The organism is Actinospongiicola halichondriae (genome assembly GCF_049103745.1).
GTDB classification, from domain to species: Bacteria; Actinomycetota; Acidimicrobiia; order Acidimicrobiales; family Salinilacustritrichaceae; genus Salinilacustrithrix; species Salinilacustrithrix halichondriae.
Genome location: NZ_CP171622.1, coordinates 2131068 through 3053813 on the forward strand (window position 1 = coordinate 2131068; position 922746 = coordinate 3053813).

Annotated in this window: 876 protein-coding genes, 13 tRNA genes, 1 other RNA gene, 12 pseudogenes and 1 riboswitch (2 of these 903 running past the window's edge); of the genes and pseudogenes, 389 read left to right on the forward strand and 513 right to left on the reverse strand. The window is 68.5% G+C overall.

Annotated features, from left to right (window positions below; all coding sequences use genetic code 11):
* The 3 genes from AB8619_RS10495 to AB8619_RS10505 all read right to left on the reverse strand — a co-directional run.
* Positions 1-1206: the 5' portion of an arylsulfatase gene (locus AB8619_RS10495; RefSeq protein ID WP_436792588.1), read on the reverse strand. 1059 nt of this gene lie to the left of the window's left edge; only the first 1206 of its 2265 coding nucleotides appear in the window; it begins with the start codon at positions 1204-1206; its stop codon lies off the left edge, out of view.
* An 81-nt stretch (positions 1207-1287) separates the two neighbouring features.
* Positions 1288-2172: a metal-dependent hydrolase gene (locus tag AB8619_RS10500; protein ID WP_436792589.1), complete on the reverse strand. Its 885-nt coding sequence runs from the start codon at positions 2170-2172 to the stop codon at positions 1288-1290.
* A 2-nt stretch (positions 2173-2174) separates the two neighbouring features.
* Positions 2175-3962: an SDR family oxidoreductase gene (locus AB8619_RS10505; protein WP_436792590.1), complete on the reverse strand. Its 1788-nt coding sequence runs from the start codon at positions 3960-3962 to the stop codon at positions 2175-2177.
* 75 nt (positions 3963-4037) lie between these two features.
* Between AB8619_RS10505 and AB8619_RS10510 the strand changes: the two genes are divergently transcribed.
* From AB8619_RS10510 to AB8619_RS10520, 3 genes are all read left to right on the forward strand, one after another.
* On the forward strand, positions 4038-4628 hold the full coding sequence (locus AB8619_RS10510; protein WP_436792591.1) for a TetR/AcrR family transcriptional regulator: 591 nt from the start codon (positions 4038-4040) through the stop codon (positions 4626-4628).
* 25 nt (positions 4629-4653) lie between these two features.
* The gene (locus tag AB8619_RS10515; protein WP_436792592.1) at positions 4654-5004 is read left to right on the forward strand and encodes a hypothetical protein; all 351 of its coding nucleotides are present in this window, start codon (positions 4654-4656) and stop codon (positions 5002-5004) included.
* 62 nt (positions 5005-5066) lie between these two features.
* A complete protein-coding gene (locus AB8619_RS10520; RefSeq protein ID WP_436792593.1) occupies positions 5067-5495 on the forward strand; it encodes a hypothetical protein in 429 nt (142 codons plus the stop codon).
* 36 nt (positions 5496-5531) lie between these two features.
* Here the strand turns inward: AB8619_RS10520 and AB8619_RS10525 are convergent, their stop codons facing one another.
* Together AB8619_RS10525 and AB8619_RS10530 are read right to left on the reverse strand one after the other, a co-directional pair.
* Positions 5532-6143, reverse strand: coding sequence for a YdeI/OmpD-associated family protein (locus AB8619_RS10525; RefSeq protein ID WP_436792594.1), 612 nt, complete (start codon positions 6141-6143; stop codon positions 5532-5534).
* Positions 6144-6224: 81 nt separating this feature from the next.
* A pseudogene (locus AB8619_RS10530) lies at positions 6225-6531 on the reverse strand (type II toxin-antitoxin system PemK/MazF family toxin).
* Positions 6532-6813: 282 nt separating this feature from the next.
* On the opposite strand from AB8619_RS10530, the gene AB8619_RS10535 reads away from it, so the two are divergent.
* Positions 6814-7578 (forward strand): hypothetical protein, encoded by a 765-nt coding sequence (locus AB8619_RS10535; RefSeq protein ID WP_436792595.1) that lies wholly within the window; start codon positions 6814-6816, stop codon positions 7576-7578.
* A gap of 198 nt (positions 7579-7776) precedes the next feature.
* Positions 7777-7986, forward strand: a complete 210-nt coding sequence (locus tag AB8619_RS10540; RefSeq protein WP_436792596.1) for a hypothetical protein — start codon at positions 7777-7779, stop codon at positions 7984-7986.
* A gap of 211 nt (positions 7987-8197) precedes the next feature.
* On the opposite strand, the gene AB8619_RS10545 is transcribed toward AB8619_RS10540, so the two are convergent.
* Positions 8198-8271 (reverse strand) — tRNA-Val (locus AB8619_RS10545).
* A gap of 149 nt (positions 8272-8420) precedes the next feature.
* Between AB8619_RS10545 and AB8619_RS10550 the strand changes: the two genes are divergently transcribed.
* Entirely contained in the window at positions 8421-9368 is a 948-nt protein-coding gene (locus tag AB8619_RS10550; RefSeq protein WP_436792597.1) for a sigma-70 family RNA polymerase sigma factor, read from the forward strand.
* Positions 9369-9387: 19 nt separating this feature from the next.
* On the opposite strand, the gene AB8619_RS10555 is transcribed toward AB8619_RS10550, so the two are convergent.
* Together AB8619_RS10555 and AB8619_RS10560 are read right to left on the reverse strand one after the other, a co-directional pair.
* Entirely contained in the window at positions 9388-9915 is a 528-nt protein-coding gene (locus AB8619_RS10555; protein WP_436792598.1) for an NUDIX hydrolase, read from the reverse strand.
* Positions 9916-9940: 25 nt separating this feature from the next.
* A complete protein-coding gene (locus AB8619_RS10560) occupies positions 9941-10720 on the reverse strand; it encodes an inositol monophosphatase family protein (RefSeq protein WP_436792599.1) in 780 nt (259 codons plus the stop codon).
* Between the two features lie 68 nt (positions 10721-10788).
* Between AB8619_RS10560 and AB8619_RS10565 the strand changes: the two genes are divergently transcribed.
* The 4 genes from AB8619_RS10565 (at position 10789) to AB8619_RS10580 (ending at position 15368) form a co-directional block, all read left to right on the forward strand.
* Positions 10789-11352 carry a hypothetical protein gene (locus AB8619_RS10565; protein ID WP_436792600.1) on the forward strand — a complete coding sequence of 188 codons (564 nt, stop codon included), beginning with the start codon at positions 10789-10791 and terminating at the stop codon, positions 11350-11352.
* 5 nt (positions 11353-11357) lie between these two features.
* Entirely contained in the window at positions 11358-11525 is a 168-nt protein-coding gene (locus tag AB8619_RS10570; protein WP_436792601.1) for a hypothetical protein, read from the forward strand.
* Between the two features lie 4 nt (positions 11526-11529).
* Entirely contained in the window at positions 11530-12000 is a 471-nt protein-coding gene (locus AB8619_RS10575) for a YbaK/EbsC family protein (protein ID WP_436792602.1), read from the forward strand.
* A gap of 143 nt (positions 12001-12143) precedes the next feature.
* A complete protein-coding gene (locus tag AB8619_RS10580) occupies positions 12144-15368 on the forward strand; it encodes a bifunctional proline dehydrogenase/L-glutamate gamma-semialdehyde dehydrogenase (protein WP_436792603.1) in 3225 nt (1074 codons plus the stop codon).
* Positions 15369-15389: 21 nt separating this feature from the next.
* On the opposite strand, the gene AB8619_RS10585 is transcribed toward AB8619_RS10580, so the two are convergent.
* Positions 15390-15971 carry a LysE family transporter gene (locus AB8619_RS10585; protein ID WP_436792604.1) on the reverse strand — a complete coding sequence of 194 codons (582 nt, stop codon included), beginning with the start codon at positions 15969-15971 and terminating at the stop codon, positions 15390-15392.
* Positions 15972-16054: 83 nt separating this feature from the next.
* Between AB8619_RS10585 and AB8619_RS10590 the strand changes: the two genes are divergently transcribed.
* From AB8619_RS10590 to AB8619_RS10605, 4 genes are all read left to right on the forward strand, one after another.
* A complete protein-coding gene (locus AB8619_RS10590) occupies positions 16055-16501 on the forward strand; it encodes an Lrp/AsnC family transcriptional regulator (RefSeq protein ID WP_436792605.1) in 447 nt (148 codons plus the stop codon).
* 74 nt (positions 16502-16575) lie between these two features.
* Positions 16576-16875 carry a TetR/AcrR family transcriptional regulator gene (locus AB8619_RS10595; protein ID WP_436792606.1) on the forward strand — a complete coding sequence of 100 codons (300 nt, stop codon included), beginning with the start codon at positions 16576-16578 and terminating at the stop codon, positions 16873-16875.
* A 3-nt stretch (positions 16876-16878) separates the two neighbouring features.
* Positions 16879-17238: a hypothetical protein gene (locus AB8619_RS10600; RefSeq protein ID WP_436792607.1), complete on the forward strand. Its 360-nt coding sequence runs from the start codon at positions 16879-16881 to the stop codon at positions 17236-17238.
* Positions 17239-17334: 96 nt separating this feature from the next.
* On the forward strand, positions 17335-18765 hold the full coding sequence (locus tag AB8619_RS10605) for an alkaline phosphatase PhoX (RefSeq protein ID WP_436792608.1): 1431 nt from the start codon (positions 17335-17337) through the stop codon (positions 18763-18765).
* 85 nt (positions 18766-18850) lie between these two features.
* On the opposite strand, the gene AB8619_RS10610 is transcribed toward AB8619_RS10605, so the two are convergent.
* Positions 18851-18924, reverse strand: a tRNA-Ile gene (locus tag AB8619_RS10610).
* A 100-nt stretch (positions 18925-19024) separates the two neighbouring features.
* Here AB8619_RS10610 and AB8619_RS10615 point away from each other — a divergent pair.
* The 11 genes from AB8619_RS10615 to AB8619_RS10665 all read left to right on the forward strand — a co-directional run bounded on the left by AB8619_RS10615 (position 19025) and on the right by AB8619_RS10665 (position 25261).
* A complete protein-coding gene (locus AB8619_RS10615; RefSeq protein WP_436792609.1) occupies positions 19025-20011 on the forward strand; it encodes a tyrosine-type recombinase/integrase in 987 nt (328 codons plus the stop codon).
* Entirely contained in the window at positions 20008-20538 is a 531-nt protein-coding gene (locus tag AB8619_RS10620) for a hypothetical protein (protein ID WP_436792610.1), read from the forward strand. The genes AB8619_RS10615 and AB8619_RS10620 overlap by 4 nt, the downstream gene beginning before the upstream one ends.
* A gap of 91 nt (positions 20539-20629) precedes the next feature.
* Positions 20630-20890: a hypothetical protein gene (locus AB8619_RS10625; RefSeq protein WP_436792611.1), complete on the forward strand. Its 261-nt coding sequence runs from the start codon at positions 20630-20632 to the stop codon at positions 20888-20890.
* Positions 20887-21066, forward strand: coding sequence for a hypothetical protein (locus AB8619_RS10630; protein WP_436792612.1), 180 nt, complete (start codon positions 20887-20889; stop codon positions 21064-21066). Before AB8619_RS10625 ends, AB8619_RS10630 begins: the two co-directional genes overlap by 4 nt.
* Positions 21059-21733, forward strand: a complete 675-nt coding sequence (locus tag AB8619_RS10635; RefSeq protein WP_436792613.1) for a hypothetical protein — start codon at positions 21059-21061, stop codon at positions 21731-21733. The genes AB8619_RS10630 and AB8619_RS10635 overlap by 8 nt, the downstream gene beginning before the upstream one ends.
* Positions 21733-21972, forward strand: coding sequence for a hypothetical protein (locus tag AB8619_RS10640; protein WP_436792614.1), 240 nt, complete (start codon positions 21733-21735; stop codon positions 21970-21972). Before AB8619_RS10635 ends, AB8619_RS10640 begins: the two co-directional genes overlap by 1 nt.
* A 107-nt stretch (positions 21973-22079) precedes the next feature.
* Positions 22080-22439, forward strand: a complete 360-nt coding sequence (locus tag AB8619_RS10645) for a hypothetical protein (RefSeq protein WP_436792615.1) — start codon at positions 22080-22082, stop codon at positions 22437-22439.
* Positions 22440-22453: 14 nt separating this feature from the next.
* Positions 22454-22879, forward strand: a complete 426-nt coding sequence (locus AB8619_RS10650; protein WP_436792616.1) for a hypothetical protein — start codon at positions 22454-22456, stop codon at positions 22877-22879.
* Positions 22872-23519, forward strand: coding sequence for a hypothetical protein (locus AB8619_RS10655; protein ID WP_436792617.1), 648 nt, complete (start codon positions 22872-22874; stop codon positions 23517-23519). The genes AB8619_RS10650 and AB8619_RS10655 overlap by 8 nt, the downstream gene beginning before the upstream one ends.
* 115 nt (positions 23520-23634) lie before the next feature.
* On the forward strand, positions 23635-23988 hold the full coding sequence (locus tag AB8619_RS10660; RefSeq protein WP_436792618.1) for a hypothetical protein: 354 nt from the start codon (positions 23635-23637) through the stop codon (positions 23986-23988).
* Between the two features lie 445 nt (positions 23989-24433).
* Positions 24434-25261 (forward strand): hypothetical protein, encoded by an 828-nt coding sequence (locus AB8619_RS10665; RefSeq protein WP_436792619.1) that lies wholly within the window; start codon positions 24434-24436, stop codon positions 25259-25261.
* Positions 25262-25496: 235 nt separating this feature from the next.
* On the opposite strand, the gene AB8619_RS10670 is transcribed toward AB8619_RS10665, so the two are convergent.
* On the reverse strand, positions 25497-26045 hold the full coding sequence (locus AB8619_RS10670; protein WP_436792620.1) for a hypothetical protein: 549 nt from the start codon (positions 26043-26045) through the stop codon (positions 25497-25499).
* A gap of 311 nt (positions 26046-26356) precedes the next feature.
* Between AB8619_RS10670 and AB8619_RS10675 the strand changes: the two genes are divergently transcribed.
* Positions 26357-27016, forward strand: coding sequence for an excalibur calcium-binding domain-containing protein (locus AB8619_RS10675; protein WP_436792621.1), 660 nt, complete (start codon positions 26357-26359; stop codon positions 27014-27016).
* A 377-nt stretch (positions 27017-27393) separates the two neighbouring features.
* Positions 27394-27753 (forward strand): GmrSD restriction endonuclease domain-containing protein, encoded by a 360-nt coding sequence (locus AB8619_RS10680; RefSeq protein WP_436792622.1) that lies wholly within the window; start codon positions 27394-27396, stop codon positions 27751-27753.
* A gap of 220 nt (positions 27754-27973) precedes the next feature.
* Here the strand turns inward: AB8619_RS10680 and AB8619_RS10685 are convergent, their stop codons facing one another.
* The 10 genes from AB8619_RS10685 to AB8619_RS10730 all read right to left on the reverse strand — a co-directional run bounded on the left by AB8619_RS10685 (position 27974) and on the right by AB8619_RS10730 (position 38456).
* The gene (locus tag AB8619_RS10685) at positions 27974-28462 is read right to left on the reverse strand and encodes a hypothetical protein (protein ID WP_436792623.1); all 489 of its coding nucleotides are present in this window, start codon (positions 28460-28462) and stop codon (positions 27974-27976) included.
* A 14-nt stretch (positions 28463-28476) separates the two neighbouring features.
* Positions 28477-29094 (reverse strand): hypothetical protein, encoded by a 618-nt coding sequence (locus AB8619_RS10690; protein ID WP_436792624.1) that lies wholly within the window; start codon positions 29092-29094, stop codon positions 28477-28479.
* Positions 29095-29333: 239 nt separating this feature from the next.
* Positions 29334-29705 carry a hypothetical protein gene (locus tag AB8619_RS10695; RefSeq protein ID WP_436792625.1) on the reverse strand — a complete coding sequence of 124 codons (372 nt, stop codon included), beginning with the start codon at positions 29703-29705 and terminating at the stop codon, positions 29334-29336.
* Between the two features lie 468 nt (positions 29706-30173).
* Positions 30174-30249, reverse strand: a tRNA-Asn gene (locus tag AB8619_RS10700).
* Between the two features lie 52 nt (positions 30250-30301).
* Positions 30302-31441 (reverse strand): RNA polymerase sigma factor RpoD, encoded by a 1140-nt coding sequence (rpoD, locus tag AB8619_RS10705; RefSeq protein WP_436796372.1) that lies wholly within the window; start codon positions 31439-31441, stop codon positions 30302-30304.
* An 89-nt stretch (positions 31442-31530) separates the two neighbouring features.
* Positions 31531-33375, reverse strand: a complete 1845-nt coding sequence (gene dnaG, locus AB8619_RS10710; RefSeq protein WP_436792626.1) for a DNA primase — start codon at positions 33373-33375, stop codon at positions 31531-31533.
* A gap of 9 nt (positions 33376-33384) precedes the next feature.
* Complete coding sequence (locus tag AB8619_RS10715; protein WP_436792627.1) at positions 33385-34530, reverse strand: cystathionine gamma-synthase; 1146 nt, start codon at positions 34528-34530, stop codon at positions 33385-33387.
* Positions 34523-35893 carry a cystathionine beta-synthase gene (locus AB8619_RS10720; RefSeq protein WP_436796373.1) on the reverse strand — a complete coding sequence of 457 codons (1371 nt, stop codon included), beginning with the start codon at positions 35891-35893 and terminating at the stop codon, positions 34523-34525. The genes AB8619_RS10715 and AB8619_RS10720 overlap by 8 nt, the downstream gene beginning before the upstream one ends.
* Before the next feature lie 325 nt (positions 35894-36218).
* A complete protein-coding gene (locus AB8619_RS10725; protein WP_436792628.1) occupies positions 36219-37445 on the reverse strand; it encodes an alpha/beta fold hydrolase in 1227 nt (408 codons plus the stop codon).
* Between the two features lie 9 nt (positions 37446-37454).
* Positions 37455-38456 (reverse strand): TerC family protein, encoded by a 1002-nt coding sequence (locus AB8619_RS10730; protein WP_436792629.1) that lies wholly within the window; start codon positions 38454-38456, stop codon positions 37455-37457.
* Positions 38457-38533: 77 nt separating this feature from the next.
* Here AB8619_RS10730 and AB8619_RS10735 point away from each other — a divergent pair, with 77 nt between their 5' ends.
* The 4 genes from AB8619_RS10735 to AB8619_RS10750 are packed head-to-tail and all read left to right on the forward strand — an operon-like array spanning position 38534 to position 44288.
* The gene (locus tag AB8619_RS10735) at positions 38534-40345 is read left to right on the forward strand and encodes a hypothetical protein (protein WP_436792630.1); all 1812 of its coding nucleotides are present in this window, start codon (positions 38534-38536) and stop codon (positions 40343-40345) included.
* Positions 40346-40404: 59 nt separating this feature from the next.
* Positions 40405-40950 (forward strand): PadR family transcriptional regulator, encoded by a 546-nt coding sequence (locus AB8619_RS10740; protein ID WP_436792631.1) that lies wholly within the window; start codon positions 40405-40407, stop codon positions 40948-40950.
* A gap of 15 nt (positions 40951-40965) precedes the next feature.
* Positions 40966-41724, forward strand: a complete 759-nt coding sequence (locus AB8619_RS10745; RefSeq protein ID WP_436792632.1) for an ABC transporter ATP-binding protein — start codon at positions 40966-40968, stop codon at positions 41722-41724.
* Positions 41721-44288, forward strand: a complete 2568-nt coding sequence (locus AB8619_RS10750) for an FtsX-like permease family protein (protein ID WP_436792633.1) — start codon at positions 41721-41723, stop codon at positions 44286-44288. Before AB8619_RS10745 ends, AB8619_RS10750 begins: the two co-directional genes overlap by 4 nt.
* Before the next feature lie 9 nt (positions 44289-44297).
* Here the strand turns inward: AB8619_RS10750 and AB8619_RS10755 are convergent, their stop codons facing one another.
* Together AB8619_RS10755 and AB8619_RS10760 are read right to left on the reverse strand one after the other, a co-directional pair.
* Positions 44298-44570: a GlsB/YeaQ/YmgE family stress response membrane protein gene (locus AB8619_RS10755; protein WP_436792634.1), complete on the reverse strand. Its 273-nt coding sequence runs from the start codon at positions 44568-44570 to the stop codon at positions 44298-44300.
* Between the two features lie 186 nt (positions 44571-44756).
* Entirely contained in the window at positions 44757-46076 is a 1320-nt protein-coding gene (locus AB8619_RS10760) for a glycine--tRNA ligase (protein ID WP_436792635.1), read from the reverse strand.
* A gap of 93 nt (positions 46077-46169) precedes the next feature.
* Here AB8619_RS10760 and AB8619_RS10765 point away from each other — a divergent pair, with 93 nt between their 5' ends.
* Both AB8619_RS10765 and AB8619_RS10770 read left to right on the forward strand, forming a co-directional pair.
* Positions 46170-47492, forward strand: coding sequence for an RDD family protein (locus AB8619_RS10765; RefSeq protein ID WP_436792636.1), 1323 nt, complete (start codon positions 46170-46172; stop codon positions 47490-47492).
* 8 nt (positions 47493-47500) lie between these two features.
* A complete protein-coding gene (locus AB8619_RS10770) occupies positions 47501-49069 on the forward strand; it encodes a hypothetical protein (RefSeq protein WP_436792637.1) in 1569 nt (522 codons plus the stop codon).
* A gap of 34 nt (positions 49070-49103) precedes the next feature.
* Here the strand turns inward: AB8619_RS10770 and recO are convergent, their stop codons facing one another.
* Positions 49104-49829 carry a DNA repair protein RecO gene (gene recO / locus AB8619_RS10775; protein ID WP_436792638.1) on the reverse strand — a complete coding sequence of 242 codons (726 nt, stop codon included), beginning with the start codon at positions 49827-49829 and terminating at the stop codon, positions 49104-49106.
* A 21-nt stretch (positions 49830-49850) separates the two neighbouring features.
* Entirely contained in the window at positions 49851-50576 is a 726-nt protein-coding gene (gene uppS, locus AB8619_RS10780) for a polyprenyl diphosphate synthase (RefSeq protein ID WP_436792639.1), read from the reverse strand.
* 84 nt (positions 50577-50660) lie between these two features.
* Here uppS and AB8619_RS10785 point away from each other — a divergent pair, with 84 nt between their 5' ends.
* The 7 genes and pseudogenes from AB8619_RS10785 (at position 50661) to AB8619_RS10815 (ending at position 56714) form a co-directional block, all read left to right on the forward strand.
* On the forward strand, positions 50661-51548 hold the full coding sequence (locus tag AB8619_RS10785) for a YihY/virulence factor BrkB family protein (protein ID WP_436792640.1): 888 nt from the start codon (positions 50661-50663) through the stop codon (positions 51546-51548).
* Positions 51545-52072 carry a GNAT family N-acetyltransferase gene (locus AB8619_RS10790; protein WP_436792641.1) on the forward strand — a complete coding sequence of 176 codons (528 nt, stop codon included), beginning with the start codon at positions 51545-51547 and terminating at the stop codon, positions 52070-52072. The genes AB8619_RS10785 and AB8619_RS10790 overlap by 4 nt, the downstream gene beginning before the upstream one ends.
* 118 nt (positions 52073-52190) lie before the next feature.
* Positions 52191-52316 (forward strand): annotated as a pseudogene (locus AB8619_RS10795) (DEAD/DEAH box helicase); the annotation flags it as partial.
* 1102 nt (positions 52317-53418) lie between these two features.
* Positions 53419-53967 (forward strand): ATP-dependent DNA helicase, encoded by a 549-nt coding sequence (locus AB8619_RS10800; protein WP_436792642.1) that lies wholly within the window; start codon positions 53419-53421, stop codon positions 53965-53967.
* A gap of 4 nt (positions 53968-53971) precedes the next feature.
* Positions 53972-54586 (forward strand): glycerol-3-phosphate acyltransferase, encoded by a 615-nt coding sequence (locus AB8619_RS10805; protein ID WP_436792643.1) that lies wholly within the window; start codon positions 53972-53974, stop codon positions 54584-54586.
* A gap of 25 nt (positions 54587-54611) precedes the next feature.
* Positions 54612-56345, forward strand: a complete 1734-nt coding sequence (locus tag AB8619_RS10810; RefSeq protein ID WP_436792644.1) for an N-acyl-D-amino-acid deacylase family protein — start codon at positions 54612-54614, stop codon at positions 56343-56345.
* A gap of 81 nt (positions 56346-56426) precedes the next feature.
* Positions 56427-56714, forward strand: a complete 288-nt coding sequence (locus tag AB8619_RS10815; RefSeq protein WP_436792645.1) for a hypothetical protein — start codon at positions 56427-56429, stop codon at positions 56712-56714.
* Here AB8619_RS10815 and era read toward each other — a convergent pair.
* Genes era through AB8619_RS10835 form a run of 4 tightly spaced genes read right to left on the reverse strand, consistent with a single transcriptional unit; the run spans position 56711 to position 60307 of the window.
* A complete protein-coding gene (era, locus tag AB8619_RS10820) occupies positions 56711-57547 on the reverse strand; it encodes a GTPase Era (RefSeq protein ID WP_436792646.1) in 837 nt (278 codons plus the stop codon). The two genes, AB8619_RS10815 and era, sit on opposite strands and share 4 nt — an antisense overlap.
* Complete coding sequence (locus tag AB8619_RS10825; protein ID WP_436792647.1) at positions 57544-58803, reverse strand: hemolysin family protein; 1260 nt, start codon at positions 58801-58803, stop codon at positions 57544-57546. The genes era and AB8619_RS10825 overlap by 4 nt, the downstream gene beginning before the upstream one ends.
* A gap of 5 nt (positions 58804-58808) precedes the next feature.
* Complete coding sequence (gene ybeY / locus AB8619_RS10830) at positions 58809-59351, reverse strand: rRNA maturation RNase YbeY (protein WP_436792648.1); 543 nt, start codon at positions 59349-59351, stop codon at positions 58809-58811.
* Complete coding sequence (locus tag AB8619_RS10835; protein ID WP_436792649.1) at positions 59348-60307, reverse strand: PhoH family protein; 960 nt, start codon at positions 60305-60307, stop codon at positions 59348-59350. Before AB8619_RS10835 ends, ybeY begins: the two co-directional genes overlap by 4 nt.
* 43 nt (positions 60308-60350) lie before the next feature.
* On the opposite strand from AB8619_RS10835, the gene AB8619_RS10840 reads away from it, so the two are divergent.
* Entirely contained in the window at positions 60351-60959 is a 609-nt protein-coding gene (locus AB8619_RS10840; protein WP_436792650.1) for a hypothetical protein, read from the forward strand.
* Positions 60960-60977: 18 nt separating this feature from the next.
* Here the strand turns inward: AB8619_RS10840 and AB8619_RS10845 are convergent, their stop codons facing one another.
* A complete protein-coding gene (locus AB8619_RS10845; protein WP_436792651.1) occupies positions 60978-61223 on the reverse strand; it encodes a helix-turn-helix domain-containing protein in 246 nt (81 codons plus the stop codon).
* A 172-nt stretch (positions 61224-61395) separates the two neighbouring features.
* On the opposite strand from AB8619_RS10845, the gene AB8619_RS10850 reads away from it, so the two are divergent.
* From AB8619_RS10850 to AB8619_RS10865, 4 genes are all read left to right on the forward strand, one after another.
* Complete coding sequence (locus AB8619_RS10850) at positions 61396-62133, forward strand: SAF domain-containing protein (protein ID WP_436792652.1); 738 nt, start codon at positions 61396-61398, stop codon at positions 62131-62133.
* Entirely contained in the window at positions 62133-63440 is a 1308-nt protein-coding gene (locus tag AB8619_RS10855; protein WP_436792653.1) for a hypothetical protein, read from the forward strand. The genes AB8619_RS10850 and AB8619_RS10855 overlap by 1 nt, the downstream gene beginning before the upstream one ends.
* Positions 63437-64054: a hypothetical protein gene (locus AB8619_RS10860; RefSeq protein ID WP_436792654.1), complete on the forward strand. Its 618-nt coding sequence runs from the start codon at positions 63437-63439 to the stop codon at positions 64052-64054. The genes AB8619_RS10855 and AB8619_RS10860 overlap by 4 nt, the downstream gene beginning before the upstream one ends.
* Positions 64055-64215: 161 nt before the next feature.
* The gene (locus AB8619_RS10865) at positions 64216-64473 is read left to right on the forward strand and encodes a hypothetical protein (protein ID WP_436792655.1); all 258 of its coding nucleotides are present in this window, start codon (positions 64216-64218) and stop codon (positions 64471-64473) included.
* 40 nt (positions 64474-64513) lie between these two features.
* On the opposite strand, the gene AB8619_RS10870 is transcribed toward AB8619_RS10865, so the two are convergent.
* Positions 64514-65086, reverse strand: a complete 573-nt coding sequence (locus tag AB8619_RS10870) for a hypothetical protein (protein ID WP_436792656.1) — start codon at positions 65084-65086, stop codon at positions 64514-64516.
* Between the two features lie 545 nt (positions 65087-65631).
* On the opposite strand from AB8619_RS10870, the gene AB8619_RS10875 reads away from it, so the two are divergent.
* From AB8619_RS10875 to AB8619_RS10945, 15 genes are all read left to right on the forward strand, one after another.
* The gene (locus tag AB8619_RS10875) at positions 65632-66297 is read left to right on the forward strand and encodes an OB-fold nucleic acid binding domain-containing protein (protein ID WP_436792657.1); all 666 of its coding nucleotides are present in this window, start codon (positions 65632-65634) and stop codon (positions 66295-66297) included.
* Positions 66298-66628: 331 nt separating this feature from the next.
* Complete coding sequence (locus AB8619_RS10880; RefSeq protein ID WP_436792658.1) at positions 66629-67126, forward strand: HNH endonuclease signature motif containing protein; 498 nt, start codon at positions 66629-66631, stop codon at positions 67124-67126.
* The gene (locus tag AB8619_RS10885; RefSeq protein WP_436792659.1) at positions 67126-68541 is read left to right on the forward strand and encodes a terminase large subunit domain-containing protein; all 1416 of its coding nucleotides are present in this window, start codon (positions 67126-67128) and stop codon (positions 68539-68541) included. Before AB8619_RS10880 ends, AB8619_RS10885 begins: the two co-directional genes overlap by 1 nt.
* A gap of 221 nt (positions 68542-68762) precedes the next feature.
* On the forward strand, positions 68763-69881 hold the full coding sequence (locus tag AB8619_RS10890; protein WP_436796374.1) for a phage portal protein: 1119 nt from the start codon (positions 68763-68765) through the stop codon (positions 69879-69881).
* Positions 69874-70422, forward strand: coding sequence for an HK97 family phage prohead protease (locus AB8619_RS10895; RefSeq protein WP_436792660.1), 549 nt, complete (start codon positions 69874-69876; stop codon positions 70420-70422). Before AB8619_RS10890 ends, AB8619_RS10895 begins: the two co-directional genes overlap by 8 nt.
* Before the next feature lie 33 nt (positions 70423-70455).
* Positions 70456-71598 (forward strand): phage major capsid protein, encoded by a 1143-nt coding sequence (locus AB8619_RS10900; protein WP_436792661.1) that lies wholly within the window; start codon positions 70456-70458, stop codon positions 71596-71598.
* Positions 71599-71645: 47 nt separating this feature from the next.
* A complete protein-coding gene (locus tag AB8619_RS10905; RefSeq protein WP_436792662.1) occupies positions 71646-72233 on the forward strand; it encodes a phage gp6-like head-tail connector protein in 588 nt (195 codons plus the stop codon).
* An 11-nt stretch (positions 72234-72244) separates the two neighbouring features.
* On the forward strand, positions 72245-72634 hold the full coding sequence (locus AB8619_RS10910) for a hypothetical protein (RefSeq protein ID WP_436792663.1): 390 nt from the start codon (positions 72245-72247) through the stop codon (positions 72632-72634).
* Between the two features lie 11 nt (positions 72635-72645).
* Positions 72646-73074, forward strand: coding sequence for a hypothetical protein (locus AB8619_RS10915; RefSeq protein WP_436792664.1), 429 nt, complete (start codon positions 72646-72648; stop codon positions 73072-73074).
* A gap of 4 nt (positions 73075-73078) precedes the next feature.
* The gene (locus AB8619_RS10920; RefSeq protein ID WP_436792665.1) at positions 73079-73456 is read left to right on the forward strand and encodes a hypothetical protein; all 378 of its coding nucleotides are present in this window, start codon (positions 73079-73081) and stop codon (positions 73454-73456) included.
* Positions 73457-73543: 87 nt separating this feature from the next.
* Positions 73544-73963 carry an HK97 gp10 family phage protein gene (locus tag AB8619_RS10925; RefSeq protein ID WP_436792666.1) on the forward strand — a complete coding sequence of 140 codons (420 nt, stop codon included), beginning with the start codon at positions 73544-73546 and terminating at the stop codon, positions 73961-73963.
* Positions 73953-74927: a hypothetical protein gene (locus tag AB8619_RS10930; RefSeq protein WP_436792667.1), complete on the forward strand. Its 975-nt coding sequence runs from the start codon at positions 73953-73955 to the stop codon at positions 74925-74927. Before AB8619_RS10925 ends, AB8619_RS10930 begins: the two co-directional genes overlap by 11 nt.
* A gap of 2 nt (positions 74928-74929) precedes the next feature.
* Positions 74930-77173 (forward strand): hypothetical protein, encoded by a 2244-nt coding sequence (locus AB8619_RS10935; RefSeq protein WP_436792668.1) that lies wholly within the window; start codon positions 74930-74932, stop codon positions 77171-77173.
* Between the two features lie 47 nt (positions 77174-77220).
* Entirely contained in the window at positions 77221-77928 is a 708-nt protein-coding gene (locus AB8619_RS10940) for a hypothetical protein (RefSeq protein WP_436792669.1), read from the forward strand.
* Complete coding sequence (locus AB8619_RS10945) at positions 77925-78641, forward strand: hypothetical protein (protein ID WP_436792670.1); 717 nt, start codon at positions 77925-77927, stop codon at positions 78639-78641. The genes AB8619_RS10940 and AB8619_RS10945 overlap by 4 nt, the downstream gene beginning before the upstream one ends.
* Here AB8619_RS10945 and AB8619_RS10950 read toward each other — a convergent pair.
* The gene (locus tag AB8619_RS10950) at positions 78628-80058 is read right to left on the reverse strand and encodes a recombinase family protein (RefSeq protein ID WP_436792671.1); all 1431 of its coding nucleotides are present in this window, start codon (positions 80056-80058) and stop codon (positions 78628-78630) included. The two genes, AB8619_RS10945 and AB8619_RS10950, sit on opposite strands and share 14 nt — an antisense overlap.
* On the opposite strand from AB8619_RS10950, the gene AB8619_RS10955 reads away from it, so the two are divergent.
* From AB8619_RS10955 to AB8619_RS10995, 9 genes are all read left to right on the forward strand, one after another.
* Positions 80057-80956, forward strand: a complete 900-nt coding sequence (locus AB8619_RS10955; RefSeq protein WP_436792672.1) for an ATPase, T2SS/T4P/T4SS family — start codon at positions 80057-80059, stop codon at positions 80954-80956. The genes AB8619_RS10950 and AB8619_RS10955 overlap by 2 nt on opposite strands.
* Entirely contained in the window at positions 80956-81840 is an 885-nt protein-coding gene (locus tag AB8619_RS10960; RefSeq protein ID WP_436792673.1) for a type II secretion system F family protein, read from the forward strand. Before AB8619_RS10955 ends, AB8619_RS10960 begins: the two co-directional genes overlap by 1 nt.
* Positions 81837-82751, forward strand: coding sequence for a type II secretion system F family protein (locus AB8619_RS10965; RefSeq protein WP_436792674.1), 915 nt, complete (start codon positions 81837-81839; stop codon positions 82749-82751). The genes AB8619_RS10960 and AB8619_RS10965 overlap by 4 nt, the downstream gene beginning before the upstream one ends.
* A 32-nt stretch (positions 82752-82783) precedes the next feature.
* A complete protein-coding gene (locus AB8619_RS10970; RefSeq protein ID WP_436792675.1) occupies positions 82784-83002 on the forward strand; it encodes a hypothetical protein in 219 nt (72 codons plus the stop codon).
* A gap of 3 nt (positions 83003-83005) precedes the next feature.
* Positions 83006-83446, forward strand: a complete 441-nt coding sequence (locus AB8619_RS10975) for a hypothetical protein (RefSeq protein WP_436792676.1) — start codon at positions 83006-83008, stop codon at positions 83444-83446.
* Entirely contained in the window at positions 83443-83916 is a 474-nt protein-coding gene (locus AB8619_RS10980; RefSeq protein ID WP_436792677.1) for a hypothetical protein, read from the forward strand. The genes AB8619_RS10975 and AB8619_RS10980 overlap by 4 nt, the downstream gene beginning before the upstream one ends.
* A gap of 32 nt (positions 83917-83948) precedes the next feature.
* Complete coding sequence (locus tag AB8619_RS10985; protein ID WP_436792678.1) at positions 83949-84338, forward strand: hypothetical protein; 390 nt, start codon at positions 83949-83951, stop codon at positions 84336-84338.
* A 308-nt stretch (positions 84339-84646) separates the two neighbouring features.
* The gene (locus AB8619_RS10990; RefSeq protein WP_436792679.1) at positions 84647-86248 is read left to right on the forward strand and encodes a hypothetical protein; all 1602 of its coding nucleotides are present in this window, start codon (positions 84647-84649) and stop codon (positions 86246-86248) included.
* Between the two features lies 1 nt (position 86249).
* The gene (locus AB8619_RS10995; RefSeq protein ID WP_436792680.1) at positions 86250-86984 is read left to right on the forward strand and encodes a LysM peptidoglycan-binding domain-containing protein; all 735 of its coding nucleotides are present in this window, start codon (positions 86250-86252) and stop codon (positions 86982-86984) included.
* 3 nt (positions 86985-86987) lie between these two features.
* Here the strand turns inward: AB8619_RS10995 and hemW are convergent, their stop codons facing one another.
* The 9 genes from hemW to ung all read right to left on the reverse strand — a co-directional run bounded on the left by hemW (position 86988) and on the right by ung (position 96454).
* Positions 86988-88064, reverse strand: a complete 1077-nt coding sequence (hemW, locus tag AB8619_RS11000) for a radical SAM family heme chaperone HemW (RefSeq protein ID WP_436792681.1) — start codon at positions 88062-88064, stop codon at positions 86988-86990.
* A 30-nt stretch (positions 88065-88094) separates the two neighbouring features.
* Positions 88095-88634, reverse strand: coding sequence for a transcriptional regulator (locus AB8619_RS11005; protein ID WP_436792682.1), 540 nt, complete (start codon positions 88632-88634; stop codon positions 88095-88097).
* An 84-nt stretch (positions 88635-88718) separates the two neighbouring features.
* A complete protein-coding gene (locus tag AB8619_RS11010; protein ID WP_436792683.1) occupies positions 88719-89438 on the reverse strand; it encodes an RsmE family RNA methyltransferase in 720 nt (239 codons plus the stop codon).
* Between the two features lie 13 nt (positions 89439-89451).
* Complete coding sequence (gene dnaJ, locus AB8619_RS11015) at positions 89452-90576, reverse strand: molecular chaperone DnaJ (RefSeq protein ID WP_436792684.1); 1125 nt, start codon at positions 90574-90576, stop codon at positions 89452-89454.
* Position 90577: 1 nt separating this feature from the next.
* Positions 90578-91585 (reverse strand): heat-inducible transcriptional repressor HrcA, encoded by a 1008-nt coding sequence (gene hrcA / locus AB8619_RS11020; RefSeq protein WP_436792685.1) that lies wholly within the window; start codon positions 91583-91585, stop codon positions 90578-90580.
* Positions 91586-91648: 63 nt separating this feature from the next.
* Positions 91649-92998, reverse strand: coding sequence for a cryptochrome/photolyase family protein (locus tag AB8619_RS11025; RefSeq protein WP_436792686.1), 1350 nt, complete (start codon positions 92996-92998; stop codon positions 91649-91651).
* A 42-nt stretch (positions 92999-93040) separates the two neighbouring features.
* Positions 93041-94249 (reverse strand): amidohydrolase family protein, encoded by a 1209-nt coding sequence (locus tag AB8619_RS11030; RefSeq protein WP_436792687.1) that lies wholly within the window; start codon positions 94247-94249, stop codon positions 93041-93043.
* 13 nt (positions 94250-94262) lie between these two features.
* The gene (locus tag AB8619_RS11035) at positions 94263-95798 is read right to left on the reverse strand and encodes an ATP-dependent DNA ligase (protein ID WP_436792688.1); all 1536 of its coding nucleotides are present in this window, start codon (positions 95796-95798) and stop codon (positions 94263-94265) included.
* Positions 95795-96454, reverse strand: a complete 660-nt coding sequence (gene ung, locus AB8619_RS11040) for a uracil-DNA glycosylase (RefSeq protein ID WP_436792689.1) — start codon at positions 96452-96454, stop codon at positions 95795-95797. Before ung ends, AB8619_RS11035 begins: the two co-directional genes overlap by 4 nt.
* A 229-nt stretch (positions 96455-96683) precedes the next feature.
* Between ung and AB8619_RS11045 the strand changes: the two genes are divergently transcribed.
* A complete protein-coding gene (locus AB8619_RS11045) occupies positions 96684-99689 on the forward strand; it encodes a PQQ-dependent sugar dehydrogenase (RefSeq protein WP_436792690.1) in 3006 nt (1001 codons plus the stop codon).
* Between the two features lie 25 nt (positions 99690-99714).
* On the opposite strand, the gene AB8619_RS11050 is transcribed toward AB8619_RS11045, so the two are convergent.
* The 3 genes from AB8619_RS11050 to bioB are packed head-to-tail and all read right to left on the reverse strand — an operon-like array spanning position 99715 to position 103269.
* Positions 99715-100506 (reverse strand): methyltransferase domain-containing protein, encoded by a 792-nt coding sequence (locus AB8619_RS11050; protein ID WP_436792691.1) that lies wholly within the window; start codon positions 100504-100506, stop codon positions 99715-99717.
* 20 nt (positions 100507-100526) lie between these two features.
* A complete protein-coding gene (locus AB8619_RS11055; protein ID WP_436792692.1) occupies positions 100527-102275 on the reverse strand; it encodes a PP2C family protein-serine/threonine phosphatase in 1749 nt (582 codons plus the stop codon).
* Between the two features lie 28 nt (positions 102276-102303).
* A complete protein-coding gene (gene bioB / locus AB8619_RS11060) occupies positions 102304-103269 on the reverse strand; it encodes a biotin synthase BioB (protein ID WP_436792693.1) in 966 nt (321 codons plus the stop codon).
* Between the two features lie 30 nt (positions 103270-103299).
* On the opposite strand from bioB, the gene AB8619_RS11065 reads away from it, so the two are divergent.
* From AB8619_RS11065 to AB8619_RS11080, 4 genes are all read left to right on the forward strand, one after another.
* Entirely contained in the window at positions 103300-104142 is an 843-nt protein-coding gene (locus tag AB8619_RS11065) for a phosphotransferase family protein (RefSeq protein WP_436792694.1), read from the forward strand.
* 2 nt (positions 104143-104144) lie between these two features.
* Positions 104145-104432 (forward strand): hypothetical protein, encoded by a 288-nt coding sequence (locus AB8619_RS11070; RefSeq protein ID WP_436792695.1) that lies wholly within the window; start codon positions 104145-104147, stop codon positions 104430-104432.
* A gap of 42 nt (positions 104433-104474) precedes the next feature.
* Positions 104475-105275, forward strand: a complete 801-nt coding sequence (locus tag AB8619_RS11075) for a phosphotransferase (RefSeq protein WP_436792696.1) — start codon at positions 104475-104477, stop codon at positions 105273-105275.
* Between the two features lie 61 nt (positions 105276-105336).
* Positions 105337-106656, forward strand: a complete 1320-nt coding sequence (locus tag AB8619_RS11080) for a DUF222 domain-containing protein (protein WP_436796375.1) — start codon at positions 105337-105339, stop codon at positions 106654-106656.
* Here AB8619_RS11080 and AB8619_RS11085 read toward each other — a convergent pair.
* Entirely contained in the window at positions 106632-107213 is a 582-nt protein-coding gene (locus AB8619_RS11085; protein WP_436792697.1) for a DUF6886 family protein, read from the reverse strand. The two genes, AB8619_RS11080 and AB8619_RS11085, sit on opposite strands and share 25 nt — an antisense overlap.
* Before the next feature lie 86 nt (positions 107214-107299).
* Between AB8619_RS11085 and AB8619_RS11090 the strand changes: the two genes are divergently transcribed.
* Entirely contained in the window at positions 107300-107941 is a 642-nt protein-coding gene (locus AB8619_RS11090; protein ID WP_436792698.1) for a DsbA family oxidoreductase, read from the forward strand.
* A gap of 3 nt (positions 107942-107944) precedes the next feature.
* Here AB8619_RS11090 and AB8619_RS11095 read toward each other — a convergent pair whose 3' ends face one another.
* From AB8619_RS11095 to AB8619_RS11105, 3 genes are read right to left on the reverse strand one after another with little or no spacing between them, the layout of a single operon-like run.
* Complete coding sequence (locus tag AB8619_RS11095) at positions 107945-108589, reverse strand: CPBP family glutamic-type intramembrane protease (protein ID WP_436792699.1); 645 nt, start codon at positions 108587-108589, stop codon at positions 107945-107947.
* Positions 108586-109497: a hypothetical protein gene (locus AB8619_RS11100; RefSeq protein ID WP_436792700.1), complete on the reverse strand. Its 912-nt coding sequence runs from the start codon at positions 109495-109497 to the stop codon at positions 108586-108588. Before AB8619_RS11100 ends, AB8619_RS11095 begins: the two co-directional genes overlap by 4 nt.
* The gene (locus tag AB8619_RS11105; protein WP_436792701.1) at positions 109494-109997 is read right to left on the reverse strand and encodes an SRPBCC family protein; all 504 of its coding nucleotides are present in this window, start codon (positions 109995-109997) and stop codon (positions 109494-109496) included. The genes AB8619_RS11100 and AB8619_RS11105 overlap by 4 nt, the downstream gene beginning before the upstream one ends.
* Before the next feature lie 103 nt (positions 109998-110100).
* Between AB8619_RS11105 and AB8619_RS11110 the strand changes: the two genes are divergently transcribed.
* Positions 110101-111390 (forward strand): O-acetylhomoserine aminocarboxypropyltransferase/cysteine synthase family protein, encoded by a 1290-nt coding sequence (locus tag AB8619_RS11110; protein WP_436792702.1) that lies wholly within the window; start codon positions 110101-110103, stop codon positions 111388-111390.
* A 103-nt stretch (positions 111391-111493) separates the two neighbouring features.
* Here the strand turns inward: AB8619_RS11110 and rarD are convergent, their stop codons facing one another.
* From rarD to AB8619_RS11125, 3 genes are read right to left on the reverse strand one after another with little or no spacing between them, the layout of a single operon-like run.
* A complete protein-coding gene (rarD, locus tag AB8619_RS11115) occupies positions 111494-112414 on the reverse strand; it encodes an EamA family transporter RarD (RefSeq protein WP_436792703.1) in 921 nt (306 codons plus the stop codon).
* A gap of 41 nt (positions 112415-112455) precedes the next feature.
* Positions 112456-114255: a translation elongation factor 4 gene (lepA, locus tag AB8619_RS11120; protein WP_436792704.1), complete on the reverse strand. Its 1800-nt coding sequence runs from the start codon at positions 114253-114255 to the stop codon at positions 112456-112458.
* 14 nt (positions 114256-114269) lie between these two features.
* On the reverse strand, positions 114270-115130 hold the full coding sequence (locus AB8619_RS11125; RefSeq protein WP_436792705.1) for an alpha/beta fold hydrolase: 861 nt from the start codon (positions 115128-115130) through the stop codon (positions 114270-114272).
* Between the two features lie 142 nt (positions 115131-115272).
* Here AB8619_RS11125 and rpsT point away from each other — a divergent pair, with 142 nt between their 5' ends.
* Positions 115273-115545, forward strand: coding sequence for a 30S ribosomal protein S20 (gene rpsT, locus AB8619_RS11130; protein ID WP_436792706.1), 273 nt, complete (start codon positions 115273-115275; stop codon positions 115543-115545).
* Between the two features lie 57 nt (positions 115546-115602).
* Here the strand turns inward: rpsT and holA are convergent, their stop codons facing one another.
* From holA to AB8619_RS11145, 3 genes are all read right to left on the reverse strand, one after another.
* The gene (gene holA / locus AB8619_RS11135) at positions 115603-116577 is read right to left on the reverse strand and encodes a DNA polymerase III subunit delta (RefSeq protein ID WP_436792707.1); all 975 of its coding nucleotides are present in this window, start codon (positions 116575-116577) and stop codon (positions 115603-115605) included.
* 84 nt (positions 116578-116661) lie between these two features.
* Positions 116662-118617 (reverse strand): ComEC/Rec2 family competence protein, encoded by a 1956-nt coding sequence (locus AB8619_RS11140; protein WP_436792708.1) that lies wholly within the window; start codon positions 118615-118617, stop codon positions 116662-116664.
* 35 nt (positions 118618-118652) lie between these two features.
* Positions 118653-119273, reverse strand: coding sequence for a helix-hairpin-helix domain-containing protein (locus tag AB8619_RS11145; RefSeq protein WP_436792709.1), 621 nt, complete (start codon positions 119271-119273; stop codon positions 118653-118655).
* A gap of 132 nt (positions 119274-119405) precedes the next feature.
* Between AB8619_RS11145 and AB8619_RS11150 the strand changes: the two genes are divergently transcribed.
* A complete protein-coding gene (locus AB8619_RS11150; RefSeq protein ID WP_436792710.1) occupies positions 119406-119939 on the forward strand; it encodes an RNA polymerase sigma factor in 534 nt (177 codons plus the stop codon).
* A 47-nt stretch (positions 119940-119986) separates the two neighbouring features.
* On the forward strand, positions 119987-120598 hold the full coding sequence (locus AB8619_RS11155) for a hypothetical protein (protein WP_436792711.1): 612 nt from the start codon (positions 119987-119989) through the stop codon (positions 120596-120598).
* Between the two features lie 6 nt (positions 120599-120604).
* Here AB8619_RS11155 and AB8619_RS11160 read toward each other — a convergent pair whose 3' ends face one another.
* Together AB8619_RS11160 and trxA are read right to left on the reverse strand one after the other, a co-directional pair.
* Complete coding sequence (locus AB8619_RS11160; protein WP_436792712.1) at positions 120605-120955, reverse strand: hypothetical protein; 351 nt, start codon at positions 120953-120955, stop codon at positions 120605-120607.
* A 22-nt stretch (positions 120956-120977) separates the two neighbouring features.
* On the reverse strand, positions 120978-121697 hold the full coding sequence (gene trxA / locus AB8619_RS11165) for a thioredoxin (protein WP_436792713.1): 720 nt from the start codon (positions 121695-121697) through the stop codon (positions 120978-120980).
* Between the two features lie 95 nt (positions 121698-121792).
* Here trxA and AB8619_RS11170 point away from each other — a divergent pair, with 95 nt between their 5' ends.
* From AB8619_RS11170 to AB8619_RS11180, 3 genes are read left to right on the forward strand one after another with little or no spacing between them, the layout of a single operon-like run.
* On the forward strand, positions 121793-122821 hold the full coding sequence (locus AB8619_RS11170) for a phosphotransferase family protein (RefSeq protein ID WP_436792714.1): 1029 nt from the start codon (positions 121793-121795) through the stop codon (positions 122819-122821).
* Positions 122822-123682, forward strand: a complete 861-nt coding sequence (locus AB8619_RS11175; RefSeq protein ID WP_436792715.1) for a proteasome assembly chaperone family protein — start codon at positions 122822-122824, stop codon at positions 123680-123682.
* 7 nt (positions 123683-123689) lie between these two features.
* Positions 123690-124697, forward strand: coding sequence for an LLM class F420-dependent oxidoreductase (locus AB8619_RS11180; RefSeq protein ID WP_436792716.1), 1008 nt, complete (start codon positions 123690-123692; stop codon positions 124695-124697).
* Positions 124698-124762: 65 nt separating this feature from the next.
* On the opposite strand, the gene AB8619_RS11185 is transcribed toward AB8619_RS11180, so the two are convergent.
* From AB8619_RS11185 to AB8619_RS11200, 4 genes are read right to left on the reverse strand one after another with little or no spacing between them, the layout of a single operon-like run.
* Positions 124763-126148, reverse strand: coding sequence for a hypothetical protein (locus tag AB8619_RS11185; RefSeq protein WP_436792717.1), 1386 nt, complete (start codon positions 126146-126148; stop codon positions 124763-124765).
* Positions 126145-127263: a hypothetical protein gene (locus AB8619_RS11190; protein WP_436792718.1), complete on the reverse strand. Its 1119-nt coding sequence runs from the start codon at positions 127261-127263 to the stop codon at positions 126145-126147. The genes AB8619_RS11185 and AB8619_RS11190 overlap by 4 nt, the downstream gene beginning before the upstream one ends.
* Before the next feature lie 50 nt (positions 127264-127313).
* Positions 127314-127871 (reverse strand): hypothetical protein, encoded by a 558-nt coding sequence (locus AB8619_RS11195; RefSeq protein ID WP_436792719.1) that lies wholly within the window; start codon positions 127869-127871, stop codon positions 127314-127316.
* 41 nt (positions 127872-127912) lie between these two features.
* On the reverse strand, positions 127913-129577 hold the full coding sequence (locus AB8619_RS11200; RefSeq protein WP_436792720.1) for an AMP-binding protein: 1665 nt from the start codon (positions 129575-129577) through the stop codon (positions 127913-127915).
* Positions 129578-129636: 59 nt separating this feature from the next.
* Between AB8619_RS11200 and AB8619_RS11205 the strand changes: the two genes are divergently transcribed.
* Genes AB8619_RS11205 through ypfJ form a run of 3 tightly spaced genes read left to right on the forward strand, consistent with a single transcriptional unit; the run spans position 129637 to position 131998 of the window.
* Positions 129637-130107, forward strand: coding sequence for an SRPBCC family protein (locus tag AB8619_RS11205; protein WP_436792721.1), 471 nt, complete (start codon positions 129637-129639; stop codon positions 130105-130107).
* 25 nt (positions 130108-130132) lie between these two features.
* Entirely contained in the window at positions 130133-131077 is a 945-nt protein-coding gene (locus tag AB8619_RS11210) for an aminoglycoside phosphotransferase family protein (RefSeq protein WP_436792722.1), read from the forward strand.
* Between the two features lie 45 nt (positions 131078-131122).
* Positions 131123-131998: a KPN_02809 family neutral zinc metallopeptidase gene (gene ypfJ, locus AB8619_RS11215; RefSeq protein ID WP_436792723.1), complete on the forward strand. Its 876-nt coding sequence runs from the start codon at positions 131123-131125 to the stop codon at positions 131996-131998.
* 59 nt (positions 131999-132057) lie between these two features.
* On the opposite strand, the gene leuS is transcribed toward ypfJ, so the two are convergent.
* Complete coding sequence (gene leuS / locus AB8619_RS11220; protein ID WP_436792724.1) at positions 132058-134556, reverse strand: leucine--tRNA ligase; 2499 nt, start codon at positions 134554-134556, stop codon at positions 132058-132060.
* Positions 134557-134652: 96 nt separating this feature from the next.
* On the opposite strand from leuS, the gene AB8619_RS11225 reads away from it, so the two are divergent.
* Positions 134653-134725 (forward strand) — tRNA-Ala (locus AB8619_RS11225).
* Between the two features lie 92 nt (positions 134726-134817).
* A complete protein-coding gene (locus AB8619_RS11230) occupies positions 134818-135690 on the forward strand; it encodes an alpha/beta fold hydrolase (RefSeq protein WP_436792725.1) in 873 nt (290 codons plus the stop codon).
* 1 nt (position 135691) lies between these two features.
* Here the strand turns inward: AB8619_RS11230 and rsfS are convergent, their stop codons facing one another.
* Genes rsfS through nadD form a run of 3 tightly spaced genes read right to left on the reverse strand, consistent with a single transcriptional unit; the run spans position 135692 to position 138025 of the window.
* Complete coding sequence (rsfS, locus tag AB8619_RS11235) at positions 135692-136126, reverse strand: ribosome silencing factor (protein ID WP_436792726.1); 435 nt, start codon at positions 136124-136126, stop codon at positions 135692-135694.
* Positions 136119-137438, reverse strand: coding sequence for a LytR C-terminal domain-containing protein (locus AB8619_RS11240; protein ID WP_436792727.1), 1320 nt, complete (start codon positions 137436-137438; stop codon positions 136119-136121). The genes rsfS and AB8619_RS11240 overlap by 8 nt, the downstream gene beginning before the upstream one ends.
* Complete coding sequence (gene nadD / locus AB8619_RS11245; RefSeq protein ID WP_436792728.1) at positions 137435-138025, reverse strand: nicotinate-nucleotide adenylyltransferase; 591 nt, start codon at positions 138023-138025, stop codon at positions 137435-137437. The genes AB8619_RS11240 and nadD overlap by 4 nt, the downstream gene beginning before the upstream one ends.
* A gap of 226 nt (positions 138026-138251) precedes the next feature.
* On the opposite strand from nadD, the gene AB8619_RS11250 reads away from it, so the two are divergent.
* The 4 genes from AB8619_RS11250 (at position 138252) to AB8619_RS11265 (ending at position 143307) form a co-directional block, all read left to right on the forward strand.
* The gene (locus tag AB8619_RS11250) at positions 138252-139085 is read left to right on the forward strand and encodes a sigma-70 family RNA polymerase sigma factor (RefSeq protein ID WP_436792729.1); all 834 of its coding nucleotides are present in this window, start codon (positions 138252-138254) and stop codon (positions 139083-139085) included.
* 108 nt (positions 139086-139193) lie between these two features.
* A complete protein-coding gene (locus AB8619_RS11255; RefSeq protein ID WP_436792730.1) occupies positions 139194-140540 on the forward strand; it encodes a class II 3-deoxy-7-phosphoheptulonate synthase in 1347 nt (448 codons plus the stop codon).
* 167 nt (positions 140541-140707) lie between these two features.
* Positions 140708-142531 (forward strand): nitrite/sulfite reductase, encoded by a 1824-nt coding sequence (locus tag AB8619_RS11260; RefSeq protein ID WP_436792731.1) that lies wholly within the window; start codon positions 140708-140710, stop codon positions 142529-142531.
* Positions 142532-142614: 83 nt separating this feature from the next.
* Positions 142615-143307, forward strand: coding sequence for a phosphoadenylyl-sulfate reductase (locus AB8619_RS11265; RefSeq protein WP_436792732.1), 693 nt, complete (start codon positions 142615-142617; stop codon positions 143305-143307).
* 216 nt (positions 143308-143523) lie between these two features.
* Here AB8619_RS11265 and AB8619_RS11270 read toward each other — a convergent pair whose 3' ends face one another.
* The 3 genes from AB8619_RS11270 to AB8619_RS11280 form a co-directional block, all read right to left on the reverse strand.
* A complete protein-coding gene (locus AB8619_RS11270) occupies positions 143524-144729 on the reverse strand; it encodes a D-alanyl-D-alanine carboxypeptidase family protein (protein ID WP_436792733.1) in 1206 nt (401 codons plus the stop codon).
* Positions 144730-144945: 216 nt separating this feature from the next.
* Positions 144946-146451 carry a vWA domain-containing protein gene (locus tag AB8619_RS11275; protein ID WP_436792734.1) on the reverse strand — a complete coding sequence of 502 codons (1506 nt, stop codon included), beginning with the start codon at positions 146449-146451 and terminating at the stop codon, positions 144946-144948.
* Positions 146451-147362 carry an AAA family ATPase gene (locus AB8619_RS11280; RefSeq protein ID WP_436792735.1) on the reverse strand — a complete coding sequence of 304 codons (912 nt, stop codon included), beginning with the start codon at positions 147360-147362 and terminating at the stop codon, positions 146451-146453. Before AB8619_RS11280 ends, AB8619_RS11275 begins: the two co-directional genes overlap by 1 nt.
* A gap of 77 nt (positions 147363-147439) precedes the next feature.
* On the opposite strand from AB8619_RS11280, the gene AB8619_RS11285 reads away from it, so the two are divergent.
* A complete protein-coding gene (locus AB8619_RS11285) occupies positions 147440-148000 on the forward strand; it encodes a hypothetical protein (RefSeq protein ID WP_436792736.1) in 561 nt (186 codons plus the stop codon).
* A gap of 23 nt (positions 148001-148023) precedes the next feature.
* Here AB8619_RS11285 and AB8619_RS11290 read toward each other — a convergent pair whose 3' ends face one another.
* Positions 148024-148356, reverse strand: a complete 333-nt coding sequence (locus AB8619_RS11290; protein WP_436792737.1) for a hypothetical protein — start codon at positions 148354-148356, stop codon at positions 148024-148026.
* Between the two features lie 105 nt (positions 148357-148461).
* Entirely contained in the window at positions 148462-149709 is a 1248-nt protein-coding gene (locus AB8619_RS11295) for a glutamate-5-semialdehyde dehydrogenase (RefSeq protein WP_436792738.1), read from the reverse strand.
* 83 nt (positions 149710-149792) lie between these two features.
* Between AB8619_RS11295 and AB8619_RS11300 the strand changes: the two genes are divergently transcribed.
* Genes AB8619_RS11300 through AB8619_RS11320 form a run of 5 tightly spaced genes read left to right on the forward strand, consistent with a single transcriptional unit; the run spans position 149793 to position 157364 of the window.
* Positions 149793-151241 (forward strand): AAA family ATPase, encoded by a 1449-nt coding sequence (locus tag AB8619_RS11300; protein WP_436792739.1) that lies wholly within the window; start codon positions 149793-149795, stop codon positions 151239-151241.
* Positions 151242-151261: 20 nt separating this feature from the next.
* Entirely contained in the window at positions 151262-152182 is a 921-nt protein-coding gene (locus AB8619_RS11305) for a hypothetical protein (protein WP_436792740.1), read from the forward strand.
* A complete protein-coding gene (locus AB8619_RS11310; RefSeq protein ID WP_436792741.1) occupies positions 152179-154014 on the forward strand; it encodes a substrate-binding domain-containing protein in 1836 nt (611 codons plus the stop codon). Before AB8619_RS11305 ends, AB8619_RS11310 begins: the two co-directional genes overlap by 4 nt.
* Positions 154015-154039: 25 nt before the next feature.
* The gene (gene murJ / locus AB8619_RS11315; protein ID WP_436792742.1) at positions 154040-156475 is read left to right on the forward strand and encodes a murein biosynthesis integral membrane protein MurJ; all 2436 of its coding nucleotides are present in this window, start codon (positions 154040-154042) and stop codon (positions 156473-156475) included.
* A gap of 52 nt (positions 156476-156527) precedes the next feature.
* Positions 156528-157364, forward strand: a complete 837-nt coding sequence (locus tag AB8619_RS11320; protein WP_436792743.1) for a PspA/IM30 family protein — start codon at positions 156528-156530, stop codon at positions 157362-157364.
* Positions 157365-157462: 98 nt separating this feature from the next.
* On the opposite strand, the gene proB is transcribed toward AB8619_RS11320, so the two are convergent.
* On the reverse strand, positions 157463-158551 hold the full coding sequence (proB, locus tag AB8619_RS11325) for a glutamate 5-kinase (protein ID WP_436792744.1): 1089 nt from the start codon (positions 158549-158551) through the stop codon (positions 157463-157465).
* A gap of 4 nt (positions 158552-158555) precedes the next feature.
* Positions 158556-159794 (reverse strand): GTPase ObgE, encoded by a 1239-nt coding sequence (gene obgE, locus AB8619_RS11330; RefSeq protein ID WP_436792745.1) that lies wholly within the window; start codon positions 159792-159794, stop codon positions 158556-158558.
* A 128-nt stretch (positions 159795-159922) separates the two neighbouring features.
* On the opposite strand from obgE, the gene AB8619_RS11335 reads away from it, so the two are divergent.
* On the forward strand, positions 159923-160996 hold the full coding sequence (locus AB8619_RS11335; RefSeq protein ID WP_436796376.1) for an HD domain-containing protein: 1074 nt from the start codon (positions 159923-159925) through the stop codon (positions 160994-160996).
* Here AB8619_RS11335 and AB8619_RS11340 read toward each other — a convergent pair.
* From AB8619_RS11340 to rplU, 3 genes are all read right to left on the reverse strand, one after another.
* The gene (locus AB8619_RS11340; RefSeq protein WP_436792746.1) at positions 160986-161564 is read right to left on the reverse strand and encodes a TetR/AcrR family transcriptional regulator; all 579 of its coding nucleotides are present in this window, start codon (positions 161562-161564) and stop codon (positions 160986-160988) included. The two genes, AB8619_RS11335 and AB8619_RS11340, sit on opposite strands and share 11 nt — an antisense overlap.
* Positions 161565-161739: 175 nt before the next feature.
* On the reverse strand, positions 161740-161994 hold the full coding sequence (rpmA, locus tag AB8619_RS11345) for a 50S ribosomal protein L27 (RefSeq protein WP_436792747.1): 255 nt from the start codon (positions 161992-161994) through the stop codon (positions 161740-161742).
* Between the two features lie 32 nt (positions 161995-162026).
* Positions 162027-162335: a 50S ribosomal protein L21 gene (gene rplU / locus AB8619_RS11350; protein ID WP_436792748.1), complete on the reverse strand. Its 309-nt coding sequence runs from the start codon at positions 162333-162335 to the stop codon at positions 162027-162029.
* Positions 162336-162511: 176 nt separating this feature from the next.
* On the opposite strand from rplU, the gene AB8619_RS11355 reads away from it, so the two are divergent.
* Entirely contained in the window at positions 162512-163237 is a 726-nt protein-coding gene (locus AB8619_RS11355) for a hypothetical protein (RefSeq protein WP_436792749.1), read from the forward strand.
* On the opposite strand, the gene AB8619_RS11360 is transcribed toward AB8619_RS11355, so the two are convergent.
* Positions 163229-164923, reverse strand: a complete 1695-nt coding sequence (locus AB8619_RS11360) for an ATP-binding protein (protein ID WP_436792750.1) — start codon at positions 164921-164923, stop codon at positions 163229-163231. The genes AB8619_RS11355 and AB8619_RS11360 overlap by 9 nt on opposite strands.
* Before the next feature lie 209 nt (positions 164924-165132).
* On the opposite strand from AB8619_RS11360, the gene AB8619_RS11365 reads away from it, so the two are divergent.
* Positions 165133-165822 (forward strand): LuxR C-terminal-related transcriptional regulator, encoded by a 690-nt coding sequence (locus AB8619_RS11365; RefSeq protein ID WP_436792751.1) that lies wholly within the window; start codon positions 165133-165135, stop codon positions 165820-165822.
* 22 nt (positions 165823-165844) lie between these two features.
* On the opposite strand, the gene AB8619_RS11370 is transcribed toward AB8619_RS11365, so the two are convergent.
* Genes AB8619_RS11370 through AB8619_RS11380 form a run of 3 tightly spaced genes read right to left on the reverse strand, consistent with a single transcriptional unit; the run spans position 165845 to position 170340 of the window.
* A complete protein-coding gene (locus AB8619_RS11370) occupies positions 165845-167554 on the reverse strand; it encodes an Rne/Rng family ribonuclease (RefSeq protein WP_436792752.1) in 1710 nt (569 codons plus the stop codon).
* A 15-nt stretch (positions 167555-167569) separates the two neighbouring features.
* Positions 167570-168358 carry a TIGR03936 family radical SAM-associated protein gene (locus tag AB8619_RS11375; protein ID WP_436792753.1) on the reverse strand — a complete coding sequence of 263 codons (789 nt, stop codon included), beginning with the start codon at positions 168356-168358 and terminating at the stop codon, positions 167570-167572.
* Complete coding sequence (locus AB8619_RS11380) at positions 168355-170340, reverse strand: TIGR03960 family B12-binding radical SAM protein (RefSeq protein WP_436796377.1); 1986 nt, start codon at positions 170338-170340, stop codon at positions 168355-168357. The genes AB8619_RS11375 and AB8619_RS11380 overlap by 4 nt, the downstream gene beginning before the upstream one ends.
* A gap of 87 nt (positions 170341-170427) precedes the next feature.
* On the opposite strand from AB8619_RS11380, the gene AB8619_RS11385 reads away from it, so the two are divergent.
* Positions 170428-172485, forward strand: coding sequence for an alpha-galactosidase (locus tag AB8619_RS11385; RefSeq protein ID WP_436792754.1), 2058 nt, complete (start codon positions 170428-170430; stop codon positions 172483-172485).
* Positions 172486-172494: 9 nt separating this feature from the next.
* On the opposite strand, the gene rodA is transcribed toward AB8619_RS11385, so the two are convergent.
* From rodA to tig, 10 genes are all read right to left on the reverse strand, one after another.
* Positions 172495-173655, reverse strand: coding sequence for a rod shape-determining protein RodA (gene rodA, locus AB8619_RS11390; protein WP_436792755.1), 1161 nt, complete (start codon positions 173653-173655; stop codon positions 172495-172497).
* On the reverse strand, positions 173655-175685 hold the full coding sequence (gene mrdA, locus AB8619_RS11395; protein WP_436792756.1) for a penicillin-binding protein 2: 2031 nt from the start codon (positions 175683-175685) through the stop codon (positions 173655-173657). The genes rodA and mrdA overlap by 1 nt, the downstream gene beginning before the upstream one ends.
* A complete protein-coding gene (gene mreD, locus AB8619_RS11400; RefSeq protein WP_436792757.1) occupies positions 175682-176200 on the reverse strand; it encodes a rod shape-determining protein MreD in 519 nt (172 codons plus the stop codon). Before mreD ends, mrdA begins: the two co-directional genes overlap by 4 nt.
* Position 176201: 1 nt before the next feature.
* Positions 176202-177044 carry a rod shape-determining protein MreC gene (mreC, locus tag AB8619_RS11405; protein WP_436792758.1) on the reverse strand — a complete coding sequence of 281 codons (843 nt, stop codon included), beginning with the start codon at positions 177042-177044 and terminating at the stop codon, positions 176202-176204.
* Between the two features lie 42 nt (positions 177045-177086).
* Positions 177087-178127, reverse strand: coding sequence for a rod shape-determining protein (locus tag AB8619_RS11410; RefSeq protein ID WP_436792759.1), 1041 nt, complete (start codon positions 178125-178127; stop codon positions 177087-177089).
* A gap of 230 nt (positions 178128-178357) precedes the next feature.
* Positions 178358-178768 carry a nucleoside-diphosphate kinase gene (ndk, locus tag AB8619_RS11415; protein ID WP_436792760.1) on the reverse strand — a complete coding sequence of 137 codons (411 nt, stop codon included), beginning with the start codon at positions 178766-178768 and terminating at the stop codon, positions 178358-178360.
* A 10-nt stretch (positions 178769-178778) separates the two neighbouring features.
* Positions 178779-180134, reverse strand: a complete 1356-nt coding sequence (locus AB8619_RS11420; protein ID WP_436792761.1) for a bifunctional folylpolyglutamate synthase/dihydrofolate synthase — start codon at positions 180132-180134, stop codon at positions 178779-178781.
* Between the two features lie 10 nt (positions 180135-180144).
* Positions 180145-181416 (reverse strand): ATP-dependent Clp protease ATP-binding subunit ClpX, encoded by a 1272-nt coding sequence (clpX, locus tag AB8619_RS11425; protein WP_436792762.1) that lies wholly within the window; start codon positions 181414-181416, stop codon positions 180145-180147.
* Between the two features lie 24 nt (positions 181417-181440).
* Entirely contained in the window at positions 181441-182100 is a 660-nt protein-coding gene (locus tag AB8619_RS11430) for an ATP-dependent Clp protease proteolytic subunit (protein ID WP_436792763.1), read from the reverse strand.
* The gene (gene tig / locus AB8619_RS11435; protein ID WP_436792764.1) at positions 182097-183458 is read right to left on the reverse strand and encodes a trigger factor; all 1362 of its coding nucleotides are present in this window, start codon (positions 183456-183458) and stop codon (positions 182097-182099) included. The genes AB8619_RS11430 and tig overlap by 4 nt, the downstream gene beginning before the upstream one ends.
* A 133-nt stretch (positions 183459-183591) precedes the next feature.
* On the opposite strand from tig, the gene AB8619_RS11440 reads away from it, so the two are divergent.
* The 7 genes and pseudogenes from AB8619_RS11440 to AB8619_RS11470 all read left to right on the forward strand — a co-directional run bounded on the left by AB8619_RS11440 (position 183592) and on the right by AB8619_RS11470 (position 203042).
* Positions 183592-183668 (forward strand) — tRNA-Pro (locus AB8619_RS11440).
* A 64-nt stretch (positions 183669-183732) separates the two neighbouring features.
* The gene (locus tag AB8619_RS11445; protein ID WP_436792765.1) at positions 183733-185697 is read left to right on the forward strand and encodes an LPXTG cell wall anchor domain-containing protein; all 1965 of its coding nucleotides are present in this window, start codon (positions 183733-183735) and stop codon (positions 185695-185697) included.
* 40 nt (positions 185698-185737) lie between these two features.
* Positions 185738-186451 carry a cytochrome c oxidase subunit II gene (coxB, locus tag AB8619_RS11450; protein ID WP_436792766.1) on the forward strand — a complete coding sequence of 238 codons (714 nt, stop codon included), beginning with the start codon at positions 185738-185740 and terminating at the stop codon, positions 186449-186451.
* Positions 186448-188088: pseudogene (ctaD, locus tag AB8619_RS11455) on the forward strand (cytochrome c oxidase subunit I); the annotation flags it as partial. The gene coxB and the pseudogene ctaD, both read left to right, overlap by 4 nt.
* A gap of 14 nt (positions 188089-188102) precedes the next feature.
* Positions 188103-188501 (forward strand): aa3-type cytochrome oxidase subunit IV, encoded by a 399-nt coding sequence (gene ctaF / locus AB8619_RS11460; protein ID WP_436792767.1) that lies wholly within the window; start codon positions 188103-188105, stop codon positions 188499-188501.
* 226 nt (positions 188502-188727) lie between these two features.
* Positions 188728-199242, forward strand: coding sequence for a C25 family cysteine peptidase (locus tag AB8619_RS11465; RefSeq protein ID WP_436792768.1), 10515 nt, complete (start codon positions 188728-188730; stop codon positions 199240-199242).
* On the forward strand, positions 199239-203042 hold the full coding sequence (locus tag AB8619_RS11470) for a tetratricopeptide repeat protein (RefSeq protein WP_436792769.1): 3804 nt from the start codon (positions 199239-199241) through the stop codon (positions 203040-203042). The genes AB8619_RS11465 and AB8619_RS11470 overlap by 4 nt, the downstream gene beginning before the upstream one ends.
* Position 203043: 1 nt before the next feature.
* Here AB8619_RS11470 and qcrB read toward each other — a convergent pair whose 3' ends face one another.
* Genes qcrB through AB8619_RS11490 form a run of 4 tightly spaced genes read right to left on the reverse strand, consistent with a single transcriptional unit; the run spans position 203044 to position 206789 of the window.
* Positions 203044-204432: a cytochrome bc1 complex cytochrome b subunit gene (qcrB, locus tag AB8619_RS11475; protein WP_436792770.1), complete on the reverse strand. Its 1389-nt coding sequence runs from the start codon at positions 204430-204432 to the stop codon at positions 203044-203046.
* Position 204433: 1 nt separating this feature from the next.
* On the reverse strand, positions 204434-205339 hold the full coding sequence (locus AB8619_RS11480) for a Rieske 2Fe-2S domain-containing protein (protein WP_436792771.1): 906 nt from the start codon (positions 205337-205339) through the stop codon (positions 204434-204436).
* Complete coding sequence (qcrC, locus tag AB8619_RS11485) at positions 205336-206193, reverse strand: cytochrome bc1 complex diheme cytochrome c subunit (protein WP_436792772.1); 858 nt, start codon at positions 206191-206193, stop codon at positions 205336-205338. Before qcrC ends, AB8619_RS11480 begins: the two co-directional genes overlap by 4 nt.
* Complete coding sequence (locus AB8619_RS11490; protein WP_436792773.1) at positions 206190-206789, reverse strand: cytochrome c oxidase subunit 3; 600 nt, start codon at positions 206787-206789, stop codon at positions 206190-206192. The genes qcrC and AB8619_RS11490 overlap by 4 nt, the downstream gene beginning before the upstream one ends.
* A gap of 23 nt (positions 206790-206812) precedes the next feature.
* Here AB8619_RS11490 and AB8619_RS11495 point away from each other — a divergent pair, with 23 nt between their 5' ends.
* Positions 206813-207634 (forward strand): cytochrome c oxidase assembly protein, encoded by an 822-nt coding sequence (locus tag AB8619_RS11495; protein ID WP_436792774.1) that lies wholly within the window; start codon positions 206813-206815, stop codon positions 207632-207634.
* A 10-nt stretch (positions 207635-207644) separates the two neighbouring features.
* Here the strand turns inward: AB8619_RS11495 and AB8619_RS11500 are convergent, their stop codons facing one another.
* From AB8619_RS11500 to AB8619_RS11510, 3 genes are all read right to left on the reverse strand, one after another.
* Complete coding sequence (locus AB8619_RS11500; RefSeq protein ID WP_436796378.1) at positions 207645-208379, reverse strand: VWA domain-containing protein; 735 nt, start codon at positions 208377-208379, stop codon at positions 207645-207647.
* A 152-nt stretch (positions 208380-208531) separates the two neighbouring features.
* On the reverse strand, positions 208532-209521 hold the full coding sequence (locus AB8619_RS11505; RefSeq protein ID WP_436792775.1) for an AAA family ATPase: 990 nt from the start codon (positions 209519-209521) through the stop codon (positions 208532-208534).
* Positions 209522-209530: 9 nt separating this feature from the next.
* Entirely contained in the window at positions 209531-210676 is a 1146-nt protein-coding gene (locus AB8619_RS11510) for an NDMA-dependent alcohol dehydrogenase (protein WP_436792776.1), read from the reverse strand.
* A 281-nt stretch (positions 210677-210957) separates the two neighbouring features.
* Between AB8619_RS11510 and AB8619_RS11515 the strand changes: the two genes are divergently transcribed.
* Entirely contained in the window at positions 210958-212769 is a 1812-nt protein-coding gene (locus tag AB8619_RS11515) for a DNRLRE domain-containing protein (RefSeq protein ID WP_436792777.1), read from the forward strand.
* Here the strand turns inward: AB8619_RS11515 and mftE are convergent.
* Complete coding sequence (gene mftE, locus AB8619_RS11520) at positions 212723-213436, reverse strand: mycofactocin biosynthesis peptidyl-dipeptidase MftE (RefSeq protein WP_436792778.1); 714 nt, start codon at positions 213434-213436, stop codon at positions 212723-212725. The genes AB8619_RS11515 and mftE overlap by 47 nt on opposite strands.
* Positions 213437-213507: 71 nt before the next feature.
* Between mftE and mftD the strand changes: the two genes are divergently transcribed.
* Positions 213508-214701: a pre-mycofactocin synthase MftD gene (gene mftD, locus AB8619_RS11525; RefSeq protein ID WP_436792779.1), complete on the forward strand. Its 1194-nt coding sequence runs from the start codon at positions 213508-213510 to the stop codon at positions 214699-214701.
* Positions 214702-214868: 167 nt separating this feature from the next.
* Here mftD and mftC read toward each other — a convergent pair whose 3' ends face one another.
* Genes mftC through mftA form a run of 3 tightly spaced genes read right to left on the reverse strand, consistent with a single transcriptional unit; the run spans position 214869 to position 216452 of the window.
* Complete coding sequence (gene mftC, locus AB8619_RS11530; protein ID WP_436792780.1) at positions 214869-216044, reverse strand: mycofactocin radical SAM maturase; 1176 nt, start codon at positions 216042-216044, stop codon at positions 214869-214871.
* Entirely contained in the window at positions 216041-216298 is a 258-nt protein-coding gene (gene mftB / locus AB8619_RS11535) for a mycofactocin biosynthesis chaperone MftB (RefSeq protein ID WP_436792781.1), read from the reverse strand. Before mftB ends, mftC begins: the two co-directional genes overlap by 4 nt.
* Positions 216299-216314: 16 nt before the next feature.
* Positions 216315-216452: a mycofactocin precursor MftA gene (mftA, locus tag AB8619_RS11540; protein ID WP_436792782.1), complete on the reverse strand. Its 138-nt coding sequence runs from the start codon at positions 216450-216452 to the stop codon at positions 216315-216317.
* Between mftA and mftF the strand changes: the two genes are divergently transcribed.
* From mftF to AB8619_RS11560, 4 genes are all read left to right on the forward strand, one after another.
* Positions 216451-217941 (forward strand): mycofactocin biosynthesis glycosyltransferase MftF, encoded by a 1491-nt coding sequence (gene mftF / locus AB8619_RS11545; protein WP_436792783.1) that lies wholly within the window; start codon positions 216451-216453, stop codon positions 217939-217941. The genes mftA and mftF overlap by 2 nt on opposite strands.
* A gap of 94 nt (positions 217942-218035) precedes the next feature.
* Positions 218036-218109 (forward strand) — tRNA-Gly (locus tag AB8619_RS11550).
* 40 nt (positions 218110-218149) lie between these two features.
* On the forward strand, positions 218150-218560 hold the full coding sequence (locus tag AB8619_RS11555; protein WP_436792784.1) for a hypothetical protein: 411 nt from the start codon (positions 218150-218152) through the stop codon (positions 218558-218560).
* Between the two features lies 1 nt (position 218561).
* A complete protein-coding gene (locus tag AB8619_RS11560; RefSeq protein WP_436792785.1) occupies positions 218562-219809 on the forward strand; it encodes an aminotransferase class V-fold PLP-dependent enzyme in 1248 nt (415 codons plus the stop codon).
* Between the two features lie 32 nt (positions 219810-219841).
* Here the strand turns inward: AB8619_RS11560 and AB8619_RS11565 are convergent.
* Positions 219842-219915: transfer RNA gene (locus AB8619_RS11565), tRNA-Arg, on the reverse strand.
* Between the two features lie 33 nt (positions 219916-219948).
* On the reverse strand, positions 219949-220911 hold the full coding sequence (locus AB8619_RS11570) for an AurF N-oxygenase family protein (RefSeq protein ID WP_436792786.1): 963 nt from the start codon (positions 220909-220911) through the stop codon (positions 219949-219951).
* An 87-nt stretch (positions 220912-220998) separates the two neighbouring features.
* On the opposite strand from AB8619_RS11570, the gene AB8619_RS11575 reads away from it, so the two are divergent.
* The 5 genes from AB8619_RS11575 to AB8619_RS11595 all read left to right on the forward strand — a co-directional run bounded on the left by AB8619_RS11575 (position 220999) and on the right by AB8619_RS11595 (position 225571).
* Positions 220999-221075 (forward strand) — tRNA-His (locus AB8619_RS11575).
* 50 nt (positions 221076-221125) lie between these two features.
* Positions 221126-221202 (forward strand) — tRNA-Lys (locus AB8619_RS11580).
* Positions 221203-221286: 84 nt separating this feature from the next.
* Entirely contained in the window at positions 221287-224052 is a 2766-nt protein-coding gene (locus AB8619_RS11585; RefSeq protein ID WP_436792787.1) for an ATP-binding protein, read from the forward strand.
* A complete protein-coding gene (locus tag AB8619_RS11590) occupies positions 224049-224498 on the forward strand; it encodes a response regulator (RefSeq protein ID WP_436792788.1) in 450 nt (149 codons plus the stop codon). Before AB8619_RS11585 ends, AB8619_RS11590 begins: the two co-directional genes overlap by 4 nt.
* Positions 224495-225571 carry a sensor histidine kinase gene (locus tag AB8619_RS11595; RefSeq protein ID WP_436792789.1) on the forward strand — a complete coding sequence of 359 codons (1077 nt, stop codon included), beginning with the start codon at positions 224495-224497 and terminating at the stop codon, positions 225569-225571. The genes AB8619_RS11590 and AB8619_RS11595 overlap by 4 nt, the downstream gene beginning before the upstream one ends.
* Here the strand turns inward: AB8619_RS11595 and AB8619_RS11600 are convergent, their stop codons facing one another.
* From AB8619_RS11600 to AB8619_RS11610, 3 genes are all read right to left on the reverse strand, one after another.
* Positions 225572-226348, reverse strand: a complete 777-nt coding sequence (locus AB8619_RS11600; protein WP_436792790.1) for an anti-sigma factor domain-containing protein — start codon at positions 226346-226348, stop codon at positions 225572-225574.
* The gene (locus AB8619_RS11605; RefSeq protein ID WP_436792791.1) at positions 226348-226923 is read right to left on the reverse strand and encodes a sigma-70 family RNA polymerase sigma factor; all 576 of its coding nucleotides are present in this window, start codon (positions 226921-226923) and stop codon (positions 226348-226350) included. Before AB8619_RS11605 ends, AB8619_RS11600 begins: the two co-directional genes overlap by 1 nt.
* 66 nt (positions 226924-226989) lie before the next feature.
* On the reverse strand, positions 226990-228177 hold the full coding sequence (locus AB8619_RS11610; protein ID WP_436792792.1) for a class I SAM-dependent RNA methyltransferase: 1188 nt from the start codon (positions 228175-228177) through the stop codon (positions 226990-226992).
* 55 nt (positions 228178-228232) lie between these two features.
* Between AB8619_RS11610 and rpe the strand changes: the two genes are divergently transcribed.
* The gene (gene rpe, locus AB8619_RS11615; protein ID WP_436792793.1) at positions 228233-228934 is read left to right on the forward strand and encodes a ribulose-phosphate 3-epimerase; all 702 of its coding nucleotides are present in this window, start codon (positions 228233-228235) and stop codon (positions 228932-228934) included.
* A 68-nt stretch (positions 228935-229002) separates the two neighbouring features.
* Positions 229003-229383, forward strand: coding sequence for a hypothetical protein (locus AB8619_RS11620; RefSeq protein WP_436792794.1), 381 nt, complete (start codon positions 229003-229005; stop codon positions 229381-229383).
* A 1-nt stretch (position 229384) separates the two neighbouring features.
* On the opposite strand, the gene AB8619_RS11625 is transcribed toward AB8619_RS11620, so the two are convergent.
* The gene (locus AB8619_RS11625) at positions 229385-229984 is read right to left on the reverse strand and encodes an ATP-dependent Clp protease proteolytic subunit (RefSeq protein WP_436792795.1); all 600 of its coding nucleotides are present in this window, start codon (positions 229982-229984) and stop codon (positions 229385-229387) included.
* Positions 229985-230029: 45 nt separating this feature from the next.
* Positions 230030-230113, reverse strand: a tRNA-Leu gene (locus AB8619_RS11630).
* Between the two features lie 34 nt (positions 230114-230147).
* Here AB8619_RS11630 and AB8619_RS11635 point away from each other — a divergent pair.
* Positions 230148-230936: an Fpg/Nei family DNA glycosylase gene (locus AB8619_RS11635; RefSeq protein WP_436792796.1), complete on the forward strand. Its 789-nt coding sequence runs from the start codon at positions 230148-230150 to the stop codon at positions 230934-230936.
* 27 nt (positions 230937-230963) lie between these two features.
* Here the strand turns inward: AB8619_RS11635 and rdgB are convergent, their stop codons facing one another.
* The 8 genes from rdgB to AB8619_RS11675 form a co-directional block, all read right to left on the reverse strand.
* Entirely contained in the window at positions 230964-231533 is a 570-nt protein-coding gene (gene rdgB, locus AB8619_RS11640; protein WP_436792797.1) for an RdgB/HAM1 family non-canonical purine NTP pyrophosphatase, read from the reverse strand.
* Positions 231530-232261 carry a ribonuclease PH gene (gene rph, locus AB8619_RS11645; RefSeq protein ID WP_436792798.1) on the reverse strand — a complete coding sequence of 244 codons (732 nt, stop codon included), beginning with the start codon at positions 232259-232261 and terminating at the stop codon, positions 231530-231532. The genes rdgB and rph overlap by 4 nt, the downstream gene beginning before the upstream one ends.
* Positions 232258-232995, reverse strand: coding sequence for an MBL fold metallo-hydrolase (locus tag AB8619_RS11650; RefSeq protein ID WP_436792799.1), 738 nt, complete (start codon positions 232993-232995; stop codon positions 232258-232260). Before AB8619_RS11650 ends, rph begins: the two co-directional genes overlap by 4 nt.
* On the reverse strand, positions 232992-234710 hold the full coding sequence (gene murI / locus AB8619_RS11655; RefSeq protein ID WP_436792800.1) for a glutamate racemase: 1719 nt from the start codon (positions 234708-234710) through the stop codon (positions 232992-232994). The genes AB8619_RS11650 and murI overlap by 4 nt, the downstream gene beginning before the upstream one ends.
* Positions 234711-234734: 24 nt before the next feature.
* Positions 234735-236255, reverse strand: a complete 1521-nt coding sequence (locus AB8619_RS11660) for a class I adenylate-forming enzyme family protein (protein WP_436792801.1) — start codon at positions 236253-236255, stop codon at positions 234735-234737.
* 26 nt (positions 236256-236281) lie between these two features.
* Positions 236282-237229, reverse strand: a complete 948-nt coding sequence (locus AB8619_RS11665; RefSeq protein WP_436792802.1) for a PLP-dependent cysteine synthase family protein — start codon at positions 237227-237229, stop codon at positions 236282-236284.
* Between the two features lie 112 nt (positions 237230-237341).
* Positions 237342-237749 carry a Mov34/MPN/PAD-1 family protein gene (locus AB8619_RS11670; RefSeq protein WP_436792803.1) on the reverse strand — a complete coding sequence of 136 codons (408 nt, stop codon included), beginning with the start codon at positions 237747-237749 and terminating at the stop codon, positions 237342-237344.
* Between the two features lie 10 nt (positions 237750-237759).
* Positions 237760-238650 (reverse strand): M15 family metallopeptidase, encoded by an 891-nt coding sequence (locus AB8619_RS11675; RefSeq protein WP_436792804.1) that lies wholly within the window; start codon positions 238648-238650, stop codon positions 237760-237762.
* Between the two features lie 62 nt (positions 238651-238712).
* Between AB8619_RS11675 and smpB the strand changes: the two genes are divergently transcribed.
* Positions 238713-239192, forward strand: a complete 480-nt coding sequence (gene smpB / locus AB8619_RS11680) for an SsrA-binding protein SmpB (RefSeq protein WP_436792805.1) — start codon at positions 238713-238715, stop codon at positions 239190-239192.
* A gap of 3 nt (positions 239193-239195) precedes the next feature.
* Here the strand turns inward: smpB and AB8619_RS11685 are convergent, their stop codons facing one another.
* A complete protein-coding gene (locus AB8619_RS11685) occupies positions 239196-239483 on the reverse strand; it encodes a hypothetical protein (RefSeq protein ID WP_436792806.1) in 288 nt (95 codons plus the stop codon).
* Positions 239480-240169, reverse strand: coding sequence for an RNA polymerase sigma factor (locus AB8619_RS11690; protein WP_436792807.1), 690 nt, complete (start codon positions 240167-240169; stop codon positions 239480-239482). Before AB8619_RS11690 ends, AB8619_RS11685 begins: the two co-directional genes overlap by 4 nt.
* Positions 240170-240253: 84 nt before the next feature.
* On the opposite strand from AB8619_RS11690, the gene AB8619_RS11695 reads away from it, so the two are divergent.
* The 3 genes from AB8619_RS11695 (at position 240254) to ssrA (ending at position 243023) form a co-directional block, all read left to right on the forward strand.
* The gene (locus AB8619_RS11695) at positions 240254-241105 is read left to right on the forward strand and encodes a hypothetical protein (protein ID WP_436792808.1); all 852 of its coding nucleotides are present in this window, start codon (positions 240254-240256) and stop codon (positions 241103-241105) included.
* A 117-nt stretch (positions 241106-241222) separates the two neighbouring features.
* The gene (locus tag AB8619_RS11700) at positions 241223-242557 is read left to right on the forward strand and encodes a carbohydrate-binding domain-containing protein (protein ID WP_436792809.1); all 1335 of its coding nucleotides are present in this window, start codon (positions 241223-241225) and stop codon (positions 242555-242557) included.
* Positions 242558-242638: 81 nt separating this feature from the next.
* Positions 242639-243023, forward strand: a transfer-messenger RNA (tmRNA) gene (ssrA, locus tag AB8619_RS11705).
* A gap of 366 nt (positions 243024-243389) precedes the next feature.
* On the opposite strand, the gene AB8619_RS11710 is transcribed toward ssrA, so the two are convergent.
* Genes AB8619_RS11710 through AB8619_RS11720 form a run of 3 tightly spaced genes read right to left on the reverse strand, consistent with a single transcriptional unit; the run spans position 243390 to position 244628 of the window.
* A complete protein-coding gene (locus AB8619_RS11710) occupies positions 243390-243761 on the reverse strand; it encodes a hypothetical protein (RefSeq protein ID WP_436792810.1) in 372 nt (123 codons plus the stop codon).
* A 14-nt stretch (positions 243762-243775) separates the two neighbouring features.
* Positions 243776-244372 (reverse strand): TetR/AcrR family transcriptional regulator, encoded by a 597-nt coding sequence (locus AB8619_RS11715; protein ID WP_436792811.1) that lies wholly within the window; start codon positions 244370-244372, stop codon positions 243776-243778.
* On the reverse strand, positions 244365-244628 hold the full coding sequence (locus AB8619_RS11720) for a hypothetical protein (protein WP_436792812.1): 264 nt from the start codon (positions 244626-244628) through the stop codon (positions 244365-244367). The genes AB8619_RS11715 and AB8619_RS11720 overlap by 8 nt, the downstream gene beginning before the upstream one ends.
* A gap of 207 nt (positions 244629-244835) precedes the next feature.
* Between AB8619_RS11720 and AB8619_RS11725 the strand changes: the two genes are divergently transcribed.
* Entirely contained in the window at positions 244836-248141 is a 3306-nt protein-coding gene (locus AB8619_RS11725; protein WP_436792813.1) for an MMPL family transporter, read from the forward strand.
* Positions 248138-249019 (forward strand): alpha/beta fold hydrolase, encoded by an 882-nt coding sequence (locus AB8619_RS11730; protein ID WP_436792814.1) that lies wholly within the window; start codon positions 248138-248140, stop codon positions 249017-249019. The genes AB8619_RS11725 and AB8619_RS11730 overlap by 4 nt, the downstream gene beginning before the upstream one ends.
* A gap of 84 nt (positions 249020-249103) precedes the next feature.
* Here the strand turns inward: AB8619_RS11730 and AB8619_RS11735 are convergent, their stop codons facing one another.
* The gene (locus tag AB8619_RS11735) at positions 249104-250450 is read right to left on the reverse strand and encodes an ABC1 kinase family protein (protein ID WP_436792815.1); all 1347 of its coding nucleotides are present in this window, start codon (positions 250448-250450) and stop codon (positions 249104-249106) included.
* A 53-nt stretch (positions 250451-250503) separates the two neighbouring features.
* On the opposite strand from AB8619_RS11735, the gene AB8619_RS11740 reads away from it, so the two are divergent.
* From AB8619_RS11740 to AB8619_RS11755, 4 genes are all read left to right on the forward strand, one after another.
* Positions 250504-251148: a TetR/AcrR family transcriptional regulator gene (locus tag AB8619_RS11740; protein WP_436792816.1), complete on the forward strand. Its 645-nt coding sequence runs from the start codon at positions 250504-250506 to the stop codon at positions 251146-251148.
* Positions 251149-251243: 95 nt separating this feature from the next.
* On the forward strand, positions 251244-253478 hold the full coding sequence (locus AB8619_RS11745) for an AarF/UbiB family protein (protein ID WP_436796379.1): 2235 nt from the start codon (positions 251244-251246) through the stop codon (positions 253476-253478).
* Positions 253479-253488: 10 nt separating this feature from the next.
* Positions 253489-254745, forward strand: coding sequence for a cytochrome P450 (locus AB8619_RS11750; RefSeq protein ID WP_436792817.1), 1257 nt, complete (start codon positions 253489-253491; stop codon positions 254743-254745).
* Positions 254742-255971 (forward strand): cytochrome P450, encoded by a 1230-nt coding sequence (locus AB8619_RS11755; RefSeq protein WP_436792818.1) that lies wholly within the window; start codon positions 254742-254744, stop codon positions 255969-255971. Before AB8619_RS11750 ends, AB8619_RS11755 begins: the two co-directional genes overlap by 4 nt.
* An 821-nt stretch (positions 255972-256792) precedes the next feature.
* Here AB8619_RS11755 and AB8619_RS11760 read toward each other — a convergent pair.
* Positions 256793-257539, reverse strand: coding sequence for a hypothetical protein (locus AB8619_RS11760; RefSeq protein WP_436792819.1), 747 nt, complete (start codon positions 257537-257539; stop codon positions 256793-256795).
* 115 nt (positions 257540-257654) lie between these two features.
* Here AB8619_RS11760 and AB8619_RS11765 point away from each other — a divergent pair, with 115 nt between their 5' ends.
* A complete protein-coding gene (locus tag AB8619_RS11765) occupies positions 257655-258392 on the forward strand; it encodes a YqjF family protein (protein ID WP_436792820.1) in 738 nt (245 codons plus the stop codon).
* Here AB8619_RS11765 and mobF (AB8619_RS11770) read toward each other — a convergent pair.
* Positions 258383-259054, reverse strand: coding sequence for a MobF family relaxase (mobF, locus tag AB8619_RS11770; protein ID WP_436792821.1), 672 nt, complete (start codon positions 259052-259054; stop codon positions 258383-258385). The two genes, AB8619_RS11765 and mobF (AB8619_RS11770), sit on opposite strands and share 10 nt — an antisense overlap.
* Positions 259055-259268: 214 nt before the next feature.
* Between mobF (AB8619_RS11770) and AB8619_RS11775 the strand changes: the two genes are divergently transcribed.
* The 5 genes from AB8619_RS11775 to AB8619_RS11795 all read left to right on the forward strand — a co-directional run bounded on the left by AB8619_RS11775 (position 259269) and on the right by AB8619_RS11795 (position 263099).
* The gene (locus tag AB8619_RS11775; protein WP_436792822.1) at positions 259269-259469 is read left to right on the forward strand and encodes a helix-turn-helix transcriptional regulator; all 201 of its coding nucleotides are present in this window, start codon (positions 259269-259271) and stop codon (positions 259467-259469) included.
* Between the two features lie 95 nt (positions 259470-259564).
* Positions 259565-260692: a tyrosine-type recombinase/integrase gene (locus AB8619_RS11780; RefSeq protein ID WP_436792823.1), complete on the forward strand. Its 1128-nt coding sequence runs from the start codon at positions 259565-259567 to the stop codon at positions 260690-260692.
* 16 nt (positions 260693-260708) lie between these two features.
* Positions 260709-260969 (forward strand): hypothetical protein, encoded by a 261-nt coding sequence (locus AB8619_RS11785; protein WP_436792824.1) that lies wholly within the window; start codon positions 260709-260711, stop codon positions 260967-260969.
* Positions 260962-261237 carry a CopG family ribbon-helix-helix protein gene (locus AB8619_RS11790; protein ID WP_436792825.1) on the forward strand — a complete coding sequence of 92 codons (276 nt, stop codon included), beginning with the start codon at positions 260962-260964 and terminating at the stop codon, positions 261235-261237. The genes AB8619_RS11785 and AB8619_RS11790 overlap by 8 nt, the downstream gene beginning before the upstream one ends.
* Positions 261238-261299: 62 nt before the next feature.
* Positions 261300-263099 carry an ATP-dependent nuclease gene (locus tag AB8619_RS11795; protein ID WP_436792826.1) on the forward strand — a complete coding sequence of 600 codons (1800 nt, stop codon included), beginning with the start codon at positions 261300-261302 and terminating at the stop codon, positions 263097-263099.
* A 581-nt stretch (positions 263100-263680) separates the two neighbouring features.
* Here AB8619_RS11795 and AB8619_RS11800 read toward each other — a convergent pair.
* From AB8619_RS11800 to AB8619_RS11820, 5 genes are all read right to left on the reverse strand, one after another.
* Positions 263681-264901, reverse strand: a complete 1221-nt coding sequence (locus AB8619_RS11800; RefSeq protein WP_436792827.1) for an ABC transporter ATP-binding protein — start codon at positions 264899-264901, stop codon at positions 263681-263683.
* Between the two features lie 6 nt (positions 264902-264907).
* Entirely contained in the window at positions 264908-265738 is an 831-nt protein-coding gene (locus AB8619_RS11805) for a carbohydrate ABC transporter permease (protein WP_436792828.1), read from the reverse strand.
* Between the two features lie 53 nt (positions 265739-265791).
* Positions 265792-266757: a carbohydrate ABC transporter permease gene (locus AB8619_RS11810; RefSeq protein ID WP_436792829.1), complete on the reverse strand. Its 966-nt coding sequence runs from the start codon at positions 266755-266757 to the stop codon at positions 265792-265794.
* 131 nt (positions 266758-266888) lie between these two features.
* Positions 266889-268160 carry an ABC transporter substrate-binding protein gene (locus AB8619_RS11815; RefSeq protein ID WP_436792830.1) on the reverse strand — a complete coding sequence of 424 codons (1272 nt, stop codon included), beginning with the start codon at positions 268158-268160 and terminating at the stop codon, positions 266889-266891.
* Between the two features lie 158 nt (positions 268161-268318).
* Complete coding sequence (locus tag AB8619_RS11820) at positions 268319-269413, reverse strand: LacI family DNA-binding transcriptional regulator (protein ID WP_436792831.1); 1095 nt, start codon at positions 269411-269413, stop codon at positions 268319-268321.
* Between the two features lie 20 nt (positions 269414-269433).
* Between AB8619_RS11820 and AB8619_RS11825 the strand changes: the two genes are divergently transcribed.
* Genes AB8619_RS11825 through AB8619_RS11840 form a run of 4 tightly spaced genes read left to right on the forward strand, consistent with a single transcriptional unit; the run spans position 269434 to position 274279 of the window.
* Positions 269434-270402: a glycosyl hydrolase family 32 gene (locus AB8619_RS11825; RefSeq protein WP_436792832.1), complete on the forward strand. Its 969-nt coding sequence runs from the start codon at positions 269434-269436 to the stop codon at positions 270400-270402.
* On the forward strand, positions 270399-271532 hold the full coding sequence (locus AB8619_RS11830; protein WP_436792833.1) for a glycoside hydrolase family 68 protein: 1134 nt from the start codon (positions 270399-270401) through the stop codon (positions 271530-271532). The genes AB8619_RS11825 and AB8619_RS11830 overlap by 4 nt, the downstream gene beginning before the upstream one ends.
* Before the next feature lie 31 nt (positions 271533-271563).
* On the forward strand, positions 271564-273039 hold the full coding sequence (gtfA, locus tag AB8619_RS11835) for a sucrose phosphorylase (protein WP_436792834.1): 1476 nt from the start codon (positions 271564-271566) through the stop codon (positions 273037-273039).
* A 10-nt stretch (positions 273040-273049) separates the two neighbouring features.
* Positions 273050-274279, forward strand: a complete 1230-nt coding sequence (locus tag AB8619_RS11840; RefSeq protein ID WP_436792835.1) for a DUF4032 domain-containing protein — start codon at positions 273050-273052, stop codon at positions 274277-274279.
* Between the two features lie 827 nt (positions 274280-275106).
* On the opposite strand, the gene AB8619_RS11845 is transcribed toward AB8619_RS11840, so the two are convergent.
* From AB8619_RS11845 to AB8619_RS11860, 4 genes are all read right to left on the reverse strand, one after another.
* Positions 275107-275448 (reverse strand): hypothetical protein, encoded by a 342-nt coding sequence (locus tag AB8619_RS11845; RefSeq protein ID WP_436792836.1) that lies wholly within the window; start codon positions 275446-275448, stop codon positions 275107-275109.
* A gap of 327 nt (positions 275449-275775) precedes the next feature.
* The gene (locus tag AB8619_RS11850; protein ID WP_436792837.1) at positions 275776-276267 is read right to left on the reverse strand and encodes an SRPBCC family protein; all 492 of its coding nucleotides are present in this window, start codon (positions 276265-276267) and stop codon (positions 275776-275778) included.
* A gap of 196 nt (positions 276268-276463) precedes the next feature.
* Positions 276464-276787 (reverse strand): hypothetical protein, encoded by a 324-nt coding sequence (locus AB8619_RS11855; RefSeq protein WP_436792838.1) that lies wholly within the window; start codon positions 276785-276787, stop codon positions 276464-276466.
* Positions 276788-276975: 188 nt separating this feature from the next.
* Positions 276976-277257, reverse strand: coding sequence for a DUF1778 domain-containing protein (locus tag AB8619_RS11860; protein ID WP_436792839.1), 282 nt, complete (start codon positions 277255-277257; stop codon positions 276976-276978).
* A 515-nt stretch (positions 277258-277772) separates the two neighbouring features.
* Here AB8619_RS11860 and AB8619_RS11865 point away from each other — a divergent pair.
* A pseudogene (locus tag AB8619_RS11865) lies at positions 277773-277862 on the forward strand (3-oxoacyl-ACP reductase); the annotation flags it as partial.
* Positions 277863-278165: 303 nt separating this feature from the next.
* Here the strand turns inward: AB8619_RS11865 and AB8619_RS11870 are convergent.
* The gene (locus AB8619_RS11870; RefSeq protein ID WP_436792840.1) at positions 278166-279383 is read right to left on the reverse strand and encodes a GDSL-type esterase/lipase family protein; all 1218 of its coding nucleotides are present in this window, start codon (positions 279381-279383) and stop codon (positions 278166-278168) included.
* 71 nt (positions 279384-279454) lie between these two features.
* On the opposite strand from AB8619_RS11870, the gene AB8619_RS11875 reads away from it, so the two are divergent.
* Positions 279455-280303 carry a phytanoyl-CoA dioxygenase family protein gene (locus AB8619_RS11875; protein WP_436792841.1) on the forward strand — a complete coding sequence of 283 codons (849 nt, stop codon included), beginning with the start codon at positions 279455-279457 and terminating at the stop codon, positions 280301-280303.
* Between the two features lie 18 nt (positions 280304-280321).
* On the opposite strand, the gene AB8619_RS11880 is transcribed toward AB8619_RS11875, so the two are convergent.
* Positions 280322-280879 (reverse strand): TetR/AcrR family transcriptional regulator, encoded by a 558-nt coding sequence (locus AB8619_RS11880; protein ID WP_436792842.1) that lies wholly within the window; start codon positions 280877-280879, stop codon positions 280322-280324.
* Positions 280880-281045: 166 nt separating this feature from the next.
* Between AB8619_RS11880 and AB8619_RS11885 the strand changes: the two genes are divergently transcribed.
* Positions 281046-283040, forward strand: a complete 1995-nt coding sequence (locus AB8619_RS11885) for an alpha/beta hydrolase fold domain-containing protein (RefSeq protein WP_436792843.1) — start codon at positions 281046-281048, stop codon at positions 283038-283040.
* Between the two features lie 53 nt (positions 283041-283093).
* Here the strand turns inward: AB8619_RS11885 and AB8619_RS11890 are convergent, their stop codons facing one another.
* Entirely contained in the window at positions 283094-283462 is a 369-nt protein-coding gene (locus tag AB8619_RS11890; RefSeq protein WP_436792844.1) for a hypothetical protein, read from the reverse strand.
* A gap of 24 nt (positions 283463-283486) precedes the next feature.
* Here AB8619_RS11890 and AB8619_RS11895 point away from each other — a divergent pair, with 24 nt between their 5' ends.
* The 4 genes from AB8619_RS11895 to AB8619_RS11910 all read left to right on the forward strand — a co-directional run bounded on the left by AB8619_RS11895 (position 283487) and on the right by AB8619_RS11910 (position 288011).
* The gene (locus tag AB8619_RS11895; RefSeq protein WP_436792845.1) at positions 283487-284044 is read left to right on the forward strand and encodes a sterol desaturase family protein; all 558 of its coding nucleotides are present in this window, start codon (positions 283487-283489) and stop codon (positions 284042-284044) included.
* The gene (locus AB8619_RS11900; RefSeq protein ID WP_436792846.1) at positions 284041-285675 is read left to right on the forward strand and encodes an alpha-amylase family glycosyl hydrolase; all 1635 of its coding nucleotides are present in this window, start codon (positions 284041-284043) and stop codon (positions 285673-285675) included. The genes AB8619_RS11895 and AB8619_RS11900 overlap by 4 nt, the downstream gene beginning before the upstream one ends.
* Before the next feature lie 83 nt (positions 285676-285758).
* A complete protein-coding gene (locus AB8619_RS11905; protein ID WP_436792847.1) occupies positions 285759-286667 on the forward strand; it encodes a sterol desaturase family protein in 909 nt (302 codons plus the stop codon).
* Between the two features lie 885 nt (positions 286668-287552).
* Positions 287553-288011 (forward strand): VOC family protein, encoded by a 459-nt coding sequence (locus AB8619_RS11910; RefSeq protein ID WP_436792848.1) that lies wholly within the window; start codon positions 287553-287555, stop codon positions 288009-288011.
* A 9-nt stretch (positions 288012-288020) separates the two neighbouring features.
* Here AB8619_RS11910 and AB8619_RS11915 read toward each other — a convergent pair whose 3' ends face one another.
* The 4 genes from AB8619_RS11915 to AB8619_RS11930 form a co-directional block, all read right to left on the reverse strand.
* A complete protein-coding gene (locus AB8619_RS11915; protein ID WP_436792849.1) occupies positions 288021-288779 on the reverse strand; it encodes a helix-turn-helix domain-containing protein in 759 nt (252 codons plus the stop codon).
* Between the two features lie 69 nt (positions 288780-288848).
* The gene (locus tag AB8619_RS11920; protein ID WP_436792850.1) at positions 288849-289349 is read right to left on the reverse strand and encodes a pyridoxamine 5'-phosphate oxidase family protein; all 501 of its coding nucleotides are present in this window, start codon (positions 289347-289349) and stop codon (positions 288849-288851) included.
* Positions 289346-289633: a putative quinol monooxygenase gene (locus AB8619_RS11925; RefSeq protein WP_436792851.1), complete on the reverse strand. Its 288-nt coding sequence runs from the start codon at positions 289631-289633 to the stop codon at positions 289346-289348. The genes AB8619_RS11920 and AB8619_RS11925 overlap by 4 nt, the downstream gene beginning before the upstream one ends.
* A 47-nt stretch (positions 289634-289680) precedes the next feature.
* Positions 289681-290340: a DUF899 family protein gene (locus AB8619_RS11930; protein ID WP_436792852.1), complete on the reverse strand. Its 660-nt coding sequence runs from the start codon at positions 290338-290340 to the stop codon at positions 289681-289683.
* A 61-nt stretch (positions 290341-290401) separates the two neighbouring features.
* Between AB8619_RS11930 and AB8619_RS11935 the strand changes: the two genes are divergently transcribed.
* A complete protein-coding gene (locus AB8619_RS11935; protein ID WP_436792853.1) occupies positions 290402-290944 on the forward strand; it encodes a winged helix-turn-helix transcriptional regulator in 543 nt (180 codons plus the stop codon).
* A 124-nt stretch (positions 290945-291068) separates the two neighbouring features.
* Here the strand turns inward: AB8619_RS11935 and AB8619_RS11940 are convergent, their stop codons facing one another.
* The 7 genes from AB8619_RS11940 to AB8619_RS11970 all read right to left on the reverse strand — a co-directional run bounded on the left by AB8619_RS11940 (position 291069) and on the right by AB8619_RS11970 (position 295193).
* Positions 291069-291467, reverse strand: coding sequence for a type II toxin-antitoxin system VapC family toxin (locus AB8619_RS11940; RefSeq protein WP_436792854.1), 399 nt, complete (start codon positions 291465-291467; stop codon positions 291069-291071).
* Entirely contained in the window at positions 291464-291694 is a 231-nt protein-coding gene (locus AB8619_RS11945) for a FitA-like ribbon-helix-helix domain-containing protein (RefSeq protein ID WP_436792855.1), read from the reverse strand. Before AB8619_RS11945 ends, AB8619_RS11940 begins: the two co-directional genes overlap by 4 nt.
* Positions 291695-292284: 590 nt before the next feature.
* Entirely contained in the window at positions 292285-292704 is a 420-nt protein-coding gene (locus tag AB8619_RS11950; RefSeq protein WP_436792856.1) for an oxygenase MpaB family protein, read from the reverse strand.
* 205 nt (positions 292705-292909) lie between these two features.
* The gene (locus tag AB8619_RS11955; RefSeq protein ID WP_436792857.1) at positions 292910-293302 is read right to left on the reverse strand and encodes a type II toxin-antitoxin system VapC family toxin; all 393 of its coding nucleotides are present in this window, start codon (positions 293300-293302) and stop codon (positions 292910-292912) included.
* A gap of 2 nt (positions 293303-293304) precedes the next feature.
* Positions 293305-293568, reverse strand: coding sequence for a type II toxin-antitoxin system Phd/YefM family antitoxin (locus tag AB8619_RS11960; protein WP_436792858.1), 264 nt, complete (start codon positions 293566-293568; stop codon positions 293305-293307).
* 273 nt (positions 293569-293841) lie between these two features.
* Positions 293842-294111 (reverse strand): hypothetical protein, encoded by a 270-nt coding sequence (locus AB8619_RS11965; RefSeq protein WP_436792859.1) that lies wholly within the window; start codon positions 294109-294111, stop codon positions 293842-293844.
* A 260-nt stretch (positions 294112-294371) separates the two neighbouring features.
* Positions 294372-295193, reverse strand: coding sequence for a class I SAM-dependent methyltransferase (locus tag AB8619_RS11970; protein ID WP_436792860.1), 822 nt, complete (start codon positions 295191-295193; stop codon positions 294372-294374).
* 84 nt (positions 295194-295277) lie between these two features.
* Between AB8619_RS11970 and AB8619_RS11975 the strand changes: the two genes are divergently transcribed.
* The 9 genes from AB8619_RS11975 (at position 295278) to AB8619_RS12015 (ending at position 300562) form a co-directional block, all read left to right on the forward strand.
* Entirely contained in the window at positions 295278-295949 is a 672-nt protein-coding gene (locus tag AB8619_RS11975; protein ID WP_436792861.1) for a winged helix-turn-helix transcriptional regulator, read from the forward strand.
* Between the two features lie 260 nt (positions 295950-296209).
* On the forward strand, positions 296210-296665 hold the full coding sequence (locus AB8619_RS11980) for a carboxymuconolactone decarboxylase family protein (RefSeq protein ID WP_436792862.1): 456 nt from the start codon (positions 296210-296212) through the stop codon (positions 296663-296665).
* A gap of 8 nt (positions 296666-296673) precedes the next feature.
* Positions 296674-297555 (forward strand): RNA polymerase sigma factor SigJ, encoded by an 882-nt coding sequence (gene sigJ / locus AB8619_RS11985; protein ID WP_436792863.1) that lies wholly within the window; start codon positions 296674-296676, stop codon positions 297553-297555.
* Positions 297556-297822: 267 nt separating this feature from the next.
* Complete coding sequence (gene vapB / locus AB8619_RS11990; protein ID WP_436792864.1) at positions 297823-298044, forward strand: type II toxin-antitoxin system VapB family antitoxin; 222 nt, start codon at positions 297823-297825, stop codon at positions 298042-298044.
* Complete coding sequence (locus AB8619_RS11995; protein ID WP_436792865.1) at positions 298041-298241, forward strand: hypothetical protein; 201 nt, start codon at positions 298041-298043, stop codon at positions 298239-298241. The genes vapB and AB8619_RS11995 overlap by 4 nt, the downstream gene beginning before the upstream one ends.
* Positions 298242-298396: 155 nt before the next feature.
* Positions 298397-299038, forward strand: a complete 642-nt coding sequence (locus AB8619_RS12000; protein WP_436792866.1) for an RNA polymerase sigma factor — start codon at positions 298397-298399, stop codon at positions 299036-299038.
* Entirely contained in the window at positions 299031-299324 is a 294-nt protein-coding gene (locus AB8619_RS12005; RefSeq protein WP_436792867.1) for a zf-HC2 domain-containing protein, read from the forward strand. The genes AB8619_RS12000 and AB8619_RS12005 overlap by 8 nt, the downstream gene beginning before the upstream one ends.
* Positions 299325-299404: 80 nt before the next feature.
* Positions 299405-299815 (forward strand): DUF4383 domain-containing protein, encoded by a 411-nt coding sequence (locus AB8619_RS12010; protein ID WP_436792868.1) that lies wholly within the window; start codon positions 299405-299407, stop codon positions 299813-299815.
* Between the two features lie 114 nt (positions 299816-299929).
* Positions 299930-300562, forward strand: coding sequence for a uracil-DNA glycosylase family protein (locus AB8619_RS12015; RefSeq protein ID WP_436792869.1), 633 nt, complete (start codon positions 299930-299932; stop codon positions 300560-300562).
* Positions 300563-300658: 96 nt separating this feature from the next.
* On the opposite strand, the gene AB8619_RS12020 is transcribed toward AB8619_RS12015, so the two are convergent.
* The 4 genes from AB8619_RS12020 to AB8619_RS12035 are packed head-to-tail and all read right to left on the reverse strand — an operon-like array spanning position 300659 to position 304545.
* Entirely contained in the window at positions 300659-301855 is a 1197-nt protein-coding gene (locus AB8619_RS12020) for an alpha-L-fucosidase (protein WP_436792870.1), read from the reverse strand.
* On the reverse strand, positions 301846-303258 hold the full coding sequence (locus tag AB8619_RS12025; protein WP_436792871.1) for an amidase: 1413 nt from the start codon (positions 303256-303258) through the stop codon (positions 301846-301848). Before AB8619_RS12025 ends, AB8619_RS12020 begins: the two co-directional genes overlap by 10 nt.
* Before the next feature lie 51 nt (positions 303259-303309).
* On the reverse strand, positions 303310-303894 hold the full coding sequence (locus AB8619_RS12030) for a YdeI/OmpD-associated family protein (RefSeq protein ID WP_436792872.1): 585 nt from the start codon (positions 303892-303894) through the stop codon (positions 303310-303312).
* 39 nt (positions 303895-303933) lie between these two features.
* Complete coding sequence (locus AB8619_RS12035) at positions 303934-304545, reverse strand: TetR/AcrR family transcriptional regulator (protein ID WP_436792873.1); 612 nt, start codon at positions 304543-304545, stop codon at positions 303934-303936.
* Positions 304546-304657: 112 nt separating this feature from the next.
* Here AB8619_RS12035 and AB8619_RS12040 point away from each other — a divergent pair, with 112 nt between their 5' ends.
* Both AB8619_RS12040 and AB8619_RS12045 read left to right on the forward strand, forming a co-directional pair.
* The gene (locus AB8619_RS12040) at positions 304658-305608 is read left to right on the forward strand and encodes a metal-dependent hydrolase (RefSeq protein ID WP_436792874.1); all 951 of its coding nucleotides are present in this window, start codon (positions 304658-304660) and stop codon (positions 305606-305608) included.
* A 50-nt stretch (positions 305609-305658) separates the two neighbouring features.
* Positions 305659-306390 carry a hypothetical protein gene (locus AB8619_RS12045; protein WP_436792875.1) on the forward strand — a complete coding sequence of 244 codons (732 nt, stop codon included), beginning with the start codon at positions 305659-305661 and terminating at the stop codon, positions 306388-306390.
* Between the two features lie 15 nt (positions 306391-306405).
* On the opposite strand, the gene AB8619_RS12050 is transcribed toward AB8619_RS12045, so the two are convergent.
* The 5 genes from AB8619_RS12050 to AB8619_RS12070 form a co-directional block, all read right to left on the reverse strand.
* Positions 306406-307311, reverse strand: coding sequence for an alpha/beta fold hydrolase (locus tag AB8619_RS12050; protein WP_436792876.1), 906 nt, complete (start codon positions 307309-307311; stop codon positions 306406-306408).
* A 238-nt stretch (positions 307312-307549) separates the two neighbouring features.
* Positions 307550-307891 (reverse strand): hypothetical protein, encoded by a 342-nt coding sequence (locus AB8619_RS12055; protein ID WP_436792877.1) that lies wholly within the window; start codon positions 307889-307891, stop codon positions 307550-307552.
* Between the two features lie 47 nt (positions 307892-307938).
* The gene (locus AB8619_RS12060) at positions 307939-308328 is read right to left on the reverse strand and encodes an AhpC/TSA family protein (RefSeq protein WP_436792878.1); all 390 of its coding nucleotides are present in this window, start codon (positions 308326-308328) and stop codon (positions 307939-307941) included.
* 27 nt (positions 308329-308355) lie between these two features.
* Positions 308356-308493: a hypothetical protein gene (locus AB8619_RS12065; protein ID WP_436792879.1), complete on the reverse strand. Its 138-nt coding sequence runs from the start codon at positions 308491-308493 to the stop codon at positions 308356-308358.
* An 11-nt stretch (positions 308494-308504) separates the two neighbouring features.
* Entirely contained in the window at positions 308505-308840 is a 336-nt protein-coding gene (locus tag AB8619_RS12070; protein WP_436792880.1) for an ArsR/SmtB family transcription factor, read from the reverse strand.
* Between the two features lie 147 nt (positions 308841-308987).
* On the opposite strand from AB8619_RS12070, the pseudogene AB8619_RS12075 reads away from it, so the two are divergent.
* The 3 genes and pseudogenes from AB8619_RS12075 to AB8619_RS12085 all read left to right on the forward strand — a co-directional run bounded on the left by AB8619_RS12075 (position 308988) and on the right by AB8619_RS12085 (position 314451).
* Positions 308988-310782, forward strand: a pseudogene (locus AB8619_RS12075) (phosphoenolpyruvate carboxykinase (GTP)).
* Positions 310779-312458 (forward strand): SulP family inorganic anion transporter, encoded by a 1680-nt coding sequence (locus AB8619_RS12080; protein ID WP_436792881.1) that lies wholly within the window; start codon positions 310779-310781, stop codon positions 312456-312458. The pseudogene AB8619_RS12075 and the gene AB8619_RS12080 overlap by 4 nt, the downstream one beginning before the upstream one ends.
* 160 nt (positions 312459-312618) lie before the next feature.
* Positions 312619-314451, forward strand: a complete 1833-nt coding sequence (locus AB8619_RS12085; RefSeq protein ID WP_436792882.1) for a flavin-containing monooxygenase — start codon at positions 312619-312621, stop codon at positions 314449-314451.
* Between the two features lie 10 nt (positions 314452-314461).
* On the opposite strand, the gene AB8619_RS12090 is transcribed toward AB8619_RS12085, so the two are convergent.
* The 5 genes from AB8619_RS12090 to AB8619_RS12110 form a co-directional block, all read right to left on the reverse strand.
* A complete protein-coding gene (locus tag AB8619_RS12090; protein WP_436792883.1) occupies positions 314462-315076 on the reverse strand; it encodes a DUF305 domain-containing protein in 615 nt (204 codons plus the stop codon).
* Positions 315073-315975 (reverse strand): YHYH protein, encoded by a 903-nt coding sequence (locus tag AB8619_RS12095; RefSeq protein WP_436792884.1) that lies wholly within the window; start codon positions 315973-315975, stop codon positions 315073-315075. The genes AB8619_RS12090 and AB8619_RS12095 overlap by 4 nt, the downstream gene beginning before the upstream one ends.
* A gap of 100 nt (positions 315976-316075) precedes the next feature.
* Complete coding sequence (locus tag AB8619_RS12100) at positions 316076-316531, reverse strand: hypothetical protein (RefSeq protein ID WP_436792885.1); 456 nt, start codon at positions 316529-316531, stop codon at positions 316076-316078.
* 65 nt (positions 316532-316596) lie between these two features.
* On the reverse strand, positions 316597-317820 hold the full coding sequence (locus tag AB8619_RS12105) for a cytochrome P450 (RefSeq protein ID WP_436792886.1): 1224 nt from the start codon (positions 317818-317820) through the stop codon (positions 316597-316599).
* On the reverse strand, positions 317813-318403 hold the full coding sequence (locus AB8619_RS12110) for a TetR/AcrR family transcriptional regulator (RefSeq protein WP_436792887.1): 591 nt from the start codon (positions 318401-318403) through the stop codon (positions 317813-317815). The genes AB8619_RS12105 and AB8619_RS12110 overlap by 8 nt, the downstream gene beginning before the upstream one ends.
* A 127-nt stretch (positions 318404-318530) precedes the next feature.
* On the opposite strand from AB8619_RS12110, the gene AB8619_RS12115 reads away from it, so the two are divergent.
* Entirely contained in the window at positions 318531-319790 is a 1260-nt protein-coding gene (locus AB8619_RS12115; RefSeq protein WP_436792888.1) for a cytochrome P450, read from the forward strand.
* Between the two features lie 70 nt (positions 319791-319860).
* Positions 319861-321198, forward strand: coding sequence for an oxygenase MpaB family protein (locus AB8619_RS12120; protein ID WP_436792889.1), 1338 nt, complete (start codon positions 319861-319863; stop codon positions 321196-321198).
* Positions 321199-321224: 26 nt separating this feature from the next.
* On the opposite strand, the gene AB8619_RS12125 is transcribed toward AB8619_RS12120, so the two are convergent.
* The 4 genes from AB8619_RS12125 to AB8619_RS12140 all read right to left on the reverse strand — a co-directional run bounded on the left by AB8619_RS12125 (position 321225) and on the right by AB8619_RS12140 (position 324321).
* On the reverse strand, positions 321225-321905 hold the full coding sequence (locus tag AB8619_RS12125; RefSeq protein ID WP_436792890.1) for a hypothetical protein: 681 nt from the start codon (positions 321903-321905) through the stop codon (positions 321225-321227).
* A gap of 18 nt (positions 321906-321923) precedes the next feature.
* Entirely contained in the window at positions 321924-322361 is a 438-nt protein-coding gene (locus tag AB8619_RS12130) for a glycine/sarcosine/betaine reductase selenoprotein B family protein (protein ID WP_436792891.1), read from the reverse strand.
* Positions 322362-322447: 86 nt separating this feature from the next.
* Positions 322448-322897 carry a PaaI family thioesterase gene (locus AB8619_RS12135; RefSeq protein ID WP_436792892.1) on the reverse strand — a complete coding sequence of 150 codons (450 nt, stop codon included), beginning with the start codon at positions 322895-322897 and terminating at the stop codon, positions 322448-322450.
* Complete coding sequence (locus AB8619_RS12140; RefSeq protein ID WP_436792893.1) at positions 322894-324321, reverse strand: MFS transporter; 1428 nt, start codon at positions 324319-324321, stop codon at positions 322894-322896. Before AB8619_RS12140 ends, AB8619_RS12135 begins: the two co-directional genes overlap by 4 nt.
* Positions 324322-324380: 59 nt before the next feature.
* Between AB8619_RS12140 and AB8619_RS12145 the strand changes: the two genes are divergently transcribed.
* From AB8619_RS12145 to AB8619_RS12170, 6 genes are all read left to right on the forward strand, one after another.
* Positions 324381-324884, forward strand: coding sequence for a winged helix-turn-helix transcriptional regulator (locus AB8619_RS12145; RefSeq protein WP_436792894.1), 504 nt, complete (start codon positions 324381-324383; stop codon positions 324882-324884).
* Between the two features lie 97 nt (positions 324885-324981).
* Positions 324982-325407: a VOC family protein gene (locus AB8619_RS12150; protein WP_436792895.1), complete on the forward strand. Its 426-nt coding sequence runs from the start codon at positions 324982-324984 to the stop codon at positions 325405-325407.
* The gene (locus AB8619_RS12155) at positions 325407-326027 is read left to right on the forward strand and encodes a dihydrofolate reductase family protein (RefSeq protein ID WP_436792896.1); all 621 of its coding nucleotides are present in this window, start codon (positions 325407-325409) and stop codon (positions 326025-326027) included. The genes AB8619_RS12150 and AB8619_RS12155 overlap by 1 nt, the downstream gene beginning before the upstream one ends.
* Positions 326027-326497, forward strand: a complete 471-nt coding sequence (locus AB8619_RS12160; RefSeq protein ID WP_436792897.1) for a VOC family protein — start codon at positions 326027-326029, stop codon at positions 326495-326497. Before AB8619_RS12155 ends, AB8619_RS12160 begins: the two co-directional genes overlap by 1 nt.
* A 7-nt stretch (positions 326498-326504) precedes the next feature.
* Positions 326505-326696: a hypothetical protein gene (locus AB8619_RS12165; protein ID WP_436792898.1), complete on the forward strand. Its 192-nt coding sequence runs from the start codon at positions 326505-326507 to the stop codon at positions 326694-326696.
* Positions 326697-326701: 5 nt separating this feature from the next.
* On the forward strand, positions 326702-327667 hold the full coding sequence (locus tag AB8619_RS12170; protein WP_436792899.1) for a sigma-70 family RNA polymerase sigma factor: 966 nt from the start codon (positions 326702-326704) through the stop codon (positions 327665-327667).
* Positions 327668-327781: 114 nt separating this feature from the next.
* On the opposite strand, the gene AB8619_RS12175 is transcribed toward AB8619_RS12170, so the two are convergent.
* Both AB8619_RS12175 and AB8619_RS12180 read right to left on the reverse strand, forming a co-directional pair.
* Positions 327782-329140: a cytochrome P450 gene (locus AB8619_RS12175; RefSeq protein WP_436792900.1), complete on the reverse strand. Its 1359-nt coding sequence runs from the start codon at positions 329138-329140 to the stop codon at positions 327782-327784.
* 106 nt (positions 329141-329246) lie between these two features.
* Positions 329247-331544: a HelD family protein gene (locus AB8619_RS12180; RefSeq protein ID WP_436792901.1), complete on the reverse strand. Its 2298-nt coding sequence runs from the start codon at positions 331542-331544 to the stop codon at positions 329247-329249.
* A 166-nt stretch (positions 331545-331710) separates the two neighbouring features.
* Between AB8619_RS12180 and AB8619_RS12185 the strand changes: the two genes are divergently transcribed.
* Positions 331711-332523 (forward strand): class I SAM-dependent methyltransferase, encoded by an 813-nt coding sequence (locus AB8619_RS12185; RefSeq protein WP_436792902.1) that lies wholly within the window; start codon positions 331711-331713, stop codon positions 332521-332523.
* Between the two features lie 11 nt (positions 332524-332534).
* On the opposite strand, the gene AB8619_RS12190 is transcribed toward AB8619_RS12185, so the two are convergent.
* Positions 332535-332855, reverse strand: a complete 321-nt coding sequence (locus AB8619_RS12190) for a DUF167 domain-containing protein (protein ID WP_436792903.1) — start codon at positions 332853-332855, stop codon at positions 332535-332537.
* Positions 332856-332972: 117 nt separating this feature from the next.
* On the opposite strand from AB8619_RS12190, the gene AB8619_RS12195 reads away from it, so the two are divergent.
* The 12 genes from AB8619_RS12195 to AB8619_RS12250 all read left to right on the forward strand — a co-directional run bounded on the left by AB8619_RS12195 (position 332973) and on the right by AB8619_RS12250 (position 346095).
* Entirely contained in the window at positions 332973-333182 is a 210-nt protein-coding gene (locus AB8619_RS12195) for a heavy-metal-associated domain-containing protein (RefSeq protein WP_436792904.1), read from the forward strand.
* Complete coding sequence (locus tag AB8619_RS12200; RefSeq protein ID WP_436792905.1) at positions 333179-333676, forward strand: hypothetical protein; 498 nt, start codon at positions 333179-333181, stop codon at positions 333674-333676. Before AB8619_RS12195 ends, AB8619_RS12200 begins: the two co-directional genes overlap by 4 nt.
* Complete coding sequence (locus AB8619_RS12205) at positions 333673-335928, forward strand: heavy metal translocating P-type ATPase (protein WP_436792906.1); 2256 nt, start codon at positions 333673-333675, stop codon at positions 335926-335928. Before AB8619_RS12200 ends, AB8619_RS12205 begins: the two co-directional genes overlap by 4 nt.
* A gap of 63 nt (positions 335929-335991) precedes the next feature.
* Positions 335992-336273, forward strand: a complete 282-nt coding sequence (locus tag AB8619_RS12210; protein ID WP_436792907.1) for a metal-sensitive transcriptional regulator — start codon at positions 335992-335994, stop codon at positions 336271-336273.
* A gap of 88 nt (positions 336274-336361) precedes the next feature.
* A complete protein-coding gene (locus AB8619_RS12215; protein WP_436792908.1) occupies positions 336362-337075 on the forward strand; it encodes a response regulator transcription factor in 714 nt (237 codons plus the stop codon).
* Positions 337076-337148: 73 nt separating this feature from the next.
* Positions 337149-339440: a PAS domain S-box protein gene (locus AB8619_RS12220; RefSeq protein ID WP_436792909.1), complete on the forward strand. Its 2292-nt coding sequence runs from the start codon at positions 337149-337151 to the stop codon at positions 339438-339440.
* Between the two features lie 224 nt (positions 339441-339664).
* On the forward strand, positions 339665-340984 hold the full coding sequence (locus AB8619_RS12225) for an acyltransferase family protein (RefSeq protein WP_436792910.1): 1320 nt from the start codon (positions 339665-339667) through the stop codon (positions 340982-340984).
* On the forward strand, positions 340981-341358 hold the full coding sequence (locus AB8619_RS12230; protein WP_436792911.1) for a hypothetical protein: 378 nt from the start codon (positions 340981-340983) through the stop codon (positions 341356-341358). Before AB8619_RS12225 ends, AB8619_RS12230 begins: the two co-directional genes overlap by 4 nt.
* A gap of 38 nt (positions 341359-341396) precedes the next feature.
* Positions 341397-341666 carry a metal-sensitive transcriptional regulator gene (locus tag AB8619_RS12235; RefSeq protein WP_436792912.1) on the forward strand — a complete coding sequence of 90 codons (270 nt, stop codon included), beginning with the start codon at positions 341397-341399 and terminating at the stop codon, positions 341664-341666.
* Positions 341667-341765: 99 nt separating this feature from the next.
* Positions 341766-343946: an MMPL family transporter gene (locus tag AB8619_RS12240; RefSeq protein ID WP_436792913.1), complete on the forward strand. Its 2181-nt coding sequence runs from the start codon at positions 341766-341768 to the stop codon at positions 343944-343946.
* A 70-nt stretch (positions 343947-344016) separates the two neighbouring features.
* Complete coding sequence (locus AB8619_RS12245) at positions 344017-345534, forward strand: sensor domain-containing diguanylate cyclase (RefSeq protein WP_436792914.1); 1518 nt, start codon at positions 344017-344019, stop codon at positions 345532-345534.
* A gap of 186 nt (positions 345535-345720) precedes the next feature.
* Complete coding sequence (locus tag AB8619_RS12250; RefSeq protein WP_436792915.1) at positions 345721-346095, forward strand: hypothetical protein; 375 nt, start codon at positions 345721-345723, stop codon at positions 346093-346095.
* Here the strand turns inward: AB8619_RS12250 and udk are convergent.
* Both udk and AB8619_RS12260 read right to left on the reverse strand, forming a co-directional pair.
* A complete protein-coding gene (gene udk, locus AB8619_RS12255) occupies positions 346092-346706 on the reverse strand; it encodes a uridine kinase (RefSeq protein WP_436792916.1) in 615 nt (204 codons plus the stop codon). The two genes, AB8619_RS12250 and udk, sit on opposite strands and share 4 nt — an antisense overlap.
* 7 nt (positions 346707-346713) lie before the next feature.
* A complete protein-coding gene (locus AB8619_RS12260) occupies positions 346714-347433 on the reverse strand; it encodes an acetoacetate decarboxylase family protein (protein WP_436792917.1) in 720 nt (239 codons plus the stop codon).
* A 28-nt stretch (positions 347434-347461) separates the two neighbouring features.
* Here AB8619_RS12260 and AB8619_RS12265 point away from each other — a divergent pair, with 28 nt between their 5' ends.
* Genes AB8619_RS12265 through AB8619_RS12275 form a run of 3 tightly spaced genes read left to right on the forward strand, consistent with a single transcriptional unit; the run spans position 347462 to position 350012 of the window.
* A complete protein-coding gene (locus tag AB8619_RS12265; RefSeq protein ID WP_436792918.1) occupies positions 347462-348709 on the forward strand; it encodes an NADH:flavin oxidoreductase in 1248 nt (415 codons plus the stop codon).
* 58 nt (positions 348710-348767) lie between these two features.
* Complete coding sequence (locus tag AB8619_RS12270) at positions 348768-349175, forward strand: PaaI family thioesterase (protein WP_436792919.1); 408 nt, start codon at positions 348768-348770, stop codon at positions 349173-349175.
* Positions 349176-349214: 39 nt separating this feature from the next.
* On the forward strand, positions 349215-350012 hold the full coding sequence (locus tag AB8619_RS12275) for a TrmH family RNA methyltransferase (RefSeq protein ID WP_436792920.1): 798 nt from the start codon (positions 349215-349217) through the stop codon (positions 350010-350012).
* A gap of 3 nt (positions 350013-350015) precedes the next feature.
* Here AB8619_RS12275 and AB8619_RS12280 read toward each other — a convergent pair whose 3' ends face one another.
* From AB8619_RS12280 to AB8619_RS12290, 3 genes are read right to left on the reverse strand one after another with little or no spacing between them, the layout of a single operon-like run.
* Positions 350016-351194 (reverse strand): MFS transporter, encoded by a 1179-nt coding sequence (locus AB8619_RS12280; protein ID WP_436792921.1) that lies wholly within the window; start codon positions 351192-351194, stop codon positions 350016-350018.
* A gap of 52 nt (positions 351195-351246) precedes the next feature.
* Positions 351247-352029, reverse strand: a complete 783-nt coding sequence (gene nudC, locus AB8619_RS12285; protein ID WP_436792922.1) for an NAD(+) diphosphatase — start codon at positions 352027-352029, stop codon at positions 351247-351249.
* Positions 352022-352927, reverse strand: a complete 906-nt coding sequence (locus AB8619_RS12290; protein ID WP_436792923.1) for a DMT family transporter — start codon at positions 352925-352927, stop codon at positions 352022-352024. The genes nudC and AB8619_RS12290 overlap by 8 nt, the downstream gene beginning before the upstream one ends.
* 80 nt (positions 352928-353007) lie before the next feature.
* On the opposite strand from AB8619_RS12290, the gene AB8619_RS12295 reads away from it, so the two are divergent.
* A complete protein-coding gene (locus AB8619_RS12295; protein WP_436792924.1) occupies positions 353008-354249 on the forward strand; it encodes a cytochrome P450 in 1242 nt (413 codons plus the stop codon).
* 39 nt (positions 354250-354288) lie between these two features.
* Here the strand turns inward: AB8619_RS12295 and AB8619_RS12300 are convergent, their stop codons facing one another.
* From AB8619_RS12300 to ftsE, 7 genes are all read right to left on the reverse strand, one after another.
* Positions 354289-355176 (reverse strand): crotonase/enoyl-CoA hydratase family protein, encoded by an 888-nt coding sequence (locus AB8619_RS12300; RefSeq protein ID WP_436792925.1) that lies wholly within the window; start codon positions 355174-355176, stop codon positions 354289-354291.
* Between the two features lie 309 nt (positions 355177-355485).
* Positions 355486-356202, reverse strand: a complete 717-nt coding sequence (locus AB8619_RS12305) for a TSUP family transporter (protein WP_436792926.1) — start codon at positions 356200-356202, stop codon at positions 355486-355488.
* Positions 356199-358133: an ABC transporter ATP-binding protein gene (locus tag AB8619_RS12310; protein ID WP_436792927.1), complete on the reverse strand. Its 1935-nt coding sequence runs from the start codon at positions 358131-358133 to the stop codon at positions 356199-356201. The genes AB8619_RS12305 and AB8619_RS12310 overlap by 4 nt, the downstream gene beginning before the upstream one ends.
* A complete protein-coding gene (locus AB8619_RS12315) occupies positions 358133-360073 on the reverse strand; it encodes an ABC transporter ATP-binding protein (RefSeq protein WP_436792928.1) in 1941 nt (646 codons plus the stop codon). The genes AB8619_RS12310 and AB8619_RS12315 overlap by 1 nt, the downstream gene beginning before the upstream one ends.
* Positions 360070-360519, reverse strand: a complete 450-nt coding sequence (locus tag AB8619_RS12320) for a MarR family winged helix-turn-helix transcriptional regulator (protein ID WP_436792929.1) — start codon at positions 360517-360519, stop codon at positions 360070-360072. The genes AB8619_RS12315 and AB8619_RS12320 overlap by 4 nt, the downstream gene beginning before the upstream one ends.
* 80 nt (positions 360520-360599) lie before the next feature.
* Positions 360600-361493 (reverse strand): cell division protein FtsX, encoded by an 894-nt coding sequence (locus tag AB8619_RS12325; RefSeq protein WP_436792930.1) that lies wholly within the window; start codon positions 361491-361493, stop codon positions 360600-360602.
* Positions 361494-361499: 6 nt separating this feature from the next.
* Positions 361500-362177 (reverse strand): cell division ATP-binding protein FtsE, encoded by a 678-nt coding sequence (gene ftsE / locus AB8619_RS12330; protein ID WP_436792931.1) that lies wholly within the window; start codon positions 362175-362177, stop codon positions 361500-361502.
* A gap of 176 nt (positions 362178-362353) precedes the next feature.
* On the opposite strand from ftsE, the gene AB8619_RS12335 reads away from it, so the two are divergent.
* Entirely contained in the window at positions 362354-363829 is a 1476-nt protein-coding gene (locus AB8619_RS12335; protein ID WP_436792932.1) for an alpha/beta hydrolase domain-containing protein, read from the forward strand.
* Positions 363830-363855: 26 nt separating this feature from the next.
* On the opposite strand, the gene prfB is transcribed toward AB8619_RS12335, so the two are convergent.
* From prfB to secA, 3 genes and pseudogenes are all read right to left on the reverse strand, one after another.
* Positions 363856-364974: a peptide chain release factor 2 gene (gene prfB / locus AB8619_RS12340; protein ID WP_436792933.1), complete on the reverse strand. Its 1119-nt coding sequence runs from the start codon at positions 364972-364974 to the stop codon at positions 363856-363858.
* Between the two features lie 75 nt (positions 364975-365049).
* A complete protein-coding gene (locus AB8619_RS12345) occupies positions 365050-365415 on the reverse strand; it encodes an SEC-C metal-binding domain-containing protein (RefSeq protein ID WP_436796380.1) in 366 nt (121 codons plus the stop codon).
* Positions 365400-367824: pseudogene (gene secA, locus AB8619_RS12350) on the reverse strand (preprotein translocase subunit SecA); the annotation flags it as partial. The pseudogene secA and the gene AB8619_RS12345, both read right to left, overlap by 16 nt.
* 96 nt (positions 367825-367920) lie before the next feature.
* Between secA and AB8619_RS12355 the strand changes: the two are divergent.
* Both AB8619_RS12355 and AB8619_RS12360 read left to right on the forward strand, forming a co-directional pair.
* Positions 367921-368649, forward strand: a complete 729-nt coding sequence (locus AB8619_RS12355) for a hypothetical protein (protein WP_436792934.1) — start codon at positions 367921-367923, stop codon at positions 368647-368649.
* Entirely contained in the window at positions 368631-370511 is a 1881-nt protein-coding gene (locus AB8619_RS12360) for an acyltransferase family protein (RefSeq protein ID WP_436792935.1), read from the forward strand. Before AB8619_RS12355 ends, AB8619_RS12360 begins: the two co-directional genes overlap by 19 nt.
* 11 nt (positions 370512-370522) lie before the next feature.
* Here AB8619_RS12360 and AB8619_RS12365 read toward each other — a convergent pair whose 3' ends face one another.
* The gene (locus AB8619_RS12365) at positions 370523-371173 is read right to left on the reverse strand and encodes a response regulator (RefSeq protein WP_436796381.1); all 651 of its coding nucleotides are present in this window, start codon (positions 371171-371173) and stop codon (positions 370523-370525) included.
* A 119-nt stretch (positions 371174-371292) separates the two neighbouring features.
* Positions 371293-371772 (reverse strand): ComF family protein, encoded by a 480-nt coding sequence (locus tag AB8619_RS12370; RefSeq protein WP_436792936.1) that lies wholly within the window; start codon positions 371770-371772, stop codon positions 371293-371295.
* 187 nt (positions 371773-371959) lie between these two features.
* Between AB8619_RS12370 and AB8619_RS12375 the strand changes: the two genes are divergently transcribed.
* From AB8619_RS12375 to AB8619_RS12390, 4 genes are read left to right on the forward strand one after another with little or no spacing between them, the layout of a single operon-like run.
* Positions 371960-372499 (forward strand): SigE family RNA polymerase sigma factor, encoded by a 540-nt coding sequence (locus tag AB8619_RS12375; protein WP_436796382.1) that lies wholly within the window; start codon positions 371960-371962, stop codon positions 372497-372499.
* Positions 372496-373398, forward strand: a complete 903-nt coding sequence (locus AB8619_RS12380; protein WP_436792937.1) for a Gmad2 immunoglobulin-like domain-containing protein — start codon at positions 372496-372498, stop codon at positions 373396-373398. The genes AB8619_RS12375 and AB8619_RS12380 overlap by 4 nt, the downstream gene beginning before the upstream one ends.
* A 20-nt stretch (positions 373399-373418) precedes the next feature.
* On the forward strand, positions 373419-374042 hold the full coding sequence (locus tag AB8619_RS12385) for a YczE/YyaS/YitT family protein (RefSeq protein WP_436792938.1): 624 nt from the start codon (positions 373419-373421) through the stop codon (positions 374040-374042).
* Complete coding sequence (locus AB8619_RS12390) at positions 374039-375100, forward strand: threonine aldolase family protein (RefSeq protein WP_436792939.1); 1062 nt, start codon at positions 374039-374041, stop codon at positions 375098-375100. Before AB8619_RS12385 ends, AB8619_RS12390 begins: the two co-directional genes overlap by 4 nt.
* Before the next feature lie 10 nt (positions 375101-375110).
* On the opposite strand, the gene AB8619_RS12395 is transcribed toward AB8619_RS12390, so the two are convergent.
* Genes AB8619_RS12395 through ahcY form a run of 3 tightly spaced genes read right to left on the reverse strand, consistent with a single transcriptional unit; the run spans position 375111 to position 377969 of the window.
* Positions 375111-375911: an SDR family NAD(P)-dependent oxidoreductase gene (locus AB8619_RS12395; RefSeq protein ID WP_436792940.1), complete on the reverse strand. Its 801-nt coding sequence runs from the start codon at positions 375909-375911 to the stop codon at positions 375111-375113.
* Positions 375908-376459 carry a carboxymuconolactone decarboxylase family protein gene (locus AB8619_RS12400; RefSeq protein ID WP_436792941.1) on the reverse strand — a complete coding sequence of 184 codons (552 nt, stop codon included), beginning with the start codon at positions 376457-376459 and terminating at the stop codon, positions 375908-375910. Before AB8619_RS12400 ends, AB8619_RS12395 begins: the two co-directional genes overlap by 4 nt.
* Positions 376460-376514: 55 nt before the next feature.
* Positions 376515-377969: an adenosylhomocysteinase gene (gene ahcY, locus AB8619_RS12405; protein WP_436792942.1), complete on the reverse strand. Its 1455-nt coding sequence runs from the start codon at positions 377967-377969 to the stop codon at positions 376515-376517.
* Positions 377970-378360: 391 nt separating this feature from the next.
* On the opposite strand from ahcY, the gene AB8619_RS12410 reads away from it, so the two are divergent.
* Positions 378361-379341 carry a DUF559 domain-containing protein gene (locus AB8619_RS12410; protein ID WP_436792943.1) on the forward strand — a complete coding sequence of 327 codons (981 nt, stop codon included), beginning with the start codon at positions 378361-378363 and terminating at the stop codon, positions 379339-379341.
* A gap of 65 nt (positions 379342-379406) precedes the next feature.
* Here AB8619_RS12410 and AB8619_RS12415 read toward each other — a convergent pair.
* From AB8619_RS12415 to AB8619_RS12430, 4 genes and pseudogenes are all read right to left on the reverse strand, one after another.
* A pseudogene (locus tag AB8619_RS12415) lies at positions 379407-379616 on the reverse strand (Rdx family protein); the annotation flags it as partial.
* 62 nt (positions 379617-379678) lie between these two features.
* The gene (locus AB8619_RS12420) at positions 379679-380635 is read right to left on the reverse strand and encodes an SIS domain-containing protein (RefSeq protein ID WP_436792944.1); all 957 of its coding nucleotides are present in this window, start codon (positions 380633-380635) and stop codon (positions 379679-379681) included.
* 7 nt (positions 380636-380642) lie between these two features.
* Positions 380643-380882, reverse strand: coding sequence for a Trm112 family protein (locus AB8619_RS12425; RefSeq protein WP_436792945.1), 240 nt, complete (start codon positions 380880-380882; stop codon positions 380643-380645).
* 28 nt (positions 380883-380910) lie between these two features.
* Positions 380911-382260 (reverse strand): phosphomannomutase/phosphoglucomutase, encoded by a 1350-nt coding sequence (locus AB8619_RS12430; protein ID WP_436792946.1) that lies wholly within the window; start codon positions 382258-382260, stop codon positions 380911-380913.
* A gap of 63 nt (positions 382261-382323) precedes the next feature.
* On the opposite strand from AB8619_RS12430, the gene AB8619_RS12435 reads away from it, so the two are divergent.
* Both AB8619_RS12435 and AB8619_RS12440 read left to right on the forward strand, forming a co-directional pair.
* Positions 382324-382818 (forward strand): DUF4190 domain-containing protein, encoded by a 495-nt coding sequence (locus AB8619_RS12435; protein ID WP_436792947.1) that lies wholly within the window; start codon positions 382324-382326, stop codon positions 382816-382818.
* Positions 382819-382876: 58 nt separating this feature from the next.
* Entirely contained in the window at positions 382877-384688 is a 1812-nt protein-coding gene (locus AB8619_RS12440; protein ID WP_436792948.1) for an ABC transporter ATP-binding protein, read from the forward strand.
* Positions 384689-387700: 3012 nt separating this feature from the next.
* Here the strand turns inward: AB8619_RS12440 and AB8619_RS12445 are convergent.
* Both AB8619_RS12445 and AB8619_RS12450 read right to left on the reverse strand, forming a co-directional pair.
* Positions 387701-388444 carry a CPBP family intramembrane glutamic endopeptidase gene (locus AB8619_RS12445; protein WP_436792949.1) on the reverse strand — a complete coding sequence of 248 codons (744 nt, stop codon included), beginning with the start codon at positions 388442-388444 and terminating at the stop codon, positions 387701-387703.
* A 49-nt stretch (positions 388445-388493) separates the two neighbouring features.
* Positions 388494-388724 carry a DUF3499 family protein gene (locus tag AB8619_RS12450; protein WP_436792950.1) on the reverse strand — a complete coding sequence of 77 codons (231 nt, stop codon included), beginning with the start codon at positions 388722-388724 and terminating at the stop codon, positions 388494-388496.
* An 84-nt stretch (positions 388725-388808) separates the two neighbouring features.
* Between AB8619_RS12450 and ftsH the strand changes: the two genes are divergently transcribed.
* Positions 388809-390740 (forward strand): ATP-dependent zinc metalloprotease FtsH, encoded by a 1932-nt coding sequence (gene ftsH / locus AB8619_RS12455; protein ID WP_436792951.1) that lies wholly within the window; start codon positions 388809-388811, stop codon positions 390738-390740.
* Between the two features lie 33 nt (positions 390741-390773).
* Here the strand turns inward: ftsH and AB8619_RS12460 are convergent, their stop codons facing one another.
* Genes AB8619_RS12460 through AB8619_RS12470 form a run of 3 tightly spaced genes read right to left on the reverse strand, consistent with a single transcriptional unit; the run spans position 390774 to position 396244 of the window.
* The gene (locus tag AB8619_RS12460; protein WP_436792952.1) at positions 390774-391229 is read right to left on the reverse strand and encodes a thioredoxin domain-containing protein; all 456 of its coding nucleotides are present in this window, start codon (positions 391227-391229) and stop codon (positions 390774-390776) included.
* Between the two features lie 51 nt (positions 391230-391280).
* Entirely contained in the window at positions 391281-393101 is a 1821-nt protein-coding gene (locus AB8619_RS12465; RefSeq protein ID WP_436792953.1) for a DUF5719 family protein, read from the reverse strand.
* Complete coding sequence (locus AB8619_RS12470; protein ID WP_436792954.1) at positions 393098-396244, reverse strand: glycosyltransferase family 2 protein; 3147 nt, start codon at positions 396242-396244, stop codon at positions 393098-393100. The genes AB8619_RS12465 and AB8619_RS12470 overlap by 4 nt, the downstream gene beginning before the upstream one ends.
* 115 nt (positions 396245-396359) lie before the next feature.
* Here AB8619_RS12470 and AB8619_RS12475 point away from each other — a divergent pair, with 115 nt between their 5' ends.
* The 7 genes from AB8619_RS12475 to AB8619_RS12505 all read left to right on the forward strand — a co-directional run bounded on the left by AB8619_RS12475 (position 396360) and on the right by AB8619_RS12505 (position 402287).
* Positions 396360-396713, forward strand: coding sequence for a hypothetical protein (locus AB8619_RS12475; protein ID WP_436792955.1), 354 nt, complete (start codon positions 396360-396362; stop codon positions 396711-396713).
* Between the two features lie 157 nt (positions 396714-396870).
* On the forward strand, positions 396871-397986 hold the full coding sequence (locus tag AB8619_RS12480) for a glycosyltransferase family 4 protein (protein ID WP_436792956.1): 1116 nt from the start codon (positions 396871-396873) through the stop codon (positions 397984-397986).
* 24 nt (positions 397987-398010) lie between these two features.
* Entirely contained in the window at positions 398011-398943 is a 933-nt protein-coding gene (locus tag AB8619_RS12485; RefSeq protein WP_436792957.1) for a GDP-mannose 4,6-dehydratase, read from the forward strand.
* The gene (gmd, locus tag AB8619_RS12490) at positions 398940-399926 is read left to right on the forward strand and encodes a GDP-mannose 4,6-dehydratase (RefSeq protein WP_436792958.1); all 987 of its coding nucleotides are present in this window, start codon (positions 398940-398942) and stop codon (positions 399924-399926) included. The genes AB8619_RS12485 and gmd overlap by 4 nt, the downstream gene beginning before the upstream one ends.
* Positions 399923-400840 (forward strand): 2-phospho-L-lactate transferase, encoded by a 918-nt coding sequence (gene cofD / locus AB8619_RS12495; protein ID WP_436792959.1) that lies wholly within the window; start codon positions 399923-399925, stop codon positions 400838-400840. The genes gmd and cofD overlap by 4 nt, the downstream gene beginning before the upstream one ends.
* Positions 400837-401565: a coenzyme F420-0:L-glutamate ligase gene (gene cofE, locus AB8619_RS12500; protein WP_436792960.1), complete on the forward strand. Its 729-nt coding sequence runs from the start codon at positions 400837-400839 to the stop codon at positions 401563-401565. The genes cofD and cofE overlap by 4 nt, the downstream gene beginning before the upstream one ends.
* Positions 401562-402287 (forward strand): glycosyltransferase family 2 protein, encoded by a 726-nt coding sequence (locus tag AB8619_RS12505; protein WP_436792961.1) that lies wholly within the window; start codon positions 401562-401564, stop codon positions 402285-402287. The genes cofE and AB8619_RS12505 overlap by 4 nt, the downstream gene beginning before the upstream one ends.
* On the opposite strand, the gene AB8619_RS12510 is transcribed toward AB8619_RS12505, so the two are convergent.
* From AB8619_RS12510 to AB8619_RS12530, 5 genes are read right to left on the reverse strand one after another with little or no spacing between them, the layout of a single operon-like run.
* On the reverse strand, positions 402256-403143 hold the full coding sequence (locus AB8619_RS12510) for an NAD-dependent epimerase/dehydratase family protein (protein ID WP_436792962.1): 888 nt from the start codon (positions 403141-403143) through the stop codon (positions 402256-402258). The genes AB8619_RS12505 and AB8619_RS12510 overlap by 32 nt on opposite strands.
* Positions 403140-404147, reverse strand: a complete 1008-nt coding sequence (locus AB8619_RS12515; protein ID WP_436792963.1) for a sugar phosphate nucleotidyltransferase — start codon at positions 404145-404147, stop codon at positions 403140-403142. Before AB8619_RS12515 ends, AB8619_RS12510 begins: the two co-directional genes overlap by 4 nt.
* Positions 404144-404998: a hypothetical protein gene (locus AB8619_RS12520; protein WP_436792964.1), complete on the reverse strand. Its 855-nt coding sequence runs from the start codon at positions 404996-404998 to the stop codon at positions 404144-404146. Before AB8619_RS12520 ends, AB8619_RS12515 begins: the two co-directional genes overlap by 4 nt.
* Positions 404999-405010: 12 nt before the next feature.
* The gene (locus AB8619_RS12525; RefSeq protein WP_436792965.1) at positions 405011-406150 is read right to left on the reverse strand and encodes a glycosyltransferase family 4 protein; all 1140 of its coding nucleotides are present in this window, start codon (positions 406148-406150) and stop codon (positions 405011-405013) included.
* Complete coding sequence (locus AB8619_RS12530; RefSeq protein ID WP_436792966.1) at positions 406147-407016, reverse strand: glycosyltransferase family 4 protein; 870 nt, start codon at positions 407014-407016, stop codon at positions 406147-406149. Before AB8619_RS12530 ends, AB8619_RS12525 begins: the two co-directional genes overlap by 4 nt.
* Positions 407017-407375: 359 nt before the next feature.
* Between AB8619_RS12530 and AB8619_RS12535 the strand changes: the two genes are divergently transcribed.
* The 3 genes from AB8619_RS12535 to AB8619_RS12545 are packed head-to-tail and all read left to right on the forward strand — an operon-like array spanning position 407376 to position 410357.
* Positions 407376-408425, forward strand: coding sequence for an NAD-dependent epimerase/dehydratase family protein (locus AB8619_RS12535; RefSeq protein WP_436792967.1), 1050 nt, complete (start codon positions 407376-407378; stop codon positions 408423-408425).
* A 13-nt stretch (positions 408426-408438) separates the two neighbouring features.
* The gene (locus AB8619_RS12540) at positions 408439-409644 is read left to right on the forward strand and encodes a glycosyltransferase family 4 protein (RefSeq protein WP_436792968.1); all 1206 of its coding nucleotides are present in this window, start codon (positions 408439-408441) and stop codon (positions 409642-409644) included.
* Entirely contained in the window at positions 409641-410357 is a 717-nt protein-coding gene (locus AB8619_RS12545; protein ID WP_436792969.1) for a hypothetical protein, read from the forward strand. Before AB8619_RS12540 ends, AB8619_RS12545 begins: the two co-directional genes overlap by 4 nt.
* A gap of 16 nt (positions 410358-410373) precedes the next feature.
* On the opposite strand, the gene AB8619_RS12550 is transcribed toward AB8619_RS12545, so the two are convergent.
* From AB8619_RS12550 to AB8619_RS12580, 7 genes are all read right to left on the reverse strand, one after another.
* On the reverse strand, positions 410374-411306 hold the full coding sequence (locus tag AB8619_RS12550) for a UDP-glucuronic acid decarboxylase family protein (RefSeq protein WP_436792970.1): 933 nt from the start codon (positions 411304-411306) through the stop codon (positions 410374-410376).
* Positions 411306-412580 (reverse strand): UDP-glucose dehydrogenase family protein, encoded by a 1275-nt coding sequence (locus AB8619_RS12555; RefSeq protein ID WP_436792971.1) that lies wholly within the window; start codon positions 412578-412580, stop codon positions 411306-411308. Before AB8619_RS12555 ends, AB8619_RS12550 begins: the two co-directional genes overlap by 1 nt.
* Positions 412577-413380: a dTDP-4-dehydrorhamnose reductase gene (rfbD, locus tag AB8619_RS12560; RefSeq protein ID WP_436792972.1), complete on the reverse strand. Its 804-nt coding sequence runs from the start codon at positions 413378-413380 to the stop codon at positions 412577-412579. The genes AB8619_RS12555 and rfbD overlap by 4 nt, the downstream gene beginning before the upstream one ends.
* A gap of 76 nt (positions 413381-413456) precedes the next feature.
* On the reverse strand, positions 413457-414410 hold the full coding sequence (gene rfbB / locus AB8619_RS12565; protein ID WP_436792973.1) for a dTDP-glucose 4,6-dehydratase: 954 nt from the start codon (positions 414408-414410) through the stop codon (positions 413457-413459).
* Positions 414411-414435: 25 nt separating this feature from the next.
* Positions 414436-415011, reverse strand: coding sequence for a dTDP-4-dehydrorhamnose 3,5-epimerase family protein (locus AB8619_RS12570; RefSeq protein WP_436792974.1), 576 nt, complete (start codon positions 415009-415011; stop codon positions 414436-414438).
* Positions 415012-415027: 16 nt separating this feature from the next.
* On the reverse strand, positions 415028-415924 hold the full coding sequence (locus tag AB8619_RS12575; protein ID WP_436792975.1) for a sugar nucleotidyltransferase: 897 nt from the start codon (positions 415922-415924) through the stop codon (positions 415028-415030).
* A gap of 30 nt (positions 415925-415954) precedes the next feature.
* Positions 415955-417403, reverse strand: a complete 1449-nt coding sequence (locus AB8619_RS12580; protein WP_436792976.1) for an LCP family protein — start codon at positions 417401-417403, stop codon at positions 415955-415957.
* Positions 417404-417461: 58 nt separating this feature from the next.
* On the opposite strand from AB8619_RS12580, the gene AB8619_RS12585 reads away from it, so the two are divergent.
* Entirely contained in the window at positions 417462-418493 is a 1032-nt protein-coding gene (locus AB8619_RS12585; protein WP_436792977.1) for a chorismate-binding protein, read from the forward strand.
* Between the two features lie 3 nt (positions 418494-418496).
* On the opposite strand, the gene AB8619_RS12590 is transcribed toward AB8619_RS12585, so the two are convergent.
* The gene (locus AB8619_RS12590) at positions 418497-420044 is read right to left on the reverse strand and encodes a DEAD/DEAH box helicase (protein ID WP_436792978.1); all 1548 of its coding nucleotides are present in this window, start codon (positions 420042-420044) and stop codon (positions 418497-418499) included.
* A 225-nt stretch (positions 420045-420269) separates the two neighbouring features.
* Between AB8619_RS12590 and AB8619_RS12595 the strand changes: the two genes are divergently transcribed.
* Together AB8619_RS12595 and AB8619_RS12600 are read left to right on the forward strand one after the other, a co-directional pair.
* Complete coding sequence (locus AB8619_RS12595) at positions 420270-421118, forward strand: aminotransferase class IV (protein WP_436792979.1); 849 nt, start codon at positions 420270-420272, stop codon at positions 421116-421118.
* Positions 421115-421375: a hypothetical protein gene (locus tag AB8619_RS12600; RefSeq protein ID WP_436792980.1), complete on the forward strand. Its 261-nt coding sequence runs from the start codon at positions 421115-421117 to the stop codon at positions 421373-421375. The genes AB8619_RS12595 and AB8619_RS12600 overlap by 4 nt, the downstream gene beginning before the upstream one ends.
* Before the next feature lie 16 nt (positions 421376-421391).
* Here the strand turns inward: AB8619_RS12600 and AB8619_RS12605 are convergent, their stop codons facing one another.
* Positions 421392-422657 (reverse strand): S8 family peptidase, encoded by a 1266-nt coding sequence (locus tag AB8619_RS12605; protein ID WP_436792981.1) that lies wholly within the window; start codon positions 422655-422657, stop codon positions 421392-421394.
* A 128-nt stretch (positions 422658-422785) separates the two neighbouring features.
* On the opposite strand from AB8619_RS12605, the gene AB8619_RS12610 reads away from it, so the two are divergent.
* Positions 422786-423355 (forward strand): TMEM165/GDT1 family protein, encoded by a 570-nt coding sequence (locus tag AB8619_RS12610; protein WP_436792982.1) that lies wholly within the window; start codon positions 422786-422788, stop codon positions 423353-423355.
* Between the two features lie 10 nt (positions 423356-423365).
* Here AB8619_RS12610 and AB8619_RS12615 read toward each other — a convergent pair whose 3' ends face one another.
* The gene (locus tag AB8619_RS12615) at positions 423366-424139 is read right to left on the reverse strand and encodes a biotin--[acetyl-CoA-carboxylase] ligase (RefSeq protein ID WP_436792983.1); all 774 of its coding nucleotides are present in this window, start codon (positions 424137-424139) and stop codon (positions 423366-423368) included.
* A 68-nt stretch (positions 424140-424207) separates the two neighbouring features.
* Between AB8619_RS12615 and AB8619_RS12620 the strand changes: the two genes are divergently transcribed.
* Positions 424208-425968 carry an acetyl-CoA carboxylase biotin carboxylase subunit gene (locus tag AB8619_RS12620; protein ID WP_436792984.1) on the forward strand — a complete coding sequence of 587 codons (1761 nt, stop codon included), beginning with the start codon at positions 424208-424210 and terminating at the stop codon, positions 425966-425968.
* 6 nt (positions 425969-425974) lie between these two features.
* On the opposite strand, the gene AB8619_RS12625 is transcribed toward AB8619_RS12620, so the two are convergent.
* The 10 genes from AB8619_RS12625 to AB8619_RS12670 form a co-directional block, all read right to left on the reverse strand.
* On the reverse strand, positions 425975-426505 hold the full coding sequence (locus AB8619_RS12625) for a GTP-binding protein (RefSeq protein WP_436792985.1): 531 nt from the start codon (positions 426503-426505) through the stop codon (positions 425975-425977).
* A 62-nt stretch (positions 426506-426567) separates the two neighbouring features.
* Positions 426568-426924 carry a DUF742 domain-containing protein gene (locus AB8619_RS12630; RefSeq protein WP_436792986.1) on the reverse strand — a complete coding sequence of 119 codons (357 nt, stop codon included), beginning with the start codon at positions 426922-426924 and terminating at the stop codon, positions 426568-426570.
* Entirely contained in the window at positions 426921-427349 is a 429-nt protein-coding gene (locus AB8619_RS12635; RefSeq protein WP_436792987.1) for a roadblock/LC7 domain-containing protein, read from the reverse strand. Before AB8619_RS12635 ends, AB8619_RS12630 begins: the two co-directional genes overlap by 4 nt.
* The gene (locus tag AB8619_RS12640; protein WP_436796383.1) at positions 427346-428641 is read right to left on the reverse strand and encodes an ATP-binding protein; all 1296 of its coding nucleotides are present in this window, start codon (positions 428639-428641) and stop codon (positions 427346-427348) included. Before AB8619_RS12640 ends, AB8619_RS12635 begins: the two co-directional genes overlap by 4 nt.
* The gene (locus AB8619_RS12645) at positions 428583-429689 is read right to left on the reverse strand and encodes a hypothetical protein (protein ID WP_436792988.1); all 1107 of its coding nucleotides are present in this window, start codon (positions 429687-429689) and stop codon (positions 428583-428585) included. Before AB8619_RS12645 ends, AB8619_RS12640 begins: the two co-directional genes overlap by 59 nt.
* 22 nt (positions 429690-429711) lie before the next feature.
* Positions 429712-431286: a hypothetical protein gene (locus AB8619_RS12650; protein WP_436792989.1), complete on the reverse strand. Its 1575-nt coding sequence runs from the start codon at positions 431284-431286 to the stop codon at positions 429712-429714.
* 116 nt (positions 431287-431402) lie between these two features.
* On the reverse strand, positions 431403-432767 hold the full coding sequence (locus AB8619_RS12655) for a dihydrolipoyl dehydrogenase family protein (RefSeq protein WP_436792990.1): 1365 nt from the start codon (positions 432765-432767) through the stop codon (positions 431403-431405).
* Positions 432768-432848: 81 nt separating this feature from the next.
* Positions 432849-434198, reverse strand: a complete 1350-nt coding sequence (locus AB8619_RS12660) for an alkaline phosphatase PhoX (RefSeq protein ID WP_436792991.1) — start codon at positions 434196-434198, stop codon at positions 432849-432851.
* A 71-nt stretch (positions 434199-434269) separates the two neighbouring features.
* A complete protein-coding gene (locus AB8619_RS12665) occupies positions 434270-435061 on the reverse strand; it encodes an ABC transporter permease (RefSeq protein WP_436792992.1) in 792 nt (263 codons plus the stop codon).
* Positions 435048-435797, reverse strand: coding sequence for an ABC transporter ATP-binding protein (locus AB8619_RS12670; protein WP_436792993.1), 750 nt, complete (start codon positions 435795-435797; stop codon positions 435048-435050). Before AB8619_RS12670 ends, AB8619_RS12665 begins: the two co-directional genes overlap by 14 nt.
* A gap of 56 nt (positions 435798-435853) precedes the next feature.
* On the opposite strand from AB8619_RS12670, the gene AB8619_RS12675 reads away from it, so the two are divergent.
* The gene (locus tag AB8619_RS12675; protein ID WP_436792994.1) at positions 435854-439831 is read left to right on the forward strand and encodes an immune inhibitor A domain-containing protein; all 3978 of its coding nucleotides are present in this window, start codon (positions 435854-435856) and stop codon (positions 439829-439831) included.
* 3 nt (positions 439832-439834) lie between these two features.
* Here the strand turns inward: AB8619_RS12675 and AB8619_RS12680 are convergent, their stop codons facing one another.
* Positions 439835-440962 (reverse strand): class I SAM-dependent methyltransferase, encoded by a 1128-nt coding sequence (locus AB8619_RS12680; protein WP_436792995.1) that lies wholly within the window; start codon positions 440960-440962, stop codon positions 439835-439837.
* Between the two features lie 116 nt (positions 440963-441078).
* Here AB8619_RS12680 and scpA point away from each other — a divergent pair, with 116 nt between their 5' ends.
* Genes scpA through AB8619_RS12700 form a run of 4 tightly spaced genes read left to right on the forward strand, consistent with a single transcriptional unit; the run spans position 441079 to position 446725 of the window.
* Positions 441079-443217 carry a methylmalonyl-CoA mutase gene (scpA, locus tag AB8619_RS12685; RefSeq protein WP_436792996.1) on the forward strand — a complete coding sequence of 713 codons (2139 nt, stop codon included), beginning with the start codon at positions 441079-441081 and terminating at the stop codon, positions 443215-443217.
* Positions 443218-443233: 16 nt separating this feature from the next.
* On the forward strand, positions 443234-444298 hold the full coding sequence (locus AB8619_RS12690; protein ID WP_436792997.1) for a class I SAM-dependent methyltransferase: 1065 nt from the start codon (positions 443234-443236) through the stop codon (positions 444296-444298).
* Positions 444295-445248, forward strand: coding sequence for a methylmalonyl Co-A mutase-associated GTPase MeaB (gene meaB, locus AB8619_RS12695; protein ID WP_436792998.1), 954 nt, complete (start codon positions 444295-444297; stop codon positions 445246-445248). Before AB8619_RS12690 ends, meaB (AB8619_RS12695) begins: the two co-directional genes overlap by 4 nt.
* A gap of 1 nt (position 445249) precedes the next feature.
* A complete protein-coding gene (locus AB8619_RS12700) occupies positions 445250-446725 on the forward strand; it encodes a hypothetical protein (protein ID WP_436792999.1) in 1476 nt (491 codons plus the stop codon).
* Positions 446726-446744: 19 nt separating this feature from the next.
* Here AB8619_RS12700 and AB8619_RS12705 read toward each other — a convergent pair whose 3' ends face one another.
* Positions 446745-448013, reverse strand: a complete 1269-nt coding sequence (locus AB8619_RS12705; RefSeq protein ID WP_436793000.1) for a DUF445 domain-containing protein — start codon at positions 448011-448013, stop codon at positions 446745-446747.
* Positions 448010-448780, reverse strand: coding sequence for a hypothetical protein (locus AB8619_RS12710; protein ID WP_436793001.1), 771 nt, complete (start codon positions 448778-448780; stop codon positions 448010-448012). Before AB8619_RS12710 ends, AB8619_RS12705 begins: the two co-directional genes overlap by 4 nt.
* Positions 448781-448888: 108 nt before the next feature.
* Between AB8619_RS12710 and AB8619_RS12715 the strand changes: the two genes are divergently transcribed.
* Positions 448889-449044 carry a hypothetical protein gene (locus AB8619_RS12715; RefSeq protein ID WP_436793002.1) on the forward strand — a complete coding sequence of 52 codons (156 nt, stop codon included), beginning with the start codon at positions 448889-448891 and terminating at the stop codon, positions 449042-449044.
* Between the two features lie 48 nt (positions 449045-449092).
* On the opposite strand, the gene AB8619_RS12720 is transcribed toward AB8619_RS12715, so the two are convergent.
* The 3 genes from AB8619_RS12720 to AB8619_RS12730 form a co-directional block, all read right to left on the reverse strand.
* Complete coding sequence (locus tag AB8619_RS12720) at positions 449093-451315, reverse strand: arylsulfatase (RefSeq protein ID WP_436793003.1); 2223 nt, start codon at positions 451313-451315, stop codon at positions 449093-449095.
* Positions 451316-451448: 133 nt separating this feature from the next.
* Positions 451449-453020: a hypothetical protein gene (locus AB8619_RS12725; RefSeq protein ID WP_436793004.1), complete on the reverse strand. Its 1572-nt coding sequence runs from the start codon at positions 453018-453020 to the stop codon at positions 451449-451451.
* Positions 453021-453067: 47 nt separating this feature from the next.
* Positions 453068-455083 (reverse strand): hypothetical protein, encoded by a 2016-nt coding sequence (locus AB8619_RS12730; protein ID WP_436793005.1) that lies wholly within the window; start codon positions 455081-455083, stop codon positions 453068-453070.
* A gap of 77 nt (positions 455084-455160) precedes the next feature.
* Between AB8619_RS12730 and AB8619_RS12735 the strand changes: the two genes are divergently transcribed.
* Positions 455161-456153, forward strand: coding sequence for a glycosyltransferase family 2 protein (locus AB8619_RS12735; protein ID WP_436793006.1), 993 nt, complete (start codon positions 455161-455163; stop codon positions 456151-456153).
* Position 456154: 1 nt separating this feature from the next.
* Here the strand turns inward: AB8619_RS12735 and AB8619_RS12740 are convergent, their stop codons facing one another.
* Both AB8619_RS12740 and AB8619_RS12745 read right to left on the reverse strand, forming a co-directional pair.
* Positions 456155-457738 (reverse strand): glycosyltransferase, encoded by a 1584-nt coding sequence (locus tag AB8619_RS12740; protein WP_436793007.1) that lies wholly within the window; start codon positions 457736-457738, stop codon positions 456155-456157.
* Entirely contained in the window at positions 457735-459060 is a 1326-nt protein-coding gene (locus tag AB8619_RS12745; RefSeq protein ID WP_436793008.1) for a glycosyltransferase, read from the reverse strand. The genes AB8619_RS12740 and AB8619_RS12745 overlap by 4 nt, the downstream gene beginning before the upstream one ends.
* Before the next feature lie 82 nt (positions 459061-459142).
* On the opposite strand from AB8619_RS12745, the gene AB8619_RS12750 reads away from it, so the two are divergent.
* Genes AB8619_RS12750 through AB8619_RS12760 form a run of 3 tightly spaced genes read left to right on the forward strand, consistent with a single transcriptional unit; the run spans position 459143 to position 461717 of the window.
* Complete coding sequence (locus tag AB8619_RS12750) at positions 459143-459949, forward strand: ABC transporter permease (protein WP_436793009.1); 807 nt, start codon at positions 459143-459145, stop codon at positions 459947-459949.
* 1 nt (position 459950) lies between these two features.
* Positions 459951-461093 (forward strand): ABC transporter ATP-binding protein, encoded by a 1143-nt coding sequence (locus AB8619_RS12755; RefSeq protein ID WP_436793010.1) that lies wholly within the window; start codon positions 459951-459953, stop codon positions 461091-461093.
* Between the two features lie 12 nt (positions 461094-461105).
* Positions 461106-461717: a class I SAM-dependent methyltransferase gene (locus AB8619_RS12760; RefSeq protein ID WP_436793011.1), complete on the forward strand. Its 612-nt coding sequence runs from the start codon at positions 461106-461108 to the stop codon at positions 461715-461717.
* On the opposite strand, the gene AB8619_RS12765 is transcribed toward AB8619_RS12760, so the two are convergent.
* The 5 genes from AB8619_RS12765 to AB8619_RS12785 form a co-directional block, all read right to left on the reverse strand.
* The gene (locus tag AB8619_RS12765; RefSeq protein WP_436793012.1) at positions 461709-462707 is read right to left on the reverse strand and encodes a lysylphosphatidylglycerol synthase domain-containing protein; all 999 of its coding nucleotides are present in this window, start codon (positions 462705-462707) and stop codon (positions 461709-461711) included. The two genes, AB8619_RS12760 and AB8619_RS12765, sit on opposite strands and share 9 nt — an antisense overlap.
* Before the next feature lie 71 nt (positions 462708-462778).
* On the reverse strand, positions 462779-464869 hold the full coding sequence (locus AB8619_RS12770; protein ID WP_436793013.1) for an FG-GAP repeat protein: 2091 nt from the start codon (positions 464867-464869) through the stop codon (positions 462779-462781).
* A gap of 102 nt (positions 464870-464971) precedes the next feature.
* Complete coding sequence (gene moeB, locus AB8619_RS12775; protein ID WP_436793014.1) at positions 464972-466141, reverse strand: molybdopterin-synthase adenylyltransferase MoeB; 1170 nt, start codon at positions 466139-466141, stop codon at positions 464972-464974.
* A gap of 101 nt (positions 466142-466242) precedes the next feature.
* On the reverse strand, positions 466243-467286 hold the full coding sequence (locus tag AB8619_RS12780; protein WP_436793015.1) for an alcohol dehydrogenase catalytic domain-containing protein: 1044 nt from the start codon (positions 467284-467286) through the stop codon (positions 466243-466245).
* Positions 467287-467296: 10 nt separating this feature from the next.
* Positions 467297-467992, reverse strand: coding sequence for a response regulator transcription factor (locus tag AB8619_RS12785; RefSeq protein WP_436793016.1), 696 nt, complete (start codon positions 467990-467992; stop codon positions 467297-467299).
* A gap of 100 nt (positions 467993-468092) precedes the next feature.
* Between AB8619_RS12785 and AB8619_RS12790 the strand changes: the two genes are divergently transcribed.
* Positions 468093-470117 carry a hybrid sensor histidine kinase/response regulator gene (locus tag AB8619_RS12790; protein ID WP_436793017.1) on the forward strand — a complete coding sequence of 675 codons (2025 nt, stop codon included), beginning with the start codon at positions 468093-468095 and terminating at the stop codon, positions 470115-470117.
* Positions 470114-471157 carry an HD-GYP domain-containing protein gene (locus tag AB8619_RS12795; RefSeq protein WP_436793018.1) on the forward strand — a complete coding sequence of 348 codons (1044 nt, stop codon included), beginning with the start codon at positions 470114-470116 and terminating at the stop codon, positions 471155-471157. The genes AB8619_RS12790 and AB8619_RS12795 overlap by 4 nt, the downstream gene beginning before the upstream one ends.
* Here AB8619_RS12795 and AB8619_RS12800 read toward each other — a convergent pair.
* The gene (locus AB8619_RS12800; protein ID WP_436793019.1) at positions 471127-471951 is read right to left on the reverse strand and encodes an SIR2 family NAD-dependent protein deacylase; all 825 of its coding nucleotides are present in this window, start codon (positions 471949-471951) and stop codon (positions 471127-471129) included. The genes AB8619_RS12795 and AB8619_RS12800 overlap by 31 nt on opposite strands.
* 107 nt (positions 471952-472058) lie before the next feature.
* On the opposite strand from AB8619_RS12800, the gene AB8619_RS12805 reads away from it, so the two are divergent.
* A complete protein-coding gene (locus AB8619_RS12805; RefSeq protein ID WP_436793020.1) occupies positions 472059-472661 on the forward strand; it encodes a hypothetical protein in 603 nt (200 codons plus the stop codon).
* Here the strand turns inward: AB8619_RS12805 and AB8619_RS12810 are convergent.
* A complete protein-coding gene (locus tag AB8619_RS12810; protein ID WP_436793021.1) occupies positions 472658-474103 on the reverse strand; it encodes a leucyl aminopeptidase in 1446 nt (481 codons plus the stop codon). The genes AB8619_RS12805 and AB8619_RS12810 overlap by 4 nt on opposite strands.
* Positions 474100-474657, reverse strand: a complete 558-nt coding sequence (locus AB8619_RS12815) for a cob(I)yrinic acid a,c-diamide adenosyltransferase (RefSeq protein ID WP_436793022.1) — start codon at positions 474655-474657, stop codon at positions 474100-474102. Before AB8619_RS12815 ends, AB8619_RS12810 begins: the two co-directional genes overlap by 4 nt.
* A gap of 81 nt (positions 474658-474738) precedes the next feature.
* Between AB8619_RS12815 and metH the strand changes: the two genes are divergently transcribed.
* Complete coding sequence (gene metH, locus AB8619_RS12820) at positions 474739-478275, forward strand: methionine synthase (protein ID WP_436793023.1); 3537 nt, start codon at positions 474739-474741, stop codon at positions 478273-478275.
* A gap of 15 nt (positions 478276-478290) precedes the next feature.
* Here metH and AB8619_RS12825 read toward each other — a convergent pair whose 3' ends face one another.
* The 6 genes from AB8619_RS12825 to AB8619_RS12850 form a co-directional block, all read right to left on the reverse strand.
* A complete protein-coding gene (locus AB8619_RS12825; protein WP_436793024.1) occupies positions 478291-478635 on the reverse strand; it encodes a hypothetical protein in 345 nt (114 codons plus the stop codon).
* 186 nt (positions 478636-478821) lie between these two features.
* A complete protein-coding gene (locus AB8619_RS12830) occupies positions 478822-480342 on the reverse strand; it encodes an alpha/beta hydrolase (protein WP_436793025.1) in 1521 nt (506 codons plus the stop codon).
* A gap of 48 nt (positions 480343-480390) precedes the next feature.
* Positions 480391-481284, reverse strand: coding sequence for a non-homologous end-joining DNA ligase (ligD, locus tag AB8619_RS12835; RefSeq protein WP_436793026.1), 894 nt, complete (start codon positions 481282-481284; stop codon positions 480391-480393).
* Positions 481285-481297: 13 nt separating this feature from the next.
* Positions 481298-482170 (reverse strand): Ku protein, encoded by an 873-nt coding sequence (locus AB8619_RS12840; protein ID WP_436793027.1) that lies wholly within the window; start codon positions 482168-482170, stop codon positions 481298-481300.
* 118 nt (positions 482171-482288) lie between these two features.
* Entirely contained in the window at positions 482289-483140 is an 852-nt protein-coding gene (locus AB8619_RS12845; RefSeq protein ID WP_436793028.1) for a hypothetical protein, read from the reverse strand.
* A complete protein-coding gene (locus AB8619_RS12850) occupies positions 483137-484243 on the reverse strand; it encodes a M24 family metallopeptidase (RefSeq protein ID WP_436793029.1) in 1107 nt (368 codons plus the stop codon). The genes AB8619_RS12845 and AB8619_RS12850 overlap by 4 nt, the downstream gene beginning before the upstream one ends.
* 86 nt (positions 484244-484329) lie before the next feature.
* On the opposite strand from AB8619_RS12850, the gene AB8619_RS12855 reads away from it, so the two are divergent.
* The 3 genes from AB8619_RS12855 (at position 484330) to AB8619_RS12865 (ending at position 486367) form a co-directional block, all read left to right on the forward strand.
* Entirely contained in the window at positions 484330-485697 is a 1368-nt protein-coding gene (locus AB8619_RS12855) for a serine hydrolase domain-containing protein (protein ID WP_436793030.1), read from the forward strand.
* Between the two features lie 163 nt (positions 485698-485860).
* The gene (locus AB8619_RS12860) at positions 485861-486058 is read left to right on the forward strand and encodes a hypothetical protein (protein WP_436793031.1); all 198 of its coding nucleotides are present in this window, start codon (positions 485861-485863) and stop codon (positions 486056-486058) included.
* 99 nt (positions 486059-486157) lie between these two features.
* A complete protein-coding gene (locus AB8619_RS12865) occupies positions 486158-486367 on the forward strand; it encodes a hypothetical protein (protein WP_436793032.1) in 210 nt (69 codons plus the stop codon).
* 25 nt (positions 486368-486392) lie between these two features.
* Here AB8619_RS12865 and lipA read toward each other — a convergent pair whose 3' ends face one another.
* From lipA to AB8619_RS12880, 3 genes and pseudogenes are all read right to left on the reverse strand, one after another.
* The gene (lipA, locus tag AB8619_RS12870) at positions 486393-487322 is read right to left on the reverse strand and encodes a lipoyl synthase (protein WP_436796384.1); all 930 of its coding nucleotides are present in this window, start codon (positions 487320-487322) and stop codon (positions 486393-486395) included.
* Positions 487323-487502: 180 nt separating this feature from the next.
* Positions 487503-488099 (reverse strand): annotated as a pseudogene (gene lipB, locus AB8619_RS12875) (lipoyl(octanoyl) transferase LipB); the annotation flags it as partial.
* Between the two features lie 10 nt (positions 488100-488109).
* Positions 488110-488868, reverse strand: a complete 759-nt coding sequence (locus tag AB8619_RS12880; RefSeq protein WP_436793033.1) for an SGNH/GDSL hydrolase family protein — start codon at positions 488866-488868, stop codon at positions 488110-488112.
* Between the two features lie 40 nt (positions 488869-488908).
* Between AB8619_RS12880 and AB8619_RS12885 the strand changes: the two genes are divergently transcribed.
* Both AB8619_RS12885 and AB8619_RS12890 read left to right on the forward strand, forming a co-directional pair.
* Complete coding sequence (locus tag AB8619_RS12885; protein WP_436793034.1) at positions 488909-490537, forward strand: PEP-utilizing enzyme; 1629 nt, start codon at positions 488909-488911, stop codon at positions 490535-490537.
* A complete protein-coding gene (locus tag AB8619_RS12890) occupies positions 490534-491475 on the forward strand; it encodes a GHMP family kinase ATP-binding protein (protein ID WP_436793035.1) in 942 nt (313 codons plus the stop codon). The genes AB8619_RS12885 and AB8619_RS12890 overlap by 4 nt, the downstream gene beginning before the upstream one ends.
* Here the strand turns inward: AB8619_RS12890 and sucB are convergent.
* The 4 genes from sucB to mscL are packed head-to-tail and all read right to left on the reverse strand — an operon-like array spanning position 491472 to position 495266.
* Positions 491472-492797: a 2-oxoglutarate dehydrogenase, E2 component, dihydrolipoamide succinyltransferase gene (sucB, locus tag AB8619_RS12895; protein WP_436793036.1), complete on the reverse strand. Its 1326-nt coding sequence runs from the start codon at positions 492795-492797 to the stop codon at positions 491472-491474. The two genes, AB8619_RS12890 and sucB, sit on opposite strands and share 4 nt — an antisense overlap.
* 10 nt (positions 492798-492807) lie before the next feature.
* Positions 492808-494595, reverse strand: coding sequence for a dihydrolipoyl dehydrogenase (gene lpdA / locus AB8619_RS12900; RefSeq protein WP_436793037.1), 1788 nt, complete (start codon positions 494593-494595; stop codon positions 492808-492810).
* Between the two features lie 20 nt (positions 494596-494615).
* Positions 494616-494873, reverse strand: coding sequence for a hypothetical protein (locus tag AB8619_RS12905; protein ID WP_436793038.1), 258 nt, complete (start codon positions 494871-494873; stop codon positions 494616-494618).
* Between the two features lie 21 nt (positions 494874-494894).
* On the reverse strand, positions 494895-495266 hold the full coding sequence (mscL, locus tag AB8619_RS12910) for a large conductance mechanosensitive channel protein MscL (RefSeq protein WP_436793039.1): 372 nt from the start codon (positions 495264-495266) through the stop codon (positions 494895-494897).
* A gap of 77 nt (positions 495267-495343) precedes the next feature.
* Between mscL and AB8619_RS12915 the strand changes: the two genes are divergently transcribed.
* Entirely contained in the window at positions 495344-496249 is a 906-nt protein-coding gene (locus AB8619_RS12915) for a TIGR01777 family oxidoreductase (RefSeq protein ID WP_436793040.1), read from the forward strand.
* Between the two features lie 45 nt (positions 496250-496294).
* Complete coding sequence (locus AB8619_RS12920; protein ID WP_436793041.1) at positions 496295-498136, forward strand: cation:proton antiporter; 1842 nt, start codon at positions 496295-496297, stop codon at positions 498134-498136.
* On the opposite strand, the gene AB8619_RS12925 is transcribed toward AB8619_RS12920, so the two are convergent.
* The gene (locus AB8619_RS12925; RefSeq protein ID WP_436793042.1) at positions 498106-499590 is read right to left on the reverse strand and encodes a M1 family metallopeptidase; all 1485 of its coding nucleotides are present in this window, start codon (positions 499588-499590) and stop codon (positions 498106-498108) included. The genes AB8619_RS12920 and AB8619_RS12925 overlap by 31 nt on opposite strands.
* Positions 499591-499665: 75 nt before the next feature.
* On the opposite strand from AB8619_RS12925, the gene AB8619_RS12930 reads away from it, so the two are divergent.
* Genes AB8619_RS12930 through AB8619_RS12940 form a run of 3 tightly spaced genes read left to right on the forward strand, consistent with a single transcriptional unit; the run spans position 499666 to position 502392 of the window.
* Positions 499666-501141: an SDR family oxidoreductase gene (locus tag AB8619_RS12930; RefSeq protein ID WP_436793043.1), complete on the forward strand. Its 1476-nt coding sequence runs from the start codon at positions 499666-499668 to the stop codon at positions 501139-501141.
* On the forward strand, positions 501138-501554 hold the full coding sequence (locus AB8619_RS12935) for a sunset domain-containing protein (protein WP_436793044.1): 417 nt from the start codon (positions 501138-501140) through the stop codon (positions 501552-501554). Before AB8619_RS12930 ends, AB8619_RS12935 begins: the two co-directional genes overlap by 4 nt.
* A 4-nt stretch (positions 501555-501558) precedes the next feature.
* Entirely contained in the window at positions 501559-502392 is an 834-nt protein-coding gene (locus AB8619_RS12940; protein WP_436793045.1) for an alpha/beta fold hydrolase, read from the forward strand.
* On the opposite strand, the gene AB8619_RS12945 is transcribed toward AB8619_RS12940, so the two are convergent.
* The 5 genes and pseudogenes from AB8619_RS12945 to AB8619_RS12965 all read right to left on the reverse strand — a co-directional run bounded on the left by AB8619_RS12945 (position 502377) and on the right by AB8619_RS12965 (position 507625).
* Complete coding sequence (locus AB8619_RS12945) at positions 502377-503372, reverse strand: NAD(P)-dependent oxidoreductase (RefSeq protein ID WP_436796385.1); 996 nt, start codon at positions 503370-503372, stop codon at positions 502377-502379. The genes AB8619_RS12940 and AB8619_RS12945 overlap by 16 nt on opposite strands.
* Positions 503373-503472: 100 nt before the next feature.
* A pseudogene (locus AB8619_RS12950) lies at positions 503473-503943 on the reverse strand (NAD(P)-dependent oxidoreductase); the annotation flags it as partial.
* Positions 503944-504002: 59 nt separating this feature from the next.
* On the reverse strand, positions 504003-504332 hold the full coding sequence (locus tag AB8619_RS12955; RefSeq protein WP_436793046.1) for an STAS domain-containing protein: 330 nt from the start codon (positions 504330-504332) through the stop codon (positions 504003-504005).
* A 108-nt stretch (positions 504333-504440) separates the two neighbouring features.
* Positions 504441-506411: a prolyl oligopeptidase family serine peptidase gene (locus AB8619_RS12960; protein WP_436793047.1), complete on the reverse strand. Its 1971-nt coding sequence runs from the start codon at positions 506409-506411 to the stop codon at positions 504441-504443.
* Positions 506408-507625 (reverse strand): pyridoxal phosphate-dependent aminotransferase, encoded by a 1218-nt coding sequence (locus AB8619_RS12965; protein ID WP_436793048.1) that lies wholly within the window; start codon positions 507623-507625, stop codon positions 506408-506410. Before AB8619_RS12965 ends, AB8619_RS12960 begins: the two co-directional genes overlap by 4 nt.
* 44 nt (positions 507626-507669) lie before the next feature.
* On the opposite strand from AB8619_RS12965, the gene serC reads away from it, so the two are divergent.
* The 5 genes from serC to AB8619_RS12990 are packed head-to-tail and all read left to right on the forward strand — an operon-like array spanning position 507670 to position 512270.
* A complete protein-coding gene (gene serC / locus AB8619_RS12970; RefSeq protein WP_436793049.1) occupies positions 507670-508797 on the forward strand; it encodes a phosphoserine transaminase in 1128 nt (375 codons plus the stop codon).
* 20 nt (positions 508798-508817) lie between these two features.
* Positions 508818-509279 (forward strand): thiol-disulfide oxidoreductase DCC family protein, encoded by a 462-nt coding sequence (locus AB8619_RS12975; protein WP_436793050.1) that lies wholly within the window; start codon positions 508818-508820, stop codon positions 509277-509279.
* Positions 509280-509319: 40 nt separating this feature from the next.
* A complete protein-coding gene (locus AB8619_RS12980; RefSeq protein WP_436793051.1) occupies positions 509320-511065 on the forward strand; it encodes a class I adenylate-forming enzyme family protein in 1746 nt (581 codons plus the stop codon).
* Positions 511062-511796 carry a hypothetical protein gene (locus AB8619_RS12985; protein WP_436793052.1) on the forward strand — a complete coding sequence of 245 codons (735 nt, stop codon included), beginning with the start codon at positions 511062-511064 and terminating at the stop codon, positions 511794-511796. Before AB8619_RS12980 ends, AB8619_RS12985 begins: the two co-directional genes overlap by 4 nt.
* A 54-nt stretch (positions 511797-511850) precedes the next feature.
* Positions 511851-512270, forward strand: coding sequence for a PPOX class F420-dependent oxidoreductase (locus tag AB8619_RS12990; RefSeq protein ID WP_436793053.1), 420 nt, complete (start codon positions 511851-511853; stop codon positions 512268-512270).
* A gap of 3 nt (positions 512271-512273) precedes the next feature.
* On the opposite strand, the gene AB8619_RS12995 is transcribed toward AB8619_RS12990, so the two are convergent.
* Together AB8619_RS12995 and AB8619_RS13000 are read right to left on the reverse strand one after the other, a co-directional pair.
* The gene (locus tag AB8619_RS12995; protein WP_436793054.1) at positions 512274-513185 is read right to left on the reverse strand and encodes an NAD-dependent epimerase/dehydratase family protein; all 912 of its coding nucleotides are present in this window, start codon (positions 513183-513185) and stop codon (positions 512274-512276) included.
* On the reverse strand, positions 513182-513688 hold the full coding sequence (locus tag AB8619_RS13000; protein WP_436793055.1) for an RrF2 family transcriptional regulator: 507 nt from the start codon (positions 513686-513688) through the stop codon (positions 513182-513184). The genes AB8619_RS12995 and AB8619_RS13000 overlap by 4 nt, the downstream gene beginning before the upstream one ends.
* Before the next feature lie 96 nt (positions 513689-513784).
* Between AB8619_RS13000 and AB8619_RS13005 the strand changes: the two genes are divergently transcribed.
* Entirely contained in the window at positions 513785-515482 is a 1698-nt protein-coding gene (locus AB8619_RS13005) for an ABC1 kinase family protein (protein ID WP_436793056.1), read from the forward strand.
* Between the two features lie 70 nt (positions 515483-515552).
* The gene (locus AB8619_RS13010; protein WP_436793057.1) at positions 515553-516956 is read left to right on the forward strand and encodes an amidase; all 1404 of its coding nucleotides are present in this window, start codon (positions 515553-515555) and stop codon (positions 516954-516956) included.
* A gap of 4 nt (positions 516957-516960) precedes the next feature.
* Here AB8619_RS13010 and ilvC read toward each other — a convergent pair whose 3' ends face one another.
* The 3 genes from ilvC to AB8619_RS13025 form a co-directional block, all read right to left on the reverse strand.
* On the reverse strand, positions 516961-517998 hold the full coding sequence (ilvC, locus tag AB8619_RS13015; RefSeq protein ID WP_436793058.1) for a ketol-acid reductoisomerase: 1038 nt from the start codon (positions 517996-517998) through the stop codon (positions 516961-516963).
* An 83-nt stretch (positions 517999-518081) separates the two neighbouring features.
* Complete coding sequence (gene ilvN / locus AB8619_RS13020) at positions 518082-518624, reverse strand: acetolactate synthase small subunit (protein WP_436793059.1); 543 nt, start codon at positions 518622-518624, stop codon at positions 518082-518084.
* Positions 518624-520393, reverse strand: coding sequence for an acetolactate synthase large subunit (locus AB8619_RS13025; RefSeq protein WP_436796386.1), 1770 nt, complete (start codon positions 520391-520393; stop codon positions 518624-518626). The genes ilvN and AB8619_RS13025 overlap by 1 nt, the downstream gene beginning before the upstream one ends.
* Before the next feature lie 303 nt (positions 520394-520696).
* Here AB8619_RS13025 and AB8619_RS13030 point away from each other — a divergent pair, with 303 nt between their 5' ends.
* Together AB8619_RS13030 and AB8619_RS13035 are read left to right on the forward strand one after the other, a co-directional pair.
* The gene (locus tag AB8619_RS13030; protein ID WP_436793060.1) at positions 520697-521101 is read left to right on the forward strand and encodes a hypothetical protein; all 405 of its coding nucleotides are present in this window, start codon (positions 520697-520699) and stop codon (positions 521099-521101) included.
* A gap of 7 nt (positions 521102-521108) precedes the next feature.
* Positions 521109-523064: a DUF4012 domain-containing protein gene (locus AB8619_RS13035; protein WP_436793061.1), complete on the forward strand. Its 1956-nt coding sequence runs from the start codon at positions 521109-521111 to the stop codon at positions 523062-523064.
* A gap of 16 nt (positions 523065-523080) precedes the next feature.
* Here AB8619_RS13035 and AB8619_RS13040 read toward each other — a convergent pair whose 3' ends face one another.
* The 6 genes and pseudogenes from AB8619_RS13040 to ilvD all read right to left on the reverse strand — a co-directional run bounded on the left by AB8619_RS13040 (position 523081) and on the right by ilvD (position 529618).
* Positions 523081-524550, reverse strand: a complete 1470-nt coding sequence (locus AB8619_RS13040) for a WS/DGAT/MGAT family O-acyltransferase (protein ID WP_436793062.1) — start codon at positions 524548-524550, stop codon at positions 523081-523083.
* An 82-nt stretch (positions 524551-524632) separates the two neighbouring features.
* Positions 524633-525559 (reverse strand): ectoine hydroxylase, encoded by a 927-nt coding sequence (gene thpD, locus AB8619_RS13045; protein WP_436793063.1) that lies wholly within the window; start codon positions 525557-525559, stop codon positions 524633-524635.
* Complete coding sequence (locus tag AB8619_RS13050; protein WP_436793064.1) at positions 525556-525969, reverse strand: ectoine synthase; 414 nt, start codon at positions 525967-525969, stop codon at positions 525556-525558. The genes thpD and AB8619_RS13050 overlap by 4 nt, the downstream gene beginning before the upstream one ends.
* A complete protein-coding gene (ectB, locus tag AB8619_RS13055; protein WP_436793065.1) occupies positions 525966-527276 on the reverse strand; it encodes a diaminobutyrate--2-oxoglutarate transaminase in 1311 nt (436 codons plus the stop codon). The genes AB8619_RS13050 and ectB overlap by 4 nt, the downstream gene beginning before the upstream one ends.
* 89 nt (positions 527277-527365) lie before the next feature.
* Positions 527366-527941, reverse strand: coding sequence for a diaminobutyrate acetyltransferase (ectA, locus tag AB8619_RS13060; RefSeq protein WP_436793066.1), 576 nt, complete (start codon positions 527939-527941; stop codon positions 527366-527368).
* 43 nt (positions 527942-527984) lie between these two features.
* Positions 527985-529618: pseudogene (ilvD, locus tag AB8619_RS13065) on the reverse strand (dihydroxy-acid dehydratase).
* Positions 529619-529774: 156 nt separating this feature from the next.
* Between ilvD and AB8619_RS13070 the strand changes: the two are divergent.
* Entirely contained in the window at positions 529775-530581 is an 807-nt protein-coding gene (locus AB8619_RS13070) for an alpha/beta hydrolase (RefSeq protein ID WP_436793067.1), read from the forward strand.
* Positions 530582-530584: 3 nt separating this feature from the next.
* Positions 530585-531889, forward strand: a complete 1305-nt coding sequence (locus AB8619_RS13075; RefSeq protein WP_436793068.1) for an MATE family efflux transporter — start codon at positions 530585-530587, stop codon at positions 531887-531889.
* On the opposite strand, the gene AB8619_RS13080 is transcribed toward AB8619_RS13075, so the two are convergent.
* From AB8619_RS13080 to AB8619_RS13135, 12 genes are all read right to left on the reverse strand, one after another.
* A complete protein-coding gene (locus tag AB8619_RS13080) occupies positions 531870-532322 on the reverse strand; it encodes a hypothetical protein (protein ID WP_436793069.1) in 453 nt (150 codons plus the stop codon). The two genes, AB8619_RS13075 and AB8619_RS13080, sit on opposite strands and share 20 nt — an antisense overlap.
* Complete coding sequence (locus AB8619_RS13085) at positions 532319-533482, reverse strand: molybdopterin-dependent oxidoreductase (protein WP_436793070.1); 1164 nt, start codon at positions 533480-533482, stop codon at positions 532319-532321. The genes AB8619_RS13080 and AB8619_RS13085 overlap by 4 nt, the downstream gene beginning before the upstream one ends.
* A gap of 72 nt (positions 533483-533554) precedes the next feature.
* On the reverse strand, positions 533555-534055 hold the full coding sequence (locus tag AB8619_RS13090) for a hypothetical protein (protein WP_436793071.1): 501 nt from the start codon (positions 534053-534055) through the stop codon (positions 533555-533557).
* Positions 534052-535479 (reverse strand): Asp-tRNA(Asn)/Glu-tRNA(Gln) amidotransferase subunit GatB, encoded by a 1428-nt coding sequence (gene gatB, locus AB8619_RS13095; protein ID WP_436793072.1) that lies wholly within the window; start codon positions 535477-535479, stop codon positions 534052-534054. Before gatB ends, AB8619_RS13090 begins: the two co-directional genes overlap by 4 nt.
* The gene (gene gatA / locus AB8619_RS13100; protein WP_436793073.1) at positions 535476-536894 is read right to left on the reverse strand and encodes an Asp-tRNA(Asn)/Glu-tRNA(Gln) amidotransferase subunit GatA; all 1419 of its coding nucleotides are present in this window, start codon (positions 536892-536894) and stop codon (positions 535476-535478) included. Before gatA ends, gatB begins: the two co-directional genes overlap by 4 nt.
* Positions 536891-537217, reverse strand: coding sequence for an Asp-tRNA(Asn)/Glu-tRNA(Gln) amidotransferase subunit GatC (gene gatC, locus AB8619_RS13105; protein WP_436793074.1), 327 nt, complete (start codon positions 537215-537217; stop codon positions 536891-536893). The genes gatA and gatC overlap by 4 nt, the downstream gene beginning before the upstream one ends.
* Positions 537218-537250: 33 nt before the next feature.
* Entirely contained in the window at positions 537251-538147 is an 897-nt protein-coding gene (locus tag AB8619_RS13110; protein ID WP_436793075.1) for a type II secretion system F family protein, read from the reverse strand.
* A 49-nt stretch (positions 538148-538196) separates the two neighbouring features.
* Positions 538197-540122 carry a type II secretion system F family protein gene (locus tag AB8619_RS13115; protein ID WP_436793076.1) on the reverse strand — a complete coding sequence of 642 codons (1926 nt, stop codon included), beginning with the start codon at positions 540120-540122 and terminating at the stop codon, positions 538197-538199.
* A complete protein-coding gene (locus AB8619_RS13120; RefSeq protein WP_436793077.1) occupies positions 540119-541513 on the reverse strand; it encodes a CpaF family protein in 1395 nt (464 codons plus the stop codon). The genes AB8619_RS13115 and AB8619_RS13120 overlap by 4 nt, the downstream gene beginning before the upstream one ends.
* A gap of 3 nt (positions 541514-541516) precedes the next feature.
* Positions 541517-542386 carry an AAA family ATPase gene (locus AB8619_RS13125; RefSeq protein WP_436793078.1) on the reverse strand — a complete coding sequence of 290 codons (870 nt, stop codon included), beginning with the start codon at positions 542384-542386 and terminating at the stop codon, positions 541517-541519.
* 1 nt (position 542387) lies between these two features.
* The gene (cpaB, locus tag AB8619_RS13130; protein ID WP_436793079.1) at positions 542388-543164 is read right to left on the reverse strand and encodes a Flp pilus assembly protein CpaB; all 777 of its coding nucleotides are present in this window, start codon (positions 543162-543164) and stop codon (positions 542388-542390) included.
* Positions 543165-543314: 150 nt separating this feature from the next.
* Complete coding sequence (locus AB8619_RS13135; protein ID WP_436793080.1) at positions 543315-543620, reverse strand: 4Fe-4S dicluster-binding protein; 306 nt, start codon at positions 543618-543620, stop codon at positions 543315-543317.
* 75 nt (positions 543621-543695) lie between these two features.
* On the opposite strand from AB8619_RS13135, the gene AB8619_RS13140 reads away from it, so the two are divergent.
* Positions 543696-544340, forward strand: a complete 645-nt coding sequence (locus AB8619_RS13140) for a TetR/AcrR family transcriptional regulator (protein ID WP_436793081.1) — start codon at positions 543696-543698, stop codon at positions 544338-544340.
* Positions 544341-544407: 67 nt separating this feature from the next.
* Positions 544408-544809, forward strand: coding sequence for an SCP2 sterol-binding domain-containing protein (locus tag AB8619_RS13145; protein ID WP_436793082.1), 402 nt, complete (start codon positions 544408-544410; stop codon positions 544807-544809).
* Positions 544810-544828: 19 nt separating this feature from the next.
* Here AB8619_RS13145 and AB8619_RS13150 read toward each other — a convergent pair whose 3' ends face one another.
* From AB8619_RS13150 to AB8619_RS13160, 3 genes are all read right to left on the reverse strand, one after another.
* A complete protein-coding gene (locus AB8619_RS13150) occupies positions 544829-546358 on the reverse strand; it encodes an MFS transporter (protein WP_436793083.1) in 1530 nt (509 codons plus the stop codon).
* 184 nt (positions 546359-546542) lie between these two features.
* Complete coding sequence (locus AB8619_RS13155; RefSeq protein ID WP_436793084.1) at positions 546543-547412, reverse strand: SDR family oxidoreductase; 870 nt, start codon at positions 547410-547412, stop codon at positions 546543-546545.
* A gap of 79 nt (positions 547413-547491) precedes the next feature.
* Positions 547492-549417, reverse strand: coding sequence for a protein kinase domain-containing protein (locus AB8619_RS13160; protein ID WP_436793085.1), 1926 nt, complete (start codon positions 549415-549417; stop codon positions 547492-547494).
* A 100-nt stretch (positions 549418-549517) separates the two neighbouring features.
* Between AB8619_RS13160 and AB8619_RS13165 the strand changes: the two genes are divergently transcribed.
* Positions 549518-549877 carry a hypothetical protein gene (locus AB8619_RS13165; protein ID WP_436793086.1) on the forward strand — a complete coding sequence of 120 codons (360 nt, stop codon included), beginning with the start codon at positions 549518-549520 and terminating at the stop codon, positions 549875-549877.
* The gene (locus tag AB8619_RS13170; RefSeq protein WP_436793087.1) at positions 549874-550383 is read left to right on the forward strand and encodes a hypothetical protein; all 510 of its coding nucleotides are present in this window, start codon (positions 549874-549876) and stop codon (positions 550381-550383) included. Before AB8619_RS13165 ends, AB8619_RS13170 begins: the two co-directional genes overlap by 4 nt.
* A 30-nt stretch (positions 550384-550413) precedes the next feature.
* Here the strand turns inward: AB8619_RS13170 and ligA are convergent, their stop codons facing one another.
* Together ligA and AB8619_RS13180 are read right to left on the reverse strand one after the other, a co-directional pair.
* Positions 550414-552474 (reverse strand): NAD-dependent DNA ligase LigA, encoded by a 2061-nt coding sequence (gene ligA / locus AB8619_RS13175; protein WP_436793088.1) that lies wholly within the window; start codon positions 552472-552474, stop codon positions 550414-550416.
* Between the two features lie 30 nt (positions 552475-552504).
* Complete coding sequence (locus AB8619_RS13180; protein WP_436793089.1) at positions 552505-553515, reverse strand: hypothetical protein; 1011 nt, start codon at positions 553513-553515, stop codon at positions 552505-552507.
* Between the two features lie 118 nt (positions 553516-553633).
* On the opposite strand from AB8619_RS13180, the gene AB8619_RS13185 reads away from it, so the two are divergent.
* Positions 553634-554566: a hypothetical protein gene (locus AB8619_RS13185; RefSeq protein WP_436793090.1), complete on the forward strand. Its 933-nt coding sequence runs from the start codon at positions 553634-553636 to the stop codon at positions 554564-554566.
* Positions 554567-554648: 82 nt separating this feature from the next.
* Here AB8619_RS13185 and mnmA read toward each other — a convergent pair whose 3' ends face one another.
* Genes mnmA through AB8619_RS13200 form a run of 3 tightly spaced genes read right to left on the reverse strand, consistent with a single transcriptional unit; the run spans position 554649 to position 557794 of the window.
* Complete coding sequence (gene mnmA, locus AB8619_RS13190) at positions 554649-555737, reverse strand: tRNA 2-thiouridine(34) synthase MnmA (RefSeq protein ID WP_436793091.1); 1089 nt, start codon at positions 555735-555737, stop codon at positions 554649-554651.
* Positions 555734-556867 carry a cysteine desulfurase family protein gene (locus tag AB8619_RS13195; RefSeq protein ID WP_436793092.1) on the reverse strand — a complete coding sequence of 378 codons (1134 nt, stop codon included), beginning with the start codon at positions 556865-556867 and terminating at the stop codon, positions 555734-555736. Before AB8619_RS13195 ends, mnmA begins: the two co-directional genes overlap by 4 nt.
* A 9-nt stretch (positions 556868-556876) precedes the next feature.
* Positions 556877-557794, reverse strand: coding sequence for an RDD family protein (locus AB8619_RS13200; RefSeq protein WP_436793093.1), 918 nt, complete (start codon positions 557792-557794; stop codon positions 556877-556879).
* A gap of 23 nt (positions 557795-557817) precedes the next feature.
* Between AB8619_RS13200 and AB8619_RS13205 the strand changes: the two genes are divergently transcribed.
* Positions 557818-558795, forward strand: a complete 978-nt coding sequence (locus tag AB8619_RS13205; RefSeq protein ID WP_436793094.1) for a stage II sporulation protein M — start codon at positions 557818-557820, stop codon at positions 558793-558795.
* Between the two features lies 1 nt (position 558796).
* Here the strand turns inward: AB8619_RS13205 and AB8619_RS13210 are convergent, their stop codons facing one another.
* From AB8619_RS13210 to AB8619_RS13240, 7 genes are read right to left on the reverse strand one after another with little or no spacing between them, the layout of a single operon-like run.
* Positions 558797-559225, reverse strand: coding sequence for a VOC family protein (locus AB8619_RS13210; RefSeq protein WP_436793095.1), 429 nt, complete (start codon positions 559223-559225; stop codon positions 558797-558799).
* A 27-nt stretch (positions 559226-559252) separates the two neighbouring features.
* Positions 559253-560575, reverse strand: a complete 1323-nt coding sequence (locus tag AB8619_RS13215; RefSeq protein WP_436793096.1) for a DUF58 domain-containing protein — start codon at positions 560573-560575, stop codon at positions 559253-559255.
* 6 nt (positions 560576-560581) lie between these two features.
* Positions 560582-561547, reverse strand: a complete 966-nt coding sequence (locus tag AB8619_RS13220) for an AAA family ATPase (RefSeq protein WP_436793097.1) — start codon at positions 561545-561547, stop codon at positions 560582-560584.
* Positions 561525-562604 (reverse strand): DUF4350 domain-containing protein, encoded by a 1080-nt coding sequence (locus AB8619_RS13225; protein ID WP_436793098.1) that lies wholly within the window; start codon positions 562602-562604, stop codon positions 561525-561527. Before AB8619_RS13225 ends, AB8619_RS13220 begins: the two co-directional genes overlap by 23 nt.
* Positions 562601-563278 carry a DUF4129 domain-containing protein gene (locus tag AB8619_RS13230; RefSeq protein ID WP_436793099.1) on the reverse strand — a complete coding sequence of 226 codons (678 nt, stop codon included), beginning with the start codon at positions 563276-563278 and terminating at the stop codon, positions 562601-562603. The genes AB8619_RS13225 and AB8619_RS13230 overlap by 4 nt, the downstream gene beginning before the upstream one ends.
* Positions 563275-564219, reverse strand: a complete 945-nt coding sequence (locus AB8619_RS13235; RefSeq protein WP_436793100.1) for a hypothetical protein — start codon at positions 564217-564219, stop codon at positions 563275-563277. The genes AB8619_RS13230 and AB8619_RS13235 overlap by 4 nt, the downstream gene beginning before the upstream one ends.
* Positions 564216-565199, reverse strand: coding sequence for a hypothetical protein (locus tag AB8619_RS13240; RefSeq protein WP_436793101.1), 984 nt, complete (start codon positions 565197-565199; stop codon positions 564216-564218). The genes AB8619_RS13235 and AB8619_RS13240 overlap by 4 nt, the downstream gene beginning before the upstream one ends.
* 57 nt (positions 565200-565256) lie before the next feature.
* On the opposite strand from AB8619_RS13240, the gene AB8619_RS13245 reads away from it, so the two are divergent.
* From AB8619_RS13245 to AB8619_RS13255, 3 genes are read left to right on the forward strand one after another with little or no spacing between them, the layout of a single operon-like run.
* Entirely contained in the window at positions 565257-566000 is a 744-nt protein-coding gene (locus AB8619_RS13245; RefSeq protein WP_436793102.1) for a methyltransferase domain-containing protein, read from the forward strand.
* An 11-nt stretch (positions 566001-566011) separates the two neighbouring features.
* On the forward strand, positions 566012-566989 hold the full coding sequence (galT, locus tag AB8619_RS13250) for a galactose-1-phosphate uridylyltransferase (protein WP_436793103.1): 978 nt from the start codon (positions 566012-566014) through the stop codon (positions 566987-566989).
* Positions 566986-567843 carry a class I SAM-dependent methyltransferase gene (locus AB8619_RS13255; protein ID WP_436793104.1) on the forward strand — a complete coding sequence of 286 codons (858 nt, stop codon included), beginning with the start codon at positions 566986-566988 and terminating at the stop codon, positions 567841-567843. The genes galT and AB8619_RS13255 overlap by 4 nt, the downstream gene beginning before the upstream one ends.
* A gap of 7 nt (positions 567844-567850) precedes the next feature.
* Here AB8619_RS13255 and rsmI read toward each other — a convergent pair whose 3' ends face one another.
* Genes rsmI through ychF form a run of 3 tightly spaced genes read right to left on the reverse strand, consistent with a single transcriptional unit; the run spans position 567851 to position 570098 of the window.
* Positions 567851-568684, reverse strand: a complete 834-nt coding sequence (gene rsmI / locus AB8619_RS13260; RefSeq protein ID WP_436793105.1) for a 16S rRNA (cytidine(1402)-2'-O)-methyltransferase — start codon at positions 568682-568684, stop codon at positions 567851-567853.
* A complete protein-coding gene (locus tag AB8619_RS13265; protein ID WP_436793106.1) occupies positions 568681-569010 on the reverse strand; it encodes a DUF192 domain-containing protein in 330 nt (109 codons plus the stop codon). Before AB8619_RS13265 ends, rsmI begins: the two co-directional genes overlap by 4 nt.
* A gap of 8 nt (positions 569011-569018) precedes the next feature.
* On the reverse strand, positions 569019-570098 hold the full coding sequence (gene ychF, locus AB8619_RS13270; RefSeq protein ID WP_436793107.1) for a redox-regulated ATPase YchF: 1080 nt from the start codon (positions 570096-570098) through the stop codon (positions 569019-569021).
* Between the two features lie 40 nt (positions 570099-570138).
* On the opposite strand from ychF, the gene AB8619_RS13275 reads away from it, so the two are divergent.
* The 5 genes from AB8619_RS13275 (at position 570139) to AB8619_RS13295 (ending at position 575359) form a co-directional block, all read left to right on the forward strand.
* Complete coding sequence (locus AB8619_RS13275) at positions 570139-570735, forward strand: hypothetical protein (protein ID WP_436793108.1); 597 nt, start codon at positions 570139-570141, stop codon at positions 570733-570735.
* 30 nt (positions 570736-570765) lie between these two features.
* Complete coding sequence (locus AB8619_RS13280; protein WP_436793109.1) at positions 570766-571815, forward strand: PHP domain-containing protein; 1050 nt, start codon at positions 570766-570768, stop codon at positions 571813-571815.
* A gap of 196 nt (positions 571816-572011) precedes the next feature.
* Complete coding sequence (leuA, locus tag AB8619_RS13285; RefSeq protein WP_436793110.1) at positions 572012-573748, forward strand: 2-isopropylmalate synthase; 1737 nt, start codon at positions 572012-572014, stop codon at positions 573746-573748.
* A 19-nt stretch (positions 573749-573767) separates the two neighbouring features.
* A complete protein-coding gene (locus AB8619_RS13290; protein WP_436793111.1) occupies positions 573768-574718 on the forward strand; it encodes a hypothetical protein in 951 nt (316 codons plus the stop codon).
* A complete protein-coding gene (locus tag AB8619_RS13295) occupies positions 574709-575359 on the forward strand; it encodes a VOC family protein (protein ID WP_436793112.1) in 651 nt (216 codons plus the stop codon). Before AB8619_RS13290 ends, AB8619_RS13295 begins: the two co-directional genes overlap by 10 nt.
* Before the next feature lie 3 nt (positions 575360-575362).
* On the opposite strand, the gene AB8619_RS13300 is transcribed toward AB8619_RS13295, so the two are convergent.
* The gene (locus tag AB8619_RS13300; protein WP_436793113.1) at positions 575363-575965 is read right to left on the reverse strand and encodes an SRPBCC family protein; all 603 of its coding nucleotides are present in this window, start codon (positions 575963-575965) and stop codon (positions 575363-575365) included.
* Between the two features lie 116 nt (positions 575966-576081).
* On the opposite strand from AB8619_RS13300, the gene AB8619_RS13305 reads away from it, so the two are divergent.
* The 3 genes from AB8619_RS13305 to AB8619_RS13315 are packed head-to-tail and all read left to right on the forward strand — an operon-like array spanning position 576082 to position 579431.
* On the forward strand, positions 576082-578052 hold the full coding sequence (locus tag AB8619_RS13305; RefSeq protein ID WP_436793114.1) for an ABC-F family ATP-binding cassette domain-containing protein: 1971 nt from the start codon (positions 576082-576084) through the stop codon (positions 578050-578052).
* A 12-nt stretch (positions 578053-578064) separates the two neighbouring features.
* Positions 578065-578649: a hypothetical protein gene (locus tag AB8619_RS13310; RefSeq protein WP_436793115.1), complete on the forward strand. Its 585-nt coding sequence runs from the start codon at positions 578065-578067 to the stop codon at positions 578647-578649.
* Complete coding sequence (locus AB8619_RS13315; RefSeq protein WP_436793116.1) at positions 578646-579431, forward strand: enoyl-CoA hydratase; 786 nt, start codon at positions 578646-578648, stop codon at positions 579429-579431. Before AB8619_RS13310 ends, AB8619_RS13315 begins: the two co-directional genes overlap by 4 nt.
* A gap of 159 nt (positions 579432-579590) precedes the next feature.
* On the opposite strand, the gene AB8619_RS13320 is transcribed toward AB8619_RS13315, so the two are convergent.
* The 4 genes from AB8619_RS13320 to AB8619_RS13335 form a co-directional block, all read right to left on the reverse strand.
* Positions 579591-580601: an ABC transporter ATP-binding protein gene (locus AB8619_RS13320; RefSeq protein ID WP_436793117.1), complete on the reverse strand. Its 1011-nt coding sequence runs from the start codon at positions 580599-580601 to the stop codon at positions 579591-579593.
* Positions 580602-582236, reverse strand: coding sequence for an ABC transporter permease (locus AB8619_RS13325; protein WP_436793118.1), 1635 nt, complete (start codon positions 582234-582236; stop codon positions 580602-580604).
* Positions 582233-583297, reverse strand: coding sequence for a thiamine ABC transporter substrate-binding protein (locus tag AB8619_RS13330; protein WP_436793119.1), 1065 nt, complete (start codon positions 583295-583297; stop codon positions 582233-582235). The genes AB8619_RS13325 and AB8619_RS13330 overlap by 4 nt, the downstream gene beginning before the upstream one ends.
* Positions 583294-583950 carry a thiamine diphosphokinase gene (locus AB8619_RS13335; RefSeq protein ID WP_436793120.1) on the reverse strand — a complete coding sequence of 219 codons (657 nt, stop codon included), beginning with the start codon at positions 583948-583950 and terminating at the stop codon, positions 583294-583296. The genes AB8619_RS13330 and AB8619_RS13335 overlap by 4 nt, the downstream gene beginning before the upstream one ends.
* Positions 583938-584049: riboswitch (TPP riboswitch) on the reverse strand. It overlaps the preceding gene by 13 nt.
* A 318-nt stretch (positions 584050-584367) precedes the next feature.
* Here AB8619_RS13335 and AB8619_RS13340 point away from each other — a divergent pair.
* From AB8619_RS13340 to AB8619_RS13375, 8 genes are all read left to right on the forward strand, one after another.
* A complete protein-coding gene (locus tag AB8619_RS13340) occupies positions 584368-585129 on the forward strand; it encodes a DUF4328 domain-containing protein (RefSeq protein ID WP_436793121.1) in 762 nt (253 codons plus the stop codon).
* A 135-nt stretch (positions 585130-585264) separates the two neighbouring features.
* Positions 585265-586404: a BMP family ABC transporter substrate-binding protein gene (locus AB8619_RS13345; protein ID WP_436793122.1), complete on the forward strand. Its 1140-nt coding sequence runs from the start codon at positions 585265-585267 to the stop codon at positions 586402-586404.
* Positions 586405-586480: 76 nt separating this feature from the next.
* Positions 586481-588028 carry an ABC transporter ATP-binding protein gene (locus AB8619_RS13350; RefSeq protein WP_436793123.1) on the forward strand — a complete coding sequence of 516 codons (1548 nt, stop codon included), beginning with the start codon at positions 586481-586483 and terminating at the stop codon, positions 588026-588028.
* Positions 588025-589164 (forward strand): ABC transporter permease, encoded by a 1140-nt coding sequence (locus AB8619_RS13355; protein WP_436793124.1) that lies wholly within the window; start codon positions 588025-588027, stop codon positions 589162-589164. Before AB8619_RS13350 ends, AB8619_RS13355 begins: the two co-directional genes overlap by 4 nt.
* Positions 589149-590426 carry an ABC transporter permease gene (locus AB8619_RS13360; RefSeq protein WP_436793125.1) on the forward strand — a complete coding sequence of 426 codons (1278 nt, stop codon included), beginning with the start codon at positions 589149-589151 and terminating at the stop codon, positions 590424-590426. Before AB8619_RS13355 ends, AB8619_RS13360 begins: the two co-directional genes overlap by 16 nt.
* A complete protein-coding gene (locus AB8619_RS13365) occupies positions 590423-590809 on the forward strand; it encodes a cytidine deaminase (RefSeq protein WP_436793126.1) in 387 nt (128 codons plus the stop codon). Before AB8619_RS13360 ends, AB8619_RS13365 begins: the two co-directional genes overlap by 4 nt.
* Positions 590809-592086 (forward strand): thymidine phosphorylase, encoded by a 1278-nt coding sequence (locus AB8619_RS13370; RefSeq protein ID WP_436793127.1) that lies wholly within the window; start codon positions 590809-590811, stop codon positions 592084-592086. Before AB8619_RS13365 ends, AB8619_RS13370 begins: the two co-directional genes overlap by 1 nt.
* 54 nt (positions 592087-592140) lie before the next feature.
* Complete coding sequence (locus AB8619_RS13375; protein ID WP_436793128.1) at positions 592141-593229, forward strand: adenosine deaminase; 1089 nt, start codon at positions 592141-592143, stop codon at positions 593227-593229.
* 12 nt (positions 593230-593241) lie between these two features.
* Here the strand turns inward: AB8619_RS13375 and deoC are convergent, their stop codons facing one another.
* A complete protein-coding gene (gene deoC / locus AB8619_RS13380) occupies positions 593242-593898 on the reverse strand; it encodes a deoxyribose-phosphate aldolase (protein ID WP_436793129.1) in 657 nt (218 codons plus the stop codon).
* A gap of 19 nt (positions 593899-593917) precedes the next feature.
* Between deoC and upp the strand changes: the two genes are divergently transcribed.
* Positions 593918-594541 carry a uracil phosphoribosyltransferase gene (gene upp / locus AB8619_RS13385; RefSeq protein ID WP_436793130.1) on the forward strand — a complete coding sequence of 208 codons (624 nt, stop codon included), beginning with the start codon at positions 593918-593920 and terminating at the stop codon, positions 594539-594541.
* 3 nt (positions 594542-594544) lie between these two features.
* Here the strand turns inward: upp and AB8619_RS13390 are convergent, their stop codons facing one another.
* From AB8619_RS13390 to AB8619_RS13400, 3 genes are read right to left on the reverse strand one after another with little or no spacing between them, the layout of a single operon-like run.
* Positions 594545-596197 (reverse strand): phospho-sugar mutase, encoded by a 1653-nt coding sequence (locus AB8619_RS13390; protein WP_436793131.1) that lies wholly within the window; start codon positions 596195-596197, stop codon positions 594545-594547.
* On the reverse strand, positions 596194-597012 hold the full coding sequence (locus AB8619_RS13395) for a purine-nucleoside phosphorylase (protein WP_436793132.1): 819 nt from the start codon (positions 597010-597012) through the stop codon (positions 596194-596196). Before AB8619_RS13395 ends, AB8619_RS13390 begins: the two co-directional genes overlap by 4 nt.
* Positions 597009-598025 (reverse strand): adenosine kinase, encoded by a 1017-nt coding sequence (locus tag AB8619_RS13400; protein WP_436793133.1) that lies wholly within the window; start codon positions 598023-598025, stop codon positions 597009-597011. The genes AB8619_RS13395 and AB8619_RS13400 overlap by 4 nt, the downstream gene beginning before the upstream one ends.
* A gap of 83 nt (positions 598026-598108) precedes the next feature.
* Between AB8619_RS13400 and AB8619_RS13405 the strand changes: the two genes are divergently transcribed.
* Together AB8619_RS13405 and AB8619_RS13410 are read left to right on the forward strand one after the other, a co-directional pair.
* Positions 598109-600643: a M1 family metallopeptidase gene (locus AB8619_RS13405; RefSeq protein WP_436793134.1), complete on the forward strand. Its 2535-nt coding sequence runs from the start codon at positions 598109-598111 to the stop codon at positions 600641-600643.
* 4 nt (positions 600644-600647) lie between these two features.
* The gene (locus tag AB8619_RS13410; RefSeq protein ID WP_436793135.1) at positions 600648-601856 is read left to right on the forward strand and encodes a metallophosphoesterase family protein; all 1209 of its coding nucleotides are present in this window, start codon (positions 600648-600650) and stop codon (positions 601854-601856) included.
* A gap of 6 nt (positions 601857-601862) precedes the next feature.
* Here AB8619_RS13410 and AB8619_RS13415 read toward each other — a convergent pair whose 3' ends face one another.
* Positions 601863-602930, reverse strand: a complete 1068-nt coding sequence (locus AB8619_RS13415) for an NAD-dependent epimerase/dehydratase family protein (protein WP_436793136.1) — start codon at positions 602928-602930, stop codon at positions 601863-601865.
* Here AB8619_RS13415 and AB8619_RS13420 point away from each other — a divergent pair.
* Positions 602863-603570, forward strand: a complete 708-nt coding sequence (locus AB8619_RS13420; RefSeq protein WP_436793137.1) for a glycosyltransferase family 2 protein — start codon at positions 602863-602865, stop codon at positions 603568-603570. The two genes, AB8619_RS13415 and AB8619_RS13420, sit on opposite strands and share 68 nt — an antisense overlap.
* 22 nt (positions 603571-603592) lie before the next feature.
* Here AB8619_RS13420 and AB8619_RS13425 read toward each other — a convergent pair whose 3' ends face one another.
* From AB8619_RS13425 to AB8619_RS13435, 3 genes are read right to left on the reverse strand one after another with little or no spacing between them, the layout of a single operon-like run.
* Positions 603593-604228 carry a lysoplasmalogenase gene (locus AB8619_RS13425; RefSeq protein ID WP_436793138.1) on the reverse strand — a complete coding sequence of 212 codons (636 nt, stop codon included), beginning with the start codon at positions 604226-604228 and terminating at the stop codon, positions 603593-603595.
* Positions 604225-605397, reverse strand: a complete 1173-nt coding sequence (locus AB8619_RS13430; protein WP_436793139.1) for an NAD(P)/FAD-dependent oxidoreductase — start codon at positions 605395-605397, stop codon at positions 604225-604227. Before AB8619_RS13430 ends, AB8619_RS13425 begins: the two co-directional genes overlap by 4 nt.
* A 30-nt stretch (positions 605398-605427) precedes the next feature.
* Entirely contained in the window at positions 605428-605628 is a 201-nt protein-coding gene (locus tag AB8619_RS13435; RefSeq protein ID WP_436793140.1) for a ferredoxin, read from the reverse strand.
* Positions 605629-605699: 71 nt separating this feature from the next.
* Here AB8619_RS13435 and AB8619_RS13440 point away from each other — a divergent pair, with 71 nt between their 5' ends.
* A complete protein-coding gene (locus AB8619_RS13440; protein WP_436793141.1) occupies positions 605700-606908 on the forward strand; it encodes a winged helix-turn-helix domain-containing protein in 1209 nt (402 codons plus the stop codon).
* A 19-nt stretch (positions 606909-606927) separates the two neighbouring features.
* Positions 606928-607326 (forward strand): PPOX class F420-dependent oxidoreductase, encoded by a 399-nt coding sequence (locus AB8619_RS13445; protein ID WP_436793142.1) that lies wholly within the window; start codon positions 606928-606930, stop codon positions 607324-607326.
* A gap of 12 nt (positions 607327-607338) precedes the next feature.
* Here the strand turns inward: AB8619_RS13445 and map are convergent, their stop codons facing one another.
* The 8 genes from map to purU are packed head-to-tail and all read right to left on the reverse strand — an operon-like array spanning position 607339 to position 615407.
* Positions 607339-608280: a type I methionyl aminopeptidase gene (map, locus tag AB8619_RS13450; RefSeq protein ID WP_436793143.1), complete on the reverse strand. Its 942-nt coding sequence runs from the start codon at positions 608278-608280 to the stop codon at positions 607339-607341.
* Between the two features lie 10 nt (positions 608281-608290).
* Complete coding sequence (locus AB8619_RS13455) at positions 608291-609154, reverse strand: SDR family oxidoreductase (RefSeq protein WP_436793144.1); 864 nt, start codon at positions 609152-609154, stop codon at positions 608291-608293.
* A complete protein-coding gene (gene thiD, locus AB8619_RS13460) occupies positions 609154-609942 on the reverse strand; it encodes a bifunctional hydroxymethylpyrimidine kinase/phosphomethylpyrimidine kinase (protein ID WP_436796387.1) in 789 nt (262 codons plus the stop codon). The genes AB8619_RS13455 and thiD overlap by 1 nt, the downstream gene beginning before the upstream one ends.
* Positions 609943-609973: 31 nt before the next feature.
* Positions 609974-611176: an MFS transporter gene (locus AB8619_RS13465; protein WP_436793145.1), complete on the reverse strand. Its 1203-nt coding sequence runs from the start codon at positions 611174-611176 to the stop codon at positions 609974-609976.
* 51 nt (positions 611177-611227) lie between these two features.
* Positions 611228-611578 carry a phosphomannose isomerase type II C-terminal cupin domain gene (locus tag AB8619_RS13470; RefSeq protein WP_436793146.1) on the reverse strand — a complete coding sequence of 117 codons (351 nt, stop codon included), beginning with the start codon at positions 611576-611578 and terminating at the stop codon, positions 611228-611230.
* 14 nt (positions 611579-611592) lie between these two features.
* On the reverse strand, positions 611593-612822 hold the full coding sequence (locus AB8619_RS13475) for a DUF445 domain-containing protein (RefSeq protein WP_436793147.1): 1230 nt from the start codon (positions 612820-612822) through the stop codon (positions 611593-611595).
* Positions 612823-612880: 58 nt separating this feature from the next.
* Entirely contained in the window at positions 612881-614572 is a 1692-nt protein-coding gene (locus AB8619_RS13480) for a chloride channel protein (protein WP_436793148.1), read from the reverse strand.
* A 1-nt stretch (position 614573) separates the two neighbouring features.
* Entirely contained in the window at positions 614574-615407 is an 834-nt protein-coding gene (purU, locus tag AB8619_RS13485; RefSeq protein WP_436793149.1) for a formyltetrahydrofolate deformylase, read from the reverse strand.
* A gap of 48 nt (positions 615408-615455) precedes the next feature.
* Here purU and AB8619_RS13490 point away from each other — a divergent pair, with 48 nt between their 5' ends.
* A complete protein-coding gene (locus tag AB8619_RS13490) occupies positions 615456-615917 on the forward strand; it encodes a nitroreductase family deazaflavin-dependent oxidoreductase (RefSeq protein WP_436793150.1) in 462 nt (153 codons plus the stop codon).
* A gap of 77 nt (positions 615918-615994) precedes the next feature.
* On the opposite strand, the gene AB8619_RS13495 is transcribed toward AB8619_RS13490, so the two are convergent.
* From AB8619_RS13495 to AB8619_RS13530, 8 genes are all read right to left on the reverse strand, one after another.
* Positions 615995-616068, reverse strand: a tRNA-Ala gene (locus tag AB8619_RS13495).
* A gap of 23 nt (positions 616069-616091) precedes the next feature.
* The gene (locus tag AB8619_RS13500; RefSeq protein ID WP_436793151.1) at positions 616092-616751 is read right to left on the reverse strand and encodes a haloacid dehalogenase; all 660 of its coding nucleotides are present in this window, start codon (positions 616749-616751) and stop codon (positions 616092-616094) included.
* A gap of 4 nt (positions 616752-616755) precedes the next feature.
* A complete protein-coding gene (locus AB8619_RS13505) occupies positions 616756-617286 on the reverse strand; it encodes a hypothetical protein (protein WP_436793152.1) in 531 nt (176 codons plus the stop codon).
* 209 nt (positions 617287-617495) lie between these two features.
* A complete protein-coding gene (moaC, locus tag AB8619_RS13510) occupies positions 617496-618005 on the reverse strand; it encodes a cyclic pyranopterin monophosphate synthase MoaC (protein ID WP_436793153.1) in 510 nt (169 codons plus the stop codon).
* Between the two features lie 134 nt (positions 618006-618139).
* Positions 618140-619171 carry a GTP 3',8-cyclase MoaA gene (gene moaA / locus AB8619_RS13515; protein WP_436793154.1) on the reverse strand — a complete coding sequence of 344 codons (1032 nt, stop codon included), beginning with the start codon at positions 619169-619171 and terminating at the stop codon, positions 618140-618142.
* Positions 619172-619197: 26 nt separating this feature from the next.
* Positions 619198-619872, reverse strand: a complete 675-nt coding sequence (locus AB8619_RS13520; RefSeq protein ID WP_436793155.1) for an NUDIX hydrolase — start codon at positions 619870-619872, stop codon at positions 619198-619200.
* A gap of 5 nt (positions 619873-619877) precedes the next feature.
* Positions 619878-620702, reverse strand: a complete 825-nt coding sequence (locus tag AB8619_RS13525) for an FAD binding domain-containing protein (RefSeq protein ID WP_436793156.1) — start codon at positions 620700-620702, stop codon at positions 619878-619880.
* On the reverse strand, positions 620699-621190 hold the full coding sequence (locus AB8619_RS13530) for a (2Fe-2S)-binding protein (RefSeq protein ID WP_436793157.1): 492 nt from the start codon (positions 621188-621190) through the stop codon (positions 620699-620701). Before AB8619_RS13530 ends, AB8619_RS13525 begins: the two co-directional genes overlap by 4 nt.
* Before the next feature lie 215 nt (positions 621191-621405).
* On the opposite strand from AB8619_RS13530, the gene AB8619_RS13535 reads away from it, so the two are divergent.
* A complete protein-coding gene (locus tag AB8619_RS13535) occupies positions 621406-621714 on the forward strand; it encodes a hypothetical protein (protein WP_436793158.1) in 309 nt (102 codons plus the stop codon).
* Between the two features lie 6 nt (positions 621715-621720).
* Here AB8619_RS13535 and AB8619_RS13540 read toward each other — a convergent pair whose 3' ends face one another.
* From AB8619_RS13540 to eno, 3 genes are read right to left on the reverse strand one after another with little or no spacing between them, the layout of a single operon-like run.
* On the reverse strand, positions 621721-623994 hold the full coding sequence (locus AB8619_RS13540) for a xanthine dehydrogenase family protein molybdopterin-binding subunit (RefSeq protein WP_436793159.1): 2274 nt from the start codon (positions 623992-623994) through the stop codon (positions 621721-621723).
* A 35-nt stretch (positions 623995-624029) separates the two neighbouring features.
* Positions 624030-624422: an FtsB family cell division protein gene (locus AB8619_RS13545; RefSeq protein ID WP_436793160.1), complete on the reverse strand. Its 393-nt coding sequence runs from the start codon at positions 624420-624422 to the stop codon at positions 624030-624032.
* Positions 624419-625708, reverse strand: coding sequence for a phosphopyruvate hydratase (eno, locus tag AB8619_RS13550; protein WP_436793161.1), 1290 nt, complete (start codon positions 625706-625708; stop codon positions 624419-624421). Before eno ends, AB8619_RS13545 begins: the two co-directional genes overlap by 4 nt.
* A 156-nt stretch (positions 625709-625864) precedes the next feature.
* On the opposite strand from eno, the gene AB8619_RS13555 reads away from it, so the two are divergent.
* Positions 625865-628309: a hypothetical protein gene (locus tag AB8619_RS13555; protein WP_436793162.1), complete on the forward strand. Its 2445-nt coding sequence runs from the start codon at positions 625865-625867 to the stop codon at positions 628307-628309.
* Here AB8619_RS13555 and AB8619_RS13560 read toward each other — a convergent pair.
* From AB8619_RS13560 to AB8619_RS13595, 8 genes are all read right to left on the reverse strand, one after another.
* Positions 628306-629598, reverse strand: a complete 1293-nt coding sequence (locus AB8619_RS13560) for a MazG nucleotide pyrophosphohydrolase domain-containing protein (RefSeq protein ID WP_436793163.1) — start codon at positions 629596-629598, stop codon at positions 628306-628308. The genes AB8619_RS13555 and AB8619_RS13560 overlap by 4 nt on opposite strands.
* 2 nt (positions 629599-629600) lie before the next feature.
* Complete coding sequence (locus AB8619_RS13565; protein ID WP_436793164.1) at positions 629601-630152, reverse strand: hypothetical protein; 552 nt, start codon at positions 630150-630152, stop codon at positions 629601-629603.
* Between the two features lie 44 nt (positions 630153-630196).
* Complete coding sequence (gene mfd, locus AB8619_RS13570) at positions 630197-633628, reverse strand: transcription-repair coupling factor (protein ID WP_436793165.1); 3432 nt, start codon at positions 633626-633628, stop codon at positions 630197-630199.
* 34 nt (positions 633629-633662) lie between these two features.
* The gene (locus tag AB8619_RS13575; RefSeq protein ID WP_436793166.1) at positions 633663-634376 is read right to left on the reverse strand and encodes a hypothetical protein; all 714 of its coding nucleotides are present in this window, start codon (positions 634374-634376) and stop codon (positions 633663-633665) included.
* Between the two features lie 28 nt (positions 634377-634404).
* Positions 634405-634974 (reverse strand): aminoacyl-tRNA hydrolase, encoded by a 570-nt coding sequence (pth, locus tag AB8619_RS13580; RefSeq protein WP_436793167.1) that lies wholly within the window; start codon positions 634972-634974, stop codon positions 634405-634407.
* Between the two features lie 50 nt (positions 634975-635024).
* Entirely contained in the window at positions 635025-635708 is a 684-nt protein-coding gene (locus tag AB8619_RS13585; RefSeq protein WP_436793168.1) for a 50S ribosomal protein L25, read from the reverse strand.
* A 226-nt stretch (positions 635709-635934) separates the two neighbouring features.
* Positions 635935-636915 carry a ribose-phosphate diphosphokinase gene (locus AB8619_RS13590; RefSeq protein ID WP_436793169.1) on the reverse strand — a complete coding sequence of 327 codons (981 nt, stop codon included), beginning with the start codon at positions 636913-636915 and terminating at the stop codon, positions 635935-635937.
* Positions 636916-636927: 12 nt separating this feature from the next.
* Positions 636928-638055, reverse strand: a complete 1128-nt coding sequence (locus tag AB8619_RS13595) for a bifunctional UDP-N-acetylglucosamine diphosphorylase/glucosamine-1-phosphate N-acetyltransferase GlmU (protein WP_436793170.1) — start codon at positions 638053-638055, stop codon at positions 636928-636930.
* A gap of 40 nt (positions 638056-638095) precedes the next feature.
* Between AB8619_RS13595 and AB8619_RS13600 the strand changes: the two genes are divergently transcribed.
* Both AB8619_RS13600 and AB8619_RS13605 read left to right on the forward strand, forming a co-directional pair.
* Positions 638096-638168 (forward strand) — tRNA-Gln (locus AB8619_RS13600).
* Between the two features lie 90 nt (positions 638169-638258).
* The gene (locus AB8619_RS13605) at positions 638259-638360 is read left to right on the forward strand and encodes a 30S ribosomal protein bS22 (RefSeq protein ID WP_432430365.1); all 102 of its coding nucleotides are present in this window, start codon (positions 638259-638261) and stop codon (positions 638358-638360) included.
* Positions 638361-638453: 93 nt separating this feature from the next.
* Here AB8619_RS13605 and AB8619_RS13610 read toward each other — a convergent pair whose 3' ends face one another.
* The 8 genes from AB8619_RS13610 to AB8619_RS13645 form a co-directional block, all read right to left on the reverse strand.
* The gene (locus AB8619_RS13610) at positions 638454-639098 is read right to left on the reverse strand and encodes a hypothetical protein (RefSeq protein WP_436793171.1); all 645 of its coding nucleotides are present in this window, start codon (positions 639096-639098) and stop codon (positions 638454-638456) included.
* Positions 639099-639160: 62 nt separating this feature from the next.
* Entirely contained in the window at positions 639161-639904 is a 744-nt protein-coding gene (locus tag AB8619_RS13615) for a 4-(cytidine 5'-diphospho)-2-C-methyl-D-erythritol kinase (protein ID WP_436793172.1), read from the reverse strand.
* Positions 639901-640467 carry a thioesterase family protein gene (locus AB8619_RS13620; protein WP_436793173.1) on the reverse strand — a complete coding sequence of 189 codons (567 nt, stop codon included), beginning with the start codon at positions 640465-640467 and terminating at the stop codon, positions 639901-639903. The genes AB8619_RS13615 and AB8619_RS13620 overlap by 4 nt, the downstream gene beginning before the upstream one ends.
* 252 nt (positions 640468-640719) lie before the next feature.
* Positions 640720-641529 carry a 16S rRNA (adenine(1518)-N(6)/adenine(1519)-N(6))-dimethyltransferase RsmA gene (gene rsmA / locus AB8619_RS13625; RefSeq protein WP_436793174.1) on the reverse strand — a complete coding sequence of 270 codons (810 nt, stop codon included), beginning with the start codon at positions 641527-641529 and terminating at the stop codon, positions 640720-640722.
* Between the two features lie 19 nt (positions 641530-641548).
* Positions 641549-641851: a hypothetical protein gene (locus tag AB8619_RS13630; protein WP_436793175.1), complete on the reverse strand. Its 303-nt coding sequence runs from the start codon at positions 641849-641851 to the stop codon at positions 641549-641551.
* A 73-nt stretch (positions 641852-641924) separates the two neighbouring features.
* Positions 641925-642674, reverse strand: a complete 750-nt coding sequence (locus AB8619_RS13635; RefSeq protein WP_436793176.1) for a TatD family hydrolase — start codon at positions 642672-642674, stop codon at positions 641925-641927.
* Between the two features lie 9 nt (positions 642675-642683).
* Positions 642684-644207 carry a methionine--tRNA ligase gene (gene metG / locus AB8619_RS13640; protein WP_436793177.1) on the reverse strand — a complete coding sequence of 508 codons (1524 nt, stop codon included), beginning with the start codon at positions 644205-644207 and terminating at the stop codon, positions 642684-642686.
* Positions 644208-644287: 80 nt separating this feature from the next.
* The gene (locus AB8619_RS13645) at positions 644288-644671 is read right to left on the reverse strand and encodes a TraR/DksA family transcriptional regulator (RefSeq protein WP_436793178.1); all 384 of its coding nucleotides are present in this window, start codon (positions 644669-644671) and stop codon (positions 644288-644290) included.
* A 205-nt stretch (positions 644672-644876) separates the two neighbouring features.
* Between AB8619_RS13645 and gdhA the strand changes: the two genes are divergently transcribed.
* The 5 genes from gdhA to AB8619_RS13670 all read left to right on the forward strand — a co-directional run bounded on the left by gdhA (position 644877) and on the right by AB8619_RS13670 (position 649572).
* On the forward strand, positions 644877-646220 hold the full coding sequence (gene gdhA, locus AB8619_RS13650) for an NADP-specific glutamate dehydrogenase (RefSeq protein ID WP_436793179.1): 1344 nt from the start codon (positions 644877-644879) through the stop codon (positions 646218-646220).
* A gap of 154 nt (positions 646221-646374) precedes the next feature.
* Positions 646375-646602, forward strand: coding sequence for a hypothetical protein (locus AB8619_RS13655; RefSeq protein ID WP_436793180.1), 228 nt, complete (start codon positions 646375-646377; stop codon positions 646600-646602).
* Between the two features lie 94 nt (positions 646603-646696).
* A complete protein-coding gene (locus AB8619_RS13660) occupies positions 646697-647875 on the forward strand; it encodes a PucR family transcriptional regulator (RefSeq protein WP_436793181.1) in 1179 nt (392 codons plus the stop codon).
* Positions 647876-647935: 60 nt separating this feature from the next.
* Positions 647936-649159 carry a chloride channel protein gene (locus AB8619_RS13665; protein ID WP_436793182.1) on the forward strand — a complete coding sequence of 408 codons (1224 nt, stop codon included), beginning with the start codon at positions 647936-647938 and terminating at the stop codon, positions 649157-649159.
* On the forward strand, positions 649156-649572 hold the full coding sequence (locus AB8619_RS13670) for a MarR family winged helix-turn-helix transcriptional regulator (RefSeq protein WP_436793183.1): 417 nt from the start codon (positions 649156-649158) through the stop codon (positions 649570-649572). The genes AB8619_RS13665 and AB8619_RS13670 overlap by 4 nt, the downstream gene beginning before the upstream one ends.
* Positions 649573-649575: 3 nt before the next feature.
* On the opposite strand, the gene AB8619_RS13675 is transcribed toward AB8619_RS13670, so the two are convergent.
* Positions 649576-649995 carry a group III truncated hemoglobin gene (locus tag AB8619_RS13675; RefSeq protein WP_436793184.1) on the reverse strand — a complete coding sequence of 140 codons (420 nt, stop codon included), beginning with the start codon at positions 649993-649995 and terminating at the stop codon, positions 649576-649578.
* 45 nt (positions 649996-650040) lie between these two features.
* On the opposite strand from AB8619_RS13675, the gene AB8619_RS13680 reads away from it, so the two are divergent.
* The gene (locus AB8619_RS13680) at positions 650041-650313 is read left to right on the forward strand and encodes a hypothetical protein (protein WP_436793185.1); all 273 of its coding nucleotides are present in this window, start codon (positions 650041-650043) and stop codon (positions 650311-650313) included.
* 9 nt (positions 650314-650322) lie between these two features.
* Here the strand turns inward: AB8619_RS13680 and AB8619_RS13685 are convergent, their stop codons facing one another.
* Positions 650323-651489, reverse strand: coding sequence for a DNA recombination protein RmuC (locus tag AB8619_RS13685; protein WP_436793186.1), 1167 nt, complete (start codon positions 651487-651489; stop codon positions 650323-650325).
* Between the two features lie 62 nt (positions 651490-651551).
* On the opposite strand from AB8619_RS13685, the gene AB8619_RS13690 reads away from it, so the two are divergent.
* Together AB8619_RS13690 and AB8619_RS13695 are read left to right on the forward strand one after the other, a co-directional pair.
* Positions 651552-651992 (forward strand): SRPBCC family protein, encoded by a 441-nt coding sequence (locus AB8619_RS13690; protein ID WP_436793187.1) that lies wholly within the window; start codon positions 651552-651554, stop codon positions 651990-651992.
* Positions 651989-653101, forward strand: a complete 1113-nt coding sequence (locus AB8619_RS13695) for an amidase (protein ID WP_436793188.1) — start codon at positions 651989-651991, stop codon at positions 653099-653101. The genes AB8619_RS13690 and AB8619_RS13695 overlap by 4 nt, the downstream gene beginning before the upstream one ends.
* Position 653102: 1 nt before the next feature.
* Here the strand turns inward: AB8619_RS13695 and AB8619_RS13700 are convergent, their stop codons facing one another.
* Positions 653103-653990 (reverse strand): rhomboid family intramembrane serine protease, encoded by an 888-nt coding sequence (locus AB8619_RS13700; protein ID WP_436793189.1) that lies wholly within the window; start codon positions 653988-653990, stop codon positions 653103-653105.
* A 251-nt stretch (positions 653991-654241) separates the two neighbouring features.
* Here AB8619_RS13700 and AB8619_RS13705 point away from each other — a divergent pair, with 251 nt between their 5' ends.
* Both AB8619_RS13705 and AB8619_RS13710 read left to right on the forward strand, forming a co-directional pair.
* Positions 654242-654931 (forward strand): HAD family hydrolase, encoded by a 690-nt coding sequence (locus tag AB8619_RS13705; protein ID WP_436793190.1) that lies wholly within the window; start codon positions 654242-654244, stop codon positions 654929-654931.
* Positions 654932-654941: 10 nt separating this feature from the next.
* The gene (locus tag AB8619_RS13710; protein WP_436793191.1) at positions 654942-657344 is read left to right on the forward strand and encodes a glycoside hydrolase family 65 protein; all 2403 of its coding nucleotides are present in this window, start codon (positions 654942-654944) and stop codon (positions 657342-657344) included.
* Between the two features lie 10 nt (positions 657345-657354).
* Here AB8619_RS13710 and AB8619_RS13715 read toward each other — a convergent pair whose 3' ends face one another.
* From AB8619_RS13715 to AB8619_RS13725, 3 genes are read right to left on the reverse strand one after another with little or no spacing between them, the layout of a single operon-like run.
* Positions 657355-658125 (reverse strand): enoyl-CoA hydratase/isomerase family protein, encoded by a 771-nt coding sequence (locus tag AB8619_RS13715; protein ID WP_436793192.1) that lies wholly within the window; start codon positions 658123-658125, stop codon positions 657355-657357.
* A 10-nt stretch (positions 658126-658135) separates the two neighbouring features.
* The gene (gene meaB / locus AB8619_RS13720; protein WP_436793193.1) at positions 658136-659086 is read right to left on the reverse strand and encodes a methylmalonyl Co-A mutase-associated GTPase MeaB; all 951 of its coding nucleotides are present in this window, start codon (positions 659084-659086) and stop codon (positions 658136-658138) included.
* A 9-nt stretch (positions 659087-659095) separates the two neighbouring features.
* Positions 659096-659353, reverse strand: a complete 258-nt coding sequence (locus AB8619_RS13725; protein ID WP_436793194.1) for a NifU family protein — start codon at positions 659351-659353, stop codon at positions 659096-659098.
* A 104-nt stretch (positions 659354-659457) separates the two neighbouring features.
* On the opposite strand from AB8619_RS13725, the gene AB8619_RS13730 reads away from it, so the two are divergent.
* The gene (locus AB8619_RS13730) at positions 659458-660996 is read left to right on the forward strand and encodes an MFS transporter (protein ID WP_436793195.1); all 1539 of its coding nucleotides are present in this window, start codon (positions 659458-659460) and stop codon (positions 660994-660996) included.
* Here the strand turns inward: AB8619_RS13730 and AB8619_RS13735 are convergent.
* From AB8619_RS13735 to AB8619_RS13750, 4 genes are read right to left on the reverse strand one after another with little or no spacing between them, the layout of a single operon-like run.
* Positions 660979-661530, reverse strand: coding sequence for an alpha/beta hydrolase family protein (locus AB8619_RS13735; protein WP_436793196.1), 552 nt, complete (start codon positions 661528-661530; stop codon positions 660979-660981). The genes AB8619_RS13730 and AB8619_RS13735 overlap by 18 nt on opposite strands.
* Positions 661527-662243 carry a hypothetical protein gene (locus AB8619_RS13740; protein ID WP_436793197.1) on the reverse strand — a complete coding sequence of 239 codons (717 nt, stop codon included), beginning with the start codon at positions 662241-662243 and terminating at the stop codon, positions 661527-661529. The genes AB8619_RS13735 and AB8619_RS13740 overlap by 4 nt, the downstream gene beginning before the upstream one ends.
* Before the next feature lie 3 nt (positions 662244-662246).
* Positions 662247-662840, reverse strand: a complete 594-nt coding sequence (locus AB8619_RS13745; protein WP_436793198.1) for a hypothetical protein — start codon at positions 662838-662840, stop codon at positions 662247-662249.
* 10 nt (positions 662841-662850) lie between these two features.
* Positions 662851-663387, reverse strand: a complete 537-nt coding sequence (locus AB8619_RS13750) for an HDOD domain-containing protein (protein WP_436793199.1) — start codon at positions 663385-663387, stop codon at positions 662851-662853.
* A gap of 122 nt (positions 663388-663509) precedes the next feature.
* Here AB8619_RS13750 and glpX point away from each other — a divergent pair, with 122 nt between their 5' ends.
* From glpX to AB8619_RS13770, 4 genes are all read left to right on the forward strand, one after another.
* Positions 663510-664502 (forward strand): class II fructose-bisphosphatase, encoded by a 993-nt coding sequence (gene glpX, locus AB8619_RS13755; RefSeq protein WP_436793200.1) that lies wholly within the window; start codon positions 663510-663512, stop codon positions 664500-664502.
* Between the two features lie 46 nt (positions 664503-664548).
* Complete coding sequence (locus AB8619_RS13760) at positions 664549-664938, forward strand: hypothetical protein (protein WP_436793201.1); 390 nt, start codon at positions 664549-664551, stop codon at positions 664936-664938.
* A gap of 124 nt (positions 664939-665062) precedes the next feature.
* A complete protein-coding gene (locus AB8619_RS13765; RefSeq protein WP_436793202.1) occupies positions 665063-665272 on the forward strand; it encodes a hypothetical protein in 210 nt (69 codons plus the stop codon).
* Positions 665269-667395 carry a cation:proton antiporter domain-containing protein gene (locus tag AB8619_RS13770; protein WP_436793203.1) on the forward strand — a complete coding sequence of 709 codons (2127 nt, stop codon included), beginning with the start codon at positions 665269-665271 and terminating at the stop codon, positions 667393-667395. The genes AB8619_RS13765 and AB8619_RS13770 overlap by 4 nt, the downstream gene beginning before the upstream one ends.
* A gap of 3 nt (positions 667396-667398) precedes the next feature.
* Here AB8619_RS13770 and AB8619_RS13775 read toward each other — a convergent pair whose 3' ends face one another.
* From AB8619_RS13775 to AB8619_RS13845, 15 genes are all read right to left on the reverse strand, one after another.
* Entirely contained in the window at positions 667399-667896 is a 498-nt protein-coding gene (locus tag AB8619_RS13775; protein ID WP_436793204.1) for a 2'-5' RNA ligase family protein, read from the reverse strand.
* A gap of 26 nt (positions 667897-667922) precedes the next feature.
* Positions 667923-668327 (reverse strand): ATP synthase F1 subunit epsilon, encoded by a 405-nt coding sequence (gene atpC / locus AB8619_RS13780; RefSeq protein ID WP_436793205.1) that lies wholly within the window; start codon positions 668325-668327, stop codon positions 667923-667925.
* Between the two features lie 6 nt (positions 668328-668333).
* Positions 668334-669812 carry a F0F1 ATP synthase subunit beta gene (gene atpD, locus AB8619_RS13785; RefSeq protein WP_436793206.1) on the reverse strand — a complete coding sequence of 493 codons (1479 nt, stop codon included), beginning with the start codon at positions 669810-669812 and terminating at the stop codon, positions 668334-668336.
* 11 nt (positions 669813-669823) lie between these two features.
* On the reverse strand, positions 669824-670792 hold the full coding sequence (locus AB8619_RS13790; protein WP_436793207.1) for a F0F1 ATP synthase subunit gamma: 969 nt from the start codon (positions 670790-670792) through the stop codon (positions 669824-669826).
* A gap of 4 nt (positions 670793-670796) precedes the next feature.
* A complete protein-coding gene (atpA, locus tag AB8619_RS13795) occupies positions 670797-672329 on the reverse strand; it encodes a F0F1 ATP synthase subunit alpha (protein ID WP_436793208.1) in 1533 nt (510 codons plus the stop codon).
* Positions 672330-672343: 14 nt separating this feature from the next.
* Positions 672344-672871 carry an ATP synthase F1 subunit delta gene (gene atpH / locus AB8619_RS13800; RefSeq protein ID WP_436793209.1) on the reverse strand — a complete coding sequence of 176 codons (528 nt, stop codon included), beginning with the start codon at positions 672869-672871 and terminating at the stop codon, positions 672344-672346.
* A 2-nt stretch (positions 672872-672873) separates the two neighbouring features.
* On the reverse strand, positions 672874-673635 hold the full coding sequence (gene atpF, locus AB8619_RS13805) for a F0F1 ATP synthase subunit B (protein ID WP_436793210.1): 762 nt from the start codon (positions 673633-673635) through the stop codon (positions 672874-672876).
* A 70-nt stretch (positions 673636-673705) separates the two neighbouring features.
* On the reverse strand, positions 673706-673918 hold the full coding sequence (gene atpE, locus AB8619_RS13810; protein ID WP_436793211.1) for an ATP synthase F0 subunit C: 213 nt from the start codon (positions 673916-673918) through the stop codon (positions 673706-673708).
* Between the two features lie 67 nt (positions 673919-673985).
* Entirely contained in the window at positions 673986-674762 is a 777-nt protein-coding gene (gene atpB, locus AB8619_RS13815) for a F0F1 ATP synthase subunit A (RefSeq protein WP_436793212.1), read from the reverse strand.
* Positions 674759-675232, reverse strand: a complete 474-nt coding sequence (locus AB8619_RS13820; protein WP_436793213.1) for an ATP synthase subunit I — start codon at positions 675230-675232, stop codon at positions 674759-674761. Before AB8619_RS13820 ends, atpB begins: the two co-directional genes overlap by 4 nt.
* Positions 675229-675540, reverse strand: coding sequence for an AtpZ/AtpI family protein (locus AB8619_RS13825; RefSeq protein WP_436793214.1), 312 nt, complete (start codon positions 675538-675540; stop codon positions 675229-675231). Before AB8619_RS13825 ends, AB8619_RS13820 begins: the two co-directional genes overlap by 4 nt.
* A 182-nt stretch (positions 675541-675722) precedes the next feature.
* On the reverse strand, positions 675723-676844 hold the full coding sequence (locus AB8619_RS13830; protein WP_436793215.1) for an MraY family glycosyltransferase: 1122 nt from the start codon (positions 676842-676844) through the stop codon (positions 675723-675725).
* Positions 676845-676860: 16 nt separating this feature from the next.
* Positions 676861-678105 (reverse strand): serine hydroxymethyltransferase, encoded by a 1245-nt coding sequence (glyA, locus tag AB8619_RS13835; RefSeq protein WP_436793216.1) that lies wholly within the window; start codon positions 678103-678105, stop codon positions 676861-676863.
* 58 nt (positions 678106-678163) lie between these two features.
* Entirely contained in the window at positions 678164-678610 is a 447-nt protein-coding gene (gene rpiB, locus AB8619_RS13840; protein WP_436793217.1) for a ribose 5-phosphate isomerase B, read from the reverse strand.
* Positions 678611-678612: 2 nt separating this feature from the next.
* On the reverse strand, positions 678613-679158 hold the full coding sequence (locus AB8619_RS13845; protein WP_436793218.1) for a hypothetical protein: 546 nt from the start codon (positions 679156-679158) through the stop codon (positions 678613-678615).
* A gap of 128 nt (positions 679159-679286) precedes the next feature.
* On the opposite strand from AB8619_RS13845, the gene AB8619_RS13850 reads away from it, so the two are divergent.
* Positions 679287-680771, forward strand: coding sequence for an acetyl-CoA acetyltransferase (locus tag AB8619_RS13850; RefSeq protein WP_436793219.1), 1485 nt, complete (start codon positions 679287-679289; stop codon positions 680769-680771).
* A 15-nt stretch (positions 680772-680786) separates the two neighbouring features.
* Here the strand turns inward: AB8619_RS13850 and AB8619_RS13855 are convergent, their stop codons facing one another.
* The 3 genes from AB8619_RS13855 to prmC form a co-directional block, all read right to left on the reverse strand.
* Entirely contained in the window at positions 680787-681191 is a 405-nt protein-coding gene (locus AB8619_RS13855) for a Crp/Fnr family transcriptional regulator (RefSeq protein ID WP_436793220.1), read from the reverse strand.
* 104 nt (positions 681192-681295) lie between these two features.
* Complete coding sequence (locus AB8619_RS13860; RefSeq protein WP_436793221.1) at positions 681296-681895, reverse strand: L-threonylcarbamoyladenylate synthase; 600 nt, start codon at positions 681893-681895, stop codon at positions 681296-681298.
* 1 nt (position 681896) lies between these two features.
* Positions 681897-682769 (reverse strand): peptide chain release factor N(5)-glutamine methyltransferase, encoded by an 873-nt coding sequence (gene prmC / locus AB8619_RS13865; RefSeq protein WP_436793222.1) that lies wholly within the window; start codon positions 682767-682769, stop codon positions 681897-681899.
* A 125-nt stretch (positions 682770-682894) separates the two neighbouring features.
* Here prmC and AB8619_RS13870 point away from each other — a divergent pair, with 125 nt between their 5' ends.
* Together AB8619_RS13870 and AB8619_RS13875 are read left to right on the forward strand one after the other, a co-directional pair.
* Positions 682895-683383 (forward strand): RNA polymerase sigma factor, encoded by a 489-nt coding sequence (locus AB8619_RS13870; RefSeq protein ID WP_436793223.1) that lies wholly within the window; start codon positions 682895-682897, stop codon positions 683381-683383.
* Positions 683380-684879, forward strand: coding sequence for a hypothetical protein (locus AB8619_RS13875; protein WP_436793224.1), 1500 nt, complete (start codon positions 683380-683382; stop codon positions 684877-684879). Before AB8619_RS13870 ends, AB8619_RS13875 begins: the two co-directional genes overlap by 4 nt.
* Positions 684880-684883: 4 nt before the next feature.
* Here AB8619_RS13875 and prfA read toward each other — a convergent pair whose 3' ends face one another.
* The 4 genes from prfA to rho are packed head-to-tail and all read right to left on the reverse strand — an operon-like array spanning position 684884 to position 688966.
* Positions 684884-685954, reverse strand: coding sequence for a peptide chain release factor 1 (gene prfA, locus AB8619_RS13880; protein ID WP_436793225.1), 1071 nt, complete (start codon positions 685952-685954; stop codon positions 684884-684886).
* 31 nt (positions 685955-685985) lie between these two features.
* Positions 685986-686996, reverse strand: coding sequence for a hypothetical protein (locus AB8619_RS13885; RefSeq protein WP_436793226.1), 1011 nt, complete (start codon positions 686994-686996; stop codon positions 685986-685988).
* 36 nt (positions 686997-687032) lie between these two features.
* Complete coding sequence (gene rpmE, locus AB8619_RS13890) at positions 687033-687311, reverse strand: 50S ribosomal protein L31 (RefSeq protein WP_436793227.1); 279 nt, start codon at positions 687309-687311, stop codon at positions 687033-687035.
* On the reverse strand, positions 687308-688966 hold the full coding sequence (gene rho / locus AB8619_RS13895) for a transcription termination factor Rho (RefSeq protein WP_436793228.1): 1659 nt from the start codon (positions 688964-688966) through the stop codon (positions 687308-687310). Before rho ends, rpmE begins: the two co-directional genes overlap by 4 nt.
* Positions 688967-689229: 263 nt before the next feature.
* Here rho and AB8619_RS13900 point away from each other — a divergent pair, with 263 nt between their 5' ends.
* Positions 689230-690006 carry a methyltransferase domain-containing protein gene (locus AB8619_RS13900; protein ID WP_436793229.1) on the forward strand — a complete coding sequence of 259 codons (777 nt, stop codon included), beginning with the start codon at positions 689230-689232 and terminating at the stop codon, positions 690004-690006.
* Positions 690007-690009: 3 nt separating this feature from the next.
* On the opposite strand, the gene AB8619_RS13905 is transcribed toward AB8619_RS13900, so the two are convergent.
* The 4 genes from AB8619_RS13905 to AB8619_RS13920 all read right to left on the reverse strand — a co-directional run bounded on the left by AB8619_RS13905 (position 690010) and on the right by AB8619_RS13920 (position 695507).
* Entirely contained in the window at positions 690010-690756 is a 747-nt protein-coding gene (locus AB8619_RS13905) for a hypothetical protein (protein WP_436793230.1), read from the reverse strand.
* Between the two features lie 13 nt (positions 690757-690769).
* Entirely contained in the window at positions 690770-692761 is a 1992-nt protein-coding gene (locus tag AB8619_RS13910; RefSeq protein ID WP_436793231.1) for a thiamine pyrophosphate-binding protein, read from the reverse strand.
* A gap of 74 nt (positions 692762-692835) precedes the next feature.
* On the reverse strand, positions 692836-694212 hold the full coding sequence (gene thrC / locus AB8619_RS13915) for a threonine synthase (RefSeq protein WP_436793232.1): 1377 nt from the start codon (positions 694210-694212) through the stop codon (positions 692836-692838).
* An 8-nt stretch (positions 694213-694220) separates the two neighbouring features.
* A complete protein-coding gene (locus AB8619_RS13920; protein ID WP_436793233.1) occupies positions 694221-695507 on the reverse strand; it encodes a homoserine dehydrogenase in 1287 nt (428 codons plus the stop codon).
* Positions 695508-695604: 97 nt separating this feature from the next.
* Here AB8619_RS13920 and AB8619_RS13925 point away from each other — a divergent pair, with 97 nt between their 5' ends.
* A complete protein-coding gene (locus AB8619_RS13925; RefSeq protein ID WP_436793234.1) occupies positions 695605-696393 on the forward strand; it encodes a hypothetical protein in 789 nt (262 codons plus the stop codon).
* Here the strand turns inward: AB8619_RS13925 and lysA are convergent.
* The 3 genes from lysA to AB8619_RS13940 are packed head-to-tail and all read right to left on the reverse strand — an operon-like array spanning position 696386 to position 699677.
* On the reverse strand, positions 696386-697660 hold the full coding sequence (gene lysA / locus AB8619_RS13930; protein ID WP_436793235.1) for a diaminopimelate decarboxylase: 1275 nt from the start codon (positions 697658-697660) through the stop codon (positions 696386-696388). The genes AB8619_RS13925 and lysA overlap by 8 nt on opposite strands.
* Positions 697660-699282, reverse strand: a complete 1623-nt coding sequence (argS, locus tag AB8619_RS13935) for an arginine--tRNA ligase (RefSeq protein WP_436793236.1) — start codon at positions 699280-699282, stop codon at positions 697660-697662. Before argS ends, lysA begins: the two co-directional genes overlap by 1 nt.
* Before the next feature lie 23 nt (positions 699283-699305).
* Entirely contained in the window at positions 699306-699677 is a 372-nt protein-coding gene (locus AB8619_RS13940) for a response regulator transcription factor (protein WP_436793237.1), read from the reverse strand.
* A gap of 93 nt (positions 699678-699770) precedes the next feature.
* Between AB8619_RS13940 and AB8619_RS13945 the strand changes: the two genes are divergently transcribed.
* A tRNA-Arg gene (locus tag AB8619_RS13945) sits at positions 699771-699842 on the forward strand.
* 61 nt (positions 699843-699903) lie between these two features.
* On the opposite strand, the gene AB8619_RS13950 is transcribed toward AB8619_RS13945, so the two are convergent.
* From AB8619_RS13950 to AB8619_RS13960, 3 genes are read right to left on the reverse strand one after another with little or no spacing between them, the layout of a single operon-like run.
* On the reverse strand, positions 699904-701661 hold the full coding sequence (locus tag AB8619_RS13950) for a flavin-containing monooxygenase (protein WP_436793238.1): 1758 nt from the start codon (positions 701659-701661) through the stop codon (positions 699904-699906).
* 4 nt (positions 701662-701665) lie between these two features.
* Complete coding sequence (locus AB8619_RS13955; protein WP_436793239.1) at positions 701666-703165, reverse strand: LCP family protein; 1500 nt, start codon at positions 703163-703165, stop codon at positions 701666-701668.
* A gap of 39 nt (positions 703166-703204) precedes the next feature.
* Positions 703205-704404 (reverse strand): NADH:flavin oxidoreductase, encoded by a 1200-nt coding sequence (locus tag AB8619_RS13960; protein ID WP_436793240.1) that lies wholly within the window; start codon positions 704402-704404, stop codon positions 703205-703207.
* 93 nt (positions 704405-704497) lie between these two features.
* Between AB8619_RS13960 and AB8619_RS13965 the strand changes: the two genes are divergently transcribed.
* On the forward strand, positions 704498-705643 hold the full coding sequence (locus AB8619_RS13965; RefSeq protein WP_436793241.1) for a Coenzyme F420 hydrogenase/dehydrogenase, beta subunit C-terminal domain: 1146 nt from the start codon (positions 704498-704500) through the stop codon (positions 705641-705643).
* On the opposite strand, the gene AB8619_RS13970 is transcribed toward AB8619_RS13965, so the two are convergent.
* From AB8619_RS13970 to AB8619_RS13985, 4 genes are read right to left on the reverse strand one after another with little or no spacing between them, the layout of a single operon-like run.
* Complete coding sequence (locus tag AB8619_RS13970) at positions 705640-706539, reverse strand: DMT family transporter (protein WP_436793242.1); 900 nt, start codon at positions 706537-706539, stop codon at positions 705640-705642. The genes AB8619_RS13965 and AB8619_RS13970 overlap by 4 nt on opposite strands.
* A 41-nt stretch (positions 706540-706580) precedes the next feature.
* Entirely contained in the window at positions 706581-707900 is a 1320-nt protein-coding gene (locus AB8619_RS13975; protein ID WP_436793243.1) for a DUF222 domain-containing protein, read from the reverse strand.
* Between the two features lie 49 nt (positions 707901-707949).
* Complete coding sequence (locus AB8619_RS13980) at positions 707950-708285, reverse strand: hypothetical protein (RefSeq protein WP_436793244.1); 336 nt, start codon at positions 708283-708285, stop codon at positions 707950-707952.
* The gene (locus AB8619_RS13985) at positions 708285-708950 is read right to left on the reverse strand and encodes a uracil-DNA glycosylase (RefSeq protein ID WP_436793245.1); all 666 of its coding nucleotides are present in this window, start codon (positions 708948-708950) and stop codon (positions 708285-708287) included. The genes AB8619_RS13980 and AB8619_RS13985 overlap by 1 nt, the downstream gene beginning before the upstream one ends.
* A gap of 22 nt (positions 708951-708972) precedes the next feature.
* Between AB8619_RS13985 and AB8619_RS13990 the strand changes: the two genes are divergently transcribed.
* Genes AB8619_RS13990 through AB8619_RS14000 form a run of 3 tightly spaced genes read left to right on the forward strand, consistent with a single transcriptional unit; the run spans position 708973 to position 710867 of the window.
* Positions 708973-709680 carry a histidine phosphatase family protein gene (locus AB8619_RS13990; RefSeq protein WP_436793246.1) on the forward strand — a complete coding sequence of 236 codons (708 nt, stop codon included), beginning with the start codon at positions 708973-708975 and terminating at the stop codon, positions 709678-709680.
* Positions 709677-710147 (forward strand): DUF3090 family protein, encoded by a 471-nt coding sequence (locus AB8619_RS13995; protein ID WP_436793247.1) that lies wholly within the window; start codon positions 709677-709679, stop codon positions 710145-710147. The genes AB8619_RS13990 and AB8619_RS13995 overlap by 4 nt, the downstream gene beginning before the upstream one ends.
* Positions 710148-710168: 21 nt before the next feature.
* Complete coding sequence (locus AB8619_RS14000; RefSeq protein WP_436793248.1) at positions 710169-710867, forward strand: SCO1664 family protein; 699 nt, start codon at positions 710169-710171, stop codon at positions 710865-710867.
* A 3-nt stretch (positions 710868-710870) separates the two neighbouring features.
* On the opposite strand, the gene AB8619_RS14005 is transcribed toward AB8619_RS14000, so the two are convergent.
* The 4 genes from AB8619_RS14005 to AB8619_RS14020 form a co-directional block, all read right to left on the reverse strand.
* Entirely contained in the window at positions 710871-713369 is a 2499-nt protein-coding gene (locus AB8619_RS14005) for a putative bifunctional diguanylate cyclase/phosphodiesterase (RefSeq protein WP_436793249.1), read from the reverse strand.
* 87 nt (positions 713370-713456) lie between these two features.
* The gene (locus tag AB8619_RS14010; protein ID WP_436793250.1) at positions 713457-715001 is read right to left on the reverse strand and encodes a S8 family serine peptidase; all 1545 of its coding nucleotides are present in this window, start codon (positions 714999-715001) and stop codon (positions 713457-713459) included.
* A gap of 471 nt (positions 715002-715472) precedes the next feature.
* Positions 715473-716426, reverse strand: a complete 954-nt coding sequence (locus AB8619_RS14015; RefSeq protein WP_436793251.1) for an electron transfer flavoprotein subunit alpha/FixB family protein — start codon at positions 716424-716426, stop codon at positions 715473-715475.
* Positions 716427-716458: 32 nt separating this feature from the next.
* Positions 716459-717244 carry an electron transfer flavoprotein subunit beta/FixA family protein gene (locus AB8619_RS14020; RefSeq protein ID WP_436793252.1) on the reverse strand — a complete coding sequence of 262 codons (786 nt, stop codon included), beginning with the start codon at positions 717242-717244 and terminating at the stop codon, positions 716459-716461.
* Positions 717245-717312: 68 nt separating this feature from the next.
* Between AB8619_RS14020 and AB8619_RS14025 the strand changes: the two genes are divergently transcribed.
* Complete coding sequence (locus AB8619_RS14025) at positions 717313-718230, forward strand: diacylglycerol/lipid kinase family protein (RefSeq protein WP_436793253.1); 918 nt, start codon at positions 717313-717315, stop codon at positions 718228-718230.
* Here the strand turns inward: AB8619_RS14025 and AB8619_RS14030 are convergent.
* On the reverse strand, positions 718217-718921 hold the full coding sequence (locus AB8619_RS14030) for a glycerophosphodiester phosphodiesterase (RefSeq protein ID WP_436793254.1): 705 nt from the start codon (positions 718919-718921) through the stop codon (positions 718217-718219). The two genes, AB8619_RS14025 and AB8619_RS14030, sit on opposite strands and share 14 nt — an antisense overlap.
* A gap of 157 nt (positions 718922-719078) precedes the next feature.
* Between AB8619_RS14030 and AB8619_RS14035 the strand changes: the two genes are divergently transcribed.
* Positions 719079-719381, forward strand: a complete 303-nt coding sequence (locus AB8619_RS14035; RefSeq protein WP_436793255.1) for a WhiB family transcriptional regulator — start codon at positions 719079-719081, stop codon at positions 719379-719381.
* Positions 719382-719458: 77 nt separating this feature from the next.
* Here the strand turns inward: AB8619_RS14035 and AB8619_RS14040 are convergent, their stop codons facing one another.
* Genes AB8619_RS14040 through AB8619_RS14065 form a run of 6 tightly spaced genes read right to left on the reverse strand, consistent with a single transcriptional unit; the run spans position 719459 to position 724727 of the window.
* The gene (locus AB8619_RS14040) at positions 719459-720937 is read right to left on the reverse strand and encodes a sensor histidine kinase (protein ID WP_436793256.1); all 1479 of its coding nucleotides are present in this window, start codon (positions 720935-720937) and stop codon (positions 719459-719461) included.
* A gap of 2 nt (positions 720938-720939) precedes the next feature.
* Positions 720940-722112 carry an ArsA family ATPase gene (locus AB8619_RS14045; RefSeq protein ID WP_436793257.1) on the reverse strand — a complete coding sequence of 391 codons (1173 nt, stop codon included), beginning with the start codon at positions 722110-722112 and terminating at the stop codon, positions 720940-720942.
* The gene (locus tag AB8619_RS14050) at positions 722112-723059 is read right to left on the reverse strand and encodes an ArsA family ATPase (RefSeq protein WP_436793258.1); all 948 of its coding nucleotides are present in this window, start codon (positions 723057-723059) and stop codon (positions 722112-722114) included. The genes AB8619_RS14045 and AB8619_RS14050 overlap by 1 nt, the downstream gene beginning before the upstream one ends.
* Position 723060: 1 nt before the next feature.
* Positions 723061-723294, reverse strand: a complete 234-nt coding sequence (locus tag AB8619_RS14055; RefSeq protein WP_436793259.1) for a DUF3107 domain-containing protein — start codon at positions 723292-723294, stop codon at positions 723061-723063.
* A 45-nt stretch (positions 723295-723339) separates the two neighbouring features.
* On the reverse strand, positions 723340-724017 hold the full coding sequence (locus AB8619_RS14060; protein WP_436793260.1) for a cytochrome b/b6 domain-containing protein: 678 nt from the start codon (positions 724015-724017) through the stop codon (positions 723340-723342).
* Positions 724014-724727, reverse strand: a complete 714-nt coding sequence (locus AB8619_RS14065; protein WP_436793261.1) for a molybdopterin-dependent oxidoreductase — start codon at positions 724725-724727, stop codon at positions 724014-724016. Before AB8619_RS14065 ends, AB8619_RS14060 begins: the two co-directional genes overlap by 4 nt.
* 75 nt (positions 724728-724802) lie before the next feature.
* Here AB8619_RS14065 and AB8619_RS14070 point away from each other — a divergent pair, with 75 nt between their 5' ends.
* Together AB8619_RS14070 and AB8619_RS14075 are read left to right on the forward strand one after the other, a co-directional pair.
* Positions 724803-725477, forward strand: a complete 675-nt coding sequence (locus tag AB8619_RS14070) for a sensor histidine kinase (protein WP_436793262.1) — start codon at positions 724803-724805, stop codon at positions 725475-725477.
* Positions 725474-725860 (forward strand): response regulator, encoded by a 387-nt coding sequence (locus AB8619_RS14075; protein WP_436793263.1) that lies wholly within the window; start codon positions 725474-725476, stop codon positions 725858-725860. The genes AB8619_RS14070 and AB8619_RS14075 overlap by 4 nt, the downstream gene beginning before the upstream one ends.
* Here the strand turns inward: AB8619_RS14075 and AB8619_RS14080 are convergent.
* Positions 725857-727011: an Mrp/NBP35 family ATP-binding protein gene (locus AB8619_RS14080; RefSeq protein ID WP_436793264.1), complete on the reverse strand. Its 1155-nt coding sequence runs from the start codon at positions 727009-727011 to the stop codon at positions 725857-725859. The genes AB8619_RS14075 and AB8619_RS14080 overlap by 4 nt on opposite strands.
* Before the next feature lie 72 nt (positions 727012-727083).
* On the opposite strand from AB8619_RS14080, the gene AB8619_RS14085 reads away from it, so the two are divergent.
* Positions 727084-727830 (forward strand): helix-turn-helix transcriptional regulator, encoded by a 747-nt coding sequence (locus AB8619_RS14085; protein WP_436793265.1) that lies wholly within the window; start codon positions 727084-727086, stop codon positions 727828-727830.
* Position 727831: 1 nt separating this feature from the next.
* A complete protein-coding gene (locus AB8619_RS14090) occupies positions 727832-728950 on the forward strand; it encodes a cysteine desulfurase family protein (protein WP_436793266.1) in 1119 nt (372 codons plus the stop codon).
* On the opposite strand, the gene AB8619_RS14095 is transcribed toward AB8619_RS14090, so the two are convergent.
* On the reverse strand, positions 728951-729892 hold the full coding sequence (locus tag AB8619_RS14095) for a hypothetical protein (RefSeq protein WP_436793267.1): 942 nt from the start codon (positions 729890-729892) through the stop codon (positions 728951-728953). It lies immediately after the preceding gene.
* Positions 729893-729953: 61 nt separating this feature from the next.
* Here AB8619_RS14095 and AB8619_RS14100 point away from each other — a divergent pair, with 61 nt between their 5' ends.
* Positions 729954-730427, forward strand: a complete 474-nt coding sequence (locus tag AB8619_RS14100; protein WP_436793268.1) for a SixA phosphatase family protein — start codon at positions 729954-729956, stop codon at positions 730425-730427.
* On the opposite strand, the gene AB8619_RS14105 is transcribed toward AB8619_RS14100, so the two are convergent.
* Genes AB8619_RS14105 through ccmA form a run of 9 tightly spaced genes read right to left on the reverse strand, consistent with a single transcriptional unit; the run spans position 730424 to position 737204 of the window.
* Entirely contained in the window at positions 730424-731488 is a 1065-nt protein-coding gene (locus AB8619_RS14105) for a tetratricopeptide repeat protein (RefSeq protein WP_436793269.1), read from the reverse strand. The two genes, AB8619_RS14100 and AB8619_RS14105, sit on opposite strands and share 4 nt — an antisense overlap.
* Entirely contained in the window at positions 731472-731939 is a 468-nt protein-coding gene (locus tag AB8619_RS14110) for a cytochrome c-type biogenesis protein (RefSeq protein WP_436793270.1), read from the reverse strand. The genes AB8619_RS14105 and AB8619_RS14110 overlap by 17 nt, the downstream gene beginning before the upstream one ends.
* Positions 731936-732478: a TlpA family protein disulfide reductase gene (locus AB8619_RS14115; RefSeq protein WP_436793271.1), complete on the reverse strand. Its 543-nt coding sequence runs from the start codon at positions 732476-732478 to the stop codon at positions 731936-731938. Before AB8619_RS14115 ends, AB8619_RS14110 begins: the two co-directional genes overlap by 4 nt.
* On the reverse strand, positions 732475-734436 hold the full coding sequence (locus AB8619_RS14120; RefSeq protein WP_436793272.1) for a heme lyase CcmF/NrfE family subunit: 1962 nt from the start codon (positions 734434-734436) through the stop codon (positions 732475-732477). Before AB8619_RS14120 ends, AB8619_RS14115 begins: the two co-directional genes overlap by 4 nt.
* On the reverse strand, positions 734433-734948 hold the full coding sequence (locus AB8619_RS14125; RefSeq protein WP_436793273.1) for a cytochrome c maturation protein CcmE: 516 nt from the start codon (positions 734946-734948) through the stop codon (positions 734433-734435). The genes AB8619_RS14120 and AB8619_RS14125 overlap by 4 nt, the downstream gene beginning before the upstream one ends.
* Positions 734939-735082, reverse strand: a complete 144-nt coding sequence (locus tag AB8619_RS14130; RefSeq protein WP_436793274.1) for a hypothetical protein — start codon at positions 735080-735082, stop codon at positions 734939-734941. Before AB8619_RS14130 ends, AB8619_RS14125 begins: the two co-directional genes overlap by 10 nt.
* Complete coding sequence (ccsA, locus tag AB8619_RS14135; RefSeq protein WP_436793275.1) at positions 735082-735849, reverse strand: cytochrome c biogenesis protein CcsA; 768 nt, start codon at positions 735847-735849, stop codon at positions 735082-735084. The genes AB8619_RS14130 and ccsA overlap by 1 nt, the downstream gene beginning before the upstream one ends.
* Before the next feature lies 1 nt (position 735850).
* Complete coding sequence (locus tag AB8619_RS14140) at positions 735851-736519, reverse strand: heme exporter protein CcmB (protein ID WP_436793276.1); 669 nt, start codon at positions 736517-736519, stop codon at positions 735851-735853.
* Positions 736509-737204 carry a heme ABC exporter ATP-binding protein CcmA gene (gene ccmA, locus AB8619_RS14145; protein ID WP_436793277.1) on the reverse strand — a complete coding sequence of 232 codons (696 nt, stop codon included), beginning with the start codon at positions 737202-737204 and terminating at the stop codon, positions 736509-736511. The genes AB8619_RS14140 and ccmA overlap by 11 nt, the downstream gene beginning before the upstream one ends.
* 62 nt (positions 737205-737266) lie before the next feature.
* Between ccmA and AB8619_RS14150 the strand changes: the two genes are divergently transcribed.
* A complete protein-coding gene (locus tag AB8619_RS14150; RefSeq protein WP_436793278.1) occupies positions 737267-738166 on the forward strand; it encodes a class E sortase in 900 nt (299 codons plus the stop codon).
* A gap of 31 nt (positions 738167-738197) precedes the next feature.
* Entirely contained in the window at positions 738198-738704 is a 507-nt protein-coding gene (locus AB8619_RS14155) for a septum formation family protein (RefSeq protein WP_436793279.1), read from the forward strand.
* 3 nt (positions 738705-738707) lie between these two features.
* On the opposite strand, the gene AB8619_RS14160 is transcribed toward AB8619_RS14155, so the two are convergent.
* A complete protein-coding gene (locus tag AB8619_RS14160; protein WP_436793280.1) occupies positions 738708-739430 on the reverse strand; it encodes an enoyl-CoA hydratase in 723 nt (240 codons plus the stop codon).
* Between the two features lie 41 nt (positions 739431-739471).
* On the opposite strand from AB8619_RS14160, the gene AB8619_RS14165 reads away from it, so the two are divergent.
* Entirely contained in the window at positions 739472-739804 is a 333-nt protein-coding gene (locus tag AB8619_RS14165) for a hypothetical protein (protein ID WP_436793281.1), read from the forward strand.
* Between the two features lie 16 nt (positions 739805-739820).
* Positions 739821-740291, forward strand: a pseudogene (locus AB8619_RS14170) (DUF5317 family protein); the annotation flags it as partial.
* Positions 740292-740348: 57 nt separating this feature from the next.
* Here the strand turns inward: AB8619_RS14170 and folP are convergent.
* From folP to AB8619_RS14200, 6 genes are read right to left on the reverse strand one after another with little or no spacing between them, the layout of a single operon-like run.
* A complete protein-coding gene (folP, locus tag AB8619_RS14175) occupies positions 740349-741245 on the reverse strand; it encodes a dihydropteroate synthase (RefSeq protein ID WP_436793282.1) in 897 nt (298 codons plus the stop codon).
* 31 nt (positions 741246-741276) lie between these two features.
* Positions 741277-743028, reverse strand: coding sequence for an ATP-binding cassette domain-containing protein (locus AB8619_RS14180; protein WP_436793283.1), 1752 nt, complete (start codon positions 743026-743028; stop codon positions 741277-741279).
* A complete protein-coding gene (locus tag AB8619_RS14185; protein ID WP_436793284.1) occupies positions 743025-745220 on the reverse strand; it encodes an ABC transporter permease in 2196 nt (731 codons plus the stop codon). The genes AB8619_RS14180 and AB8619_RS14185 overlap by 4 nt, the downstream gene beginning before the upstream one ends.
* A complete protein-coding gene (locus AB8619_RS14190) occupies positions 745217-746932 on the reverse strand; it encodes a hypothetical protein (RefSeq protein ID WP_436793285.1) in 1716 nt (571 codons plus the stop codon). Before AB8619_RS14190 ends, AB8619_RS14185 begins: the two co-directional genes overlap by 4 nt.
* On the reverse strand, positions 746932-747159 hold the full coding sequence (locus tag AB8619_RS14195) for a hypothetical protein (protein ID WP_436793286.1): 228 nt from the start codon (positions 747157-747159) through the stop codon (positions 746932-746934). The genes AB8619_RS14190 and AB8619_RS14195 overlap by 1 nt, the downstream gene beginning before the upstream one ends.
* Positions 747159-748541 carry a hypothetical protein gene (locus AB8619_RS14200; protein ID WP_436793287.1) on the reverse strand — a complete coding sequence of 461 codons (1383 nt, stop codon included), beginning with the start codon at positions 748539-748541 and terminating at the stop codon, positions 747159-747161. The genes AB8619_RS14195 and AB8619_RS14200 overlap by 1 nt, the downstream gene beginning before the upstream one ends.
* A gap of 187 nt (positions 748542-748728) precedes the next feature.
* On the opposite strand from AB8619_RS14200, the gene AB8619_RS14205 reads away from it, so the two are divergent.
* The 4 genes from AB8619_RS14205 to AB8619_RS14220 all read left to right on the forward strand — a co-directional run bounded on the left by AB8619_RS14205 (position 748729) and on the right by AB8619_RS14220 (position 751341).
* Positions 748729-749001 carry a hypothetical protein gene (locus tag AB8619_RS14205; RefSeq protein ID WP_436793288.1) on the forward strand — a complete coding sequence of 91 codons (273 nt, stop codon included), beginning with the start codon at positions 748729-748731 and terminating at the stop codon, positions 748999-749001.
* A gap of 338 nt (positions 749002-749339) precedes the next feature.
* Positions 749340-749933, forward strand: coding sequence for a TetR/AcrR family transcriptional regulator (locus tag AB8619_RS14210; protein ID WP_436793289.1), 594 nt, complete (start codon positions 749340-749342; stop codon positions 749931-749933).
* Positions 749930-750577, forward strand: coding sequence for a TrmH family RNA methyltransferase (locus AB8619_RS14215; protein ID WP_436793290.1), 648 nt, complete (start codon positions 749930-749932; stop codon positions 750575-750577). Before AB8619_RS14210 ends, AB8619_RS14215 begins: the two co-directional genes overlap by 4 nt.
* Positions 750571-751341, forward strand: coding sequence for a YaaA family protein (locus AB8619_RS14220; protein ID WP_436793291.1), 771 nt, complete (start codon positions 750571-750573; stop codon positions 751339-751341). Before AB8619_RS14215 ends, AB8619_RS14220 begins: the two co-directional genes overlap by 7 nt.
* A 6-nt stretch (positions 751342-751347) precedes the next feature.
* Here AB8619_RS14220 and AB8619_RS14225 read toward each other — a convergent pair whose 3' ends face one another.
* Positions 751348-751764, reverse strand: a complete 417-nt coding sequence (locus tag AB8619_RS14225) for a hypothetical protein (RefSeq protein WP_436793292.1) — start codon at positions 751762-751764, stop codon at positions 751348-751350.
* Positions 751765-751815: 51 nt separating this feature from the next.
* Here AB8619_RS14225 and AB8619_RS14230 point away from each other — a divergent pair, with 51 nt between their 5' ends.
* Entirely contained in the window at positions 751816-753522 is a 1707-nt protein-coding gene (locus AB8619_RS14230; RefSeq protein ID WP_436793293.1) for a glycerol-3-phosphate dehydrogenase/oxidase, read from the forward strand.
* Between the two features lie 112 nt (positions 753523-753634).
* Here AB8619_RS14230 and AB8619_RS14235 read toward each other — a convergent pair whose 3' ends face one another.
* The 7 genes from AB8619_RS14235 to AB8619_RS14265 form a co-directional block, all read right to left on the reverse strand.
* On the reverse strand, positions 753635-754096 hold the full coding sequence (locus tag AB8619_RS14235) for an NUDIX domain-containing protein (RefSeq protein WP_436793294.1): 462 nt from the start codon (positions 754094-754096) through the stop codon (positions 753635-753637).
* A gap of 5 nt (positions 754097-754101) precedes the next feature.
* Complete coding sequence (galE, locus tag AB8619_RS14240; protein WP_436793295.1) at positions 754102-755118, reverse strand: UDP-glucose 4-epimerase GalE; 1017 nt, start codon at positions 755116-755118, stop codon at positions 754102-754104.
* 16 nt (positions 755119-755134) lie between these two features.
* On the reverse strand, positions 755135-755581 hold the full coding sequence (locus tag AB8619_RS14245) for a hypothetical protein (protein WP_436793296.1): 447 nt from the start codon (positions 755579-755581) through the stop codon (positions 755135-755137).
* A gap of 48 nt (positions 755582-755629) precedes the next feature.
* On the reverse strand, positions 755630-756325 hold the full coding sequence (locus AB8619_RS14250; RefSeq protein WP_436793297.1) for a dienelactone hydrolase family protein: 696 nt from the start codon (positions 756323-756325) through the stop codon (positions 755630-755632).
* Positions 756326-756458: 133 nt separating this feature from the next.
* Positions 756459-757286, reverse strand: a complete 828-nt coding sequence (locus AB8619_RS14255) for an FAD binding domain-containing protein (RefSeq protein ID WP_436793298.1) — start codon at positions 757284-757286, stop codon at positions 756459-756461.
* Complete coding sequence (locus tag AB8619_RS14260) at positions 757283-759652, reverse strand: xanthine dehydrogenase family protein molybdopterin-binding subunit (RefSeq protein ID WP_436793299.1); 2370 nt, start codon at positions 759650-759652, stop codon at positions 757283-757285. Before AB8619_RS14260 ends, AB8619_RS14255 begins: the two co-directional genes overlap by 4 nt.
* Positions 759649-760131, reverse strand: a complete 483-nt coding sequence (locus tag AB8619_RS14265; RefSeq protein ID WP_436793300.1) for a (2Fe-2S)-binding protein — start codon at positions 760129-760131, stop codon at positions 759649-759651. Before AB8619_RS14265 ends, AB8619_RS14260 begins: the two co-directional genes overlap by 4 nt.
* A gap of 112 nt (positions 760132-760243) precedes the next feature.
* On the opposite strand from AB8619_RS14265, the gene AB8619_RS14270 reads away from it, so the two are divergent.
* From AB8619_RS14270 to AB8619_RS14280, 3 genes are read left to right on the forward strand one after another with little or no spacing between them, the layout of a single operon-like run.
* Positions 760244-761434, forward strand: a complete 1191-nt coding sequence (locus AB8619_RS14270; protein ID WP_436793301.1) for a GAF domain-containing protein — start codon at positions 760244-760246, stop codon at positions 761432-761434.
* Positions 761435-761443: 9 nt separating this feature from the next.
* Positions 761444-762457, forward strand: a complete 1014-nt coding sequence (locus tag AB8619_RS14275) for a hypothetical protein (RefSeq protein WP_436793302.1) — start codon at positions 761444-761446, stop codon at positions 762455-762457.
* 42 nt (positions 762458-762499) lie between these two features.
* Positions 762500-762997, forward strand: a complete 498-nt coding sequence (locus AB8619_RS14280) for a polyketide cyclase (RefSeq protein ID WP_436793303.1) — start codon at positions 762500-762502, stop codon at positions 762995-762997.
* A gap of 12 nt (positions 762998-763009) precedes the next feature.
* Here AB8619_RS14280 and AB8619_RS14285 read toward each other — a convergent pair whose 3' ends face one another.
* Genes AB8619_RS14285 through AB8619_RS14295 form a run of 3 tightly spaced genes read right to left on the reverse strand, consistent with a single transcriptional unit; the run spans position 763010 to position 766259 of the window.
* A complete protein-coding gene (locus tag AB8619_RS14285; protein ID WP_436793304.1) occupies positions 763010-764167 on the reverse strand; it encodes a methyltransferase in 1158 nt (385 codons plus the stop codon).
* Positions 764168-764190: 23 nt separating this feature from the next.
* Positions 764191-765027 (reverse strand): enoyl-CoA hydratase-related protein, encoded by an 837-nt coding sequence (locus AB8619_RS14290; RefSeq protein ID WP_436793305.1) that lies wholly within the window; start codon positions 765025-765027, stop codon positions 764191-764193.
* Between the two features lie 2 nt (positions 765028-765029).
* The gene (locus AB8619_RS14295) at positions 765030-766259 is read right to left on the reverse strand and encodes an amidohydrolase family protein (protein ID WP_436793306.1); all 1230 of its coding nucleotides are present in this window, start codon (positions 766257-766259) and stop codon (positions 765030-765032) included.
* A gap of 48 nt (positions 766260-766307) precedes the next feature.
* On the opposite strand from AB8619_RS14295, the gene AB8619_RS14300 reads away from it, so the two are divergent.
* A complete protein-coding gene (locus tag AB8619_RS14300; protein ID WP_436793307.1) occupies positions 766308-766868 on the forward strand; it encodes a TetR family transcriptional regulator in 561 nt (186 codons plus the stop codon).
* Positions 766869-766878: 10 nt separating this feature from the next.
* Here AB8619_RS14300 and AB8619_RS14305 read toward each other — a convergent pair whose 3' ends face one another.
* A complete protein-coding gene (locus tag AB8619_RS14305; protein ID WP_436793308.1) occupies positions 766879-767505 on the reverse strand; it encodes a TetR/AcrR family transcriptional regulator in 627 nt (208 codons plus the stop codon).
* Positions 767506-767596: 91 nt separating this feature from the next.
* Here AB8619_RS14305 and AB8619_RS14310 point away from each other — a divergent pair, with 91 nt between their 5' ends.
* A complete protein-coding gene (locus AB8619_RS14310; protein WP_436793309.1) occupies positions 767597-768124 on the forward strand; it encodes a hypothetical protein in 528 nt (175 codons plus the stop codon).
* Positions 768125-768203: 79 nt separating this feature from the next.
* On the opposite strand, the gene AB8619_RS14315 is transcribed toward AB8619_RS14310, so the two are convergent.
* The 9 genes from AB8619_RS14315 to AB8619_RS14355 form a co-directional block, all read right to left on the reverse strand.
* Positions 768204-768329, reverse strand: coding sequence for a hypothetical protein (locus AB8619_RS14315; RefSeq protein WP_436793310.1), 126 nt, complete (start codon positions 768327-768329; stop codon positions 768204-768206).
* Positions 768330-768528: 199 nt separating this feature from the next.
* Positions 768529-768966 (reverse strand): hypothetical protein, encoded by a 438-nt coding sequence (locus AB8619_RS14320; RefSeq protein WP_436793311.1) that lies wholly within the window; start codon positions 768964-768966, stop codon positions 768529-768531.
* Entirely contained in the window at positions 768967-773934 is a 4968-nt protein-coding gene (locus AB8619_RS14325) for a DUF6531 domain-containing protein (protein ID WP_436796388.1), read from the reverse strand.
* 1259 nt (positions 773935-775193) lie between these two features.
* A complete protein-coding gene (gene mobF / locus AB8619_RS14330) occupies positions 775194-777929 on the reverse strand; it encodes a MobF family relaxase (RefSeq protein ID WP_436793312.1) in 2736 nt (911 codons plus the stop codon).
* Positions 777930-778087: 158 nt separating this feature from the next.
* A complete protein-coding gene (locus tag AB8619_RS14335) occupies positions 778088-778342 on the reverse strand; it encodes a helix-turn-helix domain-containing protein (protein WP_436793313.1) in 255 nt (84 codons plus the stop codon).
* A gap of 15 nt (positions 778343-778357) precedes the next feature.
* Entirely contained in the window at positions 778358-778597 is a 240-nt protein-coding gene (locus AB8619_RS14340; RefSeq protein WP_436793314.1) for a hypothetical protein, read from the reverse strand.
* A 64-nt stretch (positions 778598-778661) separates the two neighbouring features.
* The gene (locus AB8619_RS14345) at positions 778662-779177 is read right to left on the reverse strand and encodes a hypothetical protein (RefSeq protein WP_436793315.1); all 516 of its coding nucleotides are present in this window, start codon (positions 779175-779177) and stop codon (positions 778662-778664) included.
* Positions 779174-780283, reverse strand: a complete 1110-nt coding sequence (locus AB8619_RS14350) for a tyrosine-type recombinase/integrase (protein ID WP_436793316.1) — start codon at positions 780281-780283, stop codon at positions 779174-779176. The genes AB8619_RS14345 and AB8619_RS14350 overlap by 4 nt, the downstream gene beginning before the upstream one ends.
* 138 nt (positions 780284-780421) lie before the next feature.
* On the reverse strand, positions 780422-781660 hold the full coding sequence (locus AB8619_RS14355) for an acyl-CoA dehydrogenase family protein (RefSeq protein ID WP_436793317.1): 1239 nt from the start codon (positions 781658-781660) through the stop codon (positions 780422-780424).
* Positions 781661-781864: 204 nt separating this feature from the next.
* Here AB8619_RS14355 and AB8619_RS14360 point away from each other — a divergent pair, with 204 nt between their 5' ends.
* Complete coding sequence (locus tag AB8619_RS14360; protein WP_436793318.1) at positions 781865-783271, forward strand: zf-HC2 domain-containing protein; 1407 nt, start codon at positions 781865-781867, stop codon at positions 783269-783271.
* 3 nt (positions 783272-783274) lie between these two features.
* Here AB8619_RS14360 and cysS read toward each other — a convergent pair whose 3' ends face one another.
* From cysS to AB8619_RS14395, 7 genes are all read right to left on the reverse strand, one after another.
* A complete protein-coding gene (gene cysS, locus AB8619_RS14365) occupies positions 783275-784609 on the reverse strand; it encodes a cysteine--tRNA ligase (protein WP_436793319.1) in 1335 nt (444 codons plus the stop codon).
* Between the two features lie 43 nt (positions 784610-784652).
* The gene (locus AB8619_RS14370; protein WP_436793320.1) at positions 784653-785822 is read right to left on the reverse strand and encodes a homogentisate 1,2-dioxygenase; all 1170 of its coding nucleotides are present in this window, start codon (positions 785820-785822) and stop codon (positions 784653-784655) included.
* Positions 785819-786982 (reverse strand): fumarylacetoacetase, encoded by a 1164-nt coding sequence (gene fahA / locus AB8619_RS14375; protein ID WP_436793321.1) that lies wholly within the window; start codon positions 786980-786982, stop codon positions 785819-785821. The genes AB8619_RS14370 and fahA overlap by 4 nt, the downstream gene beginning before the upstream one ends.
* Positions 786979-788085, reverse strand: coding sequence for a histidinol-phosphate transaminase (locus AB8619_RS14380; protein ID WP_436793322.1), 1107 nt, complete (start codon positions 788083-788085; stop codon positions 786979-786981). Before AB8619_RS14380 ends, fahA begins: the two co-directional genes overlap by 4 nt.
* A gap of 2 nt (positions 788086-788087) precedes the next feature.
* Complete coding sequence (hppD, locus tag AB8619_RS14385; RefSeq protein WP_436793323.1) at positions 788088-789215, reverse strand: 4-hydroxyphenylpyruvate dioxygenase; 1128 nt, start codon at positions 789213-789215, stop codon at positions 788088-788090.
* Positions 789212-790078 carry a phenylalanine 4-monooxygenase gene (locus AB8619_RS14390; RefSeq protein WP_436793324.1) on the reverse strand — a complete coding sequence of 289 codons (867 nt, stop codon included), beginning with the start codon at positions 790076-790078 and terminating at the stop codon, positions 789212-789214. The genes hppD and AB8619_RS14390 overlap by 4 nt, the downstream gene beginning before the upstream one ends.
* Before the next feature lie 162 nt (positions 790079-790240).
* Positions 790241-790558, reverse strand: coding sequence for a WhiB family transcriptional regulator (locus AB8619_RS14395; RefSeq protein ID WP_436793325.1), 318 nt, complete (start codon positions 790556-790558; stop codon positions 790241-790243).
* A gap of 175 nt (positions 790559-790733) precedes the next feature.
* On the opposite strand from AB8619_RS14395, the gene AB8619_RS14400 reads away from it, so the two are divergent.
* Genes AB8619_RS14400 through AB8619_RS14410 form a run of 3 tightly spaced genes read left to right on the forward strand, consistent with a single transcriptional unit; the run spans position 790734 to position 797513 of the window.
* Positions 790734-792974 carry a putative bifunctional diguanylate cyclase/phosphodiesterase gene (locus AB8619_RS14400; protein WP_436793326.1) on the forward strand — a complete coding sequence of 747 codons (2241 nt, stop codon included), beginning with the start codon at positions 790734-790736 and terminating at the stop codon, positions 792972-792974.
* A gap of 9 nt (positions 792975-792983) precedes the next feature.
* Positions 792984-795584, forward strand: a complete 2601-nt coding sequence (gene valS, locus AB8619_RS14405; protein ID WP_436793327.1) for a valine--tRNA ligase — start codon at positions 792984-792986, stop codon at positions 795582-795584.
* Positions 795585-795596: 12 nt separating this feature from the next.
* Positions 795597-797513 (forward strand): DUF459 domain-containing protein, encoded by a 1917-nt coding sequence (locus AB8619_RS14410; RefSeq protein WP_436793328.1) that lies wholly within the window; start codon positions 795597-795599, stop codon positions 797511-797513.
* Between the two features lie 6 nt (positions 797514-797519).
* Here the strand turns inward: AB8619_RS14410 and AB8619_RS14415 are convergent, their stop codons facing one another.
* The 7 genes from AB8619_RS14415 to AB8619_RS14445 form a co-directional block, all read right to left on the reverse strand.
* Positions 797520-798797, reverse strand: a complete 1278-nt coding sequence (locus AB8619_RS14415; RefSeq protein WP_436793329.1) for an MFS transporter — start codon at positions 798795-798797, stop codon at positions 797520-797522.
* On the reverse strand, positions 798794-799246 hold the full coding sequence (locus tag AB8619_RS14420) for a MarR family winged helix-turn-helix transcriptional regulator (RefSeq protein WP_436793330.1): 453 nt from the start codon (positions 799244-799246) through the stop codon (positions 798794-798796). The genes AB8619_RS14415 and AB8619_RS14420 overlap by 4 nt, the downstream gene beginning before the upstream one ends.
* A 63-nt stretch (positions 799247-799309) precedes the next feature.
* The gene (locus tag AB8619_RS14425; protein ID WP_436793331.1) at positions 799310-799765 is read right to left on the reverse strand and encodes a hypothetical protein; all 456 of its coding nucleotides are present in this window, start codon (positions 799763-799765) and stop codon (positions 799310-799312) included.
* Positions 799762-801033 (reverse strand): DUF58 domain-containing protein, encoded by a 1272-nt coding sequence (locus AB8619_RS14430; RefSeq protein ID WP_436793332.1) that lies wholly within the window; start codon positions 801031-801033, stop codon positions 799762-799764. The genes AB8619_RS14425 and AB8619_RS14430 overlap by 4 nt, the downstream gene beginning before the upstream one ends.
* A gap of 16 nt (positions 801034-801049) precedes the next feature.
* The gene (locus AB8619_RS14435; RefSeq protein WP_436793333.1) at positions 801050-802051 is read right to left on the reverse strand and encodes an AAA family ATPase; all 1002 of its coding nucleotides are present in this window, start codon (positions 802049-802051) and stop codon (positions 801050-801052) included.
* On the reverse strand, positions 802038-802505 hold the full coding sequence (locus AB8619_RS14440) for a hypothetical protein (protein WP_436793334.1): 468 nt from the start codon (positions 802503-802505) through the stop codon (positions 802038-802040). The genes AB8619_RS14435 and AB8619_RS14440 overlap by 14 nt, the downstream gene beginning before the upstream one ends.
* Positions 802502-803722 carry a DUF4129 domain-containing protein gene (locus AB8619_RS14445; protein ID WP_436793335.1) on the reverse strand — a complete coding sequence of 407 codons (1221 nt, stop codon included), beginning with the start codon at positions 803720-803722 and terminating at the stop codon, positions 802502-802504. The genes AB8619_RS14440 and AB8619_RS14445 overlap by 4 nt, the downstream gene beginning before the upstream one ends.
* Before the next feature lie 42 nt (positions 803723-803764).
* On the opposite strand from AB8619_RS14445, the gene AB8619_RS14450 reads away from it, so the two are divergent.
* A complete protein-coding gene (locus tag AB8619_RS14450; RefSeq protein ID WP_436793336.1) occupies positions 803765-804151 on the forward strand; it encodes an MmcQ/YjbR family DNA-binding protein in 387 nt (128 codons plus the stop codon).
* 18 nt (positions 804152-804169) lie between these two features.
* On the opposite strand, the gene AB8619_RS14455 is transcribed toward AB8619_RS14450, so the two are convergent.
* Entirely contained in the window at positions 804170-804613 is a 444-nt protein-coding gene (locus AB8619_RS14455) for an SRPBCC family protein (protein ID WP_436793337.1), read from the reverse strand.
* A 44-nt stretch (positions 804614-804657) separates the two neighbouring features.
* Here AB8619_RS14455 and AB8619_RS14460 point away from each other — a divergent pair, with 44 nt between their 5' ends.
* Positions 804658-805566: a DNA-3-methyladenine glycosylase family protein gene (locus AB8619_RS14460; RefSeq protein WP_436793338.1), complete on the forward strand. Its 909-nt coding sequence runs from the start codon at positions 804658-804660 to the stop codon at positions 805564-805566.
* A 10-nt stretch (positions 805567-805576) separates the two neighbouring features.
* Here AB8619_RS14460 and AB8619_RS14465 read toward each other — a convergent pair whose 3' ends face one another.
* The gene (locus AB8619_RS14465; protein ID WP_436793339.1) at positions 805577-806074 is read right to left on the reverse strand and encodes a hypothetical protein; all 498 of its coding nucleotides are present in this window, start codon (positions 806072-806074) and stop codon (positions 805577-805579) included.
* Between the two features lie 179 nt (positions 806075-806253).
* Between AB8619_RS14465 and AB8619_RS14470 the strand changes: the two genes are divergently transcribed.
* The 14 genes from AB8619_RS14470 to AB8619_RS14535 all read left to right on the forward strand — a co-directional run bounded on the left by AB8619_RS14470 (position 806254) and on the right by AB8619_RS14535 (position 823791).
* Complete coding sequence (locus AB8619_RS14470; protein WP_436793340.1) at positions 806254-806583, forward strand: hypothetical protein; 330 nt, start codon at positions 806254-806256, stop codon at positions 806581-806583.
* A 108-nt stretch (positions 806584-806691) separates the two neighbouring features.
* Complete coding sequence (locus tag AB8619_RS14475) at positions 806692-808428, forward strand: amidohydrolase (RefSeq protein WP_436793341.1); 1737 nt, start codon at positions 806692-806694, stop codon at positions 808426-808428.
* Positions 808428-810368, forward strand: a complete 1941-nt coding sequence (locus AB8619_RS14480) for a penicillin-binding transpeptidase domain-containing protein (protein WP_436793342.1) — start codon at positions 808428-808430, stop codon at positions 810366-810368. The genes AB8619_RS14475 and AB8619_RS14480 overlap by 1 nt, the downstream gene beginning before the upstream one ends.
* Positions 810365-811102 (forward strand): class I SAM-dependent DNA methyltransferase, encoded by a 738-nt coding sequence (locus AB8619_RS14485; protein WP_436793343.1) that lies wholly within the window; start codon positions 810365-810367, stop codon positions 811100-811102. The genes AB8619_RS14480 and AB8619_RS14485 overlap by 4 nt, the downstream gene beginning before the upstream one ends.
* Positions 811103-811652: 550 nt before the next feature.
* A complete protein-coding gene (locus tag AB8619_RS14490) occupies positions 811653-812975 on the forward strand; it encodes an HNH endonuclease (protein ID WP_436793344.1) in 1323 nt (440 codons plus the stop codon).
* A gap of 193 nt (positions 812976-813168) precedes the next feature.
* Positions 813169-813885, forward strand: coding sequence for a hypothetical protein (locus AB8619_RS14495; RefSeq protein ID WP_436793345.1), 717 nt, complete (start codon positions 813169-813171; stop codon positions 813883-813885).
* 29 nt (positions 813886-813914) lie between these two features.
* Positions 813915-814592, forward strand: coding sequence for a hypothetical protein (locus AB8619_RS14500; protein ID WP_436793346.1), 678 nt, complete (start codon positions 813915-813917; stop codon positions 814590-814592).
* Positions 814593-814759: 167 nt separating this feature from the next.
* Positions 814760-816769: a sensor histidine kinase gene (locus AB8619_RS14505; RefSeq protein ID WP_436793347.1), complete on the forward strand. Its 2010-nt coding sequence runs from the start codon at positions 814760-814762 to the stop codon at positions 816767-816769.
* Entirely contained in the window at positions 816766-817428 is a 663-nt protein-coding gene (locus AB8619_RS14510) for a response regulator (RefSeq protein ID WP_436793348.1), read from the forward strand. Before AB8619_RS14505 ends, AB8619_RS14510 begins: the two co-directional genes overlap by 4 nt.
* A 10-nt stretch (positions 817429-817438) precedes the next feature.
* Positions 817439-817717, forward strand: a complete 279-nt coding sequence (locus AB8619_RS14515; RefSeq protein WP_436793349.1) for a GNAT family N-acetyltransferase — start codon at positions 817439-817441, stop codon at positions 817715-817717.
* A 90-nt stretch (positions 817718-817807) separates the two neighbouring features.
* The gene (locus AB8619_RS14520; protein ID WP_436793350.1) at positions 817808-818890 is read left to right on the forward strand and encodes a hypothetical protein; all 1083 of its coding nucleotides are present in this window, start codon (positions 817808-817810) and stop codon (positions 818888-818890) included.
* A gap of 90 nt (positions 818891-818980) precedes the next feature.
* Entirely contained in the window at positions 818981-821647 is a 2667-nt protein-coding gene (locus tag AB8619_RS14525; protein ID WP_436793351.1) for an ATP-dependent helicase, read from the forward strand.
* A 37-nt stretch (positions 821648-821684) separates the two neighbouring features.
* Entirely contained in the window at positions 821685-822581 is an 897-nt protein-coding gene (locus AB8619_RS14530) for a sucrase ferredoxin (protein ID WP_436793352.1), read from the forward strand.
* Between the two features lie 7 nt (positions 822582-822588).
* A complete protein-coding gene (locus AB8619_RS14535; protein WP_436793353.1) occupies positions 822589-823791 on the forward strand; it encodes a glycosyltransferase in 1203 nt (400 codons plus the stop codon).
* Between the two features lie 228 nt (positions 823792-824019).
* Here the strand turns inward: AB8619_RS14535 and AB8619_RS14540 are convergent, their stop codons facing one another.
* From AB8619_RS14540 to AB8619_RS14560, 5 genes and pseudogenes are all read right to left on the reverse strand, one after another.
* Entirely contained in the window at positions 824020-824772 is a 753-nt protein-coding gene (locus AB8619_RS14540) for an NIPSNAP family containing protein (protein ID WP_436793354.1), read from the reverse strand.
* Positions 824769-826166: a class II fumarate hydratase gene (fumC, locus tag AB8619_RS14545; protein WP_436793355.1), complete on the reverse strand. Its 1398-nt coding sequence runs from the start codon at positions 826164-826166 to the stop codon at positions 824769-824771. Before fumC ends, AB8619_RS14540 begins: the two co-directional genes overlap by 4 nt.
* Positions 826163-826423: a hypothetical protein gene (locus AB8619_RS14550; RefSeq protein WP_436793356.1), complete on the reverse strand. Its 261-nt coding sequence runs from the start codon at positions 826421-826423 to the stop codon at positions 826163-826165. The genes fumC and AB8619_RS14550 overlap by 4 nt, the downstream gene beginning before the upstream one ends.
* Positions 826424-826432: 9 nt before the next feature.
* Positions 826433-827677 carry an AMP-binding protein gene (locus tag AB8619_RS14555; protein ID WP_436793357.1) on the reverse strand — a complete coding sequence of 415 codons (1245 nt, stop codon included), beginning with the start codon at positions 827675-827677 and terminating at the stop codon, positions 826433-826435.
* Positions 827678-827781: 104 nt separating this feature from the next.
* Positions 827782-828156, reverse strand: a pseudogene (locus tag AB8619_RS14560) (AMP-binding protein); the annotation flags it as partial.
* On the opposite strand from AB8619_RS14560, the gene AB8619_RS14565 reads away from it, so the two are divergent.
* Positions 828095-828460, forward strand: coding sequence for a VOC family protein (locus AB8619_RS14565; protein ID WP_436793358.1), 366 nt, complete (start codon positions 828095-828097; stop codon positions 828458-828460). The pseudogene AB8619_RS14560 and the gene AB8619_RS14565 sit on opposite strands and share 62 nt — an antisense overlap.
* Positions 828461-828470: 10 nt before the next feature.
* Here AB8619_RS14565 and AB8619_RS14570 read toward each other — a convergent pair whose 3' ends face one another.
* Positions 828471-828752 carry a hypothetical protein gene (locus tag AB8619_RS14570; RefSeq protein ID WP_436793359.1) on the reverse strand — a complete coding sequence of 94 codons (282 nt, stop codon included), beginning with the start codon at positions 828750-828752 and terminating at the stop codon, positions 828471-828473.
* A 37-nt stretch (positions 828753-828789) separates the two neighbouring features.
* Here AB8619_RS14570 and AB8619_RS14575 point away from each other — a divergent pair, with 37 nt between their 5' ends.
* Positions 828790-829305: a DUF1697 domain-containing protein gene (locus AB8619_RS14575; protein ID WP_436793360.1), complete on the forward strand. Its 516-nt coding sequence runs from the start codon at positions 828790-828792 to the stop codon at positions 829303-829305.
* On the opposite strand, the gene AB8619_RS14580 is transcribed toward AB8619_RS14575, so the two are convergent.
* Entirely contained in the window at positions 829302-829730 is a 429-nt protein-coding gene (locus AB8619_RS14580; RefSeq protein ID WP_436793361.1) for a hypothetical protein, read from the reverse strand. The two genes, AB8619_RS14575 and AB8619_RS14580, sit on opposite strands and share 4 nt — an antisense overlap.
* A 124-nt stretch (positions 829731-829854) precedes the next feature.
* Between AB8619_RS14580 and AB8619_RS14585 the strand changes: the two genes are divergently transcribed.
* The 3 genes from AB8619_RS14585 to AB8619_RS14595 all read left to right on the forward strand — a co-directional run bounded on the left by AB8619_RS14585 (position 829855) and on the right by AB8619_RS14595 (position 832986).
* Complete coding sequence (locus AB8619_RS14585) at positions 829855-831024, forward strand: acyl-CoA dehydrogenase family protein (RefSeq protein ID WP_436793362.1); 1170 nt, start codon at positions 829855-829857, stop codon at positions 831022-831024.
* Positions 831024-831977 (forward strand): acyl-CoA dehydrogenase family protein, encoded by a 954-nt coding sequence (locus tag AB8619_RS14590; RefSeq protein ID WP_436793363.1) that lies wholly within the window; start codon positions 831024-831026, stop codon positions 831975-831977. Before AB8619_RS14585 ends, AB8619_RS14590 begins: the two co-directional genes overlap by 1 nt.
* Positions 831978-832071: 94 nt before the next feature.
* Positions 832072-832986 carry an SDR family NAD(P)-dependent oxidoreductase gene (locus AB8619_RS14595; RefSeq protein WP_436796389.1) on the forward strand — a complete coding sequence of 305 codons (915 nt, stop codon included), beginning with the start codon at positions 832072-832074 and terminating at the stop codon, positions 832984-832986.
* A gap of 13 nt (positions 832987-832999) precedes the next feature.
* On the opposite strand, the gene AB8619_RS14600 is transcribed toward AB8619_RS14595, so the two are convergent.
* A complete protein-coding gene (locus AB8619_RS14600) occupies positions 833000-833935 on the reverse strand; it encodes a DMT family transporter (RefSeq protein ID WP_436793364.1) in 936 nt (311 codons plus the stop codon).
* A 25-nt stretch (positions 833936-833960) separates the two neighbouring features.
* Complete coding sequence (locus tag AB8619_RS14605; protein ID WP_436793365.1) at positions 833961-835037, reverse strand: mechanosensitive ion channel family protein; 1077 nt, start codon at positions 835035-835037, stop codon at positions 833961-833963.
* A gap of 58 nt (positions 835038-835095) precedes the next feature.
* On the opposite strand from AB8619_RS14605, the gene AB8619_RS14610 reads away from it, so the two are divergent.
* Positions 835096-837468, forward strand: coding sequence for an ATP-binding protein (locus AB8619_RS14610; protein ID WP_436793366.1), 2373 nt, complete (start codon positions 835096-835098; stop codon positions 837466-837468).
* 93 nt (positions 837469-837561) lie between these two features.
* Positions 837562-839667 (forward strand): RecQ family ATP-dependent DNA helicase, encoded by a 2106-nt coding sequence (locus AB8619_RS14615; RefSeq protein WP_436793367.1) that lies wholly within the window; start codon positions 837562-837564, stop codon positions 839665-839667.
* Here AB8619_RS14615 and AB8619_RS14620 read toward each other — a convergent pair.
* The gene (locus AB8619_RS14620; RefSeq protein WP_436793368.1) at positions 839629-839928 is read right to left on the reverse strand and encodes a hypothetical protein; all 300 of its coding nucleotides are present in this window, start codon (positions 839926-839928) and stop codon (positions 839629-839631) included. The two genes, AB8619_RS14615 and AB8619_RS14620, sit on opposite strands and share 39 nt — an antisense overlap.
* Positions 839929-840084: 156 nt before the next feature.
* Between AB8619_RS14620 and AB8619_RS14625 the strand changes: the two genes are divergently transcribed.
* The gene (locus AB8619_RS14625; RefSeq protein WP_436793369.1) at positions 840085-841329 is read left to right on the forward strand and encodes a CaiB/BaiF CoA transferase family protein; all 1245 of its coding nucleotides are present in this window, start codon (positions 840085-840087) and stop codon (positions 841327-841329) included.
* A gap of 101 nt (positions 841330-841430) precedes the next feature.
* Here AB8619_RS14625 and AB8619_RS14630 read toward each other — a convergent pair whose 3' ends face one another.
* Positions 841431-842456 (reverse strand): TIGR03617 family F420-dependent LLM class oxidoreductase, encoded by a 1026-nt coding sequence (locus tag AB8619_RS14630; protein WP_436793370.1) that lies wholly within the window; start codon positions 842454-842456, stop codon positions 841431-841433.
* Between the two features lie 40 nt (positions 842457-842496).
* Between AB8619_RS14630 and AB8619_RS14635 the strand changes: the two genes are divergently transcribed.
* The gene (locus tag AB8619_RS14635) at positions 842497-843435 is read left to right on the forward strand and encodes an MBL fold metallo-hydrolase (protein WP_436793371.1); all 939 of its coding nucleotides are present in this window, start codon (positions 842497-842499) and stop codon (positions 843433-843435) included.
* Between the two features lie 4 nt (positions 843436-843439).
* Here the strand turns inward: AB8619_RS14635 and AB8619_RS14640 are convergent, their stop codons facing one another.
* Positions 843440-843913: a pyridoxamine 5'-phosphate oxidase family protein gene (locus AB8619_RS14640; RefSeq protein WP_436793372.1), complete on the reverse strand. Its 474-nt coding sequence runs from the start codon at positions 843911-843913 to the stop codon at positions 843440-843442.
* A 29-nt stretch (positions 843914-843942) separates the two neighbouring features.
* Positions 843943-844377, reverse strand: a complete 435-nt coding sequence (locus tag AB8619_RS14645; protein WP_436793373.1) for a PaaI family thioesterase — start codon at positions 844375-844377, stop codon at positions 843943-843945.
* Between the two features lie 60 nt (positions 844378-844437).
* On the opposite strand from AB8619_RS14645, the gene AB8619_RS14650 reads away from it, so the two are divergent.
* Positions 844438-844794 carry a VOC family protein gene (locus tag AB8619_RS14650; RefSeq protein WP_436793374.1) on the forward strand — a complete coding sequence of 119 codons (357 nt, stop codon included), beginning with the start codon at positions 844438-844440 and terminating at the stop codon, positions 844792-844794.
* Positions 844795-844815: 21 nt separating this feature from the next.
* Here the strand turns inward: AB8619_RS14650 and AB8619_RS14655 are convergent, their stop codons facing one another.
* Complete coding sequence (locus tag AB8619_RS14655) at positions 844816-846087, reverse strand: cytochrome P450 (RefSeq protein WP_436793375.1); 1272 nt, start codon at positions 846085-846087, stop codon at positions 844816-844818.
* Between the two features lie 77 nt (positions 846088-846164).
* On the opposite strand from AB8619_RS14655, the gene AB8619_RS14660 reads away from it, so the two are divergent.
* Positions 846165-846950, forward strand: a complete 786-nt coding sequence (locus AB8619_RS14660) for an enoyl-CoA hydratase/isomerase family protein (protein WP_436793376.1) — start codon at positions 846165-846167, stop codon at positions 846948-846950.
* A gap of 174 nt (positions 846951-847124) precedes the next feature.
* Here the strand turns inward: AB8619_RS14660 and AB8619_RS14665 are convergent, their stop codons facing one another.
* The 3 genes from AB8619_RS14665 to AB8619_RS14675 form a co-directional block, all read right to left on the reverse strand.
* Complete coding sequence (locus AB8619_RS14665; protein WP_436793377.1) at positions 847125-847289, reverse strand: hypothetical protein; 165 nt, start codon at positions 847287-847289, stop codon at positions 847125-847127.
* An 82-nt stretch (positions 847290-847371) separates the two neighbouring features.
* Positions 847372-848256, reverse strand: a complete 885-nt coding sequence (locus AB8619_RS14670) for an alpha/beta fold hydrolase (RefSeq protein ID WP_436793378.1) — start codon at positions 848254-848256, stop codon at positions 847372-847374.
* Entirely contained in the window at positions 848256-849491 is a 1236-nt protein-coding gene (locus AB8619_RS14675; RefSeq protein ID WP_436793379.1) for an acyl-CoA dehydrogenase family protein, read from the reverse strand. The genes AB8619_RS14670 and AB8619_RS14675 overlap by 1 nt, the downstream gene beginning before the upstream one ends.
* A gap of 65 nt (positions 849492-849556) precedes the next feature.
* On the opposite strand from AB8619_RS14675, the gene AB8619_RS14680 reads away from it, so the two are divergent.
* Positions 849557-850798, forward strand: coding sequence for a serine hydrolase domain-containing protein (locus AB8619_RS14680; protein WP_436793380.1), 1242 nt, complete (start codon positions 849557-849559; stop codon positions 850796-850798).
* Between the two features lie 4 nt (positions 850799-850802).
* Positions 850803-852533 (forward strand): N-acyl-D-amino-acid deacylase family protein, encoded by a 1731-nt coding sequence (locus AB8619_RS14685; protein ID WP_436793381.1) that lies wholly within the window; start codon positions 850803-850805, stop codon positions 852531-852533.
* Position 852534: 1 nt separating this feature from the next.
* Here AB8619_RS14685 and AB8619_RS14690 read toward each other — a convergent pair whose 3' ends face one another.
* Positions 852535-853362, reverse strand: coding sequence for an acyl-CoA thioesterase (locus tag AB8619_RS14690; RefSeq protein WP_436793382.1), 828 nt, complete (start codon positions 853360-853362; stop codon positions 852535-852537).
* Positions 853363-853481: 119 nt separating this feature from the next.
* On the opposite strand from AB8619_RS14690, the gene AB8619_RS14695 reads away from it, so the two are divergent.
* On the forward strand, positions 853482-854201 hold the full coding sequence (locus AB8619_RS14695; RefSeq protein WP_436793383.1) for a CAP domain-containing protein: 720 nt from the start codon (positions 853482-853484) through the stop codon (positions 854199-854201).
* 9 nt (positions 854202-854210) lie between these two features.
* Here the strand turns inward: AB8619_RS14695 and AB8619_RS14700 are convergent, their stop codons facing one another.
* From AB8619_RS14700 to AB8619_RS14715, 4 genes are read right to left on the reverse strand one after another with little or no spacing between them, the layout of a single operon-like run.
* Positions 854211-854696 carry a hypothetical protein gene (locus AB8619_RS14700; RefSeq protein ID WP_436793384.1) on the reverse strand — a complete coding sequence of 162 codons (486 nt, stop codon included), beginning with the start codon at positions 854694-854696 and terminating at the stop codon, positions 854211-854213.
* Positions 854693-854995: a putative quinol monooxygenase gene (locus AB8619_RS14705; protein ID WP_436793385.1), complete on the reverse strand. Its 303-nt coding sequence runs from the start codon at positions 854993-854995 to the stop codon at positions 854693-854695. Before AB8619_RS14705 ends, AB8619_RS14700 begins: the two co-directional genes overlap by 4 nt.
* 16 nt (positions 854996-855011) lie before the next feature.
* Complete coding sequence (locus AB8619_RS14710) at positions 855012-855968, reverse strand: potassium channel beta subunit family protein (RefSeq protein ID WP_436796390.1); 957 nt, start codon at positions 855966-855968, stop codon at positions 855012-855014.
* A 58-nt stretch (positions 855969-856026) separates the two neighbouring features.
* The gene (locus AB8619_RS14715) at positions 856027-856896 is read right to left on the reverse strand and encodes a diacylglycerol/lipid kinase family protein (protein ID WP_436793386.1); all 870 of its coding nucleotides are present in this window, start codon (positions 856894-856896) and stop codon (positions 856027-856029) included.
* A 62-nt stretch (positions 856897-856958) separates the two neighbouring features.
* On the opposite strand from AB8619_RS14715, the gene AB8619_RS14720 reads away from it, so the two are divergent.
* Complete coding sequence (locus AB8619_RS14720; protein ID WP_436793387.1) at positions 856959-857912, forward strand: TauD/TfdA dioxygenase family protein; 954 nt, start codon at positions 856959-856961, stop codon at positions 857910-857912.
* A 14-nt stretch (positions 857913-857926) separates the two neighbouring features.
* Here AB8619_RS14720 and AB8619_RS14725 read toward each other — a convergent pair whose 3' ends face one another.
* Positions 857927-858547 carry a TetR/AcrR family transcriptional regulator gene (locus AB8619_RS14725; RefSeq protein WP_436793388.1) on the reverse strand — a complete coding sequence of 207 codons (621 nt, stop codon included), beginning with the start codon at positions 858545-858547 and terminating at the stop codon, positions 857927-857929.
* Positions 858548-858609: 62 nt separating this feature from the next.
* Here AB8619_RS14725 and AB8619_RS14730 point away from each other — a divergent pair, with 62 nt between their 5' ends.
* From AB8619_RS14730 to AB8619_RS14740, 3 genes are read left to right on the forward strand one after another with little or no spacing between them, the layout of a single operon-like run.
* The gene (locus AB8619_RS14730) at positions 858610-859875 is read left to right on the forward strand and encodes a hypothetical protein (RefSeq protein WP_436793389.1); all 1266 of its coding nucleotides are present in this window, start codon (positions 858610-858612) and stop codon (positions 859873-859875) included.
* Positions 859876-859912: 37 nt separating this feature from the next.
* Complete coding sequence (ligD, locus tag AB8619_RS14735; RefSeq protein WP_436796391.1) at positions 859913-860911, forward strand: non-homologous end-joining DNA ligase; 999 nt, start codon at positions 859913-859915, stop codon at positions 860909-860911.
* 10 nt (positions 860912-860921) lie between these two features.
* Positions 860922-862163, forward strand: coding sequence for an alpha/beta hydrolase fold domain-containing protein (locus tag AB8619_RS14740; RefSeq protein ID WP_436793390.1), 1242 nt, complete (start codon positions 860922-860924; stop codon positions 862161-862163).
* A 16-nt stretch (positions 862164-862179) separates the two neighbouring features.
* On the opposite strand, the gene AB8619_RS14745 is transcribed toward AB8619_RS14740, so the two are convergent.
* On the reverse strand, positions 862180-862749 hold the full coding sequence (locus AB8619_RS14745) for a TetR/AcrR family transcriptional regulator (protein WP_436793391.1): 570 nt from the start codon (positions 862747-862749) through the stop codon (positions 862180-862182).
* 52 nt (positions 862750-862801) lie between these two features.
* Between AB8619_RS14745 and AB8619_RS14750 the strand changes: the two genes are divergently transcribed.
* Positions 862802-863983: a hypothetical protein gene (locus AB8619_RS14750; protein WP_436793392.1), complete on the forward strand. Its 1182-nt coding sequence runs from the start codon at positions 862802-862804 to the stop codon at positions 863981-863983.
* Here the strand turns inward: AB8619_RS14750 and AB8619_RS14755 are convergent.
* Positions 863965-865128, reverse strand: coding sequence for a hypothetical protein (locus tag AB8619_RS14755; protein WP_436793393.1), 1164 nt, complete (start codon positions 865126-865128; stop codon positions 863965-863967). The two genes, AB8619_RS14750 and AB8619_RS14755, sit on opposite strands and share 19 nt — an antisense overlap.
* A 58-nt stretch (positions 865129-865186) precedes the next feature.
* Complete coding sequence (locus tag AB8619_RS14760; protein ID WP_436793394.1) at positions 865187-866095, reverse strand: alpha/beta fold hydrolase; 909 nt, start codon at positions 866093-866095, stop codon at positions 865187-865189.
* A 66-nt stretch (positions 866096-866161) separates the two neighbouring features.
* Here AB8619_RS14760 and AB8619_RS14765 point away from each other — a divergent pair, with 66 nt between their 5' ends.
* Positions 866162-866617: a GatB/YqeY domain-containing protein gene (locus AB8619_RS14765; protein ID WP_436793395.1), complete on the forward strand. Its 456-nt coding sequence runs from the start codon at positions 866162-866164 to the stop codon at positions 866615-866617.
* Positions 866618-866635: 18 nt separating this feature from the next.
* Positions 866636-867601, forward strand: coding sequence for a patatin-like phospholipase family protein (locus tag AB8619_RS14770; protein ID WP_436793396.1), 966 nt, complete (start codon positions 866636-866638; stop codon positions 867599-867601).
* A gap of 18 nt (positions 867602-867619) precedes the next feature.
* Here AB8619_RS14770 and AB8619_RS14775 read toward each other — a convergent pair whose 3' ends face one another.
* Positions 867620-868744, reverse strand: coding sequence for a sterol desaturase family protein (locus AB8619_RS14775; RefSeq protein WP_436793397.1), 1125 nt, complete (start codon positions 868742-868744; stop codon positions 867620-867622).
* 22 nt (positions 868745-868766) lie between these two features.
* Positions 868767-869804, reverse strand: coding sequence for a dipeptidase (locus tag AB8619_RS14780; protein ID WP_436793398.1), 1038 nt, complete (start codon positions 869802-869804; stop codon positions 868767-868769).
* Between the two features lie 162 nt (positions 869805-869966).
* Between AB8619_RS14780 and AB8619_RS14785 the strand changes: the two genes are divergently transcribed.
* Positions 869967-870824, forward strand: coding sequence for a fructosamine kinase family protein (locus AB8619_RS14785; RefSeq protein WP_436793399.1), 858 nt, complete (start codon positions 869967-869969; stop codon positions 870822-870824).
* 22 nt (positions 870825-870846) lie between these two features.
* Here the strand turns inward: AB8619_RS14785 and AB8619_RS14790 are convergent, their stop codons facing one another.
* From AB8619_RS14790 to hrpA, 3 genes are read right to left on the reverse strand one after another with little or no spacing between them, the layout of a single operon-like run.
* Positions 870847-871962: a hypothetical protein gene (locus tag AB8619_RS14790; RefSeq protein ID WP_436793400.1), complete on the reverse strand. Its 1116-nt coding sequence runs from the start codon at positions 871960-871962 to the stop codon at positions 870847-870849.
* 29 nt (positions 871963-871991) lie between these two features.
* Entirely contained in the window at positions 871992-872678 is a 687-nt protein-coding gene (locus tag AB8619_RS14795; RefSeq protein WP_436793401.1) for a DUF2510 domain-containing protein, read from the reverse strand.
* Positions 872678-876400 carry an ATP-dependent RNA helicase HrpA gene (gene hrpA, locus AB8619_RS14800; RefSeq protein ID WP_436793402.1) on the reverse strand — a complete coding sequence of 1241 codons (3723 nt, stop codon included), beginning with the start codon at positions 876398-876400 and terminating at the stop codon, positions 872678-872680. The genes AB8619_RS14795 and hrpA overlap by 1 nt, the downstream gene beginning before the upstream one ends.
* Before the next feature lie 106 nt (positions 876401-876506).
* Here hrpA and AB8619_RS14805 point away from each other — a divergent pair, with 106 nt between their 5' ends.
* The 5 genes from AB8619_RS14805 to AB8619_RS14825 all read left to right on the forward strand — a co-directional run bounded on the left by AB8619_RS14805 (position 876507) and on the right by AB8619_RS14825 (position 880890).
* On the forward strand, positions 876507-877538 hold the full coding sequence (locus tag AB8619_RS14805; RefSeq protein WP_436793403.1) for a hypothetical protein: 1032 nt from the start codon (positions 876507-876509) through the stop codon (positions 877536-877538).
* A 60-nt stretch (positions 877539-877598) separates the two neighbouring features.
* Positions 877599-878753 carry an LLM class flavin-dependent oxidoreductase gene (locus AB8619_RS14810; protein ID WP_436793404.1) on the forward strand — a complete coding sequence of 385 codons (1155 nt, stop codon included), beginning with the start codon at positions 877599-877601 and terminating at the stop codon, positions 878751-878753.
* 17 nt (positions 878754-878770) lie between these two features.
* Complete coding sequence (locus AB8619_RS14815; protein WP_436793405.1) at positions 878771-879364, forward strand: RNA polymerase sigma factor; 594 nt, start codon at positions 878771-878773, stop codon at positions 879362-879364.
* Entirely contained in the window at positions 879361-880050 is a 690-nt protein-coding gene (locus AB8619_RS14820) for a hypothetical protein (RefSeq protein WP_436793406.1), read from the forward strand. The genes AB8619_RS14815 and AB8619_RS14820 overlap by 4 nt, the downstream gene beginning before the upstream one ends.
* A gap of 189 nt (positions 880051-880239) precedes the next feature.
* Positions 880240-880890: a nitroreductase family protein gene (locus AB8619_RS14825; RefSeq protein ID WP_436793407.1), complete on the forward strand. Its 651-nt coding sequence runs from the start codon at positions 880240-880242 to the stop codon at positions 880888-880890.
* Positions 880891-880915: 25 nt separating this feature from the next.
* Here the strand turns inward: AB8619_RS14825 and AB8619_RS14830 are convergent, their stop codons facing one another.
* Positions 880916-882730: an AarF/UbiB family protein gene (locus tag AB8619_RS14830; RefSeq protein WP_436793408.1), complete on the reverse strand. Its 1815-nt coding sequence runs from the start codon at positions 882728-882730 to the stop codon at positions 880916-880918.
* A 64-nt stretch (positions 882731-882794) separates the two neighbouring features.
* On the opposite strand from AB8619_RS14830, the gene AB8619_RS14835 reads away from it, so the two are divergent.
* The 3 genes from AB8619_RS14835 (at position 882795) to ligD (AB8619_RS14845) (ending at position 889041) form a co-directional block, all read left to right on the forward strand.
* Positions 882795-883292 carry a flavin reductase family protein gene (locus AB8619_RS14835; protein ID WP_436793409.1) on the forward strand — a complete coding sequence of 166 codons (498 nt, stop codon included), beginning with the start codon at positions 882795-882797 and terminating at the stop codon, positions 883290-883292.
* A gap of 310 nt (positions 883293-883602) precedes the next feature.
* Positions 883603-888102 (forward strand): DUF7507 domain-containing protein, encoded by a 4500-nt coding sequence (locus tag AB8619_RS14840; RefSeq protein ID WP_436793410.1) that lies wholly within the window; start codon positions 883603-883605, stop codon positions 888100-888102.
* Between the two features lie 27 nt (positions 888103-888129).
* The gene (gene ligD / locus AB8619_RS14845) at positions 888130-889041 is read left to right on the forward strand and encodes a non-homologous end-joining DNA ligase (RefSeq protein ID WP_436793411.1); all 912 of its coding nucleotides are present in this window, start codon (positions 888130-888132) and stop codon (positions 889039-889041) included.
* Here the strand turns inward: ligD (AB8619_RS14845) and AB8619_RS14850 are convergent.
* The 11 genes from AB8619_RS14850 to AB8619_RS14900 form a co-directional block, all read right to left on the reverse strand.
* A complete protein-coding gene (locus AB8619_RS14850) occupies positions 889030-890595 on the reverse strand; it encodes an alkaline phosphatase D family protein (protein ID WP_436793412.1) in 1566 nt (521 codons plus the stop codon). The two genes, ligD (AB8619_RS14845) and AB8619_RS14850, sit on opposite strands and share 12 nt — an antisense overlap.
* A 47-nt stretch (positions 890596-890642) precedes the next feature.
* Positions 890643-891017 carry a PhoD-like phosphatase N-terminal domain-containing protein gene (locus AB8619_RS14855; protein WP_436793413.1) on the reverse strand — a complete coding sequence of 125 codons (375 nt, stop codon included), beginning with the start codon at positions 891015-891017 and terminating at the stop codon, positions 890643-890645.
* Positions 891018-891069: 52 nt separating this feature from the next.
* Positions 891070-891693, reverse strand: a complete 624-nt coding sequence (locus AB8619_RS14860) for a TetR family transcriptional regulator (RefSeq protein WP_436793414.1) — start codon at positions 891691-891693, stop codon at positions 891070-891072.
* Between the two features lies 1 nt (position 891694).
* Positions 891695-892537 (reverse strand): oxygenase MpaB family protein, encoded by an 843-nt coding sequence (locus AB8619_RS14865; RefSeq protein WP_436793415.1) that lies wholly within the window; start codon positions 892535-892537, stop codon positions 891695-891697.
* 45 nt (positions 892538-892582) lie between these two features.
* On the reverse strand, positions 892583-894079 hold the full coding sequence (locus AB8619_RS14870) for an acetyl-CoA acetyltransferase (protein ID WP_436793416.1): 1497 nt from the start codon (positions 894077-894079) through the stop codon (positions 892583-892585).
* A gap of 24 nt (positions 894080-894103) precedes the next feature.
* Positions 894104-894979 (reverse strand): metal-dependent hydrolase, encoded by an 876-nt coding sequence (locus AB8619_RS14875; protein WP_436793417.1) that lies wholly within the window; start codon positions 894977-894979, stop codon positions 894104-894106.
* Positions 894976-895581 (reverse strand): TetR/AcrR family transcriptional regulator, encoded by a 606-nt coding sequence (locus AB8619_RS14880; RefSeq protein ID WP_436793418.1) that lies wholly within the window; start codon positions 895579-895581, stop codon positions 894976-894978. The genes AB8619_RS14875 and AB8619_RS14880 overlap by 4 nt, the downstream gene beginning before the upstream one ends.
* A 119-nt stretch (positions 895582-895700) precedes the next feature.
* On the reverse strand, positions 895701-896354 hold the full coding sequence (locus AB8619_RS14885; protein WP_436793419.1) for a PhoU domain-containing protein: 654 nt from the start codon (positions 896352-896354) through the stop codon (positions 895701-895703).
* A gap of 6 nt (positions 896355-896360) precedes the next feature.
* Positions 896361-897503 carry a Na/Pi symporter gene (locus AB8619_RS14890; protein ID WP_436793420.1) on the reverse strand — a complete coding sequence of 381 codons (1143 nt, stop codon included), beginning with the start codon at positions 897501-897503 and terminating at the stop codon, positions 896361-896363.
* Between the two features lie 64 nt (positions 897504-897567).
* The gene (locus AB8619_RS14895) at positions 897568-898401 is read right to left on the reverse strand and encodes an SDR family NAD(P)-dependent oxidoreductase (RefSeq protein ID WP_436793421.1); all 834 of its coding nucleotides are present in this window, start codon (positions 898399-898401) and stop codon (positions 897568-897570) included.
* A 179-nt stretch (positions 898402-898580) separates the two neighbouring features.
* Positions 898581-899591: an alpha/beta fold hydrolase gene (locus AB8619_RS14900; protein WP_436793422.1), complete on the reverse strand. Its 1011-nt coding sequence runs from the start codon at positions 899589-899591 to the stop codon at positions 898581-898583.
* 85 nt (positions 899592-899676) lie between these two features.
* On the opposite strand from AB8619_RS14900, the gene AB8619_RS14905 reads away from it, so the two are divergent.
* Genes AB8619_RS14905 through AB8619_RS14915 form a run of 3 tightly spaced genes read left to right on the forward strand, consistent with a single transcriptional unit; the run spans position 899677 to position 905112 of the window.
* On the forward strand, positions 899677-901290 hold the full coding sequence (locus AB8619_RS14905; protein ID WP_436793423.1) for an acyl-CoA carboxylase subunit beta: 1614 nt from the start codon (positions 899677-899679) through the stop codon (positions 901288-901290).
* 23 nt (positions 901291-901313) lie between these two features.
* On the forward strand, positions 901314-903329 hold the full coding sequence (locus AB8619_RS14910; RefSeq protein WP_436793424.1) for an acetyl/propionyl/methylcrotonyl-CoA carboxylase subunit alpha: 2016 nt from the start codon (positions 901314-901316) through the stop codon (positions 903327-903329).
* A gap of 4 nt (positions 903330-903333) precedes the next feature.
* Positions 903334-905112, forward strand: a complete 1779-nt coding sequence (locus AB8619_RS14915; protein WP_436793425.1) for an acyclic terpene utilization AtuA family protein — start codon at positions 903334-903336, stop codon at positions 905110-905112.
* Here the strand turns inward: AB8619_RS14915 and AB8619_RS14920 are convergent.
* Both AB8619_RS14920 and AB8619_RS14925 read right to left on the reverse strand, forming a co-directional pair.
* A complete protein-coding gene (locus AB8619_RS14920; protein WP_436793426.1) occupies positions 905105-905482 on the reverse strand; it encodes a sulfocyanin-like copper-binding protein in 378 nt (125 codons plus the stop codon). The genes AB8619_RS14915 and AB8619_RS14920 overlap by 8 nt on opposite strands.
* A 40-nt stretch (positions 905483-905522) precedes the next feature.
* Complete coding sequence (locus AB8619_RS14925) at positions 905523-905816, reverse strand: hypothetical protein (RefSeq protein WP_436793427.1); 294 nt, start codon at positions 905814-905816, stop codon at positions 905523-905525.
* Between the two features lie 77 nt (positions 905817-905893).
* On the opposite strand from AB8619_RS14925, the gene AB8619_RS14930 reads away from it, so the two are divergent.
* A complete protein-coding gene (locus AB8619_RS14930; RefSeq protein ID WP_436793428.1) occupies positions 905894-906901 on the forward strand; it encodes a pirin family protein in 1008 nt (335 codons plus the stop codon).
* Positions 906902-906911: 10 nt separating this feature from the next.
* On the opposite strand, the gene AB8619_RS14935 is transcribed toward AB8619_RS14930, so the two are convergent.
* The 10 genes from AB8619_RS14935 to AB8619_RS14980 form a co-directional block, all read right to left on the reverse strand.
* Positions 906912-908528, reverse strand: a complete 1617-nt coding sequence (locus tag AB8619_RS14935) for an ATP-binding cassette domain-containing protein (RefSeq protein ID WP_436793429.1) — start codon at positions 908526-908528, stop codon at positions 906912-906914.
* Positions 908525-910654 carry an ABC transporter permease gene (locus tag AB8619_RS14940; RefSeq protein WP_436793430.1) on the reverse strand — a complete coding sequence of 710 codons (2130 nt, stop codon included), beginning with the start codon at positions 910652-910654 and terminating at the stop codon, positions 908525-908527. Before AB8619_RS14940 ends, AB8619_RS14935 begins: the two co-directional genes overlap by 4 nt.
* On the reverse strand, positions 910651-910866 hold the full coding sequence (locus tag AB8619_RS14945; RefSeq protein WP_436793431.1) for a hypothetical protein: 216 nt from the start codon (positions 910864-910866) through the stop codon (positions 910651-910653). Before AB8619_RS14945 ends, AB8619_RS14940 begins: the two co-directional genes overlap by 4 nt.
* A gap of 7 nt (positions 910867-910873) precedes the next feature.
* The gene (locus AB8619_RS14950; protein WP_436793432.1) at positions 910874-912541 is read right to left on the reverse strand and encodes an ABC transporter substrate-binding protein; all 1668 of its coding nucleotides are present in this window, start codon (positions 912539-912541) and stop codon (positions 910874-910876) included.
* The gene (locus tag AB8619_RS14955; protein WP_436793433.1) at positions 912538-913956 is read right to left on the reverse strand and encodes a hypothetical protein; all 1419 of its coding nucleotides are present in this window, start codon (positions 913954-913956) and stop codon (positions 912538-912540) included. The genes AB8619_RS14950 and AB8619_RS14955 overlap by 4 nt, the downstream gene beginning before the upstream one ends.
* 93 nt (positions 913957-914049) lie before the next feature.
* Positions 914050-915282 (reverse strand): phytanoyl-CoA dioxygenase family protein, encoded by a 1233-nt coding sequence (locus tag AB8619_RS14960; RefSeq protein WP_436793434.1) that lies wholly within the window; start codon positions 915280-915282, stop codon positions 914050-914052.
* An 8-nt stretch (positions 915283-915290) separates the two neighbouring features.
* On the reverse strand, positions 915291-917549 hold the full coding sequence (locus tag AB8619_RS14965) for an arylsulfatase (RefSeq protein WP_436793435.1): 2259 nt from the start codon (positions 917547-917549) through the stop codon (positions 915291-915293).
* Positions 917546-918583 carry a TIGR03857 family LLM class F420-dependent oxidoreductase gene (locus tag AB8619_RS14970; RefSeq protein ID WP_436793436.1) on the reverse strand — a complete coding sequence of 346 codons (1038 nt, stop codon included), beginning with the start codon at positions 918581-918583 and terminating at the stop codon, positions 917546-917548. Before AB8619_RS14970 ends, AB8619_RS14965 begins: the two co-directional genes overlap by 4 nt.
* Entirely contained in the window at positions 918580-919782 is a 1203-nt protein-coding gene (locus AB8619_RS14975; RefSeq protein WP_436793437.1) for a cation:proton antiporter, read from the reverse strand. The genes AB8619_RS14970 and AB8619_RS14975 overlap by 4 nt, the downstream gene beginning before the upstream one ends.
* Positions 919779-920261 carry a cation:proton antiporter regulatory subunit gene (locus tag AB8619_RS14980; protein ID WP_436793438.1) on the reverse strand — a complete coding sequence of 161 codons (483 nt, stop codon included), beginning with the start codon at positions 920259-920261 and terminating at the stop codon, positions 919779-919781. Before AB8619_RS14980 ends, AB8619_RS14975 begins: the two co-directional genes overlap by 4 nt.
* Positions 920262-920320: 59 nt before the next feature.
* Here AB8619_RS14980 and AB8619_RS14985 point away from each other — a divergent pair, with 59 nt between their 5' ends.
* Positions 920321-920878 carry an RNA polymerase sigma factor gene (locus tag AB8619_RS14985; protein ID WP_436793439.1) on the forward strand — a complete coding sequence of 186 codons (558 nt, stop codon included), beginning with the start codon at positions 920321-920323 and terminating at the stop codon, positions 920876-920878.
* A complete protein-coding gene (locus tag AB8619_RS14990; RefSeq protein ID WP_436793440.1) occupies positions 920875-921138 on the forward strand; it encodes an anti-sigma factor family protein in 264 nt (87 codons plus the stop codon). The genes AB8619_RS14985 and AB8619_RS14990 overlap by 4 nt, the downstream gene beginning before the upstream one ends.
* A gap of 22 nt (positions 921139-921160) precedes the next feature.
* Here the strand turns inward: AB8619_RS14990 and egtD are convergent, their stop codons facing one another.
* The gene (gene egtD / locus AB8619_RS14995) at positions 921161-922144 is read right to left on the reverse strand and encodes an L-histidine N(alpha)-methyltransferase (RefSeq protein ID WP_436793441.1); all 984 of its coding nucleotides are present in this window, start codon (positions 922142-922144) and stop codon (positions 921161-921163) included.
* Positions 922141-922746, reverse strand: the 3' portion of a protein-coding gene (gene egtB / locus AB8619_RS15000; protein WP_436793442.1) for an ergothioneine biosynthesis protein EgtB. It continues 630 nt past the right edge of the window; the window shows 606 of its 1236 coding nt (coding positions 631-1236); the start codon falls outside the window, past its right edge; it ends in the stop codon at positions 922141-922143. The genes egtD and egtB overlap by 4 nt, the downstream gene beginning before the upstream one ends.

Consider the following 922746-nt stretch of genomic DNA (forward strand, 5'->3'; position numbering starts at 1 on the left):
CGTGTTCTGCTTGTACCACTTGAACGGCGAGTTGCCGGCCTGCGCCCAACCCCACGGGTAGTTGGTGTGGCTGTGCGGACCACCGATGTCGTCGATCCGTTCGATGGCGGTGTCGGCGGTCTCGAAGATCCCGTTGAAGAACTTCATCTCGTGCATGACACCGAAGGGCCCGCCCTCCTGCGACGCACCGTTGTCGGCCATGACGACCAGGATCGTGTTGTCGAGCTGACCGAGGTGCCGCAGACCGTCGACCAGACGACCGATCTGGACGTCGGTGTGGTCGAGGAACGCGGCGAACGCTTCCTGCAGGCGGGCGTTGAGTCGCTGCTGGTTCTCCGGCAGGTCGTCCCACGCGTCGACACCCGGGTTCCGGGGTGCCAACTCGGTGTGGTCGGGGATCACGCCGAGCTCGATCTGGCGTCGGAACCAGCGCTCGCGCACGACGTCCCAACCCTCGTCGTACCGACCGCGGTACTTGGCCAGGTATTCCGGCGGGGCCTGGTGCGGCGCATGTGTCGCACCGAAGGGGAGGTAGCCGAAGAACGGCTTGTCGGGCCGCACGCCCTTGCTGTCGGAGATCATGCGCAGCAACTGATCGACGAGGTCTTCGCTGACGTGGTACCCGTCCTCGGGTCCGGCCGGCGGATCGATCGGATGGTTGTCGGCCACGAGTTGCGGATTGAACTGGTCGGTCTCGCCCTCGAGGAAGCCGTAGAAGCGGTCGAACCCCCGGGCCAGCGGCCACTGGTCGAACGGACCGGCGGCCGAGCACTGCTCCATCGGCGCCAGGTGCCACTTCCCCGCGCAGAACGTGGCGTAGCCCTCCTCACGCAGCACCTCGGCGACGGTGGCTGCGTGGTTCGAGATGTGACCCAACTGGTTGGGGAAGCCGGTGCGGAAGTTCGAGACCGCCCGCATCCCGACGGCGTGCTGCGACCGACCGGTCAGCAACGAGGCGCGGGTCGGCGAGCACAGCGGGGTCACGTGGAAGTTCGTGAACTGCAGTCCATCGGCCGCGAGGGCATCGACGTTGGGGGTTTCGATGTCGGAGCCGTAGCAACCGAACTGCGCGAACCCGGTGTCGTCGAGCAGCACCACCACGACGTTGGGCGCGCCGTCCGCCGGATGCGGCGGGTCGTCGAACCAGGCTTCGGAGTCTGCGACGGTGCGCCCGATGCTCCCTTCGAACTTCGACGGTCTGGTCACGCGATCCCCCGGGACTCGAAACAATATGAGAGTTGCACTCTCACATAAGGGAGGTCGCCTGGCAAGCGGCGCGCCGGGATCTCAGCGTGCGGCGAGGGACGCAACCGCCGGCGAGTCGGCGAAGTAGGCCAACGCTGCCGGCGGGTCGGGGATCTGGCTCGGGTGGAAGTCCCGACGCAGTGAGGCGCGGAACGAACGGACCCCGCGTCGAGCGAGCTCGATGAGTTGGCCACGCTCGCGCCACAGCTCACGGACCGAGCGCCGGACGTTCATCTCCGGGTCCCACCGCAGCAGGCGGACCATGACGAGCGCCGGCTGCAGGACGATCCCGACGAAGACGATGACTCCCGCCACCATCTGGCGGACACGACTGGGGTCGATCGCGCTCGCGAGGTCATGAGCGACGGACTTGTGTTCGGCCTCCTCGGCGAGGTGCCAGAGGAACAGGTCCCGCATCTCCGGGTGGGCATCGTCGAACAAGCCGGTGTCGAACGCGTAGCCCGCGAGCATCGCGGTGTAGATCTCGATGCTCGCGATGAGCCAGAGACGGAGCTTCAACGGGACACGCGTGTCGAGGAACTCGGCCCGACGATCGAAGGAGGCCATCAGTCGGTCGACCGGCCAGCCCTCCTCGGCGAGGTGCTCGATGTAGCCGTGATGGCTGCGGCCGTGGATCGCCTCCTGGGCGATGAACGCCTTCACCTGGTCACGCAGCAGGCCGTCCTCGACCCGCGGCAGCGCCTCGCGGAAGGTGCGACAGAACATCCGCTCCCCCGGCGGCAGCAACACGTTGAACGCATTCGCCACGTGGGTGACCATCGGCGCACCGTCGACCCAGTGCACGGGCACGTCGGCGTAGTCGAACTTCACCCGCCGCACGACGGGCACGTGATCGGCAGGGACCTCACCGGTCCCCCCACTCGGGTCACCGGTCACGTCGCGGATCTGCGGCGGGTCGATGCTCATCGTCACTTCCCTCCGAGCGCGTTCGTGCGGGACAGCCGGGTCGCGAGGCGAGGTGCGAACCGTCGGATCCGGTGGCCGAGCCGCGCTTCGAACGACACGGGCAGCACGCCACCCTTCCGGTCTGCGACCGCCGCCCAGATCGCGTCCGCAACTCGCTCGGGCCCGAAGCCGCGCCGCTTGTAGGCCTTCTCTGCCCGGGCACGGTTCTTCTCGGCGTCGGGATCTCCGAGCAGTCGGGTGCCCGAGATGATCCCGGTGTGGACGATGCCGGGACAGACCGCGGTCACCGCGACGCCCGACGACCACAGATCGGCGGCGAGCGCATCGGAGAACCCGACGACCGCGAACTTGGTGGCGTTGTAGGCCGTCATGTTCCGCACCGGGACGAGACCCGCCATCGACGCGAGGTTGACGACATGACCTGACCCGCGCTCGACCATGGCCGGCACGTAGAGATGGCAGCCGAGGACGACACCGTCGAGGTTCACCGAGCGGATCCAGTCCCAGTCGTCCATCCCCATCGCCGTGAACGGTCCGCCCATCCCGACGCCGGCGTTGTTGACCAGGACGTCGGGCGCGCCGTGCATCGCCAGGACCTTCTCGGCGACGGCCGCCATCGCGTCGCGATCGGTGACGTCGACGACGTGGACCTCAGCAGTGCCGCCCATCTGCTGACACCGTTCCGCCGTGTCGGCTGCAGCACCAGCCTCGCGCTCGAGCAGGACGAGATGAGCGCCCTCCGTCGCAGCATCGAGCGCGGTCGCCCGACCGATCCCGCTGCCGGCACCGGTGACCAGCACGACCTTGCCTCGACGTCCGCCCGGGGTACCGGCCCCGTCCATCCCCGGCTTCGACCCACGGGGGCGGCGCTTTGCCGTCGGCGGCACGGGTCCGCCGACCTTCTCTCCGGCGACGTGGCGAGCGATGGCATCGGCGAGTAGCTCCGGGTGGCTGCGGACGACCCAGTGACCGGCCGCGAGTTCGAGCACCGAGATGTCGGTGCACAGGGGCGCCGATGCGAGGGCAAGCGGCGGGGTCACGTGCTGATCGTCCTGCGCGACGACCAGGAGGGTCGGCGTGGTGACCGAGCGGGGCGCCGGCGGCTCCGGGAGGCGGAGCGGGTTCAGGTTCTGCCGGTACAGCTCGAGCCCGGGAAGCGCGAAGGCGAGGATCTCCTCCGACGTGCGGTCGAGGATCGGGTCGTCGTCGGGGACGCCGCTCCCGGTGAGGATCTTGCGCAGCATCGGTACCGCTCGGCGCTTCCATGCCGCCTCGGCCAGGCCGCGCTTCTGGAACACGAGGATGTAGGTCGACGCCAGCGACTGCCGGAGCGCGGCACGGCTCCGGCTGCGCAGGAAAGGGCCACCCACACCGGCATGGGGCGCCGAGATCGAGGTCCACGACAGGACACGCGCACGCGGGCCGGAGTCGGCCACGTACGACCATCCGATGATCGAGCCCCAGTCGTGGCCGACCAGATGGAACGCCCCCTCCGGACTGCCGGTGACCGCGGTGGCGACGGCGTCGATGTCCTCGCACAGGCGGGCCATGGCGTGGCTGTCTTCGGTCGTCGGGACCGTGCTGCGGCCCATGCCGCGCAGATCGAACGTCACGACTCGGTGGTCGGTGGCCAGATGCTCGGCGACGAGGTCCCATGTCCGCAGATCGTCGGGGTACCCGTGCACGAGGACCACCACGGGTCCGTCCGCCGGTCCTCGACACTCCACGTGCAGCACCGCCGCACCGGAACGGACCTGCAACTCCTCGACACCCGTGCTCGTGGTCGTCATGGCCCCACGCTAGAGATGGTGATAGTCACTTACAAGTTTCAGTGACTCACGGTCGACCCGGGTACCCTCTCGCTCGTGGACACCTTGCCCGGCCTTCGCGAGCGCAAGAAGGCCCGCACCCGCGAGCAACTCCGCGAGCACGCACAGCGACTGTTCCGCGAGCAGGGGTTCGACGCCACGACGGTCGCCGAGATCGCCGCTGCCGCCGACGTCAGCGAGCCGACGTTCTTCCGCTACTTCCCCTCGAAGGTCGCCGTGGCACTCGCACCGCTCGAGGAGGTCGTCACCGGGCTGGTCGCCGCAGTTCTCGCTCGACCCGACGACGAGCCCCCGGTCGATGCCTGTCTCGGCGTCGCCGATGCCCTCACGACCATGGACTTCGAGATCCCGCCCACGACGCTCCAGGACCTCCGCGACCTGCGCAACAGCTCGAGCCCCGTGGCCGGCGTGCTCGCCGTCTTCGACGAGGCCACCGAGCAACTGTCGGTCGACTTCGCTCGACGCCTCGGAACCACGTCCGACGATCCCGTCGCTGCACAGACGGCGACGGTGGTGATGGGCACGCTCCTCGCTGTCATGCGGTCGTGGCTCGACGACCCCGACGGCATCGACCCCATCGATGCTGCCGCCCAGGGACTCCGCCGCCTGCGCGGGGGGCTGCGCTGACCGCTTCCCGATAGCGTCGATGCCCATGGCCCGGCGACGCACACGAGACCTCGCGCTCGTCGTCGCCATCTGGGCCGTCGTCTTCGCTCCCGGGTCGTTCGACGCCGCCGACGCAGAGCACGCCCCGGCGACCGAGGTCGCCGGCGAGCTCGCCGCGGCCGTGATCGCCCCGACCACCGGCGACGGCGCCGTCGTGGCGAACCGGCCCAGCCGCGATCGTTCCGACCACACGCCGAGCGCGCTGGACCTCCCGGCGTCGGCGACGACGCTGCATCCCACGCGGTCGATCACCGAACGGATCTCCGGTCGGTCAGGACCACGCCCATTCGACGCCCCCTGGTCGCCGGCCGCTCCACGCGGTCCTCCTCTCGTCTGAGCTGCCCGATACCGGTCGACCGACCGGACGTCCTGCACGTTCACCGACGAGAGGAAGGCATCATGCCGTCCGCATCAACCGTGTCGCAGCGGCCCCCAACGGCCCGCGTACGTCAAGAACCCATCGATCTCCTCGCGATCGCGCTCGCCGCGGTCCTCCCCGTTCTCCTCGTGCTCTCGGGGGCCCTCGCCGACTCGCCGCGCGTCGACGTCGCGTTCGAGAATCCGACCCCCTACGTGTACGACGTGTCGGTACGCGCCACCGGGAGCGACCAAGCGCTGGAACTCGGCACCCTCAGCCCAGCATCGACACGGTCCATCACCTCCGTGATCGACCAGGGATCGGCGTGGTCGATCACCTTCCGCTTCGCCGGCATCGAGGCCGGGACCATGGAGGTCGAGCGCACCGACATCGAGGGCGGCGCCATCGCCGTCCCAGAGGAGATGGCCCAGGCCCTCGAGCGGGAGGGCATCACCCCGCCACCGCCGTGACGTGGACGGAGTCGTGACGTGGAGTGAGCCGGCCGTTCACCCCTGCGCGCGACGGCCCTCGCTCGCCTCGGCAACGATCCGAGCGATCCGGCCCGCCTTGGTCTCGGCCTTGCTCGCGCTCACGACCCACCAGAGCATCTGCTTGCGAGCACTGGGCGGGAAGGCGTCCCAGTTCGAGCGAGCTTCCAGGTCGGCGTCGAGCGCCGCCGCCAGGTCGTCGGACTCGATGAGGTCCTCGACGCTGTCGTTGATGGTCCACCAGCCGTTGTCCTTCGCGACGGCGATGGCGGTGCGACCGGCGTCGGTCATGAGCCCTTGCGCCTCCATCTCGGCGGCACGCCGGCGGTTGAGGCGGGTCCAACTGCTCTTGGGGCGCCGGGGCGTGTACATCTGCAGGCCCCGGTCGTCGTCCAAGATGGCCATGGTCGAGTCGATCCACCCGAAGCAGATCGCCTCCTCCACCGCCTCCGGGTACGGACATCGCGGACGGTCCGCAGCACCACGCCACGAGCACAGCCACACCCCACGTTCGCTGGCGTGATGACGCTCGAGCCAGGACCGCCACTGTTCGCGGGTCTCGGCGTGGAAGACCGGGTTGTCGAACTTCCATGTGGCCGGATGATCCGAGATCGGCATGTCGTCGTCCATCGAGCCGCAGGGTAGGCGGACCGCTGCGAATACCCGATCCTCTGTCGCGCTGTGCTGGGTACGGGTCGGCAGTCGGGCGGCTCAGCGTTGGCAGTCCACCGCGATGGCCAAGGCCTCGCAGACCTGGTCCATCCGACCGTCGCTCAGCCTTCCGAGACGATCGACGAGAACACTGATGGAAACACTCTCGACCGAATCGAGGTTCACCGCAGACCGCAGCGGCACCGGGTCACCTCCAGGTTTCGAGCACCACTTCGCTCGGCAATCCCCGAATCGTCGTCGTGCACGGTCCGATCAGCGCACGTCGTAGAAGAGGGATCGCGGCGTCTCTCGACAGCACGACGACTCGGGACGAGGCGAGGTCGCCCCACTCGTCAGCCTGGTCCATCGGCGACTCCTCATCGGCGGCATACGCCGCGTCGATCTCGGCGGAACGACTGCTCCTGACCAGCGCTGCGAGTGCGGCATCGAGCGACGCACCGTCGTTCACCCCGGCTCGAAGCGTTCGCGCTTCGGCGAGAAGATCGCCGTCCACCGTTGTGCTCACGCGCTCTCGTGCCATGGCATGCGTATGCCATGGATGTGGCATGTTCAGGAGGCAGAACCGAGGTACCGATCCTCGGCGAGTTCCTCGAGCCGAGAGGGTCATGGAACCCAATAGATTCGGTGCATGTTTCGGTCTGTGCTGGGTGTGGCCCTCGCGCTTGCGCTCCTGGGCGCGGCCTGCGGAACCGACGCGGGTGAGGCGTCCGTGGACGCCGCTGTTCAGTCCTCGACATCGCAGCCGCCCGGTGCATCTCCTCCAACTGATGGGGCACCCGAAGAGACCGAGCCGACTCCGACTGCGCCATCTGCTGCGTCGTGCGACGACGCAATCCAAACTCTCGGACCCGCCGATGCTCTGGACGCAAGCGTCGATGCGCTCGACCTGATCGCCGAGGATCGTCTGGTCGGCCTTCTCCTGCCTGGCCACGAGCAACGCGAACTGATCGGACTCGACTACTTCGACGCACCCGAACAGCTGATCTTCCCGAGTACTGCGGCGCCAGAACGTCAGCTCGAGTCACTTCGTGTCAATCGCTTCGACGAGGGCTACAACGCGACCTACGCATTCGGGGTCGACTCGTACTCGCTGTTCGCATTGTCATTTCCGTCGCCAGAAGCGTCGAGCGCCTACCACCGGGTCTACCTCCAGAGCGTCTGCTCCGATCGGGGCCGCGACATGGACCGACTCGGGGACACAGCATCCGGCGTCACTTTCATCACCGAAGTCGGTCCTCAGTCCTACACGCACGCCGCCATTGCTGTCGGCAATGTCGAGATGATCTTCACCCTGTGCGTGTGCATCGAGACCGCCGACCATCGCCAGGTCCTCACTGACTGGGTCAGTGCCATCACCGCGCAGTTGGCGGGGCCCAGCTCTGGAGATGTCTAGGACGCCACCCCCGAAGCGCGAACTTCGCGAGACGACGGCACGAATACGTGCCGCCGCCAGTTGGTCTTGGCGGGGCGACCTCCTCCTGACCGCCAATCGCCCCAACGATCTGTTCCTCGTTACGAGCGACCCGCTCGACCCGGCAACAGTTGGCACCGCCGTGGCATGCGACGTGCTAATCCCGGCACGCTTCGACACATGGGACTGACTCGTCTGCTCGTGGCGCTGGTACTGGTGGTCGCCATCGGAGCATGCGGCGATTCGTCCGATCCGTCGACCGCACAACGATGTCGAGAACTCGAGCCCGATGTTTCGACAGCAGAAGCCTGGGAGGACATCGCTGCACTTCAGGAGGTCGTCGCCGAGTACATGCAACTCGACCGCGACGCGGTCCTCGGCAACGAATGACCACAGCACGGATCGGCGAGCGCATCTCGTTCTTCGGCGTCTGAGTTGCACCAGCGCAACTCAGACGCCGAAGAATCGGGTCGACCGCAGGACGTGTGCCAGTCGCGGGTCGTTCGGCGGCGGTCGATCCACCCTTCTGCTCTTCTTCGCCGTCCAGGACCCATCCATGACCGCCCGTCGCCGCTGGTGACCGCTGCGTCGGTCACGGGAGTGGGCGCAGAGGGACTCGAACCCCCGACATCTTCCTTGTAAGGGAAGCGCTCTAGCCAACTGAGCTATGCGCCCTGGATCGGACAACGGTAGTCGCCGCTCCCCCGCCGTCCCACCAGCATCCACGATCAGCGCGATCCATGTGACTACCGTCATTTTCAGCCAGTCCAGGGCTGCGATTGCTCAAGAAATTGTGGCATTCGTCCGACGACAGGGAGGTGCAGATGGCCGGTCCGAAGCGCAACGGTCATCGGGGGGCGCGCGGACCTGACGACCTCGTCGGCCGCTATCTCACCGAGATCGGGCAGTACCCATTGTTGATCGCGTCCGAAGAGGTCGAACTCGCACAGCAGATCGAGTGCGGGAAGGAAGCCGCCGCTCGACTCGAGGCCGAGACCGACCTCACCCCGGCCGAGCGTGCCGCGCTGCGACGCTCGGTCCGCACCGCCGGCAAGGCGAAGCAGCGGTTCATCCAGTCGAACCTGCGCCTCGTCGTGTCCATCGCCAAGCGCTACCAGTCGACGGGGCTCCCACTCCTCGACCTCATCCAGGAAGGCAACCTCGGGCTCATCCGGGCGGTCGAGAAGTTCGATCACCGCAAGGGCTTCAAGTTCTCGACCTACGCCACGTGGTGGATCCGCCAGGCCATCGGCCGCGGCGTCGCCGACAAGGGCCGCACCATCCGCCTGCCATCACATGTCGTCGACACGCTCACCACGTTGTCGAAGGCCTCGGGGACGCTGCTCAAGGAACTCGGTCGCGAGCCGACTCCCGAGGAGTTGTCCGAGCTGACGGGCATGACGGTCGATCGAGTGATCACCGCCCTGGGCGCGACCGCCGATGTGATCTCGCTGTCGGCCGGCGTGGGTGAGGACGCGACGGAGTTCGGCGACCTGCTCCCGGACGAGAACGCCGAGGTCCCCTTCGACGTCGCCGCACGCAGTCTCGAGAAGATCGCCCTGCGCAACCTGCTCTACACGCTCTCCGACCGCGAGCGCGAGGTCCTCGAGCTCCGCTTCGGCCTGGTCGGCGAACGCCCACTGACGCTCGACGAAGTCGGTCGACACTTCGAACTCACCCGCGAGCGGATCCGGCAGATCGAGGCCAAGGCGCTCACGAAGCTCCGCCATCCGTGCTCCCCCAACACACGCGGGCGAGCGCTCGCCGTCTGAGACTCCGCCTCGCTCGGCATCAGTCGAGTCGGGGCCAGACAGGATCGGGAAGGCGACGGTCGACGGGGGACGTCGCGGCCCGGGCCAACGTCACCAGCGCGTCTGCGGTCTCGAACTGCAGCTCGGGCAACCCGTCGGCCGGGAACCAGCGGGCCTCGACGATCTCGGGTGACCCGGGACGCACGGCGTCGAGTTCTTCGTCGGTCCCGATCGGTCGGGCCCGGAAGATGACGTCGACTCGCTGCGGTCGAGCGTCGACCACGACGGCGGGTTCGCCGAGCAGTTCGACGGCGACGCCGACCTCTTCCATCACCTCGCGCATCGCACCGTCGCGCGCCCGCTCGCCACGCTCGAGGAGACCGCCGGGCACGCCCCACCGTTCGCGGTAGGAGTGACGGACCAGGAGAAGCGCACCGTCGTCCCGCTCGATGAAGCACATGGCCCCGACGGTGAACGACGGGGAGATGGTGCGGACGACACGCCGGCGGACGGGGATCGGCAGGCGACCGAACACGTTCAATGCGCTGCGATGGAGGAAGCCGGCCACCGACGGATCCTACCGAGGGCCCCGGTCAGGACCCCCCGGGAATCGACGGATCGTCAGGCCATTGCAACGATCGTCGGGCCGCCACGAGCTCGTCGAGGAGTGCCGGTGTCGCACCCGCGATGGGTGTTCGCCGGTCGGTGTGGCCGAGCACCACGAGCTCGCGGTCGAAGGCATCGACCACGGGGACGCCCGCCTCCTGGCAGATGAGCAGCCCACCGGCGTAGTCCCAGGAACCGTGCGCGCTCGGCGAGCAGTCGATGTAGCCGTCGAGGACCCCTTCGGCCACCGCGCACAGGTCGAGCGCGGCCGCGCCGAGGGCTCGGAACTGCTTCCACCCCAGATAGCGGTTGGGATAGCCGGACATCCCGACGACCGACTCGGACAGCGCGGTCGCGCCCGAATGCTGTAGCGACCTCCCGTCGACGGTCGCACCGCCGCCGCGGGTCGCCTCGAAGCGACGCCCGCTCGCCTGGTTCACCACGAGCGCGGCGAGCGGTCCCTCGTCGTCGACGGCGCAGAGACTCGTCGCGAACCACGGGATGCCCCGACTGGCGTTCGTCGACCCGTCGACTGGGTCGACGATGACCACGATGTCCCGATCTCCGTGGGCGACACCGCTCTCCTCGCTCAGCCAGCCCATGCCGGCAGCGTCGAGCACGGCGAGGCACGCGTCGTCGGCTGCGAGGTCCGATCGGTACTGGCCGGCACGGGTGCCGGCGAGGCCCCAATCACCCAACTCGTCGAGCGCAGTGCGCACGGCCTCGGCCGCAGCACGCAGGGTCACCAGCACGTCGTCGTCGCCCATCGACGTCGACCGTAGTTCCGACGGTGCCGGTGTTCTCCGACCGGGGATCGCGTGGCAGGCTGGTCCCGATGGCTTCCATCGACGTTCCCGGCTTCATCGCTGACCTCAAGGACCACGCTGTCGACCACGGATTCCACGTGCACGACGAGCGTCACTTCGTCGAGACCTACTCGCTCCGCCAGGCCTGGGAGGTCGACCTCCACCCCGACGAGGCGTGCGGCGGCCCGCTCGACCTGCATCTCGCGCTCGATGTCGACCCCCGTGTCCTGCTGGCCTTCGAGGACGTCCTGCTCTCCATCGGCGAGGACGACGATCCGCCGGACGAGTTCCACTTCCCGCTGATCTTCACCTGGGCGTTGCCCCCGCTCCCGAGCGGACCCGACCTGTTGGTGCTCGCCACAGAACTCGCCGGCCTCGGCGGGCCCGACCTGCCCCTCGAGGTGTCGGCCATCGACAGCTTCGGCGCGGTGACCGACGCTCCCGAACGCTCGCTGGCGATCGTGGCCCGGGTCGAGGTCTCCTTGGCACGGGTCTTCCTCGGGCAGGAGCAGCTGTGCGACACCCTCGACCGCTGCCTCGACGTGTCGTCCTTCCTCCTCGACCGTGCTCCGGTCTGGCTCGACGAGTTCTGATCGCCATGGCTGACGTCTCCCAGTGCCCGTTCTGCGAACTCCGCTTCCAAGCGAAGTGGGAGCTCGTGGCCCACCTCGACAGCGACCACCCGGGCCGCGTCGTCGAGAAGGACCGCAGCGAGGGCGAGGTCATCGTCGAGGACACCGACCCGCACAACCCGAAGCCGCTGTAGCGACATGGCGGCGACGCCGGCGACGGCTGCGCTCGAAGCCGCAGGCGTCGACTTCACCACCACCGAGTACGAACTGCCGACCGACGCCGACGGCTACGGCGACGGGGTCGTCGAGGTCCTCGGTCTCGATCCGGCCACGGTGGGCAAGACCCTCGTGGCGATGGTCGACGAGCGGGCGGTGGTCGCCGTGGTCCCGGTGGCCGGATCGCTCGACCTCAAGGCGCTGGCGCGCGCTGCGGGAGCGAAACGAGCGACCATGGCCGACCATGCCGACGCCGAGCGTCTGAGCGGGTCGGTCGTGGGTGGCATCGCGCCGCTCGGTCACCGGACGAGGCTCGCCGTGTTCATCGACGCTTCGTTCCTCGACGTCGAGAAGATGCACGTCAGCGGCGGCCGCCGTGGCCTCGAGGTCACCGTTGCGCCCGACGCGCTGGTGTCAGCCTGCGGCGCCACGGTCGCACCGATCGCGCGATGACGAGCGGCGTGCCATCCGGTGCGCCAAGATCGTGACGACGAAGACGCCACGGGCGGCCACCATCCGGAGGTACGACGATCGCGACCGACACGACCACCGATGCGGGCGGGGCCCCGCTGGGTGACGACATCGCCGATCGGGCGGTGGCGCTCGTCCAGCACTGGCTCGTCGGCTCCGACATCGAGGTGGCGCCCGACGAACGCGAGGCGACCGAGCGACTCCACGACCTGATCGACGACCCCGACGGCGTCGCGTTCACGATGCAGTTCGTCGACCGGGTCATCCGGCCCGACGACCACCGGGTCGCCGCCGACCAACTCGCGTCGCTCGTGCTCGACGAGGCACCACTCCCGACGTTCCTCGGCCGCGTCGATCGTCTGCTGCTGACGGCGGGGGCCCGACTCGCCCCCCTGCTCCCCCGCGTGGTGATGCCGCTCGCCCGTCGGCGGATGCGCCAGATGGTGGGACACCTGGTGGTCGACGCCGAAGCGAAGGCACTCGAGACGCACCTGGGTGCCCGACGGGCCGACGGCTTCTCGCTCAACGTCAACCTGTTGGGCGAAGCCGTGCTCGGCGAGCGCGAGGCCGAACGCCGGCTGGCCGCGACGCTGGCGCTGCTCGATGACCCCAACATCGACTACGTGTCGGTCAAGATCTCCGCCGTCGCGTCACAGCTCAACCACTGGGCCTGGGACGACTGCATCGACCGCATCACCGATCGTCTCCGCACGATCTGGCGTGCCGCCGACGGCACCGACACCTTCGTGAACCTCGACATGGAGGAGTACCACGACCTCGAGCTCACCGTGGAGGCGTTCTGCCAGGTGCTGGCCGAACCGGAGTTCCTCGGGACCGAGGCCGGCATCGTGTTGCAGGCGTACCTCCCGGACTCGTTCCCCGCACTCCAGCACCTGGTGGCGTGGGCGGCCGAGCGGCGGACGAAGGGCGGGGCCGACATCAAGATCCGCATCGTCAAGGGCGCCAACCTGGCCATGGAGCGAGTCGACGCCGCCCTCCACGACTGGGAACTGGCGCCGTATCCGACGAAGGCCGAAACCGACGCCAACTACAAGCGGTGCGTCGACTGGGTCCTGACACCGGAACGGACCGAAGCGGTACGCCTCGGGATCGGGAGCCACAACCTCTTCGACCTCGCGTTCGCCCTGCTCGTCGCCGACGAACGGGCGGTGGTCCACCGCGTCGAGGTCGAGATGCTCGAGGGCATGGCGCCGACCCACGCCCGCACGATCAAGGCCGAGCGCGACGGACTCCTGCTCTACACACCGATCGTCGCCAAGACCGACTTCGACGTCGCCATCAGCTACCTGTTCCGACGGTTGGAGGAGAACGCTGCCCCCGGCAACTTCGTCCGTTCACTCGGTGACCTCGAACCCGGATCACTGGCGTTCGCCGAACAGGAGCACGCCTTCCGCGCTGCGGTCGCGCACCGCTGGCAGGTCGCGACGGGACGTCGACGAACGCTGGACCGCCGCACCCGGCGTCCGGCTCCTCCCGATCACTTCGTCAACGACCCCGAGACCGATCCGACCGACCCGGAGAACCGTACCTGGGCGCGCGCGATCGTCGAGTCCCCACCGACCGAACCGGTCACGCCCGTCGACGACTCGCTCCTCGACATGGAGACGCGGATGGGCACGGCCCGAGCGGCGCAGGCGGGATGGTCTGCCCGTCCCCGGGACCAGATCCGAGCGACGTTGCGCCGGGTCGCCGACGAGTTCGACCGCCGCCGAGCCGATCTGCTCGCGGCAATGGTCCACGAGGCCGGCAAGACCGTGGCCCAGGGCGACCCCGAGGTCTGCGAGGCCGTCGACTTCGCCCGCTACTACGCCGAGCAGGCGATCGACCTCGACGCGACGGGTGCGCGCTTCGACCCGCTCGGTGTCGTGGCGGTCATCCCTCCGTGGAACTTCCCGGTGGCGATCCCCGCCGGCGGCGTCCTCGCAGCGCTGGCCGCCGGGAACAGCGTGATCCTCAAGCCGGCGCCGGAGACCCCACGCTGCGCCGAGATCGTCGCCGAGTGTTGCTGGGCTGCGGGCGTGCCGGGCGAGGTCCTCCAGTTCGTCCGAGCGCCGGAGAACGAGGTCGGCCGGCACCTGATCACGCACGCCGACGGCGTGGTCCTCACCGGAGCGTCGGCCACGGCGGAACTGTTCCGCTCGTGGCGACCCGACCTGCGCCTCTTCGCCGAGACCTCGGGCAAGAACGCGATGGTCATCACTCCGAACGCCGACCTCGACCTCGCGGTGAAGGACCTCGTCGCCTCGGCGTTCGGGCACGCCGGCCAGAAGTGTTCGGCCGCGAGCCTGGCGATCTGCGTCGGCGACGTCTACCGATCCGAACGGTTCCGGCGTCAGTTGCGCGACGCCGTCGAGAGCCTCGTGGTCGGAGCGTCGACCGATCTCCGCACGACGATGAACGGGCTCATCACCGAACCGGGTGAGGCGCTGGAGCGAGGGCTCACGCGACTCGAGCCCGGCGAGGAGTGGCTGGTCCGCCCCCGACGCCTCGACGACCGCCTCTGGCCACCCGGCGTGCGCCTCGGCGTGGTCGCCGACTCGTGGTTCCACCGGACCGAGTGCTTCGGACCGGTGCTCGGCGTCATGCACGCCCACGACCTCGACGAAGCGATCCGACTCCAGAACTCGAGCGCGTTCGGCCTCACCGGCGGGATCCAGTCGCTCGATCCCGAGGAGATCGAGCGATGGACCGACCAGGTCCAGGTCGGCAATGCCTACGTCAATCGTGGGATCACCGGCGCCATCGTCCAACGGCAGCCCTTCGGTGGCTGGAAGGCGTCGTCGGTCGGCCCCGGTGCCAAGGCCGGCGGGCCGAACTATGTGATGCAACTCGGCATCTGGCACCCGACGTCGGCGCCGTCGACCACCACTCCGGGCGCGTGGCTTGCCGCGGCCGAGGCCGACGATCGGCTGTGGTGGTCCGATCACTTCGGACGCGAACACGACCCGACCGGGTTGTTCTGTGAGTCGAACGTCTTCCGCTACCGACCGCTCCCGGCGATCGCGATGCGGGTCGACGTCGGCACGCCGACCGAGCACGTGGAACGGGTGCGGTCCGCCTCGAGGCGGTGTGGCGTGCCGGTGATCGAGTCGTGGGCGCAACAGGAGAGCGACGCCGACTTCGCCGATCGTCTCGAGTGGCTCGACGTCACCCGGGTCCGCGTCCTCGGGACGGTGTCGGACGAACTCCGAATCGCGGCAGCTCGCAACGGCATCCATCTCGCCGACGATCCCGTCACCGCGAGCGGACGTGTGGAACTCCGCCACTACCTGCGCGAACAGGCGGTCAGCGAGACCACCCATCGCTTCGGGAACCTCGTCCGCCGCTGATCGAGGCCGTCAGAAGACGGCTCAGAGGACGAGAATGCCGCCGATGCCCAGCATCATCAGGCCGCTCGCTCGCGTGAGGGTCGTGCGGGACCGGTCGCCGAGACGGCTGGCGAACGTCGCCGACGCCGCCGCCAGGCTGCTGTGCCAGACGGCCGATGCCAGGACGAGGCCGACCCCGAAGAGGATCAGAGCGGCCGGGGTGCTGATGCTCGACGGGAGGGCAAGTGCGAGACCGGACCAGGCGACGAGGCTCAGCGGGTTGAACGCCGTCATCGCTGCGAGGGTCCGGGTGGGGCGGCGCAGCGACGCGATGGCCTCGCGGGCTCGCTCGGCACGGACCACGGTCATGACAGCGATCGCGACCAGCAGGAGACCGAGGACGATCTCGACGTCGCGGACGATGCCGGCGTCGAGTCCGGCGAGGAGTCCGGCGCCACCGAGAGCGATGGGAACCGTGAGCCCGTCGGCCATGACCACGCCACCGGCGCCGGCGAGCGCCGCACGTCGTCCTTGTTCTGCACCGAGGCCGACGAGGGTGAGCGAGACCGGGCCGATGGGGGCGACGAGGGCGAGGCCGGTGAGGAATCCGAGGAACAAGACCATGACGACAAGGATGGCGGTGTTTTCGCTGGAGAACCTGCGGAACATCCAGGTGCAGCGCACTTTGTTCCGTAGGATCTACGGTCATGGACGACATCGACCGCAAGATCATCAAACTGTTGGTCGCCGACGGCCGCACCTCGGTCACCGACCTCGCCGATGCCGTCCACCTGTCGCTGTCGGCGGCGTCGCAGCGGCTCCGACGACTGCAGGAGTCGGGAGCCATCGAACGGTTCACGGTCCGGCTCGGCGGTCCAGCGACCGGCCGCCCGGTCGAAGCCCTGGTCGACCTCCAGCTCTCCCCCGGCGCACCGTGGGAAGGCATCGACCACGCCTTGCGTGAGCAGGAGGACGTCGTCGACGCCGTCCACCTCACCGGCGGCTTCGACTACCAGATCCGGATCCGGTCGAGATCGATCGAGGAGCTCGACAACCTGCTGCGCTGGTTGAAGGAGTCGATGGGCGTGCGCGAGACCTCCACCCGCATCGTGCTCCACACCGTGGAGGGCTTCCCGCGAGAAGCCATCGACTGACCCCGAAGGCGACGTCGAGCACGGGGCGGACACAACGGACACGGCGCCGACGAGGGTCGGTAAGGTAACGACCGTTGCCAAAGCCGACCCCCACCCGCACTCCGTCGCGCTGGAACGGTCTCTCGACCGAAGAACGCCAGCGTGAACGTCGGAACCTCCTCGTGCAGGCCGCGCTCGAACTCCTCGCGTCCGAGGGTTCGTCGGGCACCACGGTGCGTGCGGTGTGCGCCGAGGCGCGGCTGAATCCCCGCTATTTCTACGAGAGCTTCGACGAGCTCGACTCGCTCGTCGTGGCGGTCTACGACCATGTGATCGGACTGTTGCGCGACCGTGTCGCCGATGCCCTCGTCGATGTCGGCGACCACCCGGTCTAGACCGTGCGAGCGACCATCACGGCGATCGTCACGTTCGTCGACGAGGACCGGCGCATGGGCCGAGTGCTCTACGTCGAGGCCCTCGGGAACGAGGCACTCAACGTCCGGCGCATGCAGACCGGCTTCGCACTGGTCGACCTCCTCCAACGCGACGTCGCTCGACGTCGGGGACAGCCCGGCGCCGAGCAGCTGGCGCGTCTGGCTGCCGCGATGCTCGTCGGCGGCATGTCCGAGATCCTGTCGGCGTGGCTCGACGGTCGGATCGAGATGACGTCGGAAGAGGTCATCGACGACACGACCGAGCTGTTCCTCGCCGTCGGCGAGCGGGCCGGCAAGCTCGAGGCGGCACGCCTCCGTACGTGAGCGTCCGGTGTCGCCGACACGACACCGAGGTGAACTCTTCCGGCCGAGCACACGCTGCGATCGGCCGTTTTGTGCAGTGCCTCCTAGGGTGCGCCCGTGGATCGTCGAAAGTTCCTCCTGCTCAGCCTCGCCTCCGGCGGCGCTCTGTCCATCGGTCGAGGCTTCCTCGCCCCCGCGTTCGCCGCACCGGCAGAGCCGGGCGACAGCCCCTACGGCCCGCTCGGTGATCCGGACGCCCTCGGCCTCCGACTGCCCGATGGTTTCACCTCCCGCCAGATCAAGCAGTTCGGGGTCCCGGTCGAGGGGACGCTCGAGTTGGGCGTGCCCTTTCCCGACGGCGCCGGCACCTTCGCCACCGACGACGGCGGTTGGATCCTGGTGTCGAACTCCGAGAACCCCCCGCCGAGGGACATCACCGACCCCACGCCGATCGGCCTCGACCAACTCGGCGGCGCGCAGGCCATCCGCTTCGCTACCGACGGCAGCATCACCGACGCCTACCCGATCCTCACCGGCAGCCGCTCGAACTGCGCCGGTGGCGCGACGCCGTGGGGCACCTGGCTCTCGTGCGAGGAGGTCGACGACGGCAGCGACCCTTCGAACTCCGGCAAGGTCTTCGAGTGCTTCCCCGAGGGCACGGCCGCGGATGCCGTCGACCTCCCGAAGTTGGGACGTTTCAAGCACGAGAACGCCACCGTCGACCCTGTGCGGGAGCAGGTGTACCTGAGCGAGGATCTGCCCGACGGCCTCTTCTACCGCTTCACGCCGACCACCTATCCCGACCTCACCGACGGCGTGCTCGAAGCGGCCCTCGTCGCCGACGACGGGTCGGTCACGTGGCTGGCGATCGACGACCCCGAGTGCGGGCTCGGCACGCCCTGCCGCCAGCAGGCGGCGGCCACGGCGTTCGACGGTGGCGAGGGCTGCGTCTACGACGACGGCAAGGTGTTCCTGACCACCAAGGGCGACGACCGCGTCTGGATGTACGACGCCGTCGCGGGGTCCATGACGATCCTCTACGACGCGTCCGACTTCACCGACCCGGTGCTCACCGGCGTCGACCACATCATCGTCCAGCCCGGCACCGGCAACCTCGTCGTCGCCGAGGACGGTGGCGACCTGCAGGCCGTGATGATCCGGCGCGAGGACTTCGCCGTGTTCCCGATCCTGCAGATGACCGGTCCCCAGCACTTCGAACTGATCGGTGCGCCGATCGTGTCCGAGGTCAGCGGCCTGGCGTTCAACCCTGCCGGCGATCGGCTGTACTTCAACTCGCAACGCGCACTGGGCGGCATCACCTACGAAGTCACCGGTCCGTGGCTCGAGGCACTCCAGGAGACGCCGACCACGACCCCGCCGACCACCGCGACGCCTCCCACGACGGCCGCACCCCTCCCCACGCTCGGCGGCGCATCACTGCCCGCGACCGGCGGCGCCAACCTGGGTCCCCTCGCCGTCGGGGCCGGCGCCGCAGCCGCTGGCCTGGTCGCCCTCCGCCACCGCCTCGACCACCAACTCCCCGACTGATCGACCGTTCGGAACTGGGCGTCGAGCGCGGCGGATGCGAAGCATCCGAACGAACCCGAGGCCGCCCAGCGGCCGAGGGTTCGCGTGGGCCCGGTGGGGATCGAACCCACGACCAAGCGATTATGAGTCGCGTGCTCTGACCAACTGAGCTACAGGCCCGGAGAAACTCCTGCTCAGGCCCGGTTTTCGGACCATGAGCGACATCATACTCCGCTAGCACTAGGCTTGTATACCAAGAGATTGTGCGAGGAATCGGAGGATGACGGTGGCCGCACACTACGACGACGAACTCCCCGAAGTCCTCGAGGACGAGTGGCACGACTTCCGTCGGTCCCTCCAGCGACGCGACCGCTCCCCCGCCACGATCGACGTCTACCGGCGCTCGTTCCTCGCGTTCTGGCGCTGGGCATTGGATCAAGGCGTCAACGAACCGGGCGACGTCGACCACACCGTGGTCAACCGCTGGGTCGACGCCATGCTCGAGGAACCGACGACGCGCAACGGGCGAACGGTCTACGCCACCGACCCCGAGACCGGCGACAAGACCCCGAAGCCGTTGTCGGTCAACACGCGGTCGATCCGCTACCGCTCCGTCCGGCCGTTCTTCAACTGGTGGGCCAAGGAGCACGACCGGCCATCGCCCTTCGACCGCGCGGACGCACCGGGCGGCAAGGCCGACGAACCGATACCCGTCGTGGAGGTCGACGACGTTCGGCGCATCCTCGCGACCTGCGCGAGCAAGGACCACGACGACCTGCGCGACGCCGCCATCATCCGCATCCTGTTCGACACCGGTGCCCGCCTCGGTGAGCTCGTCGCCCTCCAGGTCGATGACTGGGACCGACGAAACGACTTCCTGACCCTGCGCGGCAAGACCGGCACCCGCATTGTGCCCGTCTCCCCGTCGACCGGTGAAGCCCTCTCCCGCTACCGGCGCGTACGCAAGGCACACGCTCGAGCCAAGGACGACGCGCTCTGGCTCGGCCGACGCGGCGCGGTCGGCAAGTCCGGCATCGCTCAGATCCTCAACCGGCGCTGCGACCTCGCTGGCGTCGACCACATCAACCCGCACCGCCTCCGCCACACATGGGCGCACACCTTCCGAGCCGAAGGAGGCTCCGAGGGCGACCTCATGTACCTCGCCGGATGGTCGTCCACCGCCATGGCCCACCGCTACGGCAAGAGCGCCGCCAACGAGCGGGCACAACAATCCGCCCGCCGGCTCTCGGTCGGTGATCGCTTGTGAGCGAGGGGTTCGACGACCTAGGGGGGATCGAGTGGATGCCAGGGCTCGATGAGGCATCGAGTTCCCCGTCGCGCACGTTGGCGACTGCCTACTGCGGAGTGTCGGGCTGTGGGAAGAAGCTGGGCTTCACGGTCGAGGCCTACTCCGACCTCCACATGCTCGTCGGTATTCGTCGCGGCCATCCCAACAACATCACCAATGAGCTCGACCGCCGCTACCTCGACCGCAAGCGGACCCACGCCAAGAACGCTGGGCAACGCTTCGACCACGGCTTAGCTCGTGTCCGGATCGTGCTTGAGGGCGTCGCCGGCCGTCCGGTGGTTGCTACACCCCTGATCCGGGCCGCCGTCCCAGCCGAGTTCCACGAGGAATGGGCGGATTGGCTCGCGACGGTCGAGAACCCGCGATGGGAAACGCACGTGTACACGGACTGCGGAGCGCACCTATCCGTCATCCTCGTTGAGGACGCCCACCGGGCCGTTCATTCGGGGAAGCTCGTTTCGCGCCCGGTGGTCACTCCGGAGTAGCACACCGCTCCTGTATCCTCGCGGTTAGTCAAATCAGGCCGGGCGCGGCGCCCACTCCCCTTGGCATGGGGCGACCCGAAAGGGAGCACCCATGCCTTTGACGCCTACCCAGCGAACGCTGCGGGCTCAAATCGCCGCCCACACTCGATGGGCCAACGACGACCCGGTGGCCGGAACAGAGAAGGCTCGAGCCGCCTTCCTCGACAAGTTCGAGCGCGAAGTCGATCCCGACGGCGACCTTGAGCCTGGCGAGCGTGCACGCCGAGCGGCCCACGCCCGCAAGGCTCACTTCAAGCGTCTCGCGTTCAAGTCCGCCAAGGCTCGCCGGTCCGGTCCCGGGGAGGTCGCATGAGTGTCCCCAACGGCGAAGGCGCCTCCCTCGGGAGACGCCTCGCAGATCAGTCCACCGACCAGGACGAACGGATCACCCCCAATCGTAGCCGCCGCCTGACCGTCAACGGCTCGGAGCTCCATGTGCTCGAGGCCGAGCTCGAGGAGCTGCGCGGGGCGGTGATGGGCGATGGCTGAACAACGTCCAACGGTGAAGGTGCCAGGCGTTGGTGAACTCACCCTCGAGTTCGTTCGTGACGTGCTCGCCAAGCGGACCGACCGCTACCGCTACGACTGGCTCCTCGAGCTACGCGACGCCACCGAGGTGAACGTCGCGACCAAGGGCGTGCTCTTCGTGATCGGGATGGCGTGCAGCGGCGACGGCACCGGCTCCTACATGCGGGTGTCGACAATCGCCGACCGCTGCAACCTCCGAGAGCGAGCGACCTCGAACCACATCGCTGCCGCTCTCGCCAGTGGATGGATCATCCGCACCCGCAAGGGCCACAAGGTCGGACGCGGCGAGGGCGCCTTCGGGAGCACTTCGGAGTACGCGTGCGTCATTCCCAGTCGGCAGGAGTTTGCCGGTTCGGAGGAAAGTCCAACCGGCACGGATGTGCCTGATGGAAGTTCCCAGCATGCAGATCCGTGCGACCCAACCGGCACGAACGCGCCTCCCAGTACGCACGATGTTGCCGCGAAAGGGTTTGAAGCTTCTAAGAAGACCTCTCCTCACGATGACGTAACGCGCGATAGAGGCCCGTTCGACTTCGACGCGGCTAGAGCAGGGGCGAAGAACGGCGCTGACCGCGCCCGTGAGAACTTGGGGTCCCGATACCGCAGGCCGACCGAGGAGGTCGGCTGATGGCTCGCGAGACCGTGAGAGACAAGGCAGGCCGGTACCTCCTCGAGGGCCGAGTCATCCTCAACCGTGTCGACGCCCGCATGGTCGTCGCCCGAGTGCGCGGCGATGGAGCGATCTACTCCACAGGGTGGGCCAACGGCGCCTGGTCGTGCGATTGTCCGCACCAGGCGCGTACCGACTGCTCGCACGTGCTCGCGCTCAAGCGCGTGACCGCAATCGACCTAGGGGCGGACCGATGACGGCCCGCTCGCACACCAGGACGGCGAGGAAGCAACGCCAGCAGCGACGCCGGCACGAACTCAGGAAGCGGGCCCGAAAGCGAGCGCGAGCGGAAGGGGCGACGCCGATGAGCGCCGTCCACCCAAGCCAGGACGACCTGACCGCCGAGGACTGGCGCATGTACGCCCTGACCGCGGACCAGTACGTGTGCACCAACAGCCAGCGCTTGGCGAACTCGGTGCTACGTCGAGTAGCGGAGCTCCGTGAACTCGCTGTCATGTTCGCCGACGAACAGAAACGCGCCGAGGAGACCGGCGTGGCGTCATCGTGGGAACCAATGACCGCACAAGAAGTCGCCCAGCACGTCCACTGCACAGAACAGTCCGTCACCCGCCGTTGCCGGACCGAGCTCGCCGAAGCCGGTCTCGCCTGGAAGGTCGGCCGTTCCTGGGTGCTCCATCCGAAGTCGATCGAGGTGCTGACATGAACCGTTCACAGGTAATGGACCTCATCACCCAGGCCGAGGCCGTCGGCGACTACGTCACCGCGATGCGGCTCAAGAGCCAACTCCACCACGACAACCAGAACCGCACCGGCAGCGACGGAATCATGTCGCTTCCCGACGAGGCCGAGACCCGCGGCGACTCGTTGCGCCGGCAACTCGAGCAAGCCCTCGCGAATGGCGACGCCCTCGGCGCGTCGGTGTTCGCGCAAGCTCTCGCCGACCCGGGAGTGCTCGGCGAAGGGAACTCTGGTCCGGCAGCTTCGCTGTCGACTGCCGACCAGGGTTCCCGCACACCTCCCCCGGCAGTCCCGCCGCTCGAGCAAGCCCTCGCCCAGGCCGAACGAGACGGCGACTGGGACGAACACAGCCGACTCAACCTCATCAAGCTCGCCCAATACGCAAAGGACCACCCCCATGGCTGAGACCAAGCTCGGACCGATCCCCGGCGCACGCCTTCCCCGCGAGCTCCTCAACTCGCCGTTCACCGCCGAAGTCGAGAACTTCGACACCTGCCGCGAGCGGGCCCAGGGAGCACGACGCGCGCTCGACGCTCTGACCAAGCGACGCCGAGAAGCTGAGAGCGCCGACGCCGACGCCCTGGCCGACGCCCTCGCCGCTGGCAAGAAGGACCCTGGCGCGAGCCACGTCCCCGCCCTCGAGGCCGAGATCGCCGACGCCCACCGGGTCGCCCTCGCCCTTCACCGCAACGCCGCTCGGGCATGGGACGACCTCATGTCAGCCATGACCGCTGACCGCTTGGCCGAGTGGCAGGACCAACTCCGTGCCGAAGCAGACCAGGCGAAGGAACAGATCCTCGCCGCCCTCGCCACGCTTCCCGATCATGTCCTCGCCATCGACAAGATCACGTCACGCCTCGAGTGGTCCCGCTCCGTCGCGGCGCACACCGTGCACAAGACCCGAGGCTTCCCCTCCGGCATGCCCATCCGCGAAGCCATCATCGAAGGCGGACGCCTCCACTCGACGCCCGTCAACGTCGTGCTCAACGCGCTCGCCGCATGGGCCACCCAGCCCCCCACCACGGCCGGCGAGGAGGCCGCGTGACCATGGACCGCCGGCACTCGCCCGAGGGGTGGGGTATGGAAGGTAGGGCCATGCCCCAAATGACCGGGCGGGGCGGCGTCTCCGTGGTCCGACAACACCTCGGAGGGGTTTGAGAATGGCTCCTGAGACCGTCCCCAAGCCCCCCGAAGGCCTCTCAGCGCGTGCTGCGAAGCTCTGGACCGACGTGCTCACCGAGTTCGAAGGCGCCGCCGTAGAGCAGGCCCTGCTCCACGAGGGCCTCGTCGCCCTCGACCGCGCATCCCAGGCCGCCGCAGTCGTGGAATCCGAAGGCGTCACCGTCACCGACCGCTACGGCAGCCCCAAGGGCCACCCCGCGTGCGACATCGAAGCCCGCAACCGGACGCTGTTCGCGTCGATCATGCGCCAACTCGGCGTGCGCCTCGTCGACGACACCGGCACGCGCACCGGACCCCGCCAGAAGGTCGCCCCCATGCGGAAGGTCGGCTGAGCCATGCGGCGCCGCGCCCCAGAGCGCCCGGACGTCGACGACGAGAACCTTTTCCTACACGCCCGATCAGCGTTGAACCGGCTGGGATTCATGCCGGGCGTGTCGATCGACCGGCACCAGATCATCGAGAGCGCTGCGTCCGGAGCCGAACTGCACGCAGCCGTCGTGGCGCTGCACGGGGTCCACGAAGTTGCGTACCCGTCACTGCGGATGGGGCCAAGGAAGAGTGGCGTCCACCGAACGGGCGCCCATGAACGAAAGCCCGCAGGAGAGGGTCGGCCGAATGTTGCCGGATGACGTGACTGCGCGACTTGGTCGCCGGCGACTCCGCCTGGTCCAGCAAGGTTGGCCCAGCAGCGGTCCGAAGATCTGTGGACCATTGCGGCGGGCCTCAATCTTCTTCCAAGCCCCCCGCTTTCCTCGAACGGCGTATGGTGCCTGGTTGGTGGACTTGGAGGAGCGAGGCGGCCACGTTCTGTTGGGGAGCGGTGTTGTCTGTCTTATTTTCGGCATGGTCATGTACGCGATCGATGCAGACCTGACGGATGCGGGCTTCTCAGCCCTGGGCGGCGTCCTGGTCTTCTCCGGTGCCGCAATCGGCCGGATCGATCACTGGAAGCTCTCAAGAGCGGGGGCCGAGGTCAAGCTTCACCCGCCCCGCAAGCAGAGCGTTGAGATCGCCCTCGCCAATGCTGCGGAGAACGAACCTCCTCAGGAGATTCCGGGCGAGCTGCCGTGGTATGTCGACGCAGCAAGGAACGCGCTTGCAGGTTTCGCAATGGGACACCTGTTGACGCCGACCAACGACGATGACCTCTCAGGCGCTGAGTTGACCCTCTTTCTGTACGACGCTGACGTAGACCGTCTCCGTCCGGTTTCGTTCACTGAACAGGAAGACTCGGCTGCAACAGGGTCCAGGAGTGAGTGGGAGATCGGCAAGGGCGCCACCGGACGGGCCTACGAGACAGGAGGCTTCGTCCTAGTCACGGGGCCGGAGGTGTGGGACACCACCTACGGGCTCACCGACGAGCAGGCCGATCGGTACCGAGCCCTGACGGCCGTGGCGTCAATGCCTGTCCTGAACGCGGCCGACGACGTCATCGGAGTAGTGACGGCCACGACCAAGCTCGAGGGTGGCGGTCCGCTTGTCACCCCGGCTGCGTACGATGACCTCACAGCTCGAACGCTGGCGATTTCCCGGGCACTTGTAGACCTATTGAAGTGGTTCCCCGATCAGTACGGCGAAGGTGATGGCGAGACTCATGGCGACTAAGCACAAGTCCTACCCAGCAACGAAGATCCCCCGCGAGGAGCGCACACGAGCGATGGTGGCCGCCTTGAACGATGGGAAGCGAATCAAGATCACCCCCGGACAGGGACGCGCGATCGTTAGTGGCGAACGGCCGAAGGTTTCGGCCTAACTTCCAGCACGCAATGTCGCATCCCAGGTGGAGCGATCCGGGCGACACCGAAGCCCTCGACTAGCCGGAAGAACTGCGATTGCCGCCTCACGACGATGCCGACGGCGGCGGTCCCATCTCAGGTTCCACATGGACCACCACACGTTCCCGCTGCAGTCCCGTCCGAGCCATACCTGCGAACGCAACCACGGCAATTGCGGCGATGATCACACCGGTCTTCTGGCAGATCTCCCACCAGAGCCCCAGCCGGGTCGCCTCTGACTCTCGGTCAAACTGATCGACCGGAAGTTCACTGATAGGTGGCACCAACGCAACCACGAAGAACACAAGGATGGCTACGCCCGTCAGTCCGATCAGGAACAAGGCGATTGTCGCTGTGCCATTCGGCGTTTCGGCGGGCCACCGGAAGAAGATTCGCGGGAGAACAACAAGACTCAGGGCGACTACAAGGGCGATCGGCAGGGTCACGCCCTCGAGGACCGCTGACTGAAAGCGCACAGCGTCAACGAAATCTCGTTCCTCCTCGATCGCTAGCAGGTATCTCGCAATCGTTGTGAAGAGAATCGCCGTCGACACGAGGATGCTCAGTATCTCCAGGCGGCTCCGCCAAGCCCCAATAGTCAGCTTCTCAGCCATTGCATTGCCCCCCGGCACATCGGCGATGGCAAACAATACCGCCAGCCGAACCAAGGACGCGCCCTGCTCTCTGTCACATCCAGCGCGTACCAGTCGACGACTAGGTAACGTTTCGGAGCGGGCCTGCGTGGTGAGTTCGCCGTGCTGGGACGCTTGATGAAAAGGCGGAAGTCATGTCGGACGCGCAATTCCCCCCTCCTCCCCCTCCACCGTCGCCAGACAAGCTGACGTGGTGGGGACTCGCGAAGGAGTTCGGCGGCTGGGTCAACAGTTGGCCGAAAGCTGGCAAGATCGCGGGTGCCATCGGCGTGGTGATCGTGCTCGCAGCGTCGTTCGGCGCGGACGACACCGAGAAGAACGACGCCACTCCGATTGCCAGCGAGGAGACGACGACAACCGAAGGAATTCGGGGCCTGGTCGACGTCCCCCTCGACGGGCCTTCGTTTCTGACTGATCGCGAGTACGCGGATCTCGTCGAGTTCAGCTGCGACCACCTGGAGTCAGACTCCGACACCGGTCATGTCGGAAAGCTGGTCTACGACGAGGCAGCGTCGATGAGCGCCATGAAGAAGTCCGACACGATCACGCTCGCTCGTCACCTCGAGAAGTCACTTCCCGACACATGCTCAGACGCCGTCAGCGACCACCCCGACTTTCTCAACGCACTCACCGCCGAGGCCCCGGAGACAACGACGACAACGACGACAACGACAACGACGACAACAACGTCGACGACCACGACCACGACTGCTCCCCCGACGACGCCCCCTCCACCGCCCCCACCTACCGCTCCGCCGGAGACCTCACCTCCGCCTCCTCCCCCTCCCAGCGGCCCCGGGAGCAACGCTGACGGCAGCTACAAGAACTGCACAGAGGCCCGAGACCGAGGCGGTGCACCCGTGTACCGAGGTCAACCTGGATACGGGCCGCACCTCGACCGAGACGATGACGGAGTCGCTTGCGAGAACTAGCGGCGACGATCGTCGCTGCCATCCTGATCGCTGCATGCTCGGCATCGAGCGGCCCCGAACAGTCGGCGGAATCTACGGCAGCGACTTTCGAACCCCTCTTCGCTCCGCCACCCACTTTCGCCCCGACTACGACCACCACTCGGGCCGACGATGGTCCTGTCCCTCCCCAATCAACGACAGCGACCACAACCACGACGACGGTAACCGCTCCCGCTTCCCCCCCACCGTCCGTCGACACGCTTCGCATCGCTCCCGAAGAACACAGCGACACCTACGACCGTGGCCTGTTCGGAGCAGGCTGGGCAGACGTCGACCACGACGGATGCGACACACGGTGCGAGGTTCTCGAGGCGGAACAACGAACCGACCTTCCTGGGATGACAACAGGTTGGTACTCGATCTACGACGGCTACTCCACCCCAGATGAGACCGAGCTCGAGATCGACCACGTCGTCGCCCTGGCCGAGGCGTGGCGCTCGGGCGCACACGCTTGGTCGACAAGTACACGAATCGAGTTCGCAAACGACATCGACCTGTCCCAAGCGCTCGTGGCTGTCACCGCAGCAACGAATCGGTCGAAGAGCGATCACGACCCAGCGACCTGGCAGCCGCCGAGCTCACAGGCTTGGTGTGAGTATGCAGACGCGTGGATCACGGTCAAGCTCAAGTGGGATCTGAGCGCAGACCCCGCAGAGGTCGACGCGCTCCGCAACATGCTCGCCAGTCAGAACTGCTAGCAGCGATCTCCGGCGCACCTCCAGCAACGCTGATTAATCGGCACCCGCTCCCAGGTCACGTCGAGACGGAACCAGAGCCCGTCCGTAGTGCATCCGCACACCGTTGGTCCCGGCCGGCCGTGCTCGTCGGCCTCCATTCGATGTCCGATGCTCGAGGGCTCCCCCTGACGTTGAGTCGACCAGACCGGCATCGGTAGATCATCACCGCCAGGTCCGACAGTCAGCCGCGGCGAGCGAGCGCCATCGTGACCGCGGACGGCGAGCAACCGATCTCCGCTGCAACGTCCCGTGCCGTCCGACCTCGGGCCCGTTGATCCATCAGCCACGCAACATCGCGCAACTGCGGAAACTGTGGTGCTGACCTTGTGAACGGCAGACCGTGACGATCGATCGCTCGACGGACCGCCCCCTCACTACACCCAAGCTCCTGCCCAATCGAGCGTGGGCTGCGTCGACTCTCTACGTGCTCGCGCTGCAGCAACTCTCGAGTGAGTACTGAGACGTCGGCCTGCTTCCTGATCCCGAATCGGTGCAGCTGGGTGCGTAGCTCGCCGTTCGTGCAGCCGATCATCTCCTCGAGGTCGACCATCCGCAGCTTCATGTCGACGTAGTGCCGACGAAGCCACACCTCGTCCATCAGCTGCCAGTGATCCTCTGACGCCATGGGCAGATAGTCGCGCACCAGATGTGCCGGGCTCGCGCCGTCCATTCAGGGCAGCGCACCTAGCAATGGCCGCTCGACGCATCCGAGCCGACGTTCGATTCAAGCCCGAGCTTGGCCCGAATGACGGTCGCCGCCGAGCCCGACGGTGGTGTCGGGTTTCCCGAGCTCAAGAAGTCCTCGAACGTCTCAATGTCGGCGCCGTCCTGGGCAAACAGCGCCTCATCCGACACTTCTGCAACGAGGAGATCGAAGTCCTGCTGCATGTCGGCCGGCCACGGTGTAGCCACCAGCTCTTCAATCCACGTCACGAGAGCGTCGGCGATCTCCTGGCTAATGGACAGAACCTCGGACTTGTACGAGTCCCAGTTGGCCGCACTGATGCCGTCTGGGAATCGTGCCGTCGCGGCGACGTACCGTTCCTTCGCGCAATTCGGCGGAGCCACCAACTCGAGATACTTCGCTGCCGCCTGCTCTCTCGTCATCTCCGCCACGGTGGTGGTCGTCGACTCGGTCGTGGTCGTCGACTCGGCTGTCGTGGAGGTCGGTTCAGTACTCGGCGGTTCGGCGCTGTCATCGCCGCCGCATGCGCCCACTGCTACCAGTGCCACAACCAAGACCGCCCGGCCTCTTCCCAGCATGCGCATCAAGCGTTCTCCCAGCTCTGTGTGTCGACTCACGGCGAACCGTATCGACAGGCCGTGACCCGAACCTCAACGGTGTGGTCAAAGTCTTGAAGCGCCCCGGCCATCACGACCGGGGCGCTCTATTGCGTGGCTAGTCGGCGTCTACTGAGACTCCACCAGGCCCCGCTCAGCGAGATCGTCCCTCAGTCCGCGCAACTCCGCCTGGAGAGCCGACAGCGCCGCTAGGAGTTGCCCCCACGCATCGTCCCTTGGGTCGTCTGCCACAGAGGCGCTCATCGCTCGCCCTCCTCGGTGCCCGTAGTCGCAACGAGTGCCACGTCAGGGTGGCTGATGTCGTTGATCCGGAGCAGCGTCCCGTACAGCGCGTTGTAGCCGCTGAGCGAGAACACCAGCGCGTTGATCCCGTCGGAGATATCGGACTCAGCGAGCTCGTCGTGCTCCTCCATCATCCGGTGGTAGTCACCTTCCGCCTTCCGCCTGAAGTCGGACGCTCCCGCGGCGAACCGCTGTGCCCGGGTCACATACTCGATCAGCTTGTTCTCGAGCTCGCTGAGTCCCGTTCGGATCTCATCTGCCTCCCTCCGCAACTCGAGCGGGGTGAGCGCCTCGGTCCAGTTCGTCGCCTGGGGCTCGGTGGTGGTCATGGTTCTGTCTCCCTTTGCTCTGACGTAGAGCAAGAGATTCGACCGAGACGGTGAACCGTCACCTGCGCTTTCGTTGGCTAGCACAGCGCTAATCCCGTAGGGCTTATGAGTCGCGTGCTCTGACCAACTGAGCTACAGGCCCTGGGGCGCATGCTACGGACCCTCGCTCGGCCCGGCCGACATCGACTTCGATGGCACGTCGACCCGGGTGGTGCTGGAACCGGCTTCTCCGTTCTGGGTTGCGATTTCGCGCGCCCACGCGCTCCTTCGCAGCTCAGAACGACCGGGACACTGTTCTGGGTTGCGATTCCGCTCAGTGACGCGCGTATTCACAGCCCAGAGACGACCTGATCGGCCACCTCAGGAAATCGCGCACGCCGATGTCGCTCCGACACTGCACCACCAGCGAGCAACACACGCCCCCGACGCGGAGGAGCCGGCCCCAGGGACCGGCTCTCTGCTGTTTGCTGGCTCCGGGGGTGGGGCTCGAACCCACGACAAACTGATTAACAGTCAGTTGCTCTGCCAGCTGAGCTACCCCGGAAGGAATCGCCGACGATAGCAATCTCTCCGGTTCGCCCCCGAACCGGGTTGTCTCACCCGTCGAGGTAGTCGCGCAGCTTCTGGGACCGATGGGGGTGGCGGAGCTTGGCCAGGGTCTTCGACTCGATCTGGCGGATCCGCTCGCGGGTGACCCCGAACTCCTGTCCGACCTGTTCGAGCGTGCGGGCCTGGCCGTCGACGAGACCGAAGCGAAGACGCATGACCTCGCGCTCACGGTCGTTGAGCTCGTCGAGCGCTTCGAGCACGGCTTGGTTGAGGAGCATGCGGGCCGCGGCGTCGGCAGGCATGTCGACGTTGTTGTCCTTGATGAAGTCGGCGAGGTTGGAGTCGTCCTCCTCCCCCACCGGCGAGTCGAGCGACAGTGGGTCCATCGAGATCTGCTGGATCTCGCGGACTCGGTCGACGGTGAGGTCGGCCCGCTCGGCCAGTTCCTCGACGGTCGGCTCTCGTTCGAGCTCCATCAACATCGTGCGCTGGATGCGATGGACCTTGTTGATCGACTCGACCATGTGCACCGGGATGCGGATGGTGCGGGCCTGGTCGGCGATCGCCCGGGTGATGGCCTGACGGATCCACCACGTGGCATAGGTCGAGAACTTGAAGCCCTTGGTGTAGTCGAACTTCTGGACCGCCCGCATCAGGCCGAGGTTGCCCTCCTGGATGAGGTCGAGCAGCTGCATGCCTCGGCCGACGTAGCGCTTGGCGATGGAGACGACGAGACGGAGGTTGGCCTGGATCAGCTCGCTGGTGGCGAGGTCGCCGTCGCGCACCCACCGCTGCATCTTGCGACGTTCCTGGAACGGGAGCGTGTTGAGTTCGTCGCCGGCAGCGAGATCGGCCAGGCGCTCCTTGGCCATCTCGCCCTTCTCGATGCGCTTGGCGATCGACACCTCTTCGGCCCCGGTGAGCAGCGGCACCCGGCCGATCTCTCGCAGGTACATGCGGACCGAATCGCTGCTGCCACCCGCACCGGTCTTCACCGTCTTGATGGTGCGCGCCGCTGCCCGCCGCTTGCGCGCACGGGCGACCTCGTCGGCCGGGGTCAGGTCCTCGTCGGGTCCTGCGCCTTCCTCGACCCCCTCGTCGAGCACGACGCCGGCGCGATCGCACGCGGCCTTCAACGCGGTGAGGACGTCGGCGGTCAGTTCGACCCGCAGCTTCATCATCGCCATGTCGAGGTGGATCGAGCCGTACTGCCGCGCGTCTTCGACGAGCTGATCGATCAGCTCTGTCGGAACCCCCGTGTCCTCGGCGATCTGGCTCATACGTCCCCCTGTCGGGACACGAAGGTTAGCAATTCCCTGGCCGCTGCATCCCGGCCGTCCTTGCCGCCAGCGACCTGGTCGACGAGACGGGCCAGCGTGGTCAGGATCTCGAGGTCGGGCTCGGCTCGCGACCGCTCGACCGAGAGGTGCTTCAGACCGATCGAGCGGATCAGCAGCATCACCGGATCGAGCGCGTCGTCGACCGGCTCCTCGACCGCCAGCTTCGACAGGAGCGCAGCGACGTCGGGGGGCGACGAGTCGATCGCCTCGTGGATCGTGGCCGACTCGACCAGCATCCGATACGCATCGAGATGGATCGGTTCGTCGAAGAGCGCCTCGTCGAGCCAGTCGATCACGTCTTCGGGCCGGTTCACAGCGAGGCGGAGCACCTCGAGCGCCGGCGACCCGATCGAGCCGTTGCGGCCAGGGGTCGAGACCTGCCGACGCGGGTCGTCCCCGGGCTCCTCGTCGCCCATGCCGGGCTCCCGCGGACCGGGGTCGCCGTCGCCTCCGTCTTCGTTCCGTGGCTTGCGGCGCGGCTCCTCGGCCGGGGCGCGGCGTTTGACCTTGCCCGACCGGAGTCGGTCACGCAGTCGCTCGACGTCCACTCGACAGCGGTCGGCCACCTGCATCAGGTACTGGTCGCGTACCAGGTCGTTGGGGTGTTCGACGATCACCGACAGGGCGTCTTCGGCAGCACGAGCCCGATGCTCGGCGGTCGAGAGGTCGGCGGCGTCGAGGATGCGATTCAGTCGGAACTCGAGGAAGGGGCGCGCATCGGCGACCGCCTTCACGAGACCCTCCGGGTCGTCGCCCGCCATGTCGCCGGGATCGACCCCCGGCGGCAGCGCTGCGACCACCACGTCGAGGTCGAAGCGAGCCTCCCACTGGTAGAAGCGATCGGCTGCCGCCTGCCCGGCGGTGTCGGCGTCGAAGGCGAGCACGATCCTGCGAGCGAACTTCCGCAGCATCTGCACGTGCTCGTCGGTGAGGGCGGTCCCACAGGTGGCGACGGCCCGAGGCAGGCCGACGCGGAAGAACGCCGTGACGTCGGTGTACCCCTCGCACACCACGACCTCGTCGGCCTCGACGATCCCGGCCTTGGCTCGATCCAGCCCGAAGAGGACCCGCGACTTGTCGTACAGCGGCGTCTGGCGGGTGTTCATGTACTTCGCGCCCTCGGCGCCCGGCATGATCCGGCCACCGAAGCCGAGCGCGTGCCCGTCGCTGTCGTGGATCGGGAACAGGAGCCGACCGCGGAAGAAGTCGTATGGCCGGCCCCGGCTGTTGATCCCGCCGAGTCCGGTGCCCTCGAGGTCCTTCTTCGACATCTTCAGCGCGCTCGTCAACTGGTCCCAGGAGTCGGGCGCCCAGCCGAGCTTCCACGCCTTGACCTCCTCGGCGTCGAACCCGCGGCTGCGGAGGTACTTGCGGGTCGCTGCGGCGTCGGGGGCCTCGAGCAGGCGCCGGTGGTAGAAGTCCTCGGCCTTCTGGACGATGTCGATGAGCCGTTTGCGTTCGGCTCTGGTCCGGTTCTCGCCCTCGTTGTCGTACGTCAGGCTGATCCCGACCTTCGACGCCAGCCGCTCGACGGCCTCGACGAAGCCGAGGTGCTCCTGCTCGCGCACGAAGGTGATGGCGTCGCCGGAGGCCTGGCAACCGAAGCAGTGATAGAGCCCGTCGACCGCGTTGACGTAGAACGAGCCGGTCTTCTCCGCGTGGAACGGGCACAGGCCCCGATACCGCTGCCCGACCTGTTTCAGCTGGACGTACTCGCCGATGAGACCGACGATGTCCGTGGTCGCCCGGACTCGGGCGATGTCCTCGTCGCGGATGCCCACAGGAAGGGTCTAGTCGGTCGGGATCGAGGCGAGGGCAGCCTCGAGGTCGGCGACGAGATCGGACGCGGACTCGATGCCGACCGACAGGCGCACCAGGTCGTCCGGGACCTCGTTCGCGGTCCCCGAGACCGACGAGTGCGTCATCAGACCGGGATGCTCGATCAGGCTCTCGACCGCACCGAGCGACTCCGCCAGCGTGAACACCTCGGTCGACTCGCACAGGGCGCGCGCTGCCGCCACACCGCCGCGCATCCGCAGGCTCACCATGCCGCCGAACCCGCGCATCTGGCGGGCTGCGACCTCGTGGCCGGGATGGTCGGGGTCGCCGGGCCAGAGCACCGAGGCGACCGCAGGGTGCGAGGACAACATCTCGGCCACGACGGCAGCGTTCTCGCAGTGCCGTTCCATGCGCAGGTGGAGCGTCCGGCACCCCCGATGGACCAGGTACGAGTCGAACGGTCCGGGGACCGCTCCGGCAGCGTTCTGGATGAAACCGATGCGCTCGCCGATCGCGGCGTCGTTGGTCGCCACGAAGCCACCGACGACGTCGGAGTGGCCGCCGAGGTACTTGGTGCTCGAGTGGAGGACGAGGTCGGCGCCGAGCGCCAGCGGCTGCTGGAGCGCCGGCGTGGCGAAGGTGTTGTCGACCGCGACCAGGGCGCCACGCTCGTGGGCGTAGGCCGCCACGGCCTCGATGTCGACGATGCGCAGCAGTGGGTTGGTCGGCGTCTCGATCCAGACCAGCTTCGTGGTGTCGGTCCATGCAGCACGGACGGCATCGATGTCGGTGAGGTCGGTGGTGGCGACGACGAGACCAGTCGGCGCGTGGACCTGACGCGCGAGCCGGAACGTGCCGCCGTAGGCGTCGTCAGAGAGGAGCAGCGCGTCGCCCGGTGCCAGCATGCGCAACACGGCGTCCTCGGCGGCGAGCCCGGACGAGAACGCGAAGCCCTGCGATGCTCCCTCGAGCAGCGCGACATGGCGCTCGAGCGCAGCGCGGGTCGGGTTGCCCGACCGGCTGTACTCGAAGCCACTGTGCTTGCCGACGGCGTCCTGGGCAAACGTCGACGAGAGCGAGACGTTGGGGACGACGGCCCCGGTCTGTGGGTCGGGACCTCCGGCCCCGTGCACGCAATCGGTCTCGAACTCACTCATCGGACTGCCTCCCGACCGAACGGAGTACATCGGATCGTGTGATGACTGCCACCGGATGGCCGGCGTCGAGGACGAGTGCGGCCGACGCCGTCTCCAGCGTCTTCACCGCCTCGCCGATGGGCTCGCCGAGGCCGAGCGTGGGAAGCAGCGGACCGACGACGTCGGCAACCGGCCGGTCGAGCACCGTGGGATCCGACATCACCGCATCGAGGAGGTCGACCTCGTTGACCGAACCCATGACCTCGCCCAGGACCACGGGCGGCTCGGCCTTCACGACGGGCAGTTGGCTCACACCGAACTCCCGCATGATCTCGATCGCGGTCCGCACCGTCTCCTCCGGATGGGTGTGCACCAGCAGCGGCAGTTCGCGATCGCGGCCCTTCAGCAGGTCCTCGATGAGCGGTCCGCTCGAACGGAGGAAGCCGTGATCCGACATCCACCGGTCGTCGTAGAGCTTGGACAGGTAGCCACGTCCCGAGTCCGGGATGTGCACCACCACGACGGCGTCTTGAGGCAGGTCGTGGGCGATGTGGAGGGCAGCGGCGATCGCCGTCCCACCCGAACCTCCGATGAGCAACCCTTCGGAGCGGGTCACGCGACGGGCGGTGGCGAACGACTCGGCGTCGCTGATGGGCACGATCTCGTCGGCGATGTCCGGGTCGTAGGTGCTGGGCCAGAAGTCCTCGCCGATGCCCTCGACCAGATACGGCCGGCCGGTGCCTCCGCTGTACACCGAGCCCTCGGGGTCGGCGCCGATGATCTTGATGTCGGGGTTCTGTTCCTTGAGGTAGCGACCGATCCCGGTGATCGTCCCGCCCGTCCCCACGCCGCACACGAAGTGGGTGATGCGCCCCGCCGTCTGGGCCCAGATCTCGGGGCCGGTGGTGTCGTACTGGGCCTGCGGATTCTGGGGGTTGTGGTACTGGTCGGCCTTCCAGGCGTTGGGACGCTCGCGCGCCAGACGATCCGAGACCGAGTAGTACGAGTCCGGGTGTTCGGGCTCGACGCTCGTCGGGCAGACGACGACCTCGGCGCCATAGGCACGCAGCTGCGCGATCTTGTCGGGCGCCACCTTGTCGGGGCACACGAAGACGCAGTCGTAGCCACGACGTGCGGCGACGATGGCCAGACCGACGCCGGTGTTCCCGCTGGTCGGCTCGACGATCGTCCCGCCCGGCTTCAAGACGCCCTCGCGCTCGGCGGCGTTGATCATCGCCAACGCCGGACGGTCCTTGCTCGAGAAGCCCGGGTTGAAGAGCTCGAGCTTGGCGAGCAGCGTGCAGTCGAGGTTCTTGGCCGTCCGGTCCAGGCGCATCATCGGCGTGTCGCCGATGAGCTCGATCAGGTCTTCGGCCACGTCCATGGCCGGTCCCGGGTCGGTGACCCAGCGTCGACCGACACCGGCGTCGACGGTGACGTCGGCATCGGTGTGGAGCACGACCGGCAGACCGTGGGCGTGGAGGTCGCCCGCGAGGTCGGCCGCCGCCTGGTCGGCGCCGAGGACGTGCACGCGCGGCGGCAGGTGCGGGCGGAGGTCGGCGATCAACGGCTCCGAGGGCGCGCCGGGTTCATGGGTGACGACGCGGCGGACTCGGGCCCGCAGGCGGGCTGGGATCTCGATGTCTCCGACGGCGACGAGTTGGTCCACGCCGCCAGTGTGCCGTCTCGGAGCGTGCTTCGTCGTCGGATCAGGGATGGACGGCGTCGAGGAACCGGCCGACCAGGAGGTTCCAGAGTTCCGGGTCCTCGAAGTAGGGCGAGTGCCCCGAGCCCGGGACCTCGACGAACCGGGCGTCCGGCAACAGGTCGGCCGCAGCTCGGATCACGGCGGGGGGCAACAGCGGATCGCGTTCGCCCACGAGGCACAGCACCGGGCACGTCACCTTCTCTGCCTCGGCGGCGTCGTGGGTCGTCTCGAACAACCGCCCCATGAGTGTCGGGGCATCGATCGTCCCGAAGTCACCGATCAGTTGGTACAGATGCGCTCGCGCCGGATCGCGGTCGCGGAGCGAAGCGTCGATGGCGGGGTGCAGGCCGAGTTCGGTGAAGTCGGTGCCCGTGGCCTCGGCTCGTCGGGGGGCGGCGAACCCTGCATCGACAGCATCGGAGGTCAGGCCGCCGTGGGAGTCGGCCAGGACGATCGAGTGGGCGAACCCCGGACGTGTGAGCTCGGCGCCGAGCACGGTCCATCCGCCCATCGACTGCCCGACGAGATCGGGATGTTCGATCCCGAGGTGGTCGCAGATCGCGAGCAGGTCGCCTGCCGCGACAGCGGGCCCGCTCCTGTCGGCGCGATCGGTCGAGTTGCCGAAACCGCGATGGTCCCAGCTGACGACCATCCGGTCGGTGGCGAAGTGGGAGACCTGCTGGAACCAGATGGCGTGATTCCCGCCCAGTCCGTGCGAGAGCACCAGCGGGGGCCGAGTGTCTCGGTGCTCCTCACCGACGACCTCGACGAACAACGCCTCATCGTCGTGGTCGACGACGAGGGTCCGACGGGACAGCACCGGATTCGCGACCGCTGCAGGAGGACGGGAGCGAGGTCGATCGGCGATGCACTCCATCTCCACACGGCCGCCGAGCGCCAGGTCGCAGCCGCCCACGGTGATGCGGGCCGGCGGGGTGCCGTCGCCGAAGAACGCCGAGTAGGCGTCGTTCATCTCGCCGAACTCGGCCATGTCGACGAGGAAGACACTCACCTTCGCGACGTCGGCCCACGACACGCCGGCGGCTTCGAGGATCTGCCCCATGTTCTCGAGCGTCTGGGTGGTCTGGGCGGCGATGCCGTCGGCCAGTTCGAGGCCGGTCGTCGTGCCGAGCGTTCCCGAGACGAAGAGGGTGTCGCCGGCCTGGCCGGCGTGGGAGAACTGTGGGAGACGACCGAGGCCGTCGACGACGATCCGCTCTGCGGGCATCGCCGGAAACTAGTCGTGCAGGCCCGGGCTGCTGTCCGGCTCGGTCTCGGGGTCGGGTGTCTTCTTGATCGACGCCACGATCGCCAGCGTCAACACGAGGGCGATGACCAGGAGCGAGGCGAACGTGGGCACGTGGTACAGGTTGCTGATCAGCATCTTGATGCCGACGAACGCCAGCACGACGGCGAGGCCCTGCTGCAGGTAGGCGAACCGGTTCCGCATGTCGGCGAGAAGGAAGTACAGGGCTCGGAGGCCGAGGATCGCGAACGCGTTCGACGAGAACACGATGAACTGCTCGTGGCTCACAGCGATGATCGCCGGGATCGAGTCGACGGCGAAGACCACGTCGGATGACTCGATCACGATCAGGACTGCGAGCAGCGGCGTGGCCAACCGCTTGCCGTTCTTCACCGTGAACAGGTTCTGCCCGTCGTACTCGGTCGTCGACGGGACGAGTCGGTTCACCAACTTGAGCAGCGGGTTGTCCTCGGGGTGGAGTTCCTCGTGGCTCGGTCGTAGCAACTTCACGGCGGTGTAGAGCAGGAACGCACCGAAGACGTAGATGATCCACTCGAACTGTTCGATGAGGGCGACGCCGCCGAAGATGAACAGGGCTCGCAGGACCAGCGCACCGAAGATGCCCCAGAACAGCACCCGGAACTGATACGCCTGCGGCACGGCGAAGTAGCTCATGATCAACGCCCACACGAAGACGTTGTCGATGCTGAGTGACTTCTCGATGAGATAGCCGGCGTAGTACTCGCCGGCAGCATCACCGCCCTGCCAGGCGAGGATCACGAGACCGAAGAGCAGACTGATCGCGATCCACACGGCCGACTCGATGGCGGCCTCACGCGTGGTGATCACGTGCGCGGTCCGGTGCACGAGCAGCAGGTCGACCAGCAACAGCACCGCGACGAGGGCGGTGAAGGCGGCCCACACCCACAGTGGAACGTCGAAGTCGACGAAGTTCGCCTTCGAGCCGGATTCGGCGGCGACGATCTGGAGCATCGGCGAGAATCTACTCGTCGTCCAGCGCGGCGAATCAGTCGTTGCCCCGGCCGACGATTGCAGTTACTCTCGGTAACATGTTGGGGCTCGGAACAATCATCGCCGCGGACGAAGGGACGCTGGGAGGGAGCGCGCTCGCGTCGTGGACGCCGGTGACGGTCCTGATCTGCGCGTATGTCGCAGCGGACATCGCGCTGTTCGCCTACGGGTCATCCGGCGACGGCGACTGGAACCCGCTCGGAGCCCTCCAGCGCATCGGCCGCGGGCTCACGCGACTCACCGGGATACCCGGCTGGGCAGCGATCGCCATCGGCCAGTCGCTGTTCTCGCTGCTCCTCGCCGGCGTCGGCTTCTACTCCGATGTCCAATGGCACATCGCACTCGGGCGGGACGACGAGCTCTTCACCGCTCCCCACACGGCCATCCTCCTCGGCCTCATCGGCATCCTCGCCGCGTCGGTCTTCGGCATCCTCGTCGCCACCCTCGACCGATGGGACGGCGGCCGCAAGGTGCTCGGCTTCACCGTGCCGTGGTCGATGGTCCCGCTCGGCGCACTCGGCGTCGGCGCGGTCTCGGGTTTCCCCATGGACGAGATCTGGCACTCGGCCTACGGCGTCGACGTCACGATGTGGAGCCCGACCCACATGCTGATGATCCTCGGCGCCAGCTTCACCGGCATCGCCGCCTGGTTGGTCATGGCCGAAACCGGCGTGAAGCCCCGCGACAACCGCTGGGCGAGCTTCCTCCACGGGTTCGCCGCGTGGCTGACCCTCCAGGGACTCGTCGCCAGCCAGGGCGAGTTCAGCTTCGGCGTGCCGCAGTTCTCGCAGGTCTTCCAGCCGATGCTGATCTCGATGGCCGCGGCGCTCGCCTTCGTCGCCATCCGCCTCGTGCTCGGCCCCGGGCGCGCCGTCCTCCTGGGCGCCATCTTCTTCATCACCCAGTTCGCACAGATCGGCGGCGACGGTCCGGTCGAGACCCGCCACGGTGCCACCTTCCTGCTGTCGGCGATCGTCGTCGAGAGCGCCGCACGCATGGTCGGCGTCGACCGCCGCAGCCGCTTCGCCGTCGTGTCCGGCGTCGGCGTCGCCACCATCGGACTGGCGGGCGAATGGCTCTGGAACAGCGACGGCCTCACGGCTGGTGCCCCGCAGGCGTGGAACTCGTCGCTCATCGCCCCTGCCGTGGTCACCTCGCTGATCGCCGGCGTCGGCTGCGCCGTGCTCGGCACCGCCTTCGCCCGCGCCTTCCGTTTCGCCGAGCCGGGGCGCCAGGTCGGAACGTTGGGACTCGTCGTCGCCGCCATCCTCGCCATCGGCCCGGTCCTCGCGTTCCTCCCCCGCCACACCGCGGACGTGACCGCATCCATCACGCTCGAGCCCGCTGCCAGCGACGACTTCGAGGAGGCCGGCGCCATCGTCACCGTGGAGCTCACCCCGGCTGATGCAGCCGACGACGCGCACTGGTTCCAGGCCACCGCATGGCAGGGCGGCGGCCTCGTGCTCGCCGACATGGTCGAACAGTCACCCGGCGTCTGGGTGTCGGAATCGCCGGTGCCGACCGAAGGCCTGTGGAAGACCCTCGTTCGCCTCCACCGCAACGGCAATCAACTGATGGCCGCGCCGATCTGGTTCCCCGACGACCCGTTCATCGGCGAGCCTGAGATCCCCGCCGTCGACCGCACGATCGCCATGGGATCCGAGTCGCAGTACCTGCTGCGAGAGACGAACGAGGGGAACGGCTGGCTCTCCCCCGTCGTCCACACCTACCTCGCACTCACCGTGCTCGCCTGGCTCGCGGCGTTCGCCATCGGCGTCCGTCGCATCGGTGGCGGCGACGTCGCGGTCGAGCGTTCGGAGCCGAAGGTGCCCACGCCACAAGCCGTCTGAACAAACCGCTTGCCTCTTACATACCGAGTATGCATACTCAGTATGTATGAGGCATCGCCATGGCCGTTCGTGAGGGACTCCTCGTCCTGCTCGCCGAGGGCGAGCGGCACGGCTATCAACTGAAGACCGAGTGGGAGGCCGCGACCGGCGGCACTTGGACGGTCAACGTCGGGCAGGTGTACACCACCCTCGACCGTCTGGTCCGTGACGGTCTCGTCTCCGTGGACGACGACGGCGACCAGAAGCGCTACGCGCTCACCGCCGAGGGGCGCGAGGCGGTGACGGCGTTCTGGGACGAACCGATCCCCGCTGCTGCGCTGTCGCGCGACGGCCTGGTGGCCCATGTCCTGCTCGCTGTCCACGCCGACCGTGCGCTCGCGCTCGACGTCATCACCCGCCATCGGACCGCGATGACGCGCCAACTCCAGACGTTGCGGCGCGCCACCGGCCCCTCCACCGACCAACCGCTCGCCGAGGCGCTCGCGGTCGATGCGGCGCTCGTACGCATCGAGTCGAACCTCCGCTGGCTCGACCGCTGCGAGCAGCGCCTCCTCTCCGCCACCCCGGCCAACGGCCGATCCCCCTCCCCGGCCGACGGCCGCTGACCATCCAGGAGCCCCGTGTCCACCGCAACCCCCGCACTCGAACTGCGAACCGTCGTCAAGCGCTACGGCTCGGGTACCACCGAAGTGCGTGCCCTCACCGACGTGAACCTCACGATCGATCCCGGCCAACTCGTCGCCGTCATGGGCCCGTCGGGCTGTGGCAAGTCGACGCTGCTCCACGTCGCCGGCGCGCTCGAACCTGTCGACGCCGGTGCGGTGACAGTGTTCGGCACCGATCTCTCGACGCTCGACGCGAAGGGTCGAGCAGCGTTGCGCTGCAGCGACGTCGGCTTCGTGTTCCAGCGCCTCAACCTCCTGCCATCGCTGACCGCACTCGAGAACGTGATGCTCCCGCTCGAACTGCAGGGCCAGCGCCTGCGGAACGCTCGCAGCGCTGCGAAGGACGCCCTCGCTTCCGTCGGCGTCACCGACCAACTCGACCGATACCCGGACGACTTCTCCGGCGGCCAGCAACAGCGCATCGCCATCGCCCGAGCGATCGTCGGCGAGCGCCGCCTGATCCTGGCCGACGAGCCGACGGGGGCACTCGACTCCACCACCTCCGACCTCGTCATCGAGATCCTCGCCGGCCTCCCGGCGGCGACGGGGGCCACCGTCGTCCTCGTGACCCACGAGCCACGCTTCGCCGGCTGGGCCGACCGAGTCGTCTTCCTCCGCGACGGGCGGGTCATCGACGAAGCCGTCGCCGATCCGCTCGACGTGTGCGGCGCCGACGCCCTCGAGGGCACCGATCTCACCGCCGGTGCACGATGAGCGCGAACCGTCTGGCGACCAGGATCGCCGCCCGCGAGGCGCGTCGTCGACCGATGCGCTCGCTCCTCGTGATCATCCTGGTCGCATTGCCGGTCGCCGGGATGACCGCAGCGACCACGATTCTCCGGTCCGAGGCGCGGACACCGATGCGCGTCTTCGAGGACGACTTCGGGAAGGCCGACCTCGGCTTCAACACCTTCGTCTCCCCGGACGACGACGGAGAGGTCGCCGAGGTCGCCGAGGCCCTCGACCTCACCCCGGCCGGCACCGAGGCCACGACGCTGAGCGACTGGTACCAGGGCGTCCGCAGCGCCACCGACACCGCGTACGTCAACGTCTTCTCCGGTGACGCGACCGCTCCGATCTTCGGTGGCCGGTACCAACTCCTGTCCGGACGCGTCACCCGCGCTGGCGGCGAGGTCGCTGTCAGTCCGGCCCTGGCCTCACGTTTCGGCGTCGGTGTCGGCGACCGCCTCGTCCTCCAACGCCCAGCTGTCGAACTCGACGTGGTCGGGATCATCGAGGACTCCCGACACCTCGACGGCACGGCCCTCCACTTCGTGGGTGAACCGCCGGCCGCGCTCCTGGTGGACGGAGGAGCCCAGGTCCGAGTCCTGCTCGACATCCCCGGCGAACTCGATGTGCCAGGCGCCCTCGCGCTCCTCGAACGACGCGATTCCGGCACGGGCGACCTCCCGTACTTCGAGATCCGACCGACGTACGAGATCGTCGATGCGATCCTCGCCCGGGCGCCTTGGCTCAGAGAAGAGGCCGATGCCGCAGTCCGATGGAGCATCGTGGCCGGCGCACTCGTCCTCGCCGCAGTCGGGATCATCATCGCCGCCGCCTTCACGGTCGGCGCTCGACAACAGCTCACGACCCTCGGGCAACTCAGCGCCAACGGGGCACCCGAGAAGCTCCTGCGACGAGTTCTCGTGCTGCAGGGAACCGTGACCGGCATCGTCGGCGCCTGCGCCGGCGTCGTCCTCGCATCGGTCGGCGTCCGGCTGGCACGCGGCTCCATGGAGCAACTCGCCGACCACCGGATCGCGACCTTCCAGACCCGCCCCTCCGACGTGCTCGCCATCGTGGCCGTCGGCGTGGTCGGCGCATCCATCGCCGCCCTCATCCCGGCTCGGAGCGCCGCTCGCATCCCGACGCTGCGTGCGCTGGCTGGTCGACGACCTGAAGAACGGGTCTCCCGCCGGGTCACCACCACCGGTGTCACCGCCTTCGCCGCGGGCCTCGCGGTGCTGGCCGTTGCCTCGGTCGGGGCGAGCACGGGCGGCGACGGCAATCTCTGGGCCGCCGTCGCCATCGTCGGCGGACTCGGCGTGTTGTTCGGCGCCACCGCCACCACCCCGGCACTCGTGGCCGCCGTCGCTCCGCTCGCATCGAGGACCCGGGGCGTGACTCGCATCGCCGTCCGCAACCTGACCCGGCATCGGACGAGGACGGGGGCCGTGGTCGCCGCCGTCGCTGCCGCTGGAGCGCTCGCCGTCGGCGGAACCACGATCGCCCGATCGACGATCGCGGAAGAAGCCGCCTACACCACGACCGCCCCGAGCGTGGTCACGCTCAAGGGTTACAGCGCGACTGGTGGTGGCGATCAGGCCCCGCCACGCCGTGCGGTTGCGCAGGTCGGCAGCGCGCTCCCCGATGCCGAGCGGCATCAACTCGCGGTGACCGCCCCGGCGTTCGACGTCTCCAGTCCCACCGTGCCCGAGTACGGGTTCGGCCAGTCGACCGCCTTCGTCATCGACGAGGGTGCGGCCGAGGCACTCCGCCTCGACGATGCAGTCGCCGACGCCCTCCGCGACGACGGCATCGTGCTGGTGCGTTTCGTCGACGACGATCTCACGAGTGATGTCGCGGTCACCCTCGACGGCTCGACCCCGATCCCCACTCGGCTCGCCTTCAGCAGATACTCGGTCGGCACCGGCACCGGGCTCTACATCTCGCCGGCGTTCGCCGAGGAGCACGGCCTCGAGACCCAGTTGGGGCCGATGTTGTTCTCGCTCCCGGACCCGATGACCGAGGTCGAAAGGTTCGACCTCGACGCCGTCCGACAGGACGCGTGGAAGTCGTGGGAGGCGCAGGGCGCGGTGAGCCCGGACCCGGTCGACACGTGGGATGTCAGCTACACGCCCGAAACGAACTCGATCTCCCGCCGTGTCGTCGAGACCCTCCTTGCCGCGACCGCGACGCTGCTCGCCCTCATCGTGTTGGGCATCGGCCTCGCCCTGGCGTCGGCCGACGACCGTGAGGAGGCCACGACGTTGTCCGTCGTCGGCGCCAGTCCCCGAGTGCGTTCGATGACGACAGCGACGAAGGCCTGGGTCATGGCGACACTCGGGTTCCTGCTGGCCATCCCCATCGGCTTCCTGCCGGTGCAGGTGGTGCGCTCGTCGACCCAGTACGCGACTTCCGCTCCGTTCCCGGTCGCCACGGTCGTCGGACTCGTCGTCCTGGCACCGGTCATCGCCGCCGTGGTCACGCTCGTGGTGAGCAGTGTCGCCGGCCGTGTGCGGCCGCTTCGGATGTCGACGGCGATGTTCGACTAGCGGGCTCGGTCAGGCCGTGCGGTTTCTCCGCATGAGGCGGACGATCAGGAGCAACAGGATCGAGCCGATGATCGAGCCGAAGACGCCGCCGGCCTGGACCGCACCGTCGTCGATGTCGGCGCCCAGCAGTGCGTATCCGAGGAACCCGCCGAGCAGCGAGCCACCCACGCCGAGCGCCCACGTCGCCATGATCCCCATCGGGTCACGGCCCGGGACGATCAGCCTGGCCAGCGCGCCGAAGACGATGCCGAACACGAAGAGAACGAAGAAGAACCAGATCATGCGCCCTCCCTTCCCCTGCCACCGACCGATCAGACATCGCCCCCACCCACCGTTCTGGTGAACGTTCGCGCCACCTGATGGTGCCGATCGACCACCAGAACGGAGCGTTGCGTGTTCTGGTGAACGCTCGTGCCGCCTCATGGTGCCGACTGACCACCAGAACGGGGGGGGTCAGGACGAGTGGGGTCAGAAGCCGAGGCGCTCCTGGAGACGGGCGTGGAGCTCGTCGATCGGGATGCGCTCCTGCTCCATCGTGTCGCGGTCGCGGATGGTCACCGAACGGTCCTCGAGGGTGTCGAAGTCGACGGTGATGCAGTACGGCGTGCCGATCTCGTCCTGGCGTCGGTAGCGACGGCCGATGGCCTGCGTCACGTCGAAGTCGCACATGTAGTGCGGCTGGAGGATCGACAGCACCTCGTCCGACACGCCGACCAGTTCGTCCTTCTTCGACAGCGGCAGGATCGCGACCTTGTACGGCGCGATGCGCGGATGGAAGCGCAACACGGTCCGGGTCTCGTCGTTGACGGTCTCTTCGTCGTAGGCGGCCATGAGAAACGCCATCGCCGTGCGGGTCGCGCCGGCGGCGGGTTCGATCACGTGCGGGACGTAACGCTCGTTGGCCTGCTGGTCGAAGTACTCGAGCTTGGTGTTCGAGGCCGTGGCGTGCGCGGTGAGGTCGAAGTCACCGCGGTTGGCGATGCCCTCGAGCTCGTCCCAGCCCCAGGGGAACAGGAACTCGACGTCCGAGGTGCCCGAGCTGTAGTGCGAGAGCTCGTCGTCGTCGTGGGCGCGGAGTCGCAACTTCTCCTCTGGCATACCGAGATCGAGGTACCAGTCGAAACGCGCCTTGCACCAGTACTCGTACCACTCGTCGGCCTCGGCCGGCGGGACGAAGAACTCCATCTCCATCTGCTCGAACTCACGGGTCCGGAACACGAAGTTGCCAGGCGTGATCTCGTTGCGGAACGACTTGCCGATCTGGGCGATGCCGAACGGCGGCTTCTTGCGCGAGGTCTCGAGGACGTTCTTGAAGTTGAGGAACATGCCCTGTGCCGTCTCGGGCCGCAGGAAGACCTCGTGGCCCGCACCCTCGACCGGGCCGGCATGGGTCTTGAACATGAGGTTGAAGTTGCGGGCCTCGGTGAACGTGCCCGATTTGCCGCACGAGGGGCAGGTGTTGGGATCTTCGAGCTTGTCGAGGCGATGGCGGGTCTTGCACTCGGTGCAGTCGACGAGCGGGTCGGTGAAGTTCGACAGGTGGCCGGAGGCCTCCCACACCGGGGGCGGGCTCAGGATCGACGCATCGAGGCCGACCACGTCGTGGCGCAACTGCACCATCGAGCGCCACCAGGCATCCTTGACGTTGCGGAGCAGGAGTACACCGACGGGCCCGTAGTCGTAGGTCGACCGGAAGCCGCCATAGATCTCGGCCGACGGGAACACGAACCCCCGGCGCTTGCACAGGTTGACGACCGTGTCGAAGAGATCGGGGCTGGAGTCGCTCATAGGGCGGGGAGCCTATCGACGGGGCTCGCCAGTCCCGGAAGGCGAATCCCCGAGGTGCGGCTCTCTTCAGCCCTGGTTTGGTAAACCGACGCGGTGACCGATCTCCAGTACACGCTCGCCACGCCGGGTCCGGCCCGCGACGTCACGGCGGTGATGGGACGTCGAACGCTCGCCTGGGTGCTCGATCTCGTGCTGTACCTCGCGTTCGCCGTCGCCATGTTCGCCCTGCTCGCCGACTACGTCGACATCCCGAGCGGGGCGAACGTCCTCGACGTGTGCGAGCGCCTCCGATTCCAGGACAGCGACGCCGCCGCGGGCTGCGTCTCCGTGGGCGATCGCGCCTACATCACCTCGAACGCCGACAACGGCCTGCAGTCGCTCGCTGCGCTCGGCTACTTCGTGTTCTTCGTCCTGCTCCAGGGATTGGTCGGCGGCTCGCCGGGCAAGCTGCTCACGGGGTTGCGGGTCGTGAACGACCAGGGCCGACGTGCCGGTGTCGGTCGCAGCCTCCTCCGCACGATCCTCTGGGTCGTCGACGGCGCACCCTGGTTCGCACCGATCGTCGGCTTCGTCACCGGCCTCACCACCACCGGGCACCGTCGCGTGGGCGACATGGCTGCGAAGACCTACGTCGTCTCCCGACGAGACCTGGGGACACCGGTCTCGACCGGCGCACCCGTGATGCCGCCGGCCCAGGGGGCGTGGGGTGCTCCCCCGCCCACGTGGGCGCCGCCCACGGCTCCCCCGGCCACCACCCCCGCCCCGACGACGGCGCCGCCCCCGCCGATGGGCGCCACCACCCCTGCGTCGTCGACGCCGCCGCCGCTACCCAACGACCCGTCGCCGACCTGGGCACCACCTTCCGACGCAGACACCGAAATCCCCGACATCGCCGCCCCGGACCAGGGTCTCTCGTCGACCGTGCAGCCGGAGGCCGAGCAGACCATCCCCGAGATCGACGGTCGGGTCGACATCGGGACACCCCACGTCGAACCCGACGCCGACTGGTGGGCGGGCCCCGAGGCCGAACCGAGCGATTCCACCCCCGCCGCCGACGTCGCTCCGGAGATGCCGGCGTGGGAGGACCCCACCCCGGCACCGGACACGACCGGCGACTCGTGGACGCCACCGACGAGCCCCGGCGACGACGTCGTGGAGCAAGAGGATCCCAGCCCTGCCGCCGAGCCCGCACCGTTCACGGCACCGGGCGCCGAGGCCATCCCGTCGGCTCCTCCGACCCAGGCACCTCCGACCGAGGCGCCTCCGACCCAGGCACCGGCGACACCCGAACCGTCGCCGCGACCCCCGCCGCAGTGGGACCAGGCCCGCAACACCTACATCCAGTGGGAGCCCGCGACGCAGCAGTGGCTGCAGTGGGATGAACCAGCGCAGCGCTGGAAGGACATCGACAGCTGACATCGACAGTGATCAGCAGTGAGGCCACCGGCCTCCGTCAACGGGCCAACCCCACCATCGAGACCATCGCGACCCTTCTCGCCGTCGGCCTCATCGCGCTCCTGGCGTTCATCCCTTTCACCAACGGTTGGCGAACACCGGTGAGCCCCTTGGACGAGGGCATGACCCTGGTCTACGGCGAACAACTGCTCGACGGGGCCATCCCCGGCGAGTCGTTCGACACCACGTTCCCACCGGGTTCGAGCATGATGATCTCGGCCAGCTACCTCGTGTTCGGCGAACGTCTGACCGCGGCACGCGCCGTCGGCCTCGGCGGCCGCCTGCTCCTGTTGGCGTCGATCGGTCTGATGCTTCGACGGTGGGGTCGCGCCGCGGCCCTGTTGGGGATGGGCTTCACCGCCCTGCTCAAGGTCACGGGCGGCGTTGCCGTCTTCCCGATGTCGCTCGGGGTCGCGGTCCTCTTCGCCGGCGCCGCGGTCACCGTCGAGGCCACGACCCGACAGGGTCGAGCTCGCACGGTCGCCTTCGCCGTCGCCGGCGGGTTGCTGGGACTGGCGGGCGCCACGAGGTTCGACTTCGGGCTCGCGATCGCGGCGACGTTGGGGGTCGTCGCGCTGACCGCCCCGACCGACCGTCGCCCGATGCTGGTCGGCGCGCTGTTCGGGTCAGCACCCCTCCTCTACCAACTCCTCGCGGCTGGACCGTCGGTGACGGTCACCAAGCTCGTGCTCGAGCCCGCATTCGTCTGGGGCCCGTACCGGCGAGTTCCGCTGGGCGACGCGTCGCCGGAACTGCAGCTTCGACTCGTGGCGATCGCCGTGCTCTTCACGGTCGTCGTCGCATGGGGCGTCCACGCTGCCGTGAGACTCCGCGGCGACGAGCGGGTCCGGAGCGTCGCCCTGGCCGCGCTCGCCCTGCCGACACTGCCGTACGCAGTCCAACGACTCGACGGCGGGCACAGCAGCGCGAGCCTGCGCATGCTCCTCCTGATCGTCGTCGCCATCGGCGCCACGGTCGGGGCTCGACGGTGGGGACGGCCGGTGGCCGGTACGTCGGCCGCGGTGGCGATCGCCGCGCTGGTGGTGCTCCCCACGTCGATCGACAACGGCATCCTGCGCACCCTTCGAATTCCCACCACCATCGAGACGTCGCCGGTCGTCGTCGGCACGGAGGGTCGATGGGTGCACGTTCCCGAACGGACTCGTCAGAGCCTCCAGGAGATCAGCGACACGCTGAGCCAGCGCTCGGCGCCGGGCGAGCGCCTCGTCGTGGGTACGAAGGACCCCCGCCGGGTGTTCCTGGTCGACACTTACATCTACTTCCTGTTCCCGCACCTGCAGCCCGGCACCTACTACATGGAGTTCAACCCCGGCGTGGTGAACGGACAGGACAGCGGCTACGCCGACGACGTGCGCGCCGCCGACTGGCTGATCCTGAACGCCGACTACGACGCGGCCGCAGACGAGCGCCAGGACCCGGGGCCGGACGAGGCGATCCACGTCGTCGACGAGTTGTTCTGCGAGATACCGGTGTCGGGCCCCCTCTCCTTGTACGAACGGTGTGACCGACGCGCCTGAGCGCGGCAGCGAGTCGGCACCGCCGTGTCGCCCCTCACAGCCGGTGTTGGTCGAGCATCCCTGGCGTGCGCAGTCGTCGCTCGAGGTGGTGCTCGACCGCCTCGGTGGCGATGGCACCGACCTCGGCCACGGCGGGTGACGGCTCCTCGGCCAGCACCGAGGCAAGTCCTCCGCCGAGCACCGCGCGGAGCAGTCGCAGCGCCTCGGGCGACACCTTGCGACCCTGCCGGCAGTCCTGGCACAGCATCCCGCCGGCGAGGAGGTCGATGGACACGAGCGGATCGCCGTTGCCACACGATACGCAGGCGTCGACCTCGGGCTGGAACCCCTCGTGGGCCAGGACCTTCAGATAGAAGGCCGGGACGACGAGCGGATTGTCGTTGGTCGAGATGGTGCGCAGGACGCCGACGAGCATCGCGTAACGCCGCTGGTCGACTTCGCCCTCCATCGCGATCTGGTCGATGACCTCGAGGACTCCGACCGCCGAGCCGTAGCGATCGAGGTCGTCGCGGATCGCCCGGAACGTGTCGATCGACTCGACCTGGGTGATGGTGTCGAGGTTGCGACCCTCGTAGAGCTGGACGTCGACGTGCGACAGCGGTTCGAGCCGCGACCCGAACTTGCTCTTGGTCTTGCGGACGCCCTTGGCGACGGCCCGCACCTTCCCGTGCGCTGCGGTCGCCAACACCACGATCCGATCGGCCTCACCCAGCTTGTAGGTCCGCAGGACCACGCCCTCGTCGCGGTAGAGACCGCTCATCGCCGGTGATCGCCTGGCGACTCAGCCATCGTCGTCGAGACCGCCGAAGCGACGTGTCCGCTCCTGGAACTCGCGCACGGCATCGAAGAGGTGCTCGCGACGGAAGTCCGGCCACAGGACCTCCGGGAAGACCAGCTCGCTGTAGGCCAACTGCCACAGCAGGTAGTTGGAGATGCGGTGCTCGCCCGACGTGCGGATCATCAGGTCGGGATCCGGCATCTCGGGGTCGTAGAGGTGCTTGGCGATCGTCTTCTCGGTGATCTTCGACGGATCGATGCCCGAGGCCGCGATCTGGCGCACGGCATCGACGATCTCGGCACGCCCGCCGTAGTTGAACGCGATGGTCAACGTCATGCGGGTGTTGTCCTGCGTGAGTTCGAGCGCCTCGTCCATGCGCCGCAGCACACGCTTGGGCACCCGGCGATCGCGGCGGCCCACGAATCGCATCCGCACGTTGTTCTCGTGGAGCTCGTCACGACGACGCAGCAAGAGCGACTCGTTGAAGTTCATGAGATAGCGCACCTCGTCGGCGGGGCGCCGCCAGTTCTCGGTCGAGAAGGCATACACGGTGAACCACTCGACGCCCAGGTCGAGACAGCCGTAGGTCGCGTCGAGCAGGGCTTCCTCGCCCGCTGCGTGACCCTCGGTCCGCTTGCGGCCGCGCTGTTGAGCCCAGCGACCGTTGCCGTCCATGACCGCAGCGATGTGTGCCGGGACGCGCTTCGGGTCGATGCCGGGGACGTCCATCCGGGCCGACGCTAGTGGTGGCCGAGGCACGTCTCGCGCTCCCCGGGCACGGAATCTGCGAATCGGTGCGGTAGAAGGGGGCTCGTGAAAGAGCGCCTCGCATCCGTCCCCGTGATCGGTTGGCTGCTCCGGGTCCAGGAACGCTTCGGCGAGATCCGTGGCACCGCCCTCGCCAACGGCATCGCGCTCCAGACCTTCCTGTCGATCTTCCCGCTCGTGATCGTCGGCGTCGCCGTCATCGGCTTCCTCGCCGTCGACGATCCCGACTTCGCCCAATCGGTCATCGACAACCTCGAACTCGACGGCGACAGCGCCGAGTCGTTCAACGAGGCCATCGCCACCGCACAGGACTCACGGCAGGCCGCATCGGCGATCGGCCTCGCCGGCCTCCTCTTCTCGGGCCTCAACCTCGTGACCGCGATCCAACGGTCCATCGACGCCGCCTGGCAGACCCACGGCAAGGGCCTGGTCGAGAAGCTGAAGGCGCTCGCCTGGCTGGGCGGCGCGACCCTCATCTTCATCGGCTCGTTCGGGTTGGCCATTGCCCTCAACGTCCTCCCTGCGTTCCTCGCGCCCATCTCGCTGCTGGCCGGCTTCGGCGTCAACGTGTTGCTGTTCCTGTGGACGTTCACGGCGCTGGGCCGTGTACCCGTGGGGTGGCGGGCTCGCCTCCCCGGCGCACTCCTGTGTGCCTTCGGCTTCGAGATCATGAAGGTGCTCGGCTCGGTGTACGTGCCGAAGCTCGTCGCCGACTCGTCGGCGCTCTACGGCTCACTCGGGGTCGTCTTCGCCGTGCTCGCCTGGCTGGCGATCTTCGGTCGGCTCCTCGTGTACGGCTCGGTGGTCAACGTCATCCGCTGGGAGGACACCCACGGCACGGTTCGTGTCCAGATCGACGCGCCACGGGTCGACGGGGCACTCGCCCTGGAGACGAACCGGACCGGGGCCGTGATCGACACCCTCGACCGATGACGACGTCAGCCCGGGTGGTCCGGCCGGCGCAGCCCGGCGACGTGGCCGCCATGCGCCAGATCGGAGCCGACGCCGGTCGGCGTTTCGCCACGGTCGACGACCCACGGATCGCGGCCTGCGCCGACGACGAGCCCTTCGAGGAACACGAGTTGGCGGCGTGGATCGCCCGGGACCGGGCGTGGGTGGCCGTGGTCGACACCGTCCCCGTCGGTTTCGTGGTCGTCGACGTGGTGGACGGCAATGCCCACATCGAGGAGATCGCGGTCGATCCCCGGCACGGTCGCTCCGGGCACGGTCAGGGCCTGCTCGATGCCGTCGCGGCGTGGGCCGCCGACCACGCCTACCCGGCGGTGACGCTCACGACCTTCGCCGACGTGCCCTGGAACCGACCCTGGTACGAGCGGCAGGGATTCCACGTGCTCGACCCCGCAGAGCCCGGGCCCGAGCTCGCCGCCCGGGTGCGGGTCGAAGAAGCCGAAGGGCTGCCCGCAGATCTGCGGGTCTGCATGGGCCGAACCGTCTGACCCGACCGCTACCGTCGGCACGATGCCGACACCGTCATCTCCGGTCCTGGCCGATGCGCTGGCGTCGGTGGTGGCCGAGCTCCCCGGCGGCGGCGAGGTCCGCGACGGACAGCTGCAGATGGCCGAAGCGGTCGAGGCCTCGATCAGCTCGGGCCAGCATCTCGTGGTCGGAGCCGGCACCGGGACCGGCAAGACCCTCGCCTACCTCCTCCCCGCAGTCCGGAGCCACGGCCGCACGGTCGTGGCCACCGCCACGAAGGCGCTCCAGGACCAGGTCGCGGCCAAGGACCTCCCGTTCCTCGAGGAACACGTCGGCGGGTTCACCTGGGCGGTCCTGAAGGGGCGCTCGAACTACGTGTGCCGTCAGCGCGTCCAGGAACTGCTCGACGATCGCGAAGGCAAGCTCGACATCACGACCGACGATCCCGGTCTCGTCTCGGTGCTCCAGTGGGCCGAGACCACCGAGATCGGCGACCGCGCCGAGCTCGCCGTCGAACCACGCGGTCCGGTGTGGGACGCGGTGAGCGTCGGTTCCGACGAGTGCCCGGGCGCATCCAAGTGCCCCAAGGGCGAGACATGTTTCGCCGAGGGCGCCCGCCGCAAGGCCGCCGAGGCCGACGTGGTCGTGGTCAACACCTACCTCTACGGCACGCACCTCGCCGCCGGCGGCGTCATCCTCCCGCCCCACGACCTGGTGGTGCTCGACGAGGCACACCGGTTCGAGGAGGTCGTGTCGTCGACCGCCGGGTCCGAGCTGACGGTCGGGCGCGTGAACGCCGCGACCTACGCCATCGGCCGGGTCATCGCCGACGACGCCCTGATGTCGGACATCCTCGCCATCGCGACCAAGCTCGGCGAGGTGCTCGACGGGCTGGTCGGCGAACGGCTCGATCCCCCGCCCAAGGCACTCGTCACCCAGCTCACCCGCCTCCGCCCCAAGCTCGACGAGGCGGCGGCGGCACTGCGGAAGGTCCCGGACTCGCAGCCCGACGTGGTCGCTCGCCGCAACCGCGCCATGCAGCAACTGACCGGCCTGGTGCAGGACCTGACCACGGCCACGGTCGTGCCCACCGGCAGCGTGGCCTGGGTGGAAGGGCGTGCGGGCGCCGCCAGGCTCCGGATCGCGCCGATCGACGTCGCCAGCCTGCTCCGCGAGATTCTGTGGGACGAGACCACGGCGGTCCTCTGCTCGGCCACGATCCCGCCCAAGCTCCCGGAGCGACTCGGGATGCCGAAGTCGACCACGCGTTCTCGACGTCGGGTCGCCGTTCGACTACGAGCACAACGCCGTCCTCTACTGCGCCTCGCACCTCCCCGACCCCCGCAACGATCGACGCGCCGCCGCGGTGCACGACGAGATCGCGACGCTCATCGAGGCGGCCGGCGGACGGACGATGGCGTTGTTCACCTCGTGGCGGGCCATGCAGGAGGCGGTCGAGGCGCTGCGACCCCGACTCGACACCGAGATCATCGCCCAGGGCGAGCTGCCCAAGCCGGCGCTGCTCGACCAGTTCGCCGCCGAACCGGAGACGAGCGTATTCGCCACCCTGTCGTTCTGGGAGGGGGTCGACATCCCCGGCGACTCGCTCACGTGCGTCATCCTCGACAAGCTCCCCTTCGCTCGACCCGACGATCCCCTGCTCGAAGCCCGCCGCGAACAGGTCGGCCGCAACGCCTTCGGGCTCATCGACCTCCCACGCGCCATCACGCTCCTCGCGCAGGGCGCCGGACGTCTGATCCGCACCTCGACCGACAAGGGCGTCGTCGCGGTCCTCGACCCCCGCCTGGCGACGGCCAGCTACCGGTGGGACCTGGTGCGCGGACTCCCCCCGATGCGGCGCACCAAGGACCAGGCCGAGGTGGTCGAATACCTGCAGTCGCTCCGGACCGACTGACGGCGTGCGCAGCGTCTCGGCCGTCGCGGTCTTCGCCGGCCCCATCGTCCTCACCGGCTACATCGTCGGATCGCTCACGGCGACCTGGATCCACCGGGACGACGACGCCCGCCCCGCCGACGGGCTCGTGGAAGCGTTCGTCGCCCTGGCCTCGTCGACCGCGGCATGGTGGACCATCCAGGAACTCTCGCCCGGCAGCAGCTTCTCGAGGATCGGCTACTTCTCGAACCAGGTGCTGTCCGCCTGGCAGTCGGTGTCGCTGTGGACCGGGCTCGCCGTCGTCGCCGGGATCTGTGCTCCGGTCTTCCGCCGGTTCCGGGGCGGGACCGGACTCGCAGCGTCGGCGGCGATCTTGAGCATCCACCTCCCGTGGTTCGTGTTCGGTTGCGCCGGAGCCGCCCTCGCCGGCTTCGCCGTGGCCCGCTCGGCGCGAGTTGCCCACGTCGTCGCCATCGGTGCCCTGTTGCCCGTGGCGTGGCTCGGCTGGGTGCTCGAGTGGCAGCCCGCGTGGGGGTTGGCGCCGGGACCGGAGGCCACGGTGTGGGCCATGGTTCTCACGATGGTCCTCGGCGTGCGGTGGTGGAGCGACCGAGGATCTGAGGGCGTACTCTCACCCTGAACAACAGCACTTCGGGGGTATTGACGTGTTCGATCTGGTGATCCGCAACGGCCTGGTGGTCGACGGGACGGGCGGCGAGCCGTACGTCGCCGACGTCGGCGTGGAGGGCGACCGCATCACCGCGATCGGCCCCGGCCTCGGCGAGGGCACGAAGGAGATCGACGCCACCGGCCGCATCGTCACGCCCGGGTTCGTCGACGTCCACACCCACTACGACGGCCAGGCCACGTGGGACGACGAACTGGCGCCCTCGACACCGCACGGCGTCACCACCATCGTCATGGGCAACTGCGGCGTGGGTTTCGCCCCCGTCAAGCCCGACCGCCACCAGTTCCTCATCGAGTTGATGGAGGGCGTCGAGGACATCCCCGGCACCGCACTGTCCGAGGGCATGTCGTGGAACTGGGAGAGCTTCGAGGAGTACCTCGACGTGCTCGCCGAGGGCCGCTACACGGCCGACATCGCGGCGATGATCGCGCACGGTCCCGTCCGCGCCTACGTCATGGGCGACCGGGGAGCGAAGAACGAACTCGCCAGCGAGGACGACATCGCGTCGATGGCCACGATCGTCACCCGAGCCATCGAGGCCGGGGCCAAGGGGTTCTCGACCAGCCGCACGATCGCCCACCGCGCCCTCGACGGCGAGCCCGTTCCCGGCACCTACGCGCCGGAGGACGAACTGTTCGCGCTCGGCCGGGCGGTGAAGGCGGCGGGCAAGGGCATCTTCGAGGTCGCCCCCGCAGGCGTCGCCGGTCCCGACCACGTCTCCCCCGACACCGAGGTCGACTGGATGTGTCGCCTCGCCGCCGAGGCCGGCGTCCCCGTCACCTTCCTCATGCTCCAGACCGACGATGTCCCCGACGACTGGCGCAAGCACCTCGAGCTCATCACCCAGGCCCGCGACGCCGGGCACGACATCACCGCCCAGGTCGCCGGCCGACCGTTCGGTCTGCTCATGGGCCTCACCGCCCGCCACCGGTTCCTCGACACGCAGGCGTTCGCGCCGCTCGTCGACCTGCCGGTGAGCGAACAGGTCGAGCGCATGCGCGACCCCGAGCTCCGAGCGGCGCTCATCGCCGAGTCACGGGCGCAGATCGAGTCGCTCCGCAAGGACATGCCCGAGATCGCCAAGGCGCTCGACACCTGGGACCGGAGCTTCCCGCTCGGCGACCCCGTCGACTACGAGCCGGCCTACGAGGACTCGATCGCCGGCATCGCCGAGGCGAACGGCCTCGACCCACTCGAGGTGTACTACGACTGCCTGCTCGAGCGAGACGGCCAGGCCATCGTGATGATGATGTTGCTCAACTACAGCTACGGCAACGGCGAAGCGCTCTACGAGATGCTGAACAACCCGTCTGCCGTGCTCGGCCTGGCCGACGGCGGGGCGCACTGCAACATGATCTGCGACGCGTCGACACCCACGTGGATGCTCACCCACTGGGCGCGCGACCGGACACAGGGTCCACAGATCCCGCTCCCCACGGTCATCAAGAAGCTCACCGCCGACACCGCAGCGCTCTTCGACTTCCCCGACCGGGGCCGTCTCGAGGTCGGGCTCCGCGCCGACATCAACGTCATCGACCACGACAACCTGACGCTGCGCGAGCCACACATGGTCGCCGACCTCCCCGCCGGTGGCACCCGCTTCATCCAGGAGGCGACGGGCTACGACTACACGATCGTGGCGGGACAGATCACCCGGGACCACGACGCGTTCACCGACGCCCGACCGGGGCGACTCGTCCGCTCGCAGTAACCTGACGGCTCTGCTGGGGAGCCGATCGTGGGGCATCGAGAACAGACACGTCTCGAACAGAGACTCACCGATGACGACCGGATGGTGCGCATCGCCATCCTCGTCTTCGGCGCGATGGCCGTCATCGTCCTGCTCGGGCTGGCGCGGTCGTCCTTCGACACCGAGTACTGCACGAACCTGATGTACGACCGAAGCGCAATCGGTTCGACGAGCGATGGCGGATCGTGCGTCCTGGCGTTCGAGAACGGCACGATCGAGTCGTTCTCCCCCAGCGTCTGGGCACGCCAGAGCCGGAACCTGGCCATCGGGCTGACGGTCTGCCTGCTCGCCTACGGGGTGCTGACCCGCCGGCGGTCCGACGAGGGTTAGAAGCCCAGGTCGTCGAGATCGGACGGGCGGCGCTGCCAGTCCTTCTTCACGTTCACCTGGAGCTCGAGGAACGCGCCCGGCTTGAGCTGGCGCCGCACCCGGGTCCCGACCTCCTTGAGGATCGCACCCTTCTTGCCGATCACGATCCCCTTCTGCGAGTTGCGCTCGACCAGGATCTCGACCCGGATGTAGGGCCACTCGAGTTCGGTCACTCGCGTGGCGATCGAGTGCGGCAGCTCGTCCCTGGCGACGGCCAGGAGCTGCTCGCGGACGAGCTCGGCCACCCAGAACGCGTCGGGCTGATCGGTGATCATGTCGTCGGGATAGAACTGCGGGCCCTCGGGCAGGCGTGACACGAGGTGCTCGACCAACTCGTCGACCCCCTCGCCGGTCTTGGCGGACACGCCGAAGTAGGCCGACACGTCGAACTCCCCCGCCGTCCCCAACTGCGCGAGCACCTGCTCCGGCTTGGCGATGTCGGTCTTGTTCACGACGACGATCCCGTCCTTGGGGACCCGTCCGGCCACGAAGCGGTCACCGCGGCCGATGGGCTGGGTGGCGTCGATCAGGAAGCAGACCACGTCGACGCCGCCGATCGCCTCGTTGGCGGTGGCGTTGAGCCGGTCGCCGAGCGCGGTCACCGGCTTGTGGATGCCCGGAGTGTCGACGAAGACGATCTGGGCGTCGGGACGGTTGAGCACGCCACGGATCTGATTGCGCGTGGTCTGGACCTTGTCGGAGACGATCGAGACCTTCTCGCCCAGGATGTTGTTCAGCAGCGTGGACTTGCCCACGTTGGGTCGCCCCACGAAGGTGACGAAACCAGATCTCATACGTTCTCCCGATCGAGCACGCGGTCGATGCGCACCATGCCGATGCGACGGCCCTGGACCCGCGCTGCGGTGAGCCGATGGGTGCCGAGTTCGACGGTCTCGCCCTCGAACGGGACGTGACCGAGCGTGCCGAACACCAGACCTCCGACGGTGTCCCAGTCGCCCTCGGGCAGGTCGGCACCGAGCAGGTCGTTGACCTCGTCGAGCGGCATGCGGGCGTTGACGCGGTAGGCGCCCCCGGGCAGCGGTTCGGCCATGGGGTCCTCGACGTCGAACTCGTCGACGATCTCGCCCACCAGTTCCTCGATCAGGTCCTCGAGCGTCACCAGTCCGGCGACACCGCCGTACTCGTCGATCACGATCGCCATGTGGAACTGCTCACTCTGCATCTCGGGGAGCAGCGACGAGACCCGTTGCTGCTCGGGGACGAACCGGGCCTGACGAAGATGATCGCCGACGGCGTGGTCGCCGTTGCCATCGCGCTCGGCCCGCATGAGGTCCTTGGCGTAGGCGATGCCGACGATGTCGTCGATGCTCTCGCCGATGACGGGGATCCGGCTGTAGCCGTTGAGGATCACGACCTCCATCACGTCGCTGATCTCCCATGGCGACTCGACCGTGACCATGTCGGGTCGCGGGACCATGACCTCGCGCACGATGGTGTCGCCGAACTCGATGATCGACTCGATGAGGGCGTGCTCCGAGGTCTCGAGGACCTCGGCTTCGACGGCGACCTCGGCCAGGGCGAGCAACTCCTCCTCCGACACCCGTGGGCGCTCGGTGTCGTCGATGCCCTCGGAGCGGTGACGGACGAACGACGACATCGCCGCGCCGAGCAGCCCGAGCAGCGGGATCCGACCCACCGCACCGAGCAGGGTCGACACGCGGAGCGCGACCTCGTCGGTGCGGACCAGCGCCACCGTCTTGGCCAGTGCCTCGATCACGCCGAGGATGACCACGAGTGCGGCGGCGACCGCCAGCCACACCGAGGGCGACAGCTCCTGTCCACTACCCAACGCCACGACCAGGCCGACGACGCCGACCTGCGCGGCCAGGCGTGCGACCAGCACCGAGCCGAGGTTGGCCTCGCGGCGGTGCAGCAGCTCGACCAGCGTGTCGGCCCGGGTCTGGCCCTCGTCGACCATGGTGGTCGCACGGGCGACGGAGAGGTGCACGAGCACCGTCTCGCACACGGAGAACACCCCGATGACACCGAGGAGGACCAGGACCGCGCCGGCGGTGAGAGCGATGGTCATCGTCGTCAGGTGACGTGGAACCGGCCGAGCAGGTCGCGCTCGCGCGCCTGCATCGCCTCGGTCTCGTCTGGCTCTGCGTGATCCATGCCGAGGACGTGGAGGATCCCGTGCACCACCAGGAGTGCAATCTCGTCGTCGACGGTTCCGGTGTGGTGCGGGCTCCCGGCGTGTTCGGGCGCCTGGGCCGCTGCCCGCGTCGGGCACACGACCACGTCGCCGAGCAGGACCGGGTAGTCGTCGGGCATCGGCGCCGGGCGGTCGGGCCCGGTGGTGCCGTTGTCGGGCCAGCGACCCTGCTCGATCGGGTCGTCGTCGATCGGGAACGCCAGGACGTCGGTCGGTCCGCTGGCCCCCATGTGCCGCTCGTTGAGGTCGGTCATGGTGGCCTCGTCGACGAACAGCAGGCTCAACTCGGCGCCGGGCCGGACCTTGGCGTCGTCGAGGACCTGCTCGGCGAGCGTGACCCACCGGCCGACGTCGATGGCGACCTGGTCCTGCTCGTCGACCCCGAAGACACTGGCTCGCTTCGCGCCCGCTGGACTGCTCATTTCGACGGCGCCCGGTCGTAGGCGTTGACGATGTCCTGCACGATCCGGTGACGCACGACGTCGCGCGAACTGAGATGGACCCACGACAGCTTGTCGATGCCGGTGAGGATCTGTTCGAGATCGGCCAGACCGGACTTGTTGCCGGCCACGTCGACCTGCGACGTGTCGCCGGTGACGACGACCTTCGACCCGAAACCGATGCGGGTCAGGAACATCTTCATCTGCTCGGGCGTGGCGTTCTGCGCCTCGTCCAGGATGATGAAGCTCGCGTTCAGCGTGCGTCCCCGCATGAAGGCGAGGGGCGCGACCTCGACCAGGTTGCGCTCGAGGAGGCGTTGCGCCCCGTCGGGATCGACCATGTCGTAGAGAGCGTCGTAGAGCGGCCGCAGATACGGGTCGATCTTGGCCATGAGGTCGCCGGGCAGGAAGCCGAGACGTTCGCCGGCCTCGACCGCGGGACGGGTGAGGATGATCCGCTCGACCTCGTCTCGCTGGAGCGCCTGCACGGCCATGGCGACGGCGAGCCACGACTTGCCGGTGCCGGCCGGGCCGACGCCGAAGGTGATGACGTTGTCGCGGATGGCCTCGATGTACCGGCGCTGGCCCTGCGTCTTGGGACGGACCGAGTTGCCCTTCGCCGAGCGGAGGATCTCGCTCGCCAGCAACTCCGACGGCTTCTCGTCGTGGCGCACCATGTCGATGGAGCGCTGCACCGTCGGCGTGTCGAGCACCTGCCCGTCGGCGACCAGGAGCACGAGTTCGCTGAACACGCGGGCCGCGGCTTCGGCACTCGGTCCGCTGATGGCGATCTCGGTGCCCCGGACGTGGATGGCGGTGCGCGGGAACGCTTCCTCGACCAGTCGCAGGATCTGGTCGCGGTGGCCGAGCAAGCCGACCATCAGGTGGTTCCCGGGGACGTTGACGGTGACCTGGATGGGCACCGGGGAATCTGGCACTTGGGTATCCGACACGATCGCTCGGAGCCTACCGTCGGGCCTGATGGATCGCTTCGGAGATGGAGCTCATTCGGGCACCGGGCCGGTCGCCGACGGCGACGGCGTGCTCGGCGCGGACGACGCATTCGGCCGATCACTGGCGCGTTGGGCGGCCGAGGCGACGGTCGACGAGGCGGTGCAGGCCCGTGTCCGCTCCCGTTGGCTGCGCATCCAGTCGGAGGAGTCGGCGAGCCTGGCCGGGACCCTGCTCGACCTGGCCGAGCACGGCCGTCCGGTGGTCGTCGACGTCGGCGAACACCGATTGCGCGGGGTCCTCGCCGGCATCGGTGGCGACTTCGTGGCCATGCGGACCGTCCGTGGCCAGCAGGTGCTGGTGCGGACCGCGTCGATCGACGTCGTCCGCTCGGAACCGGGCGGCGTCGACGTGCGCGGCGATCGCCCGCCGTTGCTCGACCTCGAACTCGACGGGGTGCTCGGGCCGGTGGCGGCCGAGCGGCCCGACGTGCTGGTGCGGACGATCACGGGCGTGACCGCCCGGGGCGAACTCCGCAGCGCGGGCACCGACGTGATCCGGGTCCGCGTCGACGGCGACCCCCCGACACCGGTCTGGGTGCCGACGGCGGCGATCGCGATCCTGGTCATCGACCCCTGAGCGGTCGCTGACCCGTGGTCACGACGCGTCGGCCGGCTCGTCCGGAGCGCTGCTCGTGTCGGGCGAGAGGTGGTCGAGGGTGCCGGGCTCGATGCGCGACCGCTCGATGAACGCCTCGACGTCGACCCGCTTCACGCGGATGACCCGGCCGAAGCGATAGCCCGCCAGATCACCCTGGTTGATGAATCGATACAGGGTTCTGGTCGTGATGCCCAACGACTTCGCCGCATCTGCGGTCGAGAGCCAATCGACGGTTCCGGTCATGGGGTCCTCCTGCCCGTGGTGGCAACTTCACCCTACGTGACTGACCACACTTCTGCCATACTCTCACGCTGTTCGATGTGTTTCCATGTTTCTCATGACACGTGGTACACCGGGGACAGGGGCAGGACCCGTCCACGCAGGAATCCGTCCCGTCGATGCGAAAGAAGGAACTGTGAGTTCTGCATGGCGGCAGGAATCGACGGAGAACAGCGCGAGGCGGGACCGGCGGGTCGAACGGCGCGTCGGGCTCCCCTCTGGGCGGGCCGTCCTGGGCGGACTGCTCATGGCGCTCGCGGCCGTCGGCACCTTCGTCGCCTACGCCAACGCCACCGCCGACGACACGATCGACGTCCTGATCGCTTCGCGAGCACTGCGGGTCGGCGACACCATCACCGCCGCCGACATCGAACTCGTGGCGGTGGAACTCCCCGACGGAGTGCGCGGGCTCTTCGGCGACCCGCAGGCCGCCACCGGTCGACAGATGGTCGCAGCGGTCGACGAAGGCGAGTTCCTCCAGGCATCCGCGACGGTGGTGCCCGTCGACGGCGACGAGGCCCTCGAGATCGCGGTCTCGCTCCCGGGCAACCGCGCGGTGAGCGGCCTCCGGGCCGGTGAACGCGTCGACATCTTCTCGACCTGGAGCGGCGACGTCACCGAACTGATCGCCGTCGACGCCCGCGTCCTCGACTTCAGCGGCGACTCGGGTGTCCTCTCGACCGGGAGCGACCAGGTCGTCGTCCGACTGGCCCTCGCGGACTTCTCGCAGGTCGAGGCCATCGTGCACGCGCAGGCTGCCGGCGACATCACCATGATCCGGTCGGCGATCGGGACCGAACGCGAGGACGTCGGCCGCGAGTACCGGCCGCTGGAGGGCTCGAGCGCCCGCACCGTCGGGGAGGACGAGGGCTGATGGCCGGCGAGCGCTACGTCGCCCTCGGCCTCGCCCGGGCGCGTGCGCCATGGTTCAGCGAGGTCGCACGGTGGGCGACCTCGGGGTCGCTGGCGATGGACTTCGTCAAGACGGTCTCCGCCGACGAGGTCCGCAGTCGACTCGACTCCGGGCGACCCTTCTCCGCCCTCCTCGTCGACGGTGGGCTCCCCGGCGTCGACCGCGACCTTCTCGAGCACGCCCGCGAGCGTGGGAGCGCGGTGATCGTCATCGCCGCCGACACCGGCCGCGACTGGAGTTCCGTCGGGGCGGCGACGACGCTTCCCCCGAACTTCGACCGCACCGCCCTCGAAGCAGCCTTGGCCGAACACGCGGTGCCGATCGGTCTCGTCGACGACCTGCCCGGCCAACCGACGGTCGACGAGCCTGCCGCCGGGTTCCGTGCATCCACCATCGCCGTGACCGGTCCGGGTGGAACCGGGCGCTCGGTCATCGCGTCGGCGATCGCTCAGGGGTTCGCCGCCGACGTCGCCCACAGCGACACCGTGCTGCTCGCCGACCTGGCACTCCACGCAGACCAGGCGATGCTGCACGACGCGCGCGACGTGATCCCGGGCGTGCTCGAACTGGTGGAGAGCCACCGGGCCGGTGCTCCGGCGGCCGACGAGGTCCGGTCGCTCACGTTCGACATCGTCGACCGTCGGTACCGACTGCTGCTCGGCCTGCGTCGGCACCGTGACTGGACGGCGCTCCGCCCGCGGGCGTTGCAGGCAGCACTCGACGGTCTCCGACGCGCCTTCACCGTCGTGGTCGCCGATGTCGACGACGATCTCGAGGGCGAGGACGCGACGGGATCGGCCGACGTCGAGGACCGCAACCTGCTCGCACGGACGACCGTGGCCCTCGCCGACGTGGTCGTCGTCGTGGGGGTCGGTGGCCCCAAAGGGGTCCATTCGATGCTGCGGGTGGTCCGCGACTGTCTGTCGACAGGGGTCGAGGCCGACCGCATCGTGATGGTCGTGAACCGCTCGTCGAGGCGGGGGGCGGGCCGAGCCGAGACGGCGCGCACCATCACCGAACTCCTGCTCGCGTCGCACCCAGGAGTGACGCTGCTCAGTCCGGTCTTCGTCCCCGAGCGCAGGCACCTCGACGAGGTCGTACGCGACGTGACCCTGCTCCCGTCCGCTGTCGTCGAACCGGTCACCGACGCGGTCCGCTCCCGCCTCGCGGCGCTCGACACACGTCCGTCGGCGGTGCCTACCGCGGGCACGCCACAACCGATCCCGGTCGGGTCGTTGGGCGAGTGGGACGAGGAGGCGGCCGGATGAGCGAGACCGAGACCCCCGACGTCACGCCGCTCCAGGTCGTCGAGCAGGCGGTACTCGACCGCGCCAAGCAGATCCGTCTCGATCTCGACGACGCCGATGCCAAGGCCCGGATGCGCACGCTCGTGGACGAGGAGGTCGGTCGGTGGGCCGGTGACTTCCGGCGTGGGCTCCGGTCGCACGACCTGGCCGACCCCGACCTCATCGTCGAGCGCGCCTACCGGAACCTCGTCGGCTACGGACCGCTCGAGTCGCTGCTCGCCGACGACGACGTCTGGGAGATCATGGTCAACGCGCCGGACGCGATCTTCGTGAAGCGCCACGAAGGCGCCTCCGGGTATCACGACGAGGTCTTCCACGACGACGAACACGTGGTGCGGACGCTGACCAAGATCCTCGACGACGCGACCGGCGCCCACCGCAAGCTCGACCCCACCGAGGGGCTCCAGGACGCCCAACTCGACAACGGCGCCCGTCTCCACATCGTCCACGGCGACGTGGCACGCGGCGGTCACGTCATGGTCAACATCCGGAAGTTCACCGGGGTCGATCTTCTTTTGGTACTTCTACGGCCATGGCCTACGCAGCGGCAGGACGGCCCTGACCGGAACTGGTGATGGGCGTACCGCTAGCTGTAGCTAGCGCCTGTGCCGCCGTTCACGGACGGAAGTCGGAGTTCCTGTCTGAGGGCATGTGTAAGACTGTTTCTCGTCACCACAGCGACCACCCGATGGCAACGCAACTGCTGAAGAAAGGATGATGTCCCACAGTTGAGCAGGTGCCGCTGGAGTGTCAGTACATAAGCAGTTTCATCCGATCCGTTTGGTTCCGTGGGGGAGACAAACACCAGGAGATCCTCACAATGAAGAATTCACGTATCCCCCTCAAGGTTCTTGAGTTCGCTGATCGAGTTCACGCAGAGCAGTTCAAAGACCTCTTGCAATCTGGGAAGGTCAGGATGGTCGGGCTCTACGCCAATGAGTGGCGCTACAAGGTCACTGCCGATGCATACGGCTGGTACATCACCGCCACTTAGGACGAGTGGCAGGTCAGCTGAGCATCGTGACTGACGGCTTCTACTTGGTCACCTTGTAGAGCTTGGGCGCACGACCTCGGCCTTGATGGTCGGGATCGTCTCCCTTGGTGGCCTTGCCGTCGTCTACAAGATCCTCAACGACCTTACGAACGGTCTGCGCTGACGCGCCTGTCTGATCGGCAACGGCCTTCAGGGTGAACGCATCCGAGAGGCCTAGAACGTGAGCCTTCACGTCATCGGAGCTAACGCGCGTTCTGGAGCCACTGGAGCGCTTCTGGCGACCCTTGCTCGATGGCACGTCATCGAATCCGGCATCGCGCAACACAGCGGCATCTACACCCATGTCAGACAAGACCTGAGCGCTGACCTTGTTCGCATCGGACCAGGCCTTGACGGACTTGATGAAGGCTGACCGGAAGTCAGATGCATCGACCTTGGAGGCAGCTTCACGTTCTGCTCTGGCCTTGGCTTCTGCCAGAACGTCTCCAGAGTCCTGAGCCTTGGTGACAGCTTCCTCAGCAGCCTTGATCGCTACCTCATCAATCAGGGCTGAAGGGTCACGCAGGTAGGTCAGATAGTTCTGAACGGCCTTGGCATCTGCATCTGTAGTCATGGCCTGGACGCTACGCCAATTTCGTTCTTGGCATCGGAAAGGTCGTGATGTGTCACATGTCACAGGAAGAAATAATGTGGAGTAGCTCGAAATCCGCCTACTAGTACCTATAGCGGTAGTTGGAGCGGCAGCGACCTACCGCCTAGCGACCCTTATGGGAGCGACCCTGGTTGGACCTGCCGATTCGAGGCCAGACCCGTTGGCATTGGTGACATCGGCATAGGTGATGGTGGTTGATGGTTTGGGCGCTACGCAAAGCTACGCGCCTAAAGAGAAGGTTTGGCGTTCCAGGCTCCTGACCTAACCATCTCTGCGTTTTGCCTCCTGGCACAAACGCTCTCTTAAACAAAAACCGAACGTCCCGAATGATGGACACAGACTCAATACGGTTCTCCACCGATCGAAACCCACAGGTCTGACCTGTTGTCCATGTGACAAATGTCACACCATCTATTTCGTGGATTAGGTGCCAATGGTCTTACTACATCTTCTGAGGGAGGCAGTAAATCCCTCAATCCTGACTCAACCTAAATAGGAGGCTTCCAATGCCGACCAAGACCTACAGAACCGTCAAGGGAGAACTGACCCGTAATCCCGTCGTCAGAGAAAAAGTGATCTTCGGCACCATTGCCGACACCGAAGGAAACCTAGAGATAGTGCTCTTTACAGGTAGCCATACGCACACCGTCGTAGAGAAGCTGGCAGATGCCAAGTCTGGCGAAACGATCGAGGTTGCCGGATACGTAGAGACAGGTAGGAAGGGTGAGCCGCAACTCATCATCAACAAAATTAAAACCAAGGCAGACATTGCCAAGAGCCGCAAATCCACTACTGCCGGATACGACATGGAGAAGGTCTTTGACATCCTGAACCGTCTACAGACCTACTCAGGCACCGTCGTAACGAATCACGAACATCAAGACGATGGCGTCACCTTCTCCGTAGCTCTAGATCACGAATGGCATCCAGACGGCACCAACATCAAGACAGGCCTGCAACCCAATGCCGATGTACCTCGCGCCATACCAATGCCACAAGATCGAACCATCAAAGCGTTTGCGTCCTACGCAAGAACGCCATCTCATACCTTAGAAATGTTGGAGGCCAGGAGGGTAGGCAGAGACGTTCACCTGAGAGGCAAGTTGCTACGGGACGATGACGGAGAGTGGTTCATAGACATTCGCTGGCTCTCAGTAGGTAGAGCCGCATAATCGGGAGGGTTCAGGCGTGAGGTTGAGTCCGTCTCAACCCTCCCAACCTCTTGCACACAAAACAGAATCTCCCCTATTCAGGTATCCAGACCTGGGTAGGGGTTTTTTAGTTTATTTCGTGGACTTCGGCTCACTGGCTCTTACTAGAGCAACTAACTATGAGCATCGAACCAAACGAATCAGACAACACAAATGACCTAGAGGAAGTTCTCTCCCGCTTAGACGACGTAGGAGCAATCCTGCTGTCCATTCAGCTACGACTGACAGGGATTGAGGACAACCTAAGACGCATCAACAGTCCAGAGGGACGGACCAATGGAGCAATGCTCCGATGAAGGTCTGCCTTGACTGCACAAACCTCTATGCCAGTGATGGTCCCAGGTGCCGCAACTGTCAACAACTCCATGAGTCACGACGAGTCACCAACAACCCAAACAGACGTAAGTACAACCAACGCAAGTACAGACGGATAAGACCCGTAGGCCCATGCCAGACCCCTGGCTGTCCCAACGATGCCGACACCAAAGACCACATCATCCCTCTGGCTGGCGGCTTCGGCACCAACGCCTACACCAACATCCAGTTTCTCTGTCGCTCCTGCAACTCCAGAAAGGGTCCAAGGAAACCAACCTGCATCACCAAGGACTGTGAGAATCCGCAGAACGGTGGACGTGGCTTCTGCAAAACCTGTTATGCGCGTCACTACAGAGCCGGGACTCTCGATGTGTTCGGAATCCGCAAGAAAGCTCCCGCAAAAGTTCGTGACCCTGAGCCTGACAACCCGCCGTCACTCAATTTTTTCCTCTCACAAGATGAGGAAGATGACTAGTGGCACTGAAGGCTGGACCTAAGACGAAGGCTTCTGTCGTTCTTGACAGGGATGACTATGACGATGATCTTGCTGTCGCTCGATGCCAAGTCATGTCAGATGTCTTTGGAATTGAGCTGTATGACTGGCAGAAACAGGTAATTGCAGACCTGGGAGGCCAGGAAAGACCTAGGACTGCCTATGTCCAGGTGCCACGCAAGAACGGCAAGACGCTCCTAGCGGCAGCCTTGGTCCTGACTGAGTTGATCCTGCTGCCAGGACGCCACATCTACGGGATCTCCGACTCTGAGCGAAACCTCAACTCTGTTCTCGTCAGAGAGCTACGGAGCCTCATCACTGGCTCAGAGCTAGCCAGGAATGCTCTCTACGTCTCCAAGGCCGGCATCGAGAATCCCGCCAACGGATCGTTCTTCGAGGTTCGACCTGGACGCTACGAAGCCACACAAGGCATCAACCCTCATCTCGTCATTGCCGATGAGTTGCACCTGCTGAAAGAGCAGGTCTGGTACGGCATGGCAATGGCAGGTGCCGCCAGAGACGACGCGCTCCTGTTCGGCATCACGACCCCTGGCTACGACCTGACCTCTGTAGCTCACGACCTCTACCTACAGGCACAGACGGCAGACCCTGAGACGAGCGATACGTACTCCGTCATCCATGAGGCTCCACCTGGCTCAGACGTTGATGACTGCTCCACCTGGGAGATCGCCAACCCTGCCTACTCAGACAGCTTCGGGGAGGCCATGAAGCTGGATCACGAACGCCTACCTGAGCATGAGTTCCGCAGGTTCCGTCTGGGTCAGTGGACAGCGACAGATGAGGCATGGCTCCCCTATGGCGCTTGGTCAGACCGGACAGACGAGACACGGCACCTGAAGCCAGGAGATGCCATCTGGATTGGCTTCGATGGCTCTTACTCTGGTGACTCAACGGCTCTGGTGGCAGCCACAGCAGATGGCTTCATATCGGTCCTGGGATGCTGGGAGAACCCAGGCGTGAAGGGATGGAGAGTCCCGCGGGACGAGGTTGAGGAAGCTGTCTCAGACGCCTTCGATCACTTCGACGTTCGTGAACTGATCTGTGACCCTCCGTACTGGGAGCGAGAGATTCAGGAGTGGCAGATCCAATGGCCTGGACGGGTGATCGAGTTCGCCACCAACTCTCGTCAGAGGATGGCTCCTGCCTGTACGACCTTCTATGCCGCTGTCATGGAGGGACGCATCACTCACGACGGAGACGAACGACTCTCCAGGCATCTGGCGAACGCCATCACCAAGTCATCTCCTGTCGGTGACTACATCACCAAGCCAGACAGGATGAGTCCAGCCAAGATCGACCTAGCGGTGGCGGCAGTCCTGGCCTACCTCAGAGCGTCCAGGCCTGTGAAGCCATCGTACGAATTGGTCGTTGCTTAGATAGATACAGTCTTTTTGTTTTTATTTTGTGAGTTATAGGTCTTGGACCCTTACTACATCTTCTAGACGCAGCATTATCTAGCGCTAGAGGATGTTCTAACTTGCGAAATATTCTATTTCCTCGTTTATCGAAAGATGACGAGACACTCTTAACAACAACTGACGAGACACCTACCACTAGCAACAGGTCAGCGCTAACGATTGACGATCTGTTTACGACGATGCCGCCTAATGGCGGTTTGATTGTCAATGAACGGTCAGCCCTAGGCCTGTCTGCCGTATGGCGCGCTGTAGCGCTCATCTCAGGGACTGTCGCTGCCTTGCCGGTCAAGACGTACCGGAAGGACTCCAACGGCATCAAGACGCCTGTGCCAAGCCTTCTGGACAATCCATCTGGCGTTGGTGTCGGCAACGGTCAGACCTCGTATGAGTGGTCAGAGACAGTCCTGCTGCACCTGCTCCTACATGGCAACGCCTACCTCCTGCACCTACGGAATCAGGCTGGCGTCATCATCGGCCTACTGCCGCTTCATCCGCTCGGTGTCTCCATCGAGGAAGATTCCGCAGCTCCTGAACGCAAGGTCTTTGTCGTTGCTCTCGATGACGGCAAGACAGTCCGTCTCACGACCCATGAGCTGACACACATACCGGCGCTCTCCACAGACGGCATACGTGGCCTGTCCCCCATCAAGGTGGCCAGGGAGAGCCTCACGACCTCGCTGGCAGGAGAGAAGCTGGCAGAGACGCTGTTCAACTCTGGCGCTCTCGTCTCAGGAATGGTCACTCCAGAAGATGATCTACCGGCAGAGGAAGCCCGTCAGATCCAAGAGGACATCAACCTCAAGATGCATGGCGTCCAGAACGCCAACACCATTCGTGTCGTCAATAGACGGCTCAAGTTCTCGTCCTTCTCCCTGTCGGCAGAGGACGCTCAGTTCCTCCAGTCTCGGTCCTTCCAGGTGGAGGAAGTAGCGCGCTGGTTCGGCACGCCACCACATCTGCTGATGCAGACGGAGAAACAGACCTCCTGGGGAACAGGCATCGAGGAACAGCACAGAGCGCTAGGCCGCCACACGCTCTCACCCTGGGCCAACAGGATTGAACAACGTCTCTCACGATTGGTGCCTAGAGGCCAATTCGTTGAATACGACTTTGCAGGCCTGGAGAGACCAAACCTCCAAGACGAACTGACGCTCTTGATGGATCAGGTGAACAACGGATTCCTGACCCTCAATGAAGCCAGAGCTGTTCGCAACCTTCCTCCCGTTGAAGGTGGAGACGCTCTACGACTTCCGACCTACTCAGCTGTGGAGGACACCAATGACAATGACGATGCCTGATACCGCCATCTACGAATGCCGAACAGAGCTAGACAACAACACTCTCATTGGCCATGCAGCGGTCTACGACACCGTTGTACGCCTTGGCAACGGCACCTATGAGGCCATAGCGCCTGGAGCCTTTGACGGCGCTCTAGCGGACACAGAGACAGACGTAAGAGCGTTGATAGATCACAACTCATCGCTCCTACTTGGCAGGCAATCGACAGGGACACTGAGACTCTCGACAGATGAGAAGGGTCTTGTCTTTGAGGTTGACCTACCCAACACAGGCTATGCCAACGACCTACGTGAACTGATCGAACGTGGAGACGTGACAGGAGCCAGCTTCGGCTTCCGTCCAGGCCAATGGGACATGGAATCCCGTTCTGGCAACTCCGTAAGGGTTCACACAGCGGTAGCAGGACTGAGAGACGTGTCTCCAGTGACCTTCCCTGCCTATCCGCAAACAGATGTCTCTCTCACCAGAGAGCAACACACCATCAATGCCACCACTATGGCAATACGAATAAGACAATCACACATGAAAGGACGTATTTAGACGATGCGTACACTTGAAGAAATACATAGTTCAATGCAGGCCATCGTTGATGGTGCAGACGAGCGTTCAATGACAGACGAGGAAGTTGCCGACTACGAAGCTCTAGAGACAGAGCTAGAGAGCGTCAGAAAGAGCGAGGAAATCCGCTCACGTCAGGCAGCGTATTCGCATCCAACGCCTGAGAGCCTCGGTCTCCCGACGTTCAACATCGGCAAGGCCAACGACGGTGACGACCTGGAGCGCGCCTTCGATGACTACCTACGTACCGGCAAAGAGAACGCGGACCTCATGGAGTTGCGCGCTCAGTCAACAACTGGTTCCGCTGGTGGCTACACCGTCCCGTCTACGTTCCGCTCAAAGCTGGTGGACGTTCGCTCACGGTTCGCTGGCATCGCCAACCACGTTGACACCTTCAATACAGCAGACGGCAGGCCCGTCACCTACCCAACGATCAACGACACTGCCAACGCAGGTCAGATCGTCGCTGAGAACGGCTCTGCCTCTGGTGGCGCTGACATGGTGTTCGGTGAAGTCACCCTAGGCAGCTTCAAGTACATGGCTCCTGGTGCTGGTGCCGCTCCCCTGGCGGTCTCGGTAGAGCTCCTACAGGACTCTGAGTTCGACATTGCCGGCCTTGTCGCCAACAAGCTCGGTCAGAGGGTCGCCAGACAGCAAGCGGAACACTTCGTCAACGGTGCTGGCACCACTGAGCCTGTCGGCATCACTGACCCAACGTCAGTGGCCTTCGATCTGACTCACTCAGACCTGATTGACGCCATCCACAGTGTTGACCCTGACTACCGGGAGAACGCTGTATGGGCGTTCAACGATGCCACTCTCGCTGAGATTCGGAAGTTGGTTGACGACAACAACCGTCCCTTGTGGCAACCAGAAGCCACGTCAGGCATCGGCACACTGCCTGGCGGCATGTTGCTGGGCTTCCCTGTCGTGATTGACCAAGCGTTCTCTGACGGACCCAATACGGCAACTCCAGTGGACAACTGGGGCGTATTCGGTGACATCAAGGAAGGCTTCGTAGTCAGGCGTATCGGCTCACCTTCGATCATTGCTGATCCCTACACAGGAGCCAGCGTTGGTCAGGTCAGGTACACGATCTGGGATCGTGCCGACTCCAACGTCCAGAACGCCAGCGCCTACACCGTCCTGGGCATCTAGAGACACATAGACGAGTTTCTATTTTTCTAGAAGGAGGGAAGTAGTCAATGGCATGGAACCCGCAATATTGCACCAACACAGACCTGAAGAAGTATCTCAGGATTCCTGACGTTCAGGACGACGGTGAACTATCGACAGTGATAGATGCCGCGTCCCGTGCCATTGACTACGCCTGCAATCGTCAATTCGGCAAGACAGACGACCTGGAACAACGGACCTACAAGGGCCATCGTTCAGCCTGGGATTGCACAACTCATGTCAACACAGACGACATCGCTGACCTGACGGATCTAACGATCACGGTAGACGGGACGACAGTTGACCCTGACTCCGACCTGACTTGGTATCCCTACAACTCTGTTGGCAACAACAGGCCATACCAAGGCGTAGCCATCTCAGGCTCTCACTATCCAGCAATCGTCCAGATAACAGCCACCTGGGGATGGACAGCGGTACCAGAGGCCATCAAGAGCGCCACCTTGCTCCAGGCATCGAGGTTCTTCGCCAGGAGACAGTCTCCCTACGGCATCGCTGGCTCTCCAGAGATGGGCAACGAGCTACGTCTGCTGAACAAGATCGACCCTGACGTAGCAGTCATCGTCGCTCCCTACCGGCGCGTCTGGGCGGTGGCGTAGCAATGGGTCAGATGGTCTTGTCCGACGTAATGGATCAACTAGCAACACAACTGGAAGCCATCAACGGCTTAAGGGTCACTGCGTATCCAGCAGATCACGTCAACCCTCCTGCCGCCATCGTTGGCTATCCAGAGTCCTGGGAGTTCGATACGACCTACCAACGTGGCTCAGACATGGCTGTTCTCCCTGTCTGGATCGTCGTATCCAACGCCTACAGCCGCAGCGCCAGGGATCAGCTGGCAACGCTCATCGGTCCAGTGAAGGAAACCCTTGATTCCGTCCCTGGCGCTGCACCAGACGCCTACTCAACGGCATGTTCTCAAACAATTGAATTTGATGTCATATCCGTTGGAGGACAAGACCTCTTATCCGCACTATTCAGAGTTACGGCTTACAGCTAGGAGCAACCAATATGCCAACACATGGAAAGAACGTGGTGTTCATCCTCTACTCAAGTGATGCAACGCCAACCGAATACGACCTATCCCAATACTCAGACAACGTGGATTGGAACAGGAGTCAGGACACGTCAGAGACGACCTGTTACGGACAGACAGCCAAGACCTACGTAGCTGGCCACACAGACGGCACGTTCACCGTTGGTGGCAAGTTCGATGCCGGTACGTCAGGTCCACAGGACGTGATCGAGGCCAATGGCCTGGACGCCGAACTTCACGACTTCATCATTCGTGAGGCAGGGACAGGAGAGGGACTGCCAGAGAAGTCAGGCAGCGCTCTCGTCACCACCTACTCAGAGTCCATGCCGGTAGCAGGCGTCATCACTTGGTCAGCTGACTTCCAGCTGTCTGGCACCGTCACCACAAGCGCTCAGTCTGCCTAGAACGATGGATAAGAGCGTTCTTTTTCAATCGAGACTGCCAGAGAAGGTTGTCACGATCCCTGGCCTCGGTGACTTCACCGTTCGTGGTCTCTCCAGGGCAGAAGTCATGCAGATACAGAAGATCGGAGCCTCTGACGCGTCCCTCATCGAGAGGAAGATGCTCTCGATGGCTCTCATTGACCCTGTGCTGACAGAGGGAGAGGCAAGGCAGTGGCAGGAGGCATCGCCAGCCACAGAGATTGAACCTGTCACCGATGCGATAGCAGAGCTATCCGGCATGAAGGAAGGGAGCGACAGACAGGTCTACGACGCCATGGACGACGACCCTGACCTGGAGTTCTCCTTTCGTCCTGGCAGAGAAGCTCGGCAAGACAGTCAGTGAGATCGGAGCAATGTCCAACGCTGAGTTTCTCAGCTGGACGGTGTTCTACGGCAGGAAGGCACAACGACAGGAGCTACAGGAGCAGAAGTGGCAGCAGAAGTGAAGATCGAAGGCCTAAAGGCCTTCACCAAGAACCTCAAAGAGATGGACAGGGACTTAGCCAAGGCTGTCCGACTGTCCTTCAACGCTGCCGCTGACATCGTGACAGATGAGGCCAGGGCCAAGATCCCTAAGCGCTCAGGCAAGGCCAGAGCGTCAGTGAAGTCAGCCTCCACACAGACCAAGGCCCGGATCAGAGGTGGCGGTAAGCGCGCTCCCTACTACCCATGGCTGGACTTCGGCGGGAGAGTCGGTCAGTCCAGAGGGATCAAGCGTTCGTATCTGAAGGACGGCAGGTACATCTACAAGGCCTTCTTCGCCAACCGTGACGAGTTCACCCAGATCATGCAGCGGGAGCTAGTCAAGGTCGCTCAGTCCGCTGGAGTGGCGGTGGACAATGGCCAATAAGAACCAAGTCACACTGACCTTCGCTGGCGACAGCCAAGACCTAGAGCGCTCCTTCGACAAGGTTGGCAAGTCAGCCAAGGCCATGGGCAAGGAAGCTGACGACGGCTTCGCCAGAGTCGGTGATGCCGCAGACACCGTTGACACGAGAGCAATGGGCTTCAGGGACACCATCACTGGCGTCTCAGACAGCTTCAGAGGCCTTACAGACGACAGCCTTTCTCTGGAAGATCGCCTACTCACCCTTGGCATGGGAGTTGGAGACCTCGCGTCAGGTGTCGCCAACTTCGGCGTTGACTTTGCCAAGTCCGCAGGCTCGACAGTCGCTGGCTGGGCGAAGATGGGATGGACCTCCACGGTCAACGGAGCGAAGATGGCCGCTGCCTGGATCGTCGGTCTCGGTCCAGTGGCCTGGGCCATCGCTGGAGTCGTTGCCGTCATCGGCATCCTGGCGGCTCTTGGTGTCGGCTTCGATGACGTGAAGCGCGTTGCCTCTGCCGCCTGGGACGGGATCGTCAAGGCCGGCAAGACGGCATGGGACTTCATGTCCAAGATTTTCGATTGGCTTGGTGGTGTCGCCAACTGGGTCAACACACACGTTGCAGAGCCACTGAGAGACGCTCTGCTCTGGCCATTCAAGACAGCCTTCAACGCTGTTGCCGGAATCTGGAACAACACCGTTGGCAGGCTCTCGTTCACGATCCCTGGCTGGGTACCTGGGCTTGGTGGCAAGGGCTTCTCCATGCCGCAGATACCGACCTTCGCCATCGGCGGGATCGTCCAAGGGATGCCTGGATCACCACAGCTGGTGATGGCTCACGCTGGAGAACGGATCGTCAGAAACTCTCAGGCCAGCAACGGCATGAGTGGCGGTACCCAGATCATCCGCTTGGAGGTAGACGGCAAGACGTTGGCCCAGGTGGTTCGTGCCAACGATCGTGACTATGCACGCCTGGGCGGTAGGTAGCCATGACTGCCGCCATACCTCTCACGCTCGAGATCGCCCTGGGCGAAGGTCTCTCCTACGACATCGAGACAGGTACCTCATGGGAGGACTTCTCTGGCCAAGTGGTCTCGGCCAAGGTGGATCGTGGCTACGACTCACGCTCACTGAAGCGCTCTCCAGCCACGGCAACCATCGTCCTGAACGACCCAGACGGAGAACTGAATCCTCTCAACGGAGAGTCCCCCTACGTCGGTCAGCTACGAACCAACACTCCGATACGCCTGACGGCAACAGATGCCGATGCCAACGAACCAACCATCTTCTGTGGCTTGGTCGATCGTGTCATCCCTGCCTGGACATCAACCCTGAATCACTCCACCGTCACCATCGAGTGTGTTGACATCGTTTCTGCATTGGGAGAGATGGAGTTCGGTACCTCTCCGTACTACCTCCAGATCCAAGAACACTTCTCCCATGCCGCTGCCACCGACAGCCACTACTGGCCACTGAACGAACGCTATTCAGACACGGCAGAGGACATCTACGGAGGCCTGACAGCTGAACTGGAGGCCAGCTCCAACGCTCCAAGGTTGGTCAGTACCGGCAGCGGAGAGTTCCAGCCCTACGTAGGTCACACGGGGCAACAGACCGTTTCCTTCGGCGGGATGCAGGTTGAGGACTTCACCCTGACGAGCGACACCGACAGATTGGCGTTCTTCGTCCTGGTGAAGATGCCAGGACTACCGGGAGGCACGGCGCGCAACTTCCAACTTCTCCAGGTCTCTGACGGCTCCAACTTCGTCACCTTCTACGCCATGCAGACAGGAGAGATCCGGGCACAGCACAACACAGGGTCTCTGACCACGATCAATCGCTACATCCCAAACGACAACCAACCGCACATCGTCTACATCGGGATGCATGGCGACTTCAACACCGTGTCTTGCAGGGTAGACCTCGGTTCAACCTTCAACGGCGCGTTCGTCAGCCGTCCGTTCGTCAACTCCATGACGGACATCAACGAGATCAGCATTGGCTCCTACACAGGCACCAACGTTCACGAATCGCCACCTTGGTCCTATGCGGGAGCAGCAATCTTCCAGATCCCTTCCTACGTCTCCATCTCATCCAACACAGCTACGGCAGCGTTTGAGGGTCTGGAGAACCAGAGCGTGTCTGAGCGTATGGAGTTCGTCCAAGACCTGTTGGACGACGATCACAACGTCAGTGATGGTTGGTGGCTCGATGACTACGGCGTCAGATCCAACGTCACCCTCTTAGGTGGAGCGTTCGGCTTCGACACCATCGTCTCTGACTACCTGGAACTGGTTGCCAACTCCGATGGCGGCAGGCTTGGTACGACGGCAGAGGGACAGATCACGCTGATTCACGATGGCGCAACCATCGAGGCCACCTTCTCTGACACTGACTCTGAGCCTGGGATCGGATACCAAGACCTACGCCTGGAGGTAGGTGCCGACAAGCTCATCAATCGAGTTGTTGTCAAACGAACCTTCCTGCCAGAGACGTTCGTAGTCACTGACGGCAGCAACGGTGACAAGACGTTCACCATCGAGACAGAGATAGCGGACATCGACAGGGCCAAGACTCTCGGCAGGAGGTTCCTACGTGAGCCGTCCCTGAACGACGTGAACGTCCGACAGCTGACGGTGAACGCCAGAGCCTCAGACGACGCCACCAACGCCTGCCTCAACCTTGACGTTGGCAGTCAGGTCCGACTGTTCATGTCTCCCCTGCCAGGACAAGACCCAATCTCAAGAGACCTCATCATCACCGGCATCTCTCACGACATCACAGCAACCGCAAACGATTGGTTGACCACTTATGAACTAACGAACCTAAAGGAATACCCAATGACGAACGTTCTTACCGATTCAACGACTCTCTCCGACACAACGCCATCGAACGCTTCTGCTGTCCAATGGGGAACAGAGGAAGTCACCATCTCCAACCCTGGCGTAGACGTGACAGTTCAGGCATGGGTCTCTGGATACATCGAAGATCCTGGTGCCACTGCGGGAGGCTACGTCACCATCAACGTCTCCCTGGATGGCGGGAGTACTTGGACCGACTCTACGCCTGTGTTCGCCTACGTGGACACAGCGATTGATCTCGCGGTCTTGGCATCGAACTTCGCCCACAGCGGGACGCCTACCGGAGACATCGTGGTCAAGGCGTCAATCTGTGACTTCTCAGCAGGCATCCAATATGCCGCCGGATTCCTTCAGACCAACGTTCTCTACTAGCAACGCTTTCTATTCTATTTCTAAACCATTAGGAGACACCGACAGAAATGAGCGACACGACCCTAGACCTAAGAGCTACAGACCTAACCATCGCTGGCTATCCCGGCAATGAGCACACTCTCACTCTCACCTTCCCAGAGGGTGAGCTATCAGGTTCATGGTTCGCCACCATCGGTGGTACCGCAGTGGACGACATCTCTGTTGACGATGACGACCTCACGATTGACCTGACGATCCCAACCACAGAAGGCGTCTACCTCCTGGCCATCGGTCAGACAGGTGGCTCTACCGTCATCTACGGAGAGGTTGTCTCTACGACGGCAGCAAGACAGCAGGCAAGCTCTACGTCTCTCACCATCACGACAGGCTCAGGGTCAGTGGCAGTCACCTTCGCAGGTCCGCAGGGCATCCAAGGTGAACAGGGCATCCAAGGTCCGCAGGGCATCCAGGGTGACCAAGGCATCCAGGGATTGCCGGGAGCAGATGCAGAGCTATCGGACAGTGACCCAGAGCCAGTAGGAGCAACGGCAGACCCTGGAGAAGCCACAGACGCTGCCAGAGCAGACCACGTACATGCCGACGTAGCAGGCGTCCGATACGTGATGGCAGGTACGAACCTCTCAGCATCGAGGGTCACTGGCCATACCGATGACGTGCATATCTGGGTCTTTGACAATGGGACCAATCCAGGTGAGGCAGGAGTCAACGTCACCAACGGCAACGACGGCGACCTCTACATCGTCCTATCGTCATGACGCTTCTAGACGGCATAGGAGCCAGTGAGGTTGGAGTCATCGGTGGAGTGGAGCTACCAAGCCTCTTGGCCAAGGCCACAGCGCTCTGGCGTGTCACGCAATACGGCGGCTCAGGCGTCATTTCCGATGAAACAGGAAACGGATACAACCTCACACGAAACGGCACTACGACAGTTCAGTCAGATCCGGCAAGAATCCGTCTAGATGGCGGCTCATCAACAAGCCTCACCACTGCCACTGCCGTAGCGAATATCACGACAGGCCCATACACCATCATTGCTGTCATCAATCCCTTGTCTGACCAATCCACGTACCGACAGATCATGGGAACTAGCAACGCCTATCCCAATGGCTATGGCCTCTGGCGCAACACAACGACAGGAGCCTTGGCCTACCGCAGCTATTCGTACCTCGGTGATGGCACCGACGTTGGCACAGTATTCGCAACGTCACAACTCAGAGCAGGAGGCTCAGACCCAATCGCTCTTGCAGGCGTCAGATACGACCCTACGACGATCAGGCACTACAGAGATGGAGTTCTCTACAACAGTGACACAACACTTACGGGAGAGGTTGACATCACCGACAACGCCACTATGAGGATCTGCTATCAGTTCCACGCAGACTTCTATGGTGCAGCCATCTTCACCAACGACGCTCTGACAACGACAGAGATAGATGCTGTCGTGAGCCATCTGCTCAGTGAAAGCTGATCTTGACCCTTCCGGTATCGAAGATCGGACCACGTTTGGCCGATGGCGCTATGTCAACCCGCTCTACGTACTCAGCCAGGATCTGACGCTGGCTGGCGACAGTCAGACCTTCCCAGACCTCTGCCAGCTTCTCAGGGTCGGTGATGTTCGATGCCAAGCCAGCTGCCAAGGCCGGCTCTGTCGCTGCCAACAACTCATTCTGAAGATCATTTAGTTTATTTCTCATGCCGTCAGACAGTTCGGCGTACATCTCGTCAGAGAGGCTGGCGTCCTTGTCGGTATCCATGCCGTAGTAGGCGCGCACCATGTCGTCCAGCTTGACCTGGAGAGCGTCAATCTCAGCTTTCAACCTCTCGGTATCAGCAGACGACTCTGGAGCCGTAGAGCGCGATTCAGCGTTCTTGGAAGCCCAATGAGCTACAAGCTCCTTCTCTACGTGACCCTCCAGGCCTTTGGCGACCACTGATCGAGAGCAACGCTCATCGGCGTTGGTGGCCTGGTTGCCGATGCAGACGTACTTGAGTCCGTTCTTGGCATGGGTCTTGGCGTACATCTTCCTCCCGCAGTCACCACAGCGAGCGAAGCCCGTCAGGAGGTAGTCGCCACGATGGGGAGACACCTTGTCTCGCTTCACGGACACGATGTCTTGAAGTTGCGCCCAAGTGTCTTGATCGAGGATCGACTCCCAATCACCCTTGGTCTTGGTGCCGTTGTATTCCAGCCAGCCGGCCAAGGCAGGACGACGGAGGGTTGACTTGATGGCCTGTGCAGTCCATGCCGCTCCACGCGCTCCAGAGAGGCCAAGCTCATCGTTGAGCCACTTGGCAATGGAGCGATAGGAGTGACCCAGCGAGACGCGCTCTGCCATCTGCCGCAGGACATCGGCTTCCTCTGGCACGACCTCCATGTCAGCCGTGTAGCCAAAGGTCCGCTTGCCACGATGCTGGCCACGTTCGGCACGACCCTTCAGAGCGCGCTTCACCCGTACCGAGATGTTCGCTGACTCCTGTTCGGCCATCGTCGCCAGCATGAGAGCGAAGCCCTTACCCATAGGCGTTGACGTGTCGATCTGCTCGGTGCAGCTGACTAGTTGGCAATCGTGATCCAGCAGGAACTTCAGCAAGGCAGCGAAGTCCAAGACAGACCTCATGGCACGATCCGACTTCCAGACGATGAGGACATCCACCTTGCCTGCCTCAATCTCTGACAGCAGGGCTTGCCACTCAGGACGCTTCACCTTGTTCTGATAGGCGCTCAGGTCACGATCGGTGTAGGTGGCTACAACGGTGTATCCGTCACGTTCTGCGCGTTCCTGGCAATCTTCAAGCTGACGCTCAGGACTCTGGGAAGGATCGTCAGCATCCTCCTGGGAGATCCGGCAGTAGATGGCAGCCCGTGGTGACTTGGTGATCCGCATGACGGCAATGGTACTAAGACGCAAGGTGACCGGCGTCGCCTTCCGCGAGCTCGAGCAACTCGTCGATCGCGACATGCTCACCACGCGTGCGGCCGAGTTCCTCCGCGCCTGCGCCCGAGCCAAGCTCACCGTGGTGTTCGCCGGAGCGCCGGGCTCCGGCAAGACCACGATCATGTCGTGCACCGCCGCGGAGCTCGATCCGTCGTTGCGGATCGTCGTCGCCGAGGAGGTCTTCGAGGCCGACGTGCCCCTGCCCAACGTCGCGTCGATGCAGACGCGTGCCGCTCGCGCCGACCGGCCCGCCGTCGACCTCCGACGCCTCGTGGCCGGCTTCCTTCGCATGGCGCCCGACGTCGCCATCGTCGGCGAGGTGCGCGACCGCGAAGCGCTGCCGCTCCTGCTGACGCTGTCGTCCGGGGTCAAGGGATTCACGACGATCCACGCGGGATCGTGTCGGCAGGCGCTCTCGCGTCTCCGGTTCATCTGCCAGTTGGCAGACACCTCGAGCGAGATCCCCATGTCCGCACTGAACAGCCTGGTGTCGGAGTCGATCGACATCGTCGTCCACTGCGAGCGCGACGCTCACGGGCCGCGGGTCACCGAGATCCTCGCGGTCGAGGACCAGGCCGCCGGGTTCGACTCCACCCAGTTCACGGTGACCGACCTGTTCCGCCGGCCACGGGTCGGCCAGCCGCTGGAGTGGACCGGCCTGCTCCCGGGCCGAGCGGCATCGGCCCTCGAGGGCGTCGGCTTCGATCTACGCGACCTCCTCGGGGTGCCCGAACAGTCCACCCGAGCCTCCTCGTCCGACGGCCGCGATGCCAGACCCCCCACCTCGCCATCCGACGACCCTGACCTCTCCGACGTCCGAGACCTGGTCGAGCGACGGTTGCGCTGATGCCCGCACTCGCGCTCCCCGCCCTGGCTGCCATCGGCGTCTACTACGCCTACACGGCGCTGGTGTTCGAGTGGCGGGGAGTGCGACTGGCGCCGTCGGTCCGGCGTGGCGTGCGCCGGAGCGCTGGTGTCGACGAGTGGTTGGTGCAGGCCGGACTCAGCGAGATCCGTCTCCGCGACTTCGTCGCCGTGATGGCGTCCCTGTTCGTCGCCGGCACCGCGATGACCTATGCGGTCTTCGGAGCGATCGTGCCGGCACTGGCCGTGGGCGTGTTCGCCGCGACCTTCCCGCTGGCTTCGTTCCGGGTCCGGCGAGCGAACCGGCGCGCCGCCGCACAGGACGCGTGGCCCCGACTCATCGAGGAGATCCGGATCCTCACGGCGTCGCTCGGACGGTCGATCCCGCAGGCGCTCTTCGAGGTCGGGACGCGAGCGCCCGACGAGATGCGGGGTGCGTTCGATGCAGCCCATCGGGAATGGCTGATCTCGACCGACTTCGAACGCACGCTCACGGTCCTCAAGGGCGGCCTCGCCGATCCGACCGCAGATGCCACATGCGAGACGCTGCTCGTGGCGCACACCGTCGGCGGCAGCGACCTCGACCGCCGGTTGGAGGCGCTCGCCGAAGACCGCATCCAGGACACCCAAGGTCGCAAGGACGCACGCGCCAAACAGGCTGGCGCACGATTCGCCCGCCGGTTCGTGTTGTTCGTGCCCTTCGGGATGGCCGTGGCCGGGATGTCCGTGGGCGACGGCCGTAGCGCCTTCCGTTCGGCCACCGGCCAGTTCCTCACGCTCGTCGCCGTCCTGATGGTCATCGCCTGCTGGGCGTGGGCCGGACGGATCCTGCGCGTCCCGGAGGAGGAGCGGGTGTTCTTCGAATGATCCGTATCGTGGCCCTCAGCGGGATGGTCTTCTGGGTCGGCGCCACCCTTGCGTTGAGTCAGGGGCGGTGGTTCGCCCGACGTTCGCTCGCTGATCGCCTCCGGCCCTACGAGCCCGGCGGCCTCGCATCGACCGGTTCCGGGCCGGGCGTGCTGTCGGTCGAGTCCTTCGCCGAGGTCGTCGCCCCGCTCGCGCGAACGGTCGGCGAACGCATCTCCCGACTGCTCGGCGTCGACGAGGAACTCGCCGTCCGACTCGACCGCATCCACTCGCCCCTCGACCCCACCGGGTTCCGAGTTCGCCAGTTGGGGTGGTCGGCGGTCGGGCTCGTCGGGGGCGTGCTCGCCATCGCCGCGATCCGGCCCCCTCCGCTCGCTGCCCTGCTGTTCCTCGTCGGCGGTCCGCTCCTCTCGTTCCTCCTGATCGAGCAGCAGCTGGCGACCGAGTCCGATCGGCGCAAGCGACGGCTCTTCCTCGAGCTCCCCGTCGTCTCCGAACAGCTCGGAATGCTGCTGTCCGCCGGCTTCTCGCTCGGCTCTGCCCTGCAACGACTCGCGGGTCGTGGACAGGGCGTGAGCGGCCAGGACCTGCGCCGGGTCGTGGCCCGGATCCGCCAAGGCGTCGGCGAGCGGGAGGCGTTGCGCGAATGGGCGGCGACAGCGGACCTCGACGCGCTCACCCGTCTCGTGGCGGTCCTGGCCCTCAACCGCGAGGCCGGCGACCTCGGCCGGCTCATCGCCGAGGAAGCCCGGTCGATCCGCCGCGAGGTCCAGCGCGAGCTCATCGAACAGATCGAGCGACGCAGCCAGCAGGTCTGGATCCCCGTGACCGTCGCCGCTCTCGTCCCCGGAGCGATCTTCATCGCCATCCCCTTCATCCAGGCACTCCAGGCATTCGGCGTGTCGTCGTGACCACGCCAACCGTTCAACGAGAAGGAGCAACCATGTCCACCTCCACCATCCGCACCCGACCCAGGTCGCACCTGGCTCGATCCGATCGAGGCGAGGGGGTGATCTCGACGGCCATCGCCGTCCTGGTGATGGCATTCCTCGGCGCTGCGATGTGGATCAGCTTCAACGCCATCTGGAAGGACACGTCGGCCAACACCCAGGACCAGGTGGAGATCATCGGCAGCGACACCGACACCCAGCCCGGCGGCTGACCGATGTCGGTCGCCCGACGAGGCGACCGTGCCACCGGCGTCTTCGGGACGACGTTCGGCTTCACCGTGTTCCTGATCTTCCTGCTCTTCACGGTGCAACTGCTGTTCGGCCTCTACGTACGCACGACGGTGACCGCGGTGGCCACCGATCTCGCGCAGCAGGCGGCCAACGAGGGCCCTGGCGCCCTGTCTCCCGAGCGACGGGCGTACTACGAGGACGAGGCGCACCGACGACTCGGCGACTACGCCGACGACGCGACGTTCGACTTCCTGCTCGTCGACGTCGACGCCGACGGACAGGACGACACCGTGGCCGTGCACGTCGAAGCATCCCTCCCGACGCTGCTGCCCGCCCGATGGATCCCCGGGAGCCCGACGTCGTTCGAGCGCACGATGCGCGCCCGCCTCGAGGAGTTGCAGATCGACCCGGCGGACGCTCCGTGATCGCCGACGCCCGGCGCCGTGGCGACCGTGGTCAGGTCGCCGGGATCGAGGTGCTCCCCTTCGGCTTGCTGGTGTTCATCACCGGCGCGCTGCTGCTCACCAACATCTGGGGTGTCGTCGACGCGAAGTTCGCGGCCGACGCCGCGGCCCGGGAGGCGACCCGCTACGTCGTCGAGTCGGCGCGGTCCGACGTCGACGTCGCGACCATCCGTGCCGGCGCCACCGATGTCGCACTCCAGACCCTCGACGACCACGGCCGGCCCGGTCCTGCCGACGTGGTGCTCCGGCCCGACGCCGCCGTGCTGACCCGATGCCAGCGGATCGAGGTCACCGTGTCGACCGAGGTCCCCGCGGTCCGGATCCCGTTCATCGGCGGATTCGGTCGACCGTTCGCCATCGTCGCCACACACTCCGAGCTGATCGACCCGACACGCTCGGGCGTCGACGGACGAGCGGACTGCATCCGATGACGACGCGTCGTTCCACCCGAGGGTCGGTGCTCATGCTCATGCCCGCAGCAGTGCTGATCGTCCTCTTGTTGGGGGCCATCGCCATCGACTCGGCGATCGTCTACCTGGGGCAACGCCAGGCCTACAACGTCGCGTTCGACGCGGCCAACGACGCTGCCGGAGCCGGCTTCGACCCCGACGTCGCACGACGCACCGGCGACATCGTCTACGACCCCACCCGGGTCGAGGCCATCGCTGCCGACGCGATCGACGCCGCCGGCATCCACGACCTCCGCCTGGTGGCGACGTCGATCGACGACGGCGTCGTCTCCGTGACGGTCGAGATCGAGATCGACCACCTCTTGGTCCAAGCATTCGGCCGCGACGCCGACGAAGCCATCCGCATGACGGCGCGGGCGGGGGGCCAGACTCGGAGACCGTGAACCGCCGATCCACATCCACGCGTCGTCTTGATGCATTTCGATCGATTTCAGTATGGTGGACCCGATGGTGATCGCCGTTCGCACCGAACGTGGGCCCGACGGCCTCGAGGTCGTCAAGGAAGCAGACACCGACGCGGACCGCCTGCGACTCGCCGACGAGGCCGCCGTGCTCCGGCGGGCGGCCCATCCCGGCGTGGTCGAGGTCATCGACGCGACCGACTCGGTCCTGCGGCTCCGCCACTGCGGAAGTCCCCTCGCCCGCCTCGGCGCCATCGCCCCGGACCATGCCGCCGCGCTCGGTGCGCGCCGTGGCCGAGATCGTCGATGCGTTGCATCGCCAGGGAATCGTCCACCGTCGTCTCGACGCCGACCACGTCGCCGTGAGCGAGCGTGGCCGCCCGCACCTGATCGGCTTCGGCGAGGCCGGCGACGGCGACGCCTCGGAGATGAGTGCCGACGTCGCCGCACTCGGAGCGATGCTCAACCGGCTGCTCGACGACGGCGCCGACGCGCTGTGGAGCCCGGCCCACCGGGGCGTGCGCGCCGGCACGCGTCGTCGGCGTGCCATGGCCGCGTTCCGGACCGCGGCAGCAAGCGCGCAGCGCACCGAAGCCGCCCAGCGGCCCTCGGCCCACCAGTTGGCGACGGCCATCGGTGACGCGCTCCCGGGACTCACCCTCCCGGTCCCTCCCGGCGACGACGCCGGCGCTCCCGGCCCCGGCGGCTTCGCCGAGATCCCCCACGACATCGACCCCACCGACGACTTGGGCTGGACGGACTTCGACCTGTCGTTCCTCGCCGTCGACGACGAAGTCGCTCCCGACGACGACATCGAACGGAACCCGGCTGCACCCCGCGACCCGTACGCCGTGCTCGAGTCGTTGGCATCGCCGGACCCCGACGCCGCCACCCCTGTCGATGGCGAGGACGCCGACCCCATCATCGCCGCCCTTCGTGCCGCGATGGCCGCCGAGGAGGAGGCGCCCGAAGTCGAAGCCGAGATCGCACTCGGGAACGACTCCGCCGACGATGAGGACGAGGGACCCGAGTTCGACGCGACAGCACCGACCGACACGGAACCCGACCAGACCGAACCAGACGACCCGACGGAACCCGACCACCAGACGGTCACAGACTTCGACCGCGAGCTCGCGATGGCGTTGGGCCTCGAGCCCGAAGTGCGCCCCGATGCCGCACCCGACTGCTCGCTCGACCCCGATCTCCCGGAACCAGAGGCCGCCGACATCGTGCCCGCCACCGCCGTGTCGGATGGTCCCGAACCGATCCGCCTGCGCCCGCCGTCGATCCAGATCCGCCCGGGCGACGCCGACCCGACCGACGTCGGCAGCGGGCCCAGTCGACGGCTGCTGATCGCGGTCGCCACCGTGCTCCTCGTCCTCGGTGCGATCGCCGGCTCGGTCATCGCTCGGGCCGTGGACCCCTTCGGCGCCGAGTCCGCCTCGGCAGCGCCCGACCCGGCGACGACCACGACCATCACCGAGACCCCTGACGGGACGGACGGCCGCCCCACGACGCCGCCCCCGCTCCCTGCGGGATGCACTGACGTCGCGCTCGCCGGTCCCGACGGCGACGGCGACGGCTGCCCCGACGACGTGCAGCTGACCGGTCGTGTCGCCACGGTCGGCGACGTCGACGTGGAACTCGGGCGGGTCGGCGACCTCGTGGTCATCGCTGACAGTGACTGCGACGGGATCGCCACTCCGGTCGTGCTGCGACCCGAGAGCGGCGAGGTCTTCGCCTTCCCCGGATGGAGTCTCGACGAGGCGATCGAGGTGGCGGCCACGGCCGTCGTCGAAGACGCCGTGTCGATCGGCACCGGCGACGACAGCGCCTGCCCGGACGTCGTGGTCACCACGGCCACCGGCGACGAGATCGTCGTCGCTCCCTGACGTGGCCGGTGCGGACCAGCGGGTCGGGCGGACCCTCGCCTGGATCGCACTGCTGGTCGCAGCGATCGTCGCCCTCCGTCTCGCCGCTACGGGCGACCTCGCTCCCCCACCGCTCACGTCGCTCGACGCGCTGGGCACATGGACCGACGGCCGCGAACCGGCGGCAGCGGCCATCGCGCTGGTCCGCTTCGTCGCCGAACTGACCGCCTGGTACCTGCTCGGACTCTCCACGCTCGTCGCACTCGCGACGGCCCTCCGTTCCGGCGGCGTCGCGTCATTGGCCGATGCGCTCGCCGTCCCCGGCGCGACACGACTCGTCCGAGGAGGCCTCGGGCTCGGTCTCGTCGCCGCGACCGCCGTCGGCGCGGCGACGAGCGAACCCGAGCATGCAGCCACGGCCGGTGCGGTGATGCAGCCACTACGCGGGGAGGACGCCCCGCACGACAACACGGCTGACGGCACGGCCCGGATGGTTCCCGTCACCGTCGTCGCCAGCCCACCAGCAGCGCCGACGATCGTCTCCGGCGCGAGCGACACGTGGACGGTGAGCGAGGGCGAGTCGCTGTGGTCGATCGCGACCGACGTCCTCGCTGCGGCGCTCGGCCGCACGCCCGACGATGCCGAGATCGACCCGTACTGGCGAGCACTGATCGACGCCAACCGTCACCGTCTCGTCGATCCCGACGACGCCGACCTCATCCACCCGGGTCAGGTCTTCGAGACCCCAACCCCGTAGCCCTCAGCGCAGGCGGATGGCGACCTCGTTGGCCAGCAGCCGACCCTCGGGGGTCAGGACCGCCCGGTCGGCCACCACCGCGACCAGACCCTCGAGCACCGGATCGTCGAGGTCGAGGGCGGCGACGGGCACGCCGCCACGGGTCCGCAGTGCGAGTTGCAGCGCCTCGATGCGGCGGGTCTCGGGGTCGAGCGTCTCGCCCGTGGCTTCGGTCGTGTCACCGGAGCGCACCGCCTCGATGTAGCGCTCGGGCGTCCGGAGGTTCCACCAGCGGCGGCCGTCGCGATGACTGTGCGCCGCACAGCCGAATCCCAGGTAGTCGCCGGCGTCCCAGTACAGACGGTTGTGTCGGCACTCGTGTCCCGGCAGCGCCCAGTTCGACACCTCGTACCAGTCGTAGCCGGCCGACCCCAGCGCCTCGACCGTGTGCAGGTACTTGGTCGCCTGGTCGTCGTCGTCGGGATGCCGTGACTCGTCGTCAGCCAGCGGGGTCCCTGGCTCGATCGTGAGCGAGTAGGCCGAGATGTGCGTCGGCTCCAGCGCCACCACCTCGGACAGCGTCCGCGCCCACGCCTCGTCCGACTCGGCGGCCGCGCCCATGATCAGGTCGAGGTTGAAGGTCTCGAAACCTGCGTCCTTCGTCCACGCCACCGCACGGCGGACGTTGTCGGGATCGTGGGTCCGCCCCAACGAGAGCAGCACCTCCGGCGCCATCGACTGCACACCGAACGACATCCGGGTGACCCCGCCGGCGCGGTAGGTCCGGAGCGACTCGGCGGTGACGGCATCGGGGTTGGCCTCGACCGTGACCTCGACGTCGGCGGTGCGAGGGATGTGGTCGAGGACGGCGACGAGGGCGTCGGCGGGTACGAGGCTTGGCGTCCCCCCACCGACGAAGATCGACGTGGCGGCCGGCATGCCGTCGGCCACGGCCCGGTCGATCTCGGTGGCCACCGCGTCGAGGTAGTCACCGGTCAGGTGGTGGCGGTCGGTCCAGGTCGCGAAGGCGCAGTAGTCACACCGCGACGAACAGAACGGGATGTGGACGTAGACGCCGGAGGCTGCGGTGGAGTCGGACATCGGGACCAGCCTCGCAGGCCGGGACCCGGATCACGCAGGGACGCTGCAGAGTCCCAGTTGGTCGAGGCGGTCGAGCGTGCGATCGGTCGACACGCCGAGGATGCAGGCGATGGCCCGCACGTCGTCGCGACGGATCGTCAGCATCCGGCCGTTGAAGTCCTGCCGCTGGATCTGGATCGTCCGGACGTAGCGGTTGAGCATCGCGCCCTCGGCGCCGCCCATGTCGCCCAGCGTCTGGAGGTCGAGCACGAGCTGCGTCTCGGCCTGGCGGGCGAGCGCACGGTCGGTCAGGTCGATGATCTCGGCATTGTCCTCCGCAGGGAGGAGCTGGTCGACGGGGACGTCGTAGTACCCGGCCAGACGCTGCAGTCGGGGCACGGAGATCGACCGCTCGCCCCGCTCGTACGCACCGAGGACCGACGCCTTGAACTCCTGCTCGGAGCGGGCCTCGACGTCGTGGAGGCTCTGCCGCTTCTGACGACGGATGGCACGCAAACGCTCGCCGACACGGCGGCTGTAGTCACGTTCCTCGTCATCGAGGGTGTCTTCGGGTGCTGCCACGTCGGCCATCAGGGGTCCTTCTGCGTCGTCCGCCTGTGGCAAACGTACGTGCACTTCCGGTGACAGAACACGCCCCGTGGTGGCCGATTCGGCCTATTTTCCACGCTCCGTGGAGGTTTTCCCCCATTCTTGGACCAAACCACTACGGAGAGCGCACAAAATTCCACCAGCGGTGAGGGCTGCGGTTTCCGCTCGCAGCACGTTGGCGGCGATTTCGACCACGGAGGGCAGTTGATCCCGCTCTGCGTCGCTCCACCCTCCTTCCGGGCCCACGGCCAGCACGCTCCGCGCGAGCGACGGGCCCGATCCGCCCCGATCCAGTCGAGATGCGCCCAGCGCAGCGACGGCCACGACGTCGGTGACGGCGTCGACCTCGGGCAGCCACACGCCACGTGACTGTTCGACCGCGCCACGCGCGATCGCCTGCCACCGTGCACGCTGGGTCGCCGCCTTGCGGTCGTCCCACCGCACGACGCTGTGATCGGCACGGAAGGGCACGATCCGGTCGACGCCGAGCTCGGTCAGCTTCTGGACCACGACCTCGGGCTTGTCGGACTTCGTGAGCGCGAAGGCGATGGTGATCGGTGGACTCGGCCGCTCGACCGCCACCACCTCGCCGTCGACGTCCAGGCCGTCCGCCGTCAACCGGCACGGACGCCAGCGACCCTTGCCGTCGGTCACCGTGCACTCGGTCCCCGCCGTCAACCGACGGACGCGGAAGAGGTGGTGTGCCGCGTCGTCGTCGAGCTCCGGGCGCTCCACGTCGGCGACGACCACGTGCGCCGCAGCCTTGGCCGGCGGTCGGGTGCTCACGCCCGAGACGCCCTCACTGGAAGGCGGTACGCAGCTTGGAGAAGAACCCTCGTGCCTCGGTGCCGACCGGCTCCTCGCGCAGCTCGGCCAGACGACGGACGAGCTGTTCCTGCTCTTCGTCGAGGTCGTGGGGCAGGTCGATCACCACGTGGACATGGAGGTCGCCACGGCCGGACCGGTTGACGACCGGCACGCCCTTCCCACGGAAGCGGAAGGTGTGACCCGTCGGCGTCGCCGGCGGCACCGTGATCGTCTCGATCCCGTCGAGGGTCTCGAACTCGAGGTCGGCGCCGAGCATCGCCTGCGTGACCGGGATGTGGAGGTCGGCGTGGAGATCGACGCCGTCGCGGGTGAAACGCTCGTGGGTCCGGACCCGGAAGTTGACGTAGAGGTCGCCGGCCGCGCCGCCGCGAGGCCCGACCGCGCCCCGGCCCTGGAGCCGGAGGGTGGAACCGGCGTCGACCCCGGGCGGGATGTCGACGGTGTAGGTCTTGTCCTCGAGACGACGTCCGTCTCCCTCGCAGTCGTCGCACGGGTCCTCGATGACCACACCAGCGCCGTTGCAGCGGGGACACGCCCCGGTCGTGACCATCTGGCCGAGGAGCGACTGTCGCACCTGCCGAACCTGGCCGGCACCGCCACAGTCACCACACGTCGTCGGACCGGAGTCCGACTTGGCGCCGGTCGCGTCGCAGGTCTCGCACGGGACCGCGGTCCGGACCTCGACCTTGTGCTGTGCACCGAAGACGGCCTCGATGAAGTCGAGATCGGCTGTCGTCTCGAGGTCGGGGCCACGGGGAGGCCCGCTCGGGCGGCGCCGGCCGCCTCCGAAGGGACTCTGGTCGCCGAAGAAGGCGTCGAAGATGTCGCCCACGCCACCGCCGAACCCGAACGGGTCGCCACCCCCTCCGTTTCCGTTCCCGTTGCCGGTGTCGCCGAAGCGGTCGTAGCGCGCCCGACGTTCCGGATCCCGGAGCGTCTCGTAGGCACGCGCGAGTTCCTTGAACTCCTGCTCGGCCGCGTCGTCGCCAGGATTGGCGTCGGGGTGGAGTTCGCGAGCGCGGCGGCGGTACGCCTTCTTGATCTCGTCGGCCGACGCATCGCGCGACACCTGCAACAGTTCGTAGAAGTCCGCCATCTCAGCCTTCGATCAGTCGGGTCTCGAGCCGGTTGCTCACCGCGGCGACGGCCGCCATGGCCTCGCGGTAGTCCATGCGTGCCGGGCCGAGCACCCCGATCGAGCCGGCCCGCTCACCGTCGACGGTGTAGGGGGCGACGACGAGCGCCGCATTGGCCAGGGTCTCCATGCCGGTCTCCGAACCGATGGCGACCTGGAGGCCCCGGTCGACGACATCGCGCAGGAGGGTCACCACGACGAGCTGCTGTTCGAGCACGTGGAGCACCGCCTGGACGGTCTCGACCGCGTCGAACGCCGAAGCGACGCGCGATGCCCCGCCGACGAAGACGTCGGTCGGCGCCGCAGGTTCGTTCGACGCGCCGAGCGCGCCGAGCACCGACGCTGCGACGCGGTCGATCACCGCGTCACCCGACGACGAGACGGACGACGGTTCCGATCCGCGGATGCTGCCGATCATCTGGGCCGACAGGTGGGCCGACGCGGCAGCGACCTGCTCCTCGGTGACCTCCACGTCGACGTCGAGTGTGTGCTTGTCGATCGAGCCGTCGCCGTAGACGGAGACGGCCAGGACGTGCTGCGGAGCGAGTTGGACCAGGTGGATCGAGCGGAGCGGCGTCTCGGTCGACGGCGGCGGGACGACCACACCAGTCCAGTCGGTGATGCCCGACAACAGGCGTGAGGTCGCTTCGAGCATCTCCTCGATCTCGCCGTGGGCCGCACGGAAGAACGAGCTGACCTGCCGAGCGTGGTCGCCGCGCAGCGCCCCGGGCGAGCCGATCGTGTCGACGAAGTAGCGATAGCCCTTCTCGGTGGGGATGCGACCGGCGCTGGTGTGGGGCTGCACGAGGTAGCCCTCGGTCTCGAGCGTCGCCATCTCGTTGCGGATGGTGGCGGAACTCACGTCGACGCCGTCGGCATCGGCGATGCGACCGGAGCCGACGGGCTGCGCGGTCTCGATGTACTCCTGCACCACGGCGCGGAGGATGGCGGCTTTGCGGTCGTCGAGCATCGAGTCACCTCCCAGAGGACGTCGCTTTCGTTGGCAGTCGATGTTACCGAGTGCCAATGGACCTCAGGAACCGGTGGCCTGGTAGCGCCGGAGTGACTCGTCGCGTTCTTCGGCGTGATCCACGATCGGCAGCGGGTATCCGGCCGGAGGACCGCCGTCGAGTTCCCACGGTCGGTGCACGGCGCCGCCGGCGACATCGGCGAGTTCTGCGACGTACCGCCGCACGTAGTCGCCGTCGGGGTCGAAACGCTCGGCCTGCACGGTGGGGTTGAAGATCCGGAAGTACGGAGCGGCATCGGTCCCCGTGCCTGCGGTCCACTGCCAGCCGTGCTGGTTCGACGCAAGATCGCCGTCGACCAGGTGCTGCATGAACCAGCGGGCGCCCCGACGCCAGTCGAGGTGCAGGTCCTTGACCAGGAAGCTGGCCACCAGCATCCGGACCCGGTTGTGCATCCAACCCTCGGCGAGGAGCTGTCGCATGCCGGCGTCGACGATCGGGTACCCGGTCTGGCCAGTGGCCCAGGCCTCGAACGACTCGTCGGCGCCCTCGCCGGTGTCCCACGGCATCGACCCGACCCGCTCGTTCATCGAGGTGCGAGCCGAGTCCGGGTCGTGGAAGAGGACATCGGCGTAGAAGTCGCGCCAGCACAACTCGGTGGCGAAGGTCCGTTCGCCGGCGCTCGAGCCCAGCCTCGCCAGGATCTGACGAGGGTGGACGGCTCCCCACTTGAGGTCGGGCGACAGCCGTGAAGTCGCATCGCGATCGGGTCGGTCGCGGTCGTCGTCGTATCGGTCGACCCACGAGCGGAGGAACCGATCGAGCCGACGGTGGGCCTCGTCCTCCCCCGCCGCGGGCAACTCGACGTCGCCGGTGTCGGGCGATGTCGGAATCGACTCCGACTCGGCCCGCCGCCACGGGATCGCTGACGGACGCCGGACCGGATCGTCCCATCCGTGGTCGCGCCACACGCGTGAGAACGGGGTGAACACGCGATAGGGCGTCCCCGCCTTGGTGAAGATCGATCCAGGATCCACGGCATAGGGGCTCCCGGTCCGAACGAACTCGATGTCGGCCGACGCCACTGCGTCGGCGACGACGTCGTCCCGACGTCGTCCGTACGGGCCGAAGTCGGCCGCGACGTGCACCGAGGCGGCGTCGACCTCGACCGCCAGCGACGGGATCACCTCGACGGGGTCCCCGGAGCGCACGACGAGGGCGCCGTCCATCGACTCGTGCAGGGAGCGGAGCGAGTCGTGGAGGAAGGCCCGACGGGTGGCACCGGCCGACGCGAGGAGCCGCTGGTCGAGGCAGAACACGCCGACCACGTCGTCGGCGGACGCGATCGCCTCGACGAGCGCAGGGTTGTCCGAGAGACGGAGGTCGCGCCGGAACCAGAGGATGGCCGTGGTCATGGTGTCTCCATGCCCCGTCCGGTCACCGGTCAGCTCCTCCGGTCAGATCGGGCGCCGCTCGTTCAGCTCGAGCACGTTGTCGCGGAGGATCTTCACCTGATCGACCGGGGCCAGATGCTCGACCTCGGCGACGTACTGCAGCGGCTCGGGCAGCGCCTCGATGTGGGGCCAGTCGCTCCCGAAGATCACGCGGTCGGGCCCCATGCAGGCGAGCACGTCGTCGACGTGGTCCTCCCAGAACGGATTGATCCAGATGTGGCGGCGGAAGGTCTCCACCGGGTCCTCGGGGAACCAGCCGGCCATCTTCCCGTTCAGCACCTTCAGCCGCTCGAACAGCCCCGGCAGGTACTTGCTGCCGTTCTCGACGCTGGCCACCCGGAGGTTCGGGAAGCGGTGGAAGAGGTTGTCGGCGACGAGGGCCGACAGGAAGTCCTCGATCGGCCGTTCGAGTTGGAGCATCCGCATGGGCTGCGGGATGCCCGAGAAGTCGGTGGTGAAGCCATCGCGGGCGTAGCCGTGGCTGGTGTACCCCGAGTCGCCGGCGTGGACGACGACGGTGACGCCCGACTCGTTCACCCGCGCCCAGAACGGATCGAAGCAGGGGTCGGTGGGGCTCTTCACGCCGTCGACCGTCGTCGGTGCTGCAGGACGCATCACGATCGTCCGAGCGTCGTGGTCGAGCGCCCACTCGAGTTCGGCGCAGGCCCACTCGACGTCGACCAGCGGGATGTAGGGCCCGGCGAAGATGCGATCCTGGTACGAGAATCCCCAGTCCTCCTCCAACCAGCGGTTGAACGCGGTGAACAGGAGCGTGACCGCCTCCGGATCGTGCTTGAGCGGGTCCTCGTAGATCATCCCCAGCGTCGGGAAGAGCCACACCGCGTCGAGGCCGTGCGCATCCATGGCGGCGAGCCGGGCATCGCGTTCGCGGTACTCGGCACGGATCGGTTCGTGGCGGCTCAGCAACTCGAGCGGGTCGTCGCCGTTCGGGTTGCCACGGAAGTAGTCGGCCAACACGCCGGGGAAGGCGACGGGATCGAAGGTGGCGTTCTTGACACCACGGAAGACCTTGCCTCCGAGCACCGGATAGCTGCGCCCGTCGATCTGTGACCACTGGAACACGCGTGTCGCATGCCGCGGATCGAGGTGACGGGTGATGCAGTCGACAGCCTCGTAGTAGTGATTGTCGGCGTCGAAGGGTCGGTAGCCCAGCGTGTCGACGATGGTGGGCGCATCTCCCATGAGGGTCATGTCTGACAGGGTGTCAGATCCTCTCGCCGGGGAGAAGGGCACGTACGGCCGCGAGGGTGTCGGCATCGGCCGCGTCCTTGTCGTCGCGATATCGACGCACCCGGGCGAACCGCAGCGCGACACCTCCGGGATACCGGGTCGACGACTGGGCACCGTCGACCGCCACCTCCACCACCTGCTCGGGCCGCACCCACACGACGTGGCCGTCTTCGCCGGTTCGGAGTTGCTGGAACCGCTCCGTCTGCCACTCGAGCATCTCGTCGGTCATGCCCTTGAAGGTCTTGCCGACCATGACCAGTTCGCCGGTCTCGACGTCCCGGGCCCCCATGTGGATGTTCGAGAGCCGCCCGCGCCGGCGGCCGCTCCCCCACTCGACGCCGAGGACCACGAGGTCGAGCGTGTGGACCGGCTTGACCTTGCGCCACGACTTCCCACGACGGCCGGCCTCGTAGAGACCGTCGGCGGCCTTGACCATGACTCCCTCGTGACCCCGGGTGAGCGCCTCGTCGAGCACCGACCGGCCCGCGTCGGCGTCGGCGGTGATCGTCCCCGGGATCAGGTGCGGCCCGACCAACGCCTCGAGACGCTCGCGGCGGACGCGCAACGGCTCGTCGATCTGGTCGACGCCGTCGAGGTGCAGGACGTCGAAGAAATGCGGCACCAGACGTGTCGGGTTGGTCGTCGCGTCGTCACGACCGAACCGGCTCATCGTGTCCTGGAACGCCTGTGGGCTCTCCTCGGGCCCCAGGAACCCGAGGACCTCGCCGTCGAGGACGAAGGCGTGGGCGTCGAACGCTCGGACGGCGGCGACGATCTCGGGCAGTCGGTCGGTGACGTCGTTCAGGTTCCGCGTGTAGATCCGTACCTCGTCGCCCGAGCGATGCACCTGGATCCGGGCGCCGTCGAGCTTCCACTCGACACTCGCCTCGCCCACCTCGTCGAGCGCCGCCGCCACCGACTCACTCGTCGACGCCAACATCGGCTGCACCACGCGGAGCGGTTCGAGACCCACGGCAGCAACGGCGTCCGTGCCCTCGGTCAGGGCCAGACGAGCGACGACTCCGAGAGCGCCGGCGAGCATCGCCGCGCGGCGGACCGTCGCCAGCTTCACCCCCGACGCGACCGCGATCGCATCCGTCACCACCCCGGCCAGCGCCCCGGTCCGCATCTCGCCGACGAACAACCGACCCAGGAAGTCGACCTCGGCAGCGCTCGCCCGGCCGAAGAGTTCGGACAGGATCTCGTTCCGCCGACCCTGGGATCCCGGACCCGTCGTTCCTGCCAGTCGGTCGATGGTCTCGTCGACCTCGCGTACGGTCAACGCCGGAGGACGGTCGATCGCCGGGTCGACGCCGAGGCCGGCGATCGTCCGCCAGCCGATCCCGATGCGACCCTGTCGGACCTCGCCGGTCAGGAACCCGACGACGACCTCGATCTCGTCGGCCGCGAGTCGTGCGAACAGGTCGGCCAGGGCAGCCTTCTTCTCGTTGCGCTTCCGGGTCGCGGCAACGGCATCCGACGCCGCGACGACGTCGGCGAGCAACGTCACGGGATGCACCAGTCCACCGGTTCGCGACCGGCGGCGAGCAGCGCCTCGTTCGCCCGGCTGAACGGCTTGGAGCCGAAGAACCCCCGATGGGCCGACAACGGCGAGGGGTGCGGCGACTCGATGATCGTGTGGCGCGAGGAGTCGACCAACGCCTTCTTCCTCCGTGCCGAAGCACCCCAGAGCACGAACACGACCCGCTCCGGCTTGTCGTTCACCACCTCGATCACCCGGTCGGTGAAGGTCTCCCAGCCCTTGCGCTGATGCGACGCCGCTTCACGCGCCCGGACGGTCAAGGTCGCATTGAGCAGGAGCACCCCCTGCCGCGCCCAGTGCTCGAGGTTGCCGTGAGCCGGAGGAGCACATCCGAGGTCCGATTCCAGTTCGGCGAGGACATTGGTCAGCGACGGCGGCTTGTCGACGCCCTCCTGCACCGAGAAGCACAGGCCGTGCGCCTGGCCCTGCCCGTGGTACGGGTCCTGGCCGAGGATCAGCACCTTCACCGCAGCGTGCGGGGTGAGGTGGAGGGCGGCGAACACGTCGTCGTGGGGCGGATAGACCGTGTGGCGCTCACGCTCGGCCCGGACGAAGGTCTGGAGCTCGCGCCAGTAGTCCTCGTCGAACTGATCGCGCAGCAGCGGGTTCCAGTCGGTGGTCATCGCCGGGCCTCCACGAGGCTCGGACTGTACCCAGGTCGCAGCGACACGCTGCCTCCGAATCGTGTGCTCTCGTCACGGTGGGTGTGGAATCGCCCCCGGGAGCTCCACACGGTCGATGATCAACCAGCGCTGACCCCGTCGGTGGGCCGATCGACCCTCCACGTCGATCCGACGCTTTGGGAAGCTTGTCCGGCGAGGCCCGCTCCGCTCGATCGACCTGGGACGCCCGATGAAGCAACGCACCATCGCCATGACCGCGATCGGACTCGTCCTCGCGCTCCTCGGCGTCGCCGCACCCCTGGCATCGACCGCCAGCGCCGCCGGGCCCACCCTGCCCGAGGGATACGTGCGCACGACCGTCGCGACCAACCTCGTCAACCCCGTCGGCATGGAGATTGGTCCGGACGGGCGGATCTACGTGTTGACCGGCCGCCAGGAGCGAGTCGTCCGCGTGATCGAGGACGACGTCCTCGATCCGACGCCCTATCTGGTGATCCCCGAAGTGCTCAACCTCGAGATGGGTCTCCACGGCATCACCTGGCACCCCGACTTCGCCGCGAATCCCTACGTCTACGTCAGCTACATCACCGCAGCGGACGCCAACGGTCCACAACGATTCGAGCTGGTGCGGTACCTGGTCGTCGGCAGGACCCCGGACACCTCGACCAAGCAGGTGCTCTTCTCGATCCCCGACTGGAACACCCAGACCCAGCTCCACCAGGGCGGCGATCTCGCGTTCGGCGCCGACGGGAAGCTCTACTGGGCCCTGGGCGAACGGGTGAAGCCGTCGCTCGCGCAGGACATGGGTTCGTTCGCCGGGAAGGTCCTGCGCCTCGATCCGGACGGCTCGATCCCGACCGACAACCCGTACTTCGACACACTCACGGGAGGCCTCCGTGCGATCTATGCGAGTGGCCTCCGCAATCCCTGGCGGATCGAGGCCAGGGCCGACGGTGAGATCTACATCTCCGACGTCGGCGCAACCCAGTGGGAAGAGGTCAACCACCTCGCCGCCGGCGCCAACTTCGGATGGCCGGTGGTGACCGGCCAGGCCGGCAACCCCTCGTACACCGACCCGGTCTGGGTGTTCCCGCACTTCGTCGGCGAGACGTTCGCCGGATGCGCCATCACCGGCGGCGCCTTCATGCCCCCGGGCCTCGGCAACTTCCCACCGGTCCACGACGGAACGTTCTTCGTCGGTGACCACTGCAAGGGCTGGATCGACGCCGTCGACGTCGAGACCGGCACCAGCGAGCGATTCCTCGAAGGCCTCGTCGCCCTGATCGACGTGGTCGTCGACCCCGTCACCGGCTCGCTCTACTACCTCGACCGCACCTACGAAGGCGACGCCGACAACCAGTCCGGCGGGATCGGACGTATCGACCACGACGCCGACGCGCCGCTCTCGATCCTGACCCAGCCCGTCGACCGCAACGCCGCCATCGGCGGGAGCGTCACGTTCGGCGTCGAGGCCGACGGACCCCCGCCACTGACCTATCAGTGGCGACGCGACGGATCGGCCATCGACGGAGCGACGGCTGCTTCGCTCACGATCAGTGACCTCACCGCCGACGACGACGGCGCCACCTTCGACGTCGTCATCACCGCCGGGAACGGTGCTTCGGTGACCAGTGACCCCGCGACCCTGACGATCAGCGACAACACCGCGCCGACGGCCACGATCACGCTCCCGACCGGCGAAGACCTCTGGACCGCCGGCGACACCATCGACTTCGCGGGGACCGCATCCGACGACGAGGACGGTGCGCTCGACGGATCGGCCATGCAGTGGCAGGTCGTCTTCCACCACAACACCCACACCCACCCGTTCCTCGACGACGTCGACGGCACCGACAGCGGCAGCTTCGAGATCCCGACGACGGGCGAGACCGCGGCCGACATCTGGTATCGGATCCATCTCACCGTCACCGACTCCGGCGGCGCACAGACGTCGACGCATGTCGACGTCCACCCCGTGGTCAATCAGATGCGGATCGAGACCCAGCCAGCCGGCCTCTCGCTCACGATCGACGCCGAGCCGATCACCACGCCCCACACGTTCGACGGCGTTGCCGGGATCGAGCGGGTGGTCGACGCTCCGGAACCCCGTTGGATCGGACCGACCGCCTACGCCTTCGACTCGTGGAGTGACGGCGGCGCCGAGGAGCACGCCTGGGTGACTCCCGGTGAGGCGACCACGCTCACCGCCGACTACGTCGTCGACGAGCGACCCATCACCACCTTCGTCAGTCCCAGCGCCGGCGCCGAGGTCGCCACGGGAACCGTGATCAGCGGAGAGGCCTACGACCAGATCGGCATCGAACTGGTCTCGATCCAGATCAAGCGCCTGGGCGCCGCCGAGTACTGGAACGGGTCGCAGTGGCAGCCCACCCCGACGTCGTTCTTCGCCACGCTCGGCACGCCGCAGTCGGACGGCACGGTGCCGTGGACGTACACCATCGGCGACCTCCCGCCGGGCTCGTTCCAGCTGACGGCGAACGCCAAGGACCTCGTCGGCAAACGGCACTGGGTCCAACGGGTCTTCTCGATCCCCGACGCCACCGACCAACCTCCCGTCGTGGCGATCGGGAGCCCCGGTGCCGGTGAGGCGGTCGCCACCCCGTTCGTGGTCTCGGGCACCGCGGCCGACGACCACTCGGTCACCCGGGTCTCCGTCCAGGCCAAGCGCGTCGGAGCGGACCAGTGGTGGGACGGCTCGACGTGGCAGCCGTTCAAGACGTCGTTCATCTCCGACTTCACCGCCGCAGCCGACGTCCAGTGGTCGAACCAGTTCGCCATCCCCGCCGGCGTGAGCGTGCAACTCTCGGCGCTGGCCCGCGACTCGATCGGGCAGTCGGTGTACGTCCAACGTGTCGTCCATGTGGTCGAGCCAGGGGTCGACGAGCCACCGACCATCGAGATCACCGGACCTGCCGCCGGCGAGACCGTGACGCCGTCGGTCACCATCGAAGGCCTCGCCCACGACGACCGCGGCGTCGCGTCGGTCACGCTCCAGTTGAAAAGAGTGGGTGCGAGCGAGTGGTGGAACGGCACCGCATGGCAGAGCGCCAAATACACCTTCGCGGCCACCACCGTGCCCACGTCACCGGAGGGCACCGAGGGCTGGAGCGCCGACTTCTTGCTCCCCGCCGGCGTGTCCGTGCAGATCTCCGCTGCCGTTCGCGACACCGGCGGGCAGTTCCGCTACGTGCAGCGGGTCATCCACATCGGCTGACGCACCGCCTGGTCGGTCGTCCACGTCACGGTCGTGCGAGCACCTCACCGTGGAGGACGGCGAACCACCCGTCGCTCCGCTCGGCCCACGCTCGGAATGCGTCGGCCATGTCCGCCAACTCATGGTCGGTGCTCAGGCCGCGCTCGACGGCCTGCGCCGCGAGGTCGGAGTCCACGACCCGGTCGGCCCACAACCCGCCCCACCAGGCCCGATCGTCGTCGTCCGTGAAGCACCACACCGACGCCGAGGATTCGATCGAGGAGAACCCGGCGTCGAGTGCCCACCCCTTGAGGTGGCGGCCGGCGTCAGGCTCTGCGTCGTTGGACCGCGCCACCGCCAGGTAGACGTCGAGCCAGCGACGGAGTCGATCGTCCTCCGGCGCCCAGGCGAACGACGAGTAGTCGGCGTCGCGCACCGCGACCATGCCGTCCGGGCGGCACACCCGTCGCATCTCACGGAGCGCTGCGACCGGATCCGACAGGTGCTGGACCACCTGATGTGCGTGCACGACGTCGAACGAGTCGTCCGGGAAGTCCAGGGCATAGACGTCACCGACCCGGAACGACAGGTTGTCGGCATCGAGCGCGGCGGCCGTGCCGATGACCTCCTCACTCCGGTCGAGCCCGACGACCCGGCCAGGCGTCACCCGTGCCGCGATCTCCGCGGTGATGGTGCCGGGACCGCAGCCGACGTCGAGGACGTCGAGACCCGCTTCGAGGCGTGGCGAGAGGTAGGCCGCCGAATTCTCGATCGTCCGCCAGGTGTGGGATCGCAACACCGAGGGCTGGTGACCATGGGTGTAGGTGTCGTCGGGCATCACGCCATCGTGGCCGATGGTCAGGCGTGGAGCACGAGGATTGCGACGTCGTCGCGGAGTTCGTCGCTCGCCACCCCGGCGACGATGGCGTCGAGCATGCCGTCATCGGGAGTGGTCGCCGAGAACACGTCGGACAGTCGCTGCATGCCGACGTCGATGTCCTCGTCCCGCCGCTCGATCAGACCGTCGGTGTAGAGCAGGAGCACTTCGCCCGGGGCGAGCGACGTCGACCACTCGACCGTCTCGATGTCGGCGAAGACGCCGATGGGCGCCGAACCAGGGTCGTCGAGCAGGCGGACCGCGCCGTCGATCCCACGCACCATCGGCGGCATGTGCCCGGCCCGTGACCACCGCAGCACTCGCGTGCGCGGGTCGAAGTCCAGGGCGAGAACCGTGGCGAACGTCGAGCCGACGACGGATCGGGTCAGGCGATCGAGTCGTTCGAGGACCGTTCCCGGCGAGAAACCCTCGAGCCAGTAGGCGCGTACGGCGTTGCTCAGCCGACCCATGTGCGCCGCGGCGGCGACGCCCTTGCCGACCACGTCGCCGATGACGAGACCGACCCGCCCATCGGCGAGTTCGAGTGCGTCGTACCAGTCACCACCGACCTCGACGCCGTCGGCGCCGGGGAGGTAGCGCCCGTCGAGGCCGACGGACTCGAGGCGCGGGAGCGCGGGGATGAGGCTCTGCTGCAGTGTGGCGGCGATCTTCCGTTCGGCCTCGAACTGCCGGCGCTCTCGTTCGTCCTGGCGCGTGTCGCGCAGCGCCGCGGCGAGGTCTTCGCAGAGCGTCTCGTGGAAACGTTGCATCGGCTCGTCGAGCGGACGGCCCGGTGGTACGCCGACGATCAGCACGCCCTTCGCCCGATGTCTGCTGCGACGGCTCCGCCGTCTGATGGGGACCACGACGGCTGTCGTCGCTGGATCGGGCCAGTCGCCCACCGGCTCGACCGCCACCAGGTCACCGATCCCGTCGATGACGACCGGTGCCCTCGACGCCTCGACGTGCCGGAGTTGCCAAGGGTCGGGACCGTCCTCGTCGAACCGCAGCGAGGTCGGCGTCGCCAGGCATTCGACGGTTGTTGCGGCGAGGGACGCCACCCCCTCCTCGAACAGATAGAGCAGCGCGAACGGGACCTCCTGGCGGTGGTCACACAGTGTCGCGGCGACCTCGTGGCAGAGCTGGTCGACGCTCGAGGCCCGGCCCGACGTGGACGCCAGATCCAGGTGGAGGCGCTGTCGCCGCTCGGCCACGACCCGGTCCGTCGTCTCGAGGCCGGCGTTGAACACCCCGGTGATCTGCCGGTTCTCCGCGGCGATCGGGCTGAGGTTGTAGTTGAAGTACGTCTCCTCGACGAAGCCGTGTCGCTGCATGGGGAGCAGCCGGTCGACGACGAACGTGCCTTCGCCGCTCAACGCCTTGTCGAACTCCGGCCCCACGATGTGCCAGATGTCGGGCCACACCGTCCTCGCCGGCCGCCCGAACGCCCACGGATGCTTGTCGCCGGGGATCTCGCTCCAGGCCTCGTTGTAGATCAGCGAGAGATCGGGGCCCCAGTAGATGGCGATCGGATACTTCGCGCCCATGCAGATGCTCGCCGCCGACCGGAGGCTCTGCGGCCACGTGTCCGGGTGACCCAACGAACTCGTCTGCCAGTCGAACTCCGCGATCAGCGGGGCCATGGCCCCAGCAGCCGCGAAGACACGGTCGAGCCCGACCAGTTCGCTCTTCTCCGGGCCCGTCTCGCGGTCCGGCTGATGCTCTGCCAAGAGGGGGCAACCTACCCCGGCGACCGCGTCAGGCGAGGAGCGAGCCCTCGGCGAGTGTGGTGTCGAGCTTGCCGAGCAACTCGGTGTCGTGGTCGTCACCGGGGTTGTCGGTCGTGAGGAGCGTGTCGCCCAGGAAGATGCTCGCCGCGCCGGCGTGCATGCACAGCGCCTGGAGCTCGTCGGTCATCTGGTTGCGCCCGGCGGAGAGCCGAACCACCGAGCCGGGCATCATGATCCGCGCGGCCGCGATCGTCCGCACCAACTCGAGTCCGTCGAGCTCCTCGGTGCCGGCGAGGGGCGTTCCCGGGACCTGGACCAAGAGGTTGATCGGCACGCTCTCCGGATGCGGGTCGAGCTGCGCGAGCTGGGCGAGCAGCCCCGCACGCTGACGACGGCTCTCCCCCATTCCCACGATGCCTCCGCAGCACAGACGGACGCCCGCATCGCGCACGTGGCCGATGGTGTCGAGGCGGTCCTGGTAGGTGCGGGTGGTGATGATCTCGCCGTAGAAGTCCGGCGAGGTGTCGAGGTTGTGGTTGTAGTAGTCGAGCCCGGCCTCCGACAGCGTCTTGGCCTGGGCGTCGGTGAGCATGCCCAGCGTCACGCACGTCTCCATGCCCAGGTCGCCGACGGCAGCGATGGCCTCTGCGACGCGACCGACCTGCCGGTCGTTCGGTTCGCGCCATGCCGCGCCCATGCAGAACCGACTCGCGCCGTTGGCCTTGGCGTTCTTCGCCGCCTCCACGATCTCGTCGGTCGCCATCAACTTCTCGGCGTCGAGGCCAGTGTCGTAGCTCGACGACTGCGGGCAGTAGGCGCAGTCCTCGGGGCAGCCGCCGGTCTTGATCGACAGGAGGATCGCCCCCTCGACGACGTCGGGCCGGAAGCCCGCACGGTGGATCTGCTGGGCTTCGTGCAGGAGGTCGTGGAACGGTCGCTCGAGCACGGCGAGCGCCTCGTCGGTCGTCCAGTCGTGGCGCAGGTCTGCTTCCATGGCGGGCGATCCTATGGAGAGGGCGTCCGAATGGAGAAGATCGGCGAGGGCGGAGAGGCTGAGGTGTTCGCGCTCGATGCCGACCGCGTCCTGCGGCGTTGGCGGCGTGACCATCCGTCGATCGGGGCCCGCATCGGATTCACCCAGGAAGTCGCCGCTGGCGCGTCCGATCTCGACTTCGCGGTGCCGAAGATCCTCGATCATCACGTCGACGAGGAGGGTCGGCCGTGTTTCGTCGAACGGCGACTGCCGGGCCGGTCGATGACCGAGGCGCTCGACTCGGTGACGGGCGCGCAGCGGACAGCCTTGTTGACCTCCTACCTCGAGACGGCGTGCGCCCTCCGGGAGATCGCCTTCGACCGCCCGTGGTTCGGTGAGGTCATCGCCGAGCCACCGCTCCGCAGCGAGACCTGGCGTGGCTACCTCGAGGCTGCGCTCGATCGGCAGGTCGCCGCGGCCGATGCTGACGCGTATCCGAGTGTGGACATCGAGGCTCTGGCGGATTCGCTGCGAGAGGAGATCGCCGCCGCCGACGAGCCGGTCCCGTCGCTCCTCCACTTCGACTACTTCCCCGGCAACGTGCTGTGTGACGACACCCGCATCACCGCGGTCATCGACTGGAGCGTGCTGTCGATCGTCGGCGATCCCGATCTGGACGTCGCGCTCGCCGTCGCCTACTTCGCCGTCACGCCGACCGCGGCCGCCGACGACATCTCGTTCTCGTGGTCGTGGTTGCGAGACCGTGGTCTCGCCGATCGTGCTCGCTTCCACGAGCGGTGGGGAGCGGCTTGGTGGCTGCCGCACTCCGAGGACGAGAACATCCGCTCGTTCGTCGCCGGCGTCCTCGACCCCCCACGTCGGGCAGAATCCTGACCGTGAGGATCCTGCGCCGGATGACGATGCCCCAACGGGTCGTTCTCGTGGTTGCACTCGGCCTCCTTGTCGTCAGCGGCTGGGCGTGGTGGTACTTCGGCGAGGTCGCCCCCGTGAACGACGGCTGGTTCGCATACGCCCCCGATCAACAGACCGACACGTACTGGTACGCGACGACGAGGCGGCCTCCGGAGTTCTTGATCGTCCCCGTTGCGCTCGTTGCGCTGTGGGCGGCGATCTCGATCTGGCTCCTCGGACTGCGCGCCAGTCCGGACTCCGAAGCGGACTGATCGCCACCGGGGTTCCGCAGTAGCGCGTGTCAGGCTCACGTGGTGGAACCCGACGAGGAAGTGCTCCAGGGCGGCGTCGCCAACGCTGGCGCCGTGGTCCGTGTCGGGTCGCACGTGCTGCGACCCGCGAACGAGCACTCCGTCTCGGTCCTCGGGTTCCTGTCCGACCTGCGAACGAGCGGCTTCCGCGGCGCACCCGAGCCGATCGGGCTGGAGGCCGACGGACGTGAGCGCCTGCAGTTCGTCCCCGGCGATGTCGCGATCCCGCCCTATCCGGACTGGGCGCAGACCGACGACGCCCTGACATCGGTGACACGCCTGATCCGAGCGCTCCACGACGCATCGGTCCACGCCGTCCGCGAGGGCAGGACCTGGAGCCCGGAGATGGCCGATTCCGACGGCGGCCCCGTGATCTGCCACAACGACGTCTGTCTCGAGAACGTGGTCTTCCGCGACGGACGCGCCGTTGCGCTCCTCGACTTCGACTTCGCAGCGCCGGGGCGACGCACGTTCGATCTCGCAGCCTTCGTACGGATGTGCGTTCCCGTCGACGACGACGTCAACTCGGCCCGGTCGGGTTGGCACCCGTCCGATCGCCCCGGCCGTGTGCGGCTCGTGTGCGACACCTACGGACTCGATGCCGAGGGTCGGTCGGAGGTCCTCCGCAGTCTCGACCGGTCCATCGAGCGCGGCGGCGAGTTCGTCCGACGACGGGCCGAGGCCGGCGAGCCGGGATTCGTGCAGATGTGGTCGGAGATCGGCGGGATGGAGCGATTCGACCGTCGCCGACGATGGTGGTCGACGGCCCGGACGGCGTTCGAGGCAGCACTCGAACAGCCATAGCCGAACCGGCTGTCGGTCGGAGTTCTTGTCACCCCCTCCATGCGACGATCAGGGGGTGACGATGTACGACCCGATCGAGGAGCTCGACCACGCCGAATGGCTCGGATCGACCTTCGACGCAGCGCGCCTGGAACTCCTCGCGAGGGCGATCGGCATGTGCGAGCGTGCGACGTGGCATCGGTCTGGGGCAAGGACGTTGGCGACGTGGCTGGCGACCTACACCGGGATGGAGTCCCCCGAAGCGAGACGGTTCGCTCGTCTCGCGGAACTCGCACATCGACACCCAGCGCTCGCCGACGCGGTTCTCGACGGTGATCTGAGCTTCGGTCGAGCCGAGCTCCTGGCGGCCCACGCAGCCGGCACACGGGAGGAACTCCTCGACGACTCACTCGGCAGTCTCCTCGACCAGCACCGTCGACTTCATCGCCACGACGACTGGGCACGGCTGCTGCACCACTGGTGTGAGCTGGTCGACCAAGAACTCTCCGCGCCTCCGAGGTCGCACCGTCACGAAGTGCACGTGAGCCAGACGCTCTTCGGTGGCGGCGAGATCCATGGATGGCTCGACCCCGAAGCCTTGGTCACGATCACCGCTGGGCTCGATGCGTTCATGCCCTCCCCCGACCCCGTCGACGGTCCCGTTCCACCACGGACAGCCGGCCAACGGCGCGCCGACGCATTGACCGACATGGCGGCGTGGGGACTTCGCGGCGAGGTGCCCGACGACGACGGACCGGCACCGGACGTCACACACGACGACGACCCGCCCGTCACGCGTCCGCGATCGGCGGCGACGACCAACGTCGTGATCGACCTGCGGACCTTCGCCGGCGATCGCCGGTACGACGATCTCGACGACTTCGAGCTGCGATCCGACCGGTGGCGGGTCGGGCGATCGGTGGCCGAACAGCTGATCTGCGACTCCGGACTCGTGGCCACGCTCATGGACGGCCATCGCACCGTCCTCGACGCATCGGATCGCAGCGAGCAGTTCACCGCGGCGCAGCGTCGTGCGCTCGCCGTCCGCGATCGCGGCTGCGTGTTCCCGTCCTGCGACCGTCCGGCGAAACACACCGACGCCCACCACCTGCATCCACGATCCGAGGGTGGGACCGACCGCGTCGACGACGCCGCCCTCAACTGCCGCCATCACCACCGACTGCTCCACCGCGGGTGGAGGCTGCGATTCGACACGTCGAGCGACCGGTGGATCGCGACCGACCCACAGGGCATCGACTGGCGGGGCGAACCCCGCGGTTCCCGCGGTCCGACTGAACGAACACGCCGAGGAACCGCCCTCCGGAGAGACGGCGGTGCTTCGGCGCGCCGCTGGACTGGTCACGAAGAAGTCAGCCGTCAGTCGAGGAACCGGTCCGGATGATCTGACGCGTTTCGGAGACGGGAGCCACTGAACTCGAGTGACGAGCCAGCAACCGCCTTCCACCAGGGCCAGATCGATGGCGTGATCCGGAGTTCGATGCCTGCGGCCCCGTGCCGACCGACCAGGTCGTCGACCTCCCGGCGCTCGACCGGTTCGACCGGGGCGTCGGCGACCCAGTAGCCGCCGACGTGCTCGTGCGGAACGAAGGATTCCTCTGGAAGCCGGTACGCGAACAGGGTTGTCGTGCACATCTGCCCGAGCCACGCGGTCTCGATCACGTGGATGCGGCTCGCATCGGAGTGACCGAGGAACCGCGTGCGGTCGGCATCGCTGGTTCGGTCCGACATCCACACGCAGCCACGGGGGCAGTCTCGCGGGAACCAGAACATCGGGAGGTGGCGAGTGTCGATCGCCCAGACGGCCGGTGTCGCCGACGGGTTCGTCCTCGGGACGTGCGGCTCGAACCGTCCGATCGTCGGGTCCTCACTGACATGCCACAGCGCGTGCGGCCCCTCGCCGAGGTACGCCGGCGCCGCCGGCCGGGGTCCCCTCACCACGATCTGCCCTCCTCCGACGAGAGAGACGGTACCGAACCAGCCCCGTCAGTGGAACAGGATCGCCACCCACGTGGTTGGGTGGGGACATGCGTATCGATGTGTGGTCCGACGTCGTCTGTCCCTGGTGCTACCTCGGCAAGAAGCGGTTGGAGAAGGCCCTCGAGGGGCTCGACTTCGCCGACGAGGTCGAGGTCCACTGGCGAGCGTTCCAACTCGACCCGACGGCGGGAACCGAGCCGAAGGACCTGCGGACGGCCATCGACCGCAAGTACGGCCCGGGCTCGTTCGACGGGATGTCGAAGCGGCTCGGGGCGCTGGGCGAGGAACTGGGCATCGACTACCGGTTCGACCTGGCCCAGCGAGTCACCAGCGTCCCCGCGCTGATGCTCGTCGCCTGGATCGAGGCGAACGAGGGCATGGAGACGGCCGACAAGATGCACGACCGTCTCTTCCGCGCCTACTTCACCGACGGCGCCAACATCGCCGATCCCGAGAACCTCGTCGACTGGGCCGTCGAGGTCGGCGTCGACCGGGAGTTGGCCGGTGAGGCCGTCGCGACCAATGCGGGTCGTGACGCGATCGTCCGCGACCTCGAGGCCGCCGCGGACAAGGACATCACCGGCGTCCCTGCGTTCGTCATCGAGGACTCAGCCCTGATCCCCGGAGCGCAGGACGTCGACACCATCCAGAAGATCCTGACCCGTATGCACGAGCGCCTCTCGGCCTGAGGATCAGGGCGACCCGACGTCTGCGGGCGCGGCGATCCGATCGTTCCCGCATCCTCCGAGCGGCCACACCAAGGTGAGCGAGACCGTCCACAGGGCGTGCGCGAGGAATGGCGCCACCAGCCCTCCGGTCACCTCGAAGAGCCCACCCCACACGACGCCTCCGAGGAACGCCGCCAGGACGAGCGCCCACTTGCGCTCGGCCACCTGCACCGCGGTGTAGACGAGGACACCGGCGACGAACCCCGCCGAGCCCTGCACCACGCCACGGAAGAGGAGTTCCTCGGCCAGCGCCATGGCGAGGATCGGGCCGAGGACGCGTGCGGGAGGATCGCCCACGCCGAGGCCGTAGAGGTCGCGGACCTGTTCGATGAACGACGGGAACAGGCGGCACAACACCGCATGACCGATGTGCGTCGCAACCAGCCAGGCCGCTCCGACCAACAGGCCCACGCCCATCGTCGCCCCGTCGACCGGGCCGACGACGACGTTGAGTCGTCCGACCAGCGCCAACGAAGCGATCGAGAAGCCGATCAGGACGCCTGCGATGACCCAGGTCCGAGGCCAGATGTCGCGGCGGTCGCCGCGGAAGAGGGCGATCCATGCGCCGGTGGCGAGGACGATGGCGGCGACGAGCACGACGGCGTTCATCGGTGGACGTCGACGGTGTCGGCGTCGAAACCGTCCCAGGTGGTGATGCGTTCGCTCGAGAGCCCGAGGACCGCTTGGTCTCCTTCGACCGCGAGGAGTCGACCCGACCCACGGAACAACACCCCGAGCTTCTCGTCGGGCCGGCGTCGTGCGCTCTGGTCGAACACCGCGGACATCCGGCCGTCGACCTCGGCCGAGATGGCCCGGAGCGCCGACGCCGAGGTCGCGAAGCGGTCCTCGCCGAGCCATCGGGCGGGCAGCGAGACCGGCCCGGTCGGCGAATCGACTCCGAGATGGACCCGCGCCCCGAGGCGCACCACGGAACGGTGCGACGGCGCGACCTGCTCATACGGAAGCCACCCGGACTCGGACTGCGACCTCGTCGGGACCGTCAGGTTCTCGGACTCCAGAGCACCGGACCACGATCCCGTGGCGTCGACGACCTCATCGCCGCGCAGGACGAGCGACCGCTCGATACGCGTGACGAGCAGCACCCGGCGAGTCGGGAACCAACGCGATGGAATCGAACCGGAGGCCTCGACATAGCCGACCAACTGCTCGAGATGGGCAAGGCTCAGGCGAGCGAGCGCCGTTCCGGCGAACACGGGCGCGCAGACGTCGTCGAGCGCGTCCCACGGCCGGAAGGGCCGCAGGACCATCGTCTTGCCCGACACGACCCGGTGACCCGCGCCGTCAGGGACGACGGCCGTCGCCACGCCGTGTGCGCCGACGCTCCTGGCCTTCAGGGAGTCGGCTGCAGTGGTGGTCCAGAACCGGTTCGCGTGGATGACCCCGGCCTGCATGGTCACGTGAGGGCCGGTACGGCTACGGACCGCGTACGCGTGGAACCGACCGGTCGAGGCCGATGCTCCTTCGTGGTTCTCCGCTCGGGCGAGTACGGCGGTCACGCTCGCACCGTCGACTGGCTTGCCGCGGCAGGGTCCACACCGAGACGCTCGTAGAGGCGCTCGGCGAAGACGTTCCCGGTGCGGACCATCGTCGACGACATGATCCGCTCGACCGCACGGCGCGACGCTCGCGGAAGGGGAAGTTCGACGTGCAGGGTGATGTCGATGTCCAGCTTCGTGCGGGCATCGCCGAGCGCCTCCAACGTGTAGACGCCGTCTGCTCCCGCCCGCTCACGCGACCCAGCGGGAGGATCGTGGCGGAAGTCGATCGACTCCTCGGGGACGAACTGCATGCACTCGGTGAACGAGGGCGAGACCTCGATCCCGAGGGCGGAGAAGCCACCGAGCCGCCAGCACCAGTGGTCACCATCGACGGTGATGCCGTCGAGCAGCGGTGTCAGTTCGGCGAGCGACTCGGGCGAGCGCAGCACCTCCCAGATCGCACTCCGTGGAGCGGGGACCTCGGCGGTCGAGATGTTGCGGGCTTCGAATCTGTGCACGAATCGCCCTTACCCGGAAGTGACGACGCTCACCTGTGACATGCGGCGCCACCTACGATCGACCGCTCACGTCCATACGACTTCGATCTCCCGAGGAACATCAATGAGCGACGCACCCCAGCCCGGCTTCGACACCACCCTCCTGCACGGTGGCGCCGAGAAGAACCCGTTCGGCGCCGTCCAGGTCCCCATCTTCCAGTCGACCTCGTTCGAGTTCGAGGATGCCGATCACGCCGCCCGCCTCTTCAACCTCGAAGAGGTCGGGATGATCTACTCGCGGCTGACGAACCCCACGGTGTGGGCGCTGCAGAACCGCGTCGCCGCCATCGAGGGAGGCGCCGGCGCCGTGGCCTGCTCGTCAGGACACGCTGCCCAGATCCTCACCCTGTTCCCCCTGATGGGCCCGGGGAAGAACGTGGTCGTGTCGACGCGCCTCTACGGCGGATCGATCACCCAGTTCTCGCTCAGCATCAAGCGCTTCGGCTGGTCGGCCACCTTCGTCGACTTCGACGACACCGACGCCGTCGCCGCTGCCATCGACGACGACACCCGTGCGATCTTCTGCGAGTCGATCGCCAACCCGGGCGGCTACATCACCGACCTGCCCGTCATCGCCGGCATCGCCAACGACGCGGGCATCCCGCTCATCGTCGACAACACCTCGGCCACTGCCTATCTGTGCCGGCCCATCGAGCACGGCGCAACGCTGGTCGTGAACTCGACCACCAAGTACCTCACCGGCAACGGCACCGTGACCGGTGGCGTGATCGTCGACTCCGGCCAGTTCGACTGGTCGGCCTCCGACAAGTTCCCGTCGCTCTCCCAGCCCGAGCCCGCCTACCACGGTCTCGTGTTCCACGAGGCGCTCGGCGCCATGGCCTTCACCTTCCACGGCATCGCCATCGGCCTCCGTGACCTCGGGATGACCATGAACCCGCAGGGCGCGCACTACACCCTGCTCGGCATCGAGACACTCAGCCTGCGCATGCGCAAGCACGTCGACAACGCCGTCGAGGTCGCCACCTGGCTCGAGAACGACGACCGGGTCAGCGCCGTCAACTACGCCGGTCTCCCCTCGTCGCCCTACGCGGAGCGTGCCGAGCGCTTGCTCCCCAACGGCGCCGGCGCCCTGTTCACCATCTCGGTCAAGGGTGGCTACGACGCCTGCGTGAAGCTCGTCTCGTCGCTGCAGATGTTCAAGCACGTCGCCAACCTCGGCGACACCCGCTCGCTCGTCATCCACCCGGCGTCGACCACCCACCGCCAGCTCGAGGCCGACCAGCTCGAGGCTGCCGGAGCCGGCCCCGACGTGGTGCGCCTGTCGATCGGCATCGAGGACCCGGCGGACATCATCGCCGACCTCGACCAGGCCCTGGCAGCAGCCACCGCCTGACCCGGAGCGTCCGCACCCACCCCGGACAACCGTTCTGGTGAACGGACACGACACCTGATGGTGTCGATCGTTCACCAGAACGGATCTCGGTCGGTGGTCGGACTCAGGTGGCGGTGGCGGCGAGGGCGGCCTCGCGACGGATCCGGCGTTCATTGCCGATGGCGTCCGTCCCGAGGATCGTCAGCGCCAGCCAGACGAGCACGAACCCGGCCAGCCGCTCGGGCGGCAGGTCCTCGTCGAGGATCAACACCCCACAGAGCAACTGCAGCGTCGGCGTGACGTACTGGAGCAGCCCGAGCATCGACAGCGGGATGCGGGTCGCTGCGGTGGCGAACAGGAGCAGGGGCACCGCGGTGACCACGCCCAGGCCGACGAGGATCGCGTCGCGGCCGACGGTGCCGTGTGCAAACGAGAGATCGCCCCTCGCCTGGAAGACCGCCAGGCCGATGACGGCGATGGGGCTGAGCACCGCGGTCTCGACCGCCAGTGAGGGCAGCGCCGCGACGTCGGCCGACTTCTTCAGGTAGCCGTAGGTCGCGAACGAGCACGCCAGCACGAGCGCGATCCACGGGACACGGCCGTTGGCGACGGTCAACACGATCACCGCCGCGGCGCCGAACCCGAGTGCGATCTTCTGCGCCCGCCGCAGGTGCTCGCCGAGGACCACCACGCCGAGCGCCACGGTGATCAGCGGGTTCACGTAGTACCCGAGGGCAGCGTCGACCACGTGCTCGTTGTTGACGGCCCAGATGTAGGTCAGCCAGTTGACGGAAATGAACACCGCTGCGGCAGCGAGGATCCGCAGCAACCGGGGCGATCGGAGGACCGCTCGCAACTCGGGGAATCGCCGCTGGAGTCCGAGGACTGCGAGCACCACCACCAGCGACCAGGCGATCCGATGGAAGAGGATCTCGAGTGGTGCGACCTCGTCGATGAGGTTGAAGACCAGGGGGAAGACGCCCCACAGGCCATAGGCACAGAATCCGGCGACCATGCCGATTCGCTGCTGCCGTTGGTCGTCCACCGCCCCAGCCTGACCGTCGGCGGCGTGGCCGTCGACCGAGTTCAATCGTCGAGGCGGAGTGCGGAGACGAACGCCTCCTGCGGAACCTCGACCCGGCCGATGTTCTTGGCCTTCTTCTTGCCTTCCTTCTGCTTCTCGAGCAGCTTGCGCTTCCGCGTGATGTCGCCGCCGTAGCACTTGGCGAGGACGTCCTTGCGCTTCGCCTTCACCGTCTCGCGGGCGATGATCTTCCCACCGATGGCGGCCTGGATCGGCACGTCGAACATCTGTCGGGGAATCAGTTCCTTGAGCTTCTCGGCCATCTTGGAGCCGTACTCGTAGGCGCTGTCACGATGGACGATCGACGAGAACGCGTCGGCAGCGACACTGTTGAGCAGCACGTCGACCCGGACGAGATTGGCCCGCTCGTAGCCGATGAGCTCGTAGTCGAGGCTGGCGTACCCCTGCGTGCGCGACTTGAGCTGGTCGAAGAAGTCGCGCACGACCTCGGCGAGGGGGATCTTGTACGTGATCTCGAGCCGCTCGGGCGACAGGTACTCCATGTGGGTCTGGATGCCACGCCGACGCTCGCAGAGCTCGATGATCGGGCCCACGTAGTCCGAGGGCGTGAGGATCGTGATCTGGAAGATCGGCTCCTCGATCCAGTCGATCTCGGCCGGATCGGGCAACGCCGACGGGTTGTCGACCTCGATGCGCTCGCCCTTGGTCGTGACCACCTCGTAGGCCACCGACGGCGCGGTGATGATGAGGTTCAGGTCGAACTCACGCGACAGTCGCTCACGGATGATCTCCATGTGGAGCATCCCGAGGAACCCGCAACGGAACCCGAAGCCGAGCGCCATCGACGTCTCGGGCTCGTAGGTGAACGAGCCGTCGTTGAGGCGGAGCTTCTCGAGACTGTCGCGGAGGTCGGAGTACTCGTCCCCGTCGACGGGATAGAGACCGGCGAACACCATCGGCTTGGGGTCTTGGTAGCCCGAGAGCGCTTCCTCGGCCCCGTTGGACACGGTGGTGACGGTCTCGCCGGAACGTGCTTCTGCGACGTCCTTGATGCCGGCGATCAGGTACCCGGTCTCGCCGGGACCGAGCGTGTCGACCGGCGTCGGCACCGGCGCCCGCACGCCGATCTCGTCGGCGTCGTGCGTGGCCTTGGCCTGGATGAAGCGGAGCTTCTCACCCGATCGCATGGTCCCGTCCATGACCCGGACGGACGACACGACGCCGCGGTAGACGTCGTAGTGCGAGTCGAAGATGAGGGCACGGAGCGGCGCATCGGGGTCGCCGACGGGCGGCGGGATCTTCTCGACGATCGCATCCAGCAACTCGGGGACGCCGGCACCGGTCTTGCCCGACACGGTCAACAGATCGGCAGCGTCGAGGCCGAGGACCGACTCGATCTCCTCGGCGACCCGCTCGGGCTCGGCCGCGGGCAGATCGATCTTGTTGAGCACGCCGATGATCTCGAGGTCGTGCTCCAACGCCTGATAACAGTTGGCCAGCGTCTGGGCCTCGATCCCCTGCGAGGCATCGACCAACAACACGACGCCTTCACACGCCGCCAGCGAGCGAGAGACCTCGTAGCCGAAGTCCACGTGGCCGGGCGTGTCGATCAGGTTGATCACGTGGCCCTTCCACTCGAGGCGGACCGACTGGAGCTTGATCGTGATGCCGCGCTCACGCTCGATGTCCATCGAGTCGAGGAACTGCTCCTTCATGTCGCGCTGCTCGACCGCGCCCGTGATCTCGAGCAGGCGATCCGACAGCGTCGTCTTGCCATGGTCGATGTGGGCGATGATCGCTATGTTGCGGATGCGATCGAGCGGGATGCGGGGCGCGGACATGGGAACCGACAACGCTACCGATCGAGGCGCGCGACGAAGGCACTCACGAGCTCACCGACTGCCGCCGGGTCCTGCTCGTGTGCGGCGTGCCCCACGCCGTCGAGGACGTGGAGTTCGGCATCCAACTGCTCGGCGACCACGCGGGTCGACGCCGGCGAGGAGATCCGGTCGTCACTCCCCCCGATCACCATCGTCGGCACGCCGAGCGGCTCCAACGACTCCAGAGGTGGCGGCGGGGTCCAGGTGGCGGTGAGGTGCCACAGGCCCTCGGCGGTCCCCGGGCGTCGCAGTGTCCGGGCCGTCTCTGCCGCCGTGGCGTCGAGCAGCGGGGTCCGGTGACGTCCCATCCGACGCAGCGCGGGAGCCGCGCCCCGGACCGCGAGCCGCAGCGCCGAGCTCCCGATCACCGACGCCCCGGGGAGCGCAGCGAGGCGGCGCACCAGATCGGGTGGGGCGCCGTCGAGGGCCGGTGCGATCAGGACGACGCCGGCGACGTCGACCGACCGTGCGGCGGTCAGGGCCGTTGCGACGACCGTGCCCGCAGAGTGGCCGACGAGCACGACTCGGTGTGTCGGCACGGTGCTCTGGATCACGACTTCGGCCTGCCGGAGCACGGCGGACTCGCCATAGGGGTCGTCGAGGCCGCGGTGGACCACCGGCCGTTCGCTGCGACCGAACGGCGGACGGTCCCACGCCACCACCGGCCAGCGGCTCGCCCACGCCGGTGCAACGCCCGCCCAGGTGAACGTGCCCGACGCGAATCCGTGGAGCCCGACGACCGCCGGACCGTCCGCCGGAGTCGGCCCAGCCCTCTCGACGTGCACGCCGAGGCCGTCGACATCCACCATGCTCCGCTCGCCCCACTGCACGTCCACGACCCCAGTCTGGCCACTTCGGACCGTTCCGATTGCCGCAACCGGGCCCCGAGGCGTTATCGTCTCCTGTTCCCGTGTCCGCATTCCCGGACGCGTCAAAGTCTCCAAGTCCCAATCTCCGAAGGCAGCGACAGAGGTCGACGTGGCCAACATCAAGAGCCAGATCAAGCGAAACCGTCAGAACGAGAAGCGCCGTGTGCGCAACAAGACGGTCCGTTCCGAACTCCACACCCGCACGAAGGCCGCGGTCGCCGCAGCCGAGTCGGGCGAGGACTCCGCCGAGAAGCTCCAGGCGGCAATCCGGCGCATCGACACCGCGGTCTCGAAGGGCGTGCTCCACAAGAACACGGCCGCTCGCCAGAAGTCGCGTCTCATCAAGCGCGTTCGTCGCATCGAAGAGAACGCCGACGCCTGATCTCGTCGTCCGACGACTGATCTGAAGGGCCCCGCCTCCGGCGGGGCCTTTTCGCGCTCAGCGAGCGGTGCGGGCGATCCGGGCGAGTCTCGCCACGAGGACCTCGAGCTTGAGCGGCTCGGGCCAATCGATCGTCCCGCGCAACTCGAGGTCGGTTGCCGCGAGCAGCTGGACCGACTGGACCACGTTCGCTGATCCGAGTCGTCGCGCCTGGTTGAGCGCCTTCTTCGCGGGGAACGTCGACTTGCCCTTCATGCCGAGGAGCGTCGCCGCCTCCTTCTCTGTCGCCACTCCCGCGCCGTCGAGGCGCAACATCTTCTGGAAGTGGGCGTGGAGCGTCGACATGATCTGGAGCGGGTGGCGGCCGGAGCCGAGCATGCGGCTCAGCGCGGTGAGCGATCCGGGGATGTCGCCGTTGTCGATGGCATCGGTGAGGTCCCACGGCGGGACACCGCCCGCATCGCCGAGGAACGGCTCGATGTCGGCTGCGGAGGGCTTCGACCCCTCGCCGTAGGTCGACACGAGGATCGAGAGCAGTCCGGGCAGCTTGCCGCCGTCGTCGCCGAGCCAGTCGACGATCAGGCGCTGGCCGGCCCGGTCGGGGCGGATGCCCGCGTCGGCCATCTGCTGCGCGGCCCAGTCGTCGAGCTTGCGTCCCGGGCCGGTGGGGCGGATCTCTCCCCCGCATGCCTTCACCGCATCGCGGATGGACTTCGGGCCGCCCCCGCTTGCCGATCCCCATTCGAGCACCAGGACGTTGGTCTCCAGCGGATCGGCCAGGTAGTCGAGCAGCGGCGCCAGGTCGCCGGCCTTGAACCGGCCCATCCCACAACCCACGACCACCCGTCGGTCGGTCAGGAACGGCGCGGTCTGGGCCGCGTCGACCAGCTCGCGCATCTCGTAGTCGTCGCCGGCGAGTTCGGCGACCATCAGTGAGGCATCCCCGTCGCCGACCAGTTGGGCCACGAGCTCGGTGCGTGCGTTCGACAGCAGGATCGGGTCGCCGCCCGTCAACATGATGCAAGCGGTCACGACATCGACCTCGCTTCCAGGATCCGCGCCACGACCTCGGCGACACGACGATCGCTCGAGACGTCGTTCGAGACGATCACCCGCTCACCGCCGACGATGGCTCCCACCACCATGGCGATGCGGGACGGCGGGTCGACGTCGAACGGACCGACCGGTCGGACCGCGGCGCCGTCGGAGGTCAGGCGGGGCGATGGCCCGCCGGCGTCGACGACCACCGCTCGGTGGGTCACGTCGATTTCTCGGTCGTCGAGCACCAGGAGCACCCGGCGAACCTACCGCCGCCGTCGGTGCCGCGACCTCCCCCGATGCTCGCCATCCGACGCGGACACGCATCGGGGGCCCGGGCCGGTCGACAACGATCGCGAAGCGACCGACCCGGACCCGGAACCCGGCGGGCGCCACCACCGCGTCCGGGTGGTCGAGGCCTGGTGGACCGACGACGGCACCGACGGGAAAGCGCGAGTCGATCGCATCCACGACCGACGACATCGTCGCCTTCGACGACCGGACGACGACCAAGCCGACGGCGCGGACTCGAGCTTGGCGCAGCGTCTCGACGACAGCCACCGGATCCGCACCCGCCGACAGGTCGACCACCGCGACCGGCCCGTCGACCCAGATGGTTGCGGCCCAACCCGCCGGGACCGACCCGCGTGGCGGCGCAACGAGGATCGGAGCCACCAACGCCACGGCGGCCAAGGCGGACCCGAGGACACGAATCGCTCGGGGACGGCAGACGGCCATCCCGACCCCGAGGAGCGCCACACCCACGTGCCGGAGATCGACCGTGCCCATGGGGAGCGACGCGCCGAGTCCCGACACCTGATCGAGTGCACCGAGGCCGAGCACGCTCGGACGGTGGAGGAGCCACGCCGCGCGGCCGCCGACGACCCCGGCGACGGTCCCGGCGGTGAGGCCCCAGACCATCAGCAACCCGGCGATCGGACCGGCCACCAGGTTCGCCGGGATCGCTGCCAGCGGCATCGGACCGAGCGTCGGGATCAGCACGGGAGCGACGGCGCACTGTGCACCGATGGTCACGGCCAGCCCGTCACGGAACCAGTTCGGACCACGGACCCCGGCCGCGATTCGTGGAGCGAGCACCAACACCCCACAGGACGCTGCGACCGACAGCCGGAATCCGAGCGAGTGGACGAGGAGGGGGTCGACCACCAGGAGAATGCAGATCGCGATCGACAGATGGCGGACGCCGCCACTCGGCCGACCCGTCGTGTGCGCGTAGACCGCGACCACGGCCACGAACGATGCCCGGAGCACCGACGGCTCGAAGCGGGTGACCAGCGCGAAGGCGGCGATGACCGCGACGGTGACCAGGAACCGCGGCCAGAGCCTCAGCATCCGGAGGAAGGGACCGACGACGACCAGGACGAAGACCACGTTCTGTCCGGAAACGGCCAGCAGGTGGGTCAGACCTGCGGCACGGAAGTCGGCGGTGAGCTGCGGCGGTTGCGCCCGGTCGTCACCCAGGACCAACCCGGCGAGCAGCGACCGTTGGGTCGGCGAGAGGCTGCCGGCACCCCGCTCGAGCGTGCGTCGGAACGCGTTGGCCGCCGCGTGGTGACCGCCACCCTGAGTCACCGTTGCCACCGATTCGACCCGGAGGGTGCCGGCCAGGTGCCGCGACCGCGTCCACTCGGTGCTCCGACGCAGCGGACCGGTGACGCCGGAGACACTCACGCGATCGCCCGCCAGCGTCGTGGACAGGGCGGCGATCGCATGCGGCGACCGGACCTCAGCCAGCAGATGACCGTGGAGCGAGTCGACCTCGAGACGGAGCCGCCCCCCGGTGATCGGCTCGGGATCGGTGACCGCCGTGACGACGCCGACGAAGGGCGCGTCCGGCGGCGGGTCGAGCCCTGCGAGCGACCGCACCGCCAACACGTCGGTGGCGACGAACAACAACAGACACCAGGTCCACGGCTTCCGGACGACGCCCACTGCGACCGCGACGGCGATCAGCAGCGGCACCGGTACCGGCGTCGCTGCCGCCGCTCCGAGCGCCGAGGCGACGGCCGCCACGAGTGGCCAGGGTGTGCTTTCCCGCCAGTCCCCCATCACACGCGCACGAGGTCGCGGAGTTGGGCGAGCTTCGCCTCCCCGATGCCACGCACCTCCAACAGCCCGTCGACCGACACGAACGGACCGTTGCGCTCACGATGATCGAGGATCGCGGCCGCCGTTGCCGGCCCCACGCCGGGCAGGGTCTCCAGTGCGGTGGCGTCGGCGATGTTCAGATCGATCGGACCGCTCGAGTCGGTTCCGCCCGCACCGATCGGCGGTGCCGCCTCCCCGACCGCCGGCACGTACACCTGGGTCCCGTCCGCGAGCTCAGCCGCGAGATTCACCCGACCGGCGTCGGCATCGGGCAGGAGTCCCCCGGCGGCGTCGACCGCATCGATGACCCGTGACCCGGCCGGGAGGCGTTGCACCCCCGGCGCCACGACGGCCCCGGCGACATGCACCACCACCGGGCCGGGCGGAACGGTGGTCGTCGTCACCGACGCCGGCTCGACCAGCGGCAGCGTGGAGTCGATCGGCTCCGGGGACTGCCGCGTCAACCACACCATTGCTCCGACGGCCAGCCCGACCAGGAGACAACCGCCGAGGACGGCACGCCAACCCGAACCGGTCGCGTCCAGCACCTCGTCGACCGCGATGCGGATCCGTTGCGACACTGGACCGCTCGACGGTGGATCGGACGCGTCGGACGAGTCGGTTGATGACACGTGGTCGAACACGTGACTCCCTCCCGGGCAGCTGAAGAGCACGACGGGGGAAGTCGACGTCGATCGTACCGCCCCGACGGCATGGCGAGCACGGGCTCGCCGACCTGCGAACATCGCGTCGTGGCCCGCGACCAGCAGCGTTCCCCGGCTGCGGTGTACGAGGATCTCGCGCCCGCGGTACTCGGCTATTTCCGGGCCCAACGCATGCGTGACCCCGAGGGACTGACGGGCGACGTGTTCGTCGCGGTCACGGAGAAGCTCGCCGGATTCCGGGGTGACGACCACGCGTTGCGACGCTGGGTCTTCACCATCGCCCACCACCGACGCGTCGACGAGATCCGACGGGTCGCGAGACGTCCCGAGACCGTCGTCGAGCACCCGACCGTGCCCCCGACGATGGACCCGACCCCCGTCGACCCTGCGCTCGTCCGTGCCCTCGATCGCCTCACCCCGGACCAACGCGACGTCGTCGTGCTGCGCTACGTCGTGGACCTCGCCGTTGCCGATGTCGCCAAGGTCCTCGGCAAGCGCGCCGGCGCCGTGAAGATGCTCCAAGCGCGTGCGCTGACGGCGCTGGCCGACGACCTCGGAGGAACTTCTCCCGAATCCGCGTGACTTTTCCGGCGCTGCCGTCGATCACCCACCCGATGGACGAGAACGACGTGACCACCCGACTGCGAGCGCTCGGCGACGAAGCCGTGCCGGATGCGGTCCGGAACCAACACCTGCACCGCATGGCCGCCGTACCGACCAACCAGCGGCGCAGCTTCGGCCGCGCCTGGGTCGCAGCCGCTGCGATCGTCGGCTTCCTGGCCGGCTCGACCGGCCTGGCAGCGGCGGGCGCACTCCCCGACTCGGCGCAGGACGTCGCGCACGACGTCCTGGCCGTCGTGCAGGTGAACGTCCCCGAAGGCAACCGAGGCGCGTGCGTCAGCGCGATCGCCAAGAGCAGTCTCCCGAAGGACGAGAAGAAGGCGGCCAAGGACGCATGCCCCAAGGGCGGCAAGGGCGCTGCCGACGGAGCGGAGACACCGGGTGGATCGGCCACGACCCCGCACGCCGACGACCCGTGCCGCGGGAAGCCGCCGTGGGCCGGCCGCAAGGACCTGACGTCCGAGCAGAAGGACGCCCTCAAGTCCGAGCGCAGGGCGACGTGCGGCACCGACGACGACCTGCTCGACGACCAGGACGATGACGATCAGGACGAGGACGACCAGGACCTCGACGACGCAGACGGCGACGCCACGACCGGATCGAGCCTGCCCGGCGAGTAGCCCAGGTCAGCTGCGGCGGGCGTCGACGGCGCTCCCGCCGATGCCCAACTCGCGTCGCGGACGCCACTCGGCCTCGATCTCGAAGGGGAGGCGGCGATAGGCACCCCAGTGTCCGTAGCCGCGGAGCCGCCAACGCAGGTACGCCCAGAGGTATCGGCGGAAGAACCCCGTCCACCCGAACCGGTGGAACTGGAGGATGTGCTCGTACTCGTGGCGCCGCAACCGGGCACTCATCGTCACGCCACGTCGGACGAAGACGGTCGAGCCCAGTGTGGTGGCCGACGCGCCTGGCGCCGCGATGCCGGACACGACCCGGATCTCGTCGATCTGCGGCGGGGGGCGGCGACGCCTGGCCATGAGTCGGCTCGCCACGCCCTCGCTAGAACAGTTGCGCCGTGAGCCGCTTGCGGTAGTCGGCCGTGCGGGGGTCGGTCGGACCCATCAGTTCGAGCAGGTCGAGGAACTCCTGACGTGCGTCCTCGTCGGCCTTGACCCGCTGGAGCAGGTCTTCGAGCTTGGCGTCGACGTCGGCGGGGACGTCGGGATTCGCCGCACGCGCCTGGGCGGCGATGAGCCGGGTCTCGTCGGTCTCGGGGATCTTGGCGAGCAGCGCCAGCGCCTCGAGGCGGGCCTGTCCGTCCTCGGAGGTCGCGAGCAGTGCGGCGAGCGCAGTGATGGCGGCAGCGTTGTCGGGCTCGAGTTCGAGGGCCTTGCGCAGCGAAGCATCGTCGCCGGCAGCGATGAGCTGCTGGACCTCGGACTCCTCCTCGGTCGGCTGGAGTGCGTCGACCCAGGCCTTCACCGTCGCTTCTGGCTGGGCACCGACGAAGCCCTCGACGACCTTGCCGTCCTTCAGTGCGTAGACGGCGGGGATCGACTGCACCTGGAACGCCTGGGAGATCTGGGGGTTCGCGTCGACGTCGACCTTGGCCAACACGACCTTGCCCTGCGTGTCGTCGATCACCTTCTCGATGATCGGACCCAGGGTCTTGCACGGTCCGCACCATTCGGCCCAGAGGTCCACGACCACGGTCACCTGGGCGCTTCGGTCGATGACATCGGTCTGGAACGTCGCGTCGGTCACGTCGATGTAGGCCATGTCGAATGACGCTATCGGCGTACTGGCGATCACGGCCACGACGACCGGTAGGTTGGCCCGCTCAGAGGACAGCGAACCAGGAGATGTGGGGCAACGTGGGTGACGTTCAGGGAATCGACCAGGACGCAGTGGAGGCGTGGTACCTCGCCAATGTCGAGGGCACCGAGACACCGCTGTCGTTCGACCTGATCGCCGGAGGGCACTCGAACCTGACGTTCGCCGTCACCGACGCCAGCGGCCGCAAGACCGTCCTCCGCCGCCCACCACTCGGCCAGGTCCTGGCCAGCGCCCACGACATGGGTCGCGAGCACAAGATCATCGCCGCCCTGGCCGACACCCAGATCCCGGTCGCCGCGACCTTCGGCTACGAGCCCGACGACGCCGTGAACGGCGCGCCCTTCTACGTCATGGACCACGTCGACGGTCACGTCCTCCGCGACCGAGCCGCCGCCGAGAAGCTGTCCGTGGAGGCGCGAACCCACGCCGGCCACTCGTTGGTCGACGTGATGGCGGCGATCCACTCCGTCGATCCCGACGCCGTCGGCCTCGGCGACCTCGGCCGCAAGGAGGGCTACATCGAGCGTCAGCTCAAGCGCTGGTACGGGCAGTGGAACAAGTCCAAGACCCGCGAGTTGCCCGAGGTCGACGCCGTGCACGACGCCCTCCTCGCCAACATCCCCGAGCAGGGTCCCGCCGCCATCGTCCACGGCGACTACCGCCTCGACAACTGCATGGTCGACGACAACGGCGACGTCATCGCCGTCCTCGACTGGGAGCTGTGCACCCTCGGCGACCCGATGGCCGACCTCGGCCTGTTGATGGTCTATTGGAGCGAGCCCGGCGACGTGACGCCCACGCTCGGCGCACCCACCCTCTCGGAGGGCATGATCAGCCGCGCCGAGGCCGTGGAGCGGTACGCCGCGTCGTCCGGCCGCGACGTGAGCAACATCGACTTCTACACCGCGTTCGGCTACTGGAAGCTCGCCTGCATCGTCGAGGGCGTCTACGCCCGGTACGTCGGCGGCTCGATGGGCGCCCGCGAGGGCAACGACTTCGACCACTTCGCCCGCCAGGTCGAGGCCATGGCCGCGCAGGCGACGGCCGCGCTCGGCAGGATGGACTGAATGCCGGACCTGTACGAGCTGCACAACCGACCCGAACTCGACGAGCCCGTCCTCGTCGTCGCGCTCGAGGGCTGGATCGACGCGGGCTTCGGGGCCGGTCGAGCCGTCGAGACCCTCATGGAGCAGACCGACAGCGTCCACGTTGCGACGTTCGACGCCGACTCGCTGCTCGACTTCCGGGCACGCCGGCCGATCATGCACCTCGTCGACGGCGTCAACACCGGGCTGACGTGGTCGACCACCGAGCTCCACGCCCTGCAGTCCGACAACGGCGCCGACATCCTGCTGCTCACGGGTGTCGAGCCGGACCATGCCTGGCATGCGTTCGCCGATGCCGTGCGCGACCTCGCCGTCGACCTCGGCGCTCGGATGCAGATCGGGTTCGGAGCGTTCCCTTCGGGAGTCCCCCACACCCGGCCCGTCGCCATCTCGGCCACGGCGTCGTCCGACGACCTCGCATCGTCACTCGGCTTCGTGCGCGGCACCATCGACGTGCCCGCCGGTGTCGAGGCCGTCATCGAACAGCGCTTCACCGAAGCCGGACTCCCGGCGGTCGGCGTGTGGGCGCAGGTGCCGCACTACGCCGCCACCATGCGCTATCCGGCGGCATCCGCCCGGCTGATCGAGACGCTCAACCAACTCGCCGCCACCGACTTCGGCATCGGTGACCTCCCGGACGAGATCGTGGAGATCCGTACGAGGATCGACACCTTGATCGCCGACAATCCCGAGCACGTCGCGATGCTGCGTCAGCTCGAGGAACAAGCAGACGAGACGACCCAGGCCCAGATCACCGACCTCCCGTCGGGTGACGACCTCGCCGAGGAGCTCCAGCAGTTCCTGCGCGAACAAGGAGACTAGGAACACCGTGAAGATCGACGGAGGCATCGGCCTCGACCTCAACAAGACCGCAGCCGAGGCCAAGGAAGCCGAAGCCATGGGCTACGACGGTGTCTGGGTCCCCGAGACCTCCCGCGACCCGTTCCTCCCGATGGCGCTCGCCGCCGAGCACACCGAGACCCTCGAGATCGGCACCTCGATCGCCGTGGCGTTCGCTCGCTCCCCCATGACGCTGGCGAACACGGCGTACGACCTCAACCAGTACTCCAAGGGCCGCTTCATCCTCGGCCTCGGCAGCCAGATCAAGCCGCACATCACCAAGCGCTTCTCGATGGAGTGGTCGAAGCCCGCCGCGCGCATGCGCGAGATGGTCCAGGCCATGCACGCCATCTGGGACTGCTGGATGAACGGCACCAAGCTCGACTTCCGCGGCGACTTCTACACCCACACCCTGATGACCCCGTTCTTCGACCCCGGGCCTCACGACTTCGGGGTCCCTCGGGTGTTCGTCGCCGGCGTCGGCCCGCTCATGACCGAGGTCGCGGGCGAGGTGTGCGACGGGTTCTTCTGCCACGGCTTCACCACCGAGAAGTACCTGCGTGAGGTCACCATCCCTGCGCTCGAGGCGGGACGGAAGAAGTCGGGCAAGACGATGGAGGGGTTCGAGATCTGCGGCCCGAGCTTCGTCGTCACCGGCAACAACGAGGAGGAGCTCGAGAAGGCGAAGGCCGGCACGCGGCAGCAGATCGCCTTCTACGGCTCGACGCCCGCGTACAAGTCGGTGCTCGATCTGCACGGATGGGGCGAGCTCCAGACCGATCTCAACCGGCTCTCCAAGGAGGGCAAGTGGGCGGAGATGGGCACGCTCATCGACGACGAGGTGCTCAACACCTTCGCCGTGGTCGGCGAGCCCGAGGCCATCGGCCCCGAGCTCCGGCGGCGATACGGCGACGTCATCTCGCGCATCAGCTTCTATGCGCCTTACGCCGGCGACCGTGATCGGTGGCAGAAGATCTTCGCCGACCTCAAGTCATAGAAAATTTCGTCAGTTGCTCAGGAGCGTCCTGAGCAACTGACGACGAATCCGGTCTGTGGGGCGGGTCAGGCGTTGAGGAGGAGAAGCAACCCGCCCACGGTGTAGGCGACCATCACGCCCAGCATCGGGTACTGACTCCGAACCGCCACCTTCTCGGGGTACAACTCAACGGATCGATCGTGCGCGGCGATCACACCACACACATGGCCGACGACGATCGCTGCGACCTGCACGTAGGCGATCGTGTTCGGTGACACCACGGTGAAGTCGATGAGGTCGTCGGCGGTGCCGAAGAGGTCCCACCCCTCGCCGAGCGGGTCAGACAGGAGCGCGACGAACGCCTGCCCCTCGAAGACCAGCAACGAGAAGTAGTGGGCGATCGAGTACGCCAGCACGATGGGGACCAGCGAGGGCACCCACCGCCACGCTTGTTCGATCGAACCATCGCCGTCGCCCGCAAGGATCCCGACCAGTCGGGTCGCGCCGATGAAGAGGACGGCGACGGTGCCGATGACGAGCAGGAGGCCGACGGTGTTGACCATCGTCAGGTCCCAATCGCGCCGGGTTCCGACGATGTCGCCCCACAGCTGCGTGCGGGAGAACCCGTCGAACGTGGTCCCGCCGAGCAACACCAGGATCACGGCGAGCGTGCCGGGCATGGGCGCGACCTGCGAGAGACCCGATCCTGGCCACCGCAGGCGGAGACGTCCCGCGGCATCGCGGTGGAACGGTGCCAGCGCGGCGAGGAGCGTGAACAACACCGCGAAGCCGTCGGCCGTGCGGATCCACCCTGCACCGAAGCGGGTGGCCCCACCCACCATGGCGAGCGTGTACACGCCCAGGAACAGCCCCACGGCCGCAGTCGATCCCGGCTCGTGGTAGGCGAGCTCGAGCCACAGGAACACGCCCACACCGGCCGCAGCGGGCCAGTGCGTCGCCCACAGCCCGGTGGCCGTCGACTTCTCGGGGTCGCGTCCGGCCACACGGTCGAGCAGCGCAGCGATGGTCCACAGCGGGTTGATCCGCCGCCAGACATCGCCGAAGACGGCGCTGACGATCTGCATGCCGACCCAGAAGACGACGTAGAACGCCGTCGGTGCGAGGTTGGCCGCGACCGAGTCGACACCGAACCAGGCGGCGACGAGCGTCGTCACGAACAACGCGAGCATCAACACCTGGGCCACCAGCACCAGTCCGCGGCCGACCCCGTCGAACCACGAGGGAACTTCTCGTCCCGATGCTGCGGCGGCCAGACGCGGCCGTGGCCACAGGATCCGGAGTGCGACGAACGAGATGAGCAGGGCGAACGCCGCGGAATAGGCGAAGAGCCACACCGGCAACGGGAGATCTGCGCGGCTGCCGACGCCGTGGGCGCCTGCCGGAGCCGCGCCGGCGATGACGGTCGACGCGACGAGCGCACCGACCGTCATCGCACGGCGGAGGGGCTTCACGAGATCTCCAACTCCAGGAGCTGCAGACCCGATTCCTCGAGTTCGACCTCGAAGACGCCGGGGATGGTGGCGTCGAACGTCAGGTCGACCGTCTCGCCAGCCGCGACGTCGACCATGACGTCGTACCCATGGAGGTGGATGTGGTCGGCCACGTCGCTGGTCACGCGGATCGTGACCGGGTCCCCGAGCGCGACCTTGGTGCGACCGCCGCCGGCGACCTCTCCGCCGTCGACCGTCACCTCGATCACCGATGCGTCGTCGGGCACGACCTCGTCACCTTCGATGGTGATGGTGGTGCTGGCCTCGATCGTGTCGCCTCCGGAGACGTAGTCCCGGTGGTCGTTGGCGCTGAGGACCACGCGGACCTCGTGCTCACCCGGGTCGAGCTCCTGGGCCAGGTGGAACCACTCGCCGTACAGACGAGTGACCTTCTGGCCGTCGACGTAGAGGTGGGCGTGGCCCTGACCCGACTCGGTCTCCATCTGACCGATCAGCTCGGGGGTGAAGGTGAAGTCGGTGGTCACGACGTGGATGTTCTGGCCCGCCATCGGATCCGCGGTGGCCTCGATCATGACGGTGGGGACCGGATCGGCTGCCTCGAAGCCGTCGTCGCCGTGCGAGTGGCCTTCGGCCGGTTCGGGGACGTCGACGGTCACCGTCTGTGCGATCTTCTCGCCGTCCACGAGCAGGGGCGAGTGCGAGTTGGCGTTCAGTTCGACCGTGATCTCGTGCTCGCCGGCTTCGACGTCGCCGAGGTAGTACGCGTGCTCGTAGACCCGCCCGACCTTCTCGCCATCGACGTAGATGTGGGCGTGACCCTCACCGTCGACGTGTTCGGTCGATGCGTGCTCGGGAGCGAACGTGAATCCACTCGTCTCGAGCTGGACGTTGACGCCCTTGATCGAGTCGGGCTCGGCGGTGATCGCCAGCGTGGGGACGTCATCGAGGTCGCCGACCTCGACGCCTTCGTCGTGCGAGTGATCGCTGTCGTGGTCCATCGCCATCGTGGTCTCGCTGGTGGCATCGGTGGTGGTGTCATCGTCACCGCATGCGGCGAAGAGCACCGCGGCAGCGAACAGGGTGGCGCTCGCGCGCCGGAACGTGGATCGTTCCATGGTTCGTTCTCCTTGTCGTTCGTGACGTCGACCCGGACGGGCCGACGGGTTCAGCGGGCTGAACCGAACGATGGAGGGGCACGCAGTCCGACCGCGACCGTCGCCGTGACCGGGCGCGGCGCGATGACCGGGTGCACGACCGATGCGAGCCGCGGCAACTGGGTCGTGACCGGACGCCCGGCGATGACGAGACGGACGGCCCGCCGGACGAGGTCGATCCCGCGGATGGTCAGGAAGGCGACAGCGACTTGCGCGACGAGACCGAGCCACACGCCGGGTTCGTCGAGGACCGCGCTCAGTCCCTCGCCGCCGACCAATCGCTCGCCGACCTCCTGGACAGCGAACACTGCGACCTGAGCCGCAGCGAGGCGGCGCCAGTCGAGGCTGCCGGCGAGGCCGAGCGTGCGAGCCGTGCGCACGGCCCACCAGAGCGCCGCCAGGACCCCGACAGGGATCGCGGTGGCCGCTGCGGCGGGCAGATAGGCGTGCCCCCCGAGCGCGGCCTCTCGGGCGGCGACGTCGGGATGTGCCAGGGCATAGCCCGCGATGTGACCCACCGCGACGCCGGCGGTGGCCAGCATCCAGAAGGCGACACGACGCGGGCTCATCACCCTCAGGCTAGAGCCGGACGGGTCGACCGGCGCAGCCGCTACACGAACTGCAGTGCCCGCCCGAGGTACTGATCTCGACAGAGCGTGCGCTGAAGCTTGCCGCTGCTCGTCTTGGGGAGCGTGCCGGGCGCCACGAGGACGACGTCCTTTGCGGGCACGCCCACGGTCTCTCGGACCCGTTCGGTCACCGAACGACGCACCGGCTCGAGATCTGCGGCCTTCGACTCGGCGACGACGACGAGGCCCTCCTTGCCCTTGGTGGTCTCGATGCCGAAGGCGATCACGTTGCCGGCACGGACGCCCTCGACGAGGTTGCAGGCCCGCTCGATGTCCTCGGGGAAGACGTTGCGTCCGCCCACGATGATCACGTCCTTGATGCGGCCGCACAGCACCAGTTCCTCGTCCACCAGGTAGCCGAGGTCGCCGGTCCGGAGCCAGCCGTCGTGGAACAGGTCGGCGTTGAGTTCGTCACGGCCGTAGTAGCCGGAGCAGACCGAGGTCCCACGGATCTCGACCTCGCCGACCTCCCGCTCGAGACGCGGACGCCCCGTGGCGGGGTCGACGATGCGGATCTCCAGACCCGGGACCGCTCGGCCGAGGCGGGCGAACCCACGCGAGCCGTCGGTGCCGGTCTCGACCGGAGCGGCGTAGCGCTCGGTCTCCAGCACCCGCCGGTCGACGGTGTCGACGACGATCCCTCGTCCCGGCGGGGGGAACGTCCCGGCGATCGCCACCTCGGCCATGCCGAAGGCCGGGAACACCGCGCCAGGCTCCATGCCGAAGCGGCCAGCGGCATCGACGAAGTCGGCGACGGTGGCGGGATCGATGGGCTCGGCGCCGTTGAGCACGACGCGCAGGCTCGAGAGGTCGAGGTCCTCGCCCTCCTTCGCTGCCCGACGGAGCGCGCGGGACGCGAGGACGTACGAGAAGTTGGGGCCGGCCGTGGCGGTGCCGCCGTAGCGCGACATCCACTGCATCCAGCGGGCGGGCGAGGCGAGGAAGTCCTGCGGCGCTCCGAGCACGAAACGGCTCCCCGTCGTCATCGCGAGGGTGAGGAGCCCGACCAGACCCATGTCGTGATAGAGCGGCAGCCACGACACCAACACGTCGCGCTCGACGTCCAACTCGGCCGCCGTCGCGATGGCGTCGAGGTTGGCGCACACCGCCCGGTGCGGCAGGACGACGCCCTTCGGGTCCGACGTCGATCCGCTGGTGAACTGCAGGATGGCCGACGTCTGCGGGTCGGCAGCGGGCTCGACGAAGACCGACCCCGAGGGGACATCGTCGAACACCACCAGCTCGGGGTCACCGGGCTCCGGCGTGATGAACGCTGCGAGCTCTGCGTCGGCGAGCACCAGGTCGATGTCGCCGTGATGGATGCGCTGGCGGGTCTGGGCGACGAACTCGTCCAGCGAGCCCATGCGCATCGGCAACGGGAGGACGACGACCGTCGCTCCTGCCAACCACACGGACTGGATCGCGGTGACCAGGGCACGCGACGTCGGTCCGAGGATCGCGACGTGCGCGCCCGGCACGATGCCGAGCTCCTGGAGTCCGGCGGCCATCGTCCTGGCGTCGTCGTGGACCTCCTGCCAGGGGACGGTCACATGGACGTCACCGGACACGAAGGTGACCTCGTGGCCGAGGGCGGCACCGGCGGCGATGCGTTCTTGGAGCGTCTGCACGGTGATGTGACCCGGCATGTGTCGAACGCGTTACGCACGTGTCGCAATTCCTCCGGACGACGTGGGAGGCTGCGCGCATGAAGCCGATCACGCCCCGAACGCTCGACTGGATCGACCAGGCACCGGTGAACGTCACCAGGAGTCGCCGGATCGAGGCGCCGCAGGACGTGGTCTGGGCCGCGATCGCGGACCATGCCGGATGGGCGGAGTGGTTCGGTCCGATCACGAAGGTCGAGCCGCTCGAGCCGCCGACGGGTGTCGGCGGACACCGGCGGGTGCACATCCAGGCGATGAAGATCGAGGAGGAGTTCCTCGCCTGGGACGAGGGCAGTCGCTTCGCCTTCTGTGTGACGCACATGTCCGTTCGTGCCATCCGCTCGCTGGTCGAGGACGTACGCCTGAGCCCCGACGGCGACGCCACCACGGTGAGCTACACACAGGCATTCGATCCCAAGGCATCCAGGCTCGTCGCCCCGCTCCTGCGCCGCGGCGCGGCCAAGCAGATCGACGCCGGCCTCGAGGGCCTCGCGAATCACGTCGAGCGCTGACCCGACCGCCTGCCACCATCGTGTGATGCGTGCGAGTGGAGGCACGAGGATCGAGTGGGACGAGATCCCGTCCGACGTCCGCGCAGCCATCGGCGGGCTGAGCGGCAGCCGGATCGAGACGGCGGACAACCAGGCGGGCGGGTTCTCCCCCGGCCTGGCCGCCCGTTGCCGGCTCGCCGACGGTCGACGGGTCTTCGTCAAGGCGGTGTCGCCCGACCAGAACCCGCAGGCGTGCCGCATCCACCGACGTGAGGCCGAGATCGCGATGGTCCTGCCGCCGTCGGTCCCCGCGCCCCGCCTGATCGGCGTCCACGACGACGGCCGCTGGGTCGCGCTCGTGTTCGACGACGTCGACGGCCGCCAACCATCGGAACCCTGGACCGCCGACGATCTCGATCTCGTGATCCCGGCCCTGCAGGAGTTCTCGGCCTCGGTGACACCGAGTCCCGTGGCGACGCTCCAGAGCGTCGGCGACCGACACCGCCCGGTGTTCTCGGGTTGGCGTCGCCTCGCGGGTGGCGACGGAGACCCCGGCGAACTGCCTTCGTGGGCTCGAACGCACGTCGACCACCTCGCCGAACTGGAGTCGGGCTGGGAGGACGCGGCCGCCGGGTCGACGTTGCTCCATGCCGATCTCCGAGCCGACAACCTGCTCCTCGCCGACGGGCGGGTATGGATCGTCGACTGGCCATGGGCCTGTCAGGGCGCGGCGTTCGTCGACCTGGTGTTCCTGCTGCCGTCGATCGGTCTGGGCGGCGGGCCCGACCCGGCAACGGTGACCGCCCAGCACCACCTGTTCTCCGACGTCGAACCCGACGCGCTCGCCGCCGTCGTCGCGGCCCTGTCGGGGTTCTTCCTCCGATCGTCGATGGATCCGCCTCCGCCCGGGCTCCCCACCCTGCGGGCGTTCCAACGAGCGCAGGGCGATGTGGCCCTCCGCTGGGCCGAGACGCTCGCCCCCGGTATCTGACGCTTCGACGGCACGCCACTCCTCCGCACCGGCAAGACTGCCGCCATGAAGTTCAACCGCAATGCTCGCCTCGATTCCTCCGAGGTCCGCACCAAGGGACGCGGCGGGGCTGCGGTCGGCGGCGGCGTCGGGATCATCGGTGTCGTCGTGATCCTGGCCATGCAGTTCCTCGGCGGCGGTGGCGGGGACCTGACCGAGGTGTTGAGCGGTCTCGACGGCCAGCAGGCCGGCGGTGGACCGACGGCCGAGATCGAGGGCTGCGAGACCGGTGCCGACGCCGCCGAGCGGCAGGACTGCCGGATCGTGGCGTTCGTGAACAGCATCCAGGACCACTGGACGACGAGGCTCGAGGGCTACCAGCCCGCCGTCACCAACTTCTTCTCCGGTTCCGTGACCACCGGCGGCTGCGGCAGCGCGAGCTCGGCCGTCGGGCCCTTCTACTGCCCCGCCGACAGCCAGGTGTACATCGACCTCGGGTTCTTCGAGACCCTCGAGACCCGGTTCGGCGCCTCCGGTGGCGACTTCGCCGAGGCCTACGTACTGGCCCACGAGTACGGGCACCACGTCCAGAACCTGCTGGGGATCCGCGGTGACCGCGACGAGGGCGCCGACAGCGACGCCGTCCGCCAGGAACTCCAGGCCGACTGCTTCGCCGGGACGTGGGCCAATTCGGCGACGACCACGCCCGACCCCACCACCGGCGAGATCCTGATCCTCGAACTCACGCGGGCCGACATCGACGAGGCGCTCTCCGCGGCGGCCGCCGTCGGCGACGACCGGATCCAGGAGTCGGCCACCGGCCAGGTCGATCCGGAGTCCTGGACCCACGGCTCGGCTGAACAACGTCAGCGCTGGTTCCTCACCGGCTACGAGTCCGGCGACCCCAACGACTGCGACACCTTCGCCGCCACAACCCTCTGACCACCTCGAACTCGACGTTCTCACCGTCGGGGGCCGACGCTGATGACGTCGAGTTCAGGTCAGGGGACGATGTTGACGAGGTTCGGCGGTCGGGAGATGACCTTCCGGGGTTCGCCGTCGAGGTGCGCCTGGACCTTCTCGCTCGCCAATGCCAAGGCCGCAGCCTCGTCCTCGGAGATGTCGGGTGACACGTCGATGCGGTCACGCACCTTGCCCTTGACCTGGACGACCATGGTGACCGAGTCGACCGTGAGCATCGCAGGGTCGTGTTCGGGCCAGGGCTCCTCGTGGACATGCGTTCCGTGGCGGAGTTCCCACAGCTCGGCGGTCACGTGGGGGGCCATCGGCGCCAGCAGCTTCAGGAGCGCGTCGATCGCGAAGTCGGTCTTGCCCGCCTTGTACAGCAGGTTCGTGAACTCCATGAACGCCGCGACCGAGGTGTTGTAGCTCCACCGCTCCATCTCGTCGGTCACCCGGGCGATGAGGCGATGCGCGGCCTTGTCGACCTCGACCGCGTCGTCGCCGGTGGCGTCGGGGACCACGTCGGAGCCCGGGTACGCGAGGCGCCACAGACGCCCGATGAACCGGTAGGTCCCCTCGATGCCGACGCCCTCCCAGTCGACGTCGTCCGCCGGCGGGCCCACGAACAACTGACCGAGGCGCAGTGCGTCGGCACCCTCGCGGTCGAGGATGGCCTCGGGTGCGACCAGGTTGCCCTTCGACTTCGACATCTTGGCGCCGTCGAGGCGGATCATGCCCTGGGTGAAGAGCCGCTGGAACGGCTCACGCAGTGTCGACGGCGCGACCTCGAGGTCGGACAGTGCCTTCGTGAAGAACCGGGCATACATCAGGTGGAGGATGGCGTGCTCCACGCCACCGATGTACTGGTCGACCGGCAGCCAGTGCTCGACCGCGGCCTTGTCGAAGGGCAGGTCCTCGTTCGTCGGGTCGGCGAAGCGCAGGAAGTACCACGACGAGTCGACGAAGGTGTCCATGGTGTCGGTCTCGCGGACCGCCGGACCGCCACACTTCGGGCACGTGGTGTTCAGGAAGCCCTCGTGGTGCTTCAACGGCGACTCGCCGGTGGGCAGGAACTCGACGTCGTCTGGAGCGAGGACCGGCAGGTCCTCGGCGGGTACCGGGACGGTGCCGTCGTCGGGGCAGTACACCACGGGGATCGGGCAACCCCAGAAGCGCTGGCGCGACAACAACCAGTCGCGCAGACGGAAGTTGACCTTGGCCTCGCCCAGACCCCACGTCTCGAGCCACTCGATGGCCCGGGCCTTGGCCTCGTCGACCGCCATGCCGTCGAGATCCAGCGACTCGCCGGAGCTGTTGATGGCCGGTCCGTCGCCCGTGTACGCCTCACCGTCGAAGTCGGCGGGCGGCTGCACGGTGCGCACGATCGGGAGGTCGTAGGCCTTGGCGAAGTCCCAGTCGCGCTGGTCCTGGCCGGGCACGGCCATGATCGCCCCGGTGCCGTAGGTGACCAGCACGTAGTCGGCGAGGTAGAGCGGCACCGGCCGCTGCGTGAACGGGTTCAGCAGGTACGAGCCCGTGAAGACGCCACGCTTGTCGAGCGCACCCTCCGAGCTCAGACGATCCATCTCCGACGTGTTGCGGGCCTTGGCGATGAAGTCCTCGACCTCGGCTCGCTGATCGCCGGTCGTCACCGACAGCGCCAGCGGGTGCTCGGGAGCGAGCACCGCGTAGGTCATGCCGAAGGCCGTGTCCGGCCGGGTCGTGTAGACCGCGATCTCGGCGCCGGTCTCGTGCGCGTTCCCGTCAGCGTCGACCACCGACATCGAGAACTCGGCGCCCTCGGATCGACCGATCCAGTTCTTCTGCATGGTGACGACCCGCTCGGGCCAGTCGACCAGGTCGAGGTCGTCGAGGAGCTGCTGCGCGTAGTCGGTGATCTTGAAGAACCACTGCTCCAGGTCCTTGGCCTCGACGAGGTCGCCGGAGCGCTCGCACGTGCCGTCGGCCAGGACCTGCTCGTTCGCCAGCACCGTCTGGCAGCCAGGGCACCAGTTCACCGCCGCCTTCTGCTTGTAGGCCAGGCCGTTCTCCAGGAACTTCAGGAAGATCCACTGGGTGAACTGGGTGTAGCTGGGCGAGTGGCTCGTGATCAGCCGACGCCAGTCGTAGCCCGCGCCGATGCGCTGGAGCGACGACCGCAGCTCGACCATCTTCTCCTCGGTGAACTCACGAGGATGCCGACCGGTCTGGATGGCGGCGTTCTCGGCGGGCAGACCGAAACTGTCGAACCCGATGGGCGACAGGACGCCGAACCCCTGCATCGTGCGGTAGCGGACGATCAGATCGCCGAACGTGTAGTTGCGCACGTGACCCATGTGCGCTGCGCCCGACGGGTACGGGTACATGCACAGCACGTAGTACGGCGGGCGCTCGTCGTCGTTGTCGACCTCGTAGGTGCCCTCGTCGAGCCACCGCTGCTGCCACTTGGCCTCGACCGCCTGCGGGTCGTACAGCGGCAGGCGCCCCTCCGACCCCTCGTCGGTCATCGATTCGTCAGCTGTGCTCCCGGGTTCCACGGCATCGAATCGTAGGTCGGCACCCGCCCCGGTTCCGATTGCGTGATCACGGGGCCCCGTGTTCTATCGTGGTCGACCGCACACCTCGTCAGACACGGGGCTATAGCTCAGTTGGTAGAGCGCTTCCATGGCATGGAAGAGGTCAGGGGTTCGATTCCCCTTAGCTCCACGCTTTCTCGCCCTTGCGGGCGAGAAAGACACGAATGCTTCGCATTCGTCGGCCACGTCGGCCTGCCGGATCCCTCGAACTTCGTCGGCCCCATGACCGAACCACCTCCTCCTGATCATCGCCTGACGCTGGCGGACGGGAGAGCACTCGGGTACGACGACCGGGGCGACCCCGACGGCGCCATCGTGCTGTTCTTCCACGGCACGCCGGACACCCGCCTCGCACGTCACCCCGACGATTCGATCGTCGCCGCCTCGGGGCTGCGACTGATCGCAGTCGACCGCCCTGGCCTGGGCGGAAGCGACATCGACCCCGTCGCGTCGCCGACCAGCGTTGCGGACGACCACCTGGCCGTCCTCGACCACCTCGGAGCGGAACGGGTCCACGTGGTCGCGTGGTCGGCAGGATCGATCCCCGCACTCGCATTGGCCGGACGCCACCCCGATCGCACGCAATCGCTGACGCTGGTCGCCCCGCTCATCCCCGCCGACGCCTACGGGAGCGCCGACGTGCTCGACGGAGCCGACGACAGTCGGCGACTGTTCGCCGACGTGCACGGCTCGATGACCCCGGACGAGGTCGGCCGAGAACTGGCGATGTGGCTGGTCCCCCCGGAGATCGACGGCGCGCTGGCCCGGGAGATCCTCGCCGACAGCATCGGCCGACTCGACGGGATCCCCGGAGCGGGCGACACGATGGTCGCTGCGCTGCGCGGGAGCGTCGCTGCCGGCATGACCGGCCTCGAGCGGGAGATCGCCGCCCAGGCAACACCCCTCGGCTCACTGCTCGACCAGATCAGCTCCCCTGTCACCGTGCACGGTGGGACGCACGACGTCGTGACACCGCCGGCGATGGCGGATTGGATCGCTCGACGCCTCGGCGCCGAACTCCGCCTCCACGACGACGGGCATCTGCTCGCCATCACCCGCTGGGCAGAGATCGTCAGCGGGCTCGGCCAGGCGTGATTCAGGCCCCGACGGGCGGACCGTCGGGATCGGGCCAGTCGATCGAGGCGACGTCGGACCAGAGCCGTTCGAGCTCGTAGTACTTGCGGATGTCGTCGTGGAACACGTGGACGACGAAGGTCCCGTAGTCCGACAGCACCCACTCGGCTTCGGCCGTGCCTTCGATGCGGATGGGACGAGGGCCGCCCGATGCTGCGACCACGTCCTCGACGTCCTGGACGATCGTCCGGACCAGACGTGGGTTCGAGGCCGACACGATGACGAAGTAGTCGGTGATGGCGAGGACGTCGCCGACCCGGAGCACCACGATGTCGGTGCCGCCCTTGGCGTGAGCCGCCCGCGCTGCGGTGATCGCATGGGTGGGGTCCATGTGGTCGACGTCGTCGGGGACTTCGGCGGGCGTGCTGGGGGTGATGGACGTGCGGGGATCAGACATGGTCGGCACCGAGCGTAACGGTGATGTCCACCGCGTCACTGGGTCGCGTGTCCTCGACGACCACACCCACGCCGAGGATCTCGGCCAACGCCTCGGCCTCGTCGCGGAATTCCTCGCCGGTGAACTCGATCGTCGTGACCGCGATGTCGAGCGTCGCAGCGTTCCCGATCGCCGTCACCTCGACACCAGCGGGCGGCAGCGAACCAGCGACCGCGGACGCTGCGGTGGTGTCCGTCGTGCCGTTGAGGACGCGCACCCGGGCTCGCAGCCCGGGCCCCGGAGACACGGGGAGCGGGATGAAGCGGTCGACCAACGCACGCAACTGGTCGAAACGGGGCACGAACGTCGGCAGGTCGTCCGGATCGTCATCAGGGTCGTCGCCCGACGACGGCTGCACCGGCAGGGTCTCGATCTCGTTCCCGTCGCGGGCGAGCGCTCGGACGAATCGGCCCACACCCGAGTCCAGCTCACCGGGCACTGCCGCGTCGGAACCGTCGTCGGCGACCGCGTCGAGCCATGCATCCCAGAACACCTGATGACGGAAGAGACGGGCCAGGTCCGACTCGCCCTCCACCGTCGCTCGCAGGTACGGCCCGACGTCGGCCGCACCGAGCTCGACGGATCCGGCAGGGAACTGCACCTCCCCGTCGACCAGCAGCTCGTTGGGGTTGTCGATCTCGATCGGGACGACCGGTGCCACCAGGTCTGCCCAACGGGCGTCGTCGACGATCGCGACCTCGCGCATGGCCGAGCCGAGGAGGATGCCGACGGCGTCCGCCTGGACGATGGGGACCTCGGGGTCGTACGCGGCTTCGACCGGGGCGTCGCCCACCAGCGGGAGCTCGGTGACCGTCCGCCGCGGCACCAACAGGACGCCGCCACCGCCACCGTCTGGCGTCGCCAACGACAACACGGTGATGGCGTCGAGCGTCCCGTCGACGTCGTGCAACAGCGCCAGCGTCGGTGACGGGTCGACCAGTGCCTCGAATCCCGGCTCAGCCGGATCGACGATCGGGGCGAGCACCTCGCCCTCGGTGCTCGAACGGATCAGGCGCGTGCCGCCGTAGACCAGGCCGGAACCGGCGAGCAGGAGCACGACCAACACGGCCCACGCCAGACCTCCCGTGCGGTGCCGCCCGCCGTCGGACACCGTCTCGTCCGAGTCTGCGGACTCGGCGGGCTCGACGGTCTCGGCGCGACGGCCTCCGTCACCAGCGGACGGAACGCTGATGTCCACCGACAGGAGAGCTGCGAGGCGAGCGGTCCGGTCGTCTCCAGGGGTCCCGGGCGTTCCGGAGCCGTCGTCGGTCACGGCTCGTCACGATAGAGGTGGCGTTCACGGACGCAGGCGATCACATCTCGCGGCAACAGGTAGTCGAGCGGTCGCTCGTCGCGTACCCGTGCACGCAGGTCGGTCGACGAGACCTCCAGCCGCGGGACCTCGACGTGACGCCAACGCCAGCCGTCGGGGACGCTCGCCGGACGCGAGCCGGGACGGTCCACCACCACCAACGACGCCAGGTCGCGTACTTCGCCGGCTCGCTCCCAGGTCTCGAGGCCGGCGGCGGCGTCCGCACCGAGGATCAGGAACAGTTCGGCGCCGGCGTGCACCTCGGCCAGCGCGGCCAACGTGTCGGCGGTGTAGCTGTCGCCGCCACGGTCGATCTCGATCGACGAGGCCTCCAGCCCGTCGACGCCGGCGACGGCCGCCTCGACGAGCGCCAACCGGTCGCCGGCGGCGGTGATCCGTCGGGTGCCGACCTTCTGCCACGGGCGGTTGGCGACCACGAGGAGCACGCGATCGAGGCCGAGGGTGTGCCGGACGTCGACGGCCGTGACGAGATGGCCCACGTGGGGCGGGTCGAACGTCCCACCGAAGACCCCGATCCGTTCGCCCATCGACGGTCACCGTACCGGCCGCGAAACCCGCTCTCCGGCGCCTTGACACGTATGGGACACTCGGAGTCCCCCTCCCCCTCCCCCACGTCCAGATCGACTGCAGGTCTGCTCCACCGCAGCGATGGGTAGGTACGAGCAACTTCAGGCCCATTTCAGCGGGGCTTGTGACCACAGTCACAACGACGGTGGGAATCACACGGCTGCAACCTTCGTTGGAAGACATGTCATGAGCGATTCAGTAGGTCAATACCTCAACGAAATCGGCATGGTGCCCCTCCTCACTGCTGAGGAAGAGCGCCAACTGTCGCAAGTCATCGAGAAGGGTCGAGAGGCTCGCGAAGCCTTGGGCGAGGACGAACGTCCCTCCCGAGAGGCTCGCAAGGCCATCGGCGCCGCCGCAGCGGCCAAGGACCGGTTCATCCGGGCCAACCTCCGCTTGGTCGTCTCGATCGCACGCCGGTACCCGTTGCCGCCGTCGATGGAGCTCCTCGATCTCATCCAGGAAGGGAACCTCGGCCTCGAGCACGCCGTCGACAAGTTCGACTGGCGCAAGGGCTTCAAGTTCTCGACCTACGCCACCTTCTGGATCCGCCAGGCCATCGGCCGGGCACTCGACCAGAAGGCCAGCCTGGTCCGCCTTCCCGGCGATCGTTCGGCCAGCCTCCGTGCGGCCCTGCGCCACGCCTCCGGCGAGGGCGGCGAACTCGACGACGAGCACGCCCGCCTGCACCGGTTGACCACCCCCACCTCCCTCGACCGCCAGGTCGGCGACGATCCGGACGGATCGGAACTCGTCGATCTCCTGGCCGATTCCAAGGCCGGGCCAGAGGCGATCACTCTGGCTCGCGCCGAAGACGAGATGGTCACGGGACTGCTCGACGTGCTCGAGCCCCGTGCCCGCTTCGCGGTCGAACAGCGTTTCGGTCTCAACGACGGCCGCACCCGCAGCTACCGCGAGGTCGGCGAGGAACTCGGCGTCACCGCCGAAGCCGCCCGACGGCTCGTCAAGCGTGCCGTCGGCACGGTCCGCGAAGAAGCCGGGACCCGCGGCGCAGCGTAAGCACCTTCGCCTCGCGATCTGGTCAATGGCCGCCCTCTCCCTGGGGCGGTCATTGATCGTTTTGTCGCAGAACCACTTTCCCTCCGACGACCCCACCGTGCGAGGCTGATGACCGTGAGCAACTGGAACCCCAGCACCTGGCGGGAACACCCCGCCGCCCAGCAACCTGCGTGGCCCGACGCCGGAGCACTCGACGGCGTGCTGAAGGAGCTCGGCTCCTATCCCCCGCTGGTGTTCGCCGGCGAGGCCCGGGCGCTGACCGAGCAACTCGGCCAGGTGGCCGACGGCAAGGCATTCCTGCTCCAGGCGGGCGACTGTGCCGAGTCGTTCGACTCGTTCTCGGCCACCGCCATCCGCGACAAGCTCAAGGTCATCCTCCAGATGGCGGTCGTGCTCACCTACTCGTCGGGCGTGCCCACGGTGAAGGTCGGCCGGATCGCCGGACAGTTCGCCAAGCCGCGATCGTCCGACACCGAGACCGTCGACGGCGTCGAACTGCCGTCCTTCCGCGGCCACATCGTCAACGACATCGGCTTCACTGACGCCTCACGCACCGCCGACCCGGCTCGCCTGCTCCAGGCGTACAACCAGTCGGCGTCGACCCTCAACCTGCTCCGCGCTTTCACCAAGGGCGGCTTCGCCGATCTCCGACAGGTCCATGCGTGGAACCAGGAGTTCGTTGCCTCGTCGAAGGAGGGCCAGCGCTACGAGCAGCTCGCCTCCGACATCGAACGCACCCTCACCTTCATGCGGGCCGTCGGCATCGACACCCCCGACACGCCGAGCCTCCACGAGGTCGACTTCTTCACGTCGCACGAGGCCCTCCTGCTCGGCTACGAAGAGGCGCTCACCCGGCAGGACTCGCTCACCGGCGACTGGTACGACTGCTCGGCCCACATGATCTGGATCGGCGAGCGCACCCGCCAGCTCGACGGCGCCCACGTGGAGTTCTTCCGCGGCGTCAAGAACCCCGTCGGATGCAAGGTCGGGCCGACCGCCACCGCCGAGGATGTGCTCGGTCTGTGCGAAGCGCTCAACCCCGACCGCATCCCCGGACGGCTGACGCTCGTCGTCCGCCAGGGCGCCGACAAGGTCGCCGAGGGCCTGCCCCCGCTCCTCGAGGCGGTCCGCGATGCCGAGCACCCCGTCGTCTGGGCGTGCGACCCCATGCACGGCAACACCTTCACGGCCCCGTCCGGTCGCAAGACCCGACACTTCGAGGACGTGGTTCGTGAGGTCGCCGGCTTCTTCGCCGCCCACAAGGCAGCAGGGACCTGGCCCGGCGGCATCCATGTCGAACTCACCGGCGACGACGTCACCGAGTGCCTGGGCGGCTCCGAGGACCTGGCAGACGAAGATCTCGGCACGCGCTACGAGACCATGTGCGATCCGCGCCTGAACGGTCGGCAGTCGCTCGACCTCGCATTCCGCGTCAGCGAGCTGCTCCGGGGCTGACCCGCCCGCACGGAGAATCCCGTTGGTGGCTCACACGAGCCGTGACACACCAACGGGATTTGTGCGGCGGATGGGAATGTTGACCAAGCCGGTCGGGTTTGCCACACTGACCCACTGAAAGCTGACCAGGTTGGTCAGGTATTCGACCGACGAGGGACTTCTCCATCATGCAGAGCCGCGAGATCGTGCTCGATCCCGAGCAGGCCGCCGACATCGCCAAGTTCGAGTCGGTACTGGCCGGCTACCTGGCCGGCGACATCGAGGAGGACGCGTTCCGCGTGTTCCGCCTCACCAACGGCATCTACGGCCAGCGCCAGGGCGGCACCAACCAGATGGTCCGTGTGCGCATCCCCTACGGCCAGGTCGATCCCGAGCAACTCGAGATGATGGGCCACATCGCCGAGACGTACAGCCGCGGCTGGGGCCACATCACGACGCGCCAGAACATCCAGTTCCACTTCATCCAACTCGAGCAGATCCCCGACGTGATCCGCGAGCTCGCCGCCGTCGGCATGACGACCCGTGAGGCCTGCGGCGACACCAACCGCAACGTCCAGGGCTGCCACCTCGCCGGCGCCTGCCCCCACGAGGTCCTCGACATCACGGCATGGGCCGAGGCCGCCAACCGGCACTTTCTGCGCAACCCCCTCGTGCAGCGCCTGCCCCGCAAGTTCAAGATCAACTTCTCCGGCTGCGCCACCGACTGCGGCCAGGCGATGTTCAACGACTGTGGCGTGATCGCCGTCAGCCGCCCTCGTGAGGACGGCACGCTGGAGCATGGCTTCCGCGTGTTCGTCGCCGGAGGGCTCGGTGCCAACCCGCACCCCGCGCTGGCGCTCGAGGAGTTCACGCCACACGACGAGCTGCTGGCGACCCTCGAATCCGTCCTGCGGGTGTTCTCGAACCACGGGTTCCGCGACAACAAGCTCCGGGCTCGGATGAAGTGGCTCGTCGACACCATGGGCTGGGAGACGCCCGAGGTCGACGAGAACGCCCGCGGCAAGAACCAGCCGGCTCTGGGCCTCAAGGACCGGATCCTCAAGGAACGCAAGCTGCTGCTCGCATCGTCGAGCTGGCCCGGTGGCGTGCCTGCCGTCGTCGACAAGTGGGGCGACTCCCCCGCCGGGATCGCCAGCGGTGTCGCTCCGACCGAGGTCGGCCAGGGTGTGCCCGTGATGCTCCGCCGCACTGGCGAGTACGAGCGCTGGGAAGACGCCAACGTCGTGCGTGGCAACGCCAAGGGGACGGTGTCCGCCTACGCGTGGTCCCGCCTCGGCGACATCACCGCCGACCAGTTCCGGGCGCTCGCCAGCATCCAGCGGGAGCTGAACGCCGACGTGCGCATCACGAATCGCCAGAATCTCGTGTACCGCGACCTGACCGAGGACCAGCTGCGCACGCTCTTCGACCGCCTGTCGGTCATCGGGATGGCCGAACCCGGCGCCGAGCTGTCGCGTGACGTGGTGGCCTGCCCGGGCGCCGACACGTGCAACCTCGCCGTCACCCAGTCGCGTGGCCTGGCCGACGCCATCGGCGAGGCGCTCGACGCCGAGGGACTGGCCGAGGTCGGCGGCATCCGCACCAACATCTCCGGCTGCACCAACAGCTGCGGGCAGCACCACATCTCCGACATCGGCTTCTTCGGTGCCGAGCGCCGAGCCAACGGTCGGGCCGCACCGGGCTACCAGATGCTGCTCGGCGGCTACGTCGGCCAGGAGAAGATCCACTTCGGCGAGAAGGCCCTGCGACTCCCGGCCAAGAACGCGCCCGAGGCCGCGGTCCGGGTGGTGCGTCGTTTCACCGACGAACGCCGCGCCGGTGAGGACTTCCGGAGCTGGCTCGACCGCAGCGGCGGCGCCGCCGGCGTGGGCGCGACGCTCAAGGAGCTCGACGCCTTCCCCGACCACGACGAGAACCCCGACTTCTACGTCGACTACGGCGAGACCGGGCCCTACGTGAAGGAGATCGGCGAGTCCGAGTGCGCCACGTGAGCCGTACTCGATCTGCAGTCACTCGCTGACGCCTCTGACGTCCGCCGCCCCATCCGGTCTCCCGAACAGAAGTTGCCCTCCCCATGCCCGTCACCGTGCCGCTGCCCAGCCTGCGCCACACCTACACCGACGACGAACTGTTCGAACTCAACGCCGAGTTCGAACACGCCCCCGCGTCGAAGATCATCCAGTGGGCCGTCGACGCCTTCGGTCCACATCTGTGCCTCACTGCGTCGATGACCGATGCCGTGCTCATCGATCTCGCAGTGAAGGCCGACCCGGCCATCGAGGTCGTGTTCATCGACACCGGCTACCACTTCCCCGAGACACTCGACACGGTCGAGGCCGTCCGCCGGCGCTACGGGCTCAACATGAAGATCATGACGGCCCCGGACAACACCGACGAGCTGTGGAAGATCGATCCCGACAACTGCTGCTCGGCGCTGAAGGTCCAACAGCTCGAGCGGGCGCTGGCCGGCAAGGCCGCGTGGATGAGCGGATTACGACGTGACGAGGCCGACACCCGGTCGAGTGCGCTCGTCGTCGGCCGCGACCTCCGCGGACTCGTCAAGATCAACCCCATCGCGGCGTGGACCGACGCCGACGTCGAGTCGTACATCCATGACCACGACGTGCCGGTGAACCCGCTGATCGACCGCGGCTACCCGTCCATCGGCTGCATGCCGTGCACCAAGCCGGTCGCCGAGGGCGAAGACCCACGGTCGGGCCGTTGGAGCGGCAAGGACAAGACGGAGTGCGGCATCCACCTCAGCTGAGGGCCGCGCACCCGACGCCACCGGCCACGAACCTCACGTCCCATCCCGGTTCTGGGTGCGCGAATGCACCACCTGGAGTCCCGATCGCGCACCCAGAAGGAGCGAGAGGGCGACCAGCCAGGGCCGCTCGGAGCGGGCCGAACGGGCCTGGGCTGTACGCGATGGGCTGGGCGGGATGGGGCGCCGGGAACTGGCCCCGGGACCGCCGGAGCCGGACTAGTTGCCGTTGACCGACCAGTGCCAGGGCTCGCTGGGCAGGTTGTAGAACCCGTAGCTCGAGGCGTTGGCGGCGAGCCACTGGTATGCCGGGGACGACCGCGAGTTGATGATGCGCCCGTTGTAGGTGAAGTCGATGGCGAGACCACGCTCGTGCATCGACGTTCCGGGACGGGCGGTCGGGGGCGAGCACTGGCTCGGCGGCATCTGGTAGACGGCGTAGTTGCTGGTACCGCAGTTGTTCCGGCGGGTCTGGATCTGACCGGCCGACGAGCGGTACCCGCCGCCGGAGAGGCTGATGCCCGAGCCGTCTGCGGCCGAGAGCATGCTGGCGAGTTGGCCGGCGATGCTCTTGTGGACCTGGATCCCACGGACGGACACGATGCTGCCCGAGCCGGTGATCGAGACGGTCGAACCACCGCTGCTCGGAGCGGACTTGGGCGCCGAGGCGGCGGCCTTGGCCAACTGCGCTGCGATGGCCTTCTGCTCGGATGCGTACTTGGCGCCGAGTTCCTTGTCGAGCGCCGCGAGGCTCGCGGCCTCGCCGAGGCGCTGGTCGAGACGGGCCTGGACGTCGGCGGCGACCTTCTGCTGCTGGTCGCGGGCCTGGGAGACCTCGGCCAGCTTGGCGTCGACCGCATTGCGGTTCTGCTCGGCGGCGGCGGCTGCGGCCTCGGCGTTCGATCGAGCGGTCTCGAGGTCCTCGCGAGCCCGTTCGAGCTGGTCGAGGACGTCGAGCTGGCTCGACGACTTCGCCTCGAGCAGGGACTTCTTCAGCTCGGCCTCACCGATGGTCGACGACGAGAGCGAGTCGATCACGCCGGACGAGCTCGGCGGCCGGATGAACGCGGCGATCGCGACGTCCTTCACGGCGGCGTCGAGTTCGACGATCTCCGCCTGCTTGGCCTCGACCTCTGCGGTTGCTGCGGCCAGTGCGGCGTCGGCCTCGGCGGACTTGCGTTCGGCGTCGGCGAGCGCTGCGGACTGGGATGCGACGTTGGCGTTCAGGGTGGCCAGTGCGGCCTCGACCTGTGCATCCGTGGCCTTGAGCGTGTCGACCTGCGCGGCGACGGCCGCTCGCTTGCGTTGCACCGCTTCGCGATCGGACTTGGTGTCGGCCTGTGCTGTGGCCGGGACGATCACCATGCCCAGGATCAGGGCGGTGGCGACGAGGGCCCGCAGCGGATGCTTCGTGAGGAGAGTCATGAGACAGGAGAACCGGGGGGTCAGGGGGTGGGTCTGGCGCTCGAACCGGGTCCGACCCCGTCCATGGCCTGGAGCAGACATGACCGGACGAATCGGTCATGCAATGTTGCAGTACCGTAACAAACATGTAGGTGTTTGTCACACGCCGCCACAAGGTAGCCGTCGTCATGGCACCGTGTGCGGACACCCCGCCCGCACCGGTCCGACCTCGGCGACCTACTCCAGGACGTCGACGAAGCGTTCGAGTTGACGCAGGTTGCGGCACTCGTACACGCCGTCGGTGTACCCGGCGTACTCGCCGATGATCGAGTCGCCCGTGTCCCAGTACGACTTCGGCTCCGGGTTCAGCCAGTAGACGTGGCGAGCCCGGTGCTGCATCTCCTTGACGACCCACGACTGGGACGCGTGGTAGTTGTTCCGGGCGTCCCCCAGGAGCAGCACCGTGGTCTTCGGGCCGACGTCCTTGCCGTACTTGCTCCAGAAGACCTCGAAGGCGTGGCCGTAGTCGGAGTGACCGTCGACCCAGACGACATCGGCCTCGGTGTTGACACGGTGCACGGCCTCGGCGATGTCCTCGACACCCTCGAAGAGCCGGGTGACCTCGTCGATCCCGTCGATGAACACGAAGGCCCGGACCTTGGAGAACTGCCCCTGGATGGCGTACACGAGGTGCAGGGTGAACCGGGCGAAGCTCGCGACCGAGCCGGAGATGTCGGCGACGACGAAGATCTCGGGCTTCGCCGGACGTGGGTAGCGGAACTTCGGTTCGGCCGGGACGCCGCCGTAGCTCAACGAATGGCGGATCGTGTTGCGGAAGTCGAGCGGGCCCTTCCGGCCGTGACGACGCTTCCGAGCCAGGCGGACGGCGAGCTTGCGGGTCAGCGGGTAGATCGCTTTCCGCAGCATCACCATCTCTTCGCGGGAGGCGTGCATGAAGTCGATGTCCTCGGGCAACGGCTTGCGCAGCGTCTTGGCCATGGCCTCGACACCACGGTCGGCCACGAGGCGCCGCCGGATCTCCGACTCGATCTCCTGCTTCAGGTGATCGATGCGGGTCTGGTACTCGTCCTGTTCGAGCCGCTCCTCGAGCGCACTCAGCGGGTCGGGCGAGTCCTGCCGCGACTGCTCCATGAGCTGTTCGAGCACGCCGTCGAGATCGAGGTGCCGCAGCGTGCGGTACAGGTAGTAGGTGCCACCGACCGGACGACCCGGCTCCATGCCGGCGAACCGCTTGACCGACTGTTGCGCGACCGCGCGCATCATGCCCTGATCGCCCTGCTGGAGCGCCTTCATCAGCATCTGGGCGATCTCTTCGGGCGTCATGGCGTCCATGGCGCCACCGCCACCGGACCCCTCGCCCTCGTCACCCTGGTCGCCCTTGAGCTGCTCCATGAGCTCGTCGAGCGCGTCCGAGAGGTCGGAATCGGGGTCGATCTCGTACTCGGGCCCGCGGTACGAGAAGTAGACCTCGAAGACGGTCTCGAACGCTCGCCAGTGCGAGTTGTTCTTCACCAGCGTCGCCGCGAGTGCGTACTTGAACGCCTCGCGGTCCTCGAGCGGGATGTGCTTGACCGCCTCCATGGCGTCGAGGTTCTCGGTCAGCGACACGGGCAGACCTGCCGATCGGAGCTCCTGGATGAAGCCCGCCAGCAGCTCGCTCAGGGCGACGCCCGCGCCCTTCTCCGCCTCGTTCAACTCGGTGGCGTCGGCGTCGGTCGACATCAGGCGTTGGCGTCGGCGTGCATCTCGGACTTGGTGTCCTCGAGCTCGCGCAGCGCCTTCGTGATGTCCGACTGGTACTTGAGCAGGATGTTGATCGTGCTCCGGGCGGTCTCGGCGTCGATCTGGTTGACGCCGAGCAACAGCAGGGTGCGGGCCCAGTCCAGCGTCTCGGAGACCGACGGGCTCTTCTTGAGCTCGAGGTTGCGGATCGAGCGGACGATGCGGGCGACCTGATCGGCCAGCGAGTCGGTGATGTCCGGCACCTTCGTGAGCACGATCTCCTTCTCACGCTCCAGGTCGGGGTAGTCGACGTGGAGGTAGAGGCAGCGCCGCTTGAGCGCCTCGGAGAGCTCGCGGGTGTTGTTCGAGGTCAGGAACACCATCGGGATCTGCTTGGCCTCGATCGTGCCGAGCTCGGGGATCGAGACCGTGTAGTCGGAGAGGATCTCGAGCAGCAGTGCCTCGGTCTCGACCTCGACCCGGTCGACCTCGTCGATCAGGAGCACGACCGGATCGTCGGCGGTGATGGCCTCGAGGAGCGGACGGGTGAGGAGGAAGTCGTCGGAGAAGATGTCGCCCGAGAGCTCGTCCCACTCGTCGGAGCCCGAGTCGTCCTGCTTGCCGGCGGCCTGGATGCGCAGGAGCTGCTTCTTGTAGTTCCACTCGTACAGCGCCTTGGACTCGTCGAGACCCTCGTAGCACTGGAGGCGGATGAGCCGAGCGCCGGACATCTCGGCAACCGACTTGGCGAGCTGGGTCTTGCCGGTACCGGCCGGACCCTCGACGAGGATCGGCTTCTGGAGGCGATCGGCCAGGTACACGATCCCGGCGATGCCCTCGTCGGAGAGGTAGTCGACCTTGGCCAAGCCCTCCCGGACGGCGGGAACGGACTCGAAGCGGGGCTCTGTCATGCTCCGACGTTACCGGGGTGCTTGACCGGTCGGTCAAGTCGATACCGGTCCGCCGGTGACCGACGTACGATCGGCCCGTGGACCGTTTCGACCTCGATCAGTTCCTCGCCGAGTGCGACGACGCCGTGCACGAGGGCGACCGAGTCGGCGCCGTGCGATCGGTCCTCGAGGCCGCCGCATCCCGACCGGGATCGGTGCGAGACGCCCTCGGACCCCCGACGACGGGGTCGCTCACGGTTCTGCACCACGCCCCCGACCTCACGGTCCTCAACGTGGTCTGGACGCCGGGGATGGTGATCGAGCCGCACGACCACTCGATGCTGGCCAGCATCGCGGTCTACGAGGGCGGCGAGGACAACGCGTTCTTCCGGACGCTCGACGACGCCTCGATCGAACCGGCGGGTGGACGGACCCTGCGTGGAGGCGACGTCGCGGTGCTCGGGCCGGAGATCATCCACCGGGTCCGGGCGGACCCCGACCGCTACACCGGCGCGATCCACGTCTACGCCGGCGACTTCTTCGACCGCGAGCGACGGACCTGGGACGAGACCACCGGAGCGCCGACGCAGGACGATCGTCCGGTCGCACAGCTCTTCGCCGAGGCCGAGGCAGCCCGAGCGGCTCGAGATCCTCGCTGACGACGACCAGCGGTTGACGCGGATCAGGCCGGCGACTTCTTCCTGGCGGCCTTCAGCTTCGACTGGAGCGACCGCGCCACCGACTTGAGCGTCCGCTTGTCCGACTCGGTGTTGGTCTCGATGAGGGTCTTCAGCGACTCGACCTCGTCGTCGCCGAGTCCCACGGCGACGGCCTCGCCACGAGCAACGGCTTGTTGCGCCCGGGGTTCGAGCTCGCCGTTGGCTCGGACGAGCGCCTCCGCTGCGTCGTCCAGCAGCGCTTCGTCGGCCTCACCCGGCTCGTCGTCGACCAGCTCGAGCAGTTCCTCGGCGACCTCGGTCTCCAAGAAGACGACACGCGTGTCGGCCTTGCCCATGATGTGCTCCTTCCAGCAGCCGCGACGCCCGTCGCCCGGCCCAGGAACGGTCGTACCCGGTCGCGGGCCGTGTCAGAACGAGCGATCTGGACTTCTCACCGGAGATCAGCCGCGCACCTGACCGTCGCCGTGGACCACGAACTTCTCCGTCGTCAGCTGGCGGAGCCCCATCGGGCCCCGGGCGTGGAGCTTCTGCGTCGAGATCCCGATCTCGGCGCCGAACCCGAACTCCTCACCGTCGACGAAGCGAGTGGAGGCGTTCACGACCACGGCGGCGGCGTCGACCTCACGGGTGAAGCGGTCGGCAGCGAGGAGATCGGTGGTGACGATCGCCTCGGTGTGCCCGGACCCGTGTGCGGTGACGTGATCGATGGCGTCGTCGAGCGAGTCGACGACCGCCACCGCGAGCTTCAGGTCGAGGAACTCCTCGTCCCACTCCTCGGGACGGGCCTCGCCGATCGACGGCGCCAGCGCACGCGCTGCGTCGTTGCCGATGAGGTCCACACCCTCGAGCGCGGCGACCGCACGCGGGAGGAAGTCGGATGCGACCGCAGCGTGCACGACCAGCTTCTCGGCGGCGTTGCACACGCTCGGTCGCTGGGTCTTGGCGTTGACGATGATGTCGAGCGCCATGTCGAGGTCGGCGGCGGCGTCGACGTAGACGTGACAGTTGCCGGACCCGTCGATCACGAACGGCACGGTCGCGTCGTCGAGGATCGACTGGATCAGCGACGGCCCCCCGCGCGGGATCAGGCAGTCGATGTGGTCGCGGAGTTGCATGAACTCGGACGCGGCGGCACGACTGACGTCGTCGACGAGCACGAGGGCATCGGCCGGCAGCCCGGCCTTGTCGAGCCCCTCGCGAAGGGCCGACGCGATCGCGGTGTTCGACTCGATGGCAGCCGACGATCCGCGGAGGAATGCGACGTTGCCCGACTTGAGACACAGGCCGAAGGCGTCGCTGGTGACGTTGGGACGCGATTCGTAGATGATGGCGACGACGCCGAGCGGGACCCGGACCTTGCGGATACGGAGCCCGTTGGGTCGCACCCAACCGTCGGTGATCTCGCCGACGGGATCCGGGAGCGATGCGACCTGTCGGAGGCCGCCGGCCATGGCACCGATGCGATCGTCGGTGAGGCGGAGACGGTCGAGGAGTCCTGCTGCCATCCCGCCGGCCTCCTCACGCTCGAGGTCGACCGCGTTGGCACGCAGGATCTCGTCGGCGCGCCGCTCGAGCAGGTCGGCAGCCGCGAGGAGTGCAGCGTCCTTGGCCTCGGTCGATGCCGCAGCGAGCGGGCGAGACGCTGCCTTCGCTCGTGCGCCGAGGGTTGCCACCGGAGTTCCAGCCATCCGAGCAGTGTATTTCGAGCGGGGTCCCCCGCCCCCTCCCGCATCGGGTTCCGCGCCCCTGCGGATCGGGCAGACTCGGCGACGTGCAACCCGACCCGGTACTCGGACTCGCCGTCGACGCGTTCTGCGACGCGCTCGGACCACGCGTCCGTGACCTCGCTGGCTCGGTCGCCGGGATCGACGGCGAGCAGGTCGAGTCCGACGTCCAGGTCGAGGCCTACAACCTGGCGGCGGCGTTCATCGACTGCGATGGGCTGCACACCGACCAGGAACTGTGGGCGTTCATCGCGACGTTCGGTCCACGCTTCGGGGGCTCGCTCGCGAAGGCGGTGCCCGCCGACGTCCGCAGTGCACGGTTGGTCACCGGCCGCAAGAGCTTCCTCACCGAACCGTCGGATCTCCTCGAGGTCCTGCTGAGTGCGGACGCCCGCGACGGATCCGATCTGGCCAGCCTCTACTACGACCGGGCGCTGGCCATCGCGTTCGCCGTCGCGAGCATCGACCAGATGGCGGCGCCGGTCGAGTTGGCAGCGATCGAGTCGTTCCGTGGCCGCATCCTCGATCGGATCAGCAAGGCCAAGGGCGTCGACCGCCAACAGGTCGCTCACGACGCCGGAGCGTCCCGGGCCGACGCTGCGACCGAGGCCGCAGAGGAGGACGAGCGTCCGCCGGCGCGACCCGTCGACGAGGTGCTGGCCGAACTCGACTCGCTCATCGGCCTCGACGGCGTCAAGGCCGAGGTCAAGTTGGTGGCCGATCTCACTCGGGTCCAGTTGTTGCGTGCCGAACGCGGCCTCCCGGTCCTCGACCAGTCCCGCCATCTGGTGTTCTCCGGCAACCCCGGCACCGGCAAGACCACGGTCGCTCGACTCCTCGCAGAGATCTACCGGTCGCTCGGCGTCGTCGCCGAGGGCCACCTGGTGGAGGTCGACCGGTCGGGCCTGGTCGCGGGTTTCGTCGGGCAGACGGCGCCGAAGGTGGTCGCGGCGTTCGACGAGGCCGACGAGGGCGTCCTGCTGATCGACGAGGCCTATTCCCTCGTGCGCGGCAGCGAGTCCGACTTCGGCCGGGAAGCCATCGACACGATCGTGAAGCTCGTCGAGGACCGTCGCGACCGGATCGTCGTGATCATGGCCGGCTACCCCGACGAGATGGAACAACTCGTGTCGGCCAACCCCGGCCTGCGCTCACGTTTCCCGAAGACGATCCACTTCCCCGACTACTCCAGCGAGGAACTCATCGAGATCTTCCAGATGCGCTGCGACAAGGGTGGCTACCGGCCCGACGACGAGGCACTCGAGGCGGTCCGCGCCCACCTCGACGCGGTCGCGCGGGACAAGGGATTCGGCAACGGGCGCGTCGCCCGCAACATCTTCGAGGCCGCCGTCGCCCGACAGGCGTCGCGCATCGTCGAGATCACCGACCCCTCCGACGTCGAGCTCACGACCCTCGAACGGGACGACATCCCGCCGTTCGAGTCACCCGACGATGACGCTGGCGACGACACCGGCGACCGGACCACCCCCACCTGACCACTAGCGTCGTCACCACGATGAAGCGCGTGGGCGCCCTGCTCGGGGCAGTGGTGATGGTCGTGGCGGCCCTGGCGGCACGCGGGACCTTCAGCGACGACGGCGGGTCCGCTGCCGCAGATGATGCCGGCGGTCTCGTCTGCCCGACGGAGTTCCGCCCCATCTGCCAGGCCGGTGGCGGCGGCCGCGTCGAACGTGCCGGCATCACGGCCGATGCCCTGGTTGCCGACGAGGTGACACTCGAAGACGAGGTGTGGATCGTGCCGGCGGCGTGGGCGCGGCTCGTGATCGACGAGCGAGCAAGGCTCGGACTCGACCCGGTCTTCGAGATCGACGGTTCGCCGCTCGCCAGCTCACGCGTCGTGCTCGCGATCTGGACGTCCCGGTCCGAGCAACTCACCGACGCGTGTGGTCGATCGGTCGACTGGACGTGCATCGCCTCGCAGGACGGCACCACCCTCGCCGAGGGCGACCGGGTCCGGAGCGCAGCACCCCCTGTCGACTCGGCCACCGGGCTCTCGGTGGCCGCGGCCCAGGCCGCCAACCTGCTGGGTCGAGGCGACTTCGCGGCCAACGACTTCGACGGGACGTTCAACTCGCTGGCGAGCCGCCTGGCGGGCGGGCAGCAGGACGACCCGATCACCACCATGCGCACGCAGGGGCCCGGGCGGATCACCGCCACCGGCGCCGTCGCCGCCGACACGACGAACCTGTCCACCAACTTCGGGACGATCACGCCGACCATCGACATCGACCCGGCCGTCCGGGTGGATGTCGTGGCGCTGGTGCGTTCGGGAACGTCCCTCGGCGACGACGCCCGGGCTGCGCTGCAGACCGCGCTCACCGAGGCCGGATGGGCCCTTCCGGAGAGCGGCCCCGACGGCCTCCCTGCAGGCGGCGTCCTCGCTGCACTGCGAACCTTCTGGAACGAGAACCGATGAGGAGAACCACTGTGTTCCGACGCATCAGCATCATCCTTGCGATCGCCCTGGCCGCTGCGGCGTGCACCAGCGGCGACAGCGGGCTGTCGCTCGACGAGAACGGCAACCCGATCATCGATCCGGGTGACTGCCTCGTGATCGACGTCGCCGTCTCCTCGGAGAAGATCGAGCTGCTCTCGCAGTTGGCCGCCGACTTCGTCGACTCCGACCTGGCCGAGACCGACGACGGCGAGTGCATCGCCCCCATCGTCCAGTCGAAGGCGTCGGGCGGTGCCGCTCAGCTGCTCGACCAGGGCTGGGACGAGGCGACCGAAGGACCACGGCCGGTCATCTGGTCGCCGGCGTCGAGCGCCTGGGGCACCGTCCTCAACCAGCGTTACGAGACCAGCGGACGAGAGCCCATCGCCATCGACGCGACACCGTTCATGCTCACCCCGCTGGTGATCGCCATGCCACGTCCGATGGCCGAGGCCCTCGGGTGGCCCGACGAGGCGCTCGGATGGGGCGACGTCCTGGAACTGGCGCGATCGGCGCAGGGGTGGGCGGACTTCGGGCACCCGGAGTGGGGTGCGTTCCGGCTCGGCAAGACCAACCCGAACTTCTCGACGTCGGGTCTCTCGGCGCTCATCGCCCAGACCTACGCCGCCGCGGGCACCACCGACTCGCTGTCGGCCGAGGACCTGGCCAAACCCGAGGTGGTGCAGTACGGCTCCGACGTCGAGTCGGCGGTCGTCCACTACGGCGACACCACGCTCACGTTCATGAACAACTGGTACCGGGCCGACCAGCGCGGCAACCCGTACGCGTACGTCTCGGCCGCCGCAGTCGAGGAGAAGTCGGTCGTCGACTACAACACCGGCAACCCCGACGGCGTGCTGTCGCAGGGCGAGGAGCCGCGTGAGCCTCGGGTGCCCCTCGTCGCGATCTACCCCGAGGAGGGCACGCTCTACTCCGACAACCCGATGATCATCCTCGACGCCGAATGGGTGTCGGACGAGGAGAAGGCCGCCGCCGCGAAGTTCGTCGAGTACGTGCAACTCCCGCAGAACCAGGAGAAGGTGCTCGAGTTCGGCTTCCGGCCCGGCAACCCGGACGTCGCCGTCGGCGCCCCGATCGACGCCTCCAACGGTCTCGACGCCACGCAGCCCCAGACGTTGCTCGACGTGCCCCCGCCGGCCGTCACGGTCTCGATCCTCGACGCCTGGGACACGCAGCGCAAGAGCGCTCGGGTGACCCTGGTGATCGACGTGTCAGGCTCGATGGGCGACGTCGCGGACAGCGACACGGGTGAGACGAAGCTCGACCTCGCCAAGCGGGCGGCGATCGAAGCGCTCGACGAGTTCAAGGACGACGACGACGTCGGCCTGCGCATCTTCACCAGCGACCTCGACGCCGCCGGGGCGACGTTCCTCGACCTGGTGCCACCGAGCCGCGTGGGCGACGTCCGCGAGAACCTGGCGAACCGGATCCGAGACCTGGTCCCGCTGAACGGCACGCCGCTCTACGACGTGACCCAGGCGACCTACGACGAACTCAACGCCACCTACGACCCCGCTCGGATCAATGCGCTCGTGCTGTTGACCGATGGACGGAACGACGACGGCAACGGCAGCGACGACGCCCGCCAACTCGACGCCCTGCTCGACACGCTGACGAAGGGCTCGGAGGGCGCCACCAGCAAGCCGGTGCGCGTCTTCCCGATCGCCTACGGCGGCGACGCCGACCTCGGCACGCTGCGCCGCATCGCCGAGGCGTCGAACGGCGCGGTGTACGACGCCAGCGACCCACGGTCGATCACCAAGGTCTTCACCGCGGTGGTGAGCAACTTCTAGAGGGTGGTCGCGTAGCCTCGCCCCGATGTCCCAACTGTCCTTCCGGGACCGGTTCCTCACGCCGCCCGTCGCCCGTGCGATGACCGCACCGAGCAGCATCCTGCTGGCCGGCGCCGGAGCGAGCCTGGCGATCGTCACGGGACTCCCCCTCCTGGTGGCTCCCGCGGTCGGTGTCGCGGCGTGGGCCGCACGGGTCCTCACGTCGGTCCCGAAGAACGCCAAGCGGGAGCGGGTCGACCCCTTCGAGGTCCCGGAGCCCTGGCGCAGCTCGGTCGTCGAGGCCCTGAAGGCGCAGGTCCGCTTCGACCAGGCCGTGGCCGCGACCGAGGCGGGGCCGATCCGCGCCCGTCTCGAGTCGATCGGCCAGCGGATCGACGACGGCATCCGCGAGGTCCAGCGCATCGCCCAACGCGGCACGCAGCTGACCGCCGCTCGCAAGGCCGTCGATGCCGAAGCCGCCGCAGCCGAACTGGCGTTGGTCGAACACGATGCCGGTCAGGGCTGGGCCGCGGGTTCGAAGCTCGAACGGACCGCCGATGCACTCCAGGCCCAGATCGACACCGCTGCCCGACTCGAACGGGCTGATCGCCGACGCGCGTGCCCAACTCCGCGTCATCGACGCACGCCTCGACGAGTCGGTGGCCCGAGCGATCGAGCTGTCGGTCCAACTCGACGATGCCGAGGGCCTCCGCTCGGTCGACGACGACGTCGACGACCTGGTCACCGAGATGGAGGCGCTGCGACAGGCCCTCGAGGAGACCGGCGATCCGGGCGCGCAAGCGGCGGGCGCATGACCACGCCCACTCCCCCGGCCCGAACCAGGACCAGGACCGGGACCAGGACCACCGTCGACGACTACGCCGCCGCGAGCGAGCCGAAGAGCGGGGCGTCCTCGGTCGGCGCCGGGATCCTCCTCTCGCGTCTCTCCGGGCTCGTCCGAGAGATCGTCACCGCCGGCGCACTCGGGCTCGGTGTCTCGGCCGAGGCGTTCCGCGCGGCGTTGCGCATCCCCAACCTGATGCAGAACCTCCTGGGCGAGGGGGTCCTGTCGGCATCGATGATCCCCGTGTACTCGAGGCTCGCCGACACCGACGACGAGGAAGCGGGCCGCACCGCAGGCGCCATCGCCGGGTTGCTGGCGGCGTTCACCTCGGTGCTCGTGGTGGTCGGGATGGTCGCCGCTCGACCGCTGACGCTCCTGCTCACGCCCGGCTTCGGCGACGAGCCCGAGAAGCTGGACCTCACCGTCTCGCTGGTACGGATCATGTTCCCCGGCATCGGGCTGCTCGTCCTGTCGGCCTGGTGCCTCGCCATCCTCAACTCCCATCGACGGTTCTTCCTCTCCTATGTCGCCCCGGTGTTGTGGAACGTGGCCCAGGTCGTCGTGGTGGCGGTGGTGGCGATCGGCGGCAGCACCGAACAGTCGCTCGCCAATGCGCTCGCGTGGGGCGTCGTCCTCGGCGGCTTCGCCCAACTGCTGGTCCAACTCCCGTCGGTGCGCCTGTTGGTACCCCGCCTCCGCCTGTCGCTCGACCGGCGTCGGCCAGCCGTCCGCGATGCGTTGGGGCGCCTGGGTCCCGTCATCTTCGGCCGGGGCATCGTCCAGATCTCGGGCTATGTCGACCTCATGCTCGCCAGCCTGCTGCTGACCGGAGCGCTGGCTGCCGACACGTCGGCACAGTTCCTCTACCTCCTGCCGGTCTCGTTGTTCGGGATGAGCATCGCCGCCGCAGAACTCCCGGAGCTGTCTCGCCTCGGTCCGCAGTCGCCCCGCCAGATGCTCGATCGCGTCGAGCGAGGCCTCGCCCGCGTCGCGTACTTCGTCGCTCCGACCGCCGTCCTCTACTTCGCCCTCGGGGAGACACTGATCGGCGCCCTCTTCGAACGGGGCAAGTGGACGCAGAGCGACACCCGGTTGGTGTGGCTCATCCTCGCTGCGTATTCGCTCGGCCTCCTGGCCACCACGGCATCGCGGCTGCTCCAGAACACGCTGTACGCCCTCGACGATCCACGGACACCTGCCCGCATCGCCCTGGTTCGCGTCGTCGTCGGAACGGTCGTGGCGCTGACCCTGATGTTCTGGCTCGACGGCTTCGTGATCGTGGGCACCTCGTTCCAGGTCGACACCGCAGCGACCGCCGAACTGAACACCCATCTCGGCGCCGTCGGCATCGCCACCGGATCGATGTGCGCGGCGTGGGTCGAGTTCTTCCTCCTGCGCATGGCGTTGCGCTGGCGGATCGGGCCGGTGAGCCTCGGTGGCGATCGACTCGGCATGGTCGTGACGTGCGCCATCGCGGCAGCGGCCGCCGCCCGACTCGTGGCCCTGGCCATCGGCGACCCCTCACCGATCATCGAGTTCGTCCCGGTCTTCGGGGTGGCCGCGCTGGTGTACCTCGCAGGCACCCGGGCGATGGGGATGAACCTGCGCGAGGAACTCTCGGGCCGCTCCACCGGGTGACGCCCGACACCACCGAGACCACCGACCCTCGGGCGCGTCTACGATCCCCCGCATGATCAAGGTCTTGAAGCGCTGGTGGAAGTACTCCGTGGCCAAGTTGAGCGGCTCGTTCAACGAGCGAGCTGATCCGAAGGTCCAGTTGGAACAGGCGATCACCGAAGCCCACGAGCAGCACAAGCGGCTGACGCAGCAGGCCGCCAACGTGATCGCCAACCAGAAGCAGACCGAGATGCGTCTGAACCGGGTCATGGAAGACCTGGAGAAGGTCTCGGGCAACGCCCGCCAGGCCGTGATGATGGCCGACCAGGCCACCAAGACCGGCGACGCCGCCAAGGCCGCCGAGTACACCAGCGCCGCCGAGTCGTTCGCCAACCGGATGATCCAGCTCGAGTCCGAGGTCGAGGACCTCAAGGCCCTCCACTACCAGGCCGCCGAGGCCGCCGATTCGGCCAAGCTCGCCGTCCAGCAGAACTCGACTGCACTCCAGAAGAAGCTCTCCGAGCGTCAGGCCCTCCTCGGCAAGATCGACCAGGCCAACATGCAGGAAGAGATGAACAGCGCCATGGCGCAGCTCTCGGCCACCGTGGGCGAGGACGTCCCGACGCTCGAAGAGGTCCGGTCGAAGGTCGAGGCCCGCTACGCCAAGGCAAAGGGCATGTCCGAGCTCCAGGGCTCGTCGGTCGAGGGTCGCATGCTCGAGGTCGAACAGGCCGCGATGAACGTCGAGGCCCAGGGCCGCCTGGCCGAGATCAAGGCGCAGTTGGGCATCACGGCCGACGAGGCCCCCGCCGCCGAACAGGGCGCCATCGCGGGCGAGTCGACCGGCTCGGAAGCACCGTCGATGCCCGAGGGCGAGACGCAGACCGCCACCGGCGAATCCACCCCCTGACCCTGAACACACCGTTCTGGTGAACGCTCACGTCACCCAGGTGACGCGAAGTGACACCAGAACCGGTGTTGGTCGGGCGAAACGGGGTCCGTGGCCGGCTAAGGGAGGACGACGAGGTCGTCGCGATGGACGACCTCATGCGGGGCGCCCTCGGGGAGGGCGTCGGTGCGTCGCCCGGCGACGGCTCGCAGGCCGGCGGCGTCGAAGCGCACGAGACCCTTCGCGAAGACCTGCCCGTCCGGGCCGGCGATCTCGACAGCGGCGTTGACGTCGAAGCCGCCCTTGGCGTCGACGACACCCGGAGGCAGCAGCGACACGCCTCGTTCGATCAGCGCCCGCTTTGCTCCGTCGTCGACGACGATCGTTCCCGACGATCCAACGGCGAACGCAATCCAGAGCTTGCGAGCCGGGAGTCGGTCGGCCCGTGGGTGCACGAGCGTGCCGACGCCGGCGACGCCGGCGACGGCATCTCGGAGCACGTGCTCGCGATGAGCGGCGGCGATGATCGCCCGCACACCCGACCACGCAGCGATCTTGGCCGCGGCGAGCTTCGACGCCATGCCACCACTCCCCCGAGCCGAGCCGGCACCGCCGGCCAGCGCCTCGAGGCTGTGGTCGACCTCGAGGATCTCCTCGATGAGCGACGCACCGTCGTCGAGCCGCGGATCGGCCGAGAGCAGGCCGGGCATGTCGGTGAGCAACACCAGGAGGTCGGCCCGGATGAGGTGCGCGACGAGCGCCGCCAGACGATCGTTGTCGCCGAAGCGGATCTCGTCGTCGGCGATGGCGTCGTTCTCGTTGACGACCGGCACGACGCCGAGGTCGAGGAGGCGGGTGAGCGTCCCCCGCGCATGGAGGTACTGCTCCCGCACCATGAAGTCGAGCGGTGCCAGCAGGACCTGGCCACCGATGAGCTCGTGGCCGGCCAACTCCCGGTCGTAGACGGCCATCAGACGGCTCTGACCCACCGCCGAGACCGCTTGGAGCGTTACTGCGTCCCGAGGGCGCTCGTCGAAGTCCAGCGTGGGCAGACCGGCGGCGATGGCGCCGGACGTCACCATGACGACCTGGTGCCCCTCTGCCCGGAGTGCCGCGACCTCGCCGCAGAACTTCGCGATCGCAGGCTCGTCGATCGTGCCCGCGTCGTCGGTGATGGACGACGTCCCGATCTTGGCGACGATGATCACGATCTCAGTCCGTCTCGTAGTCGAACACGAGCTTGCCGATGTGCACGGTGTCACCGGGTTGGGCGCCGGCGCGAGCCAGTGCCTTGTCGATGCCGAGCGACTTGAGCCGTCGCTGCGCCTCGTCCATCGCCTCGGGGTTCGTGAGATCGGAGAACGCCACGGCGCGGATGGCCTGACGCCCCTCGACCACCCAGTCGCCCGTCTCGTCGCGGACGACCTGGAAGCCTTCGCCGGCGAGCTTGTGGACCACGAACGCTTCACGGGGCGGCGCCTCGGCGCGGACGTCCGTGACCGCCTGGGCCATGCGGCCGACCAACTGCGGCACCCCGTTGCCCGTGACGGCGGCGACGCGGGGGCCGTCGAACTCCCAGGTCCCGTCGTCGAGGTCGGCGCGTGAGCCCACGACGATGCGCGGTCGGGTCAGCAGCCGCGCGTCGTAGTCGGCGAGCTCGCTCAGGAGGATCTTCTCCTGTTCGGCCGGCGAGTGCATCGCCATCGGGGCGAGATCGAGCATCACGACGAGGACCCGTGCCCGCTCGACATGGCGCAGGAAGCGGTCGCCGAGACCCTTCCCGTCGCTCGCCCCCTCGATGAGACCCGGCAGGTCGGCGACCACGAACTCGACCTCGTCGTCCATCTTGACGACGCCCAGGTTCGGTTCGAGGGTGGTGAAGGGGTAGTCGGCGATCTTCGGCTTCGCGGCGGAGATCACCGAGATGAGGGTCGACTTGCCGACGCTGGGGAAGCCGACGAGGGCCACGTCGGCGAGGAGCTTCAGCTCCATGTGCAGCCAGCGTTCCTCTCCCACCTCGCCCTGCTCGGCGAACCCGGGGGCGCGGCGCTTGTTGGACAGGAACCGGGCATTGCCCCGTCCTCGCTGGCCACCCTCGGCCGCGAGGAAGCGATCGCCCGTGTGCACCATGTCGGCGAGCACCGTGCCATCGCGGTCCTTGATGACCGTCCCCTCGGGAACCGGGACCACCATGTCGGCACCGCTCTTGCCGTGACGCTTCTTGCCCGAGCCGTGGGTGCCGTCCTCGCCTCGGCGGAACGGGTGATCGCGGAATCCCAGCAGCGAGGCCACGTTGTGGTCGGCGACCAACCACACGTCGCCGCCGTCGCCGCCGTCGCCGCCGTCGGGCCCACCCATGGCGACATGCGCCTCGCGACGGAACGAGACCGATCCCGCTCCACCATCGCCTCCCTTGACATGGAGGTTGCACTCGTCGACGAATTGGCTCATGGGAGTCCGAGACTACGGCGACGAGGTGGTCGGGCCACTGCCGATACACATGCGAGAATCGCCTCGTGGTCTCCCCCGACGACGCGAACGCCGCCATTTCCGAACGTGGACGCCGCTGGGCCGCGACGATGTCGGGGCACGGCGACGACACGATCCGCCAGGCCCACGCCGACTCGAGCGCCCACATCGGGCCGGTCGACGTGGCCGGCCGGTCCGAGCGCGAGGAACGGCTCGACACGTTGCTGGCGCCGGGAGCCACCCGGGCAGCCGGAGCGGGGAACCGCGCCGTGGAAGAAGCGCCCGACCGTTGGCGCACGTGCTTCGAGCGTGACCGCGACCGGATCGTGCACGGCACCGCGTTCCGTCGTCTGGCCGGCAAGACCCAGGTGTTCGTGCACCCCGACGACCACCAACGAACACGGCTGACCCATGCCCTCGAGGTGGCGCAGGTGGCGACGTCGATCGCTCGGGCCTGTCGCCTCAACGTCGCGCTCGCCGAAGCCATCGCGCTCGGCCACGACTGCGGCCACGGCCCGTTCGGCCACGCGTCCGAGGATGCCCTCGATCCGTTCGTACCCGGTGGCTACGACCATGCGACCTGGGGTGCCGACGTGGTTCTCGAACCACTCAACCTGTGCACCGAGACCCTCGACGGGATCCGCAATCACTCGTGGTCACGACCCGCCCCGATGACGCCGGAGGGCGAGGTCGTGAGTTGGGCCGATCGGATCGCCTACCTGTGTCATGACTTCGAGGACGCGGTCCTGGCCGGCGTGGCGACGCCCGACGACCTCCCGGCCGTGGTGGCCGAGCGCTGCGGTCGCAGCCGGCGTGAGCAACTCCATGCGTTCATCGAGGCGATGGTCCGGACGACCACCGAGTCCGGTGTGGTCGGGATGGACCCCCAGACGGCCGACGCGCTCGGTGCGTTCCGGGCGTACAACTATGAGGAGATCTACCTGCGCCCGGCGTCGCGTGCCCAAGCCGTCGTCGTCGACCGTCTCCTCTCCCAGTTGGTCGAGTGGTACCGATCCGACCCGGCACGGTTGATCGCCGCGGGCCGGACGTTCACCGACGACATGGACCCGGCCCACGAGGCCGTCGCGTTCGTCGGCGGGATGACCGACCGGTTCGCCCAGGACCGTGCAGTCGAGCACCTCGGCTGGTCGACCGTCGACCTGCCGATCGGCCTCACGGCGTAGCAGACGACCCACCCTGGCGGACGACACCCCGACACACCCGATCGACATACGGGTCGATCCACGAGTCGTCGGACACATGCCAGAAGAACACCCGGAACATCGCGGCGGACACCACGTCGTCGAGGAACGCCGCGCCGTCCATCTCCGGGTCGAGTTCGCCTCGGGCGACACCTCGCTCCCACAGCGGGAGGACGTCGCCTCGATCCGGGATCCACCGTCTGCGGTGCACCTCGCCGGCGAACTCGCGATCGGCGAGCATCAGCGCGAGTCGCTCCGCATGCATCTCCCGGTCGAACGATGCCATCTGGTGGTGCAGGAACCCCATGACCGCACGGAGATCGGCGGCGAACGAGCCGAGATCGGGCAACGCATTCGGAACGCTGCTGCGGAGTTCGAGGTCGAAGAGCAGCGCCGCTCGATTCGGCCATCGCCGGTACACGGTCGGCCGGCTCACCCCGGCGCGGTCGGCGACTGCGCTGATCGTCACCGCGTCATGGCCACGTTCGTCGACCAGCGCTCGGGCTGCGTCGAGGATCCGACCGTCGAGTTCCGAACTGTTCGGACTCATGACCCGGTTCCTCCCCCGTTTCGGCGCTCAGACCTCCGCGTTGACGATGGTCGCCCACCGCCAACGCGGAAACTGTCGAGATCCGCCGAAGTTACAGTGTAACGCAACCGGTGTCCGGACGCGCAAACGCCGTGACCATCGGCCACGGCGTCTGCGGAGTTCGTCTGTCGATCGGTCAGTCGACCGGGAGGATGTCCACGAGTTTGCGCCCGTGACGGGACCCGAACTTGACCTGACCCTCGATGGTGGCGAACAGCGTGTCGTCGCCGCCCTTGCCGACGTTGAGGCCGGGGTGGAACTTGGTGCCGCGCTGGCGGACCAGGATCGAACCTGCGGTCACGACGGTGCCGTCGTAGGCCTTCACGCCGAGGCGCTTGGATTCGGAGTCACGGCCGTTCCGGGTGGAACCGCCGCCCTTTGTCTTGGACATGGGTGATTACCTCTGCGAGATCGATCGGATGATCAGCGGCTGATGCCGGTGATCTCGATGCGCTGGTAGCGCTGACGATGACCCCACCGCTTCCGGATGTTGGTCTTGTTCTTGTAGGTGAAGCCGTTGATCTTGGGACCGGTGGCATCACCGACGACACGGGCGGACACGGATGCCCCGCCGAGGTCGTTCGGGGTCGCGAGGACGGTGTCGCCGTCGACGAGGAGAACGGGCCGGAGCTCGATCGCCTCGCCGTCGTCGACGCCGAGGCGCTCGACCTCGATGACGTCGCCCTCGGCGACACGATGCTGCTTCCCGCCACTGGCGATGACTGCGTACATAAGGTTTCCCACTGTATTACGCGGAGGCCGAAGCCTCCAACCCCGGAGCCACACTTCTGCGAGCTCCTGGGTCGTCGGACCTAGCGCGAACGCCTCCTCGAGAGAGCGAGGCCACACCACATCCTCAGGTGCGTCTGCGCGTCTCGGCACCCCTGGCCTGCGTCGATCTCCGATGCATGACCATTTGCACCAGACAGCGAGTTCTTCGACTCCTCACCCTTTGCGCCGTCAGCGTCCTCGCGCTCGACGCCGCGTCGGTCTATGCGGAGGCCGCCACCGACCAGGACACCATCGTCGCTGCCAGCGACCCCGACGAGCGCGTGCCGTTCCAACTCCGGGCGACCACGACGACGACCGAGGCTCCGACGACGACGGTCACTCCGACCACGACGACGCAGCCCCCGCCCCCGCCGCCGCCGTCCACGACCGCGCCTCCGCCGCCGCCTCCGACCGTCGCGCCCCCGCCGACGCAACCCCCGCCGCCGCCGCAGCCCAAGGAGTCGGCGTACGACCGGGTGCTCCGGGCGTACCAGGCCGGCGTTCCCGCAGCGTGGCGTTCACGGATCAATGTCCGGTTCGAGATGATCGAGGGGTCGACCTCGTGGGCACACGGCAACGGTGTGATCGCCATCGGGTCGACGCACGCGAACGGGAACTTCGACCACCTCACGGACGTCGTGGCCCACGAGTTCGGCCACCAGATCGCCTACCGGTACGGATCCCAGGCCTACGCCGGCGCCGCGCCGGAAGGCTGGCCCGAACCGCCGAACCGGCCGGAGGAGGCGTGGGCGGACTGCGTCCAGACGGCGTTCACCGGCCGGATCAACCCGTCACACGGCTTGGCGGCCTGCGCAGGCGAGCAGCGCTCGTGGTCGGCCAACTGGTTGGCCGGATCACACTGACGGACGGTCCCGCTCGGCGATGATCTCGCTGATGTGGTCGCCGAGGCCTCCGACCGCCGACGCGCTCCAGGTCGACGCCGGCGCCGAGAACTCCCAGGGAGCGCCGAGCCACACCTGGATCGCCGGTCGGTCGGACCGGCGCACCTCGAGGACGGCGTCGACCGGCTCGGTGCGGAGGAGATGGTCGAGCTCTCGGTCGGACCGGGCGAACACGGTCTGGAAGCCTCGGTCGAGGTGCTGGCGGATCTCCTCGCAGCGCTCGGTGTCGTCTCCGACGAGCACGACGCTGAGCCGCCGGGCCCGCAACGCCGCCCGCCGGCGGTGGCGCGAGACCGTCGGCACGACGAACGTGACGGTGGTGCCCTCTCCCGGCACGCTCTCGAGCAGGAGTGCACCTCCACAGGATCGAGCGAACTCGGCCGCCATCGAGAGCCCGAGGCCCGATCCCTTGTCGGCATCCTTGGTCGTGTACAGCGGTTCACGGGCATGGGCGAGCGTCGCGACGTCCATGCCTGCCCCGTTGTCCGTCATCGACAGGAATCCGTAACGACCGCCGACCAGGTCGTGGTCGGCGGCGACACCGGTGTCCGGAACGAGGTCGCGTTCCTCGTAGTGCAGGTGAAGACGACGGTCTGCTGTCGACATCGCGTCACGTGCATTGATCAGGACATCGATCAACGCGCCGTCGAGACGGTCGGGATCAGCGATGATCCGGCGTGTCGTCGGCTCGATCGTGACCGACACCTCCGCCGTGCGACCCAGCGTCGCCTGCGCCAGCGGCGTGATCCGTCCCATCACCGCTCGTACGTCGATGTAGCGCGTGACGCCCAGTCCGGGCCGGCCGGCGTGGAGGAGACGAGTCGTGATCTCGGCGGCCTCGCTCGCCACCCGGCCGATGACCGCGAGGTGCTCGGGCGGCACCGCCTCGCCCGCCTCGGCGCTCTGTTGCGCGAGGTCGGCGTGCCCGGCGATCACCGCCAGCGAGTTCTTGAAGTCGTGGATCATCCCCCTGGCGAGCAGGCTCACGCGCCGGTCGCCCTCGCTGAGGTCGACCGCGACGTCGCGGTCCGACGCCCCGGAGAGCTCCGAGGTCACCCCGATGAGCCTCGCAGGGCGTCCGTCGGGTCCGGCGATGGACTGCAACCGATGGCGGAAGTGGTGCCACCGACCGTCGACCAGGAACCGATGCTCCAGTCGGTACGGACCCACCACCGACCGGGCCCGTTCGGCGACATGCTCGACCATGACACGGTCGTCGTCGTGGACACGCTCGATCAGGTCGCGCCATCCGAGTTCGTCATCGCCGAGCATCCGGAACACCTGTGTGGACACGTACCGCTCGCTGGTCACCAGGTCGATGGCCCAGAACCCGAGGTCGTCCCAGTCCGGATGCCCGGCCTCCCGCTCGCCGGCAACACCGTCGAGCACCGCGGCGTCGACGAGGACCACGTGACCATCGACGCCATCGACCACCAGGTACGTGGCCGGGTCCCTGCCGTCGGACCGGACGGTGACGATCTGGGCATCCGCCGGATCCCCCGGACGGCCGCCCGATGGGTACAGCGGCCGAGACCCCGCGATCTCGAGGATCAGCCCATCGTCCTGCGCCCCGAGCAGCCCAGCGCGTCGCGCTGCAGTGTTGCCACCGACGACGTGCAGTGTCGTTCGTGACTGCCTCGTCGCCACCAGCACCGCCGAGGGCAAGAGGTCGAGGGCTCGATGCGCCCAGGTGCGGCGGGTCTCGTCGCGGGATGTCTCGGTCGTAGCGCCCCCTCCCTGCCCGTCGATCCGTTCACTCCGAGTCGAGGTGATCTGTCAACCATGGTGCGGCCCCGACGCACTGTTGTCAGCTGCTTGGGGTCAAGTATCCCCTGTTTTATGCCGATACGGGTGTCATGTCGATTTCGACGGGGAGGGCTGCTACGGAACGTCGGTGCGCGGACGCGCTCCGGATCCTCCTGATCGAGGATCACGAGATGGTCGCGACGGCGATCGGCGGCACCCTCCGGAGCCAGGTCGGTCTCGAGATCGCCGGGACGGCGACGACCATCGCCGACGGTGTCGCCGCCGCGCATCGCCTCCGACCCGACATCGTCGTGACCGATCTCCGCCTGCCCGACGGCGACGTCACCGAGCACATCGGGGATCTTCTCGCGTCGTCCGACGACTGCCGCGTCCTGGTCATCACCGGAGCGCCGTCCGAACGAGCGCTGATCGACTCGATGAACTCCGGCGCCGAGGGGTTCCTCGACAAGTCACAGCCACTGACCGATCTGGTGTCGGCGATCCGTCAGGTCGCGCGCGGACAGGTCGTGGTGTCCCCCGCCCTCATGCCCGCGCTGATGAAGCACCTCGGTTGCTCACGAGATCGCCGGCCGACGCTGACCCTGCGCGAGATGCAGATCCTCGAACACCTGGCCGACGGACTCGCCACCGCCGATGTCGCCGACCGTCTCTGCATCAGCGCGAACACCGTGCGGAACCACATCTCGAAGACGTTGCTCAAGCTCGGGGTGCATTCTCGGATCGCCGCGATCAGCGCAGCGACGCAGCGCGGCCTGATCGGCCCGCGCTCGCCGTTCTGACCCGGCGCATCCCGACCGGCCGCTACTCGGAGAGCAGCGACTGGTCGATCACCGTTCCGCGCCCGTCGCAGATCTCGCAGGTGTCGGTGAAGCTGTCGAGCAGTCCCTCGCCGATGCGCTTGCGGGTCATCTCGACCAGGCCGAGTTCGGAGATGTCGAACACCTGGGTGCGGGTCTTGTCGCGTGCCAGGGCCTCGCGGAGGGACCGAGCGACGTCTTCCCGGTTCTTCTTGATCTCCATGTCGATGAAGTCGATCACGATGATGCCGCCGATGTCGCGCAACCGGAGCTGGTGAGCGATCGCCTCCGCGGCCTCGAGGTTGTTCTTGTACACGGTGTCTTCGAGGTTCGACTTGCCGACGTTCTTGCCGGTGTTCACGTCGATGACCGTGAGTGCCTCGGTGTGCTCGATGATGAGCGAACCGCCCGACGGCAACCAGACCTTCCGGTCGAGCGCCTTGTGGAGCTGCTCGTGGACGTGGTGCCGTTCGAACAGCGGCAGCTTCTCGTTGGCCAGGTCGTAGTACTGGACGCGATCGGCCAGGGCCGGGGTGATCCCCGACACGTAGTCGAGGGCGTCGTCGTAGAGCTCCTTGTCGTCGATGACGACCGAGCGGTAGTCCTTCGAGAACTCCTCACGGATCACCCGGACGGCGACGTCGGGCTCGCGGTAGAGCAGCGTGGGAGCCTGCGACTTCTTCGCCAGCGCCTCGATCTGGTCCCAGAGGGAGACGAGCCGCTTGACGTCGTTGGCGATCTCCTCACTGGTGACGTTCTCGGCTGCGGTTCGGACGATCACACCGTGCTGCTTGGGCTTGGCGCCGTCGAGGATCTTGCGCAGCCGCTTGCGTTCGTTGTCGGGGAGACGCTTCGAGATGCCGTAGGTGCCCGAGTTCGGGACCAGGACCACGAATCGTCCGGGGAGGCTGACCTCCTGGGTGAGACGAGCGCCCTTGACGCCGATCGGGTTCTTGGTGACCTGGCAGATGATCGTCTGCTTGGCCTTCAGCACGTCCTCGATCCGGGGCTTGCCGCCGCCCTCGACGTCGTCGGGGTCGTACGACACGTCGCTGCGGTAGAGCACCGCGTTCTTGGGTGTCCCGATGTCGACGAACGCTGCCTCCATGCCCGGCAGCACGTTGGCGACCTTGGCGAGATAGATGTTGCCGTGGATCTGGCTGATGTCGTCGGCAGGACGGGAGACGTAGTGCTCGATCAGCGTGCGTCCCTCGAGGACTGCGATCTGCGTCGCCTTCGGCGTCTTGTGGACGGCCATCGTGTAGCGCCCGACCGGCTTCCCGTCGCGGTGCTTGCCCTTACGGGCCTCGAGCTGATCGGCATCGAGCTCGACGGCGTCGATGTCGGTCGCCAACTCCACCGGCTTGGCGTTGCCCTGGCCACGTCCCTTGCCACGCCGGCGACGGCGCGAACGGGACTTGGCAGGAGCGGTCGACTCGTCCGGCGACTCGGAACGCGGCTTCTGCTCGCCGCCCTGGGCCTTCTGCTTGCCCTGGCCTCCACGCCCCCGCGAGCGGTTGCGTTGCCGGCCGGGACCGTCGCTGGTCTCACCGCTGTCCGATGACGGCGGGGCGGCGCGGGTGTCGCCGATCTTGGGCTTGTTCTGGTTCTCTGCCGGAGCAGGCGGTCGGTCGGGCGATGCGCCCGATCCTTCAGCTGCAGCGCCTTCCGGGCGCTCGTTCGGTGTGGCCGACCCGGTGTGGGTGTCGGTCATGGTGGAATTCCCTTCTCATGACGCACGCGCCGTGGCGTGCGTGGCCGTCGGCGGGGCGAGCGTCTCGTCGAGGATCGCACCCGTTCGGGTGACCTCGAGGGGCTCGCGCCGGTCGCCGTCGACCGTCGTCCATTGGTGGAGCCGGACCACTCGGCCCTCCTGGGGTGCACCGTCGAACGCGGCGAGCAGCTCGGCCGGGCGACACGCACGAGGCTGTGTCGTCAGTTCGGCCCGGAGCAGGACGCCGGCCGGCTGCAGAAGCGCAGCAGGCGGGCACTCGTCGGGTTCGGCGATGCGGAGGGAGCACACGGCGGGGCGGATGTCATCGGTGACTTCCTTGCCCTTCCGTGTCCGGGTGACCGGGAGTTCTGTTGATGTCAGCACGTACTCGATGAGCTCAGCGGCTCGGGACGCGGCGAGGTCCGGGACCTCGACGAGCCAGGTGCACGAGCTGACGCTTTCCTGCAAACTGGGGGATCCAGGAGCGACATGGGCCGCACCCTGGATGTGCATGCCGGGAGGCAACGTCGGTTGGACGAGGCTCCCGAGGGAATCGATGTCGACTTCGGTGCCCGGCACCAGATCGACGTCGAGATATTCGCCACACGACTCGTGTGCCGTGGCGAGGGCGAGACCGAAGCGGAGCCGCGGGCGTGGCGAGAAGCCCTCGCTGTAGGAGACCGGGAGGCGGGTCCGGCGCAGGCTGCGTTCCCAGACCCGTGCGAGATCCCGGTGTGACGTGAACCGGATGCGACCGAACTTGCTGAATCGGATCCGGATGCGTTCTTTGTGTGGGGGCGTCACTTCGCCACCCCCACGGCGCGCGGTGTGAGCTGGACCGGCACGGTGTGGCCGGCGGAGAGGTCGACGCCCGTCCCCTGCGAGCCGCCGGCCGGAGGCGTGGCCGAGGCGACGATGTGCTCGATGGAGTACCCGGTGCAGGCGCCGCAGTCGTAGCAGGGCGTCCAGCGGCAGTCCGGCAGGCCGACCTCGGCCAGGGCGTCCTGCCAGTCCATCCACAGGAAGTCCTTGTGGAGCCCGGCGGAGAGGTGGTCCCATGGCAGGACCTCGTCCTCGGTGCGATGACGATGGATGAACCAGTCGGGATCGAGGCCGCACTCGGCCATCGCGTTCATCCACAACTCGATGTCGAAGTGCTCGGACCACTCCTGGAAGACGCCGCCGCGCTGCCAGACCAGCTCGATGACCCGCCCCAGACGACGATCACCGCGCGAGAGCAGCCCCTCGACCACCGAGGCACGCGAGTCGTGCCACTTGAGGTTCACGCCGTGGGTCTTGCGGGTGGCGTCGCGCACCAGGTTGATCTTGCGGCGCAACTCGTCCTCGGTGTTCTGGCCGAACCACTGGAACGGCGTGAACGGCTTCGGGACGAATCCACCGAGGCTGACGGTCACGCTCGGGTTCTTGTGGTGTTCCTTGCCGAGCTCGACGCAGTTCTTGGCCAACTCGGCGATGCCGAGCGTGTCCTCGTCGGTCTCCGACGGGAGGCCGGTGAGGAAGTAGAGCTTCATCCGGCGCCACCCCTGCGAGTAGGCCGAACCGACGGCGCCGTAGAGGTCTTCCTCGCGGATGAGCTTGTTGATGATCTGGCGCATCCGCCAGGTGCCGGCTTCCGGGGCGAAGGTCAGCCCGGTCCGTCGTGCGTTCTGGATCTGGTTGGCGAGTCCGACGGTGAAGGCGTCGACCCGCAACGACGGCAGGCCGAGCGCGATGGGTTGACCGCATCCGGTGTCGAGGTCCATGACGTCGGAGACCGTCTGCTCGATGCCGGAGAAGTCGGCGGTCGACAGGCTCGTGAGCGTGACCTCGTCGTAGCCGGTGCGCTTGAGGCCCTCGTCGATCATGGTCCGGACCTGATCGGCCGGACGCTCGCGGACGGGACGGGTGATCATCCCGGCCTGGCAGAAGCGACAGCCTCGCGTGCAGCCGCGGAACACCTCGACGTTGAGCCGATCGTGGACCACCTCGGTCAGCGGGACCAGCTGCTGCTTCGGGTACGGCCACTCGGCGAGGTCGGCGATCGTGCGCTTCTCGACCCGCTCGGGCACGTCGGGGTAGCGGGGAGTGACGGAAGCCAGGTGTTCACCGTCGTACTCGACGTCGTAGAGCGACGGGATGTAGACGCCCTCGACGTGCGACAGCGCCCGGAGGACGTTCGCACGCGATCCCGACGACTTGCCCTCGGCCTTCCATTCGGCGAGCACGGTCGTGATCTCGCCGACGACCTCCTCACCGTCGCCCAGCACCACGACGTCGACGAAGTCGGCGATGGGCTCGGGGTTGTAGGTGCAGTGTCCGCCGACCATGACCAACGGGTCGTCGTCCGAGCGATCCGCGGATCGCACCGGGACGCCGGCGAGGTCGACGCAGTTGAGGACGTTGGTGTAGGTGAGCTCGGCAGCGAGGTTGAAGGCGATCACGTCGAAGGTCGACGCCGCGGCATGGGTCTCGATGGAGAAGAACGGGATCTTCTCGCGCCGCATCACCGCCTCGAGATCGCTCCACACGGCGTAGCCACGCTCGGCGAACGCATCGTCACGCTCGTTGATGATCTCGCGCAGGATCTGGAGGCCCTGATTGGGCAGACCGATCTCGTACGTGTCCGGATAGCAGAGCAGCCACCCGACCTTTCCCGGGGCGCGCTCGGATGCGGGCGCTCCATCCTCGAGTCCGATGTAGCGCGCCGGCTTCGCCACGGAGGCGAGATGTCGTTCGAGCGCCGGCCACACATCGGTGGTCGCGCCCGACGATGACGGAGAAGTCATGGGCACGGTGGCCACACGCTACCGGACGACCCCCACCGATCCCCGAACCGTCACCGTGGGGGCCTGCGGACGTGGAAGGGTGCCGGGGTGGACCTGCATCTGCTCGGAGACGCCGACTCGTGCCTGGTGATCGACACCGCGGGCGAGATCCCCGCCGTCGTGCACTGGGGCCCGGATCCCGGTCCGCTCGACACCTTGCCCGACCGGATCGACCGACCACGGGCTCCGGCCACGCTCGATCGGGAACCTCACCTCTCCCTGGTGCCCCTCGACGCCGGTTTCGCGGGACGACTCGGGCTCGAGTGCCACCGAGCAGACGGCCCGGTCGAACTCCGGCACTGCGAGACCCGGTGGTCGGTCGACTCGGCCGGCCTCCGGTTCGAGGCGGTCGACGAGGGGGCCGGTGTCACCATCGTCGGCACCGTTCGGGTCGACGACGTCATCACCGTCGATCTCTCGGTCGTCAACACCGCCGAACACGTCCTCTTCGTCGACCATCTGGCGGCATCGCTCCCCTTGCCCGATCACGCCGACGAGATCCTCCGTCTCACCGGTCAGTGGTGTGCGGAGTTCCAACCCCTCCGGATCCCGTGGCCGCTCGGAACCCACCTGATCGAGACCACCCGAGGACGCACGTCGCACGACTCGGTGCCGGTGGCGTTCTTCGGTCCGACCGGATTCGGCGAGCACGACGGCGAGGTGCGCGGGGTCCACCTGGCCTGGAGCGGGAACCACGCCATTCGCATCGAGCGGCTGCCCGACGGCCGACGCCACGTCCAGGCAGGCGAGGCGCTCGCGCCCGGCGAGGTGGCGCTCGGACCCGGCGAACGCCACGACGCACCGACGCTCCTCGCCACGACGGGACAGGGCCTGACGGCGTGCAGCCAACGTCTCCATCGCCACGTGCGCCGGTCGCTCCCGGACCGACCCCGCCCGGTGCTCCTCAACACCTGGGAGGCCGTGTACTTCGACCACGACTTCGATCGACTCACGGCGCTGGCCGACCGGGCCGCATCGGTCGGCGTCGAACGGTTCGTGCTCGACGACGGCTGGTTCGGTGGCCGCCGCGACGACACGGCCGGACTGGGCGACTGGTTCGTGTCGCCCGACGCCCACCCCGACGGCCTCGGACCGCTCATCGACCACGTGACCGGCCTCGGGATGGAGTTCGGCATCTGGGTCGAGCCCGAGATGGTGAACCCCGACTCCGACCTCTTCCGCGCCCATCCCGACTGGGTCCTCGGCGACCCGGCCGTGACCGGCCGCAACCAACTGGTCCTCGATCTCACGATCGAGGACTGCTGGAGTCATCTCTTCGACGCCCTCGACCGGCTGCTCACCGACCACGACATCGCATTCGTGAAGTGGGACATGAACCGCGACGTCGCGACGAGAGCGACCCACGGTCAGACACTCGCGCTCTACCGCCTGCTCGATGCGCTCGGGACCCGCCATCCCGACATCGAGATCGAGTCGTGCGCATCCGGCGGTGGACGGGCCGACGCCGGCATCCTGCAACGGACCCAGCGGATCTGGACGTCCGACTGCAACGACCCACTCGAACGGCAGACGATCCAGCGAGGCTTCTCGACGTTCCTCCCGCCGGCGGTCATGGGCGCCCACATCGGGCCGCCCCGTGCGCACACGACCGGCCGCACCCACCGGCTCGGGTTCCGGGCCGGCACGGCGCTGTTCGGCCACCTCGGCATCGAGTGGAACCTGCTCGAGGCATCGGACCGGGACCTCGACAAAGTGCGCGCCTGGGTCGCACTGCACAAGGAACTCCGACCGCTGCTGCACTCCGGCGACGTCGTGCGCCTCGATCCGCCCGACGACGCATCGATGGCGCACGGCGTCGTCGCTCCCGACAGGTCGTCCGCCGTGTTCTCGTTCGCCCAACTGGCGACGAGCCAGGCGCCCACTCCCCCGCTGCTCCGTCTCCGCGGGCTCGATCCCCGTCGTACGTACTCGATCCGCCGGATCGCGATGCCAGGCGACGTCTTCGGGATGGCGGTCGCGCATCCGTCGTGGATCACCGGCGACGGCGTCGACGCGACCGGTGAGAGCCTCGGAACGATCGGGATCCAGATGCCGCGCCTGTTCCCCGAGAGCGTGTTGCTCCTCCGCCTCGACTCGGTCGATTGAGGGCGCGCGTCAGCTGAAGCGGCGCATGTGCACGTTCTGCACGAGACCGAGTCCGACGAAGAGCGCGATGGTCGACGAACCACCGTGGCTGACCAGCGGCAGCGGGATGCCGGTGATGGGCATGATGCCCATGGTCATGCCCGCGTTCTGGAACATCTGGAACACGATCATCGACAGCACGCCGACGCACAACAACAGTCCCAACTGGTCGCGCGAGAGCTGTGCGATGCGCCAGATCCGCCAGCAGAGGATGCCGAACAGGACCAGGAGCGTCGCGGCACCGACGAAGCCCAGTTCCTCGCCCACCGCGGTGAAGATGAAGTCGGTGTGTTGCTCGGGGACGATGTCGAGCTGTGTCTGCGTGCCCTCGAAGATGCCCTTGCCCAGGACGCCGCCCGACCCGATCGCGATCTTCGACTGGTTGAGGTTGTAGGCCTCTTCCCGGAGCGCGGCGTTGGGGTTGAGGAAGACCGTGAGTCGGCTCTTCTGGTAGTCCTCGAGCAAGCCGCTGTTGAGCACCAGGACGAGTCCGGTCAGACCGAACAACGTCAGCGCCGCGATGTGCTTGGCCCGGACGTTCGACACCAACAAGACGCCCATGGTGATGGCGACGATGACCATGGCCGTACCGGGGTCGGGCTGGAGCATGATCAGCGCGAGCGGGAAGCCGGGCACAGCCAGAAGGAGCGCGAGCCGGCGGAGGTCGATGTCGCCGCCGAACTGTGCACCCAGCGAGGCCAGCACCAGGATCACGGCGACCTTCGTGAGCTCGGACGGCTGGAGCTGGAACGAACCGAGGTTGAACCACGCCTGCGCGCCGTTGACCTCGGTGCCGAGCGGCGAGATGACCAACATCAGCAGGCCACAGACCCCGATGTAGGCGATGAGTGCCCACTCGCGGAACCGGCGATAGTCGACCATCGAGACCAGGGCCATCGCGGTGGCACCGGTGAGCAGGAAGACCACGTGCCGCTGCAGGGTGGCCGTGTTGACGTTGTCGGGGTCGCTGCCGCGCGTCGCCGAGAAGACCATCAGCGTGCCGATGAGCGAGATCGCGGCCACGGTCCCGAGCAGGATCAGGTCGACGTGACGCCACGCCGCCGACGGGTTGCGGCGCATCGAGCTCGCCGACCGGGTCGTGCCCGGCCAGCGTCCGGCGAAGGCGTCCATCAGTCGGAGCTCCCCACGCGAGCGAGGTCTTCCTGCGTCGGCTGGTCGTCGACGATCTCGGGGTAGACCAACTCGCCACCGGGCTGGAGTTCGGGCGGCGGGGTCACGCCGGCGAACTGGTCGAACAACTTGCGAGCCACGGGTGCGGCCGCCGTGCCACCGAAACCGGACTCCTCGAGGATCACGGCGACCTGGTACTCGGGGGCGTAGGCAGGCCCGAAGGCCGCGAAGACCGCCGTGTCGGCCTTGCCGTTGACCTGGGCGGTGCCGGTCTTGCCGGCGACGGGGAACTCAGTGAGCGGGAAGCCCTGGAACGTGCCGAACGCGGTGCCGCCGTTGGTCGACGTGACCCCGACCAGACCCTGGAGCAGCGAGTCACGGTACTCCGGCGGCAGTTCGAGCGTTCCGTTGATCCGGGGTTCGAAGGTCCGCTTGACCGTGTTCTCGCTTCCCCCGCGCGTGATCTTCGTCGCGATGTTCGGGGCGTACCGAGTGCCGCCGTTCGCGAAGGTCGCGTACACGTTGGCCAGTTGCAGCGGCGTCACGGCGACGTCGCCCTGACCGATCGCCATGTTGACGTTGTCGCCCGTGAACCAGTTGCGCTCGAGGAACGCGCCGGGGTTCGCGTCGTACTGCGCCTTGCGTTGCTCAGGGGTCGGAATGCGTCCGTCCTGCTCGAACGGCAGCGGGACGCCGGTCTCCTGGTCGAACCCGAAGAGCCTGGCCGACTCCTGGAATGCCTCGTCACCCAACCGGCCACGAGCGTTCCAGAAGTCCTCGCCCACCGAGTAGAAGTACGCGTCCGACGACACGGTGATCGACCGCTGAAGATCGACGGTTCCGTAGGCCTTCGAGCCCGCGTTCCGGAAGGTGCACTGACCTTCGCAGTTCTCGAGGGTGTGTGACCCGGTGTCGTAGTACGGCGTGGTCGCCTCACGGAGCCCGTTGGCCAACGCCGCATACCCGGAGATCAACTTGAAGGTCGAGCCCGGTGCGTACTGGCCCTGGATGGCGCGATTGGTGAGCGGGTCGTGGTTGGCCTCGTCGGTCAGGAAGGCATAGCGCGACGACGAGATGCCGTTGACGAAGTCGGCGGGGTCGAACGTCGGGTAGCTCGCCATGGCGAGCACCGAGCCGTCGCGAGGGTCGGTGACGACGACCGAACCGCCAGGAGCTTCGTTCTTCAGGTTGTCGCCGCTCGGGCGCCGGTTGCGAGCGCCATCGAGCGCCTCCTTCAGGAGGTCTTCGGCGACGGACTGTGTGGTGATGTCGATCGTCAGCCAGACGTCGTCGCCGGGGATCGGCGGGCGCGACAGGTCCTCGAGCACGCGCACCGGACGACCCTGGGCATCGACCTCGTAGACGGTCTGGCCGGGCATGCCACGCAGATCGTCCTCGTAGATCCGTTCGACGCCGGTCTTGCCGATCTGGTCGCCACGTTGGTACGTCTTCGGTTTGTTCGCACGGTCCTCGAGATCGGTGTCGCCGATCTCCCCGACGTAGCCGATCACGTGCGCGGCCCTGGTCCCGTAGGTGTAGCGACGCACCGCCGTCCGTTCGACGGTGACCGACGGGAACAGCTCGCGGTGTTCCTCGACGTAGATCTTGAGTTCCTCGGTCACGTCTTCGGCGACCGGTACCGGCGCGTACTGCGAGTACCGCTGGTCGTTGACCCGCTCGACCAGGGCCTCGACCGTGGCCGGGGACCCGTAGCGGGACATCTCGGCCGCGAGCCGGTTGATCATCTCGGCCGCGTCGTCGTCGTCCAGCTCGTTGTACAGGACCCGATCGACCGTGACGACCGTCGAGACGCGGTTGTCGACCAGCACCTTGCCGTTGCGATCGAGGATCCGACCACGAGGTGCTTCGACCTGGATCGTCCGGATGCGATTTGCCTCGGCCGCCTCGAGCAGCGGTTCCGACGACAGCACCTGCAGGTACCAGAGCCGAGCGAAGAGGGCAGCGAACAACGCCAGCACCACGACCGCGAGCACCGCGAGACGGAAACGTGGAGACTCTGCGTTCGTCATCGGAGGCCTCGGAGGGGTTGGCGCATCATGCGATCGGGGGCTGCTTCCTCCACCCATCGCATCACGTGGAGCGCCGGAATCGCGAGCAGGGCGTTCATCACCGAGGTGACCAGCACGATCCGGGGCAGGTCAGGGCCCCGGAACTGCTGCCCCATGATCTGCCCGAGGACGACGTAGAAGACGATGGCGGCGATCGACGCGACGAACGTCACGACCACGGGGATCCACGGCGCTGACCGGAGCACGCCGTCGTGCACGCTGCCGACGACGTAGCCGACGGCCAGATACGCGAGCGCGGTCAGCCCGAAGGGCGAGAGGAGGACGAAGTCGAGGGCGAGTCCGGCGATGAACCCGACCGTCGCGCCGCGGACCGGGCCGGCGGCCATGCCGCCGGCGATCGCCACGAGGAGCATCAGGTCGCCCGGCACCCCGAAGGGCCGAAGGTCGGCGAGCCACGTCGTCTGCACGACGAGGAGCAGGACGAGGACGAGCGAGAGACGGACGGCGCGGAGCACGTCAGCCCACCGGAGACGTCAGCAGCACGTTCACGAACGACAACTCGTCGAGATCGGCGAGGGGCCTCGCGAAGATCTCGAGAGTCAGTCCGCCGTTGGCTTCTGCCGTGCGGCGGACGCGCCCGACGGGGATCGACGCCGGAAAGGACGACCGATCGTCGATGCCCGAGGTCGTGAGGACCTCGTCGTCGGGCACGTCGGCGTCTTCCTCGCCCGGCTCGATACCGGTGTCGATGCGGAGATCTCGGGACGCGCCCTGACCCTTCGCCGTGCCGAACCGCTGGCTGGATGCCAGACGGACGCCGACTCGGAACTCGGGGTCGGTCAGCAGTTGGACGGACGAGCGATCGGACGAGACGTCGACGACCTGGCCGATGAGCCCGGCACCGGTCACCACGGGCATGCCGACCCGGATGCCGACCGACGATCCCTTGTCGATGACCACGATGTGCGAGAACGCGCTCGCCGGTTGTTGGATCACCCGGGCGGTCGCGGTCGACAGTGAGCCGACCCACGGGATGTCGACGGTGTCGAGCAGTTGCTCGTACTGGACGGACACGTCCTCGTCGCGGGCGATCTGTCCCTCGAGTTCGTCGACCCTGGCCTGCAGCGTCTCGTTCTCGTCCGCCAGGTCGTCGTAGTTGGTGATGCCGTTCCAGCCGTTCTGGAATGGAGTCGCGACGAAGTCGGCCGCGCCCTGCACCGGGCTCAGCGCAGATCCGACGGCGTGTCGGGCGTCCTGGACGATGCCGACATCTCGGAAGTCGAGCGTGAGGACGGTGATCGAGAAGAGCACCAACACCACGATCGTGAAGCGGGGTCGACCGCGTCGAGGCGAACTCATGGCCACGGCGAGACCAGCATTGCGAGGCGGAGCGGCACAGGGCTAGTGCTCGGGCGGGTTGTTGAAGAGGACGTCCTTGAGGGCGTCGAACTCCTCGAGCGCCATGCCCGACCCGAGCGCCACGGCGTGGAGCGGGTCGTGAGCGATGACGATCGGCATGCCGGTCTCGTGCTCGAGTCGAGCGTCGAGGCCGTGGAGGTGCGCGCCGCCGCCGGCGAGGACGATGCCCTTCTCCATGATGTCGGCAGCCAACTCCGGCGGCGTCTTGTCGAGCGTCACCTTGACGGCGTCGATGATGGCCGAGACCGGTTCCTCGATCGCCTCGCGGATCTCCTCGGTGGAGACCACGATGGTCTTGGGGAGACCGGTGATCAGATCCCGACCCCGCACCTCGGCGTAGATCTCCTCCTCGAGCGGCCACGCCGAACCCAACGCCATCTTGATCTCTTCGGAGGTCCGCTCGCCCAAGGCGAGGGAGTACTCCTTCTTGATGTGCTGGATGATGGCGTCGTCGAGTTCATCGCCGGCCACACGCACCGACTGGCTGGCCACGATGCCGCCGAGGGAGATGACGGCGACCTCGGTCGTGCCACCGCCGATGTCGACGATCATGTTGCCGGTCGGTTCCTGGACCGGGAGACCGGCGCCGATCGCGGCGGCCATGGGCTCTTCGATGATGTGCGCGGGCTTGCGGGCGCCGGCGAACTCGGCGGCCTCGAGCACGGCGCGCTGTTCGACACCGGTGATTCCCGACGGGACGCAGATGACCATCCGCGGCTTGGCCCAGCGGCGGTTGTGCACCTTCTGGATGAAGTACCGGAGCATCTTCTCGCAGATCTCGAAGTCCGAGATCACGCCGTCCTTCAGCGGACGGATGGCCTGGATGTGGCTCGGCGTGCGGCCGATCATCCGCTTGGCCTCGGTGCCGACTGCCAGGGGGCGGCCGTCGCGGACGTTGACCGCCACGACCGAGGGCTCGTTCAGCACGATGCCGCGTCCGCGCACGTAGACCACCGTGTTGGCGGTACCGAGGTCGACCGCCATGTCGCGGCCCATGAGTGAGGTGAAGACGTTCTCGGACATGGGGAATCACCGATCAGGTGCGGGAAACGGGATGCCGGTTCCGTCGAGAGGTTACCGGTTGGGCCCAGAAGTCGCCCGGTCAGCGCGACGTGGCGTCATGCCTGCTCGCAAGTTGCACCATCGTAACGGTTCGTCACGAAACCGCAACATCGGGGTGCGCCCCCACCCCACCCCGACGGTTCTGGGTGCAGAACCGGGATGTCAGATGGCAGATCGCGCACCCAGAACGATCAGCGGTTGGGGAACCAGAGGCCGATCTCGCGGGCGGCGGACTCGTGGGCGTCGCTGCCGTGGACGAGGTTCTCGTTGGTCGTGGTCGCGAAGTCGCCGCGGATCGAGCCGGGCTGGGCGTCGTCGACGCTGGTCTTGCCGATGAGCGTGCGGCAGATCGAGAAGGTGTTGTCGCTCGGACCCTCGACGATCATGGCCATGACCGGGCCGCGGGTGAGGAAGTCGACGAGCTCGCCGAAGAAGGGGCGCTCCTTGTGCTCGTCGTAGTGCGCCTCGGCGAGGGCACGGTCGGCCGTCCGGAGCTCGGCGGCGACGAGGGTCAGGCCCTTGCGTTCGATCCGGCTGATGATCTCGCCGACGAGGCCGCGTTCCACGGCGTCGGGCTTGCACATGACGAAGGTCTGGTTCACGCCGCCGAGGCTAGGGACCGGTGAGCGTGGATCCAAGGTCAGAGCGGCGCAGCGCCGTCCGGGCGGCACCCACGACGTAGGTCGAGCCGGCGATGAGCAGCGCGTCGTCGCTGTTCATGCGGTCGGTCGCCCGACCGATCGCGGTCTCGACGTCGTCGACGATGGTGACCTCGGGGATCGCCGGAGCACCGCCGGCCGACACGATCCGAGAGACGCCCGAAGCGACGTCGACGGCGGAGATCGCCCGGGGCGACTCGGCCTCGACACAGATGATCCGCCGCGCTCCGAGGCCGACCAGCGGGGCCAACGTCTCCTCGATGTCGCGACCACCGAGGAGACCCACGAGCAGCGTCAGCGAGCCATCGGGCTCGAACTCGTCGTGGAACGTGGTGGCAGCCGCGGCGGTCCCGTCGGGGTTGTGTGCGGAATCGAGGACGATGAGCGGTGAGCGGTGCACGACCTCGAACCGTCCGGGCACCGACACGGCGGAGAACGCCTCCTGCACGACCTCGGTGTCGAGGGGGCGACCGAAGAACGTCTCGACCGCGGCGATGGCGGCCGCGGCGTTGTCGACCTGATGCGAGCCGTGCAGCGGGAGGAAGAGATCGTGGTAGCGCGACGTCGGGGTGTAGGCGCCCATGAGGCGTCCGCCCACGGCGATGGCCGACGACGACGAGCCGAACTCCTCGTCGCGCACCCAGTGCAGGGCCCCACCCTCGGCACGGAACACGTCGACCAGTTCGGGATCGGTCTCGCCGATGATCACCGCGCTGCGGTCGCTGATGATGCCGGCCTTCTCCTGGGCGATGGATCGGCGCCACTCCCCCACGCCGTCGGTGTGGTCCCGTCCGACGTTGGTGATCACGGCGACGTCGGCATCGACCACGTTGGTGGAGTCGTAGCGGCCGAGGAGACCGACCTCGACGACCATGACCTCGACCGCCTCGCGTGCGAACCATGCGAACACGGTCGCGGTCAGCAGGTCGAAGTAGCTGGGTCGGTCGGGGAAGAGCGACTCGAGCGCGGCGATCTCCGACACCACGTCGGCGAACTCCACCTCGGTGATGATGTCGACGTTGCGGGTGATCCGTTCACGGATCGACTCGAGGTGGGGGCTGCCATAAGTGCCGACGGTGAGTCCGTGCGCACCGAGCAGCGCCGACACCATCTTCGCGACCGAACCCTTGCCGTTGGTCCCGGTGATGTGGATGACAGGGGCGCTGGCCTGCGGATCGCCGAGCACGTCGACGAGACCGCGCATGCGGTCGAGCGACAGGCCGTGCACGGCGCCGGCGGTGGGGCCACCGACGGTCGCCTCGAGGTTGATGTGGTCGTCGAGGTACGCGACCGCTTCCGCAAAGTCCATGCAGGACTGGTTACGAAGCTGCCCGTTTGGGGCGGGTGGCCTTGTCGTCCTTGGGGACGATGGTCGGCAGCACCTTCTCGAGCACCACAGCCTCGTCGACGACGACCTTGCCGACGTCGGTGCGACCCGGGATGTCGTACATGATCTCGAGCAGGACCTCTTCGAGGATCGCCCGGAGCCCGCGGGCGCCGGTGCCACGATGCAGCGCCTGGTCGGCGATCGCCGTCAGCGCGTCGTCGGTGAACTCGAGTTCGACGTCCTCGTAGCTGAAGATCTTCTGGTACTGCTTGACCAGGGCGTTCTTCGGTTCCGTGAGGATCTCGATCAGTGCCTCGTGGTCGAGGTGGCCGACCGCACCGATGACCGGGAGACGCCCGATGAACTCGGGGATCAGCCCGAACTTCACCAGATCCTCGGGGAGCACGTCCTGGAGCAGATCGGCGGCATCGGAATCGTTGCTGGCGCGGATCTCGGCGGCGAAGCCGACACCGGTGTGTCCCTTGCGCGACTCGATGATCCGCTCGATCCCGGCGAAGGCGCCACCGCAGATGAACAGGATGTTCCCCGTGTCGATCTGGATGAACTCCTGGTGGGGATGCTTGCGACCACCCTGGGGCGGCACGGAGGCCGTCGTTCCCTCGAGGATCTTGAGCAACGCCTGCTGGACACCCTCGCCCGAGACGTCGCGGGTGATCGACGGGTTCTCCGACTTGCGGGCGACCTTGTCGATCTCGTCGATGTAGATGATCCCGGTCTCGGCCTTCTTGACGTCGTAGTCCGCCGCCTGGATCAGCTTGAGCAGGATGTTCTCGACGTCCTCGCCGACGTAGCCCGCCTCGGTGAGCGCGGTGGCGTCGGCGATGGCGAACGGGACCTTGAGCAGACGGGCCAGCGTCTGTGCGAGGAACGTCTTGCCCGAACCCGTGGGGCCGAGCATCAAGATGTTCGACTTCGCGACCTCGACGTCGTCGTGGACGGTGTTGTGGCCGAACTGGATCCGCTTGTAGTGGTTGTAGACCGCGACCGACAGGATCTTCTTCGCGTCGGTCTGACCGACGATGTACTCCTCGAGGAACTCGAAGATCTCCTTCGGCCTGGGCAGCTCGTCGAAGTGGAAGTCGGACGTCTCGGCCAACTCCTCCTCGATGATCTCGTTGCACAGATCGATGCACTCGTCACAGATGTAGACGCCGGGACCGGCGATCAACTTCTTGACCTGCTTCTGCGACTTCCCGCAGAACGAGCACTTGAGGAGTTCGCCCCCGTCTCCGAACTTCGCCACGGTGTCCCCCTTCTGCGTTCTTGCTCAGTTGGCCCGGATGGGTCCAGTCGTGTCGGCCACGTCTCGTCGCTCGATCACTTCGTCGATGATGCCGTACTCGAGGGCCTCGGGAGCGGTCATCACGAAGTCGCGATCGGTGTCGGCCTCGATCCGCTCGACCGTCTGACCGGTGTGATCGGCGAGGATCTGGTTGAGGAGGTCCTTCATCCGCATGATCTCACGGGCCTGGATCTCGATGTCGGTGGCCTGGCCACCGCCCTGTCCCCACGGCTGGTGGAGCAGGACCCGGGAGTGGGTGAGCGCCAGGCGCTTGCCCTTGGTCCCGGCAGCGAGCAGCACGGCGGCGGCCGATGCGGCCTGTCCGAAGCAGATCGTGCTGATCTCGTTCTTGATGAAGCTCAGCGTGTCGTAGATCGCGAACAGCGCGGTGATGTCGCCACCGGGGCTGTTGATGTAGATGCTGATGTCCTTGTCGGAGTTCTCCGACTCGAGGTGCAGCAACTGTGCGCACACCAGGTTCGCGATCTGATCGTCGATCGGCGTGCCCAGGAAGATGATGTTCTCCTTGAGCAGGCGGGAGTAGAGGTCGTAGGCCCGTTCGCCCCGATTGGTCGACTCGACGACCGTCGGGACGAGGTAGTTGCGCACGGTGGAATCGTGGCGTGCGGCCTGCTCTGGGGTCATTCGGCTGCGTCCTCTTCGGTGTCAGTGTCGGTGGCGTCGTCTGCAGGAGGCTCGTACGTGCTGCGGTCGACGTTGTTGCCGTTCTCGTCGACGATCTCGACGTGGTCGAGCAGCCATTCGAGCGCCTTGCGCTTCGTGATGTCAGAGCGTACCGCGGGCAGTTGGTCGTTCTGTTCCAACTGGGCGCGAACCTTCTTGGGCTTCTCGCCCACACGCTCGGCGACCTCGTCGATCTCGGCGTCGAGTTCGTCGTCGGTGCACTCGATGCCCTCGGCGACCACGATGGCGCGCAGTGCGAGGTCGACACGGGCGCTGGTCTCGGCGTTCTCACGCAGTTCGTCGATCAACTGCTCCTGCGAGCGGCCCGTCATCATCAGGTACTGCTCGAGGCCCATGCCCTGGGCCTGCAGGCGCATGCCCAGGTCCTGGAGGCGGCCGTTGAGTTCACCGCTGATCAGCGCTTCGGGGAGATCGTCGGTCACGAGGGCGGCCAGCGCCTCGGCCACCTTCTCCTGGAGCTGTTGGGCGCCCTGCGCCTTGCGCACCGTGGTCATCCGCTCGACCAGGTCGGCCTTCATCTCGTCGACGGTCTCGAACTCGGAGTTCTCCTGGGCCCACTCGTCGGTGAGCTCGGGCAGGACCTTGGCCTTGACCTCCTTGACGGAGATCACGAAGTGGAGCTGGCGCTCCTCGTCCTCGTCGGGGTGGGTCGCATCGAAGTCGAGTTCGTCGCCGGCGGACGCACCGTTGAGCTGCTCGTCGACCTCGGAGGTGATGACCCCCGAGCCGATCTCGTAGTTGTAGTCGTCGGTCGTGAGGCCGTCCTGCTCCTCGCCGTCGAGGGTGCCGACGATGTCGATGACGACGGTGTCGCCCTCGTCGGCCGCTCGGTCGACGGTCTCGACGGTCGCGTCGAGGCTGCGCATGCGGTCGATCTGGGCGTCGATCTCCTCGGCGTCGGGCTCGGGCGACGGCATGGTCACCTTGAGTCCGTCGTAACCGGCGATGGAGATGACGGGGCGGACCTCGACGATGGCCTCGAAGGTGACCGGACCCTCGTCCTGGCCACCCGTGATGTCGAGCTCCGGAGGAGCGATCACGTCGACGTCGTGCTCGATGACGGCGTCGGAGTAGTACTTCGGCAGCGCCTCGCGGAGGGCTTCCTCGCGAGCCGGGCCGAGGCCGATGCGAGCCTCGAGCAGCTTGCGGGGAGCCTTGCCACGCCGGAAACCGGGGAGGTTGACCTCCTGGGCGATCCGCTTGAAGGCCGCGTCGAGGTCACCCTCGAACTCGGTCTCTTCGACGGTCACGGAGACCTTGACCTTGTTGTCTTCGAGGGTTTCGACGGTGGAGTTCACGAGGTGGCCATTTCGTTTCGCCAGCGGTTGTGCCCGCTGGGCAGGGCGTGCACGGGAACGGACGAGTGTATCGACGGGCTTTCCGATCACGGCCATCCGCCGCACGCCTTGTAGTGTCCCCGCCCCGGTCGTACGGGGAGTGGCGCAGCCCGGTAGCGCACCTGCTTTGGGAGCAGGGGGTCGCAGGTTCGAATCCTGTCTCCCCGACCACGGCCATGGCGCACGGTAATGTGCCGCCGAATCTGACACATCTCGAACAAGGCGGACCCCCCACATGCCAGCCCGGCTGCAGTTCCAACGGCGCGCGTTCATCGGCGCCCTCGCCGTCGCGCTTCTCGGCGCACTCCTCGTCGCCTTCTCTCCGGCGTCGCCGGCCTCGGCCGCGACGACCGCGCAGTACGCCTCGAGCTGGATCGTCGACAACGACGCGAACTGGACCCCGTATCCCTCACACGCCTCGGGCGCGAACCCGCTCGGATCGGGCACCGGGAACTGCACCGGAGGCAACGCCGGCGCCTGGGCGGAGTTCACCTTCACCGGGTTCTCGATCCCTGCGACCGACACGATCGACGGCATCGTCGTGACCCCGAAGTACCGCACTGCCGCCAACAACGGCACCCTGTCACTGCGCGACGGGGGTGTCGTCCTCGGCTCGAAGACCCTGCCGATCAACACCGGCGGACCATCGAACTGCAACAGCACCAGCACGGTCGCGGTCGGCGGCGCCACCGACACCTGGGGCGCATCGCTGACTCCCGCCATCATCAACGACGGCATCCAGGTCCGCCTCAGCCAGGGCACGCCGAACCCGATCGACCTCGACTCCATCCAACTCACCGTTCACCACAGCGCTGGTGACCCGGAAGCCGACCTGTCGATCACCAAGGGCGACGACGTCGACCCCGCAACCCCCGGCGAGGACGTCGTCTACACCATCACCGCGACGAACGACGGCCCGTCCGACGATCCGGGCGCCACGATCGCCGACACGTTCCCGGCCGGCCTCACCTGCACGTACACCTCCGTTGCCGCTGGCGGAGCCACCGGCAACACCGCCTCTGGTTCAGGGAACATCAACGACCTCGTCGCCATGCCCGACGGCGCATCGATCACCTACACGGCCACCTGCGCCATCGACAGTGACCGCACGACCGGCCTGTCGAACACCGCGACCGTGACGGCGTCGGTGACCGACCCGAACTCGGGCAACAACTCGGCCATCGAGACCACCGCGGTCGCTCCTGAAGCCGACCTCTCGATCACCAAGACCGACGACTCGGACACCGTGGTTCCCGGCGGCACCGTCGTCTACACGATCGTGGCTGCGAACGCCGGCCCGTCCGACGATCCCGCGGCGACAGTGGCCGACACGTTCCCCGCCAGCCTCACCAACTGCTCCTGGACCGCGGTCCTGGCCGACGGCGCCTCGGGCACGACGTCCGGTGACAGCGACATCGACGAGGCCGTCTCCCTGCCGGTCGGCGCATCGATCACCTACACCGCCACCTGTGATGTCGACGACGCCGCCGACGCCGCAGTGGTCAACAGCGCCACCATCACGGCGTCCGTGACCGACCCCGACCCGTCGAACAACGCCTCCGACGACTCGAGCGACCCGGCACCCGAGGCCGACCTCGGCGTCTCGGTGACCGAGTCGGCCGATCCGGTGACCGCCGGCGATGCCGCGGGACTCACCTACACGGTGACGGTCACGAACGGTGGGCCGTCGACGGCACCGGGCACGACCGTGGAGATCGACCTGACCCTGCCGACAGGTGTGACCGAAGGAACCGCCGTCGCGTCGCTCGGCACCTACGCCGGATCCACCTGGACCGTGGGGGCCCTCGCTCCCGACGCCACCGCCACTCTCGAGGTGCCGCTGACCGTCGACGACACCACGGCTGCAGGAACCGACGTGATCGAGATCGCGGCCACCGTCTCGTCCGACGCCGATGATGCCGACGGCACCAACGACGAAGCGTCCGAGGCAACCAGCGTCGAGGCCGCTCCGACCACGCCGACGACGTCCCCCGCCACCACGCCGACCACGCCGACCACGGCTGCGGGTGCGGTCGGATCGGGCGGACAGGGCCAATCGCCGGCCACCGGGGCTCTCCCGAAGACGGGTGCAGAGCCCGCGGCGATGGTGCTCTTCGGTCTCGCGAGCATCCTCGTCGGCTGTGCCGCACTCTGGCTCACCGACCGTCGCTCCCGACCCACGGGAGCTCACCTCCGCTAGACGCCGGGCGGCGGACCACCCGGTGTAGGTTCGCCGCCTGATGCACCGTCGCATCGCACTCCTCGCCGCAACCGCTCTCGGCCTCTCGTCGTGTGCGCTGCCGTCCTTCGGTGCGCCGACACCGGCCAGCGAACAGGGCCGGGAGGTCTTCGACCTGTACCGGTGGTACGCCGCGCTGGCGACCGGCGTCGGCGTCTTCGTCACCGTGCTGCTCGTCTTCGTCGTCGTGCGGTATCGACGACGTTCCGACGACGCGATCCCCAGCCAGAAGCCGTACAACATCCCGATCGAGATCGCGTACACCGCGATCCCGCTGCTCATCGTCTCGGTTCTCTTCGTCTTCAGCGTCCGCACCGAGGATCGTGTGAGCGCCGAGACCGACGACCCCGACCTCGTCATCGACGTCACCGGCTTCCAGTGGCAGTGGCGCTTCGACTACGTCGAATCCGGCGTGGTCGTCAACGGTTCACCGGAGTCGGGCGTGCCCGAACTGGTGCTCCCGCTCGATCGCACGACCCGGCTCGAACTCCGTACCGCCGACGTGATCCACTCGTTCTGGGTGCCCGACTTCCTCGTGAAGCGCGACATGATCCCTGGCATCGACAACGCCATCGACGTCACGCCGACCGAGGTCGGGACGTTCGACGGCGTGTGCGCCGAATACTGCGGCCTCGACCACGGGCGCATGCGGTTCAGCGTGCGGGTCCTGGCCGCCGACGACTTCGACCGGTGGCTCGAGGAGTCGGCTCCATGAGCCTGCTCGACGACCGTCCGGTCGAGCCCACGCCGTCGCCACCCGCGCGTCGCGAGGCGACCGGGCTCCTGGCGTTCCTGACCACGACCGACCACAAGCGCATCGGCGTGGCGTACATGCTCACGGCGTTCGCCTTCTACCTCGTCGGCGGCGCACTCGCCCTGGTGATCCGGACCGAACTCGCCGAGCCGGGGCAACAGGTCGTCGGCAACGCCACCTACAACGAACTGTTCACGATGCACGGCAGCATCATGCTGTTCTTGTTCATCGGGCCGTTCGCGTTCGGGCTGGCCAACTACTTCGTGCCCATCCACATCGGCGCCCGTGACATGGCGTTCCCACGCCTCAACGCACTGAGCTACTGGTTCTTCCTCTTCGGCGGTCTGACGATGCTGTCGGGATTCCTCACCGCCGACGGTGCGGCCGACTTCGGCTGGACCGGGTACTCGCCGCTGTCGTCGGTGGTCCGCTCCCCCGGCGTCGGCGGCGACCTCTGGATCATCGCCCTGGTCCTCACCGGCCTCTCGGGCGTGCTGACGGCCGTCAACGTCGTGGCGACCGTGCTCACGATGCGGGCACCCGGGATGACGATGTTCCGCATGCCGATCTTCACCTGGAACATGTTGGTGACGAGCATCCTCGTCCTCATCGCGTTCCCGATGCTGACGGCCGCAGCGGCGATGCTCTTCGCCGACCGGCACCTCGGCGCCCACGTCTTCGACATCGCCAACGGCGGCCAACCGATCCTGTGGCAACACCTGTTCTGGTTCTTCGGCCACCCCGAGGTCTACATCGTGGTCCTCCCCTACTTCGGGGTGATCACCGAGGTCCTCCCCGTACACGCCCGTCGTCCGGTGTTCGGCTACGCCGGGCTGGTCTTCGCCACCATCGCCATCGCCGCCTTGTCGGTGGGCGTGTGGGCCCACCACATGTTCGTGACCGGCGCAGTCAGCCTGCCGTTCTTCACCGCCTTCTCGATGCTCATCGCGGTGCCGACCGGCGTGAAGATCTTCAACTGGATCGGCACCCTGTGGGGCGGACAGATCGTCTTCCCCACACCGATGCTGTTCGCGGTCGGCTTCATCTTCACGTTCCTGTTGGGCGGACTGACCGGGGTCCTGCTCGCGACCGCGCCCATCGACTTCGCCGTCACCGACACCTACTTCGTCGTGGCACACATGCACTACGTGCTCTTCGGCGGCTCGGTGTTCGCGCTCTTCGCCGGCGTGTACCACTGGTTCCCCAAGGTCACCGGCCGGATGCTCGGCACCGGACTCGGCAAGGTCCACTTCTGGATGACGTTCGTCGGCTTCCACCTGACCTTCGCCATCCAACACGTGCTCGGACTGCAGGGCATGCCCCGCCGGGTGCCGGACTATCTCGATGCGTACGGCTTCGACTGGATGAACCTCGTCTCCTCGATCGGTGCCGGACTGCTCGGCGCGTCCACGCTGCCGTTCGTGTGGAACGCGTGGCGGTCGTGGCGACACGGTGAGATCGCCGGCGACGATCCCTGGGGTGGCCACACGCTCGAGTGGGCGACGTCGTCTCCCCCACCGACCGAGAACTTCGACCGCCCGCTCCCGTCGATCCGGTCGAACCGTCCGCTCTGGGACGAGCACCATCCTGACCTGGTGATCGAAGGCCACTGATGGACGCCGACGAGTCCTCCGACGCCGGCCAGGTCCGGATCCAGAGCCGGATCTTCCTCGGCATCGGCGCAGCCGTCGCTGTGATGGCCGCGATCTACGGTGCCGCGGCATACGAGGAGGCCGGGTCGGTCATGTTGGCCCTGGCCGCGTGCCTGTCGCTCGTGTGCGGCACCTTCCTCTGGTTCCAGGACCGGGGCGCGCACGCTGGCCACGCCGTGACCGCCGACGCCATGTACCTGCCGCACTCGAGCATCTGGCCGTTCTGGATCGGCGTCGCCGCGTTCCTCATGACGAACGGGCTCGTCCTCGGGATCTGGTTCCTCGTCCCCGGCGCGCTCGTGATGATCGCCGGACTCGTGGGCTTCATCCGCCAGTCCCGCGCCCGCAGCGAGCACTGACACGCTGAGTAGCAGCGCTGACACGCTGTGTGTCGGCCTGGGCGGACCCCGGAAAAGCCAGCCAAAGAGGCAGAAGATCTGGCGCTGACGTCCCGTCAATGTGCGATATCGCACATAACTCCGGGTAACGGCGTGCTTCCGTTGTGTCAGGTACGGGCGATCTGGGGTATTTGTCGTGCATTCGCGCAACGAGCCAGGTGTTCGTCGAACCCACCTGGAGCAACGCATGCGTGATCTACGCCTCCCCCTTTCCACCGCGACCCGGGCGCTCGTCGTCCTGGCGACGGTCACGACAGGCCTCGCGCTCGCACCGTCGATGCCGTCGGCGGGTGCTGACGTCACGTTCACGGTCGATGACACCGCCGACCTGCCGGACATCGCGCCTGGCGACGGCTTCTGTGATGCGGGCGGAGGGACGTGCACATTCCGAGCCGCAGTCGAGGAGGCGAACGCGACCGCGGGCGCCGACACGGTCGTGCTCCCTGGTGGCCGGTTCGCGCTCGACAGCCACGTCGCCGTCTCCGACGACACCATCATCCGCGGCGCAGGCATGGGCGTCACCGTTCTCGACGCGCAGTCGACGACGTATGACGTGGCGGCCGACCCTCGGTGGTCGGTCGACGCAGCATCTGGTCATCGAGCCATCGTGGGGATCGCCGGCTCGCCGAACACGGTGTTGGAGGACCTCACGATCCGGGGTGGCTACACGGAGCCCAACGGCCTCGGCGGCGCACTCGCCTTCCAGGTCGGCGACCTGACCCTCGATGGTGTCGAGCTCTACGGCAACGCCGCAGACCAGGCAGGTGGTGCCGTTGCGTTCGTCGGCAACGGAGCGCTGACGATCCGTGATTCGCGGATCTGGGGCAACGCCGCGGATGTCGCCGGCGGTGCCGTCTGGCAGCAGGGCTCGGGCTCGCTCGTCGTCGAGCGCACGCTCTTCGACGGCAACGGCGCCGAGCCGACGCCGGGAACCAGTACCAGCGCCGACGCGCGGTTCCGGCCTCGAGTCGGTGGCGCGTTGTTCGCCTGGACCGCGTCGACCAGCATCCTCGATGCCGAGTTCGTGAGCAATCACGCCTCACAAGAGGGTGGCGCCGTCGCGACCTCCGGTGCCGACCCGGTCGTCATCAGGGGCAGCCGTTTCGAGGGCAACGAGACCGGGCGCCGGGGCGGCGCGGTCCGCTCGGCCACTGGCCAGCTCCTGATCGTCGATGCCAGCGAGTTCATCGGCAACGTGGCCGAGGGACGCAATGCCGCTGACCAGCTGGTTGGCGGTCTCGGGGGCGCGATCAACAGCCCCGGGCCGGCGAACATCACCGCCTCCACGTTCAGCGAGAACCAGAGCTTGGAGGGCGGCGCCATCGCCAAGGACGGCAACGCTGCCAGCGAGCGCCGAATCCGCGTCGCCGACTCCTCGATCACCGACAACTTCGCGGTCCGTGGCGGTGGAGTCTCGAGCCAGTCCGACGGCGCCGCGGAGCTCGAGTACCAGTTCTACAACACGTCGATCGTCGGCAACGAGGCCACGATCTCAGGACGAGTCACCGACCCGCAGGCCGGGGTCGGCGGCGGCATCTGGATGGGAGGCGGCCCGGGCTACGGGTTCATGACGCTTCAGTTCACGACGGTGGCGAACAACTCCACCGACGGGCCGACCGGCGCAGCCGGTGCGCCGACCAACGTCGGGCAGCAGCTCTACGCGCCCACTGCCGGACGCTTCCAGATCGTGAACTCGATCATCGACCATGTCGACTCCGCTGCCGGACAGTGCGCAGGCGTGGTCGGATTCGGCAAGAGCCTCGTCAACACCGACTCCCCCGACCCCTGCCCGACCGATCCGTCCGACCTGGGCGTCAACGGGCGGATCCTCAACCCCGACCTCGGCGACTACGCCGTCGAGGTCGGCCGCGGGCATCGTGGACTCCTCGTCGATCCCGAGCTCGCGATCCCGGTCCTCGGCGACGGGAGCTGCCCCGCCGACACGTTCGACGCGCGCGGCATCGCCCGTCCGGCCACCAACTGCACCCCCGGCTCGCTCCAGCAGGGAATCCAGGTCAACACGATGGACGACGCCCCCGATGACGGGCAGTGCCCCGGCGGCGGCGGCATCTGCAAATTGCGCGAGGCCGTCGGTCTCGCGCCCGCCGACGGCACTCCGACCGCCATCGAACTCACGAACGGGGGCCTCGAGACGCTGTACGTGCTCGCCTCGCCGATCACGATCCCGGACAACACCGACGTGATCATCGTGCCGAACCCCAGCGCTCCGATCCTGTCCGCGAGTGGCAAGTTCCGTCTGGGCCAGGCGACCGGTGGCCACACGATGTTCGAGCCGAGCGCCGGCGCCCTCGAACTCGTGAGCATGACCTTCAACGGCCTGGGCGAGACTCCCGGCGACGGTGGCTACATCGACGCCAACGGCGGCACCGTCACGCTCCGGAACATGGACGTCAACGGCGGCGACGCCTCGTCCCGGGGCGGTGCGGTGAACATGGTCGGCGGCACCCTCACCGTCGTCGGCGGCATCAGCGCAGGAAACGAGGCCTACGAGGGCGGCGCCTTCGCGCTCGACACCGTCACCGCGACGTTCCAGCACCACGAGTTCGGTGACGGCGAGGTCGGCGGCAACGCTGCGGAGCGCGAAGGCGGATCCCTGTGGGCGCTCGACTCCGACATCACGATCTTCGAGTCGACGTTCTACGACAGCGACGCCGGCGTACCCCCCGTGTCGGCCGGTGTCGGCGCCGACGGGGGCGCCATCAATGCGAGCGGGGGAAGCCTCCGACTCCGCGGTACGCACGTCCTCGAGAGCCAGATCGGCTTCGGCAGCGCGTTCAGCTCCCGCGGCGGTGCGATCGCGCTCGACTCGTCCGGCGCGCTCCGCATCGAGCCCACGACGTTCACGGACGGCTACGGGCGGACGAGCGAGTTCGTCGAGAACGCGACGATCCCCGACGGCGCTTCCTCGGCGGGGGGCGCGATTCGCGTCGGCGACGGCTCGGCCGTCGAGATCACCGACACGCTCTTCGACTCGAACACCGCACGATCCGGCGGCGCCCTCGCGTTCGAGGGAACCCATGCCGTCACGTTGACCCGGAACCGCTTGATGAACAACGAAGCTGCTGCGGGCGGCGGCGGCGCCATGTACGCCAGTACGTCTTCCCTCGCGCTGGCCGAGAACGACTTCGAGGCCAACGTGGTCAACGACGTTCCGGGCGGCGCTGGCGGCGGCGCCATCTTCTTCGACGATGCAACGGAGCGGACGGCGATCACCTCGTGGTGGGGCAACGGCTTCGACGGGAACAAGACCCTGGGCGATCAGGACGGTGGCGCCGTCTCCGCGTTGGCGGTCGACTTCCTGACTTCGATCACCGAAGAGCTCTGGCAGAACAACAACGCGAGGGGCGCAGGCGGCGCCATCGCCAGCCTCGACCCGATCCCCCTCGACCGCGTGCAGTTCGTCCGCAACCAGGCCGCTGGCGACGGCGGCGCGGTACGAGGCCCGGCGGAAGCGGTCCGCAGCACGTTCGACACGAACACCGCCGGCGGAAACGGCGGCGGCCTCGTCCTCGTGGGCGGATCGATCACGGGATCGACCTTCACGACGAACGAGTCCGGGGCATTCGGCGGCGGCGTCTTCGTCGCCTCGACGGCCGGAAGCACGGCGTTGATCGATTCGGCCACGTTCTCGGACAACGTCTCGGCCACCGACGGTGGCGGCGTCGCCACCGGCGCGGCCGACGGCTCGGTGGAGCTCTCCGACTCCGAGATCACCGGAAACAAGGCGACCGGGTCCGGCGGTGGCCTCGCCGTCACCGGCGGCGACGCCGACATCACCATCCGGCGAACCTCGATCCACGACAACCAGGCGTCGGTGGCCGGCGGCGCATCCTTCGCGGGAGCGACCCCGAGCACCTCGGACATCTACAACACGTCGATCATCAACAACATCGCCGCTGCGGATGCGTCCGCCGGCGTCTTCCACGCCAGCGGCGAACTGCTGATCAACTACTCGACGGTCGACGGGAACACCAACGACAACCGCGAGCTCCAGATCTTCTCCGTCGCCCCCGGCACCGACAGGATCGTGGTCCGCCAGAGCGTCATCGGCGTCAACGACGTCACCCCCGGCTGCTTCGGGGGGACGCAGTGGGGCCTCGGTTTCCCTGTACTCATCCAGGATGCCAACGGCAGTTGTGCTCCCTCGCTCGGCGACCCGGCCGACGACACGTTCACGCGGGGCGCGCTGAGCGCGGACCGGACGTACTTCGAGGCACCACCGGAGGCGATCGACCGGAGTCCCGCGAACGAGTGCCCCGCGAGCGGTCTCGACCAGATCGGCACCGCCCGTCCCCAGGGCGGACTGTGCGACGTGGGCGCCATCGAGTTCGCCTCTGGCGCGGTCGCATCCGCCGTCACCGTGGACCTCGACATCGCGGAGGCGACCATCGGGACACCGTCGTCGTCGATCCACGTGACCGAGGTCGACGGTGAGGGCCTCCTCGCGGCGAGCAAGGCGAGTGGCATCGGTGCCACCCCGTTCTCGTCCATCCCGTTCTCCTCGATCCCCTACGGGGCGACTCGGATCCAGGCCGCGCCGTTCAGCTCGATCCCGTTCTCGTCCATCCCCTTCAGCTCGATCCCGTTCTCGTCGATCGGGACCGGCGACGACGGGATCCGCGCCGCCGCGTCGGCCGCGCTCGACGCCGTTCCGTTGTCCGACGTGATCATCAACTACACGAGTTTCACCGGTGAGACGACCGGCTGGAAGGGCCTCCTCGGCGATTCCGAGAGCCCGCTGGCCGGCGAGCCCCTCCACGCCGTGACCCTCCTCGACGTGATCACCGAGGCCTACGTCGACGGCAACCAGGCGCTGGCTTCCCGCTTCGAGTCCCTCGAGGCCGGCGACGTCCAGATCGACCCGAACAACCCGGTCGGCAAGCTCACCTTCCCGATCATCGCCGGCGGCGCGATGGCGATCGGTGACCTCCCGTTCGTCCGCGCCGACGGGTCCATCGGCGAGCCGGACGAGTACCTGGCCGACTGGTGTGCAGCCATCGACCCGCTCGGATTCGACTGTGACGAACTCGGCGTCGAGGCCGACACCAACGTCCTCGCGCTCGGCCTCGCCGGGATCCCGTTCTCTTCGATCCCCTACTCGTCGATCCCGTTCAGCTCGATCCCCTTCAGCTCCATCCCGTTCAGCTCCATCCCCTTCTCGTCGATCCCGTTCAGCTCCATCCCGTTCGAGGACACGCCCTTTAGCTCGATCCCGTTCGCGTCGATCCCGTTCAGCTCGATCCCGATCGCCAAGACACCGTTCAGCTCGATCCCCTTCAGCTCCATCCCGTTCAGCTCGATCCAGTTCGAGGGGACGCCGTTCTCGTCGATCCCGTTCAGCTCCATCGAGTTCGACGGCGTGCCGTTCTCGTCGATCCCCTACGGCGCAACGCCCTACTCGTCGATCATGACCGACACCCCGGTCGTCTTCGACGGGACCACCTACCCGTCGTTCCGGGCGGTGCCGTTCTCGTCGATCCCGTTCAGCTCCATCACGCTCGCGGACATCCCGTTCAGCTCGATCCCGTTCTCCTCGATCCCGTTCAGCTCGATCCCGTTCTCCTCGATCGAGTTCGGCGGCACCGACTTCGGGGCCGTTCCCTTCAGCTCCATCCCGTTCTCGTCGATCCCGTTCTCGTCGATCCCGTTCGGTTCGATCCCCTTCAGCTCCATCCCGTTCAGCTCGATCGACGACGGATCCGTTCGCAGCATCGACGACATCGTCGACTGCGAGCAGTTCGGGGATTGCGACGATGCCGGCGTCACGTTCGCCGACGTGCCGGTCGAGTACTTCCGCACCGATGTCACGATCGGCGACCTCCTGCCCATGTTCGCCGCCATCGGCGATGTGAACCTCGGGGACTTCGGATTGACCGAGGAGAGCTTCGGCGCCCTGTCCTTCCACATCGACGACATCAACGAGGCAGTGCCGTTCCGCACCCTCCTCGGATCGATCCCCCTGATCGCTGCGGGCGACGGCGGTCTCACCCTCGGCCAGCTCCAGGACGCCTGCAACGCCCAGATCGCCGCCGGCAACGGTGGCGGCTGCAAGGCGGCCATCGACAAGCTGTTCTACGGCACGATCTTGTGGCTGCTCCTCCAGGAGGGCGTCGATGGACAGCCCGCAGCGGCTCCCGACCTCACGCTGAGCGACGTACTCCTCGCGCTCACCTCGCCCGAGGAGTACCAGTGGGAGAACGTCTCCACCGACGACCTCCGCAAGGTGGATCCCTCCGCCGGCGTGATCGACGTCACCGCCGAGATCACCGTCGTCGACGCTCCCCCCACGGGTGCTGACGACATCACGGTCGAGATCGCTGCACCCGATGGCTTCTCGGTCGTCTCGTTCGCTCGCTACGTGCGGCCCGCTTCCGCCGACCGCATGGTGGAAGGCATCACGAACGCCGACGGCACGACGACGTTCGAGGTCGACGACGCACCCGAGGGTGCGAGCACCCTCGTCGTCTCGCTGTCGTCCTCCTACGACGTCGGCCAGGGCATCGTGTCCGCCGCGGTCACCGCCCCGTACCTCGTCGACACGAGCACCGACACCGTCGCAGTCGAGGTCGTCCAGGCGTTCGAGCCCAACGACACCCTCGACGAGATCGGCGTCGCTGCGGACGACGGCACGCTGGCCCCCGAGCCGACCGAAGCGTTGCCGGAGGGCGTCACGCCCAATGGCACGCCCTATCTCGCCGACGACACGATCCACGTCACACACATCGCCGACGGCACGGACACCGATCTGTTCCCCGTGTACCTCGAGGCCGGCAAGCGGTACTCCTTCAGCATCGGCGGGCTCACCTCGGACATCGATGCCGTGCTCTACTCCCCGCCTGTCGTCGGCCACGGCGGAGACGACCTGCCGACGATCGAGGACGACGGCCTCAACGGATTCGTCGAGCCGCACATCCTCGGCGATCTCGATCTCGTCCCCGAGTCCGATCCCGGCGCCGAACCACGACGCCTCGTGTTCGGCGCATCGGCCAACCGCACCGGGACGAGCGAGCGGATCGACACCGGCCACGTGGTCCGGACCGGCACCTACGTGCTCCAACTCGACGGGTTCAACGGCGCCTTCTCCGCCAAGCCGGTCACGATCCGCGTCCGCGAATTCGGTCAAGTGCCGCTCCCCCCGTGCCAGGACCTCGATCTGCCGTTTGCAGGCGAGACCGTCACGAACCCCGTCGGGCTCCCGACCGCGACGGACCTGGCGTCGGCGAACACCGTCTTCCTCGTCAACCAGAGTCGACTCGCTGCCGTCCACGGCGGCACTGCTGCCGACCAGGTGATGAGCGACCTCATCGCCGTGGCCACCAGCGGCACTCGCAGCGAGACCGCGTGGTCCGACGTGAACGGCGTCATCCTCCCGCTCGAGCAGTTCCCCGCGCAGCACCCGCAGTTCTCCACCATCGGCGCGATGTACGACGCGTGGTCGACGGCGGCGTACCGCTGTGACCCGACGTTCGCGAACCTCATCAGTGACGAGATCGATGCGATCGTCGACGGTCTGCGAGCACAGCACCCTGGGATCGCGTCGATCACCATCGTCGGTGGCGACGAGATCGTCCCCTTCCATCGCCAGGTCGACCTGACCACCGCAGCCAACGAGCGGTCGTTCGCCACCTCGTTCTTCAACCAGAACAACGAACTGGTGTCCGCGCTCTTCGGCGGCTATCTGCTCAGCGACGATCGCTACGGCGACTCGACCGCCGGATACAACGTCGGCGACCGCAAGCTCTTCGTACCCGACATCGGCGTCGGGCGTCTGGTCGAATCCGCCTCCGACATCCGTTCGGCGCTCCAGAACTTCCTGGCGTTCGAGGGTCGTCTCGATCCGGACACCGACGGTGACGCACTGGTGGTCGACTACGACTTCCTCAGCGATGGCGGCGACGTCATCCAGGACAACCTCGAAGCAGCTGGTCGGAGCGTCGAGCGTCTCACCGAGCAGGACCAGTGGACGGCCGACGACCTCGCCAACGCACTCGGCCGAGGGAACGCCGTCGCATCGGTCAACGCCCACTTCGACGACTCGCGGGCACTGCCCGCCGACCAGAACGCCAAGGGAACCGAGAGCGACGTGTTCTCGACCGCCGACTTCGCGGCACTCCCCGACGTGTTCGACGGCTCGATCATCTTCTCGATGGGCTGCCACTCGGGCACATCGGTCTCCGACGTGCAGATCTCCGGATCTCGTGATCCTGACTGGGCCCAGACCATCGCTGCGGCGGGCGGCCAGTACGTCGCCAACTCCGGCTTCGGCTACGGCGACACCGCGGTCGTGGCGTTGTCCGAACGTCTGATGGCGTTGTTCTCCGACAACCTCGACGGCAGCATGCGCATCGGTGACGCCATGGCGTTCGCGAAGCAGGCATACATCGGCGACGTCCTCGTGAACGGCACCTACGACGAGAAGATCCTCCAGGAAGCCGTCACCTACGGCCTGCCCTTCTACAAGATCGGCGCGGGCGAACCCGCCGCACCGGAGCACGCCGGACCTCGACAGCTCACCACCGACCCGGTCACCGGTCTCCGGACCACCACCGTCGACTTCGACGTGACCGACGACAGCGACGCCGGCGAGTTCACCAGGACCAACACCGACCGCGGCAGCTACTACTCAGTGGATGACGACATCCAGGTCACCCACTACCGCCCGATCCAGCCCCGCACCGAACTCGAGGTCACCTCGGGCGACGACGCCGGCGGTCTCGCAGACGAGGCCGGATTCGCACTCGTCGAGGCCGCGCATCACACGACCACGGTGATCGATCCCGTGATCGCGCGACCCACGGTGGACGAGTCGGCCGAGTCGGCCGAGCCCGGGACTGCCTCACAGATCTTCCCCTCAGCCCTCCAGCGCGTGGCCGACACGGTCACGCCGGACGGCAGGACCCAGCAGGTGGTCCTCGTTCCCGGCCAGTTCCGTGCGGGTGGGGACACGGGTCTCGGGTTCCAGCGTCTCTTCGACGACATCGACCTCACCGTCTACTACCGGCCTGACGGGTCGTTCGATCGAGCCGCACCCACCATCGTGGGTTCGAGCGGGCTGGTCTTCGACGGCACCGACCTGGTGTTCACCGTCGACGCTCGTGATGCGGCCAGCCAGCTCCGACGGGTGCACGTCCTGTACACGACCGACGGCGCCGACGGCGCGTGGACGGGGCTGGACCTCGCACCGACCGCTGCCGGGACCCCTGGCTCGACGCAACGATGGAGCGGCAGCGTCAGCGCCCCGACCGACGGCGACGTCGAGTACTTCGTGCAGGTGGTCGACGCCGCCGGTAACGGCGCTGTCTCGTCCAACAAGGGGTTCCTCTTCGAAGCCGAACCCGTCGTGTCCGACCCGGTCCCCGACCCCCAACCCGGTCAGGTCGGCATCCGACTGAACGGCACGACGCCAGCTCCGGCGGGCGAGGCGTACAACGCCGCCGTCGAGGTGTCGCTCACCGTCAACGATGCGCAGAACCCTCAGATCGCGATCGACGGCGCCCCGTTCGTCGACTACCAGCCGGGATCGAGCATCTCCGTACAGGGTCACGGGGCGCACACGGTTCGCGCACGAGCTGCGGGCGCACCCGAAGCGACCGCATCGTTCCGGATCGACACCGCCGCACCAGTCGTCACGATCCTCCGTCCGGCCGACGGCACGCACTACGAGCGCCCCAACGCCGACGATGGCGTGCTGACGATCCAGACGGAGGCGACGGCGACCGAGGGCGCCACAGTGACCATCGATCCTGCGGTGATCACGATCGAGGACGACACGCCGACCGGCAAGGGTCTCGTCAGCGCGACCGCAACCGACACCGCCGGAAACACCGGAACCGCCTCCGCCACGTACCGGATCATCGACCTCGTGACCGAGCAGAGCGTGGTGAAGATGGGCGAGACCGTGCACCTCCGCGTTGCGGGAGCGGACCCGACGCTGGCGGCGGACACCGTCTTCGTGTGGGAGAAGCATCCGGTCCACGCGTCGAAGGACGTGACGGCGACCGGAACGCCGTATCGGCCCGGGACCGCAGAGGAGGGTGTCGAGAGCAGCCATGCCTTCAAGACCCCTGGGACCTACACCGTCGAAGTTCGATTCCCCGGAACCGATCAGGTCCTCGAGTACCGGTCCTTCACCGTGCAGCCGAACGGCAACGGGAACGGGAACGGGAACGGCAAGAAGCCCAAGGTCAAGATGGGCATGAGCGGTGCATATCGATCGGAGACCGGCTTCGACGGTGACATCAGCGGCCTCGGTGGAGTCCTCGGCTCCTTGAGAGGCATCCTCGATGGCCTCGTCGTCGTTCCCGGGACGGATCTCGACGACGCCGTCGCGGAGATCGGACTCTTCGGCGTTCTCTACGACGACGGCACCGTCGACGCCGTGAGCCGACTGACGTTCGAACACACCGGTCAACGGTTCGAGTCGTCGGCGGTGACGTCGATCACCGGCACCGCGCGATCGGCCACGGTCGAGGGCGTCGGCACGTTCAACGGTCTTCCCGACTACGCATTCCGAGCGGAGGTCGCTGAGGGGACGCGCACCTTCATCCTCTCGACCAAGGACCGGGTCGCGCTGAAGATCACGGCACCTGACGGCACCGTCGTCTACGACGACACGAGGGGAATGCTCCTCGGCCGAATGGTCGACCTCGTTCGAGGTCGATTGCAGGTCGATCTGGGATGACCCCCGGCCAGGCCGGTGACGCGGGACTCCCCTCGCTCGCGCCGTATGTCCCCGACGCGCTCGAACTGCTGGCCGACCGGACCTGGATCGCCGTCGACGGCACGATGGTGTCGGCCGACATCTCCGGATTCACGGCCCTGACAGAGCAGTTGGCGGCCCTCGGTCGCGAGGGTGCCGAGCAGCTCACGGGAATCTTCAACGAACGGTTCACGGAGATGATCGACGCTGCGCATCGCTGTGGCGGCGACGTCGTGAAGTTCGGGGGCGACGCGATCCTCGTACTGTTCACTGGCGATCGGCACGCTCGACGAGCCGTCGTCGCGTCGAAGGCGATGCGCGCGGCGGTCGACACCCCGGTGGTCTCCCCTCTCGCTGGCAAGGTCCAACTCCGCATGTCGATCGGCATGCACTCGGGTAGCCACACGCTCTTCGTCACCGACCCGGGCCATCGCGAACTCATGATCACGGGGCCCGGACCGACTGCATGTGTACGCGCAGAGTCGGCCGCCGAGGCGAACCAGATCCTGGTCACGGCCGAGACAGCCGCGATGATCGACCCGGCGTGGATCCAGGGACCGGTCGGCGAGCACTTCGAGATCTCGGGCAGGGCCGTCACCGAGACCGCAGAGGACCGAGCAGCGCCCCGCGCGACCCCGGGCCCGGAGCGCGCCACCGACGCGCTCTCGCTCGCCGTTCGCCAACGCGTGCTCGCAGGCACCCGTCACGGCGAACATCGCCTCGTCACGGTCGCGTTCCTACGCTTCGCCGGAACCGACCATCTCGTGACCGACGACGGACCCCACGTGCTCGCTGCCGCGCTCGGAGACCTGGCCGACAAGATCGAGGCGTCGTGTCGACGCTACGGAGTGCACTGGTTGTCATCCGACGTGAATCCGGACGGCGGCAAGATCATCCTCACCGCCGGTGCGCCCGTGTCCACCGGAAACGACGAGACAGCGGTGCTCCGAGCCGTTCGCGACATCATCGACTCCCAACCCGGAATCGACCTCCACATCGGGGTCAATCGCGGGCCCGTGTTCGTCACCGATCTCGGGGCGCCGAGTCGCCGTTGCCTCACGATCATGGGCGACCCCGTCAACCTCGCTGCGCGCCTCACCGGGCAGGGTGGGCCCAACGAGATCATCGCGTCGGCGGCGGTCCTCGAACGGTGCAACGCGGAGTTCGAGCAGGCCCCCCTCGAGCCGTTCCTGGTGAAAGGCAAGACCGAGCCGATCCACGCGGCCCGGGTCGGCGCACTCGTCGGCGCAGGATCACGTCTGCGCTTCCAGGACGGTGACGCTCAGGTCGACGTTCCGCTGGTGGGGCGAGACGACGAACTCGGGCGACTCCTCGCGGCCCGCACGATCGCCGAGCAGGGCGATGGGCAGGTGATCGAGCTCGTCGGCCCAGCCGGGTCGGGGAAGACACGACTCATCAGGGAACTGGCCGTCCGTTCCGGCACGATGCGGATCTTCACGTTGGCCGCCGACCCCTACCTACGGTCCGAGCCGCTCGCGTTGGTCCGCCCCCTGGTTCGCCAGATCATCGGGGTGTCCGATGACGCCGATCCGGACTTCGTCGGCCGGACCGTCGAGGAGTTCGCGCAGGCGGCCTGCCCCGATGTGTTGCCGTTGCTGCCGTTGGCCGCACCGTTCCTCGACACGGTGTTCGAGCCCACCGCTGCTTCGACGCAGGTGCACGAGTCGTACCGACGCGCCCGCGGTATCGACGTCGTCGTCCGTCTGACCGAAGCCGCGTTGTCGGAGCCGGCGATGTTCCTCGTCGAGGACGTGCACGACGCCGACCAGGCCTCGGTCGAGATGCTCCGAGGTCTCACGAAGAACCTCTCCGGCAGACCTTGGTTGTGGTGCCTCACGCGCCACGACGGCACCGAGGGTCTCCACGACGATTCGATCGTGCTGGAGCTCGATCCGCTCGACGCCGGTTCTGCCCGGGCGCTCATCGAGAACGTCGCCTCCGCTCCGATGACCCCGAACCAGCTGGATCATCTCGTGCGCACGTCCGACGGCAACCCGCTGTTCGCGCTCGAGTTGGCCACACTCGGTGTCGACGGCGACCTCCCGGAGACGCTCGAGGCACTCCTCGCAGCACAGCTCGACCGACTCGACCCGACCGACCGGTTGCTGCTCTCGGATCTGTCCGTACTCGGCGTCACCGCCGACCACCGTCTGGTGGACGAGGTCGTGTTCGAGGGCCGGACGCGATCCGCAGACGAGAACACCTGGACGCGGCTCCGATCCTTCCTCGATCCGCAACAGGGAACGGGCGTCGCGTTCCGTCACATCATGGTGCGCCGAGCCGCGTACGGAGCGCTGGCCTTCGCCCGACGTCGCGAGCTCCACTCGCTGACCGCCGACATCCTCGCCGAGCGCAAGGAAGCGCCCGCGTCCGTGGTTGCCCAGCACTACGCACATGCCGAGCGGCATGCCGAGACCTTCGACTTCGCGACGCTCGCGGCCGACCGCTCCCGCGCCGCATGGGCGACGGAGGAGGCCATTGCCATGTACGACCTGGCCTTGGATGCGGCCCGGCGGATGGACGGGGTCGAACCGCTCGAACTGGAGCGCATCGCCGAGGCGCTCGGTGACGCGGCCGAGATCGGTGGCCGCTACGACGAGGCCGACGCGGCCTATCGACGAGCGCGCCAGTTGTCCGGAGGACTCCTGCCGATCGAGGTCCGTCTGCTGTGCAAGGTCGGCGACGTGCAGGAACGTCTCGGGAAGTACACGAACGCGATCCGGTGGTACCAGCGCGCCGTCCGGGAGATCGAGAAGCGCGCAGGAGATGCTGCAGCGCTGCTCCGCATCACCGCGACGCTCGGGATCGCGGGAGTCCGGCACCGCCAGGGTCGATTCGTCCAGGCCATCGAGTGGGCGGAGAAGGCCGAGCGAGACGCGATCGTCGCGCAGGACGACGACTCGCGGGCACGGGCCGCGTACATCCAGGTGGCGGGTCACAGCTACCTGCGATCCAACGACGTCACCCAACACCGCATCCGGGTCGTCCGGATGCTCACGGCCATCGACGACCTCCTCGTCCGCGCCAAGGCGATGAACAACCTCGGCATCGCCGCGTACTACACGGGAGCGTGGACCGAGGCCGTGGCGCACTGGGAAGACGCTGCCGAGACGTTCGACCAGGCGGGAAGCCCGACCGATCGGGCGTACGTCGACAACAACCTCGGCGAAGTCCTCTCGGACCGAGGCGACACGGACGCGGCCGAGGCACTGTTCCGTCGGTCGCGCACCACCCTGCTCGCCGTCGGCTATCCCTCCGCTGCAGGATTCGTGCTGTGCAACCTCGGGCGCGCGGTGCTCCGTGCCGGACGGACGGCTGAGGGGATCGAGACGCTGCGCTCCGCTGTGGCCGAACTGTCTCGACTCGGTGCCGACAGCCTCGTGTTCGAGGCACGAGCACGCCTCGCCGAGGCGCTGCTCGCCGAGGGCAGCGTGTCCGAGACACAACGCGTGGTCGACGAACTGTTGGCGCAGGACGCCGTGGCCCCGGCGCTCCGCCCCGCCCTGCTCCGGATCCGAGCGACGGCCGGCCCCATCGCCGATCGCCTCTCCGGGCTCCGCTCGGCCGTGGCTGCCGCGGAGGAGGCGGACCTCCCGTACGAGCGTCTCGTCTCCAATGTCGCGCTGCTCGCGGCACACCGAGCGACGAACGTCGAGGCCGACGCAGCGTTCGCTGCGGAGGTCGACCACACGATGGCGGGCTTCGGCATCACCACCCTCGTCTGGGATCCGACGGTCGCCGCCGCTGGGGCAACGCCCTAGGTCAGCCCGAACCCCGCCGAAGACGCCCGGTGATCTCGCGGAACTCGACGCGGGAGCGAATCGGGAGACCGTCGCGCAGGCTCAACTCGACGCAGAGGCGATAGGTCACGAAACCGAACACGGGCGGCACGCCGAGCGCCGCGAACCGGAACGTCCACAACACGGCGTTGACCGACAGTCCGAACGTGGTGGCGATGATGTCGGCCGCACCGCCGAGGAACATGACGATGTAGAACCCGAGGGCGGCCACCCCGAGACCGGTACGGACGGGGCGCTGCCGGGGACGGTCGGCCAGGTGGTGTTCGGCACGGTCGCCGGTGACTCGAGCCTCGAGGAACGGCCACGCGTAGAGGAGCCCGAACGTGATGCCGGCCAGCAGCACCGCCGGGAAGAACGGATTGGGGATCTCGAAACCGAACGCGCGGATCTCCCAGTTGGGGAAGATGCGCAGAGCGCCGTCGAGCCAGCCCATGTACCAGTCGGGTTGACTCGCCGCGCTGACGTTCGCCGGTTCGAACGGCCCGTAGACCCAGATCGGGTTGATCTCGACGACGCCGCCGAGCAACGCCAGGAATGCCGCGGTGAGGAAGAAGACGCCGAGCGCCTTGGCCGCATAGGTGGGGAACGCCCGCTCGCCGACCACGTTGTCGTTGGTCCGTCCCGGACCGGGGAACTGGGTGTGCTTGTGCCGGATGACGAGCGCCAGGTGCGCGCTCAACAGCACGGCGATCGCCGCCGGGAGCAGGAGGATGTGGATGACGTAGAGCCGGCTGATGATGTCGGGGCCCGGGAACTCGCCGCCGAAGAGCAGGGACGCCAGCCAGGTCCCGGCCACCGGGATCGACAGGGTGATCGAGTAGGCGATCCGCAGTCCCGTCCCGGAGAGCTGGTCGTCGAGCAGCGAGTACCCGGCGAAGCCGTTGAAGATGCCGAGGATCAGCATCGTGATACCGATGATCCAGTTGATCTCCCGAGGCCGACGGAACCCACCGGTGAAGAACACCCGGCCGAGATGGACGACCATCGACGCCACGAAGAGCAACGCGGCCCAGTGGTGGATCTGACGCATCACGAGACCAGCCCGGACGTCGAAGCTGATGTCGAGCGCCGACCGGTAGGCGTCGGTCATCTCGACGCCGCGAAGTGGGCCGTAGCTCCCCTGGTACGTCACCAGGTTCTGGCTCGCGTCGAAGAAGAACGTCAGGTAGGTGCCCGTGAGCAGGAGGATCACGAAGCTGTAGAGCGCCAACTCGCCGAGCAGGAACGACCAGTGGTCCGGGAAGACCTTGTTGAGCGCGGTGCGAGCGAACCGTGCCGTTCCGAGGCGGTCATCGACCCAGCGAGCCACCCGATGGGTGACGGTCCGATGCCCGAGTCGTGTGTCGGCCATGTCAGCGACCCCGGTCCCAGAACCCCGGGCCGACCGGCGCCTCGAAGTCGCCGGTGGCGATGAGGAATCCGTCGTCGTCGACAGCGAGAGGAAGTTGCGGTAGCGGCCGCGCCGCCGGGCCGAACACGGGCCGGGCGCCGTCCAGGACGTCGAACGTCGACTGGTGGCACGGGCACAACAACAGCCCCTCCTCGGCCTGGTAGAGGCCGACCGGGCAACCCACGTGGGTGCAGAGCTTCGAGTAGGCGATCACGTCGCCGACGACCCAGCCGACCTTCTCGCCCTGGAGGCGGAGCTCCTGGGTCGGGCGGGTACGGATCAACAGCGTCGGGGCATCGGCTGCGTCGGTGTGGCCCTCGGGCCACACGGTGAGGACTCCGTCGACCGGGAGGTCCTCCGGCCGAATGGGTTGCCCGTGCTCGGTCACGAGCCGCTTGGGCGACCCCGCATACGGCGTGACCTTGAGGTCGCGGCCCGGCTTCGGTCCGAGCGATCGGATCGGGAAGAGCAGTGCGCCACCCAGCGCAGCGAACGCTGCGCCGGCGAGCGTCGTGAGCAGCCGGCGCCGCTTGAGCCCGGTCGTCCCGGCCTCGAAGTCCGCGGTGAAGGCGGCGACGTCCGCCTCGTCGGACGCGACCGACTTCCGCTCCTCGGTGACCTCGTCGTCGGGCATGAACGCCTTGGCCCACACGACGATGCCGATCCCGATGCTCGCGAACGCCGTCGCCAGCAGGATGCCCTCGATCTGGGTCTGACCACCACGCCAGTACGTGACGCCGAGTCCGATGGCAGCGAAGACGGCGAGGCCGAAGGCACCGGCCACGATCCGCTCCGAGCGGTCGGCGTCGAATCCCTCGTTGGCGTCGCCGGGCCGAGGCGCGCCGGAGCTCGAGTGGTCGTCGGTCACGACACCTCCTCGTCGGATGTGCGGGCCGAGATCGGCGAACGACCACCGATCCACACGACCACGAGCAGTAGTCCGCCGATGCCGAACAGCCAGATCACGAAGCCCTCCGGGACCGGGCCGTTGCGTCCGATCTGGAGACCCCCGGGGTTGTCCGGCGTCCGCAGGACCTCGACATAGGCGGCGACGTCGTCGAGTTCCTCGTCGGTGATGGTGTCGTCGCCGAACACCGGCATCTGGCCGGGCCCGACACGGATCGCCGCACCGACCTCGGTGGGGTCCGACGAGTGCAGGCTCGGGGCGGCCCGCCCGTAGCTGAGCGCGCCGCCGCTGCCGAAGGCGGAGTGGCACGCCTGGCAGTTGGCGCGGAACAGGACGCCGCCCTCGGCGACGTCAGCCCCGTCGATGTCGACCTCGGGGATCGCCGGACCGTCGCCGAGCGACGCGACGTACGCCACCAGCGCATCGATCTCCGCTTCGTCGTAGGCCGGGTCCTTCCGGCGGGGCTGGTCGTCGGAGTTCGCCAGGGGCATCCGACCGGTCGAGAGGTAGTAATACGCCCCCGCTGCGCCCGACTCGCGCAGCGACGGACCGCGCAACTCGCCGATCCCGGCGGCGTTGGTCACCGCCTCGTCGCCGATGCCGTCCGCGGGCTCGACGATCCGCACACCCGCGCCGTCGGTCCCGTGACAGCTGGCGCAGCCTGCGCGATACAGGTCTTCACCGGCAGCGACCAGCGGGTCGTCGATTCCCGTCGACGGAGCGCTCTCCGCACCAGCGGCGCCGGCCTGGCCCGTCAGCGCCAGGCCGATGCAGGTCAGTGCCAACACGAGGAGCACGGGGCGCAGGCGACTCATCCGAGGAGGTAGATCGTCGCGAACATGGCGACCCAGACGACGTCGACGAAGTGCCAGTAGTAGGAGCAGACCTCGACGGCCGGCGCCGCGGGGGCCTCGGTGCGGCCGCTGATCAACCCGGCCACGGCGGCCATGAGGAAGATCCCGCCGAGCAGATGCAGCCCGTGGAACCCGGTCATCAGGAAGAAGATCGAACCGTAGGCATGGCTCGAGATGGAGAAGTCGAGTTCGGCGTACTCGAGTCCGAGGTTCGCGAGGAACACCGCGCCGAGCAACGCCGTCACGGCCAGCCAACGAACCGATCGCACCCGGTCGCCATGTTCGACCGCAACGACGGCGCCGTGCATCGTCAGGCTCGACACGATCAGGACGACCGTCGCCGCCGCTGTGCGTCCGACGGCCAACTCGACGCCCTCCGGAGGCCACACGTCGTTGGCCGACCGCAGCGAGAACCAACCGGCGAACAACCCCGCGAAGAACATGAGCTCGGACGCGAGCCAGACCACCACGCCGACGGAGAGCGCCGTCGGTCCCCGCACCCCGGCCGCGCCGTCGCTCGCAACGTCGGTGGTCCGGGCGGCGACGGCATCGCTCACAGCCCTGGTTCTAGCGCGATCCTGTGCGAGCCTGGGAGATCATCGACATCTCCTACCCCGATCTCGTCCGCGACTGGACGTTCGACCCCGCCGCCGCGCTGGTGATCGTGGTGCTCGCTGCGACGTGGCTGTTGCTCGTCCGACGCCATCCGGGGTGGGCTCGCACGCGCACGATCGCGGCCGTCGGAGCACTGGCGGCCGCGGTGGTCGCGACGCAGTCGGGGGTTGCGACCCACGACACCGACTCCCTGACGGCACACGTCCTCCAACACGTGCTCCTGGGCATGCTGCTGCCGCTGCTGGTCGCGCTGGCCGCTCCCGTCACCCTCGTGCTGCAGTCGGCTCATCCGTCGACGAGACGCGTCGTCCGCCGCTGGCTCCGCCACCCGCTGGTCGCGGTGATCTCCCATCCGCTCGTCGGTTTCGTGGCCTTCGCCGCGTCACTCGTCGTCCTCACCTTCTCGCCACTGCTCGACGTGGCCGCCCGCAGCGACGGCGTGCACCTGCTCGTCCACGTCCACCTCGTCCTCGTCGGTGCCTTGTTCGTCTGGCCCCTGGTCGGGGTCGACCCCATGCCCGAACGTCCAGGACACGGAGCCCGTCTCCTCATCGTGTTCGCATCGGTCCCGTTCCATGCGTTCGTCGGCGTCGCCCTGCTCTCGGCGACGACGACCATGTTCGACGCCTATCCGTCGCTCGACGACCAGCGTCGGGCGGCCGGACTGCTGTGGGGAGCAGGGGAACTCTTCACCCTCGCCGTCGCCGCCGTGGTCTTCGTCGACTGGTTCCGAGCGGAACAACGCGCCGGCCGCCGACACGACCGACAGATGGAGTCGTCGGGCTGATCGCGGCCGGTCAGTCGGCGAGTCGAGCGAACGCGGCCGGCACGCCGCTGGGTCCCGCGAGCGGAGCGAACTTCGCGCCGACGGCACGAGCGAAGGTCTCGGCATCGACGCTGTCGTCGGCTGGAGCGACGACGTGGATCTCGTCGAGCGCGCCGGCTTCGACCTCGGGTGCCGTGCCCTGCGTCGGGCGGCAGTCCGACAGCAGGATGACCCGGCGATGGCTGGCGTTCGACGACGCCAACTGGCTGGCGGCGACTCGGAGCGCCAGTGCGAGATCGGTGGGGCCGAACCCGCGCAGGCGGAACACGTCCTCCACGACGTCGTCGACCGGGCGGCGCTGGTCCTGTCCCTTGAGGATCATGACCTTCTCCCCGAACGCCAGGATCGAGTAGTCGTCGGGCGCTCGCTCGGCCGTCGCGGCCGCCGCCACGGCTGCGGCCGCGAGTCGCTCGCCGCTCATGGATCCCGACCGGTCGATCAGCAGGCAGAGCGCCGTGTCGGGTCGGGCCCAGGTCCGTACCGAGAGTTCGTCGGTCGACGGAGCGACACCGGAGGCCGAGGCCAACTGGAGCGCGTCGATCGACGAGTCGAGGTCGAGGTCGCCACCGGTCTCGTCCATCGGCATCGTCTTCATCCGGCCGATCCCGCGCCGACGCGCCGCATCGGCTCTGGCGATGTCGAGCACGATCCGACCGGCCAGGCGCCGGGCGAGGGCGCGGAGTTTCTCGTCAGTGGCGCCGGTCATGTCGGCGAGCAGGCTCAGCGTCTCGTCAGGCCGGTCGGCCAACGACTCCTCCACCGCCGACTCGTCCAGGACCCCGAGGTCCGGAGACACCTGGTCGAAGTCGTCGTGCTTCCCCAGCTCGCGACGCGAGGTGGTCTTGCGCGACTCCTCGGTCAGCTGCTCCTGGGTTGCGGCTTCGTCGAGGGTGCGCTCTCGGTCGTCGTTGCCGTCGCCTCCGAGGAGGCTGGTGCTTTTCCCGCGCTCTCGGGTTGCTCGTCGGTGAGCTCGACCGAGGTCGCCCACGCGATCCAGAGCTCGTCGATGATGTCCTCGGGGGTCCGTTGGCAGCTCTCGTGCACGCGGATCCGGCCCGACAACGCCATGCGGGCTGCGTCGAGCGCGACCTCGTCGTCGGTCACGGCCGACTCGCGCAGGCGAGCCAGCTCGCCGGCGATCAGGACCAGGTCGATCGCGCCTCGGACCGACGACCCGATGCGGATGTCGGGATGTGCGCGGGTCGCCCGGACCACGTCGACGGCGCGCCGGACGAAGTCGGGGGCGTCGACGGTGGTCTCACCGTGCACGATGGCCAGCTCGTCGTCGGCGGACTGGTAGTCCATCGCCACGCGGCTGACCCGGTCGTAGACCGCTCCGCTGATGCGGGCGGTGCCGACGGCGTCGTAGGGGTTCATCGCCGCCACCATGCGGAACCCGTCGGCGGCGACGATCCGCCCGAGACGGGGAACGGTCAGCTCCCCCTCGGACATGACCGTGATGAGCAGGTTGAGCGTCTCTTCGGGCACCCGGTTGATCTCCTCGACGTAGAGGAGCCCGCCCTCGCGCAACGCTCGGACCAGCGGACCGTCGACGAAGACGTCCTCGGCGTAGCCGTCGGTGAGGATCCTCGCCGGGTCGAAGTGGCCGGCGAGACGAGCCGGCGTCAGCTCGGCGTTGCCCTCGACGAACACCAACTCGAGACCCGCCCGGCCGGCGATCGCACGCAGCAGCGTGGATTTGCCGGTCCCGGGCGGACCTTCGAGCAGTACATGGCGGGCCGCGGCGAGTGCCGCCGTGACCAGCTCGAGTTCGCGTCGACGGCCGACGACCTCGATGGCGGCACTCTCGACGAGCGCGCGATCGAAGCTGTGTGCGATGTCGGCCAACGCTCGCTCCTAGTAACGAACGAAGCCGCGGACGTTGTGTCCGTCGTTCATGTCGGCGTAGCCCTGGTTGATGTCGGCGAGGTCGTACTCACGGGTGATGAGCTCGTCGAGCTTGAGCTTGCCCTCCTGGTACATGCGCAGGAGCCGCGGAATGTCGTAGCGCGGGTTGGCCGAACCGAAGATCGATCCGACGAGCTGCTTCTGCTGGAGCGTCAGGTCGAACAGGTTCAACTGGACGTCGTTGCGCTCCATCGGTGCCACCGAGGTGTGCACCACTCGGCCACCCTTGGCGGTGAGGCCCATGACCGGAGCGATCAGGTCGCCGTCACCCACGCCGACCGTGATGATCGCCTTGTCGGCGTTGGCGCCCCAGGTGATCTCGCCGACGAGGGCCGTGGCCTCCTCGATGGACGCCGCGGTGTGCGTCGCCCCGAAGACCATTGCCTGCTCACGCTTGAACTCGACCGGGTCGACCGCGACCACGTGACGGGCGCCGGCCATGGCCGCACCCTGGATCGCGTTGACGCCGATGCCACCGGCACCGACGACGACGACGGTCTCACCGGGCTGGACGTCGGCGGCGTAGGTCGCCGAGCCCCAACCGGTGGTGACACCACAGCCGACGAGGGCGGCCTTGTCGAGCGGGATGTCGTTCTCGATCTTGATGCACGATGCCTCGTTGACGACCGTGTACTCGCCGAACGTGCCGAGCAGGCACATCGTGCCCAGGTCTTCACCGTTCGAGCTGTGGTGGCGAGCCGTGAAGTCGGAGATCTGGCGACCGGCGAGAAGGAACGCACCGAAGTCACACAGGTTCGACTTGCCCTTGGCACACGACGGGCACTTGCCACAGGCCGGGATGAAGCCGAGGACCACGTGGTCGCCGACGGCGATCGACGTGACACCGGGGCCGACTTCCACGACCTCGCCGGCGCCTTCGTGGCCACCGATGATCGGGAACTGCTTGAGGCCGAGAAGGTCGGCGGTCTCCTGCGGGACGACCATGTCGCCGGTGCGCATGTGCTCGTCGGAGTGGCACAGACCGGAGCCCACGAGCTTCACCAGGACCTCACCACTCTGCGGCGGATCGAGGTCGATCTCCTCGACGCTCCAGTCGGCTCCCGTTTCCCACAGGATGGCGGCGCGGGTCTTCATCTGGGTTCCCCCGGTTTCTACTTCATCGGATAACGAACGTTCTTCGCCAACCTAGGCCGACGGAGGACCCGTGTCATGCTCCGATGCGCGGATGTGACACCCGTCATCTCCCCGTCGATGGGTCGATGGCCCTATGCAGGTTCGACACGAGAATCGGGACACAAGGGATCAATGACCCACGACTGTGACGATCGCTTGTCGAACGGGCATTCTGGCCATGTACGAAGGTGCGGGCTGGCGAATGATCCGGCGACCACCGCCGTCGAGAGATCGCTTCCCACATGCAGAACCATCGTCGTCACGCAGCTTCCATCGCCCTCGTGCTGGCCGTCGTCGCCTCGGTGCTCGCCTTCGCACCGACGACCTCCGGGGCCGCCACGCAGACGGTCACGGCCTACGCGACCGCCGACGGTCGCGTGTCGTCGAGGTACCCGAACGCCAACTACTCGTCGTCGGCCCTCCACGCCGCAGCGTCACCGGTCGAGGTCTCGTACCTGCGTTTCGACGTCCCCACCGGGTCGGGCACGCTCGCCTCGGCGAAGCTCCGCCTGTACGCCACCTCGAACGAACCCGGCGGCGTTGACGTCCGTGCCGCCGGCAACAGCTGGAGCGAGAGCACCCTCACGTGGCGGCGACGCAGCTCGACCAACGGCCTGGTGGGCCGGTCGACCCCGATCTTCCGCAACACGTGGGTCGAGATCGACATCACCGACGACGTCGTGGTCGGGACCACTCAGTCGTTCGTGCTCAACGGGGCCGACGACGTGTGGTTCCGATCCTCCGAGCAGACGAACCCTCCGCGGCTCGTCCTCGAGTTCGACGACGGTGCACCTGAGCCGACCGACGTGACCGTCTCGGTCGATCGGTCGAGTCGACAGATGACCAGCTCGATGGCCGTCGGCACGACGCTCAACCGCTTCACGCTCCGCCCCGACGGCGACCCTGCCGCCATCGCTCGCGGCGAGGACATGCAGCGGAAGTCGGCGGTCTTCCAGATCCAGCCCGTGATGGGGAACGGCGCCCGGAACCCGAACCCGTCGCCCGGCGTCTACGACTGGGAGTCGCTCGACGACCAGATCGCCCAGATCGAGCGCACCGGCGGCATCCCCGTCATCAACATGTGGGGAGCACCCGACTGGATGAAGGGCGGCCAGCCGGGCGAGACCGAGTGGGGTCTCCAGGAGGTCGCACCGCTGCCCGAGTACTACGACGACTTCGCCGAGCTCGCCCGTCGGGTGGCGATCCGCTACCCACAGGTCCGGCACTACATCGTCTGGAACGAGACCAAGGGTCTCTGGAATCGGGACCTCGCGAACTACGACTACGTCGAGTACACGCGGATGTACAACAAGATCTACGACGCCCTGAAGATGGTGGACTCGAGCATCGCCGTCGGTGGCCCGTACCTGGTCATCGAAGGCACGGGATCGCTCGCCGACAACAAGATCTTCACCCGCGAACCGCTGCTCGAACGCAACCTCACCTTCCTGCAGTACTGGCTCGACCACGCTCGCGGCGCCGACTTCCTGGCGGTGGACCGCAAGATCGCCCAGCGCAAGGACGAGTACCCCTACTCACGCGACGAGCTGATGGCGCTGACGCCGTGGTTCGCCGAGGTCAACCGGCGCCTCCAGCAGGTGACGTCGCTGCCCATCTGGTGGACCGAGACCTACTTCCGCTGTGACACGAACCCGCAGTTCATGGCGGCGGGACTGGCGTCGATGCTGCGCCACCAACTCATCGCCGGATCCGCCGTGTCGCTGCGGTGGTCGCCAGAGCGCCAGCCCGGCGCCGACGAAGCTGGCTGTGTCTATCCCGCCGACGACATGCAGAACCTCTGGACCAGCACCCAGGTGCCCGGGGGCGGCCAACCGTTGCCGGCGTTCGAGGTCTACGAGGCGTTCAAGCGCAACTTCGGCCCCGGTCGCTCGATCTACGAGACGACGACCACGTCGACCAATCTCGAGGCGTTGGCCAACTGGTCGGTGACGCTGCTCGTCAACAAGAGCCCGCAGACCCTCACCGTTCGCATCGACGGCGACGTGCTCACCCTCCCGCCGTACGACGTGATGGTGCACGACCGGAACGCGTGACGTGGGCGGCCAGGTCGTCGACCAGGTGGTCGAGGATCTGCCGTCCGGTCTCCGCATCGGCGCCGGTCGCGTCGCCCAGCACGCCGTTCGGTGACACGGCCGCCACTCCCCCGGTCCGGAGCTCGGCGACGATGTCGCGCAGCGGAGCGACGTTGCCCGTCGGGCGTTCGTCGCCGACGACCGATGGGTCGATGGCCAACAGCAACGCCGTCTCGGACCGACCAGCGTGGGCGTCGCCACCTTCGATGGCCGGCGACCACGACGAGACCGCTCGCCCCTCGTCTGCCAGCCGGCGGACGGCGGCAGTGACGGCGTCGTGGTTGCCACCGTGGCCGTTCACGAACACGAGGGAGACGAACGCGCCGCCACCGTCTGCGGGCAGCGCCGACCGGCCCAACTCGACGAGGACCGCGGTCAGCGCCCCGGTGCCGATCGACAGCGTGCCGTCGAATGCCTGGTGCTCGCCCGACGACCCGTAGGACAGCGGTGGGGCAAGGTGGACGTCGGGGAGGCGCCTGGCGACAGCGGAGGCCACGGCGACCGCGATGCGGGTGTCGGTGTCGAACGGGAGGTGAGGGCCGTGTTGTTCGCAGGACCCCACCGGGACGAGCACGGTCGCGGGCGCCGCTGCCGCGATCTCGGTCCACGCAGATCGGGTGAGGTCCACCGGCAGATGTTCCCACGAGGCGACGTGGCTCTACCATTGCCCACTCCGCAAACAGGTGATGAGGTCGAGGTATGGCGCACAAGTGGTTCGAGACGGTCGAGGTGGCCCGGCAACGGGCCGAGAAGGCCCTTCCCTACGCCGTTTTCGGCGCACTCAAGGGCGGCTCCGAGGCCGGGACGACCCTGGCCGACAACACCGGGGCGTTCTCCGAACTGGGCTTCGTGCCCACCGTGGCCGACAAGCCGACCGAGCGTGACCAGTCGGTCGAGGTCATGGGCCAGCACATCTCGATGCCGGTGATGATCTCGCCGACCGGCGTGCAGATGGTGCACCCCGAGGCCGAGATCGGCATCGGTCGTGCGTCGGCGGCACGCGGCACGGCCATGGGCCTGTCGAGCTTCGGATCGACCCCGGTCGAGGCCGTCGTCGAGGCCAACCCGCAGACGTTCTTCCAGATCTACTGGTGTGGGACCCGCGAGTCGATGGCCACACGGATCGACCGGGCCAAGCGCGCCGGCGTGGTCGGGCTGATCGTCACCCTGGACTGGTCGTTCTCCCACGGGCGCGACTGGGGAAGCCCGTCGATCCCCGAGAACCTCGACCTCACCACCGTCGAAGGTCTCAAGACCGCGCTCCCGTTCGTGCCCGGCTTCGTCCGCCACCCGCGCTACTCGCTCCGTTTCGCCAAGGAGATGCGCGTCCCCGACCTGTCGGTCCCCAACATGGTCCTCGAGGGCGAGCGGGCCCCCGGCTTCTTCGAGGCCTACGGCCAGTGGATGGGCACGCCCCCGCCGACGTGGGACGACCTGAAGTGGCTCCGCGAGCAGTGGGAGGGGCCGTTCATGCTCAAGGGCGTCATGGCCGTCTCCGACGCCGAGAAGGCCGTCGACGCCGGTTTCAGCGCCATCAGCGTCTCGAACCACGGCGGCAACAACCTCGACACGACGCCGGCGTCGATCCGGGCACTCCCCGTCATCGCCGAGGCCGTCGGCAAGCACATCGAGGTCGTCATGGACGGCGGCATCCGCCGCGGCAGCGACGTCGTCAAGGCCGTCGCCCTCGGCGCCAAGGCCGTGATGATCGGTCGCGCCTCGCTGTGGGCGCTCGCCATCGGCGGTCAGCCGGGCGTGGAGAACGTGCTCGACGTCCTCCGCGGCGGGATCGACTCGGCCATGCTCGGCCTGTCGAAGGCGTCGCTGTCCGAACTCAGCCCGAGCGACATCGTCATCCCCGACGACTTCAGCATCGCCTTCCGCGACCGCTGACCCACCACCTCCCCCCGCTCGTTCTGGTGAACGGCCGCGACGCTGGGTGGTCTCAACCGTTCACCAGAACCGGACCTCCCCCGTTCTGGTGAACAACCACGACGCTGGGTGGTCTCAACCGTTCACCAGAAGGGGGTCTTGGCGGGTCGTCCGAACCGATGGATGGTTCAGGGTTTGCGGCTGAGGGAGACCGGGACGGTCGTGCCCGGGGCGATGCCGGGACGGCTGTGGTCCTGGCTGGGCCGCGGGCCGGATCCGAGATCGATCTGAGCGAGCGCCTCGTCGGCGTGGCCGAAGACGCAGTCGGGGTCGGGGCCGTCGAGCGGGAGCCCGGTGAAGAACTTGGTGGCCATGCAGCCGCCCTGGCATGCATCGAAGCTGCCGCACGAGGCGCAGGCGCCGGCCGACTGCGGCTGGCGCAACTCGGTGAACAGCGTCGACTCCTTCCAGACCTTGGCGAAGCCGCCCTCGTCGCGGATGTTGCCGGCCAGGAACTCGTCGTGGATGACGAACGGGCAGGCGTAGACGTCGCCGATCGGGTCGATCAGGCAGACGATGCGTCCAGCGCCGCACATGTTCATCCCGGGCAGGCTCTCGCCGGTCGCGTCAGGGCCGGAGTTCAGCGCGTTGAGATGGAAGAACGAGTCGCCCGTGAGGACGTCGGGGTGACCGAGGATCCAGTCGTACACCTGACGCTGCTGCGGGTTGGTCAGCCGGAGGTCGTGGTAGGTGTCGACACCGCGGCCCGACGGACGCAGGCGCGTGATGCGCAGCTGTGCGCCGTAGTCGTCGGCCATGGCTTTGTACTCGTCGAGTTGGTCGACGTTGTGGCGGGTGCAGACGATCGAGATCTTGAACTCACCGAAGTCGGCGGCGGCGAGATGGTCCATCGCCCGGCGAGCGGCGGCCCACGAGCCGTCACCACGGACGGCGTCGTTGGTCGCGGCGTCCATGCCGTCGAGGCTGATCTGGACGTCGAGGTAGTTCATCGATGCGAGCCGACGAGCGGCGTCGGCATCGAGGTAGGTGCCGTTGGTCGAGAACTTCACGCCGACGTTGTTGGCGACCGAGTACTCGACGATCTCGAAGAAGTCCTTGCGGAGCATCGGTTCGCCGCCGCCCATGTTCACGTAGAACACCTGGAGCGCGGCCAACTGGTCGACCACGGACTTCGCCTCGGCAGTCGTCAGTTCCTTCGGGTCGCGCCGGCCCGAGCTCGACAGGCAGTGCACGCACGCCAGGTTGCAGGCGTAGGTCAACTCCCACGTCAGACAGATGGGGGCGTCGAGCCCCTGCTTGAGCTGCTCGACGAGCGGCGGGGTGCCAAGGGTTGGTGCAGTCATGCGGTCTCCACGACGCCGGAATCGAACAGGGAAGCGAGTGCGGTCTCGAACGACTGACGTCGGTCGGGGGCGAACGCGTCGATCGCCGACGTCGCGCTCGGGTGATCGTCGAGCGACTCGACCAGATCCACCAGGTCGGTCGACTTGAGGAAGACGAGGCGCCGGGTGTCGAAGTGGTACGCCAGGGCGCCGAAGGGCTCGGGGCGGAGACCGACGCGCGGGCTCAGCCGGTAGGCCCCGGAGGGATCGAACACGTCGATGGTGTGACGCCTAGTAGACGCCGCACATCCCGTCGATCGAGATCTCCTCGACCAGGACCTCTTCGACGACCGCAGTGGTGTCGGAGGTCTCGGCGACGACGTCGTCGCGCTCGTCGATGCTCTCTGGGGCGGTCTCGGTGACAGTCATGGGGCACCTCGGAATCGGTGGCGGGAAGTCGGTCCAGGCGAGCCTGGTTACCCTCTCACGCCTGCCACCCACGAGGAGTGACGTGCCCGAGGGGCTCCCCGAATCTATCTCACTGCGTCTCGACCACGGCACACGCCGCAGCGACGCCGGACGCACCTTCATCGGCGGCTCACCGCTCCGGGTGCTCCGTCTCACCGATGCCGGCGCCCGCGTCGCCGACCGACTCGCGGCCGGCGAGGCCATCGGACCAGACGCCGCGAGCCAGACCGTCGCTCGTCGGCTGCTCGACGCCGGGCTCGCCCATCCGGTGTGTCACGAGGTCCCCGCGATGTCCGTGACCGTGGTCGTGCCGGTGCGAGACCACGCTGCGGAGTTGGCGTCGCTGGTGGCCAGCCTCGGGTCGGTTCCCGTCGTGGTCGTCGACGACGGCTCGAGCGACCCTGCGGCCGTCGTCCGGGCCGCCGGCGAGGCCACGGTGATCCGCCACGAGCGGTCTCGCGGGCCCGCAGCAGCCCGGAACTCCGGGTGGCGGGCGACCTCGACCGACCTCGTCGCGTTCGTGGATGCCGACATCACCATGTCCACCGGATGGCTCGAACCCCTCGTCGCCCACTTCTCCGATCCCGCCGTCGGCGCGGTGGCTCCGCGCGTCCGTGGTCGGGCGACCGGGCACTCGGCCATCGACCGCTACGAGCGGCATCGCTCCCCTCTCGACCTCGGCCCCGAGCCGGCACGCGTCGTCCCCCGGGGACGGGTCAGCTACCTGCCCACCGCCACCGTGGTCTTCCGCCGGTCGGTGCTCGAGACCGAAGACGGCTTCGACGAGGCACTCCGGTTCGGCGAGGACGTCGACCTGATCTGGCGCGTCGCCGAGGACTGCACGGTCCGCTACGAACCTGCGGTCGAGGTGGAGCACGACAACCGACCCACCTGGCCGGCACTGTTGCGCCAGCGGATGCAGTACGGCTCGTCGGCCGCGCATCTCGACCAGCGACATCCCGGCCAGGTCGCGCCGGTCGAGGTCAACGCGTGGAGCCTCGCAGCGTGGACGATGGCGGCACTCGGCGGGCGCCGCGGCGTCGCAGCGGGAGCACTCACGGCGACGGCCAGCGCAGCGCTGTTGGTGCCCGACCTACGCGACCGAGTCGACGACCCGATCACCGAGACCGCTCGCCTCGCCGGTGTCGGGAACCTGTGGGCGGGACGCTGGCTGGCCTCGGCCACCGTTCGGGCGTGGTTCCCCGTCGCTCTGGTGGCTGCGTCGAGGTCGACACGCGCTCGCAGGGCGCTCGCAGTCGCAGCCGTCGCACCGGCACTGTTCGAGTGGAGGGACCGCCACCCCGACCTCGGGCCGGTCGCGTGGACCGCTGCCAGGGTTGCCGACGACCTGGCGTATTGCGTCGGCGTCTGGCGGGGCTGCGCCCAGGTTGGTTCATGGCGTTCGCTGCGTCCGCGCCTGACCGGAATCCCCGGCCTCACCCGACGCTGACGAACCGCCTCGGCCACGATGTGGCACCCGTCACCGGACCCCGGACGATCCGCGTCACGGACGGTCGGGATTGCTACCGTCTGGTGGTCGACCCGCGGGTGTAGCTCAATGGTAGAGCCCCAGCCTTCCAAGCTGGTCATGCGGGTTCGATTCCCGTCACCCGCTCCAATCCGCCCCGAATCTCCCCCATGCCAAAGGTCCCGGCCCCGTGAACCGTCTCTCGAAGCTGCTCCTGATCGCGTCGCTCGCCATCATGTTCACCGGCATCGGACTCGCGGTCGCGCAGCCCGGATCGCTCGGTGGAGACGATGCCGAGTCCGCGGGCGCACCGACCGACGAGACCACGACCACGAGGGCTGCCGACGGCGACGGCGACCAGGCGGACAGCACGTCCACCACGGCGCCGACGACCACGGCGATCCCGCAGGCGACGACCTCGACCACGGCACCCGATGACGGGACCGGCACGGGTTCGGGCGTCGGCTCCGATGGGTCCGAGTCGGGCAACGACACGTCCGACGATCTCGCCGACACCGGTGGAGAATCGCTGATCGTCGCCGGGCTGTTGCTCGGGGCCGTCGGCCTGGAGCTCCGCCGACGGAGCCTGCCGTCCGTCTGACATGACGACCGCACCCGGTGAGCCCACGCTCACGTGGGCTGCTGCTGCCGACGCCGACGACCCGCTGCGCTCGCACCGGGCAGCCTTCGCGATCCCGGACCCCGACGTCTGTTACCTCGACGGCAACAGTCTCGGCCGACCGCCCGTGGCCGCTTCCGTCGCGGCCGAGACGGTCCTCCACGACTGGTCACACGACCTGGTCGAGGCGTGGGAGTCGTGGATCGACCGCCCGCTCGCCGTGGGCGACCTCCTGGCGCCGCTCCTGGGAGCCGCCAGCGGCCAGGTGATCGTCGGCGAGTCGACCACGGTCTCGCTGCACCAGGCGGTCGCAGGGGCCCTGCAGGCGTCTCCCTCACGTCGGGTCATGGTCGCCTTGCGCGACGACTTCCCCACCGACCGTTATGTGGTGACGGGGCTCGCCGACCAGGAGAGCATCGAGATCCGATGGGCCGACTCGGCGGACACCGCCCGGGTTGTCGGCCTGATCGACGACGACGTGGCCGTCGTCGTCGCGTCGGCCGTGCAGTTCGAGACCGCGGCGGTCGCCGACGTCGCCGCAATCACCGAGGCAGCTCACCGAGTGGGGGCGTTGGTGGTGTGGGACTGCTCGCATGCCGCCGGCGCGATCCCGCTCGACCTCGACGACCGCGGCGTCGACCTCGCCGTCGGCTGTGGCTACAAGTACCTCCACGGCGGCCCCGGGTCGCCGGCCTGGACCTATGTGGCCGACCGACACCACGAGACGATCCGCCCCACGATCCAGGGCTGGTTCGGCCAGCGCGACCAGTTCGCCATGGGTCCGGTCCACGATCCGCTCCCGGGACCCGCCGGGTGGAGGGCCGGGACTCCCGGCATCCTCGGCCTCGAGGTCGCAGCCGCCGGGTTCTCGACCGTCGCCGACGCCGGCATCGACGCCCTGCGGGCCAAGTCGGTGGCGCTGTGCGAGGTCATCATCCGCGCCCACGACGCCTGGTTCGCCGACCTCGGCATCGAACTCGCGTCGCCGCGGTCGAACGACGACCGAGGCGGGCACGTCGCGCTCCGCCACCCCGAGGCCGCCACGATCGTGCGCGCCGCACGTCTGGACAAGGTCGTGGCCGACTTCCGGGCCCCCGACCTGGTCCGTCTCGGACCCGGTCCGCTCGCCACCTCGTACACCGAGCTCACCAGCGGCCTGCTGCGTCTACGCGACGTGGTCGCCGAGCGGAAATACGAAGACCTCGGACCGCCGGCGAGCCGGGTCACCTGACCACTGCGCCCGGACGACTCCGGGAGGCCGAGCGCCTCCGGTAGGACTCGAACCCACAACCTGACGGGTAGAAACCGTCTGCTCTATCCAGTTGAGCTACGGAGGCAGGCGAGGCAGCGTACCGACCGAGCCGGTGCCGTCAGTCCTCCGGGTCGGCCCAGATGTTCTTGCGCTTCCAGATCCGGCGGGCCAGCGGCGTGAGGAGCCCGAGTTCGCCGGCGAGGCGACGGACCTTCTGCAAGGCGGTGGCCGCGCCCTCCAGGAACTCTGGGTTCTCGGTGTAGGCCTCGCGGATCACGTGATCCGGGATGGCGAACTCCGCGACGAGCTGCTTGGACGGCATGAGCATCAGCCGGCCCATCTCCCCGAGGATGAGCGGAGTCCCGATCGACAGTGCGAACCGGCCACGGCGAGGCATCGACTCGATCCGGTTCTTCAGGTAGTGACGAGCGAAGGACAGGTGCCGAGCCTCCTCGGTGACGTGGTTCTTCATGATCCGCTCGAGGAGGGGGTGCGCCCCGCCACGCCGCAGCGACTCGCGCTGCACGTGGTCGATCGGGTCCTCGCCACCGAGGACGAACATGAAGAAGAGCTCGGGGAACCACGATCCCATCGAGACCACGATCCGGGACCCGAGACGGGCATCCCACGGCATCCCGTCCACGTCGATCCCCGACCGGTTCACGAATTCCTGGAACATCAGCTGGTGCTGACCTTCCTCGATCAGTTCGTGCATCGCGTAGCGGTACTCCGGCGCGCCGTTGGGGAGCGTGTTGACGTACTCCAGGATCCCCCGGCACAGGACGTTCTCGAACTCGAGGCCGGTCTTCATCTTCGAGACCACCGCGAAGAGGCCGAGGCGGGCTCGTTCGGGCTGGGGAAGCGCCTGGTACCACGCGGTCCGCGCCAGTGGATCGTCGCCGTCGAGCTCCCAGCGAGGATCCGCCGAGTGGATCTCGTGGTCGTCCCAGGGCACGTCGAGGTAGGCGTCGAAGTTCTTCCGGACCGATTGCTCGGACAGCCGACGCACGAGCGCATGGAAGCGACCGTCGACGTCGGTGACCTCGTCAGGAATGGATGTCGTCTCGGTGGACTCAGACATGTTACCAACAGTAACAGATCGCTCGCCGGCGTCAACCGAACCGGTTTCGCCCCGCAGGCCTCCACTGCCTAAGATCGCTCACCCTTGGTGGCCGTAGCTCAGCTGGTGGTAGCGCCAGGTTGTGATCCTGGAGGTCGGGGGTTCAAGTCCCCTCGGTCACCCCATTCGAAATACCAGCTAGTCCGGACGATCACTACATTCGTCCGCTCGTCATGCCCCTCTAGCTCAACTGGTTAGAGCGTCGGACTCTTAATCCGCAGGTTCTGGGTTCGAGTCCCAGGGGGGGTACCACCGGGACCGCAGGCCCACGGCCTGCGGTCTCTCGCGTCCGGCATCGGTCAGCCCCCTGCGGCTCACGCCCATATGGTGTGGTCGATGGCTGATCCGGACGACCAGCTCACGGACATGCACGTGCACGAGCTGTTCGAGCAGTCGCGGGTCCCCACGATCGTCCTCGACCTCAACGTCCAGTCGATCCGGGCCGCCAACAGCGCAGCCGAGGATCTCCTCGGCCTCCCGCGGGAGGAGTTAATCGGCCGTCCCGGCTCCGACTTCATCGCCGAGGAGCTCGAGGCACAGACCTTGCGTGAACGTGGGCTCCGAGGTGTCCCGACGCGCAGCGTCCGGGTCATCCGCGGTGGGGCCGGTCTGCGGACCGCCGAGGTCACCCTCACACCGACCAGCGAGGACGGCGTGGTGTTCGTCCAGGTCTTCGATCTGACCGACATCCTCGGAGAGTCCCCGACCGACGTGCTCCGACGCGCGAGCGTCGACCCCCGCCGAGTGCTCGACGCGTCGCCGGTGGCCACGGTCGTCGTCGACCTCGCGACCCGTGCCATCACGCGCATCAACCCGAGCGCTGCGGGGCTGCTCGGCACCTCGTCACAGCAGACAGTCCGCCGCCGCGTCACCGACTTGTGCGCCCAACCCGACGATCTCGAGGCGCTGCTCACCGCCGTCGACCACGACGAGACCGGTGGACACCACACCCTGATCACCGGGATGCACGCTGCCGATGGTCTTCTCGCCGTCGAGATCACCGCCGTCGGCCTGCTCGACACCCCCGTCGCCGTGCTCCACGTCGTCCCGGCCGTGCGGGACCGGCCTCGGCGTGCTCCCTTCCGACGAATCCACTCGGACGATCACGAGCACCTCGCTATCGTGGACCCCGAACGGCGTCGCCTGTTCCAGGTGATCTGCGGCGCAGCGCTCGCCGGCATCGCCGCCGTCGTCTTGGCGGTCGGTTGGTGGATGGGCGTCGAAGCCGTCACACACATCGCTCCCGATCTCGCGTCGATGAAGGCGAACACGGCCCTGGGCTTCCTGCTCATCGGTACCGCGCTGCTCCTGCCCGAGCACCGGGACGAGACCCGGACTGCGCTCTACGGAGTGCTCGTCGTCGTCGGCGGGCTGACCATCCTCGAGTACGCGTTCGGCGTCGACTTCGGCATCGATCAACTCCTCGCCGCTGATGACTCCAATCTCGCCGGGACGAGCTCACCCGGACGCATGGGACTCAACACGGCGCTGGGATTCGTCGCCATCGGCATCGGGGCGCTGCTCTCGCGCCGAGGCCGAGGGCTCCGGGCCACGGCGGTCGGCCAGGCCCTCGTCATCACCGCCGGTGGCCTCGGCTTCCTGGCGCTCCTCGCATACGTCTACGGCGCCACCGGATCCCGGGGGCTCGCGAGCTCGACCGAGATGGCCCTCCACACGAGCATCGCGATGATCACGGCCACGTTGGCCGTGCTGAGCACGCAGCTCGACCGTGGCCTGCTCGAACCGCTGGGCGCTCCACTCGCCGGCGGGCGCTTCGCTCGCCGGATCATGCCCCTGGGCGTGGGCATGGTGATCGCGTCGGGGCTCATCGCCAAGGCCCTGGCCCGGCGCGACGTCCTCACCGACCCCGACATCGAGCTGGCGTTCTTCGCGCTCGCCGTCACGGGCTCGTTGTTCGCCCTCGTGGTCGCCGTGAGCCGCCAGAACAACCTGCTGGACCTCCGCGCCGACCGATCACGACGCGACCTGACGACGGTCATGGCGGCGTTTCCCGACCGGCACTACCGGGTCGATCGGGCGGGGCGGGCCACGGCGGTCACCGGAACCAGGACAACGCTCCAGACCTCGGTCAGCGATCTCGTGCCCACCTCGCTGCAGGATCGACTCGAGAACGCACTCGCAGCCAGCCGCACCGAAGATCGGATCCTGGAGCTGACCTTCGCTCCCGACGACGAAGACGGCCGACGCGAACTGCGGGTCGCGCCGCTCCCCTCGGGCGAGGTGGCGGTCTCGATCCGCGACATCTCCGAACTCGCTGCTGCTCGCGACGCCCTTGCCGAACTCACGGCGTCACTGGAGGACGAGGTCCGAGCGCGCACGGTCGAACTCCAGGTCGCGAACCGAGAGCTGCAACGGTCGAACTCCGACCTCGAGCAGTTCGCGTACCTCGCCTCGCACGATCTCCAGGAACCACTGCGCATGGTCTCGACGTTCGTCGACAAGCTGGCCGTCCGCCTCGGCGACGATCTCGACGATCGCTCGCAGCAGTACGTCGGATTCGCCGTGGACGGTGCCCAGCGCATGTCGGATCTGATCGACGGTCTCCTCCAGTACTCCCGTGCAGGCAGGGACCAGGGTTCGCCGACCACCATCGCGCTCGATGACGTCGTCCGCGATGTGCTCCAAGCGCTCTCGGAGCAGACCCACGACCAGGAGGCCACCATCGAGGTCGCACCAGACCTCCCGGCGGTTTGGGCCGACGACCTGTTGCTCCACCACGTACTCCAGAACCTGATCGGCAACGCCTTGAAGTTCGTCGCCCCGGAGCGGCGCGCGCGGATCCGCGTCGATGCCGAGCGGACGGGCCACATGGTCGAGATCGGGGTGGCCGACAACGGGGTGGGCATCCCGGAGGAGTTCCGTGAACAGGTCTTCCTGATGTTCCGGCGTCTCCACGCTCGCACCAGCTACTCGGGCACGGGTATCGGCCTGGCGCTCGTCCAACGCCTGGTCGAGTCGCAGGGTGGCAGAGTGTGGATCGACGAGGACCACGGACCGCATGGCACCCGGTTCGTGTTCACCGTTCCCGCCACCCGCCCGTCCGCCACGTCCGAAGACCATCTCCGAGAGGCGACCGCATGACGACTCCTGCACCGACGCGACCCGTCGAGGTGCTCCTCGTCGAGGACAATCCGGGCGACGCGCTCATCACCGAAGAGGCGTTCGAACAGGCCAAGGTGGCCATCAACCTCATCGTGTGCGAGGACGGGCCCACGGCGCTCGCCCACCTCGAGTCGGCCATCGGTGTCGGCGGCCCCATGCTGCCGGACCTCATCCTGCTCGACCTCAACCTGCCGGGCATGAGCGGCCTCCAGGTGCTCGAGAACATCCGACACCACGACGACCTGCTGCACATCCCCGTGATCGTGATGACGTCGTCGACCGCGCCGGAAGACGTCCGCGCCGCCTACCGGGGCCATGCCAACAGCTTCATCAGCAAGCCGGTCCGGCCCCAGGAGTTCCTGGACGCGGTGAAGTCGCTGGAGTCCTACTGGCTGACCGTGGTCCGGCTGCCGTCCGATCGATGACCACCACGGTCCTGGTCGTCGAGGACAACGACGGCGACGCGCTGATCATCGAGGAACTGTTCTCCGCCGACGACGCCGGCGGCCCGGTGCACATCGAGCGCGCCGCCTCGATCGCGGACGTCCACGCAGTCCTCGCCGGCGGACTCGAGCCAGACTGCGCGTTGCTCGACCTCGGGCTCCCCGACGCCGTCGGCACCGAAGCGATCGCAGCGCTGACTTCCGCGGCGCCCGAGTTGCCGATCGTCGTGCTCACCGGGTCGAACGACCCCGAGCTGGCGGGCGAGGCGATCCGAGCCGGAGCCCAGGACTACCTGGTCAAGGGCGCAGGTCTGGACGAGGAGATCGCCCGTCGCGCCATCCGCTACGCCATCGACCGGGCATCGCAGGTGCGGGCGCTGCGAGCGTCGCGACGGGAGCTGCGCGACTTCGCCCATCGGGTCGCGCACGACCTCAAGTCGCCCATGGCCGTGGTCCTCGGCTCGATCGACCTCCTCCAACGCTCCCGCCCCGACGGCGAGGACGCCGGAATCCACGAGATGCTCGCCCGATCGGGCCATCGGCTGGTCGAGATGGTCGACCGTCTGCTCGAGTACGCCGACACCGCCGGCTCGGATCAGATGCTCGCCACCGTCGACCTCGACGAGGTTCTCGAGTGGGTCGTGCAGACGCTCGACACGTCGCTCGACGACGTCGACCTCGAGATCCAGCAGCCGCTCGGCACCGTCCATGCCAACGAGGTCGGACTCCGGCATGTCTTCCTCAACCTCATCACCAACTCGATCAAGTACGCCCACCCCGATCGCCGACCGTCCATCGTCGTCGCGCGAAAGGACAGCGACGACGGGACCCTGGTGATCGTCAGCGACAACGGTCGCGGCATCGCTCCCGAGCACCGCACCTCGGTCTTCAACGCGGGGTTCCGCCTCGACGACGACGTGCACGGTACCGGCCTCGGCCTCGCAACCGTCCGGCGGAGTGTGCAGTTGGTGGGCGGCGGCGTCACCCTCGAAGACGGGCCGGACGGGGTCGGGACGACCTTCGTCGTGCGCCTCAATCCTGCCGTCGACGCCTGATCAGGCGACCGAGCCCACGAGCACCGCGGGGTTGGAGGAGACCGGCACTCCGCCAGCTGTCTCGATGGTGACCGCCAGGGTCTCCGTCGCCGGGTCGAGGTGGAAGGCCACGACGTCGGGGGAATGACCGAGCACGCCCAACGACACGACGGTGCCGTCGAGAACGCCCCAGAGCTGGTAGGTCTCGTCGGCGCCCAGCGCCGGGAGCGAGGTCCCCAGCAGATAGCCGGAGCCATCCGACTCGACCGCTGCGGTCGCGGAGAGATCCTCGCCGTCGGGCGACGACAAGGTCACCTTGGCGGCATCCGGGTCGTTGAACACCCTGCGAGCGACAGCATCGATGCTGTCGAGCGCGAACTCCGAGTCCGGCGATGCGGGGTCGTCGTTGGCGCCGATTGCCACACCCGCCACCAGACCGATGACGAGCAGCGCAGCAGCGACAGCGCCGAGCAGCAGCGGTCGGCGCTCGCGACGCTCGCGTCGAGCGGCGAGTTCGTCGACGCCGCTGGTCGGCGGCGAGGGGGTCGTGATGCCGGGGAGGTCGAGCGCGGGTGGTTGCTCCTCCAACGAGTCGACGATCTTCGACCACACACCCTCCGGCGCCGGAGCACCGGAGTAGGCCAGCATGGCTGCGACCTCGCGGTGGTCTGCGACCTCGGCGGCACACCGGGGGCACTCGGCGAGATGCGCCTCGACTGCGACGCGCTCGTCGTCGTCGACGGCATCGAGGGCGTAGGCGCCGAGCAGCTCGGCGATCTCGTCATGGTTGTCGTCCATCACCCACCACCGATTCCGACGGCGACCAAGTCGCCGCGCATGCGTTTGAGACCGGACCGGATCCGGCTCTTGACCGTACCCTCCGGCGTGTCCAGCAGATCTGCGACCTCTCGATACGTGTGACCGCCGAAATAGGCGAGGAGAACTGCTTCACGCTCGCCGTCGGGCAGTTTGCGGAGCGCATTCTTGACCCGGTCGCTGACCGCGAGGTCCCACACCTCACGCTCGAGGTCGTAGCCCGCCTCTGCGGCGAGCGTCAGTTCCTTCTCTTCTCGCCGTCGACGTGACGACTCGGAGCGGATCAGGTCGACGCTGCGGCCGTGGCACTGGGCCAACAGGTACGAGCGGAGCGAGCCGCGCTGGGGGTCGAAGCGATCGGGATCGTTCCAGAGCCGGAGGAACACCTCCTGGACGATCTCCTCGGCAAGCGTTCGATCAGCCAGGAGACGGCGAGAGAGGGCGAACACGGCACCGGCGTGACGTCGGTAGACCTCGGCGAGCGCGTCCTCGTGGTAGCGCCCGATCGACACCACCAAGGTGGCGTCACTCGCCTGTTCCAGTTGCTCGACCGTCATCGAGGAGTTCTTCGGCGCAGCGGCGCGCCGCGGATGAGTTGATCCGGACATTTTCGGTAGGACTCCCTACGAGCGCTCGAAGCGGCTCACGAGTTCCACGTGGGGGGTCTGTGGAAAGAGGTCGATTGCGGTGGTCGATGTGCGTTCGTATCCGGCCTCGGACAGGAGTCTGGTGTCCCGCCCGAACGAGGCTGGGTCACAGCTCACGAGGACGAGACGGCAGGCTTCGGTGGCGGCGACGGAACGAACGACGTCGGCACCGAGTCCGGCTCTTGGTGGGTCGGCGACCACGACGTGCGCAGCCGACGGAGTCCACTTCTGGGCGGCCGCACGAATGATCTGCGCGTCCAGGTGAGACAGGTTGTGACGGGCATCGGCAGCCGCCGCTCGGTTCGACTCGACGTCCGTCACGGACATTCCATCCCCGAGGCACGCAGCGAATAGACCAACGCCTCCGTAGAGATCGATCATGGTGCCGCTCCCCCACATGCCGTCGCCCGCCCGGCGCACGGCATCGACGAGCGCGGCGGCGCCGTCGGTGCGGGTCTGGAAGAACGATTCGGCCGAGATCCGGAAGGTGATGCCTTCGACCCGGTCGGTGAACCACGAACGCCGACCACGCCCGAGTTCGTCGGCGCCGACGACCCGCACGTCTGGCGGCAGCGAGATGTCGGCGGGCACCGCAGGGTCGAACCGTACGAGGCGCTCGCCGGTCTCGGCTCCGACACGGAGTGTCACCTCGTGTGCAGAACCGAACCGGCCGTCGGCGATCAATTCCTGCAGCAACGGGTGGGCGACCATGCAACTGTCGACGACGACGCCATCATGGCCACGCGGCGTGCGGAAGGCCGCCCGGCCGTCGACCACCAGGCATCGGACCGTGGTCCGGAAGCCCCGGTCCGGAAGCGGTGGACCGTCGAGGATCGTGCCGTCGATGCGCCCGATCCTGCGGAGGCTCTCCTCGGCGATGCGGATCTTGAGTCGCCGCTGCGCTGCCGGGTCGACGTGTTGCCACCCACATCCACCGCATCCGGCCGCGACGTGCGGGCAGGGTGGGGTGATCCGGTCGTCGCTCGGTTCGAGCACTGCGGCCGCGACCCCTCGGAGCATGCGCGGACGATCCTCGGTGATCTCCACCTGCACAATGTCGCCGGGGATCGCTCCCCGCACCAACACCACTCGACCGTCGGACGCGTGCCCGATCCCGTCGCCTCCGGCCGCAACATCGGTGATCGCCAGTTCGAGAGGGTCCACCGCGGTCACCGTAGGGGTTCGCATCCGCCGAGCCGTGACGACAAGGATGGGTGCCATGACGGACCGCCCCGGCACCGACCGCCCGTTCGAGATCGCACCGTCGGTCCTTCCGGCCGACTTCTCCCGCCTCGGCGACGCCGTCACATCGCTCGCCGATGCCGGCGTCGACCGCATCCAGTGGGACGTCATGGACGGCCGATTCGTCCCGAACATCACCTTCGGTCCGGACGTGATCGCCGCGTGCCGTGACCGCACCGACATCCTCTTCGAGGCCCACCTGATGGTGGAGGAACCCGACGACCTGCTCCCCCTCTGGGTCGAGGCCGGGTGCGGGCTCCTCATCGTCCACGCCGAAGCCTGCCGCCACCTCCACCGCACGCTCGGCCGGATCCGCGACCTGGGAGCGAAGGCTGCCGTCGCGCTCAACCCGTCGACGCCGCCCGAGACCATCGAGCACGTGCTCGACCTCTGCGACATGGTCCTGGTGATGACCGTGAATCCCGGCTTCGGCGGCCAGAAGTACATCGGCACCATGGAACCGAAGGTCGCGACCATCCGACGCTGGATCATCGACGGCGGCCACGACTGCGACCTCGAGGTCGACGGCGGCATCAGTCCGGCGACGATCCAGGGAGCGGCGGCGGCCGGAGCCAACGTCCTGATCTCGGGATCGTCGATGTTCAAGGACCCTGAAGGACTCGGCCACGCCGTGGACGAACTACGCCGACTCGCCGAAGCGACCCGCTCGGACGCCTAACCAGGATCGATCGAGCGGTGAAACCCCTACGGGCAACGGCTCTCGCGCTCACCTGCACACTCGCCTCCGTGGCGGCGTGTGGCGGCGACGACGACCCCCAGATGGCGTTCTGCGACGCGGCGAGCGACACCGACTCGTTCGAGGCGATCTTCGCCGACTTCGATCCCGCCGACACCGACGCCGCGCTCGAGGCGTTCCGCACAGCTCGGGACACCGAGATCGACCTGCGTCGCGACGCCCCCGAGGCCGTGCGCGCCGACATCGACCTGCTGGTGCAGTTCCTCGACGACCTGGTCGAGGGGCTCGAGGACCTCGACACGTCGTCGACGGGACGCCCCGCGATCTACGACGAGATCAGCACGGAGTTCGACCAGATCGAGGCGGCGAGCGGCCGCATCGAGACCTATGTGAAGGCCAACTGCGACCTGACGTCGCAGACGACCGGCTGAGCTAGGCGTCGCCGCGCGAGGTGATGACCTTGTCGACGATGCCGTAGTCCTTGGCCTGGTCGGCCGTGAACCAACGGTCGCGCTCGGAGTCCTCGCGGATCTGCTCGACCGTCTGACCGGTGTGCTCGGCGATGCGCTCGGCCATCAGCTTCTTGATGAACGAGAGCTGCTCGGCCTGGATGGCGATGTCGGCTGCCTGACCCTGGAAGCCGCCCGAGGGCTGGTGCATCATGATCCGGGCGTGGGGCAGCGAGTACCGCTTGCCGCGTGCGCCGGCGCCGAGGAGGAACTGGCCCATCGACGCGGCGAGCCCCATGCAGATGGTGGCCACGTCGGGACCGATGAAGTTCATCGTGTCGAAGATCGCCATGCCAGCGGTGACCGAACCGCCGGGCGAGTTGATGTAGAGCCAGATGTCCTTCTCGTCGTCCTGGCCCTCGAGGTAGAGCAACTGCGCACAGATCTGATTGGCGATGCTGTCGTTCACGTCGGTTCCGAGGAACACGATGCGGTTCTGCAGCAACTGGTTGTAGATCTGGAAGCCAGGATCACCGAACCCGGGGAGGTCGGCGGCGAGTGGAGACGGAAGCTGTTCGGTCACAGCGGCGAATCTAGCGGCGACGGACGGGATCACCTTGCTGGCCCGTGCATCAGGTGGGACTCGAACCCACACACGCTTTCGCGCACAGGGACCTAAACCCTGCGTGTCTGCCAGTTCCACCACTGATGCTTCCGGCCAACGCTACTCGGGGCAGGATTGACCGATGCCAGAGGGGCACACGATCCACCGACTCGCGAGAGACCTGAGTAGAGACCTCCGCGGACGTCCGGTCGAGACTGCGTATCGCCAGGACCGCTTCGCCGAGGGGGCTCGTCGGCTCGACGGTCGGACGCTCGAACGCACCTCGGCCAACGGCAAGCACCTCTTCCTCCACTGGGACGGGGCCGAGGTCCTCCACATCCACCTCGGCCTCTTCGGGAAGTTCCGACGCCACGCCGCCGACGTCCCGGCACCGTCCGAGGCACTCCGGCTACGACTGTGCGGACGGGAGGCCGCCTGGGACCTCACCGGCGCCATCACCTGCGAACTCCGCGACCCCGGCATCCTCGACGAGGTCGCGCAGACCCTCGGTCCGGACCCGCTGCGCCGCAACGCCGACGTCGACGAGTTCGTCCGACGAGTGCGGAAGTCGAAGAAGCCCATCGGGGCGTTGCTCCTCGACCAGGCGGTCGTCGCCGGCATCGGCAACGTCTACCGAGCGGAGATCCTCCATCTCACCGGCATCCACCCGGCGACGGAGGGGCGAGTGCTCTCCGAATCTCAGGTCCGCGAGATCTGGGACGAGACCGTGGACCAGCTCCGGCTCGGCGTGAAGCGGGACCGGATCATCACCGTGCCGATGCAGGGACGCCGGATGACCTCGATGACCAGGGAGAACTCGGTCCACGTGTACAAGCAGAGCGAGTGCCGGACCTGCGGCACGCCCGTCGAGCACTCCGACATCGGCGGACGCAACATGTTCGCCTGTCCTCGCTGCCAGCCACTCCGCTGACGACGCCGACCCGGGTTCCCGTTCGGGTCAGTCGTCGAGGGCTCGCACGAGGGAGCGGAACGCCCGGCCCCGATGCGACATCGCGTGCTTGGCCTCGGGGGTGAGCTCGCCGAAGGTCCGGCCGCCTCCCTCGTCGGGGACGAAGATCGGGTCGTATCCGAATCCGTTGTCTCCCCGCGGTGCGTCGGCGATGCGACCCTCGACCGTGCCCCGCACGACGTCTTCGCGTCCATCGGGCCAGACGACCGCCGCTGCGGCGACATAGCGACCGGAGCGTGCCGGGCCCTCGACACCGTCGAGCTCGCGGAGCACTCTCGGGATCCAATCGGATTCCTCGGTCCACCGGGCGGAGTGGATGCCCGGACGACCGTCGAGGGCGTCGATCTCGATGCCCGAGTCGTCGGCGATGGCGACCACTCCCCTGGCGGCAACGAGTGCCCGCGCCTTGATGAGCGCGTTCTCCTCGAACGTCGTCCCGGTCTCCTCGACATCGGGGTCCTGCGCCTCGATCCACCAGGCATTCCCGAGGATCTCGGCGACCTCCTCGACCTTGTGGGCGTTGCCGGTGGCGAAGAGGATCGGGCGCGGCTCGCTCAACGCGCCGGAGGCGGCTCGGCCACGTAGGCCTTCTGCGCTTCGATCAGCTCGGCGATGCCGCCGGTGGCGAGATCGAGGAGACGGTCGAGTGCGGGACGGCCGAATGCTGCCCCCTCGGCGGTGCCCTGGACTTCGACGAAGTCGCCGGTCGAGGTCATGACGACGTTCATGTCGACGTCGGCTGTGGAGTCCTCGACATACGGGAGGTCGCAGACCGGCTCGCCGTCGACGATGCCGACGCTGACGGCAGCGCAGAACGCCGTCAGCGGGTTCTCCGCCAGTTCGCCGGTCGCCACGAGACGGGAGAACGCATCGTGTAGCGCCAGGTAGCCGCCGGTGATCGATGCGGTACGCGTACCGCCGTCGGCCTGGAGCACGTCGCAGTCGACGATGACCTGACGCTCACCGAGGATCGACATGTCACACACCGACCGAAGTGCACGGGCGATGAGGCGCTGGATCTCCTGGGTGCGCCCGCTCTGCTTGCCCTTGGCGGCCTCACGACCGATCCGCTCGGGGCTCGAGCCCGGGAGCATCGAGTACTCTGCGGTCACCCAACCGGTGCCCCGACCCTTCATCCAGCGGGGAACGTCCTCGTCGATCGACGCAGTGCACAGGACCCGGGTCTGGCCGAAGCTGATCATGCACGAACCGGCGGCCATGACCGTCGGGTCGCGTTCGATGGTGAGCGGCCGCATGGCCTCGGGCGTACGTCCATCGGGTCTCATGTGCTGTACCTCTCGTCGATCTCGGCGACGGCGATCGGGCCGTCGAAGGCGGTTGCCGCCTCACGTCTCCTCGCCTCGGGATCGGAGCCCGGCGCGAGGTGCGTGAGCACCAACGCTGCCACACCGGCCTCCCTCGCCTGCGCACCCGCCTGGGCAGCCGTCAGATGCTGGATCCCGGTTTCGGGGTGGTCGAGCGTCGCTTCGACCACGGCGATGTCGATGCCCGGACCGAGTGATGCCAGCGACCAGGCGTTGCCGGTGTCGGCCGTGTAGACGATCGATCCGCCGTCGCCGTCGGCCCGGACCGCAAGGGTCTCGACCGGGTGGTCGGTGCGCGAGAACGTGACCGCGACCTCGCCGATGTGGACCCGGGACGCCTCGTCCACGATCTCGCTGACGAAGGTCGGTTCCGGCGGTCGTCCGCTGACGGCGGTGAACATCGCTGCGGTCTCCGCCGTCCAGAACAGCGGGATCCCGGCCGTCCGACGATCGAGGCCATAGCGGAATGCGTTCACGGCGACGGGGAGCTCCAACCAGTGGTCGGGGTGCGAGTGCGAGCACACGATGCCATGGAGGTCGGTGAGGTCGATGTGACGCTGCAGGTTCGCGAACGAACCCGAACCACAGTCGAGCCAGATGTTGGTTGTGTCGGTCTGGAGCAGATATCCGCTGCACGCCCCTCCGGCACCCGCGTAGGTGCCCGAGCAACCCAGGATCGTCACCGCCAGACTCATGACGTCCACCGTACGGCCGATGCCGAGTCGAGCTCGGGGCCGAGGAGTCGTCGCCCGAGATCCCGGAACACGTCGACGTCGCCGGAGCTGAACCACTGGCGTCGACCGGGGCCCGCGTCGAGCGCCCGCGCCAGGTCGGACCCCTCGAGCATCGCCCGGACCTCGAACGCGGTCTCGTCGGCCGACGAGACCAGGACGACGTCGCGACCCATGACGTCGCCGATGGTCCGGGCCAGGAACGGATAGTGCGTGCACCCGAGCAGCAGTGCGTCGACCCCCGCACAGCGCACCGGATCGAGCAGACGCTCGGCCAGCACGTGGACCTGCTCCGAACGGGTCTCGCCCCGCTCGACGAACTCGACGAAGCCGGGACACGCCGCGCACGTGAGCGTCACGTCGGGCGCGGCATCGGCCACGGCGCGTTGGTACGCACCCGAGGCAACGGTGCCCACCGTCCCGATCACGCCGACGCGCTTCGACGACGTCGCCTTCACGAGCGAGCGGACGCCGGGCTCGACGACGCCCACCACCGGCACGGGCAGTTCCTCCTGCAACTCCGACAGAGCGGCAGCCGCGGCGGTGTTGCAGGCCACGATCACCATCTTCACGTCGTGATGCTCACGGAGCCACCGGCAGATCTCGTGGGCGAAGCCCCGAACCTCGGCCAGAGGCCTCGACCCGTAGGGGTAGCGACCGGTGTCGCCCAGGTAGACGAGATTCTCGGCCGGAAGGAGGTCGATGAGCGCGCGGGCCACGGTGAGCCCACCGAAACCGGAGTCGAACATCCCGATGGGACGATCGTCCACCGTCGTCAGCCGGCTTCGGTGTCGTCGAGCCGATCGGATCGGTCGGGATGATCGGCCGACGGCATCGTGACGACGCGCTGCGGGAACGGGATCTCGATCCCTTCGGCATCGAACGCCGACTTGATCGCCATGGCGACTCCGGAGCGCACGCGGAACAGGGTGGCGATGTCGGAAGCGTGCCAGTAGCGGACGTCGAAGTCGATGCTGGAGTCGTTGAAGGTCGTGACCCACGCCTGCGGCGCCGGGGAGGCGAGCACACCCTGGACGCGCTGTGTCGCGCCGAGGATCACCGATTGCGCGTGCCGCGAGGTCGGTGCCGTAGGCGACCCCGACCGGCAACACCGTCCGCCGAGTCGGCAATTCGGTGTGGTTGACCATCACCTCGTTGTTGACCATCGCCGACGGCAGGACGACCTTCTCGCCGTCGAAGTCCCGGAGCACGACCGTCCGGAAGTTGATCTCCTCGACCGTTCCGCTGTGGTCATGCGTCGTGATCTCGTCGCCGATCTTGATCGGCCGCCGGGTCTTGAGGACCACGGAGGCGAACACGTTCTCGAGGATCGCGGTGAGTGCGAACGCGATGGCGATGCCCGACACCCCGAGGGCCCCGAGCAGCGGCCCGACCTTCACCTCGAGGATGCCGAGGGCGTAGACGAGGCCGACGACGACCAGGAGGTTCTGGACGATCCGGCCGACGAAACGAGCGATCTGGCCCTCGCTGTCGGTCTTGCGCACGATGCGTTCGACGATCAGCCGGACGATGCGGCCGACGACGATGAACGCGACGAGCGTGACGCCGGCGCGGATCCAGTGGTCGGCGGTGAGTCCGTCGGGCAACGCCTCGCCGAGGTCGGGGACCTCCTCGGTCTGAGCGAGCGAGGCGAGCGACGGGACGAGGAGGAGATGCATGGCTACCAGCCCGAGAATGCCACGTCAGGCGTCGACGAACCGCTCACGGAGCGACCGCTTCAGGATCTTGTTCGACCCGGTCTTGGGGATCTCGTCGACGAACTCGACCCGGCGAGGGACCTTGTAGCCCGCCAGGTGTTCGCGGGCATGGGCCTCGATGTCCGAGACCGTGAGCGAGTCGTCGCGACGCACGATGCACGCCAGGACCGACTCGCCCCACTTGTCGTCCGGGACGCCGACCACCGCGGCCTCGAAGATGCCTGGATGGCGCTCGAGCGCGTCCTCGATCTCGGCCGGGTAGATGTTCACGCCACCGGAGATGATCATGTCGGTCTTGCGGTCGCAGATGAAGTAGTAACCCTCGTCGTCCACGTAGGCGATGTCGCCTACGGTGTGCCATCCGCCCTCGCGGTGATCGGCCGCATACTTCTCCTCGGCCTTGTAGTACGTGTCCAGCACCGACGACGCCCGCACGTACAACTCGCCCGGCACGTCGGGCTCGGTGATCTCGTCGCCATCGGCGCTGAAGAGCGCCACGTCGACGTCCGGTGCCGGCTTGCCGCACGAGCCTGGCTTACGGCGCTGGTCGGGCGGCGCCAGCACGCAGTTCACACCGAGTTCGGTCGAGCCGTAGACCTCCCACAGCGACTCCTCGGGGAAGTCGTCGAGGTATGCCTCCTTGAGGGCGAAGCTCCAAGGCGCAGCGTTGGCGACCATCACCCGCATCGACGAGGTGTCGTACCGGGCTTTCACCTCGTCGTCGAGGTCGCAGATCATGCGGATCGGCGTCGGGGCCGAGAACGACGACGTCGCCCGGTGGGTCGTGAGCAGCCGAAGCCAGTCCTCGGCGTCGAACTTGTGCTGCACGACGAGGGTGTGTCCGAGCGAGTGGGCGATGCGAGCGAAGCCGCCGGGACCCGAGTGATAGAGGGGTCCGCAGGTGAGGTGGACGTCGTCGGGCTCGTAGCCCAGCAGGTCGAGGAGACCCTTCGACTGCTCGAGGCTGGCGCCGCCGGTCTTGACCGCCCCCTTGGGGTGCCCGGTGGTGCCCGACGTGTAGATCATCGTTCCGGCGGCGATCGCCGGCTCGGGCGGTTCGACGTCGTCGCCGAGGAAGTCCGCTTCTGCGACCTGGTCGTCGCCGGCAGCGCCGCCGAACACCACCGGTTCGCGCACATTGCCGATCTGGCCCCGGATGCGTTCGAACAGCGGCGCGAACTCGACATCGACCCACACGAACTCGGTGTCGGAGTTGGTGACCACGTACGTGGTCTCCTCGTCGCTGAGCCGGTAGTTGAGCGGCACCGCGAGCGCTCCGAGCTTGCGAGCGGCATGGGTGAACGCCACCAGCTCCAGGCTGTTCTTGCCGCACCACATCAGCTTCGCCCCCGGCTCCGTGCCGCGGGCGACGAGTCCCGACGCGATCCGGTTGGCGTACGAGTTGAGCTCGGCGAAGGTCATCGACCGCGGCGACTGCCCGGGACGGTCGTCGATGACGGCGACCTTGTGGGGCGTCGCTTCGGCGTGGGCTGCCAGCTGATCCATGGCCGTGGAACCTACGGCCCTGGTCCCTAGAAGTAGATGATCTTCTCGGCTCGTTCGACGACGTCGTCGAGATCGTCGGTCCAGGCGCCGGTCGAGATGTACTTCCAGCCCCCGTCGCAGACGACGAACACGATGGTGCCCGACTCGATCTCGCCGGCGACCTTGGCTGCGCCGGCCATCGCGGCCCCGGCCGAGATGCCGGAGAAGATCCCGATGTCACACAGTTTGCGGGTCCACTCGATGGACTCCCGGGGCCGCACGATGCGCTTGCGGTCGAGCAACTCGAGGCCGCCCCACTTCTCGAACACCGGCGGGATGTAGCCCTCATCCATGTTGCGAAGACCTTCGACGCGTTCGCCGAGGGGCGGCTCGATCGCGATGACCTTGATCGACGAGTCCTGCTCCTTGAGGTAGCGACCGACCCCCATCAGGGTCCCGCTGGTGCCCAGACCGGCGACGAAGTGCGTGATCTCGGGAACGTCGCGGAGGATCTCCGGACCCGTGCCCTCGTAGTGCGCCCGTGGGTTGGCTTCGTTGGCGTACTGGTAGAGCCACACCCAGTCGGGGTGCTCGTTGGCCAACTGCTCGGCACGCTTGACGGCGCCGTTCGAACCTTCGGCGCCGGGGCTCATGATGAGCTCCGCACCCATGATCTCGAGCAGTTGACGACGTTCGATGGTCACGTTCTCGGGCAGGACGATCTTGACCTTGTAGCCCTTGATCCGAGCGATCATCGCCAGCGCGATGCCGGTGTTGCCCGACGACGACTCGATGATCGTCTTGCCCGGGCGCAGCGTGCCGTCGGCTTCGGCGTCCTCGATCATCGCCAGCGCGATGCGGTCCTTGACCGAACCCGCCGGGTTCTGCCCCTCCATCTTGCCGAGGATGCGGACGTCGGGATTGGGGCTGAGCGCGCTGCAGTCGACCATCGGCGTGTTGCCGATCATGTCCAGGACTGAATCGTGGACGGTCATGGGGACGGACTGGCTCCTCGGTCGACGCATGGCGGGTGTCTCGGGTCTTCGCGGTCCACGTGAAAGGTGACCGCAAGGGTCAACAATCTACCGGGGCGTCCGCATTCCGCCATCAGCGGATGATCGCGACCGGTTCCTCGTTGATGACGCCGTCGACGATCCGGTAGCTGCGCAGGACCGGTGCGTCGTCGCGGAGCGAGACGATGATCCAGTGCCAGTGGGCCAGGAGCGGGTTGCCGGCCTTCTCGACGTCGGTCGGGGACGGATATGCGTCGGTGTGGGTGTGGCTGTGCATCACGCCGACGACCTCGAGGTCGAGCGGGCCGAGCACCTCGTCGGCACGGTCCCAGCCGTCCTTGCCGATCGTGAAGGTGCGGCTCGACTCGTCCTCGTTCCGGGTCGGCACGAACACGTCGATCCGGTCGCCGGTACCGCCGAGGAGGCCGCAGGCCTCGTCGGGCAGTCCGTCGTAGGCGTGGCCGATGATCGAGGCGTAGGCGTGGGCACCGAGTCGCAGCACGGAGCGGAACCTAACCCTCCGCGTCGGTCTCGCCGGAGTCGGCGGGGAGGGTCGACGACGTCACGGCCGACGTCGAGGCGCCGGGGGGTGTCCCGGTGACCTCCCAGTGCCAGAGGTACTCCCGCAGCGTGAGGTCCGAGTCGTGGACCGCACGGGCGAGGTCCTTGCCGACGTAGCGGAAGTGCCAGGGCTCGTACTTGTAACAGGTGACGGCCTCCTCACCCTCGGGATAGCTGAGGAGGAATCCGTGCTCCCACGAGTGTTCTTCGAGCCACTGGCCCGTGGGCGTGGCGCCGAACTCCTGGTCGACGTCGGTCTGACCGATCGGCCGGAAGTCCACCGTCGTTCCGAGGTGGTGCTCGGAGTGCCCGGGGCGGGCCGTTCCCTTGGCCGCATCGGTGAAACCGAGTTCGTCCTCCCGCTGCGCGAACAGGGTCGCCTGGTCCTCGATGGTCCGGTAGGCCGCGAGCAGCGCCACCTCGGGCACACCGGCCTCGATGATGGCGTTTCGCAGGTTGTTCAGGTCCTCGACCATGAGCGACCGCACCCGGAACTCGGCGCTGTAGCCCGCCTGCGAGGCGGACACGAGGTCCGGGGGTTCGTAAGCATCGGGGAGCGCGTAGGCAGTGTCGACGATCGTGCGTGCCCAGTCGTCGACGTTGGCGAAGATCGACTGCTCCTCGAGGTACTCGCACGCCTTCGGCGCCTCGAGCGCGACCACGGCGACCGTGGACGACGTCGTCGTGGCCGTCGACAACCGTTCTTCTCCCCCGTCGCCGCCAGTGAAGGCCGAGAACAGCCGGAAGACCAGATACAGCACGAGGACGACGCCGGTGGCGGCGACGGCTCGGCGGGCGGTGTAGTTGGGAGGCGGCCCCAGCGGCCGAGGTGACTGATACATCCGGGCTGATCGTAGGCAATGCGTTCGCTCGTCCCCGGGAGGCTGCCGATAGGTTTCGGCCGATGGCCAGCGGTGACGACAAGAAGACGAAGCTCATCGCCGCCAATCGGCGCGCTCGCCGCGACTACGAACTGACCGAGACCATCGAGGCCGGGATCATGCTCGCGGGCTCCGAGGTGAAGTCGATGCGGGAGGCGCAGGTCCAGATCGCCGAGGGATTCGTCCGCTTCGACGGCGGCGAGGCGTTCCTTCTCGGCATGCACGTCGCTCCGTACCTGCATGCCCAGGAACACAGCGGGCACGACCCGGATCGGCCACGGAAGCTCCTGATGCACCGTCGAGAACTCGACCGTCTCAAGATGCTCGTCGATCTGGAGCGGGTGTCGATCGTGCCGCTGTCGCTCTACTTCAAGGACGGCCGGGTGAAGGTCGAACTCGGGATCGGCAAGGGCCGCAAGCTGCACGACAAGCGGCAGGCGGTCGCGGAGCGCGATGCCAAGCGTGAGGTCGACCGAGCACTCGGCCAGCGTCGACGCGAGTGAACGTCAGTCCGACGACACCATTCGTCGGAGTCGCTCGGGAAGTGCGGCGGCGCTCACCTCGCCGGCCTCGGCGCGTCTGAGCAGGTCGACGTCGACGTCGAGTCGACGGGCGAACTCCACCTGTTCGCACCCCCGTCGTCCGCGGGCTTCGAGCAGCGAAGCGGCGACGTCCGGATGGCGAGCGCCATGGAGGTCGAGGAGCTGCGCGACCCGCTGACGAAGGGCATCGACCGGCGCCGGCCAGCGAGCGCTGGGGTGGCGTCGTCGGGCGTGGGCCAGGCCGGAGCTCATGCGACCAGGACGAAGTCGACGAGCGGGGCGAACCGAGGGTCGTCGTCGACCACGGCGCGGAGCCGCTTGCGACCTCGACTGACCCGCTGGCGGAGTGCGTCGGGTGAGACGCCGTAGCGCGCCGCCAAGGTGTGCGCCGGCGACGGGTCGCCCTGGTCCTGTTGCACCCGGTAGTCCAGGAGACAGAAGAGGATCAGGTCGTCGATCTTCGCCACCCGGGCGGCCTCGGCCACCAGCCCGACGAGCGGGACCTCGTCGACCAGGCGGGCGAAGGTGTCGGCGATCTCCTGCTCCTCGGTGGCCGCATGGAACACCTCGTGGTCCTCGATCTTCTGGAGATGGTCGTCGATGTCGTCGGCGTGCACGCCGACCCAGCCGATGACCACGGCCCGGATGCGCCCCTCGGCCCACCACCACGGCAGCGCCCCACCGGGACGCCACGCCGAGGCGACCTGGAGGAGCTCCATGCAGGCATCGAGGACCAGCGACTGCAGATCCTCGGCGGCGATGTCGTCGACACCGCAGCGACGGAGCTGGCGGCGGATGACACCGGCCACCCGGTGACCGTGGTGCTCGAAGAGGGTGAAGACCGCGGCCGTGTCACCAGCGACGAGACGGGCCATGATCGCCTCGACGGTGATCTCGGCGGCGGGTCGTGAGGGGGGAAGTGCTCGTTGATCAGTCATGCCTCCATTGTCCGGAGGGGGTCTGACAATTACAGGCGTGTGATTCGTGGAGGATCTGCGCGGGCATGGGTCGAAGAGTGGTTGATGCCCCGCCTCGCCCATCGCCTCGTCGCCCTCTGGTGCGTGTGCGCTCTCCTCGCCGGCGTGTACAGCGCCGCCATCCACGATGCGGAGACGACGACCGCAACCACCGCGTCGGACGATGCGTCGGGCACGACGACCACGCGAGACCTCGACCAGAGCTCGACGTCGACCCCAGATGGCGCCGGGGACGTGTCGGAGACGACCGACACGGCTCCTCTGACCACCGCGGCCCCGGCGACGTCATCGCCGCCGTCATCTCCCCCGACATCGTCGACGACGACGCCCGTCGCCGAGGAGGATGCCCGGGGAACGGCGCCGGGCTCCTACGTCTATGACACCACGGGTACGGCCAACGGCGAGGACGTCTCCGGCACGTCGACACTCGAGGTGAGCCCGGTCGGCGACGACGGTCGCCAGACCCACGTGCAGTCGGCCCCGGACGGCACGACGACCACGATCTACCGACACGCCGACGAGGGAACGTTCCTCGAGTCGCTCGCGGTCGAGTCGGACGAGGGGTCGTTCACGCTGGAGGCGACGAGCCCGTTCCTCCTCGTCCCCGCCGACGCCACCGTCGGCACGAAGACGACCGGCACCCTCCGCGGTGACGACATCACCGCCGACGTCACCTTCGCGATCACTGCCATCGACAGCGCCACCACGACGGCCATGCTCGACGTCGACCTGCGGGGCAAGATCCGCGGATTCGACGTCGAGGGCACCATGCAGAGCGCGATCGTCGCCCGCCGACCGGACCAACTCCCGATCGAGGTCGACGCAACCAGCGATGTCGTCGTGGGCGGCGGGCTCTTCCGCATCGAATCCGACACTCACTCGGTCCTCCGCCGCTGAACATCTCGACGCGTCAACGGCGACGCAATGACCAGCAAATGACTACGACAGGGGTTGACAGAAAACCGCCCAATCCAGTGATTCCGGTGATCGCAGACGGCCCTCACAATCGCTGCCGTGCTGACCCGACCCCGTTCCCTCATGGCGGCGTGCCTGTGCGCCGTGACCCTGTCCGCAACCCTGGACACACCGGCCTCAGCGCAGAGTTCGAGCGCGATCCACAACGTCTACAAGGTCCAGGCAGAGACCTTCACGCTCGCCCAGGTGGCCACAGTGCGCGTGGACTCGACCGCGAGGGGTGCGCTGTCGGCCGAGATGGGCCGAAGCGGCGCGATCTGGCGTTGGGTCATCACGCCGGCGGCGCAACGCCTCATCGTCCGCGTCCGGGCGACGGCGTGTGACGGCCCCCCGGTCGCCCGCGTGATCATCGACGGAGCGATCGTGGCGGAGTTCGCAGTCGATCGAGCCGACTGGGTCGAGGTCCCGTTCGACGTCGAGGTCGGCGCCGGCGTGCACACCGTCGGGGTCGCGCTGACCAACGGCAGCAGACCTGATGCCGGCTGCCGACGGGTCCTCGACGTGGATCAGATCGTCCTGCGAGCGACGACGCCGACCAACAGCGCCACACCGGGGAGCACCTGCGAAGCCACGGACAACGGTGCACGCGCCGGCAACCCTCCGCGGGACCGCTTCGTCAACTTCCTCCCGGGCGCTCCCGGGTATCACGAGTTGGCGGGCCCGACCGGAGCACACGCCGGCCAGCCACCGCTCGGCGTCGTGCTCATCGTCCACGGAGGAGCGTGGCGGACCGTCGGCGCGGCCGCCACCGCCGCAGAACGGCCGACCGCCGATGCCTGGCGAGCGAGAGGATGGCTGACCTTGTCGATCAGCTCCCGCGGGTGTTCGAACTGGGTCGACGACGCCCTCTGGTTCCACGACGCCATCCGATCGCTGGTACCCGATCTGCCGCTCTGCATGGCGGGAAGCTCGTCCGGCGGGCACGTCGCTCTCATCGTCGCGGCGGAACGGCCAAGTGTGGGCTGCGTGGTGGCCGAGGCATCGCCGACCGATCTCCCTGCGTTGGCGGAGGCGTCGGCCTACGACCACGCAACCGGCGGCCTGCAGAGCACCGGGCCGTTCTTCGTCCATCATGCAGCAGTCGCCGCATTCGGACTGACCGCGGCGACGACCTCGATGAATCCGATCGCTCGGGTGGACGACGTGCAGGCCGACGTGATCCTCGTCGCCGCCGTCCACGATCCATTGATCCCCATCGAGCAGGCGTCGTCCCTCGCCGCAGCGCTGGATGTCGCCCATCCTGAGGCCTCCCACCAAACGGTCGAACTCGGCGATGGAGCCCTCCCCTTCGTGCACTCCGCAGTCGACGCGATCGACCTGGCTCTCGTCGAGACGACCATTGATATCGTGACCGGTCTGCTCGGCCGTCGGTGAAACGCCTGCCGCACGGTCACACGCCGGCGGTACCATGGTCTGTCCGGCACTCCCCTGGCGTGTCGGGTTGTTCATTGACAAGGGGCTGATCGGTTTCGACGTCGGGACCGGAAGCGACATCGTGCGACCCGAGTTGCTCAGACTCGTTAATCGGGGCAACACAACAACTGCCGAAAAGCAGCAGTCGTTCGCTCTCGCCGCCTGATCATCAGGTAACGAAAGCAAAGCGACACATCGCGAGCCGTAAGGCCACGCGGGGCCTGACCACTACAGCCTGGCAACAGAAGTAGTGGTGGACGGTGGGAGAGACCACTGACCGGAGGGAAAGACCCCTGACAACTGAGGAAAGACTCAGCGGTGCGCCCACCCGGGGGCGTGGCAACCGTGAGCCACAGACACGGGAATGGTCGTAGCTCGAGCCGTGACCGCCAGACGGACGGGGGTTCGATTCCCCCCAGCTCCACTTTTCGAGGGGAATCGAACCCCTCGGTTCGGCACTCCGCGTAGCGAAACACGTTGTGACCTGCTCGTACGCGCTCGGGCTCGGCCACCGAGGGCGCGAATCGGACAGCGGAATCGGGAATCGAACCCCGCCCGATTGGGGGCGGATGACGACAGTCGACAACCCTCTGACCAGGACTTTCGCGAGGGTTTCTCAGCGCAAAGAAGTGCGTTACTCCCACCGTTACTCCCGCGGGAAGTCCATCCACGTCCGCTGACGTCCATCAGCGTCGAGGAGACGAATCGGAGACGCCGGTTGCGCCCACCGGACTGCGGTCACCGACGCAGGACGCTCTGCGCCGGCTTTCCCAATGTCGGACAGAGAAGATGTTCAGCGGTCGCCATCGTGCAGCTCGGCGCTCGTGGACCCGGCACGGTTGTCGGGCTGGCGAGCCCTGCGATGAGATTCGAGCAGGTCCATTCCTGAGCCGACGCCGACCGCGACGACGATTCCGAGGAGTGCTGCGACGGTGGCGCTGGCTCTCGACTCGTTGATCATGCGTCGCGTGATCTGTTCGGTGATGTCGTCGAGAACCGGGCCGATGATCGGGGACGATTCCATACCGACGGGGAGACCGAGTTCGTCGAGTGCAGCCCGCTGGAGCTCGTCGTCACTGGGTCGGGTGAGCGTGAGGGTGAGCCAAGTGGCGGCCAGACCGACCACAACCGCGACGAGAGTGAAGGCCGCGCGTCGGAGCAGCACGGCGCTCGGGAGCGTCAACTCGATGGTTCGTGGGGGGCGGGAGCGATGCCATGCCAGAACATCGGCCCGATCATCTTCATGGTGTCGTCGACGTCGATGTAGCCGTCGACGACGATGGCGCGTAGACCGATCACGAGGACGGCTCCGAACAACGCGGTGGCGCCGAGGTGGTCGTCGGCGAGGGGGCGGAGCGTTCCGTCGGCGGCACCTTCGGCGAGGAGGCGGCGGACGGGTTCTTGGAATCCTGCGTTGATGCGGGCGGCGATGTCGGGGAGTTTGCCGGCACGTCCGAGGTTGGCGATGAGGAGCTGACTCGCGGCGGGGTGGGCGTTGAGGTGGCCGAGTTGGGCTCGGATCACCTCAGCGAGTCGGATGGACGGGTCCCCGGGACCGGCGACCGCCGCCGCGGTGGCCTCGGCCAGCTCGTCGAGCATGGACCGCAGCAGGTATTCGAGAACGTCGTCCTTGTTGGTGAAGTAGTAGTAGAGCGACGAGCGTGCGACCCCAGCGGCAACGGCGATGTCGTGCATCTGGATGTCGTCGAAATCGGCGAGGAGCGCGTCGGCGGCGGCGTCGAGGTTGGCGGCCATCTCGGTGGGGACTTCACGCATTGCACCAAGTGTGGTCGACCGTTGGCGCGGTGTGATGGTTGGCATCGTTGGTCACTCCCTTGGCGCACGATTTCAACACCCTGTTCGACAGCGTGTTCGACACTGTGTCGAAGGCACTGTACGGTGCGCCGCTGATGATGTCGACCAATGTCGGGAACGACCGATTCAGAAAGGGTGCGGCGCGTGCGTCCAGGTTGGCGATGACGGCAACGGCGACGGTTTTCGTCGTTGGTGCCTGCAGTACAGGCCACGCCACGGGGACCGCGGGATCTCCCTCGCCTCGCGCCGATGAGCGCACGCGACTCGACCCCGATGACTTGGAGTGGCTTCTGTCGCCGGTCCGGCCGAGTTCGCCCTCGATCGGCTGTGTCCATGATTTGGCGACGTTCGATCTCGGGGCGCTCCTGCTGCCGACCGTCGCGGAGAACCAACCAGACCATTGCCAGTCGAGAGAGCGCACACCATGAAGCCCACCCGATTCTCACGGATCGTCGATCAGATCGAGGCCCGGGCCGGTTGGGTGCTCGGCGCGTGGATTCTCGCCGCGATCGTCATGACGCTCGTGGCCCCATCGCTCAGCGAGGTCGGCTCGTCGGACACCGCCGACTTCTTGCCTGCCGACGCGCCGTCGCAACAAGCCGACAAGGTGCTCGCTCGTCTGTTCCCCGACGACCCGTCCCGCGAATCGTCGATCATCGTGGTTGCCCGCGACGGCGGTTTGACCGACGCCGACCGGGCCTACCTGGGTGAGCTGACCGAGTCGATGACCGCCGGCGCCCTCGCCGGCGACATCAGTGCGGTGCAAAGCACGTCGACGAGCCCTGACCTCGCCGCGTTCCTCCGCGCCCCGGACGGCGAAGCCGAACTCCTCATCGCCAGCATGACCGACGCCCCGTTCTCGACCAGTGGCACCGCTGCGGTCGAACGGCTCCGAGACCACATCGACGACACCGCTCCAGACGGGTTGACCCACCATGTCACCGGTATCGCTGGACTGGCCGCCGACCAGGCCAACGGCGTCATCGAATCGTTCGACCGGACCGCGATCGTCACCGTCGTGTTGGTGCTGGCCATTTTGTTCCTGATCTACCGGTCCGCGGTGGCGCCGCTCATCCCGCTGTTGACCATCGGGCTCGCGTTCGGTGTGTCGAACGGTCTCGTGTCCTACGCCGCGCAGGCCGGGTTGAAGGTCAACACAATGGTGGGCACCTTCATGGTCGTCATGGTGTTCGGCGCCGGAACCGACTACTGCCTGTTCCTCACCAGCCGGTATCGCGAGGAACTCCAAGCCGGCGACCCCATCGCCACAACAGTGCGGCGCACCACCGTCGTGATCGGCGCAGTCATCGCGGCGTCCGCTGCCACGGTCATCGTCGGGTTCTCGTCGATGTTCAGTGCCGACTTCGGGATCTTCAAGACCATGGGACCCGCCATCGGGATCGCCATCGCCGTCACCCTCGTCGCCGGCCTCACCCTCACTCCCGCCCTGCTCAGCCTGGCCGGGACGAAGGCGTTCTGGCCTCGCACCATCGACGAACTCCGCACCACGCCCGAAGAGATTCCCGACCGGTGGCATCGCCTGGCCGCCGGCATCAGAACGTGGCCCAAGCACGCGCTGCTCGGGTCGATCATCCTGCTCCAGATTCCCGCCGCCGGGCTCGGCTGGTATGCCCAGTCGTTCAACCTCGTCACCGACCTCCCCGCCGGCGACGACTCACGCGCCGGGTTCGACGTCGTCGAAGACCACTACCCGGGCGGGGTCATTTCGCCGGTCTACCTCGTGCTCTCCGCAGACGGCCCGATCCTCGACGATGCCCGCATCGCCGCGGTCGACCAGCTCACCGACGTCCTCCGAGCTGAGCCCGGCCTCGGCCAGGTTCGCTCGGTCACCCAACCCGCCGGGGCACCACTGACCCCCGACAACCTCGGAGAACTCACCGGTGGCATCACCGACCCCGCCGCCCTCGGCTTCGACGAGACCACCGACCTCGGCCCGCTCTTCGAGGGACTGAACTCGCCTGACGGGCTTCGGTTGACCGGCCCGTTCCTGCGCCAGTATCCGGCGCTCGTCGATCGGCTCGACCTGTTGCTCGGTGCTGGCGGGAACTCGACTCGGCTGATCATCGCCCTCGAGGGCAACCCCTACGACAACACCGCGCTCGACACGTTCGAACGCATCGACGACATCACCGCCGACGCCCTCGCCGGCACCGCGCTCACCGGGGCCAGTATCGACGTCGGCGGACCGTCGAGCTTCTACGCCGACATGCGCCAGATCTCCAACAACGACTTCCGCATCATCGTCGCCGTGATCCTCGCCGCCATCTTCGTCGTACTCGCCCTGCTGTTGAAGTCGATCGTGGCGCCGTTCTACCTGCTCGCCACCGTCGTGCTCTCATACGCCGCGACCATGGGCATCACCGTCTTCGTGTACCAAGGAATCCTGGGCGCCGAAGGCATCACGTTCTGGCTCGCACCGTTCCTTTTCGTGATCCTCGTCGCGCTCGGCGCGGACTACAACATCTTCATCATGAGCCGCATCCGTGAGGAAGCGGAAGCCGGATACGAGATCCACGAAGCCGTGAGCCGAGGTCTCGTCCTCACCGGCAGAGTGATCACCTCCGCCGGGCTGATCCTCGCCGGCACGTTCGCCGCCCTGTTGCTCGCACCGCTCCCCAACCTGCAACAGATCGGGTTCGGGGTCACCGTCGGCATCCTGATCGACACCTTCTTGGTGCGCAGCGTCATGGTTCCCGCCGCCACCATGATCCTCGGACGCTGGGCGTTCTGGCCCATGATCCCCGGCGCCGACCGGGCCGCGCTCGCCCAGGTCCGACAACCGCGCCACATCGGTATCGCGGTCGGCGGTGTCGTCACGCTCGCTGCCGTGCTCCTTGCCGTCGTGTTCACCGGCGGCATCGAACAGCCCGTGGACGTGGTCGCCGCGGCGCCCGCTTCCGCAAGCCTCGCGGCAGCAACCGAGGCAGACGTCACTACAGAGTTGGACCCGACCGGTGCCACGCCTGACCCGGCTGCGGACCCGGCGAGCTCGCCGGCCACACCGTCCGACGCTGGTCCGGACTCGAGCACCACCGCATCGACGACAGCACCGCCCGCAACGGCCGCGCCGCCGCCACCGCCTCCGCCGGTCACCCAACCGGGAGGCGCCGCGCAGACGGGGCCGACCATCGCCGCGCCGGCGGCCGGTACCTGGACGTACCACGCCACCGGCACCCAGAAGATCGGCCTGTCGACCTCGAACGTCGACGAACAATCCCCCACCACCGTGACCCGAACCGGCGGCACCGACACCAACCCTGAGATCCGTGTCCAGATCGAGACCAGCAGCTACTCACGCGATGACACCCGTCGACACGGACCCGGCGGTGTCGAACTCCTCGCCACCACCTTCACCGCGCAAGGCGCCACGTTCGGCGGGCCGCTCGACCCGCCTCAACTCCTCGCCCAAACACCGCTGCGGGTAGGCGCCACCTGGTCAGGGCGGTCCACCACGAAAGGCATGAGCATCGACGCCACCGCATCGGTCATCCGAGAACGCGACGTCACCACCCCAGCCGGGGCGTTCCACTGCTGGGAGATCCAGATCGATGCGACCATCTCTGGTGACATCAAAGGCGAACAACACGACACGTCCTGCTGGGTCCCCGAACTCGGCCTCCCCGTCGTCTCCCACCAACAGATGAACGGGACCTACGGCGGCATCGACTTCGCCATCGACCTCAACTTCGTACTCACCCGACGCCCATGACCATCACCCCCGAACGTGTCGACCTGCCCGGCGCCGGACTCCAACTCGCCGCCGACCGCTGGGGCGACCCCGGCGCCCCGCCAGTGGTGTTCCTCCACGGCGCCGGCCAGAGCCGACGGGCATGGGACGCAAGCGCACGCGTCATCGCCGAACACGGCTGGCATGCCATCACCGTCGACCACCGCGGTCACGGCGACAGCGACTGGCCCGACGCCGCCGACTACGACTGGGACCACTTCGCCGACGACATCACCGGCATCGTCGACCACCTCGGCACACCGCCCGTCGTCGTCGGCGCATCGCTCGGCGGCATGTCCGCGCTCCTCGCCCAAGCCCGCACCGACACCCAACTCTTCCGAGCCGTCGTCCTCGTCGACGTCACCCCTCGCATGGAACTCGACGGCGTCAAACGCATCGTCGGGTTCATGGCCTCCAACCCCGACGGCTTCGACTCCCTCGACCACGCATCTGACGTGATCGCCACCTACACCGGACGCCCCAAACCCGAGAACCCCGACGGGCTCCGCCAAGTCCTCCGCCAAGACAGCGCTGGCCGGTGGCAATGGCACTGGGACATCCGATTCCTCGACGGACGTGCCGACCAGGTCCTCGGCGGTGACCTCGCGGCGCTCCGCCAGAACTCGGTCCGAGACCTCCTCCACGACGGCGCCCGAAACATTCGCGTCCCCACCCTCGTCGTCCGCGGTGCCAACAGCGACCTCGTCTCACCCGAAGGCGTCAAGGAGTTCGTCGACATCGTCCCCGGAGCCCGTTACATCGACGTCGCCGACGCCGGCCACATGGTCGCCGGCGACCAGAACGACCACTTCACCACCGCCATCGTCGACTTCCTCGACACCCTGCCACCCACGACCTGACCCTCCGCCGGCAGTCGTGAGCGCGCTGGCGAGGAGACGTTGAGTGACCTCCTCGACGAGGTCGCTGATCCGCCTTCGGCGTCGTCAAGCCTCGTCCGGTGCCGCATCGCTGGGCGCTGCTTCGCCGACCACGGCCTGAAAGAGGAAGCCGAAGAGCTCCGGGTCGTCGAGGATGGTCCAGTCCGGGGCGATGAGCTTGGCGTACCGCTCGAAGTAGAGGAGTTGCTTGGCGACCAGGACCAGCTCGCGAGGCAGGCGGACCTCGTAGCGGGTCCCGATGCGGACGATGTCGACCAGAACTTCGCCGTAGGAGATCTCTGACAGCGGCCGGTCGAGGACAGGTTCGACGATCTCGGCGATGTCGCGGGCGGACTGGTCGAGATCGGCCGGTCCGAGCACCGCACCCATCTGGTAGATGGCCTCGGCGACGGCGTGGAAGTCACGTTGGACCAGCAGTGCGGGCAGCCCGGAGCGGATGATGTCGCGGGTGGTGTTGTCGAGCGTGCCGCAGATCCCGAAGTCGAGGAACACGATGTTGCCGTCGGTGTCGACCATCAGGTTGCCGGCGTGGACGTCGCCGTGAAAGAAGCCGTGTTGCAGCGCTCCCTCGAGCCAGGCGCGGACGCCCCGCTTGAGGGTTGCGGCGAGGTCCCACCCGGTTGCGTCGAGTCGTTCGAGGTCGTCGATCTTGTAACCGTGGATCCGCTCCATGGTCAGCACGCGCGGCGTGGTGAGCGGCCAGTGGACCGCGGGCACACGGACCGCTTCGTTCGTGCCGAAGCTCCGCATGTTGGTGGCGAATCGCTCCATCGATCGGGCTTCGATGACGAAGTTGAGTTCCTCGCCGAGCGTGGTCTCGAAGTCCTCGACCACAGCGATCGGGTTTGCCATACGTCCCGTCGCCGAGACCCGGTGCACCACTGAGGCGATTCGTTCGAGAATGGCGAGGTCAGCGGAGATCCGTGGTCCGATGCCTGGCCGCTGGACCTTCACGACCACCTCGGTGCCGTCGAGGAGCGTGGCTGCGTGGACCTGGGCGATCGAGGCCGAGGCCAGCGGTGAGCGATCGAAGCTCCCGAAGAGCCGGTCCGGGTGCGCGCCGAGGTCGGCCTCGATGACCGCCATCACCTGGTCCACTGGGACCGGAGGGACCTCATCCAGACAGGAACGGAATTCGTCGGCCAGGGCGTCGGGGAACAGTCCCGGGCTGGACGCGATCAACTGGGCGAGCTTGACGTAGGTCGGGCCGAGCGCTTCGAACGCCAGCCGTAGCTCCGACGCCGTGGCTGCGCCGCGATTCTCGGAGAGGACCCGCTTGGCCAGCTGCGCGCCGTGTCGAGCGAACACGAGGCCCGTTCGGCCCGCCCTCACTGCGACGGCGCTGCGCCGCGGTCTCGGTGGCAACTGGCGCAGGTCGTCTGTCTGTTTCACGCTGACCTTCAAGGCTCGACAACGATGAAACAAAATCGTACAGTTGTTGCGACATGGTGTCGAAACGTGCTGCCGAGGCGTCTGAGGACGCAACCATCATCCAGCTGGGCCATCTCGGCTTGGAGGGCATCCCGGCGGTGCCGCCGGCCCGCCTCGATCCGTACCTCGATGCCGCCGCTCGTTGTTTCGCCCGCTTCGGGATCACCCGCACCCGTGTGCCCGACGTCGCGGTCGAGGCCGGCGTGTCCCGGGTGACGGTGTATCGCCAGGTCGGCACGGTCGAGGACATGGCCCGCCTGCTCCTCGCTCGCGACATGCACCGCCTTCTCGCGTCTCTGCCCGCCGCGCTCGACGCGGACCCTGGCCCCGAGGCCGTGGTTCGGCTCGTCGAGACCATCATCGACCACGCGCGGTCGCATCCGGTGCTGATCAAGGTGATCGAGGACGAACCCCATCTGCTCGGCCCGGTCCTGGTCCGCGACCTGGGCGATGTCGCTTCGCGCGTCGCCGACGTCGTCGCTCCGCTGCTCCAGGTGCTCATGGCCCAAGGGCAGCTGGCTCAGCGCGACCCGCGGATCGTCGCCGAGTGGCTGGTTCGCCAGACGGTCACGCTGATCCTCGCTCCGCCCACCACCGATTTGCAGGTCCATCTCCGCGAACTCCTCATCCCTGTCCTGACTCCCGAGGCGCACCCATGACTGCCACCATCACAGACGCTCGCGCCCCGCGGTCCTCGAGCGTCGGCAATCTGAGACCCCGCGATGTGGCACGGGTTGCGGAGATCGCGTTGACCGTGTCACGCAACGGCCTGGCTGTCGTTGGTCGACGACCGGCAGCGCTGGTCCGTCACCCCCGACGCCAGGTGCCGAGAGGCGCGTCGGTCGCGCTGCGCCGATCGTTCACCGACCTCGGCCCGACGGCGGTGAAGTTCGGTCAGCTCATCGCTTCGAGCCCCGGGCTGTTCCCCGAGACGCTCGCCACCGAGATGCGACGGCTCCTCGATGCCGTTCCCGCTGAGCCAGCGACACGGATCCGTCGGGTGATCGAACGGTCACTCGGCCAGTCCCTGACTGAGCTGTTCGCCGACTTCGACGACGAGCCGATCGCCTCGGCGTCCATCGCCCAGGTCCACCGCGCCCGCCTTCACGATGGTCGCGACGTCGCGGTCAAGGTGCGTCGGCCACGTCTGCGAGACCGCATCGACCAGGACCTCCGCATGCTCCACACGGTGGCGGCGGTCCTCGCCCGAGCGGGCAGCCTCGGCGAGTCGTTGAACCCCGTCGCGATCGTGGATGACCTGGCCTCCACCATCGTCGGCGAGCTCGATTTCCGTCGCGAAGCCGCCACGATGACGGAGTACGCCGAGGTGCTGTCCAAGCTCGACCCCGACGCGGCTTGCGTGGTCCCCGAGCCGATCGACGGGATGGTCACCGAACGCGTCCTGGTCATGACCTATGTCGAAGGCGTCCCTATCGACGACGCCGCCGCGCTCCACGCCTCGGGGCACGACGCTGAGCAGCTCCTTCGAACCGGCGTCCGTACCTGGGTGGGAGCCGCGCTCGAACACGGTCTCTTCCACGGCGACGTCCACGCCGGCAATCTCTTCGTCACCCCTGATGGTGACCTCGCGTTCCTCGACTTCGGGATCGCCGGCCGGCTCGACGAACGCACCCGACTGATCCTGCGACGGGCGCTGCCAGCTGTTCTCGTCGACGGCGACTACGCCAGCGTCGTCCAAGCCGTCTTCGATCTCGGTGCCGCCACACGTCCTGTCGACCTGGACGCAGCCATCGACGATGTGGAAGCGCTTCTCGCGCCGATGGTGACCAAGCCACTGGCCGAGATCAGCTACGCCGAACTACTCGGGCACATCGTCCAGGTCGCCATGCGGTACCGGGTGGTCCTGCCCAGAGAACTGGTCCTCGTCGTCAAACAGCTCCTCTACTTCGAGCGCTACGCCAAACTCCTCGCACCCGACTACAAGATGCTGGCCGACCCCAGCATCCTGGCCCACATCGTCGGCCCACCACGCGAGGTGACGCGCCCGACGCTGCGTACCCGCCCCCGGACCAGCACGTCTGACGACGGCACAACGCTGCTCGTCGAGCGCGACGGGCAGGCCCGGTTCAGCTGGGACTACACCGGTGGCCGGGCCGATCTGACCCGGCTCTACGACAAGGCCAAGCGATCGCAGTGGAACGTCACCACCGACCTCGACTGGTCGATCGACGTCGACCCCCTCGACACCGGCGGTCTCGCCTCCTATCTGCCGATGATCGCCGCTGAGTCGTTCGAGCGGTTCAACGAACGGGAACGGGCCGAAGCCGGACGGCAGTTCAACGCCTGGATCACCAGCCAGTTCCTCCACGGCGAACAAGGCGCACTCCTGGCCACAGCCAAGCTCGTCAAAGAGGTGCCGTGGACCGAAGCCAAGTACTACGGCGCCACCCAGGTCTTCGACGAGGCCCGCCACGTCGAGGCCTACGCCCGATACCTCGACGAGAAGCTCGAACTCACCTACCCGGTCAACGACAACCTCCGCCAACTCCTCGAACTGGTCGTCGCCGACCCCCGCTGGGACATCACCTATCTGGGTATGCAGATCGTCGTCGAAGGCATCGCGCTCGCCGCGTTCGGTCTCATCCACCAGTTCTCCACCGAGCCGCTCATCAAACAGATCACCCGATACGTCATGGCCGACGAGGCACGCCACGTCGCGTTCGGTGCACTGTCGCTGACCGGGATCTACGACGAGATGACCGCAGCCGAACGAGCCGAACGGGCCGATTTCGTCGTCGAAGCGGCCTGGCTCATGCGCGACCGCTTCCTCGCCACCGAAGTCTGGGAGACCCTCGGGATCCCCGTCGACGACGGCCTGCGCGACTCGGCCAACTCGCCCATGCTCCAGCTGTTCCAACGCGTGCTCTTCGCCAAGATCACCCCCAACCTCCGCAAGATCGGCCTTCTCGACGCCGCACTCACCGAACGACTGGTGGGCATCGGCGCCATGGCCCCCGACGACCTGTGAGGACACCCGCATGCCCGCCACCACCGACGTAGACGCCGACAACGTCCTCCTCCGCCTTCTCCTGACCCCCGACGGGCGCGCCGACCCCTACCCCCACTACCGGAACCTGCGCGAGTCCGCGCCCGTCCTACGTAGCAGCCTCGGCCCAATCGTCGTGTCCCGCTACGAGGACTGCCTCACCGCGCTGCGCGACCCACGGCTCGGACGGGGCACCGCGCTCGGAACAGATGGCGAGACGCCGGCGCTCGGGTTCGCAGGCCTCGACACCGACCCCGAAGCGCGGCGCCAGTTCTTCGACCGAGCCGGGAACAACATGCTCTTCGCTGACCCGCCGGACCACACCCGACTCCGCCGGCTCGTCAGCCGAGCATTCACCCCCAAGCGCATCGAGTCACTCCGCCCTGCCGTGCAGGCCATGGTGACCGAACGCATCGACACGATGCTCGACCACCGAGACGTCGACGTCATGGAGCACCTCGCGTTCCCTCTGCCGGTCACCGTCATCGGCGAACTCGTCGGCGTCCCACCCGCCGACCGGGCATCGTTCCAGCCCCTGATCCGCACCGCGGTCGTGGCGCTCGACCCCAGCGTCGATGCCGACTCAATCCGTGCCGCCACTCGGGCCATGGACCAAGCACGCTCCTACTTCGCCGATCTCGTCGTCGAGCGGCGCCGATCACCCCAGGACGATCTGCTGTCCGGGCTCATCGCCAGCAGGGACGCCGGCGACGCACTCAGCGACGACGAGGTGATCGCCACCGCCGTACTGCTGTTCTCCGCCGGTTTCGAGACCACCACCAACCTGATCGGTAACGGACTCCTCGCCCTGCTCCAACACCCCGACGAGCTCGAGCGATGGCGCAACCAGCCCGACTTGGCCCACACCGCCGTGGAGGAACTGCTCCGTTGGGACAGCCCCGTGCAACTCAACATGCGCACCGCGCTCCAACCCGCCGACATCGCCGGCGAACCACTCGAGCGCGGCGACACCGTGATCATCCTCCAAGGCGCCGCCAACCGCGACCCCGACCGCTTCGACCACGCCGACACCCTCGACGTCGGCCGAACCGACAACCACCCGCTCAGCTTCGGGTGGGGCATCCACCACTGTCTCGGCGCCTCCCTGGCCCGCATGGAAGGCGAAGAAGTGTTCAACACGCTCCTCAACCGTTGCCGCACCATCGAACCCTGGTTCGACCAACCCGAATGGCGAACCACACTCACCCTCCGAGGTCTCACCACCCTTCCCGTCACTGTCGCAGCATGAGCACCATCGAACGCTTCGACCCCTTCGCCGCCGAAGTCCTGGCCGACCCCTACCCCCACTACGCCCGACTGCGCGACGACGACCCCGTCAGCTTCATTCCCGAGCTCGACCTGTGGATGGTCACCCGCTACGACGATGTGTCACGGATACTCCACGACCCCGACACCTTCTCCTCCGCCGACGGCATGGGCGCACTCATGTCCGGCGGCATGGGACGCAACCGCATCGACGCCCGAGACGCCTTTGGCATCGACCTGCGAACCATGCGCATCCTCATCGCCACCGATCCACCCGACCACACCCGCCTCCGACGGCTCCTGTCCAAAGCCTTCACCCCGCGAGCCATTGCCGACCTCGAACCGCACCTCCGAGACGTCTGCGACCAGCTCGTCGACGACCTCATCGCCGCTGCCGAGGGCGGCCACGGCGACCTCGTCACCCACGTCGCCTTCCCGTTCCCCGTCATCGTGATCGCCGAGCTACTCGGCATCCCGCCCGAACGCCGCGACGACTTCAAACGATGGTCCGACGCCCTCGTCGGCGCACTCTCTGGAAGCTGGAACCCAGTCGAGGCCCAGCAGACGCTGATCGAGATGTTCACCTACCTCGCCGACATCGTCGAGCGGCGTCGCGCCGACCCCGCCGATGACCTCATCAGCCGACTCGTCGCCGGTAACCAACCCGACGATCCCGACGCACTCACCGCACCGGAGATCACGCTCTTCGCCATCCTCCTGCTCGTCGCCGGCAACGAAACCACCACGAACCTCATCGGCAACGGCGCCGCCGCCTTCGCCGCCCACCCTGACCAAGCGCAGCGACTCGCCGACGAACCCGAACTCCTCCCCGCCGCCACCGAAGAGATCCTCCGATGGGACGCCCCCGTCCAAGGCCTCTTCCGTGCCACCACCCACCCGACCACCCTCGCCGGCGTCGACCTCCCCCAGGGGGCCGTGATCCTCGCCAGCTTCGCCGCCGCCAACCGCGACCCACGACACTTCCCCGACCCCGACCAATTCGACATCACCCGCCGCCCGACCGACCACCTCGCCTTCGGCCACGGCATCCACTACTGCCTCGGCGCATCACTCGCCCGACTCGAAACCAAGATTCTCGCCGAGACGCTCCGCAGCAGAGCACCGAACCTGAGACCGGCCGGCACCCCCTCCCGCGTCGACAGCATCATTCTCCGCGGCTTCACCAGCTACCCCGTGACCACGATCTAGGCACTCGCGCTCTCCAGGGCGCTGCTGATCCTGCTCGCATCCCGCCTTCCCGGCGGCACCCTCAAACGAGCTCGCCGGCTTCCTCCCAAGCCTGCGTCACCACCGCACGAACACTCCACAACGATCTACGAGTACCGCGACGACCCAAACTCGCGATCGACTTCGCCGGGCACCGGGTCCTCCCCATCGACCTCATCCCGAGTTCCTGCCCATCATCGGCCACTCGATGACGCCGCCGTCATCACACTCGCCTTCCGCTACGCAGCACGACAGGCACGTCGCCACGTGCCATCGGACGCCTGGGCCAGCGAACCCGGCAACAATCGAAGGGCTCCTTGGCTGGACCGAACCGGACCGGACGAGGCAGCGCCGCCCGCGCCACCCAACGGGCTGCAGCCAACGCCGATCCAGGCCGATCGCTCACGACATCAATTGGACGTCCACGGACCTCCATGGACAGGGCCACGCAAACGAGCCATTCGAGCGTCCGTCCACCGACGTCCGTCGATGTCCACTGCCGTCCGTGGTCTACATCTCGGACTCGCCTCGGTACACGTCGAGTGCGGTAACTCCCGCGGTAACTCCCACCGGCCAGATTCAGCGGCTCGAAAACGCTGTGACCAGGGCATACGCGACCCCCTTGAGGCCGGGGTTCGATTCCCCCCAGCTCCAAGAGTGCTCAATCCACCTCGGCTTGAGCATTGTTGGAGCTGCCCGATACCCCCTGTGACCTGCTGATACGCCCTCGTTGCGACGTGGCCCCGGTAGTCCCGTCGAAGTCGGGGACGAAGCGGCCACGACACGCGCGCGACACGCGATTCTCAGCTCGCGCCGGGGACCTCGAGTCCGCATCCGCCGTTTGCCGCCTCGACCAGCGCTTCCATCTCGGCCTTCGCGGATCGCACCTCGTCGAGGGTCGCATCCTCCCCTGCGTCTGCCAGCGAGAGGATCGAGGTCCCGACGGACGCACCTGCGATGTCGGCTTCCGAGAGCTGACGAAGCTCCTCCTCGAACCCGACCGCGATGAGCTTCGCTCTGACACCCGCGCCGGAAGGCGTCAGTCGGTCGTCCACGACCTCCCGCACTCGTGGGTCATCGGCAAACGCCGCCCGGAGATCCTCGATCGCAGAGGTCGACTCCACCGTGAGGCTTACTGATGGAGGTAAGTCACCCGGCTCGATGTTCGCAACGGAAGGATTGTCGGGTCCGAGGAGCTCGAGGACTTCGGCGTGCGCAGCTTCTTGATCCATCGTGGATGTCACATCAGCTCCCGGTACGTCGGCAGCGGCGTCGGCCACCTCTTCCAGGCTCGAGGCGGACTCGGGCTCGACGAAGATCTGTACCTGCGCGGTCTCACCCTCCAGAGACCCGCTGAACAAGCCGGAGATGACGGCGAGCAGGCTCATCAGGTTGGTCGCCGTCGCAGGTGGTGGTGCGGGCAACCGGGATTCCGAACTCAGCAGCTCGCACGCTGCGTCGTCGACTGCTGCGTCGAGGTCGTTGGTCGAACTCGCTGCTTCGGTGGACCCGTCGTCGCTACCGCAGCCAGCGATCGAGAGAAGGAGCACCAGGACAACCGCCGTCGACGTGGTCCTTCTTCCGCGCACACGCCGAGCCTGGCACGCCTGGCCCCGATTGCCAGCCATTGCCGCGCGGTGATGAAGGGCGTACGGTGGCATGTGCATGGATTCACAAGCTCTCGGAACGTGCCCTTCGCCGGTCGGTCGAGCAGCGATGGTGCACTGGTGGGACCAGCTCACTTTCCTTCACTGGCGCTACGAGCGGGATCAGGTTCAGCGTCTGCTGCCCGAAGGTCTCGAGGTCGAGGAGTGCGACGGGAGCGCTTGGGTCGGGCTCGTGCCGTTCTATCTCCGCGTCGGCCTCCCGGGTATCCACCCGGTGCCATGGCTGTCGGAGTTCGCTGAGACCAACGTCCGCACGTACGTCCGAGACGCAGCGGGCCAGCGCGGCATCTGGTTCTTCTCGCTCGACGCCGCACGGCTCGGGGCCGTCGTCGTCGCCCGGTCGACATACCGACTCCCCTACTTCTGGTCCCGTATGCGACTCGAGCACGATGACAACCGACTCGAGTACACGTGCCGGCGCCGTTGGCCCGGCCCCCGAGGCGCCCGATCATCGGTCGTCGTCGAAACCGGCGACCCGTTTGCCGCTGACGAACTGACCGAGCTCGACCACTTCCTCACCGCGAGGTGGGCGCTCCACAGCGCACCCCGATTCGGTCTCCGTAGGGCTGAGGCCTCTCACGATCCGTGGCCGCTCCATCGCGCGCGTGTGCTCCACGTCAACGACGAGCTCGTCGCAGCCTCGGGGTTGCCACAGCCCACTGTCGAGCCACTCGTCCACTACTCCGAGTCGGTGAAGGTCCGCATTGGTTGGCCTCACTCGCTCGATCAACCGTGAGGCTTCCCAAGCACCCGTTCCCGGTTCAGACGGTCTTCCGCCACTGCCTCCTGGCGAACTTCGCCGTCGATCCCCGGTTGCTCGACCAGCTCCTCCCCCGGCACATCGAGCCGGGCGGTGAATCGGCCGTCGGTGCCCTCGGCCAGGTTGGCGATGACCAGATGGGTGTGGACCTGGGGGTCGGCGGCCCGCGAGGTGAAGTGGGTGAAGGCTGCACCGATGAGCCCTCGACCGCGCTCGACCGTGAGGCCGTAGCCGTCTCGACCTCCGCGGCGGACCTGGCAGGCGTTCGCTTCGAGGTAGTCGACCGTCGCTCGCACAGCGGTGTGGTGGGCCTCGAGCGCTGCGGTCGCCTGGTCGGCGTCGCCCACTGCCCACAGCAGGGACACGGACTTCGGAGCTGACAGGGTGAGGTCGAACCCGACCCGGCGGATCTGGCGGGCGGGGAGCTTCTCGCCGGTGATCGGGTGGCGCTGGTCGAGGATGGCGCGAAGGTCGTCCGCGGCGACCGCACCGTCGAGGCCCAGACGGGCGGAGCCGGTGCCGATCCAGGTACCTGCCTGGTCGGGGCCACGGAGGTAGTACTCCTCGGCGCCGCGGGCGATGACCTCGAGGTAGTAGTCCTGCGGATTGACGGAGCGGAGGCGGGTGATCTTCAGCATCACCCGACTAGGCCTTTTTGACCTCCCGAACCTCACGCGAGCCTGGCCGATTTCTCGGCGGCGACGGCCGGCGGAGCACTCCCAGTGCACCTGTGTACTTGGAGGGGGTAAGTGGGTGGAGGGCGTTCTGGGATGGGATCGGAGGGTCGGGGTGGTCGGGATTTCTTGGATGAGGCGCGTGAGGTTTCGGGGTCTGAGATGGCCTAGTGGGGTGATGAGTGAGGTCGATGTCGGGGATCGATTGCTCTGGCCGGAGGAGGTGGCGGAGGTGCTCGGGGTGCCGGTCGGGACGTTGGCGAACTGGCGGTACCAGCGGCGGGGGCCGGCGTTCGTGAAGGTCGGCCGCCACGTCCGCTACCGCCGGCGGGACGTCGACGGCTGGGTGGAGCGTCACGTCGTCGGAGGGCGCCGGTAGTCTCGGTTCATCGGCGCTCGGCGACTGCGTCGGAGTGAAGGTCGCCCTCCAACCACCCGCCCGACCTCGAGGTCGGGCCTCGTGTGGAGGACGACGTGTCGTCGATCGAACGCACACCCAACGACCGGTGGCGGGCCCGCTACCGCGACCTCGCGGGCCGGTCACGCAGCCGGACCTTCGACCGCAAGGTCGACGCCAGCCAGTACCTCGAGCGCATCGGCGCCGACATGCAGCGGGGCGAGTGGGCCGACCCGCACCTGCAGAAGTCGATCGTCGCCACCTGGGCCGAGTCCTGGTACGCCACGACCGCGCCTCTCAAGCCGTCGACCCGCCACGGGTACCGCAAGGCGCTGAACCGGCGGGTGCTCCCCCGCTGGGGTGAGCGGCCGCTCGGCTCGATCGATCGGGCCGAGGTCCGGGAGTGGGTGGCCGAGCTCACCGACGAGGGCCTCTCCCCCGCCCGCATCCGCAACGTCGTGTCGATCTTCGCTCAGGTCCTCGACCTCGCCCGCGACGCACGGGCGATGCGCGACAACCCCGTCCGCGGAGTACGGCTGCCGCGATCGAATCGGGTCGAGCCCGCCTTCCTCGACGCCGACCAGGTCGCCCGAGTCGCCGATTCGATCCGGGACGACTACCGGTTCTTCGTCTTGCTCGCCGCCTACTGCGGCCTGCGCCCCGGCGAGATGTGCGGCCTCCGGGTCCGTCGGCTCGACCGCGGCCGCCGGCGGGTCCACGTGGCCGAGACGCTCCAGCCGATCTCGGGCGAGCTGATCAGCGGACCACCGAAGTCGTACGAGATCCGCACCGTTCCCATCCCACAGTTCGTGATGGACGAGGGCGACACGCATCTGTCGATGCGGGCCGAGCAGCTCGGCCGGCCGCTCGAGCCCGACGACTGGGTGTTCGGCAACCAGAAGGACCCGGCCGAAGGGCTCAACCGCGACAGCTTCCGCAAGTGGGTCATGGTTCCCGCCCTCGAAGCCGCCGGTCTCTCACCAAAGGTCCGCACACACGATCTTCGCCACACGTGCGCATCGCTGCTCATCAGCCTCGGCGCCCACCCGAAGGCGATCCAGGAGCGGCTCGGCCACAGCGACATCAGCGTCACCCTCAACCTCTACGGCCACCTGTTTCCCTCGCTCGAGGAGCAACTGACCGACGCCCTCGACGACCTGGGCCGAGGAGCCGGGCAGTCGGATCCCGTGGAGGACGACGAGTGAATTTCGCGATACGATAATGCGGTACGAGATCCACCACACGGCCCGGAAACACGGGATCGCCGATGACGACATCCTCCACGCAATCGAGAACGCCCTGGCCGTCGACGAATACGAAGACGACGACCGAGTCCTCTACCTCGGGCCGGACCGAGCGGCGAACCTGCTCGAGGTCATCACCCTCGCCATCGACGAGGAGGTTGAGATCGTGATCCACGCGATGCCCATGCTCCCGAAGTATCGATCCCTGCTCCGAGGACACGGAGAATCTGATGCCTGAGAACAAGAGCTACGGCCGGACCAAGAGCGGAGTCGAGATCACCGACGAGCTCATCGAGCAGTACGTCGCCGAGGCTGAGGAAGGCCTCGACCTCGACAAGCTCCGCCAACGCGGGAGACCGCGGATGGGGGCGGCGCCGGCGAAGTCGTTCCCGGTCCGCCTCGATCCCGACCTGCGGACTGCGCTCGACGAGCGCGCCGCGAGCGTCGGCCGACCCGCATCAGAGATCGTGCGCGAGGCACTGCGAAGGTATCTCGCGGCGAGTTGAGTCGACCGAGTCGGAGGCACACGTTCGGCGGAACTGTCAGGCCTCCAACGTAAGGTCGTGCTGTGGCCGCGCCGATGCGAATCGATTCCCTGCAGTTCAATGGTGGAAGCGTCGTGGATACCAGCAGCGCCGACGTGGTCGTCCTCGTTGGCCCTAACAACTCCGGGAAGTCGCGCACGCTCCAGGAGATCCACACCCTGGCGAATCATCGGCGTGGTCCGGCATTCAATCCGCAACAGCTCGTGGTCTTGGAGAACTACCAGCTGGCCAAGCTGGTAGATGCGAACGGCCTCGTTGAGTGGCTTAGCGACAACCGTCTGGAACACAAGGAGGAATCGTCCCAACGACGCGCAGTACGGGCCATCGGCTCCGGCGACTTCTTTCTGGATGAGACGGAGCACTACTGGAACGATGAGACGCATCTTGGGACCCTTGCCCAACAGCTTGTACGCATGGTTGGACCGGGAGACGGTCGCGGGCTGCTCGGTTCACCGGGCCGGCTCGAGCCTCGGCAACTCCCCGACCACGCCATTCAGACACTCATTCGGAATGAACCGACGCGTCGCGCGTTCGAGAACGCCTTTAGGGGGGCATTCCACCAGAACTTGATCGTTGACTCCTGGGGGGCCAACACGCGTCTGCGACTGAGCAGGTCCGAACGGCAAGAGGACTTCGCCCACCGATCTGCCGACGGGCTTCCAAGTGCGGAGCTCGCTGACCGCCTCGCCGCACTACCGCTTCTTGAGACGCAGAGCGACGGCATCCGAGCATTCTCCGGATTGCTGCTCACGCTGATCACGGTCAAGCACCCAGTGCTGATGCTCGACGAGCCTGAGACGTTTCTTCATCCACCCCAAGCGCGGCTGCTCGGTGAGTACCTCGGACGTCTGCGCGGCGAGGGCCAGCTGTTCATCGCTACCCATAGCCTCGACATCTTGCTGGGTCTGCTTCAGCAGGCGACCGCGCGAGTCATGGTCGTGAGGCTGTCTCGCAAGGACGAGCAGACAACTGCTCTCACCGTGGACGCCGACGCAGTGCGATCGCTCTGGCGCGACCCTCTCCTTCGCTTCTCTCGCGCGCTAGACGGCCTGTTTCATGAAGGCGTCGTAATCTGCGAAGGAGACACGGACTCGCAGTTTTACAGCGCGGTGTCCTATCACCTCGCTGCCGAGAAGGACCCGACAGGATCACCAGGGCCAGGTCCGGCTCTCCCCGAGTTCGCCGCAAATCCCTTCGACTTGATGTTCGCCTACGCCGGCGGGAAGCAACGGATAAAGATGATCGCTCAAGCGTTGAGCGCCGTGAGCGTGCCCGTGAGGTGCGTTGTCGACTTCGACATCCTGAACGATCGGATGAACCTCGAGACGCTGGTGCGATCTCTCGGTTTCGACTACGGCGAGGATCTCGAACGCCTCCGTACGATGGTCGATGCAGGGATTCGCGGTCGAGAGGCGCTACCGAAGATCGGATCCATCCGTGGGATCGCTGAGGACTTGCTGTCGCGATCCAACGACGACTTGATCGATCGCCAGACAGTGAGCGAGATCGAGGCTGCGCTCCAACCGCCAGCCGGTTGGGCAGCCGCCAAGAAGAAGGGCTTGGCGGAGGTACCTCGTGGTGAGGCAACGGTGGCGGCGAACCAGTTGCTCGAGGAGCTCAAGTCGTGTGGGATCTACGTCGTGCCGACCGGAGCGGTGGAGTCGTGGGTCAAGTCTGCCGGTGGGTCGAGTACGGCGTGGGTGGTCAACGTCATCGAGGGCGACCTGATCGGATCTGCGACCGCCGCGAAGGAATTTGTGCGCGAGATTCTTGAGTCCATCGACCACCATGGCGCGTTAAGACCTCGGCCGTCTTCGTCATGACACGAGGGCGACACAAGAAGCCGAGAATCGCTGTGAAACGGCGTGATCGGGCGTGACCCGAAAGCCCCCGCTGACCTGGGCAAACACCCTCTGACCAGGAACGACGGAATCGGCGCTTTGGACATTCGATTCCCCCCAGCTCCAAGAGTGCTCAATCCACCTCGGCTTGAGCATTATTGGAGCTGCCCGATGCCCCTGTGAAACGAAAACGCGGTGGTGCGCGGTGAGAGGACGAGCCGTGCTCAGACGGTGGCTCCCGGCCGCGCGGCACATCCAGTCATCGCAGCGCACTCCATCGGCCCGATGAACCCGTCTCCGACATCGAGTTCTCAGCGCGGGAGCGTGGCATGACTGTGTGGCAAAGACTCCGCAGGGCCCATTCGTCAGCAGGTTCCGCGTCGAACGTCTGCCGCCTACGGCCAACGCCGTCGACGACTCACCGATTCACTCCTCGCGTCAGCATCCGCGAGCTCGTCGTGCCAGCCGGCGCGTGATTCCGGGCCAACACCCCACCGTTCGCGAGGAATCCGAAGGGCTGACGGCTGCAGAAGACCTCGACCGAGCGGATCAGGCCGGCCTGGTCAGACCTCGGAATGGACTGGATGACTGCGCTGCACTACGTCGCCGTTCGCGTCGAACAGGTAGAGGTGTTGCGTGTCCACCTTGAGACGGATCGGAGAACCGGCCGCCAGTCGCACCGGCGGAACGAGCCGAGCGCACATGACCATCGATCCCTTGTCGACGAGGATCGAGGCGTCTTCGTCCATGGCGTCGTCGGCCTGCGCGCGGTCGCGGACGTCGGCGTCAGATGCCTGCTCGACCGGTGCAGCGAAGTGCACCAACGTTTCCGGGCCGAGCATCTCGACCACGTCAGCGGTGATGTCGATGGACTCCTCGGGCATTGCGTTCGGCGCATGCACGAGCGCCTCAGGGCGAATGCCAACGGTGATGTCGCCCTCGGGGACGTCGGCGATGCTCGGCCACTCGGCGGCCTGTGCTGCGGTGAGTCGGAGCTTCTGTGGGCCGAAGGCCAGATCGAGCGCGCCGTCGGCCTGTCTGACGAGTTGCGACTTGAAGAGGTTCATCTTCGGGCTGCCGATGAAGCCAGCAACGAAGACGTTTGCCGGGTTGTCGTAGAGCGTCTGTGGCTCCGCGCACTGCTGAAGCCGCCCGCTCTTGAGAACTGCGACCCGATCGCCCATGGTCATCGCCTCGACCTGGTCGTGCGTGACATAGAGGGTGGTCACGCCGAGCTGGCGCTGTAGCGCGGAGATCTCGGCTCGCATCTGGACGCGCAGTTTGGCGTCGAGGTTCGACAGCGGCTCGTCCATGAGGAATGCCGATGGCTGTCGCACGATGGCCCGGCCCATGGCAACGCGCTGGCGCTGGCCGCCCGACAGGTTCGTCGGCTTACGGTCGAGAAGCGCCGTGAGTCCGAGGCGATCGGCTGCTTCCTCGACGCGCTCGATCAGTTCCTTCTTCGGCACCTTCATCATTCGAAGGGCGAACCCCATGTTGTCGCGCACCGTCATGTGCGGGTACAGCGCGTAATCCTGGAACACCATGGCGACGTCACGATCCTGCGGAGACTTCCCGTTGACGACGTCGTCGCCGATTCGCAGCGTGCCACCGGAGATGTCCTCGAGCCCCGCAGTCATCCGCAGTGCCGTCGACTTGCCGCAGCCGGACGGGCCGACGAAGACCATGAACTCGCCGTCTTTGACCTCCAGGTCGAAGGCGGGGATGGCGACCGTGCCGTCGTCGTAGACCTTGCGCACCTTCTCGTAGGTGATCGTTGCCATGAGCAGTCAGCCTTTCAATCCGGAGGATGCGACGCTCTCGACGAACCATCGCTGGAAGAGCAGGAACACGAAGAGAACCGGCAGGACGAGCAGCACGCCGAAGGCGAAGATCTGTCCCCAGTCGAGCGGTGGCTGGCCCTGGAACACGGAGATCTCGAGTGGAAGTGGCCGTACTGACGGGTCGTCGATGGTCATGACCGGCCACAGGAACGAACCCCAGGACGAGAGGAAGGTCAGGATCGTGACCGTCGCGAACACCGGCTTGGACATCGGGACGATGATGAGGATGAACGTCTTGAATGCCGACGCCCCGTCGATGCGCGCCGACTCCTCGAGCTGCTTCGGCATGCCGGCGAAGAACGAATAGAAGAGGTACACCGAGAACGCGCTGGCGACGAACGGGATGAACTGGACGAAGTAGGTGTTCCGATACCCCTGCAGCATGTAGTACAGCGGCACTGCGATTGCCTCGAATGGCACGATCACGAGCAGCACCACCATCAACAAAGCGAAGTTCCGACCCTTCCAGCGCAGGCGAGCGAGGGCGTAGCCGAGCATCGAGTTGATGAGCAGGCCACCGATCACCACGACCAACGAGACGATCGCCGACGTCAGATAGAACTGCCAGAAGTAGCCGCTGGCGTCGTCGTCGAAACGACTGACGACCCCGGTGTAGTTGTCGAACGACAGATTGGTGGGTTTGAAGCCGTTGAGTCCGTCCAGCACCTCGCGGTTCGGTTTCAGCGAGCCGATGAACATGTATGCGATGGGCGCCGAGTACACGACCGTGAGCAGGATCATCAGGAAGTGATCGCGGATCAGTTTGACCGTTCGCATCCCACGGCCCGTGCCGGCGGCATCGTCCGTCGAGGGCCTGGCGTCGACAATGGTCATGAGATCGCCCGCTCTTCCTTGAGGAACCGTCGTTGGACGATGGTGATGAGCACCACCATCAAGAACAGCAGCACCGTGATGGCTGCGCCGCGGCCGACGTTGTTCTTGACGAACGCGTTGTCGACCGCCTGGTACATGAGGGTCGTCGTGGAGTTGTCCGGACCGCCCTTGGTCAAGATGTAGACCTGGTCGAAGAGGCGGAACGAGAAGATCGTGGTGACCATCACCACGAAGATCAAGGTGTTGCGCAGGCCCGGGAGCGTGACGTGGCGGAACTGTCGAACGGTCGATGCCTTGTCGATCGAGGCTGCTTCGTAGAGCGTCGGCGAGATGCCCTGCAGTCCTGCGAGGACGATGATCGTCTGGAAGCCGACGCCCTGCCACATGGACAGGATGATGATCGAGATCAATGCCCAGCTCGAGCTCCCGAGCCAGTCGATCGGACCAACCTGCCCGAACGTGACGAAGTCGAGCGCTGCATTGAGCATCCCGGTTTCGGACCGCGAGTAGATGAGCCTCCACATGACCGCAACCAAGGCCATCGGGAACACGATGGGCATGAAGATGAACGTTCGGTAGAAGGCCATGCCGCGCAGCTTGCGGTTGAGGACGAGCGCCAGCAGGACCGCCAACGATGTCTGCAACGGCACGACCACGGCGGCGAAGAGGAGGTTGTTCCGCAGCCCTGCGTAGAAGTCGCCCCGGAAGTCCGGGTCGAGCAGGACCCGGCGGTACTGCTCGAATCCGAAGAACTCGGCCGGCCTGGCCGAGTTGAGCTTCAGGTTCTGGAAGGAGAGCCAGATCGCCAGTCCGAACGGGACGATGACGAAGAGAACCAGTCCGATCGTCGCGGGCGTCGCCATACCCAGCGCGGTCTTGATGTCGGAACTCGCAGTGGGCGGCGGCTCGGCATCCGGTGTGTCATCGGTGGCGAGCGGAGCGTCTGTGGGCGTGGTTGCCACGGCTCGATCCTTCCTCGAGTCTGCTGTCCGGTTGGACGTCCGGGCAGTGGTGGGCGATGCCGACGTGGCGAGTGACTGACGTGAGGCCCCCTGCAGACCCCACGTCAGTGTGAGTCACTCGTGATTGCGGTTCATTCGAAGTTGTCGTTGTCCTTGAACTCGACGTCGATCGACGCGGCGGCCTTGCCGAGCAGGTCGGCGGTGTCGCCACCCTGGTAGGCGGAGAAGAAGGCCTCGCTGAACTCGGCCGAGATGACCGCGTAGCCCGGTGTGATCGGCCGGGGCACGGTGACGCAGTCCGGGGTCGGAGCGTCAGTGCCACAGGTCGCTGCCAGCTGGTCAGCGAAGAGCTGAAGCGGTCCGCCTTCCTTGTACAGCTCGCTTGCGGCGAGGGCACTGGCGGTCGCTGGTGGCGCTCCGTTGACGTCGGTCATCTCGCCGACGGCGGTGTCTGCCATCAGCGCGTCCAGGAACTTGCCTGCCGCCGAGGCGTTGTCGGTGGCGGACGAGATCCCCCAGGCCCAGGAGCCCTGGCCTGACTTGGTCCCGTTGCCGAAGTCCGGCAGTGGCATCACGACGAGGTCCTCGCCGATGGCGTCGTCGTATGCCGGGTACATCCAGTGACCAACCCAGCTGAGTGCGACGTTGCCGTCGACGAATGAGGTGTCGTCACTGTTGGGGTCGACGTAGTCTCGCCACGAGGCGAACGTGTCGACTGCGCTGACCACGGGATCGCTGGTCAGGCTGTCGGCACTGTTGTCCACGATGACCTCCGCGCCGGCAGAAGCCACGATCGGCAAGAAGCCGTACGCAGGCCATTCGCCGCCGTAGTTCTCCTTGATGTCGAGAACCTTGCCGTCGTCGTCCTCTGCGGCCAGCGCCTCGAGCGCAGCCGTGAACTCCTCGTCGGTCCACGCGTCCTGCCAGGTCGTGGGATACTCGACACCCGCAGCATCGAGCAGCGCCTTGTTGCCGTAGATGCCGAGACCGGAGTCGAACATCGAGAGCCCGTACAACTCGCCGTCGCCGACGTAGGTGTTCTGTGCGAGCACGGAGGCGGTCTGGTTCTCGAGCGTGTCGGCGCTGACGAAGTCGGAGATGGGCGAGAGCTTGCCGTCGTACGCGAACGACGCGAGAAGCGGGCCGTCGTACTCGAGCACGTCGGGAAGGTCGCCGACCGACGTGGCCTGGACTGTCTTGGTGTAGTCCGCCTCGGGGATCAGCCGGAGCTCTACTTCGATGTCGCTCTGCGAGGAGTTGAACGCTTCGACTGCGTTCTTGAGTGCGTCGACCTCACCCTCCTGGCCCTCGTGCGCCCAGACGGAGATGGATCCGGTGCCGGACCCTTCCTCGGCCGAGCCGCCACTTCCCCCGCCGCACGCGGCGAGAGCGAGCGCGCCCACCGCTACCAGTCCGCCGAGACTTCGAGTGCGTGAATGCGTTTTCATGTGGCTCCTCGATCGATCGTGGTGATTGCCGGGGCTGACCTCGAAACGCGCCTATCCCCCACGTGAACGATGTCACGTCATCCGCGATCATGCAAGCGCTTACATCCAGATGATCACGCCAGCCGAGCCGTCGAACCGCGTACGACCAGGGATGGGCGCAACTCGACCCGATCGCTGATGGGGCGACCCTCGATGAGGTCGAGCACCACCTGAGCGACCAACGCACCATGATCGCCGACCTGCTGCGCGATGGTCGTGAGATCCTCGACCCATGCCATCGGGTGGTCGTCCACGCCCACGATCGACACGTCGCCCGGAACGCTCAGACCGTGGTCGCGCATCGCCTTGAGCGCGCCGAAGGCCATCTCGTCGGACATGGCAAAGACTGCCGTCGGAACGTCATCGAGAGTGAGCAGTTGCGACATCGCCTCGTAGCCACCGCGGATCGAGAAGTTGCCATCAACGTCGAACTCCGGGCGAGCTGCGAGCGAGACGTCGCGCAAGGCCTGGAGGTAGCCCTCCCGCCGCGCAGCGGGAACGGAGAATCCGAGATGGCCGCTTGCTCCGCCTCCCACCAGGGCGATCGACGAGTGACCCAACGCCAGCAGGTGGGTCGTCGCCAGATGCCCGGCGAGAACATCGTCGACCACGACGCTCGGGACGCCATCGAGCTCCAGGCCGACGGTCGCTGTCGGGCCACTGGTCGCCACCAGTGTCGACACCTGCGCAGGGTCGAGGTCGACGTCGACCAGGATCACACCTTCGGCGCCGCGGAGCATCGGGCTCGTCGTCAGGCGTTCACGGGCGACATCGTCGCCGACGACGAACGCCGCGAGTTCGTAGCCGTTGGCGGTCAGCACTGCCTCGGCGCCGGCCATGACCGAGGAGAAGTACCAGGTGTCGAGGTCGGGGACGACCATCGCGACCGTCGAACTCCGTCCGCGAGCCAGTTGTGACGCCGCCGGATTCACTCGGTAGTGAAGTCGCTTCGCTGCGGTTTCGACGCGTGCTCGTGTCGACGGAGCGACGTTGGTGAAGCCCCGGAGCGCTCGACTCACTGTGGCCGCGGAGACGCCTGCCTCCGCCGCAACATCATTGATCGACGCCTGCTTGCGACTCATGGACAGCTCCAGCTCGTTGGCCCGGATCATCGTACTTCCTGGATGAAAGCGCTTGCAGATACTGTGGGTCCACGGGTCGATGCCCACCCGACACGATCTCCGGGAGGATGCAGATGACGCTTGAACTCCGTGAGCACTGGCTCTGGGACTTCTGGCTGGCGACCGACGGCGCCGACCATCACCTCTTCTATCTCCAAGCGCCCCGGTCGCTCGGTGATCCTGAGCGCCGTCATTGGAACGCGTCGATCGGCCACGCGATGTCCCGCGACCTTCAAGCCTGGCGAGTCGTGGACGACGCGCTCTCCGTCGGGCCTCCAGGCGCGTTCGACGACCTGGCGACGTGGACCGGCAGCGTCCTGCGATGGCACGACGAATGGGCGATGCTCTACACCGGGACCTCACACGCCGAGGAAGGTCTCGTGCAGCGCATCGGGCTCGCGACGTCGCCGGACCTCCACACCTGGCACCGCCACGGCGATGCCGTGCTCGAGGCCGACTCCGAGCGATACGAAACCCTCGACCTCGACATGTGGCCCGACGAGGCCTGGCGTGATCCATGGCTCACCCGTCTCCCCGACGGCAGCGCGTTGGCGTTGTTCACCGCTCGCTCCAACACTGGGGCGCGCCACGATCGCGGCGTCGTAGGGCGAGCCCGCAGCCACGATCTCCGAAGCTGGGAGACGCTCGATCCGATCGTGACCCCGCAGGGCTTCGGACAGCTCGAGGTACCCCAGCTCCTCGAACTCGGCGACCACTGGTATCTCCTCTTCTCGAGTGACATCGGGACTCAGAGCGAGGAACGGCGGCGGACCGGGCCGGGCACCGGCACGTACTACCTGATCGCCGAGTCCGCAGACGGCCCGTTCGAGATGATCGGCGACGGGGCACTCGAGGCCGATCCGGTGGGGTCGACCTACGCCGGGCGAGTCCACAACGACGCGAGCGGCGAGCCGTGCTTCCTGGCATGGGAGCGTGCCAATGCGGACGGAACCTTCGTCGGCCGCCTCGGCCCTGCGCGTCCACTCACCGTGCATCCTGACGGATCGCTCGAGATCAGCCGCGTGTGGACGCCATGACTTCGAGATGGGCTCCGGCCCAGTTGGCGCGACTCCGAGCAGACACTGTCGGGAACACACCGGTCATCACGAGTGCGCAGACAGCCAAGATGGTCGAGGGCCTCGACCTCTGGGACCTCGGCCCCGTGCGGACGCCCGCCGGCGCGCAGGCACAGGTCGACGGAACTTGGCTGTGGATCGGCCTGTCCTGTCTCGCCGAGGGCGACCCGGCACAACGCCACGAGCGCGCAGTTCTCCGACTCCTGGCACGTGGCCCCGACCTGCGGTGGCTCGATCTCGGGCCGGTGTTCCCTGCGGGCGCAGCACACGGGAACCGGCAGTGGGCGGGCTCGGCCGTGCTCGACGGTGACCGCATCTGGGTCACGTACACCGCCGTGGGTAGCTCCGACCCCCGCGTCGCACACTTCCGGCAGCGCCTCTTCGGAGCGGAGGCCGAAGTGGACCGCAGCTCGGGGGAACCCAGGCTCGTGCGCTGGTCCCTCCATTCAGAGCTGTTTCCACCGGATCCCACGCGCTACGACCGAGCGGACGAGAACGACGGTCGACCAGGATTCATCAAGGCGTTTCGCGACCCATTCCCCTTCCGCGATCCAGCGACGACGGTCCAGCATGTCTTGTTCACCGCGTCGTTGCCGAGTGAGCAGTCGCGCACCGACTTCAACGGTGCGATCGGCGTCGCCCGCCGCACCGGCGCCGGATGGGAGGTACTCGATCCACTGGTCACCGCCGACGGCGTGAACAATGAACTCGAGCGACCCCACGTGCTCGTGCACGACTCGCACTACTACCTGTTCTTCTCAACCCAGAGTCGAACGTTCCACCCCGACGTTCCCGCACCGACCGGCCTCTACGGTTTCGTCTCGAACGAACTCCTCGGTGACTACGTGCCGATCAACGGCCACGGAGCGGTCTTCACCAATCCGCCCGAGCAACCGCTTCAGGCCTACTCCTGGATGGTGCTGGACGACCTGACCGTACACAGCTTCATCGACGCCCACTCGCTCGTCGGACCGTGGACCGATCACCTCGACGTCGAGTCCATCACCTCGAGGCGAGAGCACTTCGGCGGGACCCTCGCTCCTCCGGTACGAATCGAACTCGATGGCGACCGTGCGTGGATTGCTTCTTGACCACATGAGATGAAAGCGCTTTCATTGTCGGGTGACGCCGTTCGAGCGCCGACCCCAACTGATCACCTACCCCGACTCGCTCGGAGGCTCACTCAGGGCCCTGGCTGCCTTGATGCGAGATGGGCTGGGCGAGCAGTTCGCCGGCGGCGTCCATGTGTTGCCGCCGTTCCCGTCATCGGCCGATCGCGGCTTCGCTCCGACTCGCTACGACATGGTCGAGCCGCGATTCGGGACCTGGCGCGACCTCCAAGCGATCGCCAGCGCCGGCCCGCTGACCCTCGACGTCACCGTGAACCACCTCTCACGCCTGTCCCCCGAGTTCCAGGACTTCGAACGACACGGACGATCGTCCCGCCATGCAGACATGTTCATGCGGCCGGACAAGGTCTGGACCAGCGGCGAGGTCCCGGAAGCCGACCTCGAGACGATCTTCCTCCGAAAGCCGAAGCATCCGTTCCTCGACGTGGTCATCGCAGACACTGGCGCCACCGAACGGGTCTGGGCCACGTTCGGCTCCGACGAGGACCACAGCGACCAGATCGACCTCGACTACCGGTCGCCCCTGACCATCGAACGGTACGAGAGCTGGTTCGCCTCGCTCGCCAGCGCTGGCGCGACTGAGGTCCGGCTGGACGCAGTCGGCTACCTCACCAAGGAGCGAGGGACGTCCTGCTTCATGGTCGAACCTCAGATCTGGGAGATCCTCGAGTCGTTCGAGGCCATGGCCGCGCGGCACGGTATGACCACACTCCCGGAGATCCACGCCGACCCGGAGGTCATCGAGGAGCTCACCTCACGTAATCATCGTTCGTACGACTTCATCCTTCCCGGACTCGTCATCCACGCGCTGCGCACCGGACGAGCGGACCTCCTCGTGAAGCACCTCTCGAGTCTCCCCGCAACGACGGTGACGACGCTGGACTCGCACGACGGCATACCGGTCCAGCCCGACCTGCGAGGAATTCTCGGGATCGACGATCTGATCGAGCTCGTGGCGGCGCTCGAGAGGCGTGGTGCCAATGTGAACCGGATACTCGGCGCCAAGGAACGCGGCATCGAGTTCGACGCGCACCAGGTCAACATCTCCTACCTGGACGCCGCCGGAGGAATCGACCATCTCGTCGTGGCCAGAGCCATCCAGCTCTTCAGCCCCGGGCGACCCCAGGTGTACTACCAGGGGCTCCTCGGCAGCGGAAACGACGTCGATGCCGTCGCCCGTACCGGCGAGGGACGTTCGATCAACCGCTCCGACTTCTCGCCCGACGAGGTGGACCACCTCCTGCGGTCCGAAGCCGCAACACGACAGGGTCGACTGCTCGAGCTCCGGTCCACACACCCCGCGTTCGATGCTCGGGCACCGCACATCGAACAGACATCGGCCGCCGGCTTCGACATCCGGTGGGAACACGAAGGGAACTCGTGCCACATCCAGGTCGACCTCGATCAGGTACGCGCCCGCGTCCGTACGAGTCCGGCGACCGGCCACGGCAGCACGTGGACCGCGTAGGGCCTGCCCGATGGTCTCCTTCAGGCTGAAGACAACGCTCCCCCAGGACGACCTCCTGCGACTGCCCTGGCATCTACCGCTCGAGGACTGGCCCGACGAGACCACGGTCATCCTCCCCGCAGGAAACCACCGCCACGTGGTGCGGTTCGTGCCGACGTCGAACGACTTTGCTGCCCTCAAGGAGCTCCCGCACCACCTTGCGGTCCGCGAGTTCGATGTGCTCTCTGCGCTTCGGCAGCTGGGCATCCCTGCGGTCACGTTGGTCGGTATCGCGTTCGAGCGGCATGACCGATCGGGTGAGCCACTTCCCACAGTGCTGATCACCAAACATCTCCGGTACTCGGTCCCCTACTCCCACCTCTTCGCGACCCCGAATGTCCCGTCGGTCGCCGACCAGCTGGTCGATGCGCTCGCCGTCCTGCTCGTCCGGCTCCACCTCGGCGGGGTCTTCTGGGGCGACTGCTCCCTGAACAATGCGCTCTTCCGGCGAGACGCCGGAGCGTTGCGGGCGTACGCCGTGGACACAGAGACCGCCGAAATCCACAGCCAACTGAGTCGTGGTCAGCGGGCCTTCGACCTGCAGATCGCGGTGGAGAACGTGATCGGCGGCCTGCTCGACCTGGAGGCCGCGGGGACCCTCCAGCCAGGGATCGACGCGTTCAGCACCGGCGAAAGTCTCGACGACAGATACTGCGCGCTGTGGGATGACCTGACGATGACGCAGAACGTCGGCGAGGCCGAGCTCGCCTCGATCGGCCAACGTCTCGACCGGCTCAACGAACTCGGGTTCGACACCGAGGAGGTCGAACTCGACGCTCGCGACGGGCTCGTCCACTTCCGACCGACGATCGTCGAGGAGGGCCACCACAAACGCAAGCTGGCAGGACTCACGGGTATCACCGCCCACGAGAACCAAGCGCGACGGCTGCTCGGCGCCATGCGCGCCTACGGCGTCTGGGTCCAGGAGGGTCCGGACCCTCTCCCCGAGGCTGTCGTTGCGTCGAGGTGGCTGCGCGAGCGGTGGGAGCCGACCATGGCGCAGGTCCCCGACGAACTCCGAGGACGCCTCGAAGACGCCGAGCTCTACCACGAGGTCCTCGAGCATGGTTGGAAACTCGCCGAGGACGCCGGGCGGGACGTCCCTCTCGACCTGGTCGTCGACTCCTACATCCTGAACGTCCTACAGCACCGCGTCGACGAGCGGACACTCCTCACGCCGCCGACGCCTGACGACGCATGACCGTCAGCTGTGGCGAAGCGCCCGTCGACCTGATGCCCCGGCCTGCCGTCGGTGGCGGACCACTTGGGCGTAGGCCAGCACTAGCGCCGGCCGAAGTGGTCACAGCACGGGTCGCGGTCGGACTGGATCTCTTGGTCCTCGAATTCTGAACGACGCGCGCCTGTGGACGTCCGTGGACACCACCCATTCGAGCTCTCGTAGGCAGGTCCATCCGACGTCCGTCGAGATCCACCGCAGTTTGCGGCCTACATCGCTCGCTCGCCTCAGTACACGGCGAGTGCGGTAACTCCCGCGGTAACTCCAAGCAGCCGGATTCTGCGACTCGAAAACGTTGTGACCAGGACTTTCGCGGCTCCGACGGCGTCAGGGTTCGATTCCCCCAGCTCCACTTTTCGAGGGGAATCGAACCCCTCCACCGCGCACTATGCGTAGCGAAACATGACCTGACCTGGTCAGACTCCAACGGGTTTGACCACTGAGTGCGCGAATCGACTAGGAAGATTGGGAATCGAGCCCCACCCGATTCGGGGCCCTTGACAACGGGCAGCAACTCGCTGACCAGGACATTCGCGGGAGTTTCTCGGCGCAAAGAAGTGCGTTACTCCCACGGTTACTCCCGCGCCGATTCCACCCACGTCCGCTGGCGTCCATCAGCTTCGAGCTCAGGACCCGGAACCGCTGGTTACTCCCGCGCGGCCGTGAGGTCGCGGAACTGAGGCGCTCGCAGCCGGGATTCGGGGACAGTCCTCTCCCCTGTCGGGCGTCCCCGAGCCGGCGGTAGGGGATGGTGCAACCTCGTTCGCCGACTTGAGGCTCAACCGAGTGCGCTACCCGCGACGATGTGGTCGGTTCGCTGGCCACTCGACGACGAGGTCACCGCTGTCGGGCAGCACACGCCATCGATCCAACATCGTGTTCAGCTCGCTGGCGAGCGCCGTCGCCTCCCCGGCACGCCATGCGAAGTAGATCTCGTTGACCCGAGTCTCGGCTGCATCGAGTTCGTCGAGCTGCCGAGAGATCACGGCTCTGCCCTGCGGGGTCTGCTTGCGGCCCAGGGTCTTGAACGTGGCGCCGGCCGCCACGCACCCCCAGAAACCGCGCTCGATGTCGAGGCCGTCCTCGATCACGAACGTGTAGAGATCGTGCGGGAGGTCGCCGCCAGCGGCCATGGTCGGACCTTGGACAATCGAGCGAGGCGGACGCAGCGCCGTCCACCCGCATCCTCGTCCCCTCTTGTGGAAGGTCACCTTCATGGACCGACTCGAACATGTGAACCGACCGTAGGTTCGACCGCTGCGAGCGACCAACGGCTTTGGGCCCCACGGCCTCGGGTGAGTCGAGTTCGCCTGGCGAGAGCTTGCCCTGCGGTGGCGAACGTGGGCGGGTCGACGGCGTGCCCCGAAAGCACCGCCCCGGACGGGAGCGCTATCAGGCGTGCGATCGGCGTCCAGATCGCCACTGGAGGACGCCGTCGGCGCTCGAGCGTGCGGGAGGAGTCAGGTCTTCTCGACCATCCCCGCCAAGTTCTCCAGGCTGGTCTCCATCGCTTCGCGCCAGTCCTCACCCTCTTTCGTGGCCTCGTGCAACCACTTCGGAGACCGAGACAGATCGTAGGACTCGGTCACGAGGGTCTCTCCGTCGGACTGCGGCGTCAGCTCCCAGCGCCAGCGCAGGTGTGCTCTGACTCCGATGTTCGATTGTGCTTCAGGATGGCTCGTCTCCTTCAGGACCGGTTCCCAGGCGATGAGGCGATCACGCTCGAACTCGACCACGTTGTTCTCGATCACGTAGTCGCCGAGGAAGTCGTTGCACATCCTCATCTCGTACACGTCCCCGACGCCCGACAGGACCTGATGGTTCGTGCCCAGTAGTAGCCCTGACCCGTCGATCGCGGGGTGATCCTCCGGCCTGGTGAGATGCGCAAACAGCACTGCAGCGGGAGCGGCAATGCTCCGAGAGACCGACATGGGGGATTGGGGTTCAGTCATGTCTGTTTCGACGGTACTGGCGAACGAAAGTCATCGGTGCGCGCCAGTGACCACACCGAAGTGGCGATGACGAAGGCGAAGATCATCCCTATCGCACGCGAGCACACGCACGGCACGCGTCACGAATGTGCCGTTGGAGGACGCGCCACTGGCGTATCCCCGAACCACGTGGCGCACATCAATGATTGGCCGAGTGTCAGGTGAGCGTGCGACGAATGTCCTTCATCAGCAGGAACAAGTGCAGTGGGTCGGTGGGCGAGGTCTCGAACTCCGGCACGAGGTGCTCGTAGAACGTCCGCGCCTCGTCGGTCTCGGCGTGAACGAGCAGTCCTAGGCAGCCGATCTCAGACCCCAACGCGTGCGTCCTGGCAATCACGTCCTGCAGCAACCCAGCGCCAAGACCGCTGCGTTCGTGCCTGATGTCGACGCCCAAGCGGGCGAGCAGGGCCACGGGCTGGGGGTAGCGGCCTGCGCCCTTCCGCAGCCGGTCCGGTGCGTCAGCCAATGCGACGCTGGCCATGCACCAGGCGTAGTACGCGACGACCGACTTCGAGTCGACCGACGTGACCACCAACACCCGAGTTGTCCCCGAGCTGCTCGACTGGCGAGCGTGGCGGCGGAGCCACTCCGTCTGCTCCTCCGAGCGACTCGCGAACCCGTCCAGTTCGTGGTCGGAGTCGAGGAGTACGGGTGCCCGATACCGGACGCTCACTCGTCGGTGAACGGCGATGGTCGCGCCATCAGCCTCTGCAGACCCGGGAGGTCGCGGCCGCGGCGCCGATTCACTGCTTCCCACGTATCAGCGGCTTCCTGATCGAGTCGGAACTCCGTCCGGTCGGCCAGCACCTTCCGGGCCGCCACCGTCAGATTCGAGATGACGAATTCGGTCAGGTCCGTTCCCTGCTCCGCGACGGCACGGTCGATCAACGACCGTTCGTCCTTTGTAGTCCGAACCTCAAGACGCTCACTGCGTAGCCGCGTTGTCGACATGACGACCTCCTGTCCGGCCACTGTACGGCCAATTCGGAGGCAGCGCAACGAAGTTCGTCGAGGCCAGATCGGCGGTCACGCAGCCACGCTCCACGCGCGATCGGACGTCTGTGGACGTCCATGGACACAGCCCCGACGACCCCTCCTTCGCGGCTCCGTCCACAGTCGTCCGTCGACGTCCGCTGCCGTCCGTGGCCTACATCTCGAGCGCGCCCCGGTACACGTCGAGTGCGGCAACTCCCGCGGCAACTCCCACCGGCGAGATTCGACTACCCGAAAACGCTGTGACCAGGGCAAACGCGGCGACCGGAACGCCCGGGTTCGATTCCCCCCAGCTCCAAGCGTGCTCAATCCATCTCGGCTTGAGCATTGTTGGAGCTGCCCGATGCCCCTTCGCCATACCGAGCGACGATCTCGAGCGCCCATTCCAGGGCGTCGGCCGCACGAATCCCGCTCGGCTGCGGACGCACCCAGAGCTCGAGATTCTCGATCCGGTTGTCGTCCTTCACACCGACGCCGTGCTGTTCCTCGCGTCGTCGGAGGCCGAATTCATCACGGGCGTCATCCTTCCCGTCGATGGCGGCCAATCGTCCCGCATCGGCTGACCAGAGTCCGAGGCGCCCTTACTTCGTTCGCTCTGAGCGAGTCGGGTCCGTTCGGGGGCAGCATCGTCCCGCTCGGCTCAGATCTGCGCGGAAATCGAGGAGGTGGGACTCCAACTCGTCAGCCGGGGGATCACCCTTGGGCCCACAGACGTCCGCTGACGTTCGTGGACGTGTCTCCCGTCGGGATCGTCGCGAAGACATCTCCGGCGGAGATGCCCCGCAGACGATCTCTCTGGCGGACTACCCGAAGCCTTCGCCGAGCGCGCTGCGAGCCGATACCGGGTTCGCGGTCCTGCACACGGCTCAGCCGAAGGGACCGTTCTCGAACGCCCACGCGTGGAAGCGCTCGCCCATGCGTTGGTAGCCCGCGGCGTTGGGATGGAGCCCGTCGGGAAGGTCGTCGAGGTCGGCAGGGCCGAAGAGTTCGGGTCCCGGCAGCAGGTGCAGGTTCGGGTCATCGCGCTGTCGGTCTTCGATGATCTGGGTCTCGAGCTCGCGGATGCGGCGCAGTGTCAGCGCACCGATCGCGAGCTCGGAGCTTCGGGCGACGACTGCGGTCTCACCGCCAGGGCCCCTGGTGGTCGGTCCGGGGTGGTCTTCGGCGGCGGAACAAGTGATCGGCGTGATCACGACGACGGGGACGGTGGGGTGGCCGTCACGGATGGTGTCGAGGAGGCCGTGGACGGCCGGCACGAAGGTCCGCTCGCGCATGGTGTCTCCGTTGACGACGTTGATGCCCAGCTTCAGGCTGACCAAGTCGGCCGGGTGCGCGGCGATCATCCGGCCGACGAACGGATCGAGTTGGCACTGCCCGGCGAAAGCGAAGCTCTGCAGGTCGACACCGGCGAGTCGAGCCGCGACGGCGGGCCACGCTCCGGTCGGGCGGGTCGCTTCCAGGCAATGCGAGATGGAGCTCCCGTAGTGGACCCATGTTCGGGCAGTCGCAGCTGTCGCCGAGACTGCACCATCGGCCCGCATCTCGATCAGGTGGACGGCTGCACCTTGAGGCAGCCACACCTCCACTCGTTTGTCGCCAGCCGGGAGGCCCGTGAAGCGGATGGTGGTGGGACCACCTGGTTCGATGTCGACTGCACCGGTCATGGGGTCGACGATCACCAGCGTGCCATCGCGGCTCGTGTTCTCGTCCGCGAGTTGGCCGTCGATGACCAGATCGAAGCATGCCGGCATGCCCGGCTCGGCTCCCAACTGCACGTGCGTGAGCTGCACGTCTAGCTCGATGCACGTCGCGTCGGTCGTCATCTCCAGCCGGGCCCCCGACGGCATCGTCTCCACCAGCGCGAGGGCGATGTCGTTGTGCTGTGAACGAGCCCACGACGGCATCCGGTGGAGCACGATTCCACCTGGGGTGTCCTCGAGCTCGAGGATCCCGGCGGCGCGAACCATCCCGGCGAGTACGTCGATCGTGTTGAGCGAGCCGCTCACGGCGACACCGCCTTTCGGAGTTCGGTGGCAGCCGCGGATGTTCACCGTGCTTCGTGCGCTGGCCGTGACGATACCCATGGCGAGATCGTCGACGCCGTGACTCTGCAATGCTTGCCCGTCCGCCGACGACCCAGGAATGGAGCTGACCCGTGATCACGCGACAGAACTTCTACCTCGAAGTCACCGACGAGACGTCGGAACAGGCTCGACAGCTCGAACGAAAAGGCTTCATCCACCTCCCCGCCGTTCTCAACGCCGACGAGGTCGCGACGCTGCACGCCTCGGTGACCACCGCCTTCGAGACCTACGAGGGAGACGTTCGCGGTGAACTGTCTGAGGAAGAACGGGACGACTTTCGGTACGAGATGCTGAACCGCAGCGCGGCGGTCCAAGACCTCGTGAGCGATCGCCGCATCCTGGACGTGGTCGAGCCGCTGCTGGGCGAGGACTGCCACGTCATCTCGAACACGGCCTGGCGTAACCCACCTCGCATCGAGAACGAGCACGCCGGCGGCAACTGGCACATGGACGCCGGTCCCCATGTCCCCCGCCCGGCGGGCGTGCCGTGGGACGACCGGATCCCGTACCCCATTTTCGCGATCGCCATCCACGTCTACCTGAAGGACTGCCCGATCGAGTGCGGTCCGACCGAGGTCATCCCCGGCAGCCACCGCTCGGGACGGGGGGTCCCGCTCGATCGGGCTTTCGACAACGACCTCGACCACGACGGGACGACCGGTCAGGTGCTACCCGCCGCCGCTGGTGACCTCGTCCTCTTCGCCAGCGATATCTGGCACCGCCGTCACCCGACCAGTCCCGGTGACCACGGCCGCTTCTTCGTTCAGATCCACTACGGCCGGCGAGACCTCGCCCAGCGGATCCGGACCACTCGTGACGCGAACCACCTCTCCGACGCCGCGATCAAACGCGCCAAGGCAGGCGATTTTCGAGCCCGGACCGTGGTCGGTCTTCACCCGCCGTTCTTCTACGACGGCTGACGACAACCTGCCGCGGACCTACTCGCCTGCTCCCGCGTATCGGAGCAGGAGTTCGACGACTTCGGCGGTGAGCCGTTCTCGTCGGTCAGGGTCGTCGATGGTCGCGAGGCGGGGTGCGAAGTGACTGACGACGCCGATGGCGATGAACGCGGCGGCGTCGAAGTCGGTGACGTCGAGCTCGACGGAGGCACCGGAAAGATGGCTGCGGGCGAGGCCATGGACCCAGCGGATCAGCGCTTCGGTCTCTGCCGCCGGTGGAGCAGCGAGGAACGGGGCGAGGATCTCGATGAGTCCCGGCTCGGCGGTGAAGAAGTCGGCCACGGCCCGGACCAGGGTCTCCACGGCAGCGCGGACGCTGTCGACGCTCACCTCGGCCATCCGACCCTCGATCAGGCTCTCGAGGCGCTCGAACCGGTCGAGCACGAGCGCGTCGACAAGTGCCTCCTTGTTGGGGAAGTACTGGTAGATCGCACCGGGCGACACGCCGGCGGCCTTGGCCACCTTGTTCGTGCTGAGGCCCTCGACCCCCACGTCGGACAGAACCTGAGCAGTGGCGTCGACCAGTCCTGCGACCATCTGACGGGATCGGTCTTGCGACGGGGTGCGGCGGCGCGAAACCGCAGGTGGCGTCAGCTTTCTGGGAGTTGTGGTTGCCACAGGAGAAGCGCTGCCGATTTCTGGACTGGACGTGAATAGTCGTTCACATCTTAGATGAGGTGATGACGACCGGTGGGACTCGACGGTGAAGATCGCCCGGCCTGCCGCGTTGTCTGCCGCTGTCGTCGGCGGAGTGCTGGGTCGGGCGCTGCGTCGACGTCACCGGCGCGTGGCGGAAGCAATCGATCCGGCGCTTCGGTCGCCAGTCCTGTACCTCCCCCTGGATGTGCGGGACGAGCGGACGCTGCGGGTCGGGCGAGCGTTGGTGCCGCTCGCCTCTCCGCGGGCGACGGTTCCGGTGCGGGACGAGCGGGCACGCGGTGCCGCTGGTCACGACGTCAGAGTGCTGGTGTTCGAGCCGGACGGCCGAAGGGCCCCGAGCGGCGCGCTGTTGTGGGTGCACGGTGGCGGGCTCGTGCTCGGCGCACCCGAGGCCGACAACCGGTTCCTGAGCGGGGTGGCATCCGCGCTCGGCATCGTGGTTGTGGGCGTCGACTACCGCCTGGCACCCGAGCACCCTTTCCCTGCCGCGCTGGACGACTGCGCCGCGGCGCTCGCTTGGTTGCACGACAACGCGGCCGCGCTCGGCGTCGATCCGCAACGGATCGCCATCGGCGGCGGAAGTGCCGGTGGTGGGCTGGCGGCATCGCTGGCCCAGCGGACGCTCGACGAAGGTGGGCCGCCGATCTGTTTCCAGGCGCTCCTGTATCCGATGTTGGACGACCGAACGGCGGCGCGTACCGACCACGCGGCCCGGTCGGCCATGGTGTGGACCAACGTCAGCAATCGGTTCGGCTGGAAGTCGTACCTCGGCACCGAACCCGGCGCAGAGGACGTCCCCGAGTTCGCATCGGCGGCGCGCTGCGAAGACCTCGCGGGCCTGCCGCCGGCATGGATCGGCGTCGGCGACGCCGACCTCTTCCACGACGAGAACCTCGCCTACGCGGATCGACTGCGTGCGGCCGGTGTCGAAGTCGCACTCGACATCGTGCCCGGCATGTACCACGGGGCGGACGACATGCGCCCGGATGCACCGTTGATGATCGACTTCATCGGACGCCTGCGCGCAGCGATCGGTCGAGCGGTTGGCGCGAATCCGATCGCCGAGGACGACGCGAGACCTGACGAGCGTCGCGGGCACGTCGACCGATCCCGGTCCATGCGAGCCTGGGGCCTGCACGGATTGGTCGCGGCGAGCGCAATCGGCGCGGTGAGCCTCGACCGCCGCATCCGCCGGCGCCGTCCCGAGCACTCTTCCTCGCTCGCCCCGCTGGTCGCTGCCGGTGCATTCCAGGCGGTCGTCCGGACGCTCGAGGTTCGTCGCCCCCACGACGAGTCGTGGGAGATCACGCGATCCGAACTCCCGGTCGATGCGGTGAGCAGTGCGGTCACCGTTGTCACCGCGAGCGCGGTGCAGGTCGCGGCCCGAGCGATGCTCACCCGCTCCGGCGCACTCGCGGAGAAGCGCGTGGGTGTGTCACGGTTGTCGACCACTGCCGGTACCGCGATCGCCATCCTGAGCTACGACCTCATGCACTCCCGGTTGCACCACCTGATGCACGAGTGGGGCCCCGGGTGGCGCTTCCACTCGGTGCATCACAGCCCCAAGCGACTCAACTCGGCGAACGGCGCCCGCTTCCAGTTCCTCGAGATCGCCATCGACAGCTTCATCGAGGGGCTGCTGCTCGATCGCCTCGGGCTGAGCCGAGACCAGCACCTCGCGTACCAAGCGGTGCGCAACACCTACGGGCAACTGCAGCACAGCAACATCGACCTCCGCTCCGGAGTCCTCGACCACGTGTTCTCGACGCCCGACCTCCATCGGTGGCACCACTCGACCGTGTACGAGGAAGGTGACACCAACTTCGGGTCGGTGGTGTCAGTGTGGGACAAGGTGTTCGGCACGTGGTTCCGCCCGACCGACCGGGACAGTCCGGACGAGTTGGGCATCGGACGCATGCCCGACTTTCCGAGGGGCTACCTCGAGTTGCAGCGCGTGCCCATCGACTGGCCGACGATCCGTGAGCGCAACGCAGCGACCTGGTACATCGACTCCGACGCCGAACCATCGTTGACATGACAACGCAGGACATACGCCAAGAACGGCAGCGCGAGCGCGGCCGAGCGTTTCGTTCATGGGCGTTGCACGCCTTGGTAGCCGCCGGCGGTGCCGGTGCGGTCGCGATCGACCGGCGTCTCCGACACCGACGCCTCGGTGCGCTCCTCATGCCGGTGGGACCCCTGGTCGTCGGAGTCACGTTCCAAGGGGTGCAGGTCGCCCTTTCGCGCAGGCACCCCCACGACGAGGAGTGGCGGGCTTCCCGAGCAGAGGTCGCGACCGATGCTGCATGCTTGGCGGCAACCCTCGTCGCCGCCGCTGCGGGCCAAGCCCTGGGAGAAGCGGCGGGCGCGATTGGCGGCGTCCGGCGCCGGCGTGGTGTCCGCAGCCTGTCGGTACCGGTGGGGACCGGCATCTCGCTGCTCGCGTTCGATCTGGTTCATTCGAGGTTCCATCAGCTGCTGCATGTGTGGGGTCCGGGGTGGCGATTCCACGCCATGCACCACAGTCCCAAGCGCCTGTACTGGTTGAACGCCGGTCGCACGCAGGTGGTCGAGATCGTCGTCGATGCCTTCGTCGAAGGCCTGGTGACCAAGCAGCTCGGCATGAACCGCGACCAGCTGGTCGCCAATCAGGCCGTGCGCTTCATGTACGGGAACCTCCAGCACACCAACGTCGACCTGCGTTCGGGCGTGCTCGACCACGTCTTCTCCACCCCCGACCTCCACCGGTGGCACCACTCCACGGTCTACGAGGAGGGCGACGCCAACTTCGGCGTCTTCACATCGATCTGGGACCGACTGTTCGGGACGTTCTACCGACCCGATGACCGCGAGTGCCCCGACGAGATCGGGGTCGGGCGGATGCCGGACTTTCCGACGCGCTTCGTCGAGCTCCAACGGGTGCCGATCGACTGGTCCACGATTCGCGACCGCAACACGGCCACTTGGTACGGCGAGGAGCCGCAGACCTCGGGGTCGGCAGCCGCGCAGACGAACCGACGCAAGGAAGACTCGAACCCATGACAGCGCAGACGTGGTGGCAACAGGCCGTCATCTATCAGGTGTACCCGCGGTCGTTTGCCGACTCGAACGGCGACGGCATCGGCGACCTGCCCGGCATCATCGAGCGACTGCCCTACATCGCCGACCTCGGCGCCGACGCCGTCTGGATCTCGCCGTTCTTCGCCAGCCCCCAGCGCGACATCGGCTACGACGTCTCGGACTACCGAACGGTGGCCCCCGAGTACGGCACCAACGACGACGCCCAGCGACTGATCGACCGCTGCCACGAACTCGGCATGAAGGTCGTGTTCGACCTCGTCCTCAACCACACGTCGGACGAACACCCGTGGTTCGTCGAGTCGCGGTCGTCGCGCGACAACCCCAAGGCCGACTGGTACGTGTGGGCCGACGGCGGCACCGACCGCCGAGGCCGGCCGACGCCGCCGAACAACTGGCGATCCGAGCTCGTCCTGCCGCGGGCGTGGAACTGGGGTGAGGAACGCCAGCAGTGGTACCTGGCCACATTCTTGGACTTCCAGCCCGACCTCAACTGGCACAACCCCGACGTCGAGGCCGAACAGACCGACATGATCCGCATGTGGCTCGGCCGAGGAGTCGACGGCTTCCGCCTCGACATCTTCCACGCCATCATGCACGACGCCCAACTGCGGTCGAACCCGTTGCGCCCGCAGCTCCGTGGAGGCATTCCACGCATCGACGATCCGATCCACACGTTGAACACCGATGAGAACTACGCCCTCGCGCAGCGCTTGCGAGCCGTTTGCGAAGAGTTCGACGGCGATCGGGCCCTGCTCGGAGAGGCCCTCGGCACGCCCACCGATCTGAAGCGCTACGTCGACGACGACGGCCGCCTCGGGCTCCACCTCGTGTTCGACTTCGACTTCCTCGCAGCGCCATACCGGGCGCGCACGCAGCGGTCGCTGATCAAGCGGTTCGAGCGCCTCTACCCCCCGCCCCTCGTGCCGACCTACGTCATCGAGAACCACGACCGCGCCCGATCGATCTCGCGCCTCGGTGGCGACCAGCGCAAGGCCCGCGTCATGGCCACGCTGCTGTGCACACTGCGCGGCACCAGCGTGCTCTTCCAGGGACAAGAGATCGGGATGACCAACCAGTACATCCCGCTGCGCGAAGCCGACGACCCCATCCCTGGCGTGGTCGCCAAGTGGCTGCCGGAATGGTTGAACCGTCGGATCCCCGAGCGGCTCAATCGCGACGAGGTGCGCGTGCCCATGTCGTGGACGGGCGAGCCAGGCGCCGGCTTCACCGAAGCCGGAGTCACCCCGTGGCTGCCGTTCCACGACGACCACGACCGAGTCAACGTCGAAGCCCAGGACGCCGACCCCGACTCGCTCCTCCACTGGTACCGCGAGCTGCTCGCCCTGCGCCGGTCCAGCCCCGCGCTCTCGGGCGGCACCCTCGAGCTGTTCGACGCGCACCTCGACGTCATCTGCTTCGAACGAGCGTCCGACGACGAGCGCATCCTGGTCGTCGCCAACATGGGTGACGACTCGGTGGCCCACCCGATCAACCGCGCGGAACCGCTGGCGCGATCGAACACGGACATCGCGGTCACCGGCTCCTCGGTCACGCTGCCACCTCACAGCGCCGCCGTGCTGGCGCTCACGTGACGACGCGTTCGGCGACCCCGGAGGCCTCCCGGCGTGCGCGTCGGCGCACGGCGCGATCGTGGGTGTTGCACGGTCTGGTCGCAGTGGGCGCTTCTGGCGCGGTCGCGCTCGATCGCCGTCTCGTCCGCGCCGGACGTGCGTCTCGTCTGCCACTCGCGCCGATCGCGGTGGCGCTCGGCTACCACGCGATCATCTGGAGGTCCGAGACCCGTCACCCGCACGACGAGACATGGCGGCCTTCACGCGCCGAAGTCGCGACGGATGCCGCCAGCCTCGGGGCGAGCCTCGTCGGGGGCGGAATCGGGCAGGCGATCGCCGAGGTGATCGGCCCGCGTCAGGCTCGCCGTGGACGGCTCGTCGACGTGAGTCGGCTGCCGACCCCGCTGTCGGCCGCCATCACGATCGTCGCCTACGACCTCGTGCACTCTCGGCTCCACCACCTGCTGCACGTATGGGGTGCGGGATGGCGAGTGCACTCGGTCCACCACAGTCCGCGACGCCTCTACTGGTTCAACGCGTCACGGTTCCACATGCTCGAGGTGCTGGTCGACGCAATGCTCGAAGAGCTGCTGCTCAAGTGGCTCGGGCTGCGCCGCGAGCAACTCGTTGCGCACCAAGCCGTCCGACTGATGTATGGACAACTGCAGCACGCCAACATCGACCTCCGCTCGGGCGTGCTCGACCACCTGTTCTCGACGCCCGACCTGCACCGGTGGCACCACTCGACGGTCTACGAGGAAGGCGACACCAACTTCGGAGCCATCACGTCGGTCTGGGACAAAGTGTTCGGCACGTGGTTCCGGCCCCACGATCGGGAGTGTCCCGACGCGCTCGGCATCGGGCGGATGCCCGACTTCCCGACCCGCTTTGCCGAGTTGCAGCGGGTTCCGATCGACTGGGCGGCGATCCGCGAACGCAACGCAGTGACGTGGAACTCGCCGACAACCGCCGGCACCACCACGGCCAGCGCGTCGGACCAATCGAGGTCCTGATCGTGTTGCCGCCGCCACCGGCCGCCACGGTCACGCCTGCAACCCGTACCCCGGCAAGCAGATGGTCGTCCATTGGACGTCTGTGGACGTCTACGGACGCCGCCCCTGCGAGGGTCGATTCACGGCCTCGTCCACCGACATCCACCCAAGTCCACCGCCGTCCGTGGCCTACATCGCGCGATCGCGTCGGTACACGTCGAGTGCGGTTACTCCCGCGGTAACTCCCACCGGCCAGATTCTGCGGCTAGAAAACGCTGTGACCAGGGCAAACGCGACCCCCGCAAGGGCAGGGTTCGATTCCCCCCAGCTCCACTTTTCGAGGGGAATCGAACCCCTCTACCCAGCACTCCGCGTAGCGAAACACCGCCTGACCTGGTCAAGCGTCCGCGACGTTGACCACTCCGTGCGCGAATCGACCAGCACAATCGGGAATCGAACCCCACCCGATTCGAGGCACTCGACCGCCGGTCGCAACTCGCTGACCAGGCCTTTCGCGGGAGTTTCTCGCCGCAAAGAACTGCGCAACTCCCACGGTAACTCCCGCGCCGATTCCACCGACGTCCGCTGGCGTCCATCAGGTCGAGGTCCCGGCCGAGGCTCTTCCGCTACTCCCACGCGGGATGACCCTGCTGGACTGGGACGCCCTCAGCCGGGGTTCGAGGACGCTCCACTCACCCGACGCGCCTCACCGACCCGGCGTTGGTGGATACGCTCGTGCTTTCGTCGTCGGTGTCGCTTTGCGACACAATCGGCGGGTGCGTCGGAGTTATCAACTGTTGTCAACGGTGAAGCTGCGCGACGTGGGCTGGGGACCGCGAAGACCCGACGCGCGCACTCTGGCGGAATCTTCAAGACGAAGGGGTCCGGCGTGACCGACCATGCCTCATGCGAACCAATGACACAACGCTGATCACGCTGCTGCCGCGCCTCGTGGTGCCCGACCCCGACGCTGCGGCTGAGTTCTACGGGGTGGCACTCGGCGCGGAGATGCTCGCTCGGTTCACGATGCCCGACGGAACAGTGACGAACATCGATCTGGCGATCGGCGACGCGCCACTGTCGCTGACCTCGGCGGTGGAGGATTGGGGTCTGCTGGCACCGGCGACCGCGGGTGGAAGCCCGGTCCTGTTGAAGCTGACCGTTGCGGATGCGCGGCACACACGTGAACAGATGGTGCAGGCCGGTGCCGAAGAGGTCGTACCCGTGGAGGATCGGCCTTACGGTCGTTGCGAAGGTCGGGTACGCGACCCGTTCGGGCACCTGTGGATCGTCAGCCACGTCACGGAGAACTTGACCGATGACGAGATCCGGCGGCGTCTCGAGGATGCGTACGGCGATGCCTGAGAGGCCTGGTCACTCAGGTGCGTGAAGGCCGGTAGGGATGTGGTTGTGGGCGGATGAGGTCGCTCCGTGCAGACGGCTCGGCGTCAGACCCGAGAAGCTCTTGAAGTCGCGGCTCATGTGGGCTTGGTCGGCGTAGCGGCAGGTGGCGGCGATCTCCGCCAGAGACGGCGGGGTCGGCATCCGCATCGCACGAAGCGCCCGTTGGAACCGCTGGATGCGCTGGTAGTGCTTCGGGGCGAGCCCGACTGCGTCGCGGAAGGCTGGTACGAGTCGACGACGGTCAGCACCGAGCGCCGACATGACTTCATCGATTCGACTCCCTCCCTGGATCGCTCGCTCGGCCGATGCCACCTGCTGACTCAATGCACAATCGCCACGGAGGTGGCGGAGCGCTTCGTGCTCGAGGCGATCGAGAATGGCCGAGGGGTCTGATTCCTCGAGGCATTGCGCCCAGCGTCCGCGTTCGATGACCACGTCGGCGTCAACCACCACGTCGACGAGCTCCGGTACCGGGACCCTGGACAGCGCCCGCAGACCGGCACCGGACAGCGACATCCCAGCCGCGAACGTCGACGACGACACCGTCGCAGGTCTCGTGCGAGGGCCGACGAGGAGAGCGACGCCGTGACCGCCGTCCACCACGAGTTGCGCCCGCCCGGAGGGCAAGACGACCTCGTCGCCGTCCGCCTCAGGACGAACGCTCACCCAGAACGACGCCACCACGCCGGCGAGGGCACCGGATCTGGGTGGTCGGCTCACCGACGACATGAACCAAGCCTAAGTCCGGTCCACCCCACGCCGGTCCCGTGACCCTTCGGCTCATGGTGGCCTCGGGCGTCAGAAGCGATATCGAGTCTGGGCGAATGGCCCCTTGGCGAACGCCAGCACCTTTACGGGGGCGACCTCGAAGACCATCGCCGAACTGGCGCTGTCGTGGAACATTCCGTCGGCGACGGCGAAGTCCCAGGCGCCGTCGTACTTCGATCGCCAGAGATCGGCGAGGGCGCTCAGTTCCGTGTCGGACTCGATGCGTACGGCGATGCCTTCGACGACCACGTCGAGTCCTTCGTTCCACGTGTTGCATCCCGTCGTGAGCGCGATGCGCGGGTTCTGATCGACGTTCACCGCCTTCTGCTCGGTCGGGCCGGTGCAGAAGTGGAGTCGGTTCTCGTGCCACACGGCCGGTAGAGGCGTCACGTGCGGGCGGCCGTCGGCCCGTGCGGACGAGATCCAGAAGAGCTCTGCGGTCTCGAGGACACGAACGGTCTCCCGCCAAGGTGTCGGGCCGGCTCCGGGTTCACCGAACCTGACGTCCTGTTCGACGGTGGGAACCGTCATGAGAGCGAAGTCGAGGTCGTCACGTCGTACTGGTGCACGTCGGCGTCGACGATGCCCGCGCGTTGCTCGTCGTCGGGCCCGGTCCCTCGGAAGCGCTCGACCGCGTCGGCGTTCTCCCATTGCTCGAAGATGTTGATGCGATCGATCTCGATGACGTCGGCCGAGAGTTGGAACGCGAGACAACCCGGAGCTGAGCGCGCCGCCACCATCACTTCCCGGTTGCGGCGCAGGATGGCGTGGCGATTGTCGGGCTCGACGGTGAGGTGACCGGCGACGATGATCATGGCGGGGGCTTCCTGTGTCGATGACGGGAAGGGATGGACTAGTTCGCTCACCCGTATGTGGGCTTCTGGGGCCATCCGTCGGGGCTGTCCTCGTAGTCCTGCTGGCGGCCGTAGACGGTGCGATCCCAGATGGCCGGAACGGGCAGGATCGCCTCCGTGCCGCGTCGCTGGGTTCGGTAGGTGAGAAAGAGGCCGTCGTCGGTGCAGAGGAGATAGGAGTAACCGGGCTGGTCCTGGCCGTCCACGGTCCAGCCCCAGTCAGTGTTGAACGTGTTGCCGGCCGACGACACCCACATGATGTGGTCCCATCCACGCTGGTGGCGCCAGCGCTCGAGCTTGTCGATCGGGGCGCGGGAGACGACGGCGAAGGCAACATCCTTCGGGGCGAGGAGGTCGTCGAGTTTCTGTGGGAGGTTCTCGACCGCCCAGGTGCAACTCGGACAACCATCGTTCCAGTCCGGGTGGAACATGAAGCTCTGGACCACGAGCTGTGACCGATCACCGAACAATTTCGCAAGAGGGACCGGACCGTCGGGACCGGTGAAGACGTAGTCGTCGATCGGCGTCATCGGCAGCCGTCGACGGCGGGACGACACGCGATCGCCGAAGCGGGTGAGCTCCTTCTCGATCTCCACCTGTTGAGCGAGCTGTACCTCGAACTCGCCGCGGTCGACGGTGGGGGGTGTCGCTGGTCTCGATTTCGCCATGGGCTTCCACTCCAAACCGATTGTCATCTGCAATCGGTTCGATGGTAGCTAGACTGCTTGCATGTCGCAACCGGTTGCTGCCGCTCCCCTCCCCGTCACCGACGGGCGGTCCGGCTGCCCCATCAACATGACCATGGAGTTGCTGGGCGACCGCTGGAGCCTCGTCGTCCTGCGGGATCTCATGTTCAGCGATCGGACCGGGTTCCGCGACCTGCTGCGCCACTCCCTCGAAGGCATCGCCAGCAACGTGCTCGCGGACCGGCTCTCCAAGCTCGTCACCGCCGGCCTCCTCACCCGCCACCCGAACCCGGCCCACCGTCAACGGATCGACTACCGCCTCACCGAAGCGGCCATCTCCCTCGTCCCGATCATCGTCGAACTCGGAGCCTGGGGCGCCACGTGGCTAGCCACCACGCCCGAGCTGGCCGTGCGCGCGCGCCTGCTCGCTGACGGCGGCGACGACATCCGCGGGCGCTTCATGGACGAACTCCGCATCATTCACCTCGAACAGCGACCGCGACCGGACGGCAGCGTTCTCGACGAACTGGACGACGCCTTCGCGGCCCTCGCAGGCGTCACGTCCCGCGAGGCCACCGCGACCTGAACCGATCATGGCCCGCCTCTGAGTCGCCAACCGCCACCTATCGCGCGGACATGTCCATCTGCGACCGTTCCGCCAAGGTGCCGTTGAAGGATGCCGATCGCAGGTGCCCCGAACAACGGCTCGCTCAGGGCCGGAGCACCTCGACCGAGCAGCTGATGCCCGGCGCCGCGGCGAGCCGTCGATCGGCGGTGACAAGCGGGCAGTCGAGGCGCTCGGCGAGCGCGACGTAGACGGCGTCATACGCGGTCACGTTGTCGCGGAGTTCGAACGCCCTGCGCATCAGCGGAAGAGCGGGATACCTCGCGAGGTCCAGATCCTCGAGGTCATCGATCGCGGCGGAGAATCGATTCTTCGAGAGGTCGCCAGCCATCCAGCGCTTGCGGAGCACCGCCACGGTCTCGACATCGACGAGGTCAGGCGCCACCAGATCGTCACCCGCCGTCAATCGAGCGCGTGCCACTCCCCCATCGGATCCGTCATCAGCGAGTGCGTTCGCCAACACCGACGCGTCAACGACGATCAAGACGCAGAGCGTTCGGCATCGAGATCAGCGACCGCCTGGCCGAGGCCGACCTTCCCGCCTCGCCGCTTGGCGACGCGATCGAACAACTCGTCCGCAGTCGGCCGCTCAGCGAGTCGGGTCAGCTCCGAGCTCAGGTACTGCTGCAACGACTGCCCTCGATGCTCGGCGCGGTTCGCCAACGCTCGGTGGACATCATCGGGGAGATCTCGCACGAGAATGTTCGGCACGCTTTCATTCTGCAAGCAGATCGCCAGGAAGGCAACCCCCCTACCAGCAGGCGCAGTCCGATCCTCGGCGATTGGACGTCTGTGGACGTCCATGGACACCGCCCGTTCGAGCGCCTGTTCGCGGACTCGTCCACCGACGTCCACCGAAGTCCACTGCGGTGCGTGGTCTACATCGCGAGGTCGGGTCGGTACACGTCGAGCGCGGTTGCTCCCGCGGTAACTCCCACCGGCCAGATTGAGCGCCCGGAAAACGCTGTGACCAGCGCAAACGCGACCCAATCGAGGCCAGGGTTCGATTCCCCCCCAGCTCCACGGAAGCGTGTGTGGACGTCTCCTGACGTGCGCAGACGTCCACCGCTTCATGAAATCGGGCCGCTGCGTTGCTCCCGCGGTTACTCCCATCGGCTCCAGCGCCTCGGGTCCGGGACGCTCGGTCACGAGGATCGGAGACGGTTCCCTCTTGGCGAGTGCCCACGGACGCCGTGCTCGACGACGGTCGGCTTCGAGGCTCGTGCTCTTGCGCTGGACTCCGTCCGAGCCGCCGGCGGCGTTCTTTCGTTCCCGGTCACAATTTTCGGTGGCCGGGGGCACTACGTGAATGCCTTGCCGCCGCGGTGGCGGCGTCGGAAGTCCCACAGGTAGAGCCGTGGTCCGATGCGCACGAACCAGTCGGGGAAGATGGGATCGATGCGCACGAGGGTGGCGAAGAGACGGTCGAACCGGCGTTGGTCGGTGTCGGTCCAGCGCAGTCCGAGGGGGCGCCGGAACTCGTCGGAGAGGTAGCCGGCGGAGATCCAGGTGTGGAGCCCGCCCAACAAGAACGAGGGGACGCGGCCGAGCCAACGGAGCCGGAGGAAGTCGATGAGGTAGTCGCGGGTGACGTCGTCGACCTCGAGGCGTTGCAGGTTCTCGGTCCAGTACCTGTCGAACGCTTCGCTGTCGGCCGGCCAGGCATCGGGTGGGGCGTCCGGGGCGACCGAACCGAGCAGAGATCGCTCGCGCGACTCCACCGATCCGGAAAACCTATGTCGAGCACCTCCGCGTCCGGCGGAAGCGTGACCCCATCCAGCAGCGCCTCGGTTGCAGGAAAGCCGCCCAGATGGAACTGATCGACGCTTCGAAGTCTTCTCGGGTCGAGGTCAGCGCCGTAGGCGGCGTCGAGCGATGCGAGGAGCGCCGATCCGAGACCGGCGCGTCCATAGCGCCGCTCAGCCATCAGGATGGGGCGATGACGCGAACGCCGTTGGACGCAGCTGCGTCGGCGAGCCGATCGTCGTAGGTCACGATCGTGTTCAGGTCGTCACCGAGATCGAGCGCTGCGGCGAGGTGCAGCGCGTCGAGTGTCCGCAGCAGTGGCGGATCGACGCGCGCGGCTTCCTCGTAGATCTGCGTCGTGAGTTCGAGCATCGTGACCGCGTCGAGCACGTCCCGGGCCCGGACGACCCGGTCCGGAGCAGCCCGGCGGACCGCCCGCAACAGCTCGGTCCGAGCGAGGTCGCTCGAAACCATCTCCACTTCCGCGGCATCGATCCACGCGATCAGCGCCGCGGTTTCCTCCTCTTCGACGACGAGCTTCACGAGCGCGGACGTGTCGAGGTAAGCCGCCAACGTCAGTACCGCCCCTCGTCGCGCATCGATCGCAACTCCCCCGTCAGGCTTGGACCGGCCGCCGGCGGCTCGAGATCCGCAAGTCGACGACGCGGTGTCCGCGCCCGGCCAGCATCGATCAGCGCCTCGAGTCTCGATCTGGGAATCGCAGTCATCTGCGCAACCGGACGCCCGCGATCGGTGATCGTCACGGTCTGTCCTGCGGCGGCGTCAGAGACCACCGCCGAGGCGTTCTGTTTCAGGGCGCGGATCCCGACTTCGGGCATGTTCTACATAGTAGCACTTTCGCCCTGCAAGCGTCACCACTCCGCGTGCTCGATGACCGGACCCAACTTCGCGGCCGCTACTCCCGTGGTAGCTCCCACCGACAAAGATCGGGCGCTCGAAAACGCTGTGACCAGGACTTTCGCGAGGGTTTGTTGCTCGCGGCAAAGAAATGCGTCACTCCCAGCGTTACTCCCTCGGGAATTTCACCGACGTCCGCTGCGGTCCACCGACGTCGAGACGCTGGCTCGAGTCCGCCCGGCGATTCGGGGGACTCAGATCTTCCCTGGTGGCCACCACCCAAACAGTCGCGCTCGTCTGTAGACGATGGCCGCAACTGATGCGCTCATGACACCGAGGAAGGCATGAAGGAGTAGGTGGAACCTCTGTGCGATCTCGCCCTGAACCGAACACAGCTCTGTGTCGCCGACTGTCGTCGAGAAGTCCCACCACCCGCGACTGCAGGGGTCAAAGAGGTGGGCGACGATCAGATAGCCAGCCCCGATCAGGATCCCTGTGGCCAGGACTGCGACCGACAACGCCATCGGCCTGCCTTCCTTGTATGTCGCAGCCGACGCTGCCCCAGGTTGTGAGTCGTCCGCCGAATACGGCAGCGACTGTGCCCATGACCAGGAAAGCGACGTTTGCGCTCAACAGACCGACCACAAGAAGCCATCGCAGTCTGGGAGCCCACGTGGAAGTCATCGCTCCGGCGTGCGCATCGAGATCTCCCTCCCGCCACTGAAGTCTGACCCGACCGGGTTGGGCAGGCAAGGCCCAGCAAGGGTTCGGATCGGCGGCGACCTCAGTGGTCGATGGTGACGGAGGCCACGATCGCTGGTGCTGGGAAGGTGACGGTGCCATCGGATGCGACGAAGCGGGCGAGTTCTCGCTCGGCTCGGTTGATCAGTGTGGCTTCGGCCTCGTCATCGACCAGATCGGCGAGGGTCCAGCCGCGTACGTCGGTGTGGACCCAGTCGGCGATCGATGAGAAGCGTGCAGTGCCGTCGACCTCGCTGATCGAGATTTTGGGTCCGAACGGCGACAAGAGGTCTCGGACCTGTCCTGGTTCCCCCAGGATAAAGGGCGCCCGCAATGCGTCAGCAGCGGCGTCTCCGAGTTCGTCGTTGATGAGCGAAACCATGGCCTCGTAGCCGGGTGTGTGCTCGAGCCGTGACCAGGTCGCAGTCGTGACAGTCCCGCCGCTCGCCGTCACGCGGGCCATCTCCTTCAACGCCTGGGCCCGGTCGACGAAGAACATGGCGGCGAACTGGCTGACCGTCCGGGTGAACGTCGTGTCGCCGAACGGGAGGCGCTCGGCCACACCTTGACGCCAGTCGACGGAGTCATCGGCTCGACGTGCGACGGTCAACATGCCGTCGTTGGGGTCCACGCCTGCCACCTGTCCCGTCGGGCCGACGCGACATCGCGCCGCTCGTGCCAGGATCCCGGTGCCACAGCCGACGTCGAGCACTCGGTCACCCACCTCCACCCCAGCCCGATCGAGTACGGGCTCGCTGAACTGGCCGAACAACGCCGGAACGAAGAAGGCGTCGTAGATCTCCGCCGCTTCCGCGTTCACCTGGCCCCTTTCCGCATCGGTCATCGCGTCACTGTTCTCGGTCATGGCTCCACCATCCGACGACCCAGGCGCAGCGTGAAGTTCTGATTTCGAACTCCCCAGGCCAGCGCACTCTGCGAAGATGAGTTCGTGGGCTCCTACAAGCAGTACTGCCCGATCGCTCGAGCCTCGGAGATCCTCGCCGAGCGATGGACCCCGCTCCTCGTGCGAAACGTGATGCTGGGCGCCAACACCTTCAACGATCTCGCCCGCGGCGTCCCTGCCATGTCGCGATCGATGCTCGCGAAGCGGCTCACCGAACTCGAACGCACAGGCGTGCTTCAGTCCCAGCCAAAACCCGATGGCCGAGGCCAGATCTACGAGCTCACCGAAGCAGGCGCAGATCTCGCCGAGGTGATCGCGGCGCTCGGAACATGGGGCGAACGATGGCTCGAAGTGACCAGCGAGCACGCCGACCCAGGGTTCGCACTGTGGGCATGGTGCCAGGCCCAACTCGATCGCTCGAAGCTCCCCCATGAGCGCGTCGTCGTCGCCTTCACGTTCCCGGACGAATCACCCAACAACCGCTACTACTGGCTGCTCATCGAGCACGGCGACGCCGAGGTCTGCTACAGCAACCCCGGCGACGAACCCGACCTCCACATCGAAGCCAACTCCGTCGCATTCGTCGACTGGCACCGCGGCGCAATCTCCTGGTCACAGGCCCGACGAGACGATGCCATCACCGTCACCGGGTCCAGACACCTCGCTCGCTCGCTGCCGGACTGGAACCTTCACGCACCTGTCGCGCCACGCTCGTGACACGCCGGCAGACCAGGCGCCGCAGGCAGCAACGCTGAGCGCCACCTATCGAGCGACATACCGGCAGGGGCGTTGCCCACCAAGTGCCGGTGGCGGCGAGCGCCTCAAATCGTCACAGAACTTCATCCCGACCGGAGTGATATCCGCCCGCTGAGTTCGCTCTCCCGCTCGTCGGCAAAGTGGCCGAGAGCGTCACGGATCGTCGAGCTGTTCCGTCATGAGGGGTGCATCAACTGCGATGCTCCACGAAAGGACTCTCGATGTTCGAACGCATGAACCCCCACAAGACCGCCCCCGAGCTGCAGAAGCCGATGTTCGCCCTCACGAAGCACATCTCCGAGAACATCGACCCGGTGCTCTTCGAGCTGGTGAAGCTGCGGGCCTCCATGATCAACGGTTGCGGCCACTGCATCGACATCCACTCGAGCGACGCCCTGAACGCGGGAGAGTCCACCGCCCGACTCTTCGGCCTGTCCGCCTGGTGGGAACACCCGCTCTACACGGCGAAGGAGCGGGCAGCGTTGGGCCTCACCGACGCCGCCACACGCTTCGGCGAACACGGGGTCCCCGACAACGTGTACGACGCCGCACGCGCCCAGTTCGACGAGCGTGAGCTCACCTACCTCGTCGCCGGCATCGGCCTCATCAACATGTGGAACCGCTTCGGCGTCACGTTCCAGCTCACCCCGCCCAGCGCGCTGACGCACTCGGACTAGAGGCCGTCGTGAATGCAGCAGAGCTCGGCCGGATCGCCCAACGGGAGCGGCCGCGCCTCATCGGTCTCGCCTATCGGATGACCGGGTCCCTCAACGACGCCGAAGACATCGTCCAGGAGGCGCTGCTCCGCGCCCACCGAGCCCATGTCGGCGACATCGAGTCGCCCGCTGCGTACCTCACCACGATCACGACCCGTCTGGCGATCGACCACCAGCGATCAGCACGGGTCCGCCGCGAGTCCTACGTGGGTCCATGGCTGCCCGAGCCGATCACCACTGACCCCGCCCCCGACGCCGTCGCGTCCGCAGAGCTGGCCGACACCCTCTCCATGGCCTTCCTCGTCGTGCTCGAGACCCTCAGCCCCGACGAACGCGCCGTGCTCCTCCTCCACGACGTGTTCGCCTACCCACACCCCGACATCGCCGAGATGCTGGGCCGCACCGATGCCTCGTGCCGGCAGCTCCTTCGGCGGGCCCGCCAGCGCCTCGAAGCCGAACGACCCCGCGCCCGCGCCGACCCGCACCAACGCGACGAGGTCCTACACCGGTTCCTCGACACCTGCCAAGGCGGCGACATGGACGGGTTCCTGTCGTTGCTCACCGACGATGCCCAGCTGGTCGTCGACGGCGGCGCCGAGGTCCGGACCGCAGCGCGCCACCCGATCCGCACAGCCGCTCGAGTCGCCCGATTCCTCTCCTTCGTGACCGGACGAGTCCACGCCGACGGTGGGCGCATCGCACGAGTGACCTTGAACGGCGGCCCCGCCGCGCTCTTCACAAGCGGAACAGGCGAGATCATCGGAGCAGTGTTCGTCGAACCTGACGATGACGGGAACGTCGCAACGATCCGCTGGGTCCGCAACCCTTCCAAGCTCGCCACTCTGCACTGAGCACCTCGCCACGCTCACGACGCTCAGCAGAGACCCCCCGAGTACCGATCGCGCGCAGTCGAACCATCACCCGGCACGCGCTCACATCTCCAGGAGGCAGTGCCACGAAGGTGCCGTAGCGTGCGAGGGCGGGGAGGTGCCCCACAATGTCGTCTTCAACCACGCGGTCGGCGGCGCCCCACGACCCGGCGGTCGGAAAGGTCTCCGCCGATCGACGAAGGGGATGTCTCGGGATCGTGTGATATCGCAGATAGCACGGAGGTGCCGATGGCCGACATCCTGATCCGAGACGTCCCCGACGACGTGGTCGCCGCCATTGACACCAAGGCGGCTCGCATGGGCCTGTCCCGTGCCGAGTACCTGCGCCGAGCCCTCGAGCGGGAACGCACACCGGGCCCTGGGCCCGTGACGTCAGAGCACCTTCGCCGGTTCAGCGCCCTCGCCGCCGACCTTGACGACCCGGATGTGATGGCCGGCGCGTGGACGTGAGCGACTGGCTCATCGACAAGTCGGCGATCACCCGCCTTCATGCCGCGGTAGACGCCGACGAGTGGGCGGCGCGCATCGACCGAGAACTCGTGCGCATCTCGTCGGTGACACTTCTCGAGATCGGCTGCTCCGCGCGTTCCGCGGCGGATCACGCCGAGGTGACCGGCCAACCGGTGGAGCGACTCGTCACCGAGTAGAGCGCCTGGGGCATCGCCCGCAAGTGTCGATCGAGCACATCCTGGCGAGTCCCCTCGAGTCCTCGAACACGCGGTCGTCGATGAATTCTCGATCATCGCGATCCTACGAAGGAGGGTTGTCCAGCCGAGATGTTCGGCGGCATGATCGGGCTCTGGTGAACTCATCGGTTCCTGATGCTCGTTGGCCCACGGACGCCGCGCTCGTCGCTGCAGTACGTCGGGGGGATGGGGAGGCGTTCGGCGTGCTCGTCCGCGGTCTGCATGGCCCGCTCGTTCGGATGGCGACGATCTACGTTCCGGCAGCGCTGGCCGAGGAGGTCGTCCAGGACACCTGGATCGCTGTGATCCGTTCAATCGACGGGTTCGAGGGACGTTCCAGTCTGAAGAGCTGGATCTATCGGATCATGTTGAACAAGGTCAGGACCCTCGCTGTCCGCGAGGCACGTGTGGTTCCGTTCTCATCGACTGGGCCCGCCGACGACCCCCGTCCCGCGGTCGACCCTCACCGGCTCGAGCACCCCGACCTCGGGCCGAGCTACTGGCCCGCCGCACCGAACCGTTGGGATGACATCCCCGACGATCGGCTCCTCTCCGACGAGACACTGGCCGTGATCGACGACGCCATGGCCAAGCTGCCCCCGGCCCAGCGTGAAGTCGTTTCGCTCCGCGATGTCGAAGGCTGGAACAGCGAAGAGGTCTGCGAGGCGCTGGGAATCTCATCGGTCAACCAGCGGGTCTTGCTCCACCGGGCCCGCACCCAGATCCGCCGAGCGCTGGAGGAGTATTTCGATGCCTGAGGACCAGTTCTTCATCGACAACGAACTCCGCCTCAGCTGCGCCGACGCCGTCGAACTGGTGACCGACCACCTCGACGACGCACTCAACGAACGAGACCGGCGCGAGTTCCTCGCGCACCTCGAATCCTGTGAAGGGTGTCGCGTCTACCTGGACCAGATCACCCAGACGGTCCGCATCACCTCGAAGTCACGCGCCGACGTCACGGCGCAACCGGAGAACTTCGCCGAACTGCTCGCCGAAGTCGAACGCCGGGGCGCACCCGACGACGATCACGATTCGGTGTAACGCCCCAGCAGCTCGCTTGTCATTGCAGGGTCCCTACCCCTGACAGACCGCGGCTCGTCCCGCGGCTCAAGGAGACCCTGATGCAGTCATTGTCCCGCAACCAGCAGTTCGCTGTGCTCTCGGCAGCCATCTACCTGTCCGCGTGTGTGCTCGGGTTCCTCGTCACCGGCTTCGACGACTTCGCAGCTGACACCGACGAAACGCTGATCATCCTCGGCCTGAATCCACTCCACAACCTCGTTCACCTCACCCTCGGGCTCGTCTGGGCCGCAGCCGCGACCAACCGCCGAGCCGCGCCGATCGTGAACCTCGCCCTGGGTGCCGGCCTTCTCGCCGCGTTCGCGCTCGGCGTCGCCGGAGGGGCCACGTTCCTGAACATCGACGGCGTGTCCGAACCAGACAACTACCTCCACCTCGTCTACGGCATTGCCGCGATCGCAGTCGCCCGACTCACAGAGCCCGCAGATGACCCGGCCTACGCACGGACATGATCCTTGGCCACAGCAGCCACGGACTCGGCCTCGCACTCACCATCGTCGGACCAGGAGCTGTCATGCTCCTCGTCGCCTACGGCTCATGGCGACGGGCACGGCCTACGCACACCGATGAGCCAAGCTGCCACGGTGACCGTTGAACGTCTCCAGCTCGTGACCGCCGAGGCCCGCGCCTGCACCCTGTGCGCCGAACACCTGGAACACGGAACAAGACCCGTGTTCCAGGTCGGCGCCAACGCGCGCATCGTGATCATCGGCCAGGCACCCGGTCGCCGAGTCCACGAATCAGGGATCCCTTGGGCAGACCCCAGCGGTGACCGGCTCCGCACCTGGCTCGGCATGGACACCCAGACCTTCTACAACCAGGACCATGTCGCTCTGCTGCCCATGGGGTTCTGCTATCCCGGCACCGGCAGCTCCGGGGACAACCCACCTCGCCCCGAGTGCGCCCCGACATGGCACCCGAGAATTCTCGATCTCCTTCCCGAGAACCGACTCACCGTGCTCATCGGCGCCTACGCCCAAGCCCGCTACCTCCCAGATCGATCGTCGACCCTCACCGAGACCGTGAGGAACTGGCAACAGCACCTACCCGTCTTCGTCCTGCCCCACCCCTCTCCGCGCAACCAACGCTGGCTCCGAGCGAACCCCTGGTTCGAGACCGATGTTCTCCCCGCCCTTCGCAGCTCCGTCGCGATCCAGCTCGACGCACTTCGAGAGGCACCCGAACCACACGGCGCGTAGTGCGGCCGAGAGCCATCCCAAACCCTGATGGCCGCGGTACCCACCACGGCTTGGGTACTGGCGCCGACCGATGTGACCCAGGCGGGTGGTCGAGCGTCAGCCCAGGCTCGTCCAGGGGGTCTCCGCGTTTCGCTCGGCCATCCACTCGAGACGACGGAGCTGCTCGTCCGGGATCGATGCGTCGACGCCCTTGGGACCCACGTTCAGCAGGAAGTTGCCGCCCTTCGAGATCGCGTCGGTGAGCGAGTCCAGCAGTTCGTCTCGCGACAACAGATCGTCGTCGGTGGAGAGCCGGTTGTAGGCGAAGCTGTGGTCGAGACCGCGGGTCATCTCCCACGCGCCGTCGAGCCCGTCGGGCAGGTCGGCATACTCCGGCGTGCGGAACTGCGCGAAGGGCGGCTTTGGCGGGATGATGCCCCCCTTCGACATGGCCTGCTCGAACCCCCGGTCGATCGCACTCGCCACCCGCGGGATCCGCACCAGGCGCGAGAGATCGGGGACGGGCATGAAGCGATCGTTGACCACGCCGTCGGGCACGGTCGCGAAGTAGTCGCGGAGCACGCGGTAGAGCGCTTTGGGCCGCGACGGCCAGCAGATGTCGTTCCACATCACCGACGGCTCGTAGCGCTCGGCCAACTCGGCGACGTGTCGAGCGGCGTACTCGTGATAGCCGTCGTGGGGCACGGCCAGCAGCCCGTCCGAACCGCTCCCGATCGGATGCGAGTTGAAGGTCCAGTCGTAGCCACCGGAGTAGTACGTACCGAACCGCATTCCCTCGGCTCGCACCGCAGTGGCCAGTTCGCCGACCAGGTCGCGCTTCGAGTGGAAGCCGGGCGCATGCGGATTCGGCACGTCGGTCGGCCACATGCAGTAGCCGTCGTGGTGCTTGGTCACCATCACGACGTACCCCGCCCCGGTCGCGGCGAAGGCATGAGCCCACGCCTCGGGGTCCCAGGACTCGAGGCCTCGCTCGAACGGCTCGACGAAGTCCTCGTAGGGCTGGTCGCCGTAGGTCTCACGGTGATGGCGGGAGACGCTGCTGTCGGGGAAACGCAGCGAGTTTGCGTACCACTCCGCATAGGGGGTCTCGGCCTCCCCCGCGCCCTCACCTTCCGAGATCGTCTCGTCGATGGAACGACCCACGGGCGCGTAGCCCGGCACCGAGTAGATGCCCCAGTGGATGAAGATCCCGAGCTTTGCGTCGGACCACCACTGCGGCGGTGTCCGGTTCCGCGACCGCAGCTCCTCGGGCATCCGGGTGACGGTCTCGACGACAGTTCTGGTCAGCGACATGGCGACTGCTCCCACGGTTGCGCCAGTTCGAGCTGAAGGGCCAGTTCGAGCAGCATCCGTTCCTGGCCGAAGTCGGCGCCGAACATGATCCCGATCGGCAGGTTGGTGTCTGCGTCATGACCCAGCGGCAGGCTGATCGAGGGCGTGCCGGCTGCGTTCGCCAGCGCCGTGAAGTTCGCCCATTCCATGACTCGGGTCATCAGCACGTCGTAGGGAAGATCCATCCCGAGGTGCCCGAGGGCCGGGGGGAGCTGCGCAACGGTCGGCGACACGACGAGGTCGTAGCCGGCCGTACGCTTCGCCAGTTCCTTCCGTGTGCGACGCAGACGCCACACCACACCAGGGACGCGATGCCACTGCGACCCGAACGCGGCGGCAAGGCCCTCGGTGAAGTCGGTCAGCTGCGAGCGCTCGAACGCCGGGCCCCACACGAACTTGCCGGCGCGGGCCGTCGCCACGCCGAAGAGCTGCCACATGGTGAGGAAGTCGTCGACGAACGTGGGCGCGACCGGCGGGTCGATGGGCGTCACCCGATGCCCGAGTCCTTCCAACAACTGCAGGGTGTCGTCGAAGGCCGCCTGCACCGCGTCGTCGATCGGGCCGGGGGCCGGCGAGCGGTCGAGCGCGGCGATCCGCAGCGGCCGTTCGATCGGGCGATCCACCAGCCCCATGGGCGGCAGCTTCGGGTTGAGGTACTGCTGCTCGGCATGGGCGTAGTAGTGGGCGGTGTCGCGGACCGAGCGGGTCACGACGCCGTCGGCCACCACCGCCACGACCTGGTGCGCCGTGTTCTTCGAGGCGACCAGCCGACCGACGCTGGGTTTGAGACCGACGAGGCCGCAGCATGCCGCGGGGATCCGGGTGGACCCGCCACCGTCTGCGGCGTGGGCGATCGGCACCACACCGGCGGCGACCATCGACGCGGAGCCGCCGGACGACCCTCCTGCAGATCGATCGAGGTTCCAGGGGTTCCGTGTCGGCGGACCATCGGCGAACTCGGTCGACGGGGTGAAGCCGAACTCGGGCATCGTTGTCTTGGCGATGACCGTCATGCCGAGGTCGTCGATCTGCTGGACCAGCGGATCATGCTTCGATGCCGGCGCAGCGTTCGAGAACGCATCCGAGCCGAACCGCGTGGGCAGGCCAGCGAAGTCGACCATGTCCTTGACCATGGTGGGGACACCGGCGAACGGTCCCCCGGCGTGGACGTCGGCGTCACGCTGCGCGTCGGCGAAGCGCTCCGAGGCGATCGCTCCGAGGTGCTCGTCTGCGTCCTCAGCGCGGGCGACGGCGGCCGCGGTCAGTTCACCTGCGGTGACCTCGCGGTCGGCGATGCGACGCAACAGGCCGACCACGTCGTCGGTTCCCAGGGCGTCATCGGTGACGGTGGAGTAGGTGTTCATGTGTCCTTCGAGTCGGGGCGTTCCACGGCGCTGGCTCCGAGGCCAGCTCGGCTATCGGTCGCGGAGCCCCTTACCTGCGAGCACGCGAGGCGCGATCTTGTCGACGCGGCTGACCCGGGTCGCGGACTGCTTCGCCCCCGAGACGTACAGGTTGTACTCACGCTGACGACCGGGCGTCAGTTCGTTGAACGCCTCGGCGAACGCGTCGCTCTCCCCGAGCCGAGCCTCGAGCTCCTCGGCCAACGACTCCTCGGGACGCGGCGGGAGCTCGGTACCGGCGCGCTCGTGGTCGACCGCCTCCTGCACGTAGGCGGCGATCTCGTCCGCCAGCGCCTCGACGTCGGCGACCGAGGTGAACTTCATCCGCCGAGGGCCGTGCGTGTTCGGGCCCTGCTCGTGGAGGACGCCGCTGGCGTCATCGAGCAGCACGCCCTTGAAGAACATGAGCGCCAGGTGGTCGGAGAACTCCTGGAGCAACACGACGTTGCAGTCGTCGTCGATGGAGTAGCAGGGCTTGCCCCACTTGACCACCTCGTCGAGCCCGCACCCGAGCAGGATCGGGCGAATCGCGCGGATCTCGTCCGGCCACTGCTCAGACGCATCGATGTAGGCGTCGACGTCGACGAAGTGTTCCATCATCATCCTCCCGGGCGAACGATCCTACGCGGACCGGGGTCAGCCGATCCGCGGATCCACGGTCAACACGCCACGCACCACGGTGGCGAAACCGGGCCCGAACGTCTCCCCCACGACCGGACCCACCTGCACCGACACCATCGCCGCAGCGACGACGATGGCGACGAGCCCGTCAGCGAGCTCGTCGGCAGGGAGATCGGGACGGATGCCACCCTCGGACTGACCTTCCGCCAACAGCGCGGCCACGCCGGCTCGCAGTTCGGCGAACGCCTTGGTCTCGAGGACGCGGGCCGTGAAGTCCGGTTCGAGGCCGGCCAACAGCCGACGGGCCAGCGGATGGGAGTCCACGATGTCCAGGACGAGGTCGAGCAGCCGGTCGGCGAGTTCGTCGTCTGGACCGAGCGAGACCAGCGCCAGCCCGAGCTCGTCGAACAGCGACGTCAGGTCGTCGTCCACGGCGGCGAAGAACAGGGTCTCCTTGTTGGCGTAGTGCACGTAGGCCGTGGTGCCGCCCACGCCGGCGTCGCGGGAGACGTCGGCGACCGAGGTGTTGCGGAACCCATCGCGGGCGAAGCGGGCACTGGCCGCAGCGAGGATCGACGCCTTCGTCCGCTCGCCCTTCGTCGCGCGAGATGCGATCGAGTCCTCCATGACCGGTGGCACCTTGCCAGCATACTCGCCGCGTGTCAGGATATGAGCGATTCAGTGATTCACTCAGTTCATGAGATCCAGCGTCTCCGCCCCGATCGCTCCGAGGAACCCCATGACCAACGCCTCCGTCGCACGCCAGACCAGTGACCCCGACCGCACCTTCCCGGTGCGCCGCATCACGTTCGAGGAGGTCATCGACGGCCTCACCGCCGACTTCGCCGCCGACGACGACGTGTTGATGTGCCACATGGTCGCCGCGCTGTCCGGGCTGTTCCCCGACGGCGAGGAGATGTTCATCGACTCGGTGAAGCACTACCGAGACGAGATCACCGACCAGGACCTGAAGCGTCAGGTCAACGCGTTCATCGGCCAGGAGGTCACGCACGGACGTGAACACCGCCGGCTGAACGAGCGCCTCGCCGAGCTCGGCTACCGCTCGAAGATGGTCGAGGACCTGCTCCATCGCGACGAGGTCATCACCCCGGGCATGCGCCGGGTCATCAAGTTGATCTCCCGCTTCGGCCCGCTGCGCGAGATCAACGAGCAGTTGGAGCGGGAGGAGACGATCGAACCCGAGCCGATCTTCATGCTCGCCATGACCGCGGCCCTCGAGCACTACACCGCCACGATGGCCGAGACGTTGCTCACCGAGCGCGAACTCCAGGAGCGGTTCGCCGATCAGGACTTCTTCCGCATGTGGGCGTGGCACGCGATCGAGGAGTGCGAGCACAAGGCAGTCGCGTTCGACGTGTACAAGGCCGTCGGCGGTGACGAGGAGACCCGACGCAAGGCCATGAAGCTGGCCACCTACGCCCTCGCCTTCATCACCGGCTACCACACGATCGTCGGCGCGCTGAAGGACCGCAGGAGCTACCGCAACTTCAACCTGGTCCGCAGCCTCTGGCGCAACCGGAACAACCCCCTGTTCGGCAAGCGGCTCCGCGAACGGCTGGCCGACTACGACCGGGCCGACTTCCACCCGCTCCAGCACGACTCCACCCTCATCGAGGCGCAGTGGCGAGCCTGGCTGGACGACGACGCCGCACGCCCCGCAGTCGCCTGACCGCAGCGCGCATGGCCATCGCCATGAGCGGTGACCGCTACCGTTCCCGCATGCGATTCCGGCGGATCCTGTTCATCTTCGCGGCCCTGTCGCTCTTCGTCGCTGCATGCGGCGACGACGACAGCGACCCGGTCGCGTCTGACGACGTCCCGGTGGACGACGCGACCGACGACGCCGTCGACCCAGCAGAGAGCGGACCAGCGGACGGTGCCGGCGACGAGACCTCCACCCCGGTCGAGGACGTCGACACGTCCTGCTCCAACTCGGTCGAGGTCGTCAATGCCGAGGCCGAGACCGAGGTCACGGGGCTGGACGACGGCGCCATCGACGTCGCCTGGACGCTGTCGGAGGCTGGACCGCACCCCGCCAACACCGTCGACGACGACCAGAAGGCCAACCTCGCGTTCGCGACCTACGACATCCCCGCCGACGAGCAGTTCGGGCCGCGTATCCCGGTCGGGCCTCCGGGCGCTCCCGAGGGCGAACTGTTCGTGCAGATCTCCCTGTTCAATCCCGACGGGCCGATCGCCGTCGGCCAGACGTTCGTCGATCAGATCGACTTCGACGACGATCCGACGCTCGCCGACGGCAAGATCAACTTCTACGCCGCATACCTCGGGTCCGACCGCCTGCTGCCCGGCGACGTCACGGTCGAGATCACCGGACTGAGCGACGAGGAGATCTGCGTGTCGCTCGCAAGCGTCACCCAGACCGATCTGCAGACCTTCGTCGGATTCGACGGCGGCGTGGTGTTCGAGCGAGAGCAGTCGCTCGACGACTGAGCTCTGCCCTGGGTCTCAGCTCCGAAGGGATTCGGCGAAGGTCGCGGCGCTCAGTTCCGCGGGCACCGTCGAGTCGACGAACGCCGACACCAGTCGTGCGAACTTCCGCGGCGCGTGGTTGTGCGGGAAGTGGCCTGCGCCTTCGAAGATCTCGACCTGCGCATTCGGCAGGAGGTCGGCCGTCGCGTGCGCATGATGCAGCGGGATGATCGGGTCGCGGTCACCCCACACCACGAGCAACGGCAACTGTTCAGCGGTGAGGTAGAGGCGATCGGCAGCCGAGACCTTCTGTCCGGTGTGGTCGACCACCGAGCGAAGCGTCGACAGGAATGCCTTACGGGTCTTCGGGTCGGCGAGCGACTCGTACGACGCGAGCATCTGGGTCTCTTCGGGGCCGAGGTGGAAGCCGGCCATCTTCATCAGGCCGCGCACGCCGCCGATGATCGCCCGGATCGGATCCGCGGTGGCCGTCGCCAGGACGTAGCCCGAGCCAGGGAGTGCCAGCAGCTTGAGGAGCGACGACACCTGTCGGCCGAGCCCACCGCTGTCGACGAGCACCATGCGCTCGACCCGCTGGGGGAACTGGTAGGCGACCTGCATCACGACGCCGCCACCGAGCGACTGCCCGACGAAGGTGGCGCGCTCGTGGCCGAGCACGACCATGAGGTCGCGCAGGAACGACGCCTGGTTCCCGAGCGAGTAGTCGCCGCGGAACCGAGCCGAGTCGCCGTGACCGATCAGGTCCGGGGCGATGACGGTGTACTTCTCACCCAGGTCCTCCATCACGTCGAGCCACATGGCGGAGCTGCCGGCCATGCCATGGACCAAGACGAGCACCGGTGAGTCGACCGACGGACCCTCGAGGTAGCGGTATGCCATCGGATGCCCGTGGAGATCGATGGTGCGCAGCTCGGAAGTCACGGTCCCAGTGTGATCCAGTCGCCGGCCCGACACCCCATCACGATTCGATCCGGTCATCCGGCCACGTCTGTCCCGGCCAGGTCGGCAGCGCGCACCGCGTCGACGATGTACTTCTCGAACCCGACGAACGGGATCCGACGGACCTCGAGATCGCTCATCGTCGTCTCTCACCTATCAGCACCGCGATGGCTCGAGTCCAATGCCCGTAGGCAATCGCCTCAGTGGAGGAGGGTCGAGCTCATGTCGTCGACGACGGCACGGTCCGGGTCGTCCAGATCGCGAGACCGATGGCCCAGACACCGAGCGTCACGGCGGTGAGCACCATCGCCACGACCCAACGCCAGAGTTCGGCGAGCGCCGGGCCCGGCGTCTCGGTCGAGAGCGCCACCTCCACCGTGAGATAGCAGACGAACGCCACCCCGAGCACCGACCAGAGCCTCCAGCGACCGACTCGTCGTGCGAGCAGTCCCACCTCCTCCAGCAGGAGCCGCCACAGCGGGACGTCGCACGGCACCGGTCGTCGCTGGTCCTTGGCCATCGCCCGCCGAGCACCGAGGTACGCCGCGCCGAACAACAACATGCCCCCAATCTACGGGCGGGGCGTGTCGCGCAGGAGGCGACAGCGGGTCATTCGTCGGGCGACTCACCGTGAACGGCGGCGAGCAACTCGTCGACGCCGGGCCGGTCATCGGGGTCGGTCGATCGGAACACGTAGGCGACGCGGCCGTCGCGGCCGACGACCACGTCGCCGCCCAGCTGCAGCGTGTCCTCGACCGGCCGGCGGAAGCGGTGGCCGGCGAGGAGGAGCTTGGCGTAGGCGAGCCAGACCTTCGGGCCCCAGACCGAGCGCACCGAGCCCCGGCCGAACCCGTAGGCACGGTAGGACCCGCGGTCCTCGTCCACGAGCACGGTCAACGGAGCGAGACGCTCGCGTTGATAGGCCGCGACGTAGTCCGGCGCGCTGAAGCAGATGACGACGACCACGGCGTCGTCGAACTCCTCGAGACGACTGCGCACGGCAGTCGCATGCTCTTGACAAGGCAGTCAGTGCAGGTGTCGATGGAAGATCAACACCACCGGGCGACCGCGATGCTCGCGGAGATCCCACCGCCGATCGTCGGCGGTCGGGAGCCGGATGTCGGGGGCGGGGTCGCCGACCTGGAGAGGTGCGGTGGTTGCCATGGCGTGATGATTCAGCTGCGCTCGCCGGTGGCGAGTTCCTCGAGGAGTTCGCGTGTCTGGTTCAGGCTCGCACCGATGATCGTCTTCGCGACCTCGAGCAACTGGTGGATCTCGGGATCGACGACCTCGTAGAGGACCGTGGACCCGTCTCGTCTCGACCGCAGCACGTTCGCCCGCCGGAGGACGGCGAGTTGTTGGGAGAGGTGCGACGGCTCCAATCCGACGAGCGGGATCATCTCGTGCACGGGCATCTCGCCGTCGCGCAGGACCTCGAGGATCCGGATACGCGCGGGATGGCCGAGCGTCTTGAAGAACTCCGCCTTCACCTCGTAGATCGGGCGGTTCACCACAGACTCCCTTCGCCGGTCGGGTTTCGAGCGTACTGATCCGTCAGCACTCCGCTCGGACTCACTTCGTCGTCACTGTGTTCCGATGACATGATGGTTTTCGCAATTCATCATGTCACTAGACAGGCGCGAAAGGGAGTCCCGACGATGTCGACGAACGAAAAGCTGGAGCAGTGGGTGGCGGAGTGGACCGAGATCCTCCAGCCGGACTCTGTCGAATGGGCCGACGGGTCCGCCGAGGAATGGGACCGGCTGACGTCGCTTCTCGTCGAGTCGGGGTCGTTCACCCGCCTGGACGAAAGCAAGCGACCGAACTCCTTCCTCGCGCGATCGGAGCCCGGCGATGTCGCTCGCGTCGAGGACCGCACGTTCATCTGCAGCGAGCAGGCGTCGGATGCCGGGCCGACGAACAACTGGCGCGATCCGGCCACGATGAAGGAAGAGCTGCTGGCCCTGTACCGGGGCGCTATGCGGGGCCGCACGCTCTACGTGGTCCCCTTCTCGATGGGCCCCCTGGGCTCCCCCATCGCCCACATCGGCGTGCAGCTGACCGACTCGGCCTACGTGGTCACGAACATGCGGATCATGACCCGCATGGGACAGCCAGTCCTCGACGTCCTCGGCAGTGACGGCGAGTTCGTCCCGTGCATCCACTCCGTGGGATACCCCCTGGTCCTCGACGACGGCACGCAGCGGCCCGACGTGGCCTGGCCGTGCGACGCAGAGAACAAGTACATCAGCCACTTCCCCGAGACCCGGGAGATCTGGAGCTACGGCTCGGGCTACGGCGGCAATGCGCTGCTCGGCAAGAAGTGCTTCGCCCTCCGGATCGCATCGACCATGGCCCGTGCCGACGGCTGGCTGGCCGAACACATGCTGATCCTGGGGATCACGAACCCCGCCGGCGAGAAGTCGTACGTCGCCGCGGCGTTCCCGTCGGCATGCGGCAAGACGAACATGGCGATGATGATCCCGACGCTTCCGGGGTGGAAGGTCGAGACGATCGGCGACGACATCGCCTGGATGAAGTTCGGCGAAGACGGACGCCTCTATGCGATCAACCCGGAGGCCGGCTTCTTCGGCGTCGCCCCCGGAACGGGTCTCGACACCAACCCCAACGCGATCGAGTCGCTGCACGCCAACTCGATCTTCACCAACGTGGCCCTCACCGATGACGGCGACGTGTGGTGGGAAGGTCTGAGCGCTCCGCCAGCGTCCGCCATCGACTGGCAGGGGCAGGAGTGGACGCCGGAGAGCGACCGTCCGGCCGCGCACCCGAACGCCCGGTTCACCGCCCCGGCTTCGCAGTGCCCGTCCATCGCACCCGAGTGGGAGGACCCCGCGGGTGTTCCGATCTCGGCCATCCTCTTCGGTGGGCGACGGGCGACGAACGTCCCCTTGGTGACCGAGAGCTTCGACTGGGACCACGGCGTGTTCCTCGGCTCGGTCATGAGTTCGGAGACCACGGCCGCGCAGGCTGGAGCGGTCGGGAAGCTGCGCTTCGACCCGTTCGCGATGCTGCCGTTCTGCGGCTACAACATGGGCGACTACTTCCAGCACTGGCTCGACATCGGGCGGCGCGACGGTGCGGTGCTCCCGAAGCTGTTCCTGGTCAACTGGTTCCGACGCGACGAGGACGGTTCGTTCCTCTGGCCGGGGTTCGGTGACAACAGCCGCGTACTCGACTGGATCCTCGATCGAGCCGCCGGCGCCGAGAACTACACCGAGACGCCGATCGGTTCGAGTGCCCGCACCGGGGACGGTGGAGATCGACGACATCGACGTGACCGAGGACCAGCTCCGGACCTTGACCAGCGTCGACGCAGAACTCTGGCGAGCGGAGATCCCGCAGATCGAGAGCCACTACGAGGCCATCGGCATGAGCCTCCCCCAGGAACTCCTCCACCAACTCCGAGCGTTCGAGAAGCGACTCGCGGGGTGAGCACTCCATCGACAAGCGGAGCGCCGGCACTCCTGGGTGCGTTGCGCAGCCGCCTTCCCTCCACCGCCGACTACGGCGGTATCCGGGAGAGCTGGCGCTCCGACGTCGTCGCCGGCGTGACGGTGGGGATCGTCGCGCTGCCGCTCGCCTTGGCGTTCGGCATCACATCCGGACTCGGCGCATCCGCCGGATTGATCACGGCGATCGTCGCCGGCGTCGTCGCCGGCGTGTTCGGCGGGTCGCACGTACAGGTCTCGGGCCCCACCGGTGCGATGACCGTCGTGCTCGTGCCCGTGGTGGCGCGCCACGGCGCGGACGCGGTGTTGATCGTTGCCTTCATGGCCGGCGTCGTGATCGTCGCTGCCGGTCTCGCAGGCTTCGGTCGCTTCCTGGCCTTCGTTCCCTGGCCGGTCATCGAGGGTTTCACCGTCGGCATCGCGGTCATCATCTTCCTGCAGCAGGTCCCCGCCGGACTCGGCGTCGAGAAGCCCGACGGGGAGAACACTGCGCTCGTCGCGTGGCGCTCGTTCGGTGAGGTCGCCGCCGAGCCGTCCACCTGGTGGGCACTCGGCCTCGTCGTCGGGGTCGCGGTCCTGATGGGAGTTCTTCCCCGCATCCACACCGCGCTCCCCGCCTCCCTCGTCGCGGTCGTGGCAGCCACCGTGGCCGTTGCTCTCGCCGATGCCCCCGTGGCGCTCATCGGATCGCTCCCCGACTCGCTGCCGTCGCCGTCGATGAGCGCGTTCGACTTCGGTCTCGTCTCCCAGCTGTCCGGAGCGATCCTTGCCGTGGCGGTGCTGGGCGCACTCGAGAGCCTCCTGTCCGCCAAGGTCGCCGACGGCATGGCAGGAGTCGGACGTCACGACCCCAACCGCGAACTGGTCGGTCAGGGACTCGCCAACATGGTCTCGCCGATGTTCGGCGGCATGCCGGCAACCGGGGCGATCGCCCGGACGGCGGTCAACGTGCGAGCCGGAGCGCGGACTCGCGTCTCGTCCATCGTGCACGCCCTCGTCCTCATCTTCGTCGTCTACATCGGCGGGCAGGCCGTCGGACGGGTGCCGCTCCCGGCGCTCGCCGGCGTGCTCATGGTCACCGCCGTCCGCATGGTCGACGCACACGCGGTCCGAGCGATCAGTCGGACGACCCGGTCCGACGCGACCGTCCTCGTCATCACGGCACTGGTGACCATCGGATTCGACCTCATCCTCGCGGTCGAGGTGGGCATGGCCACCGCCGCCGTCCTGGCGCTACGACAGGTCGCTCGTGCTTCGACACCGGTGGAAGACCCGCTCCCGCTGCTCGACCGGGACACCGTCGACGAACTCCGCCGACTCCACATCGCCACCTATCGCCTCGACGGCAACCTGTTCTTCGGTGCAGTCCAGCGGTTCCTCGCCGCGCTCACGGAAGACCACGATGTGCGCGTCCTCATCCTGCGACTCCCGGATCTGAAACTCCTCGACGCGACCGGCGCACAGGCCATCGGCGAACTGATCGACGATCTCGAGGCCAAGGACATCACCGTCCTCCTGAAGGGCCCGAGCCCGGAACACCTCCGCATCCTGAACGAGGTGGGCTCGATCGGCAGGCTCGCCCACGAGAACCATCTCTTCGACGACCTCGACGCGGCGATCGCCCACGCTCGCCGCCACGCGACCGTCCCCACCAACTGAGGTCGGTCGCAGCCGAGGAGACGAACTCGACGCTCCACGCGTCGGGGGCCGACGGCTGTGACGTCGAGATTGCAGTGCAGACCCCGGACCGAACTGCTCAGCGGGACAACGCCTCCTCCGATGCACGACAATGCAGCGGCACAACGACACGGGGGACGCAATGACCACGACCGAACCGAAGCCGAGCGACGAACTCGACGGGGAACGACTGCGCGAGCGCTACCGCCTGGAGCGTGACAAGCGCCTCCGGGCCGACGGCAACGAGCAGTACATCGAGGTGACGGGTGACTTCGCCCGTTTCGTCGACGATCCGTATGCAGAACCGATGGAGCGCGAGCCGATCACCGACGAGGTCACGGCGATCTTCATCGGCGGCGGCTTCGGCGGGCTGGTGACCGGCGCCCGGTTGGCCGAGGCGGGCATCCCGGTCCGCATCATCGAGAAGGGCGGCGACTTCGGGGGTACCTGGTACTGGAACCGCTACCCCGGCGCCCAGTGCGACACCCACAGCTTCGTCTACATGCCGTTGCTCGAGGAGACCGGTCACGTCCCGACCGAGAAGTACGCGCACGGTCCGGAGATCCTCGAGCACTCCCGTCGTATCGGCACGCAGTTCGGCCTGTACGACGATGCCGTCTTCCAGACCGAGGTGACCGAACTGCGCTGGGACGACGACGCCAGCCGCTGGATCGTGCACACCAACCGGGGCGACGAGATGCGTGCCCAGTTCGTGCTCATGTGCACCGGCCCGCTGCATCGTCCCAAGCTCCCGGGGATCCCCGGCATCGAGTCCTTCGGCGGTCACGCCTTCCACACCAGCCGCTGGGACTACGACTACACCGGCGGCGACCCCGAAGGTGCGCCCATGACCGGCCTGGCCGACAAGCGCGTCGCGATCATCGGCACGGGCGCCACGTCGGTGCAGTGCATCCCCCACCTGGCCCGGTCGGCCGGCGAGCTGATCGTGTTCCAGCGCACCCCCAGCTCGATCGACGTGCGCAACAACGCGCCGACCGACATGGGGTGGTTCGAGAACGAGGTGCTCGAACCGGGTTGGCAGGACCGGTGGCTGCGGAACTTCACCGCCCACTTCACCCCGGGCACCATTCCCGAGGAGGACCTCGTCGGCGACGGATGGACCGACCTGACCCGCCGCATCCGCGACCGCATCTTCGAGATGTTCGCGTCCCCCGACGCAGCAGATCTCGGGCCGGACGCACTGATGGAGGCGTTCTTCGATGCCGACGACGAGAAGATGACCGAGATCCGCTCCCGGGTCGACGCCGTCGTCGGCGACGGCGGAACGGCCGAGGCGCTCAAGCCGTGGTTCCGCCAGTTGTGCAAGCGCCCCTGCTTCCACGACGAATATCTGCAGTCGTTCAACAACCCCAACGTCACGCTGGTCGACACCGATGGCAAGGGGGTCGAGCGGATCGACGAGACCGGCCTCTGGGTCGGCGGCGAGCACCACGAAGTCGACTGCATCATCTATGCCAGCGGCTTCGAGGTCGGCACCGAGTTCACCCGGCGGGCGGGCTTCGACGCCATCGGCCGGGACGGCGTCACGCTGTCCGAGCACTGGGATCCAGCCATGCGCACGCTGCACGGCATGCACGTCCACGGGTTCCCGAACCTGTTCCAGGTGGGTGCCGCCCAGGGTGCGGGGCTCATCGCCAACTACCCGCACAACCTCACGGAGGCCGGCGCGCACGTCGCGCACCTCATCCGCCACGTGTTGGACGAGGGCATCGAGCAGGTGGAGGCCACGGCCGAGGCAGAAGAGGCATGGCTCGACCTGCTCCGCAGCGGTGCCGCCACCGGCGGCTCGATCCTCGGGTCCACCGACTGCACACCCGGCTACTACAACAACGAGGGCAAGGGCTTCGACGAGAACTTCGTCGGCATGGGCTATCCCGGGGGTGCGCTCGCGTTCTTCGACCTCATGAAGCGCTGGCGCGACGCCGGCGACCTCGAGGGCCTCGACGTGCGATGACCTCGGCGAATCAGGCGTAGACCGTCGAGAGCAACAGGTCGTACTGCCCGATCTCGAAGGTCTGGACCTCGGCCTGGGTGCGGGCGAGACGGCGGACCTTGTCTGCGCGGACGAGTTCGACGGCCGCCTCGGCCATGTCGACACCGCCGACGTGATGCGCCCGCATGAGCTCGATCCACATCCGACCCTGCTCCATCCCCTCGGCCGAGGACAGCGCTCGCATCTCGTCGTCGGTCGCCAGACCGGGCATCATCGCCGCCGACATCCCGGCACCGTCGTTCATGCCCATCCACGCCATGACCGTCGTCGGCGAACTGGTCGACTCTCCCCAGTCAGCGAGCCAGGCTCGCATCATCCCGACCTCGATCGCCTGCGTCTGCAGCACCTCCGCCGCGGCGGCCTGGACCGGATCACCGGTGTCCCGTCCGAGCACGCGCTGGCACATCGTGAGCGCCTGCACATGATGCGTGCTCATGTCGGTGCAGAAGCCGACGTCGGCAGCGGTGGGCTCGGCCGACTCGTCGACGTCAGCGATCGCCGCGCCCAGCGCAGCACCGCCGGCCAGCCCGGCAACACCTGCCCCGACTGCGACCAGGAACCCGCGGCGCGAGGTGGTCGCCGTCACGGGCGACCGCCACCGCCGCCACCACCGGCAGCCGTGACGTCGACGACGCCGGAGTAGCAACCGAGGACGTAGGGGAACGTCGCGGTCGTGTAGTACGCGTAGTTGCCGTCGTCGTCGGTCCGACCGTTGCACTGGTCGAGGTCGCCGAGGCCTTCGACGTAGGTGTGAGCTGCCCAGGTGTCAGTGGCGAAGAGCGACTCGTCGGTCAGCTCCCACGACGAGGTGTACTGGTCGATCCCGGTGTAGATCGGGTAGCCGTCGAGGGCGTACCCGACGAGCTGCGGAGCGGCCGCTGCGTCCGCCGGCGTGATCAGGCAGTCGGTGTTCTCCGACGTCAGGATCTGGTGGATGTGGAAGCCGGTCGGGCCGTTGTGGCTTCCACATTCGGAGAGGGCGCCGACCAGCGAGAGGACGTCACCACCCGTGCCCTCGGTGGGCCCGTAGATGGGGACGCCGTTCAGCGCCACCGCTGCGGTGCCGAGTGCCGGCACATCGGTCACCTCGTCGGCCATGGTCGGCGTCGCGGGGATCGTGAACGTGTAGTCACCGGCTGCCGGCGACCCGGGCGACGTCTCGATGTAGGTGTAGTCCGGGATCCCGTTGCTGGTGATCACGACGTCGTCGCCTTCGCAGGTCGCGCTGACCTCCGGGTCGGCGAGGTCGGCGTTCGCCGAGCCGCTCGTCACGAACAACGCGGCCGTCTCGCCACAGCTCGATCCAGCGGCGACGGTGTCGCCGGTGGTGTCGTCGGTCGACGAGTCGTCGACGCTCGATGAGGTCGTCGACGTGTCTGCTGCGGACTCCGCGTCGTCGCTGCCGCATGCGGCGGCGAGCAACGCCAGCGCCACGAACGTCGAGGCGAGGGCACTGCGCACTCGAGGGCTGCGGGTCGATTTCATCATGGAGTCCTTCGTGGATCGGGACGGATACGGAGTGGATCGTCGCCGACCGTACGAAGCGCACCTGGGAGGTCCCTGGGAAGTCGCCGTGAACCGACCACTACGCGGGTTCGTCTGAACCGCTTCCGCCTTCACTTCGGCGACTCCGGAGTCTCCGGCTCCGTTCGCCCACCGACGCCGACGCCCGGCCGACCGAGTCGGCGAGACCCTGGAGCGGTGTCAGCGTCGTCGAGACCTGACCGATCGAGACCTCGAGCTTCTTGATCGTGGCGTCGAGCGACGCGAGCGTCGGAGCCAGAGATTCCAGGTTCCGAACCGGGGCGAGCACCTCGGTCAGCGTCTCCAGCGTGTCGCCGAGCGTGGCGAGGCGATCGAGGGTCTCACCGAGGTCGGCGAGCCGTTCCAGCGCGGGGACGACGGCGGCGATCTCGGCGAGCGTCTCGTCGAACGACGCGATCCTGGCGATGTCCGGGGCCAACTCACCGAGCTTGGCCAGCGACGGAGCGATGTTCGCCAACGCCACCAGGTTCTTCATCGGGTCCCGAGGGTCAGCCACGCGAGACCTCACCCGGTCGACATCGGCTCCGGTGCACACGAGACACGCCTCTCAGCGTGCCACCCTCAGCGAGTCCGGACCGGCAGGGTCGCGAGTTGGCGGGTCACGAACGTCTCGCGCCACGTCGGCTGCGGCTGTTCGAGCGCGAGCTCCGGGAAGCGGCGCAGGACGGTCGGGATGACGATCTGGCCTTCGAGGCGGCCGAGTGCCGCTCCGATGCAGAAGTGCACGCCCTTGCCGAACGCGAGGTGACCCAGGTCGCTGCGGTGGATGTCGAAGGTGTCGGGGTCGGCGAAGACCGCGGGATCGCGGTTGGCGGATCCCAGGAGCAACCGGACCGACGTCCCCGGCTGGATCATCGTGCCCGCGACCTCGACCGGTTCGGCCGGCCAACGACCGCCGCCGGACGCGACCTGGAGCGGACCGAGATAGCGCAAGATCTCCTCGATCGCCAGCGGCACGGCCGCCGGGTCTTCTCGCACCTCGTCAGCGGCCTCCGGGTGCTGCAGGAGCAGGAGGATGCCGGTGGAGATGAGGCTCATCGTGGTGTCGTGACCGGCGACGAGCAGGAGGACGATCATCGCGAGCAGTTCGTCGCGTGTGAGCTGCTCGCCGTCCTCCTCCGCTGCGATGAGGGCGGAGACCAGGTCGTCACCCGGGGCGCCTCGTCGAAGCTCCACGAGGTCGCCCGCCCACGCCAGGAACTCGTCGGCGGCACGGCCCGCGGCCTCGAGGACCTCGAAGTCGATCGGGAGTTCGTCGAAGGCCGTGATCGCCACCGTCCACTCGTGCAGCCGCTCGCGGTCGCCGTCGGGGACGTTGAGCAGTTCCGTGATCGCCATGATCGGGAACGGACCGGCGACCGCATCCATCAGATCGAACGACGACGCGCCGTCGACCTCGTCGAGCACCTCGTCGATCATGGCTTCGAGACGGGGACGCAGCGCCTCCACTCGTCGTGGCGAGAACGCCTTCGACACCAGACGTCGCACCCGCCCGTGTTGCGGCGAGTCGATGAACAACAGCGCGTTCTCGGAGATGAGCCGCATGGAGGCGGGCGCCATCGTGGCGAACACCTCGCGCCAGGGATTCGGGGTCGCCACCCCGAAGAGGTCGTCGCGCAGGACGCGATCGATGTCCTCGTAGCGGGAGAGCACCACCCCGACATCAGGATGTTCGAGGGCCGGCGCCTGTTCACGGAGCGCCCGGTACCAGGGAAACGGATCGCGTCGGAACGCCGGGTCTCGTGGATCCCAGTCCTGTACGGACAGCGACGGATGCTCAGACATCGGCGAGCACCTCGTCCGCCACGAACACCGGGCCGAGGGTCTGACGCAGGTAGTTCCGTCGTGTGGCGGGCGAGGGTTCGCCCCGGACACCCAGTGTCACCAACGAGGTGATGGTCCGAACGAGGAACTCGACGGCGACGTCCGGATCGAGGTCGGGTCGGATGGCGGGATCCTCGAGGAGTGGGCCCACGAAGTCGTGCAGCCGGGCGACGAGCGATTGCATGGCGTGATCCGACACCTCGCTTGTGATCAACGCGGGGCTGGTGACGAGTTCGTGGAGCACGGTCGCACTCTGCACCAGGTCGACGGCATCGAGCACCCCCTCGACGAGGAGGTCGACGACCGACCCACCGGCATCCGCACGCTTGACGAGTTCGGCCTGGAGGTCGTCGATCTCCGCCAGGGTGACGGCGAGCAGGAGATCGTTGCGGTCGCCGATGTGGCGGTACAACGTCGACCGAGCGACACCCGACACCGCGACGATGTCGTCCACGCTCGTCGAGGCGATGCCGAGCTCGCGGAAACACTCCGCGGCGCCTGCGATCGCACACGCACGTACCTCGTCGGCTGACCGGCGTCCCACGGCGACAGATCCTACGGCCAACTGAGACGAATGTCGCTTGACGTCCCAACTGCGGTGGCGGACACTCAATGGGACGATCTGGAGATTTCGTCCCAATCTGATCTCCCTATGAACAGGAACCGCGCCGATGTCCGAAGCCGACAACCTCGTCCTCCGGATCCTCCTGGACCCTGACCATCGGAAGAACCCGTATCCCCTCTACGAGGAGCTGCGGAACGTCGCGCCGGTCCACCACAGCTCGCTCGGAGCGACCTTCCTGACCCGGCACGCCGACTGTCAGCTCGTGCTCCGGGACCCTCGTTGCGGCAAACCCGACGCTGCCTGGGAAGCGAGGTTCCCGCCGCCGGCCGGCATCTTCACCGCTCGGCCGTCGATGGAGATCGGCGACGACGGCGAAGAGGTCCCCGCACTGGGACGATCGATGCTGACGCTCAATCCACCGGACCACACGCGGGTGCGCGGCCTGGTCTCGCGCGCCTTCACCCCGAAGCGGGTCGCCGGCCTCGAACCCGCCATCGTCCGCATGCTGGACGAGTTGCTCGACCCCATCGCCGAGCGCGGCGAAGCCGAGATCATGGGCGACCTGGCGTTCCGACTCCCGGTCGCGGTCATCGGCGAGCTCGTCGGGGTGCCGGAATCCGATCGCGACCAGTTCCGGGGCCTGGTGCGTACCGCGTCGGCGCTCGTGGAGCCGGTTGCGACTCCGGAGGTCGTGGCGGAAGCACAGGTCGCTGCGGGCACGATGCTCGAGTACTTCGAGGATCTGATCGCCGAGCGTCGCAAGCAACCGCAGGACGACCTCCTCTCCGCCCTCATCGCGGCCCGGGACGGCGACGATCGTCTCAGCGAGCTGGAGCTGCAGTCGACGGCCATCATCATCTTCCTCGCCGGGTTCGAGACCACGACGAACCTCATCGGCAACGGCCTCCACGCCCTCCTCACCGAGCCGGACGGCATCGGTCGTCTGCGGAGCGATGCAGCGCTCGACGACACCGCCATCGACGAGCTGCTTCGATGGGACTCACCGGTGCAACTCGATCTGCGGGTCACCTTCGAGGACGTCGAACTCCCCGGCGGCGAGGTGCTCGAGGCCGGCTCGCGGGTCGTGACCTTCCTCGGCGCTGCGAACCACGACCCGGCCGTGTTCACCGATCCGGGTCGGATGGACCTGGGACGCACCGATTCGCCCATCCTGAGCTTCGCCGTCGGACCGCACTACTGCCTGGGCGCCAGCCTCGCCCGAGCCGAAGGCCGGCTGGTGCTCCGTGGCCTGCTCGACCGGTTCTCCGACATCGAACTCCTCGATGACGACCCGCCACGGCGGACCGGCTTCACCCTGCGTGGGTTCGACGAGCTGCCGGTGCGGGTCAGGACCACGGGCCGCTGAACCACCAGACGTTGATCCCGGCGGGGGTGGCCTAGCCTCCGCACGAGCACTGGGCGAGAAGAGGAACCGCATGAGCATGCAGGCAAGCGTCTACGCGGACAGCGTGACGCAGCAACGCGTCGACATCCCTGCCATCTATGGCGACGTCGACTTCACGATCGTGCCCGAGCGCCTGCACCACGACGCGACCATCGACGACGAACGATTCGCGAAGATGGGCTCAGCGGTTGCGAGGGTCTTCGACCAGCCTGCGCTCCTGGAGACGATCCACAACGCCACGATGACCGGCGATCGAGTCGTCGACGCCTACGCAGCGCTCATCCCCGATCTCGGTGCGCGTGCGCTGATCGACATGCTCGACCAGGCCTGCGAGCACGGCGTCGAGTCGGTCGAAGACGCGCCACCGGAACTCGTCGCCTTCCTCGCAGCCATGGAGGACACGCCCGACTGGGTCGACATGGACATGGTCGAGAAGGGAGCTCGAGCCGAGCGGATCCCGATGGCAGCCGCGACGCCCTTCGCCATCCGGGGCGCGTTCCTGGCCACGTTCTTGAACAAGTACGCGGCGCTCCCGATGACCATGACGGGAACGCTGTCCGACGCCGCAGCGGCGAAGCGGGTGTTCGAGACAGCAAGCTTCTTCACCGCCACGACCATGCCGGGCGCACTCGACCGCCACGGCAAGGGCTTCCAAGCCGCAGCCAAGGTGCGCTTCATGCACTCGATGGTGCGCTTCCACATCCTGGACTCCGGCCGCTGGGACGTCGCGACCTACGGCATCCCGATCCCGCAGGTCGACCAGATGCCCGCCGGCCTCATCGGCGTGTTCCTCATGGCGGCGCAGAAGCTCGCCAAGGGCCAGACCGAGTTCACGCCGGACGAGCGCGCGTCCGTCGAACTGTCGCGCTATCGCTGCTTCCTGCTCGGTCTGCCCGAGGACCTCCTCGGCGAGACCCCGCAGGAGATCGTCGACCTGCTCACGGCGCGACACATCTCGCTGCGTGACGGCTACGACGACGAGACCTGCGGAACCCTGGTGCGAGGCACGATGGACGCCGTCCTGTTCGACCAGTCGTCCCTCAAGGGTCGCGTCCACGGCTGGCTCGAGGGCGGCTTCTCGCGGTTCGTGCTGATCAAGAGCTTCCTCGGCGGCGATGTCGAACGTGCCGAGTCGATGGGCATCACCTTCGGGATCGACCAGAAGATCGCCGCCGCTGCGGCCGGGGGCGTCGTCGCCGCCACGATCGCGTTCTACCGCGTGGGTCTCCGGATTCCCGGGCTCTCGGAGCACGTCGACCGGCGACTCAACGCCAGACTCGCCCACCTGCTGGACATGTACGGCCATGCCGACTTCGTGACCGACGCCTCCAAGTACAAGATCGACACGTCACCCACCTCGGCCGCCTGAGGCTCCGGCCCGTTCCGGACCGGCCGTCAGCGGTGCGCTGGCGCCATGTAGAACCAGAACGGGAACGGCGCCTCCTGGTTCTTCAGTTCTGCCCGAGCCGCCATGACCGTCTTCCCGGCTTCGGTCGCCTCGTAGAACCACGCTTCGGCCGCTCTGCCACCGGGCGCAGGACCGTCGACCAACTCGAGGCCCGCCTCCTCGTAGTAGGCGCGGATGTCGTGCACGACCGCGACCGTGTTCTTGCCGGGGAGGGGCACGTCCTTCCACGCTGCGCCGCTCCCCCACTTGTGGAGCGCATCGAGAGCAGCGGGGATCGTGTCCGCGTCGATGGCGCGACCGACCGAGGTCGCACCGTGCGAGGCCAGCGCCCGGTCGTACGCGGCGCGCAGCCCCTGTGCCTCGTCGACGGCAGGAGGGAGGTCGGGATCGAAGCGCGGTGGGATGGCGCAGGCCATCGGCGTCTCGTCGGACTCGATGACCGCGGGATGCGTCTCGAGCACCGGTTCGGTGGCGTCGAGGAGTGCGAGACCTCGTTCGATGACCTCGCGTTGGAACTCGGCATCGCCGGGCTTCCCGAGAGGACGACCGAGTGGGAACTCGCAGTAGAGCGTCCTCGGCGGGTGCATCTTCTCGGCCACCTCGCGCATCGACGCGAGGACGATCGTCGTCAGACCGGCGGCTTCGAAGACATGGGCGAGCGTACTCACGGTACGCGTACAGAGCGGTCAGACCGGGGTGAGCAGCACCACGTCGACGGCGTCGGCGGAGAGCTCGGCGGCACAGGCGGGGCCGGTGTCGAGGCGGATTTCACTGACCGTGTCGGGTTGGTTCCCGGCGAAGGCGAAGTGCCGAGGAGCGACGGAACCGATGACGCCGTCGGCGGCGAGTTCCTCGAGTCGGTCGATCGGATAGACCACGTTCAGATCGAGTTGGAAACCGGTGTGGTCGAAGTTCGGGCTCCAGTGACCGAGCACCAGGTCGCGGTCGCCACGATCGAGCGCACGGAATCCCGTGTCGCCCTGCGAGTACCGCTCCTGATCCGGCCGATGGAGCGCCGCCGAGGTCACGATGGCGACCCGGGCCTCCGAGAGCGGCTTGTCGAGGGGCGTGAACGCCGTGCTCTCGAACTCCGGCATCGGCAGGGTGGCGGCGTAGGCGCGCATGGACGCGTCACCGGACACAGGGAGCACCAGCCGTCGAAGTCATCCCAGCATTGTGCACGATCGCCCGTGCCAGCGCGAGCACGCCATCAGCCTCGGATCCGGCACGTCGCCAGCGCGTGGACGTGGAGTACCCCGTCAGCCGACGTGATCGCCGCCGTCGCGTTCGCCTGGGTCCGCCCGAGGTGGAGCACCGATCCCGTGCACTGGTAGCGAGCGCCGTCGAGCGAGATGCCTCGCAGGAAGCTCACATGCAGATCTGCGGTGACGATGTCGGCGCCTGCGTCCACCTGCGTCCAGACCGCGGTGGTGACGGCGAAGTCGGCGACGGCCGAGAGGATGCCGCCGTGCACGTTGCCCGGATTTCCGTACGCCGGGTCGGCGTCGAACCCGAAGACCGTCAGACCGTCGCCGACCACCTCGAGGTCGAGCCGCAGCAGTTCGGCGGCCGGCGGTGGTGGAAGCTCGCCGGTGCGGATCGCGTCGAGCAGCACTCGTCCGGTCGAGGCAGCGGGACTGGAGTCCAGGAGTCCGGTCATGTCACTCCCCCCGCAGTGACCATCGGCTCGACCACGGCCGCCGCTCGTCGATGGAGCGACGACACTCCCGCCGAAGCGAGCACGGCGACGATGGCGACCACCCACGCCGAGCGGAACCGGTCGAGGGCCTGCGCGGTCGATGTGGGCGTACCGAGCACTGCGATGAGGACCGCCACTCCCACCACCGCTCCGAGTTGGCGAGCGGTCTGGTTCATCGCTCCACCGACGGCGAAGCGCTCCGGCGGGACATCCGCCACAGCCGCAGCGCTGAGGACGGGGAACGACAGCGCCACACCGACGCCGACCAGCAGCGATCCCGGAAGCCAATGCGTGAGGAACTGCGCCTCCTCCCCCACCAGCACGACGTACCAGGCGAGACCTGCGGCGAAGATGACACCGCCGGCCACGAGGACCGACGCGTAGCCGTGCCGACCAGCGAGCCTGCCGGCGGGACCACTGAGGACGGCCACGACGAGCGGGCCAGGAGTGATCGCCAATCCAGCGGCGAGCGTCGAGTACCCCCACACCGAGGTGAGGAACAACACGTTCGCCAACAACATGCCGAAGAACCCGATCGCATAGAGCAGCGTCGCCGCATTGGCGATCGCCACAGTTCGAATCCGGAACAGGTCGAGGTCGATGGCTGGAGCGTCGTGGCGTCGAGATCGGGCGATCACCACCGGCAGCAGTCCGACGCTGAGACCGAAGAGCGTGACGACCGAGACGCTCGACCAACCCCAGTCGGAGCCCTGGGTGATCGCCAACGCGAGCGCGCCGACGGCGGCGGTCACGATGCCGATGCCGACCAGGTCGGGGAGCGGACCGCCCGTCTGCGATTCGGGAACGATCCGGCGGGTGAGCGCGCCCACCATCATGACGATGGGGAGGTTGACGAGGAACGCCCACCGCCATCCACCCGCATCGATGAGTAGCGAGCCGAGCGACGGCCCCGTCGCCACCGCCAATGCGGAGATGCCGCCCCACATGGCCACCACCTGCGCGCGGGCTCGCGGCGCGGTCGCAGCGAGCAGGAGCGCCAACGACGCCGGCATGAGCAATGCCGCGCCAACAGCCTGGACCGCCCTTCCGCCGATCAACACCAGCACTGTCGGCGCTGCACCACACACGAGGGATCCCAGCGCGAAGACCGCGAGGCCGGTGAGGAAGATCCGGCGCCGTCCGGACCGGTCGGCGATCCGCCCGGCACCCAGCAACAACGCGCCGAACACCACGCTGTACGCAGCGAGTACCCACGAGAGCGTTGCGTTCGACACGTCGACGAACGACGTGCGGATGGACGGGAACGCCACGTTCACGATCGAGAGATCGAGAGCGACCATGAATGCCGCCGCGACCGTGACAGCGAAGATCGGCCACGAGACTCCCGCCGTCGGCGACTCCGTCGAGTTCTTGAGTTGTTTCATGCAACTGACAATGACACAGAGCATTGCATCATGCAACCCAGAGCCGTACCCTCGTCTTCGTGCGCCGCGCCTCCTTCGAAGACATGAACTGCTCGATCGCCCGCTCGTTGGAGATCATCGGCGAGTGGTGGACGATGCTGATCCTGCGGGACTGCTTCTTCGGGGTCACACGATTCGAGGACTTCCAGCAACGCCTCGGCATCGCCCGCAACGTGCTCGCCACTCGCCTCGACACACTGGTCGACCACGGCATGTTGCGACGCGAGCCCTACGACGAGGCCCGTGGCCGCTTCGACTACCGGCTCACGGACAAGGGTCGAGCGATCTGGCCGGTGATGACGACACTGCGCCAGTGGGGCGATGAGTGGGTGCTCGGCGAGGGCAACGAGCCGATCGAACTGGTCCACACCACCTGCGGAAGCAGAACCCATGCTGCGCTGACCTGCAGTGCGTGCGACGAGCGACTCGAACTCCGTGCGGTCCGCGCCACCGCAGGACCGGGCTACGCGTCAGACGACGCACTGCTCGAACCCGGAGCGGACTCGGGCCGGGCGACACGCTGAAGCGCCGCGATCTCCGACATTCTCGTGGGGTACCGATGAGTTCGGGGGACGCGCTCCGTCTCTGTTCTCGTACCCACCCCGAACGACGGAGGATCCCGTGTCCCTGCAGCCCTATCTGTTCTTCACCGACACCGCCCGCGAGGCGATGACCCGCTACCAGGAGATCTTCGGTGGCAAGCTCGACATCCTCGGGCTCGACAGCGTCCCGGCCGAGGACCGCGAGCAGATGCCGTTCGAGGCCCCCGAGGGCTACGTCATGCACGCCGCACTCGTTCTCCCGGACGGTGAGGTGCTGTTGGCGTCCGATGACCCGACCGGCGACGGCAAGGGCGTCACGGGCATCTCCATCAACATCACGACGACCGATGCCGACGACGCACGTCGCATGTTCGACGCGCTCGCCGACGGCGGCGAGATCGGCATGCCCCTCGACACCTCGTTCTGGTCGCCGCTGTTCGGGACCTGCCGCGACCGATTCGGTGTGAACTGGATGATCAACGTCGAAGCCGAGGAGAACGCCTGATGCGACTCGTCGTCTCACAGTTCATGAGCCTCGATGGCGTCATCCAGGCTCCCGGTGGTCGCGACGAGGACACCGACGGCGACTTCGCCCACGGCGGGTGGTCCATGCCCTGGTTCGACCCCGAGATCATGGGCGGCGCGATCGATGCGGCCATGACCGACACCGAAGCCCTGCTCTTCGGGCGCCGGACCTGGCAGACGATGGCTGCGGCGTGGCCCGAGCGGGCCGGAAGCGATCCCTTCGCCGACCGCATGAACGCGTTCCCCAAGTACGTGGTGTCGTCCACCCTCGGCGAGGACGATCTCACGTGGGAGAACTCCCACCTCCTCACCGGCGACCCGATGACGGCAGTTGCCGACCTCAAGGCGAAGCCCGGCGGGACGCTGTCAGTCATGGGTTCGAGCCGACTCACCACCCCGCTGCTCCAGGCTGGCCTCGTCGACGAGCTCCTGTTGATGGTCGAGCCTGTCCTCCTCGGTGGCGGCAAGTCGATCTTCCCCGACGACGGCGAGATGCGAGCGCTCGAACTCGTCTCGGTCGAGCAGGCCGGGAGCGGCGTGCTCGTCTGCACCTACCGGCCCGGCGAGGTCCCGCCGATGCCGTCGTTCGAGGAGGCCTGATGCCGCGTTTCATCACGAACCTCTGGTTCGACACCGAGGCGATGGAGGCCGCCGAGTACTACTGCTCGATCTTCCCGAACTCCGAGATCACCCGGGTGGCTCACTACAGCGAGGCCGGCCCCGGCGAACCGGGCACCGTGGTGACGGTCGACTTCTCCCTCGACGGGAAGCCGTTCACCGCGATCAACGGAGGACCGATGTTCACGTTCTCCGAGGCGGTCTCGTTGCTCATCGACTGCAAAGACCAGGAGGAGGTCGACCACTACTGGGAGGCGTTGTCCGCCGGCGGTCAGACCAGCCAGTGCGGCTGGCTCAAGGACCGTTTCGGGTTCTCGTGGCAGGTGGTTCCCGACGACCTGGCCGCGTTGATGGCCGACCCGGACCCTGAACGGGCACGTCGAGCGTTCGAGGCGATGCTGAGCATGTCCAAGATCGACATCGCCGCCATCCAGGCCGCCGCCGACGGCTGACCCGACCGTGTCGACACCAGACCTCGACGACGTCGGCGACCTGTGTCGGCTCGCGCTCGCCGCTCGACGCCTCGGCTGTCGGGTGCGGATCGAAGGCGCCTCCGACGACCTCCGCGACCTCCTGGTGCTCGCCGGCGTCGGCTCCCTTCTCACCGACGAACCACCCGCGACCCACCGGACCGGAGCAGACCTACGATGAGCCAGATGACCGCAGCGTTCGACGAGCTCGCACCGGAGCACCTCGAGATCCACCGGCGGGCACTCACCGGCTACTGCTATCGGATGCTCGGTTCCGGGGCCGAGGCCGAGGATGCCGTGCAGGAGACCATGGTCAACGCCTGGAGAGCGGCCGACCGGTTCGAGGGTCGCTCCAGCGTCCGCTCGTGGCTGTTCCGGATCGCCACCAACGTGTGCATCGACATGGGCCGCAGCCCGCAACGCCGGGCACGCCCCATGGACCTCGGGCCGGTCCGCACCCCGGACCCGGTCCATCTCTCCGACGTCCTCCCCGAGCACGCGTGGATCACGCCGATCCCGGATGAAGACGTCCTCGATCTCGACGGCGACCCGGCCGAGGTCGCTGCGACCCGCGAGACGATCCGCCTGGCGTTCGTCGCGACCCTGCAACGCCTTCCTGCGCGTCAACGGGCGGCGCTCGTGCTCTGTGACGTGCTCCGCTGGCCGGCAACCGAGGTCGCAGAACTCCTCGACGCGACCGTGCCCTCGGTCAACAGCGCGCTCCAACGAGCACGCGCCACGATGGCCGAGACCAGCGAAGCCCCGACCGGCCCGCTCACCGCCGACCAGGAGCAACTGCTGGTCCGCTACCTGGATGCGTTCGAGCGGTACGACGTCGACGCGTTGGCGCAACTCATGCACCACGACGTGATCCAGAGCATGCCGCCCTACGCCATGTGGCTCCAGGGCCGCGACGACGTGCTCGCCTGGTGGACCGGTCCTGGCGCGGAGTGCGCCGGGTCGCGGATGCTCGTCGCCCATGCCAACGGCTGTCCGGCGTTCGCCCAGTACCGCGTCGACCCGAACGGCGGCCACGCACCGTGGGCCATCCAGGTCCTCGAACTCCGTGACGACCGGGTGTCGGCCGTCCACTCGTTCCTCGACATCGAGGCCTTCGCCCGGTTCGGCTTCCCACCCCACCTGCCGGCCTAGGACGTCCCGTCGGCATCGTCCGCTCGGTGTCTACTGATGAAGGTCGGCCGGCCAGTAGCGCGTGGGCTCGAGCTCGTCGACGTCGATCAACTCCACGATCTCGGGGTCGCCATGTCAGCTCGCGCTCCTGGGCGAGACCTGCATCGGTGCCCCACCCGACGGACGGTTCACGACCATGCCCGAGGGCGCCGGTACCGGTCCCGACGCGGTGATCGACAGTCGTTGCGCCATCCGAGCGACGATGAGCGTCAGTTCCATCTGTGCGAGGGCGAAGCCGATGCAGTTGCGAGCGCCTCGTCCGAACGGCACCCACGAGATGTCGGCGAGCGCCTTCTGCTCGCCGGTCGCCTCGACGAACCGGTCGGGGCGGAACTCGAGCGGATCGGTCCACGCCGTGGCGTCACGCCCCGCGAGGTGCGCCGACCACAGGATCAGCGTTCCCTCGGGGATGCGGTGGCCACCGACGACAATGTCCGTCGCCGCCTCCCGCGGGCTGATCACACCGGCGGGGTGGAGTCGCAACGTCTCGTGCATCGTGCGGTCGGCGAACTCGAGCCGTGCCAGTGTCATGTGGTCCGGTCCGCTCGTCGTTCCGTCCTCGGGCGTTCCGAACACGGCATCCGCCTCCTCCCCCAGCCGTTTCCAGACCTCGGGGGCACGAGCACAGAGGGTGAGCATCCATGCCAGCGAGGCACTGGTCGTGTCGTACCCCGCACCGATCAGCGTCACGACCTGGTCGCGGATCTCGGAGTCGTCCAGCGAGCCGTCGACCACAAGGGCCTCGAGGACGTCGTTCGGGTCGCCGGATGGGTTGCGACGACGTTCGGCGATCTCGCCGTCGATGATCTCGTCGAGTGCCCGACGGTCAGCCGCCACCCGCGCCCGCTTGGTGTACGGGAACGGGTGGGGCAACTGGCTGACGAACGACGACTCGAGATACGCCTGCGGTCGTTCGAAGAGTTGGCCGATGGTGGTGGTGTGCGGCGCCATTCGCGGCCCGAAGAGGGCGCGGACCACGATGTCGAGCACGAGCGCTCGGCCGACCGGATACATGTCGGTCTCGGTGCCGCCTGCACTGGTGTCGGCGAGCAACTGGTCGATCGCTGCATCGGTGCGTTCGACGATCGTTGGTATCCACCCGTTCAGTCGGCGTCGGCTGAAGGCCGTCTGCACCGACTTGCGACGACGCGTGTGGTCGGGGCCGTCGGACACGATCATCGACCCCGGTCCGACGACGAACCCGAGGACGTTGAACTTGTGGTTCCAACGGAACGACTCGGTGGGCATGGCGAACAGCTCACGGAGGGCGGTCGGGTCGCCGACGACGGCCATGCGAACCGGGCCGACGCCGAACCCGTAGACGGGTCCGAGCTCCTCGCACAGCTCATCGAGAACCGGCGACGGATCCTCGAAGAGACGTCGGAGCAGTCCCGGCTGGCGACGCAGTGGTGGGCGCGGGAGAGTGTCGCTCATCGGTCCTCGTCTGGACTCGTCGAATCCCGCCGGTTGGACGGGGCCTGGCACAGCGATTACGACGCTAGTGGGACCACACGATCCTTCGAATCCCCGCTGGATGCCGTCAGGCGCGGTCGATGACCCACAGGAGACGGGTGGTGCGGGTCAGCGCGACGTAGAGCCGCTGCATCCCGCGGGCCGACTCCGCCGCGATCTGATCCGGAGCGAAGAGCACGACACCGTCGAACTCGAGTCCCTTGGTCTCCGTGGCCGTGAGGATGTCGTCGCGGCCGGGGTCGGCGAGCGCGTCGGGAACGACCGCGACCACGGTGCCCTCGCCGCCGAGTTCGGCCCTGGCCTCGGCCAGGATCGCCTCGATCTCGCGGGCAGAACCCGTTCGCTCCACCGGGGCGACACCCGACGACCGCACGGACGACGACCGTGAGACCGATCCGCCCAACGCCGAGATCCGGTCGGCGGCGTACTCCATCACCTCGGACGGGGTGCGGTAGTTGACCGTCAGGTCGATGCGTTCGGCATCCGACGAACCGGCCGACGTGTCCACCACCCCCCAGTCGCGGATCGACCACGGCTGGCTCGCCTGGTCGAGGTCGCCGACCACGGTCAGCGAGCGGGTCGGGCTCCGTCGCAGGATCGCCCGCCACTGCATGGCCGAGACGTCCTGCGCCTCGTCGACCACGACGTGGGCGTAGTAGCGGTCGGCGATCCGTGGTTGGCTGTCGTCGACGTCGGCGTACCGGTCCGACAGCTCTTCCATGATCGCGTTCAGCAACTGCGCGTCGGGATCGCCGATGATCTCGTACGCCGGGTACGTGCCGCCGCAGCGGAAGTTGGTGCAGGTGAGCGTGAGCGTCCCGTCGTCAGCCCGCCCGTAGGTCATCTCCAGCTCGCAACGTGGGCAGTCGGCACTGCGATCGTCGAGCGCCGCCTGCATCTCCTCCGACAACGCATGTTCGACGAGCTGGAACGATGCTCCGGCGAGATCCTCGGCCCGGTCGCCGCTCGCGCCGCCGGCCATGGACTCCTTCCGACCGAGCAGCTCGTCCAACTCGTCGAGCAGCGCGACGTCGCCTTCGCTCCAGCCGGAGGACCTCGGCCGATGGAGCAGGGCGATCTCGTCGTCGTCCAGGACGCCCCGTCCCGCATGACGAAGCCGCACGGGCGAGCGCAGCAGCCTCGCGAGCAGTTCGGTGGGCCGCAGACGAGGCCACACCCGATCGCACAGCGCGCGGAATGCGTCACGGTCGACGGTCGCACCGACGCGCCCGATCTCCTCACCCGAACCACGCCGCTCGAGCTCACCCCGCACCCGCCGTCGGAGCGCACTCAACACCAGGTCGCGTAACTCGGCATGGACCTCTGCGGCGCGCTCGTTGTGGGTGCCGGGGCGACGGCGAGCTCGCCGCACGATCTTGCGGACGTCGTCGGGCTCGAGCTTCAACAGATAGCGACCACACGGGACCTCGATGACTTCGCGTCCCGCCTGCTGGAATCCGCGCACCGCTCTCCCGAGGACCTCGGCCATCCGAGGATCGCCCTTGATCCGGGCGACATCGTCCTCATCGACGATCGACACGTCGACGGCGGGGCCGATGTCGGCCGCGGTCGCGAGGACGACCTGGTCCTCGCCCAGCGACGGAACGACGTCGCCGACGTAGCGCAGGAACGTGCGGTTGGGGCCGATGAAGAGCACCGCCGACTGATCGCCCCGTCCCGCGAGTTCGTACAGCAGGTAGGCCGCCCGATGGAGCGCGACGGCCGTCTTCCCCGTGCCCGGACCGCCTTGGACGATGGTGATCCCACGAGCCGGCCGTCGGATGATCCGGTCCTGGTCGGCCTGGATGGTCCCGACGATGTCGTCCATCCGACCGGTTCTCGGCGCGCTCAGTGCCGCGAGCAGAGCGCCTTCACCCACGAGGTGGAGTGACGCACCGTCGATCGCGCTGCTGTCGACGATCTCGTCGTCGAGCCCCACGAGCGACCCGTCCCGCCACCGGAAGTGACGACGCCGGACCACACCCATCGGATCGCCTGGACGCGCCCGGTAGAAGGCAGCGGCGACCGGCGCACGCCAGTCGACCACCATCGGGTCACCCGCCTCGTCGGTCACCGACACGCGCCCGATGTACAGGGTGGTGTCGGCCTCACCGACGAGGTCGCCGTCGATGCGACCGACGCACAGCCGGTCGGGGGCGATGTCGAACATCCCCGCTCGGTGCACGGCGTGGCTGATGGCCACGTCGCGAGCGAAGAGGGCGTCGGGTTCGAGATCGGCGACCTCCGCTCGCGAGCCTGCGTGCTCGGCCACGAGCACCGCTCGATCACGCAGCTGCAGGACCCGGGCGTGCGCGGCGCGGAGGTACGCGCGCTCGGTCTGCAGTTCGTTCGACGCGCCGGACATGTCCACTCTCACCGCTCGAGATCAGGAGCGTTCGATCCTGCGCCATCGACGGCCGAGAAACAACCCCTGAGCAGGGAATATGTATCGGGTGGCCGGGCGTTGAAACCGATGACATCCCGCCGTGGATGTGCGATGCTCCGCGAAGCACCAACGAGCGGGAGACGGCATGACCGAGAACGTCCAGGCCAACTACTCCCGCGGCGGTCTCCAGCAAGCCGTGCTCGACGCGCTGGTCGCCGACGGTTTCGACCCCGACGACCTCGACCCCGACGCGCTGACGCCGGCCGAGGAGTTCCACACCTTCGGCCGGGTCGCCACGATCGCCCTCGCCGAGGCAGCGGCGATCACCGCGACCGACCGGGTGATCGACGTGGGAAGTGGGCTCGGCGGACCGGCACGCCACCTGGCGCGTGCGCACGGGTGCCACGTCCTGGGCGTCGACCTCACCCAGGAACTGTGTGACGTCGCAACCGACCTCACACGTCGCGTCGGGCTCAGCGATCAGGTGGAGATCCGTCAGGGCGATGCGCTCGCACTCCCGGTGCCCGACGCCTCCTTCGACGTCGTCTGGACACAGCACGTCTCCATGAACATCGCGGACAAAGCCCGGCTCTTCCAGGAGATGCGCCGTGTCGTGCGCCCCGGCGGACGACTCGCCTTCTTCGACCTGCTCAGCGGACCGAACCAGCCGATCCACTTCCCCGTTCCCTGGGCCGAAGACCCGTCGGCGAGTGCACTGGCGACGGCCGACGAGACCCGCGATCTCGTCACCGGCGCCGGCTTCGAGATCCGACTGTGGGAGGACCTCACCGCCGAGGCCGTCGGCTTCTACGCATCGCTCGCCGCCGGTCCCTCACCCGACAGACACCTCGGGTTGCACCTCCTCATCACGGACATGCCGACCAAGGGCGCGAACCTCAAACGGAACGTGGAGGAGGATCGCCTGGCCCTCGTCCGCTGCGTCGCCGTCGCCATCTGAGGCTCACGCCGTCAGCGTCGGGCGTCCTCGCCGAGGATGCGATCGAGGTGACGCGCCGCCGTCGCCAGGTCGAGATCGCCGAGCGACACCCGCTTGGTCCGACTCGTGTGCCCGGACGTGATCGCGACGTCCCCCACGGAGAGTCCGAACTCCTTCGCGATCAGGGCGAGAACGGCCTCGTTCGCCCGCCCATCGGTCGGCGGCGCCCCCACACGGACCTTCACGGCATCGCCGTGCCGACCCACGATGGTGGTCGAGCCTGCGCCAGGCTCCACCCTGACGGAGAGGAGCACACCCTTCTTCGAAGCGTGGAGTTCTGGTCGCGAAGGCATCTCCGAGGTCTAGTGGGCTCCCCTCACGACAACGAATCATGCCGTGAGGGAGGAATTGACTGATACCCCTAGTAGGTATAGGTGTAGGAGCGTCATCACATCCGGAAGGAACCACCCATGACCGTCACCACCACGCACACCGTCGTCGGGATGACGTGCGACCACTGCGTCGCCGCCGTTCGATCCGAGGTCGCGTCGATCGAAGGCGTCGGCACGGTCGACGTCGACCTCGCCACCGGCCGGGTCACCGTCGAGTCCGAAGCACCGATCACCGACGAGCAGTTCGCTGCGGCGATCGACGAAGCGGGCTACGAGGTCGGCACGTGAACGCTGGCGCCAAGCTCGGCGCCTTCGCACTCCTGCTCGGAGCGGCACTGGGCGGGGGCGCTGCCATCGGCGCTGCCGTCGGGCCGATCGACGTCGGGGCCGACGAACACGGCGCTGACCACACCGCAGACCGCGAGATCCACGAGGACGGCGCCCCGACCCCGACCTCGGCTGCGTCGGTGGACGGGTACGACCTGACCCTCGAAGGCGACCTCGTGCCCGGCGAGGAGTCCGAGGTCGTGGTGCGCGTGACTCGCGACGATGCGCCCATCGAGACCGACCTCCACCTCGGCGCTGCCGGGCACCTCGTCGTACTGCCGGACGGCGACCTCGGACGCCTCCGCGCCGACCCCGTCGACTCCGACGGCGGCTCGGTCCGCTTCGTCATCGACGTCCCGTCCCCGGGCAGCTACACGCTCTACTTCGACTTCCTGCACGACGACACGGTCCGCACTGCACGCTTCGTCGCGAACACCGACCACGGACACGGATGACGACCATGGCGACACCGACCCACTCCGCGGATTCCATCGACCTGGCGATCGGTGGCATGACGTGCGCATCGTGCGCCGCTCGTGTCGAGAAGCGCCTCAACAAACTCGAGGGCGTCAGCGCGACCGTCAACTACGCCACCGAGAAGGCGACGGTCACGATGCCCGCCGACGTCACCATCGACGACCTCGTCGAGCAGGTGGAGGCCGCCGGCTACACCGCACGCCCCCCTGCCGCGCCCGTGGCGGACGGTGCAACGGACGGCGACATCGACGAGACCGCTCCGCTGCGAAACCGACTGCGGGTCTCGCTCGCGCTCGCCGTTCCGGTGATCGTCCTCGCGATGTTCCCCGTGCTGCAGTTCGACGGCTGGCAATGGCTGTCGCTGACACTCGCCGCTCCGGTCGTCACCTGGGGCGCGATGCCCTTCCACCGTGCCGCGTGGGCGAACGCGAAGCACGCCGCCGCCACCATGGACACGCTCATCTCGGTGGGCGTGATGGCCGCGACCGGATGGTCGCTGTATGCGCTGTTCCTGGGGACCGCGGGCGAGATCGGCATGACCCACGGTTTCTCCTGGACGGCAGAGCGCAGCGCCGGCAGCGGTCAGGTCTACCTCGAGGTCGCCGCCGGCGTGACGGTGTTCATCCTCGCCGGGCGGTACTTCGAGAGCCGCGCAAAGCGACGCTCGGGCGCGGCACTCCGGGCGCTGCTCGAACTCGGGGCCAAGGATGTCGCGGTCATCCGCGACGGCGTCGAGGTCAGGGTCCCGATCGACAGCCTCGCCGTCGGCGACGAGTTCATCGTCCGACCGGGCGAGAAGATCGCCACCGACGGCACGATCATCGAAGGGGCATCCGCCATCGACGCATCGCTCCTCACCGGCGAGAGCGTCCCCGTCGAGGCCGGACCGGGCGACGATGTCGCCGGCGCCACGGTCAACGCCGGTGGTCGACTGGTCGTTCGAGCGACTCGAGTCGGCTCGGACACCGCATTGGCGCAGATCGCCAGGCTGGTCGAGGACGCCCAATCGGGCAAGGCGCCGGTCCAACGTCTCGCCGATCGGGTCTCCGCGGTCTTCGTGCCGGTGGTCATCACGCTGGCCGTCGCAACGCTCGGCTTCTGGCTCGCCGCCGCGGAGGGCGACAGCGCGACCGTTGCCTTCACCGCCGGCGTCGCCGTCCTGATCATCGCGTGCCCCTGCGCCCTCGGGCTGGCGACGCCGACGGCGTTGATGGTCGGCACGGGCCGAGGAGCGCAGCTCGGCATCCTGATCAAGGGCCCCGAAGTGCTCGAATCCACCCGTCGAGTCGACACGATCGTCCTCGACAAGACCGGGACCGTCACCACGGGGCACATGGGCTTGGCCGACGTGATCGCGACCGACGGCACCTCGATCGACGAGGTCCTCCGTCTCGCCGGATCGCTCGAAGACGCCAGCGAGCACCCGATCGCCCGGGCCATCGCTGCCGGCGCCGTCGAACGAGGCATCGCACTCGCCCCGGTCGAGTCCTTCGCCAACACCCAGGGGCTGGGCGTACAGGGCGTGGTCGAGGGCCACGCCGTCATCGCAGGCCGCGAGCGTTTCCTCGACGACTGGGCCATGCATCTCGACTCCACGCTCCGAGAGGCCAAGGACGCGGCCGAGGCCGCCGGGCGCACCCCGGTCCTGGTCGGGTGGGACGGAACGGCTCGCGGTGTCGTCGTGGTGTCCGACACGATCAAGGACACGTCGGTCGACGCCGTCGCCCAGCTGGTCGCCCTCGGACTGCGGCCGGTCCTGGTGACCGGTGACAACGAGCGGGCAGCGCGATCCGTCGCGTCGCAGGTCGGCATCGACGAGGTCATCGCCGAAGTGCTCCCCGAGGACAAGGTCGATGTCGTGCGCAGACTCCAGGAAGGCGGCGCTGTGGTCGCGATGGTGGGCGACGGAGTGAACGATGCGGCGGCCCTCGCCCACGCAGATCTCGGGCTCGCCATGGGCACGGGCACCGACGTTGCCATCGAGGCCAGCGACATCACGCTGGTGCGCGGTGACCTCCGATCGGCGGCCGACGCCATCCGGCTGTCCCGGCGCACCCTCGGCACCATCAAGGGCAATCTGTTCTGGGCGTTCGCCTACAACGTCGCTGCCCTCCCGTTGGCCGCGGCCGGACTGCTCAACCCGATGCTGGCCGGCGGCGCCATGGCCCTCTCCAGCGTCTTCGTGGTGTCCAACAGTCTCCGACTCCGTCGCTTCGACGCTGCCGGCTGATACCCCGCCCTCGTATCATCTCCCACCGATCCACCGATCCACCGACTGCGCCAGGAGGCAGCCATGGCTCGCGGCTACACCGCCAGCAAGGACCAACTCACCAAGCGACTCGCCCGGATCGAGGGGCAGGTCCGAGGCGTCTCCAAGATGGTCGAGGACGACCGCTACTGCATGGACGTCCTCAGTCAGATCAACGCGATCCGTGCGGCCGTCGACAAGGTCGCGCTCGGCCTGCTCGACGGCCACGCCCGCCACTGCCTGATGGGTGACGGCGGCGGACCGACCGACCCGGAAGAACAGGTCGACGAACTCATGGGCGCCGTCGGCCGCATGATGTCGCGCTGACCCCACCGGCTGCGGTCACGAGATCCACTGGCGAACCCGTGACCATTTCGCGCCGCCGATCCGCTGGAAGTGACAGTCTCTGCAGCGCATGAGTGACGAAGCGACGGGATCCAAGGGGCGGGTGCTCGTCGTCGACGATGCCCCCGAGTTCCTCGAACTGATCGGCGGACTCCTCCGCAAGGAGGGCTACGAGGTTCACGAGGCCGTCGACGGGACGTCCGCCGTCGCCGAGGCGCACCGACACGAACCCGACCTGGTGGTGCTCGACCTCACGTTGCCCGACATCGACGGCATGGAGGTCTGTCGCCAGCTCCGTGAGTTCACCGATGCGTACGTCCTGATGCTCACGGCGCGCGACGACGAGCTCGACCGGGTCCTGGGGCTCAAGACCGGTGCGGACGACTACGTCACCAAGCCCTTCTCCCCACGCGAAGTTGCGGCGCGCGTCGAGGCCCTGCTCCGACGACCACGGGTGTCGACCGAACAGCAGCACGACGACGGCGACGACAGGCGCGAGTTCGGCGCCGTCACCGTCCATCCCCTGGCGCGAGAGGTCGAGGTGGACGGCGCACCGGTCGCGCTCACACGCATCGAGTTCGACATCCTCGACGTCCTCTCCGAACGGCCGCGGATGGTGCACAGCCGGGCCGTGTTGCGCGAGCGCGTGTGGGGCGAGGACTGGTTCGGCGACGACCACGTGGTCGACGTCCACATCGCCAACCTTCGCAAGAAGATCGACCGCGGTGACGGCCCGAGTCATGTCCGTACGGTGCGCGGCGTCGGCTATCGGATGGAGAGTTGACACCCGTCTCCGCTTGACCCGTTCTTGAGGTTCACCAGCCCCGACCTTGACCTTCGACACCTACCCTCGCCACGTGCTCTCGCCCGACGATCTCGACTTCCAGGCGGTCGCTGGACAGGCGCCGGTTGCGTGGTCGGTCATCGATCTCGAGGGCACCCAGGTCGTCGGAAACGCGTTCTACGCCGCCCTGTTCGGCTACGACGTGGAGGAGATGTCCGGGCTGCGGATCGCCGATCTCACGCGCCCCGACGACCGTGGAGAGACCGACGACCATCTCGCCGATCTCGTGTCGGGCTCACTCGATCGGTACGAGACCGACAAGCGGTACCTACGCAAGGACGGGACCGAGTTCACGGGGCACCTCATCGCATCGCTCATGCGGGACAGCTCTGGACAACCACACGCCCTCGTCGCGGTCATCACCGACGTCACCGCCGAGCGAGCGCTGGCGTTGCAGGTCTCGCAGAGCGAGGAGCGCCTCTCGAAGATGTTGACCAACATCTCCGAGACCGTGACGCTGATCAGCGCCGACGGCGACATCCGTGGAACCACGGGATTCCACACCGAGATCCTCGGCTACCCCGCCGACTTCTGGACCGGGACGTCGATCTTCGACATCGTGCACCCCGATCAGATCGACCAGGCCGCGCGCCTCTCCGCAGAGGTGCTCGCCCAGCCTGGAGCCGAGCTGCACGGGGAGTTCCGGATCCGTCACCAGTTGGGTCACTACGAAGACGTCGAGCTCGCCGTGGTCAACCTGCTGGAGGACCCCGCCGTCGGCGCCATCATCCTCACCTCGAGAAACGTCACCGAACGCAAGGCCCAGGAGCGCGAACTCGTCCTGATGCGCGATCGTGCGCTGCGACTCGCCGAGCAACGGTCGGCGTTCGTCGCCAACGTCTCGCACGAACTCCGCACCCCACTGCACGCTGTCCTCGGGCTCGCGGAGTTGCTCGAGCAGTCGGAGTTGAGCCCCGAGCAGCGATCGTTCGTGGACGCCATAACCGCCGAAGCCAGCCATCTCCGCGAGACCGTGGACGATCTCCTCGACCACGCCCGGGTCGAGGCCGACGGTCTGACACTCGAGCCCCACGATGTCGACGTCCGCGACCTCGTCGACGCCGTCGTCCGACGGCACACCGCGACCGACCACGGTCAGGACCTCCGCATCGAGGCAACCGTCGACCCGTCTGCGCCACGCGAGGTCCGTCTCGACGGACACCGTGTCGACCAGGTCCTCACCAACGTCGTCGGCAACGCCGTGAAGTTCACCGCGGCGGGCTCGGTCCTCGTCCATGTGACCGCCGATCACGGCACGCTCGCCGTCCGGGTCGAGGACACGGGCCCTGGAATCCCGACCGAGGCCCGCGCCGCGGTCTTCGAGCCCTTCACGCAGCTCCCAGGCAGCCGCTCCACGGTCGGCGGAAGCGGACTCGGCCTCGCCCTGGTCCGAGGTCTCGTCGACCTGATGGGCGGATCCGTCCGGCTCGAAGACCGACGAGGGGGCGGCACGATCGTCCATCTCGAGATCCCGTTCGAACCGTCCGGACTCACGGTGGACGTCGATCCCACCGATGTGGTCGCGCCGCCCCCGAGCACCGGGATCTCCATCCTGGTGGTCGAGGACAACGAGACCAATCAGTTCCTCGTTCGCCAGCAACTGGCTCGACTCGGCCACCACTGCGACATCGCTCCCGATGCCACCGACGCACTCGCTCGGCTCGAGCCGAGCGACCACGGCTACGACGTGGTCCTCATGGACTGGCAACTCCCGGACATCGACGGACTGGAGGCAACCCGCCGCCTCCGGGTCATCGAGGGCGACCGACCGCACGTGCCGGTCGTCGCCGTGACCGCCAGCGCCATGCCGGAAGACCGAGCGGCGTGCCGAGCCGCCGGCATGGACGACTTCCTCCCCAAGCCCGTCGCGCTGGCCGACCTCTCGACGATGATCGACCGCTGGGCGCCGACAGGGCACCGGACACCGACGTCGTCCAGCGACGGCGTCGACGGCGAGAAGCTCGAACGGCTCGTCGACGAGCTCGGCGACCGGGACATCGTCGCCTCGTTGGTCACCAGCTATCTCGCCGAGCTCGACAAGCGCCATGCCGCGTTGGTCGATGCCAGGCGCGATGCCGACATCGAGGTCCTCCACCGCGTCGGTCACACGCTGCGCTCGACGAGCCAGATGCTGGGCGCCGACGCCCTCGTCCTGGTGTGTCGCGAGATGGAGGTGGCCAACCCCGAGACCGATCTCGATCCGCTGATGGAGCGGTTCTCCGTCGCGGCCACCGACGCTCGGGGTGGGCTCTCCCGATGGCTCGAAGCGAGCACACCCGGCGCCGACGATCCAGCCGATGGTTGACCTCGCCCGCGGTCTGCGGTGACACCAGCTCGAACGTCGAGCGCGGCGAGACGCCATACCGCTCTCGCACGGGCAGAGGCCGCCAACCAGATGAGATCGACCTTCGTCCACGCGATGGCTCACGAGCTGTCGACCCCACTCCACGCCATCCGTGCGGATGACCCAGCGACCGCTGGGGGGTTCCCCGGATCGTCGCAGGGACAGCGTCGTGGCCCACTGGGTCCATGCACGACACGGCTCGGTCCTCGTCCGCCCCCTCGGGCACACCCGCCCACGACGTGGCGGCGGCGACGCCACCAGATCGGAACCGAGCGGTCGACTTCTACCGCGCCGTCGCCATGGGCGTCGTGGCAGTCGGGCACTGGCTCGGGATGGTGGCGGTGCTCGACCACGGCGAACTCTCGGGTGGCAACCTCCTCGACTACTCGCCGGAGTACGGCTGGATCACCTGGATCGGGCAGGTCATGCCCCTGTTCTTCTTCGTCGGCGGGTTCGCCTCGGCGACATCGCTCCGCTCGGCCGAGCGCAAGGGGACCCGACCCGCCGACTGGGTGGCGACGCGCCTCCACCGGATGGTCACGCCCGCAGTCGCCCTGGCCGGGTTCTGGGCGGGCGCGATCGCCGTCGGAGCAGCCCTCGGTGGCTACGGCGTCGTCTCGATGGCAGCGGTCGGTGCAGCGATCCCGCTGTGGTTCCTGGCGAACTACACCATCGACACCGCCCTGGCACCCCTGACCTTCCGATGGTTCCGCAGCCATCCACGGCGGCTGGTGGCCGCTCTCGCCACGACCTTCGCGGTCGCCGAAGCCGCCAACCTCGCCGGCGTGCCCGTCCTCCCACAGGTCAACTGGGTGATCGGCTGGCTGGGATTCCAGGTCGCGGGCTTCGCCTGGCAGTCGGGTCATCTCCCCACCGGTCGACGTCTGGCCGTGCTCGCCTCGACGTGCTGGGCCCTCGCGATCGCCGCGGTACATCTCGGCCCCTGGCCCGCCGTCATGCTCCACCACGGGGGGCTCGACGTGAGCCCGACGCATCCCCCGTCGACTGCGCTGCTCCTCTACGGATTCGCGTACTCGTTCACCGCCGCCGCCTTCGCTCCGGCGGTGACCCGATGGCTCGAGCGCTCGGAGCGAGCCTGGCGTCTCACGGTGGCGGCCAACGTCGTCGCCATGACCGTCTACCTCTGGCACATGACCGCGGCAGTGGCCGTCGCCGGCATCGCCTACGCATTGGGCGTGCTCCCCTCGGTCGAGGCCGGCACGACCGCATGGTGGTGGATCAAGATCCCGTTCCTCGCAGCGAACCTGGCGCTGCTGGTTCCCATCGTCCGACGAGTGGCGCCGATCGAAGCTCGCGCCCTGCTCGGTGGCGCCGTCCACTGGCGGTGGGGACACCGGTCGATGCTCGTGGTCGCCGCCCTCCTGTCGGCCAGCGTGAAGGCCTGGTCGAGCCCGCAGCCACCAGTGCTCGTCGCCGGCCTCGTCGGGACACTCCTCGTCTGGCTTCTCGCGCTGCGCCGTCGGAGCGAGATACTCGTTGCATGACCCCCACCCCGATTCCGGCCGCTGCCATCGGCGCATCCAATCCGACGTCGCGGTCGATCTTCCGTCATCTGACCAGAGCGGTCGGGGCCACGAACCGAGAAGCTGACGACCTGCGCCGCGAGATCCTCGGCCGGATGACGGGGGGCGACGGAAAGCGACGAGACCGAGGGCTCGCCTCCGAACTGCGCCAGATCGACGTCGCCGATCCCACCGGTACGCTGGGGGCGGAGTCTCGGCTGGCCATCTGGTTCGCCCACGCCGCCGGGGGCGACCGCGAGTACGGCGAGCGCATGGCCGAGTCGTGGGGCGAGACCACGGAGGCCTCGAGCGAATCGATGGCCGAGGTCGCCCGCCTCCTGCGCGAACCGACATGAGGGTTGTATACCCCTAGGGGTATCGGTAGAGTCGTCGCATGGAACTTCCGGAGGAGACCGTTGCCGACGTGGTCCGCCGACTGCGCCGCATCGAAGGCCAGGTCCGCGGACTGCAACAGATGCTGACCGAGGGCCGTGACTGCCGAGAGGTGGTCACCCAACTGTCGGCCGCCAACAAGGCGCTCGAGCAGGCCGGGTTCGTCGTCGTGGCTGCCGGGCTCACCTGGTGCCTCGAAGATCCTGAGCGCTCCGCCGCCGAGGGTTACGAACTCGCCGACGTCCAGCGGATGTTCACCAAGCTCGCCTGAGCCCAACGGGGACACCTCGTCCCTTCCAGAACCCGAACCGTTCGCCTCCCGGCCGACCCGCCTCTGCGCCCGTCGAGCCTCGACCCGAAACGAGCCAACATGCCAGTTCTCGAAACCCTCGCGTCCGACCCGATGGAGGATGCGACGACTTCCTCGCGCTCCTCGGCCGACGGACTCCTCGCCCGTCTCGGACGGGCCGCCGGCCGCCACCGTCGCCGCACGATCATCGCCTGGGCGCTCGTCGTGCTCGTCGCCGCGCCGCTGGCCGCGACACTGACCCGCTCGCTCTCCGGCGCCGGCTGGGAGGCCCAGGGCTCCACCGCACTCGAGGTGCGCGACGAACTCCGGAGCGACTTCCCCCAACTCGGGGCCGAGGCCGCCGTCGTGGCCTACCGGCAGGACGTCCCGATCGCCGACGACCCGTCAGGAATCCAGACCCTGATCGACGCGCTGGCGACCTCGCCCGGCGCGAGGTCGGTCGTCGATCCGCTCTCCCAACCGGCCGAGGCCGGGCTCGTCAGTCCCGATGGTCTGGCGGCGCTGATCCCGGTGGGGCTCGAGTCCGACGACGACGCCGACCTGCCCGATGCTGCCGGCGAGGTGATGGCGACCGTCGCCGACACACCGTTGCCCGCCGGCGCAGAGGCCGACACCACCGGCGAGTGGGCCGTCTGGCACGACTTCAACGAGAGCAACGAGGAGGCCCTCCACAAAGCGGAACTCCTCTCGGGTCTCCCGACCATCCTCCTCCTCTTCGTGGCGTTCGGATCGGCCATCGCCGCCGGGATCCCGCTCGTGCTCGCACTGGCCGGAATCGCCGTCGGTTTCGCCGTCCTGCACCTCGCGACCCTCTTCACGCCGCTGTCGGTCTGGTCGATGAACTTCTCGATGATGATCGGCCTTGCCGTCGGCATCGACTACAGCCTCTTCATCGTCTCGCGCTATCGAGAGGAGCGCGAGGACGGACACGACGCACTCGACGCCGTTGCCGGCACGCTGGCCACCGCCGGCAAGGCCGTCTTCCTCTCGGCGCTGACCGTGGTCCTGTCGCTCTCGGCCATCTTCCTCGTCCCGGTCATGGTCTTCCGGTCGATGGCGCTCGGCATGATCCTCTCGGTCGTCGCCACCGCCGCCGCATCCCTCACGCTTCTCCCGGCGATCCTCGTCGCCATGGGCGACCGGGTGCTCGTCACCCGGGGACAGGAGGACCCCGACCGGGCGGCCGAGGGCCGTTGGGCACGCTGGACCGCGGCGGCGATGCGACGCCCCGTCGTGACCCTGGTCGCCGGCGTGACCCTGCTGCTCGTGCTGGCTGCTCCCGCGCTCGGGATGCGCCTCGGGATGCCCGCCGCCGGTGTCGTCGAACGCGGCGAACAGAGCCGGGACGGCTACGACGCCGTCGTCGAGTCGTTCGGACCGGGTGCACCCGCACCGCTCTTCGTGACCGTCGCCGCCGACGACGCCGGCCGCGTCGTCGAGATCGCCGCCGCCGATCCCGGCGTGCTCGCTGCCGGTGTCGTCACCGAGCCTGCGGAATCCGGCCGCACCGTGGTCCGGGTCTCCCCGTCGACCGCCGTCGACGACGAAGCCACCTCGAGCCTCGTGCATCGGCTCCGCGCAGACCTGGCGGAAGAACTGCCCGATGCCCGACTCGGCGGGCCCGGCAGCCAGAACACCGACCTGACCAGCGCGCTGACCGGCACGGCCCCCGTGGCGATCGCGCTGATCATGGCCGTGGCGTTCGGGCTGCTCCTCGTCGTCTTCCGCAGCACGCTGATCGCCGTCTCGTCCATCATCTTCAACCTCATCGGGGTCGCCGCGAGCTTCGGCTTCGCCACGCTCGTCTTCCAACACGGCTACGGAGCCTCACTGCTCGGGATCGAGCACCAAGGCTTCGTGGACGCCTGGGCGCCACTGTTCTTCTTCGCCCTGTTGTTCGGCCTGTCGATGGACTACCAACTGTTCCTGCTGGCCGCGATCAAGGAACGGCGCGACGCCACCGGCGACGCCCGTCTCGCCGTCCGTGAAGGCATCGCCCGAACCGGTCGACCCATCACCAATGCCGCGCTCATCATGATCGTGGTCTTCATCGCCTTCGGCGTGACCGGCCCGATCCCGCCGACCGAGCTCGGTGTCACGCTCGCGCTGGCGGTGTTCCTCGACGCCACCGTCATCCGGATGATGCTGGTTCCGTCCCTGCTCGGGTTGCTCGGCGAACGTGCCTGGCACCTCCCCGAGTGGCTCGACCGACGACTTCCGACGGTGACGTTCGATCACTGAGGTCGACCGGCCCCGCCGGAAATGTCCACTTCGGGACACCGGCAGCGAAGAATTCCTATGCTGTGCCCTGATGGCGGGAGAGGACGGGGTCCGCCCCGTGGGCCGCGAAGATCTGCCGGCGGCGATCGCATTCGCCGACCGGCTGATCGCGCGCGATCTCGACGGACGGGCCGTGGCACTGCCCGGGGCACTCGGCGGCGATCGTGATCGTCGCCCGGAGGACGTGGACCACATGTCCCGACTCCACACCCGGGACCGGCCACAGAACGCTCGGGCGTGGGTCAACGCAATCAACGATCCCGGCGGGGTCTACTCGGTCGACGCCTGGGTCCGGGTCGGCGATGGCTGGGCGTATCGCCGGTTCGACTACTGCAACCTGATCGACCAACCTCGCATCGGCGTGGTCCTGGTCGGTGTCACCGCCCTCGAGCCCGCGGTCGCCTCACCCCCACCTCAGTCGACGGCCATGGAGCACGAGCCGGCTCGCTGGAGCATCCTCCGGATCGGACCTCTCGGACGGATCCAACGGGCGGAGGGAACGGTCGTCGACCTCTACGGCCGCACCGCCGACGAACTCGTGGGGATGAACGGTCTCGACCTCGTGCACCCCGATGACCACGAACGCCTCCTCGACGCATGGGCCGACGTCGTGGAGGGCGGGTCACCCGGTAGAGCCCTGCGCCAACGCGTGGTGTCCGATGGAGGCGCGGTGACCTGGGTGCTCGCATCGATCGGCCGGCCCGAGCCCGACGGGTCGGTCACGATCCACGATCTCGACATCTCGGCCCAGCTGGCAGCAGAGGAAGCACTGCGCACGAGCGAGGAGCGATTCCGCAATCTCGCGAGCGAGCTGCCGGTCGGCGTGTTCGTCTGCGACCCCGATGGCTGGTTCGAGTTCACCAACGAGGCCTGCCGCGAGCTCCTCGGCGGCGCCAACTGCTTCGACGAGTTCCTCGACCCGGCGAGGACCAAGTGGACCGCCGTCGTCCGCGACGCTGCCGAACACGGCGAGGTGTCGATCGACTGCCCGACCGAGGACGGCCGCCTGCTGCGCATCCGCTGCCAGGCCCCGCTCCCCGACGGCACGGTCTCCGGGGTCATCGAGGACGTCACCTCGTCGACGCGCTGGCGCGAGGAAGCGTCGCGAGACGCCCTCACGGGGTTGACCAATCGGTCCTCGCTCTCACGGGAGATCACCCGGCGGATCACCGTGGGCGAGCACTCGTTGGTTGCGTTCATCGACCTCGACTCGTTCAAGCGGGTCAACGACCTCCACGGCCACGACGAAGGCGACCGGGTCCTCGTCCGGGTCAGCGAGGCGCTCCGCGGCATGATCCGCGACGGCGACATCGCCGGACGCTGGGGCGGTGACGAGTTCGTCCTGCTCATGGGCGACCTCCCCCCGGATGCGCAATCGGATCTCCGTCGGCGCGTCGATGCGTCGATGGCCACCTGTGGTGCCGGAGGAGCGAGCGTCGGCTTCACGGCACTCCAGGCCGACGACGACGTCCGTGCAGTCATCAGTCGGGCCGACCGAGCGATGTACGCCGACAAACGGCGGGCCACGACCGATGCGTCTGGCCGCTGAGCACGTGGCAACGGACACGCCGCGATCGTCATCCAAGAGGCCACGCAGCATCGGAAGGAAGATGGATGCGCGCGAAGAAGTCTCACAGGGTGCACAATCGCTGTGCAGCAGGTTGTCGTTCGGCCAGAACGGCGGCATCGTGACACCCGAAGTTCTCGACGGGATATTCCGAGGGAGGAACCCCCGATGCATGTGCTCACCACCGCCAAGATGCTCGGTCTCGAGGCCGATGAGTCCGGCGAGATCTCGGGCACCATCGAAGAGGGCATGATCCTCGCCGCGCTCGAGGAACTCTCGTCCGCGCTGCCCGACCACGCCGACCTCTTCATCCTCGCGTCCGACCGGGTCCGCAATGCCCGTTCCGCCGGCCTCGAGGTCCTCGAGGAGAACAGTGTGTTCGGCCGCTACCGCGACTCGAACGAGATCCAGCTCCGCTACCGCGGCGAGATGGCCGAGGTCTTCACCGATCTGACCATCGACCTCGCACTGCGTGGCGTCGACGTCAGCGAGCCCACGCTCGAGAGCGCGCTCGACCCCGAGCTGGGCACCACCACCGTCTAACGGAGCAGCGACTCGACTCGGGTCGTCACCAGGTCGACGCCGACGACGTTCTCGACGCCGCGCGGAACGATCACGTCGGCCCATCGCTTCGACGGCTCGACGAACTCGAGATGCATCGGGCGCACCGTGCGCTCGTACTGGGTGATGACGTCCTCGACCGACCGCCCCCGGTGGAGCACGTCGCGTCGGAGGCGACGGAGCAGCCGCAGATCGGCATCGGCGTCGACGTAGACCTTGACGTCCACGAGGTCTCGGATCCGGGGCGAAGCGAACAACAAGATGCCCTCGATCAGGACCACCGGACTGGGTTCGACGCGGTCCCGGCCGTCGACGCGCGTGAACGTCGCATAGTCGTACCGCGGGGTGTCCACCGATGCGCCTCGGACCAGGGTCTGGACGTGGTCGACGAAGAGGTCGTCGTCGAACGCCGACGGATGGTCGACGTTGACGCCGCGGCGCTCGTCCAGCGGCAGGTGACCGAGATCGTGGTAGTAGCGGTCGTGACGGAGGACCGACACGCGAGCGGCGCCGACGTCGGCCACGATCTTGTCGACCACGCTCGTCTTCCCCGAACCGGACCCCCCGGCGACTCCCAACACGACCGCGGTCATCGATGGCTCACTGGGTCGTGATCGGCACGGGCGTGCGGAAGATCGAGCGCCAGTCGTCGCACATGGTCACGACCGTCGGTTCAGCGTCCGTGATGCCCAGGGTGCGCAGCTCTTCGGCCCACGGGTGGTCGCCCAGCTCCAGCGAATAGCCGTCGCCACCGAAGGCCATCCGGAGCGAGCCGGTCGGCTCGGACTCGGACAGACACGGCGCGCCGTCGATCGTGCTCAGACACACCGTCGGCGACGGCATCGGCACCGGCTCGACCTCGGCCAGGAGCGGAAAGCGTTGACGGAGCACGAGCGCCCCGTTGCTGCGAAGCGTGCACGTCACCGAGGTCTCGTCTCGTTCGATCACGATGTCCTCGACCGTCTTGGGCAGACCCAGCATCCGCACACCGGCCTCACGGGTGAACTCCTGGTTGACCGGGAGGCGCCAGATGAACGTGCCCTGTTCACCTCCGACCGTCGTCTTGGCCATCACGGCGAGCATCACCTCGTCGTAGTCACCGAGGTCGTTGTCGACATAGTCGACGAAGCCCACCACGACCGATGCGGCACCGTGGACGTCGGCGTCGACCTCGAAGGCCGAGTCGTCGATCATCGTCGCTGCGACCTCGGCCGGGACGGTGTAGACGGCATTGGCCATCCGAGCGAGTCGCACCTCGATCGGAAACCCGATGGTGGTCCCCTGGATCTCGTAGGTCCGTCCCGTGGCTGCTTCACCCATGGCGAGCATCCTGGCATGATGCGAAGCGGTGACACTGCACACACCGCTCACGATCGGCGGAGCGACCGTACGGAACCGTCTCTACCGGGCACCCGTCCTCGAGGGGGCCGGTGACGGCGACGACGCCGCCGACCGGTATGCCCGGCACTTCGTCGAGAATGCTCGTCACGGCATCGGGTTGATCATCCAGGGTTCGTCGTGCATCCACCCCGAGGGCCGGACATCGCCCGGGATGACCTGCGTCGACACCCGCGAGAAGACGCTGCGCATGGCGCCCATGGTCGACGCGGTCCACGCCGAGGGTGCCGCCATCTTCCTCCAGTTGGGACATGGCGGCGTGTTCTCCATGGAGACCTGGCATGAGCCGTACGCCACCGCTCGCCGCGGTCCGGTGCTCTCCGCCTCGCCCCTGCCCTGGTACCTCAAGCCGGTGTTCGCGGGCACCGACCTCCACGTGCTCACCACCGACGAGGTCCGTGCCATGGCCGAGCGGTACGGCGAGATCGCCGCATGGGCTCGCGAAGCTGGCTACGACGGCATCCAACTCGGGTCGGCCAACGCGAAGCTGCTCGACCAGTTCCTGTCGCCCTTCTACAACCGCCGCGACGACGAGTTCGGCGGGAGCCTCGAGAACCGGGCTCGCATCCTCCGCGAGATCCGCGAGGCCGTGGCCGAACGCGCTGGCGACGACTTCGCCTGCACGGTCAAGGCGCCGGCCGAGGTCGCTCCCCCGGGATTCCCCCGGTCCAGCGCCGTGGAGGCCCTCGAGCTCTGCCGACTGGTCCAGGAGTGGGGCTTCGACGCCGTCACACCGGTGGAGGTCTCGGTCTTCCCGGACACCACGCTGTCGCGGGGTGGCGTTCCCGACTCGTTGTGGACCAACGCCGGGATGGCGAAACGCCTCCGAGCCGCCGCACCCGGACGAGGACGCCACGCGGTGCTCAAGGCCGGGAGTTGGTGGGGCGGGAAGACCGCGCCGTTCGAGCCGCGATGGAACCGCTTCCTCTACGCCCGGGCGACGGCGCTCCTCGAGATCCCCGTCTTCGCGGTGGGCGGGATCCGAACCGCCGACGAGGTCAACGAGACCCTCGACGACGGCGAAGCCGACATGGTGGGCATCGGCCGCCCCTTCTACGCCGAGCCCGACCTGGCCGCGAAGATCCTCGGCGACGATCCGGGACCACGACGCTGCCAGAACTCCAACCGGTGTGTCCCGGCACAGATGTTGGGGATGAAGGGCGTCTGCTACAACCCGGACGTGCGCAAGACCTCGTAGCGCCGCCATGACCCCAGAGGTCATGGACGCCATGATCTGGTGACGCGATGCTGCCTCCATGGCTGACGACGCGCTCACCTCTCTCGCCCACGACCAGATGCCGTTCACGGCCGGCCTCGGCCTCCGCATCGATCGCGGCACCCCGGAGGAGGTCGTGGCCTCGGCCGACTGGCAGGCAGACCGCTGCACGGCCGGTGGCATCCTCCACGGCGGGTACCTGATGGCCCTGGCCGACGCCGTAGGCGCGATGTGCGCGTTCCAGCACCTCCCGCCCGGCTCCGTCACGTCGACGATCGAGTCGAAGAGCAACTTCTTCCGCGGCGTCGCCAGCGGCGCCGTCACCATCACCTCGACCCCGATCCACACCGGACGTACGACCATCGTCGTCCAGACCGACATCACCCGCGACGACGGCAAGCACGTGTCGCGGACCACACAGACCCAGGCGGTCATCCCCCTGGGCTAGGGGGACGGGCCCACGGGACGGGCCACCTAGGTTGGATCGATGGTCCGCGTCATCCCCGTCAACGATCGAGACGACCCCAGACTGGTCGAGGTGTCGGGCCTGAACGACGCGCAGGCTCGAGCGCTCACCGAGGCCGAGCACGGATGCTTCGTCGTCGAGGGCCTCATCGTGCTCGAAGCGGTGGTGCTCGACTCGCCGTACCGGCTGCGCAGCGTCCTGGTGAGCGAATCGAAGCTCCGACGCGTCCTCGACGTCCTCGGCGACACCGATGTCGACGTCTACGTGGGCACCCCGGCACTGCTCGAGTCCGTGACCGGATTCCCCATCCATCGTGGGATCATCGCCTCGGCCGCCCGTATCCCGCTCCCCTCGGTCAGCGAGATCGTCGGCAACGCTCGACGGGTCGTGGTGGTCGAGGGACTGAACGACCACGAGAACATGGGTGCGATGTTCCGCAACGCTGCGGCGTTCGGCGTCGAGGGCATCCTGCTCGACCCCACCGCCGCCGATCCCCTCTACCGCCGCTCGGTGCGGGTGTCGATGGGACATCTGTTGCACGTCCCCTGGACCCGAACCGAACCACTCCCCCACGGCCTGGCGCCGCTACGCGAGGCGGGGTTCACGACGGTGGCGCTGACCCCCGGCGGTGACGCCTCGATCACCGATCTGGCACCCACCGACCGGCTGGCATGGATCGTCGGCGCCGAGGGGCCGGGACTCGACGAGGCCACGATGGCCGCCGCAGACGTGCGGGCACGGATCCCGATCGCTCCGAACGTCGACTCGCTCAACGTGGCGACGGCCGCAGCGATCGCGTTCTCCCACGATCCAGGCTGACGTTCAGACGGTGGCGGGCACGACGTCGGGGATCGACGCTCGCAGCTTGGTGTTGGCCAGCACCAGGCCGGCGATGGCCATCACGGCGCCGCCGACGAACGCCGCCTGCTCGACACCGAACACGGTGACCAGGATGCCGAGGAGCGGCGCACCGAGGCCCTGGCTCAGGTCGAAGAACAGCGAGAACGTGCCCACCGCGTGGCTGCGTTCTTCCGCAGGCGCTCCGTTCACCGCGAGGATGAACAGCGCCGGGAAGAGCAACGACATGCCGAGCGAGAGCAGCACCGTCCCGATCCACAGACCGGCCACGGTGCCCACGGCCGCCACGGTCCCGATCCCCGAGGCGATGCACACGAGGGCGATCGTCGACGTCCGGACGGCACCCAGGCGGTCGGGGATCCTGGCGCCGAAGATCCGGACGATCAGCACGATCGCTCCGTAGGCGAAGAAGAACGGGCCGGCGTCGGCCACACCGATCTCGTCGACGTAGAGCGGCACGAACGCGGCAAAGCCCGTGAACCCGATCAGGCCGAGCAGGAGCACCGATCCCGGGAGAACGGCAGCCGGGTGGAGGAGGCCACGGCGCGGGGCGGGGTTCTCGACCCGACCGAGTTCCTTGGGGATGAACGAGGCGAGGACCAGCGACACGGTGCACGCGATCGTGGCGAAGGCCCACTCGCTGCTCGCCCCGTGATTGCGGTAGATCCACTCACCGGCGGCCGGACCGAAGGCCAGCCCCCCGTAGATCGCGATGGAGAAGAACGACGCGGCCTCGCCGCGGCGGTGGTCCGGGGCCAGGTCCTGCGCTGCCGTCGCCGCTCCGACGAAGAACGCGGCCTCACCGAGCCCGGTCACGAGGCGGACCAGGATCAGGAACCAGACAGCGTGCACCAACCCGAGTGGTGCGATCGACACGGCCGCGATCGCGGCGCCCGTGGCGGCCATGAACCGCCGCCCGACCACATCGCCCATCCGCCCGACCAGCGGCCGGACGAGCGCCGCCGACACGGCGAACGCGCCGACCACCAGCCCGACCTCGAAGCCACTCCCGGAGAGCTCGTCCTCGACGTAGCGAGGAAGTGTCGGCAGGAGCGACCCGATGGCGAGGAAGTAGCAGAGGCCCGACGCCGTGATCAGGGCGAAGAGCGGGGTCACCAGACGCGGTTCCGAGGCGGTCTTCATCCTCGTGACCAACCTCGTCGACCGTGCATCGATTCCCGAGCCATCGTCCGGCTCAGTTCTTCGCGATCCAGTCGTCGATCAGCCGACGAGCGATCGACAGGCGCGGCGGGATGGGGGGAAGGTCGTCGGTGTCGAACCAGGCGGCTTCGGCGATCTCGACGCCGTCGACCTCGATCTCGCCCTCGATCCACTGGGCCTCGAATCCGATCATCAGCGAGTGCGGGAACGGCCAGGGCTGTGAGCTGTGGTAGCGAGCCCGGCCGACCGTGAGGCCGACCTCCTCCCGCACCTCGCGGACGACCGCTTGTTCGAGCGTCTCGCCCGGCTCCACGAACCCGGCCAGGCAGGAGAACATCGGGATCGGGAAGTTGGCGTTGCGCGCCAGGAGTGCGCGGCCGTCGTCACGGGTGATCAACGTGATCACCGCGGGAGCGAGGCGGGGGAAGGCGAGGAGTCGACACTGCGGGCAACGCATCGCCCGGTCGCCGGGGACCTGCTCGGTCTCGACGCCGCAGCGCCCGCAGAACTTGTGGGTCTTGCGCCACTCGAGCAACTGCACCGCTCGGCCGGCCACCATCCACTCGGGCTCCGAGACCTGCGCGTGCAGCGCCATCAGGGGCGTGACGACGAGGTCGGCCTCCTGGTCGCCGTCGATGTCGATCGCCCAGCAGTCGACGTCACCCATGCGGCCCAGGTAGAGGTCCGCACCGTGACCATCGACCTCCGAGGGCGCGATGTGGACCGCATCGCCGCGCACCGAGAACACCAGCGTCGACGCAGCCGTGTCGTCGCTCGGCGGATCGAGCATCGGGATGAACGGCAAGTTGTCAGGCAAGGGGGACTCCTTCGATGGGGCGTCGTCGTCCGGACCGGATGACGACGACGGTGCCGACCAAGATGAGCAGAGCGGCGGGTGCCGCCGCCAACGGCGGGGTCTCGCTGAAGGCGATGGCGGCGATCACGGAGGCGCCGATCACCTCGAACAGGATCGCCACCGACACGCTCGTCGCCGAGATCGTGCGCAGCACCTGGTTGAGCAGCGTGTGCCCCAGCAGTTGGGCACCGAGCACCAGTCCGAGGATCGCCAGCCAGGTCCCGGAGTCGAAGCCGGTCAGTTCGCGGCGGGTCACGACACACAGGACGAGGAGCACGGCCCCGCCGACGGCGTAGCAACCGGCGGTGTAGACCGCGGTGTCGACCGTCTTGCGGACCTCGGCACCGACGGTCACGTACGAGGCCGCACAGAGGCCCCCGGCGAGGGCGAGGAGGTCGCCGAAGAGCGCACGGGACGAGAGCTGGAGGTCGACGCCCGTCAGGATCACGACGCCGACGAGGGCGATGCCGATGCCGATCCAGACCGCGCGTTCGACGTGCTCGCCGCGCGCCCGTGCGATCATCGCCGCCCAGATCGGCTGGGTGGCCACCAGTGCGACCGACGAGGCCACCGAGGTGTAGGAGATCGACGGGATCCAGACGGCGAAGTGGAGGGCGAGGAGGGCCCCGGCGACGGCGATGAGCCGACGCTCGCGCCGGTCGGGGCGACGACGACCGAGGGCGAGGAGCCCCACCACCGGTACGGCCAGCACCGTGCGCCACATCGCGATGGCGAGGGCCGGGGCGGCGGCGTACCGGATCAGGGGCGCCGAGGTCGACACCGCGAAGACGGCGATGCCGAGGAGCACGTAGTCAGCCGACGCCGCGGTCGGCGTGTCAGCAGCGGCAGTCGAGGTCATCGGGCAGAGGATCGCACACGTTCCCGGACCGACCCAACGAGATGCGCGGTAGCGTCCGGCCCAGCAGCCGAGGGGGCGCCATGAGCGACACGACAGACATCCCGGGGACCGAGACTCCATTGTTCAACCCGTTCGAGGACGGGTACGCACAATGGCCCTACGACCAGTTCGCCCGGTTGCGTGAGGCCGGACCGGTCCTGCCCAGCCCGCTCGGCGGATGGCAGCTCTTCTCGTACGACGACTGTTTCCAACTGCTGCGCGAGCCCGGCACCAGCGTCGAGGAGGAGAACATCGCCGAGCCGATCTTCGACACCGCGGCGACGGCCCAGTTCGCGCGGGACCACGGCTTCGAGCCGTTCTCGAATCGCTCGATCCTCAACATCGACCCGCCCGATCACACCCGTCTGCGCAAGCTCGTCGCTCGGGTCTTCACGCCCCGCGCCATCGAGCGCCTCCGCCCGGAGGTGCAACGGCTCGTCGACGAAGCCATGCGCGACATCGGCCCGGGTGATCGGTTCGACCTCATCGCCACGCTCGCGTTCCCACTCCCCTTCCAGGTGATCTCGTTGATGCTGGGGATGCCGGAGGGCAAGACCGAGGAGCTACGCGGGTGGTCACACACCCTCGCCGGATCGCTCGATCCGATCCTCTCCGACGACCAGATGCTCGCCACGCTGCAGGCTGGTCAGTCGATGCGTACGCATCTCCAGGAGGTGATCGCCTGGAAGCGGGCGAATCCGGCCGACGACCTCCTGAGCGCCATGATCGAGCAGAGCGACGACGGCGACGCCCTCACCGACGAGGAACTCCTCCACCAGTTGAGCCTGCTCTTCATCGCCGGTCACGAGACCACGGTGAACCTCATCGGGAACGGCATGTTGCAGCTCCTGCGCCATCCCGAGCAGCTCGGCCGCCTCCGCGACGACGCCGAACTCATCGGCGACGCCGTCGAGGAATGCCTCCGCTTCGATCCGCCCGTGCAGATGACCCGACGCATCACGATGGCGCCCTTCGAGGCCTCGGGCCACACCATCGAGCCAGGCACCTTCGTCATGGCCATGACGGCCGCAGCCAACCGCGACCCTGCACGCTGGGGCGACAACGCCGACGAGTTCGACATCACCCGTAAGGGCGCCAGCCACCACCTCAGCTTCGGCTCGGGCATCCACCACTGCTTGGGCGCCGCCCTGGCGCGCATGGAGGCGCAGGTCGCCATCGGCACGCTGGTCCAGCGCCATCCCGGACTCTCGCTCGACGGCGAGCCGGTCCACAACGGCCGCGTGGTGCTCCGCGGGCTCGATGAACTCCCGCTGAGGGGCTGACCAGCGACCCGTCGTACCGTGTCGTGGCCGCTGCGGGACTCAGCCCCGGAAGCTCGGCTCCTCCCACCAGGGGTGGTACGGCGGCATGTCGGCCGACACCGTGTCGGTGAACGCCGCAGGACGCTTCTCGAGGAACGACAACACGCCCTCACGGGCGTCGGCGCTCTTGCCCAGATAGGCGATTCCCGGCGAGTCGATCTCGTGCGCCGCCATCGGGTGGGACTCCCCCAGCATCCGCCAGAGCATCGCCCGGGTCAGGGCCACCGACACGGCCGAGGTGTTGTCGGCGATGTCGCGAGCGATCGCGGTGGCCGCGGGAAGGAGATCGTCCGGCTCGTGGACCGAGCGGACGAGGCCGCCGGCGAGCGCCTCGTCGGCGCCGAAGACGGCGCCGCGATAGCACCACTCGGCCGCCTGGCTGATGCCGACGAGCCGAGGCAGGAACCAGGACGAGCACGCCTCGGGGACGATGCCTCGACGAGCGAAGACGAAGCCGAACTTCGCGTTGGTCGACGCGAGACGGATGTCCATCGGCAGGGTCATCGTCACGCCGATGCCCACGGAAGGCCCGTTGATCGCGCCGATCACCGGCTTGGTGCACCGGAAGATCCGCAGGGTCACGAGCCCACCCTCGTCGCGATGATCCATCGGATCGGGTGCGGCTCCCGTGACCGCGCCCGAGTCGCCGGCAGCATCGGTGTTGAAGGTGTCCCCGCCTCCACCGAGGTCCGCCCCGGCGCAGAACCCGCGACCCCGCCCGGTGACGATCACCACTCGCACGTCGTCGTCGGCGTCGATGCGGTCGAAGACGTCGCACAGCTCGCGTTGCATGGTCACCGTGAAGGCGTTGAGGCGATCCGGCCGGTCGAGCGTGATGGTGGCGATGCGGTCGGCGACGTCGTAGTCGATCGTGTCGTAGCTGGTCATGGAGGCATGGTGGCACCACATCGGCACCACATGCGGCACCTCGTGACCTCCGAGAGTTCTGCCGCTGCTGGATCTGCTCTGCTTGCTCCACAGAAGTCGGAGAATCGTCCGGGATTCCCGAAAATCTCCTCAAGTTCTCTTGTTCCGAGGGCGATCACACAGGGGAGAGCTCTGGCGGCTCGTGGCTCCCTCCCTACTCCCAATGCTGCGACTCGCCAGCGCTCTCGACCGCCGGTGTGGCGGTCGGCAGCCCTCCCTCTCCCGCTCGTCCGACCGTCCCACCGGCGAATTCGCGTCCCGGGCCGGATGTCAGAGCACGGACTTCACGAGGACCGACACCGCGCCCAGGACCGAGACGGCCAACACCGCCGGCCTCGTGTGGCCGGCGTCGAGGTGCCGGACACCGAGCGCCGATGCTGCGAACCCCACGGCGATGCCTGGTGCCTGCAGGAGGCTCAGACGCAGCGAGTCTGCACCGAAGCTCCCGGTGGCCAACAGGGCGCCCACGCTCATGAACGACCCCACCAGGAAGAACCCGGCCAGGGTCCCTCGCATGCGTCGGCCCTCCTCGCTGGCGTAGAGCATCGCCATGGGCGGTCCGCCGATCGACGTGGTCGTCGCCATGAACCCCGACAACGCTCCGGCACCCAACAGCCGCCCAGGAGTGGGGCGCAGATGCACGCCCGACGCCGAGATCGCCACCGCCACCAGGACCAGCACCGCGAAGAGCACGGCGAGACCCCGGGCGGGCAGGAACGCAACCGTCAACGCTGCGACCACGGTGGCCGGGATCCGTCCCAGCAACGCGGTGCGGACCTCGCCGAGGTGCACCCCGTGGCGGTCGCGGAACAGCATGAGCGCGGTCAGCAACATCGCTCCGAGGATCGCCGGGCCCGGCACGAAGCGATCGTCGACGAACGCCATCGCCGGGGCCGCGATGAGGTTGTGCCCGAATCCGACGGAACCCTGGACGAACGCCCCGAGCATCGTCGCAGCGATGACGAGCGCGATGCCCCAGCCGCTCACGGAGCGGTCGGCGCAGAGCTCGCGTCGACGACGGCGCCGCCGGCCTGCGAGGTCCAGGTGTCGTACAGGGCCCGGTACCGCCCGTTCGCTGCCACCAGCTCCTCGTGGCTGCCCAGTTCGACCAGGTCGCCGTCGTGGATGACCGCGATGCGATCAGCCCGCATGGCCGTGGCGAGGCGGTGGGCGATGATGATCGCCGTCCGTCCCTCGAGCACGACGTCGAGCGCCGCCTCGATCCGGGTCTCGCTGGCGAGGTCGAGGTTCGACGTCGCCTCGTCGAGCACCAGGACCCGGGGTTGGCTCAGGAACGCCCGTGCCAGCGCCAGGAGCTGCCGCTCGCCGGAGCTGAGCGACGACCCCCGTTCGTGGATGACCTGGTCGAGGCCTGCGGGTTGCCGCTCGACGAGGTCGCGCAACCCGACGGCGTCGACCGCAGCCCACAACTCCTCGTCGGTGGCGTGCTCGGCAGCGAAGGCGAGGTTGTCGCGGATCGAACCGGCGAACAGGAACGGTTCCTGCGGCACGACGCCGATCTGGCTTCGCACCGACGCGAGTGACACGTCGCGCAGGTCATGACCGTCGATGCGGACCGATCCCCCGGTCGGGTCGTAGTAGCGGTTCACCAGCTTGGCCACGGTCGACTTGCCCGCCCCTGTCTCGCCGACGAACGCCACGGTCTCCCCGGCGGCGATGGCGATCGTCAGGTCGTGGAGGACCGTCACCTCGGGGCCGTAGCCGAACGTCACGTGGTCGAGGTCGATCGCCCCTTCCATCTTCGGCAGGTCCGGAGCGTCGGGCGCCTCGAGGACTTCGGGCTCGGTCGCGAACAGCTCCGCCAGCTTCCGGACGGCCGATCGGCCCTGCTGGTACGTGTTGTACAGCTGCACCAACTGTTGGATCGGGGCGAAGAACATCGTCAGGTAGAGGAAGAACGCCGCCAACTCCCCGACACTCAGACTCCCCCTGCTCACCAGCCAGCCGCCGAGGCCCAGGAGCAGTGCCTGTGCGAGGTAGCCGAGGAGCTCGGTCGAGGGCCCGTAGACGGCACCGATGACCGCGGTCTTGTCATTGGCATCACGGTGCGCACCGAGCACGTTGTCATGACCCACCACGTTGCGCTTGGCCCGGTTGGTCGCCGTGACGATGCGGATACCGGCCAGGTTCTCCTGGAGGTCCGACATGACGTCGGCGATGCGGTCGCGCACGGCGAGGAACGCGACGTCGGACGCCTTGCGGAACCAGAGCGTCAGGGCGAGCATCACGGGGACGACGCCGAGGAAGAGCACCAACGCCAGCGTGGGGCTCACCACGAAGAGGACGACGGTCACGATCGCCAGCGTGAGGAACTGGACGAACATGTTGACCAGCCCCTCCTGGAAGAGCGCAGTCAGCGAGTCGATGTCGCTCGTCATGCGGGTCATCAACACGCCGCCCTTCTCGGCGGTGAAGAAGCTCAATGACAGCCGTTGGAAGTGCGAGAAGATCCGGACGCGCAGCGCCTCCATCAGGACCTCGCCCACACGGCCGGTCCACGCCACACGGGCGGCCGACAGGATCGTGCCGAGCACGACGGTCGCCACGTAGATGCCGGCGATCGTGACCAGCGCTCCCTTGTCGCCGGGGATCACGCCGCGGTCGATGGCCTCACCCGTCAGGAACGGGCCGGCGGTGACCATGAAGGTCTCGAGGACGACGAGCACGAACGCCAGAGCGACGGCGCCGCGCTTCTGCCCGACGAACCGCCACAACGTGAACGGCCGTCGGTCCCAGTCCGACTGGGAGAACTCGGTCGGCGGGACATCGTGGACCGGCTCGGTCTCGAGGATGGCGTCGACGCGCTCCTGCAGTTCTTGCGGTACTCCCGCGAAGGGCAGCCCGGTGGCGCCCGGGTTGGCGAACGGTGAGCCGGCCGGGGGTCCGAAGCCACCCATCAGAGCGCTCCTTCCGTGTCGCCGGATGCCGGATCTGTAGCCGCTGCATCTTCGGCTGCCGGCTCGTCGACCGCGGTGGCCAGGACCTCCCGGTAGTGCGGTTCGTCGGCCAGGAGCCGCTCGTGGGTGTCGAACGCCAGCACCCGTCCGCCCTCGACGAGCGCGACGCGATCGGCCAACGCGATGGTCGACAGACGATGCGCGATCACGATCGTGGTCCGGTGTTCGGCGAGCCGCTCGATGGCTTCGTGGATCTCGGCCTCGACCCGGACGTCGACGGCACTCGTCGCATCGTCGAGGATCAGGATCGCCGGATCGGCCAGGAGCGTCCGGGCGATTGCGACACGCTGTCGCTGGCCGCCGGAGAGCGTGTAGCCACGCTCACCGACCACGGCGTCGTACCCGTCGTCCAGGTCGCTGATGAAGCCGTGGGCGTTGGCGGCTCGAGCAGCGGCCACGACCTCGTCGCGGGTCGCGCCCGGCCTCGCGTAGGCGATGTTGTCGGCGATCGACGCCGAGAAGAGGAATGGCTCGTCGGTGACCATGCCCACGTGGTGGCGTATCGACGTCATGGTCAGATCGCGCACGTCGCGACCATCGATGCGGACCGCACCGTCGTTCACGTCGTAGAAGCGCAGGAGGAGACGGGCGACGGTGCTCTTGCCCGACCCGGTTCCGCCGACGATCGCCACGGTCTCGCCGGCCTCGACGTGCAGGTCGAACCGATCGAGGACATCTCGGCCGTCGTCGCTGCCCTCGTCGTCCTCGTCGTCGTAGCGGAACCGGACCAGGTCGAAGTCGACCCGACCTTCGGGGTCGACGAGGTCGACGGCACCGGGGCGGTCGACGATCTCGGCGTCGGTGTCGAGGATCTCGAAGATCCGCCCGGCCGAGGCCGCCGCCCGCTGGCTCATGATCATGAAGAACCCGAGCATCCGGAACGGCGCCTGGAGCAGCAGGACGTACGACGAGAAGGTGATGATCGTTCCGACCGTCACCTGTCCGTCGATGGCCAGGTATCCGCCGTAGAGGAGCGTGAGCGCCATGCCGAGCCGCGGCAGGTTCTCCATCAGGGGTGCGTACTTCGCCCGCGCGTCGTTCACCTTCACGGCCGACCAACGGAGCCGCCGTGCCTGTTCTGCCAGCTGATCGATCTGGTGCTCCTCGCCGGCGAACGCCTTGACCACCCGGACGCCGGTGACGTTCTCCTCGACGGTCGTCGCGACCTCGGCCAGGCGACCCTGGACGATCCAGGAGAGCGGGAACATCTGGTTCCGGAGCTTCACCCCGAAGACGTAGACCAGCGGGAGGGTCGACACCGCGACCAGCGTCAACAGGACGTGCTTGGTGAGCATGAAGGCGAACGCCAGGACGAACGTCATCATCATCATCGACATGAACGGGGCGAACGCGAGGAGCATCTGCACCGCACGGATGTCGCTGTTGGCGCGCGACACGAGCTGCCCGGTCTGGACCTTGTCGTAGAAGCCGTGCGACATCGTGGCCAAGTGCCGGAACATCAGCGATCGCAGGTCGAACTCGATCGCATAGGCGAACTTGTAGAGGCGGCTCCGGTACCCGAACGTGAAGACGGCACGGAGCACCGCCAGGACCAACAGCGCGATCACCCAGGTCGACACCCGGTCGCCGTCGGACCGGATCTCGTCGATGCCGGATCCGACCACCGCCGGGATCGCCACGTTGCTGAACAGCGCGACAGCCGCCATCGACATCGCGATGAGGAACGACCGCTTGTGGCCCATGACCACCGGCTGCATGCGTCGGATCCAACCGAGTGACGAGTCGGGGTGGATCCGCCCGCTCGGGGGGGCGTAGTACGCGGTCGGTGGAGCGGGCTCGTACTGCGTCGGCGGGGCATCGACGTCGAGCGGAGCGGTGTCCGCCTGGTCGGGTCCGGAGCGGTCTGCGGTGAGGCTCATGCGTGCTTCTCCGCCCGGTGACGTCGGAGGGCGACGACCACGCCGTCGAGCCCCCGGAGCACGTCGGTTCGTTCGTCGACGCCGAGGTGGTCGAGGAGACCGTCGAGCCCGTCGGCCAGGCACGACGTCGACGACACCAAGGCGGCCTTGCCCTCGTCGGTGATCTGGTGGAGAACACGTCGGCGGTCGTCCGGACTCTCGCGCCGTCCGACCCAGCCACGTTCGACCAGGCCGTCGACGAGGGCGGTGACCGACGGACGGCTCACGTCGAGCCATTCGGCCAGCGCGGAGGCCGCCCACTCCCCCTCGGACAAGAAGGCGAGCACGCGGAACTGCGGCAGCGTCATCGACTCGCCGGTGAGCCTCGTCTCGAAGACTCGGGCGAGCCGAGCGATCGCCCGGACGTGTTCGGCCGTCACGGCGACCGTCGATTCATTCGTCTTCACGAATGGTTAGTCAATCGAATTGCTCTCGGGCCGACACCACGGAGGGACGTGACACTCGTCACGTCCCGGCGGTCGCGACGTCAGACGTCGAGGAAGCGGGAGACGGCGAAGGCCGACCCGAGGGCACCGATCGCCACGCCGGTGAACAGGATCACCATGGCGGTGACCCGGAACTGACCGCTGTCGACCGCGAAGCCGGAGAAGAGCTCGAAGCGGCGGTCATCGGCGATCGACGCCAGGCCGGCGCGCACACCGAAGGCTGCGCCCAGGGCCACGAGTGATCCGAGCATCCCCTGCACCACACCCTCGAGCATGAACGGGACCCGGATGAACCAGTTGCTGGCACCCACGAGCTTCATGACCTCGATCTCGCGGCGCCGGGCGAACATCGCCATGCGGATCGAGTTGAGGACGAGGAGGCCGGCGGCGACCACGAGGGCTGCGGCCACACCGAAGGTGACGTTCTGGAAGAGCCGCGACAGGTTCTGGATCGTGCGGATGGTGTCGGTGGCCGCCACGACCTCCTTCACGCCGGGCTGGGCCTCGAAGATCGTCCGAAGGCTGTCGATCGTGTCGGGCGACTTGTCGGTGGGGACCACACGAAAACTCGGCGGCAGGATCTCGGGGCTCACCGTGTCGATGATCTGGGGCGAGTCGGCGAAGAGGTCCTTGAACTCCTCGAACGTCTCGTCCTGGTTCACGAACGTGTAGTCCTCGACCTGGGGCGACTCCTCGAGCGCCCGCTCGACCGCGTCGGTCTGCCCTTCCGCTGCCTCGGGTTGGATGAACACGATGAACTCGATGCCACCCTCCCATCGAGCGGTGGCGTTGTCGACGGCGTCGCGCACCAGCAGCGACGCTCCGACGAGCGAGAGCGAGACCGCGACGGTGAGGATCGACGCGAAGGTGAGCGAGAAGTTGCGGACGAGGTTGGTCCCCGTCTCCCGCACGATGTAGTCGAGCTTGAGAGCCATGAGTGCCTATTCGTAGACGCCGCGATGTTGGTCGCGGACGATCGTGCCGCGGTCCAACTCGATGACGCGGCGGCGCATCGTGTCGACGATCGATCGATCGTGCGTGGCCATGACGACGGTGGTGCCGGTGCGGTTGATCCGGTCGAGCAGGCGCATGATGCCCACCGAGGTCGCGGGGTCGAGGTTGCCGGTCGGCTCGTCGGCGAGGAGGATCAGTGGCCGGTTCACGAAGGCCCGCGCCACCGAGACACGCTGCTGCTCGCCACCGGACAGTTCGTGCGGGAAGCTCTTGACCTTCTTCGACAGGCCGACGAGCTCGAGGATCGCCGGGACCTGCGACTTGATGACGTGCTTGGGCCGGCCGATCACCTCGAGCGCGAAGGCCACGTTCTCGTACACCGTCTTGTTGGACAGGAGCTTGAAGTCCTGGAACACCGAGCCGATGTTGCGCCGCAGGTAGGGCACCTTCCACGAGCTCAGGTCGAGGATCTCCTTGCCGGCCACGAAGATCCGGCCCTCTTCGGGCCGCTCCTCACGGTTGACGAGGCGCAGGAACGTGGACTTCCCCGAACCGGACGCGCCGACGAGGAAGACGAACTCCCCCTTGTCGATGTTGACGTCTGCATTACGCAGCGCGGGAACATCGCCTTTGTACGTCTTGGTGACGTTCTCGAGCTTGATCATCGGTGGTGCAGCGTGCTCTCACGAGACGAGGGACGGGACGAACCCGGGAAACGCTACCAACGGGTCCGGGCGATCTGGGTGACACCCGGCGTGCCAGAGGCCTCCGGGAACATTGCGAACAGGTTACGAATGTTACATGGTCGCGGGGTGGGGGACGAAGGTGGCAGCCTCGCTGCGTGATCACTCGTCGTCTCCTGCTGGTCGGCGTGCCGTTCGCCCTCGTGATCGGGGCGTGCTCCTCGAGCGACGACGTCGACCGGTCGACCCCCGTCACCACGATCGCACTGGACACGACCACCACGACGACGATCGAGTCGGCCGATCTCGAGGTCGTCGGCCCGATCGCCGGGGCGCCCCAGACATCGGGAGCCAACGGCCTCGACGCCGCCGGCTACGTCGAGGAGGAGTTCTTCGTCTCCGGCGATGCCGCGGCGTTCGAACCGGACGGAGACCTCACCGACGACGGTCGGTGGATCCTCTCCGAGGACGACACGGCCCCGTTCACCACCCGCATCCTCGTGAAGCGCCCCGCCGACCGCGCCGATGCGAGCGGGGTCGTCGTCGTGGAGTGGAACAACGTCTCGGCCGGCTCCGACGGCACGCCCGACTGGTCGTACACCTCGGCCGAGATGCTGCGCGCCGGACATGTCCACATCGGCGTGTCGGCGCAGAAGGCCGGAGTCGACGGCGACGCCGGAGGCGACATCGGTGGCTTCGGGGCGCCACTGACCACCTCGGACCCCGAGCGCTATGCCGATCTCGCCCACCCGGGCGACCCCTACAGCTACGACCTCTTCCGACTGGTCGGCCGTCTCGCCCGAGGCGGCGCCAGCGTCGGGCCCGACCCGCTGGAGGGCTTCCCCCGTGAACACGTGATCGCCGTGGGCGAGTCGCAGTCGGCATTCCGACTGACGTCCTACGTCAACGGTGTCCAACCCCTCGATCCCGTCTTCGACGGCTTCCTCGTCCACTCGCGCGGTGGCGGCGCGGCACCGTTCGACGATGCCGACGGCCTGACGTCGGGAGTGGTCGGCCAGGTACGCCTGCGCGACGACCTCGACGCTCCGATCCTGGTCTTCACGACCGAGACCGACCTGACCGTGCTGGGCTATGCCCGCGCTCGCCAACCCGACAGCGACGCCGTCGTCGACTGGGAGGTGGCCGGCACCGCCCACGCCGATGCATTCCTGATCGGCGGCGACCCCCAAGCGGCTGCGGACGCCCTGGGTTGTCCCCAACCGGTCAACGACGGGCCCCAGAACATCGCCCTGAAGGCGGCGGTCGCGGCGCTCGTCGACTGGGTCGTCGACGGCACGGCGCCGCCGACGGGCGACCGGATCGAGGTGGACGACGACGGCGCCATCGTGCGCGACGCCGACGGCCTGGCGGTCGGCGGGATCCGGCTGCCGGCGGTCACCGTCCCGTCAGGCTCCCTCTCCGGCGACCCGGCCGACGGAGCGACGCTCATCTGCTCGCTGTTCGGGACGACGACGCCCTTCGGCCCCGACGAGATGGCCGCTCGGTACGGGTCGTCGGCCGGCTACGCCGCCGCAGTCGATGCCGCATACGACGAGGCCGTCGCTGCCGGATTCGCGCTCGAGGGCGACCGCCAGTCGGTCCTCGACGAGGCCAGCACCGTCCCCTTCCCCTGACCGACGCCGAACAGACGCGTCGAGCCCTACGACTCGTCGCCGAGCTCCTGGGTCCGCTGCCAGCCGAGGTACGCCTCCATGAACGGGTCGAGGTCGCCGTCGAGGACGGTGTCGACCTGACCGACCTCGAACTCGGACCGCAGGTCCTTGACCATCTGGTACGGCTGGAGAACGTAGGAACGGATCTGCGAACCGAAGCCGACCGATCGCTGCTCGCCCCGGATCGAGTCGAGTTCGTCCTGGCGCTTCTGGCGCTCGAGGTCGGCGAGCTTGGCCTTGAGCATGGTCATGCAGCGGTCCTTGTTCTGGTGCTGCGACCGCTCGTTCTGGCACGACACGACGATGCCGGTGGGGAGATGGGTGATCCGGACGGCGGAGTCGGTGACGTTGACGTGCTGGCCGCCGGCACCGGACGACCGGTAGACGTCGACGCGCAGATCCTTCTCGTCGATCTCGACGTCGGTCTCGGCGTCGTCGAGCAGCGGCACGACCTCGAGGGCCGCGAACGCCGTCTGACGCTTGCCCTGCGAGTTGAACGGGCTGATCCGCACCAGACGGTGCACCCCATGCTCCGAGCGCAACCAGCCGTACGCGTAGCGGCCCTTCACGATGAACGTCGCCGACGAGATCCCGGCCTCGGTTCCCTCGGTGACCGCCTCGATCTCGGTGTCGAAGCCGTGACCCTCGGCCCACCGCAGGTACATCCGCAGCAGCATGTTCGCCCAGTCGGACGCATCGGCGCCGCCCTCACCGGAGTGCAGCTCGCAGATCGCGTCGCGCTCGTCGTACTCCCCCGAGAACAGCGACCGGAGTTCGATGCGGTCGAGCGCCGTCCCGATGGAGACGATCGACTCCGCCACCTCGGGCTCGAGCGAGTCGTCGCCCTCCTCGCGACCCATCTCGGCCAGCGTCTCGGCGTCCTCGACCTGGGCGATCAGGCTGTCGTAGGCGCCGAGGTCCTCGGTGACCGCCGAGAGCTCGGCATTGACCTGCTTGGCCCGCTCCTGGTCGTCCCAGAGGTCCGGCCGACCGGCCTCGGTCTCGAGCTGGGGTCGGCGCGCGCGGAGCTCGTCGATGCGCAGGTAGGTCTGCGCCTCGTCGAGGCGGCGGCGGAGCTCGCGGAGGTCGTCGGAGAAGTCGCGCATGGAAGCAGGCAGCCTAGGCCCACCCCAGAAAATTCCGTTGCTCGCTCACACCTGGTGTGAGTCAGGAACGAGATCTCAGCTCTTTCCGTGGCAGAGCTTGAACTTCTTGCCGCTGCCGCAGGGGCAGGGAGCGTTGCGAGGGGTCTTGTCCCAGTCCGACTTCACGACCGGCGTGTTGGACGCCGGCGCCGACTCCTCGACCGGCTTGGGCGGCGCACCCTCGGCCGATGCCAGCGACCCGAGGTCCCGGCCTCCGCCCGACGGGTCGGACGGCCCCGACGTCTTCATGTCGGCGACGGCCGGCTCCTCGTCCCCGGACAGCTTGAAGGCGGTGCCGACCGCGGGAGCGGCGGTCTGCTGCTCCTCGGGTTCCTTGACCTGCACGTGCATGACGTAGCGGACGAGGTCGCGCTCGATGCGGGCGACCATGCCCTCGAACATCTCGTAGCCCTCGCGCTGCCACTCGACGAGCGGATCGCGCTGGCCCATCGCGCGGAGGTTGATTCCCTCGCGCAGGTAGTCCATCTCCTGGAGGTGCTCGCGCCAGGCGGTGTCGATGATGCGCAGCATCACCTGACGCTCGACCTGACGCATGACGTCTTCGCCGAGCTCGACCTCGCGATTCTCGTAGCGGGTCAGCGCCTCGTCGACCAGGATCTCGTACACCTGGTCCGACGTGTCCGCCCCACCGAGCTGTTCCTCGGTGATCTCGCTCGGCCAGTACTCGCCGACGGCGGCGACGAGACCTTCGAGGTCCCACTCCTCGCTGAAGTCGGCCACGCAATAGGTGGCGACGAGCGACTCGACCGCCTCGGGGAGGTACTTCTCGACGATCTTGGCCCGGAGGTCGGTCTTGTCGAGGATCTGGTCGCGCAGTTCGTAGATGACCTTGCGCTGCTCGTTGAGGACCTCGTCGTACTTCAGGACGTTCTTGCGGATCTCGGCGTTCTTCTGCTCGACCGTCTGCTGCGCACGCTCGATGGCCTTGGTGACCATCTTGGCCTCGAGTGGGACATCGTCGGGCAGGGCCTTGCCCATCACCCAGTTGACCGCCCCCGTCGCGAACAGACGCATGAGGTCGTCCTCGAGCGACAGGTAGAAGCGGCTCTCGCCGGGATCACCCTGACGGCCCGAACGGCCACGGAGCTGGTCGTCGATACGACGCGAGTCGTGCCGCTCGGTGCCGAGCACGTAGAGGCCACCGAGCTCGAGGACCTTCTTGCCCTCGGCCTTGGTCTCGGTCTCGTACCGGGCGAGGAGCTTCTCGTAGCGGGACTGGTCCTCGGGCTCGAGCGCATCGGGGTCGAGACCCTCGTTGCGGAGGTCCTGCTTGGCGAGGAGCTCCGGGTTGCCGCCGAGGAGGATGTCGACACCTCGGCCGGCCATGTTGGTGGCCACGGTCACGGTGTGGAGCCGGCCGGCCTGGGCGACGATGTCGGCCTCACGGAACTGCCGGTCGGGCTTGGCGTTGAGCACCTGGTGCTTGATGCCGCGCTTGTCGAGCACGCGGGACACGACCTCGGAGGTCGCGACCGATGCCGTACCGACGAGGACCGGCTGACCGGTCTCGTAGCGGGCCTCGACATCGTCGGCCACGGACTCGAACTTGCCGTCGAGCGTCTTGTAGATGAGGTCGCCCTGGTCGACACGGACCAACGGGAGGTTCGTCGGGATCGGGACGACCTGCAGGTCGTAGGTGCCCGCGAGTTCGGCGGCCTCCGACGTGGCCGTGCCGGTCATGCCCGCCAACTTGTCGTACATCCGGAAGTAGTTCTGGAGGGTGACCGTCGCGAGGGTCTGGTTCTCCTCCTTGATGTTCACGCCTTCCTTGGCCTCCACCGCCTGGTGCAGACCCTCGGACCAACGACGCCCGTCGAGCACGCGGCCCGTGAACTCGTCGACGATCTTCACCTCGCCGTCGACGACGATGTAGTCCTTGTCACGGTGGAAGAGCTCCTTGGCACGGAGCGCCACCTGGAACTGGTGGACGAGGTTCTGCGCGACGCCGTCGTAGAGGTTCTCGACACCGAGGTCGGCCTCGACCTTCTCGATGCCCTCCTCGGTCGGGACGACGATCTTCTTCTCCTCGTCGACCTCGTAGTGCTCGTCACGTCGGAGCCCCCGGACGATCGACGAGAAGCGGTAGTAGAGCTTGGCGGCGTCGGCAGCGCGGCCGGAGATGATCAGCGGCGTGCGGGCCTCGTCGATGAGGATCGAGTCGACCTCGTCGACGATGGCGAAGTTGAAGCCACGCTGCACCTGCCGCTCACGGCTCAGGGCCATGTTGTCGCGGAGGTAGTCGAAGCCGAACTCGTTGTTGATGCCGTACGTGATGTCGGCGGCGTACTGCGCTCGCTTGAAGTCGGCGTCGCGGTTGCCGGGCACGATGAGCCCGACGGTGAGGCCGAGCCACTCGAACAGACGCCCCATCCACTCGGACTGGAACGTCGCCAAGTACTCGTTGACCGTGATGATGTGGGTGCCCTTGCCCCCGAGCCCGTTGAGGTACAACGGCAGGGTCGAGGTCAGGGTCTTGCCCTCACCGGTCTTCATCTCGGCGACCCACCCGAAGTGCAGTGCCGCTCCGCCCATCATCTGGACGTCGAAGTGACGCTGGCCGAGCACCCGCTTCGCTGCTTCGCGGGTGACCGCGAATGCCTCGAGCATGATGTCGTCGAGTTCCTCGCCGTTGTCGAGTCGCTGCCGGAACGCAGGGGTCTGCGCCTTCAGCTCGTCGTCACTCATGGGCGCGTACACGGCCTCGAGTGCGTTGATTTCGGGGACGAGGCCTTGCAGCGCCCGGAGACGCTTGCCTTCGCCGGTTTTGAGGACGCGATCGAGGATGCCCATGCGGCTCCGGAGTGTATCGGTGGCCCCGATCGCTCCCCATCCAGCCCCGACGCGAGCTGCCCGGGGCATCTCCGAGACCGTCGCTAGCCTGAGCCGGTGTCCATCGTGCACCGATTCGCGCGTTGTCTGGTCGCGGGCGGACTCCTCGTCGCTGGCTGCTCCGCGACCCCGGTCGCCGTGGAGCGCGAGTCGACGACGTCGACATCGACGACCGCCCCCATCGCTCCCCCACCGACGGCTGGCGAGTTGCGGGCGCGGGTCCGTGGCATCGGCACCGACCCCTCTCCCGACGACGTGCTGCTCGTCGGCGACTCGGTGATGGTCCTGGTCACCGACGACATCGCCACCCACCTGTCGTCCGAACTCCACATCGACGCCGCCGACTGCCGACGGATCGACCAGGCCATCGAAGGGCCCTGCGGAGGGGTCCCCGCGGGCACGGTCGTCGCCGACGGCGTCGAGGCGCTCGCCGACCAGGCAGCGAGCCTTGCCGCGGAGGGCATCTTCCCCGAGGTCGCCGTCGTGATCCTGGCCAACAACTCCTCGGTGTCGGCAGCAGACCTCGACGACGCCATGGCAGCGATCCCGGGGATCGACCGCGTGTGGTGGGTGACCACCCGCATCGTCGGGTTCGGGCGCCAGGACCCCAACAACCGAGAACTCGAGGCGCTCGCACGACGGGACGCCCGTGCCCGTGTCATCGACTGGTTCCTGGCCAGCGAGGGCCAGGACTGGCTCGCCGACAACGTCCACCCGAACGACGCCGGCCAGCGAGCGCTCGGCCGACTGATCGCCTATCACGTCGCGTGCGACTGCATCCCGTGACCACGACCGAGGAGACCACCGGATTCACCTCCGTCCTCGACGACCTGACGCCGCGTTGGTCGACGCGTCGCCCGCTGCGGTATCTGCCCGGACTCGACGGGATCCGTGCCGTCTCGGTGGCAGCCGTCGTCGCCTACCACCTCGACTACAGCTGGGCGACCGGCGGCTACCTGGGCGTCGAGGTGTTCTTCGTCCTGTCCGGCTTCCTCATCACCCGACTCCTGCTCGACGAGGAATGGCGGACCGGTACCGTCAGCCGCCCCGCGTTCTGGCTGCGGCGAGCCCGCCGACTCCTTCCCGCCGTGGTCGCACTCGTCATCGGGGTGTGGGTGTGGACCGTGGTCGTGCTCTCGGCCACCGAGGCGGCACGTTTCCGCGGCGACGCGTTCGCCAGCCTGCTCTACGTCCAGAACTGGCATGCGATCCTCGCCGACCAGCCGTACTTCGAGGCGTTCGGGAGGCCGTCGCCGCTGCGCCATCTGTGGTCATTGGCGATCGAGGAGCAGTTCTACCTGCTCTGGCCCCTGGTGCTGCCGGTGTCGTTGAAGCGGTTCGGGCGTCGGCCGACCGCGGCGCTCATCGGGGTCGCCGTCGTCGCCTCGCTGTGGGCGATGCAGATCACGGCCGACATCGCCGCTCCCGAGCGCGCATACTTCGGCACCGACACCCGAGCGTTCGGGATCCTGCTCGGTGGCGTGCTCGCGTTCGCGTGGACGCCAGAACGGCTCCGTGCCGGCATCTCCGTGCCCGCTCGGCGGATGGTCGACGCCGTGGGCCTCGCGGCGTTGGCAGCGCTGGTGTGGCAGTTCTCGGGTCGCAGCGAGTTCGACCCATGGACCTACCCGTGGGGATTCCTGTGGGTCGACGTCTGCACCATCGCACTCCTGCTGTCTGCGACCCACCCGGCGTCGACGACCCGCAGACTCCTCGGGTCGCGCGCGCTCACCGCGATCGGGCGGCGCTCGTACTCGCTGTACCTGTGGCACTGGCCGGTCATCGTGTTCACCCGGCCGGATGTCGACTGGGGCCTCACGGGGGCTTCGGCGCTCGTCGTCCGTCTGGGGCTCATCGTCGCCCTGTCGGAGCTCTCGTACCGCTGCATCGAGCAGCCCTTCCGCGACGGACGGGTCCAGGATCTGGCCCGTCGTCTGCAGGCGCGCATCGGTGTCGCTCCCGCGCGACGCGTGGGCCTGGCCGGCGCAGCGCTCGCCTCCGTCGCCGTCGTCGCGCTCCTGGCCGCGCCGACGCCGTCGCGGGAGATCGCCACCTCGCGCGCCCCGCTGGCCACCACCACCACGACGACGACCACCCTCGCGCCGTCGACCACCGAGGAGCCCGAGGTGACCGCGCCCCCGACCACCGAGGCCGAGACCTCGTCCGCGACGTTGCCCGCCGACGGCGGACCGCTGACGATCATCGGTGAATCGGTCACGCTCGGCGCCGTCGACCGCCTCCTCGGTCACTACGGCGACCGACTGCACATCGATGCCGTGAAGGGTCGACGGGCGAGCGAGAGCATCGCGTTCCTCCAGCAACTCGCCGCCGACGACCGACTCCGACCGACGGTCGTGCTCCACATCGGGAACAACGGTGCGATCAGCTCGGACTCGTTCAACGCGGCCTACGACGCCGTCGGGCCCGACCGAAACCTCGTCCTCGTCCGGATCCGGGTGCCCCGGCGTTGGGAGGAACAGGTCAACGGGGAGATCGACCGACTCGCGGCCGAACACGACAACGTGATCGTCGCCGACTGGAACCACATCGCGAACACCGAGCCCGGCCTGCTCACCGACGACGGCGTGCATCTCAGCAGCGCCGGCATCGACCGCTACACCGAGATGTTGGCTGCCATCTACCCCTGACGGGGCGGGTGTCAGGTGCCGGGGATGTCGAGGAGCTTCTCGCGCACGGCGTACATGACGGCCTCCATGCGCGTGTGCAGGTGCAGCTTCTCGAGGATGTTCCGGACGTGGTTCTTGACCGTGTTCTCCGAGATGTACAACTCGCCGGCGATCTCACGGTTCGACATGCCCTGGGCGACGAGCCGCAGGACCTCGAGCTCGCGCTCGGTGAGTCGAGGCGTCGGCACCGACGTCCGCTCGTCGGCGCGCTTGGCGAGGTTGGTGAACTCGGTCAGGAGCTTCGACGCCATCGACGGGCTGATGAGGCTCTGGCCGGAGACGACGGCTCGGACGGCCGAGGCCACCTCCTCGATCGAGATCTCCTTCAGGAGGTACCCGGTCGCACCGGCCTTGATGGCCTCGTAGAGGTCGCTCTCCTCGTCACTCACCGTGAGCATCAGGATCTTGGCCGACGGCGCCTGTTCGGCGATCAGGCGCGTGGCCTCGATCCCGTCGATTTCGGGCATACGGACGTCCATGAGCACCACGTCGGGGACGATGTCGGCCACACGGGCCACGGCATCGCGTCCGTCCTCGGCCTCACCGACCACCTCGATGTCGTCCTCGGCCTCGAGGACCATGATCAGGCCACGCCGAAAAAGGGCGTGATCGTCACAGATCATCACCCTGATGCGCTCTTGTTCCGACTCCGTAGCGTTCTCGCTCACCCTGTTGCCCTCCGATGACACCGTCAACCGAGGCTACCGGTTGCCACCTCATCGGGCGTGATCCACCCGCCCGATCAGGGGGTCCGGGCCACGGTCATGAAGGCGACGGAGGACGCGCCGATCTCGCGGAGCGCGGTCGCAGCCGCTCGGATCGTGGCGCCCGTGGTGCACACGTCGTCGAGCACCAGGAGCGGACGATCCACGGTTCGGACGGCCTTGGTGGTCACCCGGAACTCGACGTTCCGGTCACGCTCCGCGCGCGTTCTGCCGGTCTGGGCCGCGCCCGGCGAACGCCGCAGAACGGACACCGCCGGGGCACCCAGACGCCGCGCCACCGCACGCGCGAGGAGTTCGGACTGGTCGAATCCCCGTGTCCTGCGTCGCGATCCGCTGGTGGGCAACCAGGTGCACACCACGGGTTCGTCGTGCTCGACGAGGTCGGCCAGCGCGTCGGCGAGCGGGGTGACCAGTCGTCGCCCGTCCCGGAACTTGAGTGCCTGGACGACGGTCGCTCCCACGCCCTCGTACGAGAACAACGCTGGGACCCGTCCCACGCCGCGCACGCGGGTGGACGGCGGTGGCGACAACCGACGACGACACGACGAGCAGAGCGGCTCACCCGGCCGTCCGCAGACCAGACAACAACGCCGGAACAGGGGCATGGGTCGACCGTACGGACCACCTCCGACAGGAACGAGCGTGTCAACCGATCCCCACCGACGAGCGTCTGACGGCATGATGATGGCCACGATGGCGATTCGATCGGACGGTACGGACGGACCCGGGCTCGACCCGTGGCTCGTCGACCTGTACCGGACCGAGTACCGCCGACTGGTCCGCCTCGCCACGATGTTGGTCGACGAGGTCGGGCTGGCCGAGGAACTCGTGCAGGACGCCTTCGTCGCCGTGGCCGGCGCACGCGAACGCCAGGCATTGCGCGATCCGTCGGCGGCGGCGGCCTACCTGCGCACGGCCGTCGCCAATCGCGCCCGCTCCCAGTTGCGCAAGCGCCGCGTGCGTCGCCGCCACCTCCGCAGTGTCGAATCGCCCCCGAGTGCCCCGGCAGCCGACGGACCGGTGCTCGCGGCCGACGACTCGCAGCGGATGTTGCAGGCGCTCGAGCGCCTCCCCGAACGACAGCGACAAGTGCTCGTGCTGCGCTACTACGGCGACCTGTCCGAGGCGGAGATCGCCTCGGCGCTCGGCATCAGCGCGGGCACCGTCAAGACCCACGCGCATCGCGGGCTCGCAGCGCTCGAGGAGCAGATGACGCAGCCATGACCGACGACCACACCACCAACAACCCGGACACCGCGTCTCGCCTGCGCGAGGCGCTCGCCGCACATGCCGAGACCATCGAGCCGTCGTCCGACGGCCTGGACCGAATCGAGAGACGACTCATGACCACTCCCACGCAGACCAACAGCCGCCGTTGGCTGATCGCCGGCGGCTCCGTCGCTGCCGCACTCCTCGCCGCAGTCGTCGTGTTCGTCGCCACCGACGACGACGACACCGGCGTCGCGACCGACACCAGCACGACGACCACGACCGAGGAGGCCACCACGACCTCGTCGACGACGGCCGAGACGACGACGTCGACGACCGAAGCACCCTTCGTCAGCGACGTCGATCCCTACGGCGTCGCCTACCCCAGCCCGTTGCACAGCCAACGGTTCGACTCGCCGGAGACCGCGGGAGCGTCGTACGCCACCGAGGTCCTCGGCTTCACCGAGCTCGTGGTCGTGGAGTACCGCGAGGGCGACAGCCGATCAGGAGAGGTGGTCATCAGCGATCGGGCGAACGGGCCCGAGACCATCGTGCTCGTCCGGCTGATGGAGGACGACACCTGGTACGTGCTCGGCTCGCAGACCGACGACATCGCCGTCGACACGCCGACCGCGGGCGACGAGCTCTCGTCCCCGTTCGACACCACGGGTTCGGCGCTCGCGTTCGAAGGCACGGTGGACGTCATCGTGCGAACCCAGGACGACCCCGAGCCGATCGGCGAGGGCTTCGTGACCGGGAGCGGCACGCCACCGGCCGGTCCGTTCACCGGCGAGATCGAGTTCACCGCGCCGACCGAGGACACGCCCGGCATCGTCGTCTACCGGATCCTGTCGGCAGAGGACGGTCACGTCACCCAGGCGACGTCGTTCCCAATCCACCTGCTCGGGAGCTGACCCGTCGGTAGCGTCGTCGCGTGCTCCCCCGCCCGCGCCTGGCGCGACTGACCCGCTGCTTCGTCGGCCTCGTGATGCTCGGGGTCGGCCTCGGCCTCACCGTGGCCGGCGACATCGGCCTGTCGCCCTGGGACGTGCTCCACCAGGGACTCTCCGAGCGCTTCGACATCAGCATCGGCACCGCCAGCATCGGCGTCGGGGTCGTCGTCCTCCTGGGCTGGGTCCCGTTGCGCGAACGACCCGGCCTGGGGACGGTGATGAACGTCTTCGTCATCGGCATCGCCCTCGACCTCACCCTGCTCGTCGTCGACACACCCGATGCGCTCTGGGCCAGAGTCGCGTACCTCCTCTTCGGCGTGTGGCTCTGGGGACCGGGCTCGGGTCTCTACATCGGATCGGGTCTCGGGCCCGGCCCGCGCGACGGCCTGATGACGGGCCTCGCCCGACGCGGACTCCGGGTGGGGCCGGTTCGTTCGGGGATCGAACTGTCGGCTCTCGCCCTCGGATTCGTGCTCGGCGGCACGGTCGGCGTCGGCACGATCGTCTTCGCGCTCGGCGTGGGACCCAACGTCGCCTGGTGGCTCCCCCGACTCACCATGGACGAGCCCGAGCCCCGGCCGACGCGTGCCAACCTGCACTCGTGAGCATCAACCTCTTCTCGGACACCCAGACCCGTCCCACCGACGCGATGCGAGCGGCGATGGCCGCAGCCGAGGTCGGCGACGAGCAGCGCAAGGCCGACCCCACGGTCAACGAACTCCAGCACCGGATGGCCGACCTGCTGGGCAAGGAACGCGCGATCTTCTTCCCCACCGGCACCATGTGCAACCTGGTCGCCATCGCCGCGCACACCTCGCCCGGCGACTCGATCGTCCTCGAACACTCCGGCCACGTCCTCCGCTCCGAGACCTCGGGCGCCGCCGCGGTGAGCGGGTGCGTCATCGAGACCATCCGGGGCGAGCGCGGCACCTTCACCGTCGAGCAGCTCACCGAGGTGATGACTCCGGGGAATCAGTACGTACCCCCCACACGATTGGTGTGCCTCGAACAGACCCACAACTTCGCCGGTGGCACGGTCTGGCCGCTCGACCAGTACACCGCCGTGGCCGACGCTGCTCACGCGGCCGGCGTGGCCGTGCACACCGACGGCGCCCGACTGATGAACGCCGTCGTCGCCTCCGGCGTCTCCGCCGCCGAGTGGGCCGCTCCCGTCGACACCATCTGGGTCGACTTCACCAAGGGCCTCGGTGCTCCGACCGGCGCGGTCCTGGCCGGCCCCGACGACGTGATGGAGAAGGCCTGGCTCCTCAAGCATCGCTTCGGGGGCGCCATGCGCCAGGCCGGCATCGTCGCAGCCGGATGCCTCCATGCTCTCGACCATCACGTCGAACGACTCGCCGACGACCACGCCCACGCTCGACGCCTCGCCGACGAACTGACGGCGATCGGGTTCGCGGTGACACCACCCGACACCAACCTCGTCTTCGTCGATCCCACTCCCCTGGGGCTGACGGCCGAGACGTTCGCGTCGGCGATGGCCGCACGTAACATCGAGATCAGCACGATCGGTGCGCGCAACCGTCTCTGCACCCACCTCGACGTGACCTCCGACGACGTCGACGCCGCCATCGCCGCCGCCCGCTCCGTCCTGGCCGAGGGCCCCACGGACGGCCTCAGCGCCGCGCCGCCGCCCTACACCTGATCTGCTCCGACTATCCGATGCGGGCGGCCTGCCCGCCGTCGACCGGCAGCACCACACCGGTGATGAACTGCGCCTCGTCCGAGGCCAGGAAGAGCGCTGCGTTGGCGACGTCCCAGGCGGTGCCCTGGCGCTGGCGCAACGGGACCTGCTCGGCGCGTCGGTCCGCGACCTCGGCCCGGTCGACGCCCAGTGCGCCAGCGAGGACGTCGACGGCCATCGGCGTGTCCATCAGTCCAGGCATGATCGCGTTCGCACGGATGCCGTGCTTGGCGTTGCCGTTGGCGACCGACTGCGTGAGGGCGTTGACCCCCGCCTTGGACGTCTTGTAGGCGAGCATGTTGGTCGACGCCACGGCCGCCAGCGACGAGATGTTGACGATCGCACCGGAACCCTGCGCTCGCATCACCGGAAGCGCGTGCTTGCAGGTGAGGTACATGCCCTTGAGGTTCACGTCCTGGATCCGATCCCACACCTCCTCGTCGAGGCTCACCGGACCGCCGTCGCGGCCACCGATGCCGACGTTGTTCACGAGCACGTCGAGGCGACCGAAGGTCTCGACCGCCGCGTCGACCATCGCCTTGCAGTCGTCGCCGCTCGTGACGTCGCCGCCGAGCGCCACCGCCACGTGGCCGTCGGCGGCGAGCTGGGCGACGGTCTCCTCCGCCCGTTCGACGACCCGGTCCACCACGACCACCGAGGCACCCTCCTGGGCGAAGCGAACGCAGATCGCCCGGCCGTTCCCGATCGTCTCGCCCGGCGTCTGCCCGCCGCCCACGACGAGGGCGACCATGCCGTCCAGACGTCCACTCATGCCGGGAACCCCGGCAGCCCCTCGTCGAGTTCGACGCCGAGGCTGTTGAGCGCCATCGAGACGAGGGTGTACTGCCCGGCCGTGAACACGATGTCGAGCAGTTGCTCGGTGTTCCACGTCTCCCGCAACGCCGACCAAGTCTCGTCGCTGATGCACTGGTCGTCGTGGAGTTCGTCCGCGGCCACCACCAGCGCTCGATCGGCGTCGCTCCAGTCGTGAGCCGACACGTCACCCGTCAGCGCTCGGATCTCCTCGGCCGTCAGCCCGACTCGCTCACCGATGACGGTGTGCTGGCCGAACTCGTACTCGGCGCCGCAACGCCACCCGATGCGCAGGATGACGATCTCGCGTTCGCGCTCCGGGAGGGTCGACTTGGCCAACACGTGGTTGCCGAACACCATCCAGCGCTTGAGCAGCTTCGGGTGATGGGCCAGCGTGCGGAAGATGTTGAACGAGCCCGGGGGGACGATCCCCTTGGTCTCGTCGTCGAGGCTCGACGGGTCCAGTGGCTCGAGCCGGGGCGCGGAAGGGCGGGGTCGGTGCGACATCGCCGCACCATAACCCCGCCCTTCTCATCCGATCAGCCGTCGGCTGCCGGGACTGCTAGTAGCGGTAGTGGTCCGGCTTGTAGGGACCGTCCTGCGGCACGCCGAGGTAGTCGGCCTGCTCGGTGGTCAGCTGCGTGAGCTTCACTCCGAGGGCGTCGAGGTGGGCGCGTGCGACCTTCTCGTCGAGCACCTTGGGGAGGACGTGGACGCCGAGCGGGTAGTTCTCGGCCCGGTTGAAGAGCTCGATCTGCGCGACGACCTGGTTGGAGAACGAGCAGCTCATCACGAAGCTCGGGTGGCCGGTGGCGCAACCGAGGTTCAGGAGACGACCTTCGGCCAGCATGATGATGCTGTGGCCGTCAGGGAAGACGAACTCGTGGACCTGCGGCTTGATCTCGATCTTCTGGACGTCGCTCATGCGAGCGAGGCCGGCGATGTCGATCTCGTTGTCGAAGTGACCGATGTTGCCGACGATGGCGTTGTGCTTCATCTTCGCCATGTGGCCGGCGAGGATGATGTCCTTGTTGCCGGTGGCGGTGATGAAGATGTCAGCCCGCTCGAGGACGTCCTCGAGGGTGGTGACCTCGTAGCCGTCCATGGCCGCCTGCAGCGCACAGATCGGGTCGGCCTCGGTGACGATGACCCGGGCGCCCTGGCCACGCAGTGACTCGGCGCAGCCCTTGCCGACGTCGCCGTAGCCGAGGACGACGGCGACCTTGCCGCCCATCATCACGTCGGTGGCGCGGTTGATGCCGTCGATCAGCGAGTGCCGGCAGCCGTAGAGGTTGTCGAACTTCGACTTCGTGACCGAGTCGTTGACGTTGATGGCCGGGAACAGGAGCTGGCCCGACTCGAACATCTGGTAGAGGCGGTGGACGCCGGTGGTGGTCTCCTCGGTGACGCCCTGGATGTCCGGAGCGATCTTGTGCCAGAGCTTGTTGTCCTGAGCCTGGAGCTTGCGGAGCAGGTCGAGGATGACGCCGTACTCCTCAGGGTCGTCCTCGGTGGCCTCGGGAACGACGCCGTCCTTCTCGAACTGCAGGCCCTTGTGGACCAACAGCGTGGCGTCGCCGCCGTCGTCGAGGATCATGTTCGGGCCGTGGAAACCGGCACCGGTCGGGTCCGGCCACTGGAGCGCCTGCTCGGTGCACCACCAGTACTCCTCCAGCGTCTCGCCCTTCCATGCGAAGACGGGGACGCCCTTGGGCTGCTCGATCGTGCCCTCGGGGCCGACGGCGATCGCCGCTGCGGCGTGGTCCTGGGTCGAGAAGATGTTGCAGCTGACCCAACGGACGTCGGCACCGAGCGCGGTGAGCGTCTCGATGAGGACGGCGGTCTGGATGGTCATGTGGAGGCTGCCCATGATGCGGGCGCCGGCCAGGGGCTGCTCGTCGGCGTACTCGGCGCGGAGCGACATCAGGCCGGGCATCTCGACCTCGGCCAGCTCGATCTCCTTGCGACCCCAGGGGGCCAGGCTCAGATCGGCAACTTTGAAATCAGTGAAACTCATGGTTGGAAGGCACCTCACGTGCGCGTCGCCACGTCGGGGCGACATCGTCGGGATTCGGGAGGTGGCTGGGCGCAACCAGCGCCGATCATCACAGCCGACCGACCCACCACCCTAGATCGTCGGACCACCTCACCCCGACCTCTCCACCCACCCCACCCACCCCCATCGTTCTGGTGAACGACCGACACCACCAGATGACGCACCCGTTCACCAGAACCCACCCCCATCGTTCTGGTGAACCATCGACACCACCAGATGACGCACCCGTTCACCAGAACAGGTTGGGATTCCTGTCGGTGGGGGTCGATACCGTCGGCTCCAGGTCGCTCGACGAGTCGAGGACGGACCACTCGCACGCTCGGTGCCGACGCTCCCAGTCCTGCGAGGTCCCATGCTGCCCGACGAGATCCTCCACCTCATCCGACGTCAACACGGTCTCATCGCTGACCGACAGATCAGCGCGACGGTGGCGAGTCCCGCCGCCCGGCGGCGCGTCTACCGCCACCCCGAACTCGAACGTCTCAGCCCGCGGGTTCGGCGGCATCGGGCGGCGGGCGTCACGATCGAACAGGGACTCATGCACGCGCTCCTCGACGCTGGCTCGGCTGCACTCCTGTGGGGCAAGACCAGCGCCGCGCTGTGGGGCTTCGGGCCGTTCCGCCTCACGCCGCCGCACGTTGCGATCGGGCGCGGGAGCGGCGGCAAGGGCGACCGCCTCGCCCAGATCCACATGTTGCGATGCTTCGACGACGGAGCCCGCACGTGGCTCTCGGACCTCCCCGTCTGCCGGCCCGAGGAGACGATCCTGTGGCTCTCGGGGATGTGGACGCATCGGGTCGGCCACGAGCGAGCACTCGCGAGAATGGCCCGCACCCTCGACCAGGCGTGGCGCGACGACCTCATCGATGGCACCGCCATCCATGCACTCGCGGACCGGTCCGGCGGACGTGGCCGGTCGGGCATCGTCGTGCTCCGCTCGCTCCTCGAGGATCGGCCGCCCGACTACCAGCCGTCTGGGAGTGGCCTCGAGGACCGGTTCGAAGAGATCGTGCCGTGGACCGTGCGCTCTGCTCTCGAACGACAGGTGTGCGTCGACGGCGAGCGGAAGACCCGCATCGTCGACTACCGACTGGCCACATGGCCCTTGATCGTGGAGATCAACGGATTCGGCCACACATCGCTGAGCGAGCGAGACGATGACGACGAGCGCTACGCCCGACTTCTCGAGATGGGCTACTCGGTCGTCGTCTGGTGGGCGCACGACATCTGGCATGACCGTCAGACCGTCGGCCGGGTGATGGCCGACCTCGTCCGCAGCCCGGACCTCGTCCCGACGCTGCACCGCCCGACAGCTGCTCCCTGGACCCTCTGATTCTGGTGGTCAATCGACACCACGAGATGTCGTCGTCGTTCACCAGAACGATGTGGGAGGGAGGGTCAGTCTCGGGGGATCTCGGGGCCCATGCGTTCTTCGGCGAGGGCCTTGACCTCGCCTGGTTCGGCGTGGCGGCCGAGGGCGGCCTTGGAGAAGATCAGCTCACCGTCGAGGGTGACCTCGAAGCGGCCCTTGTCGGCGGGGATCAGATCGATGTTCTCGATGATCGGCGCCCAACCATTCAACAGTTCGTCCGTCAGACCGACGGCTCTCGGAACATAGTTTCAGGGGACGCAGAACTCGATCGAGATGCGGTGGCGCGGGTCGAGGAGGCTCATGCCTCCGACCATACCGCCACCGGTCCCGGATCGATCTCGAGCTCCTGGGCCAGGTGGTGGCTGAACACGTCGCCGTAGAACACCAGGTCGAGGACTTGCGCCAACACACCCTCGCCTTCGGCGGCGACCACGTGGCGCTCGTGCACGACCTCGTCGAGGAGGTCGGCCACTCGGGCCATCGGCCCGTCGGTACCGGCGGGCTCGTGGTCGTGGCGCAGCTCGACCAGCGAGAACACCTGGCGGGTCATGTCGCCGTGCTGCCCCCAGCCGGCGAGCTCGTCGTCGCCGAGGTCGGGCAGGGCATTGGCGAACGAGGCAGCCTTGGCGCCGAGGTTGACCTGCTGCTTCCAGCGGGCGGCGACTGCGCCACCCAGCGGATCGGGGCCGTAGACGAGTGGCAGCGTGCGGCCGACGCGTCGAGCCAGTCGGCGTGCCGGGCTGTCGGGGCCGGTCAGCTCGTCTCGGCGGCGGCGCAGTTGTGCGGCCGCCGCAGCGACCGACGACTCGACCTCTGCGTACTGGCCCAACTGCTCGAGTGCTCGGAGCACCGACACCAGCGCACCGGCGAGCCCGGTGCGTTCGAGTGACTCGACGTGGGCGACCGGCAGCGACACGAACGTGGCGCCGGCGGCCGTCGAGGACCGGTCGTCGACCGAGGCATCGGCGACGTCGCCGACCGACAGGACCAACGATCGGGGTCCGACGAAGGCCGGGAACGCTCCCCGCACGGCGATCACCGGGATGGTGGCCACCGAGGACACGAGCGTCGTCACGAGGTCGCCGAGCGGTGCCAGACCGGCGCCGGCCGAGACGATCACGTGGTCGATGTCGGTGATTGCGGGCAGGCCGGCGACGGGATCCATGCCCGCCTGCTCGACCTGTTCGGGCATGGCCAGGACCGCGTCGAGGAACCCGAGGGTGTCGATCGGACCGTCGGGCAGCGGTGCCGTCATCGAGGGATCAGCTTGCGTCGAAGGTGGGCGAGATCCCGTCGGCCTCGGCCTTGGCGAGGAGACGGTCGACCTCGGCCTGATCGATCGAGGTCGACTCGTCGATCAGCATGATCGGGATGTCGTCCCGGATCTCGTACGTCCGCTGGAGACGCGGGTTGAGGAGGATGTCCTCGTCCGCGAAGTAGTACAGCGGGCCCTTGTCCTCCGGGCAGGCGAGGATGTCGAGGAGCAGTTGGTCGAGTGCCATGGCGCTCACCCTTTCACGGGGATTCGGTTCAGTGGAAGTGGGACCGGACTTCGGCGACCTTGGCGTCGCACGCTTCCGGGGTGGCTGCTTCGAGATTCAGACGCAGCAGCGGTTCGGTGTTGCTCGGACGGAGATTGAACCACCAATCGCCACCGTCGACGGTGAGGCCGTCGATCCGGTCCTGATCGAGGTCCGCGTAGGCGGCCGCCACACGCTCGATCACGGCGGCGGTGTCGTCGACCTCGGTGTTGATCTCGCCCGACGCGGCGTACCGCTCGAAGGGCTTGCGCAACTCCGACAACTTCTGGCCGCTCAGGCTCAGCTGCTCGAGCACCATCAGCGCGGCGATCGCCCCGCTGTCGGCCCGCCAGTTGTCACGGAAGTAGTAGTGCGCCGAGTGTTCGCCACCGAACGCCGCACCGGTCTCGGCCATCACGGCCTTGATGAAGCTGTGCCCGACACGTGTGCGGACCGGCGTGCCGCCGTTCTCGCGGACGACCTCCGGGACCGACTTCGAACAGATCAGGTTGTGGAGGATCGTGGCGCCGGGATCCTTGTCGAGCACACCCTTGGCGACGATGGCCGTGGTCGTCGACCCCGACACCGGCTGACCGAGATCGTCGACGAGGAAGACCCGGTCGGCGTCGCCGTCGAAGGCGAGCCCGAGGTCGGCGCCGGCCTCGAGGACCCGCGCCTGCAGGTCGACGAGGTTGTCGGTGTTGAGCGGATCGGCCGGGTGGTTGGGGAAGTTCCCGTCGAGTTCGCCGTACATGACCTCGACGTCGACGGGCAGCGGATCGAACACCAGCGGGACGACGAGGCCGCCCATGCCGTTCGCCGTGTCGGCGATGATCGTCATCGGCGACAAGGCGCTCGTGTCGATGAACGACCGGACGTGGTCGGCGAACGCCTCGCGCAGATCGTCGTCGGTGACGACGCCACGGGGCCCGGACGAGTCGAGATCGCCAGACAGCACCGTCTTCTTCATCTCGTCGAGCCCGGAGTCGGAACCGATCGGACGGGCGCCGGCGAGCGTCATCTTGATGCCGTTGTACTGCGCGGGGTTGTGGCTCGCGGTGAACATCGCACCCGGAGCGTCGAGCGAACCCGAAGCGAAGTACAGGAGGTCGGTCGAGGCCAACCCCAGGCGGGTGACGTCGAGACCCTCGGCCGTCACGCCGTCGCAGAACGCGTCGACGAGCTCGACGCCGGATTCGCGCATGTCCCGGGCGACGAGCACACGCTCGTGGGGGTACGGCTGGGTCTTCACGAACCGTGCGAACGCGACCCCGATGCTGCGGACCAGCCCGGCATCGAGTTGGTCGGGCGTCGTCCCCCGGATGTCGTATGCCTTGAAGACAGCGTCGATGTCGGCCACAGGGGAAGCGTGGTCGGCACCAGGGCCGATCTGCAAACGGGACGGACGGTACGATCCGACACGATGACGGATCAGCCGCCGAGCCCTGGACACTGGAAGGCCTCCGACGGCAACTGGTACCCGCCGGAACAGGCTTCGCCTCCGCCGCCGCCCGCACCACCGCCACCGGCGATGTACGCCCAGGGCGGAGGAGTCCCGGGACAGCCACAGGTCTACGGCGCGCCACGAGCGTCGAACGGCTTCGCCACCGCGGCGCTGGTCCTCGGCATCCTCAGCATCCTCCTGTTCTGGACCTTCGGGTTCGGCGTGATCGCCGGCATCCTCGCCATCGTGTTCGGCATCGTCGGCCGGAGCCGGGCGAAGCAGATGGCGGTCGACTCCCGGGCCGGCCAGGCCACGGCTGGCATCGTGACCGGCGTCCTCGGTGTGCTCGCCGGTCTCGCGTTCATCGCGCTGATCGTCATCGCCGTCGACGAGATCGACTTCGACGAGATCAACAGCGACCCGCCGGACGGCGTCTGCGACCCCGATCGGTTCATCCAGGACCCCGACTGCTGACTCCGCTCACGCGGAACCGGAACATGACTCGGGCGAAGTCCCGGGCAGACTCGTCGCCATGAGCACGCCGACCGATGTGATCGACGCACCCACGGCCAGCGCGCTTCGGCGACTGTGGCAACACGCTCGGCCCTACCGCCGACGCGTGGGTTGGGCGACGCTGCACTCGGTCCTCAACAAGATCTTCGACCTCGCGCCGCCCCTGCTCATCGGCCTCGCCGTCGACGTGGTCGCCAACGACGGCGACGCGGTTCTCGACAACCTGGGGCTCACGACGCAGCGCTCGCAGATCGTCGGCATCGCCGTCCTCACCTTCGTGGTGTGGGCCTTCGAGTCGCTGTTCGAGTTCTTCCATCGGGTGGCCTGGCGGAACCTCGCCCAGGACCTCCAGCACGACCTTCGCATCGAGGCATACGGCCACGTGCAGGAACTCGAGCACGCGTGGTTCCAGGAACGCGCGACCGGGGACCTGATGGCCGTGCTCAACGACGACGTCAACCAACTCGAACGCTTCCTCGACATCGGCGCCAACGAGATCATCCAGGTCCTCACCACCGTGCTCGCCGTGGGTGCGGTCTTCGTGATTCTCGACCCGATCGTGGCGCTCCTCGCGATCGCCCCCATGCCCCTCATCCTCTACGGATCGTTCTGGTTCCAGCGCAAGCTCGAGCCCCGCTACGAGGCGGTGCGCAACCAGGCGGGATTCCTCAACGGGCAGCTCGCCAACAACATCCTCGGCATCTCGACCGTGAAGAGCTTCACGGCAGAGGATCGCGAGACCGCCCGGATCGCCGACGAGTCCAACCGGTACCGCGACACCAACCGCAGCGCGATCTCGCTCTCGTCGGCCTTCACCCCGCTGATCCGCATGGCGATCCTCGTCGGGTTCACCGGCACCATGATCTGGGGTGGCTTCGAGGCGATCCGGGGCGGGACGTTGACGGTCGGCCAGTACAGCGTGCTGCTGTTCCTGAGCCAGCGGCTGCTGTGGCCCCTCACCCGCCTCGGCGAGACGTTCGATCAGTACCAGCGGGCGATGGCCTCGACGAACCGCATCCTCGACGTCGTCGACACCGAGCCCACCATCGTCGGCGGATCGACACGGCTCTCCTTGGCGAAGGGCGATGGACACGTCGTGTTCGAGGACGTCACCTTCGCCTACGACGACGCCGGCAATGCCCTCGACGCCGTGCGGATCGACCTCGCCGCGGGGACCACGACCGCGGTCGTCGGACCGACCGGATCGGGCAAGAGCACCCTCGTCCGACTCCTCCTGCGCTTCTACGACCCGGACGAGGGCCGGGTGACGATCGACGGCCACGATGTCCGCGATCTCGACCTCGGCGACCTCCGCCGGCTCACCGGCCTGGTGAGCCAGGACGTGTACCTGTTCCACGGCTCGGTACGGGAGAACATCGCCTACGGCCGACCCGATGCCAGCCTCGAGGACGTCGTCGCCGCGGCAACGGTGGCCGAGGTCCACGAGTTCGTGATGACCCTGCCGGCGGGCTACGACACGATCGTCGGCGAGCGGGGCCAGAAGCTCTCCGGTGGTCAGCGCCAGCGCATCTCGATCGCCCGGGCGATCCTGAAGGACCCGGTCATCCTGCTCTTGGACGAAGCCACCTCGGCCGTCGACAACGAGACCGAGGCCGCCATCCAGCGGTCACTCGATCGGATCTCCGCCGACCGGACCACCCTCGTCATCGCCCATCGGCTCTCGACCGTCCGCAACGCCGACGTGATCCACGTCCTCGACCGAGGGCGCATCGTCGAGCGCGGGACGCACGACGAACTCGTCGCCCGCGAGGGGCCCTACGCCGCCCTGTGGGCCGTCCAGACCGGCGAGGCCGTCCGTCGGGATCACTGACGAGGTCGACTCGACCGGTTCGAAGAAGAGGTCGCCGTCGCGAAGACGACGGACGGCGACAGGACCGGCCCGCCACAGGGCCACGACCAGCGCGATGCCCAGGAGACCCAGCAGGTAGCCGAGGTAGTCGATGCCCGTCCGCCCGTAGGTCATCGACACCTGCGTGTCGGTGGGCACGACGACCATGAGGTTGGGTGCCACCCGGTAGGGGCCATCGGCGCCGGAGACCTCCCAGTTCGGGAAGTACGACTGCTTGACCAGCACGGGCACGCCGGGCTCGTCGACGGTGAAGGAGATGCCGTCGCGACCGATCTCGACGTCGTCGACGACCGCGGTCGGTACGGGACGCCGCTCGGGCGTCTCGCCCTCGCCGACACGCTGCCATGCGTCTGGCCCGGTCGCGGCGAGCGCGACGTCCCACGTCGACGAGTCCTGGAACCAGTCGAGCGCCGGCCCGGTGCACCGGCCGGTGGTGTCCTCGCCGCTGCACAGCCAGTCGTGCTGACCTTCGCCGTTGGTCGTCACGGCAGGTTCGAACGCGAGCGCTTCGACCACCGGTGCGTCGGCGACCTCGTAGACGACCCAGGGGCCCGACGCTGCGACCTCGGTCAGGTCCGGATGTGCCTGCGCCGCAGCGTTCGCCTCGGCACTCTTGGCCATGTAGTACTTCACGCCCATCAACTGGAGGTGATCGACCCCGGCCTCGAGGTCGAGATCCCGGTAGGGCAGGTCGCGCTGCGCTCGTGACGGTGTCGCCGACAGCTCGGACTGCATCAGGAAGTGGAACGGGGTCGTCGACGAGGCCTCGAAGTAGAGACCCTCCATCGACCCGATGCAGCCGTCGGTCCAGTGCGGGAGGAGCATCAGGGCCATCGGCGTGCCGTAGTCGTTGAGATCGGGGCTGTACTCCCACAGCGCCATGCCGCAGCCGCGCTCCTCGCCCACCTCGGCCATCGTCGAGACGATGCCGCGGTACTCGGGGTAGGCGGGCTTGCGCTCGTAGCCGAGGTAGTTCCACTCGGCCCAGCCGGTCACGAAGTTGCGGCCCGTGACGTCGACCGCCAGGGCATCGGGGACGTCGATGCTGAAGACGCCCGGCACGCCGACCGTGGCGTTGAGTCGGTACGTACCGTCGGCGTTCTCACGGCCGCCTGGCAGGTTCCGCAGCTGCCCACCGAGGAAGAGGGTGAGCAGGAGGAGGACGACCGGCGCGGCGATCCAGTTGATGCTCCGCACCGGCCGCTCGGGTCGGCTGGCGAAGACGTGAGCCATGGCGCGAGCGACCTCGCCGACGCCGATCGCGGCGAGGAAGTACAGGACGAGGTACCAGAACGGCAGCAGACGTGCGTTCCACAGACGCCCCTGCGGGGCGTAGACGAAGGCCAGAGACAAGCCCAGGCCCAACACGACGAGCGCCGAGCCGATCCGACTCTTGAACGCCAGCGACAGCACGGCGCCGACGAGCGCCAGAGCGGCCACGATCTTGAGGTCGCCCGGGACCAGTTCGGGCCACACCGACTCGGTGAACCACGTCCAGATCGACGTGCCCTCGGTGTGGACGGCGATCTTCGCCCAGCCCATGTCGTTGAGATAGATGCGTCGCCAGAAGAAGGGCAGGACCCACCACGACGCGAGCAGTGCGGTGACCAGGCCGGTCGAGAGGAGCCACCAGGTGCGGGCGGCACCGACCGGGCCGGAGGCGTGAGGGCTGTCGGCGTCTTCGTCCGACTCCGGGCCGTCGACCGGTCCGAGCCGCGCCCACCACAGCACCGCGATCATGATCGTCACCACGGTCGCCACGACGAGGATCGGGCCGGTCGAGGCGAAACCGGTGGCCCAGGCGGCCAGCGCCGCCCCATCGACGACGGCCAGGGCGACGAGGGCGGCGACGGCCGCACGTGTGCGTCCCGAGCGGGTCGTCGTGGAGACCTCGTTGGTGATGTGGACGATCAACAGGACGGCGGTCGCACCCAGCGCGAAGAACGCCGGGATCAGGTGGCAGAGACCGACGAGCGCCAGCATCACGGCGGCGGTGGCCCGGTGGGTGCCCGTCCGGAGGCCGTGGACCAGCACGCCGAGATAGGCGATGGCCAGGGCGAGGCTGATCGAGAACGCGAACTCGCCGGCCATCGTCGACGCGATGTTGCCGCCGTAGATGGTGAAGTTCTTGTCGAAGAGGAACGCGAGCGTCGCGACCGACAGCAGCGCCGGCGTCGGGTACGGGAGACGGGCGAGTCGACCGAAGACGAACGCCGAGATCGGCATGGCGACGACGCCGGCGACGGTCACCAGCTTGAACGACGGCCCGTAGGGCATGGCGATGCCCGCGACGGCCACGACCACGGCGAGCGCACCGAGCAGGCGGGCCCGGCGATGGCGACCGACCCGGATGGCGAGCACGCCGGCGAGCACGGCGAGCACCATGGCGACGAAGCCCACACCGGTGTCGAACGAGTACCAGATCCCGGCGAGACCGAGTCCCACCAACGCCACGGCCGACACCGCGGCGGCAGCCCGCGTCGTGCCGGACGCCTTCGTGCTGATGCCGAGCGATACCGCTGCGCTCACCAGCGACGCGGCGCCGCCCAAGCCGGCGTTGAGGACCACCATCGCCAGGAACGGGACCACCATGTAGAACTGGAAGACGGGGAAGCCGGCGTACCAGTCGGGGGTCCATCCGGACAGGCGGAAGTCCGAGAGCAGGACGTCGCGCAGGTAGCCGAACGCCCAGACATGGGCGCCCATGTCGCCGCCCGCGGGCGTGGTCTCGGCGAGGATCAGATCAGGGTGGAGCTGCCAGAAGACGAAGAGCGAACACGCCGCGACGACGAGGACGTCGATGGTGCGTCGGATCCGGTGGTCGTCGGCCCGTGGGGGCAGCGGCGACTCCTCGGCCGGTACCTCGGGCGCGAACTCGGGTGCGTCGTCGTCCGGGGCCCCACCGGCCCGCCCGCTCGTGTCGATCACGCTCATCGCGCGCTCATCTTCCCATGGACCATCGTCGACACCCGTTCAACCCCGGGCGAGGAGCAGGACCACGGTCGTGGCGTTGAAGCCGACATGGGCCCAGATGTTCATGCCCAGACGTCCGGTCCGGTGGGCGATGATCGACAAGACCAGCCCGAACGCCGCCAACGCGGGGAACTGCAGTGCCTGGAGATGGCTCGCACCGAAGAGCAACGCGGTGATGACCATCGTCGGCCAGATCGGCAGCTTCCGGGCCATGGCCCGCTGGAGGAACCCGCGGTAGAAGACCTCTTCCGCCAGTGGCGCGCCCACGACGACCACCAGCACGAGCACGAGCACACCCATGCCGTGCGCCTTCTCGGTGATCTCGCGCGCCGGCGCCTCGAGTTCTTCCTGGTCGACGTCGGTCAGCAGGAAGACCGGCAGCGTGACCAGCGGGACGAGCACGAACTGGCAGGCGATCCCGATGGCCAACCCGATCGGCGCGTCGCGAAGGGTGGTCCACAGCCCCAGTTCGCGAACCGGGCCCCGACCTCGACGCCAGGTCGACAGCAGCGGCACCCCGAGGAACCCGATCCACAGCGGCACCTGCAGCAGTGCGACCTCGCCGATCGTGAGCGCGTCGGTGGTGAAGTCCTCGACCGGGATGCCCTTGGCCGCGGCGAAGACCAGGAGACCGAAGAACGAGGCGATCTGGGCGACCACGAAGGCGCCGAGGACGTCGACGACCCCCCACCGTGATGCCGGCTCGTCGACGTCGAGGTCGACGTCGGTCCCGGTCGCAGTCACTGCGCCAGGTTATCGACGGGACCATCCCCGTCGACATCGGCCCGAGCGGTCAGGACGCGAACCGGTCGCGGATGTCGAGCACGGGAGCCGACACCCGCTCGTCGACCAACGACCACCCGTTCGGCACCGACAGCCGCTCGGCGTGGAGCTCGCACAGGTCGTACTGCATCGGATGCGGCGCGGCGAGGGCCCCGATGGTCGCCGTACCCGACGCGTAGTCGTAGGTGAGGGTGGCGGACGGCGCCCGTTGGCACCCCGGTCGACTGCAGCTCGCGCTCACGGCCACGATGGTATCCAGGCACGGACAGACGATCGTGGACCACGCGGTGCCGGGACGACCCGTCGCCCCCGTATCCTGGGACCCATGCAACCGCAGTCGCCCCCGCCCCCTCCGCCCCCGCCCGGGCGCGAGCCGAGCGGCAAGCCGGGCAGCAAGCCCGGCAGTCGTGACGGGTTCCTGTCCGGCCTGCCCCGCTGGTCGATCTGGGTCCTGCTGGGGGTACTGGTCCTCGGCTTCACCGTCGCCGGGCTCTTCCCCAGCGACTCGGGCGAGGACCTCACGTACTCGGAGTTCCGCCAGAAAGTCGTCGCCGGCGACGTCAAGGAAGTCACGGTCGAGAACAACGACGGCAACATCGACGGCGAACTCGAGGACGGAACCAAGTTCTCGACGACCGGTCCGGTCGACGGCGGCATCCCCGAGGCCGACATCTCGCTGCTCCAGGAGAACGGTGTCGACGTCAGCTACAACACGTCGACGCCCAGTCTGTTGTCGGCGATCCTGCCCTACGTCATCCTCTTCGGCCTGTTCATCGGCTTCTTCATCTGGATGCAGCGTCGTGCCCAGGGCCAGATGGGCGGCGTGATGAACATCGGCCGCTCGAAGGCCAAGACCTACGACACCGAACGTCCCGGCACGACCTTCGAGGACGTCGCCGGCTACGAGGGCGTCAAGCAGGAGATCACCGAGGTGGTCGACTTCCTGCGCCACCCCGAGAAGTTCGCGGAGATCGGCGCCCGCATCCCCAAGGGCGTGCTGTTGGTCGGCCCCCCGGGAACCGGCAAGACGCTGATCGCCCGAGCGGTGGCCGGCGAGGCCGGCGTGCCGTTCCTGTCGGTCACGGGCTCCGACTTCATGGAGATGTTCGTGGGTGTCGGCGCCAGCCGGGTCCGCGACCTGTTCCAGACCGCGAAGAAGATGGGCAAGGCGATCATCTTCGTCGACGAGATCGACTCGATCGGTCGCAAGCGCGGGGCGGGCCTCGGTGGTGGCCACGACGAGCGCGAGCAGACGCTCAACCAGATGCTCTCCGAGATGGACGGCTTCGAGGCGACCGAGGGCATCGTGATGTTGGCGGCGACGAACCGTCCCGACATCCTCGACCCGGCACTGCTGCGGCCCGGCCGTTTCGACCGCCAGGTCGTGGTCCCGCTGCCCGAGCTCGACGAGCGCCTCGCCATCTTGAAGGTGCACACCAAGAACAAGATGCTCGGCAACGACGTCGACCTCACGACGGTCTCCCGGGGAACACCGGGCATGAGCGGCGCCGACCTCGCCAACCTGGTCAACGAGGCCGCGCTCTACGCGGTCCGTGGCGGCAGCGACCGCATCCACATGCAGCACTTCGAGATGGCCCGCGATCGGGTCCTCATGGGACAGCGGCGGGACTCGATGGCCCTCTCCGACGAGGAGAAGGAGGTCATCGCCTACCACGAGGCCGGACACGCCGTCTGCGCCGCCGTGCTCGAGCACGCCGACCCCGTGCACAAGGTCACGATCCTGCCCACGGGCATGGCGCTCGGCGTGACGCAGCAGCTCCCCGCCGAGGAACGCCACATCCACCGGCAGGACTACATCGAGGACAGCCTCGTGGTCCGGATGGGTGGCCGCATCGCCGAGGAGACGATCTACGGCGTCTACTCGACGGGAGCGAACAACGACCTCGTCGGCTCGACCGAGTTGGCCACGAAGATGGTCCGGGAGTGGGGCATGTCGTCGAAGATCGGACCGCAGGCCTGGGGCAGCCAGGGACAGGTGTTCCTGGGCGACAGCCTCATGAGTTCACGCGAGTACTCCGACGACACCGCACGCGTCATCGACGAAGAGGTCGAGCGCATCCTCCGCGAGCAGGAACAGCGGTGCCGCGAGACGCTGCACCTCCACCGCAACGGACTCGACCTCGTGGCCCGGGCCCTGCTCGAGCGCGAGACGATCGACGGCGCCGAGGTCACCCGGCTCATCGAACTCGGCCAGGAACCCGCCGGTGCTCGCCGCGAGTCGACGCCTGCCGACTGACCGTCAGCTGACGCCGTCAGTCGCTGACGCCGGTCAGTCGCTGATGTGGGTGTCGCAGTCGGCGGGGACCGAACCCGGTTCGCGTAGCTCGGCGACCGCGGCCCACAGATCCGTGGCCGTCGCCGGCCCGAGGAACGACGACCGGACGACGCCCTCGGCGTCGGCGACCAGGGTCGTCGGGATGGCGTCGATGCGGTAGCGGTCGTGGATCTCCTTCGCCGCCGTCACCTCGATCTGCTGCACGGCCACGGCATCGGACTCCAGGTGCTTGGCCTTGTCCCACATCCCCTGGCACGAGCGGCAGGTGGACGAGGTGAACAGGACCACCAGCCAGGGGGCATCGGGGCGGTCGAAGTCCTCGCGGTGCAGTTGCGTCGGCACGTGATAGCCGGTGTCGGCCGGTTCCACCGGAGGCTTCCGTCGTTGCACGACGGCGGCGACCACGACCGCCACCAGGCCGACGACCACGACGATCACGACTCGTTCCATCACCGTCGACGCTAACCGTCCCCGGTCCGCTCGCGACAGCGAGCGCCGACCTCAGGGCGTGGTCTCGGGGACCTCGTCGGGTGGGATCTCGCCCTCCGTCGTCGACGTGGTGGTCGCGTCGGGGTCGGTGGCCTCGGCGTCGGGGTCGTCGATGACGATCGTCTCGTCCGGCTCGGGCAACTCGACGTCGCCCGGCGCCACCGGGACGTCGCCGTCGTCGGGTTCCGGGTCGTTGAGTTCGCCGACGTCGACCTCGGGGGCCGCAGCGTCGAGCGGGTCGATGGGGGCGCGCAGTCCTTCCGGGCCGGGTACGCCGACCGCGTTGGACATCCCTCGGTCGTCGTCGCCGACGCGATAGAGCCCGCGCTCGACGACGATCGGCTCCGTGGATCGCACCTCGAGCGGCAGGGTCCCCGAGTCGGTGTTCTCGTCCAGCGACACCACGCGCCGCTCCCCCGGTCCCAACTCGATGCCGGTCAGGCCGGCCACGGGGAGCCGTTGTCCGCCGGCGACCACCTCGATGTCGATCTCGCTGAGCACCTGGTTGTCGAGGTTGACGAGGACCAGGAACTCGTCGTTGTCGTCGTTGGCGGCGCCTGCGGCGAACGTCCAGGTCTCGGACTCGACGGGCGACCCGGTCGTGACGGTCACACCCCGTCGGTTGGTCCGGTCCGAGTAGACGACACGCTCGGCCACCACGGGCACGTCGTTCACCGATCGGACGATCGCCGAGTGCCCGACCTCGGCGGGGACGCGGTCCTCGGCACCGACGTCGACGACCTGGTGGGCTCCGGGCGCCAGGCTGATGTCGATGGGGTCGGGGATGCCGTTGGTCTCGGGGTCGTCGAGCACGAATGCGATCTCGGCCTCGGCGACCTCGTCGCTCGGGTTGTAGACGACGAACTCCTCCCGGACCTCGTCGGACCGGTAGCCGTCGGGGTAGACCCACGCGTTCTGGGCGCTCGGGACACCGAGCTGTACGGTCAATCCGCGTTCGGTGTCGGAGTTCTGCCGCACGATGCGATCGACCACGATCCGCCCGCTGCGGGTGGTGATCGTGGCCGCGACCTCCTCACGACGGGTCACGTCGTCACCGAGGTCGACGCCGATCGTGCCGCGGCCGGGCACGACCAGGCCGTCGAACCGGACCGGCTCACGGACGCCGTTCTCGGTCGAGAACCGGCCGTCGACGATCGCGTCCTGGGGGAACGGGTTGAAGAGCACCAGGAGCTCGCGGGAGTCCACCGTGGTGTCGCCCCAGGCGAAGTGCCATTCGGGTGCTGCGGCCGTCGCACACGGCTTCGAGTCGCGGCCGTGGACGCTGCGCACCTCGTGTTCGACGACGATCCCACCGACGGTCGACTCGACCAGTGCCGAGGCGATCGGGGCGTCCATGATCTCGGAGAGCACGACCCGCAGCCGTGACTGCGGCTCGACGATGAGCTCGCTGACCTCGGGTGCGGAGCGTTCGGTCTCCGAGCCTTCGGGGTCCGGTGCCTCGGTCGTGGTCGTCTCGTCTGGCGCCTCGGTCGTGGTGGTCGTCTCGTCCGACGAGTCCAGGTCGTCCGGGTCGACGACGGTGGACGGCGGTGCCACGACGCCGGCATAGGTCGTCAACGTGACCGTGGCCTCGGTGTCCGTCGGGTTCAGGACGAGCACCACGTGATCGGCGAACGCCTCCTCGTCGGCGGTTCCGCCTGCGCAGTACCAGGTCGACGACAGCGCACCGGGCGAGGCGATCGGGAACACCGACGAGTCGATCGCCGCCGCTTCGGTGCCGACCGTGGGGGTGTCGTCCACCGACCGGTCGATCAGGAGCGCGGCGACGAGGCTGCCGAGGATCAGCACGACCACGGGGAGTCGACGGTTCATGACTCGACCTCGGCTGTCGGGAGGAGCGGGGTCCCACGCACTCGTGTGGACCGTTGGAGCGCCACGAGGGCCAGAGCCCAGAAGGCGATCTGCACCAGCACCATGCCGTAGCGAAGCGGACTCGTGTCGTAGCGCAGGACGCCCTGCCCGGAGTCGGCGACCTCGTACCCGTCGGCCCAGCCGAACAGCTTCGTGCGGGGAACTGCACGGCCGTCCACCTCGAGTCGCCAGCCACCGGCGGCGGCCGCGGAGTGCAGGACGGTGCTCCCACCGTCGAGGGGTCCCTCGAACGTCGTGTCGCCGGTGCGTTCGTCGAGCACGGCCGCCGCTCCCTCGAGGTCGGCAGCCGACACGTCGAACACGGTGCCGCCGCCACCGTCCGGTGCGATCGTCGAACGAGCCGGGAGGACCGCCTCGTTGCGGTAGACGATGTAGGCCGAGTTCACGGCGATCTCGACCAGGTTGAGTTGCCCGGCGAGCGTGTCGACCAACTCCGGGTCCACCGGACGCTGCACCCCACCGAGGGGTCGGGGGGCTGCCGCGCTGGGGAGGACGATGTAGCGGACGGCCATCGGGGCGAGCATCCGTCCCAGGCGGGTCGTCTGTCCGTCGGCAGCAGCCCGGATCGAGTCCTCGACGAGTTGCGTCGAGCCCTGTGGCGAGCCCGGCCACTGGTCGGTGAGTGACGGGAGTCCGTCGTCCGAGGTGGCGTAGGAGACCTCGTCGCTCAGGCGATACCCGCTGATCGGGAGCACATCGGGGTCGCCGAGCCACAGCACACGGAAACCGGGGTCGTCGTCCTCGAAGAACGCGAACGCTCGCTCGAGACCACTCGAGGGCAGGTACCAACGACCGTTCCCCGCGTCGAACACGGTGGGCAGCGCGCCGACGATCAGCGCGACGCCGGCCGCGACGGCGGCCACCTGCCGCCAGCCGAAACCGTGCTCACGCAGGTCCGACTCGAACGCGATGACGCCCATGGCGACGGCGACACCGAAGGCCATCGCCGCCGGTGCGAGCATCGCCACAGGAGAAGGCGTGGCCACGGGCAGCCAGCCCTGGGCATCGGCCCACACGAGACCGAAGAGCGACAGGGCCACACACCAGGCGCGGACGGCCCAGTCGAAGCGCCAGTCGCGGGCGATGAACAACGGGAGCAGTGCAGCGATCGGGATCCCCACCAGGAGGCGCGACCCACCGACCGGACCGACGTCGAAGCGCAGCAGTTCGGCGAGTGACAGCGGCACCGGGCTCCGGGGACCGACGACCATGTCCCACGTGGCGCCGGGAAGGATGAACTCGAACGCCCAGGGGACGTGCAGCACGATCGCCAGCGCGAGGCCGGCAGCCGACCCGACGACGAGACGGGTGGCCCGCACCGTCGCGCCGACCAGCAGCGAGCCGACAGCGAGTCCGACGACGACGGCGACCACGATCGGGACGATCGCAGGGTCGATCGCGGCAACGAGTGCGAGCAGCAGACCGAGGGCGACGATGCGCCCGCGACCACCCCGGATCCGGGCCGTGGATGCGACCCGCGGCGCCGTGACGTCGACCTCGTCGACTTCGTGGTCGACGAAGGGAGCGAAGCCGCCGATGCGGGCGAGGAGGCTCAGGATCCACGGCGTCGCGCCGTAGATCGTCAGTGCTCCCCAGTCGGCGGAGGCGATGGCGTCGTAGGCCAGGGGCGTGGCGCCGTAGACCACCAGGGCCACCGCCTGTGCATGCACCGACCGAGCGGGGCGGAGGAGCCGATAGGCACCGATGAGGCCAGCCGCGAGCGAGCCGATGATCAGGACCTGGCGGAGCGTTCCCATCGCGCCGACGAAGAGGACCCCGAGGAGCCCGAGCAGGCCGAACGCCGTCGGCGCCGGCGATTCGCTCCCCAGGCCGACATCGCGCCATCCCGACAGGTACACCCGGAACAGGTCGGCCGGCGAGGCGTCGAACGGGGCGAACCCGCCGACTGCGGCGACCGGTTGGAAGATCAGGTGACGGCTGCCGAACACGACGATCGCGACCGTGACCGTCCACGCCGCGATGGGCCAGCGCAGGGACCCGTTCCGCACGCCGTCGATGCCGCGGCGCAGTGACTGCTGGATCCGGTCGCTGCGTGACCCGCCGCGGTTCTGCCCGCGGACGAACCGCACGACACGGGCCGATCCCCGGAGCTGGAGTCGACGGATCTCGTTGTCGGGGACGGTACGGAACGCCTGGACCTCTTGGTGACGCTTCTTGATGTCGTCACGACGCTGGAGGTTCCATCGCCACGCACGGATCACGTCGACGGCCTGGCCACGCCGGCCGACCACCACCGAATAGAGGACCTCGAGGACGCTGACCAGCAACGCCTGCGGAACCACACGGATCCGGTGCCAGCGCCCGTAACAGATCAGCATCGTGCGGATCCGGTGGCGCATGACGCGGGAGCGTCGCTCCTCGACCGGCGAACGGTCGCCGAGCGCTTCGAGGTGGCGCACCACCGCGTCGGGAGCGACCACGACCCGACCCCCGGCCACATGGGCACGCCAGCAGAGGCTCAGGTCGTCGTTGAGGAGGTCGATGCCTTCGTCGTAGCCCCCGATCGCCTCGAAGAGGTCCGAGCGGACGAGGGTGCATGCGCCCGGGACCACGAACACGTCGCGAACGGCATCGTGTTGTTCCTGGTCGAGTTCGCCCGGTTCGACCGTCGAGGCCCGTTCGCCGGTCTTGTCGGCCGACTCGCCGACCTGGAGCAGGCGACGCTCGTCGTCCCACTGCACCAGCTTCGAGCCGACGACGCCGGCGTTCGATCGGAGCGCCTCGCCGACCATGGTGGTGATCGCACCGGGTGTCGGGGCGGCGTCGTCATGCAGGAAGCAGTAGAACGCTGCGCCGTCGACGACCTCGCGCACGCGGTTCGCCGCAGCGCCGAAGCCGGCGTTCTCTTCCAGACGGAGGACGTAGGCGTCGGGAAGCACCGACGCGACCCGTGCCGTCGGGTCGGTGTCGCTCGCCGCATCGACCACCAGGACCGCGAGATTGGAGTAGTCCTGCGCCGCGAGGGACGAGAGGGAGTCGTCGAACCAGGGTCCGGGGTTCCGGGTGACCATGACGGCGACGACCGCAGGGGCCGCGGGGCGGCTCGGGGCGGGCGTTTCCACGAATGCGGAAGGGTACCGGTCAGGGCGAGCCCGACCGTGACACGCCACGACTCCGGAGCGAGACACCCGTCACACGTGCTTGCAACTCCATGCAACCCCGCTTAGTCTTTCAAGCATGACCGAGTTCACGATCGACGACATCAGCAAGACCCTCAAGGACAGCCTGTACGTGACGATCGGCCTCGGCGTGATCGCCTTCCAGAAGGCCCAGGTCCAGCGCCAGGAGCTCCGGAAGCAGGTCGAGGGCAACCTCGCCGGCACCCGCTCGCTCGTCAGCGACTCGATCAAGACCGTCCAGGAGCGTCTCGAGGCGGTCGAGGGACGCATCGACACCGTTCTCGACGACGTCGAACAGCAGCTCCCCGAGCAGGCCCGGAGCGTCATGCGCCAGGCCCGCGACGTGGCCAAGGACACCCGGACCCAGCTCGTCGACCTCGTCGAGCGTTCGGTGGAGACCGCCGACGCCTGACAACGATCTTCGTCCGATCCCCCTCGGACGATGACCTGGGCGGCCCCCCGACGAAACGTCGGCCGGTCGATCCCAGCTGCAGCGGCAGGTACCTTCCCCCGGGTCCCTGCCGCTGCTCTCGTTTTCTCCCGCTCACGGGCGAGGCAAGCTGTCGAGGATGCGTATCGCCGTCGACGCCACCTCGCTCCTCGACGTGCGCACTGGTGTCGGGAACTTCACCGACGCCGTCGTGCGCCGGCTCGGACAGCGGCCCGACATCGACACCACGATCTTCCCCATCAGCCTCCGGGGGCACCACAGGCTCCGTGACACGGCGCCACCGGGCGTCGACGTCGTCACCCCACCGCTCCCCGCTCGTCTCCTCCGCCGTTCGTGGCTCGCGACCGGACGACCGCGGATCGACCGCTTCATCGGCCCGCACGACCTCGTCTACGGACCGAACTTCGTCGTCCCGCCGTCGAGATCCGCACGGGTCGTCACCGTGCACGACCTGACGGCGATCCGCTTCCCCGAACTCTGCACGGCCGACACGCTCCAGTACCCCCGACTCCTCGAGCGAGCGATCGGCGACGGGGCATGGATCCACACCGTCTCCGACGCCGTGCGACGAGAGGTCATCGCCGACCTCGGTGCGGACGCGGACCGCGTGGTCGCCGTCCCCAACGGCCACCGCTCCGCCGATGGTGGCGATGCCGGGGTCGGACGCCGCCTGGCCGGACGCGACACGTACGCGCTCGCCGTGGGCACCGTCGAGCCCCGCAAGGGACTCCCGGGGCTGCTCGAGGCAATCGACCTGTTGGCGGCCGACGGGCAGGAGATCCCCCTGGTCCACGTCGGCCCCGACGGCTGGGGTTCAGCGGCCCTCGACGCCACCCTCGCCGCGATGCGTCGGCCGGACCTGTTCGTCCGACTCGGGCGGCGTTCCGACGACGAACTCGACGATCTGTTCGCCGGGGCCCGGGTGTTCGTGTACCCGTCGGTCTACGAGGGCTTCGGTCTCCCGGTGGTGGAGGCCATGTCGGCCGGGCTCCCGGTCGTCACCTCGGACGACCCCGCAGTCGTCGAGGTCGCCGGCGGCGCCGCCGTGCACACGCCGGTGGGCGACGTGGCGGCGCTCGCCGCCGGCATCGCTCGAGCATGGGACGACGAGGCCTTGCGCACCCGGCTCGTCGCGGAGGGTCGTCGGCGCGCCGACGAGTTCTCGTGGGACCGGTGCACCGACGGACTGGTCGACGTGTTCCACGCGGCGGTCGCCGATGGAGGGTCCGCCTGAGACGGGGCGGTACATTCCCCTCCGATGCGCGCCCTCGTCACCGGATCGCTCGGATTCGCCGGAACCCATCTGTGCGCCCATCTCCGCGAGCAGGGTGACGTCGTCATCGGTGTCGATCGCGACGATGCCGACCTCACCGACCCCAGCGCCGCCGAGCGACTGCTGTCGTCCCACCAGCCCGAGGTCGTCTACCACCTCGCCGGCGCGGCCGACGTCGGCGCGTCGTGGCGGGACCCGGTCGGCACGTGGGAGGCCAACGCGACGGCCAGCCTGTATCTGCTCGAGGCCGCACGCACGCTCGGGGTGCGCCGCGTGCTGCTGGTGTCGAGCGCCGACGTGTACGGCGCCGTGCAGGAGGAGGACCTCCCCCTCGACGAGTCGTCGCCCCTGCGACCCACGAGCCCGTATGCCGCCTCGAAGGTCGCGGCCGAGCAGGTCGCCCGCCAGGCATGGCTCGGACACGGACTCGAGACCATCCGCGTGCGGGCGTTCAACCACATCGGACCGGGGCAGCGGCCCGACTTCGTCGCCCCGGCGATCGCCACCGCCATCGCCCAGAACGAGCTCTCCGGATCGTCGGAGATCGCGATCGGCGACCTCTCCCCTCGTCGCGACTTCACCGATGTCCGCGACGTCGTCCGTGCCTATCGACTCCTGATGGCCCACGGCTCCCCCGGCGACGTCTACTGCGTCTGCTCCGGACGAGCCATCGCGATCCAGGACCTCGCCGACACCCTGGTCGCGATGGCCGAAGCGCCGATGCATCTCCGCACCGACCCGGACCGGCTCCGACCGGTCGACATCCCGGTGCTGCGGGGCTCGAACCAGAAGCTCCAGGACACCACCGGATGGACACCCGCCTACTCGATCGACGAGACACTCGCCGATCTGATGGCCGAGAGCCGACTCCGTGTCCGCTCCGACATCGCCACGCAGAACCCGAGGACGACACCATGAGCAATCCCAAGGCACTCGTGACCGGCATCACCGGTCAGGACGGCTCCTACCTGGCCGAGTTCCTCCTCTCGAAGGGCTACGACGTGGTCGGCGTCGCCCGCCGGTCCAGCACCGTCACCTTCGAGCGGATCGCCCACCTCCAGGCGGACATCGAGATCGTCTTCGGCGACATCCTCGACCAGGTCTCGATGATCACCCTCTTCGACCGGCACCAACCGGCCGAGGTGTACAACCTCGCCGCCCAGTCGTTCGTCCCGACGAGCTTCGACCAGCCCGTGCTCACCGGGGAGATCACCGGCCTCGGCGTGACCCGCGTGCTCGACGCCATCCGCGTCGTCGACCCGTCGATCCGCTTCTACCAGGCGTCGTCGTCGGAGATGTTCGGCAAGGTCCGCGAGGTCCCCCAGACCGAGGAGACCCCGTTCTGGCCGCGCTCCCCCTACGGCGCCGCCAAGGTCTACGGCCACTGGATGACGGTCAACTACCGCGAGAGCTACGGCCTCCACGCATCGTCCGGCATCCTCTTCAACCACGAATCACCGCGACGCGGACACGAGTTCCTCCCCCGCAAGGTCTCCTACAACGTCGCCAAGATCGCCCTCGGCATGCAGGACGAGTTGCGCCTCGGGAACCTCGACGCCCGTCGCGACTGGGGCTTCGCCGGCGACTACGTCGAGGCCATGTGGCTGATGCTCCAGCAGGACGAGCCCGACGACTACGTGATCTCGACCGGTGAGACACACGAGGTGCGCGAGCTCGTGCAGCTCGCCTTCGCCCACGCCGGCCTCGACTGGGAGGACCACGTCGTGATCGACGAGGCCTTCTACCGGCCGGCCGAGGTCGACCTCCTCATCGGCGACTGCGAGAAGGCCCGCACCAAGCTGGGCTGGAAGCCGCGGACGTCGTTCACCGAGCTCGTGCAGATGATGGTCGACGCCGACCTGGCGCTGCTCAAGGGCGACCTGCGGGACATCGCCCGTTGAGCGTCGCCGTCCTCTGCGGCGGGGTGGGTGCGGCGCGACTCCTCAGCGGCCTCGTCCACGTCGTCGATCCCGGCGACATCACCGCGCTCGTCAACGTCGGCGACGACACCGTCCTGCACGGCCTCCACATCAGCCCCGACATCGACACGATCATCTACACCCTCGCCGGCGCGATCGATCCCGAGCGCGGGTGGGGCCTCGTCGACGAGACCTGGAATGCCATGGCGCAGTTCGGGCGGCTCGGCAATCCGACCTGGTTCAACCTCGGCGATCGCGACCTGGCGACACACATCGTCCGGTCCGAGCGACTGGCACGCGGCGATGCGTTGTCCGAGATCACCGATCACCTGGCCAGGTCGTGGGAGCTGCGATGCGGGATCCTCCCGATCACCGACGATCGCCTGCGGACGATGGTCACCGTCGCCGACGGCGAGATCTCCTTCCAGGAGTACTTCGTCGGCCGTCAACACGACGTCGCCGTCTCCCAGGTCCGGTTCGACGGTGCCGAGGAGACCGTCCCGGCCCCTGGTGTGCTCGACGCGCTCCGCGAGGCCCAGCACGTCGTGATCGCCCCGTCGAACCCGATCGTCTCGATCGATCCCCTCCTCGCCGTGCCCGGTGTCCGACAAGCGGTCGAGAACCGACGAGGCGACACCGTGGCCGTGTCGCCGATCGTCGGAGGCCTGGCCATCAAGGGACCTGCGGCGAACATGCTCGACGAACTCGGCCACGAGGCCTCGGTCGTCGGCATCGCCCGGCTCTACGCACCCCTCGCCGCGACCCTGGTCATCGACGAGGCCGACGCCGATCGCGCCGGCGACGTCGAGGCCGAGGGCATGCGGTGCGTCGTCACCGACACCATCATGCGCGATGTCGACCGGGCGACGGCCCTCGCCCGGACAGTGCTGGCATGAGCCCGGTGCCCGGCGAACTGCGCATCATCCCGGTCGCCGGGATCGGCGAGATCGCGGACGGGAGCGACCTGGCCGGGATCATCGCCGAAGCATGCGGGGCCGACCCGGCCACGACGCTCGTCGACGGCGACGTCCTCGTCGTCACCCAGAAGGTCGTCTCGAAGGCCGAGGGCCGGATCGAGGCCATCGACTTCGACGACCCGAAGCTCCACAAGGCCATCGTGGAGCGCGAGTCGGCGCGCATCGTCCGGCGCCGCGGCGACCTCATCATCTCCGAGACCAGCCACGGATGGATCTGCGCCAATGCCGGCGTCGATCTGTCGAACATCGAGGAGGGCTTCGCCGCCCTGCTCCCGGTCGACTCCGATCGATCGGCCCGCCGCATCCGTGACGCGCTCCGGCATCGCTTCGGCGTCGACGTGGCCGTCATCGTCTCGGACACGTTCGGACGCCCGTGGCGACGAGGCCTGACCGACGTCGCCATCGGGTGTGCCGGCATCCTGCCGATCGCCGACCTCCGAGGCTCGACCGACTCGCTCGGCCGCGAACTCCAGGTCACCGAGGTCTGCATCGTCGACGAACTCGCTGCGGCAGCCGACCTCGTGTGCGGGAAGGCCGCCGGCATCCCGGTCGCCATCTGCCGCGGGGTCGACCCGTCGTGGTTGGGTGAGGGCGCCGCCGAGCGCGATCTCCCCCGTCACCCGAGCGAGGATCTGTTCCGATGACCACCGCGTGTCTGTCCGTCGTGATGCCCGCCTTCAACGAGGAGGCGACGATCCTCGAGGCCATCGACGAGGTGCTGGCGTCGCCGTGGGTCATCGAGGTCATCGTGGTCGACGACTGCTCGACCGACGACACCGCTTCGTTGCTGGCGACGGTGACCGACCCGCGGGTCCGGGTCCTCCACCACGACCGCAACCAGGGCAAGGGCGCCGCGCTCCGCACCGGATTCGCGTCGGTCACGGCCGAGTTCGTGATCATCCAGGACGCCGACCTCGAGTACGACGCCGGCGAGTACGGCACGCTGCTCGAACCCCTGGTCGGCGGGCGAGCCGACGTCGTCTACGGCTCACGCTTCGCCGGCGGCGAGTCGCACCGTGTCCTCTTCTTCTGGCACTCGGTCGGGAACAAGCTGCTCACCCTGGCCTCGAACATGGTCACCAACCTGAACCTGACCGACATGGAGACCTGTTACAAGGCCTTCCGCACCGACGTGCTCCAACAGGTCGAGATCGAGGAGGACCGGTTCGGGTTCGAACCCGAGATCACCGCGAAGCTCGCTCGACTCGACGTGCGCTTCTACGAGGTCGGGATCTCCTACGACGGCCGGACCTACGACGAGGGCAAGAAGATCGGTTGGCGCGACGGCGTCTGGGCGTTCGTCTGCATCGCCCGCTACGGCGTCGTGCGACGCTTCACCGATCCAACGCAACCACTGCGTCGGTGAGTCCCTCGGCGAGCGGTGTGAACGCCTTCCAGCCCAGGTAGAGCTCGGCCCGCGCCGGGTCGACCGGCACGACACCGGGCTCGTCGGCTCGTTCGGCGCCGGGAACCAACTCGTCGTCGCGGCCGACCATCGCCGCCATCGCTCCGTGGAGGCTGGCGATCGACGTCTGCCGACCGGTTCCCACGTCGACCGACAGACCGTCGGCCGCCGTGGCGGCCTTCACCAGCGCGTCGACGGCGTCGTCCACGTAGAGCAGGTCACGGCTCTGCTCCCCGGAGCCGTGCACGACGCAGGGCTGGCCACGGACGAGTCGCTCGGCGAACGTCGCGACCACGGCGCTCTCGCGCCCCGGTCGCTGGCGGGGCCCGAAGACCGTCGGCAACACGACGATCGTGTGCTCCAGTCCGTGGAGTTCCCGGTAGCGCACGGCGAGGTCGTCGACCATCGCCCGGGTCGTGTGTCGAGCCGATCGTCCGCTGCGAGCGCGGGCACTGCCGGCGAGGACGACCTTGTCGGTCCCGGCGGCGAGGGCAGCTTCGAGCACCTGCACGGTGCCGGCGACGTCGATCGACGCCGATGCGCTGTTGCTCAGGGAGCCGGAGCGATCGGTGTTCGTCGCGAGGTGGTAGACGATCTCGGGTCGCCGATGGACCAGCAGGTCACAGAGCGAGTCGTCGCGGACGTCGAGCTGATGGATCTTGAGCCGCCCGGACGCCTCGGCACGAGCGCCCGCGAGGTTCCCGAGCGTGCCGGATCGCAGGTCGTCGACGATGTCGACGTGGTGTCCACCGGCGAGGATTCGATCGACCAATGACGAGCCGATGAATCCGGCGCCGCCGGTCACCAGGATCTTCACCCGGCGCCCGGGTCTTCTGCGGGGACCCGCTCGCCCTTCAGACGCGCATCGGGCTCGATGTCGACGGCGTCACCGATCACGGTGAGATCGAGGAGTTCGGCGCCGGACCGGATCACCGCGCCCGGCCCCACGATGGAGCGATGGATACGCGCACCGGACTCGACCACGGCACCCGACAGCACCACGGCGTCGGTCAGCGTCGCGTCGTTGCCGATCGTGGCGTCCGCTCCGATGACCGATCGCTCGACATGAGCCGACTCGGAGATGGTGGCGCTCTCGTGCACCGCGCCGGGACCGTCGGAGGGCAACAGGTCGAGGTTGGCTTGGAGATAGGTCTCGGGTGTGCCAGCGTCGAGCCAGTAGGCCCCCCCGTCGAGGGCGAACAGCGTGCCCGCCTCGACCAGGGCCGGGAAGGTCTCCCGCTCGACCGACACCGGTCGTCCGACGTCGATGCGACCGAGCACGCTCGGCTCGAAGACATAGGTCCCGGCGTTGATCTTGTTGCTCGGAGCGTCCTCGCGGTCGGGCTTCTCGATGAACGCCTCGACTTGGCCGGCGACATCGGTGACCACCACGCCGTAGCGCGACGGGTCCTCGACCTCGTGCAGGTCGATCGTCGCTTCGGCACCCGACGCATCGTGGAACCGCACGAGTCGGGTGACGTCGAGATCGGTGAGCACGTCGCCGTTGACGACGATGAAGCGCTCGTCGATGCCCGCTTCACCAGCGGCGAAGCGGATCGCACCCGCCGTGTCGAGCGGTTCGTCCTCGACCGCGTAGGCCAGACGCACGCCGGCGCAGAGGCCGTCGGGATAGGCGGCGAGGAACGTGTCGGGCTTGTAGCCGAGCGCCAGCACCGCCTCGGTCACGCCGTGCTCGGCGAGGTGGGCGACCACCCGCTCGACCATCGGGACATGGACGACCGGAAGCAGGTTCTTCGGCGTGGTGAGGGTCAGGGGCCGGAGCCTCGTACCGAAGCCTCCGACCAGGATGACGGCCTTCACGAGCCGGCGTCACCCTCGGTCGCGTCGACCGTCGTGTCGTCGGTCGTCGTGTCGTCGGTCGTCGTGTCGTCCGGAGTCGTGTCGTCGGTCGTCGTGTCGTCGACCGTGGTGTCGTCGGTGGCGCCGTCGAACTGCGCGTCGTCGGGGACCTGGTCCTCGGGGACGCCGAGGTCTGCGCCAACGCTCGAGAGTTCGCCGGTGCTGTCGGGTAGAGGGATCTCGGTGCCCTCGGGAGCGAAGGCGATGGTGAACGCCTGCCCGTCGGCGTCGAAGCGGATCTCGTCGAAGTTCTCGGTCACGATGACGGGATCGGCGCCGTCGAGTCCGGCCTGGGCCGACTCCCACACCGCGACCTGGACGATCGGATCGCCGTCGAGGCCCTCGCAGGTGTCGGTGCCCTCTTCGTAGGTCTTGCCCGCGGGGAGCTCGAGGCGGTCGTCCTCGAGCACGCCGCCGCCACCGAGCGCCACACCGGCGTCGGCGAACCAGTTGACCAGCGTGGCGTTCTTGCCCGAGCGCGAGGTCGCGAACGGGTGGATGTGGAGCAGTCCGTCGCCGTGGGTGTGGTTGCCACCGTTCTGCGGGGCGATGAACTCGGGGAGCTGCGGCTCCATCTGGTCGCAGATGAAGACGCCGTAGGCGGAGTGCCAGTGGTCCTCGTTGGCCAGCGGCGCCTCGAGTGCCTCGGCCGAGCGGGTGTCCCGGGCGTAGACGACGAGGACGAGGCCGAGCACCATCACGAGCGACAGCGCAGCCGGGAACAGGAAGTTCCGCTCGCCAGCGGCACGTGCGCGCCCGCCACCCGCCTTCGCAGCGCGTGCGACCTTCTTGTTGGACGAAGCCTTACCCATAGCCGAGCGAGGCTACTGCCCGATCGAGGCCGAGCGGTAAGCGGCCAGGAGGCGTTCCGCCGTCCGCTCGGGGCCGAACGTCGCCGCCCGCAGACGCCCGGCGTCGACGAGCGATGCTCGGTGCACCTCGTCGCTGAGCACGCGGTGTACCTCGATCGCCAGTTGATGGTCGTCACCGGCGGGGAAGACGACGCCTGCATCGCCGATCACCTCGACCAGGGCGCCGGCGTCGGCAGCCACCACGGGCGCTCCCAGCGACATGGCCTCGAGCACGGGGATCCCGAACCCCTCGTAGCGCGACGGGAACACCACCGCCGTCGCCCCTTCGATCAACGCCAGCACCGAGGCATTGGGGAGTCGGCCGGTACGGATGACCCTGCCGCCGAGCCCCAGCCGTTTGATCTCGGCCAGGACGTCGGGTTCGGCAGGACCCACGCCTCCGGGCAGGACGAGCTTGAGGTCCGGGTGCCGGTCGACGAGGTGGCCCACGGCGCGGATCGCCGTGATGTGGTCCTTGTGGGCATAGGTGATCGCCGGCAACACGAGCGTGGGTCCCTGGAGTCCCCAGCGCCCTCGCACCAGGTCGACGTCGGCGCGGCCGCCGACGTCGGGAGTCGACCAGGGAACGACGTCGATGCGATCCGGGTCCGCGTCGAGATGCTCGACCAGCGACGAGCGGACGAACGCCGACGGCACCGTGATCCGCCGAGCGCCGGCGACGGCGGACGGGATCGCTCGACGGAGGAATGCCACCCGGGTCCGGGGGAACCGCTGCGGGTACAGCAGCGGCTGGATGTCGTGGATCGTGAGCACGCGTGGCACCTCGACGCTCCCGGGCGAGGTGCCACCGGCGTCGTGGAGCAGGTCGATGCCCAGCCGACGGACCATGGCGGGAAGCCATGTGTGCTCGGCCAGCACGCGGACGGCCCTGCGGCCGGCCGGGAGCGGGATGGTGTGGGTCTCGAACGACGAAGCGAGCTCGGGATACGCGTCGACGAATCCTGTCGACGCCAGGAGGACGATCTCGAAGTTGCGGGGAGCGCGCCGATGCAGTGCGGCGAGCGCCCGCACCGTGGCCTGCTCGGAGCCCCCGACTCCCCCGGGGACGAGCCAGCACAGGTTGATCCCGACCCGTCGTCTGCGAACCGTCATGCGAGCACCGCCTGGTAGCCGTCGACGACGGCCGATGCGGCCCGCTCCCAGGTGTAGGTCGAGGCGCGCCGTCGCGCCTCGTCGGCTGTGCGCTGTCGCGCGGACGGATCGTCGAGCAGCCCGGCGATCGCATCCGCGATGGCCGACGGATCGGTGGGATCGACCGCGATGCCCGCTCCGTCGACCACGAGTTCCGCGGTCGACGTCCCCGACGACGTCACCACGGGGCAACCGAGCGCCATCGACTCGAGCACCGGCAACCCGAATCCCTCGAACAAACTCGGGTACACCGACACTGCGGCACCCCGGTAGAGCGCGTCGCGCACCGCTGCGGACACGAACCCGGTCTTCACCAGTCGGTCGGGGACGAGCGCAGGGTCGATCGCGTCGCCCCATCCCTCGGGACCCACGACCACGAGATCGGCATCGCGGCCCAGCAGTCGCCAGGCCTCGAGCATCCCCAGCAGGTTCTTCCTCGGCTCCAACGTGCCCACCATGACGACGTAGTCGCCGGTGAGTCCGAACCGGGCACGGGCGGCGGCAACGTCGTCGGCATCGGGGTCCGACACGGTGACGCCCCAGGGCACGTGGCGCAGCCGAGCACGGTCGATCCCGGCCGCCACGCAGTCCTCGAGCGTCGCCATCGAAGGGACGAACACCAGTCGGGCCCGTTCGATGGTGAGCTGCAACGCCCGCCGGAAGAACCGCAGCCCGTGGCGGGTGAACATCCCGGGGTGGTGGAGGAATGCGAGGTCGTGGATCGTGACGACGAGCGGTGCCTCGCTCGGAGCGATCGCCCCACCGACCACGTGACACAGGTCGACGGGACCGGTCGCCGACTCGAACTCGGGGCCGGCCGAGTCCATGCCAGGTCTCGTAGAGCAGGGTGCGAGGGAGCGGCAGATGCTCGACCTCGACGGTCGGACGCCATGGCTCTGGCGGCGGAGCAGCGTGTCGGGCGGCGACCCCCACGATCTCGATCCCCGGTACGGCGGCGAGGGCCGTGGTCAGGTCGATCGAGGTGCTGGCGGTTCCCCCGGGCACCTCGTGCCAGCACTGTTCCAACGGGACCGCGACGCGCATCGGAGCGGAGTCTGGCACGGGATCCGACGGCTTCCGGCGGACGCACGCCATCACGGAGGCCCCGAGCGACGTCGGTACACTCGCCCATCGTGCGACTCCTGGGACACCGACGCTCGAAGGTCTCGGTCTCGAAGGTCCTCCGATGAAGGTCCTCGTGACCGGCAGCGCCGGACTCATCGGGTCCGAAGCGGTCTCGTTCTTCGACGCCATGGGCTTCCGGGTCGACGGGATCGACAACAACGGACGCGCCGACTTCTTCGGACCCCAGGGCGACACGACCTGGAATCGTCAGCGCCTCGAGGCCCAGAGTCGCGACTACACCCATCACGACATCGACATCCGGAAGTTCGACGCCGTCGAAGCGGTCTTCCGCGACCGTGGCTACGACCTCGTGATCCACACGGCGGCGCAGCCGAGCCACGACCTCGCCGCCTCGCGCCCGCTCGACGACTTCGAGACGAACGCGAACGGCACGCTCCACCTGCTCGAGGCGTGCCGTCGGCACAGCCCCGATGCGGTCTTCGTGTACGTGTCGACCAACAAGGTCTACGGCGACAACCCCAACCGTCTCGAACTCGTCGAGAAGGACACCCGCTGGGACTACGCCGATCCCGCCTTCTCCCAGGGCATCGACGAGACCATGTCGGTCGAGGGATGCCTGCACTCGCTGTTCGGCGTGTCGAAGCTGTCGGCCGACCTCGCCTGCCAGGAGTACGGCCGGTACTTCGGCATGAAGACCGGGATCTTCCGCGGCGGATGCCTGACCGGGCCGCACCACAGCGGCGTCGAACTCCACGGCTTCCTCTCCTACCTGGTCACGACGTCGCTCCGCGAGGGGCCGTACACGATCTTCGGCTACAAGGGGAAGCAGGTCCGCGACCAGATCCACAGCGAGGACGTGATCAACGCGTTCTGGGCCTTCGCCCAGGACCCCCGCCCGGGCGAGGTGTACAACCTCGGCGGAGGCAAGGAGAACGCCGCGAGCCTGCTCGAATGCGTCGAGATGATCGCCGAGCGGACCGGCAAGCGTCCGGACCTCACCTACGACGAGACCAACCGGGTCGGCGACCACATCTGCTACTACACCGACATGGCGAAGTTCCGGTCACACTTCCCCGACTGGTCGCTCCGGTACTCGCTCGACGACATCGTCGACCAGATGGTGGAACTGGTCGGACAGCGGACCGGTTGAACGGCCGACCCTCGTGAACATCTGCCTGCTGAACCAGTTCTACGCGCCGGACGTCTCCCCCACCGCGCAACTGGCCACCTCACTGATCGAACACCGGGCGGCACTCGGCGACGAGTGCACCGTGGTGTGCGGCTCCGGCGGCTACGCCGACGCCCGCGACTCCCGACCACTCGCCGACGCCGTCCGGATCCGTCGTGCCTGGTCGCCGAGTCTGGGACGCAGCCGCATCGTGTCGCGGGCCACGACGTACACCGCGTACTTCCTCGCTGCGCTGTGGACCATGCTCCGCATGCCGCGACAGGACGTGATCGTGGTCATGACGACTCCGCCGTTCGTCTACCTCATCGCCCTCGCACACAAGCTGCGCCACCGCGACACCCGCGTGGTGTTGTGGAGCATGGACGTCTATCCCGAGGTCGCCGAGCGTCTCCGGGCGGTGAGCGAGCGCAGCTTCATCTCGCGACTGCTCCGGCGTCTCAACGCGTGGGCGCTCCCCAAGCTCGACTCGGTGATCGTGCTCGACGGCGCCATGGCCGACCTCCTGCGCGATGCCGGTGCTCCGGCCGACCGGGTGCACGTCATCCCGAACTGGGAGCGGGCGTCGCTCTACACGGGGACCGACGTGGCGCGGTGGCCGGGCTACGAGCAGCTCGGCCTCACCGACCGGTTCGTCCTCCTCTACCTCGGCAACATCGGACTCGGGCACCAGTTCGAGACCGTCGTGGCCGCCGCTCCGCAGCTCGCCGACGACGGCGTCACCATCCTGTTCGTGGGTGGGGGTCCTCGCTGGGAGGACCTCCGGGCCCGCGCCGCCGACGTCGACAACGTTGTCCTGCACGACTACGTCGACAAGGACCAGACCCCCGGGGTCCTCGCCGGCGCCCACGCGACGCTGATCTGCCTCGACGACCAGGCCCTCGGGGTCATGAGCCCGTCGAAACTCCACGGGAGCCTCGGCATGGCGACCCCCGTCGTCTACGTCGGACCCCACGGGTCGAACATCACCGAGGCGATCGATCGCTTCGCGTGTGGTGTCTCGGTCCGCACCGGCGACGTCGATTCCCTGGTCGCTGCCGTCCGCGCCTGGAAGGATGATCCGGACTCGCTGGCGCAGGCATCAGCGCAGGCTCGGATCGCGTTCCTCGAGCGGTACTGCGACGACGCGACGCTTCCGCTGTGGGATGAACTGCTGGACCACCAGAACGAGGACGGACGATGACCGACCCGACCCAGATGATCCCGACCGTCGGCGGACCGACGGTCGGCGGCCCGCCCGCAACACCCCCGCCCGGAGAACCCCCGGTCGGTGGACCGGGCGACGACGACGGCGACGGTGGCGGCATGGATCGCCGCTTGCTGGCGATCCTCGGCCTGCTCGGCGCGATCGTCGTCCTGCTGGTGATCCTCCTCGTCGTGGTGTCGAGCGGCGACGACGGCGACACCACCGCCACCACCTCGACCACCGGCTCCACCACGACCGAGGCGACGACCACGACCGTGGCCGACACCACCACCACGAGCGAGACGACCACGACGACCGTGGCCGAGACCACCACGACGAGTGAGTCCACGACGACCACCGAGGCCACGACGACCACGACCGCACCGCCACCGACGATCGCGCCGTCGCGGTGCGTCGGCGACAGGGCGACCGACGACCCGGACGACACCGCGATCGTGTTCTACGACGCCTGGACGGTCGACGACACCGACTGTGCCGAGAACGTCGCCACCGACGACGCGATCGCCACCTTGTTCCGAGCCAACGGCTCGGGTGCCGACTGGGACTTCCAGTCGTGCGAGGACAACGGCCTCGGCGAGACGTTGATCGAGTGCGCCTTCCGCTACGAGGGCGGTGCGGCGTTCTTCGAGATGCAGGTGGGGCCGGACACCCGCTGGCGGGTCGAGTCGGTCCGCTTCCGCGCCGACTGATCCATCGTCTGGGCGGTCAGAGGATCGACGCGAAGTACGCGGCGGTCTTCTCCAACCCCTCGCGGAGCTCGATCGACGGCTTCCATCCCAGGGCTTCCCGGGCGAGCGAGATGTCGGGTCGCCGTTGCGTCGGGTCGTCGACCGGCAGGTCCTCGTGGACGATCTCGCTGGACGAGTTGGTCACCTCGATCACGAGATGCGCGAGCTCGGCGATGGTGAACTCCGACGGGTTGCCGATGTTGCACGGGCCCGTGATCGGCCCCTCGAGCAGCGCGAGGAATCCCTCGACCTCGTCGTCGACGTAGCAGAAGGATCGCGACTGCGACCCGTCGCCGTAGATGGTGATCGGATCGCCACGGAGCGCCTGGACCAAGAAGTTGGAGACGACCCGGCCGTCCTTGGGGCGCATCCGAGGGCCGTAGGTGTTGAAGATCCGCACGATCCGGACGTCGATCCCGTGGTGCGAGTGGTACGCCATCGTCATGGCCTCGGCGAACCGCTTGGCCTCGTCGTAGACGCCGCGCGGCCCCACCGGGTTGACGTGACCCCAGTAGTCCTCGGTCTGCGGGTGGACCTGCGGGTCGCCGTAGACCTCGCTCGTCGACGCCAGGAAGAACCGAGCCGACTTGGCGCGGGCGAGACCGAGGCCGTTGTGCGTACCGAGGCTCCCGACCTTGAGGGTCTGGATCGGCATCTCGAGGTAGTCCTTCGGCGACGCCGGTGACGCGAAGTGGAGGACCGCGTCGACGTCGCCAGGGACCCAGATGAACGTCGACACGTCGTGATGCACGAAGGTGAAGCCGCTCGTGCCGAAGAGGTGCTCGATGTTGGCGATGTTCCCCGTGACGAGGTTGTCGAGGACGACGACCTCGTCGCCCCGGGCGAGCAGCCGCTCGCAGATGTGCGAGCCGAGGAACCCGGCCCCGCCGGTGACGACGATGCGCGCCATCAGTTGCGACCGACGCCGCGGAACTCGAAGCCGCGACGGCGCAGCGCCGACCGGTCGAGGAGGTTCCGGGCGTCGACGACCGAGGGATTCGCCATCCGCTCCTTCACCACGTCGAGGTCGAGCCACTTGAACTCGTCCCACTCGGTGAGCACGAGGAGCACGTCGGCCCCGTCACATGCGTCGTAGGGATCGCTGACGACCTCGATGCCGTCCTGCGGGCTCTTGGACACCGCGGGGTCGTAGGCACGGACCTTGGCGCCACGCGAGATGAGTCGGTTCAGCACCTCGAGCGACGGCGACTCGCGCAGGTCGTCCGTGCGGGCCTTGAAGGTCAGGCCCCAAGCGGCGACCTGCTTGCCGTCGACGTCGCCGCCGACCAGGTCGATGGCCTTCTGCGCCGTCCGGTCGAACTGTTCGTCGTTGACCTCGATCACGCCCTTGAGGAGGTCGAACTCGTACCCGCCCTCTTCGGCGATCTTCACCATCGCCCGCGTGTCCTTGGGGAAGCAGCTGCCGCCGTAGCCCGGGCCGGGGCGGAGGAACTCGTGGCCGATGCGCTTGTCGTACCCGATGCCGAGGACGACGTCGTTGATGTCGGCGCCGACGGCCTCGCAGATGGCGGCGACGGCGTTGATGAAGCTGATCTTCGTGGCCAGGAACGAGTTGGCGGCGTACTTGATCGTCTCCGCCGAGGCCGGGTCGGTGACGACCAGCGGCGCGGTGACCCCCAGGTAGAGCGATGCGACCTTGATGGCGGCCGACTGGCTGTCGGCACCGATCACGATCCGGTCGGGGTTCATGAAGTCGTGGACGGCGGATCCCTCGCGGAGGAACTCCGGGTTGGAGACGACGGACACGTCATCGCGGCCAAGGGCCCGCTCGACGACACGGGTCGAGCCGACCGGAACGGTCGACTTGTTGACCACCACGGCCTCGGCCGGGAGCACCGGCGCGATCTCGCGTGCGGCGGTCTGGATGTAGCTCAGGTCCGCAGACCCGTCGGCGCCCTGCGGCGTCGGAACACACAGGTAGGCGAACTCACAGTCGGCCGCAGCCGTTGCCGCGCCCAGGACGAAGCTCAGCCGTCCGGCCTCGATGCCCTCGTGGACGATCTGTTCGAGTCCCGCCTCGAGGATCGGGATCTCGCCCCGGGTCAACGAGGCGACCTTCTCCTCGTCGATGTCGGCGCACACGACGTCGTGGCCGAGTGCGCTGAAGCACGCGCCTGTGGTCAGGCCCACATAACCCGTGCCGATCACTGCGATCTTGCTCAAGACGACTCCTCGGTTTCGATGCGATCCATCAACTCGGTGACCGCCGCTCGGAGCGAGTCACGGTACAAGGGCATGGCCGGCAACTGTGAGCTTCGCCATGCGACGCCGTCGAGCACGGAGTTCGCAGGGCGTGGTGCCGGCCGGGGCGGGTCGAGCTCCGCCGTCGAGATCGGCGTGACCTTGTCGGGGTCCTCGCCCGCCAGTTCGAGGATCTCGCGCACCAGGCCGTACCAGGTGGTCTCCCCGGCATTCGTCAGGTGGAACGTCCCGGCCATACGGCGCTCGGCGAGGTGGCGCAGCCCGACGGCGAGGTCGGCCGTGAAGCTCGGGCTCCCCCGCTGGTCGTCGACGAACGCGAGATGTTCGCGGTCGCGGAGCGCCAAGACCGTCTTGAGCATGTTCCTGCCGTGGACGCCCATGACCCAGGACGTCCGGACGACGGCGCTGTCCGGAGCGATCGAGCGGACCTCGCGCTCGCCGGCGAGCTTCGAGGCGCCGTAGACCGATGTCGGGTTGGGCTCGTCCCACTCGGTGTAGGCACCGTCCTTGGTGCCGTCGAACACGTAGTCGGTGGAGACGTGCACCAGGTGGGCACCCGCTCTCGTCGACGCCTCGGCCACCCACCGTGCGGCGAGGGCGTTGTCACGGAACGCCCGCTCCGGGTCGGATTCGCAGTCGTCGACGGCAGTCCACGCCGCTGCGTGGAACACGACCTCCGGTGCCGCTGAGGCGATGACGTCGAGCACGACATCGCGTCGGGTGACGTCGAGTCGAGCGCGGCGTGAGCGCGGACACGTCATCGCCGGACGCACGGCAGTGGTCGGCGAGATCGGTCCCCAGCTGGCCGCCGGCTCCGGTGATCAGGACACGCACGGCTCAGCCCCTGAGGGGCCGCCACCACCAGTCGTTGTCCCGATACCACTGCACCGTCGCCGCCAGCGCTTCCTCGAGCGTGCGTTCCTTGCGCCAGCCCAGGGCGGTGATCTTCGCGATGTCGACGGAGTAGCGCCGGTCGTGGCCCTTGCGGTCCTCGACGTAGGTGACCATCTCCTCGCCCACCTCGAACGCCGCGAGCAGCCGGTCGACGAGCTCTCGGTTCGGGGTCTCGTTCCCGGCGCCGATGTTGTAGATCTCGCCCGGCTCGCCGTCGGTGAGCACCAGGTGCACGCCGGAGCAGTGGTCGTCGACGTAGAGCCAGTCGCGCTCGTTCAGTCCATCGCCGTAGAGCGGGATGGGACGACCGTCGATCAGGTTGGTCGTGAACAGCGGGATGGCCTTCTCGGGGTACTGGAACGGTCCGAAGTTGTTGGTACAACGCGTGACCGAGACCGGCAGCCCGTGGGTCGCGTGATAGCTGAGCGCGATGAGGTCCGAGCCCGCCTTCGACGCGGAGTACGGGGACCGTGGCTCGAGGGGGTCGGTCTCGAGCGACGAGCCGACCTCGACGGAGCCGTAGACCTCGTCGGTACCGATGTGGACGACCCGTCCGATCCCGAGTTCGCGGGCGGCGTCCATGACCACGTTGGTGCCGAAGCAGTTGGTGTGGACGAAGTCGTCCGAGCCCTCGATCGAACGATCGACGTGGCTCTCGGCTGCGAAGTGCACGACGGCGTCGCACCCCCGCATGGCCTCGCGGATCGCTCCCGGGTCGCAGATGTTGGCGTGCACGAACGAGTAGCGCGGGTCGTCGTCGACATCCCGGAGCGTCGAGAGGTTCCCGGCGTAGGTGAGCGCGTCGTACCCGACGACTTCGTCGTCGGTGTGCGACAGCACGTACCGGACGTAGTTCGAGCCGATGAACCCGGCGGCACCGGTGACGAGGATCTTCACGGTCGCGACGGTAGCGAACGAGCGCTCAGCGACTGTCGTCCGCTCGGAGGACCTCGGCGAGCGACGGGGCACCCCGGTCCTTCGCCGACACCATCGTCGGGTCGTCGGCGTCGAAGGGTTCCGGCCACACGATCGCCAACTCCGGGTCGAGCGGGTTCACCGCGACGCCGGCCATGCCCGGCTGCCACTCCTGGTCGAAGCAGTAGACGTACTGCATGGACTCGGAGCACGACTGGAAGCCGTTGCACACCCCGGGTGGGACCAGTACCTGCGTGCCCGGCGTGAGCTCCACGACCTCGACCTCGCCCGCCGAGGGCGAATCGGGACGGCTGTCGACGTAAGCGCCGAAGCCGCGTCCGGCGGCCACGGCCACGAGCTTGTGCATCTGCTCGCCGTGCATGCCGCGGATCGCGCCACGGCGGGTCTCGGTCACGTTGACCTGCACCCACGGGCCCAGCGACGGCAGTCCGGCGTCGACGAAGGCCGACTCCCGGTAGAACTCGCGCACGGTGCCCCGGTCGTCGGTGACCTGCTTCATCGTGAGCACCACGAGTCCGTCGATCCCGGTGGCGCGGACGGCGAAGTCGACGATCTCGACCATCAGCTCGTCACCTCCATCAGTGCGTCTCCACGAACTCGAGGATCCGCAGCAACGACGCTGCGTAGCCGCTCTTGGTCAGGTCGCCGCCATGGGCCTCGGCGGCGGCGAGCGCGTGGAGCTGCTCGTCGTCGATGTAGCCCTCGCGATGGGCCGCGGCCTCGGGCGAGCCGATCAGCAGCCCCTTGCGGCGTTGCTGCCCCGCCACCCAGGTCTGGGCGTCGAGCAGCGCATCGAACGTGCCGACGTCGAACCAGTCGGTGGCGAACGGGAGCTTCGAGACCTCGAGCGCGCCCCGTCCGAGGTACACGTTGTTCACGTCGGTGATCTCGATCTCGCCACGAGCGCTGGGCTCGATGTTGCGGGCGACCTCGACCACGCTGTTGTCGTAGAAGTACAGACCCGGGACCATGAAGTTGGATGGCGGGACCGCCGGCTTCTCGTGGACCGCCACGACGGTCGTCCCGTCGTCGCCGAACTCCAGCACGCCGTACCGTTCGGGATCCGGGACCCACAGCCCGAACACGACGGCGCCGTCCGGTCGGGTGTAGCGCTGCAACTGCTCGCCCAGTCCGGCGCCGTAGAACACGTTGTCGCCGAGGATCAGCGCGACGTCGTCGTCACCGATGAAGTCGGCGCCGACGACGAAGGCGTCGGCCAGTCCACGCGGTTCGGTCTGGACGGCGTACTCGAACGAGCAGCCCCACTCCTCGCCCGTGCCGAGCAGCGCCTCGAAGGCCGGGATCTGCTCGGGCGTCGAGATGATCAGGATCTCGTTGATGCGGGCGTGGAGCAGCGTGCTGATGGGGTAGTAGATCAGCGGCTTGTCGTAGACGTGCATGAGCTGCTTCGACGTGGCCCGACTCGCCGGGCCGAGCCGTGTCGCGCGTCCGCCGGCGAGAATGAGTCCCTTCACGGGTGGGTGTCTACCAGTGGCACGGAAGGACTAGCCACAGTCGACGCCCACGGGATCCTCGGTCGGGATGGTGCCCAGCACCGTGGTCGAGGGGGCGGAGGACCCTGGGGACGTCGTGCTCGTCGCTCGGGGCAACGTGGTCGTGGTGGTGGCATCGCTCGACTCCTCCGGCTCGTCCCGGACACCGCGGAAGTCATTGCCGGTCACCAGCGTCACGTCGGCGACGTCCGGATCCTCGACGAGGGTGCCACCGCTGACCAGCCACCGGGCGACCAGGTCGGCGGCCGCCACGTCGCCGGGCGGGTACCGGATCTCGGACCGGGGCGACCCCAGCACGCGGGCGTCGCCGGTGCCCCCGATCGAGAAACCGCGCGAGCGGAGGTCGGTCGCCACCGTCGAGGCCTGCCCGGGTTCGCCGGTCCCGTTGAGGACACGCACCCGCACCGACGACTCCGACACCGACGACGGGTCGATGTTGCGGAAGATGTCGAGCACCGGCTCGGCCGCCTGGGACTGGAGCCGGAGGATCGACGCACCGCCGGCGGACCCACCGACCACCGGGAGGTCGTAGAGGTCGAGTTCGGACGGATGGAAGTTCCGGAACTCCCCCGCCAGGTCGACGATGTCGTCACCGTCGAGTGTGTCGTCGATGGTCACCGCGTCGAGCGCTCCGTCGATGAGGGCGTTGAGTGTCACCGGGTTGCGCACGCCCCGGGTGAACGCCCGGTCGAGCGCCTGGACGATGAACTCCTGCTGACGTCGCACACGGCCGAGGTCGCCGGTCCCGTCGGTACGCCACCGACCGTCGATGAACTCCTGGTAGGCCCGCGACCGGACGAAGCCCAGGGCGTTCCGAGCGTCGAGGTTCACACACCCCGCTTCCGAGATGTCGAGCCCGCTCTTGAGGTCCCTGACCGGGTTCGGGAAGTAGAGCGGCACACCGTCGAGCGCATCGACGACACTCGAGAACCCCTCGAAGTCGACCTGGACGTAGTGATTGACCGGGATGCCGAGGTAGTCCTGGATCGTCTCGATCAGACGCTCCGGACCCCCGATCTGGATCGCCGAGTTGATCTTGGCGCTGCGCGACGTCCGGGCGATCGGCACGTAGAGATCGCGCGGGATCGAGAGGAGCGCCGCTCGGCTCGAAGCCGGGTCGACGCGGAGGATCATCATCGTGTCGGAGCGGATGCCCCCGATGCTCGAACGACTGGACCGGACCGGGTCGTCGGGATCGAGACCGTCGGCAGAGTCGACGCCGACCAGGAGGTAGTTCTCGGCGACGACACCGTCGGCCGAGGGAGACGCGTCGGTCAGGAACTCGGCGATCTCGACGCGCGGGATCTTGGCGTACTTGGTGTAGCCGTAGGCGAGCAGGGCCGCTGCGAGCAGGAACGCCGCCATGGCCACGATGTTGCCGACGAGCACGAACCGCTGGAACACGGACCGCCGCGCCCGGCTCGGGGTCGTGGCAGACATCCCGACGAGGTTATCGGGCTGTCCGCTGCCCATCGGAGACGCCCTACCCTCTCGCACCGTGCCCCTCCTCGACGACCACGCCGCCCTCGCGGTCGTGGGTGAGCGTCTGTGCACCGACCTCGTCGACGTGACCGACGATCCCGCCTGCCTCGAGGGCTCCGGTTTCTGGGCTGCGGTGCTCCCCTACTCGGGCCGCCCGACCTTCGCCCGGTTCGCGACCATCCGCCCCGCTCGTCCATGGCGAGGTCCACCGTGGCAGGGCCCGGACCGTGCGAGTTGGCGGTCATCGCTCGACCGCGACGGGTTCGTCGCCGGCGTCGAACACATCCGGGCGTCGATCGTCGCCGGAGACGTGTACCAGGTGAACCTCACCCGTCGACTCGACGCGCCGGTGGCCGACGACAGCGACATCGCCGCGCTGGGCGCGGCGCTGGCCATCGGGAATCCTGCGCCGTACTCGGCGGTGGTGCGGGTTCCCACAGCCGGCGTCCACGTGGCGTCCGCCTCCCCCGAGCGCTATCTACGACGCGAGGGCCGCTTGGTGTGGTCGTCACCGATCAAGGGCACGGCCGCGACACCGGACGCATTCCTCGCCAAGGACCAGGCCGAGAACGTGATGATCGTGGACCTGGTCCGCAACGACCTGGGACGCGTGTGCGACCACGGGTCGGTCTGCGTGCCGGCGCTGCTCGCGGTCGAACACCACCCGGGACTCGTCCACCTCGTGTCGACCGTCGCCGGCGAGTTGCGAGACGGCGTGGGCTGGCCCGAACTCATCGGGGCGACCTTCCCGCCGGGGTCGATCACCGGCGCGCCGAAGATCGCCGCGATCGACCTGATCGAGGAACTCGAACCGGTGGAACGCGGCGTCTACTGCGGCGCCGTGGGATGGGTGGACGCCGACCGCGGGATCGGTGAACTCAACGTGGCGATCCGGACGTTCTGGATCGAACGGATCGACGGCGCTGCCCGACTCTGCTTCGGCACCGGTGGCGGCATCACCCACGACAGCGACCCGGCCGGTGAATGGGCCGAGACCGAGCTCAAGGCTCGGACGCTGCTCGCCGTGGCGTCGGCCCAGGCCGGGTAACCGCTAGTCGCGGTTGCCGGCGGGACGGCCGCCCTTGCGGTGGTTGCGGCCACCGCCGGACGACTTGCCCGACGACTTGCCGGCCGGCTTGGCCGACGAGCGACCACCGGGCTTGCCAGCGGACCGACCGGCGGGCTTGCCGCCGGGACGCCCAGCACTCGACTTCGACTTCGTCGAACGCTGAGAGGTCTTGCCGTCGTTCAGGTGATGGCCGTTCTCGTTCTCCCAATGATCGATCCGCGGATCGTTGGGGTCGTAGAGGTTGGCGTTGCGCTTCTTGGCGCCGCCCGACGGCTTCGAACGGCGTTCGCCACCCGAATGCTCACGGGGGCCCTTCGACCGCGGCTTGCGGGACTGGTGGCCCCGGTCCTGCGTCGCACCCTTGGCACGGGCGGCCTCGGCGCGAGGCGTCCGGTGTGCCGATCCGTCGCCGAGGGCGGACGGCTCGGGCTGCGAGGTCTCGACCGGGAGGCCGAGGGCACGCTGCAGGACGGCGACTTCCTTCTTGTTGTTCGGTCGGACGAACGACACGACCACGCCGTTGGCACCGGCGCGAGCGGTGCGGCCCGAACGGTGCAGGTAGGTCTTGTCGTCCTCCGGCGGATCGAAGTGCACGACGCACTCGACGCCGTCGACGTGGATGCCCCGGGCGGCCACGTCGGTCGCGATCAGGGCCAGGGAACGGCCACGGGAGAACGAGTCGAGGGCGCGGGTCCGCTGGTTCTGGCTGCGGCCGCCGTGGATGGCGTCGGCGACGACGCCGGCCTTGCCGAGCTGGCGAGCCAGACGGTCGGCGCCATGGCGCGTGCGGGTGAAGACGATCGTGGGACCGGCCGCCATGATGGCGTCGCGGGTGTGGTCGACCCGCTGCTCGTGGTCGATCTTCCAGAAATGGTGGGTCATCGCCGTGATGTCCGGCTCGGCGGCGCCGATCTCGTGACGGGCGGGATCCTTCTGGTAGCGGCGGGTGAGCTCGGCGATGTCGCCGTCGAGCGTGGCCGAGAACAGCAGGGTCTGACGGTTGGACTTCGTCTGGTCGAGCAGCTTGCGGACGACGGGCAGGAAGCCCATGTCGGCCATGCGGTCCGCCTCGTCGACGACGACGATCTCGACGTCCGACAACGTGACGTTGCCACGGTCGATCAGGTCGAGGAGACGACCCGGGCAGGCGACGAGGACGTCGACGCCCTTGCGGAGCGCGTTGATCTGTGCGCCGTAGCCCACGCCGCCGTACACGGCGGTGACGTGGCGGTCGGAGGCGATGGCAGCCGGGAGCAGTTCGTCGCAGATCTGATCTGCGAGCTCACGGGTGGGCGACAGGATCAGGGCGGTCGGACGACCGGCCTTGGCCTTGGAGACCCGTGCGAGCACGGGGACGCCGAAGGCGATGGTCTTGCCGGAGCCGGTGGGTGCACGTCCGCAGATGTCGCGGCCGGCGAGGGCATCGGGGATGGTCGCTTCCTGGACCTCGAACGCCTCGGTCATGCCGTTGTCGGCGAGGGCATCGGCCAGGCGCGCGGGCACGCCCAGTTGGGTGAAGGTGGATGACATTGTTCTTGCTCTCGATCTGGCTTCGTTGCTGGTGGCGGCGCTCGATCCACGTGCGAAGCAACGGTGTCCGAGAGGCGTCGGACCGGTTCGGCCCTCCCGCGAACTGACCGGGGAGCAAGCTCGACCCGACGCGGTAGACGCATGCTACCCCGTTGCTGCATGAATCACGCGAATCTCCCGACCGGAGTCCGGACGACTTGACGTCGACGCCCTAGCGTCAACGGCGTGCACCCCGTCTGGCTCAACGGTTCCCTGGTCGATGCGGCCGACGCGTCGGTCCTGGTCTCGGACCACGGGCTCACCGTCGGCGACGGCGTCTTCGAGACGATGCGGACGGAACGGGGCGTGCCCTTCGCCGCCACCCGTCACCTGCGCCGACTCCGTCACAGCCTCGGAGGACTCGGTCTGGCCCTCGACCGGTCGGACGACGAGTTGCGTGGCGGCCTCCAGGCCGTCGCCGATGCCGTGGTCTCGGCGACGGGCGGGCCGGCCAAGATCCGCCTGACGGTCACGGCCGGGCCGGGTCCTCTCGGGTCCGGGCGGGACGACGACGGACACACGGTCATCGTCGCCGGCGCCGCCCTCGACGCCTGGCCGCCGACCGGCACGGCGGTGACCGTGCCGTGGCGTCGCAACGAGCACTCGGCCGTCGCCGGACTCAAGACGACGTCGTACGCCGAGAACGTGGTCGCACTCGCCAGCGCGCGAGACGCCGGCGCCTCGGAGGCGATCCTGGCGAACACGGCCGGCGAACTGTGCGAGGGCACCGGGTCGAACGTGTTCGTCGTCCACGGCGCCACGGTGCGCACGCCCCCGTTGACGTCGGGCTGTCTCGCGGGCGTCACCCGCGCTCTCGTCGTCGAACTGGCGGGACGCCATGGCATCGACCTCCGGGAGGAGCCGATCTCGATGGACGCGCTCACGACCGCCGACGAGGTGTTCCTCACCTCGTCCACACGCGACGTGCACCCCCAGCACCGTGTCGACGACCGAGCGTTCGACGCACCCGGTCCCCTGACCCGGACGTTGCGCGACGCGTTCGCCGCGATGGCCGCCGACGACGTCGACCCATGAGCGTCGACCTCACCGTCGACCGACACGGCGATCATCTCCTCGTGCGGTGGGCCACCCCGCGCAGTTCGGGGTCGGCACGCTTCGACCACCTGCCCGGGACGGTGCCCGAGTGGCTCGGCTCCGCCGACGACCTGCTCGACGGGGCCACGCGTCGCGACGAGGGCCAGGTCCTCGACGCGCTCGCGGCATGGGCGAGCGGCGCCGAGCTGACCCTCGGGCTGTGGAGCGACGACGCCGGCGTCGACGTCCTGGGTTAGCGGCGACGCCGCAGGCTCAGCACTGGCCGAGCAGCGCGGCGAGACCTGAGCACGACGCGGGTGGCGGCGGGGTCGGCGGGACGGGAGCCGTGCCGGTGTAGAGCAACCGGTTCGGGGTGCCGGCCATGCACGATCCGGTCAGGTTGTCGAGGAACGAACAGCTGGTCTTGATGCCGCTGACCACGCCGGGCGTGGCGTTGTCGACGATCGCGGCGTGGACGGCGGCGGGCGAGGCGCTGGGGTGATCGGCGAGATACACGGCGGCTGCTCCGGCCACGTGCGGCGTGGCCATCGAGGTGCCCGAGAGCGATGCCGTGGCCGTGTCGGACGTCGGCGAGGCCGAGACGATGCCCACGCCGGGCGCATGGACGTCGACGCAGGTGCCGAAGTTCGAGAACGACGCTCGACGGTCGCTGCTGTCGGTGGCTCCGGTGGTGATGGCCTGCGCCACGCCTGCCGGCGAGCCACTGCACCCGTTGGTGCTCTCGTTGCCGGATGCGACCGCGGTGGTCACCCCGTCGGCGATCATGGCTCGGACCGCAGCATCGAGCGCAGCGCTCGAGCCCCCACCGAGGCTCATGTTCGCCACTGCCGGCTGTCCGCTCTGGTGGTCGCCCACGACCCAGTCGACGCCGTCGATGATCGCCGCCGTGGTGGTCGAGTCGCCGCAGCCGAAGACGCGAACGGCGACGAGTGACACGGACTTGGCCACGCCGTAGGTCGATCCACCGACGGTTCCTGCGACGTGGGTGCCGTGCCCGTTGCAGTCCTGCGCGGGCGACGAGCCGTCGACCGTGTTCGTCCCGGGCCGGACCCGGCCGGCGAACTGGCTGTGCGAGCCCCGGATGCCGGTGTCGATGATGTAGGCGGTCACACCGGCACCCGTCGCCTGGTACTCGTAGCTGCCCGACAGGGGCAACGATCGCTGGTCGATGCGGTCGAGTCCGTACGGCGCTCCGGGTTGCGTGCCCGACAAGGTCACCACGGTGTCGCGCTCGATCGAGACGACACCGGGGAGCGCTCCGAGAACGGGAGCGAGTGCGGGCGCCAACTCGACCGCGAAGCCGTCGAGCGCGTGTTCGTAGGTGCGGACGACCTGGCCGGACCCGACCTGGTCGAGCAACGACAGGGCCACCGATGCCACGTCGCCGCCGACGCCGTCGAGGGTGACGATGTAGGTGGCGGGCGCGGGATCCTGCGACGCACGCGCCACGGGAGCGCCGGCGACGGCGATGAGGAGCGCGGCCACCACGAGGGCGACGAGGGACTCGGTTCGACGCATGGTCGACCTCCAGCACAGACTGCGGATGAGATGTACCGACCCTGCTGTTGTGTTCGCCCCCGGACGCCGATCTCCCTGCCCCTGACCGGCGATCTGCCGGTACTGCCGACTTCGCAGGGGAGCGCGCCGTGGGCACGCTGATCGCGGCCATGGGCATCGTCTTCCTGGCGGAGTTGGGCGACAAGACCCAACTCGTGGCGCTGGGACTCGGCGCCCGCCACCGTCTCGGACCGGTCCTCGTCGGCATGACGCTCGGCTATGCCGCGACCAACCTGTTGTCGGTGGTCGTTGGGGGCCTCCTCGGCGCCGCGCTGCCGACGCGACCCCTCGGCATCGGGGGCGGCCTCCTGTTCCTCGCGTTCGCTGCCTGGACGCTCCGCGCCGACGACGAGGAGGACGACGACGACGCATCGACCGCCACCTCGGTGTCGTGGTTGCGGGTCGTGGCGTCGGTCGCGGGGACGATGTTCGTCGCCGAACTCGGCGACAAGACGATGCTGGCCACCGCCACCCTCGCAGCCCAGGGCAATCCGCTCCTGGTCTGGATCGGCGCAACCCTGGGCATCACGGCCAGCGGGGCGGTCGGGGTGTTCGTCGGACGGTCGATGGGGACCCGACTCCCCGAACGGGTGACACGCCTCGGATCCGCGGCGTTGTTCGCAGCGTTCGGCGTCGTGCTGATCGCCACGAACCTCTGACGGTCGGGCCCTATCCGGCGCTCCGGAGATGGACGACGTCGCCGACGGCGATCGTCCGACGCTCGCCTTCCAGGGTCTCCACGACCAGATGCCCCTCGGCAGTCACGTCGACCGCGGTCCCGACGACGTCGTCGGCGCCGAGATCGACGCGCACGCGTTGTCCGAGGGTGGACGAGCGCTCGCGCCACGACGTCAGCACGTCGGCGGCTCCGCCGGACACGAGTCGGCCGTAGTGGACGTCGAGGCGGTCGAGGAGCGCCTCGAGCACGACGTCGGTGGACAGACGCCGCCCGGTCACGTGGTTGATGGCCACGGCGATGTCGGCGAGTTCGTCCGGCACATCGTCCGGCCAGTCGACGTTGAGGCCGATGCCGGCGGCCACCGTCGCTCGCTCGTGCGCCGGGGGTTGCCGATAGCCGGCGGCGATCGACGAACCGGCGGGCCACTCGGCCTCGGCGAGGATGCCGGCCAGTTTCTTCGTGGTCCCGTCCGCGGCCTCGACCACGAGGTCGTTCGGCCACTTGAGCCCCGGCCAGAAACCCGCGACCTCGGCGACGGCTTCGGCCGCTGCGACCGACAGGGCGAACGTCACGAGCGGGGCGACCGGTGCCGGCGGCCGCAGCAGGACGGTGCACAACAGCGACGCTCTCGGCGGCGCAGTCCAGGTACGCCCTGCCCTCCCCCGGCCCGCGGTCTGGTGATCGGCGACCACCACGACACCCTCGGGAGCCCCCTCGCGAGCAAGGGTCATCACGTCGGCATTGGTCGATCCGGTCTCCGCCACGCGACGAATGTCGAGGAAACGTGTTCGTGCAATGGCGTCGAGACCCTCCACCGCGGTAACCATAGGGCGTGTTTTCCAAGGTGCTGATCGCAAACCGCGGCGAGATCGCCGTCCGGGTCATCCGGGCGTGCAAGGAACTCGGCGTGACATCCGTGGCCGTCTACTCCGACCTGGACCGCGACGCGCTCCATGTGCGTCTCGCCGACGAGGCCTATGCCCTCGGCGGTACGACCGCGGCGGAGTCCTATCTCAACACCGAGGCGATCCTCGACGTGATCGAGCGCTCCGGCGCCGAGGCCGTGCACCCCGGGTACGGGTTCTTCTCCGAGAACCCGGACTTCGCCCGGGAGATCACCGATCGCGGTGTCGTGTTCATCGGCCCGCCGCCCGAGGCCATGGTGGTCATGGGCGAGAAGGTCTCGAGCCGCATCGCGGCCCAGGAGGCCGGTGTCCAGGGCGTGCCCGGGACCACCCAGTACCTCGAGTCGGGTGACGAGGTCGTCGCCTTCGGCGAGGAGTACGGCTGGCCGGTCGCCATCAAGGCCGCCTACGGCGGCGGTGGCCGAGGCATGCGCGTCGTCCACTCGGCCGACGAAGCCCATGCAGCGCTCGAATCCGCCCAGTCGGAGGCCTTGAAGGGCTTCGGCCGCGACGAGTGCTACGTCGAGCGCTACCTCACGTGGCCCCGCCACGTCGAGATGCAGATCATCGCCGACACGCACGGCAACTGCGTGTGGATCGGCGAGCGTGACTGCTCGGCACAGCGTCGCCACCAGAAGCTGGTCGAGGAGTCGCCGGCGCCCAACTTCCCCGAGGAGGTCCGCCAGGCCATGGGCGAGGCGTCGGTCAAGGTCGCCAAGGCCTGCAACTACGTCAACGCCGGCACCGTCGAGTTCCTGTACCAGGACGGCGAGTTCTTCTTCCTCGAGATGAACACCCGCCTCCAGGTCGAACACCCGGTCACCGAGCTGGTCTCGGGCATCGACCTCGTCGCCGAGATGCTGCGGGTCGCCTCCGGCGAGGAGCTCAGCTTCACCCAGGAAGACGTCTCGCTGCGGGGCCATGCCATCGAGGTCCGGGTCAACGCCGAGGATCCGGCCGAGGGCAAGTTCCTCCCCGCTCCGGGCCCCATCGCCAAGCTGGTCCCGCCGCAGGGCATCGGCATCCGCTGGGACGGTGGCTACGACTCCGGTGACGAGGTCAGCCAGTACTACGACAACCTCGTGGGCAAGCTCTGCGTCTGGGCATCGGATCGCGAGAAGGCCATCGCCCGCATGCTGCGGGCGCTCGACGAGTTCGTGATCGAGGGCCCGGCGACGACCATCCCCGCCGACATCAAGATCCTCGAACATCCCGACTTCGTGGCCGGCGAACACTCGACCAAGTGGGTCGAGGACCGTCTCGACCTGACCGGGGTCGTCGGCACCCGGACCGGCGGCGACGCCGGCGACGATCCCAAGGTCGAACGCAACGTCGACCTCGAGGTCAACGGCAAGAAGTTCGCCGTGAAGATGTGGATCCCCGCCGACCAGGTCGCCGCAGCCGGCACCGCTGGTCCCTCCGCTCCCAAGGCGCGCAAGCGCACGGGCGGCGGATCGTCCGCCCCGGTCGCGGGTTCGGGCAAGATCACCGCTCCCATGCAGGGAACGGTCTTCAAGCTCCCGGTCGCCGTCGGCGACACGGTCACCGAAGGTCAGCTGGTCTGCATCCTCGAGGCGATGAAGATGGAGAACAACATCAACGCCGACAAGGACGGGACGATCTCGGAGATCCACATCACCGAGGGCGCGTCGGTCGGGTCCGGCGAGCTCATCCTCACCATCGAGTAGTCGCCGTCAGGGCGCGACGGGCACCGCTGCCCGTGCCAGGTGCTCCAGCAGCACCAACAGGACGTCTCGGGCCGACTCGGTCCGTCGCGCGTCGCATTCGACCATCGGCACCTCGGCGGCGACGCCCAGCGCGGCGCGCACCTCCTCGAGCGAGTGCGTCGGACCGCCGGCGAACCGGTTGACCGCGACGACGAACGGGATGGCCTTCGCCTCGAAGTGGTCGACGGCCGGGAAGCTCTGATCGAGCCGACCGGTGTCGACGAGGATCACCGCGCCGAGGGCGCCGTTGGTGATGTTGTCCCACATGAACCCGAAACGCTCCTGGCCGGGCGTCCCGAACAGGTACATGACCAGCGTCTCGTCGACGGTGAGGCGACCGAAGTCCATCGCGACCGTGGTGGTCGTCTTCGCCTCGCTCCCCTTGCGTCGGTCGACATCGGCAGCCACCGAGGTCATCGCGGCCTCGGTCCGCAGGGGTGGGACCTCGGAGATCGCGCTGACGAACGTCGTCTTGCCGGCGCCGAAGCCCCCGGACACCACGAACTTGACCGAGGTGATCCGAGTCGGCGCACCGGCCGTCCTGCGTTCCGTTCGCCTTCTCACAGTGCACGCACCCGTTCGATCATCCTCGACAACACGTCCAACTCGATCTCCACCGGATCGGTCTGGTGGAGTTCCATCTGTCCCCCGACCACGAGGTCTGCGGCCAGGATGATCGTCACCCCGACCACCAGACCCAGCTCGGCCGAGGCCTCGGCCACCGACTGCGGCGTGGCACACGCCTCGAGGAGGCGTCGTTCTTCGCGACCGAGCCCCTCGACTTCGGCGCCCGGTACCGCCGACAGCATGGTCTCGAGGCGGAGGTCGCGTCGCTGCGCCCTCGTCCGGCCGCCCGTCATGACGAAGGGACGGACCACTTCGTGGCTGCGGACGGATTCGTCGTGAGATCCCGTCATCGCGCCAGCAACTCCTGTTGCAGCGCGTCGACCAACTCCGGGGTCAGGACCGCGCCCGCCCGCTCGACCAGGAGGCCGCACTGATAGCCGATCTGGCCGATGTCGCAGTTGCTCGTCGCGACCACGCCGAGGCAACTGCCGTCGGAGATCGACGAGACGAACGCGTAGCCACCGACCATGGCGATGATGACCTGTTGCAGCCCGCCGAACCCGAAGCAGGTCGACGCCCCCTGTCCGAGGCTCACCATCCCGGAGACGATGGCCGCCAACTGCTCTGCGCCGTCGCGGTCGAGCGAGTCGGACATCGCCATGAGCAACCCGTCGCTCGAGACCGCGATGGCGTCGGTCACGCCGGCGGTCTGCTCGACGAAGTTGTCGAGCATCCAGGAGAAGTCTCGGGGTGTGGTCGTGTTGATGGCGCTCATCGGTCCTCCTCGGTCGGGAACGTCGCGGGGGCGTCGGTCTCGGTGCCGTCGGCGACGGGGCCGTCTGCTGCGTCGTCGTCGACGGCAGCGAATCCGGCCAGGAACCCGAAGGCGTCGGTCGATGGCGCGGACGCCGGCTCGGGATCGGGTGCCGAGGGACGCCGGGCGATCGTGGGCTCCAGGTCCGGACGCTGCGCGCCCGGTACCCGCTTGGGCAGCGCACCGTCCGCGGCGGCCGGTGGCAGGGTGATCCCGGCCGTCCTGCCGTCGATCGCTGCGGTCAGGTCGGCGCTCGACTCGATCGAGTCCATCTGGGGTCGTCCGAGGGCCTCGGCCAACGACGATGGCCCCTCCGCCGCACGTGCCACCGGGACCGGTGCCGAGGCGTCGTTCACGCTCGTCTCGATCGGGTCGAGGGTCAGCTCGTCGGGGAGTTCCGGTGCGACATCGACCAGCAGGGCCGATGGGATGCTGACGGTGGCGGTCACGCCGCCGGCCGGACGGTCCTGGAGCCGGAGCCCGATGCCGAAGCGCTGAGCGAGGTTGCCCGCCACGTAGTGACCCAGGTAGCGGGACGGAGCGACCGTGTACGACTCCTCACCGGAGAGCCGCCGGTTGGCCTGTTCGATCTCCTCCGGCGACATGCCGATACCGTCGTCGTCGATGGCGAGCAGGTAGCCGTCGTCGGTGCGACGCCCCTTGAGCTCCACCTGCTCGGTCGGGGGCGAGAAGTTCAGTGCGTTCTCGATCAGTTCGGCGAGCACGTGCGACAGCCCCGACGCTGCTTCACCGGCGAACCGGACGTCGTCGAGGTGCCGGACGGTCACCCGTTGGTAGTCCTCGACCTCGCCGAGTGATGCGCGGATCACGTCGTCGCAGGCGACCGGATCGGCCCACTGCCGCGGGCTCTCGACGCCGGCGAGGACGAGCAGCGACTCGGCGTTGCGGCGCATTCGGGTCGCGAGGTGATCGAGCCGGAAGAGCGACTCGAGCTCCTCGGGCTCGGTCTCCGACTGCTCGAGTTCGGTGATGAATGCGAGCTGGCGATCGAGAAGGTTCTGGTTCCGACGCCCGAGGTTCACGAACGAGTCGGCGATGTTGCGTCGCAACACGGCCTGGTCGGCAGCGAGGGCGAGGGTGCGATCCTGCACGTCATTCAGTACCTGCACGACCTCGCGCACCTCGTCTCGGGTCTTGACCTCGATCGGGGGGAGCTCGGGCACCACCACGTCGTCACCGAGTGGGGTCTCGAGGATCTGCCGCAGGGCACCCGGCAGACGAGTCGATGCCATCTCGTGCGCCTCGGCCCGGAGCCGGCGCAGCGGGCGGGTGATCGAGCGGCTCGCGAGCCAGCTGAAGAGGACCGCGAGCGTGACCACGGCAGCCGCCAGCATCAGGAACTGGTTCTTGCGCTCGTCGGCGTCGGCCGTGAGCCGCGCGGCCTCGGAATCGAGGATCTCGGTCGCCATCTCGCCACTCGACGTCACACCGTCGGCGCCACCAGCGCTCACGGCCGCGAGGAGCGCCGTGAGGTCGACGGGTTCGCCGTCGAGGTAGTCGGAGAAGTAGCCGAGCGTCTCGACGTCCCACTCGCGGCCGAGTGTGGTCGCCGCGAACATCTGCGTACGGTCCGACCGAGAGCTGCTCGATCCGCTCCTCGGTGGCGCGGACCCGCTCGATCTGTCCGGCGGCCTGTGCTCGGTAGCCGTCCTCGTTGCCCTCGGTCAGGGTGTCGAGGACGATGATCCGGGTGATCGACGCCAGCAGTTCGCCGCGCCGATTGCCCTGGTCGACGAGCTCGCTGCCGTTGCGGAGGGCGTTGTCGTCGATGCCGGTCGCGATCGACTGGGTGGCGTCGAAGAACGCCGTCGTCATGACGGTGAACTGCTCGAACAACTCGTCGGCCAACTCCTGGTTGGCCAGCCCCTTCTCGCCGTCGAAGTCGTCGTAGAGCGCACGCGTGGCGTCCAACTCGGACTCCAGGACCTCGAACGCCGGAGCGAACGCATCGCCCACGACGTCGCGCCGACCCTGCAGGTAGGTCTCGAGATCAGCGATCGCGGTGTCGACGCGTTCGCGTCCCTCCTCGACCGACGACACCTCGAGCGTGGCCGAACCCGACAACCCGATGAGGTCGATGGCGGTGAAGTTCCGCTCGTTCTGGAGCTCGGTCGTCAGGCTGCTCGGGCCGATCGCCACCGTGGCCAGTTCGGCCTCGGAGCGCACCGCGTCCGCGTCGTCGGAAGCCTGGACGGCCTCGAATCCCGACACGGCCACGAGCGCGACCAGGGGTACGGCCAGCGCCGCGGCGAGCTTGGTTCGAATCCGGATCTTCAACACGTTCTCTGCTCCATCACTGTGGTCATGGTGTGGTCTGGTCTTCGGCGAGGAGATCGCCGATGTCGAGGAGGTTGGCGACGCTCGTCACGACCGCTCGTTCGCGCGGCAGTTCGATCGCCCAGCTGACGATGGCCGTGTCGGCGGTCAGGACGATGACGGGGGTCGACGAGGTGAGGTCGAGCAGACATGGGGCAGGGATGAACCCGTCGACGAGCCCGTCGTCGTCGATCGCGACGGCATCGTCGAGCGCGATGGCCAACCGGCCCTGCGCCATTCGCTCCAGCGCCGCGACGGCGTCCGCAGGCACGGCGACCCCGAGGCGAGCTCGGCGATCGTCGAGCGCTGACTGCTTTCCTGCGGTGTGCGCCCGATCACGGCCCAGGTTCTCGCCCGCCTTGTCGAGGTCGGCCTGCATCGTGTCGGCGTGCGACCGCAGCGCCCGACCGATGATCGCCGCGTGTACGACCGGATCGTCCTCGGCAGGCGGCCGATGCTCGTCGGGGACCAAGGCCGCGTAGGCCCGTAGCTGACTGCGCCGGTCTCTGGTGTCCTGGCGCACGCGTTCGAGGGCGAGCTCGGCGCGGGACATCGCTCGCGTCGCCTGTTCGACCTCGCCACGGGCTGCGACCTCGGCGTCGGCGAGCCGACGCTCGACCGCGGCGACCTGCGACTCGAGTTCGAGCGCCGCAGCGTGTCGGGCTTCGTGGGAGTCCGACTCGTGCGTTCGCACGGTCATCTCTCGTTCGAGCGACGCCAGGGTCAGACGCGCTCGGTTGAGCTCTTGTGCGAATGCGTCGGCCCGGCTCTCGGCTTCTGCAACGTCGTCGCGCGCACGCTCCAGTGCCCCCGGGTCGACCACGGCGATCACCGGCTCGCCCTGGGAGAACTTCGCGTTGACCGCCGCCCGCATCGCCTGCAGCGAGTCGTGACCGGCGGCGTCGTGCGGCGCTCCCGAGACCGACGACGCGGCCATCGCGTCCTCCAACCCCCAGAGCTGGGCCTTGAGCCGCGCCACCTCGGTCATCTGGGCCTGGTACTCGGCGGAGATCGCCTGGACCGCCCGGGATGCGTCCTCCATCTGACGTCGGACGTCGGTCTCGTCGTGCCCAGCGGCCCCCATCGAGTCGATCTCGGAGCGCGCCTCCTCGAGGGCTGCCTCGGCTGCGGCACGTTGTTCGAGGACCCGTTCGAGCTGACGGTTGGCCTCGCGCACGGCGCGGCCATGGACGTCGAGCGTTGCGGCAGCACTCGCGATCGCCTCCGCGTCCTGGAGGTCCCGGGACGGCTGCGCCTCGCACCAGTCCGCCGCCTCCAGGGTCCGCCGCTGCTCCATCGCGAGTTCGGCATGGACGGCTTCCGCGGCCGCGCCGTGCTGCAGCAGCGACCGGAGTTCGTCCTCGAGGCCGGCGATCACGACGGCGTCCGCGTCGGAACGGGCGTCGGTCTCGGCGGCGACGGCCGCGCGGATGTCCGCGCGGGTCACGACCTGGACCGGCGACGGCAGACGTTCCGTGACGGCTCGACGCTCGGTGTCGGGCACGAACACGACGAAGAGTCGCGGGCTCTGGTCTTCGTCACTGTCGCACGTGCGACTCACCGATCTCCCTCACCGCCAGGACCCCGTCCGGACTTTCGACTCCATCCGGTGTCATCGGCACGGATGGCGGGATCCTTGAACACTCACCCGCGACTCGGTGATCGCAGGCGTGGAGATCAGTCCGCGGCCTCCGCGAGCGCCTCGGCGAGGCTCGGATGCACGAGGAGGCTGTCGACGATGTCGTCGACCTTGAGCCCGGCCGTCACCGCCAACGCGATGACCGAGATGAGCTCAGCTGCGTGGCGGCCAACGATCGATCCGCCGAGCACGACACCGGTCGCCGGATCGGACAGGATCTTCACGAAGCCGCGGGGCGCGTTGTTGATCAGCGCCTTCGCACTCGCCGAGAACGGCACCTTGGTCACCCGGATCTTGCGACCCTCGGCGAAGGCGTCGGCCTCGGCCAGGCCGACGTCGGCGATCTCCGGCTCGGTGAAGATCGCCGATGCCGCCTTGTCGTAGTCGAGGTGACGATGGTCTCTGGTGTGGAGACCCATGACGTGCTCGGCGATCTTGCGACCCTGCATCGTCGCCACGGACGACAGCGGGAGCTTGCCCGACAGATCGCCGGCCACGTACACGTGCGGGAGGTTGGTGATGCAGTGGTGGTTGTTGTCGATGTAGCCCCACTCGTTGACCTCGACTCCGGCGGCATCGCAGCCGAGACCCTCGCTGTTGGGGATCGAACCGATCGCGAGCAGCGCGTGACTCCCGACCGCGCTCCGACCGTCGTCGCACACGACCTTCACCGAGCCGTCGTCGAGACGCTCGATCCCCTGCGCCCGAGCACCCTTGAACAGACGGACACCGCGGGCGAGGAACTCGTCCTCGAGCGCCGCCGCCACCTCGGGGTCCTTCGACGGCAGCACCTGTTGCCGCGACACGATCAGCGTGACGTCGCAACCGAAGCTCGAGAACATCGACACGAACTCGACGCCTGTGACGCCCGACCCGATCACGATCATGTGGCTGGGGAGTTCGCGTGGCGGGTAGGCGTCGCGCGTGGTGAGCACGCGATCACCGTCGGGTTCCGCCCATTCCGGGATGCGCGGCCGTGACCCGGTCGACAGGAGGATCGCGTCAGCCTCGAAGTGGAGCTCGCCCTCGGCGGTGTCGGCGACGACCTCGTGTGGTCCGACGAGGCGACCCGTGCCCTCGACGACTCGGACCCCCTGGCTGTGCAGGAGCGTCGACGCCGAGCTCTCGAGGCGATCCTCGATCGACTGGATCCGGTCGCGGAGCGCAGCGAAGTCGAGCTGGGCCTTGACGTCGGTCAGACCCATCTGCTCGCTCTGGTTGATGAAGTTCAGTGCCGACCCCGTGGCGATCATCGCCTTCGACGGGATGCAGTCCCACAGGTGGGCGGCACCACCGATGATGTCGCGCTCGATGATGGTGACCTCGGCCCCGAGCTTCGCGGCGTGCGACGCCGCTGCGTGCCCACCCGGGCCACCACCGATGATCACGAACCGCAGAGCCATGACCCGGAGGCTACCGACCTCCCGTTCTCGTACCCGACCGCTCGATGTCTCGACCGATCCAGGTACGAGAGCGGGAGGGGGTCATCGCTGGCCGTTGCGCTGCGCTCCCCACGGGCCGGTGATGGCGAACGTCGTCGACGGGTTCTGGATGTTCACGTAGAGCGTCTTGCCGTCGGGCGAGAAGTTGGCGCCGGCGAACTCGTTGGTACCCATCGCGTTGCGGGCGAAGGGCCACAGGGCACCGGTGGCAGGGTCACAGCCGATGATGTACTGCTCGTCGTCGCCGTCTTCGCACAGGAACAGCTGCCCCCACGGAGCGACGGTGATGTTGTCCGGCGCGTCGAAGACCGGGTCGTCGGCGGGGATGTACGCGACCAGGGTCACGGTGGCGGCCTCGGGATCGAGCGCCCAGATCTGGCCGTGGTGCTCGATGCCGGAGGCGTTCTCGTCGGCCGACGAGAAGTAGAAGCGATCGTCGTCGCCCCACCAACAGCCCTCGAGCTTGCGGGACCGCGTGACGTCGCCATCGGCGAAGAGCCCGTTGAGACCACTCACGTCGGGGTTGCCGCCGGGCACCGCCGTCCACGACACCGCCAGGGTCGTGCCGACGGTCTTCACCTCACCCAGACGGGCGAGACCGGCGACCTTCATGGCCGCGACCGTGCCGCCGTTGCCCAGCGATCCGTAGGTCATCGAGGTGTCGTTCGGGGCGAACCGATAGATCAGCCCGCTGTTGTTGTCCTCGGTCATGTAGGCGGTGGAGTCGCGGGGGTCGATGGCCACCGCTTCGTGGGCGAAACGCCCCATCGCCTTGTACGGGGTGGCGGTCGTCTTCACACCTTCGGGGTCGACCTCGAAGATGTAGCCGTGCGGGATCCCCGCGACGGTGCTGGTGGTCTCCTCGCAGGTCAGCCACGTTCCCCACGGGGTGAGCCCGCCGGCGCAGTTGTTGTAGGTGCCGGCGATGCTCGGGTAGATGCTCGCCACGCGGTTCTTGCGGTCGAGGACGATGTTCGACGTCCCACCCGGGGCCGCCGGGTTGTACGTCGGCACGGGGCGGCCGGCGTGCGTGGTCGGCACTCGTTCGGAGAGCTCACCGGAACCACTGAGTTCGTGGTTGGTGACGATGACCGTCCGGTTGCCGCCGATCGCGAACGACGCCGCGCCATCGGCGTCGCCGGCGAGCTTCTGTCCGTCGTCGTACGTGCTGAAGCCGTTCGAGTACCCGTTCCCGCCCTTCTGGAGGATCTCGTACTTGAAGCCCTTGGGGAGCTCGAGGATGCCGGCAGGGTCGCTGCGCAACGCGCCGTAACCGGCAGCGCCGGCCCCAGCGGTGCCGCCGAGGGCGAGCCCGGAGAAGGCACCACCAACGGCGAGTCCGGCGCCAGTGAGGGCGCTGTATCGGAGGAGTTCGCGTCGTGAAAGAGTCATGACGCTGACCGTAGGAAGGCCAAGTGACACGTCGACTGCCACGACCTTCCTGCGAGATGAACTGCCAGTGATCAGTTCGGAGCGCGGGCGATGCGCACGAGGCGATGGTCGTCGGTGAAGAGCCGCTTCGTCACGCCGGTACCGATCACGACGACGTTGATGGCCACCGCACCCAGGATCAGGAACATGATCGCTGCCTGCACCAGAACGGCGTCGACCGGATCGACACCGGCGAGGATGAGACCGGTCATGGCACCGGGAAGGAAGACCAGGCCCACGGCCTTGGTGGTCTCGATCTGGCTGGTCATGCCGGTGCGCAGCGCGGATCGCAGCGATGGTCTCGAGGCCTCCTGCCAGCTCTGCCCGAGCGCGAGGCGGGCCTCGACGTCGGGACGCTTCTCCGAGAACTCGGCCAGGATCCGCCGACCGGCGACGACCGTCGACGACATCGCGTTCCCCACCATCATCCCGCCGATCGGGATGATGGCTCGGGGCTCGACCGGGAAGATCCCCAGACCGAAGATGACGGCGACGGTGGCCAGGGTCGAGGCGCTCAGGGCCTGGAGCGCGAGCCGCAGCACGCCGGGGACCTCGGGGGCACGTCGCGAGACGGTCCACGCGGCGAAGCCGACCATGAACACCAGCCACCCCCACGCCAACGGCACGTTCTCGTCGGGATGGTCGGGATCGATGACCAACGCGAGCGCATATCCCACGGCCAGGAGTTGCACGCCGGCACGCACCACCGCGACGACCACGTCGCGCTCGAGTCCGAGCTTGCGCCACAGCGAGATCGCGATGGTGACCGCGACCAGCACGAGCGAGGCAGCGAGACCCCACCACCCGACATCACCGTTGGCCATCGTCGTCCCCCTCGGCTGCCTCGTGGCGGTGGTCCGCCTCCTCGCCGGCGAAGTAGTGCGCCGACTCGTGGTCGTCCGCGATCCGCCCGCCGGTGAGCACGATGCGCTCGTCGGCGATGCGGTCGGCTTGGTCGAGATCGTGCGTCACCCAGACGACGGGCATCCCGTCGGCAGCGAGGGCGACACCCAACGTCTCGAGGCCCCTCGTGGCCGCCGGGTCGAGGGCGGAGGTCGGCTCGTCCATCAACAGCACCTCCGGGTCGGTGATCAGCGTCCGGGCGAGACACACGCGTTGGGCCTCGCCGCCGGACAGCGCGTCGGCGTCGCGGTCGAGGAAGCGGGATTCGACGTGGGCCCGGTCGAGAGCGGCCGCACACGCATCGGCCGAGGCCTCCGGCTGTGCGACGAGGAGGTTGTCGCGCACGGTGCCCGGGAAGACCGTCGGGCGCTGGAACACCATGCCGACGCGACGACGCAAGGTGAGGGGGTCCTCCGAGGCGATGTCCGCGCCTCGGAATCGGATGCACCCCTCGGTCGGGACCTCGAGCCGGTTGCAGAGCCGGAGCATCGTCGACTTGCCCGATCCGGACGGTCCGAGCAGGCAGGTGATCGACCCTCCGTCGGCGATCACCGCACTGACCTCGTCGAGCACCACCGTGTCGCCGAAGCGCACCGTGACCCGATCGAAGTGGAACAGCGACATCGCACGAGTATCGCCCGCGCCGCCGGTGTTCATGCGCGTTCATCTGTCCGAAATGCCCCGAATGGGGGGTTCGTGCAACGATCCTGGACATGATCGCTTCATCGCGTCCGGGTCGGATGCAATTCGCCGCCGTCAGCCTCGCCCTCACCGTGCTCGCCGGTGCCATCGGATGGAGTGCCATCGACTCCGCCGCCGCACCGTCTGCGGCGGCGACGATCGTGCCGACTGCCGCCTCGGCGGCTCCGGCCGACGCTCGCTTCGTCGACTTCGTGGCCCCGATCGACACCGCCCTGGTGGTCCGACAACCAGACGGCACCGAGATCCGAGCACAGATGACGCCGGCCGAGATCGGCGGCGCACTCGAGGTCGACGGCTTCTCGATCGTCAAGAGCAGCGACGGATGGTGGCGCTACGCCGCGAAGCGGGCGCTCGACGGCCTCGTCGCCAGCGACGCACGGGTCGGCCTCGACCCCCGACCCGCAGGCGTGGGCCAGGGCATCGGAAGGACCGCGTCGGTCTACGACGACGGCAACGGTGGCGACGTCCGCACCGAGCTCTACCGCCAGATCCAGACGGCGAGCCGTCGAGCGTCCCTCGAGGCGGCTGCGGCCGGCGGGCCACGGGTGTTCCGCTTCCCCGTCGTCCTCTTCGCCACCTGGTACGACCCCGACCTCGGGCAGACCGCTCCCCAGTTCCAGGAGGGCAACACGGTCGAGCACTACACCGACATCCTCGACGGCTTCGGCGGGAACCCGACCGGCACGCTCACCGAGTTCTACTTCGAGAACAGCTACGGCCAGTTCCTCGTCGAGGTCGACGTCCTCGCACAGCCCGACGGCACCCCGTACGTGTCCAACCGTTCGTCGGTGCCGGGCGACGAAGGGCGCTGCTACTACGGCGGCATCGACCCGCCCGAGGACCCACTCGACGATCTGGACCCGCTCGACTACGTGATCGGTGCCGGCGGCGGCGGCGCGCTCGGCATGGGCATCGAGCTGATGAACACGACGACGCTGCCGCTCGACCACGACTTCTCGAAGTACGACAACGACGGCGATCTCTCGATCGACTTCATGGGCATCATCCACACCGGCGCCGAGATGGCCGTCACCGGCGATCCGTGCAACACCTGGTCGCACGCCATCTCGGTCTCGACCTTCACCGCACTGGCCGGGACCCTGCTCCAGGACTTCGGTCTGCCGGTGCCCGACACCGGCTTCAAGGCCGGCCTCCCCGTCCCCGGCCAGGCCGTCACGTACGACCGTCTCTTCACGATGCCCGAGTTCGAGACCCGTGACGGGACCCTGACCATCGGCGTCGCCGCACACGAGATGGCCCACGCCCTCGGCGAACCGGACTACTACGGCACCGACGGCTCGACCTCCGGGTCGGGCGACTGGGACATCATGTCCGGCGGCTCGTACGGCGGCACGCCCTCGGGATCCAACCCGACCTGGTTCAATCCCGCATCCCGGGTCTTCCAGGGCTGGGTGACCCCCACAATCGTCGATGACGACCGCCCCGACTACACGTTCCAACGACGCTCGTCGATGCCGGCCGGCTACACGGTCGACCAGCCGAACCCCAACCTGGTCCTGGTGCCGACCCGGTGGATCGACGTCGGTGAGACGACCGAGGAAGACGGCCACACCTGGACCGAGAACGACGTCTACGGCCTGCCCCGAGACGGCGACAACGGCTACGTCATCGAGGGCTGGTACCTCGAGTTCGGGTCGCGCATGCCCGTCCGATCCCCCGGCATCCATGCCGACATGACCCGCGAGTCGTACTTCGACCGCTGGCTCTACGGCTCGGGTCTGCTCACGTGGCACTTCGACTACTGGCGCCGCTCCAACGTCCTCTTCGGCCAGAACGGCGCGAACAACGACGCCAACCGCATGCAGATGGACGTCGAGGAGTGGGACTTCAACGACAACACCCAGGAGATCGGCCTCAACCGCAACCGCGCCGAAGCCAGCGACGTCGTCTGGGGTGCAGCGACCGGGATCACCTCGGGAACCCACCGCAACTCGCCGAGCGCCGACCTCGGACCCGTCGGTGACCCCCAGGGAGACCTCGCGATCCCGTCGGGTCCGGTGACCCCCCTGACCCCCTACGACTTCGTGTTCGAGGTCGACGACAACCCGGCCAACCGCACGATGCGGGTCGAGATCAACACCGATCTCATCGGTGACTGCACGCTCCAACTGCTCCGCGGCCCGGAGGGATCGGAGTCGCCCGAGACCGAGGTCGTCGACGCCGGCTTCGCGCTCGCTCCCGAGACGGCCATCGTCACCCGCCCGAAGCCGGGCCGCTGGGTCGCCCGCATCGGCGACTTCGCAGCCTGCGGATCGGCGAGCGGCTCCATCTCGTTCGAGTCGCCGAGCGGCTTCGACGCCACCGGCACCGCCGACACGTGGTCGAACGCGACACAGGAGCCGACCGGTTGGGCGTTCACCGACGTGCGCACCGGCGAGGTCGAGGGACTCTCCCACGGCAGCGATGCCGGCGGTGCCGACACCCTGACGGTCGACATCCTCAACCTCGCCGGGAGCACCGACTTCTCCCCCGGCTTCGTCACCACCGGAGCAGGAGCAGCGCTCGACGGGCGCCTGCCCCTGAACGCCGGGACCGACAACCCCATGGCCGTCCGGATCTTCTCGAACGGTGACGGCGGCGGCGCCGTCCCGGTCTCGGTCCGAGTCGGCTCGCCCGACGGCACCGAGATCGCATCGGGAACCGTCGAACTCGGCGGCTACGACAACGACGAGTTCACCTTCACCTGGGATCCGGGTGCGGAAGGTCCCGTCGACCTCTACACGGTCGTCGACGCAGCCGGCACCGTCTCCGAGTCGGTGGAGGACAACAACGTCCAGAAGGCGACGCTGTGGGCCGGCCCGGCCGACCCCACCGTCCTGATCGTCGACGATGACGGCCCCGGCGACGCCGAGCAGGTCTATGCGGGTGCGCTCGCCGCACTCGGCATCCCGTATGCCATCGCCGACAAGCACGTGACCGCCGGCGAGATGGCGGGCTACGACGCCGTGATCTGGCAGAGCACGCTCGACCGCAACGAGGGTCCGGTCGACGAGGCCGACCGCAAGGCGATCGCCGAGTACCTGGGCGACGGCGGCAACCTCTGGATGTCGTCCAACCGAGCGATCCAGGCGTTGACCGCGGGCCCCGATCCCGACTTCGCCCGCACCTGGTTCGGCGTCGAGTCCATCGACATCGACTCGTTCTACGTTCCGGTGACCATGGAGACGACCGACATCCTCGGGACCGACGGACTCTCGATCGAGGCTCTGCCCGGCCGCCCGTTCGTCGACAAGTACGCGCTCGCCGACAGCCCCCACGGAACAAGCGTCAGCCTCGGCGTCCTCCAGGGCTCCGGAACCGCGGACGACGGCACCGCAGTCCTCGGCGCCCGCCTCGACGGCGACGGATTCAAGTCCGTCGCCAGCGCGTTCAACCTGATGCAGGTGGGCGACCCGGACGACGCGATCGGTTTCGTCGCCGCGGTGATGGATCACTTCGGCGTCACGGACGGCCAGTACACGGTGACCGGGGCGGACCCGATCGTCTACCACGCCCAGCCTCGCCAGTCGGTCTCCGGCGTCGACCTCCCGATCCGGGCGATCGTGCTGGGCGGCACTGCCGGGCAGCCGGTGCAGGTCTTCCAGCGTCACCACGGGTTGGGCGAACTCGTGCCCCTCGACATGGCCCCGGCCGGGACCCGCGGCGGCTACCGCACCGTCATCCCCGGTGCCGACGTCACCCCGGACGGCATCGACTACCACCTCAAGGCCGGAGCGGCGTCGACCTACGTGCCCAGAGCGGCCGAGAACGGCGCGCTGGCGAACGCCGTCGCCGTGTTCCTGCCCGAGGTCGATGCGGCCCCGGCGACACCCGGCGATCCGGCTGCGCCGCCGGCCGAAGCCCCGACGCCTCCGACGCCCACACTCCCGGCGACCGGTTCGAACGGTGCGGTCCTGCTCCTCCTGATGACGGTCCTCACCGGCATCGCGGTCAGCATCCGATTCGTCCGTGGGGCGCGCGGGGCCTGACGGCTAGGGCACGACCTCCAACCACAACGAACCTCCACCGGATCCGCGTCGCAGGACGTCGGCAGCAGGGCCATCGATGCCTGCGAGCTCATGCCGGTGGAACCAGTCGGCCATGCCCAGGATCCTGAACCGATCGTTGAATCGCAGGAACGCCTCGACCAACTGCAGTTCGGTCCAGACGCGCCCCTCCTCCTGCCATGCCCGCGGGTACTCGAACGGCCACAGCATGTCGTGCACGTGGACGATCACCCCCGGGGCCAGCGACGGGACGACGTGACGGAAGAGGTGCACGACGTCGCTCCCCGACTTCACGACGTGCGTGGAGTCGATGAACAAGACGTCGCCGGCCTCGAGCCGCTCGAACTCGGCGAGGTCGACATCCTGCACGGGCGTCTGCAGCAACCGGAGCGAATCGGTGTCCTCCGGCCGCAGGCGCTCGCCGAGGACCTCGGGGAACGGCTCGATGGCCGTGAAGTCGACCTCGCCGGGCAGGTACCGGTCGATGGTGTCGAGGATCAAGGCCGTGGAGAACCCGGACCCGATCTCGATCATCCGTCGAGGGCGGAGTTGCCGTAGGACCGCGTGGAGGAATGCGCCGTCCACCAGGTCGAAATGGCCGTTGGGCGCGAAGTAGCGCCAGCCCTCGGTCTCCGATGTCGGGAAGGGCCAGTCGGCGATCGCGGGTGCGAGCGTCTCGAACCATTCGCGTTGCCCCTCTGGACGCAGATCGAGCCCCGGACCCCCGTCCGAGGGCACGCCGAGCGCGTCGAGGTCGACCTGATCGAGGTCAGGGATCGGAGAGTAGAAGTGCCCTGGCGGTCGCCAACGGATGGCGGCGACTGCGGACTCCGGCAGCGTCGCGAAGTGCACCATCTGTTCCAGCCCGAGTGATTCCAGACGGGTCTTCAGGAACTCCAGCTCGTGGTTCGCCGCCAGCAGATCCGGGAGCTCGCCCGACTCCAGGAGGCTCAGCCGGTGATTGGCCGCGAGGAGATCCGGGAACCCGGGGTCGTGGATCGCTTCGAGGATGCCCAGCTCGGCCAGGCGGCCCCGCAGCCGATCGAGTTCGCGACGCGATCGGCCGATCCTCGAGTAGATCGCCTTCACTGGTCGCGCCCAGTCTTTCCCCATCGTGTCCTCCGTTCGGCACCACCTGTCCGCCGAGGCAACCTACGCGTCGGACTCCGGACGGAGGTCGACCGGACCGTCGTTGGTTCGCGGTCACCGACGAGCCGTAGCCTGCCCGCATGGTCGATCACTCTGCCGGATTCCCGCTCGCCGACGTCTCTGCGTGGGCCGATGCGGCCACCAAGGAGCTCCGCGGCAAGCCGCTCGAGGACCTGACCCGCACCACGCCGGAGGGCATCGAGGTCAAGCCGATCTACACCGAGGACGACCTCGAGGGGCTCACGCACCTCGGCGGGCTCCCCGGCCAGGCCCCCTACCTCCGTGGCCCCTACGCCACGATGTACACCAACCGGGCATGGACGCTGCGCCAGTACGCCGGCTTCTCGACCGCCGAGGAGTCCAACGCGTTCTACCGCAAGAACCTCGCCGCCGGTCAGCGTGGCTTGTCGGTGGCGTTCGACCTCGCCACCCACCGTGGCTATGACTCCGACCATCCCCGCGTCGTCGGCGACGTCGGCAAGGCCGGTGTCGCGATCGACTCGGTCGAGGACGCCAAGATCCTCTTCGACGGCATCCCGCTCGACCAGATGTCGGTCTCGATGACCATGAACGGCGCCGTGCTGCCCACGCTCGCCAACTACATCGTCGCCGCCGAGGAGCAGGGGGTCAGCCAGGACCAACTCGCCGGGACCATCCAGAACGACATCCTCAAGGAGTTCATGGTCCGGAACACCTACATCTACCCGCCGGCGCCCTCCATGCGGATCGTGGCCGACATCATCGGGTACACGGCGACGAACATGCCCAAGTTCAACTCGATCTCGATCTCCGGCTATCACATGCAGGAAGCCGGAGCGACGCTCGAGCAGGAGCTGGCGTTCACCATCGCCGACGGCATGGAGTACGTGCGGGCCGCCCAGGCCGCGGGCCTCGACATCGACGCCTTCGCTCCGCGGCTGAGCTTCTTCTTCTGCATCGGTCAGAACTTCTTCGGTGAGGTCGCCAAGCTCCGCGCCGCCCGTCTCCTGTGGGCCAAGGTCATGAAGGACCTCGGCGCAAAGACCGACAAGTCGATGATGCTGCGGACGCACTGCCAGACCTCCGGGGTGTCGCTCACCGAGCAGGATCCGTACAACAACGTGATCCGGACTGCCTACGAAGCCATGTCGGCCGTGCTCGGCGGCACCCAGTCGCTGCACACCAACGCCTTCGACGAGGCCCTCGGGCTCCCCACCGAATTCAGCGCCCGCATCGCACGCAACACGCAGCTGATCCTCGGCGACGAGACCGACGTGACCCAGGTGATCGACCCGCTGGCCGGCTCGTACTACGTCGAATCGCTGACGGCTGCCCTGGCCGACAAGGCGTGGGAACTCATCGAGGAGGTCGAGTCGATGGGCGGCATGACCAAGGCGATCGAGGCCGGCATGCCCAAGCTGCGCATCGAGGAGTCGGCAGCGAAGCGGCAGGCCCGTGTCGACCGTGGCGAAGACGTCATCGTCGGCGTCAACAAGTACGTGCCGGAGAACGTCGAGATGGTCGACGTGCTCGACATCGACAACACCGCCGTGCGTGAGTCGCAGGTCAAGCGGCTCGAGGAGGTCCGAGCCTCGCGCGACCAGGCGGCCTGCGACGCTGCCCTGCTGGCGCTGAAGGACGGCGCCGCCGGAGACGCCAACCTGCTCGAACTCTGCGTGAACGCCGCTCGAGCGCGAGCGACCGTCGGCGAGATGAGCGACGCCATGGAGGCCGTGTTCGGTCGCCACAAGGCCGAGGTCCGTAGCATCCACGGCGTGTACGGCGCGGCCTACGAGAACGACGAGGCCTACGCGGCGTTCCTCGCCCGGGTCGACGCGTTCGCCGAGGCCAACGGCCGCCGTCCCCGCATGCTCGTCGCCAAGATGGGCCAGGACGGTCACGACCGTGGGGGCAAGGTCATCGCCACGGCGTTCGCCGACTTCGGCTTCGACGTCGACGTCGGCCCGCTGTTCCAGACGCCGGAAGAGGTCGCCCGAGACGCCGTGGAGCACGACGTCCACGTGGTCGGCGTGTCGTCGCAGGCCGCGGGCCACAAGACGCTGGTCCCCACGCTCATCGACGAGCTCCGGGCTGCAGGCGCCGACGATGTCATCGTCGTGTGCGGTGGTGTCATCCCGCCCCAGGACTACGACTTCTTGACCGAGGCAGGCGTGGCCGCCATCTTCGGTCCGGGGACCAACATCCTCGACGCGGCCGGCAAGGTCCTCGACCTGCTGTGAGCCGGCGCCACCGTCGATGACGCCACCATTCAGCGACCACGACGTGGTCCCGTGGACGCCGCACGCCGTCCCCACCGTCGGGGCGTACTGCACCATCTGCCGGTGGACCGGTCCCGGATACGGATCCGGCCCCCATCCGGAAGGCAACCACTGTCCCGGGTGCGGGTCGATCGCCCGCGAGCGCTTCCTCCATCGCGCCTGGGTCGAGAACTGGGCCCCGATGGAGTGGGCCGAGGTCATCGAGACCAGCCCCCGCCTCGGCACCCGCTACCGCGACCTGATGGTCCGACGCCTCCGATACCGGGGCTCGGACTACGACCGCCGCGCCCACCAGGCGGACGTTCGCATCGACCTGCAGGCCATCGACCTCCCGGACAACTCGCTCGACGTCCTGTTGACCTCCCATGTCCTGGAGCACGTGCCCGACACCTGCACCGCCCTGTCCGAGATCCATCGGGTCCTCGCACCCGGTGGGGTCGCAGTCATCCAGGTCCCGCTCGTGGAGCCCCGCACGATCCCGCCGTCGACCCCCGAGTTCCACGGTGACGACACCCCGGTCTTCTGGCGGTTCGGTTGGGACCTGGGCGACCTGCTCGCCAGCGTCGGCTTCGAGGTCGACGTCAACGTGACCGAGTCGTGGGCGCACACGCTCGAGACCGGCACGTGGTCCGGTCCGACCACGCCCGAGGTCGACCTCGGCCCGATCATCGAGGCCGGACGCGACGTGAGCGTCAAGACGATCGTCCCCCGTGAGCACGAGTCGACGATGGGATTCGAAGCGGGGTACGGGCTGGTCACCTGGACCGCGAAGGTCCCCGGCATCGCCACACCTCGCTGTGCGCCCTCGCTCGCGGAACTGCAGACGCTGCGCCGCCGACGCCGTCGTCGTGACCTCATCACCAGGCTCAACGGTCATCCCCTCGACGTCTCGGTCGACATCGCCGACAGCGTCGAGCCCAGCATGACGTGGGGAGCGGCGTTCGTCCCGGTGTACGAGAAGTTCAAGCAGTCGCTCGGCCCGGTCCGACCAGTCCTGCGGAAGGTGCGCCGTGTCGTGCGCGCCCCGTTCTCGGGCCGATGAGCGTGCAGGTCGAGGCGCTCCTCGAGGGTGACCGCCGGGCGCTCGGCAAGGCGATCACGCTCGTCGAGTCGTCGCGTGAGGATCACCGTCGCGAGGCTGTCGAACTGATCCATGCCGTGCTGCCGCACACCGGCAAGGCGATCCGACTCGGCATCTCGGGTGCGCCCGGGGTCGGGAAGTCGACGTTCATCGACGCCTTCGGCAACCACGTGATCGATGACGGCCACCGTCTCGCGGTCCTGGCCGTCGACCCGTCGTCGAGCCGGTCGGGTGGTTCGATCCTCGGCGACAAGACGCGGATGGAAGACCTCGCACGGCGGTCCGAGGCGTTCATCCGACCGTCACCCGCCGGACGGACGCTGGGTGGTGTCGCTCGAAGGACCCGTGAAGCGATGCTGCTGTGCGAGGCCGCGGGGTTCGACGTCGTGATCGTCGAGACCGTCGGCGTCGGCCAGTCCGAGACCGCCGTCGCCGACATGGTCGACCTCTTCTGCCTCCTGGCCTCCCCCGGTGGCGGTGACGACCTCCAGGGCATCAAGCGCGGGGTCATGGAACTCGCCGAACTCGTCGTGGTCACCAAGGCCGACGGCGACCTGCTCCCCGCAGCCAACCGGGCGGCGGGCGATCTCCGCCACGCACTCCATCTGATGCGACCGCTGCACGAGGCGTGGACGGCCCGCGTCCTCTCCACCTCGTCGTACGACGGCACGGGCCTGACCGAGGTCTGGGATGCCGTGCAGGAGCACCGCACGACGCTGCAGGAGGCGGGGGCGCTCGCCCCGATGCGGGCAGAGCAGCTGCGCCGATGGTTGTGGTCCGAGCTGCGCGAGGGCCTCGTCGAGCGCTTCGTGGCCGATGCCGGCGAGCGCCTGGCGGCAGCCGAGCGCGACGTAATCGCCGGACGGGTGCTGCCGGCCGTGGCCGCCGACGACCTGCTCGACACCCCGTGACGTGATCGACCCGGACACGAGTCGAGTCGTCCGACGAGCCGCGCTGCTCCTCGTGGGGCTCCTGGCAGCCACCGCAGGCATGTACGCCACGATCGTCCCGGTGACGTCGTTGCTCACGCCGGACGAACTGTCGAACATCGCCTACGGCTACTCACTCGTCGACGGCGACCTCCCGACCATCTACGACGACCAGCAGGGTGGGCCGTACACCTACCAGTCGAATCGATCCATCTACACGGCGAACCACCCTCCGCTCTTCTACACATTGGAGGGCCCGCTCGTCTCCGGACTGAACCTCGTCACCGAAGCCGACTCGGCGATCCGACTCGCGAGGTGGCTCAGCGTCGGGTTCGCCGCGCTCACGGCCCTGGCGACCGTCGGGCTGATCAGCGAGTTCGTGCCGAACCGACCGCAGGTGTGGATCCTCGGCGCCTTCATGGTGGCGCTCGTCCCCGAACTGGCGTACCAGACCGCAAATCTCTACAACGACTCACTCGCGCTGTTCCTCTCGACGAGCGCGCTGTGGGCTGGGGCCAGGATCCACCGCCGCGGCCTCACCGCTCGACCGATGATCTACCTCGCGATCTGCGCGACCGGTGCCGCCCTCACGCGCGCCAGCGCGCTGCCCATCGCGCTCCTGGCCGTGGGAACGGCGCTGTTGGGCATCCTCCACTCGACGAGAGGGCCGGAGCGACTTCGCTCCTCGGCGCGGCTCCTGCTCGTCACCGGGCTGCCGATGGCGACGATCGCCGGCCCGTTCTACCTGCGGAACCAGCGTCTCTACGGCGATGCCACAGCCAGCGACGCGCTCTTCGAGATGCTGGGTCGGAAGGCCGTGCCGACCGACTGGCTCTTCCAGTTCGACAACTGGCGTCTCGTGCTGGCAGCGACGCTCACCACCATTCGCGGTGACAGCTACATGACCAGCACCAGCACCCAACTGGCACGCAACGCCGTGATCCCCCTCTGCATCGTCGTCCTCTGTGCTGCGGCCTACGTGCTCTTCCGACTGTTCTTCGCCCGCGTCGCTCGAACCGAGCGCCGACGACGCGTGGAACTGGCGCTGCTGGCCGTCGCGTGCGTGCTCATCACGATCGCAGGATTCGGGCGTCACGTGCTCGGTGGAGGTCTCCCCCATGCCCGCTATCTGTTCCCGACGTATTGGGTCATCGGCCTGACCGTCGCGATCGCGCTGCGGGCGCTCGGCAATCGGGTGACCGGCGCAGTCTGCGCTCTCCTGGCCACGGCGTCATTCCTCCACCTTCTGATCCGACTCGACCGGATCGTGACGAGGTCCTGGCGTGAGGAGACGGACGTGACCGTCATCGACCGGTGGCAGACGGCGTACGACCATCTCGGACTCGGATCGCTGGTCATCGTGCTGGCCTGCGGCTCGGCAGTGGTCGCCTGCTCCGTTCTGCTGCTTCGTGACATCGTGACCCTGGGTCGGCCCACCACGGAGTCCGCAGCAGTCTGACGACCGGGCTGCCGAGGCGTCAGCCCAGCACGTCGGCGACACCGTGGATGGCCAGACCGGCGAGTCCGCCCACGATCGTCCCGTTGATGCGGATGAACTGCAGGTCCCTCCCGAGGAGGAGTTCCAGACGGCCGGCGGTCTCCTCGCCGTCCCACTGCCCGATCGTCGACGAGATCAAGTTGGTGATCTCGCCGCCGAAGGTCTCGATGACGGCTCCCACGGCAGACTCGACGACCTCGTCGGCCCGACGCATCAACGCCTCGTCCTCCCGGAACCTCGTGGCGGCGGACACCACCAGATCGGTCAAGCGACCGCGGAGGACCGAGCCGTCATCTGCGGCCTGCTCGCGCAGCGTCTCCTTGAGGTCGGCCCACAGCGACTCGATGAACGTCCGCAACGCCGGATGGTCGAGCAGCTCGTCGCGGAGCACCTCCGCTCGTGCTCGCCACACATCGTCGTGCTCGAGGCGGTCGATGATGCGCGCGACCACGACGTCGATCCGTTCGCGGAGCTCGTCGGAGCCGCCGATGGTGTCGCCCTGGATGATCGCCCGCACGCCGACCAGCAAGCGGTTGAAGATCCGATCGTCGATCACGTCGGGGACCCACCACGGCGACTCGTGCGTGAACCGTTCTCGGAGGAGGGCCTCGTTCTCCTCAAGGAAACGGTCGAGCCCACGGAGGACCGAGTCGACCAGCTCGCGATGACGACCCTCCTCGGTCACGATCTCGAGCAGGCGGCCGGCCAACGGCGCAACGTCGAGTCGCTCGATGCGGGCACGTACCTCGTGCTCGGCCATGTGCAGCAGGTCGTCGTCCTTGACGACGTCGGCCAGACGGACCGCGAGCTCAGCTCCGTAGCCTGCGACCTTCTGCGCGTGCTCCGGATCGATCACCCAGGCTGACGCCCGGTCCGACACACCGATCGCCCTGACCCGCTCGCCGACGGTCTCGGCGTTGAGGAAGTTCTGCTGCACGAACTCGCCGAGCGTCTCGCCGAACGCGTCCTTGCGCTGCACGATGACCGCGGTGTGCGGGATCGGGATCCCCAGCGGATGCCGGAAGATGGCGACGACGGCGAACCAGTCGGCCAGACCACCGACCATCGCCGCTTCGAGACCGGCGCGTAGGTACGCAGCGCTCCCCTCGTCGTCGGTGGTCAGCACCGCGACGACGAACGCGATCGCGACGAGCGCCAACAGTGCGGTCGCCCGACGCTTGGCCGCAGTGATCTCTCGGCCGCGCACCTGCTCGAGGTCGGAGAACGGAACCGTGGTCGACGTGCTCAAGCGTCCGCCTCCGGGTCGTCGATCGCGCGGACGAGATCGTCATACCGACCAGTGGCCACGACAGGACGGGTCTGGGTGAACGGCCCCCCGTCGCCCGAGGTCACCCGGAGCGCGGCCGATCCGTCGTCGTCCTCTCGCACGAACCACAGCCGTCCGCCGCGGAGCCAGTGCGCAGTACGTCGACGACCGACGCCGCTGTGGGTCACCGAGATCGAGCAGAACGCTCGGATGTCCCGCTCGTCGAGATGATCCGCCAGCTGTCGATACCGGAAGATCGAACTCCCTCCTCGGGTCCCGAGATGGTCGGGACGAGCACCCGGGACCCAGGCCGCCCACGCGTCGGGTCGGGTCACGTCCGCGCCGGGGGCGACCGGTGCCGACGGTCCGAGGTACGCATCGACCAGTTCGCCGTCGACGACGAGCACCGAGTGGTAGTCGACGAGTGGCACCTGCGCGCCGGCCCGAAGGTGTTCCACCGCCATCCGCACGTCGTGTCCCTGCGCCGCGAGCACCGCTCCGAGCCCGGTGCAGTACGGCCAACACGACCACGACGCGAGCGAGCCGTCGAGCCGGTCGACCAGGGCCTGCTCCGGGACGGCGCCGGGTGGCGTCTCGGCCCGGTCGATCGCGTCCCACTTGGCGGTGCTGCCTGCCGGAAGCCACCCGCGGAATGCGTCCACGACCTGCTCGACGTCGGCGTTCCGTTCGACCCCGATCGCTCGGAGCACGTCGGCGACCAGCGAGTCGTCGATCGCGAGATGCGTCATGGCCCGAAGCCCAGCAGATCGCAGGGCGATCCGGCGATTCCACGCAATCTGCCGAACGGAGCGACAGATCTGGTCTGACCGTCGGAACCCCTGGGTACGTACGGGACCATGATCATCACCGGAATCATCCTCGCCATCGTCGGCGTCCTGATCGGGATCCCGATCCTGACCACCATCGGCGTGATCCTCGTCATCGTCGGCGCAGTGCTGGCCGTCGTCGGATCCACCGGTCGTGCGGTCGGCGGTCGGGCCCACTGGTACTGACACCGATTCGACGGCGACTCGTCCCCCAACCGTCCGAGACCGTCCGGGTCACTCCCGGGCGGTCTCGGCGCGCCCGACGGCCTCGTGATCGAGTTCCTGGTCGTCGACGAGGTCGACGGTCACCCGGCGGAGACTGCCGGTGAATGCGAACGGGGCCGCATAGTCCGAGACGGGTGAGACCCGGTCACGGCCGATGTCGAGTCCGCTCCACGAGATGGTGACCACGAAAATGCGGTCGGTCTCGAAGGTCCCACACGCGTCCCCGTCGATCCACAACGTGCCGATCCCCTTGGCCGCACCGCCGTAGGCGGCCTCACGATCGAGCGAGAAGCCGAGGGTCGACGGCCCTTCCGGCACCGGACGGTCCGACGTCACCACCTGGTGGTGCCCGCCGACCGAGAGGTCGTGAACCAGGCGACCGTCCTTCACGTAGAGCGAGTAGCCGGAGGTCTCGTCGCCGTGGGCGAGGAGGACCCCTTCGCCGGCCTCCAGGACCTCGGCCGTGATCCGGTACGAGCGGCTCCGCAGGTCCGGGGCAGCGTCGCTGGGCACGTGTCCCATGCCGGCCCAGAACTCGTAGTGGGTCCGGCCGCCACGGTGACGCTCGGCGTTCTCGGCGAACCGCTCGGCGAACCGGTCGTCGAGCGGGAGCACCTTGTTGGCCCGCGCCTGCTCCCACCAGAGCTCCTGGAGTGCGGCGAGCCGCTCGGGTTCGTCGGCCGCCAGGTCGTGGACCTCGGAGAAGTCCGCGTCGAGGTGGTAGAGCTCCCACCGGTCGTCCTCGAACGCCTTGTACGGCGGGTGATACGCCACGGCCTTCCACCCGTCGTGCCACACGCCGCGGTGACCGAACATCTCGAAGTACTGGGTCGACTTGGGCGGCGGGGCATCCGGCGACGCGAAGGTCGCACGGAACGAGGCGCCGTCGAGCGGTTGTTGCTCGACGCCGGCGATCGACGCCGGCAGGTCGAGACCGAACACGTCGAGCAAGGTGGGGACCACGTCGTTGGCATGGCAGAACTGGTCGCGCACCTCTCCCCTGGCGGCGATGCCCGCCGGCCACGAGACCACGAGCGGGTCGCGGATCCCGCCACCGTGAGTGTTCTGCTTGTAGCGCTTGAGCGGCGTGTTGGCGGCCATCGACCAGCCCCACGGGAAGTTCGAGTGCGTGCCCGGCCCCCCGATGTCGTCGAGGCGAGCGAGCTTGTCGTCCATCGACTCGGGCTGGGCGTTGAACGGGCCCATGGCGTTCACGAATCCCGCCGGACCACCTTCCTGGCTCGCTCCGTTGTCGGAGAGCACGAGGACCAACGTGTCGTCGGCCATGCCCGAGTCCTCGAGAAATGCCATGAGGCGAGCGATCTGACGGTCGGCATGGTCGAGCATCGCTGCGTAGGCCGCCTGCAGGCGGGTGAAGACACGCTGCTCGTCGGCGCGGTGTTCGTCCCAGGCCTTGACGTTGTCGTTGCGAGGGGGAAGTCGCGTCCCGGCCGGGACCACGCCCATCTCGATCTGGCGATCGAGTCGCTCCTGCCGGGTGACGTCCCACCCCTTGGCGAAGATCGGCTCGTAGTGATCGATGATCTCCCGGGGCGCCTGGTGGGGAGCGTGGCAGGCGCCGAACGCGACCCAGGTGAGCCACGGGGCATCAGGTGCGCCGGCACGGTGGTCCTTGAGGAACTCGATGGCCTTGTCGACGACGTCGATCGAGAGGTGATAGCCGTCCTCGAAGGTTCCCGGAGGATCGACGTGATGGTTGTCGTAGACCAACTCGGGCGCGTACTGGTCGGTCTCGGCGTCGAGGAAGCCGTAGAAGCGGTCGAACCCACGCTGGAGCGGCCACCCGTCGTAGGGGCCGGTGGGGCCGGTCTCGGTGAGCGGCGTGACGTGCCATTTCCCCGTCAAGTACGAGCGATAGCCGTAGGGCTTCACCAGCTCGGCGACGGTACCGGCGGATCGGGCGATCTTGCCCCGGTACCCGGGATAGCCGCTGTCGAAGTTGGCGAGGCATCCGACACCGACGTTGTGGTGGTTCCGGCCAGTGAGCAGCGCCGCGCGGGTGGTCGAACACATCGCGGTGGTGTGGAATCCCGAGTAGCGGAGTCCACGGGCGGCGATGGCGTCGATGGCCGGCGTGGCGATCTCGCTGCCGTAGCAACCGAAGTCCGAGAAGCCGACGTCGTCGAAGAGCACCACGAGCACGTTGGGGGTGTCGCCCGGTGTCGGCAACGTCGTCGACGGCCACTCCGGCCGAGGTTCAGCAGCGGCCATGGCCCACGTTCCTCCGATGTCCAGCGGCTCCGGAGAGGTCACGCTGTCGTGTTTCGAGTGCCGTCGGAACCTACCTCACCCCACCCGACGCACCGGAGCGACCGTCGAGGCGTGAGGCGCTGCCGTGACAGCGTCAGGCGTCGGGGAACCGGTACCGGAAGATCGTGGACTGGGTCCCGAACGCCGATCCACGGAGGTGGAACTCGCCTGCCCGGTAGATGGCCGGTTCGTCCGCGAGGTCGCGGTCCCACTGCCCACCGAGCGGTCGGTCGCCGGCGCTCACGCCATAGCGAACCGTGGCCATGGTGCGGCCGGACGTCGACGCCGTCGATCGGTAGTGCCAGGTCCCCTTCCGGTAGATCGCCGGCTCATCCGCACCGTCGCCATCCCAGTCTCCTGCGACGGGGATGTCGCCGGCGGAGACGCCATAACGGACCTGCGCAACCGTGCGCCCGCTCGGCCCGGCATCCGACCGGAAATGCCACGTCCCACGCCGGAAGATCGCGGGCTCGTCGTCCCCATCGCCATCCCAGTCACCCACGACCGGGATGTCGCCGGGCGAGACGCCATAACGGACCTGCGCAACCGTGCGCCCACTCGGCCCGGCATCCGACCGGAAATGCCACGTCCCACGCCGGAAGATCGCGGGCTCGTCGTCCCCATCGCCATCCCAGTCACCCACGACCGGGATGTCGCCGGCCGAGACGCCGTAGGAGAACGTCGGGAGCGTGCTCGCCACCGATCCGGCATCCGACCGCAGGTACCAGGTGCCATCGTCCCAGACGCCCGGTTCATCATCACCGTCGCCGTCCCAGTCGCCGCTCACCGGGTCGCCGATCACGCGAGGAACGGAGCCACGAACGGCGACCGGGTGCACCGTGGTCCCACAATCGCTGACGTTGACGTTGTCGAAGCGGCGGGTGATCCCGCTCGCGGTGACGAAGATCGAGTACGTGCCCGGTGCAAGGGCGTCGATGTCGTAGCCGCCGGACGGATGCGAGCCGGAGACGTTGAAGCTGAGGATGGAACCGCCGTTGCCGTCGTCGGACCCGGTGGCGAACACGCTCACACGGCTCGCGGTGACGCGACGACCGTTGTCGTACACGGACCCGGAGATCTCTCCGGTCGAACCGGTGATCCCGTTGCCCGTGGCACCGCACCGCAGGGGTTGGACGATGTCGACCGCAACGCTGCCGACCGGCACCGGTCGGCGGATCGTGTGCCCGTACCGACTCGTGTCCGAGTTCGGCTGTCCGCCCACCTTCTTCGTGTACGTCTCGATCCACACCGTGTGCGCATTCGTCGGCAGGCCGTCGATCCGCCACGACTTCTCGAGGTCCCAGCTGCGGGTTCCGTCGTGGTACGGCGTGCTCGTGCTCCCGGATGCGGGAAGGATCAGGCAACACGAGCTCTTCTCGTTGACGAGGTCGAGCGCGGCATACCCGCCGCCCATGGGGCAGCCGTCCATGCCGATCTTCTGGCCGCTCGAGGTGAAGATCTCGATGGACACCTGTGCCGAGATGAACCGTCCGTCCTCGCCCTCGACCGTCCCGCCCACGGCGGCGCCCGACGACGACGCGCATGCTGCGCCCGCAGGGGGCGGCGACACAACGTGTGCGATCGTCAGCACCGACAGCACGAGCGCAGCGACCAGGCCGGCCGGGAGCAGGCGTCGGCGGACAACGGGCGTGTATCCCTGATTCATACGTACTCCTTCGGCGCTGCAGGGCGAACCCTTGAGGCGGTTCGTCGTCAGCGCCGGTACTCCCAGACGCTCACGTGCACCCCGAGTTGCTGTGGTTCGGTCGGCAACACGGTGAGCGCCTCGCCCCACAGGGGAAGCGATGTCTTCAGCTCACGTGCCAGCGTCAAGTTCGATCCGCTCAAGGTCGGTGGGGGTGTCGCGCCGTGGGACACGATGAACACGGGATGCTCGGGAAAGCGGCTGGCGTACTCGGCGACGATCGCGTCCGTCGGGTCTTCCGGGAGCAACACCGACAACTCGTCCCAGGTCAGCCACAGGACGGACCCGAAGTTCCGACTCGGGTCGTAGATACCCTGCGTCGGACGCTCCCACAGGAACAGGCCCTGCTCGTCGCCGCTCACGTCGGCGATGTCCCTGCTGAAGTCGTACGAGTTCGCGAACTCGCGATGTGACCGCAACGGCAGCGAGAGGTCGAGGTGCGCAACGAGGAGGAGCGCCACGACGGGGATCGACAGCGACGCGACGAGTCGATTCCGCCTGCTCGCGATCCACCCGACGGCGACGGCGCCGGTGATGACGATGAACGGGATGCTCGTCGGTACGTAACGGCGCACCCACCACATCATCCGAGGCGAGATCTGGGCTTCCCACAGATACACCGCCAGGAGCGCGACACCGGGCAGGGCGAAGACCCACCGGGTGATCCGCCACTTGCCGGTGGTCAGGATCGCAAGGCCGAGAACCGAGAGCGGCAGGGCGCGGATGGTCGTGTAGAACGCGAGACGCTGCAGGTTGCGCTCGTCGTACGACCGGGTCGGTTCCGGGCCGAGGAGATGGGTGTAGGCCAGACCCAACAGGTCTTCGCGGTACCAGAAGCCGACCATCACCAGGGTCGTCACTGCGGTGAAGACGAGACCGATCGTGGTCGTGATCCGCGTCTCGGGCCACGACAGGGCCTGGATCCGCGACCAGATCGCATCCCACCACCGCAACCGCGCCGCGCGCAGGACCACACCGCCGAGGACGCACGCGGTCATCAGACCGAGCACCACCGGCATGCTGGGCATGTCGTTACCGAGGGAGTATCCGACCCGGAGGTCGTAGGCGTTCAACAGCCCGTAGGGCAACAACAGCCCCGCTCCGGCCGCGAACGCCCAGAACCGTCCGTCGACACGATCGGCGGCGATGACGAGAGCCCCCAGACCGGCGACGAGGAGGATTCCGAGGATGCCGTCGGGCCGGTTGAGGAAGCCGACCGAGACCAGCAACCCGCCGACGAGCGCGACGCCACGCGAGCGCGTACGTATCGACAGGATCACCGCCAACAGGACGCCGTGGAAGAAGAGTTGGGCGAGGACCTCGCTGCTCGGGGACTTGGCCTGCCACACCTGGCTCATCGACACGCTCAGGACCACGCCGGCGACGGTCCCGGCCACCAGCCCGCCCAGACGACGGGCGACGAGTGCGACCACGAGCACGCTCAGGACGCCGATCAGTGGGTTGACGTGGAAGACCGCGGACTGACCGATGGCCGCCGACGCGACGGCCAGCAGCGCTGGGTAGTAGTGGAAGAACTGCGACTGTCCACCGGTGCCGTCCTCGGTGACGCGGATCCCCGGGAATCGCTGACCGGGGCTGAACAGGGCACCCGGCACGTCCCCCGCTTGCTCGATGATCTCGTCGTCGATGATCACCGACCCTTCGCGGGCGATGCCGTGGGCATGCACGACGTAGGCGCCGGGGTCCTTGTCGGCGTAGTTGTACGGGAACCCCGGGAAGAACATGAACACGGCGACCAGGAAGACGATCCCGACCATGACCAGTTCGAGCGGGTCGAACCGCACCGGGAGCCCGAGGCGGCGGATGGCGAGCGCGAGCGCCGCCAGCGTGACCCCGGAACTCAGGGCGACCGACGCGATCGAGAACACGCCGAGCTGGGCGGTCGCCAGCGCGGCGACACCCACCACGGCGAGGGCGAGGGTCGCTCCGAGTATCCCGACCTCGGCCGTCGTGACCTCTTCGGGTCCATCGTGGTCCGACGTCAGCAGGCGCGGGCGGATCACGCCGGGCATCGTAGTGTCGGCCTGCTCGCACCCCGATGTTCCTACGCGGAGCGGGCCCATCGGTACGCTGACCGATCGTGTCGAAGCTGATCATCCAGATCCCCTGCTTGAACGAAGAGGAGCAGCTGCCCGCCACGATCGGCGACCTGCCCCGCGAAGTCGCCGGGTTCGACGTCGTCGAGTGGCTGGTGATCGATGACGGATCCACCGACGGGACCATCGAAGTCGCCCGATCACTCGGTGTCGACCACGTCGTCAAGCTGACGAACAACAAGGGGTTGGCCGCCGCCTTCCAGGCCGGGCTCGACGCCAGCCTGAAGCTGGGTGCCGACGTCGTCGTCAACACCGACGCCGACAACCAGTACTCCGCGTCCGACATCCCCGCCCTGGTCGAGCCCATCGTCAACGGTCGCGCCGACATGGTCGTGGGCGATCGCAACGTGATGTCGATCGAGCACTTCTCGTTCGCGAAGAAGCGCCTCCAGCGGGTCGGGTCGTGGGTCTTGCGTCGAGCGTCGGACACCACCATCCCCGACGCCACCTCGGGATTCCGGGCCTACAACCGCGAGGCCGCCCTCCAACTCGTCGTGGTGTCGAAGTTCACCTACACGCTCGAGTCGCTGATCCAGGCCGGCAAGGGCCTCGTCGCGGTCGACCACGTCACCATCGGGACCAACGACAAGACGCGGGAGTCCCGCCTCTTCCCCTCGATGGGCGCGTACATCCGTCGCAACATGGTCGCGATCGTGCGCATCTACGCCGCGTACGAACCGCTGCAGGTGTTCACCGTGCTGGCCACACTCCTGTTCGCTGGTGGGATCGCGGCGTTCTGCCCGTTCCTCTGGGACTGGGTCGCGAACGGAGACCGGTCCGGGCATCTCCAGTCGCTCCTGCTCGGCGGGGTCATGCTGCTCGCAGCAGTCCAGGTCTTCGCGCTGGGGGTCATCGCCGACCTCATCTACTCACACCGCGTCGTCACCCAACGCACGCTCGAACGCGTCCGCCGCATCGAACTCGAGGTGGGCGTCCCGCCGTCGCACTACCTGAGCAGCGACGACGAGACCTCCTGAATCAGCCCTCGTTCGCGTCGAGGATCTCGCCGACGATCGCTTCGAGCCGGTCGGCGAACGCGGCGAAGCCGAACGTCTGAGCGCGCGCCACGGCGCCAGCGGACGTCGTGGCCAACAACTCCGGTGACTCGGTCAGCCTCCTGGTGGTCGCGACCAGCTCGTCGAGCGTGCGCCACCGGAAGCCGGCCCCATCGGTCACGATCTCGTTCTGACCACCGCCGGCGAAGACCACGGGTACCGATCCGCTCGACATCGCCTCGACGGTCGAGATCCCGAAGTGCTCCATCAGCTCGGGCGACCGCTCCGGATCCTCACCGAAGCCGGTGGCATGCCAGAAGATCGATGCCTCGGAGAGCACCCGATCGCGCACGGAACCTTCTGCGTTGGCGTGGAACCGGATGGGCAGACCCTCGGCCGCCCGCCGGACCTCGTCGAAGTACCCCCGGGCGTTCTGGTCGACGCCGCCGACCAGGTCGAGCGTCCAGTCCTCGATTCCCGAACCGCGGAGTCGGCGGAACGCCGTCACGAGCTCGAGCTGCTTCTTCGAGTGACCCGCGTCCTTGCCGAAGAACCGTCCCACCGCGGCGATCGACCGCTTCTTGTCGCCGTCCGCAGGTCGTAGCTGCACCGGTGGATACAGCACCGGCGAGTCCTCGATGCCCCACCACGACTCGACGTAGCCGCGAGTGAACTCGGAGTTCGATGCCACACGGTCGTAGCTGCGCAGGAAGACCGACGTGGCGTCCTGGTTGGTCAACCGGTGGTTGAGCGAAGGCACGAGGCGAGACGCGACCGAGTGGAGACGTGAGTCGACCTCGATGCCATGGAAGCGGACGCCGAGGGTCCGGTGGTCGGGGCCGAGCCCGAGCTCGTCGGGGACGAAGACGTTGCAGCGGATCGTCACCACGGTCGACGACTGCGGCGGCACGGTCAACTGCACTGCTTCCGGGATGCGATTCCGGATCCGTCCGGTGAGCGTCGATGACCCGCCGCCGATCGTCGTCCGAGCCTGGACCTCGCCGTCGACGACCACCTCGACGTCTGCCGGACCCGCCGCTGCGGGGCGAGACCGTCCGAGCAGCACGTTGACCCGTCGGGGCTCGTCTGCGCCGGAGATCACGGTGATCGACGCCTCACCCGACGTCCACACCGTGCCGCCACCGCCGTCTGGCTCGTGGAAGCCCTCACCCCACTCGAATCGCAGATCGGTCGAGCCCACGACCGACCGGTAGAGGTTCGCGGTGCGGCCCGGGGTGCGACCCCATGGTCGCGACGGGAAGTGGACGACGTAGAGCCCGTGCGCAGCCCGGTTGACGACCGGGGAGAGGTACGAGCCGTTGACGAAGAGGTCGTGCTCGGCAGACGCCGCGGAGACCGCCGCCGGTCCGCGCTCGACGATCGAGAGCGTGCAGCGCGTCAGATCGAGCGACAGCCGCTCCGACAACGCCTCGATGTCGAACGCCTGATGCGCCAGGACGGTGACCTGATGGCCGGCCTCGGCCAGCGCCTGGGCGATGCCGCCGCAGAACATCTCGCCACCGCCGCCGGTCTCCCAGTACTCGTTGTAGACCGCGATCGAGGTCACGGCTGCCGCACCTGCCATGCCAGCAGCGCTGCGTCGTCGACGACCTGCGCCCGCCGCAGGCCACGACGTTGGCGGGCTGCGTACGGGAGCAGCCCGACGGCCGCGACGAAGGCACGAATGCGGCGCAGCACCGTGGTCGGGTCGGGGCGCGATCCACGCATCATCGGCCGGAACACCTGCTCGCGGGCGATGCCCAGCGTCGACAACACGAACCGGAGATACGCCCGCAACGCGAACGCCAGCGGGGCGTTCTTCGCCAACATCAGCAGTCGGTTCCGCTCGACGAAGTGGACGAACATCGACGAACCCTCGACGGTCGACGCAGCGTGGACGTGGCGGATCCGCGAGTCCGGCACGTAGCGGTAGCGCCACCCCTGGGCCCGGCCCCGCCAACTGAGGTCGGTGTCCTCGTAGTAGAGGAAGAACCGCTCGTCGAAGAGGCCGACCTCGCGCAGATAGGTCGAGCGGAGCAGGACCGCACCGCCACACCAGGCGAACACCTCGCACGACTCGTCGAACACGTCGCTGTCGCGTGTGCCCAGGCCCCGGTCGGCGCCCCAACCACCCTCGACGAGCAACGAACCGGCGTTGTTGACCAGGTCGTACGGCTCGCTGTCGACGGCGACGTCGAACCACCTGGCGTCGGGACCGACGTGGACGACCTCGTTGCCGAGACGGACGTCCTTGGCGGGCTCGACGACGAGCTGCAACGACACGTGCTCGGGGGTCGGAGCGTCCGGGTCGAACGGGACCGCCACCACGGCGTCGCCCGACAACCAGTGGTGACGACCCTGGTCGGTGGACTCGGCGCCCCACCCGTTGCGGGTGATGTGCAGCTGACGGAGTCGATCGACGCCGTCGACGCGCACCCCGGTCACACGGACACCGAGATCGCGATCGTCGCCACGCACCTGATGCGTCGGGGCGTCGACGGCGACATCGACGAAGCGGGGTTCGAGGAGCATCCGCGGAGACACTGCGCCCAGCCCGTCGTCCTCCTCCATCGCCTCGACCAACGGCCGCAGCCAACCGGGGTCGACGGTCGTGTCGGGGTTGATCAGCGCCACGTACGCGTGGTCGTCGATGGAGCGCATCGCCAGGTTGTTGGCCGGGAACCCGTCGTTGTGGGCGTTGAACATGACCGTGATGTCGTCGTAGGTCCGGTTCAGGTACTCGGCCGACCCGTCGGCCGACGCGTTGTCGACCACGACGATGTCGAGACGGTCTGCGGGCCAGTCGGTCTTGCGGAGGCTCTCGACGCAACGAACGACCAGATCGCCGCCGTTGTAGTTCAGCACCACGGCGCGGACGGACGGCAGCACGCTGCGGTTCTACCACGACACGGCCCCGACCCGGCACCTCGTGTCTGGCTCCTCGGCGGAGCGCGCAAGTACCGTCGTCCCGATGAAGCGTCTCGCAGGTCGGCCGCGCGCGGCCATCCCAACCGAGCTTCTCGTGAATCTCACGCTGCGAGAGCTGCGAGGCCGCTACAAGCGCTCGGTGCTGGGCTGGGGTTGGTCGATCATCAACCCGGTCTTCAATCTCATCATCTACACCGTCGTCTTCTCGCTGTTCCTACGCGTCGAGCCTCCGGTCGGCGACCCCTCCGGGCTCCACAACTACTCGCTCTTCTTGATGAGCGGTCTGCTGCCGTGGCTGTTCCTCACCAACAGCATGGGCGGCGGTTCCGGCGTCCTCGTCGCCAACGAGGGGCTCATCACCAAGGTGTACTTCGCCCGCTGGACGCTTCCGGCGTCGGTGGTCCTCGCGAGCCTCTCCAGCCTCACGGTCGAGCTGGCCGTCCTGTCCGTGGCCCTGCTGATCGCCGGGAGCATGGTCCTCCCCTGGCTCCCGGTCGTGATGGCCATCATGGCCCTGCAGGCGGCGTTCATCCTCGGGCTGACCCTGACCGCCTCGATCTGCAACGCCTACCTGCGCGACGTCAACCACTTCGTCGCGATCTTCCTGAACGCCTGGTTCTACGCCACCCCGATCCTCTACCCGCTCGACGCGATCCCGGACTGGGCGCAGCAACTCCAACGACTCAACCCCATGTTCCACTTCATCGACGCGTACCGGAGCACGATGTACGACCTCCGCTTCCCCGAACTACGGGACTGGGCAGCGATGCTTCTGATCGCCGTGGCGTCGATGGTCATCGGCCGGTTCACGTTCCGTCGGCTCGAGCCCCGCCTCGCCGAGGAGCTCTGACATGGCCGCCGCCGTCATCGTCGACGACATCTCGAAACGGTTCCGCCTCGTCCACGAGCGCAACAGCTCGATCAAGGCGATCGTGATGAGCGGGATGAAGCGCGTCGTCTACGACGAGCTGTGGGCCCTCAAGGACGTCTCGTTCGAGGTGGACCAGGGCGAGACGTTCGCCCTCGTGGGCCACAACGGTTCCGGGAAGTCCACCGCGCTCAAGTGTCTGGCGGGGATCTACCGCCCCGATGCCGGCGACATCACGCTCAACGGTTCGATGTCGGCGCTCCTCGAGCTGGGCGCCGGTTTCCACCCGGAGCTCTCGGGCCGCGAGAACGTCTACCTCAACGCCGCGATCCTCGGGCTCCCGAAGAAGGAGATCGATCTCCGCTTCGACGACATCGTGGCCTTCGCCGGTCTCGAACGGTTCATCGACCATCCGGTCAAGAACTACTCGTCCGGCATGTTCGTACGCCTCGGATTCTCGGTCGCCATCAACGTCGAACCGGAGATCCTCCTGGTCGACGAGGTGCTGGCGGTCGGCGACGAGGAGTTCCAGCGGCGTTGTCTCTCCAAGATCCGACAGTTCCGCAACGAAGGCCGGACCGTCGTCGTCGTCACCCACTCGCTCGCCACGGTGCAGACCCTGTGCGATCGGGCCCTCTGGCTCGACCACGGGATCCCGCAGGCGATCGGACCGGCCGACGAGGTGGGCCGCCTCTACCTCGAGTCGGTCACCGGCGTGCAGACCCGGGACCACGACGTGTTGCTGGACATCGACTGCTCGCTCGAACGGACGCCCGGGAGCCACGACGCCGAGATGGTGGCGCGGGTGTCCATGCAGGCCGTCCCCGCCGACGGCTCGATCGTCATCGAACTGGTCGCCCCCAACCTCGGCGTGACCGTCGCCGGTGCTCGGCACCGCATCGGCGGACACGACGCATTCGACGTCGAGTGTCGGGCCGACGGACTCCCCATCGCCGCCGGCCAGTACACCTGCCGGGTGTCGGTCTTCGACGGGAACGGCGACGAACTCGACCGCGACGAGCGCCCCGTCTATCTCCTCGAGAGCGACGCGATCCCCGACACGCTCGGCCCGGTCCGCGTGCCCTTCACCTTCTCGGCTCCAAGCCCGACCACGTCCGGTCGGTAGCCTGCACGCCGTATGCAGACGTCCCCCGCCTCGACGCCCACCGGCAACACCTACGACAAGTACGCGTCGGCCAACCCGATCGAACGTCGGATGATGGAAGGGTTCTTCGCAGCCCTCGACGCGTCGCTCCCGACCACCGCTCCCGCCACCGTGCTCGAGGTGGGCGCCGGCGAGGGCGAGGTCGCGGTCCGCATCCGCGAGAAGTTCCCGACGGCGGCGCTCAGCATCCTCGATCTCCCCGACGACGAACTCGGATCGCACTGGCGCGGTCTGGGACTCTCCGGGACCTTCGGCAGCGTCGAGACCCTTCCGTTCCCGGACGCCTCGTTCGATCTGGTGCTCGGCATCGAGATGCTCGAGCACGTGCCCGACCCGGCGTTGGCGCTGCAGGAACTGCGTCGTGTCTGCCGGGGCAAGGCCGTGTTCTCGGTCCCCCGCGAGCCCATCTGGCGTGTCCTGAACATGGGTCGGGGCAAGTACCTGCGTGACCTGGGCAACACCCCCGGCCACATCCAGCACTGGTCCAAGCGATCCTTCGCCGCGGAGATCGGCCGGCAGTTCCAGGTCGAGGCCGTGCGTGCGCCCCTGCCGTGGACGATGGTCCAGGCGACCGTCTCAGACTGAGTCGACCACCGGGCCGTCGACACCGTCGACACCGTCGGCACGTCGTCGAGCGCCGAGCACCACACCGCACAGGGCTGCGCCTGCGGCGTCGACGAGCATGAAGATCAGCCGGGCACAGAGCGCAGCAGCGGCGGCGATCCCGCCCGACATCGACGCAGCGACGGCCACGAACGCTGCCTCGCGGATGCCCACGCCTCCGGGGGCCGGTGCCACCAGGAACCCCGCCGACCAGCTCAGCACCGTGGCGAGGCAGATCTCGAGCCATGACACGTCGGCCGACAGCGCTCGGGTCACCGCCCAGGTCGCCGATCCGATCAGGAGCCAGGCCGGCACGTAGCGCAACACCAGGCCGACCATGACGCCCCAGCTGGGCAGATCGACGGCGATCTCGCGCTTGGCCAGCCGACCGACGAGGCCGATGAACGGACCCAGGACAGAAGGATGGAGGAGCGCGAGACCGAGCGGCACCAGGAGGACCAGCAGCACCGGCTTCGACGACGTGCCGCCGGTGGCGAGCACGATCGGGAACAGCCCCGCCGCCGTCAGCAGCGCAGCCAGGTAGAGCACCGCGAGCGAGAACAGCACGCTGGTGTAGGCGATCGTCCGGCGCATGCCGGATCGCACGGCGAGTTCACCGCGACCGACGACCGGCCAGACACCACCGGGCAGGTACTTGCCGATCTCTCCGACGTAGTAGGTGAGGACCGCGGTCGACACCGTGAGCGAGCCACCGAGCGCCCGCACGACCGAGACCCACGGCAGGGCGATCGCCGTCATGCCCGCAGCGGCCAGCACCAAGGCGGCCAGGAGCCACCCGGGGTCGGCGTCGCGGAGCACCGGGCCGGTCTCGTCCCAGGTCGACCCGATGCGCTGGACCACGAACGCGAGTCCGCCGACGGCGAAGACCACGCCGAGCACCGTGGTGACGGCGACGCCGCGACGTCGCGGCGTCGCTGCGGGCTCCGGTCGGGGGTCGACGTGATCGGACAAGACGGGCGATCGTACTGGCCCCGACAGCCGACCCCGGGAGCCCGGAGTCGCGCTGGTCGAGGAGTCCTGGCTCAGCGAGTCCAGAACGCGTCGGGTGTGGATCCCGGGGCGTAGAACAGCACGCCGTCACCGCCGGCGGTCCACCGGCCCACGATCATCCGGTAGTCCTCGAGCACCGACAGATTCGTCGACCGAGTGAGCGAGCGTCCGCTGAAGGTCCAGAACTCGTCGCCGCCGGTGCCCGGACGGGCCCACACGACGTCGCTGCCGTTCGCACTGTCGAGGACGGCGGCGGTCTTCCCGGACGCCAGGTTCGCCGGTGCGCCCGCGGGCTGTGTTCCCGGCGACGGGATCCCCGGATCGTTGAACCACACGTAGTCGCTCCCCGCCCCGACCGAGTACCAGTAGATGTCGTCGACGCCGTTGTCGTCGAAGTCGCCCACCTCGAGGTCGTAGGTGCCGCCGACCGAGGCCGCCCGACGGACGAAGCCCGAGCCGGTGGCGAAGAAGAACGCGTCCTCGGCCGCACCCGGACGGTGATCGACGAGATCGGTACGCCCGTCGCCGTCGAAGTCACCCACGCCGTCGATGCCGTCGATCGCGAGCGTGACCGGCGTCGAGTCGAACGCGAGTCCGGTGGCGCCCGTCCACAGGTAATGCCGGGTGGACGACGGGCTCAGCCAGAAGATGTCGTCGGTGCCGTCACGGTCGAAGTCCCCCACCACGGGGTCGTACGAGCCGTTGACGGTGACACTGTGGTTCGTGAACGGTGCAGACGCTGGGCTGTTGGTCTTGCCGGTCCACACGTAGTCGGCGCCGCTGCCCGGTTTGTACCAGAAGATGTCGTCACGACCGTCGCCGTCGAAATCACCGACGAGCGGCTCGTAGGTGCCGGAGATGCTGATGGACACATCGGTGTATGACGTCACCGGCGACCGCCAGAGGAAGTCGGCCGCGCCGCCCGGCGCGTACCAGACGATGTCGTCGAGGCCGTCGCCGGAGAAGTCACCGGCCACGACCTGGTAGGTGCCGGACACCTTGGTGCTCGTCTGCGAGAGGCCCGACGGCGGGTACAGGTCCGCGCACGCACTGCGATCGACGGAGTCGACCACCGAACCGTTGACGTACCAGGTGACCGGGCTGATGCGCTCACACGGACGGTCGGGGTTCGTCTTCGACCGGGGATTCGCGGTGAGCGGCTTCTTGGCGGCGATGTCGACGCCGTAGCCCGTGTCCGCGCGGTCCCACAGCCGCCACTCGTCGGAGCCGACCTTGACCACGTCGAAGGGATACGAGAGCGGAGCCACGGACGTCGACCCGCTCGGGGTGCCGGTCCACCCGAGGTAGCCCTGGGCATCGCCCGGATCGACGTGGTTGCACGATCGACTCGAGAGTCCCGGGGGCGCGCAGGTCGAGGTGCTCACACCGCCGGCGCGTCCGACCGACGAGTCGGACTGGACGTCCAGCGCCGACGAGGTGCCCTGGTAGATCGAGTCGAAGATCTGTTGGCATGCACCGCTCCGGCACGCGACCCACGGACCCCACGCTGACGCGCGGGCCGAGGCATCGGAGAGGCCGGCCTTCTTCGCATTGCAGTAGCGGCCGCCCATCACCGTCGCTGCCAGGGGGGCCGCGGTGGTGGTGTTCATGCGCTCGTAGGCGGTGAGGCCCCAGAACCCCGCGCCGTCGAATTGCCACATCCCGATTCCCGGATGCCAGAACGCTCGGACGTAGGTCGACTTGTCGGACATCGAGTAGAGGCCGATGTCGCGATCCCATCGCGAGAGCGTCATCGGCGACGGCGTCGCTGCCGAACCTGCGCCCGTCTCGGGAAAGGTCGGGCTCAGCATCAGCGCCGCCAGGCCGTTGCTCGACAGCGAGCAGCCGGTGGGTCGAGGGAATGCGGTGGCCGCGCTCTGCACGTCGGCGAGACCCTGCGCGCTGAACGAGTAGCCGGTTGCCGCCGCCCTGGCCTCGGCACTGGACGCCTGGGCCGACGCCGGCGGGGGTGTCGCGATGCCGGTGACCTCGGGGTCCTCCGACTCCATGACCGGGTCGGGCTCTGCACTGCCGGAGCCCTCTGCGCTCGCTGGCGGCGTGGCGGCGAACGTCAGCCACGACGCGGCGACCGCGGCAATGACGACGAGTCGTTTGGCGATCATCCATGCTCCCGGGGGCAGACGGAGGCGACCTGATGGGGACCGGCCGCGCGCTGGACTGATCGATCGTACCGACGCCGTGCACGGCGCCGGTGGCACCCGTGCTCAGCCGAGCGGTGCGGGCATGCACAGACCGTCGAGCTCGACCACCTGGATCTTGTCGCGGTTCTCCCACGTGATCTCGTTGGCCGGGTCCTTGCGGACCTTGTACTCACGGAAGCTCTGCTCCATCGAGTCGTAGGCCAGCAGGCGACCGCTGAGCGAGTCGCCCAGGTCGAGGATGAGCTTGATGGCCTCGATCGCCTGCAGCGACCCGATGATGCCGGGCAGGACACCGAGCACGCCGGCCTCTGCGCAGCTCGGGGCCAGTTCGGCGGGCGGCGGCTCGGGCACCATGTCGCGGTAGGTCGGCCCGTTCTTCGGGTCGAAGACGGTGACCATGCCCTCGAAGCGGAAGATCGAACCGTGGACCACGGGGATGCCCAGCTTGACCGAGGCGTCGTTGACCATGAACCGGGTCGGGAAGTTGTCGGTCCCGTCGACGATGATGTCGTAGTCCTTGATCACGTCGAGGACGTTCGAGGCGTCGAGACGGAAGTCGTGGGTGACCACGTTGACGTCGGGGTTCAGGGCCGTGAGCGTCTTCTTCGCCGAGTCGACCTTGCGGTCGCCGATCCGGTCCATGTTGTGGAGGATCTGTCGCTGGAGGTTCGACTCGTCGACGACGTCCATGTCGATGATCCCGATGGTGCCGACGCCGGCGGCGGCGAGGTAGAGGGCCGCGGGCGAGCCGAGGCCACCGGCACCGAGCATCAGGACCTTGGCCTCGAGCAGCTTGATCTGCCCCTCGATGTCGACCTCGGGCAACAGCAGATGACGCTGGTAGCGGTTGCGCTGCTCCGCGGTGAGGTTCTTGGGGACGCTCCAGTCCCGATCCTCGTCCTTCCACTTGTTGAAGCCGCCGGCGACGGACGCGACGTCGGAGTAGCCGAGCTCGGTCAGCGTCTTGGCCGCGAAGGCCGAGCGCACGCCCGAGGCGCAGTGGATGAGGACCTTGGCGTCCTTGTTCGGGATCTTGTTCTCGATGTTCGACTCGAGCTGACCGCGCGGGATGAAGACCGCCCCCGGGATCGAACCCTGGGCGTTCTCATCGGGCTCGCGGACGTCGAGGATGACGACGTCGGGGTCGTTGTCGCGCAGGTCCGCCGCCGTGGCGGTGTCGACCTCGCTGATCTCCGCCTTGGTGGCGGCGAGGAGCTCTCGGAAATTGGCCATGGTTTGTCGTACTCCGGTTGACGGCGTGAATCCCTACTCAGGAGGTCAACAATCGTACCCACCGCGTATTCCACCCCACCCAACCCGTTGGGGGTGGACGGTCAGGAGCGGGGGTCGAGGAGGATCTTCATGACACCGTCGTCGCGACCGTCGAAGATGCGATACGCCTCGGCGGCCTCGGAGAGCCCCATGTGGTGCGTGAAGACGTCCTCGGGATGCAGCCGCCCGTTGGCGACCAGCGGGATGAGGTTGTCCCACGTCGACGGGATGTCGGCCACGCAGATCCGGAACGTGATGCCCTTGAACATCGCGATCGCCATCGGGAACGGGTGCGCCAGGTTCATCGACACGCCGACGACCGAGACGGTTCCGCCCGGCTTCACCGACATGATCGCGTCGTTGATCGTCTGGTCGTGACCGACGGCCTCGATCACCGCGTCGGCACCGCGACCCCCCGTCGCCTCGAGGATCTGGGCCATCGCTCCGCCGTCGGCGGGGTCGATGACCTCGGCGCCCAGCCGCTCGGCGTGGGCACGACGGTGCGCCACGGGATCGACGGCGAGCACCCGGGCGGGCGAGTACAACATCGCCGACCGGAGCGCGCAGATCCCGACCGGACCGAGCCCGATCACGGCGACGGTCGAACCCGGTGCGATGTCTGCTCGGCGCGCACCGATGAACCCGGTGGGCAAGATGTCGGTGAGGAGCACGGCCTGCTCGACCCCGACGTGCTCCGGGATCACGCGGACCGACGCATCGGCGGCGGGGACCGTGACGAACTCGGCCTGGCCTCCGGGCAGTTCGAGCGACGTGCCGAAGACCTGCGATGCGGCCTCGAGGCATCGCATCGGCCATCCGGTCCGGCACTCGCTGCAACGGCCGCAGCCGACCACGCCACTGACCAGCACACGATCCCCGACCGAGACGGTCCGCACGTCATTGCCGACCTCGACGACGGATCCGACGAACTCGTGCCCGAGGTGGACGCCCGGCATCGCCATGTCCCCGTGGTAGAGGTGCAGGTCCGATCCGCAGATCGCCGTCCGCTCCACCTCGACGATGATGGCGTCCGACCCCGTCAGGACCGGGTCGTCGACGGTCTCGACCGACAGGTCGTGGGCTCCATTGAGAACGACTGCGCGCATGGCGCGAACCCTATGACACGGCGTCGCGGGCTGGGTCGAAGCGATACCCGACGCCGCGCACGGTGGCGATCCGGTCGTCGCCGAGCTTCTGTCGGAGACGATGGATGTGTTCGGTGACGGTGCTCTCGCCCTGCCACTCGCTCGACGACTGCCACACGCTCTCGAGGAGCTGGGCTCGGCTGAACACCTGACGGGGCGACGACACCAGGTGGCCGAGGAGATCGAACTCCTTCGCCGTGAGCGACACCGCTTCGCCGGCCAGACGTACTTCGCGGGCCGACAGATCGACCTGGAGGTCGCCGTCGCCGATCACGGGCGGACCGGCGGTCACGGCGGTGCGGCGGAGCCTGGCTCGGACCCGGGCGACGAACTCCCCGTTGAGGAAGGGCTTCACCACGTAGTCATCCGCCCCGACCTCGAGCGCCAGCACCCGGTCGGCTTCGTCGGTGCGGCCGGACAACACGATGATGGGCAGGTCGACCGTGGAGCGGAGTTCGCGGAGCACGTCGATGCCACCCATGTCGGGAAGGCCGAGGTCGAGGACCACCAGGTCGGGCCGGAACGAGTGCATCGCTGCCGAGACTTCGCCGCCGGACCCGACCGCGTCGACGCCGAAACCGTCACGGTTCAACAGCTCGACGAGCAGACGACGCACTGATGGGTCGTCCTCGACCACCAGCACACGGTGCCCGTTCTGCATCTGCATCGACCACGCCCCCTGGGTTCCCGGGGGCGAATCGTACCATTTGATGATCTGTTGATGTTCTGTCGGTCTGGGGGTGATCTGGACCACGGACGATGGCGTCATGTCCAGCCGCCAGACCCATCCCATCCGTCCACTCTGGCGCGCCGTGCTCGCACCGCTGGCGGTCGTGATCATCGGGGTCGTCGCCACCTTCTCGACCTCGTCTCGGATCCAGAACGCCGACGAGGACGCGCTCGCCGCCGACCTCGACGCCGATGCGGCGCAGTTGGGGCTCCTGCTGCAGTCGATGGCCAACGGGATCGAGACCGACCTCACATCGACGGTCGGGATCGCCCTCGTCACGGGCGGCGACGAGGACATCTACCGCACCAGGGCCGACGACGGCTCGGGTGGCGACCGGGCATTGCTCCGACTCGCCCCCGACCCGAAAGTCCTCGTCGCGATCGCCGGTGACGGCGACGACACCGCAGTGGCTCGGGCCTTCGAGCGCATCGCCGAGAACCCGTCGGTCAACGCGCAACTGACCTCGATCGCGGAGGGCGGCGACTTCGGGCTCGTGCGACTCGACGACGACGCCGACGGAACGCGCCGGCTCGTGATCGCTGCCGGAGCAACCGACGGCGAGACCTCGCTGGTGGAGATGCGGAGCTTCGACCTCGGACCCGCCGGTCCCGCCATCGTCGACATCCTCGACGGCATCGAACACTTCGCCGTGTACGTCTCGGAGCAGCCCGACCCGGCCTCGGCCGTGATCGCCTCGACCGACGATCTCCCGCTGACCGGCAAGATCGCGACGACCACGACCGACCTCGGCGGCCGAACGCTCCTCATCGAGGTCCGCGGCGCAACCCAGCAGGTGTTCGCCTCGTGGGTGGTCATCGGCGCCGGCTCGGCACTGTCGATGCTCCTCGGTGGCCTCCTCCTGGTGTCGCAGCGCCGACGCGACGCGGCGATCGCCTCCCTCGAGGCTGCGCGCTCGTCCGAGCACGCCAGGATGTCGATGGAGTCGGAACTCCAACGTGCGCAACGGATGGAGGCTGTCGGCCAGCTGGCCGGCGGCATCGCCCACGACTTCAACAACCTGTTGGCGGCGATCAGCTCGACGGTCGAGCTCGTCGCCGAGGACGTGCACGACGAACGGACCCGCGACGACCTCGACGAGATCCGGCACGCCGCCCGCCGCGGCGCGGCCCTCACACGACGCCTCCTGACCTTCAGCCGCCGCGACGTCGAGGCCCACGAACTCCTCGACCTCAACGCCGTCGTCGACGACGTGCGCACCCTGCTCTCGCGCAGCATCACCGCGGACATGACGTTGCGCATCCGCACACACGACCAGCCGATCCCCGTCATGGGCGACGCCGGCGAACTCGAGCAGGTACTGCTCAACCTCGTCGTCAACGCTCGCGACGCCGCCAGCGGCCCGGATCACGTCATCGAGATCTCGACGGCGACGGACGGCGACACCGCTGTCCTCGCAGTCCGGGACAACGGCATGGGCATGCGTCAAGACGTGATCGACCATGCCGTCGAACCGTTCTTCTCGACCAAGTCCAAGACCGACGGAACCGGTCTCGGCCTCGCCATCGTGTACGGCATCGCCAACCGCATGGACGGATCGGTCGACATCGCGTCCGCCATCGGCGAGGGGACGACGATCTCGGTCCGTCTCCCGGTGTCGAACGAGCCGCTGGAACCCGCGTTCTCTCCGGACGACGCATCGACGATCGCGGCCCCCGACGGGCACCGACAGGTCGTCCTCCTGGTCGAGGACGAGCCGACTGTCCGGCGGGCCACCCGCAGGCTCCTCGAACGCGCTGGGCACCACGTGCTCGACGTCGCCGACGGAGCGCAGGCCATCACGGCGCTCGAGGACGGCTTCGACCCGACCGTGGTGCTCACCGACCTCGTCCTGCCGGGGAGCTTCAACGGTCGCGACGTGGCCAACTGCGTCCGTCAGATGACCCCGACCGCTCGGATCGTGTTCGCCTCGGGGTACCCGAGCGAGATCATCAGCCGTCGGGACCTGCTGGAGGAAGGCGCCACCTTCCTCGCCAAGCCGTTCTCGAGCGAAGCGCTGCTCGTTGCCGTCGATGGCGCATCCAGGATGGAGCCCGCCCGATGAGCCGCGTCCTGCTGGTCGAAGACCACGACATGCTCCGCCGGGCGACGGAACGCCGGCTCTCCCGGGGCCACGACGTCCACTCCGCCCGCGACATCTCCTCGGCCCGTGCCCACATCGTCGCCGGCAACGAGGTCGAGGTGATCGTCACCGACATCGATCTCCCCGACGGCGACGGCATCGACCTCGTCGAGTGGTGCCGCAGCATCGACCCCTGCATCGGCGCCGTGGTCGTGACCGGCGTCGATGATCCCCGCTTGGCCGAGCGAGTCGTCGACGCTGCGGTGCAGGGCTACCTGCTCAAGCCCTTCGAGCAGACCGAACTCGACGTCAACATCGCCAACGCTGCTCGTTGGCGAGCCATGGAGCACGACAGCCGAGCGCACCGCATCGACCTCACGAGGCTGGTGGCAGAACGGACCGCCGAGGTCGACGCGAGCCGGCAGGAGACGATCATGCGCCTGTCGATGGCCGCCGAGTCCCGGGATCCAGAGACGGCCAACCACCTGCACCGCATGAGCACCTACAGCGCGCTGCTCGCCCGCCGGAGCGGCCTGGACGACGAACAGTGCGAGATCATCCGCCTCGCGAGCCCCATGCACGACATCGGGAAGCTCGGGATCCCCGACGAGGTGCTCACCCACACCGGCCCCTTCGACGAAGAACAGCGTCGCATCATGAACCGGCACACCGAGATCGGTTGGGAGATCCTGCACGGATCGACCTCACCGCTGATCGAGACCGCAGCCGTCATCGCACGCTCACACCACGAATGGTGGGACGGCTCGGGGCACCCACTCGGTCTCCGCCACGAGGACATCCCGCTCGAAGGCCGGATCGTCGCCATCGCCGACGTCTTCGACGCGCTGACCTCGCAGCGTCGCTACAAGGCCGCGATGACGATCCACGAGGCCGCGACGTTGATGCGAGCCGAGCAGGGAAGCCACTTCGACCCCCACCTGCTCGACCTCTTCCTCGACGACCTCGATCCGCTGGCCCAGATCCAAACGGCCTACGCCGACTCGTCACTCGCTCCCTGCTGATCGTCACCGGAGGCCACGATCGCCGGCAGGATCTCGGAGATCGAACCCTCGATGCGGATGTCGGCCAGGTCGTCCATCTCGGTGGGTCCGCCGTTGACGATGACGACGGTCGCGCCATGGGCCTTGGCCAGCGGGACCACGTTGGCGATGGGATAGACGCCGAGGGTCGAACCGACCGCGAGCAGGACATCGGCCTTCCTCGCTGCGGCGTCGGCCCGTTGCAGGTCGGCAGCCACCAGACCCTGCCCGAACGAGATCGTCGCCGACTTCAGGATCCCACCACACGACCGGCACGGCGGATCGGCCTCTCCCGCCCGCACGCGATCGAGAGCCGCCGACATCGGCGCGCGGTCCTCGCAGTCGAGACAGACCACGTCGCGCGTCGTCCCGTGGATCTCGACCAACGCATCGCGCGAGGTCCCCGCGGTGAGGTGCAGTCCGTCGACGTTCTGGGTGATGAGCAGTTCGAGGTTGCCCCTCGCCTCGAGATCGACGAGCGCGAGATGACCGGCGTTGGGCTCGAACGCCTCGGAGACACTGCCGAGGCGCCACTGCCACGAGCGCTTGCGCACCTCGGGGTCGGCCACGTAGTGCTGCAGTGTGGCCAGCTTCTCGGCCTCGGGGTTCTTGGTCCACAACCCGTTGGGCCCACGGAAGTCCTGGATCCCGCTGTCGGTGCTGATGCCCGCGCCCGTGAGCACCACGACGGCCGATGCTCCCGCCAGCACCGCCCGGGCCCGTTCGATCTCGGTTGCCTCGATCATCTGGTCGGGGTCGGTGGGGTCGCTCCGCACCCTTGACAGACTACCTCCTCCGATGATGTGATCGAAAACATCGAAATGACGTGAGAGTTCTCATGTCGACGGTCTTCCCCCGACGCTGCACCTCGAGGAGAACTCCCGTGGACACCGCACTCACCCCCGACCACCGCCTCCCACCGCTGCTGGTGGTCGCCTGGCGAGATCCCGTCGTCGACGCGTTGGGCTTCGACCCCCGGTCCACCTACGTCGAACGGTTCTGGCTTCCGCTGCTCGGCCCGACGTCGACGTGGCTCCTGCGACGCATGGCCACCGAGTTCGACCGCCAGCCCGACGGCTTCAGCCTCGACGCCGCCGACTGCGCACGATCGATCGGCATCGGCAACCGTGGCGGGCGCAACGGCCCGTTCCACCGGTCGATCGAGCGATGCATCCGCTTCGGCGTCGCCCGCAAGGAGGACCACGACATCATCGCGGTCCGCGCCCGTGTCCCCCCGCTGACACGGATCCAGGCCACACGCCTCCCCCGGCATCTCGAGGCCGAGCACCGCCGGTGGCAACAGGACCAGGTCCGGCGCACCACCCATCCGGCCAACGACGCACACGCCGCCCGTCTGGCGCGCAGCCTCCTCGACGTCGGCGCCTCGCCTGTCGACGTCGAGGATCAGCTCCGACGGTGGAACTTCGACGCCGACGCTGCGCGACGAGCACTCGCCACCGCCGAGGCGGGGGTGGCGGAGCGCTAGAGGCGGGGCCGCTTGTAGGACTTGAGGAGCGAGATCAGCGTGCGGACGCCGTAGCCCGTGCCACCCTTGGTCTCGGTCGTGGACTCCTTGTCGACGAACGCCGGACCGGCGATGTCGATGTGCACCCAGGGGATGTCCTCGCCGACGAACTCCTTCAGGAAGAGTCCGGCGATCGAGGCGCCGCCGTAGCGACCGCCGATGTTCTTCATGTCGGCGATGTCGCTGTCGAGGTTGGCCCGCCACTCCGGGGGCAGCGGCAGATGCCACGTCTTCTCCCCCGCCGAGGTGGCCGCCTCCTGGACCTGCTCGATCCACGCCGCGCTGTTCCCCATGACGCCGGCGTGGTTGTCACCGAGGGCGACCATGCACGCCCCGGTCAGCGTGGCCAGGTCGACGATCGCGTCGGGCTCGTCCGTGGTCGCCTTCGAGAGGGCGTCGGCCAGGATGAGTCGACCCTCGGCATCGGTGTTGTGGATCTCCACGGTCTTGCCGTTGCTGATGGTCAACACGTCGCCGAGGCGGGTCGCGTCGCCGCCGGTCATGTTGTCGGTGAGCGGCACGTAGCCACGGACCTCGACCCGCGGGCTCGCAGCCTGGAGCGCGCAGAACGCTCCGATCACCGCGGCGCCGCCTCCCATGTCGCCCTTCATGCCGATCATGCCGTCGGACGGCTTGAGGCTCAGCCCGCCGGAGTCGAACGTGACGCCCTTGCCGACGAGCGCCACCACGCCACGTGGCTTGCCCTCGGGCTTCCACGACAGCTCGAGGAAGCGCGGCGGGATCTCCGACCCCCTGTTCACGCCGAGGAGTCCGCCCATCTTGGCGGCCTTGATCTCCTTGGGCCCGAGCACGGTGACCTCGAAACCGTGGGCCGCTCCGAGTTGTTCGGTCTTCTTGGCCAGCGCCGGCGGGGTGAGCGTGCCGCCGGGTTCGTTGACGAGATCCCGGGTGATGCACACCGCCTCGGCGATGGCGCGTCCGAGATCGAGCGCCGTCTGGACGCGCTTGCCCCCCTTGCCGACGATCTCGACCGTGCGGATCTGGGACGGCTTCGGGTCGCTCTTGAGCACGGTGTACCGGTAGGCGCCCAGGACCAGGCCTTCGGCCAACGCCTGCGCGACCGGGGCGGGAGGCAACTCGCCGAGGTCTTCGACCACGCCGCGCACCGACAGGGCCTCCTGCTTCGCTCCGGCCCGGGCGATGGCCCCGCCGATCACGCGGAACGAGTCCACGGTCCGGTCCTCGGTCGAACCGAGACCCACGACGATGGCGGCGCCACCGTCGTCACCGGGGACGACGAGGGAATCGCCGACCTCTGCCTTGAACCCCGCATGGGTCAACACGTCGTGCAGCGGGTGGTCGGCGAACGCCTCGGCCGACACGCCGCTCACCGCCATCGCCGTCTCCGACGGGTCCTTGACGAGCTCGATGATGATGGTCATGGTTCCTCCGTGGTGGCGGTACGAGAGCGCAGGGTGTCGCCGGACTCGGTCCAGCGGGCCATGGTCCAGAGCAGGGACGACAGCCGGTTGAGGTAGGGCACGACATGGGAGCCGTCGACGTCGACGACGACGGCGGCCCGCTCGGCCCGCCGGACCACCGTGCGGGCGACGTCGAGGCGAGCCGAGAGCTCGTTCTGGCCGGGCACCACGAACTCGGTCGGGAACTCGAACCGCTCGCCGAGGTCGTCGGTCCGGGTACCCAGCGCCGCGACCTGATCGGCGGTCACCGACGACTGGCCGGGGGTGAGCTTGTGCTGGTTCTCCGGCAACGTCGCCAACTCGGCCATCAACACGTACAGGTCGCGTTCGACGTCGACGAGCATCTCGTCGACCTCGCCGCCACGCGGTGCGGCCGCGCGGGCCAGACCGATCGCCGCCTGGGCCTCGTCGACGGTCCCGTAGGCCTCGGGCCGGTCGTCGTCCTTGGGCACCCGACCACCGAACAGCAGTCCGGTCGTGCCGTCGTCGCCCTTCCCGGTGTAGAGCTTGCTCATCTCGTTCGGACGCTACATGCCCGTACTCCCGAGGTATCCGATACGGGCCGAAATCCGGGTCCTCGGTAGGCTCGCTTGCCCATGGGCTCCCCCTTTCTCGACCTGGTGAACGAGCGCGTCGTCGTCTACGACGGCGCTTTCGGAACGTACGTACAGACGCTCGACGGCCTCACCGCCGACGACTTCGGTGGCGAGGAGTTCGAGGGCTGCAACGAGATGCTCGCGGTCACCCGACCCGACGTCATCGCCGGCCTCCACGAGACGTACTTCGGTGTCGGATGCGACGTGACCGAGACCGCGACCTTCGGCGCGTTCGCCATCCCCCTCGCCGAGTACGGCATCGCCGATCGCACCTACGAGCTCAACCTCGCCGCCGCCCGCATCGCCAAGGACGTGGCCGGCGACTTCGCCGCCGACGGTTCACCTCGCTTCGTGGCCGGCTCGATCGGCCCCGGCACCAAGATGCCGACCCTCGGCCACATCACCTACCGCGAGCTGCTCGACGCCTACCGCGAACAGGCACGCGGCCTCCTCGACGGTGGCGTCGACCTCTTCCTCATCGAGACCCAGAACGACCTGCTCACGACCAAGGCGGCCATCAACGGCTGCCGGGCGGCGATGAAGACCGCTGGCCGTGAGATCCCGTTCCAGGTCCAGGTCACCATCGAGCTCACCGGCACCATGCTCCCCGGAACCGAGATCGGCGCGGCGCTCGCGACGCTCGACCCGATGGGGATCGACATCGTCGGCCTCAACTGCGCCACCGGCCCCGGCGAGATGAGCGAGCACCTCCGCCACCTCTCGCAGCACTCGCGCATGCCGATCTCGGCCCTGCCGAACGCCGGACTCCCGTCGGTCGTCGAGGGCAAGATGCACTACGACCTCACCCCCGAACAGCTGCTCGAGGCCCAGACCCGCTTCATCACCGAGTTCGGCGTCCAGGTCATCGGCGGCTGCTGCGGAACCGACAGCGAGCACATCCGCCTGCTGGCCGAGAACTGCAAGGACCTCACGCCGGCGACCCGCACGCCCGAGCACCAGCCGGGCGCAGCGTCGATCTACAGCTTCACGCCGATCGAACAGGACTCGTCTGTGCTGCTCATCGGCGAGCGCACCAACGCCAACGGCTCGAAGGCGTTCCGCGAGGCGATGATCGAGGGCGACTGGGACGCCACGGTGAAGATGCTCAAGGACCAGATCGCCGGTGGCGCCCACGTCATCGACGTCTGCGTCGACTACGTCGGGCGCGACGGCACCGCCGACATGACCGAGATCGCGTCGCGTTTCGCGACGCAGTCGACGGCACCGCTGATGATCGACTCCACCGAGCCCCCGGTCATCGAGACCGCACTCGAACTCCTCGGAGGACGAGCGATCCTCAACTCGGTCAACCTCGAGGACGGCGACGCACCCGGCACCCGGTTCGACCGGTTCCTCTCCCTCGCCAAGGAACACGGCGCGGCGGTCGTGTGCACCTGCATCGACGAAGAGGGCCAGGCACGTACGCCTGAGTGGAAGCTCCGCGCCGCCAAGTCGATCCACGACCTCGCGATCGAGCGCTACGGGCTCGAACCGAGCGACCTCATCTTCGACCCGCTCGCCCTCACCCTGGGCACGGGCATGGAGGAGTCACGCGGCGACGGCGCGGCCACCATCGAGGGCATCCGGCTCATCAAGGAGAACCTCCCCGGCGTCCACACCACGCTCGGACTCTCGAACATCAGCTTCGGTCTCAAGGCGGCGGCCCGCCACGTCATCAACTCGGTGTACCTCCACGAGTGCGCGCAGGCCGGGCTCGACTCCGCCATCGTCCACGCCAGCCGCATCACGCCGCTCGCCCGGATCCCCGACGAACAACGCGACGCCTGCCTCGACCTGATCTACGACCGGCGCGGCCTCGAAGGCGCGCTGTCCGACGGCGACCCGGAGTACGACCCGTTGTCGAAGATCATCGAGATCTTCGCCGACATCGAGACGACGGAGGTCGAGAAGGAAGACCGGTCGGGATGGCCGGTCGGCGAGCGGCTCCACCACCGCATCATCGACGGCGAGCGCGACGGTCTCGTCGCCGACCTCGAGGAGGCGCGGGCCGAGGGTCACGCACCGCTGCACATCATCAACGAGTTCCTCCTCGGCGGCATGAAGGTCGTCGGCGAGCTCTTCGGCGCCGGCGAGATGCAGTTGCCGTTCGTGCTCCAGTCGGCCGAGACGATGAAGGCTGCCGTCGCCCACCTCGAGCAGTACATGGAGCGGGTCGAGGGCGAAGACACCTCGAAGGGCCGCATCGTGCTCGCCACCGTGAAGGGCGACGTCCACGACATCGGCAAGAACCTGGTCGACATCATCCTCACCAACAACGGCTACGAGGTGCACAACCTCGGCATCAAGGTCCCGATCAGCGACATGCTCAAGGCGGCCGAGGAGACCAAGGCCCACGCCATCGGCATGTCGGGTCTGCTCGTGAAGTCGACGCTCATCATCCGCGAGAACCTCGAGGAGCTCAACGCTCGCGGTCTCGCCGAGGTCCCCGTGCTGCTCGGCGGTGCTGCGCTCACCCGTAGCTACGTGGAGCGCGACCTGCGTGAGGTCTACGAAGGCCGCCTCTTCTACGGCAAGGACGCCTTCGAGGGTCTGCACACCATGGACCGGCTGAAGGCCATCCGAGACGGCGACGAGGCCGACGACAGCGACTGGGGCGTCGTGCCGTCGGAGTCGACCGTGCGAGCCCGCGCCGGTCTCGACGAGGTCGTCGACGATCCGGACCTCGTGCTCCCCGACCGTTCGCCCGAGGTCGCCGTCGACAATCCGGTGCCGACTCCCCCGTTCTGGGGAAGCCAGGTGGTCAAGGGCATCTCACTCGACGAGATCGCCAGCTTCATCAACGAGACCGCGCTCTTCCGCAACCAGTGGCAGTTCCGTCCCGAGAAGCTCGCCGACGGCTCCAAGGAGAGCGACGCGGAGTTCAAGGAACGGATCCGCCCCCAGCTCCGTGCGGAGCTGGCCCAGGCGAAGGCCGACGGGCTCCTCCAGCCCGCGCTCGTCTACGGCTACTTCCCGGCCAACGCCGACGGCGACGACCTCGTGATCTGGACCGACGAGACGGCGACCACCGAGCGTTGCCGCTTCTCGTATCCCCGCCAGCGCAAGGCGCCGTTCCTGTGCATCGCCGACATGTTCCGACCCGTGAGCAGCGGTGAGGTCGACGTTGCGGCCTTCCACATCGTCACGATGGGCCATGCCATCAGCGAGCGGACGGCCGAGCTCTTCGCCGCTGACAAGTACCAGGACTACCTGAAGCTGCACGGCATCGGCGTCGAGATGGCCGAGGCCCTCGCCGAGCTGTGGCACAAGCGCATCCGCGAGGAACTCGGCATCGAGGACTCCAACGAGATCGACCTCGCCGGCATGTTCCGTCAGCAGTACCACGGTGGCCGCTACTCGTGGGGCTACCCGGCGTGTCCTGACCTCGAGGACAACGAGTTGGTCGCAGAGTTGCTCGGTGCCGATCGGATCGGCATCGAGGTGAGCGAGGACACCGGCTACCAGTACCAGCCGGAGCAGTCCACGTCCGCGCTGATCTGTCACCACCCGCGAGCCAAGTACTTCGTCGCCCGCTAGGACGACCGCCGACGGTCAGCGCTCCAGGCGCGCCGCCACCAGAGGCTGATCCCGCCGACGAACCCGGACCCTCGGTCGGGCGTTCGTCGGAGGCGGTGCCGTCTCGCGGAGCCGTGCTCCGAGTGAGGTCCCGTCCGGCTCCACCAACGCGCCACCGCTCGCCGACACGTGTTCGGACGAGGGCTCGAACCCGTCGAGCGAGACGACGGGCACGTCGTCCCATGCGGTCGTGAGGTCGATGACCTCGTCCGCACGCTCGCGTCGGATCAGCAGTGCGGCGGCGACGACGACCAGGATCGCCGGCATCGCGATGGGGATGATGTCGAGCACTCGTCCACCTCGGTCCTGCGGTGCTCCCATCGTTCCGCTTCGAGCACGTCGCCGGCGCGATCGTCACGGAGATCGACGGCGCATACCGGACGAACGCGCTGGCACATTCCCCCCGAACACCTCGACACTCCGATGTCGGGCGAATCGCCTCACACGTTGCGTGCAGAGTTCACCGATCCGAGCACGCAACGTGACCGTCCGGCGGATGGCCCGTCGTCAGCGTGAGCGACGTCGCCGAGTCACCAGGACCACGCAGAGCACCCCTGCGAGCCCGACGGCCATCACGAGGAGCCAGTCGGTCGACGTTCCCGTCGCCGGGAGCTTCCCGCCGGTGTCGGGCCCGTCCGGGACAGCCCGGCCGGACACCGCCCCGCCGGCATCGACGGCTTCGATCGTCACCGTCGCGAGTTCGTCCGACCCGAGGTCGACGTCGAAGGTGAGCCGTCCGGCGTCATCGGCCGTCACCGAGGGCTCGACGGCGCCGTCGACCGCGTAGGTCGCACCGGCGCGATGGTCCGGGGGTGTCGTGATCGTCGCGATCCCGGACCCGGCGATCTGCATCCGGTTCGCCGAGACGTCGACGAGGTCGAGCCACTCCCACCGAGCGTCCCGCTCGACCTCGACCCGGAGACCCCAGACCTCGAACGTCGGCCAGACCGACCGGTGATCGAACGTCGGCGGTGTCGACGGTGCGGGGTCCGGCACGGCGACCGGGTCGTCGAGGCGAGCGAGGACGAACGGGAACTGACGCTCTCGGAACCAGCGGCTCCACCATCGCCATGCGTGGCCACCCTGTTCCGGCCATCCGACGTCGACCACGCCGCGGCCCTCGCGGGCACGCAGTCGGGTGACCAGATCGGTGTTGTCGGGGAGGAACAACTGGTCGAACGTGTGGGTCACACACGCATCGACCACGACGTCGTCGATGCACTCGGTACCGAGGTCGAGGATCAGGTCGACGTGGTCGAGGTTCGGGATCAGCGAGACCGGTCGTTGGCCGTCGCCGAACGGTGCATCGGCCAACGGGTCGCCGAAGCCACCGTTCTCGGTCGCCCGGTAGGCCACGTTGCCCGACATCGATCCGGCGACCGAGTAGAGGTCCGGGCGCTTGGCCGCCAGGTGGAGTGCGCCGTATCCGCCGTTCGACAGTCCGACCACGGCGCGACCTGAACGGTCGGCGATCGTGCGGTACTCCTCGTCGATGAAGGGGACGAGATGGTCGTTGACGTAGGTCTCACCGAGGAACGCTCCGTCGATCCGGTCGTACCAGGCCGCTGGTTCGTCGCCGTCCGGCATCACGACGATCGCTGCTGCGGCCGGGTCGGCAGCGACTGCATCGTCGACGATCTCGCGCAGCCCGCCGTTCTGCATCCAGTCGGAGTGGTCCCCTCCCCCGCCGTGGAGCAGGTAGACGACCGGGTACCGGAGGTCGCCGTCGTATCCCGGCGGGAGGTACACGCAGACGCCGGACACGAAGGCCAGGCTTCCATCGGCCAGACGCGGTCCGTCGGGCAGCCGACGCTCGACCCGCGACCCCGAGGGCGCAGGCTGACCGTCGCAGGCTTCGGCCGGCGTGACCTGCGGTCCGTTGAACCCGTTGTCCCGCCCCGCAGCGCCGTTGTCCTCCGACGGGTCGAGTTCGCCACCGTGTTCGGCTGCGGCGCGAGCTCCGTCGACCGTCAGCACCAGGGCGAGCATCGACACGAGCGCGACCGCGCGCAGCCCGATCCGGATCACCGCCGCCCTCGCACGTGACGAACCGTACAACGAGCACCCACGGCGCCGTCAGGCTGGTGGCAACTCCTGTTCGAGCGACGCGACCGGAGCGAACAGATCGCCGTGGTCGGTGACGCGCTGCAGCACGTCGGGAGCGAGGAAGCTGAGCGGTTCCCCGTCGGCGGTGTCGCTCACCTCGTCCCAGGTGACCGGGGTCGACACCGTCGGCTCCGGACGAGCCCGCAACGAGTACGCGGCGACGGTCGTCTTGTGCCGGCTGTTCTGACTCCAGTCGATGAAGACCTTGCCGCCCCGCACCTTCTTGGCCATCACCGACGTGACGTGGTCGGGACGGTGCTTCTGGAGGACCTGGGCGACCGCGTGGGCGAAGTTGCTGGCGTGATCGTGGGTGTGTGGCCGGTTCAGGGGCACGTACAGCTGCATGCCCTTGGAGCCCGAGGTCTTCGGGAAGCACTCGAGTCCGATGCCGGCGAGGACGTCGCGGATCGCGAGCCCGATCTGCGCGCAGTCGGTGATGTCGGCAGGCGCGCCGGGGTCGAGATCGAAGACACACGCTCGGGGCGACTCGATGTCGTCGCCGGTCGCCATCGGCGCGTGGATCTCGAGACCGGCCATGTTCGCCACCCAGGCGAGTGCGGGGATCGAGTCGATGCAGCAGTAGTCGATCCCGCCGTTGCGGTCGCCGGGTCCGAGCACGGTGTGCACGAAGTCCGGCCGGTGCGTCGGGCACCGCTTCTCGAAGAAGGAGTCGCCGTCGACGCCGTCGGGATAGCGGCGCAGCGTCACACCACGACCAGTCACGTGGGGAAGCATCGCCGGGGCGATGCGGACGTAGTAGTCGATGACCTCGGCCTTGGTGAACCCGACCGCCGGGTACAGGACCTTGTCGAGGTTCCGGACGCGCAGCCGCTCCCCCTCGAACTCGACGACCGTGTCGACCATGTCGATCGACCGATCAGGCCGACTTCTTCGCCTTCGCCGTCGACTTCTTCGCCTTGGGCTTCTCGTCGCTCCCCGGCTCGGCGCCCGACGGGTGACGTGTGCGGGCTTCCTTGGCCGCAGCCACCGAGGCCTCGAGGGCCGCCATGAGATCGACGACCTTGTCCTCCTGGGGTTCGGGCGTCGCGATGATGTCCTCTTCGCCGGCGGCCTTGCGCTCGATCACCTCGAGGACACGTTCGCGGTAGGTGTCCTCGTACTTGGTCGGGTCGAAGTCCTCACTCAGCGACTCGATGAGTTGGTTCGCCATCGTGAGTTCCTTGTCGGAGACCTCGACCTCGGACACCTCGGCCAGTTCTGCGATCTGCTCCGGCGCGTTGATCTCGTCGGCGTAGACCATCGTCGACATCACGAGCGCCCCGTCCTGGGGGCGTACTGCGCACAGGTACTGCTTGGTCCGCATGACGACTCGGGCGATGCCGACCTTGCCCGACTGCTCCATCGCACGCGACAGCAGGGCGTAGGGCTTCACCGTCGCCTTGTCGGGCGCCAGGTAGTAGGCGGAGTCGTAGAAGAGCGGGTCGATGTCGACGAGGTCGACGAACTCCTCGATCTCGATCGTGCGGCTCGCCCGCGGATCGAGTTGGGCCAACTCGTCGTCCGACACCGTGACGTACTCACCAGAGGACAACTCGTAGCCCTTGATGATGTCGTCGTTGTCGACCTCGTCGCCGCTCTCGGCCGAGACCTTCTTGTACTTGATGCGCGACCCGGTGTTCCGGTCGATCTGATTGAAACGGACGCTCTTGCGGCTGACTGCGCTGTAGAGCTTCACGGGGATGTTGACCAGGCCGAAACTGATCGACCCACTCCAGATGGCGCGCGGCATGCCCTCAGTGAACCGCACCCTCCACAAAACCGCCACCCGGCCCGTTCTGGGTGCGCGATCGGTACTCCACAGATCCCGATCGCGCACCCAGAACGATCGTGGGGTGCCGGGGTGGGGATCAGGACAGGACGGCGCGGGCGACGAGGTCGGTGCCGAAGGCGGTCAGGATCGCGAGGTACAACAACCCGGTCGCCGCCATCACTGCGGAGTAGTAGCGCTCGCGGAGGGCTGCTCGGGTCACGTAGACGAGCACGATCGTCGCGATCGCGCAGGCGATCCAGAACCAGCCGAGGATCCCGCCGTAGCCGTCGTCGATGGACCCGTTGATGACCGAGACCATCCCGGTGGGGATCAACATGGCGACGACCTCGATCGGCCACGTCGCCGCGGTCCACCGCACCAACTCCAGCAGCGGCTCACGGCGCAGGCCGGGCTGGACCAGGTACCAGTGGCCCAGGAGCATGGCGTCGGTGACCGTGCCGAGGAACGCTGCTCCTGCCAGCAGGCGGAACAACGACAACGCATACGGCCCGCCGTCCGCGCTGGCGGCGACCATCAGACCGACCACGCCGATCGCCGGTGCGATCAGGTCGAGGACCGGCGGGAACTCGGGTACGCCGTCGAGCGGTCCGTCGATGTCGCGGTCGATGCCGGTCATCTCCGAGATCCGGGCCGACTTCACGGCGACCCGCTCGCGCTCGCCGGCGACGCCGGCGCGACGACGCACCACGCTCACCGCGAGCGCCACGGCCGTGGCGGCCACGACGGCGACCCCGAAGGCCTCCCGGACCGGAGCGTCGTCGTACCGGAGACCGACGAACACGCCGATCGCCGCGATCGAGCCGTAGCTGGCCCGCATCAACCAGCCGTAGCCGATGCCGACCTCACGCCGGCGAGTGGTCACCCACAGGAAGGCGAGGCCGCCCGTCGCCCACTGGAGACAGAACGTCGCTGCGGAGAGCTCGATCACGCGTCGACGAGGACGAGGCCGTGGTCGGCCTGGTTGCAGGCGACCGGTCCGCCCTCGGATGCGATCACGATGTCCTCGAGCCGGATCCCCCACTCTCCAGGGAGGTATACGCCGGGCTCGACCGAGAAGGCATGGCCCGAGGTGAGGACCTCGTCGTTGCCGACCACGATGTACGGGTCCTCGTGCTCCTCGATCCCGATGCCGTGACCGGTGCGGTGGATGAACCACTCACCCCAGCCGTCGGCCGTCAACGCGTCGCGGGCGATCGCGTCGATCGACGCACACGTGACGCCGACCGTGGCGCCGGCCACTGCGGCCTGCTGCGCCGTCTGGAGCGAGCCGTACGCGCGCTCGAGTTCTGCCGGCACGGAACCGACGCCGACGACCCTGGTCATGTCCGAGCAGTAGCCCACGCCACCGGGACCGTGCATGGTCCCACCGAAGTCGCACAGCACGGCCTCGCCACGCTCGATGACGTGCGGTCCGGGTTCGTGATGCGGCGACGCAGCGTTGGCACCGGCAGCGACGATCGCGAAGTTCACGCGATGGTGGCCCTCGTCGATCAGCCGTCGGCCGATGTCGGCGGAGACCTCGGCCTCGGTCCGACCCACGAGCGGGATGTCGCCGCCCTGCAGCTGGGCGGCGACCCGGTCGGCGGCGGCACCTGCGGCTCGAAGCGCCTCGATCTCGGCGTCGTCCTTGATCGCCCGCACGGGGCCCACGACATCGGCGGAGCGTGACCAGGACCGACCCTCGAGCGAGCGCTGGAGATCGACCAGGAAACGGGCCCACGTGCGGTCGCCGACCGCCAACGACTGCGCCGTTCCGACCAGGTCGGCGACCAGTCGGATCGGGTCCTCGGTCTCGCCCCACGGTCGGATGGAGAACACGTCGGGGCGCTCGACCACACGAGGCGCCTCGAGTTGTGGCACGACAAGCGTCACCGGTCCGTCGATCGGGAGCACGAGCATCGTCAGCCGCTCGAGCGGCATGGCCTCGTAGCCCGTCAGGTACGGGAGCTCGGGACCCACGGACAGCAGCGCGGCGTCGACGCCGAGCGCCTTCATGCGTGCCCGGACCCTGTCGACGCGGTCGGCGAACATGGCTGCAGGCTACGACGCGGCCGGGGCCGCTCCGACATCGCTCGGCGTCGGACACTGCTCTTGTCAGCCACTACTCTGCTCCCGTCATGCCTGCACTCGATGCGTTCGAACCGACGCTCCAAGCGCTCGTCGACGATCGCCGCGCCGCTCACGACGTCCCTGGGGTCGTCGTCGGCGTCATCCGCGGCGACGAGGAGACGATCGTCGCCTCGGGCATCGCCAATGCGTCGACCGGGATCGACTGCACGCCGGACACCCTGTTCCAGCTCGGCTCGATCTCGAAGGTGTACACCGCCACGCTCGTGATGCAGCTCGTGCACGCCGGCGTCGTCGAACTCGACGAACCGGTGCGCGGTGCCCTCCAGGAGTTCCGTGTGCTCGACGACGCCGCGACGCTGTCGATCACGCCGCGCAACCTGCTCAGCCACACCGGCGGGATCGAGGGCGATCACTTCCTCGACTGCGGCCGCAACCCCGACGCCCTGTGGCGCTACGTCTCGACCCTCGAGGACGTCGGTCAGGTGCATCCGCCCGACGACCTCTTCAGCTACTGCAACGCCGGTTACGGCGTGCTGGGCCGCCTGGTCGAGGAGGCCACCGGCGACCACTACACCCGAGCGCTGCAACGACGGCTGCTCCGCCCGGCAGCGCTGCGACGCACCGTGACCCTGGCCGAACAGGCGATCGTGCACCGTGTCGCCGCGGGTCATCACCACACCGACGACGGGGTGCAGGTCAATCCGTGGACCCTGGCCCGTTTCAACGTGCCGATCGGCGGCATCATCGCCGACGCCGGCGACGTCCTCGAGTTCGCCCGGCTCCACCTACGCGGCGGCAAGGCTGCCGGCGGCAAGCAGGTGCTCCCGGGACGGGCGCTGGCGCAGATGACCGAGCCGCAGGTCGACGTCCCGGGTTCCACCGACGAATGGGGCCTCGGCTGGAACGTGAAGCACTGGGGTGACGTCGACGTCCTGGCTCACGACGGCGACACCGTCGGCCAGCGAGCGTTCCTCCGGGTGATCCCGTCGACCGACTCCGCCGTGGTCGTGTTGACCAACTCGGGGCGTGGCGATCACGTGGCCGACGCCGTCTTCGACAAGGTCGGTGCCGAGTTGCTGGGTGCCACCCCACCTGCACTTCCCGAGCCTCTGCCCGTGGGCGAACGCCCCGACTCGAGCGCGTGCACCGGCATCTACGAGCGGATGCACCAACGCCTCGCCATCGCAGGCGGCGAGGACGACACGCTCCGGATGACGATCATCCCCGACGAGTTGTTCTCCCTCGCCGGCATGCGGGAGCGGACCCTGACGCTCGCTCCCGTGGACGACCATCGCTTCGTGACCACCGATCCCGACACCGGAGTCGAGGCGATCGTGGCCATGGTCGCCGACGAGGACGAAGATCGCCCCGCGTACGTGCACTACGGCCGACGAGCACACGGCCGCATCGCCTAGGCACTCGCTCGTCAGAGCACGAGCAGGATCTGGACCGAGAACGCGACCAGGATCGCGAGGCCGCACAGCAGTGCCGCGATGATCAGGCGTCGAGTGCTCACGATTGTCGAAACTATCCGCCGCGACCTCTCGGACCGCGCTCGCGACTCCTACGCTGCGTTCCGTGCGTATCCGTCTCCTCGCTGGCCTCGTCGCCGTGTCCGTCGCCCTCGTGGCGTGCGGCAGCGACGACGGCTCCACCGAGGGCGCGGCCCCGTCAGCCGATCTGGCGTTCGAAGCCCAGACCGTCACCGGCGAGACCGTCGACGTCGGCGACTACGCAGGGACCGACCTCGTCATCTGGTTCTGGGCGCCCTGGTGAACGTCGTGCAACCGGGAAGCCCCTGCGGTCGCAGCGGTCACAGCAGCACGTCCTGACGTCGAGTTCCTCGGCATCGCCGGGCGAGACAGCGTCGACGAGATGTCGGCGTTCATCGAACGCCACGGCGTCGGCTCGTTCGATCACGTCGTCGACCCCGAAGGCAGCGACGCCTCGATCTGGGCTCGCTTCGGGATCGTCACGCAGCCTGCATGGATCTTCGTGAACGACGACGGCACGTCGAAGACCCTCGTCGGCCCCCTCGGCGAGGACGGCCTCAACCGCGAGATCGACGCCCTCCAGGCGAACTGAGCCGCTCGTCGGTCGACCGGACGGGTCAGCCGCTGATCTGTACGGCGACGTCGCCGCCGGCCGCGTCGGCGGCCTGACGTGCGTGATAACTCGATCGGGTGAGCGGCGATGCCTCGACGTGGCTGATGCCCATCGACTCACCCACCGCCTTCCAGTGCTCGAACGTCGACGGCTCGACCCAGCGGGCGACGGGGAGATGGTTCGTCGTCGGCCGCAGGTACTGGCCGATCGTCACGATGTCGACGCCGACGCCGCGGAGGTCGGCGAGCGTCTGGACCACCTCGTCGTCTCGCTCGCCCATCCCGACGATGATCGAAGACTTCGTCGTGAGCCCGGCGGCCTTGGCCCGGGCGAGCACGGCCAACGAGCGGGCGTAGCCGGCGCTGGGACGTACGGCGCGTTGCAGCCGGATCACCGACTCGATGTTGTGGTTGAGGACGTCCGGACGGGAATCGAAGATCACGTCGAGTGATGCGGCGTCTCCGCGACAGTCGGAGATCAGCGTCTCGATGCCCACGCCGGGAGTCCGTGCACGGATCGCTTCGACGGTCGCCGCGACGTGGGCGGCTCCGCCGTCGGTGAGGTCGTCGCGAGCGACCATGGTGACCACGGCGAACGTGAGGCCCATGCGCTCGACGGCCTCGGCGACCCGGTCGGGCTCCCCCGCGTCGAGCGTCTCGGGCTTGCGGGTGTCGACGAGGCAGAAACCACAGGCCCGGGTGCATCGCTCGCCGGCGACCATGAACGTCGCGGTGCCGTCGGCCCAACACTCGAAGATGTTGGGGCAGCCGGCCTCCTCGCACACCGTGACGAGATCGAGGTCGCGCATGGTCTTGCGGAGACGGAGGTAGTCGTCGGTGATCCGGAAACGCGCCTTGGCGTGGTCGGGTTTGCGATCGGCGATGTCGAGCCCCTCGCTCACACCGGCCTCGGCCAGACGGCCGAGCAGCCGCACCGGTTGCGCCGAGGGCTCTGACGGCGACGGCGCTGCGTGACCGTCACGGCCCACGGTCTCGCCGGGCCCGGCGCCGCGGCTGAACGGCGCCAGGTCGGTCGGACGCTCGCGCCAGACCACGTCGGCTCGCTCGTGACCCCCGGTCCCCCACCGCTCGGCTGCGAGACGGGACACCACGTCGACGACCTGCTTCATCGAGGTCTCGATGCCCTCGCCGACGATCGACGTGACCGCCTTGTCGGGGATGCCGCAGGGGACGATGTGTCCCCAGTAGTCCATGTCGGGATCGACGTTGAGGGCGAACCCGTGCATCGATCGACCGCGGGTGAGCTTCACCCCGATGGCGCAGATCTTTCGCGGGTCGTCGGAACCCGGAGTCACCCAGACCCCCGGGTAGTCGTCGAGACGGCCGACGTCGGGCAGGCCGAGCTCGACCAGGGTGTCGATGACCAACTGCTCGACCGATCGCACGTAGGCGACCGTGTCGGCCATCCCGCCACCGCGTTTTCCGGGCACCGTGAGGATCGGATAGCCGACCAGCTGGCCGGGGCCGTGATAGGTGACGTCGCCGCCGCGATCCGCCCGCACCAGTTCGGCGCCCACCGACTCCGGCGGCACCAGCACGTGCTCCATGTCCGCGCGGACGCCGAGCGTGTAGACGTGCGGATGCTCCAGGAGCAGGAGGTGGTCGTCGGCCCGTTCGCGATGGAGCGCGCGCTGCAGCTCGAGGGCCTCGGTGTAGGCCACACGGCCGAGCCAGCGGGTACGGAGTGTCACCTGGCCGAGGCTACCGAGACGACTCGTCGATCGATGCGACGACGGCGTCAGCCCACAGTTCGTGACCGTCTGCGCTGGGATGGAACCCGTCGAGCGAGAAATACCGGTCCGGGTCGCTCGAGAACGTCGCGCTGGTCCGCTCCGCCAGGTCGACGTGATGGAGGCCCTCGTCCTCGGCGATCGCGACGATCACGTCGTCGAGCTGGGCTGCTCGACGACCCGCGATCTGGCGCAGCGGGACCGGGATCCGTGGCGCTGTGCCCATGTCGGGGATGCCGATCAGCACGATCTCGGCGTCGGGCACGACGTCGACGATCTCGTCGACCATGGACCGGTACCGACCCTCGAACGTGGCTCGGCGGGTGAGGGCCGTGACGTCGTTCGCACCGATCGACACGTAGACCGCGTCGGGCACGTCACCGTCAGCGACGCGGTCGCGGAGGAGCGGGAGTTGGTCGTCGATGACCTCGTGCACCTGGTCCCCGGACACGCCCAGGATCGTCAGCCGCGCCGACGGGTTCCGAGTGGAGACCACGCGGAACGCCATCGTGTCCTCGACCTGCGCCGTGCCCACGCCGGTGCTGGTCGAGTCGCCGAGCCAGACCACGTCGACCGAGGGGTCCTCGGAGCCGACCGCGAGGTCGACCGGCCGGAAGCCGACCTCGTCGTCGAGTCGTGGTGCTGTGCGAGCCAGTTGCACTTGGACACCGAGCACCACGGTCGGGAACAGCACCACAGCGGCGACGGGGAACAGGACACGGCGTCGCATCACGACGAGCCTACGGACGGCCGTGCCAGGATCCGTCCTCATGTTCGCGTTCCTCGACACGCCGTTCGACCGTGACTATCCCGTCTACACCCGTGCGAACGCCGGCGAGATCCTGCCGGACCCCGTCACGCCGTTGGCGTGGTCGGTGATCGGTCCAGGGTTCGAGGAAGGCTTCCGCATCTCGTTCTGCGACGACTTCAGCCTGTTGCCGCGCCCCGGCCACGAGACGCCGTTCAAACTCGTGGGGCGGATGGCCGGGCGGTTCCACCTCAACCTCACCGCCATGCGCCTCGCCGGCGACCGCCTCCCCGGGACCTCTGCCCACGTCGTCGACCTGCAGTACTTCGGCGATGCTGCCGCCACCGGACTCCCCGAGCACCAGTCGCACGCCGACGACCGCCGCTTCCGCCTGAAGGCTCCGCCGTCGATGGGTCGGACGCTCGCCGGGATCGGTCGCCGCGTCGACCGCGACCGCGCCATGATCGACGAACTCACCCACGATCTCGACGCCATGGACCCGTCGGCCGGCGACGACGAACTGGTCCGGATGCTCCGCCGGGTGGCCGCCGCGTTCGGGGTGGCGCTCGGCACACACGTGACGGCCCGAGCGCTCACGTCACCCATCCTGGAGCAGGCCGTCAACGCGCTCGGTCGCGCCGGCATCGCCTCCGAGGACGCGCTGCGGTACGTGGCGAGCATCCCCGACCTCGAGTCCGCACGCCCGTCGCGCGCCCTGGCCGAGATCGCCCGGACGATCCCCGCCGACTCCGACCTCGCCCGCCTCGTCGGGCAGGGGTCTCTGGACACCATCGGCGCTTCCGACATCGACGGCGCCGCCGACCTGCACCGACGGTTGGTGGGCTTCGTCGACGAGTTCGGACATCGAGGCATCGGCGAGTTCGACCCCACCAACGCTGCCTGGGGGCAGCGGCCGGACGACGTCGTGATCCTGCTCGGACACCTCCGGGCCACCCCGCCGCCCACGGTCGAGGCTCCGGACGTCGATCCTGGTCGCGTGGCCCGCCCACTCGTCGCCGCTGCTCGGTCGGCCATGGCACGAGCGGAACGGACCAAGGACACCTGCATGCGGTCGACCAACCTGCTGCGCCGCCTCCTGTTCGATCTCGGCGATCGCCTCGGCTCCCAACTCACCGTCGGGCAGTTCCACATGTGCACGCTCGGCGAACTCGAGGCCCGGGCCAACGGGGCTGGGCTCCCGCTGGTCGACGAGCTCGACCGCCGGGCACGTGAGTTCGACGCCGCAGCCTCGATCGTCGTCGGCGAGTGGTCCGACGGCGGACTGCGCACGGTCGACGCGACGGACGCACCGGCTCCCTGCGACGCCGACGGCCGTATCGAGGGCATCGCCGGTTCTCCCGGCGTCACCGAGGGACGAGCCCGGATCGTCACCGACCCGTACCAGGACTTCGACGAAGGCGAGGTCCTCGTCGCGTCGATGACCGACACCGCGTGGACGCCGCTCTTCCTCGTGGCCGGTGCCGTGATCACCGACGTCGGAGGCGTGCTCAGCCACGCCACCATCGTGGCCAGAGACCTCGGCATCCCGGCCGTGGTGAACACCAAGGTCGCAACGACCACGCTCCGCGACGGCGATCTCGTGCGAGTCGACGGCAGCACCGGCGAGATCACGGTCGTCGAGCGGGCGTGACCGCGAACATCGTCGAGGTCCCCGCCCGGGCGCACCTCGCGGGGAACCCGTCCGACGGCTACGGCGGTGCCGTCGTGTCGACCACGGTGCCAGGGCTCGCCGCCACCGTGACCGCGACACCGGATGACGTGTTCGCCATCTCGGGCCCGGGCGAGTCGTGGTCGAGCATGGACGACCTCGCGTCGACGACCCGACGGCTCGGCTACGACGGTGGCGACCGCCTCGTGCGCGCCGCGCTGGTGACCCTCGACCGCCACCTCGGGCCAGGCGTGGAGCGCCGTCCCGGCCGATTCGAGTGGTCGACCACGATCCCGCGTTCGGTCGGTCTCGGTGGATCGTCAGCGCTGGTCGTCGCGACGATGCGGGCCGCGCTCGCCCTCTGGGAGGCCGAGGCGCCGACCACGGCGATCGGCCTGGCCGAACTCGCGTTGGCGGCCGAGACCCACGAACTCGCGATCGCCGCCGGCCTCGCCGATCGAGCCGTCCAGGTGATCGGCGGCGTGGTGCTCACCGACTGCCGCTCCGGCCCGACTGCCACGCCGGTCGACGTCGCTCACGATCCCGGGCTGACGCTGCTGTGGAACGAGGACGCCGCCGCACCGTCGGGCGACTACCACGCCGACCTCCGGAGAGCGTTCAGCGTCGGTGACGCTGCGACCGTCGCCGGTGTCGGACATCTGGCAGCGCTCGCCGACCGCGCCGCCGACGCAATCGAGCGGGGCGACACGAGTGAACTCGCCGCCGCACTCGACGGCAGCCTCGAGACCCGATGCCAGCTCGGCTCGGTCCCCGCCGCGGCCCTCGACGGCGTCGACGAACTGCGGATGTCGGGCGCCGCGGTGAACTTCGCCGGCTCGGGAGGTGCGCTGGTGGTCCTGGGGCCGTGTGCGGCGCCAGACGGCTGGTCGTCGAGCGCTCTGCCCCTGACCGGCGTCTAGTTGAGCTCCTGCTCCCAGTCCATCGTCTCGAGCAGGTCCTTGACCCGCTTCAGGAACGCGGCGGCGTAGGCACCGTCGAAGGCCCGGTGATCCCAGGTCAGCGTGATGTTGCCCACCGAATGGATCCCGATCGACTCGGATCCGTCGGCGGCGGTGATCACGACCGGACGCCGCTTGACCCCATCGGTCGACAGGATCGCGACCTGGGGCTGGTTGATGACCGGGAGCGTGATCGTCGTCCCGAACGGCCCCGGGTTGGTGATCGTGAACGTGCCACCCGAGAGCTCGTCCGGGCTGAGCTTCTTGCTCCGGGCCCGTGACGCCAGGTCGCTGACCGAGCGAGCGATGGAACGGAGCCGCATGCCGTCGGCATCGGCGATCACCGGGACGAGGAGTCCCTTGAAGTCGAGGTCGACGGCGACGCCGAGGTTCACGTAGTTGTGGATGATCAACTCGTCCGGACCAAAGCTGGCGTTGACCTCGGGGTATTCGCGGATGCCGTCGACGACTGCGCGGGACACGAACGGGAGGTAGGTGAGGCTGAAGCCCTCGTCGGCCTTGAACGCCGCCTTGTGGCTCCGCCGGACCCGATCGATGGCCTCGAAGTCGACCTCGATCGACGCGTAGGCGTGGGCCGAGGTGTCGATCGAACGACGCATGTGCTCGGCCGTGGCCTTGCGGATGCGCGTGTTGGGGACCGCAGTGTCGCGCTCGCCGGCTCGTGGCGCCGGCGCGGCGGGCCGCTGGGCGGCGGCAGCAGCGGGCCGTGGTGCCTCTGCGGCCGCCGGGGCCTGACGTGCGGTGCCGGCGTCGATGGCGTCGAGGACGTTGTCCCGGGTGATGCGCCCACCGGGGCCGGTTCCGACGATGGCGTCGACGTCGAGGCCGTTCTCGTTGACCAGCTTGCGCACGACCGGCGACAGCAGCTTCTTCGAGCCGGAACCCGACGACGCGGGAGCGGGAGCAGGGGCGGGACTGGGCGCTGCGGACGGTGCCGGTGCGGGGGGTGGCGGTGCTGCCGGCGCAGCGGGCTCCGGAGCAGCAGCCGGCGCTTCGGCCGCCGGAGCAGCGGGCGCGGGAGCGTCGCCGGCGTCTCCGATGCGAGCCAGGACCGTGCCGACGTCGACGGTGTCGCCCTCGGCCACCAGGATCTCGCTCAACGTCCCGGACAGCGGCGACGGGACCTCGGAGTCGACCTTGTCGGTCGAGACCTCGAACAGCGGCTCGTCCTCCGCGACGGAGTCCCCCACCGCCTTGAACCAGCGGGTGATCGTGCCCTCGGTGACGGTCTCACCGAGTTGTGGCATCTCGACATCAGCCATGTGCGATTCCTTATCCGTGGAGAGAGCGGCCGGTCATGGCGAGGACGGACTCGCCGAAGAGCTCCGAGAGCGTGGGGTGCGGCTGGATGAAGTGCGCGACCTCGTCGACCGTGGCCTCCCAGTTGACGGCGAGGTAGCCCTGGCCGAGCTGTTCGGTCGCCCACGGGCCGCAGAGGTGCACGCCGAGGATCCGCCCACCGGTGCCGTCCTCTTGCTTCTCGGCGATGATCTTCACGACACCCTCGGTCTGGCCGAGGATCAGCGCTCGGCCGTTGCCCATCCAGCGATGCTTGGAGGTGATGACGTCGAAGCCGGCCTCCTTGGCCGACTCCTCGGAATGGCCGGCGAAGGCGACCTCGGGGTGGCAGTAGATCGCCCAGGGCACGTTGGCGTAGTCGATCGGGACCGGGTCCTCGCCCAGGATGTCCTTGACCACGACGATGCCTTCGGCGAACGCGACGTGCGCCAGCGCCGGTGTGGCGATGCAGTCGCCGACCGACCACACGCCGGGTTCGGCGGTGCGGCACCGTTCGTCGACCTCGACGAAACCACGATCGGAGAGCGTGACGCTCGTGCCGTCGAGACCGAGGTCGTTGGTGTTGGGCCGACGGCCCACCGAGACCACCACGACGTCGACGTCGATGGTCTCGCCCTCGCCGTAGGAGACGGTGGTGCCACCGCCGTCCTTCGGCTCGTGGCCGGTGACGGCGACGCCGGTCTTGACGTCGATGTCCCGCTTCTTGAACGACTGCTGGACCGCTCGGGTCACGTCGGTGTCACAGCCCGGCAGGATCTTCGGGAGCGCCTCGAGGATGGTGACGTCGGCACCCATGTCGGAGAGCGTCGATGCGAACTCGCAGCCGATCGCTCCGCCACCGATGACCACGGCCGACGACGGGAGCGGGTCCATCGAGAGGAACTCGTCGGAGGTCATGACGATCTCGCCGTCGACGTCGAAGCCGGGGATCGTGCGAGGGAGCGAGCCCGGCGCGATGACCACCGAGTCGCCCGAGATCGTCAGATCGCCCGACTCGCCACCCTCGATGCTGACCTTGTGGCCGGCGTGGAGGCGTCCGTGACCGTCGAAGACGGTGACCTTGCGGCTCTTGAGCAACTGGCCCAGGCCACCGACGAGCTTGTCGACGACCGACTGCTTGCGCTCGAGCGTCTTGGACCAGTCGATGCCCACGTCGCCGATCGTGAACCCGAAGTCGGCGGCGTGTTCCAGCGTGCGGCGCACGGCAGCCGTCTCGAGGAGTTCCTTGGCCGGGATGCAACCGACGTTGAGGCAGGTGCCGCCGATCTTGTTCTTCTCGATGAGGGCGATGTTCAGCCCGGCCGACGCTCCGTAGAGGGCGGTGGCGTAGCCACCAGGGCCGCCACCGATCACGACGATGTCGAAGTGCTGGTCCTGGGTGTCGACCGAGGAGGCGCCATGGCTGCCGCTCGAGGCGGCGGACGCAGGGGCGGTCTCGGCCGGAGCCGCGGACGGCGCCGGGGCGGCTTCCGCCGCAGGCGCGGACTCGGCCTCCGTGGCCTCTTGGGCGGGCGCTGGCGCGTCGCCGGCGTCGCCGATGCGAGCCAGAACCGTGCCGACGTCGACGGTGTCGCCCTCGGCCACCAGGATCTCGCTCAACGTCCCGGACAGCGGCGACGGGACCTCGGAGTCGACCTTGTCGGTCGAGACCTCGAACAGGGGCTCGTCTTCCGCGACGGTGTCACCCACCGCCTTGAACCAGCGGGTGATCGTGCCCTCGGTGACGGTCTCGCCGAGTTGTGGCATCTCGATGTCGGCCATGTGGCGGACTCTATCGGCGGCTAGTCACGGTCTTTGCGCCTGTGGCGCCGAAACGCCCCGGAGAGCAGTTCGCCACCGAGGAGCGCGGCGGCCGCGGTGACCAGGAGGACGACCCAGAGCGGTTGGGTGGCGTCGAAGAACAGCCACGTCACCTCGGTGTCGTCGGTGTTCTGGACCACGAACGCGACGACGGCGGCGACCACCAGGCCACCGCCGACGAGACGGGGCGAGAGCCCGCCGTGCCGTGCTTGCGGCTCGGCGGACTCGTCGCTCGTCATGATCTGGATCCCGGTACGGGATCAGCCCCGGGCGCGGAGGCTGTCGCGGATCTCGGTGAGGAGGACGACCTCGTCGGAGGGTGCGTCGGGTGCGGCCTCTTCCTTCTTCTGGAACGACTCGTAGGCCCGGACGATGAAGAACAGGACGGTGCCGATGATGACGAAGTCGAGCACGGCCTGGAGGAACGCTCCGATGCGGATCGTGGAGTCGCCGATGTCGATCGCGAGGACCTCGGAGATGTCGGGCTGACCGAACACCGCGGCGATGATCGGGGTGATGAGATGGTCGACCATCGCGGTGACGACGGCGCCGAACGCCACGCCGATGATGACGGCGACCGCCAGGTCGACGACGTTGCCCTTCATGAGGAATGCCTTGAGATCCTTGACCATGAAAATGCTCCCTGTGTTGATCCGAACGGTGCGTCGGTACCGTACCGAGACCTGAACGACGAAGGCTTGGATGTGCCATGAGGATCGCGATCACCGGGTCATCCGGACTACTCGGAACTGCGCTCCGCGGTCGACTGACCGCGGACGGTCACGAAGTGGTCCGAATCGTGCGCCGCGAAGCCGGCGCGAGCGAGGTCCGGTGGGATCCATCCGCCGGTTCGATCGACGCTGCCGGCCTCGAGGGCCTCGACGGCGTGGTGAACCTGGCGGGCGCAGGCATCGGTGACGAACGGTGGTCGGACGAGCGCAAACGCGTGCTGGTGACGTCGCGGACCGAGTCGACCGACCTCCTCGCACGGACGCTCGCGGCGTGTGCACGCCCCCCGAAGGTCCTGCTCTCGGGTTCGGCCATCGGCTTCTACGGCGACCGCGGCGACGAAGAGCTCACCGAGGACTCGACCCCCGGCGACGGGTTCCTCTCGGAACTGTGCGTGGCCTGGGAGGCCGCGACGGGCCCGGCCGAAGCGGCAGGCATCCGTACGGCCCACCTGCGGACCGGGATCGTGCTGTCCGCCGACGGCGGCGCGCTCGCCAAGATGCTGTTGCCCTTCAAGCTCGGCATCGGCGGCCGACTGGGATCGGGGCAGCAGTGGATGAGCTGGATCTCGATCGACGACCACGTCCGGGCGATGACCCATCTGCTGACGGCCGAGGTGCACGGACCAGTCGACCTCACCGCCCCGGAGCCCGCGCGCAACATCGAGTTCACGAAGGCCCTCGGCCGCGAGCTCGGACGACCGACGATCCTGCCGATCCCGCGCATCGGTCCCCGCCTCCTGCTCGGCAAGGAACTGGCCCAGGCGCTGCTCTACGAATCGCAGCGCGTGAAGCCGTCGGTCCTCGAACGCTCTGGCTTCTCGTTCCGCCACGCCACCATCGAGGACGCCCTCGCCGCCGTACTCGGAGACGAAGAGATCGCGTGATGCGCACCGCCGGCCCGCCGGGCGTTGCCTAGCCTCCTCGTCCTCATGATCATCGATCCCGGCCTGATCCTCGCCTCCGCCGACTCCGATCTCGGCGTCGGGCTGGCGGCCATCGTGGTCTTCGGTGTGGGCGCTCAGCTCCTGGCGAGTCGGATCCAGGTGCCGGCGATCCTCCTCCTGCTGCTCGGCGGCGTGCTCGCCGGACCGGTGCTCGAGATCGTCGACCCCGACGAACTCCTCGGCGATCTGCTTTTCCCGGCGGTCTCGCTGGCCGTGGGGATCCTGTTGTTCGAGGGCGGGTTGGGTCTGCGATGGGCCGAGCTCGAACACCACGGTCGCGGACCGATCATCCGGCTCATCACCCTCGGCGTGCTCGTCACCTGGATCATCGGCGGCGTCGCGGCGTTCGTCCTGATCGACGTCGACCGCAACGGGGCGATCCTGCTCGGGGCGATCCTGGTGGTCTCCGGACCCACGGTCGTGCTCCCGCTGATCCGCTTCGCTCGGGTGCGCGAGCCGGTCAACGGCATCCTGCGGTGGGAAGGGATCTTCATCGACCCGGTCGGCGCCACCCTGGCGATCGTCGTCCTCGATGCCGTCATCGAGAACGAGGGCACCCAGGCCAGCTTCGAACGAGTCCTCACCACCGCGGCAGCGGGCACGGTCGGCGGCCTCCTCGGGGCGGCGATCCTCACGCTCCTCTTCAACCGCCACTGGGTACCGGACAACCTGCACAACCCGTTCACGCTCGCAATGGTGGTGGGAGCCTTCGCCGCCGCCGACCTGATCCAGCCCGAGGCCGGGCTGTTCGCCACCACGGTGATGGGCGTCGCCCTCGCCAACCAGCGATGGGCGCCGATCGCGCACATCCGCGAGTTCGAGGAGAACCTCGGGTCGCTCATCCTCGCCGGCCTGTTCATCGTGCTCGGCGCTCGTGTCGACCTCGACCTCCTCCTCGACTATCTCCCCGAGTCCATCGCGCTCTCTGCGATCCTGATCGTCATCGCCCGTCCGGCCGCCGTGTACCTGAGCACGGTGGGATCGGGGCTCACGTTCGTCGAGCGGGCGTACCTGGCGTGCATGTCGCCCCGTGGCATCGTCGCCGCCGCGGTGTCCGCCCTCTTCGCGATCGAACTCGAGGAAGCGGGGCAACCGGTCGAGGCGCTCGCTCCGGTGACGTTCATCGTCATCGTGACCACGGTGCTCTTCTCCGCCATCGCGTCACGGGTCGGCGCCCGTCGGTTCCGTGTCGCCCGTCCTGCGCCTCGCGGCGTGGCGTTCATCGGTGGCCCCGACTGGGCCCTCGACCTGGCTGCTTGGCTCTCCGATCACGAGATCCCGACACTGGTGATCACCACTGACCCGTTCGAGGTCGACGCCGCCACCAGCCGCGGGGTCCTGAGCTACCAGGGGACGCTCGACTCCGAAGACCTTCTCATGGCGATGGAGAGCGTCGGCATCCGCCAGGTCGTCGGCGTCTCGCGCTTCCAGGAGGTCAACACCCTGGTCATCGATCGGGCGACCGAGGCCGTGGGTCGGGCCAACGTCTACTTCCTCCCCCGCTACGACGACGCCGAGGGAGGAGAGCCCAACCACGCCGCGGTGATGGCTCGCCGCCCCTTCGGACGCGACGCCACCCAGGTCGAGATCGAACGCCTCGCAGCGTTCGACTGGCACGTGACCGCCGTGTCGGCCGACACCTTCGACCGCCCCGCGCTCGAAGGCGCCATACCCCTGCTCTCGATCGACGACGACGGACCCACGGTGCTCACCACTCGCCCCGAGAAGGCGCCGGCCGACGGCGTGATCCGCGTGTACCTGACCGGCCCCGACGCCAGCGGGAACGGCGCCCCGACTCAGGGAAGCGGCGGCAGCGAAGCCCCGTAGACCCAGGCGTCGAAGAGCCCCGCCAGGTCCTGGCCGGAGATCTCCTCGGCCAGCGACTGCAGGTCGGAGGTCGATGCGGTCGCACCACCGTGGCGTTCGACCCACGTCCGCAGCACCCGGCCGAACGCCTCGTCGCCGATCTCCTGCGAGAGGGCGTAGAGCGCCAGTCCCCCACGCAGGTAGACGGTTCCCTGGAAGAGTTCGTCCGGACCCGGGTCGCCGGGCGGCACGCCGAAGTCGGCGCGAGCGTGCGTGGCCGCCGCCGATGCCTCGATCGATCGACCTCCCGACTCGGCGGCCCACACCCACTCTGCGTAGGTGGCGAAACCCTCGTTGAGCCAGATGTCCTTCCACGTCGCCGGGCTCACCGAGTCGCCGAACCACTGATGGGCGAGCTCGTGAGCGACGATGGCGTCGATCGTTCCCCGCCCTGTCACCAGGTCGGAACCGAAGAGCGACAACGTCTGGTTCTCGAGCGCGAAACCGAGCACCTCGTCGACCACGACGTGGCCGTAGACCTCGAACGGGTACGGCCCGAACTGCTGCTCGAAGACCTCGACCATCCTGGCGGTGTCGGCGAAGTCGGTCGCGGCAGCCTCGGCGAGCCGCGGCGGATAGGCACTGCGCAGCAGCAGGCCGCCCGGCGTCTGCTCCTCGACGAAGACCAGATCGCCGATCACCACCGACGCGAGGTACGTCGCCATCGGATCTGCGGTCTCGTACACGTAGGTGGTCCGTCCGTCCGCTCCCGGATCGACCGACACCTGACGCCCGTTGGCGATCGCCCCCAGATCGGAGGGCACGGTGACGGCGAAGCGGAACGTGGCCTTGTCGGTGGGATGGTCGTTCGACGGGAACCACGAGGCCGCACCCGCGGGTTCGGAGACCACGTAGGCCCCGCGGCCGTCGGAGTGCCAACCGACCCGGAAGACGTCGGTGCCGACCTGGATCGGCTCGGGAGCGCCGCCGTAGTCGACGACCACGGTGACGGGCTCGCCCTCGACGAGCACCTCGGCGGGGTCGACGGTCATCTCGCGCCCGGATCGCGTCGTCGGGGCCTCGGCGCCGTCGACCGTCACGCGCTCGACCGTGAGGCCTTCGAGGTCGAGGTTGAACGTGTCGAGGTCGACCGTCGGAACCAGGGTGATGGTGGTGGTCGCGTCGACCGTGCCCTGGTCGGCGGACCAGTCGATCGCGATGTCGTAGGTCACGACGTCGTAGCCGCCGTTGCCCAACTGCGGGTAGTACGGATCGCCGACGCCGTCGGCCCCGGCGGTGCCGGTGGAAGGCGCCGACGCCGTCGTGGTGGTGGTGGTGGACGACGTCGTCGTGGGTGACGGCGGTTTCGTCGTCGACCCGCTCCGGCCGACCTCGAGGTCCGAGGCGGAGCACGAGGCGGCGAGCAGCCCCACCAGCGCCGGTGCCCACCACGTCCGCCGCCACGTCGATCGCATCGCCACAGCCTTCCACCTGGACGATCTCCGGGCGGCGCGCGCCTGAACGGGCCCCGGAGTGGGTAGGAACGACGGGTGCACACCATCCTCGTCACGGGCGCGACCGGCTACATCGGCGGACGTCTGGTCCCCGCCCTCCTCGAAGCCGGACATCAGGTCCGCTGTCTCGTCCGGACCCCGTCGAAGCTGGAAGGCATCCCCTGGGCCACCGACGTCACCGTGATCGAGGGCGACATCGGCGACGCGCACTCCGTCCGCGAAGCCATGGACGGCTGCGACGCTGCCTACTTCCTCGTCCACTCGATGGGGGGTGACGACGACTTCGCAGCCCAGGACCGTGACCACGCTGCGGTGTTCGCCGCCGCAGCCGGGGACACCCCGACGATGGAACAGATCGTGTATCTCGGCGGTCTCGGCGACGACGAGGACGACCTGTCACCGCACCTGTCGAGCCGCCACGAAGTCGGTCGCATCCTCGCGTCCGGGCGGGTTCCGGTCACCGAACTGCGAGCCGCCGTGATCATCGGGTCGGGTTCGGCGAGCTTCGAGATGCTCCGGAACCTGGTCGAGGTCCTCCCCGTCATGGTCACCCCTCGCTGGGTCGACACCCGGGTGCAGCCGATCGGCATCCGCGACATCCTCCACGCCCTCACCGTGGTCCTCGACCGCGACGACGCTCGCGACCGCGTCATCGAGGTCGGGGGTCCCGACGTGTTGACCTATCGCGAGATGATGCACACCTACGCCGAGGTCGCTGGCCTCCGCCGGCGTCTCATCGTGCCCGTGCCGGTGCTGAGCCCGTCGCTGTCGAGCCACTGGGTCGGTTTCGTCACACCCTTGCCCCAGGACCTCGCCGCCCCGCTGGTCGAGAGCCTGGTCAACGAGGTCATCGTGCAGGACGAGACCCTCGACCTGTTCGAGGGCTCGCCGCGGGTTTCGTTCCGCGCGTCCGTCGAGCTCGCACTGCGTCGGGTCGAGGACCTGGCGGTCAACACCCGCTGGTCCGATGCCGCCCTGCCGGGCGCGACCGCCGCCGATCCCCTCCCCTCCGATCCCGACTGGTCCGGCGGGACGATCCTCACCGATGAGCAGACGGCGGCCGCCGACGACGTCAGCCCGGCCCAGGTCTTCACCGCGTTGGCCGGCATCGGCGGCGCCCGCGGCTGGTTCGTCGCCGACATCCTGTGGACGATCCGTGGCGTGGCCGATCAACTCGTGGGCGGCCCCGGGATGCGGCGCGGCCGCCGTGACCCCGACCGTCTCCGGGTCGGCGACGCACTGGATTCGTGGCGGGTCGAGGCGACCGATCCCCCGTCGCTCCTCCGCCTCCGCGCCGAGATGCGTCTCCCCGGCGAAGCCTGGCTCGAGTGGCGGATCGAGCCGCACGGGTCCGGCGCAGCCCTCACCCAACGGGCGGTCTTCGCTCCGCGTGGATTGTTCGGCCGGGTGTACTGGTACGTCATGGCGCCGTTCCACCGCCTCATCTTCGCCCGCCTCGCACGCGAGATCGTCGAACGCGGAAGAGCCACACCGCTAGGGTCTGCCTCGTGATCAGGCGCCTGTTCCGTCTCGTGGTTCTCGCCGGCGTCGTCGCCGGAATCGTGGCGACGGTGCGAGCGCTCACGTCGCGGAAGGACCCGCTGCCCGCACCTGCCGCGCCCAGCGCCGAACCGTGGCCGCCGCTGACCACCGAGCCGGCCACCGTCTCGCCGGTCGAGACGCAGCCGGTGACCACCGCGCCCGAACCCGACGGCGTCCCGATCGGTGACTCGACCAGTGACGAGAGCTCGGCCGATCCGACGACCGATGGCGAGTGCCCCGACGGCTTCCCCATCAAGGCCAAACTCCGGTCGAAGATCTTCCATGCGCCGGGCCAGCTGAACTACGACCGCACCACGCCCGACCGGTGCTACGCCGACGCCGCGGCCGCCGAGGCCGACGGACTCCGCGCTGCCAAGCGGTGACCCCATGACCGCCGAGGTCCGACATGCGGATCTTGGCGACGTCACCATCACCTACGCACTGGCCGGCGATCCCACGGCCCCGCCGGTCATCTACGTCAGCGGGTCGGGGTCCGATCTCCGCCAGCAGCCCAACGCGCTGCAGTCACCGCTGGTCGAGCACTTCCACGTCCTCGCCTACGACCATCGTGGGCTCGGGCGTTCGACGACCGCCGACCGGCCCCCGACGATGGCCGACTTCGGCCGCGATCTCCGAGCGTTGCTCGATCATGTCGGATGGACGGTCTGCTCCGCTGTCGGCGTCAGCTTCGGGGGCATGGTGCTCCAGGAGGCCGCGGTCACCGAGCCGTCTCGGTTCGACCGTGCGGTCCTGGCCTGCACCTCACCCGGTGGTGCCGGCGGATCGTCCTATCCACTCCACGATCTCGTCGGTCTCGATCCGGCAAGGCGCCGGGATCGATGGGTCGACGCACTGGACACCCGCAACACCGACCCCGAGCGACACGCGCTCGTGCTGTCGGTGATCGAGGCGATGGATGCCCGGAAGGCGTCGCTCGAACAGGCACCCGGCGAGGTCGCTCAACTGCTGGCGCGACGTGACCACGACTGCTGGGACCGTCTCCCGACCATGACGATGCCCGTGCTCATCGCCGCCGGCCGTCACGACGGCATCGCGCCACCCGCCAACCAGGAGGCAATGCACGAACGCCTTCCCGACAGCCGCATCGAGTGGTTCGACGGTGGCCACGCGTTCTTCGTCGAAGACCGCTCCTCGTATCCGGCCATGATCGACTTCCTGTCGGAAGCGGATCCCGACCCGAGTGTTCAGCCCAGGACGTGAACGGATTCGATGCCGTCGGTCGCCCGGAGGGCATCGGCGACGTTGCGGGGGACGGCCGGTGAGGTGGCGAGCACCATCAGCGACGCGTCGCCGCTCGTGGTCGACCGACCGAGGTGCATGTCGTCGATGTTGACCCCGGCGTCGGCGAGGGTCTGGGCGACGACGGCGATCATGCCGGGACGGTCGTCGTTGCGGACGACGAGCATGTGGTCGGCCGGGGGGACGTCGACCGTGTGGTCGTCGATCTTCACGATCGAGGCCTCGCCGCGAGCGCCCACGACCGACCCGCCGATGGAGTGTGTGCCACCGCTGATCGTGACGAGGTTGACGAAGTCGTGCGAGGTCGACGACGACGTGTCGCGCACCTCGATACCCCGCTCCTTCGCCAACATCGGTGCGTTCACGTAGCTGACCGGTTCGTCGCTCACACCACCGAAGGCGCCCTTGAGCACCGACAGCGTGAGGATGCGAGTGTCGTAGTCGGCGATCTCACCCGAGTACGTGATGTCGACCACGTCGGGGATGCCCTCGTTCATCGACACGAAGAGCGCACCCATCCGCTCGGCCAGGCCGAGGAACGGCTTGATGGTCTCGGATGCCTCGGCGGCGGCGACGTTGACGGCGTAGGGCACGAACTCGCCCGCCATGGCCAGCCCGACCATCTCGGCGATGGTGACGCCGGCCTTGTCCTGGGCCTCGTGGGTCGAGGCGCCGAGATGCGGGGTGACCACGACCTCGTCGAGTTCGAACAGCGGCGACTCGGTGGTGGGCTCGGTCTCGAACACGTCGATCGCCGCACCACCGACCTGGCCCTCACGGATCGCCTCGGCCAGCGCGGCCTCGTCGATCACGCCACCACGGGCGACGTTGACGATCCGGATCCCGCGCTTCGCCTTCGCGAAGAACTCCTTGTTCAGGAGCCCGACGGTCTCGGGGGTCTTGATGAGGTGGAGCGTGACGAAGTCGGACCGGGCGGCCAGCGTGTCGAGGTCGAGGACCTCGACACCGACACGAACGGGCGCGCTCCTCGGAGACGAACGGGTCGTACGCCACGACCTTCATGCCGAAGGCGCTGGCTCGCTGTGCCACCAGGGTGCCGATGCGACCGAACCCGATGATGCCGAGCGTCTTGTCGGCGAGCTCGACGCCGGTCCACTGCTTGCGCTCCCAACGGCCGGCCTTGAGCGCGGCGTTGGCGACCGGGATGTTGCGAGCCTGCGAGAGCAGCATCGCCATCGTGTGCTCGGCGGTCGACAGGGTGTTGGACTGCGGCGCGTTCACGACCATGACGCCACGCTCGGTGGCGGCCTCGGTGTCGACGTTGTCGAGGCCGATCCCCGCGCGGCCGACGACCACGAGATCGGTGCCCGCCTCGAGCACCGCACGGGTCACGGTGGTGGCCGACCGGATGATGATCGCGTGGGCCCCGGGGACCGTCGCGAGCAGCTCCTCTTCCGAGAGCTTGAGCTGGATGTCGACGTCGTGCCCAGCGTCTCGCAGCTTCTGGAGCCCGTTGTCGGCGATCTCTTCGGTGACGAGGATGCGTGCCATCACCCTGGAGTCTCGCGGCTGGTCGGGTCAGCAGGGAAAAGGCGGGTCGGGGGCGCCCTTCACCCGTTGGCGTTCACCACCGGCTGCCCGGGGGTGAACGCCGTGAGCGAGAGCAGGCGGCGGACCGACGCGGTGGCGTTGCGGATGCACAGGAAGCCGTCGACGGCATCGAGCGTCTCGCGTGCCACCTGCAACACCTCGACGGCCGCCGTGTCCATGAACGTCACGTGCCGGAGGTCGAGGTCGATCTCGTGTGCGCCGGCGAGGAGCGCGTCGTGGATCAGGTCCGCGAGCGTGTCGACGGTGCCGGCGTCGATCTCACCTCTCGGCTCGAGCGCGACCCTCGAGCGGATGTCGTCGAGTGCAGTTGTGGTGTCGGTGATGACCATCGGGGACCTCCGTGTCCTGCACTCTGACGCTCGGAGGAGGCCACTTGTGGTCACCATCACGGCTCTGGAACGTGACCGTCACGATTCGTCACCGGATCGACAATCTCGTCACATGCCGTGGATCTCGACCTCGGGGAGGTCACCGGCCGGACGGAAGCCGAGGACACGGCCGTAGAAGGCCAGCTCGGAGCCGAGGACCCGGACGACCGTCTCCGACCGCCGGAAGCCGTGTTGCTCGCCCTCGAAGGCCAGATACGCCACCGGCACGCCCTTGGCCCGGAGGGCGTCGACGATCATCTCCGACTGGTTCGGTGGGACGATCTCGTCCTCGAGGCCCTGGAACACGATCAGCGGGTGGTCGAGGCTGTCCACGTGCTCGATCGGTGACCGCTCGTCGTAGATCGCCTTGGTCTCGGGGTACGGGCCGATCAGACCGTCGAGGTACCGCGACTCGAACTTGTGCGTCTCCTCGGCGAGTGCGGTGAGGTCGGCGACGCCGTACGACGACGCACCCGCGGCGAACGTGTCGGTCTGGACCATGGCCGCGAGGACCGTGAACCCGCCGGCCGAGCCACCGCGGATGCAGAGCCGCGTGGGGTCGGCCAGGCCGTCGGACGCCAGGTGCTCGGCGGCGGCGACGCAGTCCTCGACATCGACGATCCCCCAGGCACCCTGCAGCAGTTCGCGGTAGGGCCGACCGAATCCGGTCGAGCCGCCGTAGTTGACGTCGACGACGGCGAACCCACGCGTGGTCCAGAACTGCTTGGCGAGGTCGAGTCGGGCGCGAGCCATGGCCGTCGGTCCACCGTGGATGACGACGAGCAACGGGGGCGCGGTGCCCTCCGGAGCTTCGACGTCGGGATTCGTCGGCGCGTAGTACAACGCGTGCGCGGTCCGTTCGCCGTCGGGGCCCGACGGGAACGACACCGGCTCACCCTTCGAGAACCACTCCTCGCCCACCGGCATCGGGCGGGCAGGACGCAGCACCTGGTGCGGGCCGGGCGTGCCAGCGAACGGCAACGTGACCACCACGGCCTCGGAATCGAACCCGGCAGCGACGAACAACACGCGATCGCCCCGAGCCACCACCGACGACAACTCGGTGTAGGGCAAGTCGAGGGCTGTGGGACCGGACGGGCCGCCGACGAAGAGCCGATCGAGGCCCGCGTCGGTGGCGGCGAACACCAGTCGACCGTCGTCGAGGAAGGCATACCGCGACATCGCGAACACCCATGCCGGCGTGCCGATGTCGAGCGCCATGTCGGTGACGGCGACGACGTCGCCGTTCTCGAGCGCGTGGATGTTCCACCAGCCCGTGCGGTCGCTCACGAAGTGGAGCACGCCGTCGTCGCTCCACAGCGGTTGGATCACCGATTCGCCGGGCCCTCCTGCCACCGTCGTGACGTCGGTCAGCGACGAGGCCTCGGGGGCGAGGGATGCCACGTGGAGTCGCGTTGCGTCCCATGGCATGTCGGGGTGGTTCCACGAGATCCAGGCCAGCGTGTCGCCCGCGGGCGAGAGGCGGGGCGCGGCCACGAAGTCCGTGCCGGTGAACAGGACGACGGGTTCGGCCGAGCCGTCGGTCGCGAGCGACACGATCTCGTTGGTGACCTCGCCGGCGCCATGGCGCTCGCGGACACAGACGAGGTGGCGGCCATCGACCGTCGCCTCGGCATCGGCGTACCGCAGACCATGATGCTCGCCCGGTTCGGGGGTGATCGGTTCGGGGTCGCCCACCGCACCGTCCGGGCCCAGCCGGAGCCGATGGAGCCGCTGGTCGTCCCAGCTCGAGAAGTAGAGCCAGTCGGCGGTCGCCAGCCACGCGCCGCCGCCGTACTCGTGGACCCGGGTGCGGGCCGACCAGCCCTCGGGGAGGAGGTCGGTCGTCGTCCCGTCCGCTCGCTGGCGGACGACCTGGATGCGGCCGCCCTCGGCGGGGCGGGACTCGTTCCAGAAGACGTCGTCGCCGACGGCACGGACATCGCCCGGCGACGCGGCAGCCGCCACGACGTCGTCGGCGCTGATCGGCGACGGCCACTCGCCGTAGGGCACGGGCCCCGCTGCCGGGGAGTCCGTCAAGAGTTGGCCACCAGATCGGCGATCCGTCCCACGCCCTCTCCGAGGTCGTCGTCGCCGAGCGCGAACGACAGTCGGGCGTAGCCCGGCGTACCGAACGCCTCGCCCGGCACGATGGCCACCTTGACCTCCTCGAGGATCAGCTCGGCGAGTTCCAGGGTGGTCGACGCGGTGCGACCCGCGAGCGGCCGGCCGAGGAGGCCGGTGAGCTTCGGGTAGGCGTAGAAGGCCCCCTCGGGCTCGAGGCAGTCGACGCCGTCGATCCCGTCGAGCAGCTTCCAGATCGCGAGCCGACGCCGGTCGAACGCCTTGCGCATCTCCACGACGTCGTCGAGCGGCCCGGAGACCGCAGCGAGCGCTGCGCGCTGGCTGACGTTGGCCACATTGGAGGTCGAATGGCTCTGGAGGTTGGTCGCCGCCTTGATGACGTCGCCGGGGCCGATCATCCAGCCCACCCGCCAACCGGTCATGGCGTAGGTCTTGGCCACACCGTTGAGCACCACGCACTGGTCGGCCAGTTCGGGCACGACGACGGGCATCGACGTGAACTCGTGGTCGCCGTAGGTCAGGTGCTCGTAGATCTCGTCGGTGATGACCCAGACACCGTGCTCGACGGCCCACTGACCGATGGCCTCGACCTCGTCGCGGGTGTAGACCGCGCCGGTCGGGTTCGACGGCGAGACGAAGATCAGCGCCTTCGTACGGGGCGTACGGGCGGCTTCGAGCATGTCGACCGTCGCCTTGAAGCCGGTCGTCTCGTCGCACACAACCGGCACCATCGTGCCGCCGGCGAGGCCGATGGGCTCGGGATACGTCGTCCAGTACGGGGCGGGCACGATGACCTCGTCACCGTCGTCGACGAGGGTGAGCAGCGTCGCGTAGACCGCGTGCTTCCCGCCGTTGGTGACCAGGACCCGGGACGGATCGACCTCGAGGCCGGAGTCGCGCAGCGTCTTGGCGGCGATCGCCTCCTTGAGCTCGGGGAGGCCGCCGGCAGGCGTGTACTTGTGGTTCTTGGGGTCGCGGCAGGCCTCGACCGCGGCCTCGACGATGTGGGCCGGTGTCGGGAAGTCGGGTTCGCCGGCACCGAAGCCGATGACCGACTCGCCGGCAGCCTTCAGTTCCTTGGCCTTGGCCGTCACGGCCAGGGTCGCGGACGGTGCGATGGCGGCGATCCGGCTGGAGATGCGCGAGGCCGCGTGCGGGGATTCAGACAAGGGGTTTCGCTCCTGATGGGGTACTCCGCGATAGTTGCACGTCGATGGCCACGAACACGCCCGACATCCAGATCCCTGCCGACCTCAAGCCTGCCGACGGACGCTTCGGCGCCGGCCCCTCCAAGGTGCGGCCCGAACAGCTCCAAGCCGTCGTCGACGCCTCCCCCGAGATCATGGGCACGTCGCACCGCCAGGGTCCGGTGAAGTTCGTGGTCGCATCGCTGCGCAACGGTCTCGCCGAACTGCTGCAGCTGCCCGACGGCTACGAGATCATCCTCGGCAACGGCGGCACCCACGCCTGTTGGGACGGCCTCGTCGCCGGGTTCATCGAGCAGCGATCGCTGCACGCCTGTTTCGGCGAGTTCTCGTCGAAGTTCGCCAAGGGTGTGGCTGCTGCGCCGTTCCTCGACGACCCCGTGCTCGTCGAGTCCGAGGTCGGTACCCACCCGACGATCAGCGCCGTCGAGGGCATCGACACCTACGCACTCACCCACAACGAGACCTCGACCGGCGTGATGATGCCGGTGACCCGGCCGTCGGACGACGGACTCGTGGTCGTCGACGCCACGTCGGCTGCCGGCGGGCTCCGCGTCGACGTCTCGCAGTGCGACGTCTACTACTTCTCGCCGCAGAAGTCGCTCGCTTCCGACGGCGGTCTCTGGATCGCTGCCGTGTCGCCCGCGGCGATCGAACGGATCGAGGCACGTGCCGCCGCGGCCGACCGGTGGATCCCACCGTTCGTGGACCTGAAGGCTGCGCTCGACAACTCGCGCAAGGACCAGACGCTGAACACCCCGGCGCTGGCCACGCTGATCATGGCCGATGCCCAGGTGCAGTGGTTCTGTCACCAGGGCGGGCTCGACTTCTCGGCCGGCCGGTCCGAGCAGTCGGCCGCGAACCTCTACGGCTGGGCCGACGCGCATGCCGTCGCCACCCCGTTCGTCACCGATCCCGCCATCCGCTCCAACGTCGTCGCGACCATCGACTTCGACGACACCGTCGATGCGGCTGTCGTCGCTGCGGTCCTGCGAGCCAACGGCATCGTCGACACCGAGCCGTACCGCAAGCTCGGCCGCAACCAGCTCCGCATCGCCATGTTCCCGGCGATCGACCCCGACGACGTCACGGCGCTCACCCGCTGCATCGACCACGTCCTCACCGCCCTCGCCTGACCCGGCCGTAGGCTGTGGGCGTGGCGACCACCGAGCCAGAGGCGGCGTCCGGGACCGATGTCCCGGGCCTCCCCGACCACCTCGTGTTCTACGACGGCGTGTGTGGTCTGTGCGCATGGGCCGTGCGCTGGCTGCTCGATCACGATCCCCATGGCCGCCTGCAGTTCGCTCCCATCCAGGGCGAGACAGCTGCGTCACTGGGCATCGAATGGGACGACGACGCTCCGCCGAGCGAGGCCAGCGTGATCTTCCTCGACTCGACGGGTCCCGAGCCTCGGATCGAACACCGGTCGCGGGCTGTCGCCGCTGCCCTCGAGGCCGCGGGATCGTGGCCGGTGGCACGCCTGCTGATCCGAGCGACGCCTCGACCGCTGGCCGACGTCGTCTACCGCTTCGTCGCCGCGATCCGTTACCGGATCTGGGGCAAGCACGACCAGTGCGAGATCCCGAGCCCCGAGCGACGCTCGCGCTTCCTTCCCTGACGGGATTCCGGGCCGGTCAATCCAGGTAACGTCCGTTTCCATGCCCACCGCTGCAGAAGTCCGCGCCCAGCTCACCGGTCCCGAGGGGATGTTCGAGATCGTCACCGAGACGGTGGACGGCATCGATCTCCAGGTCTACAAGGAGCGCATGCCGAGCCTCCGCTCGATCCCGGAGCTCTCGCTCCTGCGTGGCGAGCAGACCTACCTCCAGCACGGCGACGACGTGTGGAGCTTCACCCGCTTCATCGAGACCGCCAACGGCGTCGGCCGGGCGCTCCGTGAGCCGGTGTCCGAGGGAGGGGCGGGCGTCGCTCACGGTGATCGGGTCGCGGTCCTCAGCCAGAACAACCCGGAATGGTGCCTCACCTTCTGGGGAACCGTCACCGGCGGCGCGATCCTCGTCGGCCTCAACGGCTGGTGGAAGGCCGAGGAGGTCGTCTACGGCCTGCAGGACTCCGGCGCCAAGGTGCTCGTCGCCGACCAGAAGCGGTTCGAGCGGATCGCCGACCAGCTCGACGCCTGCCCCGATCTCGAGCGCGTGTACCTCGTCGGCTGCGAACCGTCCGACTTCGCCGATGCTGTCGGTGCCGCACACGTCGACAAGCTCCACCGCTACGACGAGTTGACCGGCTCCCCCACCGGCGAGTTCCTCGACACTCCCATCGACGAGGACGACACGGCGGTCATCTTCTACTCGTCGGGCACCACCGGGAAGCCCAAGGGCATCATGTCGACCCACAGGAACATGGTCGCCAACCTGCAGAACACGATCTTCAACTCCGTGGCCGGCTCGATGCTCGGCGGCGGCGCCATCCCCGACGGCAGCGACGGGCAGACGGTCTCGCTGTTCACCTCACCCCTGTTCCACGTCTCGGGCTGCCATTCGACGCTGGTCGTCGGCATGGTCGCCGGACTCAAGCTCGTGATGCCGGTCGGGAAGTTCGAGCCCCAGGACGCACTGCGGATCATCGAGGAGGAGAAGGTCAACGTCTGGGCCACCGTCCCGACGATGATCTGGCGGGTCTGTGAGTACCCCGACCGCCACGACTTCGACACCTCGTCGGTGACGTCGGTCGCGTTCGGCGGATCACCGTCGGCCGAGGAACTGCAGCGCAAGATCCGCGAGACGTTCCCCAACGTGAAGACCACCTCCAACGCCTACGGGCTCACCGAGTCGTCCTCCGTGGCGACGGTCAACACCGGCGAAGGTGCCATCGCGAAGCCCACCTCGGTCGGACCGCCGGTCCCCACCGTCGAGATCCAGGTCGTCGACGCTGCCGGCGACACGCTCCCGGTCGGCGACGTCGGCGAGATCTGCATCAAGGGCCCGATCATCATGAAGGGCTACTGGAACAAGCCCGAGGCCACGGCCGAGACGCTGGTCGACGGATGGCTCCGCACCGGTGACATCGGCTACGTCGACGACGAGGGGTTCGTCTTCATCACCGACCGCAAGAAGGACATGATCATCCGCGGCGGCGAGAACATCTACTGCGTCGAGATCGAGGAGCGGCTGGTCGGCCATCCCGAGATCGCCGACGCCGCCGTGTACGGCGTGCCCCACCCGGAGCTCGGCGAGGAGGTGAAGGCCACGGTGCAACTCGAGGCCGGATCGTCCCTCAGCGAAGCCGAGGTGAAGCAGTGGGTCGCCGACGGTCTCGCCAACTTCAAGGTCCCGGCCTACCTCGACCTCACGAGCGACAAGCTGCCGCGCAACGCATCGGGCAAACTGCTCAAGAACGTCCTCCGCGGCGAGGGCGTCGTGAGCTTCGAGGAGACGATGTGAACGTCGGCAGGCTGCTGGTGGTGGGGGCGCTCGTCCTCGCTGCCGCGGCCTGTGGCGGGGAGTCGGCCGAGGAGTCCGTCGCTCGTGCCATCGCCGCCGACCTGCGATCCGAGGAGGCGTTCGCCGCCGACATCTCGGACGAGGAGGCACGCTGCGTCGGCGACGGCATCGTCGCCGACCTGGGCGTCGACGACGCGCGGACCCTCGGGCGCGACGGCGACGCGACGAGCGACGACGACGAACCGCCGGCCTTCGCCTTCGAGTCGCTCACCGCCGGCGACGTGACCGCGATCGGCCAAGCGATGGAGACGTGTGTCGAAGGGCTCGATGCGATCGTCGTCGATCTGATCGCCACCGGCATCCTCGAGTCACCCGACGACGACTTCCCGGTCACCGACGCCGAGGCACAGTGCGTCGGCACGTCGGTGGCCGAGAGCATTCCGTTCGGACGGCTGCTGGCCATCGGTCTCGAGGGCGACGGTGCCCAGGACCTCGGCGAGCTGTCCGACGACGAGGCCATCTCGTTCGGCACCGCGTTCTCGGCCTGCGTCGACGTCCGCACGATCCTGCTCGACCAGGTCCGTGACAGCGGGGCGGACGCCGAGGTCGTCGCGTGCCTCGACGACCAGATCTCCGACGAGGCGATCGAGCTGCTGTTCGTCGACACCTTCGCCGGCAACGAGGCGTCGGCCGAGGGTGCATTCGCCGAGGCGATCGACGCCTGTACCTGAGCGGCGGAATACCAGCGGCTCGGACCGGTTCAGACGCGTATGGCCTACGACCCGATGAACGACGACGAGATCCGAGCATTCGTCCGCGCCACGCCCGCACGGACCGTCGCCGCGAGCACCACCCGCAAGGACGGACGGCCCCACGTCGCCCCGGTGTGGGTCGAGTTCGACGGTGAAGACATCGTGTTCAACACCGGCTCCGGCACGGTGAAGGGACGCTCTCTCGCACGCGACCAGCGCATCTCCCTCGCCTTCCACGACGACGTCCCGCCGTTCAACTTCGTCATCGTCGAGGGCACCGCGACCCTCATCGACGACCTCGATCAGGTCGCCGAGTGGGCCACTCGGATCGGCGCCCGCTACATGGGACCCGATCGAGCCGACGAGTACGGCGCCCGCAACGGCGTCGAGGGGGAACTCCTCGTGCGGGTCACGCCGACGAAGACCATCGCCATGAAGAACGTCGCCGACTGAACGTCAGCGTGCCGCCACGTGATCGGCGATGGATCGGGCCAGTCCCTCACCGCCCGCGAAGTCGGGCTTCCAGCCGGTCGCGTCCTTGAAACGCGCGTTCGAGATCCGGTGCGAGCGAGCGAGCACCTCGGACGACGGCATGAGCCGGCGGACCACACCGGTCGGCAGGTGGAACGGTCGCCCCTTCCCCAGCTCCTCGGCCACGGCCGCTCCCGCCTGGCGGCGCGTGGGCGGATCGTCGTCGGCGATGTTGTAGACCCCCGGCGCCACCGTCAGCGCAGCGACGACGGCGCGCGCCGCAGCATCCATCCCGATGAACGACATGTAGGCGTCCGGATCCCCGACGAGCGGGTTGGACCGCATGGCGAACGCTCGTGCGTATGTCGAGATGTGGGAAGCATCCGGTGCGTGGAACTGCGCGAAACGGAGCACGACTCCGGCACCGTCTGCGTACCCGAGCGCCGCACCCTCGGCGACGTCGACCGACGCACTGAACTCCGACGCCGGCCGAGGCGTGTCCTCGTCGACCCAGGCATCGCCACCGTCGACGTACGGGAACGTGATCGACTCCTGGACCAGACGCCCGACGTCGTTCATCCGAGCAGCATCGGCGAGGTTGACCGATCCCTCGGTCCGGATGCGGTCGTTCTCGGACCAACTCGCCGCCCTGGCCGCCTTGCTGAGCGGGGGGATGTGCGTGGCGAGGTTCACGACGGCGTCGTGACCGGCCACCGCCGACCGGAGGCCCGCTGCGTCGAACAGGTCGACGCGGACGGGGGTTCCTCCCATCCGCTCGACCAGGCCATCGCGCTCCTCGGTCCGGGCCACCACGGTGAGGTCGTGTCCGGCTTCGACGAGAGCGGGTACCGCTCGCCGGCCGATCACGCCGGTTCCTCCTGCGACGAAGACCTTCATGTGCTCGCTCCTCTGTTCAGGGTCTGGTCGAGCCAGACCGCACTCTCGGTCAACTGCCTCGGGTCGACGACCGACGCGAGGTTCCCGCCGATCTCGGCGAGCGTCACGCGGCGGAGCTCGGCTCGCCACGCATCTTCGGCACGCCACATCGCCAGCGCGATGGAGCACGTGTCCCGGTAGCAGGAGGGGTCGTCCTGGGATGCAGGTCCCCGTTGACGGATCTCGCTGCAGCGGAAGGCGGTGCCCTCACCATCGACTGCCAACGTGATGTCGAGCAGCGTGATCTCCTCGGCCGGACGGGCCAGGCGGAAACCACCGCGAGGTCCTGGCACCGATGAACAGATCCCCGCGCGCACCAAGGCCTGGAGATGTTTGGCCAGGTACGCCGGCGGCACACCGTGGAACTCGGCGAGCTTGCCCGCGGGCAACGCCTGATCGTCCGGGACGAACGCCAGCATCGTGCAGCTGTGGATCGCCCATTCGACACCCTCACTCATCCGCATTACCCGGACACTAGACATCCCGGATATTCATTGTCCAGATAATGAGTTCTCAGGTCGTCTGACTGAGGGCCTCGACCAGGGGGAAGAGAGTCCCCCGTGGGCCTCGTTCCGACTCTGAAACCCGATCGCCTGTCGCGGCACGCCGACGTCCTGCGACTCCTCGTGCGCCATGCTCGGCCCGACCTGATGGACCAGGCGGGGCTCGAGGCCGAACTCCAGGACCTCGAGACCGCGTCCGAGGGCGATGGCGCCGGCGAAGTCGAGGCCGCCGAACGGTTCGCATCCGACCTCGAGGGCATGGGCCCCACGTTCGTGAAGCTCGGGCAGATGCTCTCGACTCGGGCCGACCTGCTCCCTGCCGTGTACCTGGATGCGCTGCAACGACTCCAGGACGAGGTCGAGCCGATCCCCGTCGAGCAGGTCCGCCAGGTCATCGAACGCGAACTGGGCGTCCGGACACAGGACGTCTTCGCCCGGTTCGATCCCGAACCTCTCGCGGCTGCTTCCATCGCCCAGGTCCATCGGGCGACGTTGGCCGACGGCCGCGAGGTGGTCGTGAAGGTCCAGCGACCCGAGATCGCCGAGACCGTCCGACGCGACCTCGACGTGCTCGCCGACCTGGCCGGCATCGTCGACGCCACCACCGAACTCGGCCGGCGGTTCGCGTTCGTCGACTTCCTCGACATGTTCCGCACCAGCTTCGTCGCCGAACTCGACTTCCGGACCGAGGCCGACAACCTGCACACGTTCGCCGCCCTGCTCGAGGACCGTGAGCACCTGAGCGTGCCGGCGCCGGTCGACCGACTGGTGACCCGCCGGGTCCTGACGATGGACTTCGTCGACGGGCGCAGCGTTCGCGACCTGTCGCCCCTCGCTCGCCAGGACATCGACGGCTCGGTCCTGGCCGACGAGCTCGTGCGGGCCTACATCGACCAGATCCTCGTGCACGGGATCGTCCACGCCGATCCACATCCGGGCAACGTGCTGCTGACCGACGACGCGCTCGTGCTCATCGATCTCGGCATGGTGGCCCGGCTCGGCCACCGCATGCGTGACCACATGCTCGACCTCACGCTGGCGATCGCCGAGCAGCGGGCCGACGACGCCGTGCGGGTACTGGAGGACGCCGGGACGCCGCTCGCCGACTACGACCGCGCCAGCCTCGAGGTCCACCTGGCCGAACTGCTCGGGCGCCACGCCGGCGCAGCGATCTCCCGACTCGACACCGGATCGGTGCTCCTCCAGCTCTCGCGTGCATGCGCGGCGGCCGACCTGCGTCCCCCCGCAGAACTCGCGATGGTCGGCAAGGCGCTCCTGCACCTCGACGAGGTCACCCGGTCGCTCGACCCCGACTTCGTGCCCAACGACACCGTCGTCGACCACACCGGGGCGCTCCTGCGCCACAAGGTCGAGTCCGGCGCCAGCCGGGTACGAGCCGCACGCGCCGCCCTCGACACGGCGCGCCTGGTCGAGAACCTCCCCCGTCGCGCCGATCGGATCCTCACCGACCTCGCCGACGGCAACCTCCGCGTGAACGTCGACGCCATCGACCAGGACGAGCTCATGCGAAGCATGGAGAAGATCGCCACCCGGGTCACGACGGGCATCGTCCTGGCCGCCATGCTCGTCGGCGCCGCGCTGGCGATGCGCGTCGAGACCGACGTCACCCTCCTGGGTGCGCCGGCCATCGCCGTCGTGTTCTTCGTCCTCGCCGCGATCGGGGGCCTGGTGTTGCTCGGACACGTCCTGGTCACCGACCGCCGCGATCGGATGCGGCGACGACGGTCGACCTGACGCCCATCGCTCGCGCTCGGATCTCGTCGAACGCGAAACCAGTGGGCCCCGACCGGCCTACGGTCACCGCATGCCCGACGATTTCGAGCGTCTCGACGCCACCGCACAGTCCGCCCTGATCCGATCCGGCGCAGCCACGTCACGCGAGATCGTCGTGGCGGCGATCGGCCGTCTCGAGTCGCGGAACCCGGTACTCAACGCCGTGATCCATCCCACGCTCGAACGGGCACTCGACGCGGCCGAGTCACCGGCCTCGGACGGCCCGTTCGCCGGGGTGCCCTTCCTCAGCAAGGACCTGGTGTCCCACGAGGCCGGGCTTCCGTTCCACGAGGGCAACGCGCACCTGAAGGAGATCGGCTGGACCGCCGACGAGGACCAGGTGCTCGCGGTCCGCTTCCGCGAGGCCGGCCTCATCTCGCTCGGACGGACCAACGTCCCGGAGTTCGGCATGAGGCCCGTGTGCGAACCGGTGGCGTACGGACCGACCAACAACCCGTGGAACCTCGAGCACAACCCTGGCGGATCGAGTGGCGGATCTGCTGCCGCCGTGGCGGCCGGGATCGTCCCCGTCGCCCACGCGAACGACGTCGGTGGGTCGATCCGAGCACCGGCCTCGCACTGTGGACTGGTCGGCCTCAAGCCCAGCCGGGGGCGCTCGTGCATGGCGCCGGACTTCTTCGACGCCATGGGCGGACTCGCCGAGGAACTCGTCGTCTCGCGGTCGGTCCGCGACACCGCAGCAGTCCTCGACGCGGTCTGCTCCCGACCCGCGACGGGCGATTGGCACCCCACCTGGCCGTCCAGCGCCTCGTACGTCGAGGACGCGGCGACACCGCCGGGTCAGATGCGGATCGGGTTCGTCACGGCAACGGCCTCAGCCGTCGTGGACGAGCCCGTACAAGCCGCGATCCGCGCCACGGCGGCCGAACTCCAACGTCTCGGGCACATCGTGACCGAGGAACACCCCGAGGCGCTCGACGAGGACATCGGCGCCTTCGCGATGCCGCACTACGCCTCGGGTACCGCATGGGCCATCGACCACCACTGGCCCCGCGTCATCGGACACCCGATCCCGGACGAACAGCTCGAGCCGATGAACCTCCTGCTCCGGGAGATCGGGCGTTCGGTCACGGGCGCCGGCCTCCTCGAGGCGCGCGAGCTGGCGCAGGCGTGGACGCGCCGGATGCTCGGCTGGTGGACCGACCACGACGTGCTTCTCTGCCCGGTCGTGCCGACGCCTCCGCCACGTACGGGCGACGACCACGACGACGCTCGACTCATCGCCTGGTGCGCTCCGTTCAACGTCTCGGGCCAGCCGGCCATGGCCGTGCCCGCGTCACTGCACGGGGGTCTCCCGATCGGCGTACAGCTGGTGGCAGCGCACGGACGCGAGGACGTCCTCATCCGCGTCGCTGCCCAGTTGGAGGAGGCGACCGGGTGGCTCGAACGCCACCCGGTGACCCCCTACTCCTGAACGCCTATTCCTGAGCGCCGCCTGCGGCGTCTTGGACCGAGGTCTTGCCGGCGGAGATGAAGGGCATCATCCCGCGCAGTTCCTTGCCGACCTTCTCGATCGGGTGGTCCTCGCCGGCCTTGCGGAGGCGGTCGTAGTTGGCGCGGTCGCCGTTGGCCTCGTCGACCCACTCCTGGGCGAAGCGGCCGTCCTGGATCTCGTCGAGGACCTTGCGCATCTCGGCCTTGACGGCCGGCGTGATGATCCGCGGCCCGCGGGTGAGGTCGCCGTACTCCGCGGTGTCGGAGATCGAGTAGCGCATCCCGGCGATGCCCTCTTCGTACATGAGGTCGACGATCAGCTTGAGCTCGTGGAGGCACTCGAAGTACGCCGACTCGGGCTGGTAGCCCGCCTCGGTGAGCGTCTCGAAGCCGGCACGGACGAGTTCGGTGAGGCCGCCGCAGAGGACGACCTGCTCACCGAAGAGGTCGGTCTCGGTCTCCTCGGTGAAGGTGGTCTCGAGGATGCCGGCGCGGCCGCCACCGATGGCGTCGGCGTAGCTGAGGGCCAGCGCCTTGGCCTTGCCCGATGCGTCCTGGTCGACGGCGATGAGGCACGGCACGCCGCCGCCCTCGGTGTAGGTCCGGCGCACGAGGTGGCCCGGGCCCTTGGGGGCGATCATGATCACGTCGACGCCCTCGGGCGCCTTGATCAGGTCGTAGCGGACGTTGAAGCCGTGCGTGAAGCACAGGGCGTCGCCCGAGGAGAGGTTCGGCGCGATCTCGGCGTCGTAGATCTCCTTCTGCTTCGTGTCGGGCAGGGTCATCACGATGAGGTCGGCCTCGGCGCACGCATCGGCGACGGACAGGACCTTGAGACCCGCGGCCTCGGCCTTGGCCTTGGAGGACGAGCCCTCGCGGATGCCGACACGCACGTCGACGCCGGAGTCGGCGAGGTTCTGGGCGTGGGCATGACCCTGCGAGCCGTAGCCGAGCACGGCCACCTTGCGGCCACGGATCAGGCTCTGGTCGGCGTCAGCTTCGTAGTACACGGTTGCAGGCATTCGAGGTTCCTTCTCTGGGAATCTGTCGTCACTTCCTCAGGACAGTCCTGAGCGATCGACGAAATTTTCGGTTTGGGAGTGTGTCAGGTGGCCCTGGTGGGGACCGATTTGAGTCGGGGTGGTGTGCGTTCGAGTTTGGGGAGCGCGACGCGGCCGGTCCGCTGGAGCTCGACGATCCCGTAGGGGCGCAGGAGCTCCTCGACGTCGTCGAGTTGGTCGGGATGTCCGTGGACGGCCATCGACAGCTCGTCGAACCCGACGTCGATGACCTGACCGTCGAACACGTCGATCAGCTCGATGACCTGTCCTCTGACCGACGGATCGGCCTTCACGGTGGCGATCATCAGCTCGCGCTCGACCGAGTCGGCGGGGTCGAGCTCGGAGATCTTGACCACGTTGACCAGCTTGAAGAGCTGCTTGGTGATCTGTTCGAGCGGCGAGGACTCGACGTCGACAACGATGGTGATGCGACTGAAGCGCTCGTCGTCGTCGGTCGGGGCGACCGCCAGCGAGTAGATGTTGAACCCCCGTCGGGCGAACAGCGCCGCCACGCGGGTGAGCACGCCGGCCTTGTTCTCGACGAGGACGACGAGCGTGTGGTGGCGGATCGGCTTGGTGACAGCCATCAGAGTCCCTCCCCCGTCTCGGCGGCTTGGGTGGGGTGGACCATGACCGTCGAGTTGGACAGCCCCGAGGCGACCATGGGGAAGACCTTCTCGGATGCATCGGTGCGGAAGTCGATGACCACCGGACGGTCGTTGATCTCGTTGGCCTTGAGGATGGTCGGCAGGACCTCCTCCGGCGAGTCGACCCGGAACCCGGCGCAGCCCATGGACTCGGCCCACATCTTGTAGTCGGGCACGTCCTTGCTGAGGAACACCTCGGAGTACCGCTCGTCGTAGAACATCTCCTGCCACTGTCGGACCATGCCGAGGTAGCTGTTGTTCAGGATGGCGATCTTCACGGGGATCTTCTCGACCGTGGCCGTGACCAACTCCTGGGCGGTCATCTGGAAGCAACCGTCGCCGTCGATGGCCCAGACCATCCGGTCGGGCATGGCCGCCTTGGCGCCGACGGCGGCGGGCACCGAGAAGCCCATGGTGCCGAGGCCGCCGGAGTTGACCCAGGTGTAGGGGTGGTTGAAGTGCCAGTACTGGCTGGTCCACATCTGGTGCTGACCGACACCGGAACACACGATCGTGTCGTCTGGCGTGTTGTCACGGAGGGTCTCGAGCACGAACTGCGGCTTGAGCTTTCCGCCCGGCTCCGGCGCGTCGTAGTGAAGGGGATGACGCTCCTGCCACCCGCTCAGCGTCGACTTCCACTCGCTCGAGTCGGCCATGGTGCGACCACTGTCGAGCAGGCCTTTGATGGTCGTCACGAGCTCCTCGATGACGAGGCGTGCGTCGCCGACGATGGGGACGTCGGGTTGACGGTTCTTGCCGAGTTCAGCCGGGTCGATGTCGGCGTGGATCACCTTCGCGTGCGGCGCGAACTCGTCGAGCTTGCCGGTGACACGATCGTCGAACCGGGCGCCGAGGGTGATGAGGAGATCGGTCTCCTGGAACGACATGACCGCGGTGTAGTTGCCATGCATGCCCGGCATGCCGAGGCACAGCTCGTGGTCGTCGGGGAACGCGCCACGTGCCATCAGGGTCGTCACGACCCGGATGTCGGTCAGCTCGGCCAACTCCTTCAGCGCCTCAGCGGCTCGCGCCTTGAGGATGCCTCCACCCGCGTAGATGACCGGGCGCTCGGCGGCGAGGATCAGCTCGGCCGCCTCCTTGATCTTGCGGGGGTGACCCTTGGTCGTGGGCCGGTAGCCGGGGAGGCCGGCGACGACCTCCTCGTCCGTCGGCCAGTACCACTCCATCATCGAGCGAGGATTGGTCGGGTCGACGATGTCCTTGGGGACGTCGATGAGGACCGGACCCGGGCGGCCCGTGGTGGCGATGTGGAAGGCCTCGCGCACGACGCGTGGGATGTCCGCGGCGTCGGAGATCAGGTAGTTGTGCTTCGTCACCGACATCGTGATGCCGGTCGTGTCGCACTCCTGGAATGCATCGGAGCCGATGGCCGCATAGGCCACCTGACCGGTGATGCAGATCATCGGGACCGAGTCGAGGTAGGCGTCGGCCAGCGGGGTGACCACGTTGGTCGCCGCCGGTCCGGAGGTCACCATGCAGACGCCCGGCTTGCCCGTGACGTGGGCGTAGCCCTCGGCCATGTGGCCGGCGCCTTGTTCGTGTCGCACCAGGACGTGCCGGATCGAGGAGTCGATGATCGGGTCGTACACCGGGAGGATCGCGCCGCCCGGCAGACCGAAGATGATGTCGACCCCCTCCATCTCGAGAGCCTTGATGAGGGCTTGTCCCCCGTTGAGTTGCACGATCAGCTCCTGTGGTTGCGTGGTGAGAGTGTTCCCGAAAACGACGACGACCTCCCATTCGGGAGGTCGGAGGGCGCACGCGGACGGTGTTCGACGACGTGCGCTAGTGGAGTACTACCGAGAGTCGACGGATGGTCTGCACGGGAACGAGTATCGCAGCCGGGGCCACGAGAGACAACCGACAACCATCGGGCGGCAGGAGAAGGAGAGTACGAAAGGGACGAAGAACCCTTGTCGGACAAGGTTTCGACTATGTTGTCCCCGCCTGACGTGATGTTCGTCACGTCTTCGTCCTCTCAGGAGTCACCCGTGCAGATTCGCCGCTACGCCCTCATGCTCACCGCGCTCGTGGGTCTCTCCGCAGCGCTCCTCCTCGGCTACTCGTCCAGCGCATCGGCCCAGACCGACTGCACCACCACGACGAGCACGACGGCCGACACCACCACGACCACCGAGCCGGACAACGGGTCCAACGGCTCGAACGGGTCCAACGGTTCGAACGGCTCCAACGGGTCCAACGGCTCGGCCAGCGACGCCAGTGTCTCCGGCCTCGCCGCCGGCTCGGTCGCCGTTCCCTTCCAGGTCGGCTGCGACGACACCGGCGGCGGCTCGCTGCCCGTGACCGGCGGCAACGCACTCCTCACCCTCGGCATCGCCGGTGGCATGGTCACGGTCGCACTCGCGGCCCGCCGCATCGCACAGTCCCGCATCTGACACGGGCTTGCCCGCGACCGCCCCTGGGGCGGCGAGGCGCTGGGGACCGCGCCGATCCATCACTGTTGCTGCCCTGCTGATCCTCGGCGTGCTCCTGGCGGGCACGATCGTCGATCTCCTGCGCATCCGAGCTGACCTCGAGTCGGGCAAGGATCGCCTCGACGCCCTGGACCTCGATCAGATCCGCGAGGTCGGGATCGAGGCGATCCTCGACGACGCCGCTCGTGACCTGTCCCACGCGTCCTCGGTGGCGGACGGCAGCCCGTTCTTCGCTGTCCTCGCTCCCCTGCCGGTCGTCGGCGACCAGATCGAGGCGTTCCGCGACCTGGCACGAGCCGCCGAGACGCTGGGCGATGAGGCGGCCGTCACCGGCGGACGGGTCGCCGACGCCCTCGATCGCGCGGGCGACGACCCGGCGGCACGTGTCGAACTGCTCGAGGTCGTCGGCGAGGAGCTGATCCGAGTCGAACGAGTGGCGCGCGATCTCGAGGTGGGAGCGGACGGGAACCTGCTCGGCCCGGTCGCAGACGCCCGTGCCTCGCTCGTCGAGTCGCTCGACGAGATCCCCGACCGTCTCGCACCCCTTCGAGCGCAGGTCGCGGCCCTGCGCGACCTGCTGGCCGGACCGACCGAGTACCTCGTCATGGTCGGGAACAACGCAGAGATGCGAGCGGGCGCCGCCATGCCACTCCAGGTCGGCGTCGCGACGCTCGGCCGTGGCGACATCGAGCTGAGCGAGTTCAAGGCCGCGACCAAGGAACTGTTCACCACCACGCCGACCGGCGAGTTCAACGCCGACATCGACCCGGCGCTGGCGGCCACCTACCCGAACTGGTTGCTCGGGATGGACTTCCCCGAGACCGCCGTGATCCCCGACTTCCCGCGTACGGCACCGATGTTCGCCGACATCGCCGAGGACACCCAGGGGTGGGTCACGGGCGGCGCCATCCACATCGATGCCCTCGCGCTCGCCGAACTGCTGGACGTCGTCGGACCGATCGTCGTGGACGGGACCGAGTACAACAGCGAGACCGCGCCGCAACTCGTCCTCAACCAGACCTACATCGACTTCGACGGCGTGCCCCGTGCACTCCGACGAGACGCGCAGAGTGACCTCGCGCAGAAGCTGTTCGAGGCCATCGAGGAACGCGACGTCGACCTCCTCGATGTCGTGGCGGCACTCCAACGGTCGGCCGAGGGACGACACCTGATGGCGTGGTCGCGCGACCCCGTGCTTCAGGACCTCTTCGCGTCGCTGGAGATCGACGGCGACGTGACCGGGGACGAGACCCTCGTCTCGGTGCAGAACACCGCAGCCAACAAGCTCGACTGGTACCTCGACGCCGCCGTGGACGTCACCGCGGTCCGAGCCGACGACGATCACTGGCTGGTCACGCTCGAGACCACCGTCGTCCACCCCGACCGCGAGTTGACCGTGAAGTACATCGAGGGGCCCTACTTCGACGACGGGACGCATCGCATGCTCGTCACCACCCAGGTCCCGGCGGCCGCCACCGAACTCGCCATGCCCGGCGCCCAGGTCTCCGAGATCGGCTTCGACGGCGAGTCGAAGGTGATCGGCACCCGGTTCACGCTCCCGAGAGGCGAGTCGAGGGTCGTGACCACGACCTATCTCCTCCCCCGCTCCATCCCCGGCATGCGGGTGCTCCCGTCGGCCCGTGTGCGACCGGTCCCCTGGACCGTGAACGGCGTGCCGTTCGACGACGGACAGGTCGTGGGCATCGGGTTCGGGCCCTTCCCCGAGCAGGCAGACGAGCGGTGGCTCGTCGCTGCGTGGGCCGGCGTCCTCGTGGCCGCTGCCGGCGCCACCACCGTTCTCGTCGGCGCTCGTCGAGACCCCGACCGCGACGGCGCACGCGCCGCGACCATCGACAACGTGACCGGCGCGACGCTCGTGTCGCTCGGGTTCGTCCTCGTGCTCGTGGCTGGTCTGCTGGCCTAGACCTCAGACGACGGCCTCAGACGCCGGCGACGTCCTTGAGCTCCTCGAGCGCATCCTCGAGCATGTGGCACAGATCCCACAGGTCGGGCACGGCGTCACGACAGGCGACGAGGCCGAAGTCGCATCGGCCGTTGTACGACATGATCGTGATGTTGAGCCCTTGCGTGTCGGCGATCGCCGACACCGGAATGTAGGTCAACATCTCCGCACCACCGGAGTACAGCGGGAACTGCGGTCCGGGCACGTTGGAGATGATGACATTGAAGGGCGGGTCGACGCGGTTGGCCAACGCCGTGCGGGCCATCACGCGTGACGCACGGGCGGCGATCGCCGGCGGGGCGAAGTCGGCGACCTCGGTGAGGAGGTCGGCCGGGAGGGCACCGAGACTCTCCTTGGCACGCGTCGTCTCGCCGTGGATGACCTGGAGCCGCTGGACCGGGTCGGCGACGTCGGTTGCCAAGGCGGCGAGCATGCCCGACACCTGGTTGCCGTACGTGTTGGCCTGGTCCTCGGTACGGACCGAGACGGGGATCATGCACCGCAGCGACTCCTCGGGGAGTTCGCCGTGCTTGTCGAGGTAGGCACGGAGCGCGCCGGAGCACATGCCGAGCACCACGTCGTTGACCGTCACGCCGAGCGCCGTCTTGACCGCCTTGATCTCCTCCAGCGACACCGCGGTGTAGGCGAAGCGACGGTGCGGGCCGATCTTGTTGTTGAACCGTGTCGAGGGCACGGTGAATCCACCGGTCTTGGAGATCGCCGGCGGCTCGTCCTCCAGCCGCCGGGCTCCCTGTCCGAGCAACTGTGCCACCGGTTGCGGGAGGCGCTTGGCCATGCTCGCCACGTCGATCGCCCGACCGATCGCCGGGAGCTCCTGGAGAGCCCGGACCACGATGCGGCCCTGCTTGTAGGGCCGTGTCGCGAGCGAGGTCAGTCCTCGCACGAGCATCTCTTCCTGGCTGGGGGTCGCCTCGCGCTCGGGCATCGGCGGGAGATCACGTGGACCGGCCTCCGGCTCGAGGTCGAGGATGTTGCCGAGCAACTGCGCCCCGCCCACGCCGTCGATCGCTGCATGGTGGACCTTGGTCAGCTGCGCGATCTTGCCGCCCTCGAGACCGTTGATGACGTAGAGCTCCCACAGCGGCCGGCTGCGGTCGAGGGGACGAGCGATCAGCCGAGCGACGAGCTCGGCCACCTGCTCCGGGTTGCCCGGCGGAGCGACTGCCGTCTCCCGGATGTGGAAGTCGAGATCGAGGTCAGGATCCTCGATCCAGTACGGATGGTCGAGGTTGAAGGGGACCTCGACGAGCTTGCGCCGCATGGGATCGAGGAGGGAGAGCCGCTCGCGGAAGAGCTCCTTCGTCGCCTCGTACCCGCCACCGTCGGTGTCCTTCGGGTCGAAGACGATCAGCGACGACACATGACCGAACGTCGTCGACGATTCCATGTAGAGGAAGGAGGCGTCGACCCCGGTGAGTTGCTGCATCTCGGTACCCCTCGTTGCGGATGTCACGCACATCGTGGCCGATGCACGTGACATCCGCCACTGCCGAGGGTTCAGACCGGCGTCAGCTCCCGACGGCGGCGCCGGCGAGCGGCCGGATCTGCCGCGAGGCGATGTGTTCCGGACGGCGCTGGGGAGCCGAGTAGGGGTCACGCAATGCGTTCTCGACGCTGTTGAAGACGATGAACAGATTCCGTCGCGACAGCGGCGACACGTTGCTCGAAGACGCATGCAGGAGGTTCGAGTCGAAGAAGGTGACCGATCCCGCCGGGCCGGTGCACTGTTCGATCCCGCAGTGTTCGTAGACCTCGAAGAGACTCTCCTCCTCGGGGACACCGACCTCCTGGCGCTTCAGCGACGTCTCGTGGTTCGCGTCCGGGGTCGGCTCGACGCACGAGACGAACCAGTGGTGCGAACCCGGCATCACCATCAGCGGGCCGTTGAACTCGTGGTTGTCGGTGAGCGCCACGCTGGCGCTGAGGCAGCGGGGAGCGGGCATGCCGTCCTCGGTGTGCCAGGTCTCGAAGTCCGAGTGCCACTGGAAGTCGCGGCCGCGCAGGCTGGGCTTGCGGTTGACCCGGCTCTGGTGCACGTACACGTCCGAGGCGAGCAGTTGACGCGCCACCCCGGCGAGACGATCGTCGCCGCACACCGAGGCCAGCGGACCGTCATCGGCGTGGAACGCGAAGACGGACCGGACGGCATCGGACTGAGGCTCCCGGATCACCCGGTGGGCGTCGTCCGCGGTCATCGAGTCCATCAACGCGTGGAGTGCCTCGTCGAACCATTCGACCTCCGAGGTTCCGAACACGTCCTCGACGGTGAGGAATCCTCGCTCGTCGAAGCGGCGCACCTGCACCGCATCGAGCGGTCCCTCGCCGCCGGGGTACACCACCGGATGGCGGCGGGGCAGCAGTTCGGGCGGACGACCGAGCCTCGAGGGGTACAGGTCGCGTTCGGTGTCGATCGATGGGGCACGCAGCGTCTTCATGCTGTGGCGGGGTCCTCCGTGTCTTCCAGGGTGAGCAGGGGGTAGGCGCCGTCCTCGTCGTGGGTCTCCTGACCGGTGACGGGCGGGTTGAACGTGCAGACCATCCGGAGGTCCTCCTCGGCTCGCACGATGTGTTGATCGTGCTGATCGAGCAGGTAGATGGTCCCGGGACCGATCTCGTGGACCTCGCCGGTGGCCTTGTCCTCGATGGTCCCCTTGCCGGCGATGCAGTACACCGCTTCGAGGTGGTTCTTGTACCACATGTGCGTTTCGGTGCCGGCGTACAGGATCGTGTCGTGCATGGAGAATCCCATGCGGTCGTCGGCCAGCGAGAGCCGGCGCGACTCCCAGGTCTCGGCCTTCACGTCGCGGTCGGTGCCGACGATGTCGTCGAGGTTGCGGACGATCATGACTGGTTCTCCGTGTCCTTCTGGGCGGCTCGTTCTGTCCGCAGATCTTCCACCATCTTCTCGTCGAAGTCGGCAGCGATCTCGGCCAGGATCTCGATGGCCCGGTCGATCGCCTCGTTGGTGACGACGAGGGGCGGGAGGAGCTTGATGACCTCGTCCTCGGCACCGGCGGTCTCGATGATCAGGCCACGCTCGAACGCACCCTGCGCCATCATCTGCGAGATCTCGGGGACCGAGGCCTCCAGACCCATGATGAGCCCGCGACCGCGGACGTCGGAGAAGAGACCGGGATGATCGGCCATGAGCGTCTCGAGGCCGGCACGGACTCGTGCCGACTTGGCGTCGACCGAGCTCGTGAGGCGGTCGTCGGTCCAGAAGTGCTCGAGCGCCGCCGTCGCGGTGACGAACGCCGCGTTGTTGCCGCGGAACGTGCCGTTGTGTTCGCCCGGATCCCAGACGTCGTGCTCCGGCTTCATCAGGACCAGGGCCATGGGGAGCCCGGATCCGGCGAGCGACTTCGACAGCGTGACGATGTCGGGGTCGATGCCCATCTCCTCCCAGGAGAAGAACGGGCCGGTCCGGCCGCAGCCGACCTGGATGTCGTCGATGATCAACAGGATCCCGTGGCGCTTGCAGATCTCGTCGAGACCGCGCATCCACGTGGCGGAGGCGGGGTTGATGCCACCTTCGCCCTGGGTGGTCTCGACGATGACCGCGGCGGGCTCGTCGAGTCCGCTGGAGTCACCCATGACCATGGTCTCGAGGACGTGCAGGCTGTCGACGTCGTCGCCCAGGAAGTTGGCGAACGGCATCGACGTGGCGTTGCCGAGTGCGACACCGGCCCCGCCGCGCTTCATGGCGTTGCCGGTGACCGACAGCGAGCCCAGCGTCATGCCGTGGAAGCCGTTGGTGAACCCGACGACCCGGTCGCGTCCGGTGACCTTGCGCGCCAACTTGAGCGCCGCCTCCACCGCGTTCGTGCCGGTGGGTCCGGGGAACTGGAGCTTGTACTCGAGGTTCCTCGGCTTCAGGATCACGTCGTCGAAGCGCTCCATGAACGAACGCTTCGTGGTCGTCGACATGTCGAGCGCGTGGATGAAGCCGTTGTTCGACAGGTGCTCCTGGAGCGCCTTGATGAGCACTGGGTGGTTGTGTCCGTAGTTCAGGGCTCCGGCGCCGGCGAAGAAGTCGAGGTACTCCTTGCCGTCCTCTGCCTTCATGATGTGGCCTTGTGCCGACTCGAACACGGTCGGCCATGAGCGGCAGTAGCCGCGTACCTCGGACTCGAGGCTCTCGAAGATCTCCATGGATGTCTCTGCTTCCTGGGTTGCGGATCTGGGGGGGGCGTTCGTTCTCGTCCGGGTGCGCGCGGGAACCCGCGGCGACCCGACGACGACTAGGGGGCGTTCACCGGGCCGATACGGAATCGGACCTCTCGCTCGTGGCCGGGCGGAAAGACGTCCTCGGGGAAGAGGTCGTCGGTCACCACTGCAGCCGAGTGTCGTTCGCCGAACCGGCGGAACAGCGTCTCCGACGCGACGTTGGTCGGTGTGACCGTCGCCTCGAGATGGTCGAGACCCGTCCGCTCGGCCAGTTGGTCGAGCAGCGAGCCAGCGATGCCACGTCGACGATGCCCGTCGTCGACGCCGATCTGCCAGACGAAGACGGTCCCGGGTTCGTCGGGACGGGCGAACGCGGTGACGAAACCGATGGGCGTGTCGTCGTCGTCCTCGGTCGTCGCCACGACCGTCGTGTCAGCGAAGTACTCGGCCCACAGGAGGTAGGCGTACGGCGAGTTCTCGTCGAGACCGTTGGCTCGTGCCAGGGACCAGAGCGCCGACCCGTCCGCCATCCGAGGTCGTCGGAAGCGCAAAGCAGATCCATTGGCGTTGGCCGTCAGGGGTGGCACGTCGTCTCCATTGATACCGGTCTCTACCCCGGAACACAAAGACCAGAACGTGAACAACGCCACACCACGGACGAAGTGGCGGACGGAGTCCGCCGGGCGCAGCGGCTCAGGCTTCGGTGACGGCGCCCTTCTCGGCGCCGGCGGCGAGGCGGGCGTACTTGGCCAGAACGCCCTTGGTGTAGCGCGGTTCGGGATGCTTGAGCGACAGTCGCCGCTGCTCGAGGTCGGCCTCGTCGACCAGGAGGTCGATGGTGTGGTCGCGGACGTCGATCCGGATGCGATCGCCCTCCTCGACCAGGCCGATCGGGCCACCGTCGACGGCTTCGGGCGCCACGTGACCGATGCAGAAGCCGTGGGTGCCACCGGAGAAGCGGCCGTCGGTGATGAGCGCGGAGTCTCCCCGCGTCCTGCACCCTTCATGGCGCCGGTGATGGCCAGCATCTCGCGCATGCCCGGTCCGCCCTTGGGTCCCTCGTACCGGATCACCAGGACGTCGCCGGCGTTGATCTGGCCGTCGAGGACCGCGTCCATCGCGTCCTGTTCGCCGTTGAACACACGTGCGGGACCCTCGAAGTGATCGAAGTCGATCCCGGCGACCTTCACCACCGAGCCCTTCGGTGCGAGCGTTCCCGTGAGGATGGCGAGGCCGCCGATCTCGTGGATCGGGTCGGACAACGGGTGGATGACCTCACCGTCGGGGGCGGGCGGGTCGATCTCGGCGAGGTTCTCCGCCACGGTCTTGCCGGTCACCGTCATGCAGTCGCCGTGGATCAGGCCGGCGTCGAGCAGGTGCTTCATGACGACGGGCACGCCGCCGATCCGGTCGATGTCGACCATGTGGTACTTGCCGTGGGGCTTGGTGTCGGCGATGTGGGGCACCTTGGCGGCGATCTCGTTGAACACCGACAGGTCGAGTTCCACCTCGGCCTCGTAGGCGATGGCGAGGAGGTGGAGCACGGCGTTGGTCGAACCACCGAGTGCCATGACGACGGCGATGGCGTTCTCGAACGCCTCCCGGGTCATGATCTGGCGCGGGCGGATGCCCTTCTCGATCAGGTTCATCACGGCCTGGCCGGAGGCGTAGGCGAGATCGTCACGTCGGCGGTCGACGGAGGGTGCGGACGCAGATCCCGGCAACGACATGCCGATGGCCTCGGACACCGCCGCCATGGTGTTGGCGGTGAACATGCCGGCGCACGAACCCTCGCCCGGACAGGCGTTGCGTTCGATGGCGTCGAGCTCGGACTGGTCGATGGTGCCGGCGGCGCGGGCGCCGACAGCCTCGAACACCGACACGATGTCGAGAGCCTGGCCGTTGTGGTGCCCGGGGAGGATCGAACCGCCGTAGAGGAACACTGCGGGAACGTTGATCCGGGCAGCAGCCATCAACATGCCGGGCAGCGACTTGTCGCAGCCGGCGAAGGTCAGCAGGCCGTCGAGGCGCTCGGCGTGCATGACCGTCTCGACCGAGTCGGCGATGACCTCACGGGAGACCAACGACGCACGCATGCCCTCGTGGCCCATCGAGATGCCGTCGCTGACCGCCACGGTCACGAACTCGATCGGATAGCCACCGCTGTCGCGGACCCCGACCTTGGACCGCTTGGCCAGACGGTCGAGCGGCATGTTGCAGGGGGTGACCTCGTTCCACGACGACGCAACGCCGATCTGTGCCTTGCCCCAGTCGTCGTCGGTCATCCCGATGGCGCGGAGCATGGCGCGGGCCGGTGCCCGCTCCATTCCGTCGGTGACGTCGCGCGATCGGTGCTTGATGTCGACCGGGGTGGTGGAGGTCTCGTCTGCGTTCTCTGGGGAGTTCGGCACGGCGCAAGGGTAGACACCCACCCCACATCGAGACACCACGCGATCGATGCGACGGCGTGTCAACATCGCCCGGTGAGCACCACTGGCACCACTCTGGGGACCCGAACCGGGCGCGGCGGCACGTCGGACGAGCCCGAGACCCCGGCCACGATCGTGTTCGTGCACGGGGCGTGGCACGGGCCGTGGTGCTGGGAGCAGTGGAGCGCCGAGGCGCGGCGCTCGGGCTACCCCACGGCCTCGATCACGCTGCCGGCGCACGACCGCCCCGGCAGTCGCAAGCGGATCTGGCCCCGGATGGGGAGCTATCTCGCCCACGTTCGCACCGTGGTCGACTCGATCGACGGTCCCGTCGTCGTCGTCGGGCACTCCATGGGCGGATACGTGACCCAACGGATCCTCGAGGACCGTCCGTCCAACCTGGTCGGCGTGGTCCTCGTGGCCTCGGTGCCTCGGCGCGGTGTGGCCGGGGCTACGTCACGTCTGCTCCGCCACTCGCCCGGCCCGACCATCCGGGCGTTGCTCACGGCCGACCTCTTCCGTGTGTGCCACACCGAGACGCTCGCTCGCCGAGCGTTCTTCTGCGCCGACACCGATGACGGGGTCGTGCGGGCAGCCCACGCGCGCATCCAGAACGAGTCCTATCTCGTCTTTCCGCCGATGCTCGCTCGCTTCACCCGCCCAGGGGTCGCCGACGTGCCGGTCATGGTCCTCGCCGCGCAGGACGACGGCATCTTCTCTGTGCGGTCACAGCGCCGCCTCGCCAAGGCCTACGGCACCAAGCTCCAGCTGGTCCCCGGCGGTCACGACGTCATGCTCGACGTCGCCGCCGACGGTTCGCTCCACCTGGTGCTCGACTGGGTCCGACAGACGATCCGGTGACACGTGCGCGTCCATGACCGGGAGATCGCTCGACTGGCGATCCCCGCGCTCGGCGCGCTCGTCGCCGAACCGCTCTACGTGCTCGCCGACACCGCGGTGGTGGGCAACATCGGGACCACCGAACTCGCAGGCCTCGCCGTGGCGTCGTCTGCCCTCCTGTCCGGCTACGCGATCTTCATCTTCCTCGCCTACGGGACCACTGCCGCCGTGTCCCGACTGCTCGGCGCCGGCCGCGAGGACGACGCCGCAGCGCAGGCCATCCAGGGGCTCTGGCTGGCCGTCGGCATCGGCGTCGTCGTCGGAACCGTGGCGGTCGCGTTCCCCGGTCCGATCGTCGGCGTGCTCGGAGCCACCGGACCGGTCCGGACCAACGCCGAGATCTACCTGCGCATCTCGGCGCTGGGGATCCCGGCGCAGCTCCTGACGTTCGCGGGAACCGGCTACCTGCGCGGTCTCCAGGACACACGGACACCCCTCCTCGTCGCCGTCGCCGCAGCCATCGGCAACCTGGTGCTCGAGGTCGTCCTCATCTTCGGGTTCGGGTTCGGGATCGGAGCGTCGGCGCTCGCCACCGTGGTCGCCCAGGTCCTCACCGCCGCCGTGTACGTCGCGATGGTCCGTCGTGCCGTCGTCGAGCGTGGACTCTCGTGGATGCCCGACCTGGCGTCGATCCGGGCGCTCGGCCGGACCGGCGGGGACCTGTTGGTGCGGACCATGGCGCTCCGAGGAGCGCTCACCCTGACCACAGCCGTGGCGGCGCGGATCGGCGCGACCGAGGTCGCAGCGCACGAGATCGCGTTCGCGGTGATGAGCCTGCTCGCGCTCGCACTGGACGCCATCGCCATCGCAGGGCAGGCGTTGATCGGCCGTCACCTCGGTGCCGCCGACTCCGCCACCGCACGGGCCGTCGGTCGGCGCATGCTCGAACTGGGCATCGGTGCCGGCGTGGTGTCCGGGTTGATCGTCCTCGCCGTCCGGCCGGTGCTGCCGTCGCTGTTCAGCAACGACGACCACGTCGTCGCCCTCGCAGGATTCCTGCTGCTCTGGGTCGCCGCGCTCCAGCCGCTCAACGCGCTCGCCTTCGTGCTCGACGGCCTGCTCATCGGCGCCGGCGACATGCGGTTCCTGGCCATCGCGATGGTCGGTGCCCTGTGCTGCACCGTTCCGGTCGCCGGCGCCGTCCTGTGGCTCGACCTCGGCATCGGCTGGGTCTGGGCCACGGTCGGCGTGCTGATGGCGTCGCGCTGCCTCGCGCTCACCGCGCGGTGGCGGTCGGATGCGTGGGCCGTCACCGGCGCCGAGCGCTGACCAGTCGGAAGGCGACCACCAGCGCCGCCACCGACCACACGACGCCCCACACGACCAGCACCGACGCGGTGTAGTCGCGCGACAGGAACGACGGCTCTCCTGCGGTGACCCCGTAGCCGCGGACCAACGGCCAGGCGACGAGTGCGACGACGGCCGACACCGCCGCTGCGGCCTGCACCGGCCCGACGGCGGCGCGGGGGACGAACCGCAGCAACAACCAGCCGAGCACACACACGGCCGGAGCGACGATCAGGTCGTGGACGACGGCGCCGCCGACGAAGTAGGTCGCGATGTTGACGAGACGATCTCCAGGGAAGGTGTCGACGAGCCCCCACAGGCCGTAGGCCACGACGGGAACACCGAGGACGAGGCCGACCCAGAAGCCCACGCCGTACGAGGGCTTCGGCTCGTCGCTGGTCAGGAACTGCTTCACGAGACGCGCACCTCGGTGACCCACTTGGTCTGGTTGACGCCGGGACGGTTGGGGCCGATCAACCGCACCGGATACCCATGGTCGATGTGCAACTCCTCGCCGTTGATCTCGAGCGCCAGCAACGTGTCGCCGTCGCCGGCATGGTTCGCGTTCACGAACGAGGAGCGGAAACCGCCGCGTTCCTGCAACGACACCACGGTGCAACTGCTGCCATCGGCCGCCCCTGCCATGGCGAGCAGGTCACGGAGACGCACGCCCCGCCATCTCGCCGACTTGCTCCACCCTTCGACACACGCGATGGGCAACTCGGCCTCGTGCAGCTCCAGCGATCGGAGGTCGTCGAGCGTGAACGCCAGCTCGCGTGCCACGGCACCGGTGACGCGGAGGCGGTAGTCGGGCGACTGCGCGGCGTCGGTCACTCCACGCCGACGGGCTGACGAGTTCACCGGGAATCCTTGTGGGCCCTTCGACAGGTCACGTGGGGAGAACAGCCCGAGACGTCGGAACGGCGCGATGGTCTGTGCTCCCACCGATGAGGCGAGGAACACGGACAGGCCGCCGACGACCGCCAGGAACCCACGACGCCCGAGCCCGCCGTCCGCTCGCGGTTCCGCCGGGTCACCGTCACGCCGCAGGACCCGTCGCGTCGTGGCGACCTTGGCGCCCACGTGCGCCACGAGGCCGCCGATGGTGATCCATGCCGCCCAGTAGTGAGCCGCGACGAAACCGAACTCCCACGGGTACCAGGCGACGATGTTGTTGAAGCCCGTGAAGAGGAGGAAGATCGCTCCGCCGACCAACGGCAGGAGTGCGATCCGCTCGATCAGGTGCGGAAGGGAAGCGACCGGGGGAAGGCGGAAGAACTTCGGCAGGACGGTCCACAACTTGGCGAGGAGCAGGGGGATCGACAGGACACCGGTGAAGACGTGGAGTCCCTGGGTGACGCGGTAGAGGCCCGCTGGTCGAGCGGGGAAGGCGACGATCGGGTCCAGGCTCTGCGCCCAGTGCGAGAAGAGGCCGGTGGCGAAGCACACCGTGAAACTGACGCCGAGTGCGATGCCGAGGATCGCGGCCGTCCGCTCGTCGCGCAGCGGCGAGGCGGGTCGTTGGCCCTCACCGCTCCCCCGCACGAGATCCGGCCACTCGATCGACGCTGCCATGACCCCGGAACCTACGGACTGTGCACGCACGGCGGGGGCGGCGACCCACTCGCTTCACCGCTTGTTCAGAAGTCAGGGACTGGTGCAGACCTGGTCGCGATACGCGGCGACACGGACACCGATGTCGACGAACTCGGGCGCGTCGACCGCAGAGAGGTCGGCACCGGCCTCGCCGGCCGCACCGAAGTCGTAGCCGTGGTCGGCCAGCGTCTCGTCGAGCGCACCGAGACCCGAGGCCAAGGCCTGGACGTCGTCGGCGAGTTCCGGCGGCGCTGCGGCGGCGAGTTGTTCGGACCGCACGACCAGTGCCCGGAGCCGCAGCTCCACCTCACGTGCATCCAGCCCGGCCTGGAACGGGTCGAGGACGGGTCGGTCGTCGGCGTCGCGCAGAGCCGCGCAGAAGGCCTCACCGCCTTCGCCGCTGTAGGTCGGAGGCGCAGTCGCGGGTGTCGTCTCGACCAACGCGGCCCTCGTCGTCGAGGAGGGTGCAGCAGCCTCGCCGCCACCACTGCTGCAACCGGCCGAGGCCGACACCGCGAACGCGAGCGTGGCCAGCGCCGCTGCCCGGATCATCCGCGTCGTTGCTGGAGCAGTTGGTTGACGACCTTGCCGTCGGCTTGACCCTTGGTCTCGCGCATCACCTGGCCGACGAAGAAGCCCTGCATCTTCCCGTCGCCGTCGCAGAACCGCTGCCACTGGTCGGGGTTGGCCTCGATCAGTCCGTCGACGAGCGCTTCGAGTTCGGAGACGTCGACGGCCTCGAAGCCGTGCTCGGCGGCGATCTCGGCCGGGGGTCGATGCGTCGCCGCCATGTCACCGAGGACCTGCTTCGCCTGGCTCGCGGACAGATCGCCAGCGGCCTCCATCGTGATCAACGCAGCCAGGTCGGCGGGATCGATGCCGTCGGCTCCGTCGAGCGCCAGGTCGTTCACCGCTCGGGTCAGCGTGCGGTCGGCCTCGGCTCCGGCTCCGATCGCCTCGGTGACGAGGTCGTCGAGACCGCGCTCGACCAGGATCGCCACTCGGTCGTCGGCGACAGGCACCCCAGCCGTCGAGGCGAGGCTCGCCCGACGAGCGGCCGGCAGCCGTGGGAGCGCGGCGTCGATGTCGGCGACGGTCTGGTCGTCCGGAGCGATGGGCACGAGGTCGGGTTCGGGGAAGTACCGGTAGTCCTCGGCCTCTTCCTTGCTCCGGAGCGTGTGCGTGCGCCCGTCGTCCTCGTTCCAGTGACGGGTCTGCTGGACGACCCGTTCACCCGACTCGAGGAGGTCGATCTGGCGTCGCGCCTCGTAGTCGATGGCCCGACCCAGCGACCGGATCGAGTTCAGGTTCTTGATCTCGCAGCGAGTCCCGAGCGGCTCACCCGGTTGGCGGACCGACACGTTGGCGTCGACCCGCATCGAGCCCTCCTCCATCTTCGCGTCGGACACGCCGGTGGCGACCAACACGGCTCGCAGTTCGGAGGCGTACGCCTTCGCCTCGTCGGCGTTCTTGAGGTCGGGTCGCGAGACGATCTCGACCAGCGGCACGCCGGAACGGTTGTAGTCGACGAGGGAGTACCCCGCGTCGTGGATGCGTCCGCCACCGCCGACGTGGGTCGACTTGCCGGTGTCCTCCTCGACATGGGCCCGCTCGATGCCGATGCGGGTCCCGTCCGGAAGGTCGAGATGTCCGTCGATGTTGAGCGGTTGGTCGTACTGGGAGATCTGATAGTCCTTCGGCATGTCCGGATAGAAGTAGTTCTTCCGGGCGAACACCGACGGGCGGACGGTGCAGTTCAGCGCCCGTCCGAGGATCATCGCGAACTCGATGGCCCGGGCGTTGAGCACCGGCATCGAACCCGGGAGGCCGAGGCACACCGGGCAGACGTTGGTGTTCGGCTCGTCGCCGAACTGGTTCGGACAGCCGCAGAACAGCTTCGTCGCCGTCGCGAGTTCGGTGTGGACCTCCAGTCCGATGACCATCTCGTAACCGTGGGGAAGGGTGGACTCGGTCATGACGCCGCCCCCTCGATCGCTGCCGCGACCCGGAACATCATCGGTTCCCCGAGCGCCGGGGCCATCACCTGGATGCCGACCGGCAGACCGTCGGCGCCGGTCCCGAACGGCACCGACATCGCCGGATGACCGGCGAGGCTCGACGGGACCGTGCACACGTCGTTGCGGTACATCGACATCGGATCGGCGGTCTTGTCGCCGAGGCGGAACGCCACGCAGGGCGAGCTCGGGCTGATGAGCGCATCGAAGCGTTCGTACGCCGACTCGAAGTCACGGATGATCGTCGTCCGCACCCGCTGGGCCTTGCCGTAGTACGCGTCGTAGTACCCCGCCGAGAGTGCGTAGGTGCCGAGCATGATCCGACGCTTCACCTCGGCACCGAAGCCTGCGGTGCGGGTGGCGTCGTAGGTCTCGGGCATCGATGCCCGCTCGTCGCGGATGCCGAAGCGGACGCCGTCGAAGCGCGCCAGGTTCGACGAGGCCTCCGCCGGAGCGATCAGGTAGTACGCCGAGAGCCCGAACACGGTCGCCGGGACCGACACCTCCTCGACGGTGGCACCGGCGGCGGCGAGCGCGTCAGCGGCCTCCCGTGTGCGCGCCGCGACCTCGGGTTCGACGCCCTCGCCGAGCAACTCGGAGACGACACCGATCCGCAGCCCGTCGACGCCACGTCCCAGTTCGGCTTGCAGCGAGGGGAAGGCCTCGGGGATCGACGTCGCGTCCCGGGGGTCATGCCCGGCCACGACCTCGGTGCACAGTGCTGCGTCGGCGACGTCGGCCGCGAACGGTCCGATCTGGTCGAGGCTCGACGCGAACGCGATCAAGCCGTAGCGGGACACACGACCGAACGTGGGCTTCACGCCGACCACGCCACACAGCGCTGCCGGCTGACGGATCGATCCGCCGGTGTCGGATCCGTACGACACCGCCGCGAAGTCGGCGGCGACCGCAGCAGCGGAGCCGCCGGAGGAGCCGCCGGGCACACGGGTCGTGTCGACCGGGTTGCGCGTCGGGCCGAACGCCGAGTTCTCCGTCGACGAGCCCATCGCGAACTCGTCGAGGTTGGTCTTGCCCACGATGACGCCGCCCGCGTCTCCGAGACGCTGGATCGCGGTCGCGTCGTACGGCGGACGCCACTGGCCCAGGATCTCGGACGAGCAGGTGGTCGGCACCCCTCGGGTGCACATGTTGTCCTTGACCGCGATCGGGACGCCGGCCAAGGGGCCCGGGTCGCCCCCGGCCGCAACGGTCGCGTCGACGGCCTCGGCGGCGCGATGCGCCTCGTCGACCATCACGTGGTTGAACGCGTGGATCTCGCCGTCGCGGGCCTCGATGCGACCGAGGTGCTCCTCGAGGACGCTGACGGCGGAACGGTCTCCGGCACGGACGGCCGCGGCGATCTCGTTGGCGCTCACGGTGCCTCTCCGAGCACCGGCGGGACCCGGAACATGCCGGCCTCGGCCGAGGGGGCCTGGGCCAGCACCTCCTCACGGTCGACCCCCGGTGTCACCTCGTCGGGGCGGAAGACGTTGCGGAGTGGATACGGATGGTTGGTCGGCGGCACGTCGGCGAGGTCGAGGGCCTCGACGTCGCGAGCGTGCTCGAGGATCGACCGGAGCTGACCGGTGAACGCCTCGAGTTCGGCGTCGGTCAACGTGAGCCGAGCCAGCGACGCGACCTTGGCGACGTCGTCGGTCGTGATCGGCGTCGGTGGGACGGAGGCAGGAGTCTCGGGCACGTCGGGCGAGCCTACGAGATCACCCCGCCGTGGTCAGAAGCCTTGGGAGACCGAGACGGCGGCCGGGCCGAGGATCACGATGAACAACGCGGGCAGGATGCAGAAGACCAGCGGGAACGTGATCTTCACGGGCACCTGCATCGCCCGCTCCTCCGCCCGGGCCCGACGGCGGTCACGGAGCTCGAGCGCCTGCAGCTTCAAGATGTTGGCGAGTGGGAAGCCGTGCTTCTCGGCCTGGCGGACCGCGGTCACGAACTGCCGGAGATCGGGAACATCGGTCCGGTCGGCGACGGCTTGGAGGGCCTCGCCTCGGGAGAGACCGAGCTGCATGTCGTTCACGGCCTTGAGGAGTTCGGTCGTGAGGACGCCACGGCCCTCCTGGCCGGCCCGGAGGAGGGCGCCGTCGAAGCTCATGCCCGCCTCGACCGTCACCTTCAGCTGATCCAGGACGTCGGGCAGTTCGTTGGTGATCGCCTTGCGACGATCGTCGGCCATGCGCTTGATCTTGGCGTTGGGGCCCATGGTGAAGAGCGCGACGACCAGGCCACAGACCATCAGGTTGGTCCGTGTCGATCCCGAACTGCTCAGGTAATACGCCGAGAACGCCACACCGAACACGAACCCGGCGACCTGCATGCCGACGATGATCTCGGGACGCCAGCGCTTGTCGAGGTCGGCGACGCGGAGTGTGTGAGCGGTGGCGTCGAGCACGCCGGAAGGCATGAACCGGTTGACCACCTTGGAGATCGCTGCGGCTGTCGGTTCGAAGATCCGCTCTGCGGCCGACCGTTCCAACTCCATGGCGCGGGACGTCGGGACGACGTCCTCCGGGTCGACGCCGACGGCCACCATCTGCGGATCGGGCTTGAGCGCCCAGACTGCGAGTGCGACGCCGAGCGAGACGATGAGGGCAGCGAGCCAGACGATCATGACGTCCTCCGGAATCCGAGCGGGGCGGGCGTGGGCATCGAGGTGCGCATCAGAACTCCGGGTTCACGAGCTTGCGCAGCCAGAGGCCGCCGATGGTGAGCATGGTGAGCGCCGTACCGACCATGACGTAGCCGATGCCCGACGAGGTGAGCGGTTCGATGTAGTCGGGGTTCGACATGAAGATGAACCCGGCCAGACCGAAGGGGAGGACGAACAACACCAGGGCCGAGATCTTGCCCTCCGCCGTCAGCGCGTCGACCTGGCGCTTGATCCGCACCCGTGCCCGGATGGTCTCGCCGACCTGTTCGAGGATCTCGGCCAGGTCGCCACCAACGCTCGCCTGGATCTTGATGGCGTCGACGACCCAGTCGAAGTCCGGAGAGTTGATCCGCAGCGACATGGCATCGAGCGCGTCCTCGAGGCTCCGGCCGAGGCGGGTCTCCATGACCACTCGGGCGAACTCGTCGGATGTCGGCGAGTCGGTCTCACGGGCGACCGAGTCGACCGTCTGGCCGAGGCCGTAGCCGGCGGTCAGGGAGCCGACCATCAACTGGAGCGTGTCGGCGAGTTGGCGGACGAAGGTCTTCGTGCGCCGCTTCGTGAGGAACTTCAGCGTGAAGGGGATGCCGAAGCCCGGGACCACCAACGCCAGCAGGAAGAACGGGACGCCGAAGAGCAACACGCCGACCAGGAGTGACGCAAGGGTGATCGCGGCGCAGGCGACCACGAACTCGTTCGACCGCAGTGCCAGGCCGGCACGGTCCAGGGTGTCGTCGAGCGAACGACCGCGGTCGTTGGCCTCGAGCATCTGGGCGGACAGCCCTTCGAGGCGCTCCTGCATGCCGCTGACCCGGCGCTTGCGTTCTTCCTTGCGGGCGACTCGGTCCTGGTTCCGCTCCTCGCGGCGCTCGACCGCGCCCTCGGAGTTGCGCATGCCCGCGATCAGGATGAATGCGCCGAGGCTGACGAAGAGCGCCGCGGCGACGGGCACGAGGCTCGAGGCGAAGATCCCCGCGTCGCCGACAGTCCGGGAGTCGGTCGCGATCTCGGGAACGAACTGGCGCACCGCCTCGTGCTCGAACTCGGTACCGACCGTCTGGCTGGGATCGGAGGCGAGTGCGATCTCGACACCAGCGGTCTCACCCGTCGACGCCGACCGCCACCGGACCTCGTAGAGATTGCCGAGCCCGGCGGCCACGTCGCGGAGCGCCTCGGTGAACCCCGAGGCGTCGTCGACGGTGAGCACCCGGCCGGCCGAGGCATCGCTCATCGCCGTGAAGGTCTCACCGTTGAAGTCCTCGGTCTCGAGCGCCACGAACGACGCCGCGACCTCGGTCGACGAGAACCGACTGACGGTGTCGTTGAGCGTCCGGCCACTGGTCGAGTCCGCGCCGTCGGCGAGGACGACGAGGGCACCGGTCCCTCCCTGTGCATCGAGTTGGGCGAGGCTCAGCTCGATGCCGTCGTAGAGCGCTGTCCCGCCGGCGGCGATGAGCGCGTCGACCGAGCCGAGCGTCGCCGGACGGTCGGTCGTGAAGGTGCTCTGCAACACCGCGCCGTCGCCGAAGCTCACGACGGCGACGGGGACCGTCTCGGGAAGCGTGTCGAGCATCGCACCGACGGCGGCCTTGGCTCGTTCGAGGGGTTCACCCTCCATCGATCCCGACACGTCGAGGGCCAGGACCACGTTGAGCTCGTCGCCGCGCAGTCGCACGACGTCGGGCGAGACCTCCTCGCCGTCCTCGGTGACGAGGAATGCGTCGTCGAGCTCGCCGTCGACCGACGGTCCGGAGACCACGGCGCGGACGAGCGGGAAGCCGGTTGCGTCGACGTTCTCGAGCACGAGCTGCTCGTCGGTCTGCGCCGTAGCGACGCCGGCGAACGGCGCGGCGACGGACAGCGAGAGCAGTGTGGCTGCGGCCAGCAGGCGTGCTGCAGCACGTCCCGGTCGGTGCGTTCCACGGAATCGGATCATTTGTCTCCTCCGAAGATGCGTTCCTCGAACTCGATGCCCATGTCATGGATGTGGTCCACGAACACCGGCCGATAGCCGGTGGGCTTGAGGCTGCCGAGCACCTTGCCGTCGGCGTCGAAACCGGGCGAGTGGTCGAAGTCGAAGACCGGCGTGACCTCGATCTCGTCACCACGCACGCGACCGACCTCACAGATCGAGGTCACGCGACGAGAGCCGTCACGGAGCCGCCCGATCTGGACGACGACGTCGACAGCGCCGGCGATCTGCTGACGGATGGCGGCCATCGGGAAGTCGATGCCGGCCATGAGCACCATGGTCTCGAGACGGGTCATGGCGTCACGCGGGGTGTTGGCGTGCAGCGTCGAGAGCGAGCCGGCGTGGCCGGTGTTCATCGCCTGCAACATGTCGAGCGCCTCGCCGCCACGACACTCGCCGACGACGATGCGGTCGGGGCGCATGCGCAGCGAGGTGCGGACCAGGTCGCGGATGGCGATCTCGCCCTTGCCCTCCGCGTTGCCCGGTCGGGTCTCGAGGCGGATCACGTGGTGCTGGCGGAGTTGGAGCTCGACGACATCCTCGATGGTGACGATCCGGTCGCCCTCAGGGATGAACGACGACAGCACGTTGAGGAGCGTCGTCTTGCCGGAGCCGGTGCCGCCGCTCACCAGGATGTTGAGCTTGGCGTGGACACAGGCGGCGATCATGTAGAGCGATTCGATCGAGGCGCTCGAGTTCTCGATCAGGTCCTCGGCGGTGAACTGCTTGACCGCGAATTTCCGCACGGTGAGCGAGGAGCCGTCGACAGCGAGCGGGGGGATGACCGCACAGACACGAGATCCATCGGGGAGACGGGCGTCGACCATGGGCGACGACTCGTCGATGCGACGGCCGAGGGGGGCGACGATCCGGTTGATGACCTTGCGCAGGCTGGTCTCGTCGCTGAAGCGGATGTCGGCCTGGGTGAGGCGACCGTTCTTCTCGACGTAGATCGACTTGGTGCCGTTGACCATGATCTCCGACACGCTCGGATCTGCGAGCAGCGGCTGGATCGGCCCGTACCCGAGGAGGTCGGCGTTGATGACGTCGACCAGGCGGTCACGTTCCTCGACCGACAGCGGCATGTCCTCGGCTTCGAGGACCTTCGACATCTCGGCGACGGCGAGCTTCTTCAGCTCGTCGTCGTCCATGTCGGGCTCGCCGACCCGGTTGCCCAGGGTCAGCAGGAGCGCTTCCTGGACCTTCGCCTTCAACTCCGAGAACGTCTCGGACTCGAGGAGCGCGGCCGTCATCTTGACGTCGGCGATGTGCGATTCCTCGCTCGCCTGTGGTGCTTCGAGAAGCGAGAGGTCGAGGGGTTCCGACGCCTGCTTCACCCGTTCGCCGAGTTTCACGGGTCAGCCCTTCCGTTTGAAGAGTCGTCGGGAACCGGTCGGCGCGCTGCCCGCGGCACCGGCGCGGTCGCTGTCGACCTTGTCCGCCAGCTGCTCGAAGGCCTTGACGATCGAGTCGTTCGACCGCGACTGCATGATGGGGACCCCACCGTTGGTGGCCTTGACCACGTCGATCGAACTGGGGACCCGCACGTCGATCGTGGCGCCGACGGTCCGCTCGATCTCCTCGAGCTCGAGGCCCACTTTGGCGTCGGCCCGATTGAGGAGGAAGTGTCGGGTCGGCGCGGTCAGCCCGATGACGTCGAGGGCCTGGAGCGCCTTGGCGAGACCCTGGATCGACGGGCGCTCGGTGGCACAGACCATGACGATGTCGGTACACACGTCGAGGGCCGAGAGCACCCGCTCCGAGAGGCCGGGGTCGGTGTCGACGACCACGTACTCGAAGGAGCGCTGGAGAACGGACAGGACGCCTGCGACGTGCACCGACGTGACATCGTCGGCCTCGGCCGGCGTGAGCGGCGCACACAGGGTGTACATGCCGCTCGGGTGCGTCGTCAGGGCGAGCTTGAGGTTTGCGCTGTCCACCGGCCAGCGACGAGCGATGTCGCCGATGGTCGTCGTCGGATGCTGACGCAGCACGCTCGCCACGTCGCCGAACTGGAGGTCGAGGTCGACCAGCACCACCTTGCGGGGGTGCCGGGCAGCGAGTGCGACGGCGAGGTTGGTGCCCACCGTCGTCTTCCCCGCTCCTCCCTTCGGCGAGAGGATGGTGATGATGCGGTGCGCAGGCCCTGCGCCTTCGGACACAGCTGCTCCTCGGGTCGCCTCGTGGTTCGTCTCCTCACCAGAAGCGGTCAAGGTGTCAGCGTCCATCTCAGCCGTAGATGCGATCGGTGGTCTGGATGGCGGTCCCGGCCTCACCAGCATCTGCCGGTTCGATGGCGAGCCACACGTCGCCGTAGCTCGAGGCGAAGACGATCCGCTCGGCCGAGGCTGCGTCGACGGCCAACGTCACGAACAAGGCGCCGGCGACCGTCGGGGTCCGCTCCTCGGCCGTGGCCGTACGGGTCGGATCGGCGACGGGGGCCCCCTGGACGTTGGTGACCAGGATCTTGTGGAGCAGGAAGCCCGAGGTGTCCTTGCCGGTGATCGTGGCGTCCTCGGTCTGCAGTCCGGAGAACGAGGCGATGACGCCGACGAGGTCGCCGGGGCGGACCGTGCCGCCGACGGTGCGGACACCGTCGAGGGGGATCGTGATCTCGAGAAGTCCCTCGGGGACCGCGACCGAGCCGCCGCCGCGCCCCACCCGGGCCTGGAGCGCATTGAAGTCCTCGGCCGAGACGAGACGGTTCTGCGTCAGCTGCTCGCCCTGGACCAGATCGACGGCGACGACCATGCCGTCGGCGTCGGAGATGCCCGCCAGAGCGCCTGCGGCCTGCACCTTCGTCGGCACCGACTCGATGCGGACGAACTGCTGCAGCTCGTTCGCTGCGGTTCCCGCGGGGACGTCAGCGTCGAGCACCAGGACGTCGACGAGCTCCTCGCCCGCCAGTGCACGGTCCTCCGCCTTGTTCACGTAGGTCACCAACGCCAGGGTTCCCACCAGGACGAGGGCGACCGCAGCAATGAGGCTCACACGCTTCTTCTTCACCAGATTCCCCTTTGGGATCGTTCGATTCGCTAGTACTGCATCGGCAGACAAACGAGAATCTGAAGAAGGAATTTGGCCGTCTGACCGGCAGTTCACGGGTACTGGGCACGACCTGGAGATCAGCCTCCAGCCCGGGAGAGACCGGCGAACTCAGCGATAGGGGTCGTCGTCCTGGGGAGCTTCCCACCAGTCGAGTGGGGTCTCGACCGTCTCTTCGATCGGGTAGATGCAGTCGACCGGACACGGATCGATGCATTTGTTGCAGCCCGAACAGAGCTCCGGGATGATGATCACGTCCATGCCGTGGTTGAAGATCGCCCCGAACTGCGGCGGACAGTGGCGGATGCACGTGTCGCAGTTGATGCAGATGGACATGTCGATGTAGAGCGCGGGGTTCTTCCACTTGGGATTCCGCTCGTGCGTCTCCATGCGTTCCGCACGCGTTCCGGCAGCCACAAGCGGAGGGTAGCAGCGGCCAAGATGCGGTTGACGTGCTTGACCGCGAGGTCAAGTGGCGGGTTCACTTCTCCTGTGTCCACTGCGCCCGATCCCACGCTGGACCCTGATCGCCAGCTGACGGCGCAGGGACGAGAGCGGAAGCAGCAGCTCATCGACTGCGCAGCCACGCTCTTCGCCGAGCGCGGCTACGCCGAGACCCGCATCAAGGACATCGTCGAGGCGGCGGGTGTCGCCAAGGGCCTCTTCTACTGGTACTTCGAGAACAAGGAAGCGCTCTTCAGCGAGGTCGCCACCGACATCCGGCTGCGGTTGCGCAAGCATCAGGGCGCCGCGATCGACCCGTCGGCCCCGCCGCTGCGACAGATCCGCCAGGGCGCGGAGGCTTCGGTCTGGTTCATGGCCGAGCATGCGCACTTCTTCTCGCTCCTCGAAGTCGAGAACGGTCGCGAGTCGGACCGATCCCGCCAGAAGGGGACGAACCAGCACATCCGCGACGTGAAGAACATGATCGAGGCCGGCCAGGCCGACGGCTCGATCGTCGACGAGAACGCCTCGCTGCTGGCATTGGGCGTCGTCGGCTCGGTCGGGTTCTACAGCCACTACCACCGGACCGGGCGTCTCGGCGTCGAGGTCGACGAACTGGCCCGCTATGTCGCCGCGAGCGTCGTGCGGACGCTGGCATCGAGCAGTGAGGTCGCTGCCGCGATGCTCGACTGAGCGTCCGGACTCGGCATTACGGTAACGTCCGTTTCCAACCTGTTCGACCGAAACCCAGGAGCTGTTCGTGGCCACCTATCCCTTCCTGTCCGACGAGTGGATCGCCGCCGCCAAGGCCATCCGCGAGGAGAGCCCCGGCGCTGCCGTTCCTCACGTCATGAAGATGAATCTCATCGTCACCGAGGTGCCCTTCGGCGACTCCGACATCAACGCCCACATGGACACCACCAGCGGTGAGTTGGACATGGACACCGGCCATCTCGAGGGCGAAGACCTCACCGTGACCGTGGACTACGCGACGGCGAAGGCGATCTTCGTCGAGGGCAACCCGCAGGCCGGGATGCAGGCGTTCATGTCCGGCAAGATCAAGGTCCAGGGCGACATGACCAAGATGATGGCCATGCAGACCGCCGCCCCGGACGAGGCGCAGCTCGAGATCGCAGAGAAGATCGCTGCCATCACCGAGTAGCGCTACCGACTGAACGACATCACGCGGGGCTGGGGACCGAGTCCTCAGCCCCGTCGTCGTTTCCCGGCGCGGTGTGGTCGTGGGCGCTCGAGCGGACGAACACCGCGAAGACGAGCCCGACGAACGCTGCGCCGGCGCCGACGAGGTAGGCGTCACGGAACGCCGCCTCCTCCCCCACGACGGATTCTCGAGCCGCCTGCGTCGCCTGCATCACCTGGATGCCGACCACGACCCCGAACTGGGTCATCATCTGCTGCATCGCGCCGACGACACCCAGGTCGGAGTCGTCGACGGTGTTCGCGATCGAGGCGACGAGCGCCGGTGCGGACATGCCGAGGCCGACACCGGAGAGCGCGAGCGACCCGACGACCACGAGGTCGGACGATCCGACGCCGAGCGTCGACAACCCGATCATCGAGACAAACACGGCGAGCGCACCCCCGACGGCAGCGAACCGCTCGCCGGTCCGCACCGCGAGGTAGCCGAACAGCGGTCCCGAGATCGCGAACGCCAGGGGCCGAGAGATGAGCAACGAGCCCGACTTGGTCTCGCCGTAGCCGAAGACGCCCTCGAGCAGCAGCGGCGTGATCACGAAGCCACCCATGTAGGCGAAGTTGGTGAAGACCTGCGTCAGGATCGGGATCGAGAAGTTCCGGCGTCGCAGGTACTCGAGCGGGAGCAGCGGGTCGCTCGTCGCCGCCTCGATCCGGACGAACAACCAGGCCATGAGCGGTGCGAGGAGGAATCCGCCGATCACGATCGGTGACGCCCAACCCACCACTGGGCCACGGTTCACGGCGAAGAGGAACGACGTCGCCGACACGGCGAGCGCACCCGCACCGGCGAGGTCGAAGCCGACCGTCTCGATCCGCTCGGTCTCGGGAAGCACCGCGAGGGCGAGCAACAGGCCGGCGATGGTCAGGGGAACCTGGCCGGCGAAGATCCAACGCCAGCCGAAGGCCTCGACGATCGGGCCGCCGGCGACCACACCGATCACCGGGCCGCCGGCCGCGACCATCGACCAGTACCCCATGGCCTGTGCTCGACGGTTGCGAGGGAACAGTCGGTTGATCAACGCCAACGACGTCGGACCCACGGCAGCACCGGTCGCCGCGCCCAGGACCCGGAACGCGAGCAGGCTGGCAGCGTTCCACGACAACGCCGTGAGCGCGGCGAACACGATCACGCAGCCCATGGACCAGGCATAGACCCGCCGCTGGCCACGGAGATCGCCGAGCTTGCCGGCGCTGGGCCCGAACACGGCGAAGGCGAGGATCGGCCCGGTCACGAGCCAGGTCAGGGTCGACTCGTTGCTGCCGAGGTCACCTGCGATGCGTGGGATCGACACCGACAGGATCGTGATCGTGAAGCCGACGCTGAACAGCCCGAAGAGGACGGTGCACAGGACGAGCCACGGGTACTTGGGCGACTCCTGGAGCCGGCCCTGGAGCCGCTCGCGGAACAGGACCGGCCAGGCGAAGACCGCGACCTCGTCGACGCCCGGGGCGTCGATGCTCAGCTCGTCGAGGTGGTCCCGGGGTCCTGACACCGGACGGAAACTAACCCTGCGGAGCCGCTGCGACCGAAGTGCGAAGGGGTCGATCCGGGTGGGACGGCCGCCTCGTCGCGGTGGCTGGGGATCACCGCGTCCGGCAGACCGTCCCACCGGGACCGACCCGGTTCGTCGCCGATGTTATCGGCAGCTCATGCCGCTCAGACGAGACGAGCTCGCATCACTGTGCATTTGTGGCAAGTGTCGGGAATTCACGCGCGAGGTCCTCGAGCGACCAGCGCTGTTCCTGTTCGATGCCCTCACCGAAGCGCCATCCGTCGAGCAGCCGGATGGTCCCACCCTGGACGAAGACGGTGCGACCGGTGACCGTCGAGTCCACCGAGGCCAGGTGCGCCACCACCGGCGAGACGTTGGCCGGATCCCACACGTCGAACCCGCCGCCGGCACCGGGTGCCGCCACCATGTCGGACAGCCCGGGGGTGGCCTCGGTGAGGCGGGTCCGGGCGGCGGGGACGATGCAGTTGGAGCGGACGCCGTATCGGCCCAGTTCCTGGGCGCAGATCGACGAGAACGACGCGATGCCGGCCTTGGCCGCCCCGTAGTTGGTCTGGCCGGGGTTGCCGAGGAGGCCGGACGTCGACGACGTGTGGATCACGCTGGCAGCCCGGGGCGTGCCGGCCTTCGACTGCTCGCGCCAGTAGGCGGCGGCGAAGCGCGTCGGGACGAAGTGGCCCTTCAGGTGGACGTTGGTCACGTCGTCCCACTCGGCCTCGGTCATGTTGACCAGTGCTCGGTCGCGCAGGATTCCGGCGTTGTTGACCAGCACGTCCAGCCCACCGAAGGTGTCGACCGCGGCAGCGACGAGACGTTGCCCGCCTTCCCAGTCGGTCACGTCGTCATGGTTGGCCACGGCCGTGCCGCCGGCAGCCTCGATCTCGCTCACGACCTCGGCGGCGGCGTCGTGGCCGTCCTCTCCCAGATCGTTCACGACGACCGATGCGCCCTCGGCCGCGAACAGGCGCGCATGCGCACGCCCGAGCCCCCGGCCTGCCCCGGTGATGATCGTGATCCTGCCGTCGAGCGATCCCACTGGGTCGGTCCCTTCTCAAGCGTCCCGGTGCGAACCATGGTGGTCGCACGACTCGCTGGTCAAGTCTGGGAGCCTGCGGTCACTTCTTGAGCAGCAGGTTCACCTTGCTGCCTCGGGGCACCGAGGTGCCGGCTTCGGGGTCCGAGGCGACGACCTCGCTCTTGGCGCCGCCGCCGACGAACTCGCCCAGGACCAGCCCGGCCTTCTCGAGCGCATCCTCGGCCTCGGCGAGCGACATCCCCTTCATCTGCGGCACGTCGACGACGTCGGGGCCCTTGCTCACGACGACCGTCACGGTGGCGCCACGGGCCAACTCGCTGCCCGATTCCTCCGACAACGAGATCACCACGCCCTTGTCGACGTCGTCGCTGAACTCCTCGGCCTTCTTCGCCACCAACTGCACCTCGTCGAGCAACTTCTTCACGTCGTCGAACGTCGCGCCGTCGGGCACCTCGGGCACCACGCGGGGCTCGGGTCCCTTGGACACCAACAGCGGGACGGACTCGCCCTTGGGGAGGCTGACCGCCACCTCGCCGTCGACGCCGATGACGTTGCCGGCAACGATGTCCTCGTCGAACACGTCCGTGGTCGAGATCTCGAGCCCTGCGGCCTCGAAGTCGACACGCACGTCGTCGAGCGGGCGATCGGCGACGTCGGTGGGGACGTCGGTGAGCGTGTTGCCCTCGGAGACGACCACGACGAGGGTCCCGCCTTCGGCGAGGCGTTCACCCGCTCCCGGTTCGGTCGACACGATCTCGCCCGGTTCGGTGTCGTCTCGTCGGGTCTTCTTCTCGTCGAGCACCCACTCGTTGTCCTCGGCGATGAGCTCGATGTCGTCGATCTGGCGTCCCGCGAGGTCGGGGATCTCGTGGGTCGGCGTCTGGAGCTGTTGGGCCAGGAAGAAACCGCCGGCGCCGAGCGCGACGAGGAGGACGGCGGCCAGCGCCCACGGCCACCGACGACTGCGGGCAGGAGCGGGGTCGTCGCCACCGGAGACGTCCGACCCCGAACCCGACCCCGACGACGTCGCCGGCGCCTCGTCGACGACCGTGGCGTCGCCGGCGAGTGGGAGGAGCGTCATCGTCTGGTCGGCTTCGTTCGGGGTCCCGACCACCTGGTCGGCCTCGGCCAGAGCGCCGACCAACGGCAACGGGTCGGGCGCCGGCATGCGCTCCGATGCGGCCAGCAGGAGGATGCCCAGCTCCTCGGCATCGGGCCGGTCCTCGGCGTGCAGCCGGCCAGCCCGTTCGAGCGCCGGACGCAGCGGTCCGAGCTCGGCCGGGACCACGAGGTCCTTGTCGACGCGGGCCATGAGCGTGCCCAGCGTGGTGTCGCTCGCGAACGGCGCCACCCCCGTCACGGCCTCGACCAGCAGGACGGCGAGCGCGTACACGTCGGCCTTGCCGTCGAGTCGCTCGCCACGGGCCTGCTCGGGCGCCGCATAGCGAGCCGTGCCCATGACCGCTCCCTCGGGTTCGGTCACCGACGCCTCGGCGATGGCCCGAGCCAGGCCGAAGTCGGCGATGCGGAGCCGCCCCTCGGTGTCGAAGAGCAGGTTGGCCGGCTTGAGATCGCGGTGCACCAGCCCGGCGTTGTGGGCATGGGCGAGACCGCGGCACACGTCGAGGCCGACCACCAGCGCCTGTGACGGCGAGAGGAGCTCACCCTCGCCCGCTGCTGCAGCGTGCAGGATCGCACGGAGGCTGCCGCCGGCCAGGTACTCGGTCACCAGGTACGGGACGTCGTCCTCGCCCCAGTCGTGGACGACGACCACGTTCGGGTGGTTGATCGCGGCCACCGTCTGAGCCTCGGTGCGGAACCGGCGGAGGAATCGATCGTCCTCGGCGAGCCCGGGTTGGAGCATCTTGACGGCGACCTGGCGGCCGAGGTTGACGTCGTCGGCGAGGAAGACCTGCGCGGACGAGCCGGCGCCGAGGGGAGCGACGAGTCGGTAGCGGCCGTTGACGACGCGACCGACCTCGTCGGAGAGGCGGGTGGAGACCACGGATCAACGATAGGACCCTCCGGCGGAGCCGCGGTGGAGGGCACGGTGGCATGAGGCACGTGCTGGGGACAGGAGACTCCCGGCTGCGAGACTGCCCGGGATGGACCGATCCGACACGCTGACCCGGCCGCCGCTGGCGCTGTCGATCGTCTTCGTGATCGTGCTGGTCGAGACCATCGCCGAGATCGCCTTCGTCGTGGCACGCGACGACTACGGCCCCGGAGGGAAAGCCCTGGTCGGAGGCATCTTCGCACTGAAGATCGCCCTGGCATGGTCGGCACGCAGGCTCCGGGCCGGCGGCGCCCTCGGGTTGCTGCTCTTCGAACTCGTCGGCATCCTCGTGGCGATCGGAGCCGACTGGTCCATGGCGCTGCGTCTGTCCCTGGTCGCCTGCGTGATCGCCGTCTACGTCCTCGTGCTCTCGTCGTTGCACGCCTTCCCCACACCGGAGATCCGATGACCGAGCCCACATCCACGAAGAACCCGGGCGTCAGCTACCCGCTGCGCACGAAGGTCGTGATCGTGGTCGTGCTGTTCGTCTCGATCGGCGGGTTCGTCCTCGCCGGACTCCGGACCGACACCGACAACGACGACGGTGTCACGGTCTCCGGAACCGAGACCGGCGGCAACGAGTCGGTGACGCCCAGCACCATCAGCAACGGTGTCGAGGCGATCCGGCCCGGACGAGGGACCGAGGCCTTCGCCCAGGAGTCGATCGAGATCGACCTGTCACCCGGCTGGCGTGGCGAACTGGTCATCCAACCCGACTCCGGCGACGCCATCCCGCTCCCCGAGGACGAGGTCGAGTTCACCAGCCTCAACCAGCTGATCTTCGAACCCGGCGAGGGCAAGGTGATCGAGCGTCTCCCGTCCGGCGACGTCTGCATCCGGGCGACGATCTGGGATCAGGTCCGCGGGCGGTCGGCGACCGAACGCGTCGAGACCTGGTGCTTCGACGTCACCTGACCGACCAGCGCCCTCTGGGGCCGGCTGCGTTCAGGGCAACTCGCCGGTCTCGAGCAGGTGCTCGAAGGCCGCCTCGTCGAGGACGGGCACACCCAACTCCTCGGCTTTGGTGAGCTTGGAGGCTCCGGGGCTCTCGCCGACCACCACTGCCGTCGTCTTCTTCGACACGCTCCCCGGCGCCTTGCCGCCACGCGACTTGATGGCGTGTTCGACCTCGTCGCGGTTGAAGTTGGCCAGTGTCCCGGTGACCACCACCGAGCGTCCCTCGAGCGTCTGGGGCACATCGACCTTCTCCGGGCCTTCGAAGTTCAGGCCGGCCGCACGAAGTCGCTCGAGCAGCGCCCGATTCGGTTCCTGGGCAAACCACGCACACACGGTCTCGGCGATCTTGGTGCCGACCCCGTCGATCGCGGCCACCTGATCGACCCCGTCGTCGGCGGTCGTGGCCTCGATGATCCGGTCGAGGTGGCCGAAGTGCTCGGCGAGCGCCTCGGACGCCGACGGACCGAGATGGCGGATGTTGAGCCCGACGAGCAGGTTGGCGAGCGTGCGGTCCTTCGACGCCTCGATCGCGTCCCGGAGGTTGTCGATCGACGTCTGTCCGTAGCCCTCGAGCTCCAGGATCCGATCGAAGTCGATCTCGTAGATGCTGGCGATGTCGGTCAGGATCCCGAGGTCGAGGAACTGGGCGATGCTCCGCTCCCCCAGTCCTTCGATGTCCATGCTGCCGCGGCCGGCGTAGTACTCGATCGCACCCTGGATCTGGAACGGGCACTCGGGGTGCACGCATCGAGTGTCGGATTCACCCTCCGGACGGACGAGGGTCGACTCGAGCGGACACGGGCACGTCGTCGGGAAGGTCCACTTGCGGAGCCCCTTCTTCCGCGCCGCCAACACCGGACCCACGACCTCGGGGATGACGTCGCCGGCTCGGCGCACGATCACCGTGTCGCCGGGGCGGACGTCCTTGGCCTCGACCTGGTCCTCGTTGTGCAGGGTGGCTCGCTCGACGTTGGCACCACCGACGAAGACCGGTTCGAGGACCGCGAACGGTGTCGTCCGGCCGGTGCGACCGACCGACACCTGGATGTCGAGCAGCCGGGTCGTGCGCTCCTCCGGAGGGAACTTGTAGGCGATCGCCCATCGCGGCGCCCGCGCGGTGAACCCCAACTGGTCGCGCACGGCCAGGTCGGACACCTTGGCCACCGCGCCATCGATCTCGTAGGGCAGGTCGTGGCGATGGTCCTGCCAGTGCTGGCAGAAGGCGATCACGTCGTCGATGGTGTCGACCACGCGGATCTCGGGGTTCACGGCGAAGCCGAGGTCGCGCAGGAGGTCGAACGTCTCCTCGTGCTTCGCGAGCGTCGGCCCGCCCTCGACCGCGCCGAGTTGGTAGCACCACATCGACAGGTCGCGCTCGGCCGTGGCGGCCGGGTCCTTCTGACGGAGGGAACCGGCGGCGGAGTTGCGTGGGTTGATGTAGGGCGCGTGGCCTTCGGCGGCGGCCCGCTCGTTGAGCGCCTCGAAGGCGGCCGAACTCATGTAGACCTCGCCCCGCACCTCGAGGACGCGGGGTGCCCCCTTCGGGAGGGTGACGGGGATCGACTCGATGGTGCGCACGTTGGCGGTGACGTCCTCGCCGACCTTGCCGTCGCCGCGGGTCGCTCCCTGCACGAGACGACCGTCCTCGTAGCGCAGCGAGATCGCGACCCCGTCGATCTTCAGCTCGCACACGTGCGCCAGATCGATCCGTGCGTCGCCCTCACCGACCCCAAGGCGCCGCTGGACGCGGTCCTCCCAGGCCCGGAGCTCGTCGGGGTCGAAGGCGTTGTCCAGGCTCAACAGGGGCGTCGAGTGGACCACCGGCGCAAACGTCTCCGACCGTCGGCCGCTGACGCGATGCGTGGGCGAGTCGGGGCTGTCGAGTGCAGGGAACTCTTCCTCGATCGCTCGCAGCTCGGCGACCAGCGCGTCGTAGTCAGCATCGCTGATCAGCGGGGCGTCATCGACGTAGTACCGCTCGTTGTGCTCGAGCAGTTCGTTCCGCAGCGCCTCGACGCGATGGACCGTTTCTTCGGGCGGGTTGCTCACCCTGGTGAAGTTACGCGCCGGGGGTGACGGTCACGCCCCGACGGCGAGACGAACCCCGAACGACTGGCGCCGGACACGCTCGGCCAACTCGACCGACAGCGACAGGAGGTGCTCGGCCTGCAGGGTGTCGTGGTTCGCCAGCCCGCACTCCGGGGTCACAAGCGCCTGGTCGCGCAGGCGGAGGGCGTCGCAGCCACGCTGCACGAGCTCGCACCAGGTCTCCGAGAGCGCCCGCCACAGCAGCGACGGCTCGCTCCCGATCGGCCGGTTGGTCGGGACGGCGCCCCAGGCGACCCAGCCACCGCGGTCGAGGTGCACACCCAGCGCACCGGCGTGGTCGATCACACTCGCATCGGTGGGCATCGAGACGATCTGCGGGCCGGCCGCGAGCGCCAGACGCCAGTCGGTCTCTCCGCAGCAGTGGAGGCCGGTCACCGCGTAGGGCTCGATGGCGGCGAGCGTGCCCGAGACCAGGTCGACGGCGTGGTCGGCCGGGACGGGGAAGTCGACGTGCGACAGGGCCACGAGGCCGGGCTCGTCGACGAACACGACCTTGGCGGCGAGCGGCGCGACCCGTGTGGCCTCATCGAGCAGCGCGACGGCCCGTTGGCGGACGGCGGCACCGGCGGTGGCGAACGCCCGGTCGGCATGGACGCCGGCTTCGATCAGGCCCAGCGCGAGCGTGACCGGACCGGTCACCTGGAGCTTGATGGGCGCAGTTCGATGGCGTGTCGCCTCGAGGAACGCTCGGGTGCCTCCGAAGGCCGGACCGGCGATGCCGGGGCCCTCGTCGCCGAAGGGATTCCCGGGATCGAGTTCGCCGGTGACCTGGATGACGCCGTCCTCGGCGATGGTGACGCCGCGGAGGCCCCAGGCGCCCTGCGACAGCATCCCCTCACGAGCATCGAGGCGCGGAAGCGACGGCGCAGCGGGAAGATCAGGGCAGGCAGCGAGGGCGACGGAGACCGCGGCATCCACCTGACGGTGGGGCAGGCTGCCGATCGCGGAGGCGGTCCCGACCCGCAGGTTGACGGCCTTCATGACCGATTCACCTGGCTCGAGAACGGGTACGCGGATCCATCGGAACCACGCCCCCCTTGCGTCTCCATGCACACCGGAATAGCGAGCCGGAGGGCCCAGGAGCAAATCTGGGGGTCCCATGTCCGAGTCCACCGCCACTCCGTCCGCTCCCGCTCCCACCCGATCGATCGCCGAGATCGCCCGGTCGGCGTGGCCGTTGCGGGTCGCCTGGCTCATCGTTCCGCTCGTCGCCGGGCCCGCGCTCGCCGATGCCCTGTCCGATCGGAGCCGGTCGGTCCAGGTCGTCGCGTCGACGCTCGCGTGGGCCGGTTGGATCGTCGGACTCGGCGCCATGTCGGTGCTCCGTTCGGCGTCGCTGACCGTCGTCCGGGTCGTCGGTCCGGGTGCACTCGCGGTCGCTGTATGGGCGTCTCTGGGAGCCGACCGACCAGCGTGGGCCGCTGCCGGCGTCGGCATCGGCGCCATCGTGGTGCTGCTGTTGGCCGCGCCGGGCGTGAGCGATGCATTCGTCGACGGTTCGAGCTACGGCACCGAGCAGCGAGTGGCCCTCAAGATCCCTCCGACGCTGCTCGTGCTGCCCGTCCCGTTGTCGTGGCTCGCCGTCGCCGCCGGCGTCGTCACGGGTCCGTTGCTCCTCGCCTCGTCCCAGTGGGTCGCGGGTGGCATCGCGCTGGTGGTCGGCGCGGCGCTCGCGTTCCTCGGCGCCCGCCAACTGCACCTGTTGAGCCGCCGCTGGCTCGTCTTCGTTCCCGCCGGCCTGGTCGTGCACGACCCGTTCTCGCTGACCGATCCCATCCTCTTCCCGCGCACCTCGGTGGCTCGGGTGGGGCCGGCGGTCGCCGACGCCGCCGGCGCCGAAGACGTCGTCGACTCGACCGGCGGAGCGCTTGGTCTCGCGCTCGAGGTCCGCAGCCACGAGGCGATCAAGGTGGGGCTGCGCACCGGACGATCGCTCGACGAGCGCGAGGGCGTGCTCGCCATCCTCGTGACGCCGACGCAGCCGGCGACGACCCTCGAGATCGCCCGAGCGAAACGCCTGCCCGTCGGCTGATCGGTCGAACCGTGGTCCTCGGCGACCGCCCGAACCGGACAAGCCCGGGAAACTCAACGTCCCAGGCGTCGGGGGCCGACGATTATTGCGTCGAGTTCGAACGCGTTGGGTCCGGAACGGTCGCGCTGGAGCGCACTGCCACGCCACCACCGACGACGAGGTCGTCGTGGTAGAGCACCACCGACTGGCCGGGGGCGATGCGGCGGCGGGGGCGGTCGAAGGTCACCGTGGCGCCGGCGCCCTCGATCGAGACCCGGCCCGGAAGGGGTTCACCGTGCGCACTGCACTGTACGAGCACCTCGCCCTCGATCGGGTCGTGGGCCCAGACCACCTGTTCCAGCGTCACCGAGTCCGAGTGCAACGCCGCCTTGTCGCCGATGGTCACCCGGGCCTCCGACACGTCGACGTCGACCACGTAGCGCGGGGTGTCGAAGCCGCCGAGGTCGAGCCCACGCCGCTGGCCGATCGTCACCAGCTCGACCGCGTCGACCGATCCGACCCGTGCGCCGGACTCGTCGACGATCTCGCCGGGATGGAGGTCGACCCGCCCGTCGAGGAAACCGCTGCGGCCCTGCGTCGACGTGATGAAACACACGTCCTGGCTGTCGGGCTTCGACGCGATCTTCAACCCCAGGCGGGCGGCCTCGGCCCGCACCTCGTCCTTGGTGACGTGGCCGATGGGGAACGACACCCGTCCGAGCACCGACCCCGGAACGACGTAGAGCACGTAGCTCTGGTCCTTGGCCAGGTCGTGGCCACGCTGGAGATGCGGACGGCCCGATGCGTCGTGGCCGATCCGCACGTGGTGGCCGGTGGCGACGTGGTCGAAGCCGAGTGCGTCGGCCCGACGAAGCAACCGATCGAACTTGAGGTGCCGGTTGCACTCGATGCAGGGATTGGGCGTCAGCCCCGCCTGGTGCGACGCGACGTAGGGGTCGATCACGTCTCGGGCGAAGTCGTCGCCGAAGTTGAAGACGTGGTGAGCGATGCCGAGATGGTCGGCGACACGGCGGGCATCGTCGACGTCGGACACCGAGCAGCAACCGCTGTCGCTCTCGCCGCCCCACAGCTTCATGGTCACGCCGACGACCTCGTGGCCCTGCTCGAGCAGGAGCGCGGCCGCGACGGACGAGTCCACTCCCCCGGACATGGCGACGAGAACCCGGCTCATGCGAACAACCGCAGGCGCTCGACAGCGGCGGGTACGGCGTCGATGGCGAGATCGACGTCGGCATCGGTCGACGACCATCCGAGCGAGAGACGCAGACTTCCCTCGGCGACGGCCCGGTCGACGCCCATGGCGGCGAGCACGTGGCTCGGCTCCTGCGCCCCCGACGAACACGATGATGCGGCAGAGGCGAACACCTCGCGGTCCTCGAGCAGGACCAGGAGCGCTTCGGCCTCGACCCCGGGGAGGCACACGTGACAGTTGCCCGCGACCTTGCCCGACCGGTCGCCGTCGACGACGGCGGTCTCGATCGCACCGTCGATGCGGGCGAGGAGTCCGTCGGCCAGTCGATCGCGGAGCGCGCCGATGCGATCCACCGATGCGGAGCGATCGCGAACGGTGACGGCGGCCGCAGCGGCGGCCCCGACGATGCCGGCGACGTTCTGGGTGCCGGAGCGTCGCCCACGTTCCTGCCCGCCACCCAGCAGTTGTGAGCGGAGCGAGACCTCGGGACGGACGGCGAGCACGCCGACGCCCTGGGGTCCGCCGAACTTGTGAGCCGACAGCGACAGCAGGTCGACGCCGGCCGCAGCCGTCGGGAGGTCGAGCCAGGACAACGCCTGCACGGCATCGGTGTGGAACAGCGCGTCGGGCGCATGCGTACGCACGATCTCGAGCACGGCCCAGAGGTCGGCGATCACGCCGGTCTCGTTGTTGACCGCCATCACCGACACGAGCGAGACGTCGTCGTCGAGCAGCGACACCAAGTGGTCGAGATCGACCTGCCCCGCGGCATCGACGCCGACGATGCGTCCTCCACGCGACTCGACCGTGTGCAGGACCGCGTGGTGCTCGGACGCTGGACACACCGGGACGCCCCCGCGGGCGTCGATCACCCCGTCGATCGCGAGATCGTCGGCCTCGGTGCCACCGGCCGTGAAGACGATGTCGCCCGGGTCGAATCCCGTGGCCTCGGCGAACACGTCGCGGGCGTCGTCGATCACGCGACGGGCGTCACGCGCCAGTCGGTGCGCGCCGGACGGGTTGCCGACGCGGTCGCCCAGCCAGGGCAGCATCGCGTCTCGTGCTTCGGGGCGGACCGGGGTCGTGGCCGCGTGGTCGAGGTAAGCCACCGCGCGAGGCTACGACGAACCGGGCGTGGTCCCCCATGTGCCGGGTCTGATCCCCCAGGTGGACGACAGCGGATCGTCCTGCCACACGGGCGGCGGGATGGCCCCCGGCGGAAGGAAGGTGTTGGCCCACACGTCGGGTCCGGACGCCGACGGCACGTGTCGGGCCTGGTAGGCGGCGGCGATCGCGACGAGGAACGTCTCGGCAGGGTGCTGGGCCGGGACCTCGACGCGGAGCCGGTCGGCGATCCAGGCAGCCAACTCGCGGGCACGCTCGTCGCGCGGCTGCATCCGCATCTCGTGGACGCGCAGCAAGAAGGTTCGGACCAGCACGTACTCCTCGTCCCGCAGCGCCGACACGTCGAGCCCGGCGACGTAGGCGTTCCAGCCGTAGGGAGGCTGGAAGATGATCGGCTGCGCGTAGGCGCCGGCCTGGCGCTCACGGATCACGATCGTCCCGGCGGCGATGTCGCCCAGGCGCTGGCTCTGGCGGGTCGTCAGCGACGCGAGCACCGCGACGCTCCCGAAGCCGAGGACGAAGTCGACGAGGCCGAGGGCGGAGCGGATGGCCGCATGACGGAACCGGACCGGCGCACCCTCGATCGTGATCACCCGGAGACCGACGAGCATCTTGCCCACGGTCTTGCCGTTCCACATCGTCTCGCACACCACGGGATAGACGAGCAGCACGGCGAATCCGCTCGCGATGAGGACGACCGTCACGAAGGTCTCGCCGAGTGCCGGAGCGGCGAGGCTGAACCCGAAGAGCACCGCCCACAGGAGACCGAGGCGGACGCCGAGGTCGGCGAGGAAGGCGAGCGCCCGGCTGCCCAGACCTGCTTCGGCGAACTCGAGGAGCACGGCCTCGGGCGTGACGATCCCGCCGGAGGGCGCCGCTGCCCTGGACTCGTGCGCCGTGGGTGCCACCACGGGTCGCTACCGTACCGGGCACCGTGGACGTCGATCGCTTCATCTCGATGCACAAGCCCGCCTGGGATCGGCTCGCGTACCTCTCCAAGCGGGGGCGCAACGGCGGCAAGTCGCTCGAACCCGACGAGCTGGACGAGCTCGTGCACCTCTACCAACGGGTGTCCGGCCATCTCGCGCACGCCCGCGTCGCCTACCGCGACCCGTCGCTCGACGCCCGCCTGACGACGATCGTCGCCGACGCCAACGCCGCCATCTACAGCACCCGGACGTCGGCGGCCACGGCGATCCGCCGCTTCGTGTTCTCGTCGTTCCCCGGGGCGGTGTGGCGCATCCGTCGCTTCGTCCTCGCGAGCGCCCTGCTCACCCTCGTGCCCGGGATCCTGGTCGGTGCGTGGATCGCCAACTCGGACGCCGCACTCGATGCGTCGGGCCCGGAGGCGGTCCGGGCGGCATACGTCGAGGAGGAGTTCGCCGACTACTACTCGTCGGAGCCGGCAGCGCAGTTCGCCGCCGGCGTCACATTCAACAACATCCGGGTGGCGATCACGGCCTTCGCACTGGGGATCTTCGCCTGCGTCGGCACCGCCGCGATCCTGGTCTTCAACGGCGCCAACGTGGGCGTCGCCGGTGGGCTGTTCGCCGCCGTGGGCGAGCAGGGACGCTTCTGGGGGCTGATCCTCCCCCACGGCCTGCTCGAGTTGACGGCGGTCATCGTCGCGGGCGGCGCCGGACTCCGATTGGGATGGGCGCTGATCGACCCCGGTGACCGCACGCGGATCGGCGCGCTCACCGACGAGGGCCGCCGATCGGTGCTCGTCGTGCTCGGTCTCATCGGGGCGTTCGTCGTCGCCGGCCTGATCGAGGGGTTCGTCACCGGTAGCCCGCTCCCGACCGCGGCGCGGATCGCCGTCGGTGTCGCGGTCGAGGCCGCGTTCCTGGCCTACATCTTCCGGTTCGGTCGTTCGGCCGAGTCCGAGGAGTCCGTGCTCGCCGGGATCTGACTCAGGGGGCGTCGGGAAGCCGGACGGATCCGTCGTCGGCCAGCGGCCAGTAGGGGTTGTGGGCCACCTCCCACGGGTGACCGTCGGGGTCGAGGAAGACGCCGTTGTAGCCGCCCCAGAACGCCTTCGATGCAGCGCGACCGATCGTGGCGCCCGCCGCTTCGGCCTCGACCAGCAGTCGGTCGACCTCGTCGGGAGAGTCGACGTTGTGGGCGAGGGTGATGCCGCCCCAGCCGCCGTTGTCGGTCACGGCGCTGTCCTCGGCCAACTCGTCGCGGCTCCAGAGTCCGACCACCATGCCACCGGCCTGGAAGAACACGACGTCGCCGCCGGGCGGCGACTGGCCCGACCAGCCGAGCGCCTCGTAGAACGCCTTCGACCGTCCGAGGTCGGCGACACCCAGGGTGATGACGGACACGCGTTGCTCCACGAGACGAGCTTCGCACGTCCCTGGCGGTCAGAGGCGGCCGGACGCCTTCATCTCGAGGTACGCGTCGCCGAGCATCGCCGCCAGTCGCTCCGGGGGCGCATCGACCACGGTGGCGCCGGCGGCGCGCAGGCGCGCAGCGGCGCGGGCCCGAGATCGAAGCGTGCGAGCCGCGGCGGCCTGCCGGTAGGCCGACTCCTCGTCGGTCACCGGCGCCTCGGCCCACTCGCGCACACGCGGATCCTGGATCGCCCCGACGAGGATCAGATGCGACCGGGTGAGCACGGGCAGCGCGGGGAGGAGCGACTCGCCCACCGCCTGCTCGACGAGGTCGGTGAGCAGGACGATCAGCGCGCGCCGACGGAAGTGGGCGAGCGTGTGGTGGAACGCGCCGGCGTAGTCGCTGTCGACCAGCGACGGTTCGAGTTCGTACAGCGCATCGGTGACCTTGCCGAGTTGGCCACGGCCGTGGCTCGGCTGGACGACCGCACGGACGGAACGATCGAACGCGAGGAGCCCGCAACGGTCTCCGAGTCGGGTGGCGACGGTGGTGATGAGGAGCGCAGCGTCCATGGCGAACTCGGCGCGCGGCACCCCTTCGGTGGCGTCGCTGGCGACTCGGCCCGCCATCACACGGCCGTTGTCGAAGAGCACCACGACGTTCTGGTTCCGCTCGGCCCGGAACGTCCGCACGATCGGCCGTCCGGCGCGGGCCGTGGCCGACCAGTCGATGCGACGGAACTCGTCGTCGACGGTGTACTCGCGGAGCTGGTCGAACTCGGTGCCGCCACCACGTCCCTTCGCCGAACGGAGGCCGACCTCGAGGATGCGAGCACGGTCGATGCGCAGCTCGGCCTCCTCACGAGACCGGAAGCGGGGGTACACCCGCAGGGTCGCCGGACGTTGCACACGACCCTGTCGCGCGGCCAGGCCGAGCGGTCCGTCGGCGCGCCACACCAGCTCCGTCGGTTCGAAGCGGCCGCGGCGCGTGGGTGCCAGCGACGTCGAGACCGTGAGGACACCTCGTGCGGGAACGACGCCGGAGAAACGGCGGCTCCCGGCTCGTAGGCTCGGGGCGAGTTCGTCGGCCACGGCGATGCGGAACGAGCGCCCGCGGAGGTCACGGACGCGCCAGGTCACCTCGTCCGTGCCGCCCAGCGTGATCACCTTCGGGAGGCGACGCTCGATCTCGAACGACCGTTCGCGGGGCGCCAATGCCCAGTCGATGACGACGAGCGCCAGCAACGCTCCGTTGACCAGCAGCAGACGGGCGGCGAACGTCCCCGGGACCACGGCGACCGCGACAGCAGCGACGAGCGCCGCGATCGCGAGACGAGGGGTGGGGATCGGCACGACGGGTCAGCGGGGCGCGGGAACGGTGGCCAGGATGCCGTCGAGGACGGCGTCCGGTGTGGTGCCCTCGAGCTCGAGCTCCGGTCGGACCTGGATGCGATGGCGGAGCGTGGGACGAGCGACCGCCTTCACCTCGTCGGGAGTGACGAAGGTCCGCCCGGCGAGCCAGGCCCAGGCCTTGGACGCATGGAGGAGCCACGAGGCACCACGAGGCGAGACACCGAGCGACAGCGACGAACTCTCACGTGTGGCTCGGGCGATGGCCACGATGTAGGCGAGGATCTGTGGGTCGACGGCGATGGCGTCGACCTCGGCTCGGCCCGCATCGAGATCGGCGACGCCGGCGACCGCCCGTACACCGGCGGCGATCGGGTCGTGGGGGTCGAGCCCGGAGTGGTGGCGAGCCAGGATCTCCTGCTCCTGGGCGGCGTCGGGGTAGCCGACCTGGAGCTTGAACAGGAATCGGTCGAGCTGCGCCTCGGGCAGCGGATACGTGCCCTCGTATTCGACGGGGTTCTGCGTGGCGATGACGACGAACGGCTCCGGGAGCATGCGGGCGTCGCCCTCGACGGAGACCTGCCGCTCCTCCATGGCCTCGAGCAGCGCGGCCTGGGTCTTGGGCGGCGTGCGGTTGATCTCGTCGGCGAGGAGCACGTTCGTGAACGCGGGGCCCTCGCGGAAGCGGAACCCGGTGCCGGAGTCGTAGATGACCTGCCCCAGGACGTCGGACGGCATGAGGTCCGGCGTGAACTGGACGCGCTTGAAGTCGAGGTCGAAGGCCGCCGACACCGTCTTGACGAGCAGCGTCTTGGCCACGCCCGGCACGCCTTCGAGGAGGACGTGCCCTCGCACCAACAGCGCAGCGACGATGCCGGACAGCACACCGTCCTGACCGACGATGACCTTGCCGACCTCGTCTCGGACGGCGAGCACGGCGTCGCGTGCGGGACTAGCGGATGGCTGATCGGTCATGGGTGAGCTCCTCACGGATGCGGTTGAGCAGATGGGCGACCTCGACGAGCAGTTCGTCGGAGGTGACGGGATCGGAGGTGGCACGTCGGACCTCGACGTCGTCGAGTGAGGTCCGGGCCGCGATGGTCGACTCGACCACGTCGACCGGTGCGTCGAGGGGAAGACCCAGCAACGACGACAGGTCCCGGCGGGCGTGGTCGCGCAGGATGGCTGCAGCCCGGTCCGGGCGGCGGTTGTTCTGGAGCAGACGACCCACGGCGTTGGTGAGCTCCGAGCCCTGGATCTGGACGGGTTGCGGCTCGGTGACCGGACGACCCAGCCGACGCGCCCGCCACAGGACGACGACGAGGAACACCACCAGCAACTGTGCGAGCGCCGCTCGGACCGGCGTCCCGATGAGGTCGACGAGGCCCTGGTCGCCGCTGCCGGCGAGCACCGGCCGCACGAAGGCAGCACGCCGCCCCTCTCCCGACAACAGCGCCCCGGCCAACACGGCGTTGTCGTCCTCGTCGAGCAGGTCGTTGGTGAACACGCTCGGCCCGCCGAGGCTCACGATCCGCCCCTCGCCACTGGCCTCGCTCACGAGGAACGCCTCTCCCGACGGCGACGCGAAACACGTCTCGCTCTCGTCCGGCGTCTGATAGCGGCGGCTCACCCCGACGTCGATCGTGGCCACGTCCTCGAGGCCTTCGACGGCACACCGTCCCGACACGACGTCGATGACGCCGGCACCCACCCTCGGGCTGAACAGCGACGAAGGATCGGCCACGACGAGTGTTCCGCCTCGGCGGACCCACCCCTCGATGTCGTCGGCCTGATCACGCGGGAAACGGTCCTCCAGGACGAGGGCGACGTCGACGTCGGAGGCCGGGACACCCTCGACGACCTCGATCGAGCCACCGAGGCGTCCCACGAGTTCGACCACCGCCTTCGCACCGTCGGGCGATGTCGAGGCCGGGTCGAGCGGGGCACCGGGGTTCTGGCGCGACGACCCGAAGTACGCACCGCCGAGCACGACCACGGCGATGACGCCGATCCAGATCCAGCGGCGGTTCACGTCGAGACCACCCTGGCGTCTCGTCGACGCGCTGCGGCCTCGACGGCCTCACACTCGGACACGAACGTTGCGTAGGCGGCGGCGTCGACGGACTGGTCGCCGTACCAGACCCCGTCGAAACGGTCGGTGACGCTGGCGAGACGATCCGCCTCGTCGACGAGCACTGTGGCGGCGGCTCGTCGGTACTCGCCTGCGGTCCGGCCCGCGACGTCTTCGACGACCTGCTCCGTGACCAGGTGCGCCACCAGCGCCTGGTGGCGGCATCGCAGCGCGCCCCGGTGGTCACCGGTCGCGGCGAGCCGGTCGGCCTCGTCGAGCCAGACCGTGGCGTCTCGCGACGTCTCGGTGCCGTACTCGAGCGCGTCGTCACCCCGATCCCGGCCGACGCGGGGGACGCGGAGCGCCCGCACCACCAGCCAGATCGCCGCGGCGACCAGCGCCACGACCACGACCCACGCGATCCCCGTACCCGGACCACCGCCGGGCAGGGTCCCGAACGCCGACCCCATCTGCTCGAAGATCCACTCGATCGCACGGTCGAGCAAGCTCTGCGTGGGCTCGGCATACGCGCCGTCGCGGAGGATGTCGTCGGCCGCACGACGAGCGTCGTCGGGGTCGATGGGCGGGTTTCCGTCGAGACCACCGAGCAACGGTCCGAGGTGGGCAAGCGTCATGGCTCGATCAGCGCCTGGACCCGCCGCTGGATGTCGTAGCCCTCGGACCGACTCCGCAGGTCGAGGTGGTAGAGGATGGCGACCCCGGCGGTGAACGGCGCCACCACGAGCTCGGAGAAGGTCGACCCCGCCGACCGGATCAGCCAGTTCCAGTCGTCGGCCACCACGAGCGTCGCCACCTCGGGGATCAGCTGGAAGCCGAAACCGACGATCGTGCTGAGGAGCCCCACGAGCAGCGGCACCCCCATCGAACGCCAGAAGCGCGTCCCGGTGAGCTGCGTCGACCGGACCAGCGCGCGGAACGGTCCGACGTGCTCGGCCACGACCACCGGACTCACGATCTGGAGGAACGCCATCACGATGTAGGCGCCGATGCCCAGGCCGACCAGGCCGACGACCTCGAGCACGTGGACCACGACGACCGCGACCAGGAGTGCCGGCGCCCGACGCAGCGTCGCCAGCACGATGACCGACGGCGCACGGCGGACTCCGGCGTACCAGTCGTGGACCAGCATCGTCATGGCGCCGGTGAGCAACGCCAGCGACGACATGCTCGCGACCAGCGTCGCCGCGAGCGTCCCCGCGCCGGTGAGCTCGCCCGATTCGCCGAAACCGAGCGTCGACGTCGTGTCACCCAGGCCGGTACCGGCGAAACCGCCGCCGCCGATGACATCGCGGAGCAACACCGCCGACAGGACCTGGATCGGCACCACGAACACCGTGGCGAGGATGAGTACGTCGCGCGGACGGCGTTTGAGGATGTCGAACGATCCGTCCAGGAGGTCGGGGATCGTCATCGGCCGCAGCGGGACAGGCGGTGGCGGCAGTGGGGCCGCCCCGGCGGACGGACCCGATGCCGCAGTCGAGGACGGCGTGTCGACGTCGACCGGACGCGACGGCTGGGGCGCCGACGCCCCGGGCATCGCCCAGGACGAGCTCATCGGAACCGTCCTCGGGGTTCGACACGCGGTGTCGTACGTCCACACGAAGGGCATCCGGTCTCGTCGATCGTCGCCGCGATGCCGGTGGCGACGCGCAACCACACGCTGCCGTGCCATCCCACCGCCGACCACACGAGTTCGCCGTCGACGACCTCGACGAGCTCGTCCTCGGGCCAGGTGTGGAAGCCGGTGCCGCCGGGGCAGCTGACCCACGCAGCCCGTGCCGCCGGCGCCTTCCACCACTCGGCCATCGGCAGGTCGATCTCGGGCAGCGGAGCCGGATCGTGGCCGGCGTCGACGGCCAGTGCCCGAACGGACGACGGGATCACATCGGCCAACGAGCCCAGCGTCGTCGCCGACCCGGCGAGGACGGTCGGCGACGCGGTCGCCAACAGGTCGGCTGCTCGCTCCAGGCCACACGTCAGGAACGAGACCCCGGCGTTGCGGCAGCCGAGGACCATCTGCCAGTGCGTGGTCGAGCCATCGCCGTCGCCGACGAGGAGCACCCGGTCGTCGGAGCGGACACCGGATGTCGCCCATCCACGACGGCCCAGCGTCGCCAGCCGGTCCAGGTCGGTCGCGGTGTTGGCCACGAACAGGTGGTCGTCCACGGTGCGCTCGTGGGTCCAGAGGACCGGCTTGTACGACGGGTCGATGTTCCGGCGTGCGAAGTCGTCGCGGCGGCCGGTCACGTCGGCGAAGAGGAACCGCACCTGGTCGGCGATCGGCGCCGACCGACCGAAGCCGTCCTCGCCTGGTTCGAGGACGAACCCCCGCCCGTCGCCCAGTTCGGCGATGTCGGTCATCGGCAACGCTCGCAGCGCTTCCGGCGTCGAGCGGCGCGGGCGATCGATCCCGTGCTCGTCCAGCACCCCGGCCAACGCCGACGAGTACGAACGCACCGTCGTGCCGAGCCAACGACGAAGGCGGTCGTCGCGCTCGGAGGTGTACTGCGCTGGCCGCCGGTGGTCCTCCGTCATCCGCTGTCACGCTACCCATGGCCCTCGACCGTGATGTCCGCAGGCCAACATGGCGACGTGGACGGGTACCGGGCAACGACGTACGGCGAGGCCTTCGCCGACGTCTACGACCACTGGTACGCCGACATCACGTCGCCGGCCGACACCGCGGCGTTCCTCCGGGAGCGGGTCGACGGGCTGGTGGTCGAGTTGGGCAGCGGGACCGGACGGCTCGCCGAGCCGATACGTGCGGCCGGCCTCCCGGTGATCGGTCTCGACGCCTCCATGGCGATGCTCCGCCGTTCGGTCGACCAGGTCCCGCTGGTCCCGGTGGTCGCCGCCGACATGATCGAGCCGCCGATCCGGCCCGGGTCGGCGGCGGCCGTCCTGGTCGCTTTCAACACCCTCTTCAACCTCCCGACCAGCGCGATGCAACGCATGGCGCTCACCCGCGCTGCCGGCCTGCTGCGCTCCGGCGGCATCGTCGTCATCGAGGCCTTCGTTCCCGGCGACGGGGCGGACGAGCGGTCGGATCACGTCGACGTCGTGCGCCTCGACGCCGACTCGGTGGTGCTCCGAGTCAGCCGGACCGACCCCGAGACCTGCACGGTCTCGGGGCACCACGTCGAACTGCGCGACGGCGAGCCCGTACGGCTGCGCCCCTGGCACCTGCACTACACCGATCCGATGGGCCTCGACCGGCTGGCGGAATCGGCCGGGTTGTCGCTCGTGGCCCGATTCGGAGGCTGGCGAGGCGAGCGATTCGACGACGAGAGTCCGACCCACGTCAGCGTGTTCAGCGCGGCGAGTACCCGCCGATAGTCTCCGCTGCTGTGAGCCAGCTGCGCCTGAACCCCTTGACGGGTCGGTGGGTGACGATCTCGTCGACCCGCGCCGAACGCCCGGGTCACTTCGTGTCGCGCCAGCTGCCCGTCGAGGCCGAGCCCGGTCGCCCGTGCCCGTTCTGCCCGGGGAACGAGGAGGCGACGCCGCCGTCGCTCGAGGAATACAGCACCGAGGGTTCGTGGCTGGTCCGCGTGGTCCCCAACAAGTACCCGGCGTTCTCCGGCAACGAGCCGATGCGGGTGACGAACCTCGGACCGGTCTTCACGCAGGCCAACGCCTCGGGCATCCACGAGGTCCTGGTGCTCTCACCCGAGCACGACCAGTCGTGGGGCGACCTCGACGACAAGCAGACCGGTCTGGTGATGGCGGCCATCCGCGACCGGATGGAGGACCACGCCCGCCAGTCGGGCACCCGCTACACGCAGGCCATCGTCAACGCCGGCCGCGAGGCCGGCGCCTCGATCGAGCATCCCCACGGACAGCTGCTCGGCATCCCGTTCGTACCGGGCGAGATCGCCGACGAACAGCGTGGATTCGATCGATTCGACGGGTCGTGCCTCCTCTGCACCGTGGCCGAGGCCGAGATCGACGTCGGCCACCGCCTCGTCCACGCCGACGACCGCGTCGTCGTCGTGTGCCCCTACTGGAGCGGGGCTCCCTACGAGATGCTCGTCATCCCGCGCGGTCACCACGAGCACCTGACCGCGGCCTCTCCCAAGGAACTGGTCGCCGTGGGCAAGTCGATCCGCGATGCGCTCGTCCGACTGCGCTCGGTCGTGGGCGACGTCGCCTACAACCTCGTGTTCCACACGGCGCCGCACAACCATCCCGGCGCCTTCCACTGGCACGTCCACCTCACGCCCCGGCTGACCTCGGTCGCCGGCTTCGAACAGGGAACGGGCGTGATGATCAACATCGTGGCGCCCGAGATCGCCTGCGAGCAGCTGCGCGCCGTGGACGTGTGAGCGCGCTCGACACCTGGCCCTTCTGGGCGCCCAGTCAGGAACACGCCGTCGAAGCCGCACTCGACCTCGCCGGCATCGGACCCGGGACCCGGGTGTGCGACCTCGGCTGCGGCGACGGACAGGTGCTGCTCGCGGCGGCGCGCCGTGGGGCCGTCGTGTCCGGGATCGAGGCCGACCCGGATCTGGTCGACGAAGCACGCCAGAACCTCGCCGACGCCGGCATCGACGCCGACATCCGTCTGGGCGACCTGTTCGACCCCGACCTCGAACTCGACGCCGACGTCTTCTTCGCCTACCTCGCACCGGCGACGCTGCAACGCCTGCTGCCCACGCTCCAACAGCACCGCCACGCCACACTCGTCACCGTCGACTTCGACGTCCCGGCGCTGACGCCGACACGCCGCGGCAACCCCGCACGCCTCTACCGGATGCCCGGACGGAGGCGGCCCGTGCCCGCACCGGGATGGCCCACGGCCGGAACGCTGGTCGCGACCGACCCGGACTGCCAGTCGCTGTCGTGCCTCGACCTCGTGCATCCGGGCGGCCCGTGCGACGTCCGCCTGTCCGGTGAGTTCGACGGCATCGCGACCGTCCTCGGCGGCGCCGACCGGCTGGCCGAACCCGCGCACCTTGCGGTCGACCTGCGATGGGAGTCGCTCGACGTCGGCACCGTGGTCGCGGGCACCGTGCACGTCACGGGCGCCGACGACCACGCGCTCGTGGTGGTCATCACCGAGGAGGACGACGGCATGTGGGAGCTCTCCCCTGCCGCCGTACGAGGCATCCAACGCGCGCTCACCGGCCCGGATCCGGCGACGACGCTCGCCGAACTGCTCGCCGCGACCGCGGTCTGACCTCCGCTCAGCCCTCGGCGGCGTTGGCCAGGTCGTACACCCGTCGTTTCGAGACGCCGTAGCGGTCGGTCACCGCGGCGACGGCGTCGCGCGTCGAAGCCCCGCCGCGACGCTCGGCGGCGAGCGCGGCGACCAGGTCCTCGTCGGTCGCCTCTGGTGCGGGCGATGCCCCCGCGAGGACGACGACGAACTCGCCACGAGGCTCGTGGTCGACCAGCCAACGAGCAGCTTCGGCGAGGGTGCCGCGGAACCACTCCTCGTGCAGCTTGGTGATCTCCCGACCGAACACGACGCGCCTCGACGGGTCGCATCGATCCAACAGGTCGTCGATCGTGCGCACCATCCGGTGCGGGGCCTCGTAGAGGATCGCCGTCCGTTCCTCGGCGGCGACGGCAGCGAGTCGGCTGCTCCGTCCGGATCCCTTCCGTGGGAGGAAACCCTCGAAGACCCACCGACTCGACGGCAGCCCGCTGGCGGCGAGCGCCGCCGACGCGGCAGTTGGTCCCGGGACCACCGAGACGTCGATCCCGGCCGCGATCATCGCCTCGACCACCACGGCCCCGGGGTCCGACACCGAGGGCATGCCCGCGTCCGTGACCAACGCCACCACGGCACCGGCCTGCGCCTGGTCGACCAGGCGAGTCGCCGCCTCGGCCTCGGTGTGTTCGTTGACGACGACGAGCTTCGGCGCGGCGATCCCCGCCGCGGACAACAGTCGTCCCGTGCGCCGCGTGTCCTCACAGGCGAGGACGTCGGCTTCAGCGAGCACCTCCGCCGCCCGGGGCGACAGGTCGCCGAGGTTGCCGATCGGCGTACCGACGACGACCAGGCGGCCCCTCACTCCCGAACCTCGAGAACCTGACCGGCCGCCAACTCCCAGTGGCGGAAGGCCCCGACTTCGGCTTCGAGCACCTTCGCGGCCCGGGGCACGGGCATCCCGAGACGGTTGCGCGCCATCGTCGTCGTGCGCAGCACGGTGCCATCGGCGGCGAGGTGGGCGACGTCGATCGCGAACCGCATGCCGATGGTGTGCACCGAACGGGCAGGGTCGATCAGCAGTGCGCCCTCGATGCCGTCGCGGCCGAGGAGGCCCCGGCGGCGTTCGTCGCGCGTCGTGGCGAGCTCGAGGCTCGCCAGCACCGTTCCCTCACGCAGCAACCACGGCACGACGTGAGTCAAACATTGAAACGGAAGTCGAGCACGTCGCCGTCGGCGACGACGTAGTCCTTGCCCTCGACCCGCAGCTTGCCGACGTCGCGCGCCGCGCTCCACGAGCCGCACTCCAGCAGTTCGTCCCACTGGATGCACTCGGCCCGGATGAACCCGCGCTCGAAGTCGGTGTGGATGACACCGGCGGCCTCGGGAGCCTTGGCGCCGGCGCGGAACGTCCACGCTCGCGTCTCCTTCTCGCCGGTCGTGAAGTACGTCCGCAGCCCCATGAGCTCGTAGGCGGCGTGGAGGAATCGTGGCAGCGCGCCCTCGCCCAGTCCGAGCCCCTCGAGCATCTCGAGTCGCTCCTCCTCGGTGTCGAGCGAGGCGGCTTCGGCCTCGAGCTGCACACACATCCCGACGACCTCGGCAACGCCCGACATCTCGGCCTCGACCGGAGCGGTGATGGCTGCGATGTCCTCGATGTCGTCCTCGCCGACGTTGACGATGGCGATGACCGGCCGGTTGGTGAGCAGGAAGTGCTCGCGCAGGAGGGCACGGTCGTCGGCCTTCAGGTCGGAGCGGTAGATCGGTGTCCCCTCGGCCAGCACGTCGACGGCACGTTGCAGGGCATCGATCTCCGGCAACAGCGACTTGTCGCCCTTGGACGCTCGCTTCTTCTTGTCGAGCTGCCGCTCGACCGTGTCGAGGTCGGCGAGGGTGAGCTCGATCTCCACGATGCGGAGGTGCTCGAGCGGGTCGGACGGGCCGGGCACGTCGCCGTCCTCGAACGCACGGAGCACGAAGACCACGGCGTCGACCTCGCGGATGTGGCTCAGGAACTTGTTGCCGAGTCCCTCTCCCTGCGAGGCGCCCTCGACCAGTCCCCCGATGTCGACGAACTGGACCGACGCCGCGATGATCGTCTTGGTGCGGCTCATCTCGGCGAGCTTGCCGAGACGGTGATCAGGCACCTTGGCCACACCGACGTTCGGGTCGGTCGTGGCGAAGGCATACGGCGCAGCGAGTGCGCCGCCGCCGGCGAGGGAGTTGTACAGCGAGGACTTGCCCGCGTTGGGCAGTCCGACGAATCCGAAGCGTTCCATGGAGCCAGCGAGGCTACGCGACCGCGGCAGAATGACCGCCATGACGGACGCTGCCAGCCTCGATGCCGGGCGGTCGGTGCTCGATCGGGTCTTCGGCCTCGTACGGACGCTGGTCGGCACGGTCCTCGGGTGGATCCAGTGGCTGGTGATCATCAGCGTCGCGCTCGCCCTGGTGAACGCTGGGCTGTTCCTGTACTCACAGCGCGACGAGTCGAGGCTCGCGATCGCCCTGGTGGTGCTCGCGGTGCTCCTGCTCCCAGCGCTGTCGCTCGCGACGCTGGGCCGGCGGTTCGCCCGGTTCCGCGACGGCGTGGCCACCGTCGGCGAACGCCTCCCGGAGCTCACCTCGCTCCCCCGCTCGGTCGTCGACGGGTTCGCCGAGGTGGCGCCATCGCTCGAGTCGACGACACGCCGGCGTCTCCCTGGACGACTCATCGGCACGGCACGAGCCCTCGCCCGGGTCGGGGCCTTGGTCCGGTCCACGATCGGCCAGCACAAGGAGCTGTTGTCGGCGTCGGCCACCGTGGTCCAGTACGGGCCACGCGACGTCCTGTTGGCGATCTACGGGGTCGTCGGCATGGCCGTACTGGGCCTGCTGGTGCCGGTGCTGGCCCTGTACGCGCTGGTCACCATCTGATCGCGAGCGAGCCGTCGGTAGCCTCGGTTCGTGCACCCCCGCGAGGCCCTCGAACGAGTCATCTACCTGCTCGACCGCTCGCTGGCCGACGGCAACAAGGTGCGGGCCTACCAACGGGCGATCGAGATCGTCGACGAGGTCGGTGACGACGAACTGTCGGCACTTCACGAGCGCAACGCACTGACCGAACTCGCGGGCATCGGGAAGTCGACCGGTGCGGTGATCGCCCAGGCACTCGACGGCGAGGTCCCGAAGAAGATCGCGGAACTCGAGGCGTCGACCCGTATCGAGGCATCCGAGGGCGCGGATCTGCGGGCAGCGCTCAAGGGCGACTGTCACATGCACTCGGTCTGGTCCGACGGAGGAGCGTCCATCGAGGCGATGGCCGCGACGGCGCGGTCGCTCGGCCACGACTACATCGTGATGACCGACCACTCCCCTCGGCTCACGATCGCGCACGGCCTCGACCGCGACCGACTGAAGGCACAACTGGACGAGATCGCGGCCGTCAACGACCGCTTCGACGACGGCTTCCGGATCCTCACCGGCATGGAGGTCGACATCCTCGCCGACGGCACCCTCGACCTCGACGACGACCTCCTCGACGAACTCGACATCGTCGTCGCGAGCGTCCACTCGAAGCTGTCGATGGATGCCAAGGACATGACTCGCCGCATGGTCATGGCCGTCGCCAGCCCGCACGTCGACATCCTCGGCCACTGCACCGGCCAGAAGGTCCCGGGCCGGAAACGCCAGGTGGGCAAGAGCGACTTCCCCGGCCGGGTCGGGTCGCAGTTCGACGCCGACATGGTCTTCGCGGCCTGCGCCAAGTTCGACACCGCGGTCGAGATCAACTGCCGCCCCGAGCGTCAGGACCCGCCGGACCACCTCCTCGAACTCGCGCTCGAGTGGGGCTGCAGGGTCGCGATCGACACCGATGCCCACGCTCCGGGCCAACTCGAGTTCCAGGCCTTCGGCTGCGACAAGGCCGCTCGGCACGGCATCACGGCCGACCGCATCGTCAACGCCATGACCGCCGGCGACCTGCTCGACTGGGCCGCCGCCCACCCCACTTCCTGAGGTCGCGGGTTGACGCGGGACGTCGGCCCCGGCATCCTTGAGGCGATGAAGTTCCTCGACCTGGACCTCCTTCTTCTCACCTAGGCGAACGCCACATATCGCGTTCGTCCCACCTCCTGCGCCTCCGGCCAGGAGGTTTCTTGCTTTTCCAGGTCCAGTTCACCGCAGACAACCCACCCACACCGAGGGAAACGACATGGCTCCTCAGCCCGCACAACCCGTTCCTGGCATCAAGAAGATGGCCTTCGACAAGTACGTGCCGTTCGTGCCCCTCGGCGCCGACGGCGACGGTCGTCTCGCGCTCCCCGACCGCACGTGGCCGGACAAGCGCATCGAGAAGGCACCGCTGTGGTGCTCGGTCGACCTGCGCGACGGCAACCAGGCGCTGATCGACCCGATGGACCCGCAGCGCAAGCGACGGATGTTCGACACCGTCGTCGCCATGGGCTTCACCGAGATCGAGGTCGGCTTCCCGTCGGCGAGTCAGCCCGACTTCGACTTCTGCCGCCAGCTCATCGAGGAAGACCTCATCCCCGACAACGTCTGGATCCAGGTCCTCACCCAGTGCCGGCCGGAGCTCATCGAACGCACCTACGAGGCCATCGCCGGCGCACCGCGGGCGATCGTCCACTTCTACAACTCGACCTCGGTGCTCCAGCGCCGGGTCGTGTTCGGCGAGGACAAGGACGGCATCACCGACATCGCGGTCAACGGGGCGAAGCTGTGCCGCAAGCTCGAGGAGACGATCCCCGACACCCACGTCCGCTACGAGTACTCACCCGAGAGCTTCACCGGCACCGAGGTCGACTACGCGATCGAGATCTGTGACGCCGTTCGCACGGCGATCGATCCCGGCACCGACGACAAGCTCATCATGAACCTGCCGGCGACGGTCGAGATGTACACGCCCAACGTCTACGGCGACGTCATCGAGTACTTCCATCGCAACGTGCCGCACCGCGACCAGGTCGTGTTGAGCCTGCACCCGCACAACGACCGCGGGTGCGCCGTCGCCGCCGCCGAGTTCGGCGTGATGGCCGGCGCCGACCGGGTCGAGGGCACGCTCTTCGGCAACGGCGAACGCACCGGCAACGTCGACGTCGTCACGATCGCGCTGAACCTGTTCAGCCAGGGCGTCGACCCCGAACTCGACATCACCGACATCGACGCGATCCGTCGAACGGCCGAGTACTGCAACCGGCTCCCGGTCCATCCACGCCACCCCTACGTGGGCGACCTCGTGTACACCGCCTTCTCCGGCTCGCACCAGGATGCGATCAAGAAGGGCTTCGCCGCCCTCGCCGAGACCGTGCCCGAGGGCGGTGGCCACGGCGACTACCCGGTCTGGGAAGTCCCGTACCTGCCCATCGACCCGATGCACGTCGGCCGCACCTACGAGTCGGTCGTGCGGGTCAACAGCCAGTCCGGCAAGGGCGGCGTCGCCTACGTCATGCACGAGGAGCACGGCTTCGATCTGCCCCGTCGACTCCAGATCGAGTTCTCACGGACGGTCCAGGGTGTCGCCGAGAACACCGGTACCGAGATCACGGCCGGCGAGATGTGGACGCAGTTCGAGGCCACCTACCTCGCGCCGGGCGGCATCGAACTGCGGACCTACGAGCTGCACACGACCGACACCGGCGCCGAGATCACGGCGCAAGTCGACACCGCGGACGGACCAGCGACGGTGTCGGGGAAGGGCAACGGCCCCGTCTCGGCCTTCGTGCACGGATTGGCCGAACACCTCGGCATCGAGGTCGACGTCCTCGACTACAGCGAGCACGCCATCGGCGCCGGCGCCGACACCCAGGCCGTCGCCTACGTCGAGATGCAGACGGCGGCTGGCGAGGTGCACTGGGGCGTCGGCGTCCACGACAGCATCGTCGCGGCCTCACTCCGGGCCGTCCTCTCGGGTGTCAATCGCCACCGCTGAGGGCACCTAGCCTGCCCGGATGCGTCGTTTCGTCGTCATCCTGATCACCAGCCTCCTCGGCCTCACCGCCTGCGGGGGTGACAGTGGACCCGGCCTCGACGAGTACGCCGACGCGCTCGCCGAAGGGATCCTCGCCGACGACAACGACGACTCGCTCGATACCACCGACGACGAAGCCCACTGCATCGGCGACGCGACAGCGCCGATCATCGGCCTCGACGCGCTCGAGGAGGCCGGGACACCGGAAGAGGTCACCGAACTCGCCGAGGACGACCTCTCGGCCTTCGACCTGAGCGACGGCAAGGCCATCGACATCGCGACCGCCACCTTCGACTGCGTCGACGGGATCGTCGACCAGCTCATCGAGAGCTTCGAGACCGGGAGCGACGACATCGACCAGTGTCTGGCCGACGAGCTGGAAGACGCCCAACTCATCCCGCTGCTGGCCATCTCGCTCAAGGGCGCGGACGTCACCGAAGAGGACACGGCCGATCTGACCGAGACGCTGGTGGCGTGTTCGGGCGGGGACGACGGCGACGAGGAACGGCTGGCCTACGAGAGCGCCCTCACCTCGTTCCTCATGAGCGACGCCGCCGGAGAACTCGGTGACACCGAAGCGACCTGCATCGCCTCGGAAGCACTCGGGATCATCGGCCGTGACCGCACCGTGGCCCTGGGCACGCCGGACGAGTTCGTGGCGGCGACGACCGACGACCTCGATGCGCTCGAACTCACCGACCAAGAGATCATTGCGGTGGCCGACGCGTACATCGGCTGCGCCCCGGGGGTCGTCGACGAGCTCCGCACGGCGTTCGTGGCCGGCACCGGCATCACCGGCGAGCCCGCCGTCTGCCTGACCGAGGCGGTCGACGACTACGTGGCCGCACAGATCCTCGCCCTGTCACTGTCGGGCGCCGACCGTCCTGCAATCCTCCAGAGCCTCCAGTCGACCGTCCAGACGTGCGCGTGAGCCCGCTGCTCCTCGACTCACTGATCGTCGGGGACGACGCATCGTCTTGGAGCGCCGCCGGGTTCACCGTGGTCGACGGCTCGGTGGCGGTCGGGGCCACGACGATCTCGTGCGCAGGCGACGACGCTCCGCCTCGGTGGAGGCTGCGCGCCGACGGGGGTTCGGTGCCGGCGTCCGTCGACGGCATCGCGACGTCGATGGCGGATGCTGACCGGGATGCTGAACGGGATCTCGTGACGCCCGATCATCCCAACCGCGTCGTGGCCATCGACCATGTCGTCCTGGCGTCACCCGATCTCGACCGCACGACCGAGACCTTCGCCGGCCTCGGGGTCGACTGCCGCCGGATACGCGACGTCCCCGGAAGCACCCCGGCCATGCAGCAGCGGTTCTTCCGCCTCGGTCCGGTCATCCTCGAACTCGTCGGCTCACCCGAATCCTCGGGTGACGGGCCGGCGAGCATCTGGGGGCTTGCGTTCACCGTCGACGACATCGATGCTGCCGCAGCGCACCTCGGGTCGGCCTGCGGCGCGCCGAAGTCCGCCGTGCAACCGGGGCGACGAATCGCCACCGTGCGCACGAGGGACCTCGGCATCTCGCTTCCGGTGGCGCTCATGTCCGGGGCGCCACCTGCTCGCTGAGGATCAGCGGTTGTCGTAGTCGTGGCGGGCGAGCGCCGCGACCAGCCACGAGCGACTCCGGTCGAGGGGCCGCTCGATCCCGGCCTCCTCGGCGCGACGGACCAGTTCGGGATCGTCGAGCTTCTCGAGATCCTCGGTGTGGGCATGGAGATCGCGCAGCGAGTCGCGCTCGACCGTTCCGCGCCACGCCCCGGTCGCCTTGCCACGAGCCTCGATGAAGTCCTTGAAGTCCTCGAGGTCCTTCTTGGTCCGGTCGGTGATGTAGCCACCCCAGTCGGCGACCTTCTCGAGGAAGCCCTGCGGGTCGACGTCCATCTGCAGGACGACGCGGGTGTGGTCGTCGTCGAGGGGATGGAAGGTCACCACGCCGGCGTTGCTCGTGCCGTCGGTCGCGGTCCAGGCGACGCGCTGGTCAGGCGTCTGCTGGGTGATCTCGGCCTTCCACTCGCGGGAGATGCCGCTGATCTTCGCCTTCCACAGCACGTGGGTGTCGTCGAGCTGGCGGACGTCGACGATGTGCTTCATGAAGATGGGGAAGTCCTCGAACTGGGTCCACTGGTCGTAGACGGTGCGTACGGGGAGGTCGAGTTCGATCTCGTGATTCATCGTGCGGTTCCTTCCGTTGCGGGCGACAAGTGGTGCCTTACCCACGACGGCGCAACACGAGACGTCGGCGTCTTCTCATTGGGGGATCTCGCCCCGGGTTCGTAGGCTCGAAGATCGTGCTCACGGCCACTGGACTCTCTCTCGCGCACGGCAGCCGTGTCCTCTTCTCGGACGCGTCGCTGTCGCTGTCACCCGGTCGACGGGTCGCGCTCGTGGGGGCGAACGGCCAGGGCAAGACCTCGTTGCTCGACATCCTGGTCGAGAACACGAAGCCCGACTCCGGCTCGATCACCAAGCCGAAGGACATGCGCATCGGCTACCTGGCGCAGGAGATCCCGACCGAGGACGACGGATCGGTGCTCGACACGGTGCTCGGCGGTCGGCCCGACATCATGCACCTGCACCACACGCTCGCCGCCGGTCCGACCGACACGACGCCCGAGGCACTGGACCGCTACGGCGACGCCCAGACGCGTTTCGAACAGCTCAACGGCTACGCGTTCGAGGCCGAGGCCCACGGCGTGCTCGCCGGCCTCGGCTTCGCCACCGAGGACGCCGACCGGCCCGTCGCCGCGCTCTCCGGTGGTTGGCGCATGCGTGTGGCACTGGCGCGGCTCCTGCTGTCGTCGCCCGACCTCCTGATCCTCGACGAGCCGACCAACCACCTCGACCTCGACTCGGTCAGCTGGCTCGAGGCCCGCCTCAAGTCGTGGACCGGTTCGCTGCTGTTCGTCTCGCACGACCGCGACTTCATCGACAACATCGCGACCCACGTCGTCGAACTCGCGAACGAGACGCTGACGGAGTACGTCGGCGGCTTCGCCGAGTTCGTCGTCGAACGTGAGGAACGGATCGAGCGGCTCCAGGCGCAGGCTGCATCGCAGGCCAAGCAGCGGGCGCAGACGGAGAAGTTCGTCGAGCGGTTCCGCTACAAGGCCACCAAGGCCCGGCAGGTCCAGAGCCGGATCAAGATGCTCGAGAAGCTCGAGAAGATCGAGGTCCCGGAGCGCAAGGAACTCCAGGCCCGGTTCCAGTTCCCCGAGCCGCCGCGCACGTCGCGAGTGGTCGCCGAGCTGAAGGACATGACGGCCGGCTACGGCGACACGCCCGTCCTCCGCAACGTCTCGATCCACGTCGAACGTGGCCAGAAGCTCGCGCTCGTCGGACCCAACGGCGCCGGGAAGACGACGCTGTTGAAGATGCTCCTCGGTGACCTCCCCCCGATGGAGGGCACGGCCGAGGTCGGTCAGAGCGTCACCGTGGCGCGGTTCGAGCAGCACCAGGCCGACGAACTCGACCCCGACCAGATGGTGCTCGAGGTCGCTCGCGACGGCATCGGCTCCGACACGCCGCGCGGCAAGTCGTTGCGCACCTACCTGGCGTCGTTCGGGTTCCGCGACGACGCTGTCGAGCGCCAGGTCGGCGTCCTGTCCGGCGGCGAGCGCACACGCCTCGCGCTCGCCAAGGTGATGGCCGAGCCCGCCGGCCTGCTGATCCTCGACGAGCCGACCAACCACCTCGACCTGGCCAGCTGCGACATGCTCGAGGATGCTCTGAGCGTGTACCCGGGCACCGTGCTGCTCGTGACCCACGACCGGTACCTCATCCGTTCGGTGGCCGATGACGTCGTCGACGTCCGAGACGGGACCGCGATCTTCCATCACGGCGTGCCCGAGTCGGTGCTCAACCCGGCCGGTCCCACCACGCGTCGCGACACGTCCGGCAAGGAACGCCAGACCAAGAAGGCCGCACCGAAGAACCGCCCAGCCAACAAGCCCGCCAAGAAGCAGGACAAGAAGCAGGCCAAGGCGACACCTCCCCCGCCTCCGGCGAAGAAGAAGCCCACCACCGATCCACAGAAGACCCGGGAGCTGCGCAAGCAGGTCAACCGGCTGGAGAAGAAGTGGGAGCAGGCGGAGGCGAAGGTCGCCGAGCTCCAAGCAGAACTCGCCGACCCCGACGTGTACGCCGACACCGACAGGCTCGTCGATCTCCAGAGCCGGCATGACGCCGCCAAGGACGCTGCGGCGACGTTGATGGCCGAGTGGGAGCAGGCGGCCACCCAGCTCGAGAGCGCCGACTCCTAGAGTCGGCGGCCCATGCTCGACCACGTCTTCACCGATGCCATCGGTGCCCTGCGCGACGCCCTCGAAGCGGCGCTCCTCGAACGGATGTCGCCCGACGAGCACTTCCAGCTCGACGTCCTGACCGGCGACACCACGTGGGAGACCTCGTACGGACTGCCGGGCGAGGGCACGCCACCACGGGTCCGCGCCGACATCACGCTCGACTGGCCGACATGGTCGCAGAGCGCGTTCCGGTCGTGGCTCCGCTCCGAGGAGACCGACGAGCCGCCGCGCATCGAGATCAGCGTCGTCCTCCGCCTCCAGGACCTCTCCTCGCTCCCCACACCGTCGTCGGTGATGGAGGCGCTGCCGAACGAGAGCGCGCCGATCGGTGGGATGCGCCTCGCCCGGACTGCACCGACGGTCGAGACCGCCTACACCGACGAACTCGTCGCCACCGGCCACGCCATGGAGTTCGGGTTCGAGGGTGAGTACGAGCTCGACGACAAGGCGCTGACCGACGGCTCACAACTCGACGACCACTTCTCCGCGATGGGCACATGGATCGCATCCATGCTCGTCCGTCTCGGCGACCTTCCCCTGGAGTACCGCACATGAGTGACACCGTTCTCGTCTCCCGCGACGGCGCCGTGGCGACCGTGACCATGAACCGCCCGGCGGCCCGCAACGCGCTGAGCCAGGAACTGCGGCGGGCGCTCTGGAAGTCGGTCGCCGAACTGGAGGCCGACGACACGGTCGCCGCCATCGTCCTCACCGGCGCCGATCCCGCCTTCTGCGCCGGACTCGACCTCAAGGAACTCGCCTCGACCGCAGGCGCTGCCCTCGGGGAGACCGGCGCCGCCGGCGAGACCTCGTCCCAGCGCGGACCGGTCCCCCCGCTGACCAAGCCGCTGATCGGTGCGGTCAACGGCGTCGCCGTGACCGGCGGCTTCGAGGTCGCCCTGGCGTGTGACTTCCTCATCGCCTCCGAGAAGGCAGCTTTCGCCGACACGCACGCCCGCATGGGGATCATGCCCGGTTGGGGCCTCACCGTCCTGCTGCCCGAGGCCATCGGCTACCGGCGGGCCAAGGAGCTGTCGACCACCGGCAACTTCCTCGACGCCCAGACCGCGCTGTCGTGGGGTCTCGTGAACCACGTCGTCCCTCATGCCGAGTGCGTGCCCTTCGCCCAGAAGCTCGCCGCCGACATCGCCTCGAACGATGCGGTCGCGGTTCGCCAGATGTTGGCGACCTACGAAGCCGGCGTCCTCGTCGACCGCGAGGAGGCCTGGGCGATCGAAGGCCGCGTCGCCGGCGAGTGGCAGTCGGGCGGCCGCGACGGCGCCGATCTCGAGGCACGCCGCAAGGCCGTCACCGAACGCGGCCGCTCCCAGGTCTGAACCACCCCCACCCACCTCCACCCCCCCACCCTCCCACCCTCCCCCCCTCCCGCACACCTCCCGTTCTGGTGGGTCGATGTGACCACCAGATGGCGTGATCGTTCACCAGAACCGGCTGGGGGGGCGGGGGTTTGCGGGGGTTTGCGGGGGTCGGTCGGGTCAGCGGGTCATGAGGTGCACGGCGCTCGGATCGATGGCGAGGCGGACGTGATCGCCGACCTTCCATTCGGGCTCGGCGCGGACGTCGAGTGGCGGGCTGTCGTTGCCCGCCACCACGGCGAACGCGCTGCCGCCGCGGAAGATCCGCCCGGTCACGACGCCGTCGACGTCGCCGTCGGGGGATGGTGCGATGCCGTCGGGGCGCACGAGCACGGAGACCGGGCCGTTCGCCTGTGAGGTGGGGAATCGGCCCCATGCGCACACGACCGACCCGTCACGCACGACGCCGTCGGCCACGTTGCGGTGACCGACGAGGCCGGCGACAGCGGCGGAGACCGGATGGGTCAGCACCTCGCCCGGGTCGGCGATCTGGGCGATGCGTCCGTCGAGCAGGACGGCGACCTTCTGACCGAGCGCACCGGCCTCGGTGGGGTCGTGGGTCACCGCGACCACCGTGACGCCCAGCGAGTCGAAGATCGAGCGCAGTTCGAGGAGCAGTCGCTCGCGGAGCAACTGGTCCAACGCCGCGAGCGGTTCGTCCAACAGGACGACACTCGGCCACGGCGCCAGCGCGCGGGCGAGGGCGACGCGCTGCGCCTCGCCGCCCGAGAGCGTCGCGGGGTCTCGGCCCTCATAGCTCGGCAGGCCGACGACCGACAGCACCTCGGCCACCCGCTCCGGTCGCGCCGAACGCCCCACACCGCTCATCCGCAGACCGAAGGCGATGTTGCCGCCGACGTCGAGATGCGGGAACAGCGCCTGGTCCTGGAACACCACGCCGACACCTCGCTCGTGGGTCGGGAGCGAGGTCACGTCCACCCCGTCGATGGTCACGGCGCCGGCATCGGGTGACTCGAGTCCGGCGATGATGCGCAGGAGCGTCGACTTCCCGCTCCCCGACGGCCCCAGCAACGAGAGCGTCGTGCCGTCGTCGACGTCGAGCGAGACGTTGCGGAGCACCGACGTCGCGCCGAACGACTTCGACACCCCCGCGACGATGACGGCAGCCATCTAGAACCCACCGACCCGGGCGTCACCGACGCGGTCGACGATCAGCATCACGAGCGTCGTCATCGCCAACAGGATGGTGCTCAGTGCCATCGCCTGCCCGACGTTCAACGCTCCCGGCTGACCGAGCGCCCGGAAGATCGCCACCGGGACGGTCGGGGCGTCGGCGCGTGCGATGAAGACGGTTGCGCCGAACTCCCCCAGCGAGATGGCGAACGCGAAGCCATAGGCCACGAGCGCAGGACGCCGGAGGAGTCGGAGGTCGATGGCGGTCCAGACCCGCCACGGCGACGCGCCCAGCGAGGCAGCGGCGTCGCGGAGTCGAGCGGGGACGGCGTCGAGTGCCGGGAGCACGGTCCGCACGACGAACGGGACGGCGATGATCGCCTGCGCCGCCGGGATGAGGATCGGCGACGTCCGGAGATCGAGCGGGGGTTCGTCGAGCGCGATCAGGAACCCGAGACCGATGGTCACCGCGCTGGTGCCGAGCGGCAACATCAGAGACCCGTCGGCGAACCCTCGAGCGCGCCCACCGAGTCGGTGCAGTCCGATTGCCGCGAGGCCGCCGACCACCAGCGCCGTCGTCGCTGCAGCGAAGGCGAACAGCAACGAGTTCCGGATCGCCTCGATCGGGGGCACGAACGCCACGCTCCCACGGCCGACGGTGTCGAGCGCCCGGTAGTAGGCGAGACCGGGTCCGGACGCGTTGTCGAACGACCGCCAGACGAGGGACACGATCGGGATGCCGAGCAGTGCACCGGACGAGACAGCCGTCCAAGCGACGAGGAGCCACTGCACGCCGGACGGGCGGCGCAATGTGGAAGCGCCCGAGCGCAGCCGCCCGCTCCCGCGTCGCACCCCGGCGCGGCGGTACAGCACGAGCGCAGCGATCACCGCCCCCAACTGCAGCAGCGACAACACCGCCGCCACTCGCAGGTCGAGCAGTTCGGTGGTGACCCGGTGGATCTCGACCTCGATCGTGGCGATGCGCGGCCCGCCGAGGATCTTGACCACGCCGAACGACGTGAACGTGAACAGGAACACGATCGACGCAGCACCGGCGAGGGCTGGTCGCAACTGCGGCAACGTCACCGTGCGGAAGGCGACCCATCGAGACGCCCCCAGCGTCCGGGCGGCCTCCTCGGTCGCCGGATCGATCGCCAGCCATGCGGCACCGACGGTGCGGGCGATGACGGCGTAGTTGAAGAAGACATGGGCCACGATGACGGCCGCAGCGGTCTGACGGAGGCCACCGAGCGGTCCCCCGCGATCGAACACGGCGAGGAATGCCGTTCCCACCACCACCGTCGGCAGCACGAACGGGACGACCAACAACGCGGAGAACAACGACCGGCCCGGGATCCGCACACGGCCGATGACCCAGGCGGCCGGCAGCGCCAGCACCACCGTCGCGGCGGTCGACACCGTCGCCTGCCACAGCGTGAACCAGGCGACGCGGCGGGTGGACGACGACGTGAGGACGTCGACCACGGCCCCGAGGTCCCACGAGCCGCCGTCGCGCAACCCGGTCGAGATCAACGTCACGGCCGGTACCGCGAAGAAGACGGCGAGGAACGCGACGGGCGCGGCGAAGACCGCCGCCGTGACGACACGACGGCGGTCGACGCTCGCGGTCATCGCAGGACGATCTCGGTCCACTCCTCGATCCAGTCGTCACGGTGCTCGGCCACCACGTCGGGGTCGACAAGGTGGGGGTCCTCGGCTTCGGCGCCGTACTGCACGAACTCGTCGGGCAACGTCACGTCGATCACCGGGTACACGAACATGTTGAGCGGGATGTCGGCCTGGAACGTCTCCGACAACAGGAAGTCGATCAGTTGCTGGGCCTCGGCTTCGTGCTCGGTCCCCGACAGGATGCCGGCGAACTCGATCTGACGAGCGCACGACTCCACCACCACACCGGTCGGGGCGTCGTCGAGGGGTTCCTCGGCGAAGATCACCTCGGCGGGCGGGCTCGATGCGTAGCTGACGACGAGCGGACGGTCGCCCTCGCTCCCGGCGCTCCCCGAGAAGCTGCCGTAGTAGGCCTCCTCCCAGCCTGCAGCCACCTCGACATCGTTCGCGACGAGCGAGGTCCAGTAGTCCTGCCACCCGTCCTCACCGAACTCGTCGATGGTGGCGAGGAGGAAGGCGAGCCCGGGCGACGACGTCGCCGGGTTCTCCACCACCAGCGTTCCCGCGTACGCGGGATCGATGAGGTCCTGGAGCGACGTCGGCGGCTGGAGGTCGGCGTCGGCCAGCGCCGCCTTGTCGTAATTGAGGCACACGTCGCCGGTGTCGATCGGCGTCACCCGGTGCTCGTCGTCGAGTTCCAGGGCGTCGTCGACACCGGCGAGCGCCGGCGACTCGTAGGCGATGAAGAGGTCCTCGTCGAGCGCCCGCGACAGGAAGGTGTTGTCGATGCCGAACAGCACGTCGCCCTGGGGCTTGCCCTTGGTGAGGATCGCCTGGTTGACGACGGCGCCGGCATCGCCCGACGGCAGGAGATCGACCGCGATGCCGGTCGTGGCCGTGAACTCGTCGAGCACTGCTTCGGAGATGTTGAAGCTGTCGTGGGTCACGAGGGTGATGGTCACGTCGTCGTCGGCGGCCTGTGGGCTCTCGTCGTCGTCGCCGCACGCAGCGACCACGAGGGATCCGGCGAGCAGGGTCGCGAGGAGTCGACGGGTGGGGTTCATGGGGTGTTCTCCGTGGTTCGGGGGACGATGCAGATGGCGACGCCGGCGTGCACGGTCACCGTGCAGGTGTCGGCCAGCGTGGAGTTCGAGACGCCGCGGGTGGTGCCGGCGGTGAGGAGCGATCGGTCGAGCGGCCACTGCACGCCGGTCACCGAGACCATGGCCTCGCCGTGGACCGGGATGATCGACAGCGTGGTGTCTGCCGGCCAGTGACCGACGAGTTGGTCTCGCACGACCCAGGCCGAGCCCAAGCCGAGCACCAGCTCGATCGAGAGCGCCGCGAAACGTGGCGAGGCGGCGACCAGCAGGTTCGCCAGCGCGTGGTCCGGACGCCCGCCTTCGAGGCCGACGACGAGGACGCGCGCCGGGCCTCGCTCGGCCGCGACCTCCAGGGCCAATTCGAGATCGGTCGCCTGCTTGTCGGTCGGATACCGACGGACGTCGGGGGCGAGGTCGTCGAGACGGACGACGAGATCGGGGGCGAGCGAGTCGAAGTCGCCGACCGCCACGTCGACGTCGAGGCCCATCGACCGAGCGAGGGTCACACCGGAGTCGGCCGCCACGACCCGCGCGCCACCGAGCGCGCTGGTGTCGAAGGAGACCGGTGCTCCTCCGGCGACGACGACGATGTCGGGCGGACCGATGCTGTCCACGACTTCCCTCCGCTGGCATTACCCAGATCAGGTTCCAGGGTCGGTGACGGCGTCGGTCACCCTCTCAGCCCGGTGCCCCGAGCTCCCCGCGTCGGCTCTTGTGCGACGCATCGACAAGTGTAGGAGACGCGAGCGTGGTGTCCCACCGACGGCTCGACGGAACAAAAGGGAGATTCCCCCCATCGCCGCAGATCTCCTCGATTCCCCCGGAAAACGGCGTACTGTCGAGACAGACACGACACGCCCGAACCACACCATCGCACTCGTCAACGCACATCACGGGGGTCGTCCATGAGCAGGACGCACGCAACTTGTCGTCATTGTGGATTCGGCGTTCCCGCCGACTCGCCCCTCTGCCCGGGCTGTCGACGACCGGCCGTCGACGACTGGCGCAAGAAGGTCCGCACCCAACACCGCGTGCAGCGGCACGCTCGGCGGGAAGCGACCCCTCCCCTGCAGGAGGACGGCTACCACTCCCTGCTGGTGCCGGCGACGATCGCCCGCGCCATGCTCTCGCTCGCCGCCGCCGTCGGCCTCGTGTGCGCAGCGGCGTTGACCGCCGACACGCTCCGCGTCGACGATCCGATCGTGACCCTGCAGTCGACCGAGATCGATCTCGACGCCGTCGCCCGGGCAGCCACCGGAGCGTTCCTGGTCGTGCTCGCACTGACCGGCGTCACCTTCGTCACCTGGGCGGTCCTGGCCTACCGCAACCTCCCCGCACTCGCCATCGAGGAGCGTCGGTACTGGACCATCTGGCTGATCGTCGGTTGGGTGATCCCCGGCGCCAACCTGCTCGTGCCCAAACTCGTGGTCGACGACCTCTGGCGCGGGTCGAGCCCCGACGCCGGGATCGACGGCGGCGACGCATGGCAGCGCCGGCCCGTGGCCTCGATCGTCAACCGCTGGTGGTACTCGTTCCTCACCACGCCGGCGATCGCGTATCTCGGTGTCGTGCTCGCCCGGGGCGGCCTCGACGAGTTCGACCAGCAACTCGCCGTCGGTGGCGCCGCGGTGGCCGCGTCGATCTCGATCGTCGTGGCCGCGATCGCCGCTCGCCGCATGGTCGCCGTCGTGACCGTGGCCCAGGCACGACGGGCTGACGTCATCGTCGACATCCGTGACAGCCGCCGTTCGGCGATGGACCACCTGCTCTCGATGGAGCGCTCGAGGACGTGACCCGAAGAGATCATTGCGGGTTGGTGAACGGACCCCTACCGTTGACCCGACCCTGACAACGGATCAACGACCCCTCACACGGGCGGATCCACCCCTTTGGAGGTAACCCCTGTGCTGAACCGACGATGGTTCCGCGTGCTCGCATTGCTGCTGGGCCTCGCGCTCTTCACCGCCGCGTGCGGTGACGACGACGACACCACGAGCGGCGATGACGACACCGAGACGCCCGACGACGGCGACACCGGCGAGACGCCCGACGCCTCCGGCGACGCGGCAGTCACGCTCGACGATCGCTGCGCCGAGGCCAAGGACGCCGGAGTCGAAGCGCCCGACGGGTTCACGGTTCGCCTGATCACCGACATCGGCAAGGTCGACGACCGCACCTTCAACCAGTTCGCGTACGAGGGCATGCAGGCCGCAGCCGACTGCTTCGGCTTCGACACCAGCTTCATCGAGACCGCCTCCGAGGCCGACTACGCGACCAACATCGCCACGTCGCTCGAGGGCGGGCCCGACGCCATCGTCACCGTCGGCTTCCTGCTGGCGACCGACACGCTCGCCGCGGCCGAGGCCAACCCCGACGTCAGCTTCATCGGCGTCGACCAGTTCCAGCCGGAGTTCCCCGACAACTACGTCGGCGTGCAGTTCCGTGAGGACGAGGGTGGCTGCCTGGCCGGCGTCGCCGCCGGTCTGCTCACCGAGAGCAACGTCATCGGTGTCGTCGGTGGCCGCGAGGACGTCCCGCCGGTCGTCCGCTACGTCAACGCCTACGAGTCCTGCGCCAAGCAGGCCAACCCCGACGTGCAGGTCCTCTCGACCTACAACGAGTCGTTCAACGACCCGGCCAAGGGTGCGTCCGACGCACAGCAGTTCCTCGGCGAGGGCGCTGACGTGATCTTCGGTGCTGGTGGCCCCACGGGCTCCGCCGGCGTCGTCGAGGCCACCAAGGCCGGGGTCTGGGGCATCGGCGTCGACCAGGACGAGTACTTCTCGACCTTCGACGGCGGCAGCGCCGAGGGCGCCGACAAGCTGGCCACCTCGGCCATCAAGCGCGTCGACCTCTCGGTCTTCGACAACATCGTGAACCTGCTCACCGGTGACTTCGCCGGTGGTTTCTTCACCCTGACCGCCGAGAACGCCGGCATCACCTACGCGCCGTCGCACGACGCCGACGTCCCGCAGGACGTCCTCGACGCCCTCGAGGAGACCCGCGTGGCGCTGGCCGAAGGCACCTACGAGATCGGCGTCGATCCGATCACCGGTCTGCCGGAGTAGACGTCCGAACACCGCGAATCCGACCCCCCGGCGTTCCGTGCCGGGGGGTCGTTCGCGTCTGTGAGAAGATGCCCGCGTGTCCGTGGGCCCCGACGCAGCACCGGTTCTCGAAGCTCGGAAGATCACCAAGACCTTCCCTGGCGTGATCGCCAACCAGGACGTCGACTTCGCGTTGCACGAGGGCGAGATCCACTGCCTCCTCGGTGAGAACGGCGCAGGCAAGAGCACGCTCATGAACGTGCTCTACGGCCTCTACGCACCGACGGGTGGCGAGATCGCCGTCCGGGGCGCTCCTGTGCGCTTCGAGAGCTCGGCCGATGCCATCGCTCGTGGCATCGGGATGGTGCACCAGCACTTCCAGCTGATCCCGACGTTCACCGTCGCCGAGAACGTGGCACTGGGCAACGAGGTCACGACCCGGTACCGCAACCTCGACATCGGCGCGACCCGTGACCGCATCGTCGAGGTCGGTGAGCGCTACGGCCTCGACGTCGACCCCGACGCGATCGTCGGTGACCTGTCGGTGGGCGTGCAGCAGCGGGTCGAGCTCATCAAGGCACTCGAACGCGACGCCGAGATCCTCATCCTCGACGAGCCCACGGCGGTCCTGACCCCGGGCGAGGTCGACGACTTCTTCGACGTCGTCCGGACGCTCGTCGACAAGGGCAAGTCGATCGTCTTCATCACCCACAAGCTGCGCGAAGTGCTCGCCGTCGCCGACCGCATCACCGTGCTCCGTGGCGGACGGGCGGTGGGCACTGCAGACCCTGCGACCGCGACCGAACAGGATCTCGCCAACCTCATGGTCGGACGCGACGTGGTGTTCACGATCGACAAGCCGCCGGCGCACCCCGGGGACGTCGCCCTCCGACTCCGTGACGTGAGCGTGACCGACGGGCGGGGCGTCGACACGTGCCGCGCCATCGACCTCTCGGTCCGTGCCGGCGAGATCTTCGGCATCGCCGGTGTCGAGGGCAACGGCCAGCGCGAGTTGGTCGAGGCCATCACCGGCATGCGGACGCCGGCGGGCGGGTCGATCTCCCTCGGCGACGACGACATCACGCACGCCTCACCACGAGAGGTCGCCGACCTCGGGGTCGGCCACGTCCCCGAGGACCGGAACCGCCACGGGGTCGTCGGCCCGTTCTCGATCGCCGACAACATGGTGCTCAACCGCTACCACCACGCCCCGTTCTCCCAGCGGTTCCTCCGGCGAGACGCTCCGATCCGCCAACTGGCCACCGAACTCGTCGAGCAGTACGACGTCCGCACGCCGAGCATCGACGTCCCGGTCGCCACGCTGTCCGGCGGCAACCAGCAGAAGGTGATCGTGGCCCGGGAGATGTCCCGGCCGCTGCGCCTGCTCGTCGTCGCCCAACCGACCCGCGGGCTCGACGTCGGATCGATCGAGTTCATCCACCGCCGTATCGTCGAGATGCGCGACGCCGGTGCCGCCGTCCTCCTGGTGTCGGCCGAACTCGACGAGATCCTGTCGTTGTCCGACCGCATCGGGGTCCTCTACCGCGGCGAGATGGTGGGCGAGTTCGACCGGGCCGACGCGACACGAGAACGGATCGGCCTGCTGATGGCGAGTGGCCGGATCGACAGCGAGGTCACGACATGACCGGGTCCAAGAACCGATTCGGCGCCGAACTCCGACGCAGCATCGATCTCCAACCGGTCCTCGTGCCCGTGCTGGCGATCGTGTGTGCGTTCGCCGTCGGGGCGATCGCGATCCTGGCGATCGGCGACAACCCGGTCGAGGCGTACTGGGCACTCCTCCGCGGGATGTTCGGAAGCGGCGACCGCATCGCGGCATCGCTCGGCCGTTCGACGCCCTTCATCGGCGCTTCCCTCGCGGTGGCCTTCGCCTTCCGGGCCGGACTGTTCAACATCGGCGCCGAGGGCCAGCTGCTCGTCGGCGCGACCGCCGCCGCGTGGATCGGCACGTGGGCATCGGTCCGTGATCTCCCCGGCATCGTCGCCATCGTCGTCCTCCTCGTCGCCGGTGCCGGTGCCGGATTCGCCTACGGCGCGGTCCCGGGCCTCCTCAAGGCCAAGACCGGGGCACACGAGGTGATCGTGACGATCATGTTGAACTCGATCGCCCTGCTCTACGTGCGCTGGCTGGTCAACAGCCAGGACCCGGTGATCCTCCGTGACGCCAACAGTTCGGTTCCGCGGACCGCACCGATCGAGGACGCCGCCCGGTTGCCGACCCTCGTCGAATCACAGCCACCCCTGCATCTGGGGTTCTTCGTGATGGTCGCCCTCGCCATCATCGTGTGGTTCGTGCTCCAGCGCACCAGCTTCGGGTTCGAGGTGCGCACCGTCGGCACCAACCCCGAAGCCGCCCGGTACGCAGGCATGGACGTCGGACGAACGATCTTCCTGGCCATGGCGATCGCTGGTCTGCTCGCAGGCATCGCCGGCGCCGGCGAGATCAGCGGCACCAGCGGATTCCTCTCCCCCGGCGTCTTCATCAACATCGGGTTCGACTCGATCGCCATCGCCCTGTTGGCCCGAGCCAACTCCTTCGCCATCGTGCCCGCCTCGATCCTGTGGGGTTCGATGCTCAGCGGCGCCGGCCTCATGCAGCAGGAGGTCGGCCTGTCGATCGACGTCGTGCGCATCGTGCAGGCCCTCGTCCTCCTCTTCGTGGCCGCCGACGTGATCGTCCGCACCGTCTTCCGGATCCGCAAGGCGAGCGACGACCCGCTCGCCACCTCGACGTTGGCCTCGGGATGGGGCGGTCAGTGATGCGTCTCGGTCGCCTCCAGACCATCGGGCTCGTCTTCGGCTTCGTCGGCCTCTTCCTCGTCGCGTACGTCGCTCCCAACGTGACGTCCGAGACCAAGGGGTTCACGTTCGACACCCCGCCCGACCCTCCGACGCTCACCTTCACGCCGGGCGTGGCCATCGCGACCATCGGCGTGCTGTACCTGCTGACCGCCGTCGCCTCGTTCTTCGAGTCGCGCTCGCGGCGCACCGCGCAGATCGCGCTCGTCGGCGCCGGGGTGCTGTTCCTGCCGCTGATCATCGTGGTGGCGCTGGCCCTGTCGGAGTCGTCGGGGACCAACGTCGTCCAGCTCGTCGTCGAGTCGCTGCGACTCGGCACACCGGTCGCGCTCGGCGCCATGGCCGGCCTCTGGTGCGAACGCTCCGGCGTGGTCAACATCGGCATCGAGGGGATGATGCTCGGGAGCGCCGGCGTCGGCTTCATGATCTATTCGCTGCTCGGCGACGCCAGCTCCGTGCCGTGGCTGTGGGCGTCGATCGGCGTCGCCGTGCTCACCGGCGGCCTCATCGCGGCGCTCCATGCGCTGATGTCGGTGACCTTCCGCGTCGACCAGATCATCTCCGGCGTAGTCGTGAACCTGCTCGCCCTCGGCGTGACCGGGTTCCTCCGTTCCGAGGTGATCGTCCCCTCGGGCATCACCAGCGGCACGCCGACGTCGGACATCGCCATCCCGTTGCTCAGCGCGATCCCCGTCATCGGGCCGCAGCTCTTCGACGCCCGGCCGATCTTCTTCTTGATGTTCGTCGTGGTGACCGCAAGCTGGTGGGTGCTCTGGCACACCAAGTTCGGCCTGCGGGTGCGGTCGGTCGGCGAGAACCCGCACGCAGCAGAGACCCTGGGCATCGACGTGATCCGCACCCGCTACGTCGCCGTCATCATCGGCGGCCTGATCGCCGGGCTCGGCGGCGCCTGGTTCTCGATGGAGAGCCAAGGCGGGTTCCAGGACAACATGACCAACGGTGCCGGCTTCATCGCCCTCGCCGCCCTGATCTTCGGCAAGTGGCGGCCCTGGACGGCGTTCGGCGGTGCGATGTTGTTCGGATTCACCCGGGCATTGGGCTCGCGTCTCCAGATCCTCGGTGTCGAAGTCGGCGACTTCGAGATCCCGTCGGAGTTCTGGCAGTCGCTCCCGTTCGTCGTCACCATCGTCGTCGTCGCCGGCCTGATCGGCCGAGCGATTCCGCCGGCATCCATCGGTCAACCGTTCGAGCGCAGCCGATGACCACCGAGGTGGACTGGGCATCGCTCCGGAGCGCGGCAGCGGGGGCCACGGCCAACTCGTACTCGCCGTATTCGAACTTCCCGGTGGGCGCGGCAGCCCAGACCTCGGACGGACGGCAGTTCACGGCGACCAACGTCGAGAACGCCAGTTACGTCGCAGGCATCTGCGCCGAGACCGCCCTGGTCGGCGTGCTCGTCGCCAACGGCGTCGGCCGTGGCGACATCGTCGCCGTCGCCGTGACCGACCCTGCGGGCGCCCCCCTGTCGCCGTGCGGACGCTGCCGTCAACTGCTGCACGAGATCGGCGGCGGTGACCTCCCCGTCAACGAGCAGACCATGCGTGCGCTCCTCCCCGACGCCTTCGAACCGGAGGACCTGGCCTGATGGCGACCGACATCCTCGACGTCCTGCGGACCAAGCGCGACGGCGGTGCGCTCACCGACGAGCAGATCCGGTTCTTCATCGACGGCTACACGGCCGGCACCATCGCCGACGAACAGGCCTCGGCGTTGCTCATGGCCATCGTGTTCCGGGGCATGGAGCCTCGGGAGCTGGCGACGTGGACCGCGGCGATGATCGACACCGGCGACCGTGCCGATCTCTCGTTCCTCGACCGGCCCACGGTCGACAAGCACTCGACCGGCGGCGTGGGCGACAAGGTGTCGCTCATCCTGGTTCCGCTGGTCGCGGCATGCGGCGCTGCCGTCCCGCAGTTGGCCGGCCGAGGGCTGGGCCACACCGGCGGGACGCTCGACAAGATGGAGTCGATCTCGGGTCTGACGACGATGTTGTCGGCCGAGCGGTACCGACAGGTCCTCACCGACGTCGGCGGGGTCATCGCCGGCGCCAGCGGCGACATCGCCCCCGCCGATCGCAAGCTCTACGCGCTTCGTGACGTCACGGCCACGGTCGAGTCGATCCCCCTCATCGCCTCGTCGATCATGTCCAAGAAGATCGCCGAGGGCACCAAGGGCCTCGTCCTCGACGTCAAGGTCGGCTCCGGGTCGTTCCTCGGCGACGATGCACTGACCAGGACACTGGCCGAGACCATGGTCGCCATCGGCAACGACAACGGCGTCCGCACGGTGGCGTTGCTGACCGACATGGACCAGCCGATGGGGCGAGCGGCCGGCAACGCGCTCGAGGTCACCGAGTCGATCGAGGTGCTCCGAGGCGGAGGCCCCGGCGACGTCCGCGAGATCACGCTGGCACTCGCCCGCGAGATGCTCGCCATCGCCGAGATCGACGTCGATCCCGAACCAGTCCTCGACGACGGACGGGCGATGGAGGTCTTCGAGCGTCTCGTCGCCGCCCAGGGAGGTGACCTGTCGGTCCCCCTGCCCGTGGCCGGCCATGTCCACGCCGTCGAAGCGCCGACGAGCGGGTACCTCCAGCGACTCGACTGCAAGGCCGTCGGCGTCGCGGTGTGGCGTCTCGGTGCCGGACGGGCCCGCAAGGAGGACGACGTCAGCTACGGCGCCGGCGCCATGGTCGAAGCCCGCGTCGGCGATCGAGTCGAAGCCGGACAGCCATTGCTCGTGCTGCACGCCGACGACCCGGCGCGCGTCGACGGGGCGATCGCTGCGCTCGACGGCGCCATCGACATCGGCGACGAGCGCGTCGAACCGCGTCCGCTCATCGCCGATCGCATCGCCCCCTGACCGTCAGCCGAGACGGTCGGCAGGCTCCCGTCCTGTGGGGATAGCGTCCATGGCATGACTGCGCCCAGCCTCTCCGCCATCCGCGAGGCACCCAAGGTGCTCCTGCACGACCACCTGGACGGCGGGGTCCGGCCGACGACGGTCATCGACCTGGCACGAGAGCACGGCTACGACCGACTCCCGACGACCGATCCCGACGATCTCGCGGCGTGGTTCGTCGAGGGGGCTGCCCGACGGAGCCTGCCTCGGTACCTCGAACCGTTCGAACACACCGTGGGCGTGATGCAGACCGCCGACGCCCTCACACGGGTCGCACAGGAGTGCGCCGAAGACCTCGCCGACGACGGGGTCGTGTACGCCGAGATCCGGTTCGCACCCGAACTCCATCTCGACGGCGGACTCGACCCCGATGAGGTGGTCGTCGCCGTGCTCGAGGGCTTCGAGCAGGTGACCGCGACCCGGCCGATCCAGATCGGCGTCCTGCTCACCGCGATGCGGACCGCCGCCAACTCGTCCGAGATCGCCGAACTGACGCTGCGCCATCGCGACCGCAATGTCGTGGGCTTCGACATCGCCGGCAGCGAAGCCGGTCATCCGCCGACACGTCACCTCGACGCGTTCCGGACGATCGCGGCAGCGAACCACCACATCACCATCCACGCCGGCGAGGCGTTCGGCCTCCCGTCGATCTGGGAAGCCATCCAGATCTGCGGCGCCGAACGCCTGGGCCATGGCGTCCGCATCGTCGACGACATCGAGGTCGCCGACGACGGGTCGGTCCGCTTGGGACAGCTCGCGTCGTTCCTCCGCGACCGGCGTGTCCCGCTCGAGATGTGCCCGACTTCCAACGTGCACACCGGCGTGGTCGACGACCTGGCCGATCATCCCATCGGGCTGCTCGCCCGTCTCCGTTTCCGGGTGACCGTCAACACCGACAACCGGCTGATGAGCGACATCACGCTGTCGCAGGAGTTCCACAACCTCGTCGAGGCGTTCGGCTACGGCTGGTCGGACATCGAGTGGTTCACGGTCAACGCCATGAAGAGTTCGTTCTGGCCCTTCGACAAGCGACTCCGTCTGATCAACGAGGTCATCAAGCCCGGCTACGCGTCGCTCAAGGCCCGATCGCTCGAATCGAGCTGACCCGCAGCGACGTCAGAGCCCGTCGAGGATCGCCGCACTTGCGGACGCGCCGATCCGCGACGCTCCGGCCTCGATCATCGCCAAGGCCGTTGCAGCGTCACGGATGCCCCCGGACGCCTTGACCCCGATGTCCGGTCCGACAGCGGCGCGCATGGATCGCACTGCGCCGATCGTGGCGCCACCCGTCGGGTGGAAGCCGGTCGACGTCTTGACGAAGTCCGCGCCGGCGTTCACCGCGACCTGACACGCTCGGACCAACGCCTCGTCGTCCAGCGCCGCAGACTCGACGATCACCTTGAGGACGATCGGCGCAGGAGCCGCGGCGCGGACCGCGGCGATGTCGGATGCGACGGCGGCCCATCGGCCGTCGAGCGCCGCACCGAGCGCGATCACCATGTCGAGTTCGGTTGCGCCGTCCTCGACGGCGTGGGCGGCCTCGAAGGCCTTCACGTCCGAGCGGTGCGCTCCCGACGGGAACCCGACGACGGCCGCCACCGGGACCGCACCACCGAGGCGGGCGACGACGTGGGACACATGGCGCGGATGCACACAGACCGCGGCGACGCCCAGGGCGCGACCGTCGTCACACAGTCGGTCGAGGTCGGCCATCACCGCCTCGGGGGCGAGGAGGGTGTGATCGATCATCGAGGCGACAGCGAGGCGGTCCACGAGTGCCATCATGCCGTGCATGGACACACTCGTCGTCGATCATCCCCTCGCCGCTCAACTCCTGACGCGCATGCGCGACAAGACCACCGACCGCGCCGGTTTCCGCCATGCGTCGGACGAGCTGGCCGGCATGCTCGTGTACGAGGCGACTCGAGGGCTCGCGACCGAGACCGTCCGTGTCCGAACACCGCTGATGGAGACCGACGGCGTCCGGGTCTCGCGACCGCCGCTCGTCGTGCCCGTGCTGCGCGCCGGGCTCGGCATGGTGGGACCGGTCCTCCGGTTCCTCCCGGGGAGCGACACCGGGTTCATCGGAGTCAGCCGCAACGAGGCGACCCACGAACCCGAGCCGTACATGAACTCGGTACCCGACGACCTCGACGGACGTCCGGTGTTGGCGCTCGACCCGATGCTGGCCACCGGCGGTTCGATGCTCTACACCTGCCAGTTGTTGGCCGAGCGCAACCCCGGCCCGATCACCGTCGCCTGCATCCTCGCGGCACCGGAGGGCGTGGAACGCCTCGGGGCGAGCGGGCTCGTCGAGACCCTGGTGACCGCGTCGATCGACGAGCGACTGAACGACGACGCGTTCATCGTCCCCGGCCTGGGCGACGCCGGTGACCGCTTGTTCGGGACGGCGTGACCCTCAGGACAACAGCGCAGCGACGGCGCTGAGGAGCTCGCCCAACTGCCGACGTCCCTCGGCGCGAGCCCCGTCGACCGGCCCGTCGACTGGGACGACGAGCTCGACGTAGGCCTTCAGCTTCGGCTCGGTACCCGACGGACGAACCACCACACGCACGCCTGCGCCTCGGAGCACGACGGCATCGGTCGGGGGAAGCGGTCCGTCGGCGAGCAGATCCTCGGTCGAGGTCACGACCGTCCATCCCAGCGACGTCGGTGGGTCGGACCGCAGCGCGGCGACCTTCTCGGCCATCAGCGCCGCTCCGTCGAGGCCCTCGAACCGGGTCGACCACTGCGCCGTCAAATGGAGACCGTGCCGCCGAGCGATCTCGTCGAGCCGTGCTCGGACCGACGAGCCCTCCGATCGGAGTGCGCCGACCAGCTCCGTGAACACGACCGCAGCCGAGATGCCGTCCTTGTCGTGCACCAGGTTCCCGACGCAGTACCCGAGTGCCTCCTCGTAGGCGAGCACGAGGTCGCGCCCTCGGGATGCCTGTGCGAGCCACTTGAAGCCGGTGAGCGTCTCGGCGAAGTCGACGCCGTGCTCCTGCGCAAGCCGTGCCAGCAACGACGACGACACCACGGTGGTGGCCACCAGTCGATCGGCGCCACCAGCGCCGTGGCGAAGGAGGTGGTCGGCGAGCAGCACCCCCACCTCGTCGCCGGTCAGCGCACGCCACCCATCGCTCGTCGGCACGGCGACCGCCAGTCGGTCGGCATCGGGATCGTTGGCCAGTGCCACGTCGGCATCGACGGCGGTCGCCAGGGCGATCACGAGGTCCATGGCCCCGGGTTCCTCGGGGTTGGGGAACGCCACCGTCGGGAAGTCGGGATCGGGCTCGGCCTGTTCGGCGACGACGACCGGAGCGTCGAGACCGGCCGCGGCGAACGCCTGGCGCAGCGTCTCCCCGCCGACGCCGTGCATCGGCGTGTAGGCAGCGGTCAGCGGCGGCGTGGCGGGACGGACTCTCGCCGCCGCGACTCCAGCGAGGTACCGGTCGCGCATCTCGTCCGGCAGTTCGCCGACCAGCGCGCTGTCGAGATCCGCCAGCGGGATGTCGTGCACCCGTCCGACCCGAGCGATCTCGACGGCGATGTCGGCGTCGTCCGGTGGCGCGATCTGCGCGCCGTGCGCGGCATAGACCTTGTACCCGTTGTCCTGCGGGGGGTTGTGGCTCGCCGTGACCATGACTCCCGCCGCCGCACCGGCGTCGAGGACGGCGAACGCGAGCAACGGAGTCGGCACCGGATCGGGCCACCACAACGCCTGTCGGCCCGTCGCCGCCACGATCCGAACCGTGTCCTCGGCGAACGCCGCGGAGCCATGGCGAGCGTCGCGACCCACGACGACAGGGCCGTCGATCCTCCGCTGGTCCAGCCAGGCGCAGATCGCCGCTGCCGTCGTGCGCACAACCGCTCGGTTCATCCGCCCCGGACCGGCGCCGAGTGCACCACGCAGGCCTGCCGTGCCGAAGGTCAGCGGTCGATCGAATCGGGCGCGGAGCGCCACGTCGTCGTCCTTCGCCAGCAGTCGGTCGATCTCGGCGACCGTCTCCGGATCGGGATCGTCGTCGCGCCACGCCTCGGCCCTCGTCCGCAGGGCCGGGTCGATCACAGCTCGGGCACCAACCGTGCGAGCAGCTCACCCATCCGACCCGCCGACTCGCCGGCCACCGCCAGGACGTCGTCATGGTCGAGCGCGTCGCCGAGTCCGGCCGCCAGGTTGGTCACCAGCGAGATGCCCAGCACCTCGGCACCGAGGTGCACGGCGGCGATGGTCTCGTGGACCGTCGACATCCCGACCAGATCGGCACCCAGGACCTGGAGCATCCGGATCTCGGCCGGGGTCTCGTAGTGCGGTCCGGCCACACCGGCGTAGACGCCTTCGACCAACGACGGGTCCAGCGACTGTGCGAGCGCCCGGAGTCGCGACGAGTACGCGTCGCTCATGTCCGGGAAACGAGGACCGACACTGGCATCGGGCGCCGGGCCCGTGAGCGGCGATCGCCCGGTGAGGTTGATGTGGTCGGCGATCAGCACGGGCTGGCCGATGGTCTGGCCCTCGCCGAGTCCACCGGCGGCGTTGGTGAGGACGACGGTCGAGCAGCCGGCCATGACGGCGGTGCGGACACCATGCACGACGTCGCCGAGATCATGGCCCTCGTAGGCGTGCACCCGACCGAGGGAGATCAGGACCCGACGGCTACCCACTGCGAGCGAGCGCAACTCGCCGCCGTGTCCGGCGACCAGGGGCTCGGGGAAGCCCGGGAGGTCCTGGGAGGACAACACCACTTCCGGGTCGCCGATGGCGTCGGCGGCCGGTCGCCACCCAGAACCCAGGATGACCGCGACGTCGTGCCGTTCGACGCCGGTGCGCTCCGCCAGGACGCCCGCCGCTTCTGCAGCCCGATCGTACGGTCCGGTGCTCATGTCAGCTGGGCGAGCGACTGTCCGGGACGTGCGCCGGTGTGGCCGATGACCGCCGATGCCGCGATGGAGCCGAGACGCCCGCACTCGGCGAGCGGGAGACCCTGGCTGAGGCCGTACAGCACGCCGGATGCGTACAGGTCGCCGGCGCCGGTGGTGTCGACCACCTTCTCGACCGGCTCGGCCGGGACCTCGACGATCTCGTCCGCAGTGACGAGCAGCGAGCCACGGGGACCCAGGGTCACGCAGGTGATCTCGACCTCGCTGCGGGCCCGCTCGACCGCCTCGTGGAGCTGCACGCCGTAGAGCACCTGGATCTCGGCCTCGTTGGCGAAGAGCACGTCGACCGACTCGGTGACCAGAAGGCGCCATTCGTCGAGGTGGCGCTCGACGCAGAACGTGTCGGAGAGCGTGAGGGCGACACGTCGATCGGCGGCGTGGGCGATGTCGGAGGCTCGGCGATACGCGGCCTTGGCCTCGTCGCGGTCGAACAGATAGCCCTCGAGGTAGGTGATCCGGCCGGCAGCGACCAGGTCCTCGTCGACGTCGTCGGGCCCGAACATCGACGACGCGCCGAGATAGGTGTTCATGGTCCGCTCGGCATCGGGCGTCACGACGATGAGGCAGCGGCCGGTGGGCGGTCCGTCGGCAGCGGCCGGCGACTGGAACACGACGCCGTTCGCTCGCATGTCGTGGGCGAACACCATGCCGAGCTGGTCGTCGAAGACCTTGCCCAGGTAGCCGGCTCGACCACCGAAGCTGGCCACCCCGGCGACGGTGTTGGCGGCGGAACCACCGGACACCTCGATGCCGGGTCCCATGGCGCCGTAGAGCTCGGTCGCACGGTCGGTCTCGACGAGCGTCATCGCACCCTTGACCAGGTCGGCACCGGCGATGAAGTCCTCGTTCTCGTGGCTGAGCACGTCGACCAGGGCGTTGCCGATCCCCACCACGTCGAGCGTGGTGCCGTCGTCGCGAGGCGGGAGGTCGTGGTGGTCGTCGTGTGCGGCGTTCACGGGCGGCGACCGTACACCGGACCTCCGCAGATCGGCGACGTCAGTGGGCGTCGCGAGACCCGCAACACCGGTACCGTGGACGGATGCCCACGGCACCGGACTCGCTTCGCCTCCCGGTCGAGGTCACGCCCGACCGGTACACCCTGTCGATCGCTCCCGACCTCGACGACGCGTCGTTCTCGGGCACGGTCGCGATCGAACTGACCGTCCACGAGGCGACCGACCACCTGATCTGCAACGCCGCGGAACTCGAGATCGTCGAGGCGGCCGTCGAACTCCCCGACGGCACACGGCACGAGGCGACGACGACGCTCGACGCGGAAGCCGAACAGGCACGGTTCGACCTCGACGAGACGCTCGCCCCGGGCGCCGTCACCCTCCACGTCCGCTTCGTCGGCATCCTCAACGACAAACTGCGCGGGTTCTACCGCTCGACGTTCACCGATGACGACGGCGAGACCCGCACGATGGCGGTCACGCAGTTCGAGGCCACCGACGCTCGCCGGGCCTTCCCCTGCTGGGACGAGCCGGCCCACAAGGCCGTCTACGCCGTCACCCTCGAGGTCGCCGACGACCTCTTCGCCATCTCCAACGGTCCAGAGCTGTCCCGGGAGTCCCTCGACGGGGGCCGTGTCCGGATCACCTTCGCCGAGACGATGCCCATGTCGACGTACCTCGTGGCGTTCGTCGTCGGCCCGCTCGAGGCCACGGCGCCGATCGACGTCGCCGGAGTCCCGCTCCGCGTCGTCCACCGACCCGGCCAAGCCCACCTCGCGCAGTTCGCCCTCGACATCGGTGCCTTCGCGCTCGAGTACTTCGCCGACTACTACGGCATCGTCTATCCCGGCGAGAAGATGGACATGGTCGCAGTCCCCGACTTCGCCTTCGGGGCGATGGAGAACCTCGGGTGCGTCACGTACCGCGAGGCACTGCTCCTCGTCGATCCGGCCACGGCGACCCAGTCCGAACTGCTGAACGTCGTCGACGTCATCGCGCACGAACTCGCGCACATGTGGTTCGGCGACCTCGTGACGATGTCGTGGTGGAACGGCATCTGGTTGAACGAGGCCTTCGCGACCTTCATGGAGATGAAGTGCTCGGCGGCCTACCGACCCCAGTGGGAGCGGTGGATGCACTTCGGCCGCGAGCGGTCCACGGCGTTCGACACCGATGCGTTGGTCGCGACCCGCCCGATCGAGTTCCCCGTGCACTCCCCCGCCGACGCCGAGGGCATGTTCGACGTCCTGACCTACCAGAAGGGTTCTGCCGTCGTCCGCATGCTCGAGCAGTACCTGGGCGAGGACGCGTTCCGCGACGGCATCCGCCGCTACCTCCAGACGCACCAGTTCGGGAACACCGAGACCGGCGATCTCTGGGACGCACTCGAGGCCGAGACCGGCGAGCCGGTCCGGGCCATGATGGACTCCTGGATCTTCCAGGGTGGATTCCCACTCGTCGACGTCTCGACCGACTCCGCGGGAGCCCTCCGGCTGACGCAACAGGTGTTCCGGTACGACGGCTCGACGTCCGATGCCCGGTGGCACATCCCGGTGGTGGTCCGCCACGGCGACCGCGTCGATCGTCTGGTGCTCGACGACGACCAGGCGTCGATCGAGACCTCGACCGGCACAGTGATGGCCAACGCCGGCGGCCACGGCTTCTACCGAGTGGCGTACGACGCCGAACTCCAGGAACGACTGCTCGGCGACCTCGGGGCCCTCGAACCGCTCGAGCGATACGCCGTGCTCGACGACGCCCTCGCCCTCTGCCTCCGCGGTGACGTCGCCGGTGCCGACCTGGCCCGCATCGTCGCCGGCATGGCCTCCATCGGTGAGACCGACCTGTCGATCTGGCAGTTGGGCGCAGAGTCGCTCGACACCCTCGACCGGGTCGTCACGGCCGCGGATCGACCGGCATGGAACGAATGGCAACGGACGACGCTCGCGCCCCTCTGGGAAGCGCTGGGCCCCGACGTGCAACCGGACGACGACGACCGTCGACGAGCGCTGCGCGGCGTGATGCTCTCCATGCTCGGCGGCGCCCAGGATCCCGGTGTCGTCACCGCCTGCCGTGAGGCGTTCGCTCGCTCGATGACCGACGCTGCGTCGGTCGATCCCGGCGTGGCATCGGGAGCACTCCAGGTCGTGGCCCGCCTCGCCGATGCCGACGAGTTCCGACAGATCCTCGATCGGTTCCGCAACGGCACGACGCCCCAGGAGCAGATGCGCCACCTCTATGCCGCTGCTCGGGTCGAGGACACGGCGTTGTTCGAGGACTACCTCGCGCTCATCGACTCCGACGAGGTCCGGAGCCAGAACCTGGCCTTCGCTGCACGCGCCGCGCTCCACAACCCCGTGCACGTCGACCGGGCATGGACCCACATCACGGGGTCGTGGGACAACCTGCTCGAGCGACTGCCGTTCAACTCGGTGCACCGCATGGTCGAAGGCGTGACCGCGATCCACGACCGCGAGACCGCGGCAGCGGCCGTGGAGTTCCTCGACCGACACACGGTGGCCAACGCCGAGAAGGCCATCGCCCAGCACCTGGAGCGCATGTGGGTCTCGGTCGCGCTGGCTGATCGCGAACGCGACCGCCTCGTCGACAGCCTGCGCTGACTGCATGCCGATCCACTCGCACGAGCATCCGACGCTCGTCCGCATCGCCAACTTCCATCGCCACGCCGTCCCCCGCGTTCCCGACGGTGACGGACCGCTGCGACCGTCGCGTCGACTCGTCGTCTTCGGTGTCGGCACCGACTGGATCCAGCTCACGTGGTCGCGCCTGGGTCCCGGCCTCGTGCGGGTGCGATGCGGCGATCACGCCTCCGAGTTCCTCGCCGACGGAGGTCCGGGCTCGCACGTGATCAGCGGCCTCCCCAGTGGCGTACGACACGTCGTCGAGCTCACGGGCGACGGCATCGTCGCCCAACGGGAGACCCGAGAGGCCGAGACGCTTCCTGTTCCTCCCGGCGAGGAACTGTTCCGGCTCGCGACGGTCAGCGATGCGCACGTCGGCTCGAACGCCACCGGCTATTTCCGCACCATGGCCGAGATCCCGCCCGCCCCGGTCCCCCATGCCGTGCGCTGTCTCCGCGCCGCCCAGAGCGAGGCCGTCTACTGGGGGGCGCGCCACCTCATCGTCAAGGGCGACCTCGTCGACGAGAGCGACAGGGAGAAGTGGTCGCTCGCCGCCGACGTGCTGGACGCGCTGTCGATCCCCGTCGACCTCATCCCCGGGAACCACGAAGCCAAGCGTCGCGGCACGATCGAACCCGCGGTCGGCGCGGCGAACGTCGGCCTGCGACTCGTCGACGGCGTGCGGACCATCGACCGCGACGGCGTGCGGATGATCCTCGCCGACACGTCGCGACCCGGCAAGGAGATGGGCGATCTCCGTCATGGCCCCGAGATCCTCGCGAGCGCCCGCGAGACCGACGCCCCGGTGTTCGTCGCGCTCCACCACCAGTTGACCCGCCACCTGGTCCCGACCTACGTCCCGCTCGGGATCCCGCAACCCTCCAGTCGTCGCTTCCTCCGGTCGCTCGGGGCGGCCAACCCCCGGACGATCGTGTCGTCGGGTCACACCCATCGTCATCGGCGCTACGACCTGGGACCGGTCACCGTGACCGAGGTCGGTTCGACCAAGGACTACCCCGGCACCTGGGCCGGCTACCAGGTCTTCGAGGGTGGCGTGGTGCAGACGGTCCGTCGGATCGGGGAGCCATCGGTCATCCGGTGGACCGACCACACGCGGCTCGCCGCAGGCGGCGCCTGGGCGCTCTGGGCGCCAGGACCGCTCGACAGCCGCTGCTTCACCCGCCGGTGGTGATCGCCCTCAGCGGAGTTGCGCGGTCGCGAACTCGCGCATGCCATCGGCGAAGCTGATCGAGGCACGGAAGCCCAGTTCGTCGGCGGCCTTGGCCGGCGAGGCGACCACGTGGCGCACATCACCGAGCCGATAGCCGCCGACGACCTCCGGCGGCGCGGCGCCGAACGCAGCCGACAGCGCGGCCGCCATGTCGAGCACCGTGTGGGGCTCGCCGCTGCACACGTTGAACGCTCCGCTGACCGCCGGGGTCGTCAGGGCCGCGACGTTGGCGCGGGCCACGTCGGCCACGTGGACGAAGTCACGCTGCTGGCCCCCGTCCTCGAAGACCTTGGGCACCTCGCCACGCTCGAGCGCTGACCGGAAGATGCTGGCCACCCCGGCGTAGGGAGTGTCTCGCGGCATCCGCGGCCCGTAGACGTTGTGGTAGCGCAGCGACACCACCGACACGTCGTGTTCGCGCTCGAACGCCGTGCACAGGTGCTCCTGATGGAGCTTGGTGGCGGCGTAGACGTTGCGTGGATCGAGCGGCGCGTCCTCGGGGACGAGTTCCCAGGCGAGCGGAGAGCCGCAGATCGGGCACGGCGGTTCGTAGTCGCCCGACTCCAGCGACGTGATCGAGCGCGCACCCGGCCGCACCACGCCATGCTCGTCGCAGCGGTACCGCCCCTCGCCGTAGACGACCATCGACGAGGCGAGGACGAACCGACCGCGAAATCCGCGACGGTGGAGAACCGACAGTCCGACCGCCGTGCCCGTGTCGTTGTCGGCCACGTAGGAGGTGACGTCGCCGAAGTCGACGCCCAGCCCCACACGCGCCGCCTGATGGCAGACGGCGTCGACGCCGTCGAGCGCGGCCTCCCACGCGTCGGGATCGCCGATGTCGCGCTCGATCAACTCGACGCCATCGGGGAGCACCGGACGCGTCGGATGGACGTCGGCGGCCAGGCTGTCGAGGACCACGACCTCGGAGCCACGGGCCAGGAGTTCGTCGACGATGTGCGAGCCGATGAACCCGGCGCCGCCCGTGACGAGCACGCGGTTGACCGTAGGCTCGCCGTCCGTGCCTGACGTCATCATCCCGGTGCTCGACGAAGCAGAAGCGATCGGTGGGGTCGTGGAAGCCATGCCGGAGGGCTACCGAGCCCTCGTGGTCGACAACGGTTCGAGCGACGGCTCCGGCGACATCGCCGCAGCCGCGGGTGCCACCGTGGTGGTCGAGCCCGAGCGGGGCTTCGGCGCGGCGTGCTGGGCGGGGCTGCAGGCAGCCGAGGCCGAGATCGTGTGCTTCATGGACGGCGACGGCTCGCTCGATCCGTCCCACCTGCCACGAGTGGTCGACCCGGTCGTCGACGGCGTCCACGACCTGGTGATGGGACGACGGGTCGCGGCTCGAGGGGCGTGGCCGGTCCACGCCCGGATCGCGAACCGGGTCCTCTCCGCGGAACTCAATCGGCGGAGCGGTTCGTCGCTGCGAGACATCGGTCCGATGCGGGCGATGCGGCGGGCCGAACTCGTCGCGCTCGGCATGACCGATCGGCGTTTCGGCTGGCCGCTCGAGATGGTGGTGCGAGCGCAGGCAGCGGGGTGGCGCATCGCCGAGGTCGACGTCCCGTACGCAGAACGAGCCGGACGGTCCAAAGTCACCGGCACCGTGAAGGGGACCGTGCGGACGGTGCGTGACATGAGCCGCATCCTGGCCGAACACCGGACCTGACGCACAGCGTCGAGTCGCGAGTTCACACCAGCGAGAGAACGAGGCCGACCTGGGCCAGGTGATAGGTGATCATGACCGCCGGCCTCCCCCACCGGTGGTCGGCGATGAAGCGGGTCCAGGCGATGAGGGCGTCGCTCGCGTAGAACGACACCGCGCCCGCGATCGCCACCGGGTTCCCGGTCGCCGATGCCGAGACGACCATCGCCGAGATCACCGCCATGTAGGCGATGACGGGCGCGAGCAACTCGGGTTCGTCACTGGAGTGGACCGCTTTCGCGATCCGCAGGCCGAGGACGGGGATGGCCAGCACCACCACCAGGAGCCCGATCAGGAGACCGCCCGTCGACGTGTCGAACGAGCGGAGGCCGACGATGTAGGCGAGGTGTCCCACCAGGAACGACGCGAGGCCGGGTACGAAGAGATCCTTCGGGAGCATCAGGAACACGTCGCCGGCGAGCGAGAACACCAGGGCGACGACGAACCAGGTGCGGGCGGTGCCGTCGACGTCTTCGAGCGCGAGTGCGGCGCCGATGAGCACCACCATCGTCAGCGGCTTCATCAGATACTCGAGCCGCTGCTCGTCGCGGGCGACGGCGAACCAGTCGATGGCCGCGACGACGAGGGTTGCGGCGACGAGCGCGCCGGCGAGCGCGGTCACGCCACGGCCTCGTCCCACGACAGGCCCGACTCCAGCGCCATCCGGTACCGGACGGTCTTGGCCGGCCAGTTCCACCCGAGCGCGCCGGTCACCATGCCGTCGCGGCCGTAGAGGGCCACGAACTTCCCGTCGTCGATCGATCCGTGGACGACGGCCATGTCGCCGTCGGCCCGGCCGGCCAACTGGAGCCGTACGTCGTACTGGTCGGACCAGAACCACGGCACCGGGTCGAAGGCGACCGCGTCGTCGTCCGAGGCGAGGAGCCGCAGACCGGCCGCACGGCCCATCTCGGCGGCGTGGTCCCAGTGTTCGATGCGCACGGGCCCGTAGCGAGGACTGTCCCACTTCGCAACGTCGCCGCACGCCACGATCCCCGGGGCCACGAGACAGGTCGAGTCGGCGACAACGCCGTCGTCCACCGGCAAGCCGGAGCCGTCGAGCCATCCGGTGTTCGGGATGACCCCGATGCCGATCACGACGACGTCGGCCTCGACCCGTGATCCGTCGGACAGGCGCACGGCCTCGACCCGGTCGTTCCCCTCGATGCCGTCGACGCCGACGCCGAGTCGGACATCGACGCCCTGCGCTCGGTGCACCGAGGCGACCACGGCGCCGATCTCGCTGCCGAGCACGCGCATCAAGGGCTGGTCGAGCGGCTCGACGATCGTCACCTGATGGCCGCGACCGCGACAGGTCGCTGCGACCTCGGCACCGATGAACCCGGCCCCGACGACGACCACGCGTTCGGCTCCTGCATCGAGGTCGGCACGGAGACCGAGGGCGTCGTCGAGCGAGCGCACGACGTGGATCCCCGCGAGGTCGGGTTGGCCGCGGAGACGACGCGGCGTCGCTCCCGAGGCGATGACCAGACCGTCGAAGACGACCGAGTCGCCGCCACGGAGGCCCACGGCACGCTGGGCGACGTCGAGTGACGTCGCCTGTTCGCCCAGAAGCCAGTCGATCTCGAGGTCGTTGGCGGTCGCCGCCGTCCACGCGGTCGCGTCGGCGTCGTCACCGGCCAACACGCCCTTCGAAAGCGGCGGACGCTCGTAGGTCCGGATCGGTTCGTCGCCGACGACGCGTACACGCCCCTCGAATCCCGCGCTCCGGAGTTCCGAAGCGGCGGTGAAACCGGCGATCGAGCCGCCGACGACCACGATGTCATGCACGGGCGTGCTTCTCTCCCGTGTGGGTCGGACTCAATCGTCGGCGATCGAGATCGCCTGCTTGGGGCAACGACGGACCGCTTCCTCGACCTTCTCGCGGAGATCGGGTCCCGGCTCCTCCTGGAGCACGTAGAGGAAGTCGTCGTCGCGTACCTCGAAGACCTCGGGCGCGACGCCCATGCAGATCGCGTTCGACTCGCACAGGTCGAAGTCGACGACCACCTTGTAACCCATCTCGGAGCAACCCTTCGTTCGCGTCAAAGTTGTCCGAAGCGTACCGCCTGTCCCATGGCAGGCTCCGACCCATGGCACCTGCCGGATCGCTCTCTGTTGCCCAGGCGCGCCGGATCGCGCTCCGCGCCCAGGGCCTCGACACCCCGCGGCCCACCGGCCGCGTCGACCGCCGTCACATCCGCCGGGTGGTCGACACGCTCGGGCTCATCCAGATCGACTCGGTCAACGTCCTCGCTCGGACGCAGTACCTGACCTTGTTCTCGCGGCTCGGCCCGTACGACACCGCGTTGTTCGACACCGTCGCCTACCGGGACAACGAACTGTTCGAGTACTGGGGCCACGTCGCATCGCTCGTGTCGACGCGCTTCCACCCCCATCTCCGGTGGCGCATGCGCGACGACCACGACTGGGGCAGCCTCGCCACCATGGGCCGGGAGCATCCCGAGCTCGTCCGATCGCTCGAAGAGGAGATCCTCCGACGCGGCCCGTGGAGCGCCGGCGAACTCAACGACTCCGGTCATCGCAAGGGGCCGTGGTGGGGCTGGGGCGACACCAAACGTGCCCTCGAGTACCTGTTCTGGAGCGGGCGTGTGGGGGCACTGCGTCGGGGCAACTTCGAGCGGATCTACTGCGCACCCGACCAAGCGGTCCCTCGAGAGGTCCTCGATCTCCCCGAGCCCGATCGGGACAGCGCGCACCGGACGCTGCTCCTGCACGCCGCTCGCATGCACGGCGTCGGGACCGCGCGCGACCTCGCGGACGTCTGGCGCCAGCCGGTCCGGCTGGCGCGACGCCACCTCGACGACCTCGCGAACGAGGGAAGCCTCGCGCGCGTCTCGGTCGAGGGCTGGCGCGACGACGCCTACCTGTCGCCCGACGTGACGCTGCCCCGGCGGGTCGAGGCCTGCGCGCTCGTCTCCCCGTTCGACTCGGCGATGTGGGAACGCGACCGGATCGAGCGGCTGCACGATTTCCGGTACCGGATCGAGATCTACGTCCCGAAGCCCAAGCGGGTCCACGGGTACTACGTGTTGCCGTTCCTGCTCGGCGACACCTACGTCGCTCGGGTCGACCTCAAGGCCGACCGCGCTGGAGGACGACTCCTGGTGCAGTCGGCCCACGCCGAGCCGGACCTCGCGTCACGTGGGACGGACGAGGTCGAGGTCGCCGAACGACTCCGCGACGAACTCCGGACCATGGCGGCGTGGATCGGCCTCGACGATGTCCACGTGGTCGGTCGCGGCGACCTGTCCCCGGCTCTCGCCGCGGTGTCGACCTGACCCGGGCTACCGTCAGGTCATGGGCCTCGGTGACGAGAAGTACGTGCTGCTGACGACGTATCGCCGGAGTGGTGAGTCGGTCGACACCCCGGTGTGGTCGGCGCCCCTCGACGACGGCTCGTTCGGCTTCTGGACCAGTTCGGGGTCGGGCAAGGCCAAGCGCCTGGCCCACACCCAGAAGGTCGTGGTCCAGCCCTGCGATGCCCGCGGCAACGTGGCTGCCGGATCGGCACCGACCAACGGCACCGCACGACTCGTCGAGGCGGGCGATCCGCAGTTCGACGAGATCCAACGCAAGATCAAGGACAAATACGGCTTCCAGACGAAGATCACCAAGCTGCTGGGCAGCATCGGCGGGATCGTCAAGCGCAACCGCATCCCCTACGGGGATCGCGGCGTGGTGATCAGCCTCGACTGAACGCTCGGCTCCTCACGCGTCGGGCCAGGGGGTGAGCACGTCGACACCGTCGTCGGTCACCAGCAGGGTGTGCTCGAACTGCGCCGTGCGCTTGCGATCGATCGTGACCGCCGTCCACCCGTCGTTCCAGACCTGGTGGTCGTAGGCGCCGATCGTGATCATCGGCTCGATCGTGAACGTCATCCCCGGCTCCATGACCCGGGTCAGGCGAGGCTCGTAGTAGTGCGGGATGTGGATGTCGGTGTGGAACTGCTCGCCGATGCCGTGCCCGACGAACGCTCGCACGACGCCGAACCCCTCGCTCTCGGCATGTGACTGGATGGCTCGACCGATCACGTTGAAGGGCTGGCCCGGCGCCACGGTGTCGATCGCGCGCTCGAGGCATTCGTGGGTCACTCGGACCAGTCGCTTCGACTCGGGGTCGACGTCGCCCACGAGGAAGGTGCGGTTGGTGTCGCCGTGGACGCCCTCACGGAAGATCGTGACGTCGAGGTTGACGATGTCGCCGTCCCGCAACTCCCGGTCGTCGGGGATCCCGTGGCAGATGACCTCGTTCAGCGATGAACAGATCGACTTGGGGAACGGCGGCTCGCCGTAACCGAGAGGGCTCGGGTATGCGCCCAGCCCGATCGTGGCCTCGTGACAGATCCGATCGAGTTCGTCGGTGGTGACGCCGGGCTCGGCGGCGGCACCGGTGAGTGCCAGCACCTTCGCCGCGTCGGCGCCGGTGCGTCGCATCCGTTCGATGACGTCGGCGCTCTTGACCGCGGGCTCGTCCCACCGTACGACCTTGCCCTCGGAGATGTACGACGGCACGGTGATGTCTGCGGGGACCTCGCGTCGTGGCGCAACGGTTCCGGGACGGACAGGCTCGAAGCTGTCCTTGTGGCAGCGCTTGAACTTGCGGCCGGAGCCGCAGAAGCACTGGTCGTTGGCCTTGATCGTCGCAGTCACCGGTCCAAGGTTACCGAGGACCGCTCCGATGCCCTTCCCAGAAGTCCAGGAAGGTGCGCATGGTGATCTCGTACTCCTCGAACGAGTTCCCCGATCGAGCGGCGAGGATCAACTCGGTGTCGCCACCGACGGGGATCCGCAGCGGCGTCGAGTCGTCGGCGACGGCATCGGCGATCGCGAGCACCACGGCATGCGGATCGGCGCGCTCGCCGCCCGGAACGAGACCGTGCACCCGCTCGTCGAGCGCCTGGGACATCGTCCAGTGCGGCTCTTCCGCCTCGGTGAAGTCGCTGGCCGTCGTCGTGTTCGCAGCCAGTGCGGTGTCGAACTGGCCCGGCTCGATCGCATGGACGCGGATCCCCTCGAGCCCGAGTTCGAAGTGCAGCGCCTCGGTGATCGCCTCGACCGCGTGCTTCGACGCCGCGTAGATCCCGGCGAAGGGACGCGACATGACCCCCGCGATCGAGCTCACGTTGACGATCACGCCGTCGGCCGAGTCACGCAGGTGCGGAACCGTGGCCCGCACGACGTTGAGGACTCCGAACACGTTGGTGTCGAACTGGGCGCGGGCCTCGCGGTCGCTGATCAGATGGATCGGACCTCGGACCTCGATCCCCGCGTTGTTCACGACGATGTCGATCCCTCCCGCAGCGTCGACGACCTGCGCCACCGCCGCGCGGACCGAGTCCTCGTCGCCGACGTCGAGGGTCACGATCTCGACGTCGACGCCAGCGCGCTCGGCTTCGTCGCGCAGTGCACCACCGCGTTCGGGGTCACGCATCGATGCGAACACCCGGTGGCCCCGCATCGCGAGCTCCACCGCGGTGCCGAGGCCGAAGCCACTCGAGCATCCGGTGATGACTGCCGTTCCCATCAGGTGTCCCATCCGTACTGGTCGAGTGGTCCGTGTCCCGCTCCGACGCGCCACTCTGCCGACCCGAGCAGCGCCTCGTACACGAAGCTCTTGGCGGCGCGCACGGCCTCGAGCGGCGAGTCGCCCAGCGCGAGGCGGGCCGTGGTGGCGGCGGCGAAGGTGCAGCCCGACCCGTGGTCGTTGGGCGTGTCGACCATCGGCATCGCAAGACGTTCCACCGCCCCCGACGGGTCGGCGACGACGTCGATCGACTCGACATCCTCGTCGACGGCATCGCCTCCCTTGACCACCACCAGTTGCGGGCCGAGACGGGCGAGGTCGGCCGCCGCTCGCTCCATGTCGGCGAGCGTCGCCACGTCGCGCCCCGTGAGGATGCCGGCTTCGACCCGGTTCGGAGTGAGGACGGTTGCGAACGGGACGAGCGACCGCCGGTAGGCATCGGCCACCTCCGGCGTGAACATCGGCGTGCCGTCGGCGCGCACGAGGACCGGGTCGACCACCAACTGCCCCAGGCGAGCGTGTGCCGCCAGGCGGCCCACCGCCTCGACCACCGACGTGGCCCCGAGGAATCCGGTCTTCACGGCACGGACATCGAGGTCGGCGAGGACCGATTCGACCTGGGCGACGACGAACTCGGCCGGCACGAGGTGCACCCCGTCGATGCCCCGGGTGTTCTGGGCGGTCAACGCTGCGACCGCGGTCGCCCCGTGCAGACCGAGCGCGGCGAACGTCCGGAGATCGGCGTGGACTCCCGCTCCCCCGGCGGAGTCCATCCCCGCGATCGTCATCGCGATCAGGGGCGTCGACACGCTTCGGACGCTAGCCGGTGACCGCAGGAGCGATCGACGCCTCCCGGCGCTGCCCACGGTCGAGACCGACCGCCACGAGGGTGACCGAGAGACCGAGCGCCGTCATGGCAGTCGGGACACCGAAGGTGCTGATGAGCACGCCGGTGACGCCGATGCCCACGAGCTGCGCTGCGCTCGCAGCGACGAAGTCGGTGGCGAGGACGCGTCCATGCACGGCCTCGGGTGAGTTCCGTTGGAGCAACGTGCGCGATGGTCCGGAGAGGAGCGCGGTGAAGAGACCCCAGAGGGCGACGCCCGCGAACGCGACGAGCAACTGTGCGGTGGCGAAGTAGACGAGCGCGGTCACCCCGGACGCTGCCGCGCCGAAGGCGACCCAACCGAAGGTCGCGAGCCGGTCGCTGAGGCGCGCGACGAGGAGCCCACCCAGCACGAGGCACACCCCGAAAGCGGTCTGCAGCGCGGCAAAGACCGACGGCGACCGTTCCAGGACGTCACGCACGTACAGCGGCTCGGCGAGGATGGCCGCTCCGTAGAGGAGATGCACCGAGCTCATGGCGATGACGGTCCGGCGCAGGAGCGGCGTGCGACGGATCAGACGCAGTCCCTCGAACGCATCGCGCAGGCGGACGGGCGGGGCATCGGCGTCGACCTCCACATCGCGGATCGAGATCGCCGGGAGCACCACCAGACCGAGGAGGTACGTCACTGCGTCCACCACGAAGGCACCCCGGAATCCCACGGTGGCGATGGCGAGCGCTCCGACGACGGGCCCCATCACGATCGCGAACTCGTCGGTCAACGACACCAGTGCGTTGGTGCGGGCGAGCTCGTGCTCGGCCACGATGCGGGGAGGGAGGGACTGCAACGCCGGATGCGTGAAGGCACCGACGACGCCGTGCACGGCCGACAGGAGGGCGAGCGTTCGGAAGTCGTCGGCCGTCAGCAGCGCCAGCGAGGCGGCGACGCCGACGGCTTTGGCGGCACCGAGCGTGAGCCGAGGGCCGAAGCGATCGATGACGGCTCCGACCACCGGCCCCAGGACGACGGCGGGAAGGGTGAGCGCGACACCGAACAGCGAGACCTCGGCAGCGGTCGCGTCGAACTCGAACGCGGCGTAGCCCCAGATCGCGATGAGCGTGGCCCACGTCCCGATGGCGCTGACCGCCTCGGCGACGAGGAACGCTCGAACACGCGTGTCCCGAAGGCTTCCCACCGGCGAGATGCTACGAGTCCGGGTCGCTCCCGGTCCCCGTGGTTTTCCGGATCAGGAGCGACCGAAGTCGTCCTCGAGGCGCACGATGTCGTCCTCACCGAAATAGTCGCCGATCTGGACCTCGATGAACACGAGGTCGACGTCGGCCTGGTTGGCGACCCGGTGGGCCGTGCCCAAGCCGATGTCGACGGCCTCGCCCGGCGCCACGATGACCTCGGCGCCGTCGAGCGTGACGGTCGCGGTGCCGCTCACGACGTACCAGTGCTCGGCCCGACGGGCATGCGTCTGGTAGCTCAGCCGTTTGCCCGGATGGACGACGATGCGCTTGACCTTGTGGTCGTCCTCGTCGGACAACACGGTGTAGTTGCCCCAGGGGCGCTCGTCGTACTCGAAGGCACTCATGGCCGACAGCTTGCCTAGCCCAGGCTCAGGATGGCCAGTCCCTGCAGCAGCCCGACGCCGGCGCCGAGGGCGCCACCGATCACGATCAGGATCCACTCGTCCTGCTCGAAGATCCCGCGGAGGAGCCGTTCGAACTCGAGCTTCGGCATCGCCGACAGCTTCGTCTCGACCAGTTCGGCGACACCGAGCCGCTTCTCGAGGTAGGCCTCGACCTCGGGCTGGAGCTCCGGCACGGCCTGCCCGACACGCTGGACGACCATCCACTTCACCGCTTCGAGCTGCTCGTCGGTGATCTCGGTCTGCGCCAGCATCTCGACCATCGGCTTCGCCTGGTCGACACGTTCGCTGACCTTGGTCAGGACCAGCCGGGCGATCTTGGTGCCGGCCTCGCCCTCGGTGATGATGCGCAGCAGGTTGGCCGGCGTGAGGATCTCGCGCTCGGAGATGCGGCCGTAGTCGGCGGCGATCTCGGCCTGCCGCGAGGGGAACATGCCCTGGTAGGTGACGAGGCCGGCGTACTTCTTCGGCTCGATCGGCCGGAAGATCATCTGGAGCGCCAGGTAGTTGGTGCCCAGGCCGACGATGCCGCCGACGAGCGGCATGAGCCACCACTGGTCGAACACCGAGAAGCTGATGGCCTGGAAGACGCCGATGACGAAGCCGAAGTAGCCGCCGAAGCGGACGATGGCCTTCAGTTCCTTGCCGCCGATCTCCTGGAACAGGCGGGTCAGTCGCTTGACGTTCGGTCCGGACAGGAGGTCGAAGACCAGGGACTCGAGGTCGAGGATGTCGTCGCTGATCCCCTGCAGGTCGTCGAAGATCTCCTGGGTGACCTGACGGCCCTCGGTCTTGATCTGTGTGGCCACCATCTGTTGGGCCTCGGGGGCCATCTGGTCCCAGACCCCCGGCGACAGCATCTCGGCTGCGTCACGCAGCACCGTCGGCAACTCGGCGTCGAGGCGGTCCGACAGGAGCGACTCGAGTTCGGCGGGGTCGATGCGCTCGACGAGTTCGGCGGGTGAGATGACGTCGCCCACCGTGCCGGCGACGTCGGTCGCGAACGTGTCGGCCTTCGAGGGCAGCACGCCCTGCCAACCGATCTTCAGACCACCCGGCTTCACGCCGACGAACTCTTCGGGCAGGAAGATCATCTTCACCGCCGCCCAGTTGGTGACGTAGCCGATGAAGGCGGTCACCAACGGCACGATGATCAGGACGGCGATGATGTTGGCCGCAGCGAACACGTCAACCCCCAGGCTGGACGACAGGACGGCGCAACCGTAGTGCGACGGCCCGTCGGGACTACCCCTCGTCGCCGGTGGCCTCGAGGATGTCGTCGAGCTTGATGATCTCGTCCATGGTGACGACGCCGATGAACAGCCCGCGCCCATCGGTCACCGGGAGTCGGTCGACGGCGGCGGCATCCATCGCCTCGACCGCCTGACGCAGCAGCCAGTCGGGGTGCGCGACGGGGACCGACGTCAACATGATGTCGGCGATCGACGTGTCCTCCCACGCTTCGCGGGGGACCTCGCGTAGCGCCTCGATCTTGACGGTGCCGACGTAGTCGGCGCCGTCGACGACCGGCACCGACTGCTGACGCGAGCCGATGACGTGGTTCCAGAAGAACTCCTGGGCCGTCGCCTCCGGCGGAATCGTCAGGACGTCCGTCTTCAGGGCCGATGCGAGGGGCATCGAGAACCGACGTTCGAGATGTCCCAGGCGCGAACCGAGTTGGTTCCGGGACACCGACCACCGTCCCATCATCAACTGCGCGGTCACGGCGGCGATCAGACCGGGCACGACAAAACCTGGTCGTCCCGTGGTCTCGGCGACGAACATCACGGCCGCGAGGGGCACGCGGTAGCCGGCGCCGAGGAAGGCCGCGATCCCGATCAGGGGGAACAGGGTCGAGTCGGTGTCACCGAAGAGACCACCGACCGCGCTGCCGAGCAACGCGCCCTGCACCACCAGGGGGATGAAGAGACCGCCCGCGCCTCCGCCGCCGAGCGTCAGCCCGGTGGCCGCGGCGCGGAGCACGAAGAGGAGCGCGACCAGCGAGATGGCATGGGTCGGGTCGAGTGACCAGGTCACGGTGTCGTAGCCGGCACCGAGCGTGAACGGGTGGTCGTAGACGACCTCGCTCAGCCACGCGAGCCCCGCCAACAGGGATCCGGCGGCGACGGCGAGGAGCACCGGGTCGTGACCGGAGCTGAACTCCTTCATCCAGCGCAGCCCGACCGAGAACCCTCGGGCGATGGCCCCGCTCAGCAGACCCAACGCCATGGCTCCACCGAGTTCGACGAACCCGAAACCGGGCGATCCCTCGACTGGGAGGAGCGGCTCGGTGCCGAGGAACGCCACGAACGTCAGGTACCCGGCGGCGGCCGCGATCGAGGCCGGGAGCAGTTGTCGTCGAGCCAGGTCGTCGCGGTAGGGCACTTCGAGAGCGAAGACCACGCCGGTCGCCGGAGCACGGAAGATGGCGGCCACACCGGCAGCGGCGCCGGCCACGAGCAACACCTTGGCCTCGTCTCGCGAGAAGAACCGCTGCAGCCGCGACTGCAGCAACGTGCCGGTCTCGGCCCCGGCGTAGATGGCCGGACCCTCGTAGCCCATCGCCCCGCCGGAGCCCAGGGTGAAAAACGCCGCGAGCATCGTCGCCGGGAACGGGCGCAGACGGAGCCGCCGGTTCCGATCGTGGAAGTTCGAGATGTACTCCTCGGAGGTGGCGCTCGACTCGCCGCCGAGGAACTTGATGCACAGCGCGGCCGCCACCAGACCGACGAGCGGAGCGAAGCAGCGCACCCACAACGGCGCCTCGATGAGGGCGTCGTAGGCGACCTCGCGTGTGACGTACTCGAATCCGGCGACGAGCGCGCCGGTCACGATGCCGGTGGCGGCGGCGAAGAACAGGACCTGCTGCGACCGGCGCGAGAGGGCGAAGATCTGTTCGCGCCGGTACGAGTCGGGAAGCAGTCGGAGTCGGGCCATGTCAGTCGAACACCACGGTGCGGTTGGCGTAGGTGAGGACCCGGTGCTCGAGGTGGAGTCGGACGGCCCGGGCGAGCACCGTGCGTTCGAGGTCGGCACCGAGACGGACGAGGTCCTCGACCTCGTGTCGGTGCGACACCGGGGTGACGTCCTGGTGGATGATCGGGCCTTCGTCGAGCACCGACGTGGCGTAGTGGGCCGTGGCGCCGATGATCTTGACGCCACGCTCGAACGCCTGGTGGTACGGCTTGGCACCGGCGAACGCCGGCAGGAACGAATGGTGGATGTTGATGATCCGGTTGGGGAACTCGTCGACGAATGATGGCGGGAGGATCCGCATGTACCGGGCCAGCACGACCAGGTCGGCGTCGCTGTCGCGCACGACACCCTGCACGGCATCGGCCTGCATCTCCGGCTCGTCGCCGACCGGGAGGTGACGGAACGGCGCGCCGTGGCGCTCGACCATGCCTCCGTGGGTCTCGTGGTTCGAGACCACGACGGCGACCTCTGCCCGGAGTTCGCCCAGGTCGATCCGCGTGAGGAGGTCAGCGAGGCAGTGGCCCTGCTGCGAGACCAGCACGGCCAGGCGTGGCACCGGCCCCGGCCGGTGGAGGGTCCAGGTCATGCCGTAGGCCGCGGAGACCGGCGCCATCGCCGCGTCGATGTCGGCATCGGGTGGGAACGTGGCCTCGACGCGCTGGAGGAACAACCCGTGGACGCGGTCGGTGTGCTGGTCGGCGTGCACGATGTTGCCGCCGAGGGCGGCGATGGTCTGCCCCACAGCAGCAACGATGCCCGGTCGATCGGGGCAGCGCAGCAGGAGGACCGTGTTCACGTACTCCGACACTACGGACCGCACCGCCTCCAGACGTAGCCTCGCCTCATGGCAACCGTTTCGGGCCGAGTGGCCAACTTCTTCTCCGTTCGCGTCGACCGGGTCGCGCGGGCGGCCGGACGACGTCACGTCGCGCGTTTCCGGGCGGCGGGAGGTCGCAAGGCCGACAAGATCCGCGGTCTGCCGGTGTTCCTGCTCGACGTGGTCGGCCGCTCGTCGGGGCAGCCCCGCCCGGTGATGTTGATGCTCATCCGACGCGACGACGATCTGTTGGTGTGCGGCTCGAACGGCGGCAACCCCGAGGCCCCGAACTGGTACCGCAACCTCATGGCGGCCGGCGAGGCCCACGTCGAGGTCGGTGGCGACCGCTGGGCGGTGACGGCTCGCGAGGTCGAGGGCGCCGAACGTGACCAGTGCTGGGAGCTCCTCGTCGCCGGCTACCCCGACTTCGCCTCGTACCAGGAGCTCACCGACCGCACCCTGCCGGTGGCGGTCCTCGAACGCCGCTGACGAGCGCTCCCGCCGAAGGCGGGGCCTGACGAATGCGGAGCATTCGTCCGTTTCTCGCCCGCCAGGGCGAGAAAACGTGGAGGTGAGGGGAATCGAACCCCTGGCCTCGTCGATGCGACCGACGCGCTCTAGCCAACTGAGCTACACCCCCGTATGGGGAGTCCGGAGACTAGCTCAGGTGTCGGTCTCGACAGAACTGCTCTCGCCGGCCGCGGACCGACCCTCGATCGCCCGACGCAGACGCGTCTGGAGGATCGTCGTGGTGACGTCGCCGCGGGTGCGTTCGGTCACGGCGCGGAGGCTGTCGACCGAGCGGCGGAGCCCGCCGGTGAGCGCGTCGGGGAGGTCGACCGAGGCGAGTACGTCGTAGGCGTCGTCCATGGCGCCGAGCAGTTCCTGGGCGGCGTCGAGGTCGTCGGCGCGGAGGCGGTCGAGCACGTTGCGCCGCAACTCGCTGGCTGCTTCGGCGAGTCCCCGCATCCAACTGTGGGCCATGACGTCGATGTCGGTGTGCGAGGGGATGTCGTCGCCGGCGACCAGCGCCGCGGTGAGACGGGCCTCGGCGTATTCCTTCTCGGCGTCGTGGAGGAAGCCGGCGTGGCGGACCATCGCCTGGTCGGCAACGGCATCCTGGGCCTCGCGCAGGCAGCGTTCGCACGCTTCGAGTTCGGAATCGTGGACGGCTCGGTCGCCACGATGCACGGCCCGGATCGCCAGGCTCGCGTGGCGGATCGTGAGCCGGCACGCAGGGAGCGCGGCTTCGCGCGCCCGATGGGCGTCGCCGAGTTCGCTCCGGATGTCGTCGACGACCGCGTCGAGGCGGTCGCGGCGCACGGGGTCAGCTGGCCGAACGACGCAGCAGTGCCTGCTGCGTGGCCGACGTCCGCTGCGGGGCGTACTGCACCGGACGGCGAACGGCGGGGCGCTGGACCGGCATCTGTCGCTGCTGCTGGATCTGCAGGAGCATGGCGACGTAGCCGAGGAGGGCAGCGTCGACGAGGAGATGGAACAGCCAGACGCTTCCACCGAGGGCAAGGGCGAGCACGAAGGTCAACAGCGCGGCACCGACGAGCGTCACGAAGACGTCACGGCGCCGACGCATGACGTCGTTGCGGCTCATCCGCTGCGGGGCGTAGCCATAGCTGGCTGCGGCCTGGACGGCATGGGGCTGTGCGGCACGGGGATCGGCGTAGGCGTCGTGGAGCTCGGCACCGTCGAGGGCTCGGCCGGTGCGCTGGAGCACGGCGAGCTGCTGGTGGAAGTCGACGACCGAGGACGACGGGTGCGTGGCCCGGCGCTTCTGGAGGTACGGGGGAAGAAGGACACCGGCCCAGATGGCGGCAAGCACTACCAACACCATGATCGTCATGCTCCTCGCCTCGCTTTCGGTGAGAGGAAACGTACGGACCCGGGTTCCCACGATGGTGGATTTCCGGTGTCCGCCGTCTGGCGGAAGGGGGACGGGAGGAACCCGTTCGTTACGTTTCTACTACGAAACGCAATGTTCCGACAAGCAATCGCGCAAACTTCTGTTTGCATTCGCTGCACAAATACAGCGAACTGGATGCTCCGGGAGCGTCAGAGACCGGTGTCGCCGGCGTCGGATTCGGTGACGGCACGTCGGTAGGTCCCCGACCGCCCGCCGGTCTTCTCCCACAACGTGAGCTCGCTGATCACCATGGCGCGGTCCGCCGACTTGCACATGTCGTAGATGGTGAGACAGGCGACCGAGCACGCGGTCATCGCTTCCATCTCGACGCCGGTGCGGTCGATGGTGTCGACCTGGGCCTCGACCTCGATGAAGTCGTCCTCGATGCGGAAGTTGACCAGCACCGACCCCACCAGCAGCGGGTGGCACAACGGGATCAGGTCCGGCGTCCGCTTGGCCGCCTGGATACCGGCGACGCGGGCGACGGCCAACACGTCGCCCTTGGTGATCGCACCGCGAGCGACCAGCGACGCGGTGTCGGGCTGCATCGTGACCCGTCCCCGGGCGACGGCACGTCGGTGCGTCGGGTCCTTGGGGGTGACATCGACCATGCGGGCACGGCCCAGCGGGTCGAGATGGGTGAGTCCGCGCTCCGACATCACCGGGATCCTACAGCCGACCCCTCAGACGGAGGAGCGGGTCGGATTCAGCCCGAGGTTGCCGACCCCGCGACGAAGGAGCGGGCGAGCAACCTCACGCGCCGACGGGACCGACGAAGTCGGGCCGGTCGGATTCAGCCGCCGATCTGGGACATCGACTTCCGGGGACGGATGAACTGGACCTTGCCGATCGAGTGTCCGGCCCACTTGGCGCTGACGGCCTCCTGGATGACGGCTGCGATGTCGTCGTCGGTGCCGCCGGCGCGCAACGGGGTCCGGAGGTCGAACTCGTCGAGCGCGAAGAGACAGTTGCGCAACTGCCCTTCGGCGGTGAGCCGCACTCGGTCGCACGACTCGCAGAACGGACGGGTCACGCTCGGGATCACGCCGACGATCGCGCCGGGTTGGTCTGCGGGGAGGTCCAGGTAGCGGAACCGTTCTGCCGGCTCACTCCCCCGGACGACGGGCTCGAGCGGGAACACCTCAGCGATGCGGCGGACGATCTCGTCCTGCGGGACGACCTGGGCATGGCGCCAGCCGGCGTCGGCGTCGAGCGGCATGAACTCGATGAAGCGCACCGTGACCCCTTCGTCACGACCGAAGCGAGCGAAGTCGAGGACCTCGTCGTCGTTGACGCCACCGACGAGGACGACGTTGACCTTCACCGGGTCGAGTCCGGCCTCCTTGGCGGCGACGATGCCGTCGAGGACCTTGGCCAGTTCGTCGCGACGGGTCAGCTCGAGGAAGCGATCGGCCCGCAGGGAGTCGAGGCTGACGTTGATCCGGCGGAGGCCGGCGGCGACGAGGTCGTGCGCCACGTTGCGGAGCGTCGATCCGTTGGTCGTCATCGCGATGTCGACGAGCGGACCGTCGCCTCCGACACGGAGACCCGAGAGCTGTTCGACGAGGACGGGCAGGTGTGCCCGGACGGTGGGCTCGCCGCCCGTCAACCGGATCGCGTCGACCCCGAAGCGCTCGACGAAGATCCCGGCGATGCGGGCGGTCTCCTCGAACGTGAGGATCTCGTCGCGGCCCAGCCACTCCATGCCCTCCTCGGGCATGCAGTAGGTGCAGCGGAAGTTGCAGCGGTCGGTCACCGAGATCCGCAGGTCACGGTGGACGCGGCCGTAGCCGTCGGTCAGCTGCTCGTGCGCGGTCGGGGCCATGGACCCCCGAGGCTACCGGCGCGTTGTCAGCGCGAGTCCTCGAAACGCCAGACGGGGTCGGCCATCAACAAGCGGTGACGGGGCCCGGGAGCCTCGGCGTCGCCGGACTCGTACCCCGCGTCGCCCTCCCACATGGTCACCATGCCCTCGTCGGTGTTGCCGACCCGGGTGGCGTAGCGGAACGGCGTTCGTGCGGCGGCAGCCGCCAGGGCCTCGTCGACCGTGTCGTGGGGAGCGAGGTCGTAGAGCGTGACGATCGTCGGCGGAGCGAGTTGGATGTCGCCTTCGTCGCGACGCCGGAGCATGTCGACGGGCCGAACCCATTCGTCGTCGTGGATCTCGCCCCCGTCGATCGTGACCTCGCCGGCCTCCCCGACCGGAGCGCGACAGACGAAGAACCAGGTCGCGAACCGCTTCGGGCCGTTGAGGGACACCTCGGGTGGCGTCCAGTGACTGAAGGGCACCAGCCCCGTCGGGTCGACGAGCAGGTCGGCCTCCTCCAGCGCTTCGCGGACCGCGGCGCGCTGTGCCGTCTGCTCCTCGTCGCCGTCGACGTCATCGTCGTCGTCGATGCGGCCGCCGGGGAACACCCACATGCCGCCGAAGGCGAGCTTGGAGTTCTTCCGCAGCATCAGGACCTCGATGCCGGACGGGGTGTCGCGAAGCGGGATGACCGTCGCCGCCGGGATCAGTTCCGACACGTGGGTCAGCCGGCCTCGACCAGGGCGCGGCGGGTGAGCACCCGGGCCAGGTGACGACGGAACTCGACGCTGGCGTTGAGGTCGGCCGCCGGCTGCGTCCCCTCGTCGGCCACCGATGCGGCGTCGGCGGGCGTCGCACCCGAGGCGATGGCGGTCTCGGCTGCGGTCGCCCGCACCGGCCGCGAGTCCATGTTGACCAACCCGATCGCGGCGTCCGACCCGTTCCGCCGGACACACGCGACCCCGACGATCGCCCAGTCCTGCGCTCGCCGGTTGAACTTCTGGAACGACCACCCTGCTCCGGCGGCCTTGGGCACCTGGATCTCGGTCAGCAGCTCGTGCTCGCCGAGCGCCGTCTCGAGGAAGCCGGTGAAGAAGTCGTCGGCCGCGATCTGACGGGTCCCGTCCGGGCCCTGCACCACCAACGTGGCGCCGAGCGCGAGCAGGACCGCGGGCAGGTCGCTGGCCGGATCGCCGTGGGCGAGCGAACCGCCGATGGTGCCGCGGTGGCGGACCTGCGGGTCCCCGACGTGTGAGGTCGCGTGCGGGAGGATCGGCGCCTCGGCGCGCAGCAGGTCGCTGGTCTCGACGGCACGGTGGCGCGTGAGAGCTCCGACCGCGACATGGTCGCCCCGGTCCTCGATGTAGCGGAGGTCGTCCAGGCGGCCCACGTCGACGAGCACGCTGGGTGTCGCCAGTCGCAGCTTCATGAGCGGCACGAGGGAATGGCCCCCAGCGAGGAGCTTGGCTTCGTCGCCATGCTCGACGAGGGCAGCGATGGCCGCCTCGGCGCTGTCGGCCCGGAGGTAGTCGAAGGATGCGGGGATCATCGGGAGACCTCCACGGACGTGCCGCCACGACCCGTCTTCGCGGCAGCGAGCACCGCGGCGACGATGTTGTGGTAGCCGGTGCAGCGGCACAGGTTGCCCTCGAGCCCCTCGCGCACCTCGGCTTCGGAGGGGTCGGGGTTCTCGTCGAGCAACGACGTCGCAGCCATCACCATGCCCGGTGTGCAGAACCCGCACTGGAGCCCGTGCTCTTCGCGGAACGACTGCTGCATGGGGTGGAGCTCGTCGGTCGAAGGAGCGAGCCCCTCGATCGTCGTCACCACGCCTCCGTCGGCCTGCACGGCGAGCACCGTGCACGACTTCACCGACTCGCCGTCGAGGTGCAACGTGCATGCCCCGCACGACGAGGTGTCGCAACCGATGTTGGTGCCGGTCAGACCGACGACCTCACGGATGTACTGGACGAGCAACGTGCGCGGCTCGACGTCGTGGCGCTGTTCGGTGCCGTTCACCGTGATGCTGATCTCCACGAAACCACCCCCTGTCGGATCGGGACCTCGGTCCTTGCGTTTCGTCTTCCTAGCGCATCGCCCGTGCCCGCGTGTCACGCCACCGCCACGCGGGTCGACGAAGGCCCGAGGGACGTCCTCCAGTAGTCCATTCGGCCTACTAGGATGGTCCATGGCGACCTCCCCTGGCGGAGTTCCACGCCGATTCCGAGAAACCAGAACAGAATCGAGGCCACATGGGACTCTTCCGACGCAAGGACATCATCGACCTCACCGATGACGCCATGGCCCTCAGCTCCGAGGCCGAGGCGACGCCGTCGACGACCGAGGCGTCATTGCACGCCGGCGTCCCCGGACGCTGCCCCACGTGCGATGGCTTCGGCTACATCGACCACATCGACATGGTGCACCGGTACCAGCGTCAGCACTGCCGCACCTGCGGTCACGTGTGGGAGTTCACCTTCGACGAGGCCGGCGACGTGCTCGACCTCACCGACATCGAGGCCGGGTCCCTCGACAACCAGGACTTCGGCATCCAGATCTGACGGACCTCAGCGTCCGTCGACCGCACGGATCGCGTCCCACACTCGCTCGGGCGTACACGGCATGTCGACATGCCGGATGCCCAGCTCCGAGAGCGCATCGCAGACCGCCGACTGGACGGCCGGCGTCGAACCGATCGTCCCGGACTCGCCGATCCCCTTCGCGCCCAACGGATTGTGCGGCGTCGGCGTCTCCATCGTGACCAACTCGAACGACGGCAACTCGGTGGCGGAGATCATCGTGTAGTCCGCGAGGTTCGCGGTCACCGGGTTCCCGTCCTCGTCGTATTGCACGTGTTCGTAGATCGCCTGCGCGACGCCCTGCGCGATGCCCCCGTGGCGTTGGCCTTCGACGATCAACGGGTTGAGCACCGTTCCGGCGTCGTCGCAGGTGACCATGCGCACGAGCCGGACCATGCCGGTCTCGGTGTCGACCTCGACGACGGCGACGTGGGCACCGAACGGGAAGGTCGGGCTGGTCGCCGCGAAGTCGGTCTCGGCTTCGATGCCGTCGGGGCCCGCCGCCGTGGCGATCTCGGCCCACGAGCGCGACACCGCCGGCGTCCCGGCGACGTGGAACGTGCCGGTCGACGGATCCAGTTCGAGATCGGCTGGATCGGCTTCGAGCAGGTCGGCGGCGATCTGGCGCGCCTTGTCGACGACCAGCCCCGAGGCCTCGTGGATGGCCGAGCCACCCAACTGGAGCGAGCGGGAGCCGAAGGTCCCGACGCCACGGGCGACCTCGTCGGTGTCGCCGTGGAGGACGACCACGTCGTCGATCGGGATGCCGAGCGCCTCGTTGACCAGCATGGCGAAGCTGGTGTCGTGACCCTGCCCATGGCTCGATGATCCGGTGTAGGCCGTCGCCGTTCCGTCGGGGTGCACGACCACGCGGCCGTATTCCTGGCCGGCCTGCGGTCCGGCCGTGACCTCGACGTAGACCGAGACGCCGATGCCGATCTGGATCGGTCCGCCTTCGGCTCGCCTGGCGGCCTGCTCGGCCCGGAGTTCGGCGTAGCCGGCCGCCTCGAGGGCCAGGTCGAGGCTGCGCTCGTAGTCACCGACGTCGTAGACGGTGTCGGTCGGCGTGGTGAACGGGAACGCGTCCGACGAGATGAGGTTGAGACGGCGCACGTCGGCGGGGTCCTTGCCGACTTCGGCGGCGAACAGATCCATCGCCCGCTCGATCGCCGCCGTCGCCTCGGGACGACCGGCACCGCGGTAGGCGACCGTCGGCGTCGTGTTCGTGACGATGGACTTCGCGTTGAACTGCACCGCCGGGATGTCGTAGACGCCGCTGGCCATGGTGCGCGTCATGAAGGTCAGGAACGCTCCCAGCGCGGGATACGCGCCGGAGTCCTGCACCACGTTCAGGCGGTAGGCCTTGACCCGGCCGTCGCGGTCGCCACCGATCTTGACCGTCTGCCACTGCCCTCGGCCATGGCCCATCCCGACCATGTTCTCGGACCGCGTCTCGACCCAACGGACCGGGCGTCCGAGTTGCTTGGAGATCCAACCGAGGATGACCTCCTCGGGGTACGCGCCGATCTTCGGACCGAACCCGCCGCCGACGTCTGGCGTCTTGACCCGCACCAGCGCCTCGTCGAGGCCGTACCACTCCTGGAGCGTCGTCTTGACCCCGTGTGGGGCCTGCGTCGAGCAGAAGTGGACGAGTCGTCCGTCGACCCAGGTGGCGGCGGCCGATCGCACCTCGAGTGGGCAGCCGGCGACACGCTGGTTCAGGAACGTGCCGTCGACGACGACCTCGCAGTCGTCGAAGGGGGCGTCATCCTCACCGAAGGACAGGTCGAGGCTGACGTTGTCGCCCACCTCGTCGAAGAGGAGCGTGTCGCCGTCGAGGGCCTGCTCGGGCGTGAGCACGGCCGGAAGGAACTCGATGTCGGCCCAGACCGACTCGGCGGCGTCGGCGCCGGCCTCGGGGGTCTCGCTCACGATGACGGCGACGGGTTCGCCGACGAATCGGACCTTGTCGACGGCGAGCACCGGACGAGCGTGCAGGGGGTTGAGCAGCGGGACCGCGAGCGGCAACAGGGGCATGTCGGCGAGGTCGTCAGCCGAGTACACCGCCACCACGCCGGGCGACCGGCGAGCCTCCGCCAGGTCGATGTCGGTGATGGTGCCGTGCGCCACCATCGACCGGACGAACGTGACGTGCAGGGCGCCGTCGAGGATCGGATCGCGGAGGTCCGCCGTGTACGTGCCACCAGCCGTGAGGAACCGCGGGTCCTCGGTGCGCAGGACCCGGTTGCCGAGAATGCTCATGGCTCGGGAACCTAGTCCGCTGTCTGGCGGGACGATCAGGGTGCGAGTGGACTCTCGTCGGTCAGCGTCCCGAAGGGCCACACCGTCGGCAGGTCGACCGGGCGCTCGGGTGCGGGAAGCACCGCATAGGCCTCTTCACCGGGGAGCACGAGTCCGTACTGGGTCCGGGCGATGAGCTCGATCTCCGAGTCGGTGTCGAGTTCGGCGACCCGGGCGGCGAGCGCGTCGCGCTCGGCGTCGAGTGCGTCGAGCGACGCCTGGGTCTCGGCGATCGCCGCACGCTGGTCGATCCAGGTGCGCGTCGGGAAGACGTAGGCCGCAGCCACGGCGATCGTCGCCACGGCGAGCGCGGCCAGGAGGAGCGGCTTCAGCCAGCGGGTGAGGCCAGGAGGAAGCGCGAGGCGCCGGACGAAGGCCGGGGCGGTCACCGCGGGCGGACTCCCGCTGGCAGTGCGTCCCAACCGCGGTAGGCCGCGCTGTCGCCGAGTGCCGCCTCGATGCGGAGCAGCTGGTTGTACTTCGCGACGCGGTCCGACCGAGCCGGCGCACCGGTCTTGATCTGTCCGCAGTTCGTGGCGACCGCGAGGTCGGCGATCGTCACGTCCTCGGTTTCGCCGGAGCGGTGCGACATCACGGCCGTGTAGGCGCTGCGCGTGGCGAGTTCGACGGTGTCGAGGGTCTCGGTCAGCGAGCCGATCTGGTTGACCTTGATGAGGATCGAGTTGGCGACCGACGACTCGATGCCACGAGCCAGCCGTTCGGAGTTGGTGACGAAGAGGTCGTCGCCGACGAGCTGGCAACGATCGCCCAGCGAGGCCGTCAACGTCGCCCAGCCGTCCCAGTCCTCCTCGTCGAGGCCGTCCTCGATCGAGACGATCGGGTACTTGTCGACCCAGCTCGAGAGGTACTCGGCCAGACCTTCGCCCGACAGGGTCCGGCCTTCGCCGTCGAGGTGGTACTCCCCGTCGCGGTAGATCTCGGAGTTGGCCGGGTCGAGTGCGATGGCGATGTCCTGCCCCGGGGTGCGACCAGCCCGCTCGATCGCCTCGACCAGCAACTGCACGGCCTCCTCGTTCGAACCGAGGTCGGGAGCGAAGCCACCCTCGTCACCGACGGCGGTACTGAGACCACGGTCGTGGAGGATCCCCTTGAGGGCGTGGTAGGTCTCGGTTCCCCACTGGAGGGCCTCGGAGAAGCTCGCCGCGCCCAGCGGCATGACCATGAACTCCTGGAAGTCGACGTTGTTGTCGGCGTGCGCCCCACCGTTGAGGACGTTCATCATCGGCGCGGGGAGGACGTGGGCGTTGGTCCCGCCGACGTAGCGGAACAACGGCAGCCCGCGCTCGTCGGCGCCGGCGTGTGCCACGGCGAGCGAGACGCCGAGGATCGCGTTGGCCCCGAGGCGAGCCTTGTTGTCGGTCCCGTCGAGGTCGAGCATCGCCTGGTCGACGGCGCGCTGGTCGATGCCCTCGATGCCGAGCAACGCGTCGGCGATCTCGCCGTTGACGTTGGCGACCGCGTTCGCGACGCCCTTGCCACCGAATCGATCGCCGCCGTCGCGGAGTTCGACGGCCTCGAATTGACCGGTGCTCGCACCGGAGGGGACGATGGCCCGGCCGGTCGCCCCGGAGGCGAGTTCGACCTCGACCTCGACAGTGGGATTGCCGCGGGAGTCGAGGACCTCACGACCCTCGATGTGCTCGATGCTCGTCATACCGGTTCCGTGACTCGTGATCCTGTGGCTCGTGTGGCACCTGTTGGTGGTGTTGGGCACGTTACCGCCGCCGACTGAGGACGGGAAACACCCCATCCGTGCGGAACCGCCCACGCAGCGTGAGAGGAGTCAGAGAAGGCCGTAGAGTCGTCGCCGGTGGGCACCCTCGATCCTCTCCATGCGAAGCTGAACGACGCCGGCGAACACTTCGCCGTCTTCGTGGCGACCACCGAGACAACTCGCGCCCTCGAGGCGCTGCGAGCCGTTGCAGCCGAGACCGAACTGTTGGCCGCGGTGCCCGGAGCGACACGGCCTCGGGTCTCGCCGATCGCGCCGCTCCCCGACGGTCTCGTGCTCCGCATCGACGACCTGTCGACGCGTGTCGACACCCGTCGTCGAGTCGCGCAGTCGATCCGACGCGAGCTCGACGACGCCGGTGTCGGCGACGCGATCGCCGACATCCTCCCGGTCGACGGGTTGCACGACCTCGACCGGTGCCGCCGTGCGGTGGTGCTGCGCATGTTCCCGAGCCCGGCCGGTGCCGCGGGACGGCTCGACCCGGAGTGGATCGACGTCGCCGCCGACTGGGTGTTCGGCGACCAGCGGCCGGAGTCCACGGTCCGACTCCGCGTCCTCGGCGTCGAGCGATCTGTTCGGGCCGCCGAAGCCGCCGGCGTCCTCCACGGCTGCGCGTCGGCGCACGTCTGGTGCGACATCGTCACCGGCAACGTCGAGACCCGGGTCCGCACCGCATCGATCAGCTTCGGCGCCGCGCCCCATGTGGCCATTGCCGGCGGTGGACCGCGCTGCGACGACGACGGGCTGGTCGCTCGTTTCGAACTGCTCCGCGGGGTCGTCCGAGAACTGCACGAGGGCTGCGCCTACGCCTGCGTCGAGTTCGAGACCTCGTTCGCCGACCTCGGGACCGGCTTGTCGAACACCGAGTGGGCGCTCGAGGGCGGTGCCGCACCGAACACGGTCGCTGGCCGACTCTGCGATCGCTTCGTACCCGATGTGTTCGCGTACCAACTGCTCGGGTCCGGCCACCTCGCCAAACTGCGTGTCGCCGACCCCACGCGTGACTGGGGTCAGCCGCTCAGCGACGAGGCCTTCGAGCTCTCGCTCGGGTCGCCCGTCGACTGGCTCCCCACCAGCGAGGTCCGCGGCGACGTCCGTGGCGACGGTTGGGACCTGCTCGACGCGCTCCTCCTCCGTGGCGATGCCCTCGCCGACGAGCTCTCCCGGGCTGCCAGCGAGGGCGACCTGTCGCAGCGCGAGGTCGTGCCGACCGAGGCCGCCGCCGGACACGGACTCCCGGAACTCGACGCCATCGTGATCGACCCGCAGCGGCATCCCCGCCGCGGCACGCGCCTCACGGTGCTCGAACTCGCCGCGTGGTTGGCAGGAGAGCCCCACACCGACAGCCCGTCTTCGGTGTCACCGGTGCTCCGGGTCTTCGCCGGGCATCTCGGCGTCGGACTCGACGACTCACTCCGCCAGGAGCTCAAGCCGCTCGCCGCTCGCCTCGTCGGCACCGCTGCTGACGACGAACGCGAACAGGCGCGAGCGCTGCGCCTGACCGACTGGTTGGTCCGCGGCCATGCCCCGCCATGGCTCCGACGCGCCGGGCTCACCGAGTCGGCCGACCGCCTCGACGGACTCGCCTCGATCACCGACAACACCGACCTCGTCCGGGCCGTCGACCTGCTCGGCAATGCCATCGTGACGGCCGGCCGACGCCTCGAGATCACCACCGCCATCGCCGGCGAACACGCCGACCTCGTCGACCAGATCTCCTGGGACGCCTGGGAAGAGGCCGCAGAACGGTCCGGATGGATCGCAGCGACCGAGGCCGTCCTGCACGGCATCCCCGCCGACCTCGCGTACGCCGCCGACCAGCGAGTGGTGGAGTGCAGTCGCGATCCACGGATCCGGGCCGAACTCGAGGCGTCGTCCCGAGGTCTCGGCGACGCCATCTGGTCGGCAGCGCTGCACGAGATCGCCGCTGCCGCATGGCGAGGTGCCTGGGATGCCACCGAGGACTTCGTCCATCACGAATCCACGTTCTCGATGCGGACCGCACTGCACCGTTCGCTCCAGGCCTCGGTCGGCGACGACGACGAGGTCGTGATCGAGTCGATGCTCGACGAGGTCGACACCGCAGCCCGCGACGCGCTGGCCCATCTGGTCCTCAGCGACGAGATCGAGCCCGACTACTGGAAGCAGGCCGTCGAGGCCGCCAGCATCGGCGAAGCCGGGAACCTCTGGCGAGAGTCACTGGACGAGACCCGCAGCATCCTCGGCGCCACGCTCTTCGACGACGCCATCGACGTCGCCCGCGCCGAACTGCATCGCTGGCTCGACCGAGCGCCCCAGCTCGTCGGCCGCGTCGTCGCTGCGGCGGTCGCACGCGAGGCGTCGGGGGTTGCAGCTCGAGCCGTGTCGGCCCGAGCGGCAGCCGAGCGACTCGCACGTGGCGGCAGCGAAGAGGAGGCCGAGGCGGCAGCGAGCGAGGCGATCGAACCGATCGTCACCGCGCTGGCCACCGAGGCGATCGCCATCGCTGACGAACTGGTGTCGAGGGAGCCCTCGACCGTCTAGCCGCCGTGGGCCTCGTGGGCCCGGACGCGCTCCCCCACCCGGTCGGCAGCGGCGCGAATCGCCGACTCGGCATCGATGTCGTTCGCTCGGGCATGGGCGACGAGGCCGAGCAGGACCGACCCGAGCTCGCCTGCTGGGTCGGTCGGCATCGGGATCTCGACGCCGGCCCGATCTGCCTTCGACAGGACCTTGTGCGCGTAGAGGAGTCCGGGGAGCCCGACCGGGATCCCGTCCATGACCGACCCGCGGCCCTTCTCGGCCTTCTTGATCGCCTCCCAGTCGGACTCGATCGAGTCCGCGTCGGCGTCGCCGAACACGTGCGGGTGACGACGGTGGAGCTTGTCGTGGATCCCGCGAGCCACGTCAGCGATGGTGAACGCGCCCTCCTCGGCGGCGATCGCCGAGTGGAAGAACACCTGGTAGAGCAGGTCGCCGAGCTCTTCCTCGAGGTGCTCGACGCTGGCGGGCGATTCGGGGTCGAACCCGTCGATGGCCTCGACGACCTCGTAGGTCTCCTCGACCAGGTACCGACGCAGGCTCTCGTGCGTCTGCTCCCGATCCCACGGACACTGTTCGCGCAGCGTGCGCACCAGCCCCTGGAAGCGGACCAGTTCCTGCGCCACCGGCGCTCTCACCGCGGGGATGAACAGCGACGTCAGGTGGTCGGCGTCGACCGCACGATCGAGATCGGCCCAGTCGACCTCGACGACGGTCTCCTCCGGCAGGCCGAGACCGCGCAGCACGACGGCGCCGGCCGGTTCGTCGTCCTCGAAGGCGAGCTTGATGTCCGACAGCACGTGGGCGGCGTGGCAGTGCGCCACCAGGAGGGCGCCGGTGGCCCCCGCGGCGTCGATCGCGAAGCGGTGACCGTCGACCAGCGTCACCCCGGCTTCGACCGGGTCGACACCGATGCGACCCCAGGCGAGGTCGAGGAACGACATGCCGGAGACGATCTCGACGTCGACGCGCTCGTCGCTGCGGAGCAGGGCGACCGTCCGTTCCAACACGAAGGGCGATCCGGGGATCGCGTACGCGACTTCGCCGTGCTCGGTCGCGGTGGCGACCAGGTCGTCCGCGATGCCGAGGTACACCTCGTCGAACGTCGCCGCCGTCTCGTAGAGCGAGTCGTAGCTGGGCAGGTCCGCGTACGGCGCTGCGGCGGGATGCCGGTGCGTGCGCAGGCGCACGTGCCCGATCTCCGCGAGGCGCTCGGTGGCGCCGGCGGTGGTGAGGTCGGTTCCGGCGGGGCCGAGGCCCACGATGACGATGGTCGGGCGAGCGCCCGCCATGGTCACAGCCCGAAGACGGGTGTCGGGTCCGGGCGTGCGCCGGTGGGCGACTGCACCACGTTGTTGATGTCGGTCGTTCCGTACCGCGGGCTGACGTACACGTCGGCGTCAGCCGGGACACCGCCGACCGTCGACAGGAACTGCAGGTGGGTGATGTCCTCGTAGATCTGCTCGCGCAGGTCGTCGGGGAAGTCGGCGAAGAGCGGACCGAAGTTGCTCTCGATGCCTGCTCGGAGTTCGCTCATCTGCGCCGGGCCGTCGCCCTGATCGGCGATGTCGGCCGTGGCGAGGCGGGCCAGTTCTCCCTGGATGTGGAGGTTGAGGATCTCGTTCACGATCAGCTGCGGCACGGCACCGTCGGCCGGGGCCGCACTGATGTCGAGCTGGAGCATCAGCTCGGCGTTGGATCCCCACGCGGCCGCCTCGGTCTCGAGGTCGTCATGGCTGATCTCGAGGTCCCCGACGCTGGCAGCGACCTGGTACGAGTCACCGCACCCGGTCAACAGGACGGCAGCGGGCACCAGGAGGAGGATCGCGAGTCGCAGTCGTCGCACGATCGACGATGCTAGGAGGTGCGCGGTCCTGCGACGAACCGGGCTCATTCCGGCGGGAGCAGGTGGCGGAGGAACGAGACCAGGTCGACCGCCGGATCCGATCCCTTGGCCATCGGGACCTCGAGCATTCGAGCGTCCGGCTTGTAGACGGCCTTGGGAGCGATCCGCTTGAGCCGGATGTCCTGACTCGCCTTGAGCTCGACCGGGCTGAGCCGCGCCTTGAACGCCGGACCCATGAATCCATCGCCGGCGACGACCGCGACCTCGGTGATGCCCAGGCGACTGCACTCGGCTCGTAGACGGGCCACCTCGAGCAGCGCCTTCGCGGAATCCGGGATCGCCCCGTACCGGTCTTCCCATTCGCGGGCGATGTCGTCGACCTGCGCGTCGGTCGTGACCGCGGCCAGGCGCCGATAGGCCTCGAGGCGGAGCTCTTCCTTCTCGACGTAGTCGGCCGACAGGTGTGCGTCGGTCGGCGTGTCGATCTTGATCTCGGCCGGCTCGCGGATCGGCTCACCCTTGAGCTCGGCGACGGCTTCGGTGACCATCTGGCAGTAGAGGTCGTAGCCGACCGCCGCGACATGCCCCGACTGACCGGTGCCGAGCAGGTTTCCGGCGCCACGGATCTCGAGGTCGCGCATGGCGATCCGGAAGCCCGAGCCGAGCTCGGTCGACTCACCGATGGTCCGGAGACGTTCGTACGCGTCCTCGGACAGGACCATGTCCTTCGGGTGGAACAGATAGGCGTAGGCGCGGCTCCCGGCTCGACCCACGCGACCGCGCAGCTGATGGAGCTGCCCGAGTCCGAGCAGGTCGGCGCGGTCGACGACGAGGGTGTTGACGGTCGGCATGTCGATGCCCGACTCGATGATCGTGGTGCACACCAGCACGTCGAACCGACCTTCCCAGAAGTCGATCACGACCTGCTCGAGCGCGCCCTCGTCCATCTGTCCGTGGGCGACGGCGATGCGAGCCTCCGGCACCAGCTCGTTCAGCTGGCTGGCCACCTGGTCGATGTCGCGTACGCGGTTGTGCACGAAGAACACCTGCCCCTCGCGCAACAGCTCACGACGGATGGCTTCGGCCGCCGCCCGCTCGTCGTACTCGCCGACGTAGGTCAGGATCGGCTGCCGATCAGCGGGCGGGGTGTCGAGCAGGCTCATGTCGCGGATGCCCGTGAGGCTCATCTCGAGCGTGCGCGGGATGGGCGTGGCAGTGAGGGTGAGCACGTCGACGTCCGACTTGAACTCCTTGATCCGCTCCTTGTGCTTCACCCCGAAGCGCTGCTCCTCGTCCACCACCAACAGCCCGAGGCGGTGGAACGTCATGTCCTTGTTGAGAAGCCGATGGGTACCGACGATGACGTCGACCGAGCCGGTCTTCACGCCTTCCATGACCTCTCTGGCCTGGGCATTCGTCAAGAAACGCGACAGCATCTCGACGCGGATCGGGTACGCCGAGAACCGGTCGGTGAAGGTCTGGAAGTGCTGCTGGGCCAGCAGCGTCGTCGGGACCAGGACCGCGCACTGCTTGCCGTCCTGGACTGCCTTGAAGATCGCCCGCAGCGCCACCTCGGTCTTGCCGAAGCCGACGTCGCCGACCACGAGGCGGTCCATCGCGACCTCGCGCTCCATGTCGCCCTTGATGTCCTCGACCGCGCGCAGCTGGTCGGGCGTGGGCTCGAACGGGAACGCCGCCTCGAACTCGCCCTGCCACGGCGTGTCCTCGCTGTAGGCGTGGCCGCCGGCGGCGAGACGCTTCTGGTAGAGGACGACGAGCTCCTGCGCGATCTCGCTGACCGCCGAGCGGACCTTGGCCTTGGTCTTGGTCCACGAGTCGCCACCGAGGCGGGTCAGCGCAGGCGTCTCGCCCCCGGTGTAGTGCCGAACGGCGTCGATCTGGTCGGACGGGACGTACAGCTTGTCGCCGCCCTTGTACTCGAGCAGCAGGTAGTCGCGCTCGACCCCGCCGATCGCACGCTTGACCATGCCGCCGTACTTGGCGACACCGTGCTGGTGATGGACGACGTGGTCGCCCGCCTTGAGATCGTCGAAGAACCCCTGCGAGTCGCGACGCCTCGGACGCGCTCGACGGTGTGAACGCCGTCGGCCGGTGAGATCCGACTCGGCGAGGAGCGCGAGCTTCACGCCGGGGAGGACGCAACCCCGCTCGATCGGCTCGACAACGATCTCGCCACCGACTCCGCAGCCGTCGAGCAACTCGCGCAGGCGAGCTGCCGACCCGTCGCCGTCGGCGGCGACCACGATCCGATAGCCGTCGGACTGCAGCTCTCGCAGCTGTCGGCGACGCCGGTCCTCGTCACCGAGCGCGACCTGGAACGGGAACGCCTGCACGGTCGCCACGTCGGGTCCCTCGGGCGCGGTCGTGACCTGCCAGGTCGGGGCGTCGACACGCTCCAGCACCCGGTCGAGCGCGAGGTGCAGGCTCGGCCAGTCGTGGTCCTCGTCGTCGTCGACGGCACCCCACGTCCGAGCGAGGCTGTTCGCGAGGTCCGCTTCCTCGGCCAGGAACTCGGCGGCGCGGTCGCGCAGACGCCGCGGCTCGACCAGCAGGATCTGACAGTCGTCGGGCAGCAGGTCGCCGAGCAGCTCCTCGTCCGGCGCCAACCACGGCAACCAGGACTCCATGCCGTCGAAGAGCTGGCCGTCGGCGATGCGCTCCCAGTGCTCGCGCCCCCAGGGCTCGAGGGCGACCAGCGCCTCGGCTCGAGCGCGGACCTCGTCGGTGGGGAGCAACTCACGGCACGGGAGGATCTCGAGTTCGTCGACGTCGTCCGTCGACCGCTGATCGGTGACGGAGAACTCGGACAGGCGCTCGACCTCGTCGCCCCAGAGATCGATGCGGACCGGACGGTCGGCGGTCGCCGGGAACACGTCGACGATCGAACCCCGGACCGAGAACTCGCCACGATGCTCGACCTGGTACTCCCGCCGGAATCCGAACTCGACCAGTGTCGTGGCCAACTGCTCGAGGTCGATCTCGCTTCCGGATCGGACCACCACGGGTTCGACCGAGCGGCTGCCAGGGGCGAGCCGCTGGATGAACGAGCGGACCGGCGCCACCACGACGGCCGGCATCCGCGCCGGATCGCCGAGGCGGCGCAGCGTCCGGACGCGGCGACCCATGGTCTCGACGGCAGGGCTGACCCGCTCGAACGGGAGGGTCTCCCACGCGGGGAAGTACTCGACGTCGTCGGGGTCGAGCAGCGCACGGAGGTCGTGGACGATGCGTTCTGCGTCCGCCGTGGTCGCCGTCGCCACCACCACGGGGCGGCGGCGGGTGCGGGCGACCAGGCCGGCGATGACGACAGCTCGTGCCGGGTCGGGAACCGCGAGCACGGCATCGGCGCTGCCGAGCACCGACAACAGACCGGGGTCGTCGCGGACGATCTGCGGGAGGTCGCGGAGGCCGCCGGACGCGACGGTTCCGTCAGCCAGTTCGGTCGAGGGGCTCACCCGGTCAGGGTAGCGAGTGACCCCGCCGGCGAGATCACCCGTCGAGGTCGGAGAGGCACGCCAACCCGATCTCTTCCCCCAACGTCTGGGCCACGGCACCGCCGGCGATCAACTGCTCGACGCCTTCGGCCCCGCGCTCGCCCATCTCGGCGGTGAGGCAGTCGCGCGCCTCGTCACTCACCGGCACCCCCGCCGCCGAGATCGACTCGGCCAGCAGGTTCCCGGTGACCGACGGGCAGTCGGCGAGGGCGGTCGAGAACGCATCCTGGATCCCGCTGTCGTCACCGTCGACGAGGGCCGATGCGAGGCCGGCACTCAGGGTGGCCCCGTCGTCGAGCGAGTCCACGACGCAGCCGGTGTCGTCCTGCGAGAGCTCGAACGGGAAGTCGGCGACGAAGACCTCGGTCAGCGGCGCACCGAGTGAGCAGCTCGCGAGTGAGTTCTCCAGGTCGTCGCGGAGTTCGTCCTCGTCGAAGTCGGCGTCGACGTCGTCGAACGACTCGGCCTCGGCGAAGTCGTCCGGGGTAACGCCGGCTTCGTCGAGGCGGTCCGCGTCGGCGGCGTCGACGAGCGCCTCGGCCACGCATGCCGCGCTCTCGCCTTCGAGGGCGAAGCCCCCGTCGTCGGCCTCGAGGTCGGCCTGGACAGCTTCGACGTAGGGAGCGGCGTCGACCGACGACTCCGACGAACAGGCTGCGAACACCACCAGGGGTGCAAGGGCGAGGATCGGGAGGCGCAGGCGAGACATGGCCAGAACCGTAACGGTCAACCGGCCGTCACTCGCGACGGTTGAAACGCTCCATCGCCCGCTCGACCCCATCGGTCGCGATCATCTCGACCGCATCGGCAGCCTCGGCGATGGCGATGTCGAGTTCTTCGCGGTCGCGCTTGCCGGGACGGCGCAGGACGTGATCCCGTCCCTGCTGCGACCCGGGAGGCTTGCCGACGCCGATGCGGACCCGCAGGAACGCATCGGTGCCCAGGTGACCCTTCATCGACTTCAGGCCGTTGTTGCCGGCCAGACCGCCACCGACCTTGACCTTGATGCGCCCGACCGGGAGGTCGAGTTCGTCGTGCACGACGACCACCTTGGCCGGATCGTCGATCCCGTGGCGCTTCACGAGCGCGGCCGCTGCCGCACCCGCTTCGTTGTAGTACGTGGTCGGGAAGGCCACGACCAGGCGATTCCGGTCGGGACCCACGCGGACCTCGGCCACCTCGGCCCGCTCCTTCTTCGACAGCGTCAACCGCTCGCCGTGGCGGTCGGCGATGACCGCCACGCAGTCCGCGCCCGCGTTGTGACGCGTCCGTGCGTAGTCGAGGCCCGGATTCCCGAGCCCGACCACGAGGAGGTCGGCTGGCGTCCCTCGCCGCTCAGATGCGGCGTGGAAGAGGGTCAGGCGTCGTCCCCGGCGTCGTCGCCGGACTCGGCGTCGTCGCCACCCGAAGCGTCGGCGTCACCGCCGTCGGCAGTGGCTTCGCCGTCTTCGCCCTCTTCGCCCTCGACGGGCTCAGCGACCTCGATGACCGGCAGCGATGCCGTCACGATGGCGTCCTCGGGGTCGATGTTGAGCTCGACACCGCTCGGCAGGGTGATGCTCTCGGCGCGGATCGGGTCGTCGAGGGTCAGCGACGAGCAGTCGACGACGAGCTCGTTCGGGATTGAGCCGGGGAGGGCGGAGATCGGCAGCGAGAAGAGCTGCTGGTCGACGACGAGTTCCTTGAGGTTGTCGCCGTCGATGTTCTCGAGCACGATCGGGACCTCGACCTCGAGCGCAACGTTGCGGTCGATGATGATGAAGTCGACGTGGGTCACGTTGCGGCGAACGGGGTCGCGCTGCATGTCCTTGACGATCGTCAGGCGCTCGTCGTCGTTGAACTCGAGCGTGATCAGGGCGTTCATGCCGGCCGGGGTGGTGAGGGCGGCCCGGAGGTCGCTCCACTCGACGGAGATCGGCGTGGGGTCGTCACCGGCGCCGTAGACGACGGCCGGGACCTTGCCCTCCTTGCGGAGCCGACGCGACGAACGCGAGCCGATCGCTCGGTCGGTGCTTGCCGTGAGGGTGAGTTGGTCGGCCATGACGGGCTCCTGCTGAACGGAAATTCGAGGTGGGACCCAGCAGGCGCGTGAACATGCGCAGGCGTGCCGGGACGAACGGACGATTGTACGAATGCCTACGGGCGATCGCCAAGTTGCAGTGGTTCGATCGGAGCACCGGACAGCGGGCGTCGGGAGCGCCAGCGAGCAGCCCGCAGCGTAGGGAGGCTCGAAGAGCCCACCGGGGCTCGAGGCCGAGCAAGCAGGATTACGTCTGGTTCTTGCCGCCGAAGAGCTCGCTGACCGAGGTGTCCTCGAAGACTGCGTCGATGGCCTTGGCCAGGATCGGGGCGATCGAGTGGACCTCGAGCTTGTCGAACTGCTTCTCCGACGGCAGCGGCAAGGTGTTGGTCGCGATGAGCCGCCCGATGGGCGAGTTCTTGATCCGGTCGACGGCCGGACCCGAGAGCACAGCGTGGGTCGTGGCTGCGTGGACCTCGGACGCTCCGTGTTCGACGAGCTGTTCCGCAGCGGCGCACATGGTGCCGGCGGTGTCGATCATGTCGTCGATCAGCACGCAGCAGCGGCCTTCGACTTCGCCGACGACGTCCTTGGCCTCGACGCTGTTCTTCGCACCCTTGACACGGCGTTTGTGGACGATGGCCAGGTCGGCGTGGAGCTCGTTGGCGTACTGCTCTGCCACCTTCACGCGCCCGGCATCGGGCGAGACGACCACGAGGTCGTCACCGAGTTGACGCATGGCGTCGATGAGCACGGGGCGAGCTTGCAGGTGGTCGACCGGACCGTCGAAGAAGCCCTGGATCTGCCCGGAGTGGAGGTCGATGGACACCAGGCGGGTGGCCCCGGCGGCCTTGAACAGGTCGGCGACCAGCTTGGCGGTGATCGGCTCGCGTCCTTCGGCCTTTCGGTCCTGGCGGGCGTAGCCGTAGAACGGGCAGACGGCCGTGATCCGCTTGGCCGAGGCGCGGCGGGCGGCGTCGATCATGATCATCTGCTCCATCAGCGAGTCGTTGATCGACATGCCGTCGATGCTGCTGTGGCTCTGGATGATGAAGACGTCGCTGCCGCGCACGTTCTCACCGAACTTGCAGTGGATCTCGCCGTTGGCGAACTCCGCGAGGTTCGGTTCGCCCAGCGTCTCGCCGAGGACCTCGGCGATCTCCTCCGCGAGCGGCAGATGCGTGCGCCCCGACAAGAGGTGCAGTCGCTTCTTGGTGACGAGCTCCATTGCGCGTGCTCCCTAGCTGGCCGTGTCGGCGGGCATCGTGTTGGCGCCAGCATAGTGAGGGCCGGTCGTGACCCCCGGAGCCACCTCGTCGCCGGGTCCCAACGCGCCCCACGGACCGACGCTGGCACCACTGCCGATCGTCGCCTTCACGGCGACGGTCTGGACCACGTGTGCGCCCGGCCCGACGGCGGTGTCGACGAGGTGAGTGTCGGGTCCGATGTCGGCTCCTGCGCCGACGGAACAGCGGCCCTGGAGCATCGTCCCCGGGTAGAGGGTCACGTCTCGTTCGAGTTCGACCGTGGCGTCGAGATGCGTCCGCGACGGATCGACGAGCGTCACGCCGCGACGCATCCACTCGAGGTTGATGCGCCGGCGGAGCTCGCCCTCGGCCGCCGCCAACTGCACCCGGTCGTTGATCCCGTGGGTCTCGTCGGGGTCGGCTGCGACCATCGACGACACCCGGTGGCCGGCCTCGGCGAGCACGGCCACGATGTCGGTCAGGTAGTACTCACCCTGGGCGTTGTCGGGCTGTATCCGCCGCAACGCCGGTGCCAGCAGCCCACGGCGGAAGCAGAAGATCCCGGTGTTGATCTCGGTGATCGCCGCTTCTTCGTCGGTCGCGTCGGCCTGTTCGACGATCCGCTCGACGCGGTCGTCACGACCACGGACGATGCGCCCGTACCCCGTGGGGTCGGCCATGTCGGCGGTCAGGACCGTGCAGGCGCTGTCGCTCGACCGGTGATGCTCGACCAACGCCGCCAGCGTGTCGGGGCGCAGCAGAGGTGTGTCGGCCGTCAGGACCAGCACGTCCTGCGGCTCGTCGTACTCGTCGTCGGCCAGGCCGGTGAGACCCACGGCCGCTGCGTCGCCCGTCCCACGCTGGACCGTCTGCTCGACGAACTCGAGCGGCCGATCGCCGGCATCCTCGACCAGACGCTTGGTCACCTCGTCGGCACCATGACCCACGACCACCGACACCCGGGTGACCGCACAGTCGGCGAGCGCATCCAACACCCACACGACCATCGGCTTGCCGACGAGCACGTGGAGCGGCTTGGGACGGTCGGACTGCATCCGGGTCCCGTGCCCGGCCGCCAACACGATGGCCGACAGTGGCCGGCCCGACTGCGAATCGTCCATGCGGTCCGGTCTACCGCATCGAATACGCTGCCCGTCACCCTCCCGGGTAGTTCAATTGGCAGAACGCCAGCCTTTGGAGCTGGATGTCGGAGGTTCGAACCCTCCCCCGGGAACGTGTCGCCTTCGGCGACGTGACGAATTCGCCGCTTCGGCCTTCGGCGGTTCGTTGCGAGGCGACGGGCGCATCTACGCTGCGAACCACTATGGGTTCTCTCGTGAAGAAGCGCCGCAAGCGCATGCGTAAGAAGAAGCACCGCAAGATGCTCAAGCGCACTCGTTTCCAGCGCCGCGCCGCCGGCAAGTAGTCCGGCCCACAATCTGTCCGCGGCCGCTCGTCGGCCGCCGTCCGACGACCGCCCTGAGCCGATGCTCCGGGCGGTCGGTTCGCGTGCGGGTGGTCAGGGCCGATGGACCTCGAGTACGCGCAGCAGGGCGAGCGCCGCGACGAAATCCTCTTCCGAACCCGCAGGCACCTCCACGACGAAGCGTGTGACGGGATCCACCATCTCGGAACGGTTGCCACGGAACGTCACCTCCGTGACCAGGATGTCGGCGCGTTCGTCGACGACGGTCCCCGCCCGGTCGAGGTGGGCCCGCACGCCCGGCGCCGTCGCCTCAGCGACCACGACTTCGAACGTGGCTGCTCCGAGCACCGGCGCTGCCGAAGGCGCCGGACTGGGCGCGGACGACGCTGGCGCGGACTCCTCCGAGACGAACCCGCACCGGTCGAGCACCGACTGCGCCCATTCGACCGCGGCCGAGCGTTCCTCCACCGTCCCATCGAAGAACGCAGTGGTCACCGCCTGGAACGGGCGGAGCGAGTAGCGCAGCCCACGATGCTCGTCCGGACGCGACCAGTCGATCGCGGTCGACGGCGGCGAGCCCGGCAACGCATCCCGCCAACCGCAGCGGCGGAGCTCTTCGAGGACCTCCGTCGGCGGGAGCGTTCCGTCGTAGGAGAGGTGGATCGTCGCGACCCCGTTGTGCGCAGTCGTGAGCCGTGCAGATCGGCGGATCGGAGCGAGATCGGTGGGCGGCGCCATGGTGGTCCATCGGCATGATGCAGCGCCGACCCGAGCATCACAGCGTCAACGGCGGGTGAGCATCACCTGACGCGGACCTGACCTGGTGGTTCGTCCCCCAGCGAGGGCGTCGTGTGGACGACCAGACGCCCCGCGCCCGGGAACGAGCCGGGCACGAACCACGTCGACCCGCTGCCTGCCAGCACCGGGGTCTCGCCGGTCGCATCGCCGAACGCGTCGCGGAAGCGGGCCAGTTCAGGAGCGACCCGCAGCGCCGCCGGCTCCAGGTCGTTGGGACCGTCGACCGTGGGACCACCCAGGTCGTCCCACGCGCGGTACACGGCGGCGGTGTCGCATCGGATCTCCGGCGGCGTCGAGACGGTGAAGGTCATCGGCTCGTAGGGCAGGTGCTCGAGTTCTTCGCCGATCCCGGTCACCCTGGCCCTCCCCCCGTGGAGACAGAACGGCACGTCGGCCCCCAGACGGGCGGCCAGGTCGAGATCGTGCACGCCGGCCCAACGCAACACCGCGGCGGCATCGGCCGACCCACCGCCGAGCCCTCCCCCGGCGGGGATGCGCTTGTGCACGCGCACTGCTGCGGATCGGCCCGCAGCACGCAGGGCTCGGGCCACCAGGTTGTCGGGTCCGGCCGAGAGCCCTGTCGACTCCGGACCGTCGATGACCAGGGAGTCTCCGTCTTCGAAGGTCAGTTCGTCGGCGAGGTCGAGGCTGACCATCTCGGCGTCGATGAGGTGGTAGCCGTCGTCGCGCACGCCGGTCACCCGGAGCGTGCGCGTGAGCTTGGCCGGCGCCTCCACCGTGGTCATCGCGGTTCCACGAGCAGCGTCTGCGTCGACCGTCCGATCACGCCCTCGGCATCGAACAGCAGGCTCTCGGCCAACCCGACACCGTCGTCGCCGAGACGAGTGGTCGCGTCGAGGCACACCCACTCCCCCAGGGGCAGCCGATGGAGCAGGACCGTCAGATCGGGGTTGACGAACAGCACCCGATCCATGTCGAACAGCTTCGAGACGCCGTTGCCGAAATCGGCGGCGGCCACCACCCGCTCGAGCGGCGAGGTCTCGCGTCCGGCGACGAGCGGCACGGTGAGTCGGATCCAGTCGGTGGCCGGTCCGGGCGCCTCGAACGTGGTCCCGTTCACGCAGGAATGTTCGACGCCCCCACGGTGGAACGCCGGTGGTCCGGCGAGCGTCGCCGGGGCGAGTGGGACACCACTCTCGGGCGGTGGTGGGGCGGCGAGGTCGGACGTCCACCCGTGATCGAAGGGCTTGCGACGGATGCACTGGAGCGTCGCCGACATGACGGTCGTGCCGTCGGGGCCGGCCAGCGTGGCGTCGGCGATGCAGATGCGACGACCGGGGCGACGCACGACCGTGCTGACCTGCAGTTCCGCGAGCGGGACCGGTCGGGTGAGCTCGGCGGTGAACCGAGCGGGGAAGAACTCGAACGCCCAGATCGGCGGCGACGACGGCCTGCTCGAGCGCGCCGGCGAGCAGCGCCGACGGCGGGCCGCCGTGCAGTGCGCCCGGGTCCCAAGGGCCGACGGCCAACTCGGTGGGTTGGTATCGGTCCTCGCCCGATGGATGGAAGATCGCTGGGGTGTCGTCGGCGGCCACGTCGTTCATCGTGCCAGTCGGACCCAGTCGTCGAGCGCGAGTTCCTCGGCTCTCGCCGTGGGAGCGACACCCGCAGATCCGAAGGCCGAGGCGTCGAGGTGGTCGGCCAGCGAGCGGCGCAACATCTTGCGGCGTTGGCCGAACCCGGCATCGACGAGCGCGAACACGCGCCGACGAAGGGCGTCGTCGCCCGGCGGTTCGCGGCGTTCGAGCGTGACGAGCGCCGAGTCGACACGTGGGCGGGGGTGGAAGACCGTCGGCGGGACGCGTCCGGCCACCGAGGCCGATGCCCACCAGGCCGTCTTCACCGAGGGGATGCCGTGGGCTGCGTCGCCGGGCCCGGCGGCCAGGCGCTCCGCGACCTCGCGCTGGACGAGGACCACACCGCCGGAGACCTCCGGCGCCTCCTCGAGGATGCGCAGGAGGATCGTGGTCCCGACGTTGTAGGGCAGGTTGGCGGCCAGACGCCACGTCGGGGCGCCGGAGAGGAGTTCGTGCAGGTCGATCTCGAGGGCGTCGCCGTGGACGACGGTCACGGGCGGGACCACGTCGGCGACCACGGAACGCAGGACGGGAACGAGGTGGCGGTCGACCTCGACGGCGGTGACCGACGCTCCGGTCTCGGCCAACGCGAGCGTCAACGACCCCAGGCCGGGCCCGATCTCCAGCGCATGGCTGTCGGGTCCGACGCCAGCGAGGGCGGCGATCCGGCGCACGGTGTTCGGATCGATCACGAAGTTCTGGCCCAGCGCGCGGCTCGGCGCCAGATCGTGCTCGTCGAGCAGAGCCCGGATGCGGGCGGCGCCCATGGTCATGACGTGCTCCCGCGCGTGCTCAGAACGGCAACGTCGTCGTCGTGGTGGTGGTCGTCGTGATCGGCAGGGTCGACGACGTGGTCGACGAGGTCACGACCGACACGCCCTTGCGCGGGCCGGACTCGGCACGGTCGCGAGGAACATCGGACGGCGTGACGATGCGTACCTCGGTCAGCGGATCGGGTTCGGGGTCGCTGCCCGGGAGGTTGTCGATCACCAGGACCGGAACGGCCACGGCCGTCACGGCCAACGCGATCCACAGGCCGCGTCGTCGGCGGGCGCGTTGGGCATAGGGGTCGGGCACCATGTCGGTGGCGTTCATCGACCCTCCTCCCGTGCAATCGCGGCCGTGTCGACCACTGACGGTATTGAGATCGCGCTCTGGGCACCAACCGTCACGAGCCGAGGCGGTAGACGTCCGCGGCGTTCGCCCACGTGGCGGCGGCCACCTGCTCGACGGTCGAACCCGTCGCCGCGGCGAGCGCCGCACCGACATCGGCGACCCACGCCGGCCGATTCTGCTTGCCCCGGTGCGGTACCGGGGCCAGGTACGGACTGTCGGTCTCGACGAGCATCCGGTCGAGCGGGCAGATCGCTGCTGCTGCCTGGACGTCGGTCGCCGACGGGAACGAGACGATGCCCGAGAACGACAGGTAGGCGCCGCGTTCGAGGCACGCCCCCGCTTCGTCGGGCCCACCGGTGAAGCAGTGGAACACCGTGCGGTCGGGGACGCCTTCGTGGTCGAGGACGTCGAACGTCTCCGCCCAGGCTTCACGGGTGTGGATCACCAGGGCGAGGTCGTGGCGATGCGCGAGCGCGACCTGGGCAGCGAAGACGTCGCGCTGCGCGTCGCGCGGCGAGTGGTCGTAGTGGAAGTCGAACCCGCACTCGCCGACCGCGACGCACGCGTCATCGGCAAGGAGCGCTTCGAGACCCTCGATGCCCGACGCCGCCTCGTGTGGATGCACGCCCACGGTGGCCCACACGCCATCGGTCGTCGACGCCCGGGCGATCGCCGCCCGCGACGTCTCGAGATCGACACCGACATCGACGAATCGCTCCACACCGGCAGCCCTGGCGTCGGCCAGCACCGGTTCCCACTCCTCGGCGGGGAGGTGGCAGTGGTCGTCGGTCCAACGCAGCACGGGAGCGGATCAGCCCTTGTGTCGCGGGAAGAGCGGCGCGCCCTTCGTCACCGTGAGGCCACCGGGGTAGCCACCCCAGTCGGCGCCGTCGGGGAGTTGCTGCCCCTGCGGCTCGCCCTCGAGGCCGATGCGCGTCCAGATCTCGCGGCACGAGTCGGGCAGCGCCGGCGAAGCGAGGATCGACACGATCCGCAACACCTCGAGAGCGTCGCCCATCACGGCGTCGACCTCGGGGCCCGGATCCATCTTCCACGGCTCGTTGGTCTCGAGGTAGGCGTTCGCCTTCCCGATCAGGCGCCAGGTGGCGTCGAGCGCGACCGACGGCTGGAAACGATCCCACGCCGCCGCCGTGTCGCGGTAGGCCTCGGCTGCGTCGGCCGCGAGAGGACTGTCGGCTCGCGGAGCAGGGCCGACGCCATCGCACTTCTTCGCCACCACGGTGGCGACACGCGACAGCAGGTTGCCGAGGTTGTTGGCCAGATCGCTGTTGAAGCGAGCCACCATCCCCTCGTAGCTGAAGTCGCCGTCGGGGCCGAAGGGCTGGTCGTGCAGGAAGTGATGGCGGAACCCGTCGACACCGAAGTCCTCGACGAGCCGGGACGGGGCGATGTCGGTCAGCTTGGCCGCACCGTGAACGGTCTTCGACAGCTTCTCGCCGCCGAGCAGCAACCACCCATGGACGTGGACGTGGCGGGGCGGTTCGAGCCCGGCCGCCATCAGCATCGCCGGCCAGTAGACGCAGTGGAAGCGGATGATCTCCTTGCCGATGATGTGGTGCACTGCCGGCCACCACGTCTCGAATCGCTCGTCATCGGTACCGAACCCGATGGCCGTCGCGTAGTTGATGAGCGCGTCGTACCAGACGTAGAAGACATGCCCATCGGCCCACGGCACGGGCACACCCCAGTCGAGGCTGGTGCGGGTGATCGACACGTCCTCGAGACCCTGGCGCAGGAAGCCGAGCACCTCATTGCGCTTGCCGACCGGCTGGATGACCTCCGGATCGTTCTCGATCCAGTCGATGAGCCGCTGCTCGTAGTCGCTCAGCTTGAAGAAGTAGTTGTCCTCTTCGAGCATCTGCACGGGACGTCCGTGGATCGGGCAGTTGCCGTCGACCAGCTCCGCCTCGGTGTAGTACGCCTCGCACGAGACGCAGTACGGACCTTCGTAGGTACCGAGTTCGATCGCACCGTTGTCGTGGATCCGCTGGAGCAGCGCCTGCACGGCCGCGTGGTGGCGAGGCTCGGTCGTGCGGATGAAGTCGTCGTTCGAGATGTCGAGCAGCTTCCACGCATCAGCGAACCGAGCGGCGTTGACGTCCGCCTGCTCCTGTGGCGTGATGCCCGCTTCCTCGGCCGACTGCGCGACCTTGAGGCCGTGCTCGTCGGTCCCGGTGAGGAAGTACGTGTCGTCGCCGAGGAGTCGGTGCCACCGAGCCATCGCGTCGGCGATCACGGTCGTGTAGGCGTGCCCGATGTGGGGCGCGTCGTTCACGTAGTAGATCGGCGTGGTGACGTAGAACCGGCCCGGCATGACGTGGAGCCTACGGGTCGGTCGTGTTGCGGCCTCACTGGGATCGAGCTCGACCCCCGTGCCGTCGCGCCGGTGATTGCTCAGTGGTCGGGGCAGGCCACGCACGTCTGCGTGGTCGGGAGGACCTCGAGACGTTCGAAGGGGATCGCGCGGTTGCACCCACGGCACACCCCGTAGGTGCCGTCGACCATCGCGTCGAGCGCCCGCACCGTTTCCTGGACCGCGTCGAGGTCCCGCTCGGCGTCGATGCGGGCCGACTGTCGGGTGCCGGCATCGACCGACGAGTCGCCCATCAGCGCCCGGAACAACGACTCGTTCTCGGCCAGCCGTTTCCGGTGGTCATCGAGGCGGTCGTCGAGGACCGCCCGGAGCTCCTCCAGTTGGCCGCTCGACAATCCTCGACCGTCCGGTCCGCCGCCCTCGCGCTCACTGTCGTCGAATCGGTGATCGATGAACGATTGCATCTGTCGTCCTCTCTGCATGCGGCACCCGACTGATCAGAGGGAACCGTACGTTCGGTTCGGAACAGCCCCAGTGGCACCATTGGACGATCCGAGGGGTCGGTCGTTGTGGCAAGTCCACAGCGGGACGAGATCGGGTCACAGAGAACATCCCCGGCGAACACGCGGGTCGAAGGACCAACGCGCCCACGAACGAGGACGACGACACATGACGACACTGGACGAGAAGCTCGAACCGATCTACGCGGACGTCGTACGACGGAACCCGGCCGAGATCGAGTTCCAGCAGAGCGTGCGCGAGGTCCTCGACTCGCTCGGTCCCGTGATCGCCAAGCATCCCGAGTACCTCGAGCGGAAGATCATCGATCGGATCTGTGAGCCCGAACGACAGATCATCTTCCGCGTGCCGTGGCAGGACGATGCCGGCCGGGTCCACATCAACCGTGGAATGCGAGTCGAGTTCAACAGCGCACTCGGGCCGTTCAAGGGCGGACTCCGCTTCCACCCGTCGGTCGACATGGGAATCGTCAAGTTCCTGGGCTTCGAGCAGATCTTCAAGAACGCGTTGACCGGCATGCCGATCGGTGGCGGCAAGGGCGGTGCGGACTTCGATCCACGCGGACGGTCCGACGACGAGGTGATGCGGTTCTGCCAGAGTTTCATGACGGAGCTGTACCGGCACCTCGGCGAGTACACCGACGTACCGGCCGGTGACATGGGGGTCGGCACCCGGGAGCTCGGCTATCTGTTCGGGCAGTACAAGCGGATCACCAACCGGTACGAGTCCGCAGTGCTCACGGGCAAGGGGACGAACTGGGGCGGTGCTCTCGTCCGTGAGGAGGCGACCGGCTACGGGGTGGTCATGTTCACCGAGGAGATGCTGCGTGTCCGCGAGGACAGCCTCGACGGCAAGCGCTGCATCGTCTCCGGCTCTGGGAACGTCGCGCTGAACGCCATCCAGAAGGTCCACCAGCTCGGCGGAGTCGTCATCGCGTGTTCCGACTCCGACGGGGTCGTGCACGAACCGAACGGCATCGACGTCGACGAGCTCAAACACGTGAAGCAGGACCTCCGGAAGCGCGTGAGTCACTACGCGGAGGGTCGCGACGCAACGTTCGTGAAGGGTGGGAACATCTGGGACATCGCCTGCGACGTGGCCTTGCCCTGTGCGACGCAGAACGAGTTGACCGGCCGCGACGCACGAGCACTCATCGCCAACGGGTGCATCGCCGTCGCGGAAGGGGCGAACATGCCCACCACACCCGACGGGGTCGCCGCCTTCACTGCTGCCGGTGTCGCGTTCGGGCCCGGCAAGGCGGCCAACGCCGGCGGAGTGGCGACCTCGGCCCTCGAGATGCAGCAGAACGCGTCACGCGACTCGTGGACGTTCGAGCACACCGAGGCGCGGCTGGCCGGGATCATGTCGGCGATCCACAAGACCTGTCGTGCGACCGCCGACGAATTCGGCGCGCCGGACAGCTACGTGACCGGCGCCAACATCGCAGGCTTCATGCGAGTCGCCGACGCGATGGACGCGCTCGGGCTCGTCTGACCGATCCTGCGTCAGCGAGCGTTGGAGCACGGCGCGCCCCCGGATGTGAGAACTCGCGAAGGTGGCCGTCGTCGAAGTGTCGACATCCGACAGCGGTCTCGGGCCCCGGCGACACCACGCTGCCTCTTCGACGTCCGCTCAGGAGGCTGTACACGTGAACAATCTCGACGACGCCGTCACGACCTCACGGTCGGTCGGCCGGTGGACGACCGGTGGAGCGACGATCGGGGCGGTGGCCGTGATGACGATGACGTGCCTGTCGATCGCCCTGACCGATGCTCCGGTCGAGATCCTCGCCGTGGGCAGCCTGGGTGCCGGCTTCGGCGGAGTCGGACTCGGGGGGATGCTCGGCGCCGTGCTCGCCTCGGTGCCGAGCGACTGACCGACCGGTGGCCGACACGTCGTCGCCCGGGAGCGGGCCACGCTCGGAGGCAACCGGATCGTCGGCCCCATCTCTCGATGGCCAGACTTCCCCGATGCAGACCGGGATGACCATCTCCCAGCTGATCCGTTCCACATCCGGACTCGAGACCACCGAGTCACTGTCCCGCGGTGACGGACCGGACGCGCTCGTCGACGACGTCGTCGAGGTCCGCGGGGACGAGGACGTCCCATCATCAGCGCCGACGTCGGTCACCGTCGTGCCCGAGGCACTGTGGCCGACGCTGGCCCCGATCCTGACCGACGGGAGCCACGGTGCCGCCACGATCGTCGTCGCCGACCGCTCCGACGTCCGCCAGCGAACGTCCCCCACCGATACGGCGATCCCCGTGTTCGTCACCGACGGGTCCCTCTCGGCGAGCGCGGTGAGTGCCGCCGTGCTCCGAACGCTGCTCCGTGCCGTCGTCGACCAGGTGCGATTCGACGACGTCGCCGATCTGGGGACGGTCACCCTCGAGACGTTGATCACCGGCGAGCCCGCACGCCGAGTCGCCGCAACGGAGCGCGCCGCTGCGCTCGGTTGGGACCTGCACCGGTCCCGTGCCGTCCTGCTCGCGTCGATCGACCCGCCGGTCGACCATGCGTCCGCCGAGTCGGTGTTGGCCACCATCGCTGCCGCCGCGAGAGCGACGCTCGGCCCGGATGCGATCGTCTGGACCCGGGCGTCGATGATCGCAGCGCTCCTCGCGCCCACCGACCCGTCGGCGTCGACCCGCCGCCTGCTCGCCGACGCGCTTCGTGCCGAACTCGACACACGCGTGCGGTCGGTGACGCTCAGCATCGGCGTCGGTCGCTGTGTGACCGATCCCTGCGACCTGGCGGGCAGCTTCGTGGATGCGAGCCGGGCGGTCGACGTCGGGCGATGGGCGAAGGGCCGCCACGTGACCGAGCTCTACGACGAACTCGGCCTCGAGCGCCTCCTCGCTTCGGCAGCCCAGGACGATCTCCACGAGTTCGTCATGCATGCGATCGGACCGCTGATCGAACACGACCGTCAGCACCACTCGTCCCTGCTCGACACGTTGTCCATGTGGCTGACGCACCGCAACGTCGCCGCGGCATCTCGCGAGATGTTCGTCCACTACAACACGTTCAAGAACCGCCTCGATCGCATCGAACAGATCCTCGGACCGTTGCTGAACGATGCCGCTCGACTTCTCGAGTGCGAGGTCGCGATCCACGTGGCCCGGCACTACGACGGCTCGTGGACCTGACGTTCGAAGCACGCTCCCTCGCAGTCGGGAACCACGAATGGATCGGGTTACGATCTATTGGTGCGCGACCGTATCCCGTTCCTGTGGAGTCGCCGCCGAGGAGCCATCGCCGCGGTGGGACTCGTCGGAGGGCTCATCGGCGCGGCCTATGTGAGCGCCCTCCGCCTGCTCGAGCTCGCACTCTCGCCTGATGCACACAGCCAGTGGGTCACGGTCGGCGTCCTCGGCGCGGTCGGGCTCGCCATCGCGGTGATCACCCGAAAGCTGGGCGACGCCGGCGACGTCGAACTCCTGGTCGACAACATCCACGTCGCCGGCGGCGCCAACGACGTCCGAGCGCTCCGGTCGCTCATCCCGGTGTCGCTGCTCGGCATCGCCGCCGGCAGCGCGCTCGGACCGGAAGCGCCGCTCGTCCAGACGGCGGGGACGATGGGGACCGCGACCGGAGCGCGGATGGGGTTCGACCGCGACACGGTCCGCGTGCTGACCATCACCGGGATGGCCGCCGCATTCGCCGTGTTGTTCGGTGCGCCGCTCGGCTCGGCGATCTTCGCGCTCGAGATCCTGCACCGACGTGGCCTGGAGTACTACGAAGCGATGCTGCCTGCCATCGGCGGCGCCTCGATCGGCTTCTTCGTCTTCGCCGGGCTCAACCGCGTGGGGTTCGAGCCGATCCTCCACCTTCCCGACGCCACCACGGTCGGGCCTGCCGACCTCGGGTGGAGCGTCGTCGCCGGCATCCTCGGCTCGGCCCTCGCGGTGTCGTTCATCATCTCGGTTCGCGGCTTCCGCACGGCGGCGCGGCGGATCCCGACAGCGATACGACCCATGGTCGGCGGTGTCGCCATCGGCCTGTTGGCCGTCTGGTCCGGCGCTGCGCTGACGTTCGGGGAAGGTCAGATCGACGTCGTGGTCGCCGGCGGGCTCGCGACCAGCACGCTCGCTGCCGCCCTCGTGGCCAAGGTCCTGGCGAGTTCGATCTGTCTCGCCACCGGCTGGAAGGGCGGCTTCATCATCCCGCTCTTCTTCATCGGTGCCACCGCAGCGCAGTTGGTCCATGTGGCGGTGCCGTCCGCACCCGTCGGCGTCCTCGTCGCCGCGTGCATGGTGGCGACCAACGTCGCGGTCACCAAGACCCCCATCGGCACGACCCTCGTGGTCGCCGAGATGGGAGGTGTGCATCTGGTCCCGTCGATGACCATCGCCGCACTCCTCGCGTTCGTGATCACGAGCGAGGTCGGCTTGATCCAGACCCAACGCACCCGGGAGACGGCCGAACCATGAGCCCATCCCCCGACCGCCCCCTCACCGACCGTGACTACCGAGCGCTGGCGCAGTTCCGCCACGCGCTGCGCGTGTTCCTCCGGTTCTCGGAGGACGCTGCTCGTGACGCCGGCCTCACACCGGCACAGCACCAGCTGCTCCTCGCCGTCCGCGGGAATCCGGACGGGCCCCCGTCGCTCTCCGAGGTGGCGGATCGGCTCCAGCTCCGACGCCACTCGGCGACCGAACTCGTCCAGCGGGCGAGCGAGGCAGGGCTCGTCTCGGTCGTCACCGACTCCGATGACCGGCGGCGTCGACGGATCACCGTCACCCCGGCCGGGCTGGAACACCTCGAGCAGCTGTCCGCGCTCCATCGGCGAGAGCTGCGACGGTTCCGGACCGAGATGCTCGACGTCCTCGACGAACTCGACTGAACGTCAGCGAGCCTCTGCCGGAAACGGGTCACCGGTCAGCCGACGGGAGAGCATCGCCGCGATCCGGCCGGCGTGGACCTTCGCCTGGTCGGCCAGCGGCCCGCGCCATCCACCGTCGACGGATGCGACGAAGAGCACCAGCCAGCGTTCGAACATCGCTGGGGTGAATGGCTCGAGGGCGTGCACGCGCTCGTGTGGACGGAGGATGTGGCCGTCGTACCCGGGCTCCCCCAGCAGCACCCGACACCAGTAGTCGATCAGCCTCGGGATGTGCGCCGCCCAGTCGACCTCGGCCACCTCGCCGAAGACCGGACCGAGGAGGTCGTCCATCGCGATCTCGCGATAGAAGTCGACGACGAGGTCGTGCACCTCGGCGCGTGAGTCCAGATCGCTGGCGAGGCCGGGGGCACGGACGATCTTCATCGGAGGAACATTTTACACACCAACCGATAGAACTATCATCGAGCCATGCCCGGTATCGACGTCCAACCCGACACGATCTTCGACCCGATCATCACGCGCAAGGCCACGGCCGGCGCGGTGCTCGGACTCCTCGGGATCGTCGTCATCTTCGCCCTCGGGGTGCTGATCACCGATGGCGACCCCGCCGTGATCGGCGCTGCCGGACTGGTGGCGCCCTTCGGCGGTGCCGGCTTCGGAGCGATGATGGGCGCCGTCCTCGGCGCCATCGAGTCGAACGAGCAAGAGGAACGCGACGAGCGCGAAGCCCGCGACGGCTGACCCGGACCGTCACACGGCCTGGCCACGCCCGTCGTCGCCGGCGTCTGCCGTCGGCAGGTGGCGGATGTCGCCGGCGGCCTTCTTGGCGACCAGCGCCTCGCCCGGGCTCCGCAGCCCGGGGGCCTGCGCATCGCGCAGGCGGTCGACCTCGGCGAGCGTCTTCTCGAACACGCGGCGCCGGGTGCCACTCACCTCGTCCTCGAACGTCCGAGTGGCCGTGCCCAACTGCTTGCCGAGCTTGTCGAGCGAGTCGGTGAACTTGCCCCACTCGTCGGTGACGTCGCCGAGGCATCGCAGGATCTCGTCGCCGACGCGCTCGAGCCGGAACTGTTCGACCGACTGACGCACCACGGCGAGGACGGCGAAGAGCGTCGCCGGCGAGCACAGCACGACCTTCTGGCCGAGCGCGACGTCGAGCACGTCCGGATCGGCGTCGTGCAGGAAGGCGTACACCGCCTCGTTGGGGATGAACAGCAGCATGCAGTCGACGGTGTCGCGAGGATCGATGTAGCCCCGGGCGGAGAGCTCCTTGATGCGGCCCCGCACGTCGCGGACGAACGCCTTGGTGAACTGGGCCCGATCGCTGTCGGCGTCGGCGTCGAGGACCCGCAGGTAGTTGTCGATCGGGAACTTGACGTCCATCCGGAGCTCGAGGTCGTGCGGGAGGAGGAACCGGAAGTCCGGAATCGTGCCGCCCTCGATGGCGCTCTGGCGACGGAAGTTGACGCCGTCGACCATGCCCGCAGCGGCCAGCACGTCGTCGGCCATCCGCTCGCCCCACTGGCCACGCTGCTTCGGACTGGCCAGGGCCTGGCGGAGTGCATCGGTGTGCGAAGCGAGCGCCGTGTTCGTCGCCGTGACCTGCCGGAGGTTCTCGACCAGGGTGCCGTGCTGGTTCGCCGAGGACGTGCGCAGATCGCCCACCAGGTGGTCGAGTCGTTCGAGTTCGGCCCGGACCCCGGCCACCTGCTCGGAGAAGGCGTGGTTGCGGACGTCGAGCTCACGGGTCCCTGCGGCCAGTGAGTCGCCCAGCTTGTCGGCGGCGAGGTCGAGGACCAGGTCGACCGCCTCGCGCATGTCCGGCACCGGTGCCTGCTGTGGCCGGGACGTCCAGACCACGGCGGCGGCGATGGCGAGGAGGCCGAGGAGGATGGCGGCTGCGATGACGATGACCATGCCGCCCAGTATCCGGATGGGGTGTGACAAGAACGCGGATGCGCGCCGATACCGTTGCCCGCATGGCCCGAATCCGCGTCTCGACCGTCATCGACGCCACCCCCCGTGAGGTGTGGGAATCGATCGAGGACGTGGCCTCGCACACCGAGTGGATGGCCGACGCGGTGGCCATCCGTTTCCTCACCGATCGGACCGAGGGCGTCGGTACGACGTTCGAGTGCGACACCAAGGTCGGACCGTTGGGCCTGACCGACGTGATGGAGATCACCGAGTGGAAACCACGCAAGGCGATGGGCGTCCGGCACGTGGGCATGGTCACCGGTGAGGGCGTGTTCACCCTGAAGCGAGCCCGGCGCGGACGGACGAAGTTCGAGTGGTCCGAACGCATCGTCTTCCCCTGGTGGATGGGCGGCCCGGTCGGCGGGCTCGTCGGCGGCCGGATCCTGAAGCTGATCTGGAAGCGGAACCTGCGCAGCCTCAAGGCGCGGGTCGAGCAGGCGTGAGCGTCTTCCTCGTCCGCACGGACCCGCCGCCGGGCGACGGCCCCACGGTGGCGGTCAAGGACCTCATCGACATGGAGGGTCTCCCGACCACGTGCGCGTCGCGTCCCGTGACCGAACGAGCAGTGCCGGCCACGGTCGACGCCGAGTGTGTGGCGAACGTCCGGACCAACGGCGGTCGCATCGTCGGCAAGACCAACCTCCACGAGCTCGCGTTCGGCGGCACCGGCGTCAACCCGTACACGGGTACGCCGACCAACCCCCTCGACCCGACGCGGATCCCCGGTGGATCGTCGTCGGGATCGGCGGTCGCCGTCGCCACCGGTGAGGCCGACATCGCGTTGGGCACCGACACCGGCGGCTCGATCCGCACCCCATCGGCCTGCTGCGGCACGGTCGGGCTCAAGACGACCAAGGGCCGGGTGTCGTTGGCGGGCATCCATCCCCTGGCCCCGTCGCTCGACGTCGTGGGTCCCATGGCGACGACGGTCGACGGTGTCGTCCGGGGCATGGCGCTGCTGGAAGCGGGATTCACGCCCGCCGACGACCCGGCGCCCGTCCTCGGTCGGTTCCGGGTCCCCGGAGCCGACCCCGACATCGAAGCGGCACTCGACCGGGCCCTCGCAACGGCCGAGATGACCGTCGAGCCGTCGGAGCTCCCGGGTTGGATGGACGCCTACGACGCAGCCACCGTGGTGGCCTTCGTCGAGGCGCTCGAGGTCAACGCCGACCTCGTCCGCGACCACGCCGACCAACTCGACCCGGCAGTACGCGACCGCTTCGAGCGGTCCAAGACGTTCACGCCCGAACAGATGACCCAGGCCCGGGTCGTGGCCGAGCAGTGGCGCGCCGAGGTCGACCGAGCACTCGACCGCACGCCGGTCGTCGCACTGGTCGGGATGGTCGGCGCCCCGCCGCCCCTGTCGGATCCCCTGTCGGTCGACACCCGACTGGCCAACGTGTCGCTCAACCTGAGCGGCCACCCGGCCATCGTGGTCCCGGTTCCGTGGCGGAGCGACCTCCCCGCATCACTCCAGTTGTTCGGACGCCACGGCAGCGAAGAACTGCTGGTCCGGACCGCGTCGGTGATCGAGGCGGCTGTCGCGAGCTGAGCTACAGCCCGTTGCCGATGGCGACGCTGATGACCGCGCAGGCGGTCCCCAAGGCGACCACGAGCACCGTTCCCACCGATTCCGGCGCCTTGATCCGCGGACGCACGACGTCCATCAGCGCACCGGCTGCCGCACCGCCGAGCAGACCACCGAGGTGGCCGCCGATGCTGATGCCCGGGACCGCGAAGGTGAAGACCATGTTGATGAGGATGATCCCGCCGATGCCCGACTGCATCGGGTTGATGCCCCGGGCCCACTGCCCCACGAGGGCGTAGCCGAAGAGCCCGAACACGGCTCCGGAGGCGCCGAGGGTGAGCTGGTTCGGGTCGAGGACCATCACGCCGAGCGAACCGGCGAGGAGCGAGGCGAAGTAGAGGGCGGCGAAGCGAACCCGACCCAGCGCGGGCTCGAGCTGCCGACCCAGGATCCACAGAGCGAACATGTTGAACCCGAGGTGGAGGAGGCTGCCATGCAGGAAACCGCTGGTCACCAGCCGATACCACTCCCCCTCGGCGACGCCGATGAGCGAGCCGACGCCGAACGGGCCGCCGGCGACCCGGCCGACGCCGATCAGTGCCCAGTCGAGCTCGAACTGTCGCGACGGCGCCCCGCCGGGGGTGCCGCCGCCGCTCACCGTGCTCAACAGGTAGATGGCGACGTTGAGGGCGATCAGCGTCGTGGTGACGTACGGCGTCTGTGCTGCCCCGAGCGTGCGGGCGGTGACGACCCGCTGGCCGCTCTGCTTCACGCACTCGGGACAGTGGAAGCCGACCGATGCCTGGTTCATGCACGACGGACAGATCGGTCGGTCGCACCGCTGGCAGCGGACGCCCGCCCGACGATCGTCGTGGCGGTAACACGTCTGCACACCGGTCGTCGGATCGCTCACGGCGCTGACGGTATCCGAGCGCGACACCGGCCCCCTCGCGGGGGCCGGTGGTGGAACGGACGACGGCGGGGAACTCGGCCGCTTCTTCGAACACAGCACCGCAGTGCTGTCTGGTTCGGGAGAAGGCGCTGGTGTCCTCGTCGCCGTTGTCCCAACGGACGTGTGACTGGCGAACTGCTCTCCACTATCCGCCCGCCGCACGCACTCGTCAAGGGGCGAGCGAACCCCGGACACGGCCGTAGGGTGAGGCCGTGGACTGGTCCCGACACCGTGCCGTGCTGTTCGACCTCGACGGCGTGATCACCCCGACCGCGGCCGTGCACGAACACGCCTGGGCCGAACTCTTCGCCGCCTGGGACTTCACGGCCGACGACTACCTGACGTTCATCGACGGCAAGCCCCGCTACGACGGCGTGCGGTCGTTCCTGGCATCGCGCGATGTCGTCCTCCCCGAGGGCACGCCCGACGATCCGCCCGGGGACGAGACCGTGTGCGCGATGGGGAACCGCAAGAACCAGGTGTTCAACGACGTCTTGGAACGCGACGGCGTCGAGGCGTATCCGGGCACCGTGCGCGTGCTCGACCACCTCGACGGCCTCGGGATCCCTCAGGCGATCGTGTCGTCGTCGAAGAACGCTCGCCCCGTCCTGCGCGCCGCGGGGCTCGAGGGCCGATTCCCCCACGTCGTCGACGGGGTGACCGCGGTCGAGGAAGGCCTTGCCGGCAAGCCCGACCCGGCCATGTTCCTCCGCGGCGCCGAGCTGCTCGGGTTCGATCCGTCCGATGTCGTCGTCGTCGAGGACGCATCGTCGGGAGTCGCCGCCGGCGCCGCCGGTGGCTTCGCCCTCGTGCTCGGGGTCGACCGAGGCGGGAATCGAGAGGCGCTGCTCGACAGTGGCGCCGACGAGGTCGTCGACGACCTGGCCGAGACGCTGGACTGAAGGGACACACGTGAAGATCCGCGCCACTGCCAGCGCCATCCCCCGTCACCGGTTCCCGGTCGACCCGTGGCGCCTGGTCGAGACCGAGCCCTGCGCCGACGACCGCGGGCTCACCGAGACCCTCTTCGCGATCGGCAACGGGTACCTGGGGATGCGGGCGAACCCGGCCGAGGGCCGCGAGGCCCACACGCACGGCACCTACCTCAACGGGTTCCACGAGACGTGGCCCATCAAGCACGCCGAGGATGCCTTCGCGTTCGCCAAGACCGGGCAGACGATCGTCAACGTGCCCGACGCCAAGCTGATGAAGCTCTACGTCGACGACGAGCCGCTCCTCCTCCCCGAGGCCGATCTCGACTCCTACGAACGCGCCGTCGACTTCCGGACCGGGCGTTCACACCGCGAGCTCCTGTGGACCACGCCGGCCGGAAAGCGCCTGCGCATCCGGTCCGAACGGATGGTCAGCCTGCAGCACCGCCACCTCGCCGTCCTCCAGTTGGAGGTCGAGATGCTCGAGGGGTCGGCGCCGATCGTCATCTCGTCACAGCTGCTCAACCGCCAGGACGGCGAGGACGAATACCACGTCACCGACGCTGCGCTCGGCGAGGGACGGGACCCTCGACAGAGTCGCAACTTCGACCAGCGCGTCCTGGTCCCCCAACTCCAACGCCACGACGATCCGGATGCAGACGGCGGCGGCCAGGTCATCCTCGGGTACCGGTGCGCCGACAGCGGCATGACCCTCGCCTGCGGCTACCAGCACCTCCTCGAGACGCCCTGCGACCACTTCGTCGAGAACGTCGTCGGCCCCGACCTCGCCAAGAGCGTGTTCACCATCGAGGCCCGAGAGGGCGAGACGATCCGCCTCACCAAGCTCGTGAGCTACCACTCGTCGCGTGGCATCCCGGCCGAGGAACTCGCCGACCGTTGCCACCGCACGCTCGAGCGCGCCGCGAAGACCGGCGTCGCCGAACTGCAGCGCGAGCAGGAGATGTGGCTCGACGACTTCTGGGAGCGCACCGACGTCGAGGTCGAAGGCGATGAGGCGGCCCAGCAGGCCATCCGCTGGAACCTGTTCCAACTCGCTCAGGCCTCGGCCCGGACCCACGAGCAAGGTGTCGCCGCCAAGGCCGTCACCGGTGGCGGCTACGACGGGCACTACTTCTGGGACACCGAGGTGTACGTCCTGCCCTGTCTGGCGTTCACGAGCCCGGACGCCGCCCGCAAGCTGCTGCGGTTCCGCTGGCAGATGCTCGACGACGCCCGCAGGCGCGCCGCCGAACTCAGCCAGAAGGGTGCGCTGTACCCCTGGCGCACGATCAACGGCGAGGAGGCGTCGGCCTACTACGCCGCCGGCACCGCGCAATATCACATCAATGCGGCGATCGCGTATGCCCTCGAGCGCTACCTGAACGCGACCGGGGACATCGACTTCCTCGCCCACGAAGGGGCCGAGATCCTCGTCGAGACCGCCCGCCTGTGGGCCGACCTCGGCTTCTACGAACACAACGGCAAGGACCGCTTCCGAATCCACGGGGTCACCGGGCCGGACGAGTACACGACCGTCGTCAACGACAACCTGTACACGAACGTCATGGCTCGCTTCAATCTCCGCTACGCGGCGCGGACGGTCTCGTTCCTGTCCGAGTGGAGTGCCGAGGACTTCGCGGCCCTCCAGCGCGCGACCGGCGTCACCCACGAGGAGATCGAGTCGTGGCGGCGGTGCGCCGACGCCATGTACCTCCCCTACGACGAGGAACTCGGCATCCACCCCCAGGACGAGGGCTTCCTCGACCTGGAGCCGTGGGACTTCGCGTCCACGACCGCCGACCAGTACCCGCTGCTCCTCAACTTCCACCCGCTGGTGATCTACCGCAAGCAGGTCCTCAAGCAGGCCGACGTCGTACTGGCGATGTTCCTGCAGGGCCGTCACTTCACCCGCGAGGAGAAGCGCCGCAACTTCGAGTACTACGACCCGATCACGACCGGCGACTCGTCACTGTCGGCGTGCGTCCAGTCGATCGTCGCGGCCGAGACCGGCCACGAGGACCTGGCACTCGACTACTTCCACCAGTCGCTGTACCTCGACCTGGCGGACACCCACGGCAACACCGTCGACGGCGTGCACATCGCCAACGCCGGCGGCGTCTGGGCCGCGCTCGTCCACGGTTTCGCCGGTCTCGTCGACACCGGCGAGCACCTGCGACTCGAACCCCGCCTGCCCGAGTCCTGGTCGTCGATCCGCTTCCGGATCGCCCGGCACGGATCGAAGCTGCTGGTCACCGTCGACGCCGAGGGCGCCACGCTCGAACTGCTCGACGGACCACCGGTACCGGTGCAGACCAACGGCGACGAGACGCTTGCATTCGTCCGACCCGACGCTCCGGTCCGGGTCGCTCGACCGATCGGCTGACCGCGACCGCCTAGTTGCCGGTGAAGTCCGCTTTGCCGGGGCCGTGTTCATTGAACGACGCCACGCCGATCTGGCTGTCCTCGGTCGCGAACGACTCGACGAAGAGGTCCTGTTCGATCCGCAGGCCGGTGGCCAGGTCGGTGTCGAGTCCGCGATCGATGGCGGCCTTGGCGAGCCCGGCGACGGTCGACGGCCCGGCGGCGAACGTGCCGGCCCAGTCGAGGGCTGCCTGCTCGAACTCGTCGGCGGGCACGACCCGGTCGACCAGACCCATCGAGAGCGCCTCGTCGGCCTTGACCTGACGACCGGAGAAGATCAGGTCCTTGGCGCGTGACGGACCCACGAGGCGGGCGAGACGCTGCGTGCCGCCGCCGCCGGGGATGATGCCGAGCAGGATCTCGGGCTGACCGAACCGGGCACGATCCGACGCGATGCGCAGGTCGCACGCCAACGCCAGCTCGCAACCGCCCCCGAGGGCGTAGCCACCGATCGCCGCGACGGTCACCCGTGGGATGGCAGCGACGGCCTCGAGCGCATCGAGGAAGCAGGTCCCGACGGTCCGGGCCTCGGCCGGTCCGGCGAACTCGCTGATGTCGGCGCCGGCGGCGAACACCTTGGGGCCGCCGGTCACCAGCACCGCACGGGGCGGAGCCTCGGACAGACCCACGGCGACATCGCGCAGTTCGGTCAACAGCGCGGAGCTGAGTGCGTTGACCTTGGGGTTGTTGAGGGTGACCACGGCCAAGCCGTCGTCACGTCGTTCCAGTTCGACGAGTGCCATCGCCCAGACCCTAGGAGCCCGAGCCCAACAACTCATCGGCCGCGGACCACGGGTCCAGCCCGCGTGCCTCGACCTGGTCGGCCAGGTCGTCGAACCGGTCACCCTCCGACGTCGCCCGCGCCCGCAGGAGCAGTCGCTCGGCCACGATTCGTGTCATCTCCTCGCGAGCACGCCGACCACGACGCCGCTCGAGCTCACCCGTGGACTCCAGATGCGCCCGGTGCGCACCGATCTCGACCCACAACTCGTCGAGGCCGGTGCCGTCGGTCGCGACCGCGTCGACGATCGGCGGCCGCCATCCATCGGTGGGGTGCGTGAGATCGAGCATGGCCGAGAGGTCCCGTCGGGTCTCCCCCGCGCCCGGCCGGTCGGCCTTGTTGATCACGAAGATGTCGGCGATCTCCATCAGACCGGCCTTGTTGGCCTGCACGGCATCGCCCCAGCCGGGGTTGACCACGACGACGGTGGTGTCGGCCGCACCGACGATCTCGACCTCGACCTGTCCGACGCCGACGGTCTCGACCAGGACCCAGGGAAACCCGGCGGCATCGAGCACCCGCACGGCCTGTGGGGTGGCCAGCGCCAGTCCGCCCAGATGGCCCCGGGTCGCCATCGAACGGATGAACACGCCGTCGTCGAGTGCGTGGTCCTGCATCCGGATCCGGTCGCCGAGGATCGCTCCCCCGGTGAACGGTGACGACGGGTCGATCGCGAGCACCGAGACGCGCGTGTCCTCGCCGCGCACGACCGACACCAACGACGACGTCAGCGTCGACTTCCCGGCACCGGGTGCACCGGTGATCCCGACGGTGTAGGCCCCACCACTGCGGGCGTGGGCGATGGCACCGACCGCTCGGGCATCGTCGCCGCCGCGCTCGACCATGGAGAGCAGTCGGGCGACCGACCGGCGGTCGCCGGTGGCCGCCGCGTCGAAGAGCGCCAGGGGTTCCCGATCGGTCACGGGACGGGTCTACAGGCTGACGGCGCTCTCGACGAAGGTCTCGCCGATGTTCACGACCTCGGTGACGCCCTCGACCCGGTCCTTGAGGATCCGCTCGACTCCGGCCTTCAGCGTGAGGGTCGATGCGGGGCACGACACGCAGGCGCCGACGAGTTCGACCTCGACCTTGCCGGTCTCCGTGTCGACGCTGCGCAGGAAGATGTCACCGTTGTCGGCCTGCACGGCCGGCCGGATGGCCTCGATGACCTTGGCGATCTTCTCTTCCAACGGAACAGCTCCTGGTGGGGGACGTCCGCCAGTCTCGCAGCGGGACACGCGACACAACAACGTGATGACTCCGTGTGTTCCCCGCCAGATGGGAAGGTGTCCCGGTGCCTGCACCCGTCGTGACCATCGAGGAGACCGAGGAGGTCGACGATGTGGGCCTCGCGGCCTACCGGAGGACCCGTTCCGACGTGGTGGAGGAGCATGACGAGGGCGAGGGACGGTTCTCGCTCGCCCAGGGTCCGTTCCTCCAGTACGAGCGGACGCTGGCGGTCTCGCCGGCCGAGGACGGGCGCCACGCGGTCACCCATCGTGTCGAGTTCCAGTTGGGTGTCGGCTGGTGGTGGCGGATCTTCCTGCACCCGATGCGCCGGACGCTGCGGCGAGCCGGCGGGAAGTCGCCGTGGTGGGCGCCACCGCAGGTGCTGGATGCCCAAGCCGCTGCCGCCCTCGCGTCGCTCGCCTACCTGTCGATCGTGGGTGGGTACCTGGGGACGTTGATCACCCAGTCCCTGACCTACGCCGCCGACGAGTTCGGTGCCGACGACGGACAGCAGGCATCGACCTTGGCCATCATCCGGGTCGGTGTGCTGTTGTCGCTCGGCATCGCGGCCTGGGCGGACCGCAACGGCCGCCGGCGTGCCCTCCTCGCGTGCGCCGCCGGTGGCTGTGTGTTCACGGCCCTGGGGGCTGTTGCGCCGGGGCTGCTCGCGCTCGGGGCGACCCAGATCCTGGCCCGCGGCCTGTCGACCGCGCTCGGACTCCTGATCGTGGTCGTCGTGGCCGAGGAGATGCCGGCCGGAGCCCGTGCCTACGGCGTGAGCCTGCTCACCATGACGGGCGGGCTCGGCGCCGGCATGGTGCTGTGGATCCTCCCGCTCGTCGAGATCGACGAGCGAGCGTGGCGCGCCCTGTACCTCGTTCCGCTGCTGTTCCTGCCGCTCGTGGGTGCCACTGCGAAGCTGCTCCCGGAGTCACGACGGTTCGTCCGCCGCCACGCCGTGGCGCGGTTTGCCGGACACGGCCGCCGACTGGCGCTGCTGGCAGGGACGACGTTCGCGCTCGCGATCCTCTCGACGCCCGCATCGCAGCTCCAGAACGAGTTCCTCCGCGAGGAGTTCTCGTTCTCCGCTGCCCAGATCACGCTCTTCACCATCCTCACCGTCACCCCCGCGACCATCGGGATCATCGTCGGTGGTCGACTGGCCGACACGAAGGGTAAGCGGCTCATCGGCGGCATCGGCCTCGGCGTGGGGGCCGCCCTCACCGCCGCGCAGTTCGTCACCACATCGGTCGAGTTGGTGTGGACCGTGGCGACCATCGGATCGATCTTCGGCGGCCTCGCCGTCCCTGCGCTGGCGATCTACGGGCCCGAACTGTTCCCCACCGCCCTGCGGACGAAGGCAAACGTGGTGATGACCATCCTCGGCGTCGGTGGATCGGTGCTCGGCCTCGTCATCGTGAGCTACCTCTCGGACCGTTGGTCACTCGGTCCGGCCATCGCCGTCCTCGCGGTCGCTCCGTTGCTCGCGACCCTCCTCCTCATCCCGCTGTATCCCGAGACCGCGAACAAGGAACTCGAAGAGCTCAACCCGGAGGACGACCTCGGGGTCCTGGGGACGGCGACGCTACGACCGCGCCTGTGACCCGAGGCCGTCGAGCCACGAGCCGACGGCCTCGACGACCGGGGTGTCGTCCCGGGGCGAGTGCGCCTGTCCGTCGATCCACACGAAGTCGACCGGTCCACGGATGGCTGCGGCGTGGTCCTCGAGCTCGGCGGGAGTCCCGAAGGGGTCCTTGGTCCCCGACACGAAGAGCGTCGGCACCGTGATGTCGGGGAAGTGCTCGACGCGGAGCTTCTCGGGCTTGCCCGCAGGGTGAAGCGGGTAGCTGAGCAGCACGAGCGCAGCGACGTCGTCGCCCTCGGCAGCGAGCAGCGAACACATGCGGCCGCCGAACGAACGGCCGCCGACGGCGAGCGAACCAGTCGAGACGCCGAGGCGCTCGGCGAACGCGACCAGGTCGTCCCGCAGTTGGGCGTGGACCTTGCCGACAGCACGAGAACGGATGGTGATCCGCTCGACCGGCAGGTCGAGCCCGTCGTCGAGGGCGATCAGCGTGCGATTGTCCCGATCGGCGCTGGCGCCGGGGGTGATGAGGAGTCCGGATGGTCGGGTCATGCCAGGAGGATCCTCCGCGCTTCGGTGAGGTCGTTGATGCGGACGGCGGCGTCGTCACTGTCGCCACCGTGGTCGGGGTGGGCGTCGCGCAGCGCGTCGCGGAAGCGGCGCTGGATCGCCTTGCGATCGGGGATGCGGATCGACCCGTCCCGTTCAGCCGACATGCCCAGGGTGTGCAGCGCCCACTGCACCGGATCGTCGTAGGCAGCGGCATCCCAGTCACGACCCGACGCGAGGCCGGACAGATGGGCGAAGAGCCGCCGGTCGAGCGGACCGGTCCAGCGCATGCCCTTGCGGACGGCGTCCATGACCGATCGGCGTGCCATGGGCTCGAGCGAACCGGCGGCGTACACCACGCCGACCATCATCTGGAGACCGCTGCCGTGGTCGTCGAGGTCGACGGTGAGGTCGTCGCCGTCGCGCCGAAGTCGTGCCCGCGACCGGGTGAGTCCGTGGCGGTCGTCCTGGAAGCGGTGCCGGAGTCGGGGTTGGACGATGCGCTGCCCCTCCTGGATCTGCATCGTCAGCTTGAGCATGTTCTCGAACAGCTCTTCGTCGAGCTCGCTGCGGTACTGGGCGACGACGGCTCCGAGCAGGATCCCCCCGGGACCGGGCGCTGGATCGACGGGGAGGTTGCTCGACCCGAGTGCGATGCGCCGGGTCGGCGCGAACGGCCGTGAGTGGTAGATCTCCAGCTCGGCCAGCGTGCTCACGACCTACACCATCGGCCGCAGGCGATCCCGCAGCCGCAGTGCCATCTCGCGGATCAACGCCGGAGGGATGGCGGCATGGAGACCGTCGATCATCTCGTCGACCTGCTCGACGACCTTGGTCCACTCGGCTTCGTCGATGCCGTACGGCGGCTTGTCACCGATGCGTTCGGCGGCGTCGAGGAGCGCGTGGACCGGTTCGCCGGTCGCGTCCTTCTGGAGCCGGTCCGCAGCGACGAACAGCGCGCTCAGGACCTCGATGTCGGTGTCGTCCCCGTCGTCGGCCTCGGCCGGCAGCTCGTCGGGGAAGCGGATCGTCGGGATGAGGGCATCGATCTGTCCCTCGTTCTCCTCGTGCACGACGACCTCGTAGCCGTCGCTGACCCACTCGTGGGGAACCTGCATCTCGTGGAGCGCATCATCGAGCTCGTCGAGCTCGGTCGGGTCCCAGTCGAAGAGCTCGTAGCCGACCTGCTCCTTCGTGTCGTCGAGCGGCATGCAGTCGTCGTCGACATCGTCGCCGTCGCCTCCGTCGATCGCTTCACCGAAGCGGAGCTCGAGATCGCTGTCGTGATCGTCCTCGCCGGGCGTGTTCAGCACACGGGTGAGGCTACGGCTCCGAGTGGCCCGGCGACACGGTGCCGTCGATGTCGAGGAGACGCACCGAGTGACGGCGCACTGCGTCCACGCCCAGCAGTTCGTCAGCAGCCGAGACCACCACGGTCGTGGCCGCCGAGCTCATGAATGGGTCGTGGTGGTCGGCGACCGCGTCGGCGACAGGGTCGGGCATCCGGAGTTCGAGCAGGTGCTCGGCGCCGAGCAACGCATGGTCGGTGTCGTACAGCGCCTTCTCGCGCCGCAGCCGCTCGCCGTGCGGCAGTCGCTCGGCGAGGAGCGCGAGATACCCGGCCGGGTCCCGATGCATCAACAACAACTCGCCGATGTCGTGGAGCAGGCCTGCGGCGAACGCCGTGCCCTGGTCCGCTCCGACCAACGGCGCCAACTCGCGCGCCAGGCAGGCGACCTCGACGGCGTGGCTCCGGATGGCCTCGGCGACGGGGCGACACCGGGCATCGCCCGCCACCGCCGCGAACGCCGTTCCGAAGACCGCGGGTGCGGTCGCGCGTGTCCGAGTTGTCGTTTCCATGGGGCGGTTCCTCCTGCGCAATCTGCATCGGCAGTGCATGAAGGGAACTTGAAAGAGTTCTGCAGCCGATCGGGCGCCGTTCACTTGTCCCGGTTCGAGCGGCGACGGCTACGGTTCGCCGCATGGCGCAACCCCAGGCCCCAGACCGGAACCTCGCACTCGAACTCGTCCGCGTGACCGAGGCCGCAGCTCTCGCGGCGAGCCGCTGGATGGGACGCGGCGACAAGGAAGGCGCCGACGGCGCCGCGGTCGACGCCATGCGGGTGATCCTCTCCTCGGTCCAGATGGACGGCATCGTCGTCATCGGCGAGGGCGAGAAGGACGAAGCACCGATGCTCTACAACGGCGAGCGCATCGGCGACGGCAACCCGCCCCAGACCGACATCGCCGTCGACCCCATCGACGGCACCACGCTCACGGCCCTCGGCCGCGGCAACGCGATCGCCGTCATCGCCGTCGCCGAACGGGGCTCGATGTTCGATCCCGGCCCGTGCGTGTACATGGAGAAGATCGCCACCGGGCCCGACGCCGCCGGCGCCATCGACATCACCCGGTCACCGACCGAGAACCTCGAGGCCGTGGCCGCTGCCAAGGGCGAGTCGGTCCGTGACATCACCGCCGTGATCCTCGATCGAGACCGTCACAAGGACCTCATCGCCGAGGTCCGCGAGGCCGGTGCCCGCATCCGCCTCATCCCCGATGGCGACGTGGCCGGCGCGATCTCGACCTGCTGGCCCGAGTCGGGTGCCGACGTGCTCTTCGGCATCGGCGGCACCCCGGAGGGCGTCATCACCGCTGCGGCCCTCAAGGCCATGGGAGGGGCGATGCAGGGCCGCCTGTGGCCCCGGAACGACGCGGAGCGCAAGGCCGCCGAGAAGGCCGGCTACACACTCGACGCCGTGCTCACCGAGAACGACCTCGTCCGCAGCGACAACTGCTTCTTCGCCGCCACCGGGATCACCGATGGCGAACTGCTCCAGGGCGTGCACTACGACCGCCGTGGGGCCACCACGCAGTCGCTGGTCATGCGTTCGAAGTCCGGCACGGTCCGGATGGTCAACGCCCGCCACCGGATCGACAAGCTGGCCGACTTCGCGAGCGTCGACTTCAGCTGACACAAGTCGTTCTGCCCGGGGGCGGATCCGGGTACTCTGGACCTGCATGACCGCGGGTTCCCTCCGGGACCGGACGATGCATTGGCTGCAGATCGCCGCCCTGATCGTCGTGGCCGTCGTGCTGGTGCGGACCATCACGGCACCCCGGGCGCTCACGTCGGTCGCCGTCACGGCCGACGTCCACGCTGATCTGTCGACCACGATCACCCACGACTCCGGCACGACTGCTGACTCCTCGGCGGTCGAGGCCCGGCCCGTGCGACGGGCACGCCAGCTCCAACCGGGGCTGATCCCCCATCTGGCCGTCCTGCTGCTGGCAGCGCTGGCCGCCCACGGTGCCATCGCGCAGCAACGCGGCGTCGCCACCTCGCCCGACCTCACCTCACGGGCTGTCCCGGTCGTCGGCGGCCGCGGCCCACCGCTCGCGACGGCCTGACTGCTCGGGACGCACCCCCGCGGTCGTCCCCGTGATGCGACGCCACGAGGCGTCGGCCACCGGTGATCGATGGATCACCAGCGGATCCTCAGACGATCCGCGTCGACCCGTAGGAGGTCGAGCGATGCGCAGCATCGAGCCGTTCTTGATCCTGTTCGCCTGGTACGCCCCCGGCTTCGCCGCCGCTCGGGCCATGGCCCGCCGGGGCCACGATCCTCTGCCCTGGATCTATGCCGCCTGGATCGGCGGCGCACTGACCGTGATCGCCGCCCTCGTCTGGGTACGCGTCGAGGCCCATCAGGACCACCACCCCACCGCCCGAAGGAACGCATGAACCTGGAACCACCGTCCGAGCACCACGTCCTGGTGTTCTTCGCCGCCATCTTGTGCCTGCTCGTCGTGGCACGGCTCTTGGGATCGTTGATGCAGCGGCTGGGCCAACCGGCCGTCGTCGGCGAACTCGGTGCCGGCGTCCTTCTCGGCCCGTCGGTGCTCGGACGGGTGTCGCCCGAGATCACCGACTGGCTCTTCCCGGACGACGAGGTGCAGACAGCCATGTTGTTCACCGTCGGGTGGCTCGGCGTCGTTCTCCTGCTGGTCGCGACCGGCGCCGAGACCGACCTCGGTCTGATCCGCCGCCTCGGACGGGCCGCCGCCCTGGTCTCGATCACCAGCCTGGTGGCACCGCTGGCGCTCGGGTTCGCGGTCGGGATGGCGATGCCCGATGCGCTGATGGCCGACCCGGATCAGCGCGACATCTTCGCCCTGTTCATCGCGGCAGCACTGGCCATCTCGTCGTTGCCGGTGATGGCCAAGATCCTCGGCGAGATGAACCTGCTGCGCCGCGACTTCGGTCAGCTGACGCTCGCCGCCGGGATGGTGAACGACGTGGTCGGCTGGATCCTGCTCGGCGCCGTCGCCGGCCTCGCCTCGGCCGGTCAACTCGAGATCGGCGCGCTGACCACCACGATCGGCGGCGTCGCGGCGTTCTTCCTGCTGTCGTTCACGCTCGGACAGCGTCTCCTCGACGCCATCCTCCGCGAGGTCCGTCGTCGTGGCAACGATGCCTCCTCCGCCACCGCCGGCCTCCTGGTCGTCGTCGTCGGTCTGGGTGTGGCGACGCAGTGGCTCGGTGTCGAAGCCGTGCTGGGGGCGTTCGTGGCCGGCATCCTCGTCGGCCGCTCCAAGTTCGCCGACGAAGAACTGCTCCATCCGCTCGAGTCGCTGACCACCGCGTTCTTCGCCCCGATCTTCTTCGCGACCGCTGGTCTCCGCGTCGACCTCGGCCTCCTCGCCGACACCACCGTGGCGTTGTGGACTGGTGTCGTGGTGCTCGTCGCCAGCGTGGCCAAGTTCGGAGGGTCGTGGATCGGGGCCCGCATGGCCAGGCTGTCCCCCCGTGAGTCGACCGCCCTGTCCATCGGCCTCAACGCCCGCGGTGCGCTCGAGATCGTGATCGCCACGATCGGCCTGTCGCTCGGCGTCCTGAACGAGGAGTCGTACACCGCGGTCGTCGTGATGGCGATCGTCACGTCGGTCCTCGCTCCCCCGATGCTCCGCATCGTGCTCCGCGACTGGCAGGGCACCGACCAGGAGCGCGCCCGCCTCGAGCAGGAGGAGACACTCCGGACGAACCGGGTCGTCCGCGACCGTCGTGTCCTCATCCCCAGCGAAGGCAGCGCCAGTTCGATCATGGCTGCCCAGATCGTCGACCTCGTGTGGCCGGCAGGCGTCGAGGCCACGGTGCTCACCGTCACCAACGACGACGAGGCGCTCCGTCCGGTGATCGCCAGCCTCGGGAACCGGCCGGTGGAGGTGCGAGCGGTCAGCCGTGACGACATCGCCGAGTCGGTCGTGGCCGAAGCCCGGCTGGGGTACGGCGCAATCGCAGTCGGCGCACCCTCGCTCGCCCCGGACCACCTGCTCTCACCACTGGTCGACGAGTTGCTCGCCGACCACGACGTCCCCGTGCTCGTCGTCCGCCGAGGCCGTGCCATCGAAGGCGAACTGCCGTGGGCCCACGCCCGCGCCGTCGTCCCGGTCACGGGCACGGCCAATGCCCGGGCAGCCCAGGAGGTGGCCTTCAACCTCAGTAGCCACCTCGGCACCGAGATCGTCCTCACCCACGTCCTGGAGCCCGAGCCGGCGCTGGTCGCCGAACGGGTGAGCGGCAACGGCACCATCTCGTCCGACGACCACATCGCCGACGACCTGCTCGATGCCGCCGAGGCCTTCGGCGCCCAACTCGACGCCAGAACGACACGCTCGATCCGGCGAGGCAACTCCGTTGCGTCGGAGATCTGCGATCAGGTCATCGAGACCGAGAGCGACCTGGTGGTCGTGGGAGCGTCGGCCCGACGGAGCAACGGGATCTTCCTGGGCCACACGATCGAGCAGATCCTCGAGCGTTGCGACGCCACCGTGGTGGTCGTCCTCACGCCCCGTCCGTCGGCCTGACGGTCACCCGACGAGCGGGTAGTGCGTGTGCGCCTCCCAGCGGCGGCCGTCAGCGTCGTCCACGTACTCGAGCAGGGTGAGACGGTCGACGACCACGTCGACGGCGTAGCCGGCCAGCAGATCGATCGCCGGATCGGGACCCGTCGTCGGTGAACCATCGATGTCGACCGTGACGTGCGGGTGGAAGGGACGTGTGCGGTCGCGATCGAACGGGCCCGTCCAGCACGCCTCGTACAGCGCGCTGACGGGTTCCCAGGGAACGACGCCCAGGAATCGCACCGGCGACGACTCCTCGAACGTCTGGAGGGGTCCGAGCGTCAACGTGAACGGGCCGACGGCGGTCGCCGCCCGGTCGACGACGACCATGGCATCGGGCAGGACGTCGTCGCGGAGGTTGATGGGCGGCACGATCGTCACGTGCGCGCCGATGCGACCCAACTGACGGTCGTCGAGCGCCCGTCGGAGCGCATCGATCTCGATGGATGCCGGCGCCGGGATCATCAGCGCGACGGCATACCGACCTCGGTTCAGCGGCTCGAGACCTCGAGGCGGACCTCGGCGCGGGCGAGCGCAGCAGCGTTCGCCCGGTCGTGCTCGGCTCGGAGGGCGGACTCCGCCTCTTCCTTCGCCTTGGCAGCCCGGTCGTAGTCGATGTGGTCCTGCATCTCGGCCACGTCGGAGAGGATCGTCACGGTGGTGCCACGTTCCGGACCACCCGACACCTCGACGAATCCTCCGTGGACCGCGATGTGTTCGTCTGCACCGTCGGTCGGACGGATCGTCATCGCCCCGATCCCGAGCGCGCCCACGAAGGGAGCGTGTCCGGGAAGGAACGCGATGTCACCGCCACCCACGGTCCGGGTGATGACCATCTCGGCCTCACCGGACCACAGGATCTTCTCCGGGGAGACGAGTTCGACCTGCATGGGCATCGGGAGCTACTCCCCCGCCGACTTCTGGAGCTCGGCGGCCTTGCGACGAGCGTCGTCGGCGCCGCCGACGTTGAGGAATGCCTGCTCGGGAAGGTCGTCGAGGTCGCCGTTGATGAGCTGCTCGAAGCTGTCGACCGTCTCGCTCGCCGGCGTGAAGTTGCCGGGGAGGCCGGTGAAGACCTCGGCCACGAACATCGGCTGCGACAGGAAGCGCTGGATCTTGCGGGCCCGGGCGACCAGCACCTTGTCCTCTTCCGACAGTTCGTCGAGGCCGAGGATGGCGATGATGTCCTGGAGTTCCTTGTAGCGCTGGAGGATCTCCTGGACCCGGGTGGCGACGGCGTAGTGGCGGTCACCGACGACCTCGGGCGAGAGGATCGACGAGGTCGAGGCGATCGGGTCCACGGCGGGGTAGATGCCGAGGGCCGCGATGTCACGGGAGAGCTCCGTGGTCGCATCGAGGTGCGTGAAGGTGGTGAACGGCGCCGGGTCGGTGTAGTCGTCCGCAGGCACGTACACGGCCTGCAGCGAGGTGATCGAGCGGCCCTTGGTCGACGTGATGCGCTCCTGGAGGGTGCCCATCTCGTCGGCGAGGGTGGGCTGGTAGCCCACGGCCGACGGCATGCGGCCGAGGAGGGTGGACACCTCGGAGCCGGCCTGCACGAAGCGGAAGATGTTGTCGACGAAGAGGAGCACGTCCTGGCCACGCTCGTCACGGAAGTACTCCGCGATGGTGAGCGCCGAGAGGGCGACACGGAGACGCACGCCCGGGGGCTCGTCCATCTGGCCGAACACGAGAGCGGCCTTGTCGAGGACCGACGTGTTGTCGTCGATCATCGTCTCGCCCATCTCGATGAAGAGGTCGGTGCCCTCACGGGTCCGCTCTCCCACACCGGCGAAGGCCGACACGCCGCCGAACTGGCTGGCGACACGGTTGATCATCTCGGTGATGAGCACGGTCTTGCCCACGCCGGCACCACCGAACAGGCCGATCTTGCCGCCCTGCAGGTAGGGGGTGAGGAGGTCGATGACCTTGATGCCGGTCTCGAAGACCTCCTTCTTCGGAGCGAGGTCGGCGAAGTCCGGAGCCGGGCGGTGGATCGGGCGGTAGCCGTCGATCTTGGAGGCGTCGAGCTCGGGCACGTCGAGGGGCTCACCGAGCACGTTGAGCACGTGGCCGAGGACGCCGTCGCCGACGGGCATCTGCAGCGGGTGTCCGAGGTTGCGGACCTCGGTGCCACGGACGAGGCCGTCGGTCGGCTTCATGCAGATGGCACGGACTCGGCTGGAGCCGAGCTGCTGTGCGGTCTCGGCCACGACGACGATGTCGGTGCCGCCGACGTTGATGGTCATCTCGAGTGCCGAGTTGATGTCGGGCAGCGCGCCCGCAGGGAACTCGACGTCGACGACGGGGCCGGCGATGGCCACGACGCGCCCGGACTTCAGTTCGGTGGTCTCGGTTCCGGTGGATTCGGTGACGGTCATCGAGGGTGCTCCTAGCGGTTGTAGCCGAGGGTGTCGACCATGAGGTCGCCGATGGCGAGTGCGTTGTCGGGAATGAGGTCCATCCCGTCGGAATCACCGGCGCGGAGTGCTTCGGCGCCGGAGACGATCTCCATGATCTCGGTCGTGATGGCGTCCTGGCGGACACGGTTCATCTCACGCGAGAGCTTGATGATGAGTTCTTCTGCGTTGTCGGTGGCCGACTTCATCGCTCGCTGCTGGGCGGCGAAGAAGCTGGCGGCACCTTCGAGGAGGGCGGAGAACAACCGGGCCTCGGCGTAGCGAGGAAGGATGTTCTCGAGGATGGCGTCGGGGCCGGGCTCGAACTCGTAGTCCGCGGCCGGGCCGTCGTTGGCCTCGTCCGCGAGACCCGACGTGTCGAGCGGGAGGAACTGGCGGGTGACGACCTTCTGGGTGCCGGCCGACAAGAACTGGGTGTAGACGATGTCGACCCGGTCGAAGGTGCCGTCCTCGAACTTGGGGACGACCGACTCGGCGATGGCGCGAGCGTCTTCGTAGGTCGGCTCGTCGAGGAAGCCGGTGAAGCTGGCTTCGATGTCGAACTTGCGGAACCGGAAGTACGACTCGACCTTCTTGCCGACCGTGACCAGCGCCGTGGTCTGACCTTCGCGACGCTGAGCGGCCATGTTGCGCTCGGCCATGCGGATCGCGTTGCCGTTGTAGCCACCACAGAGACCGCGGTCACCACCGATGACGATGGTGGCGACCGTGTTGATCTCGTCGCGCTGGGCGAGCAACGGGGCTCCCCCACCGGCGCCGGCTGCGGCCAGGTTCCGGATCACCTCGGTGATCTGGTCGGCGTAGGGACGGGCGGCGAGGACGCGCTGTTGCGACTTGACGATCCGGCTGGCAGCGATGAGCTCCATCGCCTTGGTGATCTTCTTCGTCGTCTGGACCGACTTGATCCGTCGGCGCAGGACGCGCTCTTTGCCTCCGGCCATCGGTTCAGGCCTCCTCGGCCTGCTCGGTGGGCACGAACTGCTCGTTGAAGCCCGTGATGGCAGCTTCGAGGGCGTCGGTGCTGGCGATGTCGCCCGAGTCGCGGATGCCGTCGAGGATGTCGGCGTGCCGGGTGGCGAACCACTCGAGGATCTCGCCCTCGTAGCGGGTCACGTCCTCGACGGGGATGCCGTCGAGGAAGCCCTGCGTGCCGGCGTAGAGCACGACGACCTGCTGCTCGACCTTGAGCGGCGAGTTCAGGTTCTGCTTGAGCAGCTCGACCAGGCGGTAGCCACGATCCAGCGCCGACTGCGAGACGGCGTCGAGTTCGGAACCGAACTGGGCGAACGACTCGAGCTCACGGAACTGGCTCAGGTCGCCCTTGAGCGTGCCCACGGCCTTCTTCATGGCCTTGATCTGTGCCGCACTGCCGACTCGGGACACGGACTGGCCGGTGTCGAAGGCGGGGCGGACACCCGACTTGAACAGGTCCTCCTGGAGGAAGACCTGACCGTCGGTGATCGAGATCACGTTGGTCGGGATGTAGGCCGAGATGTCGCCGGCCTTGGTCTCGATGATCGGCAGGGCCGTCATCGAGCCCGCGCCCATCTCGTCGGACAGCTTGGCGGCACGCTCGAGCAGGCGGGAGTGCAGGTAGAACACGTCGCCCGGGTAGGCCTCGCGCCCCGGCGGGCGACGGAGGAGGAGCGACACCTGGCGGTAGGCCTCGGCCTGCTTGGAGAGGTCGTCGTACACCGCGAGGGCGTGTTCGCCGTTCTCCATCCAGTGCTGGCCCATGGCGCAACCGGCGTAGGGAGCGAGGTACTTGAACGGTGCCGGATCGGAACCGCCGGCCACGACCACGACCGTGTAGTCCATGGCGCCGTGCTCGGTCAGGGTGTTCACGGTCTGGGCGACCGTCGACTCCTTGAGACCGATGGCCACGTACACGCACTTCACCCCGAGACCCTTCTGGTTCAGGATGGTGTCGATGGCGACCGTGGTCTTGCCGGTCTTGCGGTCGCCGATGATCAGCTCGCGCTGGCCACGACCGATCGGGGTCATGGCGTCGATGGCCTTGATCCCGGTCTGGAGCGGCTCGTGCACGGGCTTGCGGCCCATGATGCCCGGGGCCTGGATCTCCATGCGGCGGGTGCCGACGTTGGTGAGCGGGCCCTTGCCGTCGACGGGGTTGCCGAGGGCGTCGACGACGCGGCCCAGGAGGCCGTCACCGCAGGGGACGCTGAGGATCTCGCCGGTCGCCTTGACCGGCTGTCCCTCGTTGATCTTGTCGACCTCGCCGAGCACCACGGCACCGATCGACTCTTCGTCGAGGTTCAGGGCCAGGCCCTTGGTGCCGTCGGCGAACTCGAGGAGTTCGTTCACGGCGGCACCGGGCAGGCCGGTGACACGGGCGATGCCGTCGCCGACCTCGGCCACAGTTCCGACCGTGGCCTTGCCGACGCTCGGGTCGAAGCCCTCGAGGTTCTTGCGGATGGCGGCGGCGATGTCGCCAGCGTTGATGTTGAGATCCGTCATTGAATCCTTCTTACTCAGATCGCTTGCTTGAGCTGGTCGAGGCGACGCCGGACGGAACCGTCGATGACGGTGTCCCCGACCTGGGCGACGAGGCCGCCCAGCACGCTCGGGTCGATGACGACACGGACGTCGACGGGCGAACCGACCGACTGCTGGAGGGCCGCCGCGAGGCGGGTCTTCTGGTCGTCGGAGAGCTCGATCGCAGACTTGACGATGGCCACCTGCTTGCCGGCCTGCGACGCCCCGAGGGCGACGACGGACTCGGCGATGGCGGGGAGGTCACGTCCGCGACCGGCACCGACGATCATCGACACGAGGGCGACGGTGGCCGGGTGGGCGTTGCCGCCGAGGAGATCCTCGACGACCTGCTGACGGCGGGCGACCGGTGCCTGCTGGTCCGACAACGTCGAGGCGAGCTCGTCGGAGTCGGTCACGGCGCGGGCGACGGCGAAGAACTCGTCCTGCACCGTCGAGAGTGCACCTTCGGCGGCGGCCACGGCCACGATCGCCTGTGCGTATGCGTTGTCGCGCTCGGTCGCCATGATCAGTTCCCGGCCTGGACCCGGTTGATGTAGTCCTCGATGAGCTGCGTCTGGGCGGCACGGTCGAGGTTGGCCCCGACCACGGCTTCGGCAGCGCCGATGGCGATGTCGGAGACCTCGCCACGCAGCTCGGCCATGGCCTGACCCTTGGCAGCGTCGATGTCGGCCTGGGCCGAGGCACGAGCCGTGGCCAGTTCCTCGTTCAGGCGGGTCTGCTGATCGGCCTTGAGCTGATCGGCGGCCTGACGGGCCTCTTCGATGATGCGAGCGGACTCGGTCTTGGCGTCGGCCACCTTGGCGGCGTACTCGGCCTTGATCGATTCGGCGTCGGCCTTGGCGGCCTCGGCGGCGTCGAGGTCGCCCTGGATCTTGGCGGCACGCTCGTCCATCGCCTTCTTGGCGGCCGGCAGGCCGAACTTGGCGAGGAAGAGGAACACCACGGTGAAGCCGATGGCACCCCAGATGATCTCGTTGGTCTCGGGGAGCAACGGGTTCGGGGCGTCGCGGCAGTCGCTCACGGAGCCGTCTTCGACCACGAGGATCTCGACGCACTCGATGTCGGCGTGATGCGCATCGTTGGCGTGCATGATGTGTTCGGCTTCTTCGAACACTGCGTGCGGGTCGCCCGCTTCGCCGTGTTCAGCTTCGGTGGTCTCCTCACCGCTGTGATCGTCCTCGGCCTCCTGCGCAGATGCGGCAGGGGCGAAGGCGAACAGCACAGCGGTGGCGAGGGCCACGGCTGCGAGGAAGCGCTTGCTTCGCATGGTGTCTCCTTTGTCGGATCGTGTCTTCAGGACGGATGTCGCAGCAGAGCTGGTGACCAGCTCCGCAGGATCAACCGGCGAGGAAGAAGACGACGAAGCCGATGAGAGCGAGGGCCTCGACGAACGCGATGCCGAGGAACATGGTGGTACGGACCATGCCGGCAGCCTCGGGCTGACGGGCCATGGCCTGCACGGACTGACCGACGAGGTAGCCGATGCCGATGCCTGGGCCGATGGCGCCAAGGCCGTAGGTGAGGGCGGCGAGTCCGGAGTCGGTGATCATGGTGGTGCCTTTCTTGGGGTGACTTCGAGAAGTGAGAAGTACGGGAACGGGTGAGAAACGGAGAGATTCAGTGCTCGGCGTGGAGCGACGAGCCGATGTACACGCCGGTGAGCAGCGCGAACACGTAGGCCTGCAGGAAGCTGACGAGGACCTCGAAGGCCGTGAAGAAGATCACGGCGAAGACCGGCAGCGGCAGGAACACGGCGTACCACTTGCCGATCACCAGACCGGACGAGAGCACGGCGAAGGTGACCAACAGGATGTGGCCGGCGAGCAGGTTGGCGAAGAGCCGGACCATGAGCGAGAACGGCCGGACCAGGAAGGTCGAGACGAACTCGATCGGCGCCACGAGGATGTACAGCGCCGGCGGCACGCCCGGGGGGAACAGGGCGTTCTTGAAGTAGCCGATCGGGCCCTGGTTGATGATGCCGACGATGATGAAGACGAACCAGACGGTGAGCGCCAGCAGCATGGGCAGCGCCACACGGGCCGAGGCGGGCATCTGGATGACCGGGACGATCTCGAAGATGTTCGTGAAGAACACGAAGAAGAAGATCGACATGAGGAACGGCGTGTACTTGCGCCCCTCGGTCCCCATGGTCTGGAGGACGATGTCGTCGATGAAGGTGACCGAGGTCTCCGCGATGTTCTGGGCGCCGCTCGGGACGAGCTGCTTCTTGTTCCCGAGGATGAACAGCGCCATCGTCATGATGACGGCGAAGAAGTAGATCAACACGACCTTGTTGATCGCGAAGGCAGTGTCCTCGAAGAGGAAGGCCGGCCACTGGACGATGTGCGTCAGTGGCGGGAACTCGAGGCTGAACACCGGCATGGTGGGGATCACCGGGCGGGCTCCTTGTCGTTCTTTGGCTTGAGACCAGGATGGGCGAGGGATGCCGACACGTACTTGAGTTCCCATGCGAGGAGACCCAGGTGCATGACGACGATGGTGCAACCGAGGACGGCGACGTGCACCCAGTCGAGATTGCGGAGCAAGAGCACGGCGCCGAACATCGCGCTGATGCGGAGCAGGTAGCCGAAGAGCGAGACACCCATCAGCACACCGAGGTTGATGCGAGCGGCCCAGGCGAGGCTGGCGGCAGCGACCACGAAGTTGACGAGGACCAGTGCGACGCCGACGCCGGCACTCATGGCGCCGTCGAGGCCGGCCACGAGTGCGCCGACGACGATGGGGAGCGGGGTGACGGGAAGCGCCCGGCGGAGGAGGTCGGCGACGATCTCGGCCTCGGGGGCCGGTCCGGCGTCGCCGGGTGCGGTGACGATGTCGATCGTGCTCGTCGTCGTGGCCGTCATGCGTCGCTCCGGCCGGCGTTCCAGATGTCGTTCTCGTCCTGGAGCGGCGTCTTGAGCCGGTCCTCGGGACGGACCCACGCGCCGCTGGCCTCGTGGGTACGCATCTCGTCGTCGTAGCCGTACCACATGCGAACGAAGGTGCCGATGACGCCGAAGACGGCGAACGCGACCGTGAAGCCGGGCCCGGTTCCCGCGACCATGTCGACGAGGAACCCGATGCCGGCGAACACCAACGGCGTGACCACGAGCTCGAACGCGCGGGACATCCCGTCGCCGAACCCTTGGTTCATTGCTCGCTTGTCGTTCATCGAGAACACGGTTCGACGAGTCCCTTCAACCACACCATCGGAGCCGCTTGTGAATACATTCGCAAACTAGTGAGCGGGCGTACGAGGCGGCAAATCTGCTCCCCGAGTCACCCGGTCCGGCGACCGTCGCAAGCTAGCAGGGGCCGTGCTGCCAGGGTCGACTCGCACGGCGCGGAATCCCGTCATTTCCCCACGGTCTCCTTGCGCGCCCGGCGCTCGTCACGCGCTCGGGGATGCAGGATCGTGTAGAGCACGAGGGCCAACGCGGCGATGCCGATGGGGAGGGCGCCGTCGTCGCTGTCGGTGAAGACCGGGTAGAGCACGAGACCCGACAACAGCGCCGTCCAGGTCCAGAGGATCGCGACGCTGCGGCGCTGTCCGTGGCCCAAGTCCATCAATCGGTGATGGAGATGCCCCTTGTCGGCCTCGGTCACGCCGGTACGGCTCTTGGCCCGACGGAAGATCGCGAATGCGGTGTCGAAGATCGGCACTCCGAGGATCACCAGCGGGATGAACAACGGGGCGAAGAAGAAGAACGTCTGGCTCGACGAGTCGGCGGTCGAGTTGCCGGACACGGCGATCGACGCCGCCGCCATCAGCAGGCCCAACAGGAGCGCTCCCCCGTCCCCCATGAAGACCGACGCGGGGTGGATGTTGAACGGGAGGAACCCGACGCAGGCACCGGCTGTCGCCAGTGCGACGAGCGGTGCGACGTTGTCGGCGGGGAGTTGGGCGACGCCGGGGTCGGCGAGCTCGTTGGCGAAGAGGAACAGCGCGAACGCCGCGATGCCCACGATGCCGGCAGCGAGCCCGTCGAGCCCGTCGATCAGGTTGATGGCCTGACACATGCCGACCACCCAGATGACGGTGATGAGCGCGGCCCAGTCGGGCGAGAGCGAGATGAGACCCACGGCAGGGAGGCGGAAGAGCAGGATGCTCACGCCCGCGAAGTTGATGACGCTTCCGGCGAGCACCGTGCCCGCGGTCTTGGCCGGGGCCGAGATCTCTCTGGCGTCGTCGATGCCACCCACGGCGTAGACGATCGTGGCGGCCACCAGCACACCGATCGGCACGGTCGGCGCGTCGAAGATGGCCTCGAAGCGATCGAGGCGCCATGCCACGCCGAACGAGGCCACGACCCCGACCAGCATCGCGAGCCCACCGAGTTCGGGCGTCGGTTCGGCATGGACCTTGCGGTCCGACGGCATCGCGATCGCGCCGACACGCCGCGACAGCCGGGCTGCCAGAGGCATCAACGTCGCGGTGACCAACGCCGCGACCGCGAAGACGGCGAACGCCTCCATCAGGAGAGGAGGATCCCTAGACCGGGTACGGCTCGAACTTGCTGCACAGGGTCCGGACCTCGTCGCGGATCGCCCGCAGTGCGCCCTCGTCGTCGCGCTGGTCGAGCGTGCGCACGATGAGATCGGCGATGACGTCCATCTCCGGCTCGGTCATGCCCTGGGTCGTGACCGCCGGCGTACCGATGCGCAGGCCGGAGGTGATGTAGGGCGGGCGGGGGTCGTCGGGCACGGTGTTCTCGTTGAGCGAGATCCCCGCAGCGTCGAGCGCCAGACGGGCCTTCTTGCCCGACAGGTCTTCGTCGTAGGACCGGAGGTCGACCAGCAACAGGTGGTTGTCGGTACCGCCGGAGACCAGACGCAGGCCACGGCCGGCGAGTCCCTCGGCCAGCGCCGCGCAGTTGCGAACGACCTGGGCGGCGTAGTCGGCGAAGGCCGGCGTTGCGGCCTCGGCGAAGGCAATGGCCTTGGCGGCCATGACGTGGTCGAGCGGGCCACCCTGGAGGCCGGGGAACATGGCCTTGTCGATGACCGGCGCCAACTCCTCGGTGCACAGGATCGCCCCACCGCGAGGGCCGCGGAGGGTCTTGTGGGTGGTGAAGGTGACGATGTCGGCGACCGGGACCGGCGACGGATGCGCGCCACCGGCGATGAGCCCGGCGATGTGCGCGGCGTCGAACATGAAGTACGCCCCGACCTCGTCGGCGATGTCGCGGAAGGGCTGGGGGTCGATGATCCGCGGGTAGGCGGTGGCACCGGCGACGATGATCTTCGGACGGTGTTCGAGCGCCGCCGCGCGGACCTGGTCGAAGTCGATGCGCTCGTCCGACGGGGTCACGCCGTAGCTGACGAAGTCGTAGAGCTTGCCCGAGGCGTTCACAGGGCTGCCGTGGGTCAGGTGTCCGCCCTGGTCGAGCCGCAGGCCGAGCACGGTGTCGCCCGGATCGAGCAGCGCCAGGTAGACGCCCATGTTGGCGTTCGCACCGGCGTGGGGCTGGACGTTGGCGTGCGCCGCACCGAAGAGCGACTTGGCCCGCTCGATGGCGACGGTCTCGACCTCGTCGATGACCTCGTTGCCGCCGTAGTACCGCTTGCCCGGGTATCCCTCGGAGTACTTGTTGGTCAGCACCGAGCCCGTGGCCCGCATGACTGCAGGCGACGTGAAGTTCTCGGATGCGATGAGCTGGATCGTGGTGTTCTGCCGTTCGACCTCACGGTCGATCAGCGAGAAGACCTCGTCGTCAGCGATCTCCGGCCAGCCCATGGCAATGCTCCTCTGTACAGCAGTTACGTGGTCAAGGATGCCAGACCGCTTCCGCGGGTCAGGCTTCTTCTTCTTCGATCGCGGCGATGCCGTCGACGCGGCGCTGGTGGCGCCCGCCCTCGAACTCGGTGGCGAGCCACAACTCGAGGATCTCGTCGGCCAGGCCGACACCGACGATGCGACCACCGATGGCCAGCACGTTGGCGTCGTTGTGCTCACGGCTCATCCGGGTCGTGTACAGGTCGTTGCACAGCGCGGCGCGAGCGCCGCGCACCTTGTTGGCCGCGATCTGTTCGCCCTGGCCCGAACCGCCCATGACGATGCCCCGATCAGCCTCGCCGTTCACCACGGCACGGGCGACGGCGGCGCAGATCGGTGGGTAGTCGACCGACTCGGTCGAGTCGGTGCCGAAGTCGACCGCCTCGTGTCCCAGTCGACCGATGGTCTCGATCAGGTGGCACTTGAGGTCGTAGCCGGCGTGGTCGGAGCCGATGGCGATGCGCATGTTCAGTCCTGTGGGGATCGGGGGAAGAGGTGGTCGACAACGGTTCGCACGAGGGCCTCGATCTCGACCGCGGTGCGTTCGTAGTGCTTGGCGGAGCGACCGATGGGGTCCGCGACCTCGTCGTCGGGATCGTGACCGAGCATGTCACCGGGACGGCGTGAACCACCGACCCGGGACAACCAGGCATCCAGCGACTCGTCGGGCCGACGGGGTCCGACCGCCCGGGCACCTCGTGCGAGCTCGGGCAGCGTGAAGGTCCGGGCGAAAGCGGGTCCGTCGAGGACGGCGACCTCGCGCACGTGTTGGCGCTCCATGCCCACGATCAGGTCGGCCTCGTCGATCAGGTAGCTCGACAGCCGTCGGCTGCGATGCGCGCTGATGTCGACTCCGCGGCGCGCCATCGCGTCGACGCCGTGACGCGATGCCTCCTGGCCCTGCGTGACCAGGCCGGCCGACTCGACCACCGCGTCGACGCCGGCCGCGGCGAGGTCACGACGGAAGAGCCCCTCGGCCATCGGCGAGCGACAGATGTTGCCGGTACAGAGCACCAGGAGATGGATCGTGGGAGCGGGAACCGGTGCGTCGATGGCGGCGAATTGTAGTGAGCCACGTCTCCACTCCTAGCCTCCGGTGGTCAACTTGACCGCTCGGTCAAGGTGAGCCCACAGGAGGAAGAATGTCGCTCGATCCACGCACCCCGGTCATCATCGGTGTCGGCCAGCGGAGTCAGCGGGTCGACCGCGGCGAGCCGGCCCTCGAGCCGGTCGACCTCATGGTCGTGGCCGCCCAGCAAGCGGCGAGCGACGCCGGTGACATCGACGTGACGGCCATCGACTCGATCCGCACCGTCGGACTGCTGTCGTGGCGCTACCTCGACCCGGGCGCGCTGGTCGCCGAACGCCTCGGCGTCGGACACGACGTCGACAGCGCCATCACCGCGATGGGTGGCAACTCACCCCAGATGCTGGTGAACGAGACGGCCCTCGACATCGCTGCGGGCCGGGCCTCGTGCGTGTTGCTCGCCGGTGCCGAGTCCTGGCGCAGCCGAACGGCCGCTCGCTCCGACGGCGGCCAGCCCGACTGGACCGTCCAACCCGACGACACCCCGCCGGCCCGGACCATCGGCAGCGAGTTGCAGATGAACCTCGAGGCGGAGACCGACCTCGGCATCTTCCTGCCGGTCCAGGTGTACCCGATGTTCGAGCAGGCACGTCGCCATCACCTCGGCCGCACGATGGAGGAGCACCTCCCCCATCTCGGCGCCCTCTGGTCGCGCTTCTCCGAGGTCGCCGCACAGAACCCGCACGCGTGGATCCAGGAGCCGATGAGCGCCGAGGAGATCGTCACCCCGACGCCTTCGAACCGGATGGTCGGCCTGCCGTACACCAAGGTCATGAACTCGAACAACGCGGTCGAGCAGGGCGCAGCCGTCCTCGTCTGCTCGGTCGAGGTCGCCGAACGACTCGGCGTCCCGCGTGAGAAGTGGGTCTTCCCGCAGGCCGGTGGCGACGGACACGAGCACCCGTTCATCTCCCACCGCGACAACCTCTACACCTCCCCCGCCGTCGGCGTCGTCGGCCGGGCGACGCTCGAAGCCGCCGAGACCACCATCGACGAGATCGACCACCTCGACCTCTACTCGTGCTTCCCCGTCGCCGTGCAGGTGGGCGCCGACGAACTCGGCATCGACCTCGACCGCAAGCTCACCCAGACCGGTGGGCTGAGCTTCGCCGGTGGGCCGTGGAACAACTACGTCATGCACGGGATCGCGGCAATGGTCGACACCCTTCGCGGCGACCCCGGATCGACCGGGCTCGTCTGGGGCAACGGTGGCTACCTCACCAAGCACGCATTCGGCGTCTACTCCACCGAACCGCCGGCCAACGGTTTCCGCCACGTCCATCCCCAGGACGAGATCGACGCCCTGCCGTCACGGGAACTGTCGACGGATCACGAAGGTCCGGCCACGGTCGAGTCGTGGGTCGTCATGCACGGCAAGGACGGGAACCCCGAGGCGGCGTTCGCCGCGCTGCTCCTCGACGACGGCCGACGTGCCTGGGGTACGACCGCCGATCCCGACGCCATGGCCGCCATGGTCGCCGAGGACATGATCGACCGTGTCGTGCACCGCAGCGCCGACGGTCTGATCACGCTGGTCTGACCCCTGGGCTGATCCTCAGAGCTGCTGGTTCTGCTCGCGCAGCTTCTCGTTCAACTGTGCGATGACGCGCCCCGCCGCCTTCGGCATGGTCTCGAGCAGGTCCTGGAACGGCTTCGTCTTGAACGAGAGCAGTTCGAGGTCGGTGAGAGCACGGACCGTGGCCGAGCGGGGCCGCTTGTCGAGCAACGCCATCTCGCCGACAGCCGAGCCGGGGCCGATGGTCGCGACCCGGTTGCCACCCACGTAGACGCCGGCCTGGCCGGCGCAGATGACGAAGGCTTCCTGGCCCACGTCGCCCTGCTCCATCAGGACCGCGCCGGCGTCCGCCGACACGTCCTCGGCGAGCGCACGGACCTTCTTCAGTTCGTCAGGTGTGAAGTCCTCGAAGAACTCGAGCTTCGACAGATCGACGTCGGCCATTTTTCCCCCGGAGGTTGTCGTCGTCGGCAATGTAGGTCGTCGCGAGGGCTCCATGCGCCGGAGTACATGACGATCTGGCACCGGTTCCGCCGATTCCGGACGAATCACCCACCATCGATGCGAATCGGGCCCTGTCGGAGCACGGTCGGCTCGGGTCCCGTTGCGTCGACGACGGTCGACGCTGATCCGACGATCTCGCCACCGTCGACCACGAGGTCGACGGGTCCGGTCAGCGACGCTGCCGCGGCCGCTGCGGTCGACGGTGTCGGCTCGCCGTGGCGGTTGGCGCTGGTCGCGGCGATCGGCCCGGTCCGCTCGGCGACGCGTTGGATCAGCCGGTGGTCGGGACACCGCACCCCGATGGTCGATCGGGGCTCACCGAGGTCCCAGTCGAGGTCGGCGCTGCGGGGCAGCACCAACGTGAGCGGACCCGGCCAGTGCTGTCCGGCCAGGATCGCGCCGCTCGACGACACCGTCCCGGCGATCGACAGCGCCTGCATCGGGGTCGCGCACAGCACTGCCACCGGCACCGTGGCCGCTCGACCCTTGAGTTCGAACAGGCGCGCCATGGCGTCGCCGTCGTCCGGAAGGGCAGCGAGGCCGTAGACGGTGTCGGTCGGGAGGACTGCCACCCCGCCGGCGATGAGCACGTCGACGATCCGCTCGACCGCGTCGGCATCCGTTGCACCGACCGTCTCGGTCATCTCAGATCCTCGCGACGAGATAGCGGTCGCGTCCGGTCAGGTCGCCGCCGGTGCGGACCTGGTCGAACCCGGCATCCGACGCGAGCAGACGGACCGCCTCGGCCTGCTGCGGCGCATGCTCGACGACGAGCGCGCCGCCCGGAGCCAGCCAGCGAGGCGCCTCGGCGACGATCACCCGGATGTCGTCGAGGCCGTCGGCCCCGGCCCGCAATGCGCCACGGGGCTCCCACTCCTCGACCAACGCCGGCAGGGGTTCGTCGTCGGTGACGTACGGCGGGTTCGACGCGATCACACCGACGGCGCCGAGCAACGACTCGGGCAGCGGCTCGAGCCACGAACCCTCGATCAGCCGGACCGAGCCAGCACGACGACCGAGGCCGGTGCAGTTGGCCCTGGCGACCGCGAGCGCGTCGGCCGATCGCTCGACACCCCAGACCTCGGTGCCCGGTCGTTCGACGGCGATCGACAGCGCGATGGCGCCCGAACCCGTGCCCAGGTCGACGACCGGTCCACCGACGCGGGTGTGCTCTTGGAGGACGGCGTCGACCACCACCTCGGTCTCGGGGCGCGGGATCAGGACCCGCCGGTCGACGAAGAGCTCGAGGGTCCGGAACTCCCACCGCTCCAGCACGTACTGCAGCGGCTCGCCCTGCTCGCGTCGTTCGACCATGACCCGCCAGTGGTGGTGCGATCGCACCGTCGCCGGCTCCTCGGCCGCGACACGCAGCGGGTCGCCCGCCGCGCGCTCCACGATCCATCGGGCCTCGGCGTCGGCGTTCTCGACGCCGGATGCGCGCAGGCGAGCGACCGTCTCTGCGTGGAGCTGGCTCCACGACACCGTGTCCTCGACACTGTCGACCTCGCTGCCCTCCATCGCACGGGGAGCCTACGAACTCGTCGACAAAACGGTAAACCTCCGACCACCGCCCGTTCGTGTGTGGAGATGTGGAACCGAGGTCAGCGCTTGCAACTGCACCGTCCAGCGAGAGTGCATCGCCGATGACGGCCTTCGAGGCCTTCTACCGGACCGAGTACCGCCCCCTGCTCCGCCTCGCCTGGTCGCTGACCGGACGGAAGGACCTGGGCGAGGAGCTCGTGCAGGAGACGATGCTGACGGTGCACGGACGATGGGCCGACGTCGGCTCGTACGACAAGCCGGGCGGCTACGCCCGCCGAGTGCTCCTCAACGCGGCCACGTCGGCCGCACGCCGCAAGGCGGCCGAGAAACGGGCCGTCCAGCGGCTCGAAGCCCAGACGGACCCGGTCCGGCTCGCTCCCGAACCACCGCCGGACGAGACGTTCTGGGCGGCGCTGCGAGCGCTCCCGGAACGCCAGGCGCAGGCCATCGCCCTGCACTACGTCGAGGACCGGTCGGTCGAGTCGATCGCCGAGATCCTCGACATCGCTCCCAACACCGTGAAGGTGCACCTGCACCGCGGCCGACTGGCCCTGGCCGAGTCGCTGCGCCCCGAGGAGGAAGAACGATGAGTTCTCCGAACGAAGAACAACTGCTCGCCGAGCTCGACCGACGCGCCGCTGCGGCGACCCGATCGCTGGACGACGCGGTCGAGCGCACGGCCATCCCCGACTTCACCTCGCCCGCCGAACTGCGATCGCGGCGCTGGCTCTCCCCCATCTCCATCGCCGCCGGTCTGCTGGTCGTGGCGCTGGTCGCCGCCGCACTCGTCTTCTCCGGCGGCGGCGACGAGAACACCGTGGCCGGCGAGGTCGGCTTCATCCACCTGGCACTGCCCGACCCCGAGGCACTCGGCTACCGGGTGACGGCCGCCTTCGACGGCACGGAGCCGCGCGACGAGTCCTCCGACCCGACCATGGACACCGTGGTCACCGTCCAGGGACCCGACGACGCCGACGACCCGTGGACCGAGGCGGTCATCGCCTACTCACTCCCGTCGGAGATCACGACGCTCGACGGAGACGCGGTCGACATCGGTGGCCCCGAGGCGATGTACGCCGAGGAGGGCGCCGGCCGGACCGTCGGATGGATCGACGGTGACGAGACCCGTTACCTGGTCAGCACGCGAGTCGACCGCGATCGTCTCGTCGAACTCGCGACCGCAGCGAGCGACGGATCGACGTCCGACCAGCGGATCCTCTACTCGGGCACCATCGGCGACGTGTTCCCGATCGCCCTCACCACGATCGGTCGGGGCGGCCCCGTCGGCGTGGAGCGGACGGCACTCGTGGCCTACGGATCGGCATCGGGCGACGGCGAACTCGGGATGTCGGTGGCGACCACCACGGGCTCCGGCGCCCGACTCCGTGCCACCACCGCGCTCGCCACCGCCACCCGGGAGGTCACCGTCCGCGGCCACGACGCCGTCGTCGCCGAGTTCTTCGGCGCCGGACCCGACGGCCTCCTGAGCGTGTCGTGGCTCGAAGCCGACAACACCCTCGCCCGGGCCGACGCCTTCGGCATCGACGAGGACACCCTCGTCGACCATCTGAACCAGCTCGAGCCCGTCGACCCGGTCACGTTCGCCGAGCTCGCTGCCTCAGCCGAGCCCGGCGGAACCGGAACGTCGGAGACCTTCGAGTCGACCGGCACGCCGATCATCGCCACCGACGGCTCGGTGCAGATGACATCCGGAGAGGTCACCTACACCGCATCCGCCGAAACGTCCGACGACGGTTCGATCGGGCTGGAGGCGATGGACGAGGGTCCCGAGGGCGGGTTCGTCTCCGGGTCGAGTGTCGCTGCTGGCGAATCGAGGGTGCTCCGCCACGCTGCGGCCAACGGCGAGGTCCTCGTCTACGGCGTGTTCGGTCCCGACGCCGAGTCCGTGACGATCGACTGCACGGACACCGCCCGGTGCGACGTCGACATCGTCGGACCGTCGACCGCCGTGATCAGCGGGACGACCAGCGTCGTCTTCCTCGCCGTCGTGCCGCAGGGCAAGGCCGACGGACTCGTCGTCGTCGGCACGCATGCCGACGGCTCGGAGACCCGACTCGACGTCTGACCGGTCAGTCCTCGTCGCCCTCGAGACGTTTGGTCTGCTCGTCCTGTACCAGTGCGTCGGAGATGTCGTCGAGTTCGCCGGCCAGGACCTTGTCGAGCTTGTAGACGGTGAGCCCGATGTCGTGGTGGGTGACCCGGTTCTCCTTGAAGTTGTAGGTCCGGATCTTCTCGGACCGGCCACCCCCGCCGACCTGGTCCTTGCGGGCCGACGACAGCTCGGCCTGCTGGCGCTCCTGCTCGAGTTGGAACAGCCGGGACTTGAGCACGCGAAGCGCCTTGGCCTTGTTCTGGAGCTGGCTCTTCTCGTCCTGCATCGCGACCACGACGCCGGTCGGCTTGTGGGTGATGCGCACGGCCGAGTCGGTGGTGTTGACCGACTGACCGCCGGGACCCGACGACCGGTACACCTGGATCTCGAGGTCGTTCTTCTCGTCGATGTCGATCTCGACGTCGTCGACCTCGGGGAGCACGGTGACCGTCGCCGACGAGGTGTGGATGCGGCCCTGGGCCTCGGTGACCGGCACCCGCTGCACCCGATGCGGGCCGCCCTCGTGCTTCATGCGGGTCCAGGCGCCGTCGCCCTTCACCACGAACGTGATGTCGTTGTAGCCGCCCATGTCGGAGTGGTCGGTGTTGAGCACCTCGAGCTTCCAGCCCATCCGTGCGGCGAACGCCTCGTACATCTGGAACAGATCGCGGGCGAAGAGGTTGGCCTCCTCGCCTCCCTCGGCACCGCGGATCTCGACGATGACGTTGCGGCCCTCGTTGGGGTCCTTCGGCAGCAGCAGGTACTTCAGCTTCTCCGACAGGCGTTCGACGTCGGCCTCGGTCTCGACGGCCTCGGCGCGGAACAGTTCCTTGTCGTCACCCTCCGACTCCCGAGCGAACTCCCGTGCCGTCTCGAGGTCGCCGGTGCGGGCCCGCAACTCGCGGCCGACCTCGACGATCCCTTCGAGCTCGTGATAGCGACGAGCGGCGTCGGCGTAGCGCTGTTGGTCGGCGATCAGCTCCGGGTCGCCGAGGCGGGCCTGGAGATCGAGGAACTCGTGTTCCAGTGCGTCCAGGCGATCCAACATCGGACCGAGGCTACCGACCCCCCTCGCCCGTTCAGGTCTTCCAGTCGCCTTCGATCGCGGCGATCTCGGCCGGGCGCACCAGATCGCGCACCATCGACTCGACCACGGGCAGGACGTCGCGCGCCGGCATCGCGAGCAGCAAGGTCGCGTCCGGATCGATCGAACGACGGGCATCGGCGGCCAGCACCACGGCTTCGAGGTCGACACCGACGGTGCAGGCCACGACGACCGGTTCGCCGTTCCTGGTACCGACAGCGGCAGCCACGCCGCGAGCACGGAGCCGATCACGAGGGTCGGGTGTGGGTGCGGCGACCAACTGCTCCGCGCCGATGCGACCGGGCTCGACGATCAGCGTGTGTCGCAGCCACCGCTCGGGAACGAGCGTGCCCAGGGGATGGTTCCGGCCACCGGGACGACGGATCTCCCGGAGTTGTTCGACCACACGGGTGACGGCGGCGGCATCGGGCAGGTCGCCGTGCATCATCGCCGTGAGTTCACGGTCGAACCTACCGACACCGACCTCGAGGATCGGCTCGTCGTTGTCGAGGGCCCGGACGATGCGGACCACCTCGAGGCCTCGGTACTCACCCGCGAGGCGATCGCCTTCGACCACGACGTCGAGGCCCTCGTCTTCGAGCACCGCCACCAGGTCGGGGGCATCGGGAGGACCGCGGCCCTCGTCGGGTTCGGTGGGCGCCACCGACTCGAGCTCGCGACCGACGGTCGTCCAGACCGAGATCGGTGACGTGAACTCGGCGGCCTGGCGGGCGATGGTCCCCGGTGTCTCATCGGCGACGACGTGGAGTTCGGACGCGCCGTGGCGTCGTGCCCAGGCGATCGCTGCGCCGAGGCCATGGTCGCCGTCGAGCAGCACGAAGGCACAGTCGTCCACAGCCATCGCCGCGCCCGTGCCGATCGAGGCATGAGGCGCGTCGACGCCCCACCGGTCTCGCACGAGGGCACCCAGCTTCACGGCGTTGCGCGCCGCGAGCCGCTGGGACGCCTCCGCGAGATCAGCGGGCGTCGGTTCTTCGTCGATCATCGCCGTGTCGTCACCGGACGAGCCGGCGAGAACGGTTCAGGCTTCAGACGACTCGGTTGCCTCGTCGGCCGGAGCCTCTGAGGCCTCGTCCTCGACCGGTGCGCCACCGGACTTCTTGCGGCGACCGTAGCGACGCTCGAAGCGGTCGATGCGTCCGCCGGTGTCGACCAGCTTCTGCTTGCCCGTGTAGAAGGGATGGCACTCACTGCAGAGTTCGACTCGCAGATCCGTAGCCGTCGACCGCGTCTCGAAGTCGTTACCGCACGAGCAATGCACGGTGACGAGCTCATAGGCAGGATGGATGTCGGTCTTCATCGGGACTTCTCCTCTTTGGCCACTGCGCCGAGCACATCGTCATTCGACGGCATGTCTCGGAGGCGGTTGATCAGCGTATCGAGTCCGTCCGCGTTGTCCGCACTCGAAGCGTCTGGCTGTGCGGCGAGGACGCGCCGGAGGGCGTCTCGTGCGCTGGCCCCGTCGTCACCGACGAGGAGTTCTTCACGCCGCGTCGACGTCTGACCGACGTCGATCGCCGGGAACGTCCGGCGCTCGGCGGCGGAGCGGTCGAGGCGGATCTGCGTCGTGGCGGCGCCGAGCACGGCCTCGTACACGGCCTCGTCGACGGCGGCACCGGTGTCGACGGCGACGGTCGCGACCAGGGTCACCGAACCGGCGTCCTCGAGGTTGCGTCCGGCACCGAAGGCACGCTTCGCGGCCTGGATGGCGCTGTTGTCGAGCCCCCCGAGCGAGCGGCCGCCGTTCTGGCTTCCGTGCGGCGACGCCTGGTCGGCACGAGCGAGGCGGGTGAGACCGTCGACCAACACGACGACGTCGTCGCCGGCTTCGGCCATGCGGCGGGCACGAGCGAGGGCGAGGTCGACCAGCGCGAGGTGGTCTTCGGGCTCGGCGTCGAAGGCCGAGCCGTAGACCGTGCCGGCAGCGACGAAGCGCTGCATCTCGGTGATCTCCTCGGGACGCTCGTCGAGGAGCACCACGATCAGCGAGGTGTCGGACTCGTTCGCCTCGATCGATCGGGCGAGGGTCTGGAGCATCGTCGTCTTGCCCGACCGGGGCGGGGCGGCGAGCAGGACGCGGCTTCCCTTGCCGATCGGAGCGAGCAACTCGAGGGCCCGGGTCGTGGTCGTCTCGGCGTCGCCGTCGACGGTCAAGGTGAGCGCCTCGGTCGCGAAGACTGCGGCCAACTCTTCGAAGAGCGGCCGTTCGGCCACTGTGCTCTCGTCGACCGCGACGTCGTTGACGCTGTCGATGCGCAGGATCGCCGGGTTCTTCTCGTTGCGGAAGGCCGGGCGTGACCCGCCGGCGACGATGTCGCCCTTGCGGAGGCCGAACTGGCGGACCTGCTTGACGGAGACGTAGCAGTCGTCCTTCGACGGCAGCAGTCCCTCGACGCGAAGGAAGCCGTAGCCGTCGTCGCGGAGATCGAGGCAACCGGAGACCGGGATCGGCTCGCCGGTGAACTCGTCCTGCTGGGGACCACCCTCACGGTTGCGTCCCCGGCGACGGCGACGACGGCCACCCTCACCATCGTCGTTGCCGCCCTGGTCCTGACCGTTCTGGCCGTTGTTCTGGCCGTTGGTCTGGCTGGCGTCCTTGTCGTTGTCCTTCTTGCCGGCGTCGTTCTTGCCGGAATCCTTCTTGCCGGAGTCCGTGTCGGACTGCACAGCCGAGCCACCGTTGCGGGGCTTGTTCTGGTCGTTCTGCTGACCGTTCCGCTGTTCGGGCTTCGGCTGGGGCTTGTTCTCGGCCTTGGGCTCGTCGTCGGGCTTCGACTCCGGCGCCGGCGACGAGTCGCTCCCGGCGTCGGTGACACCGGTCAGCTCGAGGATCTGCTCGATGATGTCGGCCTTGCGGGTGCGGGAGGTCACCTTGCCGCCAAGGGCGCCAGCGATCTTCTGCAGCTCGTCGCGATCCTTGCGTTCGAGCGTCTCGCGCTCAGCTTCCACGCTCATGAGGTCTGTCTTCTCTCGTCGATTCTCGAAGGTGGTGCCTGGGTGGCCGAGCCCGGTCACGGTGACCCGCTCGCTCCCCTGTGTGCCAACACCGCGGCAGCGCACGTGACCGACTCCCGGAGGGTGCCCGGCCGATGCGCCTGTCCGGCCCGCTCGATGCGCACTGCGCAGTCATACGGACCGGATCCCGAGAATAGCGGGTCGGCCGAACGGCACACCAACCCCTGCCCGCGCACCCATGTTCTACTTGTACGGTTCTTGTCATGAACATGAGTGACGACACCTGGGATCCGGCACAGTACGAACGGTTCCGAGCCGAACGGGAACGACCGCTGCACGACCTCGTCACCCTCCTGCATCCGTCCCCCGGCGGCGATGTCGCCGACCTGGGCTGTGGCACCGGTCGCTACACCCCGCTGGTCCATGCCCACGTCGACGCTCGCCGGACGACCGGGTACGACACGTCGGAGCGCATGCTCGACCAGAGCGCCGACTTCGCCAGCGAGGACATCCACTTCGAGCGACGCGACATCGTCGACCTCTCCGGCCAGTGGGACGTCCTCTTCGCCAACGCGTCGCTCCAGTGGCTTCCCGACCACGAGCGACTGGTCCCCGACCTCGTCGAGCACCTCCGTCCCGGCGGGCAACTCGCCTTCCAGGTGCCCGCCAACTTCGGGCATCCGAGCCACACCGTGGCCGACGACGTCGGGCGGGAGTTCGGTCTCGATCCACTCGACCGCGCCATCGGTGCCATCGCCCCTGCCCGCTACGCCGAGATCCTGTGGAGCGCGGGCCTGCGAGATCTCGACGTCAGCCTGCGGATCTACGGCGTCGACATGGCCTGCACCGACGACGTGATCGAGTGGGTCTCGGGATCCCTTCTCACCCGGTTCGAGTCACGCCTCACGCCGCCACGATTCGAGGAGTTCCGCGCCGCCTACCGGACGCGGCTGCTCGACGAACTCGGCGACCCCGAAGGCTCCTCGCCGTACTTCTACGCCTTCCCCCGGATCCTGTGCTGGGGGCGACTCCCGTCGTAGCGGTCAATCGCCGCGGAGTCGCGAGAGGCCCGTCCGGACGAAGTCGGTCGCGAGCGCGTGCTGCGCCTCGCCGTCGCCGCTCCGCCGGATCTCGTCGTAGGACAACGTCGCGCCGAACGGGGCGTTCCAGTAGTCGCCACCGCCAGGGCGGTCGTCGGTCCAGGGTCCGACGTACAGGTACGGCTCGGCGTGGCCGCCGTCGCCGGGCGACCCCCCGACGTTGACCCGTCGTTCAGCCGCCGGCTCACCGAACGCGACGTCGAACGCGAGATCGAAGTGTTCGGGCCACAAGGTCGACGGACTCGGGGCTCGTGCTTCCTCGTCTGCCCGCACGACCTCGAGCACCGAATCGACGAACCCGAAGAAGTCGCCGAGGGCGGTGGCAGCGGCGTCGTCCACGCCGAGATCAGCGTCGATCTCGCCAGCCGGCACGACGTCGCTGAAGCCGTGGTCGAATGCGGGATCCACCGCACGGTCGAGGAACTCCGCTGCGGCGCGGAGCGACGTGATCGGCGCCGACTCGACGGAGCCACCGGACTGGTGCACCAACGTCGCGCCGGCCACACGCACCTGCTCGGCATCGCCGAACACGGGCGTCCCGAAACCGCCGGGCGTCCACTGCAACCCGAAACGACCGGTCGCTTCTCGCCGGGCGAGGTAGACGACGTGCAGTGCCAGTCGATGAAGCGCTTCTCGCGTCTGCGCGAACCCCGGCGGCAGCGGGGCGAGGGTGATCGGATGGTCGGTCACGGTCCTGGTCCTCCTAGACGTGGCGGTTGCTGGCGGCGATCGAGACCAGCGCCGGTCGGCCCTCGACGGCGAACGCCGCCTCGAGCGCGGGGCGCAGCTCTGCCGCTGTCGAGACGCGGAACCCCTCGCCACCACAGAGTCGGGCGTACTCGGCGAAGTCGGGGTTGGTGAGGTCGGTCTTCCAGACCGGCCGGATCACGCCGAGCTGCTCCCGGCTGATCTTGGCGAGCTCGCTGTTGTCGAGGACGATGTGGACCAGGTCCATGTCGTTGTTGACCGCGGTCGTGAACTCGGCCAGGTACTGGCCGAGCCCGCCGTCGCCGGAGATCGACACCACACGACGCTTCGGACCGCCGGCCATGACCTGGCGTTGGATGGCGACCCACGCACCCATGGCCGCGGGGAGCGCGAACCCGATGGAGCCGAGGTACCCGGACATCAGCACGTCCTGGCGACCACGGCACTCGAAGAAGTGCCCGAACGAGTAGGTGTTGTTGCCCACGTCGACGGCGATCACCGCATCGTCGGGGACGACGTCCTGCAGCGCCCCCATCACGAGCGCAGGATGCAGCCGACCCTTGCTGTCGGACAGCGCGGAACGACGGGACTTCTCCTTGCGGTAGCGGGCCCAGCGAGACGCGATCTGGTCGATCCGATCCGGATGTTCCTGCGGCTCGAGCCCGTCGCCCAACAGCTCCAGCGTCCGACCGATCTCGCCCCACAGCGGCACGTCGACGGCGTGGAACTTGCCGAGCATCATGCGGTCGAAGTCGACCTGGACGGTCTTGATCCACGTCGGGATCGACGTGTGGTTCGAGAAGCTCGCCCCCAGCACCAACAACGCGTCCGACTGGTTGAGCGTCATGGCGGCCGGCGGCACGCCCGAACGGCCCAGCGTCCCGCACGCCAGCGGATGGTCGTCGGGCACGGTGCCCTTGGCCTTGAACGTGGTGACCATGGCGGCATCGAGCTTCTCGGCGAGCGCGATCACCTGCTCGCGATACGGCCGAGCGCCGTTGCCGATGACGATCGCCGGCTTCTGCGCCGCCGCCAGGATCTCGATCGCGCGTGCGAGTTCGTCCGCGGGCGGGGCGATCGCCGCGCCGGCCAGGCGACCCTGGACCGGTTTGTCCGGTGCGTCCTCGACGGCTGGGAGGTTCTGGACGTCGTCGGGGAAGATCAGCGTCGAGACGTCGCGCTCGACGATGGCGTGCTTCATGGCGAGGGCCGCGAGTTCGTTCGCGTTCTCCGGCACCAGCACGGTCTTCTCGTACTGGCTCACGGCCTCGAAGGCGGCCGCCGTGTCGATCTCCTGGAACGTGCCGGGACCGACCACCTGAGACTGCACCTGGCCGACGAGCGCCAGGAGCGGCACGCGATCGACCTTGGCGTCCCACATCCCGGTGTAGAGGTTGGTCGCGCCCGGACCGGCAATCGAGAAGCACGCGGCTGGTCGGCCGGTGAGCTTCGCGTAGCCGCTGGCAGCGAAGGCGGCGGCGCCCTCGTGCCGGATGCCGATGTAGGTCAGCCGGCCGGCCTCCTCGGCCTTGCGGAAGGCATCGGCCAGGCCGAGGTTCGAGTGTCCGACCATCCCGAAGACCGCGTCGAGCCCCCAGTCCGTGAACGTGTCGACCATCTGGTCCATGAGCGTGCGGTGCTCGTGCGGCTCCGGGAGCTCGACCTCGAGCGCACCGTCGGTGGCCTCACGCACCGCGTACGGGGTGGCCACGTCGCCGAACCCCTCGGGCGGCTCGCCGGTCGTCGGGTCGTACTCGTACGCATGCCACGGACAGATCAGGTAGTCGTTGCCGTCGTCGCCGGTCTCGATCTGCCCTTCGCCCAGGGGCCCGCCCTGGTGCGGACACCGGTTGTCCAGCGCGCCCCATCCGGCAGCGGTCCGCGTGATGCAGACCGCGCGGCCGGCAGCGACGACCGTCGCGACCGTGCCCTCGTCGATGTCCGGGCGGTCCACTCGGACCCACACCCGCTGCCCGTCGGTCGTCATGTGCCTGCTCCGTGTCGTGGCCTCGGTCTCCGGAAACCCTGCCACCGCCACCGGCATTCCGCCGGTGCGACCGATCAGCGACCGGTGAGTGAGCGCACCACGGCCTCGACCGCATCGAGGTCGCCCGACACCGAACCCGCGCGTTCCGGGAGTTCGAGGAGGTCGGCGAGATGCTTCGGCAGCGGCGGGCGGATGCCGGTGGCCTGCTCGACGGCGTCGGGGAACTTGGCCGGATGCGCCGTGGCCAGGCACACGACGGGGGCGTCCGGCAGGTCGGGGACGCGGTCGACGGCGCCGACACCGACGGCGGTGTGAGGATCGAGGAGGACCCCCGAAGCAGCATGGTGCTCGGCGATGACGGCGAGCGTCTCCTCGTCGTCGACCCGGCCACTCCACCAACCCTCGGGACGCGGCGCATCGACGCGACCCGAGGCCCGGAACTCGCGGAGCAGTTCACCGGTGCCGTCGCCGTCGCGTCCGAGCAACTGGTGCAACAGCCGCTCGAGGTTGGACGACACCTGGATGTCCATGCTCGGACTCAGGGTCGGGACCACGGGCTCCATCGACAGCGTCCCCGTCTCGAGCCACCGGGCGAGGATGTCGTTGGTGTTCGACGCGACGATGAACCCGCCGACGTCGAGGCCCATCTGCTGGGCGACCCAGCCGGCCAGGACGTTGCCGAAGTTGCCGGTCGGCACGCTGAAGACCGGAGCGGTGGTCTCGCCGGCACGCACCAGGGCGTGACGAGCCGTGACGTAGTAGACGACCTGCGCCATCACCCGACCCCAGTTGATCGAGTTCATCGCCGACAGCGACACCTCGTCACGGAAGGCCCGATCGGCGAATGCGGCCTTGACGATGTCCTGGCAGTCGTCGAACGTGCCGTCGAGGGCGACGGCGTGGACGTTGGGCGCGTCGAGCGTGGTCATCTGCCGACGCTGCACGTCGGAGACCCGGCCCTCGGGGAACAACACGACGCAGTCGAGCGCCTCGCGGCCGAGGCAGCCGTGCATGGCCGCCGAGCCGGTGTCGCCGCTGGTCGCGACGAGGATCGTGGCGCGGCGATCGCGTTCGGTCAGGAAGTGGTCGAAGAGCCGGCCGACCAACTGGAGCGCGACGTCCTTGAACGCGATCGTCGGTCCGTGGAAGAGCTCGAGCAGCCAACGGCGGTCGTCGAGACGGACCAGCGGGCACACGTCGACATGGTCGAAGGTGGCGTAGGCCTCGGCGACGATCGCGTCGAAGACCGATCGGTCGATCGTCCCCTCCACGAACGGCCACATGACGGCCGACGCGACCTCGGCGTACGGCGCCGACGGGTCGAGCTCGGGCAGGGCGGGGAACGCGTCGGGGACGTAGAGACCACCGTCGGGCGCCAGGCCCGTCAGCAGCGTGTCGGCGAAGTCGAGGGACGGCGCATCGCCACGCGTCGAGCCGTAGAGGAGCGTCATCTCGGGACCTACGAGCCCAGGACGCGGAGGACGCTGTTGACCTGGCCGACCTCTTCGAGTTCGCGCAAGTCGTCGAGCGTCGCGTGGACGTCGGCCTCACGAGCCGTGTGGGTGATGATCAGCAACCGGGCCTCGCCGCCGAGCCCGATCTGTTCCATCGACCGGATCGACACGCCACGGGAACCGAGCACGCCGGTGACCGCGGCCAGCGCGCCCGGGCGGTCGAGCACGTTCATGTTCAGGTAGAACTCGGAACGGAGCTGCTCCATGGGCATGATCGGTGCCGGCGTCGAGGCGAAGACACTGGCGTGCGTGCCCTTGAACTTGTTGGCTGCGGCATCGATCAGATCGCCCAACACGGCGCTGGCGGTGGGGCCGCCACCGGCACCCCGTCCGTAGAACATGAGGTCGCCCACGGCGTTGCCCTCGACGAAGACGGCGTTGAACGAGTCGCGCACCGAGGCCAGCGGATGGGTGTCGGGGATCATCGTCGGGTGGACCCGGACGGCGACACCGTCAGGGCCGAACGAATCGATCACCGCGAGGAGCTTGATGACGTAACCGAGCTTGGTCGCCACCTCGATGTCGGTCGGGCTGATGTGCGAGATGCCTTCGGTGTAGACGTCGTCGGTCGTCACGTACCCACCGAAGGCGATCGAGGCGACGATCGCCGCCTTGGCCGCAGAGTCGTGACCGTCGACGTCGGCGGTCGGGTCCTCCTCGGCGTACCCGAGCGATTTGGCCTCGGCCAACGAACTCTCGTAGTCGGCGCCGTCCTCGGTCATCCTGGTGAGGATGTAGTTGGTCGTGCCGTTCACGATCCCCATCACCCGGGAGATCTGTTCGCCGGCCAGCGACTCACGGAGCGGTCGGATGAACGGGATGCCGCCGGCGACCGCTGCCTCGAAGAGGAGGTCGACACCGTTGGCATCGGCGAGTGCGAACAGCTCCGGGCCGGACGCCGCAAGCAAGGCCTTGTTCCCCGTGACCACCGGCTTGCCGTTGGCGAGCGCCCGAGCGACGAGATCGTGGGCGGGGTCGAGCCCGCCCATGAGTTCGACCACCACGTCGACGTCGGGATCGTCGACGACATCGCCGGCGTCGGTGGTGAAGTGGTCGGCCGACAACTCGACCGAGCGCGGCTTGTCGAGCGACCGCACGGCCACGGGACCGACCTCGAGACGAATTCCGGTCCGCTCCTCGATGTCGTCGCCACGGCTGTCGATCAGCCCGACGAGCGAGCCGCCCACGACCCCACACCCCAGCAGTCCGACACGGACCCTCGTCACCGTCATGGCGGGCCACGGTAGCGACCGGCGCCGGAGACGACGCGGTCCGTAACCCCATCAGGACCATTGACCCATCTCATGATGTTTCAATATGTTTCAGCATATGCAGACACGGTTCCGTCTCCAAGCACCGCTCGGCATCGGCCCCGACGGGGCGGTCCACCGGGCGGTCGCCGACCGTCTCGGCGCTCGCCCCGTCGCCCTCCGCCGTCTGCCCATTCCGGCCGGCACCGCCCGCAGCGTCCTCCGTCGCGACGCGGAGACGGTGGCGACGCTCGGGCATCCCGCCCTGGCCGTGGTCGACGACATCGTCGACGTCGACGACCGGCACGTCCTCGTCGCCAGCACCCTCGGCACCCGGGGCACGCTCGCCGACCGACTGCTCCTCGGTCCCCTGCCCGTCGACGAGGCCGTGGCGCTCGCCCGGACGGTTGCCGAAGCCGTCGACTCCGCCCACGAAGTCGGCCTCACGCACGGTCGGATCACCGCCTCGAACGTGGCGCTCACCGAGGCCGGCCCGGCCGTGTGCGACCTCGTCCAGTCCGCAGCGCTGGGCAGGCCCGGCGACGTGGCTGCCGACACCCGCGATGCGATCCGCCTCGCCGCTTCGCTCGTCGCCGCAGACGACCGCACGCCCCGCGCTGCCGCCTATCGGGCGTTGTGCCGCGACGCTGCGGCCGCCGGGGTCGGCCTCGATGGCTTCGTCCGCGCACTCCGACGCATCGACGGCACCGCCCGTGACGACCGACCGCCGCCGACGGTGCCGGTCACTCCGCCGATCCCCGTCGGGAACGTTGTCGACGACGGGTCGGTCGGCCTCGTCGTCGCGGTCTCCCTCGCGTTCGGCGTGCTCGTCGGGGCGATCGGGACCGTGCTACCCGCCGTCAGATGACGTCGTTGCGGACCAGGTCGTCGAACGACTCACGCCGGACGACCAACCGAGCATCACCGTCGCGGCAGAACACGACCGCCGGGCGCAGGATCTTGTTGTAGTTCGAGCCCATCGAGTGGCCGTAGGCGCCGGTCACCGGCGTCGCCAACACGTCGCCCACCACCAGATCGTCCGGGACCCAGCCCTCACGGACCAACAGGTCGCCCGACTCGCAGTGCTTGCCGACGACCCGGACGCCCTTCGAGCGCTCGGCGGCGGCGGCCCGCGGCAGGAACGTCTCGTAGCCCGACCCGTAGAGGACGGGACGCGGGTTGTCGGACATCCCGCCGTCGACCGACACGTAGGTGCGGACGCCGGGGATGTCCTTGACCGTCCCGACGGTGTAGAGCGTGACGGCGGCGGCAGCAGCGATCGAGCGACCGGGCTCCGCAGTGATCCGAGCCTTGATCCCGGCGTCTCGGCAACCGGCCTGGATCGCGGTTCCCCAGTCGGTGATCGTCGGCGCGGACTCCCCCGCCACGTAGGGGACGCCGAGGCCGCCGCCGATGCAGAACTCCGGCAGATCGTGGGTCTCGACGAACGGTGCCATCGCCTCGACGGCGTCGTGGAAGCTGTCGGCGACGAACACCTGCGAGCCGATGTGCATGTGGATGCCGACGAGGTCGACTGCGGGCGACGACGCCGCCAGTTCGATGGCACGTCCCGCCGCCCCCGACTGCAGACCGAACCCGAACTTCGAGTCCTCCTGTCCGGTCATCACGAACTCGTGGGTGTGGGCCTCGATGCCGGGGGTGATCCGCAGCAGGATCTTCGGTGCGAGTCCGTCGTCCTGGTGGAGAGTCGTGAGGCGCTCGAGCTCGTCGAAGGAGTCGACCACGATCCGGCCGACACCGGCGGTCCGGGCCATCGCCAACTCGGCCAGCGACTTGTTGTTGCCGTGCATCACCAGCCGGTCGGCGGGCACGCCGGCGGTCAGGGCGACGTGCAACTCGCCACCGGTGGCCACGTCGAGGTGCATGCCCTCCTCGTGAGCCAACCGAGCCATCGCCACGCACAAGAACGCCTTGGTGGCGTAGGCCACACCGCCAGGGAACGCGGCGACCGACTCACGACAGCGCGCCCGCAGGTGCTCCTCGTCGTAGACGAAGAGGGGCGTCCCGAACTCATGGGCCACGTCGAGGAGGTCGCAGCCGCCGATCGACAGGCGCCCGTCGTCGCCGACGGTGGCGTTCTCGGACAGCAGCGATTGCTCGAGCGGTGCCGCCATCACATGTGCTCCGGAGCCGACACGCCGAGCAGGTCGAGGCCGATCGACAGCCCGACCCGGGCCGACTCGACCAGCCACAACCGCGCCTGGGTCACGTCGGCCGGCACGTCACCGATCACGTAGCAGTCGTGGTAGAAGCCGTGGAACCGATCGGCGAGCTCGCGGACCCAGTTGGTGATCGTGTGCGGTGTCCGTTCCCGGGCCGCGACACCGAGGACGTCGGGCAACTCGGACAGCGTCCGGAGCACCTCGATCTCGCGCTCGTGCGTCAACACCGACAGGTCGACGTCGGCCAGCGGCGCCCGGGTCACGCCGGCATCGGCGACCTTGCCCATGATCGAGTGGATCCGGGCGTTCGCGTACTGGACGTAGAACACCGGGTTGTCGTTCGACTTGCTCGTGATCAGCCCGAGATCGATGGTCTGCTGGGAGTCGATCGACTGCAGCAGGTAGGTGAGGCGCGCCACGTCGGGGCCGACCTCGTCGATGAGGTCGCGCAGTTCGACGATGTCGCCGGCCCGCTTCGACAGCCGGACCTCCTTGCCGTCGCGCTCGAGCCGCACGATCTGCACGATCGGCACCTCGAACTCGGCCGGGTCGTGACCCAGCGCCTCGATCGCGGCCCGCATCCGCGGGACGTAGCCGTGGTGGTCGGCGCCCCACACGTCGATCAACAGGTCGAAGCCCCGGGCGAACTTGTCGCGGTGGTAGGCGATGTCGGGCAACAGGTACGTGGGCTCGCCGTCGCTCTTGATGAGCGGCCGGTCCTTGTCGTCGCCGAAGTCGGTCGACCGCAGCCACGTGGCTCCGTCGGCGTCGAACGCATGGCCCCGCTCGCGCAGGTCGGCCAGCGCCGTGTCCATGGCGCCGGAGTCGACGAGGGCCTGCTCGGACGACCACACGTCGAAGTGCACGTGGAACGCCTCGAGCACCTCGCGCTGGTCGGCCAGCGCCCGCTCGTAGCCCCACGCTCGGATGGCTTCGATCCCGGCATCGACGACGTCGTCGGGCATCTCGGCCGCCCAGTCGGCGACGTACTCGCCGCCGTAGCCGCCCTCGGGCACGTCCTCGCCCCGCTTGCGGGCCAACAGCGACTCGGCGTAGCGCAGCATCTGGACGCCGCGGTCGTTCAGGTAGAACTCCCGCGTCACGTCGAAGCCGGACCGCTCGAGGATCCGGGCGAGCGCATCGCCGAATGCCGCGCCGCGGCCGTGGCCTGCGTGGATCGGTCCGTTCGGGTTCGACGACACGAACTCGACGTTGACCTTCGCCCCGGCCCCGATGTCGAGGCGGGCGTAGCCGTCCTGGCCGGCTTCGACGACCTCGACGAGGACGTCGTGGAGCCACGTCGGCGCGAGCCGGAAGTTCACGAACCCGGGTCCGGCGATCTCGACCGCGTCGACGTGGTCGAGGCCCATGGCCTCGAGCGCCGTCACCAGATCGTCGGCGATCTCTCGCGGGTTGCGGCCAGCCGCCTTGGCCGACGCCAGGGCGAGGTTGCACGACCAGTCACCATGCTCGCGGCGCGCCGGACGCTCCATCGTCCATCGGACGGCAGAGGGGTCGAGGTCGATGCCGGCGGCAGCCGTCTCGACCGCGGCAGCGAGGGTCTCGCGGATCACGGGGTCTCCATGGGTGGGTTGGTTCAGCGGGAAAGGAGCGAGTTGACGCGATCGATCAGATCGAGCGGCTCGAAGGGCTTCGTGATGTAGTCGTCGGCGCCGGCGTCGATGCCCTGACGGACATCGGACCCCTGGGCCTTGGCCGACAGCAGGATCACGGGGATCGATGCCGTCGTGTCGTCGGCCTTGAGCTCACGCACCATCTCGAGCCCGGACATGTTGGGCATCATCACGTCGGACACGATCACGTCCGGGGCGTTCGCACGGGCCGATTCGAGGCCGATCGCCCCGTCTTCGGCGCGCAGGACCGCGAAGCCCTCCATCTCGAAGTTCACCTCGAGGAGCTGGAGGATCGTCGGGTCGTCCTCCACCACCAGCACCGTCGGCGTCATCATGGCGGGTCAGCCTACGGCGGGCGGTGTTCGAGACCGGAACGGGATGCCACTACCGGTGGCGCCGGGAGGCCGCGCTACGATCTCGAACTCCCAGCCCCCGTAGCTCAGCGGATAGAGCATCGGCCTCCGGAGCCGTGTGCGCGTGTTCGAGTCACGCCGGGGGCACGCGTCGGCTTCGCCGACATGACGAATGCTTCGCATTCGTCCGCGCGCTCTGCGGGTGGAGCTACCTGCGGATGGTGGTGCCGGGCCAGTCGCCGGCATCACGCCATCGCTCGAGGTGGGCCATGAACTCCATCAGGTTGCCGGGGTGCACGACGTTGCGGGCGGCGCGCAGGTCGCGTTCACCCTCGTTGTTGCCGTAGCTCGGCGTGCACGCCGCGGCGTACGTGCCGAGGCGCCGGCCAGCGGCCCAGAGCGTCTGGAGCCACTCGTCCTCGGCCTCGACCGTCGGCTCGATGGCCGTGATCCCCGACTCGAGTGCCTCGGCGACGATCCACGACAGGTGGTCGGTCAACTCGGACAGGTAGTGCGTGAAGTTCAGGCCGAAGCCGGCCTGGACGAAGTGGCAGACCAACAGGTTCGGGAACTCCGCGGTGTGGATGCCGTGGAGCGAGTGCACGCCCTGGTCCCACCGCTCGCTCAGCCGGAGGCCGCCCTTGCCGACGGGGTCGAAGCCCATCCGACTCACCAGCCCGGTGGTCACCTCGAAGCCGGAGGCGTAGATCAACAGGTCGACGGGATACGAGCGACCGTCGACGATCGGCCCGTCGGCATCGACCAGGTCGACGCCACGGCCGTCGGTGTCGACGAGGTGCACGTTCGGCTGGTTGAACGCCTGCAGGTACTCGTCGTGGAAGCAGATGCGCTTGCAGTGCTTGCCGTACCAGGGCTTCAGACGCTCGGCGAGCTCGGGGTCGTCGATGACCTCGTCGATGCGAGCGCGCAGCGACTCCATCGTCTCGAAGTCGGAACGCTCGAGCGCCGCCGCCTCGTCGTCGGTCTCCGGGGCCGTCTGGGTGTCCTCCCACAGCACGTCGGACCACCCGTCGCCGACGAGGTCGACGTCGGGCTTGCCCCCGGTCACCACATCGGTGAAGTTGCGCATGCGCTCGCGCTGCCAACCGGGCTCGAGCGAGTCGAACCACTCCCTGTCGGTGGGCGCGTTGGCCCGAACGCCGACGGCGGACGGCGTCCGCTGGAAGACGTAGACCTCCTCGGCCGTACGCGCCAGTTGCGGAACCAGCTGGATCGACGTCGCGCCGGTCCCGATGACGCCCACCCGCTTGCCGGCCAGACGGTCCATCGGCTCGGTCGGACTGCCGCCGGTGTACCCGTAGTCCCAGCGCGCCGTGTGGAATGCCCGTCCGGCGAAGGTGTCGATGCCCTCGATCGCGGGGAGCTTCGCCTTGTGCAGGACGCCACCGGCGGTGATCAGGAAGCGTGCGTCCAGCTGGTCGCCACGCGTCGTCGTGATCCGCCAGCGGCAGCGCTCGTCATCCCACGTCGCTTCCTCGACCTCGGTCTGGAACAGGGCGTGTTCGTAGAGGTCGAAGTGCTTCCCGATCCGCTGCGAGTGCTCGAAGATCTCGGTCGCCGGGGCGTACCGCATCGTGGGCACGTACCCGGTCTCCTCGAGGGACGGCAGGTAGATGTACGACTCGACGTCGCACATGCAGCCCGGGTACCGGTTCCAGTACCAGGTCCCGCCGAAGTCCCCGGCCTTCTCGACGATGCGGAAGTCGCTGACGCCGCGCCGCAGCAGGTTGACGGCGTTGAGCATCCCCCCGAAACCACCGCCGACGATGACGACGTCGGTCTCCTCGACGACGGCGTCACGCTCGAACCCGGGCTCGACCCATGGGTCCTGATCGAAGCTGCCGTGGTCCCGGAGCGACTGGTACTGCGCGAGCCCGTCGCTGCGAAGCCGCTTCTCCCGCTCCCGGGCGTATCGCTCGCGGGCGAGCGTCAGGTCGGTCTCCACGCCGTCAGGTACAGGCTGCCGCAGCGTCGCGGTCCGGCAGGTAGCCGATGGGCGCCGTGGTCGACGTCGTCGACTCGGGCGTGGTCACCACGGTCGACGAGGTGCTGGCGTCGGACGGTGCGGTGGTCGACGTGGTGGTGGTCGTGGTCGACGGGAGCTCTGGCAAGGTCGGCGACGGCTGGTCGTGGACGGTGGTGAAGTCCTGCCCCACCACCAACACGACCTCGCCCGGTTCGAGGTCTTCGTCGACAGCGAGATGGACCGGCGACGTCAGGTGTCGCACGAGGCGTGACGCCGCGTTCTCGCTGCCGCTGGCGTAGTACACGGCCGACTCGGCGAAGACCTCGGTCGTGTCGCCCGGTTCGGTCGTCGCGAACCCGAGCGCATCGAGCGCGGCGGTCACGTCGCCGGCGAGGCCGTCGACGCCCGTCCCGTTGAGGACAGTGGTGTCGATGAGCCCCGGCGTCAGCTCCGAGGGGTCGAGGCCCCGGAAGATGTTGAGGATGGGCTCGGCGCCCTTGGTGTCGAGGTCGAGGACTGCGGCGCCGGCACTGGTCCGGAACGGCGTCGCCGGAAGGCTGTACGTCTGGAGCGTGTCGGCGTCGAAGGACGCGAACCGTCGACCGAGGCTCAAGATGTCGGTGACGCCGAGCGACGGATCGAGTCCGACGAAGTCGACGCCGATGTTGACGAGGTCGTTCAGCGTCGCCGGGTTCGACAGGCCCTTCGAGACGGCGGTCGAGATCGCTCGTCGGATGAACTCCTGCTGGCGGGAGATCCGGCCGAGGTCGCCGGTCGGATCGGTCTTCCACCGGCCGGTCTCGTAGTCGTAGTGCTCGAGGTACCGCGACCGGGCGAACGACAACGACTGTCGTGAATCCAGGGTGATGCAGCCCGAGTCCTGCACGACGAGACCCGAGTGGGTGTCTCGGACGGGGGCATCGAAGTAGAACGGCACGCCGCCGATCGACTCGACGAGACCCATGAAGCCGACGAAGTCGATCTCGACGTAGTGGTGGATCGGGATGCCGAAGTTCTCGCGGATGGTGTCGATGAGCACTTCGCGGCCGGCGGTGAACGCCGTGTTGATGCGGTTCGACTTGCCGGTCCCGGCGATGGGCACCCAGAGATCTCGGGGGAACGAGAGCAACGAGGCAGCGCCGTCGTCGGGATCGACCCGCAGGATCATGATCGTGTCGGTCCGCTGTGGTCCGCCGACGGTGATCGACTCGTCGTTGAAGAACGCTCCGTTGGCCGGATCGTCGGCGTCGAGGCCGGCGCGACTGTCGGACCCGACGAGCAGATAGTTGCGGGGTTCACCCGATGCCGGAGCGACGTCGATGGCGACGTCGTAACGGGTGATCTGTCCGAATCGGTAGTTGAGATAGCCGGCCACGCCCGCGCCGGTCAGGAGCAGCAGACACAGCGCACTCCCGAGCACGAGGAGGAGGATCTCCCTGGCGGAGCGACGCTGCGCCCTCGCGAGGTGCTTGGGGGGCGACACGGCGGATCACGCTACTGGCACCCTCGGGGCCACTCACAGTCACGCGACCGTCACATTTTCCGGTTCTGTCGGTCGTCGGACGCATCGTGTCGGCTGGTACCCGACCTTGGCGATGCAGAGGTTGCACGGGATGCACCGGCTCGTGGCCGCGTCCTCGGCCTCGTACCGAGCAATCAGGTCGGGCTCGCGCAGCAGCGCCCGACCGATCGTCACGAACGCGAAGCCACCGTCGATGGCGTCGAGCATCGAGTCCCGGCGGGTCAGCCCGCCGAGCAGCATCACCGGAGTGTCGATCGCGCGCCGGAACAGCTCCGCCTTGGGCCGGAAGAACGCCTCCTCGAAGTCGAGGTTGCGGATGACCAACGGCGCACCGACGCGGATGATCGCTCGGCGCACCGGATTGGGGTCGTCCTCGAACATGGCCTTGCGGGGTGCATCCCCGCGCAGCAGGTACATCGGCGAGCGGGTGGTGTGCCCACCGGTGAGCTGGATGGCGTCGAGGGTGCCGTCCGCATCGAGCATGCGGGCGACGGCGAGCCCCTCGTCGAGCGTCATGCCGCTGCGGAAGCCGTCGTCCATGTTGAGCTTGGCCCAGATGGCGATCCGTCCACCGACACGAGCACGCACCGCCTCGCAGACAGAGCGGGCGAACCGCGCCCGGTTCTCGATCGTTCCACCGTGTTCGTCGTCGCGCCTGTTGTTCCACGGACACAGGAACTGACTGAGCAGGTAGCCGTGGCCGATGTGGATCTCGACGCCGCCGAAGCCAGCTTCCTCGGCCATGGCCGCCGCCTCGGCGAAGTCGTGGGTCACCCGCTCGATGTCGGCGACGCTCATGGCCCGGCTGCGGGTCCCGCCATGCGGGCTGAACTGGGCGCTCGGTCCCATCGGCTGCTCCCCCGTCGCGTGCGGGTCGGCGAACCATCCGGCGTGGCCGAGCTGCACTGCGGGCGTCGATCCCGTCGCTCGGATCTCCTGACAGAACCGGGTGAGACCAGGGAGGGCATCGCGTCGCATCACCAACTGGTCGGCGAACGTCCGGCCGTCGGACGACACGCTGCAGTACGACAACGTCGAGACCCCCACACCTCCCTGGGCGATCTCTCGATGCCAGGCGATCAGTTCGTCGGTGACGAGCCCGTCGCGACCCAGCGACTCGTAGGTCGCAGCCTTCACGGTGCGGTTCCGGACCTCGATCGGTCCGAGACGTGCCGGCTCGAACAGTGCGTGCGTGGCCATCTCGCCGACGGTACCGCCATATCTGACACCGCGTCAGGAGAACGACGGTGCCGGGGGCGTGGACGTGGTGGGGCGAGCACGTACGATCCCGGCATGGCACTGACCGACGTCGTCACCGGAGAGACCGCGCGCTGGACCAACCAATGGTTGGAGCTCAAGAACGAGGTCATCGACACCGGCCTCTGCACCGGCTGCGCCGGCTGCGTCATCTCCTGTCCCCACGATGTGATCGGGTACAACCACGAGTCGGGCGGCTACAAGCCGTTCCACCTCGAGGACGAGCTCGGCCCCGACGACTGCGTGCACGGCCAGAAGGGCTGCACGTCGTGCACCCGGGCGTGCCCCCGCTTCCGTAACTGGGAGCCCGAGGCCGACGAGCACCTCTTCGCCCGACGCCGTGAGGCCGAGGACCTGTCGGGCATCTACAAGGACATCATGCTCACCAAGGCGTCCGACAAGACCGTGCACGAGCTCGGCCAGGACGGCGGGCTCGTCTCGGCGATCCTGTTGTGGCTGCTCGAAGAGGAGTACATCGACGGCGCGCTCGTCAGCTACCTCGACGGCGCGAAGGGCGACTGGAAGGCCAAGCCCGGCGTCGCCACCAACAAGCAGGAGGTGCTCGACGCCGCCGGCAGTCGCTACACCTACTCGGCCAACACGCTCGCGCTCGACGAGGCGATGGACCGCGGTCTCAAGGACCTCGCGCTCGTCGGGATGAGCTGCCAGTCCTCCGTCCCACCGATCATGTGGCACCGCAAGATCGGCAAGATCTCCAAGCCGATCAAGTTCAACATCGGGCTGCTCTGCTCCAAGACGTTCGACGACGCCATCTTCGAGGAGCTCTTCGAGACCAAGTACGGGATCAAGAAGCAGAACATCACGAAGATGAACATCAAGGGCGTCTTCCAGCTCTGGACCGACGACGGCAAGTACCACGGCATTCCGCTCAAGGAATGCCATGCGTGGACGCGCGAAGGCTGCAACCACTGCCCCGACTTCGCCGCCGAGCACGCCGACATCTCCACCGGTGGCATCGGCAAGGAGAACGACTGGACGCTGACCATCGTCCGCACCGAACTGGGCCGTGAGGTCATGACCCGCATGATCGACGCCGGCGTCATCGAGGCCCGCCCCGGCGACGACGATCCCGGCGCCATCGCCCTCATGCACAAGCTGGCGGCCAAGTCTCGCCAACGTTGGCCGGACTTCGCCGTCGACTTCCCGAAGGTGAAGCGCTAGCCCACGGGGTCCTCGACGGTCGGTCGGACGGCCCGGAGCACAACGGCTGCCAGCGCGGCGAGCGTGATGCTGGCGCCGACCCACTGCAGCGCCGACAGGTACTCGTCGAGCACGAACCACGCGACCGTCGACGACACGACCGGCACGGCCAAGGTCAGTAACGAGGCGGTGGTCAAGGTGACGTGGCGGTGGGCCCAGTTCACCCCGAGGTGACCGAGCGTGCCGCCGACGGCGAGCGCCAGGAGTCGGAGCCAGTCGCCGCCGTCCGGCGTCGGGACGTCGCCCGAGAGCAGCACCACAGGGACCGTCATCACGGCCGCGACCGTCAGCAGGCCCACCTGGAATGATCCTGCAGCGACATCGGATCGCTCCCGGCTCCGCTTCCCGAGCACGAAGTAGACGGTGTTGGAGAGCATGCCGCCGACGGCCAACAGGTCGCCGTGGATGTCGCCCGCCCCGCCGGACTCGCCCCCGACGATCACGAGGAGGACGCCGGCGGTGGCGACCAACGTGAGCAGGACCTCGGGCAGTCGGACCTTCTCGCCGAAGAACCGCCCAACCAGCGTCAGGCTCAGCCCGGACTGGAGTGCGGCGATCAGCGTGGCGTTGGCGATCGACGTCTCCTTGAACGCGCTGAAGAAGAACAGGATCGATCCGCCGTAGGCGATCCCTGCGGGGACGGCGACGCGGATGCCCTCGAGCGTCGGTCGACGCCCCATGGCCGTCAGCAGCGCGACCAGGAGCGCGATCCCGAGGAACAGGCGGTACGAGGCCGTCACCACACCGGAGAAGTTGGTGGTGCGGACGATGACGTTGTTGACACCGAACGCGACCATCGCGCCCGAGACCGCGAGCGTGCCGGCGGTGTTGCGGCGCTCGCCGTCGGTGGAATCCATCGCCCGTTGCTATCCGCGATGGGACAACTCTCCAATTCCGGCTACTCAGGCCGGTGCATCTGCCAGAGGTCTGCCGGGTCTTGGTCTGCATCGAGCGTCAGGTGCTTCACGATGTTGTGGAACCCGCACAGCGGCTGACTGTTGGCCACGTCGGTCGCTCCACCGTCGGTCCACTCGACGTCGTGGTCGACCTGGATGCGATGGCTCGGTGCGTCGCAGCCGATCTGGCCACACCGGAGCCTGTCCCGATTCCGAAGCACCGCTTGGAGCAGCGCTGCGTCGCGGGAACAGCCCGTGAACAGCCGTCGTCTGCGCCCGAGGTCGATGACGGTCGATGCGCCGTCGACGATGACTCGCCGGACATGGCCGGCCAGGGCAGCATCGAGGGCCTCGGACGGGGTCACGCGGGTCCCGCCGACCGTCTGGCACCGACGCCGGCCGACGTCGCCCGGATCGGGAGGACCGGCAGTGCCGTCCGATGACTGGCCGAGCGACTCGCGGAACGTCTCCTCGTCGACGACGATGTTCACCAGTGGCGCCGGCTCTCGTCCGCCGTCGGGCATCGCGGCCGCTCGGCGGAAGATGGCGAACAGCGCATCGGCACGGCGCTGCGCCGGTGTTCGCCGCAGGTGTTCGACGCGGGTGTCGGCGCCGTGGATCGCCTTCGCTTCAGCCCAGTCGGCGGCGAATTCGGCGTCCTCGAAGCGAGCGAAGATCTCTGCCATCGCCGAACCCTGCAGCGCGCCGAATCCTCCACGAAGAGTCCACGACGAATCGATCGAGTTCTCGAGCAGCGACGCATTGCGGCGCTCGTGGATCGCCTCGGCGCGCTGTTCGGCCCCATCGACGTCGGCCACACGCTCCCAGTCCCGGAGCCACGCACGGAACGCCTCGGGCATCTGTGCCGCAGCCTGTTCGGCGAACACGCCGTCGACCAGCGGTCCGAATTCGGCGACCCGGGGATTCGACAGCGTCCGAGCGATCATCCGGGCGGACTCGGTCGGGATCTCCCCTCGTGCGTACGCAGCGTCGACCATCGGCATGGTGCGGAGCACCCGCGCGGAACGGAGCCGATCGTGCGCTACCGGGCCACTGAGGCGGCACCGGGTCTTCAGAGCCGCTTTGGCGGTGCGGTGGCCGTCGACGCCGAATGCGCCCGACGCCGCCACGTGGCCGGCGACCCGGTCCGTCTGGTGATCGAAGCGGCGGTGTAGCAGCTCCACCCCTTCGACGAGTCGCAGGACTTCTGCGGCGGGCAACGATTCGAGGTCGATGTTCTCGAACGCATCGACCGCTGCAGCGAACAACGCGAGCGCACCAGACACGGTGATCACGTCCCCCGTCGAGTTGTCGTCGGTCATCCCCATTCCTCGATCGTCGCACGGAGGGGGTGACAAGAACTCCGCTCGTTCAGCCCCTCCGATCGAGAAATGTTCGACCTCGTGGAGAGAGCCGGTACCCACGTTCGAGACGCTCGGTGAGACCAAGGCTCTTGAGTCGCCGGACCCGTGTCTTGAGCTCGGCCTGTTCCATGTCGACCTCACGGCAGAGGTCTGCCGACCGAACCCCTGGGTTTGCTGCGATCAGTGGATCGTCACCGGCGAGGTGGAACCGGATCCGGTGGAGTTGACGGTCGGGACCGGTCGACATCCGAGACAGGAGCGATGCGAGATCAGGTTCACCGGCCGCACGTGCGTCGTCGTCGGTGAGGACGGATCGGTCGATCACGTCCGCGTCGAACAGCATCAGCCTGCGGCGAGGGCCCGGGCCCGCTCGAGGACGTCGTCGAACATCGGCTCGGTCAGCCGGCCGGTGAACGTGTTCTGTTGGCTGACGTGGAAGCTGGCGACGATCGTCCGACCGTCGCCGGCATCGACCTCGACGCCGTGTCCGAACTTCGGCCGCGGCTTCACCCCGAGGAACCGACAGGTCGCCTGGTAGCCGAACTGGCCGAGGGGCACGAACACCCGGGCCCGGTCGAGCAGCGTGAGTTCTCGGTCGAGGAAGCCGGCGCACTGGTCACGCTCGGCCGGGGTCGGCTTGTTGGCCGGCGGCGCGCACTTGACCGGCGAGGTGATCCAGACGTCGGTGAGCTCGAGGCCGTCGTCCACGCCGATCGACTCCGGCTGGTTGGCGAATCCGGTGCGGTGGAGCGCCGCGTAGAGGAAGTCGCCGCTTCGATCGCCGGTGAACATCCGGCCCGTGCGGTTGGCTCCGTGCGCCGCGGGCGCAAGCCCCACGACCACGACTCGAGCGGCGGGATCACCGAATCCGGGAACGCCTCTCCCCCAGTAGTCGTCGTCGCGATACGAGGCGCGTTTCTCGATCGCCACCTGCTCGCGCCAAGCGACCAGACGGGGGCAGGCGCGGCAGTTCGAGACGTCTGCGGTCAGCGTCTCGAACGAATCCATGGCCGATAGCGTGGCAAATCGCATGGCTGCCAAGCGCACGACCCGATCGAAACGGGCACCGTCCGGGGACTCGACCCCGGCTCCGACCCTCGTACTGCTCGTGCGCCACGGGAAGACGCCGACGACCGGATCCGTCCTCCCCGGCCGGGCTCCTGGCCTCCATCTGGCCGAGGACGGCATCGCCCAGGCCGAGGCCGTCGCCGGTCGCATCGCCGAACTGCACACCTCCCGGACCACGAAGGACGGCGGCAAGGGCATCGCCGCCGTGTACGCCTCGCCGATGGAGCGCACTCAGGAGACCGCCAAGCCGATCTCGAAGGCGCTCGGCCTCCGGACCCGCACACGCGCCGGGCTCGTCGAATGTGACTTCGGCGCCTGGACCGGCGAGAAGCTGTCGAAGCTCAACAAGTTGCCCGAGTGGAAGACGGTGCAGCGCCACCCCGCTGGCTTCCGGTTCCCGAACGGCGAGTCGTTCTCCGAGATGCAGACGCGGATGGTCGACACCATCAACGCGCTGGTCGGCGAACACCCGGGCGAGTCGATCGTGGCCGTGTCGCATGCCGACACCATCAAGGCCGCCGTGGCGCAGGCGCTCGGCACGCCGCTCGACCTGTTCCAACGCATCGTGATCGGGCAGTGCTCGGTCTCGGCGATCGTCTACAGCGCCTCCGGCCCGACCGTCCTCGCCGTGAACCACACCGGCGACCTCGTGTCGCTCGTGCCCTCATGACCGCCTACGAGGAACCCGACGCGTTCACGACGGGTGCCGTCGGCGAGCCCGGCGACCGGACCTTCTACCTCCAGGCCCGCGAGGGCGAGCACACCACGTCGGTGAAGCTCGAGAAGCAACAGGTCATGGCGTTGGCCGAGTACCTGGGCGGACTGTTGCACGACCTGCCCGCACCGGACGAGGTGCCTCAGGCCCCCGAATTGATCGACCCGGTGATCCCCGACTGGACCGTCGGGACGATCGGTGTGGCCTACGACAATGACCGCGATCGCATCGTCATCGTCGCCGACGAACTCCTGGCCGACGACGAGGCCTCCGGTGCGACCTTGCGGGTCGCCGCGACGCGCTCCCAGGTCCGGGCGCTGATCGACCGGGCCGAAGGCCTCCTGGCCGGCGGACGGCCGCCGTGTCGTCTCTGTGGTGCACCGGTCGACACCACGGGCCACGCCTGCCCCCGAGCCAACTGATCACCGGTCCATACTCGGTCGATGGCGGATCCCGTACTCGAGGTGCTCACCGACGGTGAGATCGAGATCGAAGGCCGGATGCCGTGGTCGTCGAACGGCACGTACCTCGTCCGGGTGACGCTCGGTGACGTCTGGACCCGAGCCATCTACAAGCCCCGCCAGATGGAGCGGCCGCTCTGGGACTTCCCCGCCGGTCTCGACCGTCGAGAGGTCGCGGCCTACGAGCTCTCCGAGGCACTCGGGTGGGACCTCGTCCCGCACACCGTGCTGCGAGACGGCCCTCTGGGTCAGGGATCGGTGCAGCGGTTCGTCGACGCCGACTTCGAGGAGCACTACTTCACCCTCTTCGAGTCCGGGCGCCATCTCGAACGCATGCAGGCCATGTGCGTGTTCGACCTCCTCGCCAACAACACCGACCGCAAGAGCGGCCACTGCCTCGTCTCGGTCGGTGACGAACTGTTCGGCATCGACCACGGCCTCTGCTTCCACGAGGAGTTCAAGCTGCGGACCGTCATCTGGGACTTCGGCGGCGACCCGATCCCGGACTGCCTGCTCGATGCCGTGCGTCGGCTGCGCGACGAGGGACTCCCCGAGGCCTTGGTGACGCTGCTGCGACCGATCGAGGCCGACGCCCTGCGATCTCGGGTCGTCGAGGTGGCGATGATGTCGGAGTTCCCGATCGACCCGACCGGCCGACGTCACCCCTGGCCGCTCGTCTGAACGTCAGCGACGCTGCTGGAGTCGGACCACGCGATCCTGCGGGGTCCCCGCGATGGTCCGGAGCGGGCGCTCCGAGATCCAGTGCTCGAACGCATCGACCGGGAGCGGTCGGCTGAGCAGGTAGCCCTGCAGACGGTCGCTCCCGAGCTCGTGGAGCCGGTCGCGCACCTCGACGGTCTCGACGCCCTCGACCACCACGGTGAGCCCGAGGTTGTGGCCGAGGTCGATCATCGAACGGACGATCGCCTCGTCCGACTCGCTGGTGGTCAGGTCGAACACGAAGGACTTGTCGATCTTGATCTCCCCGACGGGGAGCCGGCGGAGGTGAGCCAGTGACGAGTATCCGGTGCCGAAGTCGTCGATCGAGATGGCGATGCCGAGCTCGTCGAGTTCGTGCAGTGTCTTCAGCGCGCGCTCCGCCTCGGTCATGACGCTCGACTCAGTGAGCTCCATCGTGAGCGAACCGGCGGGGAGCCCGGTGCGCTCGAGAATGACCTCGACGTCGGACGCGAAGCTCGGATTCGTGAGATTGCGGGCCGACAGGTTGACGGCGATGTCGAGATCCCAGCCGAGTTCACGCCAGTGTGCGCCGGTCATGGCCGCGACGGTGAGGACGTGCAGCGTGAGCGCGTCGATCGCGCCCGTGTTCTCCGCTGCGGGGATGAACTGGTCGGGGCGCAGGTGTCCGAGTCGGGGGTGATCCCACCGGACCAGTGCCTCGGCGCCGGTGATCAACCCATTGACGATGTCGAGCTGGGGCTGGAAGTGCACCTCGAGCTCGCCGGCCGGGATGGCGTCGCGGAGGTCGGCGGCGATGGTGAGGCGCTGAGGATCGTAGGGGTCGCGGTCGGACGCCCACGTCGTGACAGTTGTTCCGTCGAGTGCCGTACGGCTGGCGGCCAGGCTCGCCCGACGGAGAAGCGTCTCGCTGTCCGAGCCGTGGTCCGGGGCCAGCGCCACGCCGATGCCGACGATGACCGCGAGGGCGACGTCGTCGCACAGCACCGGCAGCTTGAACGCATCGACGATGCGATCCGAGAACTCGTCGGCCTCGTCCTGGCCGCCGGGGATGATGAGCGTGAACTCGTCGGTGGCCGATCGAGCGCACCATGCACGCCGCCCGACCGGGCGCAGACGAGCCGCCACCTGGCGCAGCATCTCGTCGCCCATGGCGAGGCCGAGCGTCTCGTTCACCTCACGCAACGAGTTCACCCGGACGGTGATCATCGCCAAGCGACCTCCCGCCTCAAGCTGACCGCCGAGTCGCTCGACCAGAGCCCGTTGATTCGGCAGGTCGGTCACATCGTCGTGGAGCGCCTGATGCGCCCGGAATCCAGCCTCCTCACGGAGGCGGGTGACCAGCTGCGAGTTGCGGAACGCCGTCGCGACGTGGCCCGCAGCGGTTTCGAGAAGCTGGACATCCTCGTCGTCGAACGATCGAGCATCTGAGAGGCGCCCATCGACGATGAGGACTCCGTCCCCCTGAAGCATGGGAAGGCGAGACGCGATGCCGCTCCCCCTCGCCTTGATCTCCCCGCTTCTTGCCGGGAGATCAGCGTGCACCGCCGCGAGCTCTGCCGCAATCGTGAGGTCGGTGCCCGTCGCGGGGGTCGGAGAGTCTCGACGGAGTTCGCCGTCCTCGTACGTGAACCGATCCACACCTGACTCACTCGGCAAGAGGGCGACCACGCGCTCACCCTTGAGGAGTCGAGCGACGCCCTCGAGTGTCGTACGAACGAGCCCTTCTGTATCCGTCTGGAAGTTCACGCTGGTCGTGAACTCGTGGAGGGCCGACAGGGCTTGATGCCGCTCGCGGATCCTGATGAACGACAAGAAGAAGTAGCCCAACGCCGCGCCGATGAAGAGGAGGAGAACCCAAGACTCGCCCCCACTCCACAGCACTGCAGATGCACCAAGAGCGACCGCGGTGGCTGCCATGACGCTCGCGCCAGACACTGCGAGTACCGATGTCGCTGAGCGTATGGTCACGGGAGCGCCAGCGATTGCCAACACGCTCGTCACCGAGATCCAACTGACGAGGTGCGAGGCCATAACCGCCGCGAATGCAGCCAACCAACCGCGAGGCTGCACCGGGCTGCTCGAGCCGAGCAATGCGTTGAAGAGCAGAATCGCCGTGGCAGCCTCGATCGCGAAGACCGCCACGTTGAAGAGCACCTTCACCGGCGGCATCTTCCGCAGGACGACGACCGCAGCCGCCGCACCGATTACTCGGGCGAGCAGGAGACCAATCGGATCTGCGAAGACCAGGCCGATCGTCAACGGGATCTCCGAGAACGTCAGAGCATGAGCCTCGCGACGCGTCTCGAGGTTCACCGAGAATCGCTCGGCTCCGGCGAACGAAGCTGCGTAGATCAGCAGAACCGCTAGTTGTGGTCGCTCGCTGACGCCGCTGAGACTCGCGACAGGGATAGCGAGCGCGCACGCGACTGCGGCGAGGACGATGGCGAACAGCCATGCACCTTGCCGCCCGCGAACTTGCATCCGAGTCCTCTCCGAGGCTGGCTACGGAGAATGCCAGCGTGACTACGCAGAGTACCGTGGCCTATCCGGTGTCTCCAGTGGTCGTTGTTACCGCCAGCTGTTCCCGGACCACTCCAGGCCACGCCAGCTGTTGCCGGACCACTCCAGGCCACGCCAGCTGTTCCCGGACCACTCCAGGCCACGCCAGCTGTTCCCGGACCACTCCAGGCCACGCCAGCTGTTCCCGGACCACTCCAGGCCACGCCAGCTGTTCCCGGACCACTCCAGGCCACGCCAGCTGTTCCCGGACCACTCCAGGCCACGCCAGCTGTTCCCGGACCACTCCAGGCCACGCCAGCTGTTCCCGGACCACTCCAGGCCACGCCAGCTGTTCCCGGACCACTCCAGGCCACGCCAGCTGTTCCCGGACCACTCCAGGCCACGCCAGCTGTTCCCGGACCACTCCAGGCCACGCCAGCTGTTCCCGGACCACTCCAGGCCACGCCAGCTGTTCCCGGACCACTCCAGGCCACGCCAGCTGTTCCCGGACCACTCCAGGCCACGCCAGCTGTTCCCGGACCACTCCAGGCCACGCCAGCTGTTCCCGGACCACTCCAGGCCACGCCAGCTGTTCCCGGACCACTCCAGGCCACGCCAGCTGTTCCCGGACCACTCCAGGCCGGCCCAGGCGTCGGCCGTGGGGGCGACGTCGGTGTCGGTCGAAGGGCGGAAGATGCCAGAGGCGAGGCACGCGAGAGCGACGTCGAGGTCGATCACGCCGGCGCCGGCGGCGACGTCGTCGATGCGGACGGCCGAGGTGCACAGGATGTGCTTGACCTCGTCCGGGGTGAGGGTGGGATCGGCGTGCAGGAGCAGGGCAGCGGCGCCTGCAGCGGCGGCAGCGGCCTGCGAGCTCCCCGAGCCCTTGACGTAGCCCGGGGCCACGATCGACGACTCGGGGGCGTTCTCGGATTCGGAGCCCGGCGCGATCGGTCCGACCAGCGACTTGCCCGGGGCGGACACGTCGGGGCGGGCGGCGTCGTCGCCACGGCTGGAGAAGTCACAGACGGCCCAGCCGTCCTCGACCTGCTCGGCAGCGGCGACGGTCAACACGTCGGCGATGTGGGTCGGCGTCGACAGGGGGGCCTCGTCACCCGAGTTCCCGGCGGAGGTGACCACGACGACACCAGAACGCCAGGCACGGGAGACAGCGGCAGCGAGCGGATCGTGCTCACCGACGGGGAGCTGATCGGCACCGAAGGCCAGGAGGAGGACACCGATGGAGAGCTGGTGGCGATGGGCGACCGTCCAGTCGATGCCGGCGATGACGGCGTCGACGTCGGTGGCACCGGCTTCGCCGGCGACCTTGACGCTGATGACGTGGGAGCCCGGGGCGACACCGACGTTGGTGCCGGCAGCGATGCCTGCGAGGTGCGTACCGTGGCCGGTGCGGTCGAGCGCCTCGTCGACGGTGCCGGCGTCGACGGTGAAGTCGGGACCGGCAACCAGTCGGTCGCCGAACTCACCGGGGGCGGTCACGCCCGAGTCGATGATGGCGATGCCCACGCCGTGGCCGGTGAGGCCTCGACGATGGAGCGAGGTTCCGAGGACGGGCTGCACGTCCTTGCCTCCGTGTTCGATCTGATCGGTCATGAGCGGGTTCCCCAGTGGCGAGTGCGTTGTCGTGGTGTGGTGAACCACGGGACGCGAAGGCTGAGAACCAAGCGCCCCGAGAGGTCTACAAGTCAGTTCTCCCCACTCCGGGTGCCCTGTTCAACACGCAAAATCGTGTGCGTAGTGGAGTGACCACGCTGAGCGCGGAGTCGGCAGAGGGCGCAGGAACCGCAGAACCGGGTGAACGCCAGTGTTTCCCTGGCCTCCAGGGAATTCACCCCCGATCGGTCGAGGGCCGTCGGCGCGCACGCCCCGCAAGGGTTCGCCCACGGTCCGCAGCATCCTCACGGATCGGGTTCGGTCCTGCACGATCCGGAGTGGGATGACCACGACGCCGATGACCCGTCCGGGCCATGAAGATTGCTTGAAAACGCGACGACGGCCGCCCCGGAAGGGCGGCCGTCGAATCGAACGATGCCCGGCCGGAGCCGAGCAGGATCGCAGCAGCGATCAGGCGCCGAGCGCCTCGATCAGTGCCGGAAGGACCTTGTGGACGTCGCCCACGATGCCGAGGTCGGCGACCGAGAAGATCGGCGCCTCGGGGTCCTTGTTGATGGCGATGATGTTCTTCGAGCCCTTCATGCCCACGAGGTGCTGCGTGGCACCGGAGATGCCGCACGCGATGTAGACGTCGGGCTTGACGACCTTGCCGGTCTGGCCGACCTGCTTGGCGTAGGGGACCCAGCCAGCGTCGACGATGGCGCGGGTGGCGCCGGTGGCGGCACCGAGCTTCTTGCCGAGGGTCTCGATGTACTCCTCGAACTTCTCGGGGTCACCGAGGCCACGGCCGCCGGAGACGACGATCGGGGCCGAGTCGAGCTGCGGACCCTCGCGCTCTTCGACGTGGGTCGAGAGAACGGTTGCGGCGGGCACGCCGTCGGGGACGCTGACTGCGTTGACCGCAGCCGCACCGCCGCCGGACTCGCTGGCCTCGTACGACTTGGGCCGCACGAGGACGAGCTGGGGGCCACCGGCGGTGAACTTGGTCTTGACGACCTTCTCGCCACCGAAGACCTGCACCTCGGTGACCACGGCGTCGCCGTCGAGGTCGAGGGCGGTGCAGTTCGAGATGACGGGCTTGCCGAGCTTCACCGATGCGACGGCGAATGCGTCACGGGTGTCGTAGGTGGTGCCGCCGATGATGGCGTCGACACCGTCAGCCGCAGCGGCGAGGGCCGCACCCGCGGGAGCGCCGCCGAGCTGGTCGCCGAGCGAGCCGGTGGCGTTGACGGCGGTGGCGCCGAATGCGCCGACGGCCTCGGCCACGTCGGCACCGTCACCGGCGTAGAACGCCTCGACGGTGTCGGCGAGGTCGCGCGCCTTGGTGAGCAGTTCCTTGCTGAGCGACGTCAGTGCGCCACTCTCGTCGGTCTCCACGAAGACCCAGACTTTGGACAGAGCCATGGTGTTCCTCTTTCCTCAGATTCGATCGGGTCTCAGATGACCTTGAGCTCTTGGAGCTTGGCCACGATTTTCTGGAAGCCTTCGCCTTCGTCCTCGACGATCTCGCCGGCCTCACGGGCGGGCGCGTCCTCGACGGCGACGATCTCCTGGCCGGCGCCGGACCAGCCGACGGTGGCCGTGTCGAGACCGAGGTCACCGACGGCGACCTCCTCGACGGGCTTCGACTTGGCGGCCATGATCCCCTTGAACGAGGGGTAGCGGGGCTCGACCACGCCGGCGGTCACGGAGACCACGGCGGGCGTCGATGCCTCCACGTCCTGGTAGCCGGTCTCGGTCTGGCGCTGCACGGACACCTTGCCGTCAGCGATCTCGACCGACTTGGCGAAGCTCACCATGGGGAGACCGAGTTCGGCGGCCAGCATCTGCGGGACGGTGCCCGTGTAGCCGTCGGACGACTCGACACCGGAGATGATGAGGTCGTACTCGCCGGCCTTGCCCATGGCCGCAGCCAGGGTCCGAGCCGTGTCGAGCGCACCGGCGCCGGCGAGCTCGGGGTCGGTGACGAGCACGGCCTTGGCGGCGCCCATGGCGAGCGCGGTACGGAGACCGGACACCTCGCCGTTGGGAGCCATGGAGACGAGGGTGACCTCGCCGCCGCCGGCGGTGTCCACCAGCTGGAGGGCCATCTCGACCCCGTACGAGTCGGACTCGTCCAGGATGAGCTTGCCGGCACGGTTGAGGGTGAAGTCAGCATCCAGGCTGCCGGGATCGGCGGGGTCCGGGATCTGCTTCACGCAGACGACGACGTTGAGGGACATGCGGGCGATTGTGTCAGCAGGATGACGGCGCAGTCCAAACCGTGCGCACATGTCAACATCATCATTCCGTGCGCATCCTCCTCATCGTCAACGCCTTCGCCTCGTCGGTGACCGCCCGCTCCATGGTCGTCATCAACAAGGCGTTCTCCGCCGACCACGACGTCGAGCTGGTCGAGACCAGCCGTCGCGGCCACGCCACACGTCTCGCGCTCGGTGCGGCCAACGAGGGATACGACGCCGTGGTGGTCATGGGCGGCGACGGGACGCTCAACGAGGCCGCCAACGGTCTGATCGGGACCAAGACCGCGCTGGCCACGATCCCGGGCGGGTCGACCAACGTCTTCGCCCGCCAGATCGGGCTTCCGAACGATCCGGTCGAAGCCACGGGCGTCCTCCTCGACGCCCTGTCCGCGGAGTCGATCCGGCCGATCGGGCTCGGCTCGGTCGACGGCCGGTGCTTCCTCTTCCACACGGGGATCGGTTTCGACGCCGCCGTCGTCGAGCAGGTCGAGCGGCGCGCCTCGTTCAAGCGCTACGCCGGGCACCCGCTGTTCGTCTACTCCGGCTTCGCCACGTGGCTCCGCCACTACGACCACAGCCGACCCCGGATGGCGGTCCGCCTGAGCGACGGTCAGGTCATCGACGACGCCTACATGACGATCGTCCTCAACACGAGCCCGTACACCTACCTCGGCAACCGCGGACTCGACCTGACACCGGAGGCGACGCTCGACAACGGGCTGTCCGTAGTGGTCATCCGCACGATGGACTTCGTGAAGACGTTGGCGCTCGTCGGCTCGGGCATCGGCGCCGGCAAGCACCTGCGTTCCTCCAAGCACGCCGTCGTCGCCCACGACCTCGACCGGATCGACGTCACCGGACACGGCGACATCCCGTACCAGGTCGACGGCGACTTCCTCGGCTACACAGGCACCCTCGCGTTCGAGCACAAACCCGACGCGCTCCGACTGGTCATGCCGGTCTGATCCGACCGTCCAAGGTCTCGACGGCGACATCGGGCACATCGGTCACGATCCCGTCGATGCCCAGCGACGCGAGCTGGGCGATCACGTCGGGCTCGTTCACCGTCCAGGCATTGACCTCGAGGCCGGCGCCATGCGCCGCGTCGATCAGCGCCTCGTCGACGAAGAGGAAGTACGGATTGATCGCGTCGTGCCCTCGCTTCGACGCCAGCCGCACGCTCTCGAGGGCAGTCGGTTCGACCAGCGTGAGGAAGCCGGTCCGGATCTCGGGATCGAGCACCTTCACCCGATCGATGGTGGCGAGATGGAACGACGAGATCAGGACGCGATCCCGGCCGGCCCGTTCCGACAACAACGCCACCACCTCGTCGGCCAGGGTGCAGGTCTCGTGGAAGTCGGGCTCGCCGGGGATGTTCTTGATCTCGATGTTGACCACCATGCCCACGCAGGTGTCGAGCGCCGCCTCCAGGGTCGGGATCGACGCCGGGAGGTCGGCGTGCGTCGTCGCCGCGATGATCCGTCCGCCCGGCAGTTGGGCGTCGTGGTGCAGGACCAACGCGCCGTCCACCGTGCGACGCACGTCGAGTTCGACGCCGTCGGCCCCCTGGACACGGGCCAGGTCATAGGCCTCGAGGGTGTTCTCCGGCGCAGCCGCCGACGCTCCCCGATGTCCGAATACCTGTGGTTTGTGCATCGAATTTCGTCCCTCCGAAAAAACCCTTGCGCGCCTACTGGAGCGCGGCTACGGTGGTCAAGTCCGGCGAGACGACCCCCAGTCCGCTGAGGCATGTGAACGCTGTCACAAGATGGCGAGAGAACTCCCCACCCACCCCCACCGCCTTGGAGGCCCCGTGACTCTGACGACGTCGCGCACGATCCCGCTCACACTCGAACGAGACGAGTGGCGCAAGCTGTCCGCTTGTCGGGACACGGACCCGAACCTGTTCTTCCCCGTCGGCACGACCGGCCCCGCCCTCGAGCAGATCGCCAACGCCAAGGCCGTCTGCCAGACCTGCGACGTCCAGGGCCTGTGCCTCGAGTACGCCATCTCCACCAACCAGGACAGCGGCGTCTGGGGTGGCACCTCCGAGGAGGAGCGCCGACAGATGCGCCGTGCGCGCCAGCGTCGCCTCAAGGAGCAGCGCACCGCCTGAACGGCACCATCTCCGCTGCTCCATGGCGGGCGCCAGATCATCATCACGACCTCCCTTCACCGGGAGGTCGTTGCGCGTCACCACTCCGACGACGACGCCGTGACGCGGATGACGGTGCCGATCCGGGGCGGCGTGCCGGCGGCACGTTCCATGTGGATCGCTCCCCCGAGTTCGGTCTCGACCAGGGTCCGGACGATCGACAGGCCGAGGCCGGTGGTCGCGGACAGGTCGAAGTCGTCCGGGAGGCCGACGCCGTCGTCCTGGACGATCACCACCAGGCCGTCGTCGGTCCGCTCGAGGTGGACGTCGACGCGTCCCGGCTCGTCGCCGAGATCGACGCCAGGTGGGAACGCATGGTCGACCGCGTTCTGCAGCAGTTCGTTCAGCACGACCGACAGTGACGTCGCCGGGGCCGCCGGCACGGAGCCGGCCTCGCCGGTGACGTCGACGTGGAAGGGACGCGAGGGGTCGATGAGCCCCTCCTCGACCATGCGCGACAGCTCGCGGGCCACCTCGACGAACGGGACGTCGTCGCCGGCCTCGCGCGAGAGCGTCTCGTGGACCAGGGCGATGGACCGGATGCGTCGGGCCGATTCCTCGATTGCGGCCTTGCCCTCGTCGGACCCGAGGCGCCGGCCCTGGAGTCGGAGCAGCGAGGAGATCGTCTGGAGGTTGTTCTTCACCCGATGATGGATCTCGCGGATCGTGGCGTCCTTCGAGAGCAACAACCGGTCCCGGCGGCGCAGTTCGGAGATGTCGCGCACGAGGACCACCGCACCCGACACCTGGCCGCGATCGGTGATCGGAAGGCAGCGGAAGACGACGGTGATCTCGTTCGCCCGCTCGACCTCCTCGACCGTGGGCTGATGCACGGCGAAGGCCGTCGTGATCGGTGACTCGTCGAGTCCGAGCTCCCCGAACCGCAGGCCTTCGGTGTTGGCGTGCACGCCCACTCGGTGCAGGGCGGAGACCGCGTTGGGCGACGTGTACTCGACCCGCCCCGACGAATCGAGCAGCAACACGCCGTCGCCCACACGAGGCGCCTCGGCCGAGTCGTCCTTCTCGTCGTAGGGGAAGTCGCCGGCGGCGATCATGCGAGCGAAGCGGTTGAAGATGTCGAGGTAGGTGCGCTCGAGCTCTCCGTGCTGGCGGCCGATCGAGGGAGCGGACTCGCGGGTGACGACGCCGATCACCTTGCCGTCGCACCGGATCGGGACACACAGCACCCGCACCCGTTCGCGGACCACGGCGAGGTGGATCTCGCCCTCGATGATCTCGCCGTTGCGGAACGAGCGGGCGACCAACGGCCGCTCGGCGTCCTCGAGTCGGGTGCCGACCCAGTCGCCTCGATAGACCGTCTGGCCTGTCGTCGGCCGGACCTGGGCCAACACGACGAACTCCTGGCCGTCGAGGCCGCCCACCGGGGCGAAGAGGAGCAGGTCGGAGAAGCAGAAGTCGGCGAGCAGGCCCCACGACGCCGCCAGGCGCTGGAGGTGCTGGATCTCGTTGTCGTCGAGCGGCGTCAGCGAGCGGGTGAGGTCGACGAAGGACGACACGATCAGTTCCAGAGCTGCTCGCCGAGCTGCAACAGCCCGGCGAGATCGAAGATGTCGGAGTCGAAGTACGGGACCGTGGCGATCACGTCCGGTTGCGCAGCGAGTTCCTTGCGCTGCTCGGACTCACGGGACGCGACGACCCGGAAGTTCAAGAAGCTGTCGGCGACCTCCTCGACCACGCGGGCGACGTCGTCCACGTCACCGATGCCGGGCAACCCCTCGGCGATCGCGGTCGGATCGGCTGCCATGGCCTTGGCCGCCTTCGCGGCCTTGGTGTCGAGCAGGTAGTTCGGGAGCACCTTGTTCAGCACGACGGCGCCGAGGTGGAACGACTCGGCCTCGAGTGCGTCGATGAAGAACTCCGCCTCGCGGACCGGAGCCGACTCGAGGGTGGAGACGACGACGAACGTGGTGCGCTTGTCCTCGAGCGTGCGCTGCACGGAACGGGCTCGCTCGACGAAACCGTCGTACATCGTCTGGAAGAGCATGAAGAACTCGGCGATGTCCTCGAGGAACGCGGAGCCCAGGATCGAGTCGGCCACCCGGTAGAACGGCTTCGTCGCGACGTTGACCAACCGGGACCGGTAGGGCACCGTCAGCCACCGCAGGAGCCGAGACGAGAAGAAGTCGGCCATGCGCTCGGGCGCTTCGAGGAAGTCGATCGCGTTGCGTGTGGGGGGCGTGTCGACGATCACCAGGTCGTACCGCCCCGAGGCGTGGATCTCGTACAACCGCTCCATGGCGATGTAGTCGTGGCTCTGGACGAAGCGGCCGGTGATGTTGGTGTAGAGGGGGTTGGCCAGGATCGCGTCGCGTGTCGTGTCGTCGGGCGCGTGGCGTCGGACCAGGTCGTCCCACGACTGCTTGGTGTCGAGCATCGCCGCCCACAGTTCGCCTTGCGGCTCGACCCCGGCCGCCGTGAATGCCTTGGCCGGCACCTGCGTCTCGACGTTGCCGAACGACTCGAGCCCCAACGCGTTCGCCAATCGCTTGGCCGGGTCGACGGTCACCACGAGGATCTTGCCCCCGAGGTGGGTCGCGGCCATGGCGCCGAGCGCCGCCGCCGTCGTCGTCTTGCCGACGCCGCCGGACCCGCAACAGATCACGATCTCCTTGGCCGCGAGCAGCTGCTCGAGCGTGCCCGGGGTCGCGTCCTTCTTCGTCCGGCGCGCCATCAGTACCCGAGCTCCTCGCCGAGATAGCCGGCGATCATCTTCGTCGCCCGCACGCCGTGGGTGCGCTGGAACAGGTACGGCACATACAGCAACGGGAGGTCGTCGGGCAGCTCCTCACGGAGCCTGGTCAGGTGACCGGCACGCGAGCGGCGCAGGGTGACGGCGAGCTCGGCTGCGTCGAGCACCGGCCGGGCCGGGCCGCCGGCGAGCTCGGACAGGCGGTCGACCACGGGGTCTTCGCGGAGCTTGTCGAACAGCTCCTCCTCCGCGCGGTTGAACAGCTCGGGAAGCACCCGGTTCACGACGACCGCTGCGAGGTCGACGACGGTCTCCTCACGCAACCGGCCGGCGAGCTCGATCGTCTCCTGGACCGGCATCTCCTCCGGAGCAGCGACGATCACGACGCCGGTCTGGGCCGGATCGCCGAGGATGTCCATCATCCAGCCCGTCTGGTCACGGACCAACCCGACCTGGACCAGTTCCTTGATCGCGTCGGGCGCCGCCAACTGGCCCACGATGTGACCGCTGGCCGAGGCATCGACGACGACGAGGTCGTAGTTCCGCTCCCGGACCTCGAACGCCAACTTCCCGACGGTCAGGATCTCCTTCACGCCGGGCGCAGCATTGGCGACGAAGTCGAACGTCCGGGCCAGGGGGCCGATCCGAGCGACCAGCGGCAGCTTGAGCTGGAGGCTCAGGTACTCCTTGAGCGACTCCTCGGTGTCCATCGACATCGCGAAGACGTTTTTCGAGACCTCGGTGGGAGCGAACGACGTCGCACCCGACTCGAAGAAGTCGGCGAGGTTGCCCTTGGCGTCGACCTCGCAGACGAGGGTCCGCTTGCCCCGATCGGCCGCCAGCGCGCCGATGGCCGCGGCGACGGTGGACTTCCCCACGCCCCCCTTGCCGGTGACGAAGAGGAGCTTGCGATCGAGGAGGGGGATCAATTCAGGTGGCGAAGCCGATGCGTCGCTCGGCGTCGGAGCTGCCGATCTCGACGTACGCGAGCTTGTCGGTCGGGATCCCGAGACGGCGACCCTTCTTGTCGGTCAGCCACAGGACGGACGTCGTGCCACCGATGGCAGCGTCGACGTCGGCCTGCACCGCATCGGCATCGGCGTCGTCACCGAGGTCGATGTCGAGTTCCTTGCCGGTGTAGGTCACACCGATGCGTACGTCCACGTCTTCTCACACCTCTTGTCGGGGTCAACCGGAGCAGGGGTCAACCTACCGTCGGTCCGACTCGTCGACCCGATCGGTGATCGACTCCCACCAACGAGGACGGGCCTCGGCTTCCTCGCGGCCGACCCAACCGGTCCACATGCTCTTCACCGCGCCGGGCGTGGTGATCGCCTTGATGATGTGCGCAGGGATCAGGAACCACAGGCCGAACGACACCCAGTCGTGGACGAAGGTCGCGCCGGATCGCCACTCCAACGGGAACGGCCCGAACCACTTCATGACCGAACCGGTCATGACCATGACCGCGAGCGCAGAGCCGACGAGGACGGCGTTGAGCTTCTGTCCCCCGTTGAACTTGCCGGTCTCGCTTCCGGGCCGCGTGCGCCGACGGAGGAACCGCACATCGTCGTCGTGCCAGAGCGAGAAGCGACGGACGTCGCGCTGGAGGCCTGCTCGCCACGGTCCCGACAAGACCACGAGGAAGGGCACGACGGCGGCGAATCCTGCGACGACGTGGAGGTCCTTGACCAGCGCACGCCGCCCGACGGCGACGGCCAGCGGTTCGACGTAGAGGATCGCGCCGGTCGCGACGGCCACGAGGACCGCCGCGGCGCTCACCCAGTGGACGATGCGCTCCGGGCGGTCGAAGCGGACGACGCGATCGCCCTCGACCCGGTCGTTCTCTCCGTGGGCATGGGCCGGTCGCCGGGTCGTCGCGGTCATGTGGGTTCGTCCGCCCGGCCGTTCGACTCGCCGACCCAGGCGTCGGTGTCGTAGCCGCGCACCTCCCAGAAACCGGGAGGCTCCGCCGAGTCGGTGGCCTCGAACCCGGCCAACCACTTGAGCGACTTGTACCCGTACATGGGGGCGACGAAGAGCCGGACCGGCCCGCCGTGCTCACGCCGGACGTCGTCGCCCAGCATCTGCGTGGCCACGAGGACGTCGTCGCGGCGGGCCTGCTCCATCGTCAACGTCGTGGTGTAGACGCCGTCGTAGCTGAAGAACCGCACGTGGGAAGCCGAAGCGTCGACACCGGCCTCGTCGAGTAGGTCGGCGACCTTCACGCCCGCCCACTCGACGTCGGGGACCCGCCATCCGGTGACGCACTGGAAATCGCGGGTGAGTCCCACCATCGGGCGGTCGAGGAGGTCGGCGAACGACAACTCGAGCGGGCTGTCGACCATCCCGGTCACGCCCAAGCGGTACTCCGCCGGCGACACATCCGGGTTGAATCCCGCGACGCTGTAGAACCGGAACTTGGCCGTCGTGGGGAGCAGATTGGTGAGGCCTGTGCCGTCGGCGTCGGCGATCGGTCGGAACGCCGACTCGATCGCGGTCTGGAACGGCGATCCGATCACGATGCCGGTGGCCCCCAGGCCGAGCGCGCCCAGGAAGGTCCTTCTCCCGAGCGGCCGATACGCTTGTTGGTCCACGACCACGAGCGTACGGTGCGTTCGGATCGAGCCCCCGCCGCCTCCCCTCGTTTCACCGATCGGTAAGACCCGCCCATGACCACTCCGCCCTCGGACACCACGGATCTGATCCGTCGCCGTGTCATCAACGTGGTCGGCCACGAGCTGCGAACGCCGATCAGCACGGTCCGCGGCCTCGCCGAGCTGTTGATCGGCGCCGACGAGGACGAGGCCCGTGACGTCATCATCCCTGCGCTGATCCGCAACGCCCGACGGTCCGAGGACCTCCTCGACGACCTGCTCATCGTCAGCGAGATCAAGACCGCGCATCCCGTCGACGAGGCGGCCAGCATCGACCTGGGTGAGATCGCACGGTCGGTGGCCCGCCACACGATCGTCCGTGTCGAGGGCGAGCCCGCCGGTCCCGCCCACGGGCATCGCGACACCGTGGCCCGAGCGCTGCAGCACCTCGTCTCGAACGCCGTGAAGTACCACCAGGCCGAACCGTGGATCCACTTCGAGGCCGACGACGACACCGTCTCTGCCGTGGTCGTGACGCCGGTCGACGGTCAGGTCGCCGACGTCGAGTTGAGCTTCGAGGTCTTCTTCCGCGGCGAGAGTGCGGTCACCCGTGCCGCAGGACTGGGCATCGGGCTCCCCGCTGCGCGGGCGCTCGCCCGAGTCGACGACGGCGACGTCACCGTCGAGTCGACGCCGACGCAGTTCGTCGCTCGCCTCCAACTGCCACGATCACCGCTGGGGGTCTCGTGAACACGATCGACGGAATCGAGGTCGTCGTCGCTGACGACGAAGCCGACATCCGGCTGCTGCTCAAGCTGCAGCTGCGCCAGTTCGGCATCTCGGTGGTCGGCGAGGCCGAGGACGGCGTCCAGGCGATCGAGGTCTGTGAGGCCATGAAGCCCCACGTCGTCATCCTCGACCTGCTCATGCCGAACATGAACGGTTTCGAGGCCATCCCCGAGCTCCGCCGCCGTTGCCCCAACGTCAAGATCATCGCCTACTCGGCGGTGGCCGGCGACTTCGTCCGCAACGAGATGGCCCGCCAGGACGTCCCGCTCCGCCTCAAGAACGGCGACGCCGAACCGCTCGTCTCGGCGATCCGGGCCGTCGTGTCGGAGCCCTGCTCGGACTAGAGGATCTTCAGCTCGGGGTGGTGTCGACGAGTCGGCGCCAGGTCCTCGACGATGGCGCGAGCGATCTCGTCGAATGCTGCGGCGGCATCGGACTCCGGTTCCTCCGACACGATGGGACGACCGGTGTCGGAGCCTTCGCGCAGCGACGGCACGAGCGGGACCTTCCCGAGCAGCGGCACGTCGATACGCGTGGCCAACTCCTCGCCCCCACCAGATCCGAAGATCTCGTAGCGCTTGCCGTCGTCGCCGGTGAAGAACGACATGTTCTCGATGATGCCCTTGACCTCGAGGTTCACCTTCTCGGCCATGAACGCGGCACGCTGCGCCACACGCTGGGCAGCAGGCTGCGGCGTGGTGACGACGTAGACCTCGGCCCGAGGCAGGAACTGGCTCAGCGAGATCGAGATGTCGCCGGTCCCCGGCGGGAGGTCGACGATCAAGAAGTCGGGGTCGTCCCAGAACACGTCGGTGAGGAACTGCTCGAGTGCCTTGTGGAGCATGGGGCCACGCCAGATGACGGCCTGGTCCTCCTCGGCGAAGAACCCCATCGAGATGCAGGACACCCCGTGGGCCTCCGGCGGGATCAGCATCGAGTCGATGACGACGGGCGGCCGGTCGATGCCCAGCATGCGCGGGATCGAGAAGCCCCAGACGTCGGCGTCGACGATGGCGGTCTTGTGGCCACGCTTGGCGAGGCTGACGGCCAGGTTGGTGGTGACCGACGACTTGCCGACGCCGCCCTTGCCGGACGCGACGAGGAGCACGCGTGTCTTCGACTTCGGATCGGCGAACGGGATCGACCGACCTTCGGCGTGTCCGTGGGCTTCTTGGCTGCCTGCGGTGGCCTGCGGGTCGCCGACCATGAGCTCGCGGACCTTGGCCCGCTCGTCGTCGGTCATGACGTCGAAGGTCACGCGCACGGAGTCGACACCGTCGAGTGCGAAGACCGCCTCGCCGACGCGACGCTCGATCTCGTTCTTCAACGGACACCCGGAGACGGTGAGTGCGACCTCGACGTGGATCTGCGCGCCGTCGATCCGGATGAACCGGATCATGCCGAGATCGACGATGCTCCGGTGGAGTTCGGGGTCTTCGACGGGCCGTAGGGCCTCGGTGATCTCGGCTTCGGTGGGCAAGGGAGGACCTTCCATGGACTTCGGTCGTGCGTTGCGTGGATGTGCACTCGGGCAAATTTCCCCTATGCGCGTAGGTAGAATACCGACGTGCCTGCGGAATCACCCACCCCGCAACCGGGGCCGCTGAGTGCCACCGACTTCGCGTCGGCGGTGACCGCCATCACCTCGGCCTTCGGCGATCCCACCCGCCGGGACATCTTCCTCTGGCTCCGCGACCAGGACGACGGCGTCACCGCTTCTGCGGTGGCCGCCCAGTTCGAACTCCACTCGAACGTCGCGCGCCACCATCTCGACAAGCTGGCCGGTGGTGGCTACGTCGAGGTGAGCACCTCCCGCCCCGACGGCGGTGGCGCCGGCCGGCCCTCGAAGCGCTACACCGCGACAACGGCGGGGACCAGCCCGATCGAATTCCCGGTCCGTCACGACGACCTGTTGGTGTCCCTGCTCGGACGAGCGCTGGCGCTGTTGCCGCCCGCGGAGGCCGCGACCATGGCCGAGGAGGTCGGCATCGAGTACGGCCGGACACTCGCTGCGACCATGGGACCGACCGACCAGGCGCAGCGGTCGTTCCGGTCGGCACTCCACGCCGTCGCCGACGCGCTCTCCGCTCACGGGTTCGCGGCGCACGCCGAGAAGCAGGGTGACGAGCTGCGGATCGTGGCCCAGCACTGCCCCTTCGGCGACACGGCCATCGAGCACCCGGTCATCTGCGCCGTCGACCGTGGGCTGGTCAAGGGGATGCTGTCGTCGCTCTACGGCGACACTCGCCCGTCGACCGAGACGTCGGTCGCGCTCGGCTCGGAGACCTGCGTCACCGTCGTGACGTCCTCATGACGTGACCGCGCCGCGACACGATCTGGACCACGCCTCCACCACGCCGCTGCGGCCCTCGTCCCGGGACGCGATGGTCGAGACGTTGACCTCGGTGACCGGCGACCCGTCCCGGGTCCACACCGAGGGGACCCATGCGCGGGCAGTGCTCGAGGACGCCCGCGAGCGGGTGGGCGCGGCTTTCGGGGCCCGGGCGCGAGAAGTCGTCTTCACCTCGGGTGCGACCGAGTCGATCGCCACCGCCTGCTGGGGCGCAGCCGAGCGGGGAACGCACCAGGTCGTGCCTGCGGTCGAGCACTCCGCCGTCCGACTGTCTGCTGCGATGCACGGTCCGGTCCGGTCGGTCGGGGTCGACGGCCACGGCAGGGTCTCGGTCGACGAGATGCTTGCTGCGGTCGACGACCAGACCGCCGCCGTGCACCTGCAATGGGGCAATCACGAGGTCGGGACGACGCAGCCGGTCGACGAGGTGGTGGCGGCGTGCCGTGACCGCGGCGTTCTCGTCCACGTCGACGCGGCGCAGGCTGCCGGTCGGATCCCGATCGACTTCCGGGCGCTCGGCGCCGATCTCGTGTCGATCAGCGGCCACAAGCTGGGCGGGCCGCCGGGGTCCGGCGTACTGCTCGTGCGGCGTGGCGTGCGGCTACGGCCACTGCTCGTCGGCGGCGAGCAGGAGTTGGCTCGCCGTGCCGGCCTGGAGAACGTCGCGGCCGCGGTCGGGCTGGCGGCTGCCGTCGACTCGATCGATGTCGATTCCGAGGCCGCGACGCAGGTGGCGCTGACCGACCGTCTCCGTGACCAGCTCGTCGGCCTCGAGGGCGTGACGATCCACGGCGACCCCCTCCACCGCCTGCCGCACCTCGTCTGCATCGGCATCGCGGACATCGAGCCACAGGCAGTGTTGTTCGGCCTCGACCGCCGCGGCATCAGCGCCCACTCCGGCAGTGCGTGTGCGTCGGCCGACCTCGAGCCGTCGCCCGTGCTCGCGGCCATGGGCGTCGACGCCCACCGATCGCTGCGCCTCTCCGTCGGCTGGTCGTCGACCGACGCCGACGTCGATGCCGTCGCCGCCGCGCTCCCTGCGATCCTCACCGAACTCCGCTCGCTCCGACCCACCCACTGATCAGGGAACGCCGTCGTCCTCCCCGTCGGACCCGTCCCCCGCTCGACCCCCCATCGGCATGCCTGGGGAACGATTCGTCAACGAATCGGCGCCTAGCGAGTCAAACCGGGTGGTGGGGTGGTCGGTGGATGGGCGCGTACTGGCAGGCCCGGCGTGAGCGCGGAGGCGGTCGGCGACGAGGGCTGCAAGGCGACGGCGGGTGGCGGCGACGTGGGCGGTCAGATCCTCTCCCAGTGAGCGGTGCGCCGGATCGACCGGCGACGGGAGCAGGTCACCCCCACACTGGGCTGTCGCCGGCCACTGCTGATCGCTCCATCGATCCTGGTCGTCGGCGACCGCCGGGTCGAGGGGCGGCGGCTCGTCGCACTCCGGGCGGTCCCACGCCAAGGGCTGACCGAGGGGGTCGGATGTGACCCCGTCGACAGCACCGGCCTCCCCCGCCACCGGCGCGTAGACCCCACGCCCGACCCGGCGCAGCCGCCCCTCCCGAGTCTCGTAGGCGGCAGCGTCACCGAGCCGCTGGACCGGCCGCTCGCCACCCACCTCGTACCCATGGCGGTGGATCAACCCGTGCAACTCACGCAGCGAGACCTCGCCGTGACGACGCACGATGCCGACCAACACCCGTCGGAGGTCCACGCCCACGAGCACCTCGGCACCGACGACCGGCGGCGCCAACGCTCGCTCGTCGACCCGACATCGCCGGCGCACGTGACGGCGGTACGACTCCGGCCACAGACGCGGCCGCAGTGCGGCCAGCCGGTCGAGCACCGCGCGACGACGAGCAGCGAGCACCTCGAGTTCAGCGTCGATCGTGTCCAACTCGTCGACGTCGAGGCCGTGGGCGACCCGCGCGAGACGCAGATGATTCGGCCACAACCGGGGTTGCTCGGCTCGCACGCGGGCCAGGAGTACGGGATCGAGATCAGCAACAGTGAGCATGGGACGACGGTACGAACGGGTGCCGACAAGAACTCGCTCGGTTTGCTCTACATTGCGCGCCGTGGCTCTCCTCATCGTTCGTCACGGGCACGCAGGTGAACGCAGGTCGTGGTCGGGCGACGACCGCGTCCGACCGCTCAGTGAGCGTGGCCGCAAGCAGGCCGCCGCGCTGGCGGCCGACCTGGTGCAGTACGAGCCCCGACGGATCCTGACGTCACCGACCACCCGATGCCGTGAGACCGTCGAACCGCTCGGCGCCGCAGTCGACGTGCCGGTCCAGGACGACGACCGGCTCTTCGAGGGGCCCAGCGCCTCCGCCATCGAGTCGCTGCTGGACGACGCGGCGCGGAAGAAGACCATCGTCCTGTCGAGCCACGGCGACGTGATCCCCGCGCTCCTCCACGAACTCGAGAACCGGGGGATGACCCACGACGACCGGCTGGTCTGGCAGAAGGCGTCGACCTGGGTGATCGAGTACTCCAAGGCCGACGGCTGGGGTGCCGGTCGCTACCTGGCACCACCCAGCGGCCGCTAGCCCGGCAACGGGTCCTCGCCGGCCTCGACTGCGACCCGCACCCGCTCCGCCGCGTCACGCTGGTCCTCGGGCGGATCGGCCTCGTCGAAGGTCGCCAGGTCGGCGCGAGCTGCGTCGAAGTCGCCGACGTGCGCCAGGAGTGCGGCTCGGAAGACGTAGCCGGCGGTGAGCGACGGGTCGGTCTCGAGGCCGGAGTCGAGCAGCGCCCTGGCCTCGTCCGCGAGACCGGTACGAGCGAGCAGCCACCCCAGGTAGATGCTCGCCGACGCGTTCCCGGGATCGACCTCGAGCACGTCGCGATAACAGGTCAACACCGCGACCGGCGCCATCGAACCGGTGACGTCGCCGCCGATGCACTGGTCGAGCGCACCTTCGACGATGACCGGGACGAACTGGTCGGCCAACGAACGCTCCTCGTCCGAGGGCCCGTTGTCGTAGAACGACGACAGGTCGGCGACCGCACCCGCGGCGTCGCCCGACCGAGAACGGGCACTGGCCCGGAACACGTACGGCGAGGTCGACTCCGGGTCGAGTTGGATCGCCGCGTCGAGGTCGGCGATCCCGTCATCGACGTCGAACTCCCGCACCTGCAGCCACCCACGGAACGTGAGCGCACGCACGTTGCCGGGCAGGGACTCCAGGATCTCGGAGTAGCAGTCCACCGCCCCGTCGGCGTCGCCGCCCTGTTCGAGCGCCAAGCAGTCGTCGGCCCGCGACGAAGCGGCTGCGACGTCGAGCCCCGTGAGACCGGAGGAACCCCTGCTCCCGGACGACTGAGCCACCAACAGTCCGGCGACCACGGCCACCACGGCGACCCCACCGATGACGAGGAGACGTCGAGCGAGCGATGTCGCGGGCCGTTCCTCGTCGATCGCGGCCCGGTCGGCCTCGATCGCCCGCAGGACCTCGGCGGCACGGGTGGTGTACCCGGCCGTCAGCGTGCGGTGATCGTGCTCGTCGATGTCGCCGGCAGCGAGCTCGCGGTCCAGGTCGGCGAGCGACCGCAGCAGGAAGTCGCGCTCCTCCTCCAACGCGGCGAGTGCATCAGGGTCGAGTCGCACGCCGAGCCTCTGCCACGAGATCGCGGTCCTCGTCGGAGACGTCAGGGTCCGGCGCGGTGCGCCAACCCCGGAACACCGCGATCAGGCCGCCGAGCGCGGCGACGAACAGCGCGACGGGCAGGAACCAGATCAGGCCCGCCACACCGGTCTTCGGCGGGGTCAGGAGTGAGTCGGGATAGCGGGTCACCACGTAGTCGCGAATCTCGTCGTCGGTCTGGCCAGCCTCGATCCGGCGTGCGATCTCGGTACGGATGCTTCGGGCAGCGGTGGCGTTCGAGTCGGCGATCGACTGGCCCTGGCACGTCGGGCACTTGATGCCTTCGGCCAGTCCACGCGCCCGCTCCGCCGAGGTCTGTGGCCCGGAGTCGCCGACGGTGGCGACGGCGAGACCACCCACGAGCAACGCGACCAACAGCAGCCACGGCCAGCGAGCACGGCTGAGTCCGCTCATCGGTAAGCCTCCTGTGCTTCGGCGAGCACCCGGTCGAGACCGCTCGACGTCACGCCACCGACCAGCTTGGTGACCACGACCCCGTCGGGGCCGATCAGGTACGACTCGGGAACGCCGGCCACGCCGTAGTCGAGGGCGATGCGACCGTCGGGATCTTCGACGACGGGCCACTCGCCGCCGTTGTCGGCGAAGAAGTTGCGGACCGACTCGGTCGACGCGTCGTAGACGACCGAGATGACCGACGCGTCGCCGGCGGAGCGGTGGCGCTTCTCGAAGTTCACCAACTCCGGATGCTCGACGACGCACGGGGTGCACCACGTGGCGAAGAAGTTCACGATGACGAAGTCGCCGCTCGATGTCGCGAGGTCGTAGGCGCCGCCGTCGATGGTCTCCCCCACGATCGGCGGGGCCTGTCGACCCAACAGCGGTGAGGCGACCGAACGCGAGCCCGAGTCCTCGCTCGTGGCGAGTACGGCGATGAACCCGAGCATCAGGAACAGGACCGGGATGGCCACCCACACACCGAGTCGGCGCTTCACGAGACCGTCACCCCGGGCTCTGGCTCGTGCAGGAACTCCGACGTGGGCTGCGTGGCCCGGCGACGGCGGCCGGGGAAGGCAGCGAGCGCGGTGCCGACCGCCATCATCCAGCCACCGATCCACAGCCAGGTCACCAGCGGCTGGAGGACGACGCGGATCACGGCCGGATCGTCGCCCTCGGGGATCTCGAGCAGCGTGAGGTAGACGTCCTCGACCAGGCTCGTCGACACCGAGGGAGAGCCGATCGACTGACCGCCGAACGCGAACAACTCGATGGCCGGGCGGTACACGGCGCCGCCGTCGACCCGGACGAGCGCGGCCGTCGTCGTCTTCTCGGCGCTCTCGGTCACCTCGATGCCCTCGTAGACGACGGTGTGGCTGCCGACGGTGGCGACGTCGCCGGGCGACAGACGCAATTCGGTCTCGGTCACGTACGACTGGGAGGCGGCGAACGCCACGGCGATGACGACCACGCCGAGGTGGACGATCATGCCGCCGTTGGTCCGTCCGACGAGGCCCCGCCATCCCTGCCGGCGTGTCGCCAGGACGATCTGGCGCAGCGCAGCCCCACCGGCGAAGCCACCGAGGCCGAACGCGAGGACCGGAGCGAGCCCACGGGACCCGGTGAAGACCGTCGCCACGACGGCCAGGACGCCGGCGCACGCCGGCCAGAACAGACGGACGCGGAGCAGTTCCTCCGAGGCCTTGCGCCACGGCAGGACCGGCGCCACGGCCATCAGGAACAGCAGGAGCAGCCCGATCGGCATGGTCATGCGGTTGAAGTACGGGACGCCGACGGAGAGACGCTCGTCGGAGATGGCCTCGACGATGAGCGGGAACACGGTGCCGAGCAGGACGACGAAGGCGAAGACCGCGAAGAGCACGTTGTTGGCCAGGAACGCGCCCTCGCGCGAGATCGGCGAGTCGATGCGACCGGGCGCCCGCAGACGGTCGCCGCGCCAACCGACGAGGCCGACGGTGATCACCACGACGACGGCGAACATCGACAGCAGCCACGGACCGATCTGCGACTCGCTGAATGCGTGGACCGAGTCGATGACCCCGGATCGGGTGAGGAAGGTGCCGAGGATCGTGAGTGCGAAGGTGGCGCACAGCAGTGACAGGTTCCAGACGCGGAGCATGCCGCGCCGCTCCTGCACCATCACCGAGTGGATGTAGGCGGTGCCCGTGAGCCACGGGAGCAGCGACGCGTTCTCGACGGCGTCCCACGCCCAGTAGCCACCCCAACCGAGCACCTCGTAGCTCCACCAGGCGCCGAGGACGATGCCGAAGGTCAGGAACCCCCACGCGAAGAGGGTCCAGCGACGGGTGACGAGGAGCCACCCCTCCCCGACCCGGCCGGTCACGAGCGCGCCGATCGCGAAGGCGAACGGGACCGTGAAGCCGACGTAGCCGAGGTAGAGCATCGGCGGGTGGAACGCCATGAGCGGATGGTTCTGGAGCAACGGGTTCGGCCCGGGGCCGTCGAATCCGGGCGGCACCGTCACCGACTCGAACGGGTTGGCGGGTCCGGCCATCAGCGCGAAGAAGAAGGCCCCGACGGCGAGCATCGTGAGCAGCGCCCAACCGACGAGGCGGTCGTCGAGGCGGTGCCGGAACTTCTGGGCGATCAGGGCCGTGTAGCCGGACAGGATCAGACCCCACAGAAGGATCGACCCCTCGAGCGCCGACCACATCGTCGCCACGTTGAAGAGCGCCGGCGTGCGGGACGACCCGTTGTCGGCGACGAAGCCGACGGTGAAGTCCCGCGTGATGAGCGCCCGTTCCATCGCGAACGTGGCCAGCAGGGCGCCGGCGAGCGCCATGAACGCGTAGGTCCGACCCGTGCGGATCAGTGCGGGCCGGTCACGGCGCAGGCCGACCAGCACCGTGACGATGCCGGAAGCGCACGACACGAGGCCGAGGACGACCCCAGCCGAACCGAGCGTCGCGTTCATTCGTCGCCGACGAACTCGTCGGTCCGGTCCGGGTTGTCGGCCTCGTACTCCTCGGTGTGCTTCACCAGGATGCCGTCGCTCTCGAACACGTCGTCGGTCTGACTCCACCGACCCTCGAGGACGACGGGGATGTCCTCCTGGAACAGGTCGGGCGGGTCCCCCTGGTGCGCCACCGCGACCTGGACGTCATTGCTCTCGATGACGAACCGGACGGCGACACCGTCGGGTTCGACCGAACCGGGCACGACCGTTCCCTCGATCCGGAACCGTCGGTCGCCGAGTTCGTCGCGCTGTTCGACGGCCTCGTCCGCGGTGCGGAAGTACAGCGCAGCGTTCGACAGCCCCTGCCAGGCGACGACACCGAGGACCACGACGAGGACGGCGAGGAACCCGCCGACGAGGAGGCGCTTGCGCTTCTGGTCGTCGCCACCGCGCACCGGCGGCGCCTGGCGCGGCGTGAGATCGAGGCCGTCGACCTCGTCTTCGTTCTCGAAGGGCTCGTTCAGCTCCATCGACGATCCTCCGGAGCGACGACCCGACTCAGGCGCTTGCCCCGGCGGATGAGGACCAGCGCGTAGCCCCCGACCGCGGCGACGGTGACGCCCCAGCCGACGAGGATCGTGCCGATGTCGGTGTAGGCGAGCATCAGATGCCTCCGGTCGGATCGTCGTCGGCCATGCGTTCGGCGATGGCGATGTCGAGGTCGCCGCGCTCGGCCTGGAGCGCGAGCCAGGCGTTGCGGAAGGCGTGGATGGACAGCCAGACGAGGATCAGGACGAACACGCCCTGTGCAACGGCGTAGGTCGACAACTGGTTCCCGTCCATGGTCGTGTCGAACCCGCGGGTGGCGTCCTGGTGGAGTGACCGCCACCACGACACCGAGTAGTGCACGAGCACGGCGTTGGGGACCAGGAGGATGCCGACGACGGCGGAGACCTTGGCCCGGGCTGCAGGCTCGGCCGGGTACCGGCGCAGGGCCAGATAGCCGACGAGCAGGAGGAACAGGAGTGCCGTCGACGTGAGGCGGGCATCCCAGGTCCAGTAGGTGCCCCAGGTGATCTCGCCCCACAAGGCACCCGTGACCAGGCCGAGCCCGACGAAGACGGTGGCGACCTCGGCCGAGGACGACGCCAACGCGTCCCACCCGTCGGTGCGCTTGCGGAGCCACATGACCGACGCCACCGTGCACAGGATCACCGGGATGTACATGAGCGACACGACCGGTACATGCACGTAGAACAACCGCACGGCGTCACGCTGGACCACGTCGGGGTCGCTGGTCACGAGCCCGAGGTAGCCGCCGACGGCCGAGCCGACGAGGATCAGGACCCCGAGGATCCTGGTCGCTCGTGAGCCGGTCGACGTCGGGGCATCGGCCCGGACCTCGTCGTTGGTGGTGGTGATTGTGGTCATGTCACGTCTCCTCCAGGAGCGTGCCGAAGAACAGGAGTCCGAAGCCGACGTAGAGCACGCCGAATGCGGCCAGCAGCCCACACCAGCCCCACCCGTCGCCGATTCCGCCGTCGAGGGCGGCTTCCGACGCTCGGGTGGCACCGAGGAGGACCGGCGCCAGCGCCGGGAGCAACAGGAGCGGAACGAGGGTGTCCCGCACCCGCAGACCGGCGGCGAGCACGCCGTAGAGCGTACCGGCGGCGGCGATCGCCACCGTCGCGGCCAGGGCGGTCGCGACGAGCAGCAGGGGGCCATGGAGTTCGGCGCCGTAGAGGACCACGACGCCGAGGACGAGGACCAACTGGAGCACGACCAACTGGACCGCCACGGCGGCGAACTTCCCGAGGAAGTAGCCGGCGGGGTCGATGCCCGACAGCCGCAGCGCCTCGGTGACGCCGGGCGCCGACTCGACGGCGAAGGCCCGCTGCACCGCCAACAGGCCCGAGAACAACACGGCGATCCAGTAGAGACCGGGCGTCGCCTGGGTGAGCACGCCGCGGTCCGGGTCGAGCGCCAGCCCGAAGAGCACCAACACGAGTACCGCGAAGGGGACCATCTGGCCGAGGCCGACCTTCGACCGCAGTTCGATCCGCAGGTCCTTGCCGGCGATGAGTCGTGCGTCAGCGAGCACCGGTCGCCTCGCCTTCCGGGGCACGCGCCGTGTCGTCGCGCACGACGCCACCGGCGATGGTCACGATGCGAGTTGCCAACGCCTCGGCTCGATCGAGTTCATGGCTGGCGAAGAGGACCGTGGCACCAGCGGCGGCGGCATCGACGACGAGTTGGTCCACGAGGTCGCGCCCGGCACGGTCGAGTCCGGCGTGGGGTTCGTCGAGGAGCCACAGTTCCGGGCGGCGGGCCACGAGCGCCGCCAGGGCGGTCCGACGGCGCTGGCCGGTCGACAACCGGGCGGCGGGAACCGTCGCCAACCGACCGTCGATCCCACAACGGGCGAGGGCACGCTCGGCGTCGACGTCGGTCGCCCCGGCCGCGCGAGCCCAGAATCGGACGTTGTCCCCCGCATCGAGGTCGGCGTAGAGCCCGTCGTCGTGGGCGAGCATGCCGACCCGGCGCCGGACCGCTCGCGGCGTGGCAGCCACGTCGACGCCGAGGACGTGGGCGGTCCCCTGCACGACGCGCACGAGCCCGGCGCACGCACGGAGCAGCGTCGTCTTGCCGGCGCCGTTCGGCCCGCGCAGGAGCACGACCTCGCCGCCACCGACGTCGAGATCGACGCCGGCGAGTGCGGGGAACCGGTCGAGGAGCACGACTGCCGCCTGCAACACGACCGCTGGGGGTGGGACGGCGGGCGCCATATGAAGCGTCCCAACGGTACCGACGACGTCCGGAATGCTCCAAGACCCCGTACGCTGCCGGCGTGCGGTTGGCGAGAGTGCTCGGTGGAATCGGACGCGTCTTCATATGGACGGGCGTCATCATCCTGCTGTTCGTGGCCTACCAACTCTGGGGCACGAACCTCTCCGAGGCCAGGGCGCAGGACGACCTGGAGTCCGAGTTCGAAGACCTCCTGATCGAGGCGCCGGACCCGACCACGACGACCACCACGGCGATCGACGACACCGAGACGACGACGACGGTTCCCGAAGGACTCCTCGAGCTCCCTGAGGTCGGCGAGCCCATGGCCCGCATCGAGATCCCGGCGATCGGCGTCGACAAGATCGTGGTCGAGGGGGTCAGCCGCAGCGACCTGCGCAAGGGGCCGGGCCACTACCCGGACACGCCGTTCCCCGGGCAGTCGGGCAACGCCTCGATCGCCGGTCACCGGACCACCTACGGCGCTCCGTTCCACCGCATCGACGAGCTCACGGTCGACGACGAGATCACGGTGACGACGCTCCAGGGCCGCTTCACCTACCGGGTGATCGAGCAGAACATCGTGGCGCCGACCGACATCGAGGTCATCGAGGACCAGGGCGACGATCGACTCACGCTGACGTCGTGCCACCCGAAGTACTCGGCTCGCCAGCGGATCATCGTCAGCGCACTGCTCGTCGACGACCCCGCTCCCCCGACACCGCGTCCGCTCGCCGAGGTCGACCAGGCGATCGAGGTCGACACCCTCGACGGCGACGAGACCGGTCCGTTGGCGCCGGTGATCATCCTCGGGCTCGTCGCTCTCGCCGTCTGGCTGCTGTTCTACGTGCTCAGCCGCCGCTGGCGTCGCTGGCCGGCCTACGTCCTGGGCGTCGTGCCCTTCGGCGCAGCGCTGTTCGTCTGGTTCGGCGCCGTGGCCGAGCTGCTGCCGGCGAACTTCTGACCAGAAGACGCGACCGATACCGTCGTCGTCCATGCGGGCCACCCGATCGTTGCTGTGGATCGCCGCTGGTGCCCTCGCTGTCGCGGCGTGCAGCGGCTCGTCCGACGACGCCGGGAATGCCCCGACGTCGACGACCGGCCCTCCCGTCACCGCCGGGCCGGTCGCAGCGACCGAACTCGCCCCAGGCGACTGCGTGACCGGGCTGGTCATCGGGGTGGACGAGCGCCGACAGATCGACGCCGCTTCGGTCGTCCGGTGCGATCAGCCCCACGAACTCGAGGTGTTCGCGGTCTTCGACCTGCGTCCCGTCGACTTCAACGCCGCGGACGGCTCGTATCCCGGGCAACAACGGGTCGTCGATGCCGCCAACGGCGGGTGCGGGGACCGACTCGAACAACTCGGTGACGTGGCCGAGTCGATCGGGCTCATCGCGGTCTGGCCCACGCCGGAATCGTGGACGCAGGGCGATCGTTCCGTCGCCTGTGCGGCCTACTCGCTCACCGGCACGCCGTTCGGTGACGACATCCTCGACAGCTGAGCCTCACCGGCCGCGGAACTGCGCCGGGCGCTTCTCCCCGAACGCAGCGATCCCCTCGAGCCGGTCGTCGCTCGTCCACACACGGTCGAACGCCTCTCGGACGTCCTCGGCGTCGACGGTGCGACCGACCAGGCGGTCGAGCGCGAGCTTCTGTCCGGCGATCGAGAGCGGAGCGAGGGCGGCGATGCGATGGGCCCAGGCGATGGCGTCGTCATCGTTCCCGGCGCGCTGCGCGAAACCCGTACGCAGCGCAGCGTCGGCGTCGACGGTGTCGGCGGCGAGCAGGATCGATCGGGCGAACCCGTGTCCGGCCAACTGGGCCAGCTTCTCGATCGTCCAGTGGTCGACCATGAGGCCGAGCTTCGAGGACGGGACACCGAAGCGAGCCGACGGGCCGACCATGCGGAGGTCGCAGGCCAGGGCGATCTGGCAGCCGGCGCCCATCGCCGGCCCTCCGACGGCAGCGATCGTGCAGATCGGCAGCCCGCTCAGCACGTCGAGCATGGCCCGCACCGACGCTGCAGCGGCTTTGTCCTCCACGTGCGTCAGGTCGGCGCCGGCACAGAACGCCGGGCCTTCGCCCCGGATGACCAGGACGCGGGCATCGCCGACGTCCTCGCAGGCGGCGACGAGACCGGCGAGGTGCTCGGCGTCGACGGCGTTGCGGCGCTCGGGCCGGTCGAGGGTGACGATGAGGACGCGGTCATCCCGCTCGGTTCGGATCACGCCGGCAAGCTTGCCGCATCGTGCGCATTAGCCTCGCCCCCGTGCGAACGCGACGGACCGGGATGTGGTGTGGGGCGTTCGTGCTGGTCCTCGTGGCGGCCGCCTGCAGCAACGAGACCGACGACGCCGAACGCCTCGCCGACGAACTGATCGTCGAGACCGACGGAGCGCTCGACGAGACCCAGGCGGCGTGCGTCGCCGACGGACTCGTGGCGTCGTTCGGCGACGACTCGTTCCAGGAGGTCCTCGAGGCCGCCGAGGGGACGGGCGACTCCGCCGGCGACGTCCGGATCGAGGTCATCGACATCTTCGCCTCGTGCGACGCGCTCGACGCGGTCGTCCTCGACGAAGAATCGGGCGACGAGCCGGGCTGAACTACCGTCGTCCGGGATGGTTCCTGTCCTGCTCGCCGGTCTCGTCGGCGGAGTCATCGGCGCCGTACGACGCCCGCACGGCAAGCATCTCCACCTCCCGGTCGTGATCTACCCCGGCATCGTCGTGGTCGGCGTGCTGCTCCAGCTGTCGCTCGGCTGGTTCGACCCCTCGTCCCAGGGCATGCTCCTCGGCGCCTCGCTCGCCGCGCTGACCGGATTCGCGCTGGTGAACCGGCACATCCCCGGCATGGGCGTCCTGGCCATCGGGCTCGCGCTCAACATGGCCGCCGTCCTCACCCACGGGGCGATGCCGGTCCGCCCGGCGGCGCTCGTCGATGCCGGGGTCGTGACCGCCGACGAGTTGGCCGACACCGATCCCGGCGCCGGCCGACGCTTCGAACGGGTGGACGACGCGCTCCCGGTCCTCGGCGACATCATCCCGGTCGAACCCCTCGGCGCTGCGATGTCGTTCGGCGACCTCATCGCACTCATGGGGATCGGCGCGGTGTCGGGCGAACTCGTCCGCCACGCCCGGCGAGGACGGTCAGTCGGTCGGCTCGAGGCGGAGCCCGGTCGAGAGCTGCGTGTCGACCTCGAGGCGATCGGGATCCCCGAGGACGGCCATGACGTCGAGGAACTGCCGACTCTGATCGACCTCGTGGACGCGGAAGATCGTCTCCGGGAAGAGGCGCGCCGCGAACGCCATCGCGCCGAGCGTTCCCGGGTCCCGCTGTCGCGGTGACGTCCCGGAGATCGCGCCGACGAAGTCCTTGCGCGACAGGGCCAGGAGCATCGGACGGTCGAACCGACTGAACGTCGCGAGGTCGTGGAGCAACTCCACCGACTGCCGCGGCGTCTTCGAGAAGTCGACGCCGGGATCGAGCACGACCGACTCGCGTGGCACCCCGGACGCCTCCAACGACGCCAACTTGTCGTCGAAGAACGCGGCGACGTCGTGGGCCACCCCGTCGGCGTACCAGTCGGGTTCGAGCAACTTGACCTTGGGCGGTCCGACGGTGTGCATGAGGACGAACCCTGCATCCCAGCGGGCGACGACCTCGGCGAGGCCCGGGTCGTGCAGCGCCGAGACGTCGTTGATGATGTCGGCCCCGGCGCGGAGGCAGTCGTCGGCCACGGTCGGCTTGTAGGTGTCGACCGACAGCAGCCCGTCACTCCGGCGTCGGATCGCCTCGATGAGGGGAACGAGGCGTGCGGTCTCCTCCTCGGCGGCGAGTTCCGGCGTCTTGGTGTTGGCCGACTGACCGCCCACGTCGACCACGAGCGCGCCGGCCGCGAACTGCTCGACGGCGCGGGCGGCCTGGGTGTCGACGCTGGTCGACCCGTCGCCCGAGAACGACTCGGGGCTGGCGTTGACGATGCCCATCAACACGGGTCCGTCGATGGTGATGGTCCGCCCGCGGGCGACGAAGGTTCTGCTCACGGGAGCCGAGCGTACGAGGTACGCCCGTGGCTCAGGCCGACCCGGAGCGGTTGATCGCCGAGTCGTCGGTGCCGAGGTACGACTCGATGACCGCCGGGTGCGAGAGGACCTCGTCCGGCGTGCCGGTGGCGATCACGGCACCGGTCTCGAGCGCGACCAGTTGATCGCAGATGCTCGACAGCAGCGGCATGTCGTGCTCGATCACCAGGATCGAACAACCGGTGCGCTCGCGCACTCGCAGCAGGAGCGGACCCAGGGCCTCGGTCTCCTTCTGCGCGACGCCGCCGGACGGTTCGTCGAGCATCAGCACCGAGGGGTCCTGGGCGAGGATGCAGGCGAGGTCGACGATGCGACGTGAGCCGGTGGAGAGTTCGCCGGTGAGCTTCTCGTGATAGGCGCTCAGGCCCATGAGCTCGACGAGTTCCTCGACCTTGGTCTCGATGTCGATCTCGACCTCGTAGGAGGCCGGCAGACCGAGCGCCGCGGCGACGATGTCGCGGTTGGCGAGGTGCCGCTCGCGAGCGACCGAGATCGTCTCGGCCACGGTCAGGGACGGGTAGAGGCGTGCGTCCTGGAACGAACGGCCGAGGCCGGCGACCGCACGCTCGTGCGGCAACCAGTCGGTGACGTCGAGACCACGGATGCCGATGCGCCCGGCCTCGATCGACAAGAACCCGGAGATGCAGTCCATCAGCGTGGTCTTGCCGGCACCGTTGTGTCCGATGAGGCCGATGATCTGGCCGTCGCGGAGCTGGACGTCGACGTCGTCGACCGCGGTGATGCCGCCGAAACGCTTGGTGATCCCGCGGATGTCGAGCACGGTGTCGGCGTCCTCGGCGATGACGCGGGCCTCGCCCGCCTTCTTCGGTGTGGCCGGGACCTCGGCCGGGTCGTCGGCGGCGGAGCCACCGGCGATGAAGACCGAACGGAGGATGTCGGGGCGGTCGAGCAGTTCACGGGTCGGGCCGGTGAAGCGGAACTCGCCCTTCTCCATGAAGACGGCCCGCTCGGCGAGGTTGAGCGCCACGTTGACCGACTGTTCGACCACGATGATCGTGGTGCCACGGCGGTGGATCTCGTCGACGACCTCGAGCAGGCGGGCGACGATCGTGGGCGCCAGGCCGAGCGACAGTTCGTCGATCATCAACAGTTCGGGCGACGTCATCAGCGCGCCACCGAGTGCGAGCATCTGCTGCTCGCCGCCGGAGAGGTCGCCGGCCATCTGGCCCGACCGCTCCTCGAGGATGGGGAAGAGGTCGAGGACCTCGCGCTTGGCCTCCTTGACCCGCTGTGCATCGTCCCGGATGAGCCAGGAGGCGAGGCGCAGGTTCTCGGCCACGGTCAGCGTCGGGAAGATCCCCTTGCCGCCGGGCATGAGCGCCGCACCCTTGTGGGTGACGAGGTCCGCCGACAGGCCGGTGATGTCCTCGCCGGCGAAGGTGACGGTGCCCGCCTTGGGGGCCTTGAGTCCACAGATCGCCTTGAGGAGGGTCGACTTGCCGGCGCCGTTGGTGCCGAGCAGGGCGACGACCTCGCCGCGCTTCACCTCGAGGTCGACCCCGAAGAGGATCTGGACGGGGCCGTAGCTGACGTCGATGCCCTTGCACTCGAGGATCGTCTCGTCGGTGACGAGGTCGGCCTTCGAGACCTTGGGCTCGGCGTGCAGGACCGGGGCCTCGGGGGCCGGCGCGTCCATGACCGCGGTGGCGTCGGTGCCGTTGCCGGCGGGCGGCTCGGCCCGGAGCGGGGCGCGTCGTCGCTGGGTTCCGTTCGTGTCGCTCATGCGTTCGTTCCCACCAGTTCGGAATCGTCGGAGTCGTCGGAGTCGGCGGCGCCGCCGAGTGCGCCCGTGAGCAGGCTCTCCTCCGGCTCGGTCTCGCCATCGGCCTTCTTGTCGGCGACGAGGGACGGAACGAGGATGTTCCGTCGCTCGGCGACCCGCCGGAGGTAACGGTCACGCAGGCTGGCCGCCAGCTGGGCGAAGCCACCGGGGAAGACGAGGAGCACCACGAGGAGCCCCGCACCCGAGATGAGGGGACGGATCTCGCCCAGGGCGGTGATCGTCGACAGCCACTGGAAGAAGAGCACGCCGCTGACGGCACCCGTCAGGGACCCGAGGCCGCCGATGACGGCGGTCGAGAACACCTCGAGGCTCATCTCCGGGGCGTAGGTCCCCTGGCCGAGCGAACCGAGGATCGTCACGTGGAGACCGCCGGCGATGCCGGCGATGAAGCCGGCAACCAGGAAGGCCGACAACTTGATGCGGGTCGTGGGCACCGACGCCGAGTCAGCGGCTCGTTCGTTGTCTCGGGTCGCGATGATCACGCGACCCGACCTCGTGCCGCGCACGCTCGTCGCGGCGAGGAACGAGAAGGCCAGGAATGCCAGACACAGCGCATACATCGGATATCCGCTGTCGAGGTCCCAGCGTTCCCACAGGACGGGACGTTCGATGTTGTCGGGGATGATCGACGAGAAGTTGTCCGGGTTCAGCACGTAGGAGTTGAGCGCCACCGCGAATGCCAGCGTGCTGACCGCGAGGAAGAGCCCTCGGATCCGCAGTGCGGGCAGTCCGACCACGAGCGCGGTCAGCGCTCCGGCGGCACCGGCGAGGATCAGGACGATGAACAGGTCGAGGTCTTCGCGCAGCAACAGGTTGCCGGCGATGAGGCCGCCCATGCCGGCGATGGCGAACTGCCCGAGGCTGATGTGGCCGCCCCAGCCGGTCAGCAGCACGAGCGACACACCGACCATGGCCCAGACGATGCCGATGGCGGCCAGCAACTGGTTGGAGGGTCCCCAGGTGTACGGGATCCAGACGAAGACCAGCGCGATGACGGCCCAGAGCGCCCACTTCACGTACTTGACCTCGGGCAGGTCACGCAGCTCACGAGGCACGGGCTTGACGATGCCGTCGGAGCTGAAGCTGGCGCTCTCGGAGTTCATGGCCCGGGAGAGCGACGCCCGCTGTGCGAGCAGCGCGACCAGGATGACAGCGAGGAAGAACATCGTCGTGATCGACGGTGTTCCGGTGCCGTTCCAGCGCACGATCTGATCGAGCATGCCGAGACCGATGCCGGCGATGAAGGCCGTGGGCAGCGACTCGAGCCGGGCGACCACCGCCGCAGCGAGGGCGGGCAGCAACACGGCCGGGCCGGCGGAGACGACGCCGGGCGAGATGCCCGACGACGGCGCCTGCAGGACGTAGGTGAGGGCGGCGAGGCCGCCGGCGATCATCCAGACGATGCGTCCGAGCTTGTAGACGGGGATGCCGAGCAGGAGCGCCCGGTCCTCGTTCTCGGCTGCGGCGCGGATGGCGACGCCGGCGTCGGTCCGCAGGAGGAACCAGGCCAGACCGGCGATCACGAGCGGGACGACGGCGATGATGAGGATCTCGTCACCCGTCATCGTCTTGATGCCGCCCTCGAGCGTGATCCGCAGATCGAGGGGGATCGTGAATCCGCCGGCGAGGGAGATGAATCCGATGGCCTTGTTGGCGAAGAGGCTGAGGACACCGAAGATCTGCGCGAGGCCGATCGACGCCACGGTGACGATCAGACGGCTCGAGTTCTTGAACCGGCGGATGACCAACTCGGTGACGAAACCGACGGCGACGCCGATCACGACCGCGAGCACCAGCGCCGCGAAGAACGGGAACCCGTGCTCGAGGTGGAGACCCAGGGCGAAGGCCCCGGGAAGCGCGCCCATCGCGGCGTACGAGAAGTTGACGAACCGGTTCGTCCGGTAGATCAGGATGAGGCCCATCGCCAACAGCGCGGTGGTCGTGCCCTGGACGGTGCCGATGAACAGCACCGAGTAGGGGGCCTTGTCCTGGAGAAAGTCGGCGGTCAGCGGCAGGTTGTACAGCCCGAAGTAGGCCAACACGACGCCGACACCGACGAAGATCGCCCGGTCGCGCTTGCTCCAGCTCCCGAGCGTCGCCGCTCCGGGGATGCGTTCCAGTACTGCAGTCATGACGGAGGCCTCAGGGTGTCGCCGGCGGGGATCTGTCCGAACTCGTAGCGTTGGCTCTTGGTGTGCGGCATGTAGGTGCCCTGCTTGCCGTTGTACGGCGAGATGGCGTTGCGGTCCCAGTAGATCTCGCGCACGTCGTTGGCGGCGGTGCGGTCACCGGGGCCGAACTTCCACAGACCGACCGTGCCGTTCTTCTGCGGGTAGTTGAACATCCCGTCGGAGAGCGACTGCGGTGTCAGGTTGGGGCCGGCGCCCTGGATGCCGATCGCCAACATGTACATCTGGTAGTAGATGAGGTCGACCGAGAAGGCGGGCTCCTCGTTGGGCCGGACCGACTTGAACGCCTCGTAGGCGATCGTCTGCGTCGGCGGCACGAACGGCTCGAGCGAGCTGATGCCGAAGGCGTGCTCGGCGAAGTTCTGGTCCCAGAGCTGGCCGACGATGTCGGCGTCGGTGAGCGCCGTGCCGGCGATGATGAACTCCGGGTAGTACGACTCACGGTTGGCGACGCCTGACAGGAACACGGGGAGGACCGGGTCGCAGCCACAGACCACGGTCGTGACGCCCTGGTTCTTGAGCTTCGGGATGATGTTGTTGGCCTGGCTCGACATCGTGGCCAGGTCGAGCTGGTACTTGACGTTCTCACCCGGGTCGTTGCCGGCCTCCTGGGTGATGCGTCGGGAGTTGTTCACCGACTCCTGGTACCAGGAGTTCTCCGGCGCGATGGTCGCGAACTTCCGGGTCTTGGTCTTGAGGTCGCCGCCCGCGTTGACCGCCGTCTTCCCGTGGAGCTTCTTGTTGGCGTACTCGGAGGCGAGCTCGGACACCCGGGTGCCGTCGGTGGCCAACGACCAGGCGAACGGTGCCCGCTCCTCGTGCCACTGACGCGAGAGGTACGGGGTGCCGAAACCGATGACCCCGCGGTCGGCGAGGGCGTCGGCGTAGGGCTCCGACGTGGCCGACAGGTCGGCGAACGTACCGAGCTCCTCGGCCACCTTCACGGCGTCGGCCTCGGCCTTGTCGCGACCCTTGCCCAGCAGTTCGTTGGTGTTCGAGCCCTGGCCGTCGTAGAAGACGATCTCCATCGAGCGGCCGTAGAACTCCATGCGGGTGCTGAAGTACTCGGCGAACACGGTGATCGTGGACTGGATGGTCTGCGGGGTGTCCGAGAGGCTGGCACCGGCGAGCTCGGCCAGCGTCTGCTGGAAGCCCTTCTCGCCGCCCAGGACTCGGTAGGACACGCGGATCTTGTCGCCGGTCACGCCCTTGGCGGTCGCACCGCCGTTGTTGCCGCCACCCCAGGCCACACAGGGAGGCGAGTACTCGTCGCCGGGGATCTGCTCGGCCCGGTCGGGGCACGCCTGGACACCGGCGACAGGTGCGACGCCGTTGCCTTGTCCGTCGGCGGCGACGGGACCAGCCGGAGCGGGGGCTCCGTCGGTCACCGCGGGATCGGCTTCGCCGGACTCGGCATCGTCGGTGGCGACGGTCGTGGTCGTGGCGTCGGGGTCGAAGAAGCTCTCGCCCTGCGGAGCGAAGCCCTGGCTCGCCGTCGATGCCACGCTCTCGGGAGCGAGCGTGGGCGCGAAGAGCGCCATCACGACGAGCATCACGCCGAGGACGGCCAGCGGGCCGTAGCCACGGAACGACCGTTGCTGGACCGTGAACGAGCGGTGGACGTCGACGACGTCGTCGGGGGTGGGGGCGGCCATCAGCGGACCTCAGCGGGGAGAGAGACGATGACGAGACCGGACTCGGTGGCGTCGGTGGTGTTCGACTCCGCCGGGGCCTCGGTGCTCAGGGTGGGGACGAGCGCGGCCATCAGCATCAACGCCAGCGCCAGCAGCGCCAGCGGGCCGTAGCCACGGAACAGACGCCGGTAGACGGGCGCCGATCCCTGGGGCGGGATGTTGGCCTCGTAGGTGAGGTTGCCGGACATCAGATCATGGCCTCCATCGGCACGGAACGCTGTGCCCTTCGCATCTTGCGGCGGTCGAGTTCGGCGAGGGCACCGAGCAGGAGGAGCCCGCCGAGGCCCACGAGCACGAGCGGTCCGCCACGAGTACCGGCGATGCGCTCGAGGGCCGGCGCTGCCGTCTCCGGTGACGTCGACGCTGCCGGTTCGGTGACGACGGACGTGTCGGAGTCGGTCGGGGCCGAGCCGCCCGTGAGGTTCGAGCCGGTGGTGCCCAGCGTGCCCTGGGAGACACCACCGGAGTCGGCGGGCAGGGAGACGGGCGGCGTGAACGCCGGCAGTTCGCCGAGCAGGCTCGTCTGGCCGAGTTCGCCGGTCCGGGCGGTGACCCCGCCGAGCTCGATGTTCAGCGAACCAGCGCCGGTGACGGAGCCGAGTGCGATGTCGGCGATGGTGATGTACGAGGCGTTGCCGCAGTCCATCTCGAGGAGTGCGTTGACCAGCGCCTCGCGGACGGGCTGGAGTGCGCCGACCACGCCGCCGACGACGCCGTCGCGGAGCTCGCTGGGCACGATGCCGATCCGGAGCGGGTCGACGAACGAGATGCCCGATTCGTTGCGCACGGTCGGCGGGTCGATCCGGATTCCGAGCGGCTCGATCAGCGGGTTGATCTGTGCCAGGGCGTCGATGGCGTCGCCCGCAGGAATCGGCTGTGCCGTTCCCCCGACGACGATGCCCTCGATGGTGAACGTTCCCGACACCTGCTCGGCGGGGGCGCTCTGCCAGATGGCTTCCCAGCGCAGGCCCTTGAGGACCAGCGCGTCGCCGCCGATGCTGACCTTCGAGACCTCGGTGACGGCGGTGGCCACGCGCTTGCCGTCGATGACCCCGGAGCTCGTCTCGCTCACCGTGCTCCCGATGAGGACGGCTCCGTCCTGGCCGGCGGCGGCGGTGATCGCCCGCGACTTGGCCAGCGGCGAGTCGTCGGCCTTGGCGTACTTCTCGACGCCGTTCTCGCTCTCGGTCTTGCCGGAAGCGGCGTTCTCCTCGCCCGAGCGGACGACCAGCGGCTGCGGCTGGTCTTCCTTGGCGTAGGTGGGGTCGCCACCGTCACAGCCCTCGCCGGCGAGCGTCGTGCCGATGACGCCGAGGTCGAGCGAACGGGCCTCGCCGACGGCCACCTTGTTCTGGTGTCCTGCGAGTGCCATGCCGTAGGTCAGGCCGAACGACAGACGACCACTGCGGGGGTCGATCTTGTACCCCTGCGCGTAGGCCGTGCCGGTCCCCGGGTCGACCGCGGTCTGACCCGATGCCGGCGTCGAAGTCGCGATCAGGCCAGCCATACCCGCTGCCCAGACGGCGCCGATGGCCACCGTCCGTCGAAAGGCGAAGTACTTGGTGTTCACGTGACCCCCACGTCAATGCAGACTCGTTGGTTCGACCCGGCCCGGACCGCCGTGACGACGGACCGGAACCACCGGTAACAGGTTGTTCGTGATCGATGTCACGTCCTCCTGTCTTCCGGAGCCGGATATCCTAGGGTCCGATTTGTCCGAATCGGACATCGCGGCGCGTTCGCGCGAGCATCGCGACGTGCACGACGACCCCGTTCTCCAGCGACGGCGCCGGATCGCCGGCCTCGTCGATCTCGGGCAGCGAGTCGGCTACTCCGCCTTCGGCCTGGCCATCGTGGCGTTCGTCGTCGGACTGTTCACCGACTTCGGCACCGTGTCCGGAGTGATCGTGGCCCTCATCGTGGTGGGGTCGCTCGTACTCGCACCGGCGATCGTGTTCGGCTACGCCGTCAAGGCGGCGGAGCGCGAGGACCGGCAAGAGGGTCGCCGGACCATGGCAGACGACGACTGACGTCTCGCTACCGGTGAGGCCGTCTACCAGCCGCGCTCGCCCGTGCGGGGCGGGAGCACGCGGCTGAAGCGGCGACGGCGGGCCTTCACGGCCAGCAGGTCCGCGGACAGCTTCCGGGCCGGCATCGGCCGGATCGGCTGAGCGGGACGGCGGGTCGTCTTCGACGGTGCGCTGTTGCGACTGGACACGGGTCGTTGTTCGCCTCGCTCCTCGGCCGTTCCTTCTCTCGATCCGGAAAATCCCGTGGGCGGTGCCGGTCTGTCCGAAATGCGGGGGTGTGGGCGTCGGAACGGCCGCCGATGTGCCCTCCGAGACCCCGTGGTGGTACGAATCGACCGATGTCGTCCCGTCTCCCCGCCGCGCGACGCAAGGAGCAGATCCTCGCGGTCGCGCTCCCGGTCTTCGCCGAACGGGGATTCCACCTCACGTCCATGAACGACGTGGCCGACGCCGCCGGTGTGACGAAACCGGTGCTCTACCAGCACTTCTCTTCCAAGCGCAGCCTCTATCTCGAACTCCTGCGATCGGTCGGCGACCGCCTCATGGTCGCCATCCAGACCGCGGCGTCCCAGGCCCACCACCCCCGCCAGCAGGTGGAGGACGGCCTCGGCGCCTACTTCACGTTCGTCGCCGACCATCCCGATGCCTATCGCCTCATGTTCGGTGGCGGGACCCGACGCGACACCGAGTTCGCCGAGGAGGCGACGCGCGTCGAGCTGGCGATCGCCGAGGCCATCGCGCCGCTGATCCGGATCGAGGGGCTGGAAGACCGCGAGCGCCTGCTGTTCGCACACGGCATCGTCGGTCTGGCCGAGGGCACCACGCGGCACTGGCGGGCGCACGAACGCCAGATCGAGCCGGCGGCCGTCGCCGCACTCGTGGCCGACCTCGCCTGGCGGGGCCTGCGCAGCGCTCGCTCCGACGCCCCGTGACCGTGCCCGCTGCGGGAGACCCGGGCGAAGAAGATCCGGCCGTCGGCGTGGGTCCACATCCGCAGCCGTGGCCCGACGACCCTCGCCTCGACCCCGCCCTGCTCGAGGAAGGCGACCGTCGCAACGTCGCCGACCGCTTCCGTTACTGGCGCATGGACGCCATCGTCACCGAACTGGACACCCACCGGCACCCGTTCCACGTGGCGATCGAGAACTGGCAGCACGACCGCAACATCGGCGGCGTCGTCCGCAACGCCAATGCGTTCCTCGCTGCCGAGGTCCACATCGTCGGCCGGCGACGGTGGAATCGCCGTGGCGCGATGGTGACCGAGCAGTACCAGCACCTGCGTCACCACGACGACGTCGAGGCGCTCGTCGCGTTCGCGCAGGCGAACGACCTCCCACTCGTCGGGATCGACAACGTGCCCGGTTCCGTGCCGCTCGAGACCACGCCGCTCCCCCGCAATGCCCTGTTGGTCTTCGGACAGGAGGGACCCGGGCTGTCGGATGCCGCCATCGACGCCGCCGACATCGTCTGCTCGATCGAGATGTTCGGTTCGACCCGTTCGATCAACGCCGCCGTCGCCTCGGGCATCGCCATGCACACCTGGATCCGCCAGCATGTCCACGGACACCCATGTTGATCCTCCTCCCCCCTTCTGAGGGCAAGGCCAGCGGTCAGCGAGGACGCCCGCTCGACCTCGACCGGCTCTCCTTCTCGGAACTCGCCCCGACCCGTACCGCGGTCATCGACGCCCTCGTCGCCGCCTCTGGCCGTGACGATGCGTTGGCGGTCCTCGGCGCACCAGCAGGGGCAAAAGACCAGGTCAGCGGCAACGTCGACCTCTGGACGGCTCCGACGCTGCCGGCCTCGGGTCTGTACACCGGCGTGCTGTACGACGCCCTCGACCTCGCCTCGCTCGACGCTGCGGCCAAGCGCCGAGCCAACAAGCGACTGGTCGTCGTCAGCGCGCTCTTCGGCGCGCTGCGCCCCTCGGACCGGGTGCCGTCCTACCGCCTGTCGATGGACGTCGACCTCCCGGGCGTCGGCAAGCTCGCGGCCGCCTGGCGCGACCCGCTGGCCGCCGTGCTGCCCGAGGCTGCCGGGCGGGGCCTCGTGGTGGACATGCGGTCGTCGACCTACGTGGCGGCGTGGAAGCCCGTCGGCGCTCTCGGCGAGCGGACCGTGTCGATCCACGTCGTGCGCGAGGAGAACGGCAAGCGCTCGGTCGTCAGCCACATGGCGAAACACACCCGTGGGCTCGTCGCCCGCCACCTGCTGGAGACCGGGATCGACCCTCGGACACCCGAGGCGCTCGCCGACGCGCTCGCCGACGAGTACCACGTCGAACTCGAAAACGCTCGTGCGGGTCGCCCGCGCCGTCTGGAGATCGTCGAACCCGCCTGAACCGGGTCAGGGCTGCTTGCGCAGCGTCCGACGGGCGCCCGGGATGGCGCCGATCAGGTTGGTGACCGTGCTCGTCAGCTCGCCGACGGTCCCCTCGAGATTCCCGATCCGGCCGTCGACGGCCTCGAACGTCTCCTGGAGTTCGCCGAGACGCCCATCCATGCTCGACAAGCGGGTCTCCAGCGTGTCGGTCGTCCGGTCGAGTGCCGCGGTGAGCGCCTCGAGTTGCCCGGGGAGTCGCGACATCGCGGAGATGAGCTTGCGCACCCGGTAGAGCGTGAACGGGGCGCGGCCGAGTTCGCCGAGAACCCGCAGCCACCAGGCCAGGATCTCGTCGGGCGAGGGAGGACGGATGGTCGGGGTCGCGACCGCGTCGTGGGGCGGGTCGAGGTGCTCGACATGCGGAAGCGGCGTGACGCTCATCGAGGCGCCACCTTATGGACCGACGGAGACGATGCGGGAGACTGTGAGGTGATGGCCGTCAATCCCACCGTCCTGGACCCGCAGCAGCGGAACCGCGACCTCGAACGGATGCGGACCGAGGCGTTCGACGTCGTCGTGATCGGTGGTGGCGTCACCGGCGCCGGCGTCGCGCTCGACGCTGCCAGTCGGGGCCTGCGCGTGGCGTTGGTCGAACAACGGGACTTCGCCGCCGGTACGTCGAGTCGGTCGTCGAAGCTCTTCCACGGTGGTCTGCGGTATCTCGAGCAGTTCGAGTTCGGCTTGGTGACCGAGGCATTGCACGAACGCAACCTGATGCTGCGGCGACTGTGCCCCCACCTGACCCGGCCGGTGTCGTTCGTGTACCCGCTCACCCACCGGGTGTGGGAGCGCCCCTACGTCGGCGCCGGCATCGCGCTCTACGACGTGCTCGCCGCGTTCGGCGACAACCCGCTCCCCCGTCACCGCCACCTCTCGAAGCGCTCGGCATCGGCACTCGTGCCGTCGTTGCGCACCGACGCCTTCACCGGCGGCGTCCAGTACTGGGACGCACAGGTCGACGACGCCCGCCACACCATGGCCGTCGTCCGGACCGCGGCGGGTCACGGCGCAGCGATCGCGTCGTCGGTACGAGCGGTCGACATCCACCGTGACGACGACGGCGTCGAGGCACTCGAGGTCTGTGATCTCGAGACCGACACCCGGTTCCGAATCGCGACCCGGCAGATCATCAACGCCACCGGCGTCTGGACGGATCAGATCCAGGACCTCGTCGGCGGTTCGTCACTGCGGGTCCGCGCATCGAAGGGCGTGCACCTGGTCATCCCTCGCGACCGCATCGACGCCGGTTCCGGGCTCATCTGCCGCACGCCCACGTCGGTCCTCTTCGTCATCCCGTGGGGTTCCCACTGGCTCGTCGGCACCACCGACTCGGACTGGGACCTCGACCTGGCCCATCCGGCGGCCAGCAGCACCGATCTCGACTACCTGATCGACCAGGCGAACCGTTGGCTCGACCCGGGCCTGACCCGTGACGACGTGATCGGGGTGTACGCCGGACTCCGTCCGCTCCTCTACGGCGAGTCGGAGTCGACGTCGAAGCTGAGTCGGGAACACGCGGTGAGCACGGTGACGCCCGGGCTCATCACCGTGGCCGGCGGGAAGTACACGACCTACCGGGTGATGGCCGCCGACGCCGTCGACGCCGCGGTTGGCGCACTCGGCCGGACCGAGGTGTCGCGGACCGAGGACATCCCGCTCGTCGGCGCTGCCGGCTGGGATGCCTTCCGGGCACGCCGCGACGAACTCGCCACGTCGTCCGGGCTCGACGGCCGGGTCATCGACCACCTCCTCGGGCGCTTCGGGACCGAGACGGTCGAGGTGCTCGAACTGCTCCGCCAGGATCCGTCGCTGGCGGCGACGCTGCCGGGCACCGACGAGTACCTCGCGGTCGAGGTCCACATCGCGGCCGCAATCGAAGGCGCGCTGCACCTCGACGACGTGCTCACCCGCCGCACGCGCATCTCGATCGAGACGCCCGACCGCGGCGTGTCGGCAGCACCCGTCGCCGCCGCCATCATGGGCCGTGTCCTCGGGTGGGACGACGCCACCATCGCCACCGAGGTCGAGTCGTACCGGACCCGCGTCGCGGCGGAGATCGACAGCCAGCAGGCGACCGACGACCGCACCGCCGACGAACGCCGCCTGGGCGCCCCCGACGTCCGTCGCGGCGCCGTCTGACCCGACGGCCCCAAGATCCGTTCTGGGTGCGCGATCGGTACTCCAGACATCCCGATCGCGCACCCAGAACCAGATCTCTGTACCCCCGGGGTGGGGTGGAGTGGGCGTCGGGTCAGGAGGACTCGACGATGGCGCGGAGCTCGGGCCAGGCGGCGGCGAAACCGGCGTGGCACGGGAGCGTGTCGACCTCGTCGACGGTGAACCATCCGACGGCGTCGGTCTCGAAGTTGGCACTGCTCCCGAACGGTTCGGCGACCTCGACCACGATGGTGGTGTAGGCCCAGTCGTCGGCGGGGTCGAAGACGACCTCACCGATCACCTCGTGTGCCGGCACCGCGCCGACCTCCTCGGCCGCTTCACGCAACGCACCTTCGTGCGGGGTCTCGCCGTCGTCGAGGGCACCGCCGGCCACCGACCACGTCCCCCCTTCGTGTGCCCAGGCCGATCGCTTCTGGAGCATCACCTTCGGAGCTCCGTCGGCTCGGTGGACGAACAGGGCGCCAGCGGCGCCGAAGCGTCCCCATCGCACATGCCCGTCACTGCATCGGACGAACCCGTCGCCGCTCCCCTGCATGACCGTCAGACCTGGTAGCCGGACGGATTCTGGCGCTGCCAGTTCCAGTGGTCTCGGCACATGTCGTCGAGGTCGAAGCGGGCCGTCCACCGCAGCAGGTCCTCGGCGCGGGCGGTGTCGGCGAAGACGCACGGCACGTCGCCGGGTCGTCGCTCCACGACCTCGTGGGGGATCTCCCGTCCGACCGCTCGGCCGGCAGCGGCGACGACCTCGAGCACCGACGACCCGGTCCCGGTACCGACGTTGACCGCTTCGCAGCCGTCGATGCGCTCGAGCGCACCCAGCGCAGCGAGATGGGCGTCGGCCAGGTCGACGACGTGGATGTAGTCACGGATGCAGGTGCCGTCCGGTGTGTCGTAGTCGCCACCGAAGACCCGGAGGCGCTCGAGCCGGCCCACCGCGACCTGCATGGCGAACGGCATCAGGTTGTTGGGGATCCCGGTCGGGTCCTCGCCGATGGTGCCGCTCGGATGTGCACCGACGGGGTTGAAGTACCGCAGCAGGATCGTGCGCCAGCGGTCGTCCGCTGCCGCGACGTCGCGGAGCATCTCCTCGATGTAGAGCTTGGTACGGCCGTACGGGCTCACCGCGCCGATCGGGGCCGACTCGGTGATCGGCACCACCTCGGGCTCGCCGTAGACCGTGCACGACGACGAGAACGCGAGGTCGAACACCTCGTGCTCGGCCATGGCCGACAGCAGGCTCACCGTGCCGGCCAGGTTGTTGTCGTAGTAGGCGAGCGGGATGTCGACCGACTCGCCGACGGCCTTGAGCCCGGCGAAGTGCACCACCTGGTCGACCGAGTGTCGGTCGAAGACGGCCGACAATGCGCCGCGGTCACGAAGGTCGACCTCGTTGAACGTCAGCGAACCGTCGGCCAAGGAGCGCACCCGATCGATCGCCACCGTCGACGAGTTCGACAAGTTGTCGACCACGACCACGTCGTGGCCCGCCGTCAGGAGCTGCACACAGGTGTGCGAGCCGATGTAGCCGGCACCGCCGGTGACCAGGATCGTCGCCATCGGTCGGATCCTACGGTCAGGTCGGGCTCGTGCTCCGCTCCACGGCGCCGAAGCGGAACAGGGCGAGCAGGACACCGAAGGCGAGCGCCCCGAACGCGAGGTGTGCCGTCCCGAGCCCGTCCTTCATACCCGTGACTCCGAGCCAGGCGAGCACGGCACCGGCGGCCGGGCTCAGCACGAGCACCCGGCGAGCGCTGTAGTCCATGCGCCGTCGGGCCACCTGGACGAACTCGATCCCGGCCACCAGCGTGAGCGCAAGGACCAGTCCGATGTCTCCAGCCTGGAGATCGTCGCTCCACGACGAGAGCAGCAACGCCAGCGCGGGGAAGAACCCGGCGAACATCGCGAGACATCGCCGGCACACGAACCGGTCGCCGACGCGTACGCAGCGGTCGGCCTCGTCGGCGTGGTGGTGCGAGAGCCACCGCGGCGCGAGCGCGTCCCGTCGGTCCGATCCGGTCATGGAAGAGGTTTCGGAAGATCCGGCCCCGGACTTGAGCCCGGCCGCGACCTAACCGAGTTGGTCGTGCAGGAAGCTGGTCACCTCGGGCCAGATCTCGGCCGCGAGCTCGTTGTCCTGCGTACCGAGGGCGTTGTGCGGCGCCATGAACGCATGGCCGCTGCCGGAATGGACGGTGAGGGTGGCGTCCTTGCCCAGACCCTGGAGGTAGGCCTCGAGTGCCTGGGCCTGCTCGGGTGGGAAGAAGTCGTCGTGCTCGGCCATGTGGCCCCGGATGACGGCTTCGATCGCGGAGAGGTCGGCCGGCCCACCCTCGATCGGCGGGAACCCGTAGAACGGAACGGCGGCCTTCACCTTGTCGGGGCGCAGCGAGGCGATCACGAACGTCAGCATCCCGCCCATGCAGAAGCCGACGACACCGATGCCGTCACCCGTCGTCGCTTCGTGGTCGGCGAGGAAGTCGACGGCGCCACCCATGTCGCGCCCGGCGCGGTCGATCGGCAGCTCGGTCATGAGCTGGCTCGCCTTGTCCATCTCGTCGTGCGCCGCGAGTTCGCCGTGGTAGAGGTCGGGTGCCAGCGCCACGAACCCGGCCTCGGCCAATCGGTCGGCCATGGTCTTGGTCCCCGAGTCGAGGCCCCACCACTCCTGGACCACGAGGACGCCGGGTCCGGTACCGCCGGCGGGCAGGGCCAGGTACCCCGATGCCGAGTTGCCGTTGCTCGCGAATTCAACCGTTTCAGCCATGTTCCGGAACCTACCGCCCACACCCCCACCCCCGTTCTGGTGAACGATCGACACCACCAGATGGCGCATCCGTTCACCAGAACGGGTGGCCCGGGGGGATAACCGGGGTGACCCGGGGGAGGTGACCGGGGTGTCAGGGGGTGGAGGCCTCGAGGATGGCGCGCTCGACGAGGACGCTTGCGAGGTGTCCGCGGTACTCGGCGTCGCCGTTGAGGTCCTCGGGTGGGCTCATGCCCTCGGCGGCGACGGCGGCCGCGTCGGTGGCGCCGGCACCGGACCCGAGGGCGGCCTCGACGGCGGACGATCGGATCGGCGTCGTCGCCATGTTGACCAGTGCCACCCGTGGCTCGTCGCCCATCTGCACCGCAGCCGCCACGATCGCCCAGTCCTGCGCTCGCCGGTTGAACTTCTGATACGACCATCCCGCCCCGGCGGCCACCTTCGGCACCCGGATCTCGGTGAGCAGTTCGTCGGGCTGCAACGCGGTCTCGAGGAAGCTCGTGAACAGCTCGGTCGCGGCGATCTCACGCGTGCCGTTCGGCCCCTTCGCCACCACCGAGCCGCCCAGGGCCAACAACGCCGCCGGGAGGTCGGACGCCGGGTCGCCGTGCGCGAGCGAGCCGCCGATGGTGCCCCGATGACGGACCGACGGGTCCCCGATCTGCGACGCCACGTGCGCCAGCATCGGCGCCCCCTGCTTCAGCAGGTCGCTGCTCTCGACGTCGCGGTGGGTCGAGAGGGCGCCGATGGCGAGGTGTCCGTCGTCCTCACGGATGTACGACAGATCGTCGATGCGGCCGATGTCGACGAGCACCGACGGAGCGGCGAACCGGAACTTCAGCAGCGGGATGAGCGAGTGGCCGCCAGCGAGGAGCTTGGCCTCGTCGCCGTGCTCGGCCAGCGCCGCCAGCGCGGCGTCGGACGATTCGGCGACCGTGTAGTCGAACCCGGCGGGGATCATCCCTGGGCCCCCTTCCCGTCGCGAATGGCTCTCCACACCCGTTGCGGCGTCGCCGGCATCTCCATGTCGGTGACGCCGTACGGGCTCAGTGCATCGCACACCGCGTTGATCACGGCGGCGGCGGACCCGATCGTTCCGGCCTCGCCCACACCCTTGACGCCGAGCGGGTTGCTCGTGCTCGGCGTGACGGTCGAGTCGAGTCTGAAGCTCGGCACCTCGACGGCCGACGGCACCAGGTAGTCGAGGAACGACGGGTTCAGGCACACGCCCTCGTCGTCGTAACTCGCGCACTCCCACAACGCCTGGGCGACGCCCTGGACGATGCCGCCGTGGACCTGGCCCTCGACGATCATCGGATTGACCTGGTTGCCGCAGTCGTCGACCGCGATGTAGTCGATCAACTCGACGCCGCCGGTCCCCTCGTCGACCTCGACCACGGCCACGTGCGTGCCGAAGGGGAAGGCGAAGTTGGGGGGATCGAACGTGACCTGTTCCTGGAGGTTCGGCTCCATCCCGTCGGGGAGGTCATGGGCGGTGAACGCCCCGAAGGCGATCTCCTGGATCGTGACCGTCTTGTCGGGTGACCCCGCGACGGAGAACGTCCCACCCTCGAAGGTGAGGTCGTCGGGGTTCGCCTCCATCTGGTGGGCGACGATCAGCTTCGCCTTCTCGACGACCTTCTCGCAGGCCATGGAGACCGCGACGCCGCCGACGCTGAGCGAACGGGACCCGTAAGTGTCCATCCCGAGCGGGCTGATCGCGGTGTCGGAGTGGAGGACCTCGACATCGGCCGGGTCGATGCCCAGCTTGTCGCCGACGATCTGGGCCCAACTCGTCTCGTGACCCTGGCCGTGCGGCGTCGAGCCGGTGACGACCTCGGCTTTGCCGGTGGGCAACAGGCGGACGGTCGCATGCTCCCAACCGCCGGCGGCGTAGTTCAGCCCACCGAGCGCTCGGCTGGGAGCGAGCCCGCAGATCTCCACGTAGGTGCACAGTCCGATGCCGAGTTGCTTCTGCTCGCCGGCGTCGCGGCGGCGCTGCTGTTCTGCCTTCAGCCCGTCGTAGTCGCTCATCTCCAGCGCCCGGTCCATCGTCGGGCCGTAGTGACCCGAGTCGAAGGTGAGCGTCGACGGCACGTCGAGGTTCTCGAAGAAGTCGCCTCCCCCGAGGTAGTTCCGGCGGCGGATCTCGACCGGACTGATGCCGACCTCCGCCGCGAGGATGTCCATCGCACGCTCGATCGCGTACGAGGCCTCGGGTCGGCCCGCACCGCGGTACGCGTCGGTCGGCGTCATGTTGGTGAAGTACCCGTCGCAGGTGAAGCCGAACGCGGGGACGGCGTAGACGCCGGTGTAGAGGAAGCTCCCGAGCAGCGGCACGCCCGGCGTGATGAGCATCATGTAGGCGCCCATGTCGGCGTCGAGATGCACCCGGCAGCCGAGCAGCTTCCCGTCGGCATCGGCCGCCAACTCGATCTTCTGTTGCTGACCGCGTCCCTGATGCGTCGAACCCGCGGCCTCCGACCGTGTCTCGGTCCAACGCACGGGCCGACCGAGCCGGTGTGCGAGCGAGAGGGCGAGGATCTCGTCGGGGTTGATGTTGAGCTTGGCCCCGAAACCACCACCCACGCTGGGGGCGACGACTCGGATCTTCGACTCGGCGATGCCGGTCGTGGCGGCGGCCATCACCTTCAGGATGTGGGGCACCTGGGTCGCGCTGTAGAGGGTGACGTCCCCGCCGTGGGGGGCGGGGACGGCGAGGACGCCCCGGGGCTCCATCGCCGCCGGGATCAGTCGCTGCTGGACGAAGTTCGCCTCGATGGTGTGCGCCGCATCGGCGAACGCCGCCTCGAGCGCATCGGGATCCGGGATGAGCGGCCAGTGGTACGACTTGTTCGAGTCGAGCCCGGTGTGAGCGATCTTGTCGCCCGCGACGGCGTCGTCGATCGATGCCACTGCGGGAAGCGGGTCGTACTCCACGTCGACCATCTCGGCGGCGTCGGCGGCCTGGTACCGGGTCTCGGCCAGCACCACGGCGACGATCTCGCCGAGGTGGTGGACCTCGTCGGTCGCCACCGGGAAGTGCTCGGGGTTGACCATGTCGTCGGTGACCGGCCACGCGCACGGGAGCGGCGCGACCCACAGGCCCATCTCCTGGAGTTGGGGGCCGGTGTAGACCTCGACCACCCCGTCCATCGACTCGGCCGCCGACGCGTCGATCGACACGATGCGAGCGTGCGCGAACGTCGACCGGACCATGCCCATCCAGAGCTGGCCGTCGACCTGGATGTCGTCGACGTACTTGCCCTCGCCGGTGAGCAGCGCGGCGTCCTCGCGACGCTTCATCGGTGTTCCCACTGCCGTCATGACTGCACCTCCTGGCCCGAGGCGGTGAGCACGGCGCGCACGATGTTGTGGTAGCCGGTGCACCGGCAGAGGTTGCCCTCGAGACCGATCCGCACCTCCGACTCCGACGGCGTCGGGTTCTCGTTCAGGAACGAGGTCGCCGCCATCACCATCCCCGGCGTGCAGAAGCCGCACTGCAGGCCGTGGCACTCGCGGAAGGCTTCCTGCATCGGATGCAACTGACCGGCGCCCGCTCCGGACAATTCGGCCATCCCCTCGATGGTGGTCAGGTCTCGGCCGTCGGCCTGCACCGCCAGCGCGGTGCACGACTTCACCGACTCGCCGTCCACGTGGATCGTGCACGCACCACACGACGACGTGTCGCAGCCGATGTTGGTGCCGGTCAGTCCAAGGTCGTCTCGGAGGAAGTGCGCGAGCAGCATCCGCGGCTCGACGTCCCTCGTGTACGACCGACCGTTCACGGTCAGCGTGATCTCCATCGAATTCTGTCCCCCTTCGACATCGGGCCGACGCCGTGTGCGGTCGACGACCGGTCGTTACAGTCGCACTCAGGGGTTGGACGAAGGTTGGTCAGATGAGCCGCTTGCATCCATGAGTCACACCCAGGAGCGTCGTCGAGCACTCGAACAGGCGCGGACCACGTTCCGCGGTCAGGGGCTCGTGTCCGCCCGGATCGAGTCGGTGGTGGCCCCTGACGTCCAGGGCTCCTGGACCCGGTGCAGTGACGTCGTGGCCGTCGATCAGTTGGCGCCCGTCGAGCTCGACGACCCGGGCGCGCACTGGCACGACTCGCCCCTGCGACGCGCCGCCGGCGACGTGATCGACGAGTTGGCCGCCCTCGCCCTCCGTGAGGACTACGTGGCGGCGATCACCGATCCGCTCGGACGGATCATCTGGAGCAGTGCCGGTCGATCGATGCGCGACCGGGCCGAGCGCGCCAACTTCGTCAACGGGGCCAACTGGAGCGAGGCCGTCGCCGGGACCAACGCTCCCGGTCTCTCGTTGCAGACCGGACGTCCTGCCCAGGTGTTCGCCTCCGAGCACTGGTCGAGCACGGTCCAGGACTGGGTCTGCTACTCGGCCCCCGTGCGCGACCGCGTCGGTCGCATCGCCGGGGTCCTCGACCTCAGCGCGCACTGGCAGAAGGCATCGCCGCTCGCGCTCACCACCGTGACCGCGCTCGCGAGGCTGGTGGAGATCGAACTCCACGCCTCCACCCGGCCGCCCGACGTCCATCTCAAGGTGCTCGGCGATCCGGAGATGTCGGTGCGCGGTCACTCGGTCCATCTCTCCCACCGCCAGCTCGAGATCCTCACGATCCTCGCACTGCGCGACGGCGTCGAGCGTGAAGAACTCCAGGATCTCCTCTACGGCGACCGACCGGTCTCGGCCACGACACTCAAGGCCGAGATCTCCCACCTCCGTCGCGTCATCGACGGCGGGATCGAGTCGCGCCCGTACCGGTTGGCGATCGACATCGCCCTGGACGCTGCGCTCGTGCTCGACGCCGTCCGCCACGGCGACCTCGAGGGCGCGGCGCGTACCTATGCCGGTTCACTGCTCCCCTTCAGCGAGAGTCCGTTCCTCATCGAGACCCGTCACCACATCGACGTGACCCTTCGCGAGGAGCTGCTCCGACAGGGCACCGCGACGCAGCTGCTCGCGTTCGCCGAGCACCACCCCCACGACGCTGCCCTCCTCGAACGAGCGCTTGCGATCACGCCCGTGGCGAGTGCACTGCACAGCGAGCTCGTCGCCCGGGTCACCGTCGAGTCGCCCTGAACCGACGTGGTGGACGACGACTCCGCGGTCGGGATCCAGCGACGCGATCGGTCGCTGCTCCTCGTCGGCGCCGCGATCGGTGCGGCCGCGTTGATCGTGGTGCTGCTCCTGGCGGACCGTTCCGACGACGACGCTGCCCCACCGCCCACGACGACGAGCGAGACGTCCACGACGACGATCTCGACCGGGGTTCGGGGCGACGACCTCGACGTGATGGGCATCGCGACGATCGACGACCGGACGTTCGTGTTCGGGACGCGTGATGCCGGCGTCATGGGCGCGACCGCGGCGCCCGGGCTCGACCTCGGCTTCGCCACGCCCGCCCTCGCCGTCGGCAGCGATCTCGTCCTCCTCGATCCGTCGGGCGCGGTGCTGGTCGGCCGGGAGGGCGGCGACTTCACGACCGTCGGTTGCTGCTTCGTCGACCTCCTCACGTCGGGAGAACCCGACGCGTTCTGGGCCATCGGCGAGGACGATCACGCCGAGATGATCGACGTGGCCGACGGCGCCACGGGCCGGCGCATCGCGCTCGACGGGCAGCAGGTGGTCGGCTCGGTCGACGTCGGGCTCGTGATGGCCGACGCCGACGGACGCACCCTCTGGCGTCGACCCGCCAAAGGCGACATGGCGATCGACGTGGCGATCGACGTCGACGCCGACGAGACGGTCGTCGCAGCCGGCGGCGACGTGATCGCGGTGCACGACCGCCGATCCGCCACCCTGGAGATCCGAGCGGTGCGGGACGACCGACCGAGGGCGGTCCTCGACCTGGACGGCAGCGACGACGTCGACGTCGTGCTCTCCGCCGCCGGCGACGCGGTGGCCATCACCGTCGGTGACAGCACCACCGTCTTCGATGCTCGCACCGCTGCACCACTCGGTTCGATCGTCGGGGCCGAACGAGTGGTGTCGATCGGCGGACGTCGCTTCGCCGGCATCGTCGACGGCGAGATCGTCGCGTCCGACGACGCCCGTCGTGATCTCGCCGCGTCGGCTCGAGTCGTCGCGACGCGGGCCGAGTGACCCTGCGGGCGCCGTGTGACGCCGAGGTGCCAGGCTCCGCCCATGACCGAACGCATGGAAGTCCAACGCGCGATCGCGGCCGACCCGGCAACGATCTTCTCGATCGTGTCGTCGCCCGAGGGCCATGTGGCCATCGACGCCAGCGGGATGCTGATGTCGTCGAGCGGCGAGCCGGCCTCGGCCGTCGGCGACACGTTCACGATCCACATGGACCGTGAAGCGCTCAACGACTACCCGCTCGGGCTCTACGACGTCGAGGTCCACATCACGACGTTCGAGCAGGACCGTGAGGTCGCGTGGACGATCATCGGTCAGATCAAGCCGCAGATCGGCCACGTCTACGGGTATCGCCTCGAGCCCATCGAGGGCGGCACGCTCGTGACGTCGTACTACGACTGGTCGGAGATCGATCCGCAGTGGAAGGAAGCGGCGATCTTCCCGGTCATCCCCGAGAGCGCCCTGCGCGCCACGCTCGGCATCCTGGCCCGGACCGCTGCGCCCGGCCAGCCCCGGCCGGAACTCCCGGACGCCGAAGGCTGACGCTTCCGGCGATCAGCGCTTCGGACGCTGCGCCGCCAACACGACGAACTGCGGGTTCGACGCCACGGTCTGCGACCCGCCGAACACCCGCTTCACGTGCACGTGGTGCGCGAGGTGCTGGTTGCCCACGACCCGCAGTTCACCACCCGGGCGCAGCACCCGGCGCGCGTCGACGAACATTCGACGGGCGACCGAGGTCGTACGCGCTCCCCCGGCGTGGAACGGCGGGTTGACCACGACCAGATCGGCGGACTGGTCGTCGATGCCGTCGAGCAGGTCCGTCACGTGGAAGCTGGCGTCGGTCGTGACCCGCCCGACCGTGGCGCGGGCCGACGCGACCGCCTGGTGCGACTCGTCGCAGCACACGACCTCGAGGTCCGGGTTCTGCCGAGCCATCGCTGCGGCGACCACACCGGTGCCGCAACCGAGGTCGACAGCGACCTCGACGTGTGACAGGTCGGGCAGGGAGGTCAACAGCAGCCGGGTTCCAGCGTCGAGGCTCGAGGCGGAGAAGACGTTGGGCATGCCGGTGACCACGAGGCCGTCAGGCCCCGACCACTCCTCGCACGCCGGCGACGGGTCGTCGCTCGCGACCAGATCGGGATCGATCTCGGGGAGCAGGAGCCGCGCCTTCTTGCGAGCGAGGCTCGTCGGCGTCGGTCCCAGATGCGTCTCGAACGCCTCGATGGTCGAGCGGTGCACCGACTTCGTCATCCCGGCCCCGATCACCACGGCGTCGTCTGCCAGCTGCGAGCGGAGGCGCCGGAGCAGATCGTCGAGGTAGGCCTTCGCCCGCGGGACCTTGACGATCACTCGGTCGAAGGGTCCCCGGGGGACCTCGGTGCTGGGCACGAGTTCGACCGCAGCGGCATCGAGCCCGTTGCGCCGCAGGTTCTCGACCGTCGCCAACTCGGTGACGCGGGAGTCGGTCCATGCGACGATCGGGCCGTCGCACACCGCAGCCAGCGCGACGACGAGGGCACCGGACCCGTCGTCGACCACCAGCCATCGTCCTCCCGGGCCGAGACCGCGACCGTCGAGGTCGTGCAGCACGTACTCGTCGGCGGCGTCCCACGCTCGCAGCGGCTCGGCGCCGACCTGCCCGTGGCGTCGGAGCACGAACGTGCCCTGCGGAACGATGAGCGTGTCGTCGAGCTCGCCGTCAGTCATCGGGCGAGCCTGCCAGATGGCCGCTACGACACCCCTGTCCGGTAGTCGCCGAACGGTTCGTCCCGCTCGGACAGCGCCTTGGTCAAGCCCTCGGACCGCATGCCGTCGATGAAGTCCACGAACGTCGGTTGATGGATCCCGAGCGCGCAGATGTCGGTGCCGTTGCGGATCGACGTGCGAAGACCCATGGTGTCCATCGCCCGGTGGACGGTGCGCTTGTTGAGCTGCACGATGTCGGACGGGATGAGGGCGATGCGTGTCGCCACGGCGACCACCTCGTCGTCGAGTCGGTCGGCGGGGAAGCTCCGGTTGGCCCATCCGAGACGGACCGACTCATCACCGGAGATGTGGTCGCCGGTCACCATCATCTCCATCGCCGCACGGGGGCCGAGGAACCAGGCGTGGAACTGCATGTCGGGGACGCCGAAGCGCACTGCGGGGTACCCCATCTTGGCGTCGTCGGCGACGTAGACGAGGTCGCACCCCGTCGCCAGCTCGCTCCCGCCGGCGAGGCAGTAGCCGTGCACCTGGGCGATGACCGGCTTGGCCAGGTCCCAGATGCTCATCCAGGTCTCGGTCACGTGGCGGGGCCAGTGACCTTCGCCGCCCGGGGTGAAGTGCGGCATGTCGACGCCGTCGTTGCCGTCGCCGAGTTCGTAGCCGGCCGAGAAGCACGACCCCGCACCCCGAACGATCGACACCCGCACGTCCGGGTCGTCGTCGGCCGTCTGCAACGCCTCCATCAGCTCGCGACGGAGGGTGTGGTTCAGCGCGTTGCGCTTGTCGGGCCGGTTGAGCGTGATCCGGCGGATGTGGGGTCCGGGCTCGTCGACGAGGATCGTCTCGTGGTCGCCGGCCACGGTCACTTGATGGCCTTGGGGTCCATGTCGCCCGAGAGTCGCTCAAGCGTCTTGTCGGGGACCTCGTCGATCGGGGTGCGGATCTCGCCGACCGTCGGCCCGAACTTCTTGCCGAGGGGTGCCAGTGCATCGACGTCGAAGCCGTAGAGGTCGGCGGCGTTGTCGGTGAGCATCATCTTCACCTCGGCCGGGTCGACGTCTGCGAAGCGGGAGCGCAGGTGCTCACGCGTGTAGGGGTGCGTGCCCTCGTCGTGGGGATAGTCGCTGCCCCACATGAACCGGTCGACGCCCACCACGTGGCGAGCCGCGACGTCGGCGAGCCCGGGCTGGCTGACCCCGATCCACACGTTCTGGGCGAAGTACTCGGACGCGTCCTTCTTCAAGACGTGGTCGTCGCCGTACCGGATCTCGCCGGTGGCACCGGTGTCGCGGATGCTGCGGATGGTGCCGTCGAGGCGCTCGAGCAGCGGCGGCACCCAGGCGCAGCCGACCTCGGTCATCACGAACTTGAGCCGCGGGAACCGCTCGAACACCCCGGACAGGATGAACTGCGACAGCGGACGCTGCGAGTAGAAGCCGGTCTCGGTGATGTAGAGCAGCATCGAGACCGCGTAGGGCCCGTAGTCGGGGTTGCCGGTGCCCCCGTGGATCGTGACCGGGACCTCGAGGTCCTGGCACAGCTCCCACACCGGGTCGTAGCAGGGGTCGTGGAGCGGACGCATCCACGGGCAGTCCGGCGGGATGTTCGGCAGCAGGACACCGCCACGCAGGCCGTGCTCCTTGATCCACCGGACGTCGTCGAGCGCGTCGTCGACGTCGTTGAGGAAGATCTGGCCCACGCCGGCACGTCGGTCGGGGAACTCGTTGCAGAAGTCGACCAGCCACCGGTTGTGCGCACGGACGCCAGCGATGCGATGTTCGTACTCCTCGGGCTTGGGCGGCTTGGCGAAGAGGACGAAGCTGGGGAAGAACGGCGGGACCGTGTTGGGGAACACGACCTCGGCGACGATGCCGTCGGCCTCCTGCTGGGAGTTCCGCAGCTCGTCGTCCCAGTTCCGGAGCTTCCTCGTGTCGCCGAGGTCCTTGTACGGGTTCTTGTACTCGCCTCGCCAGGCGTCGAAGTCGTCGCGGTACCGCTTGTCGAGGTACTCGCGGTACTGCGCGTGGCTCCCGCCGGCGTGGCTGTCTGCCGTGATGATCGTGTAGTGCTCGGCGTCGTCGATGACGGACATGGGTCCCCCCGGATCGTGGTCTCGGCCAGATGGTAGAACATTGTTCTCGTGTCGGATGCCACCAGCAGTGAGACCAGGACTCGGATCGTCCGTGCGACAGTCGGGCTGATGCAGTCCCGGTCGTACGACGACGTGCAGATGCGCGACGTCGTCCGGGCCGCGGACGCGGCCATCGCCACCGTGTACCGCTACTTCACGTCGAAGGACCACCTGCTGGCGGCGGCGCTCCTCGAGTGGTCCGGGCGCTTCCCCGACGACGTCCGTCGCTCGACCGCGACGACCAGCGTCGACGAGGTCAAGGAGGCGTACGGCCGCGCCATCCGGTCGTTCGAACGGTTCCCCAGCGTCTACACCCACCTCGACGCGCTCCGTTCCACGACCGACGACGATGCTCGGACGCTCTACCGAGAGTTCGCGACCCGCCAACAGGATGCGTTCGGCGTCTCGCTGCGCCGGATCCGTGCCGACCGCCGCCGTCGCATCGTCGACGTGATGGACGCCGTTCTCGACTCGAGCCTGCGCGAGTGGTCACAGGGCCGGCGCTCGATCGACGGGGTGATCGAGGCCGTCGACTCCGCCGCCGACCTCCTGCTCGCGCCGCGGAGCTGACGCCCGCGACCTATCGGCCGCCCGCGTCGGCGAGTGCTCCGTCGAGGATCCAGCGACACGTTCTGGCCATGACCTCGAGCGCGGCTTCGGGATCCAGCTGAGCGACATCGGTGAGTGACGTGGCAGCTTCGGTGCCGAAGCCGATGATGAGGGCTGCGACCAACTGCTCGAGCTCCGATCGGGACAGACGACTCTCGAGCGGCTGGACGACCTGACGGATGAACTTGGTGCGACGACCGGCTCGCACCTCGGTGTCGTCGCCTCCGGCTCCTTGGCGTGCGAACCAGCGCTCATGCCCCGCCTTGGCCTGCTGCCGGAACGGCGCTTGGTCGGTGAGCATCCGCCAGCCGAGGGTCCGGACCAAGGCGTCCAACCGAGCGTGGACATCGTCGCCGGCCGCATCGATTGCCGGGCCGACCTCGTCGCTGGTCGACACGAAGGACAGCAGCTCCGCTGACGCTTCGTCCTGGAGATCATCGGCGGAGGTGAAGTAGCGGTACGCGGTCGCCGGCGACACGCGTGCTCGTTCGGCCGCATCCGGAACCGTGGGCTCCCGGCCTTCCCGGAAGATCTCGATCGCCGCCGAGAGGATCGCCTCCCGAGTCCTGGCCTTCTGGTTGACGCGACCGTCGCCCATCAGGGATTCTCCTTGACATGAGAGTCCACTCTCATGATGATACTCGAATCCAATCACATTGCCAACGCCCCGCCCCTGAAGGGAGCTCCACATGAGCACCGACCTCGATCAGCTCGTCATCGACTGCCGGTCTGCACTCGCGGAGGACCGTCCCCAAGCCGCACTCAAGGAGGTGCTCGAGCGTGCGGTTGCCCGACCCGCCGACCTGCTCGCAGCGCTGCCCGCCGACCAGCAGAAGTCCGTCCCCGTGCACGTCTCGGACGAGCTCACGATCCTCCAGATCGTGAACGCTCCGGGATTCGCGTTCTTGCCGCACGACCACGGATCGTGGAGCGCCTGCGCCTATTACGCGGGCCGCGAGCACAACACCTTCTACCGACGCACGTCGCACGGACTCGAGGCCGCGAGCGGCAAGGAGTACGACGCCGGCGTCGTCTCGCTGATGGGCGCCGATGCCGTCCACGCCATCGAGAACCCGCTCGACACCAACAACGCCGCCCTGCACGTGTTCGCCGGGAATCCGTTCACGGCGCCATGTTCCCAGTGGGACCCCGAGTCGTTCGAGCAGGCGCCGTTCGACATCCCCTATGTGATGTCGGTCTACCCCTCCCCCGAATGAGGAGGTTCGGCACGTTCAGGCGCGCATCTGCACCGAACGCGCCGATCGGCGCGTTCGGTGCGTCAGGATCGACGACTGGTCAGCGATTCTGGCGGAGGGGGTCGATCCGGCCGCCGCTGATGGCTCGGGCGATGATGCCCTGCTGGATCTGCTCGGTGCCCTCGAAGATGTCCATGGTCGATTCAGCCCGTCCGTCGAGTGCCATTCACCCCGTCTGAACTGGTCTTTTCCGGACTTCGTGTCGGCTGGTGTTGGCCCGTACCGAGCAGTTGTAGGGATGCGAGTAGGGACGCGGACCTCTAGCTGGACCACACGAGCGGTGGGTCAGGGCCCGTCAGCCCGTTCGACACGGATGGCATCGGCAAGCTTCGTCCGTGAAGAAGGTGGCGTCGATCTGAAGACTGCTACGACGCTTCGTGTGACTTCTCGTCGAGTGCGACCGAAACGAGGTCCACACCTCCCGGGGGGTACCGGCAATGGACCGTCGTGCTGCCGAGCCTCCATAGGTCCCAGGCAGGTGTGTTGCCGAACGGTTGGATGACACGCGCCTCTCCGGATCGTGTGGGATCACCGAGCCTGTCAAGCAGTTCCTCACGGTCGTTGCCGAACGCGATCCCCGCCGGAAGTTCCCAGCGGTACTCGGTGTAGCCGTCGAGCCGGGCGGAGCAGAGATGGACGGTCGTGACGGTCCCCGCTGCATCGGCGACGAGGTCGAACCCGTGGTGGGGGAACTCGGCATACACCCTTCCGTCGATCTCCTCTGTGGCCGGGCGATCCAACCCAAGTTCAGTCCAGTCGATGTCGGTGAGGGATCGCCCAAGCAAGTCGATTGGTGTGGCCACCTAGTACCTCCCATCCTGCCGGTTCAGCTGGTGCAACCGTTCGAAGGCCCGGTCGATGTGGTGTCTCGAGAATCCCCGTTGAAGTAGATCACGACGCAGTTCGGCAAGATCCCGCCGAGCGGCGGCACCAAGATCGGCTGCGTCGCTGGCGATCTGCGCCGGCGAGTTCCGGCCGCCAAACGTTCGGGAAGCTGCCTGATGCCGCTGGGTGCACACAACCACGCAGTTCGTGTTGTTGCGAAGATGGCGCACCTCGTCTGGCCGCAGCTCTCGTCCAAGAGACTCTTCTACGTTCCGACGCACCGCTGCGAACGACGGGACGTGATCGGGGGTCAGGCCGTCGCCCACGCTTCGCCGTGCGAGGTCCCCGTAGGTACCAACGTCGAGTTCGGCGACGCGACTGGCGTTCGAGACTCGCCCAGCCAAGCGGAGGCTCGTAGCACCTTGGCCAAGGAATGGGATGAGCCCTGCTGCCGAGATGCCTGCGTTCAGGCCGTCACCCTCGACCAGGTAGTAGCCAGCGTTGAGGAGGTCCGCCACCTCCCCGATCGCTGGAATCAGTCCTGCGACGTCCAGCCCGCCGTGGATCCATCCGCTAATCCCACCGCGTCGAGCCGGCGCCTCTGGGAACGTGCTGGCCACGCTCTCAGTTATCGAGAACAGCGCGGCAAAGAGGTCGACGTCGATGGCACCCGCAGAAGCGAGCGCTCGTACGTACGGTCGTACGTCTACCCGAAGCGAGTCGATCTGCGCGAACCAGCTGAGCTGCCAATGGTTGACCAGTTGAACGTAGTCATCTGAGTATCCGCCGAGTCTCAGGACGGGGCCTGCCATCGCACCTACCTCAACTCGCGTGGTCTCCCACCAGCCGTTGAGAAGCGCGTTCGCCGCCTCGACGTAGGGGTCCGTCTGCCAGCGGATCTCGTCGTCGGTGACCGATGAGGTGCCCAAGGGATCCACGCGGTTGGTCGGCGCGTTGTCGACGTAGTGATAGAGGTTGGTCAGGGTCGTCATGCCTGGCTTCCCGTCGAGCGGGTCCTTGGTCGTGAACCGACCAACTCGGACCTCGAGATCACGTGCTCGGAGGTGCAGGCTTTCGCCGAGGTGGAGTTCGCCGCGGTACCCGAGAGAAGGCGCCTGTTGGTTGGCATGGCCGGCGGCTGGCTCGCCGCTGGCGAAGAAGCGTGTGGCTCTCGTCAGGTGGGATGTCGCCGTGGTCTTGAGGATGGAGCCGAAAGCGTCGCGTGAGAACAGCGCGGCCTGGCCCGTCGAGTCGACTGTGCCCAGTTCGCCGAGTCCGGCGATGACTTGATGCTCGGTCCCGTCGATCGAGATGCTGGCGAGTTCCGGGATGTCGCGGGTGCGGTCCCAGCGCAGCTCGTAGTTGCGGCTAGTGCCGTCCGGGTCGGTGTACGAGACGGCTGAGAGGAGCTTGTCGGTGTCGTAGGTGCGCGTCTCGACGGTGGGGTTGCCGGATCCGGCCTTCGTGGTGATCGTGTCGGGCAGGCCACGGGCGTCGTATGTGGTCGAGACGTAGTTGTTGTTGTTCCGCTTGCGCTCGACCTCGCGTCCTGCGTCGTCGTAGGAGTAGTTCCAGGCTGTCGTCCCGCTGCGCAGGTCGGTGACGAGTTGGTCGCCCGCGTTCGTCGTGTACGTGTCGGTCGCCGTTCCTCGCGTCTGCGAGGCGACGTTGCCCACTGCGTCGTAGGTGTGGGTGCGGTCGTCGCCGGTGCCCGCCGCACCGCGGGTGGCGCTGAGCAGCTGGCCGGCTGGATCGTAGGTGTAGGCCTCGTCGTCGCTTCCGCCGATACTTCCGACCGCCAAAGCCGTGACCTGCCCGTTGGTGTCGTACGTGGGCCGGTAGCGCTTAGTCCCGCTTAGGACCTGTGTGAAGTCGACCGTTCGTCCCGCCTGGTCGAGCGCATAGCTACGGTAGCTCCCACCCGGGAGGTTCTCCCGGAGCAGGTAGCCGTCGAGGTCGAAGTCGTAGGTGGCGACTCCGAGGTCTGGGTGGTCGACTGAGGTGAGTCGGCCCACCGGGTCGTATCCATAGGCAGTTGTGGTCCCATCTGGGTACGACATCGAGGTGCGCCGGCCGGCCAAATCGTACGTGTACGCAAGGGTGCCGTTTGGCCCGGCGTCGGTGAGCACGCGACCCATCGCGTCGAGAGTGAAGTTCGTGGTCCCCTCTGGGCCGCTGCTCGAGGTTCGTCGTCCTGCGGCGTCGTAGCCCGTCGTGATCGCGGTTCCGTCGCCGTAGGTATGCGTGATGGGACGGTCTGCCCCGTCGTAACCGATCGTCTCAGTGAGCCCGGCTGCGTCAGTCGTGGAAGCCAGACGGCCGAGGATGTCGTACGCGAAGGTCGTGGTTTCGCCGAGCTTGTCGGTGTGGCTCAGAAGCCGGTCAGCGAGGTCGTAGGTCCAGGATTCGGCGTTTCCGTTCGCGTCCGTGCGAGTGGTCCGGTTGCCCCGACCGTCGTAGGTGTGCCCGGTGACGCCTCCGTTGGGATCAGTGACGGTGTCGAGGCGACTGAGCAGATCCCACGTGTACTGGGTGAGCGCGCTGAGCGAATCCGTCACGGTGGCCGTCTCGCCTCGGGCCGTATAGGTGAAGATGGTGGTCGCGCCGTCCGGACCGGTTGAGCTCAGCACCCTCCCTGCTGGGTCGTGGGTGTACTGAGTGGTTCGGCCGGTGGGACTTATCTGCGTCGTCGTTCGCCCGTCGTCGTCATAGACGGTGGTAGTTGTGCCCCCATCCGGTTTGGTGACCGAGGCCAACCGGCCGGCGGCGTCATAGCCATGTGACGTTGTGTGGCCGAGAGGGTCGGTCTCGGTGAGCAGTCGTCCGGCTGGCGAATAGGTGGCCGTCGCGACGCCGCCGTCGGGATGATGAGTCGACGTCAGGTTGCCGGCCTGGTCGTAGACGTAGGTCGTGGTCTCATCGAGCGGGTCGGTCACCGAGGTGATCCGGTCTTGGTCGTCGTAGGTGTACGCAGTCGTGTTGCCGAGGGGGTCGGTTTCGGACACGATCCGATCTCGTCCGTCGTGGACCGTGACCCAGGACTCGTCGTCGCTGTTGGTGACGGCGGTGACATTGCCCTCATCGTCGTGCGTGAACTCGGTCACGACTCCGGTTGGGTCAGTCGTGGCGATGAGCCGGTTGAGGCCGTCGTAGCTGTGGGTAGTGACGGCGCCACCGGGTCGAGACTCGGTGAGCTGGTTGCCTTGCGAGTCGTAGGTGTACGACGTGACCCCGCCGAGCGCGTCGGTCACGGTTGCCAGGTTGCCGGCGGGATCGTACGTGTTCGTGGTGACGCCGCCGGCCGGGTCGGTGAGGGTGAGCACCCGGCCGCTGGTGTCGTAGGTGGTCGTGGTGAGGGCGCCGGTCGGGTCGGTAACCGAGGTCACCCGACCCATTGCGTCGTAGGTATACGTGGTCGTATGCCCGAGGGGTGTGGTCTCGGTGAGTCGCCTGCCAGCGCCGTCGTACGTGTACGTCGTCGTTTCACCCGCCCCGTTGGTCACCGATGTCAGGTTGCGACGAGCGTCGTACGCCATGGTGCGCACGACGCCGTCGGCGTCCGTCATCGACTCGATGAGGCCGTTTGTGATTCCGAGCGAGAGTGGTTCGTCGTCGACGCCGATGATCTCGGTGGGAGTTCGTTCCGAGCCGGCGTAGACGAACTCGGTCGTACCGGTGTCGTCGGTGTAGGAGATGGGTCGATCGAGGGAGTCGTAGGCGGTCGACGACACTGCACCGGCCTGGTCGGTGGTCTGCGTGACGTTGCCGTGGTCGTCGTAGAGCTGGGAGAAGCCGTTGGTATTGCGATCGACGGCTGCCGTGAGGTTGCCGTCGTCGTCGTAGGTCTTCGACATGACGGCACCGAACGGATCGACGATCGAGGTCAAGCGACCAGCGTCGTCGTGGTGGTAGGTCGTGACCGTGCCGTTGCCGGAGTTCGACACCGTCGTCGTGCCATCTGGGTTGTACGTGAAGGTCGCCACCGCACCGTTGGGCCCGGTCTGCTGGCGGATCCTGCCCTCGGTGTCGTACTCGTTCGCGACGACGAGGCGCCCGCCCTGGTCCCGGTGTTCCACGATTCGGCCGTCGGGATCAACGTCGTACTCCGTCGTGCCCCCATCAGGATGCGTGACCTCCGTGAGGTCGCCAGCAGCGTTGTAGGTATAGGAGACCGTGCGGCCGTCGTCCGTCGTCACCGACTCCAGCCGTCCAAGCGCATAGGTGAATGAGAGCGCGGCGCCCGTCGATGAGACGGCTGACTGAAGCAGACCAGCACCATCCCGTACCAGGTCGACGCTCTGACCGCTCGAGTCAGACAATCGAGCGAGCCGGCCAGTTGTATCGAATTCCCAGACCTCGCCGTCGAAGTACTCGATCGACAGCGTCCCGTCACCATCGTCGACTAGGTCGCCGAACATCTCCTCCGGGCGGTCCCAGCCGGCGCCGTCCCATTCGAAGGTGATCCGGCGTCCGTCGTGGTCGACCATCTCGACCGATTGGCCGACAGCACCATCCAAGTTGGCGTCGTAACCAAGGCGCCATCCGCGCCCGAGGCTCGTCGCACCATCATCCAGAGCGTTATATGTCCGGGACACCTCAACTCCGTGCACCGCCACGGAGCCCGCTACGTCGATGGTTGTGGTCGTGAAGTTGCCCGTCGCAGTGTTGACCGGATCGCTGGCGTAACCACCGGAACGACGGCCAGGCCCAAAGAGGCCCTCGGGCGCCAGTCGTGGGGACAATCCGGTTCCAATCCCCCAGTACTGGCGATCAAGTCCAAGTGCCGCGAATGAGCCGTCTGCGCTCAGTGCCGTCGCCTGCCACACAGCCTCACTGTCGGTCGCACTCAGAATGGTCGTGGTTCGAGTCTCGAAGTCATGAAGGTAAACATCGGACTGCACGCTTCCCGATGGCGACGTGAGAAACTGGTCTACCGAGCTGAACATCACGATTGAACCGTCAGCGCTAATGCTCGTGTATATGGACGAACACGAAGAGCCTGAGTTGACGCAAGGAGATGGTTCCCCACCCGTCACAGCGCTCACAAGTAGCGTTGCGCCAGTGGATCGGTCATGACGAAAAATATCCCAATCGTAGGGCCCATTGTTTGGGACTACAAAGTTCGTCGCGAGCGACTCAAAGGCGACTATCTGACCGTTGCTGCTCAAGGATGGTCGCGTACTGGGCTTGTCGCTCTGTACGCCCTGAGAGTTCTCACTTACTCGTTCAGTAACACCAGTGCTTAGTGATCGAACAAATACGTCATTCGACGAGCCGTTGGCATCGGGGCCGGAGACGACGTTCGAAGCACGAGACGCAAATGCAACCGTTGTCCCGTCGCCACTGATATCAGGTTCACTGCTGTCGTGACTCGCCTGCCCGCCAGTGGTTGATGTGCTGAGACGCGTTGTTGTTTGAGCCGCTACATCACGGAGAAACACGTCCTTCGCTCCGATGTCTCCGGAAACTAGGTTCGAGGCGCTCGATTCGAATGCGACGAGATTACCGTCGTCGCTGATTGACGGAATGCGACTGCTGCCATTCGCCAGAGCACCAGAGGTAGAGACACTCAGAAGGTCCAAAGTTCCTGAAGATACCTCTACCCGATAAACATCCTGAGTACCGTTCGTATCCTCGGAGAGGAGCCCAGCCGATGTGGAGAATGCGACGAACTGGCCGTCTGGTGTTATAACGGGGTCCCAACTATATCCATCGCTTTCGGTGCCGTCGTCTTTCACACTCAAACGTGTCGTGGTTCCGGTAGCACGGTCACGTAGAAAGATGTCTGAGATTTGGTTTGTATCGCCTGGGACCAAGTTGCTCGCAAGCGAGTCAAAGACGAACATCGTTCCGTCCGCGGAGAGAGAGCCGCCCGAGCCGGCGGAAGCAAACTCTGCTTGTTCCCCTTGCGTCGATTGCGACAACAACTCGTAAGGGGATAGATCTGGTGCAGCGAGCACTGGCTGCGCAATTGCCAACATCGGACAGAGAACCAACACGCCTACAAAGCTTCGAAGAGCTTTCACCGCACCCACCGTTTCGTGCTGAACGACTAGTTCTACGAACTATGAGCCATTCGTCTCCGACCTGCAACACATGATTTGTCGTCTGACGACCTGAATGCGACGGTTCCCCGGAGACACTCAGGACCCCCAATCGGCGCCGTCCGTCTTCGAGGGGCGGCTCCCGACGTCCCCGATGGACGTCATCGCGACAACCCGAGCTCAACCGCCCGGGGATCGAGCCCACGCGCCAGTTCGTTGCGCTCGAACTTCAGCATGTCGAGGCGCGCCTTCATGACCGGGTTGAGGTCGAGCCACTCGATGCGCTGGATCTCCGGAGCAACGCCGGCCGACTCGTCGATCGGGATCGAGGACCAGAGCACGTCGCGTTCGTGGTCCACTCGGGCGAGGCGGAGGGCCATCGACTCGGTCGGCGCGACGGCGTAGGAGTTCTCGACCTCGAGTAGATCCGTAACCGGCGTGCCGGTGTCGATGGCCCAGCGTTGGCGCCGCTCGGTCCCCCACTCCCGCCGCAGGTCGATCTCGACCTGGTCGACATCGTCGGCGACGGCGTAGACCGTCGTTCGGTCACGCGCACGGCTCATCTTCACGTACGCCAGCTCGCGTCCGCCGCCGTCCTCGAGGACGTGGGCGGTGTCGTGGGTGGCTCCCTGCGAGCGGTGGACGGTCACGGCGTAGCCGTGGGCGAGTCGGTCGTGAGACAACTCGTCTCCGGCAAGCTCATGCTGGCGGCCGTCGATCATCTCGATCGTGAGGGCGTGCCGATCGACGTCGACGGCGACCACTGTGGCGCGGGTCGAGGTGACGACCGATCGGTCGTCGGAGGGTGCGAGCGTCACCACTCGGTCGCCTGTCCGATAGCTGCGCCCCCCGGATGCGCGAAGCTCGGGACCGCTGAGCCGGCCGGCGCTGTCCCAGTGCGCTCGGCCGAGGGCATTGAGCGCGTCGACGCTCGTCCGGCGCCAAGCCAACATCGTCGTGTCGTACCCGATGTGGATGTCCTCGGCCCAACAGCGAGCGCATGCGGCAAGCGCAGCACTGCGACGGGGTTCGACCTCGACCGCGCCTTGTCGCAAGTACCACTCGACCGCCTCGCGGACGTCCCCGTGACGGAGTTGAGCGAGTGCGCTCAGCTCGGCCAGGTTCCGCTGGCGAACGTTCTCGTCGAGGACGTGGACGGCCTGGCGGTCGGCGACTCCTTCGAGTCCGCCTCCGGGACCGACGGCGCCGAGCTGGCGGTGGTCGCCGACGAGGATGACCTTGGCCCGGGCCATGTCGGCGGCGGTGAGAACGCGGAGGAGGTGGTGGTCGTCGGTCATCCCTGCCTCGTCGAGGATCACCATGGTCGACTCGTCGAGCTGCTCGCTGCCATGGTCCAGTCCCCAGAGCAGGGACGCGACGGTCGAGCTGTCCACGTGCGCTTCTGCGCCGAGAGTCTGAGCGGCCTGTCCCGATGTGGCCGTTCCCACGACTCGGTAGCCGGCCGACTGGTAGGCGGTTCGCACTGCGTCGAGGGCGGTGGTCTTTCCGGAGCCGGCCACGCCGACGATCACGTCGATGCCGCGACCGCTGGTGCAGATCGCTTCGACGGCAGCGCGCTGGCCCGATGTCAGCCGGTGTCCGAGTGTCGACTCCTTCCATTGGAGCGCGGCGGCCACCTGCTCCGAGCTCGCGGACGGGGCGCCACGACGTACGGCAGCGCGCTCGATGCTCCGAGCTATGGCCGTCTCGATGGCGAGCACGCACGCCGGGGCGAAGGGCTGCTCATCGGCACCCGGTCGTGCGACAAGCGGAATTGCGGCGCCGTGGTCGAGGACGGCGTCGACCACGCGGTCGAGCTCGCCGGGGTCGAGCCCGTAGAGGAAGGGTGCTGCTTCGACCATGACGTCGCGTCGGCTGAAGACCTTCAGCGCGGCGAGCGGGCCGTCCGGTCCGAGGAGGTGCTCGACGACGGCGCGTACGTCGGCGGGATGGAGCATCGCGGGGGCGATCCGTCGGGTGTCGGCCTTGCGGATGCTCTCGATGATTTGGTCGGGGTGCCAGCCGATGTCGGTCAGCTCTTGGCGCCATCGAGGCACGAGGTCGTCAACCGCTTCGAACCGTTTGGCTGATCGGCTGGTGCGGGCGGCGATGCCCCGGGCCCGGTACGAATGGAAGCCGGCCTCGTCGAGGGCGTCGTCGGTCTCGTCGGATCGCTTCGAGTGGAGGTCCATCACCTCCTGCGCGACACCGGCGATGGCCCAGTGGCGAAGCCTCCCGGATGGGCCGTTGTCGGGCACGATCCCGTAGCCGAGCTCGATCGCCTTCCGGGCTGCGGCCATCCGCCCGGCGGCCGTGGCGGCGTGGACGTGCTCGCGGATCAGGGCGGTGTGTGCACCTTTCCATCCGCCCCGTTCGTCGAACATGGCGCAGACGTTGGCGATGAGCACGTGGTCGTGGGGGCCAGGGTCGCCGGCGCGAGTCGTGGCGTGGCGGGTGTGGGCGTAGACGAGGCCACCGGTCGGGGTCGGCGTCGCCGCTCGACCCCGGCGGCCACCTCGCTCGCACACCAGCTGTTCGAGGTACTCGAGGGTGGCGTCGCGCTCGGCGTCGAGGACGGCGTGCATGTCGTCGGCTCGGCCGATGACCCCGAGCTCGGCGACCGACTTGTGCGCGCTGACGACGAGTTCCATCCCCGGTCGTTTGGTGTTGGCGAGTCGGATCCGGGTGTCGGGATCGGCCGCGCCACCGGGGCCGAAGATGGCCTTGTATTCCCGCGAGTCGACCGGTCCGGACAAGCCGAGCAGCCGGGTGCCCCGCCCGCCCCAGCGCAATGGGGTCTCGCCCCGGCTGCCGTAGTAGTCGAGGGCCGCTCCGGGGTGGTCGTCTTCCCGGCCGAGCACGGTGGCCTCGTGGTAGGCGACCGATTCGGCGCCCATCGGGCGAACGAACGCCACCGGTCATTCCCCCGTCCCGGGACGGCGGGGGACGCCGTGCAGCCGGCAGGTTGCAAACGTGTTCTCCGCTCTTTCGGTCTCCGACCGTGAACCGCATCGTGAAGATCGGATCGGTCCTTCGGGGCGGCGCCGCTGTCTGGTCATGACGCCGGTCGGCTGCGGAGCGCGTCGAGGACAGCGTCGACGTCGGTGCCGAGGATGTCGGCGAGCTGGTTGACCGGGACGAGGATCCGCCGTCCGAGCCGAACGGTGGGGAGCTCACCACTCTGCGCGAGTTCGTACGCCGTCGTCCGGCTGATGCCGACCAGTTCGGCAGCCTCGGCGATCGAGAGCGTCAGTCGGGTCGACCGGGACGTCGACCGGAGGGGTGGGACGGGTTCGAGGTGGTGGGCCATGACCGGATTGACCCATCACCCGTTCCGGTGAACGTTCCTGTTTGCGTTCCTGTTTGCTCTCTTTTCGAGATTTCTGTCCGGGATCTTCACGATTGCGTTCACGATCGGGTTCACGATCCCGCCAACGTTCCGGTGAACGTTCCCGGGAACGTCCTTTATCCGGCCGCCGCCGTGAAATCTCCCCCGATACGACCGCACCTCGCTGGATAGTGCGTTGCCAGCGACATCGGGGGCTGCGATACTGGACCTGCTCACCCCAGTAGGGGTGGGAAGTACACCCGGTGCGCTCTCCGGACGGTGGGCAGCCGGGTGTTGCGCGTTAGGGGAGCTTTCGCACCTCGATCGGAGCACGACGCCCTCGGGCCACAGCCCAGGCGAGCCCGTCCGCCACCCACAGGAGCGGTTCGGTGTGGGCAGGGCGATGGTCGTACTGGATCCTCGGCCTCTGATCGAGCAGGGACAGGCGGTTTGCGATGGACTCCCGATCGAGACCGTCCTGCACGTGGTTCACGGACTCGATGAGCCAGTTGGCCACACCTCGGTCTGCGAGGTCCCCGGCGGTCTCGGCGATCAGCGGCCGACGGGCATCGGGCATGGACGTACCGGCCGTCGTACCGACCACGGCGATCGCCTCGAGTTCCAGAGACTCGATCAGATCCAGGAACTGTCGGCGACGACCGTCGCTCTCCTTGTTCATGTGGATCCGACGCTGGTTCCCTCGTAGGTACGCCGTGACCTCGGAGCGCGCGGCGCTCATGGCGCCGGTCTCAATCACGACGGTCGCAACGAGGTACGTGGACTTGCGCCAGCTTTCGTCGGTGAAGGCCCACTTCATCGCTTGGGTCGCTTTCGTCGCTTCATGATCTTGCCGAGGTCCTCGGCGAGGGCGGGGTCGGAGCGGTCGATGGCGTGGGAGTACACGCGAAGGGTCGTGGTGGCGTCGGCGTGGCCGAGGCGGCGGGCGACAGTCTGGACGTCGTAGCCGGCGGCGATGGCCTGAGTTGCCGACCAGTGGCGGAGGTCGTGGAGGCGCCACGACTCGTCGATGTCGGCGGACTCGCGGGCCCGCTTCCACCACCAGCTGACCCGGTCGGGGTTGGGCGGGCCGTCGGTGTCGGAGAACAGCCACGGGGCGAGGTCCTCACGACCGACTCTCGCCTCGGCGAGCAGCGATGCGGTCTCGGCGTCGACGGTGACCCGGCGGCGGGCGCCGGTCTTGGTCGCGTCCTCCCGGATGACCGGCGCGCCCGGTTCGGCATCGGGGTGCGCGCGGTCGACGACGATCTGGCGGTCGAAGACGATCTCGGCACCGTCGACGGCTGCCCAGCGGAGGCCGGCCAACTCAGACCGTCGAGCCCCGGTCACCGCAGCGAGACGAAGCGCGATCGGAGCCATCTCGTGGAGGTCGGCGGCCGCGTCGAGGACGGCGAAGACCTCGTCGTCGGACATGACGCCGCGCTCGACTCGCTTCGGTCGTTTGAGCTCGGCCTTGGTCGCCGGGTTGTCGGCGATCCATCCCCAGCGCTCGGCCTGGCGTAGTGCCGAGCGCAGCACCTGGAGCTGGTTGCGGATCGTGCCTTCACCCTTGCCCTGCTTGCGCCGGCGGGCGATCCACTTGTCGACCTCCTCCACACCAAGACGGGCGACGCTGATCGAACCGATGGCGTCCGCCTTCAACGCGTTGGCCCGGCCGACCTGGTCGCGCTTCGAGCTGACCGCCCACGTCGGCGTCTTCATCTCGACCCAGGCGTCGAGCGCGTCGGCGACGGTCTTCGCACCGGCGCGCGATGGCTTGGTCTCGAGTTCGGCTGCGACCCGCTCGGCCTCGCGCTTGCCGCCGCGCACGGTCTTGGACCGCTGGATGGGCTTGCCGCGCTCGTCTCGACCGACGAACACGCGGACCTCGTAGACCCCTTCACCCCGCTTGCGGATCGTCGCCACGTCCGAAACTGTAGGGCAAAAGTAGGGATACGAGTAGGGATTTCTGGAATTTGGACCTCAGACAGGACACCCGAAACGGCGAGAGGACCGACCCATAGGCCGGTCCTCTCGACAGCTCAGATCACGAGAAACCGCAGGTCAGCGGTCCTGACGCAACGGGTCGATCCGGCCGCCGGAGATGGCCCGGGCGATGATGCCCTGCTGGATCTGCTCGGTGCCCTCGAAGATGTCCATGATCTTGGCGTCGCGGTGGAAACGCTCGACGTCGTACTCACGGGTGTAGCCGTAGCCACCCAGGATCTGGATCGAGCGCTCGGTGACCCAGACGGCGGTGCGGCCGGCCTTGAGCTTGCACATGGAGCCCTCGGCGTACTTGTAGCCGGGGCCGTTGTTCGACAGCCACGCAGCACGGTGCACGAGCAGACGTGAGGCGTCGATCTCGGTCTTCATGTCGGCGAGCATGAAGGCGATCGCCTGGTTCTCGAAGATCGGGACACCGAAGGCGGTGCGCTCGTGGGCGTACTCGAGGGCGATCTCGTAGGCGGCCCGGGCGATGCCGACGGCCATCGAGGCGACCGCGGGACGGGTGGCCTCGAAGGTGGCCATGGCCGGCTGCTTCTCGCCGGTCTTGGCGCCCTCGCGGGCCTTGGCCAGCTTGGCGTCGAGCTTCTCCTTGCCGCCGAGCAGCATGCGGCCCGGGATGCGGCAGTCGGTGAGGACGACCTCGGCCGTGTGCGACGCCTTGATGCCGTGCTTGAGGTACTTCTGACCCTGCGCGATGCCGGCGGTGCCCTCGGGAACGAGGAAGCTGGCCTGACCGCGGGAACCGAGCGAGGAGTCGACGGTCGCGGTCACGACGTGCAGGTGAGCGATGCCACCGTTGGTCGCCCACGCCTTGGTGCCGTTGAGGACCCACTCGTCGGTGGCCTCGTCGTAGACCGCCTTGGTGCGCAGACCCGACACGTCGGACCCGGCGTCGGGCTCGGAGACGCAGTAGGCGGCGACCTTGAGGTCGTCGGCGGTGCCGAAGCACTGCGGGACCCACTCCATGACCTGCTCGGGCGTGCCGTTCGAGGCGATGCCCGCAGCAGCGAGGCCGGAGCCGAAGATCGACAGTGCGATTCCGGCGTCGCCCCAGAAGAGCTCCTCGAGCGCGATGGGCATGGAGAGTCCCGTGGGGTCCGCCATCGCCATGTTGGCGAAGAAGTCGAAGCCGTAGAGGCCGATCTCGGCCGCCTGCTGCACGATGGGCCAGGGGAATTCTTCCTTGTCGTCCCACTCCTGTCCCGCCGGACGCACGACGTCCTTGGCGAACGTGTGGACCCAGTCCTGCAACTGCAGCTGGTCGTCGTTGAGTGCGAGCGAGAACTCGGCCATGGGGGATGCCTCCGGGATGGTCAGATCGATCTCCGTCCAAGTTACCGAGGGGTAACCGAGTGGAGCAAGAAGTCGGCGCCATCTGCCTTGAAGGAACGAACGCCGCGAAATACGCTAACCGTCCCACTACGGAGGGAAGGGATACGGCCACACTCGGTCGAATCCCCTCAGTAGCGACGGACACGAAGAGGCGGGCTCCCCCACATGCAGCAGTACGACGAACTCCTCCACGACCGCAGCGGCCGGGCCGCGCTGGTCGAACGAGCGGTCACCGGCGACGAGGACGCGTTCCGCGCCCTGTACGAGAAGCACGCCGTGACCACCTGGCGTCTGGCCTATGCCCTCACCGGGACCACCCGTGACGCCGTCGAGGTCGTCTCCGAGAGTTTCGCCCGCACCTTCACCTCGCTCCGGGCCGAGCGCATCTCCGCCGGTGACTTCACCACGGCGCTGCTCCGTCAAGTCCGGCATCACGCGATCGACGTCCGACGGGCGCAGGGCGACACGCCCGCCCCGTTCGAGACCAGCGAGAAGACACTCGTCCTCGCGACCGCGTTCGCCAGCCTCCCCGAACGGTGGCGAGCCGCACTGTGGCTCAGCCAGGTCGAGAAGTGCTCGGTCGCCGACGCCGCTGCGGTGGTCGAACTCGACGCCGACGCCACGGTCAAGATCGCCAGCAGGGCACGCCGGGGTCTGCGCGAGCAGTACCTGCATGCCGACACCCGCGGTGCCACCGGACGCAACTGCGGGCGAGCGGTGTCGCGGCTCAACGCCTACGTGGCCGGGAGCCTTCCGGGCGCCGACGTCGAGAAGCTCGAGCGTCACCTCCGCCTCTGCTCGGACTGCAACGACCGCTACCAGGCGATGGCTTCGCTGACGAAGCGACTCCCGATGCTCGTGCCGGCGCTCCCCGCCATGCTCGAGGACGACGTCCGCATCGCCTGGACCGGGGCAGTGGCCACGGCATCGGGCCTCGGCCTGTCGCGCTTCGGCGAGAAGGTCCTCGCCGGCGTGGCTGCGGTCGCCGCCGGTGTCGGCGTCCTCGGCGCCGCCATGGTCAGCGTGGCGAACTCCGGCGGTGACGACGAGGCGGTCGCACCGATCGCTCCCATCGTCACCGAGCTGGCAGCACCCCGACCGACAGATCTCGACCTGACCATCGACCTCGACCCGAACGGCACGTCCGGGACCTCGGGCACCCGCTCGTTCGGCACGGCCGACGAGGAGTTCGACGGCGTCAAGGGCGCGAGCGCCCGCAACGGACGCGACGATGCCGTGCTCGTCGACCTGGGCGAGGACGAAGATTCCGGCACGACGCCCCCCGGTGGTGGCACACCGATCGACTCCGGCGGCGGCACCACTCCCCCGCCGACCACGACTCCGCCCGGTGGCGGCTCGTCCGACCCGGTCGTCGAGATCGGGACCGACGTGGGCGGCGTGCCGATCGCTGTCGAGGTCGGATCGGATCCCGGCGTGACCGTCGGACCGATCTCGGTCGGCTCCGAGCCTCAGCCCGGTGGCGGCACGATCGGTGTGGGTGGCCCGCTCGCGCCGCTGGCCCCGATCGTCGAACCGATCGACAAGGGACTCACCGGCCTCCTCGGCGGCTGATCGTCAGCGGGCCCGCACTGCGGTGCCTGCGGCCGAGTCCTCGACCACGTAGCCCGCGGCCTCGATCTCGTCGCGGAGACGATCTGCTTCTGGGAAGTCCTTGTCGGCGCGCGCCTGGTCCCGCTGTGCGGCGAGGGCGGTGATCTCTGCCGGAACGGCTGCCGCTTCCCCCGCCAGCTCGATCCCGAGCGCAGCAGCGATCTCCAGCGCAGCCGACGCCACCGCGAGGTCTCGGCTCTTGTTCGCGTCGCGGACGGCATCGAAGAGCGTCGCCATCGCTGCCGGCGTGTCGAGGTCGTCGTCCATGGCCTGACGGAACCGATCGAGCACCGTCGGGTCCGAGTCGACCGACGCAGCATCGGCTGCGAACGTGCGAGCGAAGGTGTCGAGACGAGCGAGCGCGGCCTCGTTGGAGCGCATCGCGTCCTCGGCGATGTCGATGGGCGACCGATAGTGCGCCTGCAGGATCAGCAGCCGGAAGGCGCGCGGGTCGAACAGGTCGAGCAGATCCAGGAGGCTCGTGACGTTGCCGAGCGACTTCGACATCTTCTCGCCGTCGATCTCGACCATGCCGTGGTGGAACCACCAGTTCGCGAACGACTTGCCCTCGGCGACGGCCTGGGCGCGCTCGTTCTCGTGATGGGGGAACTGCAGGTCGGATCCGCCGGCATGGATGTCGAACCCCTCACCGAGGATGTCGATGCTCATGACGACGCACTCGGTGTGCCACCCCGGACGTCCGTCTCCGAAGGGTGCAGGCCAGGACGGCTCGCCGGGCTTCGCCTTCTTCCACAGGGCGAAGTCGAGCGGCGAACGCTTCTCCACGTTGGCCTCGACGCGAGCGCCCGAGCGCAGGTCCTCGAGCGACCCGTGCGCCAGGAGTCCGTAGCCGTCGACCTTCGACACGTCGAGGTAGACGCCGTCGCTGGTCTCGTACGCCACGTCGTCGGCCACGAGTCGTTCGATGAGCGCGACCATCTGCTCGACGTACTCGGTCGCGTGCGGGGTCGCCTCCGGGCGCATGATGCCCAGTCGGTCCATGGCCTGGAACCACACCGCTTCGCACTTGCGGGTGATGTCCTGCCAGGGACGGGCTTCGGTGTTGGCCCGCTCGATGATCTTGTCGTCGATGTCGGTGATGTTCGAGACGAACGTGACGTCGTTGCCGGCCCAGGTCAGGTAGCGGCGGAGCAGGTCGTAGGTGACCTGGTTCCGACCGTGGCCGAGGTGTGGCGGTCCGTACACCGTGGGACCGCAGGCGTAGATCGAGACCTTCCCGGGCTCGCGGGGGACGAAGGGCACGACCGCGCGGCGGGCGGTGTCATGGAGGTGCAGCACGGCGGCGAGGCTACCGAAGGCCCCGGTGTCCTCCTGCCTGGGTTCAGGTCTCGGACCACGACCGGGGATACGCGGGATCGCTGATCGACCGGGCGACGTCGCTGATCTCCAGGGGCGCGAACGTGTCGATCATCACGGCGGTCTCCTCGGTCCGGCGAGCGTCGATCGAACCCTCGTAGCTGCCCGGCTGGGGACCGTGGACGAACCCCGCCGGGTGGATCGACATCGATCCTTCGGCGATCCCGGAACCGGCGCGGCTCATGAAGTCGCCGTCGACGTAGTAGAGGACCTCGTCCGAGTCGACGTTGCTGTGGTGATACGGGATCTTCACCGCGTCGGGATGGAAGTCGAAGGGCCGCGGCACGAACGAGCACACGACGAACCCCGGTCCGGCGAAGGTCTGGTGCACGGGCGGCGGTTGGTGGAGGCTGCCGACGATCGGTTCGAAGTCGTGGATCGACAACGCCAGCGGATACAGCGTGCCGTCCCACCCGACGACGTCGAAGGGGTGGGTGGCGTGGCCGTGCGCGGTCAGCCCGTGACGCGTGCGCACGAGGACGTTGACGTCGGAACCCGACTCGAGGAGGGGCTCGGTCGGCGCTCGGAGGTCGCGCTCGCAGAACGGCGCATGTTCGAGGAACTGCCCGTTGTCGCCCCGATAGCGATCGGGGAACCCGACATGGCCCCGCATCTCGATGACCAGCGCTCGGATCCGCGCCGCGGGAACCCACCGATGCGTCGTCCCCGCCGGCACGACGACATAGTCGCCGGCGGCGACGTCGAGCGGTCCGAACACGGTGTCGACACGAGCGCTCCCGCTCTGGACGTAGACCAGTTCGTCGCCGACGACGTTGCGATAGAGCGGGCTGACCGACGCCGCGTGCACGACGGCGATCGTCAGGTCGCCGTTCCCCGCGAGCACCTGGCGGTGACGGACCGGGTCGTGGTCGAGGGCGTCGCCCAGGTCCCCCGTCCTCAAGTGCAGCGGCGAGACCGGGTGGTTGGGCCGGAGGGAGTCGTGGCCCGACCGGAGGTCGTCGACGTCTGCGATCTCGCGGACGTCGCTCGGGGAGCGGCGGTGGTAGAGCAACGACGACGGCCCCGCGAACCCGCGTGTCCCCATCAGTTCCTCGCGGAGTCGCTCGCCGTCCGCGGTCGTGTGGAGGACGTGTCGCTTGCGCGGCACGTCGCCGATGCTGCGGTAGTGGCTCATCCCACGATCCTCCCGGTCGCCTCGCCGAATCCGATCCGCGGACCGTCCGATCCGCCCGCCCACGCCCGGAGGGTCACCTCGTCTCCGTCCTCCAGCCACGATCGCTCGGTGCCGTCGTCGAGGACCACCGGGCGAGCGCCCCGCTCGGTCGCTTCCAACAGGCAGGCCGACGCGCCCTCGCCGGGACCGCTCACGGTGCCCGTGGCGAAGAGGTCACCGGGCCGCGTGGACGCCCCGTTGCTGGTGAGATGGGCGAACTGCTGCGCGAAGGTCCAGTAGAGATCGGCCAGGTCGGCGCCACAGACCGTGGTGCCGTTGAGCGCCGCTTCGACCCGGAGCGCGATGGCACCGTTGCCGGGATCGCGCAGCGCCGCGTCGGGCGGTGGATCCTGCACCGGAGGAGCGGCGCGGTGGGGCGCGAGCGCCGCCAACGGAACGATCCACGGCGAGATCGTCGTCGCGAACGACTTCCCGAGGAACGGGCCGAGCGGTTGGTACTCGAACGACTGGATGTCGCGCGCCGACCAGTCGTTCACCAACACGGCGCCGAAGACATGTCGGTCGGCGTCGCTCGGGTCGACCGGGTCTGCCCGGTCGTTGCCGACACCCACGACGAACCCGACCTCGGCCTCGTAGTCGAGTTGGCGCGACGGCGATCGCTCGACGCCCTCGTCGGGGCCGGCGATCAGACCGGCCGGCCGTGCGACGGGCGTGCCCGAGGCGACGATCGTCCCCGCACGGCCGTGGTAGCCGATCGGCAGATGCCGCCAGTTGGGAAGCAACGGCTCGGCGTCGGGGCGGAAGAGCCGACCGACCCGGGTCGCGTGGTGGATCGACGAGTAGAAGTCGACGTAGTCGCCGATGGCGACCGGGAGGAGCACCTCGACCTCGGCGACCGAACGCAGCGGCTGGGCGTTCGCCGCGTCGGTCAGCCACTCGGTGAGTCGTTCACGCATCTCGGTCCAGGTCGCGGGACCGGCACCCAGGAAGTCGTTCGCCGTCGACTGCTCGAACATCGGCGCATCGATGACGTCGCCGATCGGGACGACGTGGTCGCCCACGCGGGTGGCGACACGGGTCCGACCGTCGACGCGCACCACGCCGATCGGCAGGTTCTCGACCGGGAAGTCGGAGTCGGACGCAACGTCGATCCAGGTCACGGCGTCAACCAGTGCGCTGCTGCGTCGGTCTCGTCGCCCGCCTCGATGAACGCGGTGAGGAACCGGTCGTTCTCGGCCGGCGTGCCCGACGTGACCCGGATCCCCACGTCGGGGAACACGCGCGTGACGACGCCGCGCTGCTCCATGCTCTCGCCGAGGGCTCGGCTCGCCGCTCCGGTCGGAAGCCAGACGAAGTTGGTCTGCGTGACGGGAACCGGGAATCCGAGCTCCGCCAGGACGTCGGCCGTCCGGTCGCGCTCGACGGTCGTCTCCTTGCAACGACGACGGACTTCGACGTTCGCTTCGAGGCTGGCGCACGCCGCCGCTTCCGCCACGTGGTTGACGGCGAAGGGCACCAGCAGGCGGTCGACGGTGTCGACGACGTGTTCCCGCCCGACCAGGTAGCCGACCCGGAGTCCCGCGAGACCATGGGCCTTGGAGAAGGTCCGGAGCACCGCGACGTTGTCCCGGTCGCCCAGGATCTCGAGGGCATCGGGAACCTCCGGATCGGTCACGAACTCGCGATACGCCTCGTCGACGACCAACAACGCGGAATCGGGCGTGTTCTCGGCGATCCACGTCAGGTCGTCTGCGCTCAGTGCCGTGCTCGTCGGGTTGTTCGGGTTCGCGATGAAGACCAGCTTCGTCCGCTCGTCGATCGCATCGCCGATCGCGTCGGCATCGAGCGTCGCTCCGTCGTTGGGCACGGCGACGGCTTCACCGCCGACCAGTGACACGAAGACCGGGTACGCCTCGAACGACGGCCAGCCGTAGACCACGCGATCTCCCGGATCGACGTAGCCGAGGCACAGCTGCTGGATCAGCCCGACCGAGCCGTTCCCCACCGCCACGCGCGCGGTGTCGACGCCGAGGTGCTGTGCCAACGCGGACCGCAGTGTCGGGGCGCCATGGCGTGGGTATCGGTGCAGTTCGAGGACCGCACGGTCGATGACGTCGAGGACGCTCGGGAGCGGTTCGAAGGCGAGCTCGTTGGACGCCAACTTGATCGCCGAGTCGATGCCATGGGCGGCGATCGCGTCGGCGGCCGATCGGCCGGGTCGGTAGGCGGGGAGCTGGGAGACGAGCGAACGTGGTGTGGGCACGGTCAGAGATTGCCGCGTCTCGCCTGATCGCGCTCGATTGCCTCGAAGAGGGCCTTGAAGTTGCCTTCACCGAACCCACGAGCGCCACGCCGTTCGATGATCTCGAAGAACACGGTCGGGCGGTCCATGATCGGCTCCGTGAAGATCTGCAGCAGGTGCCCTTCGTGGTCCCGGTCGACGAGGATGTTCAACCGCTCGACGTCGTCCCAGGGGATGTCGTCGACGTCGGCCAGCCGCTCCTTGGCTTCGCGGTAGTACGTGTCCGGCACGGTCATGAAGCGGACGCCGCGTTCGCGGAGCGCAGCGACCGTGCCGACGATGTCGCCGGTGGCGAGCGCGAGGTGTTGCACGCCCGCCCCGCGGTACGCCTCGAGGTACTCCTGGATCTGGCTCTTCTTCTTGCCGTCGGCCGGCTCGTTGATCGGCATGACGATCTTCGACCCGTTCCACACGACGGTCGACATCAGGGCCGAGTACTCGGTCGAGATCGCGGCGTCGTCGAAGTGGACGAGCTGGTCGAAGCCGAGCACCTTGCCGTAGAAGTCGACCCAGTGGGCGAGCGTGCCCTTGGGGACGTTGCCCACGACATGGTCGATGCCGACCAGCCCGACGGCGGGACCGACGGGGTCGGGCAGCAGGTCGTCGGCGACGAAGCCAGGAGCGAGCGAGGGACCTTCGTAACGACTGCGACCGACGAACGTGTGCTGCGTCTCGCCATAGGTGGCGATGGTCGCGAGCACGAGCGTCCCGGCGTCGTCGTCCTCCGTCCACGGGGCACGGATGGAGCGGGCGCCGCGTGCGATCGCCGCATCGTGGGCAGCCACGACGTCGTCGACGATCCATGCCAGGTCGTGGACGCCGTCGCCGTGCTCGCGGACGTGGGCGGCGATCGGCGACTCGGGGTCGAGCGCACCGGTGATGACGAAGCGGATGTCGCCCTGTTCGAGCACGTAGCTCACCTTGTCGCGGTGACCGGTCTCCGGGCCGGAGTACCCCGTGCACGTGAATCCGAACGCCGACATGAGGAACCCGGCGGTGGCGCGGGCGTTGCCGACCCAGAACTCGATGCAGTCCCAACCGATGAGCTGCGCTGCGGGAGCCGATGCGCTGGGGACGGAGGTGGCGGTCATGGTGTCGATTGCTCCTGGATGATGCGTTGGTGGGTCTCGGTGTCGAACGACTCGAAGAACGCGCCGAGCGTGTCGACCATCTCGGCGAACGACGGGGCGGCGAAGAGCACGGGCTGGTAGGTCGTGATGTCGTACGTGGTGGTGCCCATCGCGCCGAGGTCCCACGGTCGGATCTCGGCGTCGCGGAACTCGGTGATCTCGCCGTAGGACGAGAGCAGCCCCGCTCCATAGGTCTTGAGCTCCTCGGCCCCCTGAGCGTCGGGCTCCCAGACCACGCCGAATTCGAGCGTGAACCAGAAGACCTTCGAGAAGAACTCGAGCGCCTCGTCGGTCTCGGCCCGTCGACTCGCCGCGCCGGCGGCGCGGTAGAGGTCGGCGAACACCGGCGAGGCCAGCATCTGCGCGTGTCCGATGATCTCGTGGACGATGTCGGGTTCCGGTGTGTAGAAGGGCACCGAGTGGTGGCGGATGTACTGGGTCGAGTTGAAGACCCCGTCGGCCAGGTCGCCGTAGAAGCGTCGGGTGGGCACGAGGCCCGGCACCGGGTGCACGTGGAACCCGGTCAGGCCGTGGACCCGTTCGTCGACCTCACGCAGCTGCGGCACACGGTCGGAGGGCAGGACCAACGCCTCGGCCCCCACCAGATACTCGGCGCAGGCGAATCGCTGGTGGCGTGCCGCGAGCTCACTCGAGACCGTCGCCCACACGGCGTCCTCTTCGGCGGAGTACTCGACCTCGGGAATGGGTTGTCCGCGTTCCCACGCGGCGCCGACGGTCGCGATGGCGGCGCGGCGCCGGAGGTACTCGGTGTCGTTGACCCCCGGATGATCGTCCGGCAGCACGAGATCGGCTGCGAGTTCCACGCCCCCATGGTGGAACAGGGAGGACGATCTGTAAAGCGCTACCTAGATGTTCTGATCAGCTCGCGTCATTTCATGGAGTGTTGCTCGACGAATCGACCACCAACGGGCGACTTCGATGAGCACATCGATCGGGATGAACCGCATCGGGGCGGATGCAGCCGGTCAGGCGACCTTCTCGGCGGCGATGCGACGAGCACGACGGATGCGGCGACGCTCGCGCTCCGAGGTGCCACCCCACACGCCGAATCGCTCGCCGTTGGCGAGGGCGTACTCGAGGCATTCGTCGCGGACGATGCACTCGGCACAGACGGCTTTGGCCGGAGCGAGCGAGTCACCTCGGTCGGGGAAGAAGATGTCGGGGTCGACGCCGCGACAGGACCCGAGGTCCATGAACGCGGGCGAGGCGAAGATGTCGCCCGGCTCCTCGAACGTGGGCGCGGTGTCGGCGCTGGTCGAGCGGATGGACACTGGTGCGGGCATGGAGACTCCAGAAAGGTGCAATCGGTCTCCGCCCGACGACGATCCCAGGGTACCGGCTGATCGGCTCGCGTCAAGATCAAGTGACGGACGCGGTCGGTGTTTCGATGTCGTGAAGAACCCCCACCCCCTGGCTCGCCGTTCCGCATCGGCTGCTAGACCCGCTCGGATGGGCACGGTGAGCGGCGAGACACGCGCGATCCGTGAACTCGAGCAGGAACTCGAGCAGGTGCGGGAGACGTCGATCGCCGTACGGGCTGCGCTCGGCGAACTGCTCCAGGTCGACGAGGGCGACGTCGACGCCGCGATCGACCTCACGCTGGCGTCGCTCGGCTCGCTCCTCCACGTCGATCGGGCCTATGTCTTCCGGGCCGACGGCGACCGGATGACCAATACCCACGAGTGGTGTGCGGCGGGGATCGTCCCCCAGATCGACGACCTCGTGGACCTACCGCTCGACACGGTGCGAGCGTGGATCGCTCCGTTCCGCCGCGGCGAGCACATCCAGATCACGGACGTGACCGCGCTTCCCGACGAGCGGACGAACGAACGCGAACTCCTGCAACCCCAGGGGATCCAGTCCCTCCTCGTCGTGCCCATGCTGTCGCTCGGGGAACTGGTCGGCTTCGTCGGCTTCGACTCGGTGCGAGGCCGACGCGAGTTCGGCGTGGCCGAGGTCGAGGCGCTGCGGACGGCGGCCGACACCATGACCGCGGTCGAGGTCCGGCGGAGAGCGAACCGTGACGCCCGCGACGCACAGGCTCGCCTCGCAGCGCTCACGACCCACTCGACCGATCTCGTCCTCACGATCGACGACGCCGGCGACATCCTGTATGCCTCGAACTCGTGGAGGACGGTCGGTCATCCACCGGACGGCCTGGTCGGCCACACGTGGAGAGACATGGTCCACCCCGACCACCACCACCAGATCGCGTTGGCGTTCGGTGAGCGTCGACCCGCCGTGTCACGACTCCCCGACTTCCGCCTACGCCGGACCGAGCCACCGACGTGGTTGAGCGGGACGGTCGCCGATCTCCGTACCGACCCGGTGATCGGGGCGTTCGTCCTCAACGCCCACGAGGTCACCGAGCGGCGCAACTACGAGAAGCAGATGGAGTTCGACGCGTTGCACGACCGCCTCACCGGCCTCGGCAACCGCGTGCTCTTCGACGATCGCCTCACCAACGCCTGCCGACGGGCGTCTCGGACGGGGGACAAGGTCGCCGTCGCCTTCCTCGACGTCGACCACTTCAAGGTGGTCAACGACAGTCACGGACATGGCGTGGGCGACCAGGTCCTACGGGCCGTCGCCGCCCGGATCGCGTCCGTCGTCCGTCCCGGCGACCTGGTGAGTCGCTTCGGCGGGGACGAGTTCGTCGTGCTGCTCGACGGCATCGAGAGCCTGGAGTTCCTCGACGCGTGCTGTCCGCGGATCCTCGACAGCCTCACGGAGCCCATCGTCGTCGGCGACATCGCCTACGACGTCAGCGCGTCGATCGGCGTCGCTCACGGCGCCGGCACCGACCTCGAGCCCTCGGACCTCGTTCGAGACGCCGACACCGCCATGTACCGCTCGAAGGACCTCGGTCGGAGCCGGGTCACCCGGTTCGACGCGAGTCTGCACATCGCCGTGGTCCGCCGCAGCGAGATCGTCGCCCGCATCCGCGATGCGATCAGCCGCGAAGACATCGAGGTCCACTTCCAACCGGTCGTCGAACTGACCACCGGCCGAATCGTCGGCGCCGAATGCCTGGCCCGCTGGAGCGACCCGGATCTCGGCGACATCGGCCCGGCGGAGTTCGTGCCGATCGCCGAGCAGAGTGCGATGGTCGTGGCGCTCGACGAACTGGTCCTCCGGCGCGCCGGAGCGCTGCTCGCACGCCTCCCCGAGTCGATCGGCGTGTCGGTCAACGTCTCCGCCCAGGAGTTCGGCGATGCCGACCTCCCGCTCCGGTTCGCTCGGACCATCGACGATCACGCCCTCGACGGGAACCGGCTGACGATCGAGATCACCGAGACGGCGCTCATCCGCGATCCCGGCCGGACGGCCGAGCTCGTCCGCGAACTCCAGGGGTACGGCGTCTCGGTCGCGCTCGACGACTTCGGCGTGGGGTTCTCGTCGCTGGCGCTGCTCCAGGCGCTGCCGATCGACATCCTCAAGATCGACCGCAGTTTCGTGCGAGGGGCGATCGACAGCGCCCGCAACCGCCATCTGGTCGCCGCTGTCGCCAACCTCGCACGGGACCTCGACATCGTCGCCGTGGCCGAGGGCATCAGCAGCGAAGGCGATGTCGCAGCGATGACCGATCTCGGCCTCCGCCTGGGCCAGGGCTTCCACTTCGGCCGAGCGATCCCCGCCGACGAGTTCGTCGAGCGGGTCACGGGATCGCATTCCGGAGACAGCGACCCGCGTCAGTAGCCTCGCCCCGTGCGCACCATCCCCGACAAACCCACGTTGGACGGCCTCGAGGCCAAGTGGCGGGAGCAGTGGGCCGCCGACGGCACCTACACCTTCGACCGGACGAAGACCCGCGACGAGGTCTACTCGATCGACACGCCACCGCCCACGGTGTCCGGATCGCTCCACATCGGCCACGTGATGTCGTTCACGCACACCGACACCATCGCCCGCTACCAGCGCATGCAGGGCAAAGAGGTCTTTTACCCGATGGGTTGGGACGACAACGGTCTCAACGTCGAGCGACGCGTGCAGATGCTGACCGCGACCCTCTGCGATCCCTCGCTCCCCTACGACCCGGACTTCACGCCCCCGCAGCCTGATGCCAAGGGCAAGCTCCCCAAGGACCCGATCCGGATCTCGCGCCCCAACTTCGTCGAGCTGTGCGAGTCGGTCGTCGAGGAGATGGAAGCCGAGTACCAGGAGTTGTGGAGCACGGTCGGCCTGTCGGTCGACTGGGCACAGACCTACACGACGATGGGTCCGGTTGCGACCAGGATCTCGCAGAAGGGGTTCCTCCGGCTGCTCGACAAGGACGTGGCCTACCGCTCGGGTGCACCCACGCTGTGGGACGTCGACATGAAGACGGCGGTCGCGCAGGCCGAACTCGAGGACCGGGAGATGCCCGGCGCCTATCACAAGCTCGGCTTCGAACTGCCCGGTGGCGGCGGACCCGACGGCGACACGCTCTACATCGACACGACGCGTCCCGAACTGCTGCCTGCCTGTGTCGCCATGGTCGCCCACCCCGACGACGAGCGGTACAAGCCGCTGTTCGGCCGGACCGCGATCACGCCGCTCTTCGGCGTCGAGGTCCCGATCGTCGCCCACGAGTTGGCGCAGCCCGACAAGGGCACCGGCATCGCCATGATCTGTACGTTCGGCGACACGACCGACGTCATCTGGTGGCGCGAACTCGATCTCCCGATCCGTCCCGTCATCCGCCACGACGGTCGCCTCGAGCGCGACCTCACCTGGACGGCCGACGACCCCGTCTGGCGATCGACCGATCCCGACGAGGCAAACGCGAACTATGCCGAACTCGGCGGCAAGACGATCTTCACGGCGCAGAAGAACATCGTCGAGCTGCTGATGGCCAAGGGGAAGATGGACGGCGAGCCCCGCCCCATCACCCACCCGGTGAAGTTCTGGGAGAACGGCAAGAAAGCGCTCGAGATCGTCACCTCGAACCAGTGGTTCATCCGGTACCCGCCGGCCGCCGAGTTGGTCGAACGCATCAAGGGTCTCGAGTTCCACCCCGAGTACATGCGGGTCCGTTTCCAGGACTGGGCGAACGGCATCCAGGGCGACTGGAACATCACACGCCAGCGGTTCTTCGGTGTGCCGTTCCCGATCTGGTACCCGATCGACGAACACGGCGACATCGACTACCTCGCCCCCATCCCGGCGACCGAGGACATGTTGCCGGTCGACCCGACCACCGTCGCTGCTCCCGGCTTCTCCGAAGACCAGCGGAACCAGCCGGGCGGGTTCGCCGCCGACCCCGACGTCATGGACACGTGGAACACGTCGTCGATGACCCCGCAGATCGCCGGCAAGTGGGAAGAGGACCCCGACCTCTACGGACGGGTGCACCCCTTCGACCTGCGTCCGCAGGCCCACGACATCATCCGGACCTGGCTCTTCGCCACGGTGGTGAAGTCGCACGAACTGTTCGACGAGCTCCCGTTCTCGCATGCGGCCATCTCGGGTTTCGTCACCGACCCCGACCGCAAGAAGCTCTCGAAGTCGAAGGACAACGCCGACGCCGGCCCGTTCGCGCTGCTCGAGCAGTTCGGCAGCGACGCCCTCCGCTACTGGGCGTGCGGCGGCGGACCCGGACGAGACGTCGCCGAGGATCCGGGGCAGATGAAGATCGGCCGTCGACTCGGCATCAAGGTCCTCAACGCGTCGAAGTTCGTGCTGCTCCAGGGCGAGCCGACGCCGGGGGCCGCGGTCACCGAGCCGCTCGACAAGGCGATGCTGCTCGAGCTCGCCGACCTCGTCGACGAGTGCACGCGCGTGTTCGACGCCTATGACTACGCACGGGCGCTCGAGCGGGCCGAGACGTTCTTCTGGAACTTCACCGACGACTACGTCGAACTCGTCAAGGGTCGTGCGTACCGATCAGGGGAAGGCAGCGATGACGCAGCAGCCGACTCTGCCAAGGTCGCCCTGCGGCTCGCACTCGAGACGCTGCTGAAGCTGTTCGCCCCGTTCTTGCCCTACGCCACCGAAGAGGTCTGGTCGTGGTGGCAGGACGGCTCGATCCACCGCTCGGCGTGGCCACAGTCGGGACCGCTGCGCGAGGCCGCCGGCGGCGCCGACGACGCAGCCGCCCTCACGGTCGTCGTCGCCGGCGAGGTGCTCCGACTGCTCCGGAAGGCCAAGTCGGACGCCAAGGTCTCGATGCGGACCGAGATCACGTCAGCCACCATCACCGACACGCCGGAGCGGATCGCCGCATTCGCTCTCGCCCAGGCCGACGTCCTCGACGCGGGCAAGGTCCTCGCCGTCGAGACGGTCGAGGGCACCGAACTCGCCGTCGACGTCACCCTCGCCGACACCTGACCCGGAGGGTTCGTGCCGCGACTCGGCCACCTACCGCAACTCGACGGGTTGCGAGCGGTGGCGGTGGTCGCGGTCCTGCTCTTCCACGGCGCAGTCCCGTGGAGCACCGGGGGGTTCCTCGGTGTCGACCTGTTCTTCGTGGTCAGTGGCTTCCTGATCACCGCCCTCTTGCTCGAGGAGGCTTCGGGTACGGGCCACGTCGACGTCGCCGACTTCTACCGGCGACGGATCCGGCGACTGCTCCCCGCCATGATCGGCGTGGTGGCGGTCGTCGTCGGGTTCGCCGTCGTGTTCTCCTCGGCGCAGCAGGGAGCCGCCATCCGTCGCGACGCACTGGGTGCGGTCTCCTACTCGCACAACTGGGTGCAGATCGTCGCCGATGCCTCGTACTTCGGCGGCTTCGAGGGGCCATCGCCGCTGCGTCATCTCTGGTCGCTCTCGATCGAGGAGCAGTGGTACCTCGTGTGGCCGGTCGTGGTCCTCGGTTGTCGACGGCTGACCCCGGACCCTCGGCGCCTGGTGGGCGTCGTCGCCGGCAGCCTCTTCTTCGCGTCAGCCATCTGGATGGTCGTCTCGGAGGCGCGCGGCGCCTCGATCGACCGCCTCTACTACGGGACGGACACCCGGCTGCAGGCCGTGGCCATCGGCGCCCTGCTCGCGACGACCGGGGTCGCAGGTGCATCTCGCTGGCGCAACTCCGCCGCCCGGGTCGTGGCACCGGCAGCACTGGCCGGCACGCTGACGATGTTCGTGCTCGTCGACGGCAGCGACCGTTGGCTCTACCGCGGCGGGTTCACGGTGTTCGCGTTGCTCGCCGCCGTCCTCGTCGCCGCCATCGTCGGTCCTGGTCCGATCGCCACGGCATTCTCCCATCCGGTCCTCGTGGGCATCGGGCGCATGTCGTACAGCCTCTACCTCTGGCACTGGCCCATCTACCTCGGCGTCACCCCGGCCACCACCGACCTCGACGGCCCAGCGCTCCTGCTGCTCCGACTCGCGCTCTCGTTCGGTGCGGCGGGTCTCAGCTACGCCGTGATCGAACAGCGGATCCGGGTGCGGTCGATCTCGACGCGCCGGGCGGCGGGGCTCCTCGGTGCCAGCGCGATCGTCGCGGTGATCGCCGCGCTGGCCATCACACCGTCCCGATCCGAGACGGTGGCCGCAGCCGAGGTGTCCTCGAGGAGCGTCGACGCCGACACCGCTCCGACGCCGGATCGTGCCGTGCCCCGGGTCCTCGTGCTCGGCGACTCGATCGCCTACACGTTCACGCTCTATGTCGAGATCGAACCGCTCGGCGCGCGCTTCGCTCGGATCAACGGCGGCCTGATCGGCTGTGGTCTGGTCGAAGCGGCTGGGACCATCGGGACCGGTTTCGTCGACGACGAGCCCGGGTGCGCCGACCGCTACGACCAGTGGGACGCGATGATGTCGGAACACGAACCCGACATCGTCATGGTGATGGTCGGCGGGTGGGAGATCTTCGACCGTGTCGTCGACGGCTCGGTGATCGAGGTCGGGAGCCCGCCATGGCGAGACGAGATCGGGCGACAACTCGACACGGTCCTGGCGCTGGCACGCGGCCATGGCGCATCCACGCTGCTGGCCACGGTCCCCTGCTTCGACGCTCCCGACCTCGGTCTGCCCGGCGACACGGCCGCGATCCGGAACGACCGAGCCAGGGTCGAGGCGGTGAACGACCTCCTCCGTGCCACCGCAGTGGCCGAAGCCGACGTCGACGTGCTCGACGTGGGGTCCGTCGTCTGCCCCGAGGGCGTTGCGGTCGACGCGATCGACGGCGTTCCGATCCGTCGGGACGGCATCCACTACACGGTCGACGGCGCGACCAAGGTGTGGTCGGTGCTGATGGACGAGCTCAACGCGGTCGTCGAGGCGACCGAGGCGGTCGGCGACCCGACGGCGCCGCGCTGACGTCGGTCAGGTCCGGACGACCGCCGGAGCGCGCTCGGCCGCTGCTGTTGCCTCGACGTGCGGAGGCCGGATGCCGAGGCGCTTCAACTCGCGGAGGACGAGGACACCAGCCACCACGGACGCGACGGCGCCGAGCCAGATGCCGGCGGGAGCACCGAAGCTCTCCGACACCCAGCCCGCGATCGGACCGCCGATCGGTGTGCTTCCGAGGAACACCACCGCGGTGAGCGCGAGGGCACGGCCGCGCATCTCCGGCGTGGCCCGGAGTTGAATGACCGAGTTCGCACCGGAGATCAGGACGATCGTCGCCACGCCGACCGGCACTACGGCGATCGTGGCCAGGACGACGTTCGGAGCCAGCGCCAACAGGCCCATGGCCGCACCGAGCCAGATGGCGGCCCAGGCGAGGAGGTGCGTCGACACGTCACGTCGTCGTGCGATCGCGAGCGCGCCGACCACCGACCCGAGACTCATCAGTGAGTAGAGCAACGTGAAGGTGGTGGCGCCGCCGTCGAGCGCCCGCTCGGCGAAGAGCGGGAGGGTGACCTGGAACTCGAAGGCGAGGGTGCCGACGACGGCCAGGAGCAGGATCGGCAGCTTCAGCCGTGGCTCCGACCAGACGTAGCGGAAGCCTTCGCGGAGCTGACCGGAGGCCTTGGCGACCTTCGGCGACGACCGGATCTTGCTCCGATCCATCCGTCCGAGGGCGACCAGCACCGCGAGGTAGGTCACGGCGTTGACGGCGAAGCACCACTCGACGCCGACGCCGGTGATCAGCGCACCGGCGACCGCCGGGCCCACCACGCGCGAGCCGGTCATGAGCGAGGAGTTGAGGGCGACGGCGTTGGGGACGTCGTCGGCCCCCACGAGATCGACGACCAGCGTCCGGCGGACGGGGTTGTCCATCGCCGTCACCAAGCCGAACGAGGTCGACAGGACGAAGATCGCCGGCAGGCCGAGGCGGTCGGTGAAGACGAGACCCACGAACGCGAGGGCGATCACCGTGAACGCGACCTGGGTCATCAGCATGAAGCGGTGATGGTCGACCCGGTCGGCGACCACGCCGCCCCAGGCGCCGAAGAGCAGGACCGGGAGGAATTGCGTGGCGGTGACCAGGCCGAGGACGAGCCCGTCGTCGGTCAGTCGAAGGACGACCCAGATCACGGCGATCATCTGCATCCACGTCCCCGCCTGACTCACCAGTTGACCGATGAAGAACAAGCGGTAGTTGCGGATGCGCAGCGAGCGGAAGGTGTCACCAGCGGCGAAGCGGAGCCTCGTCATGGTCGATCTCCCGGTTCGTCGGCGGCAGCGAGCAGGCGCTCGAGCGGCCCGATGGCTGCGACCAGCGCCTCGACGTCGGAGGGTGGCAGTTCCTCGAGTCGGTCGCGCAGCCATGCATCGCGGCGGACGCGCGACTCGGCCAGTTGCTCTCGTCCGGTGTTGGTCACGTCGACCCTCGTCACTCGCCCGTCGGCTGGGTCGGACGTCCGGCTCACCAGCCCCATCTCCTCGAGCTTGGCGACGATGCGGGTGATCGTCGGGGGCGACACCCGCTCGACGGCCGCCAACTCGCCGAGGGTCAGCGGCCCGCGCACGTCGACGATGGCCAGCGCCGACTGCAGACTCGGCGTGAGGCCCGTGCCCGACTGCTGACGCTGGCGACGTGCGAGTCGGACGATGGCCAGACGGAGGCGAGCGACGTCGACGGTGTGCGGGAGAGAAGCGCTCATTACTTCGCAATGCTAATTAGTCATGCAAAGGATCACACGTGACATGCGGCACCGCCGGCCGGTTCAGCGGGCGATGACGCGTGTCGCCACGACGCCGGCGGCGGCCGCGACCACCACCGAGCCCGAGACGACGGCGAGCGGGACGTGCCCGACCAGGAGCACGGCGCCGGCAACGAGCGCAGACCCGCAGGCGGCGAGGATCGCCGGTCGGACGCCAGGCACGTGCCGACGGATGATCGTCGTCCGGTCGGCGGCGGCGGCGAGTTCGATCGAGCCGATGACGCCGGCGACCAGCAGCGGGACGAACCACGCCCGACCCTCGGCGGCCAACCCCACCGAGACCACGAGACACGACAGGACCTGCGCATGACCGAGATGACGGTCGGCCACCGAGCCGGCAGCGGCGACGGCGCCGACGACAGCGACGACCCACCACCAACCGCCGGCCAGAACGCCGGCGACGAGCGACGACGAGACGCCCACCGACGCAGCCACGATGCGGACCGGTCCCTCCCTCATGCGGTCCTCCGCGAGCGCCGAGACATCCGTCCGGCCAGCAGGTGGATCGCCGGTCCGGCGTCGTCGACGACTCGAACCGACGGCACACCACCGCGAGCGAGGCGCGCCATGCGGGCATCGACCTCAGCGGTCCAGAGTCGTCGCGCGGCGTGCTCGACCACGTCGGTCGTCGGGACCAGGAGATCGGCGGTCTCGACCCCCACCACCGCCGTCGGGCGACCGAGTCGGGCGTGGTGGAGCGCCGACGCCACGAACGCGTCGGACTGCAGTGGGCTCACCCCCAACACGACGGCGTCGCCGGGCAGCGTGAGTTGCCGTGGTGCCTCCGATGAGCGCGATCGGGCCCCGCGAGAACCCGCCACCTGCGCTCCCACGGTGAGGAGCGCGTCGAGCACCTGCCATCGGGCACGACGCCCGGACACGGGAGAGAGCCACGTCGGCGCCGAGCCGGTCGACACGAGGCCCACACGGTCCCCCGCCGTCAGGTGATGGCGGGCGATCGACCACACGACACGGGCCGCACGGTCGAGCGAACCCGGTGGTGCACCCACCTCGACGAAGCCGTCGAGGAGGAGCATGATCGAGGCCGTCCGCTCGGGATGATGCACCACGATCCACGGTTGGTCGCTGCGAGCCGTCGCCGTCCACGACAGATCACGGAGACGGTCACCGGGGACGTAGGGCCGGAGGTCGGCGAAGTCGGTACCGGATCCGCGGACCGGGGCGACGTGTCCACCGGCTGCGACCCGCGGACGGCGCGGGGCCAGCAGTTCGTCGAGCTTCGCCGCATGCGGCAGGATCCGCACCGCGCCGTCGAGCTCGACGGTCGAGTCCCACCGCAGCATGCCCCCGGGCCGACGAGCGCGGATCGCGACCCGTCCGAGATCGTGGCGGCCCCAGCGCTCGGCGACGGAGCGGAGTTCGATCGTGACGCCGTCGGTCGCGGTCACCGTCCAACCCTGCGCTCCCACCACCCGGCTCCCGGTCATCCCGGCATGGATCACGTCGAGCACGGCATCGCCGCGCCACGAGAGGCGGATACGGAGCGTCCACTCGTCGCGTTCGAGCAGTCGTACCGGCGCCTCGACCTCCTCGACCACGACGTGCACCGGACGCCGGTCGGCGAGCGCCCGGACCACGAGCACCGCGGCGGGTGCCGCACATGCTGCGAGGGTGGCCTGCCCGGTGACCAGGGCCGCGACGATGCCGCCGACGGCGAGGACGACGTAGGGCCCGAGACGACGGTCGGCCGTGGGCTCGACGCTCACGGCGATCGCCGGACGGTCACGACCACGTCGGTGCGGGAACGCGGTCGATCACGCGACGGACCACGTCGTCGGCCTGGGTACCGCGCACCCATGCGTCGTCGTCGAGCGACACGCGATGACTGAGCGCCGGGATGGCGAGGGTCCGGATGTCGTCGGGGCCGACGTAGTCGCGCCCGCGGACCAACGCCCACGCCCGCGAGAGCGTGACCAGCGCCAGCGATCCCCGAGGGCTCGCGCCCAGCGCGATGTCGGGCTCGTCACGCGTGGCGGTCACCAGATCGAGCGCATAGGAGACGAGCGGCGGATCGACGTGCACGTCCTCGACCGCCCGCTGCATCGCCACGAAGGTGGTGACGTCGACGACCGGCGACACCGACACCTCGGCGGTGCGACGGGTCAACCGGTCGCGCAGGATCGCCAGTTCGTCGTCCCTCGCCGGGTAGCCGAGACCGACGCGCACCAGGAAGCGATCGAGTTGGGCCTCGGGGAGCGGGTAGGTCCCCTCGGCTTCGATCGGGTTCTGGGTCGCGATCACGGCGAACGGACGCCCGACGGCGTGCGATCGCCCGTCGACGGTGACCTGCCGCTCCTGCATGGCCTCGAGCAACGCCGCCTGGGTCTTGGCCGGCGCGCGGTTGATCTCGTCGGCCAGGAGGACGTCGCAGAAGACCGGCCCGGGTCGGAACTCGGGCGTACGTGTGGCGAGATCGAGCACCAGGGTGCCGGTGATGTCGGACGGCAGGAGGTCGGGGGTGAACTGCACCCGCGAGAAGTCGAGTCCGCACGCCGTCGCCAGCGAGCGGGCCAGCAGCGTCTTCGCCACCCCCGGCACGTCCTCGAGGAGCACGTGGCCGCCGGCGAGCATCGATGCCAGCACCAGGTCGATGACGTCCCGTTTGCCCAGCACCGCCCGCTCGACCTCGTCGACGATGGCGACCGCGAGATCGGCGGCCGAGGGGCGCGTGGCCGATGCAGCCTCTCCCCCGGGTAGCGAAGGGGGACGATCAGTGGTGGCCATGAGGGGCTCCTTGCTCGACGTCGTCGAGGATGCGGTGGACGATGGCGGCGGCGTTCGACGGGTCCCGGACGGGAGCGGACGACGTGGCGACCGAGACGGCCGGCGGCAGGACGTCGTGTCGACCGCGGGTGGTGAGGGCCTCGACCAGGCGGTCGCGCACGGCGGGTGGGAGCGACCCGGGTGCGGCCGGTCGGTCGAGATCACGACGGGCGTCGCGCAGCCCGTGCGGGTCGAGCGGCTTCGCTCCGACAGCCGGGAGGTGGTCGAGCTCCGAGGTGTCGGGCTCGCGGGCGACCACCGGACCGACTGCAGCGAGCACCAGCGCGCCGGCGACCACCGCCACGCTCACCGCGAGGAGACGCACGACGGAGGTCGCGTGCTGTGGGATGAACACGGTCACCGCTCCGCCGACAACGGTCGCCGCCAGCGCTGCGGCCACGATCCGACGGTTCATGCCGGCACCCCCGCGGCCTGCGCCACCGCGCGGACATCGGAGTCCTGGAGACGAAGATCGGCCACGGCGTCGGCCAACGCCGAGATGGCGGCCTGTCGATCGTCCTCGGTCACCGGCAGCGGCGTGAACCGTGCCCGGACGAACAACTCCGCGAGGCGATGGACCGGCTGGCGGCGCACCCCGAGCGGGCCGAGCGAACGCCAGAGGTGTTCGTGTGGGCCCTCCTCGGCACGGCGTGGGAAACCGGCCTCGGCCATGGCCGTCAGCAGCCGGGCATAGGCGCCGATCACCGACGTCCGCGGGTCCGGGTCGGCGAGCATCGAACGCAGGACGTCGGCGAGGCCCTCCTCCATACGCACCGGCGACGGGGCCTCGAGCTCGGGTTCGGGTCCGGGCTCCTCCTCGAGGAGGCTGACCGGGAATCGCTCGCTGAACCGCACGAGTGGCGGAGCGAACGCCAACAGCGCGAAGAGTCCGAGGAGCAACGCCAACACCGCGTCGACCGGTTCCGCCGGGTCGTCGTCCTCGGCGTCCACCGGAGGCGGCACGTCGTAGAGGCGTCCGTCACCGACAGCCACGGTCGACCCGTCGCCTCGCTCGAAGGTGACCCCACCCAAGGCCACGTCTCCGCCGATGGGGCCGCCGTCGTCGCGGCGGACGACGCCGTCGACCACGACCAGCGACGTCCCTTCGCCGGAACCACCCAGACCCGTGCCGTCGATCGTTGCCTGACCGAGCGTGATGCGCACCCCGTCGGGCAGCGAGAGGATCACCTCGCCGGCGACGACCTCGACGTCGCCGCCGGCCGGCAGTCGAATCGGCCCTGCTGCGCTGTCGCCACCGACACCGGTGCCGGGGTCGATCGCGACGTCGGTGTCGGTACCCGAGCCGTCGGGGGCGGCCGGGGCGCTGTCGGATGTCGGGTCGTCGAGGGTGAACGAGACCGGCGAGACCGGGAGCGTGACCAGGCAGACGATCACCGCGATCATCGCCACCAGCGCGAGCGATCGGGACGCCGCGGCCGGTCCGTCGAGGCGTACCAGCACCGCACCTGCGGCAACCGCGGCGAATGCCGCCACGACCCGGATCGTCGGCGTGTCGGATCCGCCTGGGAGCAGGAGTCCGACGCCGGTGACCCCGACCGCGACGATCCCGCACGAGACCGCGACGATGACAGCGAGTCGGGCCCGACGACGGGCGATGGGATCGGCGGACATACCCCCCGAAACGGTACCGACCGCATCGGGCAGACTGCGGTGATGGTCGGACCCACCTCCGAGAGCGCGCTCGCACGGCTCCGCACGATCTGTGCGGCATTCCCCGAGGTCTCCGAACGGCCGAGCCACGGTTCACCGACCTTCTTCGTGCGCGAGAAGAAGACGCTCGTGAGCCTGCACGACGACCATCACGGTGACGGCCGCCTCGCCATCTGGGCACCGGCTCCGGCCGGCGTCCAGGAGGCCATGGTCGACCAGGACCCCGAACGGTTCTTCCGACCCGCCTACGTGGGCCACCTCGGCTGGGTCGGCTATCGACTCGAGGACGCCGACTGGGACGAAGTCGCAGGGATCGTCGAGGAGTCGTTCCGCAAGGTCGCGCCGAAGACGCTCGTCAGGCAGTACGACGATGCACGTCAGGCGGACTGACCCGACGATCGGGTCCGATCAGCTGGCGAAGTGGCTGGCCACGTTGGCCACGCTCTTCTCGACGTTGCCCTGATGCCCCTTCGGGTAGCCCATCAGCCGCAGCGCGGGCTTCATCGGCGAGGTCGACATGTCGAACGTCTCGGTGACCTTCGTTCCGCCCGAGGGAAGCGCCTCGACCTCCCAACGCCAGCGGTGCTTTCCGGGGTGACACCACGCGATCTTCTTGCCGGCCTCGAACTCGACCACCGTGTTGGTGATCCGGTACGGCAGTCCGAACATCTTCATCCGCATGCCGAACTTGTCGCCCTCGCCCGTGAGCTGCTCCGGGCCGTGGCGATCGCCCTTGACCGAATCGTCGCCGCTGATCTCGGGATGATTGGCGGGACGGCAGATGAACGCGAACACCTCGTCAGCCGGAGCGTCGACGGTGGCGGATGCGCTTGCGGTGAGTTGGTCGGCCATGCCGGTAGTTCTAACCCCCCGAGGTCGCTACCGTCGATCCCTTCGTGACCGATGCACCCGACCTCCGCATCGCCGTCGACCTCGACGGCCCCTATTCGGTCCGGCACAGCCTCCCGGGAACGGGAGCGTCGATCGACCACACGTACCGAGCGCGCCCCGACGAGGTCTGTTTCGCAGCGCGGACACCACAGGGGTCGGTCGCGGTTCGAGCCCGCACGAACGACGGCGCGCTGACCCTCGACCTGTGGGGTGACGGATCACCGTGGATGGCAGCACGCGGGGACGCCCTCGCCGGCCTCCACGACGATCCTCGCTCGGTCCGCTTCGACGACGAGCGACTCGACGAACTCAACCGTCGCAACCTCGGATTGCGACACGGCGCACACGGGTGCGTGGTCGACAACCTCTTCGCGCGGGTCCTGGGTCAACGGGTCCTCGCCGTGGAGGCGGGGCGGTCCTGGGTCGCGCTCTGCCGCGAACTGGGCGACCCGGCGCCGGGACCGCTGGGGCTGCAGCTCCCACCCGACGCCGACCGCATCGGCAACAGCCCCACGTGGTGGTTCCACCAACACGGCGTCGAGCGCAGCCGAGCGCAGATCCTCGTCACCGTGGCACGCAACGCCGCCCGGCTCGCCGAGGTCGTCGACCTCCCCCTTCCCGAGGCCTACGGGCGTATGCGCGCCGTGCCTGGGCTCGGGCCGTGGACGGTCAACGGCATCGCTCGCACCGCATTGGGGGATCCCGACGCGATCACCGTCGGCGACTACTGGATCAGCCACACGGTCTGTTCGTACTTCACCGGCCGCCCACGGGGCAGCGACGAGGAGATGCTCGCCCTCGTCGAGCAGTGGGCCGGACAGCGTGGCCGCGTCGAACGCCTCATCCACCTGTCGGGCCATCGGCTCCAACGTTTCGGTCCTGGCCGGAGAACTCCGCGTATCGCCACGATGTGACGACGGTCGGTCAGCCCGTGAAGTCCGGTCGCCCGTTCACCGGTGGCGCCGGCGGGCTCGCCGGCCGCACGACCTCGAACGGTGCCGACGTCGCGAGGACCTCGCCGCCGGACACTGCGACGATCTGACCAGGGCCGGAGGCGGCCGATCCAGGAATCGCCACACGGGTCTCGAACCCGAGCGGAGGCTCGGTCAGGGTGACCAGTTCGGTGGCGGCGTCACCCTGCACGAAGCGGAGCACGACCTCGCCGACGGGGCGAGTCTCGGGGCACTGCGCGATCGACGGTTCACTCGTGCTGGTGGCCGACGTCGTCGTGGTCGTCGTCTCGTCGGCCGGCACGATCTCGTAGACCGACAACGTCACCGACACCTGGCCACCGGCGCCGACCGACGACTCGGCCACGGCCACCTGCGACAACGCCAGCGTGCACGCCTTCGCCGGCATCGCCCCGCCGACCACGATCAGGGCCACAAGGCCGGCGAGCAACCCGAGGAGCTTGCGGATCATGTCGACACCTTCGCGCGATGCAGTGATGAATGCGTCGATCGCGAGGATCTGCTGGGCATCTCGTCATGGTTCGACACCAGAACGGCACAGTTCGTCATGTCACTTCTCCAGCCGCGCGGCGATCAGAACGGTTGCAGGTGACTCCGCTCCGGCGTCATCGCAGACAAGAGGAGAACGTCATGTACGACTTCGCACTGGTGGCCCTCATGGCTCTGGCGCTCGTCAAGACGGTCGACTTCGTCGTCGACCAGATGTCGGGCCTCGAACGCATGAGGAGCCTCCTCACCTTCGCCGGCGGCATCGCCACGATGTGGCTGCTCGACTACTCGCTGTTCGCCCAGTGGGACGTCGCCATCCGCGACGACACCCTCGGCATCTGGGTCACCGGGTTCATGGTCGCCGGCCTCACCGTCGTGTGGCGGGCGATGTTCAGCTACCTCACCCACAACACGTCGCCCCTCGACGAGACGTTGGGCGACCACCACCCGCTCCTCGAGCGGGTCAGCTGACTCCACGGCCCGGCTGGGCACACCGCCCAGCCGGACCCGAGGCCGACACCGATCGTCACGGTCGGTGTCGGCGACGCGTCCGGGGTCGCGGTGCCTACGCTCCGCAACGTGACGAACCTGCAGACCCGGTCCCACGTCGACTCCGGCGGTGCCGACTGCGGATGTGGCGGCCCGCTCTACTCGGGACTCGGGGCGCTCCTCCCCGTCCCCGACGCGGGTGCTGGGTCGAGACGCCCGCAGCGCATGCGGACCGGGACGACCGTGTTCGTCGGCGCAACCGTCCTGCCGGTCGACGACGCCTTCAGCGAGGCCGAGGCGTTGGCAATCCGCGATGGACGGATCATCGCCGTGGGCACCGAAGCTGACGTCCGTGAAGCGGCCGGTGACGACGCCGAGGTGATCGACCGAACGGGCTCGACGATCCTCCCGGGGTTCATCGAGCCCCATGCCCACCTGCTGCCGACCGCCCTGCTCGACACGTTCACCGACGTCGGGCCGTTCTCCTTCGACACGGTCGACGGAGCGGTCGCCCACCTCCGGGAGTCGGTGGCTGCCACTCCCCCGGGCTCGTGGATCCGGGGGCGTCAGTTCGATCCATCGCTGCAGTCGGGTCCCGACGAGCTGACGACCGAGATGCTCGACACCGTCTCCGACGTCGTCCCCGTCGTGGTGATGAACGCGTCGGGACACTTCGCCTACGCCAACTCGGCTGCGCTCGCCGCAGCGGGCATCGACCGCGACACGCCCGACATCGAGGGTTCGCCGTACGGTCGCTATGCCGACGGCGCACCCAACGGCGTGCTCATGGGGCAGGGCGCCATCCTCAGCGTGATGGCCGCCAATCCGGCGCTGGGCGATCTCGACATCCTGGCCGAGGCCCGCAAGGTGGCCGATCGAGCGGCGTCGAACGGCGTCACCACGATCTGCGACCAGGGCACCGGGTTCCTGTTGGGTGCGGGCGACATCGATCTGTTCGAGTCGCTCGCCGCCGCGGGTCTCCCGACACGACTGCGGTACTCGCTCTACGACAACCGGGGCGACGGGTTCGACCAGCGCGGAACCAAGCCGGGCGACGGAGACGAGTACGTCCGAGCAACCGGATGGAAGATCGTCTCCGACGGGTCGAACCAGGGTCGGACCGGCTCCCAACGCGAGCCGTACCTCGGCACCGACGACCGGGGACTCCCCTACGTCGAGCCCGACGACCTGGTCGCCAAGGCGAGACTGCGCGCCTCGCAGGGGTGGCAGGTGGTCATCCATGCGAACGGCGACCGAGCCATCGACATCGCGCTCGATGCCCAGGCCGCTGCGGTCGAGGCCGGCGGGCCCGATCGCCGCCACCGCATCGAGCACTGCTCGATCCTCCACGACGAGCAGATCACCCGCATCGCCGAACTCGGCCTCTCGCCGTCGTTCCTGATCGGTCACGTGCACTTCTGGGGCAAGGCGTTCCGCGACGAGATCTTCGGGCCGGACAAGGCGGCGAAGCTCGACCGAACGGCGTCGTGTTCCGCCGCGGGCATCCGCTGGACCATCCACTCCGACGAGATGGTGACCCCGATGGAACCGTTGCGTTGCATCCACAATGCCGTGACCCGCGAGTTGTGGCGAGAACCCGGATCGATCCTCAACGCCGACGAGTGCGTCCCCGTCGAGGCCGCCATCCGCGCCATGACCGCTGACGCCGCATGGCAGTGCCACAGCGACCACGAGATCGGGACGCTCGAGCCGGGCAAGTGCGCCGACTTCGTGGTACTCGCCGACAATCCCCGCACGGTCGATCCGCGCGACCTCGCGTCCATCGGGGTCCTCGAGACCTGGATGGACGGCGAACGCCGTCACTGATGTCCCCTCGATCAGCACGTCGATCCGTCGGGGCAACGTTCCTCGCCGCGACACTCGTCCTCGGTTCCTGCACGTCGAGCGCCGACGACCCACCGGACCCTTCTGCGGCTGCCGACGGCCTCGCTGCGGCCATCGGCGGCGAGGGCTTCGCCGACGTCGTGCTCGCCGATGGCGCCGACACGGACGTCGTCGACGTCGAACTCGAGACCATCATCGCCGGCATGAACGGTGTGGGTCCGGTTGCGACCGTCGACGCCGTGATCCTGGACGAGGACGACGAGGACCACGCCACCGCGCGGCTCGACATCAGCTGGGCGTTCGATGACGGGGCCGAGTGGTCCTACGAGACGTCTGCTGACCTCGTGCTGGTCGAGACGGACGACACCGATCCGGTGTGGCAGGTGGAGTGGGACCCGTCGATCATCGAGCCCAGCCTGGAGCCCGGTGAACGATTCGTGCGCGAACGGATCGTTCCCGAACGCGGAGACGTCCTCGGTCTCGACGGTCAACCGATCGTGGTCGATCGCGAGGTCCAACGCATCGGCATCGACAAGACCCGGGTCGACGCGGCCGCCGCCGGCGACTCGGCGTTCGCCCTCGCGGTCGAACTCGACCTCGACGATCCCGAGCGCTACCGCAACCAGGTCACCGGGGCCGGATCGCAGGCGTTCGTCGAAGCCATCGTCGTACGCGACGACGGGTCGTATCCGTTGGACGAGGCCGCGATCGACGCCATCGCCGGCGCATCCCGCATCCCGTCGACGCTGAACCTGGCTCCGACCCGCGACTTCGCTCGCCAGGTGCTGGGGACCGCAGGCGAAGCGACCGCCGAACGGATCGAGGAGTCGGAGGGCCGTCTCGAGGTCGGCGACGTCACCGGCATCTCCGGACTCCAACTCGCTGCCGACGACGAGTTGTCCGGCACGCTCGGGGTGATCGTCCGAGCCGTCACCGACGACGAGGATGCGGAGCCACGGGAGGTGTTCCGCCTCGAGGCCGTCGACGGCGCCGACCTGCACACGTCGTTCGACGTCGCCACCCAACTCGCGGCCGAAGCCTCCTTGGCCGGAACCGAACCCCCGAGCGCGCTCGTGGCGATCCGGCCGTCGACCGGACAGGTCCTCGCCGTCGCCAGCGGGCCGGGGAGCGGCGGCTTCTCCACCGCGACGCTCGGCCAGTACGCACCGGGATCGACGTTCAAGGTGGTGAGTGCGCTGGCGATGCTCCGATCGGGGCTGACGCCGGACAGCCCCGTCGAGTGTCCCGACACCATCACCGTCGACGGCCGCTCGTTCAAGAACTACGGCGACTACCCGGCGTCGGGGTTGGGCACCATCCCCCTCCGCACAGCCCTCGCGAACTCGTGCAACACGGCGATGATCGGCCAGCGGGATGCGGCATCGCAGGAGGCGCTGGTGTCTGCCGCCGCCGGACTCGGACTCGGGGTCCCGTCGGAGCTCGGTGTGCCGTACGTCGAGGGCACGGTGCCGACCGATGCCACCGCTGTGCAGCACGCAGCATCGATGATCGGGCAGGACCGGATCCTGGTCTCGCCCCTGGCGATGGCGACCGTCGCCGCGTCGGTCGCGGCCGGCCAGACGGTGCTGCCCACCCTCGTCGACCCGAACGAGCCACTCGACCGCTCGTCGATCGACGAACCGCTGACGGCGGCGGAGGCCACCCAGCTGCGATCGATGATGGAAGCCGTGGTCGCCGAGGGCAGCGCCTCGTTCCTCGCCGATCTCCCCGGTGCTCCGGCGGCAGCGAAGACCGGAACCGCCGAGTACGGGACGGAGGTACCGCCCCGCACCCACGCGTGGATGATCGCGATCCACGGCGACCTCGCCGTCGCGGTCTTCGTCGAGGACGGGTCCGGCGGATCGCGCACGGCCGGACCGATCCTCGAGGAGTTCCTCCGGGCAGTCGGCAACGGAACATGACCGAGGACCACTTCGGGGGCGACGTCGCCGCGAGCTACGACGACACGCCGGGCCCACACTTCGACTCGGCCGTCATCGAGCGGACAGTCGACGTGCTGGTCGACCTCGTCGAGGATGGCGGAGCGCTCGAGTTCGCGATCGGGACCGGACGGATCGCTCTTCCGCTCGCCAGACGAGGCGTTCCCGTGTGCGGCATCGAGCTCTCCGAGGCGATGATCGCCCGACTCCGTTCGAAGCCCGGCGGCGAGGACATCGGCGTCTCCATGGGCGACATGGCCACGACGAGGGTCGACGACACGTTCCGGCTCGTCTACCTCGTCTTCAACACGATCGGGAACCTGACCACCCAAGATCAGCAGGTGGCGTGCTTCGCCAACGCCGCCGCCCATCTCGAACCCGGCGGATGCTTCGTCGTCGAGGTTGGTGTGCCCCGCCTCCGGACGTTGGCGCCAGGCCAGGACGCACAGGTGTTCTCCCACTCCCCCGGCTACGTCGGGTACGACCGCTACACCGACCTGGTCGCGCAACAGGCGACATCGCACCACTTCGTGTCGGCCGGTGACCAGGTCCGAGAGGTCCAGACGCCGTTCCGGTTCGTCTGGCCATCCGAGCTCGACCTGATGGCACGCCTGGCGGGCATGTCGCTCCGGCACCGTTGGGCTGACTGGGACCGCGCACCGTTCACCGGTGAGAGCCGATCGCACGTGTCGGTGTGGGAGCTCGCCGGGTCCTGAGTTCGGCAGCACGTTTGGATGATGTGGTGGCCAAAAACCGCACCGATCGCTCGATGGCGTCGTTCTGTGGGGCGGCCGTCGCATTTCCCGCCCGCGCGATCGGCACATAGGTGCGGGTTCTCCGTTCCGGGTTGCGATTCCACTCACCAGCGCGCGGAATCGAAGCCCAGAACGGATCGCCACTGGTTCTGGGTTGCGATTCCCTTCACGGGCGCGCGGATCCGCAACCCAGAGTCAATCCGGGCCGTACCGAGTGCCGGTTCTTCAGCGGCGTCGCAACCGCGCCTCGAAGCTTCGACCACGACCTATCGCTCCCGGACGGTTTCTAACCACCCATCTATCCAAGCTTGCTGCCGAACTCACCGGGTCCTGAGCAACCGCCCAGCCGCGTCGTAGCCCGGGGGGGTTCTTGTCAGACCCCGTGCGTATCGTTGTTCGTACTTCCCCTTCCAGTTGCAGAATCTTGAGGAGCGACCATGCGCACAGTGCGCTGTTGGTCGGGGGACGCCGTACGTCCGTGGCGACCATGAGTCCCCCGATTGTTTCGTCGGTGGCCAGTCCGGTGTCGATGGATGAGGCGTTGGCCGTGTTGGAGGCGGCTGTCGGCCTGGTCCAGACCGCCCAACTCGACGCGGCCCCGGCCACCGAACTGTCGTCCGTGCGACGGTTGGAGAAGGTGCGGCGACGTCTCGACCACGGCACCGACCGTGCCGCCGGCCATCTCGACACGAGCGCGGCGTTCAGTCTCGACGGTCATCGCCACGCCCGCTCAGCGTTGAAACATCTGGGACGGCTGCCAGGCTCGGCCGCACTCGGTCGAGTGACCACGGCGCGGGCGTTGCGTGACCTGCCCGCGGTCGAGGCGGCGTATGCGCGGGGTGGCATCCCGACCGGGCATGTCCGGGCGATCGCCCGGGCGGTGTCGAACCCGCGGGTGCGTGACTTCGTGTCGGTGGCCGATCCGATCTTCGCCGGACAGGCGAGCGAGTTGCCCTACGACGAGTTCTGTTCGTGGCTACGCGAATGGGAGTCGTTGGCCGATGCCGACGGTTCAGCCGAGGCCGCGGAACGCGTCCATGAACGGCGCTGCTTCTCGCTGTTGGAGAACGAGATCGACGGATCGTTCACCTCCGCCGGGCACCATGGCGCGTTGCAGGGCTCGGCGATGAGCGAACTGCTCGACGTCTACGAACGAGCCGAGTTCGAAGCCGACTGGGCCGACGCCCGAGCCGTCCACGGTGCTGACGCACGAGCCGAGCACCTCGCCCGCACCCCAGCGCAACGCCGCGCCGACGCCCTGTTCGAGATCTTCCGACGCGCCGGCGCCGTCAGTGGTGATGCACGTTCGCCGGAGCCGCTGGTCAACATCGTCCTCGACCAGGACACGTTCGAGAACGAACTACGACGAGCAGCGGGCGAGCCGGTCGAGACCGATCCGAACGAGACCGAGGGGCGTCGATGCCACACCGTCGGCGGTGCCACGCTGCACCCCGCCGACGCGGTCGCGGCGGCGATGATCGGTCACGTCCGACGGATCGTGGTCGACGCCGCCGGCAACGTCATCGACGTCGGGCGCAAGCGTCGCCTGTTCACCGGCTCGGCCCGAGACGCCGCCCTGTTGCAGTCGATGCTGCGAGGTCCGGGCGGGCTCCGTTGCCTGTGGCCCGGATGCGACGGACGGGGCGGTTGTCTCCAGGTCGACCACCGAGAACCCGCCGCCCGGGGCGGGCCCACCGACATCGCCAACAGCGAAACGCTCTGTGGAACGCACAACCGGATCAAGGAACGAGGGTTCCGGCCGGTCCGCGACCCCGACGGCTCGTGGACGATCCATCGACCCGGCACGGGCGGGCCCATCACCCCGGCGATCTGACCTCCGATCGACTGACGCCGAACCAGCGGCACCGACGACCGGCCGGCGACGGCCGGGGTTCCGTCGCGCCCGCTCGGCGGTCGGTCCCGACGACATCGCCCGGGTGACCGGGACGCAGGACCCGTGTGCTCGGGACACCGGGCGTCAGAGGCTGGGGGCATCAACCACCCGGACCCATCACGGAGGCTCTGCCATGTCCCCCGATCACAACCGGCGCACGACGATCCGTCGGCTCGCCATCCCCACGCTCGCCCTGGTGCTCGTCGCCGGCGCATGCAGCGACGACGACACCGACCTCGACGCTGCCGCGTGCGACGCCTACGCCGACGTCGGCGCATCGTTCTTCGGTGACCCGGCCGAGGTGCCCGGGTTGCTGGACGCGCTCGAGGCAGCGATGCCCGCATCGCTGCAGGACGACGCGACGACCTACGCCGACGCCATGACGGCGAGCTTCGAGGGTGACGAGGCGGCCATGGCCGACCCGGCGTTCCTCGAGGCGAGCGACGCGCTCGGCGCCGCCGTCTACGACGGGTGCGACTCGACCGAGAAGCTCGACGTGGCCGGCATCGACTACGGCTACGAGGGCATCCCGTCCGAGATCGATGCCGGACGGGTCGCCATCCGGTTCACGAACGAGACCGAGCTCGACGAAGCCCACGAGATGTTCGTGGCCCGCAAGGCCGACGGCGTCACCGAGTCGCTCTCCGAGCTGCTCGCCCTGCCCGAGGACGAAGCCATGTCGAAGATCATCCCGACGGCCGTCGTCTTCTCCGACACCCCCGGTGGCGAGGCCACGACGCTCGTCGACCTCGAGGCCGGCGAATACCTCGCCTTCTGCATGATCCCGACCGTCGACGACGGCGCTCCGCATGCGTCCCACGGGATGGCCACGGCCTTCACCGTCTCCTGATCCAGACCACCACCAGAAGAGGAATCCACATGACCACCATCTCCCCACCGGCGAGCATCGACCGGTCCACCACCACCCCGACCATCGGCACCGGCTGGGCTCGGTGCGGCATCGGCGCCGGCCTCGGCGGCATCGTCTCGTTCTTGATGACGGGCGCGCTCGTCGTCGACGAGTCGGCCATGGCCGACAACGCCGAGATCGCCGAGTTGCTCACCGACAAGGCCCCGTGGGTCTGGGCGTACCAGGTCGTCGGCGTCGCCACGGCGCTGCTCGTCGCCGTGTTCGCCGCCGGTCTGCATCGGCGCCTGTCGCAGCAGGCCCCGGCCCAGAGCCTTGCGCCCATGCTCAGCGTCGGCGGCCTGTTCCTCACCTCGGCCCTGACCCTCGTCGGATCCGGCATCGCCACCGAGATGTTCCACGGGCTCCGCCAGGACACCGATGCCCTCGACCCCGACACCCTCGCCGCCCAGTTGGCGATCTTCAACACCATGGGTTGGGTGTGGGTCGGCGCGATCCTGGCCACCGCGTCCGTTGCCGTCGTCGGCCTCCGACACGACTCCGTGAGCCGTCGACTGGCCATCGGGAGCGTCGTGGCGACGGCATTCGTCGCACTGACCAACATCACGCCGTTCCAGTACATGGCCATGCCCGTCGTGGCGCTCTGGCTCGTCGGCGCAGGCATCAGCTTTGCCCGTGCCGACCGTTGAACCCCGGCAGTAGATTCTGCCGATTCCGTCAGCGACGTGCGGCTGCCCGACGAGGGTGGCCGCACGTCTCGTTCTCCCCCCGAGGTCGTCCGTTGCCCGTGTCCGCACCGGCAGGTGGGTCCACTCAGGCAGACCGTGTGCATGCGACGCCATCGCGCGTCGCTGCCGTGATCGTTCCACTCGTTGCGTGGACGCTCGCGCTGTCGTCGCTGGCTCTCGTGCCCTTCACCGAGCCCACCTGGCACCCGGGCCAGTGGTATTTCCTCGTCGACTGTGCCGACGCCATCGTCTTCGGCGCCGTCGCGTCGGTGTTGTTGGCACGCGGTCGTCATCCCGTCGCCTGGTTGCTGGCGCTCTGCGCCGTCGGCGGAGGCCTCGCCGCCCTCGGGTTCCAGTGGTCGAGCGTCCGAGCCATCCACCCGGACCTGCCGACGCTGGATCCCTTGTCCTCGATGCAGAACTCGGCCTGGGTGCCCGGAACCGTCGCCGTGGTCGTCGCGGTCCCGTGGCTCGTCCGCTCGACCCCCATGCGGGCGATCCACCGGATCATGGTCGGACTCGGCACCCTCCTCGTCGTGGGGTGGACCGGCACCAGGCTCACCGACCCGTTCCCCTGGCCCGACGGGTCGCCGATCACGCCCCTTCCCGTCCGCAGCCTCTGGTGGACGTCCGTGCTCGAGGACCTCCTCCGATGGCAGGTGGGCGCCCTCTGCCTCCTCGGCTACCTCGCCGGAGCCGATGTCGTCCGACGGTGGGCCCGCTCGTCGGTCCAGGCTCGCCGCGGGCTGGGGTGGCTGGCCGTCGCCGTGATCCTGATGACCACGGCGTTCGTGCCGCTGGCGTTGCCCGCGTCCTGGGTCGAGGGGCTCCCGGTGTGGTTCACGCCGGTCCTCCACCTGACGTCGCAGCTCTTCTTCCCCGCTGCGGTGTTGGTGACCGTGCTCGGGCAGCGGCTCGACGGCTTGCGGGTCGGGGTGAGCCGGGCGACGGTCTACGGGCTACTCACCGGTGGCGTGCTCACCGCCTATCTGGCGGTGGTCTGGGCGTTGGGGACCGTCCTCCCCGACGGCACCGTGCCCGGACTCATCGGCGTCGCCGTCGTCGCCGCCGGCGTCCAGCCCGCTCGCCGGGTGCTCCAGCGGCGCGTCGACCACCTGGTTCGCGGAGAGTCGGCCACCCCGTTCGACGCGCTCTCCCGCGTCGGGGCGGGGCTCGGGACCGCCGCCGACGAGCGCGAGCTCGCCGACGCGGTCGCCGAGTCGATGCGACTGTCGTTCCGGCTCGAAGGCGTCGCCATCGACGTCGACTGGCCGACCGGCGCGCGTCGTCTCGCGCAGGCCGGGGCCATGACCGACGAGACGGTCCGCTTCCCGCTGGTGGTCCAACAGGAGTCGGTCGGGGTGCTCATCGCGTCGCCGAGGCCGGGCGAACGGCTCGATCGGGCCACCACGGAGCCGATCGAACGCATGGCCCCGATCGTCGCAGCGACGGTGCAGCTGGTCGCGCGGACCCGGGCGCTGGCGGAGTCGCGGGCCCGGATCGCCGAAGCACGGGACGAGGAGCGGCGTCAGCTCCGCCGCGAACTCCACGACGGCTTCGGGCCGGCCCTGGCCGGGATCGGGCTGGGGCTCCAGGCCGCGCGGAACACGGTCGCCGTCGACGCCGACGCCGCGGGCGCGCTGCTCGGTCGACTGGCGACGGAGATCGAGGAGCGTGTCGAGGAGGTCCGTACGCTCGCTCGCGGGCTCCTCCCGCCGGTGCTCGAGGAGCTCGGTCTCGTCCCCGCGATCGAGGAACTCGCAGAGCGGCACCGCCTCAACGAGGGACTGGTCGTGCACGTCGACGTCGACGACGCGTTCGGCGCGGTCGACGCCGAGCTCAGGAGCGCGCTGTACGGCATCGTCGCCGAGTCGGTGCGCAACGTGGTCCGCCACGCCGCAGCGAGCACGTGCACCATCTCCCTGCGCAACGGGAGCGAAGGGCGCACGGTCGTCGTGCGCGACGACGGCGTGGGCATCGACCCGACGAGGCCTCGTGGGGTGGGGCTCCGTTCGATGGGCGAGCGTGCCGATGCGATCGGGGCTCGCCTCACGGTCGAGGCCGCGAACCCCGGCACCGTCGTCCGCGTCTGCATCCCCTCGCCGCTCCGAGACCCCCCAGCAGAGACCACGGCATGAGCAACGAGACCACCCGCATCCTCGTCGTCGACGACCACCCCGTCTTCCGGATGGGCATGGTCGCGCTGCTCGGCACGATCGCCGGCTTCGAGGTGGTCGGCGAGGCCGAGACCATGACCGAGGCGATCCGAGCAGCAACCGACACACAACCCGACGTCGTCCTCATGGACCTCCAACTCGGCGACGGATCGGGTGTCGAGGCGACCCGACGCATCCTCGAGCAGCACCCGGACATCGGCGTCCTCGTCGTGACGATGATGGACGACGACGACTCGGTCTTCGCTGCCATCCGCGCCGGTGCCCGTGGCTACCTGCTCAAGGGATCCGGCCCCGAGGACATCCAACGAGCCGTCGACGCCGTCCGGCGGGGCGAGGTCCTCCTCGGTCCGGAGGTCGCCACGCGGGCGTTGGGCTTCCTCACCAACCCCCGACGGAGTGGGCCGGCGCCGTTCCCCGAACTGACCGACCGCGAACGAGAGATCCTCGACCTCGTCGCCGAAGGGCACGACAACGCCTCGGTGGCGCGACGGCTCGCGGTCAGCCCGAAGACCGTGCGCAACCATCTCTCCAACGTGTTCACGAAGCTGCAGGTCACCGATCGGGCCCAGGCGATCGTCCGGGCGCGCGAAGGCGGTCTCGGCCGGTCGACGAGCGGGTAGGAAGGGCGAGATGGAACCCACCGTTCGCAAGGCCGAGGACCGATCCCGCTACGAGCTGGTGCTCGACGGTGAGACCGTCGGGATCGCCGACTACCACGACGACGGCGAACGGATCGTCCTTCCCCACACGGTGATCGACCCCCAGATGCGGGGCCGAGGCCTGGGTGACGTGTTGGTCGCCGCCGCACTCGACGACGCCCGAGCGCAGGGCCGCACCGTGGTCCCCACGTGCTGGTTCGTCGCCGAGTTCATCGAGCGCAACGCCGACTACGGCGACCTGCTGGCCTGACGCGTCAGCACAGCGAGCGGAGATCGCTCGGTAGGGTCTCGCCAAGGCCGGGGGGTCCCTCGCGGCGAGGCGACAGGAGAATCGAACGCGATGACGATCCACACCAAGTCCATGGTCCGAGGAGCGGCCGGCCTGATCGGCATCGGGGCGTTGCTCCCGATGGCGATGGGCACCGCCGGGGCGCAGGCCGAGGAGGCGATCCCCTTCGAGTTCTCCGGTGAGGTCGAGGAGTGGACCGTCCCCGAGGGCGTCGAGTGTGTCGACGTCGTCGCGATCGCCGGCCGTGGTGGCGACGGCGGCCCATACGCCGGCTTCGCCGGCGGCGAAGGTGGCGACGGCGCATCGGTCGTCGCGACGCTGGAGGTCATGCCGGGCGATGTGTTGTCCGTGCTGGTCGGTGGCCGAGGTGGTGACGGTGACACCAGTGCCGACGAGTTGCGCGCCGATTCGTTCTCCGGGTTCCGTGGTGGGCCTTCCTCGAACGGTGGACTCGGTGGCATCGAGGACGGTGGCAACGGCGGGGGCGGTGAAGGCGCTGGTGGTGGTGGCGGCGGCGGCATGTCCTACGTGCTCGTCGACGGCGCTCCGGGAGTGATCGCCGGTGCAGGCGGCGGCGGCGGTGCGGCCGGGCCTGCCGAGAACGAGGACGGCGGTGACGGTGGTGCTGGTGGTGACGGCGGTGAAGTCGGGACCGACGGTGGCGACGGTGCGACCATCGACACCAGCGAGGGGCCGGGGACCTGGGGCAGCGGCGGCGGCGGTGCGACAGCCACGGAGCCCGGAGCTGCAGGCACGGTCCTCGGCGGCAGCGAGCCGCCGGCCCAGTTCCTCCCCACCGCAGGCAGCGACACCGAAGGCGGTGCCGGTGGTTCGTTCGGTGACGGCGGGGGCGGCGGCGGCGCCGGGCATCTCGGCGGTGGCGGCGGTTACGCGGGATACATCTCCTCCGGAGCCGGTGGTGGTGGCGGCTCGAGCTTCGGCCCCGCCGGCAGCGTCTTCGCGACGGGGGTGGCCACGGCCGACGGGAACGGCTCGATCGAGCTCACGCCCTGCGCGTCCAGCGCCACGACCACGTCGACCACCTCGACCTCGGCACCTGATGGCGACGTCGACGCAGCTGGCGAGACGCCTGCGGCGCAGCCCGTACGGGCGACGCCGACCTTCACCGGCTGAATCGGCGGATGACCGGCGGCCTGGTCGGTGGCCCATGACGTGGCCACCGACCGGACTGCACTGTCACCCCTCGCACGTAGCATCGACGAGGTGAGTGCTCCCGGACCCCAGTTGCTCGGACGCGGCGTCGTGACCGCCGGGGGCGCCATCCCACCGGCATGGGCCGACGCCGTGGTCGTGACCATCGACGAGGATGTCCTCGCCGAACCCCGCGACACGGTCGAACGGCTGCATGCTGCGTGGAGCGACCGCACGCCGGTCGTCGTCGACCTCCGCGTCGACCCCGTCGAGTTCCGTCGCCCGATGACCTATGTGGTCCAGCCCTGGGAGCTGTCGCCCGACTTCGAACTCCTCCACGATCGGCTCCACTTCCTCGTCTGGAACAACAACTACGACGCCAGATCCGGCACACCGATCTGGTGGTGGGGCCGCAAGGCGGCACGGATCGACGGGACCGCGTCCGACGAGATGACGCCTCCGGCCGACGGCGACGTCGTCCTGTCGGACGGAACGGTCGGCTGGGTCGACGGTGGACCACCGGATGACGTCGATCCAGCCGCGCTCGACGGCGCCGCCCTGATCCGTGCCGAGTCGGTCGACAGCGGACGGGTCGACCGGGTGCCGGCGTGGATCGCACCAGCGGCAGAACTGGCCGCCGATCAGTTGGCCGCGGTCGAGCACCGAGGCGGGCCGGCGCGGATCATCGCCCCGGCCGGGTCGGGCAAGACCCGAGTCCTCACCGAGCGCCTCCGTCACCTGCTGGCCGATCGCGGCCACGACCGCTCGGGCCTCCTCGCCGTCGCGTACAACCGCAAGGCGCAGGAGGAGATGGCGACCCGGACCGAGGGGCTGCACGCTCGGATCCAGACCCTGAACGCGCTGGGCTACGAGATCATCGGTCGCCGGATGGGCGGTCGGCCGAACATGATCGACGAGCGCGAGGTGCGGCGACGGCTCGAACCCCACCTGCCGAAGATGCAGCACCGGCTCAACACCGACCCCATGGCTCCGTACCTCGAGGGTCTCTCGATCGTCCGACTCGGGCTCGCCGATCCCGAGGTGGTCGAACTCGAGGCGGATGCTCCCGGCCTGGCCGGAGCGGTCGAGCCCTACCGAGCCGGCCTCCGCCGTGACAACGTCCTCGACTTCGACGAACAGATCGTCCACGCCATCGAGTTGCTCCTCACCGACGGCGAGTTCCGCCGGGCTGAGCAGGCCCGGCACCGACACCTGCTCGTCGACGAGTTCCAGGACCTCACCCCTGCCCACGTCCTCCTGCTGCGCATCCTCGCCGCTCCCGGATTCGACGTCTTCGGTGTCGGCGACGACGACCAGGTCATCTACGGCCACGCCGGCGCGAGCCCTCGGTTCCTGATCGACTTCGCCGAGCTGTTCCCCGGCGGCCACGAGCACGCCCTCCAGGTCAACTACCGCTGCCCGCCCGCTGTCGTCGACGCGGCGCGCCACCTCCTCGCCTACAACGACCAGCGCGTCGACAAGACGATCGAAGCTGCACGCCCCGACGCGGATCCCGGCGCCCTGACGGTCACGACCCACGCACCCGACCAGGGCGCCGTCGCGCTCGTCGAGGCCGTCACCGCTGCGCTCGACACCGCCGGCGATCCGTCCCATGCCGCGGTGCTCGCCCGCACCAACTCCCTGCTGCTGGCACCTCACGTCGCCCTCGTGGGCGCCGGCGTGCCGGTCACCTCGGTGCTCCGCGAGAACGTGCTCGACCGCGTCGGGCTGCGGGCCGCGTTGGCGTGGCTACGGATCGCCGGCGATCCCGGGGCCATCCGGTCCCAGGACCTCGTCGAGGTGTCGCGACGTCCCAGCCGGGGCTTCCCACGATGGATCGACAAGTGGCTCGGCCGGTGCACGTCGGGCCACGAGGTCGCCAAGGCCGCCGAGCGCATCGACGACGCTCGCGTCGCCGACAAGATGCTCGATCTCGCCGAGGACATCGAGAAGCTGTCCCAGGAGTCGGGCGACACGACGCGCGAGCGACTGCAGTTCATCCGCGACGAGATCGGCCTGGGCGACGCCATGACGTTGCTCGACGGACGACCCGGTGCCGAGGGTTCGTCACATCTCGACGACCTCGACGCGCTGCTCCAGGTGGCCGACATCCAGTCCGACCCCGATCTCTTCGAGACCTACCTCCGTCGCGCGCTCCAGGCCGACCGGGCCGAGGACGGCGCCGGCGTGACGCTGTCCACCGTCCACCGGGTCAAGGGTCGCGAATGGCCCCACGTGGTGGTCTTCGGCGCCAGCAACGGCATCTTCCCGCACCGACTCGCCGTCGACGTCGAGGAGGAGCGGCGGGTGTTCCACGTCGCCATCACCCGCGGCATCGACTCGGTCACGGTCCTCGTCGACCGCGACCGTCCCAGCCCGTTCATCGGCGAACTCGACGGCTCGGCGGCCCGACGGCCGGCCCGCCAGGTCGTGGCGAGCCGATCGGCCCCGGCGACCGCACGCGCTCCGGGCAAGGCGGCGAAGGCCAAGGGGTACGACGACGTCGAGCTCGAGGGCGAGGACCTGGTCGTCTTCGAAGAACTCCGGAAGTGGCGCGCCGAGACGGCCAAGAAGCAGGGCGGGCCGGCGTTCACCGTCTTCAACGACGCCACCCTCAAGGCCACGGCGAAGGCCCGCCCCGACTCGCTTCGGGCGTTCAGCAAGATCAAGGGCGTGGGCCCGACCAAGCTCGACAACTACGGCGACGACGTCCTCGAGATCGTCCGCCAGTTCGCCTGAGTAGCGAGGCGCGCGCCTGCCGTCCATACTGCCCTCCATGGCAGCGGCCGACGAGGAGATCGACGACGACTTCCGCTGCGCGCCCTGGACCGCAGCACAGGGCTTCGACCCGATCGGCTCGGCGACGACGTTCGACCGACTGATCACGATCGAGGTGCCCGGGCCGTGGCCGTCCGACGTCGCAGCGCTCGAGTGGATCGCCCCGCTGGAGGTCCCGTCCGGGACACGGGTCCAGGCGATCGTCCCCGAATCCGGTCGGACCGACGGCACCATCCTGTTGACGCGATGGGAGCGTGTCGACGCCCGCCTCCGGGGCATCGACTGCCTGGTCGCCGCAGACGACGTGACCGAGGCCCTCGCCGCGCTCGTTGCCGGCGACCTGCCCGAAGGCGAGATCACCGAAGCACCGGACGAGATCCTCATCTGCAGCCATGGCACCCGCGACCGATGCTGCGGCGGTCCGGGGACCCGCCTCGCCGTCGAGACCCGCGCCGCACTGCCGGCGATGCGAGTCCGGCGCACCAGCCACCTCGGTGGCCACCGCTTCGCACCGACCGCGCTCACCCTCCCGGACGGCCGCATGTGGGCGTTCCTCGACGCTGACGCCCTTGCCGGCATCGTGCAACGCGACCTGCCCGCCGGCGAAGCACGGGAGTTCTACCGAGGCAACGTCGCGCTCGATGCCTGGGCCCAGGTGGTCGAGGGCGCCGTACTCGACGAGTGCGGCTGGGCCAACGTCGACTTCGACGAGGTCGCGGCGACATCGGAGGTGGACGGCGACCAGGCCGCGGTCACGCTCTCGTGGACCACCGCCGGAACCACCGACGAGCGCACGGCCACCGTGGAGATCGCCGGCCGGTACCCGGTGCTGCAGTGCGGGCTCGCTCCCTCCGCCGCCAAGAAGCAGTCGCCTGAGTACCGCATCGTCGGATGAGCCCCGCGTGAACGACGACAGTCCCGGCGCTGCGAGCCGGTCACGTCTGCGATCCCTGGCCCTGTTGGCCATCGTCCCCACGATGGTCGACGTCGTCCTCCTGGTGGTGTTCCGCCAGAGCTTCGGCTGGCCGCTCATCGTCGCCGACACGTCGTCGATCGCACTCGCGAGCACGACGTCGTTCGTCCTGCACCGTCGCTCGGCCCTGCGCCACAGCCCCTACTCCCGCTGGGTGCGCACTCCCAACGCATTCCTGCTCGTCGCGGTCGTCGCCGGAGCGATCGACGTCGCCGTCCTCCGCTTGGCGTTCACCACCACCGGCTTCACCACCACCGCCGGGCTCGTGGCCGCGAAGGCGATCGCGATCACGGTGTCGGTCGTCATCCGTCTGATCGGCTATCGCTCGATCCTCGGCGAACTCGTCCACCGCGACCGACCCACCCAACCCGGCCCGCCCGTCCACGGTCGCAACCGCTTCACCGTGGTCGTCCCTGCGTACCGGGAGGCGGAACGGATCGGTTCCACCGTGCGAGCGATCGCCCAAGAACTGCAGGACATCGCAGCCGACGGAGGCCTCGAGATCATCGTCGTCGACGACGGATCCGGCGACGCCACGCCCGATGCGGCGCTCGACGCCGGTGCCGATCAGGTGATCGTGCTGCCGCAGAACCGGGGCAAGGGCGGCGCGGTGCGCGCGGGGATGGTGGCGTCGACGGGACGTACCGTGGCGTTCACCGACGCCGACCTCGCCTACGACCCCCCGCATCTTCGCCGACTGCTCGAGGCGATCGAGTCGGGCTGGGACGTCGCCATCGGCAACCGGCGCCTGCCCGAGTCGGTCGTTGCCCGGGCCAACGGGCTGCGGCGGATCGGGTCGTCGATCGTGAACCGACTCTCGGGCGCCGTACTGCTGGCCGCGCCGACCGACACCCAGTGCGGCCTCAAGGGGTTCCGGGGCGACGTCGCCCGCGATCTGTTCCGTCGAACCCACGTCGACGGCTTCGCCTTCGACATCGAGGTCCTCCACCTCACCGAGCGGGAGCAACTGTCGCTGACGGAGATCCCGGTGACCCTCGACGAGACCGGAGCGTCGTCCACCGTCAACATCGCCCGCGACGTGGTCCGACTGGTCATCGACATGGTACGGATCCGCATCCGTTCGACCCGCGGCGGCTACGACCGAGCGGCCATCGACCACCCCGTCACCTGATCCCGGGTGCGGCGATCCCGGGGGCGGCGACCAGCGCGCTACGTACCGATCGGCACGTTGCATGTCGTTTTCGACGCCTTACGTACCGATCGGCACGTTGCAAACATCGGGGGCCAACCAGCGCGCTACGTATCGATCGGCACGTTGCATGTCGTTTTCGACGCCTTACGTACCGATCGGCACGTTGCAAACATCGGTGGTGCGGCGCCGGCGACGTGAGGATCGGGGTCACTCGGTCCAGTCGGTCTGGTCGTCGCGGGTGGGTTGGCGGCCGGTGCGCAGTGGGCTGAGGGGCGCATCGACGAGGAGGATGCGATGTCGGGCGGTCACCAGATCGCTCGACCACGCCCGCCAGTCCCGCAACCCGGGGTCGCCGCCGGGAAGATGCCCGTCCTCGAACCGTGCCCAGTCGTCCCACGTCGGGAACGACCACAGCAGGATGCACTCGTCGTCGTCGACCATGGTCGTGACGAACGCTCCGACGAGGGAGCACCCGAAGGCCCCGTACACCGGGACGGCTCGTTCTCGTACCAGGTCCAGGAAGTCCCAACTGGAGCCTGCCCGCACCGAGATCGTCTCGTGGGCGTACGCGACCCCACCGGCGCCCGATGCACACAGGTCGTCGATCGACGGACTCCACGGCGCCGGCTTCACCAACCGGTCGAATCCGCCGCTGCGGAACTCGTTGGCCTTGGCCCACCACTTCTCGAGCGCAGGATCCTGGGCGCCGGGTCCCACGGCCTCGCCGGCGAACGACGCGGCCAGGCCGGCGAACCCGCGCTCCTCCCAGATGTTCACGACCTTCGGCCAGGGCCCGGTCGACCCGAGAACGCTCCACATCCCGAAGAGCTTCTGATCGCGCGTCTCCTGTGCCAGCGGGCTCCAGTTCGCCGCCATGTGATGCATGTAGTCGGCCCGGTGGTGCCCACGGATGTCGATGACCTCGTGGATGTAGACCCGATCGTTGATCGGCTCCGTCATCGGTTCGGGTCCGTCATGGCGAGCGGGTCGATCCACTCGTCGAACTGCGCTCCCGTCAGGTGACCGAGCGCCAGCGCGGCTTCCCGGAGGGTCGTGCCGTCGGCGTGTGCCTTCTTGGCGATCTCGGCCCCCTTGTCGTACCCGATGTGCGGGTTCAGGGCGGTGACCACCATGAGGTTGCGACGGAGGTGCTCGTCGATCACGGCGAGGTTCGGCTCGATCCCGGTGGCGCACTGGTCGTCGAAGCTGCGACAGGCATCGCCCAGCAGCGCGATCGACTCGAGCACGTTGTGCGCCATGACCGGCTTGTAGACGTTGAGCTGGAAGTTCCCCTGGCTGCCCGCCATGGCGACCGCGGTGTCGTTCCCGAACACCTGGACGGCGACCATCGTCAGGGCCTCGGCCTGGGTCGGATTGACCTTCCCCGGCATGATGCTCGACCCGGGCTCGTTGGCCGGGATGACCAGCTCGCCGATCCCGTCGCGAGGACCGGAGGCGTACCACCGCACGTCGTTCGCGATCTTCATCAAGGCTCCGGCCAACGTACGCAGACCGCCGCTCGTCGTCACCAGAGCGTCGTGCGCGCTCAAGGCGGCGAACGCATCGTCGGCGGTCCGGAACCCGTGCCCCGTGAGGCGGGCCAGCTCGGCAGCGGCTCGATCGCCGAAGTCGGGGTGGGCGTTGAGACCCGTCCCGACGGCGGTCCCGCCGATCGCCAGCTGCAGGAGGCCGTCCTCGGTCCTGCGGACGTCGGCCAACGCCGCGTCGAGCTGCGCCACCCATCCACCGATGACCTGGCCGAGGGTCACCGGCGTGGCGTCCTGGAGATGGGTCCGTCCGACCATCACGACGTCGGAGAACTCGGCGGCCTTTGCCGCGAGCGTGTCGCGCAGCTCGCCGACGCCCGGGTAGAGGTGACGATGGAGTTCGAGCACGATCGCCACGTGCATCGCGGTCGGGAACGTGTCGTTGCTCGACTGCCCCCGGTTCACGTGATCGTTGGGATGCACCGGGGTCTTCGAGCCCATGACGCCACCGGAGTGTTCGATGGCTCGGTTCGAGATCACCTCGTTGGCGTTCATGTTCGTCTGGGTTCCGGAGCCGGTCTGCCACACGACCAGCGGGAAGTGCTCGTCGAGGTCGCCGGCGATCACCTCGTCGGCTGCGGCCACGATCCGATCGGCGATCTCGCGGTCGAGTGTCCCCAACTCGGCGTTGGCCGTCGCTGCCGCCCGTTTCACCAGCCCGAACGCCTCGATGATGGGCCGGCCCCACACGAAGCGGTCGCGTCCGATCGGGAAGTTGTCGATGCTCCGCTGCGTCTGCGCACCCCAGTAGCGCGACGACTCGACGGCGATCTCGCCCATCGAGTCGGTCTCGCTGCGGGTGTTCACCGGCCGTCCTCGCAGGTGGCCCGCACGTCGACGGCCTGGAGCATCGACGCGACCTCGGAGCCGTCGCGGCGGGCGACCCATGCCCCGAAGGCGTCCTGGAACCGAGTCCGCTTGAAGTCGTTGGTGTAGAGCACTTCCCAGCTCGCGCCCAGCAGCCACAGCGGATCGTCGAGCGCGGCTCGCATCGCTTCGAGCTCGGCCGCGTCGTTGAGCTCGAGGCGGAGGTCGGGTCCTGCGGTCTTGAACGTCCAGTTCACGGTCGCCTCCTAGGCACGCAGCGACGCGGCACGGTCGCGGAGTTCGAACTTGCGGACCTTGTTGCTGGCATTCATCGGGAGCGAGTCAACCACCTCGACCAGTCGGGGCACCTTGTAGTTGGCCATGTTGGCCCGACTCCAGGCGATGACCTCGTCGACGTCGACGGTCATGCCGGCACGCGGGATCACGAAGGCCGCGCACACCTCGCCCATCCGCTCGTCCGGCACCCCGACGACCGACACCTGCGCGACCCCCGGGTGCGACGAGAGGATGGCCTCGACCTCGGCCGGATACACGTTGAAACCGCCGGTGATGAACATGTCCTTCAGCCGGTCGGTGATCTTGATGTTCCCGTCGGCGTCGAGCACGCCGACGTCGCCGGTGTGCAGCCACCCGTCGGCGTCGATGGCCTCGGCCGTCGCCTCCGGGTTCCCGATGTAGCCGAGCATGACGTTGTAGCCCCGTCCCCAGATCTCGCCGGGCACGCCGGGCTCCGTCGGCACGCCGTGCTCGTCGACTGTGATGACCTCGACGCCCTCGATGGCTCGGCCGTCCGACGCGGAGATCAACTCCAGCGGGTCGTCGTGACGGTTCATGGTGAGGATCCCGTGGGCTTCGGTCAGGCCGTAGCCGGTCACCACGGTCTCGAAGCCCAACTCGTCGCGCATCCGAGACAGCAGCTCGACCGGGACCGGAGCGGCACCGGTGACCGCGAGTCGCAGCGACGAGAGGTCGCGGGACGAAAGGTCCGGATCGTTGAGGATGATCTGGTAGATCGCGGGCGGTCCCGGGATCATCGTGATCCGCTCGTCCTCGATGCGCTTCACGACCGACGGGACGTCGAACACCGGATGCGGGACGATCGTCGCGCCACGCAGGATGCACGCCAGGATCCCGGCCTTGAGCCCGAATGCATGGAAGAACGGGTTCACGATCAGGTGCCGATCGTCCGAGCGCAGGCCGATCACGTCGGTCCAGGCCCAGAACGCCCGGATCGATGCCTCGTGGCCCATCATCGCCCCCTTCGGCGCACCGGTGGTGCCGGAGGTGAAGATGATGTCGCACATGTCGCCACCCTCGACGGTGGCGAAGCGGGCGGCGACGTCGTCACTCGATGCTCCCGCGGCACGCTCGAGGAACCCGTCCCACGCGACGACATCGACCCCTTCGACCGTCCGGGTCGGTCCTCGGAAGACCACGATCTCCTCGACGCAGTCGGGGATGCCGCCGTCGGCACCCTCGAGCAACGCCACGTAGTCGGTGTCCAGGAAGTCGGTGACGGTGAAGAGCAGACGCGCTCCGCGGTACGGAGGTTGTAGGCGCCCTCATGGCCCTTGAAGCGGGTGTTCATGGTCGCCACCGCGGCCCCGACCCGTTGGACGGCGAGCGCGGCCACGACCCACTCACCGATGTTCGGCGACCAGATGGCGACGCGGTCGCCTCGCTCGATCCCACTCGCGAGGAGTGCCCGAGCGGCGACATCGACCTGCTCGGCGAGTTGCGACCACGTCCAGCGCACGTCGTCGTCGACGAGCGCCTCCTGGTCGCCCCACTGTTCGACCGCACGATCGAGCGCCTCGGGGATGGTCTTGGGGAGCACGTCGCTCATGCCCACAGCCTGCCTCAAATCTGACGCGCCGTCAGACGCTGTGGCGCATACGGTGCTGGGCATGACCGATGGATCGGAACGGGACTGGGCACGACCGGTGGTCCACTGGTCGCTCGACGCCATCGACCCGACCGCGCAACGGGCCTTCTACCTGGCGATGTTCTCCTGGGACATCGGCGACGGCCCGTTCATGGACGTCCCCGCAGGCTTCGGCGGTCCGGAGCCAGGACCCGGCGGCCACATCCAGCAGGGCGATCGCCCCGGGGTGACGCTGTACGTCCAGGTCCGAGACCTGCGCGAGTCACTGGACCGTGCCGTCGAACTCGGCGGAGCGATCGTCGCCGAGCCGTTCCAGTTCCCCGGCCAGCCGACGCTCGCACAGATCCGCGACCCCGAAGGCAACGCGGTGATGCTCGTCCAGCAGTGACGGGGCGAGCTCAATCCAGCGTCTCGTAGCGACGGACCGACTCGCTCGCGGGGTCGATGCATGCCCGCAGTGCGGCCACGGCCGGAGCGTCGGACCGCAACGCGGCTTCGGCGTGATCGGCGGAGTACCAGAGCGTCTCGACGAGCCAGACGTCGCCGTCACGCGCGGTGGTGCGACGGGCGAAGCCCTCCTGGAACGGCGCGAACTCCTGCTGGACCCGGCGGTCGGCGTCGAGGAACTGCGCCTCCGACACGCCGTCGGCGAGTCGGAACGTGTGGTGCTCGATGGTCACGGGACCACCGTATGCGACATCGCTCTACGCTCTCGCCGTGCACGCCTTCGCCTTCCTCCGTGGCATCAACGTCGGCGGACGGCGACCCAAGAAGGACGAGTTGGTGGCAGCGGCCGACGGGCCCGAGTTGCACCACGTGTCGACGTTCCTCGCCAGCGGGAACCTGCTGTTCGAGACCGCGACCGAGCCGACGGCGCTGGCGGCGACGCTGGAGGCCAGGCTCGGCGAACGCCTCGGCTACGACGTGGCGTGCTTCGTCCGCACGCTCGACGAACTCCGATCGATCGTCGACACCCTGCCCGTCCTCGGCGCGGACGAGAAGCACCAGGTGGCGTTCTTCCAGGACACCGTCGACGAGAGGACACGGGCCGCCTACGCCGCCGCTGCCGGCGAGACCGACGTGTTGCGGTGGCGGGACCGCGAACTCGTCTGGACCCACGTGGGAGGCATGCTCGACTCGCCCATCGGGAACGCCATGCCGAAGCTGACCCCGCCCACCAACACCGTTCGTACCGGCAACACCGTCGAACGGCTGGTCGCGAAGTTCGCCTAGCGACGTCGGCGGGGCGTCGCCGCCTCGAAGGAGGCGAGGAACCGCCGGGCCGGTCGGGGCAACACGAGACCCATCACCCCGCACGTCGACGACCCGTCCCGGAAGTCGAAACGGAGCCGGCCCCGCTCGACGCCCGAGCCCACGAGCTCGACCGAGACCACCTCGTCGAGGGGCACCGACAGCTCGATCGAGCACGAACGGTCGGACCGTTGCGTCGCCACGACGGCGATCCGGTTCTTCGTCAGCAGCACCTCGTGCTGGGCGTCGGATCGCAGCGTGTCGGCGAGGCGCTGCGCCCACGAGCCGGTCTCGGGCGCACCAGGATCCTTGGGTGGGGTCATCAGTTCGTAGACGAGGGGCGTCTCGCCACGCGCCAACCGCTCTCGGATCTTCTTGGGGACCGGGTTCCCCACTCGCTCGGCCATCGGACCTCCTCGATGCGACCGTAGGGCGTCGAGTTCCGCCCACGACGCCACACGTTCTACATTCGAGGATCTGACACACCGTCAGATTCGAGCCGATCGGCTCGCACGCCAGACTCGGAGCCCCATGGAACTCGCACCCACCGCAGAGGAAGCCGCCTTCCGGGCTGAGCTGCGCGCCTGGCTGGCCGAGACCCTCCCCACGTTGCCCCCCAAGCCGGAGGACCGTGAGGACTGGGAGGCCAAGTCCGACTACGAACGGATGTGGCAGCGGACCCTGTTCGACGCGGGCTACGCGGGCGTTTCCTGGCCGGCCGAGTACGGCGGCCGCGGCGCCACACCCGCCGAGGAACTGATCTTTCTCGAGGAGACCGAGGCCGCCGGTGCTCCCTATGTCGGCTGCAACTTCGTCGGCACGCTGCACGCTGGCCCGACCATCGGCGCCGAGGGGTCCGACGAGCAGAAGAAGGCGTACCTGCCCGGCATCCTGCGCGGCGACGACATCTGGTGCCAGGGCTTCTCCGAGCCCGAGGCCGGGTCCGACCTCGCATCGCTGCGCACCACGGCGTATCTCGACGGCGACGAGTACGTCGTCAACGGCCAGAAGATGTGGACGTCGAACGCCCAGGTCGCCCGCTACTGCGAACTGCTGGTGCGCACCGACCCCGACGTGAAGAAGCACGCCGGCATCACGTGGTTGGTCATGCCGATGGACACACCGGGCATCGAGGTCCGGCCACTCAAGTCGTTGACCGGCGGCCCCGAGTTCAGCGAGATGTTCCTGCACGACGTCCGGATCCCGGTCGCCAACCGCGTCGGCGACGAGAACGACGGCTGGCGCGTCGCCATGGTGACCTTCGGCTTCGAGCGGGGCACGGCGTTCGTCTCGGAACTGCTCGGGTCGATGGCGCTGGTCTCCGACCTCGTCACCGTGGCCAAAGAGTCCGGGCACTGGGACGACGCCGGCATCCGACACAGCCTCGCCCGCGTGTCCGCCGAGCTCGACGCCCAGTGGGCCTACACCAAGCGCAACGTGAGCCGGGCCGCTCGTGACGGCAACACCGGCGTCGGCGGCTCGATCTTCAAGCTCGGCTACCACGAGACCCGCCACCGCATGGGCGACCTCGCCATGCGGATCCTCGGCCGCCAGGGGTTGGCCATGGGGACACGGGTCAGCGCGGAGGACCACGTCGAGGAACGGCTCTACGCCTTGTCGCTGTCGATCGCGGCCGGCACCGCCCAGATCCAACGCAACATCGTCGGCGAGCGCCTGCTCGGCCTGCCCCGGGAGCGCTGATGGACTTCCTCCTGTCCGACGACCAACTCGCACTGCAGTCCGAACTCCGCCGGTTCCTGACCGACCGTGTCGACCACGACCTCCGGACCGCAGCGGCCGAACTCCCCGGCGCCGTCGACCGTTCGCTGTGGAGCGAGTTGGCGTCGATGGGCGTGTTCGGGATCCACACGGCAGAAGCCGACGGCGGCGTCGGCCTCGGCCTGGCCGAGGCGACCATCGTCTTCGAGGAGCTCGGCCGGGTCGCGATGCCGGGCCCGACGATCTCGACCTGCCTTGCGGCGACGCTCGGCGCCGAGGGCGCGATCGACGGCTCCGCCGTGGTGGGCCTGATCCGTGCCGACACGCTCCTCGTCGAGCACCTCGACGGACTCGACACGCTGCTCGTGCACCACGATGGTCTCGTCGAACACGTGGAGACCCCCGAAGGGATGCTGCTCCCTCGCCCGCTCGACCCGCTGACGCCGGTGTCCCAGGTCGATGCGATCCCTGCCGGCGACGAGATCAGCAACGCCGGCGAGCGGGTCATCCGCGAGGGGCGCCTGCTCGCTGCGGCTTTCCAGGTCGGGCTCGGCCAGGCCGCGGTCGACCTCGGCACCGAATACGCCGGCCAGCGCCAACAGTTCGGCAAGGTGATCGGCAGCTTCCAGGCCGTGAAGCACCTCCTCGCCGATGCGGTCGTCGCCGTCGACATCGCCCGTGCCGGCGTCCACGCTGCAGCGGTCGCACTCGACGAGGACTCCGACAGCGACGCCCGGGTGATGTCCGTCGACGCTGCCCGCCTGGTCGCCTCCGAAGCCGCGCAACGAGCCTGCGAGGCCTGCATCCAGGTCCACGGCGGCATCGGCTTCACCTGGGAACTCGACGCTCACCTCTTCCTCAAGCGCTCGCTCGCGCTCGACGCCACCTTCGGCACCGTCCACGCATCGCACGACGCCGTCGCCGCCACCCTCTGACCCCACTCGACCCGAAAGCCACCCGTTCTGGTGAACGGATGCGTCACCTCATGGTGTCGTTCGATCACCAGAACGGAACTGTGAGGAGAACATCATCATGGGAATGCTCGACAACAAGGTCTGCATCGTCACCGGAGCGGGACACGGCATCGGCCGTGCCCATGCGATGGAGCTGTCGAAGCACGGCGCCAAGGTCGTGGTCAACGACGTCGGGGGTTCGGTCCACGGTGAGGGCACGGGCAAGGACGCCGACCTGACCGTCGACATCATCACCGAACGCGGCGGTGAGGCCGTGGCCAACTACGCCGACGTGGCCGACCACGACGCCGCGGCCGAGATGGTGGCCCAGGCCGTCGACACCTGGGGCCAGCTCGACGTGCTCGTCAACAACGCCGGCATCGTGCGAGACACCGCCATCTGGAACATGAGCGAGCAGGACTTCGACTCGGTCATCCGCGTCCACCTCCGTGGCTCGTGGGCGCCGGCCAAGCACGCCGCCATCCACTGGCGAGCGCGGGCCAAGGCGGGCGAGTCGTTCACCGGCCGCGTCATCAACACCACCTCGGGCGCCGGCCTCGTCGGCAACTTCGGTCAGACCAACTACGCCACCGCCAAGGCCGGCATCGCCGGCTTCACCCAGACGCTCAGCCTCGAACTCCACAAGCTCGGCGTCACCGTCAACTGCGTCGGACCGGCAGCCGCCACCCGGATCACGGGCACCATGCCCGGCGCCCCCGAGGTCATCGAGGCCGACGACGTCGCCGAGGACGAGTGGAACCGCATGGACCCCGCCGTCTCGTCGCCGCTCGTGGCGTGGCTCGCCTCCGACGAGTCGCAGATGGTGACCGGCCAGGTCATCCGGGCCGTCGCCGAAGACATCGTCTGGATGAAGTCGTGGGCCGAGGGCCCGAGCATCAGCAACGGCGGCAAGCGATGGGATGCGACCAAGCTCGGCACCCAACTCGCCACCGACGTGTTCGGCGTCCGCACCCCGGGCCTGCGCTACTGAGGCCGAGCGACCACTAGCTGCGCGGACGGATCGGGTCGGGCATGGCCCGCTCGCCCCGCGACGCCAGCACCGCACCAGCGATCACGAGCGTCACACCGGCGACGGCCAGTCCGGTCACCTGGTCGTCCTTGAACGCGACGCCGAGACACAAGGCCACCACCGGGATCAGGTAGGTGATCAGCGACGCCCGGGTGGCCCCGACCTTGCCGACCAACGTCCCCATGATCACGAAGGCCAGGCCGGTCCCCAGCGCGCCGATCACCACCACCGACACGGCCGGGCCGCCTTCCCAGGTCGAATCGCCCACCGACACCACCCCACCGGGCAACGTCCAGAGCGCGGCGAGCGCCAGCATCCGAGCCATCAGCGGCAACGAGCCATAGCGCTGCTGGAGCGGCACCGCGAGGTTGGCCGCCACGCCGTAGCAAGCGCTCGCACCGAGGACCATGACGATGCCGAGCCAGGCGTTGTCACCCTCCCCACCCTGACCGAGCGAGATCGAGACCACGCCGGCCATGCCGATGGCGAGGCCGGTGATCCGGGTCCGGCCGGGAAGTCGTCGGGCGATCGTCCCTGCGGCGATCGCAGCGAAGATGGGCGTGCTGCCGTTGAGCATGCCGGTGACCGCGGAGTTGATGTGCTGCTCGGCGAGCGGGAACAACGTGAACGGGACGGCGACCCACACCACCGAGAGCCCCAACAGACGCGGCCAGTCGGCACGATCGATCCGCACCCGCGCTCGTGGCAGGACGTTGAGGACGGCAGCACCGAGCGCGACCCGAGCCCACGTGATGAGTCCGGGCTCGATCGCCTCGAGTGCGATCGAGATGAAGAGGAACGACGAACCCCAGATCAGTGAGATCGAGGCGAACAACCCCCAGGCCGCCGGGGTGAACACGGCCTCGTCGGCGTTGGCAACGCGCTCGGTCTCGCTTGGTGTCCCAGTCACGAGCGCAGGCTACGAGGCCGCCCGGTCACGAGTCTGCGGACTCGACCGGATCGATGACCTCGTCGCGCGACGAGCCCTCGTCACGGCGCACCCACATCACTCGCTGGGGGAACGGGATCTCGATCGACTCCTTGTCGAAGCGGTCCTTCATCCGTCGGTTGAGTTCGCGGGTGACCTTCCACTGCTGGCCCGGCTGGGTCTTGATGACGAGGCGGATCGTGATGCCGTCGGCGCCGAGCGACTGGACGCCCCACACCTCGGGCTCCTCGAGCATGTCGACCTTCCACTCGTCGGCGTGGAAGACCTCGTCGGCGACCTCCTTCACGACCTCCATCGCCCGGTCGAGGTCGGTGTCGTACGCGACATCGATGTCGAGCAGCGCACGTGCCCACTGCTGGCTCATGTTGCCGACCCGACGGATCTCTCCGTTGGGGACGTGCCACACGGTGCCGTTGACGTCGCGCAACCGAGTCGTGCGGAGGTTGACCACCTCGACCGTTCCCTCGGCCTCACCGACGTTGATCACGTCGCCCACGCCGTACTGGTCCTCGGCGAGCATGAACAGTCCCGACAGGAAGTCCTGGACCAATGACTGGGCACCGAAGCCGAGCGCCACACCGATGATGCCGGCGCCGGCGATGAGTGGCGCGAGGTTGATGCCGACCTCGGACAACGCGAGCAGGGTTGCGATCGAGTAGATCACGATGCTCGCGACGCTCTTGAGCACCGACCCGATCGTCTCGGCTCGGGCTGCCGCTCGCAGCGGGTACACCTCCTGCGTCGACCGGAGCGCCTTCGGGGTCATCTTGGTCAATCGCGCCTTGCGCTCACGCGCCTGCGTGTCGGACAGCTCGGCGACCGACTTCTTGATCACCCGCCGGATCACGCGGTTGACGATGATCGCCACGACGAAGATCAGCAGGATCCGCAACGGGGCCGTCGTCAACCAGTCGGCGCCGCGGGCGACGACGCCGTTCTGGGTCCACTCGAAGACGTTCCGGCACACGAGACCGGCTTCGTCGACCGACTCGACCTCGCAGGCCTTGTTGATGGCCTCGTCGGTGACGTCGAAGAGCTGACCGGGGAACTGGGCGAGGATCACGACAACCGACCGTATCGCCGGATCCGGGCGATACGAACGGACCGGTAGGTTCCCCGCCATGGCAGACGACCTGTTCCTCGGAGAGACCGTCGACCCCGCATCGCACGAGCGGACCGGCGACCGGTTGGACTACGACCCGGCCGACCTGACCACCCATGGCGTCATCGTGGGCATGACGGGGTCGGGCAAGACCGGCCTGGGCGTCGTCCTGCTCGAGGAGGCGCTCCGCAACGGAATCCCCACCCTGGTACTCGATCCCAAGGGCGACATGACCAACCTCGCCTTGCGCTTTCCGCGTCTGTCACCCGAGGAGTTCGGCCCGTGGGTCCCCGAGGGGTCCGACGCCACCGAGACCGCCACGATGTGGAAGGACGGGCTCGCGTCGTGGGGGCTCGACGGCACACACGTCGGCGCGCTCGCCGACAACTCCAACGTCACCGTCTACACACCCGGCTCGTCGGCCGGCGTCCCGCTCAACGTCATCGGTTCCCTGGCCGCTCCGGCCACCGACGACGAGGAGGCCATGAACGACGAGATCGAGGGCCTGGTCAGCGGGCTGCTCTCGATGGTGGGGATCACGGCCGATCCGCTCTCGTCGCCCGAGCACATCCTGCTCACCAACCTGGTGGCCCGGGCGTGGACCGACGGGAAGTCGCTCGACCTCGGTCAACTCGTGCAGCAGATCCAGGACCCGCCGATCCGCAAACTCGGCGTGCTCGAACTCGACTCGTTCTACCCGGCCAAGGAACGCACCAAGCTGGCGATGAAGCTCAACGGCCTCCTCGCCTCGCCGTCGTTCGCCGCGTGGGCCGAAGGCGTCCCGATGGACATGGACCAACTGCTGTCCACCGGGAGCGGACCTTCGGGAACCGGTGCCGCGTGCTCGGTCATCTACCTCGCCCACCTGTCGGAGGAGGAGCGCCAGTTCGTCGTGACCCTCCTGCTCTCGAAGCTGGTCACGTGGATGCGAGCCCAGTCGGGCACCCCGAACCTGCGAGCGCTGGTCTACATGGACGAGGTGTTCGGCTACGTCCCACCGTCCGCAGCGCCGCCGGCCAAGAAGCCGATCCTCACCATCCTCAAGCAGGCCCGGGCATTCGGCGTGGGCATGGTGCTGTCGACCCAGAACCCGGTCGACCTCGACTACAAGGCGATCTCGAACGCCGGCACCTGGATGATCGGCCGGCTCCAGACGGAACGCGACGTCGGGCGACTGAAGGATGGCCTCGAGAACTCGTCCGGCGACGTCGACGTCGATGCGCTGACGGGCACGATCTCCGGGCTCGGCAAGCGCGAGTTCGTGCTCCACACCACCAAGGGCAAGGAACCGCGGGTGTTCACCACGCGCTGGGCGATGGACTATCTGGCCGGTCCGCTGACCAAGGACCAGCTCGGCTCGCTCCCGGGGCAGCCTGACGAGGCCGCCGTCTCGTCCGCTGCCACGTCCGACAGCGCGGCCACCGTGCCCGCCGCCGATCGTCCGGTCGAAGTCGGTGACGACGAGGTCTCGGTCGCCCCCGAGGTGGCCGACGGCGTGACCGTCCGCTGGGTCGACCCAGCAGCACCATGGCTCCCCGAGGTCGGCGGCGACCCCGAATCGACCTCGTATCGAGCTGGCATCGCCGCCCGAGTCGAACTCCTCTTCGACGAGACCAAGGCCGACCTGCGCCACTCGGAGGAGTTCGAGTGCGTCGTCGTCGAACTGGGCGACACGTTCGACGCCGACGAGTTGGTCGCCGTCGACTACGACGACCGTGACCTCCGCGAGGCAGCACCGGAGCGCGCCGCCTACCGACTGGGCGATGCACCGATCGACACCAAGTCGTTCTTCACCGCTGCCGAGAAGGCCATCAAAGACAAGCTCTACCGCGACCAGACGCTGACGATCCGGGCCAACGCCGCGCTGAAGCTGTACTCCCGCCCCGGTGAATCCGAGGAGGACTTCGCCGCACGCTGCGAGGCTGCCGCCGATGCCGGTGCCGACGAGGACGCCGCCAAGATCCGCAAGCGCCTCGAGTCGAAGATGGGCACCGTCCAGAAGGCCATCGAGCGTGAGCAGATCCGGATCGACGAGCTCGAGTCCAAGGCATCGGACTCCAAGCAGCACGAGCTCATCTCCGGCGCCGGCGACCTGCTCGGCTCGCTGCTCGGTGGCAAGAAGTCGGCGAAGTCGATCCTCGGCAAGGTCAAGGGCGTGTCGTCGCGACGCAAGCAGTCGTCGGCGGCCGCCGATCGGGTCGAGGCCGCGCTCGCCAAGGTCGAACAGAAGGAGATGGAGCTGGGCGACCTCGAGGCCGAGCTCGCCGACGCCATCGCCGACATCGCTGCGGAGTGGGACGACAAGGCCGCCGAGGTCGAGGAGATCGAGGTCGGGCTCGAGAAGACCGACATCTCCGTCACCCAACTGGCCCTCATCTGGCTCCCCCACTGAAAATTTCGTCGGTCGCTCAGGAGTGTCCTGAGCAACTGACGCAAGAACCGAGGCGGGGGGTTGTTGTCGGAGGGCGTCGTTAGGGTCGCTCACGTGACCCTCACTGCACCACCACGTCCCTCTCGGGCCGATGTCGAGCGAGAGCTCGGCGAGCACGTCCGTGCGTTGGCCGGCCCCGATGCGGTCCCCCGGCCCGAGCAGATCGCCGCGGTGTCCGCCGTGGTGGCCGAGGGGCGTCGGACGCTGTTGGTCGCTCGCACGGGGTTCGGCAAGTCCGCCGTGTACTTCTCCGCCACCCGGATGCTGCGCGACCGCGGCTGGGGGCCGACCGTGGTCGTCTCGCCGCTGCTGGCGTTGATGCGCGACCAGGTGTCGTCGGCCCAGAAGCTGGGGCTGGCGGCCGAGACGATCAACTCGTCGAACACCGACGACTGGGACCGGATCGAGGAGGCCGTCAACGACGACCGCGTCGACCTGTTGCTCATCTCCCCGGAGCGTCTGGCCAACGCCGGATTCCGCGACCGGGTCTTCGACCTGTTGCGTTCGCGCCCGATGGCGCTGGTGTGCGACGAGGCCCACTGCATCTCCGACTGGGGTCACGACTTCCGACCGGACTACCTCCGCCTGCGGCGCCTCCTCGACGAGCTCCCGCCGTGGACACCCGTGCTCGCGACCACTGCCACCGCGAACCAGCGCGTCACCGACGACGTCGCATCACAACTCGGCGCCGACACGTTGGTGCTCCGGACGTCGCTCGACCGCGAGGCGCTGCACCTGTCGGTCGTCGACCTCCCCGACGACGCTCACCGCCTGGCGTGGGTCGGCGAGCACCTCGACGAGATCCCCGGCTCCGGCATCATCTACACGCTGACGCAGCAACAGGCAGCAGAGACGGCCGAATGGCTTCGCAATCGGGGCCACGACGTCGAGGCGTACACCGGGGCGACCGAGCCCGAGCGACGCATGGCCCTCGAGGACGAGCTCCGAGCCAACCAACGCAAGGCGCTGGTGGCCACCTCCGCCCTCGGTATGGGTTTCGACAAGGGCGACCTCGCCTTCTGCGTCCACCTCGGCCTCCCGCCGACGCCCGTCGCCTACTACCAACAGATCGGCCGTGCCGGACGCGCCCTGGAGCGGGCCGAGGTCATCGCACTCCCCCGTCCGGTCGAGGACGCCGCCATCTGGCGATGGTTCGAACAGGTGAGCCTGCCTGCCGAGTCGACGTGCGACGAGGTCCTTCGGCAGCTGTCGCCGACGCGTCCGACCTCGGTGCCGACCCTCGAGTCGGTGGTCAACCTGGGGCGCTCCCGCCTCCAGACCCTGCTCAAGATCCTCGAGGTCGACGGAGCGATCACCGCGGTGAAGGGCGGCTTCATCCTCACCGACACCGACTGGCGCTACGACGCCGACAAGGCCGAGCGGCTGCGGACCCTCCGGCGCGAGGAGTCCGAGCAGATGCTCTCGTTCGCCGACCGACCCGGCTGTCGGCTGCGGTTCCTGCGCGAGGCGCTCGACGACACCGAAGCCGCCGACTGTGGACGCTGCGACCGCTGCCTCGGCACGTCGCCCGACCTCACGCTCGACGCCGACCTCGTCGACGAGGCCACCCGGCACCTGCGATCGGGCGACGTCGGCATCGAACCCCGTCGCCAGTGGCCCGCCAAACTCGACGAACCCAAGGGCCGCATCAAGGCCGAAGACCAGGCCCGATGGGGCCGTGCCCTGTGCCGGGTCGGCGATGGCGGCTGGGGGCCGGTGATCGACGAAGTCCTCTCGGGCGATCGGCTCCTCCACACCGACATGATCCGGGCCGTCGCCGCCGTGTTGAAACGGTGGGACTGGGACGAACGACCGGGGTGGATCTGTCCGATCCCGTCGCGCCGCCGCCAGGGAGTGATCGACCGGTTGTGCGACGGGTTGGGCCAACTCGGCAAACTCCCCGTGCATCCCGCGCTCGTCCGCGTCGGCGACGGCGGCGGATTCCAGGCCGACCAGGCCAACTCGGCCCACCAGGTCGCCAACGTGTGGGGGAACCTCGCGGTCGACCCGGGCCTCCTCCCGCCGGCGCCGATCCTCGACGGACCGGTGCTGTTGGTCGACGACGAGTGCGATTCGCGCTGGACGCTGACCGTGGCCAACCAACTCCTCCGTGGAGCCGGTTCAGGGCCGGTGCTCCCCCTCGTACTCCGGTGTCGCTGACGAAGAGCGAGCGAGCTTCCACCAGATGCTCGACACCAGCAACAGCCCGACCCCGCTCATGGCCCCGGTCCACAGGATCGGGCGGGGCTCGTTGACGGTGACGACGCCAGCTGCCCCGAAATCACAGCGATAGGTCAGCGGCGGCTCCCACTCCGGACCGGTGACCGACGGCTCTCCCGACGGGATCTCGACGCTCGTGATGCAGTAGTCGTCGTCGAACTGGGCGAGGCCGTACCACCACACGCCGTAGACCACGGCCACCGCCGCGACCGTGGCAAAGCAGGCGAGCAGAAACCGTCCGGCGCTCCTCACGGGCTCGCCACCGATGGCGCCGGCCCTGACGAGCCTCGATCCATGCCTGAACGGTACCCCCACCGCGTTTCTGACGCCGCGTCAGAAACTGGCAGACTCGGATCCGTGACCGACACCACCACGAGCTCTCGCGGACCGCTCTCCGGGATCAGGGTCATCGAGTCGTCGATGCTCGGCCCCGGCGGCATCAGCACCCACCTGGCCGACCTCGGGGCCGATGTCATCAAGGTCGAGTCCCCCGCCGGCGACTACATCCGGCAGATGTCCTGGCCGATCATCGAGGGCGAGTCGCTCCTCCACTGGCACATCAGTCGAGGCAAGCGGTCCATCGTCCTCGACCTCAAGTCCCCCGAGGGCGTCGAGATCTACAAGGAGCTGGTCAAGGACGCGCACGTCGTCGTCGAGGCCATGCGTCCCGGCGCGCTCGAACGTCTCGGACTCGGCTACGACGAACTGCGTGCCGTCAATCCCGCCGTCGTCTTCTGCACCATCTCCGGCTACGGCTCCACCGGCCCGTACAAGACCCTCCCCTCGCACGGCATCGCCTACGACACGTGGGCCGGCGTCGTGAAGCCCGAGTACGACGAAGAGGGCTTCCCCTTCATCCCGGAGCACGTGTCGATCGGCATCAACGCCGGACCCGTGTTCGGCGCCCTCGGCATCCTCGCCGGTGTCGTCCAGGCACTGCAGACGGGTGAGGGCTGCCAGCTCGAGATCGCCCAGTCCGATGCCGCCGCATCCATGGACTGGTTCCGTTCGGAGACCTACAAGGCCTACGAACGCCCCGAGTCCGAGGTCACCGGTAACAAGGCCGACGACTACGAACGGCGCGCTCCCGGCACGGCAGGCATGAAGGGTGGCGTCCGCTACTCGATCTACGAGTCCAGCGACGGCCACATCATCTTCATGTCGTCCGAGCAGGCGTTCTGGAAGAACTTCTGCCAGGCGATCGGACGACCCGACCTGTTCGAGAAGTGGCCCGGCAGCCAGTACGCCGATCACGCCCGAGGGAACCGGGAACTGCAGGCGATCCTGGCCGAGGTCTTCAAGACGAAGTCCACGCTGGACTGGACCTACTTCGGCGACGAGCACAACGTGCCCATCGCACCGGTCCACACACCCGGGACCCTCGCCGACGACCCCCAGTTCCAGGACCGTCTCGGCTTCCTCCCGGCCAGTGAGCACGGCGCCGACATGCTCCCGTCACCGATCAAGATCGTCGGCCAGGAGCTGCCCCCGCCCCGCAAGGCGCCGACCGTCGGTCAACACACCGACGAGGTCCTGCGCGACGTGCTCGGCAAGACCGACGCGGAGATCGCCGCCCTGAAGGCCAACGGCACCACCACCTGAGCCCTGGCCCGACGACGGCCAACATCCACCAACAACTCCGTTCTGGTGAACAACGGCGCCACCTGGTGGTCACAACTGGTCACCAGAACCATCAGGGTGGGTCAGTGGAGGTCGGCGGCGGCCTGGCCGAACTTGTCGAGTGACGACGGGTCCTTGGCGAAGAACTCCTCGGCGAAGTAGAGGATGAGCCGGTCGGCGACGCCCTCGTACTTCTCGCCCAGCGCGTCGGCGAGACCATCCCACGTCGCCTCGACCGTGAAGTGCTCGAGCATCTCGTCGGTGATCACGGCGGCCATGCCCATGAGGTCGCCGGCCTTGAGCTTGTCGTTGAGGGCCGACGAGGTCCCCTCGAAGCCCAACATGTCGAACAGGAACGAGTAGTTCTTGGTCGAGCCGTAGAAGCCGAGTTGGAAACGCGCTCGGTCGCGCCACGGGGCGCGCTCTTCGTCGGTGTCGCCCACGACGGTGAAGACCGGGACCGACAGCGTGAGGTCGTCGACGGATCGCCCCGCGCCCTCGGCGCCGTCGCGGAGACCGGGCAGGAGCCGCTCGTCGAGATACTGACGCGAGTGGAACGGGTGCACGTGCACGCCGTCGGCCACCGCTCCGGCCATGCGGACCATCCATGGTCCGACGGCGGCGACGTCGACCGGCGGGTCGGCGGCCTCGATCGCACCGGGCGACCACATGGCCGGGAGCAGCGAGAGTTCGTGGTACTCGCCGTCGAAGGCCAGCGGCTCGTCGCCCCGGAACGCGGGGAAGATCGCCTTCACGGCTTGGATGTATTCACGCATGCGCGGCCCCGGCGGATCGAACTCGACGCCGTATCGACGCTCGATGTGTGCACGCACCTGGGTACCGAGGCCGAGGCGGAACTTGCCGTCGGTGAGGTCCTGCAACTCCCACGCCACCTTGGCGGTCACCATCGGGCTACGAGGGAACGCCACCGCGATGCCGGTCGAGTACTCGAGCGATGGAGCGGCGAGCGCCGCGGCAGCGACCGACAGGTACGCCGTCCGACCGGACTCGACGAACACCATCCCGTCGAGTCCTGCCGCCTCGACGGCCCGGGCATAGTCCTGGACGTCGGGGAGCTTGCGGCCGGCGGCCATCACATGGAGTTCCATGTCCGGAGTCTGCCGTGTCGCACGTGGCTACGTTGGCCCCATGGCTGCGCCGCATCGGAACGGGTTGGTCGAGGTCGGCGACGGGGTCTTCGCCTACCTCCAACGCGACGGCGGTTGGGGCTGGAGCAACGCCGGGCTGGTGACCGACGGCGACGCGTCGTTGTTGGTCGACACGCTCTTCGACATGACGCTGACCCGCACCATGCTCGACACGATGCGGTCGATCACCGAGACGGCCCCCATCGCCACCATCGTGAACACCCACGCCAACGGCGACCACTGCTACGGAAACGGAGCGGTCGACGCCGAGGAGATCATCGCGTCGAACTCGTCGGCACGGGAGATGGACGAGGTGCCGGCGTCGATGCTCGCCGGACTCCTGGCCATGGCGCCGGAGATGGGAGACGTCGGCGCCTACTTCGAACGTATCTTCGGCTCGTTCCGCTTCGACGAGGTGGAGCCGTCGGCACCCACGCGCACGTTCGACGGATCGCTGTCGATCTCGGTCGGTGACCTCGCGATCGACCTCGTCGAGGTCGGCCCGGCGCACACCGGTGGCGACGTCATCGTCGAACTCCCCGACCGCGACACCGTCTTCACCGGCGACATCCTGTTCAACGGCGGGACGCCGGTCGTCTGGGCCGGCCCGTTCGGCAACTGGATCGACGCGTGTGACCGCATCATCGAGGCCGGTTGGGCGACGATCGTCCCCGGCCACGGGCAACTCGCCACCGCCGACGACGTTCGCACGTTGCGCGACTACCTCGCATGGCTGCTCGGCGAGGTGCGGCCCCGGCAGGCATCGGGCTTGACCGTCGAGCAGACGATCGCCGACATCGACCTCGGATCGTGGGCCGACCTCGGCGACGCCGAACGCCTGGCGGTGAACGTCGACACGGCGTACGCCGAACTCGACCCCGCCCACCGAAGGGCCGACGCCGTCACCAACTTCACGAGGATGGCTGCGCTGGCCGGGTGACGCCCTAGGAACGCTCGCGGACCCGCTCACCGTCCGACGGGTTCCAGCTGCGGATCACCATCTGACCGCCCTCCACGGTGGCCGCCGACACCTCGGTGACGTCGATACGGAACGCGTGCGCCCCGCCCGGAGCATGATGTTCCTCCCACTCCGGCCAGACCCGTCGGATCTCGCCGAGGTCATGGATCTCTGTCGCCACGCCGGCGATCTTGGCGTCCGCATCGGCCATGTCGGTGTCGAGGGGCGCGCTGTGGAACGCGCAACGGCCGTCGCGCTGGAGGTCCTTCGCCTTCAGCGCTCCGCCCATCGATCCGATCCATACGTTGCCGGCGGCGAACTTCACCTCGGTACCGCTGATGCGAGGCGACCCGTCCTTCCGGAGCGTCGCCATGGTCTTGTGGAGATGGGCGTCGAACCGAGCCTGCACGAGCGAGGCGAGTTCCGGCGCTGCTGCTTCGATGTCTTTCCAACTGGGCATACCCGGACGGTATTGCCCCGCCGTGACCGCTACCTCGGGTCTTGGATCGAGACCGTCCCCTGGGCCGCCGCGCACAGCCGGTCGCCGTTGGTGATGTCGATGCGGACCACCGCCGTTCGACGGCTCATCGAGATGATCTCGGCCGATGCCGTCAACACGCCCTCGCGAACCGGTCGCAGGAGGTTGAGCTTGAACTCGGTCGTCGCCGCCCACTGTCCCCGATCCATCACCGGGTACATCACCGAGCCGAGCACGTGGTCCGCCAACGCCGACACGACGCCACCGTGCAGCGTTCCGAACGGCGTGAGCAGGTCGTCGCGGACATCGATCTCGGCGACCATCGTTCCCGGCCCGAAGGCGACGTGTCGGATCTCGAGAAAACCCATCAGGCCGATCTCGATCAGGTCTCCCGGTTCGAGCATCGCGTCGGCGACCGTCTGGGAGTAACCGGGGAAATCGGGCATGGCGGGCACCGTAGTGCCGCCTCCGGCGGGGCCGGGGACGGAGTCGTTACCGTGACGCGCATGCAGCCGCTCGCCGTGCACCACGTCTCGATCAACGTCTCCGACGCCGACCGGAGCATCGCGTTCTACACCGACGTCCTCGGCGGAACGGTCCGATCCGATCGACCCGACTTCGGGTTCGGCGGAGCCTGGATCGATCTCGGGTCGGCGCAGGTGCACCTCATCGAGGCCCCCGTGCCGCCGAACCTCGGCCAGCACTTCGCGATCCTCGTCGAGGACATCGACGCCGCCGTTGCCGAGCTCCGCACCAAGGGCATCGAGGTGAAGGACGCCAGCCCTGTCGGTTCGAACCGTCAGACGTTCATCGACGATCCCGACGGCAACGTCGTCGAGATCCACCAGCTGGGCACCGTCTGACCGGACCCAGCCGGCGACCGGTCACTTCGAGGGCGTGAACTCCGCCTTCATGTGCTTGATGCCGTTGATGAAGTTCGACTTGAGCCGATCGGGCTCACCCACGGCGTGGATGTCGGGGATGCGCTGCTGGAGCTCGCGGAACATCAGCGTGATCTCGCGTCGCGCGAGGTGCGCTCCGAGGCAGAAGTGGGGGCCGGGGCCACCGAAGCCGACGTGGTCCTTGATCGTCTCGAGCGGGCGGGACAGGTCGAAGCGATGCGGGTCCTCGAACACCGCAGGATCGCGGTTCGCCGCGCCGTACCAGAGGACGACCTTCTCGCCTTCGGAGAACTCCCGGCCGCCGAGCATCGTGCCGTCGGTGGTGCAGGTCCGGCGGAAGTGCATGACCGGCGAGGCGTAGCGGACGATCTCCTCGACCGCCTGCGGGGCGCGGGCATCGAAGTCCTCCCACCACCAGTCCTTCTGCTCCGGGTTCTGGGTCATCCAGTGGAGGCCGTGGGCGATGGCGTTGCGGGTGGTCTCGTTGCCGGCCACGACGAGCAGGACGAAGAACGACCCGAGCTCCTCGTCGGTGAGGACGCCGTCGCCCTCGTCCTGTGCGTTGACCAGGAGCGAGATGATGTCGTCACCCGGGTTCTTGCGGCGCTCGGCGCCGAGTTCCGCGACCATGCCGGTGAGGTCCTGGCCGGCCTGGAAGAGCGTGCCCATGACCGCCATCGGGTCCTGGTTGGGGACGTACTCCTCGTCGCCCAGGCCCAGGATGATGTTGGTGCGGTCGAAGATGAACTTCTCCTCCGAGCGCGGGATGCCGAGGAGGTCGAGGATGATGCGCAACGGCAGCAGTGCCGCGACGTCGGTGACGAAGTCGCACTCGCCTTTCTCGGCGATCTCGTCGACGATCTCGACCGCGGCGCGCTCGACGTCGTGCTTGAGGTTCTCGAGCACCCGGGGCGTGAACCCACGGGCGACGATCTTGCGCTGCTTGGCGTGACGCGGGTCGTCCATGTTGATGATCGACCCGAGGAACTCGAGCATCTCGTCGGGCACGTCGCCGATGTTGGAGCCACCGCGGCCGGAGCAGAACAGGTTCGCCTTGCGGCTGGCCTCGACGACGTCGGCGTGGCGGGTCAGCGCCCAGTAGCCCGGGCCCTGCGGCAGGACGCCGAGGTCCGGCTCCTCGAAGAACTTGATGGGCTCCTCGGCGCGCATCGCGTCGAAGACGGCGTCGCGTTCGGCCCACGGGCGGGTCCAGAACTCGGGGTCGGACAGATCCACTCCATCGAGGATGCTCATGGCGCGGACCATAGTTGACCGATCAGTCAAGAGAACGCGGGCGACCGTCGACCCGACGCCATCCCTACGATGCGCCCATGTCCTCGACCGATCCCGCCGGCCTCCGCATCGAACGCCATGGCGACGTCGAGGTGCTCATGCTCGACCGTCCCGAGGCCCGGAATGCCCTGACCTTCCCGCTCTATGACGCCCTCGAGCGGGCGGTGCGCGAGACCACCGCTCGCTGCATCGTCATCACCGGCACCGACCCGGCCTTCTGCTCCGGCGACGACGTGAAGCAGGTGATGGCCGGTCCGTCCGGACCGCCGAGCGAGGCGCTCGCCGCCCGTCCGCGGCTCACGCCGGCCGCCGACGCGTTGTTGCACACCGACGTGCCCGTGATCGCCGCCGTCAACGGGGCCGCCGTCGGCTGGGGCATGGAGCTCGCGCTCATGGCCGACATCCGGATCGCGTCGGACCGCGCCAAGTTCGGCGAGCTCTTCGTCCTCCGAGGCCTGGTCTCCGACGTGGCCGGTCTCGGTCGGCTCGCGCAGCTCGTCGGACGAGAGACCGCCGCCATGCTCCTCTTCACCGGCGCAGTCATCGACGCCGAGCGCGCCGAGCGCGTCGGCATGGTCTCGTCGGTCGTCGACCACGACGAGCTGTTGCTGGTGGCGATGGCGCTCGCCCAGGAGATCGCCGCTCGCCCGCCGCTCGCCGTCCAGGCCATCAAGCGCGGCCTACGGCAGGCGCTCGACCCCGACTGGCACGAGCTCGGGGCCTGGGTGAGCTCGACCCTGGCCGAACTGTTCCAGACCGATGATCACAAGGAAGGCGTGCAGGCGTTCCTCGAGAAGCGGCCGCCGGAGTTCCGCGGCAGCTGAGTCGACCGGCGTGCCCGAACCCGACGTCCTGGGCGTCGGGGGCCGATGCTCACGACGTCGAGAACGCGCGCCTGGGAATGAGGGAGACGGCGTTCGCCGCCGTACGGTCAAGAGGGCACAACACTCCACGAACGAGAGAGCGGCAATCCCATGGCCAAGGCAAAGAAGGTCGAATCACAGTGGTCGCAGGGTTCCACGAGCGTCGATGACCTCGCTCCCCGCGAGCGCCTGGCTCACGAGATCGTCACCGCTCACGCCGACCTGCTCCCCTCGGTCGAGCGGATCATGGACGCCGAACTGACCGAAGAACAGAGCCTCGCGGCACTCACCGCGTTCCACGAGTCGATCGGCACTGCAGGCGACCCCAACCGCGACCCCCGCGTTCGCGATCGCCAACGCCGCCGGCTGATCCGGCGATCCGTCAGGCGACGACGGCGTCGCTCCCGGCCCGAGCCGCCACCGATGCGATGGCGTCGAGGATCTCGGGGATCCGGGGCGCCGGCAGGTCGTGGCCCATGTCGTTGAACATCAACAACCGCGAGTTCGGGACCACCTCAGCGGTCCGGATGCCGCCGCTCGGCTTGACCAGCGGATCGACCAGGCCATGGACCACGAGCGTCGGTGCCGTCACCCGACGGAGACCAGGGACGCGGTCACGGCTGGCCATGATCGCTGCCGTCTGGCGAGCCAGCCCCTCGGGGCGGAAGCTCCTGGCAACGGCCGCCTCGGCCAGCGGCCGGTACTCGGCCGCGTCGAAATGCGGGCCAGAGATGGCGCCGAAGGTCTCGATCGCCTGATCGACGGCGGTCTCACGCGTCGGTTCGGGGCGACGGGCGAACCGCACCATGGTCTTCGGGGCGATGCCGCCGCTGCCGTCGCCGGGGTTCGACATGATCGACGTGAGGCTCCGGACACGATGCGGGTGGCCGATGGCCAGCGCCTGGGCGATCATGCCGCCCATCGATGCACCGACGACGTGGGCCGACTCGATGCCCAACGCGTCGAGGAGTCCTGCGGCGTCGTCGGCCAGGTCGTCGATGACGTAGCCGGTCTCGATGGGGCGACGGAACAGCTTCCGGAGGAACGCCTTCACCGCCGACGGCGGCTCCCACTCGCAGGTGGAGCTGAGCCCGGCATCGCGGTTGTCGAACCGGATCACGTCGAACCCGCGGCCGGCGAGGCCGTCGACGAACTCGACGGGCCACGCCGTCAACTGCGCGCCGAGGCCCATGATCAGCAGCAACGGCTCGCCGCTGCCCTGGCGCTCGTACTCGAACGTGAGCGAGCCGACCTCGACCTGCGCCATCAGCGCGGCACGTCCTTCCAGGCCATCTCCTTGTCGACCCGGGGCTCGCCGGGAAGACCGAGCACCCGCTCGCCGAGGATGTTCTTCATGATCTCCGACGTGCCGCCCTCGATGGAGTTGGCCCGCGAGCGCAGGAACATCTTGCGGCTCGACCCGGGAGGGCCCTCGAGGCCCACCGCATCGGCCCGACGCATGTCGAAGTCGTAGCCGATGAGACCCTGGGCGCCGAGCATGTCGACGCAGAAGGCGTAGATGTCCTTGTTGATGAGGGCGATGGCCAGCTTGGCGATCGACGACTCGGGACCGGGGTTGCCGGCCTTGCGGTTCTGGTTGGCCCGCACGTTGGTGAGCCGCAGGACCTCGGCACGGATCCAGAGGTCCATGAGCTTGTCGCGGGTGGCCGGCTTGCGCTCGTGGTCGGCCAGTTCCTCCTGCCAGATGCGCACGACCTCGGCGATGGGACCGGAACCGGCCGGGCGCGGACCGCTGCCGCCGCCACCACCGATCGACGTGCGCTCGTTCATGAGCGTCGTCATCGACACCCGCCAGCCGTCGCCCACGTCGCCGATGCGATCGGCATCGGGGATGCGCACCTCGGTGAGGTACACCTCGTTGAACTCGGCCTCGCCCGTGATCTGGCGCAGCGGCCGGACCTCGACGCCGGGGGCGTGCATGTCGACCATGAAGTAGGTGAGGCCCTTGTGCTTGGGCTGGTCGGGGTCGGTCCGGGCGACGAGCATGCCCTTGTCGGCCAGGTGGGCCATCGTGTTCCAGACCTTCTGCCCGGTCACGATCCACTCGTCGCCGTCGCGGACCGCCTTGCAGGCCAGACCCGCGAGATCGGAGCCGGCGCCGGGCTCGGAGAAGAGCTGGCACCACGAGTCCTCACCCGTGAACATCCGTCGCAGTGAGCGGGACTTGAGATCGTCCGACGCATGGCTGACGACGGTCGGGCCGGCGAGTGCCAGACCGAAGAACTGGGTGGGGTCGATGTTCGGCGCACCGGCGGCGCGCGTCTTGGCGTCCACGATCCTCTGGAGCGTCGGCGGCACCCCGAGTCCGCCCCATCCCTCCGGGAAGTGGACCCACGCCAGGCCCGCGTCGTAGAGCGCTCCGCGATATTCGACCTTGTCCATCGCCGATGGGTCATTGGCGGCGAGGAACGCATCGACGGCGTCCTCGACGCGTCGTGCATCGGTTCCCGGGGCGGACGACTGGGTTTCGACAGCGGTCATGACCTCATCGAACTCGCTTCTTGACCCACTGGTCAAGTGGTCTGGCTCGTCGTATCGTCGGTCCGATGGCACCTGCACCGATCACGCCCACCGTCGACCCCGCGGAGGTCGGTGTCGACCCCGACCGACTTGCCCGAATCGACGCGGTGACCCACGAGTACGTGGACTCCGGCAAGTTCCCGTGCGTCCAGTTCGTCATGGCGCGTCGAGGCGAGATCGTCCATCACGACATCTACGGCCATGCCGACGTCGAGGACGGGCGCCCGATCCGCGACGACTCGATCTACCGCATCTACTCGATGACCAAGCCGGTGACGAGCGTCGCGCTGATGATGCTCTACGAGGAGGGGAAGGTCCTCCTCGAGAACCCCGTGTCGCGGTTCATCCCTGCGTTCGAGGGGCTGCGGGTTTTCGAGAGCGGCAACGAGGTCAACGCCGTCACCCGCGAGGCCGACCGCGAGATGACCGTGCACGACGTCCTGCGCCACACGTCCGGGCTCACCTACGGCTTCCAACACCAGCATGCCGTCGACGCGATCTACCGCAAGCACAGCCTCGGCGACTTCACGCCGAACAAGCTCTCGCTGACCGAGACCATGGACCTCTTGGGAACCCTCCCACTGCAGTTCTCCCCCGGCGAGGGGTGGTGCTACTCGATGTCGACCGACGTCTGCGGTGCGATCGTCGAGGCGGTCTCGGGACAGTCACTCGACCAGTTCTTCCAGGAGCGGATCTTCGATCCGTTGGGGATGACCGACACCGCGTTCTGGGTCGACGGCGACAACCGCCGCGAACGGTTCACCTCCAACTACGTCTTCTTCGGCGGCAACACCGCGAAGATGGACCCGTGGGACAAGAGCGGCTACCTCAAGCCGCCGCCCATGCTCTCCGGCGGCGGCGGTCTGGTCTCGACCATGGCCGACTACCACCGCTTCACGCAGATGCTCATCAACGGCGGCGTGCTCGACGGCGCCCGACTGCTCGGCCCCCGCACGGTCGACTTCATGACCACCAACCACCTCCCCGGTGGCCAGACCCTCAACGAGATGGGTCAGGTCGGGTTCGCCGAGGTCGCGATGGAGGGTCTGGGCTTCGGCCTCGGCTTCAGTGTCAACGAGTCGCCGGCCGCGAACGGCGGCATCGGTTCCGTCGGCGACTACGGGTGGGGTGGAGCGGCATCGACCGTCTTCTCGATCGATCCGGCCGAGGAGTTGGTCTTCATCCTCATGACCCAGCTCCTGCCGTCGTCGACCTACCCGATCCGTCGGCAGTTGCGGTCCGCCGTCTACCAGTCGCTGGTGGACTGATCCCATGACCGAACACGATCTCGTCATCCGCAACGGCACCGTCATCGACGGCACGGGCGCGCCACGTCGGACCGCCGACGTGGCGATCAGCGACGGCCTGATCACCGAGATCGGAGACGTCGCCGGCACCGGCACGCGGGAGATCGACGCCGAGGGCGCGCTCGTGACGCCGGGCTTCGTCGACATCCACTGCCACTACGACGGTCAGGCCACGTGGGACGAGCGACTCCAGCCGTCGTCGTGGCACGGCGTGACCACCGTCGTGATGGGCAACTGCGGCGTCGGGTTCGCTCCCGTGCACGACAAGGACCACGAGCGGCTCATCCAGTTGATGGAGGGCGTCGAGGACATCCCCGGCGCCGCCCTCTCCGAGGGCCTCCCGTGGTCATGGAACGGTTTCGACCAGTTCCTCGACGCCGTCGATGCCCGCCCGCACGACCTCGACGTCGCCGCCCAGGTTCCCCATGCGGCGTTGCGGCTGCACGTGATGGGCGAGCGAGGCGCCGACCACGAATCGGTGGCCACGCCCGAAGAGGTCGCGGAGATGGGCCGGATCGCGGCCGCCGGGATCGAAGCGGGCGCGCTCGGCTTCACGACGTCGCGCACCCGCAACCACCGAGCCAGCACCGGCGAGTTCACACCGACCCTCACGGCCGAGCGCGCCGAACTGGTCGGCATCGCCGAGGCCATCGGCATGACCGGTACCGGCGTGCTCCAGATGGTCGGCGACTTCGTCGACACCGAGTACGAGTTCGACACGCTCGTCGAGATGATGCGGGTGTCCGGCCGGCCACTGTCGTTCTCGCTCGCGCAGAGCCCGCTCGCGCCGGACATGCACCGCGACCTCATGCGACGACTCACCGAGGCCAACGACGCCGGGTTCACGATGCGGGGTCAGACGGCTCCCCGCGCCGTCGGCCTGCTGATGGGTCTCGACTGCACGCTCAACCCGTTCATGATGAACCCGGTCTTCGGCGAGATCGCGCTGGCCCCCGTGGCCGAACGCGTCGCCCGGATGCGCGATCCGGAGTTCCGGCGGCGACTGCTCGACGCGCAGTCGTCCGAGAAGGCACGCGGGAAGCTCGGCGGGAGCATCATCGGCGTGTTCGACCGGATGTTCCCGCTCACCGACCCGCCCGACTACGAGCCCGACACGGCATCGTCCGCCGCCGCGGTCGCGGAGCGAGCGGGCATCACGCCGGAGGAGTGGGTCTACGACTTCCTGCTGGGCGACGACGGTGCAGCGATGCTCTACGTCCCGTTCCTCAACTACGCCGAGGGCAACCTCGACGCCACGCGCGAGATGCTGGCGCACCCGTACACCGTTCCCGGCCTGTCCGACGGCGGCGCGCACGTCGGCACCATCTGCGACGGGAGCTTCCCGACGTTCCTCCTCACGCACTGGGGCCGCGACCGCGCTCGCGGTGAGCTCTTCGAGCTCGAGTGGCTCGTGAACCAACACACCCAGGCGACGGCGACGACGGTGGGCCTCCAGGACCGCGGCGTCCTCGCTCCCGGCTACCGGGCCGATCTCAACATCATCGACTTCGACCGACTGGCCGTCGCCCGACCCGAGATGCACCACGACCTCCCCGCAGGGGGCCGTCGGGTCCTCCAGCGAGCGTCCGGCTACCGGCACACGATCGTGGCCGGCGTGGAGACATACGCCGACGGCGAGGCCACCGGAGCGCTGCCCGGTCGACTCGTGCGGGGTGCCCAGCCAGGTCCCGCCTGACTCAGCGTCGGACGCGGAGCAGCACTTCCTGGGTGACGGTGGCGGCGTGCGTCCCGTCCGCGCCGAAGACCTCGCCGGTCGCCAGACCGCGTGAACCGGTCAGGCCGCGACTGCCGAGGTCGTGCAGGTGCCAGGCACCGGCGTCGAGGGGACGATGGAACCAGATGGCGTGGTCGAGGCTCGCCGACATGAAGGTGCGGTCGAAGTCGCCGTCACTCGCCACCGACGTCCGCTGCGGATGGTCGGCGACCACGGCCTCGGTGGGCAGGTCGTCGGACAGATAGGCGAGGGCGCACGCCTGGGTCAACGGGTCGTCGGGCACCGGTTCGGTCATGCGCATCCACGCTCGGGCCGCGGCCCGGTTCGGGTCGCCCACGTCGCCGTCGATGTGGCGTCGCTCGAACACATGGCTCCACGAGTTGGAGAGGTAGCTGTCGACCGGGCCGACACCGGGCGGGATGGCCATCGGCTGCACGTCGACCGCGTCCTCCGGGACGTGGAACGACGCCGCCAGGTTCAAGATGGCGCCGATCGACTGACGGGCCACGACCCGGCGGGTGGTGAACGACCGCCCGTTCCGGATGCGGTCGACCTCGAACCGGATGGGTTCGGTGTGGTCGCCGGGTCGGATGAAGTACGCATGGAGCGAGTGCGGCAGGTGGCCGGCGTCGACCGTCAGCCCTGCGGCGCGCAACGACTGGGCGACGATCTGACCACCGTAGAGACCGCCCCATGGGTAGCGCGGGCCGACGCCGACGAAGGTGTCGGGACCGTGCGGCTCGAGGGCCATCATCTGGGCGAAGGTCGCGAGTTCGAGGTCGGCGGTCACGCCGAGAGTCTCCCCGCAGCCGCCGCACGGGGCAAAAGCCGAGCCCGTCGAGACGAAGAATCGGAAGATTCCGCCGACGCGGAGACAGGAGTCCACGCCTCGACAGCGAAGAGAACTCCGTGACCGATGCCCGCCTCCGCCGCCTGGTCGGCGTCCTCATCGCCATCGTGGCCACCGCCGGGGTGATCTCGGCCGGGATCCGCAGCGCCACGCCCCCGCAACTCGAAGCGGCTCGTGCGGTGATCATCGCTCCGGTGTCGGTCGACGCCGATCCGGTGGTCCCGGTGTCGGTCGCTGCGGAAGAGGCCCTCGCGACGACCACGGTCCCCCCGACCACCACGCCGCCGGCCACCGCACCCACGACCACCGCACCTCCGGCCACCGCACCCACGACCACTGCGCCGCCCCCTCCGCCCGCACCCACCACGACGGCCGCCCCGGTCGCCTCGTCGGGCCCATCGGCGTCGATGACTGCGTGCGAGCGCGAGATGTTCGACCGGATGAACGGCGCTCGCGCCGCCGAGGGCACGGCGCCACTGGTCGCCGACGGGCAGATCGTGCCCATCGCCCGCCGGTGGAGCGACGAACTCGCTGCCCGCCAGGACCTCCAGCACAACCCGGACTACGGACCACAGGTCTTCGCGGCCCGGCCCGAAGCCACACGGGCAGCCGAGAACGTGGGTCGGACACACGGCTCGAACGAGGGCCTGTTCTACGCGTTCATGGAGTCCGATGGCCATCGCCACGCCATCCTCGAAGCCGGACACACCCACGCCGGCGTGGGGTGCACGGTGGACAGCGGCGGCCAACTCTGGGTGACCGTCAACTTCTGGGGCTGAATCGCTGCCTCAGCGTCGGTGGATCGCCACTCGCCACTGATCGACCAGCGGGACCCGGGTCAGCGCTCGGGCCGCCGTGTACGTCCAGGCCAACACGACGTCGTGCTCGATGTCGATCGGCACCCACAGGACGAGCCCGCGCTTGGCATGGTCGGACACGACGCGCCACCGGTCGGGCACGGTGATGCCCTTCTCGGCCAGTCGATCCACGGCCTTGGCGCCGGTCCCGTGGAGGATCCCGACCGACACCGGCTCACGGCGTCGACGGGACGTGTCTGCGGGGACCCACGTGGCGCGCGGGATCGCCGGCCCCCGACCGCTCAGGAGCCGACCGAGCGTCGTCTGCTGAGGTGGTGGGAACCGGTCGTCGAACGCCGGATCGAAGGTGAGCCAGCCGCTGCCGTCGGACAACTCGTCCATGACGGCAACGACCCCGCGATCGCCCTCACCCGGAACGAACTCGAGGAGGTCGATCGTGGGGCGGTTCCGACTCACATCAACTTGGACTTCTCGCTGCCCTCGTACTTGTCGATCGCCGTGCCGACGACCTCGAGGGCGCCGAGCGCGCCCATGAACTCGGCCATGTGGGGCTCGGCGAAGTGCGCGCCCATCGCTTCCTCGGACTCCCACTCCTCGAACACGCGGAACTTGCCCTCGGTCTCGAGGTCGGCATAGAAGGCGTAGGTGATGCTCCCCGCCTCCTTGGCGGTCTCGGCGGCGAGCGTCTTCATGAGCTCGGCGGCGGCGGCGTGGTCGGACGGGGCGACCTGGATGATTCCGGAAACGACGATCATGGTCGGGCAGTCTGCCCTACAGGATCGCGTCCACGCGCTCCATGGTCTTGTCGGTCAGCTTCGCCAGCACCTCGACGGCACGCATGTTCTCGACGACCTGCTCGACCTTGCTCGCGCCGGTGATGACCGACGAGACGTTCGGGTTCCGGGCGCACCAGGCGATGGCCAACTGCGCCGGCGTCGCGTCGAGTTCCTCGGCGATGTCGCGGAGCTTGCGGACCTTCTCGTTGGCCGCCTCGTCGGAGACCATGTCCTTGATCCACTCGTAGCCGTCGAGCGCGGCCCGGGAGTCCTCGGGGATGCCGTCGATGTACTTGCCGCTGAGCAGGCCCGAGGCCAAGGGTGACCAGGTCGTGAGGCCGAGACCGAGGTCCTCGTAGAGCCGGCTGTACTCCTTCTCGACCTTGCGACGGGTGAGCATGTTGTACTGCGGCTGCTCCATCACCGGCTTGTGGAGGTGGTGGCGCTCGGCGATCTCGTAGGCGGCGCGGATCTCGTCGGCGTTCCACTCGGAGGTGCCCCAGTAGAGCGCCCAGCCACGGTCGATGGCGTCGGACATCGCCCACACCGTCTCTTCGATCGGCGTGTCGGGATCGGCACGGTGGCAGTAGATGAGGTCGAGGTAGTCGAGCCCCATGCGTTCGAGCGAGGCCGGGATGGCGTCGAGCAGGTACTTGCGGTTGAGCGTGTACTTGGTGTTCGGGCTCTCGTGGATACCCCAGTAGAACTTCGACGACACGACGTACTCGTGGCGCTTCCAGTCGTTCTTGCGGAAGGCCTCGCCCATGAGCCGCTCCGACTCGCCGCCGGCATACGCCTCGGCGTTGTCGAAGAAGTTGCACCCGGCATCCCAGGCGGCGGCCATGCAGTCGGCAGCGAGGCCCGTGTCGAGCTGCGGGCCGAACGTGACCCAGCTCCCGAACGAGAGCACACTGACCTTGAGGCCGGAGTTTCCGAGACGACGATATTCCATGTCCATGCGTCCGAGGCTACGAGCCCAGCGCCGGTTCGCAACCGAAGTGCGGAGCTGCTCAGACCTGAGCGCCGGCGACCCGCACGGCACCCGACACGGCCTCGCACGTCACCGGCAGCGCACCGAGCTCGTCGCCGTCGGCCCACATCACGACGTCGTCGTCGCTCGCGATCGTGACCGTGGTGCACGAGTGGACGGTGACGTCGGGATGGTCCACGTGACGACCCTTGAACACCTTGGGGAACACGCGGAGGAAGGTGCCGCGGCCGACGTCGCCGATGACGACCACCTCGAGCTTGCCGTCGGTCGGGGTGACACCGGGGCAGGTCTTCATGCCCCCGCCGAAGTACGGCGTGTTCCCGATCGACATCATCGTCGTGTCGGCATCGTGCACCACGCCGTCGATCTCGACCGTCGCCGACACCGTCCGCAGCCGCGGCAACTGGAGCAGCGTGGCCACGGTGTAGCGCTGCGCGCCTCGGGGCCAGCGCAGACCGTTGGCCCGAGCGGTGACGTCGCCCGCGAACCCCATGGTCGCGACCGAGGCCACCCAGCCGTGGTTCGTCCGCATGGCGTCGACCGGCACGCCGGGGTCCAACGCGGCCGAGACACGATCCTCGAGCGATCCCCCGAGCAGACCCAACGCTCGGGCGAAGTCGTTCCCCGTCCCCTGCGGGACGAGACCGAGGACCACGTCGGTCTCGGCCACGGCCTGCAGTGCGATGCGGACGAGTCCGTCGCCGCCGACGGCGATGATCCGCTCGGCCCCCTGAGCGACCGCCTCGACCGCAGCCTGCTGCGATGCTGCAGCCGAGGTCGCTTCGAGCAACACCGCATCGAGCCCGCGCGAACGCAGTCGGTCGACGACCGTCTCGACGTCGCCCGTCCCTCCTCGCGCCGCAGGGTTGCCCAGCACATGCACCGTCATGGGCGGCACGGTACGCAACAGATTCCCCTTGCGTTCTAAGAGCATTCTCTTACAATGAGCCCATGAGCACGACGACTGCTGCCACCGATCCCGCCGCCGCGGGGTACAGCCAACGGGTCGCCATCCCGAAGTTCGGGATCGAGGTCGGCCCGTTCCCGCACCTGCGCGCCGAACGCGAACGCCTGGTCGACCTCACCTGGTCGCACTTCGACGCTCGCCCCATCGGCGCCACCATCGGCGGCGAACTGCAGGGGCTCGACCTCGGCGGCGACCTGTCGGACGAGGTCATCGCCGAGATCCGTCAGGCGCTGCTCGACTACAAGGTCATCGTCTTCCGCGACCAGTCCCTCGACGCCGAGGCCCACCTCGCCTTCGCGTCACGCTTCGGCGACCTCGAGATCCATCCGTTCCTGCCGGCGAACGCGACGAACCCCGAGCTCGTCCGATTCGAGAAGAGCAAGCAGGTCGGCGGCTTCGAGAACGGCTGGCACAGCGACGTGAGCTGGCGCGAGGTCCCCTCGCTCGGCGCCGTCCTCCACGCCGTCGAGGTCCCGCCGTCGGGCGGTGACACGCTGTTCTGCGACATGTACACGGCCTACGAGGCGCTCGACCCCGCGACTCGGGACCAGATCGACGGCCTGTACGCGATCCACGACTACAGCCAGGTCTTCGGTTACGGGATCCCCGACGACCAGAAGGCCGAGATGCGCGAGAAGTACCCACTCGTGCGCCACCCCGTCGTCCGGACCCACCCCGAGACCGGCCGCAAACTGCTCTACGTGAACCGCTTCTTCGTCTCGCACATCGACGGGATGGAGGCGGACGAGTCCCACGCCCTGCTCGACCGACTGTGCCGGCAGGCCGACATCATCGAGTTCCAGTTCCGTCACCAGTGGCGCGACGGCGACGTCGTCTTCTGGGACAACCGTGCCGTGCAGCACTACGCGACCAGCGACTACTGGCCGGCGACCAGGATCATGGAACGGGCCAGCATCATCGGCGACCGGCCAGTCTGAGCAGGCCAGTCCGATCAGGCCGGCTCGTCCATCACGGTCTCGAGGATCGCGACGACGGCGTGGACCAACCCACGCACGAAGTCCTCGTGGTCGGCCGCCTCGTCGGTGAGGCGGGCGCGGTCGGCCAGCGAGTGGAAGATCAGCGTGGTCGCGAGCACCGTGCGCACCGCCCCGAGCACGACGGAGTGCGGCGGCAGGCTCTCGACCAACAACGCCTGCACCCGCTCGAGTCCGGGCCTCGACCAGGGCTGCGACAACAGTTCGGGCAGTTCGTCGCGGTTGGGATGCGCCAGGAGTTCCGCCTGGATGCGGAGGTAGGCCGATCCGCCCGGCTCTCCCAGCATGGCCGCCAGCGGAGCGATGATGACCTCGACCAGGTCGCGCACGGTGGGCTCGGACGGGAGATCGTCGAGCAGTCGGTCGCGGTGCACGGCCATCTGCTCGACACGGCGACTGGTGATCGCCTCGAGTAGGCCGATCCGGTCACCGAAGTGGTATTGGATCGCACTGTTGTTGCGCTGGCCGGCCGCGTCGAGGATGTCGGCGAAGGTGGCACCGACGATCCCGTCGGTGGCGAAGCAGGACTCGGCTGCGTCGAGGATGCGGCGGCGCGTGTCGTCGGCGGAGCGGGGCATCGCCCGAACGGTACCCACCGGGCGCGGTCGCGGCGGTCACACCGCACGCGTACGGTCGTGACGTGCCGCTGACCGACCGTCGCACCGAGATCCATCGCAGCGACGCCGCGTCCGGTCGGTGGTTCTCCGCCGTCGGCGACGTCGACGTGGTCGGCACCGGGCGAGTCCGCATCGAGGTCGGCTCCACCGGCAACCGGCTCGACCCGACCCGCCGCGTCCGGCGACGCGGTCATGATCTCGTCCGAGCCGACGGGCGGCTCGAGCTCCGATCGTGGTGGCCCGTGCACGAGGTACGGACCCACGCAACGGGCCAGTTCGTCGGTGATCTCCGGGGGGAGATCACCGCCGCCGGAAGCGAGGACGTGGACGACGACCTCGCCGCGCTCGTCGACATCGTTCGCCAGGTGTTCGGCACGACGTCCGACGACCTCGTCGAGACCGTCCTCGTGTCGGCCTATCCCCTGCTCCAGCACCCGCTCTCGGCCGGTGCCCGACCCGACCTCGTCCCGGTCCCGGTCGAGCCGCTGCTGCATCACGACGACCCGCGCTCGGCTGCGCACCACGCCCTGGGGCCTCGGGTCACCCGGCCCCTGGTCCGGGCGCTCGCGGCCTCGCTGCTGCCCGACGACGACGGACGCGTCGCCTGGGAACCGATCCTGCTCGCGCTCATGGCGGCCGACCGGTGTGGCCCCGAACAGCTCGTGTCGATCCTCACGACCCGTCCCCATCGGCCTGGGGCGGTGTCGTTCTCGCTGACGGACATCGACAGAGCCCGGGCCATGTTCGAGGAGGTCACGCCTCGACGCATCGCAGACGACCTCGTCGCGGCGCTCGAGACCGAGGGCGGCACGACCGAGCTCGCACGCCGCCTCATCCGACACGACGCCAGACCACCGGCTCCCCCTCCGGCCGCACCCGCGCCGCGGCGCCCGCCGGCGCGAGCCGCCGCACCACCTCGGGTCGTCGACGACGGCGAACGGACGATCGACTACCCCGCTCCGTGGCGAGCGGTCGACGGACAGGCAGTCGACGGAACCGGCTGTCGTGTGGCCCTCCCGTCGACGGGCAACGAACTCCTCGAGTGGGGCGCGGTCATGGGCAACTGCCTCGGCGCCTACCGGACGACCGCGGCGTTGGGCCGCACACGGATCATCGGCTTCGCCGACGACCGCGGACTCCAGTACGTCGCCGAGGTCAGTCCGGCCCGGACCCTTCGACAGCTCGAGGCTCCCGGCAACACCCTCCCCCTGCCCAGCCGGGAGCGGGCGATCGTCCGCTTCCTGTTCGAGCAACGCCTCGTCGAGGCCGACGCCCGACGCGTCTTCTAGCGATACCGTCACGGCTGTGGCCAAGCCCCCGCCGGTGATGCTCGAGATCGACGGGCGCGAGGTCCGCATCACGAGTCCGGACAAGGTGTTCTTCCCGGAGCGGGGCGAGACGAAGCTCGACCTCGTCCACCACTACCTGCGGGTGGCCGAGCCGATCCTGCGCACGATGGGCGGACGCCCGACGCTGATGCAGCGGTTCCCCGATGGTGCGGACGGGAAGTCGTTCTTCCAGAAGCGGGTCCCCAAGGGCGCGCCCGACTGGCTCCAGACCACGGTCGTGTCGACACCCAACGGCACCACCTCCGACGCGATGGTCGTCGCCGACATCGCCCACCTCGCCTGGGCCGTGAACATGGGGTGCCTGGGTTTCCATCCGTGGCCGTTGCGAGCCGACGATCCCGGGACCACCGACGAACTGCGCATCGACCTCGACCCCGGTCCCGGCGTCGACTTCGCGATGCTGCGCGAGGCGGCGCACGAGCTCCACACCCTGCTCGACGAGCTCGGCATCCGATCGTTCCCCAAGACGACCGGGAACCGCGGCATCCACGTCTACGCACGCCTTGCTCCCGGCTGGGACTCCTACGACGTCCGGGCCGCAGCGGTCGTCGTGGGGCGCCTCCTCGAGCAACGGCGTCCCGAGTTGGTCACCGCCGCGTGGTGGAAGGAAGAACGGGGGTCGCGGGTGTTCGTCGACTTCAACCAGAACGCCCCGCACAAGACCGTCTTCGGAGCGTGGTGCGTCCGCCCCCGCGTCGGCGGGCAGGTCTCGACGCCCTTCCACTGGGACGAACTCGACGACATCGAACCCGACGAGCTCACGATCCCCGTCGTGGCGGAGCGGATGACGACGGTCGGTGATCCGTGGGCGACGATCGACGACGAGCCGCAGGCGATCACCCCGTTGCTCGAACGGTACGAGGCCGACCTGGCCGCCGGCGTCGGCGATGCGCCGTGGCCGCCCGTGTACCCCAAGATGCCCAACGAGCCGTCCCGGGTGGCTCCGAGCAGGGCAAAGGGCGCCGAGCAGTCGTAGGTTTGTCGACATGGAATCCGGGACCAAGTACCTCGCCGGCAGCGCCTTTCGTCTGCTCAACGCACTCAACGCCAACAAGCCGTTCGCCCGAGAGGGACTCGCATCGATCCCGTCGTTCGCGCTCGGTCTCCCGGCGTCGGAGCTGCCGCTGCACTACGTCACCGGGAACGCCATCTCGACCGCCTATGCGCTCGGGCGCGGCGTTCACCGGACCGCGGCGGGCAAGCTCGGCCTCGCCCTGACCGCCGGCGCCTCGGCCGTCCTCCTCGGCGTCCACAAGCGCGCCGCTGACGCCGAAGGAATCGTCGACCGGGCGCTGGCCGACGAACTCGGCGTCGACCACGCCGAACACGCTGCGCCCTCCCCGATGGCACCGAGCCGGACCGGTCTGCCGCTCCTCCCCTCTCCCGCCGTGCGCAAGCGCTACGTCACCGACGGCCACGTGGCGTACGACGGCCACGGCCGCCGTTCGACCCTCGACGTGTGGCGGCGGCCCGACCTCCCGACCGACGGCAAGGCGCCGGTGATGGTCCAGGTCCACGGCGGCGCTTGGGTCACCGGCGACAAGGAAGGCCAGGCGTACCCGCTCATGGTCCACCTCGTCGAGCGCGGCTGGGTCTGCGTGTCGATCACCTACCGGCTGAGCCCCCGCGCCACCTGGCCCGACCACATCACCGACGTGAAGCGATCCATCGGCTGGGTCAAGGAGAACATCGCCGACCACGGCGGCGACCCCGACTGGGTGGCGATCACCGGCGGTTCGGCCGGCGGACATCTGTCATCGCTCGCCGCACTCACTCCGAACGACCCGCAGTTCCAGAAGGGGTTCGAGGACGTCGACACCTCGGTCCGCGCCGCCGTCCCCTTCTACGGCGCGTTCGACTGGACCAACCGCGACGGAAGCGGCCGAGACGACGTCCTCGAGTTCCTCGAGGAGCGGGTCGTCAAGGCCAAGTTCGCCGACAACCCCGAGGTGTACGAGCAGGCGTCGTCGATGACCCACGTCGGTCCCGACTCCGTCCCGTTCTTCATCCTGCACGGCACCAACGACTCGCTGATCCCGGTCGAGCAGGCCCGGTCCATGGTCGACCTCATGCGCAAGGAGTCGGCGCAGCCGACGGTCTACGCCGAGTTCCCCGGCGCCCAGCACGCCTTCGATGTCTTCGGTGTGGCTCGGGCCCGGGCCGCCTGCCGTGGCGTCGAGCAGTTCCTCAACGTCGTGCGCGCCGAGACCGCCGCCGACGTCGTCTGACCGGCTCGTCCACGCTTCACGATCGGTCGCCGCGGACCATCAGGGACAGCGTCTCGACGAACTGGTCTCGACCAGCGCCGACCGGTACGCCGAAGAAGTGTTCGGCCAGATGGTGCCCGACCAGGGCGAACATTGCGACAGCCGCGACCGCGTCGGCGTCGCCGTCGGCGACCTCGCCCCGATCCATCCGCTCGGCGAGGAGCGCGCCCTCGGCCCGCGCTCCGTCCTCGGCAAGGACTCGCTGCAGCGGTTCGATGAGCTCGGGCCGCTGACGGCCCTCCCGAGCAGCGATCTCGATGAGCGGTTGCAGGCGGACCAGTTCGTCGAGCGTCCGGCGGTAGACGACCTCGAGTCGCTCGGATCCGTCGACCCGCTCCGAGCGTGCAGCTTCGGCCCGTGCGAGTTCGCGATCGACGACTGCGACGAGCACTGCGTCCTTGTTCTCGAAGTGGCGGTAGAAGCTCCCACTCCCCGGCGACAGGCCCGCAGCAGCCTCGATCTCGACGACGGACGTACCGGCGACGCCCTTGCGGGCGAACAACTCCAACGACTGGTCCAGGATCCGTTCGCGCGTGTTGACGGCCACTGTCGCAAGATAGCTCTTGCATTCCGCAAGAGCACTCTTGCAGAATCTCGGTGTGCCTCCACCGCCCACCGTCACCTCCGTTCTCGGGTTCGCTCGACCCGAGCGCGTGCACCCCGACGACGAGCGTCCCCAACTCCACCGGTCGAGCACCATCGAACCCGCGGCGCTCGACGACACCACCCTCGCGATGCACGAGTGCGGACTACGCGATCTCGCCGTTCCCGGGGCAGCGAACCCGACCTTCGACGACGCCGGCTTCGCGATCGCAGACCTGCCGGACCGCCGGGGGTTGTACGACGTGCTCCGAACCGTGCGGCGCGATCAGCGGATGAACCGGGAGAACGAGGTGGCCATCCGACGCTCGCTGGGCCGATCCCGCGTCCTACTCCGAGACGGCACCCAGCTGCTGATCCTGCACGTCGCAGAGGAGGGCGTGCTGTTCCGTAGCGAGGGACCTGCGGGCATCGACGTGGGCGCAGGCACCCACGGCGGAGTCCGTCACGGAGGCGCGGTCAACGTCCACGCCGACCAGGACGTTCTCGGCACGCCGCTCCGCCAGTTGATGCGAGGCCAGGCGCCGAGGATCCTTCGCCACGACGCTCCCGACAGCACCAACCGGCGATCACCATTGATGTTGGTGAACCTGTGGCTCCCGCTCCGACAGGTGACCCGTCCGCTCACGCTCCTGCACAACGCAACGGTCGACCGTCGCCGCGACCAGTGCCGATACGCACTACCCACGGAGGGGATCCTGAACCGTTCCGGGGATCGAGCAGTGAACGACATCTGGGCGTTCCTCCACCACGACGAGCAGGAGTGGTACTTCCACTCCGAGCTCGCGCTCGGCCAGGCCCACGTGTTCGACACCCTGAGTACGGCCCACACCAGCTGCGCGCTGCCGGGCGAGACCGTCGCCGCCGACCGCTACCGACGGCTCCTCGCGGCCGAGGCCGCCATCGGCGACCGGGACCCGGCGGCACTGCGCTCGGCGGCCGCGGGGCGCGGCCCGAACGACGCTTCCACGGCCTCGTTGCGGCGGGCGATCGATGCGATGGACGAGCTGATCGACGAGGTCGCGTCGATCACCGACGATCACACCACCGACATCGGGGCCGATTGGCTCCGCCGCTCCGAGACCGCCCGTTCAGCAGTCGTCAGGAGTTCCATCGAGCTCCGAGCGCTGGTCCTGCGCCTGCCGAGCAGCAGACGGCGACGTCAGCCGTCGACCACGTAGCCGACCCCGGGAACCCATCGGGCGTCGGGCGGGATGCTGGAGCTGCCGTCGAGCACCCATCCGGTCCCCTCGACCCAACGACGACCGGGCTGGTCGGCGACCGGTGGGCGCGGTGTCGCCTGCGGGGCCGTGCGCTGGACCATGGTCGGCGCGGGAGCGGCGGCCGATGGCGCGATCGGTGGCCGTGTCGGCGTCGCTCGCGGCGGTACGACAGGACGTGCGGCCGGGCGTGTCGGTGCCGGCGGCCGCGAGCCCGGTCGAGAGCGGGGCTGGCGGGGGATCCGTTGCGTCGGCGGATGAGGTGAGCGTCGCTGACGAGGCGGGGCAGCCTGCGGTTCGGCCCGCACCGCATTCGCCGTCGGCTTCCAGATGAACGACGCCACGAGCCCGGCGACGCCGGCACCGGCCAATGCCAGGGCCGGTCCCTGACTCGCCTCGGCGAGCGCGCCGATGAGCGACGCCACGACGGCTGCCTGCGCCGGGGCGAACGACTGCGCCAACGCCGGGACGCCGAACGCGAAGACCAGCACGAACGCCGACAGCCCGATGGCCCACACGCCGGCACGTCGCAGGATCGCCGGTCGGTTCGAGGTGATGACCAGGGCCATCAGTGCCCCGACCGCCGCGACCGCCGCCAGAATCGGTACCGCGACGTCGAGCGCCCGTCGCACCGGGCCGAGGTCGGGCACCCGCTCGGTCGGCAGAGGGATCTCGAGCGAGGGCGCGGCGGGCAGCAGGCCGTCGAGCTCCGGGTTCGATTCCACCAGCGCCGAACGCGCCGCGCTGCCGAACGCGCCACCGTCGATCGAACGCGGCGGGTCGCCCTCGCCCAGGAACGCCTGGTGCGTGTCGACGAAGGCAGTGCGGAACAGCGCCTCGACCTCGGGCGAGTCGAGCGCGGTCTCGGCGGCGGCATCGAGCGTGGCCCGGTCCACGGCGAAGCCAGCAGGGATGGCGGACTCGAGTCCTCCGGCGATGTTGGCGACCAACTGATCGTGCACGTCGGGGTCGTCGAGGAGCGCGTCGGCCACGGCCTCTGATCGGCCGGGGTCCAGGACGGTCCGGGTCATGATGAATCCGGTCCACGCGAGCGAGCCGATCCAGAGACTGACCGCGAGGAGCACGGCGGCGAGGGCGCGACGCACGTCCCCATGATGTCGGACGACGCGCCGGCGACCGCGGCAGCGTCGACCGGGCAAACGGTCAGGCGTCCAGGAACGCCTCGATGAGTCGGGCCAACTCGAGGGGTTGGTCGCCCTGGATCGAGTGTCCCGCATCGTCCACCGTGAGGATCTGGGCATCCGGCTGACGCTGGCGGAACGACGCCTGGTCCTCCTCGTCGACCACGGGCGACCGATCGCCGACGACCAACTGGACCGGGACCTCGATCGAGGCGAGGTCGTCCCAGAGGCGGGAGAAGTCGAGATCGCCGTCTCGCCGCTCGACCATGTCGGCCGCTCCCCCGCGTTGGTGACGCCAGACCCAGCTGCCGTCGGGCTGCTCGACCGCGTTGTGGAGGATGCCGCGACGCAGCGACGTCTCGGACCGTGTCGGGTTGAACAGCACCGTTCGCTCGAGGATCTCGTCGAACGACGCGAAGGACTCCGGACCCGCGAGGAAAGCGAGCACGTCGGACGCCTTCTCCTTGTCGGCGCCGGGCGTGACGTCGACCATCATCAGCTTGCGCACGAGTGCCGGCGCGACCACGGCGAGCTCCATCGCCGTCATGCCGCCGAGCGACATCCCCACGACGAGCGCCGCGTCGGGTGCGAGCTCGGCGACGACGACCGCCATGTCCTCGGCGAGCGATCGCGGGGAGATCGCCGTCGCGGGCGCCGTTCCGTCCGAGTGACCATGGCCCGGGAGGTCGATGGCGAGCAGGGGTCGATCGAGGGCGAGCGCCACCGTGTCCCACGTGTGGGCGTTCTGGCCGCCTCCGTGGAGGAAGACGATCTCGGGCGGTGTCGTCCCCCAGCGGAGGCCGCGGATGACCCGGCCGTCGTCGAGGGTCACCGCCACGCGCTCGACCGTCGGTGCGCCCGTCCATTCGAGGCCGGCCTCGGCCGCGTTCTCGTGGAACAGTCCGAACTCGTCGTAGTCAGGAGTCGCCATGGCGGCACCCTAGGAGGCCGGCAATGACCGATGGACCGGACGCCGGATCGTCGTAGGTTGGGCGTCGTGACGACACTCGCCGAACGACTCCAGTCCGACCTGACCACCGCCATGAAGGCGCGCGATCAGCTCACCACCGCGACGCTGCGCATGGCCATCGCCGCCGTGAAGGAGGCGGCGGTCGCCGGATCCGAGGCCAAGGTCCTCGACGACGCCGAGGTCGAGGCCGTGCTCCGCACCCAGGTGAAGCGTCGTGACGAGGCCGCCGAGGCGTTCCGCGACGGCGGTCGCGACGCCCAGGCCGATCAGGAGTTGGCCGAGCGCGAGGTCCTGGCGGCCTACCTGCCCAAGGGACTCGACGAGGCCGAGCTCGCCGCGATCGTCGACAGTGCCCTCGCCGACGGCGGGTTCACCGAGCCGTCGCAGATGGGTCTCGCCATGAAGGCGGTCATGGGCGCGGTCGCCGGGCGGGCCGACGGCAAAGTCGTGTCGGCGATGGTGAAGTCGCGCCTCGTCGGCTGAACCGGACATGATGGGCGCGTGGCTGACTCCCCCGACCCCGAGGTGAAACCGACTGCCGCAGTGGTGCTGGGCAGCGGCGGTGCTCGTGGGTACGCCCACATCGGTGCGCTCGAGGTGATCGAGGCCAGCGGATACGAGGTGATCGCCGTCGCCGGCTGTTCGATGGGCGCGCTCGTCGGTGGCCTCTACGCAGCGGGGAACCTCGACGAGTACCGGGACTGGGCCATCACGCTCCGCCAGCGCGACGTGCTCCGGCTCGTGGATCTGTCGCTGTCGTCGATGGGCGCGATCCGCGGCGACAAGCTCTTCAGCATGGTCGGCGAGATGATCGGCGACGTCGCCATCGAGAACCTCCCCATCGCCTACACCGCCGTGGCGACCGACCTGCTCTCCCAGCGGGAGGTCTGGTTCCAGGACGGTTCGCTCTCCGATGCGATCCGCGCCTCGATCGCCATCCCTTCCCTCCTCGCCCCCGTCGTCACCGACAACCAACTCCTGGTCGACGGCGCCCTCATGAACCCGGTGCCGATCCTCCCGACGTTGTCGGCGCAGGCCGACATCACGATCGCCGTCCACCTGTCCGGCGAGACCCGACGCCACAGCCCGACGAAGCCGTCGGGGCCGCTGGTCCCGGTCGTCGAGGGCGCCGACGATCCCGCCGTGGAGGACGAGCGGTGGGCATCGCTACGCGAGCGCGCGGCACGGCTCCTCGACTGGGATGTCGTGCGGGCCAAGCTGTCGCGCGACGGCGAGCGCTCCGAGTCGGACGACCTCGCCGACTTCAGCCGCTTCGACATCATGAACCTGGCGTACGAGACGATGCAGTCCACGCTGACCAGCTACAAGCTCGCCGGTTATCCCCCCGACGTGTTGGTCGAGATCCCGAAGTCGAGCGCCCGGACGTTCGAGTTCCACCGCGCCGAGGAACTCATCGAGATCGGGCGGTCGTTGACCGAGAGCGCGCTGGCCGACGTCGGCGTCTGAGCACCGGGCGTCGCCGGGTCAGGACACGCCGGCAGTCGACGCTGCGAACTCCGCACGCTCGCGGTGGCGCTCGTACGCCCATCCCGGCCCCCGCAACACGAAGGACAGACGGTCGGACCACGTGTCGGAGTCGGCGACGTCGCGGAGGATGTCCTTGTACTCGTGCGAGGCGACGACCGCCGGGTTGAACGAGTCGATGTTCTTGGTGAGTCCGTAGACCACCGGCTCGTCCTCGGGCTCGAACGTCCCGAAGAGCTTGTCCCAGACGATGAGGATCGACCCGTGGTTGCGGTCGAGGTACTGCGAGTTCGACCCGTGGTGCACCCGGTGGTGCGACGCGGTGTTGAGCACCGCCTCGGCCGGGCCGATCGAACGGATCGTCTCGGTGTGGATCCAGTACTGGTACAGCAGGTTGATCGCACGAGCCTGGGAGATCAGGTGGGGACGGACGCCGGCCCGGGCCAGCAATCCGTACGGGATCCAGACGCCGAGGACGTCGGCTACCGGCTGACGGAGTGCGGTCGAGAGGTTGTAGCGCTCACTCGAGTGGTGGACCACGTGGAGCGCCCACATCGCCCGGATCTCGTGCATGAACCGGTGGTTCCAGTAGTAGATGAAGTCCCACCCGGCGATCGCGGCGATCCACGCCGCCGCACCCTCGCCGCGGTCGTGGGCCTCGCCCTTCTCCCACATGGTGTCGGGATTGGTGCGCGAGGCGAAGAAGGTGGCCGTCGCCAGCGTTCCCGTGGCCACCGCTGCCGGCCCCGTGACTCGGCGGACCTTGGCCGCGAGCCGACTCCAACGACGGCGACCGTCTGTCGACGAGGCGTCCAGTTCGGCGTCGTCGGGGGCACGAGCGACGACACGGTCGGCGATCGACGTCGCTGCCGCGGCCGCCAAGGTCGCGCCGACGAGCACCTTGCCGTACTTCCCCTTGCCGGGGATGACGTGCTTGACCAACTTGGGGGTGATCAGCGGGGCGAGGAGGGATCCGACGCCCATGGCCAACGACGTGGCCGTGTCCTCCTTGGTGTAGTCGCCGGTCGTGGGACCGTGGACCGCCGCCCGCTTGGCCAGGTACCGCTGCTCGGCGGCCATGGTCCCGAAGTAGATGGGGATCGAGGCGACAGTCAGGTCCAGCACGGCGACCAGTCTGACGGATCGCTCACGGCCGGACCGCCCCGATCACCCGGAGCGCGTTCGTTCCGAGCACCTTGCGGCAACGATCGATCGTCCAACCTCGGCGGAGCATCCCCGCCACGAGGTTCGGGAGGTCCGCCGGTCGACGGAGGTCGCGGGGCGGCATGATCGCGCCATCCCAGTCGCTTCCCAGGCTGACGTGGTCCTCGCCCACCAGGTCGATGACGTGTTGTGCGTGGTCGAGCACGGCCTCGCACCGTCCGCCCCAGTACGGCTCGCCGAGGAAGGACGACTGGTACATGATCCCGACGGTGCCGCCACGCTCGGCGATGGCACGGATCTGGTGGTCGGTGAGGTTGCGCCAGTGCTCGTTGACCGCGTCCACGCCGGTGTGGGTGACGATCGGCGGGAGGTCGGGGTCGTGTACGGCCAGCGCATCGTCGAACCCAATGCGGCTGATGTGGGCGAGGTCGACGAGGATCCGCGCCGCATTGCAGCGGCGGACGTAGTCACGGCCGAGGTTCGTCAGACCCGCGACGGTCCGCCGAGGCGACGGCGCCGAGGTCGCGCCGATGCCCGAGTCGGTCAGGTGGACGAGCGTGATCCGGCAGATCAGGTCGCCGGGCATGGCATCGAGCAGCGAGGGGTCGTGCTCGATCGCGTTCCCGCCCTGGATGGCGAGGAAGGCGCCGTGTCGCCCAGCGTCGCGGGCGGCGCGGTACTCGGTCAGATTGCGGACGACGTCGGCGCGGTCCGGTCGTCGCTCGAACTCGGCCTGGATGCCGCGGAGGTTCCGATGGAAGGCCCGCTGTCGGGCCCGGGCCGGGCGGAACGGATTGGTCGTGATCGACCACATCCCGCCGGTCATCCCGGCGTCGATGGCCGACGGCAGGTCGACCATCCCGTACAGGCGGTACTGGAGCGGGCCGCCGAGTCGATGCTGCTTCTGGAGGTCGCGTCGAGCGATCCGCGAGGCGATGTAGGTGTCGAGGTGGAGATCGACCACGTCGACCTCCGGGTCTCGGAGCAGCGTGTCGGCATCGGCGAGGAGCGAAGGATCCACGGTCGGACGATAGTCATGCCCGTTTCGTCATCCGGATCGTTCCGAGCTCCGTAGAAACCAGTGAAGTGACCGCACGGTGTGGGGCGTACAGGGGCGCCCCCGCCGTGCGTGTCTTCGGTCGCCGGTGTCTCGATCGCCGGGGTGACGAGTACGTTCCAACCGATGGACGCCACCGTCGTCGACGAGATCCGCCGAGTGCTCGAGACGTCACCAGCCTCGTGGCGGAGTGTGTCCGGCGGCGACGTCAGCGAGGCCTACGACACGACGCTCGGCGACGGCCGACGGGTGTTCGTCAAGACGCACGCCAACCCGCCGGACGACTTCTTCACCACCGAGGCATCGGGGCTCGACTGGCTGCGCGAGTCCGACGCCGTCCTGGTCCCTTCGGTCCTGGCCGTTGGCGACGACCCGGCGTTCCTCGTGCTGGAGTGGATCGACGAGGGCGACCCCCGACCGGACACCGAGGCCGCGCTCGGTCGGGCCCTGGCGGCGATGCACCGCAGCGGCGCCGCGACCTTCGGGCGTGAGGACCGCCGGACCACCGGCAGCCGAGGACTCCCGAACGAGCCGTGCGACACCTGGGTCGAGTTCTACGCCACCCAACGACTGATCCCGCTCGCACGGATGGCCCGCGACCAAGGGGCGCTCGAGGCATCCACCGTCCGGGCCATCGACCGGGTGAGCGATCGTCTCGGCGACCTGGGCGGCGACCCCGAACCACCGGCTCGGCTCCACGGCGATCTCTGGTCGGGGAACCGCCTCGTCGACGTGGCGGGACAGTCGTGGCTGATCGACCCGGCGGCGCACGGCGGTCATCGGGAGTTCGACCTGGCGATGATGCGGCTGTTCGGCGGCTTCGGCGATGCCTGCTTCGCGGACTACGCCGCGACGTTCCCCCTCGCCGAGGGCTCGGCGGAGCGAGTACCGCTCCATCAGTTGGCGCCGCTGATCGTGCACGCCGTGAAGTTCGGTGGCGGCTACGTCGCTGCGGTCGAGCGTGCGCTCGGCCAGCTGCTCTGACGCTTCGCTGTTGCGACGACCGTCAGCTGCCGACGCTGGTGCCCTCCGGGAGCCCGCCTTGTGGGTACGGCCCGATGAACATGTGCTCGAACATGCCGTGACCGGTGTGGTCGGCCGCTCCATCTGCGTAGTCGAAGCGGGCACAGTGTTCGACGATCGCCCACCAGGCCCACTCGTCCAACTCGCTCATCGGCCACGACTTGCCCTCGACGGTGGTCTCGTCGCCGATCCACATCCCGTGGCGGTACTCGTCGCCGAGGCCGTAGCCCGTGCCGATCCCGAGGTAGTTGTGCACGAGGGGTGTGCACAGGATCTCGATGGGCCCACCGGGGGCATCGGGGAGGTGGAACGTCGACGGTGTCTCGACGAGACGGGTGCCGGGACGCAAGGTGTGCGAGACGTGGGCGGAGCCCAACCACTCGGGCTCCTTCGCCGCGTCGTGCCAGATGCGGACCGCTTCGTCCATGACTCGGTGACCGTTCCCCTCCTCCTGGATGAGGACGAGGATCGAGTGGTCGTCGAACTGCATCGGCACGTAGTTCCACATGCCCGTCATCACCGGCTCGGTCTGGATACCGGAGGGTTCGGGCTCGCCGACCGGCCGCACGCCCCACGAACGGTCCCGTGCACCCCACCAGCGATCCGGGGTCACCTCGAAGGTCTCGTCACCGACCCGCAGCGATCCCGACCAGCGGCCGTTCTGCGCGAACCGTGAAGTGTCGAAGACGATCCGACCGTGCTTGCGGGAGTAGTGGCGCGGCTCGATCCACGGCTCGAAGACGCCGTTCCACACGAGGTCGCACGACAGGTCGAGGTCCGGTGCGTCGCAGACCAACCGCAACGACCGGAGCGGCTCGATGATCTCGATCCGGAACGGACCGACCGACGTGTCCATGCGGTCGACGAGCGGCTTGTTGGCTCGGACCACGTGGTGGGTGTCGCCACGACGGACCGTGATGAACGCGTCGTGCGTCCCCAGGTTGGGATACATGCCCATCCCCATGACCGCGAAGAGGTCGCCACTGCACGAGTGCAGGTTGAAGTAGTACCGGTCGTAGAAGTTGCGGTCGCTGGTGCCGACGTGACGTACCGGCTCGGCGATCTGGTGGATGGGGTAGTCGTCCCAGGAGCTCAGCATGCCGCCACCCTGTCAGATCTGACACACCGTCAGGAGGCAGCGGCGTACCGCTTGGCTCGACCCCGGTTGACCGCGCCCACGATCGTCATGACCGTGCCGATGACGATCAGGAGCCCGCCGGCGCCGATCGCCAGGAACCACGGCCAGTACGAGCCGATCGACGAGAAGGGCCGGGCGAGCAGGACCTCGGTCCCGAACGACGACTCTCCCCGCACGGTGATGTCGTAGGTCCCCGGGCGATCGATGTCGAAACGCACCACACCCACGTAGTCGCGTCCGTTGATGCTGATGGTCTCCGTGAACGACGAGTCAGCCCGGGTCTCCACCGACTCCGGACCGGTCACCATGACGGTCTGGGGTCGGATCACCAGGCCGAAGTCGTCGCGCTCGTAGAGCATCCACGGTCCCTCCTCGAGTGTCACCCGGTGACTGCCGGGCACCTCCCAACGCGGTCCGCTGATGGCGTCGACGAAGGCGGGGATGACCAGGGCGAGGGCGACCACGATGAGGGCGATGCCTCCGGCGACGACGGTCAACGACGCCCACAACGGTGGCCCGGCGACCGAGCCGTCGGCGCGACGTCGGGGTGGCCGGACCGGTGCCGGGACGGTCGGCGCTCCTGCCAGCGGAGCAACGTGCTCGGTCCAACGCACGCCGTCCCAGTAGCGCTGGGTTCCGGTCATCGAGGTGTCGGGATACCAACCGGGTGTCGCCATCACCCCATGGTGTCGCGTCGGACCCGGTCGAGGGCGCGACGGATGCGCTGGGCGCTCACCGGGCTCCGGGTGCCGAGGTGCTGCGCGAACTGCTGGACCCGCAGGTCCTCGATCATCCACCGGATGTCGTCGAGCGCCGCAGTCAAGCCCACCTCGGCGACGAGCGATGCGTGCTCGGTCACCACTCGGTGGACGATCGCCATCCGCTCGTGGTCGGCGCGCACACCCTCGCGGAGCTTGTCGATCCGTACGTCGACGGCGTCGAGGTAGTGGGGGATGTCGACGAGACGCTCGGTCCCGATGCTCACCGCCATGCCGTCGAAGACCAGGTGCCGGACCTGGGTCGTGATGTCGTCGAGCGCTGCCGACCACTCGATCGGCGCGGGCCGGGCCAGACGCTCGTGCAACTGCCCGACGTGTTGCACCGCGACCGCCATGCAACGGACGGCCTCGACCAGTTCGTCGACGTAACGGTCACGGGTGTCCGCGAGCAGCCGCGAGAACGACTCCTCGTCCCAGACAGGGCCGCCGTGATCGAGGAGGATCGCGTCGAGCACGGCATCGAGCGCGTCGTCGACCGCGGCCGAGACCGAGCCGTGGGGCGCAGTGACCAGACCCAGCATCGTGTGGGCGTCGAGTGCTCCCTGGACCGTCCGGGCCGGGCGGGGCAACTGCAGCTTGAGGAGACGGCGGGTGCCGTTCCAGTGCAGCGCCTGCTGCTCGCTCGTCGACGCGAGGACCCGCACGCCCACCGAGTCGCGCAGGTCGACCAGCGACGGATAGCCCTCGACCGTGAGGCCACCCACGTCGGAGGTGATGGACCGCGGCAGCGTGCCGATCGACCAGTCGGTGATCCCGTCGCGCTCCATGTCCGGCGACTCCGCGACCACGGTCGACCGCACGTGCGCACGCAGCCGCCGCTCGAGGTCGTCGAGGTCGTCGCCCTCGGCCAGTAGGCCCTCGTCACCGGTCACCCGGAACCACGGGCGCAGGTGCGAGGGCAGTTCGACGCCGTCCCACATCGACGGGACGATCTCGACCCCGGCGAGCCGGGTGAGCGTCTTGGCCAGGACGACGCGGAACGGTCCGTCCGACGGGTCGATCGACTGGTGCGCCTCGGCTGCTCGATCCGGCGCCGGGGCCAGGTGGCGGCGGACGGCCTTCGGCAGCGCCCGGATCATGGCGGTCACCAACTCGAGCCGGAGACCGGGCACCAACCACTCGAACGGCGACGGGTCGGTCCGGTTCAGGACGGCGACGGGGATCTCGAAGATCGCGCCGTCGCGCACGTCACCGGGCTGGAACGAGTAGTCGACCGGGACCTCGATCCTCGTGCCGCCGGACTCCCCCACCGACCACGTCGTGGGGAAGGCCTCGTCGTCGACTCCGTCGTCCGTGGCGAGGAGATCGTCGACCGAGAGGTCGAGCAGCGCCGGATGCACGCCGATCTCGTCGCGCCACCATCGGTCGAAACGACGGACGTCGGTGATGTCGTCGGGGACACGGGCGTCGAAGAAGTCGAAGACCGCGTCCTCGTCGATCAGGAGATCGCGGCGACGTGCCCGATCCTCCATCGAGCGGACCTCGTCGATCCGCGCCCGGTTGTGTGCGACGAATCGGTGGTGCGTCTCCCACTCGCCACGCACCAGGGCATGCAGGACGAACAGCTCACGCGCTCGCTCGGGGTCGATCCGGCCGACGTCGACCGCTCGTCCCTCCACCAGGGTCAGCGCGCGGAGTTGGACCCGTTCGATCACCTGTGCGGTCCCCCGCTCCTGGTTCCACCACGGCTCGCCGTAGGTCGACTTCACGAGGTGGCGGGCCGCGTGTTCGATCCACTGGGGCTGGACGGTGGCAGCGGTGCGGGCCCACATCCGGTTGGTCTCGACCAACTCGGCGGCCATGACCCACTTGGGCGGCTTCTTCGAGAGCGCCGACCCGCGTCCGATGGCGAACCGGGCGTTGCGTACGCCGATGAACTCCGCCGGTCCCCGCTCGGCCTGCTCCTCGTCGCGAGCCCCCACGTTGCCCAACAGTCCGGCGAGCAGCGAACGGTGGATGGCGTGCTCGTCGCTCGGCGTGGTGTTGATCTCGAGCTTCAGCGACCGGACCACCTGACGGAGCTGCGTGTAGACGTCCTGCCATTCCCGGAGGCGGACGAAGTGGAGGTACTCGGCCTTGCACTCGCGTCGGAACGCTCCCGAGCCCAGCGCCTTCTGCCGTGCCTTCAGGTGATCCCAGAGTGCGAGCATCCCGAGGAAGTCCGAACCCGGCACCCGGAACCGGGCATGCGACTCGGCGGCCTGTTGCTCCTTGCCGACCGGCCGTTCGCGGACGTCCTGGATCGAGAGTGCCGCGGCGATGACCATGACCTCGTGGACACAGCCGTTGCGGCCGGCCTCGAGCACCATGCGGCCGAGCGTCGGGTCGACGGGGAGTCGGGCCAGGCGGCGCCCCAGCTGCGTGAGCCGGCGGTCGTGCGCAGGACGGCCGGTCTGGAGGGCGCCGAGTTCCTCGAGCAGCGCCACGCCGTCGGCGATGTTGCGACGGTCGGGCGGTTCGACGAACGGGAACGACTCGACGTCGCCGAGACCCAGGGCGGTCATCTGGAGGATGACCGACGCGAGGTTGGTGCGCAGGATCTCGGGCTCGGTGAACTCGGGCCGGTCGACGAGGTCGTCCTCCTCGAAGAGTCGGATGCAGACGCCGGGGGCCACTCGGCCACAGCGACCAGCGCGCTGGTCGGCCGACGCCTGGGAGATCGGCTCGATCGGCAGACGCTGCACCTTGGTCCGCTTGTTGTAGCGAGAGATGCGAGCCGTGCCCGGGTCGACCACCGACCGGATCCCGGGAACCGTGAGCGAGGTCTCGGCGATGTTGGTCGCGATCACGACACGGCGCTTCGTGTGCGACGCGAACACGCGGTGCTGCTCGGCTGACGACAACCGGGCGTACAGGGGAACGACCTCGGTGTTCGCCAGCTTCAGTCCCTCGACCGCCTCGGCCGTGTCACGGATCTCCCGCTCGCCCGACTGGAAGACCAACACGTCGCCCATCTGCTCGTCGAGCAGCTCGCGCACCGCGTCGGTCACCGCCGCCACGGTGTCGTCGTCCTCGGGAGGCCGGTACCGGAGCTCGACCGGGAAGGTGCGGCCCGAGACCTCGACGATCGGTGCAGGCCCGTCGCCGTTTCCCGCGACGCCGGCGAAGTGCGCGGCGAACCGCTCGGTGTCGATCGTGGCCGAGGTGACGATCACCTTCAGGTCGGGTCGCCGGGGCAGCAGTTGGCGGAGATACCCGAGGATGAAGTCGATGTTGAGACTCCGCTCGTGGGCCTCGTCGACGATGATCGTGTCGTACTTCGTCAGGTCACGGTCACGCTGCAGCTCGTTCAGCAGGATGCCGTCGGTCATGACCTTGAGGAGGGTCCGCTTCCCCACCTTGTCGGTGAAACGAACGGCGTACCCCACCTCTTCGCCCAGCGAGACGCCCAGTTCCTCGGCGACGCGTTCGGCCACGGCTCGCGCGGCGATCCTCCGGGGTTGGGTGTGCCCGATGAGGCCGGCGCGCCCACGCCCCAGCTCGAGACAGAACTTGGGGAGCTGTGTGCTCTTGCCCGAACCCGTCTCGCCCGCCACGATCACGACCTGGTGCGCGTCGATGACCTCGAGCAACTCGTCCTTGCGGAGCGAGATCGGGAGATCGGGCGTCGTGAAGTCCATGGTCCTCGTACCAGTATGAGCGGCCGTCGACCGGTCGCCATGGTGCACGAGCGGAATGGATGGCTACGGTTGACCGCACGGTCAAGATCTGAACCCGGGGGGAACCGTGGCACAACTCACCTACACACGCGACGAGCTGATGGCGGAGCACGACTACGCCGAGCCCCACGTCGTCCACGGACGTCGCATGCACGGAGGATTCCTCGCCGACGGCACCTACACGCCGCCCCGGACGCTGCACCGCGGCCCGGCCGTCGATGCGTGGACCGACGCCCTGCGCTCGCGGGGTGGAGAGATCCTCGACGCCACCGCGTCGCTGCTCGACGGCGTCCGCCTCCCGAACGTCGAGCAGTCGCGGGTCCTGCTCCGCAACGGACTCGGTGAGACGTTCTGGAACACCCTGACCATCATCGGCAAGATCGAGGCCCGCGGGCGTCTGCTCGCCGACGTCGAGTTCCCCGATCTCCAGCCCCACATCGTCGACGACATCTCCACGATGGGCATCGGCCACCTGAACAAGGGACTGCTCGTCGCCCACGGCCTGGACGAGGGAGGCATCCCGGCTGAAGGAATCGGCGGGCACGACGAGATGTGGTTCGCCGCTCGTGATCTCGCCTTCGGTGCCGGAGCACATCCCGACGTCGATCCGCCCGAGAGCATCGCTCGTGACGACGGCGGCGAGGGCTTCGCGGCCGGACGCCGCATACCCGAACTCCCGCCGGAGATCGAGGGTCTGCTCTCGTTGCTCACGAACCTGTTGATCATCGAGTTCCGGGCCGAACTCGGCTTCTCGGAGTCACAGTCGATCCTGCGCACTCCCGGACTCTTCGCCGACGACGCCAAGTCGGCCGAGGCAGCGGAGATCATCGGGCGCATCCGCACCGACGAGGAGATCCACGTCACGTCGCTGCGGCTGTACCTGGGCGAGATCCGCTCGATCACGTTCAAGACCCTCGAGGGCGGGACCATCTCCGGCGCCGAGGTCATCGACCGGTTCTGGGGCGATCTCGTGCAGTGGGCCACGGTCGAACAACCCAAGCTCGCAGCAGAACAGCAGCGCGAGATGCTCGAGGAACGGATCCGCCAGCACCCCGACGCCGACCGAGTCCTCCGCGAGTTCGACGCCGTCGGCGACTGACCCTGGCCGACTCGTCCGCCGAATCTGACGCGGTGTCAGATTCGCGCGAGACTGCCGGCCATGGAATTCGGACTCTTCATCGGTGGCTGGGTACCCGACTATCTCGACGGGCGTGACGACGAGGCGGAACACGTCCGCCTCCTGAACGAGGCGCGCATCGCCGAGGTCGGCGACGCCCACAACTGGAAGTACGTCTGGGTCACCGAGCACCACTTCCTGACCGAGTACAGCCACATCTCGGCCAACGAGGTCGTGATGCCCCACATCCTCGCCCGCACCGAGAACATCCGAGTCTGTTCGGGAATCATCAACGTGACGCCCCCGGTGAACCACCCGGCCCGCATCGCCGAACGGGTGGCGATGCTCGACCATCTCTCCGGTGGGCGCTTCGACTTCGGCACGGGCCGCGGTTCGTCGACCACCGAGCAGGGCGGATTCGGCATCACCGATCCGGACCTCACCCGCGACATGTTCGACGAGGTCATGCCCGAGTTCCGCAAGATGTGGAGCCAGGACTCGTACAGCTTCGACGGCAAGTTCTTCTCGATGCCCGAGCGCAACGTGCTCCCCAAGCCCTACGTGAAGCCGCATCCTCCGATGTGGGTCGCAGCCGGCAACCCGGAGACGTTCGAGAAGGCCGGCAAGCTCGGCCTCGGCGTCCTCTGCTTCACCGGGGGTTCGCCCGAGAAGATGCGTCCGCTCGTCGAGACCTACAAGGAAGCCATCCAGCACGCCGATCCGGTCGGCGACTTCGTCAACGACAACATCGCGGTGACCACCAACTTCTTGTGCCTCGAGGACGGCGACGCCGCCCGTGAGCACATGACCCGGTCGCGCAACGGGCGCCAGCAGAGCCTGGTGTTCAAGTACCTCGACACGTTCCCCAAGCCTCCGATGGTCCCGGACTGGCCCACGGAGATCCCCGACCCCACGCTCGAACAGCTGGCGGCCGGGTTCGAGAAGGGCACCTCGATCGTGGGGACACCCGACGAGTGCGGTGAGGCGCTCGAGAAGTGGGACGGCATCGGCGTCGACCAGCTCATCATGGGCCCGACCGGCACGGCACTCCCGTTCGACCTCATCGAGGAGTCGGTGAGCCTCTTCGGCGACCAGGTGATCCCGCACTTCGACACCGACCCGGAGGCACGCAGCGCCCGGCACCGTCGACTGGCCGCGGCCGACACCGACGTACGACTGGTCACCACCACTGACTGAGGTGCACCATTCAGGGTGTGCCCTGGCCGCGCGAATCGAGTGAGGACGATCTCGTCGCGCGGCTGACCGCCGGTGACGAGCGGGCCTGGGCCGAGTTGTACCAGGAGCTCGCCGGGCGGATCGCCGGCTATGCCCGGGCAAAGGGGGTGTCGGACCCGGACGACCTGGTCGGCGACGTGTTCGCGGCGGCGGCAGAACGGATCGGACGGTTCGACGGCGACGGCGAGCGCCTCCGGTCGTGGATGTTCACGATCGCCCACCACCGCCTCGCCGACGACCTCCGCCGGCGGAAGCGGCGAGCGACCGACGCGGTCGCCCCGCGTGAGTTCGATGATCTCGAGGCCCGTGCCGACAGCATCGGCGAGGCGACGGCGCGTATCGACGCCGACGGCGCCCTGGCCATGTTGCAGTGGGTGACCGAGGAACAGCGCGAAGTCCTCACCCTGCGAATCCTCGGTGAGCTCAGCATCGCCGAGACGGCCACAGTGATGGGCAAACCGCCCGGAGCGGTCAAGGCCCTCCAGCACCGGGCCATCGCTCGCATCCAGCGCCGCCTCGAACAGGACCCGTATCCGAACGCCGTCGCCGACGATGACGGAAGTGAACCATGAGTGCCGACGACCGCCTCGACCGGGAGACCCATCCCGAGCTGAACGAGGTCTTCGACGCGCTCGATCGCCTGGTCGCTCCGCCCGCCGACTCGTCGCTCCGGGTGGCCCAGATCCAACGGGCCGCTGCGACCGCCCGGAGCGCCGTCGCGTCTCCCCCGGTCGCGGTGGCATGGCGTTGGCGGCGAGCCGCCTCCTGGCGCGTCGCCGCAGTCGCCGCCGCCGCAGTCGCGGTGATCGCTGGTCTCGGAGCCGATGATCGGTTGCCGGCCCCGGCCCAGCGGGTCGTGAGTTCGGTCGCCGAGGTCGTCGGTGTGGACGTGCCCGACGGATCGTCGCGGGCGAACGACGCCGAAGACGCTCCGGATCTCGAGGATCTCGACGAGTCGCCCGACACCTCCGGCAAGAGCGGCACCACGCCGGCGACACCCGGCGGACCGGGAGAACCCGCGACGCCGGCCGAGTCCGGCAACGGCAACGGCAACGGCAACGGCAACGGCGCCGAACCCGCCACGCCAGCCGAGCCAGGGTCCTCCGAAGGGCCCGCGACCCCGGCCACGCCAGCCACTCCGGCGACCCCGGAAGGCAACGGCAACGGCAAGCCGGCCACACCGCCAGGCGCCACGAAGTCCGACACCAAGAAGCCGGATTCCGCCGGCAAGAAGGCCGACGACGATCAGCAGGATTGACCGGAACTTTTCTGCGATCGACCCGTATCCCGCCGACGGCTCGGGCGATCACTCCACTGCAGGCCCGTTGGTTGCCTACCGCCAGGGACGACCACACGGAGCGCCAGCAGTTCGAGCCGCCTTCGGGCGGCTCGAACTCATTTTTGCTCCGGCCCCGTCGCAGCGGCAGCGCTGTGCTAGCCCTGGGACATGACCGGACCGTTCGATCTCGAAACCGTCGACCACCTCCTCAGCACCACCCGGGCGGTGCGCAAGCGACTCGACCTCGACAAGGACGTCCCCGACGACGTCCTCCTCGACTGCATCCGGCTGTCGCAGCAGGCACCGACCGGTTCCAACATGCAGAACTGGCGTTGGATGATCATCCGCGACGCCGACACCCGCCTCGCCCTGGCCGAGCTGTACCGCTCGGCGGGCGGCGAGTACCTCGCTGCCGCCGAGGCGACGGCGACGGAGGGCCAGGTCAAGCGGGTCATGTCGTCGGCCAACTACCTCGCACAGCACCTCGAGGAGGTCCCGGTCCACGTGATCCCGTGCGCCAAGGGCCGACTCACCTCGGACAACAGCGTCGGCGACTGGTCGGGGATGATGGGCTCGATCTACCCCGCCATCTGGAGCTTCCAGCTCGCGTTGCGCAGCCGCGGCCTCGGGTCCTGTCTGACCACGCTCCACCTCGGCAAGGAGGCCGAAGCGGCCGAGATCCTCGGCATCCCCGACGGCGTCATGCAGATCGCGCTGCTCCCGGTGGCCTACACGCAGGGCACGGACTTCAAGCCGGCCGAGCGCCCGCCGGTCGAGCGGATCGTCCACATGGACCACTGGGGCAACAAGCCCGAGTGAACCGCGGCCGTCCGGCCACCAGCGATCAGTCCGGCAGCGAGATCCCCATCTCCTCCACCTTGCGCGCCACCTCGTCGGGGAAGATGTTCTTGATCAGGTAGAGGTCCTGGATGATCTGGTAGTCGGGGGCCATGCCCTTGGCATAGCGCTCCATGTAGGCGAGCTGCTTGGCGACCAGGACCATCTCCTTGGGACCCTTCGCGCCGTAGTTGTCCATGAGGTCGATGCTCATCTTGAGCATCTCGCCCAGGTTCATCCCACCGATGCCGGCCTCGAGCATCGGGCCGAGGATCATCTGCAGGCGCATCCCCAGCTCTTCGTCCGTGCCGATGTCGGCCGGGAACACCCCGACCGAGCGGTAGGCCCGAGCGACCCGGGTGAAGTCGCCGTCGATCATGCAGGTGTAGAGGATGTCCTTGATCACCTGGCGGAACTCGGGGGCGAGCTCGCCCATGATCCCGAAGTCGAGGAAGCTCGCTCGCCCGTCGGGCAGGAACCAGATGTTCCCGGCGTGCATGTCGCCGTGGAACGGCCCGTGCACACAGACCGACTCGATCCAGACCTTCGCGCCCCAGCGCAACATCAGCTCGCCGTCGATGCCGCGGCGCGCCATCTCCTCGAACTCGTCGAGCGGCGTCCCCGTCATCCGTTCCATGCAGATCACCCGCGGCCCGCAGTAGTCCCAGTACACCTCCGGAGCGGTGATGTTGTGGTTGTCACCGAAGAAGCCGATCCGCTCGCGGAACGCCGCCTGGCGGGTCGCCTCGAGTGCCGGCACGAGCTCCTGGAAGTTCACGCTCGCCGTGTCCTCGATGACCGCGACCGGGTCGGCCGACTTCAGCCAGTCCCACCGCTCGGCGAGCTTGGCGATGCGCCACAGGATCCGCAGGTCGGCCGTCATCAGCGCACGGATGCCCGGACGCTGGAGCTTGACCACCGCCTGACGTCCGTCGGGGAGCGTGCACGCATGGACCTGGCCGATCGACGCCGCCGACAACGGCTTGTCGTCGAAGAACGTGAACAGCTCCTCGGGCGTGTGGCCGAGGTCGTCGGTGATGATCTGACGGGCGGTGGCGCTGTCGAACGGCGGGACCTCGTCGAGCGTCCGTTGGCACGCGTCGGCCAGCGGCTCGGGGAAGACCCCGGGTGACGACGCCATGATCTGGCCGAGCTTCACGAACGCCGGACCGAGCGCCTCGAACGCGTCGACGGCGCCCGCGCTCGCTGCGTCCCACCAGCCGACGACGTCCTTGCGGCGGAACACGAGGTCGAGGCGGCGGCGGAGGAGCGACCGGACGATGCTCCAGGTGAGGACGATGCCGATCGTGAGACCTCGCCGGATCTCGGTGAAGCCGAACCGGTCCAGGGCGGGCTCGTCGACCACCAGGTCTTCGGGCGGGGGCCCGTCGGCGTAGGGGCCGTGGAAGCCCTCGATGGTCTCCCGAGGTGTGGTCGCGTCGGGGACCTCGCGGCGGCCACCGAAGTTGAGACCGACACGGGGCTCGGTCTGCTCGATCATCGCGACGACTGCGCCACCGTCGACCACCGGCAGGTGGCGGACGTTGTGTCGACCCATGAGCTCGCGGGCCGCCATGGTGTCGACGTCCGGTCCGACGGTCACCACATCGACGCTCATCCGACGACGCACTGAAACTGCGGCGGGGTCGTCGCCATCGACGATCACGGCCAGCAGGTCTCGCTCGGTCAGGAGGCCGACCAGACGTCCGCCCTCGAGCACGACGACCGCGGACTGGTGTCGTTGCTGCAACAGCCGGGCGGCCTCGGCGATGGTCGCGTCCGGCCCGATCGACGCGACCTCGGATGTCTGGTTCGTCCGCATCCGTGGAGCCTCGCGCATCGCGCCTCCGGCGAGGAACGCCGACCACGGCCCCTACCCTCGGGACATGGTCCTCGAAGACGAACTCCTCAACAAGGTCACCTGGAAGATCCCGAACGCGCTCGCGCTCGTGGGGTCTCGGTCCGGCGACGAACGGAACACGATGACCACGAGTTGGATCACCCAGCTGTCCATGGAGCCCGTCCTGATCGGCATCGGCGTCGACAACACCGCCGTCACCCATCGATTGATCTCGGACGGCGGGTCGTTCACCGTGAACCTTTGGTCGGCGGACGACACCCGGGTGTTCGTCAAGTTCTCGAAGCCGGCCACCGACGAGGGGACGACGCTCAACGGGCGAGCCGTCCGCGACGGCGTGACCGGTGCCCCGGTCTTCGAGGAGGCGATCGCCCACGTCGAGTGCGAGGTCCGTCAGACCCACGACCTCGGGACCCACACGCTCTTCATCGGCGAGGTCGTCGACGCCGCCATCCGTGACGACGAGGCGTCGTCGGCATCGATGCGCGACACCCGCATGAAGTACGGCGGCGTGAAGCGCCACTGATCGCCGATCAGCGCCTAGCACGGTCCACCCAGTCGGTGGTGGACCCTTCGGACGCCATCACTGAGCGCGCGATCACACGTACGGAAAGTGCGCACAATGCGCGTTCTCGCACGCGAGCCGGAAGAACCGGCACAACCGGCCCACGATCGTGTCAGCCGAATCGGCACTACCCCTATGTTCCGCGCGACGCAGATGGTGTCATGACGGTGTGGTCCGATCATCCGGACCTCGACAACCGAAGGCGACGGGGGACGACCTCTTGGCGGAGGGGCCCCGCACGCCACTCATGAAAACGGCGACAGGGGTGACCATGACTGGTCGACGGCAACACCGGAACCGCACGCTGCTCGGAGCGCTCCTCGCGTTCCTGGGGGCGGTCCAGATGCTGGTGGTGGGCATCATTCCCGCGCCCGCGGGCGCAGCACCGGTCACACCGGGCACGCTGCTGGGCTTCGAGGCCGACGGCGACCAGGACGTGGACACGCCAGGCAACCTCGACTGGTCCGCCATCGACCCGGTCATCGCCATCGACGCCGACGACCCCGACATCGGGTACCAGGGATCCTCGAAGGAGAACGACCCGACCGAGTTCTCGTGCCAGAGCAAGGACGGCGGCATCACCCCGGGCAAGGACAACCTCGAGCGGGCCTACATCTACCCCGACATCTCCCTCTCACAGGGACTCCTGGCCATGGGCTTCGTGCGTGCGGACGGTGGCACGCAGGGCAACGCGCACGTGAACTTCGAGTTCAACCAGGCTCCCATCACCCTCGGTGCCGACTGCGAGTACCTGGGCCGCGTCGCCGGCGACCTCCTGTTCGTGTTCGACTTCCCCGGGAACCAGGCCGACCCCGCCGACATCACGGTCTTCGAATGGGACCCGAACGTCTCGGCTGACGGCCAGTGGGCTGAGCTGACCCTGAGCGACGTCGCCGCCTTCGCGACGGCAGCGGACAACACCGCGGACATCACCGACGAGGTCGTCGGTGGGACCATCGAGCACCGGGCATTCGGCGAGGTCATCCTCGACCTCGTCGAACTCAACTTCCAGATCCAGCAGGGTGGCGGCGACGGCATCCTCACCTGCCCGGGATTCGGCACTGCATCGGTGCGGTCCCGTTCGTCGGGTGAGTCGTTCAACTCGGCCCTCCAGGACTTCATCAACCCCATCCCGGTCGACGTCTCGACCTGTGGCGACGTCACGATCAAGAAGGTCGACGACCTCGGCAACCCGATGAGCGGCGTGGACTTCGACCTGTTCGACAGCGACGACGTGCTGGTGGACGAGTGCACGACCGACGACCTCGGCATCTGCACCTTCGACGACGTCCCTCCCGGCGACGGCTACTACGTCAACGAGGACGCCTCGACCGTCCCGGCGGGCTACACCGCAGCGACGAACCCCGTGAAGTCGGGGATCAGCGTGGGCTTCAAGGAGAGCGTGGATCTCACGCTCGAGCCCATCGTGAACCCGCGCCAGACCGGCTACGTCGAGGTGACCAAGGTCCTGGCCGAGATGGGCGCCGACGGTGACACCCCCGTCGTCCCCGACGACGACACCGACCTCGACGGCGCCACCTTCCTCCTCTACGACGACGACCTGGCCGACGGCGGCGACGCCGACGGTGAGTACGACGCCGGCGAAGAGGTCTCGCTGTGGGGCACCACCGACCCGGCGACCTGCACGGTCGCCAACGGCGACGGGAAGTGCTCGTTCGGCCCCGTCGGCACGGGCGACTACCGCATCACGGAGGCGGCGTGGCCCGACGGCACATCACCCGGACCGGACGTGGCGGTCACGGTGACCGCCGACAACACCGCACAGGTACCCGCCGGCGCGACGTTCACCAACTACCTGAGCCCGCTCGAGATCGACCTCGACAAGAGCGGACCCGACACCGCCACCATCGGCGACACGTTCACCTACACGTTCGACGTGACGTTGAACGAGGACGTCCCGCTCACCAACGTCGTGCTCGTGGAGCTCGACGCCGCACGGTGCAACGTCGCTGCTGCTCCCCTCTCGGGACCGGTGAAGACCGGCGGTGATCAGGACGAGTGGCTCGAGGTCGGCGAGACGTGGAGCTACGAGTGCGACCATCTCGTCACCGACGCCGACACATCGCCGTTGCTGAACCGTGCGCAGGTCACCGGCGAGGACCAGTTCGGCCGCACGACCATGGCCGAGGACACCCACGCGGTCACGATCCTGTACCCCGACGTGACCGTCGAGAAGATCGCCGTCGACGACTCGATCACCGCCGGTGACGAGATCGCCTTCGACATCACGGTCTCCAACATCGGCACGGGCGTGGCCCGCGACGTGACGCTGACCGACACCTTGCCGGCCGGCATCGTCTGGAGCGAGAACAGCGCTGACTGCTCGATCGCCGCCGGCGAGTTGAGCTGCGACTTCGGCGATCTCGCTGCGGGCGCCAGCACCACGACGGTCCGGGTCAGCGGCACCACCGACACCGGCGAGTGCGGCAACGTCGAGAACACCGCGACCGTGGCTTCGACCAACGAGTTGGACGCTGCGACGCAGAACAACTCGTCGACCGACGACGTCGACGTGTCCTGCCCCGACGTCCAGATCGAGAAGACCGGCAACGGCACGATCAACGCCGGCGACGACGCGATCTTCACCCTCACGGTGACGAACAACGACCAGAGCGCCACGGCGACCGACGTGACGGTGAGCGATCAGCTGCCCGGCGACATCGTGTGGACCACCGAGGCCCCGGGCTGCGAGATCGACGGGAGCGGACTCCTCGAGTGCGACCTCGGCGACATCGCGGCCGGCGGATCGGTCCAGATCACCATCACCGGCACCACCGATGCCGCGGACTGTGGCGCTCTGCCCAACACGGCATTCGTGGAGTCGAGCAACGAGGCCCCTGACGGTCCCGACAACAACGACGACTCGGCGACCATCACCGTCCAGTGTCCCGATCTCACGATCGACAAGACCCCGGACGATGGTGTGGTCAACGCCGGGGACGACGTCAGCTTCACCGTCGTGATCGGGAACGACGGTCCCGGTACCGCCTACGACGTGGTCGTCTCCGACGATCTCCCCGCTGCCGTCACCTGGGCCATCGACCCGGCGGTCGACGGCTGCGCCATCGCCGACGGCACGCTCGCCTGTGAGTTCGACTCGCTGGCCGCAGGAGACACGGTCTCGATCACCGTGACCGGCACGACCGACGCCGCCGACTGCGGTGTCCTCGACAACACGGCCACGGCCGACGCCTCGAACGACGACGAGGTCACCGACGACGGCGACATCACCGTCGAGTGCCCGGACATCGACATCACCAAGGTGGCCGACGACGACGTCGTCTCCGCCGGAAGCGACGTCGGATTCACCATCACGGTGACCAACGCCGGTCCCGGCACCGCCTACGACCTGGTCGTCTCCGACGACCTCCCGGAGGGCCTCGACTGGGTCATCGATCCGGCCGTCGAGGGCTGTGCCATCGCCGACGGCACGCTCAGCTGTGAGGTGGACGAGTTCGCCCCGGAGGACGAACTGGTGGTCCACATCTCGGCAACGACCGACGAGAACGACTGCGGCACCTACGACAACCTGGCGTCGGCCGACGCGTCGAACGACGACGAGGTCACCGACGAGGACGACGTCGCCGTGCTCTGTCCCGGACTCAACATCGGCAAGAGCGCTGACGACGTCGTGGTCGACGCCGGCGGCGCGGTCGGGTTCAGCATCGTGGTCTCCAACGTGGACGACGGCATCGACCCGCCCGAGGGAACGGCCACCGACGTGACCGTGAGCGACCCGCTGCCCGACGGGCTCGACTGGGCCCTCGACCCGGCCGTCGACGGCTGTGCCATCGCCGATGGCGTCCTCGAATGTTCGCTCGGCGACCTCGCTCCCGGCGACAGTGTGACGATCCACGTGGTGGCGACGAGCGCCATCGCCGACTGTGGTGACCTCGACAACGTCGCCACCGCCGATGCCTCGAACGGTCCGGCGGTCGAGGACGACGCCAGCATCCTGGTGCTGTGCCCCCTCGACATCGAGATCGACAAGGACGGGCCGGCTCTGGCCCACGTCGGTGACGAGATCACCTACACCTTCTCGGTCACGAACACCGGCGAGGCCGACCTCGTGAGCGTCGAGGTCAGCGACCCGCTGTGCGACGGCGACATCACCCTCGACGACGACGCTGACGGGGACACCACCCTGGCGGTCGACGAGACGTGGGAGTACTCGTGCACCCACGTGATCACCGACGACGACCCCGACCCGTTGCCCAACACGGCGACGGTCGTCGGAACCGACGAACGGGACCGGGAGACCGACGATGACGACGACCACCTCGTCGACATCATCAATCCGTCGATCCAGATCATCAAGACGGTCGACAACGACGCTCCCAACCCCGGCGACACGATCACCTTCAGCTACGAGGTCACCAACACCGGCGACACCACGCTGTACGACGTGCTGGTCACGGACGACCAACTCGGCGACATCGGCACCATCGACGAACTCGCACCCGGCGAGGTCGTCGTCCTCACCAAGGACGACCTGGTCCAGTCGGACCAGAGCCTGGTGAACATCGGTACCGCAACCGGTACGGACGAGCTCGGACTCGAGGTCACCGACGACGACGATGCCTTCATCAACATCGTCATCCCGGCGGTCATCACCAAGCAGACCCCGAAGGCGCTGGCATTCACCGGCGGCCAGTTCGGTCTGCTGCTCTTCCTCGCCGGCATGACGATCCTCGGCGGCGGATTCCTCACCGACACCGCTCGGCGACTCCGCCGGCACCACGTCCGCTGATCCACCCCGGCGGATAGGTTCACCTCGATGCACGAGGTGAACCTGTCCAAGCCGGACAAGGTCCTCTTCCCTTCCGGCGACGGCGGCAACGCCATCACCAAGGCCGACCTGTTCGAGTACGCGGGCCGCATCGCCGAGCGGATGGTGCCGTTGATCGGCGACCGTCCCGCGGTGCTCCAACGCTTCCCGGACGGCATCGACGGCGACGGCTGGTACCAGAAGCACACTCCGAAGCATTTCCCGGACTGGATCCCCACCGTCGAGCTGCCCAAGCGTGGCGGCGGGACCGTCCGGCACCCGGTCATCGACTCGGCCGACGCCCTCCAGTACGTCGTCAACCAGGGCACGATCTCGGTCCACGTGCTCGGCGGCAGCGTGTCGCGTCCCGACGTGCCCACCGAGCTGTTGATCGACCTCGACCCCTCGATCGACGACCCGCTCCAGGTCGTCGAAGCGGCGACCGCGGTCCGAGAACTCCTCGACGAACTCGATGTCGTCGCGTTCGTCAAGACCACGGGTTCGCGCGGTCTCCACATCCACGTCCCGCTGCGCGGCGACGCAGGGTTCGACGCGGTGGGGGCTCTCGGGCACCACCTCGGCGCCCTGCTGGCCCGCCGGCATCCCGACCTGCTCACCGTGGAGTTCTCGAAGGCCGACCGAGGCGACCGTCTCTTCGTCGACACCCTCCGGAATGCCCCGGCGCAGCACGCCGTCGCGCCCTACACCCTGCGCCCGCTTCCCGGCGCGCCGGTCGCGGTGCCCCTCCATTGGGAGGAGGTCGGATCGGCTTGGACGCCGGACGCCACGCCACTGCGGAGTCTGTTCCGACGTCTGGGATCCCTCGGTTCAGATCCGTGGGAGGACATCGATGCCCACCGGATCGAGGCCTCGGCGATCGCTGAGCGACTCACCGACGCCGGTGACTCGTCAGTCCCGTAGCGCAGCCCGTCGAGCGATCACGACACCCAGGGCGGCCGCAGCGCCACCGACGAGGAGGGAGCCTCCACCACCGGTCGCCGGGAGCATCCCGGCGTCGCGGACGGGCACCGACGTCGACCTCGTGGTGTCGGGGACCTCAGCGACCACGGGGAGTGCGTCCGGTGCGTCCGGGACCCCCGAGCGCGACGCCGCAGGCGCCGAGCGGGCAGTCAGACGATGCCCGGTCTCGGCCGGGCCGCTCTTGCGGACCGACCAGCTCTCGTGGAACGCCTCGTCGTCGCTCGGGGCCAGGCGGGGGACGAAGAACGTGTCGAAGACCGTCTCGGCCGCGCTGACGTCCACGATCGAATACCCGTGATTCTGGAGGTCGACCGACTTGATGTGCAGGTTGCCAGCCAAGGTCGCCGCCTCCAGCGCTTCCGACGCGACGGACGCTGCCTGCTGGTCGAGCCCCTGGTCCACGAGGATCTCGTCGATGTTGTCGCTGGTGATCGACGGACACACGAACTCGACTCCGAGCGGTCGGACCTCGCCGGGCAGACCCGTGGGGACCGGCGTGTAGTACAGCGGGTCACTGATGTCGGTCAGGAACGGCTTCTCGGTGAGTTCGGCGGCCCAGGTGGTGTGGATGTCGCCGGTGAGGACCACGACGTCGGTGATGTCGTTCGACCGCAGGTGTGCGAACAGCCGGCTGCGCTCGGCCGGGTAGCCGTCCCACGCGTCGCCGTTGACCGAGTTGCCACCGTCGTTCAGCACGCCGGGAGCATCGGGGATGCCGTCGAGCAGGGCCGACAGCGCCGGTAGACCCGGGATGCCCGGGATCCGCCACTGCATCAACATCACCTGCTGCAGGACGATGCGCCAGCTGGCGTCGGAGTCCGACAACGCCTGCTCGACGAAGGTCTGCTGCGAGGAGGAGATCATCCGACGGTCTTCGTCGTAGAGCCCGTCGGCGGGCGCCTCGGGCGAGAGCACCTCGAACAGCGGCTCGTCACGCCCGTCGATGCGGGTGTCCATCACGATGATGTCGGCGAGGTCGCCGTAGGCGAGCGCTCGGTACAGCACGATCGGCTCGTCGAGCGAGGTGGCGTCGATGTCGAGCGGGAGCCACTCGCGGTACGCCTTCCACGCACGCTTCTTCCGGGTCTCCCAGTCCAGGCCGGTCTCGGCCTCGACGTTGTCGTCGCTGCCGTCGAAGCTGCCGTCGCCGTCGTGGTTCTCGGCGCCGCCCGACCACGAGTCGTTGGTGGTCTCGTGGTCGTCCCACGTGTTGATCCACGGGTACAGCTGGTGGAGACGGCGCAGGTCCGGGTCGAGGCGGTAGTGCGAGAAGCGCTTCCGGTAGTCGTCGAGCTCGGTCATCTCGAGCGCCGGTTCGACGACCCGCCCGATCTCTGCGCCCGGCCCGTAGCCACCGGCGCCGTACTCGTAGAGGTAGTCGCCGGCACACAGGATCGCGTCGAGGTCGTTCCGCTCGGCGAGACGGGCGTAGGCGTTGAAGTAGCCGCCCTCGTAGTTCGCGCACGACACCAGGCCGAGGCGGAGGCGATCCACGTCCTGGCCCGCTGCCGGCGCCGTCTTGGTCCGTCCGACGATGCTGGTCAGCCGAGGCCGACGAACCGGTACCAGTGGTAGGCGAACGGTGCCAGGCCGTCGGGCACGACCTTGACCGTGAAGTCGTGGGCCGCATCGGCGTCGACGGTGCCGGATCCGACCACGTCGGCGAAGTCCGGGTCGGTGGCGATCTCCCAGGTCACCGGGATCGGTGCATCGGTCGCCCCTGGAGGCGTGATGCGCGTCCACAGCACCACCGACGACGCCGTCGGATCGCCCGACGCCACACCGTGGAGGAACGGGGCCAGACCGTCGTCGGCCGCCGCCGCGGGCCGTACGGCCGACGCGCCCAGGACGACGCCGGCCGCGCCGGTCAGTCCTGCGCGGTGGAGGAACGTTCGCCGGTCGTAGCTCGCAGCCATCCGGTCAACGTACGGAGCCGGGCACTGCGATCGGCAATCGACCGCGCTCGATTCAGGTCACGTTCACCAGGGGTCCGATCCGATGTCGGACGGCGTTCTCGATCCCGGCGTCGTCGAGGTCGAGCAGCGACCCCGGCGAGAGCACGAACGAGATCGCCAATCGGACCAGTACATCGGCCGTCGCGGTCGCCGTCGCCCGGTCGAGCGTGGGTTGTCGGAGCACTGCCAGGGCCACCAGATGCTCGCTGGCCGCCGACACGAGCGGAGCGCTGTCGATCGTGAGCAGGCGCAGCAGGAGGGGCTCGTGGCGGATCAGCGCCGCCAGGCCGCTGCGCTGCGCCACCCGCAGGCCGGCGACAAACGCCACGACCACCTGCTCGCCGAGGTCGTCGATCGAGGCAGCCTCGTCGGCCAACGCCGCCAGGAACCGCCGCATCTCGTGGGCGAGCGTGGCGGCGATCAGTTGGTTGCGATCGGTGAACCGCCGGTAGATCGTGCTCCGGCCGACACCGCTCACCGACGCCGCCGAATCGACCTCGAGCCCGGACAGACCCGAGGCGGCCAAGAGACCTGCGGCCGCATCGAGGATCCGATCGTCGACGTCGTCCGATGTCCGTGGCGACGCCATGCGATCCAGGAGCGCACCGAGATCGATGCGGGTGGCGACCTTGGGCACCTCAGGCCGCCGGCCGGGGCGCGGCGATCGACCGCATCCGGCGGATGGTGCGCAGGTACGGACCGCGCATGATCTGCTGCGGGAGCATCTGGCCTGCGTTGCGGACCGTGAGCGTCACCGCAGCGAGCTTGGCCTCGTCGGCGGCCGTCCACGGGATGCCGAACCGGTCGCGGACGACGGCCGGCAGCCCACCGATCGTCATCGTCCGGAGCACCGGTGTCATCAGCGCTCCGACCTGGCTCGGACGCCCGGGCTGTTCGATGCGGCTGTGGAGGGCCATGTCGACGGCGCGCTCGGCGGTCGGGGTCAGCTCGAGTTCGTTGCGACAGATGTCGTCGAAACGTGCGCGGAACGCGGCATGGTCGACGGGTACCGGCCGGTCGCTCACGCCGTAGCGCCGATACCAGGTCACCGTTTCCTGGTAGAGCTGCTCGCGGCGCCGCGGCCCCATCCCTCGGTGGTTCCAACGGTCGACCGTCTCGAACATCTCCCAGGTGAAGGTGGCGTGCGCCCACCAGAACGTCTCGGGAGCCAGGGCGTGGTAGCGCTCGCCGTGGGCGTCGGTCCCCTTGATGTCGGTGTGGTAGTCGCGGATCCGGAGGCCGCGATCGTCGGCATCGGGAGCGAAGATCGTCGCCCAGATCTGGGGCACCGAGCGATAGATGCGATCCCACGGCTCCTCGAAGAACGCCGAGTGCTCCTCGACGCCGCGCCCGAGGTGTGGGTACATGAGCTGCAGGATGCCGGCGCTGAATCCGCTCAGACCGGAGCGCCAGTCGCCTGCGACCCGCCAGAGGAGCGATCGTGGACCGAGCGGGGCGCCGGGAGGTGAAGTCTGGGACACAACATCACTGTATGTCCCACGGCCCGGTCGAGCGGCGACGGTCGATCAGTCGACGATCCGACCGCGATCCACGGACACCGGGTCGCCGCAGGCCCCGCGTTGCAGCGCCCGGTCGATGCGCTTCCGGTCGTCGCTCCTCGCGATCGCTCGGCCACCGTCGTCGAGGTCGACGATGACCACCAGCGCCGTGGGTTCCTGCCCCTCGTGGGTCACCGTCCACGACGCCACCGTTCCCGTGCCGACGGCGTCGCGGACGACCGGGACCACGGGGGTCGACGCCCGGACGTCGTCCGCCAGATCGGCGATCAGGGGTGGCTGCCCGTCGGACGACGTGGACCACACGCCGAGGCCGGGCTTGGTGAGGAGGCCGCTCACGCTGGTGACCAGCGCACGACCGCCGACCTCACGCAGGCGGCGGACGACCGTCACCAACGCCTGGAACACGAAGCTGTTGAAGGGGCCGCCGGCGAACGCCATGCCGCCGGTCACGGTCGGTGTCCCGGCGAGTGGGAGCCCGAGCTCGCGCTGTTGCACACGCACCGCGACCGGGAAACACGAGTACAACTCGACCAGGTCGCAGTCGGAGAGCGGGTGTCCGAGACGTTGCTCCGCCGCTTCGCCGAGCACGGCCATGGCCGGCCACCGATGGAGGTCACCTCGTTGGGTGAGGGGCACCATGTGCGACGACCCGAGTCCGACGACCGGGAAGACCCATCGGTCACGGGGGACGCCGGCACGTTCTGCCGCGCCGACCGTGCACAGGAGCAGCGCCGCGCCCTGGTCGACGGTCCACTGGGTGACGTGCCACTTCGCGTACGGGAACGCCAGCGGACGGTTCCGGGGCGAGAAGGTGGCGATGTCGTCGGCCGACATCGGGGCCGGGAACGCCGCCTCGGGGTTCGTCCTCGCCACCTCGTTGAAGCGGCCGTAGAGCGCACCGAGGTCGCGGCACAGCTGCTGCGGATCCACGCCCTCCGCCGCCGCCAGCGCGTTCTCGATCAGCGCGTACTGGTCGACAGGAGCCCACAGGCCGGCGTCGAGCTCGGCGGGGTCGACCAGGTCCCCGACAGGGTGCTGGTGGACGTCGGGAGACACGTCTCCCTGGTCCGTCTCCGCGCCGCCGCTCTCACCGCGGAAGACGCTGGCGATACCGGCGGCGTCGGCCTGGGTGCTCTGGGCCCGCAGGCGCGCATCGCGTGCCTTGGCCTCTCCCCCGACGACGAGCGCCACCTCGACCTCGCCTGCCAGCAGCGACGCCAGGGTCTCGTCGATGACGGTCTGCTGTGGGATCCCGACGTCGACGAGGACCGTGGTCGCATCGGGCGCACCGATGCGGTCGGCGATGATGCGGGCCGGGTCGGCGTAGGACCACGTCCCGTGCGTGACCGAGATCCGCTCGACCTGCGACAGGAGCGCCGGAGTCGCGTCTGTTCCCGCGGCGAGCGACGCCCGGACCATGAGCTCGACCGCCTCGACGTCGTCGTGGCAGCTCCCCACCCCCACGAGGACGGGTGCACGGGGATCGAGGCCGTGGTCGCTCACGGTCCGATCCTCGTCGATCCGGCGCTACGACGCGCGCGGCGCCGGGAGGCGGTCGTTCAACGATCCCGCCGCACCGAAGAGTTCCTCACGCCAGTGCGCGACCAACTCATCGGTCGGGTGATCGTCGGGGTGGAAGTCCTCGCGCTGGTAGTCGTGGAGTTGGGCGACGATCTCCCGGCTCACGAACGGCGTGTAGCGCAGCTTCTTCAGGCTCTTCCAGACCCGGCGGGGGCTGCGGCGTGCCACGGGGTCACGGAGCATCGACAGGAACGTCATGACCGCGACTGCTGCGGGGAACCCGATGTTGAAGATCGTCATCGTGACCTTGCGCATGCGCTCGGTACCACCGACGTAGCGGTAGACGTCGAACGCCACCGCCTTGTGCTCCGACTCCTCGAGGGCGTGCCAGAGGAACAGGTTGCGGACTTCCGGGTGGGCCACCGTGTCGCGGGCTGCGGGGTCCGTCAGCAGGATCTGGGCCAGGGTCGCGGTGTAGTGCTCGAGCGCGGCGGTGGCGGCGAGGTTGGCCTTCGCCGGCAGGAGCTTCTCGCGGATCTTGAGGCTGCGGTCGACGAACCGGTCGATGCGCTTCGACGGGTAACCGAGCTCGTCGAGGCGGTCGTTGAACTCGCGGTGTTCACGGCCGTGGATCGCCTCCTGGCCGATGAACCCCTTGACCTGCTCCTTGAGCGCGGGGTCCTCGATCTGGTCACGGAAGTTCCGGACCGAACGGACGAAGAAGTCCTCGCCGTTGGGGAACACCGACGAGAGCACGGCGATGACATGGCTCATGACGATGTCCTCGTCGGCTGCGAAGTGCCGCGGCAGGTCGGCCAACGGGTACTCGAACGACACCCGCCGGGTCGGCACGGTGCGGGTGGGGATCTCGGTCACGGTCATGCGTGGTCTCCTGGAGGCTGGGTGAGAAGGAACGATTCGATGGCGCCGATGATCACGGCGGAGAGGCGTGCGTCGGAGCTGACGAAGCCGTCGAGGTCGCGACGTCGGTTGAGGCCGTCGATCAGCACGTCGATGAGTTCGATGGCTGCCGCGGCGTCGACGTCGGCCCGGACCAGCCCGGCCTCGACCGTGGCGTCGAACACCGGGATGAACGCGTCGACGATGCGCCGGTTGATGCGGCGCTGGGTCTCACGGGCTTCTTCGGTCGTCGAGGCCGAGCGGAAGACGGCGAGTGCGCGCAGGTCGTTGATCACGATCAACTGCTCGAGCAGTTCGCGGACGATCCCGTCGATGGGGGTACCGACGTCGAGCTCGGCCGCCACCATCGTGGTGAGCTCGTCGACACCCTGGTCGACGACCGCCGCCAGCAACTCCTCCTTCGACCCGAAGTGCCCGTAGAACATCCCGGACGACACCCCGGCCTCGGCGACGATCGACCGGGTCGTCAGGGCCTCGACACCGTCACGCTCGGCCACCGCGACGGTGGCGTCGATGAGGCGCTGGCGGGCGGCGGCACGCTTCTCGTCGCTGATCTTGGGCACGCCGGCACTGCTCCCCGAGTCGACCCACTCGGAGAAAACCGAGCGCTCGCTCTTTTATCGCAGAACCGGACGATCACCGCAAGGGGAACAAGCGTGACATCGATCACGCCCTCCCCGGGTCACTCGTCGATGTCGACGGGTTCCGAACGATCGAGCGGCGTCGAGACGACCCGAGCGCACCCGTCGAGGTTGGCGACGATGCGCTTGAGGTAACGGGCGAGCATCGCACGGGGCACGCCCCACGAGGATGGACGGTCGCTGCCCAGGAGGTCGTTGACTCGTGCGTCGTAGGTCGCCATCAACGCCTCGGCCCGCTCGGTGTACCCGGCGATGGCCGGCTCGTCCCGCGCCGCGAGCACCTCGACGGCCTCGGCGAAGAGCGCCGACACGATGCGCCGGTCCTCGTCGAGCTCGGCACGCTCGTCACCGGTGATCCGTACGCCCTGGTCGGCGAGGTCGAAGATGTTCTTGCACTGGTCGCCGACCCGCTCGAGCTTCTTGACCACGAGCAGGCTCGACAGCACGATCCCGATGTCGGTCCCGCCCTGCACGGCCGCGTGCACGACCAGCTCGCGACGCACGTCCTCCTCGAGCTGGTTGACGATGCGGTCGGTCGAGCGCACGTCCTCACCGATCGCGTCGATGTCGTCCCCCGACACGAGCGCCGATGACGCGAGATCGAACGCGTGACGGCACGCGCCGAGCATCTCGGTCACCTGTCGATCGATGGTGTCGAAGACACCGTCGTCACCACGGAAGAAGCTGAGCACCATGTCGAATCACCTCAGGACGATGACCCCGAGAGCCGGGATCAGGATGAAGACCACCGCGATGTAGGCGATCACGGCCGACGCACGTCGGGACGCGAGCTCGCCTGTCTTGTGCGCCAGCCGGATCGGCAGCGCGCGCATCGCAGGGACGGGATAGAAGAGCAGGATGCCCGCGAGGTTGAACAGCGTGTGCACCAACGCCACCGTGAGGGCCTCGGGGCGGCCGGTGGCCAGCGACGCGAGCAGGGCGGTGATCGTCGTGCCGACGTTGGCACCGAGCGTCACGGGATAGATGTTGGCGAGGGTGACCACGCCCGAAGCCGCGAGCGGGATCATCACCGACGTCGTGATGCTCGACGACTGGACGGCGATCGTGATGACCAGGCCCATTGCCATCGCCGTCACACCACCGCCGCGTGAGAGAAAGGCGTTGATCGAGGCCTCGACCCTGTCTGCCACCAGCGCGCGCATGTTCTTGGTGATGAAGGCGAGGGCCAGGAAGATGCACGCGAGACCGCTGAACAGGAGCAGGACCCCGAGGAGGCTCCCTGAAGCGCCCACGGCTTCCCACGCCGACTCGACGAGCGAGGCTGGTTCCTTGACGGCCTGCTTGATCGGGCTCTCGAACGTGGCGCCGCTGCCGCCGAGGAAGAGATCGGTGAGTGCCTCGGCGGTCTTCGACAAGATGCCGGTCACCAACTCGAGCGGCAACAGGATCGAGACCGCCAGCAGGTTGAAGTAGTCGTGGACCGTCGCCGCGGCGAAGGCCTCCTTGAACTCCGTGCTGCGTCGGACGTGACCGAGCGACGCCAGCGTGTTGGTCACCGTCGTCCCGATGTTGGCGCCCATGATCATCGGCACGGCGGCGTCGACACCGAGCAGCCCCGAGCCGACGAGGCCGACGATCGTCGACGTGGTCACCGACGACGACTGTGCGAGCACGGTGGCGAGGATGCCGACGCAGAGCCCGGCGACCGGGTTGGTGACGCTCGAGAAGAGCTCTTCCTGGATGTCGCTCCCGAGCGACTTGATGCCGCCCTCGAGGAGCGAGACCCCGATCAGGAAGAGATAGAGCAGCCCGACGACGACGATGCCGCGAGCGAAAGCGGGAATCGCCCCGGAATCGCTGTCCGATTGTTCGGTGTGCGCCACGGGATCCGAGTCTGGCCGATGAACGGCACCCGAACGCGCATCGAACGCCGGGTGAACTCGTGAGCTACAGCCCGCGAGCGGCTCCCCGGGCGAGAACGCCCTGGTACATCCCCGGCGGGAGCTTGGACAGCAGGCTGATCGCCCAGGCGTCGGGGCCGATCAGGAGCCGACGCTTGTCCTTCTCGACCGCCCGGACGATCGACTTCGCCGCCTTCTTGGGCGTGGTGATGAACAGCTTCTCGAACTGTGCGGTCGCGTCGGACGCGTCCTGACCGATGTCGTTGATGCTGTCGTCCATCCGGGCGTTCTTGGCGATGTTGGTCTTGATGCCGCCGGGATGGACGGTGGTGGCCGAGACGCCGCACTTCTCGATGTCGAGTTCGACCCGGAGGGCCTCCGTGAAGCCACGGACGGCGAACTTCGCCGCGTTGTACGCCGACTGCGACGGGATGCCCATCAGCCCGAAGACGCTCGAGATGTTGACGACGTGTCCCTCCCCCGCAGCCTTGAGGTGCGGCAGGAAGGCCTTCGTCCCGGCGACGACGCCCTGGAGGTTGATGCCCATCAGCCAGTCGAAGTCGTCGTAGGACATGCCGTCGACCGTGGCGCCGAGGGCGACGCCGGCGTTGTTGACGATCAAGTTCACCTTGCCGTGATCGGCGACGACCTGGTCGGCCCAGGCGTGCATGGCGTCGCGGTCGGCGACGTCGAGACGCTGCGACGTGATCGTGACGGTCGCGCCGGCCTTCTTGGCGAGGTCGACCGTCTCGGCGAGACCGACCTCGTCGACGTCGGAGATCGCGAGATCCGCGCCTCGCTTCGCCAACAGGATCGCGAGTTCGCGACCGATCCCCGATGCTGCGCCGGTGACCGCGGCGACCCGTCCCTGCAGTTCCATGACCAGGAGTCTCGCCCGCGCCCGCGACGCAGCGCCAGACGAACGGGACGAATCGGGCGGCGTGTCCCACCGACCTCCCCTGTCCGGAACGTACCGATCGGCACGTTGCACGTCGTTTTCGTCGCGGTACGTACCGATCGGCACGTTGCGATCGCCGGCGTGGAGGCGGCGGCGGGCGCTCAGTCGAGCGGGTCGAGGCGCCAGTCGTGGCCGGGCTCGAGTTGGTACGGCTTCGAGACCGGGCGATCGAGCGTGAGGGCGAGCGCCTCCGGCCCGTACAGGTCGTCGATCTTGGAAGCAGCGGCGTCGAGTGCGCCGCCGAGCGGCCCTTCGAGGAGCGTGCCGATCATGGCCGGGAGGCTGTCGGCGTTCTCGAGCAGCCACGAATGGCGCGCCCCCTCGACGCGGATCATCGTGCCGTTGGCCGACCGCGCCGCACCCTTGGCGAAGGGATACCAGATCGTGAGATCACGGTCGCCGTGGAGCACCACGACCGGCACCTCGTGCTCGGCCAGCGTCCGGAGCATGTCGTCGGACCCCTGATCGGTCGCGGTCGCGAACAACGCCGCCGGCATCGACGGCAGCGCTCGGACGCGGTCCACGAGCGACGGTGCGGCCAGCCGGGCGATCGAGCCCATCTGCTTGCGCCCCCGCACGGCGCTGGACAACGTGTCGGTGACGAGGAGACCGATGCCGAGCGGGAACAGTCCCGGCACGAACTTGGCCATCGAGGTCATCGTGTCCCACCCACGACCGATGGCCGCGTTGATCGGGATGACGGCGATCGCACGCTCGGGCCGACGGGCCGCAAGGTCGACGACCACCCGCCCACCCATCGAGTGGCCCATGAAGACGGCTCGCTCGATGCCGAGGTGATCGAGCACGCGCTCGTGGAGGTCGATGTAGTTGGCCCAGTCCCATCCACGGCGACCGAGGCCGTCGGTCCGGCCATGGCCGGCGCTGTCGACGGCGATCACCCGGAAGCCCATCCCGGCGAGCCGGCGCAGGGTCCGCGCATAGAGCATCCCCTCGGCGATGATGCCGTGCACCATCACCAGCGGCACGCCCTCGCCACAGATCGAGAGGCCGACCTTGTGGCCATCGTCGAGTCGGATCGTCCGACGCTTCAGCCGCGGGGGCTTCGACGTCGTCTCCGCAGCGATGGTGTCCATGTCGGCCCTGATCCCCATGGCGAGAACGTAGTGACCGCGCGGTCACGCAGCGGTGATCCGAACCGAGCCGGAGACGCACTGCGGGCCACTACGGTCGCGTCCCATGCCCATCGGCACGCCACTCCGCTCCCGCCTCGACCTCCGCTCCGAGGAACACCAGGCCAACGTCCGCGCCATGGAGGCGCTCTGGGACGGGGTCGCCACCGAGCTGGCATCGGTGCCCACCGTCGGCGGCCAGCGCTACGTCGACCGCCACCGCAAACGGGGCAAGATGCTCGTGCGCGAACGGGTCGAGGCGCTGGTCGACCCCGACACCCCGTTCCTCGAGCTGTCGCCGCTCGCCGGCTGGGGCACCCAGGACGCCGTCGGCGTCGGCATCGTGACCGGCATCGGCGTCGTCAACGGTGTGGAGTGCGCGATCTGGGGCTCCGACATGACCTACAAGGGCGGGTCGTCGAACCCGACCTCGTGGTTCAAGATCGAGCGGCTCCTCGACGTGGCCCGCCGCAACCGCCTCCCGCTCATCGCGCTCAACGAGTCGGCCGGTGCCGACCTCCCCCGGCAGGCCGACCTCTTCGTCAACGCAGGCAGCCAGTTCAAGCTCCTGACCCAGCTGTCGAAGCTGGGCATCCCGACCATCACGGTGGCGTTCGGCCCCAACACCGCCGGCGGGGCGTACGTGCCGGGCATGAGCGACTACACGATCTTCGTCAAGGAACAGGGCACCGCCTATCTCGGGGGCCCACCGCTGGTGAAGATGGCGATCGACGAGATCGTCGACGAGGAGACGCTCGGCGGCGCCGAGATGCACTCGCGCACCAGCGGGCTCTCCGATCACCTCGCCGTCGACGAACTCGATGCCATCCGCAAGGTCCGCGAGGTCGTCGCCCACCTCGGGTGGCGCAAGCTCGGACCCGGCGCGACCGAGCCGGCCGACGAGCCGCTCTACGACCCGGCCGAGCTCATCGGCTGTGCATCGGCCGACGTACGCATCCCCTTCGACATCCGCGAGGTCCACGCCCGCATCCTCGACGGCAGTCGCTTCGAGGAGTTCAAGCCGCTCTACGGCGACAAGCTGGTGTGCGGTTGGGGGTCGATCCACGGCTTCCCCGTCGGCGTCCTCGGCAACAACGGGATCCTGTTCTCGGACGAGGCCCGCAAGGGCGCCCAGTTCGTCCAGCTGTGCAACCGCACCGACACGCCCCTGCTCTTCCTGCACAACATCACCGGCTTCATGGTCGGGTCGAAGGCCGAGCAGGAAGGCATCATCCGCAACGGCGCCAAGTTGATCAACGCGGTGTCGAACTCGACGGTCCCCCACCTCAACCTGATGGTCGGCGCCAGCTACGGCGCCGGCAACTACGGCATGGCCGGTCGGGCATACGACCCGAGACTCGTGTTCTCGTGGCCCAACCACCGCATCGCCGTGATGGGGCCCAAGCAGCTGGCCGGGGTCATGGACATCGTCGCCCGCAACGCCGCCGCAGGACGCGGCATCGAGATCGACGACGAGACGGAGGCCCAGTTGCAGGCGCAGTCCCAAGCCCTCGAGGACCAGATCGAGGGTGAGTCCACGGCCCTCTACTCGACCGGCCGGGTGTGGGACGACGGCATCATCCATCCCGCCGACAGCCGCACCGTGCTGGGCATGGCGCTGTCGGCCATCCACAGCAACACCATCGAAGGCGCCACCGAGTACGGCGTGTGGAGGCACTAGTGATGGCTCGATCGTCGAAGCCGATGTCCAAGCTCCTGATCGCCAACCGTGGCGAGATCGCCGTACGCATCGCCCGCACCGCGCACCGGATGGGCATCAGCACCGTCGGGATCTACTCCGACTCCGATGCCACCGCGCTGCACGTCGATGCCGTCGACGTCGCCGTCGCGCTCGGCGGCACCACCGCCGCGACGTCGTACCTCCGCGCCGACGCCGTGCTCCAGGCCGCGATCGACACCGGCTGCGACGCCGTGCATCCCGGCTACGGGTTCCTGGCCGAGAACGCCGACTTCGCGCAACAGGTCATCGACGCCGGCCTGGCATGGGTCGGCCCGACGCCGGAACAGATCCGACTCCTCGGCGACAAGGTGGCGGCCAAGCAGGCAGCGATCGCCGCGGGTGTGCCCACGACGACGATCATCGAGATCGACGGAACGGGCGACGACGCCGCCGTCCCCGACGACGTCCCGATGCCGGCGCTGGTCAAGGCGGCAGCGGGTGGCGGAGGACGCGGCATGCGGATCGTGCGCTCCGGCGACGAACTCGCCGACGCCGTGGCCGCAGCATCGCGTGAAGCCGCCTCGGCGTTCGGCGACGGCACCGTGTTCATCGAGCCGTACCTGGAGCGCGGCCGTCACGTCGAGGTCCAGATCCTCGGCGACTCGCACGGCAACGTGATCCACCTCGGCGAGCGCGAGTGTTCGATCCAGCGCCGCAACCAGAAGGTCGTCGAGGAGTCCCCCTCGGCCGGGATCACCGACGAGCAGCGAGCAACACTCTGCGACGGTGCTCTCGCGTTGGCTCGCCACGTCGGCTACACGAACGCCGGCACCGTGGAGTTCCTGGTCGGTGCCGACGGCACCGTCACCTTCCTCGAGGTCAACACCCGGCTCCAGGTCGAACACCCGGTCACCGAAGCCGTCACCGGTCTCGACCTCGTCGAACTCCAGCTCCGGGTGGCCGACGGCGACGAACTGCCGATCACGCAGGACGACGTCCGAGTCGACGGTCACGCCATCGAGGTCCGGCTCGTGGCCGAGGATCCCGCCGGTGGCTGGCTCCCGTCGACGGGCACGATCGCCCGCTTCGACATCTCGGACAGCGTCCGGGTCGACACCGGCGTCCGTGCCGGTACCGAGGTCACGACCGACTACGACTCGCTGCTGGCGAAGGTCATCGCCCACGCACCCAGCCGCGCCGACGCCGCCCGACGCCTGGCTCGAGCGCTGCGGTCGTCCTGGATCGCGGGGGTCGAGACCGACGCCGCCGCCCTCACCGCCATCCTCGGCGACGACGACTTCCTCGCGGCCGAGACGCCCACGTCGTTCCTCGACGAACACCCCGACCTCGTCACGAGTCCGGGGGCGACGGGCGACGATCGCCTCGCACTGCTCCTCGGGGCGGTGTTCGCCCGCGAGCACGCGTCGCGTCAGCACGACCCCGCGACGCCGTTCGCTCCGTCGGGTTGGCGCAACCTGCGCATCCAGGGGCAACGACAGGTGTGGCACGCAGGCGACGAGAGGGAACACGTCGAGTACCGCATGCACGGCCGGAACGCCGCCGAGGTCCTCGTCGGACCATGGCCGACGCCGACCGACGACGGGTCCCTCAGCGACGACGAACGCCGCGTCGTGCAGATCCGTGTGTTCGACCGCAACGATGACGGTCAGGTCGTCGAGATCGACGGCGTCCGCCACCGCGTCGACACCTTCTCGGTCGACGACGTCGTGCACACCCGCAGCGCAGCAGGGTCGATCTCGTGGACCCTCGAGCCCCGCTTCGTCGACCACGACCTCGTCGATGCCGGCGGCGGACCCACCAGTCCCCTGCCGGGCACGGTGCTGTCGGTCCACGTCGCCGCGGGCGACACCGTGTCCGACGGCGACGTCCTGGTGGTCGTCGAGGCCATGAAGATGGAGCACAAGATCTGTGCCGTCGGCGACGCCACGGTCACCGAGGTGCTCTTCGCCGCGGGCGACCGTGTCGACTCCGGCGACCTGCTGGTCCGACTCGAGACCGGTGAGGACGCCGAAGGGTGACCCGGTGACGACACCCATCCGGATCGCCAACTGCTCCGGGTTCTTCGGCGACCGGCCGAGCGGGGCGGTCGAGATGGTCGAGGGCGGGCCGATCGACGTGCTCACCGGCGACTGGCTCGCCGAGTTGACCATGCTGATCCTCAGCAGGATCCGCGCCGCGAACCTCGAACGAGGCCGGCCGGGCAAGGGCTTCGCCCGCACGTTCGTCGACCAGACCGAACAGGTCATGGGGACGTGCCTCGACCGCGGCATCAAGATCGTCTCCAACGCCGGCGGTCTCGACCCTGCCGGCTGCGCCGACGCCGTCGCGGCGGTGGCGGACCGCCTCGGCCTGTCGCCGACGATCGCCTACGTCGACGGCGACGACCTCCTGCCCCGCCTCCCCGATCTTCTCGCCGACGACGTGGTGCGCCCCTTCGACACGGGGGACGAACTCGGCACCGCCGACAGCTACCTCACGGCCAACGCCTATCTGGGGTGCTTCGGGATCGTCGACGCACTCGACCGGGGCGCCGACATCGTGATCACCGGTCGGGTCACCGACGCCGCCGTGACCTGCGGACCGGCCGCATGGCACCACGGGTGGACACGCGACGACTTCGACGCCCTCGCCGGCGGGGTCGTCGCCGGCCATGTCATCGAGTGCAGCGCCCAGGCCACCGGCGGCAACTACTCGTTCTTCCACGAGATCGACGCCGCCACCTCGAACCCGCGCTTCGGGTTCCCGTGGGCCGAAGTCGCCGCCGACGGTTCCTCGGTCATCGGAAAGCACGACGGCACCGGCGGCGCGGTCACGGTCGGCACCGTCACCTCGCAGTTGCTCTACGAGATCGGCGGGCCGGAGTACCTCGGCCCCGACGTGACCGCTCGCTTCGACACCATCGACCTCGAACAGGTCGACGTCGACCGCGTCCGCATCAGCGGCGTGCGAGGGCAGGCGCCGCCCGCCACGTTGAAGGTCGCCATGAACCGTCTCGGCGGCTTCCGGAACTCGTTCACCGTCGCGCTCACCGGACTCGACATCGAGGCCAAGGCCGCACTCGCCGAGGCCACGTTCTGGGACGCCTGCCCGTTCGCTCCCGACGACTTCGACGCCATCGCCAGCGAGGTGATCCGGACCGACAAGGGAGATCCAGCGACCCAGGAGGAAGCCACGGCGATCTGGCGTGTCACCGTGAAGGACAGCGACGAACGCAAGGTCGGCAGAGCGTTCGCCGACGCCATGGTCCACACCGCCTTGGCCAGCATCCCGGGCATGTACGGCCTCGGTGGTGGCCCGTCGTCCGCGTCGCCGTTCGGTGTGTACCAACCTGCGCTCGTCCCCTCCGACGCAGTGCCGCAGACCGTCCACGTGCTCGGTGGCGGTTCCCACGAGATCGAGTCGGTCGCGCCGACCGGCGCTCCCGTCGCAGTCGCGGTCGCCGGCCCGATCGATCCGCCTGCGGGGCCGACCTCGGTGGCACCCCTCGGCTCGGTCATCGGCACGCGATCGGGCGACAAGGGCGGGAACGCGAACCTCGGGGTGTTCGTCCGCTCGGACGCTGCCTGGGCGTGGCTCGACGACTTCCTGACCGTCGACCGGCTGCGCGAGCTCCTGCCGGAGACCGCAACGCTCGCCGTCGACCGCCACCGGTTCCCGACGCTCCGGTCACTCAACTTCGTGATCCACGGTCTACTGCAGGAAGGCGTCGCCGCCTCGACCCGTCAGGACGCTCAGGCCAAAGCCCTCGGCGAGTGGCTCCGGGCCCGTGTGGTGTCGATGCCCGACGAACTCCTCAGCTGACGACGAGGTCGGCGACCATGCCGGCGGCGCGGTGGCCGGGGATGTCGCAGAAGAGCGTGTAGGTCCCGGGCTCGAGATCGATCGCCGCCTGGTCCACGCGACCGTTCTTGTTCACGTTCAGCTTGAAGTCGCTGATGCCCTCGATGACGAGCGTGTGGCGGATGCTCCCGACGTTCTCGTACACGAAACCGATCCGGCCGGCGGTCGTCTCGTAGACGTCCTCGGGAAAGGAGATGTCCTCGGCCAGCACCTCGACCGTGGCGTCGACCTCGCCGAGCGGAGGCGGTGTCGTGGAGTCGTCGTCCCCACCGCAGGCCGTGGCGACCAGCGCGAGCGAGATGGCGGGAAGGAGGACGGTCCGGATGCGCACGCCACGACGCTACGACCGCCAGGGATCGGAGTGGAAACCCTCAGGCGCGGGGAAGCGCCCGGACGACGGCCGCGTCCTCGGGGCTGATGGCCGGCCCGAACATGGTCGAGTACAGACCCTTGGTGCCGCAGTCACAGCTCAACGCCACCAACAGCGACTCGTCGGCGGGGTCGGACTCGCCCTCGAAGCGCAACTCCTCGTCGATCGTCATCTCGGCCGGGTCGTGGGTCGACCCGCACACCGGACACCGGAGCTGCCCGGAGTCGGTCGGCACGAAATCCGCTTCGTAGCCGGCCGCCTGCAGTCGTTGGATGGCTTCGGTCAGTGTCTCCACTGGTTCTCCTCGGTCGGGGTCGATCCCATGGTCGCGGATCTGGACGCGTTTCGTCTCGAACTCCCTACCCTGGACCCATGTCCGGTGATGTCCTGCAGACCGTTGCCCTCGATTTCCAGTGGCCGACACTCGACCCGTTCCTCTTCTGCGTCCACCACCTCGACGACTACCCGGAGGCCAACGACCTGCTCGGCCCCGACGCGCCCCTGACCGGACGCCAGATGGGCTCGGACTTCGACGGCGTCGACGGCTGGCGGATGTACCACGGCACGACCGTGCCCGGCTTCCCCCAGCACCCCCACCGCGGTTTCGAGACCGTGACCTACGTGCGCCAGGGGCTCATCGACCACGCCGACTCGATGGGCGCCGCCGCCCGCTACGGCCGTGGCGACGTGCAGTGGCTCACCGCCGGCGCCGGCATCCAACACGCCGAGATGTTCCCGCTCCTCGATCGTGACGAGCGCAATCCGGTCGAGCTCTTCCAGATCTGGCTGAACCTCCCCGCGGCCGACAAGATGTCGGACCCGTACTTCGCCATGCTCTGGGACGTCGAGATCCCACGCGTCGAAGCCGACGGGGTGACCGTCACGGTCATCGCCGGGTCGCTCGGCGGGACGACGCCACCATCACCGCCACCGGACTCGTACGGCTCGAAGGCCGATGCCGAGGTCGCCATCTGGCACATCGTCCTCGAGGACGACGCCGAGTGGACGCTTCCGCGCTCGGCGGGTGAGGACGTCGGCCGGGTGCTCTACCTCTTCGAGGGCGACGGCCTCACCATCGGCGACTCCTCGATCGGGGCCAGGACCGGCGCGGTCCTCGACGCCAGCGGCGACCTCGTACTGCGGGCGTCCGACGGTCCGGTCGAGGCGCTCGTCCTCCAGGGTCGACCCATCGGTGAGCCGGTGGCGCAGTACGGGCCGTTCGTCATGAACACCAAGGCCGAGATCCAGCAGGCCATGGACGACTACCAGTCGACGCAGTTCGGCGGATGGCCGTGGGACGTCCCCGACCCCACCCACGGACGTGACGACCGCCGTTTCGCCCGCCGCCCCGACGGCAGCGTCGAAGAAGCCATCGCCTGAAGGCGGACGTTCAGGCCGTCTCGATCGAGCCCGACCGGTTGATCGCCGCCAGCTCGGTGCCGAGATAGGACTCGACCACCCGCGGGTGATCGAGCACCTCGGTGGGCGTGCCCCGGGCGATGACCTCACCGAGCTCGAGCGCGACCATCTCGTCGCAGATCGACGACAGCAACGGCATGTCGTGCTCGATCACCAGGATCGACGCTCCCGTGTACTGCTGCACCCGTTGGAGAAGCGGGCCGAGGGCCTCGGTCTCCTTCTGGGCGACGCCGCCCGACGGTTCGTCGAGGACGATCACCTGCGGGTCGGATGCGAGCAGACACGCCAGCTCGACGATACGGCGCGTCCCCGTCGACAGCTCACCCGTGAGCTTCTCGCGGAACGCGCCGAGGCCCATGAGGTCGATGAGCGAGTCGACGTCGACCGAGGTCCGCTCCTCACTGGCCCGGCTGATCGGTTGACCCGTGGCCGCAGCCACGACGCTGTGGGTGAGGAGCTGACGTTCTCGGGCGATCGCCAGCGTCTCGGCCGTCGTGAGGGTCGGGAAGAGCAACGCCTCCTGGAACGAGCGACCGAGACCTCGTGCGGCCCGCTCGTGCGGTGCCATCTCGGTGATGTCCTCGTCGCCCAGCGTGATGCGTCCGGCATCGACGTCGAGGAATCCCGACACGCAGTCGAACAGCGTCGTCTTGCCGGCGCCGTTCTGTCCGATGAGTCCGAGGATCTGGCCCTGGCGCAACTCGAGGTCGACGTGGTTGACGGCGGTGATCCCGCCGAAGCGCTTCACGACGTCACGGCACTCGAGGACGACAGGAGACGTCGCCGGCGGTGTCTCCCGCGCGGGGGCTGCCGGCACCGACGCCGGCTCGTCTTCGTCGCTGCCGGTCACGACCTCGTCGACGTCGGCGCCTGCGATGAACACCGACCGGAGGATGTCGGGACGGTCGAGCAACTCGACGGTCGAACCCGAGAAGCGGAACTCACCCTTCTCCATGAACACCGCGCGCTCGGCCAGGTTGAGTGCGACGTTGATCGACTGCTCGACCACGACCACGGTCAGCCCCTGAGCGTGGACCTGGCGTACGACGTCGATGAGCTGTCCGACGATCGTGGGGGCCAGCCCGAGCGAGAGCTCGTCGATGAAGAGGATCTCGGGGTCGGGGATCAGCGCCTGGCTGATGGCGAGCATCTGCTGCTCGCCGCCCGAGAGGTTCCCCGCCATCTGGTCGATCCGCTCGCCGAGACGGGGGAACATCTCGAGCACCCGGTCCTCGGCCGCCGCGACGGCGGCGGGGTCACCACGCTGGAGCCACGAGGCGAGGCGCAGGTTGTCGCGGACGCTGAGCGTGGGGAACACGCTCTTGCCGCCGGGCATCATCACGATGCCGCGCTGGGCGACCTCGTTGGGGGCCATGCCCACGAGTTCGGTGCCATCGAACACCACCGATCCGGCCGTGGGCGGCAACAGGCCGGTGACGCACTTGAACAACGTCGACTTGCCGGCGCCGTTGGTGCCCAGGAGCGCGACGATCTCACCACGGTGGATCTCGAGGTCGAGGCCGAAGAGGATCTGCACGGGGCCGTACGAGGCGTCGAGCCCCTTGACCGAGAGGATCGGGTCGGTCATGACAACGCTCCGGAGATGACCGAGGTCTCGTCCTCGGGGGCGGCGTCCTCGTCGACCCGACGGTCGGCCACCAGGCTCGGCTCGTGGATCCCGCGACGCTGTGCGACCCACCGTAGGTAGCGGTCGCGCCACCGTTGGACGAACTGCCACAACCCGCCGGGGAGGAAGTAGAGGATGAACAACAGCCCGCCGCCGGTGAGGCTGAGCCGCAGGATCGCCGCGGTGTCGCCCGAGACGCTCTGTGCGAGCACGAAGTCGAGGAGTCGGAACAGGAAGACACCAGCCAACGTCCCGGCGAACGATCCCAGACCGCCGATGACGGCGAAGCTGAAGACCTCGATCGACATCACGGGCTGGAAGGTCCCCTGGCCCGTTCCCCCTGCCACGAGCACGTAGAGGCCGCCCGCGAGACCAGCGATGCAACCCGAGAGGACGAAGGTCTGGAGCTTCACTCGGGTGGTCGGCACGGCGAGGGCCGCCGCCGCACGCTCGTTGTCGCGGGTTCCGATCATGACCCGACCGGGACGGGTCCGACGGAGGGCGCGGACGACGCACAACGTCACCACCAGCCCGGCCACGCACAGGTAGTAGAGGACCCACTGGCTGTCGAGGGCGAAGCGCTTCCACAACGTCGGACGGATGATCGTGTCGGGCACGTAGCTCGAGAAGTTCACGGGGTTGAGGAAGTACGAGTCGAGCGCGACGGCGAAGGCGATCGTCGTCACCGCCAGGTAGAGACCGCGGATCCGCAGCGCCGGGAGACCGATGAGCACCGAGGTGACGGCGCCGGCCACGACGGCGCCGCCGAGACCGACGAAGACGTCGACGTTCCACCGCATCATCAGGTTGCCCGCAGCCATCGCGCTGATGCCGACGATGCCGAACTGGCCGAGGGAGATGTTGCCGCCCCACCCGGTGAGCACGGCGAGCGACACGCCGACCATTCCCCACAGGACACCGAAGCTGACCGTGACCAGCGTGCTGCCGGCCATCGTGAGCGGCCAGATCAGCGCGACGCCACCACCGATCCACCCCACGGCGAGGATCGGCCACCGGACCTCGGGCAGGCGTCGGAGTTGTTCGGGGATGGGCTTGAGGACCCCGGAGCTGTCCCAGCCGGACTCGCCCTCCTCGGCTCGGCTGAGTGTCTCCTTGCGCAGCAACAGCGACGCGAGGATGACCACGAGGAACGCGACGTCGAACAACGACTCGGCGCTGACGTTCCAGCGGATGGTCCACTCGGCGATGCCGAGGAAGATTCCGCCGACGACCGCCGTCGGCAGCGACTTGAAACGGGCCATGACCGCGACTGCGAGTCCGGGAAGCAGCGCCGTGGCCCCGACGAGCGCATCGGGGACGACACCGGTGAACGGTGCCTTGGTGATGAACGTGATCGTCGACAGGCCACCGGCGATGGCCCACACCAGCGTCTGGAGACGCCGCACCGGAACACCGAGCAGCAACGCCCGGTCCTCGTTCTCGGCCGCCGCCCGCACGGCTCGACCCGCGTCGGTGCGGAGCAGGAACCACCCGAGCGCCACGAGCACCGCGGGAGCGGTGGCCAACATGAGGACGTGGTCGCCGCGAACCGGATACGGCCGGACGAACCAACTCCCGCTGAGCGGCGTCTCGATGTTGCCGATCAACGCGTCGGTGCCGAGCGCCACGCCGATGATCAGCCCGATGGCGCCGAGGACCTGTGCCAGGCCGATCGACGCGACGGTCAGGACCAACCGTGACGATCGGGCGAAGCGTCGGATGACGAACACGTCGACCGCAGCGCCGCTGGCGACACCGACGGCGACGCCCACGGCGATGGCCAGCCAGTAGTTCCAGCCCTTGGCCACGAAGAGCCCCACCGACAACGAGCCCGGCATCGCGCCCATCGCTCCGTAGGCGAAGTTCACGATGCGCGTCGTCCGGTAGATGAGGATCAGTCCCATCGCCAACAGCGCGTACGAGGTCCCGAAGATGACGCCCTGGGTGATGACGCCCCACGGCATGACGTCCGGCAGCGGCGACCACGGCACCCAGTAGAGGGCCGTGTAGGCGATGCACAGGCCGACGATGACCTGCGTGGTCCGGTCGGTCTCGATCCGGGAGCGGAGGGTCGTGAGCGCGGTCACGGGTCGACCTCCGTGGCGCCGACCGGCCGCTCGATGACGCGCTCGGGCGCCACCGATGGCGCCAGCGCGATCATCAGGAGCAGGAGTGCTGCGGCGAGGACCAGTGGCCCGAAACCTCCGAGCAGCGGCCGCGCCGAGTCCATCTGGCGGAGCCGATCGAGCACGGCTTCGGCCGATGTCTCGTCGGGGGGCGGGGCTGCGTTCGTGGTCACCACGGCCTCATTCGAAGTAGGGGGCGCGTCCGGCCGGCACGTCACTCGGGAAGTACCGAGCTCCGCCGCCCAGCTGCACCCACGCACCGGGCTTGTTGTTCTGTGGCGAGATCTTGTTCGGGTCCCACCAGATCTCGCGGAAGTCGTCGGTCGGGGTGAAGTCCCCGGGGCCGAAGCTCCAGTGTCCGCGAGGGCCCTGGCCGCCGGGGTAGCTGAACATCCCGGCCTGGTACGTCTCCGGCGTCAACTCGGGACCGGCCATCTGGATGCCGATCGCCAGGATCAGCATCTGGTAGTAGATCTCCTCGACGCCGAACGCCGGCTCGTCGCCCGGGCGGACCGACTTGTAGGCCCGGTACGGGAACGACGCGCCGAGCGGCTCGGACTCGGCGTTGAACGCCAGACCGAACGCACGCGACCACTGTTCCGAGTCGATGAGCTGGGAGACGATGTCCTGCTCGACGAACGCGAGTCCCCCGGTGAGCCACTCGGGCTCGTAGCCCTGCTCGTTGGCCTTCGGGGTCATGCCCAACGCCAACATGACCGGGTCGCAGGCGCAGATCACCGTGGTGACGCCGGCGTCCTTCAACTGGGCGACGATGTTCGACGCCTGGTTGGGCATCGACGAGATGTCGAGCTTGTACTTGTTGTTGATCGCGATGTCGATGCCGGCAGCCTCGACGAGCTCGATGTAGCGGTTCACCGACTCCTGGTACTCGGCGTTCTCAGGTGCGACGATCCCGTACACCCGCTTCTTCCCTCGCAGGCTCGGTCCGGCGTACTCGGCCGTCTCCTGGCCGCGGAGTCGCGCCACGATGTCGGCCACGGCCGCTTCGGTGACGACCGTGCCGTCGGGGAAGAGGCTCCAGGCGTACGGAGCACGCTCCTCGAACCACTTGCGCGAGGGGTAGGGCGCCCCGAAGTTCACGATGCCCTGACGGGTGAGCGCGTCGGCGTACGGGATGGTGATGCCGGTGAGGTCGGCGAACGCTCCGGTCTCCGTTGCGCGAACGGCGTCGGAGAGCGCCTTCTCCTTTCCGCCGCCGAGCAGCTCGGATGCGCCGCTGCCTTCGCCGCGGAAGATCTCGAATCGCAGCGTGCGTCCGTAGAACTGATAGCGGGTCGAGAAGTACTCGCCGAGCGCGAGCAGCGTGTCCTCGACCGACTCGTCCGACGAGGCCACCGACTCGCCGGAGATGTCGGAGAAGATCTCGGCTGCCGACGGCCCTTCGAGGGTGCGGATCGACACGACGATCTCGTCGGCCGTCACGCCACGGTGCGTCGCCCCACCGTTGTCGCCGCTGAAGGTCAGGCACGGCGGTGAGTACGGGTCGCCCGGGACCTGCTGCTCGCGATCGGTGCACCGCTGGACTCCGCCGGCAGCACCTGGCGCCTGGTCGGGCGCCGACGTGCCCGGGCCACTGGGACCGTCACCCGGGTCGGCAGCGCCCGGTCCGTCGGAGCCGGGGGCCGACGGGTCACCGGGTGTGGTCGCTCCGGGCGACGCCCCGTCGAGTACGTCGAGCGGGACGTCGACGGGAGCGGCGATCGACTGCTGATCGCGCGGGATCGGCGACACGATCGATGCCATCAGCAAGAACACCAACGCGGCCACGGCGACGGGCAGGTACGGGCGTCCGACACGGGCAGCTTCGGTCGGGAGTTCGATCATCATGTCGAGGCCCCCACGACGCCGACCGACTCGCCCCGACCGGCGCGCTGACGGCGGAGGTCGAGTCCGAACATGGCGGCCGTCGCTGCCAGGCCGATCAGACCCGCCATCGGCGCCGCACCCTGCGAGCACGACGGCCAGTCGAAGGGATGGACCGACTCACACACCCGCTCGAGCGGCCCGACGTCGGCGACCGGCGTGAGCGGGACATCGGCGGCCTGGTCGTTCGGGAGCGACGGCACGCCGCCACCGGAGCTGTCCGGGGCTGCACCGACCGATGGGAGGTCGGCGGTCGGACCGTCCGGACCGGGCACCGCTGGCCCCGGTGCCGGCGGGAGTCCGATGACCTCGCCGACGACGAAATCCCCGCTGATCGCTTCGGCGCCGCCGATCTCGAAGGCGAGGAAGCCGGTGCCGGAGGCCACGGAGACGGCGATGTCGCCGACGAGGAGGACACCGGCCGCTTCACAGATCGCAGCCGACAGATCGTCGAACATCTGCTCGCGCTGTGCGCGAGATGCGTTGAGCACCGGACCGAGGATCAATCCGCCGGCCGGCGAGTCGCGCAGCACCACGCGCAGCGGTGTCACCCGTACGAGGTCGGTCGGTTCGTCGTAGTACTGGACCTCGGGGAAGTCGATCGAGATCCCCGACAGCGCCAGGAGCGTGTTGGCCGCGTCCTCGACCGGCTGGAGTTCGTCACCGGGGAAGGGCAGGCCACCGATCTCGGCCGACCCGATCTCGAACGAACCCTCGACGACCCGTTCGGCGCCGGTGCGGTGCAGGGCAGACCAACGCATGCCGTCGAGCCGCACGAGCCCGGCGATGTCGAGCGACGACTCGACGACCGCGACGGCCTGGCGGCCACGGCCCGGGAGGACCTCGGCCGAGGCGTCGGCCCGGCCACCTGCGAAGTCGAGGAGCGGATCGATCGAGAAGCCGACGCCGGATGCCGATGCGGAGGAGGCCGGCGTCGTCGTGGCGGCCGCCTGCAGTCGTCCGCCGCCGAGCACCGAGCCGTCGAACTCGACCTCGTCACGTGCTGCGCTCGTGTCTCCGGCCCGGTTGTCGACCCGGAGCGGCTGCGGGAGGTCCTCGGGCCCGAACGTCGCGTCACCACATCCCTCGGAGGTGAGCGTCGTGCCGATGAGCCCGAGGTCAGCCGCCTGCGACTGCGCCTGCGCGAGGGCATTGGTCGTCTCGGCGACCGAGATCCCCGAGGTGATGCCGAGCTCCAGCGCGCCGACTCCCGGTGCGACCTTGGCGACGATGGCCGTGGCCTTGGCGATGCCGTTCCCGACACCGGCGACCTCCTGGGCGTCCGAGGGCTGGGGCGTCGAACCGACGACCACGACCAAGGCGACCGCCAGAGCAGCGGTCAGCTTCGACCGCGTCCACCCCCCGTTGGCACTTCCCATCTCGCTCCCCCAGGCCCCACGCACGAATCCCCCGAAACGTGACATAAGGCACAGTAGTGACCGCGGCCACCCTCGCGGCTGGGGAGCAGTTTGTCAACGAGCGTTTCCAGAAGCCGCGTCGATCCGGTCGGTCACGTCGCTGAGGCCGGCACGTGCCTTGCGGGCCTCGTCGCGGCTCGGCTTCCACCAGTCACCGTCCTCGTCACCGGCGAGCGGACGGAGGGGGATGCCGGTGTAGACCACCTGCCGCGGTCGATCGACCGGAGGGTGCGCTCGGTGGAGGGTGTCGCTGCAGTGCACCGTCACGTCGCCGGTCGCGGTCTCGAGCAGGATCGGCTCGAGGTCGAGCCGTGGCGACCGCATCGCCGACTCGGTGTTGGCTCGGTGCGACCCGGGGATCACGCCGAGCGCCCCGCTCCGGCGGTCGGCTCCGGTCACCGAGATCCCCACCGTCAGGCCACTGCAGTTGTAGGTGTGCGACCCCTGGCCGCAGTCCTTGTGCCACGGGAGGTCGGACAACCCGCGGGTGATCCCCAGTGGCTTGACCAGACCCTCGGCGCCCATGTGGCCGGTGTCGAACTCGTCGTCGGTCAGGTCCGGGAGCCAGTGCAGCCGCCGATCGGCGAGCAGTGCCGCCAAGGTCTCGGAGCGCTCGTGGAACCACAGCACGCGCACCGCCTGCTCCAGGCCGTCGCTGTCGGTGGCCCACCAGGACTCACCGTCGTCGGGCGAGGACTCCGCCAGGCACCGGTCGAGGTCTCGACCGACCGCACGCATCTCCTCACCGTCGAACACCCCACGGACGTGGAGGAATCCGGCCTGCTCGAGGAACCGGCCCATCTCCGACGGGTCGTCGCCGAGATCGAACGACCGATCGAGGTCCAGCGGCCGACCGTCGGCGTCGAGGAGGTCGACCGCGCCGGGTCGGTGCACGCGTCGGCCGTCGAAGAGCGCGTGCAGCGTCGGCTCCCACGCCAACCAGTCGTCGAGCGAGCCACCGATGATCTCGGCACGCGACGTCATGGCCAGACCCATCGGGGTCTGCAGGTCCTGCGCGAGGTTCGACAGACCCTCCCGGGTCACGCGGACCGTCACGGCCGGGTCCGCACTCCCCGGGTCCAGGGAGACGACATCGTCGGAGCCAGAGATGGTCACCGACCGGCCGTCGCACTCGAGGGCCAGTGGCCCGAGCTCGCCGACGCGGATCCCCTCGGCGACCAACGACCCGTTGGTCGTGGCGGCCTCCGGCATCACGGCGTCGAACACCTCCCCGACGGTGAGGTCGCGCACGGCCGATCGGCGGCGGGTTCGGGTGTCGAGGCTCATCGCTTCTCCTATTGGTGGCGCATCACACGTTCGTACTCGGCCTCGAAGTCGAGCGGAGGCGGCGCTCCGACATCGATGCGGAGTCCGGCGAACTCCGGAGGGGCAGGTGCTGGCGGGACGTAGTCGTCGGTGACGGGGAACGGACGTCCGTGACCCACGGTCAGGAACGCCCCGTCGGGCGCGATCGCCTGCGGGAACACCCCGCCGATGACCGCCTCGTCGAGCACCTCACCGTCGGCACGGAGCACGATGGCGAATCCGTCGTCTCCGGGCGTCGCGTCGACCGACACAACCCGGGTGTCCGGAGGCAGCTGGGCCTCCACGCGTGTCTCCCGGCCGTCGTAGACCAGCGTCCAGATCAGGGCGCCGTCGCGGAGGTACCAGGCCCACCCTGCGATCCAGTCGCCCTGCTCACAGAGCACGCCGCTCGCCCCCTCGGCGAGCACGTCGGAGAACCACGCGACCATCCGGAAGCCGAACGACAGGACCGGCCCGTTCGACTCGTGGACCTTGTCGCCCCGCTCGAGATGGTAGGTCGACTGGAAGGCGAGCCACGGGAGATGGAGCTGCGCGATCCGGCTGTCGCGACCGTCGTCGATCGGCAAGACGTTGTTCCGGTCGGCCTCTTCGTGCCACAGGGCGACGAGCTCGGCGAGGACCTCGGGGTGCTCGGACGCGACGTCGTTCGACTCGGAGAAGTCGTTCACCGTGTCGAAGAGCTGCCACCGGTCGTCGGCGAAGCGGGGACTACCTGCGATGTTGTCGCGCTCCGCCGCCGTCAACTGGTTGACGTGGTCGGTCACCGCCTTCCAGCCCTTGCGGTAGATCGCCCGGCTCCCCCAGCACTCGAAGTACTGCTGCGTGCGGGGATCGTCGCTGGCGGCATCGTCGAGCGCACCACGGATCGAGACGCCGTCGAACGACAGCTGCGGCACCCCGCCGAGTTCGTCGGGAAGCTCGACACCGACGAGGTCGAGCACGGTCGGGAGCACGTCGATGGCGTGGCAGTACTGCGTGCGGATGCCTCCCGGGTCGGCGAGTCCCCCCGGCCACGACACGATCAGCGGGTCGCGGACGCCACCCTCGAACGTGTACCGCTTCCAACGACGGAACGGCGTGTTGCCGGCGAGCGCCCATCCCCACGGGTAGTGGCCACTGGACCGGAACCCGCCGAGGTCCTCGCGGTGCGCGAGTTCGACGTCGAGGTCGTCGGGCGTGTCCTCGAGGTAGTGACGGAGTTGGTTCCACGAGCCATTGGGGCCACCCTCGGCCGAGCAGCCGTTGTCGGAGACCACCACGACGATCGTGTCGTCGAGTTGGCCGGCACGTTCGATCTCGTCGAGGACACGTCCGATGTGGTGGTCGGCGTGGGCCAGGAACCCGGCGAAGACCTCCATCATGCGGGAGTACAGGCCGCGACGCTCCTCGTCGAGCTCCTCCCACGGTTCCACCCAGTCGGGTCGAGCCGAGAGCGTGGCGTCGGCCGGGACCACGCCGAGCTCCTTCTGACGGGCGAAGGTCCGCTCACGCCACACGTCCCAGCCCTCGTCGAAGCACCCGCGGAACCGGTCGAGCCACTCGTCGGGCGCCTGGTGCGGCGCATGCGGAGCACCGGTGGCGTACCAGAGGAAGAACGGCCGCTCGGGATGATGCAGACGGTGGTCGCGGAGGCTGCGGATCGCCTCGTCGGCGAGATCGGCCTCGAGGTGATAGCCGTCATCGGGGTCGGCGGGAGGCTCGACGTGACTCTGGTCGCGGACCAGGTTGGGCGTCCACTGGTTGGTCTCGCCGTTGAGGAACCCGTAGTAGCGCTCGAACCCGAGGCGGGTCGGCCACATGTCGAACGGTCCGGTCGCTCGCTGATCGCGGGGCACCAGGTGCCACTTGCCGATCGCGGTCGTCGACCACCCCTGGTCGAGGAGGATCTGCGCCAGCGTCCCCGCCTCGCGAGGGAAGACGCCCGTGTACCCGGGATAGTTCAGCGGGAGGTCGGGCAACATCCCCATGCCCACCCGGTGATGGTTGCGACCCGTCAACAGGCACGCTCGCGTCGGCGAGCACACGGCGGTGGTGTGGAAGTTGGTGAACCGGAGCCCTCGTTCGGCCACACGATCGAGGTTCGGCGTCGCGAGGTCCGATCCGAAACAGCCGAGCTGCCCGAACCCGAGATCGTCGAGCACGATCACGACCACGTTGGGAGCGCCGGAACGGAAGGGAGCGGGCGCGGTCGATGACGTCGAGTCGGCGAGCGAGAGCTCGATGGTCATCCGGCGTACTCCTGCACGATCGGCGCCAGCTCGGACGGCGACGCTCCGTGGAGGATGACACCGTCGCAGCCCAGCGCGAGCTGGTTCCGGACCGCTGCGACGCACTGGGCGGGCGACCCGGTCGCGCTGGGGGCCAGCCATTCGTCAGGGATCAGCGCGGCCACGTGCTCGAGCTGCGCGGTGGTCGCCGACGCGTCGAGGGCGGGCGACGACTGCACCACCTCGTCGGCGCGGAAACGCTCGAGGACCGCGGGGTCCCAACCGTTGGTCCGGACGAGGAGGTCGCCGTAGCCCTGGAGATACGTGGCGAGACGACCGACCGTCTTCATGAGGCGCCGGTCCTCGGCGATGTGGTCGCCGATGGTGGCGAAGCACGACCACACCTTCACGTCCGCGGGGTCGCGCCCGGCCTTCTCGGCCGCGTCCTTGACGGTCTGGACGCAGCGGGCCGTCGTCTCGTCGGTGAAGAACGTGTGCAGGACCACCTCGTCGAAGCAGCGCCCGGCCAGTTCCAACGTGTTGGGGCCGAAGGCGACCAGCCCCATGGGGAGGTGTTCGTCGAGCGTCGAGTCGACGTGCAGGATCGGGTACTTGCCGGCCGGGCCGTCGTGGCCGAACACGACCTCGCCCCGGAAGAGCCGGCGCATGATCCCGGCGAAGTCCTCCATCTGCGCCGTCGTGATGTGCGACATCCCGAAGGCGTCCTGGACCGGCGTGATCCCTCGGCCGAGTCCGAGCACGAAGCGTCCGCCCGTGAGGCTCTGCATGGTCGACGCGAAGGCCGCGGTCACCATCGGATGGCGGGTGTTGTGGTTCGTGGCCGCGGTCTGGATCCGGATCGACTCGGTCACCGCGCCCGCAGCGCCGCACAGCGTCGCCGCCTCCTTGTGCTTGTAGCGCTCGGAGATGAACGCCGTCCCGAGCCCCATGGCCTCGCCGTCGATCACCTCTCGGACGATGTCGCGGGACGATTCGGGCTGGCCGGCGAGTGCATAGAAGCCGAGCTCGGGGAACTGCTGCGCGGTGGAGGTCACCTCGCGGACGTTAGGACCCCACGACGTCTCGGCGGGCGAGGGAGCGAGTCGGAGTACTTGGCTGCGAGCGGGCCGACGATCGCCGTGATCAGCACGTAGGCCGCGGCCAGACCGCCCAGATCCTCGCCGTCGGCGAGACCCGCGCCCAGCGACGCTATGACGATCGAGAACTCCCCGCGGGCGATCAACGCCGTTCCCGCGCGCATGCGGCCGGCGGGTCCGATCCCGGCGCGGCCGGCCGACACGTGGCCGGAGAACAGCTTGGTCGCCACCGTCACCACGGTCAGGGCGAGCGCCGGCACCAGTGCACCGGCGACCGTCGACGGCTCGATCTGGAACGAGAAGAACAGGAAGAACGTCGCGGCGAACAGGTCGCGCAACGGCCCGATGAGTTCCTCGGCACGGTGCCGCACCTGACCGTCGAGGGCGAGGCCCACGAGGAAGGCCCCGATGGCGCTCGACACCTGCACCTGTTCGGCGAGACCGCCGACGAGCAGCGTGAGGCCGAACACGGTGAGCAGCAGCGACTCGTCGCTCCCTCCTGCGAGCAGGGCGCTGAGACGGCTCCCGTAGCGGACGGCGCCGACGAGGATCACCCCCACCGTCACGAGCGCGCCCACGACCGTGAGCACGGTGGCGGCGGCGTCCTGGCCCGCGATCAGCGCCGCGACGACCGGTAGGTAGATGGCCATCGCCAGGTCTTCGATCACCAGGAGGTTGAGGATCGACGGTGTCTCGCGGTTGCCGAGCCTGCGCAGATCGGTCAACACCTTGGACACCACGCCCGACGAGGAGATCCACGTGACCCCTCCGAGGAGGACCGCCGCCGTGGTCTCCCAGCCGAGCAACAGTCCCAGACCGAGTCCGGGGACGAAGTTGGCGACGGCGTCGATGATGCCGGGAACCGCTCCGGTGCGCAGGCCGCTCTGGAGTTCCTCGCCCGAGTACTCGAGTCCCAACGTGAACAGCAGCAACAGGACTCCGATCTGCGCGGCGAGCGAGATGAAGTCCTCCGACACGTCGAGCGTTGCGACGCCGCCCTCGCCGACGGCGAGCCCGGCCAGCAGATAGAGCGGGATCGCCGTGATGCCCATCCGGCCGGCCAGGCGGGAGAGCAATGCGAGCGCGAGCGCGACTGCCCCGATCTCGACGAACGCGAGAGCGGCGTCACCACCGGCGGCAGCGAGCAAGGCGATCACGAACGGAGCGTCGTCCGCAGTTGTTCGAGCGATTCCGGGGACCCCACGGCGACCGCGATGTCGCCGGCCTCGAGCACGAAGTCCGGCCCCGGGGCCGGTTCGGTGGTGTCGCCCCGGATCACGGCCACGATCGACGCGCCGGTCCGCGACCGGAGTTCGCCGTCGGCGAGCGTCCGGCCGGCGAGCGAAGACGCGTCGGTCACCTCGATCCAGTCGAGTGCCAGGCCCTCGATCCGCTGCTCCATCGCGTGCATCGCCTCGCTCACCTGGCTGGCGCCGAGCAGCTCGCTGAGGGTGCGACTGTCCTGCGCGCCGAGCGACAGCATCGACTGCGCCCGATCGGGGTCGTCACTCGCGTAGACGACGACCTCGCGGCGGCCGCCGTGGTGGCACACCACCCCGACGTTGTCGCCGTCGGCACTGGTGAACTCGTAGCGCACTCCCACGCCGGGGAGCTGGACCTCGGTGATGTCAGCCATGCCCCATTGTGACGTGTGATCGGGGGAATGCTCCTCCGGTCCACCGGGTTCTGCACGACGTGGCACCGACTGACGAACGCCCGGCCTCGACGCCGGACGACCTCTTCGAGCGGTACGTGCTGCCCGAACTCGACGTGCTCTTCCGCGTCGCGATGTCGATCACGCGCAACCCGACCGATGCCGAGGACCTCGTGCAGGACACGCTGCTGCGGGCGTTCCGAGCGATCGAACGGTTCGACGGCCGGTACCCCCGAGCGTGGCTCCTCACGATCCTGCGCAACGCGCAGGTCAACCGGGTCCGCCGCAAGCGACCGGAGTTGCTACGTGATCCGGAGTCCAGCGAACAGATCCTCGAGCAGCAGACGCCGCACGAAAGTGCGGAGGACGACGCCCTCCAGGACACCTTCGACGCCGCGGTCGAGAACGCGTTCACCGCGCTCCCCGACCGCTTCCGTCGCGTCGTCGAACTCGTCGACCTCGACGGGAACTCGTATCAGCAGGCCGCTGACTCGCTCGGCGTCCCGGTCGGGACGGTCATGAGCCGGCTCCATCGCGCTCGGCGCCGGATCCGCGACCATCTCGACACCAACGGCCTCGTCCCGAGGAGTGGATCATGAGACGCCTCCCGAGCGGCAACCGTCCGCTGTCGTGCCGGCAGGTCGGCAAGGTCCTCCAGCGCTTCCTCGACGGCGAGATCGACGACGACACCCGCGTGCTCGTCGCCGACCACCTCGACGACTGCCGGCGCTGCGGACTCGGCGCCGACACGTACCTGCAGATCAAGGCCGCGCTCGCCCGGTCGGCCACCGAGCCGAGCGATGAGGCGATGGACCGGTTGCGTTCCTTCGGCCAGAGGCTCATCGCCGGCGACGGCTGACGTCCGATCCGGACGGCACGGGTCAGCAGTAGGGGCGGGCGAGGGTGAGGAGGTAGCCGGGCTCGACGGTCCACGTCTCCTCGACGACGAACCCCGACTCCCACAGCTCGGCGGTGATGCCCTCGGGCGTGAACTTGGCGCTGATCTCGGTCCGCATCTCCTCGCCCTCCGCGAAGTGGATCGTGGCTCCGAGCTCGCCGAGGTCGACGTCTTGTTCGCAGGTCGACCGCAGGCGCATCTCGATCCACGACTCGTCGGCGTTCCAGCGAGCGACGTGGTCGAACTGCTCGGGAACGAAGTCGGCTCCGAGGCGATCGTTGACGTGGGCGAGCGCGTTCCGGTTGAACGCTGCGGTCACGCCGGCGGCGTCGTCGTAGGCCTCGACGAGGACGTCGGCGTCCTTGACCAGGTCGCAGCCGAGCAGCAGCCGGTCATCACTCGACATGACGCAGTCCAGGTCGAACAGGAACCGCCGTCGCGACTCGGGCCCGAAGTTCCCGATCGTGCCGCCGAGGAAGGCCACGAGCCGACGGCCGTCGCGTGGGACATCGCCGAGGTGACGGTTGAAGTCACCCACGACAGCGTGGATCGACAGCCCGTCGTATCGGTCGAGCAGTCGATCGGCAGCGGCTCGCACCGTCTCCCCGGACACGTCGAAGGGCACGTAACGCTCGAGGGTGTCGGCCGCAGCCATCGCGTCGAGGAGGTGCTCGGTCTTGTCGGACGTGCCAGAACCCAACTCGACGAGGGTGTCGGCACCGGCGAGGTCGACGATGCGCTCGGCGTGGTCGGCCAGCAACGTCGCTTCGGCCCGTGTGGGGTAGTACTCGTCGAGGCGTGTGATGTCGTCGAAGAGGTTGGAGCCGTCCTCGTCGTAGAACCAGACCGGCGACAGCCGCTTCGGGCTGGCGGTGAGGCCCTCGAGGCAGTCGGCCGAGATCGTCTCGAACCACTCGTCCTCGGTGAGGTGCACGTCGATGGTGAGTGCCGCGGTCGATTCGGTCATGAGATCCCTCGGGCGAGGCGGAGGCCGGTGAACGGCCATCGGGCGGGTGGCGGGAAGAAGTTCCGGTACGTCGTCCGGGTGTGCCCAGGAGGCGTCGCGCAGCTCCCGCCGCGCAGCACCTGCTGGCTGACCATGAACTTGCCGTTGTACTCCCCGATCGCACCGGGCCCCGGAGCGAAGCCCGGGTACGCCGTGTAGGGCGACGACGTCCACTCCCACACGCCACCGACGAAATCGGCACGGTCGGCCGGTGTCGGCCGGGGGTGCAGCCGATCGAGGTCGAGCACCGGCGGGTCGACCTCGGGGTGTTCGCGTGCCGCCACCTCCCACTCGGCCTCGGTCGGCAGCCGCGCCCCGGCCCAACGCGCGTACGCATCGGCCTCGTAGTAGCTCACGTGACAGACCGGCTCTGCCGGATCGACGGCGCGGCGTCCGGCCAACGTGAAGATCGTCCACGTCCCCTCGTCGTCACGCCAGTAGAGCGGCGCCTGCAAGGTGCCGTCACACACGAGTGCCCAGCCGTCCGACAACCACAGTTCGGGGCGCTCGTACCCGCCATCGGCGAGGAACGCCTGCCAGTCCCCGCACGTCACGGTGCGGTC

Coding starts and splice junctions, on each gene's coding strand:
- obgE (WP_436792745.1), bottom strand. CDS start 159,794: ATGAGCCAATTCGTCGACGAGTGCAACCTCCATGTCAAGGGAGGCGAT.
- AB8619_RS12675 (WP_436792994.1), top strand. CDS start 435,854: ATGATCGCTTCATCGCGTCCGGGTCGGATGCAATTCGCCGCCGTCAGC.
- AB8619_RS12905 (WP_436793038.1), bottom strand. CDS start 494,873: ATGACGAGCGACGAGTCCGCCGAGCCGCAAGCACGGCACGGCGGGCTC.
- AB8619_RS14895 (WP_436793421.1), bottom strand. CDS start 898,401: ATGGAACTGCAGGGACGGGTCGCCGCGGTCACCGGCGCAGCATCGGGG.
- AB8619_RS14810 (WP_436793404.1), top strand. CDS start 877,599: ATGGAATTCGGACTCTTCATCGGTGGCTGGGTACCCGACTATCTCGAC.
- AB8619_RS10880 (WP_436792658.1), top strand. CDS start 66,629: ATGAAGGTCTGCCTTGACTGCACAAACCTCTATGCCAGTGATGGTCCC.
- AB8619_RS13000 (WP_436793055.1), bottom strand. CDS start 513,688: ATGCGGATGAGTGAGGGTGTCGAATGGGCGATCCACAGCTGCACGATG.
- AB8619_RS14910 (WP_436793424.1), top strand. CDS start 901,314: ATGTCCAAGCTCCTGATCGCCAACCGTGGCGAGATCGCCGTACGCATC.
- AB8619_RS13415 (WP_436793136.1), bottom strand. CDS start 602,930: ATGACGTCAGGCACGGACGGCGAGCCTACGGTCAACCGCGTGCTCGTC.
- AB8619_RS10970 (WP_436792675.1), top strand. CDS start 82,784: ATGTCCACCTCCACCATCCGCACCCGACCCAGGTCGCACCTGGCTCGA.
- AB8619_RS14520 (WP_436793350.1), top strand. CDS start 817,808: ATGACGATCCACACCAAGTCCATGGTCCGAGGAGCGGCCGGCCTGATC.
- AB8619_RS12185 (WP_436792902.1), top strand. CDS start 331,711: ATGACCGAGAACGTCCAGGCCAACTACTCCCGCGGCGGTCTCCAGCAA.
- AB8619_RS10960 (WP_436792673.1), top strand. CDS start 80,956: ATGCCCGCACTCGCGCTCCCCGCCCTGGCTGCCATCGGCGTCTACTAC.
- AB8619_RS14220 (WP_436793291.1), top strand. CDS start 750,571: ATGTTGATCCTCCTCCCCCCTTCTGAGGGCAAGGCCAGCGGTCAGCGA.
- AB8619_RS11335 (WP_436796376.1), top strand. CDS start 159,923: ATGTCGGGGCACGGCGACGACACGATCCGCCAGGCCCACGCCGACTCG.
- AB8619_RS12680 (WP_436792995.1), bottom strand. CDS start 440,962: ATGGGGAAAGACTGGGCGCGACCAGTGAAGGCGATCTACTCGAGGATC.
- rsfS (WP_436792726.1), bottom strand. CDS start 136,126: ATGTCTGATCCCCGCACGTCCATCACCCCCAGCACGCCCGCCGAAGTC.
- AB8619_RS13440 (WP_436793141.1), top strand. CDS start 605,700: ATGGCACCTGCCGGATCGCTCTCTGTTGCCCAGGCGCGCCGGATCGCG.
- AB8619_RS13445 (WP_436793142.1), top strand. CDS start 606,928: ATGGGCCTCGGTGACGAGAAGTACGTGCTGCTGACGACGTATCGCCGG.
- udk (WP_436792916.1), bottom strand. CDS start 346,706: ATGACCGCGGTCGTGTTGGGAGTCGCCGGGGGGTCCGGTTCGGGGAAG.
- AB8619_RS12190 (WP_436792903.1), bottom strand. CDS start 332,855: ATGCCTTCGCGACCAGAACTCCACGCTTCGAAGAAGGGTGTGCTCCTC.
- AB8619_RS11310 (WP_436792741.1), top strand. CDS start 152,179: ATGAGGAGAACCACTGTGTTCCGACGCATCAGCATCATCCTTGCGATC.
- AB8619_RS14955 (WP_436793433.1), bottom strand. CDS start 913,956: ATGGGAAGTGCCAACGGGGGGTGGACGCGGTCGAAGCTGACCGCTGCT.
- AB8619_RS11420 (WP_436792761.1), bottom strand. CDS start 180,134: ATGGACTTTGCGGAAGCGGTCGCGTACCTCGACGACCACATCAACCTC.
- AB8619_RS14905 (WP_436793423.1), top strand. CDS start 899,677: ATGCCCATCGGCACGCCACTCCGCTCCCGCCTCGACCTCCGCTCCGAG.
- AB8619_RS13050 (WP_436793064.1), bottom strand. CDS start 525,969: ATGATCGTCCGCAACCTCGACGACATCGTCGGCACCGACCGCGACGTG.
- ligD (WP_436796391.1), top strand. CDS start 859,913: ATGCTCGAGATCGACGGGCGCGAGGTCCGCATCACGAGTCCGGACAAG.
- AB8619_RS11095 (WP_436792699.1), bottom strand. CDS start 108,589: ATGAACGCCGTCGTGCTCGTCGCCGCCATCGTCCTCGCCACCGGCGCA.
- AB8619_RS12270 (WP_436792919.1), top strand. CDS start 348,768: ATGGCTGACGACGCGCTCACCTCTCTCGCCCACGACCAGATGCCGTTC.
- AB8619_RS12915 (WP_436793040.1), top strand. CDS start 495,344: ATGAGGATCGCGATCACCGGGTCATCCGGACTACTCGGAACTGCGCTC.
- AB8619_RS11275 (WP_436792734.1), bottom strand. CDS start 146,451: ATGTCGACCGACGCCGACGCCACCGAGTTGAACGAGGCGGAGAAGGGC.
- ilvC (WP_436793058.1), bottom strand. CDS start 517,998: ATGCCTGCAACCGTGTACTACGAAGCTGACGCCGACCAGAGCCTGATC.
- AB8619_RS10535 (WP_436792595.1), top strand. CDS start 6,814: ATGTTTCGGTCTGTGCTGGGTGTGGCCCTCGCGCTTGCGCTCCTGGGC.
- ychF (WP_436793107.1), bottom strand. CDS start 570,098: ATGGAACGCTTCGGATTCGTCGGACTGCCCAACGCGGGCAAGTCCTCG.
- rpiB (WP_436793217.1), bottom strand. CDS start 678,610: ATGCGCATCGCCATCGGCTCCGACCACGCCGGCTACGACCTCAAGTGC.
- AB8619_RS13310 (WP_436793115.1), top strand. CDS start 578,065: ATGCTCGACCACGTCTTCACCGATGCCATCGGTGCCCTGCGCGACGCC.
- prfA (WP_436793225.1), bottom strand. CDS start 685,954: ATGTTGGATCGCCTGGACGCACTGGAACACGAGTTCCTCGATCTCCAG.
- AB8619_RS11210 (WP_436792722.1), top strand. CDS start 130,133: ATGCGTGCGAGTGGAGGCACGAGGATCGAGTGGGACGAGATCCCGTCC.
- AB8619_RS14500 (WP_436793346.1), top strand. CDS start 813,915: ATGACCACCATCTCCCCACCGGCGAGCATCGACCGGTCCACCACCACC.
- AB8619_RS14930 (WP_436793428.1), top strand. CDS start 905,894: ATGTCCGGTGATGTCCTGCAGACCGTTGCCCTCGATTTCCAGTGGCCG.
- AB8619_RS12095 (WP_436792884.1), bottom strand. CDS start 315,975: ATGAAATCGACCCGCAGCCCTCGAGTGCGCAGTGCCCTCGCCTCGACG.
- AB8619_RS11960 (WP_436792858.1), bottom strand. CDS start 293,568: ATGCCCGAAGTCGGGATCCGCGCCCTGAAACAGAACGCCTCGGCGGTG.
- AB8619_RS10875 (WP_436792657.1), top strand. CDS start 65,632: ATGCCGACCAAGACCTACAGAACCGTCAAGGGAGAACTGACCCGTAAT.
- thiD (WP_436796387.1), bottom strand. CDS start 609,942: ATGACGATCGCGGGGATGGACTCCGCCGGGGGAGCGGGAGTCCACGCC.
- AB8619_RS13615 (WP_436793172.1), bottom strand. CDS start 639,904: ATGACCACGGTGGAGGCGCCGGCCAAGCTCACGCGCACGCTCCGGGTG.
- AB8619_RS14785 (WP_436793399.1), top strand. CDS start 869,967: ATGGACGCCACCGTCGTCGACGAGATCCGCCGAGTGCTCGAGACGTCA.
- AB8619_RS14900 (WP_436793422.1), bottom strand. CDS start 899,591: ATGGGGATCAGGGCCGACATGGACACCATCGCTGCGGAGACGACGTCG.
- AB8619_RS12410 (WP_436792943.1), top strand. CDS start 378,361: ATGCTGCCCGACGAGATCCTCCACCTCATCCGACGTCAACACGGTCTC.
- AB8619_RS11200 (WP_436792720.1), bottom strand. CDS start 129,577: ATGCCGGGTCACATCACCGTGCAGACGCTCCAAGAACGCATCGCCGCC.
- AB8619_RS13235 (WP_436793100.1), bottom strand. CDS start 564,219: ATGAGCTCGTCCTGGGCGATGCCCGGGGCGTCGGCGCCCCAGCCGTCG.
- AB8619_RS12115 (WP_436792888.1), top strand. CDS start 318,531: ATGTCCGAAGCCGACAACCTCGTCCTCCGGATCCTCCTGGACCCTGAC.
- AB8619_RS14180 (WP_436793283.1), bottom strand. CDS start 743,028: ATGAGCGACACGAACGGAACCCAGCGACGACGCGCCCCGCTCCGGGCC.
- gmd (WP_436792958.1), top strand. CDS start 398,940: ATGAGCAATCCCAAGGCACTCGTGACCGGCATCACCGGTCAGGACGGC.
- AB8619_RS12135 (WP_436792892.1), bottom strand. CDS start 322,897: ATGACCGGACTCCTGGACTCCAGTCCCGCTGCCTCGACCGGACGAGTG.
- AB8619_RS10635 (WP_436792613.1), top strand. CDS start 21,059: ATGGCTGAACAACGTCCAACGGTGAAGGTGCCAGGCGTTGGTGAACTC.
- rpmE (WP_436793227.1), bottom strand. CDS start 687,311: ATGAAGACCGACATCCATCCTGCCTATGAGCTCGTCACCGTGCATTGC.
- rfbD (WP_436792972.1), bottom strand. CDS start 413,380: ATGACGTGTCCGCGCTCACGCCGCGCTCGACTCGACGTCACCCGACGC.
- AB8619_RS11270 (WP_436792733.1), bottom strand. CDS start 144,729: ATGACTCTCCTCACGAAGCATCCGCTGCGGGCCCTCGTCGCCACCGCC.
- AB8619_RS10760 (WP_436792635.1), bottom strand. CDS start 46,076: ATGAGCGACTCCAGCCCCGATCTCTTCGACACGGTCGTCAACCTGTGC.
- moaA (WP_436793154.1), bottom strand. CDS start 619,171: ATGGCCCCGACCGCGCACGAGCAGCTGACCGACGGCTACGGCCGCGTC.
- AB8619_RS10965 (WP_436792674.1), top strand. CDS start 81,837: ATGATCCGTATCGTGGCCCTCAGCGGGATGGTCTTCTGGGTCGGCGCC.
- AB8619_RS14715 (WP_436793386.1), bottom strand. CDS start 856,896: ATGACGGTGCATGTGCTGGGCAACCCTGCGGCGCGAGGAGGGACGGGC.
- AB8619_RS10615 (WP_436792609.1), top strand. CDS start 19,025: ATGACGGTGGCCGCACACTACGACGACGAACTCCCCGAAGTCCTCGAG.
- AB8619_RS12810 (WP_436793021.1), bottom strand. CDS start 474,103: ATGACCATCATCATCGAGCTCGTCAAGGACCCGTCGGAGACGGCGATG.
- AB8619_RS12720 (WP_436793003.1), bottom strand. CDS start 451,315: ATGGCCGCTGCTGAACCTCGGCCGGAGTGGCCGTCGACGACGTTGCCG.
- AB8619_RS13860 (WP_436793221.1), bottom strand. CDS start 681,895: ATGACCGAGACGGTCGGTGCAACGGATGCCGACGCGGTCGAGCGGATC.
- AB8619_RS13735 (WP_436793196.1), bottom strand. CDS start 661,530: ATGACCCGACCATCCGGACTCCTCATCACCCCCGGCGCCAGCGCCGAT.
- thpD (WP_436793063.1), bottom strand. CDS start 525,559: ATGAAGACGCTGCGTGCCCCATCGATCGACACCGAACGCGACCTGTAC.
- AB8619_RS10670 (WP_436792620.1), bottom strand. CDS start 26,045: ATGGCTGAGAAGCTGACTATTGGGGCTTGGCGGAGCCGCCTGGAGATA.
- AB8619_RS12925 (WP_436793042.1), bottom strand. CDS start 499,590: ATGCGATCGACGTGGCGGCGGACGTGGTGGGCACCGGCGCTGGTGGGG.
- vapB (WP_436792864.1), top strand. CDS start 297,823: ATGGCCGACATCCTGATCCGAGACGTCCCCGACGACGTGGTCGCCGCC.
- AB8619_RS12290 (WP_436792923.1), bottom strand. CDS start 352,927: ATGACCTCGACTGCCGCTGCTGACACGCCGACCGCGGCGTCGGCTGAC.
- AB8619_RS13670 (WP_436793183.1), top strand. CDS start 649,156: ATGAGCCCATCCCCCGACCGCCCCCTCACCGACCGTGACTACCGAGCG.
- moeB (WP_436793014.1), bottom strand. CDS start 466,141: ATGGCCAATTTCCGAGAGCTCCTCGCCGCCACCAAGGCGGAGATCAGC.
- AB8619_RS10815 (WP_436792645.1), top strand. CDS start 56,427: ATGGTGCGCATCGCCATCCTCGTCTTCGGCGCGATGGCCGTCATCGTC.
- AB8619_RS12010 (WP_436792868.1), top strand. CDS start 299,405: ATGCAGTCATTGTCCCGCAACCAGCAGTTCGCTGTGCTCTCGGCAGCC.
- AB8619_RS14630 (WP_436793370.1), bottom strand. CDS start 842,456: ATGGAACTCCATGTGATGGCCGCCGGCCGCAAGCTCCCCGACGTCCAG.
- AB8619_RS13820 (WP_436793213.1), bottom strand. CDS start 675,232: ATGACGGCCACGACGACGAGCACGATCGACATCGTCACCGCACCCGGC.
- glpX (WP_436793200.1), top strand. CDS start 663,510: ATGGCGCAACCCCAGGCCCCAGACCGGAACCTCGCACTCGAACTCGTC.
- AB8619_RS14540 (WP_436793354.1), bottom strand. CDS start 824,772: ATGACGGAGCCGATCAACGATCGGGTCTACATCCACGAGGTCATCGAC.
- AB8619_RS14610 (WP_436793366.1), top strand. CDS start 835,096: ATGGCAGACGACCTGTTCCTCGGAGAGACCGTCGACCCCGCATCGCAC.
- AB8619_RS12025 (WP_436792871.1), bottom strand. CDS start 303,258: ATGAACACCTACTCCACCGTCACCGATGACGCCCTGGGAACCGACGAC.
- AB8619_RS14015 (WP_436793251.1), bottom strand. CDS start 716,426: ATGGCTCTGTCCAAAGTCTGGGTCTTCGTGGAGACCGACGAGAGTGGC.
- AB8619_RS13910 (WP_436793231.1), bottom strand. CDS start 692,761: ATGACGACCGACGGGCAGCGGGTGTGGGTCCGAGTGGACCGCCCGGAC.
- AB8619_RS12955 (WP_436793046.1), bottom strand. CDS start 504,332: ATGGTCATCACCGACACCACAACTGCACTCGACGACATCCGCTCGAGG.
- AB8619_RS14655 (WP_436793375.1), bottom strand. CDS start 846,087: ATGAGCATCCTCGATGGAGTGGATCTGTCCGACCCCGAGTTCTGGACC.
- AB8619_RS13010 (WP_436793057.1), top strand. CDS start 515,553: ATGCCCGACGATTTCGAGCGTCTCGACGCCACCGCACAGTCCGCCCTG.
- AB8619_RS14885 (WP_436793419.1), bottom strand. CDS start 896,354: ATGGTGCTCAGCTTCTTCCGTGGTGACGACGGTGTCTTCGACACCATC.
- AB8619_RS14355 (WP_436793317.1), bottom strand. CDS start 781,660: ATGGCCGAGTTCTCGCTCGCACTCAACGACGACCAGCTGCAGTTGCAG.
- AB8619_RS10790 (WP_436792641.1), top strand. CDS start 51,545: ATGACGACGTCAGCCCGGGTGGTCCGGCCGGCGCAGCCCGGCGACGTG.
- AB8619_RS12840 (WP_436793027.1), bottom strand. CDS start 482,170: ATGCCGCGCGCCATCTGGAGTGGGTCGATCAGTTTCGGCCTGGTCAAC.
- AB8619_RS13925 (WP_436793234.1), top strand. CDS start 695,605: ATGCAGACACGGTTCCGTCTCCAAGCACCGCTCGGCATCGGCCCCGAC.
- AB8619_RS11790 (WP_436792825.1), top strand. CDS start 260,962: ATGCCTGAGAACAAGAGCTACGGCCGGACCAAGAGCGGAGTCGAGATC.
- AB8619_RS10660 (WP_436792618.1), top strand. CDS start 23,635: ATGGCTCCTGAGACCGTCCCCAAGCCCCCCGAAGGCCTCTCAGCGCGT.
- AB8619_RS12530 (WP_436792966.1), bottom strand. CDS start 407,016: ATGGACTCGGCCGGCCCCGAGTTCGAGTCGGCGACCGGTCCCGTCGAC.
- AB8619_RS12825 (WP_436793024.1), bottom strand. CDS start 478,635: ATGGGAGCACCGCAGGACCGAGGTGGACGAGTGCTCGACATCATCCCC.
- AB8619_RS10985 (WP_436792678.1), top strand. CDS start 83,949: ATGCTCATGCCCGCAGCAGTGCTGATCGTCCTCTTGTTGGGGGCCATC.
- AB8619_RS10905 (WP_436792662.1), top strand. CDS start 71,646: ATGGCATGGAACCCGCAATATTGCACCAACACAGACCTGAAGAAGTAT.
- AB8619_RS12300 (WP_436792925.1), bottom strand. CDS start 355,176: ATGACCAGCTACGACACGATCGACTACGACGTCGCCGACCGCATCGCC.
- AB8619_RS12395 (WP_436792940.1), bottom strand. CDS start 375,911: ATGAGTGGACGTCTGGACGGCATGGTCGCCCTCGTCGTGGGCGGCGGG.
- AB8619_RS13110 (WP_436793075.1), bottom strand. CDS start 538,147: ATGATCGTCTGGCTCGCTGCCCTCATCGTCTCGCTCGGCGTCGCACTC.
- AB8619_RS11110 (WP_436792702.1), top strand. CDS start 110,101: ATGAGCGACGCACCCCAGCCCGGCTTCGACACCACCCTCCTGCACGGT.
- AB8619_RS12795 (WP_436793018.1), top strand. CDS start 470,114: ATGAGCCGCGTCCTGCTGGTCGAAGACCACGACATGCTCCGCCGGGCG.
- AB8619_RS14265 (WP_436793300.1), bottom strand. CDS start 760,131: ATGGAGATCACGCTGACCGTGAACGGTCGGTCGTACACGAGGGACGTC.
- AB8619_RS12215 (WP_436792908.1), top strand. CDS start 336,362: ATGAGTGACGAAGCGACGGGATCCAAGGGGCGGGTGCTCGTCGTCGAC.
- AB8619_RS13605 (WP_432430365.1), top strand. CDS start 638,259: ATGGGTTCTCTCGTGAAGAAGCGCCGCAAGCGCATGCGTAAGAAGAAG.
- AB8619_RS13325 (WP_436793118.1), bottom strand. CDS start 582,236: ATGACCGCGAGCGTCGACCGCCGTCGTGTCGTCACGGCGGCGGTCTTC.
- AB8619_RS12710 (WP_436793001.1), bottom strand. CDS start 448,780: ATGACGCATCTCGCGATCGACGACTCGCTGGTCGCCGACGTGCTCCGA.
- AB8619_RS10505 (WP_436792590.1), bottom strand. CDS start 3,962: ATGACGACCACGAGCACGGGTGTCGAGGAGTTGCAGGTCCGTTCCGGT.
- AB8619_RS13855 (WP_436793220.1), bottom strand. CDS start 681,191: ATGGCCGACGTCGATCTGTCGAAGCTCGAGTTCTTCGAGGACTTCACA.
- AB8619_RS10730 (WP_436792629.1), bottom strand. CDS start 38,456: ATGCTCCAGATCGTCGCCGCCGAATCCGGCTCGAAGGCGAACTTCGTC.
- AB8619_RS13240 (WP_436793101.1), bottom strand. CDS start 565,199: ATGACGGAGGACCACCGGCGGCCAGCGCAGTACACCTCCGAGCGCGAC.
- hrcA (WP_436792685.1), bottom strand. CDS start 91,585: ATGCTCGACGACCGCAAAGCCGCCATCCTCCGCGCCGTGGTGCAGGAG.
- AB8619_RS11445 (WP_436792765.1), top strand. CDS start 183,733: ATGCCAGCCCGGCTGCAGTTCCAACGGCGCGCGTTCATCGGCGCCCTC.
- AB8619_RS13115 (WP_436793076.1), bottom strand. CDS start 540,122: ATGATCCGATTCCGTGGAACGCACCGACCGGGACGTGCTGCAGCACGC.
- ftsH (WP_436792951.1), top strand. CDS start 388,809: ATGCAACCGCAGTCGCCCCCGCCCCCTCCGCCCCCGCCCGGGCGCGAG.
- AB8619_RS12375 (WP_436796382.1), top strand. CDS start 371,960: ATGGCCACGATGGCGATTCGATCGGACGGTACGGACGGACCCGGGCTC.
- AB8619_RS11685 (WP_436792806.1), bottom strand. CDS start 239,483: ATGAGCTCCGGCCTGGCCCACGCCCGACGACGCCACCCCAGCGCTCGC.
- AB8619_RS11785 (WP_436792824.1), top strand. CDS start 260,709: ATGCGGTACGAGATCCACCACACGGCCCGGAAACACGGGATCGCCGAT.
- AB8619_RS12640 (WP_436796383.1), bottom strand. CDS start 428,641: ATGGCATCGACTCGTCTGCCGGGTGCCCTGCGGCAGATCCTCGAGACC.
- AB8619_RS13365 (WP_436793126.1), top strand. CDS start 590,423: ATGACCACCGAGGTGGACTGGGCATCGCTCCGGAGCGCGGCAGCGGGG.
- AB8619_RS14425 (WP_436793331.1), bottom strand. CDS start 799,765: ATGAGGGAGGGACCGGTCCGCATCGTGGCTGCGTCGGTGGGCGTCTCG.
- ypfJ (WP_436792723.1), top strand. CDS start 131,123: ATGAAGTTCAACCGCAATGCTCGCCTCGATTCCTCCGAGGTCCGCACC.
- ilvN (WP_436793059.1), bottom strand. CDS start 518,624: ATGGCTGTCACCAAGCCGATCCGCCACCACACGCTCGTCGTCCTCGTC.
- AB8619_RS14840 (WP_436793410.1), top strand. CDS start 883,603: ATGACTGGTCGACGGCAACACCGGAACCGCACGCTGCTCGGAGCGCTC.
- AB8619_RS11045 (WP_436792690.1), top strand. CDS start 96,684: ATGAAGCAACGCACCATCGCCATGACCGCGATCGGACTCGTCCTCGCG.
- AB8619_RS14435 (WP_436793333.1), bottom strand. CDS start 802,051: ATGGCCACCACTGATCGTCCCCCTTCGCTACCCGGGGGAGAGGCTGCA.
- AB8619_RS13585 (WP_436793168.1), bottom strand. CDS start 635,708: ATGGCCGACCAACTCACCCTCACGGCAAGCACCGACCGAGCGATCGGC.
- AB8619_RS11510 (WP_436792776.1), bottom strand. CDS start 210,676: ATGAAGACCCGCGCCGCCATCCTGTGGGAAACGGGAGCCGACTGGAGC.
- metH (WP_436793023.1), top strand. CDS start 474,739: ATGGGCTCCCCCTTTCTCGACCTGGTGAACGAGCGCGTCGTCGTCTAC.
- AB8619_RS13125 (WP_436793078.1), bottom strand. CDS start 542,386: ATGGACGCTGACACCTTGACCGCTTCTGGTGAGGAGACGAACCACGAG.
- mftA (WP_436792782.1), bottom strand. CDS start 216,452: ATGACTGTCACCGAGACCGCCCCAGAGAGCATCGACGAGCGCGACGAC.
- AB8619_RS11850 (WP_436792837.1), bottom strand. CDS start 276,267: ATGACTGAACCCCAATCCCCCATGTCGGTCTCTCGGAGCATTGCCGCT.
- AB8619_RS12245 (WP_436792914.1), top strand. CDS start 344,017: ATGGCGGGAGAGGACGGGGTCCGCCCCGTGGGCCGCGAAGATCTGCCG.
- atpE (WP_436793211.1), bottom strand. CDS start 673,918: ATGATCACCGACTCCGGACTCGCCGCCCTCACCTACGGCCTTGGCGCC.
- AB8619_RS14790 (WP_436793400.1), bottom strand. CDS start 871,962: ATGCTGAGCTCCTGGGACGACTACCCCATCCACCAGATCGCCGAGCCG.
- AB8619_RS10935 (WP_436792668.1), top strand. CDS start 74,930: ATGACTGCCGCCATACCTCTCACGCTCGAGATCGCCCTGGGCGAAGGT.
- AB8619_RS10755 (WP_436792634.1), bottom strand. CDS start 44,570: ATGATCTGGTTCTTCTTCGTTCTCTTCGTGTTCGGCATCGTCTTCGGC.
- AB8619_RS13395 (WP_436793132.1), bottom strand. CDS start 597,012: ATGAGCACCGGACCGTACGATCGGGCTGCAGAAGCGGCGGGCGTCCTG.
- AB8619_RS14565 (WP_436793358.1), top strand. CDS start 828,095: ATGACCGATGGATCGGAACGGGACTGGGCACGACCGGTGGTCCACTGG.
- AB8619_RS13575 (WP_436793166.1), bottom strand. CDS start 634,376: ATGTCTCGCCTGCGCCTCCCGATCCTCGCCCTTGCACCCCTGGTGGTG.
- AB8619_RS13420 (WP_436793137.1), top strand. CDS start 602,863: ATGAACCCGGCGCCGCCCGTGACGAGCACGCGGTTGACCGTAGGCTCG.
- AB8619_RS10910 (WP_436792663.1), top strand. CDS start 72,245: ATGGTCTTGTCCGACGTAATGGATCAACTAGCAACACAACTGGAAGCC.
- AB8619_RS11715 (WP_436792811.1), bottom strand. CDS start 244,372: ATGCGTGAAGTCCCCACCGAGATGGCCGCCAACCTCGACGCCGCCGCC.
- AB8619_RS11595 (WP_436792789.1), top strand. CDS start 224,495: ATGACCACCACGGTCCTGGTCGTCGAGGACAACGACGGCGACGCGCTG.
- AB8619_RS13405 (WP_436793134.1), top strand. CDS start 598,109: ATGCCCACGGCACCGGACTCGCTTCGCCTCCCGGTCGAGGTCACGCCC.
- AB8619_RS12230 (WP_436792911.1), top strand. CDS start 340,981: ATGACCCCCACCCCGATTCCGGCCGCTGCCATCGGCGCATCCAATCCG.
- AB8619_RS10860 (WP_436792654.1), top strand. CDS start 63,437: ATGAGCGAGACCGAGACCCCCGACGTCACGCCGCTCCAGGTCGTCGAG.
- recO (WP_436792638.1), bottom strand. CDS start 49,829: ATGAGCGGTCTCTACCGCGACGAGGGCGTGGTCCTGCGGACCTACAAG.
- AB8619_RS11665 (WP_436792802.1), bottom strand. CDS start 237,229: ATGACCGTCCACGATTCAGTCCTGGACATGATCGGCAACACGCCGATG.
- AB8619_RS11570 (WP_436792786.1), bottom strand. CDS start 220,911: ATGTCTGAGTCCACCGAGACGACATCCATTCCTGACGAGGTCACCGAC.
- qcrC (WP_436792772.1), bottom strand. CDS start 206,193: ATGAGTCGCCTGCGCCCCGTGCTCCTCGTGTTGGCACTGACCTGCATC.
- AB8619_RS13085 (WP_436793070.1), bottom strand. CDS start 533,482: ATGGCAGCGTCGATCGAGTGGCCGGATCTCGTGCGGGGGAGCGGTGAG.
- AB8619_RS12275 (WP_436792920.1), top strand. CDS start 349,215: ATGGTCCGCGTCATCCCCGTCAACGATCGAGACGACCCCAGACTGGTC.
- hppD (WP_436793323.1), bottom strand. CDS start 789,215: ATGACCGCCACCTCCGTCCCCAGCGCATCGGCTCCCGCAGCGCAGCTC.
- AB8619_RS13660 (WP_436793181.1), top strand. CDS start 646,697: ATGCAGACCGGGATGACCATCTCCCAGCTGATCCGTTCCACATCCGGA.
- AB8619_RS14130 (WP_436793274.1), bottom strand. CDS start 735,082: ATGCTCGCCTACACCGACATCGGCACGATCCTCGTCGGCTGGGGCGTC.
- AB8619_RS14305 (WP_436793308.1), bottom strand. CDS start 767,505: ATGGGCGACGGTCGCGTCAACCAGAAGGCCAGGACTCGGGAGGCGATC.
- AB8619_RS13490 (WP_436793150.1), top strand. CDS start 615,456: ATGGCAACCGTTTCGGGCCGAGTGGCCAACTTCTTCTCCGTTCGCGTC.
- AB8619_RS10565 (WP_436792600.1), top strand. CDS start 10,789: ATGGCTTCCATCGACGTTCCCGGCTTCATCGCTGACCTCAAGGACCAC.
- AB8619_RS11805 (WP_436792828.1), bottom strand. CDS start 265,738: ATGCGAACGGTCAAACTGATCCGCGATCACTTCCTGATGATCCTGCTC.
- AB8619_RS10525 (WP_436792594.1), bottom strand. CDS start 6,143: ATGGACGACGACATGCCGATCTCGGATCATCCGGCCACATGGAAGTTC.
- AB8619_RS10895 (WP_436792660.1), top strand. CDS start 69,874: ATGCCTGATACCGCCATCTACGAATGCCGAACAGAGCTAGACAACAAC.
- AB8619_RS12015 (WP_436792869.1), top strand. CDS start 299,930: ATGAGCCAAGCTGCCACGGTGACCGTTGAACGTCTCCAGCTCGTGACC.
- AB8619_RS14455 (WP_436793337.1), bottom strand. CDS start 804,613: ATGGCCGACCAACTCACCGCAAGCGCATCCGCCACCGTCGACGCTCCG.
- AB8619_RS12760 (WP_436793011.1), top strand. CDS start 461,106: ATGCAGACGTCCCCCGCCTCGACGCCCACCGGCAACACCTACGACAAG.
- gdhA (WP_436793179.1), top strand. CDS start 644,877: ATGACGACACTGGACGAGAAGCTCGAACCGATCTACGCGGACGTCGTA.
- AB8619_RS10500 (WP_436792589.1), bottom strand. CDS start 2,172: ATGAGCATCGACCCGCCGCAGATCCGCGACGTGACCGGTGACCCGAGT.
- AB8619_RS11880 (WP_436792842.1), bottom strand. CDS start 280,879: ATGGTCGCAGGACTGGTCGACGCCACTGCTCAGGTTCTGTCCGACGTG.
- murJ (WP_436792742.1), top strand. CDS start 154,040: ATGTCCCAACTGTCCTTCCGGGACCGGTTCCTCACGCCGCCCGTCGCC.
- AB8619_RS11250 (WP_436792729.1), top strand. CDS start 138,252: ATGAGCGATTCAGTAGGTCAATACCTCAACGAAATCGGCATGGTGCCC.
- AB8619_RS12995 (WP_436793054.1), bottom strand. CDS start 513,185: ATGAAGGTCTTCGTCGCAGGAGGAACCGGCGTGATCGGCCGGCGAGCG.
- AB8619_RS11980 (WP_436792862.1), top strand. CDS start 296,210: ATGTTCGAACGCATGAACCCCCACAAGACCGCCCCCGAGCTGCAGAAG.
- AB8619_RS12240 (WP_436792913.1), top strand. CDS start 341,766: ATGCCAGTTCTCGAAACCCTCGCGTCCGACCCGATGGAGGATGCGACG.
- AB8619_RS14110 (WP_436793270.1), bottom strand. CDS start 731,939: ATGAGCGGACTCAGCCGTGCTCGCTGGCCGTGGCTGCTGTTGGTCGCG.
- AB8619_RS14720 (WP_436793387.1), top strand. CDS start 856,959: ATGAGCACGACGACTGCTGCCACCGATCCCGCCGCCGCGGGGTACAGC.
- AB8619_RS12545 (WP_436792969.1), top strand. CDS start 409,641: ATGACCGACCCGACCCAGATGATCCCGACCGTCGGCGGACCGACGGTC.
- AB8619_RS13630 (WP_436793175.1), bottom strand. CDS start 641,851: ATGAACGCCACCGACATGGTGCCCGACCCCTATGCCCAACGCGCCCGC.
- AB8619_RS11560 (WP_436792785.1), top strand. CDS start 218,562: ATGACGACCGCACCCGGTGAGCCCACGCTCACGTGGGCTGCTGCTGCC.
- AB8619_RS14990 (WP_436793440.1), top strand. CDS start 920,875: ATGAGACGCCTCCCGAGCGGCAACCGTCCGCTGTCGTGCCGGCAGGTC.
- AB8619_RS11080 (WP_436796375.1), top strand. CDS start 105,337: ATGTACGACCCGATCGAGGAGCTCGACCACGCCGAATGGCTCGGATCG.
- AB8619_RS14660 (WP_436793376.1), top strand. CDS start 846,165: ATGTCCTCGACCGATCCCGCCGGCCTCCGCATCGAACGCCATGGCGAC.
- AB8619_RS11515 (WP_436792777.1), top strand. CDS start 210,958: ATGCAGAACCATCGTCGTCACGCAGCTTCCATCGCCCTCGTGCTGGCC.
- AB8619_RS10715 (WP_436792627.1), bottom strand. CDS start 34,530: ATGAGTGAGTTCGAGACCGATTGCGTGCACGGGGCCGGAGGTCCCGAC.
- AB8619_RS11290 (WP_436792737.1), bottom strand. CDS start 148,356: ATGGGCAAGGCCGACACGCGTGTCGTCTTCTTGGAGACCGAGGTCGCC.
- AB8619_RS10945 (WP_436792670.1), top strand. CDS start 77,925: ATGACGCTTCTAGACGGCATAGGAGCCAGTGAGGTTGGAGTCATCGGT.
- AB8619_RS10590 (WP_436792605.1), top strand. CDS start 16,055: ATGGACGACATCGACCGCAAGATCATCAAACTGTTGGTCGCCGACGGC.
- AB8619_RS13360 (WP_436793125.1), top strand. CDS start 589,149: ATGGGGCGGTCAGTGATGCGTCTCGGTCGCCTCCAGACCATCGGGCTC.
- AB8619_RS11265 (WP_436792732.1), top strand. CDS start 142,615: ATGCCCGTCACCGTGCCGCTGCCCAGCCTGCGCCACACCTACACCGAC.
- AB8619_RS14005 (WP_436793249.1), bottom strand. CDS start 713,369: ATGCAAGTTCGCGGGCGGCAAGGTGCATGGCTGTTCGCCATCGTCCTC.
- AB8619_RS12755 (WP_436793010.1), top strand. CDS start 459,951: ATGGCCGCCGCCGTCATCGTCGACGACATCTCGAAACGGTTCCGCCTC.
- AB8619_RS13885 (WP_436793226.1), bottom strand. CDS start 686,996: ATGATCGACGAAGAACCGACGCCCGCTGATCTCGCGGAGGCGTCCCAG.
- AB8619_RS10955 (WP_436792672.1), top strand. CDS start 80,057: ATGACGGCAATGGTACTAAGACGCAAGGTGACCGGCGTCGCCTTCCGC.
- AB8619_RS11370 (WP_436792752.1), bottom strand. CDS start 167,554: ATGACCGACACCCACACCGGGTCGGCCACACCGAACGAGCGCCCGGAA.
- AB8619_RS14855 (WP_436793413.1), bottom strand. CDS start 891,017: ATGGCTGCGAGCTACGACCGGCGAACGTTCCTCCACCGCGCAGGACTG.
- AB8619_RS14935 (WP_436793429.1), bottom strand. CDS start 908,528: ATGACCGACCCGATCCTCTCGGTCAAGGGGCTCGACGCCTCGTACGGC.
- AB8619_RS12155 (WP_436792896.1), top strand. CDS start 325,407: ATGCGACTCGTCGTCTCACAGTTCATGAGCCTCGATGGCGTCATCCAG.
- AB8619_RS12635 (WP_436792987.1), bottom strand. CDS start 427,349: ATGAGCGCCATCAACACGACCACACCCCGAGACTTCTCCTGGATGCTC.
- ung (WP_436792689.1), bottom strand. CDS start 96,454: ATGACCACCGACTGGAACCCGCTGCTGCGCGATCAGTTCGACGAGGAC.
- AB8619_RS12055 (WP_436792877.1), bottom strand. CDS start 307,891: ATGTTGTTGTTCGGCGCGGCGTACCTCGGTGCTCGGCGGGCGATGGCC.
- AB8619_RS12235 (WP_436792912.1), top strand. CDS start 341,397: ATGGAACTTCCGGAGGAGACCGTTGCCGACGTGGTCCGCCGACTGCGC.
- AB8619_RS10645 (WP_436792615.1), top strand. CDS start 22,080: ATGAGCGCCGTCCACCCAAGCCAGGACGACCTGACCGCCGAGGACTGG.
- AB8619_RS10750 (WP_436792633.1), top strand. CDS start 41,721: ATGAGCGCGAACCGTCTGGCGACCAGGATCGCCGCCCGCGAGGCGCGT.
- AB8619_RS12940 (WP_436793045.1), top strand. CDS start 501,559: ATGACCGCCGAGGTCCGACATGCGGATCTTGGCGACGTCACCATCACC.
- AB8619_RS13170 (WP_436793087.1), top strand. CDS start 549,874: ATGACCGAGCCCACATCCACGAAGAACCCGGGCGTCAGCTACCCGCTG.
- AB8619_RS14635 (WP_436793371.1), top strand. CDS start 842,497: ATGGCTGCGCCGCATCGGAACGGGTTGGTCGAGGTCGGCGACGGGGTC.
- AB8619_RS13470 (WP_436793146.1), bottom strand. CDS start 611,578: ATGAGTGCCTTCGAGTACGACGAGCGCCCCTGGGGCAACTACACCGTG.
- AB8619_RS13540 (WP_436793159.1), bottom strand. CDS start 623,994: ATGAGCATTCTCGGCAACCGGGTCCTGCGCACCGAGGACCCGCGGTTC.
- mftD (WP_436792779.1), top strand. CDS start 213,508: ATGGCGCACAAGTGGTTCGAGACGGTCGAGGTGGCCCGGCAACGGGCC.
- AB8619_RS10540 (WP_436792596.1), top strand. CDS start 7,777: ATGGGACTGACTCGTCTGCTCGTGGCGCTGGTACTGGTGGTCGCCATC.
- glyA (WP_436793216.1), bottom strand. CDS start 678,105: ATGGGCTGGCCGGAGATCGCTGACGACGAGGTCTTCTCGCTGATCGAC.
- AB8619_RS13560 (WP_436793163.1), bottom strand. CDS start 629,598: ATGGCGGGCGCTCGCCCGACCATCGTCATCGTGGGCCTCGGCCCCGCC.
- AB8619_RS13775 (WP_436793204.1), bottom strand. CDS start 667,896: ATGATCCCGGCGCCGGCATCCATCGAGATCGATGCGCTCCGACGGGCG.
- AB8619_RS12460 (WP_436792952.1), bottom strand. CDS start 391,229: ATGGAACGAGTCGTGATCGTCGTGGTCGTCGGCCTGGTGGCGGTCGTG.
- AB8619_RS11195 (WP_436792719.1), bottom strand. CDS start 127,871: ATGAGCCCGCGTCGTGTCGCCTTCTGGATGCTGGCCACCGCCGGCGTC.
- AB8619_RS12180 (WP_436792901.1), bottom strand. CDS start 331,544: ATGTCCGGCGCGTCGAACGAACTGCAGACCGAGCGCGCGTACCTCCGC.
- AB8619_RS11900 (WP_436792846.1), top strand. CDS start 284,041: ATGACAGCGCAGACGTGGTGGCAACAGGCCGTCATCTATCAGGTGTAC.
- AB8619_RS13165 (WP_436793086.1), top strand. CDS start 549,518: ATGGACCGATCCGACACGCTGACCCGGCCGCCGCTGGCGCTGTCGATC.
- AB8619_RS14155 (WP_436793279.1), top strand. CDS start 738,198: ATGCGGGCCACCCGATCGTTGCTGTGGATCGCCGCTGGTGCCCTCGCT.
- AB8619_RS14190 (WP_436793285.1), bottom strand. CDS start 746,932: ATGGCCGCCCCCACCCCCGACGACGTCGTCGACGTCCACCGCTCGTTC.
- AB8619_RS13590 (WP_436793169.1), bottom strand. CDS start 636,915: ATGGAGCTCGTCACCAAGAAGCGACTGCACCTCTTGTCGGGGCGCACG.
- AB8619_RS13410 (WP_436793135.1), top strand. CDS start 600,648: ATGCCGATCCACTCGCACGAGCATCCGACGCTCGTCCGCATCGCCAAC.
- AB8619_RS14225 (WP_436793292.1), bottom strand. CDS start 751,764: ATGAGCGTCACGCCGCTTCCGCATGTCGAGCACCTCGACCCGCCCCAC.
- AB8619_RS14965 (WP_436793435.1), bottom strand. CDS start 917,549: ATGACCATCGAGCTCTCGCTCGCCGACTCGACGTCATCGACCGCGCCC.
- AB8619_RS11030 (WP_436792687.1), bottom strand. CDS start 94,249: ATGACCCTCATGGGAGATGCGCCCACCATCGTCGACACGCTGGGCTAC.
- AB8619_RS14640 (WP_436793372.1), bottom strand. CDS start 843,913: ATGCCCAGTTGGAAAGACATCGAAGCAGCAGCGCCGGAACTCGCCTCG.
- AB8619_RS10630 (WP_436792612.1), top strand. CDS start 20,887: ATGAGTGTCCCCAACGGCGAAGGCGCCTCCCTCGGGAGACGCCTCGCA.
- AB8619_RS14310 (WP_436793309.1), top strand. CDS start 767,597: ATGAGCACCGACCTCGATCAGCTCGTCATCGACTGCCGGTCTGCACTC.
- AB8619_RS11675 (WP_436792804.1), bottom strand. CDS start 238,650: ATGTATCAGTCACCTCGGCCGCTGGGGCCGCCTCCCAACTACACCGCC.
- AB8619_RS11380 (WP_436796377.1), bottom strand. CDS start 170,340: ATGACTTCTCCGTCATCGTCGGGCGCGACCACCGATGTGTGGCCGGCG.
- AB8619_RS12855 (WP_436793030.1), top strand. CDS start 484,330: ATGCCTGCACTCGATGCGTTCGAACCGACGCTCCAAGCGCTCGTCGAC.
- AB8619_RS14070 (WP_436793262.1), top strand. CDS start 724,803: ATGACCACTCCGCCCTCGGACACCACGGATCTGATCCGTCGCCGTGTC.
- AB8619_RS13370 (WP_436793127.1), top strand. CDS start 590,809: ATGGCGACCGACATCCTCGACGTCCTGCGGACCAAGCGCGACGGCGGT.
- AB8619_RS14980 (WP_436793438.1), bottom strand. CDS start 920,261: ATGGCTGACATCACCGAGGTCCAGCTCCCCGGCGTGGGAGTGCGCTAC.
- AB8619_RS13970 (WP_436793242.1), bottom strand. CDS start 706,539: ATGGATTCCACCGACGGCGAGCGCCGCAACACCGCCGGCACGCTCGCG.
- AB8619_RS11050 (WP_436792691.1), bottom strand. CDS start 100,506: ATGCCCGACGACACCTACACCCATGGTCACCAGCCCTCGGTGTTGCGA.
- AB8619_RS11175 (WP_436792715.1), top strand. CDS start 122,822: ATGCCGGACCTGTACGAGCTGCACAACCGACCCGAACTCGACGAGCCC.
- AB8619_RS14230 (WP_436793293.1), top strand. CDS start 751,816: ATGGCCGTCAATCCCACCGTCCTGGACCCGCAGCAGCGGAACCGCGAC.
- AB8619_RS10585 (WP_436792604.1), bottom strand. CDS start 15,971: ATGGTCTTGTTCCTCGGATTCCTCACCGGCCTCGCCCTCGTCGCCCCC.
- AB8619_RS13040 (WP_436793062.1), bottom strand. CDS start 524,550: ATGCAGCAACTCACCGGGGTCGACGCCTCCTTCCTCTACATGGAATCG.
- AB8619_RS10940 (WP_436792669.1), top strand. CDS start 77,221: ATGAGCGACACGACCCTAGACCTAAGAGCTACAGACCTAACCATCGCT.
- prmC (WP_436793222.1), bottom strand. CDS start 682,769: ATGGAGGGCAGCGAGGTCGACAGTGTCGAGGACACGGTGTCGTGGAGC.
- AB8619_RS14420 (WP_436793330.1), bottom strand. CDS start 799,246: ATGAGCGCTTCTCTCCCGCACACCGTCGACGTCGCTCGCCTCCGTCTG.
- AB8619_RS11910 (WP_436792848.1), top strand. CDS start 287,553: ATGCGAACCAATGACACAACGCTGATCACGCTGCTGCCGCGCCTCGTG.
- AB8619_RS14415 (WP_436793329.1), bottom strand. CDS start 798,797: ATGACGAGGCTCCGCTTCGCCGCTGGTGACACCTTCCGCTCGCTGCGC.
- AB8619_RS13870 (WP_436793223.1), top strand. CDS start 682,895: ATGACGGCCTTCGAGGCCTTCTACCGGACCGAGTACCGCCCCCTGCTC.
- AB8619_RS13690 (WP_436793187.1), top strand. CDS start 651,552: ATGGCCCGAATCCGCGTCTCGACCGTCATCGACGCCACCCCCCGTGAG.
- AB8619_RS13765 (WP_436793202.1), top strand. CDS start 665,063: ATGCGCAGCATCGAGCCGTTCTTGATCCTGTTCGCCTGGTACGCCCCC.
- qcrB (WP_436792770.1), bottom strand. CDS start 204,432: ATGGCCGACACACGACTCGGGCATCGGACCGTCACCCATCGGGTGGCT.
- AB8619_RS12465 (WP_436792953.1), bottom strand. CDS start 393,101: ATGAACCGTCGACTCCCCGTGGTCGTGCTGATCCTCGGCAGCCTCGTC.
- AB8619_RS13375 (WP_436793128.1), top strand. CDS start 592,141: ATGACTGCGCCCAGCCTCTCCGCCATCCGCGAGGCACCCAAGGTGCTC.
- rpe (WP_436792793.1), top strand. CDS start 228,233: ATGACGGACCGCCCCGGCACCGACCGCCCGTTCGAGATCGCACCGTCG.
- AB8619_RS13180 (WP_436793089.1), bottom strand. CDS start 553,515: ATGAAGGCCGTCAACCTGCGGGTCGGGACCGCCTCCGCGATCGGCAGC.
- AB8619_RS11320 (WP_436792743.1), top strand. CDS start 156,528: ATGATCAAGGTCTTGAAGCGCTGGTGGAAGTACTCCGTGGCCAAGTTG.
- AB8619_RS14515 (WP_436793349.1), top strand. CDS start 817,439: ATGGAACCCACCGTTCGCAAGGCCGAGGACCGATCCCGCTACGAGCTG.
- mscL (WP_436793039.1), bottom strand. CDS start 495,266: ATGGTCAAGGATCTCAAGGCATTCCTCATGAAGGGCAACGTCGTCGAC.
- AB8619_RS14315 (WP_436793310.1), bottom strand. CDS start 768,329: ATGGCACTCGACGGACGGGCTGAATCGACCATGGACATCTTCGAGGGC.
- lpdA (WP_436793037.1), bottom strand. CDS start 494,595: ATGGCCGACATCGAGATGCCACAACTCGGCGAGACCGTCACCGAGGGC.
- AB8619_RS12850 (WP_436793029.1), bottom strand. CDS start 484,243: ATGTTCGCCGACCGCGTCGACAGGGTCCGGGCACGCATGAAGGCGCTC.
- AB8619_RS12280 (WP_436792921.1), bottom strand. CDS start 351,194: ATGAAGACCGCCTCGGAACCGCGTCTGGTGACCCCGCTCTTCGCCCTG.
- AB8619_RS12600 (WP_436792980.1), top strand. CDS start 421,115: ATGAGCGTCGACCTCACCGTCGACCGACACGGCGATCATCTCCTCGTG.
- AB8619_RS12475 (WP_436792955.1), top strand. CDS start 396,360: ATGACCGAGTTCACGATCGACGACATCAGCAAGACCCTCAAGGACAGC.
- gatB (WP_436793072.1), bottom strand. CDS start 535,479: ATGACCGAGTCCACCCTTCCCCACGGTTACGAGATGGTCATCGGACTG.
- AB8619_RS12505 (WP_436792961.1), top strand. CDS start 401,562: ATGACCACCGCGTGTCTGTCCGTCGTGATGCCCGCCTTCAACGAGGAG.
- AB8619_RS11305 (WP_436792740.1), top strand. CDS start 151,262: ATGAAGCGCGTGGGCGCCCTGCTCGGGGCAGTGGTGATGGTCGTGGCG.
- AB8619_RS14675 (WP_436793379.1), bottom strand. CDS start 849,491: ATGACCGCTGTCGAAACCCAGTCGTCCGCCCCGGGAACCGATGCACGA.
- upp (WP_436793130.1), top strand. CDS start 593,918: ATGGACACACTCGTCGTCGATCATCCCCTCGCCGCTCAACTCCTGACG.
- AB8619_RS13505 (WP_436793152.1), bottom strand. CDS start 617,286: ATGACGATCATGGTGTTGGTAGTGCTTGCCGCCATCTGGGCCGGTGTC.
- AB8619_RS12480 (WP_436792956.1), top strand. CDS start 396,871: ATGCGTATCGCCGTCGACGCCACCTCGCTCCTCGACGTGCGCACTGGT.
- AB8619_RS11190 (WP_436792718.1), bottom strand. CDS start 127,263: ATGGAACGATCCACGTTCCGGCGCGCGAGCGCCACCCTGTTCGCTGCC.
- AB8619_RS12770 (WP_436793013.1), bottom strand. CDS start 464,869: ATGATCGCCAAACGACTCGTCGTCATTGCCGCGGTCGCCGCGTCGTGG.
- AB8619_RS13850 (WP_436793219.1), top strand. CDS start 679,287: ATGTCGCTCGATCCACGCACCCCGGTCATCATCGGTGTCGGCCAGCGG.
- AB8619_RS12140 (WP_436792893.1), bottom strand. CDS start 324,321: ATGAAACAACTCAAGAACTCGACGGAGTCGCCGACGGCGGGAGTCTCG.
- ectB (WP_436793065.1), bottom strand. CDS start 527,276: ATGGAGATCTTCGAGAGCCTCGAGTCCGAGGTACGCGGCTACTGCCGC.
- egtD (WP_436793441.1), bottom strand. CDS start 922,144: ATGACCGAATCGACCGCGGCACTCACCATCGACGTGCACCTCACCGAG.
- AB8619_RS13185 (WP_436793090.1), top strand. CDS start 553,634: ATGTCCGAGTCCACCGCCACTCCGTCCGCTCCCGCTCCCACCCGATCG.
- ccsA (WP_436793275.1), bottom strand. CDS start 735,849: ATGACCACAATCACCACCACCAACGACGAGGTCCGGGCCGATGCCCCG.
- AB8619_RS14325 (WP_436796388.1), bottom strand. CDS start 773,934: ATGTTCAGCTCGGTAGACCAGTTTCTCACGTCGCCATCGGGAAGCGTG.
- AB8619_RS12315 (WP_436792928.1), bottom strand. CDS start 360,073: ATGAGCCTCACCGCAGACCGCTCCGGACCCGACCAGGCGGACACCGCT.
- coxB (WP_436792766.1), top strand. CDS start 185,738: ATGCACCGTCGCATCGCACTCCTCGCCGCAACCGCTCTCGGCCTCTCG.
- AB8619_RS12225 (WP_436792910.1), top strand. CDS start 339,665: ATGCACGACACGGCTCGGTCCTCGTCCGCCCCCTCGGGCACACCCGCC.
- AB8619_RS14370 (WP_436793320.1), bottom strand. CDS start 785,822: ATGAGCCACTACCGCAGCATCGGCGACGTGCCGCGCAAGCGACACGTC.
- bioB (WP_436792693.1), bottom strand. CDS start 103,269: ATGGAAGCAGACCTGCGCCACGACTGGACGACCGACGAGGCGCTCGCC.
- mobF (WP_436792821.1), bottom strand. CDS start 259,054: ATGCTGAAGATCACCCGCCTCCGCTCCGTCAATCCGCAGGACTACTAC.
- AB8619_RS12785 (WP_436793016.1), bottom strand. CDS start 467,992: ATGCAGATGCAGAACGGGCACCGTGTGCTGGTGGTCGAGGACGACCCA.
- AB8619_RS12990 (WP_436793053.1), top strand. CDS start 511,851: ATGAACGACGACGAGATCCGAGCATTCGTCCGCGCCACGCCCGCACGG.
- AB8619_RS11205 (WP_436792721.1), top strand. CDS start 129,637: ATGAAGCCGATCACGCCCCGAACGCTCGACTGGATCGACCAGGCACCG.
- AB8619_RS12420 (WP_436792944.1), bottom strand. CDS start 380,635: ATGACGGCACCGCTGCCCGACGGTCCGATCGACACCCTCGGGTTCCTC.
- AB8619_RS13750 (WP_436793199.1), bottom strand. CDS start 663,387: ATGGAAACGACAACTCGGACACGCGCGACCGCACCCGCGGTCTTCGGA.
- meaB (WP_436792998.1), top strand. CDS start 444,295: ATGAGCGTGCAGGTCGAGGCGCTCCTCGAGGGTGACCGCCGGGCGCTC.
- AB8619_RS14950 (WP_436793432.1), bottom strand. CDS start 912,541: ATGATGATCGAACTCCCGACCGAAGCTGCCCGTGTCGGACGCCCGTAC.
- AB8619_RS11635 (WP_436792796.1), top strand. CDS start 230,148: ATGCCAGAGGGGCACACGATCCACCGACTCGCGAGAGACCTGAGTAGA.
- AB8619_RS14125 (WP_436793273.1), bottom strand. CDS start 734,948: ATGGAGCTGAACGAGCCCTTCGAGAACGAAGACGAGGTCGACGGCCTC.
- hrpA (WP_436793402.1), bottom strand. CDS start 876,400: ATGGACTTCACGACGCCCGATCTCCCGATCTCGCTCCGCAAGGACGAG.
- serC (WP_436793049.1), top strand. CDS start 507,670: ATGGCCACGAACACGCCCGACATCCAGATCCCTGCCGACCTCAAGCCT.
- mnmA (WP_436793091.1), bottom strand. CDS start 555,737: ATGAGCCGGGTTCTCGTCGCCATGTCCGGGGGAGTGGACTCGTCCGTC.
- smpB (WP_436792805.1), top strand. CDS start 238,713: ATGGCCAGCGGTGACGACAAGAAGACGAAGCTCATCGCCGCCAATCGG.
- AB8619_RS12570 (WP_436792974.1), bottom strand. CDS start 415,011: ATGGTCGAGATCGTCGACTTCGCCGTCCGCGCCACCGGGATCGACGGA.
- AB8619_RS10870 (WP_436792656.1), bottom strand. CDS start 65,086: ATGACTACAGATGCAGATGCCAAGGCCGTTCAGAACTATCTGACCTAC.
- AB8619_RS11280 (WP_436792735.1), bottom strand. CDS start 147,362: ATGACAGAGCCCCGCTTCGAGTCCGTTCCCGCCGTCCGGGAGGGCTTG.
- AB8619_RS11935 (WP_436792853.1), top strand. CDS start 290,402: ATGTCGCAACCGGTTGCTGCCGCTCCCCTCCCCGTCACCGACGGGCGG.
- AB8619_RS14585 (WP_436793362.1), top strand. CDS start 829,855: ATGGAACTCGCACCCACCGCAGAGGAAGCCGCCTTCCGGGCTGAGCTG.
- AB8619_RS14670 (WP_436793378.1), bottom strand. CDS start 848,256: ATGGCGCAGGTCGAGGTCGGCTCGCTCACGTTCGAGTACGAGCGCCAG.
- AB8619_RS11150 (WP_436792710.1), top strand. CDS start 119,406: ATGGCGAGCACGGGCTCGCCGACCTGCGAACATCGCGTCGTGGCCCGC.
- mftF (WP_436792783.1), top strand. CDS start 216,451: ATGGGGCACCTCGGAATCGGTGGCGGGAAGTCGGTCCAGGCGAGCCTG.
- atpC (WP_436793205.1), bottom strand. CDS start 668,327: ATGCCCATGCAGGTCGAACTCGTCTCCCCGGAGAAGATCCTGTGGTCC.
- AB8619_RS11755 (WP_436792818.1), top strand. CDS start 254,742: ATGAGCACCATCGAACGCTTCGACCCCTTCGCCGCCGAAGTCCTGGCC.
- AB8619_RS13680 (WP_436793185.1), top strand. CDS start 650,041: ATGCCCGGTATCGACGTCCAACCCGACACGATCTTCGACCCGATCATC.
- AB8619_RS13830 (WP_436793215.1), bottom strand. CDS start 676,844: ATGGAGGCGTTCGCCGTCTTCGCGGTCGCGGCGTTGGTCACCGCGACG.
- AB8619_RS14335 (WP_436793313.1), bottom strand. CDS start 778,342: ATGGCCCACCACCTCGAACCCGTCCCACCCCTCCGGTCGACGTCCCGG.
- AB8619_RS11920 (WP_436792850.1), bottom strand. CDS start 289,349: ATGACGGTTCCCACCGTCGAACAGGACGTCAGGTTCGGTGAACCCGGA.
- AB8619_RS12105 (WP_436792886.1), bottom strand. CDS start 317,820: ATGTCTGAGCATCCGTCGCTGTCCGTACAGGACTGGGATCCACGAGAC.
- ybeY (WP_436792648.1), bottom strand. CDS start 59,351: ATGAGCAGTCCAGCGGGCGCGAAGCGAGCCAGTGTCTTCGGGGTCGAC.
- AB8619_RS13290 (WP_436793111.1), top strand. CDS start 573,768: ATGCGTCGTTTCGTCGTCATCCTGATCACCAGCCTCCTCGGCCTCACC.
- AB8619_RS11840 (WP_436792835.1), top strand. CDS start 273,050: ATGGTCTCCTTCAGGCTGAAGACAACGCTCCCCCAGGACGACCTCCTG.
- nadD (WP_436792728.1), bottom strand. CDS start 138,025: ATGGGCGAACGGATCGGGGTCTTCGGTGGGACGTTCGACCCGCCCCAC.
- atpD (WP_436793206.1), bottom strand. CDS start 669,812: ATGACCGTCACCGAATCCACCGGAACCGAGACCACCGAACTGAAGTCC.
- AB8619_RS10560 (WP_436792599.1), bottom strand. CDS start 10,720: ATGGGCGACGACGACGTGCTGGTGACCCTGCGTGCTGCGGCCGAGGCC.
- AB8619_RS11925 (WP_436792851.1), bottom strand. CDS start 289,633: ATGATCATCGTCGCCGGTCACCTCACCGTCGAGCCCGACAATCGCCAC.
- AB8619_RS12160 (WP_436792897.1), top strand. CDS start 326,027: ATGCCGCGTTTCATCACGAACCTCTGGTTCGACACCGAGGCGATGGAG.
- AB8619_RS11465 (WP_436792768.1), top strand. CDS start 188,728: ATGCGTGATCTACGCCTCCCCCTTTCCACCGCGACCCGGGCGCTCGTC.
- AB8619_RS13315 (WP_436793116.1), top strand. CDS start 578,646: ATGAGTGACACCGTTCTCGTCTCCCGCGACGGCGCCGTGGCGACCGTG.
- AB8619_RS12120 (WP_436792889.1), top strand. CDS start 319,861: ATGAGCATGCAGGCAAGCGTCTACGCGGACAGCGTGACGCAGCAACGC.
- AB8619_RS13790 (WP_436793207.1), bottom strand. CDS start 670,792: ATGGCCGGAGGCAAAGAGCGCGTCCTGCGCCGACGGATCAAGTCGGTC.
- AB8619_RS10840 (WP_436792650.1), top strand. CDS start 60,351: ATGGATCGCTTCGGAGATGGAGCTCATTCGGGCACCGGGCCGGTCGCC.
- hemW (WP_436792681.1), bottom strand. CDS start 88,064: ATGTCCGACTCCACCGCAGCCTCCGGCGTCTACGTCCACATCCCGTTC.
- AB8619_RS11650 (WP_436792799.1), bottom strand. CDS start 232,995: ATGAGTCTGGCGGTGACGATCCTGGGTTGCTCGGGCACCTACGCGGGT.
- AB8619_RS13990 (WP_436793246.1), top strand. CDS start 708,973: ATGGCTGCCAAGCGCACGACCCGATCGAAACGGGCACCGTCCGGGGAC.
- AB8619_RS11695 (WP_436792808.1), top strand. CDS start 240,254: ATGCCCCGCCTCGCCCATCGCCTCGTCGCCCTCTGGTGCGTGTGCGCT.
- era (WP_436792646.1), bottom strand. CDS start 57,547: ATGAGATCTGGTTTCGTCACCTTCGTGGGGCGACCCAACGTGGGCAAG.
- AB8619_RS13230 (WP_436793099.1), bottom strand. CDS start 563,278: ATGACGCTTGCCCACCTCGGACCGTTGCTCGGTGGTCTCGACGGAAAC.
- AB8619_RS12670 (WP_436792993.1), bottom strand. CDS start 435,797: ATGAACACCGGCGGCGCGGGCGATACTCGTGCGATGTCGCTGTTCCAC.
- AB8619_RS12725 (WP_436793004.1), bottom strand. CDS start 453,020: ATGAATCAGGGATACACGCCCGTTGTCCGCCGACGCCTGCTCCCGGCC.
- AB8619_RS10575 (WP_436792602.1), top strand. CDS start 11,530: ATGGCGGCGACGCCGGCGACGGCTGCGCTCGAAGCCGCAGGCGTCGAC.
- AB8619_RS12020 (WP_436792870.1), bottom strand. CDS start 301,855: ATGTCGCTGACCAGAACTGTCGTCGAGACCGTCACCCGGATGCCCGAG.
- AB8619_RS11965 (WP_436792859.1), bottom strand. CDS start 294,111: ATGGCGTTGTCGGTCGCAGTCCTGGCCACAGGGATCCTGATCGGGGCT.
- AB8619_RS11845 (WP_436792836.1), bottom strand. CDS start 275,448: ATGGCCGCTGGCGGCGACCTCCCGCACGATCTCTACACGTTCGTGATC.
- AB8619_RS14195 (WP_436793286.1), bottom strand. CDS start 747,159: ATGTCCGGCAACCTCACCTACGAGGCCAACATCCCGCCCCAGGGATCG.
- AB8619_RS11260 (WP_436792731.1), top strand. CDS start 140,708: ATGCAGAGCCGCGAGATCGTGCTCGATCCCGAGCAGGCCGCCGACATC.
- AB8619_RS10570 (WP_436792601.1), top strand. CDS start 11,358: ATGGCTGACGTCTCCCAGTGCCCGTTCTGCGAACTCCGCTTCCAAGCG.
- AB8619_RS14010 (WP_436793250.1), bottom strand. CDS start 715,001: ATGACCGATCAGATCGAACACGGAGGCAAGGACGTGCAGCCCGTCCTC.
- AB8619_RS11750 (WP_436792817.1), top strand. CDS start 253,489: ATGCCCGCCACCACCGACGTAGACGCCGACAACGTCCTCCTCCGCCTT.
- AB8619_RS14685 (WP_436793381.1), top strand. CDS start 850,803: ATGACCGAACACGATCTCGTCATCCGCAACGGCACCGTCATCGACGGC.
- AB8619_RS11025 (WP_436792686.1), bottom strand. CDS start 92,998: ATGACCACGGCCATCCTCTGGTTCCGGCGCGACCTCCGTCTCTCGGAC.
- thrC (WP_436793232.1), bottom strand. CDS start 694,212: ATGACGCTCCTCTACGGCTCGACGCGTGGCGATGCGCCGTCCCTCGAC.
- AB8619_RS12260 (WP_436792917.1), bottom strand. CDS start 347,433: ATGGGTGAAGCAGCCACGGGACGGACCTACGAGATCCAGGGGACCACC.
- AB8619_RS14270 (WP_436793301.1), top strand. CDS start 760,244: ATGAGTCACACCCAGGAGCGTCGTCGAGCACTCGAACAGGCGCGGACC.
- AB8619_RS10915 (WP_436792664.1), top strand. CDS start 72,646: ATGCCAACACATGGAAAGAACGTGGTGTTCATCCTCTACTCAAGTGAT.
- cofE (WP_436792960.1), top strand. CDS start 400,837: ATGAGCCCGGTGCCCGGCGAACTGCGCATCATCCCGGTCGCCGGGATC.
- AB8619_RS10720 (WP_436796373.1), bottom strand. CDS start 35,893: ATGGACGTGGCCGAAGACCTGATCGAGCTCATCGGCGACACGCCGATG.
- AB8619_RS12040 (WP_436792874.1), top strand. CDS start 304,658: ATGACCAACGCCTCCGTCGCACGCCAGACCAGTGACCCCGACCGCACC.
- uppS (WP_436792639.1), bottom strand. CDS start 50,576: ATGGACGTCCCCGGCATCGACCCGAAGCGCGTCCCGGCACACATCGCT.
- AB8619_RS13480 (WP_436793148.1), bottom strand. CDS start 614,572: ATGGCCCGACTCCGACTGCTTCCCGACTCGTACCGGCGCGAACAGATC.
- AB8619_RS12865 (WP_436793032.1), top strand. CDS start 486,158: ATGTCGGCGTTCATCGAACGCCACGGCGTCGGCTCGTTCGATCACGTC.
- AB8619_RS10950 (WP_436792671.1), bottom strand. CDS start 80,058: ATGCGGATCACCAAGTCACCACGGGCTGCCATCTACTGCCGGATCTCC.
- AB8619_RS14795 (WP_436793401.1), bottom strand. CDS start 872,678: ATGGCGACACCCGGTTGGTATCCCGACACCTCGATGACCGGAACCCAG.
- AB8619_RS13435 (WP_436793140.1), bottom strand. CDS start 605,628: ATGGGTTACAAGGTGGTCGTCGACTTCGACCTGTGCGAGTCGAACGCG.
- ccmA (WP_436793277.1), bottom strand. CDS start 737,204: ATGGCGCCCGCCGTCCCACCCCCAGCGGTCGTGTTGCAGGCGGCAGTC.
- AB8619_RS14740 (WP_436793390.1), top strand. CDS start 860,922: ATGGAATCCGGGACCAAGTACCTCGCCGGCAGCGCCTTTCGTCTGCTC.
- AB8619_RS10900 (WP_436792661.1), top strand. CDS start 70,456: ATGCAGGCCATCGTTGATGGTGCAGACGAGCGTTCAATGACAGACGAG.
- AB8619_RS13525 (WP_436793156.1), bottom strand. CDS start 620,702: ATGATCCCCGCATCCTTCGACTACCTCCGGGCCGACAGCGCCGAGGCG.
- AB8619_RS13455 (WP_436793144.1), bottom strand. CDS start 609,154: ATGGGAACGGCAGTCATCACCGGATGCTCGAGTGGCTTCGGCCTCGGC.
- AB8619_RS12520 (WP_436792964.1), bottom strand. CDS start 404,998: ATGGGTAAGGCTTCGTCCAACAAGAAGGTCGCACGCGCTGCGAAGGCG.
- AB8619_RS11915 (WP_436792849.1), bottom strand. CDS start 288,779: ATGTCGTCGGTGAGCCGACCACCCAGATCCGGTGCCCTCGCCGGCGTG.
- AB8619_RS13595 (WP_436793170.1), bottom strand. CDS start 638,055: ATGGACGATTCGCAGTCGGGCCGGCCACTGTCGGCCATCGTGTTGGCG.
- AB8619_RS14835 (WP_436793409.1), top strand. CDS start 882,795: ATGGTCCTCGAAGACGAACTCCTCAACAAGGTCACCTGGAAGATCCCG.
- AB8619_RS12780 (WP_436793015.1), bottom strand. CDS start 467,286: ATGCGCGCAGTCGTTCTCAATGGAGCCCACGACCTGTCGGTCGAGACC.
- AB8619_RS12525 (WP_436792965.1), bottom strand. CDS start 406,150: ATGACGGTTCGCAGACGACGGGTCGGGATCAACCTGTGCTGGCTCGTC.
- AB8619_RS13975 (WP_436793243.1), bottom strand. CDS start 707,900: ATGACCGACGACAACTCGACGGGGGACGTGATCACCGTGTCTGGTGCG.
- AB8619_RS12815 (WP_436793022.1), bottom strand. CDS start 474,657: ATGAGCAAGCTCTACACCGGGAAGGGCGACGACGGCACGACCGGACTG.
- AB8619_RS14210 (WP_436793289.1), top strand. CDS start 749,340: ATGTCGTCCCGTCTCCCCGCCGCGCGACGCAAGGAGCAGATCCTCGCG.
- AB8619_RS11430 (WP_436792763.1), bottom strand. CDS start 182,100: ATGACCCCAGAGCAGGCCGCACGCCACGATTCCACCGTGCGCAACTAC.
- eno (WP_436793161.1), bottom strand. CDS start 625,708: ATGACGAGCATCGAGCACATCGAGGGTCGTGAGGTCCTCGACTCCCGC.
- AB8619_RS11860 (WP_436792839.1), bottom strand. CDS start 277,257: ATGTCGACAACGCGGCTACGCAGTGAGCGTCTTGAGGTTCGGACTACA.
- AB8619_RS13645 (WP_436793178.1), bottom strand. CDS start 644,671: ATGCAATCGTTCATCGATCACCGATTCGACGACAGTGAGCGCGAGGGC.
- mrdA (WP_436792756.1), bottom strand. CDS start 175,685: ATGACGAACGCAGAGTCTCCACGTTTCCGTCTCGCGGTGCTCGCGGTC.
- AB8619_RS12170 (WP_436792899.1), top strand. CDS start 326,702: ATGACCGCAGCGTTCGACGAGCTCGCACCGGAGCACCTCGAGATCCAC.
- AB8619_RS10680 (WP_436792622.1), top strand. CDS start 27,394: ATGACAACAGGTTGGTACTCGATCTACGACGGCTACTCCACCCCAGAT.
- ligD (WP_436793411.1), top strand. CDS start 888,130: ATGCACGAGGTGAACCTGTCCAAGCCGGACAAGGTCCTCTTCCCTTCC.
- AB8619_RS13770 (WP_436793203.1), top strand. CDS start 665,269: ATGAACCTGGAACCACCGTCCGAGCACCACGTCCTGGTGTTCTTCGCC.
- AB8619_RS13960 (WP_436793240.1), bottom strand. CDS start 704,404: ATGGCCACGCACGCACTGTTCGAGCCGGCACGTCTCGGACCGATCGAG.
- AB8619_RS11065 (WP_436792694.1), top strand. CDS start 103,300: ATGGAGAAGATCGGCGAGGGCGGAGAGGCTGAGGTGTTCGCGCTCGAT.
- AB8619_RS12630 (WP_436792986.1), bottom strand. CDS start 426,924: ATGACGGGATCTCACGACGAATCCGTCCGCAGCCACGAAGTGGTCCGT.
- prfB (WP_436792933.1), bottom strand. CDS start 364,974: ATGCGCGACTTCTCCGACGACCTCCGCGAGCTCCGCCGCCGCCTCGAC.
- AB8619_RS14250 (WP_436793297.1), bottom strand. CDS start 756,325: ATGGCTGAAACGGTTGAATTCGCGAGCAACGGCAACTCGGCATCGGGG.
- AB8619_RS10825 (WP_436792647.1), bottom strand. CDS start 58,803: ATGACCATCGCTCTCACCGCCGGCGCGGTCCTGGTCCTCCTCGGTGTC.
- AB8619_RS12380 (WP_436792937.1), top strand. CDS start 372,496: ATGACCGACGACCACACCACCAACAACCCGGACACCGCGTCTCGCCTG.
- AB8619_RS12655 (WP_436792990.1), bottom strand. CDS start 432,767: ATGGCTCTGCGGTTCGTGATCATCGGTGGTGGCCCGGGTGGGCACGCA.
- AB8619_RS11410 (WP_436792759.1), bottom strand. CDS start 178,127: ATGTCCGAGAACGTCTTCACCTCACTCATGGGCCGCGACATGGCGGTC.
- AB8619_RS12325 (WP_436792930.1), bottom strand. CDS start 361,493: ATGGCTCTCAAGCTCGACTACATCGTGCGGGAGACGGGGACCAACCTC.
- rho (WP_436793228.1), bottom strand. CDS start 688,966: ATGAGCGTGGAAGCTGAGCGCGAGACGCTCGAACGCAAGGATCGCGAC.
- AB8619_RS11605 (WP_436792791.1), bottom strand. CDS start 226,923: ATGACGGTCGAGCAACTGGAACAGGCGAGTGACGCCACCTTGGTGGTG.
- mftC (WP_436792780.1), bottom strand. CDS start 216,044: ATGACTGCACCAACCCTTGGCACCCCGCCGCTCGTCGAGCAGCTCAAG.
- AB8619_RS13355 (WP_436793124.1), top strand. CDS start 588,025: ATGACCGGGTCCAAGAACCGATTCGGCGCCGAACTCCGACGCAGCATC.
- mobF (WP_436793312.1), bottom strand. CDS start 777,929: ATGGGCGCCGAATCGGTCGCCTACCACGAGGCCACCGTGCTCGGCCGG.
- AB8619_RS10735 (WP_436792630.1), top strand. CDS start 38,534: ATGTTGGGGCTCGGAACAATCATCGCCGCGGACGAAGGGACGCTGGGA.
- AB8619_RS13675 (WP_436793184.1), bottom strand. CDS start 649,995: ATGAAGATCGTCCGTGCCCCCGGCCTCGCCAGCGATCTGGACTCACGC.
- AB8619_RS13275 (WP_436793108.1), top strand. CDS start 570,139: ATGACGGACGCTGCCAGCCTCGATGCCGGGCGGTCGGTGCTCGATCGG.
- rph (WP_436792798.1), bottom strand. CDS start 232,261: ATGAGACCCGATGGACGTACGCCCGAGGCCATGCGGCCGCTCACCATC.
- AB8619_RS11585 (WP_436792787.1), top strand. CDS start 221,287: ATGGCTGATCCGGACGACCAGCTCACGGACATGCACGTGCACGAGCTG.
- AB8619_RS12295 (WP_436792924.1), top strand. CDS start 353,008: ATGAGCGACACGACAGACATCCCGGGGACCGAGACTCCATTGTTCAAC.
- AB8619_RS11870 (WP_436792840.1), bottom strand. CDS start 279,383: ATGGGTATCGTCACGGCCAGCGCACGAAGCACGGTGAACATCCGCGGC.
- AB8619_RS14705 (WP_436793385.1), bottom strand. CDS start 854,995: ATGATCGTCGTTTCCGGAATCATCCAGGTCGCCCCGTCCGACCACGCC.
- AB8619_RS11470 (WP_436792769.1), top strand. CDS start 199,239: ATGACCCCCGGCCAGGCCGGTGACGCGGGACTCCCCTCGCTCGCGCCG.
- AB8619_RS12665 (WP_436792992.1), bottom strand. CDS start 435,061: ATGGCCAACGGTGATGTCGGGTGGTGGGGTCTCGCTGCCTCGCTCGTG.
- rpoD (WP_436796372.1), bottom strand. CDS start 31,441: ATGGCGATGATGAAGCTGCGGGTCGAACTGACCGCCGACGTCCTCACC.
- rodA (WP_436792755.1), bottom strand. CDS start 173,655: ATGGACGCCTTCGCCGGACGCTGGCCGGGCACGACCCGGTCGGCGAGC.
- AB8619_RS14120 (WP_436793272.1), bottom strand. CDS start 734,436: ATGAACGCGACGCTCGGTTCGGCTGGGGTCGTCCTCGGCCTCGTGTCG.
- AB8619_RS14000 (WP_436793248.1), top strand. CDS start 710,169: ATGGCGGATCCCGTACTCGAGGTGCTCACCGACGGTGAGATCGAGATC.
- AB8619_RS13535 (WP_436793158.1), top strand. CDS start 621,406: ATGGGACTCTTCCGACGCAAGGACATCATCGACCTCACCGATGACGCC.
- AB8619_RS14530 (WP_436793352.1), top strand. CDS start 821,685: ATGGCAGCGGCCGACGAGGAGATCGACGACGACTTCCGCTGCGCGCCC.
- AB8619_RS12535 (WP_436792967.1), top strand. CDS start 407,376: ATGAAGGTCCTCGTGACCGGCAGCGCCGGACTCATCGGGTCCGAAGCG.
- AB8619_RS14645 (WP_436793373.1), bottom strand. CDS start 844,377: ATGCCCGATTTCCCCGGTTACTCCCAGACGGTCGCCGACGCGATGCTC.
- AB8619_RS13300 (WP_436793113.1), bottom strand. CDS start 575,965: ATGAATCACGAGATCGAACTCGACCTCCCCGTACGCACCGTCTACGAC.
- atpH (WP_436793209.1), bottom strand. CDS start 672,871: ATGGCGACCGAGCGCGACAACGCATACGCACAGGCGATCGTGGCCGTG.
- AB8619_RS14680 (WP_436793380.1), top strand. CDS start 849,557: ATGGCACCTGCACCGATCACGCCCACCGTCGACCCCGCGGAGGTCGGT.
- AB8619_RS12210 (WP_436792907.1), top strand. CDS start 335,992: ATGGCTCGCGGCTACACCGCCAGCAAGGACCAACTCACCAAGCGACTC.
- AB8619_RS12550 (WP_436792970.1), bottom strand. CDS start 411,306: ATGGCGCGCATCGTCGTCACCGGCGGGGCCGGGTTCCTCGGCTCGCAC.
- murI (WP_436792800.1), bottom strand. CDS start 234,710: ATGCATCTCCTCCTCGTCCCGTCGCTCGCCTCGCTCGCTCAGACCGAG.
- AB8619_RS12485 (WP_436792957.1), top strand. CDS start 398,011: ATGCGCGCCCTCGTCACCGGATCGCTCGGATTCGCCGGAACCCATCTG.
- AB8619_RS10975 (WP_436792676.1), top strand. CDS start 83,006: ATGTCGGTCGCCCGACGAGGCGACCGTGCCACCGGCGTCTTCGGGACG.
- AB8619_RS14255 (WP_436793298.1), bottom strand. CDS start 757,286: ATGATCCCCGCCGGGTTCGACTACACGGTCGCCGAATCGTCCGACGCC.
- AB8619_RS11160 (WP_436792712.1), bottom strand. CDS start 120,955: ATGGCCAGGCGTCGCCGCCCCCCGCCGCAGATCGACGAGATCCGGGTC.
- AB8619_RS14360 (WP_436793318.1), top strand. CDS start 781,865: ATGCAGCAGTACGACGAACTCCTCCACGACCGCAGCGGCCGGGCCGCG.
- AB8619_RS12590 (WP_436792978.1), bottom strand. CDS start 420,044: ATGTCATCCACCTTCACCCAACTGGGCGTGCCCGCGCGCCTGGCCGAT.
- mreC (WP_436792758.1), bottom strand. CDS start 177,044: ATGAGTTCGCCTCGACGCGGTCGACCCCGCTTCACGATCGTGGTGTTG.
- AB8619_RS13330 (WP_436793119.1), bottom strand. CDS start 583,297: ATGAACCCCACCCGTCGACTCCTCGCGACCCTGCTCGCCGGATCCCTC.
- AB8619_RS14185 (WP_436793284.1), bottom strand. CDS start 745,220: ATGACTGCAGTACTGGAACGCATCCCCGGAGCGGCGACGCTCGGGAGC.
- AB8619_RS12250 (WP_436792915.1), top strand. CDS start 345,721: ATGCATGTGCTCACCACCGCCAAGATGCTCGGTCTCGAGGCCGATGAG.
- AB8619_RS14235 (WP_436793294.1), bottom strand. CDS start 754,096: ATGCAGGGGAGCGGCGACGGGTTCGTCCGATGCAGTGACGGGCATGTG.
- metG (WP_436793177.1), bottom strand. CDS start 644,207: ATGCCGGGCCGGTTCTACGTCACCACGCCGATCTACTACGTGAACGAC.
- AB8619_RS12885 (WP_436793034.1), top strand. CDS start 488,909: ATGTTCGCGTTCCTCGACACGCCGTTCGACCGTGACTATCCCGTCTAC.
- AB8619_RS11355 (WP_436792749.1), top strand. CDS start 162,512: ATGACCATTTGCACCAGACAGCGAGTTCTTCGACTCCTCACCCTTTGC.
- AB8619_RS11855 (WP_436792838.1), bottom strand. CDS start 276,787: ATGGCCAGCGTCGCATTGGCTGACGCACCGGACCGGCTGCGGAAGGGC.
- AB8619_RS12030 (WP_436792872.1), bottom strand. CDS start 303,894: ATGGAACACTTCGTCGACGTCGACGCCTACATCGATGCGTCTGAGCAG.
- AB8619_RS13920 (WP_436793233.1), bottom strand. CDS start 695,507: ATGACGGTGACGAGGGTCCGTGTCGGACTGCTGGGGTGTGGGGTCGTG.
- AB8619_RS11090 (WP_436792698.1), top strand. CDS start 107,300: ATGCGTATCGATGTGTGGTCCGACGTCGTCTGTCCCTGGTGCTACCTC.
- AB8619_RS12435 (WP_436792947.1), top strand. CDS start 382,324: ATGACGGATCAGCCGCCGAGCCCTGGACACTGGAAGGCCTCCGACGGC.
- AB8619_RS14495 (WP_436793345.1), top strand. CDS start 813,169: ATGTCCCCCGATCACAACCGGCGCACGACGATCCGTCGGCTCGCCATC.
- AB8619_RS10515 (WP_436792592.1), top strand. CDS start 4,654: ATGGCCCGGCGACGCACACGAGACCTCGCGCTCGTCGTCGCCATCTGG.
- AB8619_RS14875 (WP_436793417.1), bottom strand. CDS start 894,979: ATGACCGTGACCGAGATCCCCACCCGCACCGTGCCGACCCGGCGGGTG.
- AB8619_RS13220 (WP_436793097.1), bottom strand. CDS start 561,547: ATGACCGATCAGCCATCCGCTAGTCCCGCACGCGACGCCGTGCTCGCC.
- AB8619_RS12365 (WP_436796381.1), bottom strand. CDS start 371,173: ATGATCTGTGACGATCACGCCCTTTTTCGGCGTGGCCTGATCATGGTC.
- AB8619_RS14960 (WP_436793434.1), bottom strand. CDS start 915,282: ATGAGCCTCGACACCCGAACCCGCCGCCGATCGGCCGTGCGCGACCTC.
- AB8619_RS12980 (WP_436793051.1), top strand. CDS start 509,320: ATGCCCACCGCTGCAGAAGTCCGCGCCCAGCTCACCGGTCCCGAGGGG.
- AB8619_RS13980 (WP_436793244.1), bottom strand. CDS start 708,285: ATGCTGTTCGACGCGGACGTGATCGACCGATCCGTCCTCACCGACGAC.
- AB8619_RS11500 (WP_436796378.1), bottom strand. CDS start 208,379: ATGACCGGCGCCACTGACGAGAAACTCCGCGCCCTCGCCCGGCGCCTG.
- ahcY (WP_436792942.1), bottom strand. CDS start 377,969: ATGAGTTTCACTGATTTCAAAGTTGCCGATCTGAGCCTGGCCCCCTGG.
- AB8619_RS14465 (WP_436793339.1), bottom strand. CDS start 806,074: ATGATCCGCAAGCTCCTCGGGTTGCTCGCCGGCCTTGTGGCCCTGATC.
- AB8619_RS13965 (WP_436793241.1), top strand. CDS start 704,498: ATGGCACTGACCGACGTCGTCACCGGAGAGACCGCGCGCTGGACCAAC.
- AB8619_RS13985 (WP_436793245.1), bottom strand. CDS start 708,950: ATGGATTCGTTCGAGACGCTGACCGCAGACGTCTCGAACTGCCGCGCC.
- AB8619_RS12790 (WP_436793017.1), top strand. CDS start 468,093: ATGTCCAGCCGCCAGACCCATCCCATCCGTCCACTCTGGCGCGCCGTG.
- AB8619_RS14450 (WP_436793336.1), top strand. CDS start 803,765: ATGGTCGGACCCACCTCCGAGAGCGCGCTCGCACGGCTCCGCACGATC.
- AB8619_RS12690 (WP_436792997.1), top strand. CDS start 443,234: ATGACGCCACCATTCAGCGACCACGACGTGGTCCCGTGGACGCCGCAC.
- scpA (WP_436792996.1), top strand. CDS start 441,079: ATGGTCGATCACTCTGCCGGATTCCCGCTCGCCGACGTCTCTGCGTGG.
- AB8619_RS13900 (WP_436793229.1), top strand. CDS start 689,230: ATGAACATGAGTGACGACACCTGGGATCCGGCACAGTACGAACGGTTC.
- AB8619_RS14020 (WP_436793252.1), bottom strand. CDS start 717,244: ATGTCCCTCAACGTCGTCGTCTGCGTGAAGCAGATCCCGGACCCCGCC.
- AB8619_RS13090 (WP_436793071.1), bottom strand. CDS start 534,055: ATGATCCGGGCAGCGGCGCTGGCCACGCTCGCGTTCGCGGTGTCGGCC.
- AB8619_RS12660 (WP_436792991.1), bottom strand. CDS start 434,198: ATGACTCTTTCACGACGCGAACTCCTCCGATACAGCGCCCTCACTGGC.
- AB8619_RS11775 (WP_436792822.1), top strand. CDS start 259,269: ATGAGTGAGGTCGATGTCGGGGATCGATTGCTCTGGCCGGAGGAGGTG.
- AB8619_RS11365 (WP_436792751.1), top strand. CDS start 165,133: ATGTCGATTTCGACGGGGAGGGCTGCTACGGAACGTCGGTGCGCGGAC.
- AB8619_RS13760 (WP_436793201.1), top strand. CDS start 664,549: ATGACCGCGGGTTCCCTCCGGGACCGGACGATGCATTGGCTGCAGATC.
- AB8619_RS12400 (WP_436792941.1), bottom strand. CDS start 376,459: ATGTCGCACCGACCCCGCCCTTCCGCGCCCCGGCTCGAGCCACTGGAC.
- moaC (WP_436793153.1), bottom strand. CDS start 618,005: ATGTCGGAGCGCGGACTCACCCATCTCGACCCGCTGGGCCGTGCCCGC.
- AB8619_RS10550 (WP_436792597.1), top strand. CDS start 8,421: ATGGCCGGTCCGAAGCGCAACGGTCATCGGGGGGCGCGCGGACCTGAC.
- leuA (WP_436793110.1), top strand. CDS start 572,012: ATGGCTCCTCAGCCCGCACAACCCGTTCCTGGCATCAAGAAGATGGCC.
- AB8619_RS14485 (WP_436793343.1), top strand. CDS start 810,365: ATGACCGAGGACCACTTCGGGGGCGACGTCGCCGCGAGCTACGACGAC.
- atpA (WP_436793208.1), bottom strand. CDS start 672,329: ATGACGGATCTCAACATCAACGCTGGCGACATCGCCGCCGCCATCCGC.
- AB8619_RS14285 (WP_436793304.1), bottom strand. CDS start 764,167: ATGACTGACGGCGAGCTCGACGACACGCTCATCGTTCCGCAGGGCACG.
- AB8619_RS12205 (WP_436792906.1), top strand. CDS start 333,673: ATGACGACCATGGCGACACCGACCCACTCCGCGGATTCCATCGACCTG.
- dnaJ (WP_436792684.1), bottom strand. CDS start 90,576: ATGGCGGACTTCTACGAACTGTTGCAGGTGTCGCGCGATGCGTCGGCC.
- AB8619_RS14445 (WP_436793335.1), bottom strand. CDS start 803,722: ATGTCCGCCGATCCCATCGCCCGTCGTCGGGCCCGACTCGCTGTCATC.
- AB8619_RS12345 (WP_436796380.1), bottom strand. CDS start 365,415: ATGTTCGAGGGCATGGTCGCCCGCATCGAGCGCGACCTCGTCCGCTAC.
- AB8619_RS11230 (WP_436792725.1), top strand. CDS start 134,818: ATGACCGAACCACCTCCTCCTGATCATCGCCTGACGCTGGCGGACGGG.
- ctaF (WP_436792767.1), top strand. CDS start 188,103: ATGGACGCCGACGAGTCCTCCGACGCCGGCCAGGTCCGGATCCAGAGC.
- AB8619_RS12045 (WP_436792875.1), top strand. CDS start 305,659: ATGCGATTCCGGCGGATCCTGTTCATCTTCGCGGCCCTGTCGCTCTTC.
- AB8619_RS12605 (WP_436792981.1), bottom strand. CDS start 422,657: ATGCGTCGAACCGAGTCCCTCGTCGCCCTCGTGGTGGCCGCGCTCCTC.
- AB8619_RS12715 (WP_436793002.1), top strand. CDS start 448,889: ATGATCATCACCGGAATCATCCTCGCCATCGTCGGCGTCCTGATCGGG.
- lepA (WP_436792704.1), bottom strand. CDS start 114,255: ATGTCCGCGCCCCGCATCCCGCTCGATCGCATCCGCAACATAGCGATC.
- AB8619_RS10920 (WP_436792665.1), top strand. CDS start 73,079: ATGGATAAGAGCGTTCTTTTTCAATCGAGACTGCCAGAGAAGGTTGTC.
- lysA (WP_436793235.1), bottom strand. CDS start 697,660: ATGGCGGCACCGCTCGAGCAATCGCTGCTGTCCGAGAACGCCACCGTC.
- AB8619_RS14710 (WP_436796390.1), bottom strand. CDS start 855,968: ATGGAATATCGTCGTCTCGGAAACTCCGGCCTCAAGGTCAGTGTGCTC.
- AB8619_RS14830 (WP_436793408.1), bottom strand. CDS start 882,730: ATGCGGACGAACCAGACATCCGAGGTCGCGTCGATCGGGCCGGACGCG.
- AB8619_RS14345 (WP_436793315.1), bottom strand. CDS start 779,177: ATGAAGTGGGCCTTCACCGACGAAAGCTGGCGCAAGTCCACGTACCTC.
- AB8619_RS14820 (WP_436793406.1), top strand. CDS start 879,361: ATGAGTGCCGACGACCGCCTCGACCGGGAGACCCATCCCGAGCTGAAC.
- AB8619_RS14470 (WP_436793340.1), top strand. CDS start 806,254: ATGTACGACTTCGCACTGGTGGCCCTCATGGCTCTGGCGCTCGTCAAG.
- AB8619_RS12425 (WP_436792945.1), bottom strand. CDS start 380,882: ATGGCACTCGACCAACTGCTCCTCGACATCCTCGCCTGCCCGGAGGAC.
- AB8619_RS11600 (WP_436792790.1), bottom strand. CDS start 226,348: ATGGACGACAACCATGACGAGATCGCCGAGCTGCTCGGCGCCTACGCC.
- AB8619_RS10695 (WP_436792625.1), bottom strand. CDS start 29,705: ATGACCACCACCGAGCCCCAGGCGACGAACTGGACCGAGGCGCTCACC.
- AB8619_RS14080 (WP_436793264.1), bottom strand. CDS start 727,011: ATGGAAGGTCCTCCCTTGCCCACCGAAGCCGAGATCACCGAGGCCCTA.
- AB8619_RS10655 (WP_436792617.1), top strand. CDS start 22,872: ATGGCTGAGACCAAGCTCGGACCGATCCCCGGCGCACGCCTTCCCCGC.
- rsmA (WP_436793174.1), bottom strand. CDS start 641,529: ATGACCATGGGCGCCGCCCGCATCCGGGCTCTGCTCGACGAGCACGAT.
- AB8619_RS12880 (WP_436793033.1), bottom strand. CDS start 488,868: ATGCGACGCCGTGTCCTGTTCCCCGTCGCCGCTGTGGTGCTGTTCCCG.
- AB8619_RS14395 (WP_436793325.1), bottom strand. CDS start 790,558: ATGCCCGCACCAGTGTCCATCCGCTCGACCAGCGCCGACACCGCGCCC.
- AB8619_RS13875 (WP_436793224.1), top strand. CDS start 683,380: ATGAGTTCTCCGAACGAAGAACAACTGCTCGCCGAGCTCGACCGACGC.
- AB8619_RS10740 (WP_436792631.1), top strand. CDS start 40,405: ATGGCCGTTCGTGAGGGACTCCTCGTCCTGCTCGCCGAGGGCGAGCGG.
- AB8619_RS12920 (WP_436793041.1), top strand. CDS start 496,295: ATGATCATCGATCCCGGCCTGATCCTCGCCTCCGCCGACTCCGATCTC.
- AB8619_RS14245 (WP_436793296.1), bottom strand. CDS start 755,581: ATGACCGGATCGGACCGACGGGACGCGCTCGCGCCGCGGTGGCTCTCG.
- AB8619_RS10625 (WP_436792611.1), top strand. CDS start 20,630: ATGCCTTTGACGCCTACCCAGCGAACGCTGCGGGCTCAAATCGCCGCC.
- AB8619_RS13320 (WP_436793117.1), bottom strand. CDS start 580,601: ATGGCTGCCGTCATCGTCGCGGGGGTGTCGAAGTCGTTCGGCGCGACG.
- AB8619_RS11825 (WP_436792832.1), top strand. CDS start 269,434: ATGCAGATGACGCTTGAACTCCGTGAGCACTGGCTCTGGGACTTCTGG.
- AB8619_RS12065 (WP_436792879.1), bottom strand. CDS start 308,493: ATGGCAACCACCGCACCTCTCCAGGTCGGCGACCCCGCCCCCGACATC.
- rpmA (WP_436792747.1), bottom strand. CDS start 161,994: ATGTCCAAGACAAAGGGCGGCGGTTCCACCCGGAACGGCCGTGACTCC.
- AB8619_RS11740 (WP_436792816.1), top strand. CDS start 250,504: ATGGTGTCGAAACGTGCTGCCGAGGCGTCTGAGGACGCAACCATCATC.
- AB8619_RS14280 (WP_436793303.1), top strand. CDS start 762,500: ATGACCGAACGCATGGAAGTCCAACGCGCGATCGCGGCCGACCCGGCA.
- AB8619_RS12130 (WP_436792891.1), bottom strand. CDS start 322,361: ATGCGCGCCTACGCCGCCACCCTGCCGATGCCGGAGTTCGAGAGCACG.
- AB8619_RS14095 (WP_436793267.1), bottom strand. CDS start 729,892: ATGCTCACTGTTGCTGATCTCGATCCCGTACTCCTGGCCCGCGTGCGA.
- AB8619_RS11725 (WP_436792813.1), top strand. CDS start 244,836: ATGAAGCCCACCCGATTCTCACGGATCGTCGATCAGATCGAGGCCCGG.
- AB8619_RS14590 (WP_436793363.1), top strand. CDS start 831,024: ATGGACTTCCTCCTGTCCGACGACCAACTCGCACTGCAGTCCGAACTC.
- AB8619_RS14480 (WP_436793342.1), top strand. CDS start 808,428: ATGTCCCCTCGATCAGCACGTCGATCCGTCGGGGCAACGTTCCTCGCC.
- AB8619_RS14760 (WP_436793394.1), bottom strand. CDS start 866,095: ATGGCGACTCCTGACTACGACGAGTTCGGACTGTTCCACGAGAACGCG.
- AB8619_RS14650 (WP_436793374.1), top strand. CDS start 844,438: ATGCAGCCGCTCGCCGTGCACCACGTCTCGATCAACGTCTCCGACGCC.
- AB8619_RS13825 (WP_436793214.1), bottom strand. CDS start 675,540: ATGAACGACAAGCGAGCAATGAACCAAGGGTTCGGCGACGGGATGTCC.
- AB8619_RS13715 (WP_436793192.1), bottom strand. CDS start 658,125: ATGGCACTCGTCGAACTGGAACGACGTGACGACGGCTTGGCCGTGGTC.
- AB8619_RS11005 (WP_436792682.1), bottom strand. CDS start 88,634: ATGGCCGACGTGGCAGCACCCGAAGACACCCTCGATGACGAGGAACGT.
- sucB (WP_436793036.1), bottom strand. CDS start 492,797: ATGGCTGATGTCGAGATGCCACAACTCGGTGAGACCGTCACCGAGGGC.
- AB8619_RS14825 (WP_436793407.1), top strand. CDS start 880,240: ATGACCGGACCGTTCGATCTCGAAACCGTCGACCACCTCCTCAGCACC.
- AB8619_RS11255 (WP_436792730.1), top strand. CDS start 139,194: ATGACCGTGAGCAACTGGAACCCCAGCACCTGGCGGGAACACCCCGCC.
- AB8619_RS10640 (WP_436792614.1), top strand. CDS start 21,733: ATGGCTCGCGAGACCGTGAGAGACAAGGCAGGCCGGTACCTCCTCGAG.
- AB8619_RS10890 (WP_436796374.1), top strand. CDS start 68,763: ATGCCGCCTAATGGCGGTTTGATTGTCAATGAACGGTCAGCCCTAGGC.
- AB8619_RS14060 (WP_436793260.1), bottom strand. CDS start 724,017: ATGACCGCGACGACCCGGCGACCGGCCCATGCCCACGGAGAGAACGAC.
- AB8619_RS10855 (WP_436792653.1), top strand. CDS start 62,133: ATGGCCGGCGAGCGCTACGTCGCCCTCGGCCTCGCCCGGGCGCGTGCG.
- AB8619_RS12580 (WP_436792976.1), bottom strand. CDS start 417,403: ATGTCTGCCACGACCCCGAGCCGGGCGCGGCGGTCCGTGTTCCAGCGG.
- atpF (WP_436793210.1), bottom strand. CDS start 673,635: ATGCGAAGCAAGCGCTTCCTCGCAGCCGTGGCCCTCGCCACCGCTGTG.
- AB8619_RS10650 (WP_436792616.1), top strand. CDS start 22,454: ATGGACCTCATCACCCAGGCCGAGGCCGTCGGCGACTACGTCACCGCG.
- AB8619_RS11830 (WP_436792833.1), top strand. CDS start 270,399: ATGACTTCGAGATGGGCTCCGGCCCAGTTGGCGCGACTCCGAGCAGAC.
- AB8619_RS12005 (WP_436792867.1), top strand. CDS start 299,031: ATGCCTGAGGACCAGTTCTTCATCGACAACGAACTCCGCCTCAGCTGC.
- AB8619_RS11800 (WP_436792827.1), bottom strand. CDS start 264,901: ATGGCAACGATCACCTACGAGAAGGTGCGCAAGGTCTACGACGACGGC.
- AB8619_RS13940 (WP_436793237.1), bottom strand. CDS start 699,677: ATGATGACGCCGACGGTGCTGGTGGTGGAGGACGACCCGACGATCCTC.
- AB8619_RS12195 (WP_436792904.1), top strand. CDS start 332,973: ATGACCGTCACCACCACGCACACCGTCGTCGGGATGACGTGCGACCAC.
- AB8619_RS11765 (WP_436792820.1), top strand. CDS start 257,655: ATGGATTCACAAGCTCTCGGAACGTGCCCTTCGCCGGTCGGTCGAGCA.
- AB8619_RS14440 (WP_436793334.1), bottom strand. CDS start 802,505: ATGAACCGTCGGATCGTGGCCGCAGCGCTGGCGGCGACCGTTGTCGGC.
- AB8619_RS14045 (WP_436793257.1), bottom strand. CDS start 722,112: ATGGCGCGCCGGACGAAGAAGGACGCGACCCCGGGCACGCTCGAGCAG.
- AB8619_RS13685 (WP_436793186.1), bottom strand. CDS start 651,489: ATGGTCATCGTCATCGCAGCCGCCATCCTCCTCGGCCTCCTCGCCATC.
- AB8619_RS10725 (WP_436792628.1), bottom strand. CDS start 37,445: ATGCCCGCAGAGCGGATCGTCGTCGACGGCCTCGGTCGTCTCCCACAG.
- AB8619_RS10845 (WP_436792651.1), bottom strand. CDS start 61,223: ATGACCGGAACCGTCGATTGGCTCTCGACCGCAGATGCGGCGAAGTCG.
- AB8619_RS13995 (WP_436793247.1), top strand. CDS start 709,677: ATGACCGCCTACGAGGAACCCGACGCGTTCACGACGGGTGCCGTCGGC.
- AB8619_RS11730 (WP_436792814.1), top strand. CDS start 248,138: ATGACCATCACCCCCGAACGTGTCGACCTGCCCGGCGCCGGACTCCAA.
- AB8619_RS11590 (WP_436792788.1), top strand. CDS start 224,049: ATGACGACTCCTGCACCGACGCGACCCGTCGAGGTGCTCCTCGTCGAG.
- AB8619_RS11660 (WP_436792801.1), bottom strand. CDS start 236,255: ATGGATCAGCTGGCAGCCCACGCCGAAGCGACGCCCCACAAGGTCGCC.
- AB8619_RS11970 (WP_436792860.1), bottom strand. CDS start 295,193: ATGACCGAGAACAGTGACGCGATGACCGATGCGGAAAGGGGCCAGGTG.
- AB8619_RS11890 (WP_436792844.1), bottom strand. CDS start 283,462: ATGAACCAGATCGAACGCGAGCAGCGAGATGCCGGTCCCCACCGGTAC.
- AB8619_RS11690 (WP_436792807.1), bottom strand. CDS start 240,169: ATGACTGATCAACGAGCACTTCCCCCCTCACGACCCGCCGCCGAGATC.
- AB8619_RS11295 (WP_436792738.1), bottom strand. CDS start 149,709: ATGGCTGGAACTCCGGTGGCAACCCTCGGCGCACGAGCGAAGGCAGCG.
- AB8619_RS10930 (WP_436792667.1), top strand. CDS start 73,953: ATGGCCAATAAGAACCAAGTCACACTGACCTTCGCTGGCGACAGCCAA.
- AB8619_RS12035 (WP_436792873.1), bottom strand. CDS start 304,545: ATGGAGGACTCGATCGCATCTCGCGCGACGAAGGGCGAGCGGACGAAG.
- AB8619_RS11340 (WP_436792746.1), bottom strand. CDS start 161,564: ATGAGTCCGAACAGTTCGGAACTCGACGGTCGGATCCTCGACGCAGCC.
- rplU (WP_436792748.1), bottom strand. CDS start 162,335: ATGTACGCAGTCATCGCCAGTGGCGGGAAGCAGCATCGTGTCGCCGAG.
- AB8619_RS14510 (WP_436793348.1), top strand. CDS start 816,766: ATGAGCAACGAGACCACCCGCATCCTCGTCGTCGACGACCACCCCGTC.
- AB8619_RS12750 (WP_436793009.1), top strand. CDS start 459,143: ATGAAGCGTCTCGCAGGTCGGCCGCGCGCGGCCATCCCAACCGAGCTT.
- AB8619_RS12085 (WP_436792882.1), top strand. CDS start 312,619: ATGACCACGACCGAACCGAAGCCGAGCGACGAACTCGACGGGGAACGA.
- AB8619_RS11930 (WP_436792852.1), bottom strand. CDS start 290,340: ATGGCGAAATCGAGACCAGCGACACCCCCCACCGTCGACCGCGGCGAG.
- AB8619_RS14260 (WP_436793299.1), bottom strand. CDS start 759,652: ATGACGGCAGTGGGAACACCGATGAAGCGTCGCGAGGACGCCGCGCTG.
- trxA (WP_436792713.1), bottom strand. CDS start 121,697: ATGGCCTACATCGACGTGACCGACGCGACGTTCCAGACCGATGTCATC.
- AB8619_RS12440 (WP_436792948.1), top strand. CDS start 382,877: ATGAGCACGCCGACCGATGTGATCGACGCACCCACGGCCAGCGCGCTT.
- AB8619_RS10520 (WP_436792593.1), top strand. CDS start 5,067: ATGCCGTCCGCATCAACCGTGTCGCAGCGGCCCCCAACGGCCCGCGTA.
- ligD (WP_436793026.1), bottom strand. CDS start 481,284: ATGGTCGACACGGTCGTCGAGTTCGAGGGGGAGCGGCTGCGCGTCCGG.
- AB8619_RS12310 (WP_436792927.1), bottom strand. CDS start 358,133: ATGGGTGGCTTCGGACCCCCGGCCGGCTCACCGTTCGCCAACCCGGGC.
- AB8619_RS13610 (WP_436793171.1), bottom strand. CDS start 639,098: ATGGCGCCGCCCACCGATCTCGCTCCGATCCGCCGATCTGCACGGCTC.
- AB8619_RS14580 (WP_436793361.1), bottom strand. CDS start 829,730: ATGGCCGAGCGAGTGGGGAACCCGGTCCCCAAGAAGATCCGAGAGCGG.
- AB8619_RS14725 (WP_436793388.1), bottom strand. CDS start 858,547: ATGCCCCGCTCCGCCGACGACACGCGCCGCCGCATCCTCGACGCAGCC.
- AB8619_RS14295 (WP_436793306.1), bottom strand. CDS start 766,259: ATGTCCGTCATCGACGACGCCGAGCACTACACGATCATCACGGCAGAC.
- AB8619_RS12175 (WP_436792900.1), bottom strand. CDS start 329,140: ATGAGCGACACTCTCCCGCGCCCACCACTGCGTCGCCAGCCGGGACTG.
- galE (WP_436793295.1), bottom strand. CDS start 755,118: ATGGCGACGATCCTGGTCACCGGCGGTGCCGGCTACATCGGCTCGCAC.
- AB8619_RS10685 (WP_436792623.1), bottom strand. CDS start 28,462: ATGGACGGCGCGAGCCCGGCACATCTGGTGCGCGACTATCTGCCCATG.
- AB8619_RS14030 (WP_436793254.1), bottom strand. CDS start 718,921: ATGCACAAACCACAGGTATTCGGACATCGGGGAGCGTCGGCGGCTGCG.
- ftsE (WP_436792931.1), bottom strand. CDS start 362,177: ATGATCAAGCTCGAGAACGTCACCAAGACGTACAAAGGCGATGTTCCC.